At 64.1% G+C, this 922,746-nt stretch carries 808 protein-coding genes, 7 tRNA genes, 6 rRNA genes, 1 other RNA gene, 3 pseudogenes and 1 riboswitch (1 of these 826 running past the window's edge); of the genes and pseudogenes, 520 read left to right on the top strand and 305 right to left on the bottom strand.

Annotation, left to right across the window (positions count from 1 at the left end; genetic code table 11):
* From ACOZ9V_RS14905 to ACOZ9V_RS14890, 4 genes are all read right to left on the bottom strand, one after another.
* Positions 1-931, bottom strand: partial view of a catalase gene (locus ACOZ9V_RS14905; RefSeq protein WP_434591280.1) — the start only. The gene continues 1,223 nt to the left of window position 1, outside the view; only the first 931 of its 2,154 coding nucleotides appear in the window; its start codon is at positions 929-931; the stop codon falls past the left edge of the window.
* 107 nt (positions 932-1,038) lie between these two features.
* The gene (locus ACOZ9V_RS14900; RefSeq protein WP_434591277.1) at positions 1,039-2,223 is read right to left on the bottom strand and encodes an alcohol dehydrogenase catalytic domain-containing protein; all 1,185 of its coding nucleotides are present in this window, start codon (positions 2,221-2,223) and stop codon (positions 1,039-1,041) included.
* Positions 2,224-2,268: 45 nt separating this feature from the next.
* Positions 2,269-2,514, bottom strand: coding sequence for a CDGSH iron-sulfur domain-containing protein (locus tag ACOZ9V_RS14895; protein WP_376905810.1), 246 nt, complete (start codon positions 2,512-2,514; stop codon positions 2,269-2,271).
* The gene (locus tag ACOZ9V_RS14890) at positions 2,507-3,610 is read right to left on the bottom strand and encodes an iron-containing redox enzyme family protein (RefSeq protein ID WP_434591273.1); all 1,104 of its coding nucleotides are present in this window, start codon (positions 3,608-3,610) and stop codon (positions 2,507-2,509) included. The genes ACOZ9V_RS14895 and ACOZ9V_RS14890 overlap by 8 nt, the downstream gene beginning before the upstream one ends.
* 313 nt (positions 3,611-3,923) lie before the next feature.
* Here ACOZ9V_RS14890 and ACOZ9V_RS14885 point away from each other — a divergent pair, with 313 nt between their 5' ends.
* On the top strand, positions 3,924-4,337 hold the full coding sequence (locus tag ACOZ9V_RS14885; protein WP_376905806.1) for a CBS domain-containing protein: 414 nt from the start codon (positions 3,924-3,926) through the stop codon (positions 4,335-4,337).
* A 9-nt stretch (positions 4,338-4,346) separates the two neighbouring features.
* Here ACOZ9V_RS14885 and ACOZ9V_RS14880 read toward each other — a convergent pair whose 3' ends face one another.
* The 3 genes from ACOZ9V_RS14880 to ACOZ9V_RS14870 form a co-directional block, all read right to left on the bottom strand.
* Positions 4,347-4,667 carry a hypothetical protein gene (locus ACOZ9V_RS14880; RefSeq protein WP_434591270.1) on the bottom strand — a complete coding sequence of 107 codons (321 nt, stop codon included), beginning with the start codon at positions 4,665-4,667 and terminating at the stop codon, positions 4,347-4,349.
* A 118-nt stretch (positions 4,668-4,785) separates the two neighbouring features.
* On the bottom strand, positions 4,786-5,577 hold the full coding sequence (locus ACOZ9V_RS14875; RefSeq protein ID WP_434591267.1) for a GAF and ANTAR domain-containing protein: 792 nt from the start codon (positions 5,575-5,577) through the stop codon (positions 4,786-4,788).
* 130 nt (positions 5,578-5,707) lie between these two features.
* A complete protein-coding gene (locus ACOZ9V_RS14870; RefSeq protein WP_376905803.1) occupies positions 5,708-6,844 on the bottom strand; it encodes a hypothetical protein in 1,137 nt (378 codons plus the stop codon).
* 294 nt (positions 6,845-7,138) lie between these two features.
* Here ACOZ9V_RS14870 and ACOZ9V_RS14865 point away from each other — a divergent pair, with 294 nt between their 5' ends.
* From ACOZ9V_RS14865 to crtI, 3 genes are all read left to right on the top strand, one after another.
* Positions 7,139-7,504: a VOC family protein gene (locus ACOZ9V_RS14865; RefSeq protein ID WP_139908828.1), complete on the top strand. Its 366-nt coding sequence runs from the start codon at positions 7,139-7,141 to the stop codon at positions 7,502-7,504.
* A 63-nt stretch (positions 7,505-7,567) separates the two neighbouring features.
* On the top strand, positions 7,568-8,506 hold the full coding sequence (locus tag ACOZ9V_RS14860; RefSeq protein WP_376905802.1) for a phytoene/squalene synthase family protein: 939 nt from the start codon (positions 7,568-7,570) through the stop codon (positions 8,504-8,506).
* Positions 8,503-10,149, top strand: coding sequence for a phytoene desaturase family protein (gene crtI, locus ACOZ9V_RS14855; RefSeq protein WP_376905801.1), 1,647 nt, complete (start codon positions 8,503-8,505; stop codon positions 10,147-10,149). The genes ACOZ9V_RS14860 and crtI overlap by 4 nt, the downstream gene beginning before the upstream one ends.
* Before the next feature lie 18 nt (positions 10,150-10,167).
* Here the strand turns inward: crtI and ACOZ9V_RS14850 are convergent, their stop codons facing one another.
* From ACOZ9V_RS14850 to ACOZ9V_RS14830, 5 genes are read right to left on the bottom strand one after another with little or no spacing between them, the layout of a single operon-like run.
* On the bottom strand, positions 10,168-11,838 hold the full coding sequence (locus tag ACOZ9V_RS14850; protein ID WP_434591261.1) for an FAD-dependent oxidoreductase: 1,671 nt from the start codon (positions 11,836-11,838) through the stop codon (positions 10,168-10,170).
* Positions 11,835-12,173 carry a lycopene cyclase domain-containing protein gene (locus ACOZ9V_RS14845; protein ID WP_434591258.1) on the bottom strand — a complete coding sequence of 113 codons (339 nt, stop codon included), beginning with the start codon at positions 12,171-12,173 and terminating at the stop codon, positions 11,835-11,837. The genes ACOZ9V_RS14850 and ACOZ9V_RS14845 overlap by 4 nt, the downstream gene beginning before the upstream one ends.
* On the bottom strand, positions 12,170-12,601 hold the full coding sequence (locus tag ACOZ9V_RS14840) for a lycopene cyclase domain-containing protein (protein WP_434591255.1): 432 nt from the start codon (positions 12,599-12,601) through the stop codon (positions 12,170-12,172). The genes ACOZ9V_RS14845 and ACOZ9V_RS14840 overlap by 4 nt, the downstream gene beginning before the upstream one ends.
* Positions 12,598-13,848, bottom strand: a complete 1,251-nt coding sequence (locus ACOZ9V_RS14835) for a cytochrome P450 (RefSeq protein WP_434591252.1) — start codon at positions 13,846-13,848, stop codon at positions 12,598-12,600. The genes ACOZ9V_RS14840 and ACOZ9V_RS14835 overlap by 4 nt, the downstream gene beginning before the upstream one ends.
* Positions 13,845-14,885: a polyprenyl synthetase family protein gene (locus tag ACOZ9V_RS14830; protein WP_434591249.1), complete on the bottom strand. Its 1,041-nt coding sequence runs from the start codon at positions 14,883-14,885 to the stop codon at positions 13,845-13,847. The genes ACOZ9V_RS14835 and ACOZ9V_RS14830 overlap by 4 nt, the downstream gene beginning before the upstream one ends.
* A gap of 53 nt (positions 14,886-14,938) precedes the next feature.
* On the opposite strand from ACOZ9V_RS14830, the gene ACOZ9V_RS14825 reads away from it, so the two are divergent.
* Positions 14,939-15,514, top strand: a complete 576-nt coding sequence (locus ACOZ9V_RS14825; RefSeq protein ID WP_434591246.1) for a MarR family winged helix-turn-helix transcriptional regulator — start codon at positions 14,939-14,941, stop codon at positions 15,512-15,514.
* Between the two features lie 66 nt (positions 15,515-15,580).
* Here ACOZ9V_RS14825 and ACOZ9V_RS14820 read toward each other — a convergent pair whose 3' ends face one another.
* From ACOZ9V_RS14820 to ACOZ9V_RS14800, 5 genes are all read right to left on the bottom strand, one after another.
* Positions 15,581-16,474 (bottom strand): SDR family oxidoreductase, encoded by an 894-nt coding sequence (locus ACOZ9V_RS14820; protein ID WP_139908821.1) that lies wholly within the window; start codon positions 16,472-16,474, stop codon positions 15,581-15,583.
* Positions 16,471-16,716, bottom strand: a complete 246-nt coding sequence (locus ACOZ9V_RS14815) for a hypothetical protein (protein ID WP_434591243.1) — start codon at positions 16,714-16,716, stop codon at positions 16,471-16,473. Before ACOZ9V_RS14815 ends, ACOZ9V_RS14820 begins: the two co-directional genes overlap by 4 nt.
* A 74-nt stretch (positions 16,717-16,790) precedes the next feature.
* Positions 16,791-17,315: a Dps family protein gene (locus tag ACOZ9V_RS14810; protein ID WP_434591240.1), complete on the bottom strand. Its 525-nt coding sequence runs from the start codon at positions 17,313-17,315 to the stop codon at positions 16,791-16,793.
* Between the two features lie 124 nt (positions 17,316-17,439).
* Positions 17,440-17,856 (bottom strand): ChaB family protein, encoded by a 417-nt coding sequence (locus tag ACOZ9V_RS14805; RefSeq protein WP_434595412.1) that lies wholly within the window; start codon positions 17,854-17,856, stop codon positions 17,440-17,442.
* A 67-nt stretch (positions 17,857-17,923) separates the two neighbouring features.
* A complete protein-coding gene (locus ACOZ9V_RS14800; RefSeq protein WP_434591237.1) occupies positions 17,924-18,832 on the bottom strand; it encodes a Ku protein in 909 nt (302 codons plus the stop codon).
* A gap of 132 nt (positions 18,833-18,964) precedes the next feature.
* Here ACOZ9V_RS14800 and ACOZ9V_RS14795 point away from each other — a divergent pair, with 132 nt between their 5' ends.
* The gene (locus ACOZ9V_RS14795; RefSeq protein ID WP_434591234.1) at positions 18,965-20,062 is read left to right on the top strand and encodes a hypothetical protein; all 1,098 of its coding nucleotides are present in this window, start codon (positions 18,965-18,967) and stop codon (positions 20,060-20,062) included.
* 45 nt (positions 20,063-20,107) lie between these two features.
* On the opposite strand, the gene ACOZ9V_RS14790 is transcribed toward ACOZ9V_RS14795, so the two are convergent.
* Entirely contained in the window at positions 20,108-21,211 is a 1,104-nt protein-coding gene (locus ACOZ9V_RS14790; RefSeq protein ID WP_434591231.1) for an FUSC family protein, read from the bottom strand.
* Positions 21,212-21,449: 238 nt separating this feature from the next.
* Between ACOZ9V_RS14790 and ACOZ9V_RS14785 the strand changes: the two genes are divergently transcribed.
* The 4 genes from ACOZ9V_RS14785 (at position 21,450) to ACOZ9V_RS14770 (ending at position 24,596) form a co-directional block, all read left to right on the top strand.
* Positions 21,450-21,593 (top strand): GPGG-motif small membrane protein, encoded by a 144-nt coding sequence (locus ACOZ9V_RS14785; protein WP_162835617.1) that lies wholly within the window; start codon positions 21,450-21,452, stop codon positions 21,591-21,593.
* A 36-nt stretch (positions 21,594-21,629) separates the two neighbouring features.
* Positions 21,630-22,886, top strand: coding sequence for a phospholipase D-like domain-containing protein (locus ACOZ9V_RS14780; protein WP_434591227.1), 1,257 nt, complete (start codon positions 21,630-21,632; stop codon positions 22,884-22,886).
* 105 nt (positions 22,887-22,991) lie between these two features.
* Complete coding sequence (locus tag ACOZ9V_RS14775; protein WP_039206908.1) at positions 22,992-23,402, top strand: DUF3224 domain-containing protein; 411 nt, start codon at positions 22,992-22,994, stop codon at positions 23,400-23,402.
* Between the two features lie 54 nt (positions 23,403-23,456).
* On the top strand, positions 23,457-24,596 hold the full coding sequence (locus tag ACOZ9V_RS14770; protein ID WP_434591223.1) for an XdhC family protein: 1,140 nt from the start codon (positions 23,457-23,459) through the stop codon (positions 24,594-24,596).
* Positions 24,597-25,388: 792 nt separating this feature from the next.
* On the opposite strand, the gene ACOZ9V_RS14765 is transcribed toward ACOZ9V_RS14770, so the two are convergent.
* Positions 25,389-25,820, bottom strand: a complete 432-nt coding sequence (locus ACOZ9V_RS14765; protein ID WP_062239447.1) for an Hsp20/alpha crystallin family protein — start codon at positions 25,818-25,820, stop codon at positions 25,389-25,391.
* Between the two features lie 121 nt (positions 25,821-25,941).
* Between ACOZ9V_RS14765 and ACOZ9V_RS14760 the strand changes: the two genes are divergently transcribed.
* Together ACOZ9V_RS14760 and ACOZ9V_RS14755 are read left to right on the top strand one after the other, a co-directional pair.
* Entirely contained in the window at positions 25,942-26,238 is a 297-nt protein-coding gene (locus ACOZ9V_RS14760) for a MerR family transcriptional regulator (protein WP_434591220.1), read from the top strand.
* Positions 26,235-26,429, top strand: a complete 195-nt coding sequence (locus ACOZ9V_RS14755; protein ID WP_098731641.1) for a hypothetical protein — start codon at positions 26,235-26,237, stop codon at positions 26,427-26,429. The genes ACOZ9V_RS14760 and ACOZ9V_RS14755 overlap by 4 nt, the downstream gene beginning before the upstream one ends.
* A gap of 33 nt (positions 26,430-26,462) precedes the next feature.
* Here the strand turns inward: ACOZ9V_RS14755 and ACOZ9V_RS14750 are convergent, their stop codons facing one another.
* Positions 26,463-26,741 (bottom strand): DUF3263 domain-containing protein, encoded by a 279-nt coding sequence (locus tag ACOZ9V_RS14750; protein ID WP_039207045.1) that lies wholly within the window; start codon positions 26,739-26,741, stop codon positions 26,463-26,465.
* A gap of 244 nt (positions 26,742-26,985) precedes the next feature.
* Here ACOZ9V_RS14750 and ACOZ9V_RS14745 point away from each other — a divergent pair, with 244 nt between their 5' ends.
* Genes ACOZ9V_RS14745 through ACOZ9V_RS14730 form a run of 4 tightly spaced genes read left to right on the top strand, consistent with a single transcriptional unit; the run spans position 26,986 to position 31,298 of the window.
* Positions 26,986-28,074, top strand: coding sequence for a hypothetical protein (locus tag ACOZ9V_RS14745; protein ID WP_434591217.1), 1,089 nt, complete (start codon positions 26,986-26,988; stop codon positions 28,072-28,074).
* 56 nt (positions 28,075-28,130) lie between these two features.
* The gene (locus tag ACOZ9V_RS14740; protein ID WP_434591214.1) at positions 28,131-29,189 is read left to right on the top strand and encodes a hypothetical protein; all 1,059 of its coding nucleotides are present in this window, start codon (positions 28,131-28,133) and stop codon (positions 29,187-29,189) included.
* On the top strand, positions 29,161-30,591 hold the full coding sequence (locus tag ACOZ9V_RS14735; protein WP_434591212.1) for a PIG-L family deacetylase: 1,431 nt from the start codon (positions 29,161-29,163) through the stop codon (positions 30,589-30,591). The genes ACOZ9V_RS14740 and ACOZ9V_RS14735 overlap by 29 nt, the downstream gene beginning before the upstream one ends.
* Positions 30,588-31,298, top strand: a complete 711-nt coding sequence (locus ACOZ9V_RS14730) for a glycosyltransferase (protein ID WP_434591209.1) — start codon at positions 30,588-30,590, stop codon at positions 31,296-31,298. The genes ACOZ9V_RS14735 and ACOZ9V_RS14730 overlap by 4 nt, the downstream gene beginning before the upstream one ends.
* A 63-nt stretch (positions 31,299-31,361) precedes the next feature.
* On the opposite strand, the gene ACOZ9V_RS14725 is transcribed toward ACOZ9V_RS14730, so the two are convergent.
* From ACOZ9V_RS14725 to ACOZ9V_RS14710, 4 genes are read right to left on the bottom strand one after another with little or no spacing between them, the layout of a single operon-like run.
* On the bottom strand, positions 31,362-32,021 hold the full coding sequence (locus ACOZ9V_RS14725) for a nucleotidyltransferase family protein (RefSeq protein ID WP_434591206.1): 660 nt from the start codon (positions 32,019-32,021) through the stop codon (positions 31,362-31,364).
* Positions 32,018-34,090 (bottom strand): molybdopterin cofactor-binding domain-containing protein, encoded by a 2,073-nt coding sequence (locus ACOZ9V_RS14720; protein WP_434591204.1) that lies wholly within the window; start codon positions 34,088-34,090, stop codon positions 32,018-32,020. Before ACOZ9V_RS14720 ends, ACOZ9V_RS14725 begins: the two co-directional genes overlap by 4 nt.
* A complete protein-coding gene (locus tag ACOZ9V_RS14715; RefSeq protein WP_434591201.1) occupies positions 34,083-35,117 on the bottom strand; it encodes an FAD binding domain-containing protein in 1,035 nt (344 codons plus the stop codon). The genes ACOZ9V_RS14720 and ACOZ9V_RS14715 overlap by 8 nt, the downstream gene beginning before the upstream one ends.
* Entirely contained in the window at positions 35,114-35,626 is a 513-nt protein-coding gene (locus ACOZ9V_RS14710) for a (2Fe-2S)-binding protein (protein WP_172170577.1), read from the bottom strand. The genes ACOZ9V_RS14715 and ACOZ9V_RS14710 overlap by 4 nt, the downstream gene beginning before the upstream one ends.
* Before the next feature lie 215 nt (positions 35,627-35,841).
* Here ACOZ9V_RS14710 and ACOZ9V_RS14705 point away from each other — a divergent pair, with 215 nt between their 5' ends.
* A complete protein-coding gene (locus ACOZ9V_RS14705; RefSeq protein ID WP_434591197.1) occupies positions 35,842-38,400 on the top strand; it encodes an ATP-dependent DNA ligase in 2,559 nt (852 codons plus the stop codon).
* A 239-nt stretch (positions 38,401-38,639) separates the two neighbouring features.
* Here ACOZ9V_RS14705 and ACOZ9V_RS14700 read toward each other — a convergent pair whose 3' ends face one another.
* From ACOZ9V_RS14700 to ACOZ9V_RS14685, 4 genes and pseudogenes are all read right to left on the bottom strand, one after another.
* On the bottom strand, positions 38,640-39,149 hold the full coding sequence (locus tag ACOZ9V_RS14700; protein WP_039206929.1) for a flavin reductase family protein: 510 nt from the start codon (positions 39,147-39,149) through the stop codon (positions 38,640-38,642).
* Positions 39,146-39,910, bottom strand: a pseudogene (locus ACOZ9V_RS14695) (pyrimidine reductase family protein). Before ACOZ9V_RS14695 ends, ACOZ9V_RS14700 begins: the two are co-directional and overlap by 4 nt.
* 91 nt (positions 39,911-40,001) lie before the next feature.
* Positions 40,002-40,877, bottom strand: coding sequence for a glycerophosphodiester phosphodiesterase (locus tag ACOZ9V_RS14690; protein WP_434591193.1), 876 nt, complete (start codon positions 40,875-40,877; stop codon positions 40,002-40,004).
* A gap of 125 nt (positions 40,878-41,002) precedes the next feature.
* The gene (locus ACOZ9V_RS14685) at positions 41,003-42,130 is read right to left on the bottom strand and encodes a magnesium and cobalt transport protein CorA (RefSeq protein ID WP_434591190.1); all 1,128 of its coding nucleotides are present in this window, start codon (positions 42,128-42,130) and stop codon (positions 41,003-41,005) included.
* Positions 42,131-42,184: 54 nt separating this feature from the next.
* Between ACOZ9V_RS14685 and ACOZ9V_RS14680 the strand changes: the two genes are divergently transcribed.
* The 10 genes from ACOZ9V_RS14680 (at position 42,185) to ACOZ9V_RS14635 (ending at position 55,163) form a co-directional block, all read left to right on the top strand.
* A complete protein-coding gene (locus ACOZ9V_RS14680; protein WP_434591187.1) occupies positions 42,185-43,621 on the top strand; it encodes an aldo/keto reductase in 1,437 nt (478 codons plus the stop codon).
* 23 nt (positions 43,622-43,644) lie between these two features.
* Positions 43,645-44,028, top strand: coding sequence for a DUF2267 domain-containing protein (locus ACOZ9V_RS14675; protein WP_181272157.1), 384 nt, complete (start codon positions 43,645-43,647; stop codon positions 44,026-44,028).
* 184 nt (positions 44,029-44,212) lie between these two features.
* Positions 44,213-44,512 (top strand): hypothetical protein, encoded by a 300-nt coding sequence (locus ACOZ9V_RS14670; RefSeq protein WP_181272156.1) that lies wholly within the window; start codon positions 44,213-44,215, stop codon positions 44,510-44,512.
* Between the two features lie 70 nt (positions 44,513-44,582).
* The gene (locus ACOZ9V_RS14665; protein ID WP_181272155.1) at positions 44,583-45,851 is read left to right on the top strand and encodes a CDP-glycerol glycerophosphotransferase family protein; all 1,269 of its coding nucleotides are present in this window, start codon (positions 44,583-44,585) and stop codon (positions 45,849-45,851) included.
* A gap of 103 nt (positions 45,852-45,954) precedes the next feature.
* Positions 45,955-46,344 (top strand): glycerol-3-phosphate cytidylyltransferase, encoded by a 390-nt coding sequence (tagD, locus tag ACOZ9V_RS14660; RefSeq protein WP_181272154.1) that lies wholly within the window; start codon positions 45,955-45,957, stop codon positions 46,342-46,344.
* Positions 46,345-46,409: 65 nt separating this feature from the next.
* A complete protein-coding gene (locus ACOZ9V_RS14655) occupies positions 46,410-47,240 on the top strand; it encodes a CDP-alcohol phosphatidyltransferase family protein (RefSeq protein WP_229664208.1) in 831 nt (276 codons plus the stop codon).
* Complete coding sequence (locus ACOZ9V_RS14650) at positions 47,237-48,160, top strand: glycosyltransferase family 2 protein (RefSeq protein ID WP_181272152.1); 924 nt, start codon at positions 47,237-47,239, stop codon at positions 48,158-48,160. Before ACOZ9V_RS14655 ends, ACOZ9V_RS14650 begins: the two co-directional genes overlap by 4 nt.
* A 163-nt stretch (positions 48,161-48,323) precedes the next feature.
* Entirely contained in the window at positions 48,324-50,444 is a 2,121-nt protein-coding gene (locus ACOZ9V_RS14645; RefSeq protein WP_434591181.1) for an acyltransferase family protein, read from the top strand.
* Positions 50,445-50,559: 115 nt separating this feature from the next.
* A complete protein-coding gene (locus tag ACOZ9V_RS14640; RefSeq protein WP_181272150.1) occupies positions 50,560-53,217 on the top strand; it encodes a hypothetical protein in 2,658 nt (885 codons plus the stop codon).
* Positions 53,218-53,276: 59 nt separating this feature from the next.
* Positions 53,277-55,163 (top strand): glycosyltransferase, encoded by a 1,887-nt coding sequence (locus tag ACOZ9V_RS14635; RefSeq protein ID WP_229664212.1) that lies wholly within the window; start codon positions 53,277-53,279, stop codon positions 55,161-55,163.
* Positions 55,164-55,223: 60 nt separating this feature from the next.
* Here the strand turns inward: ACOZ9V_RS14635 and ACOZ9V_RS14630 are convergent, their stop codons facing one another.
* Positions 55,224-56,516 (bottom strand): CDP-glycerol glycerophosphotransferase family protein, encoded by a 1,293-nt coding sequence (locus tag ACOZ9V_RS14630; protein WP_181272148.1) that lies wholly within the window; start codon positions 56,514-56,516, stop codon positions 55,224-55,226.
* 250 nt (positions 56,517-56,766) lie between these two features.
* On the opposite strand from ACOZ9V_RS14630, the gene ACOZ9V_RS14625 reads away from it, so the two are divergent.
* The 5 genes from ACOZ9V_RS14625 to ACOZ9V_RS14605 all read left to right on the top strand — a co-directional run bounded on the left by ACOZ9V_RS14625 (position 56,767) and on the right by ACOZ9V_RS14605 (position 63,255).
* Positions 56,767-58,545 (top strand): CDP-glycerol glycerophosphotransferase family protein, encoded by a 1,779-nt coding sequence (locus ACOZ9V_RS14625; protein WP_229664207.1) that lies wholly within the window; start codon positions 56,767-56,769, stop codon positions 58,543-58,545.
* Positions 58,527-59,249 (top strand): IspD/TarI family cytidylyltransferase, encoded by a 723-nt coding sequence (locus ACOZ9V_RS14620; protein ID WP_181272147.1) that lies wholly within the window; start codon positions 58,527-58,529, stop codon positions 59,247-59,249. Before ACOZ9V_RS14625 ends, ACOZ9V_RS14620 begins: the two co-directional genes overlap by 19 nt.
* On the top strand, positions 59,191-60,351 hold the full coding sequence (locus tag ACOZ9V_RS14615) for an NAD-dependent epimerase/dehydratase family protein (protein WP_258233376.1): 1,161 nt from the start codon (positions 59,191-59,193) through the stop codon (positions 60,349-60,351). Before ACOZ9V_RS14620 ends, ACOZ9V_RS14615 begins: the two co-directional genes overlap by 59 nt.
* Before the next feature lie 96 nt (positions 60,352-60,447).
* Positions 60,448-61,860 carry a polysaccharide pyruvyl transferase family protein gene (locus ACOZ9V_RS14610; RefSeq protein WP_181272145.1) on the top strand — a complete coding sequence of 471 codons (1,413 nt, stop codon included), beginning with the start codon at positions 60,448-60,450 and terminating at the stop codon, positions 61,858-61,860.
* A gap of 33 nt (positions 61,861-61,893) precedes the next feature.
* Positions 61,894-63,255 (top strand): polysaccharide pyruvyl transferase family protein, encoded by a 1,362-nt coding sequence (locus tag ACOZ9V_RS14605; protein ID WP_181272144.1) that lies wholly within the window; start codon positions 61,894-61,896, stop codon positions 63,253-63,255.
* Between the two features lie 213 nt (positions 63,256-63,468).
* Here ACOZ9V_RS14605 and ACOZ9V_RS14600 read toward each other — a convergent pair whose 3' ends face one another.
* From ACOZ9V_RS14600 to ACOZ9V_RS14590, 3 genes are all read right to left on the bottom strand, one after another.
* The gene (locus tag ACOZ9V_RS14600) at positions 63,469-64,731 is read right to left on the bottom strand and encodes a hypothetical protein (protein ID WP_181272143.1); all 1,263 of its coding nucleotides are present in this window, start codon (positions 64,729-64,731) and stop codon (positions 63,469-63,471) included.
* A gap of 247 nt (positions 64,732-64,978) precedes the next feature.
* Entirely contained in the window at positions 64,979-66,790 is a 1,812-nt protein-coding gene (locus tag ACOZ9V_RS14595) for a glycosyltransferase (RefSeq protein ID WP_434591173.1), read from the bottom strand.
* 38 nt (positions 66,791-66,828) lie between these two features.
* Positions 66,829-70,242 carry a CDP-glycerol glycerophosphotransferase family protein gene (locus ACOZ9V_RS14590; protein WP_229664206.1) on the bottom strand — a complete coding sequence of 1,138 codons (3,414 nt, stop codon included), beginning with the start codon at positions 70,240-70,242 and terminating at the stop codon, positions 66,829-66,831.
* A gap of 215 nt (positions 70,243-70,457) precedes the next feature.
* On the opposite strand from ACOZ9V_RS14590, the gene ACOZ9V_RS14585 reads away from it, so the two are divergent.
* Positions 70,458-71,924 carry a polysaccharide pyruvyl transferase family protein gene (locus ACOZ9V_RS14585; RefSeq protein WP_434591170.1) on the top strand — a complete coding sequence of 489 codons (1,467 nt, stop codon included), beginning with the start codon at positions 70,458-70,460 and terminating at the stop codon, positions 71,922-71,924.
* 30 nt (positions 71,925-71,954) lie between these two features.
* On the opposite strand, the gene ACOZ9V_RS14580 is transcribed toward ACOZ9V_RS14585, so the two are convergent.
* Positions 71,955-73,697 (bottom strand): stealth family protein, encoded by a 1,743-nt coding sequence (locus ACOZ9V_RS14580; RefSeq protein WP_434591168.1) that lies wholly within the window; start codon positions 73,695-73,697, stop codon positions 71,955-71,957.
* A gap of 176 nt (positions 73,698-73,873) precedes the next feature.
* Here ACOZ9V_RS14580 and ACOZ9V_RS14575 point away from each other — a divergent pair, with 176 nt between their 5' ends.
* The 5 genes from ACOZ9V_RS14575 to ACOZ9V_RS14555 are packed head-to-tail and all read left to right on the top strand — an operon-like array spanning position 73,874 to position 80,144.
* Entirely contained in the window at positions 73,874-74,917 is a 1,044-nt protein-coding gene (locus tag ACOZ9V_RS14575; protein WP_434591165.1) for a TetR family transcriptional regulator, read from the top strand.
* 11 nt (positions 74,918-74,928) lie between these two features.
* Positions 74,929-76,476, top strand: a complete 1,548-nt coding sequence (locus ACOZ9V_RS14570; RefSeq protein ID WP_434591162.1) for an ABC transporter substrate-binding protein — start codon at positions 74,929-74,931, stop codon at positions 76,474-76,476.
* A gap of 1 nt (position 76,477) precedes the next feature.
* Positions 76,478-77,431: an ABC transporter permease gene (locus ACOZ9V_RS14565; RefSeq protein WP_434591159.1), complete on the top strand. Its 954-nt coding sequence runs from the start codon at positions 76,478-76,480 to the stop codon at positions 77,429-77,431.
* Complete coding sequence (locus ACOZ9V_RS14560) at positions 77,428-78,345, top strand: ABC transporter permease (RefSeq protein WP_219922484.1); 918 nt, start codon at positions 77,428-77,430, stop codon at positions 78,343-78,345. The genes ACOZ9V_RS14565 and ACOZ9V_RS14560 overlap by 4 nt, the downstream gene beginning before the upstream one ends.
* Complete coding sequence (locus ACOZ9V_RS14555) at positions 78,345-80,144, top strand: ABC transporter ATP-binding protein (protein ID WP_434591155.1); 1,800 nt, start codon at positions 78,345-78,347, stop codon at positions 80,142-80,144. Before ACOZ9V_RS14560 ends, ACOZ9V_RS14555 begins: the two co-directional genes overlap by 1 nt.
* A 55-nt stretch (positions 80,145-80,199) precedes the next feature.
* Here ACOZ9V_RS14555 and ACOZ9V_RS14550 read toward each other — a convergent pair whose 3' ends face one another.
* Entirely contained in the window at positions 80,200-80,925 is a 726-nt protein-coding gene (locus ACOZ9V_RS14550; protein WP_181272137.1) for a helix-turn-helix domain-containing protein, read from the bottom strand.
* A gap of 185 nt (positions 80,926-81,110) precedes the next feature.
* Between ACOZ9V_RS14550 and ACOZ9V_RS14545 the strand changes: the two genes are divergently transcribed.
* Positions 81,111-82,079: an ABC transporter substrate-binding protein gene (locus tag ACOZ9V_RS14545; RefSeq protein WP_219922485.1), complete on the top strand. Its 969-nt coding sequence runs from the start codon at positions 81,111-81,113 to the stop codon at positions 82,077-82,079.
* A gap of 12 nt (positions 82,080-82,091) precedes the next feature.
* Here ACOZ9V_RS14545 and ACOZ9V_RS14540 read toward each other — a convergent pair whose 3' ends face one another.
* Positions 82,092-82,322 carry a hypothetical protein gene (locus ACOZ9V_RS14540; RefSeq protein WP_139468339.1) on the bottom strand — a complete coding sequence of 77 codons (231 nt, stop codon included), beginning with the start codon at positions 82,320-82,322 and terminating at the stop codon, positions 82,092-82,094.
* Positions 82,323-82,425: 103 nt separating this feature from the next.
* Positions 82,426-83,172, bottom strand: a complete 747-nt coding sequence (locus ACOZ9V_RS14535; RefSeq protein WP_434591150.1) for a GAF and ANTAR domain-containing protein — start codon at positions 83,170-83,172, stop codon at positions 82,426-82,428.
* 287 nt (positions 83,173-83,459) lie between these two features.
* On the opposite strand from ACOZ9V_RS14535, the gene ACOZ9V_RS14530 reads away from it, so the two are divergent.
* A complete protein-coding gene (locus ACOZ9V_RS14530) occupies positions 83,460-83,636 on the top strand; it encodes a hypothetical protein (protein WP_434591147.1) in 177 nt (58 codons plus the stop codon).
* A 65-nt stretch (positions 83,637-83,701) separates the two neighbouring features.
* Here the strand turns inward: ACOZ9V_RS14530 and ACOZ9V_RS14525 are convergent, their stop codons facing one another.
* Positions 83,702-84,121, bottom strand: coding sequence for a DUF6098 family protein (locus tag ACOZ9V_RS14525; protein WP_229664203.1), 420 nt, complete (start codon positions 84,119-84,121; stop codon positions 83,702-83,704).
* Between the two features lie 14 nt (positions 84,122-84,135).
* On the bottom strand, positions 84,136-84,411 hold the full coding sequence (locus tag ACOZ9V_RS14520) for a hypothetical protein (RefSeq protein WP_434591144.1): 276 nt from the start codon (positions 84,409-84,411) through the stop codon (positions 84,136-84,138).
* A gap of 368 nt (positions 84,412-84,779) precedes the next feature.
* On the opposite strand from ACOZ9V_RS14520, the gene ACOZ9V_RS14515 reads away from it, so the two are divergent.
* Positions 84,780-85,346 (top strand): hemerythrin domain-containing protein, encoded by a 567-nt coding sequence (locus tag ACOZ9V_RS14515; RefSeq protein WP_434591141.1) that lies wholly within the window; start codon positions 84,780-84,782, stop codon positions 85,344-85,346.
* Between the two features lie 21 nt (positions 85,347-85,367).
* Here ACOZ9V_RS14515 and ACOZ9V_RS14510 read toward each other — a convergent pair whose 3' ends face one another.
* From ACOZ9V_RS14510 to ACOZ9V_RS14500, 3 genes are read right to left on the bottom strand one after another with little or no spacing between them, the layout of a single operon-like run.
* The gene (locus tag ACOZ9V_RS14510; RefSeq protein ID WP_434591138.1) at positions 85,368-85,694 is read right to left on the bottom strand and encodes a hypothetical protein; all 327 of its coding nucleotides are present in this window, start codon (positions 85,692-85,694) and stop codon (positions 85,368-85,370) included.
* Positions 85,684-86,073, bottom strand: a complete 390-nt coding sequence (locus ACOZ9V_RS14505) for an MBL fold metallo-hydrolase (protein WP_219922482.1) — start codon at positions 86,071-86,073, stop codon at positions 85,684-85,686. Before ACOZ9V_RS14505 ends, ACOZ9V_RS14510 begins: the two co-directional genes overlap by 11 nt.
* Before the next feature lies 1 nt (position 86,074).
* Entirely contained in the window at positions 86,075-86,533 is a 459-nt protein-coding gene (locus tag ACOZ9V_RS14500; protein ID WP_139468344.1) for a DUF4383 domain-containing protein, read from the bottom strand.
* A 281-nt stretch (positions 86,534-86,814) separates the two neighbouring features.
* On the opposite strand from ACOZ9V_RS14500, the gene ACOZ9V_RS14495 reads away from it, so the two are divergent.
* Both ACOZ9V_RS14495 and ACOZ9V_RS14490 read left to right on the top strand, forming a co-directional pair.
* Positions 86,815-87,855, top strand: coding sequence for a hypothetical protein (locus ACOZ9V_RS14495; protein ID WP_434591135.1), 1,041 nt, complete (start codon positions 86,815-86,817; stop codon positions 87,853-87,855).
* Positions 87,856-87,949: 94 nt separating this feature from the next.
* Positions 87,950-89,494 (top strand): SDR family oxidoreductase, encoded by a 1,545-nt coding sequence (locus ACOZ9V_RS14490; RefSeq protein ID WP_434591132.1) that lies wholly within the window; start codon positions 87,950-87,952, stop codon positions 89,492-89,494.
* 22 nt (positions 89,495-89,516) lie between these two features.
* Here ACOZ9V_RS14490 and ACOZ9V_RS14485 read toward each other — a convergent pair whose 3' ends face one another.
* The 4 genes from ACOZ9V_RS14485 to ACOZ9V_RS14470 form a co-directional block, all read right to left on the bottom strand.
* Positions 89,517-90,383 (bottom strand): NAD-dependent dehydratase, encoded by an 867-nt coding sequence (locus ACOZ9V_RS14485; RefSeq protein ID WP_139468347.1) that lies wholly within the window; start codon positions 90,381-90,383, stop codon positions 89,517-89,519.
* The gene (locus ACOZ9V_RS14480; RefSeq protein WP_139468348.1) at positions 90,380-91,846 is read right to left on the bottom strand and encodes a cryptochrome/photolyase family protein; all 1,467 of its coding nucleotides are present in this window, start codon (positions 91,844-91,846) and stop codon (positions 90,380-90,382) included. The genes ACOZ9V_RS14485 and ACOZ9V_RS14480 overlap by 4 nt, the downstream gene beginning before the upstream one ends.
* 88 nt (positions 91,847-91,934) lie before the next feature.
* The gene (locus ACOZ9V_RS14475) at positions 91,935-93,725 is read right to left on the bottom strand and encodes a DEAD/DEAH box helicase (RefSeq protein ID WP_181272131.1); all 1,791 of its coding nucleotides are present in this window, start codon (positions 93,723-93,725) and stop codon (positions 91,935-91,937) included.
* A gap of 130 nt (positions 93,726-93,855) precedes the next feature.
* Entirely contained in the window at positions 93,856-94,941 is a 1,086-nt protein-coding gene (locus tag ACOZ9V_RS14470; protein ID WP_229664202.1) for a phosphatase PAP2 family protein, read from the bottom strand.
* A gap of 142 nt (positions 94,942-95,083) precedes the next feature.
* Between ACOZ9V_RS14470 and ACOZ9V_RS14465 the strand changes: the two genes are divergently transcribed.
* Complete coding sequence (locus tag ACOZ9V_RS14465; RefSeq protein ID WP_139468350.1) at positions 95,084-96,169, top strand: AI-2E family transporter; 1,086 nt, start codon at positions 95,084-95,086, stop codon at positions 96,167-96,169.
* Between the two features lie 26 nt (positions 96,170-96,195).
* Complete coding sequence (locus ACOZ9V_RS14460; protein ID WP_181272130.1) at positions 96,196-97,080, top strand: YihY/virulence factor BrkB family protein; 885 nt, start codon at positions 96,196-96,198, stop codon at positions 97,078-97,080.
* Here ACOZ9V_RS14460 and ACOZ9V_RS14455 read toward each other — a convergent pair.
* Positions 97,041-98,102, bottom strand: coding sequence for an alpha/beta hydrolase fold domain-containing protein (locus tag ACOZ9V_RS14455; RefSeq protein ID WP_434591124.1), 1,062 nt, complete (start codon positions 98,100-98,102; stop codon positions 97,041-97,043). The genes ACOZ9V_RS14460 and ACOZ9V_RS14455 overlap by 40 nt on opposite strands.
* A 182-nt stretch (positions 98,103-98,284) precedes the next feature.
* Between ACOZ9V_RS14455 and ACOZ9V_RS14450 the strand changes: the two genes are divergently transcribed.
* The gene (locus ACOZ9V_RS14450) at positions 98,285-98,974 is read left to right on the top strand and encodes a peptidyl-tRNA hydrolase (protein WP_139468352.1); all 690 of its coding nucleotides are present in this window, start codon (positions 98,285-98,287) and stop codon (positions 98,972-98,974) included.
* 213 nt (positions 98,975-99,187) lie between these two features.
* Positions 99,188-100,990, top strand: a complete 1,803-nt coding sequence (locus tag ACOZ9V_RS14445) for a thiamine pyrophosphate-requiring protein (RefSeq protein WP_434591121.1) — start codon at positions 99,188-99,190, stop codon at positions 100,988-100,990.
* A 59-nt stretch (positions 100,991-101,049) separates the two neighbouring features.
* Here the strand turns inward: ACOZ9V_RS14445 and ACOZ9V_RS14440 are convergent, their stop codons facing one another.
* Complete coding sequence (locus ACOZ9V_RS14440) at positions 101,050-101,238, bottom strand: hypothetical protein (RefSeq protein ID WP_139468354.1); 189 nt, start codon at positions 101,236-101,238, stop codon at positions 101,050-101,052.
* 165 nt (positions 101,239-101,403) lie between these two features.
* On the opposite strand from ACOZ9V_RS14440, the gene ACOZ9V_RS14435 reads away from it, so the two are divergent.
* A complete protein-coding gene (locus ACOZ9V_RS14435; protein WP_434591118.1) occupies positions 101,404-102,933 on the top strand; it encodes a deoxyguanosinetriphosphate triphosphohydrolase family protein in 1,530 nt (509 codons plus the stop codon).
* A gap of 181 nt (positions 102,934-103,114) precedes the next feature.
* Here the strand turns inward: ACOZ9V_RS14435 and ACOZ9V_RS14430 are convergent, their stop codons facing one another.
* Positions 103,115-106,768 carry a choice-of-anchor G family protein gene (locus tag ACOZ9V_RS14430; RefSeq protein WP_434591115.1) on the bottom strand — a complete coding sequence of 1,218 codons (3,654 nt, stop codon included), beginning with the start codon at positions 106,766-106,768 and terminating at the stop codon, positions 103,115-103,117.
* A gap of 477 nt (positions 106,769-107,245) precedes the next feature.
* On the opposite strand from ACOZ9V_RS14430, the gene lhgO reads away from it, so the two are divergent.
* A complete protein-coding gene (lhgO, locus tag ACOZ9V_RS14425; protein ID WP_434591113.1) occupies positions 107,246-108,460 on the top strand; it encodes an L-2-hydroxyglutarate oxidase in 1,215 nt (404 codons plus the stop codon).
* 95 nt (positions 108,461-108,555) lie between these two features.
* On the opposite strand, the gene ACOZ9V_RS14420 is transcribed toward lhgO, so the two are convergent.
* Together ACOZ9V_RS14420 and ACOZ9V_RS14415 are read right to left on the bottom strand one after the other, a co-directional pair.
* Complete coding sequence (locus ACOZ9V_RS14420) at positions 108,556-109,080, bottom strand: Dps family protein (protein ID WP_101543431.1); 525 nt, start codon at positions 109,078-109,080, stop codon at positions 108,556-108,558.
* A gap of 90 nt (positions 109,081-109,170) precedes the next feature.
* Positions 109,171-110,226 (bottom strand): hypothetical protein, encoded by a 1,056-nt coding sequence (locus tag ACOZ9V_RS14415; RefSeq protein ID WP_181272547.1) that lies wholly within the window; start codon positions 110,224-110,226, stop codon positions 109,171-109,173.
* Positions 110,227-110,379: 153 nt separating this feature from the next.
* On the opposite strand from ACOZ9V_RS14415, the gene galE reads away from it, so the two are divergent.
* Together galE and ACOZ9V_RS14405 are read left to right on the top strand one after the other, a co-directional pair.
* Positions 110,380-111,375: a UDP-glucose 4-epimerase GalE gene (gene galE / locus ACOZ9V_RS14410; protein ID WP_181272546.1), complete on the top strand. Its 996-nt coding sequence runs from the start codon at positions 110,380-110,382 to the stop codon at positions 111,373-111,375.
* A gap of 83 nt (positions 111,376-111,458) precedes the next feature.
* Complete coding sequence (locus ACOZ9V_RS14405) at positions 111,459-112,256, top strand: DUF3626 domain-containing protein (RefSeq protein ID WP_181272545.1); 798 nt, start codon at positions 111,459-111,461, stop codon at positions 112,254-112,256.
* A gap of 9 nt (positions 112,257-112,265) precedes the next feature.
* Here the strand turns inward: ACOZ9V_RS14405 and ACOZ9V_RS14400 are convergent, their stop codons facing one another.
* Complete coding sequence (locus tag ACOZ9V_RS14400) at positions 112,266-112,910, bottom strand: YdhK family protein (RefSeq protein WP_181272544.1); 645 nt, start codon at positions 112,908-112,910, stop codon at positions 112,266-112,268.
* A gap of 18 nt (positions 112,911-112,928) precedes the next feature.
* Here ACOZ9V_RS14400 and ACOZ9V_RS14395 point away from each other — a divergent pair, with 18 nt between their 5' ends.
* The 4 genes from ACOZ9V_RS14395 (at position 112,929) to ACOZ9V_RS14380 (ending at position 117,377) form a co-directional block, all read left to right on the top strand.
* Positions 112,929-113,690, top strand: coding sequence for a CueP family metal-binding protein (locus ACOZ9V_RS14395; RefSeq protein WP_229664260.1), 762 nt, complete (start codon positions 112,929-112,931; stop codon positions 113,688-113,690).
* 185 nt (positions 113,691-113,875) lie between these two features.
* Complete coding sequence (locus tag ACOZ9V_RS14390) at positions 113,876-114,772, top strand: LysR family transcriptional regulator (RefSeq protein WP_181272543.1); 897 nt, start codon at positions 113,876-113,878, stop codon at positions 114,770-114,772.
* 52 nt (positions 114,773-114,824) lie between these two features.
* Positions 114,825-116,177 carry a sodium/glutamate symporter gene (locus ACOZ9V_RS14385; protein ID WP_181272542.1) on the top strand — a complete coding sequence of 451 codons (1,353 nt, stop codon included), beginning with the start codon at positions 114,825-114,827 and terminating at the stop codon, positions 116,175-116,177.
* Between the two features lie 51 nt (positions 116,178-116,228).
* Positions 116,229-117,377, top strand: coding sequence for an FAD-dependent oxidoreductase (locus ACOZ9V_RS14380; RefSeq protein WP_181272541.1), 1,149 nt, complete (start codon positions 116,229-116,231; stop codon positions 117,375-117,377).
* A 43-nt stretch (positions 117,378-117,420) separates the two neighbouring features.
* Here the strand turns inward: ACOZ9V_RS14380 and ACOZ9V_RS14375 are convergent, their stop codons facing one another.
* Both ACOZ9V_RS14375 and ACOZ9V_RS14370 read right to left on the bottom strand, forming a co-directional pair.
* Positions 117,421-118,170, bottom strand: a complete 750-nt coding sequence (locus ACOZ9V_RS14375) for a class I SAM-dependent methyltransferase (protein ID WP_434591105.1) — start codon at positions 118,168-118,170, stop codon at positions 117,421-117,423.
* A 25-nt stretch (positions 118,171-118,195) separates the two neighbouring features.
* Entirely contained in the window at positions 118,196-119,179 is a 984-nt protein-coding gene (locus ACOZ9V_RS14370) for an alpha/beta fold hydrolase (protein ID WP_229664259.1), read from the bottom strand.
* A 54-nt stretch (positions 119,180-119,233) separates the two neighbouring features.
* Between ACOZ9V_RS14370 and ACOZ9V_RS14365 the strand changes: the two genes are divergently transcribed.
* Positions 119,234-119,596, top strand: a complete 363-nt coding sequence (locus tag ACOZ9V_RS14365; RefSeq protein WP_434591102.1) for a MerR family transcriptional regulator — start codon at positions 119,234-119,236, stop codon at positions 119,594-119,596.
* Positions 119,597-119,807: 211 nt separating this feature from the next.
* The gene (locus ACOZ9V_RS14360; protein WP_181272538.1) at positions 119,808-121,514 is read left to right on the top strand and encodes a formate--tetrahydrofolate ligase; all 1,707 of its coding nucleotides are present in this window, start codon (positions 119,808-119,810) and stop codon (positions 121,512-121,514) included.
* 124 nt (positions 121,515-121,638) lie between these two features.
* On the opposite strand, the gene ACOZ9V_RS14355 is transcribed toward ACOZ9V_RS14360, so the two are convergent.
* The 3 genes from ACOZ9V_RS14355 to bla form a co-directional block, all read right to left on the bottom strand.
* The gene (locus ACOZ9V_RS14355) at positions 121,639-122,106 is read right to left on the bottom strand and encodes an SRPBCC family protein (protein WP_434591098.1); all 468 of its coding nucleotides are present in this window, start codon (positions 122,104-122,106) and stop codon (positions 121,639-121,641) included.
* Between the two features lie 79 nt (positions 122,107-122,185).
* Positions 122,186-122,968 (bottom strand): NAD(P)-binding domain-containing protein, encoded by a 783-nt coding sequence (locus tag ACOZ9V_RS14350; protein WP_181272536.1) that lies wholly within the window; start codon positions 122,966-122,968, stop codon positions 122,186-122,188.
* A 177-nt stretch (positions 122,969-123,145) separates the two neighbouring features.
* A complete protein-coding gene (gene bla / locus ACOZ9V_RS14345; RefSeq protein WP_172170712.1) occupies positions 123,146-124,075 on the bottom strand; it encodes a class A beta-lactamase in 930 nt (309 codons plus the stop codon).
* Between the two features lie 176 nt (positions 124,076-124,251).
* On the opposite strand from bla, the gene ACOZ9V_RS14340 reads away from it, so the two are divergent.
* Both ACOZ9V_RS14340 and ACOZ9V_RS14335 read left to right on the top strand, forming a co-directional pair.
* On the top strand, positions 124,252-125,247 hold the full coding sequence (locus ACOZ9V_RS14340; RefSeq protein WP_181272534.1) for a LysR family transcriptional regulator: 996 nt from the start codon (positions 124,252-124,254) through the stop codon (positions 125,245-125,247).
* The gene (locus ACOZ9V_RS14335; protein ID WP_181272533.1) at positions 125,244-126,143 is read left to right on the top strand and encodes a serine hydrolase; all 900 of its coding nucleotides are present in this window, start codon (positions 125,244-125,246) and stop codon (positions 126,141-126,143) included. The genes ACOZ9V_RS14340 and ACOZ9V_RS14335 overlap by 4 nt, the downstream gene beginning before the upstream one ends.
* Before the next feature lie 99 nt (positions 126,144-126,242).
* Here the strand turns inward: ACOZ9V_RS14335 and ACOZ9V_RS14330 are convergent, their stop codons facing one another.
* The 3 genes from ACOZ9V_RS14330 to ACOZ9V_RS14320 form a co-directional block, all read right to left on the bottom strand.
* Positions 126,243-127,079, bottom strand: a complete 837-nt coding sequence (locus tag ACOZ9V_RS14330; protein WP_181272500.1) for a MetQ/NlpA family ABC transporter substrate-binding protein — start codon at positions 127,077-127,079, stop codon at positions 126,243-126,245.
* 65 nt (positions 127,080-127,144) lie between these two features.
* Positions 127,145-127,819 (bottom strand): methionine ABC transporter permease, encoded by a 675-nt coding sequence (locus ACOZ9V_RS14325; RefSeq protein ID WP_434591092.1) that lies wholly within the window; start codon positions 127,817-127,819, stop codon positions 127,145-127,147.
* Positions 127,819-128,787: a methionine ABC transporter ATP-binding protein gene (locus ACOZ9V_RS14320; RefSeq protein WP_434591090.1), complete on the bottom strand. Its 969-nt coding sequence runs from the start codon at positions 128,785-128,787 to the stop codon at positions 127,819-127,821. The genes ACOZ9V_RS14325 and ACOZ9V_RS14320 overlap by 1 nt, the downstream gene beginning before the upstream one ends.
* A 407-nt stretch (positions 128,788-129,194) precedes the next feature.
* On the opposite strand from ACOZ9V_RS14320, the gene ACOZ9V_RS14315 reads away from it, so the two are divergent.
* The 3 genes from ACOZ9V_RS14315 to ACOZ9V_RS14305 are packed head-to-tail and all read left to right on the top strand — an operon-like array spanning position 129,195 to position 132,311.
* Positions 129,195-130,265, top strand: coding sequence for a glycosyltransferase (locus tag ACOZ9V_RS14315; protein ID WP_434591087.1), 1,071 nt, complete (start codon positions 129,195-129,197; stop codon positions 130,263-130,265).
* A complete protein-coding gene (locus ACOZ9V_RS14310; RefSeq protein ID WP_434591084.1) occupies positions 130,262-131,785 on the top strand; it encodes a hypothetical protein in 1,524 nt (507 codons plus the stop codon). Before ACOZ9V_RS14315 ends, ACOZ9V_RS14310 begins: the two co-directional genes overlap by 4 nt.
* 13 nt (positions 131,786-131,798) lie before the next feature.
* Complete coding sequence (locus tag ACOZ9V_RS14305) at positions 131,799-132,311, top strand: GtrA family protein (protein WP_434591081.1); 513 nt, start codon at positions 131,799-131,801, stop codon at positions 132,309-132,311.
* A 267-nt stretch (positions 132,312-132,578) separates the two neighbouring features.
* Here the strand turns inward: ACOZ9V_RS14305 and ACOZ9V_RS14300 are convergent, their stop codons facing one another.
* From ACOZ9V_RS14300 to ACOZ9V_RS14270, 7 genes are all read right to left on the bottom strand, one after another.
* Entirely contained in the window at positions 132,579-134,021 is a 1,443-nt protein-coding gene (locus tag ACOZ9V_RS14300) for a DUF6716 putative glycosyltransferase (RefSeq protein WP_434591079.1), read from the bottom strand.
* Complete coding sequence (locus ACOZ9V_RS14295) at positions 134,008-135,009, bottom strand: hypothetical protein (protein WP_062243292.1); 1,002 nt, start codon at positions 135,007-135,009, stop codon at positions 134,008-134,010. The genes ACOZ9V_RS14300 and ACOZ9V_RS14295 overlap by 14 nt, the downstream gene beginning before the upstream one ends.
* Positions 135,006-136,466 carry a polysialyltransferase family glycosyltransferase gene (locus ACOZ9V_RS14290; RefSeq protein WP_434591076.1) on the bottom strand — a complete coding sequence of 487 codons (1,461 nt, stop codon included), beginning with the start codon at positions 136,464-136,466 and terminating at the stop codon, positions 135,006-135,008. Before ACOZ9V_RS14290 ends, ACOZ9V_RS14295 begins: the two co-directional genes overlap by 4 nt.
* Positions 136,463-137,458: a glycosyltransferase family 2 protein gene (locus ACOZ9V_RS14285; RefSeq protein WP_062243296.1), complete on the bottom strand. Its 996-nt coding sequence runs from the start codon at positions 137,456-137,458 to the stop codon at positions 136,463-136,465. The genes ACOZ9V_RS14290 and ACOZ9V_RS14285 overlap by 4 nt, the downstream gene beginning before the upstream one ends.
* 114 nt (positions 137,459-137,572) lie before the next feature.
* Entirely contained in the window at positions 137,573-138,460 is an 888-nt protein-coding gene (locus ACOZ9V_RS14280; protein ID WP_434591072.1) for an N-acetylneuraminate synthase family protein, read from the bottom strand.
* Entirely contained in the window at positions 138,457-139,911 is a 1,455-nt protein-coding gene (locus ACOZ9V_RS14275) for a cytidylyltransferase domain-containing protein (protein ID WP_434591069.1), read from the bottom strand. The genes ACOZ9V_RS14280 and ACOZ9V_RS14275 overlap by 4 nt, the downstream gene beginning before the upstream one ends.
* A gap of 430 nt (positions 139,912-140,341) precedes the next feature.
* Positions 140,342-142,225 (bottom strand): dolichyl-phosphate-mannose--protein mannosyltransferase, encoded by a 1,884-nt coding sequence (locus ACOZ9V_RS14270; protein ID WP_434591066.1) that lies wholly within the window; start codon positions 142,223-142,225, stop codon positions 140,342-140,344.
* 314 nt (positions 142,226-142,539) lie between these two features.
* On the opposite strand from ACOZ9V_RS14270, the gene ACOZ9V_RS14265 reads away from it, so the two are divergent.
* The 11 genes from ACOZ9V_RS14265 (at position 142,540) to ACOZ9V_RS14215 (ending at position 155,504) form a co-directional block, all read left to right on the top strand.
* Positions 142,540-143,220 carry a DUF4190 domain-containing protein gene (locus tag ACOZ9V_RS14265; protein ID WP_434591063.1) on the top strand — a complete coding sequence of 227 codons (681 nt, stop codon included), beginning with the start codon at positions 142,540-142,542 and terminating at the stop codon, positions 143,218-143,220.
* 321 nt (positions 143,221-143,541) lie between these two features.
* Positions 143,542-143,997, top strand: a complete 456-nt coding sequence (locus tag ACOZ9V_RS14260) for a DUF4190 domain-containing protein (RefSeq protein WP_434591060.1) — start codon at positions 143,542-143,544, stop codon at positions 143,995-143,997.
* 178 nt (positions 143,998-144,175) lie between these two features.
* Complete coding sequence (locus ACOZ9V_RS14255) at positions 144,176-144,610, top strand: DUF4190 domain-containing protein (RefSeq protein ID WP_139468379.1); 435 nt, start codon at positions 144,176-144,178, stop codon at positions 144,608-144,610.
* Positions 144,611-144,777: 167 nt separating this feature from the next.
* Entirely contained in the window at positions 144,778-145,650 is an 873-nt protein-coding gene (rsmI, locus tag ACOZ9V_RS14250) for a 16S rRNA (cytidine(1402)-2'-O)-methyltransferase (protein WP_434595407.1), read from the top strand.
* A gap of 300 nt (positions 145,651-145,950) precedes the next feature.
* Entirely contained in the window at positions 145,951-147,015 is a 1,065-nt protein-coding gene (locus ACOZ9V_RS14245; RefSeq protein WP_181272511.1) for a hypothetical protein, read from the top strand.
* A 176-nt stretch (positions 147,016-147,191) separates the two neighbouring features.
* On the top strand, positions 147,192-148,907 hold the full coding sequence (gene metG, locus ACOZ9V_RS14240; RefSeq protein WP_139468381.1) for a methionine--tRNA ligase: 1,716 nt from the start codon (positions 147,192-147,194) through the stop codon (positions 148,905-148,907).
* Positions 148,907-149,908 carry a TatD family hydrolase gene (locus ACOZ9V_RS14235; protein WP_139468382.1) on the top strand — a complete coding sequence of 334 codons (1,002 nt, stop codon included), beginning with the start codon at positions 148,907-148,909 and terminating at the stop codon, positions 149,906-149,908. The genes metG and ACOZ9V_RS14235 overlap by 1 nt, the downstream gene beginning before the upstream one ends.
* Positions 149,909-150,126: 218 nt before the next feature.
* Positions 150,127-151,338, top strand: coding sequence for a resuscitation-promoting factor (locus ACOZ9V_RS14230; protein WP_139468383.1), 1,212 nt, complete (start codon positions 150,127-150,129; stop codon positions 151,336-151,338).
* Between the two features lie 391 nt (positions 151,339-151,729).
* Entirely contained in the window at positions 151,730-152,023 is a 294-nt protein-coding gene (groES, locus tag ACOZ9V_RS14225; protein WP_039209993.1) for a co-chaperone GroES, read from the top strand.
* Between the two features lie 36 nt (positions 152,024-152,059).
* Positions 152,060-153,652, top strand: a complete 1,593-nt coding sequence (gene groL, locus ACOZ9V_RS14220; protein WP_139468384.1) for a chaperonin GroEL — start codon at positions 152,060-152,062, stop codon at positions 153,650-153,652.
* 283 nt (positions 153,653-153,935) lie between these two features.
* Complete coding sequence (locus tag ACOZ9V_RS14215; RefSeq protein WP_181272512.1) at positions 153,936-155,504, top strand: polysaccharide pyruvyl transferase family protein; 1,569 nt, start codon at positions 153,936-153,938, stop codon at positions 155,502-155,504.
* Positions 155,505-155,741: 237 nt separating this feature from the next.
* On the opposite strand, the gene ACOZ9V_RS14210 is transcribed toward ACOZ9V_RS14215, so the two are convergent.
* A complete protein-coding gene (locus ACOZ9V_RS14210) occupies positions 155,742-156,146 on the bottom strand; it encodes an SRPBCC family protein (protein ID WP_181272443.1) in 405 nt (134 codons plus the stop codon).
* Between the two features lie 282 nt (positions 156,147-156,428).
* Between ACOZ9V_RS14210 and ACOZ9V_RS14205 the strand changes: the two genes are divergently transcribed.
* Both ACOZ9V_RS14205 and ACOZ9V_RS14200 read left to right on the top strand, forming a co-directional pair.
* Positions 156,429-157,205, top strand: a complete 777-nt coding sequence (locus ACOZ9V_RS14205; protein ID WP_181272444.1) for an ABC transporter ATP-binding protein — start codon at positions 156,429-156,431, stop codon at positions 157,203-157,205.
* A complete protein-coding gene (locus tag ACOZ9V_RS14200) occupies positions 157,202-158,623 on the top strand; it encodes an FtsX-like permease family protein (protein WP_139468388.1) in 1,422 nt (473 codons plus the stop codon). The genes ACOZ9V_RS14205 and ACOZ9V_RS14200 overlap by 4 nt, the downstream gene beginning before the upstream one ends.
* A gap of 149 nt (positions 158,624-158,772) precedes the next feature.
* On the opposite strand, the gene ACOZ9V_RS14195 is transcribed toward ACOZ9V_RS14200, so the two are convergent.
* The 3 genes from ACOZ9V_RS14195 to ACOZ9V_RS14185 all read right to left on the bottom strand — a co-directional run bounded on the left by ACOZ9V_RS14195 (position 158,773) and on the right by ACOZ9V_RS14185 (position 164,519).
* Positions 158,773-161,544: a PEP/pyruvate-binding domain-containing protein gene (locus ACOZ9V_RS14195; RefSeq protein WP_434591049.1), complete on the bottom strand. Its 2,772-nt coding sequence runs from the start codon at positions 161,542-161,544 to the stop codon at positions 158,773-158,775.
* 152 nt (positions 161,545-161,696) lie between these two features.
* Positions 161,697-162,911, bottom strand: a complete 1,215-nt coding sequence (locus tag ACOZ9V_RS14190) for a hypothetical protein (RefSeq protein ID WP_434591046.1) — start codon at positions 162,909-162,911, stop codon at positions 161,697-161,699.
* 90 nt (positions 162,912-163,001) lie between these two features.
* Positions 163,002-164,519, bottom strand: coding sequence for a class I adenylate-forming enzyme family protein (locus ACOZ9V_RS14185; protein WP_434591043.1), 1,518 nt, complete (start codon positions 164,517-164,519; stop codon positions 163,002-163,004).
* Between the two features lie 135 nt (positions 164,520-164,654).
* On the opposite strand from ACOZ9V_RS14185, the gene ACOZ9V_RS14180 reads away from it, so the two are divergent.
* Positions 164,655-165,257 carry a TetR/AcrR family transcriptional regulator gene (locus ACOZ9V_RS14180; protein ID WP_172170756.1) on the top strand — a complete coding sequence of 201 codons (603 nt, stop codon included), beginning with the start codon at positions 164,655-164,657 and terminating at the stop codon, positions 165,255-165,257.
* Entirely contained in the window at positions 165,254-166,927 is a 1,674-nt protein-coding gene (locus ACOZ9V_RS14175; protein WP_434591040.1) for an acyl-CoA dehydrogenase family protein, read from the top strand. Before ACOZ9V_RS14180 ends, ACOZ9V_RS14175 begins: the two co-directional genes overlap by 4 nt.
* Positions 166,928-167,066: 139 nt before the next feature.
* On the opposite strand, the gene ACOZ9V_RS14170 is transcribed toward ACOZ9V_RS14175, so the two are convergent.
* The gene (locus ACOZ9V_RS14170) at positions 167,067-167,519 is read right to left on the bottom strand and encodes a hypothetical protein (protein ID WP_181272451.1); all 453 of its coding nucleotides are present in this window, start codon (positions 167,517-167,519) and stop codon (positions 167,067-167,069) included.
* A 210-nt stretch (positions 167,520-167,729) separates the two neighbouring features.
* On the opposite strand from ACOZ9V_RS14170, the gene ACOZ9V_RS14165 reads away from it, so the two are divergent.
* From ACOZ9V_RS14165 to ACOZ9V_RS14095, 15 genes are all read left to right on the top strand, one after another.
* Entirely contained in the window at positions 167,730-168,815 is a 1,086-nt protein-coding gene (locus ACOZ9V_RS14165) for a pseudouridine synthase (RefSeq protein ID WP_434591036.1), read from the top strand.
* Positions 168,816-168,824: 9 nt separating this feature from the next.
* Positions 168,825-169,487, top strand: coding sequence for a GntR family transcriptional regulator (locus tag ACOZ9V_RS14160; RefSeq protein WP_025776861.1), 663 nt, complete (start codon positions 168,825-168,827; stop codon positions 169,485-169,487).
* A gap of 204 nt (positions 169,488-169,691) precedes the next feature.
* A complete protein-coding gene (gene guaB, locus ACOZ9V_RS14155) occupies positions 169,692-171,218 on the top strand; it encodes an IMP dehydrogenase (RefSeq protein ID WP_434591033.1) in 1,527 nt (508 codons plus the stop codon).
* 499 nt (positions 171,219-171,717) lie between these two features.
* Positions 171,718-173,370 carry a pyridoxal phosphate-dependent decarboxylase family protein gene (locus tag ACOZ9V_RS14150; RefSeq protein WP_308423791.1) on the top strand — a complete coding sequence of 551 codons (1,653 nt, stop codon included), beginning with the start codon at positions 171,718-171,720 and terminating at the stop codon, positions 173,368-173,370.
* Positions 173,367-174,800 (top strand): lysine N(6)-hydroxylase/L-ornithine N(5)-oxygenase family protein, encoded by a 1,434-nt coding sequence (locus tag ACOZ9V_RS14145; RefSeq protein WP_181272454.1) that lies wholly within the window; start codon positions 173,367-173,369, stop codon positions 174,798-174,800. Before ACOZ9V_RS14150 ends, ACOZ9V_RS14145 begins: the two co-directional genes overlap by 4 nt.
* Positions 174,797-177,427 (top strand): GNAT family N-acetyltransferase, encoded by a 2,631-nt coding sequence (locus ACOZ9V_RS14140; protein ID WP_434591028.1) that lies wholly within the window; start codon positions 174,797-174,799, stop codon positions 177,425-177,427. The genes ACOZ9V_RS14145 and ACOZ9V_RS14140 overlap by 4 nt, the downstream gene beginning before the upstream one ends.
* 258 nt (positions 177,428-177,685) lie before the next feature.
* The gene (locus tag ACOZ9V_RS14135) at positions 177,686-178,033 is read left to right on the top strand and encodes a TfoX/Sxy family protein (protein WP_434591025.1); all 348 of its coding nucleotides are present in this window, start codon (positions 177,686-177,688) and stop codon (positions 178,031-178,033) included.
* A gap of 93 nt (positions 178,034-178,126) precedes the next feature.
* Positions 178,127-179,224 carry a LacI family DNA-binding transcriptional regulator gene (locus tag ACOZ9V_RS14130; protein WP_434591022.1) on the top strand — a complete coding sequence of 366 codons (1,098 nt, stop codon included), beginning with the start codon at positions 178,127-178,129 and terminating at the stop codon, positions 179,222-179,224.
* A 92-nt stretch (positions 179,225-179,316) separates the two neighbouring features.
* Positions 179,317-180,411, top strand: a complete 1,095-nt coding sequence (locus tag ACOZ9V_RS14125; RefSeq protein WP_139468400.1) for a substrate-binding domain-containing protein — start codon at positions 179,317-179,319, stop codon at positions 180,409-180,411.
* A 96-nt stretch (positions 180,412-180,507) separates the two neighbouring features.
* The gene (locus ACOZ9V_RS14120; protein WP_434591018.1) at positions 180,508-181,332 is read left to right on the top strand and encodes an ATP-binding cassette domain-containing protein; all 825 of its coding nucleotides are present in this window, start codon (positions 180,508-180,510) and stop codon (positions 181,330-181,332) included.
* Positions 181,329-182,540 (top strand): sugar ABC transporter permease, encoded by a 1,212-nt coding sequence (locus ACOZ9V_RS14115; RefSeq protein WP_434591015.1) that lies wholly within the window; start codon positions 181,329-181,331, stop codon positions 182,538-182,540. Before ACOZ9V_RS14120 ends, ACOZ9V_RS14115 begins: the two co-directional genes overlap by 4 nt.
* 151 nt (positions 182,541-182,691) lie before the next feature.
* Positions 182,692-182,825, top strand: a riboswitch (TPP riboswitch).
* Positions 182,813-183,727 (top strand): hydroxyethylthiazole kinase, encoded by a 915-nt coding sequence (locus ACOZ9V_RS14110; protein ID WP_434591012.1) that lies wholly within the window; start codon positions 182,813-182,815, stop codon positions 183,725-183,727. (Overlaps the previous riboswitch by 13 nt.)
* Positions 183,724-184,482 (top strand): thiamine phosphate synthase, encoded by a 759-nt coding sequence (thiE, locus tag ACOZ9V_RS14105; RefSeq protein ID WP_434591009.1) that lies wholly within the window; start codon positions 183,724-183,726, stop codon positions 184,480-184,482. The genes ACOZ9V_RS14110 and thiE overlap by 4 nt, the downstream gene beginning before the upstream one ends.
* On the top strand, positions 184,479-185,348 hold the full coding sequence (thiD, locus tag ACOZ9V_RS14100; protein ID WP_052239995.1) for a bifunctional hydroxymethylpyrimidine kinase/phosphomethylpyrimidine kinase: 870 nt from the start codon (positions 184,479-184,481) through the stop codon (positions 185,346-185,348). Before thiE ends, thiD begins: the two co-directional genes overlap by 4 nt.
* Before the next feature lie 101 nt (positions 185,349-185,449).
* Positions 185,450-186,190 carry a TenA family protein gene (locus tag ACOZ9V_RS14095; RefSeq protein ID WP_434591006.1) on the top strand — a complete coding sequence of 247 codons (741 nt, stop codon included), beginning with the start codon at positions 185,450-185,452 and terminating at the stop codon, positions 186,188-186,190.
* A gap of 6 nt (positions 186,191-186,196) precedes the next feature.
* Here ACOZ9V_RS14095 and ACOZ9V_RS14090 read toward each other — a convergent pair whose 3' ends face one another.
* The 6 genes from ACOZ9V_RS14090 to nadA all read right to left on the bottom strand — a co-directional run bounded on the left by ACOZ9V_RS14090 (position 186,197) and on the right by nadA (position 192,162).
* Positions 186,197-186,721 (bottom strand): DUF1648 domain-containing protein, encoded by a 525-nt coding sequence (locus tag ACOZ9V_RS14090; RefSeq protein WP_434591004.1) that lies wholly within the window; start codon positions 186,719-186,721, stop codon positions 186,197-186,199.
* Positions 186,722-186,827: 106 nt separating this feature from the next.
* Complete coding sequence (locus tag ACOZ9V_RS14085) at positions 186,828-187,043, bottom strand: hypothetical protein (RefSeq protein WP_139468407.1); 216 nt, start codon at positions 187,041-187,043, stop codon at positions 186,828-186,830.
* 128 nt (positions 187,044-187,171) lie between these two features.
* Positions 187,172-188,401 (bottom strand): cysteine desulfurase family protein, encoded by a 1,230-nt coding sequence (locus ACOZ9V_RS14080; RefSeq protein WP_434591001.1) that lies wholly within the window; start codon positions 188,399-188,401, stop codon positions 187,172-187,174.
* A 1-nt stretch (position 188,402) separates the two neighbouring features.
* Positions 188,403-189,254 carry a carboxylating nicotinate-nucleotide diphosphorylase gene (gene nadC, locus ACOZ9V_RS14075; RefSeq protein ID WP_434590999.1) on the bottom strand — a complete coding sequence of 284 codons (852 nt, stop codon included), beginning with the start codon at positions 189,252-189,254 and terminating at the stop codon, positions 188,403-188,405.
* On the bottom strand, positions 189,248-190,879 hold the full coding sequence (nadB, locus tag ACOZ9V_RS14070; RefSeq protein ID WP_181272465.1) for an L-aspartate oxidase: 1,632 nt from the start codon (positions 190,877-190,879) through the stop codon (positions 189,248-189,250). Before nadB ends, nadC begins: the two co-directional genes overlap by 7 nt.
* On the bottom strand, positions 190,879-192,162 hold the full coding sequence (nadA, locus tag ACOZ9V_RS14065; RefSeq protein ID WP_181272466.1) for a quinolinate synthase NadA: 1,284 nt from the start codon (positions 192,160-192,162) through the stop codon (positions 190,879-190,881). Before nadA ends, nadB begins: the two co-directional genes overlap by 1 nt.
* A gap of 316 nt (positions 192,163-192,478) precedes the next feature.
* Here nadA and panB point away from each other — a divergent pair, with 316 nt between their 5' ends.
* The 4 genes and pseudogenes from panB to ACOZ9V_RS14045 all read left to right on the top strand — a co-directional run bounded on the left by panB (position 192,479) and on the right by ACOZ9V_RS14045 (position 195,987).
* Complete coding sequence (gene panB, locus ACOZ9V_RS14060; protein WP_219922536.1) at positions 192,479-193,465, top strand: 3-methyl-2-oxobutanoate hydroxymethyltransferase; 987 nt, start codon at positions 192,479-192,481, stop codon at positions 193,463-193,465.
* On the top strand, positions 193,465-194,376 hold the full coding sequence (gene panC / locus ACOZ9V_RS14055) for a pantoate--beta-alanine ligase (RefSeq protein WP_181272467.1): 912 nt from the start codon (positions 193,465-193,467) through the stop codon (positions 194,374-194,376). The genes panB and panC overlap by 1 nt, the downstream gene beginning before the upstream one ends.
* A 169-nt stretch (positions 194,377-194,545) precedes the next feature.
* Positions 194,546-194,944 (top strand): annotated as a pseudogene (locus ACOZ9V_RS14050) (mechanosensitive ion channel); the annotation flags it as partial.
* A gap of 269 nt (positions 194,945-195,213) precedes the next feature.
* Positions 195,214-195,987: a mechanosensitive ion channel gene (locus tag ACOZ9V_RS14045; RefSeq protein ID WP_229664244.1), complete on the top strand. Its 774-nt coding sequence runs from the start codon at positions 195,214-195,216 to the stop codon at positions 195,985-195,987.
* A gap of 91 nt (positions 195,988-196,078) precedes the next feature.
* Here the strand turns inward: ACOZ9V_RS14045 and ACOZ9V_RS14040 are convergent, their stop codons facing one another.
* Positions 196,079-196,804: a LysE family translocator gene (locus ACOZ9V_RS14040; protein ID WP_434590993.1), complete on the bottom strand. Its 726-nt coding sequence runs from the start codon at positions 196,802-196,804 to the stop codon at positions 196,079-196,081.
* A 190-nt stretch (positions 196,805-196,994) separates the two neighbouring features.
* Between ACOZ9V_RS14040 and ACOZ9V_RS14035 the strand changes: the two genes are divergently transcribed.
* The 10 genes from ACOZ9V_RS14035 (at position 196,995) to ACOZ9V_RS13990 (ending at position 206,501) form a co-directional block, all read left to right on the top strand.
* Positions 196,995-197,900 carry a LysR family transcriptional regulator gene (locus ACOZ9V_RS14035; RefSeq protein ID WP_434590990.1) on the top strand — a complete coding sequence of 302 codons (906 nt, stop codon included), beginning with the start codon at positions 196,995-196,997 and terminating at the stop codon, positions 197,898-197,900.
* A 135-nt stretch (positions 197,901-198,035) separates the two neighbouring features.
* On the top strand, positions 198,036-199,169 hold the full coding sequence (locus ACOZ9V_RS14030) for a GuaB3 family IMP dehydrogenase-related protein (RefSeq protein WP_139468415.1): 1,134 nt from the start codon (positions 198,036-198,038) through the stop codon (positions 199,167-199,169).
* Positions 199,170-199,224: 55 nt separating this feature from the next.
* Complete coding sequence (locus tag ACOZ9V_RS14025; protein ID WP_258041729.1) at positions 199,225-200,151, top strand: SURF1 family protein; 927 nt, start codon at positions 199,225-199,227, stop codon at positions 200,149-200,151.
* 2 nt (positions 200,152-200,153) lie between these two features.
* Entirely contained in the window at positions 200,154-200,591 is a 438-nt protein-coding gene (locus ACOZ9V_RS14020; protein ID WP_139468416.1) for a DUF3817 domain-containing protein, read from the top strand.
* Between the two features lie 170 nt (positions 200,592-200,761).
* Positions 200,762-202,345, top strand: coding sequence for a glutamine-hydrolyzing GMP synthase (gene guaA, locus ACOZ9V_RS14015; RefSeq protein WP_139908708.1), 1,584 nt, complete (start codon positions 200,762-200,764; stop codon positions 202,343-202,345).
* A 180-nt stretch (positions 202,346-202,525) separates the two neighbouring features.
* On the top strand, positions 202,526-203,182 hold the full coding sequence (locus ACOZ9V_RS14010; protein WP_181272553.1) for a biotin transporter BioY: 657 nt from the start codon (positions 202,526-202,528) through the stop codon (positions 203,180-203,182).
* A complete protein-coding gene (locus ACOZ9V_RS14005) occupies positions 203,179-203,907 on the top strand; it encodes an energy-coupling factor ABC transporter ATP-binding protein (RefSeq protein WP_434590984.1) in 729 nt (242 codons plus the stop codon). The genes ACOZ9V_RS14010 and ACOZ9V_RS14005 overlap by 4 nt, the downstream gene beginning before the upstream one ends.
* Positions 203,904-204,602, top strand: a complete 699-nt coding sequence (locus ACOZ9V_RS14000) for an energy-coupling factor transporter transmembrane component T family protein (protein ID WP_219922577.1) — start codon at positions 203,904-203,906, stop codon at positions 204,600-204,602. Before ACOZ9V_RS14005 ends, ACOZ9V_RS14000 begins: the two co-directional genes overlap by 4 nt.
* A gap of 108 nt (positions 204,603-204,710) precedes the next feature.
* Positions 204,711-205,661, top strand: a complete 951-nt coding sequence (locus ACOZ9V_RS13995; RefSeq protein ID WP_181272555.1) for a hypothetical protein — start codon at positions 204,711-204,713, stop codon at positions 205,659-205,661.
* A 273-nt stretch (positions 205,662-205,934) separates the two neighbouring features.
* Positions 205,935-206,501: a cysteine hydrolase family protein gene (locus ACOZ9V_RS13990; RefSeq protein WP_181272562.1), complete on the top strand. Its 567-nt coding sequence runs from the start codon at positions 205,935-205,937 to the stop codon at positions 206,499-206,501.
* A gap of 129 nt (positions 206,502-206,630) precedes the next feature.
* Here ACOZ9V_RS13990 and ACOZ9V_RS13985 read toward each other — a convergent pair whose 3' ends face one another.
* Positions 206,631-207,812 (bottom strand): glycosyltransferase family 4 protein, encoded by a 1,182-nt coding sequence (locus ACOZ9V_RS13985; protein WP_172170798.1) that lies wholly within the window; start codon positions 207,810-207,812, stop codon positions 206,631-206,633.
* 250 nt (positions 207,813-208,062) lie between these two features.
* On the opposite strand from ACOZ9V_RS13985, the gene ACOZ9V_RS13980 reads away from it, so the two are divergent.
* From ACOZ9V_RS13980 to ACOZ9V_RS13970, 3 genes are all read left to right on the top strand, one after another.
* A complete protein-coding gene (locus ACOZ9V_RS13980; RefSeq protein WP_181272556.1) occupies positions 208,063-208,689 on the top strand; it encodes a LemA family protein in 627 nt (208 codons plus the stop codon).
* On the top strand, positions 208,686-209,540 hold the full coding sequence (truA, locus tag ACOZ9V_RS13975) for a tRNA pseudouridine(38-40) synthase TruA (RefSeq protein ID WP_139468419.1): 855 nt from the start codon (positions 208,686-208,688) through the stop codon (positions 209,538-209,540). Before ACOZ9V_RS13980 ends, truA begins: the two co-directional genes overlap by 4 nt.
* Before the next feature lie 218 nt (positions 209,541-209,758).
* Positions 209,759-212,398: a 5'-nucleotidase C-terminal domain-containing protein gene (locus ACOZ9V_RS13970; RefSeq protein ID WP_434590978.1), complete on the top strand. Its 2,640-nt coding sequence runs from the start codon at positions 209,759-209,761 to the stop codon at positions 212,396-212,398.
* 399 nt (positions 212,399-212,797) lie between these two features.
* Here ACOZ9V_RS13970 and ACOZ9V_RS13965 read toward each other — a convergent pair whose 3' ends face one another.
* Both ACOZ9V_RS13965 and ACOZ9V_RS13960 read right to left on the bottom strand, forming a co-directional pair.
* Positions 212,798-215,146 carry a hypothetical protein gene (locus ACOZ9V_RS13965; protein ID WP_434590975.1) on the bottom strand — a complete coding sequence of 783 codons (2,349 nt, stop codon included), beginning with the start codon at positions 215,144-215,146 and terminating at the stop codon, positions 212,798-212,800.
* Positions 215,143-217,461: a hypothetical protein gene (locus tag ACOZ9V_RS13960; RefSeq protein WP_434590972.1), complete on the bottom strand. Its 2,319-nt coding sequence runs from the start codon at positions 217,459-217,461 to the stop codon at positions 215,143-215,145. The genes ACOZ9V_RS13965 and ACOZ9V_RS13960 overlap by 4 nt, the downstream gene beginning before the upstream one ends.
* A gap of 398 nt (positions 217,462-217,859) precedes the next feature.
* Between ACOZ9V_RS13960 and rplM the strand changes: the two genes are divergently transcribed.
* From rplM to glmM, 3 genes are all read left to right on the top strand, one after another.
* Positions 217,860-218,303 carry a 50S ribosomal protein L13 gene (gene rplM / locus ACOZ9V_RS13955; protein ID WP_434590970.1) on the top strand — a complete coding sequence of 148 codons (444 nt, stop codon included), beginning with the start codon at positions 217,860-217,862 and terminating at the stop codon, positions 218,301-218,303.
* A 32-nt stretch (positions 218,304-218,335) separates the two neighbouring features.
* A complete protein-coding gene (gene rpsI / locus ACOZ9V_RS13950) occupies positions 218,336-218,845 on the top strand; it encodes a 30S ribosomal protein S9 (protein ID WP_025779545.1) in 510 nt (169 codons plus the stop codon).
* A gap of 400 nt (positions 218,846-219,245) precedes the next feature.
* Positions 219,246-220,598 (top strand): phosphoglucosamine mutase, encoded by a 1,353-nt coding sequence (glmM, locus tag ACOZ9V_RS13945; RefSeq protein WP_172170808.1) that lies wholly within the window; start codon positions 219,246-219,248, stop codon positions 220,596-220,598.
* Positions 220,599-220,952: 354 nt separating this feature from the next.
* On the opposite strand, the gene ACOZ9V_RS13940 is transcribed toward glmM, so the two are convergent.
* Together ACOZ9V_RS13940 and coaA are read right to left on the bottom strand one after the other, a co-directional pair.
* Complete coding sequence (locus ACOZ9V_RS13940; RefSeq protein ID WP_434590966.1) at positions 220,953-222,815, bottom strand: ABC transporter ATP-binding protein; 1,863 nt, start codon at positions 222,813-222,815, stop codon at positions 220,953-220,955.
* Positions 222,816-223,068: 253 nt separating this feature from the next.
* Positions 223,069-224,106, bottom strand: coding sequence for a type I pantothenate kinase (gene coaA, locus ACOZ9V_RS13935; RefSeq protein WP_025779539.1), 1,038 nt, complete (start codon positions 224,104-224,106; stop codon positions 223,069-223,071).
* Between coaA and ACOZ9V_RS13930 the strand changes: the two genes are divergently transcribed.
* From ACOZ9V_RS13930 to ACOZ9V_RS13915, 4 genes are all read left to right on the top strand, one after another.
* Positions 224,098-224,307, top strand: coding sequence for a hypothetical protein (locus ACOZ9V_RS13930; protein ID WP_139908699.1), 210 nt, complete (start codon positions 224,098-224,100; stop codon positions 224,305-224,307). The two genes, coaA and ACOZ9V_RS13930, sit on opposite strands and share 9 nt — an antisense overlap.
* Positions 224,308-224,354: 47 nt before the next feature.
* Positions 224,355-226,229, top strand: a complete 1,875-nt coding sequence (gene glmS, locus ACOZ9V_RS13925) for a glutamine--fructose-6-phosphate transaminase (isomerizing) (protein WP_434590963.1) — start codon at positions 224,355-224,357, stop codon at positions 226,227-226,229.
* A gap of 69 nt (positions 226,230-226,298) precedes the next feature.
* Positions 226,299-226,757, top strand: coding sequence for a holo-ACP synthase (locus ACOZ9V_RS13920; protein WP_259357675.1), 459 nt, complete (start codon positions 226,299-226,301; stop codon positions 226,755-226,757).
* Positions 226,758-226,801: 44 nt separating this feature from the next.
* Positions 226,802-227,422 carry a DJ-1/PfpI family protein gene (locus ACOZ9V_RS13915; protein WP_434590960.1) on the top strand — a complete coding sequence of 207 codons (621 nt, stop codon included), beginning with the start codon at positions 226,802-226,804 and terminating at the stop codon, positions 227,420-227,422.
* A gap of 27 nt (positions 227,423-227,449) precedes the next feature.
* Here ACOZ9V_RS13915 and ACOZ9V_RS13910 read toward each other — a convergent pair whose 3' ends face one another.
* Positions 227,450-227,863 (bottom strand): GNAT family N-acetyltransferase, encoded by a 414-nt coding sequence (locus tag ACOZ9V_RS13910; protein ID WP_259357925.1) that lies wholly within the window; start codon positions 227,861-227,863, stop codon positions 227,450-227,452.
* A 203-nt stretch (positions 227,864-228,066) separates the two neighbouring features.
* Between ACOZ9V_RS13910 and ACOZ9V_RS13905 the strand changes: the two genes are divergently transcribed.
* The 4 genes from ACOZ9V_RS13905 (at position 228,067) to ACOZ9V_RS13890 (ending at position 231,798) form a co-directional block, all read left to right on the top strand.
* Positions 228,067-228,372: a nucleotidyltransferase family protein gene (locus ACOZ9V_RS13905; protein WP_139908696.1), complete on the top strand. Its 306-nt coding sequence runs from the start codon at positions 228,067-228,069 to the stop codon at positions 228,370-228,372.
* Positions 228,356-228,721, top strand: coding sequence for a HepT-like ribonuclease domain-containing protein (locus ACOZ9V_RS13900; RefSeq protein WP_434590958.1), 366 nt, complete (start codon positions 228,356-228,358; stop codon positions 228,719-228,721). Before ACOZ9V_RS13905 ends, ACOZ9V_RS13900 begins: the two co-directional genes overlap by 17 nt.
* Before the next feature lie 124 nt (positions 228,722-228,845).
* Positions 228,846-230,162, top strand: coding sequence for a M20 metallopeptidase family protein (locus tag ACOZ9V_RS13895; RefSeq protein ID WP_434590956.1), 1,317 nt, complete (start codon positions 228,846-228,848; stop codon positions 230,160-230,162).
* Positions 230,163-230,268: 106 nt separating this feature from the next.
* The gene (locus tag ACOZ9V_RS13890; RefSeq protein WP_434590953.1) at positions 230,269-231,798 is read left to right on the top strand and encodes a bifunctional ADP-dependent NAD(P)H-hydrate dehydratase/NAD(P)H-hydrate epimerase; all 1,530 of its coding nucleotides are present in this window, start codon (positions 230,269-230,271) and stop codon (positions 231,796-231,798) included.
* A 6-nt stretch (positions 231,799-231,804) separates the two neighbouring features.
* Here the strand turns inward: ACOZ9V_RS13890 and ACOZ9V_RS13885 are convergent, their stop codons facing one another.
* Positions 231,805-232,200: a hypothetical protein gene (locus ACOZ9V_RS13885; RefSeq protein WP_434590950.1), complete on the bottom strand. Its 396-nt coding sequence runs from the start codon at positions 232,198-232,200 to the stop codon at positions 231,805-231,807.
* Between the two features lie 262 nt (positions 232,201-232,462).
* Positions 232,463-233,140 carry a hypothetical protein gene (locus tag ACOZ9V_RS13880; RefSeq protein WP_434590948.1) on the bottom strand — a complete coding sequence of 226 codons (678 nt, stop codon included), beginning with the start codon at positions 233,138-233,140 and terminating at the stop codon, positions 232,463-232,465.
* Positions 233,141-233,292: 152 nt separating this feature from the next.
* On the opposite strand from ACOZ9V_RS13880, the gene alr reads away from it, so the two are divergent.
* From alr to ACOZ9V_RS13860, 4 genes are read left to right on the top strand one after another with little or no spacing between them, the layout of a single operon-like run.
* Entirely contained in the window at positions 233,293-234,507 is a 1,215-nt protein-coding gene (gene alr, locus ACOZ9V_RS13875; protein WP_434590945.1) for an alanine racemase, read from the top strand.
* Positions 234,504-235,109, top strand: coding sequence for a tRNA (adenosine(37)-N6)-threonylcarbamoyltransferase complex ATPase subunit type 1 TsaE (tsaE, locus tag ACOZ9V_RS13870; protein WP_172170824.1), 606 nt, complete (start codon positions 234,504-234,506; stop codon positions 235,107-235,109). The genes alr and tsaE overlap by 4 nt, the downstream gene beginning before the upstream one ends.
* Positions 235,106-235,840, top strand: coding sequence for a tRNA (adenosine(37)-N6)-threonylcarbamoyltransferase complex dimerization subunit type 1 TsaB (gene tsaB / locus ACOZ9V_RS13865; RefSeq protein ID WP_434590941.1), 735 nt, complete (start codon positions 235,106-235,108; stop codon positions 235,838-235,840). The genes tsaE and tsaB overlap by 4 nt, the downstream gene beginning before the upstream one ends.
* Positions 235,837-236,289: a GNAT family N-acetyltransferase gene (locus ACOZ9V_RS13860; RefSeq protein WP_259357685.1), complete on the top strand. Its 453-nt coding sequence runs from the start codon at positions 235,837-235,839 to the stop codon at positions 236,287-236,289. Before tsaB ends, ACOZ9V_RS13860 begins: the two co-directional genes overlap by 4 nt.
* An 18-nt stretch (positions 236,290-236,307) precedes the next feature.
* Here ACOZ9V_RS13860 and ACOZ9V_RS13855 read toward each other — a convergent pair whose 3' ends face one another.
* From ACOZ9V_RS13855 to ACOZ9V_RS13845, 3 genes are all read right to left on the bottom strand, one after another.
* Positions 236,308-237,309 (bottom strand): IS481 family transposase, encoded by a 1,002-nt coding sequence (locus ACOZ9V_RS13855; RefSeq protein ID WP_434590937.1) that lies wholly within the window; start codon positions 237,307-237,309, stop codon positions 236,308-236,310.
* 101 nt (positions 237,310-237,410) lie between these two features.
* The gene (locus ACOZ9V_RS13850) at positions 237,411-238,049 is read right to left on the bottom strand and encodes a biliverdin-producing heme oxygenase (protein WP_139908686.1); all 639 of its coding nucleotides are present in this window, start codon (positions 238,047-238,049) and stop codon (positions 237,411-237,413) included.
* A 143-nt stretch (positions 238,050-238,192) separates the two neighbouring features.
* Positions 238,193-240,679 (bottom strand): LPXTG cell wall anchor domain-containing protein, encoded by a 2,487-nt coding sequence (locus tag ACOZ9V_RS13845; RefSeq protein ID WP_434590933.1) that lies wholly within the window; start codon positions 240,677-240,679, stop codon positions 238,193-238,195.
* Positions 240,680-240,890: 211 nt separating this feature from the next.
* On the opposite strand from ACOZ9V_RS13845, the gene ACOZ9V_RS13840 reads away from it, so the two are divergent.
* The 9 genes from ACOZ9V_RS13840 (at position 240,891) to ACOZ9V_RS13800 (ending at position 251,157) form a co-directional block, all read left to right on the top strand.
* On the top strand, positions 240,891-242,153 hold the full coding sequence (locus ACOZ9V_RS13840) for a heme/hemin ABC transporter substrate-binding protein (protein WP_434590930.1): 1,263 nt from the start codon (positions 240,891-240,893) through the stop codon (positions 242,151-242,153).
* A complete protein-coding gene (locus ACOZ9V_RS13835) occupies positions 242,150-243,325 on the top strand; it encodes a FecCD family ABC transporter permease (protein WP_434590927.1) in 1,176 nt (391 codons plus the stop codon). Before ACOZ9V_RS13840 ends, ACOZ9V_RS13835 begins: the two co-directional genes overlap by 4 nt.
* Positions 243,322-244,167 carry a heme ABC transporter ATP-binding protein gene (locus ACOZ9V_RS13830; RefSeq protein WP_434590924.1) on the top strand — a complete coding sequence of 282 codons (846 nt, stop codon included), beginning with the start codon at positions 243,322-243,324 and terminating at the stop codon, positions 244,165-244,167. The genes ACOZ9V_RS13835 and ACOZ9V_RS13830 overlap by 4 nt, the downstream gene beginning before the upstream one ends.
* A gap of 3 nt (positions 244,168-244,170) precedes the next feature.
* On the top strand, positions 244,171-245,586 hold the full coding sequence (locus ACOZ9V_RS13825) for a hypothetical protein (protein WP_434590922.1): 1,416 nt from the start codon (positions 244,171-244,173) through the stop codon (positions 245,584-245,586).
* Entirely contained in the window at positions 245,583-247,973 is a 2,391-nt protein-coding gene (locus ACOZ9V_RS13820) for a hypothetical protein (RefSeq protein WP_434590919.1), read from the top strand. Before ACOZ9V_RS13825 ends, ACOZ9V_RS13820 begins: the two co-directional genes overlap by 4 nt.
* Positions 247,974-248,068: 95 nt before the next feature.
* Positions 248,069-249,016: an aldo/keto reductase gene (locus ACOZ9V_RS13815; protein WP_434590916.1), complete on the top strand. Its 948-nt coding sequence runs from the start codon at positions 248,069-248,071 to the stop codon at positions 249,014-249,016.
* Positions 249,013-249,540, top strand: coding sequence for a hypothetical protein (locus ACOZ9V_RS13810; protein WP_434590913.1), 528 nt, complete (start codon positions 249,013-249,015; stop codon positions 249,538-249,540). Before ACOZ9V_RS13815 ends, ACOZ9V_RS13810 begins: the two co-directional genes overlap by 4 nt.
* The gene (tsaD, locus tag ACOZ9V_RS13805) at positions 249,537-250,616 is read left to right on the top strand and encodes a tRNA (adenosine(37)-N6)-threonylcarbamoyltransferase complex transferase subunit TsaD (RefSeq protein WP_181272360.1); all 1,080 of its coding nucleotides are present in this window, start codon (positions 249,537-249,539) and stop codon (positions 250,614-250,616) included. The genes ACOZ9V_RS13810 and tsaD overlap by 4 nt, the downstream gene beginning before the upstream one ends.
* Complete coding sequence (locus tag ACOZ9V_RS13800; RefSeq protein WP_229664235.1) at positions 250,603-251,157, top strand: NUDIX domain-containing protein; 555 nt, start codon at positions 250,603-250,605, stop codon at positions 251,155-251,157. Before tsaD ends, ACOZ9V_RS13800 begins: the two co-directional genes overlap by 14 nt.
* A 162-nt stretch (positions 251,158-251,319) precedes the next feature.
* Here the strand turns inward: ACOZ9V_RS13800 and ACOZ9V_RS13795 are convergent, their stop codons facing one another.
* The 4 genes from ACOZ9V_RS13795 to ACOZ9V_RS13780 all read right to left on the bottom strand — a co-directional run bounded on the left by ACOZ9V_RS13795 (position 251,320) and on the right by ACOZ9V_RS13780 (position 256,363).
* Positions 251,320-252,447 carry a glutamate--cysteine ligase gene (locus tag ACOZ9V_RS13795; protein ID WP_139908678.1) on the bottom strand — a complete coding sequence of 376 codons (1,128 nt, stop codon included), beginning with the start codon at positions 252,445-252,447 and terminating at the stop codon, positions 251,320-251,322.
* A 147-nt stretch (positions 252,448-252,594) separates the two neighbouring features.
* The gene (locus ACOZ9V_RS13790; protein ID WP_181272358.1) at positions 252,595-253,692 is read right to left on the bottom strand and encodes an ABC transporter ATP-binding protein; all 1,098 of its coding nucleotides are present in this window, start codon (positions 253,690-253,692) and stop codon (positions 252,595-252,597) included.
* A 5-nt stretch (positions 253,693-253,697) separates the two neighbouring features.
* On the bottom strand, positions 253,698-255,353 hold the full coding sequence (locus tag ACOZ9V_RS13785) for a xylulokinase (RefSeq protein ID WP_434590908.1): 1,656 nt from the start codon (positions 255,351-255,353) through the stop codon (positions 253,698-253,700).
* On the bottom strand, positions 255,350-256,363 hold the full coding sequence (locus tag ACOZ9V_RS13780) for a sugar-binding domain-containing protein (protein WP_434590905.1): 1,014 nt from the start codon (positions 256,361-256,363) through the stop codon (positions 255,350-255,352). Before ACOZ9V_RS13780 ends, ACOZ9V_RS13785 begins: the two co-directional genes overlap by 4 nt.
* 130 nt (positions 256,364-256,493) lie before the next feature.
* Between ACOZ9V_RS13780 and ACOZ9V_RS13775 the strand changes: the two genes are divergently transcribed.
* The 5 genes from ACOZ9V_RS13775 (at position 256,494) to ACOZ9V_RS13755 (ending at position 263,025) form a co-directional block, all read left to right on the top strand.
* Positions 256,494-257,852, top strand: coding sequence for an ABC transporter substrate-binding protein (locus tag ACOZ9V_RS13775; RefSeq protein ID WP_434590902.1), 1,359 nt, complete (start codon positions 256,494-256,496; stop codon positions 257,850-257,852).
* Between the two features lie 94 nt (positions 257,853-257,946).
* The gene (locus ACOZ9V_RS13770) at positions 257,947-258,888 is read left to right on the top strand and encodes a carbohydrate ABC transporter permease (protein ID WP_434590899.1); all 942 of its coding nucleotides are present in this window, start codon (positions 257,947-257,949) and stop codon (positions 258,886-258,888) included.
* Complete coding sequence (locus tag ACOZ9V_RS13765; protein WP_245395713.1) at positions 258,885-259,838, top strand: carbohydrate ABC transporter permease; 954 nt, start codon at positions 258,885-258,887, stop codon at positions 259,836-259,838. The genes ACOZ9V_RS13770 and ACOZ9V_RS13765 overlap by 4 nt, the downstream gene beginning before the upstream one ends.
* Entirely contained in the window at positions 259,835-261,349 is a 1,515-nt protein-coding gene (locus ACOZ9V_RS13760) for a mannitol dehydrogenase family protein (protein ID WP_434590896.1), read from the top strand. The genes ACOZ9V_RS13765 and ACOZ9V_RS13760 overlap by 4 nt, the downstream gene beginning before the upstream one ends.
* A 38-nt stretch (positions 261,350-261,387) precedes the next feature.
* The gene (locus ACOZ9V_RS13755; RefSeq protein WP_434590893.1) at positions 261,388-263,025 is read left to right on the top strand and encodes a glycoside hydrolase family 3 N-terminal domain-containing protein; all 1,638 of its coding nucleotides are present in this window, start codon (positions 261,388-261,390) and stop codon (positions 263,023-263,025) included.
* Positions 263,026-263,132: 107 nt separating this feature from the next.
* Here the strand turns inward: ACOZ9V_RS13755 and ACOZ9V_RS13750 are convergent, their stop codons facing one another.
* The 3 genes from ACOZ9V_RS13750 to ACOZ9V_RS13740 all read right to left on the bottom strand — a co-directional run bounded on the left by ACOZ9V_RS13750 (position 263,133) and on the right by ACOZ9V_RS13740 (position 266,511).
* Positions 263,133-264,029 carry a C40 family peptidase gene (locus tag ACOZ9V_RS13750; protein ID WP_434590890.1) on the bottom strand — a complete coding sequence of 299 codons (897 nt, stop codon included), beginning with the start codon at positions 264,027-264,029 and terminating at the stop codon, positions 263,133-263,135.
* Between the two features lie 383 nt (positions 264,030-264,412).
* Positions 264,413-265,261, bottom strand: a complete 849-nt coding sequence (locus tag ACOZ9V_RS13745) for a sulfurtransferase (protein WP_434590887.1) — start codon at positions 265,259-265,261, stop codon at positions 264,413-264,415.
* 32 nt (positions 265,262-265,293) lie between these two features.
* The gene (locus ACOZ9V_RS13740) at positions 265,294-266,511 is read right to left on the bottom strand and encodes a class I SAM-dependent methyltransferase (RefSeq protein WP_434590884.1); all 1,218 of its coding nucleotides are present in this window, start codon (positions 266,509-266,511) and stop codon (positions 265,294-265,296) included.
* A 116-nt stretch (positions 266,512-266,627) separates the two neighbouring features.
* Between ACOZ9V_RS13740 and rsmA the strand changes: the two genes are divergently transcribed.
* From rsmA to ACOZ9V_RS13725, 3 genes are read left to right on the top strand one after another with little or no spacing between them, the layout of a single operon-like run.
* Positions 266,628-267,578: a 16S rRNA (adenine(1518)-N(6)/adenine(1519)-N(6))-dimethyltransferase RsmA gene (gene rsmA, locus ACOZ9V_RS13735; protein WP_434590881.1), complete on the top strand. Its 951-nt coding sequence runs from the start codon at positions 266,628-266,630 to the stop codon at positions 267,576-267,578.
* The gene (locus ACOZ9V_RS13730) at positions 267,575-268,522 is read left to right on the top strand and encodes a 4-(cytidine 5'-diphospho)-2-C-methyl-D-erythritol kinase (protein WP_434590878.1); all 948 of its coding nucleotides are present in this window, start codon (positions 267,575-267,577) and stop codon (positions 268,520-268,522) included. The genes rsmA and ACOZ9V_RS13730 overlap by 4 nt, the downstream gene beginning before the upstream one ends.
* Positions 268,523-268,524: 2 nt before the next feature.
* The gene (locus ACOZ9V_RS13725) at positions 268,525-269,298 is read left to right on the top strand and encodes a FadR/GntR family transcriptional regulator (RefSeq protein WP_434590876.1); all 774 of its coding nucleotides are present in this window, start codon (positions 268,525-268,527) and stop codon (positions 269,296-269,298) included.
* A gap of 62 nt (positions 269,299-269,360) precedes the next feature.
* Here the strand turns inward: ACOZ9V_RS13725 and ACOZ9V_RS13720 are convergent, their stop codons facing one another.
* Positions 269,361-270,764: a GntP family permease gene (locus ACOZ9V_RS13720; protein WP_434590873.1), complete on the bottom strand. Its 1,404-nt coding sequence runs from the start codon at positions 270,762-270,764 to the stop codon at positions 269,361-269,363.
* Positions 270,765-270,814: 50 nt separating this feature from the next.
* A complete protein-coding gene (locus ACOZ9V_RS13715; RefSeq protein WP_434590870.1) occupies positions 270,815-271,327 on the bottom strand; it encodes a gluconokinase in 513 nt (170 codons plus the stop codon).
* A gap of 125 nt (positions 271,328-271,452) precedes the next feature.
* On the opposite strand from ACOZ9V_RS13715, the gene gndA reads away from it, so the two are divergent.
* A complete protein-coding gene (gndA, locus tag ACOZ9V_RS13710) occupies positions 271,453-272,895 on the top strand; it encodes an NADP-dependent phosphogluconate dehydrogenase (protein ID WP_434590867.1) in 1,443 nt (480 codons plus the stop codon).
* 151 nt (positions 272,896-273,046) lie between these two features.
* Positions 273,047-274,189 (top strand): alanine--glyoxylate aminotransferase family protein, encoded by a 1,143-nt coding sequence (locus ACOZ9V_RS13705; protein ID WP_139908666.1) that lies wholly within the window; start codon positions 273,047-273,049, stop codon positions 274,187-274,189.
* A gap of 252 nt (positions 274,190-274,441) precedes the next feature.
* On the opposite strand, the gene ACOZ9V_RS13700 is transcribed toward ACOZ9V_RS13705, so the two are convergent.
* The 4 genes from ACOZ9V_RS13700 to ACOZ9V_RS13685 all read right to left on the bottom strand — a co-directional run bounded on the left by ACOZ9V_RS13700 (position 274,442) and on the right by ACOZ9V_RS13685 (position 279,441).
* Positions 274,442-275,491: a homocysteine S-methyltransferase family protein gene (locus ACOZ9V_RS13700; RefSeq protein ID WP_259357717.1), complete on the bottom strand. Its 1,050-nt coding sequence runs from the start codon at positions 275,489-275,491 to the stop codon at positions 274,442-274,444.
* 222 nt (positions 275,492-275,713) lie between these two features.
* Positions 275,714-277,120: an acyltransferase family protein gene (locus tag ACOZ9V_RS13695; RefSeq protein ID WP_434590863.1), complete on the bottom strand. Its 1,407-nt coding sequence runs from the start codon at positions 277,118-277,120 to the stop codon at positions 275,714-275,716.
* 113 nt (positions 277,121-277,233) lie between these two features.
* Positions 277,234-277,566 carry a TraR/DksA family transcriptional regulator gene (locus ACOZ9V_RS13690; protein ID WP_139468521.1) on the bottom strand — a complete coding sequence of 111 codons (333 nt, stop codon included), beginning with the start codon at positions 277,564-277,566 and terminating at the stop codon, positions 277,234-277,236.
* Positions 277,567-277,584: 18 nt separating this feature from the next.
* The gene (locus tag ACOZ9V_RS13685; protein ID WP_434590860.1) at positions 277,585-279,441 is read right to left on the bottom strand and encodes an ABC-F family ATP-binding cassette domain-containing protein; all 1,857 of its coding nucleotides are present in this window, start codon (positions 279,439-279,441) and stop codon (positions 277,585-277,587) included.
* A gap of 337 nt (positions 279,442-279,778) precedes the next feature.
* Here ACOZ9V_RS13685 and ACOZ9V_RS13680 point away from each other — a divergent pair, with 337 nt between their 5' ends.
* The 7 genes from ACOZ9V_RS13680 to deoC all read left to right on the top strand — a co-directional run bounded on the left by ACOZ9V_RS13680 (position 279,779) and on the right by deoC (position 287,771).
* Positions 279,779-280,840, top strand: coding sequence for a BMP family lipoprotein (locus tag ACOZ9V_RS13680; protein WP_229664228.1), 1,062 nt, complete (start codon positions 279,779-279,781; stop codon positions 280,838-280,840).
* Between the two features lie 74 nt (positions 280,841-280,914).
* The gene (locus ACOZ9V_RS13675) at positions 280,915-282,474 is read left to right on the top strand and encodes an ABC transporter ATP-binding protein (protein ID WP_139908662.1); all 1,560 of its coding nucleotides are present in this window, start codon (positions 280,915-280,917) and stop codon (positions 282,472-282,474) included.
* A complete protein-coding gene (locus tag ACOZ9V_RS13670; protein ID WP_139908661.1) occupies positions 282,471-283,703 on the top strand; it encodes an ABC transporter permease in 1,233 nt (410 codons plus the stop codon). Before ACOZ9V_RS13675 ends, ACOZ9V_RS13670 begins: the two co-directional genes overlap by 4 nt.
* 1 nt (position 283,704) lies before the next feature.
* On the top strand, positions 283,705-284,988 hold the full coding sequence (locus ACOZ9V_RS13665; protein ID WP_434590856.1) for an ABC transporter permease: 1,284 nt from the start codon (positions 283,705-283,707) through the stop codon (positions 284,986-284,988).
* A 74-nt stretch (positions 284,989-285,062) separates the two neighbouring features.
* On the top strand, positions 285,063-285,569 hold the full coding sequence (locus tag ACOZ9V_RS13660) for a cytidine deaminase (RefSeq protein WP_181272345.1): 507 nt from the start codon (positions 285,063-285,065) through the stop codon (positions 285,567-285,569).
* Positions 285,570-285,699: 130 nt separating this feature from the next.
* The gene (locus ACOZ9V_RS13655) at positions 285,700-286,989 is read left to right on the top strand and encodes a thymidine phosphorylase (protein ID WP_434590852.1); all 1,290 of its coding nucleotides are present in this window, start codon (positions 285,700-285,702) and stop codon (positions 286,987-286,989) included.
* A gap of 134 nt (positions 286,990-287,123) precedes the next feature.
* On the top strand, positions 287,124-287,771 hold the full coding sequence (gene deoC, locus ACOZ9V_RS13650; RefSeq protein ID WP_166823111.1) for a deoxyribose-phosphate aldolase: 648 nt from the start codon (positions 287,124-287,126) through the stop codon (positions 287,769-287,771).
* 70 nt (positions 287,772-287,841) lie between these two features.
* On the opposite strand, the gene ACOZ9V_RS13645 is transcribed toward deoC, so the two are convergent.
* The 3 genes from ACOZ9V_RS13645 to ACOZ9V_RS13635 all read right to left on the bottom strand — a co-directional run bounded on the left by ACOZ9V_RS13645 (position 287,842) and on the right by ACOZ9V_RS13635 (position 291,035).
* A complete protein-coding gene (locus ACOZ9V_RS13645; RefSeq protein WP_420096337.1) occupies positions 287,842-288,258 on the bottom strand; it encodes a hypothetical protein in 417 nt (138 codons plus the stop codon).
* A gap of 94 nt (positions 288,259-288,352) precedes the next feature.
* On the bottom strand, positions 288,353-290,164 hold the full coding sequence (locus ACOZ9V_RS13640; protein ID WP_434590848.1) for a phospho-sugar mutase: 1,812 nt from the start codon (positions 290,162-290,164) through the stop codon (positions 288,353-288,355).
* A 61-nt stretch (positions 290,165-290,225) separates the two neighbouring features.
* Entirely contained in the window at positions 290,226-291,035 is an 810-nt protein-coding gene (locus tag ACOZ9V_RS13635; RefSeq protein ID WP_434590845.1) for a purine-nucleoside phosphorylase, read from the bottom strand.
* A 44-nt stretch (positions 291,036-291,079) separates the two neighbouring features.
* On the opposite strand from ACOZ9V_RS13635, the gene ACOZ9V_RS13630 reads away from it, so the two are divergent.
* Complete coding sequence (locus tag ACOZ9V_RS13630) at positions 291,080-292,120, top strand: GNAT family N-acetyltransferase (RefSeq protein ID WP_434590842.1); 1,041 nt, start codon at positions 291,080-291,082, stop codon at positions 292,118-292,120.
* Here the strand turns inward: ACOZ9V_RS13630 and ACOZ9V_RS13625 are convergent.
* From ACOZ9V_RS13625 to ACOZ9V_RS13590, 8 genes are all read right to left on the bottom strand, one after another.
* Positions 292,094-295,864, bottom strand: a complete 3,771-nt coding sequence (locus ACOZ9V_RS13625; protein WP_434590839.1) for an FtsK/SpoIIIE domain-containing protein — start codon at positions 295,862-295,864, stop codon at positions 292,094-292,096. The genes ACOZ9V_RS13630 and ACOZ9V_RS13625 overlap by 27 nt on opposite strands.
* A gap of 146 nt (positions 295,865-296,010) precedes the next feature.
* On the bottom strand, positions 296,011-296,496 hold the full coding sequence (locus tag ACOZ9V_RS13620; protein ID WP_434590836.1) for a pilus assembly protein TadG-related protein: 486 nt from the start codon (positions 296,494-296,496) through the stop codon (positions 296,011-296,013).
* Position 296,497: 1 nt separating this feature from the next.
* Positions 296,498-296,947 carry a hypothetical protein gene (locus ACOZ9V_RS13615; RefSeq protein ID WP_172170898.1) on the bottom strand — a complete coding sequence of 150 codons (450 nt, stop codon included), beginning with the start codon at positions 296,945-296,947 and terminating at the stop codon, positions 296,498-296,500.
* On the bottom strand, positions 296,940-297,338 hold the full coding sequence (locus ACOZ9V_RS13610) for a TadE family protein (RefSeq protein WP_434590832.1): 399 nt from the start codon (positions 297,336-297,338) through the stop codon (positions 296,940-296,942). The genes ACOZ9V_RS13615 and ACOZ9V_RS13610 overlap by 8 nt, the downstream gene beginning before the upstream one ends.
* Before the next feature lie 58 nt (positions 297,339-297,396).
* A complete protein-coding gene (locus tag ACOZ9V_RS13605) occupies positions 297,397-297,594 on the bottom strand; it encodes a hypothetical protein (RefSeq protein ID WP_434595403.1) in 198 nt (65 codons plus the stop codon).
* A 201-nt stretch (positions 297,595-297,795) separates the two neighbouring features.
* Complete coding sequence (locus ACOZ9V_RS13600) at positions 297,796-298,734, bottom strand: type II secretion system F family protein (RefSeq protein WP_434590829.1); 939 nt, start codon at positions 298,732-298,734, stop codon at positions 297,796-297,798.
* On the bottom strand, positions 298,731-299,705 hold the full coding sequence (locus tag ACOZ9V_RS13595; protein WP_139908582.1) for a type II secretion system F family protein: 975 nt from the start codon (positions 299,703-299,705) through the stop codon (positions 298,731-298,733). Before ACOZ9V_RS13595 ends, ACOZ9V_RS13600 begins: the two co-directional genes overlap by 4 nt.
* Positions 299,702-299,995 (bottom strand): hypothetical protein, encoded by a 294-nt coding sequence (locus ACOZ9V_RS13590; RefSeq protein WP_434590826.1) that lies wholly within the window; start codon positions 299,993-299,995, stop codon positions 299,702-299,704. The genes ACOZ9V_RS13595 and ACOZ9V_RS13590 overlap by 4 nt, the downstream gene beginning before the upstream one ends.
* Before the next feature lie 19 nt (positions 299,996-300,014).
* On the opposite strand from ACOZ9V_RS13590, the gene ACOZ9V_RS13585 reads away from it, so the two are divergent.
* The 3 genes from ACOZ9V_RS13585 to ACOZ9V_RS13575 all read left to right on the top strand — a co-directional run bounded on the left by ACOZ9V_RS13585 (position 300,015) and on the right by ACOZ9V_RS13575 (position 302,866).
* Positions 300,015-301,538 (top strand): recombinase family protein, encoded by a 1,524-nt coding sequence (locus ACOZ9V_RS13585; protein ID WP_434590823.1) that lies wholly within the window; start codon positions 300,015-300,017, stop codon positions 301,536-301,538.
* Between the two features lie 747 nt (positions 301,539-302,285).
* Positions 302,286-302,660 carry a hypothetical protein gene (locus ACOZ9V_RS13580; RefSeq protein WP_434590820.1) on the top strand — a complete coding sequence of 125 codons (375 nt, stop codon included), beginning with the start codon at positions 302,286-302,288 and terminating at the stop codon, positions 302,658-302,660.
* 11 nt (positions 302,661-302,671) lie between these two features.
* The gene (locus ACOZ9V_RS13575) at positions 302,672-302,866 is read left to right on the top strand and encodes a hypothetical protein (RefSeq protein WP_434590817.1); all 195 of its coding nucleotides are present in this window, start codon (positions 302,672-302,674) and stop codon (positions 302,864-302,866) included.
* Here the strand turns inward: ACOZ9V_RS13575 and ACOZ9V_RS13570 are convergent.
* Entirely contained in the window at positions 302,859-303,149 is a 291-nt protein-coding gene (locus ACOZ9V_RS13570) for a hypothetical protein (RefSeq protein WP_434590814.1), read from the bottom strand. The two genes, ACOZ9V_RS13575 and ACOZ9V_RS13570, sit on opposite strands and share 8 nt — an antisense overlap.
* Positions 303,128-303,793, bottom strand: a complete 666-nt coding sequence (locus ACOZ9V_RS13565; protein WP_434590812.1) for a hypothetical protein — start codon at positions 303,791-303,793, stop codon at positions 303,128-303,130. The genes ACOZ9V_RS13570 and ACOZ9V_RS13565 overlap by 22 nt, the downstream gene beginning before the upstream one ends.
* Positions 303,794-304,302: 509 nt before the next feature.
* Here ACOZ9V_RS13565 and ACOZ9V_RS13560 point away from each other — a divergent pair.
* The 5 genes from ACOZ9V_RS13560 to ACOZ9V_RS13540 all read left to right on the top strand — a co-directional run bounded on the left by ACOZ9V_RS13560 (position 304,303) and on the right by ACOZ9V_RS13540 (position 312,202).
* On the top strand, positions 304,303-304,581 hold the full coding sequence (locus tag ACOZ9V_RS13560) for a hypothetical protein (protein WP_434590811.1): 279 nt from the start codon (positions 304,303-304,305) through the stop codon (positions 304,579-304,581).
* A 521-nt stretch (positions 304,582-305,102) separates the two neighbouring features.
* On the top strand, positions 305,103-305,753 hold the full coding sequence (locus ACOZ9V_RS13555) for an N-6 DNA methylase (RefSeq protein WP_434590808.1): 651 nt from the start codon (positions 305,103-305,105) through the stop codon (positions 305,751-305,753).
* Positions 305,750-307,408, top strand: coding sequence for an Eco57I restriction-modification methylase domain-containing protein (locus ACOZ9V_RS13550; RefSeq protein ID WP_434590805.1), 1,659 nt, complete (start codon positions 305,750-305,752; stop codon positions 307,406-307,408). Before ACOZ9V_RS13555 ends, ACOZ9V_RS13550 begins: the two co-directional genes overlap by 4 nt.
* Before the next feature lie 91 nt (positions 307,409-307,499).
* Positions 307,500-309,956, top strand: a complete 2,457-nt coding sequence (locus ACOZ9V_RS13545; protein ID WP_434590802.1) for a DEAD/DEAH box helicase family protein — start codon at positions 307,500-307,502, stop codon at positions 309,954-309,956.
* Between the two features lie 401 nt (positions 309,957-310,357).
* Entirely contained in the window at positions 310,358-312,202 is a 1,845-nt protein-coding gene (locus tag ACOZ9V_RS13540) for a DUF262 domain-containing protein (RefSeq protein ID WP_434590800.1), read from the top strand.
* Positions 312,203-312,329: 127 nt separating this feature from the next.
* Here ACOZ9V_RS13540 and ACOZ9V_RS13535 read toward each other — a convergent pair whose 3' ends face one another.
* Positions 312,330-312,572: a helix-turn-helix domain-containing protein gene (locus tag ACOZ9V_RS13535; protein ID WP_434590797.1), complete on the bottom strand. Its 243-nt coding sequence runs from the start codon at positions 312,570-312,572 to the stop codon at positions 312,330-312,332.
* A 127-nt stretch (positions 312,573-312,699) separates the two neighbouring features.
* Here ACOZ9V_RS13535 and ACOZ9V_RS13530 point away from each other — a divergent pair, with 127 nt between their 5' ends.
* The 3 genes from ACOZ9V_RS13530 to ACOZ9V_RS13520 all read left to right on the top strand — a co-directional run bounded on the left by ACOZ9V_RS13530 (position 312,700) and on the right by ACOZ9V_RS13520 (position 314,385).
* Complete coding sequence (locus tag ACOZ9V_RS13530; RefSeq protein WP_434590794.1) at positions 312,700-313,035, top strand: Lsr2 dimerization domain-containing protein; 336 nt, start codon at positions 312,700-312,702, stop codon at positions 313,033-313,035.
* 221 nt (positions 313,036-313,256) lie between these two features.
* Positions 313,257-313,391, top strand: coding sequence for a hypothetical protein (locus tag ACOZ9V_RS13525; protein WP_434590791.1), 135 nt, complete (start codon positions 313,257-313,259; stop codon positions 313,389-313,391).
* Positions 313,392-313,593: 202 nt separating this feature from the next.
* Positions 313,594-314,385, top strand: a complete 792-nt coding sequence (locus ACOZ9V_RS13520) for a metallophosphoesterase (protein WP_434590788.1) — start codon at positions 313,594-313,596, stop codon at positions 314,383-314,385.
* A gap of 425 nt (positions 314,386-314,810) precedes the next feature.
* Here ACOZ9V_RS13520 and ACOZ9V_RS13515 read toward each other — a convergent pair whose 3' ends face one another.
* From ACOZ9V_RS13515 to ACOZ9V_RS13500, 4 genes are all read right to left on the bottom strand, one after another.
* A complete protein-coding gene (locus ACOZ9V_RS13515) occupies positions 314,811-315,038 on the bottom strand; it encodes a hypothetical protein (RefSeq protein ID WP_434590785.1) in 228 nt (75 codons plus the stop codon).
* A 91-nt stretch (positions 315,039-315,129) separates the two neighbouring features.
* Positions 315,130-316,047, bottom strand: coding sequence for an Abi family protein (locus tag ACOZ9V_RS13510; protein ID WP_434590782.1), 918 nt, complete (start codon positions 316,045-316,047; stop codon positions 315,130-315,132).
* 501 nt (positions 316,048-316,548) lie between these two features.
* Positions 316,549-316,887: a hypothetical protein gene (locus ACOZ9V_RS13505; protein ID WP_434590779.1), complete on the bottom strand. Its 339-nt coding sequence runs from the start codon at positions 316,885-316,887 to the stop codon at positions 316,549-316,551.
* Between the two features lie 347 nt (positions 316,888-317,234).
* On the bottom strand, positions 317,235-318,668 hold the full coding sequence (locus ACOZ9V_RS13500; RefSeq protein WP_434590776.1) for an APC family permease: 1,434 nt from the start codon (positions 318,666-318,668) through the stop codon (positions 317,235-317,237).
* Between the two features lie 131 nt (positions 318,669-318,799).
* Between ACOZ9V_RS13500 and ACOZ9V_RS13495 the strand changes: the two genes are divergently transcribed.
* Positions 318,800-319,729, top strand: coding sequence for a LysR family transcriptional regulator (locus ACOZ9V_RS13495; RefSeq protein ID WP_434590773.1), 930 nt, complete (start codon positions 318,800-318,802; stop codon positions 319,727-319,729).
* A gap of 14 nt (positions 319,730-319,743) precedes the next feature.
* On the opposite strand, the gene hisD (ACOZ9V_RS13490) is transcribed toward ACOZ9V_RS13495, so the two are convergent.
* The 3 genes from hisD (ACOZ9V_RS13490) to ACOZ9V_RS13480 all read right to left on the bottom strand — a co-directional run bounded on the left by hisD (ACOZ9V_RS13490) (position 319,744) and on the right by ACOZ9V_RS13480 (position 324,134).
* Entirely contained in the window at positions 319,744-321,063 is a 1,320-nt protein-coding gene (gene hisD, locus ACOZ9V_RS13490) for a histidinol dehydrogenase (RefSeq protein WP_434590770.1), read from the bottom strand.
* 345 nt (positions 321,064-321,408) lie between these two features.
* Complete coding sequence (locus tag ACOZ9V_RS13485; RefSeq protein WP_434590768.1) at positions 321,409-322,809, bottom strand: amidase; 1,401 nt, start codon at positions 322,807-322,809, stop codon at positions 321,409-321,411.
* Complete coding sequence (locus ACOZ9V_RS13480) at positions 322,806-324,134, bottom strand: MFS transporter (protein WP_434590765.1); 1,329 nt, start codon at positions 324,132-324,134, stop codon at positions 322,806-322,808. Before ACOZ9V_RS13480 ends, ACOZ9V_RS13485 begins: the two co-directional genes overlap by 4 nt.
* A gap of 736 nt (positions 324,135-324,870) precedes the next feature.
* Here ACOZ9V_RS13480 and ACOZ9V_RS13475 point away from each other — a divergent pair.
* Positions 324,871-325,290, top strand: coding sequence for a VOC family protein (locus ACOZ9V_RS13475; RefSeq protein WP_434590762.1), 420 nt, complete (start codon positions 324,871-324,873; stop codon positions 325,288-325,290).
* A gap of 46 nt (positions 325,291-325,336) precedes the next feature.
* Here ACOZ9V_RS13475 and ACOZ9V_RS13470 read toward each other — a convergent pair whose 3' ends face one another.
* From ACOZ9V_RS13470 to ACOZ9V_RS13450, 5 genes are all read right to left on the bottom strand, one after another.
* The gene (locus tag ACOZ9V_RS13470; protein WP_434590759.1) at positions 325,337-326,074 is read right to left on the bottom strand and encodes a hypothetical protein; all 738 of its coding nucleotides are present in this window, start codon (positions 326,072-326,074) and stop codon (positions 325,337-325,339) included.
* Positions 326,071-326,652: a recombinase family protein gene (locus ACOZ9V_RS13465; RefSeq protein WP_434590757.1), complete on the bottom strand. Its 582-nt coding sequence runs from the start codon at positions 326,650-326,652 to the stop codon at positions 326,071-326,073. The genes ACOZ9V_RS13470 and ACOZ9V_RS13465 overlap by 4 nt, the downstream gene beginning before the upstream one ends.
* A gap of 28 nt (positions 326,653-326,680) precedes the next feature.
* Positions 326,681-327,970, bottom strand: coding sequence for a hypothetical protein (locus ACOZ9V_RS13460; RefSeq protein ID WP_434590754.1), 1,290 nt, complete (start codon positions 327,968-327,970; stop codon positions 326,681-326,683).
* A 792-nt stretch (positions 327,971-328,762) separates the two neighbouring features.
* Positions 328,763-329,140, bottom strand: coding sequence for a hypothetical protein (locus ACOZ9V_RS13455; RefSeq protein WP_434590751.1), 378 nt, complete (start codon positions 329,138-329,140; stop codon positions 328,763-328,765).
* The gene (locus ACOZ9V_RS13450; protein WP_434590748.1) at positions 329,137-329,328 is read right to left on the bottom strand and encodes a hypothetical protein; all 192 of its coding nucleotides are present in this window, start codon (positions 329,326-329,328) and stop codon (positions 329,137-329,139) included. The genes ACOZ9V_RS13455 and ACOZ9V_RS13450 overlap by 4 nt, the downstream gene beginning before the upstream one ends.
* Before the next feature lie 1,546 nt (positions 329,329-330,874).
* Between ACOZ9V_RS13450 and ACOZ9V_RS13445 the strand changes: the two genes are divergently transcribed.
* Complete coding sequence (locus ACOZ9V_RS13445) at positions 330,875-331,444, top strand: hypothetical protein (RefSeq protein WP_434590745.1); 570 nt, start codon at positions 330,875-330,877, stop codon at positions 331,442-331,444.
* Between the two features lie 109 nt (positions 331,445-331,553).
* Here the strand turns inward: ACOZ9V_RS13445 and ACOZ9V_RS13440 are convergent, their stop codons facing one another.
* Both ACOZ9V_RS13440 and ACOZ9V_RS13435 read right to left on the bottom strand, forming a co-directional pair.
* Positions 331,554-335,303 carry a P-loop NTPase fold protein gene (locus ACOZ9V_RS13440; RefSeq protein ID WP_434590742.1) on the bottom strand — a complete coding sequence of 1,250 codons (3,750 nt, stop codon included), beginning with the start codon at positions 335,301-335,303 and terminating at the stop codon, positions 331,554-331,556.
* Between the two features lie 441 nt (positions 335,304-335,744).
* Positions 335,745-336,716, bottom strand: a complete 972-nt coding sequence (locus tag ACOZ9V_RS13435) for a CpaF family protein (RefSeq protein WP_434590739.1) — start codon at positions 336,714-336,716, stop codon at positions 335,745-335,747.
* Between the two features lie 394 nt (positions 336,717-337,110).
* Between ACOZ9V_RS13435 and prfB the strand changes: the two genes are divergently transcribed.
* The 11 genes from prfB to ACOZ9V_RS13380 all read left to right on the top strand — a co-directional run bounded on the left by prfB (position 337,111) and on the right by ACOZ9V_RS13380 (position 347,068).
* Complete coding sequence (gene prfB, locus ACOZ9V_RS13430; RefSeq protein WP_139908580.1) at positions 337,111-338,235, top strand: peptide chain release factor 2; 1,125 nt, start codon at positions 337,111-337,113, stop codon at positions 338,233-338,235.
* Positions 338,236-338,465: 230 nt separating this feature from the next.
* The gene (gene ftsE / locus ACOZ9V_RS13425; protein WP_139908579.1) at positions 338,466-339,155 is read left to right on the top strand and encodes a cell division ATP-binding protein FtsE; all 690 of its coding nucleotides are present in this window, start codon (positions 338,466-338,468) and stop codon (positions 339,153-339,155) included.
* On the top strand, positions 339,152-340,066 hold the full coding sequence (ftsX, locus tag ACOZ9V_RS13420; RefSeq protein ID WP_376906414.1) for a permease-like cell division protein FtsX: 915 nt from the start codon (positions 339,152-339,154) through the stop codon (positions 340,064-340,066). Before ftsE ends, ftsX begins: the two co-directional genes overlap by 4 nt.
* Position 340,067: 1 nt before the next feature.
* Positions 340,068-341,297 carry a M23 family metallopeptidase gene (locus ACOZ9V_RS13415; RefSeq protein ID WP_172170910.1) on the top strand — a complete coding sequence of 410 codons (1,230 nt, stop codon included), beginning with the start codon at positions 340,068-340,070 and terminating at the stop codon, positions 341,295-341,297.
* Between the two features lie 163 nt (positions 341,298-341,460).
* Positions 341,461-341,931, top strand: a complete 471-nt coding sequence (gene smpB / locus ACOZ9V_RS13410) for an SsrA-binding protein SmpB (protein WP_101547462.1) — start codon at positions 341,461-341,463, stop codon at positions 341,929-341,931.
* A 221-nt stretch (positions 341,932-342,152) separates the two neighbouring features.
* Positions 342,153-342,530: a transfer-messenger RNA gene (gene ssrA / locus ACOZ9V_RS13405) on the top strand.
* A gap of 169 nt (positions 342,531-342,699) precedes the next feature.
* Positions 342,700-343,086 carry an SdpI family protein gene (locus ACOZ9V_RS13400; protein WP_181272596.1) on the top strand — a complete coding sequence of 129 codons (387 nt, stop codon included), beginning with the start codon at positions 342,700-342,702 and terminating at the stop codon, positions 343,084-343,086.
* A gap of 247 nt (positions 343,087-343,333) precedes the next feature.
* On the top strand, positions 343,334-343,891 hold the full coding sequence (locus ACOZ9V_RS13395; RefSeq protein WP_434590733.1) for a hypothetical protein: 558 nt from the start codon (positions 343,334-343,336) through the stop codon (positions 343,889-343,891).
* 79 nt (positions 343,892-343,970) lie between these two features.
* A complete protein-coding gene (locus ACOZ9V_RS13390; protein ID WP_434590730.1) occupies positions 343,971-345,173 on the top strand; it encodes a sensor histidine kinase in 1,203 nt (400 codons plus the stop codon).
* Positions 345,170-345,808, top strand: a complete 639-nt coding sequence (locus tag ACOZ9V_RS13385; protein WP_434590728.1) for a response regulator — start codon at positions 345,170-345,172, stop codon at positions 345,806-345,808. The genes ACOZ9V_RS13390 and ACOZ9V_RS13385 overlap by 4 nt, the downstream gene beginning before the upstream one ends.
* 159 nt (positions 345,809-345,967) lie before the next feature.
* On the top strand, positions 345,968-347,068 hold the full coding sequence (locus tag ACOZ9V_RS13380; protein WP_434590725.1) for a DUF418 domain-containing protein: 1,101 nt from the start codon (positions 345,968-345,970) through the stop codon (positions 347,066-347,068).
* 10 nt (positions 347,069-347,078) lie between these two features.
* Here the strand turns inward: ACOZ9V_RS13380 and ACOZ9V_RS13375 are convergent, their stop codons facing one another.
* From ACOZ9V_RS13375 to speB, 4 genes are all read right to left on the bottom strand, one after another.
* The gene (locus ACOZ9V_RS13375; RefSeq protein ID WP_434590722.1) at positions 347,079-348,755 is read right to left on the bottom strand and encodes a thiamine pyrophosphate-binding protein; all 1,677 of its coding nucleotides are present in this window, start codon (positions 348,753-348,755) and stop codon (positions 347,079-347,081) included.
* A 270-nt stretch (positions 348,756-349,025) separates the two neighbouring features.
* Positions 349,026-350,594 (bottom strand): sodium:solute symporter, encoded by a 1,569-nt coding sequence (locus ACOZ9V_RS13370; protein WP_434590719.1) that lies wholly within the window; start codon positions 350,592-350,594, stop codon positions 349,026-349,028.
* A 24-nt stretch (positions 350,595-350,618) separates the two neighbouring features.
* Positions 350,619-352,322, bottom strand: coding sequence for a thiamine pyrophosphate-binding protein (locus tag ACOZ9V_RS13365; RefSeq protein WP_434590716.1), 1,704 nt, complete (start codon positions 352,320-352,322; stop codon positions 350,619-350,621).
* Positions 352,323-353,333: an agmatinase gene (gene speB / locus ACOZ9V_RS13360; protein WP_434590713.1), complete on the bottom strand. Its 1,011-nt coding sequence runs from the start codon at positions 353,331-353,333 to the stop codon at positions 352,323-352,325.
* 145 nt (positions 353,334-353,478) lie between these two features.
* Between speB and ACOZ9V_RS13355 the strand changes: the two genes are divergently transcribed.
* On the top strand, positions 353,479-354,900 hold the full coding sequence (locus tag ACOZ9V_RS13355; protein WP_434590710.1) for a PucR family transcriptional regulator: 1,422 nt from the start codon (positions 353,479-353,481) through the stop codon (positions 354,898-354,900).
* Positions 354,901-354,954: 54 nt separating this feature from the next.
* Here ACOZ9V_RS13355 and ACOZ9V_RS13350 read toward each other — a convergent pair whose 3' ends face one another.
* The 7 genes from ACOZ9V_RS13350 to ACOZ9V_RS13320 form a co-directional block, all read right to left on the bottom strand.
* Positions 354,955-356,142 (bottom strand): histidinol-phosphate transaminase, encoded by a 1,188-nt coding sequence (locus ACOZ9V_RS13350; protein WP_434590707.1) that lies wholly within the window; start codon positions 356,140-356,142, stop codon positions 354,955-354,957.
* A gap of 70 nt (positions 356,143-356,212) precedes the next feature.
* Positions 356,213-356,998 (bottom strand): hypothetical protein, encoded by a 786-nt coding sequence (locus tag ACOZ9V_RS13345; protein WP_434590705.1) that lies wholly within the window; start codon positions 356,996-356,998, stop codon positions 356,213-356,215.
* Positions 356,995-358,179, bottom strand: coding sequence for a vWA domain-containing protein (locus ACOZ9V_RS13340; protein WP_434590702.1), 1,185 nt, complete (start codon positions 358,177-358,179; stop codon positions 356,995-356,997). Before ACOZ9V_RS13340 ends, ACOZ9V_RS13345 begins: the two co-directional genes overlap by 4 nt.
* Positions 358,176-359,150: a vWA domain-containing protein gene (locus ACOZ9V_RS13335; protein ID WP_139470366.1), complete on the bottom strand. Its 975-nt coding sequence runs from the start codon at positions 359,148-359,150 to the stop codon at positions 358,176-358,178. The genes ACOZ9V_RS13340 and ACOZ9V_RS13335 overlap by 4 nt, the downstream gene beginning before the upstream one ends.
* A complete protein-coding gene (locus ACOZ9V_RS13330) occupies positions 359,141-359,593 on the bottom strand; it encodes a hypothetical protein (protein ID WP_139470365.1) in 453 nt (150 codons plus the stop codon). The genes ACOZ9V_RS13335 and ACOZ9V_RS13330 overlap by 10 nt, the downstream gene beginning before the upstream one ends.
* Entirely contained in the window at positions 359,580-360,464 is an 885-nt protein-coding gene (locus ACOZ9V_RS13325; RefSeq protein ID WP_434590698.1) for a DUF58 domain-containing protein, read from the bottom strand. Before ACOZ9V_RS13325 ends, ACOZ9V_RS13330 begins: the two co-directional genes overlap by 14 nt.
* Positions 360,465-360,476: 12 nt before the next feature.
* Positions 360,477-361,472, bottom strand: a complete 996-nt coding sequence (locus tag ACOZ9V_RS13320) for an AAA family ATPase (protein WP_139470363.1) — start codon at positions 361,470-361,472, stop codon at positions 360,477-360,479.
* A gap of 702 nt (positions 361,473-362,174) precedes the next feature.
* On the opposite strand from ACOZ9V_RS13320, the gene nrdH reads away from it, so the two are divergent.
* The 5 genes from nrdH to ACOZ9V_RS13295 all read left to right on the top strand — a co-directional run bounded on the left by nrdH (position 362,175) and on the right by ACOZ9V_RS13295 (position 368,659).
* On the top strand, positions 362,175-362,420 hold the full coding sequence (gene nrdH / locus ACOZ9V_RS13315) for a glutaredoxin-like protein NrdH (protein ID WP_025778731.1): 246 nt from the start codon (positions 362,175-362,177) through the stop codon (positions 362,418-362,420).
* Positions 362,421-362,422: 2 nt separating this feature from the next.
* Positions 362,423-362,836 (top strand): class Ib ribonucleoside-diphosphate reductase assembly flavoprotein NrdI, encoded by a 414-nt coding sequence (gene nrdI, locus ACOZ9V_RS13310; RefSeq protein ID WP_101546862.1) that lies wholly within the window; start codon positions 362,423-362,425, stop codon positions 362,834-362,836.
* Positions 362,837-362,841: 5 nt separating this feature from the next.
* Positions 362,842-364,968 carry a class 1b ribonucleoside-diphosphate reductase subunit alpha gene (nrdE, locus tag ACOZ9V_RS13305; RefSeq protein ID WP_259357927.1) on the top strand — a complete coding sequence of 709 codons (2,127 nt, stop codon included), beginning with the start codon at positions 362,842-362,844 and terminating at the stop codon, positions 364,966-364,968.
* Between the two features lie 145 nt (positions 364,969-365,113).
* Entirely contained in the window at positions 365,114-366,085 is a 972-nt protein-coding gene (gene nrdF, locus ACOZ9V_RS13300; protein WP_434590693.1) for a class 1b ribonucleoside-diphosphate reductase subunit beta, read from the top strand.
* Between the two features lie 219 nt (positions 366,086-366,304).
* A complete protein-coding gene (locus ACOZ9V_RS13295; RefSeq protein ID WP_434590690.1) occupies positions 366,305-368,659 on the top strand; it encodes an FdhF/YdeP family oxidoreductase in 2,355 nt (784 codons plus the stop codon).
* A 123-nt stretch (positions 368,660-368,782) separates the two neighbouring features.
* Here ACOZ9V_RS13295 and ACOZ9V_RS13290 read toward each other — a convergent pair whose 3' ends face one another.
* From ACOZ9V_RS13290 to sdhC, 6 genes are all read right to left on the bottom strand, one after another.
* Positions 368,783-368,953, bottom strand: a complete 171-nt coding sequence (locus tag ACOZ9V_RS13290) for a hypothetical protein (protein ID WP_172171077.1) — start codon at positions 368,951-368,953, stop codon at positions 368,783-368,785.
* 415 nt (positions 368,954-369,368) lie between these two features.
* On the bottom strand, positions 369,369-370,595 hold the full coding sequence (locus ACOZ9V_RS13285; protein WP_434590686.1) for a D-alanyl-D-alanine carboxypeptidase family protein: 1,227 nt from the start codon (positions 370,593-370,595) through the stop codon (positions 369,369-369,371).
* Between the two features lie 242 nt (positions 370,596-370,837).
* Complete coding sequence (locus ACOZ9V_RS13280) at positions 370,838-371,626, bottom strand: succinate dehydrogenase iron-sulfur subunit (RefSeq protein ID WP_101546859.1); 789 nt, start codon at positions 371,624-371,626, stop codon at positions 370,838-370,840.
* The gene (gene sdhA / locus ACOZ9V_RS13275) at positions 371,626-373,386 is read right to left on the bottom strand and encodes a succinate dehydrogenase flavoprotein subunit (RefSeq protein ID WP_139470358.1); all 1,761 of its coding nucleotides are present in this window, start codon (positions 373,384-373,386) and stop codon (positions 371,626-371,628) included. The genes ACOZ9V_RS13280 and sdhA overlap by 1 nt, the downstream gene beginning before the upstream one ends.
* Positions 373,387-373,395: 9 nt before the next feature.
* The gene (locus tag ACOZ9V_RS13270) at positions 373,396-373,845 is read right to left on the bottom strand and encodes a succinate dehydrogenase hydrophobic membrane anchor subunit (RefSeq protein ID WP_025778711.1); all 450 of its coding nucleotides are present in this window, start codon (positions 373,843-373,845) and stop codon (positions 373,396-373,398) included.
* Position 373,846: 1 nt separating this feature from the next.
* Positions 373,847-374,224: a succinate dehydrogenase, cytochrome b556 subunit gene (sdhC, locus tag ACOZ9V_RS13265; RefSeq protein ID WP_081770431.1), complete on the bottom strand. Its 378-nt coding sequence runs from the start codon at positions 374,222-374,224 to the stop codon at positions 373,847-373,849.
* Positions 374,225-374,569: 345 nt separating this feature from the next.
* On the opposite strand from sdhC, the gene ACOZ9V_RS13260 reads away from it, so the two are divergent.
* From ACOZ9V_RS13260 to ACOZ9V_RS13240, 5 genes are all read left to right on the top strand, one after another.
* On the top strand, positions 374,570-375,679 hold the full coding sequence (locus tag ACOZ9V_RS13260; protein WP_181272497.1) for a mannose-1-phosphate guanylyltransferase: 1,110 nt from the start codon (positions 374,570-374,572) through the stop codon (positions 375,677-375,679).
* 150 nt (positions 375,680-375,829) lie between these two features.
* Positions 375,830-377,002, top strand: coding sequence for an amidohydrolase (locus tag ACOZ9V_RS13255; protein ID WP_139470356.1), 1,173 nt, complete (start codon positions 375,830-375,832; stop codon positions 377,000-377,002).
* 97 nt (positions 377,003-377,099) lie between these two features.
* A complete protein-coding gene (locus tag ACOZ9V_RS13250) occupies positions 377,100-378,266 on the top strand; it encodes a BMP family ABC transporter substrate-binding protein (protein ID WP_139470355.1) in 1,167 nt (388 codons plus the stop codon).
* Between the two features lie 35 nt (positions 378,267-378,301).
* The gene (locus ACOZ9V_RS13245) at positions 378,302-379,405 is read left to right on the top strand and encodes an adenosine deaminase (RefSeq protein WP_181272498.1); all 1,104 of its coding nucleotides are present in this window, start codon (positions 378,302-378,304) and stop codon (positions 379,403-379,405) included.
* A complete protein-coding gene (locus ACOZ9V_RS13240) occupies positions 379,402-379,842 on the top strand; it encodes a hypothetical protein (protein WP_229664251.1) in 441 nt (146 codons plus the stop codon). Before ACOZ9V_RS13245 ends, ACOZ9V_RS13240 begins: the two co-directional genes overlap by 4 nt.
* Before the next feature lie 302 nt (positions 379,843-380,144).
* On the opposite strand, the gene ACOZ9V_RS13235 is transcribed toward ACOZ9V_RS13240, so the two are convergent.
* From ACOZ9V_RS13235 to ACOZ9V_RS13220, 4 genes are all read right to left on the bottom strand, one after another.
* Positions 380,145-381,464: an FAD-dependent oxidoreductase gene (locus ACOZ9V_RS13235; protein ID WP_434590678.1), complete on the bottom strand. Its 1,320-nt coding sequence runs from the start codon at positions 381,462-381,464 to the stop codon at positions 380,145-380,147.
* A 153-nt stretch (positions 381,465-381,617) separates the two neighbouring features.
* Positions 381,618-382,328 (bottom strand): hypothetical protein, encoded by a 711-nt coding sequence (locus ACOZ9V_RS13230; protein WP_172171087.1) that lies wholly within the window; start codon positions 382,326-382,328, stop codon positions 381,618-381,620.
* Between the two features lie 191 nt (positions 382,329-382,519).
* Complete coding sequence (locus ACOZ9V_RS13225) at positions 382,520-383,209, bottom strand: GNAT family N-acetyltransferase (RefSeq protein WP_181271602.1); 690 nt, start codon at positions 383,207-383,209, stop codon at positions 382,520-382,522.
* 85 nt (positions 383,210-383,294) lie between these two features.
* Positions 383,295-383,789: a MarR family winged helix-turn-helix transcriptional regulator gene (locus tag ACOZ9V_RS13220; protein ID WP_181271603.1), complete on the bottom strand. Its 495-nt coding sequence runs from the start codon at positions 383,787-383,789 to the stop codon at positions 383,295-383,297.
* Between the two features lie 197 nt (positions 383,790-383,986).
* Here ACOZ9V_RS13220 and sucC point away from each other — a divergent pair, with 197 nt between their 5' ends.
* The 3 genes from sucC to ACOZ9V_RS13205 all read left to right on the top strand — a co-directional run bounded on the left by sucC (position 383,987) and on the right by ACOZ9V_RS13205 (position 387,485).
* On the top strand, positions 383,987-385,156 hold the full coding sequence (gene sucC, locus ACOZ9V_RS13215; RefSeq protein ID WP_139908545.1) for an ADP-forming succinate--CoA ligase subunit beta: 1,170 nt from the start codon (positions 383,987-383,989) through the stop codon (positions 385,154-385,156).
* A gap of 18 nt (positions 385,157-385,174) precedes the next feature.
* A complete protein-coding gene (gene sucD, locus ACOZ9V_RS13210; protein WP_139468939.1) occupies positions 385,175-386,071 on the top strand; it encodes a succinate--CoA ligase subunit alpha in 897 nt (298 codons plus the stop codon).
* A 271-nt stretch (positions 386,072-386,342) separates the two neighbouring features.
* The gene (locus tag ACOZ9V_RS13205; RefSeq protein ID WP_181271604.1) at positions 386,343-387,485 is read left to right on the top strand and encodes a threonine aldolase family protein; all 1,143 of its coding nucleotides are present in this window, start codon (positions 386,343-386,345) and stop codon (positions 387,483-387,485) included.
* 39 nt (positions 387,486-387,524) lie between these two features.
* On the opposite strand, the gene ACOZ9V_RS13200 is transcribed toward ACOZ9V_RS13205, so the two are convergent.
* Positions 387,525-387,935: a universal stress protein gene (locus tag ACOZ9V_RS13200; RefSeq protein ID WP_139468937.1), complete on the bottom strand. Its 411-nt coding sequence runs from the start codon at positions 387,933-387,935 to the stop codon at positions 387,525-387,527.
* A gap of 316 nt (positions 387,936-388,251) precedes the next feature.
* Here ACOZ9V_RS13200 and ACOZ9V_RS13195 point away from each other — a divergent pair, with 316 nt between their 5' ends.
* The 7 genes from ACOZ9V_RS13195 to ACOZ9V_RS13165 all read left to right on the top strand — a co-directional run bounded on the left by ACOZ9V_RS13195 (position 388,252) and on the right by ACOZ9V_RS13165 (position 397,475).
* Entirely contained in the window at positions 388,252-389,628 is a 1,377-nt protein-coding gene (locus tag ACOZ9V_RS13195) for an MFS transporter (RefSeq protein WP_229664088.1), read from the top strand.
* A 314-nt stretch (positions 389,629-389,942) separates the two neighbouring features.
* A complete protein-coding gene (locus ACOZ9V_RS13190) occupies positions 389,943-390,737 on the top strand; it encodes a DeoR/GlpR family DNA-binding transcription regulator (RefSeq protein WP_434590671.1) in 795 nt (264 codons plus the stop codon).
* Positions 390,734-391,885, top strand: a complete 1,152-nt coding sequence (locus ACOZ9V_RS13185) for a 1-phosphofructokinase family hexose kinase (protein WP_434590668.1) — start codon at positions 390,734-390,736, stop codon at positions 391,883-391,885. The genes ACOZ9V_RS13190 and ACOZ9V_RS13185 overlap by 4 nt, the downstream gene beginning before the upstream one ends.
* Positions 391,882-394,032: a PTS fructose transporter subunit IIABC gene (locus ACOZ9V_RS13180; protein ID WP_434590665.1), complete on the top strand. Its 2,151-nt coding sequence runs from the start codon at positions 391,882-391,884 to the stop codon at positions 394,030-394,032. Before ACOZ9V_RS13185 ends, ACOZ9V_RS13180 begins: the two co-directional genes overlap by 4 nt.
* Before the next feature lie 38 nt (positions 394,033-394,070).
* The gene (gene ptsP, locus ACOZ9V_RS13175) at positions 394,071-395,741 is read left to right on the top strand and encodes a phosphoenolpyruvate--protein phosphotransferase (RefSeq protein WP_434590663.1); all 1,671 of its coding nucleotides are present in this window, start codon (positions 394,071-394,073) and stop codon (positions 395,739-395,741) included.
* 121 nt (positions 395,742-395,862) lie between these two features.
* The gene (locus tag ACOZ9V_RS13170; RefSeq protein ID WP_434590661.1) at positions 395,863-396,144 is read left to right on the top strand and encodes an HPr family phosphocarrier protein; all 282 of its coding nucleotides are present in this window, start codon (positions 395,863-395,865) and stop codon (positions 396,142-396,144) included.
* 53 nt (positions 396,145-396,197) lie between these two features.
* Positions 396,198-397,475 (top strand): class I SAM-dependent methyltransferase, encoded by a 1,278-nt coding sequence (locus tag ACOZ9V_RS13165; protein ID WP_434590658.1) that lies wholly within the window; start codon positions 396,198-396,200, stop codon positions 397,473-397,475.
* A gap of 56 nt (positions 397,476-397,531) precedes the next feature.
* On the opposite strand, the gene ACOZ9V_RS13160 is transcribed toward ACOZ9V_RS13165, so the two are convergent.
* Both ACOZ9V_RS13160 and ACOZ9V_RS13155 read right to left on the bottom strand, forming a co-directional pair.
* A complete protein-coding gene (locus tag ACOZ9V_RS13160; RefSeq protein WP_434590655.1) occupies positions 397,532-398,503 on the bottom strand; it encodes an HAAS signaling domain-containing protein in 972 nt (323 codons plus the stop codon).
* Complete coding sequence (locus ACOZ9V_RS13155) at positions 398,500-398,847, bottom strand: PadR family transcriptional regulator (RefSeq protein WP_420096628.1); 348 nt, start codon at positions 398,845-398,847, stop codon at positions 398,500-398,502. The genes ACOZ9V_RS13160 and ACOZ9V_RS13155 overlap by 4 nt, the downstream gene beginning before the upstream one ends.
* A 187-nt stretch (positions 398,848-399,034) precedes the next feature.
* Here ACOZ9V_RS13155 and ACOZ9V_RS13150 point away from each other — a divergent pair, with 187 nt between their 5' ends.
* Positions 399,035-399,655, top strand: coding sequence for an HAD-IA family hydrolase (locus tag ACOZ9V_RS13150; protein ID WP_434590652.1), 621 nt, complete (start codon positions 399,035-399,037; stop codon positions 399,653-399,655).
* Positions 399,656-399,855: 200 nt separating this feature from the next.
* On the opposite strand, the gene ACOZ9V_RS13145 is transcribed toward ACOZ9V_RS13150, so the two are convergent.
* Both ACOZ9V_RS13145 and ACOZ9V_RS13140 read right to left on the bottom strand, forming a co-directional pair.
* The gene (locus tag ACOZ9V_RS13145) at positions 399,856-400,245 is read right to left on the bottom strand and encodes a hypothetical protein (protein ID WP_434590649.1); all 390 of its coding nucleotides are present in this window, start codon (positions 400,243-400,245) and stop codon (positions 399,856-399,858) included.
* An 11-nt stretch (positions 400,246-400,256) separates the two neighbouring features.
* Positions 400,257-400,718 (bottom strand): hypothetical protein, encoded by a 462-nt coding sequence (locus ACOZ9V_RS13140; RefSeq protein ID WP_434590646.1) that lies wholly within the window; start codon positions 400,716-400,718, stop codon positions 400,257-400,259.
* Between the two features lie 219 nt (positions 400,719-400,937).
* Between ACOZ9V_RS13140 and ACOZ9V_RS13135 the strand changes: the two genes are divergently transcribed.
* Positions 400,938-401,120, top strand: coding sequence for a hypothetical protein (locus ACOZ9V_RS13135; protein ID WP_434590643.1), 183 nt, complete (start codon positions 400,938-400,940; stop codon positions 401,118-401,120).
* A gap of 382 nt (positions 401,121-401,502) precedes the next feature.
* Positions 401,503-401,730, top strand: a complete 228-nt coding sequence (locus ACOZ9V_RS13130) for a hypothetical protein (RefSeq protein ID WP_139908532.1) — start codon at positions 401,503-401,505, stop codon at positions 401,728-401,730.
* Between the two features lie 50 nt (positions 401,731-401,780).
* Here ACOZ9V_RS13130 and ACOZ9V_RS13125 read toward each other — a convergent pair whose 3' ends face one another.
* Both ACOZ9V_RS13125 and ACOZ9V_RS13120 read right to left on the bottom strand, forming a co-directional pair.
* The gene (locus ACOZ9V_RS13125) at positions 401,781-403,142 is read right to left on the bottom strand and encodes an APC family permease (RefSeq protein ID WP_181271613.1); all 1,362 of its coding nucleotides are present in this window, start codon (positions 403,140-403,142) and stop codon (positions 401,781-401,783) included.
* Between the two features lie 15 nt (positions 403,143-403,157).
* Positions 403,158-404,804, bottom strand: coding sequence for an amidohydrolase (locus ACOZ9V_RS13120; RefSeq protein ID WP_219922332.1), 1,647 nt, complete (start codon positions 404,802-404,804; stop codon positions 403,158-403,160).
* Between ACOZ9V_RS13120 and ACOZ9V_RS13115 the strand changes: the two genes are divergently transcribed.
* The 3 genes from ACOZ9V_RS13115 to ACOZ9V_RS13105 all read left to right on the top strand — a co-directional run bounded on the left by ACOZ9V_RS13115 (position 404,795) and on the right by ACOZ9V_RS13105 (position 406,712).
* Positions 404,795-405,568 carry a TetR/AcrR family transcriptional regulator gene (locus ACOZ9V_RS13115; protein WP_434590639.1) on the top strand — a complete coding sequence of 258 codons (774 nt, stop codon included), beginning with the start codon at positions 404,795-404,797 and terminating at the stop codon, positions 405,566-405,568. The genes ACOZ9V_RS13120 and ACOZ9V_RS13115 overlap by 10 nt on opposite strands.
* Before the next feature lie 80 nt (positions 405,569-405,648).
* Positions 405,649-406,086: an ASCH domain-containing protein gene (locus tag ACOZ9V_RS13110; protein ID WP_139909825.1), complete on the top strand. Its 438-nt coding sequence runs from the start codon at positions 405,649-405,651 to the stop codon at positions 406,084-406,086.
* A complete protein-coding gene (locus ACOZ9V_RS13105; protein ID WP_181271615.1) occupies positions 406,083-406,712 on the top strand; it encodes a maleylpyruvate isomerase family mycothiol-dependent enzyme in 630 nt (209 codons plus the stop codon). The genes ACOZ9V_RS13110 and ACOZ9V_RS13105 overlap by 4 nt, the downstream gene beginning before the upstream one ends.
* A gap of 73 nt (positions 406,713-406,785) precedes the next feature.
* On the opposite strand, the gene ACOZ9V_RS13100 is transcribed toward ACOZ9V_RS13105, so the two are convergent.
* Both ACOZ9V_RS13100 and ACOZ9V_RS13095 read right to left on the bottom strand, forming a co-directional pair.
* The gene (locus ACOZ9V_RS13100; protein WP_229664090.1) at positions 406,786-407,058 is read right to left on the bottom strand and encodes a DUF1772 domain-containing protein; all 273 of its coding nucleotides are present in this window, start codon (positions 407,056-407,058) and stop codon (positions 406,786-406,788) included.
* Positions 407,015-407,227: a hypothetical protein gene (locus ACOZ9V_RS13095; protein WP_229664091.1), complete on the bottom strand. Its 213-nt coding sequence runs from the start codon at positions 407,225-407,227 to the stop codon at positions 407,015-407,017. The genes ACOZ9V_RS13100 and ACOZ9V_RS13095 overlap by 44 nt, the downstream gene beginning before the upstream one ends.
* Before the next feature lie 114 nt (positions 407,228-407,341).
* On the opposite strand from ACOZ9V_RS13095, the gene ACOZ9V_RS13090 reads away from it, so the two are divergent.
* On the top strand, positions 407,342-407,989 hold the full coding sequence (locus ACOZ9V_RS13090) for a MerR family transcriptional regulator (RefSeq protein WP_434590635.1): 648 nt from the start codon (positions 407,342-407,344) through the stop codon (positions 407,987-407,989).
* On the opposite strand, the gene ACOZ9V_RS13085 is transcribed toward ACOZ9V_RS13090, so the two are convergent.
* The 9 genes from ACOZ9V_RS13085 to ACOZ9V_RS13045 all read right to left on the bottom strand — a co-directional run bounded on the left by ACOZ9V_RS13085 (position 407,967) and on the right by ACOZ9V_RS13045 (position 416,180).
* Entirely contained in the window at positions 407,967-408,347 is a 381-nt protein-coding gene (locus ACOZ9V_RS13085) for a hypothetical protein (protein WP_229664093.1), read from the bottom strand. The genes ACOZ9V_RS13090 and ACOZ9V_RS13085 overlap by 23 nt on opposite strands.
* Positions 408,344-408,808: a GNAT family N-acetyltransferase gene (locus ACOZ9V_RS13080; RefSeq protein ID WP_139468923.1), complete on the bottom strand. Its 465-nt coding sequence runs from the start codon at positions 408,806-408,808 to the stop codon at positions 408,344-408,346. The genes ACOZ9V_RS13085 and ACOZ9V_RS13080 overlap by 4 nt, the downstream gene beginning before the upstream one ends.
* A gap of 130 nt (positions 408,809-408,938) precedes the next feature.
* Positions 408,939-409,020, bottom strand: a tRNA-Leu gene (locus ACOZ9V_RS13075).
* A 136-nt stretch (positions 409,021-409,156) separates the two neighbouring features.
* Positions 409,157-409,630: a thioredoxin-dependent thiol peroxidase gene (gene bcp / locus ACOZ9V_RS13070; RefSeq protein ID WP_101553572.1), complete on the bottom strand. Its 474-nt coding sequence runs from the start codon at positions 409,628-409,630 to the stop codon at positions 409,157-409,159.
* Between the two features lie 139 nt (positions 409,631-409,769).
* Positions 409,770-411,539, bottom strand: a complete 1,770-nt coding sequence (locus tag ACOZ9V_RS13065; protein WP_434590631.1) for a biotin carboxylase N-terminal domain-containing protein — start codon at positions 411,537-411,539, stop codon at positions 409,770-409,772.
* Positions 411,540-411,542: 3 nt separating this feature from the next.
* Positions 411,543-413,279, bottom strand: a complete 1,737-nt coding sequence (locus ACOZ9V_RS13060; RefSeq protein WP_181271617.1) for an urea amidolyase family protein — start codon at positions 413,277-413,279, stop codon at positions 411,543-411,545.
* Entirely contained in the window at positions 413,276-414,091 is an 816-nt protein-coding gene (locus tag ACOZ9V_RS13055; RefSeq protein WP_434590627.1) for a putative hydro-lyase, read from the bottom strand. The genes ACOZ9V_RS13060 and ACOZ9V_RS13055 overlap by 4 nt, the downstream gene beginning before the upstream one ends.
* A complete protein-coding gene (locus ACOZ9V_RS13050; protein ID WP_229664095.1) occupies positions 414,088-414,873 on the bottom strand; it encodes a LamB/YcsF family protein in 786 nt (261 codons plus the stop codon). Before ACOZ9V_RS13050 ends, ACOZ9V_RS13055 begins: the two co-directional genes overlap by 4 nt.
* A 2-nt stretch (positions 414,874-414,875) precedes the next feature.
* Complete coding sequence (locus ACOZ9V_RS13045) at positions 414,876-416,180, bottom strand: NRAMP family divalent metal transporter (RefSeq protein ID WP_181271618.1); 1,305 nt, start codon at positions 416,178-416,180, stop codon at positions 414,876-414,878.
* A 206-nt stretch (positions 416,181-416,386) separates the two neighbouring features.
* Between ACOZ9V_RS13045 and ACOZ9V_RS13040 the strand changes: the two genes are divergently transcribed.
* Positions 416,387-417,025: a GntR family transcriptional regulator gene (locus ACOZ9V_RS13040; protein ID WP_139908521.1), complete on the top strand. Its 639-nt coding sequence runs from the start codon at positions 416,387-416,389 to the stop codon at positions 417,023-417,025.
* 228 nt (positions 417,026-417,253) lie between these two features.
* Here the strand turns inward: ACOZ9V_RS13040 and ACOZ9V_RS13035 are convergent.
* The 6 genes from ACOZ9V_RS13035 to ACOZ9V_RS13010 form a co-directional block, all read right to left on the bottom strand.
* Positions 417,254-417,326: transfer RNA gene (locus ACOZ9V_RS13035), tRNA-Lys, on the bottom strand.
* Positions 417,327-417,530: 204 nt separating this feature from the next.
* Positions 417,531-417,851, bottom strand: a complete 321-nt coding sequence (locus ACOZ9V_RS13030; RefSeq protein WP_039209700.1) for a GroES family chaperonin — start codon at positions 417,849-417,851, stop codon at positions 417,531-417,533.
* A complete protein-coding gene (locus ACOZ9V_RS13025) occupies positions 417,844-418,128 on the bottom strand; it encodes a DUF3618 domain-containing protein (protein WP_062862037.1) in 285 nt (94 codons plus the stop codon). Before ACOZ9V_RS13025 ends, ACOZ9V_RS13030 begins: the two co-directional genes overlap by 8 nt.
* Before the next feature lie 96 nt (positions 418,129-418,224).
* A complete protein-coding gene (locus tag ACOZ9V_RS13020) occupies positions 418,225-418,773 on the bottom strand; it encodes an ASCH domain-containing protein (RefSeq protein ID WP_219922333.1) in 549 nt (182 codons plus the stop codon).
* A gap of 179 nt (positions 418,774-418,952) precedes the next feature.
* On the bottom strand, positions 418,953-420,572 hold the full coding sequence (locus tag ACOZ9V_RS13015) for a hypothetical protein (protein ID WP_181271619.1): 1,620 nt from the start codon (positions 420,570-420,572) through the stop codon (positions 418,953-418,955).
* 131 nt (positions 420,573-420,703) lie between these two features.
* Positions 420,704-422,389 (bottom strand): hypothetical protein, encoded by a 1,686-nt coding sequence (locus ACOZ9V_RS13010; RefSeq protein WP_181271620.1) that lies wholly within the window; start codon positions 422,387-422,389, stop codon positions 420,704-420,706.
* Between the two features lie 227 nt (positions 422,390-422,616).
* Between ACOZ9V_RS13010 and ACOZ9V_RS13005 the strand changes: the two genes are divergently transcribed.
* From ACOZ9V_RS13005 to ACOZ9V_RS12990, 4 genes are all read left to right on the top strand, one after another.
* Positions 422,617-422,689, top strand: a tRNA-His gene (locus ACOZ9V_RS13005).
* Positions 422,690-422,837: 148 nt separating this feature from the next.
* Entirely contained in the window at positions 422,838-423,683 is an 846-nt protein-coding gene (locus tag ACOZ9V_RS13000) for a ribokinase (protein ID WP_181271621.1), read from the top strand.
* 108 nt (positions 423,684-423,791) lie between these two features.
* The gene (locus ACOZ9V_RS12995) at positions 423,792-424,709 is read left to right on the top strand and encodes a dihydrodipicolinate synthase family protein (RefSeq protein WP_181271622.1); all 918 of its coding nucleotides are present in this window, start codon (positions 423,792-423,794) and stop codon (positions 424,707-424,709) included.
* A 211-nt stretch (positions 424,710-424,920) separates the two neighbouring features.
* On the top strand, positions 424,921-427,086 hold the full coding sequence (locus ACOZ9V_RS12990; protein ID WP_434590618.1) for a choice-of-anchor I family protein: 2,166 nt from the start codon (positions 424,921-424,923) through the stop codon (positions 427,084-427,086).
* A 158-nt stretch (positions 427,087-427,244) separates the two neighbouring features.
* Here the strand turns inward: ACOZ9V_RS12990 and ACOZ9V_RS12985 are convergent, their stop codons facing one another.
* Both ACOZ9V_RS12985 and ACOZ9V_RS12980 read right to left on the bottom strand, forming a co-directional pair.
* Positions 427,245-428,063 carry a siderophore-interacting protein gene (locus ACOZ9V_RS12985; protein ID WP_181271624.1) on the bottom strand — a complete coding sequence of 273 codons (819 nt, stop codon included), beginning with the start codon at positions 428,061-428,063 and terminating at the stop codon, positions 427,245-427,247.
* 128 nt (positions 428,064-428,191) lie between these two features.
* Positions 428,192-429,523, bottom strand: coding sequence for a glutaminase (locus ACOZ9V_RS12980; RefSeq protein WP_139908515.1), 1,332 nt, complete (start codon positions 429,521-429,523; stop codon positions 428,192-428,194).
* 248 nt (positions 429,524-429,771) lie between these two features.
* Here ACOZ9V_RS12980 and ACOZ9V_RS12975 point away from each other — a divergent pair, with 248 nt between their 5' ends.
* Together ACOZ9V_RS12975 and ACOZ9V_RS12970 are read left to right on the top strand one after the other, a co-directional pair.
* On the top strand, positions 429,772-430,641 hold the full coding sequence (locus ACOZ9V_RS12975) for a hypothetical protein (RefSeq protein ID WP_181271625.1): 870 nt from the start codon (positions 429,772-429,774) through the stop codon (positions 430,639-430,641).
* The gene (locus tag ACOZ9V_RS12970; RefSeq protein ID WP_181271626.1) at positions 430,641-431,375 is read left to right on the top strand and encodes a hypothetical protein; all 735 of its coding nucleotides are present in this window, start codon (positions 430,641-430,643) and stop codon (positions 431,373-431,375) included. The genes ACOZ9V_RS12975 and ACOZ9V_RS12970 overlap by 1 nt, the downstream gene beginning before the upstream one ends.
* Positions 431,376-431,514: 139 nt before the next feature.
* Here the strand turns inward: ACOZ9V_RS12970 and ACOZ9V_RS12965 are convergent, their stop codons facing one another.
* The 8 genes from ACOZ9V_RS12965 to ACOZ9V_RS12930 form a co-directional block, all read right to left on the bottom strand.
* Positions 431,515-431,898 (bottom strand): antitoxin, encoded by a 384-nt coding sequence (locus tag ACOZ9V_RS12965; RefSeq protein WP_181271627.1) that lies wholly within the window; start codon positions 431,896-431,898, stop codon positions 431,515-431,517.
* Between the two features lie 160 nt (positions 431,899-432,058).
* Entirely contained in the window at positions 432,059-433,402 is a 1,344-nt protein-coding gene (gene nhaA, locus ACOZ9V_RS12960) for a Na+/H+ antiporter NhaA (RefSeq protein ID WP_373284085.1), read from the bottom strand.
* Positions 433,403-433,749: 347 nt separating this feature from the next.
* Positions 433,750-435,258, bottom strand: coding sequence for a SulP family inorganic anion transporter (locus tag ACOZ9V_RS12955; protein WP_434590612.1), 1,509 nt, complete (start codon positions 435,256-435,258; stop codon positions 433,750-433,752).
* A gap of 26 nt (positions 435,259-435,284) precedes the next feature.
* Positions 435,285-436,523 (bottom strand): M20 family metallo-hydrolase, encoded by a 1,239-nt coding sequence (locus tag ACOZ9V_RS12950; RefSeq protein ID WP_181271629.1) that lies wholly within the window; start codon positions 436,521-436,523, stop codon positions 435,285-435,287.
* A gap of 80 nt (positions 436,524-436,603) precedes the next feature.
* The gene (locus ACOZ9V_RS12945; protein WP_139468907.1) at positions 436,604-437,338 is read right to left on the bottom strand and encodes an LmeA family phospholipid-binding protein; all 735 of its coding nucleotides are present in this window, start codon (positions 437,336-437,338) and stop codon (positions 436,604-436,606) included.
* A gap of 91 nt (positions 437,339-437,429) precedes the next feature.
* On the bottom strand, positions 437,430-438,152 hold the full coding sequence (locus tag ACOZ9V_RS12940) for a LutC/YkgG family protein (protein ID WP_139468906.1): 723 nt from the start codon (positions 438,150-438,152) through the stop codon (positions 437,430-437,432).
* Entirely contained in the window at positions 438,149-439,672 is a 1,524-nt protein-coding gene (locus ACOZ9V_RS12935) for a lactate utilization protein B (protein ID WP_229664097.1), read from the bottom strand. Before ACOZ9V_RS12935 ends, ACOZ9V_RS12940 begins: the two co-directional genes overlap by 4 nt.
* Positions 439,669-440,664 carry a (Fe-S)-binding protein gene (locus tag ACOZ9V_RS12930; protein ID WP_434590608.1) on the bottom strand — a complete coding sequence of 332 codons (996 nt, stop codon included), beginning with the start codon at positions 440,662-440,664 and terminating at the stop codon, positions 439,669-439,671. Before ACOZ9V_RS12930 ends, ACOZ9V_RS12935 begins: the two co-directional genes overlap by 4 nt.
* A gap of 311 nt (positions 440,665-440,975) precedes the next feature.
* Between ACOZ9V_RS12930 and ACOZ9V_RS12925 the strand changes: the two genes are divergently transcribed.
* Positions 440,976-441,896 carry an SCO6745 family protein gene (locus ACOZ9V_RS12925; RefSeq protein WP_434590605.1) on the top strand — a complete coding sequence of 307 codons (921 nt, stop codon included), beginning with the start codon at positions 440,976-440,978 and terminating at the stop codon, positions 441,894-441,896.
* A gap of 7 nt (positions 441,897-441,903) precedes the next feature.
* Here the strand turns inward: ACOZ9V_RS12925 and ACOZ9V_RS12920 are convergent, their stop codons facing one another.
* The 3 genes from ACOZ9V_RS12920 to orn form a co-directional block, all read right to left on the bottom strand.
* Positions 441,904-443,568, bottom strand: coding sequence for a SulP family inorganic anion transporter (locus tag ACOZ9V_RS12920; protein ID WP_181271630.1), 1,665 nt, complete (start codon positions 443,566-443,568; stop codon positions 441,904-441,906).
* A complete protein-coding gene (locus ACOZ9V_RS12915; RefSeq protein ID WP_062862026.1) occupies positions 443,565-443,936 on the bottom strand; it encodes an ArsR/SmtB family transcription factor in 372 nt (123 codons plus the stop codon). Before ACOZ9V_RS12915 ends, ACOZ9V_RS12920 begins: the two co-directional genes overlap by 4 nt.
* 117 nt (positions 443,937-444,053) lie before the next feature.
* Positions 444,054-444,638: an oligoribonuclease gene (gene orn, locus ACOZ9V_RS12910; protein ID WP_434595400.1), complete on the bottom strand. Its 585-nt coding sequence runs from the start codon at positions 444,636-444,638 to the stop codon at positions 444,054-444,056.
* 227 nt (positions 444,639-444,865) lie between these two features.
* Between orn and ACOZ9V_RS12905 the strand changes: the two genes are divergently transcribed.
* The 3 genes from ACOZ9V_RS12905 (at position 444,866) to ACOZ9V_RS12895 (ending at position 449,458) form a co-directional block, all read left to right on the top strand.
* Complete coding sequence (locus ACOZ9V_RS12905; protein ID WP_229664098.1) at positions 444,866-446,485, top strand: hypothetical protein; 1,620 nt, start codon at positions 444,866-444,868, stop codon at positions 446,483-446,485.
* 157 nt (positions 446,486-446,642) lie between these two features.
* Positions 446,643-447,629 (top strand): tetratricopeptide repeat protein, encoded by a 987-nt coding sequence (locus ACOZ9V_RS12900; RefSeq protein WP_181271681.1) that lies wholly within the window; start codon positions 446,643-446,645, stop codon positions 447,627-447,629.
* A gap of 188 nt (positions 447,630-447,817) precedes the next feature.
* The gene (locus ACOZ9V_RS12895; protein ID WP_229664099.1) at positions 447,818-449,458 is read left to right on the top strand and encodes a hypothetical protein; all 1,641 of its coding nucleotides are present in this window, start codon (positions 447,818-447,820) and stop codon (positions 449,456-449,458) included.
* Positions 449,459-449,488: 30 nt separating this feature from the next.
* Here ACOZ9V_RS12895 and ACOZ9V_RS12890 read toward each other — a convergent pair whose 3' ends face one another.
* Both ACOZ9V_RS12890 and ACOZ9V_RS12885 read right to left on the bottom strand, forming a co-directional pair.
* Positions 449,489-449,881 carry a hypothetical protein gene (locus ACOZ9V_RS12890; RefSeq protein ID WP_181271683.1) on the bottom strand — a complete coding sequence of 131 codons (393 nt, stop codon included), beginning with the start codon at positions 449,879-449,881 and terminating at the stop codon, positions 449,489-449,491.
* Positions 449,882-450,030: 149 nt separating this feature from the next.
* On the bottom strand, positions 450,031-450,381 hold the full coding sequence (locus ACOZ9V_RS12885; RefSeq protein WP_139468900.1) for a hypothetical protein: 351 nt from the start codon (positions 450,379-450,381) through the stop codon (positions 450,031-450,033).
* 114 nt (positions 450,382-450,495) lie between these two features.
* Between ACOZ9V_RS12885 and ACOZ9V_RS12880 the strand changes: the two genes are divergently transcribed.
* From ACOZ9V_RS12880 to ACOZ9V_RS12835, 10 genes are all read left to right on the top strand, one after another.
* Complete coding sequence (locus ACOZ9V_RS12880; RefSeq protein ID WP_181271631.1) at positions 450,496-451,707, top strand: cysteine desulfurase family protein; 1,212 nt, start codon at positions 450,496-450,498, stop codon at positions 451,705-451,707.
* Entirely contained in the window at positions 451,704-452,918 is a 1,215-nt protein-coding gene (mnmA, locus tag ACOZ9V_RS12875) for a tRNA 2-thiouridine(34) synthase MnmA (RefSeq protein WP_434590598.1), read from the top strand. Before ACOZ9V_RS12880 ends, mnmA begins: the two co-directional genes overlap by 4 nt.
* A gap of 66 nt (positions 452,919-452,984) precedes the next feature.
* A complete protein-coding gene (locus ACOZ9V_RS12870) occupies positions 452,985-455,036 on the top strand; it encodes a S9 family peptidase (RefSeq protein WP_181271632.1) in 2,052 nt (683 codons plus the stop codon).
* Entirely contained in the window at positions 455,029-456,201 is a 1,173-nt protein-coding gene (locus ACOZ9V_RS12865; protein WP_229664100.1) for a hypothetical protein, read from the top strand. Before ACOZ9V_RS12870 ends, ACOZ9V_RS12865 begins: the two co-directional genes overlap by 8 nt.
* Positions 456,198-458,426, top strand: coding sequence for an NAD-dependent DNA ligase LigA (gene ligA, locus ACOZ9V_RS12860; RefSeq protein WP_181271633.1), 2,229 nt, complete (start codon positions 456,198-456,200; stop codon positions 458,424-458,426). The genes ACOZ9V_RS12865 and ligA overlap by 4 nt, the downstream gene beginning before the upstream one ends.
* A gap of 169 nt (positions 458,427-458,595) precedes the next feature.
* Positions 458,596-459,063, top strand: coding sequence for a hypothetical protein (locus ACOZ9V_RS12855; RefSeq protein WP_139468894.1), 468 nt, complete (start codon positions 458,596-458,598; stop codon positions 459,061-459,063).
* 153 nt (positions 459,064-459,216) lie between these two features.
* The gene (gene gatC, locus ACOZ9V_RS12850) at positions 459,217-459,522 is read left to right on the top strand and encodes an Asp-tRNA(Asn)/Glu-tRNA(Gln) amidotransferase subunit GatC (RefSeq protein ID WP_181271634.1); all 306 of its coding nucleotides are present in this window, start codon (positions 459,217-459,219) and stop codon (positions 459,520-459,522) included.
* Position 459,523: 1 nt separating this feature from the next.
* Positions 459,524-461,026, top strand: a complete 1,503-nt coding sequence (gene gatA, locus ACOZ9V_RS12845; RefSeq protein WP_434590593.1) for an Asp-tRNA(Asn)/Glu-tRNA(Gln) amidotransferase subunit GatA — start codon at positions 459,524-459,526, stop codon at positions 461,024-461,026.
* Positions 461,023-462,504: an Asp-tRNA(Asn)/Glu-tRNA(Gln) amidotransferase subunit GatB gene (gene gatB / locus ACOZ9V_RS12840; RefSeq protein ID WP_172171171.1), complete on the top strand. Its 1,482-nt coding sequence runs from the start codon at positions 461,023-461,025 to the stop codon at positions 462,502-462,504. Before gatA ends, gatB begins: the two co-directional genes overlap by 4 nt.
* 213 nt (positions 462,505-462,717) lie before the next feature.
* Positions 462,718-463,752 carry a hypothetical protein gene (locus ACOZ9V_RS12835; RefSeq protein WP_434590590.1) on the top strand — a complete coding sequence of 345 codons (1,035 nt, stop codon included), beginning with the start codon at positions 462,718-462,720 and terminating at the stop codon, positions 463,750-463,752.
* 13 nt (positions 463,753-463,765) lie between these two features.
* On the opposite strand, the gene def is transcribed toward ACOZ9V_RS12835, so the two are convergent.
* A complete protein-coding gene (gene def / locus ACOZ9V_RS12830) occupies positions 463,766-464,338 on the bottom strand; it encodes a peptide deformylase (RefSeq protein ID WP_139468891.1) in 573 nt (190 codons plus the stop codon).
* 382 nt (positions 464,339-464,720) lie between these two features.
* Between def and cysK the strand changes: the two genes are divergently transcribed.
* The 9 genes from cysK to mdlC all read left to right on the top strand — a co-directional run bounded on the left by cysK (position 464,721) and on the right by mdlC (position 474,950).
* Positions 464,721-465,647, top strand: a complete 927-nt coding sequence (gene cysK, locus ACOZ9V_RS12825) for a cysteine synthase A (protein WP_139468890.1) — start codon at positions 464,721-464,723, stop codon at positions 465,645-465,647.
* 146 nt (positions 465,648-465,793) lie between these two features.
* The gene (gene epsC, locus ACOZ9V_RS12820; protein ID WP_139908497.1) at positions 465,794-466,468 is read left to right on the top strand and encodes a serine O-acetyltransferase EpsC; all 675 of its coding nucleotides are present in this window, start codon (positions 465,794-465,796) and stop codon (positions 466,466-466,468) included.
* Positions 466,469-466,814: 346 nt separating this feature from the next.
* On the top strand, positions 466,815-468,005 hold the full coding sequence (locus ACOZ9V_RS12815) for an LLM class flavin-dependent oxidoreductase (protein WP_434590587.1): 1,191 nt from the start codon (positions 466,815-466,817) through the stop codon (positions 468,003-468,005).
* Positions 468,002-468,715, top strand: coding sequence for an NAD(P)H-dependent oxidoreductase (locus ACOZ9V_RS12810; RefSeq protein WP_434590584.1), 714 nt, complete (start codon positions 468,002-468,004; stop codon positions 468,713-468,715). The genes ACOZ9V_RS12815 and ACOZ9V_RS12810 overlap by 4 nt, the downstream gene beginning before the upstream one ends.
* Before the next feature lies 1 nt (position 468,716).
* Entirely contained in the window at positions 468,717-469,181 is a 465-nt protein-coding gene (locus ACOZ9V_RS12805; RefSeq protein WP_434590581.1) for a MarR family winged helix-turn-helix transcriptional regulator, read from the top strand.
* Positions 469,182-469,271: 90 nt separating this feature from the next.
* The gene (locus ACOZ9V_RS12800; RefSeq protein ID WP_139468887.1) at positions 469,272-470,216 is read left to right on the top strand and encodes a 2-hydroxyacid dehydrogenase; all 945 of its coding nucleotides are present in this window, start codon (positions 469,272-469,274) and stop codon (positions 470,214-470,216) included.
* A gap of 189 nt (positions 470,217-470,405) precedes the next feature.
* A complete protein-coding gene (gene ilvD / locus ACOZ9V_RS12795) occupies positions 470,406-472,118 on the top strand; it encodes a dihydroxy-acid dehydratase (protein WP_434590578.1) in 1,713 nt (570 codons plus the stop codon).
* A 158-nt stretch (positions 472,119-472,276) separates the two neighbouring features.
* On the top strand, positions 472,277-473,218 hold the full coding sequence (locus ACOZ9V_RS12790) for a D-2-hydroxyacid dehydrogenase family protein (RefSeq protein ID WP_181271638.1): 942 nt from the start codon (positions 472,277-472,279) through the stop codon (positions 473,216-473,218).
* A gap of 85 nt (positions 473,219-473,303) precedes the next feature.
* Positions 473,304-474,950 carry a benzoylformate decarboxylase gene (gene mdlC / locus ACOZ9V_RS12785; protein ID WP_181271639.1) on the top strand — a complete coding sequence of 549 codons (1,647 nt, stop codon included), beginning with the start codon at positions 473,304-473,306 and terminating at the stop codon, positions 474,948-474,950.
* A 141-nt stretch (positions 474,951-475,091) separates the two neighbouring features.
* Here the strand turns inward: mdlC and ACOZ9V_RS12780 are convergent, their stop codons facing one another.
* Entirely contained in the window at positions 475,092-475,913 is an 822-nt protein-coding gene (locus tag ACOZ9V_RS12780; RefSeq protein ID WP_139468878.1) for an aldo/keto reductase, read from the bottom strand.
* Between the two features lie 132 nt (positions 475,914-476,045).
* On the bottom strand, positions 476,046-477,416 hold the full coding sequence (locus ACOZ9V_RS12775) for a PTS transporter subunit EIIC (RefSeq protein ID WP_181271640.1): 1,371 nt from the start codon (positions 477,414-477,416) through the stop codon (positions 476,046-476,048).
* Between ACOZ9V_RS12775 and ACOZ9V_RS12770 the strand changes: the two genes are divergently transcribed.
* Positions 477,404-477,766 carry a glucose PTS transporter subunit EIIB gene (locus ACOZ9V_RS12770; RefSeq protein ID WP_139468876.1) on the top strand — a complete coding sequence of 121 codons (363 nt, stop codon included), beginning with the start codon at positions 477,404-477,406 and terminating at the stop codon, positions 477,764-477,766. The two genes, ACOZ9V_RS12775 and ACOZ9V_RS12770, sit on opposite strands and share 13 nt — an antisense overlap.
* Positions 477,767-477,889: 123 nt before the next feature.
* Entirely contained in the window at positions 477,890-478,342 is a 453-nt protein-coding gene (locus ACOZ9V_RS12765; protein ID WP_181271641.1) for a PTS sugar transporter subunit IIA, read from the top strand.
* Between the two features lie 25 nt (positions 478,343-478,367).
* On the opposite strand, the gene ACOZ9V_RS12760 is transcribed toward ACOZ9V_RS12765, so the two are convergent.
* Positions 478,368-478,886 carry an adenine phosphoribosyltransferase gene (locus tag ACOZ9V_RS12760; protein WP_139908485.1) on the bottom strand — a complete coding sequence of 173 codons (519 nt, stop codon included), beginning with the start codon at positions 478,884-478,886 and terminating at the stop codon, positions 478,368-478,370.
* A gap of 90 nt (positions 478,887-478,976) precedes the next feature.
* On the opposite strand from ACOZ9V_RS12760, the gene ACOZ9V_RS12755 reads away from it, so the two are divergent.
* A complete protein-coding gene (locus ACOZ9V_RS12755) occupies positions 478,977-479,594 on the top strand; it encodes a protein-L-isoaspartate O-methyltransferase family protein (protein ID WP_139908484.1) in 618 nt (205 codons plus the stop codon).
* On the opposite strand, the gene ACOZ9V_RS12750 is transcribed toward ACOZ9V_RS12755, so the two are convergent.
* The 3 genes from ACOZ9V_RS12750 to ACOZ9V_RS12740 form a co-directional block, all read right to left on the bottom strand.
* Positions 479,545-480,096, bottom strand: a complete 552-nt coding sequence (locus ACOZ9V_RS12750; RefSeq protein WP_181271642.1) for a hypothetical protein — start codon at positions 480,094-480,096, stop codon at positions 479,545-479,547. The genes ACOZ9V_RS12755 and ACOZ9V_RS12750 overlap by 50 nt on opposite strands.
* 124 nt (positions 480,097-480,220) lie before the next feature.
* Positions 480,221-482,041 carry an ABC transporter ATP-binding protein gene (locus ACOZ9V_RS12745; protein WP_181271643.1) on the bottom strand — a complete coding sequence of 607 codons (1,821 nt, stop codon included), beginning with the start codon at positions 482,039-482,041 and terminating at the stop codon, positions 480,221-480,223.
* On the bottom strand, positions 482,038-483,828 hold the full coding sequence (locus ACOZ9V_RS12740) for an ABC transporter ATP-binding protein (protein ID WP_434590571.1): 1,791 nt from the start codon (positions 483,826-483,828) through the stop codon (positions 482,038-482,040). The genes ACOZ9V_RS12745 and ACOZ9V_RS12740 overlap by 4 nt, the downstream gene beginning before the upstream one ends.
* 371 nt (positions 483,829-484,199) lie before the next feature.
* Here ACOZ9V_RS12740 and ACOZ9V_RS12735 point away from each other — a divergent pair, with 371 nt between their 5' ends.
* From ACOZ9V_RS12735 to ilvC, 3 genes are all read left to right on the top strand, one after another.
* The gene (locus ACOZ9V_RS12735; protein ID WP_139468870.1) at positions 484,200-486,134 is read left to right on the top strand and encodes an acetolactate synthase large subunit; all 1,935 of its coding nucleotides are present in this window, start codon (positions 484,200-484,202) and stop codon (positions 486,132-486,134) included.
* On the top strand, positions 486,131-486,646 hold the full coding sequence (gene ilvN / locus ACOZ9V_RS12730; RefSeq protein ID WP_139468869.1) for an acetolactate synthase small subunit: 516 nt from the start codon (positions 486,131-486,133) through the stop codon (positions 486,644-486,646). The genes ACOZ9V_RS12735 and ilvN overlap by 4 nt, the downstream gene beginning before the upstream one ends.
* A 106-nt stretch (positions 486,647-486,752) precedes the next feature.
* The gene (gene ilvC, locus ACOZ9V_RS12725; RefSeq protein WP_101544534.1) at positions 486,753-487,784 is read left to right on the top strand and encodes a ketol-acid reductoisomerase; all 1,032 of its coding nucleotides are present in this window, start codon (positions 486,753-486,755) and stop codon (positions 487,782-487,784) included.
* A 188-nt stretch (positions 487,785-487,972) separates the two neighbouring features.
* Here the strand turns inward: ilvC and ACOZ9V_RS12720 are convergent, their stop codons facing one another.
* The 4 genes from ACOZ9V_RS12720 to ACOZ9V_RS12705 form a co-directional block, all read right to left on the bottom strand.
* Complete coding sequence (locus ACOZ9V_RS12720) at positions 487,973-489,775, bottom strand: ATP-binding cassette domain-containing protein (RefSeq protein ID WP_434590568.1); 1,803 nt, start codon at positions 489,773-489,775, stop codon at positions 487,973-487,975.
* 3 nt (positions 489,776-489,778) lie between these two features.
* On the bottom strand, positions 489,779-491,452 hold the full coding sequence (locus tag ACOZ9V_RS12715; protein ID WP_434590565.1) for an ABC transporter substrate-binding protein: 1,674 nt from the start codon (positions 491,450-491,452) through the stop codon (positions 489,779-489,781).
* Positions 491,453-491,595: 143 nt separating this feature from the next.
* Positions 491,596-492,594, bottom strand: coding sequence for an ABC transporter permease (locus tag ACOZ9V_RS12710; protein ID WP_434590562.1), 999 nt, complete (start codon positions 492,592-492,594; stop codon positions 491,596-491,598).
* Positions 492,591-493,580 (bottom strand): ABC transporter permease, encoded by a 990-nt coding sequence (locus tag ACOZ9V_RS12705; RefSeq protein WP_139908479.1) that lies wholly within the window; start codon positions 493,578-493,580, stop codon positions 492,591-492,593. The genes ACOZ9V_RS12710 and ACOZ9V_RS12705 overlap by 4 nt, the downstream gene beginning before the upstream one ends.
* A gap of 285 nt (positions 493,581-493,865) precedes the next feature.
* On the opposite strand from ACOZ9V_RS12705, the gene ACOZ9V_RS12700 reads away from it, so the two are divergent.
* Positions 493,866-495,158 (top strand): GNAT family N-acetyltransferase, encoded by a 1,293-nt coding sequence (locus tag ACOZ9V_RS12700; RefSeq protein WP_434590559.1) that lies wholly within the window; start codon positions 493,866-493,868, stop codon positions 495,156-495,158.
* Positions 495,159-495,285: 127 nt separating this feature from the next.
* Positions 495,286-496,878 carry a phosphoglycerate dehydrogenase gene (serA, locus tag ACOZ9V_RS12695; protein WP_172171209.1) on the top strand — a complete coding sequence of 531 codons (1,593 nt, stop codon included), beginning with the start codon at positions 495,286-495,288 and terminating at the stop codon, positions 496,876-496,878.
* A gap of 21 nt (positions 496,879-496,899) precedes the next feature.
* Here serA and ACOZ9V_RS12690 read toward each other — a convergent pair whose 3' ends face one another.
* Positions 496,900-497,601: a phosphatase PAP2 family protein gene (locus ACOZ9V_RS12690; protein WP_376906217.1), complete on the bottom strand. Its 702-nt coding sequence runs from the start codon at positions 497,599-497,601 to the stop codon at positions 496,900-496,902.
* Positions 497,598-498,449, bottom strand: a complete 852-nt coding sequence (locus tag ACOZ9V_RS12685; RefSeq protein ID WP_139468861.1) for an HpcH/HpaI aldolase/citrate lyase family protein — start codon at positions 498,447-498,449, stop codon at positions 497,598-497,600. The genes ACOZ9V_RS12690 and ACOZ9V_RS12685 overlap by 4 nt, the downstream gene beginning before the upstream one ends.
* Before the next feature lie 298 nt (positions 498,450-498,747).
* Between ACOZ9V_RS12685 and ACOZ9V_RS12680 the strand changes: the two genes are divergently transcribed.
* The 11 genes from ACOZ9V_RS12680 (at position 498,748) to ACOZ9V_RS12630 (ending at position 511,548) form a co-directional block, all read left to right on the top strand.
* On the top strand, positions 498,748-499,785 hold the full coding sequence (locus ACOZ9V_RS12680) for a 3-isopropylmalate dehydrogenase (protein ID WP_434590555.1): 1,038 nt from the start codon (positions 498,748-498,750) through the stop codon (positions 499,783-499,785).
* Between the two features lie 213 nt (positions 499,786-499,998).
* Positions 499,999-501,090, top strand: coding sequence for a branched-chain amino acid aminotransferase (locus tag ACOZ9V_RS12675; protein WP_434590552.1), 1,092 nt, complete (start codon positions 499,999-500,001; stop codon positions 501,088-501,090).
* A 150-nt stretch (positions 501,091-501,240) separates the two neighbouring features.
* The gene (locus tag ACOZ9V_RS12670) at positions 501,241-502,644 is read left to right on the top strand and encodes an MFS transporter (RefSeq protein ID WP_229664104.1); all 1,404 of its coding nucleotides are present in this window, start codon (positions 501,241-501,243) and stop codon (positions 502,642-502,644) included.
* 173 nt (positions 502,645-502,817) lie between these two features.
* Positions 502,818-504,548, top strand: coding sequence for a DUF222 domain-containing protein (locus tag ACOZ9V_RS12665; protein ID WP_434590549.1), 1,731 nt, complete (start codon positions 502,818-502,820; stop codon positions 504,546-504,548).
* A 78-nt stretch (positions 504,549-504,626) separates the two neighbouring features.
* Positions 504,627-505,289: a GNAT family N-acetyltransferase gene (locus ACOZ9V_RS12660; protein WP_181271652.1), complete on the top strand. Its 663-nt coding sequence runs from the start codon at positions 504,627-504,629 to the stop codon at positions 505,287-505,289.
* Positions 505,290-505,363: 74 nt separating this feature from the next.
* Positions 505,364-507,565: a prolyl oligopeptidase family serine peptidase gene (locus ACOZ9V_RS12655; RefSeq protein WP_434590545.1), complete on the top strand. Its 2,202-nt coding sequence runs from the start codon at positions 505,364-505,366 to the stop codon at positions 507,563-507,565.
* Between the two features lie 10 nt (positions 507,566-507,575).
* Positions 507,576-508,655: a lipoate--protein ligase family protein gene (locus tag ACOZ9V_RS12650; RefSeq protein ID WP_139468854.1), complete on the top strand. Its 1,080-nt coding sequence runs from the start codon at positions 507,576-507,578 to the stop codon at positions 508,653-508,655.
* Positions 508,652-509,455: a Type 1 glutamine amidotransferase-like domain-containing protein gene (locus tag ACOZ9V_RS12645; RefSeq protein ID WP_434590542.1), complete on the top strand. Its 804-nt coding sequence runs from the start codon at positions 508,652-508,654 to the stop codon at positions 509,453-509,455. Before ACOZ9V_RS12650 ends, ACOZ9V_RS12645 begins: the two co-directional genes overlap by 4 nt.
* A gap of 93 nt (positions 509,456-509,548) precedes the next feature.
* Positions 509,549-510,334: an FAD-dependent thymidylate synthase gene (gene thyX, locus ACOZ9V_RS12640; protein WP_139468853.1), complete on the top strand. Its 786-nt coding sequence runs from the start codon at positions 509,549-509,551 to the stop codon at positions 510,332-510,334.
* A gap of 119 nt (positions 510,335-510,453) precedes the next feature.
* On the top strand, positions 510,454-511,032 hold the full coding sequence (locus ACOZ9V_RS12635; RefSeq protein ID WP_434590538.1) for a maltokinase N-terminal cap-like domain-containing protein: 579 nt from the start codon (positions 510,454-510,456) through the stop codon (positions 511,030-511,032).
* A gap of 81 nt (positions 511,033-511,113) precedes the next feature.
* A complete protein-coding gene (locus ACOZ9V_RS12630; RefSeq protein ID WP_139468851.1) occupies positions 511,114-511,548 on the top strand; it encodes an HIT family protein in 435 nt (144 codons plus the stop codon).
* A gap of 73 nt (positions 511,549-511,621) precedes the next feature.
* Here the strand turns inward: ACOZ9V_RS12630 and ACOZ9V_RS12625 are convergent, their stop codons facing one another.
* From ACOZ9V_RS12625 to ACOZ9V_RS12615, 3 genes are all read right to left on the bottom strand, one after another.
* Positions 511,622-512,677, bottom strand: a complete 1,056-nt coding sequence (locus ACOZ9V_RS12625) for a zinc-binding dehydrogenase (RefSeq protein ID WP_434590536.1) — start codon at positions 512,675-512,677, stop codon at positions 511,622-511,624.
* Positions 512,678-512,806: 129 nt separating this feature from the next.
* A complete protein-coding gene (locus ACOZ9V_RS12620) occupies positions 512,807-513,775 on the bottom strand; it encodes a 3-methyladenine DNA glycosylase (RefSeq protein WP_434590534.1) in 969 nt (322 codons plus the stop codon).
* Between the two features lie 37 nt (positions 513,776-513,812).
* Positions 513,813-516,578, bottom strand: a complete 2,766-nt coding sequence (locus ACOZ9V_RS12615; RefSeq protein ID WP_434590531.1) for an ATP-dependent RNA helicase — start codon at positions 516,576-516,578, stop codon at positions 513,813-513,815.
* A gap of 128 nt (positions 516,579-516,706) precedes the next feature.
* On the opposite strand from ACOZ9V_RS12615, the gene ACOZ9V_RS12610 reads away from it, so the two are divergent.
* The 5 genes from ACOZ9V_RS12610 to ACOZ9V_RS12590 all read left to right on the top strand — a co-directional run bounded on the left by ACOZ9V_RS12610 (position 516,707) and on the right by ACOZ9V_RS12590 (position 520,805).
* Positions 516,707-517,513: a fumarylacetoacetate hydrolase family protein gene (locus ACOZ9V_RS12610; RefSeq protein WP_139468848.1), complete on the top strand. Its 807-nt coding sequence runs from the start codon at positions 516,707-516,709 to the stop codon at positions 517,511-517,513.
* Positions 517,514-517,624: 111 nt separating this feature from the next.
* Positions 517,625-519,091: a glutamate--tRNA ligase gene (gene gltX / locus ACOZ9V_RS12605; protein ID WP_139908468.1), complete on the top strand. Its 1,467-nt coding sequence runs from the start codon at positions 517,625-517,627 to the stop codon at positions 519,089-519,091.
* A gap of 2 nt (positions 519,092-519,093) precedes the next feature.
* Positions 519,094-520,422 (top strand): alpha/beta fold hydrolase, encoded by a 1,329-nt coding sequence (locus ACOZ9V_RS12600; protein WP_434590527.1) that lies wholly within the window; start codon positions 519,094-519,096, stop codon positions 520,420-520,422.
* Between the two features lie 201 nt (positions 520,423-520,623).
* A tRNA-Gln gene (locus ACOZ9V_RS12595) sits at positions 520,624-520,695 on the top strand.
* Positions 520,696-520,732: 37 nt separating this feature from the next.
* A tRNA-Glu gene (locus tag ACOZ9V_RS12590) sits at positions 520,733-520,805 on the top strand.
* Between the two features lie 163 nt (positions 520,806-520,968).
* On the opposite strand, the gene ACOZ9V_RS12585 is transcribed toward ACOZ9V_RS12590, so the two are convergent.
* Together ACOZ9V_RS12585 and ACOZ9V_RS12580 are read right to left on the bottom strand one after the other, a co-directional pair.
* Positions 520,969-521,730 carry a DUF4282 domain-containing protein gene (locus ACOZ9V_RS12585; RefSeq protein ID WP_434590524.1) on the bottom strand — a complete coding sequence of 254 codons (762 nt, stop codon included), beginning with the start codon at positions 521,728-521,730 and terminating at the stop codon, positions 520,969-520,971.
* A gap of 106 nt (positions 521,731-521,836) precedes the next feature.
* Positions 521,837-522,838, bottom strand: coding sequence for an aldose 1-epimerase family protein (locus tag ACOZ9V_RS12580; protein ID WP_434590521.1), 1,002 nt, complete (start codon positions 522,836-522,838; stop codon positions 521,837-521,839).
* Between the two features lie 119 nt (positions 522,839-522,957).
* Between ACOZ9V_RS12580 and galT the strand changes: the two genes are divergently transcribed.
* From galT to ACOZ9V_RS12565, 3 genes are all read left to right on the top strand, one after another.
* Positions 522,958-524,178 (top strand): galactose-1-phosphate uridylyltransferase, encoded by a 1,221-nt coding sequence (gene galT, locus ACOZ9V_RS12575; RefSeq protein ID WP_181271662.1) that lies wholly within the window; start codon positions 522,958-522,960, stop codon positions 524,176-524,178.
* Entirely contained in the window at positions 524,175-525,482 is a 1,308-nt protein-coding gene (locus ACOZ9V_RS12570; protein WP_434590518.1) for a galactokinase, read from the top strand. The genes galT and ACOZ9V_RS12570 overlap by 4 nt, the downstream gene beginning before the upstream one ends.
* Positions 525,483-525,568: 86 nt before the next feature.
* Positions 525,569-526,489, top strand: coding sequence for an alpha/beta fold hydrolase (locus tag ACOZ9V_RS12565; RefSeq protein ID WP_434590515.1), 921 nt, complete (start codon positions 525,569-525,571; stop codon positions 526,487-526,489).
* A 24-nt stretch (positions 526,490-526,513) separates the two neighbouring features.
* Here ACOZ9V_RS12565 and ACOZ9V_RS12560 read toward each other — a convergent pair whose 3' ends face one another.
* From ACOZ9V_RS12560 to ACOZ9V_RS12525, 8 genes are all read right to left on the bottom strand, one after another.
* Positions 526,514-526,792, bottom strand: coding sequence for a hypothetical protein (locus ACOZ9V_RS12560; protein WP_434590513.1), 279 nt, complete (start codon positions 526,790-526,792; stop codon positions 526,514-526,516).
* A 17-nt stretch (positions 526,793-526,809) separates the two neighbouring features.
* Entirely contained in the window at positions 526,810-528,507 is a 1,698-nt protein-coding gene (locus ACOZ9V_RS12555) for a sodium:solute symporter family protein (protein WP_139468839.1), read from the bottom strand.
* A 216-nt stretch (positions 528,508-528,723) separates the two neighbouring features.
* Positions 528,724-529,776, bottom strand: a complete 1,053-nt coding sequence (locus ACOZ9V_RS12550; RefSeq protein WP_434590510.1) for an ABC transporter permease — start codon at positions 529,774-529,776, stop codon at positions 528,724-528,726.
* Positions 529,773-530,741 carry an ABC transporter permease gene (locus ACOZ9V_RS12545; protein WP_434590507.1) on the bottom strand — a complete coding sequence of 323 codons (969 nt, stop codon included), beginning with the start codon at positions 530,739-530,741 and terminating at the stop codon, positions 529,773-529,775. Before ACOZ9V_RS12545 ends, ACOZ9V_RS12550 begins: the two co-directional genes overlap by 4 nt.
* Positions 530,738-532,294 (bottom strand): sugar ABC transporter ATP-binding protein, encoded by a 1,557-nt coding sequence (locus tag ACOZ9V_RS12540; RefSeq protein ID WP_434590505.1) that lies wholly within the window; start codon positions 532,292-532,294, stop codon positions 530,738-530,740. Before ACOZ9V_RS12540 ends, ACOZ9V_RS12545 begins: the two co-directional genes overlap by 4 nt.
* A 1-nt stretch (position 532,295) precedes the next feature.
* On the bottom strand, positions 532,296-533,390 hold the full coding sequence (locus tag ACOZ9V_RS12535; RefSeq protein WP_181271668.1) for an ABC transporter substrate-binding protein: 1,095 nt from the start codon (positions 533,388-533,390) through the stop codon (positions 532,296-532,298).
* Positions 533,391-533,508: 118 nt separating this feature from the next.
* Positions 533,509-534,267, bottom strand: a complete 759-nt coding sequence (locus ACOZ9V_RS12530) for a DeoR/GlpR family DNA-binding transcription regulator (protein WP_172171257.1) — start codon at positions 534,265-534,267, stop codon at positions 533,509-533,511.
* Positions 534,268-534,422: 155 nt separating this feature from the next.
* Complete coding sequence (locus tag ACOZ9V_RS12525) at positions 534,423-535,139, bottom strand: IclR family transcriptional regulator (RefSeq protein ID WP_025777351.1); 717 nt, start codon at positions 535,137-535,139, stop codon at positions 534,423-534,425.
* 176 nt (positions 535,140-535,315) lie between these two features.
* Between ACOZ9V_RS12525 and leuC the strand changes: the two genes are divergently transcribed.
* The 7 genes from leuC (at position 535,316) to ACOZ9V_RS12490 (ending at position 542,500) form a co-directional block, all read left to right on the top strand.
* Complete coding sequence (gene leuC, locus ACOZ9V_RS12520; RefSeq protein WP_139468837.1) at positions 535,316-536,800, top strand: 3-isopropylmalate dehydratase large subunit; 1,485 nt, start codon at positions 535,316-535,318, stop codon at positions 536,798-536,800.
* Between the two features lie 16 nt (positions 536,801-536,816).
* The gene (gene leuD / locus ACOZ9V_RS12515) at positions 536,817-537,416 is read left to right on the top strand and encodes a 3-isopropylmalate dehydratase small subunit (protein WP_139468836.1); all 600 of its coding nucleotides are present in this window, start codon (positions 536,817-536,819) and stop codon (positions 537,414-537,416) included.
* A 207-nt stretch (positions 537,417-537,623) separates the two neighbouring features.
* On the top strand, positions 537,624-538,940 hold the full coding sequence (gene murA / locus ACOZ9V_RS12510) for a UDP-N-acetylglucosamine 1-carboxyvinyltransferase (protein WP_139468835.1): 1,317 nt from the start codon (positions 537,624-537,626) through the stop codon (positions 538,938-538,940).
* Positions 538,937-539,704, top strand: a complete 768-nt coding sequence (locus ACOZ9V_RS12505) for a lysophospholipid acyltransferase family protein (RefSeq protein ID WP_139468834.1) — start codon at positions 538,937-538,939, stop codon at positions 539,702-539,704. The genes murA and ACOZ9V_RS12505 overlap by 4 nt, the downstream gene beginning before the upstream one ends.
* The gene (locus tag ACOZ9V_RS12500; protein WP_434590498.1) at positions 539,701-540,714 is read left to right on the top strand and encodes an NAD(P)H-dependent glycerol-3-phosphate dehydrogenase; all 1,014 of its coding nucleotides are present in this window, start codon (positions 539,701-539,703) and stop codon (positions 540,712-540,714) included. Before ACOZ9V_RS12505 ends, ACOZ9V_RS12500 begins: the two co-directional genes overlap by 4 nt.
* A 44-nt stretch (positions 540,715-540,758) precedes the next feature.
* Positions 540,759-541,292, top strand: coding sequence for a YbhB/YbcL family Raf kinase inhibitor-like protein (locus ACOZ9V_RS12495; protein ID WP_434590495.1), 534 nt, complete (start codon positions 540,759-540,761; stop codon positions 541,290-541,292).
* A 92-nt stretch (positions 541,293-541,384) separates the two neighbouring features.
* Entirely contained in the window at positions 541,385-542,500 is a 1,116-nt protein-coding gene (locus ACOZ9V_RS12490; protein ID WP_434590492.1) for a D-alanine--D-alanine ligase family protein, read from the top strand.
* A 57-nt stretch (positions 542,501-542,557) separates the two neighbouring features.
* Here ACOZ9V_RS12490 and ACOZ9V_RS12485 read toward each other — a convergent pair whose 3' ends face one another.
* Positions 542,558-543,082 carry a DUF3515 domain-containing protein gene (locus ACOZ9V_RS12485; RefSeq protein WP_139468830.1) on the bottom strand — a complete coding sequence of 175 codons (525 nt, stop codon included), beginning with the start codon at positions 543,080-543,082 and terminating at the stop codon, positions 542,558-542,560.
* Positions 543,083-543,114: 32 nt separating this feature from the next.
* Here ACOZ9V_RS12485 and thiL point away from each other — a divergent pair, with 32 nt between their 5' ends.
* Genes thiL through rsmD form a run of 4 tightly spaced genes read left to right on the top strand, consistent with a single transcriptional unit; the run spans position 543,115 to position 548,518 of the window.
* On the top strand, positions 543,115-544,152 hold the full coding sequence (gene thiL, locus ACOZ9V_RS12480) for a thiamine-phosphate kinase (protein WP_434590489.1): 1,038 nt from the start codon (positions 543,115-543,117) through the stop codon (positions 544,150-544,152).
* A 1-nt stretch (position 544,153) separates the two neighbouring features.
* A complete protein-coding gene (locus tag ACOZ9V_RS12475) occupies positions 544,154-545,761 on the top strand; it encodes a DAK2 domain-containing protein (RefSeq protein ID WP_434590487.1) in 1,608 nt (535 codons plus the stop codon).
* Complete coding sequence (locus tag ACOZ9V_RS12470; protein ID WP_259357886.1) at positions 545,758-547,905, top strand: ATP-dependent DNA helicase RecG; 2,148 nt, start codon at positions 545,758-545,760, stop codon at positions 547,903-547,905. The genes ACOZ9V_RS12475 and ACOZ9V_RS12470 overlap by 4 nt, the downstream gene beginning before the upstream one ends.
* Positions 547,906-547,915: 10 nt before the next feature.
* Complete coding sequence (gene rsmD / locus ACOZ9V_RS12465; RefSeq protein ID WP_172171269.1) at positions 547,916-548,518, top strand: 16S rRNA (guanine(966)-N(2))-methyltransferase RsmD; 603 nt, start codon at positions 547,916-547,918, stop codon at positions 548,516-548,518.
* On the opposite strand, the gene ehuA is transcribed toward rsmD, so the two are convergent.
* Genes ehuA through ehuB form a run of 4 tightly spaced genes read right to left on the bottom strand, consistent with a single transcriptional unit; the run spans position 548,515 to position 551,611 of the window.
* Positions 548,515-549,321 carry an ectoine/hydroxyectoine ABC transporter ATP-binding protein EhuA gene (gene ehuA, locus ACOZ9V_RS12460; RefSeq protein WP_181272006.1) on the bottom strand — a complete coding sequence of 269 codons (807 nt, stop codon included), beginning with the start codon at positions 549,319-549,321 and terminating at the stop codon, positions 548,515-548,517. The genes rsmD and ehuA overlap by 4 nt on opposite strands.
* On the bottom strand, positions 549,308-549,964 hold the full coding sequence (gene ehuD / locus ACOZ9V_RS12455) for an ectoine/hydroxyectoine ABC transporter permease subunit EhuD (protein WP_259357887.1): 657 nt from the start codon (positions 549,962-549,964) through the stop codon (positions 549,308-549,310). The genes ehuA and ehuD overlap by 14 nt, the downstream gene beginning before the upstream one ends.
* Entirely contained in the window at positions 549,964-550,710 is a 747-nt protein-coding gene (gene ehuC / locus ACOZ9V_RS12450; protein WP_139468823.1) for an ectoine/hydroxyectoine ABC transporter permease subunit EhuC, read from the bottom strand. The genes ehuD and ehuC overlap by 1 nt, the downstream gene beginning before the upstream one ends.
* Before the next feature lie 22 nt (positions 550,711-550,732).
* Positions 550,733-551,611: an ectoine/hydroxyectoine ABC transporter substrate-binding protein EhuB gene (gene ehuB / locus ACOZ9V_RS12445; protein ID WP_434590480.1), complete on the bottom strand. Its 879-nt coding sequence runs from the start codon at positions 551,609-551,611 to the stop codon at positions 550,733-550,735.
* Between the two features lie 116 nt (positions 551,612-551,727).
* Here ehuB and ACOZ9V_RS12440 point away from each other — a divergent pair, with 116 nt between their 5' ends.
* The 8 genes from ACOZ9V_RS12440 (at position 551,728) to ACOZ9V_RS12405 (ending at position 557,512) form a co-directional block, all read left to right on the top strand.
* A complete protein-coding gene (locus tag ACOZ9V_RS12440) occupies positions 551,728-552,486 on the top strand; it encodes a GntR family transcriptional regulator (RefSeq protein WP_139468821.1) in 759 nt (252 codons plus the stop codon).
* 71 nt (positions 552,487-552,557) lie between these two features.
* Positions 552,558-553,076 (top strand): pantetheine-phosphate adenylyltransferase, encoded by a 519-nt coding sequence (gene coaD / locus ACOZ9V_RS12435; RefSeq protein ID WP_434590477.1) that lies wholly within the window; start codon positions 552,558-552,560, stop codon positions 553,074-553,076.
* A 3-nt stretch (positions 553,077-553,079) separates the two neighbouring features.
* The gene (locus ACOZ9V_RS12430; protein ID WP_434590475.1) at positions 553,080-554,270 is read left to right on the top strand and encodes an MFS transporter; all 1,191 of its coding nucleotides are present in this window, start codon (positions 553,080-553,082) and stop codon (positions 554,268-554,270) included.
* Between the two features lie 119 nt (positions 554,271-554,389).
* Positions 554,390-554,908 carry a YceD family protein gene (locus ACOZ9V_RS12425; protein ID WP_039210983.1) on the top strand — a complete coding sequence of 173 codons (519 nt, stop codon included), beginning with the start codon at positions 554,390-554,392 and terminating at the stop codon, positions 554,906-554,908.
* Positions 554,909-554,910: 2 nt separating this feature from the next.
* The gene (gene rpmF / locus ACOZ9V_RS12420; RefSeq protein WP_025777330.1) at positions 554,911-555,114 is read left to right on the top strand and encodes a 50S ribosomal protein L32; all 204 of its coding nucleotides are present in this window, start codon (positions 554,911-554,913) and stop codon (positions 555,112-555,114) included.
* A 4-nt stretch (positions 555,115-555,118) separates the two neighbouring features.
* Positions 555,119-555,823, top strand: a complete 705-nt coding sequence (gene rnc / locus ACOZ9V_RS12415) for a ribonuclease III (protein WP_025777329.1) — start codon at positions 555,119-555,121, stop codon at positions 555,821-555,823.
* A gap of 61 nt (positions 555,824-555,884) precedes the next feature.
* On the top strand, positions 555,885-556,823 hold the full coding sequence (gene mutM / locus ACOZ9V_RS12410) for a bifunctional DNA-formamidopyrimidine glycosylase/DNA-(apurinic or apyrimidinic site) lyase (RefSeq protein WP_434590469.1): 939 nt from the start codon (positions 555,885-555,887) through the stop codon (positions 556,821-556,823).
* A 293-nt stretch (positions 556,824-557,116) separates the two neighbouring features.
* Positions 557,117-557,512: a DoxX family protein gene (locus ACOZ9V_RS12405; protein ID WP_181272014.1), complete on the top strand. Its 396-nt coding sequence runs from the start codon at positions 557,117-557,119 to the stop codon at positions 557,510-557,512.
* A 21-nt stretch (positions 557,513-557,533) separates the two neighbouring features.
* Here the strand turns inward: ACOZ9V_RS12405 and ACOZ9V_RS12400 are convergent, their stop codons facing one another.
* The 4 genes from ACOZ9V_RS12400 to ACOZ9V_RS12385 form a co-directional block, all read right to left on the bottom strand.
* The gene (locus ACOZ9V_RS12400; RefSeq protein ID WP_434590466.1) at positions 557,534-558,394 is read right to left on the bottom strand and encodes a CorA family divalent cation transporter; all 861 of its coding nucleotides are present in this window, start codon (positions 558,392-558,394) and stop codon (positions 557,534-557,536) included.
* A gap of 72 nt (positions 558,395-558,466) precedes the next feature.
* Complete coding sequence (locus tag ACOZ9V_RS12395; protein WP_092012351.1) at positions 558,467-558,940, bottom strand: hypothetical protein; 474 nt, start codon at positions 558,938-558,940, stop codon at positions 558,467-558,469.
* An 89-nt stretch (positions 558,941-559,029) separates the two neighbouring features.
* Positions 559,030-560,814, bottom strand: a complete 1,785-nt coding sequence (locus tag ACOZ9V_RS12390) for a BCCT family transporter (RefSeq protein WP_259357896.1) — start codon at positions 560,812-560,814, stop codon at positions 559,030-559,032.
* Positions 560,815-561,096: 282 nt separating this feature from the next.
* A tRNA-Asn gene (locus tag ACOZ9V_RS12385) sits at positions 561,097-561,169 on the bottom strand.
* 87 nt (positions 561,170-561,256) lie between these two features.
* Between ACOZ9V_RS12385 and smc the strand changes: the two genes are divergently transcribed.
* The 19 genes from smc (at position 561,257) to ACOZ9V_RS12290 (ending at position 581,101) form a co-directional block, all read left to right on the top strand.
* Entirely contained in the window at positions 561,257-564,796 is a 3,540-nt protein-coding gene (smc, locus tag ACOZ9V_RS12380) for a chromosome segregation protein SMC (RefSeq protein WP_434590461.1), read from the top strand.
* A 238-nt stretch (positions 564,797-565,034) separates the two neighbouring features.
* Positions 565,035-565,436: a hypothetical protein gene (locus ACOZ9V_RS12375; RefSeq protein ID WP_025777325.1), complete on the top strand. Its 402-nt coding sequence runs from the start codon at positions 565,035-565,037 to the stop codon at positions 565,434-565,436.
* A gap of 160 nt (positions 565,437-565,596) precedes the next feature.
* Complete coding sequence (ftsY, locus tag ACOZ9V_RS12370; protein ID WP_434590457.1) at positions 565,597-566,739, top strand: signal recognition particle-docking protein FtsY; 1,143 nt, start codon at positions 565,597-565,599, stop codon at positions 566,737-566,739.
* A gap of 174 nt (positions 566,740-566,913) precedes the next feature.
* On the top strand, positions 566,914-568,134 hold the full coding sequence (locus tag ACOZ9V_RS12365; protein ID WP_139908450.1) for an ammonium transporter: 1,221 nt from the start codon (positions 566,914-566,916) through the stop codon (positions 568,132-568,134).
* A 428-nt stretch (positions 568,135-568,562) separates the two neighbouring features.
* Positions 568,563-570,173 carry a signal recognition particle protein gene (gene ffh / locus ACOZ9V_RS12360; protein ID WP_434590454.1) on the top strand — a complete coding sequence of 537 codons (1,611 nt, stop codon included), beginning with the start codon at positions 568,563-568,565 and terminating at the stop codon, positions 570,171-570,173.
* A 157-nt stretch (positions 570,174-570,330) separates the two neighbouring features.
* Positions 570,331-570,774 carry a 30S ribosomal protein S16 gene (gene rpsP, locus ACOZ9V_RS12355; RefSeq protein WP_139468811.1) on the top strand — a complete coding sequence of 148 codons (444 nt, stop codon included), beginning with the start codon at positions 570,331-570,333 and terminating at the stop codon, positions 570,772-570,774.
* Between the two features lies 1 nt (position 570,775).
* Positions 570,776-571,006 (top strand): RNA-binding protein, encoded by a 231-nt coding sequence (locus tag ACOZ9V_RS12350; RefSeq protein WP_039210974.1) that lies wholly within the window; start codon positions 570,776-570,778, stop codon positions 571,004-571,006.
* Positions 571,007-571,186: 180 nt separating this feature from the next.
* On the top strand, positions 571,187-571,687 hold the full coding sequence (gene rimM / locus ACOZ9V_RS12345) for a ribosome maturation factor RimM (RefSeq protein WP_434590450.1): 501 nt from the start codon (positions 571,187-571,189) through the stop codon (positions 571,685-571,687).
* A gap of 119 nt (positions 571,688-571,806) precedes the next feature.
* Entirely contained in the window at positions 571,807-572,625 is an 819-nt protein-coding gene (gene trmD, locus ACOZ9V_RS12340; protein WP_434595396.1) for a tRNA (guanosine(37)-N1)-methyltransferase TrmD, read from the top strand.
* Positions 572,626-572,798: 173 nt separating this feature from the next.
* Positions 572,799-573,140: a 50S ribosomal protein L19 gene (rplS, locus tag ACOZ9V_RS12335; protein WP_025777317.1), complete on the top strand. Its 342-nt coding sequence runs from the start codon at positions 572,799-572,801 to the stop codon at positions 573,138-573,140.
* A gap of 31 nt (positions 573,141-573,171) precedes the next feature.
* Positions 573,172-573,795: a signal peptidase I gene (gene lepB, locus ACOZ9V_RS12330; RefSeq protein WP_434590446.1), complete on the top strand. Its 624-nt coding sequence runs from the start codon at positions 573,172-573,174 to the stop codon at positions 573,793-573,795.
* Positions 573,796-573,901: 106 nt separating this feature from the next.
* Positions 573,902-574,609, top strand: coding sequence for a signal peptidase I (gene lepB, locus ACOZ9V_RS12325; RefSeq protein ID WP_172171301.1), 708 nt, complete (start codon positions 573,902-573,904; stop codon positions 574,607-574,609).
* Positions 574,609-575,421 carry a ribonuclease HII gene (locus ACOZ9V_RS12320; RefSeq protein ID WP_434590443.1) on the top strand — a complete coding sequence of 271 codons (813 nt, stop codon included), beginning with the start codon at positions 574,609-574,611 and terminating at the stop codon, positions 575,419-575,421. The genes lepB (ACOZ9V_RS12325) and ACOZ9V_RS12320 overlap by 1 nt, the downstream gene beginning before the upstream one ends.
* Positions 575,418-575,735 (top strand): DUF2469 domain-containing protein, encoded by a 318-nt coding sequence (locus ACOZ9V_RS12315; RefSeq protein ID WP_025777313.1) that lies wholly within the window; start codon positions 575,418-575,420, stop codon positions 575,733-575,735. Before ACOZ9V_RS12320 ends, ACOZ9V_RS12315 begins: the two co-directional genes overlap by 4 nt.
* Before the next feature lie 169 nt (positions 575,736-575,904).
* Entirely contained in the window at positions 575,905-576,324 is a 420-nt protein-coding gene (locus tag ACOZ9V_RS12310; protein WP_139908445.1) for a YraN family protein, read from the top strand.
* Positions 576,321-577,958: a YifB family Mg chelatase-like AAA ATPase gene (locus ACOZ9V_RS12305; protein ID WP_420095335.1), complete on the top strand. Its 1,638-nt coding sequence runs from the start codon at positions 576,321-576,323 to the stop codon at positions 577,956-577,958. Before ACOZ9V_RS12310 ends, ACOZ9V_RS12305 begins: the two co-directional genes overlap by 4 nt.
* Positions 577,955-579,184, top strand: a complete 1,230-nt coding sequence (dprA, locus tag ACOZ9V_RS12300; protein ID WP_434590441.1) for a DNA-processing protein DprA — start codon at positions 577,955-577,957, stop codon at positions 579,182-579,184. The genes ACOZ9V_RS12305 and dprA overlap by 4 nt, the downstream gene beginning before the upstream one ends.
* 49 nt (positions 579,185-579,233) lie before the next feature.
* Entirely contained in the window at positions 579,234-579,908 is a 675-nt protein-coding gene (locus ACOZ9V_RS12295) for a maleylpyruvate isomerase N-terminal domain-containing protein (protein WP_434590438.1), read from the top strand.
* A gap of 77 nt (positions 579,909-579,985) precedes the next feature.
* Positions 579,986-581,101, top strand: coding sequence for a tyrosine recombinase XerC (locus ACOZ9V_RS12290; RefSeq protein WP_259357904.1), 1,116 nt, complete (start codon positions 579,986-579,988; stop codon positions 581,099-581,101).
* A 63-nt stretch (positions 581,102-581,164) separates the two neighbouring features.
* Here ACOZ9V_RS12290 and ACOZ9V_RS12285 read toward each other — a convergent pair whose 3' ends face one another.
* The gene (locus tag ACOZ9V_RS12285; RefSeq protein WP_434590434.1) at positions 581,165-582,235 is read right to left on the bottom strand and encodes a D-alanyl-D-alanine carboxypeptidase family protein; all 1,071 of its coding nucleotides are present in this window, start codon (positions 582,233-582,235) and stop codon (positions 581,165-581,167) included.
* Between the two features lie 551 nt (positions 582,236-582,786).
* Here ACOZ9V_RS12285 and rpsB point away from each other — a divergent pair.
* The 9 genes from rpsB to ACOZ9V_RS12240 all read left to right on the top strand — a co-directional run bounded on the left by rpsB (position 582,787) and on the right by ACOZ9V_RS12240 (position 591,007).
* On the top strand, positions 582,787-583,704 hold the full coding sequence (gene rpsB, locus ACOZ9V_RS12280; RefSeq protein ID WP_101544634.1) for a 30S ribosomal protein S2: 918 nt from the start codon (positions 582,787-582,789) through the stop codon (positions 583,702-583,704).
* Positions 583,705-583,737: 33 nt separating this feature from the next.
* On the top strand, positions 583,738-584,565 hold the full coding sequence (tsf, locus tag ACOZ9V_RS12275; protein WP_101544635.1) for a translation elongation factor Ts: 828 nt from the start codon (positions 583,738-583,740) through the stop codon (positions 584,563-584,565).
* Between the two features lie 184 nt (positions 584,566-584,749).
* Positions 584,750-585,502 carry a UMP kinase gene (pyrH, locus tag ACOZ9V_RS12270; RefSeq protein WP_139468802.1) on the top strand — a complete coding sequence of 251 codons (753 nt, stop codon included), beginning with the start codon at positions 584,750-584,752 and terminating at the stop codon, positions 585,500-585,502.
* A 193-nt stretch (positions 585,503-585,695) separates the two neighbouring features.
* A complete protein-coding gene (gene frr / locus ACOZ9V_RS12265) occupies positions 585,696-586,253 on the top strand; it encodes a ribosome recycling factor (RefSeq protein WP_101544639.1) in 558 nt (185 codons plus the stop codon).
* Complete coding sequence (locus tag ACOZ9V_RS12260; RefSeq protein WP_434590428.1) at positions 586,253-587,275, top strand: phosphatidate cytidylyltransferase; 1,023 nt, start codon at positions 586,253-586,255, stop codon at positions 587,273-587,275. Before frr ends, ACOZ9V_RS12260 begins: the two co-directional genes overlap by 1 nt.
* A gap of 186 nt (positions 587,276-587,461) precedes the next feature.
* On the top strand, positions 587,462-588,691 hold the full coding sequence (gene rlmN, locus ACOZ9V_RS12255) for a 23S rRNA (adenine(2503)-C(2))-methyltransferase RlmN (protein WP_434595393.1): 1,230 nt from the start codon (positions 587,462-587,464) through the stop codon (positions 588,689-588,691).
* A gap of 100 nt (positions 588,692-588,791) precedes the next feature.
* The gene (locus tag ACOZ9V_RS12250) at positions 588,792-589,352 is read left to right on the top strand and encodes a DivIVA domain-containing protein (RefSeq protein WP_025777300.1); all 561 of its coding nucleotides are present in this window, start codon (positions 588,792-588,794) and stop codon (positions 589,350-589,352) included.
* Positions 589,345-590,019 carry a hypothetical protein gene (locus ACOZ9V_RS12245; protein ID WP_434590425.1) on the top strand — a complete coding sequence of 225 codons (675 nt, stop codon included), beginning with the start codon at positions 589,345-589,347 and terminating at the stop codon, positions 590,017-590,019. The genes ACOZ9V_RS12250 and ACOZ9V_RS12245 overlap by 8 nt, the downstream gene beginning before the upstream one ends.
* A 412-nt stretch (positions 590,020-590,431) precedes the next feature.
* Positions 590,432-591,007 (top strand): hypothetical protein, encoded by a 576-nt coding sequence (locus ACOZ9V_RS12240; RefSeq protein ID WP_434590422.1) that lies wholly within the window; start codon positions 590,432-590,434, stop codon positions 591,005-591,007.
* A 200-nt stretch (positions 591,008-591,207) separates the two neighbouring features.
* Here the strand turns inward: ACOZ9V_RS12240 and ACOZ9V_RS12235 are convergent, their stop codons facing one another.
* Positions 591,208-592,407 (bottom strand): acyl-CoA dehydrogenase family protein, encoded by a 1,200-nt coding sequence (locus ACOZ9V_RS12235; protein WP_092017334.1) that lies wholly within the window; start codon positions 592,405-592,407, stop codon positions 591,208-591,210.
* Between the two features lie 158 nt (positions 592,408-592,565).
* Here ACOZ9V_RS12235 and dxr point away from each other — a divergent pair, with 158 nt between their 5' ends.
* Positions 592,566-593,786 carry a 1-deoxy-D-xylulose-5-phosphate reductoisomerase gene (dxr, locus tag ACOZ9V_RS12230; protein WP_181272030.1) on the top strand — a complete coding sequence of 407 codons (1,221 nt, stop codon included), beginning with the start codon at positions 592,566-592,568 and terminating at the stop codon, positions 593,784-593,786.
* Positions 593,783-595,333 (top strand): M50 family metallopeptidase, encoded by a 1,551-nt coding sequence (locus ACOZ9V_RS12225; RefSeq protein ID WP_434590418.1) that lies wholly within the window; start codon positions 593,783-593,785, stop codon positions 595,331-595,333. The genes dxr and ACOZ9V_RS12225 overlap by 4 nt, the downstream gene beginning before the upstream one ends.
* Positions 595,334-595,404: 71 nt before the next feature.
* Here ACOZ9V_RS12225 and ACOZ9V_RS12220 read toward each other — a convergent pair whose 3' ends face one another.
* Positions 595,405-596,805, bottom strand: a complete 1,401-nt coding sequence (locus ACOZ9V_RS12220) for a serine hydrolase domain-containing protein (RefSeq protein ID WP_434590415.1) — start codon at positions 596,803-596,805, stop codon at positions 595,405-595,407.
* 280 nt (positions 596,806-597,085) lie between these two features.
* Here ACOZ9V_RS12220 and ispG point away from each other — a divergent pair, with 280 nt between their 5' ends.
* Positions 597,086-598,249: a flavodoxin-dependent (E)-4-hydroxy-3-methylbut-2-enyl-diphosphate synthase gene (ispG, locus tag ACOZ9V_RS12215; RefSeq protein WP_139468794.1), complete on the top strand. Its 1,164-nt coding sequence runs from the start codon at positions 597,086-597,088 to the stop codon at positions 598,247-598,249.
* Between the two features lie 81 nt (positions 598,250-598,330).
* Positions 598,331-599,212, top strand: coding sequence for a GNAT family N-acetyltransferase (locus tag ACOZ9V_RS12210; RefSeq protein WP_434590411.1), 882 nt, complete (start codon positions 598,331-598,333; stop codon positions 599,210-599,212).
* 12 nt (positions 599,213-599,224) lie between these two features.
* Here the strand turns inward: ACOZ9V_RS12210 and ACOZ9V_RS12205 are convergent, their stop codons facing one another.
* A complete protein-coding gene (locus tag ACOZ9V_RS12205; protein ID WP_139468792.1) occupies positions 599,225-599,641 on the bottom strand; it encodes an RNA-binding S4 domain-containing protein in 417 nt (138 codons plus the stop codon).
* The gene (locus ACOZ9V_RS12200; RefSeq protein ID WP_229664182.1) at positions 599,641-600,501 is read right to left on the bottom strand and encodes an NUDIX hydrolase; all 861 of its coding nucleotides are present in this window, start codon (positions 600,499-600,501) and stop codon (positions 599,641-599,643) included. The genes ACOZ9V_RS12205 and ACOZ9V_RS12200 overlap by 1 nt, the downstream gene beginning before the upstream one ends.
* Before the next feature lie 205 nt (positions 600,502-600,706).
* Between ACOZ9V_RS12200 and ACOZ9V_RS12195 the strand changes: the two genes are divergently transcribed.
* Both ACOZ9V_RS12195 and ACOZ9V_RS12190 read left to right on the top strand, forming a co-directional pair.
* Entirely contained in the window at positions 600,707-602,554 is a 1,848-nt protein-coding gene (locus ACOZ9V_RS12195) for a proline--tRNA ligase (RefSeq protein WP_434590407.1), read from the top strand.
* Positions 602,555-602,605: 51 nt separating this feature from the next.
* Entirely contained in the window at positions 602,606-603,373 is a 768-nt protein-coding gene (locus tag ACOZ9V_RS12190; RefSeq protein ID WP_434595391.1) for a TSUP family transporter, read from the top strand.
* A 67-nt stretch (positions 603,374-603,440) separates the two neighbouring features.
* On the opposite strand, the gene ACOZ9V_RS12185 is transcribed toward ACOZ9V_RS12190, so the two are convergent.
* Complete coding sequence (locus ACOZ9V_RS12185) at positions 603,441-604,460, bottom strand: aminoglycoside phosphotransferase family protein (RefSeq protein WP_172174321.1); 1,020 nt, start codon at positions 604,458-604,460, stop codon at positions 603,441-603,443.
* Positions 604,457-605,455 (bottom strand): hypothetical protein, encoded by a 999-nt coding sequence (locus ACOZ9V_RS12180; protein WP_434590403.1) that lies wholly within the window; start codon positions 605,453-605,455, stop codon positions 604,457-604,459. Before ACOZ9V_RS12180 ends, ACOZ9V_RS12185 begins: the two co-directional genes overlap by 4 nt.
* Before the next feature lie 253 nt (positions 605,456-605,708).
* Here ACOZ9V_RS12180 and rimP point away from each other — a divergent pair, with 253 nt between their 5' ends.
* The 14 genes from rimP to ACOZ9V_RS12110 all read left to right on the top strand — a co-directional run bounded on the left by rimP (position 605,709) and on the right by ACOZ9V_RS12110 (position 620,493).
* Positions 605,709-606,173, top strand: a complete 465-nt coding sequence (gene rimP / locus ACOZ9V_RS12175; protein WP_169252659.1) for a ribosome maturation factor RimP — start codon at positions 605,709-605,711, stop codon at positions 606,171-606,173.
* A gap of 137 nt (positions 606,174-606,310) precedes the next feature.
* Positions 606,311-607,273: a transcription termination factor NusA gene (nusA, locus tag ACOZ9V_RS12170; protein WP_101547295.1), complete on the top strand. Its 963-nt coding sequence runs from the start codon at positions 606,311-606,313 to the stop codon at positions 607,271-607,273.
* 9 nt (positions 607,274-607,282) lie between these two features.
* Positions 607,283-607,621 carry a YlxR family protein gene (locus ACOZ9V_RS12165; protein WP_308423783.1) on the top strand — a complete coding sequence of 113 codons (339 nt, stop codon included), beginning with the start codon at positions 607,283-607,285 and terminating at the stop codon, positions 607,619-607,621.
* 130 nt (positions 607,622-607,751) lie between these two features.
* Entirely contained in the window at positions 607,752-610,670 is a 2,919-nt protein-coding gene (gene infB, locus ACOZ9V_RS12160; protein ID WP_434590398.1) for a translation initiation factor IF-2, read from the top strand.
* 191 nt (positions 610,671-610,861) lie between these two features.
* Positions 610,862-611,296, top strand: a complete 435-nt coding sequence (gene rbfA / locus ACOZ9V_RS12155) for a 30S ribosome-binding factor RbfA (protein WP_139468786.1) — start codon at positions 610,862-610,864, stop codon at positions 611,294-611,296.
* A gap of 194 nt (positions 611,297-611,490) precedes the next feature.
* Positions 611,491-612,366 carry a ligand-binding protein SH3 gene (locus ACOZ9V_RS12150; RefSeq protein ID WP_139468785.1) on the top strand — a complete coding sequence of 292 codons (876 nt, stop codon included), beginning with the start codon at positions 611,491-611,493 and terminating at the stop codon, positions 612,364-612,366.
* An 11-nt stretch (positions 612,367-612,377) separates the two neighbouring features.
* Positions 612,378-613,316, top strand: a complete 939-nt coding sequence (truB, locus tag ACOZ9V_RS12145) for a tRNA pseudouridine(55) synthase TruB (RefSeq protein WP_181272034.1) — start codon at positions 612,378-612,380, stop codon at positions 613,314-613,316.
* A 99-nt stretch (positions 613,317-613,415) separates the two neighbouring features.
* Positions 613,416-614,057 carry a hypothetical protein gene (locus ACOZ9V_RS12140; RefSeq protein WP_139468783.1) on the top strand — a complete coding sequence of 214 codons (642 nt, stop codon included), beginning with the start codon at positions 613,416-613,418 and terminating at the stop codon, positions 614,055-614,057.
* Positions 614,047-614,418, top strand: a complete 372-nt coding sequence (locus ACOZ9V_RS12135) for a hypothetical protein (RefSeq protein ID WP_139908424.1) — start codon at positions 614,047-614,049, stop codon at positions 614,416-614,418. Before ACOZ9V_RS12140 ends, ACOZ9V_RS12135 begins: the two co-directional genes overlap by 11 nt.
* A gap of 90 nt (positions 614,419-614,508) precedes the next feature.
* Positions 614,509-615,447 (top strand): bifunctional riboflavin kinase/FAD synthetase, encoded by a 939-nt coding sequence (locus tag ACOZ9V_RS12130; RefSeq protein ID WP_181272035.1) that lies wholly within the window; start codon positions 614,509-614,511, stop codon positions 615,445-615,447.
* 91 nt (positions 615,448-615,538) lie between these two features.
* A complete protein-coding gene (gene rpsO / locus ACOZ9V_RS12125; protein ID WP_039210907.1) occupies positions 615,539-615,808 on the top strand; it encodes a 30S ribosomal protein S15 in 270 nt (89 codons plus the stop codon).
* Between the two features lie 388 nt (positions 615,809-616,196).
* A complete protein-coding gene (locus ACOZ9V_RS12120) occupies positions 616,197-618,419 on the top strand; it encodes a polyribonucleotide nucleotidyltransferase (protein ID WP_139468948.1) in 2,223 nt (740 codons plus the stop codon).
* A gap of 62 nt (positions 618,420-618,481) precedes the next feature.
* Positions 618,482-619,753 (top strand): M16 family metallopeptidase, encoded by a 1,272-nt coding sequence (locus ACOZ9V_RS12115; protein ID WP_434590389.1) that lies wholly within the window; start codon positions 618,482-618,484, stop codon positions 619,751-619,753.
* A gap of 77 nt (positions 619,754-619,830) precedes the next feature.
* Positions 619,831-620,493 (top strand): TetR/AcrR family transcriptional regulator, encoded by a 663-nt coding sequence (locus ACOZ9V_RS12110; RefSeq protein WP_434590386.1) that lies wholly within the window; start codon positions 619,831-619,833, stop codon positions 620,491-620,493.
* 105 nt (positions 620,494-620,598) lie between these two features.
* Here the strand turns inward: ACOZ9V_RS12110 and ACOZ9V_RS12105 are convergent, their stop codons facing one another.
* On the bottom strand, positions 620,599-621,264 hold the full coding sequence (locus ACOZ9V_RS12105) for an SDR family oxidoreductase (protein ID WP_139908420.1): 666 nt from the start codon (positions 621,262-621,264) through the stop codon (positions 620,599-620,601).
* Positions 621,265-621,379: 115 nt separating this feature from the next.
* Here ACOZ9V_RS12105 and ACOZ9V_RS12100 point away from each other — a divergent pair, with 115 nt between their 5' ends.
* From ACOZ9V_RS12100 to ACOZ9V_RS12065, 8 genes are all read left to right on the top strand, one after another.
* The gene (locus ACOZ9V_RS12100; RefSeq protein ID WP_434590383.1) at positions 621,380-622,564 is read left to right on the top strand and encodes a Glu/Leu/Phe/Val dehydrogenase dimerization domain-containing protein; all 1,185 of its coding nucleotides are present in this window, start codon (positions 621,380-621,382) and stop codon (positions 622,562-622,564) included.
* A 4-nt stretch (positions 622,565-622,568) separates the two neighbouring features.
* On the top strand, positions 622,569-624,656 hold the full coding sequence (locus ACOZ9V_RS12095; protein WP_434590380.1) for an acetate--CoA ligase family protein: 2,088 nt from the start codon (positions 622,569-622,571) through the stop codon (positions 624,654-624,656).
* 2 nt (positions 624,657-624,658) lie between these two features.
* Complete coding sequence (locus ACOZ9V_RS12090; protein WP_434590377.1) at positions 624,659-626,293, top strand: thiamine pyrophosphate-binding protein; 1,635 nt, start codon at positions 624,659-624,661, stop codon at positions 626,291-626,293.
* Positions 626,294-626,363: 70 nt separating this feature from the next.
* Entirely contained in the window at positions 626,364-627,530 is a 1,167-nt protein-coding gene (locus ACOZ9V_RS12085) for an acyl-CoA dehydrogenase family protein (RefSeq protein ID WP_434590374.1), read from the top strand.
* A gap of 123 nt (positions 627,531-627,653) precedes the next feature.
* Complete coding sequence (locus tag ACOZ9V_RS12080) at positions 627,654-628,280, top strand: superoxide dismutase (RefSeq protein WP_135539373.1); 627 nt, start codon at positions 627,654-627,656, stop codon at positions 628,278-628,280.
* Positions 628,281-628,402: 122 nt separating this feature from the next.
* Positions 628,403-628,972, top strand: coding sequence for a GNAT family N-acetyltransferase (locus ACOZ9V_RS12075; RefSeq protein WP_259357923.1), 570 nt, complete (start codon positions 628,403-628,405; stop codon positions 628,970-628,972).
* A gap of 221 nt (positions 628,973-629,193) precedes the next feature.
* A complete protein-coding gene (gene dapB / locus ACOZ9V_RS12070; RefSeq protein WP_434590369.1) occupies positions 629,194-629,940 on the top strand; it encodes a 4-hydroxy-tetrahydrodipicolinate reductase in 747 nt (248 codons plus the stop codon).
* Positions 629,940-630,398, top strand: a complete 459-nt coding sequence (locus tag ACOZ9V_RS12065) for a tetratricopeptide repeat protein (RefSeq protein WP_139468772.1) — start codon at positions 629,940-629,942, stop codon at positions 630,396-630,398. The genes dapB and ACOZ9V_RS12065 overlap by 1 nt, the downstream gene beginning before the upstream one ends.
* Here the strand turns inward: ACOZ9V_RS12065 and ACOZ9V_RS12060 are convergent.
* Complete coding sequence (locus ACOZ9V_RS12060) at positions 630,361-631,641, bottom strand: heparan-alpha-glucosaminide N-acetyltransferase domain-containing protein (protein ID WP_434590366.1); 1,281 nt, start codon at positions 631,639-631,641, stop codon at positions 630,361-630,363. The genes ACOZ9V_RS12065 and ACOZ9V_RS12060 overlap by 38 nt on opposite strands.
* A 68-nt stretch (positions 631,642-631,709) precedes the next feature.
* Between ACOZ9V_RS12060 and ypfJ the strand changes: the two genes are divergently transcribed.
* The 3 genes from ypfJ (at position 631,710) to ACOZ9V_RS12045 (ending at position 635,443) form a co-directional block, all read left to right on the top strand.
* Positions 631,710-632,588 (top strand): KPN_02809 family neutral zinc metallopeptidase, encoded by an 879-nt coding sequence (gene ypfJ, locus ACOZ9V_RS12055; RefSeq protein ID WP_434590363.1) that lies wholly within the window; start codon positions 631,710-631,712, stop codon positions 632,586-632,588.
* A gap of 165 nt (positions 632,589-632,753) precedes the next feature.
* The gene (locus ACOZ9V_RS12050) at positions 632,754-634,754 is read left to right on the top strand and encodes an FAD-dependent oxidoreductase (protein WP_434590360.1); all 2,001 of its coding nucleotides are present in this window, start codon (positions 632,754-632,756) and stop codon (positions 634,752-634,754) included.
* Positions 634,751-635,443, top strand: a complete 693-nt coding sequence (locus tag ACOZ9V_RS12045) for a TetR/AcrR family transcriptional regulator (RefSeq protein ID WP_434590357.1) — start codon at positions 634,751-634,753, stop codon at positions 635,441-635,443. The genes ACOZ9V_RS12050 and ACOZ9V_RS12045 overlap by 4 nt, the downstream gene beginning before the upstream one ends.
* An 11-nt stretch (positions 635,444-635,454) precedes the next feature.
* On the opposite strand, the gene ACOZ9V_RS12040 is transcribed toward ACOZ9V_RS12045, so the two are convergent.
* The gene (locus tag ACOZ9V_RS12040; RefSeq protein ID WP_434590354.1) at positions 635,455-636,768 is read right to left on the bottom strand and encodes an ATP-binding protein; all 1,314 of its coding nucleotides are present in this window, start codon (positions 636,766-636,768) and stop codon (positions 635,455-635,457) included.
* Between the two features lie 174 nt (positions 636,769-636,942).
* Between ACOZ9V_RS12040 and dapA the strand changes: the two genes are divergently transcribed.
* Complete coding sequence (gene dapA, locus ACOZ9V_RS12035; protein ID WP_139468766.1) at positions 636,943-637,866, top strand: 4-hydroxy-tetrahydrodipicolinate synthase; 924 nt, start codon at positions 636,943-636,945, stop codon at positions 637,864-637,866.
* A 34-nt stretch (positions 637,867-637,900) separates the two neighbouring features.
* A complete protein-coding gene (locus tag ACOZ9V_RS12030; RefSeq protein ID WP_181272060.1) occupies positions 637,901-639,547 on the top strand; it encodes a ribonuclease J in 1,647 nt (548 codons plus the stop codon).
* A gap of 350 nt (positions 639,548-639,897) precedes the next feature.
* On the opposite strand, the gene ACOZ9V_RS12025 is transcribed toward ACOZ9V_RS12030, so the two are convergent.
* Positions 639,898-641,790 (bottom strand): L-lactate permease, encoded by a 1,893-nt coding sequence (locus ACOZ9V_RS12025; RefSeq protein ID WP_434590350.1) that lies wholly within the window; start codon positions 641,788-641,790, stop codon positions 639,898-639,900.
* 336 nt (positions 641,791-642,126) lie between these two features.
* On the opposite strand from ACOZ9V_RS12025, the gene aceB reads away from it, so the two are divergent.
* Positions 642,127-643,731, top strand: coding sequence for a malate synthase A (aceB, locus tag ACOZ9V_RS12020; RefSeq protein WP_172174384.1), 1,605 nt, complete (start codon positions 642,127-642,129; stop codon positions 643,729-643,731).
* A gap of 160 nt (positions 643,732-643,891) precedes the next feature.
* On the top strand, positions 643,892-645,046 hold the full coding sequence (locus ACOZ9V_RS12015) for an FAD-binding oxidoreductase (protein WP_434590347.1): 1,155 nt from the start codon (positions 643,892-643,894) through the stop codon (positions 645,044-645,046).
* Positions 645,047-645,098: 52 nt separating this feature from the next.
* Here ACOZ9V_RS12015 and ACOZ9V_RS12010 read toward each other — a convergent pair whose 3' ends face one another.
* Entirely contained in the window at positions 645,099-645,560 is a 462-nt protein-coding gene (locus tag ACOZ9V_RS12010) for a universal stress protein (RefSeq protein WP_434590344.1), read from the bottom strand.
* A gap of 13 nt (positions 645,561-645,573) precedes the next feature.
* The gene (locus ACOZ9V_RS12005) at positions 645,574-647,067 is read right to left on the bottom strand and encodes a CitMHS family transporter (RefSeq protein WP_434590341.1); all 1,494 of its coding nucleotides are present in this window, start codon (positions 647,065-647,067) and stop codon (positions 645,574-645,576) included.
* Positions 647,068-647,210: 143 nt separating this feature from the next.
* On the opposite strand from ACOZ9V_RS12005, the gene ACOZ9V_RS12000 reads away from it, so the two are divergent.
* Together ACOZ9V_RS12000 and ACOZ9V_RS11995 are read left to right on the top strand one after the other, a co-directional pair.
* Positions 647,211-649,061: an ATP-binding protein gene (locus ACOZ9V_RS12000; protein WP_434590338.1), complete on the top strand. Its 1,851-nt coding sequence runs from the start codon at positions 647,211-647,213 to the stop codon at positions 649,059-649,061.
* The gene (locus ACOZ9V_RS11995) at positions 649,058-649,717 is read left to right on the top strand and encodes a response regulator (RefSeq protein WP_253904028.1); all 660 of its coding nucleotides are present in this window, start codon (positions 649,058-649,060) and stop codon (positions 649,715-649,717) included. Before ACOZ9V_RS12000 ends, ACOZ9V_RS11995 begins: the two co-directional genes overlap by 4 nt.
* 158 nt (positions 649,718-649,875) lie before the next feature.
* Here the strand turns inward: ACOZ9V_RS11995 and ACOZ9V_RS11990 are convergent, their stop codons facing one another.
* Positions 649,876-651,237 (bottom strand): MFS transporter, encoded by a 1,362-nt coding sequence (locus ACOZ9V_RS11990; RefSeq protein ID WP_434590334.1) that lies wholly within the window; start codon positions 651,235-651,237, stop codon positions 649,876-649,878.
* A 150-nt stretch (positions 651,238-651,387) separates the two neighbouring features.
* Here ACOZ9V_RS11990 and ACOZ9V_RS11985 point away from each other — a divergent pair, with 150 nt between their 5' ends.
* From ACOZ9V_RS11985 to dapF, 14 genes are all read left to right on the top strand, one after another.
* Entirely contained in the window at positions 651,388-651,927 is a 540-nt protein-coding gene (locus tag ACOZ9V_RS11985; RefSeq protein ID WP_434590331.1) for an ArsR/SmtB family transcription factor, read from the top strand.
* Positions 651,917-652,720, top strand: coding sequence for a class I SAM-dependent methyltransferase (locus tag ACOZ9V_RS11980; protein ID WP_434590328.1), 804 nt, complete (start codon positions 651,917-651,919; stop codon positions 652,718-652,720). The genes ACOZ9V_RS11985 and ACOZ9V_RS11980 overlap by 11 nt, the downstream gene beginning before the upstream one ends.
* 354 nt (positions 652,721-653,074) lie before the next feature.
* Positions 653,075-655,858 carry a DNA translocase FtsK 4TM domain-containing protein gene (locus ACOZ9V_RS11975; protein WP_434590325.1) on the top strand — a complete coding sequence of 928 codons (2,784 nt, stop codon included), beginning with the start codon at positions 653,075-653,077 and terminating at the stop codon, positions 655,856-655,858.
* Positions 655,859-655,983: 125 nt separating this feature from the next.
* Entirely contained in the window at positions 655,984-656,652 is a 669-nt protein-coding gene (gene pgsA, locus ACOZ9V_RS11970) for a CDP-diacylglycerol--glycerol-3-phosphate 3-phosphatidyltransferase (RefSeq protein ID WP_434590322.1), read from the top strand.
* Positions 656,645-657,187 (top strand): CinA family protein, encoded by a 543-nt coding sequence (locus tag ACOZ9V_RS11965; protein ID WP_434590319.1) that lies wholly within the window; start codon positions 656,645-656,647, stop codon positions 657,185-657,187. The genes pgsA and ACOZ9V_RS11965 overlap by 8 nt, the downstream gene beginning before the upstream one ends.
* A gap of 177 nt (positions 657,188-657,364) precedes the next feature.
* Positions 657,365-657,694: a helix-turn-helix domain-containing protein gene (locus ACOZ9V_RS11960; RefSeq protein ID WP_098731348.1), complete on the top strand. Its 330-nt coding sequence runs from the start codon at positions 657,365-657,367 to the stop codon at positions 657,692-657,694.
* Complete coding sequence (locus ACOZ9V_RS11955; protein ID WP_139470110.1) at positions 657,694-657,921, top strand: DUF3046 domain-containing protein; 228 nt, start codon at positions 657,694-657,696, stop codon at positions 657,919-657,921. The genes ACOZ9V_RS11960 and ACOZ9V_RS11955 overlap by 1 nt, the downstream gene beginning before the upstream one ends.
* 120 nt (positions 657,922-658,041) lie before the next feature.
* Positions 658,042-658,449 (top strand): VOC family protein, encoded by a 408-nt coding sequence (locus tag ACOZ9V_RS11950; protein WP_434590315.1) that lies wholly within the window; start codon positions 658,042-658,044, stop codon positions 658,447-658,449.
* A gap of 191 nt (positions 658,450-658,640) precedes the next feature.
* Positions 658,641-659,732, top strand: coding sequence for a recombinase RecA (recA, locus tag ACOZ9V_RS11945; protein WP_101546901.1), 1,092 nt, complete (start codon positions 658,641-658,643; stop codon positions 659,730-659,732).
* Positions 659,713-660,699, top strand: a complete 987-nt coding sequence (locus tag ACOZ9V_RS11940; protein ID WP_434590312.1) for a regulatory protein RecX — start codon at positions 659,713-659,715, stop codon at positions 660,697-660,699. Before recA ends, ACOZ9V_RS11940 begins: the two co-directional genes overlap by 20 nt.
* A gap of 35 nt (positions 660,700-660,734) precedes the next feature.
* Entirely contained in the window at positions 660,735-662,231 is a 1,497-nt protein-coding gene (miaB, locus tag ACOZ9V_RS11935; protein WP_434590309.1) for a tRNA (N6-isopentenyl adenosine(37)-C2)-methylthiotransferase MiaB, read from the top strand.
* Position 662,232: 1 nt separating this feature from the next.
* A complete protein-coding gene (locus ACOZ9V_RS11930) occupies positions 662,233-662,898 on the top strand; it encodes a hypothetical protein (protein ID WP_259358602.1) in 666 nt (221 codons plus the stop codon).
* Positions 662,899-662,904: 6 nt separating this feature from the next.
* Positions 662,905-663,825 carry a tRNA (adenosine(37)-N6)-dimethylallyltransferase MiaA gene (gene miaA / locus ACOZ9V_RS11925; RefSeq protein WP_434590306.1) on the top strand — a complete coding sequence of 307 codons (921 nt, stop codon included), beginning with the start codon at positions 662,905-662,907 and terminating at the stop codon, positions 663,823-663,825.
* Positions 663,826-663,860: 35 nt separating this feature from the next.
* On the top strand, positions 663,861-664,850 hold the full coding sequence (dapF, locus tag ACOZ9V_RS11920; RefSeq protein WP_062244070.1) for a diaminopimelate epimerase: 990 nt from the start codon (positions 663,861-663,863) through the stop codon (positions 664,848-664,850).
* Positions 664,851-664,852: 2 nt separating this feature from the next.
* Here the strand turns inward: dapF and ACOZ9V_RS11915 are convergent, their stop codons facing one another.
* Complete coding sequence (locus ACOZ9V_RS11915; protein WP_434590303.1) at positions 664,853-665,467, bottom strand: class I SAM-dependent methyltransferase; 615 nt, start codon at positions 665,465-665,467, stop codon at positions 664,853-664,855.
* Positions 665,468-665,596: 129 nt separating this feature from the next.
* Here ACOZ9V_RS11915 and hflX point away from each other — a divergent pair, with 129 nt between their 5' ends.
* Both hflX and ACOZ9V_RS11905 read left to right on the top strand, forming a co-directional pair.
* Positions 665,597-667,069, top strand: coding sequence for a GTPase HflX (gene hflX, locus ACOZ9V_RS11910; protein ID WP_434590301.1), 1,473 nt, complete (start codon positions 665,597-665,599; stop codon positions 667,067-667,069).
* Positions 667,066-669,036, top strand: coding sequence for an ATP-dependent DNA helicase (locus ACOZ9V_RS11905; protein ID WP_434590298.1), 1,971 nt, complete (start codon positions 667,066-667,068; stop codon positions 669,034-669,036). Before hflX ends, ACOZ9V_RS11905 begins: the two co-directional genes overlap by 4 nt.
* Positions 669,037-669,102: 66 nt before the next feature.
* Here ACOZ9V_RS11905 and lexA read toward each other — a convergent pair whose 3' ends face one another.
* Positions 669,103-669,858 (bottom strand): transcriptional repressor LexA, encoded by a 756-nt coding sequence (gene lexA / locus ACOZ9V_RS11900; protein WP_092012603.1) that lies wholly within the window; start codon positions 669,856-669,858, stop codon positions 669,103-669,105.
* A gap of 234 nt (positions 669,859-670,092) precedes the next feature.
* On the opposite strand from lexA, the gene ACOZ9V_RS11895 reads away from it, so the two are divergent.
* From ACOZ9V_RS11895 to ACOZ9V_RS11850, 10 genes are all read left to right on the top strand, one after another.
* The gene (locus tag ACOZ9V_RS11895; RefSeq protein ID WP_101546893.1) at positions 670,093-670,431 is read left to right on the top strand and encodes a LysM peptidoglycan-binding domain-containing protein; all 339 of its coding nucleotides are present in this window, start codon (positions 670,093-670,095) and stop codon (positions 670,429-670,431) included.
* 138 nt (positions 670,432-670,569) lie between these two features.
* Positions 670,570-671,748, top strand: a complete 1,179-nt coding sequence (locus ACOZ9V_RS11890; RefSeq protein WP_434590294.1) for a histidinol-phosphate transaminase — start codon at positions 670,570-670,572, stop codon at positions 671,746-671,748.
* The gene (gene hisB, locus ACOZ9V_RS11885) at positions 671,745-672,341 is read left to right on the top strand and encodes an imidazoleglycerol-phosphate dehydratase HisB (RefSeq protein WP_062244078.1); all 597 of its coding nucleotides are present in this window, start codon (positions 671,745-671,747) and stop codon (positions 672,339-672,341) included. Before ACOZ9V_RS11890 ends, hisB begins: the two co-directional genes overlap by 4 nt.
* On the top strand, positions 672,338-672,940 hold the full coding sequence (locus ACOZ9V_RS11880; RefSeq protein WP_139470129.1) for a hypothetical protein: 603 nt from the start codon (positions 672,338-672,340) through the stop codon (positions 672,938-672,940). The genes hisB and ACOZ9V_RS11880 overlap by 4 nt, the downstream gene beginning before the upstream one ends.
* Complete coding sequence (gene hisH, locus ACOZ9V_RS11875) at positions 672,937-673,620, top strand: imidazole glycerol phosphate synthase subunit HisH (protein WP_259358635.1); 684 nt, start codon at positions 672,937-672,939, stop codon at positions 673,618-673,620. Before ACOZ9V_RS11880 ends, hisH begins: the two co-directional genes overlap by 4 nt.
* A 58-nt stretch (positions 673,621-673,678) precedes the next feature.
* Entirely contained in the window at positions 673,679-674,416 is a 738-nt protein-coding gene (gene priA / locus ACOZ9V_RS11870) for a bifunctional 1-(5-phosphoribosyl)-5-((5-phosphoribosylamino)methylideneamino)imidazole-4-carboxamide isomerase/phosphoribosylanthranilate isomerase PriA (RefSeq protein ID WP_166823785.1), read from the top strand.
* A 4-nt stretch (positions 674,417-674,420) separates the two neighbouring features.
* Positions 674,421-675,257: an SseB family protein gene (locus tag ACOZ9V_RS11865; RefSeq protein WP_259358641.1), complete on the top strand. Its 837-nt coding sequence runs from the start codon at positions 674,421-674,423 to the stop codon at positions 675,255-675,257.
* Positions 675,258-675,303: 46 nt separating this feature from the next.
* Entirely contained in the window at positions 675,304-676,650 is a 1,347-nt protein-coding gene (locus ACOZ9V_RS11860) for a M20 family metallopeptidase (protein WP_434590290.1), read from the top strand.
* Between the two features lie 49 nt (positions 676,651-676,699).
* Positions 676,700-678,349, top strand: coding sequence for an AbgT family transporter (locus ACOZ9V_RS11855; RefSeq protein ID WP_434590287.1), 1,650 nt, complete (start codon positions 676,700-676,702; stop codon positions 678,347-678,349).
* A gap of 13 nt (positions 678,350-678,362) precedes the next feature.
* Positions 678,363-678,737, top strand: coding sequence for a VOC family protein (locus ACOZ9V_RS11850; RefSeq protein ID WP_434590284.1), 375 nt, complete (start codon positions 678,363-678,365; stop codon positions 678,735-678,737).
* Between the two features lie 98 nt (positions 678,738-678,835).
* Here the strand turns inward: ACOZ9V_RS11850 and ACOZ9V_RS11845 are convergent, their stop codons facing one another.
* The gene (locus tag ACOZ9V_RS11845) at positions 678,836-679,816 is read right to left on the bottom strand and encodes an NAD-dependent epimerase/dehydratase family protein (protein ID WP_434590281.1); all 981 of its coding nucleotides are present in this window, start codon (positions 679,814-679,816) and stop codon (positions 678,836-678,838) included.
* A gap of 135 nt (positions 679,817-679,951) precedes the next feature.
* On the opposite strand from ACOZ9V_RS11845, the gene ACOZ9V_RS11840 reads away from it, so the two are divergent.
* Positions 679,952-680,641: a TetR/AcrR family transcriptional regulator gene (locus tag ACOZ9V_RS11840; RefSeq protein WP_434590278.1), complete on the top strand. Its 690-nt coding sequence runs from the start codon at positions 679,952-679,954 to the stop codon at positions 680,639-680,641.
* Positions 680,642-680,751: 110 nt separating this feature from the next.
* Here the strand turns inward: ACOZ9V_RS11840 and ACOZ9V_RS11835 are convergent, their stop codons facing one another.
* A complete protein-coding gene (locus tag ACOZ9V_RS11835; RefSeq protein WP_039206663.1) occupies positions 680,752-681,123 on the bottom strand; it encodes a DUF1844 domain-containing protein in 372 nt (123 codons plus the stop codon).
* A gap of 348 nt (positions 681,124-681,471) precedes the next feature.
* On the opposite strand from ACOZ9V_RS11835, the gene infC reads away from it, so the two are divergent.
* From infC to ACOZ9V_RS11810, 5 genes are all read left to right on the top strand, one after another.
* Entirely contained in the window at positions 681,472-682,053 is a 582-nt protein-coding gene (gene infC / locus ACOZ9V_RS11830; RefSeq protein ID WP_039206665.1) for a translation initiation factor IF-3, read from the top strand.
* Positions 682,054-682,153: 100 nt separating this feature from the next.
* A complete protein-coding gene (gene rpmI, locus ACOZ9V_RS11825; protein ID WP_062244103.1) occupies positions 682,154-682,360 on the top strand; it encodes a 50S ribosomal protein L35 in 207 nt (68 codons plus the stop codon).
* 128 nt (positions 682,361-682,488) lie between these two features.
* Positions 682,489-682,878, top strand: a complete 390-nt coding sequence (gene rplT / locus ACOZ9V_RS11820; protein WP_039206669.1) for a 50S ribosomal protein L20 — start codon at positions 682,489-682,491, stop codon at positions 682,876-682,878.
* Positions 682,879-683,069: 191 nt separating this feature from the next.
* Complete coding sequence (locus ACOZ9V_RS11815) at positions 683,070-683,891, top strand: TrmH family RNA methyltransferase (protein ID WP_434590274.1); 822 nt, start codon at positions 683,070-683,072, stop codon at positions 683,889-683,891.
* Between the two features lie 148 nt (positions 683,892-684,039).
* Positions 684,040-684,327, top strand: coding sequence for a hypothetical protein (locus ACOZ9V_RS11810; RefSeq protein ID WP_434590271.1), 288 nt, complete (start codon positions 684,040-684,042; stop codon positions 684,325-684,327).
* A 67-nt stretch (positions 684,328-684,394) separates the two neighbouring features.
* On the opposite strand, the gene ACOZ9V_RS11805 is transcribed toward ACOZ9V_RS11810, so the two are convergent.
* Together ACOZ9V_RS11805 and ACOZ9V_RS11800 are read right to left on the bottom strand one after the other, a co-directional pair.
* Positions 684,395-684,814 (bottom strand): VOC family protein, encoded by a 420-nt coding sequence (locus ACOZ9V_RS11805; RefSeq protein ID WP_172174466.1) that lies wholly within the window; start codon positions 684,812-684,814, stop codon positions 684,395-684,397.
* A 37-nt stretch (positions 684,815-684,851) separates the two neighbouring features.
* Entirely contained in the window at positions 684,852-685,223 is a 372-nt protein-coding gene (locus tag ACOZ9V_RS11800) for a hypothetical protein (RefSeq protein WP_376906276.1), read from the bottom strand.
* A gap of 84 nt (positions 685,224-685,307) precedes the next feature.
* On the opposite strand from ACOZ9V_RS11800, the gene ACOZ9V_RS11795 reads away from it, so the two are divergent.
* Positions 685,308-685,967: a pentapeptide repeat-containing protein gene (locus ACOZ9V_RS11795; protein ID WP_434590267.1), complete on the top strand. Its 660-nt coding sequence runs from the start codon at positions 685,308-685,310 to the stop codon at positions 685,965-685,967.
* A gap of 57 nt (positions 685,968-686,024) precedes the next feature.
* Here the strand turns inward: ACOZ9V_RS11795 and ACOZ9V_RS11790 are convergent, their stop codons facing one another.
* Positions 686,025-686,507 (bottom strand): MerR family transcriptional regulator, encoded by a 483-nt coding sequence (locus ACOZ9V_RS11790; RefSeq protein ID WP_434590264.1) that lies wholly within the window; start codon positions 686,505-686,507, stop codon positions 686,025-686,027.
* Between the two features lie 54 nt (positions 686,508-686,561).
* Between ACOZ9V_RS11790 and ACOZ9V_RS11785 the strand changes: the two genes are divergently transcribed.
* Positions 686,562-687,530, top strand: coding sequence for an oxidoreductase (locus ACOZ9V_RS11785; protein WP_434590261.1), 969 nt, complete (start codon positions 686,562-686,564; stop codon positions 687,528-687,530).
* Between the two features lie 18 nt (positions 687,531-687,548).
* On the opposite strand, the gene ACOZ9V_RS11780 is transcribed toward ACOZ9V_RS11785, so the two are convergent.
* The 5 genes from ACOZ9V_RS11780 to ACOZ9V_RS11760 all read right to left on the bottom strand — a co-directional run bounded on the left by ACOZ9V_RS11780 (position 687,549) and on the right by ACOZ9V_RS11760 (position 691,282).
* Positions 687,549-688,055: a hypothetical protein gene (locus tag ACOZ9V_RS11780; protein ID WP_434590258.1), complete on the bottom strand. Its 507-nt coding sequence runs from the start codon at positions 688,053-688,055 to the stop codon at positions 687,549-687,551.
* A 21-nt stretch (positions 688,056-688,076) separates the two neighbouring features.
* A complete protein-coding gene (locus ACOZ9V_RS11775) occupies positions 688,077-688,832 on the bottom strand; it encodes a hypothetical protein (protein ID WP_434590255.1) in 756 nt (251 codons plus the stop codon).
* 147 nt (positions 688,833-688,979) lie between these two features.
* Positions 688,980-689,147, bottom strand: coding sequence for a MerR family transcriptional regulator (locus ACOZ9V_RS11770; RefSeq protein ID WP_434590252.1), 168 nt, complete (start codon positions 689,145-689,147; stop codon positions 688,980-688,982).
* Between the two features lie 43 nt (positions 689,148-689,190).
* Positions 689,191-689,604, bottom strand: a complete 414-nt coding sequence (locus ACOZ9V_RS11765; RefSeq protein ID WP_434590249.1) for a hypothetical protein — start codon at positions 689,602-689,604, stop codon at positions 689,191-689,193.
* Between the two features lie 46 nt (positions 689,605-689,650).
* Positions 689,651-691,282, bottom strand: a complete 1,632-nt coding sequence (locus ACOZ9V_RS11760; protein WP_434590246.1) for an acetolactate synthase large subunit — start codon at positions 691,280-691,282, stop codon at positions 689,651-689,653.
* Positions 691,283-691,550: 268 nt separating this feature from the next.
* Between ACOZ9V_RS11760 and pheS the strand changes: the two genes are divergently transcribed.
* The 7 genes from pheS (at position 691,551) to ACOZ9V_RS11725 (ending at position 701,283) form a co-directional block, all read left to right on the top strand.
* A complete protein-coding gene (gene pheS / locus ACOZ9V_RS11755; RefSeq protein WP_434590243.1) occupies positions 691,551-692,594 on the top strand; it encodes a phenylalanine--tRNA ligase subunit alpha in 1,044 nt (347 codons plus the stop codon).
* A gap of 1 nt (position 692,595) precedes the next feature.
* Positions 692,596-695,181 (top strand): phenylalanine--tRNA ligase subunit beta, encoded by a 2,586-nt coding sequence (gene pheT, locus ACOZ9V_RS11750; protein ID WP_434590240.1) that lies wholly within the window; start codon positions 692,596-692,598, stop codon positions 695,179-695,181.
* Positions 695,182-695,360: 179 nt separating this feature from the next.
* Positions 695,361-696,242, top strand: a complete 882-nt coding sequence (locus tag ACOZ9V_RS11745) for an SDR family NAD(P)-dependent oxidoreductase (protein WP_434590238.1) — start codon at positions 695,361-695,363, stop codon at positions 696,240-696,242.
* Positions 696,243-696,296: 54 nt separating this feature from the next.
* Entirely contained in the window at positions 696,297-696,815 is a 519-nt protein-coding gene (locus tag ACOZ9V_RS11740; protein ID WP_434590235.1) for a hypothetical protein, read from the top strand.
* Between the two features lie 343 nt (positions 696,816-697,158).
* A complete protein-coding gene (pabB, locus tag ACOZ9V_RS11735; RefSeq protein WP_434590232.1) occupies positions 697,159-699,585 on the top strand; it encodes an aminodeoxychorismate synthase component I in 2,427 nt (808 codons plus the stop codon).
* Positions 699,582-700,436 carry an aminotransferase class IV gene (locus tag ACOZ9V_RS11730; protein WP_434590229.1) on the top strand — a complete coding sequence of 285 codons (855 nt, stop codon included), beginning with the start codon at positions 699,582-699,584 and terminating at the stop codon, positions 700,434-700,436. The genes pabB and ACOZ9V_RS11730 overlap by 4 nt, the downstream gene beginning before the upstream one ends.
* Positions 700,437-700,497: 61 nt before the next feature.
* Entirely contained in the window at positions 700,498-701,283 is a 786-nt protein-coding gene (locus ACOZ9V_RS11725) for a hypothetical protein (protein WP_434590226.1), read from the top strand.
* Here ACOZ9V_RS11725 and ACOZ9V_RS11720 read toward each other — a convergent pair.
* Together ACOZ9V_RS11720 and ACOZ9V_RS11715 are read right to left on the bottom strand one after the other, a co-directional pair.
* Entirely contained in the window at positions 701,267-701,635 is a 369-nt protein-coding gene (locus tag ACOZ9V_RS11720; RefSeq protein WP_434590223.1) for a hypothetical protein, read from the bottom strand. The genes ACOZ9V_RS11725 and ACOZ9V_RS11720 overlap by 17 nt on opposite strands.
* Before the next feature lie 108 nt (positions 701,636-701,743).
* Entirely contained in the window at positions 701,744-702,457 is a 714-nt protein-coding gene (locus tag ACOZ9V_RS11715; RefSeq protein ID WP_434590221.1) for an aspartate/glutamate racemase family protein, read from the bottom strand.
* A gap of 110 nt (positions 702,458-702,567) precedes the next feature.
* Between ACOZ9V_RS11715 and ACOZ9V_RS11710 the strand changes: the two genes are divergently transcribed.
* The 4 genes from ACOZ9V_RS11710 (at position 702,568) to dctP (ending at position 707,085) form a co-directional block, all read left to right on the top strand.
* Complete coding sequence (locus ACOZ9V_RS11710; RefSeq protein ID WP_434590218.1) at positions 702,568-703,605, top strand: LysR family transcriptional regulator; 1,038 nt, start codon at positions 702,568-702,570, stop codon at positions 703,603-703,605.
* Positions 703,605-704,099: a TRAP transporter small permease gene (locus ACOZ9V_RS11705; RefSeq protein ID WP_434590215.1), complete on the top strand. Its 495-nt coding sequence runs from the start codon at positions 703,605-703,607 to the stop codon at positions 704,097-704,099. Before ACOZ9V_RS11710 ends, ACOZ9V_RS11705 begins: the two co-directional genes overlap by 1 nt.
* Entirely contained in the window at positions 704,096-705,694 is a 1,599-nt protein-coding gene (locus ACOZ9V_RS11700; RefSeq protein ID WP_434590212.1) for a TRAP transporter large permease, read from the top strand. Before ACOZ9V_RS11705 ends, ACOZ9V_RS11700 begins: the two co-directional genes overlap by 4 nt.
* Positions 705,695-705,804: 110 nt before the next feature.
* On the top strand, positions 705,805-707,085 hold the full coding sequence (gene dctP, locus ACOZ9V_RS11695) for a TRAP transporter substrate-binding protein DctP (protein ID WP_434590209.1): 1,281 nt from the start codon (positions 705,805-705,807) through the stop codon (positions 707,083-707,085).
* Between the two features lie 496 nt (positions 707,086-707,581).
* Here dctP and ACOZ9V_RS11690 read toward each other — a convergent pair whose 3' ends face one another.
* The 4 genes from ACOZ9V_RS11690 to ACOZ9V_RS11675 all read right to left on the bottom strand — a co-directional run bounded on the left by ACOZ9V_RS11690 (position 707,582) and on the right by ACOZ9V_RS11675 (position 710,514).
* Positions 707,582-707,950: a hypothetical protein gene (locus ACOZ9V_RS11690; protein ID WP_434590206.1), complete on the bottom strand. Its 369-nt coding sequence runs from the start codon at positions 707,948-707,950 to the stop codon at positions 707,582-707,584.
* The gene (locus ACOZ9V_RS11685; RefSeq protein WP_434590204.1) at positions 707,947-708,648 is read right to left on the bottom strand and encodes a VC0807 family protein; all 702 of its coding nucleotides are present in this window, start codon (positions 708,646-708,648) and stop codon (positions 707,947-707,949) included. The genes ACOZ9V_RS11690 and ACOZ9V_RS11685 overlap by 4 nt, the downstream gene beginning before the upstream one ends.
* 31 nt (positions 708,649-708,679) lie before the next feature.
* Entirely contained in the window at positions 708,680-709,285 is a 606-nt protein-coding gene (locus ACOZ9V_RS11680; protein ID WP_434590201.1) for a TetR/AcrR family transcriptional regulator, read from the bottom strand.
* 455 nt (positions 709,286-709,740) lie between these two features.
* Positions 709,741-710,514: an IclR family transcriptional regulator gene (locus ACOZ9V_RS11675; RefSeq protein ID WP_434590198.1), complete on the bottom strand. Its 774-nt coding sequence runs from the start codon at positions 710,512-710,514 to the stop codon at positions 709,741-709,743.
* Between the two features lie 24 nt (positions 710,515-710,538).
* Between ACOZ9V_RS11675 and ACOZ9V_RS11670 the strand changes: the two genes are divergently transcribed.
* From ACOZ9V_RS11670 to ACOZ9V_RS11620, 11 genes are all read left to right on the top strand, one after another.
* A complete protein-coding gene (locus tag ACOZ9V_RS11670) occupies positions 710,539-711,969 on the top strand; it encodes a lyase family protein (RefSeq protein WP_434590195.1) in 1,431 nt (476 codons plus the stop codon).
* Between the two features lie 2 nt (positions 711,970-711,971).
* Positions 711,972-713,336 carry an MFS transporter gene (locus ACOZ9V_RS11665; RefSeq protein ID WP_434590192.1) on the top strand — a complete coding sequence of 455 codons (1,365 nt, stop codon included), beginning with the start codon at positions 711,972-711,974 and terminating at the stop codon, positions 713,334-713,336.
* Between the two features lie 324 nt (positions 713,337-713,660).
* Positions 713,661-715,676, top strand: coding sequence for an ABC1 kinase family protein (locus ACOZ9V_RS11660; RefSeq protein ID WP_434590189.1), 2,016 nt, complete (start codon positions 713,661-713,663; stop codon positions 715,674-715,676).
* 176 nt (positions 715,677-715,852) lie between these two features.
* Positions 715,853-716,143 carry a putative quinol monooxygenase gene (locus tag ACOZ9V_RS11655; RefSeq protein ID WP_434590186.1) on the top strand — a complete coding sequence of 97 codons (291 nt, stop codon included), beginning with the start codon at positions 715,853-715,855 and terminating at the stop codon, positions 716,141-716,143.
* Between the two features lie 60 nt (positions 716,144-716,203).
* Positions 716,204-716,740: a DJ-1/PfpI/YhbO family deglycase/protease gene (locus ACOZ9V_RS11650; protein ID WP_434590183.1), complete on the top strand. Its 537-nt coding sequence runs from the start codon at positions 716,204-716,206 to the stop codon at positions 716,738-716,740.
* A complete protein-coding gene (locus ACOZ9V_RS11645) occupies positions 716,737-717,621 on the top strand; it encodes a helix-turn-helix transcriptional regulator (RefSeq protein ID WP_434590180.1) in 885 nt (294 codons plus the stop codon). The genes ACOZ9V_RS11650 and ACOZ9V_RS11645 overlap by 4 nt, the downstream gene beginning before the upstream one ends.
* 585 nt (positions 717,622-718,206) lie before the next feature.
* The gene (locus ACOZ9V_RS11640) at positions 718,207-718,455 is read left to right on the top strand and encodes a hypothetical protein (protein ID WP_434590177.1); all 249 of its coding nucleotides are present in this window, start codon (positions 718,207-718,209) and stop codon (positions 718,453-718,455) included.
* Positions 718,456-718,754: 299 nt separating this feature from the next.
* Positions 718,755-719,363, top strand: coding sequence for a helix-turn-helix domain-containing protein (locus tag ACOZ9V_RS11635; protein ID WP_434590174.1), 609 nt, complete (start codon positions 718,755-718,757; stop codon positions 719,361-719,363).
* Between the two features lie 92 nt (positions 719,364-719,455).
* The gene (locus ACOZ9V_RS11630) at positions 719,456-720,928 is read left to right on the top strand and encodes a peptide MFS transporter (RefSeq protein WP_434590171.1); all 1,473 of its coding nucleotides are present in this window, start codon (positions 719,456-719,458) and stop codon (positions 720,926-720,928) included.
* A 38-nt stretch (positions 720,929-720,966) separates the two neighbouring features.
* Positions 720,967-722,103: an NAD(P)/FAD-dependent oxidoreductase gene (locus ACOZ9V_RS11625; protein WP_434590168.1), complete on the top strand. Its 1,137-nt coding sequence runs from the start codon at positions 720,967-720,969 to the stop codon at positions 722,101-722,103.
* Between the two features lie 71 nt (positions 722,104-722,174).
* The gene (locus ACOZ9V_RS11620) at positions 722,175-722,900 is read left to right on the top strand and encodes an SDR family oxidoreductase (protein WP_434590165.1); all 726 of its coding nucleotides are present in this window, start codon (positions 722,175-722,177) and stop codon (positions 722,898-722,900) included.
* A gap of 30 nt (positions 722,901-722,930) precedes the next feature.
* Here ACOZ9V_RS11620 and ACOZ9V_RS11615 read toward each other — a convergent pair whose 3' ends face one another.
* Positions 722,931-723,311: a VOC family protein gene (locus tag ACOZ9V_RS11615; protein WP_434590162.1), complete on the bottom strand. Its 381-nt coding sequence runs from the start codon at positions 723,309-723,311 to the stop codon at positions 722,931-722,933.
* Positions 723,312-723,691: 380 nt separating this feature from the next.
* Here ACOZ9V_RS11615 and ACOZ9V_RS11610 point away from each other — a divergent pair, with 380 nt between their 5' ends.
* Positions 723,692-724,339, top strand: coding sequence for a patatin-like phospholipase family protein (locus ACOZ9V_RS11610; RefSeq protein ID WP_434590159.1), 648 nt, complete (start codon positions 723,692-723,694; stop codon positions 724,337-724,339).
* An 82-nt stretch (positions 724,340-724,421) separates the two neighbouring features.
* On the opposite strand, the pseudogene ACOZ9V_RS11605 reads toward ACOZ9V_RS11610, so the two are convergent.
* A pseudogene (locus ACOZ9V_RS11605) lies at positions 724,422-724,904 on the bottom strand (arginase family protein); the annotation flags it as partial.
* Between ACOZ9V_RS11605 and ACOZ9V_RS11600 the strand changes: the two are divergent.
* The 10 genes from ACOZ9V_RS11600 (at position 724,809) to ACOZ9V_RS11555 (ending at position 734,314) form a co-directional block, all read left to right on the top strand.
* Positions 724,809-725,288, top strand: a complete 480-nt coding sequence (locus tag ACOZ9V_RS11600; protein ID WP_434595467.1) for a hypothetical protein — start codon at positions 724,809-724,811, stop codon at positions 725,286-725,288. The pseudogene ACOZ9V_RS11605 and the gene ACOZ9V_RS11600 overlap by 96 nt on opposite strands.
* Before the next feature lie 78 nt (positions 725,289-725,366).
* Entirely contained in the window at positions 725,367-725,960 is a 594-nt protein-coding gene (locus tag ACOZ9V_RS11595) for a TetR/AcrR family transcriptional regulator (RefSeq protein ID WP_434590156.1), read from the top strand.
* A gap of 74 nt (positions 725,961-726,034) precedes the next feature.
* Positions 726,035-727,567: an MFS transporter gene (locus ACOZ9V_RS11590; protein WP_434590153.1), complete on the top strand. Its 1,533-nt coding sequence runs from the start codon at positions 726,035-726,037 to the stop codon at positions 727,565-727,567.
* A 44-nt stretch (positions 727,568-727,611) separates the two neighbouring features.
* Positions 727,612-728,904, top strand: a complete 1,293-nt coding sequence (locus tag ACOZ9V_RS11585; RefSeq protein WP_434590150.1) for an amidohydrolase family protein — start codon at positions 727,612-727,614, stop codon at positions 728,902-728,904.
* A 53-nt stretch (positions 728,905-728,957) separates the two neighbouring features.
* Entirely contained in the window at positions 728,958-730,457 is a 1,500-nt protein-coding gene (locus ACOZ9V_RS11580; protein ID WP_434590147.1) for an amidase, read from the top strand.
* Positions 730,458-730,495: 38 nt separating this feature from the next.
* Positions 730,496-731,689 carry a M20 metallopeptidase family protein gene (locus tag ACOZ9V_RS11575; protein WP_434590145.1) on the top strand — a complete coding sequence of 398 codons (1,194 nt, stop codon included), beginning with the start codon at positions 730,496-730,498 and terminating at the stop codon, positions 731,687-731,689.
* A gap of 51 nt (positions 731,690-731,740) precedes the next feature.
* Positions 731,741-732,643, top strand: a complete 903-nt coding sequence (locus ACOZ9V_RS11570; RefSeq protein WP_434590142.1) for a patatin-like phospholipase family protein — start codon at positions 731,741-731,743, stop codon at positions 732,641-732,643.
* Positions 732,644-732,714: 71 nt separating this feature from the next.
* Complete coding sequence (locus tag ACOZ9V_RS11565; protein WP_434590139.1) at positions 732,715-733,197, top strand: helix-turn-helix domain-containing protein; 483 nt, start codon at positions 732,715-732,717, stop codon at positions 733,195-733,197.
* Positions 733,198-733,351: 154 nt separating this feature from the next.
* Positions 733,352-733,591, top strand: a complete 240-nt coding sequence (locus ACOZ9V_RS11560) for a hypothetical protein (protein ID WP_434590136.1) — start codon at positions 733,352-733,354, stop codon at positions 733,589-733,591.
* A gap of 282 nt (positions 733,592-733,873) precedes the next feature.
* Positions 733,874-734,314: a DoxX family protein gene (locus ACOZ9V_RS11555; RefSeq protein ID WP_434590133.1), complete on the top strand. Its 441-nt coding sequence runs from the start codon at positions 733,874-733,876 to the stop codon at positions 734,312-734,314.
* Between the two features lie 31 nt (positions 734,315-734,345).
* On the opposite strand, the gene ACOZ9V_RS11550 is transcribed toward ACOZ9V_RS11555, so the two are convergent.
* A complete protein-coding gene (locus tag ACOZ9V_RS11550) occupies positions 734,346-735,122 on the bottom strand; it encodes an IclR family transcriptional regulator (RefSeq protein WP_434595389.1) in 777 nt (258 codons plus the stop codon).
* A gap of 76 nt (positions 735,123-735,198) precedes the next feature.
* Here ACOZ9V_RS11550 and ACOZ9V_RS11545 point away from each other — a divergent pair, with 76 nt between their 5' ends.
* The 6 genes from ACOZ9V_RS11545 to ACOZ9V_RS11520 all read left to right on the top strand — a co-directional run bounded on the left by ACOZ9V_RS11545 (position 735,199) and on the right by ACOZ9V_RS11520 (position 741,881).
* Entirely contained in the window at positions 735,199-736,179 is a 981-nt protein-coding gene (locus tag ACOZ9V_RS11545) for a 2-dehydro-3-deoxygalactonokinase (protein ID WP_434590130.1), read from the top strand.
* Positions 736,172-736,786, top strand: a complete 615-nt coding sequence (locus ACOZ9V_RS11540; protein ID WP_434590127.1) for a 2-dehydro-3-deoxy-6-phosphogalactonate aldolase — start codon at positions 736,172-736,174, stop codon at positions 736,784-736,786. The genes ACOZ9V_RS11545 and ACOZ9V_RS11540 overlap by 8 nt, the downstream gene beginning before the upstream one ends.
* Positions 736,768-737,979, top strand: a complete 1,212-nt coding sequence (gene dgoD, locus ACOZ9V_RS11535) for a galactonate dehydratase (protein ID WP_434590124.1) — start codon at positions 736,768-736,770, stop codon at positions 737,977-737,979. Before ACOZ9V_RS11540 ends, dgoD begins: the two co-directional genes overlap by 19 nt.
* A 36-nt stretch (positions 737,980-738,015) precedes the next feature.
* Positions 738,016-739,350 carry an MFS transporter gene (locus ACOZ9V_RS11530; protein ID WP_434590121.1) on the top strand — a complete coding sequence of 445 codons (1,335 nt, stop codon included), beginning with the start codon at positions 738,016-738,018 and terminating at the stop codon, positions 739,348-739,350.
* The gene (locus ACOZ9V_RS11525; RefSeq protein WP_434590118.1) at positions 739,347-740,651 is read left to right on the top strand and encodes an MFS transporter; all 1,305 of its coding nucleotides are present in this window, start codon (positions 739,347-739,349) and stop codon (positions 740,649-740,651) included. The genes ACOZ9V_RS11530 and ACOZ9V_RS11525 overlap by 4 nt, the downstream gene beginning before the upstream one ends.
* Before the next feature lie 477 nt (positions 740,652-741,128).
* Positions 741,129-741,881: a hypothetical protein gene (locus tag ACOZ9V_RS11520; RefSeq protein ID WP_434590115.1), complete on the top strand. Its 753-nt coding sequence runs from the start codon at positions 741,129-741,131 to the stop codon at positions 741,879-741,881.
* Positions 741,882-741,949: 68 nt separating this feature from the next.
* On the opposite strand, the gene ACOZ9V_RS11515 is transcribed toward ACOZ9V_RS11520, so the two are convergent.
* The 4 genes from ACOZ9V_RS11515 to ACOZ9V_RS11500 all read right to left on the bottom strand — a co-directional run bounded on the left by ACOZ9V_RS11515 (position 741,950) and on the right by ACOZ9V_RS11500 (position 745,778).
* The gene (locus tag ACOZ9V_RS11515; protein ID WP_434590112.1) at positions 741,950-742,477 is read right to left on the bottom strand and encodes a hypothetical protein; all 528 of its coding nucleotides are present in this window, start codon (positions 742,475-742,477) and stop codon (positions 741,950-741,952) included.
* 127 nt (positions 742,478-742,604) lie between these two features.
* Positions 742,605-744,323 (bottom strand): DNA/RNA helicase domain-containing protein, encoded by a 1,719-nt coding sequence (locus ACOZ9V_RS11510; RefSeq protein ID WP_434590109.1) that lies wholly within the window; start codon positions 744,321-744,323, stop codon positions 742,605-742,607.
* Positions 744,310-744,627: a nucleotide pyrophosphohydrolase gene (locus ACOZ9V_RS11505; protein ID WP_101547376.1), complete on the bottom strand. Its 318-nt coding sequence runs from the start codon at positions 744,625-744,627 to the stop codon at positions 744,310-744,312. The genes ACOZ9V_RS11510 and ACOZ9V_RS11505 overlap by 14 nt, the downstream gene beginning before the upstream one ends.
* Before the next feature lie 176 nt (positions 744,628-744,803).
* On the bottom strand, positions 744,804-745,778 hold the full coding sequence (locus ACOZ9V_RS11500; protein WP_434590106.1) for a quinone oxidoreductase family protein: 975 nt from the start codon (positions 745,776-745,778) through the stop codon (positions 744,804-744,806).
* A 44-nt stretch (positions 745,779-745,822) separates the two neighbouring features.
* Here ACOZ9V_RS11500 and argC point away from each other — a divergent pair, with 44 nt between their 5' ends.
* The 7 genes from argC (at position 745,823) to argH (ending at position 753,447) form a co-directional block, all read left to right on the top strand.
* On the top strand, positions 745,823-746,932 hold the full coding sequence (gene argC, locus ACOZ9V_RS11495; RefSeq protein ID WP_434590103.1) for an N-acetyl-gamma-glutamyl-phosphate reductase: 1,110 nt from the start codon (positions 745,823-745,825) through the stop codon (positions 746,930-746,932).
* On the top strand, positions 746,929-748,107 hold the full coding sequence (argJ, locus tag ACOZ9V_RS11490; RefSeq protein ID WP_434590100.1) for a bifunctional glutamate N-acetyltransferase/amino-acid acetyltransferase ArgJ: 1,179 nt from the start codon (positions 746,929-746,931) through the stop codon (positions 748,105-748,107). Before argC ends, argJ begins: the two co-directional genes overlap by 4 nt.
* Complete coding sequence (argB, locus tag ACOZ9V_RS11485; protein ID WP_434590097.1) at positions 748,104-749,087, top strand: acetylglutamate kinase; 984 nt, start codon at positions 748,104-748,106, stop codon at positions 749,085-749,087. The genes argJ and argB overlap by 4 nt, the downstream gene beginning before the upstream one ends.
* Positions 749,080-750,321 (top strand): acetylornithine transaminase, encoded by a 1,242-nt coding sequence (locus ACOZ9V_RS11480; protein ID WP_434590094.1) that lies wholly within the window; start codon positions 749,080-749,082, stop codon positions 750,319-750,321. Before argB ends, ACOZ9V_RS11480 begins: the two co-directional genes overlap by 8 nt.
* A 103-nt stretch (positions 750,322-750,424) precedes the next feature.
* Complete coding sequence (gene argF, locus ACOZ9V_RS11475) at positions 750,425-751,345, top strand: ornithine carbamoyltransferase (protein WP_434590091.1); 921 nt, start codon at positions 750,425-750,427, stop codon at positions 751,343-751,345.
* Between the two features lie 8 nt (positions 751,346-751,353).
* On the top strand, positions 751,354-751,866 hold the full coding sequence (locus ACOZ9V_RS11470; RefSeq protein WP_434590088.1) for an arginine repressor: 513 nt from the start codon (positions 751,354-751,356) through the stop codon (positions 751,864-751,866).
* A 159-nt stretch (positions 751,867-752,025) separates the two neighbouring features.
* Positions 752,026-753,447: an argininosuccinate lyase gene (gene argH / locus ACOZ9V_RS11465; RefSeq protein ID WP_434590085.1), complete on the top strand. Its 1,422-nt coding sequence runs from the start codon at positions 752,026-752,028 to the stop codon at positions 753,445-753,447.
* Positions 753,448-753,583: 136 nt separating this feature from the next.
* Here the strand turns inward: argH and ACOZ9V_RS11460 are convergent, their stop codons facing one another.
* Both ACOZ9V_RS11460 and ACOZ9V_RS11455 read right to left on the bottom strand, forming a co-directional pair.
* A complete protein-coding gene (locus tag ACOZ9V_RS11460; protein ID WP_434590082.1) occupies positions 753,584-754,831 on the bottom strand; it encodes an RNA polymerase sigma factor in 1,248 nt (415 codons plus the stop codon).
* Positions 754,828-755,220, bottom strand: a complete 393-nt coding sequence (locus ACOZ9V_RS11455) for a YciI family protein (RefSeq protein ID WP_434590079.1) — start codon at positions 755,218-755,220, stop codon at positions 754,828-754,830. The genes ACOZ9V_RS11460 and ACOZ9V_RS11455 overlap by 4 nt, the downstream gene beginning before the upstream one ends.
* Positions 755,221-755,475: 255 nt before the next feature.
* Between ACOZ9V_RS11455 and tyrS the strand changes: the two genes are divergently transcribed.
* Together tyrS and ACOZ9V_RS11445 are read left to right on the top strand one after the other, a co-directional pair.
* A complete protein-coding gene (gene tyrS / locus ACOZ9V_RS11450) occupies positions 755,476-756,762 on the top strand; it encodes a tyrosine--tRNA ligase (RefSeq protein WP_434590077.1) in 1,287 nt (428 codons plus the stop codon).
* A gap of 314 nt (positions 756,763-757,076) precedes the next feature.
* Positions 757,077-757,478 (top strand): YccF domain-containing protein, encoded by a 402-nt coding sequence (locus ACOZ9V_RS11445; protein ID WP_410711340.1) that lies wholly within the window; start codon positions 757,077-757,079, stop codon positions 757,476-757,478.
* A 140-nt stretch (positions 757,479-757,618) separates the two neighbouring features.
* Here the strand turns inward: ACOZ9V_RS11445 and ACOZ9V_RS11440 are convergent, their stop codons facing one another.
* Both ACOZ9V_RS11440 and ACOZ9V_RS11435 read right to left on the bottom strand, forming a co-directional pair.
* Positions 757,619-758,503 carry a dihydrodipicolinate synthase family protein gene (locus ACOZ9V_RS11440; protein ID WP_410711341.1) on the bottom strand — a complete coding sequence of 295 codons (885 nt, stop codon included), beginning with the start codon at positions 758,501-758,503 and terminating at the stop codon, positions 757,619-757,621.
* Positions 758,504-758,505: 2 nt separating this feature from the next.
* Complete coding sequence (locus tag ACOZ9V_RS11435) at positions 758,506-759,672, bottom strand: mandelate racemase/muconate lactonizing enzyme family protein (RefSeq protein ID WP_434590072.1); 1,167 nt, start codon at positions 759,670-759,672, stop codon at positions 758,506-758,508.
* A gap of 80 nt (positions 759,673-759,752) precedes the next feature.
* Here ACOZ9V_RS11435 and ACOZ9V_RS11430 point away from each other — a divergent pair, with 80 nt between their 5' ends.
* Together ACOZ9V_RS11430 and ACOZ9V_RS11425 are read left to right on the top strand one after the other, a co-directional pair.
* A complete protein-coding gene (locus ACOZ9V_RS11430) occupies positions 759,753-760,544 on the top strand; it encodes an IclR family transcriptional regulator (RefSeq protein ID WP_434590069.1) in 792 nt (263 codons plus the stop codon).
* 41 nt (positions 760,545-760,585) lie between these two features.
* On the top strand, positions 760,586-761,899 hold the full coding sequence (locus ACOZ9V_RS11425) for an MFS transporter (RefSeq protein ID WP_434590066.1): 1,314 nt from the start codon (positions 760,586-760,588) through the stop codon (positions 761,897-761,899).
* Between the two features lie 171 nt (positions 761,900-762,070).
* Here ACOZ9V_RS11425 and ACOZ9V_RS11420 read toward each other — a convergent pair whose 3' ends face one another.
* Entirely contained in the window at positions 762,071-762,913 is an 843-nt protein-coding gene (locus tag ACOZ9V_RS11420; RefSeq protein WP_410711345.1) for a formate/nitrite transporter family protein, read from the bottom strand.
* A gap of 535 nt (positions 762,914-763,448) precedes the next feature.
* Between ACOZ9V_RS11420 and ACOZ9V_RS11415 the strand changes: the two genes are divergently transcribed.
* The 9 genes from ACOZ9V_RS11415 (at position 763,449) to ACOZ9V_RS11375 (ending at position 777,254) form a co-directional block, all read left to right on the top strand.
* Positions 763,449-764,976, top strand: a 16S ribosomal RNA gene (locus ACOZ9V_RS11415).
* 421 nt (positions 764,977-765,397) lie between these two features.
* A 23S ribosomal RNA gene (locus ACOZ9V_RS11410) occupies positions 765,398-768,514 on the top strand.
* A 187-nt stretch (positions 768,515-768,701) separates the two neighbouring features.
* Positions 768,702-768,820 (top strand): 5S ribosomal RNA (gene rrf / locus ACOZ9V_RS11405).
* The 16S, 23S and 5S rRNA genes sit together here, the layout of an rRNA operon.
* 380 nt (positions 768,821-769,200) lie before the next feature.
* Complete coding sequence (locus ACOZ9V_RS11400) at positions 769,201-769,494, top strand: helix-turn-helix domain-containing protein (RefSeq protein WP_264800642.1); 294 nt, start codon at positions 769,201-769,203, stop codon at positions 769,492-769,494.
* Complete coding sequence (locus tag ACOZ9V_RS11395; RefSeq protein WP_434590061.1) at positions 769,491-770,732, top strand: type II toxin-antitoxin system HipA family toxin; 1,242 nt, start codon at positions 769,491-769,493, stop codon at positions 770,730-770,732. Before ACOZ9V_RS11400 ends, ACOZ9V_RS11395 begins: the two co-directional genes overlap by 4 nt.
* 568 nt (positions 770,733-771,300) lie before the next feature.
* Positions 771,301-772,828 (top strand): 16S ribosomal RNA (locus ACOZ9V_RS11390).
* 422 nt (positions 772,829-773,250) lie between these two features.
* Positions 773,251-776,367, top strand: a 23S ribosomal RNA gene (locus ACOZ9V_RS11385).
* Positions 776,368-776,550: 183 nt separating this feature from the next.
* Positions 776,551-776,669 (top strand): 5S ribosomal RNA (rrf, locus tag ACOZ9V_RS11380).
* Positions 776,670-776,858: 189 nt separating this feature from the next.
* Positions 776,859-777,254, top strand: a complete 396-nt coding sequence (locus tag ACOZ9V_RS11375) for a hypothetical protein (RefSeq protein WP_434590058.1) — start codon at positions 776,859-776,861, stop codon at positions 777,252-777,254.
* A gap of 206 nt (positions 777,255-777,460) precedes the next feature.
* Here ACOZ9V_RS11375 and ACOZ9V_RS11370 read toward each other — a convergent pair whose 3' ends face one another.
* Positions 777,461-778,333: a hypothetical protein gene (locus ACOZ9V_RS11370; RefSeq protein WP_434590055.1), complete on the bottom strand. Its 873-nt coding sequence runs from the start codon at positions 778,331-778,333 to the stop codon at positions 777,461-777,463.
* 385 nt (positions 778,334-778,718) lie between these two features.
* On the opposite strand from ACOZ9V_RS11370, the gene ACOZ9V_RS11365 reads away from it, so the two are divergent.
* Together ACOZ9V_RS11365 and ACOZ9V_RS11360 are read left to right on the top strand one after the other, a co-directional pair.
* Positions 778,719-780,512, top strand: a complete 1,794-nt coding sequence (locus ACOZ9V_RS11365; protein ID WP_434590052.1) for a BCCT family transporter — start codon at positions 778,719-778,721, stop codon at positions 780,510-780,512.
* A 107-nt stretch (positions 780,513-780,619) separates the two neighbouring features.
* Complete coding sequence (locus ACOZ9V_RS11360; RefSeq protein ID WP_434590049.1) at positions 780,620-781,471, top strand: toll/interleukin-1 receptor domain-containing protein; 852 nt, start codon at positions 780,620-780,622, stop codon at positions 781,469-781,471.
* Positions 781,472-781,689: 218 nt separating this feature from the next.
* Here ACOZ9V_RS11360 and ACOZ9V_RS11355 read toward each other — a convergent pair whose 3' ends face one another.
* Both ACOZ9V_RS11355 and ACOZ9V_RS11350 read right to left on the bottom strand, forming a co-directional pair.
* Positions 781,690-783,252, bottom strand: a complete 1,563-nt coding sequence (locus ACOZ9V_RS11355) for a GMC family oxidoreductase (RefSeq protein ID WP_434590046.1) — start codon at positions 783,250-783,252, stop codon at positions 781,690-781,692.
* A 48-nt stretch (positions 783,253-783,300) separates the two neighbouring features.
* Positions 783,301-784,779 (bottom strand): aldehyde dehydrogenase family protein, encoded by a 1,479-nt coding sequence (locus ACOZ9V_RS11350; RefSeq protein ID WP_434590043.1) that lies wholly within the window; start codon positions 784,777-784,779, stop codon positions 783,301-783,303.
* A 639-nt stretch (positions 784,780-785,418) separates the two neighbouring features.
* On the opposite strand from ACOZ9V_RS11350, the gene ACOZ9V_RS11345 reads away from it, so the two are divergent.
* The 24 genes from ACOZ9V_RS11345 to ACOZ9V_RS11230 all read left to right on the top strand — a co-directional run bounded on the left by ACOZ9V_RS11345 (position 785,419) and on the right by ACOZ9V_RS11230 (position 811,283).
* Positions 785,419-787,251: a hypothetical protein gene (locus ACOZ9V_RS11345; protein ID WP_434590040.1), complete on the top strand. Its 1,833-nt coding sequence runs from the start codon at positions 785,419-785,421 to the stop codon at positions 787,249-787,251.
* Positions 787,248-788,225 (top strand): HAD-IIA family hydrolase, encoded by a 978-nt coding sequence (locus ACOZ9V_RS11340; RefSeq protein WP_434590037.1) that lies wholly within the window; start codon positions 787,248-787,250, stop codon positions 788,223-788,225. The genes ACOZ9V_RS11345 and ACOZ9V_RS11340 overlap by 4 nt, the downstream gene beginning before the upstream one ends.
* Positions 788,222-788,452 carry a hypothetical protein gene (locus tag ACOZ9V_RS11335; protein WP_139469718.1) on the top strand — a complete coding sequence of 77 codons (231 nt, stop codon included), beginning with the start codon at positions 788,222-788,224 and terminating at the stop codon, positions 788,450-788,452. The genes ACOZ9V_RS11340 and ACOZ9V_RS11335 overlap by 4 nt, the downstream gene beginning before the upstream one ends.
* Entirely contained in the window at positions 788,449-789,255 is an 807-nt protein-coding gene (locus ACOZ9V_RS11330) for a TlyA family RNA methyltransferase (RefSeq protein ID WP_434590034.1), read from the top strand. Before ACOZ9V_RS11335 ends, ACOZ9V_RS11330 begins: the two co-directional genes overlap by 4 nt.
* Positions 789,252-790,193, top strand: coding sequence for an NAD kinase (locus tag ACOZ9V_RS11325; RefSeq protein ID WP_211167984.1), 942 nt, complete (start codon positions 789,252-789,254; stop codon positions 790,191-790,193). Before ACOZ9V_RS11330 ends, ACOZ9V_RS11325 begins: the two co-directional genes overlap by 4 nt.
* Positions 790,194-791,897, top strand: coding sequence for a DNA repair protein RecN (recN, locus tag ACOZ9V_RS11320; RefSeq protein ID WP_139908287.1), 1,704 nt, complete (start codon positions 790,194-790,196; stop codon positions 791,895-791,897).
* Positions 791,898-791,912: 15 nt separating this feature from the next.
* Positions 791,913-793,151, top strand: coding sequence for a putative cytokinetic ring protein SteA (gene steA, locus ACOZ9V_RS11315; protein ID WP_181271750.1), 1,239 nt, complete (start codon positions 791,913-791,915; stop codon positions 793,149-793,151).
* Positions 793,144-794,136, top strand: a complete 993-nt coding sequence (locus tag ACOZ9V_RS11310; RefSeq protein WP_139469722.1) for a copper transporter — start codon at positions 793,144-793,146, stop codon at positions 794,134-794,136. Before steA ends, ACOZ9V_RS11310 begins: the two co-directional genes overlap by 8 nt.
* A complete protein-coding gene (locus tag ACOZ9V_RS11305; protein ID WP_259358878.1) occupies positions 794,133-795,002 on the top strand; it encodes a hypothetical protein in 870 nt (289 codons plus the stop codon). The genes ACOZ9V_RS11310 and ACOZ9V_RS11305 overlap by 4 nt, the downstream gene beginning before the upstream one ends.
* The gene (murJ, locus tag ACOZ9V_RS11300) at positions 794,999-796,756 is read left to right on the top strand and encodes a lipid II flippase MurJ (protein ID WP_139908284.1); all 1,758 of its coding nucleotides are present in this window, start codon (positions 794,999-795,001) and stop codon (positions 796,754-796,756) included. The genes ACOZ9V_RS11305 and murJ overlap by 4 nt, the downstream gene beginning before the upstream one ends.
* Positions 796,753-797,901, top strand: coding sequence for a glycosyltransferase family 4 protein (locus ACOZ9V_RS11295; protein WP_434590027.1), 1,149 nt, complete (start codon positions 796,753-796,755; stop codon positions 797,899-797,901). Before murJ ends, ACOZ9V_RS11295 begins: the two co-directional genes overlap by 4 nt.
* A gap of 33 nt (positions 797,902-797,934) precedes the next feature.
* Positions 797,935-799,071, top strand: coding sequence for a group 1 glycosyl transferase (locus tag ACOZ9V_RS11290; protein ID WP_434590024.1), 1,137 nt, complete (start codon positions 797,935-797,937; stop codon positions 799,069-799,071).
* 8 nt (positions 799,072-799,079) lie between these two features.
* Complete coding sequence (locus tag ACOZ9V_RS11285) at positions 799,080-800,759, top strand: CTP synthase (RefSeq protein WP_219922354.1); 1,680 nt, start codon at positions 799,080-799,082, stop codon at positions 800,757-800,759.
* 88 nt (positions 800,760-800,847) lie between these two features.
* Entirely contained in the window at positions 800,848-801,552 is a 705-nt protein-coding gene (locus ACOZ9V_RS11280) for an NUDIX domain-containing protein (RefSeq protein WP_434590022.1), read from the top strand.
* 6 nt (positions 801,553-801,558) lie between these two features.
* On the top strand, positions 801,559-802,509 hold the full coding sequence (gene xerD / locus ACOZ9V_RS11275; RefSeq protein ID WP_420096582.1) for a site-specific tyrosine recombinase XerD: 951 nt from the start codon (positions 801,559-801,561) through the stop codon (positions 802,507-802,509).
* 38 nt (positions 802,510-802,547) lie between these two features.
* Positions 802,548-803,414 carry a ParA family protein gene (locus ACOZ9V_RS11270; protein ID WP_101546302.1) on the top strand — a complete coding sequence of 289 codons (867 nt, stop codon included), beginning with the start codon at positions 802,548-802,550 and terminating at the stop codon, positions 803,412-803,414.
* Between the two features lie 89 nt (positions 803,415-803,503).
* Positions 803,504-804,361, top strand: a complete 858-nt coding sequence (locus ACOZ9V_RS11265; RefSeq protein ID WP_434590018.1) for a segregation and condensation protein A — start codon at positions 803,504-803,506, stop codon at positions 804,359-804,361.
* Positions 804,358-805,011 carry an SMC-Scp complex subunit ScpB gene (scpB, locus tag ACOZ9V_RS11260; protein WP_181271742.1) on the top strand — a complete coding sequence of 218 codons (654 nt, stop codon included), beginning with the start codon at positions 804,358-804,360 and terminating at the stop codon, positions 805,009-805,011. The genes ACOZ9V_RS11265 and scpB overlap by 4 nt, the downstream gene beginning before the upstream one ends.
* Before the next feature lie 17 nt (positions 805,012-805,028).
* On the top strand, positions 805,029-805,889 hold the full coding sequence (locus ACOZ9V_RS11255; RefSeq protein ID WP_139908276.1) for a pseudouridine synthase: 861 nt from the start codon (positions 805,029-805,031) through the stop codon (positions 805,887-805,889).
* Complete coding sequence (locus ACOZ9V_RS11250) at positions 805,886-807,034, top strand: prephenate dehydrogenase (protein ID WP_434590014.1); 1,149 nt, start codon at positions 805,886-805,888, stop codon at positions 807,032-807,034. The genes ACOZ9V_RS11255 and ACOZ9V_RS11250 overlap by 4 nt, the downstream gene beginning before the upstream one ends.
* Positions 807,031-807,690 (top strand): (d)CMP kinase, encoded by a 660-nt coding sequence (cmk, locus tag ACOZ9V_RS11245; RefSeq protein ID WP_434590012.1) that lies wholly within the window; start codon positions 807,031-807,033, stop codon positions 807,688-807,690. Before ACOZ9V_RS11250 ends, cmk begins: the two co-directional genes overlap by 4 nt.
* The gene (der, locus tag ACOZ9V_RS11240) at positions 807,687-809,198 is read left to right on the top strand and encodes a ribosome biogenesis GTPase Der (RefSeq protein WP_172170082.1); all 1,512 of its coding nucleotides are present in this window, start codon (positions 807,687-807,689) and stop codon (positions 809,196-809,198) included. Before cmk ends, der begins: the two co-directional genes overlap by 4 nt.
* Positions 809,199-810,509 carry an AI-2E family transporter gene (locus ACOZ9V_RS11235; RefSeq protein ID WP_434590010.1) on the top strand — a complete coding sequence of 437 codons (1,311 nt, stop codon included), beginning with the start codon at positions 809,199-809,201 and terminating at the stop codon, positions 810,507-810,509.
* Between the two features lie 147 nt (positions 810,510-810,656).
* On the top strand, positions 810,657-811,283 hold the full coding sequence (locus ACOZ9V_RS11230; protein WP_139469736.1) for an L-threonylcarbamoyladenylate synthase: 627 nt from the start codon (positions 810,657-810,659) through the stop codon (positions 811,281-811,283).
* A 159-nt stretch (positions 811,284-811,442) separates the two neighbouring features.
* Here the strand turns inward: ACOZ9V_RS11230 and ACOZ9V_RS11225 are convergent, their stop codons facing one another.
* The 5 genes from ACOZ9V_RS11225 to ACOZ9V_RS11205 form a co-directional block, all read right to left on the bottom strand.
* Positions 811,443-812,147, bottom strand: a complete 705-nt coding sequence (locus ACOZ9V_RS11225; protein ID WP_434590008.1) for an ABC transporter ATP-binding protein — start codon at positions 812,145-812,147, stop codon at positions 811,443-811,445.
* A complete protein-coding gene (locus ACOZ9V_RS11220; protein WP_434590005.1) occupies positions 812,147-812,914 on the bottom strand; it encodes an ABC transporter ATP-binding protein in 768 nt (255 codons plus the stop codon). Before ACOZ9V_RS11220 ends, ACOZ9V_RS11225 begins: the two co-directional genes overlap by 1 nt.
* Positions 812,915-812,916: 2 nt before the next feature.
* Positions 812,917-814,023 (bottom strand): branched-chain amino acid ABC transporter permease, encoded by a 1,107-nt coding sequence (locus ACOZ9V_RS11215; protein WP_434590002.1) that lies wholly within the window; start codon positions 814,021-814,023, stop codon positions 812,917-812,919.
* 5 nt (positions 814,024-814,028) lie between these two features.
* Entirely contained in the window at positions 814,029-814,895 is an 867-nt protein-coding gene (locus ACOZ9V_RS11210) for a branched-chain amino acid ABC transporter permease (RefSeq protein WP_139469740.1), read from the bottom strand.
* Positions 814,896-814,980: 85 nt separating this feature from the next.
* Positions 814,981-816,195 carry an ABC transporter substrate-binding protein gene (locus ACOZ9V_RS11205; protein ID WP_434589999.1) on the bottom strand — a complete coding sequence of 405 codons (1,215 nt, stop codon included), beginning with the start codon at positions 816,193-816,195 and terminating at the stop codon, positions 814,981-814,983.
* A 446-nt stretch (positions 816,196-816,641) separates the two neighbouring features.
* On the opposite strand from ACOZ9V_RS11205, the gene ACOZ9V_RS11200 reads away from it, so the two are divergent.
* Complete coding sequence (locus ACOZ9V_RS11200) at positions 816,642-817,385, top strand: SDR family oxidoreductase (protein WP_259358864.1); 744 nt, start codon at positions 816,642-816,644, stop codon at positions 817,383-817,385.
* A 51-nt stretch (positions 817,386-817,436) separates the two neighbouring features.
* Positions 817,437-818,636, top strand: coding sequence for an acetyl-CoA C-acyltransferase (locus ACOZ9V_RS11195; protein WP_434589997.1), 1,200 nt, complete (start codon positions 817,437-817,439; stop codon positions 818,634-818,636).
* 162 nt (positions 818,637-818,798) lie between these two features.
* Here ACOZ9V_RS11195 and ACOZ9V_RS11190 read toward each other — a convergent pair whose 3' ends face one another.
* The gene (locus ACOZ9V_RS11190; protein WP_434589994.1) at positions 818,799-821,729 is read right to left on the bottom strand and encodes an HNH endonuclease signature motif containing protein; all 2,931 of its coding nucleotides are present in this window, start codon (positions 821,727-821,729) and stop codon (positions 818,799-818,801) included.
* Between the two features lie 295 nt (positions 821,730-822,024).
* Between ACOZ9V_RS11190 and ACOZ9V_RS11185 the strand changes: the two genes are divergently transcribed.
* Together ACOZ9V_RS11185 and ACOZ9V_RS11180 are read left to right on the top strand one after the other, a co-directional pair.
* Entirely contained in the window at positions 822,025-823,341 is a 1,317-nt protein-coding gene (locus ACOZ9V_RS11185; protein ID WP_181271735.1) for an MATE family efflux transporter, read from the top strand.
* Entirely contained in the window at positions 823,338-824,195 is an 858-nt protein-coding gene (locus ACOZ9V_RS11180) for a GNAT family N-acetyltransferase (RefSeq protein ID WP_434589992.1), read from the top strand. Before ACOZ9V_RS11185 ends, ACOZ9V_RS11180 begins: the two co-directional genes overlap by 4 nt.
* 32 nt (positions 824,196-824,227) lie before the next feature.
* Here ACOZ9V_RS11180 and ACOZ9V_RS11175 read toward each other — a convergent pair whose 3' ends face one another.
* Both ACOZ9V_RS11175 and ACOZ9V_RS11170 read right to left on the bottom strand, forming a co-directional pair.
* Entirely contained in the window at positions 824,228-825,682 is a 1,455-nt protein-coding gene (locus ACOZ9V_RS11175) for a M1 family metallopeptidase (RefSeq protein WP_434589989.1), read from the bottom strand.
* The gene (locus ACOZ9V_RS11170) at positions 825,675-829,691 is read right to left on the bottom strand and encodes a Pls/PosA family non-ribosomal peptide synthetase (protein WP_434589987.1); all 4,017 of its coding nucleotides are present in this window, start codon (positions 829,689-829,691) and stop codon (positions 825,675-825,677) included. The genes ACOZ9V_RS11175 and ACOZ9V_RS11170 overlap by 8 nt, the downstream gene beginning before the upstream one ends.
* Positions 829,692-829,947: 256 nt before the next feature.
* Between ACOZ9V_RS11170 and ACOZ9V_RS11165 the strand changes: the two genes are divergently transcribed.
* The 4 genes from ACOZ9V_RS11165 (at position 829,948) to ACOZ9V_RS11150 (ending at position 834,572) form a co-directional block, all read left to right on the top strand.
* Positions 829,948-831,162: an amidohydrolase family protein gene (locus ACOZ9V_RS11165; RefSeq protein ID WP_434589985.1), complete on the top strand. Its 1,215-nt coding sequence runs from the start codon at positions 829,948-829,950 to the stop codon at positions 831,160-831,162.
* Positions 831,163-831,313: 151 nt separating this feature from the next.
* A complete protein-coding gene (locus ACOZ9V_RS11160) occupies positions 831,314-831,817 on the top strand; it encodes a DedA family protein (protein WP_181271731.1) in 504 nt (167 codons plus the stop codon).
* A 194-nt stretch (positions 831,818-832,011) separates the two neighbouring features.
* Positions 832,012-833,403 carry a sodium:proton antiporter gene (locus ACOZ9V_RS11155; protein ID WP_139469748.1) on the top strand — a complete coding sequence of 464 codons (1,392 nt, stop codon included), beginning with the start codon at positions 832,012-832,014 and terminating at the stop codon, positions 833,401-833,403.
* Positions 833,400-834,572 carry an MFS transporter gene (locus tag ACOZ9V_RS11150; RefSeq protein WP_434589981.1) on the top strand — a complete coding sequence of 391 codons (1,173 nt, stop codon included), beginning with the start codon at positions 833,400-833,402 and terminating at the stop codon, positions 834,570-834,572. The genes ACOZ9V_RS11155 and ACOZ9V_RS11150 overlap by 4 nt, the downstream gene beginning before the upstream one ends.
* 165 nt (positions 834,573-834,737) lie before the next feature.
* Here ACOZ9V_RS11150 and ACOZ9V_RS11145 read toward each other — a convergent pair.
* Positions 834,738-834,814 (bottom strand) — tRNA-Pro (locus tag ACOZ9V_RS11145).
* Positions 834,815-835,044: 230 nt separating this feature from the next.
* Between ACOZ9V_RS11145 and gcvH the strand changes: the two genes are divergently transcribed.
* From gcvH to ACOZ9V_RS11125, 4 genes are read left to right on the top strand one after another with little or no spacing between them, the layout of a single operon-like run.
* Positions 835,045-835,449 carry a glycine cleavage system protein GcvH gene (gene gcvH, locus ACOZ9V_RS11140; RefSeq protein ID WP_434589979.1) on the top strand — a complete coding sequence of 135 codons (405 nt, stop codon included), beginning with the start codon at positions 835,045-835,047 and terminating at the stop codon, positions 835,447-835,449.
* The gene (locus tag ACOZ9V_RS11135; RefSeq protein ID WP_434589976.1) at positions 835,449-836,591 is read left to right on the top strand and encodes an FHA domain-containing protein; all 1,143 of its coding nucleotides are present in this window, start codon (positions 835,449-835,451) and stop codon (positions 836,589-836,591) included. The genes gcvH and ACOZ9V_RS11135 overlap by 1 nt, the downstream gene beginning before the upstream one ends.
* A gap of 10 nt (positions 836,592-836,601) precedes the next feature.
* The gene (locus ACOZ9V_RS11130) at positions 836,602-837,087 is read left to right on the top strand and encodes a bifunctional nuclease family protein (protein ID WP_101546269.1); all 486 of its coding nucleotides are present in this window, start codon (positions 836,602-836,604) and stop codon (positions 837,085-837,087) included.
* Between the two features lie 10 nt (positions 837,088-837,097).
* Entirely contained in the window at positions 837,098-838,492 is a 1,395-nt protein-coding gene (locus ACOZ9V_RS11125; RefSeq protein WP_139469752.1) for a class II 3-deoxy-7-phosphoheptulonate synthase, read from the top strand.
* Positions 838,493-838,644: 152 nt separating this feature from the next.
* Here ACOZ9V_RS11125 and ACOZ9V_RS11120 read toward each other — a convergent pair whose 3' ends face one another.
* Together ACOZ9V_RS11120 and ACOZ9V_RS11115 are read right to left on the bottom strand one after the other, a co-directional pair.
* Positions 838,645-840,912, bottom strand: a complete 2,268-nt coding sequence (locus ACOZ9V_RS11120; RefSeq protein ID WP_434589973.1) for a protein kinase domain-containing protein — start codon at positions 840,910-840,912, stop codon at positions 838,645-838,647.
* Complete coding sequence (locus tag ACOZ9V_RS11115; protein WP_434589969.1) at positions 840,909-842,048, bottom strand: lytic transglycosylase; 1,140 nt, start codon at positions 842,046-842,048, stop codon at positions 840,909-840,911. The genes ACOZ9V_RS11120 and ACOZ9V_RS11115 overlap by 4 nt, the downstream gene beginning before the upstream one ends.
* A gap of 129 nt (positions 842,049-842,177) precedes the next feature.
* Between ACOZ9V_RS11115 and ACOZ9V_RS11110 the strand changes: the two genes are divergently transcribed.
* Positions 842,178-842,528 (top strand): Rv2175c family DNA-binding protein, encoded by a 351-nt coding sequence (locus ACOZ9V_RS11110; RefSeq protein ID WP_101546273.1) that lies wholly within the window; start codon positions 842,178-842,180, stop codon positions 842,526-842,528.
* Between the two features lie 101 nt (positions 842,529-842,629).
* On the opposite strand, the gene ACOZ9V_RS11105 is transcribed toward ACOZ9V_RS11110, so the two are convergent.
* On the bottom strand, positions 842,630-843,910 hold the full coding sequence (locus tag ACOZ9V_RS11105) for a polyprenyl synthetase family protein (RefSeq protein WP_420097328.1): 1,281 nt from the start codon (positions 843,908-843,910) through the stop codon (positions 842,630-842,632).
* Positions 843,907-844,452: a hypothetical protein gene (locus tag ACOZ9V_RS11100; RefSeq protein ID WP_229664119.1), complete on the bottom strand. Its 546-nt coding sequence runs from the start codon at positions 844,450-844,452 to the stop codon at positions 843,907-843,909. Before ACOZ9V_RS11100 ends, ACOZ9V_RS11105 begins: the two co-directional genes overlap by 4 nt.
* Before the next feature lie 60 nt (positions 844,453-844,512).
* On the opposite strand from ACOZ9V_RS11100, the gene dinB reads away from it, so the two are divergent.
* The 3 genes from dinB (at position 844,513) to ACOZ9V_RS11085 (ending at position 847,035) form a co-directional block, all read left to right on the top strand.
* Positions 844,513-845,748, top strand: a complete 1,236-nt coding sequence (gene dinB / locus ACOZ9V_RS11095; protein ID WP_181271728.1) for a DNA polymerase IV — start codon at positions 844,513-844,515, stop codon at positions 845,746-845,748.
* A gap of 131 nt (positions 845,749-845,879) precedes the next feature.
* The gene (locus tag ACOZ9V_RS11090) at positions 845,880-846,287 is read left to right on the top strand and encodes a DUF3040 domain-containing protein (RefSeq protein ID WP_139469756.1); all 408 of its coding nucleotides are present in this window, start codon (positions 845,880-845,882) and stop codon (positions 846,285-846,287) included.
* 61 nt (positions 846,288-846,348) lie between these two features.
* A complete protein-coding gene (locus ACOZ9V_RS11085; protein ID WP_229664118.1) occupies positions 846,349-847,035 on the top strand; it encodes a YdcF family protein in 687 nt (228 codons plus the stop codon).
* 123 nt (positions 847,036-847,158) lie between these two features.
* On the opposite strand, the gene ACOZ9V_RS11080 is transcribed toward ACOZ9V_RS11085, so the two are convergent.
* Genes ACOZ9V_RS11080 through ACOZ9V_RS11070 form a run of 3 tightly spaced genes read right to left on the bottom strand, consistent with a single transcriptional unit; the run spans position 847,159 to position 851,937 of the window.
* A complete protein-coding gene (locus ACOZ9V_RS11080) occupies positions 847,159-849,687 on the bottom strand; it encodes a transglutaminaseTgpA domain-containing protein (protein ID WP_434589961.1) in 2,529 nt (842 codons plus the stop codon).
* A complete protein-coding gene (locus tag ACOZ9V_RS11075) occupies positions 849,684-850,943 on the bottom strand; it encodes a DUF58 domain-containing protein (protein ID WP_434589958.1) in 1,260 nt (419 codons plus the stop codon). Before ACOZ9V_RS11075 ends, ACOZ9V_RS11080 begins: the two co-directional genes overlap by 4 nt.
* Before the next feature lie 4 nt (positions 850,944-850,947).
* A complete protein-coding gene (locus ACOZ9V_RS11070; protein WP_101546280.1) occupies positions 850,948-851,937 on the bottom strand; it encodes an AAA family ATPase in 990 nt (329 codons plus the stop codon).
* A gap of 446 nt (positions 851,938-852,383) precedes the next feature.
* Between ACOZ9V_RS11070 and mraZ the strand changes: the two genes are divergently transcribed.
* The 22 genes from mraZ (at position 852,384) to nrdR (ending at position 878,367) form a co-directional block, all read left to right on the top strand.
* Positions 852,384-852,815 (top strand): division/cell wall cluster transcriptional repressor MraZ, encoded by a 432-nt coding sequence (gene mraZ, locus ACOZ9V_RS11065; protein WP_039208349.1) that lies wholly within the window; start codon positions 852,384-852,386, stop codon positions 852,813-852,815.
* 165 nt (positions 852,816-852,980) lie between these two features.
* Positions 852,981-853,943 (top strand): 16S rRNA (cytosine(1402)-N(4))-methyltransferase RsmH, encoded by a 963-nt coding sequence (gene rsmH, locus ACOZ9V_RS11060; protein ID WP_259358850.1) that lies wholly within the window; start codon positions 852,981-852,983, stop codon positions 853,941-853,943.
* Positions 853,940-854,506 (top strand): hypothetical protein, encoded by a 567-nt coding sequence (locus ACOZ9V_RS11055; RefSeq protein ID WP_139908254.1) that lies wholly within the window; start codon positions 853,940-853,942, stop codon positions 854,504-854,506. The genes rsmH and ACOZ9V_RS11055 overlap by 4 nt, the downstream gene beginning before the upstream one ends.
* A 75-nt stretch (positions 854,507-854,581) precedes the next feature.
* The gene (locus tag ACOZ9V_RS11050) at positions 854,582-856,363 is read left to right on the top strand and encodes a peptidoglycan D,D-transpeptidase FtsI family protein (RefSeq protein WP_139908253.1); all 1,782 of its coding nucleotides are present in this window, start codon (positions 854,582-854,584) and stop codon (positions 856,361-856,363) included.
* Positions 856,363-857,934 (top strand): UDP-N-acetylmuramoyl-L-alanyl-D-glutamate--2,6-diaminopimelate ligase, encoded by a 1,572-nt coding sequence (locus ACOZ9V_RS11045; RefSeq protein WP_434589953.1) that lies wholly within the window; start codon positions 856,363-856,365, stop codon positions 857,932-857,934. Before ACOZ9V_RS11050 ends, ACOZ9V_RS11045 begins: the two co-directional genes overlap by 1 nt.
* 1 nt (position 857,935) lies before the next feature.
* Positions 857,936-859,402: a UDP-N-acetylmuramoyl-tripeptide--D-alanyl-D-alanine ligase gene (locus ACOZ9V_RS11040; protein ID WP_139908251.1), complete on the top strand. Its 1,467-nt coding sequence runs from the start codon at positions 857,936-857,938 to the stop codon at positions 859,400-859,402.
* Positions 859,399-860,487 carry a phospho-N-acetylmuramoyl-pentapeptide-transferase gene (mraY, locus tag ACOZ9V_RS11035; protein ID WP_139469765.1) on the top strand — a complete coding sequence of 363 codons (1,089 nt, stop codon included), beginning with the start codon at positions 859,399-859,401 and terminating at the stop codon, positions 860,485-860,487. Before ACOZ9V_RS11040 ends, mraY begins: the two co-directional genes overlap by 4 nt.
* A complete protein-coding gene (gene murD / locus ACOZ9V_RS11030; RefSeq protein ID WP_434589949.1) occupies positions 860,480-862,000 on the top strand; it encodes a UDP-N-acetylmuramoyl-L-alanine--D-glutamate ligase in 1,521 nt (506 codons plus the stop codon). The genes mraY and murD overlap by 8 nt, the downstream gene beginning before the upstream one ends.
* Position 862,001: 1 nt before the next feature.
* A complete protein-coding gene (gene ftsW / locus ACOZ9V_RS11025) occupies positions 862,002-863,561 on the top strand; it encodes a putative lipid II flippase FtsW (protein ID WP_434589946.1) in 1,560 nt (519 codons plus the stop codon).
* A gap of 1 nt (position 863,562) precedes the next feature.
* Positions 863,563-864,663, top strand: a complete 1,101-nt coding sequence (gene murG, locus ACOZ9V_RS11020) for an undecaprenyldiphospho-muramoylpentapeptide beta-N-acetylglucosaminyltransferase (RefSeq protein ID WP_434589943.1) — start codon at positions 863,563-863,565, stop codon at positions 864,661-864,663.
* Between the two features lie 2 nt (positions 864,664-864,665).
* The gene (gene murC / locus ACOZ9V_RS11015) at positions 864,666-866,081 is read left to right on the top strand and encodes a UDP-N-acetylmuramate--L-alanine ligase (RefSeq protein WP_434589940.1); all 1,416 of its coding nucleotides are present in this window, start codon (positions 864,666-864,668) and stop codon (positions 866,079-866,081) included.
* Positions 866,082-866,086: 5 nt separating this feature from the next.
* Entirely contained in the window at positions 866,087-866,842 is a 756-nt protein-coding gene (locus ACOZ9V_RS11010) for a cell division protein FtsQ/DivIB (protein ID WP_434589938.1), read from the top strand.
* Positions 866,843-867,112: 270 nt separating this feature from the next.
* Positions 867,113-868,300 (top strand): cell division protein FtsZ, encoded by a 1,188-nt coding sequence (ftsZ, locus tag ACOZ9V_RS11005; protein WP_139469770.1) that lies wholly within the window; start codon positions 867,113-867,115, stop codon positions 868,298-868,300.
* Between the two features lies 1 nt (position 868,301).
* Positions 868,302-869,060, top strand: a complete 759-nt coding sequence (gene pgeF / locus ACOZ9V_RS11000) for a peptidoglycan editing factor PgeF (RefSeq protein WP_434589935.1) — start codon at positions 868,302-868,304, stop codon at positions 869,058-869,060.
* A 78-nt stretch (positions 869,061-869,138) separates the two neighbouring features.
* A complete protein-coding gene (locus ACOZ9V_RS10995; RefSeq protein WP_101546293.1) occupies positions 869,139-869,657 on the top strand; it encodes a cell division protein SepF in 519 nt (172 codons plus the stop codon).
* Positions 869,658-869,750: 93 nt separating this feature from the next.
* A complete protein-coding gene (locus ACOZ9V_RS10990; protein ID WP_101546294.1) occupies positions 869,751-870,050 on the top strand; it encodes a YggT family protein in 300 nt (99 codons plus the stop codon).
* Between the two features lie 304 nt (positions 870,051-870,354).
* Positions 870,355-871,158 (top strand): DivIVA domain-containing protein, encoded by an 804-nt coding sequence (locus ACOZ9V_RS10985; RefSeq protein ID WP_181271717.1) that lies wholly within the window; start codon positions 870,355-870,357, stop codon positions 871,156-871,158.
* Between the two features lie 124 nt (positions 871,159-871,282).
* On the top strand, positions 871,283-871,819 hold the full coding sequence (locus tag ACOZ9V_RS10980; RefSeq protein ID WP_139469774.1) for a signal peptidase II: 537 nt from the start codon (positions 871,283-871,285) through the stop codon (positions 871,817-871,819).
* Entirely contained in the window at positions 871,812-872,735 is a 924-nt protein-coding gene (locus tag ACOZ9V_RS10975) for an RluA family pseudouridine synthase (protein WP_139908244.1), read from the top strand. Before ACOZ9V_RS10980 ends, ACOZ9V_RS10975 begins: the two co-directional genes overlap by 8 nt.
* Positions 872,736-872,975: 240 nt before the next feature.
* A complete protein-coding gene (gene dnaE, locus ACOZ9V_RS10970; protein ID WP_219922360.1) occupies positions 872,976-876,485 on the top strand; it encodes a DNA polymerase III subunit alpha in 3,510 nt (1,169 codons plus the stop codon).
* A 71-nt stretch (positions 876,486-876,556) separates the two neighbouring features.
* The gene (hisD, locus tag ACOZ9V_RS10965) at positions 876,557-877,867 is read left to right on the top strand and encodes a histidinol dehydrogenase (protein ID WP_181271715.1); all 1,311 of its coding nucleotides are present in this window, start codon (positions 876,557-876,559) and stop codon (positions 877,865-877,867) included.
* 2 nt (positions 877,868-877,869) lie between these two features.
* Complete coding sequence (gene nrdR / locus ACOZ9V_RS10960; RefSeq protein ID WP_025777954.1) at positions 877,870-878,367, top strand: transcriptional regulator NrdR; 498 nt, start codon at positions 877,870-877,872, stop codon at positions 878,365-878,367.
* A 257-nt stretch (positions 878,368-878,624) separates the two neighbouring features.
* Here the strand turns inward: nrdR and ACOZ9V_RS10955 are convergent, their stop codons facing one another.
* Positions 878,625-880,856, bottom strand: coding sequence for a HelD family protein (locus ACOZ9V_RS10955; RefSeq protein ID WP_434589928.1), 2,232 nt, complete (start codon positions 880,854-880,856; stop codon positions 878,625-878,627).
* A gap of 233 nt (positions 880,857-881,089) precedes the next feature.
* Positions 881,090-881,842 carry a spermidine synthase gene (locus ACOZ9V_RS10950; RefSeq protein ID WP_434589925.1) on the bottom strand — a complete coding sequence of 251 codons (753 nt, stop codon included), beginning with the start codon at positions 881,840-881,842 and terminating at the stop codon, positions 881,090-881,092.
* A gap of 295 nt (positions 881,843-882,137) precedes the next feature.
* Here ACOZ9V_RS10950 and ACOZ9V_RS10945 point away from each other — a divergent pair, with 295 nt between their 5' ends.
* Positions 882,138-883,310 (top strand): DUF4192 family protein, encoded by a 1,173-nt coding sequence (locus tag ACOZ9V_RS10945; RefSeq protein WP_434589922.1) that lies wholly within the window; start codon positions 882,138-882,140, stop codon positions 883,308-883,310.
* A 295-nt stretch (positions 883,311-883,605) separates the two neighbouring features.
* Entirely contained in the window at positions 883,606-885,075 is a 1,470-nt protein-coding gene (locus ACOZ9V_RS10940; RefSeq protein WP_181271712.1) for an RNA polymerase sigma factor, read from the top strand.
* A gap of 84 nt (positions 885,076-885,159) precedes the next feature.
* On the opposite strand, the gene ACOZ9V_RS10935 is transcribed toward ACOZ9V_RS10940, so the two are convergent.
* Entirely contained in the window at positions 885,160-886,008 is an 849-nt protein-coding gene (locus tag ACOZ9V_RS10935; RefSeq protein ID WP_434589918.1) for an N-acetylmuramoyl-L-alanine amidase, read from the bottom strand.
* A 126-nt stretch (positions 886,009-886,134) separates the two neighbouring features.
* Here ACOZ9V_RS10935 and ACOZ9V_RS10930 point away from each other — a divergent pair, with 126 nt between their 5' ends.
* A complete protein-coding gene (locus ACOZ9V_RS10930; RefSeq protein ID WP_434589915.1) occupies positions 886,135-888,246 on the top strand; it encodes a DNA gyrase/topoisomerase IV subunit B in 2,112 nt (703 codons plus the stop codon).
* Positions 888,247-888,321: 75 nt separating this feature from the next.
* Here ACOZ9V_RS10930 and ACOZ9V_RS10925 read toward each other — a convergent pair whose 3' ends face one another.
* Together ACOZ9V_RS10925 and ACOZ9V_RS10920 are read right to left on the bottom strand one after the other, a co-directional pair.
* The gene (locus ACOZ9V_RS10925; protein ID WP_181271709.1) at positions 888,322-889,215 is read right to left on the bottom strand and encodes a M56 family metallopeptidase; all 894 of its coding nucleotides are present in this window, start codon (positions 889,213-889,215) and stop codon (positions 888,322-888,324) included.
* Positions 889,216-889,233: 18 nt separating this feature from the next.
* The gene (locus ACOZ9V_RS10920; protein ID WP_092013109.1) at positions 889,234-889,596 is read right to left on the bottom strand and encodes a BlaI/MecI/CopY family transcriptional regulator; all 363 of its coding nucleotides are present in this window, start codon (positions 889,594-889,596) and stop codon (positions 889,234-889,236) included.
* A 243-nt stretch (positions 889,597-889,839) separates the two neighbouring features.
* Between ACOZ9V_RS10920 and ACOZ9V_RS10915 the strand changes: the two genes are divergently transcribed.
* The 3 genes from ACOZ9V_RS10915 to cydC are packed head-to-tail and all read left to right on the top strand — an operon-like array spanning position 889,840 to position 895,994.
* Positions 889,840-891,411 (top strand): cytochrome ubiquinol oxidase subunit I, encoded by a 1,572-nt coding sequence (locus ACOZ9V_RS10915; protein ID WP_434589911.1) that lies wholly within the window; start codon positions 889,840-889,842, stop codon positions 891,409-891,411.
* Between the two features lie 12 nt (positions 891,412-891,423).
* Positions 891,424-892,446: a cytochrome d ubiquinol oxidase subunit II gene (cydB, locus tag ACOZ9V_RS10910; RefSeq protein WP_434589908.1), complete on the top strand. Its 1,023-nt coding sequence runs from the start codon at positions 891,424-891,426 to the stop codon at positions 892,444-892,446.
* Complete coding sequence (gene cydC, locus ACOZ9V_RS10905; RefSeq protein ID WP_434589905.1) at positions 892,443-895,994, top strand: thiol reductant ABC exporter subunit CydC; 3,552 nt, start codon at positions 892,443-892,445, stop codon at positions 895,992-895,994. Before cydB ends, cydC begins: the two co-directional genes overlap by 4 nt.
* Here the strand turns inward: cydC and sepH are convergent.
* Entirely contained in the window at positions 895,969-897,090 is a 1,122-nt protein-coding gene (gene sepH / locus ACOZ9V_RS10900; RefSeq protein ID WP_181271706.1) for a septation protein SepH, read from the bottom strand. The two genes, cydC and sepH, sit on opposite strands and share 26 nt — an antisense overlap.
* Positions 897,091-897,418: 328 nt before the next feature.
* On the opposite strand from sepH, the gene ACOZ9V_RS10895 reads away from it, so the two are divergent.
* Positions 897,419-898,531, top strand: a complete 1,113-nt coding sequence (locus tag ACOZ9V_RS10895) for a ferrochelatase (protein ID WP_181271705.1) — start codon at positions 897,419-897,421, stop codon at positions 898,529-898,531.
* Between the two features lie 66 nt (positions 898,532-898,597).
* Here the strand turns inward: ACOZ9V_RS10895 and ACOZ9V_RS10890 are convergent, their stop codons facing one another.
* Positions 898,598-898,825: a hypothetical protein gene (locus ACOZ9V_RS10890; protein WP_139469789.1), complete on the bottom strand. Its 228-nt coding sequence runs from the start codon at positions 898,823-898,825 to the stop codon at positions 898,598-898,600.
* A gap of 287 nt (positions 898,826-899,112) precedes the next feature.
* Between ACOZ9V_RS10890 and ACOZ9V_RS10885 the strand changes: the two genes are divergently transcribed.
* Both ACOZ9V_RS10885 and ACOZ9V_RS10880 read left to right on the top strand, forming a co-directional pair.
* On the top strand, positions 899,113-899,412 hold the full coding sequence (locus tag ACOZ9V_RS10885; RefSeq protein WP_135541258.1) for a DUF4193 domain-containing protein: 300 nt from the start codon (positions 899,113-899,115) through the stop codon (positions 899,410-899,412).
* Between the two features lie 415 nt (positions 899,413-899,827).
* A complete protein-coding gene (locus ACOZ9V_RS10880) occupies positions 899,828-900,904 on the top strand; it encodes an IS110 family transposase (protein ID WP_434589899.1) in 1,077 nt (358 codons plus the stop codon).
* 46 nt (positions 900,905-900,950) lie between these two features.
* Here ACOZ9V_RS10880 and ACOZ9V_RS10875 read toward each other — a convergent pair whose 3' ends face one another.
* The gene (locus ACOZ9V_RS10875; RefSeq protein ID WP_139469790.1) at positions 900,951-901,406 is read right to left on the bottom strand and encodes a DUF3093 domain-containing protein; all 456 of its coding nucleotides are present in this window, start codon (positions 901,404-901,406) and stop codon (positions 900,951-900,953) included.
* Positions 901,407-901,470: 64 nt separating this feature from the next.
* On the opposite strand from ACOZ9V_RS10875, the gene dut reads away from it, so the two are divergent.
* Genes dut through ACOZ9V_RS10860 form a run of 3 tightly spaced genes read left to right on the top strand, consistent with a single transcriptional unit; the run spans position 901,471 to position 903,183 of the window.
* The gene (dut, locus tag ACOZ9V_RS10870; protein ID WP_229664113.1) at positions 901,471-901,944 is read left to right on the top strand and encodes a dUTP diphosphatase; all 474 of its coding nucleotides are present in this window, start codon (positions 901,471-901,473) and stop codon (positions 901,942-901,944) included.
* 6 nt (positions 901,945-901,950) lie between these two features.
* A complete protein-coding gene (locus ACOZ9V_RS10865; RefSeq protein WP_434589894.1) occupies positions 901,951-902,799 on the top strand; it encodes a DUF3710 domain-containing protein in 849 nt (282 codons plus the stop codon).
* A 6-nt stretch (positions 902,800-902,805) separates the two neighbouring features.
* A complete protein-coding gene (locus ACOZ9V_RS10860; protein ID WP_139469793.1) occupies positions 902,806-903,183 on the top strand; it encodes an OB-fold nucleic acid binding domain-containing protein in 378 nt (125 codons plus the stop codon).
* A 65-nt stretch (positions 903,184-903,248) separates the two neighbouring features.
* Here ACOZ9V_RS10860 and ACOZ9V_RS10855 read toward each other — a convergent pair whose 3' ends face one another.
* Both ACOZ9V_RS10855 and ACOZ9V_RS10850 read right to left on the bottom strand, forming a co-directional pair.
* The gene (locus tag ACOZ9V_RS10855) at positions 903,249-903,935 is read right to left on the bottom strand and encodes a potassium channel family protein (protein ID WP_181271703.1); all 687 of its coding nucleotides are present in this window, start codon (positions 903,933-903,935) and stop codon (positions 903,249-903,251) included.
* Complete coding sequence (locus tag ACOZ9V_RS10850; RefSeq protein WP_181271702.1) at positions 903,932-904,606, bottom strand: potassium channel family protein; 675 nt, start codon at positions 904,604-904,606, stop codon at positions 903,932-903,934. Before ACOZ9V_RS10850 ends, ACOZ9V_RS10855 begins: the two co-directional genes overlap by 4 nt.
* 136 nt (positions 904,607-904,742) lie before the next feature.
* Between ACOZ9V_RS10850 and ACOZ9V_RS10845 the strand changes: the two genes are divergently transcribed.
* Both ACOZ9V_RS10845 and ACOZ9V_RS10840 read left to right on the top strand, forming a co-directional pair.
* The gene (locus ACOZ9V_RS10845; protein ID WP_181271761.1) at positions 904,743-906,653 is read left to right on the top strand and encodes an APC family permease; all 1,911 of its coding nucleotides are present in this window, start codon (positions 904,743-904,745) and stop codon (positions 906,651-906,653) included.
* Positions 906,654-906,660: 7 nt separating this feature from the next.
* Entirely contained in the window at positions 906,661-908,046 is a 1,386-nt protein-coding gene (locus ACOZ9V_RS10840) for a class I SAM-dependent RNA methyltransferase (RefSeq protein ID WP_434589887.1), read from the top strand.
* A gap of 13 nt (positions 908,047-908,059) precedes the next feature.
* Here ACOZ9V_RS10840 and ACOZ9V_RS10835 read toward each other — a convergent pair whose 3' ends face one another.
* Positions 908,060-908,254, bottom strand: a complete 195-nt coding sequence (locus ACOZ9V_RS10835; RefSeq protein ID WP_101546980.1) for a hypothetical protein — start codon at positions 908,252-908,254, stop codon at positions 908,060-908,062.
* A 310-nt stretch (positions 908,255-908,564) separates the two neighbouring features.
* Between ACOZ9V_RS10835 and acnA the strand changes: the two genes are divergently transcribed.
* Complete coding sequence (gene acnA, locus ACOZ9V_RS10830) at positions 908,565-911,249, top strand: aconitate hydratase AcnA (RefSeq protein ID WP_434589884.1); 2,685 nt, start codon at positions 908,565-908,567, stop codon at positions 911,247-911,249.
* Positions 911,250-911,916: 667 nt separating this feature from the next.
* On the opposite strand, the gene ACOZ9V_RS10825 is transcribed toward acnA, so the two are convergent.
* Genes ACOZ9V_RS10825 through ACOZ9V_RS10810 form a run of 4 tightly spaced genes read right to left on the bottom strand, consistent with a single transcriptional unit; the run spans position 911,917 to position 916,337 of the window.
* The gene (locus ACOZ9V_RS10825; RefSeq protein WP_181271699.1) at positions 911,917-913,062 is read right to left on the bottom strand and encodes an NAD(P)/FAD-dependent oxidoreductase; all 1,146 of its coding nucleotides are present in this window, start codon (positions 913,060-913,062) and stop codon (positions 911,917-911,919) included.
* Positions 913,059-914,492 carry a sodium:solute symporter family protein gene (locus ACOZ9V_RS10820; protein WP_181271698.1) on the bottom strand — a complete coding sequence of 478 codons (1,434 nt, stop codon included), beginning with the start codon at positions 914,490-914,492 and terminating at the stop codon, positions 913,059-913,061. The genes ACOZ9V_RS10825 and ACOZ9V_RS10820 overlap by 4 nt, the downstream gene beginning before the upstream one ends.
* Positions 914,489-915,640, bottom strand: coding sequence for an N-methyl-L-tryptophan oxidase (solA, locus tag ACOZ9V_RS10815; RefSeq protein ID WP_434589880.1), 1,152 nt, complete (start codon positions 915,638-915,640; stop codon positions 914,489-914,491). Before solA ends, ACOZ9V_RS10820 begins: the two co-directional genes overlap by 4 nt.
* Positions 915,627-916,337 (bottom strand): GntR family transcriptional regulator, encoded by a 711-nt coding sequence (locus ACOZ9V_RS10810; protein WP_434589877.1) that lies wholly within the window; start codon positions 916,335-916,337, stop codon positions 915,627-915,629. Before ACOZ9V_RS10810 ends, solA begins: the two co-directional genes overlap by 14 nt.
* A gap of 257 nt (positions 916,338-916,594) precedes the next feature.
* Here ACOZ9V_RS10810 and ACOZ9V_RS10805 point away from each other — a divergent pair, with 257 nt between their 5' ends.
* The 3 genes from ACOZ9V_RS10805 (at position 916,595) to ACOZ9V_RS10795 (ending at position 919,835) form a co-directional block, all read left to right on the top strand.
* Positions 916,595-917,164, top strand: a complete 570-nt coding sequence (locus ACOZ9V_RS10805; protein ID WP_434589874.1) for a cupin domain-containing protein — start codon at positions 916,595-916,597, stop codon at positions 917,162-917,164.
* A 115-nt stretch (positions 917,165-917,279) separates the two neighbouring features.
* On the top strand, positions 917,280-918,680 hold the full coding sequence (locus tag ACOZ9V_RS10800) for a peptide MFS transporter (protein WP_434589871.1): 1,401 nt from the start codon (positions 917,280-917,282) through the stop codon (positions 918,678-918,680).
* A 27-nt stretch (positions 918,681-918,707) separates the two neighbouring features.
* The gene (locus ACOZ9V_RS10795; protein ID WP_434589868.1) at positions 918,708-919,835 is read left to right on the top strand and encodes an FAD-dependent oxidoreductase; all 1,128 of its coding nucleotides are present in this window, start codon (positions 918,708-918,710) and stop codon (positions 919,833-919,835) included.
* Between the two features lie 83 nt (positions 919,836-919,918).
* On the opposite strand, the gene ACOZ9V_RS10790 is transcribed toward ACOZ9V_RS10795, so the two are convergent.
* Positions 919,919-921,061, bottom strand: a complete 1,143-nt coding sequence (locus ACOZ9V_RS10790) for a class II histone deacetylase (RefSeq protein ID WP_434589865.1) — start codon at positions 921,059-921,061, stop codon at positions 919,919-919,921.
* Positions 921,058-922,548 (bottom strand): sodium:solute symporter family protein, encoded by a 1,491-nt coding sequence (locus ACOZ9V_RS10785; protein ID WP_181271693.1) that lies wholly within the window; start codon positions 922,546-922,548, stop codon positions 921,058-921,060. The genes ACOZ9V_RS10790 and ACOZ9V_RS10785 overlap by 4 nt, the downstream gene beginning before the upstream one ends.
* Between the last annotated feature and the right edge of the window lie 198 nt (positions 922,549-922,746).

Raw genomic sequence — 922,746 nt, 5'->3', positions numbered from 1 at the left:
CGGCTTCGATGGCATCGGCGAGGTCCCGGCGGTGGAAATCTGGGTCGACGCCGTTGACCATCTGCGCCTCTTCCCAGATGAGCGAATGGACTCCGGCCTTCGGCTTCCAATGGAACTTCACCAGGGAGGTCTCACCGGCGGTGTTCTCGACTCGGAAGGTGTGGATCCCGAAGCCCTCCATCGTCCGGAAGGAGCGGGGAATGCCGCGGTCGGACATCTGCCACATCGTGTGATGAGTGGCCTCGGTGTGCAGGGACACGAAGTCCCAGAAGGTGTCATGGGCGCTCTGCGCCTGCGGGATCTCACGGTCGGGGTGGGGTTTGGCCGCATGGACGATGTCGGGGAACTTGATCGCATCCTGGATGAAGAAGACCGGGATGTTGTTGCCGACGAGGTCGAACACCCCGTCCGTCGTATAGAACTTCGTGGCGAAGCCCCTGGTGTCGCGAACGGAATCTGCAGACCCCCGCGAGCCGACAACGGAGGAGAAGCGCGTGAAGACCTCCGTTTCCACATCGGCGGCGAGGAAAGCTGCCTTCGTGATGGTTACGGCATTGCCGTAGGAGACGAAGGTGCCATGGGCGGCAGAACCGCGGGCGTGGACCACACGTTCGGGAATACGCTCATGGTCGAAGTGGGTGATCTTCTCCCGCAGATGGTGGTCTTGGAGCAGGGTCGGTCCCCGCGATCCCGCCTTGAGCGAATGGTCCGTGTCGTAGAGTCGAGCGCCCTGAGCCGTGGTCAGCCAGCTGCCCTGCTGGGCCTGATCCGCCTGGGTGTCGCTGCTGGGGACCCCGGTCGGCGTCGTCGGGCGCGGTCCGCTCTGGTCCTGCTTCGGCGGCAACGGCTCCCGCGGGGTCGTCGGCTCATCGAAGCCCGGGGTGCGGGAACCGGGCTTTCCGGGAACGGTCGGACGGTCTTCTGAACTCATGATGTCTCCTCACTGATGACAGGACTCTCAATCCTGCGTTGGCGTGTTCTGACAGTAGAGGTGATCCGCGAACGCGTGGAGTCCCTTGTGCCGAAGCGGGAAGCGGATCATGATTCCGCGTTCGGATCGAGGACGACCTTGATGCAGCCGTCCGTCTTCCGCTGGAACATCTCATAGGCTTCGGGAGCCGATTCGAGGGGAAGCCGGTGGGTGACGAGGTCATCGACGCCCAGCGGATCCTCGGAGCATTCGACCAGCGGCAGAAGGTCATCGGTCCAGCTGCGGACGTTGCACTGCCCCATCCGCAGCTGGATCTGCTTGTCGAAGAGGGTGAGCAGCGGCATCGGTGAGAGCGCCCCACCGTAGACACCGCTGAGGGAGAGGGTGCCACCTCGGCGGACCAGGTCGATCGCCGCGTGGAGGACGGCCGTCCTGTCGATTCCTCCGGTCTCCATGAGCTTCCGTGCGGCGGGCGGGGGCAGCAGACCAGTCGCCTGCTGTGCAGCCGAGGCCAGCGGGGACCCGTGTGCTTCCATCCCCACGGCGTCGACGACGGCGTCGGGCCCACGCCCGGAGGTGGCCTCTCGGATGGTCGAATGTGCGTCCTCGTCGAAGTCGAAGACCTCGATCCCGTGGCGAGCGGTCATGTCACGCCGTTCGGGGACCGGGTCGAGACCGAAGACCTGCGCGCCGAGGTGTCTGCCGATGCGGGCGGCGAACTGTCCCACGGGCCCCAGGCCGTAGACGGCGAGTGAGTCTCCTTCTCTGATCCCGGCGTATTTCACTGCCTGCCAGGCCGTGGGGAGGATGTCGCTGAGGAAGAGGTAGCGGTGGTCGGGAAGATCGGCACCAACCTTGATCGGCCCGACTTCGGCATAGGGGACACGGAGGTATTCTGCCTGCCCGCCGGGCACGGACCCGTAGAGTCGAGAGTAGCCGAACAGCTGTGCCCCGGACCCGTACTGCCTCACCTGTGTCGTCTCGCATTGGGTGCACAGCCCCTGCGCGCACATCCAGCAGCGGCCGCAGGAGATGGGAAACGGCACGACCACCCGATCGTCGGCCGACAAGCCGGATTCGGGACCGGCCTCGACGACTCGACCCATCGTCTCGTGCCCGATGATGTCTCCGCGGTCCATGAATGGTCCCAGCACTTCGTAGAGGTGGAGGTCGGACCCGCAGATGGCGGTGGAGGTGACTTCGATGATTGCGTCATTCGACTTGTGGCGGATCGGATCGTCAACCGTCTCCACCGAGACGTCTCGTTTGCCTTGCCAGGTGACTGCGCGCATTGCTTTATCTCCTTCTCGATCGACAGTCTGTTCGTCCGCTCGGGCTTATCTGTTCCCCGGCGGAGGTACTGCCGTCGGGGGTGGAGCGGGCGCACGGAAGCCGACTGCGCGATGGGAGCCGTCGCACAACGGAGGAATGCCGGTCTTGCCGCACCGGCACAGGGCGACCACCCGGCGATCGGTTGCCCTCTCCTCTCGCCCCGGTGCCGTGAGGACGGTGAAGTCGCCGCGGACGAGCAGAGGCCCGTCCGGGCATGGGGTGATGGTGACCGGGTCGCTCGAACTATCCACAGACAGCCTCCTTCGGGGTCTTCCTCAGCGAGGACTCTCCTGCCGACCAGGATTCGAGCATGTGAGAGCCGCTGATATCGTCGAGGCGAAGGCAGGAGGCGGCACCGAAGATGATGTCGGGAATGAGGCCGGGCTCGTCATCGGCGGCTCCTCCCGCGAGGTCGTGCGCCGCGATCTGCTCGTGCACAGCATCGGCCTCGACGTGCTCATCGAAATACCATGTGACCTCCCGGCCGAATCCGTTCCTGCTGAAGGCGCGGGAGTAGAGGCCGTTGGGAATGGACGAGGTCATCTCGAATGCCGCCAGATGCCCGATCGCGGCACCTCGCAGGCGTCGGTTGAGACCGAAGAGATTCATCGCGTTCACCGACGCGAGAGTGATCGCGGGGACCTCGTCGAGGTAATGGTCGGGCCTGTCGTCGAGGTCGAACCCGCGCAGCGTTCCGGCGAAGATCTCGGCGTGGATGTGGTCGGGTCTGCCACCTCCATACTCGTCGGCCTGGATCTCGACTAGAGCTGCCTTCGCCCGACCGCGGAGTCGGGGGATCGCCCAGGAATGGGGGTCTGCCTCGCGGAGGGTGTAGATGGATTTGTGGATGAGGAATTCTCGGAGCTGATCGACTGACGCGTGCCGCGCAGCCCACGTGGCCAGTTCCGGCTGCGCCACCGCACTCGTCATGGAGAACAGCGTCTCGGCCAGCTCTGGGCCGGAGCGCGGAATGAGGTCCGGTAAGGGCGCGAGTGCTCGCAGCGCGGTTTCGAAGCGGTGCTCGATCTTTCCGCGGACGCCGATCAGCGACGGGTGCCACTCCCAGTCTCCGTGTACGAAATCGGCAGGGCCGGTGTGCAGGATATAGAGAAGATGGAGCGCCAGCTGCAGATCCTCGTCGCGGAACATGTCCTCACTCGACACCAGTGCAGAAGAAGCGGCCGCGTCGAGATCGGGCAGCAGCTCAGCAGCTTCCCCGCCGTCAGATGTGAGCACGCTGAGCAGCAGCGAGGTGACCTCGCCTCTCGACCGAGGCGCGAGCCCGCGCTCCGGCGCAGTGAGCGGCACAGGGCTGTTCAGTTCGTCGATCGCGCCTGTCTGTGTCATCCGCTGGTTCCTCATCGTCGGTGGTGGCTGAACTGACAGCTTGACAAAGTACAGCGCCGGTGTCAGCGGCCGTACGAGACTCACACTTCATCGCCGCTGAGGCGTTGCGCAGCCGCGCAACCAGGACTCCGGCTCCGTCTGCGGTCCGGAACGGCAACGGTGTCTGAGGCACCCGTCGGGGGCGGCGGCCCCCTGGACACGCCTCGGGAGCAGTCAGCATGATGAGTGTCCTGCACCCGGAGAATCGGTCATCCGACCGTTCCCGCTGCGGGAGAGCACCCGACACGCACACTGACACGAGGAGACGGTGAAGATGACGACAGCACGTGAGCTGATGACTCCGGGCGCGAAGTGCGTCGGCGAGAACGAGACACTCGAAAAAGCTGCACAGGACATGCGCGAGGAAGGCTTCGGGTCTCTTCCGATCTGCGGAGAGGACAATCGACTCAAAGGCATGATCACGGATCGTGACATCGTCGTGAAGTGCATCGCAGAGGGCGGAGATCCGAAGACGGCGAGAGTCGGGGATCTAGCCCAGGGCAAGCCCGTGACCATCGGTGCCGATGACAACGTCGGTGAGGCGCTGCAGACGATGAAGGACCATCAGGTCCGCCGACTTCCTGTCATCGACGGGCACGAACTCGTGGGCATGCTCGCTCAGGCCGATGTGGCTCGCAGCGAGTGGGACACTCGCATCGGCGACCTTCTGGAGAAGATCTCCGAGTGAGACCGGTGGTTAGTCGAGTGTGCGCTCATGCTTATGCCCCACGTTCTTGGGCAGAGTCTGCATCTGGGCACTGATCTCCGGGTCGCTGTCGATGTGCTTGCGGGCGATCGGGCACGAGACGGTGATGGGGATCCGGCGATTCAGTGAGTCTTCGAGAGCCAGGCGCAGGAGTTGGCGGCAGTGCCGTTCCGAATCGAGGGGCTCAATGGCTTCGCAGTAGACGAACATGATCTCGTCCGGTGTGATCGTGTAGTGAAGCGAAGCGACGAGCTGTCCCGGAAGGTAGAGATCGAACTTGGAAGCTTCGCTGTTGTTGAGCAATGTGTACACAGTGGTCCCCTTGAATTCAGGACGGAGGCCATCTGCTTGACCGATTCTCAGATTAACCCAGCGCCGCACCGGACAACAAGTGGCAGGTCGAAGAGAGTGAGAATCCGGAGGTGCCCGATCAGTCGGTGATCGTGCCCGGCAGCGCGCCGGTGCGGACGAACTCCTCGGCGACCTCTCGCAGCTTCGTGTTCGTCTTCGAACTCACCTTTGTGAGCAGCAGAAACGCCTCGTGCTCACTGATCTTGTGCCTTTCCATGAGAATGCCCTTGGCCTGGCCGATGAGATCCCGCGACGCCACTGCCTCGTAGAGCTGTCCCTGCTTCTGCGCGTTGGCCAGTGCCAGAGAGGCATGGGCGGCCACTCCGCTTCCGATGTCCTCCGATGTCTGGTCGAAGGCGCGGGGTGTATTCGAATAGAGATTGAGGGCGCCGAGGCTGTCGACCTCGACGAAGAGCTGGAAGGCGAGCATGCTCCTCACTCCCTCCGCGACCGCGCTGGAGGCGAACCGGGGCCAGGGGGTGGGGTCGGTGAGATCCGGGACCCGGACGATGCGATGCTCGCGGATGGAGTCGAAGCACGGTCCTTCGTGCAGCTCTGACTGCAGGGCGTCCAGTCGCTCGGGGACCAAGTCCGAGGGAGCTCGGGACCGGATGAGGTCATCGCGGCTGACGATTGAGAGCGACGCGTAATCGGCCCCGGGAATGATTCGCAGTGCTTCGTCCACAATTACCTTGAGGACGAGGTCATCGGGTTCGAGGACGAGTGAGCGTGCCCACTCGCCGATCTGCGCTGTCAGCTGATGCCGCTCGGACTCGGGATCGATCGGCGCGGGATCCGCAGCCGCATCGCTGGGTATTCCGACGTTGTCGTCGGTCGGTTCTGCCGAGGTCTCGTCCATCAGAGATGCCACTCCAATCGTGTCTCAGGTGTCGACCCTGGGATCGCTGTCTTCAGTATTCGTCCATGTCGGGATCTTCGTCAATGGCCTCCGACGGCCGTTTCTCGTCGCCTACCGCCGGACCTGGCGGCGAAGTGTCCCTTCACCGCAGAGTCGACTTCAGCTCCTCGACGCGTGCGGTGAGTCCGGCGATGTCGAGTCCCTGACTCTTCTCAATCAGTTCCCGAGTCTGTTCGGGGCAGAGGATGCCGGATGCGATGAGTCGGGAGACCGGTGTGTCCGGGCGATCGTATTCGCGTCGACGCTCTCCTGCAGGAGAGAGGCGCCAGCCCACCGGGTTCTTGACAGGCATGAAGTAATTGAGGCGGTCGGCCAGGGCCGACCACAGCTGGTTGACTCTCGCGACCGCGGCATCGATGTCGTGCGGCGTGCCGAGCGGGAGGTTGAGGCCGCTGAACGTCCGATCGGGTACGCGAGATCCTTGTCGGAGATCGCTCATGCAGTGGAATTCGATGAGGTTGTCCTCTGCCCACGCCTCGATGGCGCTGTCCGGGACCGCTGGCGGCAACAGGATTCCGGTGACGATGAAAGGCACCGCGCGCACCATCTGCGCGAGCATGTCGACCACTTGCGTGCCGGGGGCGAAGGTCCTCGTGTGCACCCACCCGATCTCCACGTCGGTGAATGTCACTGTGACGCAGTCCTCGTCGGTCGGTGTCGTGATCGTCAGCAGTTCGACGAGGAAGTAGCCGGGTTCGGGCTCGAGGAGCGAACGCATGCGCTGCCGCGGGAGGGAAGCACGCATCCCCGCCCCGGTGCCGGTCAGCCACGAATCGTCGTGGTCGCCGGCCTTGGCGCCGCGCAGGTACCGATCGATCGTCGCCGCGGAGATGTCGAGGAGTTCCCTTCGCACCGAGGGCGAATAGCCGTGCCGTCCCTCGCGGAGGTGACCGTGCCTCTCCAGGGAGTCGAGGCAGTCGGCCATCGCCGCCTCGAGGTACTTGCCGCAGGGGCGGCCGGAGGACTTCCACACGAGTTCGAGAGCCCGCTGGGCACGAGAGGAGAACTTCTTCGGCTTGAGACGACGGCGGTCGACGACAGCGTCGAGGGAGACCCCGGCTCTGATCTGGTGGAACTGGCTGCGCAGTTGGTGGCGCGCGTGATCGCGAGTCCACCCGGTCGCCTCCGTGAGCGTGTCGAGGATCGTGCCCTTGCCCTTGCGCGACGACGCCTCATAGGAGCGAGCATAGGTACGGGCCAGTTGGATGGGTGAAGTCATGATGTCATCCTCCGAATCGGATCGGGGAGCCACCGGGACTCCCGTTGTGCCAGAGACGCTATTGAGCGCGAAGTTTCTGTGGAAGGGTCTTTACAGATCCGCGGGTTTCGTCTAGGCGACCCGAGCGACCTCGGGAATCCTCAACCTCGGTCCTCGCAACGGCAAAGCGGGGGTTTGCATTGGGCACCGACGGGTCTTGTCGCTGTCAAGGCCGGGAGCATAACGTGATCCCATGGAGACCGCGCTCACGTCCACAGCATTCCCCTGCACTTCGGTGAGGAAGGAAGGATCACGATGATCGGACGCCTCAACACCACCGCTATGGACTGCCCGGTGCCGATCGATACGGCCCGGTTCTACCGCAGGCTGCTCGGCGGTAGCGTATCTCCGGACGAGGACGCCGACTGGGTCAACCTCTACGAGCCCTCGGGCCGGGAGATCCTCTCCTTCCAAAGGGCAGAGGACTATGTGGCCCCGACCTGGCCGGACAACTCCGTTCCGCTGCAGGTCCATATCGACATCCTCGTCTCCTCATATGAGGACGCCGAGCCCACGGTGTTCGACGCCGGCGGCAGGCTCCTCGACGATTCGGACGAGCACCCGACCTTCCGTGTCTACGCCGACCCGATCGGGCGTCCCTTCTGCCTCGTCCTCGAGTGACACCGCGACGCCACCCGAGCCAAGATTCGCTTACTTGGCAGATATTTAGCTAAGCTAACGAATATGACGCTGCGAAGCTCCACTCCGACCGATGAGCTCTACACGCGCACCGCCGAGGACGCGGCCAGGGCAGTGATCGCGAGCTATTCGACCTCCTTCGGGCTGGCCGTCAGACTGCTCGGCGTCAGGAACCGGCACCATATCCGCAACATCTATGCTTTGGTCCGCATCGCCGATGAGATCGTCGACGGTCTGGCCTCCGAAGCGGGGCTTGCGGCGGCCGAGCAGCGGGAGATGCTGGGCGGTTTCGCTTCGGCCACCCGTGCTGCGCTGCACACCGGCATCAGCGACAATCTCGTCATTCACGCCTTCGCAAGGACCGCTTGGGCTGCAGGCATCGGCGCCGAGCTCATCGACCCCTTCTTCGCCTCCATGGACGCCGACCTCGATCCCGCAGATCCCGGTGGCCCATCCGGGCCCGAGGTCGAGGGCGGTACGTCTCCGGTCCGCGGCTTCGACTCTCAGGCCCACGATGAGTACGTCTACGGGTCCGCTGAGGTCGTCGGGCTCATGTGCCTCAAGGTCTTCCTCATCGATCTCGACCGCACCCCCGCCGAGGTCGCACGGCTCGAGCACGGGGCACGGCAGCTGGGGGCAGCGTTCCAGAACGTCAACTTCCTGCGCGATCTGGCCGACGACGATCAGCGCCTCGGCCGCAGCTACCTCACCCCGGGGCACCGACTCACCGATGCCGAAAAGGCCGAGTGGGTGAACACGATCCGACAGCAGCTCGCCGCAGCCCAGCACGCCATCACGGAACTGCCGAAAGACGCGCGCACTGCGGTCCGCTGCGCCTGTGCGTTCTTCAGCGCCCTGACCGACAGGATCGCCGCGACCCCTGTCGCCGAGCTCTACCGGCAGCGAGTGCGGGTCCCGAACGCCGTCAAGGCCCGGCTGACCGCACACGCACTCATGACCGCAGCCCGCGAGGGACGGAAGTGAGCAGGCAACCCGGTGCCGGCGCTCCCGCCGGGGGTGGTCTGCGGACGGGGATCATCGGTGGGGGAGCCGCCGGGCTGGCCACGGCGATCCTCCTCGCCCGCGAAGGGCACTCGGTCGACCTGTTCGAGAAGAACTCCGAACTCGGCGGGCGCATCGGCGTGTTCGAGCGTGAGGGCTTCCGCTTCGACACCGGCCCGTCGTGGTACCTCATGCCCGAGGTCTTCGAACACTTCTTCGCTCTCGCCGGCACCTCCGCCGAGGCCGAACTCGACCTGCGCACGCTCGATCCCGGCTACACGGTATTCAGCCCACCGGGACCGGTCGATGAGAGCACGGGGGCCCTGGGGCGCACGCGAGAACTGACGATCCCGCAGGGCAGGTCCCGGGTGCGGACGACCTTCGAAAGTGTCGAGCGCGGCACGGGAGATGCCCTCGACGACTACCTCGTCTCGGCCGAGCACACAAAGGAGCTCGCGCTCGCCCACTTCCTCTACAATCCCTTCACCTCGCCACGGTCCCTGATCCATCGGGACATCCTCGGCGCGCTGCCGACACTGTTCCGGCAGTTGGGGACCTCTCTGACCGACTTCGCGAACGCATCGTTCCACGATCCGGTGCTGCGCCAGATCCTCCAATACCCCGCGATCTTCCTCGGCACCGACCCGCGACGGGCACCGGCGATCTACCACCTCATGAGCACCCTCGACCTCGACCAAGGTGTCAGTTACCCCATGGGCGGGTTCCATACGATCATCGACGCCCTCGTCCGGCTGGCCGAACGCTCCGGGGTGCGCCTGCACACAGGAGCCGATGTCACGCACATCGACACCGAGGCAGCACCCGGCCCCGGACGGACCGGACGTCGGGCAACCGGTCTGCGTTGGACCGATGGCGCTGGACGCACACGCACGCATTCCGCCGACGTCATCGTCTCCGCCGCCGACCTCCACCACACGGAGACGCAGCTGCTCGGCCCCGAGGACCAGAGCTTCCCGGAACGCTCCTGGTCGTCAGTGACGAGCGGCCCCGGGGCGGTGCTCGTCTTCCTCGGCATCGAGGGCGAGCTCGAGGAGTTGGCGCATCATTCGCTGTTCTTCACCGAGGACTGGGAGTCGAACTTCGACGCGATCTTCGGGTCCACGCAGAAGATCCCCTCACCGGCCTCGATCTATGCCTGCCGTCCCAGCGCCACCGATCCCACCGTCGCTCCGCCCGGGCACGAGAATCTCTTCCTCCTCATCCCCGTCCCCGCCGATGCAGGGCTCGGAGCCGGGGGAGACGACGGGACAGGAGATCCGCGGATCGAAGCGGCCGCCGATCGTGCGATCGACCAGGTCGCCCGATGGGCCGACATCCCCGACCTGCGCCGGCGCATCAGAGTGCGCAGGACGCTGGGACCGACGGACTTCGCCGAGGGATTCAACTCCTGGCTCGGCGGCATGCTCGGGCCCGCGCACACGCTGCGCCAGAGCGCGATGTTCCGCCGACAGAACTCTTCGAAAACAGTCGACGGGCTCTTCTTTGCCGGTGCCACGACGGCGCCCGGCGTCGGCGTGCCGATGTGCCTCATCAGCGCCGAGCTCGTCCTCAAACGCCTCCGCGGAGACTCCAGCCCGGGACCACTGCCGATCCCTGCACCGTGAGGGACTTGGGGTCGGCGGTCAGCGCCCGGTGCCTGCTCCTCGCCTGGGCCCCGTTGCCCCACTCCTGCGCAGTGCGCCGAGGAGACCCCGGCGGAGCAGACCGCGCCGAGGCGGCGACCAGATCTCGGTTCCCTCCACCCGCCAACCGGCGAGCAGTTCGTTCGCGGCCATGAATCCCGTCGTCGCCGCGCGTTCCATGAGCGCCACAGGTGCCTCACAGCGGATCGAATCCCCGGCGAGCACCAGTCCGGGAAACGCAGTTGTGACCCCGGGGCGGTCGTCGTGCGGCCGCGTGTCGGCCAGTGCGCAGTCATCGGCGATGAGCAGCTCCTGGGCGGTGATGGGGATGTCGGCCGTCTCGGGATAGACCTCGTGGAGGTCGGCCAGCAGTTGGCGCGTCACGGCTTCCCGGTCGACGTCTTCGGACTCGAGCATCCCTCGCGGGCTGCCTCGATGCGCGGTGCCGAGCGCATAGGCGTGGAGTTCGACGACGGAACCGCCGTGCTTGTGCCGCCATCTCTCGGCCCCGGCCTCGAAGCGCTCGAGGATCGAGATGTTGTCGAGCAGCGCATAGCCGGTCGTGCCGAGGAAGGCCGGGCGGCTCGGATCCACCTCGTCTTGCAGCCACAGTCTGAGCACCGCGAACGGCGGCGCATTCCGCTGCGAGGTGACACTGCTCAGCCACCGCTCTCGAGTCTCCGTGCCCGCGGCCGGTGAGCCGGCGGCCGTCGAATGGTCGAGAGCGTCGGCGTCGATCGAGTCCTCGAGTCCGGCCAGCAGCGTCCGAGTGCTTCGCGGATCAGCGGCGAGCACGAGCGCATCGCTCTCGAGCGTCCCGCTCGTCGTCTCGGCGCGCCACCTGCCCGCACTGTCCTGTGGGCGGAGCGCGGTGACCGCGGTGTCGGTCTCGATCCGCACCCCAGCCTCGGCGAGGTATTCGCTCAGGGGCGACCACAGCGCGGTGTCGTAGTCGTCGTCGGGGACGTCGAAGAGCAGCCCTTCGGCGGAGCCCGTGAAGTACGTGTGGAACATCGCGACGAGCTCCCCGGCGGAGAAGTCCGCAGGGTGAGCGAAGAAAGAGCGGGCGAAGACCTCGAGCGCGAGATGCCGCGCCCCGACCGGGAACCGCAGCCGGTCGAGGAACTGCTCGGCCGACTCTCCGTCGTAGCGTCGATAGGAGTCCGGGAAGTCGACGTCGATGAGTTCGAATGCCGTCGTCAGGTCGACGTCGGCCAGACCACGCAGCGGGAAGGACGGGCTGGTGAGCACGAATCCCGCGAGACTGAGCGGGGGAGTCCGGGGAATCCGGGCGAAGGAGTCGTGCAGACCGTCCCGACCCACGAGTGGATAGTCCGTGACCGGGACCAGACGGTCGAGGCCGGGATCGGCGCGTGCGAGCAGGCTGCGGAGATTGTAGTACTGGCGGAAGAAGGCATGGAATCCGCGGCTCATCGACCGGTCCCCGTCGAGGCTCCAGGCCCGGACCCGTCCACCGAGGCTGGATTCGGCCTCGACCAGGTGCACACTCACGCCGTGCTCGGCGAGGACCGCGGCCGCGGCCAGTCCGGCGATGCCGCCGCCGACGACGGTCACCCGCTTGGGCCGCAGCAGACGCGGACGCCCCGGGTGGGAGGGGTTGAGGATCGCGTGCCGGTCGCGGGGGCGTAGCTGGGAGGCGCGGCTGTTCATATGCTCTCCTCTCCGGTGGACGCAGCGTGCCTGTTCAGGCGCCACTGCCAGAGCATGAGGACGGCGGTGATCATGGCGAAGCCGAAGCCGAAGTCCTCGATCGGGATGTCCCACGGGAACCGGATGCTACTGAGCCCCTGCGGATTGTAGATGACGATGGGATCCGAAAGCTTCGTCAGCCAGCCGTCGACGAAGCACTGGAAGACCAGGCAGATGCTCAGCGCCGCCCAGTACTTCGCCCGGCGGAAGATGCCTGAGCGGAAGACGAACAGCTCGAGGCCGACGACGAGGATCATTCCGACGACGGTCATGATCGTGTACTCGGGCACGCTCATCGTTCGCCGCCTCCTTCGGATTCGGGCGGCCGGTCAGTGCGCTCGTGTGGCCGGGACTGGATTGCGGGCCGGGGTGGGCTGTCCTGCCGGGGCAGGCTTCCCGGCCGGGTGCGCTTGCGCACCGCCGTGAGCACCGTGCCGACCGCCTCATAGCTGAGCAGGGCGCACAAGGGGATGACGATGAAGAACACGAGCTCCTCGAGCGGCAGGTTGCCGAGGTGGATGCCGGTGACGAATCGCGGGTTGTACACCCAATGGTCACGGGCGATAGCGACGACGTCCCAGAGGCAGAAGATGACGATGACGGGCACGAGCGCCCACAGCACGGTTCTCCACCGACGGTACACCCGAGCCCGGAAGAACAGCTCCAGCGGCAGGGTGATGAGGACGCAGGCACCCATGAGGGCCAGATACTCGAAGGCGCTCACGGCAGTCTCCTCTCCGGGCCGGAGCACTCGTCGAAGGCCAGTTGGAGTCCGCGCAGCCGGTAGCCCGAGATGACGCTGTCCCAGCCGATCTCCGGCTCGGCGACCAGTCGCGGGCCGCGGTCGAGCAGGCGATGGACGAGCGCATCGGTCTCGAACAGCGCCAGCGACTGCCCCGGGCACTTGTGCGCACCGTCGCTGAAGCTCATGCCGACCGCCGGGACGGCTTCTGCGGTGTGCCGCACGGGGCACAGGGAATGCGGCTCGGGTCCCATCGCCTCTTCATCGGTGTTCGTCGCGCGGACGCAGACGTCGATGAGGTCCCCGGCAGGGATCGTCACGGTGCGATCCGGCGCTGTGACCTCGATGTCGGCCTGCGCGCGTCGAAAGAGGTGGCCGACGACCGGTTCGAGGCGGATGATCTCCTCGAGGATCTCCAACCGGCGAGGCCGGTCGGCCGCGAGGTACTCCGCCCCGAGCTCGTCATCGGAGAGCAGATGCCAGCACGCCATGGTGATGAATTCGCGGGTGGTGACCATCCCGGCCGTGCCGTAGGTGACGCACTCGACGAGGATGTCCGGCGTGCTGTATCCGGCCCCGATGAGATGGGACAGGACGTCATCGCGCTGCCTGCGGCGCCGGGCCCGAAGGGCCGGTCGGACGTCGGCGAGGTAGAACCGGACGATCGGGACGAGGCCGTTGACCGCGGCCTGCAGCCACTGCTTCCGGGTCCGCCCCCAACCGGGGGCGGCGAGGTTGACCGGCGGCTGGGTGAAGAATCCCTCGAGCCGCCGCGACATGCCCGTGATGGAGGATTCGGTCAGTCCCACGACTTCGGAGGTCACGGCCACGGAGAAGTGCAGAGCCACCTCGTCGAGGCGGCACCGGCCGGTTTCGGCAACCCGGCCGACCGTGTCCTGCGCGAGAGCATCGATGCGCTCGCCGTACCTGTCGGCGATCACAGCGGGGGCGAAGAAGCGGGCGAGCTCTCGGCGCTGCGAGTCATGGGACTCCCCGTCGGAGATGAGGATCGGGTGGCGGCGGAAGACGCCGCGAGGAATCCGCTCTGCGGTGAATCCGGCTTGAGTCGTGAGGTGTCGGGCCCGCAGCACCTGGCGGGCGGCGTCGAAGGAGCGGATGCGCCAGAGGTCGGGACCGTGTTCGAGGGGCACCTGCTCGACCGGGGGACCGGCCGGCTCGTCGCCGGGTGCCGCCAGCCGGCTCGGACGGTGCCGATCGGCCCCGCTCATGCGCACCTCAGACTGCAGGCGGAGGTGAGGTCCGCGAGTCTGCCGGCAAGCGCCTGCGGCAGCTCCGCCTCGGCGATGAGCCCGGCGATGGTCTCGCAGTGCTCGGCGATCATCGATTCGACGTATGCCCTCGCCCCGGACTCCTCGATGGCCTGCCGCAGCCGGAGGCCGCCCTCGGCGTCGAGGCCCCGATCGCCGAAGAGATGGGCGACCTGGGACCAGGCCGAATGGGTTCGGGCCGTGTTGATGAGCAGGGTCTCCTTGCCTTCTCGGAGGTCGCTGAGTACGGACTTGCCGGTCTCGTGCTCATCGCCGAAGAGCCCGAGAACATCGTCCCTGAGCTGATAGACGATGCCGATGCGGCGGCCGATGGCGCGCAGCCGCTCGACCAGGCTGTCGTCGCTTCCGGCGAGGACCGCGGCGATGGACAGCGGGGCTTCGAATGAGTAGGCGGCGGTCTTGCGTCCGATCATCGTGAGCACGTCACCGGAGTCGGCCTCGTCGAGGTGGAGGCTCAGCCACACGTCGGACTGTTCTCCAGCGACGCTCTCGGCGATCGTCTCATCGTAGATGTCGAGGATCGCGAGTCTGCGCGGCGCCTCGAGGTCGAGGCGCGCCAGGAGGGACTGGGCCTCGTTGAGCATGAGGTCACCGGCGAGCAGGGACGAGGAGACCCCCCACGTCTGCGCTGCGGCGCTCGTGGCGCCGAGGAGCATGGCCTCGGAGGAGAACTGACCGGTGATGTTCATCTCTCCTCGCCGGACGGTGTCGTTGTCGATGACATCATCGTGGATGATCAGGCCTATGTGCAGCAGCTGCATCGCGCCGGCGGCGTCCGTCGCGGCCTGCGTTGCCGTGCCTCCCAGGCCCTCATGGGCAGCGATGAGCAGGCGGGGCCTGATCATCTTTCCGCCCAACGCCATCCTCGACAGCGCTTCCCAGAGCTGTTCGTACTGCTGAGTTCGGACTCGAGAGCGTCGCCGAGCAGCGGCGAGGACTTCGACGAGGCGGGATTCGACGGTCAGGACGCTCTCCAATTTCTTTAGCCAGGCGAGAGTTCAATCTAACACGTCAGCGGTATGCTGTCAGCGTGCCGTCCGCAGACTCGAAGGCAGCTGGGCTGACCTACTTCTCGAATGAATCGGAGTTCTCCGATCGCTCGGCCCTGTCCGAATCCGAGATCGCGGAGTGCACCGCGCTGATGGAGGCCCTGCGGCAGTGGCACGAGGCCGAACGCGACCTCGCCGAGGCGTCGCGGCGGTATATGCAGCTCAACGACAGCGATATGCGCACCATCCGCCTGCTCATCCGCGCGCAGCGCCAGGGGCTCATCGTCACTCCCAAGGGCATCGCTGCTGCCGTCGGGATCTCCAGCGCCTCGACGACGAAGCTCGTCGATCGCCTCGTCGCCGGTGGGCACCTGATCCGGGTTCCCCACCCCCACGACAGGCGCACCACCAGCGTCGAGGTGACAGAGGAGACCGCGCAGGCAGCGCATGAGTCGGTGGGTCGCCAGCATGCCCGTCGCTTCGACGTGATCGCGGCCCTGAACAGCCGGGAGCGCCAGACCGTGCTGCGGTTCCTCTCTGCCATGACCGAAGCCGATCGTCCGCAGGGCCTACTGGCCGACGACGCGGACGGCCGACCGGGAGAGCACCGGGCCTAAGGGCAAATGCGGCGCTCCTCTCGCTTCGGGTCCCACCGCTTCGACGATCATCCCTGGAGCCGACGATCAGGGGGTGGGCTGGCCGCCGTTGACGTTGAGGGTCTCACCGATCACGTAGCTCGACTCCGACGAGGTGAGGAAGACATACGCAGGTGCGAGCTCTGTCGGCTGCCCTGCCCGTCCCAGCGGAGTGTTCTTGCCGAAGTGCGGCAGCGCCTCCTTCGGCTGGCCGTCCGAGACCTGCAGCGGGGTCCAGATCGGCCCCGGTGCCACGGAATTCACTCGGATGCCCTTCGGAGCCAGCTGAGTGGCCAGCCCCTTCGTGAAGTTGTTGATCGCCGCTTTCGTCGACGCATAGTCGATGAGGTGGGCGGACGGCGAATACGCCTGCACGGAGGTGCTGTTGACAATCGTCGATCCGGGCTCGAGATGCTCGAGCGCGGCCTGGGAGACCCGGAACATCGCGTGGATGTTCGTCCGGAACGTGTCCTCCCACTGCTCGTCCGTGAGGTCGGCGATGTCTTCGACGGCGATCTGTCGGCCGGCATTGTTGACCACCGCATCGAGCCCGCCCAGTTCCTCTGCCGCCCGGCGGACCACTTCGCGGCAGTACTCGGGATCGGACAGGTCTCCCGGCAGCGGCACGGCCTTGCGACCGGCCTGGCGGATGACTTCGCAGACGTGCTGGGCATCCTCCTCCTCAGCGGGCAGATAGGACAGAGCGACATCGGCTCCCTCACGGGCGAAGGCGATCGCGACGGCGGATCCGATGCCGGAGTCCGAGCCGGTGATCAGCGCCCTGCGGCCGCGGAGCCTGCCTGTGCCGGTGTAGCTGTCCTCACCGCGATCCGTGCCGGGGATGAGTTCCGCGTCGAGGCCCGGTTCGGGCTGATCCTGCTTCGGCGGTGAGATGTCGGGGAATCGTCGGACGGGATCCTGGAAGGTCAGCTGGTCGCTCATCGGCTTCCTCCTTTGTCATCGGTGGCCTCTTGGTTTCCTGCCTCACGTGCGCAGTGCGAGCAGCAGAACACGGATTCGCCGTCATGGACTCCGTGGCCGAGGATGCGGCATCCGCAGTGTTCGCAGGTGGGTGCGGTCTTGTGAATCGCGCATTCGAAGCTGTCGAACGTCCACGAGTCGTTTCCGAATGACAGGGTGAATGTCTGTTCGTAGTCGTTTCCGCAGGTGTCACAGACGGACATGGGAATCTCCTTGCTGGTGGGTGAGTCATCGGCACCGCTGCCGGGGCGGCTGTGCCTCCACGGCGGGGGCGGCCTCAGCTCGGCCGGCGCGTCTCGGCGCTGATGAACCAGGCCTGCTGCTCGAGTTGGGCGATGTACTCGTGGAACAGATCGGCGGTCGTCGGATCGGCGGAGTCGACCTCGTCGTGGCAGCCGCGCATGCTCGCGACCGTCGTCTCGATCGCGCCCACGACGTGGTCGATCGCATCGTGGGTGGTGATCTCTCCGGTCGGGAACGTCGCCAGATCGGTCTGCGCAGCGATGACCGCGGGCCGTCCGTCGGGCGAACCGTGCATCGCCCTCATCCGTTCGGCGAGGGCGTCGCTGCCGCTGCGGGCCACTGTCGTCACCTCGTCGAGGTTGAGATGGAGATCTCGGAAGTTCGTGCCCACGATGTTCCAGTGCGCCTGTTTGGCGACCAGGCTGAGAGCGATGAAGTCGACGAGGACGTTCTGCAGGTTCTTCGTCAGCGACTCGGGTGCGACGAATCCCCTCTCGGCGTTCTCCCTCCGCGTGTCTTCGGATCCGTGCGGTTCGGGAACGGTGACTGTGTCTGTCATGGTGCTCCGATCTCTGTTTGTGCGTTTGTCGGGACAGCGGGACGGAGATCCTCACGGTAGTCTCGGTGTTCGGCCGCCGGAAGTTCTCTCCATGCCGCTTCGTTTTCGCCGCTTCGGGTCGGTGTCAGGAGTTCTGCTTCGTCTTGCGCTTGCTCTCCTTCTCGAGTGCGTCGACGAGTTCTTTCTTCGTCATCGACGAACGTCCCGAGATCTTCAGCTTCTTCGCCTGCTCGTAGAGGTGCTCCTTCGAGGAATTCGCGTCGACTCCGCCAGCGGTCTTGCGAGCGGTGTTCTTGCCACCGGAGCTCTGAGCGTCCGACGGGCCGGAGGAGTCCTTCGCCTCCCACTTGTCGCCGACCTTCTCAAAGCTGTGTTTGAGCGCGTCGTAGGCGACCTGGTGAGCGCGCTTCTCGTCTCCGTATTGGTCGATGGCCGAGTCGTAGGCCTTCGCGAAGGTCCGCTGCGCCTTCTGGCTCGACTTCTCCAGCGTCGAGGGCAGCTCGCTCTCCTTCGGCTTTCCTGTCTTCGTCGTCTTCGGCATGGTGTGAACTTCTCCTATCGTGTCGTTCATGGCCAGAGGTTTCTGCAAGGTTGACTGAGGCTGCACTTCATCCGGTGCGTTTCTTCGGGGCCGAGTTCTTCGCCGTCGACTTCTTCGGTTTCCCGCCCGACTTCGTCGACGAGGTCTTCTTCGCACCCGACTTCTTGCCCGACGTCCCCTTCTTCGACGAGCGGGAACTGTCCACGGATTTGCGCAGCGCCTCCATGAGGTCGATGACATCGCCTCCGGTGTCCTCCTCGGAGTCTTCCTCGTCGAAGGTCTCCTCGACATCAAGGCTCTCGCCGGATTCGATCTTCGCGTCGATGAGTCTGCGCAACTCGACCTGGTAGTCGTCGCTGAACTCCTCGGGGGTGAAGTCCTCGGAGTACGATTCGACGAGCTTCTCCGACATCTCGAGCTCCTTGTCCGAGATCTTCGCCTTCGAGTTCACGCCCTTAAAGTCGACGTCGCGGATCTCATCGGCCCAGCGCAGGGTCTGGATCATAAGGACCTTTCCGCACACCCGGAGCACGGCCAGCCGCGTCCGGGTGCGCAGAGTGAGCTTGACGATCGCGGTCCGCTCGGTGTCCTCGAGGGTCTGACGCAACAGGAGGTAGGCCTTCGGCGTCTTCGACGTCGGCTCGAGGAAGTAGGCCTTCTCGAGCATGATGGGGTCGATCTCGTCGCTGGGCACGAATTGCAGGACGTCGATGTCGTCGTTGTCCTCCGCCGGAAGAGCCTCGAAGTCCTCACTGGTGAGGACCACGCGGTGCTCGCCGTCGTCGAAAGCCTTATCGATGTCGTCGTACTCGACGGTCTTCCCGCATTCCTCGCAGCGATGCTGATTGCGGATCCGCCCTCCGTCCTTCTTGTGGACCTGGTGCATTCGCACGTCGTGGTTCTCCGTGGCCGAGTACAGCTTCACGGGCACATTCACGAGGCCGAAGGCGATGGATCCGGTCCAGATAGCTCTCATGCCCCCATTGAAACGCAGGTTTCGAGCACTGGCTAGCCCCCTCAGGCCGACCCGGGAAATGAAGGGAGCAGGCACCAGCCCCGCGCATCGCAGGGGGTAGACGGCTGTCCTCCCGTACCTGAGGATGAGTGAATGGGTTCAGAAGCGAAGGTTGTCGGACTGATGGCCGATCCTGGTGTGCCGCAGAAGATCGCTCAGTCGGTCGCAGGGTCTCTGAAACGAGAATTGGCCGATCGTATCGAGGACATCGAGTGGCACGTCGAAGTCAGCACCGAATCGTTCTCACTCACCCCCGACGGCGATATCCCCTTCATGGACAGAGCCGAAGATCTGCGAAGCCGGTACGAATGGGACTACATCGTCTACCTGACCGAACTGCCCCGCCACCATGACACTCAGCCGATGCTGTGCGAAGTCAGCACCGCCAATCGGGCTCTGCTGGTCTCGGTTCCGGCATTGGGCGCTCATCGTCTTCTGGCACAGACACGGAATCTGGTGGTCGCGCTCATCTTCTCGACGCAGGAGGAGACGGGACAGAGCTCGTTGGAGGACTCCGTGCGATCGATCGCGAAACTCAGAAGTGCGCGTGGGGACCGCGGTGACCCCGGTCTGGGACGGGATGACACCGCATACATCGTGATGCCCGGATGGCTCAACCGGCTGCGGCTGCTGACGGGAATGGTGCGCAGCAACCGGCCCGGGCGGATGCTGCCCGCGCTGACCACCTCCATCGCCGCGGCGGCGGCCGTGGGCACATTCGGTGTCTTCTACAGTTCGATGTGGACATTGGCCGATTCCCTGCATCTGGCGCGTCTGCTCCTGATCGGTCTGCTCGTCATCGCGGCGCTGACCTTCTGGCTGATCTTCCGCAATCGCCTCTGGACCAAGCGGCGCGATGCGGTGTACGCATGGCAGGGCGGGCTGGACAACACCACCACGGTCATCATGGTGGGTACCAGCGTGGCCCTGATGTTCCTGGTCCTGTTCGCCTTCTTGTTCGCACTGGGTCTGGTCGTCGTCGATGATGGTCAGCTCGGTTCCGAACTCATGCATTCCGTGAGCTTCTTCAACTATCCGAGGCTTGCGTGGTTGGCGGCTTGTCTGGGCACATTGGCCGGAGCACTCGGCTCCAACTTCGACAGCGACGATGAGATTCGGCGAGCAACGTACAGCAAGCGCGAAAGCGAACGCCGCGAACGACGCGACACTGTCGACGAGGCAGAGGCCTGAGTTCTTCGGGCTCAGACCCGCGCGTACGTTCCCAGGGCGTCGGGGTCAGTCGGATTCCCGTGCGCTGCGCGCCGAGGCGACATCGTCGACGATGACGACGATATGGCGCAGGCTCGTGATGAGTGAGCCGTAGATCGGCCACGTGGTCTCCGGAAGCGACCGATCCTGGGAGATATCGGTCGACAGCTGTTGGAGACGGTCGAAGATCGGTTCGACCTCGGCATCGGGATCGGCGATGGACCGTCCGGCATCGGCGACGATCGACGCCCACTCATCGCGGAACCAGGTGTTCCATTCTCGTTCGGATGAGGAGGCCTCACGGAGAGTGCGGGCGAGGTTCCGCAGGTGGGAGATGCCTTCGTCGGCTCTGAACAGGATGTTCTCGTAGCTTTCCTTCTCTGCGGAGTCGGCTGTGTCTGCCTGGCGTCGCAGTCTCCTGGCCCGGATCGCTGTGCGGGGATTGATGCGTCGGCTTTCACGGGCGAATCGCACGGTCTGCCACGCCGATTCGAGCTCTCGGCTCATGGCCTCAGTCCGCTCGAACCACTCCTGGGCGGCATCCGAGTCCCAGGAGCGAGAGAACTGGTCCGACATGTCTGTGAGCACTTCGCCCATCTGCCGGTTGACGCTGTCGATATAGCGAGCCGCCTGTCGGTCCCGCAGAGGCGGGACCATGAGGAGATTGACTGCGAGGCCGACTGCCACCCCGAGGGCGAGTTCGAGGAGACGGTCGACGAGCAGGGGCTGCTGGGAGTCGAATCCCGAGCCGAGGATGAAGATCGCCGTCGTCGCGATCGCCACTCCTTCGTCGCGGATCCACGACAGGCGGGCACCGGCCAGACCGACGAACATCGCCAGAGCGAAAGTCCAGAGACCGACACCGAGGTAGTTGCCGATGAGGAAGGACACGCCCACGCCGATCGTTGACGCGATCGTCGTCTGCACCCCTCGAGAGAACGACCGGTAGACGGTGGCGTGGACCGTCAGCAGCGCCGTCCACGGAGCAAGGAACGGCATCTGACTGTCAAGCACGGCGTCAGAGACCCACCAGGCGCCGGTGGCGGCGATCACGCCCTTGGCGATCTGCAGCAGGTCGGTGACGAACTCCGGCCGCCGGAGATATCCCTCCTGTGAGCGATCATGGGGCATGGCTGGCTCCTCGCCTCGAAGTCCGGTCAGAACAGTTCAGCTTCGGCAACAGTGTACGGGGGTGGTTCGCACGCTCTTCCATCGGATTCGCTTGCCGGGAGTGTCGTTCCCGGTTCCACCTGCTGAGGCACCGTCGCCGTCCTGCCAGGTCAGCGCAGCGGTGTTAGATTGGCGATTCGAAGGCGAACCGGTTGCCGGTAAGCAGCTTTCGCAGTCACCGAATGAAGGAGTACTACCCATGGCAGTCATTCTCTGGATCCTCGCAGCGATCCTCGTCATCTCAGGAATCTTCGCCATCTTCAGGAAGCAGATTCTCTGGGGAGTCGTACTCATCGTCGTCGGTTGCCTCGTCGGGCCCGGGGGAGTGAGCATCTTCGGCTGAGACAGGCGGAGAGGACGGACAAGATAGAGTGAGCGGATGTCTCCTCTGAGAAATCCTGCCCTCCGCCAAGCCGACAGTCTGCGGCGAATCGTGCCCTGGGTGGTCGCCGGCCTCGTCAGTGCGGTGCCGGCGACCGTCGCCGTCTCGATGGCTGTCGACCTCGTCCAGAAACGAGGGCGGAAGTCGCGCCCCGCGCCACGACCGGGAACGTTCAGTTCGACGGTCGAACAGTCACAACTCGACATCTACACCGATGGCGCCACTCTCTACGAGGACATGCTCGATGCGATCGGCTCTGCACGTGAGTCGATCCTCATGGAGACGTTCATCTGGAAGAACGACGAGGTGGGGCAGCGATTCATCAACGCGTTCAACGCCGCCTCTGCCCGCGGTGTGGAGATCCATCTCATCTACGACGGCTTCGCCAACCTGTCGGTGCCCATCTCCTTCTACCGTCAGCTGTCCGAACAGATCCGTGTGCTGCGCCTGCCGACGGTGGCGCGGAGGTTCTGGCGGGGCCCGTTGCGCCACTCTGGTTTCAACCATTCGAAGATCCTCGTCATCGATGACGATGTGGCCTTCGTCGGCGGGTTCAACATCGGCTCTCTCTACGCCCGGCACTGGCGCGATACCCATCTGCGATCGGTCGGTCCCGGGACCTGGGGCCTGCGACAGACCATCGCGGAAGTGTGGAACGAATTCCACGACACCGGCGAACAGATCGCCTGGGTTCCGCCTGCCGCTTGGGAGTCGAAGCTGCGGGTCTCGGCGAACCTCCCGATCCACCTCGTCTATCCGATTCGCAGCATGTATCTCAACGCCTTCGCCCGTGCGCGGAAGCGGATCTGGCTGACGACACCCTATTTCATTCCCGACCAGCAGCTGCTGCGCTCTCTCGTCGAGGCGGCGGAGCGCGGCGTGGACGTGCGGGTCATGGTTCCGCGGGAGTCCAACCACATCCTCGGTGATTGGCTCTCCCGCGGATTCTTCGAGCAGATGATCAACTCGAAGGTCACGGTTCTGCTCTACACCGCGAGCATGATCCATTCGAAGGTCGCCACTGTCGACGGCGAATGGTCGACGGTGGGTACGGCGAACATCGACCGGCTGTCGTTGACCTTCAACTACGAGACGAATGTCGAAGTCATCGACCGTGCATTCGCCGCCGAGATGGAGAAGGTTTTCGACTGTGACTCCATGCACTGTGTCGAACTCGGTTCGGAGTGGCTCAACCGCCACCGGCTGACCAAACTCGCCGAACGCGCTCTCGTGCCGATGCGCCCCTGGCTGTGACGCGGGCTTTCCGCGCTCTTCCCTCCTGCCCTCGCGCGCGGTCCCATCCCGATCATTTTCGGGATAGCGTGGACGAGAGGACCTGCCAGCAGAGAGGGCAGATGCATGGACGCATCAGGAGCATTCACCGTCGAGACGTTCACCCCGATCGATCTTCCGCGCGAGGAGACGCCGACGACGGCCACCCCGGTCGGCCTCGCGCGGATGGAGAAGCATTTCACTGGCGAAGTCAGCGGGCACTCGACGACGCTGTTCACCTACGCGGTGGATCATTCGACCGACGTCGGCGGCTATGTCGCCATGGAGTCGTTCGCAGGGAACCTGCACGAACGCACGGGCACCTTCAACTTCACTCATTCCGCGACGACATCCGGTGAGGACAGGGACAACGAATCGTTCGTCATCATCCCGTCGAGCGGCACCGGAGATCTGGCCGGGATCACTGGGACCGGTGGGCTGAGGAACGAAGCCGACGGCACCCATCGTGTCTGGCTGACGTACGAACTGCCGGAATAGTCCGTTCGCGTCAAGGCTCTGTCGCTGACGTTCCCGACGGTATAGTCTCGGTCCATGCTCGATGTCCTTCCCGCTGCCGTGACGCGGCTCTTCGATTCGCAGGAGCCGCAGGACGTCGCCGTCGCGACGATCATCGCGACCGAAGGGTCAGTGCCGCGCCCAGCCGGCACATCGATGCTCGTGGATACCGCCGGCGGAATCGTCGGATCGCTCACCGGAGGATGCGTCGAAGGAGCCGTGCTCGAGGCGTGCCGGGAGGCGCTCGCCACCGGGGACTCCTCGGTACAGAGGTTCGGCTACAGCGATGACGATGCCTTCGCCGTCGGACTGATGTGCGGTGGCCGCATCGACGTGCTCATCCAGCCCTTCCGCTCAGGCTGTCCCGGTCTGCGATCGGACAGTGGACCGACAGCCGTGGTGATGCGCCTGCCTTCCGCCGATGACGACTGTGCCCCAGCGGCAGCTGTCTCGGCCAGCGCTGTGGATGAGAGCACGGGGCCGAGCTTCGAATCCTTGGCTGTCAGACTCGGTCCTCTGGTACCCGAAGACGTGGTCGAGACCGCCGCGCAGCGCGTCGGGGCCTTTATCCGCAGCGGCCGCACCGGCAGCATCCGCCTTGCGCCCCCGGAAGGCGGGAGCGAGCCGATCGAGCTCTTCGTCGAGACCCGCATCGAGCCGGCCCATCTGCTGGTCGTCGGAGCCAACGCCTTCAGTCTCGCGCTCGTCGAAGCGGCCAGACCCTTGGGACTGCGCATCACAGTGTGCGACCCCCGTCCGTCCTTCGCCGACCAGACATCGTTTCCCGGCGCCGAGGTGGTTCGGGCCTGGCCGCACCGATTCCTCACCGAAGCGGCCGCCACCGGTGAGTTCGACACCCGGAGCATGATCTGCGTCCTCAGCCACGACCCGAAGGTCGACATCCCCACCCTGTCCGTCGCACTCGACCTCGACGTGGCCTACGTCGGGGCGATGGGCTCGCGGCGCAGCGACCGCGACCGCCGCGCCGCGCTGCGCGAAGCGGGAGTGGCGAGCCCAGCACTGGCACGGTTGCATTCGCCGATCGGTCTCCATCTGGAGACGTTCACCCCCGCCGAGGTGGCTGTGTCGATCCTCGCAGAGATCCTCGCTGTACGCGGTGGCCGCCGACAGGTCGTTCCCCTCAGCGCCGAACGGGAAGATTCGCCTCTTCACTGAGGCGAAACGAGTCGCCAGTCGCTGGCAGCATCTTCGCATTCGACTTCGATATGTCAGTCATAGCATTCTGTTGTTCCTCGTGGTGCCTGCCCCTGGCGTGCGATAGGACCTCACCTTCAGAACTACAACTCATGACGAGCGCTGGGAAGCATTCATATGCGATGATCGCTCAGTCGTGGGCGATGGCGGACTGTGGCCGTCTTGCCGATAAGTGCACGAGCGAGTGCTCGAGCGTGCCAGGGCCAGACAATCAACAGTTTCTCCAAGAAGCTGACGAACATGTTCTCCTCGTTTCTCATCTCAACCGAACATGGTCTGGCCCCGGGGGATAGCCCGGGGCCAGAAGGGGAAGCCGTGGACGGGCCCGCATCACTTCGTCGTCATTGTGACGTCACTGCCGCGCATCTTGCGTCGAGCACACTGGTAGAAAGACTTGCGGACGCGACCACACGGCTGTGTAGCTCATCCTGTGTGCGGAAACGTCTCACCTCCTTTCATCGAAGATGTCAGCGCCGTTTGAACCGGGGAGGAGAGCGCTGACAAGCGAGGACTCGGTAGGCGATAACCTGGGCTGCTGAGAGACCGGGAGACCGGAACAGCAGCCACGGTGAGGAGTGCCTGAAGGCCCGGCACTCGCAATGGCTCAAAGCCCACGGTCCATCATCTGTATGGTGACTCGTGTCGAGGTCGCGCAGTTCGCGGTCGCTGAGGATGATCGCCCAGAACGCAGCATCGATACCCAGCTGGACGTCTGGTGCACACGTCTGCATGGGAACACCCCACCAGTTGTAATTAGGCGCTGATGGCTGCCGGTTCAGCAGAGCCTGAGTTGATGGCGATCTTGCGGGGTTTCGCTGATTCCGCGACCGGGATGCTGAGTGTGAGCACACCGGCGTCGTAGTTCGCCGTGATGTTGCTGGTGTCGAGGTTGTCGCCGAGGACGAGTTGTCGGCTGAAGGTCCCGCGGGGCCGCTCTGCCGCGACCGAAGACTCCCCGTGGTCGGGCGCAGGCCGTTCAGCTTTGACGGTGACGACGTTGTTCTCGACGTCGAGGTCGATGTTGTCAGGATCAATTCCTGGCAGGTCGAGTTCGACGCGGAAAGTATCGCCGTCGCGCCAAGCGTCCATCGGCATCATCACGGGGCGAGCCGTTGTGCCGGTGGCTCCGAAGATTTCTCTGCTCAGGCGTTCGACTTCGCGGAATGGGTCAGTGCGCATCATGATCATTGGTGAAACCTCCTTTGCTGGATGGCGGATTCGTGCAGATGATATGATCTACATCATCTGATAGACATATGATTTAGTCGATCAGAATGCGAATGTCAACACTGTTTCAGGAGGAATTTTGGGACATGGGGAGACGGCGACTTCAGAGTCTGGTGGGCGCTTGTTCTCGATTTCGCGTGTTGCGGAGTTGACCGGTGTCGGGGTGCAGTCATTGCGGCAGTACGAGGCTCGCGGCCTCGTGACGCCTATGCGAAGTGACGGCGGGACGCGGCGGTTCAGTCGCGAGGATATTGCTCGTCTGCGGCGTGTGCGGGAGCTGGTTGACGTGGGCGCGAATCTCGCTAGCATCGGAATCATTCTCGATCTCCAGGATGAGAACACCTCGCTTCGGTACGAATTGAGGAGGATGCAATGATGGCAGACAGTGTCCGCCCCGGCGTCGAAGTGCCCGGGCCGGATTGGAACGAACAGCTCGTCGACGCCGCAACGCATATCGACGACGGTTACGAAGAGGCTGAGCCTCACTGGGGAGCAATCCGCGAAGCGGATGTGGGCGATGTTGCCGATCAATCCATCGTTGTAGAGGTTGATGACGAAGACGGGTGAGAAGCCGCGCTGATCTGATGGCGGCATATCGGGCTATAGGGGGAAGCTGCTGTGCTTCTTCCATCGGCCTTGCCGGCGTTCGAATGCGAACCGTTCCGCCCGCAACCGCCTCACCCGCTCCACAACGTCCGGGGCGTAACCGTATGCGGCGTCCGTATCCACGATCCCCTCGAGCACGATGGCGTACCTCTCTGCTGGAAGTTCGATTCGCTGGCACAACTCGTGTCGCCCCGCCGCAGTAGACGCAGTCTTCTCGAAATCGAGGATCAACCGATCATGCTCGGACAGTTCGTGCACAGTGCCGGGGACCATGGAGACCATTGTGACACAGCAGAATTCGACCCAGCGTATGTCGCTGCTCACTCTGTCTTGGTCACCTCGATTCAGGGGGACCGCTCGCCGGCCAGTCCGAAGCAGTTGTCCGCGGTTGCGCTGGCGATAAAGCTTCAGACAGCGAAGCCGACGTGTAGGACTACCCCATAGTGATTACGCTCACTAGACTTCGGAACCAGAACAATCTTCTACACAACTCGCTGGTCGAGTAGCGGAGGACTTTATGCCCACCACCTCATCCCAGGCTCTTCAAGTGCTGGTCGTAGCCGACCCAGGTCTGCCCAGCAGGCGAGCGGCTTCCATCCACTCCTCGTTAGAGCGCTCTCTGCGTGAGGCGTATGGGGTCACAACGACGCTGTACACTCGCACCGACACGGTCTATCTGACACCCGAGCGCGAGCTGGCTCTAGACGCAGTCGAAGATCTCCGCGCTGATTACCCCGACGTCAACATCATCCTCATCCTCACAGAGATCCCCCGGCACACCCAGGGCGACCCTCTGATCGCCGAAGTCTACTCGGACCGCAACCTTGCGGTCATCTCATGCCCCACACTCGGCGCGTGGGCCACCAAGCGCCGCATCATCAAAGTCATGATGAGCTCGGTGAACAAGTTGGTTCCGTGGGACCCCGAAGCCACGACGCGCAAATTTCTGCTCGGATGGTCGAACTGGTCGAACAACGAAGACTCCAGCCATCAGTCCCTGCATGCCCACACCATCACCGGAGGCCCACGGCTGATTATGGGGATGACGATTGCCAACGAACCTTGGCGCACGGCTCCGAAACTCTCAGGAGCCCTCGCGGCAGCCTCGGCAACCGGAGCTTTCGGCATCTTCTACAGTTCGATCTGGCAGATGTCGACCTACCTGTCCACCCTCCGGCTGCTCTCAATCGGCGCGCTCGCCATCCTAATGATGGTCGCCTGGTTGATCGTCAGTCACAGACTTTGGGATCGACCGGTCAACGAACGTCTGGCCACGGTGGTCATGTACTACAACCTCTCCACCGTCCTCACACTGCTGATCACTGTGATCGCTCTCTACGCGACACTGGTCGTCCTCATTCTCCTGGGCGGCCTCGTCGTTATCGATCCGGAATTTATGACCCAACAGATTCAACAAGACGCGTCGTTCACCAACTACCTCGATATCGCATGGCTCAGCGCAGCCATGGGTGTAGTCGCCGGCGGCCTCGGTGCCAGCTTCGACACTGATGCCGACGTGCAGCAGCTGACTCATGGCCAGCGGATGCGGCAGCGAGTCTATACAGACAACAGCACAGATGCCGACGACACGGTAGAGAGCAGTTGACTGAGATCCGCCAAGCATCCGAGTTCCGATAAGATGTTCTGCCTGAAGGACGTGAAATGGAAACCCTGTTCGACTCAACCTCGTCTCGGATCATCGCCACACCGTTCGAACCGTGGTGGGAAACTCCAGACTTCAGGGATGATCTCACCGAGGTCGTCACGAGCAGTGCGTCCGCTGTCGACAAGATCACCGCCCTTGCCCGTCTTCTGCAGCTCACAGGGTGCTCACCTCAGATCGATCAATGGGAAAGGCTGCTTCAACTGGCTGCTATCGACATCGGCGTCGCTCGTATGCTCGAACCCCACGTCGACGCTCTGGGCATCCTTGCCGAGGCCGGACACGAAACACCTGTCCCCGATTCGGCCTGGGGCGTGTACGCGGCTGACCTGCCCACACATCGCGTGAACGTGGTCGATGCCGGTGCGGAGAACCTCCTCACCGGCACGAAAGCGTGGTGCTCTTTAGCCGCGGAACTCACCGACGCGATCGTCATCGCCAGCGGCAGCGACGGGAACCGAGCCTACGCGGTGAATCTTCGGCACCCTCGTGTACGACCGCAGACAGGTGCTTGGCCGAGTCTGGGTCTCAGAGAAATCCCGAGCGGCTCAGTCGTCTTCGACCGAGCACCGGCGACGAGTGTCGGCCCCCCGAATTGGTACCTTGACCGGCCCTCTTTCGCTTGGGGTGGGATTCGCGTGGCAGCCTGCTGGTTCGGTGGAGCATTGGGACTGGCCCGGCGTGCAGCCCAAACCCACCTGAACAGGGCTGGGCGCTCGCCGATGGGAGAGATGCAGCTCGGGCAGCTTGATGCTGAGATCTTCGCGGTCCGCACCATGTTGGCGCAAACTGCTGCTGCAGCGGATGGGGATGAGGAGTTCTCGCGAGAACACGCGTGGAGACTGGCTCTGAGAGTTCGCAACAACATATACCGCAGTGCCCAACGGATCCAGCTTCTGAGCCGGGAGCTGGCCGGTCCCGCGGTTCTGACGAGTGATGCGGCATTTGCCAAAGCTGACGCTGATCTCACCGTCTACCTCAGTCAGCATCACGGGCCTCGGGACGAAGCTGCTTTGGGCGAGAATATCTGTGCAGAGCCAGATGTCGATGAGGTTTAGCCACCAAGACCGCAGCACCAGAGAAGATGCCTGGGTGCAGGCGGGTGCCCTTGATCTTCCGGCGGTTCCGGAGAGCACAATCGCCACAGGCGGAACCATCGTCGTCCTTGCCGCACACCCAGACGATGAAGCGCTGGGAGCCGCTGCGCTGCTCGCACGTGCCGATGAGTGGAGCTGCCAGCTGAAAGTCCTACTCTTCAGCGCAGGAGAGAAATCGCACCCTGAGTCGCCGACGTATACCGGCGATCAGCTCAAAAGCATCCGTCTGGAGGAGTTCGATCGTGCGCTGAGCACCTTCGACAAGGCGCACTCCAGTCGTTTTCTCGATCTGCCCGACGGTCAGCTGCCCGAATATTCAAGCCAGATCAGAGACGTGATCCGACAGGAGATCGCACGATCACATGGGCCGGTGACACTCGTTGCGCCTTATAGCCGGGATGGGCACTGTGACCACGAGGCGGTGGGCGCCGCGGCGCTGGACATCGGGCGATCACATCATGCCGTAGTGCTCGAATATCCCATCTGGTTCTGGCACTGGGCTGCTCCCACGGACCCTCGGTGGCAGGCATGGCAGGTCTTAGCCGACCCACAAGGTCTCGATCGAAATGCTCTGCTCGCGTGTTACCCGTCGCAGACAGAAGCGCTGTCGGATCACCACGGGGACGAAGCGATCCTCACCAGCGCCCATTTGGAACACTTCATCCGGAGCCACGATACCTTCGTGATCACGGATTTCAGATCCGATGAGGCATCGGCCGGCTATGGTCAGGAGGGAATAGGCAGACCGATCAATGATGCGTCCACTGCGTCGGCGGTGTTCGATGATGTGCACAGAGAACGCAGTGATCCGTGGACGGTATGGGACTCCGAATACGAAATCGCCAAACGCGAGACCCTTGTGTCCCACCTCCCGTCGACCTCGTTTTCCCACATTCTCGAGATCGGTTGTTCAGTCGGCGCTTTGACCCGAGAGCTTGCCGCTTGCAGCGTCAGAGTGACAGCTGTTGATGCCAGCTGCGAGGCGCTGAAAACAGCGAAACATCTGCAGACGACCACTGCAACGGAAATAGCCTTCCTGCATGCCACCGTCCCGTACGAATGGCCCGAAGGGCATTTCGACTGCGTCGTCCTCTCGGAGACCGGCTTCTATCTGACATGTGCACAGCTGCAACGAACGTTGGAACGCATTGATGAATCAACCCCATCACGCTTTGTGCTCGTTCTCTGTCATTGGAAGGGTGACATCGAAGATTGGCCTTTGACCGCCGATGAAGTCCATGACGCGTGCCTGGACTACTGGCCCCGACTGCGGACCGATTTTCGCTCCGAGGCCGAGTATCGTCTCGATATCGTGACGGTGGACAAAACTGACGATTTCCTCCCTGCGGAAGCCGTTGAGTGATCACGCACTTGGGCATTGTCATCCCGGCTCACAATGAACAAGACGAGATCCTCGGCTGTCTCGACTCGGTGGCCCAAGCGTGTGCTCAGGTCCCTGACGGGCTCGCGCCATTGTCCACTCGAATCCTCGTCGTGGCCGACGCCTGTACCGACGAAACGGTGAGCCGCGTCGCAGACTTCGCCGAACAGCATCCACAAGTCACGATACTTGAGACGTCGTTCAAGAACGCGGGCGGTGCCCGGAATTTCGCCTGGAATCACTTCAAACAGATGGTTGAAGCTGATCGTGATGTCAACTTCGACCTGACATGGATTGCGTTCACCGATGCGGACAGCAGAGTTCCCACCCACTGGCTGACGACGCATCTTGCCTTGGCGGAAGCCGGAAACGACTGCCTGGTCGGCACGGTGTCGCCTCGACCTGATACCGGGTCGGCAGCGCTGATCGCGAAATGGCACTCTCACCACACGTTACTTGAGGACCATCCCCACGTGTTCGGCGCGAACTTGGGCATTCGAGGCTCGTATCTCAACATCATCGGCGGCATGCCTCAGCTGCCACTCGGCGAAGATGCCGCAACCGTTGCTGCAGTGCTCGCCGCGGGGGGAAACGTGAGACGCACCGATACCTGCCGGGTTCTCACCTCGGCCCGTCTGGAGGGACGCGCGGAGGGAGGCTTCAGCAGCTTTATGCAGAGACTTCGATGAGACCCGACTCTGCTCACAGCACTTCAGGCCGCCTCCGGCCGAGTTGCTCCCGACAACCCAGAGCTAATCGGGAGAACTGACGACTGTCAGCCTATGCAGGTCCTTGGGCACATCGACATCGGCCCCGTCGTCGAGGTCGGAGCAGTCGACGAGGTCGACGACAGCTCTGTGCATCTCGAGCAGGTCGCGGGCACCGACGTCGCCGTGCGCGGCGGCAGCCGCCTGGCTCGTCCAGCTCTCGTCGAAGAGCACAGGGTGACCGCGGTGCAGCGACCCATTCGCATCACAGTGGCCCGCAGCGGTGATCGCACGGGGACGATGGGCCGCGATGAGACGAGCGACTTCCGCCACACAGATTCCGGGACGGTCCACAGGTGTGACCATGACGTCGGGTCCGGGGCCGATCGCCTGCAGGCCGCGGCGCAGCGAGGAACCCATACCCGAAGACCAGTCAGGGTTGAACGCGACGGACACGCGGTCACACCCGCCCAGCAGGCTCGCAACCTGCTCGCTGCAGGCTCCGGTGACGACTGTGACGTCCCGGCAGCCACCGTCGAGCAGGGCGAGGAGCACCGACTCCACCAGGGTGAGCCCGTCTTCCCGCACCAGCAGCGCCTTCGGTCCCCGGCCGAGGCGGCGGCCTGCTCCGGCGGCGAGGATGAGCCCTCTCGGACGGCGGGCTGTGCGCCGATCGGGATGAGCCGTGGCGGCCCCGGCGCTCACGTCGGCAGGAATGCGTCGCCGAAGACCGGCAGATCTCGGACCCGCACCCCGGTGGCGTTGAATGCGGCGTTCGCGATTGCCGCGGCGGCACCGACGATGCCGATCTCGCCGATGCCGCGAGCACCGAGCGGCCCGGCGTGCGGGTCCTCCTCATCGAGCCAGTCGGCCTCGATATCGGTGATATCGGCATTGACGGGGACGTGATACTCCGCGAGGTCGTGGTTGACGACGTGACCGAACCGGGGATCGAGTTCGCCCTTCTCGTGCAGCGCCATTCCCACACCCATGGTCATGCCGCCGATGAACTGTGAGCGTGCAGTACTCGGGTTGACGATCCGACCGGCGGAGAACATGCCGAACATGCGGTCGAGTCGGATCTCCCCGGTGGCGGGGTGGATGCGGACCTCGGCGAACTGGGCCCCGAAGGAGTGCAGGGCGAACTTCTCCGCCGCCGGATTGGCCTCGGCCTCACCGCGTGCCTCGGCGCCGACGGCGGGGTCGGCGCCATGTTCGGATCGGAGCGCCTGCGCTGCGGCGACGATTGCGGTGCTCCAGCTGGCCAACCCTGTCGACCCTCCGGCCACGGTCGCATTCGGCAGCGCGGTGTCGCCGATGCGCAGCTCGACCTGATCGATGGGGACGCCGAGGCAGTCCGCGGCCGCCTGTGACAGGGCCGTCCATGTGCCGGTGCCCAGATCGGCGGCACCGATCGAGACCTCGAAGCCTTCGGGGGTGCGGCGGACCCGTGCGACGGAGCCCGGCTGCCGACCGGCCGGATAGGTCGACGAAGCCACCCCCATGCCGATGAGCCAGCCGTTCTCCCGCCGGGCGCGCGGCTGCGGATTCCGCTTCTCCCAGCCGAAGCGGTCTGCTCCTTCTCGCAGACAGTCGACGAGGCGGCGCTGATTGAACGGCAGCCCGGTGTCCGGGTCCGTGGTCGGGTCATTGCGCACCCTCAGCTCGATGGGGTCGAGGCCGGCGGCGACGGCGAGCTCGTCCATAGCGATCTCGAGTCCGACCATGCCCGGTGCCTCTCCGGGGGCGCGCATCCATGAGGGCACCGGAACGTCGAGCGGAACCACCCGCTGGGTGAGGCGACGGTTGTCGCCGGCGTACATCATGCGGCCCGGCTTCGTCGCCTCCTCGGGGAACTCCTTGGTCTGGGAGGACATGGACACTGCATCGGAGGCGAAGGCGGTGATCGTGCCGTCGCTGCGTGCGCCCAGACGGATGTGCTGGAGGGTGGGTGCCCGGTAACCGGTGATCGCGAACATCTGCTGTCGGGACACGGCGTACTTCACCGACCGGCGCGGCACTGCTTCGGCCGCGAGGGCAGTCAGCATCATATCGGCGTGGGGAACGCCCTTGGAGCCGAAGCCGCCGCCGACGTGCGGGGAGATGATGCGGATCGCCTCCGGGTCGAGGCCGAGGACCGGTGCCAGAGTCGACCGGGCAGGGTGGACCCCCTGCGTGGAGGTCCACAGGGTCAGTGAGTCTCCGTCCCAGCGGGCGACGGTGGTGTGCGGTTCCATGGGATTGTTGTGCTCCATGGGCGTGCTGTAGCGCTCATCGATGCTCACGGCCGCCTCGGCGAGGGCCGTGTCGACATCGCCTGTGCGCACATCCCCGCTGCCGGACTCCGGTTCTCGCGCGGCGGGGTGGTCCTCCCGCAGCTCGACATCGTGATCGTCCTGATCGTAGGTGATATCGACGAGTTCGGCCGCGTGGCGGGCCTGCTCGGGGGTGGTCGCGATGACAGCGCCGAGGTACTGGCCGCGGAATCCGATCTCAGCAGAGCGCAGGATCGCGAGTTCGCCGTCATCGGTGCTCGCCAGCTCGGGTGCGTTGTCGGCGGTGAGCACGTACACCACCCCCTCGGCTGCTTCCGCCGCGGAGGCATCGATGTGCGCTGCGCGTCCGCGGGCGATCTCCGCCTGCAGGGGGTAGAGGTAGAGAGGATCGGTCAGGGGGTGTTCGTAGGCGTAGGGGGCGCGTCCACGCACCTTGTCGGGTCCGTCGAGGCGCACCTGGTGAGTGCCGACGGACGTGGTCGTGAGCAGGTCACTCATGAGCGTCCTCCGTGGTCGTCTCCGGCAGGTCTTCCGAGGCTCCGGTGAGCTCGGCGAGCACGGTGGTGATCGCTCCACGGGTCATCGGAATTTTGAAGCTGTTGCCCTCGAGGGGCTCCGCGGCCTCGAGCTCGGCGTCGGCGGCTGCCAGGAACGTCTCGGCGGTCGGTTCCGCACCACGCAGCACCGCCTCGGCGGCGCGTGCACGCCAGGGTTTGTGGGCGACTCCGCCGAGGGCGATCGAGGTCTCACGGATGATCGGTGCCGGTCCCGAGGCGTCGACGTCAACCCGTGCCGCGACGGAGACGAGAGCGAAAGCGTAGGACGCGCGATCGCGGATCTTCCGATACATCGCGGCGCCGGGCCGTGGGGGAGGGAGCTCGAGCGCCGTGATGAGCTCCCCGTGTTCGAGGACCGTGTCCTGCTCGGGACGGTCGTCGGGCAGCCGGTGGAGCTCGGTGACCGGGATCCGGCGCTCACCGGACGCACCGAGGACGACGACCACGGCGTCGAGTGCGGTCAGAGCGACCGCCATATCCGAGGGATGCGTCGCCACGCAGTCCGCTGAGGCACCGAGGATCGCGTGGTAGCGGGTGTAGCCGCCGATGGCTGAGCAGCCGGAGCCGGGTTCGCGTTTGTTGCAGGGGGTCGTCGTGTCCTGGAAGTACACGCACCGGGTGCGCTGCAGCAGGTTGCCGCCCATCGTGGCCGCGTTGCGCAGCTGACCGGAGGCACCGGAGAGCAGGGCGCGTGAGAGCATCGGGTAGTCGCGGCGGATGCGCGGATCGGCGGCGGCATCGCTGTTGCGCACCATCGCACCGATCCGCAGGCCCCCGTCCGCCAGCTCATCGATGTCGGTGAGATCGAGGCGGTTGATGTCGACGACCAGGGCGGGTTCCGCGACCCCGAGCTTGAGATGGTCGACGAGATTGGTTCCCCCGGCGAGGAATACAGCATCGGGTCTGTCGGCGACACTGGCGACGGCACCGGCGGTGTCGGTTGCGCGTTCGAAGTCGAAGGGGTTCATCGTGACTCCTCTGCGGCTCGGCTCACAGCCGCGACGATGTTGACGTAGGCTCCGCAGCGACAGAGGTTGCCGCTCATCCGCTCGCGGATCTCCTCCTCGGACAGCTCCACGGGCCCTTCGAGGTCCTCGGTGACCACGCTCGGAGCGTCATCGGCGGCCTCGGCCAGCATGCCGGCGGCCGAGCACACCTGCCCCGGGGTGCAGTATCCGCACTGAAATGCGTCGAGGGCGAGGAACGCCCGATGCAAGGTGGAGAGTTCACCTTCGGGAGCCAGACCGTCGGCGGTCGTGACCTCGGCACCGTCGTGGGTGAGCGCGAGCGCGAGGCAGGAGTTGAGCCGACGGCCGTCGACGAGGACGGTGCAGGCCCCGCATTGGCCGTGGTCGCAGCCCTTCTTCGCAGACATCACCCCCAGCCTGTCCCGCAGGGCATCGAGAAGGGTGGTTCGGGAATCCACGACCAGGGTGTGCTCCTGGCCGTCGACGGTGAGGTGCAGCGAGTGTCCCATGAGGGCCCTCCAGACAGCGTTGTCGACGTCCGGCCAATCTAACCCCGTTCGGACACCCCGACAAGAGGGGTCAGCTTTCGTCATCGCGGCGGCCGGACTTCCACAGCGGTGATGTCCGGACGATCTCGCACCCCCTGTTGCCCATGGCGGTCTCCGACTACCGTGAAAGGACGAGCTTCGGTATCAGCCCGAACGGTGCATAGAGGAGGTGCCCAATGGCACGTCACGAGCAGAAGGTCACGGTCGAGGGCCATCGGCTGACATTGAGCAATCTGGACAAGGTCCTCTATCCGGAGACCGAGACGACCAAGGGTGAGATCCTCGACTACTGCGCCTCGATAGCGCCGCATCTCATCCGTCATGCTCGGGACCGGATCGCCACGCGCAAACGCTGGGTCGACGGGGTCGGCACTCCCGATGACCCCGGGGATGTGTTCTTCGAGAAGAACCTGCCCGAATCCGCCCCGTCATGGATCCGCTCTCGCGCGATCCGACACAGCACCGGCACCAAACGCTACCCGTTGGTCAACGATCTCGCGACGCTGACGTACCTCACGCAGATGGCCGCGCTCGAGATCCATGTGCCCCAGTGGACGGTGAGGGCCGGGGCGAAGGATCCCGGCACGATCGATTCCGAGAGCAGATACCCCGACCGGATGGTCTTCGACCTCGACCCGGGCCCGGAACGCGAATTGGCCGACTGCATCGAGGTGGCTCAGCTCGTCCGTGAACTGCTCGAGGGCATGGGCCTCGACGCATACCCGGTGACCAGCGGGTCCAAAGGCGTCCACCTCTATGCACCGCTGGACGGGTCGGTGAGCTCGCAGCAGGTCTCCGATGTCGCCCATGAGCTCGCCCGCAGCTTGGAGGCCGACCACAAAGATCTCATCGTCTCGGCGATGAAGAAGACGCTGCGGGAGAACAAGGTGCTCATCGATTGGTCACAGAACTCAGCGGCCAAGACCACGGTCGCCCCGTATTCGCTGCGCGGACGCTTCACTCCCATGGTCGCCGCTCCCCGCAGCTGGGACGAGTTCGATGATCCGGCTGCGGTCGAGCAGGTGCGTTTCGAGGAGGTCCTCGACCGCGTGGACGACTTCGGGGATCTTCTCGAACCCCTCGCCGAGGCGGTCGGAGGAACCGCCTCGGCGCCGGAGCCCGGAGCTGGTTCGGAGTCCCAAATCGACCCGAAGTCGGAAGCGGCCCCGGAGGTCGTGCGCGACCGACTTGAGGTTTACCGGTCCAAACGGGATCCGAAGCGCACGAGCGAACCCGTGCCAGCGAAACAGGGAACGAGCGGGGACGAACTGACCTTCGTCATCCAGGAGCACCATGCGAGGAGCCTCCACTGGGACTTCCGACTCGAACACGACGGTGCGCTGGTCTCCTGGGCGCTGCCGAAGGGGCCGCCGACGGATCCGGGGAAGAACCACCTGGCGGTTCAGACCGAGGACCATCCCCTCGAATACGGCAGCTTCGAAGGCACGATCCCGAAAGGGGAGTACGGAGCCGGCGACGTGGAGATCTGGGACGCAGGCACCATCGAGGTCGAGAAGTGGCAAGAAGGCAAGGAGATCATCGCGGTCCTCCACGGGCGCGAGGACGGCGGTCTCGGGGGAGTGCGGCGGTTCGCCCTGTTCAACACCGGGGACCACGGACCGAACAGGGAGCCCGAGAAGAACTGGATGATCCACCTCATGGAGGACGAGTCGAAGAAGCAGTCGGCGGCAGCGGACGACTCATCGAAGAAGGGCACGCCGACCGGGCGTACCTCCAAGAAGCGAGCTGCGAAGAAAGAGGCTCTGCCGGCGGATCTGTCCCCGATGCTCGCGAGCATCGGGGACATCGGCTCCCTCCGGCGGGAGGCCGAGGACTGGGCGTTCGAGATGAAATGGGACGGCATCCGTGCGCTGGCGAGGGTGGCGCCCGGTGACGGGGAGCGCACCGGCAGCATCGAGCTGACCAGTCGCAACGGCCATGACATGACGAACAAGTACCCGGAGCTTCACGAACTGGTCGAGTGTATCGATGTCGACTGCATCCTCGATGGTGAGATCGTCGCCCTCGGGCAGGGCAGCCGACCGGACTTCGGACGGCTCCAGCGCAGAATGGGGCTGAGCCGGGACAGCGATATCGAACGGGAACAGCGACGCACCCCTGTCTACCTCATGCTCTTCGACGTCCTCCACGCGGACGGATCGTCGTTGCTGCGCACCCCCTATACGGAACGGCGCGCACGTCTGTTCGAACTCGTGACCGAGAGCGAGCACATCCATGTGCCCGAGGCCTTCGAAGGAAGCGTCGACGCCGCCTTCGAGTCCAGCCGGAAGCTTCGACTCGAAGGAGTGCTGGCGAAGCGGACCGACAGCGTCTATCTGCCCGGAAAGCGCACCCGCACCTGGACCAAGCTCAAGCACGGCTCGACCCGCGATGTCATTGTCGTCGGCTGGCGGACCGGAGAAGGAGAACGCTCATCCAGCTTCGCCTCGCTATTGGTCGCCGCCCATGACGACGAAGGGCTCCACTACCTCGGTCGCGTGGGCACCGGGTTCGACGAGGAGGCCCTGCGGAGGCTGCGCTCCAGCCTCGATCGTCGGTCGCGGAAGACGCCGGCGCTCACCGTGCCGGCCGACGAGTCTCGAGATGCCCACTGGGTGCGACCCGACCTCGTCGGGGAGGTCCGGTTCTCTGGCCTGACCGAGGCCGGACGCCTGCGGCACCCGGTCTGGCGCGGCCTGCGCTCCGACATCGACGCAGAGGACGTCCGGGTCTGAACCAGTCGACGCTGATTCTGCTCCGATCCTCAAAGACCTTTCGTCACGCCCATACCGAGGAGCAGAGCCGCGAGGAAGGCCACGACCACCCGGTCGATGGCATTGCGATGCGGGTTACGCACTTCGGGCATGCCATCGACTCCGAATGAACTCTGCCGTTGTCGTCATAGGCTCAACAGCAGAGGTGTGTCTGACCATCTGCTCCGTCATCGCTGACAGCAGATCGGCACGCGGTCGGCTTACGGGCGGATCGCCCGTTCCTCGGCGCTGTGTCCGGGGGTGAGGTCTCCCAGTTGCGAAGGGCGCAGCGATGCGAAGCCGCCCGTCGTCTCAGTCGCAAGCACACGTGCAGTGAGGCAGACATGATCGCTCCCGTCGTCGAGCATCGCGATGCGTTCGACGATGAGACGGTTGGGCAGGTCCGCGAGCAGCGGCACCCCATCCTCGGTGACGGTGAAGTCAAGACCGGCGAACTTGTCCGTCTCCATTCCTGAAAGTGATCCGAAGTGCCGTGCCGACTCGCGGTCGACGTCGGTGAGGAAGTGCACCGCGAAGCGCTCGGAACGCAGCGCCACCCGGTAGGTGTGGTTGGCCTTCGACAGCCAGAAGCAGTAGTGCTCCGGATCGATGCTCGCCTGGGAATGGAATCCGACTAAGCATCCGGCACGTTCGCCCTCCGCCGAGGTGGTGACGACGATGAGCGGAGAATCGACCGAACCCATGAGGTCGTCGAGCCCGGAGGTGCTCATGATCGTCCCTCCGCCACCGCCGGCTTCGCTTCGTATCGGAGGAAGAGAGTGTCATCGGCGACCATCGTCGACTTCAGCGAGAACTGTGCGATGCCGGCTCCCGGCGGCGCGACGCTGACGGGCAGCGCATCGCCGCCCATCATCGGTGAGATCGACAGGCACAGCTCGTCGAGGCGGTCTGCGGCGACGAGCTCCCCGAGCCACCTGGGTCCGCCTTCGCACAGGACGACTTGGTAGCCGAGACCGGCAAGGGCCTGCAGAGCGGCGGCTGGTTCGACCCGCTCCTCGCCGGCGATGATGACCGTGGCCGCCTGTTCGGCGGCCGCCAGCCGCACCGGATCGGCCTTTGCGCACGTGATGACGATGGTGCGCGCGTGCTCGGGCGCTGCGGTGAAGACCTGTGACGACTAGTCGAGGTCGAGGCTGCGACTGACGACAGCCACCGGAGGCATCTCGGACTGTCCCCGTGTTTGACGCTGCGCTCGGGCGGACTCGCTCAGCCGCATCGGAGCGTAGCCTTCGCTGCGCACTGTCTGCGCGCCGACCATGACGACATCGGCGATCTGTCGCATCCGTCGGAACAGGTCCTGATCGGGTTCTGTCGACAGAGCACCGACGCGTCCGTGAATGGCAGCGGTTCCGTCAAGACCGGCGACCATATGACCGGTCACCCAGCATTCGTGCCGCGGCTGGGTGCGGTCGACCTCGAGATAGGGTGTCAGCGGATCCGGGATCGGGGCACCGCGTTCGAGTGGCTCCATCCATGCAGTCTACTGAACCTCGCAGGCACTCGCGGCGAGGATTTTCCGACCATCACCCGGACCCCGCTGACTGTTCACCGACGCGAGTGAGTCAGTCGGTCCAAGCGTCGTCGGTGAAATAGCCGTCGATGAACCCGGGCAGACGGTGACCGTCCTTCGCGGTCGCCAGTGTGTACGGGGCGACGTGGAAGCCGGCCTTGTCGAGTTCCCGCATCTTGTTCGTCGGCAGCTTCTTGCTCGGTCCCACCCATTCGATGCCGGCGTCCTTGATCTCTGCCGGTGATTCCTTCGGCATGGTCGAGCCCATGAGGTAGAGCGAAGTGTAGCCGCGGTCGGCGATCGTCTTCGCCGCTTCGAAGTCGAAAGACTGGACGACGAGGGAGTCCTTCAATCCGCGTTCGTCGAATTCGTCGAGAACACGGTCGACCTCCTCGGGGGTGGCCCCGGGTTTGATCTCGGGCACCATGACGACCTCGCCGCCCATTTCGTCGAGGAGTTCGTCGAGGGTGACGGTGGCGGCTTCTTCTCCGCCGGCCGGATGCTTGATCGTGGCGGAGTTCCATTCCTCCCGGCTGAGATCCCGGATGGGTCCGGTCGCGCCGTTGAGGGTGCGGTCGGCGGTGTCGTCGTGGATGAGGACGGGAGTGCCGTCTTCGAGGAACTGGATGTCCATCTCGGGGAGGAATCCGTCCTTCGCCGAGGCGGTGAATCCTTCCATGGATTCTTCCGGATAGACGTCGGCTCCGCCTCGGTGGGAGATCGTGGTCGGGAATTCGATGTCGGCGACCTTGTCCGGGGCGGTGAAGCCGCTGGGGGAGCCGAGTCCTGGTGCTTCGCCTACTGAGCCGAGCCCGGTGGCAGCTGCGGGGGCGAGGCCGGCGCCGAAGGTGGCCGAGGCCGCGAGAACTGCAGTGGCGAGAATCGTGTACGGACGGGTGCGTGTAGATGTCTCTCTCTGTGTATTCACGTCCGCGACGCTACGAAGCGCAGGTGAGCTTGTGGCGAAGCCGCCGTGAACGTCATCGGCAGAGTGGACGAACGGGTGGGAAATGAAGAGCTGCGCCGAGGCGGCCGCCCCGTCAGGTCACCTCGTCACATCCACTTCTTGACGCGGAAGACGACGTAGAGAACGACCCCTAGCCCAAGCATGAGCCCCAGCGCCATCGGATAGCCGAAGGCCCAGTGGAGTTCGGGCATATCGTCGAAGTTCATGCCGTAGATCGCTCCGACGAGGGTGGGGGCGAAGAGGATCGCTGCCCAGCCGGAGATCTTCTTCATGTCCTCGTTCTGCCGCTGCGCGACGAGTGTGGAATTGACGTTGAGGATCTGTGACAGGGCTTCTCTCAGCTCGCCCGCCTCGGCAAGAACTCGCGTGAGGTGGTCGGTGACATCATCGAGGTAGGCGCGAAGGTCGTCGGGAATCGCATACTTGGCTGCCCCGTTCCCCAGCGCTTGCGTCAGCCGATTGAGGTGGGTGGAGTTGTGAAGGACATCGATCACCTCCTGGCTGAGGAGATAGATGCGCTCGGCGGCGGCAGTGTCCCCACTGAAAACCTGCCTCTCGATCCCGTCCTTGTCGACCTGTAGGCCGTCGAGGACTGGGAAGTACGTATCGACCGCGGTATCGAGCAGCCGGTAGATGAGTGCTTCGGGACCGAGCGCGAGCAGTTCGCGATCTTTCGACCAGCTGCGCTTCTCATTCGTGAAGTACGCCTGGACCCCGCTGGTGTCCGCTGGGATCGGCGTGCCGTCGATGAAGCGGTCACCTTGGCAGATGATGACGAGCGCGTCGTCTTTCATAAGAAGGTGGAACTCGTTGAACTCGACTTCTTCTTTCGCGTCGATATAGACCGCTGACTTGAGGACGACGAAGAGCACATCGTCGTAGCGTTCGATCTTGGCTCGCTGGTTCGCGTGGAAGAGGTCATCGACGAGGACCGGGTGCAGCTGCCACGTTGAGGCGATCTCCTCGAGCAGCCCGGGAGCGGACCTGGGGATAACGACCTGTGTGATCGAACCGGGGACGGACGAGCCGGAGCTGTCCAGGTCATGTGCGGACAGCGCCTCGGCGAAGGACCGGGCCACGCTCATCTCCTGCGGCTCGCTGTCGATGATCCGGCGACTCAAGAGCATCGGTTCCTCGGGGGCCGTCGTATTCGCCACCGCCGATCGCTTACGCAGTGACGGTCGCTCGGCCTTGTGCCTGCGTGATCTGCCCATGGTGCTCCTCTTCGTCCAACAGCTCTTTGACGATACTCGAGGCCGTGGCAGGCCGTGGAATCATTCACCCCCGTCGACCTGTCATCAACTGGGGCGCCGATGACCGGGAAGTCGGTCGGTCCCGCGAGGATGGACAAGCGCTTCACAGGGGACATCAGTGGTCGTGCGACGACACTGTCCACCTACGCCTTGGACCACTCGACCGATATCGGCACCGATCGCAGCGACGAATCATTCAGCATCATCCCCTCGAGCGGCACCGGTGACCTGGGTGGCGGCGACAAGAGTGACAAGCCCGAATTGTATCCCGGTCCCTGCAATGAGGGGAGGGGTAGCGAAGCCCCTCAACCTTCTGGAATCGTGAGGACCCAGTCCGCACACGTGCTCACCCGACGATATGGCGAGGAGGAGCTGCTCATGGACTACACCCAACTCGGGAACTCGGGCCTGCGCGTCTCACGGCTGGCCCTGGGGACCATTCCGTTCGGATCCGGTGGCGGATTCGAGAGGATCGCAGGGGTCTGCGGAGATGACGCCCGACGCCAGTTCCGCGAGGCTCTGGACCGTGGAGTGAACTTCATCGATACAGCCAACCTCTACTCGGCCGGGGACGCGGAAAGAGTCCTCGGCGAGATCATGGGCGACAAACGCGATGAAGTCATCCTCACCTCCAAGGCGCGGATGCCCACCGGAGAGGGCCCGAACGACTCCGGGGCAAGCAGACAGCATCTGACGCGAGCAGTCGAGGACAGTCTCGAACGACTGCGCACCGATCATCTCGATCTGCTCTACATCCACCAATGGGACGGACAGACGCCGATCACAGAGACCATCGCCACCGTCAACGAGATGATCAGGGCCGGGAAGGTCCGGTATTGGGGAGTCTCGAACTTCAGTGCCTGGCAGCTGACGAAGACCGTCTACGAAGCGCGGCTGGCGGGCCTCGAGGGCCCGATCTCACAGCAGGTGTACTACACGCCCGAGGCACGCGAGATCGAATATGAGATGATCCCGGCCGCTCGTGACCTGGGCGTGGCGACGTTCGGCTGGAGCCCGCTGGGGGAGGGTCTCCTCAACGGGAAGGTCAGACGCGGCCGGCAGACGCCCTCGGACACCCGACAGGGGACCGGTTGGCCGGAACCCCACGTCACTGATGAGAAGAGGGCCTATGATCTCATCGAACTCTTCGCTCAGATTGCGAACGAGTTGGGCTGGTCGATCCCGCAGGTCGTGATCTCCTGGATCCTTGATCGGCCGGGCGTGGACGGCACGGTGATCGCGGCCCGGAAGTTCGACCATCTCACTGAGGACCTCGACGCCGCTGAGCTGACGCTTCCGGCAGACGCCCGGGATCGGATCACTGTGGCGTCTCAGCTGCCTGCCTTCTATCCGCATTGGCACAGAATGATGACAGCGCAGGACCGCCCCGAACTCGCCGAGGCTGAGTTCCACGCCGAGCAGCGTCGCCATGTCTTCGGCGATGACGCATAGACGGGGGAGGATGGTGTTTGAACATGCGCGGTGATGAGTTCCTCAAGAATGTCACCGAAATCGGCGGACCCGGCGATCCTGAAAGCGCCGCCGTCGTGACCAGGACGGTATTGGATAACCTCGGCAAACAGCTCAATGGCGGAGAGGCGGCGGATCTGGCCGCCCAGCTTCCTGCCGAACTGCAGGAGCCGCTCCAACGGCACGGCTCGGAAGCGCCGCTGACCGACGACGTCGATGATTTCCTCCGTCGTCTGGCTGTTCAGCTGGGCGAGGGGATCGATCCTGATACCGCCCGTGCCTACGCGCGTGCGGTGATCTCGACGCTTGACGCCGCAGCCTCCGAGGGCGAGGTCGACGATCTCCGCTCACAGCTGCCCGCAGGCTTCGCACCGCTGTTCGAAGGTTGATCTTTGCTTCGCCCCTCATTCTGGTGAAGGCTCGGTCTTCGCAGGAGTGAGGGGCGATCTGTCTCTGGCGACATGGCCGCCCCTGAAACCGGCGGCGCGAACACCGTCGAGATGAATGAATCCTGGGGCCCATTGGCCGCCAACGGCACCCATCCGATCTTTCGAGGGCTACGAATACGAGAGTATGGACAGAGCCATTCAACTAAGAGGGGCAAAGCTGGCCGAGGTGATCGACTACTGGAAGCTGTCCCTCGAAGGAGTCTGGCTGCACAGCGCCAGTTTGGGCAGTGAGCTGAGCGAGCTGGAAATCGATGCCTATCTCCACGGAGTCTTCGGGCTCTCCGGCTATCAGCACGACATCATTGCGCAGGCCGTCAATGAACTCATCGACATGTTGCCGGATCCGCCTCGGGCATCCTTCAGCACCGAACCCGATCTCGACGAGGTTGAGCCGCTGGCTCCGGATGACGACTTCGGGGCGTAGCTGACCTCGATTAACTAGGAACGGAGGTCGAGTTCAGGTCGAACACAGATAGGCATGCACAATAGTGGGCATGACCTTCCTACCGGCAGATCTGCCGCACACCGCAGTCCGTGGTGCCAACTTTGCACAATCGGTGGCAAAACTCGCTGCGCTCAGACTCCGTGAGCGTGTTCGCGAGTCTCGGCTGTCTGATGAATTCCATCCTCACGACGACGACGAGTTCGTGGCAGCTGCTTACTTTGCAGGGGATCTCAGCTCGGTCTATCAGCTGGAACAGTGGCTGTGGCCCTTCGAACAGCTGGAGGCACGGCTCATCGAGCTTGGCCACGGAGATCGGCCCATCGGCATCATCGTTCGGAATGCCATGGTCGCAAAGTACCTCAAAGGAGTTACCGATTTTCCTGTTCGGTTCTCACGTCTGACCAGCGGGTTGGACAAGTTCATGCACTCGCCGAGCCTGCGGGCGGTGTTCTACGTCAACCAGGGGACTAGCAACTTTCAAGCACTTCGATATCCGGAACCAGCGCACGTCCATCTCAGCCATGGCGAGAGCGAGAAGATCTCGATGATCTCCAATCAGCTCAAGGGATATGACTACGTGTTCACTGCCGGGCAGGCGGCGAGAGACCGGATTGAGCAGGCACTGTACGGAATGCCGGAGGACCGCATGTTCGATGTTGGGCGCCCCCAACTGGACCGCCCCCGATCCGTCCCGTCCGAATGGGAAGAGTTCAAGAAGACGAACCCCAATGGTCGGGCGGTGTTCTATGCACCGACGTGGGAAGGCGACTCTCCGTCGATGGCGTATGGAACCATCGCCTATAACGGAGAGGAGATCGTCACATCTCTTCTCGAAGCAGGTTACCGAGTGATCTTCCGACCGCATCCACGTACCGGAGTGATGCGTCATGAGTTCGAGAAGGCTGTAGAAGACGTAGCGGAGATCGTCGAATCGGATCCCCGTGGATTCGTCGACAAGAGCCCGGACGTGTCATGGCAGTTGGACGAAGCCGATCTTGCCGTCGTCGAAATGACCTCGGTGGCCTTCGATTGGCTCGCCTCCGGGAAACCCCTTGTGATGGTCAAACCCCATGAACCAGCTGCGGAGGTGCTAGAAGGCGGGCTTCTAGACCAATGCCCGGCAGTCGACCCAAGGAGCCGACAAGGAGTTGTCGACCTCATTGAGGAAGCTGATGCACGAACCGGATCGGTCGCTGAATTGGCTCAGTTCTATCTTGGGGATACTGCAATCGGCCGGCAGACTTCGCGCTTCATCAAATCAAGCGAACAAGTGATCAGAAACCGTTCGGAAGAACACCACTTGAAGCACGCCAAGTGAGCCGTGTGACATTTTCTTAACTTTAAGTAACAGAATGATAAACTAACGCGGAACTAATTCTGCGGCTCACGAGGTGAGCTTTGACCTCTGGACGGAATCAGCAATGAAACGAGTCATCACGTACGGAACTTTCGACCTGCTCCATTATGGGCATATTCGGCTGCTTCAACGATGCAAGGAACAGGGCGATTACCTGGTCGTTGCGCTGTCGAGCGATGAGTTCAATGCGGGTAAGGGCAAGAAGTCGTACTTCTCTTATGAAGAGCGCAAGCACATGCTCGAAGCGATCCGCTATGTCGATCTCGTCATTCCTGAAGACAATTGGGAGCAGAAGTCGACCGACGTGGAGAAATACCACATCGACACCTTTGTCATGGGTGACGATTGGGAAGGAGAGTTCGACTTCCTCAAGGAGAAATGCGAAGTCGTCTATCTGCCGCGCACTCCCGAGATCTCGACGACGCGGATCAAGAGCGAGCTGGGCAAGTCCTGACAGCAACGGCGCGAACTTCGCGCTATCGTTGCTGGACATCATCGATGGATCTGAGAGGAACGGACGTGCCCGAAAAGTCTTCGGCTAAACATCCGACATTGTCGGAGCTTCGGGCGAAAGCACAGCCGATAGAGGTCCGCAGTCGCAAGAACGCGGAACACTGGTCGGCGCAACTCTACCTCCGCCATATCTCGATCTACTTCACGATGCTGCTCGTGCGCACGAGGATCAGCGCAAATGGTGTCACCGGCCTGATGATCTTGGCCGGTTGGTGCATCGCCTTCAGCCTTCTGATTCCGGGCATCTGGGGAGCGATCCTTGCTGTCTTCTTTTCTCAAGTCCAGATGTACATTGACTGCTGTGACGGTGAAGTCGCCCGATGGCGCGGAACCAGCGGCGCCAAAGGTGTGTTTCTGGATAAGGTCGGCCACTATACGACAGAGGGGCTGGTCGCAGTTGCACTCGGAATCCGAGCTGTGGGGGAGTGGAACAATCTCATCGACGACCCCGCTGGGTCCTACCCGCTCCTGCTTGCCGGAACGGTCCTTGCCGGGTTGGTGCTTCTGAACAAAGCACTCAACGACATGGTTCATGTCTCCCGTGCATTCAATGGACTCGATAAGCTCGCGGACTCGAAGGAAGCCACCGCGCTCAACCCGGGAGTCATTTCCACACTCAAACGAATCGCTCGGTTCGTGCCTTTCCACCGAATCTTCCACTCGGTAGAGATGTCTTTGATGGCACTGGCTTCGAGCATTGTCACAGCAATAGCAGCATCGGCAGGATCTGAGCCCTTATTCGGTGAACGTTGTCTCGTCCTCATCATGGCTCCGCTGTGCCTGCTCTCCGTTATCGGGCATTTCATGTCGATCATGGCATCGAGGAGGCTGTCATGAGCGAGTCATCGCGGATCCTTTCCCAGCGATTCGAAGACAATAGGCGCTACACATTCGGCGTTGTCGTTCTCAGCCAGGGCAAACGACTGGACGATCTCAACCGAGGATTCGAGTCGTTGCTGGCGCAGAAGGGCGTCGATCTCGATATCGTCTGCGTAGGAAACGGCTGGGAGCCGGAAGGCATCCCGGACCAAGTCAAGAAGTTGGGGCTCCCGGAGAACCTTGGCATCCCTGCAGGTCGCAATGCCGGAGTCCCCCACGTCGACGGCGAGTTCCTGTTCTTTCTCGACGATGACGCATGGCTGCCGGACGACACGTCGCTGATGCGTATGGCCCAACTGATGCGGACAAAACCGCGTATCGGGCTGATCCAGCCAAGGGTCGAGGAACCCGGTGGGCCAGATGCACCGAAACGATGGATTCCCAGACTGAAGAAAGGAAGCGCCGACCATTCATCGAATGTGTTCTCGGTGTGGGAAGGCGCAGTCTGCATGCAGCGTCGAGCCTTCGACGAGTGCGGAGGATGGCCGGCACCATTCTGGTACGCACACGAGGGAATCGAACTCGCGTGGCGAGTCTGGGACGCCGGCTACATCGTCTGGTACATGGGTGACCTCGCCGTCGCCCACCCGGTGATCGACCCGAGGCGCCACGACGAATACTTCTACATGAATGCGAGAAACCGAGTTTGGCTGGCGCGGCGTAATCTGCCGTGGCCGTTCAGCTGGGCCTATGTGGGTTCATGGACATTGATGCAGTTCTTCAAGTGGGCCAACAAGCCACACCAACTCAAAGCGTGGATGGAAGGATGGCGTGCCGGATGGCGTCTCGACCCGTGGGGTCAGGACGAAGACCGGCAGAAGCTGTCAAGAAGAGGTGTACTTCGAATGTCCCGGCACGGCCGGCCGCCCATCGTGTGACCTCACGCCGCTACGGCGGAACGGTGCGCCCCGATACAGCAGCAATCAAATTGGAGGAGCCTCCGGGGAACATGCTGACTGCCGCGTACGAAAGAAGCGAGTAATGACAGGGACCGCAGTCGGGTCCGAACCAACCGGCTGAGAAACTGAGTGGAGCCGATTGATGCAGTCGACAGCCCCCGTCGCTGAAAACTCCCCACAGAGGTCGAGCGTGCCCAAAACCTCGGGATTCCGTTCCGATATCCAGGGGCTGCGAGCCCTGGCCGTGGGAATCGTTCTGCTCTATCACCTGTGGCCCGATCGGTTCGTCGGCGGGTTCGTCGGTGTCGACGTTTTCTTTGTCATCTCCGGCTTCCTGATCACTAGCCACCTCATCAAGTCTCCGCCACAGAGTTGGGGAGACGTGGCAAAGTTCTGGGCACGGCGGGTCCGGCGGTTGCTGCCGGCGTCGCTGCTCGTCCTGTTCCTCGTCGGCATCGCAACCTTCTTCGTTGCTCCACAATCGATTTGGGCCGATACCGGACGCCAGATCCTTTCCGCGGGGCTTTACGTCGTCAATTGGGACTTTGCCGTATCCAGCGTCGACTACCTGGCTGCGGACAATGCTCCGTCGCCCGTTCAGCATTTCTGGTCGCTGTCGGTCGAGGAACAGTTCTATTTCGTCTGGCCGATGATCATCGGCTTGGCTTTTCTCGTAGGGACGAAACTCGGACGGTCCAAGAAGTTCGTCGGATTCACCGTCCTCGGGATCTTCCTTGCCTCGTTCGTCTTCTCTGTCTGGTACACCGCCAACGAACCTGCAATGGCCTACTTCATCACTCCGACCCGGATGTGGGAACTGGCCACCGGCGGCCTCGTCGCCGTCTTTGTGCTCTATGTTCGACCCGAGCGGATTCCATTCAGTTCAGTGCTCGGGTGGATCGGTCTCGCCGGAATTGTGGCGGCCACCTTCCTCGTCCGCGCGGACATGCCGTTCCCCGGCTACATCGCGTTGGTCCCGGTGGTATCGACTGCACTCGTCATCCTCGCCGACTCCCGGGGCCGGGCGTCTGTGCTTCCACTGTTGTCACTGCGTCCGGTGCGCTTCCTCGGTGACATCTCGTATTCCGTCTATCTCTGGCATTGGCCCCTCATCGTCCTCGTGCCATACCTCTCGGCCAAGCTTGGACGCTCGGAGAGTCTCGGCGTCCTGGACAATATCGCCATCATCTTGGTCTCGATCATCGCTGCCTGGGCCTCGACAACCTGGGTCGAGAACCGATTCCGCAAGTCGTCGTTCTTCAGCAGTTCGAAGAAGACCTTCGCGTTCGCGGCACTTGCTATGGCTCTCGTCGCGGCCCTGGGGCTCAGCCAGATGGTCATCGCCAACACCATCGTCGAGCAGAACGAAGACAAACTGCAGGCCCAGTTGGACGATCCCGACTCCTGCCTTGGCGCCGGGATTCTCCTTCCCAGCGCCAAGGACAACCCCAATTGCCAAGACAAGGACTCGCTGCAGATGGAGCCCGCTGCGGCGAAGAAAGACAAGTCAAAAGCCTATGCCGATGGCTGCTGGGCCAGTGCACCATATGCGAGCAAACCGGAGTGCACCTATGGAGACGGGTCGAAACATGTCGCGCTGGTTGGAAATTCGCATGCCGGTCATTGGCTGCCGACACTCGAGCGCTTGGCGGACGAGCATGATCTGACGATCACCACTTTCCTCGCCTCGAACTGCAGCATTTCTACCCTGCCTCAGGACCTTTCGACGCCGGACGAAACCAAGGGGTGTCAGGAATACGCCGATTGGGTATCGAAGAGAACGACCGAAGGAGGCTTCGACGCAGTCATCACCTCCGAGCGGCAGTCCACGCCGCTGGAGGGTATGGACTGGGAGGAAACAGAGAAGAAGGCGCCTGAAGGACATCGTGAGATCCTGCAGCGCTGGGTCGATGCTGATTTGGATGTTGTTGTCATTCGGGATACCCCATACCCAGGCGGGGCAGGTGTCACCGTGCCGGATTGCGTTGCCAAGCACGAAGACGACCTCGAAGAGTGCTCTGGAACTCCGGAATCATGGCACTGGATGGACCCGCTCGCCGCCTCTGCGAAGACCATAGACTCGAAGAAAATGTCGGTCATCTACCCCCAAGACTGGTTCTGCCCCGAGGGGCGCTGCGAGCCTGTCATCGGCGGCGTCATCACCTATTTCGACACCGCGCACATTACTGCGACCTATGCTCAGACTCTTGCCCCGCAATTCGACGCAAGCCTCCGCAAGACGGGCCTCGGCACCTTCAACTGAGACCACTGCGGTTCAACGAACTGACAGTCAAGTCGTATACCGTGTGCCTGATTGCTATTGACCACCGACTGCTACGAACGACCGATCACCGAAACCTCTGCAAAGGAACGAACGAGTGACCACTGGACGAAACGCCGCCGACCGATACTTCAGCAAGGGACGCGAACTGGTGAAGCCAGTCGTCCACGGAATCGCCCGTAGAGCCCTGCCCGTGGTGGAGCGCGCCTCGGGAACGAAATACGTGCGTGAACGTGCCGCCGGGGGAGCTGGAGCGGGGAAGTCTGGCGGTTCTGCGAAGAAGATTGCGACGGACACCGCTCGCGCGTATCAGACGCTGGCCTCAGGGCTCAAAGGCAAGACGGCGGAAGACACGAACGGTTGGACCGTTGCACCCTCAGCTCGAGAGGTCGACGCAAAATCGCGCCAATTGGCTCGCGTCAAGGCTCACGCGACGCTCTCGGAAGCACTGGCACAGGGTGAAGCTCTCGGGGAATCAGTTGTTGACGCGGGGAGAGTGATCGTCGGAGAGGGATACCTGGCGGAGGCTGTGTCCATCGGACTGAATCTGCGCAGTCACGTGTCGACCGAGGAAGCAGGCAGAGTGATCCTCGGAATGGCGTATCAGCGATCATCAGACCCGGAAGTGGCGTGGGCCGAGTTTGAGAAGATCGACGACCGCGACATCATCGTCTCCGCAGCCGAAGAATACTTTCCTACTGCGATCGACACACTCGGGCAGGAGGCTCTGCCGCTTCTCGACCACTCGAATCAAACCGGCGAAACCGACCGTTGGAGCGACAAAGCAGTGCTGCGCACCGCTGAATCGGCATTCTGCATCGGAGCCTTCGACCATGTGCGCACCCTCGTCGAGGCACGTCTCGATAGGCCGTCGGATCAGATGGACTCGGCGGTACGCTACGAGCTCAACCGAATGCTCGCTTGGCTTCCGGGCGGAAAGCACCTCGAGCCTCTCCCGACCACAGTCGGCAAGCGCAACTTCGGTGTGCTCAGCTATGACCAGCCGGGGATCCGTTCACGCAACATCGGCGACTACATCCAAACGATTGCGTCGATCGGTCATCTTCTGCGGTACAAAAACCTCAGCTTCTCGGGTGACCAGGGGCTGACCGAGCTTTTCAAGAAGTTCCGCAAATCAGTCAAAGAGGAACGAAAGTACGCTGGACCTGAAGCTGAACTCAACCTCGTCGAGGTCTACAGGGACGGCAACGTCTATCAGGACATTCCGGAAGACACCTGGTACATCGCCTTCGGCTGGTACATGCACGACATCTTCGGAAAGTCATTCAACATCCCGTTCCACCCGAACCTGCGGCCGATTCTGCTCTCAGTCTTCGTCCGGTACCCGGAGATGCTCACCCCCGACGCCATCGACTACCTGAAGAAGTACGGCCCGGTGGGATGCCGTGACTGGCAGTCGGTCGCGGTGCTCAGAGCGGTCGGTGTACCGGCATTCTTCTCCGGTTGCCTCACCACCACGGTCGATACTCTGTTTCCTGCTCCGCCGACTGACCGCCGGTCCGGCACGCTGCGAATCGATTGGACCAAGGGTGGAAAAGGTCCGAAGAAGAAGCAGACAGTCACTGCGATCCGTGACAAGAGCTTCCCCGAGAACCTGGAACTTGCTCGCAACTGGGTCGCCGACTACGCCTACAAATACAAGCGAGTTCTCACCTCGCGGCTCCATGCGAACCTGCCCGCGCGGTCGGTGGGTGCTGAGGTCGATTTCGAACCGAAGAACAAATCGGATTCACGTTTCGGTGGGCTGATCGGCATCGACGAGAACGAGTTCGACGCCATCCGGGACGGGATCCTGGACAAACTGTCCGTAATGATCCCGCTCATCGCGACTGGAGCTTCGGAAGACGAGGTCTACTCGAAGTGGTCAGAGATCACTGCGGACGACATGGCCGCCGCCGATGAGTATCTGGCAACAGCTGAGCTTCCCATCGGAGACAGCACTGCGATCGATGCGGCAGTGAGCAAGGTGAACAAGGCAACTCCCGAAGCACAGGTCGCAGACGTCTTCATGACCGTCGAGAAAGGCGAAGAATCTCTGGTCTCTACGGCCATCAAGTCCATCGACGCCCATGCCTCCGGACGGTACCGCATCTGGCTGCCGTCAGGAGCAGCGAGTGCAGAAGTCGTCGCCGAGATCCAGGCACAGCTCTCGCTGGGAACCGTCGAGAGCTTGGGCGCTTTGTCCTATGCAGACATCACGAACGAGAACGACCTGGCACAGGCTCTGCTTCCGGTGCTGTTCCCGGACCATGAACGCCTCGTAGTTGTTCCCGCAGCCGGCGAGTTCTCCGCAGACATCGTGGAGCTCTCGAAGGCTGACCTCGGGACAGCACTGATCGCCGCTAAACATGATGTGAGGAAGAACCGCTCCAGCGGTCTCACTCTGATGAGGAGGATCGCAAGCTCATTCGGCGACGATCATGTCGGAGCACTCAACTTCGTCTTCGCAAGTCATGCCGGCCTCACCGAAGATTTCGTTCCCTTCGACCCGCAGATTGCCGTACTCAACCTCAGCCAGCTGCGCAGCGAAGATCTCGTCAGCAAGATCATCGGTCTGATGGATGACCTCAAGCTGAGCTATGTTGATGCAATGCAGATGATCATCTGTGGGCGGTACTCTGACATCGGCGACGAGTGGAACGTACGTGCACAGTGGGAGACTTCGGACAGCCCTAAGCTCGTCAACTGGCGTCGTCAGACACGCCACTATGGTCGTATGGCACTTTCACGTTGATCAGTGCCGCTGAGACCGACGCACGACCAGAGCTGAGAAGGGTACCACTTGTGAAGTTCATGGCTCGACAGGCGTATGACGCCAACGACAACCTTCGGGTCCGGAATGAGTCCGACCACAAGCTCGGAACCGATGAAGTGCACGTCTACAACGTCTTGTGGTGGATCCCTGAATCTATGGGTGGGATGACGACTGCGGCGCTTCGCCGTATTCGCAGCTTCCAGAGCTTCGGGAAGACCTTGTCGCAGACAATCCTGACGTTCAGCCCTCGAATGGACACAGATGAGATCCGAGATGGATTGATTTCGTCGGGACGCATGCGCGATGACGTCGATCTGGTGAACATCTGGCAGGATCTGCGCAACAGGTCCGACCACGAACTCTCGCAGCTCGCGGGCGAGCAGCCGCGGAGTCCGATTCCGGATGTGGACGGTGAAATCGAGAACATCACCTCTTTCTACGATGCGGTCCGTGACGCGCGCAGCGGCAAGATCATCCGTCGTCACTACTACAGGGAAGACGGAAGTCTTCTTGTCGCGGACATCCGGGATCCGAAACTGGGCAGAAGGTTCATCCTCCATTCGCTGGACGGAACGCCGATGACAGAGTGGCGACGTCCACGAGATTTCTACAACTCCTGGATCAAGTCAGTTGTGAACAAAGAACCCGCTGTCGTCATCGTTGATGACAAGAAGGTCAGCGAGTTCATCCACGAGATCTCGAATCGGAATTTCGCGCTCGTTCTGTTCCTCCACGGCACTCATCTTCGCCATCCGTGGAATGGCGACCATGGCCAGGTGCTTCCTCGCAGAGTTGAAACTGTGCGCAACTTCGACCGCTTCGACGTGGTGGGTGTTCAGACACGTCAGCAGGCGAATGCCGTTCGCGCCATCGGTTTCACTGACGACAACATCAGACTTCTGACCGGTGAACTGCCGGCCGGGTCGGTGCTGACGCAGGCCCCGAAAGAACGGCCGATCAACAAGGCGGTGATGATCGCCAACCTCATCGAGCTCAAACGTGTGGACCATCCTATACGGGCGGTGGCGAAACTGCGTGACCGCGGAGTCGACGTCTTTTTGACCATTTTGGGGGAGGGACCGGAGCGAGACCGACTGGAACGCCTCGTCGATGCTCTCGATGTTCGCGATCGAGTGGAATTGGCTGGCTACGTCAACGATGTCCCCGACAGGTTAAAGTCTGCTTCATTCTCCATGCTGACGAGCACGAGTGAAGGGCTTCCGCTGTCGATGATGGAGTCGATGGGCGCCGGGTGCATTCCGATTGTCTACGACATCACTTACGGGCCGCGTGACTTGATCGAGCAGGGGCGCAATGGTTTCATCACGCCGATGAGCGATGTCGAGGCCCTGGCCGATCAGATCGAGGAATTTCTCTCTCTGAGCGCAGATTCCGTTTCGGTGATGCGCAGCTCTGCCATGGATACAGTCGAGAATTATCTGCCTGAAGCCGGGTACCGGCGCTGGAAATCGGTCATCGAGGAATTGCCGGTGGCGCAGGTCTATGATGATCTCATCCAATCATCGGGCTCTCCTGTCGCAGTGAAAAGAGCGACGTGTGAGAGCTTGTCTGAAGGCTGTCGGATCGAACTCGAATTCGCCGACCTCCGTCGAGACGTCAGAGAAAACGTGGAGATGGTCGTGTCTGCACGCGACGTCAATACCTTCTTCGTGTGTGGAGGCTCTTTGACGTCCACTGGCCGGTTGGGCAGACGACATGCGGTGTCATTCGACGTCGACTTCGAAAGTTTCTCTGAAGCGATGGGGGAGACTTTTGACGTCTATCTCCGAATGCCCCGCAGCCCGTGGGAGTCGAAGCGAAGGATTCGACTCCCTAAAGGATTCCGTGCAATGCGGACAGGGCAGTGGGAATGGTATTCCACGAAGTACGGGAACCTCTCGGTACGACCTGTGAAATCAGCGTAGCAAGAACAACCACCCTGAACTGGGAAACCGCCGCCAGGTGGAGCTGCTTACCGCCGCCTTCTATTCGCTGGTGGATTCGTCCTCGGACTCGGCGTTGATGCTGTCATCGGAATGGAAGTGCTCCAGGTCGACTGTACGAGCGGCGATCAGTTTCGACACTGCTTCGGTGAACAGGACTGTCGATGTTCCCTTCCCTCCTTCGCCGAAGTAGTGACGACGAAGATCGAGACGGGCCTCCGCAGCCGAATCCTCGGACAGAATCGCTTGGAACATCAGGTCCAAACCGTCGGCCGTCGTTCGGTCGATGATCGGAGTGGCGCGACTGATCGGCGCTTCGGCGTTGAGCGAAATGGTGTCATTGCGGCGATCCGTCAGTACAAGCGGCTTCTCGGGGTGCAGGTAGAGAAAGTCGAGCCCGACACTGGAGATATCGGTGACGAGCAGATCGACCGCGTCGAACATCGCGAGAATATCGCCCTGCATGAGCACCTGATGTTGCATGGACTCGTCTGAGATCGAATCGTTAGCCGCCTCGAGGAGTTCAAGGATCCGAGCGTTCGCTTCAGTCATTGCCGGGTCGTTGGATGTCTCAACTCGGGGATGCGGTTTGTAGATCACTCGGGCATTGGGAAACTGCAATGCCGCTTCGACGATCTGCGGACCGAAAAGATCGACGGACGTGTAGTTGTTGGATTCGTTCTCACCCTCCCACGTGGGCGCATACATTATGGTTCGCGCGTTTGAGGGCTCCAGCTCCACGGTACGCTCGATGTCGAGCTGTGGTCGTCCGACTTTGACGAGGGCGGACTCGTCGAAATCGATGAGTGCTCTGCGGTGCCGTTCGATGGCGGCGTCGCCGGCGACGAACACCTTGTCGTAGGACTTGGCTTGGTTGGAGACCATGCTCAGCTTGTCCGATTCACCGTGATTGACGTGTACATGCACCATCGGGGCGAAGGCCAGCGACTGGAAGTTCGTCATTCCGTTGTTGACATAGAGCGCCAACGTGAAGTCGTTGGCGTGATAAAAGGTGTGCAACGGGTCGAATTTGCGTTTGAACACCACGGGAAGGTTCGTGGTCTCAAGTGTCCGAAGCAGAGCGGAGCCTTTACGCATGACCAAGACGACCCTATGCGTTTTGTGGAGCTCCTCAAGCACGGGAATCCACTGCTCAAGCTGATAGAACTTCGAGCTCCGATCACCGAAATAGACCACCACCTCGGCCTTGACGTAGCTGCCGTCGTACTCGTCCTCGAGTCGGTTCCATCGCTCCGTGCCTCGAATCCATTGACTTGTGCTCTTCCAAGCACGTGAGCGAAGTGCGTTGCGAGCAACTGTGCGGAGGGGGTTCATTACGGTTCGAACTCCTCGTGTCTTGGGGGAACGGAGGTGCCGGCGTGACCCCGCAGGCGTCAGTGGCAGACCGATCCAGACTATCGTGATCCGCCCGATGGTAGGAACTTTTCAGCTCGGACACGGATGACAGCGGCCGAGCGCGCCAGCAAGTTCTGTGGCTGCTGAGCGAACTGCTAGGCTACCAACGTTAACTGGTGGTAAATGGAGCACGTCGGTAGTGCAATGCCGGGGCGCGTGAGGGGCATTCGTGATAGATGATCTGACTATTGAAAGAATCTCGTGGGAACGAGTGATTCTGACATTTGTCGTCAGGTTTTCCGGCGAAGCGCCTGACTCCTTCTTTCTTACACCGAACTCGCGTCCTTACGAAGTGGAGCTTCCGGTCCGGTCCGAGCCGATGGGGGAGGGGCGCTATCGGCTGACCATCAATGTCACGCAGTTCAATCGACGAGCACAGGTTCCCAACGGAACCTACTACCTCATCGCTCGCCGAGGCGAGGAGAACCACCCGGCCTCGTATCCGCTGAGAAGAGCCGAAGAACTCGGCGACGCGTCTCGAGCTTTCGTCTACAACAAGAACTTTTCTGCTTACACCGTGACGTTTGGCATTTCGGACGACGAAGCTGCTCCCTACTTCCTCATGCGAACCTACTCATTCGGTCGTTCCGGAAAGAAGCCGTCTTCGACCATGGCACGTTTGAAGTCGAAGGCTCGGAAAAGGTGGACGAAGACCAAACGGAAGGCTCTTCGGACTGTGTTCGCCATTTCCGCGCACAAACGGCCGTCTGACGGAAGCAATATCCTGTTCGCGTCCGAAGCCCGTCCTAATATGCAGGGCAATCTCAAAGCTGTCCACGATCGTATGCTCGAACGGGGTCTCGACTCTCAGTTCAAGTTCGGCTATTCGTTCCGTACGGGGCGAACGAGCAGCCGCCAGAGCGCTTTCGCCCTTGCTTGGGAAATGGGCAAAGCCAACACGATCCTCATCGACGACTACTTCGCCATCCTCAAAGATCTGGGGAATCGAGACGAGCAGAAGATCATCCAGCTCTGGCACGCTGGCAGCGGGTTCAAATCAGTGGGTTACAGCCGATTCGGGCAATATGGATCGCCGAATCTGAAGAACGCGCATCGTCTCTATTCCTACGCGATCTGCGGATCCCAGCATCTGCGCGACGTGTACAGCGAAGCGTTTGGAATCGAGCGAGAGGCTGTCATCGCAACCGGACTTCCGAGGATCGACGGGTTCCTGCGCGAGGGGCGTGCCGAGGAAGTCCTCGTCGACTTCGAGACTGATTTCCCGGCGGCAAAGGACAAGCGAAAGATCCTCTTCGCTCCCACATTCCGGGGCCGTGGTTCAGGCGATGCTCACTACGATTATGAACAGATCGATTTCCGCGAACTTTACAATTCTTGCGGTCAGGATACGGTCGTTCTGTTCCGTCAGCACCATTTCGTGCCGGATCCAGCACCCATTCCGGAGGAGTTCAGCGACCGGTTGATCGACGTCGCCGCATATCCCGATACGAATGACCTGATGCTGATCTCCGATGTACTCATCACGGATTATTCCTCTGTTATCTACGAGTACTCGCTGCTTGAGCGTCCGATGATCTTCTTCGCCTACGACCTCGACACGTATTCGGCAACCCGAGGCATGCACAAAGACTATCGCGAAGCTGCTCCCGGACAGATCGCCACTACATTCGATGAACTGGCCGAGCTCATCCGCGCGCCTGAACTGAGCAACAAGGAGACGAAGGAATTCGTCAAAGAGAATTTCGACTATGTGGACACTCACAATTCCGACCGGGTGATCGACTCCCTCATCCTCAGCGAGCCTGCTTCGGAACCGCAGGTGCCCACCGAAGGCGAAGAGCAAGAGATCACCGAACGTGTCGGTGAGGAAGATCCGGGTGCGCCCGGCCAAGAGGACCAGCTGAACGAGCCGACAGACAACGACTCCGAGAGCAGCTACAAGACCGAGGAAGAGGACGAAGAGAACCAATGGCAAACATCGCAGTAGTCTTCGCAGGAGGCGTCGGAGCTCGTATGGCGCACAGCTCCCGTCCGAAGCAGTTCCTGGAGATTCATGGCCGACCCGTGATCGTGCACACGCTCGACATCTTTGAGCAGCATCCCGAGATCGATGCCATTGCCGTGGCCATTCTTCCGCAGTTTCGGGAACACCTGGAACGCCTCGTCAAGCGGTACGAGCTCGACAAAGTGAAATGGATCGTGGACGGCGGATCGACCGGTCAGGAATCACGACATAACGCTCTCAAGGTCGTCGCCGAACACAACGACCCGGACAGCATCGTGCTCATCCACGATGGTGTACGTCCGCTCATCGACGCTGATCTTGTCTCGAGGAACATCGCCAGTGCACGCGAGTTCGGTTCGGCCGTCACATGCACCAAGATGACGGAAACCGTCGTCGTCGAAGAGGGCGAGGGAGTCAAAGAGGTCATTCCGCGGGACCCGCTGTGGACGGCCCAGGCTCCTCAGACATTCCCGCTCAAGGATGTCCTTGCCGGATACGATCGTGCTGTCGCCGAAGGTGAGAACGATTCCATCGATACCTGTACCTTGATGAACGGCTTTGGTTATGACGTTCATCGAGTGGAAGGTCCGCGGACTAACATCAAGATCACCACGGCCTCGGACTACTATGTCTGCCGGACGTTCCTCACCCTCATCGAAGACAGGGAGGCTTTCGGTGGCGAGTGAGGACCGCACAATCGCTTCCGACGCAGACTCCACGGACGTCGTTCTCTTCGATACACCTGTATTCGCTGACGACGTCGCCCGAATCGCTGCTGCAGAGTTGCCATGGGAGAAGTTCCGGAAGGCAGAGATTCTCGTCACCGGGGCCTCAGGCATGATCCCGATGTACATAGTGGGTTCGTTGCTGGCCGCGAACGACGCTTATGACCTCGGACTCCACGTCACAGGAATGGTCCGGAACCCGGCCAAGGCGGAGAAGCGCTTCGGATCTGCCCCTGACCGTTCTGACTTCACATTGCTAGCAGGCGACGTCATCGACACTCGCCGTTTCGAACGGAAGTTCTCAATTGTCTTCCACGGAGCCTCTCCGGCTCGTCCGAGTCTGCACAAATCATCGCCGGTGACCACGCTGAAGGCGAACACCCTCGGTACGATCAACCTTCTTGACGCACTAGTCGAAGCAGGCGGAAAGTCATTCGCTTTCCTTTCCTCGTCGGAGGTCTATGGTGCGGTCGCGGGCAGCGAACTCATAGGTGAGGACGACGAGGGAACACTCCAGCATTTCGCTCCCCGGGCCAGTTACTCGGAGGGCAAGCGAATCGCTGAGACCGCTCTCGCCGCATATGCGGACGAGTTCGGCATTCGGGGCCTCAGCCTGCGCTTCGGGCACATCTACGGCCCAGGCATGGCACTCGACGACGGCCGGGTACAGGCTGACTTCTTGGCAGATGTCGTCCGTGGACGCAATGTCCGGATGATGAGCGCTGGCGCTGCGACGCGGACTTATACCTATGTCGCCGACGCAGTGGAGGGGCTGTTCTTTGCGCATCTGCTGGGCGAAGAACAGGTCTACAACGTCGCCGATCCCTCAGGGAATATCAGTATCCGTGAGCTCGCCGAGACTTTTGCCGGGGCTCGACCTGAGATGAATCTCGAACTGGACTTCGCCAATCCAGAGGACGGCCGTTCCTACTCTCCAGTGGCTTCACTCGGTTTGGACTCGCGTCGGCTCAAGATGCTCGGCTGGGCTGCCACGACGTCGTTGTCCGAAGGAGTCTCCCGGACAATCAGATCGTTCGAGGATGGGCCCCTCGTCCGCAGATGAGTTTGCGGACGCACGGTCCGAACTTTGGATGGCGTTTCATGCCACAATCTCGATAATGGCGAAGTTCGCCCCGGTGATGAGGAGACCTGAACCACAATGAGCCCAACTCGAATCCTGCTGTTGACGAATCGTGATTCCGACAATGTCGGAGATCAGATCATCGAGGCCACGGTGATTTCGATTGTCAAAGGGGTGATGAAGAATCTCGGATTCACCGCTGACGATTTTGTGATCTCCAGTCGCGCTGCAGGCATCATCTCGAAGAGATATATGAAGACCAGAGATGAAGAGTTGCTCAAACCGGCGCGAGACGCCATCTCTGCTGCCGATCTGATCATCTTCGGCGGCGCTCCGCTGTTCAACTACAAGTATCAGAATTTCTATCTGCGCACTATCAGGACTCTTGAGCTAGCGCAGGAGTACGGTGTGCCCGTCATCTTCTCGAGCATTGGCGTCGAGGCGTTCGATCCGACAAACAAGAAATGTATCGCACTCAAAGAAGCTTTGGCGGTCCCCGTCGTCCGGCAGATCACCACTCGAGACGACGTCGAGTCATTGAGAAAGTACGTGGAAGGCACTGATATCCCGGTTGCACATGTGGCGGACCCGGCAGTCTTGGCCGACATCGTGTACCGGAAGAAACCGGAGCCGGCTCCCGCGCCGAAACCGGTGCCGTCTATACCAGTGCGAGCAAAACGCAAGCTCAAGAGGATCCTCCGTCGTGTTGTCGCATCTGCAAAGCCGTCGGCAGCTGATTCTGCCCCAGCGGTGAGCAGCTCGAAACCGACGGAGTCCACGGTCGCGGAAACCAAACCGAAGCGGATCGGGCTCGTGGTCACCCGCGCCGGTATCTTTGCCGACAACGGGATCGAGTTCTCGGAATCGGATCAACGCCGGTTCTGGTTGGACACCATGGCGATGCTCGAGGAGCGCGGTTACGACTATAAGCTCTTCACCACCGGCCACTTCTCTGACGAGGTGTTCCTCGACTCGCTTGTCAAGGACAAGGGCATTCCGATCGCACGAGCTGCGGTGACGGTGAATACGCCTGATGAACTATTGCGAGAGCTGAGGGCCTGTGACGGAGTCATCGCTTACAGGTTGCACGCCAGTATCACCTCCTTTGCCCTAGGCATCCCCTCAGTCGGCCTGTCATGGAATTTCAAGGTGCCGTACTTCTACGAGTCCGTTGGGTACCCGGAGAGAGCAATCGCATCGGAACGCTGGACTGCAGCCGACGTCGTGCCTGTGATCGAAGCAGCAATGGCTGAGGGCGTTAATAAGGACTACGAATTCCTCAAATCCGTGTACGACACGCTCTTCTCCGGAATCGGCAGTGTGGTTGCCCCAGAATCCGGAGCCGAGCCATTTGCGTTTGACGATCTCTGGGACGGCCTGCCTCGGCAGGTCGCGATCGGGCCCAAAGGCTATAGGGAGCGCGTCAACCGGAAGTTCCGTCGCACATACGAGAACTATCAAAAACTCGCGCTCAAAGCCCAGAAGGCCTGAACCCTGTCGCTCCAAGATAGAAAGTCCGTTCCAATGCCCAACACTGAAGTGCTGCTGCTGACCAACCGCGACTCGGACAACATCGGTGATCAGATCATCGAGGCATCGGTGATCAGTCTGCTGAAAGCGGTCGGGAGCAACCTTGGAATCGATCCGAAGTCGCTGACGATTCGGAGCCGAGCCGCGAGCATCATCAGCCGTAAGTACATGAGCACCCGAGACGAGTCTCTCCTCGAACCCGCGAGACGAGCCATTTCTCGCGCAGACGTGATCGTATTCGGGGGTGCTCCTCTGTTCAACTATCGCTATCAGAGCTTCTATCTCCGGACGATTCGAACCCTGGAGCTTGCGGCTGAATACGATGTTCCGGTGCTCTTCTCAAGCATCGGTGTGGAGCCGTATTCGGAGACCAACGAACGATCACAGCAGCTGAAGCAGGCTCTCCGTCTGCCCGTAGTACGGCAACTGACGACCCGAGATGACCTGGAGTCAGCGACAAAATATGTGGAGGGGACCCAGACTCCCACCGCGCTCGTTTCCGACCCTGCGGTTCTGGCGGACTCGGTATTCGGCGTCGATTCTCGGCCCGCTGAAAGTTCTCAGACAGATTCAGGCAGGTGCATCGGTCTGGTGGTGACCCGCGCTGGAATCTTCAAAGACAACGGCATCGATTTCAATGAAGCCGATCAGCGTCGATTCTGGCTCGACATCATCAGTCAGCTGGAGTCCCGCGGAGACGACTATAGGATCTTTACCACGGGCCACTTCTCCGACGAGATATTTCTCGACTCACTCGTTCGGTACCACGGAGTACCGAATAAGAAGGCAGCTGTCACCCTCAACGCTCCCGAAGAGCTGATCGCCGAACTGCAGAAGTGCGACGGAGTTATCGCTTACCGTCTGCATGCCAGCATCACATCATTTGCACTTGGAATTCCTTCGATAGGTTTGAATTGGAACTTCAAAGTGCCAGACTTCTATCGGTCTATGGGCTACCCCGAACGAGCGCTCGAGGATTCAGATTGGAATTCCGCAAGGGTTCTGGAAGCGCTGGACGTTGCCATGAGCGAAGGCGTTGCGAAAGACCCAGATACGCTGATGTCCGTCTACAGGACACTGTTCACTGGCATGAAAGGCATCGTTGCCCCGAATTCAGAGGCTGATGCCTATTCGCTCTCTGAATTGAGAGAGAAAATGCCGACCTACGCCGGGACGTCTCGGAAACAGTACCAAGAGAAGATGCGACGCAAGCTGCGACGCTCCTACGAGTATTACCAGCAGCGGATCAGCATGGATGTTGCGAAGACTTCAACGAAGACGGAAACGCCTGACTCGATTGGGAAGCGCGTAGTCCGTGGGTTGAGAAAAGTGCAGAAGCTCGTCACCCGATCGTGACCGCGAAAAGGCGTCTACCTGGGGTCAGGTGAATCGACATCTTTGCGCTGCCACCTGATATGCAGCCGAGCGATTCTCGAAGTAAAAGCGTGGTCCGCTTCTCGAATGATGTGTTCGAGAAGCGGACCACTCTTCTCACTTTGCCGACCTGAAACGAATCTCTAGACTGCCTGATGTGGCTCAGTCTTCGAGCTCAAGCCGCAACCGGCGAGTCTACTTGCCGTGCCGTGCATTGGAGATCTTTGTCCACGTGCGGATCGGGAGCATCTTCTGAAGCTTCTTCGCCGACTTCTCCGCGGCAATTGCTCGGGTCTTGGTTGCTTTCACACTAGTTTCCATGCGAGCCAGTTTGCGTTCGAGAGGAGCAATTCTCCGCTCCAGTGAAGCTACTTCCGCCGAAGCGTTCTTCGACTTCTTTCGAGTCTCGAAATCAGTAACGAGATAGTTCAACGCGGCTTCGATTTCGGTATCGCCCTGTTCCTTGGCGAACTCGAGATTCTCCTTCACGAACGAAAGGCTGTTCACCCCCGATATCTTGAGATTGCGGCTCGCGTCGGTAGAAATCTCGGAATCAAAAGTTTTGAACTCGGGCAGGTCTCCGCTCAGCGAAAGTGCCACCATAGTTCTTACACACTTGTCGCAGACTCCGCAATTGTATTTTCCGGTGTTCTGCCAGCACACGCGCAGATGTTCTTTGGCCGCCGGATACTTGGCCACACGTTTGGTCTTGTCGACCCTTGTGGATCCGGCACCGTCATGCACAACCGAAAGTCGGTTGCTCGACCACAGGTGGTCGAGCAGGGGATGTGAACCCCAGGCGAAAGTGTCGGAATAGGTGTGAGAGGCAGGGATCATCAACCGCCCGAACTGGCCACTCAGAAGGTGTCCGATCGATGACAAGGCTGCGCCATGAGTCAGAGTGGGCCACTTGCCGGCGCGATTGAGGAACCTGCGAATGTTCGTGGAGCCCTCGATGAGCTGTTTGCCCGTAAAATCGGCCACTTGTCGAAGGTGTGCGGATGTCGGCTCACGGACATCTGTCCGCGAAAGCGGGATGTCGAAGCCGTGCATGTACACGAGTGCGTCGATGTCGGACTCGTTCCGGATGAGAGTATCGAAGGAGTCGACTCCGCCGGTGAAACAGGAGACGGTCTTCTCAAGCAACGGAGCCTTGTCCTGCGCTCGTGGAGTGACTTCGAGACGGGCAGAAACCAACTGTTTGGGGTACCAGGTGCGAAGAATGTCCTGTGCGGCTTGTGAGTTGTAGATGAGCCGACTCGAGACAGGCTGATCCATCTCCAGTACGCCGTCGCTGCCGATCGCCAGGATCAAACCGATGATGAAAAAAGCGTCTGCGGCGGCCTCTTCGTCAGTCTTCGTGTCCTCAGGAAGCTGAAGCCATGCTTCGCCCTCTGCCGCCGGCATGGTGATTTCAGCGGAGACGTAGACACCCTCGTCATTGTCCTGAACCGCCACCGATCGGATACTTACCGCTCTGACCTCGCTTTGCATTTCAGTGCTGATGGATTCGCACTTATTCAGTAGTCCCATGGGAGTTTAACCCAGTGTTCATCCTCTCATTGTTCATTTGGGTTCCCGTGGCTTGTTGTGCTGCAGCCTCGCGCAGGTTCCTTCGGATTATCCGAGGGGCAGCGGGCCGAAGGCTGACAAGAGTGCAAAATCCGGTTCCCGCAGGCAGAAGACCGGATGGATAGTGGGCAAACTAGTCGAGCGCAGGAAACCGGAGGCTGAGGCTGCCGAACCTCGTCGCATACACCTCCAAATGGCCCAACGGCTGGGGTTCGAGGTCGCCGGCCCCCTTGATGCGGAGCCTGCAGGGATGGCCGGCGACTCTCAGATCGATCCAGAAGTCGATGTGCCCATGGTCGACGGCGGCGAAGTCATCCGCGTGAGCAGTCGTGACGACCTGAGTCTCGCCGTCGACCTGCTCAAGTCGGGCCGGCAGTCGACCGAATCGTCCGCCCTTTCTCTCGGTCCACGACAGCAGAGCCCATTCGGGACCGGATGCAGCATCTCCGCCGAGCACCACCCGCAGAGCCAATTCTCCATCCTCGATTCTGACGCTGGACAGGCGTGCGTTCCCGTCGACTTCGGCCGGTCGTTGCTTGTTCGATACTGCACGCGTCAGTGCGGCACCCCACAGTTGGGTGATCTTCTCCGGAGAGAAATCACCGACGCGCCGGATCGCGGCCTGTCTCATCTGCATCAGTTTCTGCTCGTCCATGGTGTGGAGGTCTTTGATTCGGCGGGCCATGGCATCGATATCACCGTCGGGGACGAGGAATCCGTCGACGCCGTCGGTGATGATGTCTGCAGGTCCGTATTTGATGTTGTAGGAGATGGGAATGCACCCGGCAGCCATGCTTTCGAGAAGAACCAAGGGCTGGCCTTCATATTCACTGGTGAGCAGAGTAAACGACGCCTGCTCGAACTTCTGCTTGGCGCGGGGGTCGAACCCTCTGAGAGCGATGGTGCCATGCGTGTCCAATTCCTCGATGAGAGTCTCCAGCGGCTCCTGCGCTTCGTCCGCTACTCCGTAGATATCGAGGATAGCGTCCGTGCCCGACTGCCTCGCACTGTGCACAGCGGTGATGGCGTGGTCGATCCGCTTGAGGAACGTGGTTCGGGCAAGCATCACACCAGTGCCCGGTGACCGTGGCTTGATCCGGCGCATCGGTGTCGCGGCAGTCATGTTCGGAAGAACCGCCGCATTGTCCATGATGTAGTTCAGATCGGTGAGGTCAGAGTGCTGTGACTGAGTGAGTACGGCGAAGAGATCGAAGCGATCGACATTCTTCAGCGCGGGCGTATAGGTCCATCCGAGCCTTTCCGAGCGCTTGGTCGGGTCAGCCGAATGTTTGCTGTGGATAGTCTGCACCAGGATGACGTTCTCCCGCTGGTACTGGTGAAGGTAGCGGGCCAGGGGAGGGCCGTCGTTGATGATGATCGCCTGCTCCGAGCCGATGAGCCAGTCGAACCATGCGAAGTAGAGTTCGTACTGCTCGTTCCACTGGGCGATGGGTCGACCACGTGTGTCGAAGATTGCAACGCTCTTCGTCTCGTTTTCGCCGCCGAGGCGGTAGCTGAAATACCGGGACCCGTCCTCCCTGAACCGATCGGACCGAAGCGTCTTTCCTGAATCATCCAGTTCTTTGATCTCCGGCTTTCCGTCGAAGTCGGGAAGCTTGGCGGGATCGATGGTGATTGACTCCGTCGAGTGAGACGCGATCTGCGCCAAGTCGTGCGGGGAGGCTCGCCTCAGGTCGGCCCACACACTGCGAACAGTGACCTTCTTGCCGATCCTCCCTTCGCCGCGCAACCGAGCGGTCAGAGCCTCCGGATCGTCGTTCCGCGGGGAGAGCGTCAGGATCTCGACGTGCCGACCGTCGAGTTCTGCGAATGCATCAGCTCTCTGCAGACACACACCGGTTCTGCCGCCGAACGTCTTCGGGATTCCGCCGATGAGTCCGTAGACAGTTGCCTCGGGCAGGTACTTCTTACGCCGTGAGAACATCGTTCCTCCACATCGTGCCCGGGCCGTTGCCCGCGGTCCTACAGAAGTTGATCGATGACTCGCGCTGCCGCGTGTCCGTCATCGTTGGGGGCGTACTGTTTCGCAAACGATCGCAGTCGTTCTCTGTCCTCTTCCGTCACCGAGGATGCTCTGTCGATTTCGGCGAACAGCGCTGCCGATGTTGTGGCCACCGGTCCAGGCAGCTCCGTTTCGTAGTCGAGATAGAAACCGCGCAGATTGTCCCGGTAGTTCTCGAGATCATAGGCAAAGAAGATGATGGGACGCTCGAGGACCGAATAGTCGAAGAACGACGAGGAGTAGTCGGTGACCAGCATGTCGCTGGCCAGGAAGAGCTCATTGATGTCGGGGAATCCGCTGACATCGATGATGTGGGCCTTCAGCTCCTCCGGTATTTCGAGCTTCGTATTAATGAGGAAGTGGGTGCGAACGAGGAGGGTGACGTCGTCGCCGAATCGTTCCACGAAGTCCTGCGGATCGAAGGGCCACTGGAATGCGAAGCGGCCTCGGGTTGTGGGCTGGTCATCGCGGAAGGTCGGCGCGTAGAGCACGACGGTGCGCTCCCGGGGTATCGAGAGACGACGGCGGACGCCGGCCCTGATCTCATCCGTGTCCGGACCTCTCAAGACGTCGTTTCTCGGGTACCCCAGTTCATAGACCTCGCCTGTGTATCCATAGGACGATCGCATTGCCTTGGTGGCGTAGGGCGACGGAGACACCAAGGCATTCCACTGTGCCGATGCTTCTTTGACACGGTCGACATACCCTGGATCGCGGCCGTAGAAATTGTCCTGGTCGAGGAACATCCGCTTCAGCGGTGTCCCGTGCCAGGTCTGGATGTACACGCCTTGATCCCTGCGGTGAATGTAGTTGGGGAAGTTGTGGTTGTTGATCCAGTACTTCGCCGTCGCGAGATGCCAGAAGAAGGCGGGGGAGTGACGCTTGACCACCGTTGTGTGCTGGTCGGTCACGGGAAGTCGCTTATGGTAGATCCACACCTTTCGTCGGGTGTCGCCCTGTCGGATGAGTTCCTCGTGGATTGCCCGAGGACTGTCGGCGTACTGCTTCCCCTGCCCGGTCTCGAAGACGATCGTCTGCTCGTCGAGCGGAGCCAGACGCATCAGCTTGTAGAGTCGCTTCATCACCGGCAGGTAGTACCTGTTTCTCCGCGCGACCCGGTAGACCGACTGTGCCGTTTCGCTTTGGACCCGATCGGCCATGGTGATATCAGGTTTCGTCGAGTTCTGAATCGCTTCGAAGATGCGCTCTCGGCTGGAGGTGTCTCTGTGAGCCAAGAACCTGTCGGCGCGCCTGCGGAAATCGGGAGCCATTGCCCCACCAGACTCATACGCACTCTCGACCGCGTCGAGGACCCGAGCCTCTTCGGCGACAACAGGTCCGGGGAATTCTGCCACCGGGTCCGCATGCGGTTGGGCGAAGCGGTGGTCGTCGAATTGGTAGTAGACGACGGGTTTGTGGAGGAACGCGAAGTCGAATGCGACGCTCGAATAGTCGGTGACGAGCATCGAGCTCTGTTTGAGCAGCAGCTGGACGTCGATCTCGCCTTGGACGACGATTCGGATGCCGAGGCCATCGAAGTGCGAACTGAACTGCTGCATGTTCGGGTGCAGACAGAAGATCGGTGTGAGATCGTACTTTTCGATCAGGGCGCGCAATCGGTCACTGGTCAGCAGGGACTTCCATCTCTGAAAATAGTCGGACTCGACGAAACGCTCTGGGTCCTGCAACCACGGACGCCAGGTCGGCATGATCATCAGCTGGTCGGGATTGACGTCGACGTCGTCTGCCAATAGTGCATCGAACCGGGCAAAGCCGGTCACTGCCACCTGCTCAGGGGCATAGCCGAAATCCTTGACGAAGAATTCCTTCTCTCGTTCGGAGCAGACGGTGATGAGATCGACGTCGAACCCACGCACGTATCGTCCGTAGTTGGGCACCATCCACTTGGCGGCGGTGACTCCGTGCTGCAGAAAGACCTTATCGGCCCGCAGCGCTCTCTCGAATTGTGGCTCCCTCGTCGGGTAGAGGAAGTCTGGGTGGTGGGTTCCGATGATCTTGTCGGCGGCAAGCGCCACTTGGATGTGGTCATGTGAACGGAAGTCGATGACGTTGTCGTAGCCGTCGAGGTTGACCCGTTCGGGGGAGTCCGGCTCGATGACGTAGTAGGCATCGACTTCGGGATGTTCGTCCCGCATGTATCGGAAGAACTGGAGTCCGTTGTCCTGTGCCTTATACGGCAGTTCGCCGATCAACCAGACGGGTTTGCGATCAGACGACTTCGGAGGATTCCAGGACCGCCGGTTTGCCACCAGACGATGCATATAGTCAAAGGCAGAGGCGTTGAAAGTCTCGAGGTGGAGTGACGGATACTTCGCCTTGAACGTGTAGTACGGAATGATGGAAACGGTCTTGTTGCCGGAGGACACTGTGCTGCCGGTGGTGCCGAAGCGGACCAGGTAACGGCTCTTCCCGATTCGCGCGCGCTTGGGCTCATCGCCGAGGACCGGGGCGAGGTCGAGGTACAAGTCGGCATTGTCGTCGCTGATCTCGTCGACGAGGTCGTTGAAGTCGAGAGCTGCGGAGAACCTGTAGTAGTTGAGTCCAAAGCGTCGTTCCGACAGCTCGTCATTGGGAGCGAGTTCGACGTCGGCAGTGGCACGGAATCCCGAGGTTCGGCCCACCACGACGAGGGTTGCGTCTGAGTATTCGGTTCCCCGTGCGATGACCCGGCCCTCGATTTCAAGCCTGCCGTCACGGATCGTCAGCCCCTCATTCCGAACGTCGGCAAAGGGGCGGTGAGGACGATCCACCTCGATGGCGATGTGACCATTGCGGTTGACCAGCGGATAGCAATCGCGGTAACCGACTCGACGGTAGGCGAGATTCTCAGTGCGAGTGCTTGTGGCTCGTCCGAGCCGGACCAAAGCGACAGTCGTGCCGTCGTTTGAGGTCTCGAGGGTGGAACTCGGCATCTCGTCCACGTCGTAGTCGGCATATTCGACGTAGAGTCGCAGGACGAATCCGGCTGTCTCATCACCATCGGCGCCTGGCGGCGGAGGCGAAGTCCAGTCGGACAGGTTCTCAATGAGTGAATCGAGGTCGATGGTCGCCGTTCGAACAGCCGCGCCACCGCTATCGTCGGCGTCGGAGTCCACCTCTTCCAGCGAGCCGATGCGGTGCAGATCCTCGTCATGTTCCACCCACAGTCCGCTCGGGACGACGGGTGAGGCTGGTGCGAGGTCGATGTGGAGCAGGTTCTGGGCCTGAACGAGGTCGAGCGAAGCCAGTCCGGCAGAGTTCACCGGTCCGGAGGCGGGAGTTCGTGCTGAGGTACGCGTCGCCTTCTTCAATGTCCGTCTGGCTGTCCCCAGAACTCTGATCGCCGAGCGGGCGAAGAGGTTCCTCAACTCCACTGTGGATTCCTCCAAAACATCGTTGTCGGGTATGTTCCACGCAGTCCCAGTCTAGGTCCACATCGTCCCATCCGGCAGGAGGCGATGCCGAATACATTCGACCGAAGTGGGAGAGCTCTGAGTTTCGACCACGGTGGCCCGAGCCATCGGTAGGGACTAGGGTGTGCCTCGAGGGCAAAGACGTCTCTCAACCGACGACCAATGGTGGCGTGCACATGAGTAAGCGATTTCTGATGCGTCTGGGCAAGACTCCGTTCGAGGTCTTCGACGGTTTCGATACGCTCGATCGCAATACCATCGGGCGAAACAACGGCAACCTGATCTTCGGCATGGCCGCTCACAAACTGTTCTCGACAGCAGACACCGTGGTCGACGCGAATCGCTACAAGATCAACGGCGCGATGGCGCCGAAGGTCAATGACGAGTACGACGGTTTCATTCTGCCGCTTGCCAACGCCTTCCGACCGGGGTTCGAGGCAGAGCTGGCTCGCACCACCGACTTCATCGAAAAACTGACAATCCCTTTCCTGATGCTCTCCGGCGGAGCTCAGCTTCCGCTCGACGGCGACCCCGCCGCGCTGAAGAAGATCGAACCGACGGTCAGACGATTCGCCAAGGCGGTTTTGGAGAAATCCAGCGCGCTGACAGTGCGGGGAGAGCTGACCGCGGAGTACCTCAAGTCCCTCGGTTTCAAGGACGTCATCGTGGTCGGGTGTCCCTCCATGACGATGAACGGTCGCGGGCATCGGGTGGACAAACCCGACGCGCTGCCGTCGGGATCGCCGATCGCCTACAACCTGCAGACGAACAATCCCTTCGGCAGAGAACTCATCCGCGACGCAGAGTCGAACTACGACGCCACGTATATGCCACAGGATCTCGCCACGCTGGAGTTCATGTTGTGGGGCACTGACCCCTACCAGGGGCATGATCGAAGTCTGCCCCTCGACCGGAGCCATCCTCAGTTCACGGAGAAGAAGGCCCAGTTCCAGCTGGATGCTCCAGAGTGGATGCGCAGGATGGGTGAGCTGAGCTTCTCGTTCGGACCCCGCATCCACGGAAACGTCGCAGGCATCCTCGCCGGCACTCCCGGAATCGTCCTCGCTCATGACGGTCGGACGCTTGAACTGTCGAGATACCACGGTGTTCCGGCCATCGACCTGACCGTGGAGGAAGCACCGCTGACGGTCGCCGAACTCTACGAGAGGGCCGACTTCTCCGAATTCAACCGCGGCCAGCCTGAACGATTCGACCGACTGGCTGACTTCATCCACGCCAACGGTTTCTCGCACATCTACGAACCCGGCCAGGAAGAGGCCCTGGCCGACTACGGTCGCCGACTCGACGCCACTGAGTTCCCCGAACCGCAGACGAGTCTGTGGCAGGATCGTCCACCGGAGTTCGTCCGTATGGCCGTAGTGCTGCAGCAGCGCTACCTTGCCCTCAAGAAGACCCAGAAAGGGCTGAAATCCGGGACCGGGTCAGGCGGGTCTGCCGAGCTCGAGAAGCGTGTACGTGACCTTGAGAAACGACTTGCGAGGACCGAAGCCGCCTTGAAGAGGTCACAGGCGTCGGCGGCAGAAGTCCGCGCCACGGCGAATCGGACCGACCGGAGGCTCAACAAACTTTTGGGAATTCCACTCAGCGTGAAGAATATGATCGGTCGGCGTCGTCCCAGATGAGACCACTACCGGTCTGCGGCCTCACGGCTTCTAACTATTCGAGGGCCGGTCGTTCTCGAAGCTTGACGGTACCGGGAAACGATCATCGAAGAAACGAGCCACGAGCTGATCGACTCTTTCCTCAGAGCCTTCCGGCAGGTCGGTCTCATTGAGGCAGAAGACATCCAGATCGGTACGTCGGGCGACTCTGAGCAACCGCAGCTCGAGGTCCTCCTCGGCGAGGTCGACGAACTGATACCCGATGCGTCCTTCCACGGACATGCCTCTTGCAAACGCATCGAAGTGGTGCAGGGATGACGGGATGGAGACATCTTCCGGAGCACGGAAAGGTGACGCCGCGACAGTGGCGAACAGATCGGGCTCTTCGGATTCCATCGCCTCAAGAACCGTTCGCAGCTGTGGGTGAGGGGTGTGTTTGAACCGATGGGTGATTGTGTGACCGTACTTCTCGAGAACGTAGTCCCTCCCTCGCTTCGCCGCTGAGATGATGGGGAGGTCCCGGGGGGTCCAACTGCCGATATCGACGGGCACTGCCGAGGGAAAGTGCCGGGTCAGGCCGTTCGCGGTGAAGAACAGCTCCGGGTCGGTCGGGCGGAGGAAGAAGCAGTCGTCATTGAGGTAGAGGTAGTGGTCGGCCAGTCCCGGAATGTGATGCAGCTGCGATTCGATGGCGTGCGAATTGAAGACGGGAAGCACGCTGGGGTCGGAGAAGATGTCGCGGTGGTCGACCACAGTGATCTTCGGATCGTCGGTGTTCAGCCACGATGGAATCTGCCCGTCCGTGACGATGAAGATCCGACGCACCCACGATGCATAGTATTCGAGCGAACGCAGAGAGAAGCGCAGTTCATCGCGTGAAGTGAACCGAGAGTCAGAGACGGAGCTCGGCGCGTTCGTTCTCAGGTCAGCACCGTCTCGAGCGGCCTGCATCCGCGCGCGCCATTTGGGATCGGAGCCGTCGACCCAGGTGTAGACGGCGTCGACCGGTTCGCTGAGCACTCGAAGATGAGGTGCCGGCAGTCTGAGCCGACTGTTGTTGGTGACGGCAGCATGCCAGACCGTCGGTTCGATGTAGTCGACGGTGAGAGAGTGATCATTCTGGCGTCGGACCAGAGTCCCCGGCAGGTGATTGGCCCCGTCGGCTCGTGGCGCGTTATCGCCCACCTTCTTCCACAGTTCGATTGTGATGGTCAGCGCCGAGGTGGTGAGTTCTCTGCCGTTGACTGCGCGGAGGCGCCGAAGGCACGTCACGCTGCCGATCCGGGCCGGGCGTTCGCGAGCAGTTCGTCGGCTCAGCATCGCGCCTCGGACATTGCGGAACCGGACCGACCAGGTTTCATTCCCGTCCCTCGCATCGTTTCCCTCATTCGGAAGACCGAGCAAGGCAGACACGACTGCATTGGTGTTCTCTGCATCGACGACCAGAGTCGGGCGGAAGTGGCTCAGCCGGGGAATCTCAGCGAATTCGATGTCGGAATCCGCCAAGGCAGAGCGCACTGCTGAGAGCGCCTCGGTCTGTTCGCTACGAGCGTCAAAGGTCGACGGCTTTGTCGGGGATCGGCTCGGTATCGAATCTCGACGTCTGAGAGACGCCGGTTTCTGCCAGGGCTGTTCACCATGACGAGTTCGAGAGAACCAGGCCTTGCGTTCGGGAGTCAACCTGTCGGCGAGAAACGAACGCACCGACGACGGTGAGTACCACATCCTGGTAACGCCTCCTTGCGTTATACCGGAATCAGGGGATCGGCGGCAGTGATAAGGGGATACCGCCAAGGTTCGTTGAATGTGACTCTATCGTCCCTGCTCGATAAATGGGTATCAACTTGCTGATGAACCTCAAGATTGCTGTCTGCGAAATGCTCTTCGTCGGCACACCCGAGCATCACAATCAACTACTCAAAACCCCAGTAAGTCTTGCCAAAATCGCAACTAATGTGCAGACTGTTTGGGTGGTCACGACGAGCGAAGGCGCTGAGAGCGCACCGAAATCGCTGGTCAGTCGTGTCCGCATCGCCATCAGAGACGCGGGAATCAACCACAGCGAAGTCGCCCGACAGATCGGCCTCGACGCGAGCAAACTGTCGAAATCCCTCGCCGGAACACGAAAATTCCGGGTCGAGGAGATCTCTCACATCGCCGAACTCACCGGGGTCACCACGGATTGGCTGACGACCGGGCGAACGGCACGGCCGCCTCGGCGAACAATGGTCGCCGACGTTCCTCCTGTTCTCAGCGAATCACCTGCCGACGATTCCGCAGAAGATCTCGCGCGTGATGCGCGCATGGCGCAAGCCGATGGGGGAGCGGCCCTCGGGCCGGCCTCCGAACAGGACTGGATGTCGAAGGGCACTCGCAATCGGCTGAAGATCATTGCTGCGGCCTGGCGCCTCTATGCCGATCTCGGCATCGACAAGGTCCGCACTGAAGACGTCGCAGATGCGGCCGGGGTGAGCGCCTCGGCGGTGAACTACCACTTCCGGACGAAAGACCAGCTGCTGCAGGCGGCCCTGCGCCACTCCCTCGATGTCATCGCCGAGACCCGCCACCTCAACGATTCCGCCGACCCCATCGGCGTGCTCCGTCATTTCGCACGCATCCATGCCGGAGTCGACCCGAAGATCCGGAGAGTGTGGTCGATCTGGCTCCAATGCTGGGCCCGTGCAGCCACCGACGAAAGCGCCCGTGCGAACCTCACCGCCGTCTACGGCGAATGGATGGACATGATCACCACCGTCATCGACGGCGGCCAGCGCACGGGAACGATCCGGAAAGGCAACACCGCACTGATGGTGAAATCCCTGTCGATCTTCATCGACGGCCTCGGCGTTGCCCGCACCACCGAGCACATGCCCATCACCGATGACGAGGCACTGACCATGCTCGAGAGCTACCTCGCTGCTCACATCCTCAACAACGACGCGTCCACCGACGACTCCCGACACCCGAAGTCAGACCGGGTCGCCGCAGCTGGTCGACCCGAACCGACGTCCTAGGAAGAAGGCACATGAACACACCGAACCGAAGACAAGCGCTGGGCGCGGGCCTTGCCGTGGCCGGCGTCGCGGGCTTGAGCGCCTGCGGCGGCGGGGAAGTCGGTGCCGCCGACGCAGGCAAGCCCGTCAAAGGCGGAACCCTGCGAGTCGGAGTCACCGGCGGCAACTCCGCGGACACCGTCGACGCCCACATCCCCGTCAACAACGGCGACGTCTGCCGAGCCGTCAACCTCTACAACGCCCTCTACGGCTGGGACGACGACTCCCAGGTCGTGCCGCTGCTGGCCGAATCGATCAAAGCCAACTCCGACTCCACCGTGTGGACGTGCACGCTGAAGGAGGGCATCAAGTTCTCCGACGGCAAGCCGATCACCTCCGAAGACGTCGTGTTCACCTTCGAGCGGATCAACGACCCCGACGATCCGAAGACTGCGGCCGCGAACTTCTCCATGCTGGAGAAAGTCGTCGCCAAAGATGACCGCACCGTCGAGTTCCGCCTCAGCGAACCCAATGGCCTGTTCAAGGACGCCGTCGCCGAATACACCGCCGCCATCGTCCCTGTCGGCTACGACCCGGAGAACCCGGTATGCTCGGGACCGTTCAAGCTCAAATCCTTCACCGCCGCCCAGTCGACGGTGCTCGTGCCCAACGAGCACTATTTCGACTTCGACAAGATGTACCTCGACGAGGTGGAGGTTCTCAACTTCAACGACGACGACGCCCTCATCAACGCCCTCCTGTCGACCCAGGTGGACGCGATCGCCGGCATCCCACTCGCCCTCGTCGAAGTCATCGACGCCGATGAGCGCATGTCCATCCTCAACTCGAAGACCGGCATGTGGCTGCCCTTCACCATGCGCGTGGACAAGAAGCCCTTTGACGACGTCAAGGTCCGACAGGCCTTCCGGCTCGTCGTCGACCGAGAGCAGATGATCGAACAGGTGCTCTCCGGCTACGGCACCCTGGGCAACGACATGTTCGGTCCGCTGAGCGAGAACTACCCGAAATTCCCGCAGCGCAAACAGGACCTGGACAAAGCGAAGAAGCTCCTCGCCGAGGCGGGCTACCCCGACGGGCTCGACGTCGAACTCGTCACCGCCCCCATCCAATCCGGAGCCGTCGAAGCCGCCCAGGTCTTCGCCCAGCAGGCCGCCGACGCCGGAATCCGAGTCAAGATCCGCAAGGTCGATGCGACAACGTTCTTCGGCGACGGATACCTCCAATGGGATTTCGCTCAGGACTTCTGGTACACACGCGACTTCATGCCGCAGGTCATCTCCTGTTCCCTGGCGGAGTCGCCGTTCAACGAAACCCACTGGGACGACCCGCAGTTCAACAGGGTCTTCGACAAGGCCCGGGCCATCCCTGACGCCGGGGAGCGCCGGGACTTGGAGCACGAGCTGCAGAAGATGCTCTACGACGAAGGCGGCTACATCGTCTGGGGCTTCGCCAACCAGGTCGACGCCTTCCAGAAGTACGTCGGAGGGCTCGTCCCCAACTCAACAGGACGACCCCTGAGCGGTTGGAGATTCGACCGCGTATGGATCGGAGAGGTCTGACATGTTCGGAAAAGTCATCGGTAAGCGGCTGCTCTTCTCCGCATTCATCCTCGTCGCAGTCTCCCTGCTCGTCTTCGGCGCCACCCTGTTGCTGCCCGGCGACGCCGCCCGGGCGATCCTCGGCCAACAGGCCACCCCGGAGCGCATCGCGGCCCTGAACGAACAGCTGGGACTCGACCAACCCGCCTGGCAGCGGTACTTCACCTGGCTGGGAGGACTCTTCGTCGGCGACTTCGGAACCTCCTCGGCGACGGGAGGTTCCGTCGGGGCACTCCTCGGTGATCGGATCGGGGCCTCCTTCATCCTCATGGGACTGGCCGCGATTATCTCCGTCCCCTTGGGCATCGGACTCGGCGTCTTTCAGGCGCTGCACCGCGGGAAGCGCCGCGACCAAGCGATGACCGGGGTCAGCCTCGTGCTGGCGGCCATGCCCGAGTTCGTCATCGGCATCGGCCTCATCGCCATCTTCGCCACTTCGGTATTCCAGATCCTGCCGGCCGTCACCCTGGCCCCGCCGGGAGAACCCGTGTGGAACCGGCCGGAGCAGCTCATCCTGCCGACCCTGACACTCGTCCTCGTCGTCACCCCCTACATCGTGCGGATGATGCGAGCGACGATGATCGAAGTCCTCGACTCCGGCTTCGTCGAGATGGCCAGGCTCAAGGGTGTCCCGGAGAAGCGCGTGATCATGCGCCACGCCGTGCCCCACGCACTCGGACCGGTCGCTCAGGTCGTCGCGATCCAGCTGGCCTGGCTGGCCGGCGGAGTGGTCGTCGTCGAGTTCCTGTTCCGCTACCCGGGGCTCGGCCAAGCACTCATCGATGCGGTCACCTACCGTGACGTGCAGGTCGTCCAGGCGATCTCCATGCTCGTCGCCGCCGTCTACGTCGTGGTGAACCTGGCGGCCGACGTCGTCGGCATCCTCACCAACCCGAAACTCAGGAGCGCAGCATGAGCACCGACGCCAACAGCCTTGATGACCTCAAGTCCGCGGCCACGGATGCCGCTGAGGTGCCCAAGGAATCCGCCACCACCTACGTTCCCTTCTACAAGCGGGTGCTCGCCCAGAAACAGGGCAAGATCGGCCTGATCATCACCGTGGTCGTCGTCGCGCTCGCCCTGTGCGGTCCGCTGCTGCTGCCCTGGGCGACCGGCAACACCGCCACCGAGTTCGTCACGAAGCCGTTCAGTCCCTACGGCCTGTTCGGCTCGGACAACCTCGGCCGCGATGTGTTCTCCCGGTTCCTCGCCGGCGGAGTGACACTCATCGTCTACGGAGTGCTCGCCACGGCGCTCGGCATGGTCGTCGGTGCGATCATCGGCATGCTCGCCGCCTATGTCGGAGGAACCTTCGACGCCGTGATCATGCGGCTCAACGACGTCATACTCGCCATCCCGCAGCTCGTGTTCGCCCTCCTGGCAATCACCGTGTTGGGCCCGCAGGGGTGGGTGCTCGTGACCGTCATCGGCCTCACCCACGCACCACGCATCGCCCGTGTCGCGAGGTCCGCGACCCTGGGCGTCATCACCGAGGACTACATCAAGGCCGCGGAGATGTATGCGATGCCCCGGTGGAAGGTGCTCATCCGTGAGCTGCTCCCTAACATCACCGGTCCGTTGAGCGTGGAGGCAGGACTGCGTCTGACCTATTCGATCGGCTACATCGCGTCGCTGTCGTTCCTCGGACTCGGTCTGCAGCCGCCCGCGGCCGACTGGGGTCTGATGATCAACGAGAACCGAATCGCCCTGTCCATCCAACCTTGGGGTGTGCTGCTGCCGGTCATCGCGATCGCACTGCTGACCATCGGCACCAACCTGCTCGCGGACTCCTTCGCCCGAGCCACCGCATCGACATCCGTGGAGGCATGATGAGCCCGAAGACAGAGACCGTTCGCCACGATGATGCGAACGAACCGAACGAGAAGATCGTTCTGCGCGTCAGCGACCTGCGCGTGCTCACGAACGCCGGCGACGAGATCCTTCACGGCGTCGACTTCGCCCTGTCCCGAGGCGAGATCCTCGGGCTAGTGGGGGAGTCGGGTTCCGGTAAGACCACGGCTGGTCTGGCCTGCATGGGGCACTTCCGGGAGGGCCTGAAGTTCGGGTCCGGGTCCGTGAGCATCTGGCCGCGGGGCGACGCCACCCACCTTGAGGTCGGCGACCTCGACGAGGTGGCCCTGCGCGATCTGCGCGGATCCCGAATCGCGTACATCCCTCAGGACCCGGCGCTCTCGCTCAACCCGGCCATGCGCGTGGGCGAGCAGATCCGGGAGGTCCTCGACATCCACGACTTCGGAGCCTCGGATCGTGAGCGAACTGATCGCGTCGCCGAGGTGCTCGTCGACGTCGGGCTCCCCGGGGATCGTGCCTATCAGAAGAGGTGGCCGCATCAGCTGTCCGGCGGTCAGCAGCAGCGCATCGGCATCGCCATGGCCTTCGCCATGTACCCGGACGTGCTCATCCTCGACGAACCGACCACCGGCCTGGACGTGTCCACGCAGTCGGTCGTGCTCGACACGATCCGGCAGATGACGGTGGCGAACAACGTCGCCGGTCTCTACATCACCCACGATCTTGCGGTGATCAAGGACATCTCCGACCGGGTGGCTGTGATGCTGCGCGGCGACCTCGTCGAAGAAGGCCCGGTGTCGGCGGTGCTCGAACGCCCCCAGCATGAGTACACGAAGATGCTTATGGCGGCTGTGCCCGATCTTGCCGGACGCAAGACCATCGGCGACGGGGCCGCGGAAGCGAAAGCCGTCGCCGAGGCTGATGAGAAGACACATATCCTCGTGTCGACGGGGGAGAAGCTCGCCGACTCGGGATCGGATCGGTCCGATGCTGACGTGGCGGCCGCCTCGGCGGTTGATTCTGATGTCTCCGATGTGGAGGAGATGGGCAAGTCTGCCTCGGCGAATGCGCCTCTGCTCGAGGTCAAGGATGTGGCGCTCGCCTACGGGAAGGCGCAGATCCTCGACGGGATCAATATGGTCCTGGAGCCGGGGGAGTGCACGATGCTGCTCGGCGAATCGGGATCGGGCAAGACGACACTGTCACAGTGCGTGGCCGGGCTCAACGACGACTACCAAGGAGCGGTGAAGCTGCGGGGAACGGAGCTTGCACGGTCGACGCGCAAACGCACGAACGAACAGCGCGTGGGCATCCAATACGTGTTCCAGTCGCCCTTCTCCTCGCTCAACCCGCGGCGATCGATCGGTCAGTCGTTGACGGTGCCGTTGGAGATGAGCGGTAACGGTACGGCCGCCAGCCGGAAAGCCGCCGTCGAGGAAGCACTCGATTCGGTGCGGCTGGGACGGTCGTTCTATCACCGGCGTCCCGGTGACCTCTCCGGCGGTGAGCGGCAGAGGGCCGCGATTGCTCGAGCGCTGCTCAACGCGCCGTCGGTGATGGTCTGTGACGAGATCACCTCGGCACTCGACGTCAGCGTGCAGGCGTCGATCGTGGCGCTGCTGCGCACCCTGCGGGAGGAACGTCAGCTGGCGATGCTCTTCGTCACCCACAACATCGCGCTGTCGCGGCATATCGCCGACAACCTCGCGGTGCTCAACAAGGGCAAGATCGTCGACTACGGACCAACCGCCTCGGTGCTCGAGGATCCATCGCACGAGTACACGCGGGCGCTGATCGCCGACGTGCCGAAGTTCTGAGGGGGCTGTCCGGTAGGCCGGCGGTCACCACGAGCGGCGATAGCCGGAGTATCGGTCACCTTGTGCGGGAGTCCGCGACCGCACCCGCCAGGTCGCCGGAGAGCTCTTCGCGGGTGAGGTGGGTGAGGCGACTGATCGCCCTGATGAGCCCATCGGATCCGAGGTAGCCGACGGATCGGGCAGCGGACGCAACTGTGAATCCTGCGCGGATTCTGCGCAGAGCAAGGTTGAGTCGCCTCCGCGTCCTCCACTGCACGAAAGACATGCCCAGGTCGTCTTTGATGATCCGTTCGACGTGTCGTTTGCTCATCGAATGTCGCTCGGCGACGGCGGTCAACGGCACTATCAGGCTCATGGGGTCGTTCGCGATCGCTTGGACTGCGCGGTATTGCGGTTCCGGAATCGGGAAGTCATCGACGGCGAAGGTGCCCAGCTCTGCGTCGAGGGCTTCCCTGAGCGGCCGGCGCTCGGCCTCGCTGTTCGGAGACGAGGCGAGGATGAGCAGGGCGGTTTCGCGGATGGCGGTTGACCGGCGGATATGGAGGAACCCTTCGGGCGGTTCCGTCTGCGGTGACAATCGTGGGCCGAGCATGATGGAGTCCGATCTCGTTGTGACCAAGTGGTCGACACCTGAGCCCAGCCACAGGCTGGATTCGGAGACGAGGCCGAGATGCGTCGGTTCGAACCTGCGCCCGCGCAGATGGACGTCGACGGACCCGCTGATGACATGGATGAGCAGAGGGTATGAATGGCTGTGCCAATCATGCCCGGTGAGGAGCACTGGTCGTTCCGTCCCGCTGTCGTCTCGTCGCAGACGAGCGTGTCGTGTTGGTCGGGTGATGATGTCGCCTTTGTCGTAAGTGAGACGAGAACTTTGGTTAGGCTGGGCTATGTTCTTCGAGTCTAGTCCGTACCCGTCAATCGAGGTAGTCAATGTCCCTGCTCCGTCGAATCAGTGCGCTCTTCATGGGTGCAAGTCTTCTGCTCATCACCGCCTGTGCAGGTCCCACGAATACGTCCGAGACTGGTCCCTCGGCGAACGGATCGGAGACCCGTACGGTCGCGACCGAACAGGGCAGGGTCGAGGTCCCGGCCGATCCGCAGCGGGTGGTTGTGCTCAACTACGCTCTCGCCGGTTATCTCTTCGACCTCGACGTGCCGGTCGTGGGAACGACTCCCGAGGTCACGGAAACCGACGGGGAGTTCTCACCGTTCTGGGCTGAGAAGGCTGAGGCGCAGGGGACTGAGTTCCTGCCGTGGAGCAACGATGGATTCGATCTCGAAGCCATCATCGAGGCCGAGCCCGACCTCATCATCGCCGGAGGGATCGGATTCCCACTCAAGCACGCGACCGACTCTTACGACAGACTGCAGGAAGTGGCGCCCACGGTACTCGTATCAGGAGACAAGCAGACCTGGCAGGACCAGTTCTCCTTCATTGCCTCCGACGTGTTGGGCCGACAGGCGGACTATGAGAAGTTCGAGTCAGCCTATGAGGACCGAGTTGCCGAGGTGAAGGACACCATCTCAATCCCCGAGGGAGAGATCTCCATCCTCACGCTCGACAGCAAGGACACTCCCTATATCCTCATCGAGGACAAGAGCCTGTCGGCGGAGCTGAAACCGCTCGGCTTCACGACTGCTCCGCTGTTCGAAGAGAACGACATCGAACCCTACACTGCGGGCGGAGACATGTTCGGGCCCTCGCTCGAGGTGCTGCCTGATGTTCTTCGCTCCGAGACGGTCTTCGTGGTCGGCTTCAATAATGCGAGCATCGGCGTCGACGACCTCAAGGACGAAACGCCGTACGATCGCATCCCAGCTTTCGAATCCGGTCAGGTCCACGATCTCCCGTACTGGTCGATGCGCGGCGACTATGACGAGGCGATGGCTCTGCTCGACATCGTTGAGGAGATGTTCCCCGCGACGCAGTGACGACGAAGGCGTTCAGCGATCTGTCGGCGGCGTATCAGCCGGCTCGTCCTCCTCGTCGGCGTTCTCCTCGTCCTCGCGATTCTCATCATCGCCGGTCTCGTCTTTCCGGCCGAAGTCGTCGGGGTCGACCTTGTCGAGATACTCGGACGAAGGTGCGCCTCCGGCTTCGTGGTCGAGATTCTCCGTTGCCTTGCGCATGCTGTCGGCGGTGCTGCCGTCGGTGCTGTTGTCGTCGGTTGACATTCGGATCACCTTTCGCTGGAGTGCGCGGATGAAGAATCAGTCTACGGGGTGGTCTCGAGTGCGTCGACCGAACATTTCGACAATCCGCTGGAAGGCCGGTCACTCACTCGGTGAACGGCGTGATCGGCTCGGGCTGACCGAGTGAGTTGACGAGTTCTCCGGCGAGCGTGCGCAGTTTGATATTGCGATGCGATGAGGCCCTCTTGAGAATGGTGACAGCTTCATCCTGGCTGCAGGCCGCCTGGGCCATCGTGATTCCGATGGCCACGTCGATGACGGTGCGCGATTCCATCGCCCGCTGTCGGTGTTCGGCTGCCTCGGCGAAGCGGGCGGTTCGGACCGCCACTCGCAACGACCTCTTCACCGGTTCCACGAATCTCTGCACGGCCGACAGCGTCGGCTCCCCGAAGCTGTGGGGTTGCATGGCGTAGAAGGTTATGACCGCTTGCGCAGTGTCGTCGATGCCGAGCGGGACCGCCACCAAGCTTCGCAGATCGTGAAGCACAGCGATCTCCATGAAGTCTCGCCAGCGCTTCTCTTCCTCGGCGTCCTCGACGCAGATGATCGCACCGGTCTTCTTCGCCTCCACACGCGGTCCCGTTCCGAGGTAGGTGTGGATGTCTTCGAATCGTCTCGCTGCGTCGTCGCTGCCGCAGACAATGGTGCTGCGTCTGTTGCGGACCAACATGATCCCGCACGAGACCTGAGAGTCCTGACCGATTTCGGCGGCGGCCATGAATGCGAGCTCATCCACGAAGCTGCCGAGCTCGTCTTCTGAGGCAAGGAGTCTGATGAGGAGTTCTGCGACCGATTCGCGGTGGGGGTCGGACGCAGCAACGGTGTCCTTCAACGTCTGCGGTTCAGTTCTGAGCCGCTGGCATGGATGGTCCGCGCGAGAATCTGCGGGTGAAGGGGAAGGCGATACACAATCAGGGGTCCTCACATCTGGAGGCCGCCTGCTTGACCTTGCAATATCTTACTCAAGGCTGGTGATATGCCCAAAATCGGTTCCGGGCAATTGTTCAGGCGGTCAGGCTGGGACACGATGACACGATCGGCATACCGGGCAACACCCCTACCGAGCCGCCTGAAACAGTGTCAGCATGGGTTCATACACTCGATGGAGGAAGGAAGATCGTGATGAGTGTTCACAGCGAAGACGAGAATGAACCGACAAAGGTCCCCGAGGAAGCCAAAGACGATGTTGCGGAAAAGCCCGGTACGGATTCCGCGTCGAAGCAGCACGAGGATGAATTGGTGGATGAGTGGGAGGAAGAATCGTTCCCCGCGAGCGACCCGCCCGCACACTACTGAGAGGTGAAAGTCAGGGCCCGAGACCTGATGACCAGGTGTCGGGCCCTCGCTGCTGAGGAATCCTCCTATGCGGGTTCCGAGTCCTCGGGACCCTTCTCCGCGTCGAAATTCCGCCGGTAGCGCTTCTCCGCTTCGTCGAGCAGCCTCGGGGAAAGGCGGGCGATCGGTTCTACCTCGACGAGCAGCGGTTCGCAGTCAGGACCACGCCCGACCTGCTCTCCGGTGAGTATCCAGGCGAAGCGGTCGGGGTTTTTCTCCTGGAGATGCTTGTACTGGCAGAGCTGGCGAGCCAGCCAATCGCCCAGCGGGCGGGTCCACCAGTCTTCAGGGGTCAGAGGATTGACGGCCAGGCCGGGCAGCTCGAGACCCGACTCGAAGTCGATGCTCCCGCCCTGAGTGTCACTCTCATAGCCTTCCGAATAGCGGACATAGAGCGGTCGTCCGGACGTTGCGAGCTCTTCGATCGTGTCCAGGCTGTCAAGCATGAGTCTCTCCGACATCAGTGCGAAACCTCTCTCACCTTGAGGGCCACCGGCCAGGTCACTGACACCGACATTCCTCGGCTTTCCGCGGCTTCGGTTGCCGTTGTCAAGAGCACCCTGCAATGTTGTGCGGCGGCCAGCGTCTCCTCGATCTCGCAGTAGACGAAGACGGCCTGCTGATTCTCTTCATCGAGTGTGTAGTGCAGCGCCGCAACCACGTCACCGGCGAGACGAAGCTCAAAAGCGGCTGCTTCCCGATCATCGATGACGGAGTAGGAGTCGGCTTCGTCCATTCCCGTCGGAAGTTCGGCGACTCGAAGACGGTCGACCGGCGTTTCGCTTCGACCGTCAAGACTATTGGACATACCCGTACCTCACAAAGGAGAGGGCCGACTTCTTGACCTGCTCGAACTATACGTACAGTGCGGTGACACGGCAATAGGACCGATGCCTCACCTGCCCGTGCGTTCGCGAACGAGAATCTGATGCACCGAACGATGAGTCTTTCGCGATGCGGCCTATGGACGAGGGACCGTCGCGCCAATATGGTCGAGTCACATCGGACCGGACGGTCCGAACACCGCCGGTTCCCCGGCGCCGCGGGTTGCGATGACGCCATCGCGCCGGTTGCCGAGGGGACATCTGACAGGGAGAAGGCACAATGACTCTCGCCGACACCAGCGGCACCGATGTCGTGGATATGCTCACAGCCGATCACAGGGACATGCTCGACCTGCTTCGGCAGGTGGAGAGGACCGAGGATCTGGACGAGCGACGTGAAATCGCGGATACCGTCATCGCCGAGGTGATGCGGCATTCCGTGGCCGAAGAGATGATCGTCTACCCGTCGATCGAAGAGCACGTTCCGGGCGGAAAAGACGAGGTCGAGCACGACAAAGAAGAGCACGAAGAGCTTGTCCGAGTCATGAAGGAGCTCGAAGACCTCGACGTCACCGAGGGTGCTTTCCTCGAAAAGGTCATCGAGTTCGAGCAGTTGCTCGATCATCACGCGCGGGACGAAGAAGACGAGCAGTTCCCGAAACTCAGGGAGCACATTCCGCAGGATCAGCTCATCGACATGGGCAAGAGGGTGGTTTCGGCCAAGAGAGTGGCTCCGACCAGACCCCACCCGAACGCGCCGCACTCGGAACTCTTCCACAAGAGTGTCGGCCCTGGTATCGGAATGGTCGACCGTCTGCGCGATAAGCTCACCGGACGCGAATCCTGACGGCTGCCGACGATTCAGCCCTCACGACGGGCCGCGGGCTTTAGCCGATCTCACCAGGCGTTCGACTCCGCCGGTCCACGGTTCGCCATGTCCGACGAGGACGGTGCGGGCGCCGGTCTCGGCGAGGGCATCGAGCGATTCCAGAGCCCTGTCGGGATCAGCGGTGGCAGCACTGGAGACGATCTGGGCCCCTGTTGTCCCGCGATACGGGTTGAGCGTGACAAGTGAATCACCGGCGATGACCGTGTCCCTCTCGGGGAAGTGGAAGGCGCAGTGGCCGACCGGGCACGTCCAGCTCTGCGGTGCGAATGCGCGTGACCTCTTCGATTGGGCGCGGTCACCAGGCACGATTCTTCACGAAAGCTGTGACCATGGGCAGTGCCTTGAACTGGGTGAGCAGATACCACGTCAGCGGGCGGTTCCGGCCGTACTGACGCGGATGCCGGGTCAAGGGCACATCGTTGTCGTGCACGTACACGGGGACGGAGGCCTCCGAGCGCAGCTGCTCGGCGAAGCCGATGTGGTCGAAGTGTCCGTGCGTGAGCAGCAGAGCTCGGATGTCCTCCAGCCCGCGACCGAGTCGATCGAGGGCCCTCCTGAGCGAACGCCATGAGGTGGGAACACCGGCATCGACGACAGTCAGGCCTTCCTCGTCTTCGACGATGTACCAATTGACGTACGCGTCGTCGATGCGATGGATGCCTTCTGCAACCTCGGTGAGGGACATATCAGCGATCCTTGAAGCGTCGGCGGTTGAGAACGAGGGCGCTGCCGATCATCACGATCGCCAGACCGAAATGCAGCCAGTTGTCCGGAGTGTTGAGGGGAACGAAATTCGCAGCGGATTCCGCACCGATGACGAGCCCGTAGATCCACAGGACGGCGTAGACGATTCCGCCCCACAGCAGGTAATGGAACGACCCGGCGGGGGACCGACGGACGAGTGCCCCGACGATGCCGAACAGCAAGTGGACGATATTGTGCAGGATCGAGACCTGGAACAGGCCCAGAAGCAGCGCGGTCGAATGGTGGCCGGCGAATCGCATCGACATAAAGTTCGTCGTCGCTCCCGGGATGAACCCGAGAATGCCGGCTGCCAGGAAGAGTATGGTGACGATGAGAGCCGCCCACTGGATCGGGCGACCACGCTCATGGGGAACGTCTGGCCCTGGCTTTTCGGCGGTCATGATGCCTCCTCGACTGACGAAGTGATCAGATTGCTGACGAACTGGTCAGATTGCGGTCCACGTTAGATTGAGGCCCCACACCCCTCAACAGCTGCAGGTGACTCACAGACAACAGGCGTGTGCACGAGTAGAGGGCCCGGACAGCTAAAGCGACTGACACGGATTGTCAAGACTGTTTACAGGGGTCTCCGCACAATGCCAGGCTGAGAGGATCGCGCAGAACGCGGCGGAATCCATCGGGATTCCGACAGATGAACACTGATGCCGAGGAGGAACAGGGGATGAACCACAATCACTTGCGCACGGTCGTCGAGAGCGGCGGGCCATATGCCACCGTCTACCTTGAAGGACGAACCCCATCAGCCGATGCCGATACGCAGCTGCGCCTGCGGTGGTCGGAGCTGCGAGACCAGCTGTCCGAAAGCGGGGCAGAGGAGTCTTTCCTCGAGTCCATCGATGCGATCATCCTCGCCGACGAACCCACCGAGGTGCACACAGACGGTCGGACCATCGTCGCGAACTCACAGGGAGTTCTGCTGGACGAACACTGGGACGCGGCGCTGGGAGAAGGAGATTCGGCCCACTACGGCGAGGCGCCGGAGCTTGGAGCCTTTCTCCGACAGGAGTGCAGACAGTTCGATGTCGTCCTCGTCGTCGCCGGCCAGGACGGAGCGGCCATTCGTGAGCTGAGCGTAACCCCGGATCGCGAACGCACCGAGAAAGAGTCGGTCCACGTCACCGGCGACAACGACGAAGACATCAACAAGCCGCGGCGAGGAGCATACTCGCACAACCAGATCCGGCGCCGTGTCGACGAGATCATCAAGGACAATGCACGCAGTGTCGCCGACTTCGTCGACGGTCTCATCACCGACCACGCGTCGGACGCACTCGTTCTGGCCGGAGAGGTGCAGGGCAGAACCGCCGTCAAGGCTGAGCTGTCGGCACGAGCCGAGGAGATGCTTCATGAGATCTCCGAGGGCGGCGATGGAGACGAAGGTGCCGAAGAGGCGATTGACGTGGCCATCAGGACGTTGGTGACGAGGCTCGCCGAAGAACGAGAGGCTGAGAACTCGGAGCGTCTGGGCGAAAGCAAAGCACACGGCCGTGCGGTCGAAGGGCGAGCAGAAGTCGAAAAGGCAGTGGAACGCGGAGCAGCGGCGGTCCTTCTGCTCGATGATGCCGAGGCCTCAGCAGGAGAAGCGGAGATCGTCTCCGCGGCTATCCTGTCCTCAGCTGAGGTCGGTCTCAGTCACGATCCGATGAGCGACGGCATAGCTGCGATCCTCCGCTACGACGTCGGCGCTGCGCTGGCGGACTGAGCAGCAGCTATACGATGGTCGGCAGTAGTCAATGGGTTACATGTGTATGGTTGGTCAGTGACAGCCGATCTCGGCAGGCCGGAAGGATTTCCTGATGAATCGCCCGACGGAACGCTCGACCCCGCCCGGCCCGAAGTCGCTCGGCGACGAAGTCATCCGCCAAACCCGCACCCCGCGACGCGTGCTCGTGCTCGGGGCGACCGGTTACATCGGCGGTCGCCTTGTGCCCCGACTGCTGCAGGCCGGGCACCGGGTTCGGGTCGGGGTGCGGCGGCCGGAGAAGCTCAAGCAGGTTCCATGGGCAGCCGACGTCGACGTGAGAACCGTCGACCTCGACACCGGTGGCGGTCTCGATGACAGCCTCGGCGGCATCGAGACCGTCTATTACCTGGTGCATTCCATGGGCTCCGGCGGGGACTTCGAGGCAGCCGAAGCCGAAGCGGCCAGGCGCTTCGCCAGCGCGGCCGCGTCTGCCGGCGTGCGCCGCATAGTCTACCTCGGAGGGCTCCATCCGGAGGGACGTGAGCTCTCGAAGCACATGCGTTCACGAGCGAACGTCGGACGGATTCTGCTCGACTCCGAAGTCGACGCGATCGTCTTCAACGCCGGCATCATCATCGGCTCCGGATCGGCTTCGTTCGAGATGATCCGCCACCTCGCCATGACCCTGCGCTGGATGCCGGCACCAGACTGGGTGTCCAACCGTGTCGAGCCGCTCTCGGTTCGTGACGCTCTCTACTATCTTCTCTCCGCGACCGATGTGCAGGAGGCGGTCAACCGGTCCTTCGATATCGGTTCACGTCAGATCCTCACTTATGCGAACGTGATGCGTACCTTTGCTGCCGTCGCAGGGCTCAAGCCCCGCCACGTCATCGCTTTGCCTCTTCCCGCACCGACGCTGTCAGGCATCTGGGTCGGGTTGGTCACCCCGCTGCCGTTCAGCCTCACCTTGCCGCTCGTCCAATCCTTGCAGGAGGATGCTGTGGCCTCGGACCAGGACGTCGACGCGGTCATTCCGCCGCCCGAGTCCGGGCTCATCGGGTTCGCCGACGCCGTCCGACTCGCCCTGCGCCGTGAAATCGAAGGTGCCGTGGATACGAACTGGGACGCCGACGCCGGAGAGCTCGACGAGGCGGCCCAGCCGTCGCCCAGTGATCCGAAGTGGTCCGGCCGGCGCATCTACACCGATGAACGGTCGACGACGATCAGCGGTGTCAGCGCCGCCGAGGTGTGGCCTGTGCTCGAGGGGATCGGTGGGACCAACGGCTGGTACTCGTGGCCGCTGGCATGGAAGATTCGTGGGATCTGGGACAAAGCAGTCGGAGGCGCTGGCCTCAACCGGGGCCGACGGCTGCCCGACAGCCTGCGCATCGGCGATCCCGTCGACTGGTGGCGAGTCGAACAGCTGGAGCCGAACTCTCGTCTTCTGCTGCGCGCCGAGATGAAGGTCTCCGGTCACGCGTGGCTCGAATTCGCTCTGACAGACTCAGTCGAAGGCTGTGAGTATCACCAGACGGCGACCTTTATCCCCACTGGAGTGCGAGGCCGCATCTACTGGGCCCTCGTCGCCCCGTTTCATCGCTTCATCTTTCCCGCCATGGCGAAGAACATCGCAGCCGAGGCGCGGCGCCGAGCCTGAACGTTCCCGGTTTTGTTGATGATCAGGGGGCTGTCGTCAGCATCGAAGCGAAGCCGTGCCTGTACGTGGGGTAGCTGAGTTCGCCCATGAGCGAGCCGAAGCGAGTTCCGTCGATCCGTTTGCCGCTCGGCTTCTCGTCGTCGGCATGGCCGGGGACGGGCACGCCGAGGCGGCCGGCGATGAAGGCGGCGACGTCGCCCATCTGAGCAGGAAGCGAATCGACAGCGTGGACCAGGTCCGGCGGTTCCGAGGCAAGTGCCAAGTGCTCGAGGCCGCGAACGAGGTCGTCTCGGTGGATGCGGTTCGTCCACCGCTGATGGTTGAACCGCTGCCCGCGTCGCACGGAGTCGATGAGGCGGGTGCGGCCAGGTCCGTAGATACCAGCCGGGCGGACGATCGTGAGGTGGTCGAAGAGCTCGGCCGCCTCGGACTCGGCCGCAGCGAGGACCTCACCCGGCCCGGACCCTGGGGCGAGTGGAGCGTCTTCGGTGATCACACGCGTCGGGTCCTCCGCAAGGACACGCGTGGAGGAGACCAGGACGACTCGGCCCGGCTGTGACCCGAGCACGCGGGCGAGACCTCTCAGCCCGTGGAGGTAGGCCCGTTCGTATCCGGTCCGAGTCGGTTCGTCCGAAGTCAGAGTGATCACGACCGCATCGAGTGCGTCCAGTCGCGGATCGCTGCGGTCCGCGGCATCGACCCTATCGCGACCGGGAGCTCCGAATCCGGAGAGGTCCATACTGATCGTCTCGAAGGCGTCGGGCAGTTCGGCGACGCGTCGGCGCAGTCCGATCACCCGGTGCCCCTGGTCGACCAGTCGCAGGCCCAGCCGTGTGCCCAGGTCTCCGCACCCGGCCATGAGAATCCTGCGACCGTTCGTCGTGCTCATTTCGCCTCACTCTTCATCCGGTCATAGGCGGCCAATGCCGCCTGACGCGATGCCTTGAGATCGACGATCGGCTCGCGATCACCCTGCGAGCGTTCCGCCCGAGTGAGACCGCCCGGACCGCGGCCCAACCACCTGCCCACGTACTCGCAGTCGGGATCGAAACGCTCACGTTGGCGTTCGGGATTGAAGATCCGAAAATATGGAGCCGCATCGGCTCCGCACCCGGCCACCCATTGCCACGAGACCGGGTTGTTGGCTTCATCGGCGTCGACCAGCGTGTCCCAGAACCACTGCTCGCCGTGCCACCAGTGGAGCAGCAGATTCTTCGTGAGAAAGCTCGCCGTGGCCATCCGCACTCGATTGTGCATCCATCCGGTCTGCCACAGCTGAGCCATGCCGGCGTCGACGAGGTCGATCCCGGTCGTGCCGCTGCACCAGTGGTCGAGTGCCTCGGGGTCGTCCTCATAGGGGAAGGACGCGAATTCAGGTCGCATCGGTTCGGATTCGACGGCCGGCAGATGAAAGGTCAGGTGCCAGGAGAACTCCCGCCAGTAGAGCTGCCGGATCCATGCCTGCCGATCATCGTCCCTCACCTCCGGTATGTCCAGGGCCGCTGCCAGCAGCTGGCGGGGGGAGAGTTCGCCGAAGCGCAGTCGCGGCGACAGGCCTGACGTGCTGTCAGGGTCTGCGGGGACATCGTGAGAATTTGCGTAGCCGTCGAGCCCGTCGCTCAAGCAGTCGAGCTCACGGGCCGCTTCCCTGCACCCGGGGTTCCAATGCCCGGCCACGGTCGTCCGCCACCACTGTGGAGTCCTCGCCGAGGCGAAGCTGCCCGAGCCCGTGTCGGTCCCGTCGAGAAGACCGAGATCGTCGAGGTCGCGCACCCAGGAGTGCCCGGCAAAAGCCTGTCGCTGGGCCTTCGTCGGAGAACTCTGTGTGCGCGGCGCCGGGAGGCTGTCGCCGACGCTGCGATCGCGCACAGCGTTGAAGAACGGCGTGAAGACCTTGTAGAAGTCACCGCCCTGAGGGCTGACCGTCCAAGGCTCGACGAGCAGCGCGCCGGTATGGGAGTGCACGGCACGACCGGCATCAGCCAGGTCCGTCTTGATCTGCGCGTCGAGGCGACGTGCAGCCGGCGCATAACGGCGCGACCAGCGCACAGCATCGACTTTCAGGTCCGCAGCCGCCTGCGGGACGATGTCGGCGGCCGAGCCTGCTGCGAAGAGCAGCGGGATGCCGAGCTGTGCGAGTTCGGTCTCCAGGACGCGCAGCGATTCGTGCGCCCACCACCGGGCCGCCCCGCCTAACGGGCGTGGGCCCAGGCCGTCGTCGCTGCGGCACTCTCTGATCCAGAGGCCGATCACCTGCCCGTCGCCGCAGGCCGCTGTCAGGGCCTCGTGGTCCTCGACGCGCAGGTCGTCGCGGAACCAGACGAGGGTGAGGGAATCGCGGTCGTGGCTCATCGGCAAGACTCCTCTCACAGCTGGTTCGCCCAGTCGGCATTTACACCAAAGTGTAGTAGCCAAGCAGGGTTATTGGATTGTGAGGACGTCAGCTGCTGGTCGAGTAGACCTGTTGCGAGCCTCCGGCACGGGTGCGGTTGCGGCGACGAGTCTCGGGGCTGGTGCCGCGGGATTCGGACGCGCGGTGGCTGCTCGGCTGACGACCCGAAGATTCCGCGCGCTGACTGCCCGAGCGGCCATTGCCGGAGCGGCCGCCGCGGGAGTTCTCGCGACGACGATTTCTCTCGCCGGTGTGCCCGGCGCCCCGGCCGCGGCCGCCGCTCTCGCTGCGACGCGATTCGCCGCTGCGACCGCCACCGGTGGCGTCCGAGTTCTCACGGCTGCGGTCGCTGCCGGCGTCACCGCGACCCGAGCTTCCGCCGCGTCCGCCACGGCCACCTCGGCGACGGCGGGATGAACGACCATTCGACGTGGAAGGTTCGGTCTTCCTGCGCGGCTGGACGGGTTCCTTCGGCTGCGGGGCGACGTATTCGGCGATCTCACCGACGAGCTCGGTCACCTCGGGGGACTCTGCGGTGACCTTCTGCGGGGTCGCTTTGATGGCGGCCTTGCGCAGGAGGATCTGAGTGTCCTTGCGCTCTTCGGCGGTCATCACCGTGACGACGTCACCGGCGCTGCCGGCACGTGCGGTGCGACCGGAGCGGTGCAGGTAAGCCTTGTGTTCGGTCGGGGGATCGACGTGGACGACGAGCTCGACGGAGTCGACGTGGACGCCGCGGGCGGCGATGTCTGTGGCCACGAGCACCTTCGCCTCGCCATCGGTGAACGCGGCGAGGTTGCGGTCGCGCGCACCCTGCGACAGATTGCCGTGCAGGTCGACCGCGGGGATACCGGCTGCCGTGAGTTGGCGGGCGAAGCGTTTGGCCCGGTGCTTCGTGCGGGTGAAGAGGATGCGGCGGCCCGTGCCGGAGGCGAGCTTGTGTACGAGTTCGTTCTTGTCGTCGACCGACACCTCGAACACGTGGTGGGTCATGGCCGAAACGTGGGAGGTCGCCTCGTCGACGGAGTGGAGGACCTCGTTGTGGAGGAAACGACGGACGAGTTTGTCGACGTCGTTGTCCAAGGTGGCGGAGAAGAACATCCGCTGTCCCTCAGCCGGGGTCTGGTTGAGGATTCGGGTGACTCCGGGCAGGAACCCGAGGTCAGCCATGTGGTCGGCCTCGTCGAGGATGGTGACCTCGATGTTCTCGAGCGTGAGGATGTCCTGCTGGAGCAGGTCCTCGAGGCGACCCGGGCAGGCCACGAGGATATCGACTCCGGCCTTGAGCGCGACCTCCTGTCGACGCTGCTTGACGCCGCCGAAGATCGTCGTCGTCCGCAGGCCCACGGCCTTGGCCAACGGATCGATGGCCTCGGTGATCTGCGTGGCGAGCTCACGGGTGGGAGCAAGGACGAGCCCGCGCGGATGGCGGAACTTCTGCGAACCCTTGCCGGATTCGGCCAGGCGGGCGACGAGCGGAATGGAGAACGCCAGGGTCTTGCCGGACCCGGTCTTTCCGCGGCCGAGCACATCGCGGCCGGCCAGGGTGTCGGGCAGAGTGTCCTGCTGGATCGGGAAGGCCTGGGTCTTGCCCTCACGGTCGAGGGAGTCGACGAGCTTGGCGGGAACACCGAGTTCGGCGAACGAGGTGGGCGCCGGGGTGGCTTTCTTCGCGCGATTGCCGGTGCTGCCTGCGGTGGTGTTGCGTGTGCTGCCTCCGCGGGTGCGGGTGCTGCGGGGATTGGTGCGTGTCTGTGAAGTAGTGATGGGGTGGCCCTTCGACGTGCCGGAGGGCGTGCCGGTGCCGTGAATAGGTGGCAGGCAGCCGCTTCCGGTCATGGAATGAGCGCTGTCGGCGCTCTCGATCGCCGAGAGAAAACGGCTTCGGAAATGCGCGGGTGCTATCACCCAGCTGCAGAGTCGAGGCGTCCTGACGACGCAGGGAACCCGAAATCGGGTTCGCAAGTGATTACAGTATAGCCCCGGCGGCGCGTGAGACAGAATCCGCGGGCTTCGCGGCGGGCACGGAATCAGGCTCGGAGACTGCGGCGACCGGCCGTCGGCGAACTCGGCGGTGCCCGGTCACCCATGCGGAGAGCGCCACCGACGCCCAGCCGATGCCGATGCCCGCGATGTCGTCGAGGATGTAGTGCCATCCGAAGTAGAGCGTGGCGACGACCGTCACACCGAAGAAGATCCAGGTGAACACCTGGACGGCGCGATGCTGTTTCGTCAGCGTCATGAACAGTGCTGCGGCGAAGGTGACGGAGACGTGAAGCGAAGCGAATGCGGCGACACCCTGGATGGAATCGCTTCCGATCGGGTTGCTGAGGTAGTCGAGGCGAGTGTCGATGAGGGATTCCTGGAGCTCGCTGACTCCGGTGTCGGGCAGCGCCCGGAAGACCTCCGGGTGGCTGAACACGGGACCGACCGACGGCAGGAGATAGTAGCTGACTGTGCCGAGTACCCAATTGAGGCTCAGCATCGTCGTATACCAAGCGCCGACGGCGAGTCTGCGATTGAGCACGAGGACCGCGCCGAGGCTGATCGGAATGAGCGGCAGGTAAGCGAGGTAGGCGATCGACAGCAGGTTCGCCGCGATGCCGGTGCCCAGGAGTTCGTGCAGGAGCACGGCCGGAGTGTTCCCGCCGGCGAGCCAATGGTCGAGGCGGAACAGCTGCTGATCGAAGAGGGTGCCCTCGCGGTACACCGGCAGCACGCTCTTGAGATTGCGGTAGGCGACGTAGCAGACGTAGAAGCTCAGCAGTCCGGCGCCGATGCACAGCAGCCGGTGGGTGTTCCATTCCTTCTTTGCGATGTCGACGACCGACGTCGGCAGATTTCGCCACCCGTTTCGCCTCACCGTTTCCACGACTAGCCCGGCGCCGATGAATCCGAGAACCAGCAGAGGCAGACGGATGTATGAGGGGCCGAGGAATCCGTCGGGGTCCCGCAGCGGGAGATCGAGGAAGAGGGAGGAGAACACGGCGGCCGCTCCGACGAGGAGAGCGAGCACCATGGCAAAGGTGTAGGGCCAACGTCGCAATCTGGTCATCGGAACACCGTAGTAATTCACTTTTAGTACATCTTCGGATTTTCCTCGGAGGCGGCTGACCGGAGCCCCGTTCTCGCCCGCGCCGGCGGGGCAGAACAGAATGGTCCACCCACTGTGCGGCTCGCGGCATTAGTGTTGGTTCATGACAGAAGGTCCATTGAACGCGCCTCCGAATCGCGATGACCCGATACCCGAGGGACTCAGACTCGGTGCCCGCTTCACCGGATACCTGCTGGTGATCATCGCGGGAATCACAGTCGCGATCTTCGTAGCACTGCAGGTCGCACAGATCGTCGTTCCATTCCTGGCTGGGCTCGTCCTCTCTGCCCTCCTGGTCCCCATGTCGACGTTCCTGCAGCGGCATCGGTGGCCGAAGTGGTTGGCGGTGGTCACAGTCTGGGTCGTCGTCCTCGGCCTGTTGGCCGGACTCGTCCTCCTCATCACCTTTCAGATCAGAAGTGAGATACCTGAGATCCAGGAGCAGGTGGCGACGACCCTGGACGCGGCGAAGCAGCTCTTGGCCACGCAGCCGTTCGGAATCACCGAAGCCAAACTCAATGACCTCGTCGATTCCTCGGGGAAGTGGCTGCAGGACAACGCCGCCGGTCTCGGCTCCGGTGCCGCCGAGGTGGGCACGACGGCGGCGCATGTCATCGAAGGCGTCATCATCATCCTGTTCGTCACCCTCTTCGCGCTCATCGACGGACGCGGCATCTGGACCTGGGTCGTCAACATCTGGCCGAAGAAGGCGCATGCGCGGATCTCCGCGGCCGGTGAGGCCGGTTGGAAGACGCTGACGAACTTCATTCGGATCCAGCTCGTCGTCGCGGCCAGCGATGCGATCGGAATCGGAGTCGGTGCACTGATCCTCGGCGTCCCCTTGGCGGTGCCGATCGCCATGGTGGTCTTCCTCGGTGCCTTCGTGCCGTTCGTCGGAGCGATCGTGGGCGGAGCGGTCGCAGTGGGCTTGGCACTGCTCTTCAACGGCTGGGTGCACGGCCTGATCATGCTCGGGGTCGTCATCGTCGTCCAGCAGCTCGAAAGCCACGTCCTGCAGCCGTGGCTGACAGGACCCACAGTGAAGATCCACCCCTTGGCGGTGATCCTCGGGGTGACAGCGGGAGCAGCGGTGGCGGGCATCGCCGGGGCCTTCTTCTCCGTGCCGGTCATCGCGACTCTCAATGCGATGATCCACGCGGCCAAAGACTACAGAGTGGGACAGCGTTGAGACGGGCCGGGCCACGGTTGCATCGAGTGCGAATCGTCAAGGGCGCTCTTCGGCGTCTGCTCGACGACGAGTGCCTCGACAGAGCAGCCGGGCTGAGCTTCTACGCTCTGCTCTCTGCTGCCCCGGCGATCCTCGCCATGGTGTCGCTGCTCGGCGTGGTCGGGGAAGCCGAGTCGACTACGAAGGCGGTGCTCTCCCTGGTCCACGGAGTCTCGGCCGAGGCGGCCGCGGCGATCCGCCCGTTCATCGTCGAACTCACCGAGTCATCCTCGGCCGGAGTCACCCTCATCGGCAGCCTGCTGCTGGCGATCTGGTCGTCCTCGAAATACATCGGCGCGCTCGGTCGTGCCCTGAACGCTGTCTACCGGGTCGAGGAGACCAGGCCGTATTGGAAGTTCAAGCCGCTCATGCTCCTGATGACCGTGGTCACGCTTATTGTCCTGGCCGCTCTGGGGCTGCTGCTCGTGCTGTCCGGGCCTATCGCCGAAACGCTCGGCGAGCTCATCGGAATGGGCGCGGTTGCCCTGCTGATCTGGAACGTGGTCAGATGGCCGGTCTTCGTCTTCTTCGTCATGGTGCTCATCGCCCTGCTCTACTACGTGACCCCGAACGTCAGGCAGCCGAAGTTCCGGTGGGTCAGCCTCGGTGCGTTCGTCGCGCTGCTCGTGCTGCTTGCCGTGTCGGCCTGCTTCGTGCTCTACATCAACAATTTCAGCAGCTACAACGTCACCTATGGGTCGATCGGGGGAGTGATCGTCGGGCTCGCCTGGGTGTGGATGGTCAACCTCTCGCTGCTCCTCGGCGCCGAGTTCGACGCTGAGATCGAACGCGAGCGGCAACGGCAGTCCGACGGTGACGCAGACCGCAGGAATCAGTTCAGACGACGTGCGGCGAACTCGGCGGCATTGTGAAGCACGGTGTTCGTGTCGTCGAGGATCCGACCGAAGTGGAGGAACGAGTGGAGCACGTGCGGGTACTCCTCAAACCTGACGTCGTTACCCGCCCGCTGCAGGGTCGTGGCCAGTGCCCGGCTGTCATCGCGCAGCGGGTCGAGTCCGGCGGCGGCGACGAACACCGGTGGCAGACCGGTTAAGTCGGCAGTCAGATGTGCGACGAGTGGTGAGTGCTCATCCTCGGGGGTGGGCAGATAGTCGCCGAGGAGGTTGCTGAGGTCGTGGATGCCCATGCCGTCCCAATCGCCGCCGTAGAGCCTGCGGCTGGCCGAGTCGACAAGCCCGTGGCTGCCGTAGATGGGCAGGAGGGCGCGCAGAGCCGAGTAACTCTCGGGGTTCGCACCGATGGTCTCCGGCTCATCGCGCAGCAGCAGACCGGCGCCGAGGGTCAGGACTGCCCCAGCGGAGTCTCCGGCAATGGCCAGACGTTCTCCGTCGATGCCGAACTCCTCACCGTGACGGGCGAGGTGGTCGACGACCCCGGCACACTCGTGCAGCGCTTGCGGGAACTTCACCTCCGGCGACAGCGAATAGTCGACTCCGATCACGGCGAAGCCGCCGGCGGCGGCGAGCACGCGCATGATCCGGTCGTGTGTATCGAGGTCGCCGAGGCTGAACCCACCCCCGTGCAGGAACACGAGACCGGGCAGGACCGCCTCGGCGGTGGGGCGATGGATGCGGATCGGAACGTCGACGTCGGCGGTGCGGATGTAGTGATCATCGGTGCGGGCCATGGTCGGCCCACCCTCATTCCACAGCGCGCGTTCGGCCCGGTATTCGGCGCGTTTGGCGGCCAAGGATCGAGCGGCAGGGGAGAGGTCACCGGAGGCAGCGGCGAAGTCCTCGCCGGCTCGGCGGCACTCGTCGGCCCGAGTGGCCTGGACGGCCATGACCTCGCGCATCTGTGGCGACATCGATGCCACGATGTCGGCAGGAATGGTGGCCAGCAGCGCTTCGGTGAGCGCGGGGTCGACTGTCACGCCGGGAATCATCAGCCTCATTCTTGGTCGGCGGCAATGATTCCCAGCTTAGCGAGGCCAGCGGCGGTGGCCACGGTAGGACTCACCTGCGAAGATCCGGAATATCCGCCGACCGTCGCTGTTATGAGAAGGGGACTGTGACACCAGCCCGTCACCGCCGAAGACACTGCAGGAGCGAACCCTTGACCGAACACATGCGCAGGCACGAAACCGATCACGAAATCCCATGGTCACTGCCGATCGTCGTGCGCCGGTCCAAGACCGCCATCGCTCGCCACATCGACGTCCTCGAGGCCACCTCTCGTGCTGTCGTGACCTTCCTCGACGATCCGCGCTCACAGCCGGGCGGGGACTGGAACGAGGCCGTCGAATACTGGCGTGACGGAGCGATCCGCAAGGTCGTGCGCCGTGGCGACGGGAAGAAGCTCGAGGACGCACGGGCACTCGGGTGCGTGAGCGTGACCTTCGGCGGCACCGACGATTTCGCCCCCGCCGAGGCGTTCGTCTTCGCACCCGGCCCCGTCGAACCCCTGCCACCGGAGCTGAAGAAGCTGCAGGTCGGCGGCACCGAATTCCCGGATGAGGGCGAATCCTCGATCCCCGCCGCCGAGGCGGTCGTGACGATCGAGCTCTCTCCCGAACTCACGCTCACGACCGGGAAGGCCGCCGCGCAATGCGGACACGCCGCGCAGCTGGCATTCGAGCAGATGCCCGACGATGTGCGGGACCGTTGGCGTGAGTCGGGGTTCAGTCTGCGCGTGCAGACTGCGACGAAGGACGCGTGGGCGGCGAACGAGCAGCAGGTCAGCGTCGTCGACGCCGGCTTCACGGAAGTTGATGGGCCGACGGAAACGGTGCGGGCCTCGTGGTGAGGCCGCTGCTCGCGAGGACAAGACACCCCCTTCTGTGCTGATCTCCTCCGCCGGGAGACATGCCGCGGCGATGGTCGGTGAGGCCCGGGCGCCGGGGCTTCGGAGTCTTGACAGCTGACGGTGCCAGGACAAGCCTGGAGGGCCAGGCCGGGCCACGTCGCAGCACGTCGGCTGGGCACATTCGACACGCGAGTATTCGTGAGGAGAAGGCACATGGCGACCTCCGTCAGCGACTTCATCATCGATCGGCTCATCGCCTGGGATCTGCACCACTGGTACGGATACCCCGGCGACGGCATCGGCGGCTTCGACGGGGCGATGGGCCGAGCGCAGGACGAGGGCAAGGACTTCACCTATGTGCGACCCACCCACGAGGAGGAGGCGGCGTTCATGGCCACCGCCCACGCGAAATTCACCAGTGAGGTGGGCGTGTGCGTCTCGACCTCGGGCCCCGGCGCCATCCATCTCATGAACGGCCTCTACGACGCCAAGGGTGACAACGCCCCAGTCGTGGCCATCGTCGGGCAGCAGGCACGAGTGTCGTTGGGTTCCGAATTCCAACAGGAGATCAACCTCGAACGACTCTTCGCCGACGCCGCGGTGTTCGTGCAGACAGTGGCCGCGCCGATGCACGCGCAGCTCGTCGTCGACAAAGCCGTCCGCATGGCCAAGGCCAACCGCGGTCCGGCCGTCGTCGTCCTGCCCGCCGACGTCCAGACGATGGACATGGAAGAGCTGGCGGTCGAGCATTTCGTCTCCCGCACCGGCATCGGCTACGCCGAGGACCGCCTGCGACCCGACGACGACGCGCTCGCCCGCGCGGCCGAAGTCCTCAACAGCGGTGAGAAGGTCGCCATGCTCGTCGGACAGGGCGCGATCGGAGCGACCGATGAGGTCATGGCCGTGGCGAAGCGCCTCGGTGCTGGTGTGATCACCACCCTGCTGGGCAAACAGGTGGTGCCCGGTGATGTCGACTTCCACACCCAGCAGCTGGGTCTGCTGGGATCGCGGCCGAGCTACGACATGATGCAGAAATGCGACACCCTGCTCATGGTCGGCACGAACTATCCCTACGGCGAATTCATGCCGCCGACCGGCCGGGCACGTGCCGTGCAGATCGACCTGTCGCCGCGTCACCTGGGGATCCGCTATCCCACCGAGGTCAACCTGTGGGGTGACGCGAAGACCACGCTGGCTGCCCTGCAGTCGCATCTGAGCCAGCACGAGACCGGGTGGCAGGAGAAGATCGCCGACGAGAACCGGGCGTGGATGAAGGAGAACACTCTGGTCGCCATGACCGAAGCCGACCCGATCAACCCCCGCCGGGTCTTCGTCTCCCTCAACGAACGTCTGCCCGAGAACGCGATCATCACCTGCGACGCCGGGAGCACGGCCGACTGGTACGGCTTCCACGTCGAACTGGGGCCGAACCAGATGGGCAACCTCTCGGGTCGGATGGCCTCGATGCTCGCCGCGATGCCCTATGCGCTGGCCGGCAAGTTCGCGCATCCCGATCGCCCGGTGGTGTGCACCATCGGCGACGGAGCCTTCCAGATGATGGGAATGAACGGTCTGCTCACCGTCAAACGCCACTGGCGGGAATGGTCGAACTCCACCTTCGTCGTCCTCGTCATCGACAACGGCGACCTCAACCAGGTGTCCTGGGAGATGCGGGAGGCCGGAGACCCGAGGTGGGACACGGCCCAGCTGGTCGAGTCGATGGACTACGCCGGCTACGCGGAGCTGCTCGGGCTCAAAGGCATCCGCGTCGACGATCCGGAGAAGATCGACGGGAGCCTCGACGAGGCCTTCGCCGCCGACCGGCCGGTCGTCCTCGACGTCCGCTGCGACCGCAACACGCCGCCGCTGCCGGCCCACATCGCTTTCGCGCAGGCCAAAGGCCTCGCGGAATCGCTGCTGGCCGGAGACCCCGAGCTCGGGCAGGTGGTCAAGCAGAGTTCACGGGCCACCGCCGCACGGCTGTTCGCACGCATGGGCCTGACCTCGGATGATTGAGGAGTTCTCTGCGCGCTGCGAGTACGCTGCCGAACCCATCGTGGGCGGCTGGTTCGCGATCAGGTCTCGGGCGCCTCGTCGAGGTCTTCGAGTTCTTCTTCGGACAGCGGCCGCGTCTTCGTGCCGTTGCCGAATTCGTCGAGGTAGATGACGTGTTTGACCATCTCGCCGGTTTCTTCGTCCTCGACTTCGATGATGTCACCAGGTTGGGTCGCTGGCTGGTAGAAATCTTCATTGACTCCGGTCATCGTGACCACCTCCTATAGGTATCTTCACCATACGATGCTGTGATCTGAGTCTCAAGGGATCCCCTTATCACCTGACGGGGGCCCAGCAACCTGGCGCCAGGTTGCTGGGCCCCCGTCAGGTAGCTATAGAGGGTCTTCAGGGTGCGGAATCGGTAGTCTGAGTTCATGGAACGACAGAGATATCACACCACCGGAGGTCGCGATCGCAATGTCGCCGAGGAGGCCCGCCCCGGAGAGGACGAGTTCCGCGTCGATATCGAACGGATCCGGTTCTCCCCGTTCTTCTCCCGCCTGGCTTCGGTCACCCAGGTCATTCCGCAAGCCGGATCCGGCACGGTCATCCACAACCGGCTGACGCATTCGCTCAAGGTCTCCGCGGTGGCCCGGTCGATCGCGATCACGTTGAACAATGCGGACGAGGCGACCCGGGAAACGGTGAGCCGCCTCGGCGGATGTGATCCTGTTGTCGTGCAGGCGGCCGCGGCCGCTCACGATCTGGGGCACCCGCCGTTCGGCCACCTCGGCGAGAAGGAACTCGACCGGGTGTCGCGGCAGGTTCTGCGTCTTGAGGACGGGTTCGAGGGGAATGCGCAGACGTTTCGGATTCTCACCGCCCTCGACAGCTGCGAGGCCACGGCGCGCGGTCTCAATCTCACGCGCGCGATTCGGGCTGCGGTGCTCAAGTATCCGTGGGAGCGCGGGGAATGGACAGGCGATCGGGCGTCGTCGGCGGCACGGATGCCACGTGGGGTCGGTGACGATGTCAGCGAGGGAGCGATGAAGTTCTCCGCCTATGCCACCGAGGTCGAGGAGATGGCGGACGTGCTCTCGGCGTTCCCGGCGATCGGGAAGTATCAGCAGACGCTCGAATGCGCGGTCATGGACGTCGCCGACGATATTGCGTACGCGGTGCACGACCTGGACGATTTCTACCGGTCGAACGTGTTGCAGTACACGGCCGTGTCCGCTGAGCTCGGGCGGTGGCTGCGCGATCATCGCGAGTTGGCGGCCTTGGACTCTGCAGAATTGGACCGGCGGCGGCCCGGGCATGCCCTCGAAGCGATCCGGCGACACATCGGGGAGAAGGACCCGTGGATCGCGTCGGAGGAGGCGTTCCGAGAGTCGGTGGAGCGGGTCAACCGGGACCTTGTCGAGGGGCTGCTCGGCGTTCCCTACGACGGAGGACTGGAAGCGGATCGGGCGGTCACCGGATTCACCCGGAGGTGGATCGACCGGTTGCAGGCCTCCATCGTCGTCGACCCGGACCCGCATATCCGCAGCGGTCACGTGCGGCTGAGCCAGGAGGCTTGGCACGATGTCGTGGTGCTGAAATTCGTGCATTCGCGCTTCGTGCTCGAACGGTCTGACCTCGCCGTGTATCAGCGTGGGCAGACGCGGATCATCGCGTCCCTGGTCGAGGGATTCCATGATTGGCTGCTCGATCCGGATGAGGCGACGCGGATTCCCCGGCGTCTGGTCGATTCCGTCGAGGCGGCCACGCAGGAGTACTCGGATCTGTACGCGCGCAACCCTGCTGCGTTGGGGGAGGAGGGCGCGGCCGGCATCGTGCGGCGTGGTCGGGCGCGGGCGGTCGTGGACTATATCGCCTCGTTCACCGATGCGCAGGCGATGTCGGTCAACGCTCTGATCACCGGTGCCTCGGAAGAGCCGTGGGAGGCCGGGCGCGGGTTGTAGGTCTCGTGCGTCGGGGTCGGGGCTCCCCGCGATCCCTGACCTGCGGTCGAGGCCGTGGCCCGTTGTCGGCGGTCAGGAAGCGACGGGGATGCAAACGACGGGCATGCGAACGGCGGGGCCGGAGTTCTCACTCCGACCCCGCCGTTGGCGGTTTCAGCTCAATGACTGAGCTGGGTCACCCTCAGTGCTTGCCTGCACGGTAACGGCGGGTTGCCCACACCGCTGCTGCGCCGCCGGCGAGGAGCAGTGCGGCGAATCCGACCATGGCCGGGAGGCCGTCGGCACCCGTCCGCGGCAGGTCGCCACCAGCATTGCCCGAGGCGTTCGTGCTCGAACCGGCCGAGGTGCTCGAACCGGATCCGGCGTTGGCTGCCGAACCTGCGTTGGCCGATGCGGCCTGGTCCGAATCAGCCGAAGCCTCATTTGCATCGTCTGCCGACGAAGCGTTGGCCTCGTCGCCGTCGGCCGAGGCGTTCGCCTCTGCGCCTTCAGCGGCTGCGTCAGCCTCAGCGCCGTCTGCCGCTGCAGAAGCAGAAGCCTCCGAGGAGGAGTCCGCCGTCGACGCTGCCGAAGCGGCGGCACCGGCGTTGGCGTTGGACGCGGCCGAAGCCTCCGCATTGCTGTCATCCGAGTTATCGGCGTTTGCGGCGGCGTTGGCTGCCTGCTGCGCCGATGCGTTCGGATCCGATGTCGCATCCGCTGAGGTCTCCGAGGAGGCCTCTTCGTTGGCGGCGGACTCTGCGGCTGCTTCGGCGTTCTCGTCAGCTGCTGCCGATGCCGTGTTGTTGGCATCGTTGTCAGCTGCTGCCTGAGCGGCTGCCTGCGCCGCCGGATCTGCGTCAGCATCAGCGGTGGCCGTGGCGGACGCCGAAGCCGAGGCCGCTGCGTTCACATTGGCGTTCGCGTCGGAATCATCCGAGGCGGTGGCCGCGGCTCCGTTATCAGCGCCATCGGCATCGGCATCCGCAGCTGCTTCAGCCGAAGCTGCAGCCGAGGAATCGGCGTTCGCTGCCACCGAAGCGGCTACCGCTGCATTGGCATCGGCTTCCGCGGTGGTGTCTGCGCTCGCCGAGTCCTCATCGTTGCTGTCGGCCGTTGCCGTTGCTGCGGCCTGAGCTGCAGCGTTGGACTCGGTCGTCGCGTCGGCTGAGGTCTCCGAGGTCGCCTCTTCGTTGGCGGCCGATTCGGCAGCTGCCTCGGCGTTCTCGTCCGCCGCTGCAGATGCTGTGTTGTTGGCATCTTCATCGGCCGCGGCTTCGGCTGCTGCCTGAGCAGCAGGGTCTGTGTCAGCGTCAGCCTGAGCGGATGCAGCGGCCGAGGCCGAAGCATTCGCGTTCGCGGTGGTCTCATTGCTGGCATCCGCGACCGTGGAATCATCCGCATCTGCTGCAGCCGAGGCCGAAGCTTCTGAAGAAGAGTCCGCCGTCGCTGCGGTGCTGGCTGCTGCCGCCGCGTTGGCATCGGCCGCTGCTGAGGTATCAGCGTTGGTCGAATCCGAGTTGTCGGCGTTTGCGGCGGCGTTGGCTGCCTGCTGCGCCGATGCGTTCGGATCTGATGTCGCATCCGCCGAGGTCTCCGAGGAAGCTTCTTCGTTAGCGGCGGATTCCGCTGCTGCTTCGGCGTTCTCGTTCGCTGCTGCCGATGCTGCGCTGTTCGCATCGTTGTCGGCTGCAGCCTGAGCTGCAGCCTGAGCGGCGGGATCGCCGTCGACGTCAGCGTCGGCAGATGCCGAAGCCGAAGCCGCTGCATTCACGTTCGCATCTGCTTCATCAGCTGCATCCGCGTTGGGATCGGCATTCGCCGATGGATCGGCGTCGTCGTCTGCCGCTGCGTTCTCCGATGCGGTGGCTGACGAATCTGCCGTCGAGGCCGCCGACGCAGCTGCCGCCGGGTCGGCGTTCGCTGCGGCGGAGGATTCCGCATTCGTGTTATCGGTGTTGTCGGCGTTCGCTGCGGCCTCGGACGCGGCTGTCGACGACGCGTTCTCGTCTGTCGTCGCGTCGGTCGAAGCGGTGGTTGATGCGTCTTCCGTCGCCGCAGCCTCAGCCGCAGCTTGTGCATCCTCGTCGGCGGCGGCCGAAGCGGTTGACGTGGCGTCGTCGTTGGCCGCGGCCTGCGAAGCTGCCTGGGCAGCTTCGTTGCCGTCGTCATCGGCGGTTGCCGATGCGGCAGCCGAAGCCGCTGCATTTGCGTTCACATCATCGTCACCGGGCTCCTCCGGAGCGTCCGCGGTCGCACGGACCGAGGACGACGCAAGGTTGATGTCGATGGCGTCCGCGGCTGGGAGCAGTTCCAAGCTCACTGCACTGACCGTGAAGCCAGGCCCATTGTTGCCTTTGACCTGGCTTTCCTCTGCAGGATCCTTAGCGGTCGGCTGCTCGTTGATCGTGAGGTCGACGACCTGATTGAGTGCCTCGAAGACTGGGTCGAGGGAGGTCAGGAGCGGGTTGACGATGCCGGTCACAGCATCGGCGACTTCATCAGCCGTCGAATCAAGGATCCCGCCGATGAGAGGCTCGGTGATACCGAGGACAGCGTTGATCACCGGTTGAGTGATGGCATTGAGCACACTGCCCACAGGAACGCCCGCAATTGAGAGATCGGTGGTGACTGTCGGGTCGGAGTCGTCCGTGCCGGCCAGTTGGCCGAGCGTGGCGTCCACAGTGACCTTGCCGTTGACGGCGGGAATTCCGAGTGCAGAAATGTTCGCAGGGAGTTCGATGACGAGGTGGACATCGTTGAGCGCATCAGACAGGGTCTCGTTGACCTTGCCGGAGAGCGCGCCGAGAGCGTCGGCCACCGCGTCGGTGATTTTAGAGATCGTGTCCGAGGTGAGCACCTGGGTGTTCGGGTCGAGACCGTTGAGGTCAGAGGCGTCTCCGCCCTTGACGATCTTCGCGAGGTCGATCTGGATGTCGCCATTGGCGAGATCGATCGAAACGATGCCAGCTTCGTCTTCGAGTGCCTCGTTGACGACGTTCTCGACAACGCTGTTGAGCGCATCGCGAACCTGGACCGACACTTGGGTGTCGTCTCCTCCGATATTGACGGAGGCGATCCCGACGTTCAGATTCAGTCCGATACCGGCCAGTTCGTTGACTAGGCCCTCGTCGCCGATGACCTCTTCGAGAGTGCCACCGGCACCGTCGACGACTTCGTTGAGGTCGTCGGACAGGCCGCCGACCGCGGGGCTAGAGACTGTGAGGATTCCGTCGGCGACGGCGTATTCGGAGTCGTCGGCTTCGCCGTTGCTGTTGGCCGTCGACGCGATCGCACCGAGTTCGAGACTGAGCTCATCGACGATTTGATCGGTGACCCCGTCGAGGTTGAGCTGGCCGAGCACTGAAGTCAGATCGACCTTGGCGTTGCCGTACTCGCCATTGTTGATGTCATCGAGATTGAGGCCGCCGTCCGTCCCGACGGCGCCGGCACTGGCCGTGGCGTCGTTGTAGGCAGGAGCGTGCCCATAGGTGTTGAGTGCTCCGCCTTCGCCGAGTTCGAGGAGGCCGTCCCCGCCCTCGTTGCTGATGAGCGGGATGCCGATTCCGGGGAGTTCGACTCCGATGGCTTGGAGCACCTCAGCGTTGATCGGAGTGCTGTCCGCGTCCGTGCTGGACGGAGAACTGCTGTACGCCGAGAGAGCGTCGACAGCGTCTGCGGTCAAAATGTCGGCATCGATCAGTTGCCCGTAGGCTTCTGAGTCTTCGTTCGGATTCTGTTCATCGGCGGCACCGGGCGAGGTCGTCAGCAGGGTCAGACCCACTGCTGTCGCCGCGGCGACAGACCCCACCGCGATCTTCCGACCGGCTCCGGGCCGGCCTCTCAGTATTCTCATGGTTCTCCACATCGTTCAGACCCTGATCAGGTCCAGGCGCCGCCTGGACGGAAACAGGCAGTTTCCTGACAGGACGCTCACAACGTTACGGAGTAATCAAAAAGTAATCAGCAGATCACAGGAAAAGTTACCTCGTCGTTATAGTTACGCCAAGGTAGGTTCTGATGGCTGCTGCGGATGTCTGCGGCGGCAAGCCCCGTTTCTGCGCGATTCTATGAACCTGCAGGTGAAAGGCTTGCTACGAGGAGTGCGGTCTGACGAACTGAAATTTGCCACAGTCATAGTTGAGTCACTGCGTACTCCTTTTTATGTCACGTATTGGGACACGAACGGGCGACTGCGAAATCCGTCTGTGACCGTATGGCGACCGGCAAGGTCACGACTCCCGCGGTGTGGACGGGACGTGCAAGACACCTCGCCGTCGCCTAAAGTCGACTCAGCCGCAGCAGAGACGGCAATCAACGAAGGAGTTGACGCATGGCGAAGGAGGCACGATGGGCAGTCGTCGGAACAGGAATCATCGGCGCCGCAGTGGCACGCGAAATCCTCAATCGCCACGACTCCGCCGATGTCACCCTCTTCGAAAAAGAAGACCACCCTGCCGCCCACCAGACCGGTCACAACTCCGGAGTCGTCCATGCCGGCCTCTACTACGAACCGGGCAGCCTCAAAGCCACCCTCTGCCGCCGAGGCGTCTCCCTCCTGACCGACTTCGCTGCCGAACACAATGTCGCCTTCGACGAATGTGGCAAGGTCGTCGTCGCCACCGACGACACAGAAGTCGAACGTCTTCAAGCCATCCATGACCGTGCCCTGGCTAACGGCGTCCCCGACATTGCGATGCTCGACCGCGACGGCTTACGTGACATCGAACCGAACGCAGAGGGAGTTGCCGCCCTCCACTCACCCCACACCGCGATCATCGACTACCCTGGCCTCACCGACGCTCTCGTTGCAGACTTCCGTGCCCACGGCGGCCGCGTCCGCTTCTCCACCCCGGTCAAAAGCATCGATCACCGAGGTGGCTCCACCTCCCACGGCTCCGCCGTCGTCCGTACCCCGGTCGACGCCCAGGAATTCGACCACGTCATCGTCTGCGCCGGCCTCCAGTCCGACCGCCTCGCCGCCCGCTCCGGACAGAAGCGCACTCCCACCGTGGTGCCCTTCTTCGGGCAGTACTTCATCCTCGACGAGGCGCACAGCAATACGGTCAACGGACTCATCTATCCCGTCCCGGACCCGAAGTATCCCTTCCTCGGCGTCCACGTCACCCGACGCATCGACGGCGGACTGATGATCGGCCCCAATGCCTTTCTCTCGTTCTCCCGCGAACGCTACCGAGGGCTCGGCCTCAACATTCCCGACTCCCTCGCAGTGGCCGCCGACCCCGGATTCTGGCGCTTCGCCGCAGGCAATATGGCCACCGCTGCCCGTGAGCTGCCCGGGGTGCTCTCGATCGAGAGATTCGTCGCCGAGGCGGCCCGCTACGTCCCCTCCCTCACCGGAGCTGACGGCCACCGCGCCACCCGCGGAATCCGCGCGCAGGCCATGAATCGGGACGGAACACTCGTCGATGACTTCGTCATCGATCGGGCGGGAGCCACGATGTTCGTCAGGAACGCGCCCTCCCCGGGAGCCACCTCGGCGCTGGCCATTGCCGAACACCTCGTCGGCATCATCGACGGGCGATGATGCCGGTGCCGGGCGTCGACAACGAAGGGCCGCCTACCCGACCGTGAGGACGGGAGGCGGCCCGAAGATCAAGGTGGCTGCTCAGTCGCACCGACTCACTTGGGTGTGCGGGTCTCTGCGCTGATGAACCAGGCCTGCTGCTCGAGTTGAGCGATGTAGCTGTGGAAGATGTCGGCGGTCGTCGGGTCCGCGGAGTCGACCTCGTCGTGGCAGTCGCGCATCGAGGCCACGGTCGCTTCGATCGATGCGACCATGTGGTCGATGGCGTCGTGGGTGCTGATCTCGCCGTTCGGGAACTCCGGCAACCCTGTCTGTTCGGCGATCACCGCGGGGCGACCGTCCGGCGAGGCGTGGAGGGCACGCATGCGTTCAGCGATCTCATCGCTGCCTGCACGGGCGATGTCCGTGACTTCGTCGAGGTTGAGGTGGAGGTCGCGGAAGTTCGTGCCCACGATATTCCAATGCGCCTGCTTGGCAGTCAGGCTCAGAGCGATGAAGTCGACCAGAACCGTTTGGAGGTTCTTGGTCAGGGCGTCGGAGGCGATGAAGCCGCGTTCGGCGTTCTCGCGAGTGGTCTTCTCTGAGCCATGGGGGTCGGGAACTGTCACTGACTGTGTCATGATTCTTGCTCCTATTCTCTCCGGTTTCGCGTTGACCCGGAGTCTGTGGCCACCATAACGCTGCCGCAGATGGCACGTAACCCCCCCCCGTCAGGATGTGCCGGTCTCGTCGTCCTGAGCGATATAGACGCGGGAGCGCAGCCGCTGGGCGTGCGTGAGATTCTTGAGGTCGATGTCGCTGTCGAAGCTTGAGCCGAGTGCGCCGGCGACGACGCCCATCGCTGCGCTCAACCACGCGATGTCGAGGTAGTTCGTCAGTCGAGCCTCGGGCCGGTGGATCGTCTGGGCCATGAACTCCGGATCGATGACGATGAGACTGCCGGCGAGGATGCCCACGACGAGCAGCGCATAGAGACCGGTCACGCAGACGATGAGCGTGAGCACTGTGGACAGGTTGTAGTAGAAGACGACCTGAGCCAGGCGTTCATTGACCGGGCGATCCCACAGGCGATTGATCGTCAGCAACCATCCGACCATGACAGCGATGGCGATGATGCCGATCGAGATGAGTCGGAGAGTCGAGAGGTGATGCGACATCTGCCAGATGGAGCTGTAGAAGACGCCGAACGCCCCGGTCGCGGCGGCCGCAGCCATGGCACGGGAGAGTTTCCGCGCCATCCGCAGCGGCTCATTGGCCATGGTCATGCCCAGCACGAGGCGGGTCCCACCGGTGAAGGTGTGAGCGTGGAGGGTGCGGCGGCCGGATTCGGTTCGATTCGACCACTGTCCCCAGCGCGGAAGCCGATTCCTCTTCGCCGGCACATGCCCGTCGGGCAGAAGCTGATTGACACAGCTCATATAGATCTTGAGCAGACGGCGCTTGGTCGTCATCGCACCGAGGGTGGGGCAGGAGATCACGGCGACTTTTCGGGCGGGCAGCACCTCGGCGATCAGTGGTTTGCCCTGGGTGTGGCGGGGAATGTCGGTGAGCATGATGACGAGATCGGCATCGGGATATTGGGCGACGATCGCGTCCAAGGTGGACAGCTCCAGCTGGTGGTCGGCATGGACGCGCAACGTCTTCGTGCACACATCGACAGTGACCTCGGTCTCGAAGTCCTGTTGGAGGTGGTCGAGGAACTCGTCCTGGATCGAGGCCACACGGCGGCTCGGGGGGCCGGGATCGGAGATGAGGAGGACGTGCATTTTCTCACTGTGGCAGGGGCTTCTCCCGCATGGCCAGGGCGACGGCGAATTCCGACGCTTTCCCCACCGCGCATTCAGGCCGAATCTGATCTCGGACCCCTGAACGCGTATTCTGATACCGACGTGTCGACGAGACGAAGGAGGACGCGGTCAATGGCAGTTCTGGTGACCGGAGGGGCAGGTTACATCGGTTCGCACGTGGTGCGGCTGCTCACCGAACGCGGAGACGATGTGCTCGTCGTCGACGACTTCTCCACCGGCATCGACGCTCGCGTCGAGGGCCTGCCCGTGGTCGATCTCGATCTGGCTGCGGCCGATGCCGAGGAGCGCCTGGTGTCCGCGATCAAGGAACACGGCGTCGACTCGATCATCCACTTCGCGGCGAAGAAGCAGGTCGGCGAATCCGTCGAGGAGCCGGTCATGTACTACCGGCAGAACATCGGGGCACTGACGAACATCCTCGCCGCCGTCGAGGCGACCGGCATCGAATCGCTCGTCTTCTCCTCCTCGGCCGCGACCTACGGCATGCCCGATGTCGACATGGTGCCTGAGGATCTCGACTGCCGCCCCATCAACCCGTACGGCCAGACGAAGCTCATCGGCGAGTGGATGATCGACAACCAGATCACCGCCTCGCAGATGCGGGGCACTACATTCAACGCCGTGAAGCTGCGCTACTTCAACGTCGCCGGTGCCGGCTGGAGCGAACTCGCCGACACCGCCGTCATGAACCTCATCCCGATCGTGCTCGAGCGGCTGAAGGACGGTAAGGCGCCGATCATCTTCGGCGACGACTACGACACCCCTGACGGCACGTGCATCCGCGATTACGTTCACGTCAAGGACCTCGCCGAGGCGCATATCGCCGCCCTCGACTACATGAAGGCCGGCGGCACCACGGAGACCGTGTTCAACGTCGGCACCGGGACCGGCGCCTCGGTGAAGGAAGTCATCGATACCATCGCCGAGGTGACCGGCCGTGACATCGTCCCCGAAATCGGCGAGCGTCGCGCCGGTGACCCGCCGGCGCTGGTCGCCGACGTCACCCGGATCTCCGCCATGCTCAGCTGGAAGGCCGAGTTCGGTCTTGAGGAGATCGTCCGCAGCGCTGTCGAGGCCGCGGGGATGTTGCCGAACCAAGAACGATGACGCAATCGGACCCAGCCGCAACAGCACTTCACTGGGTCCGAGCACGTTCCGCGCCAGGGCACGAGCTGCCGGTCGGGGCGCGGGTGGCACTGCATTTCCATCCCGGTGATGACGCCTCTGAGGCTGGGGTGCTCGAGTCGATTCTCGAGCTGGGACAGTATCTTTCCCAGTTCGCCACAGGCACGAGCAATGGCGGTCTGACGGCCTTCCCCGGCGGCGACCGGTGGCTCTGGGAGCAGAGAATCTTCGGTGGAGCCTATGACCATGTGGAGGTGCACCACCGACCGGTCTATGGGGCACTTGACCTCGACGGCGACCCCTTTGGGCCGGCACCGCGGTTCGGGTCGGCCTACCTGCGTCTCCGTCCGGAGGTCCTTGCGCGAGCGACGTTCGCTTACCCGGACAGCACCTTTGAGCCGGAGCTCTTCGGGGTTGCTGACCGGATGAGGCTCATTGCCGACTATCGTCGTGACGAGCGGGCTGCCGACCAGGCTGCTGCCCAGGGATGCGGCATCGTCGACCGTCTCGATCACTACATCGAGGCCCATATCCACGGAGGGGTGAAGATGCCCGATGATGTTGAAGCATTGGTGGTCGATCCAAGCTTCGCCGATCATGCGGTCGTGGAGAGAGCCGGCCGCTGCGGCCTCGTTGTCGAGACTCACCCCGGCTATGTCGCCGAGGTTGCCGAAATTGCGGCGCACCCGGAATATCGGGGCCAGGATGTGGTCGAGCTCGCGCAGCGGATCGTCGAGAGGCTGGCGAACTCAACCCAGTTGCTCCCCATTCATGTCGCACGTGCCAGACGGGTGTGGGACCTCGACGGGCAGCAGAGCAAGAAGCTTTGGCACTGCCTCGCACGATTTGGTCGGACCTGGTGAACCACTCCGTTACTTCGCGGGTTTCATCTCGCTTTCGACGACCCATTTGTGGTTCGTCATCTCCATCTCATCGGTCTTGACATCGACCATGTAGACGGTCTCGTCCGTCGCTGAGTCGATCGTCGCCTCGGCACCCTTCATTCCGGGCATATGATCGGCGTTGACGGTGGCCTTGTCGCCCTTCTTCAGCGGTGCCTTGCCCGGGTCCTTGAGCTCTTCGTGGACGACCCATTTGTGATCCTTGACCGGGTCGCCGCCGTCGGTCGGCGTGTAGCTGATTGAGTAGGTCGTGGTGTCGAAGGCGCCGGAGACTGTTGCCTCGGCGCCCTTCATTCCCGGCATGTGGTCGGCGGAGAGGACAACTGTGTCGCCGACATCGAACTTCGGGTCGGCGGCCTTCGTGATTCCCTTCGGCGGGTCGCCGCCATCGTCGGCGTGCCCTTCGTGCCCACCTGATCCGTGTCCGGATTCGCTGTGGTCCATGTCGTCGTGTTCGGAGCCGCCAGTTTCGCTCGAGGCGGACTCGTGGCTGCCGTGGGAGTCTTCTCTGCCCGATCCGCGGCCCTCGTCATTCGCAGTTGAGCAGCCTGCCAGAGCCAGTCCGAGTGCTGCGGTGACCGCAGTGAGGCGGGCGGCTGGATTGAGCTTCTTCATCAGTGGTCTCCTGGTTCGGTGAGACGGTCGCGTCGGATTCGCTCGGCGGCAGATGGGAACCTTTCAGGGCATCCCATCTCGTGGACCCGCCACGGTCACCCTATACCCCTTATGGGTATGATTGCCAAGACGGCATACGTGCTCTGCATCCGTAGTGACATGGGGATATATATGAAGACGACGCAATTCGTGTTGGGGGCTGCGGCCTTCGTTCTTGCCCTGACCGGGTGTTCTGCTTCTGGAACGGGAAGCGAAGCATCCACAGAATCAGGAGAGTCTGCAACAGTGCAGTCGGGTTCGGCTGAAACGCTGCTAGCTGACCTCGATCTGGCCGACGAGGACGTCACAGGAGTCATCGATCAACTCGATCGCCTGCCTGTCGACGAGAGGCCCACCGACCTCATGGCCTCGGTGCAGCCTGACGAACTTGTTCTCACCGATGGACAGCAAGAGGCGACGATGGCACTGCCGGAGGGGAAGAGCTACGTCTCCATCGCTCCTTTCGTCGATGAGACGCACGACTGCTTCTACCACAGCCTCACGACCTGTCGGGGCGAGTTGAGCGAGAAGGACGTCGATGTGGTGATCACAGACTCAGAGACGGGCGAAGCAGTGGTGGATGAGTCGACGACGACCTTCGATAACGGGTTCGTCGGCTTCTGGGTGCCGTCCGGCATCACCGGTACCATCGAGGTCAACGCCGAGGGCAAGACCGGTACGACCGATTTCTCCACGAGAAGCGATGGGCCCACCTGCGTGACCGACCTCAAGTTGAAGTAGGAACTGGAAGGGGAGACTGGCGTAGTTCATCTTCGCAGAGGGCCTAGTTGCTAGATGATTGTCGTCTAGCTATCTCGTAAATTGATCTGATTTACATCTTGTTTTGATCGGATCGAATTCATAGACTCGGCTGTCATGAACACAACCACAGTTGCTTGTGTCACGCGTCGTCCGGGAGCACGGCGATGAGCGAAGTCAGCCTCAAGCAGTTGCGCTGTTTCCTCGCTGTGTACTCCGAAGGCAGCTTCACGAAAGCCGCGAAGTCCTTACACATGGCACAGTCGCCGGTCAGCCAGTCTGTTGCCTCATTGGAGCGGCACTTGGGCGAGAAACTCTTCGAGAGGAGGCCGCGTGAAGTCATCCCCACTGCCGCGGCTCGCGGGCTCTATCCCGAAGTGCTCGAGCTGCGACGCCGTGCCGATTCGCTTCCACAGCTTGCAGCAGATATGCGGGACGGGACGAAAACCCAGCGGATCCGCCTCGGTGGAGTCAGCTCGGCCTTCCCAGCCATCATCGCCGGAGTGCTCGCAGCCCTCGCCGACCACTCAATCGTCGTCTCCGACGGCAGCAGCTCCGACCTCACGCTGGCCGTCGACAACGGGGACATCGATGCCTGCCTGGTGAGGGAGTTCAGCAGTCACCGGACCGATGAGAAGATCGCGTTCCGGGAGAAGCTGTGCGTGGCATTTCCAAATGGCCATCGATTGGCCGACCGCGGCGAAGTCCATGTCGGCGAGATCAGCGAAGAGCCGGTCGTGTTGTTCCACCGTTCCTCTGCTCCCGTCGCATTCGACCTCGTCGCCAGCATCTTCATTGAGCACGGACGAACGATGCGCACGGTCGCACATGTGTCGAACGAGCAGGCTATCCTCGGGCTGGTCGCCGCCGGGGCGGGCATCAGCCTCGTGCCGGAATCGGTTGCCGTCCAATCGTGGAGCGGTGTCGCGTTCGCCTCCCTCGCCGAGGCACGGCACACCTATCCGCTGACGATTCGCACCGCACCTGGAGACCCGTTGAAACTGCTGGACCCGCTGACCGAAGTGCTCGGCAGATGGGCGGCAGAAAACGACCTTACGCCCTGACTTCTTAATCAGCCCTCTCATCCACGAACCGCTTTCACAGGAGACTGCTCTCATGGAACCCACGGAATTCAGCCCCTCAGCGCTGCTCGTCGATGCCGGACTCATCGGCGGCCTGCTCGTCATCGGCACGATTCTGCGAGCTAAGATTTCGGCGATCCAAACGATGATGATTCCTGCCGGAGTCATTGCCGGTGTGCTCGGTCTGGTGCTCGGTCCCAATGTTCTCGGCTGGCTGCCGTTTTCGGACCAGCTCGGCGAATACACCTCCCTGCTCATCGTCCTGGTCTTCGCCTGCCTGGCCATGACCAGCGACTTCAACATCCTCAAGATCGGGCGATCGGTCGCGGGTTTCGCGAGCTATGGTGTCCTCATCTACGCCGCGCAAACGGCCATCGGCATGGGGCTGGTTCTGCTTGTCCTCGGTCCACTGTTCGGGGCGCCTGATCATGTCGGGCTGCTGCTGTTCGCCGGCTGGGCCGGTGGCTTCGGTTCAGCGGCGGCGATCGGTACGGTATTCGCCGATTCCGGCGACCCTGCCGTGCAGTCCCTCGCATTCACCGCAGCCACAGTCGGTCTGCTCGTCGGAGTCGTCGGCGGTATCATCCAGGCGAAGTATGGTGCGGTGAAGGGATACGCGCGTGAGTTCTCCGGCCTTGACAAGGTGCCCGCCGAGTTGCGGACCGGAATCCTCGACGACAACGTCGAGCAGCCTGCGATCGGTACGCACAAATTCTCCGGCAGTGCCATCGAATCGTTGACGTTCCAAGCCGGAATCGTCGCCGGGGTGTCCGCGGGCGCCTACGGAATCAACGTCATCCTCGGCGAACTCATCCCTTCTGTGGCATTCCCGCTGTTCTCAATCGCGTTCCTCGTCGGCCTCGTGCTCCGGGCGCTGCTGTCCGCGACGTCGACGACGAAGTTCATCGACAAGGACACCCAGAGTTCCATCTCCGGATCTGCGACTGACGTCCTCATGGTGTGCGGTATCGCCTCAGTAGTGCCGAGCTTCGTCGTCGACCAATGGCTCTCACTTCTCATTCTCTTCGTCGTCGGTCTGGCCCTGTGCCTGTTCCTGGGCCTGTGGGTCGCCCCGCGAGTGATGGAAGAAGGGTGGTTCGAACGGCAGCTCTTCACCTGGGGCTGGGCGACAGGGGCGGTCGCCACAGGCATCGCACTGTTGCGCATCGTTGATCCGAAACTCAACTCTCGCACCCTTGAGGACTTCTCTCTGGCATACCTCCCGGTCATCCCGGTAGAAGTCACCGCAGTGACCTTCGCTCCATTGCTGGTCATCGCCGGCGCCTCCTGGGCAGTTGTGGGAATCTGGGGTGCGATCACCGTCGTCGCTGTCGCCGCAGCATTCGTCGTTGTCGCAGGCAACAGACGCAGCCGGATCCAGGTGTGACGCACCCGCGCGAGAGACCAAATACCCAACCACCTCTTGAGGAGAACAGCTTTGACCCACCACATCGTCATCGGAGCCGGGTTGGCCGGTGCCGCGGCCGCATGCTCACTGACCGCGCGCGGCGAGGACGTCACTGTGCTCGAACGGCATACCCCGGCCAACGACCGTGGCAGCTCCCATGGTTCGGCCCGCATCTTCCGCTACGCCTATCCGGATCGCCTCTACACCGAGCTCGTCGTGCGTGCGCGTGAGCTGTGGGACGACCTCGAAGCGAAATCGGGAACTGAGCTGATCACTCGCACGGGAGCGCTCGACTTCGGCGACGCCCGGCACACCGATCTGCTCGCCGAAATCTTCGATGAAGTCGGCGTTGAGTACGAGGTCCTCGACCCTGAGAGTGCCGCAGAACGGTGGCCGCAGTTCGCCTTCGACACCGACGTGCTGTGGCACCCCGACGCCGGCGTCATCGACGCCGAGACCACGGTGACGACCATGCTCGACCGTGCAGTGGACACCGGGCGTGCCCGGATCCTCACAGATTGGACGGTCACCGAGGTGGCCCGACGATACGAGGGCGGCTTCAGTGTCACCTCGGCGACGGGGGACGTTGTCGAAGGTGACCGCGTCATCGTCGCGGCGGGCGGGTGGTTGCCCGACCTCCTCGGCGATCTTGGTTTTCCGCCAGCGTTCCTTGAGGCGCTGCCGACTTTCGAAGTGCGGCAGGAACAGGCGTTTCACATGCCCTACCGCGATGCCGGTGCTGACGGGCGGCCGAGCACACTGTGGCCGACGTTCATCCACAAATCCGGGGAGATGTTTACCTACGGACTGCCCGGCGGGCGGGACGCCGGTTTCGCGGGACAGAAGTTCGCGCAGTTCAACGGTGGGAAGGTGATCGGTTCGGCCCTTGACCAGGACGGACAGATTACCGAGGAGATGCGGGCTCGGATGATCGATTATGCGAAGCGGAACCTGCCGGGACTTATTCCGGAACCGTATGCGGAGACGACGTGTCTGTTCACTAACACTCCGAACGAGGATTTCGTCATCGACGAGGTCGACGGTCTCGTCATCGTCTCGGCCTGTTCGGGGCACGGGGCGAAATTCGCGCCGCTGCTCGGCGAATTTGCCGCCGACCTCGCTACGGGTGCCGGCGATGTTCCGGATCGGTTCCGGGTAGGTAGCGCTTCGACGATGTGATCGGGTGGCGTGGTGTCTCAGCGTTCTGTCGCGATGAATTGCCTCAACGCTTTGACGCGATGATGAGGTGCCGCGTCGAATGGGCAACGAAGGGTTCACCCCTACGCATCCGGGCATCGAGTTCACGCAGTTGCGGAAGGTAATCGGAGACTGCGAAGTCGGGCACCCACCATGGACATTTGCGCAGGATCCACACGATCGCACCGACGTCGAAGAACTCCATGCGGCAGCGCGCGGTGCGCAGCGTTTCGACCGTGAGTCCGGCCGCCTCGGCGGCGTCGGATTCGGTCTGCGGGTGCCGTGCGCGGCGATTTTCCGGCAACGGTCCGAGGAAGAACTCGATGAGCTCGAACGCCGAGGCCGGACCGACGTGCTGGGCGAGATAGGTGCCGCCGGGGACGAGCACCCGGGAGATCTCCGACCAGGCGGGGCTCACAGGATGTCGGGAGGTGACAAGGTCGAAGCTGCCGTTGGCGAAAGGCAGCCTGTGCGGGTCGGCTTCGACGACATCGACGCCACGCGGACCGAGCCGGTGCCGGGCCACAGCGATATTGGGGCGGTACGACTCGGTCACCGCCATGCGCGGCGGCAGCACCGGTGCCTCGTCGATGACCTCGCCGCCGCCGGTATCGATATCGAGGGCCGCCGTTGCCGTCGACAGTCTCCTGGTAAGAAGACTTGCGTAACCCCAGGGCGGTCGCTCCTCGGTGGCGCGCCCATCGAGCCAGCCGAACCCCCACCCGATGACATCGGCGGATAGTGCCTCGGTGACGAGCTCGTCGAATGCGCGCATACCGCCATCTTCGCGCACACGACTCTCACACGTCGAGCCAAGCGGTCACATCGACGAGCAGATCGTGCGGTGCCTCGAGCGGCACAAGGTGGCCCGAGCGCGGAAAACGGGTCATGTGCGGGTTTCCGGGCAGCGCTTCGGCGAGGCGATCGGCTTGGTCGGCCGGAATCCACGGATCGTCCTCACCCCATCCGATGCGAACCGGGCAGCGCACCTCGCCGAGGCGGTCGACGATGGGCGCCGTGTGCTTGGGGCGCAGCGCGGCGATCTGCCGGTAGAAGGCAGCTTGACCGGCTTTGGTGCACCAGGGTTCGCTGAGTGCGGCGATCCATTCCTCGCTGAGACTCGAGCGGTCGTCGCCCGACGGAGATTCGTCGGTCGTCGGGGCTGCCGCCCCGGAAATGTATTCGCGGGCCAGTGCACGATGAAGTCGAGGAGGGAGGGCTGCGAAGACCTTTTCGTTCTCCGCGACGAGGCGGAAGAACGGTGAACCCCACGGGTCGAGAGTGACGACGTCGAGCAGATACAGCGACGCGAAATCGCAGCCCTCGAGCAGGTGCGCGCCGAGCGCGACAGCACCGCCGATGTCATGGGCGATGACATGGGGATTCGAGACGTTCCAACAGTCGATGAGCTCGGCCAGTCGACGACGCTGGGTGATGAGATCAACGGCGGGGGCCGCCTCGGCGGGGGAGTGGTCTGTCGGCTGTGCCGACGTTTCGGAGGGATCGGGGATGGAATCGCCGGATGTGGCGGGAATCGAGTCGCCGTAGCCGGGCATGTCCCAGAGGCGGACGCGGTTCGTCTGGGCGAGCTCGCGGGCAAGCGGCAGCCACATCCGTGCTGACCACGGGGTTCCGTGGCAGATGATGACCTCGCCGAGGCGGTCCTGGACGTTGTCGTGGGAGGTCGGTTCGAGGGTCGTGGTGGCCACCTCGGCGCCGTCGCTCAAGGTGATGCGGTCGGTGGATATGCGGAGGGCGGGGCTGCGATCGGTCGGTGTCATCATGGATCGACGGTAGAACTTCAGGTCAACCTGAAGTCAAGGTGTCATCATGGAGTCATGAAGATCGGGGAAGCGGCAGCGCAGCTGGGAACGGCCGCGCATGTGCTCAGGCACTGGGAGGACGAAGGCGTCGTCGTGCCGGACCGCACTGCGGCCGGGCACCGTGAGTATTCGGATGAGCATCTGAGCCGGTGTCGGATTGTGCTGTCGTGTCAGAGCGTGGGCTTGAGCCTTGCCGAGATCCGGGCGATCCTGCACCGTGGGGAGACCGGCCGCGCCTCGGTGATCGCTGCTCGGCTCTCGGCGATTCGGGCGCAGCGGACCGCGCTGGACTCAGCTGAGAGGTTTCTCCTCCATGTTCGCCATTGCCGGCACGACCTTATGACTCGGTGCCCGGAGTGCTCGGAGTATGCGGGGTGAGCGGTCAGCCGCCTTGGTGTGGGCTCGCCAAACGCTCAGTGGGAGTTCCGCGATTTGCTCAATGGGAACATCGCGAAGTGCTCAGTTGGTTACGCGGCGGTCGGCCGCCTCGGCGAGTTCGATGTTGCGGTGGGCGGAACTCAGTGCACATTGCGCGAATTCTCGGGTCGGTGATGGTCACAAAATCTCGCAGAACGGGCATGATGGCCTTATGACCACAGATATGGATATTGCGCTCAGCGCCGAGCTCGATCCCATCGTCGATATCGCCGCTGGGCTGGGTCTCGACGCGAAGGACATCATTCCTCACGGATGGACGAAGGCGAAGGTGCCGATCGACATCCTCGATCGGGCGGCCGAGAACGCCACAGACGGCAGGCTCATCCTCGTCACCGCCATGAGCCCGACCCCGGCAGGGGAAGGAAAGACCACGACGAGCATCGGCCTGGCCGACGGACTCAACGAACTCGCGCGGTCGAAACCCGAGGTCGGCAAGGCCGTGCTGGCGCTGCGGGAGCCGAGCATGGGCCCGGTCTTCGGAATGAAGGGCGGGGCGGCCGGAGGCGGATACGCGCAAGTCGTGCCGATGGAGGACATCAACCTCCACTTCACCGGCGACTTCGCGGCCATCGCTGCGGCGAACAACCTTGCCGCGACGATGCTCGACAACCACATCCATTTCGGAAACGAGCTCGACGTCGACCCGCGGCGTATCCACCTCCGCCGTGTCGTCGACCTCAATGACCGCGCCCTGCGCGGAGTCGTCGTCGGACTCGGCGGGCTCAACGGGGGAGTGCCCCGCGAGGATGCCTTCGACATCGTCGTCGCCAGCGAGGTCATGGCGGTGTTCTGCCTGTCCACCTCGCTTGCTGATCTCAAGGAACGGCTGGGACGGATCGTGCTCGCCCACAGTAGGGGGCGGGAGCCGATCACCGTTGCGGACATCGGGGCGGCGGGCGCGATGACCGCGCTGCTGCGCAACGCACTGGCGCCGAACCTCGTGCAGTCCCTGGAACATTCGCCGGCGTTCATCCACGGCGGACCGTTCGCGAACATCGCCCACGGCTGCAACAGTCTCTTGGCTACCAAGGCCGGGCTGGCGCTGGGGGACTGGGTGGTCACGGAGGCCGGTTTCGGTGCCGACCTCGGAGCCGAGAAGTTCCTCGACATCAAGTGCCGCACCGCCGGGATCTGGCCCTCCGCCGTGGTCGTCGTCGCGACTCTGCGGGCCCTGAAGTACCACGGGGGAGTCGACGTTGCCGATGTGAACTCGGCTGATGTTGGTGCGGTGCTGGAGGGCATGAGCAACCTCGAACTGCACTGCCGGAACCTGCGCGAGATCTACGGGCTGACGCCCGTCGTGTGCTTCAACCGATTCCCCACGGACACCGACGAGGAGATGGCTGCGGCGATCAGCCATTTGGATGGTCTTGGGGTTGCGGCCGTGGAGTCCACGCACTGGGCCGACGGCGGCAAGGGTGCTCTTGCATTGGCCGAGGCGGTCGTCGAGGCTGCGAGCGGGGCGCCGGAGGATCCGGCCGCCTCGGCGAGGTATTCGTACGAGCTCGGGGCACCGCTGGAGGACAAGATCCGCACGATCGCGCAGCGGATCTACCAGGCCAAAGATGTCGACTTGCCGGCCAAGGTGAAGCGGAAGCTGCGTCAGTTCACCGATGAAGGCTACGCCGATGCGCCCGTGTGCATCGCGAAGACGCAGTACTCGGTGTCGACGGACGCGAGCCTGCGTGGGGCGCCGACCGACCACGTCATCGAGATCAAGGATGTGCGGCTGTCGGCCGGAGCCGGGTTCATCGTCGTCATCGCCGGCGACATCATGACGATGCCGGGCCTGCCGCGCGAACCCTCAGCGCTGAAGATCGACGTCACCGAGGATGGCAACATCACCGGCCTCTTCTAAGAGCTAATTACTACCCGACGGCGGCTCAGCAACCTGGCGCCAGGTTGCTCAGCCGCCGCCGGGTAGCAATAGGGGTCAGTCGGGGCGGGCAGCCAGTTCTGTGGTTGCTCCGTCTGCCTCTGCCCTAGCGTGCTTCGACGACCTGCTTGACCGCTGCGAGAGTCTCGGGAATGCCGGTCTGCGCAGACGCCGTCCGTGCGGCGATCTCCTCGGATGCCCGTGCACCGTACTTCTCTGCGAAGAACTCCTGCCCCTCCGGCAGGAACTCCCATGATTCGGTGAGCAGTGTGCCTCCATCCGCATCCTGCATACTGTAGGTCCAGTTGACTCGGCCGGGTCCCACGTTCCATCCGAAAGCCCGCCCTTCGTCGGCGACGACTACACGACTGCGAGTCTGCCACTCACGGTCAGGGGTGACGTTGCGCCCGGTGAACCAAGCTCCTACTCGTGGACCATCGCCTTCGTCCCACCAGCACTCTCGGCAGATCGGCGACCACTCTCCAGTCCGAGTCACGTCCGCAACAGTCCTGTAGACCGTCATGGGGTCGGCGTCGATGTGGATGGAATCTGCGAAGGTGAGAGACTCGGTCATGCTGGTGATCCTAGCGACCTTCGGAAGCGTACGGGCGATCTCTCAAACAGTGGTCGGGCAGGCACTTTGAACGGTCAGGTCAGTCTCCGGCGTTTCCTGTGACGCGGTCGAATACGGCGTCGAGATTCATCGCCAGAGAGTGGCGGTTGGCCTCGTTCATCCACTCGTTGTTGAGCATTTCGTTGAGGCCGCCCGGGGTTTCGTGAGCTGCGACCAGGTCGTCGATGGGGTCGGTGGTCTGGGCGAGAGTGGTGCCGAGACCGACGAACTGACCGCGGATGAAGTGATCGGCATCCGCCTGGTCCCAGCCGCGGTTGACGAGCCATGCCGTGATCGTCTGCAAGAACGCGAAGTGCGCCGACATCGTCGCGGTCACGGTCGAGAGCGTGGAGAACATCGTCTCATCGGCTGCGGTCACCGATCCGCCGAGGTGGCTCAGCAGCTCTTCGACCGCGTCATTGGCCGGGTACACTGCGGTCACTCCCTTGCGCTCGAGGACAGCCGGCAGGGGGATGACGCGCACGATCGTCGGGGAATGCGGAAGATGGGTCCCGAGCGTGGGCGTCGAAACTCCAGCGACGGCGCTGACCAGGGTCTTCTCTGCCGGGATGTCGAGATCGTCCAGGACTGCGTCGGTCTGCTGCGGCAGGACCGCGAGCACGATGAGGTCGCTGCGGTCGACGACGTCCTGATTGCTCTGACAGACCGTAGCAGACTCGATGGACTCAGCGAGTTTCGCTGCACGGTCGGCATTGCGTGGGGAGAGGAAGATCTGGAGGTCGGCTTTCGCCTCGCTGTCGGCAAGACCTTCGACCATCGCCGAGGCGATCTCTCCGACTCCGATGAATCCGATGCGTGTCATGTGCTCCTCCTTGAGTGGCGTGTCCCTGTTCGCATTGTGTCATTGACTCAATGGTCCGGGTGCGGGGACCTCGAAAGGGAGGTGAGCTGCCGTGCGTCCAAACAACCCGACGGCGGCTCAGATACCTCGCGCGAGGTATCTGCGCCGCCGTCGGATAGTAATTCGAGCGGGGCGGAGTCACTCGAATTCGGCGAGGACCGCCTCGGCGACGGCGGCGACCAGGGCCGGTCCGTCCTCAGATTCGGGGTCGTCGGTTTCTGTCATCACGGAGATGACGATGGGTTCGCGATCAGGAGGTGTCACCACTGCGATGTCGTTCTGAATGGCGTCCGAGTGTCCCGATTTGTCTCTGACCACCCAGCCTTCGGGAGCGCCGGCGCGGATGAGAGGATCGCCCGTCTCATTTGCCGACATCCAGTCGAGAAGCACCCTGCGATCATCGTCCGAGAGTCGGTCCGGGGCGAGGAGTCCCTGCAGACCGGCGGTGAATGCGGCCGGGGTGGTGGTGTTGTCCGTGCTGCCCTCTTCGACGTCGTTGAGCTCCGGCTCTTCGTCTGTGACCTCGGTGGTCGTGTCTCCGGCCTTCTCCAGGGCATCGTCGAGAGCCTCGGGACCGCCGAGCTCATCAAGCACAATGTTCATCGCCAGGTTGTCGCTGACCCTCAGCGCGCTCTCGGCCACATCTTCCAGTGGCAGCCCGTCGTCGACGTGCTTCTCCGTCACCGGTGTCCATCCGGCCTCATCGACATCGGCCTGAGTCCAGGTCACGTTCTTCTCAAGCTCTTTCGGCGTCGTGAGATCGAGGAGTTCGGCGACGGCGAAGACCTTGAGCGAGGAAGCGAAGCCGAAGCGCTCGTCTGCACGGTGGTCAACTGATTCGCCGGACTCGGTATCGAGCGCGCTGACTCCGACTCTCGCGTCGTAGCGGTCTTCGAGGTTCGTAAGCTGCTCTTCGAGTCGCTGGTGGTCGTTGTTGTCAGTCGGGCTGTTTGAGGTTTCGGTCTGTGTATTGGACCGGTCTGGCTGAGCCTCACTCGGAGTGCAGCCGGCCAATGCCATGGCTGCCAGTGTCGACGCAGCGACGCACTGTAGGATACGGGCGTTCATCGATTCGTTCCGTTCTCTCCCCGACGGGAGTCGACTTCAGGTGGATCGGCGGGCCGAGCACTGTCTCGGGTTCGATGTGCTTGCGATGCTCGCTGTTGAACATCTTTCTCCACTGCTGCCATGCGGTCGAAGACTGAAACCCTCGTTCTCATATCGATAGCGCATACCATGAGGTCATGGACCTGGTAGACGCCTGTCGGACATTCACCGCTGTCAGCGAACTCGGCAGTATGACACTTGGTGCTGCCGCCGACGGAATCCCGCAGCCGGTGGCCAGTCGGCGCATCGCAGGGCTTGAGAAGCAGCTCGGTGCGCGGCTCCTCGAACGGACCGGACGGGGAGTGAGTCTCACACCGTTCGGTCGCGACATGCTGGTCCCGGCAACGCGGCTGGTCGAACTGGCAGACGAGCTGCTCATCGGTGCAGACCGGGCAAAGTTGCGGCCCATCTCTCTGGCAGTCCCGACTTCCTGCTCGACACGAAATCTTGCGGTGCTGGCGGCATCGATGAAGGACCGGGGGCTTCGGGTCGACTTCCGCTCGAGTCCGCCGGGAAGGCGGTCCGACGATCTCGCCGGGAGACGAGTGCGCGCTTCGGTGCAGACCGTTCCCGCAGACGAAGGCACTTGGATTGTCGCGTTGGGGTGTGCTCATCGCTCTCCGCTGACGGCTCCGGTGCGGATCGCAGACCTGCGGAGATCTCGGGCGCGGGTCCCCGGCGATGATCTCGAACTTGCAGGTCGACGCCTGCGAGTGATGAGCGAGGACAACGTTCCGCACATTCGCGACCGGGTCCGACGGTCCGCCGAGACCGCTGGTCTGCTTCCCTACCAAGTCATTGTGGACACCTCAGACCCTGACGCGGTCGCGGCGGTGCTCAGTGACGGTGATCTGCTGCTGTGCAGCGAGGCCGAGGCCGCAGAATTGGATCTTCCCTGGGCACCGCTCATCGACCCGACGATTTCTCGGGGCTATGAATTGGCGGCCGCCGCGGACGAGGACATAATGCTGCTTGCCGACTTCACCGAGGAGGTCGCTGATTGCCTCGGCGGATCGGTCGCCTCCGAGGCGAACAGGCGGCCTTCGAGGTCGGGAAGGCGACGATCGCTGTCCAGCGGTGCCGCCTCGACGCCCGTTCCGCGGACCACGCGGTCGAGGGGTGAAGCGCCATGATCGAACGGAAGAGAGTTATCAGGGCGGCCGGAGCAGAGCTTGAACAGGCGGGTCTGAGCGCCAGAATCATCGCCCGTGATCTCGATACGAACGCCGAGGTTGCGCTCGCACCCGACGGAGCGCTGCCGCTGGCGTCGCTGGTCAAAGTGCCGATTGCAGTGGCAGTGCTCAATCGGATTGTGGCGGGGGACCTTGCCGCCGACGAGCAGGTCCGAGTCGAACCGGCCGTTGCCGAATCTGCGAGTCCGACAAGTGCTGCACGCTTTCGGCACCCGGCGCGGATCGCGGTCGAGGATCTGCTCACCTTGGCCGTGTGCTTCAGCGACAACACTGCTGCCGATGCACTGCTTGACCTTGTTCCTGCAGCCGAGGTGCAAAGGGATCTCGATGCTCTCGGGCTGCGGACCATCGATATCCGCCACCGGCTCGATGCGCTGACGATGACACCGTTGGAGAGCCTCGACAGAGCCGAAGCGCACCTGGCCTACGACCTCGCACAGATTCGATCGTCCCAGGGCGACGGGCATCGGATATGGCAGCTCGACGTCTCCCGCGCCAACTCCGCCACGGCTCGCGGGCTGATGGGCCTTCTCGCCGAGGTCTGGCGCCCCGCGAGGCTCGACCTCGGCGTCGCCGCCCGGCTGCGGGAGCTGATGTCCGGGAACGTCGTTCGCCACCGACTTGCGCCCGACCTGATGTCCGATTCGGCTCGGTGGTCGTCGAAGACGGGCACCTTGCTCCATCTCAGGCACGAGATCGGTGTCGTCGACCACGCCGACGGTCAGGCGATCGCCATCGTCGTGCTCAGCGAATCGAGCAATCCCGCTTCGGTTCAGCCCGCCGCGGAGGCTGCTCTCGGTGCCGCTGCCCGTGCCCTTCACGATCTGCTGAGGTGAGGGGAACGTCGGTCCGCAGACACTCTTTCCCGCCCAGAACTACCTGACGGCGGCTCAGCAACCTCGCGCGAGGTTGCTGAGCCGCCGTCAGGTAGTAATTCAGAAGGAGGGGAGGACGGAGCCGTCGGCCCACTTCTTCTCGATGAACTTCTTCACCTCGGGGGAGTGGAGCAGCTCGTCGAGCTTCTTGATGTTCTCGTCGTCCTTGTTCTGCGTGCGCACTGCGAGGAAGTTGCCGTAGGGGTTGTCCTCGGCCTTCTCCAGCAGGATGCCGTCCTTGGCCGGGCTCAGTCCGGCCTCCAGGGCATTGTTGCCGTTGATGACCGAAGCATCGACGTCTTCGAGGGTGCGTGCCAGCTGCGCGGCGTCGGCCTCGACGAAATTCACGTTCTTCGGGTTGTCCTCGACGTCGGAGAGCTTCGCGTCGACCGCGTCCACGCCGTCCTTGAGGGTGATGAGCTTCGCGTCTTCGAGCATCTTCAGCGCGCGACCCTGGTTCGACGGATCGTTGTTGATGCCGATCTTCGCGTTCTTCGGGATGTCCTTGACGTCCTTGATGTCCTTCGAGAACAGCGCGAAGGGCTCGAGGTTGATGGGCTTGAACCCGGTGATCTCGTAACCCTGGCCCTCGACCTCGGAATCGAGGTACGGCTTGTGCTGGAAGTAGTTCGCGTCGATGTCGCCGTCGTTGAGCGCCTTGTTCGGCAGGGTGTAGTCCGTGTACTCGGTGACCTCGATGTCGAGGCCGGCATCCTCGGCGAGGTTCTCATCCACGTAGCGCAGGATGTCGCCCTGCGGCACCGGGGTCGCACCCACGGTGAGCTTCGTGATGTCGCCGTCCTTCTCACCGACGGAATCGGTGCCGCCGCCGACGAGTCCGCAGCCCGAGAGCAGCAGAGTCGCGCTGGTCGCGATCGCAATGAGCTTGGTCTTCATGGTTCTCCTTGAGATGTGTGTCGTGTGGTGAAGAGTGCAGTTGAGGTGGGAGTCGCCGAGGCGGCTCACCGGTGGTCGACCGCGCGGGCCAGCCGATCGCCGATGAACTGGATGATCGTGACGATGAGGACGAGGACGATGATGCAGGCGATCATCGTGTCCGCCTGGTAGCGCTGATAGCCGTAGGAGATCGCCAGCGCACCCAGACCGCCGCCGCCCACGGCACCGGCCATCGCGGTATAGGACACCAGCGTCACCGAGGTGACCGTGGCTGCTCCGATGAGACCGGGCAGAGCCTCGGGAACGTAGACCTGACGGATCACCTGGCCGTTCGAGGCGCCCATCATCAGTGCGGCTTCGATTTTGCCTTCGGAGACCTCGCGCAGCGAGTTCTCGACCAGACGGGCATAGAAGGGGATCGCGCCGATCGTCAGTGACACCACGGTCGCCTGCCAGCCCAGCGCCGAGCCGACGACGAATCGGGCGAAGGGGATGAGGGCGATGATGAGGATGATGAAGGGGATCGAGCGCGTGATGTCGACGATGAAGGACAGCACCCGGTAGACGACCGGGTTCGAGCTCAGCCCGCCCTTCGACGCGGTGAACAGCCAGATGCCCAAGGGCAGTCCGAAGAGGACGGCGAGTCCGGTCGACCAGGCCGTCATGAGCAGAGTCTCGATGGTGGCCGGCCACATCTGATCGGTGATCGCCGGGTTGTCGAACCATGTGGGATCGTTCATCAGGCAGCCTCCTCCGCATAGATTCCATCGGCCTTCAGTGCGCTGATCAGCTCTTTCGCCTGTTCGGCCGAGTCGACGGAGAAGCGCAGCCGACCGATCTGGCGGCCTTCGATCGTCTCCACGGCTCCGGCGAGGATCGCCTCGGCGCTCGCTCCGGCATTCCGTGCAGCGGTGAGCACGGTGGGCAGATCGGTGCCGGCCAGGGACACCTCGACGAGGTGGCTCGCCCCGTCGTCGAGGCTGACCGGAGGCAGAGGGACGAGATCCTTGGCCAGGACCGATCCGGGCTCGGCGATGACCTCGGCGAGTTTCCCGGTCTTGGCCACGCGCCCGTCGGCGAGCAGCGTCACCGAGTCGCAGATCTCGCGGATGACGGACATCTCGTGGGTGATGATGAGGACGGTGATGCCCAGACGGTCGCGCAGCGAGCGGATGAGGCTGAGGATCTGATCCGTCGTCGTCGAATCCAGCGCCGAGGTGGGCTCATCGCACAGCAGCACCTTCGGCTCTGCGGCCAGTGCTCGGGCGATGCCGACGCGCTGCTTCTGTCCTCCCGAGAGCTGAGCCGGATAGTTGTCGACGCGGTCGCCGAGGCCGACGAATTCGAGGAGCTCACGGGCCTTGGCCAGGCGTTCGGCCTTCGGCACGCCGGCGATCTTGAGCGGGTGGGCCACGTTCTTCAGCGCGGTGCTCGAGTCGAGGAGGTTGACGTGCTGGAAGACCATGCCGATGCTGCGACGGGCCTCGCGCAGTCCGGCACCGGACTGGTTCGTGAGGTCGACGCCGTTGATCGACACCGTCCCGGAGGTGGGGGACTCGAGCCCCGTCAGGCAGCGGATGAGCGTGGACTTGCCGGCGCCGGAGCGGCCGACGATGCCGTGGATCTCTCCGGCGGGGACCGAGAGGTCGATCTCCTCCAGGGCGACGGTCTCTCCGAACACCTTCCGCAGTGCGCGCAGTTCGATCACAGGCGCCTCCTCGTGTGGTTGACGAATGCCGCGCACGGTGGTGGACGGCAGAGATTTGGGGATGGGCCGGTCTACGGTCCAGTAGGGCCGACGATTCAGGATGACAAGGAATCGCCTCGGCGGCGTCATGAGATGTCATAAAAGGACGCATTGGCGGCTCATCGTGACGAAGAACTCACTGCGGCGGGGAAGGGTGTTGTTGCTCTCTTCGGTGTCAACTGATCCCGACCGCCTCGGCGGCAGAGATGACGAGACGGTGAACGGCGGTCGAAATCGGGGCAGAATCCAGCAGCATTTTCCTCCGACGTAACCCGATGTCCATGTCCGGGGCGTACCTGTGGTTGATCGACAGGTTCGCTTGCCCGGTGTACCCGGCGGGCGGACGAGCTCCACGACGGGACCGGTGAATGTACGAAGAATCGAGCAGGATCGCGGCGATCGTTCCCTGCCACAACGAGGAGATCACCGTCGCCAAGGTCGTCGGCGACCTCAAGGCCGCCGTCCCGGACATCACGGTCTACGTCTATGACAACTGCTCGAGCGATCGCACCTCGCAGCGCGCTGCCGAAGCCGGTGCCATCGTGCGCAAGGAGAACGTCCCCGGCAAGGGCAATGTCGTCCGCCGCGCCTTCGCCGACATCGATGCCGATATCTACGTGATGATCGACGGCGACGATACCTACGAGGCGGCCCACCTGCCCGAGATGATCGACACCCTGATCTCCGGCCCTTACGACCACGTGCTCGGTGTTCGCCAGGACAATCAGGAGACCACGTCCTACCGTCCCGGCCACGAAGCCGGGAACAAGATGTTCAACCGGCTGACCGGGTGGCTCTTCGGTTCGCAGGTGTCCGATATGCTCTCGGGCTACCGCGTCTTCTCCCGCCGTTTCGTCAAGTCGTTCCCCGCGATCAGCCGCCGGTTCGAGATCGAGACCGAGCTGACCGTGCACACGATGTCGCTGCGCCTTCCCACCACCGAGGTGGCCGTCGACTTCCGTGACCGACCCGACGGAAGCGAGTCGAAACTCTCGACCTTCAAGGACGGGTTCCGCATCCTCGGGCTCATCTCCGCTCTCGTCCGCCACGAACGACCCCGCCTGTTCTACGGCACGCTGACGGTCGTGCTCGCCGCCCTGTCGCTGGTCTTCGGTCTGCCCGTGGTGTGGGAGTTCTGGCAGACCGGGCTCGTGCCGAGGTTCCCGACTGCGATTCTTGCCACCGCGCTCATGGGGCTGGCGTTCCTGCTCGGCAGCGTCGGCCTGACCTTGGACGGTCTGCGCAGGGCTCGCCGCGAGACTTCCCGCCTGGTCTATCTCAGCTTGCCCGCGGTGACCGGTCGACCCGTCACGCAGCGTCAGACGCCGCAGCAGACTGCTCCCGCGGACCGAGAGTTTTCAGCCCCGGAGGCAGAGATCTTTGCCGACGCAGCACGGATGAAGCCGAACCGGCAGGTGCGGGCACGCTTCGCTTCATGAGTCGTTCTGCTATTCGCAGGTGGCTGACGTCCCCGCTGGCATGGGACCTGCTGCTTGCTCTCTTCACCGTCGCATGGTCGTTTATCTTCCTGCGCCTGTTCTGGCCCGGCCGGGTCAACGTCGATATCGCCAATCAGTACTTGCAGGCAACCGGAAAGATCCCGTACTCCGATTGGCATGCGCCGGTGATGAGCGCGGTGTGGAGAATCCTCATCGACATCACCGGAGACCCGGGCAGTCTGCTCCTGCTGCAGGTCGGCCTGCTGGCCGCGGCCGCGTGGGGGATCGGGGTGCTCGTCCACCGATCTGGGGCGCCGAGGTGGGTGTCGCTCTTGGGTCCGACCATCATGGTCGCGCCCTGGGTCGTCTCCCAGATGACGACGCTGTGGAAGGATTCGCAGATGGCCGTGGCCATCCTGCTCGCCGTCGTCCTCATCATGATCACCCGCTTGGTCCCGAAGACATGGCTGCTGTGGCTTCCGGCGCTGGCCCTCCTCGTCTACGCGGTGGGGGTGCGCAAGAATGCGGTGTTCGCGGTCGTCCCGATCGCCGTGTACGGCGGGTGGTGCCTGGTGCATCTGTGGCGCCATCGTCGAGGGGGACCTGGAGACTCTGCCACGTCTGCAGACTCCGCGTCACCGGAGACTTCAGAGCCGACAGCAGACTCCGCGAAGAAAGGACGCCCTTTTCTGCTGACGGCGGTTTCGTCGCTGATCGTGCTCGGACTCATCAGCGGAGGCGTCAAAGTCACCGACGCGGTCATCGACTCGCAGATGGGAGTGACGAAGACCGGCCAGATCTCACAGATCTTCCTCGACGACGTGATGTTCTCCGTGCCGGAATCTCGACTGCAGTCGTCTGACGCACCCAGAGCGCTCAAAGACCACATCAGTTCTGCGCGCGACAAATGCCTGAAGAGAGGCGAGATCTGGGACGCCTACTGGAACTGCTACGGCAGAGGCACGACTGGGAAGGCATTCAGTCCCATTGCCTACCAGGATGAGCTGAAGTCGCTGTGGTTGAACGAAGTCGTCACTCATCCGGTCAGCTACATCGAATATCGGATATCGGTCTACTCCTCCTACTTCTTCACCTCGAAGCTTGAATACTGGGAGGCCGACTGGGATGGTGATGCGCAGAAGGCACGCTTGCCCGCAGGGAGCGCAAAGGCTGACTACATTGTCCGGCCGTATGTCGAGGACTTCGCGCTGGGAACTTTCCCGATGCTCTTCAAGCCCTGGTTCTGGGCCCTCGTCGCCGTTCTGCTGCTCGGTCTCGGGTACCGATCGCACAGCCGCACCCGTCGCGAACTGAACGCGTCTGCCCACCGGCCGCGGTCCTTCTGGCCCGAGATCACGGTCCTGGCCGCCTCGGCGCTGTGCTACATCTTCGGGTACTTCCCGATCGTGCCGGCGAACCATTTCCGGTACACGTTTTGGCCGGCGCTCGCCGTCACCTTCGCGTTCGTCCTCTGGCTCGCCCAGCACCGCATCCAGCGAGTCCGAAACATCGGGCCATAGACTGAGTGCAGTTATGAAAGAGTCATTCTCGGACCGTCTCCGGCGCCTGGCGGTGGAAGCCTTCAAGTTCCTCACCGTCGGCGGACTCGGCTATATCGTCGACGTCGGCCTGTCGAACCTTCTGGCCTACGGGTTCGGTCCGATCCCCGCCCTCCTCGAGGGCAGTCCGATCAAGTCGAAGATCATCTCGACTATTCTGTCGATGATCGTCGTGTGGATGGGCAATAAGCTCTGGACCTACGGCGACCGGACCACGAACTCGAACATGCGCGGCATCGTCCTGTTCGTCGCGGTCAACCTCGTCGGCATGATCATCACCGTCATCCCGCTCGGTGTGACCTGGTACCTGCTCAATATGCGCGACCAGCTCACCTACAACATCTCGACGAATGTCATCGGCATCGGACTGGCGATGATCTTCCGCTTCTACGCCTACCGCACCTGGGTGTTCAAGGACCAGGCCCCCGATACCGAGGTGGTCGTTCCCATGGAGGAATCGAGCCGGGTCCCCGACGACCGGGGCTGAGCGCCACCGGCCGCCTCTTCACACCCCCGCTTGTGCGCCTGCCCGCCTCCTCACACCTCCGCTTGGGTGGGACAAATGGTCACGCCTACCGGAGTTTTATGTGACCATTTGGACCACTTGGGGACCCCGATGCGCAACTGCTCGCCGCTGGTCAAAGATCGAGGTCAGCATCGGATTGTCTCGGGCGCCAAAAGTATCCGATGCTGACCCATGTTTGGACCCGAATGTCCGTTGGTGACCTATTCTCGGGGCGCCAGGGGTTGGCCGTCAGCGGGTGCGGCGCAGCTTGCGGTAGGCGCTGACGACGGGGGCCGGAGTGACGGTGCGCAGTTCGGCCCTGATGAGCATCCGCTTCTGCTTGAGCAGTGCCGACCGACGGTTCGGCAGTTGACCGGCCCGTGCTCGGGTGGCCAACAGCCCCAGATCTCGGCGCAGCTGTCCGTCTTGCGCGTGGAAGTAGTTTTCGGTCAGCCATTCCGGGTCAGGGAATCCGATTGATCCGGCGGCGACTTCGGCCAATGTGCCGGTGGCACCGGAGTCTGCGAAGACCTCGTTGAGCAGCTCGGCGTTGAAGCCGAAGTCCGAGATGAGCAGGGTCGGAATGCCCCGATCGATGGATTCGAGTGCCGCAGTCGAGGACACAGTGACCAGTGCCGAGTCGTCGGTGAGGAAGTCGCTGAGGGGACCATATCCGAGCTCGATGCGGTCCGCTCCAGGCACCCGGCGGGTGCGGAAGTCGTCGAGGATCTCGAAGTAGGAATGCTGTTCGTGATGGGTTTCGAACTCACCGGGACGCGACCGCATCTTGACGACCGCCGTCGAATCCGGGTGCCGGTCGGCGAACTCGGCCAGTGCCGCGATGATCGCCTCACGGTCGGCTCGCTCGGCAGGAACCTTCGCCTGCGGGGCGAAGAGCAGAGTCCGTGGGGCCGCAGGGGCACCGGTTCGTGCGGCACCCGCCGAGGACGGCGCGGTGGCGTCGGATGGTGGGGTCGCCTCGGCGAGGAGTTCCGCAGGTGCCGCGAGCTGCGGAATGCCCTCCGAACGCAGCATCGGCAGGCGCGCCAACAGAACTTCGCAGGGCACCCGTGACCGGGCACTCGCCTCGGTGTAAGCGGCAACCTCGGCGGAGGAATGGGCGATGAACGCATCCATCAGACGGCGATAATTCATCCCCTTGCCGCTGGCAGGCAGGCCCATTCCGGGTAGCCCTGAGATCAGGGCCGGACGTTCAGCGCGGGTGTGCGCGGTGAGGAAGACCTGGGCGACGATCGGGCCGGTGGCGGCACCGAGGACGATATCGGGGGAGTGATCTGCGATGACCTGCGCGAGGTCGGCCCGCGCGATGACGGGGACCTCTCGGTGTTCCCAGTCGGTGCCGGCGACGGCGCTGGCGATCTGCTCATCTGTCGGCAGAATCGGATTGTCGACGAGGAACACGCGTCCCTCCACGTCGGGCAGGGACGACAGCAGCTGGGTCGCCCACTTGAGATAGGACTCACTGTCGGAAATCGAGAGGATGCGGATGGGCGCAAGCCCGGCCGATCGCCGAGGCGGGAGCACAGGACCGTCCGGGAAGTTCGACTGCGACGACTGACCGTCCGCGCGAGTGCGCTCGGTCAGATGCGAGGGCCGAGGCGGGGCGTCGGAGAGGGGCGGCGGCATGATCGGCCCGCTGTAGTGGGGATCGCCTGGTTCAGGAATCGTCATCTGCCTTGACTGACTGGGCGTTGAGGGACTTTCGCAGACTATCGGGTGAGGCGCCGGTCCACCACTTCGCGGGGATCTCGGTGACATCGATGGTCACATCCGGATTGAGTACGGCCAGGGACACCGCCGCTGTCGACGGCAGGCTGCGGATCGTCGAGTCCGGCGGCAGGTTGATCAGCCGCAGCTCGATGGGCAGGCCGAGATGCTTGATCCTCACGCGTTCGTCCTGGGCGAGATCGGCGAGGAATTCCTCGGTCTCACGGCGGTGCGGATAGTAGGTGATCGATCCGTGAGTGTCGATGATGTCATCGACCCACGCCCGGTAGGCAAAGGCATCGATGAGACCGTCGGCGGCCAGGGACGAACCGATGACCGGATTGTCCCGGGGGTGGCTGCCGCCGGTGGGCAGAGTCTGGAGATGTTCGAACCGGTGGCGAGTGATCTCACCGCCTGATTTGAGGAAAGCCTTGCGCAGCGGTTTCGCTACCGGCAGCGCCGTGTGCCAGCGCAGCTTGCCCACAGTGGCGAGGTGGCGAAGCCGGTCGGCGACGTGAGCGGCCATGACCGTGCGCGAAGCTTTGAGCTTCTGCCGGGGACGGACGAGGGGACCGCGCTTGGCGGTGAGGATCTCGATCGCAGAGTACGTGGCCAGACCGTCATCGAGAATGACGACCTCCGGCAGACGACGTTCCAGGTATGCCAGCGCCAAGGCTCTGTGCACCTGACCGGAGCAGGCATCGCCGAGGTAGATCCGGTCGAAGTTCGTCTTCCGCAACACTCCCGGTTTCGCCCCATCTCGCTCGAGGCGGACATTCTTCGGCAACCAGGCCGGATCGAAGGCATCGAGGAAGGACGTCATGCCTTTCGCGCTTGCCCGGGCCCGAATGAGCAGATCCTCCGTCGGCTCATGTGATTCGAGCGCCGAAAGGAACTGCAGTGGGGATTCGACGAAAGCGACGGCGCTCCGGCGCTTCTTCTTCGGTGTCACCGCTGTTGGATCCGTTTCATGATGCGTTGTTGTTTTCTTGCCACCGCTTTGATCACGAGCGTTCCCGATCGTTTGATCATCCGCTTCGGAACAAACGCCTTCGACGTGCTGCCCGGCAGAGCGAGCGCGGTGAGGCGTCGGCGTTTGAAATAGCGACTGAATCGGTCGGCTGACTCGCCGCGGCCTGTGCTGACCTCGAAGACCTCTGTGAGGAAGTCTGTTGCCGCGTCACGCAGATCGTGCGACAGCGTCGGTGCCATGCAGTAAGAGACGGCTGCGAGCAGACGCCCCAGCTGCGGATGCGCGTCGGTCTTGTCCGGGGCGCTGCCGTCGCAGATCTCGGAGATGATCGTCAATGGGATGCGATTGCTGTTCTGATAAGGAGCGATGGCTTCGAGCAGCAGATCCGTACCCACAGCCAGGGCAGGTACCTGATAGATCTGGCGAGCAGTCATCAGTGCGGTGGAGAACCCGCCGACGATGAGGTCGGGAGCCAGACGATCGATGATGACCTCGGCCATGACGGGCAGGTCGAAAAGCTGCAGAGTGATCCCGAGTCTCTGTGCCGCCTCGAACAGTGGTCCTGTCTGCGAGGGAGGAGCGGCCGGGTGCGGTTTGAACACGACGACTTCCATTCCGCGCGCAGCGGCGGCCTCGATCATGTCGATGTGCAGCTGCGTCTCTTCCTCAGAAGTGATGAGTCCGAGCGCCGACAGATACTGGCCGACAACCAGTGCCCACGGACGATTGCTCGACGGCGCGGCGCTGAGAACCCCTCCCAGCTCGTCCTCCAGCGCTTCGGCCGAATGCTCGCCGAGCTCGCGCACCACACCGGTGAACGACTCGACACCCAGTGGGCGGTGGACGATACCGAACTCGCGGAGCAGCTTCGGCGAGATTCCCGGCACCAGTGGCAAATAATGCAGCACGGACATGCGCTGACCGTTCGTCAGCGGAATCTGATTGCGGGTCGGGCCGAAGCTCATCAGTCCGTCGGCATGTACCCTGATTGTCGCGCGGGAGAACACTCGGCCAAGCGCAATGGCCGGGTTGACCTGGGGTGATTCGATTACGAGCTCGATCTCGTCGGTTTCGTCCAACCCCCACCGGCCACGCAGATACGATTCCACGACCGGCAGATCCGTATGATCGGGCCGCCATGACGAAGGATGGACGTGCAGAGGCGCGAGCGCCTCATTGAGGTTGACGACCCGATCGAACCGGGCGATCAACGAGGCGGCTCCCGGCGAATCGACGAAGGATTCCGAGAGCTCCATGACCACGGCGTTGTTGCTGACCAGAAGGATCCGTTCGGTCGGAGCCGGGGTGTCCTCGGGCGCGAATCCATCGGTTCCCATCAGCGCCGGAGCCGCCGGCCGGTCGTAGTCACCGCCATCGATTCCTGCCGCCAAGCAGACGAGTTCGAACAGGGTCGAGGCCAGGAAGATCTGTTTCACTTCACCATCTCCAGCATTAACGAAGGTGCGTCATTGAGGTAGCTGCTGACGTTGAGCTGTCGTCCCTGTTTCTGCAGAACGAATTCCTCACGCAGATACTCTGGCGGAATCTTCGCCGAAATCGTTCGTGCACCCCTTCGCAACTGGTTTCGCAGGGACGCCGGCGACGCTGCGAAACGATTGATCTGATGATCGAGGATTGCCAACCAGTTGCGGATCGCCTTCGGCCACAGTCGGTCGGCGTCCGGCTCGGCAGCGACGAGATCGAAGATCTGTCCGAATGCGCGGATGAAATCCAGCTGTCGAATGTCGACGATGCGCGACAGAGAGCCCGCCATCCCTCTTCGATAAAGGATCCCTGGAGCATCGACGACGGCGAAGGACTCGGCCTGCAGGTGCAGTCGCCAGATCCAGGACCGGTCTTCGGCAGTCATGAAGTTCTCCGGGAAATGGAGGATCCCCTGTTCGAGCACTCGCCGGTGGAAGATGCCGGCCCAGGCGAACGGATAGTCGACCATCGTCGATTCGTAGACGGGCAGGATCCCCACCTTGGGATCCAATGGCACGTCTCGGACCGACATCGGCGCGAGTTTGCGCACCCGCTTGGTCCCCTCGACCGTCGTATGGTCACAGCGGATGAAATCGACTCCGAGCCTATGTGCTGCGGCAAGCATCGAGGACAGATGCCCCGGGGCCAACCAGTCGTCCCCATCGAGGAAGATGATGTGCTCTCCCCGGGCAGATGCCAGGCCCTTGTTTCGGGCATTGGCAAGTCCCGTCGCCTCCGGGTTGGTGAGGACCTCGAAATGAGGGAACCAAGTGCTGAACTCATCGAGCAGCTCCGGCGTCTCATCACTTGATCCGTCATTGACGAAGATCAGCTGAGTGCGGTCCCATACGGGGCCCTGCTGCCTCAGCGAACGGAACAGCGTGCTCAGGTAGGGGGCACCATCTTTTGCGGGAATGATGATGCTCAGGTCGAAATCAGTCACGGGCCTTCTCCGAAGATTGCGGTCATGGGTTGGTCCACCAGAAGATCAGTGGATCGGACATGGAAGAGCCACCTCGGCGCAGAAAATCCTCGCCGAGGTGGCTCAGCCGATTGCTCAGGCCGTGACCTTGCGCAGGGAATCGATCTTCGATTCCTCGCCCGGCATGACGCGCTTGACTCCGTCGCCGAATGCGGTTTCGAGGACGCGGACGCCCTTGACGAGGGAGGCGAATTCGCGCGGTTCCATCGACGCGGACTGGTCGGATCCCCACATGGAGGAGTCGAGGGTGATGTGGCGTTCGATGGTCACAGCACCCAGTGCGGCTGCGGCGAACGAGATCTCGAGGCCGAGCTCGTGGCCGGAGTAGCCGACGGGAACACCGTAGCGTTCGCGAATGGCCGGGATGGCCTTGAGGTTGACTTCTTCGGGCGGCAGCGGGTAGGTCGAGGTGGCGTGCATGAGCACGAGCTTGTCGCGGTCGAAGACCTCGACGGCCTTGTCCAGAGTCTCCCAATCGGACATGCCCGAGGAGCACAGGACGGGCTTGCCGGTGGCGGCGATCGCGCGCAGCAGCTCGAAGTCCGTCAGCGAGGCCGAGGCCACCTTGTAGGTGAGCGCATCGAATTCGTTCTCGAGGAAGTCGACGGAGTCGGTGTCCCATGGGGACGCGAACCACTGGAGTCCGACTTCCTTGGCGTAGCGGTCGATCTCGGAGTATTCGTCAATGCCGAACTCGACGCGGTGCTTGTAGTCGATGTAGGTCATCTCGCCCCACGGGGTCGAGCGCATCTTCGACTTCTGGTGTTCGGGAACGGCCACCTCGGGGTTGCGCTTCTGGAACTTCACTGCCTGCGCACCGGCGGTGACGGCGACATCCATGAGCTGCTTGGCGATGTCGACGTCGCCGTTGTGGTTGATGCCGATCTCACCGATCATGTACACGGGCTGGTTCGGGCCGACGAGGTGCTCTCCGATGGCCACGGGGGCGAGTTGATCAGTCATGAAACCTGCTTTCGGTTGGCACGCGAAATCTCCGCGCGGTTGGTGAACTGCGGCTGGTGCCGCGGGACGGACGGTTGCTGGTCGGGGAAGGCGGACGCGTGGCCGGACAGGGCCGCCGGCTGGTGGCCGGCCGGGCGTCCTGACTGGTGCCCTGCCAAGGTCGATGGGTGTCCGGTGGGCGACCGCAGTGAGGTCAGGGTCGGATTCGGAAGGGGTTCGGCCGCCTCGGCGGGGATGGGAATGAGGTCGCAGACCTCACGCACCGCACCCCGTCCGCCTGGCCTGTCGAGGATGACGCGGGCGGCGGCGAGGACGCGCGGGTGGGCGTCGGCGACGGCGATGGGCCAACCGACGACGTCGAAGGCCTCGAGGTCGTTGATGTCGTTGCCGACGTAGGCGACGCGGGCCGGGTCGAGGTCGTTGGCGGTGATCCATGCGTCGAGGATGCTGGCCTTGTTGTCGATGCCCTGGGCGACGTCGACGCGCAGCTTCTCCGCACGGCGGGTCACGACGGGGTTGCGTTCCTTCGACAGGATCATCACGGGCACGCCGGACTTCACGAGTCGGGAGATTCCCATGCCGTCGCCGCGGTGGACGCGGACCTGTTCGTTTCCGTCCTCGTCGACGTAGGCGCCGTCGTCGGTGTGGACGCCGTCGAAGTCGGTGACGAGGGCGTCGACGTCGATGACCTGCGCGGTCTCCTGCGTCGAGGCGATGGCGCGGACGAGGGTGAGGTCGGACATGTCGTCGATCTCGCGGGCGTGCTCGGGCGGGACCTCTTCGATGCCGATGCGGCCGAAGAAGCGGTGCTCGTGCTCGATGAGGCCGGAGGTGCGCATGACGTAGAACGCGCCGGTTTCGTTGAAGTGCTTGGCGCGGTCCTGGCGGCGCGGCCGGAAGCTGGCTTCGTGCCCGACGGCCACGGCCTGGGTGTCGTCGTCGAGGCGCCACAGGAAGGAATGGTCTTCGACGGCGGAGAAGACGACATCGGCGTTGTCGTCACGGACCGTGCGCACCGCGTTCTCGATCGAGGCGGAGTCGATGAAGGGGGAGGTGCACTGCATGAACACGGTGATGTCGAAGTCCTCATCGAGGGTCGACAGTGTGTGGATGAGAGCGGATTCGCTGGTGGCGGTGTCGCCGGCTATCTCGGCGGGGCGGTGGGCCACCTCGGCGCCAGCGCGCAGGGCTTCGGCTGCGATTCCGTCGTGGTCGGTCGAGACGATCACGCGGTCGATGCTGGGGCTGGCCTGGGCGGCATTGATGGCGCGGGCAAGCAGGGAGATTCCGGCGACCTTCTGCAGGTTCTTCAGCGGGATGCCCTTGGATCCTCCGCGCGCGGGGATGATCGCGACGGTGCGGTGGGGAGTGGGGGAGGTGGTGCTGGTTGATGCGGTGGTGCTTTCTGCCGCCTGGTTCGCGGCCGCGGTGGTGCGCGCATCCGGCTTCATTTCCGACTGAAACTCGGTTGCGTTGGGCTCGTAGGTCGTCGATTGGTCATTCACAATGATTCGACGCTAACGACGGGGTGTTACCTCAAGGTGAACACGCCATGTCGCCGAGGCGACCCTTCGATGGCGAACCCGTGACGGATGTGCCGGTGGGCCGCGGGCGGGGCCATGCGGCGACGTTCAAGCCGGCCCCTGTGCCCGCGGGCGGTGGGTGCTGAGTAGGCAGAGCCGGTGGGAGCCTCATCGACTTTTGGGTAGGCCTGTGCATCGCTTCATCGACTTTTGGACGAATAATCCGGTTCGAACATGAGTATCTGATCAAAAGTCGATGACGAATGGGACAAAAGTCGATGACGCGCGGCCCGAAGCTGCCGGTGGGGTGATTCGACGGAGCCAGTGCGGTGCGTGGGTGCACGCCAACGTCAGCCGATCAGCGCCAGGTGATGTTCCACATGCGGTTGTTCCAGGCCGAGAACGGGATGACCTCACCGGTGTAGACGGGCCAGAAGTAGGCGAAGGCGAGGACCGCTGCGACGAGGATGAGCCCGACGCTCAGTCGCCTGGCGAACAGCGCCGCGGAGATCCGCGCGAAACGCTGCTTCGCCGACGGCCCCGACGAGTCTCGCCCGCCAACAGGCGCCCGACCCCAGACGAGGGTCAGACAGAACGTCACGGCCAGCACGACGAAGGGCACCATGACGATGGTGTAGAAGGTGAAGATCGTCCGCTCCTGGTAAGCGAACCATGGCAGCCAGGTCGCTGCCAGCCCGGCGAGGATGACGGCGGGGCGGACGTCCCGGCGGATGATCCACACGATGAGGCAGACGAGCACAGCCAAAGCGGCCAAGCCCCAGATCACAGGGTTGCCCACCGAGGTGATCGCCGAGGAGCACTTCGCGACCGTGCACCCCATATCGCCCCGGTCGTAGGACTCGTAGTAGAACGACGTCGGCCGCCACTGCACGATCCAACCCCACGGGTTCGACATGTACGGATGCTCCGAGTCCAGCCCGACATGGAACGAGTACGCCGTGTAGTGATAGTGCGCCAGCGACGGCAGCCAATCCAACCACTGCGGCAACGCACGCCACCAGCCGAAATTCTCCGCAGCCCACTGTCGGTCCCACGCGTCATCCGAACGGATCCACCCGGTCCAGCACGCCACATAGGTCACGAGCGCGATCGGCACGAGCTTGAAGAACGAGGGAATGCTGTCGCGGATGAACATGCCCAGCCACGGATGCACGACCCCGGCCCGATACCGCGAATGCACATCCCACAGGACGATCAGAATCCCGAACGCCGCCAGCGCATACAGACCCGACCATTTCACCCCCGTAGCCAGGCCGAGACTGATCCCCGCAGCGAAGATCCAAGGCCGCGCGCCGAGGCGGGGCCCGAAGTTGATCACGTCCCTGGACTTCGTCCGACGCCGACGTCGGGCTTCCGCGGTGGGCGGGGCCGCCTCGGGGAGTGGGGCGGCGGAGGTGATCGACTCGCTGAGTTCGGTCGGGAAGGTTCGGGGGACCTCATCGGGGTCGGATGGGGAGGAAGCGGCCGCCTCGGGGAGGGGATCTGGATTCTGCAGTGTGCGGGACGGAACGGAGCTATCGATCTCCGCGGTGCACTGGGTCCAAGCGGCCAGACGCTTCGTCACCTGCTCGCGGTCGAGGAGGATGAAGAAGAAGGCGAGGAGGACGAAGGCCATGAGCACGATGTCGAGCAGGCTCGTGCGGGAGTGGACGAAGTGCTCGCCGTCGATGGCGAGCAGGCCGGCGGCGATGCAGGCGAAGAACGCCGAACGGAAGAGCTTCCAGGCGATGACGCCGAGGAGGAAGATCGTCAGGGTGCCGATGATCGCCACGGTGAAGCGCCAGCCGAACGAATCGTCGGCGCCGAAGAGGTCGATGCCCCACCCGATGAGCCATTTGCCCAGCGGCGGGTGGACGACGTATTCGGGGGTGGGCTCGATGACGCTGGGATCGCCGGCGTTGAAGGAATCGTCGGCGTTCTCGGGCCAGGAGCGTTCGTAGCCGAAGTTGAAGACCGAATAGCCGTCCTTGACGTAGTAGGTCTCGTCGAAGATCAGGCGGTGTGGGAAGTCGAGGCGGAAGAGTCGCAGGGCCGCACCGATTCCGGTGATGACGAGCAGGGCCGGCCACATCCACAGCGGTGCTCGGGTGGCCCACATGCCGGCGTGAAAGGTTTCGCGGCGCATCGCTGCGGCGCCGGAACGCACCTTTTCGCGTTTCCTCGCCAGGCGCTCGCGGGCGATGCGCCTGGTGGGGGCCGGGGAGTCTGCGGTGTGTGTCATCGGAGTCCAGTTTAGAGATCTCGGCGGGCAGGGCTCTCATGCGACCCGCAGGGAAGGGCGGGGCATTGGGAGTGATGGGGCCGGCGGGGTGAGGGCGAAGGGGAGTGTCGGGCGGGCGTAGGTCGGGGAGTGAGGGTGTGCCGGGTGGGGCCGACGAGGTGGGGGAGTGAGGGCGTGCCGGGTGTGGCTGGCGTAGGTCGGGAGGGGGAGACCGGCATGAGGTTCGGCACCTTGAGCAGGATTCTTGGGCATTCGCCACCGTGCATCACTAGAGTAGTGGGAGACAGCCGGAGTCAGAGCGAATGGTGCACAACGTGTCGAACAACCCCAACTACCGCCCGAGCGATCCTCCCCAGGTCGGCTCGCAGCAGTTCAACAACAACTATGGTTCCCAGCCGCAGTACGGACAGGGACAGTCGGGTCAGTACGGATCCGGTGACGGACAGTATGGGTCCGGTGCCGGACAGTATTCGCAGGGACAGCCGTATGGGCAGCAGAACTCCCATGGACAGTCCGGCGCCTACGGTCAGCAGAACGCGTACGGACAGTCAGGCGGATACAGCCAGCCAAGTGCGTACAGCCAGCCGAACGCCTACGATGCCTACAGCCAGTCGGGCGCGTACAGCCAGCCGATGACCTACGGCGCGCAGCCGGTCTTCGTCCGGCCCGCACCCAACAAGATGGCCGTGTGGTCGATGTGGATGGGCATCGCCGGTATCGGCGGCGGATTCGTCTGCGGCCTGCTGTCGATGATCCCGGTCATCGGCATCATCTTCAGCATCATCGCGATGTTCCTGTGGATCGCACCGGTGCTCGCCGTCATCTTCGGCCACATCGGCCTCGGCCAGATCAAGCGCACAGGCGAAGAAGGCCGCGGACAGGCGATCGCCGGGCTCATCATCGGATACGTGACCATCGCCCTGGGGCTCATCATGGCGATCGTCATGATCGGCATCCTGGGCATCGGCTTCTTGGGCATGATGAGCAGCTACTGAGCCGCCCCGCGTGACCTCGGCGCTGCTCCGGATGACTTCGGACGGGTGCCGAGGTCACGCTCGATTCGGCGGTCGGGCCGCTCTGCACGTCCCCGACTTCGCCTGCCCGGGGCCTTGCGTGCGCCCCAAGGCCACGCGGGTACGGGCCGGTCGGGCCGCCTCGGCGAGGGGAACCTGCAACCTGTGGTGCAGGACTGCAACACGATTCGGCCGCCGCGCTCGCTGCACGTAGGTAGCGTTGATCTCAGACATCGGGACACCCGTCGAGGACGGCCCCGAGCAGATTCAAAGATCAACGACAGCCAGCGGAACGGAACGGACATGAACACTCGCGTACTGCCTCTCGGGAACACCTACACCGGATCGAAGAGTTCGGTCCACGCCTCCGTCGCAGTCCACACGCCCGCACCGGTTCATACTCCGGCCCACCCTCATGCCCTGGTCCAGGCCCCCGTGACGTACGGAAACCGAGCACCGGTCGTCGTCTACCAGCAGGTGGCGCCGACGAATTCCTCGTCGATCGTCGCGCTGGTGCTCGGCCTCATCTCGTTCATCTCATCGTTCTTCTTCCTCGGCGTCGTCGGCATCATCTTCGGCCACATCGCCCGTTCGCAGATCAAGGCCCGCGGAGAGCGCGGCAATGGAATGGCCGTGGCCGGGCTGTGGCTGGGGTACCTCAGCGTGATCTTCTGGATCGTGTTCTGGCTGCTCTACTTCGGCGTCATCGCGCTCGTCATCGGCGCCTCGATCACCGCTGGAAACGCAACCGTCAGCTGAGGACCGGGATTCCGGGAAGTCTGCCCCGGCAAACGACCTGGCGCACGGCCTCAACGTCCGACACATACGCCCGCACCAACGTCCCGCCCCGCCAACTGTGATTGACCTGTAACCGCCCCGCCTTTTGCCGCCACCGACGACTCTGTACCGTTGAAGGCAACCACAAGGAGACTTCGCTATGAGCAGCCAGAACAACTGGAACAACCCGGACATGTACTACCAGCAGCCCCAATCGAACGCGGGCGGCTCGTACGGTGCCCAGTCGTACAGTCAGAACAGCGCCTACACGGCCAATGCGCAGTACGCCGGCGGACCCGGCTACGTGTACCAGCAGCTGCCACCGACGAACGTGCTGGCCATCGTCGGTATGTGCGCCTCGATCTTCGGCGTCATCTCGTCCGTCTTCATCGGCGGCATCGCCGGCATCATCATGGGCCACATCGCCCGCAAGCAGATCCGCGAACGCGGAGAACGCGGGGACGGCATGGCCATCGCGGCCCTGTGGGTCGGTTACATCGGCACCATCCTCTGGATCCTCTTCTGGGTCCTCTACGTCGGGGTGTTCGTCCTCATCTTCGGCGCGGCAATGGTCGGCGCGGGTTCGACCAGTTGAGTTCAGACTCCTTCGCGTCCTCCGACCAGGGCGTCGATGCGGATCGTGGAATCGGTGACGACGACAACTCCACCGAGGCGGCCGTCCACGGAGCCGACGACAACTCCGCCGAGGCGGCCGGCCACAGAGCCGACGACAGCCCCACCGAGGCGGCGCCGTCCGACGACATCGACCTGACCGATGACGCCGGGCCAAGTATCGGTCCGAACCTCACCGGCGGTCGACTGATCCTGGTCGGGACTCCGATCGGCAACCTCGGCGATGCGAGCCCGCGGATGCGGGAGGCCATCGAAACTGCCGATGTCATCGCCGCCGAGGACACGCGGCGGTTCCTGTCGCTCGCGCAGCGACTCAACCTCACGCACACGAAGCGTGTCATCAGCGTCTTCGACCACAACGAGGGCCACCGCGCTCCCGAACTCGTCGATATCATCGCCGCTGGTGAGACCGTGGTTCTGCTCTCCGACGCGGGGATGCCCGCCGTCTCCGACCCCGGCTACCGCGTGGTCAAGGCCTGCGCCGAGGCGGGACTTCCGATCACGTCGACACCGGGGCCGTCCGCGGTGCTCATGGCGCTCGCGGTCTCGGGACTGCCGAGCGACCGGTTCAGCTTCGAAGGGTTCCTGCCGCGCAAGTCCGGGCAGCGCAAGACCCTGCTGACCGAACTCAAGGCCGAGAAGCGCACGATGGTCTTCTTCGAAAGCCCACACCGCATCGCCGATGCGATGGACGACTTCGCCGAGATCATCGGCGTCGACCGGCCTATGGCCATCAGCCGCGAGCTGACGAAGACCTACGAGGAGACTCTGCGCGGAACCGTCGGTTCACTGCGCGATCGGGCCGCCGAGGGTCTGCGAGGGGAACTGACCCTCGTGCTCGCCGGTGCCACCGAGGTCGAAACGGCTCCGGAGGACCACCTTGGTGAGGTCAGCGCTTTGGTCGACTCCGGAGTGCGTGCCAAGGACGCGGCCGGCCAGGTGGCGAAGAAGTTCGGCCTATCCAAGCGCGACGTCTACGAGGCCTGGCTCCACCGCGAGTGACACGACTCGTGCGCAATCGGCTGTGGATAGCCGGCAGCCCAGTTTCGGGTGGATAGCCCATGGCAGAAAGTGGGCTATCCACCCAAAACTGGGCCATCAGCGCGGTTGAGATACTCCCCAAACGAGCCTGGTGCGAAAGGCACGAGCCGCTGTGAAGCCGGTCGACGACTCGACTCGAACGCTGACGCCTGTTGATTGACTCTTTACTGAGGCGCTGTCACCGTGTGGACGCCGAAGCTGATTCCACAGCAACAGGATTGAGCATTGCTGAATCAATGCGGATTTCGGCAGTGTGCCGGCATGAAGAACAACGTCGTGTATTTCACGGACCTTCGCAATGCTGGAGCCTCATCGGCAGACATCCGCAGCGCTTTGGGCTGCTGTCTGCGAAAGCTCTCTCGTGGAGTCTATACAGTCGTCAGTCGTTGTGAAGTCCGTGCCCACCGATACCTTTCTCCCTTCGCCACAGACTCGGATTGGATGACGTATCACGAGGAAGGACGCGACAAAGAGCGGTCCCAGCAACGCAGATACGAGGCGAATCTGAAGCGTCTGCAAGTCCTCCACTATCCCCACTACCGCGCAGGAGACATCGTGTTCGGGATTTCGGCGGCCCGGCTGCACAGAATCGGTATGTTCGACGAGCCGGACGAACCAGTGTCGGTGTTCCATCCCATATCAAGCACCAAGTCACCCGAGCTGATCAGGCGACGCAGAACAATCGCAGCTGAAGACGTCTCCGAGGCGGAAGGGCTTCGCGTCACTACTCCGGCTCGAACTGCCTTGGATCTGCGGGCCGAACTCGGCAGCGCTGCGGCGTTTGCCGCGATGGAACAGGTGGTCAGATGGCATCTTCTCGGCGACGACGAGGATCTGATCTTCAGGCTCGGGTATCCGGCACACCTGCTGGACGAGGTTCCGGGTGCAGTCGCAGCTCTGTTCGCAGCGCCCATTGACCGCCTGGCACGGGGCGCAAAGGTGGCTGCGAGACTGGTCTCACTCGCATCACCGTTGTCCGAAAGCTATTTGGAGAGCAGAGCCGCCTTCAATCTGCATCTTCTGGGTCTGCACGACTTCGTGCAACAGGTGGATATTGCCGATGGCAGGCGACTTCTCACGAGACTCGACTTCCTGTTCCGTGACGATAGAGTCGCACTCTACGTCGATGGGACGCAGAAGTACGTCGACGGCGGCTTCGACGTCATGAACAAGGAGAGCCGACAGCACAATCGTCTGCTGGCGATGGGCTATAAGATCGTGCGCTTCAAATTCAATGAAGTTCTGGACCCGAAGACCTTCGGACAGAAGCTCTTCTTACAGGCACCTGAACTACGTCGTCGATGTGGAAAACCGCTGGTTCTGTGAGCTGGTGTCCAGGTGCGAACTGTTTCAGCCCAGTCCGAGGTGAGCCGCCCATCTTCAAACGTGGGCTACTCACCGCAAATTGGGCTATTCGCGAATCCTCGGCAAAAACTCGCTTGGGTCCACCAGCACCAGCCCATGCGCGCCTGCGCGGCGGTGTCCCTTAGACTGAGTTCCCTATGGGTTACTACTTGACGACAGCGATTGCCTACCCCAACGGGGCCATTCACATCGGGCATGCCTATGAGTACATTGCGGCCGACACGATCGCCCGGTTCAAGCGACTGGACAATCACGATGTCTTCTTCTGCACCGGCACGGACGAGCACGGACTGAAGATGCTGCAGGCGGCGAACAAGCTCGGCATCACCCCCAAAGAACTCGCTGACGACAACGCGAAGAACTTCCGCGACACCCAGCTCGCCCTCGGCTCGACCTTCGACCGGTTCATCCGAACCACCGACGAAGACCACTACGCCGCCTCGCAAGCCATCTGGCGCAAGCTCGAAGAGGCCGGCGACATCTACCTCGACACGTACTCCGGCTGGTACTCCGTGCGCGACGAGGCCTTCTACACCGAGGACGAGACCGAAGTCGTCGACGGCGTGCGCCTGTCCAAGGAGACCCGCACCGAGGTGACCTGGACGGAAGAGGAGTCCTACTTCTTCCGCCTCTCGAAGTACCAGGACAAGCTGCTCGAGCTGTACAAGAACCACCCCGAGTTCATCGGTCCGGATTCCCGCCGCAACGAGATCGCCTCGTTCGTCGCATCCGGGCTCAAGGACCTCTCCATCTCCCGCACCACCTTCGACTGGGGTGTGCCGGTTCCCGGCAACGACAAGCACGTGATGTACGTGTGGATCGACGCCCTGACGAACTACCTCACTGCCGCCGGCTACCCCGATGACCAGGAGCGCCTCAGCAAGTGGTGGCCCGCCGACGTCCACATCATCGGCAAGGACATCATCCGCTTCCACTCGGTCTACTGGCCCGCGTTCCTCATGAGCGCCGGCATCGAGCTGCCCAAGCGCGTCCACGCCCACGGCTTCCTCTTCAACTCCGGTGAGAAGATGTCGAAGTCCGTCGGCAACGTCGTCGACCCCCTCGACCTCGTGGATGCCTTCGGCCTGGACACCCTGCGCTTCTTCCTCTTCCGCGAGTTCTCCTACGGCCACGACGGCTCGTATACGAAGGACTCGATCATCACACGGAAGAACTCCGACCTCGCCAACGAATACGGCAACCTCGCCCAGCGTTCGCTGTCGATGATCCAGAAGAACTGCGACGCTCAGGTGCCTCAGCCGGGCGAACTCACCGAGGCGGACGAGAAGCTCCTCGCCCTCGCCCGCGCCGTGCCCGACACCGCCCGACGCCACGTCGACACCCAGGCCCTCCACCTCTATGTCGAGGCCTGCTGGAAGGTGCTGTCCGAGGCCAACCGCTACTTCTCCGCGCAGGAGCCGTGGAAACTGAAGAAGACCGATCCCGATCGTATGGCCACCGTGCTGTGGGTGACGATCGAGGTCGTGCGCATCATCTCCATCCTCATCCAGCCTGTCATGCCCGAATCCGCAGGTAAGATCCTCGACCTCCTCGGTGTGCCCGCCGGCGTCGGTGAGGCCGGTGCGAAGGTCCTGCCGACCGCCGTCGATTCCGGGTCCGGCGCCGAGGCGATGGGAGCCGTATCCGCGAGCGCGGCCATCGGCGTCGCCGCCGGTGCGGCATACGCTTCGGCCGCCCTGGCGCCGAATGTCGCCGAGGCCGCTGCCGACGGCATCGCCGCCGCCGAGGCGGATCCCCGGTCGTTCGCGGCCGTCGGGTTCCCGATCGAACCGGGCACGCCCCTGCCGAAGCCCGAACCCGTGTTCCCGAAGTTCGTGGAGGAGACCGAATAATGGCCTCGCGCGCCGCCGGAACCTATCCACCGGTGCCCGAACCGCTCGCTCATCCCATCGTCGACTCCCACACTCACCTCGACATCTGCACGGGTGTGCGGCTGCCGCTGGGTGCTGGTGAACCCGAACCCGAGGTGACCCCGAACGCGGACGAAGAGTTCCCGTCGCTGGATTTCTTCCATGACACCGCCTCCGAGGCGGGAGTCCGTCGCATCGTCCAGATCGGCTGCGACCTTCCGGCAGCCCGGTGGACGACTGCGCTCGTGGCTTCCCAGTATTCAGGCACCCCCGCCGAGGCGGCCACGGAGGTGGGATCCCTCGCCGAGGCGGCCGACCCCCGTACTGTGCCCGGCCCTCCTGCCGAGGGACGGACGTGGATGATCGGCGGGGCCGCCCTCCACCCGAACGAAGCCCCGCGGCTGGCCGAGCGCGGCCTGCTCGATGACGCTCTCACCGAGATCGAATCGCTCGTGAGCTCGCATGAGCGCATGCGCGTGGTGGGGGAGACCGGTCTCGACTACTTCCGCACGGCAGAAGAGGGAGTTGCCGAACAGCAGCGCTCCTTCCGAGCTCATATCGAGATCGCCAAGCGCACCGGACGTGCACTGCAGATCCACGATCGGGAGGCACACGCCGATGTGCTGCGCATCCTCAAGGAGGAAGGCGCTCCCGAGGTCACGATCTTCCACTGCTACTCCGGCGACGAGGCGATGGCCCGCGAATGTGCGGCCGAAGGCTATTACATGTCCTTCGCCGGCAACCTCACGTTCAAGAACGCCGACGAGCTGCGGCGGGCCGCGGCGGCCGCTCCACTGGAGCTCCTGCTGACGGAGACCGACGCACCCTTCCTCACCCCGCACCCGCATCGCGGTAAGCCGGGAGGTCCATACCTCACGGCGGTCACGGCGCGGAAACTCGCCGAGGTGCGCGGGATGAGCGAAGAGGATCTGTGCGCGGCCGTGTGGAACAACGCGGAGCGGGCCCTCGGCAGCTGGGACTGAGCCGGGCTCAGCCCTTCGTTCTGTGAGCGAGATAACGGGACGCAGCGCCGCCTCGGCGGGGGAATGTCACGATCGGGAATGCCCCGGAAACACGGGGAACTCCAGGTCAGACACGCCCTCAGGAAACTCACACCGTTACATTTCCGTGATATTTTGCGAACCGTGTAACGAATCGGTTACAGTGAACAGGTCGATAAACTCTGCTCAGGGATATTTTTGTGATTGATTTTCTGAAGAACCGCAAGGTTCAGATCGCTGCACAGGCGGTCGTGATCACCGGACTCGTCGGTGGCACGGGCGCGGTTGTGACCATGAACAAGCCCGTGACCTTGGAGGTCAACGGACAGGCCGAAGAGATCCGAACCTTCGGAGGAACGGTCGGGGACATCCTCGACAGCCACGAAATCGATGTCGACAAGCGCGACCAGGTCAAGCCCGGTGTGGGCACCAAGGTCGACCGTGATATGACGATCACCGTCAACACGGCGAAGAAGGTTGCGCTGTCCGTCGATGGCAAAGAGACGAACGAATGGACCAATGCGAACACCGTGGGTCAGGCTCTGGCCGACCTCGGTGTCGACGCGAAGGGCGCCGACCTCAACGCGAAGGCCAGCCAGCGTCTGAAGGACGAAGGCAATGACATTGAGGTGACCACGTCGAAGGACCTCACCGTCGTCGCCGACGGCAAGGACCACAAGGTCTCGGCCGCTGTGGGCACCGCCAAGGAAGCCCTCAAGGACACGGGCGTCAAGCTCGACAAGGACGACTTCCTGTCCGTGCCGATGTCCGCCGAGGTCTCCGACGGCCAGGTGCTGACCGTCAACCGCGTGAAGAACGACACCGTCAAGGACAAGCAGGCCATCAAGGCCAAGGTCGAGACCAAGAAGTCCGATTCCCTCTACGAGGGTGAGACCAAGGTCGAGACCGAAGGCAAGGACGGCGAGAAGCAGGTCACCTACAAGGTCAAGACGATCAACGGCGAAGAGGTCAAGAAGGAGAAGAAGGACGAGAAGGTCCTCTCCGAACCCAAGACCAAGGTCGTCATCCAGGGCACCAAGAAGAAGGAGGAGCCGGCTGACACCGGCGGTTCCGACTCGGGTGACTCCGGCGATTCCGGTTCGGGCGACTCCGGTGACTCCGGTGACTCGAGCACCGGCGGCGGCTCCGGCAGCGGTTCCATGTCCACCGCCGAGATCAAGGCGATGCTCGGCGGACCCGGTTCCAAGTGGTACTCGGTCGTCGAGTGCGAATCGAACTTCGATCCGAAGGCTTCGAACGGCACCCACTTCGGTCTGTTCCAGTTCCTGCCCTCGACCTGGCAGGCCATGGGCGGCAGCGGCAATCCGTCGGATGCCAGCCCGCAGGAGCAGTTCCAGCGCGCCAAGAAGCTCCAGGCTGAAGCCGGCTGGGGACAGTGGGCCTGCGCCTGATCTGAGATCAGGTTCGCAGTAACCGACTGAGCGCCTGTATAGGCCATGAACTCTGGCCGTCATTGACAACAGATATCGACAACTGAGCTGAGGCGGTCAGCAAGGAGCGTGGGCCCCGAGGAGAGATCCTCGGGGCCCACGCTTTTCGGTGCCCCGCTGCCCCGGCTTCCGGGGCCCAATCTGAACTTTCGCCCAGAGCATGACGAATTGCTGGCACTCAAGTTGACCGAGTGCTAAGAGCGTTCTAGAGTCAGAATTAGCACTAGCACTCATTGAGTGCCAGTTTCATGAGACGGTCGAATCGCTCGGCACCCGCGACGACGAGAGGTTCATGGCATAAGCCGCCGTCTGACTCGATGAAATAGAACCCAGCGAAGGGAGAGGGCCCGATATGTCGGTCTCCATCAAGCCACTCGAAGATCGGATTGTCATCCGTCAGGTCGAAGCAGAACAGACTACCGCCAGTGGTCTGGTCATTCCCGAAACCGCCAAGGAAAAGCCTCAGGAAGGCGAAGTTGTCGCAGTGGGCCCGGGCCGTGTTGCTGACAACGGTAACCGCGTGCCGGTCGACGTCGCCGTCGGCGACAAGGTCATCTACTCCAAGTACGGAGGCACCGAAGTCAAGTACGCAGGCGAAGAGTTCCTCGTGCTCTCGGCTCGCGACGTGCTCGCCGTCATCGGCTGAATCCCCTGAACAACTACTTCACTGACAGGAGGACGAATGCCTAAATCATTGGAATTCAACGACGAAGCCCGTCGTGCACTCGAAAAGGGTGTCAACACCCTGGCCGACACCGTCAAGGTGACGCTGGGACCCAAGGGCCGCAACGTCGTGCTCGACAAGAAGTGGGGCGCCCCCACCATCACGAACGATGGTGTGACCATCGCCCGTGAGGTCGAGGTCGACGATCCTTACGAGAACCTCGGCGCACAGCTGGCCAAGGAAGTTGCCACCAAGACCAACGACATCGCCGGTGACGGAACCACCACCGCGACCGTTCTCGCTCAGGCCTTCGTCAACGAAGGACTGCGCAACGTTGCCGCAGGTGCCGCACCCGGACAGCTCAAGCGCGGCATCGAGACCGCCGTCGAGGCCGTCTCGCAGCAGCTGGGCGCGATCGCCCGCGACGTCGCCGACTCCTCGGAGATCGCACACGTCGCCGGTCTGTCGGCTCAGTCGCCTGAGATCGGCAAGCTCATCGCCGATGCCTTCGACAAGGTGGGCAAGGACGGCGTCATCACGATCGACGAGTCGCAGGCCGCGTCCGTCGAACTCGAGATCACCGAAGGAATGCAGTTCGACAAGGGCTTCCTGTCGCCGCACTTCGTGACCGATGCCGATCGCCAGGAGGCTGTGCTCTCCGACGCTCTCATCCTCATCAACCAGGGCAAGATCTCCAACATCCAGGAGCTCCTGCCCGTCCTCGAGAAGGTGCAGCAGGCAGGCAAGCCGCTGTTCATCATCGCCGAGGACATCGAGGGTGAAGCTCTGTCGACCCTGGTCGTCAATAAGCTGCGCGGAATCATCAACGTCGCCGCCGTCAAGGCTCCCGGCTTCGGTGACCGTCGCAAGGCCATCCTCGAGGACCTCGCCGTCCTCACCGGTGGCCAGGTCGTCACCCCGGACATGGGCATGAAGCTCGACCAGGTCACCCTGGAAGAGCTCGGCAACGCCCGCACCATCACCGTCACCAAGGACAACACCACCATCATCGATGGTGCCGGTGCCGACGATGCTGTTGCCGGTCGTGTCGCTCAGATCCGCGCCGAGGTCGAGAACACCGATTCCGACTGGGACCGCGAGAAGCTGCAGGAGCGCTTGGCCAAGCTCTCCGGCGGAGTCGCCGTCATCAAGGTCGGCGCCGCCACCGAGGTGGAGCTCAAGGAGCGCAAGCACCGCGTCGAAGACGCCGTGTCCGCTACTCGAGCCGCCATCGAAGAGGGAGTCGTCGCCGGCGGTGGATCGGCTCTGATCCACGCTGCGAAGGTCCTCGACGGCAACGACCTCGGTCTGTCCGGTGACGCACTCACCGGTGCCGAGATCGTCAAGCGCGGAGTCGTCCAGCCGCTGCGCTGGATCGCCGCCAACGCGGGCCAGGACGGCTACGTCGTCGTCGCCAAGGTCCAGGACCTCGAGTCCGGCCAGGGCTACAACGCCGCCATCGACGAATACGGCGACCTCATCGGCGCCGGAATCATCGACCCCGTCAAGGTCACCCGTTCGGCGCTGCGCAACGCCGCTTCGATCGCCGCCCTGGTTCTCACCACCGAGACTCTGGTCGTCGAGAAGAAGGACGAGGAGGACGAAGCCTGAGCCATTCGCTCGGACTGAGTCGTCTCTGACCACGACAGTGGCCCGGAACATCACGTTCCGGGCCACTGTCGCATTCATCGGCGTATTCACCCTCACCGAGGCGGCCGCCGCTTATTCAACGCATTCTGAGTGGCTGTATCCGAGCCTGACCTTGGCGTCGGCTTGAACGCGAACGTATTCACCTCGGAGACAGGTGCTGTTCACGAGCGAACCCATCGCTGTCGTTACAGTGATCGGAATATTCGATTGAAGTTCTGCAGTGCATGACGTGAACAAGGGATCCATGAAGAGAATTACGATGATCGGCGACGTAGGCTGGAGCCGGTTCTACCATCTCGGCGATGAGGCCATGACCGAACTGGCCATCGATGCGCTCCGTGCCCGTTCGGACATCGCCATCACACTCATTGCCGGTGAACCTGAGCACGCGAGCGAAATGTACGGTGTCGACGCTGTCAAGCGTATCGGGTTCAAGCGCGACCGACGTCCGAATGCCTCGCGGATGGCGAAAGTTCTCGACTATGTCGGTGGAGATCGGGCAGCGCTCAAGGCAGATGACCCGGCGATTGACGTCATCGGGGCGGTTCGTGAGTCCGATGCTGTCCTCATCGCCGGCGGCGGTAACCTCAACTCGATGTTCGCCCACCACATCTATGAGCGTGCGACCCTGGCGAAGATCGCTCGCGTCCTCGGCAAACCGTATGCGTTGACCAGTCAGACGCTCGGCCCGCTCATCTACGACGAGGATCGGGACATCGTTCACGAACTCCTCTCCGAAGCGGAGTTCGTCGGGACTCGAGAGAGCTACACGACTCACCTCGTCGACGACCTCGGACGAGGTTCGGCCACGGCGCGTCGTCAGGTCGACGACGCGTTCTCATTGACAGCGCGCGACGAGGACCGGTCTGCCGTATCGGATCTGACCGAGCATCCGTTCATCCTGGCGAGCTTCGCCGAGAAGGCCTCGACCCCGATGCTCAGCGATGATGACTATCATGCGCGGTTGGCGGAACTCACACGTCGGCTTGCCGAGGATACCGGCCTGCGGGTGCTGCTTGTGCCGCACGGCGGGGCACTGCCACCAGCGCCGGAGACGAGAGACCAGCTCACTGATATGAAGATCGCTCGGGCCAGCGGGCATGCTGAGGTCGTTCCCACCCGGATGCTCACCGCACGAGAGCTCATCGCCCTGACGGAGCAAGCCCAATTGGTCGTCGGGACCCGGTACCACGCTGCGATTTTCGCTGGAGCCGCGGGCGTCCCGTTCATCTCACTGGCGCCGAACCTCTATTCGTCGATCCGCATGCGTGGAGCTGCTGAGAACGTCGGTATGGAGGACTTCGTGCTGCCGCTCGATTCGGTCGACGACATTGTGGCAACTGGGGTCGGCGCGGTGGAGGACCGAGGCGAGCTCACGAACCGATTGCGTTCGCAGTCGCAGAAGCGCCGCGCCGAGCATAGGGAGTGGTGGGACTTCGTCGTGGCGAAGACGCTGGGCGTCACTCCCGGAGCGGCGGAGTCCGAAGCACCCGGCTTCTTTCACGCCGATGTGATCGACAACCCTTACGTCGACAACATCGGCGTTGTCCGCGAACGTCTCAACGCCGTCCAGAACTATGGGTTGGTGATGGCGCTCAAGGACCGGAAGGCGGCACGGTTGAATGAAGAGGTGCAGGCGGTGAAGTCGCAGCTGCAGCGCGTACGCACCGAACGCGACGAGGCCCGCCGACGTGATGAGCGGCGCGAGGCAGAGCCTGTCGTCCGGGCAGCGCGCCGTGTCGAGAGCGCGAGCCGACAGTCTGCAGACTTCGCCCGCCGCGCATATCGCCGGCTGCGTTCCGCGCGCAGGTAGGCTCAAGGGCCTCGGGCGCGCAGGATTCCACTTTCGACACACCCTGCTCTGAAATGCACACTGAAGAGCCTGGGCAATTCAGAGACAGGTGTACAAAAGGCCTGAAGCCACTGTGACCCAGCCGTTGTTGAGCGCTTTGTGCCGTCTAGGGCGTGCTCGGGCGTGGGGCCGTGTCGTTGGTGTCGGCTTTGTGCACGCGCGCGAGGCCTGGACGAAGGGTGCTCAGGCAGGGCGTGTTCAGGCGCGGTCGCTCTCGAGCTGAGTGCGCAGGCGGACAAGGTCGGCACGAACCATGTCGGCGTCCCGGTCGAACTGGGCGTCGTCGACTCCTGGCAGACGGAACAGAGTGAAGACCACCTCGGCGCCGGTGCCGTTGGCGAGCACCCGCAGGGGATTGTGCACGATCGTGCCGTCGGGGAAGATCACGTCGTGATCGAGGATGCCCAGCTCCGTGTGCGGGCCGAAGCGGACTTCGACCTCGCCCATCGGGGAATCCGTGATCCAGCGGCCGCCCGCCTCGCGGATTCCATTGCTCAGTCCTGCGGCCCAGGCCGGAAGGTTCGCGGGATCGCCGGCGAAGGCCGCCACCTCGGCGGGTGAGGCGTCGATGGACGTCGATAGGTGGAGCGCTGGATTCGTCATCTCCCAAGTGGACCACATGAGAAGCCGCGCGGCCAGAGAAAGGGAGCGGACCATAGCAGGCGGGACGGCCATCGCAGGCGGGACGGCCATCGCAGGCGGGACGGCCATCGCACGCGGGTCGGTACCTCGCACGCGGTCCGGCCCAGAGTGCCCTCCCTCGTGCCGCTCGCAGCAGACCGTACACAGCTCGCTCACACCTACTGGCCAGTCGCTTTTCATGTTTCTTAAGCCCGATCCTCGTTAGTCTGGAAATGACAGCTTGCACCGACGCATGAGGAATCTATGACCACCGGCCCAACGATGCCCATCGCCCGACTTCGCGACGTTTCGAAGGTCTTCGATCCGAAAGGGGCAGCGGTCACGGCTCTCAGCGGGGTCAGCCTCGACATCGCACCGGCCAAACTGACCGCAGTGATGGGGCCCTCGGGCTCGGGGAAATCAACACTTATGCACGTCCTCGCCGGACTCGATCGTCCCACCTCGGGCTCAGTCCACCTCGGCGAACAGGAGATCACGAAGCTGCGCGACGACGACCTCACCGCCCTGCGCCGCCGCCGGATCGGATTCGTCTTCCAAGCGTTCAACCTCGTGCCCACGCTCACCGTCAAAGAGAATATCCGCCTGCCCTTCGAACTCGACGACCGTCGGCCCAATGCCGACGAACGCGCCTGGATCACCACGGTTGTCCACCGCCTGGGGCTGGAAGACCGCCTCAAACACCGACCCAACGAGCTCTCCGGCGGTCAACAGCAGCGCACCGCCATCGCCCGGGCGCTCGCAACCCGCCCCGACATCCTCTTCGCCGACGAACCGACCGGCAACCTCGACGCGAAGTCCGGTCGCGAAGTTATGGTGATCATGGTCGAGGCCGTCCGCGACTTCGGCCAATCCATCGTGCTCGTCACTCACGACCCGATCGTCGCCGCCCACGCCGACCGCGTGATCTTCATCGCCGACGGCACCCCCGTGACGGAACTGAACGACACCATCACCGCCGAAGCGATCGCCTCGACCATGCTCGACATCGACGAACGCGCCGAATCCGCGGTGAGTCGATGAACCCGCTGCGCGAAATTCGAACCAATCCGCGGCAGTTCTTCCCCAGCATCCTCGTCGTCTTCATCGCCGCTCTCTTCGGCACCGCAATCATGCAGGGCATCGCGATCCTGACCGCGTGGCTGTCGTCCGAGAAGATCATCGCCGAGTCCGAGACCGCGCAGAACTTCCTCTCGATGATCGGTGTCACCTTCTTCCTCATCGCTCTCTTCGTCTCCGCGATCGTCATCGCGAACACGTTCTCGATCATCATCGCCGGTCGCAGCCGCCAGCTGGCTCTGCTGCGCCTCATCGGGGCGTCGTCGAAACGGCTGCGCAGGGCCGCCTCGGTGGAGGGCCTGATCATCTCCGTCCCCGCCGCGGTGCTCGCCTTCGCGGCGTCAACCGGGCTGGCGAAAGCGGCCCAGAATTATCTGGGCAGCGCCATCACCGAGGAGGTCGCCCTCCTCACCCCAACCATGGCTGTTCCAGCGCTCGCCACGATCATCGTGACCTGGCTGTCGGCGTACCTGGGCGCGCGCCGCATCACGGGGATCTCACCGATCGAGGCGACCTCGCAGGCGGTGGAGGCCCGGCCCGAGGATGCCCGCGCCTCACTCGGCGGGCTCACCGCCTCGCTGATTCTGCTGTCCATGGGGGTGACGTTCCTCGTCAACTCCGTGATCGGGGCCGCCGATCATCGGATCAGCGTGATCAGCGTGGTGCTCACCGCATTCGGCTCGAGCCTGACCTTCCTCGGCGTCATCATCGGCCATCCGTGGATCCTGCCACCCCTGCAGGCAGCGATCGGCTGGCTGTGCGGACGCACCGCTGTGTCTCGGTTGGCCGCCTCGACGATCGCCCGCCATCCCACCCGGAACGCGCGCACGGTCATCGGTCTCGTCATCGGCATCACGCTCATCGTCATGTTCGCCACCGCCATGACCACCTTCCGTGATCAGCTGCTGCGGTATGCCAGGTCGCTCGGCGAGGAAGGGTGGGGCGGCCTCGAAGACGCGCTGGCCACCGTCATCGACAAGTCGATGCTGTTCGCGTTGGCCCTCATCCTCTTCTCCGTGATCATCGCCGTCATCGGCGTCGCGAACACACTCATGCTCTCCGTGCGTCAGCGCACTCAGGAGATCGGGCTGCTCATGGCGCTCGGCCAGACTCCGAAGCGCGTGCGTCGGATGATCACGGCCGAAGGCCTGCAGCTGAGTCTGACCGCCTGCGCGGTCGCCGTCCCGCTGGGCATCGGCTTCGGCTGGGTCGGCGCGCTGACCCTGCTCTCGCCGCTGCTCGGCCTCTTCGCACCGAGCGTGCCCTGGACGGTCGTCATCGCCGTCATCGTCGGCACCCTCATCGCCGTGTTCGTCGCCAGCCGCGAACCTGCCCGCGCGGCCACATCGATCAGCCCCGTCGAAGCGCTCGAAGCCGTGTGAGGTGCGGGTGCTGCGGATGGCTACCGCCGAGGCGTCCGGCAAGGCCGCGGCGAGCAGCCCAGTTTGAGTTGAGCAGCCCGGTTTCAAACATGGGCTATTCAACTAAGACTGTGTAGAACTGTCGTCCGGGCTGAATCGAGCTCTGCGCCTCAGTCGAGTTCGATGACGTTTCCGTTGGATCCGTCGACGCGGACGCGCTGGCCGGAGGTGAATCTGCTGGTTGCGTCGCGCACGGCCATGACGGCGGGCAGTCCGAGTTCTCGAGCGGTGACCGCTCCATGTGAAAGTGCTCCGCCGCTTTCGGTGATCACCCCGCCGGCCTGGTAGAACAGGGCGGTCCATGCCGGGTTCGTGGTGCGCGCGACGAGGATCGCTCCGTCGGGGAATGATGAGAAGTCAGCGGGGGAGTGGACGACGAAGACCTCGCCTTCGACGGTCCCCGGACTGCCTGCGGTGCCGGTGATGTGGTCGCTGTCAGCGTCGACTGCTGCTGTTTCCTTGCCGTACTCCCATTCGGGTGTGCGATCGACAGCGGCCTGGTAGGCGGCCTTGTTCTGTGCGGCGATCTCTGTGAGGCTCGTCAGAGCGGATCCTGTTCCCGTGGTGCCTGTGACCGGGCTCGTTGAGGCGCGGGTTGCGGCAGCGTCGGCGGTGTCCACCTCGCGGTCCGCGGCGTCGGCGTCGGTGGCGTCTAGGTCACGGTTCGCGGCGTCGGCACGGATCGCCGTGTCGAGGTGCTCGAAGTCGATGAAGTACACGTCCGCGGCCTCAACGAGGACCCCGGCATCGACGAGCCTGCCGCCGAGCTCCTTCAGCGCGCGCCGCATCGGCAGGGTCAGCCGCGTTGTCTGATAGTGCTCGAGGTCATCGAGTGCCGTGTAGGTGCGGGCCAGACGGATGACTTCCTGGACGAGATAGCGCAGCTTCTCAGGTGCCGCATTGACGACGGCGAGTTCGGTCTCTGCCTGCACGATCTTGCGCTCCATGTCCGTCATCGGCGCGGTCGCGGACCCTGCGCCCGGCTCCGGCGACCCGGTTCCCGCAGCGGCAGAACCATCTCCACCACCCGCTGGACTGGCCCCGGCGTCCGAAGCCTCTGCCTCGGCCACGGTCCGTGCGGCGAGCAGACGGATCTGATCGAGCACGATGTGCGGAGCCTCGACCCACGTCGGATGGTAGGCGTCGAAGTCGAGTTCACGGTGTCCGTGCTGCTCGAGGAACCGGTCGAAGGATGCTTTGAACTGCGGGAACCTCTCCAGCTCCGCGACCCCGGCCTCACCATGGTGGGCCTCGAGCGCAGTGAGCAGATCTGCATCGGCGGCGACAAGCTGCGAGAGCTCGCGCAGCTCGGCGTTGACCTGTGACGTCTTCGTCTCCGTCGACGCCATGAGGCGTTCGAACACGACCTGTGCCTGATCCTCGTCGAGAGCGAGCGAGAGCATGTGCTGCAGAGCCGCATAGAGTGTGCCCTGGGTCAGCGAGATCGCGATGTTCGGCCGGAAATACTCGGTGCCGAGGTCACTGATCGCAATGACGTGATCCCACACCTGTGCCAGTGACTTGTCTTCCAACGGCTCGTTCGACAGGCGACCGATCCCGATGAGATACGTGTCGAGATCACGCATCCACTGCACCGGCAACTCCTGCACCCACCCGAACTGCCGAGCGATCTGGGGCAGCGACTCGGTGATCGTCTCGACGCTGGAGAGCATGTTCGTCGGCAGCCGACCGGCGTAGAGATCGACCGCGGTCTGATTGCCGTAGATATAGAAATCGCGCATGACGAACCATTTGTCATCGAACGGCGGCAGCCCCATGAGATCGAAACTGTGATTGAGCGAATGATGGAAGCCGGCCTCCACGAGATCCCAGGTCAGCGGTGTCACCGGGGTGGGGAAGCGCTCCGCGGACTCATCGCGGGTCCACCGCGGAGCCACCCGCGTGATCGGCCGCGACTGCAGCAGATAGAGATCGCCGTCATGCAGCGCCCATTCGATGTCTTGAGCGAACCCGAAATGGTTCTCCGCGGCCACCGCGAGCTCGGCGACCTGTTTCGCCTGCGCCGTTGTCAGCGCCGGACGCGTGCGCTGATCCGCGCCGAGGTCGACGACCCTCGTACGCGCGCCGCCTCCCTCACAGAGGCGGTCGCCTCCGACGTCGTGGCCAGCCCCGTCGCCCGCGCCGTTCCCACCGCCGCTCATGATGAGCGCGGTGGGCTTCTCAGCGATCTCGGCTGCGACCTGCTCGCCGGTTTCCCTGCGGACCCGGAATTCGTCGACCGGTTCCTCCCCGCCGACGACCGTTTCGCCGAGACCGAAGGCCGCGTTGATGAGCACCTCGTCGGTATTGCCGCGCACCGGGTCGACGGAGAACGCGACTCCAGCGGCTTCGTCGGCGCTGACTGAGACCATGAGCTGGACGACCACGGCCATCTTCGCCTCAAGCTGATCGACGCCGAGCTGCCGGCGGTAGCGGAAGGCGTGCTCGTTCCACAGTGAGGCATAGCAGTCGCGCACCGCCTCGGCGATGGCTGCGGTTCCACGCACGCCGAGGTAGGTGTCGTGCTGCCCGGCGAACGCTGCACCCGGCAGGTCCTCCATCGTGCCCGAGGACCGCACTGCCACGGCCTGCCCGGTCAGTCCCGCCTCGGCAACGGCTTCGTCGAATTCGGACAGCCACGCATCGGGGATCGGGGTGGCACGGATGAGGTCGGCGATCGCCTCGGCGGGAGAGTCGGTGCCGATGAGCTCGGCGATCCGTGACTGCAGCGGTGCGATGAACTGGGAATAGGCGTCGGCGGTGACGATGAAACCGCCGGGCACGGGCAGGTTCTGCGCGGACTTCGCCAGGCTGGCGCCCTTGCCGCCGCTGCGGGCCAGATCGGTGGCGAGGGGATCGGTGAAGCGGAGTGTGAGGCTCATCGGAGCTCCTTCGGGTCTGCGGTTCACGACACTGTTCATCGGGTGTGGTGCGGTTCGTCGGATGGGGTGGGGTTGGAGGGTTGGAGGGTCGGTGCGGTTCGTCGGGTGGGGTGGGGTTGAAGGGTCGATGCGGTTCGTCGAGCAAGGGCGGTTCACAGCCGGATGCGACGGACTCCCAGCAGCAGCCAGCCGAGCACCCCGCTGAGGACGCCGGTGCCGATGACCGCGGGCCAGAAGAACGCCGCGATGATCAGCGCCGGTATCCAGACCATAACCGCTGCGAAGCCCGCGAGGATGCGAAAGAATGTGACAGTATTGCGACCGTCCGCGCGTGACCCGGCGACTGCGGCGGCCACAAGGATCGGGGCGAAGAGCCACAGAGCCAGGAATCCGACCCACCTGATGCCGGGATAGGTTCGCGGTCTGGAGACGGTATTCGCCGAGGTGGTGCGGCCCTCGGCCTCGTCAGCCGAGGTGGGGCCGTCTTCTTTGGGAGCGACCGAACCGCTGGCGTTCTGCAGTTCGAGGAACGACTGGGCATAGCTCGCCGAGGCGCCCGGAATCCTCCGCGCCCGGTCGAGGGCGCGGGCTTCGACAGCGGTGAACGTCGCTTCGTCGGGGCAGTTCACCGACACATCGTCAAGGGCGGCACCCATCGCCGAGGCGACCGCCGCCTCCCATTCTTTGACCTCCCTGCCGTCGCGGTCGGGAATCGTGACCGCGCGACCGCGGACCACCTCGGCGCGGGAGCGGAACCGATCCGGGGTCGAATAGAACAGGCCCACGGGGATGACCTCGACGTCGATGCCGTCTTCGATGAGGGCACACGCGATCCGGGCAGCGCCGGACTTGTACGGCTGCGGGCGGTGGCCCCACTCGCTGCTGGCCTCGGGGAAGATGCCGAGGTCACCGCCTCGGCGCAGGTGGGCGAGTCCTGCCTCGACGGGGCTGGCCACGGAGGCGGGATCGAGTCCGTAGCGCTCGACGTCTTTGGGACGGACCACGGGGATGCCGGCAATGAAGAGGCGGAGGAACCAATGGCGCAGCAGCTGGATCGAGACGAGGAACTGAGCGTGCGGGAACGCTGCTAGCACCTGGTGGCCATCGATCGCGCCGTTGCGGTGGCTGGCGATGATGAGGCGCGGTCGCCGGGCGGGACCTCCGTCGGGCGCGGAAGGAGAGTCAGCGGATGCGGCGGGACGGCCGGCACCTGAGGCGGGGGTCGCCTCGGCGGGAGATGATGCCGGCTTCGGTGACTGGGAATCCGGGCTCGAGCTGAGGTCGAGCACGCGGATGCGGCCGAAGTACACGGTGCGCATGGCCGCGTTGATGATCCGGTGGCGCAGGCTCAGTGAGGCATCGCTCATGACACCAGTCCACCACAGGTCCGGGTGGGATGGGACGTCCTGGCTATGCAATCGACGGTCGGCCAGGACGACCGCGGCTCTCGGCCTTCGTCAGTCGGCAGCCACCTCGCTGCGCAGTTTGTGCTTGAGCAGTTTGCCTGAAGGGTTGCGCGGAAGTTCGTCGATGACGAAGACTTCGCGTGGCAGCTTGTAGCGGGCGAGCTTGTCAGCCAGGTGGTCGCGCAGTTCCTCGACACCGAAGTCCTCACCATCTGCAGTCGTGATGAAGGCGACGACCTGCTCGCCCCATTGCTGATCCGGCTTCGCCACCACCGCGACATCGGCGACCCGGTCGTGAGTGATGATGGCCTCCTCGACCTCGAGGGAGAACACGTTCTCACCGCCGACGATGATGACGTCTTTCGAGCGGTCGACGATATAGAGGTACCCGTCCGCGTCGAGCCGGGCGAGATCACCGGTCTTGTACCACTCGCCCTCGAAGGCCGCCTCGGTGGCTGGGGGATTGCCGAGGTATTCGCGCATCCGGGTGTCACCGGCGAACCAGATCTCGCCGGTTTCCCCGGGACCCGCCTCGGCCCCGTCGGCCGTGACCACCCGCATCGCGTTGCCGACCATCGCGTGCCGACCGATGGATCCTGCCTTGCGCAGCTGATCCTCGGGCCCGAGAAGACAACCGGTCGGACCCATCTCGGACATGCCGAAGAGGTTGTAGAACTGGTTGGTCCCGTAGGCGTCGATGAGCATGGCTGCCGTCGATCGGTCGATCGGGGCACCGCCGTAGTTCCACCGGCGAATGGAGGAGAAGTCGTAATCACCGAAGTCGAGGCCGAGCTTCTTCGCGGTCATGATCGGCGCAACATAGGCGACGGTGGGTCCGAAGAACGTCGTGATCTGCTCCGCGGCGATGATCTGCATCGATTCGACCGGGTGATACGCCCGCTGGAGGACGACGGTTCCACCCATCTGGATGGTGGGGACGAGGGCGATGTTCAGCGGCGCCGAATGCCAGATCGGCATGCAGATGAGGTACCGGTCATCGCTCTGGTAGCCCATATTGAGGTTGATGAGTGTGCCGACCTGGACGATATTGCGATGCGAATGCACGCACCCTTTCGGCGAGCTCGTCGTGCCCGAGGTGTAGAGGATCTGCGCGACCTGTTCATCGGTGAAGTCGCCTGGCGCGGCCTCCGTGGCGTTCTCGAGCTGGACATCGAAGCTGCCCGGGTCGTTGGGTTCTGTCTCCAGCCAGGCGATGTCCGGTGCCCCGGCCCGCGCGGTTTCGGCGAGTTCGGTGCTGACGATGCCGAGCTTCGCTCCCGAATGCTCGACCGTGTATTTGACTTCCGGAGCTTGGAACTTGTGATTGATCGGCACAACCGTCGCCCCGAGGTACCAGGCACCGAAAGCGGCGAAGACGAAACCTGGAACATTCAACGTCATGATGCCGACGGCGTCGCCAGGCCGGATTCCGTTGTCGGCGAGCACCTGCGCTGCCTTGAGCGCCCGGTGCCGCAGCTCGGCATAGGTGAAGCGCTGATCCTCGTAGACCACGGCCTCTTTGTCCGGGTTCCGCAGGACGGTGGTGTCGAGCATGGTTCCAAGCTTCATTGCTTCTCCTTGTGACGAGTGCCATACTGAGAACAATTGAACCACGATTCATTTCTTTGGGGAAGCGACAGTTCGGGCTGGCGCCGAGGTTGATGACGTCGACACCGTGGTGCCGCTGCGACCGATGGGGTGAGGATGGCATATCGCGCAACCCAGCGCACTCGGGCCAACGCCGAGGCGCGCCGCGCAGGCATCGAACGTGCTGCCCGACACGTCATCGCCCGCGGTGGATTCGCCTCGGCGAATGTGGCCGCCGTTGCCGTCGAGGCCGACTGCAGCGCCGGGTCGATCTACACGTATTTCAGCAACCGGGATGAGCTGTTGCGTCTCGTCTTCGCCCAAGCAGCCGGTCACGAGCTGGATGTCATCGCCGGCACAGTCGCCGAAGCATCCACGGCCTCGGAGATCGCGGAATCGACTGTCGAGGTCTTCGTTCGCCGAGCCGTCGCGGGGCGCAGGCTCGCCCACGCGCTGCTGCTTGAAGAGGTCCCCGAACCCGTGCAGAGCGAACGGCTGCGGCTGCGCCGAGGATACGTCGCCGTCATCGGAACCGCCCTGGACCGCGTGGGCGGCACGCAGATCCCCGCCGAGGTGGCCGCCCGTTCGATCGTCGGATGCGTGGGAGAGAACCTCGTCGACATCCTCGACCCGACTACCGCGAACCCGAGTCCTGCGGAGATCGAAACTCTCGTCAAGGCACTGACCACCTTCACCCGATCGGCATTAGGAGAACCATGACCACGACCGCAGAACCGACCGCCCCGCGGACGACGCATACCGTGTTCAACCAGGCACCACCTCGGCGAGATATCAACGAGTTCACGCTGAATACGGCCCTGAAGGACGCGCTCGCCCACTATGCGCCGGATGCCTCGCTTGACGAGGTCGAACGCATCGGAGCGCTCGTCGGCAGTGCGGACTTGATCAGCGACGCCCGCCTGGTCAACGTCCACGGACCGGAGCTGCGGACCCACGACGGCTGGGGCAACCGCATCGACGAGGTCGACTTCCATCCGGCCTATCACCGTATTATCGGAGATGCGCTGGAGGCGGAAGCTCACTCCTACGCCTGGACTCATCCCGGGCCGGGGGCCAATGTCGAACGTGCCGTACGGTTCATGCTCTTCTCCCAAGTCGAGCCCGGACATGCGTGCCCGGTGTCGATGACGCACGCGGTCGTGCCGTCCCTGCGTGCCGATCCCGCGCTCGCCGATTTCTGGGTGCCACGCGCCACGGCCGCCGGCTATGATCCGCGGCGGATGGACCCGGCGTCGAAGTCCGCAGTGACTTTCGGCATGGCGATGACGGAGAAGCAGGGCGGATCGGACATCCGCGCGAACACCACCTACGGCGTTGCGTTCGGCGACCACTACCTCATCACCGGCCACAAATGGTTCTGTTCGGCTCCGCAGTCCGACGCGTTCCTCGTCATCGCCCAACTCGATGAGGGCCCGAGCTGCTTCGTCGTACCCCGTGTTCTGCCTGGCGGAGAACGGAATACGTTCCGGATCCAGCGGCTCAAGGACAAGCTCGGGAACAAGTCCAATGCCTCCTCGGAGGTCGAGTTCGACGCCACACACGGATGGCTTCTCGGGCAGGCGGGCAAGGGTGTCCGCACGATCATCGAGATGGTCGCCCAGACCCGCCTCGACTGCGTCCTCGGTTCGACCGCTGGGATGCGCCAATGCGTGGCCGAAGCGGCCTGGCACGCTCGCGGGCGTGCGGCCTTCGGGGCTGCGCTCATCGACCAGCCGCTCATGCGCGCCGTCATTGCCGACCTCCAGCTTGAAGCTGAGGCAGCCACCTATACGGCGCTGCACCTGGCCGCGTCCTATGACGACGATAGCGACGAGGCGGCCGACTTCCGACGTCTGGCCACCGCCGTAGCGAAATACTGGATCTGCAAACGCGGTCCCGAACATGCTTATGAATCGCTCGAATGCCTCGGTGGCAACGGCTACACGGAGTCCTTCCCTCTGGCTCGCCGCTACCGAGAGCAGCCGGTGATGGCCGTGTGGGAAGGCTCCGGAAACGTCATCGTCCTCGACGTGCTGCGTGCCTTGGCCCGCGAACCGCGCAGCGCGAAGACGTTCCTCGGCTTCCTCGAGACCGGGCTGGGCAGACACGCGGACTTCGATGCGGCGTACGAGTCGTTGGCCCGGTCGCTGCAGTCAGCGGTGCAGGATCTGGATTCCGGGGATGCGGCAGCGCAAGCGGCGCTGCAGGCGCGAGGCCGTGTCCTTGTGGAGAAGATGGCGCTGCTCATGCAGGCGTCGATCCTCTTCGAATCCGCCCCAGCTGAAGTGGCGGCCAGTTTTGCGGCGGCCCGCCTCGGTGCCGATCGGGGCCGCGAATACGGTGCCCTGCCCGACGGAGTCGAAGTCGACTTCCTCGTCGCCCGAGCGTGAGCGGGCGGCCCGGGCGCTGAAAGCACAGTTTGAGTTGAATAGCCCAGTTTCAAACATGGGCTATTCAACTCAAACTGTGCTGCAACCCTCGGGTGACCTGTGTTCTCAGCCGCGACGAAGTGCGAAGACGCGGCGGAATTCAGTCGCGTCGGTGAGCGGAGACGCAGCGGCGGCGGTCGACGCGCATGACTCGGCCGCGGTTGCGCCGTCGACGCTGAACGCAGTCCGGCGGTCCCTCGAAATCCGGTCGCGGAGTGCGAGAGACGACAGCAGGTTTGTGCTCGAGGGCGAATGAATCGGCCTCCCATTCCGGGGCGCGTCGCGCACCGAACTCAGAAGTTTCGATGAACGACCGGAACTCCGCGACCAGGCGCTCCTGCATGTCGTAGAGGCTCTCATCGTTGCCTGGGTAATCGAGGAGGACTTCAATGGCCTCCCCGGCGACGACGATCCGCGCGAAGAGCCGACGCTCGTCTTCGGTATCGCGGAGCATCGCGATGCTGTCCCACTCGTGATCGGCGAACATCGCGAGAACGATCGGAGTGACGACCTTCTCGCAGAGGACATCCTGCGTGAGTTCGATGCGGTCCATGTGTCCCACCATATGTGCTCAGTCGTCGGGAGTTCGAAGGCGTCTCGGAGTTTTGCGGAAACCGCGGCCGATCTGCGGTATGCGGCAGACTTCGTGCGGTTCCACGCCAATGCTTCCGCGACCGCGACGACGACGGGGCATCGCAAAGACTGGGACGGAGACGACACCGCAAAGACTGGGACGGAGATGGCACCGCATAGACTTGCCCCCATGCCCCGCAGTCCGCTCTCGCCCCGAGAAGGAATCTCGGCGACCGCGCTGCGCGCCCCCGGCGGCAAGGCCACCCATGCGAAGAATCACCTGCCCGTTCCCGATTCGATCGGTCAGTGGCTCGAATCCGAATTCCCCGAAGCGGCCCCCGATTCCCGACGGGCGCTGCTGACATATGGGGACATGCGCGACGAGGCGGGGGTCCCGGTGGCCTGGGACGATCCGGTCATTCCCGGCGGGTTCTACTTCTTCCACCGTCCGGTCCCGCCCGAAGAGCGAATCCCGTTCGAGGTCGGGATCGTCTTCGAGGACGATGACCTCCTCGTCGTCGACAAACCCCATTTCCTCGCCAGTACCCCGAACGGACGATTCGTCCGCGAATGCGTCGTCACTCGTCTGCGCGTCGACCTCGGCCAGCCCGATCTCGTCGCCATCCACCGCCTCGACCGGATCACCGCCGGACTGCTGGTCCTGTCGAAACGGCCCGAGACGCGCGGCCGTTACCAGCGCCTGTTCCAAGACCGACGAGTCAGCAAAACCTACCGTGCCCTGGCGCCGGCCCCGCCGCCAGAGCTCGGATTCCCGCTCGTCCGCGAATCGCGCCTGGTCAAACCCGTCGGCGGACGCCAGGTGCACGAAGTCGCAGGGGAGCCGAATGCGGTCAGTCGGATCCGACTGCTTCGGACCATCACCCCACCGGACGGCGAGCCATCGCGAGGTGACACGGATACCTTGCCGCCACCTCGGCGAGGTGGAGCTGACGGTGCCCCGTCCGAACGGGCGGGAGACGGAAACGGAGCACCACCTCGGCGAATTGATGCGATTGCCGAATACGAGCTGAGTCCGGTCACGGGCAAGACGCACCAGCTGCGGGTGCACATGAACGCGCTCGGGCTGCCCATCCTCGGTGATCCGGTCTACCCGGTCGACCTCGCCCCGGACCCCTACGACTTCTCATCACCGCTGCAGCTGTTGGCCGCGGAGATCGCCTTCGATGATCCGCTGAACGGGCTGAGCCGACGATTCGAGAGCGGACTCGAACTCGAACCCGCCGCAGTCAGCTCCGATCCAGGCGAAACCCGGTAGCCTGGTGTTATGAGTCCACACGCCCCCGGATGCACATCAGAGGCCATCGTCGCCCTTGTCCGCACCCGCATCACCGACGGTGAATACCCGGCAGGAAGCCCGGTCCGCGATGGTGCCCTGGCCAAAGAATTCAACGTTTCGCGCAACACCGCCCGCGAATCGCTGAGCCTGCTGCGCCACGCCGGGCTGCTCACTCAGGAACCCAACCGGGGCTTCTTCGTCTCCACCTTCGGCATCGACGAACTCAAGGACCTCTACCGCGCGCGCCGGGTCTTCGAGATCCGCGCGGTGCAGGAATCGCAGGACGCCACCGACGAGGCGATGGCCGCCGTCGAAGCCTCCGTGGTCAGGGCCGAAACCGCACCGAAGAATGAAACTTGGGCCGACGCGCAGGAACACTCGGCGTCGTTCCACCGCGCGATCGTCGGGCTGCTGGGTTCACCGCTGCTCGATGAGTTCTACCTCAATCTCATGGCCCGACTGTCGACGACATTCTCGCGCTCGCCCGAACCAGGCAAGTACCACTCGCACTGGGCGAACCCGCACCGGGACATCCTCGAGAAGATGAAATCCGGGGACCGGCAGGGCGCCGAAGGACTGCTGCGCATCCACCTCGACGATTCCGAAGCCTCGACCCTCGACCTCGCACGGTCAGTGGGGGAGGGGCGCTAGCCCTTCGGTGAGGATAGGGCGGTCGGCCACCTGCTTCGGTGAGGGATTGACGATGAGCCGCCTCGGTGAAGGTTTCGTGCACGAATCCGACAGCTGTTCCTGTGTAGCCAGTCTCACAGTGCCCGGTGCTTGAACCCATAGCGGTCGACTCTCTCGCTCCGATAGCATTGAGCCACCGTATCTTCGCGTCGAAAGGCTGTCTTCATGGGAAACCCTGAGCAGGAATCACAGGCCGCAAACGATCCGTTCTCGCTGACGGGACTCACGTATGACGATGTCCTCCTCCTGCCAGGCGACACCGATGTCATCCCTTCCGAAGCCTCCACCGCCTCCCGGCTGACCAAGGAGATCGAGCTCAACATCCCGCTCGTCTCCGCGGCGATGGACACCGTGACCGAATCTCGGATGGCGATCGCCATGGCCCGCATCGGCGGCCTGGGCATCATCCACCGCAACCTCTCCGCCGAGGATCAGGCGAACCAGGTCGACTACGTCAAGCGCTCCGAATCGGGCATGATCAACGACCCGCTGACGATCACCCCGGACAAGACGCTGGAAGAACTCGACGAGATCTGCGGAAAGTACCGCATCTCCGGACTGCCCGTCGTCGACGAGAACAATGTGCTCGTCGGCATCGTGACCAACCGCGACCTGCGCTTCGTCACCCGCAGCGAATTCCCCACACGCACCGTCGCCGAGACGATGACGAAGATGCCGCTGGTCACCGCGCCCGTCGGCGTGGCTGCCGAGAAGGCCTTCGAGCTGCTCGCCGAACACAAGGTCGAGAAGCTTCCCCTCGTCGATGACAACAACGTCATCCAGGGCCTCATTACCGTCAAGGACTTCGTCAAGACCGAGGAATACCCGCTCGCGACCAAGGACGACGAAGGCCGCCTGCGCGTCGGTGCCGCCGTCGGGTTCTACGGAGATGCCTACGAGCGTGCAGGACTGCTCGCCGAGGCAGGAGCCGACGTCCTCGTCGTCGACACCGCCAACGGCCACGCCCGCGGAGTCACCGACATGATCAAGAAGATCAAGTCCGACCCGGCGTTCTCCGCCGTGCAGATCATGGGCGGAAACGTCGCTACGAAGGAAGGCGCGCAGGCGCTCGTCGAGGCAGGAGTCGACGCCGTCAAGGTCGGCGTAGGACCCGGATCGATCTGCACCACCCGCGTCGTCGCCGGTGTCGGCGTCCCGCAGGTCACCGCCGTCCACCTCGCGGCTCAGGCCGCTCAGGCCGCCGGGGTGCCGGTCATCGCCGACGGCGGCCTCCAGTACTCCGGTGACATCGGCAAGGCCCTGGTCGCCGGTGCCGATACCGTCATGCTCGGCTCTCTGCTGGCCGGATGCAACGAGTCGCCAGGCGACCTCATCTTCGTCAACGGCAAGCAGTACAAGGCCTACCGCGGCATGGGTTCGCTGGGCGCGATGGCCCCGCGCAAGGGCAAGTCGTATTCGAAGGACCGCTACTTCCAGGCCGATATCGCCACCGACACCGACCTCATCCCCGAGGGCATCGAAGGCCGAGTCGCCTACCGCGGTCACCTCAAGCAGGTCGCCCACCAGCTCACCGGAGGTCTGCGCCAGACGATGTTCTACGTCGGCGCGCGCACCGTCGGCGAGCTCAAGGCCAAGGGAAAGTTCGTCCGCCTGACCACGGCAGGGCTGAAGGAAAGCCATCCGCACGATATCCAGATGACCGTCGAGGCCCCGAACTACGTCGTGAAGTGACGTAGGCAGGCACATCTGACGGAGATGCCTCTGGTCAGTGAGAAGCCGCAGCTTCCGCGTTTGAGCGGAGGCTGCGGCTTCTTGCGTGTGCGGTCGGCTGAGGGCACGGGGCGAATTCCTGGCTGTTCAACGGAAATCTGTGACTCTGCAGTGCCTGAGCAAATTGTTGGATCGATCCACGGTGTTCTGCGGTCTGAAACCACCGTGGATCGACCCAACAAATCGCGGTCACCCGGGCGCCCTTGGTCTCACGATGCTGGATGACACACCCCGATGTGACGAATGCCACTCGCCCATTTTCCGGCCGATGCACCCGTAGTGCGAACGGCCGCCTTGCCGTGTGAACGCTGGGAAGCGGGGCATCGTCCTTGGTGAGGGGTCTACTTCCGTAGTCATCGAATCCGCCCGGAGGCTCTTCGGGAACAAAAGAACTTAGGGTAGGTTTCCCTAATGCGAGCCGCGCTTCGCGGTGCGCATCATCGAAGGAGGAAACCTCACAGTGACGACTTCTCTGCTCTACGACACCGAAGCGACACCCACTTCAGCACCCCTTCAGACTCCCGAAATTCCCCACCCGGACGCCGCCGGCACCTTCAGCGATCGTGGCGCCCACACCGATGCCCTCCTCGGCGCCCACAGCGCAGACGAGTACACATCGCTCATGCACGACGTCGTCGACATCCTCGGCGATCGGTTCCGCACAACTGAGCGGGCCGCCTCGGCGAAGGAACGCTCCGGACTCCAGGCCGCCGTCGACGCCGTGGATCTCGACACCGCAGGCGTCGGCAACGCCGAAGCCCTGCGCGAGGTCGACGCTCTCTACGCCGACAATGCCGTGTGGTTCCACCACCCCAGCTACGTCGCCCACCTCAACTGCCCGGTCGCCGTGCCCGCCGTCGCCGCCGAAGCGATGCTCGCCGCCATCAACACCTCGGTCGACACCTACGACCAATCCGAGGTTGCCACCCTCATGGAGCGCCGCCTCATCGACTGGACCTGCGGCCACCTCGGCTTCGCCGGCGGCGACGGAATCTTCACCTCCGGAGGCACCCAGTCGAACCTCCAGGCACTGTTCCTCGCCCGCGAAAACGTCCTCGCCGAGGCAGCGGGACACGTTGAGGCCAATGACGCCGAATCCCGCCGAGGCGGCCCTGACCTGGGCGCGCCCAACCGCCGCGACCTGCTGTCCCGGCTGCGGATCCTTGCCACCGACCAGGCCCACTTCTCAGTGTCCCGCGCTGCGTTCCTCCTCGGTCTCGACGCCGAGGCGGTCGTGACCGTCCCGACCGACCGGTCCGGTCGCATGGATGCCGAAGCGCTCAACGCCAGCCTGCTCGCGATCGAGGCGAACGACCAGATCCCCATGGCCGTCGTCGCCACCGCGGGAACCACCGACCTCGGTGTCATCGACCCGCTCGAGACCATCGCCGAGGTCTGCGAATCAGCGAACGTGTGGCTGCACGTCGACGCCGCATACGGCGGCGGACTGCTCTGGGCCCCACAACGCGCCCACCTGCTCGACGGGATCTCCAGGGCCACCTCGGTGACCATCGACTTCCATAAGACGTTCTTCCAGCCCGTGTCCTCATCGGCCCTGCTCATCAGGGACGCGAGCTTGTTCGCGCCGACGATCCACCACCACGACTACCTCAACCCCGAAGCCGAAGCGCAAGAAGCCGACGCCGAACCGAACCAAGTCGACAAGTCCCTGCAGACCACCCGCCGCTTCGACGCGCTCAAGCTCTGGACAACGCTGCGCGCCCGCGGAGCAGGGGAGATCGGATCGATGCTCGACACCGTCTGCGACCTCGCGACCGACGTCCGGGCGCTGCTCGAGGACCAGGCGGACTTCGAAGTGCTCGGCGCCTCGGACCTGTCCACGGTGCTCTTCCGATTCACCCCGGCGACCGCGGACCAGGACACCTGCGACGAACTCGTCCCGCTCATCCGTCGAGTCCTCTTCCGCTCCGGCCGCGCAGCCATCGCCCGCACCGTCATCGACGGCACGCCGTGGCTCAAACTCACCCTGCTCAATCCCGACACCCGCATCGACGACGTCACCGCCGTGCTCGACCTCGTCCGTGCCACCGGGCACGGCATCCTCGCCGGCCGGGACCTCGAGGACGCAGCGACAGAAGGAGGCGCAGCATGAGCGCAGATTCCACACACATTCACGACATCCTCGGCGTCGGCATCGGACCCTTCGGACTCGGCCTGGCCGCACTGTCGGAACCGCTCGACGACGTCGACGCGATCTTCCTCGACCAGCGCCCCGAATTCCGCTGGCACCCGGGCATGATGATCGAAGGCTCTACCATCCAAGTGCCGTTCCTGGCCGACCTCGTCACCATGGCCGACCCCACCTCGCCGTACTCATTCCTCAACTTCCTCAAGGAGCGCAAGCGGCTCTACCCGTTCTACATCCGCGAATCGTTCTACCCCCTGCGCGCCGAATTCGACGAATATTGCCGGTGGGTCGCCGCCCAACTGGATACGCTGCGATGGAATCGTCGCGTCGTGTCCGTGACCAGGGACGACGGTGTGTACACCGCCCTCGCCGAGGTGGTCGATGACTCCGGCTCGATCCTGACGACCGAGACCTACCGCGCTCGGCATCTCATCCTCGGGGTGGGAACGCAGCCGGTGCTGCCACCTGTGCTGCAGGGGCTCGGGGGAGGAGCCGGCGACTCGCCCGCTGCCGGCCCGGACGGTGCCGCCGGCTTGCCCGCTGCCGGCCCGCTCATCCACACCGCCGACTATCTCGAGAACCGGGATGCGCTGCTCGACTCGGGGGCGATCACGATCATCGGCAGCGGCCAGTCCGCCGCTGAGATCTACCGTGACCTCGTCGACGACGCAGAAGACCGCGGAGTGCGCCTGGACTGGGTGACCCGCTCGCCGCGGTTCTTCCCGATGGAGTATACGAAGCTCACCCTAGAGATGACCTCCCCGGAGTACACCGACCACTTCCGGGCCCTGCCCGATGAACTGCGCGAACGTGTCGGCCGGGAACAGCGCACGCTGTACAAGGGCATCTCCGCCGACCTCGTCGACGACATCCACGACACTCTCTACCGACTCAGCCGCGGCGGGCGGCAGCTGCTGACGAACCTCGTCTCCGAAGCCGAACTCGAGACCGCCGAGATTGATCCGATCAGCGGCGAATACCTGCTCGGCTTCCGCAACACGGCACTGGACAAGACGTTCACTCGGCGGTCCGGATCCGTGGTCGCCGCCACCGGATACAAATCGCAGGTTCCGGACTTCCTCAGCCCTCTCGGCGACGACATCCGTCTGGACTCCCGAGGCCGCCTCGACGTCAGCCGCCACTACACGATCAACGACGAAGGAACCATCCACGTCCTCAACGGCGAAGAGCACACCCACGGCGTGACCGCCCCCGACCTCGGCTTCGGCCCGTGGCGGGCCTCGGTGGTGCTGGCCGCAGTGACCGGCCGGGAACCCTATCCGATCGAACGGACCATCGCCTTCCAGACCTTCGGGGTGCCGGCCGACGAATCCGATGCCGTGCCCGATGCCGCCTTCGCACTCGACGACTCCAAGGAGATGTCACACGCATGACCACCGAACTCATCACCAGCCTGACCACCACCGAGGCGGACGAAACCGATCCGACCGATTCTGCTGTTGGTGCGAACGCCACCTGTACGCGCACGGACCGCAGTTCGGACATGAAGCTCACGGCCGCCTCGGCGACAGTGACCATCCGTCCGCTCGACGTCGACCGGGACACCGCCCGGATCCACGGGTGGCTGACCCACCCGCGCGCTCACTACTGGATGATGACCGACCTCGACGAGAACGAGGTCCGGACCTACTTGAATGGCATTCGCGACTCCGCGGACGACGCCGGTTGGGTTGGCTCCGTCGACGGCACCGACTGCTTCTACGTCGAAACCTACACTCCGGACACCCTCATCCCGCAGAACATCGTGGCGACCGGGCCCGCGGACATCGGGATGCACCTGCTCGTCGCACCGCCGGCAGGACCGGCCGTGCATGGCCTCACCGACCGCATCATGGCGGAGGTCATCGACTTCTGCCTGAAGCCTGTTGACCAGGGAGGACGCGGTGCCGAGCGCGTCATCGTCGAACCCGATGCCAGGAACGACGCGATCATCGAGAAGAACCGAGCTGCCGGTTTCACCCCCATCACCGAAGCGACCATCATGATGGGCGAGATCGAGAAACCGGCGCTCGTCAGTGTGTGCACTCGCGCGGATTTCGAGGCCAGCGCGCTGGCTCCGTTCGTCACGGCCGGTGCTCGGGAGTCGCGCGTGGCAGAGACCGGCGAGTCGGACAGTGACCGGAGGTCCACCAAATCACGCACGGGCCGGACATTCGCAACCCCGCCGGCACCGTACGCCCACCTCAACGGGGATGCGTTCGCCGTCGTGCAGCGCCACCTCGTCGCCAAAGCCCTGTCCGAATTCGCCCACGAACGACTCATCGCACCGGTGAGCCTCGGCGAGGGTGAAGGAGCGGCCGCGAACGGCAGTGCACATCCGGTCGGGGGAGCCGCCTCGGCGAATGGCGAGGGCCAGACCTGGGAACTGAGCATCGACGGCGCCAGCCGATACACGTTCACCGCGCGTGTGCTGCCGCTCGAGCACTGGGTGATCGACGAAGCGAGCATCACCCGGTGGCGCGACGGTACCGAGGTGCCGCTCGACGCGCAGGAACTCGTCGTCGAACTCCAAGACGAACTCTCCATCCCGGAGGACCTCATCTCCACCTACCTCGAGGAACTCGCCTCGACCCTGGCCGGGGCCGCGTTCAAACTCGAGGACGCCCGAGCCGGGCGCAGACCCGATGCACGTGCACTCGTCGAAGCGGATTTCCAGACCACCGAGGCGGCCATGACCGAAGGCCATCCGGGGTTCCTCGCGAACAATGGTCGCATCGGCTTCGGTCTCAGTGACTTCCGCAAGTGGGCGCCGGAGAACGGACAGCTCAACCGCATCGAATGGGTGGCAGTGAGGCGTGAACTCAGCCATCTGTCTTTGGGAGTCGGACTCGACGAGGAGAGCCACCTCGGTGAGGCTCTCAGCGAAGCCGAACGGGATCTCTTCGGGTCCCGGATCCGGGCGGCGGGACAGGATCCTGCGGACTTCCACCTCATGCCGATCCATCCCTGGCAGGCCGACCACCGCCTGGCGATCACCTTCGCCGCGGACATCGCGCGCGGCGATCTGCTGCCGCTCGGGGAAGGGCTCGATAAGCACCAGGCGCAGCAGTCCCTGCGCACGTTCTTCAACCATTCGCGGGCCGGAGCTCCGTATGTCAAGGTCGCGCTCGCCGTGCAGAACATGGGATTCCTGCGTGGGCTGTCGCCGAAGTACATGCGCGACACTCCAGCCATCAACGACTGGGTTGCTGGCTTGGTGGGCTCCGACCCCACCTTCGCCGAGGCGGGCTTCCGAGTGCTGCGGGAGCGTGCCGCGCTCGGGTACACGGGGGACGTCTACCACCGGACGAAGGAGACGAACCCGCACCGGAAGATGCTCGCCGCCCTGTGGCGGGAGAACCCCGTCGAGCAGATCGAACCAGGTCAGAAGCTCATCACGATGGCCGCCCTGCTGCATCGGGATCACCAGGGGGTGTCGCTGGCCGGCGAGCTCATCAGCGCATCAGGCCTGAGCACCGCGGCATGGCTGCGCAGCTACCTGCGGGCGTACCTGAAGCCGCTTGTCCATGCGCTGCTGGCCCACGATCTCGTGTTCATGCCGCACGGGGAGAACCTCATCCTCGTCCTCGACGAGCATGTGGTCACCGGGGCGTTCATGAAGGACATCGGTGAGGAGGTCGCCGTGCTCGGCCACCGCGAGCTGCCTGCCGATGTCGAGCGCATCCGCGCCGTGGTGTCGGGGGAGGAGAAGGCCCTGTCGGTGTTCACCGATATGTTCGACGGGGTCCTGCGGCACCTCTCCGGCATCCTCGACGGCGATGGACTGCTGCCGGCCGAGAGATTCTGGGCGATCGTCGCCGAGACCCTCGACGACTACGAAGCGGAGCACCCGGATGATGCGCGCGGTGTCAGCGGCGACGTGGATCTGCGTGCCGACCACTTCGCTCATTCGTGCCTCAACCGGCTGCAGCTGAAGAACACGAAGCAGATGGTCGACATCGGCAACCAAGCCGAATCACTGCTCTACGCGGGCACGATGCCCAACCCGGTGGCTCGCTGAGTCATAGGGGGCCACGCCGACCGCTCACCTGAGCGGCGACCGCTCGTCGCATAACTTGATACAGCGACGGCAACTCGAGCGCTCAGTGAAGGATGACTGAGCCAGTGCGTGCGCTCGCCGCTGCGCTGAGCGGTCTGTGATTCGACGCAGCAGAACATGCCACTCGCCGAGGCGGGACTCCGGAAAGGAGTCCCGCCTCGGCGAGTACCATTGACAGTGAAACCGACCTTTGCTGCAGAGCCGACCGGAGACCACTGTATGACTCCCGAGCAGACTTCACTCATCGAACGGATCCGTGCGCTCATTGCCGAAGAGCCCGTGGTTCGAGAGGTCTCGATGTTCGGCGGCCGCGCGGTCATGGTCAACGAGAAGATGATCGTCAGTGCTGGTAAGACGGGTGATCTGCTGGCGCACATCGATCCCGACCGTCACGATGAGCTCCTCAAACGTCCCGAAGCTGCCCAAGCTGAGATGGGAACCGGTCGGGACATGGGACCGGGGTGGATCAACGTGAGCGCAGAGTCTGTCCGTGATGACGAACAGCTGGCATTCTGGGTCGAGACCGCCTTGGATTTCAACCGGACGGTGACAGGCCAGCACAACTGAGTCCGCCGCGCGAGCGGTTAGTATCATTCCAACGGTTGCCTGTGCGTCGATGCGCAGATTCACGAACCGGTTCTCAGACTCAAAGGTGTGCGCATGGCGAAGCAGAACGATCGGCCGACCCTGGCCACGGTCGCTGCGCGTGCCGGCGTGAGCATCAAAACCGCCTCCCGCGTCCTCAACGGCGAAAAGCACGTTGCCGCCTCGACGGCGGAGAAAGTCGAAGCTGCCGCCGAAGAGCTCGGATTCCGCCTCAACCCCACGGCCAGACGCTTGCGTGCCGGAGGCCGCTCACCCTATATCGGCGTCGTCCTCTCCGACGCCGGTGACGCCTTCCAATCACGTGCCTTCGCCGCAGTGGAAGCCGAGCTCGCAATCCTCGACCTGCGCCCGGTGGTGACCGTGGTCGGTGACGACCCGAACCGAGAGGAAGCCTTCCTCGACGAATGCCTCGCCAACGACCTGACCGGGCTCATCGTCATCCGCGCCCACCCCGAGGCGGCCGAGACCTACGCACGAGCCGCCTCGGCGCCGGGCACTCGAATCGTCTCCCTCGACCCAGCGGTCGAAGGCCCTGGAATCAGCATCGTCGCAGGCGACGATCGTGAGGCGGGACGCCTCGCGGCCGAACAGCTGCTCGCTCACGGGCACATGGCACTCGGCGTCATCGGCGACCATTCGCCCAGCCTCATCACCACCCGCCGACTGCAGGGAATCCAGGACGCCATCGCCGGCCGCCGCGGCGTCGGCTGGCGCGCCTATATGCGCGAAGACGCCCACGACGAAGCCAGCGCGAAGAACGTCGTCGCCGCCTGGCTCGGTTCCCGCAGCGCACCCGGAGCCCTGATCACCCTGTCCGCCACAGTGACCCAAGGTGCCATCGACGCCTGCCGCCGCCTCGGCGAATGGCCGGCACTGGTCGGCATCGACGATTTCCCCACGGCCGAACTCCTCGATGTCACCGTCGTCGATCGCAACGTCGGATCCCTCGCCGCCGAGGCGGTCCGACGACTCCGGGTCGGTGTCGAACCCAGCGATGCTGGCGAGGGCGGGGACCGCCTCGGCGAAGGGGATGGCCCGATTGCGGGGGAGGCGAACCGGCGCGATCGAGTCGACGACGGCGTGCCCGATTTCGACAATGCGCTGTGCGTCATCGCTCGTGGCAGCGGTGAAGAGCCGCCGGACACCCGCTGAAGATTTTTGTCGAAACAGTTGACAGCAGGCGGCGTTCAGCGAATCATATTCAACAGCCTGACAACGTTGTCAGAAAGATTGAAAGGTTCACAATGAGGCACAACCTTAAGTCCCACAAAAAGCTGGCGCTCCTCGGTGCCTCCGTCGCGATCGGCGCTCTTGCGCTCAGCGGCTGCGGCAATCAGAAGGGCCAGGGAAACGACGAGGCCGACAGCGGATCCGGCGGCGACGGGGACGTCACCATCGCGCTGCTGCTGCCCGAGTCGAAGACCACCCGGTACGAGTCGCTCGACAAGCCGAACTTCGAGAAATACCTCAAAGAAGCCAACCCAGACGCGAAGGTCGAATACCGCAACGCCAATCAGGACGCGACTCAACAGCAGCAACAGGTTGAGGCGGCCGTGACCGAAGGCGTCGACGCCATCGTCCTCGACCCCGTCGACGCTTCCGCAGTCTCATCCGCGCTGTCGAAAGCCGAAGCGAAGAAGATCCCGGTCATCTCCTACGACCGCTTCTTCGAAGGTGCGGATTACTACACCTCGTTCGACAACAAGAAGATCGGCAACCTGCAGGGCCAGGCCGTCCTCGACGGGCTCAAAGACGCCGGCGTCGACCCGAAATCGGGACCGGTCTGGATGGTCAATGGTGATCCGAAGGACCCGAACGCCGCGGACTTCAAGGCCGGCGCCGAAGAGACCCTCAAGGGCGCAGGCGTGGACATCGCCGCCAGCCACGACACTCTCGACTGGAACCCCGACGACGCCCGCCAGTGGGTCGAAGGTCAGCTGCAGGGCAAGGGCGAGAAGCCGATCGCGATCTACTCTGCCAACGACGGCACCGCCGGCGGCGTCATCGCCGCAACGAAGAAAGCCAAGGTCGAACCCGTCGTGACAGGTCAGGACGCCGAGGTCGACGGTCTGCAGAACATCCTCAAGGGTGACCAGTACGCCACGATCTACAAGTCGATCCCACCGCAGGCCGAGTTCGCCGCCAAAGCCGCCGTGGCCCTGGCCGCAGGCGAGGACGTCGACGCGGGCACGACCTACAAGGACACCCCCACGGACTTCGTCGAAGCCAAGGTCGTCACCACCGACACCATCAAAGACATCGTTGGTGACCAGATCAAGGCCGAGGACATCTGCACAGGCAAGGTGGAGAAGCTCTGTGCCGATGCCGGCGTGAAGTGAGCGTGCGCGTTCACAATCTGACGTGACCGACCTCGAGCCGGCGACCGCCACCGGTCGCCGGCTGCCGGGGTCAACGACTGCGACAAGTAGGAACAGATGACATCAGAGACACCCGACCCGGCAACTGAGGCGACGCGGACGCTGGGCAGCGACAGCGAGCCGGTGCTCGAACTGCGCGGAATCAACAAACGGTTCGGTGCAGTCCAAGCCCTGACCGACATCCATCTCAGCGTCGGTCGCGGCGAAGTCGTCGGCCTCGTCGGCGACAACGGCGCCGGCAAATCGACCCTGATCAAGGTCATCGCCGGAGTCCACGCCGCCGATGACGGCGAACTCATCATGAACGGGACGGCGCAGAGATTCTCCTCCCCGAAGGATGCACAGAATGCCGGAGTGGCCACGGTGTTCCAGGATCTGTCCCTGTGCGAGAACCTCGACGTGGTGGCCAACCTGTTCCTCGGACATGAGAAGACCCGCGGCGGCGTCCTCGACGAAGTGACGATGGAAGCCAAATCCTGGGAGCTGCTGCGCAGCCTCTCGGCAAAGATCCCGAGCGTGCGCGTACCGATCGCGGCCCTGTCCGGCGGTCAACGTCAGACGGTCGCGATCGCCCGGTCCCTCCTCGGCGAACCATCCTTGGTCATGCTCGATGAACCGACGGCGGCACTCGGCGTCGCCCAGACGGCCGAAGTGCTCAACCTCATCGAACGGCTCAAAGAACGCGACCTCGGCGTGCTGCTCGTCAGCCACAATATGGCCGATGTGCAGGCGGTGTGCGACCGGGTGCACGTGCTGCGGCTGGGCAAGGACGCCGGTGATTTCCCCGGTGACGAGCGCACCGATGTGCTGGTCGCCGCGATCACCGGAGCCAGCGACAATGTCGTGACCAAACGCGCCGCACGGAGGGGTGAGCGTCGATGACCCGCAATTCCTTCATCACCGATGAGCGGATCTCGTCCGAAGGCGTGATCGGCACCTTCGTCCGCCGGGTCAAAGAGGGGCAGCTGGGGTCGTTCCCGGTCATCCTCGCACTCATCGTCATCGTCATCGTATTCCAGTCGGCCGACTCGAACTTCATCTCTCCGGCCAACCTAGTCAACCTCTCCACTCAGGTCGCGTTCCTCGCGATCCTGGCTCTCGGCATCAACCTCATCCTGCTCCTCGGCGAGATCGATCTGTCTCTGGCGCAATTGGGCGGTTTGGCCGCCTCGCTGCTCGGTGTCTTGGTGGTAAGGCAAGGTGTGCCGCCGGCCTTGGCGCTGGTCATCATGCTGCTGCTCGGCCTAGTCGTCGGCGCGATTCAAGGTTGGTTCTTCGCCGTCGTCGGCATCCCGGCGTTCGTCGTCACCTTGGCCGGTCTGCTCGCGTTCACCGGTCTGACTCTGACGACATTGGGCACGCAGAAGAACCTGTCGATGTCGGACACCTTCGCCTTCGACTTCGCCAGCTTCTACTTTCCTGCGATCTGGGCCTATATCTTCGGCGCCGTCGCGATCATCGGCTTCGGCTGCGGCATCATCTATTCGAAGCTGCGCCGCCACCGGGAGGGTCTCAGCGCTCCGAGCTGGATCTCTGTGATCGTGCGGATCGTGCTGCTGGCCGCGATCGTGTTCGGGTTCCTCATCCTCGTCAATCAGGACTTCGGTCTGGCGATGCCTTTCTTCCTCATGATCGTCATTGCGATCATCATCGACCTCGTGCTGCGCAAGACCCGCTACGGTCGTTCCATCTACGCCGTCGGCGGCAAGGTCGAAGCTGCACGGCGTGCCGGCATCCGCGTGACCTGGGTGCGCATCAGCGTGTTCATGGCAGCCGGAGTGCTGGCCGCATTGTTCGGCTTCATCAAGACCGGTGTGACGACAAATGCGGGATCGACGCTGGTGAGCACGCAGGACCTGCTCAATGCGATCGCTGCAGCTGTCATCGGCGGCACCTCGCTGTTCGGCGGACGCGGAACCGCCTGGGCAGCCGTGCTCGGTGCTCTGGTCGTCGGTGCGATCAACAACGGTCTCTACCTCATCGGCTTCAACTCCGATGCACAGCAGATCATCACCGCACTTGTTCTGCTCACCGCAGTTGTCATCGATGCGCTCAGCCGCCGCGGTCAGAGGTACGTCGGGCGCGGGTAGTGGGGCGTTAAGCTCTCTCTGCCGACCGCTCGCCTTAGCGTCGAGCGCGCAATGCATAGCTTGATACAGCGACGTTGAGTCGAGCGGTCGGTGCTGAGCATCCAAGCAGAGTATGGAGTCGCCCGTGTCCGACCGGGCTGATACAGTCGGAGCCAATGACATGGGGTGCCTCATGAGGATCCGTTCGCACCAAGACGCTGCGCACGGAGGACACCGAGGCTGAGAGAACACCCATCGAACCTGATCTGGGCCATACTAGCGAAGGGATCGTCATGGTTGACTTCGACCTGCGTTCTGCGAATGCGCGTCTGCGCGCAAGCAATCCACTCATCCAGTGCATCACGAACACCGTCGTGCAGCAGTTCAGCGCCAACGTGCTCCTGGCCATCGGCGCCTCCCCGGCAATGCTCGATCACGAAGCAGACGCCGGTCAGTTTGCCGGGATCGCCAGCGGAATCCTCGTCAACTTCGGAACCGCCTCGAACCACCAGCTGCTCGCCGCCGATGCCGCCATCGACGTCGCCAACACCGCCGGAAAACCCTGGGTCCTCGACCCCGTAAGCGTCGGCGCCGTCGACTTCCGCACCTCCCGCATCCGCCGCGCCGCCGCCGATCACCCGACCGCCATCCGCGGCAACGCCTCCGAGATCGCCGCACTCGCCGGAGTCGGACTCGGTGGTCGTGGAGTCGACTCCACCGATGAAGTCGACGCCGTCCTACCCGCTGCCGCGAAGCTGGCCCGAGAGACCGGTGCCATCGTCGCCGTCTCCGGACCCACCGATGCCGTCGTCGCCCACATCGACGGCACTGACCACGTCGCCCGCATCTCAGGTGGACATGAGTTCATGCCGCTCGTCATCGGCACCGGCTGCTCACTCGGTGCCGTCACCGTCGCCTACCTGGCCGCCGCCCGAGCCGGACTCGCCGACCCCGACGCCGACGTCTCAGCCGTCAACGCCACTGAGCAGTCCGCGAACGGTGGGGACGCCTCGGCGAAGTTCGAAGCCGTCGTCGCCGCCCACGCCCACTTCGCGGTCGCCGGGGAACTCGCCGCCGATGGTGCGAAGGGGTCCGGCAGCTACTCGGTGAACTTTCTCGACGCACTCCACACCGTCGACGGTGACCGACTCGCACAGGCGAGAATCGGCCTCGACACGCTCACCGCCGGCGAAGGCGTCCAGGCATGACCGCCGGATCCGCCCACATCGCCGACAACCCGGCTGACGACGGCGCGACCGCGAACGACCGAGACGGCTCGGCCGACCGCTTCGCCGGAATCGACACGCGCCTCTACCTCGTCACCGACTCCGCGCAATGCGAGGCCGCCGGCCGCAGCGTCGCCGAAACCGTGCAGGCCGCCGTCGCCGGGGGAGTGGGCATCGTCCAGGTCCGCGACAAAGACATCGACGATGCAGGCTTCTATTCGCTCACCCGCCAGGTCATCGCCGCCGTCGACGCCGCCACCCGCGACACCGACCGCACGGTCCCCGTCGTCCTCAACGACCGCGTCGAGGTGGCCCGCCGCCTCATCGACGAAGGCGAGAACGTGCACATCCACGTCGGCCAAACTGACACCACCGTCGCCGAGGTGCGCGCCGCCCTGGGTGCGGAACCGCTCATCGGTCTCTCGGCCGCGAACAGCGACGAATTCGCCGCCGCCCGAGACTCCGGAGTCGTCGACCTCGTCGGCATCGGACCGGTCTTTGACACCTCCACGAAAGCAGACGCCCCCGGCGGAATCGGACCGGACCGCCTCGGGGAACTGGTCGCAGAAGCGGGCATCCCCGCGGTCGCGATCGGCGGCATCAACGCCGATCGTGCCCCTGACCTGCAGGGACGTGGGCTGATCGGGATCTGCGTGGTCTCGGCGATCTGCATGGCCGACGATCCGAAGACGGCAGCAGAGGAGCTGCTCGCCGCATACGCCGGGAGTGCACAGTGACAACCCGCCCGCCGATCACCCTGTCCATCGCCGGCACCGATCCCTCCGGCGGTGCCGGAATCCATGCCGACCTCAAGACCTTCACCGCGCGGAAGACCATGGGCACGACCGTCATCACCGCCCTCGTCGCGCAGAACACGCACGGTGTGTCCCGCGTCTATCCGATCGACGTCGATTTCGTCGCCGATCAGTTCGACTCCGTGCTCGGCGACCTGCCCGTCGATGCGACGAAATCGGGGATGCTCGGCAGCCGTGACCTCGTCGAACTCGTCGTCGATCGCGCCGCCGAAGGCCGGCTCGGCTTCTATACCGTCGACCCGGTGATGATCGCGACCTCCGGCCACCGCCTCCTCGAGACCGATGCCGTCGAGGCCGTGCGCACCCACCTGCTGCCGGTCGCCGACCTCATCACCCCCAACCTCCCCGAGGCGGCCCTGCTGATCTCCGACGACGAACCCGAAGCGCAGACGACTGAAGCCATGCGTGACCAGGCTCGGCGCCTGCTCGAACGCGGCCCCGGAGCTGTCCTGCTCAAGGGCGGGCACGGCAGCGAGGACGAGGTCATCGACATCCTCGCCACCGCCGATGGCCAGGTCCGCGAGTTCACCCACCCCCGCGTGACGACGATGAACACGCACGGAACCGGGTGCACTCTGTCAGCCGCGATCACCGCCGAGGTGGCTGTCCTCGGCCGCGAACGCACAGAGATCGGGTCGGACATCCTCGGCGAGGCCGTCGGCAATGCCCTCGATTATCTTGCTCGCGCTCTCACCTCGGCTGCGGACTGGCAGCTGAGCCTGAATCCAGAGGGCGCCCACGGACCCGTCGACCACCAGGTCGACATCGTCCGCGGTCGACCCGCCTGACGTATCCATCCCGCCTGACCACCACCTCACGCGAACCGCCAACTCACTCGTTCCACCACGTCATCCGAACCACCACGTCACACGAGCACAAAGGAGTTCCCATGACCGTCACCTACACCGCCGGCCCATTGACCACCCAGCTGTGGGACCGTGTCCGCCCCATCGTCAAGCAGATCGAAGAGCTGCCGTTCCTCGCCCAGCTCGCCGACGGCAGCCTCGATCCGAAGGCCTTCGTCAACTACATCTCGCAGGACAGCCTCTACCTGAACGGATACGCCAAGGCCATGTCGTTCCTGGCCGCGAAGACCGTCGACCGTGACGAATCCCGATTCTGGGCCGGATCCGCCGCTGAGGCGATCACCGTCGAAGAGGAGATGCACGGAGAGCTGCTCGCCGATGCCCGACTCGCCTCGGCGCTGGAAGAACTCACCGCGGAAGGCTCCCGTTTCAAGGCCTCCCCGACGACGCTGGGTTACGTGTCCTTCCTCGTCGCCACGGCCGCCAGCCGTTCCTACGGCGAAGGCGTCGCCTCAGTCCTGCCCTGCTTCTGGGTGTACGCGCATATGGGCAAGGTGCTTGTCGACCGGGCCGGGCAGATGGCCGACGACCACCCCTACCGCACCTGGGTGCAGACCTACGATTCACCAGACTTCGACGAATCGACCCGCCACGCCGTGCAGATCCTCGAACAGGAACTCGCTAAGGCCCCGAGCGAGGAAGCCGCCCGCATGCGCGCCGCCTTCGAGCAGGCCTGCGTCTTCGAACTCCACTTCTGGGCCTCGGCGCACGCCATGCAGAACTGGGACGTCTCCGTGTTCCTGCCCCAGGAAGTCACCGTCTGAGCGCGGTCACCTCGGTGGGGTGAGTCTGCGGTAGAAACGCCACACGGCGAGCCCCGTGGCGGCGAGGAAAATGGCCGTCGGCACGAAAGTCAGCCATTCCGACATCGTCGCCGAACGCGCTGCCTCCGCGATGATGACGAGGATGGCGGCGATGAGCAGCGCGGTGAGTCCCGCGGTGAAGCGCAGCAGCTCCATGAGGCAGTCGAGGAGGTAGGTCTTCTCGTCGCGCTCGAGCCAATACTCCTTATGCGGGGCATTGATGAGCGAGGCCGGTAACTTCTCGAACAGCGCTCGGATCGACATGAGAACGGGCAGACCGACGCCTACGGGCACGAAGATCCCGAGGAGACCGGCCTTCGACGTCCAGTCATCGGGCTGACCGCCGGAGTCGAAGTGGGTGGCCACGTTATCGGGCGCTTGTCCCCAGAACCAGACGCAGACGCCGAGGAAGACGAGGATTGAGGCGACCGCGAAGATGAGCGCGGCGATCTCACTCGGTGGGTTACGGTGCGGCTGTGCAGAGAAAGGCATGGTGCCACTCTAACCACACCGGTGAGCAGCCCAACCGTGGCGATTGTCCGGCAGGATCGGTCCTACGGAGACGACGCAGGTTCACACCGACTGAGGCGACGGAGCCTCAGGCGCGGGAGGCTCCATAAGGGTCATCCGGGTAATGAGTGAGCGGACCGAACGATCCGAGAGCATGCCAACCGCGGCGCAGAGTCGTCCACAGAAGCACGTGATCGACCTCGATGAGGGGCACTCGGTCGTGCTTCGGGCAGGCGAACCGACCGATGAAGAACACAACGGTCGCAAACATCACTGCGATCATGAACAGAATCAAAAGATCCATGGCGGCCCCCTCACATCCTGATACGAATGCCTCTCTTTCAGTCTCGCCCCAAAATACAGAGAAAGATAGGGCTATCCCACCTTGTGAGCGTGAAGGTGATCAAAATCAACTCGGGTGTGAGACGCCGTTCATGCAAAGGACGAGGCGAGGCTCTCGGCAGCGCTGATGACGGCTCGGGCGGCCGCTCGTCCCTGGTCGGGGGTGATCGAGGACGGGAAGGTGAAGCGCACACTCGTCTGCGCGACCTCGGGCGCGACCCCTAAGGCCGTGAGCACATGGGAGGGCTCATCGGAGCCGACCGCACAGGCGGAACCGCTCGAGGCCGTCGCCCCGAGGCGTTCGAGCTCGAGCAGCACTGCCTCGCCGGAGGTGTTCGAGAAGCAGAACGACGCATGATTCGGAGTCCGAGTCGCCCGGCCGTCAGGGCCGGCCGTGCCCGCCGCGCCCGTCAGAAACGACCCGGGGACATGGCTGAGCACTGTGGAGATGAACTCATCGCGGATGGCTCGGACACGATCGGCGGCCTCATGCCGATCCGCCTCGGCGAGTTCGAGTGCCGTGGCGAACGCAACGGCCAAAGCCACGTTCTCCGTGCCCGATCGTCGGCCCGACTCCTGCCCGCCGCCGTGGATGAGTGGTTCGACGGGGACGCGGGCGCGGATCGCGGCCACACCGATGCCCTTCGGCGCCCCGACCTTATGCCCGGCCAGACTGAGCGCATCGACGCCCAACCCGGTCAGCGGCAGCCACCCGGCCGCCTGCACGGCGTCTGTATGGAAGAGGGCACCGGCCTCATGGGCGATTCCGGCCAGGGTCGGAACGTCCGCAACGGTGCCGATCTCATTGTTCGCATAACCCACGCTCACAAGCACGGTGTCCGGGCGGATCGCCGCCGTGAGGGCTTCGGGGGTCACCGTCCCATCGGAGGTCGGGGCCACCTCGGTGACGGTGAATCCGTGGACGCGGGTCAGGAACTCCACCGAGGCGAGCACCGCTTCGTGTTCGATGGGGGAAGTGACGATATGTCGCCGAGGCGGCATCGCGGTCCCCGCCCGACCCTGGGTCTGAGCACGACCCAGGGCCCGACCCTGGGTCTGATGCCCGAGGGCCATGCCGATGATTGCGAGGTTGTCCGCCTCGGTGCCGCCACTGGTGAACGTGATGTCCGTGGCGCGCATGCCAAGCACCTTCGCCACGCGAGCACGGGCATCGGCGAGGGCTTCGGCAGGTCCGCGACCGAATTCGTGATGGCTCGAGGGGTTGCCGAACGCCCCGGCGAGATACGGCCAAGCGGCTTCGAGGGCCTCCCTGCGCACGGGGGCCGCGGCCGCGGTGTCGAGGTAGAGGCGCCCGGTCATCTCAGGCCTCGAGGGAGAGGTCGAGACCGAGGTCGATCGCGCGGACGCTGTGGGTCAGCGCGCCCGAGGAGATGACGTCGACGCCGGTGGCGGCGATCTCCGGGATCGTCTCCAGGGTGACGTTGCCGCTGGCTTCGACGACGGCGCGGCCGCCCACGAGTTCTACGCCTTCGCGCAGCTGTGCCGGGGTGAAGTTGTCGAGCATGATGATATCGGCGCCGCCGTCGAGCACTGCGGGCACCTGGTCGAGCCGGTCGACTTCGACCTCGATCATCGTCGTATGCGGCAGACGGGCCCGGGCGGTGCGGATCGCCTCGGCGACGCTGAGCCCGGCTCCGGTGAGCACGGCGAGGTGATTGTCTTTGGCCATGACCGCGTCGGAGAGGCCGAAGCGGTGGTTGTGCCCGCCGCCGCAGACGACGGCGTGCTTCTCGAACGCGCGCAGCCCCGGAGTCGTCTTGCGGGTGTCGACGATGCGCGCCCGCCGGGCGGCGGCATCGACATAGGCGCGGGTCTGGGCGGCGATTCCGCTCATGCGCTGGCAGAAGTTCAACGCGATCCGTTCGGCCTGCAGCACCGCCCGAGCGGGACCGGCGACCGTGGCAAGCACCTGACCTGCGGTGAAAGCGTCTCCGTCGGCGGCAGCGAGGTCGACCGTGACACTCTGGTCGACGAGTGCGAAGGCTCGGGCGAAGACCTCGATTCCGGCGAGCACCCCGTCTTCGCGGGCACGCAGCTCGGCCCTCGCCGAGGCGGCGGCAGGGATGAAGACTTCGCCGGTGATATCGCCCCAGGGAGCGTCTTCGTCAAGGGCTGTGCGCAGTGCGGAATCGATGGTTGAAGCGGTCAGCATGCGGAGGCCTCCTGAAGCAGAGCGGTGGGCGGAGTGGCGGTGGACGGCGCGGTCGTCGACGGCGTGAGTGTCGTATCCGTGCGGGTATGCGCGCCGAGGCTGTGCTCGCGGGCCAGGGCATGCCGAGCCATATGTTCGGCGATGAGGGCGAGATTCGCGGTCTCGAGTGCGTCGGCGAGGGCCGCAGCTGGGGTGGTGGGGTGATCATCGGCGTTGTGGGCACGGTTGGCGGAGGTGCCGGCATTGCGGGTCCCGTCGTTGCGGGCACCGTCACCGAGGCGGTCGAGCAGGGTCCGTAGGCCCGTGGCGGTGCGCTCCACGCCGAGATGAGCCCAGGTCAGGTCCTGCAGCTCGGTTCGTGTCAGTGCCGTCTGGTGGAGTGAACGGGACTGGGGGAGTGGGAGTTCATGGTCTCTGTTGACCGGCAGCGCGTCGATCGCCGCGGCGGCGCGGGCGGCGAAGACCGCGCCTTCGAGCAGAGAGTTCGAGGCCAACCGATTGGCTCCGTGCACGCCGGTGCACGCGACCTCGCCGATAGCGAAGACTCCGTGGATGCTCGTGCGACCATCGCGATCCGTGGTCACCCCGCCCATGAAGTAGTGGGCGGCGGGAGTGACGGGGATGAGGTCCCGGGACAGATCGAGACCGTGAGCGGCCAGACCGGCGGTGATGCTCGGGAACGTCGCCTGCACATCCGGGACGGCCCGCGCATCGAGGAAGCACGGGCGTCCGTCCTGAGCCGCCTGGCGACGGTGCAGGGCGAGTGCGACGACATCACGAGAAGCGAGCTCGGCGCGATCATCGATGTCAGTCATGAACCGGTGGCCGTGCTCGTCGAGGATGAGAGCGCCGGCCCCGCGGACGGCCTCGGAGATGAGGAAACCGGGACCTGGAAGGGCGGTGGGGTGGAACTGGAAGAACTCGAGATCGGAGACCTTAGCACCGGCGCGAATGGCAGCGGCCAAACCGTCTCCGGTGGCAGCTGCCGGGTTCGTCGTGTGTGCGAAGAGCTGCCCGACACCGCCGGTGGCCAGCACGATCGCATCAGCAGCCAGGGCCGCGACGCGGCCTTCGCGGAGCACGGTGACTCCGGTGGCTGTGGCGACTCCGGTGGCTCGACCCTGTCGGCGCTCGTGGGCGTCGGTGGTGAGGATGTCGACGAGCATCGTGTCCTCGAGGAGGGTGATTCGCCCTGCGGCGACTTCGGTGCGCAGCTTCTGCGCCAGGGCGGTGCTGATCGCCCGACCGGTCGCATCACCTCCGGAATGGAAGATGCGCGGATAGGAATGCGCCCCTTCTATACCCCTGGCCCAGGCTCCGGTCGGATCGGTGTCGAAGTCCACCCCCGCCTCGGCGAGGGAGACGATCGCGTCCCCACCGGCTTCGCACAGGGAGCGCACGGCCTCCGGATCACAGTGCCCGGCGCCGGCCGTGAGCGTATCGGCGATATGGGAATCGACCGTGTCGTCGGGTCCGATGACACCGGCGATGCCGCCCTGCGCCCACTCGGTGTTCGACTCGCCGAGGCGGCCCTTCGTCACGAGCGTGACCGTGTGGCGGCCGGACAGGTGCAGTGCCGCGGTCAGCCCCGCGATCCCGGAGCCTGCGACGATGACGCGGCTCATCAGATCCGCGGCTTCGCGGCGAGCATCCGCTCCAGGGACACACGGGCAGGTTCGGCCACCTCGGCGTCGACGGAGATCTGATTGACGACCTGTCCGTCGATGAGCGATTCGAGGACCCAGGCGATATAGCCGGGGTGGATGCGGTACATCGTCGAGCACGGGCAGATGACGGGGTCGAGGCAGAAGATCTCGTGCTGAGGGTGTTCGGCGGCCAGCCGCTGGACCAGGTTGATCTCGGTGCCGATGGCGAACGTCGTCGGTTCGGTCGCCTGTTCGATGGCCTTCGTGATGTACGCGGTCGATCCGGCCTCATCGGCGGCCTCGACGGTCTCACGCGGGCATTCGGGGTGAACGATCACGCGCACGTCCGGGTGCTCAGTGCGGGCCTTGTCGATCTGGGCGGGGGTGAAGCGTTTGTGCACGGAGCAGAATCCCTGCCACAAGATGACCCGAGCCTCACGCAGCGTCTGCTCGTCGTTGTTGCCCATTGGCCTGGCGGGGTTCCACAGCGGCATCTCGTCGAGACCGATGCCCATGTTCACCGCGGTGTTGCGGCCCAGGTGCTGATCGGGGAAGAACAGGACCCGCTGCCCGCGTTCGAACGCCCATTCCAGAACCACCTCGGCGTTCGACGAGGTGCACACGATTCCGCCGTTGCGGCCGCAGAAGCCCTTGATCGCGGCCGAGGAGTTCATGTAGGTGACGGGGATGACCGGGACGCGACCGTCGGCATCGGCTTCGGTGCCGAAGACCTCGGCGAGCTGCTCCCAGCAGTCTTCGACCTGGTCGATGCTGGCCATATCGGCCATCGAACAGCCTGCGGCGAGGTTGGGCAGGATGACCGACTGCTCCGGCTTCGACAGCAGGTCGGCGGTCTCGGCCATGAAGTGGACGCCGCAGAAGACGATGGCCTCGGCCTCCGGATGGTTCTGGGCGGCCTGGGCGAGCATGAACGAGTCGCCGATGTAGTCGGCGTGTTCGACGACCTCGACTCGCTGGTAGTGGTGGCCGAGCATGACGACACGATCGCCGAGGGCGGCCTTGGCGGCGCGGATGCGGGCATCGAGCTCCTCAGGCGCGGCCTGCTTGTACTCCTCGGGGATATCGCCCTGACGTGGGGCGGCGACCGGAATCGGGTCGGCCATCGAGGAACCGGGACCGTAGCCGGGACGTTCGTCGACATCCCACGGGGCATCGAGCAGGTCCGTCGAGCACATTTCGTCGTTCGCTCCCGAGGCAGAGATGTCCTTGAGGGTGAGTTCGATCGAAGCTGTTGTGGTCATCATCGTCCTTCGCTCGGTGGGCGGGACCCGTGCCTGAAGTGCCTCGCACGTGGTGAGAGCCGCCCGAAATCTTTTGCGCAATTGTGCGTTTATTTCTTTGCGCAGATTTGAGCTTAATCCTGTCGGCGGGCGATGTACAACTCGCCGGCGATGGCTCTGCGCCGGGGGATGCAATAGGCTGTGGTCTGGCTCGCAATCCGAGTCGATGCGCACTGCGGTGGGCGCCCCCGTGAGAGTCACCGAGGCTTCGGACCGAAGCGTCGGTCTCGCCCCGCCCGCGCCGGCACCGACGACATCGCATATCTGAAGGATTCTCATGCCCGAAGCGGCACACTCGAACCAGTTCACCTCCCCCTCCACCACCGGCATCGCGGGCAACGCTGCTGCCGGTGACAATGCCCCGGCCGGCCTCGGCGCCCCGGCCAGCCCCGACGCGACGGCAGGGGCCGCCTCGGCGGAACAACCAGCCCCGTACGGCGGTCCGGTGTCCGCACCGGCAGCGCCGACTCGGCGAATCCGGACCCTCGATCTCATCAAGGCCAAGGCCGAAGGCCGGCGGTGGGCGATGCTGACCAGCTACGACCAGTACACGGCGGCCCTGTTCGAGCAGGCCGGTGTCGAGGCCCTGCTCATCGGCGATTCGGCGGCGAACAATGTCTATGGCCACACGACGACCCTGCCGGTCACCGTCGACGAACTCATCCCGCTGGCCAGAGCAGTCGCCTCGGCGACGAGCCGGGCGCTCATCGTCGCCGACCTTCCATTCGGCAGCTACGAGATCTCCGATGAACAGGCCGTGGCCACGGCCGTGCGGTTCATGAAGGAAGCCGGAGTCCACGCGGTCAAACTCGAGGGCGGGGCGCGGATGGCCTCGCGGATCAAGGCGATCACGACGGCGGGGATCCCGGTCATGGCGCACATCGGCTTCACCCCGCAGGCCGAGCACAACCTCGGCGGCTACAAGGTCCAGGGCCGCGGCGACGCAGGCAGCGCCCTGCTCGACGATGCCCGCGCCGTGGCCGAAGCCGGAGCCTTCTCCGTGGTCATGGAGATGGTGCCCTCCGGGCTGGCCGGCCAGGTCACATCCGAACTGACGATCCCCACCGTCGGGATCGGCGCCGGTGCGGACTGCGACGCCCAGGTCCTCGTATGGCAGGACATGGCGGGCCTGCGTACGGGGAAGGCCCCGCGCTTCGTCAAGCGCTACGCAGACCTGCATTCCGTGCTCACCGAGGCGGTCGGCACCTATGTCGACGAAGTGAAGTCCGGGGTCTTCCCCGAGCCCGAGAGGAGCTTCGACTGATGGAGGTCGGCGGCATCCAGGCACTGCGCCGGTGGCGGGCCGAGCAGTCGGGCCGCATCGGTCTCGTCCCGACGATGGGCGCCCTGCACTCCGGGCATCAGGCACTCATGACACGTGCACGCGCAGAGTCCGAACTCGTCGTGGCCTCGATCTTCGTCAATCCGCTCCAATTCGGTGCCGACGAGGACTTCGTCCAGTACCCGAGGCCGATCGAAGAGGATCTAAGGAAGTGCGAAGAGGCCGGAGTCGACTTCGTCTTCGCCCCGGCGCTGGCCGAGCTATACCCGTCCGCACCCGAAGTGCGAGTCGTCGCCGGGCGCATGGGGGCCGTGTTCGAAGGCGCGGCCAGGCCCGGGCACTTCGACGGCGTGCTCACCGTCGTGGCGAAGCTCTTCACCCTCATCGCCCCCGACGTCACGGTATTTGGCCTCAAGGACATCCAACAGTTCGTCCTGGTCAAACGCATGATCGCCGACCTCAACTTCGATATCGAACTCATCGGCCTACCCGTCGTCCGGGACGCCGACGGGCTGGCCATGTCGAGCCGCAACTCCTACCTGGCGCCGGACGACCGTGCCCGTGCTCTGGCGATTCCACGGGCTCTCACCGCCGCCTCCGAGGTGGCCGAGCGAGGCCGTGGGGCGGCGGAGTCCGGCATCGGTGGCGGTTCTGGCTCTGGGGCCGGCACCAGTGGTATCTCTGCTGGCTTGCCCGCTGCCGTCGAGGCGGCCGCGCTCGCCGAGCTGGAGCCGGCTGCTGAACGTGGGGATCTCGAGATCGTCTACTGCAGTCTCGTCGAGGCCGCGACCCTGCGGCCGTGCCCGCCGGACTTCACGGGATCGGCTCTGCTGCTCGTCTCCGCGACGGTCGGTGGGACTCATCTCATCGACAATCTGCCGCTGGAATTCTGACGCGGTACGCAATTGTGATGAGTTTGTGAAGATTCTGTTGAGCGATCGACATATGCATATGTAACCGATCGAGAATCATCGACAACTGTGGTTTCAAATGTCGGCTATCAGTCGCCGGGCCCTTGTTCTCAGTGTTCGCTGAGAATAGACTCAAAATCAGCAAGAGAAAATGAAACTTGCCGATTCGCTGAGTTCGAAGGAGATAGGCGACATGCGAGATCTGGATATCTGGTCGGTCCTGACGAAAGTCAGACTGGCAATCGTCATTCTCATTGTCACCTGGATTCTCGCCGCCATCGTCAAATGGGCGATCGGCAAACTCGTCACCAAGGTTCCCGCACTTCAACGCGATGGAAGCAATGGTCAGCAGATCGGAAAGTCGGTCGGGCAGATCGCCGGTCTCGGCATCTGGCTGCTCGGACTCATCACCGTGCTCCAGCTGTTCAAGCTCGATCAGGTGCTGACTCCGCTGCAGGGTCTGCTCGATGGAATCTTCGGATTCCTGCCCAATATCATCGGCGCGGGATTCATCTTCTTCATCGGCTATGTCTTCGCGAAGATCGCCAAACAGCTCGTCCAGACCGCTCTCAACGCCGTGGATCTGACGAAGCTGACGTCGAAGTTCCGCTCGCTCGGCGACAAAGCCACCGGAGTGGCCGAGGGCGCCGGAAATGCTCAACCGCATCCCGACGCCACTCAGCAGTACGCCGCACAGGGTCAGCAGGGCATGCCGCCGCAGGGGCAGCAGGGTATGCCGCCGCAGGGCGGACACCCCGGTCATGCACCGAACCCGAACGCGAGGCGAACGCGAAGATCTCGAACCTCATCGGCAACCTGGTGTTCGGAATCATCATCATCGTCGTTGCGATCTCGGCGCTGCAGGTCCTCGGCATCAAGGCGATCTCGGAGCCTGCCCAGCAGATGCTACAGATCTTCCTCAACGCGATCCCGCTCATCATCGCCGCCGGCATCCTGCTGGCCATCGGCTTAGTCATCGCCAAGTTCCTCGGCAATCTGCTCGAACAGATCCTCCAGGGCATCGGCACCGACAAAGCCATCAACGAGATCGGGATCGTGCCCGAAGGCATCAGCGCCTCCAACGTGATCACCCGCCTCGTGCAGGTGGCGATCATGATCTTCTTCGCGATCATGGCCGCCCGGATGCTCGGATTCCCCGAGATCACGAACATCCTCAACGAGATCCTCGACCTCGGCGGCAGCGTGCTCTTCGGCGCTGCGATCATCGCCGCAGGATTCCTCATCGCTGCGATCATCGGCAAGTTCATCACGAGCAACCTCGCCAGCAAGGTGCTGCGCTACTCGGCGATCGCCCTGTTCATCGCCATGGGCCTGCGCTACATGGGCCTGGCCGATTCGATCATCAACCTCGCCTTCGGAGCCGTCGTCATCGGCGGTGCCGCAGCGGCCGCTCTGGCCTTCGGCCTCGGCGGACGAGAGGCGGCCGCGAAGATGCTCGACAAGGTCGACCTTGCCGAGACGGCCGAAAAGACGAACCCGGACGCCGTGGACAGCGGCGCACCGGGGACCGGAACGCGCACTGACGGAGGTGGCAGCGGGAACGGGGGAGCCTCCTCGGCGAATGAGAGCTGAGTGAGGGTCTGCCCACCGAACCGAAAGGGGCGGGGCACCGAGGATCGACCTCGGTGCCCCGCCCTTATCTTGTTTTCCGGGCAACCGCGGCTCAGATGGGGATCGCGATGACGGCGATGCCGATGCTGAGCAGGATGAGCGTGGAGGCGGCTTCGATGAAGAAGTCGGCGCTGCGGTGGGCCATCGCCGATGCCGCGAGACTGGCCAGGCATGCGAGGACAAGCTGGTACGACAGAAGCACGCCGAGGATCAGGGCGACGAGCACGGTGTAGTCGATGCCGGTCGGGGAAGCAGGGACGAGGGTCGGCAGGATCGCGAGGAAGAACAGGCCGACCTTCGGGTTGGACAGCGACGAGATGATGCCGCGGCGATACGACACGAACGAGCGCAAGTGGCCCCACGAGGTCGACTCCATGACGTGAGCGATCTCGGTCACGGGCCCGTCGGGGGAGTCGGGGGCGGTCGACGCGGACGGGATGGCGTTCGCAGTGGGGCGGTCGGTCGCCTCGGCGGCCTTCAGCTCCCGGCGCAGGCGAAGCGCCTGCCGACCGGCGAGGACGCCGAGGAGACACAGATAGAGGCCGCCGCCGATCTTGAGCACCTGCACGGCAGCCGGATAGAGGGTCAGCAGTGCGGAGACGCCGGTGAGCGCGAGGACCATCCAGATCACGGTGCCCGTGGCCGTGCCGAGCGCATAGACGAGTCCGGCCTTGCGGCGCAGCGAGGACAGGCGGATCGTCAGGATCGTCTCAGGTCCGGGGGTAACGGCAAGCGCGGCCGCTGCTCCGGTGATGGTGAGGATCTCGGGTCCGGTCACGGCACTCCTTCGGGGGTGATGGGAATGGTCAGCGGGGATGGTGCATGGGTGTCTCGGGGCATCGTTCGATGGCATCGGGAACGAACACCATTCTGCCGGAACCGATCAATCGAGAAAAGCAATTGATCACGAATGATCATCAGGCAGTGCCTAATGATTTATCCGGCGCTCAGCGGCTACTCTTGGAGGCATGTGGGATCTCAATCGTCTGCGGGTGTGGCGGGCCGTCGCGGCCACCGGTTCCGTGGTCGACGCGGCGAAGAATCTCAACTACACACCGGCGACCGTCAGTCAGCACATCACCACGCTGCAGAAGGCCGTCGGGGCGCCGCTCTACCGGCGGTCGGGGCGCGGCATCGAGATCACCGAGCTCGGCCGGCGTCTGGCCGATGATTCGGCGGAGGTCTTCACTGCGGTCGGCCGCCTCGACGATCTGGTCGAAGGCTTCCGCAGCGTCAGCAGGCCCCGGCTGCGGATCGCGGCGTTCACTTCATTCAATGCGCGCCTGCTGCCGGGCATCATCGATGCTGTGGCCCTGGAACATCCGGATCTGCGTTTCGACATCCAGCTCAACGAACCGGCGAAGAACCGCCGCGGGCACTGCCTCATCGAGATCCGCGCCGAGGCTCCGCAGGACGGGGAGAACCATCTGCCGGAGATGACGCGCATCCCGCTCTTCGACGACGACTATCGGGTCGTCGTCGAAGAGGGGCACCGATTCGCAGGCCGTGAGTCCGTGCCGTTCATCGACCTCGAGGACGAGCACTGGGTCGACTACGACATGTGGGCCGGCCCCTCGAGCACGGTCGTCGACCATGCGTGCGCCGCGGCCGGATTCGAACGCAGAAGCTTCGCCGCCTGCGAGGACGACTTCGCGGCATTGGCCCTCATCGCCTCAAACATGGGCATCACGGTCCTCCCACGGCTCTCGACTCTGCAGCTGCCGCCCGGCCTCGTCGCCGTCGACCTCACCGACCCCGTCCCGATGCGCCGGGTCGTCATGCACATCCGCGACAAAGACGCGCACTTACCCCACGTCCGCGCCTTCGCCGCAGCCACGTCGAAAGCGGTCGAGTCTCACCTCGCCACCCTCTAATTGCTACCCGACGGCGGCCCAGCAACCTGGCGCCAGGTTGCTGGGCCGCCGTCGGGTAGTCCTGGGAGGGGAGATGCGCTGTTCCTCATAGTGGGCTGAGACCTTGCGCCAAGGGTGGTGGGATAGGCTGTTGGGGTGAGTTCTGAAATCGAAATCGGCAGAGGCAAGCGCGGCCGTCGCGCCTATTCGCTCGACGACATCGCCATCGTCCCCGCTCGGCGCACCCGTGACCCCGAAGACGTGTCCCTGAACTGGCAGATCGACGCCTACCAGTTCGAGCTGCCCTTCATCGGCGCCCCCATGGACTCGGCCATGTCCCCGGAGACCGTCATCGCGCTCGGCCGATTCGGCGGACTCGGCGTTCTCGACCTCGAAGGTCTGTGGACCCGGTACGAGGACCCCACCCCGCAGCTGGCTGAAATCGCCCAGCTGCCGGCCGAGATGGCGACTTCCCGGATGCAGGAGCTCTACTCCGCACCCATCCAAGCCGAACTCATCACCGCTCGCCTCGAGCAGATCCGCGAAGCCGGAGTCACCGTCGCCGGTGCTCTGACCCCGCAGCGGACCCAGGAGTTCTACAAGACGGTCGTCGACGCCGGAGTCGACATCTTCGTCATCCGCGGCACCACGGTCTCGGCCGAGCACGTCTCGACCCACACCGAACCGCTCAACCTCAAGCAGTTCATCTACGAACTCGATGTGCCCGTCATCGTCGGCGGAGCCGCCACCTACACCGCGGCCCTGCACCTCATGCGCACCGGTGCCGCCGGCGTCCTCGTCGGCTTCGGCGGGGGAGCGGCAGCCACGACCCGCAAGACTCTGGGCATCCACGCGCCGATGGCCACGGCCGTCGCCGACGTCCACGCCGCCCGGCGGGACTATATGGACGAATCCGGCGGCCGCTACGTCCATGTCATCGCCGACGGCGGACTCGGCACCAGCGGCGACATCGTCAAGGCCTTCGGGGTCGGCGCCGATGCCGTCATGCTCGGCACCGCCCTGGCCAGGTCGACCGAAGCTCCCGGCCGCGGAATGCACTGGGGCGCCGAAGCCCATCACCCGGATCTGCCACGCGGACACCGTGTGGAACTCGGCACCGTCGGCAGCCTCGAGCAGGTGCTCTTCGGCCCCGGCCGCACCGCGATCGGCGAACTCAACCTCGCCGGCGCCCTGCGTCGGGCACTGGCGACCACGGGTTACCTCGATCTCAAGGAATTCCAGCGCGTCGACGTCACCGTCTCGCCCTACCAGACTGGTTCGGTGGTCTGAACTGTTCCGCCTGGCACTGACTCCCAAATGGCTGGGGTCCCTGCTCCTCGTCCTGGTGCTCGTCACCTGCTTCGTCGGACTCTCCGCGTGGCAGGTCGACCGGGCCCAGCACAAGAACGACGTCGCTGCGTCCTCCGGAGTCGATGAGCTCAAGGACTTCAACGACGTCATGGATGCCCAGGCTCCGATGCCCGGCATCCTCGCCGACCAGCGGGTCAGCCTGTCAGGACACTGGATCCCCGATGCTCAGATCGTCGTTCCCGGACGCGTCCAGGACGGCGATACCGGGTACTGGGTCGTGACGATGTTCGCCCCGGACGGCGGTCACCTCGGTGAAGGCGTCGAGGCCGCGAACGCCGACGAGAAGACGATTGCGATCCCCGTCGTCCGCGGTTTCACCACCGACGAGGACACGGCGATGACGTCGGAGGCCAGGGACGGTCAGGTCGAGCTGACCGCGCGCATCGGACCGATCGAGGGCCCCGTCGAGGGCAACGATCTGCCCGAGGGGCAGGTGCACACGGTCTCGACCTCGCAGATCGTCAACCTGTTCCCCGACCTGCTCACTTACTCCGGATTCCTCATCCCGGAGAAGGCCACCGGTGCCGCCGCCTCGGTGGGCACCGACGGTCTCGCACAGGTTCCGACTACGACGACACGCGACGAGGGCGGATTCGATCTGCAGTCGGCGGTCTACGCTCTCGAATGGATCATCTTCGCGGCCATGGCCCTCTACATGTGGTTCCAGCTGCTGCGCGATGATTACCTCCGGCGCCGCCTCGGCGAGGATTCCCATGATTCGGAGAAGAGCGTCGAGTATGTTGTCGTCAAACCCGCGGGCGACGCGACCATCGACCCCGAGGTGATGTCCGGACTCACCGGACTGCCGGCCCACCGCCACGGAGGCGCCAAGCCCGGCAGGAAACGAAGCAAGAACGCCGATGCCCGAAACACTGACACCCGCACGACCGGAGGAAACTGAGCGTGAGCGAAGAACACGAGTCCTTGGACTCCCGCCCCGACTTCGACGAGAACAACGTGTGGAGCGTCAAACGCTTCACCTCGGCCCGCAACGCGCTGAAGTTCTACCGCGTGATGGCGCTCATCACCGGTACGATGCTGCTCATCCTCACGGTCGAGATGATCTACAAGTACCTCATCGCCGCGGACGCCGAGACGGCCCTGAACTTCGGCGGCTTCAACCTCGCCGCAGCCATCGCGATCTGCCACGGCTGGTGCTACGTGGTCTACCTCATCGGCTGCTTCTGGCTCAACCAGCAGATGCGCTGGACGCTCGGCCGCTACCTCATCCTCGCCCTGGCCGGAGTCGTGCCCGTGATGTCGTTCATCCTCGAGCGCCGCATCCACCGTCAGGTCGACGCCGAGCTCGAAGCCGCCGTCGTCGTCGCCCCCAAGTCCTAAGAGGGACCCCACCTTCGCCGAGGCGGCCCGCCGACCCGCGGTCATCCGCGGCGGCGAAACCGGCCCGGCCCACCCTCGCCGAGGCGGTCCGCCGACACGTGCGCATCCGCCCTGCGAAGGGAGCACGACCCGAATTCGGGCGTCTGGTCGCCGACGCTTAGAATTGGATCATGACGCAATCTCAGAGCACGCAGGTGCCCCCCGTCCTCGTCGTCGATTTCGGCGCCCAGTACGCCCAGCTCATCGCGCGCCGCATCCGCGAAGCCGGCCTGTACTCGGAGATCATCGCCCACGACGCCCCGGCGTCCGAATTCGCCGCGAAGAACCCCGTGGCCATCGTGCTCTCCGGCGGACCCTCGAGCGTCAACGACGCCGGCGCCCCGAGCTTCGACACGTCCGTGTTCGACCTCGGAGTGCCCACGATGGGCATCTGCTACGGCTTCCAGCTCATGTCGACCGCACTCGGCGGGCGCGTGGCCAAGACCGACAAGCGCGAATACGGATCGACCCCGGTCTCCGTGTCCCAGACCGGCTCGCTGCTCGCCGAGACCCCTGAGAACTACAAGGTCTGGATGTCCCACGGGGACTCCGTCGCCGAGGCGCCCGACGGCTTCGACGTCCTCGCCTCCACCCCGGACACCCCCGTCGCGGCCTTCGAATGCGCGGCGAAGAGGTTCGCCGGCGTGCAGTGGCACCCCGAGGTCCTCCACTCGGAGAACGGGCAGAAGATCCTCGAGAACTTCCTGTTCAACGTCGCCGGCCTCACCGCCGACTGGACGAACGAATCCGTCATCGACGAGCAGGTCGAACTCATCCGCGCCCGCGTCGGCAACAAGAAGGTCATCTGCGGTCTGTCCGGCGGAGTCGACTCCTCCGTGGCCGCAGCTCTCGTCCACAAGGCCATCGGCGACCAGCTCACCTGCGTGTTCGTCGATCATGGGCTGCTGCGTCAGGACGAACGCGTCCAGGTCGAGAAGGACTACGTTGATTCGATCGGCGTCCGCCTGGTCACTGTCGATGCGCGTGAGCAGTTCCTGTCCCAGCTCGCGGGGGTCACCGACCCGGAGGAGAAGCGCAAGATCATCGGCCGCGAGTTCATCCGCACCTTCGAGACTGCTGCCGCCGACCTCGTGCTCGAGGCTCAGGAAGGCGAGGGCGAAGAGATCGCGTTCCTCGTCCAGGGCACCCTCTACCCGGACGTCGTCGAATCCGGCGGTGGATCGGGCACCGCGAACATCAAGAGCCACCACAATGTCGGCGGCCTGCCCGATGACATCCAGTTCCAGCTCATCGAGCCCCTGCGCGCCCTGTTCAAGGACGAGGTCCGCGCCATCGGCCGCGAACTCGGCGTGCCCGAGGTCATCGTCTCCCGCCAGCCGTTCCCCGGCCCCGGACTGGGCATCCGCATCATCGGCGAGGTCACCGAGGAGCGCCTGAACATCCTGCGCAAGGCCGATGCGATCGCCCGCGCAGAGCTGACGAAGGCCGGCCTCGACGGAGAGATCTGGCAGTGCCCGGTCGTGCTCCTGGCCGATGTCCGCTCCGTCGGCGTCCAGGGCGACGGCCGCACCTACGGCCACCCCGTCGTGCTGCGCCCGGTCTCGAGCGAGGACGCGATGACCGCCGACTGGACGCGCATCCCCTACGATGTGCTCTCCGTGATCTCCAACCGCATCACCAACGAGGTCGACGACATCAACCGCGTCGTCCTCGACGTCACCTCGAAGCCTCCGGGCACGATCGAATGGGAGTGATCCTCCGCGACCGTTGAGGGGCACTGCGCGTGTGAACGTGCGGACACCCTCCTCGAGGCGGCCTCGACCGCAACCCCGAATACCGCTCCTGAACACCGTTCAGTTACAGTGGGAGGGTGCTCGAGGCCGCCTCGGGCGTCCCCGATCCCGTCGGGGAGGATCACGACCAATGGAGTACTCATGACACCGACCCACAGCACCACCTCGGCGGGAATCACCCGTCCTCGCTCGGCCGGCAGCGATATCGCCCTCGTCGCGGTCTTCGCGGCGATGATCGCGGCCTTTGCGATGATGCCTCCTGTCCCGGTGGGTCCCCTCGGTGTGCCGATCACTCTGCAGACCTTCGCGATCGCACTGTGCGGGATGGTGCTCGGACCCTGGCGCGGATTCGCAGCCACCCTGCTCTACGTCGTCCTCGGTCTCGTCGGACTCCCGATCTTCTCGGGAATGCGCGGCGGAATCGGCGTCCTCGCAGGCCCGAGCGCCGGCTACATCCTCTCCTTCGCGCTCTACGCTCTCCTCGCCGGACTCATCGCCCGCTGGGCCGTGCGCCGCTTCAGCGGAATGAAGCTCGGCGTGGTGCTGTTCCTCGGCGGCTTCGGCGGCAGCCTCCTGCTCAACCACCCGCTGGGCATTCTCGGCATGTCGATCAACGGCGATCTGCCGCTCGGCGTGGCTGCGGTCGCGGACCTCGCCTACTGGCCCGGTGACATTGTGAAGAACATCCTGGCCGCCTCGGTGGCGGTGCTCATCCACCGTGCATTCCCCGACGTGCTGCGCCGTCGCGGCATCAGCGTCGAATCGGTGTCGGCCGGGCAGGCACAGGGCGCGAAGTGACTCGTGAGATCCGGTTGAGCGACGTCGGCGTCGGAGTCCTCGACGACGGACCCGACGGCGATGTCGTGCGCCCGATCCTCCAAGACGTCAATCTCACCCTCACCGAGGATGTCGTCGCCGTCATCGGTGCCAACGGCTCGGGGAAGTCGACCCTGCTGCAGCTGTTCAACGGGCTGGTCACCGCGAACGCCGGAGAGGTCCTCGTCGACGGTTTCGACCCGCGCCGGCAGGCGGCGAAGGTGCGCTCAATAGTCGGCTTCGTCTTCACCGATCCGGCCGCGCAGCTGGTCATGCCGACCCCGATCGAGGACATCGAACTGTCCCTGCGCAAGTCCGTGCCCAAACGCGAACGGCGGGCAGCGGCACTGGCGGTGCTCGACGAGCTCGGCATCGCCGACCTGGCTGAACGCAGCGTCTACGAACTCTCCGGCGGTCAGCGTCAGCTCGTGGCACTGGCCGCGGTGCTTGCGGTGGATCCGCAGATCCTCGTCCTCGACGAGCCGACGACCCTGCTCGACCTGCGCAATAAAGAGCGGCTGCGCGTGCATCTCCAGGAGCTCGTGGACAGGCGCGGGGTGCGCATCATCCTCACCACCCATGACCTCGAGTTCGCGCAGACCGCCCAGCGCGCGATCGTCGTCGACGACGGTCGGATCGTGGCCGATGCCGCCCCCGCCGAGGCGGTCGCCGCCTACCGGAATCTCATCATGAGCGATACGCCATGAGTGGGAAACGTCCTGTCGGGGCCGGTCATACCGGCGTTGGTGCCGGTGACACCGGAACGACGTGGCGGAAGCACGCCGGCATCAAGGCCCGACCGCAGCTCTTCGGGAAGGTGGCGCATCCTCGGGGATGGCTGCATGCAGTGCCGACGGGAGTGAAGCTGGCGGTGATCGCCGTGATCGGCATCGTTGCGCTCATCTTCCGTGATACGGCGATCAACTGGTCGATGTTCGCTGTCCTCGTGGTCCTCGGCTTCACCGCCCGGCTGCGGGTGAAGCACTTCCTGCGCACATGGATCTATGTGGCGGTGCTCGTGGCGATCGTCATGGGGCTGCAGTACTTCTTCGGGTCCATGGAGTCGGGGCTGGCTGTCGGCGGGACCGTGTTCGCCTGTGTGCAGGCGGCCCTGATCCTCACCCTGACGACGTCGGTGGCGCAGCTGCTCGACACGTTCACGGTGCTGGTCGCGCCCTTGCGGTTCTTCGGCGCGAACACCGAGGCGATCGCACTGACAGCGAGCCTCATGGTCAGGGCGATCTCCCATATCTCCGGTCTGCTCGGCGAAGCCGAACGCGCAGCCCGGGCCAGGGGACTGGACTCGAGCATCAGGGCCCGAGTGGTGCCGGCGATCCTGCGGTCGGTGAAATACGCGCAGGACACCGGTCGGGCCCTCGACGCTCGCGGCATCGTCGACTGAACCGCCCCCATCGGTCGTGTCAGGACCGCCCCATAGAGTGTTCGGCACATCATCGGATGAGAGCAATGCTGCTCGAAGAGAGCAGCGTTGCCGGATGAGAGCGGAGATATGTCGAGCCCAAACCTGCGGTCACCTGCACTGGAGAGGTTCTACCTCGCCGCTGCCCCGAACCCGATCGCGTTCATCGACGAGTCGATGAGGCAGCCGACAGGCGCGGCGGAGGGCACCTTCTCTCGAACGCGGTTGGGTCCGGCGGAGGTCTCGTTATATCAGATGGCCGCGGTCATCTTCTCTCATGCGCGCTTGGATTCCATTCGCGAGCGATTGGTGGAAGTGGCCGACGGAACCTACTGGCATACGAACAAGAAGTTCCGCGGAAGCGACTTCGACCGCGGTGACATCGTCGAGATGGTCGAGACGATCACCGAGGAATCGGTGTGGAATGTCATTGCTGTGAAGATGCCGTTGGCGGGCAGTTCTCAGGGCGACATTGCGAGGGCCAGGGCGCTGTGTCTCGGCCGGCTCGTCCGTAACCTCACGAGCGGTACCGGAGAGGGGGCTGTTCGGGGGATCGTCGCTGACAACAATAGGGATCAGAGACTCAACCGTGCAGATGAGCGAGTGGTCGATAGTTTGCGGAGGACGGGCGCGATTCACCCTGGTGTCGCCTTCACTCACGGCGGAATGGCGTTCGAACCGTTGTTGTGGTCAGCAGACGCGATCTCATGGGCGATGCAACGTGACATCGCGCGCGATGATGTCAGATTCATCGAGCCGGTTCTGCAGGAAGGCAAGTTGACGGTCATCAATGCTGTCGACGGAAAGCTCTTGAATATGAAGCACCCCCTGGGTGCTTCCGCATTCGCCAGGGGGCCGTCTTCCCAAAGGCCGGGATTATCCGGTAGCCCGGGGCATGACGTTGCTTCATCATCCATGATACCAGCGCGTTATGCGGTCGACAACGGCGCGTTGTTTGCTCCCGGCCAGTCGGTGGGCCATGATCTTCTGCGCCAGATCCGCGCCTTGGGCGAAGCGGCTCGACGGAAGGCAGGCGGTTGAAACGATAGGTCCGTGAATATGAAGCACCCCCTGGGTGCTTCCGCATTCGCCAGGGGGCCGTCTTCCCAAGGGCCGGGATTATCCGGTAGCCCGGGGCCTGACGTTGCTTCCTCTTCATCATATCGATGCCGCCTTCGGCGGACAACGGCACTCCACTGCTAGCCGTCGCTCCGGTCTCAGTCGGCATTGAGCCTCGACTCAGCGGACCAACTGGAGTCAGGAGTAACCTCGGCGGAAGAGGGAATCAGCCCCGCACGAACCGAAGGAGACATGATGACCGGAACCGACAGCACCGTTCTCTTGGCCATGGATTTTCAGAACGGCATCGCAGGTGACGACGCCTTCGCCTCGACCGGTGTGCTCGAACGCGCACGTGACGCCGTCGCCGCGGCCCGCAGCCACGACATCCCCGTCGTCTGGGTGCGAGTGGCGCTGCGCGAGGGGCATCCGGAACTGTCGGCAACGGCATCGTTCGCGCAGATCGCCGCCCACGGCGACCTTGACGAGACCCATGCCTCGACGAGCATCCACGACACCCTTGACCGGCATCAGGGCGAGCCGATCGTGACCAAGCGTCGCATCAGCGCCTTCACCGGCAGCGATCTCGAGGTGCTGCTGCGCGGCTACGGGGCATCGTCTCTCGTGCTCGCCGGAGTCGCCACGAGCGGTGTCGTGCTCTCGACGGTGCGCCAGGCCGCCGATCTCGACTTCGAGCTCACTGTGCTCTCCGACGCCTGCGCCGACCGCGACCCCGAGGTCCACGCGGTGCTCACCGAGAAGGTGTTCCCCAAGCAGGCGACAGTGGTCACCGTCGCCGACTGGACGGCCGGCCTCGGCTGAGCTCGGCATCTGAAGGCTCGCGCGCGCCGACCGCTCACCTCGGCGCCCAGCGCTCACCGTATAGCTTGATACAGCGGCGGTAACTTGAGCGGTCGGCGAAAGGGCCGGAAGCTGACCTGCGCGGTCACCTCAGTAGGGCAGTGGATTCTCCAGTCCGGAGTTGACCATCGAGCTGAATCCGCGGCCGAGCACCTGCGGGGCTGGATTCTCGATCGCCCGCGAATAGTGGCCGACGAGCTGTGAGCACACGCTCTTCCAACTCCTGGCCTGCACCTGCTCACGACCGGCGACCCCGAAGGCCCGCCGTTTCGCCTCGTCGCCGAGGAGGTCCGCCGCATGCGCTCGCATGGCAGCGAGATCCTTCGGGGTGTAGAGCCACCCGGTGCGCGAGGAGTCGACGAGGTCGAGTGGGCCGCCTCGGGCGGGAGCGATGACCGGCACCTCGGAGGCCATGGCCTCCTGAATCGTCTGGCAGAACGTCTCGAGCTCACCCGGGGCGACCATGAGGTCGAAGCTCGCCACCGCCTGGGCCAGGGCATCCCCGCCGAGGAACCCGGTGAAATGAGCCTCCGGCAGCAGCCGCTGCAGACGCGTCCGCCAGGGACCGTCACCGACGATGACGACCTTCGCCCCGGGCAGATTGGTGAGCGCAGCAAGGTCTTCGACCTGCTTCTCCGCGGCCAACCTGCCGACGAAGCCGATGATCTTCTCACCATTCGGGGCAACGCTTCGACGCCAGGCCTCGGACCGGTGACCCGGGTCGAAACGGGAGGAATCGACCCCACGGGCCCACAGTGCCACCTCGGCGACCCCGAGCCCTTGCAGCTGATCGATCGTGTACGACGATGGGGCCAGCGTCAGAGAGGAATGCTGGTGGATATTGCGGACGTGGTTCCACAGCATGGCCTCGATGCCGTGCATTCCGTACCGTGCGGCATAGGCGGGAACCTCGGTCTGGTAGATCGCCACGGTCGGCAGATTGAGTGCCTGGGCGGCGAGGACCCCGCGCCAACCGAGGACGAACGGGCTGGCCAGATGGACGACGTCCGGGGCGAACCGCTGCAGCAGCCGGCGGATGCGGGTGACGCCGCCGGGAGCGACACGGATGCGCCGATACTTCGGCAAGGCGATCGAGGGAACGCGGACGATGCGGGCACCGGCGACCTCCTTCGGACCGTCCCTGCGTGTGCCCGGAGCGATGACGAGGACTTCGTCGCCGCGGTCGGCCAGATGGTCGAGGACCCGCAGGAGTGAGTGGGTGACCCCATTCATATTGGGGAGGAAGGATTCTGCAATGATCGCTACTCTCACGACTTCCAGCTAAGGCCCGCCGAGTGACGAACGCATGACCCGAAGGCGACAGGTCGGCGACATCTGGCCGAAATCGGTCCGCACTCTCTGCGGTGACTGCAGAATGCCGGGGCCGGTGTCCGGGCGCGGTCCTTCTCTGTGACTCTTCTCAGTAGCCTCGGTGTCCGGATGATGACCTGTTCGCGACGAGTCTGAACCCCGCGTAAACTGAGGTGTCGGAAATACTCGTGCAGCACATGGAACGAGGGGAATGGCCGTGGTCTGGTTCATCGTCGGCGGTTGCGTACTCGCCGCTCTCCTCGTCCTCTTCGTCATCCTCACCGTCCTGCGCTTCAACCAGCTGTCCATGGCCCGGTCGCTGTGCGATGAAGCCAAGCGCCAGCTCATCGGCGAGATCCGCGCCCGCCACGCTCTCGTGCCGGCCTATATCGGCACCCTCCAGCAGATCGCCGGACAGGACCTGTCCCGGCTGGAACTCGCGCTCGCCTCTGCCGAACGCGCCCCCTTCGACCACCGCGGCGCTGCAGCCGAAAACGCCCTGACCGACGCCGTCGATGACGCCGCACTCATCCCCGCGGCGCTGACGGAGAGATCCCTGACCTCGGACTCTGCCCGTCCCCAGCGGGCTGCGGTCAATGAGGAGATCGACACGACGATCCAGCTTCTGCACGGTCAGCTGCAGGTGCTCACCGAACGGATCCTCGCCGGCGCGCGTTTCTACAACACGAACGTCGAGCGCTATCACCGGCAGCGGGCGCGACTGGTCTCCCGCCTCTTCGGAGGGGTCTTCAAGCCCCGCGCCCCATTCACCGAAGCGATCGATGACGATGGCGGACCCGGAACGGCGGGCCCCGCCTCGGCGAGGATGACCCGATGACCCGCTTCCGCCTCGACCTGGGCTATCGAGGCACGGATTTCCATGGCTGGGCCAAGCAGCCGGGGCTGCGCACGGTCCAGGCCGCCATCGAGTCCGGACTGGAGAGGATCACCGGCACCGAGGTGGCCACCGTCGTCGCCGGCCGCACCGACTCCGGCGTCCACGCTCGCCGTCAGGTCGTGCATATCGATCTAGGCGATGAGGCGATCGGCAAGCTCATCGGCCAGTCGAATCGATCCGCCGAGGCGGCCCTCCTGTCACGTCTGCGCGGAGTCCTCATCGCCGGTGAGTTCCACGACATAGTCGTCCACGCGGTGGCCGAGGTGCCAGAGGACTTCGACGCCCGGTTCTCTGCGCTGTGGCGGTCGTATCAGTACCGGTTGGCCGATCATCGGTCATTCATCGACCCGCTGCTGACGCAGGTGACGCCGCGGCACAAGGGCGAACTCGATGCCGAAGCCATGGCCGAGGCCGCGAGCGAGGTCCAAGGGCTACACGACTTCCTGCCGTTCTGCAAACCCCGGGAGGGCGCGACGACGATCCGCACCCTCCACGAACTGCGAGTCTCGCGCGATCAGGATGCTGTGATCACCATTGATCTGCGCGCCGACGCCTTCTGCCATCACATGGTCCGTGCACTCGTCGGCGGATTGATCAAGGTCGGATCCGGCAATTGGGCGGTGACCCGCCCGGCCGAACTCATCGCCGAGGCGGACGCCGGGCTGACTCCGGATGTGCCCATGTTCGTCACGCCTGCCGAAGGACTCGTCCTCACCGAGGTCGGCTATCCGGCACCCGAGGACTACGCGGCTCGCAACGCCCAGACGATGGCCCGCCGCGACCAGGAATAGGCCGACGGTTCGTCGGGTCGTCGGCAGAAGCATCAAGCCGCCTTTTATCGCGCGAGTCGCGATCATGTGAGAATTCCTCTTTCCAGTTGTGAGAATCCTGTGTAGATTCACACTTAAGTAACTTTCAGTTCGCATTGGCACTGCAGGATGGAATCCGTCTTCATCCCCACCAGCACGGTTGATGTGCGCCTCACTGAACGATCGAAGGAACCGAATACATGTCGAAACTTGTGACCAAAGTGCTGGCCACGGGCGCCGCGGTGTCGATGCTGACGCTGCCTGGCCTCGCGCCTGCCATCGGGGCACCCTCTCTGGGCAACGGAAACTCCACCGACGACAGCGCCACGGCACCGAGTGAAGCGGCTCCCGCGGACCCCGACGAGTCGTCGAACGATTCGACCGACGGCAAGTCCGCGCCGTCGGACAACGCCGGCGACGAGCAGGATTCCGGCAGCGATGCGCAGTCGGCGCCCGAGGGCACCAAAGTTCAGCTGCTCAATATCACCGACTTCCACGGACGCATCTCCGAGGCAGGCACTCAGGTCGCCTCGGTCGTCGAGGAGGAACGAGCGAAGTTCGGTACCGGCGGCGACAATATGGGCACTGCTCTGCTCTCGACCGGTGACAACATCGGTGCCTCGACCTACACCTCCTCATCGCAGAACGACACCCCCACGCTCGATGTCCTCAACGCCATGGGCGTCGAGGCCTCTGCTGTCGGCAACCACGAATTCGACAAAGGCATCGATGACCTCACGGGAAGAGTGAGCGACGAAGCCGACTTCCCGTACTCGGCGGCCAACGTCTACGACAAGGGAACTCAGAACGTCGTCGACGGCCTCGACGAGTACTCCATCGTCGACGTGTCGGGAGTCAAGATCGCCGTCATCGGCGTTGTCACCAAGGACACCGCCTCACTCGTCTCACCGGACGGCATCGCCGACCTCGACTTCGGTGACCCCACGGACGCAGTCAACCGCGTCGCCGACGATCTCGAGAACCTGCCCGAGGACGAACGACCGGATATGACGGTCGTCGAGGCCCACCTCGGCGCGTCGTCGACCGAGAGCCTGGAAGACGCGAAGGCGTCGAACGCGGAGTTCAAGAAGCTCGTCACCGAGGCCGACGCCTCGGTCGACGCCATGTTCACCGGCCACACCCATATGCCGTATGCCTTCGAAGCACCGGTGCCCGGAGAACCCGATCGCACCCGTCCCGTCATCGAGGCCGGCAGCTACGGCGAATACGTCGGGCAGGTGACCATGAGAGTCGACGGCAACAGCGACTGGCAGGCCAGCGGCATCGATCTCATCGAGACCGAGGGCAAGAGCTATGACTCCGAGGTCGTCGACAAGGTCGCAGGCATCGTCAGCGACGCAGAGGAGAAGGCCAAGGAGCTCGGCTCGGAGGTCACCGGCACGATCAGCGAGGACATCACCCGAGCGAAGAAGGACGGCGAGGAGGACCGCGGTGCCGAGTCCACGCTCGGCAACCTCGTCGCCGATGCGCTCAAGGAAGGCGTCGAAGAGACCCAGCTGGAAGAAGCCGACTTCGGCATCACGAACCCCGGCGGTCTGCGCACCGATCTGCTCTGCGATGACATCTACAACTCCGAGGAGAAATGCGAAGTCACCGTTGCCGAACTCAACAGCGTGCTTCCCTTCGCCAACGACCATGGTGTCGTGACGATGAAGGGTTCGGACGTCATCGGCCTCTTCGAAGAGCAGTGGCAGCCCGACGGTGCCTCCCGGTCGTTCCTCCACCTGGGCATCTCCGAGGACCTCGACGTCGTCTATGACACTGATGCCGACAAGGGCGAGCACGTGAAGTCGGTCAAGGTCGATGGCAAGGACATCGACCCGAACAAGGACTACCGGGTTGCGACGCTGAGCTTCCTCGCCACCGGTGGCGACAACTTCTCCTCCTTCGCCAAGGGCGATTTCGAACAGTCGGGACTCACCGACTTCGAGACCTGGGAGAACTACTTCAACAAGCACCAGGCCGAAGGCAAAGACGTCACCCCGGATAAGAACGAGCGTCAGGCAGACGCAGCCAAGGACGTCATCGACAAGGGTGATCTGAGCGCCGAGCTGACCGGGCCGAAGGCCATCAAGCCCGGTGAGAGCGCTGAGTTCGCGCTCAAGACGAACGCGAAGTCCGAGGTTGCGGGTCCCATCGACGTCACCGTCGACCTGCCGGAGGGCTATACCGCCGAGGCGGCCGCGCAGTCCGAGTCCCGGTCTGCTTCCAGCAGCGCCACCAAGGGCAGGGCCCCTGAGGTCAGCGCCGAGGCGGCCAAGACGATCACCCTCGATTCGATCCCGGCGGGGGAGTCCGAGACTCTTGTGACGGTGACCGCGCCGAAGGACGCCTCCGGTGAGGTGACCGTCAAGGCCAGCGTGCAGGCGAATTCCGATGGTCCATGGTGGGATGACAACCCGTTGCCGCTGGCGCATGAGTTCGAAGCCACCGCGGCAGTCGGTGACGATGCGAATGCCTCAGCCGGCGATGACGGTTCGGCCGACGGCGGCAATGCCGATGGTGGTTCCGCCGATGGCGGCGCCGCTGACGGAGGAGACAGCGCGGCCGGCGGCAATGCCGATGGCGGAGACAGCGCGGCCGGTGGGTCGGACGGTTCGTCGAACGCCGGCAGTGGGGCTGACGGCGCGAATGCGTCTGCCGACGGTGGTTCGGCCGATGGCTCCGGGGCCGATGCAAACGGTTCGAAGGATGGAGGCGACTTGCCGCGCACCGGCTTCGAGACCGTCAACATCGTCGCTGCGGCACTGGCACTCATCGTTGCCGGCGGTACAGCGGTCACGATCGTCCGTCGCCGCAAGCTCAGCCTCCAGGACTGAGACAGGCTGTTCAGAAGCACCTGACACTCAGGCGAGATCATCGCCGAGACGGGCGGGGCCGGAGAGTTCTTCTCTCCGGCCCCGCCGTCGTTTCCAGACACTGTCCGTACGAACAACCCTCACCGCTTGCTCCATATCCACCACGCAGTTGCACAGTGCACCGGTGCACGAGTGCGAATTGCTGCTGCGGGGGTGTTTTGCGAGGAAGCGGCGGGGATGCCACTGACGGTGAGGGATGCCTCGGCGAAGGTCGTTCTCTGTGCGGCACCATGCGCCGTCAGTGCCGTCTCCTACAGGTAGGCGCATTGCGCACCGGTGCAAAGGTGCCTTTTGTCGCCACGGAGGTGTTCTGCGGCGAGCGGTGGATGTTGAGACTACCGGTGCGTGATGCCCGCAGTGTCAGGGGCGTGACGATGAATCGGAGCCGTCGGCGTCGGCCTCGGCACCGGAGCCGTCGCCGTCGGCGTCGGCGTCGGCCTCGGCACCGGAGTCGGCAGGGGCCGCGTCAGCATCGTCGGCACCGTCGCCGGAGAGCGTCGCCGCTGGGACCGGCGGGCGACCGGCGCGGAAGGTCTCGAGGTGAGTGAGCACCGGGACGAGGAAGAGGATGCCGACGGCCGGCACGACGATGCCCGAGTCGTTGATGAGAGTGCCGACTCCCAGCAGGATCGCGAGGCTGATCATCGCCGCCCTCAGCAGTGGGATCCGGCGGTAGGTGTCCTGGAGTCCGTGCAGTCGGAAGCGCGTTGGATCGAGCGCCATCCAGAACACGCCGATGATGACCAGCGGCAGCACCAGAGTCATCCACGACTGGGTGAGGATGTCGATGTTCATCCCGATCTTTCGAGCCAGAACGCTGACCGCCTGACCGCTGATGATCGAGTCGAAGAACCGTCCGAAGTGCGTGCGCTGATCGGCCGGGCGCAGCCAGTCGAGGAACAGCACGGTGAGCATGACGAACCCGGCGATGCCCACCGTCAGTCCCAGCCGTTTGAGCGAGAACCGGATGCTCGCCGCGGCCAGAACGAGGTAGGCGACTCCGATGATGAGGGTCGGTACGGACCCGAACTTCGTGCCCAGACCTGGTGCTGCGAGGATGACGCAGGAGGCGAGCACGGGAACGGTGACGATGAGGACCCGATGCAGCGGCTTCGTCACCAGAGACGCGAACCCTGCGACCGCCAACAGCAGCGCACAGCAGTACAGCGCCAGTGCCGAGTTCCCGATCCCGTAGAACCGGGAGGCGATGAGCAGGGGCTCACCCAAGAGCGTCGACATCTGCAGCTGGGATCCGGTGACGACGTCGTAGGCGAGCACGGCGACGGTCACGGTGGACACGAAGAGCACCGGCCCGAACTTGTGCCGCCGCCAGGGGCCGAGGAGCGCCAGCACCCCGAGCAGCAGCGCCCACCCGGCCAGGGCTCCGAGCATCGCGATGTCCGGATTCGTCGCCCGCTCCCACGGCACGGTATTGACCAGATACGTCGAGATCGGCATCGCCGCGAATACGACACCGAGGCGGTACGCCCCGGAATGGACGAGCTCCCGGTGGTTCTTCCGCATGAACCACGCCAAGGCCAACAGTCCGATCATGAGCACGGCGACCACGGGGAAGAACCACGTCGACAGATCGTTCTGCGTCTTCACCGCCACCTGACGATCGAGGACTGCCTGATAGCGCGAATGCCAATCGGACCCATGCGCCCCCGAGGTCATCGGCGCCCCGGCCGCATTGTCCATCTCCTCGGCACCGGACAGTGCCACGAGCGTCGGTGCCAGGTCGGGCACCTGCACCAGTCCCGGCTGCCGCGTCGACGAGGAGGTGAGCAGTCCCGCCTGCTCGCCCGGGGCGACCATCATCGTCGCCTGCATCGACGAACCTTCATGCGTGCCGTCGGCGATCGATGAGAACACCACGGGAACGCGTCCTTCGCCGAGGCGGTTCGGCTGATCCGCGCTCATCCATCCCGTCGATTCGAGGATGTCCCCGACCTGAGCGTCGAGGCTCTTCAGCGAGTAGCCGTCGGCGGCGGTATTGCCGAGATCGACGAGCGTAAGCTCGCCGTCTGCGGTCGATTTCGCGACGTCCGCTCCAAGGTCGGCTCCGACGGGCGACCAGTTCTCGACGCGGCCGGTTGGGGTGGCCGCGGCGATGGCGGCACCGTTGCCGAAGGCGCGGATATCGGGCACTGCCTCGGCCAGGGCCCCGAGGGAGGCATCGTAGTTGTCGCCGCGGGCCACCTGCGCGTACACGTCCCAATCGGCGACCCAGCCGTCGAGCGGAGATGCCGGTTCGCGGCACTGTTCACGGGGTTCGTCGGCGGCTCGCCGCCCTGATCCGAGTCCCAGCCAGCCGTCGACCGGGCAGCTCGTCGAGCGCACGCTGCGCGGTGTGATCGTCCCGATCTGCCCGCCCTTCATCATCACCCACAGGTGCGGTGTGGTGCGCGGATCGAGGTCCTCGAAGCTGAACCCGGAGACGCTGATCGACACGACCCCGGAATGCGCCGAGGTGGTCCCGCCGTCGCCGTCTTCCGAGGCCGGAGCCGTGCCCCCGTTCCCGCCCGCCGCCTGGGCGTCGGCTCGAGCCGACGCACCCGCGGCCGCATTCGCGCCCGTGGCAGCATCCGCGTTCGAGCCCGCGCCCGGAACCGCCTGCCCGGCTTGGGGCAGGCCGAGGACGAACAGGGCGATGGCCAGGATCCCGAGCAGAACCCGAGCGGCGGGGGAGGTCACGGGGGCTCTCATCGGTGAGCCTCCTCGGCGTGCTCAGCACTGAGCGCCAGCAGGAAGGGCAGCAGAACCATGGCTCCGGTCGAGGGCACGGCGACCCCGGAATCGGTGAGCACGAGCCCGACGCCGAGCCCGGTGGCGGCGGCCAGGAATCCATAGTGCAGGTCTGAATCGGTGAAGAGCTGGGGGAGCCGTCCGCGCCATTTGTTGACCAGGCGCCCGGTCCGGCTGCCGGCGTGGACGCGGGGGAAGTGGAGGAGGTAGCGGAGGAAGATGAGGATCGCGATGGCCGCAAGCGGGGTGACGATGGCCAGAGCCGGATTGACCTGGATGATGTGGAGGTTCGCGCCGAGCTTGCGGCCGACGACCTGCAGGGCCTCACCGGTGACGATCTGGTCGAAGAACGTGCCGAAATGTGAGCGCGCCCCGGCCGGGCGCAGCCAGTCGAGGAAGGCGATGCCGATGAGCACGGCCAGCGAAGACAGACCGATGAGGGCGAGGCGCAGCAGAGTCAGTCGGATCTTCGACAGCAGTGCCAGCAGGACCATGAGTCCGGCGAGGATGGCGATCGTGCCGCCGAACTTCGCACCCCAGGAGGGGTTGCCGGAGACGAACACGGCGGCCAGTCCGACGACGACCGGCACGATGATCACGGCTTTTCGGTGGCCCCGCGTCCGCAGCCAGGACACCACAAGCCCTAAGAAGATGAAGAGGCTGACGATGAAGATCGCCGCACCCTGATTGCCGAGTCCGTAGTAGCGGCCGCCGACGATCGGGTTGTACCCGAGCAGCGAGTTCGCCTGCAGATGGGACCCGGTGGCCAGGTCGGCGGCGAGGATGAGCAGGTTCGCCCCGGCCAGGGCGCCGACCCGTCCTCGCCAGGTCCGACCCCATGGCGGGATGAGGGCAAGGACGAACAGAACGGCGGCCGTGCCGATGACCGAGAGGAACAGGCCGAGCCCGGGATCGGCCATCCTCGACCAGGGGAGGAGCCCGGCGAGGAACGCGCCCATCGGCAGGGACGCGACGCCCAGGGACACCCACCCGAGGAAGCGGTGGACGTGGGACGCTCGGGTGGCACCGCCTCGGCGGCCGAGGATGGAGCGGTTGAGCAGGACCGCGCACGCGATGAAGAGGATGTAGAAGATGACGTCGAGGGTGATGGAGAACGTCGAGAGATTCTGATGGATCGTCGTCGACTTCTGCGCCTCGGCGACGAGATCGTCGATGCGCTGCTGCGGATCATCATCGGTCGGGGTGGAGTCGAAGCCGACGGCGCGCGGGGAATCGACTTCGAGGACATCGAGGATGCCCGGCGCCAGATCGGTGATCTGCAGCAGCCCCGGGGTGCGGGTCGTCGCCGAGGACAGGGACCCGGGTTCGAAGCCGGGCCCGGACGCGATGAACGCGCGCAGCTGCGGCAGACCGGAACTGTCACCGAGGCCGGCGACGATGATCGTCGGATCCGCGGCCCCGTCCTTCGCGTTCTCCCGCACCTCCTGCAGGCGCACGCCGAGGCGGCGGTCGGCTTCGGCGACTCGGGTCTCCCGGTCGTAGTTCGGCGGAACGGTATAGGAGTAGTTCGGGATCGGGTCGAACAGCCAGGAGCGGATGCCGATCGCGCCGAGGTCGACGACGCCGAGGCGGCAGTCCGTGGCCAACGCATCGTCCGTGAAATTCGTCACCACCCCGTCTTCGTCCGCGGCGGCATATGCTGCGCCGGGGCCTTCGGCTGCGACGCAGGGTTCGAGCAGGGAGTCCGCATCGGTTGCGTCGGTGCCGGCGGGCACGGCGCTGCCGGCTTCTGTGACGGCGCGCGCGAGCATGCCGTAGTCGACGGAGTAGCCGGAGCCGATATTGGGTTCCTTGACCGCATCGAAACCTTCGATCCGAGCCGTCGTCGTTCCGGCCGCGGAATCGTCGCCATGAGCTTCATCACTGTTCGTCGCCCCCTTCGCCGAGGTGGCCCCGTTCTCGGCATCCGCGGAACCGTCCGTGGTGGGGGCGATCATGGTCGGGCAGCGGGCCGAGTCATCGGGGTCGGCATCCTCGGCGATGGGGGAGGGGCCGGCCTGCGCGCGGGCGCCCGCGCCGAAGGACAGCCAGCCGGAGGCGGGGCAGGTGGCCGAGCCGATCGTGCGCACGTTGAGGTTCGCTGCCGCGCCCTCGGAGAGCAGATGAAAGAGGTTCGGAGTGCGCTCGGGGTCGATATCATCGATGGTCAGACCCGGAATGCCGAAGACGACCGTCTGCCCAGCCGGGGGCCTGCCGGTGTCAGTGGACTGCGTGGAGGACGCATTCGCGTTGGCCGAACCGTCGGTCGGTGCCATGCTGTCCGTTGATGCCGATGCGGAGGCGGGGCCGAGTCCGAGGCCCGCCGTCAGGAGCCCGACCAAGAGACCCAGCATCAGGATTCTCAATGCGGGAAGTCGGAAGGGCAGGCTGGAATGAGTCGGCACAGATCAATACTATCGGCTCGGGTTTCAGCTGGCCCTGAGACCGCTCTGGGCGTTTGCTCCCCGGGGCTGAGGGCATGTATATTTGATTGTCGTTGTGTGTGCTTGTCGCACTCCCTTACATAGCCTCATGCGTTGCAGGCCCGTAGGTGAGGGGAATGCGTCGATAGGTTCACCCGATTGAAGACAACCAGCGCTTGAGACCCATTGGACTCACGACCCGATGAGGATCCGGCGCTGCACTGAACACAGATACGAAAAGAAGGCTACTTTTGCGTACGTATACAGCTAAGCCCGGTGACGTTGAGCACCAGTGGCACGTCATCGACGCCACTGACCAGGTGCTCGGTCGCCTTGCTTCGCAGGTTGCACGCCTCCTGCGCGGCAAGCACAAGACCACGTTCACTCCGAACACCGACACCGGTGACTTCGTCATCATCATCAACGCCGACAAGGTCGCGCTGACAGGTGCGAAGCTCGAGAAGAAGCGCGCTTACCGCCACTCCGGGTACCCCGGTGGCCTCAAGAGCGTGAACTACGCCGAGCTCCTCGCCACCCACCCCGAGCGTGCAGTCGAAAAGGCTGTCGCCGGTATGGTCCCGAAGACTCGTCTCGGACGTGCCCAGATGCAGAAGCTGAAGGTCTATGCAGGTGCCGAGCACCCGCACGCCGCTCAGAATCCGCAGCCGTACGAAATCAGCCAGGTCGCGCAGTAAGCGCCTGAGCTCTAGACATACCGAGGAGAACCGTGGCTGATACCACCAACGCGACAGAAACTGTCGAAGAAGAGATCACCGAATACACTTCCGAGACTCCCGCATCCGCTGGCCTGGGCGAAAGCACCGCCGGTGGACGTGGACAGTCCCTGACCGCCCCCGGCAACGGAGTCGGCCGCCGCAAGCAGGCAATTGCTCGTGTGCGCCTCGTCCCCGGCACCGGTGAGTGGACCATCAACGGACGTACTCTCGAGGAGTACTTCCCGAACAAGCTGCACCAGCAGCTCGTCAACGAGCCCTTCACCCTGCTGGACCTGGGCGGACGTTTCGACGTCATCGTCCGGATCTCCGGTGGTGGACCCTCCGGCCAGGCCGGCGCCGTCCGCCTGGGCGTGGCTCGTTCGCTCAACCAGATCGACGCGGAGTCCAACCGTGCCGAGCTGAAGAAGGCCGGATACCTCAGCCGCGATGCTCGCGTTCCTGAGCGCAAGAAGGCCGGTCTCAAGAAGGCCCGTAAGGCACCTCAGTTCTCGAAGCGCTGATCTCGCTGGCGAACCGACTGCGGCTGGTCTGCCACTGAGTCGCAGTCATCGACAGTTCAGCATCATGAACATGAGAATGCGGTCCCGAACCAGGTTCGGGGCCGCATTTCTCATATCCGGACTCATCTCACACGGTCACTGACTTAGCCGGCATTGCGCGCGACCGCGGCTGCGGTCGGGTGTGCCGCCTCGGCGCATAGTCCGTCGCTCAAGCCTGAGCGCGAATATCGCATTGTGCACCGCACGATAAGCGCGCTCCGCCTTGAACGGACACTCGCGACGCCGCAACCACAGGAGCCACGGCTGCGGGTGAGCCGCCTCGGCGAGGACGCCGACATCACGAGCGACACACAGCGGATCGACTAAGATCGACTCCGACATTGACGAAAGGATCTCCACTATGTCTCGACTCTTCGGCACCGATGGAGTGCGCGGACTGGCCAATCGCGATATCTCGGCCAAACTCGCGCTCCAGCTCTCGGTCGCAGGTTCACGCGTGCTCAGCCGCGGCTGGACGGGTGAGAAGCGCCCCTTCGCCGTGGTCGGACGTGATACGCGCGTTTCCGGCGAATTCCTCTCCGCCGCACTGAGCGCCGGAATCGCCTCGACGGGAGTCGACGTCCTCGACGCGGGCACGCTGCCGACGCCGGGCATCGCCCAGGTCGTCAAGGACACCGGCGCCGCTTTCGGCGTCGTCATCTCCGCCTCCCACAACCCCATGCCCGACAACGGCATCAAGTTCTTCGCCGCGGGAGGCACGAAGCTCGACGACGCGGTCGAAGACGAGATCCTCGCGATCTTCGATGAGGACTGGGACCGTCCGACCGGCGCGGACGTCGGCCGCATCTCGCGCTACCCGGCCGCTGCAGACGAGTACACCGAACACCTGGTGCGCTGTGTCGACGCCGACAATGTGCGCCCGCTGTCGGGACTCAAAGTCGTCGTCGACTGCGCTCACGGTGCGGCGTCCATCGTCGGACCCGCCGCCCTGCGCCAGGCCGGCGCCGAAGTCATCGTCTCCGCCGCCGAACCCGACGGCTTCAACATCAACGACGGTGTGGGATCGACCCACCTCGGACCGCTGCAGCGCCTCGTCGTCGAGACCCAGTCCGATCTGGGCGTGGCTTTCGACGGTGACGCCGACCGCTGCCTGGCCGTGGACTCCTTGGGGCGGGTCGTCAATGGCGACCAGGTCATGGGCATCCTGGCGATCGGGCTCAAGGAGCTCGGTGAACTGCGCGGCAACACCCTCGTCACGACCGTCATGTCGAACCTGGGTCTGAAGCAGGCGATGGACAAATACGGCATCGATACCGTGCAGACCGCTGTCGGCGACCGGTATGTGCTCGAGCGGATGCTCGCCGACGGGTATGCGCTCGGCGGGGAGCAGTCCGGACACGTGCTCATGCTCGATCACGGCACCACCGGCGACGGAGTGCAGACCGCCCTGCATCTGATGAAGCGGATGGCCGATGCCAAGCGCACCCTGGCCGACCTCGCCGCGGAGATCCCGCAGCTGCCGCAGGCGCTCGTCAACGTCAAGGGCGTGGACAAGAACAACGTCGATCACCCGCAGGTCGCCGCCGAGGTGGCCGCTGTCGAGGCCGAACTCGCCGACACCGGTCGCGTGCTGCTGCGCGCCTCGGGCACGGAGCCGCTCATCCGGGTCATGGTCGAAGCCGCCACCGAGGATGCCGCCTCCGCCCAGGCCGAGCGCCTGGCCGCGTCGGTCAAGGAGCACCTCGCGCTGTAATCGCCGAGTCACCGGCTCCGGCGTGCCTTGCGGGGCGCCATTCGCTCGATCAAGGGTTCGCTCAGATATGTCGCGGTCTTCCGCAGCATATTCGGGCGGGCCCTTGATCGACGTTGAGAGACGTAGGGTTTGCCGAGTGCGCAGTGCCGCGCCGATCGCCAGTTTCAGAGGGGCCCTGCCGTGGCGACCGCGGGGCGGAAAGACCTTCTGCCGCGGCGTTGGCCAGTCAACTGTGCGCAGATTGCACAATTTCGGCTCGAAACCGGCAATCTGCGCACACTTGACTCGAGGAAGTCTCTGACCCTGCGGCGTCAGTGCGGGACTCGCACCGAGAGTGGTTTCAGCGTCGCGCCCTCAGCTCGAGGCGAACTGGGTGGCGTAGAGCTCGGCGTAGCGGCCGCCGCGACCGACCAGCTCCTCGTGAGTGCCCTTCTCGATGATGCGACCGGCCTCGACGACGAGGATCGTGTCGGCCTGCCGGATCGTCGACAGACGGTGGGCGATGACCAAAGCCGTCCGCCCGTGCATCGCCTGGGCCAGGGCACGCTGGATCGCGGCCTCATTCGTCGAATCCAACGCCGAGGTGGCCTCATCGAGCACGACGATCTCCGGAGACGCCAGCAGCATCCGGGCGATGGTCAGGCGCTGACGCTCGCCTCCGGAGAGACGGTACCCGCGTTCACCGACGACGGTGTCCAGTCCGTCGGGAAGCGCATCGATGACGCCTTTCAGCTGTGCCCGTTCGATGGCATCGAGCATCTGCTCCTCGGTGGCATCGGGATTGACCAGCGCCAGGTTGGCGCGGATCGACTCGTGGAAGACATGTCCGTCCTGGGTGACGACGCCGACGGCCTCGCGCAGATCGGCGAACGACAGATCGCGAACATCGACTCCGCCGATGGTGATCGAGCCGCCCGTGACGTCGTAGAGCCGCGGCAGCAGCGACGCGATCGTCGACTTTCCCGCACCCGAGGATCCGACGAGGGCGACGGTGTGCCCGGCGGGAATCGTGAAGCTCAGGTCATGGAGAACCTGATCGCCGCTGCGGGTGTCGAGCACGGAGACGTCTTCGAGGCTGGCCAAGCTGACCTGCGAGGCGCTGGGGTAGGCGAAGTCGACGTGATCGAACTGCACATCCAACCCGCCGGCGGGCAGGGCCTTCGGCTGCGACGGCTCCTTGAAGTAGGGCACGAGATCGAGGATCTCGAACACCCGCTGGAACGACACCACTGCGCTCTGGATGTCCAGGCGCGCGTTGGCGAGCATCGTCAGCGGCGTGTAGAGCCTGGTCAGCAGCAGTGCCAGGGTCACGACCTGACCGGCGTTGAGGTTGCCGACGACGGCCTGTGCACCGCCGACGCCGTAGACGAGAGCCAGCGCCAGGGCGGAGACCAGAGTCAGCGAGGACACGAACGTCGACTGCAGCATCGCGACCTTGACCCCGATATCGCGGACCTGGCCGGCGCGGTCGGCGAACTCCTCGTTCTCCTGGTGGGGATTGCCGAAGAGTTTGACCAGGGTGGCACCGGCGGCGGAGAAGCGCTCGGTCATGCGGGTCGACATGTCTGCGGAATTGTTGGCCGCTTCGAACTGCAGGGATGCGAGCTTTCCGCTGAGCATTCGGGTGGGGATGATGAACAGCGGCAGCAGCAGGATCGACAGCACGGTCACCTGCCAGGAGATCGTGACCATGACGCCGACGGTCAGGGCCAGGGAGACGCAGTTCGACACGATGCCGGACAGGGTGTTCGAAAACGCCCGCTGCGCACCGATGACGTCCGTATTGAGCCGGGAGACCAGGGCGCCGGTGCGGGTGCGATTGAAGAATGCGATCGGCATCGACTGGACGTGATCATAGACGGCCGTGCGCAGATCGAAGATGAGTCCCTCGCCGATCCGTGAGGACAGGTACCGGTTCGTGATCGAGATGGCCGCATCGGCGATGGCCAACCCGCCGATGGCCACGGCCAGCCATACGACCGTGGACACGGGCCCGCCGCCGGTGATCGCGTTGACGACGTCGCCGGCGAGGACCGGGTTGAGGACGCCGATGCCCGCGGTGAGCACGGACAGCAGCAGGAAGATGATGAGTTTGCGCTTGTGCCGGGTCGCATACCCGGCGATCCGCTTGTAGATGCCCGGTTGGATGCGCGTCTCGGGGGTCTTCTTGCTCTTTACCGAGGAGTACATGAGGTGATGTGCGGATGGCACGCTCATACTGGGTCCCTTTCTGCTGTCGAAACGACCGAGCATGCACGGGGGAGCCCGTGACGGCGCGAGGATCGCTCGCATCCGGCCGCCGCCGCGGGCGGGTGGCCTGCCGGCGGTGAGTAGTTCAGTGCACACTGTGCAACCGCCAGAGCGGTGAAACTATTTCCTCACCGCCCGGCGACTCCCATCACAGGTACCATCGCAAGCTCGCCGAGGCGGCCCGCCCCGTCCGAGGTCCCAGGCCCACCAGCGACTCCCGTCACAGCTTCCGCAGCTGCACCTTCCGGATGGTGTGGTCGGAGGATTTGTGGAGCACGAGATCGGCTCGGCCGCGGCTGGGCTGGACGTTCTCGCGCAGGTTCGGGAAGTTGATGGAGTCCCAGATCTCCGTGGCCAAGGTGATCGCTTCGTCGTCGTCGAGCTGCGAGTAGCGGTGGAAGTAGGAGTCCTCGTCCTGGAACGCACCGTGCTTGAGTTTGAGGAACCGCGAGATGTACCACTGGCGGATATCACGGGAGCGCGCATCGACGTAGACGGAGAAGTCGAAGTAGTCGCTGATGGCCAAGCCCACGGTCCCGTCCTGACGGGGGCGGGCGGGTTGGAGGACGTTGAGGCCCTCGACGATGAGGACATCGGGGGAGCGCACGACCACCTCGGCGCCGGGAACGATGTCATAGGTGTGGTGCGAGTACACAGGTGCACGGACTTCGGGGGCCCCGGATTTCACGGCGGAGATGAACTTGAGCAGCTTGCGCCGATCGTAGGATTCGGGGAATCCCTTCCGCCCGTTGAGGCGGCGACGGTCGAGTTCGGCGTTGGGGTAGAGGAATCCGTCGGTGGTGATGAGCTCGACGCGCGGAGTGTCGGGCCAGCGGGCGAGCAGTTCGCGCAGCACACGTGCCGTCGTCGACTTGCCCACGGCCACCGATCCGGCGACGCCGATGACGAAGGGCGTGCGCTTGGCATCCTGCGGTTCCAACCCGCGTTCGTGCAGCGGAGAGAAGAATTCCCTGGTCAGGTCGTGCTTCGCCCGCCGTGCGGAGACGTAGAGGTTGAGCAGTCGTGACAGGGGCAGATAGACCTGGGCCACCTCGTCGAGGTTGATCCGATCCCCGAGCCCGCGCAGCCGTTCGATATCGCGCTGCTTCAGCGGAAGCGGCGTAGCCTGGGCGAGCGTACCCCACACCTCCCGATCGAACTCCCAGAACGGAGACGTCGTGTCCGGCTCGCTGCGCCGGGCGGTATTGAGGCCGGCGAGCTTGCGCGCACGGTCCAACTGAGGGTCGACATGGCTCATCCCACCATTGTGTCATGCGTCATGTTCGCCACCCGCCCCAGGTCGGCGAAAGCCCCCACCCCCACCGAGGAGCCCCACCCCACCGAGGCGCCCCACCCTCACCGAGGTGACCGTTCCGTCTCCGGCCCCGTCAGGTGTGCCCCGACCATCCTCTCCCGCGCCCGCGTGCGCGTGCAGTTCGTCACGTTGACCCGATCGTGACTCGCCGGAATACCCGAGATCGGCTATCAGTGCGTAAAATCTCCCTCATGTGTGGAATCGTTGGCTATGTATCCAAGGCCCCCGTTGACAATGCCGACCACTCGGCGCTCGATGTCGTGCTCGGCGGCCTGAAGAGGCTCGAGTACCGCGGCTACGACTCGGCCGGCGTCGCGCTCGTGACGCCCGACGGTCAGCTCGCCTCGGCGAAGAAGGCCGGAAAGTTCTCCGCCCTGACCGAGGAGATCGAGGCCAACCCGCTGCCCGCTGCGCAGACCGGAATCGGCCACACCCGCTGGGCCACCCACGGTGGACCCACCGACCTCAACGCCCACCCGCACCTGGCCGACGGCGGCAAGCTCGCGCTCATCCACAACGGGATCATCGAGAACTTCGCCCACCTGAAGAAGGACCTCGTCGCCGAGGGCGTCGAGTTCCTCTCCGAGACCGACACCGAGGTGGCCGCCGCCCAGCTGGCGAAGAACTACAAGGTGACCGGCGACCTCACCGCCGCGATGCGCAAGACCGCCACCGAACTCGAAGGTGCGTTCACCCTGCTCGCCGTCCACGCCGACGCTCCCGGTCAGGTCGTCGCCGCGCGCCGGAACTCACCGCTGGTCATCGGCCTCGGTGAGGGCGAGAACTTCCTCGGCTCCGACGTCGCCGCGTTCATCGACTACACCCGCACAGCCGTCGAGATCGGCCAGGACGAAGTCGTCACCATCACCCCGGAGACGGTTACGATCACGGACACCGATGGCAACCCCGTCGAGGGTGAGCAGTTCGAGGTCGACTGGGACACCGCCTCGGCGGAGAAGGGCGGCTTCGCGTCCTTCATGGACAAGGAGATCCACGATCAGCCGCAGGCCGTGGCCGATACTCTGCTCGGCCGCCTAGACACCGAGGGCCGCCTGACGCTGGACGAGATGCACATAGATGAGAACGTGCTCAAGTCCGTGGACAAGATCGTCGTCATCGCCTGCGGCACCGCAGCGTACGCCGGTCAGGTCGCGAAGTACGCGATCGAGCACTGGTGCCGCATCCCCACCGAGGTGGAGCTGGCCCACGAATTCCGCTACCGGGATCCGGTGGTCACGGAGAAGACGCTCGTCGTGGCGATCTCGCAGTCCGGTGAGACCATGGACACGATCATGGCCGTCCGCCACGCACGTCAGCAAGGTGCGAAGGTCATCGCGATCTGCAACACCTTCGGCTCGACGATCCCACGCGAATCCGATGCCGCGCTGTACACCCACGCCGGCCCGGAGATCGCCGTGGCCTCGACGAAGGCCTTCCTGTCGCAGGTTGTCGCCTGCTACCTGCTCGGCCTCTACCTCGCCCAGCTGCGGGGCAACAAGTTCCGCGACGAGATCGGCACGATCCTCGCCGAGCTGCAGTCCATCCCTGCGAAGATCCAGCACATCCTCGACGAGACCAAGTCGCAGGTCCTCGCGCTGGCCGACCGCAACCAGGACGTCGGTTCGGTGCTGTTCCTCGGCCGTCACGTCGGCTACCCGGTGGCGATGGAGGGTGCGCTCAAGCTCAAGGAGCTCGCGTACATCCACGCCGAGGGCTTCGCCGCAGGTGAGCTCAAGCACGGACCGATCGCGCTCATCGACGACGGTCAGCTCGTCATCATCGTCGTCCCATCCAAGCGCGGCCGGGATTCGCTGCATGCGAAGGTCATCTCGAACATCCAGGAAGTCCGCGCCCGCGGTGCGAACACCGTCGTCATCGCCGAGGAGGGCGACGAAGAGGTCGATCAGTTCGCCTCCGAGGTCATCTACGTGCCCGAGACGACGACGCTCATGGCGCCGCTGCTGACGACGGTTCCGCTGCAGATCTTCGCGATGGAGTTGGCCACGGCCAAGGGCCTCGACGTCGACCAGCCGCGCAACCTCGCGAAGTCGGTCACGGTCGAATGATCCGCCTCGGTGCCGGACGGGAGATCGCCCGGCACCGATTGCCGTCGAGGAGCCTGAGGAGGACCGGTTATGGCGATTTTAGGCATCGGAACTGACATTGCCGACGTGCCTCGCTTCGCGGAGCACATCGAACGCGTGCCCGAACTCCTCGATCGTCTGCTCACTCCCGGTGAGCAGCTCAAACGCAACGGCAAACGCCGGACGGATGCCTCCTTGGCGGCACGATTCTCCGCGAAGGAGGCGCTGAAGAAGGCGATCGGCTTCCCCGGATGGCTGCCGTGGCAGTCCGCCGAGGTGGTCCCCGCGAGGTCCGGTGCGCCGAGTTTCCGTCTGCGCGGGCTCGTGCTCGAGCACTTCCGTGCCATCGGCGGAACGAACATCCACCTGTCGATCACCCACGATGCGCACCTGACGATGACCTTCGTCATCGCCGAGGGCGACGGGCCGTCGCTGAGCCCCGGCATCGAAGGCGCCGCGGAGCACTTCACCCATTCGATGTACAAGCGAGTTCTTCGGCCGGAAGACTGAATCCGCGGCAGGAAGACTTACGCTGCAGCTGGGACAATGATTCGATGGACTCAATGACTAGCAATGTGGCGGTAGTGCTCTTCGACGGCTTCGAAGCTCTCGATGTATTCGGCCCCGTCGAACTCTTCAGCCGTCTCCCGGATTCCTTCACCCTCTCCTATGTCGCCGCTCAGCCTGGGCCCGTCCGCGGCGCTCAGGGCATCGAGGTTATCGTCACCGAGTCCTTCGACACAGCGAGCAACCCGGACATCGTCATGGTTCCCGGCGGGATGGGCACCCGGCAGCTGGTCGACGACCGAGCATTCCTCGACCGCCTCGTGAACTGGTCGGCCGGTGCCGAGCTCATCACCTCTGTGTGCACCGGTTCGGCGGTGCTCGCTGCCGCCGGCCTGCTCGACGGGTACCGGGCGACGTCGAACAAGAAGGCTTTCACGTGGGCGTCCGAACACGGCGAGGATGTCACCTGGATACCGCAGGCCAGATGGGTCGAGGACCGGGATCGATGGACCTCATCGGGTGTGGCCGCTGGCATGGACATGACTGCGGCACTCATCACCCATCTCTACGGCGCCGAGGCGGCCGCCACCGTCGCCCGTGAGATCGAGTTGGATATCCACACCGATCCCGATTGGGATCCCTTCGCCGCCCACCACGGGCTGGTCTGAACCGTCGACTTCTTGCACAGTCGAGCATCATCGGGACGCGAGTCTCAGTAGACCAGCATGTGTTCGGCTGAACCCGCACGAATCATGATAGAAAACTTCGAGGTGCGGCTCATAGTCGACATGCACCCATTCGCAGCCGGCGGCTTTGATTTCATGAACGAGAGTCTGGACCAGTCGTTTTCCGATACCACGCCTCTGATGTCCCGGATCAACAATTGTGTCGAGGACGAACGCGTGCACCCCGCCGTCCCAACAGGCGTGGACGAACCCGATCAACTGGTCGTCGGAGAACGCACCGATCCACGTCAGGCTGTGCCGCTTCAGGCGCGCTCCCCACGGTTTCACCTCTCCACCTGAGTGTCCAAACGCTCGTGCATGGAGCGCAGATAGGTGGGCGTCATCAACAGTGAATCGCACACGAAGGTCTATGTCCTGGGCCATGACGATCAGTATGCCGTATCGATCAACATGGTGAGCTTCGCTGAATTCTCTGTCTGCCACCGAGAACCGGGACCCCTGACGCTTCATGAGATCCGTCCATCGCCCACCACCGCGTACGGTTCACGTCCGATGGAGGTGAATGTATTCGCAAGGAACTGTTATATGGCCTGGTTGAGTCGCTCCCGATCTGGGAGAATAGATTTATGGAATCCGCCGTGGTACTCGACACTGACGCAATCAGGAGCGCTTGCGAAAGATTCGGTGTGGAACGGCTTCGCATTTTCGGGTCCGTGCTCACGGATCGGTTCAATCCGGAGACGAGCGACATCGACTTCCTCGTCACTTTTCGACCGGAACGGGACAATCTATTCCACGACTACTTCGATCTGAAGGCTGAGCTGGAGCGGATCGTCGGACGGCGAGTCGATCTGGTCATGGAACGCTCGGTGAAGAACCCCTTCTTCAAAGCGGCCGCGTTCGAGAGTGCGCGGGATGTCTATGCAGCGTAAGACAGGTGCGCATCTCTGGGATGCTGCTGAAGCGGCGAAGCTGGTCCGTGAGTTTGCTGGCGGCAAGACCGAAGAGGAATTCATTTCCGATCTCGTCGTTCGCTCAGCGATCGAGCGCCAACTGGAGATTTTGGGGGAGGCGCTGAAGCGCCTCCGCAGAGACGATGCCGACACCGCTGCTCGTGTGCCCGGACTCGAACGAATCGTTGGGCTGCGGAACGTCCTTGCCCATGAATACGGTGACATCAACTACGAAATACTTTGGTTGGCGACCACAACCGAAATCCCCGGCCTGATCACGATCCTCAATGAGCTCGTCGATGAGGCCAGAGACGCTACAGGACTGTAGCGGCTCCATTGCGAAGACTGCTGATCGATCACTGCCGCCGGAAGAATCACGCGTAGCGCGCGGATTTCTAGGAAGGCTGATCGGTCTCAATCCGCCTGCGCCTGGTGGGTAATAGACTCAGGGCATGAGCTCACTTCCCAACGACACCGACAACACCGCCGCTGCCGACCTCGCCGCCCCCACGATCCCGACCCCCGTCGAGGCGGCCGCCACCCAGGTGCACCTGCCCACCGCCGATGACGCGAACGACATCGCGCCCGGTCTGGTCACCCTGCGCCGTGCCCTGCACGAGAACGTCGAGGTCGGACTCGACCTGCCGGTGACGCAGAAGCTCGTCCTCGACGCCATCGAAGGCCTCGACGTCGAGGTGAGCACGGGGGAGAGGCTGTCGTCGATCGTCGTCGTCCTGCGCGGCGGTGCCCGCAAGGAGGACTCGACCGGAGTCGTACCTGCCGTGCTCCTGCGCGGGGATATGGACGGACTGCCCGTCGCCGAGGCGACCGGATTCGACTTCGCGGCCACCTCGGGGAGGATGCACGCCTGCGGCCACGACCTGCACACCGCCGGGCTCGTCGGCGCACTCAAACTCCTCCACCGCGACCGCGACTCCCTGCCCGGCGACGTCGTGTTCATGTTCCAGCCCGGTGAAGAAGGCTATGACGGGGCCGGGAAGATGATCGACGAAGGCGTCCTCGACGCCGCGGGTCCCCGCGTCAAAGCCGCCTTCGGCATCCACGTCTCCGCCGACGCCGACCTCGGGGTCGCCAGCTCCCGCCCCGGTCCGTACATGGCGGCGTTTTCGAAGATGACGATCACCGTGAACGGCAAGGGCACGCACGCCTCCCGCCCGGCCACCGGCAAGGACCCCATCCAGGTCGGTGCCATGCTCGTGGGCCAGCTGCAGGAGTACGTCACCCGCCGCTTCGACATCTTCGACCCGCTCGTGATCACCGTCGGCCAGTTCAACGGCGGCACCGCTCCCAATGTCGTCCCCGACTTCGCGACCTTGGTCGTCAGTGTGCGCACGTTCTCGGAAGCTGTGACCTCCCGCGCCGAGGTGGAGCTGCCTCAGCTCGTTCGTGACCTCGTCGCCGCCCACGGTCTGAGCGCCGACGTCGAGTACGAGCAGATCCTGCCGCCGACGATCAACGACGACGCCGAAGCCGAGTTCTTCCTCTCCACCTTCACCGACCTCTTCGGCGAGCAGCGGACCGTGCGCAAGGCGAATCCGCTGCCCGGTTCCGAGGACTTCTCCCGTGTGCTCGACGCCGTGCCCGGAGCCTACGGACACTTCGGGGTGGCGCTGCCGAATCTGCCGGTCGACGAACGCGAGGCCAACCATTCCCCGCGCGCCCGCCACAGCGACGACGGTCTCGCCGACCAGGCCCTGTTCCTCGCTCATCTGGCCGGGCGCCGTCTGGCGCAGTTAGCTGAGGGGTGATCCGCCCGACCCCTGGCCCGGACGGTGGAAACGGCATACGGTGCAGGGATAGGTCCCGTGCAGGGCGACGTCGTATCAGGAGCAGAATTGTGAAGAGGAACAGTCGATGAGCGTGTTCGCCTACCCGAGTGAAACCATCAGGGAGGCCGAGAAGCCGCTGCTCGAAGCCGGCATCCCGCTCATGGCCCGGGCTGCCCGAGCGCTGGCGAACAGTGCGGCCGCCATGCTGAAGGCCGATCACGGACAGGTCAGCGGCACCCGCGTGAGCGTACTGGCCGGGCCCGGCAACAACGCCGGGGACGCACTCTTCGCCGCGGCGACTCTGGGAAGGCGCGGTGCCGCCGTCACGGTCATCACCCTCTTCGATCGCACTCACGACGATGGACTGGCCGCGGCACACAGCGCCGGTGCGCAGGTCATCGCGTTCACCTCGGCCGAGGCCGATGCGGCCCGGGCCGACGCTCTGCGCGAACTCTCCCGGGCCGATCTCGTCCTCGACGGCATCCTCGGCACCGGCGGTCGGCGCGGACTGCCCGACCACATCTCCTCACTTATCGCCGATTGGGCCCCGTACCGGACCGGCCGCCTCATCGCCGTCGACGTCCCCTCCGACCTCGACCCGAACCACACCGGGGCAGAGAAAAGACTCCACGCCGACCGCACTGTGACCTTCGGTGGACTCAAGGCCGAACTCATCGATCCGCGTGTGGACGAGTTCATCGGAACCATCGACGTCATCGATATCGGCCTCGGCCTCGACCCCAGCTCGGCCGCCGCGGAGCTGCTCGATCACGATGATCTCGTCACCGGATTTCCGCGCCCCGATGAGACCGGGCACAAGTACTCCCGCGGTGTCACCGGGGTCCTCGCCGGCTCCGAGGACTACCCTGGCGCGGGCGTGCTCACCACCACCTCGGCGGTGAACACCGGAGCAGGGATGGTCCGCTATCTCGGCTCCCCGCTCGTCGCCGAATACGTCCTCGGCCTCCACCCCGAGGTCGTCAACGCCTCCGGACGCATCGACTCCGTCGTCCTCGGCCCGGGCGACCCCGAACCCGAATTCGTGCAGGGCATCGCCGAGGCGCTGGCCGGCAACCGCACACCGGTCGTCGTCGACGCAGGCGGCCTCGACATGATCGCCCGCGCCGAATCGATGGCAGGCACCTGGCTGGCCGACCGCCCGCTCATCATCACCCCGCACGCCGCCGAGCTGGCGCGGCTGCTCAGCCGCCTCCTCGGCGAGATCATCACCGCCGGTCGGATCGGGGCGAACCCGATGCGATGGGCGCGGCGAGCCGCGGAGCTGACCGGAGCGATCGTCCTGCTCAAAGGCCATCACACGGTCATCGCCGCCCCCGACGGACACGTCGTTCTGCCCGCGCCGGGGCCGGGCACCCTCGCCACGGCGGGCTCCGGGGACGTGCTCGCCGGGATCCTCGGCACGCTCGCCGCGATCACCGCCGCCCACGGCCGCTATGACAGTGACGATCGGACGCGTCCACCCCGCGAGTGGGCTCGCCTGGCCGGTCTCGGAGTGCTGCTGCACAACGAGGCCGGCAGACGCGCGGTGACCGCGTCCGGATTCGCCGATGCCCTCGCCGAGGTGGTCGGCGAACTCATCCACGGCACCGACTGAATCCGCTCACCCGGTCACGCCGGCGACCTTCCGTGGGTGCATGACGAGCATGGCGGCCACACCGACGGCCACCGCAGACAGATGCACGACTCGGCTGACGAGCATCACCGCGCCCGGGCCGTCGAGACCGGCGAAGTAAGCGCCGAAATCGGCATCGCCGAACAGCCACATGTCGGGTTCGACGAGCAGCGATGCCGTCCCGATCACGCCGAGCCCGACGAGCAGGACGATCCGAGCCCACTGCCTGCCGCGAGCGAATTGGAGGATCACGACGGCGACGAGGGCGTAGACGGCCAGGCGGATGACCACCGCCCCGGCGTTGTCCGCAAGGTCGGTGAACGGCCACAGATGTGCGGCCATTTCGACGATTCCGGCCGCCAAAGCGGTGGACAGTGCCGTCACCGCGACGCGTCTGGGCGTCCAGGCCCCCTGCCGCTCGTGTTCGTCTGTCTGTTCAGTGGATAATTCTGTCTGTCGACCGGTTCGTTCCATGTCGCTGTCCTCCTCGTCGGTGAGTCCCATATGAGCCGGGTGTCCAGCTCGGAGTCATCACCAAGGGGTAGCGAATCACCGCCCGATACGTAGTCCCTGCGGGGGATGCTGTCGGACTGCGGATTGCTCCGAAGCAGCGGAATGGTTCGAACAGTCGGGACAGGGCATAACCTCAGTGGATGAGGATCTGCGTCTTCGTCGAGCCCTCCCACTTCATCGCCTTGACGAGACTGGACTCGTACATCGACACACAGCCGGCGGTCTTCATCGACTCCGTGTTCGCATGCAGGAAGATCGCCGATCCCTTCCCCGGTGTGCGAGCCTCGTTGTAGCCGATGACCTGGGCATACTTGTACGGCTTCGGCTGGTAGAGAGATTCGCCCTTGTACCCTTCGGACTTCCGCTGCATCGTGTTGTAGCCCTCGGCCTTCGTCGCGTCACCGTCGACCCAGACATGATCGCGGGTGACCTTCGTCCACGGCCTGCCCAGCCCGGGATTCGCCGAGGTGCCGAAGCCATCGCGCATCCAGAACACACCCTTCGGGGTCTTGCCGTCACCTTCCCGTTTGCTCGACGTGGTGCCGTTGTAGCCGAGGCGGGCCTTGAACGGGCCGCTGTCGCGGACGTACCGGTCGCCGGACTTCTTGCACAGGTAGATATCGGCGGTGATCGTCGACCGCTGCTTGACCTCGATGGCCTTCGCGGCCGTCACCGAGCTGTTCGACTCGACGCCGGTGCAGTACTTCGCGGCCGCCTCGGCAGGACCGGTCTGTCCGATCACGGTGAGGCCTGTCGCAAACAGGACGGCCGCGACCACCATCGCGAGGATGCGGGCTGGTGTGGTGTGCATGCTGTCTCCTTCTTCATCGAATGGCTCGTCGAGCCGGTCTTCGCCGAACACGTCGTCGGCTGCACCTGCGACACCGGCACCGGAGCCGAATGCCGAGGGGGATCAGCGTAGCGAAGGTGCTGGTCGACGGGGGTCGGCGGTAGTCTTATCCAGTGACATCTTTCGACATCCCCGAGGCTCTCGTACGGGCCGAGATCGACGAGGCGGCCCTGTGCGACAACGCCGCCGTCCTTGCCGATCGGCTCTCACCCGCCCGCCTCAAATGCGTCGTCAAAGCCAACGCCTACGGCCACGGCATCGACCTCGTCGCACCCGCTCTCTTCTCGGCCGGGTGGCGCGAGTTCTGTGTGGCCACGATCCCCGAAGCCCTTCGTCTGCGCAGCCTGCTCGGCCCCGAAGCGCAGATCCTCGCCTGGCTCTACGGACCGACCATCGACCTCGACGAGGCGGTTCGCGCCGGCATCGAACTGGGAATTTCGACGGTCGGCGCCCTCGACCGACTCGCCGAGGCAGCCCGCCGCACCGGCGTCACCGCCCGCGCCCATCTCAAGATCGACACCGGACTCGGCCGCAACGGTCTGTCCCCGGAAGCACTCGTCCGTGCCTTCGACTGGCTGCGCCGCCACGCCGAAGACAGCCACACCGACGACTCCGGGAACCCCGAGGCCGGCGCCGATATACGCATCGTCGGAATCATGAGCCACTTCGCGGTCGCCGACGAACCCGAACGCCCCGAGACCGCTGCGCAGAGCGCGGTCTTCTCCTCCGCCCATGGGCAGCTGCGGGCCGTGCTCGACGCCGCGGACGGCCGCCTCGGCGAATCGGATGACCTGGATGTGCACATCGCGAACTCACCCGGAGCGCTCACTCTGGGACCGTGCCCGGGCACCTCGGCGAGGGTGGGGCTCGCCCTCTACGGTCTGTCCCCGCTCGAAGACGGAGATCCGTCGGCTCTCGGGCTCCGGCCGGTCATGCGGCTGACCTCCAGCGTCATCAATCTCAAGGACATTCCCGCAGGTCACGGCGCCTCCTACGGGCTGACGTTCACCGCCGCGACCGACACCCGGTTCGCGCTCGTGCCCGGTGGGTACGGGGACGGACTGCCGCGGGCAGCCTCGAACCGCGCCGAGGTGGCCATCCGGGATCGTCGTTACCCCGTCGTCGGGCGTATCGCCATGGATCAGATGATCATCGACATCGGTGCCGGCAACGATGAGGTGGCCATCGGCGACGAGGTCGTCATCTTCGGTCCCGGTGGGCCGAGCGCGGCCGAATGGGGGACCTGGGCGAACACGATCAACTACGAGATCGTCACCCAGCTCAGCGCCCGGGTCGACCGGGTCGCCCGGAAGGGAGACGGGCGATGAGGGTCCATCTCGAATCCTTGGAGCAGATGCGCACGTTCGCTGCGGTCCTGGCCGACCATCTGCGCGCCGGTGATCTGCTCATCCTCACGGGCAACCTCGGAGCGGGGAAGACGACGTTCACGCAGTCGCTGGGCAAAGCCCTCGACGTGGCCGGGCGGATCACGTCGCCGACGTTCGTCATCGCCCGCGAACACCCGTCGCGCTCTGGCGGACCCGCCCTCGTCCACGTCGACGCGTATCGGTTGGCCGACGGGGAGGAGCTCGAAGATCTCGACCTCGACTCCGAACTCGACGAGTCGATCACGGTCGTCGAATGGGGAGCCGGCCTGGCCGAGCAGCTCAGCAGCGATCACCTCGACATCACCATCACCCCGGTGTGGGATGAAGCCGCGGGGGACGATGACTCGGTCGGTGTGGACGACGAGGACGAGGTGGAGGACGAACGACGCACCGTCGACCTCACCGGCCGCGGGGATGCATGGATCGAACGCATGCCGGCGGTTGAAGCCGCTGTCTCGGCGCTGGCAGGCGTGCGAGTCGACGACCCGGCCTCTGCAGATCTGCCTGCCGAGGACTTCGCGGATGAGGGAGACGAATCATGATCGTTCTGGCCATCGACACCTCGCAGTCGGCCTCTGTGGCCCTCGTGGATACGGACACCGGTTCGGTCATCGCGGCCGAACAGGCCGATGACCAACGTCGACACGTTGAGTTCATCGGTCCTGCGCTCGCCGGCGTGCTCGCCGAGGATGCCCAACCCGAACTCGTCGTCGTCGGCATCGGACCCGGACCCTTCACCGGTCTGCGGGTGGGCATCGCCTCCGGAATCGCCGTCGGTCAGGCTCGTGGGATTCCCGTCAAGGGACTGCTGTCCCAAGCCGCGATCGTCGAAGAGTTCGTCCGCAGTGCCGAAGGCTCCCCAGCACTTGCGTCGGAGGTCGCGTCGCCCGCCGCGACCGAATCCGTTCGCCCCGTCCTCATCGCTTCGGACGCCCGCCGCAAAGAGGTCTATTTCAGCGTCTACGACTCCGCCGACGCCACGCTGAACGCCGGGCCGTTCGTGGCCAAACCGGCCGAAGTTGCTTCAGTTCTCGCCGACAACGGCTACCGGCTCGATACGATCGATCAGAAGCTCGGCCGCGGATTCCTCCTCTATCCGGACGTCCTCGGAGCGTCGACCTCTGAGTCGATCACCGATCCTCGTGCCGAGTATCTTGCCTTCGCGGCGGCACGGGAACTCGCCGCCGGTCGAGACCTTGCCGACCCGGTCCCCGAATACCTGCGCGAACCCGATGCGAAAGCAACCCCGGTACGCGAGAGCTCATTGAAATGACCTCCACGACCATCGCCGAGCTTCCCTGGTGGGACCTCGCCGAGGTGGCCGACCACGATGCGGCGATCTTCGGACCCACAGCCTGGACGCTCGGCTACTACTGGTCGGTCAAGGCGCAGAACGGCACGGTCATGCTCGCCGCCAGGACCGCCTCGGCGGGGGAGTTGGCAGGGTGGATCGTCATGTCGGGGGCCGGTGCGGAAGCCGATGTGATGACGATCGCCACCACCGAGGCTGCGCGCGGCACAGGGATCGGACGTGCCCTGCTGCAGGCGGGAATCGATTGGGCGAAGGAACGCGGTTCCGAGGTCGTCCACCTCGAGGTCGACGAACGCAATGCTGCGGCGCTGGGGATGTACGCATCCTTCGGGTTCGAGGAATGGGGGCGGCGCCCGGACTACTATCCGGGCGCCGCGGGAATTCTCATGCGTCTGCGGATCGGCGACTGATCCTTCTCAAGTCGCGCCCTAGGTGTACTTCCCCGTGAGGTTGTGAACACGAGCTGATGGTGTGAGTCCGCCAATACCGGTATGGGGTCGATGGAAATTATAGTCATGGACCCACGCCTCGTAGGCCGCTGCACGCTCGGCTTCGCTGGCATACACCCTCGTATAAGCCCACTCGGCATCGAGAGTCCGGTTGAATCGCTCGACCTTCCCATTCGTCTGTGGTCGGTAGGGTTTCGTTTTGCGGTGTTTCACACCCTCACCAAGAGCCTCCGCGAAGGCCCGAGAACGGTAGCAGGATCCGTTATCGGTCATCACTGCCGTGACCTGAACACCGATACTCGCGAAGAACTCGTCCGCACGCCGCCAGAACCCGGACGCAGTATCCTTGCGCTCATCATCGAGGATCTCGGAGTACGCGACTCGCGAGTAGTCATCGACAGCGTGGTGAAGGAACCGGTACCCACGCGAGCCCGCAGCTCCGGCCCGGGCGGCACGACCTCGATGGGAGCCGACTTTCCTGTCCTGAGCTGACCCACGCCCATGAGCACGCCACCCGCCCCCGTCGGGGATCCGGCCCTGCTTCTTGATATCGACATGGACCAGGCGCCCGGGAGCCTCGACCTCGTAACGGATCGGGGCCGGCTTACGCACCGGCAGCCCGGTCATCTGGTCGACATGAGCCAACAACGGCATCTGGTACCGGTTCAGGACTCGACCGACAGTCGAGCGTGGGATGTGAAGGTGGTAGCTGATCCGGTGCGGACCCCACCGCCGAGTGATCCGCAACGCGAGGATACGTCGTTCCCGTTTGGTCGACAGTCGTGCAGGGCTGTGGTGTGGTCGGCTCGAGCGGTCGTCGAGACCATCGCCTGCACGGTGTCGACGCACCCATCTGGACACTGTTGCCGATGAGACTTGGAAGCGTTCGGCGACTCGGCGCTGGGACCATCCATCATCGATGACGAGAGCGACAAGGCGGCGTCTGCCCTCGATGGTCAGTGGTGCGTTACGGTGTGTCATGAAGACCTCCGGGACTCGATCATGAGTGTGGTTACCCATATCGGTATCGGAGGTCTTCGTTGTGTTTCAACTACCGTTCACAACGTGTCGGGGAAGTACACCTAGGCGACGGGAACCGCACGGTTATCGGTCGCCTCGGTGAGGTCGACGAGCAGCGCTCCATTGAGTCGGAACGCTTCCATCGTCTCGTCGACGACGATCTGCTCGTCACCGCCGGTTGCCGCAACCTGGTCGAGGAGTCGGCGGTAGGCGTCCTTGTACGGCTTCGTCTTGCCGAGCTCGGCGAAATCCCACATCGTCAGCGAGGTCGCCGGCAGACTGTAGTGCCGGCCCATGAGGGTGCCGATCGCCTGACCGCCGGAGAGGTCGCCGAGGTAGCGCGTGTAGTGGTGGGCGATGACCTGCTCGGCGCGGTCGAGTCCCGCCAGGTGCGCGGCATAGGCGGTGGCGCTGGGCATGACAGGCAGTTCGGTGCCGTCGAGCGCGGCCAGGTCGGCGGCGATGCGGTCGGCCCGGAACAGATGGGCGTCGAAGAACGGCGCGAAGACAGGATCGTCGGCGAACTCCCGTGACTTCGACTCGAGCACGCCGTAGATGACGTCGTACTGCTTGAGCAGCAGGGCGTAGGCCCTTGCGTCGAGCCGTCCTTCCATGAGGTCGACCATGAACGTGGTGTGTTCGACCTCGTCGTGGATGGTGGCGGTGCTGGCCTTGAGGCGAGCGGAGAACGGTTCAGACATGATGTTTCCTCATTGAGAGATCGTCGATCCGAATGACGGTTCGCGATAGTGGGACTATGGGGGTGAGTCCGTCCCGGTTCGGAACTCTCGTGCCGAACCGGGACGGACTCGCTGGCTCACTACAGAACTTGTCTGAGGTCAGTCTAGCGCTTGCGCATCCGCGAGAACATAACAGAACCTGCGCCGAGGATGAGAAGACCGATCGCGATCGGCAGAGTCATCAGCTCGGCACCGGTACGCGGGAGGTTTCCTCCGTCGGAGCTGCCCGACTCGGAGCCGCCTGTCGACGAACCTTCGGATCCGGCAGAGGACGAACCTGCTGCGCCGGAGCCGTCGGACGCACCGCCTGAGGCGCTCGAGCCGCCGTCGGAACCGGCTTCGGCTCCGTCGGTCGCACCGTCGTCACCGGATCCGGCGGCGTCGGCTGACCCGCCGTCCGAGCTGCCTTCGCTGCCGGCGTCGTCATCGGCGGCTTCGTCCTCGGTCACCGTGACGGTGAACTCGGCGGGGTCGGACGGAACACCGTCGACCGTGGCGATTGCCGAGTAGGCGTACGTGCCCTTGGCGCTCGGGGCCTTGGCGGAGAAGTTGCCCTCAGCGTCGGCAGTCACCGTGACGTTGTCCTCGGACGGGACCTTCGCGGCGAAGGCCTTGATCTGGCTGTCCGCGTTCTTCACGACCACGGGGGTCCAGGCAAGATTCACCTCGGCGTTCGGGGCGGTCTTGCCCTTGACGAGACGGTCCTCGCCGACTGTCTGGTCTGCGACGACCGGCTTGGCAGGCTTGTCTTCGTCACCGTCGGAACCGCCGTCGGAGTCATCACCGTCGGCAGCGCCTCCGGCATCCGAGTCGGAACCGTCGGTCGATCCGTCTGCTGCGGCGCCGGCCTTCGACCCGTCGGCTTCGCCTTCGGCTGCATCGGCCGTACCGTCGTCACCGGCTTCAGCGGCATCCGACGCCCCGTCTTCCGCACCCTCGGCTGCATCGGCTGAACCATTGTCGTCGGACTCGGCACCGTCGGCTTCGCCTTCGGTCGCATCGGCTGCGCCCTTGTCGTCGGCTTCACCTTCGGCAGCGTCGGCTGCACCGTCGTCACCGGCTTCAGCACCGTCGGCGCCCGTGTCTGCGGTGCCGTTATCGTCGGCTTCGCCTTCGGCCGCATCGGCTGCGCCCTTGTCATCGGCTTCGCCCTCGGCGGCGTCGGCTGCACCGTCGTCACCGGCTTCGGCTCCGTCGGTCGCGCCGTCGTCAGCTGCATCATCTGCATCGTCGTCACCGGGGAACAGGGCGTTCTTCTGCTCGTCGGTCAGTTCGATGGGTTCGCGATAGAGCTCGGCATCTCCGGTGGGCAGGCCGTGGGCGACCCAGGTCAGCACGTCGTAGTCCTTCGACTCGTCGAGGTCGACGGTCTTTGCGGTGACATCGACGTCGATCTTGCCGTCCTTGATCTGCGGCGGCATCACGTACTGCACAGCGGTCGTGTTGCCGGCGGTGACATCTTTGCTGGCGAGGTCACGATCAACGATGGCGGCATACGCGCCTGCCGACGGTTTGCCGAGGCTGGAATCGGGGAGATTGTCGTAGCCATCGCCTGTGACGTTGACGGTGAGGCCGTCCTCGGCGCTTGCGGACTTCACGGAGTGTGACGTCGAGACGTCGGGGGCTGCGGCCTGAGCTGTGTACTCGACAGTGAGCGGATTCGTCTTCTTCCGCGGCTGGATCGAGGTGCTCGCTCCGGCGGTGGTGTACCAGTAGGAGTCCTGACCGGTCTCGACGTTGAAGTCGATCCAGTCCTGCGGCATGGCGCCCCACCAGGACTCGTTCTCAGACGACTTCGGCGACTGCAGGTTGCGGCCGTCGGTGGCGGTCTCCACGCCGAGGTAGTCAGGGGTGAACTCGAAGCCCGAGTCGGTGACATCGACCTCGCCCTGCTGGATTTCGACGATATCGCCGTCACGCGCATCGAGCTTCTTCCAGATGCTCAGATCGTCCATATCGGCACCGAACCCGGAGTAGGTTCCGGTGATGGTGCCCTTGCCGTTCTTGACCTCGAGCTTCGGATCCGAGATCGTCCAGTAGGTCATTCCGCCGTAGTACGCGAACGACCAGGAGCCCTCCCACTGGATGGAGGCATTGTCGTTGTCGGGATCGACCGTTCCGGTGCCGTTCTTGATCTCTACGTGGTCACCTGTGTGGTTGTTCGGCGCTTCGGCGTTGATCTTGCCGTTGACCTTGTTGCCCTCACCATCGGTGCAGCGGCTGTCGAAGTCCGACAGTTCGCCACTCGTCTTGACGATCGAGGTGTTCCCATCGGTGAACTTCCCCGCGTCATCGACGGAATAGATCGATCCTGCGTCCTTGGCGGTCCAGATGCGAGCCATGCCCGTGTCTCCGGCTTCACCGGCTGCGAGGAAGTTGCACCCACCGAAGTAGGCGCCGCCGGTGGACTCGTTGTTGACCGACCAGCTGAACACAGCATCGTCAACGGTCTTGTCGACCGCTCCGAATGCCGGGGCGCTCATGCCCATCCCCAGCAGTCCGGTGGCTGCTGCAATCGCCGCTCCGGCCGCCAGCGGCGAAGTCAAGCGTCGTGCCTTCGCGGCACGTGCGCGCGCACTCTTGTGCGTCATAGATTCTCCTCATTTTCAACGTCGCACACGGCGAAGACCGCGTGGTGCCAGGCCTCGGAAAAGATCCTGGATTCATCATCAGCAGAAGTTGTGGATTCGCTGAACGATAAATAGACTACACAGACATATCGTAAAAAGCCAAGGTTAGCCTTACTTATGAATGAGTAGCCTTGCCTTAATTAAATGACTTTCAGGGATGTTCGATTAACTCATGCAGAAGTGGTCTTTGCGCAGGACTGTGCGCCGTCGATCGTTCCGCCGGACCGCGTGGCTCGCCGGCGGTCTGGTGCTGACGGTCCTGCTGTGGAACAACGGAATCCACAACATCGGTTCGATCAACGCCCAAGGTGAGGCCGCATGTCAGCAGCCTCCCGCCCGGTCGACGCCGAATCTGCCCGACGTTCCCGACGTCGACCGGAAAGCTCTGCCCGACCCGACGGAGATCACGGGGCAGACGACCGCGTATACGCAGGCCGGCGAGATTCCGCCGGTCTCCGACACTGCCGCGCACGAAGCGAACCTGCCGGTGACGGTGAAGAGCAATGACGGTCCCGAGCAGACGGTGAAGAAGACCGACCGAATCCTCGCAATGAACCAGAACGGCGGGATCGCCGCCGCGGTGGTCGGTCTCGGACTCGGCTGCAACCTCGTCGGCAGAGACATCGCCACTGACTTCACTCAGGTCGTCCCCGGTGCCGAGCAGCTGCCGCTGATCACTCAAGGCGGACATGAGATCAACGCCGAGGCGGTGCTCGCGCTCTCGCCCGACGTCGTCCTCACCGACACGACCATCGGCCCCTACGACGCGCAGCTGCAGCTGCGCAATGCCGGCATTCCCGTCATCTTCATCTCATCGTCGTATTCCGACGGCGTGCGCTCCGCGGGACCGCAGATCCGGGAGGTCGCGGATGCTCTCGGTGTGCCCGAACTCGGTGACAAGCTCGCCGAACGCACCGTCCGCGAGATCAACGACACGCAGAAAGCCGTCGCGAAGCTCGCTCCCGAGGATCCCGCCGATCGCCCGCGGACGGTCTTCCTCTATCTGCGCGGCAACATCTACTACTGGTTCGGCGTCGGCTCCGGCGCGGATTCGCTCATCCAATCCGTCTCCGCCCGCGATGTCGCCGCCGAGGTCGGATTCGAAGGCATGTCGCCGACGAATTCGGAGGCACTCATCAAGGCAGCCCCCGACGTCATCATCGTCATGACCCTGGGGCTCGCCTCGGTGGGAGGCATCGACAAGGCTCTCGAACTGCCCGGCATCAAACAGACTCCGGCAGGGAAGAATCGACGGCTCGTCGATATGAGCGACTACGAAGTGATGAGCTTCGGCCCGCGTTCGGCGCAGGTGCTCGCGGCTCTCGGCACCGCGATCTACGCGCCCGAGCTCGCCTATCACCCGGACCATCCGCCGAAATCCATCGAGAAGCGTCTGAAAGAGATCAATGAGGAACTGGAACAGGATGAGGCATGAGTGAGTCCACCGAGATTCGGGACACCTCGCTGCGCCGATCCCGCCGCACCGACCCGTCGAACCGCCCCGCCCCGACGAGCCGTATCGAAGCCGTCCGGGAGGACGGCGGCCTCGACCTCGGACGCATCCGCGGCCAGCGCACCGCCAGAGCGGGAACCCTGTTCCTCGTCCTCATCATCGCCCTCATCGCCGCATCCGTGCTCTCTGCCGCAATCGGTCAGCTCTTCATCCCGCCGCTCGAGGTCATCGGCTCACTGCTGGGCAAAGTCGGACTCGACTGGCTGCCGGGACCGAGCCACGATTTCGGCGAAGAGGCACTGTGGCAGGTGCGCTTCCCCCGCGTGGTCATGACCGTCCTCGTCGGTGCCGCTCTCGCCGTGGCCGGAGCCATGATGCAGGGCGTCTTCGGCAACCCGCTGGCCGAACCCGGCGTCGTCGGAGTCTCCTCCGGCGCCGCGGTCGGCGCCAGTGCCTCGATCCTCTTCGGCTGGACCTTCCTCGGTGCCTTCACCACCCCGACCTTCGCCTTCGTCAGCGGCCTGATCACGACCTTCATCGTCTACACGGTCTCCCGCTCGGGAGGGCGGACAGAGGTGATCACGCTCGTGCTCACGGGTGTCGCGGTCAATGCCATCGCCGGGGCCGCGATCGCGTACATCACCTTCGCCGCACCCACCTCGGCGCGGGAACAGATCGTGTTCTGGCAGATGGGCAGCTTCAACGGCAGCCTATGGTCCCAGGTCGGGCTGATCCTCCCGCTCATCGTCTTCGGGATCATCATCGCCCAGACTCTCGCGCCGGGACTCGACATCCTGTCGCTGGGGGAGAAGAGCGCCCGTCATGTCGGAATCAATGTCGAGCGGCTGCGCATCATCGTCATGGCCGTCGTCGCGCTGCTCGTCTCCGCAGCTGTCGCCTTCTGCGGGATCATCGCCTTCGTCGGCCTCGTCGTCCCACACATCATCCGCATGATCATCGGGCCCGGGCACCGGCTCCTGCTGCCGGCCAGCGTACTCGGCGGGGCCGTGCTGCTCTCGATCGCCGATCTTGCCGCTCGCACCCTCGTCGAGTTTGCCGATCTGCCCATCGGCATGCTCACCTCGCTCGTCGGCGGACCGTTCTTCTTCTACCTCATCAGACGCAGCCGCAAGGAATCAGGGGGGTGGGCATGAGCATCATCACCGTGGGCAGATCGGCCGTGCGCCGCCCGGAATTCCCCGTCGCCGGCAAGCCGATCATCTCCGTGCGCGGAGCCGAGGTCAGCTTCGGCGAACGCACCATCCTCGCCGGCATCGACCTCGACATCCGGTGCGGGGAGGTGCTTGCCATCGTCGGCCCCAACGGCGCCGGCAAATCGACCCTGGTCAACGTCATCACCGCCGACGTCGAGCTCGACGCCGGGAAGGTGTTCATCGACGACGAAGTGGAGTACTCCTGGTCGACCCGAGAACTGGCGATGCGTCGAGCGGTCCTCCTCCAGGACATCGGAATGGCCTTCCCGTTCACCGTCCTCGAGGTCGTCGAAATGGGCCGCTCCCCGTGGGCGGGCATGCGCGAATCCCAGCACGACGACCTCATCGTCGCCGGATCGATGTCGCGCACGGAGACCGTGCAGTTCGCGGCCCGGAAGTTCACCTCCCTGTCCGGAGGCGAGAAGGCCCGGGTCGCGCTGGCCCGGGTGCTTGCGCAGGCGACCCCGGCGCTGCTCCTCGACGAGCCGACCGCACCGATGGACATCCGCCACCAAGAGCTCGTCCTCCAACAGGCGCGCGACTACGCCTCGACCGGAGGCGCCGTGGTCATCATCGTCCACAACCTCGATCTCGCCGGTGCCTACGCCGACCGGATCGCGATGATCTCCGACGGCTCGATCATCGCCGACGGTCCACCCGCCGAGGTGCTCACCGCCGACCGCATCAGCGACGTCTACGACTATCCCGTATCCATCGTGGCCGACCCCAACACCGGAGCACCGTTGGTCGTGCCCGTGCGCGCCGGCCGAAAGGAAGACTGACCCATGTTGACGACTGCACTCCACCGGACCATCGCCTCGGTGCCGGTGAAGCGGATCCTCGCGCTCATCACGATCTCCGCGCTCTTGGCCGTCGCCGTGGGCGTGACGACGACGATGCTCAATCCGACCCCCGCCGAGGCGGCCCCGAAGGTGTCCGTGTCCGGCACCCCGAAGGCCGACGGCGAGTCGACGCTCAAACTCTCCGGCTCCGGTTTCCAATCCGTCGAAGGCGGATTCGGCGGCATCTACGTCCTCTTCGGCTGGGTCGACGACGCCTCCGGCGGATGGCGGCCGAGCAAGGGTGGAGTGACCGGCTCGAACTACCGCTACGTCTACGACGATGAGACCAAACCAGCCGGCTACCAGCTCTTCGTGACCTTCCCGGGGTCGAGCACGGCCTATGCCGCCAACGGCGGAGAGATCGCGGCGAACGGGACGTGGAGCGGAACCATCAAGGTCCCCGGTGAGAAGTTCACGACCTATGACCGGTCGCAGAACGAGACCCAGGTCGACTGCAGCGAGGTCCAGTGCGGCATCATCACGATCGGCGCCCACGGTGTCGACAACGCGAACAACGAATCCTTCACGCCCGTCGACTTCTCCGCCTCCGGTGCCGCCGCAGGCAAGGACGCCGAGAAAGACGAGAAGAGCGAGAAGGGTGAGAAGACTGAGAAGTCCGGAGGCGATGAGAAGAGCGACGAATCAAGCGCTGGTTCCGGTGACGATGGAGGCGGAGCGGAAGCGAGCTCCGGCGGCGGCTCCGACGGAGGGGACACCCAGACTGTTGACCCCGCGCAGAATCCGAATGTGGCACCGGTGGCCAGCGAACCGCCGATGAGCACATCATGGCTGATCTTCTTCGCCATCCTCGCCGGAGTGCTCGTGCTCGGGTCGATCATCGCGATCGGTCTCGGGTTCGGCATCGGCGGCTACCTCGCGGTCAAGAGTCTGCTGCTGGGAGTCAGCCCGGCGGCGATGGAGAAGGAACGCGACCGACGCGAGCGGAAACGGATGAGGACCCAGCACAAGCTGGCCAAACGTCGGCTCGTGATGCAGCGGAAGAAGAAACTGCAGCTGGCCAAGCTCGAACGCGGCTCCGAGCGTGCCGTGGCGCACGCGAACCACCAGAGCCTCGGTCCCGGCACCGGCAAACTTCCGCCCCAGGTCATCGCCTTCTTCGAGGACGAGGACCGGAAAGCCGCGGGCAGCCGCGGCGACGAAGGCGTCGGCGCTGCGCCGAGCTTCTACACCGGAGGCGTCATCACAGCCGAGTCCGGCGCCAACAGCACGGGACCCGGGGACGGTGGGGCCGCCTCGGCGGGGGAGACCGACCCGGAGGATCACAAGGACACGCGAGTCCTCACGGCGGTCGCTCCGGACGGCACCGACAACTCTGACGACACGACGACGCACTCATGACACACGAACGGATCGTCCTGCGGGACGAGAACGGACGAGGAACGACGATGCACACTCACACCTCCACCCGCAGGGGTCGAATTCTCACACGCACCGCGGCAGGGATCGCTGCCCTGGGGCTGCTCGGTTTCGGGCTCACCGGACCGGCGCAGGCGGTGACCGCGCCGTACTCGGTGCCGGGAGCCGCCTCGACGACTTCGCCTGAGGACGAAGCGACCGACTCGGGCGAGCAGGACATCGACGATGCGGTCTTCGAATGGTCGGTCAATGACGAATCCACCGGCGGATCGTACTTCGGCGGCTGCAACTTCCTGGCCGCAGGTGAGGCTGGGGATTCTGAGATGGCCCGGATATGGACGGACAAGGACGCCGGTACTCTGTTCAAGGTAAACGGCGAGAAGAACTTCGTCGACGGCAATGTCTCGATCGTCAAGGAGGACAATACTTACTCGAACTTCGGGAAGCGGTGCGCGAAGCCAACGGAGGAAGACGAAGAAGGAAAGATGCAGTATGCCTCGGTGAACAACAAGGTCAACGCCGAGGCCGAGAACAACCACACCGGTGACCACGTCCGAATCGACAACGGCTCGGGCATAGTCGATCCCGACAATAACAATGCCTCGATCCAGTGGGAAGGTTCCTGGACCTTCGCCTACTACGGCGGCATGACCTACTGGACGATCTCGGACCCGAAGCTCGAGGTCAAGGACGGCAAGGGCACGATCACCGGCACCTACTCCGGTTACGGCGCCGATATGGACGACCTGAGCATCTGGAAGAAGCTCGATGCCCGCGACGGAGACATCGTCGAAATCCAGCGGGGGAACGTCGATGTCACTGACACCGGATTCACTTTCACTCCGGACTTCCTCGGTGTTGCAACGAGCGCGGACGGACGCAATTCTCAGACCCCGAAGACAGCGGAGAACGAATCCTGGTGGGGAGCGATGCCGCAGGACTGGATCAACTTCAACCTCGAGACCGGCCAGGACTCCTACTGGTACACGACCGCGGGCGGCCCCACCTCACTGCAGCCGCGGAAGAAGACCAACGACCTCACCGTCACCTATGACAAGACTGTCGAGGATCCCGATGATGGAGACCACACTGAACCGCCCGGACCGGATCCAAAAGAACCGGATACTCCAGGCGATGGCGGCAAGGGCGATGACGACAAGAAGAGCGCCGGCGACGGGACCGCGACTCTGTACTGGTCGTTGAACCGGGAAGCCAACGGCGGAGCTTTCTTCGGCGGCTGCAACTTCCTCTCGGCGGGCAAGGCGAAAGACTCCGGCAGCGCCCGGGTCTGGCCCTCCGGTGGTGGTGGATTCTACAAGTCGAAGTCCGGGAACGTGACGATCCAGAAGCCGACGGGGTCGACGTTCAAGGAGGCCTCCTGGGACTCCCGGTGCCTCGATGCCGACGGTGAGGCCGTCTCCACATCGCGTAAGGACTCATGGACCCAGTCACGGGTGGCCATCAAGGACGGCGAAGTCAGCGAGACCGACAGCGGTGTCTCCGTGCAGTGGAAGGGCAGCTTCACGGTCGCGTTCTACGGCGGGATGACCTATTGGTCGGCGACCGACCCGAAGCTCGAGGTCGACAGCAGCGGGAAGGGCCGCCTCGTGGCGGACCTCAGCGGTTACGGAGCCGACATGTTCGACTCGTCGAAGTGGGTCACCCTCAAACCCGAATCGATCACGATGGCGAACTTCGAGAACATCGACGTCGACGCCCTCCTCGACGACGGACACATCACGGCCACCCCGGACTACCTCGGCGTGAAATACGACAACAAGGGCAAGTCCGGCTCGTCCGGCAGCGCGGTCGGCGGTGCTGATGAGAACGCCTCGGCGCAGGCGAAGAAGACCGGTGAGAACAGCGACTACTGGGGTGCCTTCCCGCAGGACTTCATCGACTTCCAGCACAAGACAGGTCAGTACTCCTACTGGTTCACTTCCGACGGAGCGCGGGATCCCTACAAGCCGGCCCAGCCGATGACCATCTCGCTCGGAGACTACGAGCCGGGCGCTGGAGACTACGCTCCGGGTGCAGGCTCCGGCGCGCCCGGTCAGAACGCTGCGGGCGGCGGCGGTCAACCAGGAACCGGGCAGGCCGGTGCCGGCGGAGCCGGAGCCGGTGCCGGCAGCGGAGCAGGCGCCGGTGCGGGCAAGGGGGCCGACGGCAAGAAGTCGGAGAAGAACGGCGACATCGACGACGAGACAGTCTTCGCCCAGGAGGCCGAGGAAGCTCGAGCCGCCTCCGAGGTGCCCATCCGGGCCTGGATCGTCATGGGCACCGGGTTGGCCGTGGCGATCGTGGCCGGGTTCGGCATCCGGTCGGGAATCCGCCGCCACATCGGCCTCGATCCCTCGGACCTCGTCTGAGAGCGGGAGACCTGGCCGAGCAGGGCTCGGTTCGCGGTGGATCTCACCGTGAACCGAGCCCTGACCGGAATGCTTCGGAGGGTAGTCTGGAGGGTATGACACGTGTGCAATTGGCAGATACCGATCTCTTCGTTCACCCTCTTCAGCTGGGTGGCAACCCCTTCGGCTGGGGCGCGGATCGGGATCAGAGCTTCGCTGTCCTCGACGCTTACGCCGAGGCCGGCGGAAACTTCATCGACACCGCCGATGCGTATTCGGCCTGGGTCGAGGGGAACTCGGGCGGAGAGTCCGAGACGATCATCGGCGAATGGATGAAGGCTCGCGGCAACCGCGACGAGATGGTCATCGCCACCAAGGTCGGCATGCATCCCAAGCGCAAGGGCCTCGACCCGGCGAATATCCGCATCGCCGTCGACGACTCGCTGCGCCGGCTCGGCACCGACCACATCGATGTCTACTATGCCCACAGAGACGATGATGACGTCGATCAGGTCGCCGTCGCCGAGACGTTCGACGCGCTCGTCCGCTCCGGCAAGGTCAGCTACCTCGGGGCATCGAACTTCAGCCTCGAGCGACTGCAGAAGGCTCGGAAGATCTCGACGAAGCTCTCCTTGGCCTGCTATCGAGTCGTCCAAGACCGATTCAACCTCGTCTCCCGCTCCGCGGTCGACCCGCAGAAGCAGGCGTACCTGCGAACCGAAGGCATCGCCGAACTGCCCTTCCACTCACTGGCCTCCGGGTTCCTCACCGGAAAGCACACCGGCGGTGACGCCACCGGCAGCGTCCGCGGTGACCGGGTCGCCGATTTCGTCGACGACCAGAAGGCCCTCGGCGCGCTCGAAGTCCTTCACGATGTCGCCGCCGACCACGGGGCAACGATGACGGCCACGGCCATCGCCTGGCAGCTCACTCACGATTTCATCCCCTCGACGATCGCCTCGGCGCGCGTGCCCGAACAGCTCACCGAGCTGCTCGCCGGAACGCAGATGCAGCTGAGTCCTGATCAGAAGGCTGCCCTCGACGGAGCTTGGGTGGAAGCATGAGTGGGACCAGCCCGCGCCTGGTCACCTGGGAGAACGGCACCGATCTCGTCATCGAGCTGCTCCTCGAACGTGACGTCGAAACGGTGTGGAACGCACTGACCGATTCCGATGGTGTGCGGACATGGTTCGCGCCGTTCCGCCTCGGCGAGGATGGAGAGACGCGCACGATCACGTTCGCACTCGAGGATATCGACCTGATCGGATCTGTTCTCAGCTGCGAGGACTTCGATCACGTGCTGCTCGAACTCGACGATTTCGGAGTGCTCGGCCTCCGCGTGCTGCCGATCGAGGGGGAGACCGGTCAGGAGACCCTGCTCGTGCTCACCCATACCGCGCCCGATGCCGAGACCGCCCGCGGTCAGGCCGCCGAGGTGGGGCCGATGTGGGACACGCATCTGCGCCTCTTCGCCCGCACCCTCGGTATGGACATCGCCGAGGTGACCGAACCCGAACTCGTGGCCATCTACTCCGACCTCGACCTCGAAATCGCGGAGTCTGCCGACGCCCCGGAGGACGGATCATGAGCGACCCACTCGTCCTCGGCATCGAATCCTCGTGCGACGAAACCGGGGTCGGCATCGTCCGCGGGCGCACGCTGCTGACGAACACCGTCTCCTCGTCGATGGACGAGCATGTGCGCTTCGGCGGGGTCGTGCCCGAAGTCGCCTCCCGCGCCCATGTGCAGGCCATCGGCCCGGCCATCGCCTCTGCCTGTGAGACCGCCGAGGTGGAGCTGTCCGAAATCGACGCCGTCGCGGTGACCGCCGGACCGGGTCTCTCCGGTGCGCTCATGGTCGGGGTCGGCGCGGCCAAAGGACTTGCCGCGGCGCTGGGCAAACCGCTCTACGGAGTCAACCATCTGGCCGCTCACGTGGCCGTCGACCTCGTCGCCGAGGACGTCGACGGATTGACCACTCCCACCATCGCCCTGCTCGTCTCCGGTGGGCACACCGAGATTCTGCGCATCGGCGACCTCGTCGAGGACATCGAACTCCTCGGCGCTACGATCGATGACGCCGCAGGTGAGGCCTTCGACAAGACCGCGCGCCTGCTCGGGCTTAATTATCCCGGCGGACCGAACATCTCGAAGGCTGCTCTCGGCCTGCTCGACGGCACCGGGATCCCCGGCGACCGGAAGGCAGTGAGATTCCCGCGCGGACTCGCGAAGAAGCAGGACCTGCGCGACCCCGAGCGTCGGTATAACTTCTCGTTCTCCGGGCTGAAGACCGCAGCCCTGCGTGAGGTGACGAAGGCCGAGACTCTGGGCGCGGACCTAAGGGTGGCCGATATCGCCGCCGGGTTCGAAGACGCTGTCGTCGACGTGCTCGTGACCAAGACTCTGCTCGCTGCGGCTGACACCGGCATCAACCATGTCGTCCTCGGTGGGGGAGTGGCCGCGAACTCGCACCTGCGTGAAGTGCTCTCGGCTCGCTGCGCCGAGGCGGGCGTGACTCTGCGCGTGCCGCCATTGACACTGTGCACGGACAATGGAGCCATGGTCGCAGCTCTCGGTGCGGAGCTCGTCTCCCGCGGAATCGGACCGAGTGACCTGTCCTTCGCCGCCGTCTCCTCTTTGGATGTCGATCATGTCCTCGTCTGAGAGCGACCCGAACAGCGCCGCCGAACGGAACGCACAGGCGGCGAAGTCAACGCGCCTGCCTGCCGGTCGGCCGCCTCGGCGATCGGGTGACGGGTGGACGTATGGGTCCGATGGGAAGAAGCATTGGGGTCTCAACGGGGCCGCGGGGCTCATGCTCGTCGATCCCGAGCGCGGGGTGCTCATGCAGCACCGGGCGCTGTGGTCGGTCGAAGGTGGGACCTGGGGATTCCCCGGCGGCGCCCGCGATATGGGCGAGTCGGCGGTCGAGGCCGCGGTCCGGGAGTCCTGGGAAGAGGCCGGGGTGCCCGACCAGGATGGATCGGGCATCGAGATCCTCGAGACGCACATCCTCGACCTGGACACCTGGTCGTACACGACGGTGATCGCGAAGACCCTGCGCCGCTTCGACGCTGTCATCAATGACCCCGAGAGCATCCAGCTGTCGTGGGTGCCGCTGGACGAGCTCAACGACTACGAACTGCACCCGGGAGTCGCCTCCGCGCTGCCGACGCTCTTGGAGCTGCTCCGACCCCATCTGTGAGCTCGGCTCGCTCGCCGTTGGGGCTGTGCCTGCGGGCCCACGTGTCTCCTGTGGGTGGATCCGTCTCGAAATCTCCTTGCGAATCGTGGTGGATCCACCCCTAGGACGCATGAGGGGCTGATGCGGCCGCGGGTGGGCGCAATCGAACCCGGAAGAGCCGCCTCAGCTGTAGGAGTTGCGGAGGTCGCCGATGAGCGAGCGGGTCACCTCGGTGAGCGAACCCGTGGTGCCGAAGACCTTCTGCAGGCGCTGGTAGGGCACGCCTCGTTCGATGATCGAGGTGATCGAGTGCAGCTCGTCGACACAGCCGAGGCGTTCAGCGACGGGCGAGAGTCGTTCGATCTCATCGGCGAGACATTCGGTGACGAGACGCTCGTCGGCCGCGGCGTTCTCGATGATGATCGCGTCCATGCCGTAGCGGGCGGCGCGCCATTTGTTCTCGTTGTGGAACCAATCGGGCATCGTCGGCAGGGTCTCACCGGCGTCGAGGCGTTCGGACATGTCATCGACGAGGCACTGGATGAACGCGGTGACCGCGAGGATCTCCTCGAGGGTCGGCAGTCCGTCGCAGACACGGACCTCGACGGTGCCCCAGTGCGGGGCCGGCCGGATGTCCCAGCGGATCTCGTTGATGTTGTCGATGATCCCGGTGGTGAGCATATCGTCGACGTACTTCTCGTAGTCCGCCCACTGATCGAACTGGAACGGCAGACCGGCCGTCGGCAGCTGCTGGAACATCATCGCTCGGTTCGAGGCATAGCCGGTGTCCGTGCCGCCCCAGAACGGAGACGATGCGGACAGTGCCTGCAGGTGCGGGACATAGGCGAGCAGTGCGTTGACGATCGGCAGCACCTTGTCGCGCGAGTCGATGCCGACGTGGACGTGGACGCCGAAGATCAGCATGTTCCGGCCCCACCACTGGGTGCGATCGACGAGTTCGAGATAACGGTCCTTCGCGCGGACCTCCTGCGACTGCCACTGCGCGAACGGGTGGGTGCCCGCCGACATCAGTTCGACACCGCGTGCCTCGGTCAGCTTCCGCAGCGCCCCGATCGAAGTGGCCAGATCCTCGGCGACGGTCGACACCTGTTTGTGCACGCCGGTGACGAGCTCGATGGTGTTCGTCAGCATCTCTCCGACGATGTGCTTCTCGTACTCGGGCGCATGCTCGGCCACATCGGCCAACAGAGTCTCGGCAGCCGGGGTCAGATCCAGGCTGCGAGAATCCAGCAGAGCCAGTTCCCACTCGACACCGAGGGTGGAGCGGGGAGAGCGTGCGAAATCGACCATGATCCGATCATAATCGCGCACGCCCGATTCCCCTGACTCAGCGGCGACTTTCGAGCTGTGTGATGCCCCGCATTCCCCCGCCGAGGCGGCGCCGCCGTCCCGCGGTGCGCTCGCCTCCGTCGGCGCGCCGGTCACGAGGTCCGCCGGTCACGCGGCGCGGCGTGTGTCCTCGGCCAATCGGCTGCCCGAATCGGTGTCGAAGAGGTGCAGGCGCGCGGTATCGGGAGCGACGCGCACGGTGTCCCCGCGGCGGATCGTCGACCGACCGGCGACGCGAGCCACCACTGTCTTCTCGCCCGAGGCCAGGACCGCTCGACCGTGGACGTAGGCATCGGCGCCGAGCTCCTCGACGAGATCGACGGTGACCTCGAGGCCTTGCGTCTCGGTGACCTGCAGATCCTCCGGACGGATGCCGACGGTGACCGTCTCACCGGTGACCTGCTCACGCTGTTCCGCGGTCAGTGAGAGTTCGACATCGCCGAGGCGCAGCGACGTGCCCTCGACCGGCACGTCGACGAGGTTCATCGCCGGCGAGCCCATGAAGCCCGCGACGAAGAGGTTCGCCGGTCGATCGTAGAGGTTCGCGGGAGTGTCCACCTGCTGCAGCCGGCCATCGGCGAGGACCGCGACCCGGTCGCCCATCGTCATCGCTTCGACCTGATCGTGGGTGACGTAGACGGTGGTGACGCCGAGGCGGCGGGTCAGCGAGGCGATCTGTGCGCGGGTCTGCACCCGCAGCTTCGCATCGAGGTTCGACAGCGGCTCGTCCATGAGGAAGACCTGCGGGGACCGGACGATGGCACGCCCCATCGCCACTCGCTGTCGCTGCCCACCGGACAGCGCCTTCGGCTTGCGGTCGAGGTACGGTTCCAGGTCGAGCAGCCGGGCGGCTTCCTCGACGCGCTGATCGCGTTCCTGCTTGGCGACTCCCGCGATCTTCAGTGCAAAGGCCATGTTCTCGCGCACGCTCATATGCGGGTAGAGCGCATAGTTCTGGAACACCATCGCAATATCGCGTTCCCTGGGGGAGAGGTCTGTGACATCGTGGTCGCCGATGCGGATGTGACCGGAGTCGACGGGTTCGAGCCCGGCGAGCATGCGCAGGGTCGTCGACTTCCCGCAGCCCGAGGGGCCGACGAGGACGAGGAACTCCCCGTCGGCGATGTCGAGGCTGACCTCGTCGACGGAGGGTTTGAGTGCCTCGGGGTATTGACGAAGTGCTTTGTCGAAGGTGACTGTGGCCATTGTTCTCAACCTTTCGCGGATGCGTGCGCACCCGAAGATCCACGGTGATCGGTCAGTGATTGATCGGACGATGAGCGTTCGGACAGAGAGGGTTCTGACGAAGTCGGTTCCGGCGTTGTGTGGCCCGGCGAGACGAGACTGGCCGTCTGCTGTGCAGCCGTCTGCGCTGCACAGGACCGGTACTGCTGCCGCACCCGCGATGGACGCGGATGCAGAGTGGCGACGAGCTCGACTGTCCAGTCCGGCAGGGTTCCCGAGAGTGTCCACGCCGCCTGCCGAGCCGCCCCGATGGCGACGTATTCGGCCTGTTCGGGCACGTCGATGGGCACGGTGAAGATATCGCGGGCGACCTCCCGGACGGCAGGATTGCGTGCCGCCCCGCCGATGAGCAGCAGCCGTCCGGCCTCCAGGCCCTGAGCCTGCACCGCGTCGAGCCCGTCCGCCAGACCGCACAGCATTCCTTCGACGAAGGCGCGGGCGACGTTCTGCGCCGAGGAGTTCGCCAGGGTCATCCCCTCGAGGCGAGCGGTGGCATCGGGCAGGTTCGGGGTGCGCTCGCCCTCGAAATACGGGACGAGCGTGAGCCCGTCCGCTCCCGGCCGGGACGCCAGCGCCAGGGCCGCGAGTTCGTCGTGGCTGACCCGCAGCAGCTTCGCCGCCGAATCGAGGACGCGGGCGGCATTGAGCGTGGCGACCAGCGGCAGGCGCCCGCCGTCGGCCGAGGCGAACCCGGCGACCGTGCCGGACGAATCGGCGATGGGCAGGTCGGTGGTGCCGAAGACCGTACCGGACGTTCCGATCGAGATGACGAGATCCCCCGAGGTGACCCCGAGTCCCAGCGCCGCGGCCGCATTGTCCCCGGCCCCGGGGCCCACGACGATTCCGTCCGGGCTGTGCCCGGCCGCCTCGTCGGGGGCGAGGACGCGGGGAAGGATGATCGCCGAGGCGGCTTGCCCGTTCCCGCCCACGTTCGGTGAATCCGCCTCCACGTCCGTATCCGCGGCGCACGGCAAGCCCGCTGCCTCACGGGCGGACGCACCGAAGGCGATGCGGAAGAGATCGAGATCGTAGCGTGAAGCGGAGGGGTCGAAGTAGGCGGTGCCGCTGGCGTCGGACGCGTCTGTGACCAAGGCCTCGAGCACGGGACCGCGGACGGATGCGTCGGTGGGGCCGTATCCGAGGAAGCGCCAGCTCAGCCAGTCGTGCGGCAGGGCGACGGCGGCGACCCGGTCGGCATTGTCCGGTTCGGCATCGCGCAGCCACCGCAGTTTGGCGGCGGTGAAGGAGGCGACGGGCAGGACCCCGGTGCGTGCGACATAGTCGGCGGCTCCGACCTCGGCGATGAGGTCTCTGGCCGCGGCCTTGCTGCGCAGATCGTTCCACAGCAGGGCATCGCGGATGACCCGGCCCTCGGCGTCGAGGGCGACGAGTCCATGCTGCTGACCGCTGATGCTGAGACCCGCGACATCGTCGAGTCCGCCGGCTGCCGCGATCGCCTCCTGCAGAGCCGTCCACCACGCTTCGGGGTCGACCTCGGTGCCGGGAGGGTGCGGGGCCGAACCGGTGCGGATGATGTCACCGGAGTCCGGATCGGCGATGACGACCTTGCAGCTCTGGGTCGAGGAGTCGACACCGGCGACGAACCTGCGATTCGAACTCATCGGAACTCCTCCTCAGCTGGAGCAGCACCGGGGTCGGCCGCCTCGGCGAGGATCTCATCGGCCAACGCACGGTCGATGATCGCGATATCGAGGATCCCGGCGGCACAGGCGGCACGGACTGCGCGGGCGCGCTCGGCTCCACGGGCGACTCCCACGGTCGTCCCAGCCCGGCGGAGCTGATCGAGGGTGACGGCGATGACGCGGTCGTCGATCGTGGTGACATCGGATCCGTCGGCGGCGAAGAGACGTCCGGACACCTCGGCGATGGCACCGTCGTCGATGCCCGCCTGACGCTGGGCGGGGGAGCACTTCTCCCACACCGAGGACAGGCCCTCGGCCCAGGAAGCCACGGAGACCACGGCAAGATCGAGGTCATCGGCGGCGGCCAGGGTCCCGGAGATCTCGGGCAGTGCCCGCAGGTCAGCGGCGGTTCCCGCCTCGGTGACGAGCAGCGGGGCGGGCAGACGGACCATGCTCACCGCCGGATCCTGGCCCAGCCGGGTGAAGATCTCCGAGCTGGGACGATGCGATTCCAGGCGCAGCGCACCGGCGAGCTGGACGATCGTGCAGCGGGGCAGGGCCGGAGTGAACGCGGCCGCGGAATCCAAGGTGCGCGACCAAGACAGGCCGATGCGCATCCCCGCATGGGCGTGGCGGCCGACCAGCGACAGTGCGGCCCGACCCATCTGCTGGGAGGCCTGGGTCTCGTCGGGGATGTCGACGATGACGACCGAGTCGAGGCCGAGTGCTGCGGCGACCTGCTCGGCCAGACCGTCGGCTTCACCGGCGTCGGCTTCGATGGTGATGGTCACGACTCCGGTGTCGACGGCCTCTTGGAGGAGGCGGGCGACCTGAAACCGGCTGAGTCCGTTCGACTTGCCGATCTCGACCTTGGACCGCCCCTCAAGGTAGTGATCGCGGGCCAGCTGGGCGAGGAAGCGGCGGTGGCGGGCGGTGGGCACCGTGGACATGGGCCTCCCTTCGGCGTCGACGACTGTGTGTTCGCTCATATGTGAAGTGTTGCACATCTGATTGGTTCGTGACACAGTATTGCACATATGAGCACGGATGCTCATATGATTTTCTCGCAGCGAACCGACGGCGGGCTGCGATCCCGCAAGGACGAGGGAAGGCGCAACGATGAAACACCTGATCACAGGCCGGAGAGCCACTTGGGCGGCCATCGGCATGGTCGGAGCACTGGCATTGTCCGGCTGTGGTGGTGCCGGCGGCAGCTCGGCCGGGGGCGGCGGCGACGAAGTCAACGTCCTCATGGTCAACAACCCGCAGATGCAGGACCTGCAGAAGCTCACAGCCGACCACTTCACCAAGGACACGGGCATCAAGGTCAACTACACCGTGCTGCCGGAGAACGAGGTGCGGGCGAAGATCGGCCAGGAGTTCGCCGCTCAGGCCGGCAACTACGACGTCGCCTCGATGTCGAACTACGAGATCCCGACCTACGCGAAGAACAAATGGCTCACCCCCATGGACGAAGGCGTCGTCGATGCCGAGGGCTTCGACCAGGACGATATCCTCGCGCCGATGGCCGAGTCGATGACGGTCGACGACCAGGTCTATGGTGAGCCGTTCTACGGTGAGGGCTCATTCCTCATGTACCGCACGGACATCTTCGACAAGGCCGGCGTGGAGATGCCGGAGAAGCCGACCTGGGACGAAGTCGCGAAGCTCGCGGCGAAGGTCGACGGTGCGGAGAAGGGCACGAAGGGCATCTGCCTGCGCGGACTGCCCGGTTGGGGTGAGATGTTCGCTCCGCTGACGACCGTGGTCAACACCTTCGGCGGGACCTGGTTCGACGAGGACTGGAACGCGCAGGTCGATTCCAAGGAATTCAAGGAAGCCACGAACTTCTACGTCGACCTCATCAAGGACCACGGCGAATCCGGTGCCCCGCAGGCCGGCTACACCGAGTGCCTGACGAACCTGCAGCAGGGCAAGGTCGCCATGTGGTACGACTCGACGGCCGCCACCGGAACCCTCGAGGCCGATGACTCTCCCGTCAAGGGCAAGATCGGCTACGTCGCGGCGCCGGTGAAGGAGACGGAGTCGAGCTCCTGGCTCTACACCTGGGCATGGGGCATCCAGGCCGCAGGCAAGAACCAGGACGCGGCGAAGCAGTTCGTCGCCTGGGCCTCGTCGAAGGACTACGAGGAGACCGTCGCCGAGGAGCTCGGCTGGCAGCATGTGCCGGCGGGCAAGCGGACCTCGACCTATGAGAACCCCGAGTACCAGAAGGCCGCGAAGCCCTTCTATCAGCAGACCGAGGACGCCATCAACTCGGCCGACCCGGTCAGCCCCGGAGTCCAGCCGCGACCGACGCTGGGCGTCCAGTTCGTGACGATCCCCGAATTCGCGGACCTCGCCACGGGCATCTCCGAAGACGTCAGCTCCGCCATCGCCGGTCGCACGTCGGCCGATGCGGCCCTGAAGAAGGGCCAGAAGGAAGCCGAGAAGGTCGGAGACAAGTACAAGAAGTGACCGATCGCCTCGGGGAGGGTGATCGTCACCCTCCCCGAGGCGGCCCCGGCCCCATCCGCACCGCCGCCCGACCGCACCACCCGCCTGACGAAGGATGTTCGAAGTGTCAGCTCCAGCCGCCGAGCGTGCATCGCAGCCGATCACGCCGCCGAAACCCCGTGCCAAGGACCGATGGCTCAAGCGCGCGCCCATGCTGCCGGCGCTGATCTTCGTCATCCTCGTCACCCAGATCCCGTTCGCGATCACGATCATCATCTCGTTCATGAACTGGAACGCCGCCTACCCCGATGACATCAGCTTCGGCACCGTCCAGAACTACGTCACCGTCTTCACCGATGCGAACCTGCTCAAGGCCGTCATCGTCACCGTCGGGCTCACGGTCGGCGTCGTGCTGGCCTCGGCTCTGCTGGGTCTGGGCATCGCGCTGCTGCTCGATCGGAAGTTCATCGGCCGCGGATTCGTCCGCACCCTGATGATCACCCCGTTCCTCGTCGTCCCCGTCGCCGCCGCGCTGCTGTTCAAGCACGCGATCTTCAACCCCTCGTACGGCCTGATCAACGGGCTGCTGACCACCGTGTTCGGCGAGAACGCCCCACAGCCGGACCTCATGACCTCGAACCCGCTGCTGGGCATCGGGATCGTCCTCGTCTGGCAGTGGACGCCGTTCATGATGCTCATCATGCTCGCCGGACTGCAGTCACGACCCATGGACGTCTACGAGGCGGCCCTCGTCGACGGCGCCGGACCCTGGCAGACCTTCCGCTTCATCACCCTGCCCCACCTGCGCCGATACATCGAACTCGCCGCACTGCTGGGCACCATCTACATCGTCCAGAACTTCGACATGGTCTTCACCATGACCTCCGGAGGGCTCGGCACCGCCACCCTGCCGTACGTCATCTACCAGGAGTTCTTCGTCGCTCAGGACTACGGAGTCGCCTCCGCCGTCGGTGTCATCGTCGTCATCGCCTCACTCATCACTGCGACCTTCGCCCTGCGCACCGCATCGACCCTGCTCAAGGAGGAGAACTCATGAGCACCCCCGACCTCACCGTGGACGACCACCCCGCACCCGGGGTGACCCCCACCCCGACCGAACCGGGCGGACCCGGTTCCGCAGAGCCGCCTCGGCGAAAGGCGAACGCACCGAGGCGGCCCGGCCAGGGGCGGGCGGGCAAGATCCTGCTCGGCCTGTTGGCCTGGTTCGTCGGACTCCTGTTCGTCTCACCTCTGCTGTGGATGCTGCTGACCAGCCTGCACGCGGAGACCGACGCCTCGACGAACCCGCCGAGCTACTTCGCTCCGCTGACGTTGGAGTCCTTCGTCAACTTCTTCGGCGGCGGCAACGGCGCGAACCCGTGGCCGTTCCTCATCAACTCAGCGGTCGCCGCGATCGTCTCGACGCTCATCGTCCTCGTCCTCTCCACGATGGCCGCGTACTCACTGGCGATCCGCCGTATCGAACGCTGGTCGGACGTGCTGTTCTTCCTCCTGTCGACGAAGATGCTGCCGATGGTTGCGGGCCTCCTGCCCGTCTACCTCGTCGCGAAATCCTTCGGCATCCTCGACACCTGGCTGCTGCTCATCATCATCTACTCGGCGATGAACATGCCGATCGCGGTGTGGATGATGCGCTCCTTCCTCGCCGAGGTGCCCGTCGAAGTCCTCGAAGCCGCCGAACTCGACGGCGCCCGCCTGCCGCGCGTCTTTCTGCAGATCCTGCTGCCGCTGACCGCACCCGGACTGGCCGCGACCGCCCTGATCTGCTTCATCTTCTCGTGGAACGAACTCCTCTTCGCCACCGTGCTCACCTCCACGGCGGCATCGACGGCACCCGTGTTCCTCACCAGCTTCGTCACCTCCCAGGGTCTGTTCCTGTCGCAGGTGTGCGCGGCCTCACTCATCATCTCCGTGCCCGTGCTCGTGGCCGGAATCGCCGCCCAGGACAAACTCGTCCAGGGCCTGTCCATGGGAGCCGTCAAATGACCGCACCGACCACCGCGCTTTCCCTCAACACCCAGAACCTCGCCGAGGTGGCCGACCACGGTATCGCCGTCCCCGCCTATGATCGGTCGGCCGTGAGCCCCGGCATCGTCCATTTCGGAGTGGGCGGATTCCACCGCGCGCACATGGCCATGGTCCTCGACGATCTGCTCGGGGCTGGGCTGGCCTCCGACTGGGGGATCGTCGGAGCCGGAGTGCTGCCCCACGACGTGGCCATGCGCGATGCGCTCGCCGACCAAGATCACCTGTACACGCTGACGCTCAAACACGCCGACGGAACCAAGGAACGTCGGGTGATCGGGTCGATCATCGACTACCGATTCGGGCCCGATGACCCTGCCGGACTGCTTAACCTGCTCACCGATGAGACGATCCGCATCGTCTCCCTGACCGTCACCGAGGGGGGATACAACGTCAACCCCGTCACCGGGGAGTTCATCACCGATGAGCCGACGATCGCCGCCGATGTCGAGGCGCTGCGGGCCGGTGAGCTGCCGGCCACCGTCTTCGGCTATGTCGTCTCCGCTCTGCGAGCACGACGTGAGGCCGGAGTCGCACCGTTCACCGTGCAGTCGTGCGACAACATCTCGGAGAACGGCGATGTGGCGGCGAAGATGTTCTCTGCCTTCGCTCGCCTCGTCGATGCCGAACTCGCGGAGTGGATCGCCGAGTCCGTGGCGTTCCCGAACTCGATGGTCGACCGCATCACCCCGGCCACCACTGACGGCGACCGCGCCGACCTGGTGGCCGACACCGGAGTCACCGATGCCTGGCCGGTCGTCGCCGAGCCCTTCTTCCAGTGGGTGCTCGAGGACGATTTCACCTCCGGCCGTCCTCCCTATGAAGAGGCTCGAGTACAGGTCGTCGACGACGTTCAGCCCTATGAGCATATGAAGCTGCGCCTGCTCAACTCCGGGCATCAGGGGCTCGCGTACTTCGGCCTCCTCGGCGGATACACCTTCGCCCATGAGGCGATGGCGAACCCGGACATCCCGGTCTACCTGCGCCGATACATGGACGAAGAGGGCACACCGAGTCTGGCACCGCTGCCCGGAATCGACCTGGACGCCTACAAGGACTCGCTCATCGAACGCTTCAGCAACCCGGAGATCCGCGACACCCTCGCCCGCCTCGGCGCAGAGTCGTCTGACCGGATCCCCAAATGGCTGCTGCCGGTCGTCAAGGACAACCTCGCCTCGGGCCACCCGATCGAGGTGGCAGCGGCGATCTGCGCCTCGTGGGCCCGGTATGCCGAAGGGCATGACGAATCCGGCGGTCGGTTCACCATCGTCGACCGCTATGCCGACGAACTGCAGTCGGTTGCCGCGACACAGGGCGAGGACCCTCTGGCCTTCGTCCGGCAGGAACAGTTCTTCGGACCGCTGGCCGAGGAGCCGAGGTTCACCGAACCGTATCTCAAGGCACTGACATCGCTGTACGAACGGGGAGCGAAGGAGACCGCCCGCCGTCTGGCCGCTCACGAAGAACTCTGAACAGGCGTTGAGCAGGCGGGAACGTCTAGCATGGAGACATGTTGCGTTCTCGCCTGAGCCTCCTGGCCCTGACCACGACTCTCGCGCTCGTCGGCTGTTCCGGCGGAGCGTCAGCCCCCGAATCCTCCACGGCCGGACAGAAGTCCTCCGCCGATTCGGGTTCTCAGACCCAAGCGCAGTCTGACAACCAGACCGAATCTTCCCTGGACAACCCCGCCGACGCCGATCCGGCCGACTTCAAGGACGAGGCCGCGGACATCGTCGGAGACTTCTCTGACGAGGAACTCGCCGGGTCCCTCATCATCGGCACCTGGGAAGGCACCGACACGCAGACCCCGGTGGACATGGTCAAGCAGAACCACCTCGGCGGGGTCATCGTCATGGGCTACAACCTGGCCGAGAACCCGACGAAGGACCAGGTCACGGAACTGACTGGTCAGATCTCCGCGGCACGGTCGAAGGGTCAGCCCGTATCGATCGGCGTGGATCAGGAAGGCGGACCGGTGTCACGCCTCGGCACCGCAGCCCTGCCGTTCCCGCCGCTCATGGGCTTGGCCGCGACCGAGGATTCCGATCTCATCACCGACGCCACGACCGTGCAGGGGCAGAACCTCACCGATCTGGGCTTCACCATCGACTTCGCTCCGGACTCCGACGTCACGGTTGGACCGAAGGACAAAGCGATCAACGTCCGCTCGGGCGGCACTGACCACGAGGATGTCGCCGAGGTCGTCGCCGACGCAGTCGAGGGATACCGGTCAGGTGGGGTGTCGAGCTCGGCGAAGCACTTCCCGGGGCACGGCCGCCTCGGCGTGGATTCGCACGAGAGCCTGCCGGTGTCGGAGAAGTCGATCGAGGAGATGGAGGACACGGATCTCCTGCCGTTCAAGTCCGCGGTCAAGGCCGGTGTGCCGATGGTGATGATGGGTCATATCGGTCTGCCCGATGCGAAGACAACGCCCGCGACGCTGAACGAGAAGGCCTACTCGGCGCTGCGTGAGACCCTCGACTATGACGGTGTCATCACCACGGATGCGCTCAACATGAAGGCTGTGCCGCAAAACCTCAATGGCGGAGAGACCGTCAAGGCGCTCGCTGCTGGAGCCGATATCGCGCTCATGCCCCCGGATTCGGCGGCCGCGCAGAAGGCGATCGTCAAGGCGATTGGGGACGGGACGCTGGAGAAAAAGGACCTCGTCGAGAAGTCCGAACGCGTCGTCGCAGCCCAGCTGGCCACCGCCGAGGCTCAGAAGAGCGTGCAGGCCGGGGACTCGGATGCGAAGGATCCGAAGAAGGTCCTCACCGAGGTCGCCGACAAGTCGCTGACCGTGCTCAAGGGCGAATGCTCCTTCACCGGGACCGATTCGATCTCGATCGTCGGCGGCAGCGACAAGGAGAAGGCGGCACTGAAGGAAGCCGCCGAAGCCGAGGGCCTCACCGTGGGATCCGGTGGAACCTCCGTGAGCCTGAGCCCGTCGACCTCCGCCGAGGTGGCCGTGGGCACCGCTGCTCCGTGGACGATGCGCAGCACCGCGGCGAAGTCCGCCGTGACCGCGTACGACTCGAACCCGTATGCTCTGCGGGCCGTGGCGAAGTGGCTGAAAGGCGACCTCGAGGCATCGGGTCAGCTGCCTGCCGAATACGACGGCAGCGACAAAGTTCCCGACTGTGGGTGACCAGCAGGCTGCGCTCATGGTCGTGAACGAGCGGCGCACATAAGAGATCCCCTCGCCAGCACTGTGCCGACGAGGGGATTTCTTATGTATTCAGTTCTGAGTGGAGATCAGAGCACGCGGATGTACTGTGCGCCCTGCTGGGTCATCCAGTCGACGCTGCGGTAGCTGGTGTCCACTGAAGTGTTCCCAGCGTCATACATCATGCCGTCGCCGGCGTAGATGCCGACGTGGCCCGGAGACCAGATGATATCTCCGGCTTTCGCCTCGGAGGCCGAGACGGTCTGCCCGGCGCCCTTCTGTGCCGAAGACGTGCGCGGAAGATCCACGCCCACCTTGCCGTAGACGAATGAGGTGTAGCCGGAGCAGTCCCAGCCGCTGGGTGAAGTCCCGCCCAGCACATACGGCGTGCCGACGTACTGCTTCGCGATGGCGATGACCTGCTCGGCCTTCGACCCGTCCGGGATCTTGACGTCTCCGGAGCCCGAGTCCGCACCGTCGTCCTTGCTCTTGTCGTCGCCCGAATCGGCCGGACCCTCATCGCTCGTGCCGGCGGAGTCATCGTCCGCGGACTCGCTCGGCTCCTCCTCCGGCTCTTCAGCGGGGGCCGGCTCGGCGACGGTCGTCTCCGGCTCCTCCTTCGGCTCGGGCTTCGGTTTGGGTTTCGGCTTGGGGGCGGCTTCGGCAGTGACGACGTCCGTGTCGACGGTGACTTCAGCCTCCTGATCGCCCTTCTTCGACGCGCCGCCGGCATCGATGGTCGGTGTCTGGTTCTTGAACTCGACCGGTGCCTGCTTCTCGGACTCGGCTGCGACCTTCGCCTCGTCGTCGGCTCCCTGCCCTGCGGCAGGGAGGACCGCTGCGGTGAGCAGTCCGCCGCTGGCGGCGACGACTGCGGCACGGCGGCCGAATGCGCCGGAGTTCGCTGCGAGCAGTTCGCTCAGCTCGGTCAGTGGTGTCTTGGCCTTGGCGTTCGCGGCGCGGCGGCCGTGCTGCTTAGATGCCACGATTTCCTCTCGTTGCCTGTCTGAGTGTGACGATGTCCTCCACTGTAACGAATTCGTGATCTTCTGTCACGTTTTTGTTACAAAAGGATTCTCGGGCAGGTTCGAGGGCATAATCCCAGGTCACAGGGGCAGTGCGGACAAGAATGGCTGGTGGCGGGCTGTGGTTCCGCCTGATTGCGACTGTGATTCAGCGCTCAGTCTCAGTCTTGAATAACGTTTCGTGACATTCGCGAGCCGCGATTCCTGGGTCGATCCGCGGCGTTATTCGCGGCCAAACCACCGTGGATCGACCCAAGAATGCCGTCGACGTTTTATCGCGCGCGGACGCGGTGGCGCGCACGTGCGGTGATGACTGAGCGTCAGGAGCCGGTTGTGACTGAGCGTCAGGAGCCGGTTTCGACGGGTCGATTGGGATCGGATGACCAACCGGACCAGCTCGCGGGGTAGAGGCTGGCCTCGACGCCGAGGGTCGCCAGCGCCAGAGCGTTGTGGCAGGCGGTGACTCCCGAACCGCAGTACACGCCGACGGGACCATCGAGGGCGCCCAGTTCATCGAAGCGTTCGCGCAGCAGCGCCTCGGGCAGGAACGTCCCCGCAGGAACGTTGTCCGTGGCCGGGGCGCTCTTCGCCCCGGGAATGTGACCGGCCTGCGGATCGAGCGGTTCGGTCTCTCCGCAGAAGCGCTCACCGGCACGGGCATCGAGCAGGACTCCATCGAAACCGGCTGCCGCCTCGGCATCGATGACGGGCAGTCGACCCGGGCTGATCTCCACGGCACTCGGTGCGACCTCGGGGGAGTCGCCGGTCTCGAGCGTCCCGCCGGCGTCACGGAACGCTGCGAGCCCGCCGTCGAGGACTCGCGCGCTCAATCCCGCCCAGCGCAGCAGCCACCAGGCCCGGGCCGCTCCGAGGGAGGAGTTGTCGTCATAGACCACGACCTCGGTGCCTTCGTCGATGCCCCAGGAGCGCGCCGTCTCCTGAAAGGCTTCGGGGCTCGGCAGCGGGTGGCGACCGGCCGTCGGATCGGTGGTGCCGTGGTCGGCGAGCTCCGTGTCGAGATCGACATAGACAGCACCGGGGATGTGCCCGGCGGCGAAGTCCTCGCGGCCATCGGGCTTCGGCAGGGTCCAACGGACGTCGAGCAGCCTCGGCGCTGGGGAGTCGGCCATTCGGGTGAGCAGTTCATCGGCGCTGATGAGAACGTCGGAGCGGGACAATTCGATCTCCTTCACGGGCGGATTTCTTCACGGACAGGTTGAAAGGGTCACACAGGTTGGGTGAGGAGCACGACGTGCTTATCGCCGAGCCGGGTGAATACGATCGTGGCTTTGTCGCCCTTGGGCAGTTTGAGCTGGCGTCGGACCTGGTCGGGCACGATGTCGGCACCGCGTTTCTTGATCACGACCGAGCCGATTCCGCGGGAGACGAGCTCCTTGCGCAGACTCGGTACCTTCGCGGGCAGTACGTCGACGACCTCGTAGGAGGTGACGCCTGCAGAGGCCGGCCCGCTCGGTTCGACGTCGGTGGTCAGATACGCGATCTTCGGGTGGAGTCGGCGCGCCTGCAGCGGTGCACACAATGCGGCGACGAGTCCGGCGCGCACGATCGCCCCGTCGGGTTCGAGCAGATACTTCCCGAGCTCCCCGATGCCTGACTCGTCCTCAAGAGGGAGATCGTGTTCATGGACGAGGAGGGTGCGTTCGCCCATGACGAGGGCTCCGCGGCCGCGGCGCTGCCTGGCCGCACCGAAGTAGAGGCAGACCTCGACGACCTCGCCGTTATGGGAGACCCACTGGGCTTCGGCATCCTCGGGGACGAGGTCGTGGTCGAGTGCCGGGCCGAGCTTCACTCCGGCCGCCTTCGCCGTACTCGCCTTCTCGATCACCCATGACAGAGAGGGGGAGAACGCCTCGGGGTCGGTGATGCGGGCAGTCGATCCGCGCTTGTCGGCCTTGCCGACGGTCCGCCGGGCCGGATCGAACCAGAGCGCGTCGAATCCGCCGAGGTCGACGTCCTCGGCGCGCGCATGTTCGACGGTGGCATCGGGCAGATGACGGAGATTGAAGGCGGCGATGGCGGCGGTGACCTCGTCGGCGTCGACAGCCGAGACCTGCGCGCCCATTCCGGCGAAGGCGACCGAGTCCGCGCCGATCCCGCATCCGAGATCGGCGATGCGGAAGGACTCACCCTCGGCCACGTCGCCGATGAGGCGACGCGCATGATGAGCGGCGACCGGCAGCCGCGTGGCCTGGGCCAGCCCGTCACGGGTGAAGAGCATGTCCTCCGCGAAGGGGCCGAGCTTCGCTGCCGCCTCCTGACGCAGCCGCGCCTGAGTGAGCAGGGCCGCGGTCACCTCGGCGGAGTAGCCCTCCTTCCGCAGGGCCGTGGATCGGGCGAGCTCATCGCCCTCGAGGTCGTCGATGCGGTCGAGACGTTCGAGGACGGCGACGTCGAGCAGTTCGGTCAGTGTCTGCGGATCCATAGGCTTCACCCTATCGTCTGCGCGGTGGGGTCATTCCCCGCGGCGAGGCGGCCCGGCCGAACCGCCGGGCCGCCGAGGTGATTGTGCGAGCCGACCGTTGCGGTAAGTTGTTGGCTGTGACGTTATTGACCGCCCGCGATATCCGCGAATTAGCCGCTGACATCGGTCTGCGCCCGACGAAGCAGAAGGGCCAGAACTTCGTCATCGACCCCAACACCGTGCGCTCGATCGTCACCGCCGCAGGGCTCGATGAGAACTCGAACGTCGTCGAGATCGGTCCGGGACTCGGTTCGCTCACCCTCGGCCTGCTCGAAGCCGGTCACAGGGTCACCGCGGTCGAGATCGACGAACTGCTCGCACAGAAGCTGCCGAGCACCGTCGACAGGTTCGCCGGCAGTGACGCACCGTTCCAGCTGGTCAACGCCGACGCCCTGCGCGTCACGACGCTGCCCACGCCGCAGCACACCACCAAAGCCGCGACCGACACGCCTGACGCCGGTGAGAACCAGCCCGATGCGCTCGTGGCGAACCTGCCCTACAACGTGGCCGTGCCCGTGCTGCTGCACTTCCTCGAGACCTTCCCGAGCCTGACAACCGTCCTCGTCATGGTCCAGCTCGAAGTCGCCGAACGGCTCGCCGCCGCCCCCGGCTCCCGCACCTACGGAGTCCCCAGCGTCAAAGCCCAGTGGTACGGGGACGTGCAGCTGGCGGGCAAGATCGGCAAGAACGTGTTCTGGCCGGCCCCGAACATCGACTCCGGACTCGTCCGCATCGACGTCACCCGCACCGACCGCGACCCGGCCGTGCGCAGCCGCCTCTTCACCCTCATCGACGCCGCTTTCGCCCAGCGCCGCAAGACCCTGCGCGCAGCCCTGTCCGGATGGGCCGGCAGCCCCCAGCAGTCCGAAGACCTGCTGACGGCCGCCGGAATCGACCCGAAGACCCGCGGCGAGGTCCTCACCGTCGCCGACTTCCAACGCCTCGCCGCCGTTGCCGTCGACGACGGTGGCGCCTCCAACGGAGATGCCGCTGCACCGGCCCCGCCCGCCGAGGATCCCTCACCATGACCGTCCCGCTGCATCCGCGCATGACGATCCCGGCCCCGGTGAAAGTGCAGGCGCCGGGGAAGATCAACATCCACCTCGGTGTGGGTGCGGCGAACAACGGGTATCACGAACTCGCGACCGTATTCCAAGCGCTCAACCTCGGCGAGACCCTCACTCTCATTCCGGGCGGAACACGAACGATCATCGTCCAGGGCCGCTACGCGGATGCCGAGGTCCCACGCGATGAATCGAACTTCGCCAGACGCGCCGTCGACCTCCTCATCGCCGCGCTCGAGGGCGACCGGGATGTCGATGTGCTGCGCGACCTCGACATCGTCATCGACAAACAGGTGCCCGTGGCTGGCGGAATGGGCGGGGGATCGGCCGACGCGGCCGCCGCGCTCGTCGGAGCCGCTCACCTCGTCGGCGGAGTCGATGAGGCGATCCTCCACCAATGTGCGGTCGCCGTCGGGGCCGACGTCGCTTTCCTCCTGCGCGGAGGCACGGCCATCGGCCACGGTCGCGGGGAGAAGCTGAGCCCCGTGCTCACCCGCGGAACCTTCCACTGGGTGATGGCCACCTCGGCGTCGCCCCTGCCCACCCCGGACGTCTACGCCCGCTTCGACGAACTCAACCCCGACCCGGCACCCGCGACCGTCCCCGATCAGGTGCTCACGGCGCTCGCCGCCGGCGAACCGGACTCGCTCGCGGAATTCGCGGCGAACGATCTCACCGAGGCGGCCGTGTCCTTCATGCCCGAAATCGCCGAGGTGATGGAGGCCGGCCGGGACGCTGGCGCCGTCCTGCCCCTGCTCAGCGGGTCAGGGCCGACGATCGGCTTCCTCGCCCGCGACGCCCACCACGCCCTCGACCTCGCTGTGCTCCTGCAGGCTACGCGCGGCGTCAACGAAGCACTGCGCACCACCGGGCCCGCCCCCGGAGCGCATATCGTGGACGGCGGCTGACCGTGGGGGAGGAGAACCACACCCCCGCCGAGGCGGCCGACAGTCCGAAATCGAGCCCGGAGAATCGCAGCAACCTCCATGAAACGCTGCGCGATCAGGTCGGACAGGACATCGTCGCCGGGCGGCTGGCCGCCGGGACGATCATCAAGGCCGAAGATCTGCGTGCCCGCTACGATGTGTCGCTGTCGGTGGTGCGCGAAGTCGTCCGAGTCCTCGAATCATTGGGCATGCTGCAGCCGATCCGTCGGGTCGGCCTCGTCGTGCTCGCGATGAGCGAATGGATGCTGCTCGACCCGCTCGTCATCCGCTGGAGGATGACCGAGGCGCCGGCGCGGCAGCTGCGGTCGCTGACGGAACTGCGAGTGGCCATCGAACCCGAAGCGGCCGGACTGGCCGCACAGTATGCCCCTGCAGAAGCCGCCGAGGAGATCATGGGTCTGGCCGCTCGGATGCGAGCCTCGGGCAGGCAGGGCGATGTCGAGGCGTTCCTCGAAGCCGATGTGGAATTCCACCGGGCAGTGCTCGGAGCCGGAGGCAACGAGCTCTTCGCCGCCTTCGACACCGTCATCGGCGAGATCCTCGCCGGCCGCACCGGAGCGGGACTGATGCCGAAGTTCCCGCACCCGGATGCCCTGCAATGGCACTTCGACGTCGCCGATGCCATCGGCGGGCAGGACCCGGCCCGGGCGAAGGACGCGATGGCGAAGATCGTGGCCAAGGCCGATGCGGAGATGGGCAGCGTCTGGGCTGACGAACCCCGGCACCCCAGCAATTGACGAAGGTGCCGAGGCGCCCGGGCATCTGAGCACCCAAGCGCCCGGGCGGCTGAGCACCGGCTTCAGAACAGGCTGACGACTCCGTAGAGGGCGAGGCTGAGCAGGAATCCGACTGTGCCGAGCAGCGTCTCGGCGACGGTCCAGGTCTTCAGCGTCGTCTTCGTATCCATCCCGAAGAAGCGGGACACCAGCCAGAAGCCGGAGTCGTTGACGTGGCTGGCGAAGACCGAACCGGCGGCCAGCGACAGCACGATCGCCACGACCTGCAGGCTCGAGAAGTCCGGATTGCCGACGACGATCGGCTGGACCAGTGCCGCCGCGGTCGTCAGCGCCACCGTCGCCGAACCCTGTGCGATACGCACGATCGCGGCGATGACGAAGCCGGCGACGATGACGGGCAGGCCGAGGGCAGCCAGCGAATCGGCCAGGGAATCGCCGATGCCGCTGGCACGCAGCACTCCGCCGAACATGCCGCCGGCACCGGTGATGAGGATGATCGAGCACACCGGGCCGAGCGCGGAGTCGACGACGGTCTCGATGAGCGACTGGTCCTTCTTCTGCTTCCAGCCGAGCAGCCACATGGCGATGACGACGGTGATGAGCAGGGCGATCGGCGTCTCTCCGAGCAGTCGCAGGGAGCTGATGCCCACCGATTCGATATGGACCCACCCTGCTTCACCGGCGAAGTTCAGCCCGGTGTTGAGGAAGATGAGCACGAGAGGCAGGACGAGGAGGAAGATGACGTGGCCGAGCTTCGGGCGCGAGGCGAAATCTTTGAAGTTGTCGTCCTTCCCGGCCGAAAGGACCGTCGGGACCGGGACGTCGATGCGTTTGCCGATGATGAGCCCGAACAGATACCCGGTGAGGTACCAGGAGGGGATGGCGATGATGATTCCGCAGATGAGGACGAGGCCGACGTTCGCGCCGAGCAGTCCGGAGGCTGCGACAGGGCCGGGGTGCGGGGGTACGAAGATGTGCATGGCGGAGAATGCCATGGCCGCAGGCATCGCGTAGAGCAGCAGAGACCCGCCGAGGCGGCGCGCGATCGTGAAGATGATCGGCAGCATGACGACGAGGCCGGCGTCGAAGAAGATCGGGAAGCCGAAGAGCAGCGAGGTCACGCCGAGGGCGAAGGGTGCGCGCTTCTCACCGAAGAGGCGGATGAGGGCGTCGGTGAGCACCTCGGCGCCGCCGGAGAGTTCGAGCATCCGCCCGAGCATCGCACCGAGTCCGACGAGCAGAGCCACACTGGCCAGGGTGGATCCGAAGCCGTCGTAGAGGACGTCGATGAGGTCGCCGGGCATGATGCCGGCGGCCAGTGCTGTGATCACTGAGACGATGACGAGGGCGATGAAGGCGTGGACGCGTGCCTTGATGATGAGCAGGAGCAGCACGGCGATCGCCGCGGCTGCGATTCCCAGCAGGGCCGGAGTCGGCAGGGTCCAGGCCAATTCGAGTTCGGTCATTGTTCCTCTTCCTTGAGGTCAGATGGATGGGCGGACGGTGGACGGGACGATCATGCGTTCAGCCGCTTTACGGATTCGAGGACCGCATTCAGAACCTCGGGAATCGACCGGTCGACGTCGACGGTGGCGTGAGCTTCCTCGGCAGCGAGCGGTTCGAGGGTGGCCAGCTGCGAATCGAGCAGATCGGGAGACATGAACTCGTGGTCGCGGCGGGCCAGATGGTCGGCGATGACCTCGCGAGGACCGTCGAGGTGGATGAAGACGAGTGAGGGTGCCGACCTGCGCAGCAGGTCACGGTAGGTGCGCTTGAGCGCGGAGCACGCGATGACCGGGGCCGGGGTGCGGGCGGCCTCGACGGCGACGCTGTTAAGCCAGGGGGAGCGATCCTCATCCGTGAGCGGCACCCCGGAACTCATCTTCGCTTTGTTCGCCGCGGAGTGCAGATCGTCGGCGTCGACGAATCGACGGTCGAGGGCGTGCGCCACCTGCGCGCCGAGGACGGTTTTGCCGGTTCCCGAGACACCCATGATGACGAGCGGTGGAAGGAAAGGGCTGTGACCCATAACCGAAACCTCTCGATAAAATATGAAGAAATATCTATAATCAGTTATTAAAACAGATTTATTGCACCGTAGTGCTGGTGGGAAGCGACTGTCAACACTGCTGATCACAGGGAAGAAGGATGCTCATGAAGGCCGATGTCGCGGTGATCGGAACCGGCGTGATGGGGTCGAATCTCGCCCGCAACCTCGCCCGTGAGTCGGGCCGCCGAGTGGCCGTCTACGACCGCGACGTCGAGCGCGCCCAGAACCTGGCGCAGGACTTCCCCGAGGCGGACTTCCTCGTCGCCGCCGACCCGACCGACCTGGCCGGGAAGCTCAACGAACCACGAGTGGCGATCCTCATGGTCAATGCCGGAGGCGCCACGGATGCGGCGATCGGCGATCTCGCCGAGGCGTTCGCCCCCGGAGACATCATCGTCGACGGCGGCAACTCCCACTTCCGGGACACGATCGCCCGCGGGACTCGACTCGATCGCACCGGCATCGAGTTCGCCGGGGTCGGCATCTCCGGGGGAGAGGTCGGCGCCCTGCTCGGGCCTTCCCTCATGGTCGGCGGATCGGAGACCGCATGGCAGCGCCTGCGTCCCCTGCTCGAACCCATTGCTGCGAAGGTCGGAGACGAGGCCTGCGTCGATCACATCGGCACCGACGGGGCCGGCCATTTCGTCAAGATGGTCCACAACGGCATCGAATACGCCGATATGCAGCTCATCAGCGAGGCCTTCACCCTCCTGCGTGACGGCCTCGGCATGACACCGCCCGAGATCGCCGAGGTCTTCGCCGACTGGAACACCGGAGAGCTCGAGTCCTACCTCATCGAGATCACCGCCGACGTCCTCGACCACGTCGATGAGGCGACGGGTCGGCCGTTCGTCGACATCGTCGCCGACGCCGCGAAGGCCAAGGGCACGGGTGCGTGGACGGCGCAGGTCGGGCTCGATCTCGGGGTTCCGGTGCCCACCATCGCCGAGGCGGTCTTCTCCCGTTCGCTGTCATCCTCGGTCGATCTGCGCGCTCAGGGACTCCGCTTGGCCGGTCCCCGTCCCGGCGCCGGATCGTCGTCGTTGTCTCCGGACGAGCGTGCGGCTCGCATCGAGGAGATCGGCAAGGCCCTGCTGCTGGGCAAGGTGATGGCCTATGTCCAGGGCTTCCACGAGATCGCGGTCGGGGCAGTCGAACACGGATGGGACATCGACCTCGGGGCGCTCGCCGGAATCTGGCGGGCCGGGTGCATCATCAGGGCCCGCCTGCTCGATCGAATCGTCGAGGCCTTCGACGTACCGACTCCGCCCGAGAACCTGCTCGCCGCCGACTTCGTCCGCGAGGTCGCCGACCGCTGCCAGGAATCCCTGCGGACGACCGTGGTCGAGGCCATCGGTCACGGAATCGCCGTGCCGGGACTGTCCTCGACGCTGGCCTACTTCGACGGACTGCGCACCGAGGCGGGCAGTGCCGCCCTCATCCAAGCCCAACGCGATCGCTTCGGTTCGCACACCTACGCACGCACCGACCGTCCCGGGACTTTCCATACCCTGTGGTCGGGGGATCGGGGCGAAGTCGAAGTCTGATCGTCGGGCCGCCTCGGTGATGGTCGACCGGAACGACGGGGCCGCCTCGGTGCGCGGTGAAACTGACGTTCGGCCGCCTCGGCGAGGGTCGCTGCGATCTCACTGATCGACTCCGGTGGCCCGGATGGCGGACTGTCGATATGTTAGAGCCATGACTTTGCCACACGAAGATGTTGACCCGGACGGACTGCTCGAATACTCGGTGGTCTTCACCGACCGATCACTCAACCACATGTCGCAGCGGTTCGTGTCCGTGATGCAGGAGATCAACCGGATCCTGCGCTCGGCCTACGATGCCGATTCCGCTGCCATCGTCCCCGGCGGCGGCAGCTACGCCATGGAATCCGTTGCCCGTCAGGTCGCCACCGGCAAGAAGGCGCTGATCGTGCGCAACGGTCTGTTCTCCTTCCGCTGGTCGCAGATCCTCGACGCCGGAGCCATCGCCTCGGAGACGACCGTGCTCAAGGCCTCCCCGGACAGTGCCGAGCACCAGTCGCCGTGGTCGCCGGCCCCCGTCGCCGAGGTGGTCGCCGCCATCGAGCGCGAGAAGCCCGCTGTCGTGTTCGCTCCCCACGTCGAGACCGCCTCGGGGATGCTCCTGCCCGATGACTACGTTCGCCAGGTTGCCGAGGCTGTGCACTCGGTCGGCGGAATCTTCGTTCTCGACTGCATCGCCTCGGGCGCGGTGTGGGCGTCGATGACCGACCTCGGTGTCGATGTGCTCATCTCCGCTCCGCAGAAGGGGTGGAGCGGATCGCCGTGCGCCGGCTACGTCATGCTCAGCAAGGCCGGCCGTGCCGCCGTCGAGGCATCCACCTCGACGAGCTTCGCGATGGATCTGAAGAAGTGGCTGTTCATCGCCGACGAATACGAAGCCGGCCGTGCGCCGTACCACGCGACGATGCCCACTGATGCTCTCGCGCACAATGCCAAGCTCATGGTCGAAAGCGAGGAGCGTGGCTTCGATAAGCTCGCCGCCGCGCAGGCCGAACTCGGACAGCGCGTGCGCGCGGTCTTCGCCGAACGCGGACTGCCCTCGGTGGCTTCGGACGAGTTCGCCTCGCCGAGCGTGGTCGTCGTCCACACCGACAATCCGAAGCTCGCGACCGGTGCCAGCTTCAAAGAAGTCGGTGTGCAGATCGCTGCCGGCGTGCCGCTGCAGTGCGATGAGCCCGAGGACTTCTCGAGTTTCCGCATCGGCCTGTTCGGTCTCGACAAGCTCGGCGACATCGATGGCACGATCGCGCGCCTCGAGGCCGCTCTCGACTCGATCGGCGTGACCGCAGAAGCCTGAGCACACATGCGCCGTAACCGGCACTGCCTACAGGCAGAACGCCGGGAAGCATCACGCACCGCCAATGCCACTGCCTACCGGTAGTCGGAGCACATACAGTCAGCGCCATAACCTCCCGTTGCAACGAGGGGTTATGGCGCTGACTGTATGTGGTGTCCCTGACGGTGAGGGATGCTCAGAACGCTCGAGTACCTTATGGCGGGGACGCTCAGGCACCCTCGCTCGCCTAGCGGTGAGCGATGCTCCCGAGTCTCAGGCAGTGTCTCCGAGGGCCACGACGTTGTCGGCGAGCCGTTCGTTGCTGCCGTACATGAAGTGGTTGGCCATGTTCTCGGAGAAGCGGCTCGCATCGGTGGTCAGTCCGACCGCCTCGGCGACCTCGCGGATGTGCATCGGGGTCGCACCGCAGCACACTCCGATGTAGTTGACGCCCAGGTCGTAGGCTTCCTTGGCGAACGCGCCGATCTCGTAGCGGTTGGTCTGCAGGGGATCAAGAGCGGTGGGGAACGTGCGTCCGTGCGGGGAGGCCACCTCGGCGCGGGGATCGGAGAGGTTGAAGAACGTCGGCTCGTCCTCAGTGGTGCGGTAGGGGATCGGCAGGGCGCCGACGTGACAGGACACTGCCTGACGGATCTCTTTCAGCCACGGCAGCATCGTCGCGGGACCGCGGAAGCAGTTGAGCCCGACGACATCGACGCCGAGCTGCTCGAGGCGCTGCGCGGTCTCGACGATCCCGACCCCGTCGGCCATCTCCTGGAAGGCCATCGGGGCGAGGGTGAGGACGACGGGCAGTCCGCTGGCCTTGGCGATCTCGGCGGCGGCGATGGCCTCACCAGCGAAGTAGAAGGTCTCGCCGATGATGAGGTCGGCACCTTCCTCGACCGCCCAGGCGACCATTTCGGCGAACATGGCCCGCACCTCGGACTGCTTGGACTCGTCGGCGGGATCCCAGATGTTCGAGTTCGAGATGTTGCCGGCCATGAAGTTTCCGGGCTTGGCGTCGGCGACGGACCGAGCGATCTGGAGGGCGGCGCGGTTGAGCGGTTCGAGCAGATCTTCCTTGCCGATCACGCGCATCTTCTCGCGGTGCCCGTTGTAGGTGAAGGCCTCGACGATGTCGGAGCCGGCCCGCTGGAAGTCGACGTGGAGGGAGCGCAGGGCGTCGGGGAACTCGAGGGCCACCTCGGGGACGAACTCGCCGGCAGACAGATATCCGCGCTTCTCGAGCTCGAACAGGAAGCCTTCCGCACAGATCACGGGGCCGGCATCGAGGCGTTGGGTCAGGGCGTTGGTCGCGGTCATGGATGCTCTCCGATTCGATGATGTGGCCGAGCCCGGGCAAACGGCCCGAACATTATTATCACACCATCAATCGACGCAGTGAGGTCCGTCACATCGACATAATTCGACGCTGAAGGCCATGAAAGAACACGACCTCGCCGAGGCGGCCCGACCGAAAGCCTGCAACGCTGGGCTCCGGTGGGGTCCCCACAAAGATCAGCGACCGCCGAGGCGGCCCGATCGTCAGCGGTCCTCGTCGCCGCTGAGATAGACCGGCAGGCGACGGTAGCGCACTGCCCGCTGGGCTGCGCCGGCGGGCACCTCCTGAGTGGGTTCGTAGGTGGCGTTGTTCTGCGGAACCTCATGTGAACCCGGCAACGGGTACGGCTCGCCGGCAACCGGGGCGGGGGAGGCGAAGGACTGCTGCTGACCGGGCTGTTGTTCGTAGCCGGGGGAGTGCTGATAGCCGACTCCGGGCATGGGCTGCAGCCCGAGACCCTGCCGGTCCGGCCCGTCACCCTCGCTGTACGCGTCCCCGGGGTGATAGGCGTCGCCGGTGTAGCCGGCATCTCCACGGTGACCACGATCTCTGCGATTGCGCCCGCTGCGACCACGCTCTCCGCGACCTCGCCCGCTGCGACGGTCGGAGTCCTCCGGCCGGAGGAAGGGGAACGGTTTGAGCAGTAGGCCGGTGACGGTCGAGGACCACCAGCGCAGCGCTCGTTCGAAGGGTGACCAGGCGAGCAAGCCCGTCCAGACGACGGCCAGGGCCACACAGATGAGCAGGACGACGGCGTCGTGGAGGACGTTGCGGCTGTCGTCGAGGACCGGCTGCAGGGCGCGGACGACGAATCCGTGGAGGATGTAGACAGCGAGGCTGTTCTTGCCGATCGTCGCGATCGTGTCCTTGGTATTGCTCAACCAGGACAGAAGGGCCAGCGTCAGCAGCACCGCTCCGATGTCGACGATGAGTCGCAGTCCCACGCCTTCGGGAACGCTGACGTCGAAGTGGGCGAAGTTGAGGCTGCCGTAGAGCCAGTTGTAGTCGACCTGGTCGAGGAAGAAATATCCGACGGCCGCGAGGGCAGCGGCACTGAGACAGAGTTTCTGCCAGATCGCGAGGCTGCCCGCCCAGTCGATGATCTGCTTGCCGTAGAGCTTGCCGATGACGAAGAACGGCCAGAACGCCATCGTCCGAGCCGCGGAGAGCTCGGTGTCGAGGACCGGCAGCAATCCGCCGAAGAGCCCGACGACCAGAGAAGCGACGAGCATCGTGCGCGGGAATCGCTCGATGAAGGGGACCGTGATCATCCACCACGCCATCGACAGCAGGAACCACGTGTACCAGAACGGTCGGAGGAAGTCGTAGTCGGGATTGAGCCCGAAGAGCCACATCCACCCCCACATGAGCGGCAGCACCGTGGCGAGGAGGACGAAGTAGGTCAGAACTCGTTCGGCCAGTTTGTTCGACTTCGCCGTGATGCCGGCAAGGAAGACGAACGCCGGCATGTGGAACATGTAGATGAAGTACATCGGTGCGCCCAGGATCGGCGACTCCCATGGGGAGGTCCTGGCGAGGAGGTGGCCCAGAACCACCAGGAAGATGAGTATTCCCTTGGCGCGGTCGATGCGATAGTCCCGTGATGACACGCCGATACACTACCGCACCCGGCAGGCTTTGGGGAAAGTTCAGACCGGCGCCGAGGCGGTCGCCCGGTCGTGTGCGACGGTGCACTCGTGCGTGCGAACGGGGATGGAAACGACTAGCCGCGGGCGGCGCAGTTCACGCATTTGGCCGCGTAGGGGCGGGCCTCCAGCCGCGCCTCGGCGATGGGTCTGCCGCAGTCGATGCAGGTCCCGAACGTGCCCGCGTTCAGGCGGTCGACCGCCTCGGCGATCTCCTCGAGGCGGTTCTCGGACTGTTCGAGCAGGGTCGCGGCCTGCGACCGTTCGAAGGCGAGCGTCGCCCCTTCCGGGTCGTGCTCGTCGTCGCTGTTGTCGCCCTCACGAGCGGCCGAGACCTCATCGATTCCCTGAGTCAGGCGGTCGATGAGCGCCTGCGTCTCCGCTCGTTCCGCCTCGAGCAGGTCTCGCATCGTCGCTTCTTCGATCACTCAGGCCTCGAGAGCTTCGGACGCTTCGAGCCAGCGCATCTCGAGTTCGTCGAGTTCGTCCTGGGACTCGCGGATCGCAACTGTGAGCTTGGCCAGTCCCTCGAAATCGGTCTGGTCGTGGGCGGCCATCTCCTCGTGCTTCTTCGCGATCTGAGTGTTCAGCTTGTCCATCCGCCGCTCGATCGACGACAGTTCCTTCTTCGCCGCCCGGGCTTCCGCGCCGGACAGTTTCGGAACCGAGGAGGATCCTTCGCTCGCCGAGGCGGCCCCACCGGAACCGGTCCCGTCGTTTCCCGCTGTGGCCCCGTTCGAACCGCCGGAAGCCCTGTTCGAACCGGCAGCGCCGCGGCGTTCCTGTTCGGCTCGCAGCCGCAAGTACTCTTCGACGCCGCCGGGCACATGGCGCAGTCCGTTGTCGAGGATCGCGTACTGCTGATCGGTGACCCGCTCCAACAGGTACCGGTCGTGGGAGACGACGATGAGGGTGCCCGGCCAGGAATCGAGGAGATCCTCCATCGCCGCGAGCATGTCCGAGTCGACGTCGTTCGTCGGCTCGTCGAGGATGATGACATTGGGTTCGGCCATGAGCAGCAGCAGAAGCTGGAGTCGGCGCTTCTGCCCGCCGGAGAGCTCCTTGACCCTGGCGGACAGATGCTCCTTCGCGAAGCCGAGCCGTTCGAGCAGCTGGGCCGGAGTGAAGTCCTTGCCTTCGATGTTGAACGAGGTCTTCGACTCGGCGAGGACCTCGCGCACACGGGATTCGGCGATGCGGGCCAGATCCTTGAACTGCTGATCGAGCACACCGATCTGCACGGTCTTGCCGCGCTTGACCCGACCCGCATCGGGTTCGATCTCACCGGAGACCAGACCTAAGAGCGTCGACTTCCCGGCACCGTTCGGACCGAGGATCCCGGTGCGCTCACCAGGGCCGATGCGCCACGTGACATCCTCGAGGATCGTGGTCTCGGCGAAGTGCTTGGACACGTCGAGCAGATCGACGACGTCCTTGCCCAGGCGGGCCGTGGCCATCTTCTTCAGCTCGATCGGATTGCGCACCTCCGGCACATCGGCGATGAGCTGGTTGGCGGCTTCGATGCGGAACTTCGGCTTCGACGTCCGGGCGGGAGCGCCGCGTCGCAGCCATGCGAGTTCCTTGCGCATGAGATTCTGTCGCTTCGCCTCGGTGGCGGCGGCGATCCGATCGCGCTCGACGCGCTGGAGGACATAGGCGGCATAACCGCCTTCGAAAGGCTCGACGATGCGGTCGTGGACCTCCCAGGTCTTCGTGCACACCTCGTCGAGGAACCACCGGTCGTGGGTGACCAGCAGCAGGGCTCCGGAATTCTTCGGCCACCGGCCGCGAATATGCTTCGCCAGCCACGCGATGCCGTCGACATCGAGGTGGTTCGTCGGCTCGTCGAGGATGAGCATGTCCCAATCGCCGATGAGCAGAGCCGCCAGGGCCACTCGACGGCGCTGACCGCCGGAGAGCGAGGAGATCTGCGCATCCCAATCGAGATCGGCGATGAGACCGGAGATGATGTCACGGGCCCGCGGATCGGCGGCCCATTCGTGATCGGCGGCATCGCCGACGACGGAGAAGCCGACGGTCGCCTCGTCATCGAGGTCATCGCGCTGGCCGAGCATGCCCAGACGCAGCCCGCCGCGATACGTCACGCGTCCGGAATCGGGTTCGATGGTGCCTGCGAGCATGCCGAGCAGGCTCGACTTGCCGTCGCCGTTGCGGCCGACGATGCCGATCATGTCGCCGGACTCGACGCCGAGAGTGACCGAGTCGAAGACGACTCGCGTGGGGTATTCGAGGTGGAGGGCTTCTGCCCCGAGGAGATGTGCCATAGCAGGCTCTAGCCTAGTTCACCGCGGTTCGCCCGATTGACCGGATGGGCCAGTTCGGCCGGCCGCCGGCCGCATCGTTTGCCGCATCTTTCTGTCTCAAACACAAGGCGTTTTCTGTTCGCATTTCGGACCGATAACCCCACCGCATGACGGATTGTTTCTTTTTCATATCGGTGTCCGCGATTGAGGTGCTAAGGGACCTTTCCAAATGACCTCAGTGCATTAGACTGACCGAAACTCATCAAAATATGACAGTTCGTCCAGTGGTTTCACATTTTCGGTAAGGGCAGACAGGGCCCTCATCCGTGTGCGCTGTCTGTATCAGAAAAGAGAAAACGTGAAGAAGCTCGCTTCAGCGGTGTCGATGATCGCCGCATCTGCCCTCGTCCTCTCGGCTTGCGGCTCAGGTGGAGAATCCGGCTCCGACTACATGGCCTGCATGGTCTCCGACTCCGGCGGTTGGGACGACCAGTCCTTCAACCAGTCCGGCCGCGAGGGCATGGAGAACGCGAAGAAGAACCTCGGCATCGAAGAGAAGCTCGCCGAGTCGCAGGGCGACGCGGACTTCAAGCCGAACGTCGACAACATGGTGCAGCAGGGCTGCAACCTCACCTTCGGTGTCGGATTCCTCCTCGAGGACACGATCCAGGAAGCCGCAGAAGCGAACCCCGACCTCAACTTCGCACTCATCGACTCCACGTTCTCCGACGCCGACGGCAAGCCGGTGACGATCGACAACGCCAAGGCCGTCGTCTTCAACACCGCCGAGGCCGCGTACCTCGCCGGCTATGTTGCGGCCGCGACTTCGAAGTCGGGCAAGGTCGGCACCTTCGGCGGCATCCAGATTCCGTCGGTGACGATCTTCATGGACGGATTCGCCGACGGCGTGGACAAGTTCAATAAGGACAACAAGAAAGACGTCAAGCTGCTCGGCTGGAACAAGAAGAAGCAGGACGGATCGTTCTCCGGTGACTTCGAGAACCAGGGCCAGGGCCAGGAGCTGACCAAGCAGCTCATCTCGCAGGGCGCCGACGTCATCATGCCCGTGGCCGGACCCGTCGGCCTCGGTGCCGCGGCCGCCGCGAAGGAAGCCGGCGACGTCAACCTCGTGTGGGTCGACTCCGACGGCTACGAGTCGACCGAATACGGCGACATCATCCTCACCTCGGTGGTCAAGCAGATCTCGCAGGCCGTCGAAGACACCATCAAGGAAGGCTCGGAGGACAAGTTCTCGAATGAGCCCTACGTCGGCACGCTCGAGAACGAAGGTGTGGGCCTCGCTCCGTACCACGACTTCGAAGACAAGGTTCCCGAGGACGTGAAGAAGAAGGTCGAGGATCTGAAGAAGCAGATCGTCGATGGCAGCCTGGTCGTCGAGTCTGAGAGCACACCGAAGTAAGCTCGTCGGTTAAACTGCAGGGCCGAGTTCTTTCGGCCCTGCAGTTTTCAAGTTTGTGAGGAGAACCGGAAGCAGTGAAACTCGAGCTTCGCGGGATGACCAAGGTGTTCGGATCGTTCGTGGCCAACGACCACATCGATCTCACCATCGAACCGGGCGAGATCCACGCCCTGTTGGGTGAGAACGGCGCCGGCAAATCCACCATGATGAATGTCCTCTACGGACTCTACGACGCCGATGGGGGAGAGATCCTCATCGACGACAAGCCGGTGAAGTTCTCCGGGCCGGGCGACGCCGTCGCTGCGGGCATCGGCATGGTCCACCAGCATTTCATGCTCGTGCCCGTGTTCACCGTCGCCGAATCCGTGGCGCTGGGCTACGAACCGACGAAGAGCCTCGGGCTCCTCGACATCAGCGAGGCGCGCAAGAAGGTCAAGGAGATCTCTTCGCGCTTCAATTTCAACATCGATCCCGATGCCCTCATCGAGGATCTGCCGGTCGGCGCCCAGCAGCGAGTGGAGATCATCAAGGCCCTGTCCCGGGATGCCGAGATCCTCATCCTCGACGAGCCCACGGCTGTGCTCACTCCGCAGGAGACCGACGAGCTGATCTCGATCATGCGCCAGCTCAAGGAGCAGGGCACGTCGATCGTCTTCATCACCCACAAACTCCGTGAGGTCCGCGCGATCGCTGATTCGATCACTGTCATCCGCCGCGGAAAGATCGTCGGAGAGGCCTCGCCGGAGTCGACCGAGACCGAGCTGGCCAGCCAGATGGTCGGCCGTGCCGTGTCTCTGACGACCGAGAAGGATGCCGCCGATCCCGGCGATGCCACCTTCCAGGTGCGCGGACTCACCGTCGTCGACAAGGCCGAGAACGTCGTCGTCGACGACGTGTCCTTCGACGTCCGTCGCGGCGAGATCCTCGCCGTCGCCGGTGTCCAGGGCAACGGGCAGACCGAATTGGCCGAGACGATCATCGGTCTCACCGAACCGCGGTTGGGCACGATCACCCTCGACGGGAAGAAGCTCGTCGGGGATTCGGTCAAGGACCGCCTCGGTGCCGGTATCGGCTTCGTTCCCGAAGACCGGTCGACCGACGGCATCATCGCGGAATTCGCGATCCGCGAGAACATGATCCTCGACGTCTACGACCGTGAGCCCTATGCCAAGGGCCTGAACATGCGATCGAAGGTCATCAGCGAAGAGGCGAAGAAGAAAGTCGAGGAGTTCGACATCCGCCTCGGCAGCGTCTCCGACCCGATCTCGACCCTCTCCGGCGGAAACCAGCAGAAAGTGGTGCTCTCCCGCGAGCTCGGCCGCGATCTGCGACTGTTCATCGCCAGCCAGCCCACCCGCGGACTCGACGTCGGATCGATCGAATTCGTGCACAAGCGCGTCATCGCCGAACGCGATTCCGGCACCCCCTGCATCATCGTCTCGACCGAACTCGACGAGGTCTACGGCCTCGCCGACCGAATCGCCGTGATGTACGCCGGGCGCATCGTCGGCATCGTGGGACCCGAGACCTCCCGCGAAGCACTGGGCCTGATGATGGCCGGCGTTCCCGCCGACGAAGCCCTCGAAGCAACGGACGACGACTCAGCCACCACCCCGGCGGAGGAGACCAAATGACGACTGATATCTCACCGGCGGCTCCTTCCGCGGCACCGCCGCCGGAGTCCGAGACCGAGGACGGCAAGGAACAGACTCTGCTCCAGCAGATCATGTCGGGATCCTGGCTGGTCTCGCTGCTGGCGATCGTTCTCGCCCTTCTGTTCGGCGGTGTCCTCATCGCCGTGTCGAACGCGGAGGTCGTCGCGGCGGCCGAGAACTTCTTCGCCGCTCCCGGCGAGTTCTTCGCCACGCTCTTCCAGACCGTCGGCAACGCCTATTCGGCGCTGTTCCGCGGAGCGGTCTTCGACTGGGACGCACGCACCACCGAACGCGCCATCCGCCCCCTGACCGAATCGATGGTCTCGGGCACCCCGCTCATCCTCACCGGTCTCGGCATCGCCTTGGCCTTCCGCTGCGGTCTGTTCAACATCGGCGGTCAGGGCCAGGTCATCCTCGGCGCGACCATCGCCGGATTCCTCGGCTACGCGCTGCCGCTGCCTCCCGTCGTCCACATGCTCGTGGCCGCGATCGGCGGAATCATCGGCGGTGCGATCTGGGCCGGAATCGCCGGTGTTCTCAAGGCACGTACCGGTGCCAACGAGGTGATCGTGACGATCATGCTCAACTCGATCGCCGGCTACGCACTGGGCTACCTGCTCAAGCAGAACTGGTTCACGCACACGACCTCGGCGAACCCGCAGTCACGGGTCATCGACGACTCCGCGCAGATGTTCCTGCTGCTGCCGCCGCCGTTCCGTCTCCACTTCGGCTTCGTCATCGCCATCCTCGCCACGATCTTCGTGTGGTGGCTGCTCGAACGCTCGACGATCGGCTTCGAGTTCAAGGCCGTCGGCGCGAACCCGCACGCGGCCCGGACCGCAGGCATCTCCGTGTCGAAGGTGACGATCCTCGTCATGATCGTCGCCGGTGCCCTGGCCGGACTCGGCGGTGCCGCTCAGGTGCTCGGCACCGAATACAAACTCACCGGCGGAATCAGCGGATCGATCGGCTTCGACGCCATCACCGTCGCCCTGCTGGGACGGTCGAAACCGCTGGGGACGTTCCTCGCGGGCCTGCTCTTCGGTGCGTTCAAGGCCGGCGGCTACCTCATGCAGTCCCAGACCGGTACGCCGATCGACATCGTCCTCGTCGTCCAGTCCGTCATCGTGCTGCTCATCGCGGCCCCGCCCCTGGTGAGGTCGATCTTCCGGTTGCCCACACCGGTGCTCAAGCGGAAGGAGGACTGAGATGACTGCTCAGACCATGGATAAGACACCTTCGACCCAGGTCAAGGCGCTTGCGCCGATCGCCTGGAAATTCCCGATCGTCTACACGATCCTCGCCCTCGTCTCGCTCATCTTCTTCGGCTTCATCGGCCGTGACGGGGAGACGACCTTCCGGGTGGCCACCGGCGGAGACTTCTTCGCCATCCCCGACTTCGCCGTGTCCTCGACCGCGGCAGGGCTGACGCTGGGCATCCTGCTCATCATCATGGCCGCCGTGTCAATCTATGTGGCGATCAGGCGCATCGACCTCGGCTCCTGGTTCCCGATGCTCTTCGGCGTCATCTTCGTTCTCTCCTTCCTCGCCTGGGCCGGCGGCGGATCCGGCGGCGTCATCCCGCTGACGACGCTGCTCGCCGGTGCCCTGGCACTGTCCGTGCCGCTGATCTTCGGCGCCATGTGCGGTCTCGTGGGAGAACGTTCGGGCATCATCAACATCGCCATCGAGGGCCAGCTGCTGGCCGGTGCGTTCCTCGCTGCGGTCGTTGCCTCGGTGGTGAAGAACCCGTACGCGGGACTGCTCGCCGCTCCCGTCGCCGGTGCCCTGGTCGCCGTGGTGCTCACCTTCTTCGCGGTGAAGTACTGGGTCAACCAGATCATCATCGGCGTGGTCCTCAACGTCCTCGTCGTCGGCGTCACGAGCTTCCTCTACTCGACGGTGCTGACCCAGGACCCGGGACTGTGGAACTCCCGCCAGAAGCTGCCGAACCTCCCGATCCCGCTGCTCTCGGACATTCCGGTGCTCGGACGGGTGCTGTTCGACCAGAACATCCTCGTCTACATCATGTACGTCGTCGTCATCGCGCTGCAGATCTTCGTGTTCCGTTCGAAGTGGGGTCTGCGGATGCGCGCCGTCGGTGAGCACCCGAAGGCCGCGGACACCGTCGGCATCAAGGTCAACTTCACCCGCGTGCGCAACACTTTGCTCGCCGGTGCCATCGCCGGCCTCGGCGGTGCCTTCTTCACCGTCGGCTCCGGACTGGCGTTCGGCAAGGAGATGTCGGCAGGACAGGGCTATATCGCCCTGGCCGCGATGATCCTGGGCAAGTGGAACCCGAAGGGTGCGCTGTTCGCGGCCCTGCTGTTCGGATTCTCCAAGAGCCTCGGCAACACTCTGCAGTCCATCGGCACCCCGGTGGCCAACGAGCTGCTGCTCATGCTGCCCTACATCGTCACCGTCTTCGCTGTCGCCGGATTCGTCGGTCGGGTCCGCCCGCCGGCCGCGGAAGGTGTGCCCTACGTGAAGTGAGCCCCGCCTCGGCGATGGATCGGCATTTCCCCTCGATCACCCCACAGTCACCACCCGAAGGAAGAGATATCCCCATGACTGCCCCCGAACCCCGCGCTTCCGCACCCGAGTCGACCGACCCCGTCTGGAGCGAGGAACCCACCCCGGTCAGCCCCGAAGACCTCAGCGAAGGTACCTGGGAGCTGCTGCGAGCCGAGGCGACACGGGCGATGACGAAGGCCTATGTGCCGTACTCGAACTACCCTGTCGGAGCCGCCGGTCTCGTCGACGACGGTCGCATCGTCGGCGGCTGCAATATCGAGAATGCCTCGTTCGGGGTGACGCTGTGCGCGGAATGCTCGCTGGTCTCCGAGCTGTTCATGACCGGCGGGGGCCGCCTCGTCGCCTTCGACTGCGTGGACGGAGAGGGCAACACCCTCGTTCCCTGCGGGCGATGCCGACAGTTGCTGTTCGAACACGGGGGCAACGACCTCGTCATCAACATGCCCAGCGGACGCGCCCCGATGTCCGTGGTCCTGCCCGAAGCCTTCGGCCCCGACCACCTGGCCGGGGCGCACGACGGCCATGAGGCCAAACACTGACGAGCCTGTTCCTCGACGAGGCGGCTGTGGCCCGGAATGTCCCCGCAGGGATTGATGACAGCGAAGATTTCGACGACAACGCACGCATCGTCGACAACACAGATTTCGACGAGAACGAAGGATTGAGACCGTGAGCGTAGAAGCATTCGACACCGTCGACGTCATCGCCGCGAAGCGAGATGGCCGAGCCCTGAGCAAGGAGCAGATCGACTGGGTCATCGACGCCTACACTCGGGGTGCTGTCGCCGAAGAGCAGATGGCGGCCCTGGCCATGGCGATCTTCATCAACGACATGGCACCGGTTGAGATCGCGCACTGGACGCAGGCGATGATCGACTCCGGTGAGCGCATGGACTTCTCGTCCCTGCCCCGGCCCACCTCGGACAAACATTCGACCGGGGGAGTCGGCGATAAGATCACCCTGCCCCTGGCCCCGCTCGTCGCCGTCTTCGACGTGGCCGTCCCACAGCTCTCCGGCCGCGGCCTCGGCCACACCGGAGGCACCCTGGACAAGCTCGAATCGATTCCCGGCTGGCTGGCGGGACTGAGCAACGAGGCGATCGTCGACCAGCTCGAGGACGTCGGCGCCGTCATCTGCGCCGCCGGATCCGGATTGGCGCCGGCCGATAAGAAGCTCTACGCCCTGCGCGACATCACCTCGACGGTCGACTGCATTCCGCTCATCGCCTCCTCGATCATGTCGAAGAAGATCGCCGAGGGCACCTCCGGTCTCGTCCTCGACGTCAAGGTCGGCTCCGGTGCGTTCATGAAGGACCTGGCGAAGGCTCGCACACTCGCGCAGACGATGGTCGAACTCGGTAAGGCCGCAGGCGTCAACACCTCGGCGCTGCTCACCGATATGTCCACGCCCTTGGGCCTGACCGTCGGCAATGCCCTCGAGGTCCGCGAATCCGTCGAGGTCCTCGCCGGCGGCGGACCCGCCGACGTCGTCGATCTCACCGTGGCTCTGGCGGAGGAGATGCTGCGCCTGGCAGGCAAGACCGATGTCGATGTTCGAGCCGCGCTGGCCGACGGTCGGGCCATGGACAAGTGGAAGCAGATGATCCGCGCCCAGCACGGCGACCCGGACGCCGCTCTGCCGGTCGCCGAGCACACTGAGGTCGTCACAGCGACCGACTCCGGGGTGCTTACGAAGCTCGACGCGCTGGGCGTCGGGGTGGCATCGTGGCGTCTCGGCGCCGGACGGGCACGGAAGGAAGACCCGGTCCAGGACGTGGCCGGAATCGAACTGCACGCCAAACCAGGGGACACGGTCACGGCCGGTCAGCCGCTCATGACACTGCACACGGCGACCTCGGAACGGTTCGAGCGCGCCATCGAGGCTTTGGAGTCCGCGGTCGAGATCGGCGGGGATGTCGCCTCGGTGCCGGAATCGATCGTCTTCGACACGATCACCTGAGCCGAATCGCACACTCTCAGCACTGCCGCGCGGCCGCTGGCCTAGCTACGCTGGACCTGATGACTCTGCGCGGCACCTGCACGCGCAACCATGCACGACCACGCAACCTTGCACGACCACTTCTGGAGGACCGAATGACCAGCCGCACCGATGTCGCGAACATCATCGACCACACCCTGCTCAAGCCCGAAGCGACCCGCGCCGACGTCGATGCCCTCGTGGCGGAGGCGAAGGAACTGGGAGTGCTCGCGATCTGCGTGTCACCGTCCATGCTCCCGATCACCGATCCGGGTGAGCTCGTCGTGGCGACCGTCGTCGGATTCCCCTCCGGCCAGGTGAAGCCGGAGATCAAAGCCGCCGAGGCTGCTCAGGCCGTCGCCGACGGTGCTGCCGAAGTCGACATGGTCATCAACATCGGACAGGCCGTCGCCGGGGACTTCGACGGACTCGAGGCCGATATCCGCGGCGTCGTCGAGGCCAGCGGGGACGCCCTCGTCAAGGTCATCATCGAGTCGGCTGCGCTCAACGACGAGCAGATCGTCGAAGCCTGCCGCCGCTCGGAGGCCGCCGGAGCCGGATTCGTCAAGACGTCGACCGGATTCCACCCGGCTGGAGGCGCCAGCGCTCATGCCGTGTCTCTCATGCGCGAGACCGTGGGCGACCGCCTCGGCGTCAAGGCCTCCGGCGGAATCCGCACCGCCGAAGCCGCCGAAGAGATGATCGCCGCCGGCGCGTCCCGCTTGGGCCTCTCCGGCAGCGCCGCAATCCTCAACTCCCTCTAATTACTACCTGACGGCGGCCCAGCTACCTCGCGCGAGGTAGCTGGGCCGCCGTCAGGTAGTTCTGGGAGTGTCAGAGGGCGATGGCTTCCCGGATCTTAGTGACGGCCTTCTGCGCCGTTCGCTGTTTGATGAGGCCCTCTTTTGCATGGGCCGCGATCCCCAGGGTCGACTCTCTCCGGTCGAGTACGACGATGACGTAGGCCGGATTCATCGACGCGAAGCCTGATCCGATGACACCGCGGATGGTGACGACAGGGTCGTCGGTCGCAGGAGTGTGTGCGGACACCAGCTGAGTCACCTGATTGAGAACGCGTTCGGTCTCATCCGGTGGAACTTCGATGACGGCGTGATGGGTTTCGGTCTTCAGCCGCTTCGCCGACCACTCGGCACCGAGTCGACCGGCACCGAAGACGCTGCTGCTTTCGCCCAGTGATCCCAGCAGGCTGGTCAGAACCGCGTCGACCTCTGGATCGTGAGGAACGTCCATCGTCGCCTCCTTATCACAGCTACTGGCCCTAAATACTACGTGACGGCGGCCCAGCAACCTCGCGCGAGGTTGCTGGGCCGCCGTGAGGTAGTAATTAGAGGGAGAAGAAGTTTTTGAGCTCGGTGCTGATCGAGTTCAGGCGCTCCGTTAGGGCCGGTTTGAGCGAGGCGCTGGCCGAGGCGGTCGGCAGGCGCACTCCGGCGCTGGCCGCAGCACGTGCATCGGCCTCGGCCGCAGCCTGGATTTCCGAGGGTTCGGCGACGACCTCGAGATAGCATTTCAGTTTCGGCTCGGTACCCGAAGGACGCACGATGACCCGCGAGTTCGACTCCGAGAGGAGCAGGATTCCATCGGTCGGCGGCAGCCCCTCATACCCTGCCGACAGGTCGTGGACCTCGGCGACCGGGGAGCCGGCAAGAGCGGCCGGAGGGTTCTCACGCAGCTTCGCCATGGCCGTGCCGATGAGAGAGACATCGTCGAGACGGAAACTCAGCGGAGCGGTGGCGAAGTATCCGTCGCGATTGCGGATGCGATCGAGCTCGGCCTCGATGCTGCTGCCCGCAGCCTTGAGCCGTGAGGCCAGCGCTGCGAACGTCACAGCCGCCGAAATCCCGTCCTTGTCGCGTACGATCATAGGGTCGACGCAGTAGCCGAGTGCTTCTTCGTAGCCGAAGACAAGCCCGAGACTGGCACGAGATATCCACTTGAAACCAGTGAGTGTGTTCACTGCGGCGAAACCGTGGCTCTTAACCGCAGCCGCGAGAGCCCGGGAGGACACGATCGAGTTCGCGAAAACGGCGCCGTCTGAACCGCTTTCTGCGAGTCGGCTGGCGAGGTCCTCACCCAACAGCAGCCCCACCTCGTCGCCGGAGAGCTGACGGTAGCCGATGGCCGCCGACTCATCCGGGATGGCCGCGGAGAATCGGTCGGCATCCGGATCGTTGGCGATGATGAGTTCGGCACCGACCTCACGGGCCAGGGCAAAGGACTCATCGAGTGCGCCGGCTTCCTCCGGGTTCGGGAAGGACACCGTCGGGAAGTCCGGATCCGGTGCCTGCTGGGAGGCCACCGGGTGGAGGTTTGTGAACCCGGTGCGGGTCAGAGCAGCCTCGGCGACTCCGGCACCGACACCATGCAGTGAGGTCAGCACGATCGAGAGATCCGACTCCGCCCGGACACCCAGATCGTCGATGCGCGACAGGTAGTCCTCGACGATCGACTCGTCGAGATGCTCCCACCCGGACTCCGCACGTGACACAGACGCCACGGACTCGACTGCTGAGATCTTTTCGGCGATGAGCACATCGGCCGGGCTAACGATCTGGGCGCCAGAACCCGCTTCGGCGTCGGCCTCGGATCCGATCGCCTGCAGCGGACGCTGTCCCAGGTAGACCTTGTACCCGTTGTCAGCCGGTGGGTTGTGGCTGGCCGTGACCATGACTCCGGCATCGGCCCCGCGCTGCGACAGCGCAAACGCCAGCAGCGGGGTCGGCAGCTGCTCGGGCAGCTGAATCGCGACTCCGCCGGCGGCGGTGATGACGGCGGCAGTGTCGGCGGCGAATTCCGCGGACTTGTACCGGGCATCGCACCCGATGACGACTTGGAAGCCCTCACCGACGGTGTCTGCGAGGAATGCGGCCAGTCCGGCGGCGGCACGGATGACGACGGCTCGGTTCATCCGGTTAGGGCCGGCGGCGATCTCGCCGCGCAGACCAGCCGTGCCGAAGACGAGGGGACCGGAGAACCGGTCCTCGAGATCGGCGACTGCCGCCTCGTCGCCGCTCTCGGCCTCGGCGAGGATGTGCTCCAAGGAGATGGCCGTCTGCGGATCAGGGTCGTCGGCGATCCAGGCACGGACCACCTCGGCGTCGAATCCATTCGTGAAGCGGTCGGCTACGCGGGTCATATGAGGTCCTTTGCGAATTCGCGGTGGCGGGGCGGGGGAGCGCGGAGTGGGGCTGGCCGTCTCAGAGCTTCGCGACGATGTCGGCGAGCAGACGGGAGATGCGCGGGGCGGCCGCGGCTCCGGCTTCGATGACCTCTGCATGAGAGAGCGGGGTCTCCTGGATGCCGGCGGCAAGGTTCGTCACCAGCGAAATTCCCATGAGTTCGAGCCCGGACTGACGTGCGGCGATGGCCTCCAACGTCGTCGACATTCCCACCAGATCGGCACCGAGGACCCCGGCCATGCGCACCTCAGCGGGGGTCTCGTAATGAGGTCCGTGGAACTGTGCGTACACGCCCTCGTCGAGCGTCGGGTCGATCTCCTTGGCGATGGCGCGCATCCGCGGGGAGTACAGATCGGTGAGATCGACGAAGTTCGCGCCCTCGATCGGAGAGGTGCCGGTGAGATTGATGTGATCGGAGATGAGCACCGGAGTGCCGGGCCCCCAATTGCGGTTGAGCCCGCCGCACCCGTTCGTCAGCACCAGCGAGGAACAGCCGGCAGCCGCGGCGGTGCGCACACCGTGGGCAACCGCCCGGACACCCTTGCCCTCGTAGTAGTGGGTGCGCGATCCGAGGACGAGCGCATGCTTGCCGCTGGCTTCGATGCGCACCGTGCGCAACGTCGCGCCGTGGCCCTCGACGGCGGGGGCGTGGAATCCGGGGACCTCCGCCGCGGAGATCTCGGCAACGGTCTCGCCGAGGAGGTCCGCCGCCCCACCCCAACCGGAGCCGAGGACGAGCGCGATGTCATGGGCTTCGATGCCCGCGTTCGCGTTGATGGTCGTGGCCGCGGCGTGCGCGGCGGCGGTAGGATCGCTTAAGTCAGTCATGACGCCAAGATTATCAAGTTCCCCACCGCCCAAGGAGCGAGCACATGCCGATTCGAGAGCTGACCGACGGTGACGATCTGCGCCTGAATGAGGTGTTCGCCGACGCGACCACCCCGGCCGGTCATATGGCCAGGTCCTTGTTCCGTCCGTCCTCGGATTCGCCGTTGATCCGCTCCGTCGTTGCCGAGGTGGTCCCCGACGTTCCCGTCGGAGCCGCCGCGATCGCCGAATCCCCGCTTCACCCCTACCGGGCGTGGGTCCACGTCGAGGTCGCCGCCGAGGAGCAGGGACATGGTCAGGGGCGTGAACTCTTCGACGCAGTGTGCGCGGAGACGCGGGGAACCGCACTCGAGGGCCTCGATCTGCGTGCCCGTGTGCACGCCGGCAGCCCGGGAGAGGGCTTCGCGCAGGCGCTCGGGTTCACTCCGTTGACAACGACCCGCGTGATCCGGGTCCCCGCTGGTGCTCTGCCTCCGGCCGGCGGCGGTCGGGCCGAGGACCTCGAGATCGTTGCCACCGGTTCGGTGAAGCTGACGAAGGCATTCCTCGCCTGGTACACCGCCGTCAACCGAGACGATGCCGTCGGCCCGCTGACCATCGGACAGGTGAATAACGCTTTCCTCTCCGAGGCGGCCGGAGCTCATGGTGCCGCGCTGCTGAATGGCGCTGCCGGGACCGCCGAGGCGGGTGGACTCAGCGCCTTCGCCGTGTCCTATGCGCGGGAAGCCGACGAGACCGCCGGTGTTCTGCCCTCGGCCGGTGAACCGGGTGCCGGAGATGCTGTCGGGGACGGCAGGGCCACCGTCGACCAGGTCGACGAGGAACCGCCGACCGAGCTCATCCTCGGGTCGATGTTCGAGACTCGCGACGGTGCCGCAGACACCACGGGTGAGGACTTCGCCGCGGCCGTCGCCGATGCCGAACTCCTGTTGGCCAGGCTGTCGGTCGACGCCGATGTCGTCATCGAAGTCACGAGCGGAATGCCAGTGATCTCCTCGCTCGTCGATCGACTGCTCGACGCCGGAACCGCCACTGAGCTCTACCGCTACGAGACTCTCTCAGGACCGCCTGCCGACGTCAACTGACTCAGGCTCGACTCCCTTTGGGCTGAAGAGGCGAACAGGGCGAGCCCGGTCCTCGGTGACGAACCAGCCCGTCCCCGGCAGCCCGTCGAGCGGGGCCTGTCGCAGCACTCCGAGCCCGGTGAGATCTTGCCTGGTATGCGCACCGAGCACGAGAAGCGGTCCGAGACTCTGTGCCTTCGCCAGAGAGGAACCATAGCCGGGAGTGAACCGTGTCGGCACAGTGAGCACATGGAAGCGTCCGTCGAGCAGATCCCAGTCGGCTGGTTCCGATTCCATGTGCACATCGTCGTGGACAGAGACCCCGCCGAGGCGGCCCAGGTACGTCGCGAATCCGGTCTTGCCGCTCTGCGGAGAACCGCGAACGGTGAGCACCGAACCGTCTCGCCGCGGATCCCACACCACGAGGTCGTCGAAAGCATCAACGCCGACCGGGATGCAGCCCGGCATGCCGCTGAAGGATTCCTCGCCCACGCCCACAGATTGGTCAAGCCCCCGCCAGCGTGGAGCGAATCCCTTCCGGGCCTCCGGAATGCCGGGTGATCCGCCGAGGATGCTGGTGCCCGCCTCGGACATCGACGAATCGAATCGTGCCGCATCACCGGGTGCGAACTGCACATCAGCACCGTCCCCGCCGGCGGCCTGCGCGCGGGGACCGCGGATGACGGCGCGGAGATCCGGCCACGAACCGGCGAATCGCTGCCGGCTGAGCCCGACGCTCGTTCCGTCTTCGCCGGCCGCGGGCGGAAAGATGATCTGGGTGGAGAAACGAGAGCTCCTGCTCGTCATATTCCGGCACCCGGCGAGCAGGAACACGAGATCCGATTCGGCACCATGTCCGAGGAGACGTTCGGCCCGTTCGGCCCAGTAGTGGTCGAGCGAGTCGACGAACTCGGCCCAATTGCTGCAGACGATCAGGCTCGGTGGCTGTCGACTCTGCCTCGACCCGGTCGGGGAATCTGTGCTTTCACCGGCGCGCGAGAATCTGCTCGGGCCCCCACTGGCAGAGAGATGGTCGAGCACCGCCTGAATCCGCCAGCCCGAGCTCAATCCGCAGCTGATCTCGGCCCAGTCGAAGACCGCGGCGATCCTGCCGATCGCGATGATCCGTCGGGTCGGAGCGGCCGCTCGTGCCATGGTCGCAAGCACGGATTCCAGGGTGTCCGGGCTGCCGCCTGTGAGGATCGTGGAACCATCCACGTCCGGGTCGAATGACCACATCTGCTGCCGCTGCTGACTGGGAACATCGATGATCCCCGTGACTGTCGGCGCGAATTCACCACCGTCCGTCACCGGTACCGCAGAGGAAGCGGCGAGCTCACCATCAGACTGGGCCAGTGCCCCTGCCGCCCAGGCCGACATCTCTTCAGGTCCCGGCAAGGGAGGCAGCACCACCTGTCGATGAGCCGAAGCGTCCTCGGCCCTGGCGATGTCGTGAGCCGCGGCGATGATGTTGTCGACGTGAACGCCGTGGGCGCCGCTGGCCAGGGACGGAACCGGCCCCGGAACCCAGGGACGAACGCGAGGGCGGAGGGCCGCCTCGGCGTGGGCGTCATGTCCGAACGGAACCGCCACGCGGAATCGGGAGACGCTGAGCCCGGAGTCCAGACAGGCGGCGCCGGGCTTGTCCACGGGCAGGAACGCACCCGCCTCGGAGCCGATGACGTCGAAGGAATCGGTCTCATCGCGCACTCGCAGGCACACGCGAATGTTGATGTTCGCCTTCATCTGCCCGGTCACGACGCCCATCGGGCGCTGAGTGGCGAGAATGAGGTGGACGCCGAGGGACCGACCGAGAGCTGTGAGGTGTTCGAGCAGGTCGGCGGCGCGAGGATGGGTGGCCATCAGCGCATGGAACTCGTCGATGACGACGACGAGTCGTGGTGGAGGGTCGGCGAGATCGGTGACATCGGCACACCCGTGGTCGGCCAACAGCCGCTCCCGATGGGTGATCTCGGCGCGCACGGAGACGAGAGCGCGAAAGGCGAGACCGGAGTCGAAATCGTCGAGCACACTGTCGGTGTGCGGCAGATCCTGCAGTGGTGAAAACGTGGCCCCGCCTTTGAAGTCGATGAGGACGAAATGCAGTCGCCGAGGCGGCTGTGCCAAGGCCATCGACAGCAGCCATGTCTGCAGGAGCAGGGATTTTCCGCTGCCCGTGGTGCCGGCGACGAGAGCGTGAGGACCGTCGGAGAACAGATCGACGCCGACGTCACCGTCGGTTCCGCGCCCGATCGGCACCGACCCCGAGGTAGGAGACCGCCACCGTTGTCGGATGGCCTCGGGTGCATCGTCGCAGAGCTCGCCGAGACCATGGTCGGGCCAGGCACGGGGGCCGCTTTCGGCTGAGCGGCCACAGTGCAGAGTGACGAATCGCGCGGCCGGCATGAGTGTGGCGACGAGTGCCCGTCCTGGCACCGGGCCACCGGGCGCAGTCGAGGACGTGGTGCGTGCCTGCGCGAGAGAGCCCACCGTCAGCGAGACCGCGGAGCCGGCATGCGGGGCGGTGAGCGTGAGCACGGCGGGGTGAACCGCCTCGTCGAGGATGATCGAGATAGCATCATCGATGCCGGCGTCTGGGCGTGAGCCTGACCCGACCGTGGTCGATGCGTGGTCGGCGGAGAACCCGGTGCCTGCCAGTTCCGGCAGCAACGAGAGTTCGGGACTCGGTCGCCATCTGAATCGCCGATCGGACAGCCAGGCGAAGGCCATGGTGCGCAGGACTGCGGGTGTTCCGCTGACGGTGACCGTGGTCGTACGTGGATCGATGCGGACCGGCATATCGGTGCAGACGATCCGACCGTCGATGTGGTCTGTTCCACGCTGCAGCCGTTCGTCGATAGTGAGGTCGCTGAAGACCGTCCCGAAACCCAGACACAGACCAGGGGACGAGAAGATCATCTGACGGTGCGACGTCTCCAGGCGGCTCAGCCTGGCCCGCGCCTCGGCCAACGCCTCGTCGCGGTCAAGTCGACATTGCGCGCTGTCGCGAGTGAAACGCTTCTTCTCCACCACGTAGGCGACCCACCCGGAGAGCGGGGCCGAAACGCTGAAGAGCAGGAACCACCACATTCCGGTGGCCACGGCCAGCACCACGCCGATGCCGACGGGGATGAGGAACGTCCACCACTGTGGGGGTCTGGCCGGCCGAGGATCGTCGATCGTCTTCGGGGCGATGTGGATGTCATTGCTGTGGTGCAGCGGCGGGGACCGGATCGGCGGAGCCGAACGGGCAGCCGAGGAAGAAGAGCCGGCCGACGAGCCGTCTGCCGTGCCCGGTGCGAGCACAGTCGCACCCAGAGCTGCGGCGGGCCCAGTCCCCGTGGCATCGAGTCGCAGCGGCTGAGGAGCGCGGGAGATGCTGGGGTCGATGATGGTCAGGCAATCAGGGTGGGGCAGTCGAGACAAGCGAGCCCGCCGTGGGTCGAGCGTCAGGGCGAATCCCGCATCCGGTCCTGCCACGACGGACACGTTCGTCCGCGCGGAGTCGGCACAGTCGTCGGTGGTGCGCAGAACATTCGCCCCAACAACAGTGATGGGATTGAGTCTTTGCCAATGACCCCAGCTGATCGACTCGATTCTGTGGTTGTCGAGCCGGTTGCCGGCGGCCAAGTCCTGGGAAGTCAGTTCCGCTCCGAGGGCAGACCGGAGGACCTCGAGGGCCGGTTGGGCTGATTCGGCTTCGATGCTCATGCTCGTGACGGCTCCGTTCGTCTCAATACGATGGATGAGTCCCAGGGTTCTCATGCCCACAGACTCACCGCGAGCGCATGGCTTGGGCAAGAGCGAGAATGCGCCCTGTGGATACGCTTTGGGCATCCACAGCCTCAGGATGCGTGAGTTGAGCCTGTGCCCACAGGAATCAGCGTCGAAGTGGAGACGGCTCGGGTTGATCAGTCGAGACGCAGGGCGCCCCGGGCATAAGCGGTGGCGTGGAGGTCGATGAGGCCGGGCACGAACGGTGAGAGCAGCGCCGGCGAGTAGCGGGCTTCGATGCGGATGCGCACCGAATGCGTTCCATCGGCGTCGGCGCTCAACCGCAGATTGCCCATGTCCTTCGGAGTCGGCACTGCTTCGAGGTACCGTCCGGCGGCGCGTTTGGCCGCTGGAGGTGAGAACACGAGACCGGGATCGTCACCGGGAGCCGGTTCGAACGAGTCCGAGGCCGCCAGCGCCGCAGAATCGGCCAGCCCCTGCAGCTCTCGGCGGGCCATGTGCAGGTCGGTCAGGGCAGCGATGAGGAAGGCCAGCAGCAAGGCGATGACGACGAAGCCGATGGCCAGCGGCGTGATGGACCCGGCATCCGAATCATGATCCGAGTCGCGGCCGATCTGCGATTCGCGTCCCCGTTCACAGCGGTGCTCTCCCGCGGTTGGCATATCACTGATGTCCTGTGGCGACGACGTCGGTGTGGTTTGCGCGCAATGTGATGTGTGGAGACCGGTCGGAGCCGAAGAGGAGCGGGAACCCGGGCAGTGACACTTTCGTCTCGACTCGAGCGGTGACGAGAGAGCCGGCCTGTCCACAGGGTCCGGCACACGAGTAGGTGATGGAAGTCGGCGCATCACGCAGCCCGAAGTCCGCGAAATGCATTTTCGCGACGGCATGGGCGCGAGCCTCCGAGGGGTTCGCGTCGCGGGCGGCGATACGTGAGGCCGACATCGCCGCCGAGGTGGTCGCATAGCTGGCCGCCTGCAGCTGGGAGAGGGTGAGCATGAGGTAGATGACCGGGATGAGCAGGACGATGGAGGCGAAGATGAACTCGATGACCGCCGTTCCTTCGTCTGCGTCGTCGGTCGCGACTCCCTGAACGAACGCGGGTTCAGTCACGGTCGACGTCCTCGACGATGGATCGTCCGCGCAGGTCCCAGACCTCGGCGGGTCCCCACAGCCCGAGGACGGGCAGCGGGGTCGTCACCCTCACCTCGACGATCTCGACGGCACCGCGCTGTGACGTCGAGACTGTGACCTTCTGGGCATAGCGCTCGCCCACGGACACTCGGATGAGGTCGCGGGTGAGCTTCTGCCCGTCGCGCGGAGTCTGATCGGCCAGGCTCGCCTGCCTCGCCCCTGCGATGGCGGAGTCGATGACAGTGTTGCGGACGTGAATGACGAGACCGATCTGCAGGGCGCCGGCCATGATGAGGGCCAGCAGCGAGGCGATGAGGGCGAACTCGGCGACGGCGGATCCCGAATCGCTGTGCTCGCCTGCCTCCGTCATCGAGGCAACCCTCCTCCGACTTCCCGGTAGTGTCTCGTCGCCACTGGTCACAGCTGGGTCACCCGGCCCCGCGGACCTTGTTCATCGCGTCTTGGAACATCGAGGTGAAGGCCTCGCCGGCCAGAGCCCACAATGCGACCACTAACCCCGCAGTCATCAGGGTGATGAGGACCCAGCCGGGAACGTCCCCGCGATCGGGACGGTCGACATCGGCGGTGAGCTTCGCGTCGATGCCGGTCTCGGCCGCCTCGGTGATGGTGGTTCCTCCTCGCGGAGGAGGACCCGGGATGAGCCCGAGCAAGAGCGGGACGAGGCGGTAGGTGAACTGGCGGAACATCGTGTCTCCTTCATCGGCGAGGTCGAGGGTTCGATCCGCGTGGTCGGTAGTGCGTGACTGGCTGTGGGTGCGGGCGTGGTCAGTGGTGCGGGATGTGGTCGGTGGTGCGGAGTGCGGTTGTTACGGGCTGAGGTCGAGGACGGTCAGGGACGGGAAGACGGCGAAGATCACGGTGACGGGAAGCACGAAGACGACAACCGGAATGAGCATCCCGATCTCTTTGCGACCGGACAGTTCCAGCAGCCGTCGTCGGGACTGTTCGCGCACGTCAGCGGCTTGCGAGCGGAGGACCTCGGCCAGCGGGGTGCCGCGGGTCATCGACACGGCGAGGCCGTCGACGAACTGGACGATCTCGGGGATGGCGATGCGCGTAGCCATCCCATCGAGCGCTTCGACCAACGGTGTCCCGGTGCGGGTGGCGGCCAGGGCTGCGCGGAGTTCGTCGATGAGGTCGCCGGAGCAGGTGCGGCACACGCGTTCGAGAGCCTCCACGATCCCCTCACCGGCGGTGATGGACAGTGCGAGGAGTTCGGCGACGGTCGGGAATTCGGCGAGCACACGGGATTCGTGGCGGGCGATGGCTTGGCTGAGTCGCCAATCGTTGAAGACGTGCCCGGCGATGCCGCCGCTGATGACGAGGACGACGGTGACGATGGGGGAGAAGCCGCGCTGCGCCGACAGTGCACCGGCCAGACCGCCGGCGACGATCATCCCGACGAGGATGCTCAGCACCTGGTTGATGCGGAAGCGTTCGATCGTGGCATTGCCGCCGAGGCGGTCGATGCGCAGCCGCAGAGTCGCATCCGTGGTGATGCGCGACGTCACCCACAGGGTCGAACCGATCAGCCAGGACTTCACCAGTCCCCAGAACCCCTCGGTGCGAGGGGTCGGCGGAGCGTAGATGTCGATCAGGGATTCCTGATCCCGCAGATAGGGTGCGATCCGCGACGACAGAGTCGGTCTGCGCAGCGGCGGGAGGGAGAGGACGAAGACACACAGGGCGAAGCCGTTGAAGAGTCCGAGGGCCAGGACCGACAGGGGCTCGCCGAGGGGACTCATGCCGCCCGCCGGTCCGCAGCGTCTTTGTCGTCGGCCGAGAATCCGCCATTCGCGCCGGGGCTGCCCGCGAAACGTCGGTGGGCGGCGCTGAGTGAGGACCCTTCGATGACTCTGGGTTCGGACGGGAGCCGACCGATGCGCTTCATCGCCTGATACGCCAGCAGAGAGACGACGAAGCCCGCCGCCAGGAGGATCAGCCCGGTCCGCGAGTTGTACGCCACGGCCGTTTCGGGTCGCGTGGAGAGGAATGCGAGCACCACCCACGGTGCGGCGACGGCCAGTCGGGCACCATTGACCGTCCATTGCTGCCGGGCGGAGAGCTCGTTGCGGGTGCGGGCATCGTCGCGGACGAACTGAGCCAAGGCTCGGAGCATGGTGCCCAGATCGCTGCCGCCGACCTGCCTGGTGACGCTGAGCGCGACGACGATGCGGTCGGCCACCGGGTCGGCGCTGACTTGCCGAAAGCGCTCCAACGCCAATGCGAACGAACCGCTGGCCCGATATTCCTCGGCGAAGACTTCGAACAGCGGTCGCAGCGGTTCGGGCCCGCGATGAGCCAGAGAGCTCAGTGCTTCAGGCAGGGACAGACCCGCACGGACACCGGAATTGAGATGGTCGAGAGTCTCTGGCCACAGCTCCCGCCGCATCACCTGTCGGCTCCGCGCCCGATGCTGCAGCGCCCGATGTGGCAGCCAGGAGGCGAACAGACCGAAGCACAGCGCGATCGCCCACGATCCGGTGAGCACTGTCGCGACGACCGCAACGACACAGAACGCTGCGACGGAGATGAGCAGCAGGTGGGCCGGCCGCAGCCTGGGGAATCCGGCCCCGGTGAGCATGTCATCGAGCTCGCGCACCCACCGCGACTGAGTCCTCTTGTTCTGTGGTCGCCGCCACAGTGACATCCAGATGAGGAACAGTCCTGCCCCGAGGCAGGCACCGATGAGCAGAGCGGACTGGGAATAGCTCACGCTGCCTCCAGAATGGCGTGAAGATCGCGGCCGATGGCCGCAAATCGCTCGCCGAGGTGGCCGAACCCCTGACCGCGAACGAGCTGTCCTCGTGGCGAATGGAAGATCGTGTCGAGTTCGACGACGTCGCCTTCGACTCCGCCTGGCACCGCGCAGATCTCATCGATTCGACGCACTCCGGACGGATCCCTGCGCAGGTGGACGACGACATCGAGGCTGACTGCGACGGTGGGCACGACGAACGCCGAGGAGATGTTCGCCCCGGCAAACATGTAGAACAGAGGGTGCAAATCAACTAGAATCGACTGTATGACTGAAACTGCGCTTTCGTACGGTCGAGCGAGCAGAGATCCCAAACTTCGAGGCACGTCTGTAGATGCTCAGCTCCAGGCCAACGTTGCGTGGGCGAAGAACAATGATGTGACCATCACTCATACTCTCCGTGACGACAACCGTTCAGCCTCAGCATCTCGCAAACGGGACCGTGAGAAGTTCGACGAGGCGCTCGATCTGGTCACCAGTCGTGAGGTGGATATCCTCCTGGTCTGGGAGATGAGCCGAGCTGCTCGCGACCTTGCCGACTATGTGCTCCTAAGGCAGGCCTGCATGGACTCCGGGGTTCACCTTGTCTACAAGGGTCGCCGTTATGACCTCAGTCGTTCCGACGATCAATTCACCACCGGGCTGGATGCGCTCATGGCGGAGCGCGAAGCCGGGGATATCCGAGACCGTAACCTGAGGACCGTACGCGATAATGCGGAGAAGCGCCGCCCACATGGGCGGTTGCCGTATGGATACCGCCGAATCTACGACTCGACCACCGGATCGCTGATCGAACAGACCCCGTATGACGAATCGGGCGAACTGCTTCCGGCCGCCCAAGTATTGGCGGAGGCTGTGCGTGACATTCTGGATGGAAAGTCCCTTCGCGGAGTGTGCAAAGGCCTTAACGAACGTGGAATTTCTAGCCCGCGATCTGCTCGTGCCAAGACGGTGGAGGAAAGTCCTCATGATGTCGTCGACTATTGGGAGCCCTCCACGCTACGCCAACTGCTCTTGAATCCGACGATCGCAGGGCGACGAGTCTATCGCGGCGAGGACATCGGCCCGGCGGGGTGGGATCCGATCGTCGACTACGGAGAGTGGCTGAAGTTGCACGCGCTTCTGACTGACAAGTCCCGGCTGACCGTGCCAATACCCAGGGGGCCAGCACCGCAGCATTTGCTATCTGGAATCGCCAAGTGCGGCGAGTGTGGCTCTCGCCTTAAGGCCTCTACGAACCAGCGGCGAATGAAGAAAGCGTACCTTTGCCAGAAGGAAGGGTGTCGGAAAATCAACGTGACTGGAGTACCCGTCGACGAACTGGTCGAGGCGACGATCCTGGCGCTGTTCGAGTCTCGAAGATTTCGAGGAAGCTTGGTCTCTGCCTATCAGGAGCGTCAGTCGGGCAAGCAGAATGGGAGGAACCTGGCAGACGAGATTGCTGCGCTGGAAGCCGAGCGTGACGAACTCGAATCACTTCGCCGAAGGAAGGACATCACGTTGAAAGCGTATGCCCTCGAGGACAAGCGAATCGAAACCGAATTGAACGAGCTTCGCCGAGCGGAGGTTGCTCCGATAACATCGCCCACTTTGCGGAAGATGATCGGTGCGGAGTCTCTTCGGGAAAGCTGGGAAGAAGCTACGCTGTTGGATCGAAGAGCGATCGTCCGGATCCTCTTCGACATTTCCGTCAATCGCCCGACGAGGAACACCGGCCGACGATTCGACCCGAACAGAGTTGTCGTCGACCCGAGTGCATTCCTGCGCAACGATGTGCTGCACGGAAGTTGAATAGAAGGCCGGGAGAGCTAGGCGGCAATCGATCCAGTCTCGGTCGCAACGGATGTCTCTGGCCCCAAAATATCGACGAGGCGTTGCGCAACGTTTGGGCCGGGTGTCGGAAACCTGTTGATCGTTGAAGCCAGCCATTCCTGGTACTCATCAGGGAGGTCAGTCGCCTGGCTGTTGCGTGCGGCGGTCATAGCGAGGAACTTTCGGGGTCGACTACACCCCGGCTCCCCGCTGATTCGCTTCATTTGCCGGACGATATTCGAGTAAGTTACCCACGCGTCTGAGTCGTGGCCCCGATGGGATTTCTTTCGTCCTTTTCAACTCTACCTATCGAATCGGCCTGTCGATAGGTGTTGAGAGGTCTATACGAAATCTTTCGACTGGAGCAGCATTGCTCTTGTCGAACGAGAGCTATAAGTGGTGAGCGTCGACTGGCAATGCGATGAGCTCCCGTCCTTTTCTGGGCAGCCATGGTGGTTGGTCAGTGGCCGGTGTCGCCCAATAGGGCAATTATCGCACTGGCCCCTGTCGGTGAGTAGGAGCATAGCCTCGCTAGAGAGGGATCTGTTGCCGCCCAGTCGTGTGCTGGGTGGGTGCGCGAGTAGCCAGGCACATTGCCGAATAGGACTAACGGTCACGTTCAGGCGAGAATCATCGGCACGTGACACAGAGCACGCGCATAACAAATCGGATACTTAATTGGTAGTGGTCAATGTAATTGAAGCGTAAACAGCTTATGATCCGATCATGCGCAAACCCCTCATTTCAGCCTTAGCGGCACTCACCCTCGCCCTCTCTGCGTGCGGATCTGGCAGCACCATCGAAGCAGCTAGCATGGACGAGCTGCACCAGCATGTCCTCGACGCCGGCGGAATCTGCGACGACTACGAAGACCGTGGCGAAGCACCGTTGATCCCCGGATCCGAACTCCGCGCGTGCAACGACGAATTTGTTCTAGCCTGGTTCCCAGAGTCCGAGCATACTGAATACTGGTCAGACGGAATGGCCTCCTTCGGGCAGGAAGCCCTCGTTGGAACTACCTGGGCAATCGTTGCCGATATGGAAACCCTCGAAGTCCTGCGCGACTCACTCGGCGGGGCAATCAAAGACGGCGAGAACTGAAAGGAAGCATCATGGCAGATGCATTCGGATTACTAGTGGTTTGGGCAATTAGCCTTGTCATTCTCATTCTCGTCATCGCACAGGGCGTGCGTCTAGGCATGCGGTGGTCACGCAAAGACGAACTGCGTGAGCAGGAGGCCGCTGGCGAACAGTACCGACCGGGCGAGTCCGTGTTCAACTACAAGCCCCAGAAAAAGTTCAAGTAACCGGCTTCTCCGGCCACCACGTGTCGCTTGGCGCTAACCACGCGCCCACTGTCTGCATGCGTCGGTCGACGAGCTCGACGAAGATCGCGCCGTCGAACCCGAGGCGTGTGGCCGTGCCATCGAGCCACACCTCCCCGTCCTGTTCGAACACGACACGAGCACGCACTGGCACTGGAGGACGGTCCTGATAGGAACCGCGGGAGGCGACAGCATTGCAGACCTTCTGCCAGTAGCGCCAGGTTGCGGTGCCGTAGTCCTCGGTCATGTGCTGGTCGGTATCCATTTCGGCGGATCGTAGGTATGGAATAGCCGCCAGTTCGGATCCGTGAGACGGTCGTGCTCATCCCGCGTTTCCCAGAAGTGAACCTCCATCCACTCGCCGTTGCTGAACGTGCTCGAGTAGTAAAACACGACCTCGATGACGCTGTTCAAATACATCTGGTGCAGGCCCAACTCAACCTGTTCATGTGAACTGAGGCCGCTTGCGTAGGACACGTGATCACTGAAGGTTCCCGTTGTTGGGTTCGCGTCCGCGAATATCGCTCCGAGGTCCTTCCTGCTGAATGTGCCGCCTGGCAGCTTCCAATCGACGCGATAGGCATTTACGTTGAACTTCGATCGGTTCGAAATGGTGAGCGTCAGTGGTGTCATAGGGTCAGGTCGACCTGACCCGTAGGTGTTCGGAGTAATGTTCAGGGATAATTGCGGCCTTGTCGCCTCGGCCAACGCTTGGTTCGCCTCTTTCGCCTGTGCGCGGTTTGCATCGGCTGTACGGAAAGCTAAGTACGCAGCGAAGATAGTGCCCAGCGTGGCGACAAACTGCGCCCATGCGCCGACCCGTACGCTTGGATCGTTGTCCGCGACGACGACTATCCCGATGAACGCTGCGAACGCTATCGCAGTTATCGACCATATCCATTTGTCCATTCCGCAAGCGTAGTCTGCGGGTATGACACAAGGTCCGGACCATGCTTGAATCGATATCGATTGAGCGGGATAGATGCGGGGTTCTGGCCCAATCCGCTGTCCGAGAGTCGAAGTCGGCGGCGAAAGCTGCTCTCGTGTCAGTGGCGGTTACTACACTAGTTCTCAGAGCACCGAAGCCCTGGAGATCTCCGGGGTGGAGCTGTCCAGGGCACGATGTCTAGTTGGGGAACTAGGGTATCGAGACTATCAGTTCCATGCGCAGTGCTCGCAATGGGCCAAGGCCCAGAACGGAGGTGGTGCCAGATGGCACGCACCGTGAATAGGAATGCTCGAACAGGGCGATTCGTCAAGGCTTCGACAGCTCGTCGAAGCCCGTCCACAACAGTGACCGAACGAGTGGGGCGGGGGACGTCGAACAAGACGACGGTCAATCGTTCGGCTGCAACTGGTCGCTTCGTCAAAGAGTCGACGGCTCAGCGTCACCCCGGCAAGACGATCAAGCAGAGGGTATGACGATGGGTTCTTCTGTGACGCTCGATTTCTCCGGGAACTTCGACCGTGAGCTGAAGAAACTGCTGAAAGACGAGAGCAAAGCTCTTGCCCAGAAGTGGCAGAACTTGTTTGATTCACTCACTAAGCAGTACTCGGGAAAACCGGTCTCTACGGTCAAATCTGCGCTCAAGCAAGAGTCGAAGAAACTTGGTGGCGCATTTTCAGATCGGGAGCTCAATGGGTATGCCACCCTCATTAGTGAGGGCACCAACATCAAGGTGAAACCTAAACAGTGACAAGAGCTGGCGTCCAGCGGATCCTTGACGAGGCGTCCGCTGTGCACCAATAGTCAACGAAGTTCGAGCAGGCGCTGAATAGGGCATCTAATGCACGTTTCCAAGGCACGATATGGATAAGACAACTAGAAGCGGCCGGGACGCCCTTCTCTCCACAGTCGACCAGGTTCCCAACGAGTATTTTTCGATGTACGGCGGAGGATGGATCGACGAGATCTCAACAGCGCTACTTGATGCCGTCTTCTCAAGTAGGTCACGCTATCGTGCAGTGGATCCGAGCCAAAGCGTTATCGGCCAGGTGAGGGCCTTCCACGCACCGAGCCAGAGGCGATGGACGACCTGACCGCTCTAAGCGGCCTTAGCAGTGTGTATTCGCTCTCACGACGGCGTTCGATGATTCCTGCCTGAGTGAAGGGGCGTATGGAGCCTGATTTCACCCTCCGTCGTTCCGGCGGTTGAGGCAGGTTGCCCGCCATAGGGTGGACGTATCATTGTGGTATGAAATTCACGAGGAACCATCAATGGGGCTGAGCGAGACAGAACGGCTCATCCGATCCAAGCGGCGAGTCGCCGACCACGGTGAAGTCTTCACCCCGTCGTGGATGGTCGAAGACATGTTAGACCTGGTTAAAGGGGAGACTGAACGTATCGACTCTCGTATCCTCGAACCAGCTTGCGGGTCTGGCAACTTCCTGATCCCAGTCCTTACGCGGAAGCTCCTCGCCGTTGAGTCGCGGCATGGCAAGAGCGAGTTCGAAAAGCGCCACTACGCGCTCTTCGCGTTGATGTGTACATACGGTATCGAGCTCCTCCCGGACAATGCCGTGGAGTGCCGCGGGAACCTCTGGGCACTCTTCAACGCCTACGTCGGAGTGGACGAAGCGGACGATTGGTCCCGCGCAGCTTGTGCCGTACTTGAGGTCAACATCGTCCAGGGGGACGCTCTCACAATGACGACGCCTTACGGCAGTCCAATCATGTTCGCCGAGTGGGGCTACCTCGGGAAAGGCAAGTTCCAGCGCAGCGACTTCCGGTACGACGAGCTCACCAGACGTTCCGCGTGGGAAGCGGAGGGATCGCTGTTCCAAGACTTCGAGGGGGACCTTTTCGCCCCTGCCGCGACGCATCCGACTATGACTGTCCGTGAGCTGGCTGAGCAGGTGGCCTCGTGACTCAGGCACCCTTCACCCTTCAGCAGCACAACCCCGACGTGCTGTCGTGCATTGCCAACCTTTCGAACGATGAGGTCATCACTCCGCCGGAGTTTGCCAATGGCATGCTCGATCTCCTCGAGGACGCCTGGGCTGACGCAAACGAAGGTGCGAGCATCTGGGAGAACCCGGACGTCACGTTCCTCGATCCGTTCACAAAGTCCGGCGTGTTCCTCCGCGAGATCACCCGGCGACTGACCGATGGGCTCAAGCCGCAGATCCCTGACCTCAATGAGCGTGTTGACCACATCCTCACCAAGCAGGTATTTGGGATCGGCATTACGCAGCTGACCGCTCTGCTCGCGAGGCGCAGCCTGTACTGCTCGAAGTACGCGAATGGGAAGCACTCTATCGCGACATCGTTCGCTACCGAGTCCGGCAACATCTGGTTCGAACGGACGGAGCACACCTGGGTCGGCGGGAAGCGAGAGATCCGCACTAACCCACTCGGGGGCGATGACCTCGTTGTCTACACCCATCGCCGGTGCCGCTTCTGCGGCGCGGGCGAGGGCGACTACGGTCGCGGCGACGATCTCGAGACCCACGCCTACGCCTTCATCCACACCGACGACATCAAGGCTCGCCTCGGCGAGATGTTCGGAGACACCATGCAGTTCGACGTCATCATCGGCAATCCGCCCTATCAGCTCAGCGACGGCGGGTACGGCACCTCAGCCGCGCCGATCTACCAGCACTTCGTCGAGAAGGCACTTGGGCTCGACCCGCGGTTCGCGGTATTCGTCACGCCGTCCAGGTGGTTCGCTGGCGGGAAAGGACTTGATGAGTACCGGAAAAAGATGCTCTCGGATCACCGTATGCACGACATTGTCGACTTTCCCAAGCTCTATGAAGCTTTTCCCGGTGTAAAGATCCGCGGCGGCATCTCCTACTTCCTCTGGGACCGCGATTACGACGGCCCATGCACCGTCCAGACGATGTGGGATGGTCAGCCAGTCGGAAAACCCGTCGCGCGCTACTTGGACGCATACGACGTCCTCGTTCGGTGGAACGCGGCAGTTCCGATCCTCGAAAAGGTTCGCGCCAAGCACGAACCCACCCTCGACGAACGGGTATCCACGGGTAAGCCCTTTGGGCTTCGTACATTCTTCCATGGTGACGAGACATCAAGCGGGAAGAAAGATCCAGTTCAGCTTTACGGATCGCGAAGAGTGACCTGGATCGAGAAGAATCAACTCCCCGTCAACCAATCGTGGGTCGATGACTGGAAGGTCCTCATGACTGCAGTCCAAGGGACGAGCGCTGCGGTGGAAACCAAGTTCCTGTCGAAACCAATTCTCGCCGGCCCGAGCACGGCCTGCACTGAAACCTACCTGGTAGCTGGGCGATTCGACGACCGACAGGATGCGAAACGCTATGCCATGTTCTTAAGCACTCGGTTCGTCCGGTTTCTCGTTTCATTGAGGAAATCCACCCAACACGCAAACCGAGACGTCTACGCCTTCGTCCCTGATGTTCCGATGGACCGGGATTGGACGGACGAACTACTCTACGAGCGCTACGGCCTAACCGAGGAGGAGATCGCGTTCATCGAATCCCAGGTAGCAGCCCACGACCACACGTTGTTCGAGGACACCGGAGCCGACGGCGATGACTAGGGGCATCGATGAGCTGCTCCCCGAGAAACCTATCGCGCGCCTTCGGATCTACGCCTGGATGCCGAACAACCCTTCGCCGGACTACGAAGGCTTGGTCAAGGTCGGTCAGACGACTCGGGAGGACGTCAACGATCGCATCCGTGAGTCGCAAGGCCAAGTGCAGCAGGCGTACACCCTTCTCGTGAATGAAATTGCCGAGCGTGATGACGGCTCCATTTTCCGCGATTCGGACGTGCGTATGCTACTCGTTCAGAAGGGTTTCGAGAACCCCAAACGAGGATCAGCACGCGAGTGGATTCGCTGCAGCCCAGCAGATGTCCTCACCGCGATCGTCGAGCTTCGAACCGGCGCTCAGCTCACTGGTACTCACCACAAGACCTTCCCACCGCGGCCCGAACAGACGATGGCGGTCGAGAAGACCTACGAATACTTCGAGCATTTGTGGGCCGAGGACCCGGAGGCAGTCCCGAGGTTCTTGTGGAACGCGAAGATGCGCTTCGGCAAGACCTTCACCGCCTACCAGTTGGCTAAGCGGCTCGGGGCCAAGCGAATCCTTGTAGTGACCTTCAAGCCAGCAGTCGAGGACTCGTGGGAGTCCGATCTCAAGTCCCACGTCGACTTCGAAGGCTGGCAATACCTCTCAAAGGCCACTGGCGGGACCCCGAACGACGTGGACAAGTCCCGGCCGCTCGTGTATTTCGGGTCCTTCCAGGATCTACTTGGTCGAGACCGTGCCACCGGCCGCATCAAGTCCCGCAACGAGTGGGTTCACACCACGAACTGGGATCTCGTGATCTTCGACGAGTACCATTTCGGCGCATGGCGTGAGTCGGCCAAAGAGCTCTTCGAGGGCGAGGACGACAAAGTCGCGAAGAAGGAGCTCGACGCCGAGTACAACGCCGGGTTGGACGCGTTCGACGAAGAGTTTTCCGAACTCGGTCATGGCGAGGACGACTTCATCGAGATCACGACCAGCGCGTACCTGTACCTCTCGGGCACACCCTTCAAGGCGCTGGCGACCGGTGAGTTCATCGAGGAGCAGATCTTCAACTGGACGTACACCGACGAGCAGCGGGCCAAGGCCGAGTACACAGCGGGCCACCCGGGGGAGTGGAACCCCTATGGGGCACTGCCGGAGATGCGCTTGTTGACCTACCAGATGCCCGACGAGCTCGTTGCGGTGGCGAACCAGGGTGAGTTCGACGAGTTCGATCTCAACGAGTTCTTCGAGGCGGCCGGGCGCGGCGATGATGCCGTATTCACGCACAAGGACGATGTGCAGAAGTGGCTCGATATCATCCGCAGCGCACATCTTCCGACCCAGGTCGATGCGATGCGCATGGGCACTCGTCCGCCATTCCCTTACTCCGACGCCCGACTGCTGCCTTACTTGCAGCACTCGTTTTGGTTCCTCCCTAACGTCGCCGCGTGCGACGCCATGGCGAACCTGCTCGCCGAACGTCAGAACGTGTTCTGGCACGAGTACGACGTCCTCGTGGTCGCTGGCACCGGTGCCGGCATTGGACTCAAGGCGCTGCCGCCTGTGCGCGAAGCTATTGCCGATGGAAACGACACCAAGACCATCACCCTGTCCTGCGGGAAACTCACGACGGGTGTAACGGTTGAACAGTGGTCGTCGATCCTGATGCTGCGCAACCTCAACTCGCCCGAGACGTACTTCCAGGCCGCGTTCCGTGTCCAATCGCCATGGTCAATCAAGAATCCCGAAGGCAACGACCCGAGCGCCGAGGAGGTCATCAAGCCGGTCTGTTTCGTCTTCGACTTCGCCCCGACTCGTGCCCTGAGACAGATCGCGGATTACGGCGCTGGCCTGTCCCCGGATGCACCGAATCCCGAGCGTGCCGTCGAGGAACTGGTGGAGTTCCTCCCTGTGCTCGCCTATGACGGCTCGAACATGACCCAGGTCGACGCCGGTGGGATCCTCGACATCGCGATGGCCGGCACCTCGGCGACGCTGCTCGCGCGAAAGTGGGAGTCGGCCATACTCGTCAATGTCGACAACGAGACCCTACGTCGCCTCATGAGCAGTGAAGCTGCCATGGACGCGGTTATGAACATTGAAGGCTTCCGTGCCCTCGGCAGCGACGTGTTCGAGACGGTCGTCAACAAGAGCGAGGCTGTCAAGGGCACGAAGAAGGAACGCGGCGACGATCTCAGCAAGGCCGAAAAGAAGAAACTCACGGAGGAAGAGAAAGAGTACAAGTCCAAGCGGAAGAAGATTCAGGAGAACCTGATCAAGTTCGCCACCCGGATTCCCGCGTTTATGTACCTGACCGACTTCCGCGAGAACACACTTCACGACGTCATCACCAAGATCGAGCCCGACCTATTCAAGACTGTCACCGGGCTAACTGTTGGCGACTTCAACCTCCTGGTCCGTCTAGGTGTGTTCAACTCGACCCAGATGAACCAAGCGGTGTTCGCCTTCCGTCGCTACGAGGACGCATCCTTGTCGTACACCGGCATCGAGTCACACGGAGGGTTGAGGCGGTACGGGCTGTACGACACCGTTGTTGCAGTCGAATAGATCCTGCTTTCAATCGTGGCGAATTTCGAGACGACTTCACATGCTCTACGCTGTGAACGTTCCCGCCAAGTAGATGAAGAGTCGATTTCCGAACTTGTAATCCAGCATCCTATTCGGACACAGGGGTAGCGATCTCCTAGCGAAGCCCAGGCTCCTTCTCGCATGTCCGATGAAATCGACCAAATGTCGGACTTTAGTCATGTCGAGATCCGCAGGGTGAACTGAGGCGCGAGCATGCCATCGTGGTCTGAGTAAAACGCGGCTCGAGCGCTGACGGCAAGGCGGACACAAGTTCTCATCGTCGCGGCCGGAGCTGGTCAGCAGGAGGCGAACGGTGAACTAGTATTGCGCCGGTATCTAACTGGCGAGTCCTTGTTCTGGCTCTGCTTTAGACTGAGTTCATGGGTCACAAGGAGCCGATGTCCATTGCCACCGCGCTGAGAGAGATTCAGCAGCGAAGAATAATTCTGCCCGCCATCCAGCGCGAATATGTGTGGAAGCCGTCCCAAGTTATCCGCGTTTTCGACTCGGTGATGCGAGGGTATCCGGTTGGCAGTTTTCTGTCATGGAGAGTTGAGCCCGAGACGATCAGCAAGTTCAAGTTTTATGGATTCATGAAGAACTACAGTGCCTTCGACAATCGGCACAACCCGGTTATTGATATCCCCACTGATCGCGAGGTGGTCGCGATCCTTGATGGTCAGCAGCGGCTGACGTCGCTCAACATTGGTCTGCGGGGCACATACGCCTACAAGAACCATGGTGGCTGGGCGAACAAGCCATGGTCGTACCCGGAGCGCCGTCTTCATCTCAATCTTGCCGGCGAGGCTCCGGAGAACGAGCTCGGCCTGAAGTACCACTTCCAGTTCCTGACCAAGAACGACGTCGACGCGGCCGCAGACGATGACTCGAAGCGGTGGCTGCCGGTTTCCGAGATCTTCGACGCTGCCGACGCCTTCGCCATGACCAAGATCATCATGAAGCTTGACGGTGGCAATGATGAAGCTATAGACCTCGTGAGCAGACTCTGGAATGCCGTGCACACTGTCCCCAGCCTCCATTTCTATGAGGAGGACGATCAGGACATCGAACGGGTGCTCGACATCTTCGTCCGGGTCAACTCTGGTGGCACCGTCCTGTCATATAGCGATTTGCTGCTGTCAATTGCAACTGCACAGTGGGATGGCGATGCGCGAGCGGCAGTTCACGGGCTGGTGGATTCTCTGAACCAGACGGGCAATGGGTTCAATTTCTCCAGGGACACCGTTCTGAAGTCGGGTCTTGTCATCGCCGACGTCGGGGACATCGGGTTCAAGGTGAAGAACTTCACCACTGGAAACATGGCCAAGCTCGAGGCGGGCTGGGAGGCGATGAGTAAATCGCTCCAAGTTGCAGTCGGGTTACTCAGCGATTTTGGCCTATCGGGCGGGTCGCTCACTGCTGACAGCGTGCTCATCCCGGTCGCGTACTACGTTCATCACCGCGGACTTGATCACTCCTACCGAGAGTCGCCAAAGACCCGTGGCGATCGTGAGACGATCCGCTCATGGGTGCTCCGATCTCTGATCGTGCGCGGTGTGTGGGGGTCTGGCTTGGACACCCTACTCCGCGACCTCCGCGAGGTCATCAAGTACCAGGGCGACTCGGCATTCCCGGTGGAAGCGCTCGAGCGGGCCATGTCCAGACGCGGCAAGCCGTTGACAGTGACAGAAGCTCTGGTCGACGACATCCTGACTTTGGACTACGGAAAGGCCCGGACTTTCGCGGTCCTTGCGGCCCTCTTTCCTCACGTCGATACACGCAACCAGTTCCACGTCGACCACGTCTTCCCCGCCGCACTGTTGGACAAGAAGAAGCTGCGACGTCATGTAGGCGAGGACGGCACGCCGCAGTTCTCCCAAGATCAGATAGACGATCTGTTGAATATGAGGGATCTGCTTCCGAACCTGGAGCTGCTCCCGGGCCTTGAGAACATCGGCAAGTCTGCGAAGTCTCCCGCCGCGTGGTTAGCCGCTGAGTATCAGTCTGACGATCAGCGCAGTGCCTTCCTGTCACGCAACGCGTTGCCTCCGACTCTTCCGGAGACCGTCGATGAGTTCAGCGACTTCTTCGAAGCGCGCCGACGGAACTTGACTGCACGCATCCACGAGATGCTGAGGCCACTCGCCCCAGAACCGTCGACTACACCGGCCACGGCGCTTGTAGACCTCGATGAGGAGCTCGCCGAGGGCGACGACACCGAGTGATCGCATCTCATCCACCAGGAGACAAGAGAACCAATCGCTTCAAGTGACTCGGCCAGCAACTTCGCCAGGTGATGCCAATTTCTATGCGACGGGATCCCTCCAGTCAGACCTGCAGCTGTCGATGAGGTCAGTCATCTGATCGCTGGCCGGTGGAGGCCACCAGCAACGACAAGGGCTCGATCCCGAGCTTTTCTGCCAAGACAGTGAGCGAGTCCAGTGACATGTTTCTCTCGCCGCGTTCCAACGAGGCCACGTAGGTCCGGTCGTATCCGAGACGTTCAGCCCACCCTTCCTGGGTATAGCCGCGCTCCAGGCGAATGGCACGGAGATTCGCCCCTAGCCGCTGGTTGAGTGGACCTCTCTTCTGCACTCAAACAGATTCGCCCGACGGTACTTATAGATCCACGTACTTATAAGTATCATTGAAGTCATCATGACCGACCGATAGCCAACGAGAGCCGAAACAGAGCGCTACCTGCGCGCCGGCTCACAACGAGATGAAACGGAAGAAGACCATGGTGACGAGGACGATTCTGGTCTCCGACCTGAGCGGTGAGCCCGAAGCCGAGACTGTGACGATCGGCTGGAAGGCAGCCTGGTATGAGACGGAACTGACTGCGACGGAACACTCCGAGCTCGATGAGAAGCTCGCCCCGTACATCGCGGCCGGTCGGAAATCGGTGAAGAGTCCGTCGAAACATTTCGTGCCCGACACGACGGTCGAAGAGCGGGACGAGATCCGCACTTGGGCGCGGGAGAACGACTATGAGCTTGCTCGGTACGGCAAGATCCCGAACTCGATCTACCTGGCGTACCAGGCCGCTCACGCGTGACGCGCATCGCTTCGATCAAGTACTACCAGAGCTACGTCGCCTATCACCGCTAGGAGCAAATGCAGCGGATCCCAGCGCAGTTCAATTTCGTGGAGAACGACGACTGAGGCGGGCCCACGGAGGACCGCGACTGCACGCGCGTTCAGCGGATCATCGCAGGCGTTCCCGGGTCGCAGATCCGGCAGATCGACGAGCAGGCCCTGAAGAAGTTCGTCAACTGGATGGGCCACAAGCTCACGCATGACGGGTCGACCGTCTCGCCCCTCGGCGAAGCGACCATCACCCACCAGGTCGTCTACGATATTGAGTCGCGGCCGACGAAGGGGTCGGTGAAGTTGGCGCTGAAGTCGGAGTAGTCGCCGTCTCAGATTGCCAGTGAAGGCAAGCTCGACGAGATCTTCAACCCGAACATGTTCCGGTGAGGTCGAGGGAGTTCGTCCAACTCGGCCACTATGCGCCGTCGTAGGAACCGACGCCGAAGTTGAGGCTCGCCCATCGCCTTCGTGCTGGTGGCCGGGCCTCTTCTCGTTGCTTCGTGGAACGAATACTCTGGAGTTAATGACTATCGAGCGCACCTACGTCGTATCCGATATCCACGGCCACATCGAGCCTTTCCGTGCGGCGCTCGACCTCGTCGGTATGGACTCCGACGCTGCTGCTGAACTCGTCCTGCTCGGCGACTATGTGGATCGCGGTCCTGCAAGCGCCGATGTCCTCATCACGGTTCGGGAGTTGTGCCTGCGGTTCCCGGACCGGGTGACGGCTCTCCTGGGAAATCATGACGACTGGTTTCTCGACTGGTTGGACGGCGATGATGAGGATTTCTCCTGGCTGGTAGGCGATGCTGACTTCGGCACCGTGAAATCCTTCCTCGACCCTCTTGGGTTCGCTCACGCACTCGGGCACGAGGACCCCAGTAGTGACGCGTCCACGCTCGACGGACCGACGATGAACCACAACATCAAACGAGCGATCCGCGCGGCGCACCCGGAACTGATCCAATGGCTGCGCAGTCTGCCGCGTGTCCACGAGACTGAAGATCACATCTTCGTGCACGCGGGCATCGACGAGGAAGCAGCGGAGCTGTGGCGTGCGGCGACGCCGGACTACGTTCTCACCGAGAAGTTCCCTCCGACGTTCGGACCGTTCGTCAAGACCGTGATCGCCGGCCACGTCCGTACATCCGAAATGCACGAAGACGGCTCCCATGGCACATTCCACGATGGTGACAACCACTACTACATCGACGGGTCGGTCGAAGTGACCGGTAGATTGAACGTCCTGCGATTCTCGGCCGCTGATGGGACATACGAGTCCTTCGTTGCCGGACCGGACACGGAAATGGACTGATGCCTGAAACTCGGTGCTGCGAGCAAAGGCCGGATGGCGAGGGTCGCGCTATCGGTTGGCACCACTATGCCTGATCCCATGCGTCCGACGACACTTCGATGAGGGCCTGGTAGAGACGTGGTCGACACCTGGAATCGCCTGACAGCCTGGTGGGGCAGGCAGGACGGGCCATGCGCGACCGGAGACCTTCGTGTGAGGACTGTGTTTGTCCAAGGATGACCCCAGCCAGACTGCCATTGCTCATGCAGTTGAGTTCGTTGGCTGATCCCAGCAGTGCCTCTCATCGCGATCACGAGACTTCGCCTCTTGCGTCGACGGGTCTGTGGTAAACGCGCTTCTCACCGCATGGAATCGAGCTGCCGTCGCGTGAGCCGCATAGCGCCGAAAGCTATCCTCGACCACCAAACATGGAAGTAGCAACTGGGCTATCGCCCGGAAGCTTCAACAGGGACATCGAATCGATACATCAGCGGGTCACCGTTCGTGAGACCGACGAACACAGGGCGACCTACGGGTGTGTACCCGGCTTTCCCCGCTTCGTCAGTGGCCTCCTCGTCAAGCTTGACGATTCGTTCATTACGTTGGTAGACGGATTGAACGCGCTTGGCTTCGATCTGATCAGCAGCGGCAATCTCAATTCTCAACTTCGGCATACAGTCACCGTAGGTCGGTTACCCCATGAACGTTCCCGTGGGGTAAACCTGACCGTTCCTTGTTAGGCGAACGTCCGGTTGCCCGGACGCCTCAGCGGTTCCAGAGCGAACTCGCGCTCGACCAATCGCTCGACGCGCCCATGTCCGTGATGGGAACCGCTCGCACCGACGGGAATGTCCTGAGCACGGTCGGCAAGAACGTCGGTCGCCCGACCTGAAGCCGGTCGAGAAGGAACTGAATCATCGTCAGCTGCCCGAAGGTGCGAGACCAATCAGTCGCAACTGCGTCTAAGTCCGGGTGCTGGCCCAGCTGCGGCAGCTTCGGCGAGAGAGTGTGGACGCGATTGAACAGCCGTCCGTGGTGTGCGCAGGTGTTGCGCACGAGGTTGAGCGCCTTGAGCCAGCTCGTCAGCTGCGGTGCAGTGAGCCCGCATATGTCGGCAACTCTGTCTTGAACGCCGCGTGGCGAGAAGCCGTACAGGCGCGTCAACTGACCCCAATCCAACAATTCAACTGCAGCCCAAACAGGCAGAACCCCACCGTATTTTTCTTCATGATGTGCAACGAAGTCCTCACGGGACAGATTTAACTCACGCTCATATTTATCGAGCCATTGACGGTAGTCACCTCTGATCCTTGCCGTGGCACCGAGCAGGCTGGAGTCAAGATGGGCGCAGGGGTCGACGCGACCGAGTTCGTGACCGAGCAGTGCACGGATCGCCAGTTCGATGGGGGTCAAGGCGGAGAAGGTCGCCATGCGCAGACGGGCGTCGAATTCGTAGAGCGCGACTACATCATCCAGGTGGGTGCCGGGAGAGAACTCGTCATCTCGTCCTCTATGAGACTTCTTCCGAAATGGGTACCAGTACCCGCTCAGGCGGTAGTAGTTCACGCGTTGCATGGTTGTTAGAGCTGTATCGCGGTCTCCCACGTCCATACCGCGCTGAGACAGCAGATCGACCTGCTCACCATAGGACTTGAACTCTTTGGCCCCGTTGTCCAAGAACACCGCCTGTGAAAAATGAGGACCGGCCCTGGACCTACCGAAGTAGGCGGAACCGGTCGTGATGGATCAATAATATCTTGTTCTGAAGCTAATTGCACTGCCAGTTTGCCAACGCTGAAGTTGACCTTACGTCGACCGATGGCTGCTGGCCGAGGGCGTCGTCTCATAGACACCACCTAAATGAGACGCCCACGCCTATTGGTTAGGCGTGGGCCCACAGGTCTTAGAAACCCAGTCTCAGAAGTCGGATTCTCAGATAGGACTTGTTGAGACAAAAAACCGTCGTTCTGATCTTGACGCTCTGCGAAGGCACGGATTGCCCGCGGCGCAAATTAAACCGCGAGATGCATGCTGTAAGTGGCGTTGACTGGAGCACCATCGTCATGCCGGTCATCTATTGATTGGAACGCACCGAGAAGCTGGAACCCACTGCGTTCAACCACACTCAGTGACGCGAAGCTTTCGGCTTCAATGCGGATGATTGCTCGAGTACCGATTCGTTGTTTACCAATGTGGTCGCAGTTGAGTCCAACGGCGACCCGTCGCCACCCTTCTGCGTCGTGCCCAAGGGTGAACGGAGTAAGCGATGTTCACGTCGCCTGCGGCTGGGAGGTCTTTCATCGTAGGGTCGAAATCGATGTATCCCGCGAGCAGGTCATCGACCCATCTCCCGAAGGCTCGTTTCCCTTCTCCGCGCTCGGTGTTCTGTGCGAGCTTTTCGATATGATCGCGCATCGACCCGGTGGTACTGAACTCACCAGTTAGCCATTTCACCGTCTCGTGGTCTTCGCCTGCATTGGGGGCGTCAACGTCGGCAGCTGTCAGGGGCTTGAGTTCGATCATGGGGATGAATCTACATCTGCGACATTTCTGCAGAGCAACTGACTATATCGCCAGTGAAACTACCGCACAATCGAACATGCAGCAAACGGGCTCACCGCGGTGTCTAACGATCATTGCAATCTAGGGCGTGTCTTCTCTATCGGCTGGATACGCAACATCGGATACTAGCTTCGGTGAGCGCGCGCACCAAGAAGATGCGACGGTACGGATCCTGAGCGTGCTAAGACCAGCAGCAACGGTGCCTTCGTTGACGATGACCTTGCACCCGCCGGAGAGTACCCTAGCCGTGCCCGCATTGACAGGGCAATCGGCCCGGGCGGGGTACCAAAAGTATCAGATCAATCCCATCAGCCGTTATCGGCGCGGCGAGCGAGTGCTTGTAGCAAGCGGTGCTCTGCATCGGGTCCAGCCGTGATACCGCGAGGGATGCGCATTACAAAGAACAAGCCCAATCCCCACCAGAGACAAAAGAGGATGTAGGACATTGGACTGATCGAGGCTGGCATGCCGGGAATATAGAGCGAGACGAGACCCGCGCAGAGCACCACAGCAAGAACTCCAAGCGGCACGCCGCCTTTATGCCCTCCCGCGAGAAACGGACGATCCATATCCGGTTCCTTCACCCGCAGTTTCACAAAGACGATGCTTACCAGCAGATACGTGATAACGATGCTAGGTGAGCCCGAATCGACAAGCCATTCGAGCATTCCCTCGCCGAAAAATGGGGCAACGAACGAGAGGGCACCGATGAACATGAGCGAATTGGCTGGCGTCTTATATTTCGGATGAATCTGCCCGAACCATTTTGGAACCATGCCGGATTGCCCCATAGCCAGGAGAAGGCGAGAAGCTCCAAGGAGCAAGGCAATCCAGGAGGTGAGGATTCCGGCAATCCCACCTGCAATGAGCACGTTGGCCATCACGTTGCTGTCGAACAGCGCTCCCATCGCGTCGGCGCTTGCCAAATCCGATGACAAGAGGGTTTCGATAGGAAGCGCAGACGATGTCGTGAGGATCGTCATGACGTACCACGCGGTGGCAATCAGAACAGATGTAACGATAAGTATGCCGATGCGACGAGGTGACATTCGCAGTTCCTCCGAGGCCTGTGGAATCACGTCGAAGCCAACGAAGAGAAATGGGACGACGATGAGCACTGTGAACAGTCCACTGGCATCCGTGAACAAGGGCTGCATGTTCTCAACTGTGCCGCGTGTCGATGATCCAAAGATCATCAGCAGACCGACTGCTACGAGGAAGACGACGACGAAGGTCTGTACAATCCCAGCCGACCGAACTCCGATGATGTTAATCCAGGTAATGACGACCGCGGCTATCGAACCAACGAGCGCCCAGGTCAGGTAGACCTCTGAACCGAATACGTTCCATAGGTGAATGTGGTTGAGGGCCGGGGCAATATACTCGACAGTTCGGGGGAGAGCGACCGCTTCGAAAGCAACGATCGTGATGTAACCACCGGTAATTCCCCATGATCCAAGGAACGACCATCGCGCCCCCATCCCGCGTAACAGATAGTGGTGTTCACCGCCGACTTTAGGCATCGCAGCAGTCAGCTCTGCGTAGACCAAACCAACTACGGCCATGATTAGACCTCCGGTGACCATGGCGATTACGGCACCGAGGGTGCCGCCACCTGCAATCCAGTCGCTGGTGAGGACTACCCAGCCAAAGCCGATCATTGCCCCAAAACCTAGAGCATATGAGTCAAAGACCCCTAGAGCCTTTCTTAAGCGGGGGGATTCGACTTTCGATGTGGTCATGATTCCTCCAATATCGCCCGCCATTGAGCGCAGGCGGCAGTGATTTCAGTCTTGAGTCAGTTCTCGATGGTATTGTGAACCGCAACACAGGACAACCTTGCATTTTGCGATAGATAAGAAAGGTTTACCCGATGACTTTGACGCAGTTGCGAGCCTTTTTGTCCGCTTGGGAGCTGGGGACTTTTACAGCAGCAGCAGACGAACTCGAGGTGACGCAGGCGTCGATCTCTGAGCTCATCGTGCGTTTAGAAGCTGAGTTGGGGGTGCAGCTCTTCGTGCGAGGCTCCCGACGTCTCAAGCCGACAAGCGCCGCCAATGAGCTGCGGCCTCATGCAGAGAGCGCGTTGGGTTCAGTTGAGGCGGCTGCTCAGTCGATGCGGTCCATCACTTCCCTTGAATCCGGGGTAGCCACTTTCGGCGTGCCCAGAAACGCGAATCACTACGGTCTTTCTGACCTCGTTCTCACATTTCACACCCGTCACCCTGGCGTACGCATTCGCATGGTGGGACTGAACTCTGAAGAAGTGGCTCGGATGGTGGATGAGGGAGCGATAGAGGCTGGGCTCGTGGTGCTTCCGATTCGAGACACCGAGCTTGATGTCGAGCCATTGTTTCTGGACCGGGTGTTATATGCGACAGCCAACAGATCGAAGGATGCCGGATCCGTTCGCATTGAAGACATCATGGCCGACGACTTGGTGCTCTACGATGCGCACAGCGGTTGGGACGACCCGACTAGGCGTCAACTATGGGACCGAGCTCAGAGCGCAGGTCATCGGCCTTCGGCAGCCATTGAAGTAGAGCACGTCGAGTCTGCGCTGAGCCTTGTTGCTGCAGGTGTTGGCGGAACGATCGTAAGTGCCTCGCTCGTTCGCAGCCGTAGACTGCCGCGAGGTGTCCGGACGTTTGAATTTGAAGAGCCGTTTGAAGAAACGCTTGCGTTGATCAAGCGACAAGGGGCTGTTCTATCTCTAGCGACCACGACAATAGTGGAGCTTGTTAGAGAAACAATTACCCCGCCGACCGGGGCCAAGAGGATTCGGTCCCGTCCGGCGGGGTAGTCATCGTCATTCTGTCAGTCTGTAGTGCGGTAGCGGTTGAGGCGATATGTGGCCGTACGGGAATGCGCCTCCATTCCCTCAGAGTCGGAGATCACCTGCACTGCCGTCGCAACTGCTGGTGTCGCTGTCTTCTCTACACGTTGGAATGTCAGCGGCTTGACAAATCTTGAGACTGACAACCCTGCGCTGTGTTTCGCGCCACCGGCAGTCGGCAAGGTGTGATTTGTTCCTGCCATGCCCTTGTCCGAGTACGCAACGGTGCTCCATTCGCCGATGAATATCGAACCATAGTTGGTCAATCGATCGTGATACCAGTCATCGTCCGTTGTCAGAAGCTCAAGATGTTCTGGTGCCAGATCATCCATCATCGCTGCGGCTGTTTCCCGGTCAGCCGCGACAAGGATAGACCCGTAGTCCCGCCAAGCCGCGCCAGCTATCTCAGCCGTAGACAGAGTCTCCAATTGTTTGTCGATAGCAACGGCGACGTTGTCGGCAAGCTCATGAGATGTTGTGATCAACGCTGCAGGCGAATTCGGCCCATGCTCCGCCTGCCCCAGCAGGTCGGCGGCAACAATCTCAGGGTCCGCAGAATCGTCTGCGATGATCGCCACCTCTGACGGGCCAGCAGGAAGATCGATTGCTACGCGTCCGAAAAGCTGACGCTTCGCCTCAGCGACGAAAGCATTGCCCGCACCAACGATCATACTGGCTGGTGCGTCATCAAGGAGGCCAAATGCCAAGGTAGCCAGTGCCTGAACGCCACCTAGAAGAAAAGCTCGGTCGACCCCAGAACGGTACGCAGCATACAAGACCGCGTCGTTGGGCCCGCCGTCAGGTCGTGGAGGTGTAGCTGCGGAGACATGGGGAACGCCGGCTTCTTTCGCGACACCGACAGACATGAATGCGCTGGCGGTTAGCGGAAAACGGCCAGCGGGAAGGTACGCACCAACTTGACCGATCGGGACGTATTTGACTCCGCAGGTGACACCGGGAGCGGTATCAAATGTAAAGTCAGTGAGATGTCTACGGCTCTCAGCAGCGAAGGCGCGAGTCCGTTCGGAGCCAAGCTCGATGGCTTCACGAAGATCCTTGGGAAGGCGCTCACCGCTTGAGGACAGAGTCTTTGCTGAGATCTCAAGGTCGCCCTCATAGCGGTCAAGATCCCGACTGTATTTCCGGACTGCATTCAAGCCATTGTGTTCGATGTCCAAAAGCATGGAACTCACAGTCTCTGCAACTTGTGGGTCGTATTGCGCGGATGGCGTATTGCTTGGTTCCTTCCGGAATGCAATTTTGGTCGAATGGGCGGCGAGAGCATGTTGTGTATATCTCATGGAACAACAGTAAGAACTAACCAGGCATCGCTCAACCCTATATTTTCTTAGATCATACCCAGGTTAAGCCTATAAGGTCTGTCGCACTCGACGCGCGCGAGTGGTGTCAGAATGTTAAGTTTTCCTCCACGCGGAGTACGACTATGTGGCTACCGCGACAGCAGAAGCGTTTGGGCTCGAGAAGTGGCCCGCCCGACGCCACGCGGCGAACTGCATTCCGCTCGTTACCATTGAACGACTAGCCTAAAACGAAGTGAGACCTCGGAGCGTAAACGAAATGCCCTTCCTCAGCACCATATATGCGCTGCTGAGGAAGAGCATCGGCACTCCTAGTGAAGTAGGAGTCTAATCTCGCGCCCGGAGGATCCGTTCCACCTCTGAGGCGCATGAAAGCAGAGAGCGCTCCGACCCATGGCGGGAAATCAACTGGATTCCCACCGGCAGGTCGGTGTCATCGAATCCGCTGGGAATCGTGATGGACGGGTGCTCGCTCAAGTTGAAAGAGTATGTCATCCATGCCCAGTCTAGATAGTTTGCAGGCGTCTCGGTGACTGTCTGCGGGCCTGGAGAGCCCGGTTCAAACGGTCCAACGGCAACCGTCGGGGTGATAAGGACATCAACTTGTTGCAGTAGCAGCTCCACCTCGGCTTTGTACGACTGACGTGCCAGATGAGCCGAAGCAAGGTCAACACCGCTGTAGAGTTTCGCCCTCTCCACGACTTTTGCCAGTTCAGAATCAGTATCGCCGTTAGGCCGTGGAACGAGACTGGCAAATCCCGTTGTCCAGATGACGTCTAGCAAATCGAACCGGTCCCGAGGGGTTTCTTCGAGATCAGCGATCTCTAACCCCTCTGACTTCAAGCACGAGATTGCTTCAGAAACTGTTGCTTCGATTGAAGGTTCCACCTTGCGACCGCCCCAGGACGGCGCGTAGTACGCACGTATGCGATCTGGAGTTTCGTCACATGCTTCACGGTAGCCTCCGGGCTGTCGCACGACTGATAACGAGTCTCGTGGATCTTGAGCAGACATAACGTCTAGGAGGTGGGCAGCATCGCGCACTGTATGGGCCAGCGGCCCGTTGGCGACTAGTTGGCCAAGCGGCGTCGGAGGGTAGTAAGGAATGACCCCCGGGCCAGGCTTCATTCCGACAAGATTACAAAACGAAGCAGGGATGCGCACGGACCCGGCCCCATCTCCACCCTGTGCCACGGCGACGAAACCCGCTGCGACTCCTGCAGCAGCACCTCCACTCGATCCGCCAGACGTCCGTGTCGGGTCATAGGGAGTTCGACTAGCTCCGTTGATCGGGTTCCCCGCGTCCGCCTTCCAACCAATCTCGGAAGTCGTTGTCTTGCCGACCATTGCCCCACCCGATTTGAACAGTAGCTGCGCCAATGGGGAGTTCTCTGGCGGAATCCAATCGCGAAAAAGTGCGGACCCCTTTGTAGTGCGGATACCTGCAGTCGGTACGAGGTCCTTGATCGCGTACGGTACTCCTTCGAGTGCCCTCGGATTTTCGCCACGATGCCAAACCTTCTCAGAGTGCTTCGCTTGCTTCTTCGCCAAGTCGGAGGTGACAGTGACAAAGGCATTGATGGTGTGCTCGTATTGCTCGATTCTGGCGAGGTGAGCGTTCAGAACTTCGACAGGAGACAACGAGCCGTTCGAGTAGTTCGTTAGAAGGTCGTCGACGCTGAAACGGCAAAGTTCGTTCCACTGACCTCGGTCGGCTATGGGGTTCATTTTGATGGGCCTTCCTCGAAGTAGTCGTGCGATGCCTTAGAAGCAGCAGACTCTTTCAGCACCAGAAGCGTCAACAACGACACCACGCAGCTGAGCGCGACATATAGCGGTGGCATCAGGTTGCTGCCAGTCAACGAGATCAGCCAGGTGAGGACGAAAGGAGAGGACACAGAGACGATGACAGCCAGACTGAAACCGATAGCCACACCTGAATATCGGACGCGTGTGGGGAAGAGCTCAACCCAGGCGCAAACCAGCGGCCCCGTATACAGTCCCAGTGCAACTCCTCCTGTGAGAAATTGAACGAGAATGATGATCCACAGGGGTGCAACGGACATGGTGATGAACGCCGGGAATACGAGCGCTAGTACGAGGAAGCCCCCGATCACCATGAGAGGTTTGCGTCCAACCTTGTCGGAGATGGCACCGGCTATTGGAATGGTGATCACATAGCCGGCGATGGCTATCGACGTGCTCAATAATGCGTCACCGGAAGAGTGGCCGGTCTGTTCGGTCAGGAACGTTGGAGCATAGACGAGGATCACATAGTAGGCAACGGTTTGGGCCATAGCGATGCCCGTAACTTTCAACACCGCAGTTCCATAGGTTCCGATGGTCTCTGCTAGCGGGGAACGCGCAACTTCATCTTCTTCGACAAGTTCCTTAAACGCTGAGGTCTCCTCCAGTTTGAAGCGAATATAGAGGCCAATCGCGCCGATGGGTAACGCGATGAGGAACGGTATTCTCCATCCCCAGGAGTGCATCTGATCGCTGTCGAGCACTGTCGATAGGACGAATGCGAACATCGACCCGGCAAGCAAGCCTAGCCCGGTAGTGGCTGGCATAAATCCCACGAAATAGCCGCGTCGCTCTCGGGGGGAGTTTTCTGCGATCAGTACTGCCCCGCCTGCGTATTCACCTCCAGCGGAGAAACCCTGGACAATGCGAGCGAGAATTAGCAAGATCGGTGCCCAGACGCCGATGCTTGCGTATGGGGGAATCGCGCCGATTGCCGCAGTCGACACTGACATCAGGAGCAGCACGACAGCAAGCGTGACCTTGCGACCCACGGTGTCGCCGAACCTGGCGAAGATGATGCTGCCAAGCGGTCGGGTGATGACTGGAAGTGCGAAGATCCCGAACGTCGATAATAGTGCGGCAGTAGGATCTCCAGCGGGGAAGAATACGGTTGAGATGATGACTGCGAGAAACCCGTAGACTCCATAGTCAAACCATTCGACGAAGTTTCCTACTCCTCCAGCCCAAATCGCTTTCTTTTGCGCGGGTGTCGACCCGTGTTGAAGTTCCTGTTTCGGTGCACTCATATTGACCTCACTAGCTCGTGGTCATCCTGAAAGATTGGAGCAAAGGTTAATGAACCGAGGACTCCTTCAACAGTGATGACGAATCACTTGGTTACCGGAAGCTGCACACGTTGACCATAGAGATGTATGTCACTCAGGACAACCCGATAGAAACCGATGCCAACCATAAGAAATGTCTATACTTGAGCGGAAGTGTGTCGAAACGCCAGGTAGCTTCTGAGGTGTTGCCCGTGGGCCAGCGCTCTGGGCCCCGGATCATTTCGGCTCCGTAGGTACAGACGCTGTGGAACTCCGTGTGAGGGCCGCCATCATTCGTTGAAGCTCACATGCGAGGCAAGCGCTCTAAGAATCGAGCTACAGGAGTCTTGCCGCTCGGAATGCACTCGAGTTGCTAGACGCTGCCATTGATCCGGATAGCACCTTAGCGGTTCTAGAGGAGGTGTCTAGTCTCGAGCCCGGTGCTGTTTCGGCGGTAGTCGACTTACGGTTGCGACCTCCGAACGGTACCCCACGCGAACGAATCGCCGCAGTCTCGGGGAAGCCGGCGCTTGTCGCGTCCGAGCGGTTCAGGCACGTCGATGCCGCTTGCCCGTGATGCATTGACGAATGACACGACGAACGGAGCTGACCTCGACCAGCGCTTGCGGACGGTGTCGCCGATTCGCACGACAGCACCGCTGGTGTGCCACCGTACAGATGCTGCTTGTTCGACATGCTATGAGAATAGACTCCAACTATGCAGTTATGCACCGTCGTTTCAGACCGAAAGAAGGGAGAGCCCGTGACTAGTCGAATTGGGGACCTCGTCGTCAAGGCCCAAGACCCAAGACGGTTGAGCCAATTTTGGTGTGCTGCACTCGGGTACGAGGTTGCGGCCGTCGACGACACGGGGGTCGCGATTTCCGGGGCGTCGAATGCCCCGACGATTCTCTTTGATCGCTCAGAAGATACTTTTGCGGATGGGACTTTGCATCTCGACCTGTGTCCGACCGACCGCAGCCAAGCGGACGAACTCGAGAGGCTCCTGTCTCTTGGTGCGAATCCAATGGACGTCGTGCCGTCAGGGAGCTGGCACGTTCTTGCTGACCCTGAAGGTAATAAGTTTTGTCTCATGGAGAAACCTATCCCAGCGGAGCCTGCTGACTTTCACGACTAAGGAAGAGGTCAATCTATGATTGAAATAGAAGTCGACTACGCAGCACTCAGTCGGCGCGCTTCTTTCTGGGCCGACGGATCTTTGGCTGCGGGAGCGCCGCCGCTAGACGGCGGGCCCGCGCTTCAACATCAGTTTCGTGTTCTGGTGTCTCCATGGCTTTCTGAGCTTCGACGAATATCCTGTCTTCCCATGCCATCAGATGGTCGAGCCGCCATCGGTTCGGACGCGTCGTGACCGGCAGTGGAACGAGGTTCTGATTCTTGAGTTTCTGGTAGCCCCTCGTCTGGCCCCATCCATAACGTTGCATTACCTCTCGGGCCGACAGAAAGACATGACGAGGATCGTCGGTGTCGGAGTCGCGACCGGTGCTCTTCTCGGTGGGACTCTTCCCGACCGGATGATGGTCATCCCAATCGCAACTGTTTGTAGACGAACTTTCGAATAGCTCATCCTCGTCCGGCATCCAGTCCTCGCGAAGGTCGGCAAGCCAAACTTCCATCGCCTGCCAAAGCCCAGTTCCCGGCTCCACATGCATCTGCGACGTTGGGCAGCCATCCTTTAAGAGGTAGATGTCTAGAAGGTTGAAGTCACCAGCGGGGTTGACTTGAGCGACGGCGTCAATGCGGGGGTCCTCGCTAATGGTCGCTTCGAATGTCGCCTCATAGTCCATACGAGTCCGCGCATCAAAGACTCTCTCGGGAAACTCGTCATCATCAGCCAACGTTTGGATCAGATCGAAGCGTTCGAGTTGAGCCTGGAGATGATCGCTGTCTTTGATAGTCATGCTATTTCCTTTCCTCGGTGGCGGTAGTATGTAGCCTTCGACCATCCGACTGTCTTCGCAGCGTCGGCGACGCTGAGACCCTCCGCCTCAACCAGATGCTGAATCGCGCGAATCTTACGGCCGACTTCGTGTCGGTCAATGGGCGGCCGCCCGAATCGCACTCCGCGGGCTCGAGCCGCGTTGACACCGACTTGGACACGTTCCTGGATGAGCTCACGTTCATACTCGGCGAACGTCGCCATGAGGTTGAGCATCAGCCGACCTTCTCGGGTCGAAGGGTTGATGCCGTCGGTGAGTGAACGCACGGCGACGCCCCGCTCAATGAGAGCTGTGACGGTAGTAATGACATCGATCATCGACCTGCCGATGCGGTCGATCCTCCAGACGACAAGCTCGTCGCCATCCTGGAGCCGGTCGTCGAGGGATGACCATCCGGATCGTGAGTTGGCGGCCTTGGAGCCTGAGATCTGGTCGGAGAAGATGTGACTGTCGTGGACGCCGGCGTCGTGGAGTGCCCGGCGCTGGAGATCATCGTCCTGTTTGTCCTTGGTCGACGTTCGTGTATACCCGTATTTCATGGGCGAGAATCCTTCCGTGGCCGTAGTCTCAATCTCCGTAAGTGCGTTCTTTTTGTAGCCGGGTGACCTCCGCTGAGAGGTACTCGCCTCCGTCCTGGATGAATTGCTCGCGGTCGCCGGGATGAAGCTCGAGGTCGTTCTCCACGCCGTGTTCGACCTCGAACTGCTTGAGCTTCTGGTCGACAAACTTGTCGAAGATCGGTTGATACGAGCGCCCCTTCGAGTCCTTCCGAGTCAGAAACTCCTCAAGGAGCTGCGGCACCCTCTGCCAGAGCTGGGCTTTGAACGTCTTCATGGCTGTATCGGTCCGGTCCCTGGCCTCGTCGATGCCGAAGGCGTAGCCCCGTCGCTTCCCCTCGTCCGTGCCTTCTTTGATGGCCCTCCGGCGCAGTGCCGGAATCTCCGCTTCGCGACGGTCGAGGATCCCCTCACGTTCGTCCAACCGTGACTGTCTGTCCTCGAAGTCGCGTTTGACCTCGGCGACCTCAGTCTTGAACCCCGTGATCTGACGCTTGGTGGACTTGTCACGGTCGATGGCTACGCGACGAGCGTCCATGGACTGGCTGTACTCGTCCTTGCCCATCCCGACTAGATGGCGCTCCTCGTCGAAGTCAGCCGAGATGTCGTAGCCGCGGTCGAGAAGATGGTCTTTGAGGCCTGCGTGGTACTCACTCAGCTTCGCCGGCCCGCTCTTCTGCTTCCCGTTTACGTCTCTGACATCGCGGTGAGAGAACCACGCCTGAGATGACTCCACCCGGAGGCCGTCCTCGTTCTTCGGATCAGGAGCAAACGTGTCGGCGACGATCTGCACGTGTGGAGTCGATTCACTGTGCTGGATGTCGTAGCCGAGGACCGCGTCGGCACCGCCGGGGATCACATTGCCCGCGAGGTAGGAGACCACGTCCTCGAAATACCGTCGAGCTTCGTCCCGATCACGAGCGACCCACCTGCTGCGCTTCAACGGAACACCCTCGTCGTCGAGAACGGGATCACCCGTTGACTTGTCCAGGACGGGATAGAAATCCGGGACTTCGACGCACATGGACTTGGGTAGATGGGACACGAGCAGGGAAGTGGTGACGGTCCCGCCTTTCATCTTGCCGGTCTTCGGATCGAGCTTGTCCTCACGGAACTTCCGCTTGACCCGACCGACCCGACCGGCACCGTAATCAAGAACCTCCTGCCGGCGATTACATGGTTGGAATCCGCCCTCGCCGTCGTTGACCATCGCCTCATTGAGCACCTCGTCAGCGACGACGATGTTGGGATTGCGTGCGGCCCAATAGGCGATCGAGTCCTCGTCGAGTTCGCGCATCATTTCGTGAATGATTGCGCTCCGCTCGCTGACATTCTTCGTATGCTGCGCATGAAAGCCAGCGCGTCCGATAACGTCCGACATCGTCACTCCTCGATGCTGCTGGATCCGTGAACACTGCTTGTTCTGACAACCGTCACGACGTGGGTGGGGACCCCTCCTGCTTCGCAGCCCCACACACGTCGCGCCGACACAATATTTTGTCCTGCATCCCCGACTGCTTCACCGGATAGACCGGACAGTTCGGGACCCGACGGGGATGCAGGACAAAATATTGTCTTAACCCCGTAAGACAACTTCCGCTTCGCTCCAGTTGTCCGGGGCCCTCCGGGGGCCGCTGCGCGGGGCAAACCGCCCGACAGTAGGCGACAACCGGAGTCCTTCCAGCCACGACCTGCGCCAGTACTCTCCGGTGAGGAGCACGGAGAGTTAGGGCTGGGCGCCCAACGATCTATTGAGAGCACACCGGGCCCGTTCCGATTGGTTCGTGGGCCGATTAATCCGAACATCGCTGAGTGCGTCAGCACCGATGAACGATGTGCCTCAGAGGGGGACCTTCTTGTGCGAGGTGCCCATTCGAGGTCTCCTACAGGTCTGGCTGGATCCTCACTGTGGTCTTCGGTGACACAAGCTGAAGACACCACGAGGTCTCCGACGGGTCGCGATGCGACCTCGGGCTTCCATGGGTCAGCTGTGGTCTCGTTCGAGTCTTGCGGCGACCTCTGAAGTGTCTCGCCCGAGCCAGTAGGAGCCCATGTTCCGCCAGTTAGCAGCCTAGATGGCTCGTGAGCGGCTCTAACAGGTCTCATAATGGTCCTCTTCCGGTTCCACGAAGACCCTCGGTAAGCCGCCTGCGTGCGCTAACGCATTGAGGACAAAGCGGATCTCGTCAAGATCGAGTCCGGAGAAGGCATCGCCGAGGTCGACTGGATGGTCGTCACTGACGAGGCTGCTCGCGACGGACAGAACTCGACGCTCTCCGCCGCTGAGGTAGCCGGCTTCAGCAGTTGCGACGTGGGGGTCGAACCACGTGCTGCCCCGGCTGTCCGTGCGGATCCACGGCCCGTCGAGAAGCCGACCGTCGAGCGCACTGACGATGAGCTCGACCGCGGCCTCGGAAGGAAGCGAACCATCTGCCCATTTCCGGAGTGCATCGACGCGATGTTTGCTCATGCCGTTGTCCCCGCGTCGATGTCTGCCAAATTGGCCAAATCGAGGTCGGTTTCTCGAATCAAGAGGCGGTTGCTACCCTTCGCCGTCGCAATTGGACCATCAGCGACGCCGACACCGAAATGGTTCTTTGATCCGCCTCGGTGGGTCTGGTGCATGCGGTCTGCAACTGGGGTGATGTCTCGTGCCATTACTACGGGAACCTCCTTGTCAAGACACCTGATCGACGATCTACCGTTCGTATGGTGTCTCGACTATTCCCCGCGCCTCCGGCTAGCACTGCCGAAGATCTTCTGGTCGCCTGCGTGGTCGAGCTCAGTTGGGGCCGCGTCCCCAATCGTGCGTCTTCTCCATTCGTCAGTGCCGACGGAGAACCCAAACACTCTTGCTAATGCGGTAACGAAGCTATTCTTGCGCTCCGTCCTGCTCTCTATTTTACCAAGCAGCGCTACCTAATGGGTCAAGATCAGAGGCGGTAGTCGAAAGTGGGCGCTACAGGTTTTGGTGGAGTAGATGCACGCGAGAGGACAAACGCGACTTTCGATTGTGCCGCTTGAAGCGAGAACTGTTGTCACTCAGAGCCGGTGTTCGCCTCGTCGTTCTGCTGCGTCTCAGGGGAAGTGCATTCCTGGACGGCCGTGCAGAATGACGTTGCTTGGTGCCCGACAGACAGCGGGTAATTGACGCTCTTCATCGTTGTCCTGGCTTGCTGATCGCTAGCTACCAACGCCGTCGACAGCGACTCCTCGATCTCGAGAGAGGAAGAACCACCGAGAAGTAGGCGGGTCTGCCTTCAACGGTTGCGATGATGAAATGTGTACCACGAAGTGGTACACACCTCGTAGGCCATCTGACCAGGGTAAACACCGAAATGGCTGTTGCGGATCGTGAGGTGTGTACCACGTCCCAAGTCGACGTGGTACAGGTGTTCTCCCTGGTCAGGGGCATTTTGTGAGCATTTGTACCATGTGTACCAGATTTTTCCGACTTCTATATAGAAATATGCGCTACTTGATGTTTTGCGATGGGGGCTATTGGGGAGCAGGGGGACAGAATCCTATATATAAGTTAGAAAAGAATGGTACAAGTGGTACAAGGGGTATCGAAAAGCCTTGTGACCTGTGCAAATGGATGTACCACTTCAAAATCTCCGTCTGGTACATGTGGTACCCAGTCCTTGTTAACTGACCTTCTGACCTGCAGAAACGAAATGTACCACTCGTGAAAGGCGTGGTACATCCCGAGACTGTACCCCACAGGGGTATAGATGAGTCGATTGCAGTCCTATGAGCACTGTTGATCAGGGTGATGGCGGCCAAACGTGCCGAGAGCACTAGATCGTTGAAGGCATGGACGCGGCCCTGCGATGTGGCAGTGCCATAGACTGTATGGCCATTGCGGGTCCTGCGACCTGCAGCCTGGAGGCTATTGGGGCGACGTTGGGCAAGCGACGATTTGCCTGGACTAGTCATGTCCAGCCGGTCACGGCCTGTCCGCTGCGCGATCTGAAATTTCGCCGAGTCCATTCCCGCCATTCTTCGTGCCTCGGATCTGGTTGCTCCTTTTTCGAAAGTGAGATCGGTCGAGGGGCATGCCTAAAAGTAGTGCTATGCCCTCGCTGAGTAATCGACCCGCACATCAACAGGCTCTTGGAGGTACACAGCTCTCCTGGTCTGGTTACGGTGCCGGGCGAATCGTGGTGACTGGTGAAATTCGACCTCAGTATAGATTTGGTCTATGAAAGATCTACTAAATAATGACGGCTTGTGCGGATACTCGTCGGTGAGTGAAGTCGACCCAATGAGCACTGCCCTGATTATCGTTGTTGCGGTTGTTTCGATTGGAGCGCTACTGTTCTGGTTCACTGGATATATTGATCGTCCATTAGCGGCGCTGTCTTCTCCAGTCCGCGCTGTTCGAGTCATGGCCCAAGTTACCTTTTTTGGGCTTACGGCGTCCTTCTTGCTTATGTTCGTTCCGGAAGCAGCCGGGCGGTTTCTTGGTTGGCTTCAGGACGATGCCGAGCGTTGTGTGCAGTCTCCGCATCTCTTTTCAACGGCATTGACGTTTACGCTGATCATGTTGATCGTTGCAGGTGGCTGGCTTGTTCAGCGATATCCTCCAGACGAAGCTGGTCCGGAAGAGAAGGTCAAGTATCTTAACCGGGCAAACAGCTTGCGCAAAGTGATGGTTTCCACGCTATCGATTGCGTCCGGTTTCTGGGTTAGTGCACTTACGGCCGATCTGCAGCTGTTGGTCTGGGTGCCTATTGGGGTGGCCGCAATCTTGTATGCAGTGGATCGATAGTGGTCTTCATCTAATTACCATATTTCCAAATACTGGTAAAGTCTCAAGCCCACTACGCAGAGTGGACTTTCACGGCGAATTAACTCACGCACTGTCGATAGGCGCTTTCTTAAACAAGCTTGACTTTTTTGGTGCCCCGCCTCCCGCCGCGCGGAAGCTCGACCCGTCCTTCGAGTTTTAGACGATTAAGTATGGTTCTGATGGAATCAGTCAGAGGTACTTCGGTCTCGTGGCCCGGTCCAGCGTTGAATCCTTCGTAGTCTCCACCCAGTTTTCCAAGAACACGGAGGGCATCGTCGCTGGCGAGATCTTCCAAAGCCGCGAGAGGGCGAAGGACATGCTCAGCTTCAAGCGCGTAGGGTGCCACCTGTTCGAGTTGAGGCAGTGGGAGCTGGATGTGTTGGCGGAAGGCGTACGACAGGCCTTCGCGGAGCAGTTCTTCGTCGTTTTCCGTTGCGTATTCACCAATTTCAGTGACCAGCTTGGCTTTGGTAGCGTTCGGGACTTTAAAGTCGCGTAGAAGACTCAATGCGTGGTCAGCCACGAGCTCGGGAGTCAAGAACTCTTTGGCGGCCTCCGAGTGATGGAATGCATTGGCTATTGCGTTCCAGCCAGCGGTCATGAAGTGTTTGAACGTATTCGCGGTGTCTGGTACTAGACCCGCCTCAAGGAGGTCGGCCAGAAGATTGTCGTCGGTTGGTTTAATGTCGGCAGCATCGATACCGCCGAGTGTCAGTTCGGGATCGAGTTGGAGCGCTATGTACACACGCTCTCGGGACTTGAGCACGTGCGATGCGTTCAATATCCTCAGTCTCAACTCGGCGACCAACTGCGGTTCAACGTCAATGATGACGTCTAGCTCGTCGGGTACTGTCGGCTCGACCATGAGCACCTTCGCAAGGTGCTCGTCGACGCCATACTCGGTCGAGTATGTATGCAGGTTCTTCACGTTTGGCTCAAGTCGACGGGCCGACGCAATCATTGGCCATGTATCGGTGGGTACATTAGCGATTTCGGAAAGTGATGCTGTTGGGGCACTGGTCTCCAGCAGTTTCACTATTTGCTCATCGGTCCATTCTTCATACTGCGTTTGGATCACTGCTTGTAATGCGGCCGGATTCAGAGTCGCATACTCGGTCGACGCGTCTCTGTCGACGGCTAAGAGGTAGCTGGAAAACTCTTCCAGACAACGTTTCCAGACGCGGTCATCCTGGCGGATATAGTCCAGTGAGATCGGATCATCGGTGCCGAGCGCGAGGGCAGCTCGAACGTTTTCGGCAGTGAGGTCGTATACGTCGTCGTCGACTACTCGACGGAGCAACGATGTGGAAAGAGGGTCTAAAGAAGGAATAATGATGCCAGCTAAGTGAATTATGTCCATAACGACGGCTGCCCTCTCGTGGCCGAGGGCTGAAGTAAAGGACTTGAGCTTTGAATAGCGATCGGTGATGAGCGCACTCGCCTTGTCGCTGATCTCGAAGTCTTTGCCAGAAGACGCGCCCAAGATCGCTGCATCGAGGAGCTCGGTCCGTGATGCTTCCGTAGCGATGGTCTTGGGGCTTGCGAGATAGTCGAACAGGCCCTGCCATGGGTGCTTTGCCAGGAGACTGACCAGGTCGTACGAACGCGAGCTGGTTTCGTTGAGGAAAGCATGTAGGAACGTTGCTCTATCCTGCTCGTTGGACTCATCGGCAAGGAAGCTGACGACTTCTTTAGCGTCCTGAGGCCGGTGCTCGAGCAAGTGGTCGATGATCTGAATGTTCAGAGCACTACGTGACCGAGTGAAGCCTTCTGGTGCCTGGTCTAGAATGTTTTGCACAGCATTATTCGTAACGAAAGTGTCTTGCACTTTCATTCCGTTCGGCCACACGCAGTTGCGGAAGAAGTTCGCCACATCGACACCGAGGAAGCCGCCGTAGAACACGGTTGAGTACTCAGCGTAGTACCGATTCAGATACCCTTCGACCACTAGGTCGAAAGCGAGCTGAGACGGTAGCACGCTATTCATCGAGTCGAGAAACGACTCCAGGCGCAACTGTTTGGCAAGGGTGTTAAAGTCTGCTCCGCGGAGGACAGCGACCTTATGATCGAGGTCTGCGCACCGCTGGTCGAGGTCGGTTTTGAGAATTTCCCATCGGCTGGTCTCTTTGAGCTCGGGGAAGAAGTCGTTCAACTGGCTTCTACCTATTTTCGAAGCAGACTCATGGCCCGAAAGTCTTGACCTCATCTTCAGTTCAATTTGGCCGACCTTCGAAACATTTTTCCAGAATGTCGATGTGCGGGCTGCGTCTGGAGTGTACGACTGTTCTCCGACTGTCAGGCGTTGGATTTCTTGTTTCATGTTGGCGGCAAAGGCAATGAGACGGTCGACGAGTCGCTGAGCAGTATTCTCCTGCTCGCCCTGAAGTTGGCTGCTGCGAAGGAGCTCGTGCTTCTCGTTTTGAAGTTTTGCGATAGTGTCTTCAACCAGTTTCTGGCGTTTGCTCTCGAGCTGGTCCAGAGCGCTACCTCGGTTCGGAAGCGTCTCGAAATCAGCTAGATGAAAGTTCTTGTAGACGACCAGCGCGAACAGGTCATTCGCGGTGAGGCGTGGCGCTCGGTCGTTCTCATTGATCCACAAGAGTCTCTCCGCGAAGATCACGAACTCGTTTCGGACGTTGAGTAGCAGTCGCATGTCGGTAGTGTGCCGTGCGACTATATCAAGCAACCCGCGGCTGATCTTCGTGTCTTTGGGTAATTTCAGCTCGTCCATCTTTGCACTAAGCAAATCGCGGGCGTTGCTGTGGGAGAGAAACGGAACTACGGGAATGACGGTCTCGAAGAATTTTGTGCGATTCGCGCGCTCTACCGCCGCCTCGGCGGTGTCCTGAAGGCGCTTGCTAACGGAGTTAGCATCCGTCGGGGGCTGATCCGACTCGCTCGGAGCCGATGAGTCTTCCGAAATATTGGTGTCCCGAGCGCCATCTCCTAATTTCTCAAAGAGACTGTCCTTGATCGCATAGATGAAGCGAAGTGGCTGTTCTTGGTTCTTCCATTGCGCGGAGTCGTTGATAAGCGTGTTGAGTTCGCGAAGAGAGTCAAATATTCGTGGGTCGTCGAATCGGTCAATATCTTCAAACACGACTAGGTTCGGCTTCTTAGCCTCGAAAAACGCCATGATCTCATCGAGGTACTCGTCGAAGTAGGAGTCCGGCTGCTTGTCGAACGAGATTGACGTGCCGCCAGTTGAAAACTGTGAAACAGGACGATTGCCGATAAACCATCGAGCTGTCCATATAACTCCTACCAAGAGAATAAGAAAGGCAATGGCAGGCAGAGCTATGTGGTTGGTGCCCAAAGCATCAATTTCTGGCCTAACGCCAAAGAGCCAGAGAAGGCAGAATACTGGCACTCCGACGACGACAGCCTCTAACAGCATTTGTCGCTTGGTTGGTTCCTTCCTGCGAGCGAAGCGCGAGTACCGTATTTTTCCGGGCTCAGCTCGGTAGACTAGTTGCTTGACCAGTTCTTTCTGGATTCGGTTGGTTACAGCTTCGCCATCGTCTGGTCCGAGGGTATTGATGCTGATGCGCAGTGTCGTCTGGTGCGCCTTCTCCTGGTTTTCAATGAACCTGTCGAGAATGCTCGATTTGCCAGAGCCGTAGCGTCCCGTCAGTGCGATGTTTCTGTTCTTTGGCTCTCTCACCGCAGTCTCTAGATGGCGCACATAAATAGCGTGCTGTTCTTCGTTGTACTCGGGGGCGAGCGATCGAAGTTCGATGGCAGCGTCCGAACTCTTGTTGGAAGGGTCCGCCGGTTCGATGGTCTTTCCTTGTTCGCCGACCTGTGTGGCCCGCCCGGTGCGTTGATTCTGGGACATAACACAATTATGGCTGAGCGGCCTGATACTTGTGTTTAATCGCATGGCCACTCGGGTCGTGGACAGTCTTTCGGCCGTTTGTCATTTTGAGGGGCGGACCACTGATTTGGTCTCTGCGACGACTTTAAAGTGTTCGTGTTGCTAGAGGACTATTCCGACGCTTGCGTTATCTGCACGGGAGTCCACAATTGCAGACTCGAGCGGTGTAAGTTGGAGCATGAGTGATAGTGCCTACCACAATGTAGTAGCAAGGCATAGCCTCACGACTGGAGCGGTGTCAATGTTCTTCTCGGGTAACGGAATTGTTAGAGCACCGAGCGAATTCTGTGTTCTTCGAGAGGCTCCCAGTGGTCGTCGATCTGGTCTAGTCGCCTCCCACGCTCGAATACAGTCAGTTGTGGTTGACTTGCCACGTCAGCTGGTCTAGTTGCACACCCTGTATCAATTGTTCGCCCCGGCCAAAAGAGGCAGAGTGCAGATCTTCGTGATCGCCGCCCGTGCAGAGTTCGCGTGGATTGTGCCCATCCCGGGCAACCCGGAATTCAGCGCGACCAGGAGGTCCAGGCTTTCGGCTTCTCGGACCTCGCCGACGATGATGCGCGTCGGTCGCATGCGTAGCGCCTCTTTGACCAGGGCGCGGAGGGTGACTTCGCCGGTTCCTTCCAGTGACGGCTGGCGGCACTGCATGGGAACCCAGTCGCGGCTGGGCAGATTGAGTTCGAAGACCTCTTCGCAGGAGATCGTGCGTTCGCGGGCCGGTATCGAGCCGGCCAAGGCGTTGAGCATAGTGGTTTTGCCGGCCTGAGTAGCCCCGGAGACGAGGATATTGGCACCGCACGTCACGGCCGCGTCGAGGAACTCGGCGGCCCCAGGAGTCAGTGAGCCGTGAGCGACGAGATTGGCGAGGTTGCGCGGCGGGGCGATGAACTTGCGGATATTCACGGCCGGGTGGGTGCGAGTGATATCGGGCAGCACGACATGCAGCCGGGACCCGTCGGGCAGAATGGCGTCGACAAACGGCTGGGAGAGATCGACGCGACGGCCCGAGGTGCGCAGCATCCGCTCGATGAGGTCGTCGAGTTCGCCGGAACTCAGCTTCGTCGTCGTCAGCTGGTGGATTCCGTCGACGGCGATGAAGACCTCGCTCGGGGAGTTGACCCAGATCTCTTCGACGTGCGGATCATCGAGATAATCCTGCAGGGCACCGAAACCCGAGAGCTGATTGTCGATGTGCCGAAACGTCGCCTCTTTGTCTTCGAGCACCGGGAGATCGGCGACGAGGCTGCGTTCGTCGTATTCGGCGATGACGGTGCGAATGAGCTCGCGAGAGCGCTGAATATCGGCGCGGGGATCCACATCGAGATCTCTGATCCGCTTGTGAACCTCGCTGGTGATGACTTCGGTGGCTTCCACTCTGAACCCTTGCCCGATCATTCAATTGACAGCGTGATTTGCTGTTTAACCTATCTGTAGTCGAATGAAGAATCTAGTGAATTCCGAAATCTGTGGATAACTGGGAATGAGTTCTGCAAATGCTCACGGTGTAGTTTCACGATTGTCATTGCGGGGCGTTTTCGTCTTGCGCAAGGGTGGGTTTCGGTCTATATTTTCCTCACCAGTCTTCGTATGAAGCGACGTGAGCCGCGCCGCCGGCGGGATGAATCAGATCTCCCGCCGGCGGCGCTTTTTGGGGTCGGGGCGACTGATCGGGGCTTGCCTCGACCGATCAGCCCTCGATATCTCAACGGTCGACCGCCTCGGCGCCGTTTCATGCTCGGGGGAGGGCATGCACTAGAATCGGATCATTATGGCCTCCACTGATTACTCTTCTGAAATCGCCAACCTCCGCCAGACGTACAAAGCGATTCTCGACGTGTCCGATCTGGACAACCTGCGCGACGAGGTTGCCGAACTCACGGAGCAGGCGTCGTCGCCGACGTTCTGGGACGACCCTGATTCGGCGCAGAAGACCTCGGCCAAGCTCTCGCACAAGCAGGGCACCCTGGAGAAGCTCGAGAAGTTCGGTGAGCGGATCGACGACGCTGAACTGCTCGTCGAGATGTCCCAGGATGAAGGCGACTCGGACTCGCTCGAAGAGGCCGACCGCGACATCAGAAAGCTGCGCGATCAGCTGGCCGAACTCGAGATCTCGACCCTGCTCAGCCACGAATACGACGAGCGCTCCGCCGTCGTGACCGTGCGGTCGGGTGCCGGCGGCGACGACGCGACCGACTGGGCGCAGATGCTCACCCGCATGTACGTCCGGTGGGCGGAGAACCGCGGATACAAGGTCCAGGAGCTCGACACCTCCTATGCCGAAGGTGCGGGCATCAAGTCCGCGACCATCCAGATCGACGCGCCCTACGCCTACGGCACGTTGTCGGTCGAGGCCGGCACCCACCGTCTCGTGCGCATCAGCCCCTTCGACAACCAGGGCCGCCGCCAGACCTCCTTCGCGGCCGTCGAGGTGGTCCCGCTCATCGAATCGACCGACCATGTCGAGATCGACGAGAACGATCTGCGCATCGACGTCTACCGGTCCTCGGGCCCCGGTGGGCAGTCGGTGAACACGACTGACTCGGCCGTGCGCATCACCCACATCCCCACCGGTGTGGTCGTGAGCATGCAGAACGAGAAGTCCCAGATCCAGAACCGTGAGGCCGCGATGCGTGTCCTCCAGTCGCGACTGCTCGACCTCAAGCGCCAGGAAGAGGCCGCGCAGAAGAAGGAGCTGGCCGGCGATATCAAGGCCAGCTGGGGTGATCAGATGCGCTCCTACGTCACCCATCCGTACCAGATGGTCAAGGACCTGCGCACCGGCTACGAGGTCAACAACCCCTCGGCCGTCTTCGACGGTGACCTCGACGGACTCATCGAGGCCGGCATTCGCTGGCGCAAGGAACAGGAGATGGCCGAAGAGGCCGAGGCCTGATCCTGATTCTTCGAGTAACTGGCTCGACTCTTCGGGCTAGGGTGCCGAGCCGTATCGCTCGGTCGATGGCCGACTGAGGGTCGGCCGCCTCGGCGAGGTTTCGACCATCACCGAGGCGACTGTGAACTTCATCAGATCGCAACACACGCCCGGCCGCCTCCGCGAACATCACGGAACTGTTACGTACAGTGGAATCGGCCGAGCCACCCGCAACATGATTGAAGACCGACTTGATCAGATTCGACTCCGTTTCGAAGTCCTACGACACGCGTTCCCGCAAAGCACTCGATGACATCTCCTTCGAGGCTGACCGCGGGGAATTCGTGTTCCTCGTCGGGGCGTCCGGCTCGGGAAAGTCCACGGTCATCCGACTCATCCTGCGTGAAGAGGTCCCCAGCTCCGGTCGCATCCACATCGCCGGAAAATCCGTGGTGAAGATGCCCAGCTGGAAGGTGCCCTACCTGCGGCGGGGGATCGGAACCGTGTTCCAGGACTTCCGCCTGCTGCCGAACAAGACCGTGTTCGCCAATGTCGCCTTCGCCCTTCAGGTGATCGGAAAGTCCCGCGCGGCCATGTCGACCCTCGTCCCCGACGTCCTTGAGACCGTGGGCCTGGCCGGCAAGGAGAAGCGGTACCCCAGTGAGCTCTCCGGCGGTGAACAGCAGCGTGTGGCCATCGCCCGCGCCGTGGTCAACAAGCCCGGAATCCTGCTCGCCGACGAACCGACGGGCAACCTCGACCCGGCGACGAGCGCTGACATCATGAACGTTCTCGAGAAGATCAACCGCAACGGCACCACGGTGCTCATGGCCACCCACGACGGAGAGATCGTCAATCGGATGCGCCGGAGAGTCATCGAACTGCGCGAAGGCGAAATCGTCCGCGACGTCGAAGAAGGCACCTACGGAGTCGCCTCATGAGGGCCGGTTTCATCCTCTCCGAAGTCTGGTCAGGTCTGCGCCGGAACTTCTCCATGGTCATCTCCGTCGTGCTCGTGACCTTCGTGTCCCTGCTCTTCGTCGGTGCCGCGATCCTGCTGCAGATGCAGGTCGGGCAGATGAAGGACTTCTGGTACGACCGCGTGCAGGTCTCCGTGTTCCTGTGCCCGCCGGATTCGGAGGCGACGAACTGCGTCGACGGTGAAGTCACGGGCGACCAGAAGGATCAGATCCGGGCAGAACTCGAAAGCTCCGATCTGGCCCCCTATGTCGACAAGGTCTATTTCGAGGACAAGACCGAGGCCTACGAGCACTTCCAGGAGCAGTTCAAGGGCACCAGCCTCGAAGGCACAGTGCCCAAGGACGAGATGAACGAGTCCTTCCGGGTCAAACTCAAGGACGCCGAGAAGTACGACATCATCAAGGAGACGTTCTCGTCGACTCCCGGGGTGGAAGAGGTCGTCGACCAGAATCAGCTGCTCGACCGCCTGTTCGGGGTGCTCAATATCGCGACCATCGTGGCGATCGCGATCGCCGGCATCATGCTGCTGTGCGCGATGCTGCTCATCGCCACCACCATTCGACTCTCCGCGTTCTCGAGACGCCGGGAGACCGGCATCATGAGGCTCGTCGGCGCGTCGAATACCTTCATCCAAATGCCGTTCCTGCTCGAGGGCGTCATCGCCTCGGCCGTCGGTGCGACGCTGTCCGCCGGTGCCCTGGGACTGCTCGTCCACTTCGGAGTCAGCGGTTGGCTGCAGTCGCAGGCCACGGGATTCAGCCTCATCTCCGGATGGGACGTCCTCCTCATCACCCCCGTGCTCATCATCATCGGCGTGCTCATGGCCGGAGCGTCGTCGCTGATCACGCTGAACAAGTACACGAAGGTCTGAGATGAGACGCAGACTCGGACTCGTCCTCACGGCAGCTGCGCTGGCAGTGGTCATGCCGGTCACCTCGGTGGTGGCCGATCCTCGCGACGACAAGAGCGAGGTCGACGAACGCGTCAAGGAGCTCCAGCAGGAGTTCGAAGGTCTCGATGAGGACCTCGCCCGCGTCATCGCCGAACGCGATGCGGCGCAGGAGAAGCTGCCGGATGCCGAAGCCGAATCGAAGGCCGCCGACGATGCGCTTGCTGAGGCGATCGAGAAGGATGAGGACATGGCCGCGCGCCTGACCTCGGCGGAGAACGCGCAGAAGGATCTCAAGGACACGATCAAATCCGGCACGGAGGAGATCGACAAGCACAAGACCTCGGCGGCGCGCATCGGACGACAGGCCTACCAGAACTCGGGCATCACGTCCGATCTGGCTATGCTGCTGCAGATGGCCGAGGGTACGAGCGCCGACGGCGGCATCGGTCGCGTCGACTCGGCGGTGCGGTCTCAGCAGCGCACAATCGACAAACTCTCCGAACAGCGGGCGCTGAACAAGAACAACGAAGAGCGGCTCTCGGGCGTGACGGATAAGATCTCCGACCTCAAGGACGAAGCCGCCGAGGCGGTGCTGGCCAAAGAGGCCGCGCAGGTCGATGCGAAGAAGAAGGCCGACAGCCTCAACGACCTCATCTCCGCGAAGGACGATGCGGAGAAGACGATCTCCGACAACAAGGACAAGACCGAGAAGCAGCTGGCCGATGAGAAGGCCGAGCAGGACCGGTTGGCCGAGAAGGTCCGGGAATGGGAGAAAGAGCAGGAGAAGAAGGGCAAGTTCGTCTTCGGCGACGGAGTCCTGGCCAACCCGGCCAAGGGATACCCGACGACGTCTCCGTTCGGATACCGGGTCCACCCGATCACCGGTGCACGGAAGCTGCACACCGGAATGGACTTCGGCGTTCCCTGCGGAACCCCGATCCGCTCGGCCGGCGACGGAATCGTCGTCACCTCCGGCTGGACCGGCGGTTATGGCAACCGTGTCGTCATCTCCCACGGCAAGATCAAGGGCAAATCTATCGCGTCGACGTACAACCACAACACGAAGCTCAAGGTACATGACGGGCAGAGGGTCAAGAAGGGCGATATCATCTCGTATTCCGGTACGACGGGAGCGTCGACCGGCTGCCACCTGCACTTCGAGATCATGGAGAACGGCGGCTACGTCGACCCCAAACCCTTCATCTTCTAATTGCTACCTGACGGCGGCCCAGCCACCTCGCGCGAGGTGGCTGGGCCGCCGTCAGGTAGTTCTGGGAGGGGACGGGCGTGCGGAAGGGCGGCGATGGGATAGAATTGATGGCTGTGCCCGCAAACGCGTGCACAGGTGATCGGGAGCAGAGAGGAGGCCGGTCATGCCGAAGGACACAGGCAAGAAAGTCATTGCGAGGAACCGCAAGGCGCGCCACGACTACCACATCGAAGACACGTGGGAGGCCGGACTCGTACTCACCGGCACCGAGGTGAAATCGCTGCGCGAAGGCCGAGCCTCGCTCACCGACGGCTTTGCCCTCATCTTCCAGAATGAGGCCTGGCTGGAGAACGTCTACATTCCCGAATACCTGCAGGGGACGTGGACGAATCACTCGGCCCGCCGCCGTCGTAAGCTGCTGCTCCATCGCGAGGAGATCCTCAAGATCTCGCAGAAAGTCAAGGAATCCGGCCGGACCCTGGTCCCGCTGGAGCTGTACTTCGACGGCTCACGCGTCAAGGTCGAGATCGCCCTGGCCCGCGGCAAGCGCGAATGGGATAAGCGACAGGCACTGCGCGAAGCGCAGGACAAACGCGAAGCCGAACGCGCCATGAAGTCCAAGCAGTACCTGTAAGGGTTGGTCGACGGTGGGTTCGATTCCCGCCATCTCCACCGTCTCTCGGCTCTGTCGCCGAGGCGGTCCGAGCGCATCCGAGCGCGTCCGGTCACGTATTCGCGGAGTTCAGGGAATGCAATTGGCTCGGTCTGCGTTGTACGAGTATGCTGGAGTATCTGATCGGCGCCAGCAGCCGCCTCGGCGGATGAAACAGCTGATCAGGATTGGTAACAGAATATGGGGATGATCGGTTTCGACGTTGGACACTGCGTCGGGAGAAGCGGGCCGAGAATGCAGAGTCATCTCGTTAATGTCCTCTGCAAAACAATAGGTGCTAAGTCTAACAACCGCACCGATTTCGCCCTCGCTGCCTGATAGAGCGCGAGCTGCGAATCCGTCAGCCTAGAGTTGCCTCTGCTCTAGATACTGGCGTCGCTTAAGAGGCCACTGCTTCAGGCACATGTTGGGGGTGCCTGAGGGACTTTCACTCAACTCCGTTCGTTGGCTTACGTGTTCGTGCGATAGCCAGAACCTAAGACACTAATTCACGAACTGCGCCCGGAGAAGTCCTGACAATCTGCCGACGGACGCGGGTTCGATTCCCGCCATCTCCACGTGTCACAGCCCCGGATTCCGCAAGGATCCGGGGCTTTTCGCTGTCCGGATATCCCCAGACCTGCAGTTTCACCACATCGACACCGGTGAACACCATCGCCGAGGCGGCCGGACAGGGCCGTTCCCATCTGTCCTTTGGAGAGCGGCTGGGTTCAGCCCCGATGAGATACGGTGGACCCGAGTTCAGAGAGGGGACCGGCAACGATGTTCTATCCGCCGCTGATCGGCTATCTGCTCCTCGCCGTTGTCTGCGTCGTTCTCGTGTTGGTCATCCGCGGCGACCGTCTGCCCCGCAATCGTGCAATCGGAATCCGGTCGGCGCTGACGCTGCGGTCCGAGGCTTCTTGGAAAGCTGGCCACCGTGCGGCGATTCCCGTGCTCATCACCATCAGCATCATCGCCGTCGGGTTCTCGATTGCACTGTTGAGCGTTGAGAAATTCGCCTGGCCGAAGGCAGTCGGAGCCGTTCTCGCAGTCTCGGGGTGGCTGCTCATCCTCGGCCTCTTTGTCAGAGTCTGGACGGTTGCCAACCGCGCGGCGCGGTCCGCAGACAAATGATCTGCCACGGCGACGACCTCCCCGGAGACGACCGCCATACCGTTGTCTGGGCACTCTCTTCGCGACGCCCTTGCGAGACCCGGGAGTTCCGACCACTCGGCCGATCACGATCAGCCATTCGGCCGAGGCTCGGCCTCCCCGAAACGGGAAGGATCGAGGGTGTCAGACAGCAGCCACGCGCCGGCTGTGAAACCCCGGCCCAGCACAGTGACTGCTCACTCCGATCCGATAAGGACGCTCCACACTCATGAAGAAGGCACTCATCGCCCTCGGCACCATCGTCATCATCCTCATCGCCCTCATCGGCGGACTCATTGTGGCTGAGAACCGTGCGAAAGTCGCACTCGAAGCCGACGTCGCCGACTACCTGGACGGCTGCGCGATCACACCCGACACGATCGACGTCCACGGTCGCCCCTACCTCCTCTACGCTGCACAGCACACCGCAGACCTCAGCTACGTCGATCTCGACCCAGCGAAGGGAACGAACAAGGATCAGGTCCTCGTCCACCGCCTCGTCGACGGCCACGCCGACCGGCTCACCCGCTTCATCACCTTCGACTACCCGTCAGGCCAGGTCCGGCCGGTGAAGAATCCCGATGACTCCTACACCGAGGTGGCCACCATCGACGGCAAGAGGGTGACCTTCTCCGCCCGGGCGGAAGGCAACCGGCTCGATGTTCTCGCCGACGAGCGTTTCCTCACCGACCGCGCCCTGCCGCAGGCGGCCGAAGTGCGGGACGTGTCCGCGGGAGACGATGGCGTGGTTGTCGAGGTCGAATACGCTGACACCGACTGCCGCTGATACGGTCAGCGCAGCGCACGACAATGCCGAACCCGAGAAACCAGAACCTGGCATCCGGCGTTGACTAGACTGTGAGCAAATGAGACGACTCCTCACCTGGCTGTGGCTGATCCCGGTCCCGCTGACCTTCGCCCTGGAACTGTTCATCGGCAGCGGCTGGTCACTGATCCTCGGCAACGTCATCGCCGTGGCCGTCGGCCTGCCCATCCTCATTCGAGCCCAGTTGCGTCCGGGACGGTCTGCACGGCTGGAGTGGGCCGTCCTCGGACTGCTCGGTGGCCTCGCCCTGGCCGCCGTCGCCGCCACACTGAGTCTGACGACTCTGTGGCTGAGCCTGACGGTGCTGGCGATGCTCACGCGCGCATCCTCGGGCCGGATGAGCATCGCCTCCATTGTCGTTCTCGCAGTCGCGAACATCGTCTGTCCCCTGGTCATGGCCGACGGTGCGACCTTCGCACTCATGGTGTTCGCCCTGATCATCGCCGCGATCGCGATCGGTCTGATGCTGCGATCGAATGACCGCACCCTGATCGAACGACAGGCCACCGCCACCGAGGCGGAACGACGTCGCATCGCCACCGAACTCCACGACCTCATCGCCCACGAGGTGACCGGAATCGTCGTGCTCGCCCAAGCCGCCGGGCGCAGCGACAGCCCGGACCTGAGAACAACGGCCCTGGCGAAGATCGAAGATTCGGGGACCCGCGCGCTCGAGGAGATCCGCCGCCTCGTCTCCGACGCCCGCAGCGACACGCGAACCGATGCCTCACCCGTCACCGCTGCGGGAACGGTGTCCGATTCTGGCGCGGAGACCGCTTCCCGCACCCCGATCGCTTCGGGCCCGCAGGCTCTGCGTGACCGGGTCGCGGCGTTCGGCAAGTCCGCGACGATCACAATCGACACCCCCGCCGAGGTGGCCGCCCCGGTCTGGCCCGTCCTCGACCGTGTCCTCGTCGAATCCCTGACGAACGTGCGCCGTCACGCCGGCGCCGATGTTCCGGTGACGGTCACCGTCATGATCGAGCCCGCCACCCCGACTGACTCAGCCGAAAACCTCGCCGGGCCCGACGCTCCCGGCACTCTGGTCATGACCGTGACCAACGGAGTCGGTTCCGGTGGGGTCGGTGCCGGTAGCGGCACGGGACTGAACAGTCTGCGCGTGAGGGTGAGCCACCTCGGCGGGAGGATCGAGGCGGGACCCGAACCCGGGGGAGGATGGAGCGTGGTCGCGCGACTGCCGCTCAATCCAGTGAACGACCACCGAACAGGGGAGAGCCGATGATCACCGTCGCTGTCATCGACGATCAGGAGATGGTGCGGATGGGATTCTCACTCATCCTTGACGCCGAAGCCGATATCCGCGTCACCGGGCAAGCCGCCGACGGCGTCGACGCGATCGCTCTTGTCAAACGCGAACAGCCCGATGTGGTGCTGCTCGATATTCGCATGCCGCGCCTCGACGGTTTGGCTGCGCTTCCGCGACTGACTCCGTATTCGCAGGTCATCATGGTCACCACTTTCGACGATGACGACTACGTCGATGCGGCTCTCGCCGGGGGAGCCAGCGGATTCCTGCTCAAGGACGCCGGAGCCGACCTCCTGCTCGCCGGAGTCCGAGCGGCGGCGAACGGCGATGCGCTCATCTCCCCCTCGCTCACTCTCGACCTGCTCCGACGGCGCACCGCCGCACCCCGGTCGGAGACCGCGCGCATCGACCGCCTCAGCGATCGGGAGACCGAGATCGCGAAGCTCGTCGCCGTGGGACGGACGAACCAGGAGATCTGCACCGAGCTCTTCATCTCACTCGGCACCGTGAAGACCCACCTGGGCAGCATCCAGACGCGTCTCGATGCCCGTAACCGCGTCGAGATCGCCGCCCGGATGTGGGAATCCGGGGTCATGAACTCCAACGGCTGACGAGCGCGGACTCTACTCCCACGGTGCAGTCGTCTCACCCACCCCAACCGCACCCACCCCGCCAGCCGTGCCGGGATCAGCCGAATGGCCGACCCCGTTCGTCGATTCTCGGTCGCACGGCCGATGTGCCAGATCTCCGTTTCGGGAAGGATAGAGGCCATGACACGACCTCAACCCGACACCACACGCCCTGCCGACAAAGTGAGCCCTGCCGACACCGCGAGCCTCGCCGATACCGCGAGCTCTGCCGATATTCGATCTCGACCCCGCATCGCCGCACTCGACGTCATCCGCGGGTTCGCCCTGTGCGGGATCCTGCTGGTCAACCTGCCGCCGATCTTCGGCCTCGGCGTCGAGGGTGGGGGCCTCGACTTCTACCGTTTCTACGAAGACTTCGTGCAGAACCGCTTCTTCCCGATCTTCTCGTTCCTCTTCGGAATCGGGTTCGGACTCATGTGGCTGTCCGCCCGGGATCGCAGCCACCGACCGCGCCTGGCTCTGCTGCGCCGGTTCGCCTTCCTCAGCATCCTCGGTGGGCTCCATCAACTCCTCCAACCCGGCGAGGCGCTGCTTCCATATGCGCTCGCCGGGATCGTCTTCCTGCTGCCGGCCACGTGGATCGCCGACCGGTGGCGGAACGTCATCACTGCGATCCTCGGCGTCGTTCTGCTCATCGCCGGAGTGGCCACCGGAGGCGGAATGGCCGTCATCCCCGGACTCTTCCTGCTCGGCTTCGCCATCGGCGGCAGCGATTTCCTCCGATCCGTGCTCAACCGCCCGGGACGAGTCGCGATCGCCGGTGGTCTCGCACTGATCGTGACGATCGTCGGCTTCTCCGTGACGGACTATACGACCCGTCACGTCGACCAGTGGATCAATGCCGGCCTGGGCCTGTGTATGGCCCTGACCTATATCGTCGCCATCCTGCTGCTCCTGCGCACCCCCGCCGAGGCGGTCCTGAAGTCCGTATTCGCACCGCTGGGTCGGATGGCGCTGAGCAACTACGTCGGTGCCACCGTCATCCTTGTCGCCGTTCGGCTGGCAGCGCCCGACCTCGCCCGGTTCGACGACCGCGGCGGATACGTCGCCGGACTCGTCATCTGCGCCGCGATCATCATCGTTCAGGTCGTCGTCTCAACTCTGTGGCTGCGCCGTTTCGGACAGGGCCCGCTGGAGAAGCTGTGGCGCCTCGTCACCTGGGGCCGGTCGGCACAGCAAGACCAGTGTCTGAACCAGGGCCGCAACCAGCTGCGCAACTAGCCGGTCACCCTCACGAGTTCACGCGAATGACCTCTTCTTGGTACGGTGCGATGATCTCACCGGAGATCCGCAGGTCGAGGAGCAGGAAAGGCCGTTCGTCGACCGGGCGGGACTTCCACTCCTCAACCACGGCGAGATCGCTCAGGGTGCGGACGGCGACCCCGTGCCCACCGGCGGCCGTCGCGAGGGCCGCGAAATCGATCTCGTCGATGAGCATGGGCGACTTCTCCAACCCCTTGAGCCCGTACAGGTTGACCTCGGCACCGTAGGCCGCGTCATTGAAGACCACGGCCAGACCGCGACCGCCGGCCACCCGGATCGCGGTGTCGAGGTCGGACAGTGCCATGGCTCCGCCGCCGTCACCGGTGGTGAGCACGATCGTCGAGTCCGGGTTTGCGCGGGCGGCCCCGGCGACGCTGTGCCAACCGAGTCCGATCGATTGGAAGGCGGTGCCGACCATCGCCAGCCGATCGGGTGCACTGGGCTCCCAGAACATGTTCGCCCAGGCGATGAAATGTCCGCCGTCGGAGACGACGACCCGATCCTCGGGCAGAACCTCGCCGAGGCGGTTCGCCGCCGCACGCGGATCGAGCCGACCATCGTCGGCGAGCTCCGACCCGACGACGTAGGCACGGTCGGCAGCGGTGTCGACGGAATCGTGCCAGCGTTCGTCGGCACTGTCCGAACCCCCAGCACTGCCTGCGCCGGTCGCCGCCAGGCGCGCGATGAGTTCGGCGGCGGTGAGTTTCGCATCGGCGCGGATGAAGCCTCCGACTCGGGCGTTCGTGGCGCGGTCGTCGGTGTCGATCTGCCATACCGCCGTCGAGGGATGGAAGAGGTCTCCGAAACGCATGGTGAACTGATTGAGCGAGGCTCCGAAGACCACGGCCACATCGGCCTCGCGGACGCGCTCCATCGCGGCCGGGGCACCGAATCCGCCGGCGACTCCCAAATCGTGTTCGGCAGCCGGGAAGATGTTGCGTCCCAGCGCGGTCGTCACGGTGAGTGCTCCCGTGATGTCCACGAGTTCACCGAGTTCGGAGTCGGCTCTGGCCAGCCAGGCACCGCGGCCGGCGAGCAGCAGGGGACGTTTCGCTCCAGACAGATCGGCGGCAAGGCGATCAAGAGCCGCATGTGCGAATTCGCCGGTCGGTGCCATCGGCGAGGGACGACTGGGGCCGGGCACATCCGGAATCTCACCGAGCTCCAGGGTCGCGACATCGTAGGGAATGGCCAGGACGACGGGCACCCGGTAGGTCAGAGCATGCTCGATGGCGGTCACGGTGGCTGCGGCGGCATCGACCCGACCGACGTTGTAGGTGCGCACACCCACGGCGGAGGCCATGGCGATCTGGTCGACGTCCCATGGTCGGGGACCGGACGTGGGCTCATCCCCGACGACGAGGACGAGGGGAACCCGGGCTTGTGCCGCCTCGGCGAGGGCGGTGAGCGTATTCGTGAACCCCGCACCATACGTCGTTGTGGCCGCGGCGATCCGCCCGGAGGTGCGGAAGTGAGCGTCGGCGGCGACGACGGCTCCGGCCTCGTGGCGGACGGCGGTGTAGGTTGCCGAGGTGTTACGCAGCAGGGCGTCGAGGAAGTAGGCATTGCCGTTGCCCATGAGGCCGAAGACCTCGTCGATGTGGGCGGCAAGGGTGTGCGCGACGTGCGCGGAGGTATGAGCCATGGCAGGCCTTTCGCGAATGAGATATGGAAATGAGGGATCCATATATGTCTCACACGCGCAGTTTGCGGCTTCGTGCTCCTTTTTCGAGCACCGGCTGATGTGCCGCTCGCCCTGGGCACCCAATTCCGGGGGCTGCCGTGGGCGGCTCAGCCTGACTCTTCGAATATAAGTGACTGTGGTCTGAGACACCAAGTCGAGCGAGGTCCTAGAACTACCTGACGGCGGCTCAGCAACCTCGCGCGAGGTTGCTGAGCCGCCGTCAGGTAGCAATTAGCGGGTGATGCGTTCCTTCCAAGCGGCCATGACCTCGGGCGAGGTCGGCTTCGACGCGAAGGACCCGACGAGGTAGCCGACCAGCGAGGCGATGAGGCCCAGGTAGATGGCCTCGTTGGCGTAGATGCCCGCCACGATCATCACGACGATGGTGGTCGCGGCGCCGAGGATCATGCCGGCCATAACGCCGACGATCGTTCCGCGCTTGAACACGAGACCGCCGAGGATCGGGATGAACAGACCGGCCACCAGCAGGTTGTAGGCCACGGTGAGCGCCTCGACGACGCTGGGCATGATCATCGCGAGCACCAGCGTGACGACGCCGAGCACGATGAGGTAGATGCGCGAGTCGCGGATCTCATCTCCGGTCTCGCGCACCAGCGATCGCACGAGCGTCGACTTCGCACCCGAGCCGGATTCCAAGCCGGATTCCGAGCCGGAAATGCCGGACGCACTCGCCGAGGCGTCCGATCCATCCGTCGCCGTATCCTTCGCACCGGCTCCCGCACCGACGCCGTCGCCGCGTTCAGGAACGATGTCCTTGCGGGCGAGGATCGGTTCGACGATGTCCTGACGACAGACGGTCGAAGCGGCCATGAGCGAACCCGATGCCGTCGACATCATCGCGGCCAGGGCCGCAGCGAGCACGAATCCGGCGAGCACCGGAGACATCGAAGCATCGACGACGGCGACGAACACATCGTCCTGGACTTCGATGCCGGGCACTATCTTCGTCGCGGCCATGCCGATGAGCGCACCGGCGACAGCGTAGAGCAGGCAGTAGACGCCGGCGGAGAAGCCGCCCCACCTGGCCACACCCGGGCTGCGGGCGGTGAACACGCGCTGCCAGATGTCCTGGCCGATGAGCAGTCCGAGGGTGTAGATGAGGATGTAGCCGAGGATTGCCTCCCAGCCGATGCCCACCGGTGAGGTGTGCGATTCGGGCAGCGAGGAGAACAGCTCGGAGATGCCTCCGGACTTCGAAAGCACGATGGGCAGCATGATGAGGAAGATGCCGATCGTCTGGATGAAGAACTGCACGAAGTCCGTCAGCGTGATCGACCACATGCCGCCGAGCATCGAATAGAGGATGACGATGCCGCCGCCGATGAGCACCGACCACACCTTGTTGAGATCGAACAGGGCATGGAAGACCGTGGCGTAGGCGACCGTCGACGTCGTCGAGATCATCAGACCGTAGGCGGTCATGATCGCTCCGGAGACGAAACGGGAGCCCTTGCCGTAGCGGAGTTCGAGCATCTGCGAGACCGTGTAGATCTCGAGCTTCTGAATCTTCGGAGCGAAGAACAGCGAGAGCGCGATGATGCCCAAGCCGATCGCGAAGACGAGCCACATTCCCGACAGCCCAGCCGTGTAGCCGAGGCCGACTCCGCCGATCGTCGACGCGCCGCCGAGGACGACGGCCGACATCGTGCCGGTGTACAGCAGTCCGCCGAGGCGGCGCCCTGCGACCAGGAAGTCCTCCTGGTTATGGGCCTTGAAGCGGCCCCAGACTCCGAATCCCACCATGGCGGCGAGATAGATGATGACTACCAAAGAGTCCACAGCGACCCTTTCTGTTGGATCGGCTCAGTGACCGACGGTGATGTGAATGGCGGTGGGAACGGTGCGATCGAGCGCCTCGGCGATGGCTTGCGGCAGAGCGGAATCGATGTCCGCCTCGGCGATCGTCACCCCGGCCCCACCCATGGATTCGCCGAGCTTCGCGAAGTCCGGACGGGCGAGCCTGACAGCGAAGGGTTCGATGTCGCGGTCGACCATCTGACCCTCGATCTCCGCATATCCGCCGTTGTCGACGACGACGAAGGGGATGCCCAGTCCCAGCTCGGCAGCGGTCATGAGCTCCTGGATGGAGAACATGGCCGCACCATCGCCGAGGATGCACACGACCGGTCGCGCAGGATCGGCGACCTTCGCTCCGAGGGCGGCGGGAATGCCGTAGCCCAAAGTGGCGAATCCCGGCATGTAGAGCAGCTGGTCGGGCGTGCTCGCCGTCAGCGCGTGCACCGTGCCGTCGTAGGTGACCTGTGAGGAGTCACCGGAGATGACGACGGTCGACCCTGCACCTTCTTCGACGAGCCGGGTGACTCGGGCGCCGATCGCCTCGAAGTCGAAATCGGTGGCCCAGCTCTCCCGGATCCGGGTGACCCGATCGGCCCCGGATTCCTTCGCCGAGGCGGCCGATCCGTTCGATTCGGACGATTCCGTTCCGTCATCGTTCGTCGAGGCGGCGCTGTCGTTTCCGATTCCGAGCGCGCTCATGAGCGCGGTGAGGAATTCGCCAGTGTCCGCGCAGGCGAGGATGTCCCCGGGCAGGTTCTTGTTCAGCTGGTCGGGGTCGATATCGCAGCGGATGACGGTCTGTCCGGCAGACTCATCACGCACACCGATGTTCGTCTGCGCACCGATGACCCCGCCCCACAGGTCGGAGTCGGCCAATTCGGAGCCGAGCACGATGAGCACATCTGCCGCCGCGGATTCGGCCTGCACGCTGGGGAAGCGCACATTCGAACCCAACGACAGCGGATGCGTCTCGGACACGATTCCCTTGCCGTTGGCCGTCGTCGCCAGCGGAGCGTCGAGGCCCTCGACGAGACGAGCCACCTCGGCGTGGGCGCCCCTGGCACCGCCGCCGGCGATGATCAGCGGACGCTTCGCCGCACGGATCGCCTCGGCGGCACGGGACACCACATGATCATCGAGTCCGGGACGGCGACCTGCGAACGGGACCGGAACGCTGCCGTTCCACGCGCCCTCGAGCACGTCGAGGGGAACCTCGATATGCACGGGTCCGGGACGGGCCGAGTCGAACATGGCGAACGCCTCGGCGACGGCCTGGGCTGCACCTTCGGCAGTGCGGGTGCGCTGGGAGGACACGAGGAGGTGGCCCACCGCACCGGAGGAGTCCTTCGTCTCGTGGAGCATCCCGACGTCGGCGCGCTCGAACCCGGTGGGCACACCGGGAGAGAGGATGAGCATCGGTCGGGACTCGGCATAGGCGGTCGCGGCGGCGGTGATGACGTTCGTCAGCCCCGGCCCCGAGGTCGTGATGACGACCCCGGGCTTGCCGGAGGCGAGGAAGTACCCGTCGGCACCGTAGCCTGCCCCCTGCTCGTGGCGGGGAGTCACGGCGCGGATCCCGAACTCCGGCAGATGCCGGTAGAACTCGAGGTTGTGCGTGCCGGGGATGCCGAAGATCGTATCGACTCCATGGGCGGCCAGAGTCGCGACGACCGCGCGACCGCCGTTGCGGACGTTCTGTTCGGTGCTCATTCAGACTCCGAGAGCAGCGCCGGCGGGCCCGGAGGGAGCGTTCACGCCGTTGTTCTCCGCAGCCCACAGTGAGAGGACCTCGTAGCCGACGTGCGCGGCGGCGAGTCCGGTGACTTCGGCGTGGTCGTAGGCCGGGGCGACTTCGACGATCTCGGCGCCGACGACATTGAGTCCCTGGAGCCCGCGGATCGAGTTGAGCAGCTCACGGCTGGTCATTCCACCTGCCTCGGGGGTGCCGGTGCCGGGCGCGGCGGCCGGATCGAGGACGTCGATGTCGACGGACAGGTAGACCGGAGCGTCGCCGAGGCGACCCCGCATCCGGGCGACGACGTCCTGGACGGAGGTGAACTGGTATTCGTCGCTGCGGATGATCTGGAAGCCGAGCACCTCATCATCCTCGAGGTCCTTCTTCCCATAGAGGGGACCGCGGATGCCGATGTGCATCGAAGCGGTCATGTCGATGAGGCCCTCTTCGCTGGCGCGGCGGAAGGGAGTGCCGTGGGTGTAGGGCGCACCGAAGTAGGTGTCCCAGGTGTCCAGGTGCGCATCGAAGTGGAGCACGGCGATCTTGCCGTGCGTCTTGTGCAGCGAGCGCAGGTTCGGCAGGGCCAGGGTGTGATCCCCGCCGAGGGTGAGCAGCTTGGCCCCGTCGGCGCGCATGGCGTCGGCGTTGGCCTCGACGGTGGTGATGGCCTCTTCGATGTCAAAGGGATTGACGCCGAGGTCACCGCAGTCGGCGACCTGCTGCCAGGTGAACGGGTGGACGTTCGTGGCCTGGTTGTAGGGGCGCAGCAGCTTCGAGGACTGGCGGATGTGAGCAGGTCCGAAGCGGGCACCGGGACGGTAGCTGACGCCGGCGTCGAAGGGAATGCCGATGACCTTGACGTCGATCTTCTCGCCGGGACGTTCGGCTTCGACTTCGTCGATGCGCGGCAGCAGTCCGAACGTCGGGGGTCCTGCGTAGCGGGGTGTCTTGCTGTAGTCGGCTGGGCCGAGCGGCTGAGACGTCACTGGCTTGCTCCTTCGTCGTAGCGGCTGACCCGACCCGAACGGGCCGGAGGTGATGCCCTCAGCCTAGGACGTGCGTCACACAACACCGATATCCAAAGGGGAGCATTTGGAACCAGTGCTGTCCAGAATGGATAGAATCGGGTGCATGGTCACCTTGGAACAGATCTGGTCACGCGCAGAACTCGCGCTCGAAGTCATCGTCGATTCGCCCACCGCAGCGGAGCAGAACGTCACGATCGTGCACTCCTCGGAGCTGCCGGAGGTCGACGAATGGCTTGCCGGCGGTGAGGTGCTGCTGACGATCGGGGTCGGTCAGGACCTCGGCGGGGACACGGTTGGGGACTATGTGCGCCGCCTCAAGACTGTCGGCGTGCATGCGCTCGGCATCGGACTGGGCTCCGACCTGCCGTGGCAGCAGGTCCCGCCGAAGCTCGTCGCCGCCGCGCAGGAGGCGGGGCTGGCGCTGTTCGGCGTGCCCGAGCCGGTTCCGTTCGTCGCCGTCGTCGATGCCTTCACCCGGATGCGTGAGGCCGAGACCAACCGGGAGCTGACCCGGGCGAGCAGCGCCGCCCGCCGTTTCGCAACCGCATTGGCCGGGGAGGGGCCCGCGGCGCTTGTGGCCGACCTGGCAGAGACGCTGAAGGCTCCGGTCCGGTTCGTCTCGCCGACCGGCAGGGCGTTGAGCGGGGACGACGCCGAGGAAGACGTGCGTTCGGCACTCATCGAGGAGTCATTGAAGCCGACGACGGGGCCTCGCCTGATCCGCACCGGTGCGCGGATCGTCGAGGCCGTTCCGATCGGAGGTGATCATCCGCTCGGGTGGATCCTCACCCCCGCCGAGGCGGCCGGATCTCCGAAGACGCGTGCCCTGCTGCTGTCGACCGCCTCGGCGCTGTTGGCGATGTCGTTGGCGGATCTGCCCGTTCCCGCCGGTCGCGCGCTGCTCTTCGACTCCGATCTCAGTGACGACGAAGCACGTGGGGAGTGGACTCGGGTGACGGGGTTGGCACCGGTGGCGACGGTGGGGATGCGCATCTTCGGCGGTGTCCGTGGGGACTCCGCCGAACGCCTCATCGCCGATATCGTCGGTCGGAGCCTGCTCACTCGCACCGGTTCGCTGCTCGGGGTGGTCGGAGCACAGGAACGCGGACTCGATGAGCTGGTGACGAGGGCCGCCGAGGTCACCGGCCTGGACGTGCTTGCGGAGAAGAGGCTGCCGTTGGGTCAGCTCCATCACACGTGGATGCTGTGGCGAACCCAGCACGAGTCCGAGGCCTCCGAGGTAAGGGCGCTGCTGTCGGCGGTCGATGAGGAGGCTGCCGACCGATTCGTCGATCGGGTTCTCGGCGAACTCTTTCGGGCCCGCGGCGATCAGGAGCTGTTGGAGACTCTCCGGGCCTTCATCGCCGCGTCCGGGGCACGCGAGCGCATCGCCGCCGAGTTGGGAGTGCACCGGCACACGGTGCGGGCGCGGTTGGCGAAGATCGAGAAGCTGCTCGGCCGGGACCTCTCCCGTGCCGAAACGCTGCAGGCCGTGTCGTTGGCACTCGAACTCGCTGAACTCTAGGCACACCTCTCACCGACCGCTCGGCACGGTGTTCCGCGCGGCGGTGCTCTCCGCTCAGTCCTCGAAGTGTTCGATGCGGAAGCGTTCGGCGACCTCAAGCACCCGGGCGAGGGCTTCGTCTTCGCCGATGCTGATGCGCACACCGGCACCGAGGTTGCGCACCGCCACGGCCTGTTCGACGCAGGCATCTTCGAAGGCACCAGACTTTTCACCCAACGGCAGCCAGACATAGTTCGCCTGTGCTTCGGGCACCTCCCAGCCCTGTTCGCGCAGTGCAGCTGCGAAGGCATCGCGGGTCTGTGCGATCTCGCCGGCCCGCTCGAGCACTTCGTCCCAATGATTGAGGGATTCGAGGGCGGCGGCCTGGCTGAGATCGGTGACGCCGAAGGGGATGACGGCCTTGAGCAGTCCTTCGATGACCGGCGGACGGGCGACGGCGTAGCCGACACGCAGCCCGGCGAGTCCGTGTGCCTTGGAGAAGGTGCGGAGCAGAACGAGATTCGGATAGTCGCGGACAAGACCGAGTCCATCGGCTCGCCCGGGTTCGGTGGCGAACTCCCAGTACGCTTCGTCAAGGGCGACGAGAACGTGGTCAGGCACCTTATCGAGGAAGGCGCGGACCTCGTCGTCGCGCAGCACCGGGCCGGTCGGGTTGTTCGGTGAGCACAGGATGATGAGACGGGTGTCTTCGGTGATCGCCGCCGCCATCGCGTCGAGGTCGTGGCGACCCTCGGCCGTCAGCGGCACTTCGCGGCGGGTGGATCCGACGAGCCCGGTGGTCTGCGGATACATCTCGAACGACGGCCACGGATAGATCGCCTCGGTGGTGGCGTCCGAGGTGATCTGGGTCAGCGCGACGAGCAGTTCGCTGGCACCGGTGGTGACGACGAGCTGATCCAGCCCGACACCGAGGCGGTCGGCCAGTCCCTGACGCAGCGCCAGCGCCGCGTCGTCGGGGTAGAGCGCGGGGTTCGTCGCGTGAGCGACCATGGTCTCGAGGACTGCCGGCAGGGGAGGCAGGAAGTTCTCGTTCGAGGAGAGCTTGAACGACTCGAGACCCTCGACCTGGCGGGGAGGCTTGCCCGGAATATAGGGCGGGAAGGTCTCCAGAGCGGCCCGCAGTCGCGGTGACGGTGCCGAGGGAGCGGACGCCGAAGCGGTGGAGCCGGATGCGCTCGAGGATGAAGTCCCGGGCGCGGAGGTGGACGCAGAATCTGAAGCAGCGGGGTCGGAGACGTTCATGGACTCATGATGTCACAGCGGGTCAGCGCTGCCACCACGCCCCGGAGTGATCAGACGGCCTCGACGAGGATCACCAGGGTTTCTCCGGGGTCGACCGTCCTCCCTCGCCGCCGGGGCCCTGCTGTTGCTGCTGTCGTTCAGAGTCCTCGCGGCGCTTCTCAAGCTCGTCCCGCTTCTTCTCACGTTCGGACTTGCCTGAGGAATCGTCCGGTTTCTCCTCATCTTCCCCGGGATCCTGGCTCTCATCTCCGGAGGATTTCTCGTCCCCGGAGCCCTTTTCCTGCGAGTCCTCGTCCTCGGACTCGCTGTCGTCGGTTCCCTCTTCCTTGGCCTTCTCACCCTGCTTCTTGTCCTCGACGCGTTCCTTCGCCTGGCTGCTCTTCTGCTTCTCTTCGCTCTTCTTCGGCTGGCATTCCTCGGGCGCATCTTCGAGGGTCTTCAGCGAACGGTCGTAGAGTTCCTGCGACTGGTCGGGGTCCTGGGAGGCGATCTGATCTGCCTGCTTCTCATAGACAAAGGACAGGTTGATCCGCACGGCGCATTCGGCCGAGGTCGGAGCGATCTTCAGAGCGGCTTCGAGATCGGTCTGGGCAGCGTCGTAGTCGCCGACGGCCGCCTCGGCAGTGCCGCGATTGAAGTAGCCGATATGGCGTTGGAACGGGCTGACCCGAAGGAACGCCGTCGCCGCCTTCTTGGCACCGGGGAAGTCATTCGAGGTGTATCTGACCTGCGAGGCGGTTCCGAAGTATGTGGCCATGGCGATATAGCCGAAGACCAGGGCGAATATCGTGCCGAGGATGAGGTTGATCTTCGTGATCCGACGCAGCCGTGACCACAGATTCTTCAGGCGGTTCATCGCGGACCTCCCTGGTGGGGCACCGGCTGATAGGGAACCGATCCGCTGGGACCGGGTGGGCCTCCGGGACCTAGAGGACCTCCGGGACCAAGCGGGCCTCCGGGACCGGGTGGGCCGCCTCGGCGAGGGCGCTTGGGGGTGATCGCCTTGAGGCGAAGGTATTCGCGGACTCCGAAGACGAGCTCCACGGCGATCCACGCGAAGACGAGGATGAGCGGGACCCAATAGTATTCGTCGACGGTGACCCGGCCGTCCTTCTTCACCAGGGCCTGATCGTACTTCGGGGCGGTGTAGACGCTGGAGATCGCGCCGTTTCCGTCCCGGTGGTGGTAATCGACGCCGAGGTCCGAGGCGATCTGGCGCAGGTTGCCCTCGTCGATCTTCGAGATCCCCGGATTGCCGTTGCGGTCCTGGATGTACTCGGGAGGTGCCTGATCGTCATCTGGGTCATCGGGGTCGCCGATGCCGGGCGCATTGCCGGGATCACCGACACCGGACCCGTAGCCGAACGGCCGGCTGTCGCGCATCTTCCCGCCTTGATCGGTGCCGTATCCGAAGACGGCGCCGCTGTCGATGCGGGAGGCGAAGGGCGACCACGACTCCGGATTCTCCGATACGGTCTGCTCACCGTCGCCGAAGTAGAACACGACGTTCTTGTTCTCCGGACGGTCCTCATCGTTCGAGGTCATCCGCTTATCGAGCTCCTCACCGGCCTCGGTGATCGATGAGCCTCTGGAATTCATGGATGATTCGGGTTCGAGGACGTCGACGGCGGAGGCGAAGGCGGCGTGGTCGGTCGTCAGCGGCATCACGGTGGCTGCGGTCGAAGCGAAGGTGATGATGCTCAGCCGGGTGCCGGGGAAGGCGTCGGCGAGTTCGAGCATGTCCTTCTTGACCCCCTCGAGGCGGGTGTCGTCCCCGTCGAAATCCTCAGCGGCCATCGACGTCGTGACGTCGACGACGAAGTACACATCGGCTCGTGCCTCGTACTCCTCGGTCGAGGATTTGATGGGGATCCCGGGGCGTGCCAGTGCGATTGCGAGCACGGCGACGACACCCATGCGGGCGAACCACTTCCAGCGTGCTCCGTCGCCGCGGATGGCGGGGATGATGCACACGGTGAGCAGGGCGATGACGATGAAGCCCCAGCCGAACCAGGTGAAGACGGGATCGAAGATCATGATTTCGTCCTCCACGCCAGTACGAACACTCCGGCGAGGCCGAAGACGGCGAGTGCGAGCGGAACCACCGGCATATCGTGGACGATCGTGTACGAACGGCCGGGGGTGTTCGCCGCTTCCTGGCTCTGGATCTCCTCGACGATGCGGTCGATCGTCGAGGCCGAACCCATGTCGAACTGTTCGCCGCCGGTACGGTCGGACACGGATCGCAGCTCCTTCGTCTGAGTGGTCGTCAGCACCGAGGGAGGGGAGAGGCTGTAGACGCGGACCTTCGCGTCGACGGCGATATCGGCGGCTTCGTTGAGCTCGAAGAGCGGCTCACCGGCGAGCATATTGTCCGTGGCGAAGATGATCGACCGGGACCGGTCCTCGTCCTGCCGGTCGAAGTTGTCGACGCAGCTGACGAGTCCGTCGCCGATGAGTGAGGAGCCGCCGATGTTCGGGGGCGACGTCGACCACGAGTAGTCGGTGCCCTCTGCGCCCCAGGTGCGGAACCCCTCCTCGGCCTCGGCGAGGTAGTTCTGGACCATGTCGTAGTCGTCTGTGAGCGGGAATGCGGAGACCGCGGTGGCATTGAACACGGTCAGGCCGATGCGTTCGCCGTCGAAGCGGTCGACGAGTTCCTGATAGGACTCCAGCAGATCGGCATCGTAGCCGAGCATCGACCCGGATACATCGAGGCAGAGCATGACATCGCGCATCTTCCGCTCCGGGTTGACCGTCTCCACCCAAGCCGGACGTGCGACTCCCGCCAGTGCTGACAGCCCGGTGAGGACGATGACTCCGAGGAGGGCGACCGTGGTCACCAGTCGTCTGCGCATGGCCCTGCGGAAACTCGGCAGGCTCGTCATCCGCCCGCTGTGGGCCACGGCCAAAGAGGACTCCGTCGACTTCGGACGGCGGAACCAGAAGACTGCGGCTGCGGCGAGGGCCAGCAGGATGAGCGCCAGCCACCAGAACATCAGGACCATCGCGCCACCAACTTCCGGGCCTCGGCGATCTGAGGCTGCAGACCGGCCGGTTCGGCTTCGGCGAACTCCGCCTCGTAGAGGCCGAGCAGGCACTGCGCGAGGTCGTCGAGACCGGCGACTGCCGCATCGCGGTAGGTCAGGTGCTCGGCTTTGACGCCCCAGGCGTCATGGGCGAATTCGCGCACGATCGTCGCCAGCTGCTGTGCCGATTCGCGCACGTCCGCCGATTCTGCGGTCAGTCCCGTTTCCACAGCGCTGATGCGGGAGAGGTAGGTGCTGCGCACGGGAATCGGGATGCGCGGTCCGTCCGCTGCGGTGACTCCGGCGGCGGCGCGGAAAAGAGGGGCGAAGAGGTTTCCGCACGCCAGCAGCAGGACGAAGCAGGCTGCCACGTACCACGCCGGTGAGACCTCCAGGGGCCCGATGAGTTCAGCGGGGCCCACGGCGGTGCCTCAGCAGAAGAGTGTGCAGTCGGCCGAGGGCCGACTTCGGATGGTCGATTTCGATGTGGGCGATGCCCAGCTTGGCGAGAAGGTCGATGCGCTGCTGACGGCGGGCCGCCTCGGCGAGGGCGAATTCCTGTCGGACCTCGGGTTTCGTCATCACCGCGGTCGGCAGTCCATGGTCGGGTCGGGCGACGTCGAACGGCGCCGAGGCGGACGGCAGTCCTGCGAGGTCCGCGTCGGTGATCGTGATCCACAGAACCTCATGTTGGGCGCGCAGCCGACGGATCGTCGCTTCGGCCTCCGGCCCCAGCGGAGCCTGATCGGAGATGACGACCAGCAGCATCCGATGGTTGATATGGCTGGTGATCCACTGCAGCTGGGTGTTGATCGACCCGGGGGAGTCGCTGCCGGTCTCGGCGAGGATCTGCTGCAGGAGATGCTCGAGGTGGGCCTCGCTGCCTTTCCGCGGTGAAGCGGTGGTGTGACCGGCGTTTCCGTGGATGAGCATGACGTCGTCGGCGTGGCGGACGGCGAGGTAGCCGACCATCCCGGCCATGAGGATGGCCAGGTGGCGTTTGTCGGCTCCGGCGGAGGTCACGGCGTCGAAGTTCCGGGAGGTGTCGACGACGAGGCCGAGGATGTGCCGACGGTGGGCGACATAGCGTTTGACCAGGGGCTCTGTGTGCCTGGCCGTGGCTTTCCAGTCGATGTCGCGGATCTCGTCACCGGGGATGTAGTCGCGCAGATCGTCGAAGTCGAGGCTGTGGCCGTGGAAGACCGAGGAGTAGTCGCCGTCGAGGAGGCGCCGGGTCCGCCGATGGGCGTGGATGGTCATCCGCGCCTTGATTCGGTTGAGCAGGACAGTCATCGCGGCAGCCGATCAGGGAGTGGGCACTGCCATGAGGAGGGCATCGACGATCTGGGCGCTCGTGATGTTCTCGGCGGCGGCTTCGAAGTTGAGTTGGATGCGGTGGGCCAGCACTCGGTGGGCGAGGTCCTTGATGTCTTCGGGGATGACGTAGTTGCGGCCGCGGATCATCGCCAGCGCCCGGCCGGCGTTCGTGAACGCGATGGAGGCACGTGGGCTGGCTCCGTATTCGATGAACGGGGCGAATCGGCCGAGGTACTTCGTCGTATTGCGGGTGGCGTGGACGAGTTCGACGAGGTAGCGGGTGATGGCCGGGTCGATGTAGACGGTGCGGGCGTAGCTCTGCATGGTCACGACATCGTCGAGCGAGCAGGCCGGATCGGGCACCGAGTCCTTGTCGAAGACCCCGGAGTCGAGGCGGGAGAGGATCTCGACCTCTTCGCCGGGGTTCGGGTGGGTGAGCAGGTCCTTGATCATGAACCGGTCGAGCTGGGCTTCGGGCAGCTGGTAGGTGCCCTCCTGCTCGATCGGGTTCTGCGTGGCCATGACGAGGAAGGGGCGGGGGAGTTCGAAGCGTTTGCCGCCGATCGTCGTCTGCTTCTCCTGCATGGCCTCGAGCATCGCCGATTGGGTCTTCGCCGACGACCGGTTGATCTCATCGAGGAGGACGATGTTCGCATGCACGGGACCGAGCACGGTGTTGAACGACCCCTCGTGTGCGTTGTAGATCTGCGAGCCGATGATGTCGGCCGGCAGCAGATCCGGGGTGCACTGGATGCGGGAGAACTGGCCGTCCACGGCATTGGCCAGAGCCGCGGCCGCCGTGGTCTTCGCCAGCCCCGGCACGCTCTCCAGCAGCAGATGACCGCTGGAGAGAAGTCCGATGAGCAAGGATTCGCGCAGGCGCTGCTGCCCGACGACGAAATGGTCGAGGTAGGACTCCAGAGCCTTGAGGATCGTCTGTGCGTGCGCGATCTCCTGCGTGTTCGCCGGTGCCGTTGCCGTCATGGTCCCTCAGTCTCTCGGTGTCACTGGTGCATCGATGCCACGTGTCTTTCGGTGTCACTGTGGTCGTTCAGCCACGCCGTCTGATGCGTTTCTGTGGTCTCCAGCATATTGGCTGGCACTGACACGCGACAGCCGAGAACGTTGCAGTGCTGACACACAGAGCAGTGCTGTGCCCGACGTGCGTCCGTCCGCCACCTGCCATTCACAGCGCGGCCATCTCATGTCAGGACCGGGCTGTAGCGTCGATGGAACCGACGGACGGATGTGAGGAGGTGCTGTGATGATCGCCTCTGCCTCGACGTGATCGGTGCCGCACTAAGGAGTTCGGAATCGTCGGTCGTGGACTCCGCGACATGCCCACAGGCAAAAATTTTTTCTGTGGAAAGCGGTGGAAAACGGAGGTGGACAACGGGTCGAAAATCGGCCCTGAAGCCGCCGATCCCAGCGTCCGCGCAGGTGATCGAACTACATGATTGTCGTTCACAGCCTGTGGACGATTGTGGACGGTGATGACACAGGGTGTGGAACCTGCAAATGACACTGGTGTAACACTGGATATAGGGGTAAGGTCTAACCCGAACACAACATCTAGTGGTCACCCCTGAGCCTGCGCCTCGTGATATTCATCATGATCGAGCAGTTGACGGGACACGGTCACAGCCATCAGAATGCCGAACTGCACAGCAGAATGAAGGAGTCGTCATGATCACCGTGTACACCAAGCCAGCTTGCGTCCAGTGCAACGCCACCTACCGTGCTCTCGACGCCAAGGGCCTGAAGTACAAGTCGGTGGATCTCAGCGTCGACGAGAACGCCCTCGATGTCGTCAAGGCCATGGGTTACATGCAGGCTCCCGTCGTCGTCACCGACAACGATCACTGGTCGGGCTTCCGTCCGGACAAGATCGCCACCCTGACCGGCGAACAGTCTGCGTCCGTCGTGGCCTGACAATGCTGCTGGTCTACTTCTCCGCCAACTCCGAGTACACGCACCGCTTCGTCGCGAAGCTGCGTCACCCGGCAGTGCGGTTGCCGACGTTGACCAAGGAGCCGACGCTGCGAGTGGATGAGCCATTCGTTCTCGTCACCCCCACCTATGGGGCCGGTCGCAATCGCGGGGCTGTTCCCAAACAAGTCATCAAGTTCCTCAATGTCGAAGAGAACCGGCGCCATCTGGTCGGTGTCATCGGCGCCGGAAACACGAACTTCGGCATGGACTACTGCCGCGCGGCCTTCAAGGTCGCGGCAAAGTGTCAAGTACCCCTCATGTATCGAGTCGAACTCCTGGGCACTCAGGAAGATGTCGACGCTGTCAACCTAGGATTGGACAAACTGTGCGCGAGCTCGCTGAAGACCGCAATGTAGAGGACATCATCCGCGAAGAGACGGATCTGGATTACCACGCGCTCAACGCGATGCTGAACCTGTACGACGAGGACGGCAGGATCCAGTTCGAGCGTGACAAGCAGGCTGCCCGGCAGTACTTCCTGCAGCACGTCAACAACAACACCGTCTTCTTCCACAACCTCAAGGAGAAGCTCGACTACCTCGTCGAGAAGGACTACTACGAGCCCGAGGTTCTGGAGCAGTACTCGTTCGATTTCATCGAGCAGCTCTCGACGCGCGCCTACGATCAGAAGTTCCGCTTCCAGACCTTCCTCGGCGCGTTCAAGTTCTACACCTCCTACACGCTGAAGACCTTCGACGGAAAGCGCTATCTCGAACGCTTCGAGGACCGCGTCGTCATGGTCGCTCTCTTCCTGGCTCGCGGAGACGAGACTCTGGCCACCCAGCTCGTCGACGAGATCATCGCCGGCCGTTTCCAGCCGGCCACCCCGACGTTCCTCAACGCAGGCAAGAAGCAGCGCGGTGAGCTCGTCTCCTGCTTCCTGCTGCGCATCGAAGACAATATGGAGTCGATCGGCAGGTCCATCAACTCCGCTCTGCAGCTGTCCAAGCGCGGCGGCGGCGTGGCCTTCGCTCTGACGAACATCCGCGAGTCCGGTGCACCGATCAAGAAGATCGAGAACCAGTCTTCGGGCGTCATCCCCGTCATGAAGCTGCTCGAGGACTCGTTCTCGTACGCCAACCAGCTCGGAGCCCGCCAGGGTGCCGGTGCCGTGTACCTGCACGCCCACCACCCCGACATCTACAAGTTCCTCGACACCAAGCGCGAGAACGCCGATGAGAAGATCCGGATCAAGACCCTGTCGCTGGGCGTCGTGATCCCGGACATCACCTTCGAACTGGCCAAGCGCAACGAGGACATGTACCTCTTCAGCCCCTATGACGTCGAGCGCGTCTACGGTGTGCCCTTCTCCGACATCAACGTCACCGAGAAGTACACCGAGCTCGTCGACAACGCGGCCATCAAGAAGAAGAAGATCAACGCCCGCGAGTTCTTCCAGACTCTGGCCGAGATCCAGTTCGAGTCCGGCTACCCGTACGTGATGTTCGAGGACACCGTCAACAAGGCGAACCCGATCGACGGCAAGATCATCATGTCCAACCTGTGCTCGGAGATCCTCCAGGTCTCTGAACCGAGCAAGTACGACGACGATCTCGGCTATGACGTCGTCGGCAAGGACATCTCCTGCAACCTCGGTTCGCTCAACATCGCTCTGACGATGGACTCGAGCAACTTCGGACAGACCATCGAGACCGCGATCCGCGGACTCACCGCTGTCGCCGAGACCTCGAACATCCAGTCCGTGCCTTCGATCGCCCGCGGCAACGACATGTCGCATGCCATCGGCTTGGGGCAGATGAACCTCCACGGCTACCTCGCTCGTGAGCACATCTACTACGGTTCCGATGAGGGCCTGGACTTCACGAACATGTACTTCTACACCGTCGCCTACCACTGTGTGCGGGCGTCGATGGAGATCGCGAAGGAGCGCGGTGAGACCTTCGCCGGCTTCGAGCGGTCGAAGTACGCCACCGGCGAATACTTCGACAAGTACACCGATGAGGTCTGGCAGCCGCGCACCGCTCGCGTGACCGAGCTGTTCTCCGAAGCAGGCGTGCACATCCCGACCCAGGACGACTGGCGCGAGCTCAAGGCTCAAGTGGCCGAGCACGGCATCTACAACCAGAATCTCCAGGCCGTGCCGCCGACCGGTTCGATCTCGTACATCAACAACTCGACCTCGTCGATCCACCCGGTGGCCTCGAAGATCGAAATCCGCAAGGAGGGCAAGGTCGGCCGCGTGTACTACCCGGCTCCCTTCATGGACAATGACAATCTCGAGTACTACCAGGATGCCTACGAGATCGGCTACGAGAAGATCATCGACACGTATGCCGAGGCCACGAAGCACGTGGACCAGGGGCTGTCGCTGACACTGTTCTTCATGGACACCGCCACCACTCGTGACATCAACAAGGCGCAGATCTACGCCTGGCGCAAGGGCATCAAGACCATCTACTACATCCGGCTCCGGCAGCTCGCTCTGCAGGGCACGGAAGTCGATGGCTGCGTCTCCTGCATGCTCTGATGATGGAATCGGCGGACCGATGCGAATCGGTCCGCCGGCTTCGTGCGGGCCCCAGGCCGCCGGCTGGGCCCGCACACATGACTTTCGTCTGCCGCGCAGACAGCACGTACTTACGACGAACAGCACTTTGGGAAGAGAGAAAGCGTTGGAGAATCTGACTCTGGCATCGCATGTCGATGCCATCAACTGGAACCGCGTCGTCGATCCGATCGATGACGAGGTCTGGGATCGCCTGACCGGCAACTTCTGGCTGCCGGAGAAGGTCCCGCTGAGCAACGACATTCAGGCCTGGGCGACTCTCACCGACGATGAGAAGACGCTGACGATGCGCGTCTTCACCGGTCTGACCCTGCTCGACACGATCCAGGGCACCGTTGGTGCGATCTCGCTCATCCCGGATGCGGTCACCCCGCACGAAGAGGCGGTGCTGACGAACATCGCGTTCATGGAGAGCGTGCACGCGAAGTCGTACTCTTCGATCTTCTCGACCCTGTGCTCGACGAAGGAGATCGACGAGGCCTTCCGCTGGTCGCGTGAGAACAAGTACCTGCAGTCGAAGGCGGATATCATCCTCAGCTACTACCGGGGTGACGATCCGCTCAAGCGCAAGGTCGCCTCGACGCTGCTCGAGTCCTTCCTCTTCTACTCCGGCTTCTACCTGCCCATGTACTGGTCGGCACACGCTAAGCTGACGAACACCGCTGACCTCATCCGTCTGATCATCCGCGATGAGGCCGTGCACGGCTACTACATCGGCTACAAGTACCAGAAGGGTCTGGAATCGCAGTCCGAAGAGCGCAAGCAGGAGCTCAAGGACTACACGATGAACCTCATGTTCGAGCTCTACGAGAACGAGGTCGCCTACACCCACGATCTCTACGATCCCGTGGGACTGTCCGAGGACTGCAAGATGTTCCTCCACTACAACGCCAACAAGGCGCTGATGAACCTCGGTTACGAAGCGATGTTCCCCAAGGAGGTCACGAAGGTCAACCCGGCCATCCTTGCGGCCCTGTCGCCCGGCAGCGACGAGAACCACGACTTCTTCTCAGGTTCGGGATCGTCCTACGTCATCGGCAAGGCCGAGAACACCGAAGACGACGACTGGGACTTCTGAGTCCTCAGCCCTGACCTGACTTTTCAGCATCGAGGCGGCCCATTCCGACGGAAAACGTTTGGATGGGCCGCCTCGCTGTTCGTGGACCGGGGCGGTTGTTCGATGAGCGTCAGGCGGAATGTTCGGAATGCGAGATTCTTTCCTCGTGGTTCGGATACTATGACTCGGCTCAGATACGATCATCGGAATCAAGTCCGCCGAGGTCAGAGGTGATCGTCAGTGTCGAACGTACGTGGACGCCGAGTCGAATTCGATGATATCGACGAGAACGATCTTGTCATCAGCGAACCGAAGACCGCGGCAGCGGGACTCAAAGCCGTCGAGGTTGCCTTCGAACGCGGACTCAAACAGGGCGGCGCGAGCCGGACCGTACGGTCGATGCTCCGCGTCAATCAGCCTGACGGCGTCGACTGCCCAGGCTGCGCGTGGCCGGAATCGATCACCGGTGATCGGAAGAAGATCGAGTTCTGCGAAAACGGGGCGAAGGCGCTCGCTGAGGAGAACACGACCCGGGTGGCGACCCCCGGCTGGTGGGAGCAGCACCCCATCTCCGTGCTCGAGCAGAAGACGGAGTACTGGCTCGGCCAATCCGGCCGCATCACCCATCCGATGATCATCCGCGAAGGGGAGTCGCACTACTCACCGATCTCCTGGGCCGACGCCTTCGAGACCATCGCCGAGCACCTCCGCGCCACCGAACCCGACCGGTCGGTCTTCTACACCTCCGGTCGCACTCCCAATGAGACAGCGTTCCTCTACCAGCTGTTTGCCCGCAGCCTGGGAACGAACAATCTTCCCGACTGTTCGAACATGTGCCACGAATCCTCCGGCACGGCACTGTCTCCGACGATCGGCATCGGCAAAGGAACCGTCTCACTTGAGGATCTCGAGAAAGCCGAACTGATCTTCGTCGTCGGGCAGAACCCGGGGACGAATCATCCGCGTATGCTCGGCACGCTCGCCGAGTGCCGGCGCAACGGCGGCAAGGTCGTCGCGGTCAATCCGCTGCCCGAGGCGGGGCTTCTCCGCTTCAAGGATCCGCAGACGCCAAAGGGCCTGCTGGCCGACGGGGAGCGGACCAGTGACGAATTCCTCCAGATCCGGGTCGGGGGAGACCAAGCGCTCTTCCAAGCGCTCGGACACCTGCTGTTGAAGAAGGAAGCAGAGACTCCGGGAACGGTCGTCGACCGGGAGTTCATCGAATCCTCCACTGACGGCTTCGCCGCCTACTCGGAAGCCAGGCAGGAGCTCAACTGGGCGGAGACAGAGCTCGCCACCGGTCTCGAACGAGCCGAGATCGAACACGTCGCGGATCTGCTGGCGAAGTCGAGGGCAACGATCTTCTGCTGGGCATTGGGCATCACGCAGCAGCCTCATTCGGTCGACACGATCAAAGAGATCATCAACCTGCTCTTACTCCAGGGCAATTTCGGTAAGCCCGGGGCAGGGGCCTGCCCGGTGCGGGGGCACTCGAATGTCCAGGGCGACCGCACCTTCGGGATCTGGGAGAAGCCGAAGGAGGACTTCCTACAGCGCCTGGATGCCGAATTCGGCATCAATGCGCCCCGGAGGCACGGCTATGACTCCACAGAGGCGATGCATGCCATGGCCCGCGGAGACGTCGACGTGTTCATGTCCTTGGGCGGGAACTTGGCCATGGCCAACTCCGACACCGCCGCAATGGAGGCCGGACTCAAACGCACAGGCCTCACCGTGCATATTTCCACGAAGCCCAACCGTTCCCATGTCGTCCACGGCAAGACGTCGATCATCCTCCCGACGCTCGGACGCACCGACAAGGATGACAAGCACCCCGGAGGAGCACAGTTCCTCTCGGTCGAGAACTCCATGTCGGTCGTCAGCCGCACCCAAGGTCGGCTCGAGCCGGTCTCCGACCACCTCCTTGCCGAACCGGTGCTGCTGGCCCGGATCGCCGAGGCGGTCTTCGGATCCGATCACGTCATCGACTGGAGGGCGATGGCCGAAGACTATGACGTCATCCGCGACCGCATCTCACGGGTCGTGGAAGGCACCGAGGACTTCAACCGCCGCGTGCGGGACAAATTTGGCTTCGTTCTGCCCAATCCGCCCCGTGATACACGGACTTTCGCGACAGCCGAAGGACGGGCGCAGTTCAGCACGCGCGAACTCGAATATCTGCTGCCGCCGGAGGGACACCTGGTGCTGCAGACGATGCGCTCGCACGATCAATACAACACGACCTTCTACGGGCTCGACGATCGCTATCGGGGAATCTCGGGCGGGCGCAGGGTGATTCTCATCAATCCTGCCGATCTCGGCCCTGCCGGTGTCGACGACGGTCAGCTCGTCGATGTCGTCTCGGTCTTCAACGGGGAAGAGCGACGGGCGGAGAAATTCCGGATGGTCGCCTATCCGACGGCCCGCGGCTGTGTCGCTGCCTACTATCCGGAGGCGAACGCGTTGGTTCACCGGGACCTCGTGGCCAGAGAGTCGAACACTCCGGGATTCAAAGCCGTTATGGTGCGGTTCGAACCACGCACCGATGATGAGGAACCTGCAGATATCCACAGCCTCGTTGACGCGCATGGGTGAACGACAGACGCCCACCTGCTGCGTAAAACCCGGCAGCAAGTGGGCGTCTTCTCAATCAGTGAGGATCAGTCCGGCCCGGTCGGGCCATGCCGATCCCTGCAGATCAGGGCGACCGAGGTTCGGTCAGGCGGCGGCCATCGGCGTGATCTCACGCAGCGAGGTGCCGGTGAACAGCACAACTCGACCGGTCGCATCCTTGATCGTGATCTCACCAGGAGCCTGACGGCTGATCCGGGGATCGATCAATCCTGCGTGTGCGAGTCCGCGCTGGACCCACTGTGGGAACTCAGACATGGTTCCCTCCTTTCTTCAGTTGTGAATAGCAGGCAACGACGCGCGCTATTCTTCAGGTTCTCAATACGGCGATTGGGTGGTCGCCATGGGGATCTGCGATTCGAAGAGACACAGTGTCCGGAACATTCATCTGCAAAGTCGAACCTTGATCGGGGCCTACGACTTCAAAAGTTTGTCGTCAGGAGCAACGCAACGATCGGTTCGATGAATGCGGACAACTTCGAACGCAAGTTGTAAGCGTAACGCGTCTATGTCGACGTTGTCCAATTGAGGTCCGAACCCTAGGCTCAGGTCGACCGACCTTACCGCCGGCCGTCTCGCCGAGGCGGCACCGAACCTTACCGTTGATCCTCTCGCCGTGGTGGACCTGCAGATCGTTTTCGCCGGCCTCTGGCCGAGGAGGCTCTGAATGCCCTTATCGTCGACCCTGCATCCGTGCCCGGAGTCGCAGCCACAGGATCACCGTCGCGATGAAGAGCACGACCCCACCCGCCAGGAGGACGAGCGCCAGGGGATTGTCCAGTGCCGCACCGACGGTCTGGGACGCCATGGATGGCTCCGACTCATCGGACTTCTGGGACTCCGTCGCTTCGCTCGAATCCGATTCGGCACCCCCGGCATCACTCGAGCTGCCAGTGGCGGTGGGGGCCGCCTCGGCGGTGGCCTGAACCCCGACGGGCACGGTCTGCAGCGATTTCGGGTCCTTCTGGGCGAAATCCCAGTCGAGCAGGTCCACGGCGACCTGGCGAGAGTTGTTGTCGATGCCGAGCATCGTCGCGACCACACGGTGCCCGTCGCGCTCGGCCACGGCCACGTACGAGCCCTTCGCCGCCCGAGTGAACCCGTTCTTCAGGCCCAGCCCGCCGTCGACCTGGCCGACGATCTTCGTATGGTTCTGGATCTCGTAGCCCTTGAACTTCTCTTTCGTCTGCGGGTTCTTTCCGCCCGGGAATTGATAAGTCTCCGTGCCGATGACCTTCATGAGGTAATCGTCTTCGCACACCGCCCACGCGAGCTTCATGAGGTCCTCAGCGGTCGTGTACTGGCCTTTTGCGTCGAGTCCCGAGGTGTTCTTCGCCTGCGTATTCGACATGCCCAGCTCGGCGGCCTTCTCGTTCATCAGCTTCACGGCCTTGTCCTGTCCGCCTGCTGCACGACCCAGAGCATTCGCCGCGTCATTGGCGCTCGACATCAGCATCGCGTGGAAGAGCAGATCGATGGAGTACTTGTTCGTCTGCATGAGACCGACCTTCGTCCCATCGACTTCCATGTCCTCGAACTCGGCGGTCACTTTCTTCTTCTTGTCGTCGAACTCGTCCACGAGCGCCAGAGCCGTGAGCAGCTTGATCGTCGACGCGGGAGCGTGCCGCTTCTCCACATTCTTCGCCACGTGCAGTTCTCCGGAGTCGAGGTCGCCCACCAACCAGGACGTGCCCGTCGGCTTCGGCGGCTTCGCACCGTCACCGAGGTCCTCTGGACTGACATACGCCGGTGCTGTCGACTCTGCCGGCTGCGGCACCGCGTGTGCGGGGGCCGGGGAGTGGACGAGCTGCGCGGCGAGCATCAGCAGTGCGGCGGCGAAGCCGAGGATGCTCAGGGGCAGGGCGCGTAGTGAGGAAGCAGTCGAGCGGGTGAAACGCATGCGCACCAGTCTACTTTCGCCGCGAGCAGCTCGTCCTCAGGATTCGTTCACTCGAGACGGCACCTCACCGAGACGAAGCTTGTGGTGGCAGCCCAGTTTGAGATGGATAGCCCACGTTCAAACGTGGGCTATCCACCCTCAACTGGGCCGTGGTGAAAAGCACCCAATCACGGCGGGACAGACGAAAGCGGCCCCGCACCGTGTGGTGCGGGGCCGCTGCAGTCGGGATCAGACTGGCGCGATCAGAATGCGCGCTGCAGGATCGCCTGCTTCACCTCGGCGATGGCCTTGGTGATCTCGATGCCGCGAGGGCAGGCCTCGGTGCAGTTGAAGGTGGTGCGGCAGCGCCACACGCCTTCCTTGTCGTTGAGGACCTCGAGGCGCATGTCTCCGCCTTCGTCACGCGAATCGAAGATGAAGCGGTGCGCGTTGACGATCGCGGCCGGACCGAAGTACTGGCCGTCGGTCCAGAACACGGGGCACGACGAGGTGCACGCAGCGCAGAGGATGCACTTCGTGGTGTCGTCGAAGGCCGCACGCTGTTCGGCCGACTGCAGACGCTCACGCGTGGGCTCGTGTCCCGAGGTGACGAGGAACGGCATGACCTCGCGGTACGACTGGAAGAAGGGCTCCATGTCGACGATCATGTCCTTCTCGAGCGGCAGGCCCTTGATCGCCTCGACGGTGATCGGCTTGGACGTGTCGAGGTCCTTGAGCAGAGTCTTGCAGGCCAGACGGTTGCGGCCGTTGATGCGCATCGCATCGGAGCCGCAGACGCCGTGGGCGCAGGACCGGCGGAAGGACAGCGAACCGTCGATCTCCCACTTGATCTTGTGGAGAGCATCCAGCACACGGTCGGTGCCGTACATCGTGATGCTGTATTCCTCCCAGTGCGGCTCGGAATCGACCTCGGGGTCGAAGCGAGCGATCCGGAAGGTGCAGTCGAAGGACGGGATGGACCCGCCTTCGCCTGACACATGTGTCGGCAGGTCGATCTTCGACGCTGGCTCTGGGGTGGTATCGGTGCTCATCAGTACTTACGCTCCATCGGCTGGTAACGGGTGACGATGACGGGCTTCGTCTCAAGACGCATGCCCTTGATGCCGTCGGTCTCCGCTTCGGGATCGAGGTAGGTCATCGTGTGGTGCATGAAGTTCTCGTCGTCACGATCCGGGAAGTCCTCGCGGAAGTGTCCTCCACGCGATTCCTTGCGGTGGATGGCGGCGACAGAGATGACCTCGGCGAGCTCGAGCAGGAAGCCGAGCTCGACGGCCTCGAGCAGATCGAGGTTGTAGCGCTTGCCGCGATCCTGGATGCCCACGTTGTTGTAGCGCTCGCGCAGTTTGGCGATCTCGTCGAGAGCGTCACGCAGAGTCTCGTCGGTGCGGAACACCTGCACGTTGGCGTCCATGATGTCCTGCAGATCCTTGCGGATCGCCGCGATGCGTTCGGTGCCGTCCGAGGTGCGCATCTTCTCGAGCATCTCGACGACGTCGTTCGCCGGGTTCTCGGGCAGTTCGACGGACTCGGCGGTCTTCGCGTATTCCGCAGCGGCGATGCCGGCGCGCTTGCCGAAGACGTTGATGTCGAGCAGCGAGTTCGTGCCCAGACGGTTCGAACCGTGCACCGACACGCAGGCGCATTCACCGGCGGCGTAGAGGCCGGGGATGACGGTGTCGTTGTCGGCGAGGACTTCGGCTTCGATGTTCGTCGGGATGCCGCCCATCGCGTAGTGCGCGGTCGGGAAGACCGGCACCGGCTCCGTGTAGGGCTCCACACCGAGGTAGGTGCGGGCGAACTCGGTGATGTCCGGCAGCTTCTCGTCGATGTGTGAGGGCTCGAGGTGAGTGAGGTCGAGCAGGACGTAGTCCTTGTTCGGTCCGCAGCCACGGCCTTCGCGCACTTCGTTAGCCATCGAACGGGCCACGATGTCACGCGGGGCGAGGTCCTTGATCGTCGGGGCATAGCGCTCCATGAAGCGCTCACCCTCGGAGTTGCGGAGGATTCCGCCCTCACCGCGAGCCGCCTCGGACAGCAGGATGCCCAGGCCGGCGAGGCCTGTCGGGTGGAACTGGAAGAACTCCATGTCCTCCAGCGGGATTCCGCGGTTGTAGGTCACGGCCATGCCGTCGCCGGTCAGGGTGTGTGCGTTCGAGGTGGTCTTGAAGACCTTGCCGACACCGCCGGTGGCGAAGACGACCGACTTGGCCTGGAAGACGTGGATCTCACCGGTGGCCAGTTCGTAGGACACGACGCCTGCGGGGCGCTTGACCCCGTCGACCTCGGTCATGAGGAGGTCGAGGACGTAGAACTCGTTGTAGAACTCCACGCCGTGCTTGACGCACTGTTGGTACAGGGTCTGGAGGATCATGTGACCGGTGCGGTCTGCGGCGTAGCAGGAGCGGCGCACGGCGGACTTGCCGTGGTCGCGGGTGTGACCGCCGAAGCGGCGCTGGTCGATCTTGCCTTCGGGGGTGCGGTTGAACGGCAGCCCCATCTTCTCGAGATCGAGGACGGCGTCGATGGCTTCCTTGGCCATCACCTCGGCGGCGTCCTGGTCGACCAGGTAGTCACCGCCCTTGACGGTGTCGAAGGTGTGCCATTCCCAGTTGTCCTCTTCCACGTTCGCCAGTGCGGCGCACATTCCGCCCTGGGCGGCTCCGGTGTGCGAACGGGTGGGGTAGAGCTTGGTGAGAACGGCGGTGCGGGCACGCTGGCCCGACTCGATCGCCGCACGCATGCCGGCGCCGCCGGCACCGACGATGACGACGTCGTAATGATGTACCTGCATGTTTCTCCTTTAGGCCTTGCAGAACTCAGCCAGGACCGAGGGGTCCGCTCCGGCCGGGCAGGGATCGAACGTGAAGATGACGAGCGTGCCGAGCACGATGACGATGACCGAGGCGATGTAGAGGATCACCTGCAGGGACATGCGTGTGCCGGGCTTCTCGGAGTAGTCCATGATGATGGTGCGCAGACCGTTGGTGCCGTGCAGCATCGCCAGCCACAGCATGAGCAGATCCCAGATCTGCCAGAACGGGCTGGCCCACTTGCCTGCGACGAAGCCGAAGTCGATGGCCTGGACGCCGTCGCCGGCCCACAGGTTCACGAACAGGTGGCCGAAGATGAGGATGACGAGCACGACGCCGGAGATGCGCATGAACAGCCATGCGAACATCTCGAACTTCGAACGCGTCGACTTGTGCCGGGAGTAGCCGGTCCGCGGAGCCGGAATGGATGTTGTGCTCATGTCAGCCTCCGAAGGTGTGCATCAGCTGGCGGGGAATGAAGGCGATCATGATGATGAGCCACACAACCATGACTCCCCAGAACAGCTTCTTCTGATTTTTCGGGCCACTCTTCGAGAAATCGACGAGAATGACGCGCAGACCGTTGAACGCATGGAATGCGATTGCGGCGACGAGCGCGATCTCACCGAATGCCATGACCGGTGTCTTATAGGTTCCGATCACTGCGTTGTAGGCCTCGGGCGAGACGCGGACGAGTGCAGTATCGAGCACGTGGACCAGAAGGAAGAAGAAGATTCCGACGCCTGTGACGCGATGCGCGACCCAGGACCACATTCCTTCGTTTCCTCGGTACAGAGTGCCCGTAGACGCTTTGGCCACGGAGCATCCTCCATCTTGAATATTCGGGTGTGTACGTCTAGAAACTACGCCGAAGACCGCTTCCGTGCCAGTCGAGACACGGCTGAGCGTCCCGGATCACACCGCAACCCTGGCAATTCCCTCAAAACTGGGATTTCGCGTCTCACGAAATTTCAATTACATCACAGTCGTGTGCTCTAAATTGTTGCGCTCCCGTCCTGACCCGGGCGGCCCGGGAACTCAGGTGCACCATCCCCGAGGCGGCTCTGAGGTGGGGAGATCCCCACCGGATCCCTGGGGATCGGCTCATCCGACACGGCGGGCAACCTCGGGGAAGGTGTGCCCGAATTCTGAGACACTGAAATCGTGAACACGCACTTCCACGCCATCATCCCCGCCGGCGGATCCGGAACGCGCCTGTGGCCGCTGTCTCGCCGGGCGACGCCGAAGTTCCTCCACGATGTCCTCGGCCTCGGCCGCAGCCTCATCCAGGCCACCTGGGACCGGGTCGCGCCGATCGTCGGCGAAGACAGGGTCTGGGTGGTCACCGGTGAGAGTCACTTCGACCAGGTCGCCGAGCAGCTGCCGCATATCGCTCGCGCCCAGATCATCGCCGAACCGTCCCCGAAGGACTCTGCCGCCGCCATCGGACTGGCGGCCATGATCATCGCCCGCGAGGACCCCGACGCCATCGTCGGTTCGTTCTCCGCCGACCATTCGATCACGAACGTCGACGAATTCCGTCTCGTCATCGACCAGGCCGTCGCTGCCGCGGAGACCGGTGACATCGTCACCATCGGCATCATGCCCCGCAATCCTGCCACCGCCTACGGTTATATCGAGACCGGTGAGCTGCTCGGGCTCGACGGGGCGCCCACGGCCAGGCGGGCGCTGGCATTCGCGGAGAAGCCGGAGGCGAGCACGGCCCGTCAGTATGTGAATTCCGGACGCTACCGCTGGAACGCGGGCATGTTCATCGCCAAGGCGTCCTCCCTCCTCGACATCCTCGCCGAGGAGGACCCGCCGCTCTATTCGGGACTGGCCCGAATCGCCGAGGCCTGGGACACTCCTGACCACGACGAGGTCCTCAGTGCTGTGTGGCCCGGACTGGAGAAGCGAGCCATCGACTATGTGGTGGCCGAGCCCGCGGCCGCGGCCGGTCGTGTCATCGTCATCCCCGGTGACTTCGGCTGGGACGACGTCGGCGACTTCGACTCGGTGGCCCGCCTGCGGCAGCCGGTGCCCGGGGAGCCGCGCGGAGTGATCTCGATCGGCGGGAACACCGACCTGCTCGAGGTCGATGCCTCGGGGGTCGTGTTCTCCGAAGGACCGCGGACCGTGGCGATCGTCGGACTCGAAGACCTCGTCGTCGTCGACACCGACGACGTCCTGCTCATCACCTCCCGCTCGCACGCCCAGGACGTGAAGAAGGCAGTGTCCGTCGCCGGTGAGCGCGGACTCGACGAACTGCTCTGAGTCGCTGGGCCGCCCCCGGGCGTGGGGGATCGAACTGCGAAGTATGTCGAAATTGGTCGCAATGGGCACATTTATGACATCGAGTGCTTAGCATTGCTTGAAATGTTCGACATCGCCCATCCCCGACCTCCCCGCCCTGAAGGACCCGACGTGATCAGCTCGACAATCGCTGAGATCGGTGCAGAACTCATCGATTTCCGCCGCGACATCCATGCCCATCCGGAACTGTCCTTCCAGGAGTTCGAGACCACCGACAAGATCGTCGCCCGTCTCGAGGCCGCAGGTCTGGGTCCCCAGCGCCTCGAAGGCACCGGGGTCGTCTGCGAGGTCGGCGAGGGGCCGGTGGCCGTGGGACTGCGAGCCGATATCGACGCCCTGCCGGTTGATGACCTCATCGACGAGGAATTCCGTTCCACCGTTCCCGGCGTCGCCCATGCCTGCGGCCACGACGTCCACCTGACCTCGCTCATCGGCGCCGGCATCGCCCTGCAGAAGATCCATGAATCACGGCCCGGCGGCCTCGGCGGTCGCGTGCGACTGATCTTCCAGCCCGGTGAGGAAGTCACCCCGGGCGGTGCGCTGCGCGTGATCTCCCAGGGCGTCCTCGACGACGTGCCCGAAGTCTATGCCGTTCACTGTGACCCGAACGTCGACATCGGCAAGGTCGGTTCGCGCATCGGCGCCATCACCGCTGCCGGCGACACGGTCATCATCCGCCTCTCCGGTCACGGCGGGCACACCTCCCGTCCCCATCTGACCGAAGACCTCGTCTATGCGCTCGGCAAGCTCGCCACCGACCTGCCCTCGACCCTGGGCCGGCTGATCGATCCGCGGCACGCGATCTCCCTTGTGTGGGGCGAGATCAGCGCCGGTCACGCAGCGAACGTCGTTCCCAGCGAGGGGATTCTGCGCGGAACCCTGCGCTGCCTCGACGTGGACGGCTGGAACCAGGTCGCCGAGGTGCTGCCCGAGCTCGTCGACCGCATCGCCGGACCGTACGGAGTCGAGGTCGACCTCGAACACCGCCGAGGCGTCCCACCGGTGGTCAACACCGAAGACCAGGTCACCCTCATCGAATCCGCGGTCCGCGGTGAGCTCGGCGAGAACTCGGTGCAGCTGACCCCGCAGTCCATGGGCGGTGAGGACTTCGCGTGGTACCTCACCCACTGCCCGGGTGCGCTCATCCGGCTGGGCACCCGCACACCCGGCGGCATCACCTACGACATCCACCAGGGTGATCTGCTCATCGACGAACGCGCCGTGGAGATCGCCGCCCGCGTATTCACCGCCACCGCTCTCAAGGTCCTCGACCGCGACCGCTGATCGACCTGTCACGGTCCGCGACCAAACGACAGCGATCGGTGGCTGCTCGGCTGCGCCGGCTGTCCACGCTGATTACCCGGCCGATAATCTTGATGTCATGAGTCTCCGAACCCGCAGCACCTCCATCGCCGCCTTCACCGCGGTGGGCACCCTGGTGCTGACCGGCTGCTCCGTCACGACTCCCGAAGCCCTCGAAGAGGAACGGCTCGGCTGCCTCGTCTCGGCTCCGGCCGGCTTCGACGATCACTCGGCCGGTGCGCTCACCCTCGAGGAGGCGGAACTGGCCCGTGGGGCCGGGGTCTTCTCGGGTACCTCGAGCCAGCGTGTCTCGGGTGGGTCGGCCACCTCGGCGGCATTGGATCGGATGCACAGACACGACTGTGCACTGACCACGGTCATCGGACCCGGGGGAGCGGACGAACTCGCGGACTTCGCCGCCGCCCACCCCGATGATCTGTTCCTCGGGGTCTCCAGCGGCACCGACGACCTGCCGAAGAACGTGCTGAGCATGGACTTCGACCTCGTCCCGCCGGCGTTCATCGCGGGATACACCGCTGCCACAGCCTCGGAGACGGGGAAGGTCGGGGTCGTCGTCGCGCACGGTTTCCCGCAGTCCGAACGCATCCTGGCCGCCTTCGACGCCGGGGTCGACCTGTACAACAAGGAGAAGGACGAGGACCTGCCGAAGGCGGAGTCCTATCGTCCCTCCTCGGGCGGGGCCGCCTCGGCGAACGGTTCGCCTCGGACGATCGACGATACCCGCGACGCCGGGAAGGACTACTTCGAACGGTCCTTCGATGCCGATGTCGACGTGCTCGTCCCGTTCGGATCGGCGGCCGCGATGGGGGTGGTCACCTCGGCGGATGAGAAGCGGACCGAGCTGACCGCGGCAACGGAGGATCCGGAGGGCGACGATGAGGGACCGAGCCTGCCGAAAGTCGTCTGGTACGGCACCGCCGGCGGGTTCTCCAAGGCGATCGTGGCCACCCTGGAGCCGAACGTGCGCCGCGGACTGCGCACGATGTTCCCCGACTGGCCGCAGAGCAAGAACCCCGACGAGGTGGCCCCCGCCCCGAAGACCGGGCCCGAGGAGATCGGCGGCTTCCGCGTCGCCGACCGTCATTATTGGGGCACCCTCGACAACGGGGGAGTGCGCATCGTCGCCGAGGACGGATTCCTCTCCCGTGTCTCCGACGCCGGACGCGGAATCACGGACCTGCGCGAGCGGATCAAGAGCGGGGAGATCGACCCGGAGAAAGGATGAGGGCCGCGCGCCGCATCGGATAAGCTGAGACGGTGATGAATGTACCCGCCGGCGTCGCATCGGACGACCCCATCCTGCAGCTGCCCAAAGTCTCCCTCCACGATCACCTCGACGGCGGTCTGCGCCCGTCGACGATGCTCGAACTGGCCGACTCGATCGGTCACACCCTGCCCGCCTCCGATGCCGAATCGCTGCGCCGGTGGTTCTCGGAGTCCGCGAACTCCGGTGACCTGGTCCGCTACCTCGAGACGTTCTCGCACACCGTGGCGGTCATGCAGAGCGAGGACAACCTGCGCCGCGTGGCCAAGGAATGGGTCCTCGACCAGGTGGCCGACGGAGTCTTCTATGCCGAGGCCCGGTGGGCTCCCGAACAGCACCTCGAAGGCGGACTCGAACTCGACGCCGTCGTCGAAGCCGTCCAGGACGGTCTGGAAGCCGGCGTCTCCGAGGCCGCGGCCGAGGGCAAGTACATCCGCGTCGGACAGCTCATCACGGCCATGCGTCAGGCCGACAACTCGCTGGCGATCGCCGAACTGGCCATCCGCCATCGTGAGAAGGGCGCGGATTCCGGTGTCATCGGCTTCGACATCGCCGGACCCGAGAACGGCTTCCCGCCGTCTGCGCACCTCTCCGCCTTCAACGCCCTGCACCAGGCCTATGTGCCGGTGACGATCCATGCCGGTGAGGCCGCCGGCAAGGAATCCATCCACGAGGCTGTCACGATCTGCCACGCTCAGCGTCTGGGCCATGGTGCGCGCATCGTCGAGGACATGGACATCGTCGACGGCCAGGGGCAGCTCGGCAGCCTCGCCGCCTGGGTCCTCGACCAGCAGATCCCGCTCGAACTGTGCCCGAGCTCCAACCTGCAGACCGACATCGGCGGCACCATCGCCAGCCACCCGATCACGGGGCTCAAGGATCTCGGATTCGCTGTCACCATCAACCCGGACAACCGGCTCATGTCCGGCACTTCCGTGTCGCGTGAGATGCGTCTGCTCGTCGATGAGGCCGGTTGGAACCAGACGGACCTCGAATGGGCGACGGTCAACGCCATCACCGCTGCCTTCCTGCCGCTGGATGTGCGCGAGCGCATGCTCGACGAGATCCTCATCCCCGGATTCGCCCGGGTGACCATTTGAGCTCACACAATGACCGGGCCGCAGCGTCCGGTGCCTCACCGGAGCCCGAGGGGCACGGCGTTCCGACCCCACGGGCGATGCTGCTGCCCGTGAGCGCCCTCGGCATCCAGGCGCTGGCCCTGGTCGGTGCGGCGGTGTCATTCGTCATCACCGCGATCACCGCCGGCCCCTTGGCGGCTTCGCTGATCGGTCTGGCCGTCATGTTCCTCATCTTCGCGGCCGGTGTCGGCGCCGCGGCCCGGGGCGCCTGGCGTCTGCATCGGTGGGCGCGTCCGGCGGCGATCGCCTTCGAGCTGCTCGTCATCGTCTTCGCCTTCAGCGTCATCGGCGGTTCCCTGTGGCTGGGGCTGGCCTGCCTGGTCACCGCCATCGCCGTGCTCTTGGGCTTCTTCCTGCCCGCAGTCGTCGACGCCTACAACCGAGCGCTGACCGACTAGGCGTGTTTAAGCAGGTACTCGTCCGAATGTAGGTCGTTATCGGATACTTTCGAGCGAGAGAAGTATCCGATAGCGACCTGAGTTCTGCGCTGGGTATCTGTTGGCGACCCAGGTTTTTTCGAGTTCAAGCAGCTGGGGCGACCCGACGCTGCTGGGAGAACGCGTCAACTGTGCGCAGATTGCCAAAATCCGGCGTCTGATGGGCAATCTGCGCACACTTAATTCATGTCAGCGGTGCTAGTTGGGCAGATTCCGACCGACAGCGCCGTCCGCAGTGCGCCAGTGGCTGCCGACAGGCAGCATCACATCGTCGGCGGCGACCATTTCTGGACGCTCGCAGCCTGAGCGGCGATGAGTCGCGACGGAACCGCTGAGAAGACGGCATTGCGCAGCCGCGCCAGCAGCGGCGATTCGAGTTGGAACACCTGCCCCATCAGCCGAGACTTCTGTGCGATCGACTGCGTCCGCGGACGCCGCAGCGAGTCATAGCGGCTGAGTGCCGCACCGAGGTCTGCCGGCGCTGAGGCGCGTGTGCCCACATCGTCGGCAGAGTTCACACCTGCGCCCGCTCTAGCACCTGCGCCCGCTCCCGCACCTGCAGCGGAGACTGGTATCTCGGCTTGCTCCACCATCCGCCCGGGTCGATTCGCCTCGGGCCCCGGAGACTTACTGATCAGCGGGGCAGGCAGGACGGTGAGCGTCGCTGCGTCTTCGAGGGCCTGACCGCCACCCTGACCGAGGTTCGGCGTCATCGCATGTGCGGCATCGCCGACGAGGACGACTCGGCCGCGGTGATAACGACGCAACCGGCGGGAGAGGTCGGAGATAGCGGTGCGACGGACCTCCTCGGCGGGGGTGGCGGCAATGAGATCGGCGATGGGGGAGTGCCAGCCTGTGAACATCTGCTCGATCGTCGCCTTCTCATCGGCGAAGACCGCGTTCTGCGGCATATTCGCCACAGCGAACCAGTAGACGCGGCCGTCGGCCAGCGGAGCGATGCCGAAGCGGCGTCCGTGCCCGACCGACTCCCCGGCCTCGCCGGACAGATCCACCGGCACCGAGGTGATGCCCCGCCACGCGGAATACCCGGAGTACCGCGGTGCCACCGGTTCACCGTCGACGACGGTGCGGACCCAGCTGTGCAGACCGTCGGCGCCGATGATGAGGTCGAAACGCTCTGCGATCGACTCCATCGTGCTCGAATCGTCGGCGGACCTGGCCCTGATAGTCAGCGTCCCGTCGGTGCCGGTCGCCGTCGCCTCGGTGCCGGTGCGCACTGTCCCGGGAGCCAGAGCATCGAGGAGGATGCGGTGGAGGTCGGCCCGGTCGACGATGCGCAGCGCACCGACCGAATCATCGGGCACCTGAGCGATCCAGTGCCCGTCTGCGCGGCGCTGACCTGCGGCGAAGCCTTCGACGCTGGAATCGGTCACGGCGTCGAACGCCTCGCGCAGACCGAGCGACTCCAGTGCGGCAAGCCCGTTGGCGAAGATCGACAGTCCCGAACCACCGGCCCTCACTTCGGGGCCACGTTCGAACACGGTGACCTCGGCGCCGGCCCTCTGCAGTCCCACGGCCGTCGAGAGTCCGCCGATTCCAGCTCCGATGACAGCGATCTTCATGAACTCATCGTCGCACGCAGAACGCCGGGTGGCGACGCCGCCGGTTGACCGTTGGTACGCGTTAAGTGTGCGCAGATTACCCAAAACGGGCTTCAGAGTGGCAATCTGCGCACACTTAACACGCACCGAGGCAAGGCGAGGAGTGCCCAGAGATTACTGGAGGAACTCTCCGCAGGCTTCAGTGAGGTAGTCGCCGGCGACTCCGCCCTCTTCGCCGAGGCTGATAGCGGTCATCTGGATGCCCCACCACACGCGCGGCGAACCGCCCCACTGTTGGCGGAACTCCTCGCGACGACCGGGATCTTCGGCGAGGTCGTCGGCGGCCAGGCCGATGCGGTCCTGGGCATCATCGGCGGTGCAGCGCTTCTCGTCATCCGGGCCCTTCGGGTCGAGCTCGGGGATGTCTTCGTCATCGACGGTCTTGAGGGTGTAAGCCGAGTTGCCGATCTCTTCGACCTCGAAGGTGCCGTGGATGAGCAGGAACGGGGAGGCACCGTCGTCGACGTTCTTCGAGTCGACGGTGACGCTGACGCTGTCGGGGCTGTCGGCGGTCACGGTCGTCTCGCCGGAGTCGGGGACTTCCGGGTTGCCGGTGTGCACGTAGACCTTGAGGTAGGCCTCGGTCTTCTTCTCGGCCGCCTCGGCGAGGCCCTGCCACAGCGGGTCGGTGTCCTTCGCCCCACCTGGCGAGGAATCGACGATGGACACCTTCGGTGCATCGTCTGGCGTCTCGATCGGGGTGACCTCCTCCTTGCTCACCGAAGGGCGCGGCTGGGGTCGGGTCTCATCGGGAGTCGACACGCAGGCCGTTGTCGTGGCCAGCAGTGCTGCGGCGGACAGCAGGGCAAGGGGGCGAAGTCGCATGGTTCCTCGAGGTATCTTCAGCGTCCAAGTGGTGTCGCTTCCAGCGTAATGCGCGGGACGGTCCGAGCCCGGGTGGACGCGCGGCGAGGCGGTGAAAGCAGCGCGGGTGCGAGACTTCTGCGCCGGGGTGCGACGCACTGACCCTGACGTCACAGGCCGGCCGCCCAACCGCGGCGCCCGACCCTGCTGCCTCAGCCGCGGCGCGCTGCGGCGATGAGTTCGCGCAGGCTCTGCCGCTGGCCGCCCGCGGCATCGAAGTTCGCTTCGTCGAGCCACTGCTCATACGCCGATCGCAGCGCCGGCCATTCGCTGTCGATGATCGAGAACCACGCGGTGTCGCGGTTGCGGTCCTTGTACACGAGGTGCTGTCGGAACACTCCTTCGAAGGTGAACCCGAAGCGTTCGGCGGCCGCTTTCGACGGGGCGTTCGCGTCATCGCACTTCCACTCGAAGCGTCGGAAACCGGAGGCGAAGGCGAGATCGGCGCAGAGGAAGAGCGCCTCGGTGGCTGCTCGCGTCCGCCGCAGCGCCGGACCCCAGAGGATGTGCCCGATCTCCATGACTCCGTTGGCGGTGTCGATGCGCATCAGTGCCTGCCGCCCCTCGGCTCGACCGGTGGATCGGTCCACGACGGCGAAGAAGAGGGGATCGGACGACGTGGCCGCCTCGGCGATCCAGGTATCGAAGTCGCTGCGTTCGGTCTGCGGAGACTGCGGCAGGTAGCGGAACCGCTCCTCGATCCCGTCGGCAACTGAGACCGCAGCGAACAGATCATCGTCGTGGACGGCAGGATCCAGGGGTTCGAGATCGACGTAATGACCGTGGATGGGCTCTCGCCGAGGCGGCTGTGCACCTGTGAAATTCGTGAGGTCGTCGTTCATGGCTGGGTCCTCGTCATCGGGGTTCGGGTGGGTTTCGTGTGTCCGTGTCTGTGGTTGGGCAGGTGTGACTGTGCTCGGAGTGGGTTCAGTCTTCGCTGCCGTCGAAGCCGGTGGACAGCTCGCGCAGAAGTCCGGCGAGCTTGCGGCTGCCGGCGGAGGTGAGGCCGCTGAGGATCTCGCGCTCCTTCACGAGCAGGTCCGCCAGGGCGGAGTCGACGGTGGCGCGGCCGCTGTCGGTGAGGTGGACGAGCACTCCGCGGCGATCACCCGGATCGGGGCGACGCTCGACCCATCCGCGGGCCACGAGGCGGTCGATGCGATTGGTCATGGTGCCGCTCGTGACAAGCGTCTCCTGCAACAGGGTCGAGGGGGAGAGCTGATAGGGCTCACCGGCCCGGCGGAGGGCGGAGAGCACGTCGAAGGCCCATCCCTCGATTCCGTAATCGGAGAAGCTCGCCTTCCGTGCCAGGTCCAACTGCCTGGCCAGCCGCGAGACTCGGGAGAGGATCTCCATCGGGGAGACGTCGAGATCCGGACGCTCACGTCGCCAGGCTGCGACTATTCGATCCACTTCGTCCATGAATCGATTTTACGTCCATATCAAGAATCTTGAGCGCAAAGATACTTTTTGACGAGAGATTCCTTACTCTCAGGGTCCGTTTAACCTGCAGGTTTGGATGGACGGGTGCGTTTGGGAATATGGTTGTCCTTGGTTGTTGCATCCGTCAACGAACCTGCAGGGGCCAACCACCCGGCAGCAGAAACGAAGGAAAACACGTGGATCTTTTCGAGTATCAAGCACGTGACCTGTTCGAGAAGCACGGAGTGCCCGTGCTCAAGGCCCAGGTCGCGACGACGCCAGAAGCAGCGAAGAAGGCAGCCGAAGATCTTGGCGGCGGTGTCGTCGTCGTCAAGTCGCAGGTCAAGATCGGCGGCCGTGGAAAGGCCGGCGGCGTCAAGGTCGCCAAGAACCCCGATGAAGCCGAGGCGCGCGCCAAGGACATCCTGGGACTCGACATCAAAGGCCACATCACCGAAAAGGTGATGATCGCCGAGGGTGCCGACATTGCTGAGGAGTACTACTTCTCCGTCCTCCTCGATCGGTCCAACCGCACCTATCTGGCCATGTGCTCGAAGGAAGGCGGCATGGAGATCGAGCAGCTGGCCGTGGAACGTCCGGAAGCGCTCGCCAAGATCCCCGTCTCCGCCATCGACGGCATCAACGATGCCAAGGCAGCAGAGATCGCCGAGGCGGCCGGCTTCGATGCCGACACCGCCGCTAAGGTCGCCCCCGTTCTGACCAGCCTGTGGACCGTCTTCGAGAAGGAAGACGCCACCCTGGTCGAGGTCAACCCGCTGGTCAAGACCGGTGCCGGTGACATCATCGCCCTCGACGGCAAGGTCTCGCTCGACGACAACGCCGACTTCCGCCAGAAGGAGCACGAGGAGCTGCGCGACATCAGCGCAGAGAACCCGCTGGAGCTCAAGGCCAAGAAGCTCGACCTCAACTACGTCAAGCTCGACGGTGAGGTCGGAATCATCGGCAACGGCGCAGGACTGGTCATGTCGACCCTCGACGTCGTCGCCTACGCAGGTGAGAACCACAACGGCGTCAAGCCCGCGAACTTCCTCGACATCGGAGGCGGCGCCTCGGCTGAGGTCATGGCCAACGGACTCGACGTCATCCTCGGCGATGATCAGGTGAAGTCCGTCTTCGTCAACGTCTTCGGCGGAATCACCGCCTGTGACGCCGTGGCCGACGGCATCGTCAAGGCCCTCGAGATCCTCGGCGACCAGGCCACCAAGCCGCTCGTCGTCCGCCTCGACGGCAACAACGTGGAAGAGGGACGCGCCATCCTCCAGAAGGCCGCGCACCCGCTCGTCACGCTCACTGACACGATGGACGGTGGAGCCGACAAGGCCGCCGAACTGGCTGCTGCCAAGTAAGGAAAGGTCTTTACAACAATGTCTATCTTCCTGAATTCCGATTCGAAGATCATCGTCCAGGGCATCACTGGCGGAGAGGGCTCGAAGCACACCGCCCGCATGCTCGCAGCCGGATCGAACGTCGTCGGCGGTGTCAACGCCCGCAAGGCCGGCACCACTGTGAAGCACAACGACCAGGCCGGCAACGAGGTCGAACTCCCCGTCTTCGGGTCCGTCGCCGAGGCGATGGAAGCCACCGGTGCCGACGTGTCCGTGGCCTTCGTGCCGCCGGCGTTCTCCAAGGACGCCGCGATCGAGGCCATCGACGCCAAGATCGGTCTGCTCGTCATCATCACCGAGGGCATCCCGGTGCAGGACTCGGCAGAGGTCTGGGCCCGCGCGCAGGCGGCCGGAAACGCCACCCGCATCATCGGACCCAACTGCCCGGGCATCATCACCCCCGGTGAGTCGCTGGCCGGCATCATCCCGGCCAACATCACGAAGAAGGGCAAGCTGGGCCTCGTCTCGAAGTCCGGCACCCTGACCTACCAGATGATGTACGAACTGCGTGACCTCGGCTTCTCGACCGCCATCGGCATCGGCGGAGACCCGGTCATCGGCACCACGCACATCGATGCGCTCGAAGCATTCGAGGCCGACCCGGAGACCGAAGCCATCGTCATGATCGGCGAGATCGGCGGAGACGCCGAAGAGCGCGCAGCAGCCTTCATCAAGGAGAACGTGACGAAGCCGGTCGTCGGCTACGTCGCAGGCTTCACCGCTCCCGAGGGCAAGACCATGGGCCACGCAGGCGCCATCGTCTCCGGCTCCTCGGGAACCGCTCAGGCCAAGAAGGAAGCCCTCGAAGCTGCAGGCGTCAAGGTCGGCAAGACCCCGACCGAGACCGCCGAGCTCATGCGCGGACTCCTCGGCTGAGTCGAGCACTCCCGCATCGGGTGAGCGCCTGACCGGCACTGATCCGAACCACACTGCGGCCCGCCTCCACAAACGGAGGCGGGCCGCAGTGCGTCTCGGTCGGTTGGGGCGGCGCAGAACCCTGCAACTGGTTCAAAGTGTGATTGCCGCGCACGAATGATCTGCGTATGCATTTTGAAGCCGTTATTGCCCGCAGGAGGGGCGTCTGAAGCTCCGTTGACATCGCGCGGACCGTCGTGTCAGGGCCCCGCGGAGGGTCTAGGCTGGGATCGTGAACTCTCAGACATCTGATCAGACAGCGCAGTCGACGAACCCCGCGGACCTTCTCCCCGACACCGGCACCGCAGCCCCACCTGTCGACCCCAGCCCCGAGGCGCACCCGCGCAACTTCGGGTCCGATAACTGGGCCGGGGTCCACCCCGAGGTCATCACGGCCATTGCCGAGGCCAACGTCGGCCATACGCCCGGCTACGGCGGAGATCCGTGGACACAGCGCTTCCACGACATTATGGCCCACCACTTCGGGCCCGAGGCTCAGGCGTTTCCTGTCTTCAACGGCACCGGCGCGAACGTGCTCGCCCTGCAGTCGGCGCTGCCGCGGTGGGCGGCGGTGATCACGGCCGCCTCGGCGCATATCAACTACGACGAGACCGGCGCCCCGGAGAAGGTCGGCGGGCTCAAGATCATCGGTGCTGCCACCGAGAACGGCAAACTCACCCCCGAGACGGTCAAGGGTGCGATCATCGGCCGCGGCAGCGAACACAATGCGCAGTCGTTGGCCGTGTCGATCTCCCAATCGACCGAATGGGGCACGACCTACACCCCGGACGAGATCGCGGCGATCGCGTCCACCGCGCACGAGAACGACATGATCCTCCACATCGACGGATCCCGACTCGGCAACGCGGCCGCCCACCTCGGCGTCGGCCTCGGCGACATCACGACCGCGGCCGGAGTCGACATCGTCAGCCTCGGCGGAACGAAGAATGGCTTGCTCGGCGCCGAGGCGGTCGTCGTCCTCAACCCGGAGATCGGCCAGGGACTGCGGTTCCTGCGCAAGATGAACCTGCAGCTGGCCTCGAAGATGCGCTACCTCTCCGCCCAGCTGAACGCCCTGTACGAAGGGGACCTGTGGCGAACCTCCGCCACCCGGTCGAACGAGATGGCTCAGTATCTCAATGAGAGACTCGCCGAGGTGGCCGGCAGCGGCCGTGTCCCCGGACTGGAGATCGTGCAGAAGGTCGAGTCGAACGTCGTGTTCGTCCGCATGCCCGCCGAGGTGGCCGCTCGCGCCCGGCAGAAATTCGCCTTCGCGGACTGGCCCTTGGAGAAGGACATCGTCCGCCTCATGTGCGCCTTCGACACGACGGCCGAAGACGTCGACGCCCTCGTCGCCGCCATCGCAGGGGACTGAAAGACCTCAGGCGCGGCGCTGGGAGTCCTTCGCCGCAGGCTACTTCTTCTTCCGGCGATCGACCTTGACGGAGACGACGGGGACGTCGGAGTCGAGGATGATGCGCTGGGCCGTCGAGCCCATGATGAGCTTACCCACGGGGGAGCGGCGGCGTGATCCGATGACGATCATGCGGGTGTCGGCGGTCGCCTCGGCCAGCGCCAGAAGCTCTTCGACGGGGTCATTGCCGCGGAGGAACTGAAGGATCTCGTGGGAGACCTCGGAAGACTTCAGTGTCTCCTTGAGTTCCTCGATGTCTTTGCTGGTGGCGACGCCGCGCTCGTCGGGAGTCTCACCGATTCCGGCATTGAGCACGACGAGGACATCGTCGAATGCGCGGGCCTGCTCGATGCCGAATTCGACAGCGGCCTTGCCTTCGGGCGAGGGGGAATAACCGACGAGGATTGTCATGATCTCTCCTGGTGCGACATTGGACGAAGCTCTCTCAATTAGTAGCATATCCGTGCTGTTCGGACGGGCGGCAGCTCACTCTGCGACGAGGGAAACGGGGAGCTTCGACTGAGATCTTCCTCACCTCACCAGGTACGGGATCGTCAGCATCGAGCGACTTCTGCTCTGTAACCGCGCGAAAACCGTGCGAAAACCCCGCGGAATCGGGCCTCCGACCCCAAATCTCAATTACTGACTGAATCGTCAGTTCGATTGACTCGGCAGTAAGGTGACCTGGGCGCTGCGTGCGCCGCGTACGAGTGAGAAAGAAGAAGCATTGACAGATCAGAATACGCATCTCGACCAGGCAGAAGCCGGTGAGACCCCAGCGCAGAAGAAGTCGGAATGGAAGACGGTCAAAGCCATCATGGCTGCCTCTTCGGGCAACCTCGTCGAATGGTTCGACTTCTACATCTACGCCTTCTTCAGCGTCTACTTCGCCGACCAGTTCTTCGTCGCTGACAACCAAGCACTGTCACTGATGCAGGCTGCCGGCGTCTTCTTCGTCGGTTTCCTCATGCGTCCCATCGGCGGCTACATCTTCGGTCGCGCCGCCGACCGCCTCGGGCGCAAGAACTCGATGCTCATCTCCATTCTGCTTATGTGCGCCGGTTCGCTGATGATGGCTCTGCTGCCCACGAGTGCGGTCGTCGGCTCCTGGGCCGCGATCCTGCTGCTCATCGTGCGCATGATCCAGGGGCTGGCCGTCGGCGGCGAGTACGGCGCCACCGCCACCTACATGTCCGAGGTCGCCACCGAAGGCAAACGCGGCTTCTACTCCTCCTTCCAGTACGTCACTCTCATCGGCGGCCAGCTGCTGGCCAGCCTGCTGGCCGTCATCATGACCCACACTCTGGGCACCGACCAGATCGAAGCCGGCTGGTGGCGACTGCCCTTCGCCATCGGCGCTGCCGCCGCGATCGTCTCCCTGTGGCTGCGCCGCGGACTCGAGGAGACGACCTCGGCGGACACCCGCAAGGACGAGAACTCCGGCAGCTTCCGCGAAGTGCTGCGCCACCCCCGCGCCTTCTTCGTCGTCCTCGGCATCACCAGCGTCGGATCGCTCGTCTTCTATGTCTTCACCACCTACATGCAGAAGTTCCTGCTGCTGCAGAACGAAGGCACCCCGGGCGAAGCCGTGTTCAACAAAGGCTCCATCGCCGACCTCATGACCATCTGCCTGCTCATCTTCGTCGTCATGCAGCCCATCGCCGGCAAGATCTCGGACAAGATCGGCCGCAAAAACAACATGCTCATCTTCGTCATCGGCATGATCGCGCTGCCCATCCCGCTGCTCGGCATGATCGGCAAGGCCGATTCCGTCCTCACTGCAGGCATCCTCATCGTCATCGCCATGGCGTTCATCAGCATGTACACCTCGATCTCCGGAATCGTGAAGGCCGAGATGTTCCCGGCCCACATCCGCGGAATCGGCGTCGGCTTCACCTATGCGGTCGGCAACTCGCTGTTCGGCGGCTCCGCCGAATACGTCGCGCTGTGGTTCCGCAACGCCGGAATCGGCACCTGGTTCGCCGTCTACGTCGTCGTCATCGCAATCGTCGGCTTCGTCGCCGTGGCCTTCATGCACGACAACCGCAAACACTCGACGATCGACAACGCCGATTCCTCGGCGTACAAACGCATCGGCAGCTGAACGACCGACGGCTGATCCCATCACCGAGGCGGCTTACCCGGTCCGCTGATCCCATCGCCGAGGTGGCCCACCCCGACCGTGAATGACGAGTGCCCCGGAACGCTGAGTTCCGGGGCACTCGTCATTCATCGATCTCGCCGCCTCGGCCGAGCCGCCTTGCCGGGTCGACCACTAGGTGATGTGGGAATAATTGGAAAGATGTTGGAATGTGATTGACGGTGCGTGAATAGAGTCCTAAGATCGTTCAAACCAACAGATAACCACGTGGTTATTCGTCCGTATGACGATGAGCCGCGCGAAGGGAAAGGCCGGACGTGTTCGCTGAAGAACGGCAACGACGCATCGCTGAGCTCGTCAGCGAAGCGGGCCGGGTCAATGTCACCGATCTGGCCGCCGATTTCGACATCACGACGGAAACCGTTCGACGCGACCTCGCCGCCCTCGAAAAGGCCGGAGCCCTCCAGCGCGTCCACGGGGGAGCGGTGCCTTGCCGTCCCCACAGCCTCGAAGAGCCGGCCTTCGACGACCGCGAGATCCACAACCTCGATGAGAAGACCGCGATCGCCCGGTCCGCGCTGAGCCTGCTGGAGGAGACGATGAGCATCTCCGTGGACGGCGGCACGACCTGTGCGGCCTTCGCCCGCGCGATCGCCGACGAAGCCCATGGCCGCCTCGTCGCCGGACAGGCACCGCGACAGCTGCGAGTCATCACGAACTCCCTGTCCGCCATCGACAGCCTGGCCGGAGCGCCCGGCGTCGACATCTTCGTCCTTCCGGGCCGATTCCGCCCGGTCACCCGGGCCGTGGTCGGACCGCAGACGATCACGGCCATCGAGGGCCACCGGGTCGATCTCGCGGTGCTCGGCACCAATGGACTCACCGGCGACGGCGTTTCCACGCCCGACCATGACGAGGCGGCGACGAAGTCAGCGTTCGTGCACTCCGGACGCAGGGTCGCCGTGCTCGCCGACTCAGCGAAGTTCGATGCCATCTCTCTGGTGCGATTCGCCGAACTCGACCAGATCGACATACTCATCACCGATGACGCGCCGGAAGAGTCGTTGTCGGCCGATCTGGAGACTGCGGAAGTCGAGGTCGTCACTCCATGATCCTCACCCTCACCGCCAACCCCAGCCTCGACCGGACCATCGAAGTGCCCGGCCCCGTTCTCCGCGGCCAGGTGCAGCGCGCCGTCTGGGCCGGACAGCAGCCCGGCGGCAAGGGAGTCAATGTCTCCCGTGCCGTGGCGGCCGCCGACCGTGACACCCTGGCGGTCCTGCCCGGAGACATCGACGACCCGGTGCTCACCGGACTCGACGCGATCGGACTGGCTCATCGCTCCGTTCCTACCGGCACGCCGCTGCGGTCCAATATCACCGTCACCGAACCCGACGGCACGACGACGAAGATCAACGAACCAGGCTCGCCTCTGAGCCCGCAGGCTCAGGACGAACTGCTCGATCTCGTGGCCGAGCAGGCAGTCGGTGCGAGCTGGGTCGTCCTGGCCGGTTCGCTGCCTCCAGGAGTCGACGATGACTTCTACGCCCGCGCGATCAAACGTATCCGCCAGCTTGTTCGTCCGCCGCTGGTCGCCGTCGACACCTCCGGTGCTCCTCTGGCTGCGGCCCTGATGGCCTCACCAGATCTCATCAAACCCAACGCCGAAGAACTTGCCGAGCTCCTCAACGCTGCCGGCCTCCTGCACGCCTCCGGTCTCCGCAATGACCCCCGAGCGCACAGTGGCCGCGGCTCCGTCGAATCCCTCGGCACCGCCGAACTGCACACGATCGCCGACCGCCTCGAGTCCTCACCGCAGCTCACGGCTCGCGCCACATCGACCCTGCTCAACGCGCGCGGCCCCCGCCCGCGGTCGATCCTTGCGACCTTGGGCGCCGGCGGCGCAGTGCTCGCCCAGCCGGACGCTGCCTGGCATGCCCAGCATCCGCCTACGGACGTCGTGAGCACCGTGGGCGCGGGCGACTCCACCCTCGCCGGGTACCTGCTGGGTCTGACCGACGGCCGTGAACCCGATGCGGCTCTGGCGCGAGCCGTCGCCTACGGAGCTGCAGCCGCCCGTCTGCGCGGCACCGGAGTGCCGAGCCCGGCGGACGCTCGGACCGACGTGGTGACTGTGACGTCACTGGAGACATCCGCAGCACCGCTGACAGGTAGTCCCACAGCACATACAGACACGCATGCCGACGACACTTCCCACCGACATGAGGGCACAGCCCCCGAAGCCGAGGAGGCACGATGACATCGCTCATCACAACAGACCTGGTGGTCCTCGACGCGGATCAGGGGACGGAGTCGTCCGCTGTCATCCGCGCTCTGGCCGCCACGATCGCCGAACAGGGCCGCGCGAACTCCGCAGACGGATTGGCGGACGCGGCGATCGCCCGCGAAGAGAAGACCCCGACCGGCGTTCCCGGCGGCATCGCCATCCCGCACGCCCGCACCGAGGCGGTCACCGAACCCAGCCTCGCAATGGCGCGACTGAACCCGCCAGTCGACTTCGGTGCCAAGGACGGCCCCGCCGACCTCGTGTTCATGATCGCCGCCCCCGAGGGCGCCGGGAAGGACCACCTCAAGCTCCTGTCGAAACTCGCGCGTTCACTGGTGAAGAAGGACTTCGTCGCCTCCCTGCGCGCGGCGACGACCGAGCAGGAAGTCGTCGACCTCGTCGAAACCGCCCTCGGCCTACGCGAGACGCCCGAAGAGTCGACCAGCACCGAGTCGACCCCCACCGAATCCGCCTCATCCTCGACCGACCACCCCCGCCGCGTCGTCGCCGTCACAGCCTGCCCGACGGGAATCGCCCACACCTATATGGCTGCCGACGCCCTCGCCCAGGCCGGGTCCGACATGGGCATCGACGTTGTCACCGAGACCCAGGGATCGAGCGGCACGACTCCGCTCGACCAGTCCGTCATCGATGCCGCCGATGCCGTCGTCTTCGCCGTCGACGTCGACGTCCGCGACAAGGCGCGGTTCGCCGGCAAACCCTATGTGCAGGTGCCGGTCAAGGCCGGAATCGATGATCCGCAGGGCCTCATCGCGAAGGCCCTCGCCGAGGCGGACGCTCCCAACGGCCGCAGGCTGGCCGCCGCTCACGCCGCCGCCGACGACGAATCGTCCACGGCAGGAAACTCTCGCGAAAGCATCGGCGCCCACCTCAAGCGCGTACTGCTGACCGGTGTCAGCTACATGATCCCCTTCGTCGCCGCCGGCGGACTGCTCATGGCACTGGGGTTTCTCCTCGGCGGATTCGACATCCCCGACTACGCCGAGGACATCGTTCTGGGCAACTCCCTGTGGAACCTGCCCACCGAATACGGTGACCTGGCACTCGGACCCGTCGGCGCCTACCTGGGCGCCGTGGCCTTCCAGATCGGCAACCTGTCGATGAGCTTCCTCGTCGCCGCCCTGGCCGGATACATCGCCTACGGCATCGCCGACCGCCCCGGAATCGCTCCCGGCTTCACCGTCGGCGCCGTCGCCGTGCTCATGGGCGCCGGTTTCATCGGCGGCATCATCGGCGGACTCCTCGCCGGCTATATCGCCCACTGGATCGGCTCCTTCGCCGCACCGAGGTGGCTGCGTGGACTCATGCCCGTCGTGATCATCCCGCTGGTGGCCTCCCTCGTCTCCTCGGGCCTGATGTTCATGGTCCTCGGCGGACCGATCAGCGCCCTGACCAAGGGCCTCGACAGCTGGCTGAGCTCCATGACCGGAACCGCCGCCGTCGTCCTCGGGCTCATCCTCGGCGCGATGATGGCCGTCGATCTGGGCGGCCCCGTCAACAAGGTTGCCTACTCGTTCGCCGTCGCCGGCCTCGCCGCAGGCTCCGTCGACAACCCCGTGCCGTGGGAGATCATGGCCACGGTGATGGCCGCCGGAATGGTTCCGCCCCTGGCCATGGCGCTGGCCACCGCCGTCCGCCCACGCATCTTCTCCCAGGCGGAGAAGGAAAATGGAAAGGCCGCCTGGCTGCTCGGCGCCGCGTTCATCTCCGAAGGCGCGATTCCCTTCGCCGCCTCCGATCCGCTGCGCGTGATCCCTGCCTCGGTCGTCGGTGCCGGCGTCACGGGCGGCATGACGATGGCCTTCTCCGTCACCAGCCAGGCCCCGCACGGCGGCGTGTTCGTCTTCTTCGCCATCGACTCGTTCCTGCTGTTCCTGCTCTCCGTCGTCGTCGGCACGATCATCAGCGCCGTGCTGGTGCTCGCGCTCAAGATCCTCGTCCGCAAGGGCGGAGCGGCAGGCCTCGCCGAGGCGGCCGACCGGTCCGCACCGGCGACGACCGCAGCCGCGTCGACCGGTTCGACCACCGGATCCGGTTCGGCCGGTGAGGCTCAGCAGGCCGAACCGGTATCGTCGAACGCTGACGCCACACGAGTCTGACCGCTCTCACCGACGAGGCAAGACAGGAAGGAATGGGGATGTCCGCAGAGTTCTCAGGCATCGGAGTCGTACCCGGACGGGTCATCGCCCCGGCGCTGACCATGCCCGACCCCGTGTCCGCACCCGTGGCGAAGCCCGCCCCGGCTGATCCCGAAGCGGAGGCGAACAGGATCCGAGAGGCCTCGGCCGCCGTCCACGCCGAACTGCGTGAGCGCGCCGAATCCGTCACCGGGGACGCCCGCGACGTGCTCAAGGCCACCGCCCTCATGGCCAAGGACCCCACCCTGGTGAAGACGGCGATCAGACGCCTGCCTGAGACCGACGCGGAGACCGCGATCTGGACGGTGGCCGCGGAGACCGCTGCACAGTTTGAGAAGCTCGGCGGCTATATGGCCGAACGCGCAGCCGACGTCCTCGATGTCCGCGCCCGCCTCGTCGCCCATCTGCGTGGAGTGCCGGCCCCCGGCATTCCACACGCGGCCGAGCCCTTCGTGCTCATCGCCACGGATCTCGCTCCCGCCGACACCGCAACTCTGGATCCTGAGCTGGTCGTCGGACTCGTCTGCGCAGAGGGTGGACCGCAGAGCCATACGGCCATCCTCGCCAGGTCGTTGGGCATTCCCGCCGTGGTCGCAGCCGCCGGCGTCCGCGAGATCACCGACCACACACCCGTCTTCGTCGACGGCGGTGCCGGAGTCCTGCGCACCGAACCCGGAGCGACGGAGACCGGCCTCGTCGAGGCATGGGCGGAGACGGCTGGCCGTCTGCAGTCGTTCACCGGACCCTGCCTCTTGAGCGACGGCACCCGGATTCCACTGCGTGCGAATGTCGGCGACGGCGCTCAGGCACGGGCAGCGGCAGCCGCCGGTGCCGAAGGCGTCGGTCTGCTGCGCACCGAGTTCTGCTTCCTCGATCGTGACACCGAACCCAGCGTCGAGGAGCAGGCCGAGGCCTATGGGCAGGTGTTCGCAGCCTTCGATGATCACAAGGTCGTCGTGCGCACCCTCGACGCCGGAGCCGACAAGCCTCTGCCGTTCCTCACCGACGCCGATGAACCGAACCCGGCCCTGGGCGTACGCGGATTCCGGACCAGTCGCCGGGCTCAGGGCGTCCTCGAACGTCAGCTCGAGGCGATCGCGCTCGCCGCCTCAAGGCATGCGGTGACCGTCCACGTCATGGCTCCGATGATCGCCACCGCCGAGGAGGCCCGACAGTTCGCAGACCTCGTTCGTGCGGCAGGACTCCCCACCGCCGGTGTCATGGTCGAGGTTCCCTCGGCGGCGCTGCAGGCGGCCACGATCCTCGAGGAAGTCGAGTTCGCGTCCATCGGCACGAATGATCTCACCCAGTACGTCATGGCCTCCGACCGCATGCTCGGCGGCCTGGCCGAACTCAGCGACTCGTGGCAGCCGGCAGTCCTGCAGCTCATCGGCATCGCCGCCGCCCAGGCCGCTGCGGCGGAGAAGTCGGTGGGCGTGTGCGGAGAGGCCGCGGCCGATCCGGCATTGGCCGTCGTGCTCGTGGGCCTCGGAGTCACCAGCCTGTCCATGGCGCCGCGGGCTCTGCCGGCAGTCGCCGAGGTGCTGTCCGGTGTCTCCCTGGACCAGGCACAGCAGATCGCCCGCAGCGCACTTGCGGCGCGCAGCCCGAGCGAGGCGAAGGCCGCGGTCCGAGCCGAGCTGCCGATCCTCGACGAGCTCGGCCTGTGAGTCCGGCTGTCGGGCGAGTGGCCCCGTGACATACTCAGCACCACCACAGACACCACCAATAGGACATGCCGAAACACCGGGCAGGCCGAACCACGGCCGGTCTGATCAGGAAGGACAACTCATGGCAGAGACCATCGCAACAGTCGGAAGCACCGTCGGCTTGCACGCCCGTCCAGCAGCACTGCTGGCCGAGGCCGCCGCAGACTACGATCTCGAGATCACTATCGCCCTGGAGGGCGAACCGGCCGAGGATGCCCTCGACGCGGCCAGCGTGCTCTCCCTCATGGGCCTCGGCGCGGAATACGGTCAGAAGGTCGTTCTGCGCGCCGAGGGTGACGGAGCCGACGAAGCATTGGCCAACCTCAAGCAGCTCATCGAAACCGACCACGACTCCGAAGGCTGAGCGGCACACCCTCGAGGAGGCGGCGACCGGTCCGCTCGGATTAGACTGATCGAATGTCCGCCTCCCTGCTGCCCTCTGACTCTGCCGCCGCCGATCGCAGCCGGGATCTGCTGGCGGTATTCCCTCAGCTCAGCGATGTGCCCGGTCTGCCGCAGGCGCGCATGCTCATCGACTACGTCATCGGTCGCCGACTCGGAGTCCTCGACGTCTCGGGCCGGGACACCGAAGGCACCTTCGTCGCCGCTGAACTCTCAGCCGAGGTCCCCGAGAACCTCATCCTCGTCGATGATGCGCACGGTCTGCAGGCGACCCTGCTCAGCCGGCTGACGCAGGTATGCACATACAACGACCGGCTCGACGAGGCACGGACTTTGGCCGCAGCGGTCGAGTCCCTGGCCGGAGCCGGCGAATCCGCGGGAGTCGCCGGAGAGCCAGGTGCCGAAGCGGCCCCCGTACTGGCGGTGAGCGAGCTCAATGAGATCGCGGGACTGGCCGAACTCGGTGTGGGGGAGACGTGGGCAGTCGTCAACGCTCCGAAGGCGATGAATGCGCTCACCGAGACGATCGCGGTACTGCAGCCGTTGGCGAGCACCATCATCGTCATCGGCCGCAGCGATGCGATGAGCCGTGGCGTCAACAAGGAGCTTGCCCGCGGCTTCGGCCGAGTCGATGTCTCGCCGGGGGTCGGCAAGCACCGGATGATCATCGGCAGCCGCCCCCTGTCCTCTCCGAGTCTGCCGGAATTCCCACGCCGCGGGGTGATCACCCATCGCGGTGTCGGTGAGCTCGAAGTCCGCGCTCATGGGGCCTGCTTCTCAGGGACGAAGAGCGATGAGGGCTCGGAGCTGCTCATCGACTCACTGCTGGGACTGCTCCCAGGTGGGGCGCCGGAGTCCGTGCTCGACCTCGGCTGCGGCAACGGCTGGCTGCTCACCGCGGCCATGCGGGCCTCGGGGGCGAATACGGGGCTCGGCGTCGATGTGTCGAAGGCGGCGGTCGCCTCGGCGAGGGCCACAGCGGAGGCGAACGGAGTCGGAGTCGATATCATCCTCGGTGACGCCGCGGATCCGGGAGAACCGGCGCTCGCGAACTTAGGCGAATTCGATGTCATCCTGCTCAATCCGCCGTTCCATCAGGGAACGGCCATCGAGACCGAGACGGCCGCGGCGCTCATGGCCACGGCCGCCGAGCATCTCGCGCCGGGCGGGCAGGTGCTCACGGTGTTCAATTCGCATCTGCGCTACCGGGATCGTCTCGAATCGATCATCGGACCGAGTCGGCAGCTGGCCCGGAACAAGAAGTTCACTGTCATCGCCAGCCGCCGCGACTGAAATCTCTCACCAGCTGTGCGATCGGGTCGGCAGGTGGCCGTCCCGATCGCACAACTTCACCGACGATTGCGGCGATAGATCCGCCAGGTGCTCACCTGGTCCCAGATCACGATGATCCAGATCGCGATGACCGTGATGATCTGCTGGAAGTCGGCGTTCGCGGTGTTCGTGAGCTCGGGGTGGAGGACCGGCTGAGTCAGCAGCGCGATGGTGAGGAAGACGGCCATGGCGATGTCGACGATCCCGCCGATGATGGCCACGGTCGGTTTCGCCGAGGCGGTCGTGAACTTGATGATCTCGACTGCGGCCATGAGCGCGAGGAAGGCCCAGTAGCCGAGCAGCCAGCCGATGCCGAGGTCGGGGTTGATGAACGTCTCCCCATCGTTGAGGTGGCCGACGTAGAGCAGGGTTGTCGGGATGAACGGGATGGCTGCCAGGGCGACGATGAAGACCAGCCCGAGCCCCGCCTCGGCGCGGATCTGCTTGCTGTGGGAATCGCGTCGGTCGAGATCATCGACCGTCCACGTGCCCGGTTTCCGCTTCCGGAGCGAATCGGATGCGCCGCCGTCCATTCCGCGATCGCCGAGACCGATGATGATCGTGATGGCGGCGAATGCGGTCAGCAGGGCGATGACAGTGTTGCCGGCCGTCTTGCCGATGATCTCTCCGATCTGGACTCCGGGGGAGACGGCGACGGTGGTCACGATGTTTGTGAGCACGGCGAGCAGACCGACGATGGGCAGGACCCAACGCAGCGCCCAGATATAGAGCGGGTAGGAATTCGGGCCGATGAGGTGCTGCGGAGAGTTCGAGTACTCCCGCGACAGCGCGACGGGATCGCCGAGCTCTTCGAGGACTTCGCGTTCGACGGTCGCCGTGTGATCCGGGGTCGCGGCCGCATCCTCGCCGAGGCGGGCGTCGACCATGTCGTCGATCGTGGCGGTGATCTCGGCGGCGATGTCGGGCCGGGAGTCTTCGGGCAGGTGGCGGGTGACGTTGTCGACGTAGATTTCGGTGAGCGCACTCATGGTGTGCCGTCCTTCCAGAGCTTGGTGATGCTGGAGTTGAGTTCGAGCCAGTGGCTGTGCAGTGCGGCGGCGACTTCGGCGCCGCTGTCGGTGAGTGTGTAGTACTTGCGCGGGCGGGCTTGTTCGGTGTTCCAAACCGATGTGAGCAGGCCCTGTTTCTCGAGCCGCCGCAGGAGGGGGTAGAGGGTGTTGGCTTCGGTGGCGATGCCTGCTTCGGTCAGCGTCGTCAGCAGCGAGTAGCCGTACTGCGGCCGTCGACAGGCGACGAGGCTGGCGAAGACCACGGTGCCGCGTCGCAGCTCCTGTTCGTGGGTGGCCAGTGCCTTGTCTTCATCCTCGTTCATGCATCACACGATAGTGTGTGTCACACACTATTGCAAGAGGCAGGGTATTCTTTGTTGCGGCACGGTGCGCGGCACGGTGCGCGGCACGGTTTAGGGTGAGCAGCCCACGTTGGAACATGGGCTATTCGCCTCAACCTGGGCTTTCCGGCACACGAGTAGCGCGAGCATCGGTAGGTAGTCTTGCCTCATGAGTTTGAGGAAGTGGGTGCTCTTCGATATCGGGGGAGTGCTGGAGGTCGTTGATGATGACACCTGGGGACAGCTTTTCGTTCGCCGGTGGCAGGAGCGCTCTGGATTCTCAGCAGAGGAGTATCGGGCGCGCATTCTGGCGGCGGACTTGCCGGTCATCGACCGTAGAGCGGACACGCGGGACGAGTACTGGTCGAAGCTGGGTCGAGCGCTCGAGATGGATTCGAACCTGATCGAGGCTATGCAGGCCGAGATGTGGCACGAATACTGCGGGAGTCTCAATACAGAGTTGTTTGAGTATGCAGCTGCGCTGCGGCCACGCGCCGGTGTGGCGATTCTGTCGAACTCAGTGGACGGGGCGCGGCGCGAGGAAGAACGGCGGTTCGGGTTCAGTGAAGTCTTTGACCCGATTCTCTACAGTCACGAGACCGGTCTGCTCAAGCCGGAACCGGAGGCCTATGGGAATGCGCTTGAGCGGATGGCTGCTGACGCCGGAGACGTGTTCTTCATTGATGACCACGAAGTCTGTGCTGAAGGCGCCCGTGCCGTCGGCATGGATGCGATCGTGCACCGTGACAATCGGTCGACGATCAATGAGATCGAGCAGTTTCTTCTTTAGGCGGATTGAGTGAACAGGAGTGAATGAAATGGCGAACAGCAGTGCTTTGGCTGGTTTCATCCTCGGGCTGGCAGTGTCTGCTGGGGTGTTGATGCTGTTGATTCCTGGGCTTCTTGAAGGGCCTGAGGCATGGCAGGTGTGGGTAGCTTGGATGGCTGCCGGATGTGCCATCGCCTGCGCGCTCGGGGCGAACAAGGCAATTAGCCTTCGACGATCAGAGAATCACCTTTCAGCCGAAGTTCACCGACCGTGATTACTTGGAGGTCGCCGACTACAAGCTTCTTCCGGGCGTTCTCTTCTTGGAAGTAGATGTCTTCGACGGCGGCGTCGCTCAGAAGCTCGATGGCTTCCCCGCCATCTGGTGTCGGTCTATAGGTGGCCATGTAGTGGTAAGCGTAGACGGTGTCACCGGGCTCGATCGTGTGCTCACCCGCATCCTCGACCTCACGTTCCTCCCAACTGATTTTGTATTCTGGCCGCTCCTTCTGGACGCGAAGACAATCGGCCTCATCCGTGAAAATGCCGACCAGCGGATCTATCTCGTCCTCAGGGCCGAATGGAGACGTCTGTTCAGCGAACAGAAGGTACACCGTTTGATTGTTCATATGTCGACCATCTCTCTATTCCGGGGTGCACGGCGCCTGAGAAAGACACCCGATCCGACAGTTAACGCGACACCCGCACCGGCCATAGCTCCACCGACTGCCACGTTATTCTTCGCGTCGGCACGACATTGGACGATCCCATCCGACAGTGGATACCCGTTCGCTTCAATGATCCGCATAGCGTTGAGGCCGGAGGGGCAAGCCCACATTCCCTGATCATCAATGTAGGGCCCGTGCCAACCCATTTGGACGAAGAATCCACCAGCAATCAGACCGACTGAAGCCACTCCGAGCAAAGTGAGTGGCAACCATGCGTGCTGCCTTTTCATGATGATAGTCAGGAACCAGATCGCTACGGCGGCACCAACTACGAACCAGCCGAGCAACACCCATTCCGCCCACTGCACATCTTCCATGTGGTACAGCTCGACAGTGTCGTCGGTGGCTTTGATCATCATGTGCGCCGAGTAGCCATGCCTCACTGCGAAGCTCCCTTATGCCCTGTCGTAATGGTCTGGTCTCAATATGCCACACTGGCATCTATGGCTCCTGGCACAGTGCATGAGTTCGCCATGCCTGATCGGTTGATCCTCGATCTGGAGACGACCACGCACACGGTTGCTGTGCGTGACGCTTTGTGCTGACGTATCAACCTGTCGGTCGAGAAATACGCTGTTGTGCTCGAAGGGCTGGTGGATACGGAGGCGAACGGCAGTTACGCCCCGGACATTGTGGATCGGGTCAGACGGTTACGGGCTGAGCGGTTCGCGTTCTCGAGCGGCGGCAAGGTCGCTGGAAGTCGTTCATGCAGTAGCTCGTCGCGTTCACGTTGGATGCAGTATTTCGGATTGAGATGCTGAGATCCTCTGAAAAATGGAGTGACGCCTGTACAACTTTGATCCCAGTATCCCGGCCGCAGTTTCGAGCAGTGATTGTGCCGGTGCTGATGCTGCGCTCAACAGGGCCGTCGCTAGATATAACGACGCGGAGTCGGCGAAGGCAATCACGGGGTGGACGTACAGGCGGTCTCAGAAGTCGAGTAGTCCCGAAATTGAGAACTTCATTGATTCGATTTCCGAAGTCGAACAGAGTGCGAGATGTGGGACGAGCACCGCGGGCGTCTCAACACGGAGTTGTTCGAGTATGCATCCGTGCTGCGACCGTGCGCCGACGTAGCGATTCTGTTGCACTCGGTCGACGGTGCTCGCGCCGAGGAGGAACGACGATTCGGATTCTACGGTCTTGGACCCGATGCTCTGCAGTCATGAAACCGGTCTGCTCAAGCCCGAGCCGGAGGCTTATGAGAATGCGCTTGAGCGGATGCGTGCAGATGCCGGAGACGTGTTCTTCATCGATGACCACGAGGTGTGCGCTGGGGTCGCGCGTGACGTGGGTGCGAACGCGATCGTGCACCTCGGCAGCCTGTCGACGATCACGGCGATCGAGGAGCCTCTCCGATGGTCAGTCTGAGCCGAATCAGTCGAATCGACAGCTGGCTTCAAGGCCTGGGTGCGGAGACCTCAGTCAGCGAGATCAAGCATCGGTGTCGGTTTCCGGAAACCGCGTGTGACGAAGGCGAGGTAGCCGACTCCGAGAACCAGCCAGATGGCGCCGATGAGAAGAGTTCGCGGAGACAGGCTCGTCCACAGCCACAGGGTCAGACAGAATCCGATTCCCGGCAGAATGATCGAACTGAGAACAGCACGTGAACCACGATTCTTCTCGTCGATGATGAAGTGTTTGATGACCGACAGATTCACTGCTGAGAACGCGATCAGAGCACCGAAGCTGACCATCTCCGATATGAATGCGAGGTCGACGGCGAGCGCAAGCAGAGAGACTCCGCCGACTGTGAGAGTCGCAATCGTGGGTGTGTGAAAGCGTGGTGACAAGCGGCCGAAGTAGCTTTTCGGGAGCACGCCGTCTCGACCCATCGCGAAGAGAATGCGTGAGACTGATGCCTGCGAGGTCAGAGCTGAGCCGCATGCTCCGGCGACATAGGCGGCGGTGAAGAAGGCGGTGAGGAATTCGCCGCCGGCCGCCGCCATGACGTCGAGCGCGCCTGAATCGACATCGGCGAACTGATTCGACGGGTAGACCAGCTGAGCCAGGTATGACAGAACAATGTAGATGAGGCCGCCGGTGACAGTGGCGATGACGATTGCGCGGGGGACTGCTCTCTTCGCGTCCTTGGCTTCCTCGGACAAAGTCGAGACCGCATCGAAGCCGAGGAATGACAGACACAGTATCGCTGCGCCGGCCATGACATTGTAGAATCCGGGTGCCGAGCCGTCACCGGTGAATGGGGCGGTGAGGTCGACAGAACCGGATCCGGTGAATGAGGCGATGCCGAGCGCGGCGAAGACAACGATGAAGATTGCTTGAGCAGCGATGATGACGATGTTGGCCCGTGCAACGGAGACGATTCCGATGACATTGAGGATCGTGACGAGAACAATGGCAGAGACCACGAAGACCCAGGCAGGAATCATGGGGAAAGCCGCGCTGAGGTAGATGCCGATGACAAGATAATTGATCATCGGCAGGAACAGGTAGTCGAGAAGCAGTGCCCAACCGGCAACGAAACCGATTCCAGCTCCGAAGCTCTTCTGCGTGTACGTGTATGCCGAACCGGCAAAGGGCATGGCGGCAGCCATCTTCGCATATGACCGCGCGGTGAACACCATTGCCAGCAGGGTGATGACGTAAGCGGCTGGGACGCGGCCCCCGGTGACCTGGGTGACGATTCCGTAAGTCGTGAAGACGGTCAGCGGAACCATATAGACGAGGCCGAAGAAGACTAGTGAAGGTACCCCGAGTGCACGTTTCAGGTGGGTTTGGGAGGTGTCTTGAGCGGTGGCGTTGTGATTGGAATGGGACATCATTGTCCTTTCGATTCAGTCCGTCGAATGGACGGCCACGCCGCGCAGGTATGTGCGGCGAACAGGGGCATCAGACAGTTCCTGTGGGAGAAGTGTTCGAGGATCCGAATCGAGAACGATGAAGTCGGCGCTCGCGCCCGGACGGATCACTCCCCACTCGTCGGGTCTTTGGTCTGCAAATGCTTGGTGGGCAACCGCAGCCGAATAAGCGTCGAGAGAGCGTTCGACGTCGAGGATCTCTTCGGGAGTCCACCCGCCGTCGGGCTCACCGTCATCGGTCTGTCTGCTCACGGCAACGGCGAGACCCTCGAGCGGCGCCCCTGAAGTGCAGGGCCAGTCCGAACCGAACGCAAGGTGCCCGCCGCTGTCGAGGACGCTGCGCATCCGATATTGCGCCACGGCGCGTTCTCTGCCGATCCGGGGGACGGTGAGTACTGTCATGAGGTCATCGAGCTGAGCCCACAAAGGCTGCATATTCGCGATGACGCCGAGTTCAGCAAAGCGGGACAGGTCGGCAGAGTCGATGATCTGGGCATGTGCGATCACCGGCCGTCGATCACGGGCTTCGTTGTTCCGGATTGTGTACTCGATGGCATCCAATGCTTGTCGAACGGCCGCGTCGCCGATGGCGTGGATGTGGATCTGAAAACCTGCCGCGTCGACTTCGCGAACCGCCTCTGCCAGCGAATCTCCTTCCCAGACTCGCATGCCGTGGTTGTGAAGGGAGGAGCAGTAGGGCTCGATGAGCGCACCGGTTTCGTTCTCGATGACTCCGTCGGCGAAGAACTTCACGGTCTGAGCGGTCAGGAACGGATCCGAAAGTTCCTCGATCCTTCGGCGCGCAGAAAGCATTTCGGGCAGCTGTTGCGTGAAGCGGCGGGGATCGGCGTAGAACGCGAGGTTGAATCGCAGTTTGAGCCGATCCTGCTGAGAGGCGGACGCATAGGTCTCGACATCGGCTGGCTCCACCCAAGCGTCCTGGACCCAAGTGACGCCTCGAGCCAGGTAATAGTCGGCTGCCCGATCGAGAGCGCGAAGTCGGACGGAATCGTGGTGTGGCGGACGAACGGCGTCGATCAGATCAATTGCACCCCATTCACGCAGAGTGCCCAGCGGTGAGCCGTCGTCTCGGCGAGGAATCTCGCCTATCTGCGGCTCCGGGGTTGCCGCGGTGATTCCCGCGAGTTCCAATGCTCGAGAATTGCACCACACGGTGTGGTAGTCCCAAGCGCGAAGGACGACCGGTCGGTCGGACACGGCTCTGTCAAGCCATTCGGCGTCGAAGAGGCCGTCGCGTACGAGGCTGCCGTCATATGAGGCACCAGTGATCCAGTCGTCGTCGGGATGAGCCTCGGCGTACCGTTTCACTTCAGCGATGATCTCTTCGACGCTCGTGCACGATCTCACCTGTGGGCCCTCTGCTTCCATGCCACCGAAGATCGGATGAGCATGGCCGTCGCCGAAGGACGGCATGAGGAACCCGCCGTCGAGATCGATGGACTCAAACTCTGCGCCGTCGTGGCTCGAAACTTGATCGAGGACGGCCGCCACCGCATGTGAACCAGAGGCAACGACAGTGCCATCTTGAACCACAAGGGAATCCTCAGTTTGGGCGCCGGCGCCCAACCAGATGGTGCCGTTGTGGAAGTGCTGTGTCGTCAAGACTGCCGTCCTCCTGCTCCATTGCTTGTGGCCGGCCGCACCGGCGTTTACACGAACAGTGTTCGTATGTGACTGGGAACACGATACACTGCTCGAAAGATGTAGGGAAGTGCGAAATTGAGAGCGAGCATTCTGTGAGATTGAATCAGGATCGGCTGGTTGATGCCGCGCTCGCGCTTGTCGACGACCTCGGCGAAGAGTCATTGTCGATGCGAACTCTGGCGGCTCGCGTCGACAGGCAGGTGTCCTCTCTGTACAACCATGTCTCCGGCCGAGGTGAACTCATCGAATTGATGCGCGCCCGTATTGTGGCTGGAATCGACGTTCAAGTATTTTCTGGGATCGAGGAATCGTCGGAGAGCGTGCCGTGGGACAGAGCTCTGGAGCTGTGGGCCCGGACGTATCTCAGAGCCTTCGCCGACCACCCGAACCTCATCCGATTGCTGGCCACGACCTCGATTCGAGACCTCTCAACGTATGAAATGTATGACTCAGTGATCGGTGGACTTCGTCGAGGGGGATGGCCGCAGGGTCAGACCGTGGCGGTGATGCGGTCCGTTGAAGCCTATGTCCTCGGTTCCGCTCTGGACATCGTCGCTCCAGTCGACCTCATCACTCAGGAATCGGCCGGAGACAGATTTGCGGAGATTCGAGGTGCGCTGGATCCTCGATTCGGCGAGAACTCGTCAGCGGTGGCGTCCTTCGAGTTTGGGCTGACTAGCCTGATCCAAGGTCTGAAGCATCGGCTTGAGGCCGTGTCGTGAGTCAAACGGCAAGGCTCGATGTCACACTCGACTCGTTCTGGGTGCGGGTCCGCAGCTGCATCCCAGACCTACCGGAGGCGATGCCTGAAGCATGGGCCTTCGGCGCGACTCCCGAGCATGCGGACGACCTCCTCGCTCTCGTGCTGGCTGGGACCAAGACGGGCACCGCCTCGGCGCTGTGGGACATCGAAGCCGATGACGAATCCGTACCCGAGGTGGGTGAACTGAGCATCATCCTCGACGGCCGAGGCCGGCCGAGAGCCCTCATCGAAACCACGGCGATCGACATCGTTCCGTTCTGCGAGGTGACCGCCGAGCATGCCCATTCGGAAGGGGAAGGCGACCGAACCCAGGCCGCCTGGCGCGAGATCCATGAGCGTTTTTGGCAAGAGCATGGCCGGCGCGGATTCGCGCCCGAGATGCCGGTCGTCTGCGAACGCTTCCGGTTGCTGTTCGACGTAGAAGACGAGGGGTGCGTCAGCGTCTCGGGCGACGAATCACAGGGGACGAGCAGATGAACGAAGCCGAATACTGGGACCTCATCCACACGGAACGCGCGCGCCTGGCCGATCTGCTCTCCACGCTCGAACCGGAGCAGTGGGCGCTCGCCACTCTGTGTGCAGACTGGATGGTCGAGCAGGTCGTCGCCCACCTGACAGCCGCAGCCAACACCGGGAAGTGGGCCTGGATCCGCAGCATCGTTCGGGCGGGATTCGATCCTGCCAAACACAATGCGCGACTGCTCGAGCGCCGTCTCGGTGGCTCACCTGAGGAGACCCTTGCGAAGTTCCACAGCTCGATCCCACTGACTATCGCGCCGACCAAAGACTTCCCGGCCTTCCTGGGTGAAGTCATCGTCCACGGCCAGGACATCGCACGACCACTGGAACTCGACCTGACCCCTGGCGCCGAGGCGACCGTCGAGGTGGCCCGATACTTCGCCTCTAAGGACTTCGCCGTGAACTCGAAGACCCTGGTCAAAGGGCTGAAGCTCAGTGCTGTCGACGCCGACTTCGAATCCGGAAGCGGGCTGGAGGTGACCGGTCGTGTCCTCGACCTCGTCATGGCCATGGCCGGTCGACCGGAAGCGCTGAGAGATCTGACCGGGAGCGGAGTCGCCGAACTCCGGCGACAGATGGACTGAAACCTCAGAGGTCAGAGTGCTGCGACGCGCGTGCCGGAACATCCCTGACGGCGAGATGAACGTTGACGGGTGCTCAGGCGAGTCCGACGGCTCCGACCGCGACAAGAACGAATCCGAGCAATTGCAGTGAAGCGCGCACGATCTGGAAGGCGTCCCACCGTCTGCGCATGGCGATGAATCCCTCGGGGGCGGTCTCCTCGGTGATCCGTCCCGTCCGGGTGTTGATCGGGACGTTCCCGATGATCGTCACGACGAGGGCGACGCTGAGGCTGATTGCTGCCGATGCCAGCCATGCGTTGGGCTCATCGATGGCAATGATGATGGCCAGGGCGGTCGCCGCGGTCATCCCCCACCGGCATCACCCGGCCGAACGTCTTCAGCAGGCCCCTCTCCATGATCAGCTGATCGTCCGTCCTCAGCTGACGGATCACTGGATGAACCAAGGCGGCCGATCCGAATTCCGCTGAGCCGACGAAGCCGGTGACGAGGACCGCAGCCAAAGTCAAGGCATCCATGACCTCTCCTCTTAATAGGTAGTTATACTATCCATAATAGATAGTAGAGGTATCTGCTAGGGTCGAGCAAGATCAGTCACCGAACATTGCTGTCAGTGCCGGGAGGAGATGACGATGCAGGAATCAGCGGAGAAGTCGGGGATGAGGATGGCGGAGCTGTCCCGTCGTTCGGGCCTCAGCGTGCCGACCATCAAGTACTACCTCCGCGAAGGACTGCTGCAGCCGGGACGACGGACAAGCGTGAATCAAGCCGTCTACGATCGCACTCATCTCGAGCGGCTGCACCTCATCGGGGCGCTGACGTCGGTGGCCGGACTGCCGTTGGCGAAGGTGCGAGCCGTCGTTGATGCGGTGGACGGGCAGGCCTCGGAAGTCGAAGCGATGGGCGTCGTCCAGGACGCGCTCATCGACGAGGCCGAGACGGACGATACAGCCGCCTCGGCGATACTCGACCGCGCGATCACTGCGCGAGGGTGGCACTGCGCGAAGTCGTCACCGGCCTATCGGGCGGCTGTGAACGCGGTTGCCATGTTGACTACGGAGAACCTGACTCCGATCCTCGACCGGCTCGACGCCTATCTCGAGGCCGCTGAAGACGTCGGTCGCACCGACCTCGACGCGATCAGCGACGCAGTCAGTCTGGAGGAGCGGATCCGCGGAGTCGTCCTCGGCAGCGTGCTGCGCCGACCGCTGCTCGAGGCGCTGGTCCTGCTCGCACAGCAGCACTTCGCGCAGGACCTCACTCGGTCGGAAGAAAGCTGACTGGGAACAGCTCCGTCCTGGCGATGACGCGATCGCGTTCGGCGGCCTGCGCCTGACGTCGCGGATCTGCGAGGTAGGAATCGAGCGCTTCCGTGGATTCGAACCGATAGAACTGCACCTCGTTGGGACGCCCCTGGGCCCCGTCGCTCTTGGCACGATTGACGACGCGCCCTCCGTGCTCGGAGATCAGCGCGAGAACACCGTTCTCGTAGGCTGTCAGTGCCTCGGCCTGTCCTTCGCGCGCCCACAGCAGGCAGCACAACAGCACCTCGCGGTCAGCACCGGCGTTCGCTGAGCTTGCCTGTTCTTCCGGCTCCACCGAGCTCGGCCTCTCCTCACTCGGCAACTCAGTGCTCACGACTCCGTCGGCTTCGCGTCGTAGGTGAGCCAGTTCGTCTTCGCTGCGACATCGTCATAGAGCACCTGAGCCTGAGCGTTGTCATCGGCGGTGATCCACCGGACCACCGAACAGCCTTCGGCCGCGGCGATCATCTGCAGCCGGGAGATCAATGCACGACCGACACCTCGGCCGCGCGCCTCGGGATCGGTGAAGAGATCGTCGAGCCAGATGCCGACGCTGCCTGTCGAGGGACGCGAGAAACGACGATAGTCGGCGATTCCGACGATCGATCCGTCCGCCTCGGCGACGAGTCCCTGGCACTCATGGGCGGAGTCGGTCAGCCACGACCACACGCGGGAGACGATCTCCTCGGAGGGCTCCAGTCGGTAGAACTCGCGGTAGGCGCGGAAGAGCTCCTTCCACCGGGCCTCGTCGGCGGGAGCGGTGGGGCGGATCGTCGGGGCCGGGGACGTCGTCATCGGCAGTCCTCTCACTAGGTTCGGTGCACCAATGACCACACTACGTTCTCCGCGTCTGTTCGCGTACAGAAGTGACGACAGAAAAGTCCCCGGCGCGGAAGCCTCTCGACTTTCGCGCCGGGGACCGCGGTACGCGAGAGGGGACTTGAACCCCTACGTCCGAAGACACTGGAACCTAAATCCAGCGCGTCTACCAATTCCGCCACTCGCGCTGAAGCGGCCACCCTCGCGGCCGCAACGTCCTCAAGATTAGCAGGGGCGGCCCGAGTTGTTGAAAACTCGGACCGCCCCGATGCTCACGTTGAGCACGGGCAGTTCAGCCCGCCCGACGCTCAAGTTGCAGCAGACTCAGGCAGCGTCGATGCCGAGCTCCTTGCGCACGCGGGCGACGTGCCCGGTGGCCTTGACGTTGTACTGGGCGAGTTCGACCTTGCCCTCGGCATCGACGACGACGGTCGAGCGGATGACGCCCTGGACGACCTTGCCGTAGTTCTTCTTCTCGCCGAAGGCACCCCACTCGGTCATCATCGTCTTGTCCTCATCGGAGAGGAGGTCGAAGTTGAGACCTTCCTTCTCGATGAACTGCTGCAGCTTCTCCGGCTTGTCCGGGGAGATGCCGACGACGGCGATTCCGGCGGCCTTGAGTGCCGACAGCGAGTCCCGGAAATCGCAGGCCTCGGTCGTGCAGCCCGGGGTCATAGCGGCGGGGTAGAAGTACACGACGACCCGCTGACCTCGGAAATCGCTGAGGCTGACGGACTTCCCGTCCTGGTTGACGAGGGTGAACTCCGGGGCGGTGTCGCCGACCGACAGACGTGACATGAATGCTCCTCCTGATTGGGGTGGTCTCCATGATGGACAACCATTGCTGACCACCACTCTATTCCGTTGCCGAGCCCGATGCCTCGACCGATGCACGCAGTCACCTCGACCGATCCTTTCGCCGAGGCAGCCCGCCGTCTCAGTCGACCCGTGCGATGGCCTGCCCGACCGCCACGACGTCGCCGACCGCCGCGACCTGGCGCAGCGTTCCCGCGACCGGGGCTTCGACCCGGGTCTCCATCTTCATCGCCGAGAGCACAGCGACCTCGTCACCGGCCGCCACCTGCTCGCCGTCTTCGACGAGGAAGTCCACTAGGCTGCCCGGCACAGGAGCGGTGACATCCCCGGCACTCGCCGAGGCGGCTCCACCGTTTCCGGCGCCACCGACCTCGCCGCCTTGACCCGTGCCGCCCTGACCGGTCCCACCGACCGAGCCGAGGGCAGCGAGCAGTCCGGCGGGCAGCCCGATCGTGGTGAGCTTCCCATCGATCTCGATCGACATCCGCTGCATCTCGCCATCGGCGACCGGGGCCGGGCGGTCCTGAGTCTCGAAGCGCGGCAGCAGCTCGGCCTCGATCCACTGCGTGTGGATGCCGTCGACACCGTCGACGCCGAGACCGGTGAACGCCTCATCGGTGAGGATCGCCAGGGAGCACGGCACCACCGTGGCCGGACCCTCGACATGGAGTTCCTTCGCCGCTGTCACGGTGCGCGCGATCGCCTGCTCGCGGTCGGGACCGTGGACGATGAGCTTCGCGAAGAGGGAATCGAAGGCCGGCTGTACGGTGTCACCGGCACGCACACCGGAATCCCATCGCACGCCGAGGCCCCCGGGCACGTCGAGGACATCGATGCGTCCCGGAGTCGGCAGGAAGCCGCGGCCGGGATCCTCGGCGTTGATGCGCAGCTCGATCGCATGACCGACCGGCTGCGGGGTCGACGCAAGCGACAGTCCCTGTCCGAAGGCTATGCGGAACTGTTCGGCGACGAGATCGACCCCTGAGGTCACCTCGGTGACGGGATGTTCGACCTGCAGTCGGGTGTTGACCTCGAGGAACGTCATGGTGCCATCGGCAGCGAGGAGGAACTCGACGGTGCCGGCACCGCGATAGTCCACCTCGGCGCAGATGGCTTCGGCCGAACGGTGCAGGCGCTCACGCTGCTCATCCGTCAGTCCCGGGGCGGGTGCTTCCTCGATGAGCTTCTGATTGCGCCGCTGAGCGGAGCAGTCGCGGTCACCGACGGCCACGACCCGACCCTGACCGTCGCCGACGATCTGGACCTCGACATGGCGGGGACGCTCGAGGAACTTCTCGACGAAGCACTCGGGCCTACCGAAAGCCTCGACGGCCTCACGGGTCGCCGATTCGAAGGCACCGGCTACCTCGGACAGCTCGTGGACGATCTTCATTCCGCGTCCGCCGCCACCGTGGGCGGCTTTGATGATGATCGGCAGTCCCGCCTCGGCGGCGAAGGACTCGACCTCGGCCGCGTTCTCGAGGGGACGGTCGATGCCCGGTGCCAGGGGAGCGCCGACCTTCTGCGCGAGCTGACGGGCCGTGACCTTGTCGCCGAGGGCCGTGATCGTGTCCGCGGTCGGACCGATCCAGATGAGGCCGGCGGCTTCGACGGCGGCGGCGAAATCGGCGTTCTCGGACAGGAATCCGTACCCGGGGTGGACGGCATCGGCACCGGCGGACTTCGCTGCGGAGAGGATCGCATCGATGTTGAGGTACGTGTCACCCGCTGTCGTCCCAGGCAGAGCGAACGCTTCGTCTGCGAACCGGGCATGCATGGCGTCGGCGTCCTGATCAGCGTAGACAGCCACCGAAGTGTGCCCGTGCTGGGCGCAGGCGCGGATGATGCGGACGGCGATCTCGCCGCGGTTGGCGATGAGGATTCTCGACATTGTTCAGCCTTCGTTCTCGTTGGTGCGGGATCCTGCTGCGGTGCGGGACGGCTCGGCCGGGTGGGCGTTCGACGTCGGTCGGGCAGAGGTGGTGAAGCGCAGCTTCACGCCGGGAGGCAGCTGCGCGGCGAGGTCGACATCATCGACGCTGGCGATGATCGGATAGCCGCCGGTGAGCGGATGGTCGGGTCCGAAGAGCACCGGCTGACCGTTCGGCGGAACCTGCAGGGCACCGGTGACCGCGCCTTCGCTGGGCAGCTCTCCGGTTCGGGCACGTTCGAGTGGAACCTCACCGTTCAGGCGCAGTCCGACCCGGTCGGATTCGTGGGTGACCGTCCACTCCTGTGACAGCAGAGTCTCGATCCCGGCCTCGGTGAACCAATCCTCGCGCGGTCCCAGCGTCACGCTCAGCATCACGGTCTCACCCGCCTGGGGAAGATCCCTTGGCTGCGTGGGATTGGGATCGACGAGGTGGGGCGCCGTCCGCGGATCGTGCACTCCCACCGTGGTGCCTTTGTCCACGGCGGCCGGACCGAGCCCGGCCAGGGTGTCGGCGGAGCTGCTGTCGAGAGCCGTCTCGACAGCGATTCCACCGCGCACGGCGAGGTAGCGGCGGACTCCGCGCTCGGTTGGTCCGAGCTCGAGTTCGTCCCCGTCGGCCAGGGCAAAGGCCTCGCCGAGGCGGGGCGTGAGGACCGTGCCATCGGCAGCGGTCACGGTGATCGCTCCGGTGGCCCCGGTGACAGCGGCGACGCCGTCACCCGTGGAGCGCAGGAGCACTGCGCCCCCGAAGCTCTCCAGCCCGGCCGCGGTTTCGGCATTGCCGACAAGACGGTTGGCGGTGGTCAACGCGGTGCGGTCGGCGGCACCGGCGGCGGAGACTCCCATCGAAGCGAAACCGGGGCGACCGAGATCCTGGACGAGCAGCTGCAGCCCGGGACGCAGCACCTCGAGGGAGTGGGTGGCAGCAGCCGCCGAATCGGACGCCGAATCCGCTGCTGAATCCACCGCAGAATCCGACGCCGAACTTGCCGCACCTGACGAACCTGCCGCACCTGACGAACCTGACCCCGCACTCGAGCCCGCGACCTCGACGGTCTCGCGCCCCGCCTCGGCGAATTTCACGATCGTGCCGGGTACGAACAGGGCCGGTGGTTCCCGGTCCAGGTCCCACAGCTTCGCATCGGTGCGTCCGATGAGCTGCCAGCCGCCGGGGGAGGAGCGGGGGTAGACGCCGGTGAACTCGCCGGCCAATGCCACCGATCCCACGGGCACTCGCGTGCGTGGGGACGAGCGGCGGGGAACGTTGAAGAGTTCGTCGTCGCCGGCGAGGTAGCCGAAGCCGGGGGCGAACCCGGCGAACGCGACCTGCCAGGTTGCGGCCTGGTGGCGTTTGATCACCTCGGCGGGGGAGACAGAGAGGAGGTCGGCCACCTCGGCGAGGTCGTCCCCGTCGTAGTGGACATCGATCGTCACCTCACGGGCCGCATCCGAGGCCGACTCGGTGTGCCCGAGCCCGCGCACTGCCTCGGCGAGGATCTCGGCGTTCGTGCGTGCGGGATCAAAACTGATCAGCACTGTTCGGGCGGCGGGGATTAGTTCGGTGACGCCGGGCAGATCGGCGGCTTCAAGACTGTGGTGCAGGGCCATCGTCGTGCCCAGGTCCGCGCATTCGACGAGGAGGTGGCGCGTGGAGGCGGTGTGGAAGGTCAGGGAGTCGGCCGGAGGTGTCGAGGTCATTGGCGGTAGGTGTCTTCCGGTTCGTCAGTGATGAACATCTTCCCAGGTGAGTGGGTGATCGCGAAGGGGATTCTCGACGCCTGGATGGCTGCCTGTGGAGTGACTCCGCAGGCCCAGAAGACGGGAATGTCGCCGTCTTCGATGGCCGGAGCATCACCGAAATCCGGGGCGCCGAGGTCATCGATGCCGATCTGGGAGGGTTCGCCGATGTGGATCGGTGCACCGTGGACGGCGGGGAAGCGGTCGGTGATGCGCACTGCCTCGGCGACTTGGGAGGCCGGGATCGGGCGCATGGACACGACCATGTCTCCGCTGATCCGGCCGGCGGGACGGCAGGCCGTCGACGTGCGGTACATCGGCACGTTGCGACCGGCCTCCTGGTGGCGGATCGGGATGCCCGCTTCGGTGAGGCCGTTTTCGAAGGTGAATGAGCAGCCGATGAGGAAGGACACGAGGTCCGGATGCTGCTCCCAGACTGAAGTGGCGTCGGTGACCTCGTCGGTCAGGGCGCCGTTCTCCCAGATCCGGTATCCGGGAATGTCCGTGCGGATATCGCTGCCCGGGGCGAGTGCGGATGCCAGCTGTCCGGGTTCGAGGACGTCGACGACCGGGCACGGCTTCGGGTTGCGCTGGGTGAAGAGGAGAACGTCGAAGGCCCAGTCCGCGGGGACGGAGATGACGTTCGCCTGGACGAGTCCCGGTGCCATCCCCGAGGTGGGACCGTCGAATCCTGCCCGGATGCGTGCGCGGGCTTCCGCACCCGCAGCCCGCATCGTGTCCATGGCAGATGTGCTGGTGGTGGCAGTGTTCATCGTCCGGCTCCGGCGAAGGCGGCGATCGTGACGCCTTCGGATTCGAGGAGATCACGGGCGGCCCGGGCCATGTCGATGGATCCCTGGCTGTCGCCGTGGAAGCAGATGGACTGCGCGTCGACGTCGACGAGGGTGCCGTCGACGGCTTCGACCTGTCCGGTCTGGACGAGGCGCAGGACGCGGGCGGCCACGGCCTCTGGGTCGTGGAGGACAGCGTTCGGTTCCGACCGGGAGACCAGGGAGCCGTCGGGGTTGTAGGACCGATCGGCGAAAGCCTCGGCGGCCACGGTCAGTCCCGCCTCGGCGGCGACGCGGTTGGCCACGCTGCCGGCGAGTCCGAGGAAGACCAACGAGTCGTCGATGGCTGTGATCGCGTCGACGACGACCTTCGCCTGCGCCTCATCGTGGACGATCGCGTTGTAGAGACCGCCGTGGGGTTTGACGTAGGAGACGGTTCCGCCGACGGCTGTGGTCAGGCCGATGAGCGCGCCGATCTGGTATTCGACTTGGGCCTGCAGAGTGGCGGCGGGCACGTCGAGGGCGCGGCGGCCGAAGCCCTCGTAGTCGTCGTATCCGGGGTGGGCCCCGATGACGACACCTTCCTTCGTGGCGGCGTCGACGGTGGCGCGGATGCCTTCCGGGTTGCCGGCATGGAACCCGCAGGAGACGTTGGCGCTGGTGACGAGGCCGAGCATGGCGGCATCGTCACTGACGACACGGTCGGGGACGTTCTCCCCGAGGTCAGAGTTGAGGTCGATTCTCAGTTCGCTGTTGACAGACAATGTCACCCTCCGATTCCGATCATGGCGAAGATGGGGCCGATGGACTGTGTGGCCGTGTACCACGTGACCAGTGTTGCCGCGGTGCCGATGATGAGCAACCACTTCGGGTACGAATCAGTGCGCAGCAGGCGCGGCCTGAACCAGCCGATGTACATGAAGATCGTCAGACCGATCGGCAGGATGAGCCCGTTGAAGCCGCCGACGAAGACGAGCAGTGTGGCAGGTGCCGTGCCGAGGACGAGGTAGACGACGAGCGAGACGACGATGAAGGACACCGTCGCCAGCTGCAGCGGCCAGCCGCCTTCGAGGCGTTTGGAGAACGCCGAGAGGAACGTCGCCGAGGTGTAGGCGGCGCCGATGACCGAGCTCAGAGCCGCGGCCCAGAAGATCGCGCCGAAGATGCGCATTCCCGCATCGCCGAGGACTGCGGCGAAGGCCTGACCGGCGGGGTTGGCCACGCTCGAGTCGAGGTCGAGAGCGACGCCGGAGGCGACGACGCCGAGGATGGCGAGGAAGAGGACGTAGCGCATGACACCGGTGACGAGGATCCCCGACAGAGCCGAGCGCATGACAGAACCGGCATTCTCCGGGCCGGTCTTGCCCGAGTCGAGATAGCGGTGGGCACCGGAGTAGGTGATGTAGCCGCCGACGGTGCCGCCGACGATCGTCGTCACGGTGGCGAAGTTGATGGTGTCGGGCACGAACGACTGTTTGATCGCCTCACCGACCGGCGGGTTCGAGACGATGGCGACGACACAGGTGAGGATGATCATCCCGACGCCGAGGACGAGGACGACGGCGTCGACGACCTTTCCGGCGCGTTTGAACAGGAAGATGCCGATCGCCAGGACGCCGGTGAGCAGTCCGCCGAGCTTCGGGTCGATGCCCAGCAGCGCATTGAGGCCGAGGCCGCCACCGGCGATATTGCCGATGTTGAAGGCCAGTCCGCCGACGACGATCAGGACGGACAGGAGGATGCCCGATCCCGGCACTGCCGAGGAGGCCAGCTGGGCTGCGCGTTTGCCCGAGGAGGTCACCATCCGCCAGATATTGAGCTGGATGGCGATGTCGATGAGGATCGACGCGAAGATCGCGAAGGCGAAGGCCGCACCCATCTGAGCCGTGAATGTGGCTGTCTGGGTGATGAAGCCCGGACCGATCGCCGAGGTGGCCATGAGGAAGATGGCGCCGATGATCGCGCTGCGGCTGATCTTGGATCCGATTTCGCTCTTGGCATTGTCAAGGCCCGAGGCGGCCCCATCCGTAGAAGAGGATTCCGGCGGTTGGGATTCCGGTGCGTGTGACATGGGAGTCTCCGACTGTCTGGTGGTCAATTGTTCCTTCGTGTGCGCCGATGGGGTGAGAACAGCGATGTCTGTGTCCTGGCACACGTGAAGTGGTAAACAATCTAGCACTCATTGTTCAACAAACATAGACGGGGGTCACACTTTTCTTCGTCGCTTTGTCGACGGACGGATGGGAGTTCGGGGTGCTGTTTCAGTAGGATGGAGAGGTGAATCACGATTCGTCCCTGGTCAACAGGCTCACTGACCGCCTCATCGCTGGAGAGCTGCGCCCCGGTGAGCGGCTGTCCGAAACCGCGCTGGCGAAGGAATTCGATGTGTCGCGCAATACTCTGCGTGAGGCGTTCCGGGTCCTCGGGGAGCAGGGCCTGGTCACGCATATCCCGCACCGAGGCGTCTCAGTGGCGTCACCGAGCACCGCCGATGTCGTCGACATCTACCGGGTGCGCCATCATGTCGAGTGCTCGGTGCTCGAGCACGCTCCGCGCAATCACCCGAACGCCGTGAGGATGGAGGCGGCCGTCGAAGCCGCCGAGAAGTTCGCTGCCGAAGAGAACTGGCTGGAGGTCGGCACGGCGAACATGGAGTTCCACAATGCCGTCGTCTCGCTCTCGGACAGCAGGCGGCTGATGCAGTCGTTCTCCAATGTGCTCGCCGAGCTGCGGTTGGCATTCCTCAAGGTCGAGGTCCTCGACTTCCTCCATGCGCCGTTCATCGGCCGCAACAAGGAAGTCGTCGAGATCTACCGCACGGAGGGGCCGGTGGCTGCGGCGAAGATCCTCGGCGCCTACCTCGGTGATTCCGAGCGCCAGGTGCTCGGCGCCTACGCCCGCGCCGGCCAGGACTGAGCCGCGGGGCGGCAAGCCGTATGCCATGAGCGGCCCGGCCGGAATCCCGCAATAGCCCACTCCGAGGTGAGCAGCCCAGTTTCAAGCATGGGCTGCTCACCCCCAGTTGGGCTATTGGCAAATCCCGCAGGCGAATGCTCCTCGCCGGAAACAGAACCCCACCGGCAGATGGTGTGAATGCGAAAGAACCGCCTCCGACCGAAGTCGAAGGCGGTTCTCTCTATGCTGTGCACCCCCCGGGACTTGAACCCGGAACCCACTGATTAAGAGTCAGTTGCTCTGCCAATTGAGCTAGAGGTGCTTGCCGCACATGCTGTGCAACGAGAATTAATATTACTCAGGTGTCGACCGATCATGCAAACCGAGATCGGCCCATATTCAGTTTTGTGATGAAGGTCGCAAGCCCCTGGTCAGAGTCCCTTTGCCCGCGAATCCGGCGACCCGGAACCCACTGATCAATAGTCCCTCCACCGCACCGGATTCGCCCTCGATGCCCGGAGGCACTTCAGAGATACATTCCGGAACTCGACTGTTCGGCCGGTTCGGAGATCGCGTGGACGTCGCGTTCGCGCAACAGCACATACGCGCGTCCCTCGAGCTCCACCTCGGCGAGTTCCTCGGGATCGTAGAGGACGGTATCGCCGAGGTTGGCCTGCCTCACATGGGGGCCCGCCGCTACGACCTTGCCCCACACGAGGCGTCTGCCCATGCTGGCGGTGGCGGGAATGACGATGCCCGCCGAGGATTTGCGTTCCCCGGCTTCCGCGCTGGGTTCGAGCAGGATCCGGTCATGGAGCATCCGGATCGGTAGTGCGGCATCAGCCACGCTTGCGACCGGAGAGTCCGACGATGAGGGCGGCCACACCGAGGACGGCACCGGCACCGAGTGCGATGATCTCGGGCTTGGGGGAGCCGTCTTCCTCGACGACCTCGGACTTCGCCTTGTTGACTGCCCGCGTCGCCAGCACCTTCGGGTGGATGCGGCCGACGAGCTCGTCGATGTTCTCGGCGATGCGCTCCTCGCGCAGTCGGATCGACTCCGCGAGCTGCGCGGTTGTCGCCTGGTCGACGGTCACATCTGAGGTGTAGACGTTGTCAGTCATCGGGTCGAGTCCTCCCGGTCGAGAATGCTTTGCTGCGTCTGTGACCTTGTGCCACAGTGCTTCGCTGTCCAGCTTAGCGGCTGGGCACTGTGAGTGTCAGATATCGGCCGCGGTTCGACGGAATCTTACGATCTCGACGCTCGCGTCCGCGGGCATGGTCGGGTAGTGACCGCGGAGATTGGCGATATACCGCTCCAATCCACTCGGGCGGGTGAGGTCGAGATCCTCAGGTCGCAGTTCGTCGAGTCGCTTCACCATCACCGAGGCGACTTCCACGGGGAGCGTGCCATGCGCGGTGTTCTCGAAGTACGCCAGAGCCGGACCCGTGCAGTGGCCTTCGTTCCACCGCACCGTCAGCGTCTTCGTCCCGTCCGCGACGGCCTCGAAGTATCTAGCGTGGAACCTCAGTAGCCGTTTGGGATCAGAATCCGGGTGCCGATAGGAGTGGGGGAGCAGGGCGGGGATCGGGGCAATCGACGTCTGGCCCGTGGTGTCGTCGGGCACGACGACGAGCGCATCGGGATGGAGGTCGAGGATGACCTGACGGCAGCGTCCGCACGGGGCCAGCACACCGCGGTTCCGGTCGCCAACCGCTGCGATCGTGACCAGGGGTCCGGCGTTCGCTGCCGCGGCGGCACCGATCACGACGAGTTCCGCGCAGGGTCCGCCGGTGAAGTGAAAGACGTTGACGCCGGTGTGGATGCGACCGTAGCGTCCATCGCGGCAGCGGCAACGGTGTGGTTGTCATCGCTGCCGAGTCCGCTAACGAGCTGCTCGGCAGCGGCGATGACTCGCAGTTCGGAGTCGAAGAGGCCCACGCGGCCTCACTCCTGTTTTCTGCGGCGTCCCATGAGGTAGATGATGAACCCGACCGCGGCCATTCCGGAGGCGGCGAGGACGAAGATGGGCCAGGAGCTGACGATCGTGGAAATGATGGATTCGCCGAACGAGGTCGCCGGATTCTGGTTGGCTCGCGGGGACGGCTGATCGCCACCCGTGATGAGGTCCGTATCGTCTTTGGGCGCAGGCTCGTCGGGGTTGCGAGGCACAGGGTCCGAGTAGTCAGGGGTTTCGGTATCCTCGTCATCCCCGGGCAGCCATTCGTCACCAGCGTTGCCGGGAATGGTCTCGCGCTCATCATCGGGGGAGCCGTTGCCGTTCGACGGGTCCGGGGTGGTGCCGTCGGCATCAGAGGCTCCGATCGACGAGCCGGAACCATCCTTGTCCGATTCCTTCTCGTCATCGTCGCCGGAGTCCGAATCGGAGCCCGATCTGTCGGAATCGCTGCCGCGTGAGCCGTCCGAGCCTGAGCCGGTGTCGGCGTCAGATTCTCGGCCGTCGGAGTCCTTGTCACCCGAGGTGTTCGCGCGACCCTTCGATCCCGAATCCGATGAGGTGGAGCCATCGGTCGAGGTGGTGCTGTCCGTTGAGGTGTCGCTGTCCGCAGACGACCCGTCCTTGCCGGCCCCGCGGTCGTTCGCAGAGCCGTCGTCGGAGGTGGCGCCGTCCTTGCTGGCGGTCTTGCCGCCGTCCGGGTCACTGTCTGCCTCGGCACCTTCGGATGAGGTCGACCCATCCGCTGTTGGAGAGGGATCGCTGTCTGCCGTCCCATCCTTTTCGGTGCCGGTCTCCGAATCGTCCGGCGTGGAGCCGTCGGGGTCGGTGGATGCGTCGGCCCCGTCCTCGTTGTCGGGATAGGGTTGCCCATCGGTGACGACGATCGTCCCGTCTTTGACCTCAAACGTCCATTCAGGGTCGGGTCCGGAAGGCGCGAACTCTTTGAAGTCCATCGGGTCGGCCTGGCCCTTGGCAACGACCTTGCCGTCGCTGTTGAAGAAGTACACTGTGGGTGCTGCTTCAGCGGTCGCCTCGGCAACGGACTGTCCGCTGTCGTCGGTGTCCGAATCACTCGTGCCCGAATCAGCGTTGTCGTCGGCGGACGATTGTGCCGGAATGCGCTTCATCGACTGTTCCGGTGCCTTGAAAGTCTTTCCGACCCAACTCTCCGGCAAGGTGCCTTCAGGGTTTTCCTGATTGTTCTTCGGAACGGACAGCTGATTGCCGATCATCTGCCACTTGGCGGTGAGTTCGCCCTCGATCGCGCACGGTTCGTCCGAGGTCCACTCCTGATCCTTGCAGGCCTTGTCACCGTCTTCGGTTGGACCCGGATCGGGGCCGCTGTCGGCCCCTCCCTCGGATTCGGCGCTGCTCGAATCCGCGTCGGCACCATTGGTGCCGTCAGCAGTTGAACCAGCGTCATCGCCGGAATCGGAATCTGCTCCGGCGGAAGCACCTGCCTCCGCGTTCGAACTGGCTTCGGCCGTGGGGGTCGGACTCGGCTGCGCGAATGCAGGTGTGAACGTCGCCGAGATAGGTAGTGCTGCCAGGGCAAGCGCGGCGCCGATTGCGGCGGCTCTGCGGCTGAACCTGTGTGAGACTGGCACTACGTTCCTTCGCGGTGGGGATTCCGACTTCATTGGGTCAAGGGGACATGACGTTCAGACACATCGGGCACTATCTTAATGTCTCGGCCAGATGTGTTAAAGCCGTAGGCGTGTTTCGCCGTGGCGCGGAATCAGCGATCCTGCGTCTCTGACTTCTTCGGATATGCGCGAACGGTCGAGTCGTCACCGAGCACCAGGGCCTCGTTGCCCTTGTCGACGACCGCCAGCAGGTCGGTATCGGTCTTGAACGCCTGTTTGCCGGCGAGCAGGCACGAGGTGCTCGTGTCCATCGTGCAGGGCACGATGGATCCGCGCGGTTCGGAGAGATGGATATCACGGCTGGAGACGTCCATCAGCAGCAGACCCGTCTCCAGGTCGAAGAGATATGGACCGATATAGGCGCGTTCTCCCGCCTGCCCGCGCACCCAGGACTTCTCGCCGACGATGTCAGTTGTCGTGGTCACAGTCGAGAGGATCGACCCGTCGTCGAGGGAGTGGACGACGAGCTGGATCCTGTGACCCGAGTTCGTCGAAGCGCCCTGTTCGCCCCACAACGTGATCGCCTTGCCGTGGCCAGCGGAGATCCAGTCGATGATCTTCAGTTCGTCACCGGGGCTTTCGAGCTTGATGCTGCGTTCGTCGCCGGACTTGATGTTCTTCGCTGTGACCGGACCGTTCCAGTCCGAACTGAAGATCTCATCATCGTCGATGGCCATCGGTGTCGAGCCGGCCTGCGGGGTGGGCACGTCTTCCAGGCCCTCGGCGCCGAAGGTCGAGAGCTTGTTGCCCGACTTGATGAGCACGCTCTTGCCTGCGGAGGTGATGCGGGCTTTCTCCGGCAACTGGTAGGTCTTCGGCTTCGATTCCCCGTCGAAGAGCGCCTCGGCGGTATTGCCCGACTGCCACAGCAGGGCCGGGCGGCCGTCGATGACGGTATCGACGGCAAAGGTCGGGGACTGATCGATCTTGGCTTTGTACCGGGACTTGCCGGTGTCGGCGTCGAGGACTTCGAGGCGGTTGTCGTTGACGAGGAGCACGCCGCGATCGGAGGCTGTCACCGAGGCGCGCTTGGGCACCTCGGCTTCCCACGTGGGGGAGTTGTCGTAGCTGGGAACTATGTCCTGGGTATTGTCGACGGAGAGTTCGGAGGCGGGGTTGACCTGCTGCTCCGAACCGATCGTCTGCGGGGTATCGGGGGAGTCGACGGGGACGATATTGGGAACGACGAAGGCGCCGATCATAAGGATCGCCAGACCGATGAGCACGAGTCCTGGGATGGTGATCTTCTTCAGTCGCTGCGGACGGTTGCGTGTCGACCGTTTGCGCACCGGTGTCTTCTTCACTGTCGGCGTGGCCGGTGCGGCCGGTCCGGAGAACGGAGTGCCCATCGGGTAGCTGTCGCCGTTCGACCCTGATGAGTCGTCATAGGCTGCGAAGCCGTTCTGCCCGCTGGCGGACTGGCCGTGTGTGCTCTGGCCGTTCGTGTTCTCGCCGCCTGTGTTCTGGTCGGCGTCGTCCGGTTGTCCGGCCGTCTCAGCCGAACCATGCGCGGACGAAGCGGTCGATGATTCGTCCGCGACCTCCTCGGCGCCGGTGTTGTATTTGGGAACCGCCCCGACTCGGCCATTCACATCGATGCCGATCTCGGTCGTCTTCGTACCGTCGTCGATCGTCACGGTCAGGGGAGTCGCGGTCTCCTTGGCATAGTCGCCGAGGTAGGAGATGGCCTGTCCGGTGTCCGAATAGCGACTCGTCGCCCCGTTGAGGGTGGTGTAGGTGAACCCGTCATCGGAGACGGAGATCAACGCACGAGGCATGTACAGGGTTCCTTGACATCTATCGAGGACAGGGCCGAGTCAATACTAATGAATGTCGAGGGTCGCTCCTACCAGTTTTCCGAAACCGTTATAGATCGCTACTGAATCGTTGCATGTAATGAGATCTGCGTCTCATCGAGCCGAAGGGGCGGTTCTGGTTTGCCCGGGTCAGGCGGGTGCGGTTAAGATGTATCTTGCTGTCTGCGCCTGAAGGCGCAGCGCATGTGGTGGGTATAGCTCAGCTGGTAGAGCGCCGCGTTGTGGTCGCGGATGTCGCGGGTTCAAGTCCCGTTACTCACCCCGATCGGGAAGCCCCGTGATCTGTGCAGATGGATCGCGGGGCTTCTCTCATGTTCGCTGTGTGCCCACGTTTTGCCAACACCCGCCCGATTCCGATCGCCGACAATCGTCGTCGATCCGCCCTCTTTCGATCGTCGATAATGGGGCCATGACCATCGACTGCTCCCTGACGGTCGTCGGCAGCATCAACGCCGATATCACCGCCACCACTTCCCGACTTCCCGCCGCCGGCGAGACCGTGGGAGGAGGCAGACTGTCCCGTTCTCCCGGCGGTAAGGGGGCGAACCAGGCCGCCGCTGCCGCCCGCCTCGGTGCGCGGACCCGCATGATCGGTGCGGTCGGCCCAGACTCCGACGGCAGGGCAATGCTCGAGGCCCTCCGCGCCGCCGGGGTGGATACCGATGACATCGCCGAGGCGACCGCCGAGACCGGGACCGCGCTCATCATGGTCGACGCCCACGGTGAGAATCAGATCGCCGTCTGCGAAGGAGCGAATGCCGAGGTCAGCCTCGACGGTATCGAATTCCGGGCCGACGAGGCCGTGCTCACTCAACTCGAGATCTCCCTCGATCTCATCGTCGAGCTCGCGAACCATGTGCCCGGGTTCCTCGCCGTCAATGCGGCTCCCGCCCTTCAACTGCCCGCCGAGGTGGTCGACCGTGCCGACCTCATCATCGTCAACGAATGCGAGTACTCCCAGCTGCCGCAGCTGCAGACCGCGAAGCTCGTGGCCGTCACCTACGGGGCGGAAGGGTCGGCACTGTTGCAGAGAGGTGAGCAGATCGCCTTCGCCGAGGCGGTCCCCGCGAATCCCGTGAGCACCGTCGGTGCCGGAGATGCCTACTGCGCGGCGCTGACCATCGGCCTGACCAGCGGACTCGAACCGGAGCGCGCGCTGCGGGCGGCCAACGCCGTCGGTGCGGCGGCTGTGGAAGTCGCCACGGCGCAACCGGAGTTCGATCGGTTCGAGATGTACCTGCCTACTCTCGACTGACCTGGCAGACTGAACGCAAGCGGACCCATCCGCTGCTGCCGACCGCGTTTCGTCGCGACCACCCGAGGTTCGCGCCATCGGTGGCCCGCGTCCACCCGAGGAGGATCATTGACGAACACCCCCGACCCGTCCCTGTTCACCGGGCTGAGTGCCTTTCCGCTGACCCCGCTGAAAGGTGGTTCCCTCGACGAGGATGCCTTCGTCGGTCTCATCGAACGTCTCGTCCTCGCCGGAGTCGACTCGATCACGGCGCTCGGATCGACCGGTTCGTACGCTTACCTCGACACCGACGAACGCGCCCGGGTGGCGCAGCTGAGCGTCGAATCCGCCCTCGACATCCCTGTTTTCATCGGAGTCGGTGCACTGCGGACGAGAGACGTTCTGGCCAATGTCGCCTCCGCCGAAGCTGCCGGGGCGCAGGGGGTGCTGCTGGCGCCGGTGAGCTATCAGCCGCTGACCGATGACGAGGTGTTCGCACTCTTCCGCAGCGTCACCGAGTCCACGGATCTGCCCGTCGTCGTCTACGACAACCCCGGAACCACGCACTTCACTTTCACCACTGAACTCTATTCACAACTGGCCGGGCTCGACGGTGTGGCCTCGATCAAGATCCCCGGAACACCGGCCTCGCCCGCCGGATGGGACGAGCGCATCGGAGAGATTCGTGCGGCCATCGGCAGTGAGGTGACGATCGGCATCTCCGGCGATGCCCATGGAGCCGAGGGCCTCATCGCCGGCTGTGATGCCTGGTACACGGCGGTCGGCGGCACCATCCCCGAGCCGATGCTCGAGATCACCCGGGCCGCGGAACTCGGCAATGCGCAGCTCGCCCGCGAACTCTCGGCCGAGCTGCAGCCGTTGTGGGATCTGTTCACCGAATTCGGCGGAAGCCTGCGCGTGACCGCCGCCATCGCCGAACATCTCGGACTCGTGGGTGCAGACACCCTGCCTCTGCCGGTGCGTGACCTCGATGCGGCAGCGAAGCGCAAGGTCGCCGAGGTGGCCGAGAACCTCGATCTCGGCTGAGCTCTCCCTGGCGACCTCACCGACCGCTCGCCTCAGCGCCGAGCGCTCACTGTATACGTATAACGTGAGCGGTCGACGTTAACCGAAGCAGTCGCTGAGTGTGTTCACCATCCGTCCATCTGCGGTTCGGAACCGGTCCATTCCGGGTGCCTATGAATAGGTGTTTGCGGGTTCAGCCGGCCCGCGACGCCCAATCGATCCCGGAGAACCGATGACGATCCCACTGTCCGCGAAGACGCTCACGGCCTCGGCGGCCGCCCTCCTGTTGGCCACCGGTTTCACCGTCGGCGGCACGGCGCCAGGCACGAGCACCGCTCACGCCGCGGAAGTGGACGATCCGATCAGCTCCTCGGCCTCGGACGCTCAGATCGAGATGGGCTTCCTCGGGTCCCACGAGACCGGACAGTTCGACGAGTCCGCCGCCGAGATCACCGCCGTCCACGGCGATACGGTCTTCACCGTCAACGCCCAGGCGGCCACCGTGGACGTCATCGACGCCTCCGACCCGACCAACCCGCAGAAGGTCTCCGAGATTAAGGGCACCGGGGTCGCGAACTCGATCTCCATCCGTGAGGACGGCCTGGGCGTCATCGCCCTCGAGGCCGATGACAAGACGCAGCCGGGCACCGTGATGTTCTTCGACGCGAACGACCCCGAGGCGGACATCCTCGGCGAGGTTCCCGTCGGGTCCCTGCCCGACATGGTCACCGTCACTCCGGACGGCAGCCATGCCCTGGTCGCGAACGAGGGCGAACCGGCCGATGATTTCTCGACCGACCCCGAAGGCTCGGTGTCCGTCATCGATCTCCCCGCCGAGGTGGCCGCGCCGTCGGACTCGGACGTGCACACTGCGGACTTCCACGAGTTCGAGGAGGGCGGAGCGAAGACACTGCCCGAGGATGTGCGGATCTTCGGACCCCAACCCGAAGAGGATCTGCCGATCTCGCGCAATCTCGAACCCGAGTACATCACTGTCGCCGGGGACAGGGCCTACGCGACCCTGCAGGAAGCGAACGCGATCGCGGTCGTCGATATCGCCTCGGCGTCGGTCGAGGAGATCCTCCCGTTGGGCCTCAAAGATCATGGCCAGGCCGGCAACGGACTCGATGCGTCGGACCGGGATCCCGAGGATGTTCCGACCGTGAACATCACGGAATACGAGGGGCTCAAGGGCGCCTATATGCCCGATACGATCTCGACGTTCACCTCCGGCGGCACCGATTACCTCGTGACCGCGAACGAGGGCGACTCCCGTGAGTGGGGCGACTTCGTCGATGCGGCCAGGGTCAAGGACCTCGGCGAGGACGGCCTCGCACCGGTGTGCGAGACCTCGCCGCTGGCTGACAGACTCGGCGACGCGGACCTCGGACGGCTGAACATCATCACCGATCTGGGTCTCAACGACGCCGGCGACTGCTATGAGGAGCTCGTGGCTTTCGGCGCCCGCTCATTCTCCGTGTGGACCACCGACGGGAAGCTCGTCGCCGATTCCGGGGACGAGTTCGAGAAGCTGACCGCCGAGGCGGTGCCCGAGTTCTTCAACTCCAACCATTCCGAGTCGAACCTCGAAGGACGCAGCGACGACAAGGGCCCAGAGCCCGAGGCGCTGACCATCGGCGAGGTGGGGGAGACGACCTACGCGTTCGTCGGCTTCGAACGCATCGGCGGAATAGCGGCCTTCGACCTCAGCGACCCGAGCGCCCCGAAGTTTGCGACCTACTTCAACAATCGGGCCTTCTCGGTCTCCGTCGAGGACGAGATCGAAGATGCCTCGGATCCTGCTGCGCTGCTCGCGAGCGCCGGAGACCTCGGACCGGAGGGCATTACGTTCCTCGGCTCCGATGAGTCGCCGACGGGTGAGGCTGCGCTCGTCGTCGGCAATGAGGTCTCGGGCACGACGAGCCTCTACTCGGTGGCCGATCTCGCGAACGGTGGAGACGACGGCGACGATGAGAACGCCGGGACTGACGAGGATGCTGGTGCTGATGAGAACGCGGGCGCCGATGAGAACGCCGGGACAGATCAGGACGCCGGCGCAGACGACAACGCGGGTGCCGACGACAACGCGACCGAGGATGCTCAGGTCGACGCGGCCGGCAGCGAGTCCGACTCCGAGTCGGGTGCGAACGACAGCGCTCGGGCCGATGCGGGCAGCGAAGCGGATTCGCGCGCTGACGGTGCGGTTGCTGACGGGGCGGAGTCGGATAGCGAAGCTGGCTCGAGTGCAGACGGTTCCGAAGCATCCAGCGACGGTGACGGTGACCCGCTGCCGCGCACCGGTGCCGATCTCGGTCAGTACCTCATCCTCGGCGGCATCGCTGTAGGTCTCATCGCCATCGGCACTGCGGCCTACTTCTTCGCCCGCCGTCGCAGCTGAACCCCAGCCGCACACGACCGCCGACAGCTCACCTCGGCGTCGACCGCTCACCCTATGGCACGAGCGGTCGACGGCAACTCGAGCGGTCAGCGGCGACGATGACGGTGACTAGAGCGGTCGACGGCAACCTGAGCGGTCGGTGTGACCAGGCAGGGAAATCAGTCGATCTGGCCGATGGGCTCGCGCTTCTCGGCCTGGAACTGGTCCTCGGCACGGCCGCGGGCCCAATACGCCGAGATCGACAGCGACTCCCGCGGCACTTCGCGGTCCTTGAGGATCTTGCGGATCGCCTTGATCGTCTCGCGCTCGCCGTGGGCGAAGACCTGCGGAGTGCCCGCACGCCACTCGAGCCCCTCAACTGCGGCAATGAGCTCGTCGTCCGAGTCCACCCATCTCACCTCGACGCCTTCCGGCGCCTCGGGCAGAACGCGATCGGCGTCGTCGGCGACATAGGCCAGGACGACCCCGGTGGCTCCGGTGGGCATGGCTTCGATGGCCGAACTCACCGCGGGGATCGCGGAATGGTCGGCGATGAGCAGGTGCCAGTCGGACTCGGCGGCAGGGGCGTACTTGCCGCCCGCGCCGGAGAGGACCAGCGTGTCTCCCGGCTTCGCGCTCTTCGCCCACGGTCCGGCGATTCCGTCATCGTCGTGGATGACGAAGTCGATGCTCAGCCACTTCTCGTCCAGGTTGATCTCGCGCACCGTGTAGGTACGGCGACTCGGCAGCTTCTCGGGGGATTGCTCGCGCAGCTTCGTCAGGTCGTAGGGCGGGACGAGCCCGTGTGCCGGATCGGCGAAGAGGAGCTTGACGTACTTGTCGGTCGCATCGTTCGAATCGATGTTGTCGAAGGTGTCCCCGCCGAGGCGGATCCGCACCAGGTGCGGGCTGACTTCGGTCGTCTCGAGCACGGTGAGAACAGCCTGCTGGCGGACGGGTCGTGCGGTGCGTTCGGGGGTGTTGGGTGCGGTCGTCACAGGCGGCCTTTCTCAAACGGGGTGCCCCTGGAAGCTCACGGTCGGCCTTGAAGTGTGGAGCCGCCTCGGCGCAGGGGTTCAGTAAGGCTCACCTTATCAAATCTCTGTCGACCACCCACCGGCCCCCGTCAGTTGGAGCGGTCGGCCATCTCCCGACGACGATCGTCGCGGATGCGTTTGAGTCCTTTGACCGATTTGAGCGAATCGAGGATCTGCACACCTGGAAGGGCGGAGTTCGGTCCTTTGCACTGCATCATGTCGTCGGGGTCGAGCAGGACCACGCGGATCCCATCGTCCTTCATTCGTGACAGCGCCTCGGTGAGCATGCTCCGGGCGACGGAGTTGATCTCGTTGACGCGGCGCAGGTCGAGGACGAAGGTGTTCGTGGTGGAACCGGGTTCGTCCATCGTGCGCAGGACGTTCTCCGAACCGCTCCACTGGATGAGTCCCTGCAGGCTGCAGATGCGGACCATTTTGCCCTCAGAGTCGACGAAGCGACGGTCGCGGCGGATGATCGAGCGGGCCGGTTCCGGAGCATCCATGATGTGCAGGCTCAGCCGATCTGAGAGGTCCTGGAAGATCTTCGCTCCGCGGACGCTCGTGCCGTGCCTGTCCAGCCGCGGAGAGAACGTGGCGATGCCGACCTGACCGGGCATGACACCGAAGACACCGCCGGAGACTCCGCTCTTGGCGGGGATCCCGATCTCTGTCATCCAGTCGCCGGCCGCGTCGTACATGCCGCAGGTCATCATGACTGCGAGCACCTGCCGATTGACCCTGGGGGAGAGCACCTGTTCGCCGGTCAGCGGGTTGATGCCGCCGCCGGCCAGCGTCGAGGCCATGATGGCGAGGTCCTTGACGGTGACGGTGATCGCGCACTGTTCGATATAGCCGCGGACCACCTCGTCGGGGTCGTCATAGAAGATGTCGTAGGACCGGAGCATGTTCGCGATGGCGACATTGCGGTAGGCTTCCCGCCATTCGCCGTCGGCCACCGATTCGTCGATCGACAGCTCTCGGCCGGCGAAGCGAGAGAGTCCGGCGCGCACGATCTCCGTGCGTTCGGCCAAGCTTGCACCCGGATCGCCGAGGATGGAGTGAATAGTCATGGCCCCGGCGTTGATCATCGGGTTGAGCGGCCGACCCGACTTCTTGTCCAGGGAGAGCTCGTTGAACTTCTCACCGCTGGGTTCGACGCCGACCATCTCGAGGACCCCGGCCAGGCCCTCCTGCTCGAGGGCGAGGCCGTAGATGAAGGGCTTCGACATCGACTGGATCGAGAACTCATAGTCGGCATCGCCGGAGGTGTACTCGACGCCGTCGAGGGTGGAGATGCAGATCGCGAGCTTCTCCGGATCCGCTGAGGCGAGGTCCGGGATATAGTCCGCATTCTCGCCGGACCGATCCGGTCGGAATCGGTCGAGCGTCTCATCGAGGAAATCCGGGATAGGCGATCGCATGGCACCTCCTGCTGCAGTCGTGGTCGGTTGGCACAGCGTAGCTTGACGCAGACTGCCATTCTCACACACTCCTCCGCCGGCTGCCGATCGTCGGCAGCAGAGCCACCGGTTCGGCCGAACGGGGCCGGTGCGGAGGTACTTCGATGACGCACTCAGCGGCACAGTCTCAGCGCCGCACCCAGCGATTGTTCCAGGTCTGGCACCGACTGTGCAGCTCCTGTGACGGGACCCGGCCATAGTGTGAAGTCATGACCCGCCCCAAGCTGCTCCTCCTCATCGGCATCGCGTTCACTGTCGCCGTCATCGGCGTGATCGTGACCGCGCTGGTGCTGCGGTACTCGGCTCCCCACCCTGAGACCAAAAGCCTGCCCGAACATGCGCTGTCCCCGCAGGAGACCATCACCGAGGTGGCCCCGCACAAGGACGGTACAGTGCAGATCCGCCAAAGGCTGATCTTCGAGAGCCCGCCTGAAGGCGGAAAACCGGTCGGTCTGTGGATCAGTGATGTCGGCGTGGGCAGTGATCCGCGGACCGGCAACAGGCTGGCGATGATGCCGAAGCCGTCGGCGCTGAGAGCAGTCGAGCTGAGCACAGCCGACGATTCGACCCAGGCATCGCCGAAGACAGTCGGAGAGCTGCACATCGACGTCGAAGAGACGAAGCAGGAGGGCTTCGACCAACCGCGGGTTCTCTTCGAGTTCACCCCGCAGGATTCCGACGGAAAGGCCGTGCCGTGGAGCGAAGGCCGTCATGTCGTCGAGCTCGAATACGTCCTTGACGATGTGTTCATCACCGTGGCCGGCGAGGAATTCTTCGCCGTGCCCGTCCCCGTGATCGGGAATGGTCAGCGCACACCGACGACGCACACTTTGGACATCGACACCGACGGGCCGGTGTACTGTCCGGCCGACAACGTCGACTTCGATCTTGGTGACGGGTGTGACGCTGAGGCATTCTCGCGAGTCGATGACAGCGATGCGATCAACAGCGGCGACGCGGCCGAAGACGGAACCCATATGGTCTGGCGGGAGTCCCTGACGGACAGTCATGAAATCATCGCCTTCACTCCTCCCACGGGAATGACAGTATCCCCGATCCCTGCAGAGGAGAGGCAGTGATGAGCGAGACGAAGAGAGGATTCGGAACCCGGGGAGCGTTCTCCATTATGGCGGCGCTCGCCGTGACTGCGGTGATCACGACTGTGATCGTAGCGCCCGGCGGAGTGGATGCAGCGCCGAACCCGCTGCGAGACAAGACTGCTGAGCACACGGTCAGCATCGCCGTCGATGGCAGCTACTCGGTGCGGATGGATACGAAACTCGAGCTGGCGCTGGAGACAGCATGGGGATTCGGTGGTGACATCCATGACGGATTCCGCCTGCCCGACTCCAAGTCTCTGCTGCCGCCGTACCTGCGTGCGCGCTATTCGAATCCGCAGGGAACCATCGATTCGGCTCCCGCCGAGGCGACTATCGAGGAAGAGCTGCATTCCGTCGATATCGGATTCTCCACAGACAGGCTCACTGCAGGAGCTCATCGAGGGGTCCTCAACTACGAGGTGGCGGGGGCAGCGGTGCCTGCAGCAGACATGAACGGCGATCAGGACAATGGCGTCGTCGTGTATGTCCGTCCCTTGGACCGAGGAGACCTCGTCATCGAGTCCGCGGCACCGATCTCTGCCGTCGACTGTGAGGTCTTCTCTCCCCGTGGCGAGTCATGCGGAGAGAAGACGGGGGACTCGTGGACTGTGCCGGCCGAGGATCTCCTGCACGATCGTGCTGTCATCGACGCAGTGCGGATCACGATCGACGCCGATCCGAAGGGTGTGCCGGCCCCGGACATCGATTCCTGAGCCAGGATTGTCTGCACAGTCGCATATCTGACCCTGCTGGCCGCACCGTCAGCCGCACCGCTGCGTCCGCTTAAGACCGCCGAACAGAGATCGAGCCCCTGCCGCAGTCGGCAGGGGCTCGATCAGGTGACGCAGATGATCAGCGGTTTCCGGCAGGTCCGTTGCCGCCGTCGAGACCGTTGTCGCCACGATCATCTCCGCGGACATCGTTCCCACGAACGTCGTCGCCGCGGTTCGCACCGCCGGGCTGATCGTCGCCGCGGTTCGCACCGCCGGGCTGATCGTCGCTGCGATTCGCTCCACCGGTCTGATCACGGTCATTGCCGATGGCATTGTCGGCGGCGTCCCGGGCCTTCTTGATCTTGTCCGAGTGCTTGCCTCCGGTCAGGGAGTCAGCGACACCGGCGGCCTTGTCGAGGACGGAGTCGGTGACCTTCTCAGCTTTGTCAGAATTGAGCTTGTCCTTGACCTTGGGATCATTGGCGAGGTTCTTGGCCTTGTCGAGGAATTTGTCGAATGCCATGGCACGGTCCTTCTCAGTTGGTCGGATGCACTGTCGATGCTGATCGTGGGGATGAACACGGACGTTTCGAAGCCTAGTGCGGCTGTCTGTGACGGAACTGGCAATCGGCTGCTTCGGTTTCGCCGGTCACCGACGGACCACATGCCCGTGACCGTCTTCCTTATACGCCTGAGGCGGACTGCTTTCGTGCCTGAAGCAGTCGACGATAGTGGGCATTCCTCACAGCGAGGATGAGCGCGGCGGATACGGCCGAAAACAGGGAGGCGCTGAGGACGGCGACCTTCGCCACATCGTGTTCGACCGAACCGGCGGTGAAGCTGAGCTCGGCGACGAGGAGCGAGACGGTGAAGCCGATGCCGGCAAGCAGCCCGATGCCGGTGAGGTCGGCCCAACGCAGACCAGGATTCAACCCACCGGTGAACCGGGTGACCAACCAGGTGGAGACGAGGATGCCGACAGGCTTGCCCACGATCAGTGCCGTCACGATCCCGTAGGTCAACGGGTGGGAGAACGCCGAGGCCAGACCGTGGGTTCCGCCGATATCGACGCCGGCGGCGAAGAATGCGAAGACCGGGACGGCGAAACCGGCCGACAGCGGTCGAAGGCGGTGTTCGAGCGCCTCGGCGAGGTCGATTCCGGACCTACTGTCGGCATCCGGATGGAGGTCGCTGGAAGCACCGTGGTCGGTGCCGATCGCGCGGTTCGAACCACGACCGACGACGGCGGGGATCGTGAAGCCCAGCAGCACTCCGGCGATGGTCGCGTGGACGCCGGAGGCGTGCATGAACGCCCAGGCGGTGAGTCCGAGGGGCAGGAGGATGACCCACGAGGCCCAGGTACGGTCGACGAAGAAGCGACGGAAACGGCTCGCGATGAGCCCGTAGACGATGACGATTCCGAGCGCCGCGACAAGGGGGAGAACCGCGATGGACTCGGTATAGAAGATCGCGATGATCGCGATCGCCAGCAGATCGTCGACTGCGGCCAGGGTCAGCAGGAAGAGGCGCAGCGCTTTCGGCAGGTGGGAGCCGACGATCGCAAGGACGGCGACGGCGAAGGCGATGTCTGTCGCGGTGGGGATCGCCCAGCCGCGCAGGAGCTCCGGGCGGGTGAGCAGAAACGCCGCACAGATGAGGGCGGGGACGAGGACGCCGCCGGCCGCCGCAGTGATCGGGACGACGGCGGTGCGGAGCCGACGCAGGTCACCGCGGGTGAATTCCGCCTTGAGCTCGATGCCGACGAGGAAGAAGAAGATTGCGAGCAGTCCGTCGGCGGCCCATTGCCCGATGCTCAGCCGCAGATGCCACGGTTCGTAACCGAACTCGATATCGCGGAGTGCGAAGTATCCGGCCGACGCCGGTGAGTTCGCCCAGATCAGAGCGGCAGCTGCGGCGACGAGGAGAAGGGCGCCGCCGACGGTGTCGCTGCGGAGCGCCTGGAACAAGCGCTGTCCCAGAGGGGTCGGTGAGGCGAGTGGTGAAGCGGTTGCAGAAGTGGTGGTCACAGTGATCCCGTTCGTGGTCGGCAGAGAAAAGGGTTCGACCCGAAGAGTGGATGTGCAGACTGTGCTCAGTTCGTCGACGCTGAGCGTACGTACGTGAATCGAGCGGACGTCGTCGGCTCGGACGATGAACTCTGTCGGAAGATCACACCAGGGGTCGGGGCGGACGATCTCCGCGTCCGAACGGCTGTGTGCCCGACTGCATTTCGCCCCACGAAGTGATGTAGCCGTTGGTGCCCGAGTGCGGAAGAACCCACACTTTCGGGCGGAAAGCGGCATCCGGGGCTGACTGTGACATTGCGGACAGTCTACCTCAGCGGATCGCGCGCCTGCCCGACTTCACCGGGCAGTTATCCCAGCCCGCCGGAGAGTCGCGTATGCAGAGTCTCGGTATACGCATTCATTCCGGTGATCTCCACGTTCGTGCCCAGCGCCTCGTACTTCGTCACGATCGCATCGAGGGCGGCCACTGTCGATGCATCCCAGACATGCGATTCCGTCATATCGATGACGACCTGATCGGGATCATGTGTGTATCGGAACTGAGTGGTCAGGTCATTCGAGGAGGCGAAGAAGAGCTCGCCGCGGACCACATACCGGGCGACCGCCTCGGTGACCGTGCGCTCGACGGTGACGAAGTGGGCGACCCTCCGAACGAAGAGCACACTGGCCACGAACACTCCGACAACAACGCCGATGGCGAGGTTGCCGGTGGCGACGACGACGGCGACGGTGGCGATCATGACGAAAGTCTCGGACTTCGGCAGCATCTTAAGCGTCGAGGGACGGATGGAATGCCAGTCGAAGGTGTCGACGCAGACCATCATCATGATGGCAGCGAGTGCGACCATCGGGATCATGCCGACGATGTCGCCGAGCACGACGACGAAGATGAGCAGGAACGCTCCGGCCATGAACGTCGAGATCCGAGTCCTCGCCCCCGAAGCGCGGACATTGATCATCGTCTGCCCGATCATCGCGCAGCCGCCCATCCCGCCGAAGAGGCCGGAGATCATGTTCGCGGCTCCCTGACCCCAGGACTCACGGGTCTTGTTCGAGTGCGTGTCGGTGATCTCGTCGACGAGCTTGGCCGTCATGAGCGACTCCATCAGCCCGACCAGTGCCATGGCCAGCGAGTAAGGGGCGATCGTCGTGAAGGTCTGCCAGGTCAGCGGCACATGCGGGATGAAGAGTTCGGGCAGGCTGCGCGGCAGCTCGCCCTGGTCGCTGACAGTAGGGACATCGATGGCGAACACGACGACGATGCCGGTGATGATCACGATCGTGATCAGCGGTGCCGGTACGATCTTCGTCAGCTTCGGCATGAACACGAGCACGACGATGGCGATGGCCAGCAGCGGGTAGACCATCCACGGCACTCCGATGACGTGGGGGACCTGTGCTGCGAAGACGAGGATCGACAGGGCGTTGACGAACCCGACCATCACGCTGCGGGGGATGAACCGGATGAGCTTCGCGACTCCGGCCACGGCCAGCAGGATCTGGAACACACCGGCGAGCATGACGGTGGCGATGAACATGTCCATCCCGTGCTCGCGGGCGACGGGGGCGATGACGAGCGCGACGGCTCCCGTCGCCGCGGAGATCATGGCCGGGCGCCCGCCGAGGAACGCGATCGAGGTGGCCAAGATGAATGCGGAGAACAGCCCGACCTTCGGATCGACTCCGGCGATGATCGAGAACGCGATCGCCTCGGGGATGAGGGCGAGCCCCACGACGAGTCCGGCCAGGACCTCACGGGTGAGCAGCCTCGGTGAGGTCAGTGCGGTGAGGACGGTCGGATCGGGGCGGTAGCGGCGGGCATCGTCGGCGGTTTCGGCGGGAATGGGAGTCGTCACGACCGGAACATTACCCGCCCCCGCGGTCAGCCGCGACTGCGGCGGTCGATGCGCAGAATGGTTTCGAGAAGGACAGAGATGCCGGGCATGATGTCGGCAAAGTCGGTGAACTCTTCGGGACAATGGCTGCGGCCGTCGACAGACGGAACGAAGATCATTCCCACCTGGGTCTTTGCAGCGATGATTCCAGCATCATGACCGGCACCCGAGAACATGGTTGCGCGCGTGAGACCGAAATCGTCGGCCACTTCAGTGATTGTGGAAGTGATCGGCTCATGCAGGGGGACCGGCGCATCATCGGTGGTCCATTCGATTTCGACCTCGACTCCGCGCTTCTCGGCCTCGTTCCCCGCCGCCGCAGTGAGGCGGCGCTGAGCTTCGTTGAGCCAGGAGCCTTCGGGGCCTCGGAACTCTCCTTCGAAGCTTGCGATCTGCGAAACGACGTTGACTGCCTCGGGAGTGAAGCTGATCTGTCCGCTGGTGCCTCGAGTATTCAATCCGGACTCGGCGATCGATTCTACGGCGAGCACCGTTCCAGCCGCCGCGCAGCCGGCATCGGCCCGTACGTCCATCGGAGTCGTACCCGCATGGTCCTGGCGGCCGGTGAAGAGGGCCCGGAAGTGGTTGATACCAGTGATTGTCTCGACGACGCCGATCTGTCGCCCCGCCCGTTCGAGCTCTGGGCCCTGTTCGATGTGGAGTTCGAGGAAGGCCGTGACCGGATTGAAATCGTAGGCGGCGGAGAGGAAGTCGTCGGGGTCGATACGGGAATCAGGCAGTGCGTCTGCCAGAGAACGTCCGGTGGGATCCGTCATGGCTAGGGTCTGACGGTCGACCTGACCGGTCATCGCGCGGGAGCCGACGCAGAAGAGGCCGAAGTCATTGGGCTCCTCGTTGAAGAACACCACGACCACAAGATCGTGATCGACGCGGATGTCGTGCTCCCGGATGAGCCGCACTACCTCGATTGCGCCGAGCACTCCGATGATCCCATCGAAACGTCCGCCTCCGTCGACGGTGTCGGTATGCGATCCGAGCATGATCTGACGACCACCGAGGCGGCCGGGCAGCACTCCGATGACATTGCCGGCGCCGTCGATGCGGGTGTCCATCCCGGACTGTCGCATGAGTCTGCGGGCGAATTCTCGACCCGAAACGTCGAATTCGCTCAGGGCGCGCCTCGTCCAACCGGGACGATCGGAGTCAGTCAATGTCGACAGCTCGGTGAGTTCGGAGGCGACGCGTTCGCGTGCGGGAGTGATCATGCTCATCATTGAGTCCTCTCATCAGTCAGTGCCGGAGCTTCCGCGACCCCGAATCTTCACGCAGGTTCTGTTGGGTTCGTCTACTGCAGGCTGACGCCGGATCCGTGGAGGCGGACTTGCAGTCCCGAGTCGGTGGCGGTGATGTCGGTGAGCTCGAGTCCGGCGGGCAGGAAGTCGAGATCGATGACGATATCGGAGATCTCAGAGGTGAGGAAGCCAGGCAGGCGATCAAGGGAGAACTCCGCCGAACCCAGCTTGATCGTCGTCGCGTCGACGACGGCCCGCCTGCCGTCGGCCTTCGGGTCGATGCCCACAAGCAGATCCTGACCGAGCATCGACCCTTTGAGGAAGAGTTCGCCGTCGACGGTCGTGAACGACATCCCCTCGGGCAGGTTCGCATGTTCGGCGGCGAGCTCGTCGAGGGTCGAGTGGGGGAGCACCGCAGTGCCGTCGACGGTGCCGATCGGCTTCGACCCGCCGGTGGGAACGTCATAGAGCTTCGCATCGACATCGGTGAAGTCGACACCCTCATAGGTGGCCTCATCGGCGGTGACATGCACCGAGTTCAGTTCTCTGGAAGCCAGCTGCGTGAGGATGGGGAAGCCTTCGACGGAGACCTCGGCTTCACCGTAGTCGGCAAGTCCGTCGGCGATGCGCTGCTCCGTGGTGTAGTCGACGATGCGGTCGGCCGCGACACTGCCGATGATGAGGGTTAGGACGATGACGACCGCGGAGACGATGAACGTCGTCCGCCGACTGCGACGTCGAGGCCGGTCATCCGGCCGCGGGTACTGAAGGGTCTGCGCCGTGGTCATGAGCTCCATTGTTCCGCACTCGCCGGTCCGTTCGCATTCGCCGGTCCGAGTGCGCTCGCCGGCTCGGCCGAGTCGAAGGTCCTCGCTGCGCTCATCCGTTGAGGATGATGACGTCGAGGGTGCGCGGTCCGTGGACTCCTTCGACCCGGCTGAGCTCGATGTCGCTCGTGGCCGAGGGCCCGGAGATGAACGTCAGCGGTGCGTGCGCGTCGAGCCGGGAGATTCCCTCGGGGACGATGTCGACGATGTCGTCCGTCCGGACGATGCACACATGATGGTCGGGCACGAGCGTGATCGCCCTCCGCCCGCACTCGTCCGATCCGTCGAGGACGATGGTGCCCGTCTGCGCGATCGCCACCGCCGAGGCGGTCACCACCGCCCCCTGAGCGTCGAGTTCGTCGACGCTGAGGAACTCACCCGGAGCATCGACCCGCACCCCACCGGAATACCCCGCCAGCCAGGACGAGTCGAGGCCGCGGGGGACGACGACCGAGGAATGGTCGCCGATGAGCTCGGAGATCGTCGCGCTCGGGTCGCCGTCGGCGCGGTGGACGTTGGCTCTGTAGTCGACGAGGCGGTCGATGAGCAGTTCGACGAGGGCCTCACCCGTGTATGTGCCCTCATGGTGGTATCCGGCGTCGGCGGCCGTGGCGGCAGTGTTCGCCGAGGCGACCCCACCGGATTCGGCATGTGCCGTGCCGCCGGTGCCCGGTACCGCCGTCCGCGGAGACGACGACACGTATTCCCCGCCGCCGCGGCGACCGAGTGCTTCGCTGATGCGGGCGAGGATCTCCTCGCGGGCGGTATCGGTCATCGCTGTCCCTCCTCGTCGCGGTCGTTCGCTTCCTCTTCGGCCCACAGCTGTCGGAAGCTCTTCTCGGGCAGGGCCGGGATGTCCCGGCTCGATGTCCAGGCGCCGGCGATTCCGGGCAGAGCGTTGATCTGCTCACCGCCGGTGACCTTGTGCGCGAGAGGCAGTCCCTTCTCCGCAGCGGCCATCCGCTTCCCGTCGCCCATCATCCACGACGCACCGGTGAGGGCGGCGTCGAGCTGGGAGGACACAGGGGAGTGGTTGGCCTTGACATCTTCGCCCCGCAGATGGACGAGGATCTCGGGAATGTTGATCTTCACCGGGCACACGTCGTAGCAGGCCCCGCACAGGCTCGACGCGTACGGCAGCGAACCGTTGCCCTGCTCTTCGACACCGGTGAGCAGCGGGGAGAGGATCGCCCCGATGGGGCCGGGGTAGGTCGAGCCGTAGGCGTGGCCGCCGGTGCGTTCGTAGACCGGGCAGACGTTCATGCATGCCGAGCAGCGGATGCAGTTGAGCGCCGTGCGTCCGTGCTCATCGGCCAGGGCCCGGGTGCGTCCGTTGTCGAGAAGCACGAGGTGGACGTTCTGCGGCCCGTCGCCATCGGATCGACCGGTCCAGAACGAGGTGTAGGGGTTCATCCGCTCACCCGTGGACGAGCGCGGCAGCAGCTGCAGGAACACCTCGAGATCGGCGAACCTCGGCAGCAGCTTCTCGATCCCCATGACGGTGATGAGCGTCTCCGGCAGGGTCAGGCACATGCGCCCATTGCCCTCGGACTCGACCACTCCGAGAGTGCCGGTCTCCGCGATACCGAAGTTCGCTCCGGAGATCGCGACCTTCGTGGTGAGGAATTTGTGGCGCAGGTGTCGGCGGGCCGCCTCGGCGAGGACGGCCGGTTCGTTCGTCAGCTCCCCGGCGTCGGGCATCTTGTCCATGAAGATCTCACGGATCTCATCCCGGTTGCGGTGGATGGCGGGAACGAGGATGTGGCTGGGTTTGTCCTCGCCGAGCTGGACGATGAGCTCGGCCAGATCCGTCTCGAACGCATCGATGCCTTCGGCCTCGAGGTGCTCGTTGAGACCGATCTCCTGGGTGGCCATCGACTTGACCTTGATGACCTCACGGCGGCCTGTCTCGAGCACCGGCGCATTGTCCTCGACGAGTTCGGCGACGATGGCATTGGCCTCATCGGCGTCGCGGGCCCAGTGGATGATGCCGCCGGCGGCGGTGAATGCCTCTTCGAACTGCGCGAGATACTCGGGCAGGTTTGCCATCACTTCGTTCTTCGTGGCCTCACCGGCGTCGCGCAGGGCTTCCCAGTCGTCGAGCTCGGAGACGACCTCGGCGCGCTTGGACCGAATCGTCGAGGTGGCGTGGCCTATGTTGTTGCGCAGCTGCTGGTTGCTCAGATGCTCGTGCGAGACCTCGGGAAAGGCCTCGGCTTCGATGATGTTGCCCTGCCCGCCGGGCAGATCGCCGCGTCGCTTCGACGGCAGCAGCGGCATTCCCAGAAAGGTCATCGCAGGCTCCCTCCGCTCACTTCTGCTCCTTCGCTCGGCACCCGCAGCGGGTCCTCCTTCGTCGACGCGAGGATCCGGGCCAGATGGACCGCGGCCTGACCGACGCGGAACCCGGACTGGGTGCGGCTCGGCTCAGCCGGAGAGGTGCCCCGATGGCCTGGGGTGAGGTGGTCGTCATCGTCGGCACCGACGACCGTCGTCAGCGTCTCGGTCGTGTGCCCCCGCTCATCGGTCGAACTCGTCTCCTTGACGTGGACGGCGGTGACGTCCGGGGCGCCGTCGAAGCTTCCGGTGCGTTCGAACCGCGACATTCCCCCGCCGATGTGCAGCAGACAGGAGGCATCGCCGCCGGTGCAGACATCGGCTTCGGTCGCCTGGATCGTGCGCACCTTGTCGGCGAGCATCGCCGAGGACACCTCCGGGTTCTTCACGGAGAAAGTGCCGCCGAACCCGCAGCAGGAATCGGCCAGAGGCAGTTCGACGAAGTCGATGCCCTCGACGGACCGGACGAGGGAGGACTGTCGATCGCCGAGGCGCAGCAGCCGCATTCCGTGGCACGACGGGTGATACGTCACACGGTGCGGGAAATAGGAACCGAGATCGGCCGCGGCATCCGTGACGCCTTGGACGTCGGTGAGGAACTGGGTGAGCTCATAGGTGCGGCCGGCCACCTCGGCGGCCTCGGAAGCCAGGGCATCATTGCCCACCCGGGTGGCGACCATCGGCTGCTGGTGGCCGAGCGAGGCCACGCATGAAGCGGACGGGGCGACGGCGACATCCCATTCGGTGCTCGTGAAGGCGCGGACGTGATTGGCGATGACCGGTTCGGCCTGCGCGAACTTGCCGGAGTTGATGTGCATCTGCCCACAGCACGACTGGCCTTCGGGGAAGATCACCTCATGGCCGAGTCGGCGCAGAATTCTCACGGTTGCCTGCGCAACCTCGGGATACATCGCATCGACGATGCAGGTGGCGAACAGTGCGATCCTCATCTGACCTCCAAGCCGGACGCTGTGCTGATGCGGTTGGCGGGATCGGCTTCCGACCGGGACGATGCCGTGGTCGCAAACGGTCCGTGTCACTCCATGCTCAGACCGTAGCACCGGGTCCTGACGCGGCAAATGTGCGCGACCGGACGGGCGCGCCGGTGCGAGGATCGACGCGGGAGTCCGGCCGCCTCGGGGGAGGGGGAAAGCGATTTAGGACCTATGAGACTGCGCTATTGACCTGCGCCGGTCGGTGCGGGCAGCGACGCACGCGCAGACCCATTTACCTGGGAGGAGACCGCCCATAGGATGACGATATGGATTCCCAGCGCACACAGAACATCAGAACGGTCTCGGCCCGCATCAACTCCTTCCACTCGTCGATCTACTTCTCGCAGACGGTCGGCGCCGAGTACGCCAAGTACGGACTCGAACCCGGTGTCGAAGGCAATATGGCCGCCCGTTCGGCTCCGCTGGGACGGGTGAATCCCGGAGTCGTGTCCGCCGCGTACTACAACTATTCCCCGAATTTCGTCGCCGGAATGCTGCCGCGCCTGTGGGAGACGGTGAGCCCGGAGCAGATGGTCCAGGCCCGCTTCGACGCAGTGGGCGCGTACATGGCCGAACTCTTCGGTGACCGTGATGACATCGCCCTGCTCACCGAGGCGGCCACCCAAGTGACGGAGACGCTGGCACCCGTGCTCGCCGCCATGGACTTCTCCGGCCGCACCCTGGCCGCAGCCACCGCCGACGTCATCGTCGGCCACCAGGCGGCCACCGCATTCGAGAAGATGTGGGACGTGGCGACCGTGGCCCGCGAATTCCGCGGCGACGGCCATGTCGCCTCCCTCGTCACCGCCGGTGTGCCCGGAATCGACGCCCTCATGCTCGACGTCGCGACCGGTGCCGGGTTCCGTCCGCGAGCGGCACAGAAGACACGCGGCTACACGGATGAGGAATGGCAGACCGCGCAGTCCAGGCTCGCCGAGGCGGGGCTGATCACCGTGGACAAGGATGAACGCGGGCACGACCTCCCCACCATCACCGAGGCGGGACGTGACCTGAAGGAACAGGTCGAAGCCCTCACCGACGGCACCGTTGCAGCCGCGTGGTCGGTGCTTGACGATCAGACGATCGAATCTCTGCTCTCGCCGAGCCGTGACCTGCTGCGCGTCATTGCGAAGTCAGGTGCCTTCCCGTCGAACATCTTCGCCCGCCCCGAGAAGAAGGCCGGCTGAGACACGATCAGCTCTGCCGCGCCCGCTCCACATGCGAGCGGGCATGGGCGAGGGCAGCCGGAAGCTCATCGAAGAGATGCTTGTGGTGACGCAGTGCGGCGAGCACCCCGACCTGTTCGAACAGTCCGGCCTGGCTGTCTCTGACGCCCTTGATGAGCACCGTGATCCCGCGGCGTTCGAAGGCTGTGACCATATCGGTGAGGATGTGTGCGCCGGTGGCGTCGACGAGTTCGAGCTGCGACATGCGCAGCACGACGACCTCGACTCCCCGCAGCCCCAGAACCTCATCCGAGATGCGATCGGCCGAGGCGAAGAACAGCGGTCCGTGGAAATGGACGATGGCAATCCTCTCATCACCCGGATACTCGGACTCTGATTCCGAGAGTCGTTCGATGCGCACCGAGGTGATCGACGACAGCTTCCGCAAAGCGAAGACCGCGGCAACGACGACGCCGATGCCCACGGCGACGATGAGGTCGAATGAGATGGTGATGAGCGCAGTGATGACGAACCCGAAGGCATCGGACTTCGTCGAGCGCAGAATCGACCGCATCGTCTTGAGATCGACCATCCGGACCGCCGTGACGAAGAGGACTCCGCCGAGGGCCGCCAGCGGAATCCGACTCACCGGTCCCGCAGCCACCAGCACGATGAGCAGCAGCACGGCCGCGTGGACGATCGAGGCCAGGCGCGTGCGACCGCCGGCACGGATGTTCACGGAGGTGCGGGCGATGGCACCGGTGGCAGGGATGCCGCCGAACAGCGACGATCCGATCGAGGCGACGCCCTGGCCGACGAGCTCACGGTCAGGCTGGTAGGCGCCGGCGTCGGACATCGACGAGGCGACCCTGGCCGAAAGCAGCGACTCAATGGCCGCGAGCGCGGCGATCGTGCCCGCCGCCGGCAGCAGTGACGGCAGGGAGGCCGGGTCGACGACCGGCAGGCTGGGGGTCGGCAGCGACTGGGGGATCTCTTCGATCGTGGCCAGGGGATTGGGCACGATTCCGGCGAGCACGGTGACGACGACGATGCCGACCAATGATCCGGGGATCGACTCATGGAACTTCGGAGCCAGCAGCATGCAGACGGCGACGATCGCGACCGCACCCAGGGAGTAGGGCAGATACGAACAGTCCGCCGACGAAACGAGCTGCACGGCGGCGGCGAAGGCATTCGTGCTCACCTCGCCCGGAACCAGATCATCGGGGGTCGTCACGAACGGCACCTGTTGGAGGAAGATGATCGCAGCGATGCCGACGGTGAAGCCTTCGATCACCGGCCAGGGAATGAAGGACACCGTCCGGCCGAGCCGCAGCAGTCCGGCCACGACGACGATGAGTCCGGCGATGAGGGTGACGGCGATGACGGCCTCGGCGCCGTGGCTGGCGACGATCGGCACGAGGACGACGGCCATGGCACCGGTGGGACCGGAGATCTGCAGGTGGGATCCGCCGAAGACCGCGGCGAGGAAGCCTGCGACGATTGCGGTGATGAGTCCCTGTTCGGCAGTGAGCCCGGAGCTGACTCCGAAGCCCAGAGCCAGGGGCAGGGCGACGATGCCGACAGTGGCACCGGCGAGGAGGTCCTTCGGCCAGGAGCGGCGGGTCTCACGGTAGTCGGCGACCGACGGCAGCAGAGACCGGGTGCGGCGCAGCGGAGATGTCGGGCTCATGCCGTATCAGCGCCCGGGATCTTCGGCAGCGAACGGGCTTCGGCGAGTCGCTGCTCATCGTCTTCGAGCATCGTCAGCAGCAGGCTCCTGGCCACCGCGAGCAGCTCTGCGGTGCGCCGGTCGGCCAGACGGTAGTAGACATGGCTGGCCCGACGTTCGGATTCGACGAGACGGTGGCGCCGCAGCACTGCGAGATGCTGCGAGAGGTGCGAGGCCTCGAGTGCGGTCTCGGCCTGCAGATCGGCCACGCTGACCTCGTCGTTGCCGGAGAGGAGCTCGAGGATGCGGATGCGGAAGGGGTGGGCGAGGCCCTTGAAGAGGTTCGCCTTGACCTCGTACAGGGGTCGCTGAAGCTGATTCAATGGCATGATGAAACCATCATATCGAACGCTCGGGTTCAGATCCGGCTGGTCTCAGAGAATGAACAGCCCGGTTCCGCAGCTGCGGAACCGGGCTGTGCTCACGATCGCCTCGGAAGGCGGCGGTCAGTCCTCGTCGGTCGCCTTCGGGTAGGCCTCGGCCACCTCGGCGGCAATCGATCTCGCCTCATCGGAACTCGGCCCCTCGGCGGAGAACACGGCCTTCCGGTAGTACTGGAGCTCGATGATCGAGTCGATGATGTCTCCGAGTGCACGGTGGCCACCGTGCTTGGCCGGTGCTTGGAAGTAGGCGCGTGGGAACCACTGCTTGGACAGTTCCTTGATCGAGGAGACATCGATGATCCGGTAGTGCAGGTGCTCGACGAGTTCGGGCATCTGTTTGGTGAGGAACACCTTGTCGGTGCCGACCGAGTTCCCTCCCAACGGTGCCTTGCCGGCCTCGGGGACATGCTTCTTCACGTATTCGAGGACTCGGGTCTGCGCCTCGGCGACGGTGGTGCCCGCGTCGAGTTCGGTGATCAGGCCCGAGGTGGTGTGCATGTTCGTGACGAATTCGTTCATGTTCGCCCGTGCCTCCGCCGAGGGCTTGATGACGATGTCGATTCCGTCGTCGAGGGGGTTGAGCTCGAAGTCGGTGACGATCGCAGCCACCTCGATGAGTTCGTCCCGCACCTCGTCGAGGCCGGTCATTTCGCAGTCGATCCACACAATTCTGTTGTTGCTCACTCGCCCAGCTTAGGGCAGACAGCAGGGAGCGGGACATTCCGGGGCGCAATCGGCGCCGCTGCGCGGCTTGGGCGTGTGAACGTCGACACACACTGAGCGTGCGCACAAAGGCGATGTCCGGTATGTGACTTAAACTTGAAGAGTCCCCGAACTGGGGTGCCATTTTTGCTCGGCTGAGGGAAGGTTCGCTCGTGCGTTACACATTCGCTGTGATTCTCATGGTGGTGGGTGTCGTCGTCGGTGGCCTCGGCATCCTGCAGAAGACCCTGTGGGCGCCGGAGGATACGATCACTGCCACCGCACAGATCGATGCCGACAAACCGGCAGTCATCGTCGACCCCGGAATGCTCAACCTCTACGAAACCCCGACCACGCTCACGGTCAAGGGCAGCGGTGACCTCACGATCGCCCAAGCTCCGATCGAGAACGTCGAAGCCTGGGCGGGACAGTCCGCCTATGACCGCGTCACCGGACTCGCCGAAGGCGGCAAGCTCACGACCAAGGCGACCGATGGTGAGGGCAAGGTTCCCAATCCCGCCGGGGCCGATCTGTGGCAGTCGGAAGTCACCGGCACCGATTCGGTGGAGCTGGAATGGAACGACGAGGCCAACCGCACCGGATTCCTCATTGCCGGTGACGGCGAAGCCGGAGCCGTCAAATCCGTGACCCTCACCTGGCCCAACCATGCCGAGACTCCCTGGGCGCTCCCGCTGATGATCATCGGCGGTGTCCTCTTCGTCGTCGGCGTCGTCCTCCTCTTCCTCGGTGCGAACAATTCGAAGAAGGAAGCGAACCGCCGCAAGGCGCGCCAGGAGCGCCGCCGCAAGCTCGCCGAATACGGCACCGCCTTCGCCGTCGTCCCCGTGCTCGCCCTGAGCGCCTGCGGGCCCGAAGAGCTGCCGAAGCCCGAGCCCTCCGAGGCTCCGAGCTCCGCGGCCGCGGGCGTCACCGATGACCAGGCCAAGCGGATCCTCGACTCCGTGGCCGCCGACGTCAAAGCCGCGGACAAGAAGACCGATAAGAAGGCACTGGCCGAACGCGCCGCCGGTCCTGCGCTCAAGCAGCGTGAAGACCTGTACAAGGTGAAAGACGATGTCGAAGACCAGAAGATGGCGCCGGAGGTGGCCAGCGAAGAGATCGTCGCCAACTACACCTCGGCCACCGATGCCTGGCCGCGCGTGACCAGCCTGATCACCTCCGCCGGTGGGAATTCGCAGCTGCTCGTGCTGACCCAGGAGGATCCGCGCAGCAACTACAAACTGTGGTCGCAGACCCAGCTGACGGCCGGCACGAAGCTGCCCGAACTGCCCGACTCGCGTCAGGGGGCGAAGATGCTCGAACCCGGATCCAAGGACTTCGTCACCACTCCGGAGAAGGCCGTTGCCGATTACGCTAAGGCCCTCGGCAGCGGGGCGGACTCGAAGGAGGCGAAGAAGTTCGAGTCCGATGACTTCTCGAAGTCCATCTGGAAGAACCAGAAGGACCAGAAGGCCAGCGCCGAAGAAGGCAAGGCCGAAGTCGACTACAAGTACACTCCGGGCAAGGAACTCGTCGCCCAGGGCACCGCCGGGGACGCCGCCATCGTCACCGGAGTCATCGACGCCGAATCGACGATCAGCCCCGAGTCGAAAGAGGGTCGCACCGGCACCCTGTCGCTGTCGTCGCCGCAGAAGGAACTCGTCGGCTCCGCGACGACCAAGGAGCCGGTGACGACGAAGACCACCCAGGTGCTCACCTTCCTCGTCCCCAAGGACGGCAAGGTCAAGCTCATCGGCGGTCTCGAGACTCTCGCCGGAGCCGAAGCAGGCTGAGGCGGAAGGGTCGGCACCGTGGTGTTCCTTCCCTGACGGCTGAGGAAATAGCCGTGAGCGCACCGGTGTTGATACGTTCTGTTGGATAAGCAAGGACCAGGTGCGTCACGGTTTGCGCCGAGCCCACCGACCGCGTCACAAAGGAGACCACGTGTCAATGGATCCCTCGCAGGAGAGCACGCAGCCCAATCAGGGACTCGACCTGTCGGCGGTGCGCAGCAAGAACATGCCCGCCGAACAGGCCGGTCAGACCGGTCAGGGCGGTCAGGCCGCCGGTGCGGGAGCCGGTGCTGACGGTGCCGCCGGCGGCCCGGCCGGTGGGGATCCGAATGCGGTCGCCGTTCCGGGACTGGTCTTCGACGTCGACGAATCGACGTTCACCAGCCTGGTGGCGATCTCCGACCGCGTGCCCGTCGTCATCGACCTGTGGGCCGAATGGTGCGAACCCTGCAAACAGCTCTCGCCGATCCTCGAACGCGTCGTCACCGCGTACGGGGGACGTCTGGTGCTGGCCAAGGTCGACGTCGATGCGAACCCGCGTCTGCAGCAGGCCTTCGGCGTTCAGTCGATCCCCACGGTCGTCGCCCTCATCAAGGGTCAGCCCGTGCCGCTGTTCCAGAGCGCTCTGCCCGAACCTCAGGTCCAGGCGTACTTCGACGAGCTGCTCAAGCTCGCAGGTGAGAACGGTGTGACCGGGCATGCGGCCGTCGGGGGAGCCGAGCCCGAACCGGCCGGCCCTGCCCACCCGGAGGCCGAAGAGGCACTCGCCAAGGGCGACTTCGACACAGCCGAGAACCTGTTCAAAGCCGCGCTGGCGAACTCTCCCGCCGATGAGGAGGCGAAGTTCGGTCTCGCCCGTGCAGGCCTGGGCCGCCGCCTCATCGACCAGGAACCAGCCGATCTCATCGCCGCCGCCGATGCGGACCCCAAGAACGTCGAAGCCGCGAAGGCCGCGGCCGACGCCGAAGTGGTCAGCGGCAAAGCAGGTAGCGCCTTCAACCGACTCATCTCACTCATCCGCACCACCGCGGGTGATGAGAAGGAGTCCCTGCGCCTGCGGGTCCTCGATCTCTTCGAGGTCCTCGGCGCCGACGACCCAGCCGTGACCAAGGCACGGACCGCACTCATGAGGGCACTGTTCTGATCCAGCGAATCCGACTCATCACCGCCATCCTCTTCGGCGTAGCGGCACTCACGCTCGCCGGACTGGTCATCTCTGCGCTCTCGGTCGTCGGCACCGACGAGATCACCGAGACGCCGGCCTTCAAGGTCAAGGACGGTGCCTACGCCGTCGTCCTCGACGAGGCGATCGTGCCCTATTCGGGTTCGAGCGTGACCGTGACGGCGAAGAACTCGAAGGGCACGGAGCTGTTCGTCGGCACCGCCAGCGGGGTCGACGCCGACAGCTACCTCGACGGGGTGGCGCAGGAGCAGATCAGTGATGTGTCGTTCCCGAACTCCGCCTCCCACCGGTTCACTCCCGGTGATGCGAAGCCTGAGGCCGATATCGCCGATCGCGACTGGTGGATCAGCTCGGACACGGGAAAGACGGTCGCGAAGACCTTCGACCTCGATGCCGAACCGCAGGTGCTCGTCATCGCTCCTGCGAACTCCGATGACAGCCTCGACGGAACGACGGTGAGTCTCCAGATGCGCGTCAAGGGCGTGTTCGCACTCAGCCTGCTCGGCATTGCCGGCACGATCATCCTCGCCGGATTCTCGGTGTTCTTCTTCATGCGCTGGTGGGCCTCGCGCATCCGCCCGCCGAAGAAGGACGTCGGACCCCCGAGCGGCAGCGAACCCGACAGCAACGACAGCGGACCCGACGGTGGCGGAGACGGTCCCTCGGGCGGCTCTGGCCGCGGCGGCCCGGAACCGGCCGCAGACCGCACGGTCAAGGGCGAGCCGGGACCGGCGACCCAGCCGATCTCGACAGTGCAGCCGGACACGGCCGGCCAAGCGCCGCCTCGGCGACGGGATCTGCGGAACCGGCGGTCCTTCCGCGCGGTGACGGCCTCTGTCTTGGGCACCGGACTCGTGCTCAGCGGCTGTGCGAATATGCCGATCGCCAAACCCAGCAGCCCGGACACCACTCCGTACGAGCGCACGGCGGTGCGTGCCGGAGAGGCCGGGAAGTTCATGACGAACTACACGGAATCGCTGGACAAGACACTCGGCGACAAGGGCTCCGACCTCGACAAGATCCAGGCGGCGCCGCTCATCGACCACACCCGCGCGCAGATCCAGATCGCGGACAAGGCGAAGCAGAAGCTGCGCGCACCAAACTTCACCGAGGTCGTCGCCGGCAGCCCGAACTTCACCGAATATCCGATGTGGTTCTACGCCTTCGGAACCGCGGACAAGAAGTCCACGGATGGGGACAAGCAGCTGACCCAGGTGATGCTGGTGACGCGGGAATCGGCGTCGACCGATCCGCTCGTGCGTTCGGCGTCCTATATCCCCACCGACCAGATGCCGACCCTCATGGCCGATGACAGCGGCGCCGTGGAGAAGGGACCCGAGGACTTCTCCGAGGATCTGACGACCGCGTCCGGTGACGTCTCGTCATTCCTCGTCGACGGCAAGGCGAAGTCCGGGGGCCCCGAGGGACTCAAGGAAGGCGGATTCAAGGGATTCCGCGACTACCTGGGTGACCTGCGGGACAAGGACTCCGGCTTCGACAAGGTCGATGTCGACTGCAAGCCCTATGAGGACCTCAAGTTCGAGGACATGACCTTGAGCACCGAGAACGGTGCGATCGGAATGGGCGAGGTGCGGTGCACCCTGACGATCAAGGCACCGTCGGACTACGCACTCGACCTCGGCGACACCGTCGAAGCCGTGAAGACGAACGACAAAGAGGGCGACACCATCAAGGTCGACACCGCGCACCCCTATGTGCTGATGAAGACCGGTGATGAACTCACCGCCGTCGCCACCGACTGGAACGTCCTGTCCTCCAAGGTGGAGTGACCCGGGCTCAGCCGCGGTTCGCGTGGATTGTCAGCCGCGGCTGGCGCGGCGGCCGACGCGCAGCAGCCACCACAGGCCGATGAGCGGCAGGAGCAGCGGAATATAGCCGTATCCGCTGCCGAAGTTCGACCACACCGACGGCTTTGCGAAGTCCTCGGGGTGGGTGTGGCTGAGGATGCCGACGACGATGACGCCGAGGAACTCGATCGCACAGGCCGCGACGGCGATCCGGTGCGAGACGCGGTTGCCGATGACCAGGCAGACCGTGGCGAGGATGTAGATCACCGCAGCGAAGGCCGAGAGCGAGTACGCGATCGGCGCGACATCGAATTCGCGGATGAGCTGGTAGCCCGCCCGGGCCGTGGCCGAGAGCGCGAAGACCCCGTACACCGCCGTCAGCGCCCGTCCCGGTCCGGTATGCATCGCCGAGAACGGCGACCGTCCCGTCTGTCCCCTCGCCGAGGCGGCCGTGGAGTCCGCGTCGCCCGCTGACTTCGCATTGCCTGCCGCGTTCGCGCTGCCTGCTGAGTTCGCATCGTCGGCGGAGTCCCCGCCGAACCGATTGCGCCTGGTCACTGCCAAATCTGGTCCAATCTCTCGATCATCACGATCACCGTCAGTCCTGCCGCGGCCAGCACACCCGGCCCCCAGCGGCTCAGTTCCGCAAACGCCCAGAACCCGGCCAGCGCCATGACCATGATCGCCGTGATGATGTAGCCGAAGTAGAGCAGCGGGTCGACATCATGCGTGGAGCCGAAGGTCGCAATCGAGATGATCAGCTGCACGATGAGCAGCAGCAGAAGCAGAGCGGCACCGCCGAGCAGGGCCTTGCCGGCCGGACGGTTGCGGATGGTCTCGACGATCGACCACAGGGTCAGGATGCCGGTGGCGGCATAGAGGACGATGGTGAAAACGGTGAACACGGAGACCAGTTTAGTCGGCCACACCGGCGGGCAACTCGTCCGGATGTGCCGCTGCGCAGGTGAGATGCCGCACGGATCCTGGCCGTAGCCTGGCTCACGCCCTAAAATTGCAGGGTGCCCATCTATCTCGATCACGCAGCCACCTCGCCGATGCCCGCCGAGGTGCTCGAGGTGTACACGAAGGAGCTGGCCCGCCGGGCCAACCCCTCGGCCCTGCACGCGGTCGGACAGGCGGCACGGATGCGCATCGAAGAAGCACGCGAAGGAATCGCCCGCGCGGTCGGTGCGGCCACCTCGTCGGAGGTGATCTTCACCTCCGGAGGCACCGAGGCGGACAATTTCGCTCTCAAGGGCCTCTACCTCGCCCGCAACAACGGAACGTTCACGGAGCCTGCGCGCCCGCGGGTGCTGACGACGACGATCGAACATCCTGCGATCCTCGAGACCGTGGAGTGGCTGGAGCGCCTCGGCGCCGAAGCCGTCTACCTGGACGTCGACTCGGCAGGGCGTCTCGATCTGGACGCGGCGACCGCCGAACTGCGCCGCGAACCCGAACGCACCGCGCTCATCAGCGTGATGGCCGCGAACAACGAGATCGGCACTCTGCAGCCGATCGCCGAGATCGGTGAGATCGCCGCCGAACTCGGCATTCCCTTCCACATCGACGCCGTGCAGGCGCTCGGACAGATCCCGCTCGACTTCGCGGCACTCAAGGCGACGGCCATGACGATCACCGCGCACAAGATCGGCGGCCCCGTCGGCATCGGCGCACTCCTGCTCGACCGCGCAGCGAGCCCGACGCCCATCCTCCACGGCGGGGGACAGGAGCGCAGCGTGCGTTCGGGCACCCTCGATGTCGCCGGTGCCGTGGCTTTCGCCGCCGCCGTCGATCTCGTCACTGCCGACCTCGAGTCCCGGTCGGCCCGACTGTCGGGGCTGCGGGACCGCCTCATCGCGGGAATCGAATCGAGCATCGACGGTGCCGTGCTCTCCGGTCCGCGCGGAGCGGACCGCCTGCCGGCCAATGCCCACTTCACGTTCCCGGGCTGCGAAGGGGACTCGCTGCTGTTCGGTCTCGATGCCAGGGGATTGGCCACCTCGACGGGATCGGCCTGCTCTGCCGGTGTCTCCCGTCCCTCCCATGTGCTCCTGGCCTGCGGGATGGATGAGGACAGCGCCCGCACCACCCAGCGCTTCACGCTCGGTCACGACACGACCGAATCCGATGTCGATGCCCTGCTCACGGCCCTTCCCGAGGTCGTCGACCAGGCACGCCGAGCCGGGATGGTTTCGGCAACACCCCGATGGATGCAAGGAGCATCATGAGAGTACTCGTCGCCATGTCCGGCGGAGTCGATTCCTCCGTCGCAGCCGCCCGTGCCGTCGACGCCGGACACGAAGTCGTCGGCGTTCACCTCGCCCTGTCCCGGATGCCCGGGACCCTGCGCACCGGATCGCGCGGCTGCTGCACGATCGAAGACTCCCGCGACGCCCACCGGGTGGCGGGAATGCTCGACATCCCCTTCTACGTCTGGGACTTCTCCGAGAGGTTCAAGGAAGACATCGTCGATGACTTCATCGCCGAATACGCCGCCGGACGCACCCCGAACCCGTGCATGCGCTGCAATGAGCGCATCAAGTTCGCCGCCCTCCTCGACCGGGCCCTGGCGCTCGGCTTCGACGCCATCGCCACCGGCCACTACGCCGAGGTGCTGCGTGACGACGAGGGCCGGCCCGAACTCCACCGCGGTGAGGATCTGGCCAAGGACCAGTCCTACGTCCTCGGTGTGCTCACCTCCGACCAGCTCGAGCACTGCTACTTCCCGATCGGTGCGACGGCGTCGAAGGCCGAAGTGCGCGCCGAGGCGGCCGAGCGCGGATTCTCCGTAGCGAACAAGCCCGACTCCTACGACATCTGCTTCATCCCCGACGGGGAAACGAAGGCCTGGCTGGCCGATAAGATCCCGATGCGACCCGGACTCATCAAGGACTCCGAAGGCGAAGTGCTTGGGCGTCACGACGGAGCGATGACGTATACGATCGGTCAGCGCAAGGGCCTCGGCATCGAGAAGCCTGCCGCGGACGGCAAGCCGCGCTTCGTCACCGGCCTCGACCCGGCCACGAACACCGTCACCGTCGGGTCGCGCGCCGACCTCGCGGTCTCGCATCTGACCGGAATCCGCACCTCCTGGGCCGGAGCGGCCCCCTCGGACATGGGTTCGACTCCGGAGACCGGGATCGACTGCGAAGTGCAGATCCGTGCCCACGCCGATCCGGTGCCGGCCCGTGCGTGGCTCGGCGAATTCGTCGCCGAGGCGCCCGAACACGAAGTCAACCCCATCGTCGACGAGGTCGAGGTGCCTGCCGCACGTCCGGCCGGGCAGCTCATGCACGTCGACGTCGATGAGGAGCTGTCCGGAGTGGCCCCGGGCCAGACCATGGTCATCTACCGCGGCACCCGTGTCCTCGGCCAGGCCACCATCGACTCCACGGCCAAGGACCGCATCACCCCGGCACCCGAATTCGCCGGTGCCTGAGCCGCTTCACCTCACTGAAGCGACGGCCCCGGGACCGATGTCGGTCACTGGCGATACTCTGGGGGCATGAAGGAAAGTCCCCAAGATGTCGTCACGGCACCTTATGGAACCTGGTCCTCACCTCTGGGCGCCGCCGAGGTGGCCGCCGGTGCCGCTCCGATCTTCGACGCCGCCTTCAGGGGAGACGAGATCTTCTATTCGACGAAGATCCCCGCCGAGAAAGCCCGCACCGGGCTCGTCCGCACCTCACTGTCGCGTCCGGGAGAGCGTGAGCAGGTCATTCCGACCGGGTTCAACATCCGCTCCGCCGTCCACGAATACGGTGGCGCCTCGTGGGCTCTCGACCAGAACAGCGAAGTCATCTACTTCGTCAACGCCGCAGATCAGCGCGTCTGGCAGATCATTCCCGGGCGAGCCCCGCATGCCCTGACCCCGGACACCTCGGGGCGGATCCGCTACGGAGATCTGCACATGAGTCCGTGGGGACTGCTGTGCGTGCGCGAGGACTGCCGGTCCACCCGTCGTGAACGCGCGATTGTGCTGCTGACCAAGCACGGGACGACGAATGTGCTCTCGACCCACTCTCATTTCATGGCCTGGCCCAGACTCTCACCCGACGGCAGCAGCTTGGCATTCATCGGCTGGGAGCACCCGAACATGCCCTGGGACGGAACGACCCTGTGGCTGGTCGATGTGCGCACGCCGGCCACCCCTGCGGTCGCCGTGCTCAGCGGCGACGGCGTCGAACGGCCACGCAGAGCCGATCCGGGCATGCCGAGCCCGACCGATCCGGGCATCTCCCTGCTCCAGCCGGAGTTCACCTCCGATTCCTCCCTCCACGTCATCTCCGACCATCACGGGCAATGGTCGTTATACGGGCTCGACATCGACCCCGTCGCCTCGCGTCCCCTGGTCACCGACGACCGTCAGACGCCGGCGCCCGAAAGAATCGGATTCGACCGGCTGCGACCGGTCATCGACACCGGCGAGGAGATCGGTGGTGCCCTCTGGCAGCTGGGCACGCGGTGGCACCTCAACGACGGGGATGAGGTGTGGGCGCATTCTCAGGCGGCCACCGCGACGCTCGTGCGCTGCCGCCTCACCCCCTCCGATACAACGCTGGGTCCTTCCGACACGGCCTGGGAGACCATCGACACGACGGGGGAGACCTTCGGCACGATCGAACTCCTCGACCTCGGACGCACACACCTGCTGCTGACGGCGAAATCGACAAGGCGCCCCGGAGTCCTCTATGCCGTCGACCGGGTGACCGGACTGTTCACCGAGATCGCAAGCGAACGCCTCGACACCCACCAGGGCTATTACTCCCGCCCGCAGGTCGGCGAGCTCGGGGGAGTGCCCGTCGTCATCCACCCGCCCCACAACCCGCGCTTCGCAGCTCCCGTCGACGAACTCCCGCCCTTCGTGGTCTCGATCCACGGCGGACCGACGGGACAGGCGACTCCGGAGATGACGGCCCGCACGAGCTTCTTCACCTCCCAGGGCATCGGCGTCCTCGAGGTCAACTACGGCGGGTCGACCGGATTCGGTCGCGCCTGGCGTGACCGGCTGCGCGGCGGGTGGGGAGTCGTCGACGTCGAGGACACCGTCGCCGCCGTCAACGGACTCATCGCAGCCGAACTCGCCGATCCGAATCGCATCGCCATCTCCGGAGCCTCCTCGGGCGGGTGGACGGTGCTGTCCGCCCTGGCCTCGACGAACGTGTTCGCCTGCGGCACCTCGTATTTCGGGGTGACTGACCTCATGCGCTTCGTCGTCGACACCCACGACTTCGAATCCCACTACATCGACGGCCTCGTCGGACCCTGGCCCGCAGCCCAGGACGAATACATCACTCGGTCGCCGATCCGCCGGACCAGCGATATCACGGTGCCCGTGGCCGTCATGCAAGGCGACCGCGACCCGATCGTCCCACCCTCACAGGCCCAGGAATTCGTCGATACACTCGAACTGGCCGGAGTGGAGTACATTTACCGTCTGTACAAGGGCGAATCCCACGGCTTCGTCCGCGCCGAAACCATCATCGATTCCCTGGAAAGCGAGTTCGGATTCTATGTCGACGTCTTCGGAATCCCCCGCGCCCACCAGCATGGCTGAACCCCGATCTTCCGACCGCGAAAGCTCCGACCGCGACCGTCCCGGTGCCACCTCCACCGAGGCGGCCGCCCCCGATGTCCCGATGTCCGTTCTGCCCGCCGCCACGACCACGGGAATCTGGCTGCCCGGAGCCCGCGATCCGCACCGCGGCTATATCGCGACCAGTCCGGTCCGGGAGGCTGCGGCCTCCGGTTTCGACATCCTCGCCGACCAGCTTCCGCCGGTACCCCTGACCGCTCACCAATCCGAGGGCAGATGGGGCGCCGACGCCATCGGTCGCGCCGTCGGCCTGCTCACCGAACTCCACGTCGACCGCACATCCTACGGATGGCGCCTGACCGCCTCGGCGGGCAAAGACGAACGGCTCGAGGACTCGGCATTGATCGAAGCCTTCGACGCGATCGCCGAATACGGTGGGTCCCGGCCCGGGCAGGTCCAGATCAGCCTGCCGGGACCGTGGTCGCTCGTGACCGCGTTGAGCCTGAGCTCCGGCGCTCGTGTGCTCGGCGACTATGGGGCACGCCGCGACGTCGTCCAGGCCTACGCCTTCGGCATCGCCGCCTTCACCGACCGCATCGCGAGCCTGGGTATGCAGCCGACCGTCCGCCTCGTCGAATCCCGCCTGAACCCGGTCCTCACCGGCACCTGGCCGACGGTGTCCGGGTGGGCGAGCCTGCCCGCCATCAGCGAAACCCAGGTGTGGGCGGCGCTCGAATCCACGCTGCGCCACCTCCCGCCCACCGTGCTCGCCCTGCCGGACCTCGATTCTTTGAACCTGCAGGGCAAGGAGATTCCCGCCGCCGAGGCGGTCCGCCGCACCGGCGCCCGATCCGTGTCAGTGCCGTTGGCTAGCCTGAGACCACACAGCTGGGAGCAGCTGGCGATCCTCGCCGAGGCGGGGCTCGGCACCTGGATCCACCTGCCGGCAGCGGCCGGTGTGCGATCGGACGCGGTCAACCACTGGTGCGAACGGATCCGCACCCCGTGGTCGCGCATCGGCATGGGGGTCGCGAGTCTGCGCGAATTCGGGATCATCGCCGGACCCGAACTGCCGCTGACCTACCCGCCGCTGCTGGAAGACCAGCCGGGGATCGGACCCGAGCACAATCGGGGAACCATGACCATCGCCGCCGGTCTGCGGCGGGCTCTTGAGGAGATCGAATGACCACGACACCGGAGAACGCCGACTCGTCGACGCCCGAGCATCAGACCTCGGATTCGACCACACCCGACCTGCAGGGCGTCGACCTCACCGACGCGACCGCTCGCGCTCAGGCCCATGCTCAGCTGACCGAGAGGATCGAGGAGCTGCGGGCCGCCTACTATCAGGACTCCCTGCTCGTCTCCGATGCGGAATACGACGAACTCGTCCATCGCCTCGAAGACCTCGAGGCGCAGTTCCCCGAACTCGTCACCGACTCCTCGCCGACGCAGACCGTCGGCGGCGTCGTCGACACCTCGACCTTCGACCCGGTCGAACACATCGGTCCGATGTACAGCCTCGACAACGTCTTCGACTACGACGAACTGCGTGCCTGGTACGAACGGGTGCGGTCGGCCACCTCGGTGAAGTCGAAGTTCCTGTGCGAACTCAAGATCGACGGCCTCGCCGTCAATCTGCTCTACCAGAACGGCGAACTCGTGCGGGCGGCGACCCGCGGCGACGGACGCATCGGTGAGGACATCACCGCGAACGTGCGCACGATCTCCGATATCCCGCACCGCCTCGACACCGAGCACCCGCCGGCCGAGGTCGAGATCCGCGGTGAGGTGTTCTTCCCCGTCGAGGACTTCGCCGAACTCAACGCCTCCCTCGTCGCCGAGGGCAAGGCCCCGTTCGCGAACCCGCGGAACTCCGCGGCCGGTTCGCTGCGGCAGAAGGACCCGGCCGTCACCGCACGCCGGCCCCTGCACATGCTCGTCCACGGAATCGCCGTGTGGACACCGGCCGATGATTCGCATCCGGAGCCTGCTCACCAGTCCGAGGTCTACGAGCAGTTCCGGTCGTGGGGTCTGCCGATCAGCGACTACTTCAAGGTCCTCGCCACCGTCGACGAGATCGAAGACTTCATCTCCTATTACGGCGAACACCGTCACGATGTCACCCACGAGATCGACGGAATCGTCATCAAGATCGACGATATCGCCGTGCAGGAGACGATGGGCTATACGTCTCGCGCACCGAGGTGGGCGACGGCCTTCAAGTACCCGCCAGAGGAAGTCACGACGAAGCTCATCGACATCCAGGTGCAGGTGGGTCGGACCGGGCGCGTGACCCCATTCGCCGTGATGGAACCGGTCACCGTGGCCGGATCGACCGTCGAGCGGGCGACCCTGCACAACGGGTACGAGGTCAAACGCAAGGGCGTGCTCATCGGCGACACCGTCACCCTGCGCAAGGCCGGAGACGTCATCCCCGAGGTGCTCGGCCCGGTCGCGGCGCTGCGGGACGGATCCGAGCACGAGTTCGTCATGCCCACCCACTGCCCGTCCTGCGGGACCGAGCTCGGTGAGCAGAAGGAGGGCGACAAGGACCTGCGGTGCCCGAATTCTCGATCGTGCCCGGCGCAGCTGGCCAACCGCATCTTCTACTTGGCCTCCCGCGCGGCCTTCGACATCGAAGCTCTCGGCGAGGAGGCCGCACTGGCGCTGACGGCGCCGGCCGAACCGGACACGCCCCCGCTGACGTCGGAGGCCTTCCTCTTCGACCTCACCCCGGAGGATCTGGGCGATGTCAAGATCTGGCGGAACAAGAAGTCCAAGGGAGTGGAGACCGGTGAGCGAGAGCTTGTCCCGTATTTCTACACCCGGGGAACCGCGAAGAAGCCGAGCGCCCCGAGCGCGAACACGAAGAAGCTCTTCGACGAGCTGGAGAAGGCGAAGGATCAGGATCTGTGGCGGGTGCTCGTCGCCTTGTCGATCCGCCACGTCGGACCGACCGCGGCACGGACCCTGGCCGCGAAGTTCCGGACTCTTGAGGCCATCCGTGAGGCAAGCCTCGAGGAGCTGTCGGCCGTCGAGAGCATCGGTCCGACGATCGCCCAGAGCATCCGCGATTGGTTCGAGATCGACTGGCACGTCGAGATCGTCGAGACCTGGGCGGCCGCCGGGGTGCGGATGGAAGACGACGAGGTCGAGGCCGCCGCGCAGACCCTTGAGGGGCTGACGATCGTGGCGACCGGTTCGCTGAGTTCGTTCACCCGCGATGGCATCAAGGAGGCGATCCTCGGTGCCGGCGGCAAGGCGGCGGGATCGGTCTCGAAGAAGACCGATTATGTCGTCGCCGGTGAGAATGCCGGGTCGAAGTTGGAGAAGGCGGAGTCGCTGGGCGTGCCCGTCCTCGACGAGGACCAGTTCAGGGTTCTGTTGGAGACCGGCAGCCTCGACTGAGGTGTGCCCTGGCCTCGTGCCTGGTCCCTGGTGCCTCGCTGCAGGAGGGAATACATCCCGGTTCCGGGAGGTTCCATGGTGCGGCTGTGATTCGTTCGTGACCGAACTCGAAGTCGGGGTTCAGACTCAGCCAAGCTCAGAGACAGCTTCGAGTGGAAGAGTGTGGGACATGAGATGGATCCCCAAAGTCCTCGCCGGAACCTGCGTGGTCGTCGCCGCGGCACTGACCGCGGTGCCGGTGACGGCGGGCCTGGCGGACCTGGTGCTGGGGCCGGGACCGAACAGCACCAAACGCAATGCTCAGCCGGCACTGACCTCGATGCGCACCCCGGCCGCTCCGGTCACCGCGCGGACCGAGGAGTCGACGATTGCGTTCGACGGCATCTCGACGGACGCGCACGAGGTCATCGAAGGCACCATCGTCGACGATTCTGCGGTCGGCGCATTCTCAGCCGGCACGGACCTCGTCGCCGCCACCGCGGCCGACGCCCGGACCCGCATCGCCGATCTCGCCGCCGACCTCCAGGCCGGAGTCTCGGCCGGAGAATTCACCCAGGCCGACGCCGACCGCGTCGTGGCCGACATGGCCGGATACATCCACGGCACCCGCACCTGGCCCGAACGCCTCCCCGCCTAATAATTACTACCTGACGGCGGCCCAGCAACCTCGCGCGAGGTTGCTGGGCCGCCGTCAGGTAGTTCTGGGGGAAGGTCACAGTGCAACGGCGGGGGCGGGTCGGCTGAAGAGACTAGACTGGTGGCGAGTGAAAACGACGATGAAAGGCAGGGAATGACGGAGTCTTCCGCAATCACCCCCGAACAGGTGGAGTATCTGGCTTCACTGTCTCGGATCGCCATGAGCGACGATGAGCTGAAATCGCTCGCCGGTGATCTGAGCACAATTCTGGGAAACGTCGCCAGGGTCAACGAAGTGGCCGGCGACGATGTGCCCGCAACCAGCCACCCCATCCCGCTGACGAACGTCATGCGCCCCGACGTCGTGGGCGAGACGCTCTCCAGCGAACAGGCACTGGCCTCGGCCCCGGCAGCCGAGGACGACAAGTTCCTCGTCCCGCAGATCCTCGGGGAGGAATGAGATGACTGAACTGACGAACAAGAGCGCCCTCGAACTCGCCGCAGGTCTGAAATCCGGCGAGTTCTCCTCCGTCGACGTCACACAGGCGCACCTCGACCACATCGCCTCCACTGAGGATGACTTCAACTCCTTCATCACCGTCACCGACGAGCTCGCTCTGGAGACCGCGAAGGCCGTCGACGCCAAGCGCTCCGCCGGTGAGGACCTCCACGCCCTGGCCGGTGTTCCGGTGGCGCTGAAAGACCTTGTCGTCACCGAAGGCACGCGTACGACCGCCGGGTCGAAGATGCTCGAGAACTGGGTTCCGCCCTACGAATCGACCGTCCACAACAAGGTCAAGGCCGCAGGACTGCCGGTGCTCGGCAAGACCAACCTCGACGAGTTCGCCATGGGCTCGACGACCGAGCACTCGGCCTTCGGCAACACCCGCAACCCGTGGAACCTCGACCACGTGCCCGGAGGATCGTCGGGGGGCGCGGCCGCAGCGCTGGCCGGATTCCAGGCCCCGCTGTCCGTGGGCACCGATACGGGCGGATCCGTCCGCCAGCCCGCCGCGTTCACCGGCACCGTCGGCGTCAAGCCGACCTATGGTTCGATCTCGCGCTTCGGCATCATCGCCATGGCCTCGAGCCTCGACCAGGTCGGACCGATGGGCCGCAACGTCGCCGACGCCGCAGCCCTGCACGAACTGCTGGCCGGACATGATCCGCTCGACTCGACCTCGCTGCCCGATGAGGTCGGCGGATTCCTGAGCGCCGCCCAGACCAGCGAGCTCAAGGGCAAGAAGCTCGGCGTCATCAAGCAGCTGGCCGGTGAAGGATACCAGGACGGAGTCCGTACCGCGTTCACGGCAGCGCTGGAAACCGCTGCCGCTGCCGGAGCCGAGATCGTCGAGGTCGACTGCCCGTCGATCTCCTACGCCCTCGACGCCTACTACCTCATCATGCCCTCCGAGGTGTCTTCGAACCTCGCTCGCTATGACGGCATGCGCTACGGCCTGCGCGTCGAACCGGAATCCGGTCCCGTCACCGCCGAGACCGTCATGTCGGCCACTCGTGCCGCAGGCTTCGGATCGGAGGTCAAGCGCCGCATCATCCTCGGCACCTACGCCCTGTCGGCCGGCTACTACGACGCCTACTACGGCTCGGCGCAGAAGATCCGCACCCTGGTCCAGAACGACTTCGCGAAGGCCTTCGCCGCCTGCGACGTCCTGGTGTCCCCGACGACCCCGACAACCGCACTGAAGTTCGGTGCGGAGAAGGCCGCCGACCCGATGGCACTCTACCTCGGCGACGTGGCGACGATCCCGGCGAACCTCGCCGGAATTCCCGGACTGTCTCTGCCTGCGGGCCTGGCCGATGGTCTGCCCGTCGGCTTCCAGATCCTGGCTCCGGCCCGTGAGGACGTCAAGCTCTACGAGGTGGCCGGACCCTTGGAAGCCGCACTCGAATCCGCCGGCGGACGCGTGCTCGACACTCTCGCGGAAGGACTGAACGCCAAGTGAAATACGAAGACGCGATCAAGAAATACGATCCGGTCATCGGCATCGAGGTCCACGTCGAACTCGGCACCGCGACCAAGATGTTCGACGCCGCCCCCAACACCTTCGGCGGGGGACCGAACACGAACGTGACCCCCACCTCGCTCGGCCTGCCCGGATCCCTGCCCGTGGTCAACGAGAAGGGTGTGGAGTACGCGATCAAGATCGGTCTGGCCCTCGGCTGCGAGATCGCCGAAACCTGCCGGTTCGCTCGCAAGAACTACTTCTACCCGGACGTGCCCAAGGACTTCCAGACCAGCCAGTCCGATGAGCCGATCGCGGCCGAAGGCCAGGTTGAGGTCGAGCTCGAAGACGGCACCATCGTGACCGTCCCCGTCGAGCGCGCCCACATGGAGGAAGACGCCGGCAAGAACACCCACGTGGGAGGGGCCACCGGCCGCATCCAGGGGGCCGACCATTCCCTCGTCGACTACAACCGCGCCGGTGTGCCGCTCGTTGAGATCGTCACCCACCCGATCACCGGTACAGGGGAACGGGCCGCCGAGGTGGCCGCCGCCTATGTGCGGACCCTGCGGGACATCTTCCGCGCCCTCGACGTCTCCGAAGCCCGCATGGAGCAGGGCAACGTCCGCGCCGACGTCAACGTGTCCCTGCGGGAGAGCCCCGAGGCTCCGCTGGGCACCCGCACGGAGACGAAGAACGTCAACTCCTTCCGCTCGATCGAACGCGCAGTGCGCTTCGAGATCGCTCGCCAGGCGACTCTCCTCGAGGCGGGGGAGAAGGTCGTCCAGGAGACCCGTCACTTCCACGAGGAGACCGGAGAGACCTCCTCGGGGCGTCCGAAGTCCGACGCCGACGACTACCGCTACTTCCCCGAGCCCGACCTCGTCCCGCTGCAGCCGTCCCGCGAATGGGTCGAGGAGCTGCGGGCGAGCCTGCCCGAGCTGCCGGCGCAGAAGCGGCGCCGCCTCCTCGGGGAATGGAAGTTCTCCGACCTGGAGATGCGCGACATCGTCAACGCCGGACTCCTCGAAGCCATCGAGGACACCGTCACCGCTGGTGCGAAGCCCGCAGCGGCACGCAAGTGGTGGACCGGTGAGGTCGCACGCCTGGCCAACCAGGAGGACAAACACCCCACCGAGATCATCACACCCGCCCAGGTGGCAGGACTCGTCGATCTCATCAACGAGGGCAAGCTCAACGACAAGCTGGCCAAGGATGTGCTCACCGGAGTCATCGCCGGCGAAGGCGAGCCCGCCGAGGTGATGAAGGCCCGCGACCTCGAAATCGTCGAGGACACCGGTGCACTCGAAGCCGCCGTCGAGGAGGCCATCGCGGCCAACCCCGATGTGGTCGAGAAGATCAAGGGCGGGAAGATGCAGGCCATCGGAGCGCTCATGGGTCCGATCATGAAGGCCACCCGCGGGCAGGCCGATGCCGGAAAGGCCAAGGACCTCATCCTCGCCAAGTTGGGCGTCTGAGTACAGGTCCGACTCCGATCTTGGTCGACGGCGGCGCCTGACAGTGCCGAGCAGGACTCAGGATTGATCCAGCCACACCCTCTAGACTGTGCGTCCAAGGGAACCGACCGGTTTCCCGAGCACAGCGGAGGGTGTGGCTGTTCGCATTCCCCGCAGCCGATGGCCCGCAGGGACAGGGCCGAGTGCGTGACCCACACGCGTGGAGGTGAAGCGGTGTCTGAGTGGAAATCGCTGTGGAAGAGCGAATGCGGGAAGTCCGCGCCGATCTATCGGGTGCTCGTGCCCGACAGCGTCAACGAGGCGGTGCTGCGAGCCTGGAGTGCCCGCGGATACCGCTACACGGCCGGAGCCCCGAGCGCGATCATGCTCACCGGTGGGATGAGCCGGAACTTCTTCCGCTCCAGCGTCCTGTTCAAGGGCGGCACTGCCGCCGGCACCGCCGTGACCGCGGGATTCGCGGCTCCCGGGGGACTGGCTCTGGTCTCGGGATTCGCCGACGCCGCACTGACCTTCGGCGGAATGGGTGCGGCTACCGCCCTGGGCACCGGAATCTTCGCCGCCGTCACCGGGCCCAAGTACCTGCGTGACCCGAAGCGACTGAGTCGGAAGAACCGGCGCAAGGTCGCCGGCGCCCAGTGGGTGACTCCGGCCAGTCTCGGCTATCTGCCGGGGCGCAAGGAAGGCCGGGACACCGACGAACAGCGTCTGTTCCATCTCGCGGTCACGATCGCTCGCAAGATCGTGCACACCCGTGCCTGGACCCACCCGATACTCAAAGACCACGTCTCCCGCGTCGACCTCGACCATGCCGTGGCCTCCATCGGAGTGCGGCTGCAGGAACTCGTCAGCCTGCGCGAGGAGATCGAAGGCATCCGCGATGCGGGAACCGCGAAGTCGGTGGAGACCTATCTGTCGAAGCTGGCCGTCGCATTCTCGTCGATGGCCCGCCGGGTGGAGTCGATGCACGAATACTACGAGCGGCTGCTCGAACTCGATCAGCAGCTGATGCTGCTGCACAACTCCGAACGCTCCCGCGAGCTCGGCGATCGAGTGCTCGATGTGCTGTCTCGCACCGCAGCCGATGATTCCGCCGATTGGCAGTTCAGGGAGCTGCGCATCGATGCGGATTCGCAGTCGTCGATCATCTCCGGACTCGTCGCCGAACTCGACCAGACTGCCGATGATTTCGACGACTTCGACACCCGGCTCGCCGCGGCTCAGAAGTCCGTGGACGAACTCGAAGCCTGAGCTCGCCCCCGGCTCAGTGACCGAAAGGGTCGGGGTCGACTCCCGGCATCCATGACTGGCCCGGCTGGTTATAGCCGTGAGCCTCCTGGGCTTTCTTCCACTTCTTCGACCACCGCTTGTCGAGACGGTCGACGTAGAGGGTTCCCTGCAGGTGGTCGTATTCGTGCTGCATGATGCGCGCGAACCACCCGTCAGCGCTCAGGGTCACCGGTTCGCCTTTCTCATCGAAGCCGTTGACGGTGACCCTGTCGGCACGTTTGAGGGGGAAATCGAGACTCGGCACCGACAGGCATCCTTCGGTCTCATCGTCGGGATCAGGACGGGTATCGGGAACCTTCGAGGCAATGAGCACGGGATTGACGAAGGTGCCGCGACGACGCACACCATAGTCATCGTCGGCGTTGAACACGAAGATGGACTTGCCGACACCGATCTGCGGTGCGGCCAGTCCGACACCGTTGCTGGCGTCGAGCGTCTCGTGCATGTCTGCGACGAGTTCGGCAAGGTCCTCGTCGAACTCGGTGATCTTCTCGGCACGACGATGCAGAACGGGCTCGCCGTAGACGACGATGGGATGAATAGCCATGGGGACAATCGTATCGGTCACCTGAGACCGTCTCAGACTCGGCCCGATCGCAGCGCTCGGGCGCGATCTCGGGGGAGGGCCGCCTCGGTGACCGTGTCCACCGATTGCTCAGCGGTTGATCGTATCCCGCGCTCGATCGAGTGGATGGATATGCGGCCATCTCGGGTATGTGATAGGGGCCGTCATAAAGTTTCGCCCCCAGCGAACACAGATTGTTGAGCAACATATCTGGGAACACGTTCAAGGTCGGCGTGGTTATGATGAGGGCAAGCCGTCTCGGACCACGAGATGCAAGCTGTCGCTCCACCCGTTCAGGTGCACGTCCGCCGAACGGCGAGTGGCCGCCGACGGCGGTGCACAAAGAATCGTGAAAGGACTTACTTTGACCATCTTCAACAACGTCTCCGAACTCGTCGGCCGCACGCCGCTGGTGCGCATCAACAAGGCCAGTGACCGGTCGGGCGCCGAGATCGTGGCGAAGCTCGAATCCTCGAACCCCGGCAACTCCGTCAAGGACCGCATCGGCGTGGCGATGATCGACGCCGCCGAGAAGTCCGGCGAACTCAAGCCCGGCGGAACCATCGTTGAGGCGACTTCGGGCAATACCGGCATTGCGCTGGCCATGGTCGGCACCTCCCGCGGCTACAAGGTCGTCCTCACGATGCCCGAATCGATGTCGAAGGAGCGCCGTGCTCTGCTGCGCGCCTTCGGAGCCGAGCTCGTCCTCACCGACAAGGCTGCGGGTATGAAAGGTGCCGTGGCGAAGGCGGAAGAGGTCGCCGCCGAGGGGGCCGTGCTCGTCCGTCAGTTCGAGAACAAAGCCAATGCTGAGATCCATAAGGCCACGACCGGCCCCGAGATCCTCGCCGACACCGATAACAAGGTCGACATCTTCGTTGCCGGCATCGGCACCGGCGGCACCATCTCCGGCGCAGGCGCCGCTCTGCGTGAGGCGCTGCCTGAGGTCAAGATCGTCGCCGTCGAACCCTCCGCCTCGCCGCTGCTGACCGAGGGCACTGCCGGACCGCATGCCATCCAGGGTCTGGGTGCGAACTTCGTGCCGGGCATCCTCAACACTGAGATCTACGACGAGGTCGTCGACATCGACAACGAGGTCGCCATCGAGCGGGCCCGCGAGGTCGCCAAGGAAGAGGGTCTGCTCGTCGGAATCTCTTCGGGTGCTGCCCTTGCTGCGGCTGAGCAGGTCGCTTCGCGCCCCGAGAACGCCGGCAAGCGCATCGTCGTCGTCCTCCCCGACTTCGGCGAGCGCTACCTGTCGACACCGCTGTTCTCGGAATACCTCGACTGAGCGCGAGTGAACAGCGTGAGGGCGTCAGACTTCGGTTTGGCGCCCTCGCTGTCTGAGACGTTCCCTGTCGGAGGGTCGCGGGAATTCTTCCGACCGGATCCGACTTGCACGAGATAGACCGAGACGACTGAGCAAGGGAGTCAATGATGAAGGCACTGTGGGCAGCGGCCGCGGCAGCTGCGGGGGCGGCCGCCTTTGGGCTGAGCCGACCCGGTGTGCGCGAGACGCTGAGAGAAGACCTCGAGACGGTGAAGCGACGCGATCCGGCGGCGCGCAATGATTTCGTCTCCCTGGTCTCCTACCCCGGGATGCATGCCATCTGGGCGCACCGCGGACTCCACCGGCTGTGGCAGCACGATGCCGGAAAGGTTCCGGCGCGACTGATGTCCCAGCTCGTGCGGACGCTGACCGGGGTGGAGATCCACCCAGGGGCCAGGATCGGGCGTCGCTTCTTCATCGACCACGCCAACGGAGTCGTCATCGGGGAGACCTCGGAAGTCGGCGACGATGTCATGCTCTACCATCAGGTCACCCTCGGCGGTACGTCGATGGCACAGACGAAGCGCCACCCGACGATCGGCAACCACGTGCTCGTCGGAGCCGGGGCGAAGATCCTCGGCCCCGTCGTCGTCGGCGACAACTCCGCGGTCGGAGCCAACGCCGTCGTCGTCAAGGACGTGCCGGCCGACTCGAGCGCTGTCGGCATCCCCGCGACCGTGCGCTCGAAGAAGAAGGACGGCGCCGCTTCGGCGAAGGCGGGAGCCGAGTCGTCGACGACGCACCCGGATTTCGTCCTCGAGGATCCGGCCCTCTGGATCTGAGTCCACCGCCGCGGCCATGCTCCGGTTCGCTGCTGTGCTCAGCGAACCGGTCTCGGCGAACAGACACGAAAAGCGGTTCCTGCCTACGGGCGGGAGCCGCTTTTCGTGCATTGTTGGGTCGATCCACGGTGAAAATCGGGCTGGAACCGCGGAAACACCGTGGATCGACCCAACAGTCGACCGTTTGCGATCATGGCCTCGCGTCCCACCCAGGTGACCGCTCTGGGGCCGGGAATACTTTCGCGACCATCTCTGTTAAGATTTCAACTAGTTACTTCAAAATTGAAGTTAGTCCAATCAGCAGGGCGGACGCGAGAACCGCAGCAGCCCAGATGCAGGAGGCGTCATGGAATTCGGAATCTTCACCATCGGCGATGTCACCACCGACCCCACCGACGGCACCACCGTCAGCGAGAACCAGCGGATCAAGAACACCGTCGAGATCGCCAAAAAGGCTGAGGAGGTCGGACTCGACGTCTTCGCCACCGGGCAGCACCACAACCCGCCCTTCGTGGCTCCGGCGAACCCGCCGGTCCTGCTGGCCAACATCGCCGCACAGACGGAGAAGCTCGAACTCTCCACGGCGACCACGCTCATCACCACAACTGATCCCGTGCGCATCGCCGAGGACTACTCGTACGCGCAGCACCTCTCCGATGGTCGCATCAGCCTGATCATGGGCCGCGGCAACACCGGCCCCGTCTACCCGTGGTTCGGCAAGGACATCCGTGCCGGCATCCCGCTGGCCGTGGAGAACTACAATCTGCTCTACCGTCTGTGGCGTGAGAAGAGCCTCGACTGGGAAGGCAAGTTCCGCACTCCTCTCAACGGTTTCACCGTCACCCCGACCCCACTGGACGAGGTGCCGCCGTTCGTCTGGCACGGCTCGATCCGCAGCCCCGAGATCGCCGAACAGGCCGCCTACTACGGCGACGGATTCTTCCACAACAACATCTTCTGGCCGACCTCGCACACCGCGCGGATGGTTCAGCTCTACCGCCAGCGCTACGAATACTACGGCCATGGCAAGGCCAGTCAGGCGATCGTCGGCCTCGGCGGTCAGGTGTTCATGCGCAAGAACTCCCAGGACGCCGTCCGCGAGTTCCGTCCCTACTTCGACAACGCCCCGGTCTACGGCCACGGGCCCAGCCTCGAGGACTTCTCGACGCAGACTCCGCTGACCGTCGGCTCGCCGCAGCAGGTCATCGAGCGCACCCTGAGCTTCCGCGACTGGGCCGGGGACTACCAGCGCCAGCTCTTCCTCATCGATCATGCGGGACTGCCGCAGAAGACGGTGCTCGAACAGCTCGACCTCCTCGGCGAAGAGGTCATCCCCGTCCTCCGCGAGGAGTTCGCGAAGGGCCGCCCGGCCGAAGTCCCCGACGCTCCCACCCACGCATCCCTCGTCATCCGGCACCGCGAGGGCCGTGACCCGATCCCCGGCGGCGGAGAAGGATCGCGGGCCTACGAAGACCGCCAGGCCCGCGCCGCCGAAGCCGCCCAGAATGCGACACCGGAAGGAGCCGACCGCTCATGAGCACGAACACGATGACCATCGTGGCCGTGACCACCTCGCTGAGCGAGGACTCGACCACGCTCAAGCTCACGAACCGGGTCCTCGGCCAGGCCGCCTCGGCGGGGGAATCGGTGGGCATCAACGTGACCACGGACGTCATCAACGTCCGCAACCTCGCCACTGCGCTCACGGATATGACCCTGACCGGGTTCCGCTCCGAAGCGCTGGAGTCGGCCTTCGCGACCATCGCCGCCGCCGATGCGATCGTCACTGTCGCACCGGTGTACAAGGCCGCCCCCGTCGGACTGCACACCCTGTTCTGGCAGCTTATCGACGACAAGACGCTGAGCCGCAAACCCGTGCTCATCGCCTCCACCGGCGGCACCGCCCGCCATTCGCTGGCCGGGGACGCGGTGCTGCGGCCGATGCTGTCCTACCTCAAGGGCGTCGTCGTGCCCACCACGGTGTTCGCCGCGACCGACGACTGGGGGACCGTCGAAGGCGGCCGTGCGCTGACCGCCCGGATCCGTCAGGCGGGGGAGGAACTCGTGTCCCTGACCGCAGCGATCATCGGCGCCGGAAACGACGACCTCGCCGAGGTGGCCGACCCCGATTCGCACGCAGGTGCAGGGGCGGGCGCGACCCGGGGCACCTCCTCGGCGAATCGCGGAATCATCGACGAATTCGACCCCGCGAACGTCACCCCGTTCGCGCAGCTGCTCGAGGACTGAGATGACGGAGATCAGATTCGGGCTCGGAAGGGAGGCGCTGGCGCAGAACGCGTGGCGGACCTATTTCGAGACCTCGCAGCGCCTCCGTCAGGCCCTCGAGGTCCAGCTCAAGGACGATGCGGGGCTCGACGTCAGCGACTACAACACTCTGCTCCTGCTGTGGGAAGCCCCGGAGCGGACGCTGACGATGAGCGCCCTGGCGAAGAAGCTCGTCTTCTCGCCGTCGCGGCTGAACTATCGGATCAAGGTCCTCGTCGACGCGGGACTGGTGACGAAGACCCAGTGTCTCGATGACGGGCGTGCCCACAATGTCGCACTCACCGAGGCGGGAGCGCGGGCATTCCTGTCCGCCGGGTCCCAGCACAAGAGCTATGTCGACGAGATCTTCTTCGACCATGTCAGCGACGCCGAACTCGAGGTGCTCGAGGCCGTGTTCACGCGGATCGGGAAAGCGCTGCCGGAGTGATGAGGCGGGCGCTGCCCGAGTGACGAGGCCCGTCATCTCAGAGTGACGAGGTTCTCGGCACCGGGCAGGGCTGCGTGCCACAATGAGGGCATGTCCATCACCACAATCGCCTTCCCGAACTCCGAGCTCCGCAACCGTGTGATCGCTCGGATACCTGCTCACCAGCGCGCGAACGTCGACCTCGTCGTCTTCTCCGATGCCGAACGTTCGGCCAAGCTCAGTCGTGACGATGTCGATGTCGTCATCCTGCCGTACATGGATTCCGGGCCGACGATCGAGCTGCTCGACGAGCTGCCCAATCTGCGCATGGTCATCACTCAGACGACCGGATTCGATCCCGTCGCCCACCTACCCGAACGCGGAATCCAGGTGGCGACCGCCTCCGGCGTGCACACCGGGGGCACCGCCGAGCTCGCCCTGGCGCTGACCCTGGCCAGCCTGCGCGGAATCGATGACGCCGTGCGCTCGCAGGTCTCGCGGGTATGGGAGCACCAGCGTCACCGCTCGCTGCAGGACCGGCGGGTGATGATCATCGGCGTCGGCGAGATCGGCTCGGCCATCGCCGACCGCTTCGACCCCTTCGAAGTCCAGCTCACCCGAGTGGCCTCGACCGCACGTGAGGACGAGCGCGGGAAGATCCACGGCGTCGACGAGCTGCCGGAACTACTGCCCCACACCGAGGTGGTCGTGCTCATCACCCCGCTCAACGAGGGCACCCACCGCCTCGTCGATGAGAAGTTCCTCAGCCTGCTTCCCGACAATGCGCTCATCGTCAACGTCGCCCGCGGCAAGGTCGTCGACACGGAGGCGCTTGTGGCGGAACTCGCCGCGGGCCGGCTCCATGCCGCCCTCGACGTCACCGATCCGGAGCCGCTGCCGCGCAACCACGCGCTGTGGGGCACCCCGAACACCCTCATCACACCCCATGTCGGAGGCGACACCTCGGCGTTCGAACCACGGGTCGTGAAGATCCTCGCCGAGCAGGTCAGGCGGATCAACGACGGTGAGCAGCCGGTCAATCTTATCAAGGCCTGAGCTGCCGTGAGCTGGGGCCCGAGGCGCAGCGAATCGCGGGCCTGCATCGCCGGCAATAGGTCACGCGAATCTGACCTAAGCACGGCCGGAACATGTCCCCGCGGTCGGACTCTCGCATGGTTCCCACGAGAGGTTCCACCATGCGAGAGTCCGGCATGCGGATGCTGAAATCGGGCGTAGCATGCCTGCATGAGCATCGATACAGACACCACCACTCCCGACATCAAACCCCGTTCTCGCGATGTCACTGACGGTCTCGAGGCCACTGCCGCGCGTGGAATGCTGCGCGCCGTCGGCATGGGCGACGACGACTGGGTGAAGCCGCAGGTTGCGATCGCGACCTCGTGGAATGAGATCACCCCCTGCAACATGTCGCTGCAGCGTCTCGGTTCGGCTGCCAAGGAAGGCGTCCACGAGGCCGGTGGCTTCCCGCTGGAATTCGGCACCATCTCCGTCTCGGACGGAATCTCGATGGGCCACGAGGGAATGCACTATTCGCTGGTCTCCCGCGAGGTCATCACCGACTCCGTGGAAACCGTGATGAGCGCCGAACGACTCGACGGCTCCGTGCTCATGGCCGGCTGCGACAAGTCGATCCCCGGAATGCTCATGGCCTCCGCCCGCCTCGGGCTCTCGAGCGTCTTCCTCTACAACGGTTCGATCATGCCCGGAACCGCGAAGATGGAGGACGGCTCGGAGAGGGAAGTCACCCTCATCGACGCCTTCGAAGCCGTCGGCGCCTGCCGTGCGGGCACCATGTCCCAGAAGGACGTCGACGCCATCGAGCGCGCCGTCTGCCCCGGCGAGGGTGCCTGCGGCGGAATGTACACCGCGAACACGATGGCCTCGGCCGCCGAGGCGATGGGCATGTCGCTGCCGGGTTCGGCCGCTCCGCCGGCGATCCACCGCAACCGCACGATGTTCGCCCGCAAGTCCGGCGAGGCGGTCGTCAACCTGCTGCGTCAGGGCATCACCGCGAAGGACATCATCACCCGCGAATCGCTCCACAATGCGATCGCCGTGGTCATGGCCTTCGGCGGATCGACCAATGCAGTGCTCCACCTCCTGGCCATCGCGCACGAGGCCGGAGTGACGCTGGAGCTCGATGACTTCAACCGCATCGGCGACAAGGTCCCGCACCTGGGCAACGTCAAGCCCTTCGGCCAGTATGTGATGAACGACGTCTTCAAGATCGGCGGCGTGCCCGTGATCATGAAGGCCCTCCTCGACGCGGGTCTGCTCAACGGAGACTGCCTGACCGTGACCGGCAAGACCGTGGCCGAGAACCTTGAGTCGATCAACCCGCCGGACCCCGACGGGAAGATCCTGCGTGCGCTAAGCAATCCGATCCACGCCACCGGCGGCCTCACAGTGCTGCAGGGATCGCTGGCCCCCGAAGGTGCCGTCGTGAAGTCCGCCGGTTTCGACGCCGACGTCTTCGAAGGCACCGCTCGCGTCTTCGACCAGGAGAAGCCGGCGATGGACGCCGTGCTCAACGGCGAGCTGAAGAAGGGCGACGTCGTCGTCATCCGCTACGAAGGCCCCAAGGGCGGACCCGGAATGCGCGAGATGCTCGCGATCACCGGCGCCATCAAGGGCGCGGGCATCGGCAAGGACGTCCTGCTGCTCACCGACGGTCGCTTCTCCGGCGGTTCGACAGGTCTGTGCATCGGCCACATCGCCCCCGAGGCGGTCGACGGCGGTCCGATCGCGCTCGTCGAGGACGGGGACAAGATCACCGTCGACATCGCGGCCCGCTCGATCGAGCTCCACGTCGACGAGGAGGTGCTGGCCGAGCGTCGCAAGTCCTGGACCCTGCCCGAGAACCACCGTCTCACCGGTGTGCTCGGCAAGTACGCGAAGCTCGTGCAGTCGGCGTCGAAGGGCGCGGTCTGCTTCTGATCCAGTTCAAGGTCCGTTGCTGATTCCGCTTGCCTTCGGGTGACGCTCAGCGATACGGAACGGTTCCACCATCGCCGAGGCGGTGCAGACGTCACGTCTGCACCGCCTCGGCGATCGGCTCTAGGATGTAGGTCACACGACTTCAGGAGAGGAACACAATGCGCATCGTCGTTCTCGATGACTATCAGCAGGTGGCAGGCAAGTTCGCGGACTGGAGCGGTCTCGACGCCGAGGTCGAGTTCATCGATCGTCACATCGTCGACGACGATGACCTGGTGCAGGTCCTCTCCGGCGCCGAGGTGGCTGTGGCGATGCGGGAGCGAACCGCCTTCACCGCCGGCCGGCTGGAACGGCTGCCGGACCTCCGTCTGCTCGTGACCACGGGACGGGTCAACGCCTCCATTGACGTGGAGGCGGCGCGTGCGCAGGGGATCGTGGTCTGCGGAACCGAGTCGACCACCTCGGCGACACCGGAGCTGACCTGGGGACTCATCCTTTCCGTTCTGCGCAGCATCCCGGCCGAGGACGCCGCTGTCCGAGGCGGCGGCTGGCAGTCGACCGTCGGGGGAGACCTCGATGGGCACCGCCTCGGCGTGGTCGGTCTGGGACGTCTGGGAACGAAGGTCGCGCGGGTCGGTGCGGCCTTCGGAATGGACGTCGTGGCGTGGAGCCAGAACCTCGACGCGGAACGGGCGGACGCCCTGGGCGTGCGCGCGGTGAGCAAGGACGAACTGTTCTCCACCGCGGACGTGGTGACGATCCACTACAAACTCAGCGACCGCAGCCGAGGACTCGTGGGAGCCGCCGAACTTGAGACGATGAAGCCCGACAGCATCCTCGTCAACACCTCGCGCGCCGGACTCGTCGACACCGACGCGCTCATCACCATGCTGGAAGCAGGTGGGATCCGTGGGGCCGGACTCGACGTCCACGACGAAGAGCCGCTGCCGGTGGACCATCGCCTCCGCAGCACACCGCGCACTGTGCTCACCCCGCACCTGGGATACGTCACCGAAGACACCTATCGGATCTTCTTCACTCAGGCGGTCGAGGACATCGCAGCCTGGGTCACAGGAGAGCCGATCCGCGTGCTGGGCTGATGCGCCAACGGATATGGTGAGGTGGGAGAGGCGCCACGCAACTCGGCTCCTCCGTGCGAGAACTATGAACGAAAGCAGAGGCACAATGGTCGACCAATCCGACAGAGACGACGGAGAGAAGACAGTCCTCGACGCGAGTCTGGAGGTCTTCCGTGCCCACGGGATGACGACGATCTTCGGAAATCCGGGATCGAACGAACTGCCGTTCCTCGCAGGACTGGGCGACGACTTCCGGTTCGTCCTCGGTCTGCACGAGCAGGTCGTCGTCGGTATGGCCGAAGGATTCGCACGGGCCACGGGAGGGCCGGCGTTGGTGAATCTGCACGCCGCCTCGGGGTCGGGCAACGGCATGGGGGCGTTGACGAACGCCCACTACGGCCACGTTCCGCTGGTCGTCCTCGCAGGTCAGCAGGTGCGCCGCACCGTCGGTCAGGAGACGATGCTCGCCAGCGTCGATGCCTCGATGCTGCCCGCCCCGCTGGTGAAGTACTCGCACGAGCCGCTGTCGGCCACCGACGTGCCGCGCACGCTGTCGCAGGCGGCACTCGAGGCAACCACCCAGCCGAGTGGTCCCGTCTATGTGTCCGTTCCGCTCGATGACTGGGACGAACCGGCCCTCCCCGATGACGCACTGTTGGCGAAGCGTTCGGTGACGACGGCAGGAACCATGCCGGAGTCGCTGCGCCGCGAACTCACGGACGTTCTCGACGGGGCACAGAACCCTGCCCTCGTCCTCGGCCCGCAGGTCGATGCCGCAGCCGTGGCTGATCCGACGGTCTATGAGGACGCAATGGTGCTGGCCGAACGCCTGAACGCCTCCGTCTACGTCGCACCCTCACCGACGCGGTGCCCGTTCCCGACGACCCATCCGAACTTCGAAGGCGTCCTGGTTCCGGGCATCCGATCGGTGCGCGACCGATTGTCCGGCCACGACGTCGTGCTCGTTATGGGAGCCGCCACGTTCCGGTACCACCGCTGGGAGCCGGCGAACTATCTGGCGCCGGGCACCGAGGTCATCCAGATCACCCAGGACCCGCGTGAGGCGACACGGGCACCGTTCGGCCGCGCCGTCGTCGCGGACGTCGCGACCGCGCTCGCCGACCTCGCTGCAGCGACGACGGATCGAGGAACTCGCCGAGGCGACCGTGGGTCTCGAATCGTCACCTCCCCGCCGCGGTCAGAGCAGGGAATGACCGGCACCGAGGTGCTCGCCGTGCTCAACGATCATGTCGACGACAGCGTCGTGTACGTCAATGAGACGACCACCCTCGACCTCGACTACCTCGAGCGGATCGTCATCGACAGGCCGGGCATGTACCACTTCCCGGCCTCGGGAGGGCTCGGCTTCGGGCTGCCGGTCGCGCTGGGTTTGGCGATCGGCGACCCGGAGAAGACCATTGTCGCCACCGTCGGTGACGGGTCGGCGAACTACGGGCTCACAGCTCTGTACACGGCCGCCCAGTTGGGCACGAAGACGATCTTCGTCATCGTCAACAACTCCGGATACGGTGCGCTCTCCGGATTCGCCGAGCGGATGGGCGTCCCTGACATCCCGGGGCTGACTCTGGGCACGATCGACTTCGTGTCGTTGGCGCAGGGCTACGGTGTCCCGGCCAGCCGGACCACGACTCGCGAGGAATTCGACGCGGCCTACCGTGAAGCGCTGCAGGCCGACGGACCGGTGCTCATCGACGCCGTCGTCCTCGGCGTCGACGGGCGGACGGTGGCGTGACAGAACGACGAAGCCGCCGGAGAGTCGGAACTCTCCGGCGGCTTCGTCATTGCTCGACCTGACTGCCCAACCGGCCACGTCGGTCACGATCGTTGGTCGGGGTGGGCCGCCTCGGCGAGGTTTTGGTCGAACCTGAACGGGTCAGTTCACCTCGGCGGGATCGGCCGAGACGCGGCCGCCGTTTTCGAGCGCGTCGATGGCTGCCACCTCGGCGTCGGTGAGTTCGAAGTCGAAGACGTCGAAGTTCTGCTCCATGCGGTCGCGGTTGTTCGACTTCGGGAAGACGACGTGACCTTTCTGCAGGTGCCAGCGGATGATCGCCTGAGCCCAGGACTTCTCATGGGCGGCGGCGATCTCACCGATGACGGTGTTCGCGTAGTCGACCTTGCCCTGGCCCAGCGGACCCCAGGCTTCGATCTTGATGTCGTGCTCGGCAAGCAGCGGACGGGTCTCGACCTGCTGGAACTGCGGGTGGACCTCGATCTGGTCGACGGCCGGGATGATGCCCGTATCGAGGATCTCCGGCAGGAAGCGGTGGTCGAAGTTCGAGACGCCGATCGAGGTGGTCAGGCCCTGGTCGCGGTAGCCGGGGAAGGCCTCCCAGGTCTCGACGGAGTTCTTGTTCGCCGGGGTCGGCCAATGGATGAGGTAGAGGTCGACATGGTCGAGGCCGAGCTTCTCCAGGGATTCTCCGAGGGCCCGCTTGGATTCCTCCGCACCGTGGCGGTCATTCCACAGCTTGGTCGTCACGAAGAGTTCGTCGCGGGAGATCCCGGACTTCGCGATGGCCCGGCCTACGCCTTCCTCATTGCCGTAGACGGCAGCGGTGTCGATGTGGCGGTAGCCGACTTCGAGGGCGTCGGTGACGATGCGTTCGGTCTCGTCGGGGTCGACCTTGAAGACGCCGAATCCCAGCTGCGGGATCGTCTTGCCGTCGTTGAGAGTGAGTGTGGGAACCGTCATGGTGCCGCCTTTCGTCACGTATGCACTGGTCAGGACGGATCCGAGGCTGATCGGGTCCGCCGGTTCGGCACCCGGTGAGGGCACCGAACCGAGCGTATAACGTCACCGGGCCCCGGAGCATTCCATGGACGGTCAGCTTCTGCCCTCGTCCTGTGCGCGCTTCTTGCCCGTGGACTCTTCGGCGGCGATCTGGGCTTCGTCGAAGACCGAAGGAGCACCGGTGCCGGTGTCGGTCTCGTCCTCGCGGCCCGGGGTGTGCAGATTGAACTTGATGATCGCCCACCGGAACAGGAAGTAGTAGATGACGGCATAGGCCAGGCCGATGACCAGCAGAAGCAGGACCGGTCCGATGCCGCCGGACAGTTCCGACGCTCGACCGAGGTTGAGCAGATAGTCCAGCGCACCGGCCGAGAAGCCGAATCCGGATTTGATGCCGAGCGCATTCACCAATGCCAGAGATGTGCCGGTGAGCACGGCGTGGACCGCGTAGAGCGGGAATGCGACATAGGCGAAGGCGTATTCGAGCGGCTCCGTGATTCCGGTGATGAACGCGGTCAGCGCCACCGAGAGCATGATGCCGCCGACGACCTTGCGACGCTTCGGGTGGGCGGTGCGGTAGATCGCCAGGGCTGCGGCCGGCAACGCGAACATCATGATCGGGAAGAAGCCGGTCATGAACGACCCCGTCCAGTCGGCCGTGCCGTCCACACCGGAGAAGAAGCAGGTGATGTCGCCGTGCGCGGTGTCCCCCGAGGAGGTCGTGCACGAACCCAGCTGGAACCAGGGCAGATTGTTCAGCAGATGGTGCAGTCCGAAGGGAATGAGGAGACGGTTGATGGTACCGAAGACGAACCCTGTGCCCGGGTTGGCGCCGTGCTCCATGAGGAAGCCGCCCACGCCCTTGTTGATGAGGGCGTCGAAGACAGGGTAGATGAGGGCCATGATCACGGCGATGATCATTGTCGCGACCGCAGTGACGATCGGGACGAAGCGGCGTCCGCCGAAGAAGCCGAGGTAGGTCGGCAGTTTGATCCGGTGATAGCGCTGATAGAGCAGGGCGGTGATGATGCCGACGACGATTCCGCCGAGCACTCCGAAGTTGATGACGTTCTCGCCCTCACCGTTGTCCGAGCCGAAGCCCGGAGCCATGGCGGTGAAGACTCCGGTGAGGACCATATAGCCGACGACGGCAGCCAGTGCCGTGGAGCCGTCGGCCTTCTTCGCGAAGCCGATGGCCACACCGACGGCGAAGATCAGCGGCAGGTTGTCGAACAGAGACGAACCGGCGGCCGCGAAGACCGTCGCCACCGGCAGCAGCCAGTCCGCGAACTGGCCGAGTCCCTCGGCGCCGAGCATGTCCGGCTGGCCGAAGCGCATGAGCAGGGCCGCGGCCGGAAGCACGGCGATCGGGAGCATGAGGGAGCGCCCGACGCGTTGGAGCTGGGCGAACCCTGGTATCGCCTTCCTGCGCTTCTTCGGTGCCTCAGCGGATGCGGTGGTCATCGGATTCCTCCTCGGAAGTGGGGCCGTCGGTCACGAGTCGCCGTAGACTTGTGACGCAGATCGCAGAACGTGAAATCGACGCCGGCGCGTGGACGCCGGAGATGAAGGTGACAGACATGGACAAAGCAGCACAGATCCTCGCCGGACTGGGCGGTGCCGACAACATCGACGACATCGAAGCGTGCATCACTCGCCTGCGCGTCGAGGTCGACGATGACTCTCTCGTCAACGAACAGGCGCTCACGGCAGCCGGTGCTTTCGGTGTGGTGGTGCAGGGAAGCGCGGTCCAGGTCGTCGTCGGTCCGGAAGCCGACAACCTCGTCGATGACATCGAAGACCTCATGGGCTGAGTCACGTCTTCGTCTCCTCTGCTCGCCGGTGAGCATCTGCTGGTCGACAGTGATCCTTGTCTGTAGTCTGAGGTCAGTCTAGGCGAAGTACAACTGATTTTGGAGAAAGGCGGCCTGCTGACTATGGCAGTCACGATCGCTGCACCCATCACCGGCACGGTGATCCCATTGACGGAGGTTCCCGACCCCGTCTTCGCAAAGGCGCTCGTCGGCCCCGGTGCGGCCGTCGACCCCGGCGAGGCCGCGACCCTGACGGTCACGGCTCCTGTCGCGGGAAAGCTGACGAGCCTCAAACCCCACGCCTTCGTCATCTCCCACCGACCCGATCAGGGTGTGCTCGTCCACCTGGGCATCGACACCGTTCACCTGAAGGGAGGGGGTTTCACGCTCCGTGCCGAGGCCGGGCAGCAGGTCGAGGCCGGCGAAGAGATCGTCGTCTGGGACTTGGCCGCCGCCCGTGAAGCGGCGAAGTCCGTGGTCGTTCCGGTCGTCGTTCTCGAAGCCGACGCCGAAGACCTGTCTCTCGCCGAGGCGGGGCCGATCGCGGCCGGCGACGTCCTCATCCGCATCGGCTGAGGACGTCCGAGTCAGCTGAGGCGTCTCACTCCGCGAAGAGGGTATGAACCTCGCCCGTATGCTCGCGTCCGCCGAGCGCGGTGAGCTCAAGGACGACGGCTGAGCCGATGACCTCGGCGCCGAGATCGGCGACCAGGGACTGGGCCGCTGTGAGCGTTCCGCCGGTGGCGAGGATGTCATCGATGAGCAGCACGCGCTCGCCCTCCTTCAGAACATCGGGACCTTCGATCGTGGCAGTGCCGTATTCGAGCGTGTACGACACAGCAGCCGCTGGGCGGGGGAGCTTTCCAGCCTTGCGGATCGGCAGGATTCCGACTCCCGTCATCGCGGAGATGGTACCCGCGAAGAGGAAGCCACGGGCCTCGAGCCCGCCGACGATATCGAACTGACCTGCGAAAGGCTCGATGAGCGCCTCGGTGACGGCCCGCATCGCCGGACCATCGGCGAGCAGCGGGGAGATGTCGCGGAAGACAACTCCCGGTTCGGGATAGTCAGGAATTGAGGTGATGAGGCTCTGGGCGCGGCCGAGATCAGATTGAGTCACGGCACAACGATACTCGGTGACGCCATTGTGCCCTCAGCGCGGATCGGCACAATGGGAGGTGCCGGGGGGTCGCTGGGGATCGGAGGAACCATGACAACGGATGAGACGCACGATCGAATCGCCGAGGCATTCGCCCGGGTTCCGCGCGAACCGTTCTTGCCGATGGCGGAACGTCAGAACGCCTCAGACAATGTGCCCCTGCCGATCGGGCACCGGCAGACGAATTCGCAGCCGAGCACCGTCGCGGACATGCTCCGGCTGCTTGATCCGCAGCTGGGGGACACCGTCCTCGACCTCGGATCTGGCTCCGGATGGACCTCGATGCTGCTCGCCGTCCTCGTCGGGCCGACCGGGCGGGTGCTCGGGGTCGAACGGCATCCCGAGCTCGTCGAATCCTCGCGGGCGGCCATCGAAGCTGTCACCGCCGATTCCGCTGGCCGAGAGACCCTCGCCGAGGTGGTCCTCCACGAAGCCGTTACAGGTGCCCTCGGCCTCCCGGCTGAGGCACCGTTCGACCGGATCCTCGTCTCCGCCGGGGCAGAATCACTGCCCGACCAGCTCGTCGATCAGCTGACCGTCGGCGCCACCATGGTCATTCCCGTCGCAGGGGAGATGCTCCGCGTCGTTCGAGACGGTCCTGGCTCCGACGAGCTGACGATCACTCGTCACGGCCGGTATCGGTTCGTGCCGCTCGTCGTCGGCGAATGAACCAGGAGACAGTGATGGCCAAGCCGGCAAAGGCCATCGGCATAACCATGTACAAGTCCTCCGAGTCGTAGAGGGGAGTCCTCCACGACCACGGCAGCAGGGGGTGGCCGAGCTTCGCCTCGGCCACGATGAGTCCGCAGAGGGCGGGGAAGAAGACCACTCCGATGATCAACCCGAACCAGGACGTCTTCTCGGTCTCATCAATGGAAGGAACGTCCAGCTCGATTCCACGCTTGCGCGCGAAGCGCTGGGTCGCATGGCGTGGCAGATCGAATGTCGTTGCGACTATCACAAGCCCTCCCGCCCACCACAGTCCCGAGGCAACGAACAGGAGGGCGATGATCGCTGCGGTCCACCTCGTCGCCTGGCCGCCACGGGCAATGGCGTCGCCGATGATCCGACGCTCTTCCGTTCGGCTGCTCATCTCGGCATCGCTGTCGATCTCGACCACATCGTCGATGTCGGCCGCTGCTTCGGTCTCGTTCTGTGCCTCGGAGTTCACGGGTGTCCTCCTCGTCGATTCGATTCGTCTTTTACACAGCAACATACTTTGCCGGAACTGCTGAGTCGACCACGCTGGTGATGGCGAAGGGACGGAAGTGGGACGGCAGGAGGACGAGAGGACCTCACACGAGGGAGTCGCGCCAGGCCTGGTGCAGCTGTGCGAACTTCCCGGTGCCGGAGATGAGTTCGTCGGGTGTGCCGTCCTCGATGATCCGACCGGATTCCATGACCAGCACGCGGTCGGCGATCTCGACAGTGGACAGGCGGTGGGCGATGATGATGGCTGTCCTGCCTTCGAGCACCGTGGCCAGGGCGTTCTGCACCAGCCGCTCCGACGGGATGTCGAGGTGCGCGGTCGCCTCGTCGAGGACGACGACATCCGGATCGGCGAGGAACACCCTGGCAAAGGACACGAGCTGACGCTGGCCAGAACTCAACCGGCCGCCGCGCTTCTTCACATCCGTGGCATAGCCCTCGGGCAGCCGGCGGATGTACGCATCCAAGCCGACCGCGGTCGCGGCCGCCACGACATCGTCATCGCTGGCGTCCGGATTGCCGATGCGGATGTTGTCGGCAATGGTGCCGGCGAAGAGGAACGACTCCTGCGTCACCATGACGACCGACGATCGCAGCTGTGCATCGTCGAGGTCACGCAGATCCACCTCGTCGAGGGTGATCCGTCCAACGCTTGGATCGTAGAAGCGGGTGACGAGCTTGACCAGGGTCGACTTGCCCGCGCCGGTGGCGCCGACGAGCGCGACGATCTGTCCCGCCGGGATGTGGAGATCGAAGCGGGGGAGGACGTCGGAGCCGTCGGAGTAGGCGAAGCGGACGTCGTCGAGATCGAGGGCACGACCGCTGGCAGCCGCGTCACTGGTTGCGTGCGCAGGCAGAGCCTGCGGCTGGGTCGGTTCGACCACCTCGGGGTCGGTGTCGAGCACCGCCGCGATCTTCTCCAGCGCCGCCGAGGCGGACTGGTAGAGATTGAAAGCCTGAACGAGTTCATCGAGAGGACCGTAGAAACGACGCAGGTAGAGGATGAAGGCGGCGAGCACGCCGATCTGCGTCCACCCCTCGATGACGAGCCACGCACCGATGACGATGATGACCGTCTGCGTGACGTTGCCGATCAGCCGCGTCCACCCGGCGAACCAGGCCACCCCGCGCAGGGCATCCGTGTTCGCATCCCGATACCGGGCATCCTGATCGCTCAAGGTCCCGCGCCGCTCGGGCTGACGCCGGTACGCCTGCACGGCGCGGATGCCGCCCATCGTCTCGACGAAGTGGACGATGACCTTCGCGATCGACGTCCGCGTGCGCCGGTAGGCGCTGCGCTGAGTCGAATGCGCCGCCTTCGTGATGAAGAACAGCGGCACGAATCCAGCGAAGACGACGATCGCCAGCGGCACATCGAGGACGACGAGAGTGACGGCGATGAAGAGCATCTGCAGCACCGCCAGCGCCGTGTCGAAGAGCGAATACGACAGGAACTGCTGCACCGATTCCATGTCCGAGGTCTGCCGGGACACGAGCCGTCCCGAGGTTGACGTCTCGTGATAACCCAGGTCAAGACGCTGAACATGGGTGAAGACCCGCTCGCGCAGGGTGAAGAGGATCCGCTGAGCGGTGATCCCGACGAGCCTGGTCGACGTGAACGCCAAGATCGCCGAGGCGATTGCTGAGACCACGAAGAGCGTGACCGCCCGGATCAGGGGATCCATATCGCCGTCGAGGGCTGCGGGCACACCTCGATCGAGGGCATCAGCGATGAACACCGGCCCGATGACCATCAGCGCAGCCGTGAGCACGACGATGACGGCGAGGAAGACGGCCATCGCCAGGTGCGGCCTGACCAGCGACATCAGCAGGGTGCGGGCCTTCTTCGCAATGTCCGGCGGCAGCGACTCGATCTCGTCGTCGCTGTCGAGACGTGGCATGCTCATGGTGTCCCTCCTTCCTTCGCCGAGGCGGCCGCACCCGGATACGTGTGTGCATCGGCTTTCGCGCTCGCCCCCATGAGTTCGCGGTAGAGCTTCGAGGACTCGAGCAGCTGTTCGTGGGTGCCGAGCGCTGCGATCCGGCCCTCGTCGAGCACCGCCACCACATCGGCCAATGCCGCTGTGGATGGGCGGTGGGCGATGATGAGAGTCGTCGAATCCGGCAGGATCTCCCGCAGGGCCCGCTGCACCCGATCCTCGGTGTCGACGTCGACGGCCGAGAGCGGGTCGTCGAGAACGAGGATGCGCGGACGCCCGATGACCGCACGAGCCAGAGCGAGGCGCTGACGCTGACCGCCGGAAAGCGACAGTCCCTGTTCGCCGACCTGCGTATCCAGACCATCGGGCAGTCGGGAGACGAAATCCTTCGCCGCCGCGATCTCGAGGGCCTCCCAGATCTCTTCCTCGCCCGCGCCCGGGGAACCCATCTCGACGTTCTCGGCCACGGAAGTCGAGAACAGGATCGGGTCCTCGAAGGATACGGACACGAGGTGACGCAGCTCGTTCACCGGCATGTCTCGGATATCGACGTCGTCGATGCTCACCGTGCCGGCAGAGACGTCCTGAAGCCTGGGCACCAGAGACGCCAGAGTCGTCTTCCCCGAGCCGGTTGCCCCGACGAGAGCGAGAGTCTGACCGGGCTCGATGGTGAGATCGAGACCGCGCAGGGTCAGTCGCTCGGTATCAGAGAAATGGAAATCGACGTCGTCGAAGCGCAGCTTCCCGCGGTAGTGGCCGACTTCGGGAGCATCGTCGACACCGCCGTCGGTATCGGTGATGTCATGACGGATGTCGATGACCTCCCAGTACCGTCCTGCGGCGGTCAGCGCCATGAGCGCATCGGCGAGCAGGAAGCCGAGCATCTCGATGGGCATCCGCAGCACCATCGAGATCGTCACGGCCGCCACGACCGTGCCGATCGTCGTCCAGCCCTCGATGACACCCCACGTGCCGACGGCGACGATCGCGGCCTGAGCCAGGGTCGGCAGCAGCAGGAGCACGCTCCACAGCCAGGAGTCGAGCTTCGCTTTGCGGATCTCCAAGGATTTCAGCCGGGTGGAGATCTCGGAGAAGCGCTCGGCGGCCCAGAGGGAGCGTCCGAACGACTTGAGGATGCGGATGCCCTGGATGGACTCCTCGACGTCGGTGGTCAGTTCGCCCATAGTGTCCTGCGACCGACGGGAGGTCTCCCGATAGTGCTTCTCGAAGACGGCGACCGCGATGATCGCCGGCACTGCCATGATGATCATGATCAGACCGAAGACGGGCTGCATGATCACGAGCATCACCGTGCCGACGGCGAGCACGATCGGTGTGGAGAGGAGGAACGGGAGCCCGAACGCGAAGAAGCGACGCAGCTGAGACAGATCATTCACCGCGCGCGAGAGGAGCTGGCCGGACTCCCAGGAGTCGTGGATCGCCACCGAGGTGTACTGCAGACGATCGAACAGGCGCGAACGCCACGTCACCTCCCAATGGGAGACGACGGGAGCGACGACCATGCGCCGTGCCCACATCCCGACAGCCTCGGCGATGCCGATGAACAGGACCCCGAGGACCGGCAGCCACAGGCCCGACAGATCGCGGTGGGCGATGGGTCCGTCGACGATGTAGCCGGTGATCACGGGGACGATGAGCTGGATTCCGTTGGCCAGGAGAGTGAGGACGAGCACGAGGACGTACACGCCGATGCGGGAGCGGAGGTCAGGCCAGAAACGGAGGAGGGGGCGCACGAGAATCCAGCCTAGTCGCAGACTGTGATCTATTCCACGAATCTGGCAAACAGGCTTCCCGTTTCTCTGTGCGCTGAAAATTGAGGTCGAGCGGAACGGCGGTGGGGAATGGGGACGCTGTGCCGCCTCGGCGAGTCTCGCCTGGCAATCATCGTCGGTCTCGAATGTCGGGACGAACGTTTGCGAGGTTTGACACCCTCGAGTGCTGCGGGGAACTATTGAGGCATGACTCACCTTCTTGTCGTCGTTATTACCCAGCGCGCGGATCTTCCGTAGCCTGTCGAGACGACACGTTCCGCGCGCCCCTACCGAATCCGGAGGGGCTTTTTTAATGCGGAGATGAGAAGGAAACCCAGGAAGGATAGGAATCGATGGCAGCCAAGCCCTCGACCGCGAAAGACACGGGCACTCAACCCGCGTCCGCACCGGTCACAGCCACACCGTCCAGCATTCGCCGCAACACCGGGCCGGAGGTCCTCACCGGCGCACAGGCGATCGTCCGCAGCCTCGAGAAGCTCGAGGTCGACACGGTATTCGGGCTTCCCGGCGGCACCATCCTTCCCACCTACGACCCGCTGTTCGAGACGGACAAGATCCGTCACATCCTCGTCCGTCACGAGCAGGGCGCCGGCCACGCGGCCGAAGGCTATGCGGCCGCATCGGGCAAGCTCGGCGTGTGCATCGCCACCTCGGGTCCGGGCGCGACGAACCTCATCACGGCCCTGGCCGATGCGCACATGGACTCCGTGCCGATGCTCGCGATCACCGGTCAGCAGGCCTCATCGTTGCTCGGCACCGACGCCTTCCAGGAAGCCGATATCGTCGGCATGACGATGCCGGTGACCAAGCACAGCTTCCTCGTCACACGTGCCGAGGACATTCCGGCGGCGCTCGTCAACGCCCACCACATCGCGACAACCGGCCGTCCCGGCCCCGTGCTCGTCGACATCACCAAGGATGCGCAGACCGGCACGGCCCCGTTCGTCTGGCCGGAAGAGCCGGTGCTGCCCGGCTACCGCCCGATCCTCAAGCCGCACGCCAAGCAGATCCGCGAGGCCGCACGCCTGATGTCCGAGGCTCAGCGCCCGGTGTTCTACATCGGCGGTGGAGTCATCCGCTCGGAGGCCGAGAAGGAGCTGCTGCGCCTGGCAGAGGCCACGAACATCCCCGTGGTGACCACGCTCATGGCGCGCGGAGCCTTCCCCGACTCGCATCAGCTGCACTTGGGCATGCCCGGAATGCACGGCAGCGTGCCTGCCGTCACCGCCTTCCAGAAGGCCGACCTGCTCATCGCCATCGGTGCCCGCTTCGACGACCGCGTGACCGGCAAGCTGGACTCGTTCGCGCCGAACGCCCAGGTCATCCACGCCGATATCGACCCGGCCGAGATCGGCAAGAACCGAGAGGTCGATGTCGCCATCGTCGGCGATGCCCGCGAAGTGCTCGCCGAGATGCTCGCAGAGATGCGCAGCAAGTTCCCCAAGGCTCTGGAGCGCCAGCGCGAACCGTGGTGGCGCTTCCTCAACCGTCTCAAGCAGACCTACCCGCTCGGCTATGAGACGCACGGCGAACTGTGCGATCCGCAGTACGTCATCTCCCGGATCTCTGCGCTCACCGGCCCCGAGGCGGTCTATGCCGCAGGCGTGGGGCAGCACCAGATGTGGGCCGCTCAGTTCATCGAATTCGAACGCCCCAAGTCCTGGCTGAACTCCGGCGGTCTCGGCACCATGGGCTACTCCGTGCCCGCGGCCATGGGTGCGAAGGTCAGCCAGCCCGACCGCGTGGTGTGGGCGATCGACGGTGACGGCTGCTTCCAGATGACGAATCAGGAGCTGGCCACCTGTGCGCTCAACAACATCCCGATCAAGGTCGCGATCATCAACAACTCGTCGCTGGGCATGGTCCGTCAGTGGCAGACCCTGTTCTACGACGGCCGCTACTCGAACACCGACCTCAACACCGGGCACGAGACGATCCGCATCCCCGACTTCGCCAAACTGGCCGAAGCCTACGGCTGTGAGGCGATCCGCGTGGACCGCAACGAGGATGTCGACGCCGCGATCGAGAAGGCGCTGTCGATCAATGACCGACCGGTCGTCCTCGACTTCACGGTCCCACCGGATGCGATGGTGTGGCCGATGGTCGCGGCAGGCGTGTCGAACGATGAGATCGAGTACGCCCGCGGCATCCGTCCCGAGTTCGACGGAGAGGGCGAAGAGGAGGCCGAGGCTGCCATCGCCGAGGCCGGAGCGAACGAAGACGGCACGGTGCGTTCCGTGGCTCAGATCGAAGGAGGCCTGGAATGAACAGCAGCCGACACACACTCTCTGTCCTGGTCGAGAACAAGCCCGGCGTGCTCACCCGGTTCACCGGGCTCATCGCCCGCCGCGGCTTCAATATCCACAGCCTCGCCGTCGGTGTGACGGAACATGAGGAGCTGAGCCGGATCACCGTCGTCGTCGACGTCAACGACGTTCCGCTGGAACAGGTGACGAAGCAGCTGAACAAGCTCGTCAACGTCATCAAGATCGTCGAACTCGAACCTGAGTCCTCGGTGCGCCGTGCGCACATCATCTACAAGGTGAAGGCGAATGCGGCCACACGACCCCAGGTCGCCTCGGCGGTGGAGATGTTCCGCGCGAAGATCGTCGACGTCGGACCCGACTCCGTGAGCATCGAGGCCACCGGTGAGCTCGGCAAGGTCGAAGCCCTGCGCGAGGTCCTCGAACCCTTCGGGATCAAGGAGATCGTGCAGTCGGGAACCGTGGCCATCGGCCGCGGGGCGAAGTCGATCACCGATCGCGCACTGCGTGGCTGATTTCGCGTTCCAACTTGTGGAACCCCGCTCATCTCAATACGTGAACAGCAGTACCGAACTGTGAAACAATGGGGACATCACCCCGTAACCCGAAGGAGCTAGAACTATGGCAGCAGAACGCTATTACGACGACAATGCAGACCTGTCGATCATCCAGGGCAAGAAGGTCGCCGTCATCGGCTACGGCAGCCAGGGCCACGCCCACTCGCTGAGCCTGCGCGACTCCGGCGCCGAAGTCCGCATCGGCCTCAAGGAAGGCTCGGCCAGCCGCGACAAGGCCACGGCAGAGGGCCTCGAGGTCGGCACCCCCGCCGAGGTGGCCGCATGGGCCGATGTCATCACCATCGCCGCACCCGACCAGGTTCAGGCGGAGATCTTCAACAACGAGATCAAGGATCAGCTGGCTCCCGGCAAGACCCTCGTGTTCATCCACGGCTTCAACATCCGCTACGACTACATCAAGGCTCCCGAGGGCGTCGACGTCATCATGGTCGCCCCGAAGGGTCCCGGCCACGTGGTTCGTCGTGAGTTCGTCGACGGCCGCGGTGTGCCCGTGCTCGTCGCCGTCGAGGTCGACGCCTCCGGCAAGGCCTGGGACACCGTGCTGTCCTACGCCAAGGGCATCGGCGGCCTGCGCGCCGGCGGCATCAAGACCACCTTCACCGAGGAGACCGAGACCGACCTGTTCGGTGAGCAGACCGTGCTCTGCGGCGGTGTCTCGCACCTCGTCCAGTACGGCTTCGAGACCCTGACCGAGGCCGGATACCAGCCCGAGATCGCGTACTTCGAGGTCCTCCACGAGCTCAAGCTCATCGTCGACCTCATGGTCGAGGGCGGCATCGCCAAGCAGCGTTGGTCCTGCTCCGACACCGCTGAGTACGGCGACTACGTCTCCGGCCCGCGGGTCATCACCCCCGAGGTGAAGGAGAACATGAAGGGCGTCCTCGACGACATCCAGAACGGAAAGTTCGCCGAGCGCTTCATGAACGACCAGAAGAACGGCGCACCGGAGTTCAAGGAGCTGCGTGCCAAGGAAGAGCAGCACCCGATCGAATCCACCGGTCGCGAGCTGCGCAAGATGTTCGCATGGCTCAAGGACTCCGACGACGACTACACCGAGGGCACTGCCGCTCGCTGAGTCGGAATCATCGGCTGAGTCTCAACCTCGCCGAGGCGGCCCCAACGCTGCGATGCTGTGACCGCCCCAGCTGGGAGAGCTGAGAGAAGGAGCCCTGGACACCATTCGGTGTCCAGGGCTCCTTCACATTCACAGATCTCGGCTGGTCAGACGGCCGGTGCTGTCGCTCTGGCAGCCGGCTCGCCCGGTCAGGCGGCCAGCCGGGCAGCGCGTCTGGCGGCTTGGATCTGCGGATCCGGCAGGGGAGCGGATTCGATGAGCTCCTTCGTATACGCCTGCTGGGGCGCAGTGAGCACTTGAGCGCTCGTGCCCTGTTCGACGATCGCTCCATGCCTGAGCACGACGACGGTGGAGGCGAGCTGCTCGATGACGGCAAGGTCATGACTGATGAACAGACAGGCGAAATCGTGGACCTCGTGGAGTTCGGCCAGCAGACGCAGCACCCCGCGTTGGACCGAAACGTCGAGCGCGGACGTCGGCTCATCGGCGATGAGCAGCTTCGGATCCAGAGCGAGTGCCCGCGCAATGGCCACACGCTGACGCTGACCACCGGAGAGCTCGTGCGGATAGCGCTCGGCGAAGTCACCGGGCAGCTGCACATTGTGGAGGAGCGCAGCCACGCGTGCGTCGATCGTGTGAGAATCGAGGCGACGATGGACCCGCAGGGGCTCGCCGATCTGAGAACCGATGGTCCGCCGCGGATTGAGTGCGCCGCGTGGGTCCTGAAAGACCACACCGATATCGGCGCGGCGACGTCGCTGAGCCCGGTTCGGGCGGGTGGACACGGCCTGACCGTCGACGAAGATCTGACCGCTGCTGAGCTTCTGCCCGCCGGTGAGGACAGTGGCGATCGTCGACTTCCCGGAACCGGATTCGCCCACGAGTCCGGTGATCGAACCGGCAGGAATCTGCAGGTCGATGCCCTCGATCGCGGTGACCGGGCCCGCCGAGCTCCTGTGCACGACTGTGGCAGATCTGAGCTCGGCGGCGATTGCCGGAGCAGTTGATCCATCTGGTGCTGTCGATGCATCCGGAGCGCTGGATGAACCGGTCTCCGGTTTCGACCTTCCAGATCCGAAGTCACCGAGGCGGGGGACCGCAGCCAGCAGCTGGCGCGTATATTCTTCCTGCGGGTCCGAGAACAGTTCGTCGACCTTGCCCTGTTCGACGATGCGACCGTTCTTCATCACGGCCACTTCGTCGGCGATATCGGCGACGACACCCATATCGTGGGTGATGAGGAGGACGGCCTGCCCTTCCTCAGTCGCTTGGGAGCGGAGAAGGTCGAGGATGCCCGTCTGGACCGTGACATCGAGAGCCGTCGTCGGTTCGTCGGCGATGAGCACACGCGGGGCATTGACCGTCGCCAAGGCGATCATCGCTCGCTGCAGCTGACCACCCGAGAGCTGATGCGGATAGGCTCGCATGATCCGGTCCGGGTCGTCGAGGCCGACCTTGACCAACTGGGCTCGTACCCGGTCTCTCACCGATGTTTCGGCAGCAGATGCGGCACCGGCCGTCGCCTCCGCACCTCCAGCGGGTTCTGCTCCACCCGGCGAAGAGCCCGCGCGGTGACGGTGAGCACGAACCGCCTCGGCGATCTGATGACCGAGGCGGAACATCGGATTGAACGCGCTCATCGGCTCTTGGAAGACGACGCCGATCTCCGCCCCACGCACTCCGCGCAGCCCAGTGGGGTCGAGCCCGACGAGTTCACGGCTGTCTGCAGCTGTACCGGTTAGGCCCGCAGAGCTCAGAAGCACGGACCCCGTCTGCTCCGCGCTTCCTGCCAAGCCGAGTGCAGCCAGTGCGGTCACGGACTTGCCCGAACCGGACTCGCCGACGAGGGCGAGGATCCGGCCGGGAACGAGGTCGAAAGACACCTCACGGGTGATGACCTTCGGTCCGAACGACACGCAGTGGTCACGATAGGACAGTGCAGCGCGGTCAGTCGGAACGGTCTCAGGCGACGGCGCAGAATCGGCAACCATGGATCAGCCCTTCAGCGATGCCTTGAAGTAGACCGGGTAGGCGGGGAAGTCGCCGATGACGAAGTTCTCCACGTTCGACCCGTGCAGGTAGGAGTTCTTGTTATAGGTCAGCGGTACGATCGGCGCCTGCTCCATGATCGCCTTGTCGGCCTCGGCCCAGACCTTCTGAGCTGCGGTCGGGTCGACGGTCTCGGTGGCCTTCTTGATGAGGGCATCGACCTTCTCATCGGAGAAGTGCGAAATGTTGTAGTTGCCGTTGCCGATCTGTGAGGAGTCGAAGAGCGGAGCGATATTGCCGTTTGCCGATGGGAAGTCCGGCTGCCAAGAGCTCAGGGCGAGATCGTAGTCGCCCTTGGCATCCGTTGCGTCGGCGGAGAAGGTGTTCGAGTCGACGGATTTGATGGTGACCTTGATATCGGCGCGTGCCAGTGCTTCCTGGACAGCTTCTGCTTCGGACACGGAGGTGGCGTCATTGGCGACGAGCAGCCTGAGGTCACCGAGCTTCTCTCCGGATTCCTCGAGTAGGGACTTCGCCTTCTCCACATCGCCTTCCGGCTTCGCCTCGTACAGGTCGTAGTCGACGCGTCCGGGGATGCCTGGGGTGATGAGGGTCGAGGCGAAGTCACCCGAGATCTCGCCTCCGGCGGCGATGCGGAACGTGTCCTTGTTCACCGCATAGTTGATCGCCTGACGAACCTTGACGTTGTCGAGTCCCTTCGAATCGTTGTTCATCGCCAGGTATGACAAAGCTCCGGGGCCTGAGGTGACCAGACGCGACTTCGCATTCGGATCGTTCTGCACCTGGGCGAGCTGAGCAGCGGGCACGAAGCTTGCCGAGAAGCCGTTCTTCGCATCCCCGGAATCGGAGATGAGCGCCTGCGCAGTCACCGAAGCATCTTGACCGAGTTTGAAGACGACTTCGTCGGGGCCGGCGGTACGCACCGGATCGGTCTTCTCATCCCAATTGTCATTGCGGGTCAGCACCGCCTCGGCGCCGGACTTGTTCGACTCGACCTTGTACGGACCCGATGCGATGGGATCGAGGCCGTATTTGCCCGGATGGTCCTTCGATTCGGGCACGGGGGAGAAGGCCGGCATCGACGCGATCCACGGGAAGTCGCCGAATGAGGAATCGAGGTGGAAGACGATCGTCTTCTCATCAGGAGTCTCGACGGACTTGAGCTCCTTGCCCTTGAACGGGCCCGCATAGTCATCGCCGCCCTCAAGCAGCGTCTTGTGATAGCTGAGCCCTCCGGAGAGTTCGGTGGAGAAGGAGCGTTCGATGCCGTACTTGATATCGGCCGTGGTGATCTCCGAGCCGTCTTCGTACTTCAGCCCGTCCCTCAGCGTGAAGGTCCAGGTCTTGCCGTCGTCGCTGGCTGTACCGGTGTCAGTGGCGAGATCCGGGACGACCTTCGCCTGTTTGCCTGGCTGGATGTCCCAGGTGGTCAGGCGGCGGTGGACGAACGACAGGGACGTGATCGCCAGGCCCTGGCTCTTGCCCGGATCGAAGTCCATGTCCGGGGCGTCGGAGAAGATGTTGAGCGTCCCTCCCTTGTGCGTTTCGCCGAGGGTGTTGGACTCCCCGCCGTCCTCGTTCAGTTCAGGGTTGGCATTGCAGCCGCTGAGGACGAGACCCAAGGACAGGGTGGCGGCGATGAGTGCTGCGCGTTTCATGGTGTGCCTTTCAGATGTGCGGCGCTGACTGCGTCGCGAAGTCGGTCAAGAGACGAATGAGGAAGAGAGCTGGTATCGACACCGCCGCCGAGGCGGCCCCGTGCGCATGTGTTCGTGTGCGGTGCTCATCGGCCGGTCACCGTTCATCGGACGGCCTTGATTCGCGGGTCGAGCAGCGAATAGCTGAGATCGGCCAGCAGGTTGGCGATGATGACGACGGCGGCTGCGAAGAGAGTCACACCGACGATGACCTGGATGTCGAGGTTCGACACCGCTTCGAGCAGCAGAGTCCCGACTCCGCCGAGTCCGAAGACCTTCTCCGTGATCACGGCGCCGCCGAGGAGTCCGCCGATATCGATGGCGAAGAGGGTCGTCAGAGGCACCACGAGGTTGCGCAGGCCGTGTTTGCCGATCACCGTCGTTTCGGACAGTCCCTTGGCCCTGGCAGTGCGGATGAAGTCCTGGCTGAGCACTTCGAGCATCTGTCCGCGAGTGAGCCGGGCGTAGATGGCGCCATTGGCGATGGCGAGCACGATCCACGGCAGGATGAGGTGGAAGGCCCACATTCCGGGGTTCTCGGTGAATGGCACGTAGCCGCCGATCGGCAGCACGTTGAGGGTGAAGCCGAAGAGGAGGATGCCGAGCAGCCCGAGCAGATAGGTCGGTGCGGAGATGCCGGTGATGGCGGCTCCCATGACCGTGCTGTCGGCGGCAGTTCCGCGTTTGAGAGCGGCGATGAGACCGGCGGCTATTCCGCCGATGCCCCACAGGACCGCAGCTCCGAGGGTGAGCGAGAACGTGATCGGCAGGCGGTCGATGACGAGATCGGTGACCGAATCGCGCAGACGGAACGAATACCCGAAGCAGGGTGCGTTGCAGTGGATTGCGGCCGCGCCCTCACCATAGGTGCGCCCGCCGACGATGCCGCCGAGGAAGTCGACGAGCTGCTTCCACCAGGCCTGATCGACGCCGAGATAGCGCTCGACCTCGGCCAGACGTTCCGGGGAGCAGGGTTTGCCGCACGAATACTGTGCCGGGTTCGCAGGCATGAGGTAGAAGATCGCGAAGCACGCAGCGGCGATGATGAGCAGTACGAAGGCCGCGCCGAGGAGGCGCATGAGGATGAATTTCGTGCGGTTCATGCCTGCCCTCCCGCGCTCAGCGGATCAGTCGAGACGGGAGCAGCCGCGGGGGCCGCCTCGGTGCTGGTGGTTGTCGAGGCCTCAGCCTCGGACGGGTCGAGGGCATCGCGGAGGCCGTCGCCGAACATGTTGAATCCGAGCGTGACGAGGAACAGTGCCATTCCGGGGAAGATGAGATACATCGGGTCGACTTGGACCCAGCTGATGGCATCGGAGATCGATCGGCCCCATGACGGAGTGGGCGGGTTGACGCCGACGCCGAGGAAGGACAGCGCAGCCTCGGCGCCGATCTTGCCCGGAATCGACACTGTCGTGAAGACGATGATGGTGGCGAGGATGTTCGGAATGATCTCGCGGATGATGATGCGGCCGCTGCCGATGCCCTGCGCCGCGGCGGCGCGGACGAATCCGCGCTCCCGCAAGGACAGGGTCTCGCTGCGGACGACGCGGGCGATCGACGGCCAGCCGAAGAACCCGATGACGAGGATGAGCAGCAGCGGTCGGGGGACGCTGGCCGGGACCGTTGCGGACAATGCGATGGCGAAGATGAGGAACGGGAAGCCGAAGATGATGTCGGTCAGCCTGGAGAGCAGACGGTCAGCGACTCCACCGTAGAAGCCGGCGATGAGACCGACGGCGACGCCGACGATGATGGACACCGCGGTGGAGGCAAGACCGATGAGCAGTGACACCTGCGCCCCATAGCTGACGATGGCGAAGAGATCTCGGCCCGTGCGGGGTTCGACGCCGAACCAGTGTTGAGCACTTACTCCGCCCAATGGTCCGGTCGGGGCTGTGTCCGGGCCGAGTGCATCCGGGTTGTAGGCATACGGGCTGTTGCCGGTGATCGCAGAGAATGCGGGAGCGAGCGCAGCGAGGGCGACGAAGAAGACGACGAGCGCGAGGCCGATCATGGCGGGACGGGACCGCCTCAGGCGCGTCCAGACGGTGATGCGCTGACCGCGTGGGGGTGGTGCTTGAGCCATGTTCTGCTTTCTTCGACGGCGTCGCCGTTCTTGAGTCGAGCGGGTGTGCTCGGAGAAGGGCGGGTGCGACCCGGAGGTGGCCGGGTTCGGCTTGGTTGCCTGAACTGCTCAACAATTATTACCCCTGAATTCCTCCTGGGCAAAGTCTGGATGCTTTCTCGGTCTGCGGACGGTCGGCTCCCGTGGGCGGCGATCGGCCGGTCCGTCTGGGATCTGTGAGCCCTCTGCCTAGCCTGAGCGCAATCATTCGTGGGCATGGAGGGTGATCTGGACTACTGTGGATGTGTGACGAATTACAGATTCGAAGACTTCGAGCCCACCATCGACGAAGCCGCTGGCGAGCCGGATGAGCGCTCCAAGGCGTACTTCGCCTCGACGAGTGTGGGCTTCCACGACCCGCGTTCGACGGATGCGGCCCTGGTGGGCAGGGTGAAGCGGGCGATCGCCGATGGGCGCAAGCTCACCGCCGTCTACGCCGACCAGGAGTTCGGCCACGGATTGGATTCGTCGATCCCGGTCGCGACCTTCGCTTGGTTCGAAAAACTCGTCAACGTCGGCGGCGGTCGGCTGGTCCCGGGTCACCTCATCACCTGGATCACGGTGCGACCGACCCACCGGCGGCGCGGTCTGCTGCGGTCGCTGATGACCACGGACCTCGCCGAGGCGAAGGCGGCCGGCTACCCGTTCGCCGCACTGACCGCGACCGAAGGCGGAATCTACTCGCGCTTCGGCTTCGGTGTGGCGACCTGGCTGCGTTCGATCGAGGTCGACACCTCTCCCGGCTTCAAAATGGTCCGCGAACCCGATCGCCGTGTCGAGATGTGTCTGCCCAGCGAGCTGCGCGAACTCGCTCCGAAGATCTACGACCGTTTCATGCGGACCTCGCCCGGGGCGATGGAGCGCCAGCAGACCTACATCGAACGCGCCACCGGCGCCCTCAACACTGAGACGGGCGAAGAGGACCGCGGCGTCCGCGCGGCCCTGCACTTCGACGAACAGGGCGAGCCCGACGGCTATGTGTCCTACAAGTTCGCCGGCTGGTCGAAGACCCCGCCGACCGTCGACATCATCGACTTCGTGGCCGTCACCGATGCGGCCTACGCCTCCCTATGGTCGTTCCTCGCCGCCATCGACCTGTCGACCCGCGTGACCTTTGGCGAGTCCGCCGAATACTCCCCGCTGCCGTGGCTGCTCACCGATTCCAGGCGTGTGAAGACCGTCGCGAGCGAGGACAATATCTGGATCCGCATCCTCGACGTCAAGGCCGCACTCGAAGCCCGGCCCTGGTACGTGCCCGGAACGCTGACGATCGACATCGACGATTCCCTCGACCTCGCAGGGGGACGCTTCACGATCACCTCGGATGGTGAGAGCGCCGAGGTGACCCCTGCCTCCGATTCGACGCCGGCAGACCTGGGGCTCGGCATCGCCGAGCTCGGGTCCCTGTACCTCGGCGGCGCCGATCCCGTCATCCTCGCGCGGGCCGGACGCATCGATGAGCAGACGCCGGGATCCGCCGTACTCGCCAGCGCAATGTTCAGCCTCGGTCGGGCACCGTATTCTCCGAACGGATTCTGAGCACGCCGCGGATTCTGAGCAACCCGAACGGTCTGTTGAGCGATTCTTCCCAGAATCTGAGACCTTGTGAAGGAATCCTGAAAGTCTCATAAGGTGGACGCGTCCCGGACGCAACAGGAGGAAATCAGTGCCCAAGCCCGTCGTGCTCATCGCCGAAGAACTGTCACCGGCCACCATCGAAGCTCTCGGAGGAGACTTCGAGATCCGTCACACCGAGGGCGCCGACCGATCCCAGCTCCTGCCCGCCATCGCCGACGCCGATGCGATCCTCGTCCGGTCTGCCACGCAGGTCGACGCCGAAGCCATCAACGCTGCGAAGAAACTCAAGGTCATCGCCCGCGCCGGCGTCGGACTCGACAATGTCGATGTCCCCGCGGCCACCTCGGCGGGTGTCATGGTCGTCAACGCACCCACGTCGAACATCATCTCCGCAGCCGAGCTGACGATGGCCCACATCCTCGGCTCGGCTCGCTACTTCGGTGCCGGAAACACCTCGCTGAAGGCGGGGGAGTGGAACCGGAAGAAGTACACCGGCGTCGAACTCTACGAGAAGACCCTGGGCATCGTCGGCCTCGGCCGCATCGGCGGACTCGTCGCCGAACGCGCGAAGGCCTTCGGCATGCGACTCGTCGGCTACGACCCCTACATCACCCAGGCCCGCGCGGCTCAGATGGGCGTCGAGGTCCTCGACCTGCCCGGTCTGCTCGCCGTGTCCGACTTCGTCACCGTGCACATGCCGAAGACGCCGGAGACGGTCGGCATGATCAGCACCGAGGAGCTCAAAGCCGCCAAGCCCGGAGCCCGGTTCATCAACGTCGCCCGCGGCGGCATCATCGACGAGGCAGCCCTGGCCGAGGCTGTGGCCAACGGCGAGGTCGGCGGTGCCGGAATCGACGTCTGGAACGTCGAACCGCCGGAGCACTCGGCACTCATGGATCTTGATGCCGTCAACGTCACCCCGCATCTGGGCGCCTCGACTCATGAGGCCCAGGAGAAGGCCGGCGTCGCCGTGGCGAAGTCCGTGCGCAAGGCCCTGGCCGGGGAACTCGTCCCCGACGCGGTCAACGTCGCAGGCGGCGCCATCCACGAGGATGTGCGCCCGGGCATTCCCCTGGCCGAGCGTCTGGGCCGGGTCGTCAACGCTCTGGCGGACTCCTCGGTCACGCACTTCAAGGTCGAGGTCAACGGCGAGATCGCCGACAAGGACGTCTCCGTCCTCAAGCTCTCCGCGCTCAAGGGCCTGTTCAAGGACGTCGTGTCCGATCAGGTCTCCTATGTCAACGCTCCGCTGCTGGCCGAAGAGCGTGGAATCGGCGTCGAGCTCGTCACCGATCCGTACTGCGAATCGTTCCGCAACATCACCCGACTGACCGCGACGACGAGCACCGGGCAGCGCATCTCCGTGTCCGGCACGGTCACCGGTCCGAAGCTCGTGCAGAAGCTCACCGAGGTCGACGGCTACTCGCTCGAGATCGAACTGACCGACAACCTGCTGATCTTCCGCTACGAGGACCGTCCGGGAATCATCGGTCAGCTGGGTCTGGCACTCGGTGCGAACAACGTCAACATCGCGGGAATGCAGGTCTCGCCTGCATCGACGAGCAACGAGGCGCTGTCCGTGCTCGCCGTGGATTCGGTCGTCTCGGACGAGGTCGTCAAGGCCGTGGCCGGTGCCGTGAACGCCTCGGCCTTCACCGGCGTCTCGCTCCAGGAGGACTGAGCCCCTCAGCAGAAGACCCGTTCACCCCGCAAGCCACAGAGCGAAGCGGGGTGAACGGGTCCTCTGCGCTGTCAGGGTCCAGAATTCGTCGACGAGAACGGCGACGGCGATGCCGATGAAGGCGCCGGCGATCGTGTCGGTGAGCCAATGGACCTGGAGCGCTGTCCGAGACCACATCATGCCGAGGATCCAGATCCCGGCGAGGATGAACGACCAATGGAAGCCCATCCTCGGTGCTTGTGCTTGTGCTTCCTGGGCTGTCGATCCGCGCAGCTGATGACGGCGGCAGGCGATGATGGCCAGACTCATGGCCAGTGCGGCCGCGCCCATCGAATGCCCCGAGGGATAGGAGAACCCCAAGGATTCGTAGAGCTGGTCGCCGGGGCGCAGCCGGGTGACGATGGCCTTGAGGATCTCCGAGGCGGCGATGCCGGCGAGCATCGTGGTGACGAGGAAGAGCGCCGAGCGCAGGCGTCTGCGCAACACGAAGACGCCTGTGAGCAACGCGGTGCAGATGACCACACCCGTGCCGCCGCCGACCTCGGCGAGGACGACGGCGATCCAATACGGCACCGAGCCTCTATCGAGGCCGACGAACTCCAACCAGGACTGATCGACCGGGGTGGGCCCGATGCGCTCGAGATGCAGCCACAGTCCGAAGGCGATGACGAGCAGGACGGCGGGCAGTGTTGCCCACAGCAGCCAAGGCGGCTGTCGGCTCAAGCGTTCCAGAGACCGTAGGCGTCGGCCATGGACGCGATCTTCTTGGCGCGGGCCAGGCGCGGCAGATAGGAGCCGTCGGTGATCTCGGATCCGCCTTCGGCGGCTTCGAGCATCTGGCGGGCCCAATCGCGTTCGTCTTCGCTCGGGCTCATGGCCTCGTTGAGGGTGTTGACCTGGTCGACGGTGAGGACGAGCTTTCCGGTCATGCCCATCATGTGTGTGACTTCGGCATCGGCCCAGACCTTCTCATCATCGGCATCGGCGGCCGAAGGGCCGTCGATGGGTCCGGGAAGGCCGCCCATGCGAGAGGCGATCGTCAGGCGTGAGCGGGCATAGGCCAGAGCCATCGGATCGCCGGAGAAGCCGGTGTCCTTGCGGAAGTCATTGGTGCCGAAGGCCAGACGGAAGGTGCCGGGCGCCTCGGCGATGCGGGTGGCATTCTCCACTCCGCGGGCCGATTCCAAGAGGGCGAGCACGGGCAGGCCGGCCTTCGCGCGCATCGCGGTGTAGGACACCTGCTCGGGGCGTTCGGTCTCGGGCAGCATGACTCCGCGCAGGCCCGGAAGCATGGCGACGGCGGCGAGGTCGTCGGCCCAGAACTCGGATTCCATCTTGTTGATCCGCACCCAGGCGGACATTCCCGAGTCGAGGGCGCGCACGACATTGTCGCGGGCTTCGATCTTCTTGTCATCGGCGACAGAAGCCTCGAGGTCGAAGATGACGGAATCCGCTTCCGAGGTCTGCGCAGGAGTGAACAGTTCCTCCCTCGCAGCATTGACGAGCAGCCAGGACCGGGAGAGTTTGGCGGGCAGAGCTGCGGCGCGGGCGTTGCGGATGATTTCGGTCAATGATCGACTTTCTCTCGGGGCTGGTTGCGGTTGGCCCCCACGGGGTTTGGGGTGCTGTCTCCATTTTCGTCCCTGCGGCGTCGGATGTGTAGCCGAGAACAGTGATTGAGACGTGAATTTGTTCATGTCGGCACACGGAGCGCGGGGCAGCGGCGGGTGCGGCGGTCGTCGTCCGAAGTGTTCGCGCCACTGTTGCACCGACGTCGCTGCATCTCCGCCCCTCCGCGACGGCGCAGACGACGGTTCACATTGTAAGACGCTGTAGTTGTATCGTGAGATTGAGTCTTATTCTGTGAGCATGAAGTTCTCAATCGCAGTCATGCCCGGAGATGGAATCGGCAACGAGGTCGTCCCCGAAGGCCTCAAAGTCCTCAAGCGCGCCATCGAGGTGTCCGGCGAGCCCGTCGAGCTCGAGCTCACCGATTACAAGGTCGGTGCTCAGCGCTATCACGAGACCGGTGAGACGCTCACCGACGAAGAGCTCGAATCGCTGCGTGAACATGATGCCATCTTCTTCGGCGCCTGCGGAGATCCGTCCGTGCCCTCCGGCGTGCTCGAGCGCGGAGTCATCCTCAAGATGCGCTTCGGGCTGGGGCATGCGGTGAACCTGCGTCCCTCGAAGCTGTTCGCCGGAGTCACCAGCCCGCTGGCCGAGCCCGGGAAGATCGACTTCGTCGTCGTCCGCGAGGGCACCGAGGGCTCGTACACCGGATCCGGCGGTTCCGTGCGCACGGACACGCCACAGGAAGTCGCGACCGAGGTCTCGGTCAACACCTGGTACGGCGTCGAGCGCGCCGTCCGCGATGCCTTCGCCCGTGCTCAGGCGCGGAACAAGAAGCTCACCTACGTGCACAAGCACAATGTCATGGTCCACGCCGGCCACCTGTGGCGTCGCGTGGTCGAGAAGGTCGGGCAGGAATTCCCCGAGGTGGCCGTCAACTACGAGCACACCGATGCGTGCACGATCTACATGGTCACGAATCCCGAGCGCTACGACGTCATCGTCACCGACAACCTCTTCGGTGACATCCTCACCGACCTCGCAGCCGCGGTCACCGGCGGAATCGGTCTGGCAGCCTCGGGGAACCTCAACGTCGAAGGCACGGCGCCGAGCCTGTTCGAACCGATCCACGGATCCGCTCCGGACATCGCCGGGCAGCAGATCGCCGACCCGACCGCCTCGATCCTCTCGGGGGCGCTCATGGCCTCCCACCTGGGGCTCGAGACCGTGGCCAAGGCGATCGAGACGGCCGTGGAGGCCGACCTCGCCGAGCGCGACGGAACGAAGCGGTCCACCGCCGAGGTGGGCGACGCGATCGCGGCACGCATCGGCTGACCGGATCGACCGTCTCGGCGAAGGGGTGAGTGGGTGACCACGGGGTCACCTCTGCGAGGGGGCGGATGGGCAACCATGGGGTCACCTCTGCGAGGATGAACCCAACCGAGCGACACCCGATTTCAGGTTTGACGACATCACCCCGGTGCGACGAGCGCCGGGTGATGGACTACCCTGAAAGTGTCACTCATCACAAGTGAGAAAAGAGTTTTCATGACAGATTTCACCGTTCTTAAGAACCTCCAGCCGCAACCCGAGCTGGTGCGCGAGAACATCAAGAAGGATCCCGGCTTCGGCCAGTACTTCACCGACCACATGGCGCACATCCGCTATACGATCGATGACGGTTGGCAGGGACACGAGGTCCGGCCGTATGGTCCGCTGCTGCTCGACCCGGCAGCCGCCGTCCTCCACTATGCCCAGGAGATCTTCGAGGGGCTCAAGGCCTACCGTCATGCCGACGGATCGGTATGGACGTTCCGACCCGAGCGCAATGCCGCGCGCATCAACAAGTCTGCCGAGCGTCTCGCGCTGCCGCAGCTGCCCGAAGAGGACTTCATCAACTCGCTCAAGCACCTGGTCAGCCTCGATCAGGCATGGGTTCCGACGCCGGAGTCGGACGCCGATGAGTCGAGTCTCTACCTGCGGCCGTTCATGATCGCCACGGAGCGGTTCCTCGGCGTGCGGGCCAGCCACGAGGTCGACTACTACGTCATCGCCTCACCGGCCGGACCCTACTTCTCCGGCGGCATCAAGCCGGTGTCGATCTGGCTCTCGCCGAAGCTCAAGCGCGCCGGCGCGGGCGGCACCGGATTCGCCAAGTGCGGCGGCAACTATGCATCGTCGCTGGTGGCGACCAACGAGGCGGCCGCCAAGGGCTGCCAGCAGGTGCTGTTCACCGACTCGGTGGAGAACAAGTACATCGACGAGCTCGGCGGCATGAACCTCATGCTCGTGACGAGGGGCGGCAAGCTGCTCACCCCGGCGCTGAGCGATTCGATCCTCGACGGCGTCACCCGCCGTTCTCTGCTCGAACTGGCACCTCAGCTCGGACTCGAGGCCGAAGAGCGTCAGATCTCCATCGAGGAGTGGCGCGAGGGCGCGGCCAGCGGCGAGATCGTCGAGGCGTTCGCCTGCGGCACCGCCGCGGTCATCACGCCGATCAGTAAGCTCGTCAGCGAAGACTTCACCATCGACCATGGTGAAGAGGCCGGTGAGAAGACCATGGAGCTGCGCAAGACGCTGCTCGGCATCCAGTACGGACGCGTCGAGGACAAGAACAACTGGCTCGTGCGGCTGGCCTGAGGGGCGGGGCTCTGGAGGGCCGGGCGTCGCGATGATCGCGGAGTCCGGCCCTTTGTGTCAGTCCGTCTGCTGTTGCGGAGCCGTTGATTACGGGTGACCGGTCGGCAGTTATTTTACTCAGCTGTGCGTTAAATGGGGTACTGTGTCTTCGTGCACACGACCACCTCGGCGTCGGTACCGACAGCCTCCGAAGTCATCGCTCACCTGCCATGGAAGTGGCGCACCCAAGGTGCCATCTTCATCATCGGCGGGCTCGGTTTCATGTTCGACGCATGGGACGTCGCCCTCAACGGATTCCTCATTCCGCTGCTCAGCGACTATTGGAGTCTCACCGTCGGCCAGGCCGCCTGGATCGCGACTGCCAACCTCATCGGCATGGCACTTGGTGCCTTCATCTGGGGCGGCATCGCCGACGTCATCGGTCGGAAGAAGGCCTTCACTCTCACGCTCCTTGTGTTCTCGATCTTCACCGTCGCCGGAGCCTTCGCGCCCGCATATGGGTGGTTCATCCTCTTCCGCTTCTTTGCGGGATTCGGGCTCGGCGGATGTATCCCCGTCGACTACGCCCTCGTCGGGGAGTTCACTCCCAGCCGTCACCGCGGACGCGTGCTCACGGCTATGGACGGCTGGTGGCCGATCGGCGCCTCGCTCTGTGCGTTCGTGTCGGCTTACCTCCTCGGCTTCGGGGACTGGCGCCTGATCATGCTCGTCATGATCGTGCCGGCTCTGTTGACGGTGGCGGTGCGTTTCGGGATTCCGGAATCACCTCTCTATCTCGCCTCGGTCGGCCGCTACGCAGAGGCCGATGCGATCATCAAGCGACTGGTCGAGCGCACCGGCGCCGACGTGCGTGAGTGGACACACGAGCCGGTCGGAGGGGCTGCTGCGACGCCGACCTCGAGTGCAGAGCCCAAGGTAGGTGGGCAGCTGCGTGCGGCCAGTGGTCAGCTGGTGCAGCTGTGGCAGCATTCCGCGAGAACGACTCTCGTCGCCTGGTCGCTGTTCGTCTCCGTCCTTCTTGTCTACTATGCGGCGCTGACATGGCTGCCGGGGATCCTCAAGAAGCAGGGGCTGGCCGATCAGGCGGCATTCCTCGTCACCGGGTCGATGACAGCGGTGGGCATCCTCGGTGTGATCGTCTCCGCGCTCATCGTCGAGCGATTCGGTCGCAAATGGGTGCTCGGGGTCTCGTCGATCGTGGCCGCGATCCTCCTCGTCGGATCGGCAGTGTTCATCGAAGCCTCCGGCGCCGACCTCACCTGGACTGCGAAGGCTGCGATCATCGGGTTCGGCTTCGTCATCCAGATCGCCATCCCGACGCTCTACACCTACGTCTCCGAGCTCTATCCCACCCGCCTGCGCGGATCCGGATTCGGATGGGCGTCGGCAGCGTCTCGACTGGCGACAGGATTCGCCCCGATCGTCTTTGGTGCGTTCATGTGGCCCGTGCTCGGACTGACGCTGACGTTCGTCCTCACCGGCGCGCTTGTGGTCGTCGCCGTGCTGCTCATGGGCTTCCTGGCCCGAGAGACCACCGGCGAAGAACTGAGCTGATCCGGCCGCGGGAGTCGGGCTGATCCGGCCGCAGGAGTAACGGAGCATTCAGTCGAAAGTGCCACTGTCCCCGCCTTATTGAGGTCAGCGCCCGATCTGCCTCCATGGGCGTCTGACCTGGACAGATTTCCAGGTGAACTCTCGTGTCAGAGCCGGACTGTAATGTTCTGAGCATGGAGGCAAAGCAGGTTCCAGACGCACTCACCGAGATCCTTCGGTGGCGTGACAGCCTGTCCGATTTGCCTCCGGCTGCGACCGAGGAAGAAGCGATCGATCGTATCTCGGCTCTCGAGGAGCTGACCTCCGCCTGTGCCGCCGCGCAGGCCCGCGAAACCCTGACGTTCGATATGCACCGCAGGAATCGGGAAGCCGAAGACGGGATACCGAGCAAGAAGCAGGGTCTCGGAGTCGGTGCGGAGATCGGCTTGGCCAGGAAGGTCTCCCGGCACCGTGGCAACGCGCTGCTCAAATTCTCTCGGACCCTGCTCTTGGATCTGCCCAATGTCTACAGGGCGATGAAAGGTGGCGACATCTCGGAGGAGAAGGCCCGCACGGTCGCAAAGGAATCCGACTGGCTTCCCCGGGAGAAGAAGCACGAGCTCGACGAGCGGATGGCCGGACGCCTAGCCGAGGTGGGTGTCAGGCGACTGGGCAACGAAGTGAGGGCCTTGGCACAGAGGCTCGATCAGCAGGCTGCGGTCGACCACCTCGAGCGCTGTGTCGAAGAGCGCTCGGTCAGCGTGCGTCCGGCACCGGGAAATATGGCTTACCTGACCGCTCTGCTGCCGATGTCGCAGGCTGTCGCCGCATTCGTCAACCTCAAGAAGTCGGCGCAGACTGCCATCGCCGCAGGCAACGCCGACGGCCGTGGCCAGAATCAGATCGCTGCCGACCTCTTGGTCGAGCGGCTGACCGGGCAGGCTGCTGCTGCGGCAGTGCCTACCGAAGTCCACCTCATCATGCAGGACAGCAGTCTGTTCGGGCCCGGGGAAGAATCGGCATGGTTCCCCGGAGTCGGCCCGATCCCGGCACAAGCCGCCAGGGCCGTCGTTGCCGAGAACGAGGCCGCCACCTTCATCCGCAGGCTCTACACTCGGCCCGAAGACGGGCAGCTCGTGAGGCTGGACTCGCGCCGCAGGGAATTCTCCGGGCTGCTTCGACGCATGGTCGTCTTCCGCGACGACGTCTGCCGCTCGCCGTGGTGCGAGGCCCCCATCCAGCACGCCGATCATGCCGACGCGGCTGCCGGCGGCGGCGAAACCGAGTGGGACAACGCCTCTGGACGGTGCGCCGCCTGCAACTATCTCAAAGAGCTCAGCGGGTGGCGCCACAAGGCAACTGCCGACTCCCTCGAGGTCGTCACACCGACCGGTCACCACTACAAAACCCGCACCAAACCACTCAGCGGTCCCGATCCCGGATGCGCCTCCGGTCAGGACGGGGGACTCGGTGCGAGGCATGGCCCCGGCCAACAGGATCCTCCTGATCAGCAGCACGATCGGGAACGGCAGCAACTTCCCGGTCGACAACACGGTCCCGAGCCGGGACGAGACTATGGCCCCGAACCGGGACGAGGGCCCGTTCAAGCAGCGGAGGCGACGGCGCCGCCCGGTGACGGAGATCGTGCCGCGCCGCCCGGCGAGGGAACCCGTGCCGCGCCGCCGGACGACAGAGCTCGTGCCGTTCCCCCGAACGACCGTGACGGTGCTTCACCAGATGAAGCCGAACACGAGTTTTCGGTGTTGATTCCATGGCGGTACGTCCGCCGGACCTCGCAGCCGGCAACCGTCGAAGTCGGCGGGTCGACCATCGGAATCGACATCTTCGATGCCGACGAACGCCCGATGAGTCCCACCGAAGAACTCCTGTGCGCCGCAATCCTCGAACACAGAGGCAGGCTGTGAACCGAGTCTGCCGAGGCGATGACAAGTGGTCACCGAAAGTTCAACTGCCCGCTCCGTCACGGGACTATGGTGATAGTCATGAACGACCTCAACGGGCAGTCGTCGCCCGCTGACCACATCGCGCCCTCCGGCCAGGCGGACGTTCCCGCGGTCGAAATCGTGTGGGGGATGCCGATGGGAATGGGTCCGTTGTGGCAGGGCGTGCCCTCGGGGCCGGGAATCGCCGGAGTCCTCCCGCCCCGCGACGAGGTCGAAGCAGTCTATGGGGCCGCTGCCGCCGAGCCGCCGCTGAACGAGGACCCGAGGTTTGCGGCAGTGTTCGCCGACGTCTACGAAGTCTCCGTCCGCAACGGGCAGGTCCTCATGACATTGACCCGGACCCAGCCCGACGGCCGGCTGAGCTCATTCGCCTACGGACACCATTGGAAATGGGAAGAACAGAAATATCCGTGGGCCTTCGAACTGCAGCGCCGCCTCGGCGAGGTTTCGACCGAACTCGAATCGACCTTCGCTCTCAACCTGCTCGCCCGTGATCCGAACCGGCGCGAACGAGGACTGGGACGGCGCACTCTCGAGGCGTGGATCGGGGAGGTCGGACGCTTCGGCTGCTGGCTGCAGACCGACGATATCGACAGCCCGGCACGACGGCTCTACGAGGAACTCGGCTTCACCGAACTCGGCCACGGGCCCGAAGCACCCAACGGGCACCCCGGCTTGGTCATGTTCCGCAGCCCGCGGTGAGAAATCCTCGGCAGAACAGTTTCTCGTCAGCGGCGACACGTGGCCGCGTCGGCGGCGGTCACTAGGATGGGAGCATGCGTGAAGAAGACTCCTCGAAGGCGGTCTCGACGGTGAACGCCGAACTGCCCGACGACGAAAACCTCTGGCTCGAAGACATCTACGGCGAGGAGCAGATCGCCTGGGTGAAGGACCAGAACGCGAAGACCCTCGAACGTTTTCACGACGGCCTCTTCGACGACATCTCCGGTGATCTGCGCACTGCGCTGGACTCCGACGACCGCATCCCAATGGTCACCAAACGCGGGGACCACTTCTATAACTTCTGGCGGGACAAGACGAACCCGAAGGGCTTGTGGCGACGCACCTCCTGGGACAGCTACCGCACGGCCACCCCCGACTGGGAGGTGCTGCTCGACCTCGACGAACTGGCCGCAGAGGAAGACACCGCCTGGGTCTGGTCAGGAGCGATGGTGCGCCGCAGCGACAACCGCCGCGCACTCGTCCTCCTGTCCCCGGATGGAGGCGACTCACACCGAGTCCGCGAATTCGACCTCGACGACCGCGCCTTCGTCGACGGCGGCTTCGACATCCCCGCCGCCAAGACACGGTTGGCCTGGCTCGACGACGACACCGTGCTCGTCGCCACCGAGACCGACGCCGACTCACTGACGACCTCGTCCTACCCACGCCAAGCCCGAGCGCTCCGCCGCGGTCAGAACCTCGACGACGCCCCGATCGTCGCCGAAGTGCCACGCGACCACGTGGCGATCTTCGTCGGCAGCGACATCCGCCCCGACACCGAGGCCACCGACCGCGCCGTCATCATCGACGCCATCGACTTCTTCAACTCGACGATGAGCTTCCTCGACCTCGCCGACATCACGAGCGCAGACGGTTCGCTGTCAGTCGAACCGACGGCATGGGCCGACGCGCTCAACAAGGTCGACGTCCCCACCGACGTCGAGGTCGGCTTCGAGCGCGACCTCGTGCTCTTCCGACCCCAGTCGACGTGGACGTCCGCCACCACCGAGGTGGCCGCCGGCGGCCTCGCCATCGCCGATATCGATGCGGTCAAGGCAGGCGAGATCGCTCCGCGCGTGATCTTCACCCCCGACGCCCACACCTCCCTGCAGTCCTTCACCTTCACCCGGGACTACCTCGTGCTCGAGCTGCTCGCCGACGTGCAGTCGAAGCTCACGGTCCTCGACCTGAACAACGACTTCGCCGAATCCGCTCTGCCCGGAGTCCCGGCCAACCATATGGTCGGCCTCGGCGCGGTCGACAAGTACGACCCGGCCACCGCCAACGACTTCTGGATGGTCAGCACCGGCTTCCTCACGCCCTCGACATTGTCGTACGGCACATTGGGCCCCTCGGACGAAGCTGCGGGAACGAACGAGCCCACCATCGAGGTGATCAAGTCAGCACCGGCGATGTTCGATGCCGAAGGGCTGAGCGTCGAACAGCACTTCGCCACCAGCGCCGACGGAACGAAGATCCCGTACTTCCAGATCGGAGCCGACGACCTCCCGCTCGACGGAGAGAATCCCACCCTGCTCGACGGCTACGGCGGCTTCGAAGTCAGCCGCACTCCCGGATACTCACCCGTCGTCGGCATCGGCTGGCTCAGCCGGAGCACCACCGGCAAAACCCTTCCGGCAGGTCGCCGAGGCGTCTATGTCCTCGCGAACATCCGCGGCGGAGGCGAATACGGACCCGAATGGCACACCTCGGCGATGCGGGAGAACCGCATGCGCTGCTATGAGGACCACTCGGCCGTGGCACGCGACCTCATCGCCCGCGGCGTGACGAGTCCCCAGACGCTCGCCTGTGCCGGCGGATCCAACGGGGGCCTGCTGGTGGGCAATATGCTCACCCAGTATCCCGAGCTCTTCGGTGCTGTGTCCTGCGGAGTGCCGCTGCTGGACATGGCCCGATACACGAAGCTCAGCGCCGGCTATTCGTGGAAGGCCGAGTACGGAGACCCGGACGTGGCCGAGGACTGGGCGTTCATCAGAGAGTTCTCTCCCTACCACCTCCTCGAGGACGGTCAGGCCTATCCGCCGGTGCTGTTCTGGACGGCCACGTCGGATGATCGGGTGGGGCCGGTGCAGGCACGAAAGATGGCCGCCCGGATGCAGGCGGACGGAATCGAGAACGTGTGGTTCTTCGAAGACACCGAAGGCGGACATTCCGCCGCTTCGGACAATGAACAGACCGCATTCACCCGGGCGCTGAGCTACCGGTTCATGTGGAACGCACTGACAGGGGAGTAGGTTGGGAGACATGACGAACGAGACGCAGCACTTCCACGGCGAATACAAGGTCATCGGCGGCAAACTCGTCGTCGCCGATGTCACCACCGACGGCAAGACCATCACCGAGGTGAAGATCTCCGGGGACTTCTTCCTCGAACCCGAGGAAGCCTATTTCGACCTGGCACCGGCCCTCGTCGGCGCCAGCGTCACTGCCGATAATGCGGCGCTGCGCGGCCGCCTCGACGAGGCTCTGGCCGGCTACGGTTCGGAACTGGCGATGCACGGCTTCTCCACCGCCGATATCGCCACCGTCGTGCGACGGGCGCTGGGTTCGGCGGCGAACTTCACTGACTTCGACTGGCAGGTCATTCGCGGCGAGGTGCTGCCGACTCAGCTCAATGTGGCACTTGATCAGGTCCTGCTCGAGGAAGTTGCGGCAGGTCGTCGTCAGCCGACCCTGCGGTTCTGGGAGTGGGAGGACACGGCCACCGTCATCGGGGCCTTCCAGTCCTACGTCAACGAGCTGCGGCCCGAAGGCGTGGAGAAGTACGACGTCCAGGTCGTGCGTCGCATCTCGGGCGGAGGTGCGATGTTCATGGAAGGCGGCAACTGCATCACCTATTCGATGTTCGTCCCGCCTGCCCTCGTCGCCGGCCTCGACTATGAGGAGTCGTATGTGTTCCTCGACCAGTGGGTGCTCGCGGCTCTCAAGACTCTCGGCGTTGAGGCGTTCTACAAGCCGATCAACGACATCTCCTCGACCGGAGGCAAGATCGGCGGTGCCGCACAGAAGCGCAATCGCGACGGCACACTGCTCCACCACGCGACGATGAGCTACGACATCGACGCGGACAAGATGGTCGAAGTTCTGCGCATCGGCGAAGCGAAGATCTCCGACAAGGGAGTGGCGAGCGCGAAGAAGCGCGTCGATCCGCTGCGGAGTCAGACCGGTGAGGCGCGCAAAGACATCATCGATGTCATGGCGGACACCTTCGCCACCCGCTACGGGGCCACTTACGGCACCTACACGGAGGAGGAACTCAAGCGGGCCCAGGAACTCGTCGATGAGAAGTTCGGAACCGAGAAGTGGACGCACCGAGTGCCGTGAGCACCTCTGAATCCACCGCTTTCCGGGGCACGATCGTGGCCCTCGGCGGTGGTGGATTCTCGATGTCCGAGAGCGGGGAATCGGCCATTGACGACGAGCTGGTGCGCATGGCCGCCAGACGGATCCGCGGCGGCGCTGAGGACGAGGCCGGTGCTCAGAGCGGCTTCGGCGCCTCTGTTGGACTCCCGAACGTCTGCTTCGTCCCGACGGCATCCGGTGACAGCCGTGACTACATCGAGCGGTTCGAAGCGGCATTCGCGGCGCGGGCACGAACCCATGTCCTCTCCCTGTTCGGGCAGAGTCCGTGGGACTACCAGGATCCGGCGATGCTGCTCGACATGGACCTCATCTACGTCGGCGGCGGCTCCACGGCGAACCTGCTCAGCCTCTGGCGGAGGCATGGCGTCGACCAACGGATGAGAGAAGCGGCCGGCGGAGGAACGATCCTCGCCGGCATCAGCGCCGGTGCAAACTGCTGGTTCGCGGCATCCTCGACGGATTCGTTCGGTCCGCTGGCACCGCTGAACGACGGGCTCGGCTTCCTGCGGGGGAGTGCCTGCCCGCACTTCCATGGAGAACCCGGACGGAAGGAATCCTTCCGGGAATGGATCGCACAGGGCCGACTTCCGGGCCCCGGAATCGCCATCGATGATCATGCCGCGGTCGTATACGTCGACGGTGCGGCCACCTCGGTGATGGTGGAATCTGCAGGGGCGCAGGCGTTCGTCGTTGATACGGGCGGTCGCCTGCACAACCTCGACGAACACCGCCCCGTCGCACTTGTCAGCCAAGACGGTTGAGGCGAGGAGAATTTCGGTGCGGACCGGTCGCCGCAACCAGCCGGGCTGTCTGTAGGATTGGGAATCAATCACGTCCCCTTCACTAGGAGAGCCATGCGCCAGGTCGAACCGTCCGTTGAACTGCTCGCCAAGCCCAATATCGATTGGGAAGCGATGAGGACTTACCTCGACGAGGTGGGCGGAACCTCCTGGGCGGACCGGGTCGAAGATGCGGAATCTCCCGACGCCGAGGATCTCCTCGAGTTCTCCGGACGCATGTGCTATCGCTCGTGGGAGCCGGGACTCAACCCGAACGTCTCGCGGGTGCGCACCGATTCCGCGCAGTACCTCGGCAACGTCGTGAAGTCCCAGCACGGATCCGTGCTCGAACACGCGAACTTCACCTTCGTCCTCCACAACGTCTCGCGCGTGCTCACCCACGAACTCATCCGCCACCGCGCAGGATCGGCGTTCTCGCAGGAATCGCTGCGCTACGTCCGCCTCACGGACATCCCATTCTGGTTCCCCGAGTGGGCCCGCGAAGATCCCGAACTCATGGAACGCAGCCTCAAGGTCCTCGACACCCTCGAGGAGCACCAGCAGTGGATGGCCGATCATTTCGAGCTTGACGAGGAGGGCACGAAGTTCTCCCACAAGAAGCACATGACCTCGTTCATGCGCCGCTTCGCCCCCGAGGGCCTGGCCACCGGAATCGTCTACACCGCGAACCTGCGTTCTCTGCGCCACGTCATCGAAATGCGCACTGCGAAGGGCGCTGAAGAGGAGATCCGCCTCATCTTCAACAAGATCGGCGAGGTCATGCGCGAAGAGGCACCGGCAGTCTTCGCCGACTACGAAGTCGTCGACGGAGAATGGATCCCCGGCACGCGCAAGGCCTGAGACCGCGCAAGGCCTGTTGCGAAGCGTCCGGAGACCTCCGAGCGCCTCGCACCTACAGACACCTGACACGCCCAGCCACACCTGACGCCGACGTCAGACAGATTTCAGGAGGAACCGTCATGGCAGATATCTACGCAGCTCAGCTCAACCCCGGCAAGCTCGACGTCGTCACCGACTGGGTAGCCAAGCAGGACTGGGCCGCCGAGCTCGACCTCGCGGCGAACCCGCTCGAGGCAGTCACCGCGTACCGCTTCGACGACCCCGCCGGCGAAGTGGGCATCGAGATCCACATCGTGAAGAGCGGTGACCAGCTGCTGCAGGTGCCGCTGACCTACCGCGGAGCACCGCTCGAGGGCGCCGACGAAGCATTCGTGGCGAGTATGGAGCATTCGGTGCTCGGCAAGCGGTGGGTCTACGCCGGCATGGGTGACCCGCTGTTCCGGCAGCGCCTCGACCACACCATCGCCACCGCGTCGACCGCAGCGAAGCAGTACCGCGTCGATGCTGAGGGCAACCGGGGCGAAGAGATCACCGAGGTGGCCCACGCCTTCGGGACGGGACCTCTGCCGGGTGCCGGCGACGTCGAGATCCTCTACCGCCTGTCGCCCGAGTCTCCGGCGGAGAAGTCCGACGCCGGTCTGCTGTTGGGCCGCTGGGATGGCCAGGACACGAAAGTCGTCCTCGCCATCATGGTCTGAGGGCTCGTCAGCACGATCTGAGGGACTCGACCCAGCACCGAACAGGACAATTGACTGACAGCAGGGGAGGAATCGGAACTCATGAGCAGCGACTGCATCTTCTGCCAGATCGTCGCAGGTGACGCACCGAGTGCGCCGATCGCCGAGACCGAGTCGACCTTAGCGTTCATGGACATCCAGCCCGGGTCGGACGGGCATCTGCTCGTCGTGCCGAAACGTCACAGCACGGACCTGCGGGATATCCCGGCCGAAGATCTGTCTGCGGTGGCGCTCGAATCCCAGCGCATCGCCAAGCACGCTTTCGATGCATGGGGAGCCGATGGCGTCAATCTCCTCAACTGCTGCGGTGCCGAGGCGTGGCAGACGGTCTTCCACTTCCATATGCACGTCATTCCGCGGTACCGGGACAGGGACAAAGACCGCTTGCGGCTGCCGTTCGAACCCGGAATCCGCGGGAATCAGGAACTCATCGGATTCCTGGCCGCGAGCATGCGGGAGTCACTCGGCGACGAGTGAAGCATTGCCGTGATCGCCGCCGTTGCGCTCGACCTCGCCGAGGCGACTCACAGTGCCCGGACCGCCGGCCGTCTCACCTGGCCAGGTCGATGATCGTCATCCCCGCCGAGGCAGAGGGTGACCCCATCGCCTCCATCGCCGCGGGCGCCTCGTCGAGTCCGATGACAGTAGTGACCAGCTCCTGCGGACGCAATCGTCCCTGAACGACAAGGTCCACGAGCTCTGGGTACTCGGCCGCAGCCATTCCGTGCGAGCCGAGCACGCTGAGCTCGAGAGCGATTACGCGCGGCAGATCGACGACCGGCTCCGCGGGCAGCAGCCCGATCTGCACATGCCGACCCAAGGGTGCCAGAGCACCGATCGCCGCCCGGATCGTGTCCTCCCTGCCCAGGGCATCAACGGTCACAGCCACCCCGTCGGGATCGGTCGACGCGAACTGCGCGACCACCTCGGCGCTCAGCTCCTCAGGGCTGAGATCCCGAGCATTGACGCATCGTGCGGCACCGAACTCACGGGCGGATTCCAAGGCCGCATCGCTGACGTCGATGGCGATCACCTTCGCACCGAGGGCCCGGGCGATCATGATTGTCGACAGTCCCACCCCGCCGCAGCCGAAGACGGCGACAGTCTCGTCCGCGGCAAGGCGAGCCCGCACTCGCAGACCATGGAAGGCCGTGGCGAATCGACATCCGAGCCCGACGACGGCCGCGGCCGGCAGGTCCTCGGGCACGGCCACGAGGTTGGCATCGGCATTGTGGATGACGACCTGATCCGCCCACGACCCGAAATGCGTGAATCCCGGTTGGGTCTGATCGGGGCACACCTGCGCATTGCCGGAAACGCACCACCGGCAGCTGCCGCAACCGCACACAAAAGGAACAGTCACCCGTTGGCCGACGTGGAAGTCCTGTACGCCCACACCCGCCGAGGCGACCCGACCGACCAGCTCATGCCCGGGCACGTGGGGCAGAGTGATCGTCGAATCGTGGCCGGCCCACGCGTGATGGTCGCTGCGGCACACCCCGGTGGCTTCGACGTCGATGACGACGCCCGCACCAGGTGCGGTCGGGGCGGGAAAGTCCGTGAGTTCGGGACGGACGGAGAACTGATCGAAGAGGACGGCGCGCATACCGCCGATCGTAGGCTCGCCGGTGCCGCGACCGCGCAGACGTCCACGAAATGGCGCGGCCGCAGCGACCGGTCAGCACAGCGGGCCCGGCGCAGCCGCAGCGGCTAGCCAGCGCAGCCACCAGGCGACTCAGCGCGGATGAACTCCCGCGACTGCCAAGGCATCGAGCAGGCGCGACCGCAGCGACTGCGCCCTGCCGGAGAAATCCTTCTGCCGCTCCATGTACTCGGCCTTGCCCGCAGCGGTCTCGATGGCGACGACCCCGTAGCCCCAACCACGCAGGTCATAGGGGGAGGCCTCCATGTCCAGGGTGCGGATGTCGAGCGCGAGGTCGAAGCAGTCGACGACGAGATCCGAATCAGCGATCGGCGAGATCTTCATCGCCCATTTGTACAGATCCATCCCCGCGTGCAGACACCCGGGCTGCTCGTTGGCGACCATGCCCTCGCGGCTCGGCTGCAAGGTGTTGAGCGGCCGGGCCGGTGCGGTGAAGAAACGGAACGCATCATGATGCGAACACTGGATGCGGTGGCCTTCGACCACGGCATCGGTCTCGGCGGGGCTCAGCCGCAGCGGCACCTGCTGATGCCGGCGCTGCTCGTCGGTGAGACGGTAGACCATCGCCCATTCGTGGATGCCGAAGCACCCGAAGTTCGCTTCCCGACCCAATGTCGACGACAGCAGCGAGGCGATGAACTTTGCTCCGTCCCCACGGTCGGTGCGCCAGGACTCGAGGTCCACCTCGGCGAAATTCTGCGCATCGTCGATGCGATACCACCGACGGTCGAAATACCGACGATCTTCGGCCGTCTCAAGCGCGACGCGCACACCCGGCCCGGGATGCCATTTCTTCAGCTGCCCGACCTTGAACGGGTAGTAGGTGAAGAGGAAGTCTTCGACCGGGTGGGTCTCCTGTCGCATCCGCCGCTCGATATGCGCATCGGTGCGCTCGGCGATCCGATGTTCGTGCTCGTCACGCAGCTCGCGCCAGATCTCGGCAGGAACGACACCGTCACCGAGGCGGCCCGACGATGCGTCGGCACGCTCGGTCGCCGCCCTGGATGGGGCGGGAGTCGTGGTCGAGAGTGCGGAAGTCACCGCACCATTGTCCCAGACGGTCGAGTCGGGCTCCAGCTCAGCGACCCGAGCGCTTCGTGCCCTTCGCCGCCGGTGCGGTGAGTGGATCCTCCGGCCACGGATGCTTCGGGTAGCGGCCCCGGTTCTCGGCCCTGACATGGGCATACGCATTCGCCCAGAACGACGCGAGATCACTGGTGACCGCCAGGGGCCGCCTGGCGGGGGAGAGCAGGTGCATGGTGACCGCCACCCGGCCGTCACAGACGCGGGGCACATCGGTCCAACCGAAGCACTCCTGGAGTTTGACCGCGAGGATCGGGGTCGGCTCGAGGAGATCGGGATCCGGATACTCGAGGCGAACGTGTGACCCGCTGGGCACCTCGATATGGGTCGGGGCCAGCTCATCGAGCCGGGCCGCCTCGGGCCACGGCAGCAGGCCGCGCAGCGCGGAGACGAGGTCGACGCGAGCAGGATCGGAGCCCTTCGCGATGTGGTCGAGCGCATCAGGACACCACTGATCGAGCGTCTCAGAGAGGTGCACCCACGTCACGTCCGGCCATGGGTCCCCGAAGACCGCGCGGAGCAGTCCCAGCCGGGCGCGCAGCGATTCGAAGGCTTTGGAGGGACGCAGAACCTCGCGGGCTCCTCGCTCGCGCACCGATTCGGCGATGGCACGGCGGGCGAGTTCGCGACCGGCCTGGATCGGGGTGGAGGTCAGTTCGATTCCGCCGAGGCGGCTGCGCCGTACCGCACGGACCTTCCCGGACTCGAACGTCGCCGTCTCCTCCGTGTGCAGCAGCCCGGCGCCGGCGAGTTCCGCGGTGTCGACGTCGATGGGAACAGCAGATCGGATGATCGCACGCGATCCGGCCAGGCCCACTTCGGCGATAGCCAACCATGGGCTGCCCTGCAGCGAGGAGTCTCGGGGCAGGCTCGCCGCCGTGCCGGAAGCCAGTAGGTATTCGGAATCGGAGGCGCCGCGCAGACGCGCGATCTGCAGGGGGTAGGACAGTGCCGTGACGAGCCCGAGGTCCTCGGGAGTCAACGCTGTGCCGGTACCGCGGGTGGCTTCAGCGCGGTCGCCGATTCCACCGTTCCCGGTGTCGTCTCCCGTGTCGCCGCCATCGCCGTCCGAGGCGAACTCGCGTGCGATCGACGCGAACCGTTCGCGGTCCTGAGCGAATCGAGGATCCTTGCTGCGTCGCAGCTGCCGCAGCAGCGCGGAGAGATCGGCGCCGGGAGCCCTCTGATCGGATTCGATGACGGCGACCGCTTCTGCCGCACGCGCGGGTGAGAGCAGGGCAGCCCCGTCGAGGAGGCCACGTGCCGACCACACCGAGGCGGGAACCGCCGCGATCGCCCGCCCCGTCTGGGTGACGTTCAGTGCTGATATCGGGAACTCGGCAGTGTCGGGGAGCTCACCGGTGGGGCGCTCACCGGCGGAGCGCTCGCCTCCTGCACCGTCCATTGCCGCTGCCGAGATCTCCACGGCTCCCAAAGCGACCAGGTTGTCGACCGCCTGCCGTTTCGGTCCGGCCGGCAGCGGATCTGGCAAGAGGGTCTCGTCGCCGCCCCACACGGCGAGTGCGAGCACTGCGGAGGTGAGATCGGAGGTCGCAATTTCGGGAGGAGTGTGCTCGGGCAGGCTTGCCCAATCCGCCTCTGACATGCACCGATACGCAACACCCGGTCCCTGCCGGGCGGCACGACCGGAGCGCTGTGTTCCCGAAGCCTTCGACTCCCGCATCGTGACCAGCCCGGACATGCGACGCCGCGTATCCAGCCGTGGTCCTCGGGAGAGCCCGGAGTCGACGACGATGCGGACCCCGTCGATCGTCAGCGCCGACTCTGCCACCGAGGTCGAAACGATGACGCGACGGTTCCGTCCCTCGTCGGTGCGTGGGCGCAGAATCGCGTCCTGCTCCTTCGCGGGAGTCCGCCCCGTCAAGGTGTGCACCTCGATCGTGTCACCGGTACCCGAACCACCAGAGCCGATCGGTCCGCCATCACCCGAACCGCCACCTGATTCCACACGGCGCCGCACGCGAGAGGCCACCTCGTCGACTTCGCGTGCACCGGGAGCGAAGACGAGTACGTCGCCCTCACCGGTCTCAGTCAGCGCACGCACCGTCGTCGCCGCCAGATGATCAAGGAAATCCCAGGTCACACCCCGCGCATCGAGCGGCCGCTCCTTCGCCGGTGCCCACCGTACCTCCAGAGGATGAATATCGGCGGCCACCGACAGCAGCGTCGCTGGCGACTGCGGTCCGTCACCGAGACGCGCGGCCCACAGCTGCGCATCCAAGGTCGCCGACATGACGACCACGGAGAGATCCTCACGCAGATCAGCCAATTCCCGGCACATCGCGAACGCGAGATCCGTATCCAGCTGCCGCTCATGCACCTCGTCGAGAATGACCCCGTCGATACCGGTCAGCTCCGGATCGCGCAGCAGTCGCGACAGAAGCACACCCGTGGTGACGAACTCGATCCGTGTCGCCCGCGAGGTCCGCGATTCACCGCGGACGGTGAACCCCACCACCTCGCCGAGGCGGGTCCCCGTCAACGACGCGAGCCGCCTGGCCGCGGCGCGGGCCGCCATCCGCCGGGGCTGGGTGACGATGATGCGGCCCGGACCGGCCACGTGCTCAGCGATCATCGGTGGCACCACGGTGGTCTTACCGGTTCCGGGAGGAGCCTCCACGACCAATCTCGGGGCGGGGGCCGCCTCGCCGAGGCCCAGCTCATCGATGAGCGCGGCGGCAGGCAGGCCGGCCCCGATACGGGCGAGATCGAAGGTGTGCGGGAGGTGCGGATCGGGCATGCCACCAGTCTCTCAGCAGGGCGGCCCCGCCCGCACACGGGACACAGCGGGGGATCTGTGGAGACCCGATCGCGGATCGATGAGCACCGACGCACGGAAGGCACCAGGCACTGACTAGACTGTGACACATGCGTATCGCCAGATTTGTACATCAGGACGAACCCAAATACGGAGTCGTCGAAGGTGAAGTGCCGCCGATCACCGACGGAAGCTGGGACACGTCGGGACTCGAACTCGCCGTTCTCGACTCGGACCCCTTCTTCTCTCCGGCCCAATCGACAGGCGAGAGGCTGAAGATCGACGACGTGCGTCTGGTCAGCCCCATCCTGCCGCGTTCGAAGGTGATCGGCGTGGGCCGCAACTTCGCCGCACACGCAGCAGAACTCGGCAACGAGGTTCCCGTGACCCCGGTGACCTTCTTCAAGCCGAACACCGCGGTCATCGGCCCCGGCGACCCCATCCGCCTGCCCGCGATCAGCGAATACGTCTCCTATGAGGCCGAACTCGCCGTCGTCATCGGACGTGTGGCCAAGGGTGTGAAGGCGGAGAACGCCTTCGACCATGTCCTCGGCTACACCGCGAGCAACGACGTCACCCTGCGCGACCTCCAGAAGTCCGACAAGCAGTGGACGCGGGCAAAGGGCTTCGACACCTCGGCCCCGCTGGGTCCCTGGATCGAAACCGAACTCGACGTCGACGACCTCGGCATCCGGTCCTGGGTCGACGGGGATCTCAAGCAGGACGGCACCACCGCCGACTTCATCTTCGATATCCCGACCATCATCGAACACCTGTCGGAGACGATCACCCTGCTGCCCGGCGATGTCATCCTCACCGGAACCCCGGAGGGAGTCGGCCAGATCGTGTCCGGCAACCGCGTCGACATCGCCATCGAAGGACTCGGTGTCCTGTCGAACCCGGTCATGGACGCCTGAGCCGACCGCCGCCTCGGCGATCGCATCCACGGAACACCAGAGCCGCCACACCACCAGCGCCACCGCGCACACCACAGACTCACACCCGAGAAGATCACGCAAAGGACAATCGTGAGCGTCAAAGTTCGTTTCTGCCCATCACCCACCGGCACCCCGCACGTCGGTATGGTCCGCACAGCCCTGTTCAACTGGGCCTATGCCAAGCACACCGGCGGCAAGTTCGTCTTCCGCATCGAGGACACCGACGCGGCACGTGACTCCGAGGAGAGCTTCGGTCAGGTCGTCGAGGCGCTGAAATGGCTGGGCCTGGACTGGGACGAAGGCATCGAGGTCGGCGGAGACAACGGACCCTACCGCCAGTCGCAGCGCGGCGAGATCTACTCAGGCGTCATCGAGAAGCTCAAGGCCGGCGGCCACATCTACGAGTCCTACTCGACGAACGAGGAAGTCGAAGCCCGGCACAAGGCGGCTGGCCGTGACCCGAAACTCGGCTACGACGGCTACGACCGCGACCTCACCGACGAGCAGAAGGCCGCCTTCCGCGCCGAGGGCCGCGAACCGGTGTGGCGCGTGCGCATGCCCGATGAGGACATCACCTTCACTGACCTCGTTCGCGGCGACATCACCTTCAAGGCCGGCACCGTGCCTGACTTCGTCGTCGTTCGCGCGAACGGCCAGCCGCTGTACACCCTGGTCAACCCCGTCGACGACGCGCTCATGGGCATCACCCATGTGCTCCGCGGCGAGGACATCCTTTCCTCGACCCCGCGTCAGATCGCTCTCTACGAACACCTCAAGGCCATCGGCATCGCCGAGGCGACCCCCGAGTTCGGCCACCTGCCCTACGTCATGGGCGAAGGCAACAAGAAGCTGTCGAAGCGCGACCCCGAATCGAACTTGTTCCTCCATCGCGAGAACGGATTCATCCCCGAGGGACTCATCAACTACCTCGCCTTGCTCGGCTGGTCCATCGGACCCGACCGCGACGTGTTCAGCGTCAAGGAATTCACCGAGGCCTTCGACATCCACGACGTCCTGCCCAACCCGGCCCGCTTCGACGTGAAGAAGGCCACCGCCATCAACGCCGACCACATCCGCCTCCTCGAGCCGGATGACTTCCGTGACCGTCTGGTGCCGTATCTCCAGGCCGCCGAGGTGCTCCCGGAGTCCCCGACGGAAGCTCAGCTGCAGATCCTCGACGAGGCGGCTCCGCTCGTGCAGACCCGCATGAAGCTGCTCGGAGAGGCTCCCGACCTGCTCGCGTTCCTCTTCACCTCCGATGACGACCTTGTCATGGCCGAAGACGGACTGAAGACGCTCAAGGACTCTGCACCCGAGGTGCTCGCCGCCTCCATCGAGGTCCTCGAAGGGCTCGACGACTGGACCACGGCGAAGCTCGAAGAGGTGCTGTCGGCGAAACTCGTCGACGAGATGGAGATCAAACCGCGCCTGGCCTACGGACCCCTGCGTGTGGCCGTGTCCGGCCGCAAGGTCTCACCACCGCTGTTCGAGTCGATGGAGATCCTCGGCAAGGACTCCTCGCTGAAGCGCCTCAAGGCACTCGCGGCGCAGCTGTGACCATGGTCGAGCAGAAGAACTGGACCCGTGGGGGACTGCACTTCCATGACGTGACGGTCACCGTGCCCTTCGACCATTTCGGACGGTCGGGGGATGCCGCCTCGGCGGGGGAGGGAGCCGCGACTGCCGCCTCGGGGAAGGTGGATCTGCCGGACACGATCGGCGTGTTCGCCCGGATCATCGCCACCGAGGCGGACAGTCAGAAGCCCTACCTCGTGTACCTGCAGGGCGGGCCCGGCGTGGAAGCCCCGCGCCCGGGCGTCGTCGGCGGTCCCGGCGGCTGGGTGAAGCGTGCCCTCGAGGAATTCCAGGTCGTCATGCTCGACCAGCGTGGAACCGGAAGATCGAATCCGATCGGCTCTGTCGATGGGGCCATCACCGGACTGGAGACGGTAGGGGACGACCCGGCCGCGATCGCCGAGGCGCTGTCCTTCTTCCGTGCCGATTCGATCGTCGAGGACGCGGAGATCCTGCGCCGCCACCTCGGCGCGGAAACCTGGTCCCTGCTGGGGCAGTCCTTCGGCGGCTTCACGACTCTGCGCTACATCTCCGCGCATTCGAATGCCCTTCACGAGGTGTACTTCACCGGCGGTCTGCCGGCGATCGGCCTCGACCCGGCGACCGTCTATGGACGCACGTGGGAGGGCATGATCCGCAAGTCCGAGCAGTATTACGCAGCGTTCCCCGGCGACCGTGAGAAGCTGCGGCGCCTCGTCGACCTTGCGTCTGTCGGTGACGGTCTCGCCCTCTCCGGGGGAGCGCGGGCGACGCCGGAGCGGATCCGTCTGCTTGGGCACTTCCTCGGCGCCTCGGATGGTCCGGAGAAGCTGCATTATCTGCTCGACCTCGACTTCTCTTCGGGGGCTTTCCGGCATGACCTCGCCGCGTCTCTGCCGTTCTCGGGGCGCAACCCGCTCTATGCCGTCATCCACGAATCCTGTTGGGCCGACGGCACGGTGACGAACTGGGCGGCCAGGCGGGCGATGCCCGATGCCGTGGTCAAGGATCCGACGCTGCTGGCCGGCGAGCATGCCGGGCCGGAGTCGCTGCACGAGGATCCGGAGCTTACGCCCTTCGCCGAGGTGGCCGAGCTCGTCGCCGCGCGTCAGTGGCCCGGTCTCTACGATGTCGACGCTCTGCAGGCCGCCTCGGTGCGTGGTGCGGCGGCAGTGTACTTCGAAGACGCGTACGTGCCGGTGGAGTATTCGCTGGCCACGGCCGAGCATCTCTCCGGGGTGCAGCCGTGGGTGACGAACGAGTACGAACACAACGGTCTGCGCGCCGACGGCTACCGGGTCCTCGACCGGCTCATCGGCCTCGCTCGCGGGTGAGGCCGGGGCCGTCGGGGCCGGCAGAGCGAGCCTGCGCGCGGGACTTCTGGGCCCGTCGACGGGCCGGGTGCGGTGAGCCTGTTGTGTTAAGAAGGTCACACTGAAAAGGAGCCTCTCGGATTTGTCGGGAGGCGGGGTGCTTGTGTAGAGTTATATCTCGTTGCTCAGGGAAATCTCCTCGGGGATGACCTTGAAAAACATTGGGCTATGGTGTAATTGGCAGCACGAGTGATTCTGGTTCATTTAGTCTAGGTTCAAGTCCTGGTAGCCCAGCGGACACAGTCTGGATCAGTCCAGGAGTGTTGTTCTAGCCCCCGTCGTCTAGTGGCCTAGGACGCCGCCCTCTCAAGGCGGTAACGGCAGTTCGAATCTGCTCGGGGGTACGGTTGAGCCCCGCATCGAATTTCGGTGCGGGGCTCACTCTAATTCACGGGCGTTCCTGCACCGTGTCAGCATCTGCGGGTTCAAGATTCATATGCACTGATTGAGATCACCACTTCTGCACATTGAAGCCGCTCCTGCACCAGAAATATAGGGCGCAGTGAGTCAGCGGCCGACTGAATCGGCGATGCGCTTCGTATGTTCGGCAGTCTTGATATTGGAGACGATGAGCTCGAGCACGAGACGCACGCCGATGACCCACAGGGCCGGGATGATCCAGCCGAAGATGATCGACAGGATCAGTGGAAGCACGCTGAAGCTCGGTCCGCCGCTGAGGTAGCTCGACGCCGAACCTGCGGCGATTCCCGTCGTGATGCCGGCGACGATGGTCCCGAGATAGGACAGGACCGCGACCACGATCGCGATGATGTAGATGAAGCCCGCCCACTTCACCGCGATGAAGTTGTCGAAGCGGATATCGAACAGCGACTTGAAGAACCCGGCCTGCTGGGGATTCGACTGCGGAGCCTGACCATACCCAGGCTGACCGTAGAAGGGCTGGCCGTACGCCTGCTGCTGTGCCGCTCCTTGCGAGTATGCGTGCTGCTGATAAGGATCCTGCTGATAAGCGCCGGGCTGCGAATATCCGCCCTGCTGGTACTGCTGTCCCTGTGCCTGATAGGCATTGGGATCATAGGTGCCCTGCTGATAGGTGGGCTGATCGGGCTGGAACTGCGCATCTTGGCCAGGCTGCGATGCCGGTGCATCCTGGTTGGGCTGGAACTGAGTGTCCTGAGGGTTCTGCCCCGACTGGTCCGAGGCTGACTGGGCACTCTCCGGCTGGTCGCTCGCACCGGGGTTCTGGCCGTCGAGGTTCTGCTCAGCCGAGCTGCTGTTCGGGTCGTTCGGGTTCTGCGGTGTCGACATGGTGTCCCCTTCGAGAATGGAACGCACCCAGGGCAGGGCACGCTCGCCTGATATCTGCCTGTAGTCGCAACCTATCAGGATGCGCCGACTCGCGGCAGGGCGACTGTCATTTCGGAAGGAAGCACGAAGTGTCGTCTGCCCCGGTCAGAGCGATGCTCCACTCGACGACAAGCTCGTCACCCGGGGCAACGACGTCGAAGTCCTCGCCGGCTTCGCCCGCTGCGAATGCATTCGGGGGACAGGTCATCGGCTCGATCGCAATCGCCCGACGTGCCAGATCCTCATCGAGGCCGTCGCCCGTACACGCCTGCCAGGTGCGGAACCCTGGCCCCATCCCGACGACGACCTCGCGCAGATCTGCACCCTTCAGTCGTGCCCGCGACCATCCGTCGTCCCCGCGCCGAGGTGAACCGTACGCATCATCGAGGACCGTGCCGCCGATGAGGCGCAGCGCCCGGAAGTCCTTGCACACCATGCATGCGGAATCATCGGAGACGTGATCGGCCGGGACGGCAGTGCCGTCATCGAAGGGACGAACAGCCGTGGGGATGAGTCGGTCATCGGTCTCGTACCAGTGCTCAGCGGGAATGACGAGCTGAGCCTCATCGACGAGGGCATCGTCAACAGGGTCGGTTGTACCCGGTGGGGCAGTGCCCGGGGAGAGCCACGGATGAAATCCGAAACCGAACGGTGCGGGAGCCGACCCCGAGTTCAGGGCACGTGCACGCATGCGCAGCTCCGCCTCGGCGAGTTCGAAATCCACCTGCAGATCGAACGCGAACGGATACCCCTCGGTCGGCTCCAGCGTGTATTCGAGACTGACCGTCGACTCGGTGCGCTCAACCACGGACCACGGCACATCGGCGACGAGGCCATGCAGTGCAGCATCCCGCTCAGGCTCGGTGATCGGCAGCCGGTGGTTGTCTCCGGCGAAGTCGTAGCGGCCCCCATCGATCCGATTCGGCCAGGGGGCGAGCACGGCTCCGTCGAAGGCGTTCATCGGCACCACGACCGGACGATCGCCGACGCTGAAGCGAACCAGGCTCGCGCCGATGGGGGAGATGGCCGCCGCTGACTCGTCACAGGCGAGTTCGATGGTGGCGGTCATGGGTCTCCAGGGTGCTCGAGCGCGGGAAGAACAGTTGCAGATATTCTACTCCGTCCACGCGCATCTTGGCCGCCGGATGTTAGCATTATGATCGAAAATGATAACTTTTGGGAGGTCAGATGCCAGCGTCGCATCGCCGGGCGAACCTGTCCGATGGTCGTGAGATCCTGTTCTTCCAGGACCCCGACTCACCTGCACCGACGATCGCTGCCGACCCCCGGCCGCACGATACGCGACCAGACAGCGGAACCCTGCGCTTCGATGTCCTCACCGGCGAATGGGTCGCCGTGGCGACCCACCGACAGACCCGCACCCACCTGCCTGCCGCCGCCGAATGCCCGCTGTGCCCGTCGACGCCGGACCGTCCCACAGAGATCCCGGCGGCAGACTTCGATGTCGCCGTCTTCGAGAACCGCTTCCCCTCCCTCGGCCCCGGCCTCGGTGATGTTCCGTCCGCTCAGAGCGTGGACACCGCCTTCGCCGAGGCGGCCGCCGACTCCGCCGAAACCGTGACCTCCGTGCTGTCGGGACCGGGATACGGCCGCTGCGAAGTCGTCGTCTTCTCCTCGGAGCACACCGGCTCCTTCGCGGGCCTCGGCACCGCGCGCGCCCGCACCGTCATCGACGCGTGGGCCAACAGGAGTGCCGAACTCGCTGCGCTGCCGGGCATCGAACAGGTCTTCATGTTCGAGAACCGCGGGGAGGAGATCGGGGTGACGATGAACCACCCGCACGGTCAGATCTATGCTTACCCCTATGTCACCCCGCACACCGCGATCACCTCGGCCCGGGCGCATGAACACCTGCGCCGGACCGGTCGGCCGCTGCTCGGCGATGTGCTCGCCTTCGAACGCGAGGCAGGAGAGCGAATGATTCTTGAGACCGATCACTTCTCCGCTTTCGTGCCCTTCGCGGCCCGCTGGCCGATCGAGGTCCACCTCGTTCCGCACCGCCAGGTGGGAAGCGTCGACGAGCTCGACGAGACCGAACGCGACGACCTGGCCCGCGTCTATCCCGAGGTGCTGCGACGCATCGACGGCCTCTACCCGAGTCCCACCCCGTATATCGCGGCCTGGCACCAAGCGCCGGTCAACAGTGCCGACCGCCGCGCCGACTGGCTCCACCTCGAGATCACGAGCCCCCGCAGAGCGGAGAACAAGCTGAAGTTCCTCGCCGGTTCGGAGGCCGCCATGGGTGCCTTCGTCGGCGACGTCTCCGCCGAGGAGACCGCAGCCAGACTGCGTTCCGTGACCCTGGAACCCCTCGCCGAGGCGGCCGTACCCGTGAGCGTGAACGCGAGCACGGCTTCGGCACTCGACCCGGAAGACGATCGTTCATGACCACAGAGCCCCCCGAGGCCGTATCCACACCGACCCCCGAACACCTCGCCGAGGAGTTCGAGTCCCTGTTCGGATACCGTCCGATCGGTTCCTTCCGTGCTCCAGGCAGGGTGAACTTCATCGGCGAACACACCGACTACAACGCCGGCTTCGTCCTGCCGATCGCCATCGATCGGGCGGTGTACGTCGCCATCGGTCGGCGACCCGACAACGGCGCTGCCGGGCAAGGCGGGGACGCCGCAGGGCGGCAGGCCGAGGACGCAGGGAACACGGGAACTGTGCAGCCGCCTCGGCGTGGGGAGAGCATTCGCATCGTTTCAGACCATCGCGATGACGCCGGCCAGAGAATGTTCGGCCAGTTCGCGGCCGCGGAACTCGTGCCCGGAAGCCTGCCCGGGTGGCTGAGCCATCCTGCCGGAGTCGTCGATGAGATCGCGAAGACCACCGGCACGGTGGTCGGCGGAGTCGACCTCTATATCGAATCCACCGTGCCCGTCGGTGCCGGACTGTCCTCGTCGCACGCACTCGAAATCGCGGTGCTCATCGCCCTCGACGAGGTGTATGGCCTCGGTCTCGACGACCGGGAGAAAGTCCTGCTGACTCAGCGAGCCGAGAACGACTTCGTCGGTGCACCGACAGGAATCGTCGACCAGGCCGCGTCGATCATGACCGAGGCCGGGCATGCGCTCTTCCTCGACTGCCGCGACCTCAGCGCTCGCCAGATTCCCTTCGACCTCGACGCCGAGGGACTCAGACTCCTCGTCATCGACTCGAAAGTCTCTCACTCGCACAGCGAAAGCGGGTACGGCGCCAGACGGAGGACCTGTGAGGAGTCCGCCGCGATCTTCGGAGTCGACAGTCTGCGGGAACTCGCCGATGACGTCGACCTGAGCGAACTGACCGAGGAGCAGCGGAAGCGGGTGCGCCACGTCATCACCGAAAACGCTCGGGTCCGCGCCACCGTCGAACTGCTCGAGGACAATGAACGAGCAACCGGCGACGAGCATGGTGCGCGCATCAGTGCCATCGGCGACCTGTTGGTGGCCTCCCACGAATCTCTGCAGCACGACTACGAGGTCTCGTGCGTCGAACTCGACGTGGCGGTGGCCGCCGCGATGGGAGCCGGGGCGCTCGGCGCGCGGATGATCGGCGGCGGCTTCGGCGGTTCCGCGATCGCCCTCATCCACGCAGACCAGGTTGTTCAAGTCGGCGACGCCGTCACCGCGGCATTCGCCGAGCACGGCTACGGGGAGCCGGACATCTTCGCCGTCAGTGCCGGCCGGGGCGCTGCCCGTTTCGACTGAGCTCCTGATTCGGCCGAACCTGTTTCGGCTGAGCCGCCGGTGCAGCCGAGCCGGGCAGGCATTGACCTCTCGAAGCAACGCGGTTCATGCTTGAACCTCAGACGAGGATGAACTCGGAGCGGGGGAGCGGCATGGATATCTGCGACGTCAATGGAGTGAGCCTCGGCGTCGACGAGTTCGGTGAGACGGATGCGCTGCTGGTTCTCTGCCTCGGTGCCCCGACGATGCTGTCCTGGCCCGATGCTCTGTGCGAGCAGCTGGCAGAGCAGGGACGTCACGTTGTGTGCTGCGATCTCCGGGATGCCGGGGCCTCGAGCCATGGTGATCTCGAATCACCGGACTACACTCTGCGAGACCTCGCGGCTGATGCCGCCGAACTCGCACGGACCTTCGATGGCCGACCCGCTCATCTCGCAGGAATCGGTATCAGCGGGATGGTCGCACAGGTCGCGGCGCTCGACCACCCTGAGGCGTTTTCGGCACTCACTCTCATCGGCACCCGACCGGTCGCTCCCGGTCCCGTCGACGATGACCTGCCGGATCATGGTGAGGCCACGATGGGTCCGCTCTTCTCCCGACCGCAGCCGGACTGGACGGACGTCGACTCGGTGGCCGACTATATGGCCGAAGGTGCACGGATCCTCGGCGACGACCCTGAAGAGGCACGGGCAGTCGCCGCGCGGATCTGGGCACGCACGCAGAGCTCTGATTCAGAACAGGGCTCAGTTCCGACACAGAACTCAGATCCGGAAGCTCAACTGGCCGATCAGCTCGGAATGGTGTTCTCCCGCCTCGACTGCCGGCCACGCTGGCGAGAACGCCTGCCGCAGCTGCGAGTGCCGACGCTGGTCATGCACGGCAGGCGTGACCCGTTCTTCCCCGTGGGCAATGGAGAGGCGCTCGCCCGGGAGATTCCACGTGCCCGGTTGCTGACCCTCGAGAACGCCTCGACCGTCGTACCGACCGCCGACATCCCCGAGGTTGCTGCAGCGATGGCAGCGCTCTGAGCGGATCGACGCAGACTGAGGCGATCAGTCGGTGCCGGCCGCGCCTGCGGTGTCGTCGGGAGTTTCGACGATGCGGATCGGGCGCAGCTTCGCCCAGATGAGGAAGACGGCCGCGGCGATGATGAGGCCGATTCCGGTCCACAGGTTCGCATCGACCCCGCCGGTGCGCTCTGCTTCGTCGGGAGTGAAGCCGATGATTCCGGCGATCGTGAGGATGACGCCGAAGATCGCCAGCAGCGCACCGATGAAGTTGCGGACGTCGAAGGCGCCTGCGGTCTTGGTCAGTTCGTTGGATTTGCTCATGGGTCTCACTGGCTCCTTCAGCCGAATGTCACGTTGAGGATGATGACGAGCACCAGAGCGACACCCGCGACGGGCACGGGGCGCTTCCAAAACGGCGCCTTCGGTTCGCTGAGGTCCTCGAAATCGGACTTCGGGGTCTCCGAGTAGACGAGTCCGCGCAGCTCCGCGGCGGGCTTCGGCGTGGTGAACAGGGTGACGATCACCGACAGAACGATGTCGACGACGAACGCCGTGCTGGCCGCGAGGAATGCGGCACCCTGACCGGGCAGATCGAGGACTCCGGTCTCGGCGAGGATGAACACGAACACGGCCGAGAGCGTGCCGCCGACGAGGCCGACCCAACCGGCGGTCGCCGACATCCGCTTCCAGAACATACCGAGGATGAACGTGGCGAACAGCGGGGCGTTGAAGAAGCCGAACAGCGTCTGCAGGTAATCCATGAGGTTGGAGAAGTTGCCCGCGATGAGCGCCGTGAAGATCGCGACGACACAGGCACCGATCGTCGCCCAGCGGCCGATCTTCAGGTAGTAGTCGTCCTCGCGGTCCTTGACCACGTACTGCTGCCACAGGTCATAGCTGAAGACCGTGTTGAACGCGGAGATGTTCGCGGCCATACCGGCCATGAACGCGGCGAGGAGGCCGGCGATCGCCACACCGAGGAGACCGTTGGGCAGGACCTCGCGCATGAGCAGCAGGAGCGCATCGTTGTACGTCACGCCCGTCTGCTCCAGCGCGGTCGCCTCGTCGATGGAGGCCGAGATCTCCTTGAACTGCGTCATCTGCGGCACGAGGACCGCGGCGATCATGCCGGGGACGACGACGATGAAGGGGATGAGCATCTTCGGGAATGCGCCGATGATCGGGGTCAGGCGCGCGGCATTGATCGACTTCGACGCCATGGCGCGCTGGACCTCGACGAAGTTCGTCGTCCAGTAGCCGAAGGAGAGGACGAAGCCGAGGCCGAAGACAATGCCGACGACCGAGAGCACGGGGTTGGAGAAGCCGGAGAGCTGCTCGCCGGGCCAGCTGCTCAGCTGTTCGGCGCCGAGCATTCCGTCATTGCTCACACGGTCGACCAGCCCGTCCCAGCCGCCGACGCGGTTGAGGCCGATGAGGGTGAGCGGCAGGAGGGCCGCGACGATGACGAAGAACTGCAGCACCTCGTTGTAGATGGCCGCGCTCAGCCCGCCGAGGGTGATGTAGGACAGGACGATCGCGGCGGCGACGATGAGGGTGATCCACAGCGGCCAGCCGAGCAGTCGATTGACGATCGTGCCGAGCAGGAACAGGTTGACGCCGGCGATGAGCAGCTGTGCGACCGCGAAGGACAGTGCGTTGACGAGGTGAGCGCCCGTGCCGAAGCGCTTGCGCATGAACTCCGGAACCGACCGGACCTTCGAACCGTAGTAGAACGGCATCATCACGACGCCGAGGAACAGCATCGCCGGGACCGCGCCGATCCAGAAGTAGTGCATCGTCGGCATGCCGTACTGGGCTCCCGTGGCGGACATGCCCATGATCTCCACGGCGCCGAGGTTGGCCGAGACGAACGCGAGAGCCGTGACCCAAGCAGGCAGGCTCCGTCCGGAGAGGAGGAACTCGATGCTCGAGGAGATCCCGCGCTTGGCGAACCAGCCGATGCCGAGGACGAAGATGAAGTAGATCGCTATCAGCAGATAGTCGATCCACTGTGCGTCCAAGCGGATTGCTTCCAAGGTTCCTCCATATACGTCAGTGCATCGCTTCGTAATGCGTCAGTGCATGGCTGCGTGTGGTGTATGACACCCGAGTGGACACTTTAGAGGATTGTGAGCCTGATCGCTAGTGATCGAACCTGAACAGTTTTGATCGTTTGCGCCGGAGCCGTGCGCAGACCGCCTGCACGCGCGCTTGTGCGCACTTCTGCGAGCCTGTGAGCGCCCCTGTCGGAGTCAGGTCGGTTTCGGCGCGTCGGCCTCGCCGCCTCGGCGTCTCTGCCGTTCTTGGGCCTGAACTCTGGACAGCAGCACCTGAGCAACGGCGACGACGAGCAGCACAGCGCCGTTGACCACGGCCTGCCAGTTCGAATTCGTCAGTCCCATGCGGTTGATGAGGTTGGCCACCACCTGCAGCAGCACGACTCCGACCAGGGATCCGACTACAGTTCCCGCTCCTCCTGTGAGCAGAGTGCCGCCGAGGACCACGGCGGCGATCGCCGTGAGCTCGAGACCGACACCGAGGGTGGTCACTCCCGACGCGGTGTAGGACGCGGTGAGCGCTCCGGCCAGACCGGCCATGGTCCCTGACACAGCGAAGACGATGAGGGTCGACCGCAGCACCGGCAGACCCATGAGGCGGGCGGCATCGGGTTGACCGCCGATCGCCAGCAGGGTCGAACCGTAGGAGGTGCGGTGGAGCACGAGGACGCCGATCGCGAAGAGGACGATGACGATCCACACCGGGAATCCGAGACCCAGAAAGGATCCGCGGCTGAGCTCGAGGAAGGCGGAATCACCGGGTACCTTGTACGTCTCCGACCCTTCTTCGGTCAGTGCCAAGAGCAGACCGCGGGCGAAGAGCAGACCGGCGAGGGTGACGATGAACGACGGGATCGACGTGAACGCGACGATCGCTCCCTGCACGAGACCGATGAGGGTGCACACGATGAGCGGGACGAGGAGGGCAGCGAGGAATCCATATTGAGATGCCCACGCTGCGAGCACTCCGCCGAGGGCGAAGACCGACCCGACCGACAGGTCGATGCCCCCGGTGAAGATGACGAACGTCAGCCCCAGGGCCACGGGCGCGAGGAATGCGGCCTGCAGAGCGATCTGGCTGAGATTGCCCGCAGAAGCGAACGTCGGAAAGGCGAAGGCAGAGACGACGATGAGGCAGAGCAGAATCACCAGCGCACCGTTGCGCTGAGTCAGCCGAGCCAGCTTCTCGACTCGTGATCGCCTGCCCGCATCGGCGAGAGCCGCCTCGGTGGTGGAGGTAGTGCTCATGTCTTTCTCCTTCCGACCTGGAGGGCGACAGCGACGACGATGACGATCGCCTGAACCATCTGGGACACGGAGTCCGGAATGTTGTGGGAGACGAGAGTGGACACGATGAGCTGCATGAGCAGCGCACCCCCGACAGTGCCGAGGATGCGCACCTTGCCGCCGGCCAGTGAGGTCCCGCCGATGACGACGGCGGCGATGGCCGACAGTTCCATGAGCAGGCCGAGGGTGCGTGGGTCGCTGGCCGACGAGCGGGCGGCCACGAGGACTCCGGCGAACGCTGCGAGCAGACCGGAGAGGACATAGACGCTGACCAGCACGGACTTGATGCGGATCCCGGCGAGTTCGGCGGCCTTCTTATTGCCGCCGATGGCCTCGACCATGATCCCGAAGGTGGTGCGGCGCATGAGGAACGCCGCGACAAGGACCAGGATGACGGCGCTGAGAACCGAATACGGGATGCCGAGCAGAGAGCCGGAGCCGAGTACCGCGAGTCCGGGGTCGGAGAGGTTTTTGATCTCACCGCCGATGACGTTCGCGAGACCACGCCCGCCGATGAGTACGGCCAGGGTGGCGACGATGGGTTGGATGCCGAAGTATGAGACGAGAGCACCGATCATCAGTCCCGAGAGGCCGCCTGCAGCGATTCCGACGAGGATCGCCGGAACGGTCCCGTAGCCGATGTACAGCGGCATGATCGCTGCCGACAGCGCCATCACGCTGCCGACCGACAGGTCGATGCCCTTGGTGCCGATGACCATGGCCATGCCGAGTGCCACGATGAGGACGGGAGCGGTCTGGATGAGCTGCAGGCGCAGGTTTGCGGCAGTGAGAAAATGCGGAGTGATGATCGCGTTGATGACCACCATCAGTGCCAGTGCGACATAGACCCCGTAGTTCGCGATCCACGCTCGCACGGACATCGAGCGCTTCACCGGCACCGAGGCGGTGGTGGGCGAGGCCTTCATCGCTGTCCTCCATCGACGAGGGCCGACAGGAGTCGAGAGTTGTCCACCTGGTCGTCGGTGAGGATCTCGCTGACCTCTCCGTCGCGCAGCACGAGGATCGAGTCCGAACCGGCAACGAGCTCCTCGGTCTCCGAGGAGATCAGGACGACGGCCATTCCCTTCTCCGCCAGTTCGTCGATGAGGGCCTGCACCTCCTGTTTGGCTCCGACGTCGATGCCGCGAGTCGGTTCGTCGAGGAGGAAGACCGAAGGCTCGGTGCACAGCCATCGGGCGATGAGCACTTTCTGCTGATTTCCCCCGGAGAGTTCGGAGATGAGTTGTCGGGTTGACGAGACCTTGATGCCCAGACGGCGAATCCAGCGATCGACGAGTTCATCGATTCGGCGGTTCGACAGCACGCCTGCGTTCGAGACCCGCGGCAGGATGCCGAGGATGATGTTGTCGCGGACACTGAGCTCGGGGACGATGCCCTCGGCCTTCCGATCCTCGGACAGCAGTGCGATTCCTGCTCTCAGCGCAGCGGGGACGGAACCCCGTCGGACCGGTCCGCCCTTGACTGTGATCTGGCCTGAGCTCGTATCCAATCCGCCGTAGATCGCTTTGACGGTCTCGCTGCGACCTGACCCGAGGAGACCGGCCAAGCCGACGATCTCGCCTGCCCGGACGGACACGTCAACGGACCGCAGACGGCCGGGCGCGCTGAGATCCTTCGCCTCGAGCACCACCTCGGCGGTCGTTTCGGAAACATCGGTATCGGTGAATGAGGTGACGCCGTGTTCGGTGATGTCACGACCGAGCATTGCCGAGATCAGGGACCGGCGGTCGAGTTCGTGCATCGGACCGGTATGGACGACGCGACCGTCGCGCAGGATCGTCACCTCATCGCAGAGTTCCCACAGCTCATCGAGTCGATGTGAGATGAAGACGATGCCGACTCCCTGGTCACGGAGCCGGCGGGCCACGGAGAACAGCACTTCGACCTCGCGGCGTTCCAAAGACGAAGTCGGTTCATCCATGATGACGACGCGTGCCTCGGTCGTCACCGCGCGGGCCAGTGCGATCATCTGCTGGACGCCGAGGCCCAAGGCTCCGAGCTCCGCAGTCACGTCCACATCGATGCCGAGATCCTGGACCACCTCGGCGGCCTTCCTGTTGAGTGCGCGTACGTCGATGAGGCCGAGGCGTCCCCGCGGCTCGCGGCCGAGGAAGATATTGCGGGCCACCGACAGGAGCGGGACGAGGTTCACCTCTTGGTAGACCGTGGAGATTCCGGCGTCCTGCGCCTGGGACGGATGGTTGAACCGGACCTCGCTGCCGGCAAGCTCGATGCAACCGGTCTCGGCCTGATAGACCCCGGTCAGCGATTTGATGAGAGTGGACTTCCCGGCCCCGTTCTCGCCGACGACGGTGTGGATCGTTCCGGGACGCAGGGAGAAGTCGACGTCGTGGAGGACATGGACACCGGAGAAGGATTTGTTCAGTCCTCTGGCGGCCAGCGCCAGCGCAGCCTCCTCGTGAGGCTGCGCCGGGCCCTGTTGGGATGTGTCGGTCACGTCAGAACGCCTGACCGGCCTGTTCTTCGGCGTTGTCGGGTGTGTACTCGCCGTCCTTGATGATGATGTCCTCCGGGATCTCCTCACCGGAGTAGAACTTGCTCAAGGTGTCGAAGACCAGCGGTCCGAAGCGCGGATTGGATTCGATCACTGCGTTGTACTTGCCGGCGACGATGGCATCGACAGCATTCTTCGTCCCGTCGATCGACACGATCTTCACGTCTTTGCCCGGTTCCTTGCCCGCTTCCTGGATGGCGGCCATCGCGCCGAGGCCCTCTTCATCGTTGAATGCATAGACAGCGTCGATCTCCGGGTTCGACTGCAGCAGCTGAGCCGTGACCTCCTGACCTTCGGAACGGGAAGCATTGGCCGTCTGTTCGGCGACGATCTCGATGTCCGGGTACTCGGCCTTCACCTGATCCTTGAAGCCCTTCTGCCGGCCGTCGGTGACGTTGTTGCCCGAGGGCCCCAACAGCACTGCGACCTTCGCCTTGGAATCGGTGGCCTCGGCCAGGGCATCCGCCGCGCGCTCGCCCTGCTTGACGAAGTCCGAACCGATGAAGGTGAGATAGTCGTCGCAGGACTTGTTGGTGACCTTCCGGTCGATGGTCACGACCGGGACCTTCTTCTTCTTGGCTGCATTGAGAGCCGAGTCGAGTCCGTCGGAATTGACCGGGGCGATGACGAGCATGTCGACGTCCTGGCTGAGGAGGTTCTCGATATCGCTGATCTGTTTGGGCAGTTCGTTGTTGGCGTTTGTGACGACGAGGTCGGCACCGGCGTCCTTGGCCGTGTCCTTGAGAGATTTGGTTTCTGCAGCGCGGAAGCTCGCGGAATCCGGCTCGGACTGGGAGAAGCCGACCTTCGCACCTTTGATGTCGACTTTGTCGACGCCGTAATCGTCCATCGTGCAGGTCGGACCCGATGATCCGGCACTGTCAGCGGCCTGAGCGGCTTCGCCTCCGCTGCCTCCTGAAGCTTCGGGGTCGCTGCCTTCGTTGGTGCAGCCGGACAGCAGCAGCCCACCGGCTGCAGCGATGGCACACACTCGAATTGCTGTGGAGCGGAAGACCGAATGCGATTCTCTGATTTTCATTGGTGCCTCTTCTGTCGGTACGGCCCCATTGCCGTGACTGATCAAAAGTTATCAGAATCACAATAAAACAATCAAGAAGTAGAGATGTAGTGACGGAGAATGTCAGCAGATCGATATCTCAGACGACCTCGACCTCAACCCCCGCCTCGCGCAGTGCGGTGAGTTCGGATTCTTCGCTCTTCGAATCGGTGATGAGCTGCTGGATCTGCTCGGTCGGAACAGTGAGCACCGACGAGCGGAGACCGACCTTCGTGTGATCGACGAGTGCAGTGACGCGCCCTGCCCCGGCGGCCATGGCCCGATCCGTATCGGCGACGGGGAACGCCGGTGTCGACAGGCCGAAGTCCGCGGCCAGTCCGTTCCCGGAGAGGAAGACGGTGTCGGCGCGCAGGCCGAGCAGCTGAGACACCGTGCCGCCGCCGACGAAGGCCCGGATCGAATGGCGCAGCAGACCGCCGACGACGATGACCTCGTTGTCGGGGGAGGAGACCATGGCCTCGGCGACGAGCAGCGAATTCGTCACCACGCGCAGACCCGAGCGCGTCACGAGCTCCTTGGCCAACAGCTCTGTCGTCGTTCCCGGCCCCAGCGCCACGACATCTCCGTTGCGCACCTGGGTCGCTGCAGCACGCGCGATCGCCGTCTTCTCGGCCAGAGCCTGCTCGAGCTTCTCCGCATAGCTCGACTCCCGCGCGCTCGAGGCGAGAACGGCGCCGCCGTGGGTGCGGATGAGTCTGCCCTCCTCGGCGAGCTGATCGAGGTCCCGGCGGATGGTCACGGCCGAAGTATCGAGCTTCTCCGACAGGGAAGTGATGGAGACGGCGCCGTCTCTCTCGATCGTATCGACGATGATGTTGCGTCTCTGAGCGGCGATCATGGGGCCATAGTACAAGCCCGGAGGTCGGGCCGACTTCAAGGACGAGGCACGCCCGCGGGCCTGGAGGCACGACCGCGGGCCCGGAGGGATGATCCTCCGGGCCCGCGGTCAACCCGTTCGCCGCTGGGCGAGGTGCGATGGGAGCTGAGTCGGACTCAGCCGCGCACGAGTGCCTCGGTCAGCGCACGCGCGGCGTCGATGACCGACTTCGCGTGCAGGCGGCCGGGCTGGCGGGTGAGCCGGTCGACCGGTCCGGAGATCGAGACGGCTGCGACCACCCGATTGCTCGGACCGCGCACGGGAGCCGACACCGAGGCGACCCCCCGTTCGCGTTCGGCGATGGACTGGGCCCAGCCTCGGCGGCGGACCCCGGAGAGCATGGTCGCGGAGAACCGGGCACCGCGCAGGCCCGTGTGCAGACGGTCCGGCTCCTCCCAGGCCAGCAGCACCTGAGCCGCAGAACCGGCGCGCATCGACAGCGTCGCGCCGATCGGCACGGAGTCGCGCAGACCCACGGGGCGCTCGGCCGCGGCCACGCACAGGCGCAGATCGCCCTGACGGCGGAAGAGCTGAGCGGACTCACCCGTCTGATCGCGCAGCTGACCGAGCACCGGCCCGGCCGCGGCCAGCAGGCGGTCCTCGCCGGCGGCCGACGACAGCTCGGCCAGACGCGGCCCGAGGACGAAACGTCCCTGAAGGTCGCGACCGACGATGCGGTGGAATTCGAGGGCAACAGCCAGGCGGTGGGCAGTGGGGCGTGCCAGTCCGGTCAGCGTCACCAATTCGGCGAGAGAGGCGGGTCCGGCCTCAAGTGCGGAGAGAACCATTGCGGCCTTGTCGATGACCCCGACGCCGCTACCATTGCTTGTCATAGGCACCATTGTGCGCGTCTCAGTGGGCGAGATGCAAGTTCGCATTGCGATACGGGCGAGTAGATTTCGAATACGCACTCACTCCAGTGCGCACATCGCAGTTCATCGACGCGGTCGTACCTCGGCCCGTCAGGTCTACATCGGGTGCAGAGATCCCTGCACCGGCGGGAGGAACCATGCCACGCACATTGGCCGAGAAGGTCTGGGCCGATCACGTCGTCTCACGAGGTGTTGACGGTGCGCCGGACCTTATCTACATCGACCTCCACCTCGTCCACGAGGTGACCAGCCCGCAGGCCTTCGACGGACTCCGACTCGCCGGGCGCCCAGTGCGCCGCCCCGACCTCACCATCGCCACCGAGGACCACAACACCCCGACGTGGGACATCGACAAGCCGATCGCCGAACCGACCTCGGCCACGCAGATCAACACCCTGCGCAAGAACGCCGAGGAATTCGGCATCCGCCTGCACAGCCTCGGCGACGCCGACCAGGGAATCGTCCACGTCGTGGGACCGCAGCTGGGTCTGACCCAGCCGGGCACCACCGTCGTCTGCGGCGACTCGCACACCTCCACCCACGGCGCCTTCGGAGCGCTCGCCTTCGGCATCGGCACCTCCGAGGTCGAACACGTGCTCGCCACGCAGACGCTGAGCCTCAAGCCCTTCAAGACGATGTCGATCACCGTCGACGGCGACCTGCCCGAAGGCTCGAGCGCCAAGGACATCATCCTCGCCATCATCGCGAAGATCGGCACCGGCGGGGGGCAGGGCTACGTGCTCGAATACCGCGGCTCGGCCATCCGCCAGCTGTCGATGGAAGCCCGGATGACGATCTGCAATATGTCGATCGAAGCCGGCGCCCGCGCCGGAATGGTCGCCCCCGACGAGACGACCTTCGAATACGTCAAGGGCCGTCCCCACGCCCCCGAAGGCGAAGACTGGGACGCGGCCGTCGAGTACTGGAAGACCCTCTACACCGACGAAGGCGCGGAATTCGACGCCGAGGTGGTCCTCAAGGCCGAAGACATCGAACCCTTCGTCACCTGGGGAACGAACCCCGGCCAGGGCCTGCCGCTGTCGGCGAGCGTGCCCAGCCCCGACGACTTCACCGACGAGAACGACAAAGCCGCAGCCGCCAATGCGCTGGCCTATATGGGCCTGACCCCGGGTACGCCGCTGCGCGAGATCGACGTCGACACCGTCTTCCTCGGGTCCTGCACGAACTCCCGGATCGAAGATCTCCGGGCCGCCGCCGAGGTGGTCCGCGGCCGCAAGAAGGCCGACAACGTCCGCTTCATGGTCGTTCCCGGCTCCGCGAAGGTCCGACTCCAGGCCGAAGAAGAGGGCCTCGACGTCATCTTCAAGGACTTCGGCGGCGAATGGCGCTTCGCCGGCTGCTCGATGTGCTTAGGGATGAACCCGGACCAGCTGGCCGAAGGCGAACGCTGCGCCTCGACCTCGAACCGCAACTTCGAAGGCCGCCAGGGCAAGGGCGGGCGCACCCACCTCGTCTCACCGCTCGTTGCCGCGGCCACCGCGGTGCGCGGCACGCTGTCCTCACCGGGCGACGTCGCCGACCTGCCGCGGGATGCCGAACCCGTGGAATGGGCCGACAACCGCCTGTCCCTCAACCTGACACCCGTCTCGGCGAACGACTGACAAAGGAGGAAGGGCCATGGAAGCTTTCACCACCCACACCGGCATCGGCGTTCCTCTGCGCCGATCCAATATCGACACCGACCAGATCATTCCCGCGAAGTTCCTCAAGCGGGTCACCCGCACCGGCTTCGAGGACGCCCTGTTCTACCGGTGGCGGTCAGGCGACGATTTCGTCCTCAACGACCCCGACTTCGCATCCGGCTCCGTCCTCGTCGCCGGCCCCGACTTCGGCACCGGCTCCTCCCGCGAGCACGCCGTCTGGGCGCTCAAGGACTATGGCTTCCGCGTCGTCCTGTCCTCCCGCTTCGGCGATATCTTCCGCGGCAACTCCGGCAAAGAGGGCCTGCTGGCCGCCCAGCTCGAACAGGCCGATATCGAACTGATCTGGAAGATCCTCGAGAACCATCCCGGCACCTCGATCACCGTCGACCTGAACGAGAAGACCGTGACGTGCGACACCGTCACCGTGTCCTTCCAGATCGACGACTACACGCGCTGGCGCCTGCTCGAAGGCCACGACGACATCAGCCTCACCCTGGCCAAGGAAGACGAGATCGTCGCCTACGAATCCTCCCGCTTCGCCTTCAAGCCGACGACCCTGCCCGCCAAGGTCTGACCCTCACCTAAGCCGGCCCCCCCCCGCACCGATCCACCCTCGCCGAGGCGGCCCACCGTCACGTTCGAACGTGACCTCGGGGTCGCCTCGGCGAATCGGTGGGATACCGTCGGCTGGGTTAGTCTAGGACGGTGCCCGCGGCAATCGTGGGGCACCGTCTCCGGGTGGCATCCCGCCCGGATCCGATCATCGGAATCAGGGAGGAACATGCTCGAAGTACGTGGGGGAAATCCGCTGGACGGCACCGTCCGAGTCCGCGGCGCCAAGAACCTGGTGCCCAAGGCGATGGTGGCCTCTCTGCTCGGTGAGACCCCGTCCGTGCTGCGCGGCGTGCCCAACATCCGCGATGTCGAGATCGTCACCGGACTCCTTGAACTCCACGGAGTCCGCGTCACCTCCGGCCCCGACGGGGACCAGCCCGACGGCGAACTCCACCTCGACCCGGCCGATGTGGCTCAGGGCTCCATCGTCGACATCGACGCCCACGCCGGATCCTCCCGCATCCCGATCCTCTTCTGCGGACCTCTCCTGCACAGCCTCGGTCAGGCGTTCATCCCCGACCTCGGCGGCTGCCATATCGGCGACCGCCCCATCAACTTCCACCTCGATGTGCTCCGCAAGTTCGGAGCCGAGGTCGACAAGACCCCCGGCGGCATCATGCTCAAGGCGCACAGCCGCCTGCAGGGCACCAAGGTCGAACTGCCCTACCCCTCCGTCGGTGCCACGGAACAGGTGCTGCTGACCGCGGTCCGCGCCGAAGGCGTGACCGAGCTGCGGGGCGCGGCCATCGAACCGGAGATCATGGATCTCATCGCGCTGCTGCAGAAGATGGGCGCGATCATCACCGTCGACACCGACCGCGTGGTGCGCATCGAAGGCGTCGACACCCTCCGCGGGTTCATCCACCGCGCCCTGCCCGACCGCAACGAGACCGCGTCCTGGGCCTCGGCGGCACTGGCCACCGGCGGAGACATCTTCGTCGAAGGCGCCAGCCAGCCGGAGCTCATCACGTTCCTCAACGTCTTCCGCAAGATCGGCGGAGAATTCGATGTGCAGGAGAACGGCATCCGCTTCCGCCACCCCGGCGGCAAACTCCGATCCTTTGCGCTGGAAACCGACGTCCACCCCGGCTTCATGACCGACTGGCAGCAGCCGTTGGTCGTCGCGATGACTCAGGCCGAAGGTCTGTCGATCATCCACGAGACCGTGTATGAGAACCGCTTCGGCTTCACCGACGCCCTGCGCGATATGGGTGCGCAGATCCAGCTCTACCGCGAATGTCTCGGCGGCACTCCCTGCCGCTTCGGACGACGGAACTACCAACACTCGGCCGTGATCTCCGGACCCACCGACCTCAAGGGCACCCGCATCGACGTTCCCGATCTGCGCGGCGGCTTCAGCCACCTCATCGCCGCATTGGCTGCCCAGGGTGCGAGCGAAGTCCACGGCATCGAACTCATCAACCGCGGCTACGAGAACTTCCTCGACAAGCTCACCGGACTCGGTGCCGAGGTCTCCGCATGAGCGCCGACATCGAACCGGACGCGAACGATCACGATCTCGTCTCCTTCGATCCCGCCTCGGTGCGGTCCCAGAACCGGGCCGGCACCGTCGCCGCCACAGCGGCCTTCGGGCTCATGCGCACGGCCACGAAGATGAGCGTGCGGGGAGTCGAGCACCTGCCGCCGGCCGGCACGGGCATCATCGCCGCCGCCTACCACGCCAACCATCTCGACCCGATCCTCGTGGGGCTGGCGCTGAAGCGCAACGGTCGGATGCCGCACTTCCTCGCGAAGTCAACGCTGTTCACCGGAGTGCTCGGCAAGATCCTCAAGACCATCGGGCAGATCCCGGTGCTGCGCGCCTCGGCCTCGGCCGGGGACTCCCTCGAATATGCGAAGGACGCCCTGGCGAACGGCCAGACCGTCGTCATCTACCCCGAGGGCACGCTGACGAAGGACCCGGAGCTGTGGCCCCAGCACTTCAAGACCGGCACTGCCCGGCTGGCGCTGGAGACCGGAGCCCCGATCATCCCCGTCGCCCACTGGGGACTGGACACGGTCTACCCGCGTGGGCAGAAGAAGGTCCGCTTCCGCCCCTTCAGCCATGACTCCGTCGTGGCCTTCGGCCCCGCCATCGACTATTCGGATCTGTGGGATCACCGGGCTGAGAAGAAGACGATGGGAGACCTCTCCCAGCGTGTGAAGAACACCGTGGCGGCGATGGTGGCCGAACTGTCCGAACGCGAACTGCCGCAGCGTTTCACAGCGAAGGAGACTGGCGAATGAGCGTCGACAAGATCACCGTCCTCGGAGCCGGATCGTGGGGAACCACCTACGCTGCGGTCATTGCCGACGCCGGCTTCCCCGTCACCCTGTGGGCCCGCCGTCCCGAGGTCGCCGAAGAGATCAACTCCACGCACACCAACGAGCGCTACCTGGGCGAGCGAGTCCTGCCCGAGGGTCTGAGTGCGACCGCTGACGATATCGCCGCGGTCACCGACGCCGAGGTCATCGTCCTCGCCGTCCCAGCCCAGACCCTGCGGGAGAACCTCACCCGGTGGAAGCCGCATCTGCGTGAGGGTGTGAAGCTCGTGAGCCTGATGAAGGGCATCGAGGTCGACACCGGCAAACGCATGTCCGAGGTCATCGCCGAGGTCGCCGAGGTCGCCGAATCCCAGATCGCCGTCGTCTCCGGACCCAATCTGGCGCGGGAGATCGCCGACCGGCAGCCCACCGCCACCGTCGTCGCGTCCTCAGAGATCACCACCGCCGAGGTGGTCGCAGAGATCAGCGCGAACGCGTACTTCCGCCCGTATACGAACACCGACGTCGTCGGCGTCGAGATCGGCGGTGCGATCAAGAACATCATCGCCCTGTCCGTGGGCATCGCTGACGGACAGAAGCTCGGCGACAACTCGAAGGCGTCGATCATCACCCGCGGGCTCGCCGAAACCTCTCGCCTGGCCGCGGCCATGGGCGCCGAGGCGCACACCCTGTCCGGACTTGCCGGGCTCGGCGACCTCGTGGCCACCTGCGCCTCGCCCCTGTCGCGCAATCGCACCTTCGGACGCCACCTCGGTGAGGGGATGAGCCTCGAGGACGTCATCGCCCACACCTCGCAGACGGCCGAAGGCGTGAAATCCGCTCCTGCCGTCCTCGCCCTGGGGCGACGCAACCGCGTCGACCTGCCCATCACCGAGGCGGTCTGTGCGGTTCTCGCCGGAAAACTGCAAGTTGACGAACTCGCCGGATTGCTGTTGTCTCGGAAGCGTAAGCACGAAGGACCACCTGCCTGATTCACACCGAGTCTCAGGCACCCGCTGGAAAACTAGGAGCACAAATGAGCGCCAACTCACCGTTCTTCAACCTTCCCGAACTTCCCACCTTCACGCTGACGAGCACCGACATCGAAGACGGTGGGGTGCTCACCGGCCCCCAGCTCTCCGGCGCCATGGGCGTGCCTGGCGGTGAGGACGTCTCGCCGCAGCTGTCCTGGTCCGGGTTCCCCGAAGAGACCAAGGCCTTCGCCGTGACCTGCTACGACCCCGACGCTCCCACCGGCTCGGGCTTCTGGCACTGGGTCGTCACGGACCTCGACGCCTCGGTGACGAGCCTGGAGGCCAACGCCGGTGACCCGTCCGCCGACCTCCTGCCCAGCGGTGCCGTGACCCTGCGCAACGACGCCGGCGAACCCCGCTTCGTCGGTGCCGCCCCGCCGGAGGGCCACGGACCGCACCGCTATTTCTTCATCGTCACCGCTCTGGCCGAACCGCTGGGCATCGACGAATCCGCAACACCTGCCTTCGCCGGCTTCAACATGTTCTTCAAGGGCATCGGTCGGGCGTGGCTGGAATGCACGTACGAGGCCAAGTGAGCTAAAGTCTTTCAGTCCGCGCACACCTGACCCGCTGTGCGCACCCGTGTCCGGTCCGAGTGCACGGGAGTACCACTTCAGCAAGGAAACTCATGGCAGACAACGATCACCGGCCCCTTGTCGCAGTCCTCTTCGGAGGCCGTTCGAGCGAGCACTCCGTCAGCTGCGTCACCGCAGCCGGGGTGATCGGTGCCATCGACGCCGATGCCTTCGATGTTCTGCCGATCGGCATCACGAAGACCGGTGTGTGGCGGGTCGTCGACGACTGGGCGAGCATGCGCTTCGACCCGCAAGCCATGCCCGAGGTCACGGACAATGGGACCGAGGTGATTCCTCCGGTCTCCGCCGACGGGTCACCGTTGCTGCACCGCGATGCCGAGGGCAATTACACCGAACTCGGTGCGGTCGACGTATTCTTCCCACTCCTGCACGGCCGCTTCGGTGAGGACGGAACCCTGCAGGGACTGTTCGAACTCAGCGACACCGCGTTCGTCGGCTCCGGAGTGTTCTCCTCCGCCGCGAGCATGGACAAGCACTATACGAAGTCACTCATGGCCCACGCCGGAGTCCCCACCTGCCCGTGGGAGCTCGTGACCGAGACGATGTGGGCCGCAGACCGCGCGGAGGCGGAGAGACGAGTGGCCGCGCTCGGCCTGCCCGTATTCGTCAAACCCGCCCGTGCCGGATCGTCCATGGGAGTCAGCCGGGTCGCCGAGGCGGCCGACCTCGAAGCCGCCCTGCTCGGTGCCTTCGAACACGACTCCAAGGTCATCGTCGAACCCGAGGTCAGCGGTCGTGAGGTCGAATGCGCCGTGCTCGGTTCCGTCTATGACACGGAGCTGCGAGTGTCCTCTCCCGGAGAGATCCGGGTGAGCGGCGACCACTCCTTCTACGATTTCGACGCCAAGTACCTCGACCTCGCCGCCGCAGAGGTCACCTGTCCGGCCGATCTCGACGAGACGGTGACCGCCCGGGTTCAGGAGTTGGCCGCCTCGGTGTTCCGTCTCTTCGACTGCACCGGTCTGGCCCGCGTCGACACCTTCGTCACGGACACCGGCGAGGTCGTCCTCAACGAACTCAACACCCTTCCCGGGTTCACTCCCACCTCGGCGTACCCGTTCATGTGGGCGCAGTCGGGACTCGAATACTCCGAACTCATCGGCGAACTCATCTCGATCGCCCTGATCGACCACGCTCGCGCGAAGTAGAAGCGGATGCCGCGGAGCAACCGCCTCCGTGGAGCAATCGCGTCTTCGGTGGGCGCTCTAGCCGGCGATGTCCTCGGCTCCGACGCACTCGTTCTCCGGAGGGAACTTCGACAGGGTCGGTGAGATCGCGGCGAGCACGTCATTGCCTGACTCGGCCTTGCGGTTGACGAGCACCTCGACGGCGGGGGTTCGCCCGTAGCTGGTGAACCTCCACGTCGAATCGTCGTCCTCGACCGGCTTCGAGATCCAATCGACTCCGGACACGCTCACGCACTGATCTGTCGTCGGCCCGGGGGGAGTGACTCCGCAGCGCAGCACCGCGACGTTGGGATCTCCCCACGCCTTCGTGCCCTGCGAGGAGGTCGTGCGTGCCTTCTCACCCGAGATCTCATCGGGCAGGGTGAGCAGGATGTCGGCACACTTCGGATTCGCAGCATCCTTGGCCGGTTCGACGATGACGGTGCGCGAACACCCGGTCACCGCCAGACCGGTGAGCACCGTGGCCAATGCGACGAAGGTGAGAGAACGACGACGGTGCGCGGGCCGGGCGTTGCGGCGCGTCGAAGCAGGGCGAGATCTCATAGGACTACCGTATCGCCCGATAACCTGGAGCCATGACCCGACTGTCCGAACTTGGCGAATCACACATCATCTCCCGCGTGCTGGGCCGTAACCCCAGCAGCACGCACGTGATCGTCGGACCCGGAGACGATGCGGCCGTGACCGCACCTGAGGGTCGACTCGTCTCGACCGCGGACATGCTCGTGGAGAACGAGGACTTCACTCGCGAGTGGTTGGACTGGAAGAAGCTCGGAGTCAAGGCAGCGGCCCAGAACCTGGCCGACGTCTGTGCCATGGGAGCGATCCCGCACGGACTGCTCGTTTCCGTCGCCGTTCCGGATGACACGGACATCGCCTGCCTCGAAGCCCTGTACTCCGGGCTCTTCGACGAAGCGGAACGAGCAGGGACGGCTTTGGACTGCACGGTGCCGATCATCGGCGGGGACCTGTCGTCCTCGGGTCTCATCGTCATCGCCATCACCGCACTCGGGACCGTGGGCGAGGAGTCCGCAATTCTGCGCTCCGGCGCCCAGCCAGGGGATTCGCTCTACCTGGCCGGAACGGTCGGTCGATCCGCCGCCGGGCTCGACCTGCTCTTCGCCGGAGCGCGACCTGACACCGCCGGACCGGAACTCCGCTCGCTCATCGACACCCAGCTGGCGCCACAGCCTGACTACGGTGCGCTGCGCACGGTCGGGGCGGCCTCGGCGATGATCGACGTCTCCGACGGGCTCAGCCTCGACCTCGCCCGGGTGGCGGCCGCCTCGGGGGTGGGCATCGACCTTGACCGATCACTCCTGCGCGACCTCGTCGACCCGCTGCTGCCGGCGGCCGAATTCGTGCTCGATGCCCGAGCAGCGGACGGTGCGTCGGAAGCGGACGGTGGGAACGATGCGGCCACGACGGCAGAGGATCTGGCGCTGTCCTGGGTGCTCGACGGGGGAGAGGATCACGGCTTCGCCGCGTCTGCGCCGCCGTCCGCCGTGCCTGGGGTAGGCTGGCGGAGAATCGGTGAGATCCGCACCGGACACGATGTCAGCCTCGACGGCACACCCGTGCCGGCGAGCGGTTTCAGCCATTTCGGGAAGTGACATGAGCAACGCCATCAGCCTCAACGGTCGTCTGGCCGCGCGCTGGGCCCGCCGTGCGGTCGACCGGCTGCGCAAGGAACGCACCGAGATCGACGAGCTCAACGTCTTCCCCGTCCCCGACGGCGACACCGGCACGAATATGTACCACACCCTGCGCGCCGCCTACCTCGCCGTCGAAGAGCTCACCGGCCCCGTCACCCTCCCACAGGTCGTCGCGGCACTGGCCGCCGGAGCCGGACGTGGTGCGCGCGGCAACTCCGGACTCATCCTCGCTGTCGCTCTGCAGGGAGTCGCCGATGCTCTGGCCGGAGTCACCGTGGCCACCGCCGACGCCATGGCCACCGCCCTGGAGACCGCGTCCGACCGAGCGCGGGCCGCCGTCGCCCGACCCGTCGACGGCACCATGCTCACCGTCCTCGACGCCATGGCCACCGAGGCCCGTGAGCAAGCCGACGACGGAGCCTCCCTGATCGACGTCATCGCGGCAGTGCGCGAACGCTCCCGGTCGGCGCTGCGGGAGACCACCGGACAGCTCACCGTGCTGCGCGAAGCCGAGGTCGTCGACGCCGGATCGACGGGAATCGTCGAACTCTTCGACCTCCTCTACGCCACCGTCACCGGCCGCACCCCGCAGGATTCGATGCTCGCCGAGGTGGCCCGCGCCCCGAAGATCATCCACGAAGCCACCGCCGACGAACTCGAGATCGTCGCCATCCTCGCCGACACCCCCGCGGACTCGCTCGCCGAGGATCTCGACCGCCTCGGCGGGACCTCGATCGTCATCAACGCGGCCAAGGTCCACGTCCACGTCGCCGACGAAACGACCGCCGCGACCGTCATCGACCGCCTCGGCGAATACGGGATCGCCCGGCTCGACATGGAAGACCTGCGGATGCACGAGGAGGAGGGCGAGACGAAGCTCATCGCCCTGGTCAAGGGCACGGGACTGCTCATGCACACCGCGCTCAACGGGGCCACGGCGCTGACTCCGGAGGTGGGCGACCTGTTCGAGACGATGTCCGAACTCATCGCCGCCGAGGACCGGGAGGTCATCGTCATCCCCAGCTCCACCTCGGCGCTGAAGTCCCTGGCAGGGCTGGGTGCGCACGTCGTGCGCTCCCGCAACGTCGGCACCCTGCTCTCGGCCCTGGCCGTCTACGATCCGTTCGCCCCGGCGGGGGAGATCTTCGCCGATATGACCGAAGCGGCCGCGGGTACGAGGGTGGGTACGATCTATTCGGCCGATCAGCTCGCCACCGACCCTCCGACGGGGATGCTGCCGGTGATCCGCGAGGACGAAGGATCGACTTCGGATGGCGTTCCGGGCGCTGCCACGGCAGTGGCGGCTCATCCGGCACAGTTCTACCGGGTCTTCATCGAAGGCCGCGCGAAGACCCAGAGCACGGAGCTGCGGACCTTGGTGGAGAAGCTCGCCGATCGGCTGCTCGGTGCCGGGGGAGAGCTGCTCACCGTCGTCCACGGACCCGACTGCGCACCGGAGGTGCTCGACCACCTGCGTGACTGGATCCAGAAGTCACACGAGACCGTCCACTTCCAGGACATCGATGCCAGAGACTCCGGAGTGCTCGTGATCATGGGGGTCGAATGACGACCCGGCTCGAAGACAACTTCCGGCCCGCCGATCGGAAGAACTTGGCCCAGCGCGGTGTGCATTCGGTCACTGACCTGCTCCGCTTCTTCCCGCGGCGCTACCTCGTCCCCGGGGAGCGCACGGAACTCGGGGATCTGCCCCTGGGGGAAACCGCGATCATCCAGGCCGAAGTCATCCGGGTGGAGACGCGGCGGATGAAACAGCGGAAAGGCACGATCACCGAAGTCATCGTCCATGACGGGAAGCAGTCGATGAAGATCGCGTTCTTCAACCAGTATTGGTTGGAGAAGTCGCTGAAGCCGGGACTGACCGTCGTCTTCGGCGGCAAGGTGGAGTCGTTCCGGGGGCAGCTGACCCTGGCGTCTCCGGTGTGGCTCAACCGCACCGAGGATGACCATGAGTGGACTCCCGAGGACCTCAACTCGCCGTTCCCCATCTACCCGGCCGTGAAGAAGATCGCGCAGTCCCGGCTGTGGAGCTCGATCAAGACCCTGCTCACCGTCGCTGGGCCCGAGGAGTTCGAGGATCCGCTGCCGAAGGGGCTGCGGGACGCTCATGAGCTGCCGGACCTGCGCACAGCTCTCGAAGACATGCATCGACCGCGGAAGATCGAGGACGTCGAACGGGCCCGGCTGAGGTGGAAATGGGAAGAGGCGCTCGCCCTGCAGACCGAATTCGCCGCCCGCAAAGCGAAGCTGGCCGACGAAAAGGCGACGCCGCTGCTCACGCAGGGGACGAAGAGCCGCCGGTTCGACGAAGACCTGCTCTTCACCCTCACCGCATCCCAGGTCAGGGTCGGCGAGGAGATCGCTGAGGACATGGCTGCGGACCGGCCGATGCACCGGCTCCTGCACGGTGACGTCGGTTCCGGTAAGACCCTCGTGGCATTGCGGGCCATGCTCACTGCGGTCGACTCCGGTGCCCAGGCCGCCATGCTCGCCCCCACCGAGGTGCTCGCCACTCAGCATTTCCATTCGATCCAGACATTCCTCGACGAGCAGATGGCGCTGTCGCCGCTGCTGGCTGACGACGACCAGGTGACGGTGGCGCTGATGACAGGGTCGATGCCGGCGAAGGACCGTCGCGAACTCGCCCTCGACCTCGTCGCCGGGAACATCGACATCGTCGTCGGCACGCATGCGCTGCTGTCGGAGTCGACGATGTTCTCAGATCTCGGTCTCATCGTCGTCGACGAACAGCACCGCTTCGGTGTCGAACAGCGGGAAGCGCTGCGTGCGAAGGGCGGGGACACCACCCCGCATACTCTCGTGATGTCGGCGACGCCGATCCCGCGCACAGTGGCGATGACGGTCTTCGCCGACCTCGATATCTCGACGCTCGACGAGATGCCGGCGGGGCCGAAGGACATCGCCACCCATGTGGTGCCGATCGTCGACCAACCTGCCTGGTACGTCCGGGTTCGGGAGCTCATGCGGCAGACCGTCGAGGCTGAGAAGGGGGTCTTCGTCGTCTTCCCGCGAATCGAACCGACGGATATCGAAGATCCGGAGTCCGGGGACGTAGTCGGACAGAAGCAGGGCATCGAAGACATCACACGGAAGCTGTCTGAGACCCCGGAACTGGCTGGTCTGAAGTTCGGTCTGCTGCATGGGCGGATGTCGACGGCGGAGAAGGACCGGGTGCTCGCGGACTTCGTCAAAGGCGACATCGAGATCCTCGTCTCGACGACGGTCATCGAGGTCGGCGTCGACGTAGCGAGGGCGACGATGATGGTCATCATCGAAGCCGAGAACTTCGGGGTCGCACAGCTGCACCAGCTGCGTGGACGCGTCGGACGTGACGGCAGCTCGGCCCTGTGCTTCCTGCTCACCGAGATGAGTGCTGAGGATGAGAGCTATGGACGGCTGCAGGCCGTGGCCGAGACGCTTGACGGCTTCGCTCTGGCCGAATACGATCTCGACGCCCGAGGCGAAGGCGATGTGCTCAGCGGCTCCCAATGGGGCGGGTCGTCGCTGCGGCATCTGTCGATCCTCCGCGACTCCGAGATGGTCGCCGAAGCGAAGACGATCGCTGAGCAGATCGTCGCGGTCGACCCGACACTGGAAGCGGTGCCCGCGCTCAAGGCCTTCATCAGGCGCGTCCTGCCCGAGGACGACGCCCACTTCATCGAGGCAGGCTGAGGGAGCAGATATGAGAATCATCGCCGGCGCACATAAGGGCGCCAGACTGTCGTCACCGTCGGGGGCGAACACCCGGCCGACGTCCGACCGCGTCAAGGAGTCCCTGTTCTCCATGCTCGACGGCTACGGGGTGCTGCCTGCAGCGAACGTCCTCGACCTCTTCGCCGGTTCCGGTGGACTCGGATTCGAGGCGATGTCGCGGGGCGCAGCACAAGTCGACTTCGTCGATTCATCCCTGGCTGCGACTCGCGCTCTGGAATCCAATGCGGACAAGCTCGGTCTCGACCATTCGGCCGAGGTCCACACCGGGGACGTGCTCCACTTTCTCGCCGGACTGCCCGGACCGGAGAATCCGGAGTCACGCGTCTTCGACCTCGTGTTCATGGATCCGCCGTACCCGTTGGGAGAGGACGCTGTCACGCAGATCCTCAGACGGCTGAGCACACACCTGGACATGGAGTCCATCGTCGTCGTCGAACGTGCCGCGCGTTCGCCGGAGCCGACGATGCCCGACGGGCTGGAGGTCTTCCGTTCGAAGACCTTCGGAGAGACCGCGATCCACTTCGTCCAGTTGGTCGGGGAGCCGGACGAAGTGAGCGCCGCAGAGGATTAGAGCACGCTGGAGAGGAATTTGCGCGTGCGTTCGTGCTGCGGGTTGTTGAAGATCTGATCCGGCGGACCCTCTTCGAGCACCTGACCACCGTCGAACATCATCACGCGGTGAGAGACGTCGCGGGCGAACTGCATCTCGTGTGTGACCAGCAGCATCGTGATGTCCGTGGTCTCGGCGATATCGCGCAGCACTCCGAGCACGTCCCCGACGAGCTCGGGGTCAAGCGCCGAGGTGACCTCGTCGAGGAGGAGGATTTCCGGGTTCATCGCCAGTGCTCGGGCGATCGCCACACGCTGCTGCTGACCGCCGGAGAGACGAGTCGGGTGAGCGTCGGCCTTGTCGGCCAGTCCCACCCGTTCGAGCAGCTCCTTGGCTTCCTTGGTGGCTTCGACCTTGGACTTGCCGAGCACATGGACAGGGGCTTCGATGATGTTCTCGAGCACGGTCATGTTCGGGAACAGGTTGAACTGCTGGAAGACCATGCCGATGCGCGTGGTCATCTCACGCGTGCGCTTCTTCGGCAGTTCCACGCGTTTGCCGCCGCGGTCCTCGTGCGTCAGCGGCTGACCGTCGACGAAGATATATCCGCCGGTGAGCTCCTCGAGCGTCATCACCAGGCGCAGGATCGTCGTCTTGCCCGAACCGCTGGGCCCGATGAGGGTGACGCGTTCGCCGGGAGCCACCGTGAAGTTGAGGTCCTTGAGCACGGTGGTCGGCCCGAAGCTCTTCTCCACATCCTTGAACTCGATCGCCGGGTGTGACGATGCGGAGGCAGTCGTTGGGGTGTTCTCAGTAGGTGGCAAGGCGTCGATCCAATCTCTGAATGAGCAGTGAGGTCGGGTAGCTGGCCGCGAGGAAGATGATGCCGGCCAGTGTGAAGGCTTCCGTGTAGGCGAAGGTCGAACCGCCGAATTCCTTCGCAGCAGTGACGAGCTCGACGACGGAGATCGCGAACAGGAACGGAGTGTCCTTGAACATTGCGACAGCGTAGTTGCCCAGCGACGGGATGGTTGCCCGCAGCGCCTGCGGCAGCACGATCGCAGTGAACGTGCGCACCGGCGGCAGCGACAGCGCAGTGGCAGCCTCGAACTGTCCCGGCGGCACGGCATCGATTCCGGCGCGGTAGCTTTCGGACATGTACGTCGAATAATGGATGCCGATGACGATGAAGCCGATCACCAGCGCGGGTACATCGACGAGTCCTGGAATATCCGCGAACGCGTAGTAGACGAACAGCAGCTGGACGACCAGCGGGGTGTTGCGGATGAACGCGACGATGAGCCGGACGAGCCAGTTGATCCACCGTGGGAGGCCGCGGATGGCGACGGCGAGGATGAGTCCGAGAACGACGGCGATGGCGGTGCCCACGACCGTGGCGATGAGAGTGTTGATGAAACCGCGCAGCAGGATCGGCAGTGCCTCGGCGGCGAATTCCCAATTCCACATCAGAGGTCACCTCCCTTCGCACGCACGGCGTCGGCACGGGCTGCACGCCTGGCCGCACGGCGATCGGTGCGAGAGTTCGGGCGACGGCGGCCGAGAGCTTTCGTCGCTCTGCGTTCGAGGAAGTTCATGAACTCCTGGAGCAGCCATGCAAGTGCGAAGTAGATGAGGAGGCTGATCGAATAGGCGAACATCGTGTCACCGGTCGACTGACGCAGCTGTTCGGTTTTGTCTGTGAGGTCGGAGAGCGTGATGAAGGAGACGACCGCCGTGCCTTTGAGCAGCTGGATGAGCAGCGTCGCCAGGGACGGGATCATCAGTGCCCAGGCCTGTGGGAAGATCACGCGGATCATCCGACGGGTGGGGGAGAGGCTGAGCGCGATGGCGGCTTCCCACTGACCGGGTGCCACGGTCTTGATCGAGGACCGGACCACCTCGGCGGAATAGGCTCCGTAGTTGAGCGCCAGAGCGGCGACACCGCAGGACATGGGGTCGAAATCGACGCCGAGGAGCGGGAGCACGTAGAACAGCCAGAACAGCTGCACGAGCAGAGAGGTGCCGCGGAAGAATTCGACGACGATGCGAGCCGGAATGCGCAGCCAGGCGCTCGGCGAGGTCATCGTCAGTCCGAGGATGAGTGCGATGATGACGGCGCCGATGCTGCCGGCGACCGTGAGGATGATGGTTGTCTGAACTCCCTCCCACAGCTGTGGGAGGAAGTTCAGCAACGTTGTGACATTGTCATTCATGGTGCGTGACTACAGCGCCGACTCAGGAGTCAGCGGTGGGAAGTTCGCCCTTGCACAGCTGATCGGTGGTGATCGAACCGTCGGGGCGCTCTTCCTTCGTGAAGCCGTAGTCGCCGACGACGTCGAGGTACGAGTTCTCATCGGAGACGATCTTCTCGAGGCCCTTGTTCCATTCGTCGCGCAGTTCCTTGTCATCTGTGCGGAAGACCGTGGCGCCGGCTCCCACCTGTGGGACTCCGTCGATCTCCTGGACGAAGGAATCGCTGACCTCGACCCCGGAATCCTCGGTGTTCTTCTCCATCCAGTTGAGCGAGATTGCGGTGAGCGCGAAGACGTCGGCGCGACCGGTGGTCACAGCGTCCATGCCGTCCTGCGGGGTGCCGACCTGCTGGGTCTTGATGCCGAGGTCCTTGGCGTAGTCGGACTCGATGGCGCCGGTCATGGTGGCGAGCTTGACGCCCTTCTCCTTGACGTCCTCGAGGTTCTTCATCCCGTCGAGCTTGCCCTCCTTGGTCATCAGGGCAGTGGTGTACATGAACTCGGGATCACCGAAGGCGGCCTGTTCGCAGCGGTCGGGCAGGATCGACATGCCGGCCGAGATCGCATCGAAGCGATCGGCGTTGAGGCCGGGGATGAGCGAGCCGAATTCGGTGTTGACGCCTTCGACGTCGTCGACGCCGAGCTCCTTGAACACGGCCTTGGCCAGTGCCACCGATGCTCCCTGGAGTTCACCGCCCTCTTCGAAGCTGTACGGGGCTTCACCGGCGAAGCCGACCGTGATCTTTCCGTCGTCGACGGCCTTCTGCAGGGTGGATTTGTCGGAGTCGCTTCCGCCGCAGGCACCGAGGGTCAGCGTCAGCGCGAGGATCGATGTCGCGGCGGCCAGTCCTTTGAGTTTCATGTGCTGTTCCTTCCTTGAACGTCGACACATCATCGTGACGTGCGTCTCTGAAACAGTATTCAATACTCATGTTGTCCGAATGTCACACTGTCTGACAACGTTATATGATCGTGACCGTGACGAATCCTCCTGCTTCCGAGCTGCCGGTGCTGCGCAAAGTGGTCCGATCATCGACGATCGACCTCATTGCGGACCAGCTGCGCAATGCCATCTACTCCGGTTCGCTCGAGCCAGGGCAGTCGATCAACGAGGTGCGCACGGCTGAGCTGCTCGAGGTGTCGCGGCCGTCTCTGCGGGAGGCCCTGCAGCGCCTCATCAGCGAAGGCGTGATGACGCATGCTCCCGGACGAGGTGTGCATGTGAGACGCATGCGCACGGCCGATATCGACGACGTCTATGCCGTGCGCGAGGCGGTCGAATCGCAGGCGGTCAGGCTCGTCATCAGGCAGGGTAGGTCCACGTCACGGATCGGCACGGCGCTGCGAGAGCTCGAGCACGCCATCGAGGACAACGTCGCGCGCACGATCGGCGACGCCGACCTCAACTTCCACCATTCGATCGTCGCGTGCTCCGGATCGGCGCGGCTGACCGACCTCATGAAGGTCTCGATGGTCCACACCCGGTTGCTGTCGCTGTCGGACAAGCGCGGCTATGAGGTCCGATGCGATGTCCTGGACAGTCACAGGAACCTCGCCGAGGCGGTCGCCGCCGGTGACGAACCCCGCTCCCTTGCCATCGTCGCCCGGATCATGGCCGAGGCGGCCTCCCGCCTGCACGGACCGGTTGATGATTTCGACGGGCAGGTGGTCAAAGGCACCGACGCTGAGACTTCCGCCGACGACCAGTGGCTGCGACTGCGGGAACAGACGCACTGACGGTCGCGACCTCACGTGTCCGTCACACGGATCTGCCCGCCTCTGATCGGGGCAGACGATACGATGAGGGCATGAAGGTCGTCTGCCCCGGTTCCTATGACCCGATCACCATGGGTCATCTCGATATCATCGCCCGCAGCTCTCGGATGTTCGAAGAGGTCGTCGTGGCAGTGGTCCACAATCCTTCGAAATCCGGTCGCTTCGACCCGGAGATCCGTGCCGACCTCATCCGCAGGTCCCTGGCCGAAGCTGAACGCACCCGGGAAGCGCAGAACATCACGATCGACCTCGTCTCCGGGGGCCTCCTCGTCGACTACTGCACGAGAATCGGCGCCCCCGCCGTCGTCAAGGGCCTGCGGTCGGGCACCGACTTCGCCTACGAACTGCCGATGGCGCTGATGAACAAGCACCTGTCCGAACTCGAAACGATCTTCGTCCCCGGTGACCCGAAGTTCGAACACGTCTCCTCCTCACTCATCAAGGAAGTCCACGGAGGCGGCGGGAACATCGAAGGCCTCGTCCCCACCTCGGTGCTGGAGGCATTGGGCGGCCGCGGACCCGCGGCCGCGAACGACGACAGCGTCGTCTGAGGGATGAGCGCAGCCGCCGATCCTGCCAATAGGGCCTGGTTCCCGGGCCTCGTCATCCACACCGTCATCGCGCACGCGACGTACAACGGCGTCCGCGTCCTCATCTCCTACCGCACTCTGGAGCTCGGCGGATCAGGAGTCGTCCTCGGTCTCATGACCGCGGTGTACTCACTCGTCCCGCTGCTCACCGCGCTCTTCGTCGGCCGCCTCGTCGACCGCGGGTACGCCACGGCGGTGCTGTGGGTCGGCACCGCTCTGTCGATCCTGCCCGTCGCGCTCGCGGCCACCGCACCCAACCTCGGCGTGCTCCTCATCGCCACGATGAGCCTGGGCTTCGGCCAGCTGCTCACCACGGTCGCCTCCCAGGCGCTCATCCCGCAGAGCTTCCCCGCTTCGAAGCTCACCGCGAAGTTCGGCCACCTCACCCTCGGGGTCTCGATCGGACAGACCATCGGCCTGCCCCTGGCCGGCATGGTCGCCGACGCCACCTCGGGTGATACCGCGATCACGAACGCGCTGTGGTTCATGACCGCACTGTCCGCGCTGACCCTCATCGCCGCCGTCATCGTCATGCTCCGCGGCCGGACCCCTCACGTCTCCCGCGCCGAGGCGGCCGAAGGTGCCATCGCCCCGTTGGCTCTGCTGTCGGTGCGGGGGATGAAGCCCGCGATCTTCGCCTCCATGGCCACGCTCGCCGTCGTGGATCTGATGACCGCCTATCTGCCGCTCATCGGTCAGCAGAACGGACTGTCGGTGACGACGGTGACGTGGCTGCTCGCGGCACGGACCTTCGCCTCGGTGATCTCCCGGCTCTTCATCGGTTTCCTCACGCGGAAGTGGCGGAATCTCTCCCTGCTGTGGACCGCCTCGGCAGCGGCTGGGCTCTGTGTGGTCCTCATCCCCGTGCTCAGCCAACCGTGGACGCTGGCGATCCTGCTCACGATCGCGGGCTTCTGCTTCGGTCTCACCCAGCCGCTGACGATGACCTGGGTGTCGACGCTCTCGGATCCGGCGAACCGGGCCGCGGTGCTGTCGATCCGCTTGGCGGGCAACCGGCTCAGCCAGGTCGCGATCCCATCGGCCGCCTCGGCGCTCACGGTCATCGCCGGTTCGGGGATCGTGTTCACGATCTCCGGCGCACTGCTCCTCCTGGCCGGCGGCGTCACCTGGCGCAACCAGCACGAGAAATGGTGAGCAGGAACACCTGCGCGGCGGGACGGACCCGATTGGTAATGGCCGCTGACAATGATTAGAATGGTGAGTCGCGTGTGAACGCAGGAGCGACATCCTCAAACGCACCAGGAGGACAGGGCATGAAGAACAGATCTGAATTCGTCTATGATCTCAGATCCATGGGATTGCTCGGTCATCCGGGTGAGTGGGAACGGGTGAACACCACCTTGTCGGCTCCAGCGGATCTCAAGATCGAAGTGATCGGGGTTGCGGAAGGTTCACCACTGACGCTCGAGCTGATGTTCGAGAGTGTGTCGGAGGGGATCTACGTGTCGGGCACAGTCTCGGCGACGGCCCGCGGCGAAGACGCGAGGACGCTCGAACCCATCGAGCTGCCTATAGATGTGGACATCCAGGAGATGTACGTCTATGAGCAGGCCGAAGGGGACGAGGACTCCTACGTCATCGACCGGGATCAGCTCGACCTCGAGCCCGCGATCAGAGACGCCGTCGTGATGGCTCTGCCGTTCAATCCCTCGCGGGATGAGAGCGAGGAGTTCAGCTACACCCTGGGGGAGGACCTCGAGGTGGACGAGGACGAATCCGAATCGCCGTTCGCATCATTGAAGAATCTGTTGGAAGAGAAGAAAGAGAGCTAGACGTGGCTGTTCCGAAGCGTAAATTGTCGCGCAGCAACACCCGCCACCGTCGTTCGCAGTGGAAGGCCAAGGCTCCGAACCTGGTCAAGACTGTGGAGAACGGTCGCGTTGTGTACTCGCGCCCCCACCAGGCCAAGGTCGTCGAAGACGCAGCCGGCACCCCGCTGTACCTCGAGTACAAGGGCCGCAAGGTCGCTGACGTCTGAGACTGTGGACACTGACACCACAGCAGCACTGAAGAAGAGTCTCGGGATCGATATTGATCCCGAGACTTTTCGTCTCGCGCTCACGCACCGCTCCTTCGCCTTCGAGGCCGGTGGCATCCCCACCAACGAACGCCTCGAGTTCCTCGGCGACTCCGTTCTGGGCCTCGTCGCCACCGAGTCGCTGTTCTACGACAACCCGGATCTGCCCGAAGGCCAGCTGGCCAAGATGCGTTCGGCCGTCGTCAACACGCGTGCCCTCGCGTCGATCGCCCGCCGACACGGCATCGGCGAGCACATTCTGCTGGGCAAGGGTGAGGAGCTGACCGGAGGCCGGAACAAAGACTCGATCCTCGCCGACACGGTCGAGGCCCTCATCGGCGCGACCTTCGTCTCCCGCGGACGCGAAGAGGCCTTCGCCTTCGTCCACCGCCTCATCGACGGAATGCTCGACGACGCGGTCAACCTCGGGGCCGGGATGGACTTCAAGACCACCCTGCAGGAGGCCGCTGCCGACCTCGACCTCGGCGCCGTGAGCTACGAGATCACCTCGGCGGGTCCCGACCATGCGATGGTCTTCACCGCCACCGCGATGCTCGGGGCGAACAACTGGGGCGCCGGCGACGGATCCTCGAAGAAGGCCGCCGAAGCCGCGGCCGCCGAGGTGGCCGTCAAAGCCATCCGCACCATCTACCCGGACTACCGGCGCTGAGCCTCACCGTGGTCTCTTTGTGCGCTCACGGGCGCATGCCTGATGGAATCGAGGGTCACTGATGCCTGAGCTTCCCGAGGTCGAAAGCGTCCGTCGCGGCGTCGACGAATGGACGGCCGGGACCACGATCACCGGCGCCGAGGTGGACGACCCTCGAATCTTGGGCACGACGTCCCAGCGGCGCATCGATCCGTCCGCGGTCTCCGGGTTCGTTTCGGCCGTGACCGGGGCGCACATCCTGAGGGCCGAACGGCGCGGGAAGTTCATGTGGCTGAGCCTGGGGGAGGGGACTGATCTCTCCACCGCGGACCCGGTCGCTTCACCTGTGCCGAGGCCCGAACTCGGCATCCTCATGCATCTGGGCATGAGCGGACAGCTGCGCATCCACTCGCCCGGCGAGGAGATCCACCGCCACACACGGGCGATTCTGCACCTCTCGGACGATGGAGGACAGCCACGAGAACTGCGCTTCGTCGACCAACGGATCTTCGGCCATATCGGCGTCCAACCTCTCGTCCACGGGTACGGACGGCTCGTCCCCGCCTCGGCGATCCACATCGCCCCGGATCCGCTCGAGCCCGCATTCGATCCGGAACGGGTCGTTGCGGACCTTGCGAGGAAGCGCACGGCGGTCAAGGCAGCGTTGCTCGACCAGACGCTGGTCAGCGGAATCGGGAACATCTACGCAGATGAGGCCCTGTTCCGGGCGGGAGTCCACCCTTTGGCGACACCCGCGCGGACACGGAAGAGCCGCCTCGTTGCGGTGCTCGAATCCGCGACGAAGGTGATGAGCGATGCCCTGGCCATGGGCGGGACGAGCTTCGACGCTCTCTACGTCAACGTCAACGGCGAATCCGGATACTTCGATCGCGCCCTGCTCGTCTACGGGCGCGGGGGACAGGAATGTGTGCGCTGCGGGACGGAGATCGTCAAGATCACCGTCGGCGGACGCGGAACCCACTACTGTCCCGTGTGCCAGAAGCCCCCGCGGTATAGGTAGGCGGTGACGACGCTGGGGTGATCCGGCCTCCGTGTCTCCGGCACGGTGCACTCCAGCTGCCGAGAGCATCCCGCACCGTTGCTCGCAGTCCCTCGCCTTCGCCGCAAGTCCTACAGTCAACGGTCCATCGGTCACCGGCAGCGGCATTATGCACCGCTGCAGCGCGGTGAAATGAAACTCAGGGTGAGGGATGCCGGGCAGGAGGGGCTGTCGAGACCTCCGGCTGCAACGCAGTGAAGCGTAGACTCGGTCGAGAGGTCGCCACCTCGGCGCTCAGGCGGAGAGGATTGCTCATGTTCACGGTTCCAACGATCGCTGCAGGGATCGTACTCCTGCTCGTCAGGGCGGTTCTGACGGTGGCTTTCGTCCGCGAGTTCATGGTCAAGGCCAAGGATATTCCGCGGTTCGCCAAAGCGGATGGGCTCAACGTCCCGACCGCATGGTTCGTCGCCATCGCCGAGCTTGCCGCCGCAGTCTCATTCGCCACCGGCGTCCTCGCTCAATGGGCCGGTCTCGGCGTCGTCGTGCTCATGCTCATCACGACGAGCCTGCACGTCTTCAAATGGCACTCGAAGTACTGGGCCTCGGCGGGCGGTCCCGAATACGACCTGCTCCTGCTGGTGCTGGCCGCGGTCATCACTGCGTTCGGTGCCGGCCCGATCGCCATTCCGGCGCTGTTCGGGATGTGACGTCGATGAGCGCGGGCCGACTTACGACGAACGGGTCAAGCGGCGGATGAAGACGAGGGTCGCCACCGTGAGCAGGCCGGGGATGACGAGGCCGAAGACGATGAACGCCGGCAGGCTGCCCAGACGATCGAGCATCCACTGGAAGTTCATGCCGAAGAACCCCGTCGCCAGGGTCAGCGGCAGGAAGATCGTCGCCACGAGTGTCAGCCGTTCGGACACGACGGAGTCCTGTTCGTTGAGGATGTCGCCGAGCATCGCATACAGTCGCGTGGTCATCGACTGATTCGCCCCGAACGCCGCTGCGGCACGGGCGAGCAGCCGCTGATGGTCCTCGCCGAGGCTCTGCGCGAGTTCTTCCTCGTTCGACAGCAGCCTCTGTTGGGCCGCCTGGGTCTCACCGATTCGGAAGAGCTCGGCTCGCAGTCTCCCCATCGTCCGCCGCCGCGGTGAAGACGCGTAGCCCACGGACTGTGCTTCGAGCTCTTGGCACCGATCATCGATCTCGTCGAGTGCCTCTTCGCAGCGGCGCGCCACGATGAGGATGAGCTCGACGAGCACGGTCCACGTATCGCCGGCATCGGCAGGAATCTTTCCCGCGATGGAGTCCAGGGCCTTCTTCTCACCGATGACGAGCAGGCCGCGCTCACGGGCGTGGAGCTGCAGCGCATGGTGGGCACGATCCTCGTCGAGGACCTGCAGCACGAGGCTGATCTGGTCGTCGACGACCGCAGCCATCGGCCGCCCCGGCCCAGGATGTGCGGTGTGCACCGTCAGGTCGAGGCTATTGGCCGCCTCATCCGTCAGCTCTCGGTCTTCGGGGGTGGCGAGAACGCAACGTGTGTCGGCTGTGTGCTCACGCAGCGCCTCGATGCTGTCGATCACAATCATCAGTCTCGCCCTCCGTCTCTCGCCGTCAGCAGTGCCGCATGCGAACACAGTATCAAGACGTCAGTGTCAGAATGCCCTCGCAAGATACGCTTTGTGGCCGTCGATGAGCGCGCGTTGCGCCTCGGTGTGGTCAGGTGGGGAGAGAATATTTGCGGGGTTCGTCGGAGATAACCACAGTGAGTCGATTTCGACGATCCGACCGTCTCGCAGGCGCGCTGCCGCAGCCAGCCGATAGCGTGAACCGGGAACCGGTAGGAGAATGCGGTCGAGATCCCGCCAGGCGATCCGATGAGGTCTGCCGGTGAAGCCGCACCAGATGAACTCCTCAGGAGTGATCTCCAACCGGGCGCGGGCTCCTAAGTGGAAATTCACCCACGCGCCGATGAGCGCGATGACCGGTGTGAAGAGGAAGATGAGAAAGAATGGTTCGGCGAAGATTGCCAGGAGGATCACCGTGATGAACGCGAGAATCGCCATGACGACGAGCATCCAGCCGATGAATGTCGAGATGTTCCCCTCGCGTCTGATGACTCTGTTCATCTATCGACGTCCTTTCCTTCAAACCACCTGACGGCGGCCCAGCAACCTCGCGCGAGGTAGCTGGGCCGCCGTCAGGTAGCAATTGGGGGTTAGTTCTTTGTGGAGGTGTCCTTGTCCTCGTCCGGTTCGTCCTCGATCTGGAGTTCCGAGGTTTCGAGGCCGAAGATCTCGCCGTCGTACTCGTCGACCGCGGTGGCCACCGAGGTCTCGAGCACGTGTGCGGCCAGCTGCTCCTGGATGATGAGCGGATCCTTCGACAGGTCCTTCCACACCGCCACGCACAGCAGCAGCATGACGATGACGAACGGCAGGGCGGAGACGATGGTGATGTTCTTCAGCCCGTCAAGCGCCTCGGCGGGATCGGAACCGCCCGCCAACAGCATCACCGCAGCCACGGCACCGGTCGCGGTGCCCCAGAAGATCACGAGGCCCTTGCCGGGCTCCTGCATGCCGTTGGCCGACAGCGTGCCCATGACGATCGATGCGGAATCCGCACCGGTGACGAAGAAGATCGCGATGAGGATGACCGTGACGATCATGAGGATGATCGCGATGAGGTTCGGCAACGGCAGAGCGCCGAGGAGGTCGAACAGAACCGTGTCCATGTTGATGTCCGGTTCTCCGTCGACGATGCTCGCCAATGCCTTGACCGTGCCCTCGCCGCGTTCAGCGCGTTCCTGGATGCCGATGGCACCGCCGCCGAAGATCGCGAACCAGATGGTCGAGACGACGGAGGGGACGATGAGCACACCGGTGACGAACTGACGGACGGTGCGACCGCGCGAGATGCGCGCGATGAACAGGCCGACGAAGGGCGACCATGACACCCACCAAGCCCAGTAGAAGACCGTCCACGACGACAGCCACTCATTGACACCCTGCCCGTCGGCAGCGGTGCGTGAAGCCAGCTGCGGCAGATCCTGGATGAACGCACCCACCGAGGAAGGGATGACGTTGAGGATGAACAGCGTCGGACCGCCGATGAAGACGATGAGGGCGACGATGACGGCGAGCACCATGTTGATGTTCGACAGCCACTGGATGCCCTTCTCCACACCCGAGACCGCCGAGGCGACGAATGCGGCCGTGAGGATCGCGATGATGATGACGAGCACCGGTGAAGTGACCTCGGACATGATGCCTGCGGACTCGATGCCGCCGCCGATCTGGATGGCACCCAGACCCAGCGAGCAGGCCGAACCGAACAGAGTCGCGAGGATCGCGAGGATGTTGATGACCTTGCCGCCGATTCCATTGACGGCGCGTTCGCCGAACAGCGGGGTGAACATCGACGAGAACAGCTGCGAGCGTCCCAGACGGAACGAACCGTAAGCCACGCCGAGACCGACGATGGCGTACATCGCCCACGGGTAGAGCGTCCAGTGGAACAGAGTCGTTCCCATGGACGTGCCCATCGCCTCGGCAGTGGAGCCGTCGACGGTGTTCGGGGGAGGCGACATGTAGAAGAAGAGAGGCTCGCCGACCGCGGAGAACACGAGTCCGATGCCCATGCCCGTGGCGAACATCATCGCGATCCACGAGGAGGTCTTGAACTCCGGCTTCTCATCGTCCTTGCCCAGCGGGATCCGTCCGAATCGGCTGACGGCGACGACGATGACGAAGATCGTGAAGATCGTCGCGGCGATGACGAAGAGCCAGCCGAAGTTGTCCATCACTCCGGTCAGCAGCGTGCCAGCCACATTGCCGAGGCTGTCGGGAGAGACGAAGCCCCAGACGACGAATGCGACGGCGAGGATGCCCGCCGCGAAGAAGACCACCTTGTCCAGACCCTCACGTTTGAAGGGCCGGAGCGCGGTCGTCGGATGCTTCAGGTGCTCGATGAGCTCCTGAGTCTTTGTATGTTCACTGCTCATAGTGATCGGGCCGATCGCGGGCGGGTCCTCGGTGACACGAATGAGAACGGCTGCCGCCTCGGCGTTCCTTCCTTGAATGGACTGCATCGGACAGGTGGCCGAAGGGATCCGAGCCGAGTGCACCCGAACACCTCTCACACATGATCATGACAGACCATGGGCGATGATGGTCGGAATTCCCTCATCTCGGACCACCATCGGTCGCCTTTCGCTGTGCTTCACCGCCACACAGGTGCGGTGAATAGTGAGGGGCCCTGCCGCGCACGACAGGGCCCCTTCCAGCTCCCCCGGCTGGGCTCGAACCAGCGACCCTTCGATTAACAGTCGAATGCTCTGCCAACTGAGCTACGGAGGAAAACGGCGCAGTCGTCTACGCACGAGGAGAAACTCTACCAAAAGATTCGGGATCTCGCCGCCGCCTGCGGATATGCTGGTGCCCAATATGCATCTCAAAAGCCTGACACTGAGGGGATTCAAGTCCTTCGCCTCGGCAACGACCCTTCGATTCGAGCCGGGAATCACCTGCGTCGTCGGACCCAACGGCTCGGGCAAGTCCAATGTCGTCGACGCCCTGTCCTGGGTGATGGGCGAACAGGGTGCGAAGAATCTGCGCGGCGGAAAGATGGACGACGTCATCTTCGCCGGAACCTCGAAACGTCAGGCCCTGGGACGCGCCGAGGTGACTCTGACCATCGACAACACCGACGGGGCCATCCCCGTCGACTACACCGAGGTGACCATCTCGCGGACCCTGTTCCGCACCGGCGGATCCGAATACGCCGTCAACGGGGCACCGGCGAGGCTGCTCGACATCCAAGAGTTGCTCAACGACTCCGGCCTGGGCAAGGAGATGCACGTCATCGTCGGTCAGGGCCGCCTCGACGCGATCCTCCATGCCGACCCGCTGGAGAGGCGCAGCTTCATCGAAGAGGCCGCCGGGGTGCTCAAGCATCGCCGCCGCAAGGACAAAGCGGTCCGCAAACTCACCGGACTGCAGACGAACCTCGACCGTCTCACCGATCTGCGCACCGAACTCAACCGGCAGCTGGGGCCCTTGGGACGGCAGGCCGAAGCCGCCGCGAAGGCAGCGACCGTGCAGGCGACGCTGCGTGACGCCACCGCCAGGCTGCTCGCCGACGACGCTGTGAGGACGCAGTCCTCCCTGGCCTCGACGAGCGAGGGCGAAGACCACAGCGACCGCATCGCCGAACTCGACCACCGCCGCACCCGCGCCGAGGCGCGCCTGTCGGAGATCGAAGCCCGGCTGTCCGAACTCGACAGCGAACTCGACGTCCAACGCACCGCCGAATCGCGGACACAGACGCAAGTCGTGCGCGCCCAAGGACTGAGCCAACGTGCCGCGGACAAGCGCTCCCACCTGCTCTCGGAGGTCACGAGCCTCGGGCAGAGGGAAGCGAAGTCACCCGAAGAGCTGCGCGCCCAGGCCGAACGCAACCGCTCCGAACTCACCGACGCCGAGGCGGCCGTGACCGAGAAGACGAACGCACTCGAGGCCAGCCGGCAGCGGAAGGAAGAGCTCACCCAAGCCCTGCGCACCGCCGAAGACGAGGTCAAGGCCGCACAGATCGCCATCACCGAAGCGGTGAAGAACCGCTCGGCGCTGCAGTCGAAGCAGACCCAGGCGGCCGAGCGGATCACCGACCTCAAGACCCGGATCGAAGCCAACCGCGCAGAGATCGACACCGTCACCGCCCGCATCACCGAGCGCAGCAGGGAACTCGAAACCGCCGAGACCGGCGTCGAGGACGTCGAAGCCGGTGAGACCGAACTCGACTCCGCGTACGAGGCCGCGCAGGAGAGCCTCGAGAAGCTGGAGACCGAACGCACTCAGCTGCAGGAGCAGCGGGCGCAGGTCGCGTCCGAACTGTCATCGGCGAAGGCCCGCGCGGAAGCCCTGGCATTGGGCACCGCCCTGGAAGCCGACCTCGAAGACATCGTCAATGCGGACCTGCCGGGAGTGCGCACCGCTGTGACCGAAAGACTGAGTGTCGACCACGGGTTCGAAATGGCCGCGGCCGCGGCCCTGTCGACAACGGTCTCCGGCGTCATCGTCGATGACAGCGCAGCGGCGCTGGCAGTGCTCGACCACCTCAGCGAGGACACGAACGTGTCACTGACGATTCCCGCCGGAGTCGAACCAGCAGCAGGGAAGGGCGGTGGGACCACCCTTGACGCTCTGCCGGAGCTGCCTGCGTCAGAAGGCCTGCGATGGCTCTCCGACGTCGTCGACAGCGACGTCCCCGAACTGCGTGCTCTGCTGGCCCGGGCGCTGCACGGTGTCGTCTGCGTCCCCGATGCGCGCACCGGAATCGAACTGACCGCGGCCCGGCCCGAACTCACCGCTGTCACCGTCCACGGTGAAGTGCTCACCGCGACCCGCATCAGCCGGGCCCGCACCGCCTCGGGCACACGGCTGGCCTCACAGACCGCGCTCGAGGACACGCATTCACTCATCGCCGACCTCGACGACCGGGCGAGGAAGCTCGACGCCTCCATGACCGAACTCGAACCCCGCCTGACCGCCGCACGTGAGGAATCAGCCGCAGCCCTCGATGCTCTCCATTCCTCGGACGCGAAGATCATGGCCGCGGCCGAAGAGGTCTCGCGCATCACCGGTGAGATCGGTGTGGCTCGAACTCGCCTGCAGCGCGCGCAGGAGAACGCGACCGAACTCGAATCCCGCCTCGCCGCCGCCGAACGGGACTCTCAATCGGCCGCGGCAGCACTGGCCGGAGCCGCCGAGGTCGACGAAGTCGTCGATACCGCCGCTCGGGATGAACTCAGCGCACAGGTCGCCCAAGCTTCGGAAGACCTCGTCGAAGCCCGCATCAGTCACCGGTCGGCTGCCGACCGGGCCCGGATCCTCAGCGACCGGGTGGACTCCCTCCTGCGGGCGGCGAAGGCCGAGGAAGCGGCGCGGGAGCAGACGCAGCGCACTATCGCGAAGAAGAAGCGGGCGGCAGCCTCCGTGCAGCTCATCGCCGAAACCGCGGCCGAAGCCGCGGAGCTCGCCGCCTCAACGGTGGCCGAACTCGGTGAGGCGATCCAGGTCCTCGTCGACGAACGCGGCGGTCTGCGCGAAGAGAAGGGCCGCCTCGGCGAGGATTTGGGATCGACGCGAACCCAACTGCAGAAGCTCAAGGACGCTGCCGCCGAAGCCGAACTCGCGAAGGAGCGTTTCCGACTTCGGCTCGAGGAGATCGCGCACCGATCGGAGGAGGAGACGGGGTTGGGAATCGACCGCCTCATCGACGAATTCGGGCCGCATCTGCCCGTTCCGTCGTTCGAGGAGGACGTCGAGGACCGGCCGTATGTGCGCGCGGAAGTGGAGAAGCGGCAGAAGCAGGCGGCGTCGCAGCTCAAGCGCATCGGCACGGTCAATCCGCTCGCGCTCGAGGAGTATGAGGCGCTGAAGGAGCGGCATCAGTTCCTCGAGAAGCAGATCGCGGACATCGAATCCTCGCGCAAGGACCTCATGCAGCTCGTCGAGGAGGTCGACCGGCACGTCGAACGCGTCTTCGCCGAAGCCTATGCGGATACGGCGCGGGAGTTCGAGGACATCTTCTCCCGTCTCTTCCCCGGCGGTGAGGGCGCATTGAGCCTGACCGATCCGAACGATATGCTCACCACCGGCGTCGACGTGCACGCCCGCCCGGCCGGCAAGAAGGTCAAACGTCTGTCTCTGCTCTCCGGAGGGGAGCGGTCGCTGGTGGCCGTGGCCATGCTGGTCGCGATCTTCAAGGCCCGGCCGAGCCCGTTCTACGTCATGGACGAGGTCGAAGCGGCCCTCGACGATCTCAACCTCTCGCGCCTGCTCACGGTGTTCAAGGAGCTGCAGGACTCCTCGCAGCTCATCGTCATCACCCACCAGAAGCGGACGATGGAGATCGCCGATGCCCTCTACGGAGTGACGATGCACGGCGACGGGGTGTCGAAAGTCATATCGCAGCGGATTCCGTGATCGGCAGTCCGCTCTTCGGCCGGCGCGCCCGAGGTGGCAGGCCCGCCGCTGGGGCACAAGGCCGTTTGACGGTGATGCCCAGGACAGTCCCAGGGAATTTTGCAACTGCCGTACGGCGGGCGAGCACAATAGTCGTGGCCGGGGACTATAGACTTGGGCCGAGATACAGGTATTCGAAGAACGTGAGGAGCGGGACGTCCATGGCCGAGGCTGCTGTACTGCGAGGTGGCTCGAGGGCATGAATTCGGTACTTGTCGTCATCGTCGGACTCGCGATCTCCTTCGCCCTGGCACTCGTCGTCGTCCTCCTCGTGGCTCTGCCCGGCCTGCGCGCCGAAGGACGCCTGCGATACTCCTCCGACGTGCAGCGATTCCGTCTGCCGCCCGAGTGGACTGGCTACGACGACGAAGTCCACGAATTCTTCGGCCACGATGACGGCACCTCGCACCTGGCGACCAGGGAACAGGCGGCGGTGACCGCGATCCGCGATCACTCCTATGTGCTCCGCCCCCAGCCCCGACGCCATGCGGCGCCCTCACTCATCACGGTCCGCCCGCGCACCCGCCACTGGAAGATCCCCGAGTCGGGAACCGGGTGGAAGACCACCGCCGGGCTGCTCTTCGGCAGCCGCGGATCCTGATCTGAGACCCATGCGGCCTCGAGCGGTCGAGGCCCACGACAACGGAGACCGCGCCGACTGATTCCGGCGCGCTCACCGACACACTGACACCACCGGAAGAGTCCGGGAACTCGAGTGCCGGCGGCCCGAACGGCGGCACTCAAAGGAGGACGGAAGAACCATGGATCAGCCGATCATCTTGCTCATCGTCGCGGCGATCGTGTTCGCTCTCGTCGTCGGCGTGGGCATCTCGCTGCGCGTCAACGCGCGCAAGAAGGGCCTCGATGACAGGCGCGGCATCGATGCGGAGGTCACCGGTGAGCTGAGCATCGATGACGTCGCCGAGGCGGTCGAGAAGGACAAAGCCGAAGCGCGCGGTTCCGAGGTCCCCACCGAACCGGCCAGCCGCCTCGTCCGCCTGCGTGAACGCCTGGCGAAGTCGAACAGCGGGCTCGGGCGCGGACTGCTCAACCTCCTCTCCCGTGACAACCTCGACGAGTCCGCCTGGGAGGAGATCGAGGATACGCTCATCCTCGCCGACGTCGGCGTCGAACCGACGACCGAGCTCGTCGACCGCCTGCGCGAACGCGTCAAGGTGCTCGGCACCCGGGATCCCGAAGAGGTCCGCGGGCTGCTGCGCGAAGAGCTCATCAAACTCGTCGATCCGACGATGGACCGCTCGCTCGCCGATACCGGCAAGGGCGGTGACCCCTCGGTCATCCTCGTCGTCGGGGTCAACGGTGCCGGGAAGACGACGACGGTGGGCAAGATCGCCCGCGTGCTCGTCGCTGAGGACAAGTCCGTGCTGCTCGGCGCCGCGGACACCTTCCGCGCCGCCGCGGCCGAACAGCTGGCCACTTGGGGTGAACGTGTCGGCGTCGAAACCGTGCGCAAGGAAGAAGGCGCCGATCCCGCCTCGGTGGCCTACTCGGCCGTCGAGAAGGGACAGGCCGACGGTTCCGACGTCGTCCTCATCGACACCGCCGGACGTCTGCAGAACAAACGCGGACTCATGGACGAGCTCGGCAAGGTCAAACGGGTGGCCACCCGACCGCTGGGGGAGGGCCACGACATCGACGAAGTGCTCCTCGTCCTCGACGCGACCACCGGTCAGAACGGCATGCAGCAGGCTAAGGTCTTCGCCGAGGCGGTCGACATCACCGGGATCGTGCTCACCAAGCTCGACGGCACAGCGAAAGGCGGAATCGTCGTCGCCGTCCAGCGTGAACTCGGGGTGCCGGTCAAGCTCATCGGCCTCGGCGAAGGCGCGGACGACCTGGCGCCATTCACCGCCGAAGGGTTCGTCGACGCGCTGCTCGACTGATTTCGCACACCGAATCTGCGAATGGATTCTGCCGGGTCTCACCCTTGTGAATGCTGGGTGAGACCCGGCTTGTCATAATCACGAAACATAGCCGAATCATCACTGTGACATGCGTCATGGAAACTGTCTCTGCGCGGTTCGATCCGGAACCGGCTTCGACAGATGAGAGACGACATGGAACTCGATGCAGTGAACGTATGGATGATGGTCGCGGCAGGGCTGGTCCTGCTCATGACCCCCGGGGTGGCGTTCTTCTACGGCGGGATGACGCGCATCACCTCGGCGATCAACATGATGATGATGGTCTTCTCCGCAATGGCCGTCGGCGGGCTCGTCTGGGTGCTCTACGGATACGGACTGAGCTCGGGTGATTCGATCGCCGGGCTCGTCGGCAATCCGCTGTCCCAGCTCGGACTCACCGGTGCCGTCGCCGACGACCCCGCCTCGCTGATCTCGATCGGCTACGGTTCGACGTTCGCGATGATCGCGATCGCACTCATCGCCGGTGCCGTCGCCGACCGAGCGAAATTCTCCACCTGGCTGGTCTTCTCCGCCGCCTGGGTGACGCTCGTGTACTGCCCGCTGGCGTTCATGGTCTGGGGCGACGGACTGCTCAGCGAATCCGGAGCGATCGGCAGCCTGTTCGGACCCGCCATCGACTTCGCCGGCGGCACCGTCGTTCATATCAATGCCGGCATCTCCGCACTCGTCCTCGTCGTCGTCATGGGGCGCCGCGCCCGCTTCTCGACCCCGCACAAGCCGCACAACATCCCGATCACCGTGCTCGGAGCGGCCCTGCTGTGGTTCGGCTGGTTCGGCTTCAACGGCGGTGCCGCCTCGACGATCGAACAGGGCGGACTCATCTGGATCAACACCCTGGCCGCACCGGCAGCCGGCATGATCACCTGGATCATGATCGAACGTCTGCGGGCCTCGCGGCCCTCCAGCATCGGCAGCGTCTCGGGTGCGATCGCCGGCCTCGTCGCAATCACCCCGGCGTGCGCCAACGTCGATCCCTACGCCGCCGTGCTCATCGGCATCGCCGCAGGAGCGGGAGCGATCTTCGCCGTCGAAGCGAAGAACCGCCTGCGCTACGACGATGCTCTCGACGTGGTGGCCGTCCACCTCGTCGCGGGAATCATCGGCACCGTGATGATCGGCTTCTTCGCCTTCCCCCACGAGGACGGGCCTGCCGGTCTCTTCTACGGCGGCGGACTCGAACTGCTCATCGCACAGGTGCTCGCCTGCCTCGTGGCCATCGTCTTCGCCGGACTCGTCACCCTGGCCATCTCGCTGGTGCTGCGGCAGACGATGGGGCTGCGGATCGACCCGCGCGAGGAGCTCGAGGGCATCGACACCTACGAGCACGCGGAGCAGGCCTACTCCTTCCGGTGATCGCGGCCGCCGGCGCCGGCTTCCCCGAGCGCCGGCTTCCCCGGCCGCCGGCCGCGGCCGGCTGAATTTCGGCCATCACCTCTGCGGCGAGCAGCATCCCTCACCGCTCCTCGCAATCCGCCTTGGTGCAACGAGTGGGTATGCGACTGCCAGCGTGTTTTGCGAGGAAATGTCGGGTGAACCGCTAGCGGTGAGGGATGCCTCGCGAGTGGCGTACGGCGGGCAGCCTCGGCGAAGGAATTGAGAAGTTGCCGCAGGATTCCTGCGGCCGAACCAGTGATCTGGTCGGAGTGGCTCCTGTCCCCGGGGCAGGCTCACTGGGACTCACCGGGGCTCACGGGGGTTTGCCAGCATGCACGGTTTCAGCCGGACCCGGGTGAGTTGCTAGTCTAGAGAGTCGACCAAACCATCGTGAAGAAGGCTTGTACGTGTTTAACTCTCTGTCCGACAGGCTCACCGCGACTTTCAAGAATCTGCGCGGGAAGGGCCGGCTGTCCGAAGCCGACGTCGATGCCACCATCCGTGAGATCAGACGTGCCCTGCTCGACGCCGACGTCGCCCTGCCTGTCGTGCGTACCTTCACCGGCCGAATCCGTGAACGCGCCCTGTCCGAGGAGGTCTCGGGCGCACTCAATCCCGGCCAGCAGGTCGTCAAGATCGTCAACGACGAACTCGTCGGCATCCTCGGCGGTCAGACCCGTCGACTCAACTTCGCCAAACGGCCGCCGACGGTCATCATGCTCGCCGGCCTCCAGGGTGCAGGTAAGACCACCCTGGCCGGAAAGCTCGCACACTGGCTGAAGTCCGAGGGCCACCGGCCGATGCTCGTCGCGGCCGACCTGCAGCGCCCCAACGCCGTCAACCAGCTCCAGATCGTCGGCGAACGTGCCGGTGCCGTGGTCTACGCCCCGGAACCGGGCAACGGTGTCGGCGATCCGATCCAGGTCGCCACCAACTCGATCGAGGTCGCGAAGTCCAAACTCCACGACGTCGTCATCGTCGATACGGCCGGGCGCCTCGGCATCGACGAAGAGCTCATGCAGCAGGCCGCGGACATCCGCAGCGCGGTCAACCCCGACGAGGTCCTCTTCGTCATCGACGCGATGATCGGTCAGGACGCGGTGAAGACCGCCGAGGCGTTCCTCGACGGCGTCGACTTCACCGGCGTCGTGCTCTCGAAGCTCGACGGTGACTCCCGCGGTGGTGCCGCGCTGTCCGTCGCCGAGGTGACCGGAAAGCCGATCATGTTCGCCTCGACGGGCGAATCGATGAAGGACTTCGAGCAGTTCCATCCGGACCGGATGGCCGACCGGATCCTCGACATGGGCGACATCATGACGCTCATCGAGCAGGCCGAGAAGAACTTCGACGAAAAAGAGACCGAGAAGCTCAAGAAGAAGGTCGAATCCGGCGAGGACTTCGACCTCAACGACTTCCTCACGCAGATGGCGGGCCTGAAGAAGATGGGCTCGATGAAGAAGATGCTGGGCATGATGCCCGGCATGAGCCAGTACAAGGAACAGCTGGCGAACTTCGACGAGCGTGAGGTCGACCGGGTCGAAGCGATTGTGAGATCGATGACACCCCAGGAGCGCTCCAACCCGAAGATCCTCAACGGCTCCCGCCGTGCCCGCATCGCCAAGGGCGCCGGCACCACGGTCACCGCGGTCAACCAGCTCATGGAGCGCTTCACCCAGGCGCAGAAGATGATGCGGTCGATGACCCGCGGCGGCGGAATGCCCGGAATGCCCGGTGGCGGAGGTATGCCGCAGATGCCCGGAATGGGCGGAATGCCTGGTGCCGCGGGTGGCAAGAAGAAGAAACCCGCAGGGAAGAAGAAGGGCCGCAAGGGCGGTCAGTCGGGCAACCCGGCCAAGCGCGCGCAGGAGGCGCAGGCGCTGGCGGACAAGAAGGCGGGCAAGACCCAGGACCCGGTCGGCTCGGCCTTCGGCGGAGTCGATCTGGGCAAGGACGATGAATTCGATCCGGCGAACCTGCCCAAGGGCTTCGGCGGAATCTTCCCAGGTGGCAAGAAGTAGAGCCTTCTGGCACAATTGACTCTTGTACTTTTGCTCTCGGTCCGGGCCCTCTCATCCGCGCCGAAGTGATAGTCCGAGCCGCGGCTTCCAGCAGATCAACCCCACGCTTCTTCTGGTACAGCTGTGCACACAGAACACAAAAGGAGACACCACTAAAGTGGCAGTCAAAATTCGTCTGACCCGCATGGGCAAGATCCGTGCACCCTTCTACCGCGTCGTCGTCGCTGACTCGAAGACCCGTCGTGACGGTAAGGCCATCGAACAGATCGGCATCTACCACCCGACCCGTGAGCCTTCGGTCATCGAAATCGATTCCGAGCGAGCACAGTACTGGCTCGGCGTCGGCGCACAGCCGAGCGACCAGGTCAAGGCTCTGCTCAAGCTCACCGGCGACTGGCAGAAGTTCACCGGCGAAGGCGAAGCGGTCAACACCGTGAAGCCGCAGCCGGAGAAGGAAGCCTACGTGGCACCCAACGCCGAATCGGTGATCAAGGAAGCCATCACGCAGAAGGGCGGCAAGTCCGCTGAAGCTGCCGAGGCTCCGGCCGAGGAAGCAGCCGAAGCCGCACCTGAGGCCGCTGAAGAAAGCGCTGAAGCCTGAGATGTTGCCTGATTCGCTCGAACATCTGGTCCGCGGAATCGTCGATCATCCCGACGACGTCTCCGTCCGTTCGCGTTCTTCGCAGCGCGGCACGACCCTCGAGGTCCGGGTTCACCCCGAAGACCTCGGCCGGGTCATCGGCCGTGCAGGCAGGACCGCCAAGGCCCTGCGCACCGTGATGAACTCGCTGGCCGGCCGTGAGTCGGTGCGAGTGGACCTCATCGAGGCGTAATTCCAACATCCGAGAGGGGATGCAGCGCACGTGCGCTGCATCCCCTCTCGTGCATTCACTTAACCGTCGCCGACTACACTGGTGCCTGAACAGGGCGGCCCGCCGTACGACCGCAGAAGCGCAGTCACCGCAGTGCAGGGCCGGCCGAACAGACAGCGACAGCAGACTTCGAGGAGCAGTATGGACACGGTGATCGCCCGGCTGGGCAAGCCGCACGGAATCAAGGGCGAATTCACCGTCGAGGTGCGCACCGACCGACCCGAGGACCGGCTCAATCCAGGGGCGACCTTCGCCACCGATCCCGATATCGGACTGCTGACGCTGAAGTCGGCGAGGTGGCACCGCGACCGCCTGCTCCTGGCCTTCGACGAAGTCCCCGACCGCAACCGCGCCGAGGAGATCCGCAACACCCTCATCCTCGCCGAAGCGGATGAGGACGAAGACGAAATCGACGCCTGGTACCTCGACGACCTCATCGGCCTCAAGGTCTATGAGAACGACGCGCTCGTCGGCGAGATCGTCGACGTCACGAACGGGACCGCCCAGGATCTGCTCCACATGAAGCACACCGCCGGACACGTTGTGCTCATCCCCTTCGTCACCGAGATCGTGCCCGATGTCGACATCGACTCAGGACGCGTCACCGTCACCCCGCCCGCCGGCCTCTTCGACGCCGAATGAGCGAACCATCCCCGAAGCCCGAATCGTCCCCGATGAATGGCACCGACACCCCCGCCGAGGCGACCGGAACGGAACCGGTGACCCAGGGTGCGACCCGCGCCGAGGCGGTCGGACCGCAGATGTCGATCGACGTCGTGTCAATCTTCCCCGAATACCTCGCCGGACTGCAGCTCTCGCTCATCGGCAAGGCCGTCGACCGCGGACAGCTGAGCCTCGGCGTCCACGACCTGCGGGACTTCACCTTCGACCGGCACAACACCGTCGATGACTCGCCCTACGGTGGGGGAGCGGGAATGGTCATGAAAGCCGAACCCTGGGCGCTGGCTCTCGAGCACATCCTCGCGGAACGAGGCAGCGCTGCGAAGGGTGAAGGTGCGGACGGCGCTCGGACCGCCGGTCCGGCAGTCGGAGGCAAGCCGACGCTCATCGTGCCCAGCCCTGCCGGGCAGGTATTCGATCAGCGCATCGCCGAGGATCTCGCCACCCGCGACCACCTCGTCTTCGCCTGCGGACGCTACGAAGGAATCGACCAGCGCGTCATCGATTGGGCCGGGGAGCACTTCGACCTGCTGCCCATGAGCATCGGCGACTACGTCCTCAACGGCGGTGAAGTCGCCTCGATGGTGATGATCGAAGCGGTCACCCGCCTCATCCCCGGCGTCATCGGAAACCCCGAGTCGCTGACCGAGGAAAGCCACGAAGACGGACTGCTCGAATACCCGATCTATACGAAGCCGGCGAACTGGCGCGGTCGCGAAGTGCCCGAGATCCTGCTCAGCGGCAACCACGCTGCGATCGCCAGGTGGCGACGTGACCGACGTCTCGAACGCACCGCGGATGTCAGACCGGATCTGCTCGAGAAGCTCGATGACCTGAGCAAGGACGACCTGGCCGCGCTCGAGCGGTTTGAGTCTGAGCGCTCAACCGTGACAGAATAGAGCGTCGCGTTTGTTGGCACTCACCTGCTTCAGGGGGATGAGTGCCCACGGTGGCCCGTCGCATCGATTCGGCGGGTCGACGGGGAGAGATCCCGACAGACGATCCAGTTACCGGAACACCGGTCCGATATGCGTGTCCTCGACCTGAAGCAGAGGCCACAGGAGAAACCACAATGCAGAAGCTCGATGTTGTAGATGCAGCCTCGCTGAAGTCTGACGTTCCCGAATTCCGTCCGGGCGACACCCTCAACGTTCACGTCAAGGTGATCGAAGGTTCGCGCTCGCGTATCCAGGTCTTCAAGGGAATCGTCATCCGTCGCCAGGGCGACGGCGTTCGCGAGACCTTCACCGTCCGTAAGATCAGCTTCGGCGTCGGTGTGGAGCGTACCTTCCCGGTGCACTCGCCCAACGTCGACAAGATCGAGGTGCTCACCCGCGGCGCTGTGCGCCGTGCGAAGCTGTACTACCTGCGCGAACTGCGCGGCAAGGCTGCTCGGATCCGCGAAAAGGCCTGATTTGCCCGGCACTGTGGGCGATGATCACACGGTGCCGAACAGACATGAAGACGCGACCTTCGGGTCGCGTCTTCTGTCTTCGGCACGGTTCTGGAAAGCGATCGCGGCGATCGTCGTCGTCATCATCGTGCTCGGCGGATCGATCCGCGGATTCGTCATCCAGCGCTTCACCATTCCGAGCGCCTCGATGGAGCCGACGCTCAATGTCGATGATTCGATCACGGTGTGGCGCCCGGACGCCCTGCGCGGAGACCTCCAACGCGGAGACATCGTCGTCTTCGACGGCCGCGGATCGTTCGTCGACGATGCGCTGCCCACTCCTCTGCAGAAGATCGGTTCCTGGGTCGGACTCGGCCCTCGGGACGTCTACTACGTCAAACGCGTCATCGCCGTCGGCGGCGACAGCCTCGAATGCTGCGACGCGAAGGGTCGTCTGCTGCTCAACGGCAAGCCTCTGACCGAGGACTATGCGCCGGCCCCCGCCTCGTCGGTGGAATTCTCCATCGAAGTCCCCGAGGGCACCATGTGGGTGATGGGCGACAATCGCAACGACTCCGCCGACTCCAGGTCGCTGCTGGGACGGCCCGGTGGGGGATTCATCCCCACCGACCGGATCATCGGCCCCGTGATCGGGCACGGCTCCTCGATCGACTGAGCGCACACACCGCAACTGCACTGCGGCTGAGTGTGCGGCGAGAGTCGTGCTGATACGCTCGGTTCAGTCCACAGCCGCAGTCCTGGTCCGATGTGAAAGCGAACGAATGACAAGCGAATCCGAAGCTTCCCCGCCGCCCGCCTCGAAACGGTTCGCGCGCGGTCTGCTGGAGACCCTGGCGATCATCGTCGTCGCCCTGCTCATCTCGACGGCCCTGAAGACGTGGGTCGTCCGTTCGTTCTACATCCCGTCCGAATCCATGATGACCACTCTCCAGGTCGATGACCGGGTGCTCGTCAACCAGCTGGCTCACCGCTTCGGACCCGCCGACCGCGGCGACATCATCGTCTTCGACGACCCGGACCATTGGCTCTCGGCCGCCGAGACCGCCGAATACACGCCCAACCCGGTCCTCGAATTCATCGGCTTGGCCCCCGCGGACTCGGGCAATCAGCTGATCAAACGGGTCATCGGCGTCGGCGGCGACACGATCAGATGCTGTGACGCCGAGGGACGCCTGCTGGTCAACGGCGAACCGATCGACGAAACCTATCTCGATGAGGGCACCGCTCCCTCGGAGGTCGAATTCGAAGTCACAGTGCCCGAAGGCCATTACTGGGTGATGGGCGACAACCGCAGCAACTCCGCCGACTCGCGCTACCACATGGACACCGACCCCTTCGTGGCCGAAGACGACGTCGTCGGCACCGTGTTCCTCATCAACTGGCCGTTCAAGCACTTCAGCTGGGTCTCGACACCCGACAAGGTCTTCGCGGACGTACCGGACACCGCCGAGGGACTCAGCGGGAACTGATGGCCGCACGTGGACTGACCGACCTCAGCGTCGAACGGGAACTGCTGAGCGAGGGATTCGACTACGTCATCGGCGTCGACGAGGTGGGCCGTGGTGCCCTGGCCGGGCCCGTCAGCGTCGGTGTCGCCCTGTTCGATCTGCGCATTCTCACCGCCGCCGAGGTGCCCGCCGGCATCCATGATTCGAAGCAGCTGAGCGCGCAGTCGAGGCAGGAGGCCACCGACCGCGTGCGGTCGTGGGCGACCGCCGCGGCGGTGGGATCGTCGACGCCGGCCGAGCTCGACGAGGTGGGGATGACGATGGCGCTCAACCTCGCCGGACGTCGCGCCATGATCTCGATGCTGCGCGAATGGGCGGACGCTCGTACCGACAGGCACGGTTCGGGCGGTTCCGAAAGGAACGGTTCGGGAGGTGCCGATGTCAACGGAACGGCCGCCTCGGCGAGGGAATTCCCGGGCCGGACGATGGTGCTCCTCGACGGTCGACACGATTGGCTTTCGGCCCCACTCACCCTCGATTGCCTGGGGACATTCGGTGACTGTGTCGACCTCGAACTGCCGCCTGTGCGCACCGTGATCAAGGGGGACGGCTCCGTTCCGGCTATCGCGGCGGCGAGCATCGTGGCGAAAGTGGCACGCGACGAGACGATGATCGCACTCGCGGAGGCCCATCCGCACTATGGTTGGGAATCGAACGTGGGATACGGGACGGTGAAGCACCGACAGGGCATCACCGAACTCGGACCCAGCATCCACCACCGGAGAAGCTTCCGCCTGACCGCGGACTCAGGAGCGAAGGAGGGCCTGTTATGAGCGCCGATGATCTTGACGACTACGAAGCACAACTCGAGCTTGCGCTGTACAAGGAATACCGGGACGTCGTCGGTCTCTTCGCCTATGTCGTCGAGACCGAGCGCCGGTTCTACCTCGCCAACCACGTCGACCTCAAGGCTCACAACGATGCCGGCGACGTGTACTTCGAACTCACCCTGCGCGACGCGTGGGTGTGGGACAGCTACAGGTCGGCACGGTTCATCAAGACTGTGCACGTGCTGACGTTCAAGGACGTCAATATCGAAGAGATCGCGAAGTCCGATCTCGAACCGCCGACGGCGATCCGCGGCTGAGACGGGGCGCCGGGGCCACCGGCGAACCCTGGGCTCACTCACCCATGCACCGATTGCTGTGGACGAGGCACTGACTCGACCGTCCTCGGCCTGTGGATGAGGCGGCCTCGTCCACAGGCCCTTTTTCTGCTCTTCCCTGAAGTATTGCCGGCATGGTCATCTGACCGGTATGGGACGGATACGAACACCCGGTCGGACACGAGCGTCGAAGAGCACGCGGACCGTGAAGGGCCTGCGCAAGCAGGCGCTCGGCAGCAGAGGAGAGGACCTCGCCGCTGCGTTCCTCGAAGACGCTGGACTCGTCGTTCTCGAACGCAACTTCCGGTGCCCACGCGGTGAGCTCGACATCATCGCCCGCGACGGTGACACCGCGGTCTTCGTGGAGGTCAAGACGCGTCGCACGGCCATGCTCGGATCACCGTTGGAGGCCGTGACCCGAAACAAGCTCGCCCGCATCCGCACATTGGCAGGGTTCTGGCTGAGCGGGCAGGACGAATACTTTCCGGCCACGCGCATCGACGCACTCGGAATCATCATGGAACCGCGCGTCCAGTACTTCCACTGCCCGAACATCCAGGTCGACTCGTGAGTGAGGAGACCCTGGGACGGGAGGAACCGTCGGGCGATCCGGTCGATCCGCCGGAGCTGGTCGAGCCGGTCGAGGCCGACGAAGTCGAACCCGCATCCTCGGCGCACATCATCGGGCGGGCCTCCGCCGTGGCTCTGTGGGGACTGACCGGGAAGATCGTGTCGATCGAAGCCAGCGTCAGCGCGGGCCTGCCGGGAATCGACATCGTCGGACTGCCGGATGCCTCGGTGAGCGAATCACGCAAGCGCCTTCGTGCGGCCCTGTCCTACCTCGGCAAACCAGTCGCCACAGAACACCTGACGATCAACCTCACCCCGGGAACGGTTCCGAAGATCGGCACCGGATTCGACCTCGGCATCGCCGTCGCCGTGCTCAGAGCACTCTCGTTGATCTCCAACGACGACACAGGCAGCGTCATCCACTGCGGTGAGATCGGACTCGACGGCAGAATCCGTCCCGTCACCGGGGTGCTCCCGTCCCTGCACACAGCGCTGCAAGCTGGGTTCGACCGCTTCGTCGTCCCCATCGGCAATGCCGATGAGGCGGGACTCATCGGACGGGCAAGAATCCTCCCGGTCGCCTCGCTGGCCGAGGTGGTCAATGCCTACGGAGGATCGATGGCCGTACCCGCACTGCCTGCCGTCCTCGAAATGGATCGGCCCGTCCCCGTGAACCCGGAACTCCACGACCTCAGCGAAGTCCAAGGACAGGCCGAAGGACGTTTCGGCCTCGAAGTCGCCGCGGCAGGTGGCCACAACCTGCTCATGCGCGGAACACCCGGCGCGGGCAAGACGCTGCTGGCCCAATGCCTGCCCGGAATCCTGCCGCCGCTGAACGACGACGAAGCCGTCGAAGTCGCCACCGTCCGTTCCCTGCGCGGAGAACTCGACGGCAGCGACGGACTCGATCACCGCCCGCCGTTCGAGGCACCCCATCACCGCAGCACCGCCTCGGCGCTCATCGGCGGACGCCGCCCCGGAACGGTCGGAGTCCTCAGCCGAGCCCACCGCGGGGTTCTGTTCATGGATGAGGCACCCGAATTCTCACGCGATGTGCTCGAAGCCCTGCGACAGCCGATGGAATCCCGTCGCGTCCACATCCACCGCGCCTGGGGATCGATGGTGCTTCCGGCATCCTTCCAGCTCATCATGGCCGCAAACCCCTGCCCCTGCGGAGTCGGGATGGCCGGCGCCGGCGGGGACTGTCGGTGCACCCCTCTGGACAAACGCCGCTATCGCAATCGGCTCTCCGGGCCGCTGCTCGACCGCGTCGACCTGCAGCTCGAGCTCTTCCCCGTCTCTCCCGCCGACATCCGGCTCGGCGGGGACCAGGAGACCAGCACCACGGTGGCCACCCGCGTGTCAGGCGCACGGAAGCGACAGTCGGAACGCTTCGCCGGCTGCGACTGGAGGCTCAACGCCGAAGCGCCCGGAACCTGGCTGCGCGAACACTTCGCACTCACACCGAAAGACCTGACGGACCTGGACCGGGCACTCGACACCGGCCGGATCACCATGCGCGGCTATGACAGGGTGCTGCGTGTCGCAACCACTCTGGCCGACCTGGCGGGAAAGCAGGGTCCCGACCCCGACACGATGAGAATGGCGCTCGCCTTGCGGACACAGGAGTCATGACCGTGAACACACATGAGGACGTACGCATGGCCATCGCCTCACTGCTGCGCATCGGTGAGCCCGGCGACGGACTGCTCAAACAGCTCGTCGACGGAATCGGCCCGGTCGCCGCTCTGTCGATCATCACGGCCGTCGGTCGCGGTGAGACCACCGCGCACAATGCTGTCCAAAGTCTGGCCGACACCGGCACCGAGGCGGCCGAACACAGTCAGCTGCCAGCGGCCATCGACCGGTGGGCTGTGCGAGCCGGCGAAGCCGACGCGGTCGGGAGCGACCTGGACAAGATCGCGAGAATCGGCGGCCGACTGATCATTCCCGATGACGATGAGTGGCCCCGAATGCTCGACGACCTCGGCCCTGCAGCGCCACTGGGCCTATGGGTGAGAGGAGCAGCCTCCCTCAGCGCCGCACTGACTCGTGCCGTTGCCGTGGTCGGGGCCAGAGCAGCCAGCAACTACGGAACCAAATGCGCCTCTGACCTCGCGTGGGATCTTGCCGCTCGCGGAATCACCGTCGTATCCGGCGGCGCGTTCGGCATCGACGCTGCCGCCCACCGTGCCGCCATCGCCCGCGAATCGCCGACGGTGGCATTCATGGCCGGGGGAGTCGACCGCTTCTACCCGGCGGCGAACGCCGACCTGTTCGAACAGATCCTCGCCACCGGTGCCATCGTGTCCGAGACTGCACCCGGAATGACGCCGATGCGCCACCGGTTCCTGCTGCGCAACCGACTCATCGCCGCCTCGTCGCAGGTGAGCGTCATCGTCGAAGCCGGCTGGCGCAGCGGGGCACTCAACACCGCCCGACATGCCCTCGAACTCTCCCGCCAGGTCGCGGCCTTCCCCGGGTCCGTGTACTCGGCGTCCTCGACCGGAGCACACAAGCTCCTGCGCGAACACGAAGCGGAACTCGTCACCTGCAGCGACGACGTCATCGCGCTCATGGACGATGACACCCCGGCACTCTTCGACACGGCCGTGCTCAGTGCTGCGGTGGGGAGTGGAGAACGCCCGCCGTCTCTCGATCCCCGCGAAGGGCTCGACGAGCGGGAGAAGATCTGTCTGAATGCGCTGACCGTGTCGAAGCCGCTCGACGTCGGCACCATCGCTTCCCGGGCAGGGCTGACGATCGCGGATGCGCTCAACTCTCTCACCGCGCTCGACCTGACCGGATTGGCCGCACGCCGTGACACCGGATGGGTGAAGCTGCGCAGACCGCGCTCCTGATGCCGGCGATGACCGTCAGTCCGCCGCGGAGACCGCGTATCCTGAGGACGTGAGCACAGACTCTCCCGCCGACCATTTCTCTCAGGCCTGGACAGCACTGTTGAGAACCGTCGCCGGACTGCGTGACGGCGACTTCGGGCGAGCCTCCGGCTGTGCCAGGTGGCGCGTCCAAGACCTCGTGTGCCACCTCATCATCGATGCCCAGGACGTCCTCATCACCCTCGTGACACCGAGCGAGGGCGCACCGACCCACGACTCAGCAACCTACTGGACTGTCACAGACTTCCCGCCGACCGGGGATGATCCCCTCGACGCGCTCATCCCGCGACTGGCTGCCGCCTATGAGGACCCGCAGCTGCTGAAGTTCCACCTCGACGATGTGGGCACAGCCGCCGACCGGGCCGCTCGGCTCGCCGACCCCGAACGACGGGTGGAGACCCAGCACATGGTGCTCACGATCGGAGACTTCCTCAACGCGTATGTCCTCGAATGGACCCTTCACCACTTCGATCTCATCGCACACCTGCCGAATGCGCCGACTCCGCCGACAGGCTGCGTCGCTCGAAGCCGGACGATGTTCGAGGACGCTATCGGGGCGACGATCCCCGCGGAACTGACCGATGCCGAAGCACTGCTCATCGGCACGGGACGACGACCACCGGACGCGGCGCAGAGATCGGTCCTCGGCGACATAGGCGAACGGCTGCCGTTCATCCTCAGCTGAGGCCTGATGGCCGACACCTGACGCCTGATGGCCGACGGAAAACGGCGGCGTCCTTCGGCGCCGCGTATCCTGGGGACGTGAGCACATCATCGACCGTCGCCGAGGTTGTGTCAGGCTATGCCGACCACCTGAGGTCTCGTGACGTCTCCGAACACACCGCCCGAGCCTACGTCGCCGACGTCTCCGACTTCCTCGATCACGCCGTGCACTCGACGAAGCTCCGACAGGGGAGCGGAGAGGGGCACCTCACGACGGCATCCGGCGCACGGATCGACATCGCTGCGATCGAACTCGACGATCTGCGGTCCTGGCTCATCGCCCTGGACGATGCCGGTGCCGCGAAATCGACGGTGGCTCGCAAGATCGCGGCAGTGCGCTCCTTCTTCGCCTACGGTGTGAGCAACCTGGGACTGCCGAACAACCCGGCCGCGCGTCTGCGGACTCCGAAGAAGGACTCCCGCCTACCCACGGTGCTCAAACCTCAGCAGGCCGCCGACCTCATCTCCGCCGCCGAGAACCACCGAACCGGAGTCACCGGCGTGGGGCGGAGACGGAAAGGGGGAAGCGCCGACAACGGCATGGATACGAGTGGCTTGATGGCAGACGATTCCTCGACGAGCGACCCGGCTGCAGACGACACCACGACGGGTGATTCCGCACAGCACGGCAAGAACGATCCACTCGATGCGGCCAAACGCATCCGCGATGCCGCAATCCTGGAAATGCTCTACGCCACTGCGGTGCGCGTCTCGGAGCTGACCGGACTCGACCGCAGCGACATCGATCACCGCGCATCGATGATCACCGTGCTCGGCAAGGGCAACAAAGAACGTCGCGTCCCGTTCGGGACCCCGGCACGCAGAGCCCTCGACGACTGGCTCGCCGCCCGCGAACTGTTCACCGGTCCTCACAGCGGCGACGCACTGTTCCTCGGCGTTCGCGGGGGACGCATCGGCGCCAGGCAGGTGCGCGAACTCGTTCACCGGTACGGCTCCGACGACCCCAGCGCCCCGGACATCGGACCACACGGACTGCGACACTCTGCGGCCACACACATGCTCGACCGCGGTGCCGACCTGCGTCAGATCCAAGAGCTGCTCGGCCACTCCACGATGAGCAGCACCCAGATCTACACTCAGGTATCCATGCAGCGTCTGCAGGACACCTACCGGCGAGCACACCCGCGAGCCTGAGACTCACAGAGACGGATTTGGCCGGCAGAGTCATGGCGGAAGCGTCGGCCTGGCCGAGGCCTCCTACTTCCGGAATTCCCAGTGCCAGGGCTCGGGCAGGGACCCCGTCTGCCGTGCCCAACCGGGATGAATCCACCCGAACTTCGGCGCATTCGCCCGCATCCACTGATGCTGCGCGGTGCCGAAGGAATTGATCCCGCTGCCGAGGTCGACGGCCAGCGCCCACCCGTGATTCGACGTTCCCGGTGTCGCCGCCATCCGCCCCTTTCGCCGTTTGAGGATCACCTGCGTGGCGTAGTCCCGGTAAGCATCGGTGACCGAGATCGGGGCGCCGAACCGAGCCTCGAACGCCGACGAGAGCCGATCGAAAGCCGCTTGAGCATCGCAGCGCAGCATCTGCCCGGGGGCCGACTCCAACTGGCACATCGCCGAGGCGGGAATCTGCCCATTGCTGTGACCGCCCCACGCTCCGGCACCGGAGGTGGCCGAATCTCCGCCGCCTTTCGGTTCCTTCGCGGGCTTCCGTGACAGAGGCAGAAGTGCCGACTGCTCCTGGCCGAAGAACTTGCCCGGATCGACGTACCTCTGATCGCTCGCGGCCGGCCATGCTCCTATATGCAGGCACGAACGCTGACAGTGGCCACCGCTGCCCACCGTGCCGATCTTCTCGACGGCGGCAAATCCCTCACCCTTCTTCAACGACGTCGCGGCCGGTTGGAACGTGAGCACATGATCGGACTCGGTGAGGATGCTGACGGTCGCAGTCCCCGCCACCGTGCCGGCAAAGCGGATCGTCCCTTCCGTCGGTGCCCGCAGCGGTTCGCCAACGACAGCGAGCACGTCGATTCCGCGATGCCCCTTGAGCCACGGCTTGTCCGGAGGATCAAAGGCTTCGATGATCTCCATCGCCGGCACCGGGGTGACCCAACTCGACTGAGCGTTCCTTTGCTGATTGCCCTGCGCCGTCGTCGACGCAGCCCCGGAGGCGGCGCTCGCCGTTGGGGGAGTGCTCGTGAGAACAAGCGCCGCTGCGATGATCACGGCAAGGAGCAGTGACTGCGGTGAGCCGAGGCTTGAGCGTCTCGTTCGAAGATGGAGCAGCAGGCGGAGACGGTCGAACGCGAAGTGAGTCATGGGAGCATGCAAACCCCTAGGGCGCGGTCGTGTCACCCGTGACTATCACCCCTGTGGACGAGCTGCCTCCACCCACAAGTCAACGACGTTCGAGTGCGGCAGCCGTCCACAGGAGTCGATGGGCAAGTGCACCGAATCGACGGCGATCCGGCTTCCCACGCCAGACGGGACTCTGCGCTCCGACATTCGACCGCGCCCATCGATCCACACCCGTCGACGCACGAGTCGGTGCGACGATACGGCCCGGTGGGCCGCCTCGGCGAGGGATCGATCTCGATTGGAAATGACTTGCCCAACCGGGATAGACTTAAGCCCAGCAGAAGCGTGTCTTCTGACTACGCGTATCCGAATTCTTCTCCTTCCCATGGTGCAGGCAACCTTCAGTGGTGCCTGTGGGGCGGACGAACCGGGTACCAGGAATCAACCGAAAATGTCATCGACGCATCCCGTCGATCGAATCGATGTGGACCCTTTGGGGTTCGCTTTGAGAACGATCGACGCGCGCGTGACGTAAAAGCACCCTGAGGGTGCACAGAAAGGAGGGCGTCGGCATGGCCGTCGTCACCATCCGCCAGCTGCTCGACAGCGGCGTTCACTTTGGACACCAGACCCGTCGTTGGAACCCGAAGATGAAGCGCTTCATCTTCACCGAGCGCAACGGCATCTACATCATCGACCTGCAGAAGTCGCTGGGCTACATCGACAACGCCTTCGAGTTCGTCAAGGAGACCGTGGCCCACGGCGGCTCGATCCTCTTCGTCGGCACCAAGAAGCAGGCCCAGGAATCCATCGCTGAGCAGGCTCAGCGCGTGGGTCAGCCCTACGTCAACCAGCGTTGGCTCGGCGGTATGCTCACGAACTTCCAGACCATCTCGATGCGTCTGCGCCGCCTCAAGGAACTCGAAGAGATCGACTTCGACGACGTTGCAGGTTCCTCGCACACCAAGAAGGAACTGCTCATCCTGCGTCGCGAGAAGGACAAGCTCGAGAAGACCCTCGGCGGCATCCGTGACATGCAGCGCACCCCGTCGGCCGTCTGGATCGTCGACACCAAGAAGGAACACCTCGCGGTCGACGAAGCCAAGAAGCTGGGCATCCCGGTCATCGGCATCCTCGACACCAACTGCGACCCGGACGACGTCAACTACCCGATCCCGGGCAACGACGACGCCATCCGCTCCGTCTCGCTGCTGACCCGCGTCGTCGCCGACGCCGTGGCCGAAGGCCTCATCGCCCGCCACTCCTCGGACGACGCCAGCGGTGAGAAGAACGTCTCCGCCGTCGAGCCCATGCCCGAGTGGGAGCGCGAGCTCCTCGAAGGCAAGACCGAAGAGAACGGCACCGAGGCTGCTGCCCCGGCCGAAGAAGCCGCTCCTGCCGCTGAGGCTGCTCCTGCGGCCGACGCCGAGAACGCCGAAGCCGCTCCGGCCGCTGAAGCTGCCGACTCCACCGAGTCGACCGAGTCCTGATTTCGTTTAACTCCACCATCCTGAGGAGAAGGAATGGCAAACTACACTGCCGCTGATATCAAGGCACTGCGCGAGAAGACCGGCGCCGGAATGATGGACGTCAAGAAGGCTCTCGACGAGTCCGACGGCGACCAGACGAAGGCCATGGAAGCCCTGCGCATCAAGGGCCTCAAGGGCGCCACGAAGCGCGAAGGCCGCTCGACCTCCGACGGTCTGGTCGCGACCTCCGTCGAAGGCGGAGTCGGCACCATGATCGAGCTCAACTCGGAAACCGACTTCGTTGCGAAGTCCGAACCGTTCGTCAAGCTCTCCGAAGAGGTCCTCGAGCTTGCCGTGGCCAACAAGGCCGATTCGGCCGAGGCTCTCCTCGCCGCTGAGACCGACGGCAAGCCCGTCTCCCAGTTCATCACCGAATCCGGTGCCTCGCTGGGCGAGAAGGTCGAACTGCGTCGCGTGGGCCGTGTCGAAGGCTCCAAGATCGCCTCCTACCTGCACCGCACCAACAAGGACCTGCCCCCGCAGGTCGGCGTGCTGCTGGCATTCGAAGGTGACGACGAGACCGTGGCACACGATGTCGCCGTGCACATCGCCGCTATGGCCCCGAAGTACTTCTCCCGCGAAGACGTTCCCGCCGACCTCGTCGAGAACGAGCGCCGCATCGCCGAAGACACCGCGAAGAACGAAGGCAAGCCCGAACAGGCTCTGCCGAAGATCATCGAGGGTCGCGTCAACGGCTTCTTCAAGGAGAACTGCCTGCTCGACCAGGGATTCGCCAAGGATCCCAAGCAGTCCGTGGCCAAGGTCCTCGAGGCTGCCGGCGTCAAGGCCACCGGCTTCCTGCGCTACCGCGTCGGAGCCTGATTCACCACTGACCGTGAAGCAGACAGATCTCTGCTTCCCAGGTTCACCGAGTGAGTGAGAACTCACCCGAGGAGCGGGGTCGGACCAATCGGTCCGGCCCCGTTTTTCGCTAAACTGACCCAGACGCCCGATCACAGTGACGATCCCACCGGGTACAGACCTGCCCGCACGGAAGAAGGACTCCATGACAAGCACCCCTGTTCACGAATCCAGCTACGCCAGCCGCGCGGTGCGCTCCCATCGGCGCCGCGTTCTGCTCAAGCTCTCCGGCGAGGTCTTCGGCGGCGGCAAGATCGGCGTCGATCCCGACGTCGTGGCCGCAGTCGCCCGCGAGGTCGCTCCCACGACCGAGGACGTCGAGGTCAGCATCGTCGTCGGCGGCGGCAACTTCTTCCGCGGAGCCGAACTCTCCCAGCGCGGCATGGACCGCACCCGTGCCGATTACATGGGCATGCTCGGCACCGTGATGAACTGCCTGGCACTGCAGGACTTCCTCGAACAGACGGGTGTCGACACCCGCGTGCAGACCGCTATCCCCATGTCGCAGGTCGCCGAATCGTATATTCCCCGCCGTGCCATGCGGCACATGGAGAAGAACCGCGTCGTCATCTTCGGCGCCGGCGCCGGACTCCCGTACTTCTCCACCGACACCGTGGCCGCCCAGCGCGCACTTGAAGTGCATGCCGATGAGGTCCTCATCGCCAAGAACGGTGTCGACGGCGTCTACACCGCCGACCCCAAGGTCGACCCGAAGGCCGAGAAGATCTCCGAGATCAGCTACCAAGACGCCCTGCAGCGAGGCCTCAAAGTCGTCGACGCGACCGCCTTCAGCCTGTGCATGGACAACAAGCTGCCGATGCACGTCTTCGGTATGGAAGGCGAGGGCAACCTGCGCAAGGCCATCATCGGTGAGAAGATCGGCACGGTCGTCCACTGAGACCCACCCCCACCGAGGCGGTCCGACGCTGAACGCAGGCGGATCCTCAAGGCGGGGGACCGTCTCCATCGAGGCGGTCGGCCGCCTGGCATCCACGCAGGTGAGAACACTCCTGCGATGATTCGGTGCGGCATTTTTCAGTGATGACCCATAGAATGAACCCAAAGCTTTAAGAAGAGGGAAAGAGGCAACCGTGATTGAAGAGACACTGGCCGAAGCCAGAGAGAAGATGGACAAGGCCGTCGAATTCACGCAGGAGGACTTCGCGTCGATCCGCACCGGCCGTGCCAACCCCGCACTGTTCGCCGATATCGAGATCGACTACTACGGCGCTCCGACACCGCTGCAGCAGCTCGCCTCGTTCCAGACGCCCGAGGCACGCACGATTCTCGTGACCCCCTACGACAAGGGCACGCTGACCGATATCGAGAACGCTCTGCGCAACTCCGACATCGGCGCGAACCCCGCCAACGACGGCAACGTCATCCGCGTCGTCCTCCCGGACCTCACCGAGGAACGCCGCAAGGAATACGTCAAGATCGTCAAGGGCAAGGCCGAAGACGGCAAGGTCTCCATCCGCAACATCCGTCGTCACGCCAAGGAGACTCTCGAACGTATCAAGAAGGACGGCGAAGCCGGCGAGGACGAGGTCACTCGCAGCATCTCCGAGCTCGACGATCTGACGAAGAGCAAGGTGGAGAACGTCGACAAGCTGCTTGCGCAGAAGGAAGCTGAGCTGCTCGAGGTCTGATGATCGCCGTGACAGGGTCCGACAGCCCCGCGACAGACCCGGCTCCCCTCGGGGAGCCGGATCCGTCAGGCGAGGCCGCGCGGGTTGAGACCCCTTTCCCGAAGCGTCGGGACCTGCGCAACTCGGACAAGCCGTATTCGCCTGACGACCCGGAATCGAATCCGACCGCCGAGGCGCCTGCGACCGATTCCGAACCTGAACAGAAGGATTACGGTCGAGCCGGACGCAACCTGCCGGCCGCGATCGGCATGGGACTGCTCATCGGCGGCGTGGTGCTCGCGTCTCTGATCTTCCTGCCGATCTCGTTCCTCTTCATCGTCCTTGTCGGCATCGTCGCCGCAATGTGGGAGCTGGCGAACGCTCTGTCACGTTCCGGCTCCCTCGTCTCCCGCGTGCCCACCATGGTGTCGGCGGCCTGTATGGTCGTGGCCACGTTCATCGGGGGCCGCGAAGCGCTCTGGGTGACCTTCGCCGCCAGCGCCGGAGCAGTCATGCTCTTCACGATGGTCGAGCGCCGGAAGAACGCAGTCAAAGACGTCTCGCTCTCCCTCTTCGCTCTCACCTATGTCGGCCTCATGGCCTGCTTCATCGTCTACATCCTCACCCAGCCGGACGGCAACTTCTACGTCATCATCTTCCTCGCCGCGGTCGTCGCCTCCGACACCGGCGGCTACGTCTTCGGCGTGCTGTGGGGCAAGCATCCCATCGCCCCGCGGATCTCTCCGAAGAAGTCCTGGGAAGGCTACCTCGGCTCGACCGTCTTCGCCGCCGTGGTCGCAACGGTCCTCGCTGTCACCGTCGTCGATGCCCCGTTCTGGACCGGTCTGGTCATCGGTGCCGTCATCCCCGCTTTCGCCACTCTCGGCGACTTCAGCGAATCGATGATCAAACGCGACCTCGAACTCAAGGACATGGGCACCCTGCTGCCCGGCCACGGCGGTGTCATGGATCGACTCGACTCGATCCTACCGACAGCCCCGGTCGCGCTCGTTCTCTTCTCGGTCCTGCCCGGCTACCTCTGACCGGCCCGCCGACTCGGCTACCCGGCTGCCTCTGACCCTGTCCGGTTCGCACCTGCCCGACGTGGCGGCTCACACACGACAGCCGTGCAGCGAACATGAGACAATGGCCGTGTGAGTTCTCAAGCAGGCAGAAGGCAGACCAGGCCCGTCGTCGAACATGCCGACGGCACGACATCGAAGACCCCGATGCGCGATGGCCGTCCCCTTCTCAACTTCAAGTCCGCACGGGTCAAGCAGCCTCCTCAGCATCTGGCCGATATGACGATGGACGAACGCATCGACGCGGTCAAGGAGATGGGACTGCCTGCTTTCCGGGCCAAGCAGATCTCCACCCACTACTTCAGCCACTATGTCACCGACACCGAGGCGATGACGGACCTGCCCAAGGACAAGCGGACAGAGATCCAGGAACGGTTCTTCCCTCACCTGCTCACCGAAGTGCGCCGCCTGCGCACAGAGAACGGCGACACCATCAAGTTCCTGTGGCGCCTCTTCGACGGAGCTCTCGTCGAGTCCGTGCTCATGCGCTACCGCAACCGGGTCACCCTGTGCGTGTCCAGCCAGTGCGGCTGCGGAATGAACTGCCCGTTCTGCGCCACCGGCCAGCAGGGCCTGACCCGCAACATGTCCACGGCCGAAATCGTCGAACAGGTCGTGCGCGCCAACCAGGTCATCGCCGCCGGCGAACTCGCCGAAGCCCCGAAGTCGGATATGCCCGGTGCGGGAGAGACCGCGCTCGGCGCGGAAGCCGATGAGGACGAAGCGGCGGGAGAAGCCGGATTCGACGGGGAGGCCACGGCCGCCTCGGCGAATGGCCCCGAACGGGTCTCGAACATCGTCTTCATGGGCATGGGCGAACCCCTGGCCAACTACAAGCGAGTGATGAACGCGGTGCGCCGGTTCGTCGGACCGAGCCCCGAAGGACTGGGCATGTCGGCCAGGCGGATCACGATCTCCACGGTCGGACTCGTGCCCGGCATCAACAAACTCGCCGCCGAAGACATCCCCGTCACGTTCGCCCTCAGCCTCCACGCACCCGATGACGAACTGCGCGATGAGATGATCCCGGTCAACACGCGCTGGAAGGCCGATGAGGCCATCGACGCCGCCTATAGCTACTACCAGGTGACCGGACGGCGGGTGAGCATCGAATACGCGCTCATCAAGGACATGAACGACCACGCGTGGCGTGCGGAACTGCTGGCCAAGAAGCTCAACGCCCGCGGACGCGGCTGGGTCCATGTCAACCCGATCCCGCTCAACCCGACTCCGGGCTCGGTGTGGACGGCCTCGGAACCGGAGGTCGCCGACGAATTCGTCCGCCGCCTCATCGATCAGGGCATTCCGACGACGATCCGCGATACCCGCGGATCCGATATCGACGGCGCCTGCGGACAGCTCGCCGCAGCCGACTGATCGACGCCCGGTTCGGCAACTGCGGACCGCGGCAACGCAATTGCTGCGGCTTCCATCTATTATGGTGGAAACACCACAGCCACTCGCTTCTGGAGGAGACATGGCGGACACGACTTTCCCTCGAATGTCCGGTTGGAAGAACGGATACGACCCCAAGCAGGTCGACAGCTTCTTCAAGCGTGCACGTGAGTCCTTCGAACGGCCGACGCCGCAGCCCGGCGACCTCGACTCCCGGGCGGTGCGCACGGTCGGTTTCGATCTCGTCCGCAAGGGCTACCACGTCGCCGTCGTCGACGCCGCGCTCGACCGTCTCGAAGATGCATTCGCCAAGCAGGCCCGAGACCGTCTGATCGCGCAGTCCGGGCAGGACGCCTGGGTCTCCGAGCTCACCCGTGTGGCCGCGTCGCTACGGGGTCGACTGGTCCGTGAACCCGGTGAGCGCTTCGACAATCCTCCTCCCGGAGTCATCGGCTACGACATCACCCAGGTCGACGACATGTGCGACAAGGTCAACTCGTACTTCACTCAGGGCGTGGCGATGAGCGTCGACCAGGTCCGCCGCGTGCTGTTCAAGACCGCAAAAGGCAAGAAGGCGTACAACGAGGACCAGGTCGATGCGTTCATCGACCGCGTCGTCGAAGTGATGGCCTCCGTTGACTGATTTCCACTACTTCGCGGTCCCGACCGCGACCGATCCCGGCACGCTCAACCCGGTTTACGAACTCCTCGACTTTCCGATCGCGATGGGCAAGGCCGAAGACATCGTGCTGACCGGACCCGCTCCGGAGAAACCGCTCGTCGACGGCCGGGAAGTCACGGATCCCCGCCTGGTCAAGGCCCTGTCCGTTCCCGTCGAGCTCGACCGCGCCGAGGTGCTCGACCGCAGTTCGAAGCTCGCCGGAGTGCTCCGTGCCATGGGCGTGGTTCCGGAATCCGGTGCCCGGCTCACCTTCGCCGAGGATGTCCCGCCGTTGGCGCGGGCGCTCGGTGTTCTTGCTGCCGCCCGGATCGGGCTCGTCGTGGATCTGCGAGCAGGAGCTCCGTCTGACTCTGCCTCAGACTTAGTGGTTCTCCACGCCATCGAAGACGAACCGGTCGAGCCGGGGCGTGCCTCCGTGCGGGTCACCCGGTCGCGCTTCGAAGGCGTCGGAGTGACGATCGGCTCCGAGACCGCGAACCTCGACCAGGCGATGCGCGACTCCCGCGTCGAATTCGCCGCAGTAGTGCCGCTCGACCCGCAGCGCACTCTGCTGCTCACCGACGACGGTGATCTTGAGGCGGGTACGAGCCTCGAATGGTACCGCACCGAGGTTCTCTCTGCTTCCTGAGCCCTGGACGCATGGGGGCTTCGACGCCGACGATGGTGTCGACGTTCCGGCTTCCGCGGACCCGCGGCCTGCTGATCCGCGTTCGGCTGAGACGGCGGCTGCTCTGCGCGCGGCCGGCTGTGTCTTCGCCGAGGACGAGGAAGCGATCCTGCTGGAGTCTGCAGCTGGCTCTGTGCCGAAACTCGATGAGCTCGTTGCACGTCGCGTGGCCGGTGAACCCCTCGAGCAGATAGTCGGCTGGGTTGATGTCGCGGGTCTGCGACTGAGCGTGCGTCCCGGAGTGTTTGTGCCGCGGCAGCGGACTGCTCTGCTTGCTGCTCATACAGTCGCGGTAAGCCGACGGATGCTGGACCCACAGGGAAATGGGGCCAGGACCACCGCATGCTCAAACTCTGTTGCTGACCGGCCCGTTGTGCTCGAAGCGTTCAGCGGAGTCGGCCCGGTCGCCTCAGTGGTGGCCTCCTTGGTGCCGGGGGTGGAGATCCACGTCGGCGATGCTCAGGCGGAGGCCGTGCGGTGTGCGGTGGAGAATGTCGAACGCTGCATCCAGTCGGAGGACTCAGCGCACGCGGGGGAGTCGACGCAGGCAGGCGGGTCCGAACAGGCAAACGAGTCCGGCACTACCGTGTCGGGGCATGTCCTCGACTGCCTCCACGGACTGCCCGATACACTGCGGCGGTCGATCTCAGTTATCGCTGCCGTGCCGCCGTACGTTCCTGAAACGGCAGCCGATTTTCTGCCGCATGAGGCCCTCGACTTCGAACCGAGCACCGCGCTGTTCGGCGGACGCGACGGACTCGACCTCGTTCGTCAACTCATCGCGGAGTCGTTGGACTGGCTGGCCCCGGATGGTTTGCTGCTCATTGAGCTCGGGCGAGGTCAGATTGCAGAGGCCACCGGATTCGCAGCCGAGCGGGGGCTGGAAGCCCGGAGCCACCTCGGCGAGGATGACCAGACGGTCGTGCTCGAACTGCGTCGTGGAAACTGACAACGGCCGGCTGAAATCGGGTGATTTCAGCCGGCCGGCTGCGTACCGACTGGTTCGAAGTGCGGGCGCGGGGCGCGAAGTCTGTGCGTCAGCACTTTGAACCAGCCGGTGACTGCAGATACAGCACGCCCGCCGAACCTCAGCAGGATCGGCGGGCGTTGACTGTGTTCAGAGGAGTGCGGGTGCCCTGCTCACTGGTTTCAGTTCGCGAAAGCGTTGATTCCGGTCATCGTCCGACCCAGGGTCAGCTGGTGCACCTCGTGCGTGCCTTCGTAGGTGAGCACTGTCTCGAGGTTGACCGCGTGACGCAGCGGCGGGTACTCGCTCGTGATGCCCGACCCGCCGAACAGGGCGCGCAGGTCACGGCACACGTTCATCGCGGTATCGACGTTGACCATCTTGCCCAGGCTGATCTGCTCGGGACGGACACCCTTCTCGGAGTCCTTGAGCTTGCCCAGGTGAGCGGCGAGCAGAGTGATCTGCGAGTACTGGCCGAAGGCCTTCGCCAGCTTCTGCTGCGTGATCTGGAACGACGCCAGCGGGCGATCGAACTGGACACGGGTGCCGGTGTACTCCAGTGCGGAGAGCAGCGCGTCTCGGGCTGCACCGGTGACACCGAAGACGATGCCGTAGCGGGCCTCGGACAGGCAGGACAGGGGGCCCTTGAGTCCCTTGGCCTTCGGCAGCATCGCATCCTCGGGCAGACGGACGTTGTCGAGGACGATCTCACCGGTGATCGAGGCGCGCAGCGAGATCTTGCGGTGGATCTCCGGGGTCTGCACACCCTCGGTGTTCGAGGGGACGACGAAGCCGCGGACGACGTTCTTGCCCTTGTCGTCGACCTCTTCGGTCTTGGCCCACACGACCATGACATCGGAGACCGGGGAGTTCGTGATCCACATCTTCGCGCCGTTGAGGATCCAGTCGGATCCGTCCTTCTTCGCGGTCGTCTTCATCCCCGACGGGTCGGATCCGACATCGGGTTCGGTCAGCCCGAAGCAGCCGATGGCCTTGCCGGCGGCCATCTTCGGCAGCCATTCTTCCTTCTGTGCTTCCGATCCCCAGTGGTGGATGGCGAACATCGCCAGCGAGCCCTGCACGGAGACGAGGGAGCGCAGACCGGAGTCGACGGCTTCGAGTTCGCGGCAGGCCAGTCCGTACTGAGTCGCCGTCGAACCGCCGCAGCCGTAGCCGTCGAGGTGCATGCCGAGCAGCCCGAGCTCGCCGAGTCCTTCGGCCAGTTCCCGGGCGGGGATGGTGGCGTCGAGGAAGTAGTCGCCGATCTTCTCCCGGACGTTCTCGTCCAGCCATTTCTTCACGATCGATGCGAATTCGAGGTCATCGGATTCGAAGACCGAATCCAGTCCAAGAATGTCGTCGGGGCTCAGCGTCTTGCTCATATCCATCTCTTTCGCCATTGATTGTCTTCATTCACAGTTTTACCGGAACCCGGTGGAAGGTCGGTGTCCCGAAGCACTACAGATGACCAGGTTCCGCTAGGCGACACACGTGTCCGTGTCGAGTCATTTCCCAGAGAACTTTGGCATCATCGGTTGGCGTGAGTAAACGTGGTTTCATTGTAGTCGGCTCAACCGGTTCGGTCGGCACCCAGGCCCTTGATGTCCTCGCCGAACACCGGGACGAGCACGCGATCATCGGCTTGGCCGCGGGGTCCCAGCTCGACCTTCTGCTCGAGCAGGCCCTCGATTTCCACGTCCCCGTCATCGGGCTCACGACCCCACCCGCCGGAGGTGAGGCCGAGGTGCGTGCGCGACTGACCGAGCTGGCTGCCCAGCGGGGGACCGCCGATCCTGTCGAAGCCATCCACCTCGGGGACGATGCCGCCGAGGCGGTCGCGGGCTTGGCCGCCGATATGGTCCTCAACGCGATCACCGGTGCCGCCGGTCTCGGCGCGACCCTGGCCGCCCTCGAACGCGGCACGGACGTGGCCCTGGCGAACAAGGAATCCCTCATCATCGGCGGGTCCATCGTCCTCGACGCCGCTCGTGCCTCCGGGGCCCGCCTGGTGCCGGTCGACAGTGAGCACTCCGCCATCGCCCAGGCGCTGCGCGCCGGCACGCACGGTGAAGTCAGCAAGCTCATCATCACCGCGTCGGGCGGTCCCTTCCGGGGCATGACCCGTGATGCCCTGCGTCGAGTCACCCCCGCCCAGGCGCTCAACCATCCCACCTGGTCGATGGGGTCGATGATCACCATCAACTCTGCGACCCTGGTCAACAAGGGCCTCGAAGTCATCGAAGCCCACCTGCTCTTCGACATCGACTTCGACCACATCGAAGTCGTCGTGCATCCTCAGTCGCAGATCCATTCGATGGTCGAGTTCGCCGATGCCTCGACGATCGCGCAGATCTCCCCACCGGATATGCGCCTGCCGATCTCCTATGCGCTGGGCACCCAGGACGATGGAACGACGAAGCGACTGACTTCGAGGGCCGTTCCGCACAATTGGGGCCAGCCCATGCACTGGTCGTTCGAGCCGGTCAACCATCTCGCCTTTCCTGCGCTCGGTCTGGCTATCGACGCCGGTAAGAAAGGCCGCAGCTACCCGGCTGTGCTCAACGCTGCCAATGAGGAACTCGTCGCCGCATTCATCGCCGGAGACATCGCCTTCACCGGAATCGACAAAGGCCTGTCCCGAGCTCTGGCCGCCCACGAACCTGCGGCCGAACACACGGTGGAGACCGTGCTGGCCGCCGACGCCTGGGCCAGGGACTTCGCTCGCGCCGACGTCGCTGAACAGAACGGGGGCCGCCGATGACAGTTGTGCTCTACATTGTCGGGATCATCCTGTTCCTCATCGGCATCTCGATCTCGATTGCGCTGCACGAACTCGGCCACCTCACCCCGGCGAAGAAGTTCGGGGTGAAAGTCACGCACTATATGGTCGGCTTCGGACCGACCCTGTTCTCCTTCCGCCGCGGTGAGACCGAGTACGGCATCAAAGCGTTCCCCCTCGGTGGGTTCATCGCGATGCCGGGAATGTATCCGCCCGAGGAAGCGACGAAGTCCCGCTATGAGACCGCCGCCGCTGCGCAGAAGGGCGGCACTGCCGCCGGCGTCGACGGCGGGATCGACGGCACGTCGGGCCGCCTCGGCGAACCGGGCGCTGCACTCGACTCGACGGGCAGCGAAACCTCGGGCCGCCTCGGCGAGGGGACGGATGACGGTGATGCCGCTCCGCTGCGCCGGGACCGCAAGAAGCGGAAGGGGCGGCTGTTCGAAGACACGATGGCCGATGCCCGGGAGTTCTCGAACCAGGAGATCGCGCCGGGGGAGGAGCACCGGACGTTCTATGCGCTCAGCGTGCCCAAACGCCTCGTCGTCATGTTCTCCGGTCCCTTCGTCAATCTCGTCCTGGGCATCCTCATCATGGGGATCTCGCTGCTGGGCATCGGTGTGGTCACTCCGACGACGACCGTCCAGACTGTCGTCGAATGTGCGGTGCCCGCCTCCGAAGCGCAGCAGCGTCCCGCCTCGGAGCAGAACACCTGCCGTCCCGACGATCAGCTCACCCCTGCCTGGGAGGCTGGGATCAAACCGGGTGACGAGATCACCTCGATCGCCGGCGTCGAGACGAAGGACTGGGACCAGCTGTCCTCGGTCATCAAGGAACATGCAGGCGAACGCGTCGATGTCGACTTCATCCGCGATGGTCAGGCCCAAACGGTGACCGTGCCGATCATCGCCACCGAACGGCCGAAGGTCGACGATGCAGGCAAGGCCGTGCTCAACCCGGACGGAACTCCGCAGACCGAGACCCAAGGATTCTTCGGCGTCGGACCCGTCCAGGAACGTCAGTCCCTGCCGCTCGAGGAATTCCCCGGCGCCGTGTGGGACCAAGTCTCCGGAGTCTTCCACGCAATCATCACCCTGCCGGTCAAACTCGTCGATATCGGCGAAGTGGCCGTCGGCACGAAGGACCGCGACGCCGAAGGACTCGTCGGCATGGTCGGCGTCGGCCGCATCGCCGGCGAGATCGTGTCCACCGACCAGATCGACGTCGTCGACAAGGCACAGATGGGACTGGGCATGCTCGGCTCGCTCAACATCTTCCTCTTCGCGTTCAACATGATCCCGCTGCTGCCCCTCGACGGCGGACACATCGCCGTGGGTCTCTACGAAGGTGCGCGCCGCCGCATCAACCGGTGGCGCGGCCGCGGACTGGTCGGCCCCTTCGACACTGCGAAGCTGCTGCCGCTGACGTACGTGTGCATCGGGCTGATGCTGTGCATGACGGCGCTGCTCGTCTACGTCGACCTCGTCAAACCCATCACCCTCGACGCGATCTTCAACTCCGGCGGTTAGGCCGGGTCGCTCGGGCAGGCTCATGGGTCGCCCGGGCGAGTGGGTTCACGGGCCGCCGCGGGATATCGAACTCAGGAACTGAGGGTGATCGTCTGCACCTCGCCGAGGTGATTGAGGCCGACCGTGATCGTGGCGTTCTCATCTGCTGTGCCCGGCACTGTGACCACTCCGCGCAACGGGGAGACCATCTCGAGGTCCGCCTCGGTGAGAGGACGGTCGATCTGCTTCTCCGCCCGCCACCGGGCGAAGCGCTCCCGCCTCTCTTCGCGGGGTTCGTCGAGGTCCATGTTCATGGAGAAGATCGCCTCGGCGACGGTGTCGTCGAAGTCGTTGACGAGGTTCGCCGCGGCCATCACAGCATCGATCTGGGGTTGGGCGGCGGGATAACGGGGCACCGGCACCGAGGTGGCCTGACGTTCCAGCCGGGTGTCCTGTCGTCCCGTGGCCGCCGCCCAACCGAGGTCGAGCGCGTCCTGGACGACGCGCTGCGCCGGGTAATAGGTCGTATTGCCGAGCACGACGAGGCTGAGCCCCAGATCGGGGAACCAACGCATATGTGAACCGTATCCTGGGTAGCCGCCGGAATGGCAGACGATGCGGCCGAAACGTGTGTCCAGACGAGTCTCGAGACCGTATCCGTAGCTGAGTGTCTCCGCGTGGTGGTCGCTCTTCTGGACTTCCATGGTCCGTCGTGGCTGCTGGTTGTCGGTCAGTATCCGAGACCAGGATCCGGAAGCATAGGAGTCCATGCGTTCGAGGGCGTCGAGATGCGCGTCCATCCATGTGCCGATGTCGTTCACCGTGGAGATGACCCCGCCGATGGGAGAGAAGACTCCTGGGCCGGTGAGTTCGGCCGGGTGGAGGCCGCCGCCCAGGTCGACGCGGAACCCGGTCGCCAGGTCCGGGAAGTCCGTGTGGTCGAAACCGGTGCGCGTGAGCTTCAGGGGATCGAAGATCTCAGTGGACACGAGTTCGGTGAAAGCCCTGCCTGTGACCGCCTCGGCGACCATGCCGAGAAGCGCATAGCCGAGGTTCGAATACTCATAGCCGGTGTCGGCGGGCGCGCAGGCGATGGCGCCGCGGTGCAGCCAGTCGGTGAGCTCGGCCGGAGTCATCGCCTCCATCCGGTCCGCCCACGGGTCGTCCTTGGTGAAACCGGTGCTCATCGTCAACGCCTGCCGGCAGGTGCGGTCGGCGATGGCCGTATCGGTCAGTTCCGGGAGCAGGGCGCCGAAGGGCGCGTCGAGATCGAGTCCGTCGGCGGCGAGGAGCCCGATGGCTGCGGCGGTGAAGGACTTCGTCATCGAAGCAATCCGGTACGGAGCCTCGCCGTTCACGGTTCGGGCGGGGCCGCCTCGGCGAAAGATTCCCCATGCCAGAGATCCACCCTGGTCGTCGAGCTTCTGTGCTGCGGCCTCGAGAGCCGCAGTCACCGCCTCGACATCGGGTTCGACGAATCCGGGTGTGCTCACAGGGCTGCTCCTTCGTGCAGACGTCAGGTCACCTTCACACTACCGTCAGCCGGTGACACCGGATCGGGACCAGTGGGCCGTGGCGTGGTGCGGGCGGAGTCGAGGTCGCGCGGGGGCCGCCCGGGGTGCGCCGGTGGACTGTCCGGGGTATGCCCCGTGGACGGACAGTTCTGTGTCAGTGGGAGGTCCTACAATGGTGATGGTTCGCACAATCCGGGTCCCGCATCGGCGCCGGCTCGGACATTGTGGCTGGTCAACAGCCTGACTGAAGGGATCCTTCGTGACATCGGTCAATCTCGGAATGCCCGCACCGCCGCCTCCCGTGCTCGCTCCGCGAAGGAAGACGAGGCAGATCAATGTCGGAAAAGTGGGGGTCGGATCCGAGTCCCCGGTGAGCGTGCAGTCGATGACGACGACGCAGACGACGGACATCAACGGGACCCTGCAGCAGATCGCCGAACTCACCGCCGCCGGCTGCGATATCGTGCGCGTGGCCTGTCCCACCGCCGATGATGCCGCGGCTCTGCCGATCATCGCCGGCAAATCCCAGATCCCCGTCATCGCCGATATCCACTTCCAACCCAAATACGTCTTCGCCGCCATCGACGCCGGCTGTGCGGGAGTGCGCGTCAACCCCGGCAACATCCGCAAGTTCGACGACCAGGTCAAGGAGATCTCGAAGGCCGCCGCCGAGGCGGGCGTGTCCATCCGCATCGGCGTCAACGCCGGATCCCTGGACAAACGGCTGATGGAGAAATACGGCAAGGCCACGCCCGAGGCGCTCGTCGAATCCGCGCTGTGGGAGGCCTCCCTGTTCGAAGAACACGGATTCTATGACTTCAAGATCTCCGTCAAACACCATGACCCGGTGATCATGGTCCGCGCCTATGAGCTGCTCGCCGAGCGCGGCGATTGGCCCCTCCATCTCGGCGTCACCGAGGCAGGGCCCGCCTTCCAGGGCACGATCAAATCCGCCACCGCCTTCGGACACCTGTTGGCCGAGGGCATCGGAGACACCATCCGAGTCTCCCTGTCCGCGCCTCCCGCCGAAGAGGTCAAGGTCGGCAACCAGATCCTCGAATCCCTCAACCTGCGGCCCCGAAAGCTCGAGATCGTCTCCTGCCCGTCCTGTGGGCGCGCGCAGGTCGACGTGTACACGCTGGCCGAACGCGTCACCGCCGGACTCGAAGGCATGGAGGTGCCGCTGCGGGTGGCCGTCATGGGCTGCGTCGTCAACGGCCCCGGTGAGGCCCGCGACGCCGACCTCGGCGTGGCCAGCGGCAACGGCAAGGGCCAGATCTTCGTCAAGGGCGAGGTCATCCGAACCGTGCCCGAATCCGAGATCGTCGAGACGCTCATCCATGAGGCCAACCGCATCGCCGAGGAGGCCGCGGGGCAGCCATCGGGCGCTGCATCGGGGCCGCCTGAAGTGACCGTCGGCTAGGTGCGATACCTTGTGAGGACGAAGAGTTTCATGGTCCAGTCATTGGCCCATGCTGACGGCTGAGAAAGAGTTCAGGGGCACATGGCGCTGAGGATCGCACGACTGGAACATCAGCACACCCGGTGGCTGACGGACCTGCTTGCGCGCAACCCCTGCGAGAACGTCTACCTCATCTCCCTGCTCGAAGTCACGGGCACCGCCCGTCTGGGCTCCCCGGCAGGCACGCTGTACGGAATCTTCGATGGTGACCGGCCCGTCGCCGCCTACTGGGTGGGCGGCAACATCATCCCGGTCGCAGCGACTCCGGCGACGAATGAGGTGCTTGCCCGGAAACTCAATGCCGACGGTCGCGTGTCCTGCTCACTCATCGGCAGCCGGTCCGTCATCCTCGACCTGCAGCAGCGACTCAATTGGGGCCGACCGCGTGGAGTGCGCGAACGGCAGCCGCTGCTGGCCATCAGCTCGGATCCGCTGGTCACCGCCGATGAGCATGTGCACCGGGTGACCCTCGATGACCTCGGTGCGGTGTTTCCCGCCAGTGTGGACATGTTCACCAAAGAGGTCGGATTCTCACCGATCGAGGACGGCACCGCCGGGTACCTGGCGCGGGTGCGCGGGATCATCCGCGGCAAGAACTGCTACGCCCGGATCTCCTCCACCCTCCCTCAAGGCGGTGCGGTGCCGCGGTGGCCGGCCGAAGAGCAGGACGAACAGGTGCTGTTCAAGGCCGATATCGGCATCCGTGCCCGCCGCATCGTCCAGGTCCAAGGAGTATGGGTCCATCCCACAGTGCGCAATCAGGGTCTGGGGGCAGCGGGCATGGCCGCGGTCGTCCAGCGTACCCGTGACAAGGGGCATTCCACGGTGAGCCTGTATGCCAATGACTACAACGAAACGGCGCTGCGCATGTATGCCCGCGTCGGCTTCGAACAGGTCGGCACCTTCGCCACCGTCATGTACTGAGCGGTCGGCGGATCAGTCGCGGCGGTTGCGCGACTGAGGTTTGGCCATATCGCCGAGGAACTTCTCCATCTCCCGGCGGTCCTTCTTCGTCGGACGCCCCAGCCCTTTGTCTCGCCGGGGCACGAATCCGCGCAGCGCCGGATCGGGCGGGGGAGTGAGGTCCTCATAGCACTGGACGGCGATGGAGGCCTGCATCCTCGTGGGGATGAAACCGGTGATCTTCCAGATGAATTCGGACCCGGCCTTGCGCACACGCACCTCCTGGCCGATGCTCACCTTCTGCGCGGCCTTGACGCGCTGACCGTCGACCTGCACATGCCCGCCGCGGCAGGCCTGAGTGGCGAGATTGCGGGTCTTGAACATCCGCGTCGTCCACAGCCACACGTCGACGCGCATGTGCTTTCCGGCATCGCGGTTGATCTCGGTCATCAACGATGACCGTCCGAGAAATTGGTGCCGGACGAGGGCATCCCTGCATCGGCACCATCGGGGTCCTGTATCCGGGAGTCGGCGCGCAGCGCCAGTGCCGAGCGCCGGGTGAAAGTCTGCGCGGGACGCCCTCGCCCCTGACTGACGGCCTCCCCGGTGGGATCGAGCAGCGGCAGCATGGTGCGGCGGAACGTATCTGCCTGGAGGCTCTCCCCGGCGACGATCTCGTGGAGCTCGCGCAGCTGCCGCAGCGAGAACTCCTTCTCCAGGAGCCCGAAGGGATCCGGGGTGCGTTCGTGGAACGCCCGCAGTCGGTGCACGGCCACGCGCACGATCTCCTGATGCTCGGCGCTGAGCTCGCCGACATCGTGGACGGGCACGAGCTTCCGCCGGTGGACGGGGGAGTCCGGGTGATCGGAATCCGATTCGGCAGGATCAGGGTCGGCCGCCTCGGGGAGGACCGCCTCGGCGGGGGAAGATTCCGTCACCTGCGCCGGAGCATCCGCCACGGCCGCCTCGGTGGGATCGTCCTCCTCGGCGAGTCCGACATCGGAGGCGGAGAGAACATCGAGGTGGGCCACGGAGATCACCCAGCCGCGATCATCGCGGTCGGGTTGGTCGAACACGTGCAGCTGGACGGGGGCGCGGTCGACCAAACGAGCCTTTTCGCGCAGACAGCGGGCGACTGCCTCGGCGAGGCGTTCCTGCGGACGCAGGATCGACCCGGGCAGCTGCCACACCCCATCTCCGGGATGGGTCATGAGAACATGCAGGCCACGGCCGGGCACGGGGCAGAGGACCGCGGTGTCGACCGCGACCGAGGGCCGCGGGAACTGCGTGAGTTGGCTGGGATCAGGCATGCTCTTCGTATCGTTCGGACTCGTCATTTCAGCGGGGACCGGGCGGGGACCGGACGGCCCCGACCGATGCCGGGCTTCGGTGCTGCAGCCACCAGTCTAATTCTCTTCCCGCAGGTGACGAATCCGCGCCCGCTCCGATTCCCTCCGGCTCGCCCGCGTGCGATAGTGTTCGATCTGAGTCTTGACAAGTTGAGGAGATTTACCCATGGCCCTGCGCATGTCGTCCCTGTTCGTGCGAACCCAGAAGGAAGACCCGGTCGGCGCCGAGGTGGCCAGCCACAAACTGCTCCACCGTGCCGGATACATCCGCAGGTCAGCACCGGGAATCTACACGTGGCTGCCGCTGGGACTGGCCGTGCTCGGCAAGATCGAAGCCATCGTGCGAGAAGAGATGGCGCTCGCCGGCTCCCAAGAGGTCCACTTCCCGGGCCTGCTGCCCGCCGATCCGTACAAGAAGTCCGGCCGTTGGGAGGCCTTCGGTCCCGACCTCTTCCACCTCAAGGACCGCCGCGAGAACGACTACATCCTCGCCCCCACCCATGAGGAGGTCTTCACCCTTCTGGTCAAGGACCTCTACTCCTCGTACAAAGACCTGCCGCTGTCGATCTACCAGATCCAGACCAAATACCGCGACGAGGCTCGCCCCCGCGCCGGACTGCTGCGCGGTCGCGAGTTCATCATGAAGGACGCCTACTCCTTCGACATCGACGACGCCGGACTCGACGCCTCCTACGAAGCCATGCGCGAGGCCTACCTGCGCGCGTTCGCTCGCCTCGGCCTGCCGTGCCTGCCGGTCAAGGCGACCCCTGGTGCCATGGGCGGCTCCGGGACAGAGGAGTTCATCTACCCTTCCGAGGTCGGGGAGGACACGTTCGTGAAGTCGCCCGGCGGATATGCCGCGAACGTCGAGGCCGTGACCTCGATCGTCCCCGAGGCGATTCCCTACTTGCAGTCGCCGGCCGCGCATGTCGAGGACACCCCCGACACCCCGACCATCGAGACCCTCGTGGCCGCGGCGAACGCCTCGCACCCGCGCTCCGATCGTGAGTGGACCGCTGCGGACACGCTGAAGAACGTCGTCTGCGCCGTCACCCACCCCGACGGCACCCGCGAGATCATCGTCATCGGCCTGCCCGGCGACCGCGAAGTCGATCTCGACCGGGCCGCCGGCACCGGCACGCTCGGCGACGGTGAGGTCGACCTCGAAGCCGCGACGGCTGAGGATCTCGCCGCTCATCCGGAGCTCGTCAAGGGCTACATCGGACCCGGCAACTCCCTCGACGCGCCGGTTCTCGGCCTCGAATCGCCCTCGAAGATCCGCTACCTCCTCGACCCTCGCGTCGTTGACGGCACCCGCTGGATCACCGGAGCCAATGAGCCCGGACGCCACGTCTTCGACCTCGTCGCAGGACGGGACTTCACTGCCGACGGCACCATCGAAGCCGCCCAGGTCGTCCTCGGCGATCCGGCTCCGGACGGCTCCGGTCCGCTGGAGCTGGCCCGCGGTGTCGAGATCGGTCAGATCTTCAAGCTCGGCCGCAAGTACGCCGAGTCCCTCGACTTCAAGGTGCTCGACCAGAACGGCAAGGCGACGACCGTGACCATGGGCTCCTACGGCCTCGGCGTCACCCGCGTCATGGCCTGCATCGCCGAGGAATACCATTCCGAGGACGGGCTCCTGTGGCCCCAGCACCTGGCCCCGGCCGATGTGCACATCATCGTCGCCGGCAAGAGTGAGGAGATCGCTCAAGCCGCCGAGAAGATGACGACCGAACTCGAGGCCGAAGGCATCAGCGTCCTGCTCGATGACCGCAATAAGGTCTCTCCCGGATTCAAGTTCGCCGATGCCGAGCTCATCGGCATTCCCACCGTCATCGTCGTCGGCCGCGGTCTGGCCGATGGCGTCGTCGAGGTCCGCGACCGTCTGGCCGGGGAGAAGTCCGACCAGCCCGTCGCCGAGGTGGTTCCTGCCACCGTGGCACGTGTGCGTGAGGCGTACGCGAAGGCTGCAGCCGCAGCCGACGCGGCGATCAGCGCCGACCAGAACGCCTGAGCCGCCTCGGTGTTCGAAGCCCTCGCCGGAGGAATCGATGTCACCTGGACGATGGTCCTGTGGCTGCTCGCCGCGGGAGTTCTGGCCGGGTGGATCGATGCCGTCGTCGGCGGGGGCGGACTGATCCAGCTGCCCGCGCTGCTGCTCGTGCCGGGGATGAGCCCCGTGCAGGCGGTCGCGACGAACAAGATCGGGTCGATTGCGGGCACGACCGCCTCGGCGGTCACCTATCTGCGCAAGATCACCCCGGACCGGTCGGCGACGATTCCGGCCGCGGCCTCGGCGTTCTTGGGTGCCGTGCTCGGGGCGAAGCTCGCGACCTTGGTGCCCAGCGAGGCTTTCACCCCGATCATCCTGCTCGCGCTCATCGGGGTCGGGATCTTCACCGTCCTCAATCCGAGCCTCGGCGCCGATGCCACGCTGCGGTTCGGGGAAACGTCGAAACGCCACCATGCCTTGTCGTGGCTGATCGGGCTCGTCATCGGCGTCTATGACGGAGTGCTCGGGCCGGGGACGGGATCGTTCCTCGTCATCGCCTTCGTCTCGATCATCGGATTCTCGTTCCTGCAGGCCTCGGCCACGGCGAAGGTGATCAACTGGGCGACGAACTTCGGGGCGCTCGTCTACTTCATCCCCGACGGTCAGGTCGTCTGGCTGCTGGGTGTGATCATGGCCGTCGGCAATGTCACCGGCGGGATCTTCGGTGCGCGCACCGCGCTGGCGAGGGGCTCCGGGTTCGTCCGCGTCGTCTTCGTCATCGTCGTCTCCGCGTTGATCCTCAAACTCGGTTTCGACTTCATCTCCACCCTCATCCACTAATTGCCACCTGACGGCGGCCCAGCAACCTCGCGCGAGGTATCTGGGCCGCCGTCAGGTAGCAATAGGGTTAGCCGATGGGTTTGAGGGCGTGGGCGTTGACTCCGGCGACATCGGCGCCGGACAGCGCGCGGGCCACCCACAGGGAGCGGGCAGCATCGGCCAGGCTCGAATTCGACCCGCCGGAGGCAGCGCGCAGATACCAGAACATGTTCGTGATCTCGCGAGCCACGGTCGCCCCCATCCCGTACTGCGGATCGACCCCGGCGCACAGCGCCAGGTCCGTGGCGAAACCACGCAGCCACGCCGCCTGCGCCTGCGGATGATCCGAGGGGATCTCGGCCAGACGGTTCCACAGCACCGGGGCCAAGGTGTATGCGGTCGGACCGGCCAAGGGCTGCGGATCGATGGCCTTCCACGTCGAGATGCCCGTCGGGTCGGGATTGCCGGCGAGGATGTTGTAGTAGTGCAGATCGGCATGGATGAGCCAGTTCTCATCCGAGGACGCCAGAGTCTGCATCCAATTGCGGGCGAACGACAGCAGCAGAGAATCGTGAGGACCCGCCTCCGACCACCCGGTCAGCAACGCGGCATCGGCATCGAACGAGTTCAGCCATCCGGCCACGACATCCTGGACCCGCAGGAACTCCGAGGTCGCCGGAATCTCCAAGGACCGCTGCAGCGCACCCCACACCGGAGGCACATCGGCCAGTGGCAGCACGGACAGATTGTCCTTCGTGCGCAGCCGCTCCTGCAGAGTGACCCGGAAGCTGCGATCATCCCGGATGACCCGCACCGCGCCGTGCCCGTTCCACATCTTCAGCGCCCGCAGCACCTGCGCATGCGCTGCCGTATGTGCCGAGGTGGGAGCCGCGAACCGCAGCACCCCCTGATAGTTCTCCTGAGTGAGCACCGGAATCACCAAGGACTCACACCCGGCCCACGGTGCCCCCGGTACATCGTCGAAGCGCAGCTTCCACCGATCGAGGAGCTCATTGGCCATATAGTCGAGCGCGGCAACCCACGAATCGGTGCGATATTCGCCGATGATCTCGCGCGTCGCGCGGTAGAGAACCGGTGGGACCTTCACTCCTGCACCTCCGCCTGCCCGGGTTCGTCATAGGTGAAACGCAGCGGCTGCGGAGCGGCGAAGACCATCCGGTTCCGGGCCGATTCCCAGAGCCGGAGAATCGCCGAGGCGTCCGCCTCCAACCAGGGCAGAAGCGCGGAAGCGATGCCGTCTTCCAATGACAGAGCCAACTCTTTCGCGGAGTCCGCATCCGTCGGGGTGGGATCGAGCTTCCACGCCGAGGCGGCCGGATCGGCTGCGTCCTCACCGAGTCGTTCGAGCATCTCCCCGGACAGGGTACCCAAGGATTCGAGCCTGGCCAGCGCAGCCTTGCGTTCACTCGACTTCGAATCGAAGTTCACGGCCAGCCGTTCATAGCCGTACGCGGCCGCCCGCGACTGATTGAGTATCGCGTTGAACATCTCCGCCCGACCCTTCGGCACCTGGCTTCCGGAGTCGTCCGTCCCGGCATCCGCGTCGGCCCCGCCGGTGGCACTGGGAGACGCAGTCGCATCATCGCCGCCGTCCCTGCTCTGGTCGAGTTCCTCACGGCCGGCGCGGATGAGTTCGTCGGCGGTAGTGATGATCTCCGGTTTCTTCGTCCCAGCGACCAGAGCCAGACCCGTGGCCACATCGGCCAGGACGGGAATGAGATCCGAACCTAAGGACGCTGAGGCCTCGAACACTGCGCGGGAAGCCACCTCGGCGGCTTGGACGAAGGTGCGGTTCTTCTCGGTCGGAGGTGCCTCGGTGGCGAATTCGGTCGGCGGGTTCCATTCGGGACCGATCGCCGCAGCGAAGTCAGCAAGGTCCTCACCCGCGGTTTCGGGATCACCGGCGCCGGGAGAAGCGGAGTCCAAGATGCGGGCCAGACGATTGCGCAGCTGCTGAGTCGCATCATGAGTGGGGATCTCGGGATCCTGATCGAGTCGCAGGCCGCAGGCGGTGAGCAGGCCCAGACTCAACCCGCCGACGCCGGCAGTCAACAGGCCGCGGCGACTGACGGGAAAATGCATACGGCAATCCTATCGGATGCCCCGCCATCGCCGAGGGGCACCCGCCATCGCCGAGGGACACCGACCGTCTCCCGCCCGACGCCCGCCCGACCGCAGAATGAGACTCGCACCCGGCGGAACCGCGACGAAGGCTTAACCTCGACGGCGGCTGTCGCTTAGGGTGGGTGAGAACACGGCGGTCGCACACGTGCACGGTGCGCCAGCCCCCTCGCCCCGCCTCGGCGAAGGGGACGCACAAGGATATGGAGGAGAAATGGACGAAGACGTCGAGCGGATCAAGGGCCTGCTCGCCCCGCCCCTGCAGGATGCGGGATTCCACCTCGAGACCGTCAAAGCGGTGGCGGCCGGTCCGCGGCGCACGCTCACTGTCGTCGTCGACCTCGACGAATCGAGCACCGATCCGATGTCGATGGAGAAGATCGCCGAATCGACGAAGATCGTCGGCGACGCCCTCGACGAGGTCGAGATCTTCCGGGACAAGCCGTACCAGCTCGAGGTCACGAGCCCTGGTGCCACCCGGAAGCTGGAGACCCCACGCCACTTCCGACGCGTCATCGGCCGTCGCCTGGAGATCACGACGAAGAAGGACACCTTCAAGCTCGACCTCGCCGAGGTGGGGGAGAGTTCGATCACGGGCACGGACCCCCAGCGCAAGGAGTCGAAGACGGTCGACCTCGGCGAGATCCGCAAGGCCCAGGTGGAGTTGAAGTTCCGCTGAGGCGAACCTCACGTACCTCCGGCAGTGCGGCGGCCCCTTCGCAGACAGAGTGCGGGCGCGGACTGGGATAGACTGTTACGCCTGCATAAGTGAACACAGACAATTCAATGCTCGGTTGAGCGAGAGAGGACTTAGACATGGACATCGACCTCAATGTTCTGCGCGTCATCGAACGAGAGCGTGAGATTCCGCTGGAAACCCTCATCGAACTCATCGAACAGGCGCTCTTCCTCGCCTACCAGAAGACCGAAGGGGCCTGGCCCGACGCCCGTGCCGAACTCGACAAGTCCACCGGCGAGGTGCGCATCCTCGCCGTGGAATTCGACAACGACGACAACCCGATCGGCGAGTTCGACGACACTCCCACCGGCTTCGGCCGCATCGCCGCCCAGACCGCTCGGCAGGTCATCCACCAGCGGCTGCGCGATGTCGAGGACGAGACGCTGCTGGGCACATTCAAGGGCCGTGAGGGCGAGATCGTCTCGGGCATCATCCAGCAGGGCCGCGACCCGCAGATGGTCCAGGTCGACATCGGAGACGTCGAAGCCGTGCTGCCCCCGCACGAACAGGTCCCCGGCGAAACCTACGCCCACGGCACCCGACTGCGCGTCTACATCGCCGACGTGCACAAGGGCACGAAGGGCACCTCGGTCACCGTCTCCCGCACCCACCCGAACCTCGTGCGCCGACTCTTCGCCCATGAGGCTCCGGAGATCGCCGACGGCACTGTCGAGATCGTGTCCCTGGCCCGCGAAGCCGGCCACCGCACGAAGCTCGCCGTGCGCGCCACGAAGCCGGGAGTCAACGCGAAGGGATCGTGCATCGGCGAACTCGGCTCCCGTGTGCGTGCGGTGATGAACGAACTCGGCCAGGAGAAGATCGACATCGTCGACTACTCCGACGACCCGGCGAAGTTCATCGCACACGCCCTGTCCCCGGCCAAGGCCAAGAGCGTTGAGATCCTCGACGCCGCCGCTCAGGAATCCCGCGCAGTCGTCCCCACCGACCAGCTGTCCCTGGCCATCGGCAAAGAAGGGCAGAACGCCCGCCTGGCAGCCAAGCTCACCGGCTGGAAGATCGACATCGTCGCAGGCGAATAGCCTCGTGCAGTGATTCGCACCACTGGCCCCCTTGGCGCGAGCCCGGGTGCCGGTGCTGTAGAATCATTCATTGTGAATGTTGGTGATGGACCCGTAAGGACGTGCATCGCCTGTAGGCAGAAGGCCGGTCGGGACGAGCTGACACGCTTCGTGTTCCGCCCCGATCAGCACCCCGCCGTCGTCCGCGATGTGTCAGCGACACTGCCGGGACGTGGTGCGTGGGTGCATCCTGATGCGAAGTGCCTGGACAAGGCCCTGACCACTGCCGCCTTCGCTCGATCCTTTCGAACGAAGATCACCGCCTCGGACCTCCCGAGGCCGGACACCGAACCCAAAGAGAACGGGTAGCCGAATGGATGACAAGTTGTGAGTGTCGCACGATGACACCCAAACGGAATTCGAGAGAGCAGTGAAATGAGTACTGCTCTTCATTGATGAGGTTCTTTCCTGACCGGGAAAGAACCCGGACAGGAGAACTGTGGCAAAGCCCCGTGTCCATGAGCTCGCGAAAGAGCTCGGCACAACAAGTAAGAACGTCCTCGAAAAGCTCCAGGACATGGGCGAATTCGTTCGCTCCGCCTCTTCGACGCTCGAAGCGCCCGTCGTGCGCCGCGTGAAGGAGGCATTCGCCGATTCCTCTTCCGCTGATGGTGAGAAGTCCACCGGCGCGAAGAAGGCCGCCAAGCCGGCCGCGAAGCCCGGAGCCCCGAAACCCGGTGCGAAGCCCGCACCCAAGCCCGCCGCGAAGTCGGCCGCCAAGCCGGGTGCTGCGAAGTCCGCCGGTGCGGCGAAATCGGCCCCCGCCGAGGATGCCGCCCCCGCTGCGAAGTCCGCACCGAAGCCTGCCGCCAAGCCGGCGACCCCGGCTGCCCCGGAGGCAGCCGAATCGACCGAGGCTCCCGCTGCCAAGCCGGCTGCCTCCTCGGCGCCGAAGCCCGGTGCCCCGAAGCCGGCTGCCGCACCCAAGCCCGGTGCGCCGAAGCCCGGCGCTCCCAAGCCGGGTGCTGCCGGGAAGCCCGGCGGTCGTGGTGCCGCGCGTCCCGGAAACAACCCCTTCGCTTCCTCGCAGGGAATGCCGAAGCCCGGTCGCGGACCCAAGCCCGGCGGTCGTGCCGGCCAGGGCGGTCAAGGCGGTCAGGGTGGCCAGGGCGGACGCCCCGGAAACAATCCGTTTGCGCCTTCGCAGGGAATGCCGAAGCCCGGCCAGAAGCAGCGCGGATCCGGTGAGGAATCCTCGGGCGGTCCCCGTCCGGCACCTCGCCCGGGCGCACCACGCCCGAACCCGTCGATGCTGAAGAACTCGGCACTGAACAAGCCCGCTCCCGGCCGCGGTCGCGGCGGCGGACGCGGAAACGCCCCAGGCGGCGGTGCACCCGGTGCCCCGGGCGGCGCTCCCGGCGGTCCTCGTCGTGGACCCGGCGGCGGTCCCGGTGGTCGCGGTTCAGGTCGCGGTCGCGGAAGCACGCAGGGTGCATTCGGCCGCGGCGGCGGTCCCCGTCAGAAGGGACGCAAGTCGAAGCGGGCGAAGCGCGCAGAGCTCGAACAGATGCAGGCTCCCTCGGTCGGTGGCGTCACCGTTCCGCGCGGAGACGGCAACACGCCGCTGCGTCTGCGTCGCGGCTCCTCGCTGGCCGACTTCGCCGAGAAGATCAATACCGATCCGACGAACCTCGTGACCGTGCTCTTCCACCTCGGTGAGATGGCCACGATCACCCAGTCCCTCGACGAGGCGACCTTCGAGGTCCTCGGCGAAGAGCTCGGCTACAAGATCGAGATCGTCTCGCCCGAAGACGAAGATCGTGAGCTGCTGGAGACCTTCGACATCGACCTCGATGCCGAAGCCGCAGAAGAGGACGACGAGGACCTGCAGGCACGTCCGCCGGTCGTCACCGTCATGGGTCACGTCGACCACGGTAAGACCAAGCTGCTCGACGCGATCCGCTCGGCCAATGTCGCTTCCCGCGAAGCCGGCGGAATCACCCAGCACATCGGTGCCTACCAGGCCGAGGTCGAGCACGAGGGCGAAGACCGCAAGATCACCTTCCTCGACACCCCCGGTCACGAGGCGTTCACCGCCATGCGTGCCCGTGGTGCGAAGTCGACGGACCTCGCGATCCTCGTGGTCGCCGCCGACGACGGCGTCATGCCGCAGACGATCGAAGCTCTCAACCACGCTCAGGCGGCCGATGTGCCGATCGTCGTGGCCGTGAACAAGATCGACAAGGAAGGCGCCAACCCCGCCAAGGTCATGCAGCAGCTGACCGAATACAACCTCGTGGCCGAAGAATACGGCGGCGAGACCATGTTCGTGCCGATCTCCGCGCTCAAGCGCGAGGGCATCGACCAGCTGCTCGAATCCGTTCTGCTGACCACCGATGCGGCCCTGGACCTGCGGGCGAACCCCGACAAGTCCGCTCGCGGCATCGCGATCGAAGCCAAGCTCGACAAGGGCCGCGGTGCGGTTGCCACCGTCCTCGTCGAGTCCGGCACCCTGCGTCAGGGCGACGCCATCGTCTGCGGCACCGCCTACGGACGTGTGCGTGCGATGTTCGACGAGAACGGAAACGTCGTCGAGGAGGCCGGGCCCTCCCGCCCCGTGCAGGTGCTCGGCCTGTCGTCCGTCCCGCGTGCCGGTGACTCGTTCATCTCCACCGATGACGACCGCACGGCCCGTCAGATCGCTGAGAAGCGTGACGCCATCGAGCGCAACGCCGCTCAGGCCCGCGGTCGCAAGCGCATCAGCCTTGAGGACTTCACGAAGGCTCTGGCTGAGGGCAAGGTCGACATGCTCAACCTCATCCTCAAGGGTGACGTCTCCGGTGCTGTCGAAGCGCTCGAGGATTCGCTGCTCAAGATCGATGTGGGCGACGACGTCGACCTGCGGATCATCCACCGCGGCGTCGGTGCGATCACGGAGAACGACATCAACCTGGCCACGGTCGACAACGCGATCGTCCTCGGCTTCAACGTCCGTCCGGAAGCGAAGGCTCGCGACCTGGCAGACCGCGAAGGCGTCGACGTCCGCTACTACTCGGTCATCTACCAGGCGATCGACGACATCGAGTCCTCGCTCAAGGGCATGCTCAAGCCCGAGTACGAAGAGGTCCAGACCGGTACCGCGGAGATCCGCGAAGTCTTCCGCTCCTCGAAGTTCGGCAACATCGCCGGTTCGATCGTCCGCGACGGCCTCATCAAGCGGAACTCGACCGCTCGCGTCACCCGCGACGGAATCGTCATCGGCGACAACGTCCACATCGAATCGCTGCGCCGGTTCAAGGACGATGCGACCGAGGTCCGCGAGGGCTACGAGTGCGGTATCGGACTCGGCAAGTTCAACGACCTGCGCGAAGGCGACATCATCGAGACCTTCGAGATGCAAGAGAAGCCGCGCGACTGATCGGTCGCACCGCGAGTTCCACCCGCTGATTCGACAGCCGCAGCAGCGCAGCCGAGGAGGATGGGACTCATACCGTGAGTCGACGGCTCCGGTCGGCCCCCTGAATGGGGGACCGGCCGGAGCCGGTTCGATTCCACAGCTAACATAGGGCCGGAAGAGTTGTTCCGGCCCCGAACAGAAGGACACACACCATGGCAGACTCGACACGGGCCCGCAAGATCGCCGACCAGATCAAGGTCATCGTCGCCAGCACCATCGAGCGCAAGCTCAAGGATCCCCGCCTCGGCTTCGTCACCGTCACCGATGTTCGCGTGACCGGCGATCTGCAGCACGCCACCATCTTCTACACCGTCTACGGCGACGACCAGGATCTCGTCGGCACCGGTCATGCCCTCGAATCGGCCAAGGGCTTCATCCGCTCCGAGGTCGGCAAGGGGCTGACGATCCGTCTGACCCCGAGCCTCGAATTCATCGCCGATGCCGTCCCCGAGGCGGCCGCCCGTCTCGACGGACTGCTCGCTCAGGCCGCCGCCGACGACGCTCGAGTCGCCGGGTTGGCCAAGAACGCGCAGCATGCAGGTGAATCCGACCCGTACAAGAAGGCCGACGACGCCGACGAGGAGTGATCGTCGCATTCCAGCGAACAGACTGCATCGCGCCTGGTCATCGGGTGGAGAGCGGCGGAACGGCCGTTCCGGGTCCGATTTGAGCTTCGTCACGTCACGAAAAGAGTTCTCGTAACAGTTTTGTTATCTTTCCGAGATGTCGTAGACTTTTTGCGGTAACGAAATGATTACGACTCTGTTAAGGGAATTCTGCATTGGGTAAGCACTCCTCACCGAAGCCGTCGTTCGCGAAGCAGCTGATCCGGGACCTGACTCCCGGCAAGCGCCCCGCAGGCCGACGCGCAGCGAATGCGCCGTCCTCGGCGACTTCCGTGCTGGCGACCGTCAAGCAGCGTCCCGTCGTCGCCGCGATCGCCGTTCCTGCAGCCGCGACCGCCGCCGTCGTCGGTTCGACCGTCGTCATGGGTCCGCCCGAGTCCGGCAACGTCACCACCGAGGCCGCATCGACGACCCCCGAGGAGTCGACCACTGCCTCGACCCCGAGTCAGAAAGAACTCGACGCCGAACGCAAGAAGGCCGGCGAAGAGTACCTGGAGAAGGTCAAGGACGACCCGAAGTACAAGAACAAGACCTCGAAGACCGATCTCGAGGTCAAGGCTCCGCCGAAGCCCAAGCCGACCGCGGAATCCTCGGCTGCTGAGGAGAAGAGCGACGATTCGTCCTCCGATGAGAAGTCTTCCGATGAGAAGTCCTCCGGCGAAGGCACCTCCTCGGACACCTCGGCACCGCCGTGCAGCGTGTCCTCCTCGATCGAGTCCGGCCTGCTGCCGAACGCCGTCAACGGCTACCGTGCTGTCTGCGCGAAGTTCCCCGAGGTCAAGACCTTCGGCGGACGTCGCCCCGGCACCGGTTCGGATCACAACACCGGTGAAGCCGTCGACATCATGATCACCGGATCCACCGGCGACCGCATCGCCGAATACCTCATCCAGAACCAGAGCGCCCTCAACGTCAAGTACGTCATCTGGAAGCAGCGCATCTGGATGCCCGGACAGGGCTGGAAGGGCATGGAGGACCGCGGAGACGCGACCGCCAACCACTTCGACCACGTGCACGCGTCCTTCAACTGATCGCACACCCAGTGAGCGATACTTCCCCACAGGGCGTCCTTGTCTGCGACAAACCGCAGGGACTGAGCTCCCACGGCGTGGTCTCCCGCATCCGCCGTTGGTTCGGGACGAAGAAGGTCGGCCACGCCGGCACTCTCGACCCGATGGCCACGGGCGTCCTCGTGCTCGGCCTCGGCCGCGGCACCAAGCTGCTCACCTACATCACCGGGGTCTCGAAGACCTACTTCGCCACCATTCGCCTGGGGGCATCGACGCCGACCGATGATGCCGATTCCGAGCCCGATCGCTTCGCCGATCCGTCCGATCTCGCTCGTGTCGACGCTGCGGCCATCGAGGCCGCCGTGGCCAAGCTGCGCGGCCCCATCGATCAGGTGCCCAGCGCCGTCTCGGCGATCAAGGTCGACGGCAAGCGCTCCTACGCCCGCGTCCGTGCCGGTGAGAACGTCGAACTCAAGGCCCGTCGTGTCGAGGTATCGGCCTTCGAGATCATCGACATCCGCTTCGCCGCCGAGGACGGGCATATCGACGTCGATGTCGAAGTCGACTGCTCGTCGGGCACCTATGTGCGCGCCCTGGCCCGCGATATCGGCACCGACCTCGGCGTCTTCGGCCATCTCACCGCGCTCAGGCGGACGCGCGTCGGCGATTTCCACATCGACCAGGCCGTGACCCTGCCCGAGGACCTCGACCTCCCCGCGCCCAGCCTCATCTCCCTCGCCGAGGCGGCCCGCACCCTCCTGCCCGTCGTCACCGTCGATGCCGAGCGGGCCCGCGCACTCATGCAGGGCAAGATCGTTGAGGCTGGTGACTGGCATATAGGCTCCGACGCCGGCGACGCGGGGAACCGAGAGGTCGCCGTCATCTGCGATGACGCCCTCGTCTCCGTGGCCGAAGTGCGTCGGAATGGCGGTCTGAAGTCGCTGACCGCCTTCGCCATCGACCTCGCCTGAGGGGCTCAGCCTTCACGCTCGATACAACTAAATAGTTTGTATTCATCAGATACAACTGAAACTATTGTGTCTGAGGCTATCTTCTGGTCTACTTGTCCTATGTTCGTCTTGACCATCGACCAGCAGGATTCGCGGTCGAACGCCGACGCGGTGCCCCGCATCCTCGATGCTCTCTCTCCGATCGACACGGTCGTTCCCTTCGCCCGCACCATCGGTGACGAGGTCCAAGGGGTCCTCGACGGTCCCGACGCCGTCGCCGAGGCGGTCCGCCGTATCGGCATCGACTCCGGTTGGCATATCGGCCTCGGAATCGGCGAGGTCGAACGGCCGCTGCCCGAGACGACCACCGAGGGTAGGGGAGAAGCCTTCTACTCCGCTCGCCAGGCGGTCGAAGCAGCCAAATCCGCACCCGTCCACCTCGTCGTGAGCGCCGACCCGGACGTCGTCAGCGCCGATGCGGACAGTGACCATCGTGGGCTGGCGGAGGCAGCTCTGCGGCTCCTCATCAGCACGCTGACAGAGCTGCGCGGTCACTCCCGCGGCTACGTCGGATACCGACTGGACCACCCTGATGCCACTCAGGCCGAGATCGCCGCGGAATTCGACGTCTCCCAACAGGCGGTCTCCCGGGTGCTGGCGGCCGGTCCCGCCGAGATCATCGCCGGAGCCGAGCACCTGGCCCGACATCACCTCGACCGGCTCCAGCGAGCCCTGTCGGAAGGAGACGCACATGTGGACTGACGTGCTCGTCGCCATCGCCGCCGCCATCATCGCGGCCCTCATCGGCTGGCCACTCGTCCCGCTTCTCCTCCGCCTGACCCATGCGGGCCCGGGCTCCAAACCCGAACGCACAGGAGCCGAGGACGTCGAGGTCCTGCGCGGCGGACTGTGGATCGGCATCGTCGAACGCGCGCTCATCGCCGGAGCGATCGTGCTCGGCCGACCCGAACTCATGGCCGTGGTCATCGCGGTCAAAGGGCTCGGACGCTTCGCGGAGATCAAATCCTCGGCGGCCGCGGGGGAGCGGTTCATCATCGGCACCTTCGTCTCCATCGCCCTGGCCTCCCTCCTCGGCGTCATCGGGTGGGCGATCATCGCCTGAACCCGTCCTTCCGCCTCGGCGAGGTCCGGGTTAGGAGGCGGAAGATCTCTGCGATAATCTGAATCGGTGCACGGAAGGAGCGAATGTCTGGTGGAGCTGTATCACGGACTCGGTGAGGTCGAGGTCGACGCTGTCGGCACCGTCGTTACCCTCGGCAACTTCGACGGCGTGCACCGCGGACATGAAACGGTCCTGACCACCGTCGCCGCCCTGGCCAGGCAAGAGGGCCTGCGCTCGATCGCAATGACCTTCGATCCCCACCCGCGCACGGTCCACCGCCCCGATGAGCCGACCGTGATGATCAACTCGACCCGGCAGCGCGCCGACCTCATCGCCGCCACTGGAATCGACGGCCTCCTCATCCAGCCCTACGACCTCGACTTCGCCGCCCAGTCGGCCGAGGAATTCGTGCGCCGGTACTTCGTCGAAGCCCTGCGCGCGAAGATCGTCGTCGTCGGCGACGATGTCCGGTTCGGCAAGGACAACGAAGGCACGATCGAGACTCTGCGCCGCCTCGGCGAGAAATTCGGGTTCCGTGTCGAAACGATCGACGAGGTCGGGCGCGGGGGTCGGTATTCGTCCTCCCGGATCCGGGAGCAGCTCACTGCCGGTGATGTCGCCGAGGCGGCCGACCAGCTCGGGCGCTACCACGCACTCCACGGCACCGTCGTCCACGGCGATGCCCGCGGACGCGACCTGGGTTTTCCGACGGCGAACCTCTCGGACGATCCCGACGGACTCGTCCCCGCCGACGGCGTCTACGCCGGCTGGGCGACGTTCTCCGGTGAGGATCAGGCGTACCCGGCCGCGATCTCCGTGGGCACGAACCCGACCTTCCAGGGACAGGTCCGACGAGTCGAGGCGTACGTGCTCGACAAGGAATTCGGCGAATTCGACGTCTACGACCGTGAGATGACTCTCGAATTCGTCTCGCGCATCCGCGGGCAGGTCGCGTTCACCGGGATGGACGACCTCATCGTGCAGATGCATGAGGATATCGCCGATGTGCGCGAGGTCCTGCACACCTGATAAGCTGATCTCTGCCGTTTTCACCGGCCGCGGTCCCATAGGGCAGAGACTTCAGGTCCCTGCGCCGCGCAACGACACGAAGGAGAACTCCATGGCTCTCGATACCGCTGTGAAGCAAGAGATCATCAAGGAATATGCAACTCATGAGGGCGACACCGGTTCTCCCGAGGTCCAGGTTGCACTGCTGACCCGCCGGATCACCGACCTGACCGAGCATTTCAAGGATCACAAGCACGACCACCACTCGCGTCGTGGACTGCTGCTCCTCGTCGGCCAGCGTCGCCGCATGCTCAAGTACCTCGCGAAGGTCGACATCGAGCGTTACCGTTCGCTCATCAAGCGCCTCGGCCTGCGCCGCTGATTCGAGTCTGCTGATCAGCACCGTCTGATCGGACCGTCTCGAACTGTTCGGAAGCGTCCCACCTCTCGGTGGGGCGCTTTCGTGCTTCTGCGGTAGACTCATGCGTGGACGCACATGCCATGGACGTTTCGGTCTTCGGTAGTGGCCTCCGGAGGAACGCGCGCTGACACAGGCTTGCATATGCAAGTGGCTGCCGGCACCGGTTCCGTGGGCCCCGATCGATGACCGGCGTGGATCCATGCATCGTCCATTGCCAATATCCCGCCGGAAGGGCGCGGGGCTTCGCACTGTGCAATGCAGAGCGCTGCCTCTTCGCGCCGAGGGGCCTCCCTCGAGCGTTGCAGGTCTTGCGATGACCGCCGCGCACCGGCACAAACTAGGAGACTACGTGGGACTCAACCCTGAATCCGCCGTTGCCCATATCGACAACGGCAGCTTCGGCAAACACACCATTCGCTTCGAAACCGGACGACTTGCCCAGCAGGCCGCCGGATCCGCCGTCGCCTACCTCGACGACGACACCATGCTGTTCTCGGCCACCTCGGCCGGCAAGAACCCCCGTGAGGGCTTCGACTTCTTCCCCCTGACAGTCGACGTCGAAGAGCGCATGTACGCCGCCGGCCGCATCCCCGGCTCGTTCTTCCGCCGTGAGGGACGCCCCTCGACAGATGCGATCCTGACCTGCCGCCTCATCGACCGTCCGCTGCGCCCCTCGTTCGTCAAGGGCCTGCGCAACGAGGTCCAGGTCGTCGTCACCGTGATGTCGGTCAATCCCGACCACATCTACGACGCTCTGGCCATCAACGCCGCGTCGATGTCGACTCAGCTCTCGGGTCTGCCGTTCTCCGGCCCCATCGGCGGTGTGCGCATCGCGCTCATCGACGGCCAGTGGGTCGCCTTCCCGAACCACTCGCAGCTCGAGGACGCCGTGTTCAACATGGTCGTCGCCGGTCGTGTTGTCGGTGACGACGTCGCCATCATGATGGTCGAGGCCGAAGCCACCGACAACGCCATCGACAAGATCAAGACCGGTGCCGCGGCCCCCACCGAGGAGGTCGTGTCCGAAGGTCTCGAAGCTGCGAAGCCGTTCATCGCAGAGCTCTGCCGCGCGCAGTCCGAGCTCGCCGATCGCGCCGCGAAGCCGACCGTCGAATTCCCCGTCTTCCGCGACTACGAGGACGACGTCTTCGAAGCGGTGAAGGAACTCGCCGAGGCGAAGCAGACCGAGAACTTCACGATCGCCGACAAGCAGGAGCGGGAAGCCGCCGGTGCCGCCCTCCTCGACGAGCTCTTCGAGAAGCTCGGAGAGCGCTTCGAAGGCCGTGAGAAGGAGATCGCGAACGCTCTCAACGCCCTGACCAAGCAGGTCGTGCGCAAGCGCATCCTCACCGAGCAGGTCCGCATCGACGGCCGTGGGCTCAAGGACATCCGTCCGCTCACCGCCGAGACGAACGTCATCCCGCGCGTGCACGGTTCGGCGATCTTCGAACGCGGCGAGACCCAGATCTTGGGTGTCACCACCCTGAATATGCTCAAGCTCGAGCAGACCATCGACTCGCTCTCACCCGAGACGTCGAAGCGCTACATGCACCACTACAACTTCCCGCCCTATTCGGTCGGTGAGACCGGCCGCGTGGGCAGCCCGAAGCGCCGCGAGATCGGCCACGGCGCTCTCGCCGAACGCGCCCTCGTGCCCGTTCTGCCCAAGCGTGAGGACTTCCCGTACGCGATCCGTGAGGTCTCCGAGGCCCTCGGTTCGAACGGTTCGACCTCGATGGGCTCGGTCTGCGCCTCGACGCTGGCCATGCTCTCGGCCGGTGTGCCGCTGCAGGCGCCCGTCGCCGGCATCGCCATGGGTCTCGTCTCCGACGTCATCTCAACCGACCAGGGTGAGCAGACCGCCTACGCGGCTCTGACCGACATCCTCGGTGCCGAAGATGCCTTCGGCGATATGGACTTCAAGGTCGCCGGTACGCGTGACTTCATCACCGCGATCCAGCTCGACACCAAGCTCGACGGCCTTCCCGCCTCGGTGCTCGGTGCCGCCCTCAAGCAGGCCCGCGAAGCACGCATGGTCATCCTCGACGTCATCGCAGAGGCCATCGACGCCCCGGCCGAGATGGCCCCGACGGCACCGCGGATCATCTCCGTGAACATCCCCGTCGACAAGATCGGTGAGGTCATCGGGCCCAAGGGCAAGATGATCAACCAGATCCAGGAGGACACCGGCGCGGACATCAGCATCGAAGACGACGGAACCGTCCTCATCGGTGCCACGGACGGACCGGCCGCCGAGGCCGCCCGTTCGATGATCAACGCGATCGCGAACCCGCAGGTTCCCGAGGTCGGCGAACGCTACCTGGGCACCGTGGTCAAGACAATGAGCTTCGGCGCATTCGTGTCCCTGACCCCGGGCAAGGACGGCCTGCTGCACATCTCCGAGCTGCGTAAGCTCAACGACGGCAAGCGCGTCGAGGACGTCGAAGACGTCGTCGGTGTGGGCCAGAAGGTCCAGGTCGAGATCACGAAGATCGATGACCGCGGCAAGCTGTCGCTGGCTCCGGTCACCGACGAAGACGAGAAATCGGACGAAGAGGGATCAGACAACTGATACTGAGCAGTTCGCACACCGGGGAGGGCAGCCGAATCGATCGGTCTGTCCTCCCCGGTGGTTTGACGCTGACCACCGAACACATGCCGGGTCTGGCCTCGGAGACGATCGGGATCTGGGTCGCGGCCGGGTCCCGTGACGAATCCGCCGAGACCGCCGGCTCGACGCATTTCCTCGAGCACATGCTGTTCAAAGGCACCGGCAGCCGCGATGCGAAGACCATCGCCGCGGCCTTCGACCGCACCGGCGGGGATTCGAATGCGATCACCGCCAAGGAGCTCACCTGCTACTACTCCCGGTGCCTCGTGACGGATCTGCCGAACATCACCGGCCTCCTCGTCGATATGGTCTCGAACTCCCAACTCGACGTCGAGGAGTTCGAACGCGAGCGCGGTGTCATCATCGAAGAGCTCGCCATGTCCGCCGATGATCCCGGAGACGTCCTCTTCGACGACTTCGATTCTCTGGTCTTCGGGCCGCATTCGCTGGCCCGGCCCGTGGGTGCGACGAAGGATCAGATCCGCGTGCTCGGCCACCACACGGTCATCGACCACTATCAGTCGACGTATATCCCGCCTCGTCTGGTCATCGCCGCCGCGGGCGGGGCGACCCACGAAGAGGTCCTCGAGATGGTTGAGGATGCCCTCGCCGAGGCGGGGCTCGGGTCCCGCGCCGACGTCTGGTCGGGCGCGGGGAACGGGGACGCCGCCTCGGTGGCGAAGGGCTCGCACCTCGGTGGGGCCGCACGGGTGCGTCCGGAGTTCCATTCCGGAAAGTCGCACACCGTCAAAGACATCGAACAGTTGGGCATCATGCTCGGCTGCGAAGGCCTGCCGGAAGGCGACGACGACCGGTTCATCTACTCGGTCATGCTCACCATGCTCGGCGGGGGAATGTCGTCGCGACTGTTCCAGAGCGTGCGCGAGGAGCGCGGACTGGCCTATGCCGTGAACTGCGTGGCCAGCCAGTTCACGGATACCGGCACCTTCGGCATCTACGCCGGATGCACGGCCGAGAACGCTCAGGCCGTCGTCGATCTGGCGGTGAGCGAATGGGATCGGCTGGCGCAGGAGACGCCGAGTCAGTTCGAGCTCGACGAGATCGTGTCCCAACTGTCGGGGTCGATGGTGCTCGGACTCGAGTCCTCTGCGGCGCGGATGAATCGTCTCGCCCGGTCGGAGATCTTCGGGCTGCCGCTCGAATCGCCGATGGACCTCATCGAACGCGTCCGCTCGGTCACGGCCGAGGACGTCAGCGAGATGGCCGGGCGGCTGCTGTCGCGGCCCAAGGCTCTGGCGCTGGTCGGACCGGCCGCCGAGGTTGAACTGCCCTGAGCGCGTCGCCGCGTTCGGGGCGTCGAGCCTCGGGCGCGGGATGCCGTCCGGCTGGAACGTGAAAGGAGACAGGCGAGATGGCGAGGAAGAGTGCAGCGGTCCGCCGGGAGGAGATCCTGGCGGCCACGGTCGAGGAGATCGAGGCGACGGGTCTGCGCGCGCTGCGGGTCTCCGACGTCGCCGCGCGTCTGGGCTTGAGCGCCAGTCTCGTCATCTACCACTTCGAGACGAAGGAAGCCCTCGTCGCCGAGGCCTTCGATTTCGCCGGTCGCCAGGACATCGACCGGGCCCGGGAGCTGGCGGCCGGGACTGCATCGGCGGGGACGGACGCACCACACGACGGCGGTGGAGACGCCACGACGGGAGCCGCCTCGGCGAGGGGGAGTGGATGCGCACTCCAGCGACTGCGGGACGTCGTCGGCTGGTACCTGCCAAGCGGCTCCTCGCGCAGTTGGAAGATCTGGATCGACGCTTGGTCGGCCGGACTCTTCGATGCTGGTCTGAGAGCAACATTCGCCGCTCTCGACCGGGAGTGGAAGTCGATTCTCGTGCACCTCATGGACGAGGCCATCGCGGCGGGGGAGTGCACGGCACCTGAAGGCGGCACCGCGTCGGGCGCGACCCGGGTCCTCGCCTTCCTCGACGGCCTGGCTATCCAGGTGATGGTCAATTCGGAGACCGTTGACACAGAGGCGCTGAGCACCTGGGTCGACGACTTCCTCACCCGCGAACTCGGCTGAGGGTGATTGTTGGGTCGATCCACGGTGTTCTGCACGTCCAGAACGCCGCGGATCGACCCAACAATGCTTCCGTGCGGTCATGTGGTCGACTGCCGTGCACTTACTTCAGTAGCGAGCGGAGAACCCTCCGTCGGCAGACAGCAGCTGGCCGCTGATCCACCGACCCTCAGCAGAGAGCAGAAATGCAGTGACCCCGGCGATGTCGCGAGGAGTGCCCATGCGGCCGAGTGGCTGATAAGGAATCAGCCCGGTCCTCGTCTCTTCGTCCATCCAACCCGTATCGATCGGCCCAGGATTGACGACGTTCGCAGAGATCCCCTTCGGTCCGAGTTCCCGCGCAGCGGAGATGACGATGCGATCGAGCGCGCCCTTCGACGCCCCGTAGGGCAGATTGCCTGTGGCGTGATCGCTGGTGAAGGCGACGATAGCGCCTCCCGACTCGCCGATCTGCTTCGCGAACGCCGCGATGAGGAGCAACGACGCGCGAGCGTTGACAGCTACGTGGCGGTCGAAGCTGTCGACGGTGGTGTCCAAGATTCCGGACTCTTCGCCGTGAGCGTGGCTGAGCACCAACCCGTCGATGGTGCCGTGATCCCTGCTCACCCGACCGACCAGCTCCTGCGCTTCGTGAGCGGATGACAAGTCGCATGGGTAGTCTCCGCGATCGAGATCGCTCGTGCACACGGTCCAGCCGTCGGACGACAGTCGTGCGGCCACTCCCGCGGCGATGCTGTTCTCTCGTCCGGCTCCGGTGATGAGTGCTGTCGGCATGCTTCGATCCTAGCGGCCTTGACGTGGTGGCCCTCACCCGGACAGACTGGAGTCACATGTCTTACTGAATAGCGGTTCAGTAAGAGTCTTGAGACGCCGATCTTTTGGGAGCCCCATGTTCATGGACATCACTTGGCAGGATCCGGACACCGGTGCACTCGGGTATGTCGTCATCGACACCCTTGTGCGCGGCACCGCTTCGGGCGGTCTGCGCATGCGCAAAGGCTGCACCCTCGAGGAGGTGCGCGGACTCGCCCAGGGGATGACCCGCAAGGAAGCGATCCATCTGCGCGAGGGCCGACACTATGTGCCCGTCGGCGGAGCCAAGGGCGGAATCGACTTCGACCCCCGCGCACCCGGAGCCAAGGACGTCCTCGAACGCTTCCTCGTCGACATCAACCCGATCATGCACGCCTACTGGGCCCTCGGCGAAGACCTCGGCGTCCGCCAGGACGACATCGACGAGATCCTCGCCCGCCGCGAACTCGGCTCGGGGCTCTCCGCCGTCAACAAGCTCGTCGACGATCCCGTCGCCGTCGAGGCCCGCGCGGAGAAAGCCTTCTCCGCCATCGTCGACGGCGTCGCCCAAGACGAACTCGTCGGCGGTCTCGGTGTGGCCACCTCGGTGATCGCGGCCCTGCACGACGCCGGCCGCGACCCGAGAGAATCCACCGCCGTCATCCAAGGATTCGGCTCCATGGGCGGTGCCACCGCCCGCTATCTCGCCGAGGCAGGACTGCGCATCGTCGGCATCGCCGACGCCGACGGGTTCGTGTCCAACCCCGCTGGGCTCGACGTCGAAGCGCTGCTCGCCACTCGGGACCAGTTCGGCGGAATCGACCGCGAAGCGCTGCGCCCGGAGGACCACGTCGGCGATCGCGACGACTGGCTCGCCGCCGACGCCGACGTCCTCGTCCCTGCGGCTGTGAGCTACTCGATCACGCCGGACAACTGCGACCGCGTCACCGCCTCACTCATCGTCGAGGCCGCGAACATGCCCGTCCTGCCCGCAGCCGAAGAGACGCTGCTGGCTCGCGGCGTCACCGTCGTCCCGGACTTCCTCGCGAACTCGGCGACGAACGCCTGGTGGTGGTGGGTGACCTTCGGCGACGTCGACGGCAGCTGGGACGACAGCCGCACCATCGTCACGACGACCCTGCGCGACCTCACCGCCGAAGTCCTCACCGCAGCCCGCGACCAGGGCATGAGTCCCCGGGCGGCCGCTCAGGCGAAGGTCGATGCGAATCTCGCCGCTTTGGGCGATCGTGCTGCCGCTGCCGTTTCGGTGACGGAAAGCTAGCGATATGGACGCGTTCTTCGATCCCGGCAGCGTCGCCGTCCTTGGAGCATCGAACGATTCCAGCAAATGGGGTTTCTGGCTCGCCGCCGGAGCTCTGCGCGGGGCCGAGCGCCGCCGCGTCTACCTCATCAACGCCACAGCCGGCTCGATCCAGGGCCAGCCGACGTACGCTCGCCTGAGAGACCTGCCGGAGACGCCCGAGCTGCTCGTCATCTCCGTGCCCGGCCCCACCGTGGCGGGAGTCGTCGCCGAAGCACTCGAGAACGGAGTGCGCGCCTTCCTCATCATCTCCGCCCGCGTCCCCGACGCCGACCAACTGGCTGCCACTATCCGTGAGACCGGCGGCCGCCTCATCGGCCCGAACTCGCTCGGGATCGTCGACTCACACGCCGATCTGCTCCTGGCCTGGGGCAACTTCATACCCGGAAGTCTCGCCGTGGTCACCCAGAGCGGCCAGCTCGGCACGGAGATCGCGACACTCGCGGCCCGCAGCGGACTTGGCGTCTCCCGATTCGCTTCGATCGGCGGACAGTCCGACATCCGCGCCGCCGAGGTGCTCGCCACCCTCGTCGACGACCCCGCCACCGCTCAGGTCGCGCTCTACCTCGAATCCTTCACCGGCGGAGCCGCCCTCGTCTCAGCCCTCAAAGCCCTGCGCGCCGCCGGGAAGCCGACGATGATCCTGACTACAGGAGCCTCCAGTGCAGGAGCGCGTCTCGCGAGATCCCACACCGGATCGATGACCTCGGCCATGGACACCGTCGATGCCGCCTGCCGGGCCGCCGGTGCCATCCGCCTGGCCACCCCCGGACAACTCGTCGAACTCGCCGGATTCTTCGCCTCCGCCTGGCTGCCGAAAGACCGGCGCATCGGTGTGCTCTCCGACTCGGGCGGACAGGGAGCGATCGCCGCCGACACCGCCGAGAGCTGGGGACTCGACGTGCACGAACTCAGCGCCGGCGCTGCCGGACGCGTGAGCGAACTGCTGCCCGAGGCCGACCACATCGTTAATCCCATCGACCTCGACGGCGCAGGAGAGAAGAACCTTGATGTCTATGCTGACCTCGCCGAGGTGCTGCTGACCGATACGGACATCGACGCCGTCGTCCTGTCCGGATACTTCGGCTGCTACGGCGAGGACGTCCCCGACCTGCTCGACCGAGAACTGGCTGTCGTCGATCGTCTGGGCGAGCTCGTCGCCGAGGCGAAGAAGCCCGTCATCGTCCACTCGATGAGCGCATCGTCGCCCGCCGTCACCCGCCTCTGGGAGCTCGGCATACCCGCCTACACCTCCATCGAAGCGGCCATGCGCGTGCTCGCCCGCGCCGGCTTTTACGCCGCCCATTCGGGTCGGCTCACCGAATCCCTCGAACTCACCGGCCCCGTCACCCCGTGGGGCACCGGATACGCGGCCGCTCGAGCAGTGATCGAGGGCGCTGGGATTCCCGTCCCTGCCGCTGTGACTGTGGGCAGCGTGGGCCCGGGGGAGTCTCGTGCACCCGCCGAGGCGGCCAAGGCGTCCGAACTCAGACCGCCGTTCGCGCTCAAGGCCGGATGGCCCGCCCACAAGACCGAGGTCGGCGGCATCGCCCTGGGACTGAGCGATCTCCCCGCAGTCGAAACGGCATACGCGGACATGGTGGGTCGCCTGGGCGAGGGTGAGTACATCCTCGAGGAGATGGACACGCGCGATCACGTCGTCGAGATCCTCGTCGGGGGTCGGCAGGACGAGAACTTCGGGCCGCTCGTCATCGTGGCCGCCGGCGGGACGGAGACCGAACTCTTCGCCGACACGTGGCTCGAACTCGCCCCCGTCACCCACACCGAAGCCTTGGACATGATCTCGCGGCTGAGCTGCTCGCGGCTGCTCACCGGATGGCGGGGCAGACCCGCCGCGGATATCGACGCCCTCGCCGAAATCATCGTCGCGGTATCCAGAATGGTGGCCGGGAACAACGCCATCGCCGAGATCGAGATCAACCCGGTGCGAGTTGCCCCGGACGGCGCCTTGGCCGTCGACGCACTCGTCGTGACGACGGAGAACCCGACCGCAGAGAACGTGCCAGCAGAGAAACCGAACAGCGAGGAATGAGAATGGACCAGACGACCATCACCGGCGGAGCACACCTGGCTCGTGCGCTCCAGGCCGAAGGGATCACCCGCGTCTTCGGAATCCCCGGCACCCACAACCTCGAGATCTTCGCGCAGCTGAGCGCCGCAGGCATCGACATCGTCTCACCTCGCCACGAGCAGGGCGCGGGCTACATGGCCGATGGAGCCGCCCGCGTCACCGGCGAGGTGCAGGTCATCGTCACGACGACCGGGCCGGCCGCGCTCAACGCACTCACCGCCCTGCTGCAGTCCTTCACGGATTCCGTGCCCGTCCTCCTCATCACCCCCGGCATGCCGTTGACCCACCCCGGCCGCGGGAACGGACTCCTTCACGAAGTGCGCAACCAGTCCGCGGCCCTCTCGTCGGTACTGACCGAGGTCATGCGGGTCACGAGTCCCGGCGAGGTGTCGCTGGCCGTCGGGCAGTCACTGTCGGCGATGCGTTCAGGCCGGCCCCGCCCGGCCGCCATCGAGATCCCTCTCGATCTCATCGAAATCGCCGGCCCGGGCACGCTCCATCCGTCCTTGGCCCGGACGCTGCCGGCTCCCGTGTCCTCGGAGATCGATGCTGCCGCCGAAGCGATCGCCGGCTCGAATCGACCGCTCATCATCGCCGGGGCCGGAGCACACGGAGCAGGAGCGGAGGTCGCAGCTCTGGCTGAGACGCTCGGAGCGGGAATCGTCCTGTCCTCGAACGCGAAGGGACTCGTCGATGACCGCGCCGAGACCACCATCGGCGCCGTCGGGGTCCTCGAGCTGCTTCCAAAACTCACAAGCGATGCCGATGCGGTCATCGCGATCGGTACGGAACTGGCACCCAGTGACTTCTGGCCGGAACCCCTGCCGCTGCCCGACACCGTGGTGCGCATCGACATCGACGAAGTGCAGATGCTCACGAACGCGGCCGTCACCCATCCGATCCTCGCCGCCGCGAAGGCGGCGACCGCGGCACTGAACGAGCGCGTGACCACGATGCGCGCGGAGTTCGCGACTGCCGCCGCACGGGACTGGAGGGCCGGCTGGAAGTCAAGGGCCGCCTCGGCGATGGAAACCGACGGCCGACCTTGGGCCGATCTGTCGGCCGCACTCACAGCGTTCGCGGAATCGGACACCTCACCGCTCTTCGTCGCAGCGGACTCGACGATGGCCTGCTACTACGGGGTGCAGACCGGGTGGAAGGCTCGCTCGGGCGACCGGTTCCTCTACCCGGCGGGGGCAGGCACGCTCGGTTACGGGCTGCCCGCCGGCATCGGTGCGAAACTCGCTGCTCCGCAGGCCAGAGTGGTCGCGGTGGAAGGCGATGGGGGATCGATGTTCACGATCGCCGAACTCGCCGCGGCCGTGCAGGCGGGCGTGCGGATGTGCCTCATCGTCGTCGACAACGGCGGGTACGGGGAGATCCGCAATGAGATGGAGGACCGCGGGGACACTCCGTCAGGGGTGAAGCTCACCGGGCCGGATTTCCCGGCACTCGCGCAGGCGATGGGGGCACGCGGAATCCACGTCGACGGCGCGGACGCGCTGCTGGCCGCGCTCAGCGAGGCGGAGGCAGTGGTCGGCCCGACGCTCATCCACATCACCGAGGATTCCCGGGCCGGAGCGGACATGCTCGACTGACCGGGGACGAGGGACGTCGGCCGGGCGCAGTGAGGCGCCCGACCTCCACTGACACTTCGAAGGAGAACTGATGAGCTACACACCTTGGCCGCTGAGCGATGAACAGCACGACATCCTCGACCTCGTGCGCGGATTCGCCCACGACACGATCCGTCCGGCCGGTCGCCGCGTCGACGAGGCCGACACCGAATCGCCGGTCGACATCTTTGCGGCGGCAGCCCGGCTCGGGATCACCGACTTCATGATTCCCGAGGAATTCGGCGGCGGCGGATTCACCGATGTCTTCACTCAGTGCCTTGTCCAGGAACAGCTGTGCTTCGGGGATCCGGGTATCGGGAACTTCGTGTGCTCGAACGGCTTCTTCGCCGACCCGATCCTCGCTTTGGGCACCCCGGAGCAGAAGGAGGAGTGGCTGCGCCCGCTGACTGGAGCAGACCCGAAGATCACGGCGCTGGCAACGACCGAGCCCGGTTCCGGATCGGACTCGGCTTCGATCATCACCCGGTCGGATGCCGTCGATGGTGGGTACGTGCTCAACGGGCAGAAAGCCTGGATCTCGAACGCGGGGCTCGCCGACTTCTACGTCGTCTTCGCCAAGACTGACTCGAGCCGTCGCTCCCGCGGAATCAGCGCATTCCTGCTGCCCAGGGAGACCGAGGGGATGGAGTTCGGTGCGCCGATGAAGAAGATGGGACAGCGAGCCATCGTGTGTCGGGAGATCTTCTTCTCCGACGCATTCGTGCCCACGTCGGGCCGCCTCGGCGAGGAGGGGCAGGGCTTCTACGGACTCATGCGCACCTTCGACATCTCTCGGGTGGTGCTCGGTGCTGCGGCGCTCGGCACGGCACGGGCGGCCTTCGAATATGCGCGTGACTATGCGCGGGAGCGCACGCAGTTCGGGACGAAGATCATCGATCATCAGGCCGTCGCGTTCCGGCTGGCGGACATGTCCTCGCGGATCGATGCGGCGTGGCTGCAGGTGCTCAATGCGGCGCGGATGCTCGACGCCGGCGATGTCGTTGATCGACAGCGGATGACGGCCGCGGCGGCGATGGCGAAGCTGAACGCCTCGGAGACGGCCATGTTCTGCACCTGGGCGGCCGTGCAGACCCTCGGCGGATGGGGGTATTCGCGAGAGCATCCCGTCGAGCAGTGGATGCGCGATGCCAAGCTCGAGGAGATCGAGGAGGGCACCTCGGACATCATGCGGCTGCTCATCTCACGCAACCTCGGGTGAAGTCACTCGGCGTCATATGGAATAGACCCGACGGACCCCTTGTTGTCCGAGATGAGACCCTGGGATAGGGTCGAAATGAAGCCACCGATGTGGTGGTCATCAAATCTGATCAGGAGGAATCTCATGGCTGAGCAGTACACACTTCCGGAACTGCCCTACGACTACTCCGCTCTTGAGCCGCACATCTCGGCTCGCATCATGGAGCTGCACCACGACAAGCACCACGCCACCTACGTCAAGGGCGCCAACACCGCCGTTGAGCAGCTGGCCGAAGCCCGCGAATCCGGCAACCTCGCCAATGTGCCGAAGCTGACCCGCGACCTCGCGTTCAACCTGGGCGGCCACGTCAACCACTCGATCTTCTGGAACAACATGTCCCCGGACGGTGGAGACAAGCCGGTCGGTGAACTCGCCGCAGCCATCGACGACCAGTTCGGTTCGTTCGACAAGTTCCGCGAGCACTTCACCACCGCGGCCACCACGATCCAGGGCTCCGGCTGGGCCGTCCTCGTCTACGACCAGCTCGGCGGAAACCTCTTCATCGAGCAGCTCAAGGACCAGCAGTCCGACATCCAGCTCGGCGGCACCCCGGTTCTGCAGCTCGACATGTGGGAGCACGCCTTCTACCTCGACTACCAGAACGTCAAGCCCGACTACGTCAAGGCTTGGTGGAACATCGTCAACTGGGCAGACGCCGGCGCACGCTTCGACCGCGCAGTCGCTCAGACCAAGGGCCTCCTCCTCGGCTGAGACCCCAATTGCTACCTGACGGCGGCCCAGCAACCTCGCGCGAGGTTGCTGGGCCGCCGTCAGGTTGTTTGAGACCTCGGAGCGGGCGCTGGCGGACCAGCGACTGCGGATAAGGTGGCCGGATGAGCGCAATTCTCCGACCCTGGCAGTCAGGCGCTTCGGGTGATGCCGAGGCGTTGGCTGAGGTGTATGAGCGGGCCGATGACGCACTGCTCAGCAACATCCCCGACGACCGCACGATCGGTGGTGCCCGGACATGGCTGGAGACCATCACCGACGCCGAGGCAGCCGGTGACCTCTGCGCTCGGGCGATCATTGATGACGGTGACCGTTCAGGGCGGCGAATCCTTGGAAACGTCATGGCCTCCGGGATCGAACGCCGGCACTCGAGCGCGTGGATCTCCTATTGGTCCGTGGCCGAAGCACGCGGCCAGGGCCTGGTGTCGGCAGCGCTGCGCAGCCTCGTCGACCTCCTCCACGACGAACTCGGGATCTACCGGCTCGAACTCGGCTACCGGGTGAACAACCCGGCTTCGGCGGCAGTCGCGAGGAACGCGGGTTTCATCGTCGAAGGCCGCGAACGAGAGAAACTCCTTTACGACGGCATCAGATACGACACCGAGGTCTGCGCTCGGCTGAGTGGAGACCCGCGGCACCGTGGACCGCGCATACCGTTCGACCCACCTCGTTGACCCCGCGTCGTCCCCTCCAGAACTACCTGACGGCGGCCCAGCAACCTCGCGCCAGGTTGCTGCGCCGCCGTCAGGTAGTAATTGGGAGTGTTCGGATGGTCACTGGATGTGAAGAGACCCGTTCAGGGTCGCTAGACTGACTGGCGGAGATCGTTTCGGTCGTCTCGCCTCGGCCAGACCGGCACACCTCGCAGGGATCATCGCACAAGGAGTCACAGCATATGAGCATTCGCGTAGCCGTCATCGGAGCCAAGGGTCGGATGGGATCCCACGCCGTCGATGCGATCAACGATGCCGAAGGACTCGAACTCGTCGCCGCACTCGGCAGCAGCGATTCGCTGGAGACCCTGATCGATCAGAACATCGACGTCGCCGTCGAACTCACCGTTCCTAAATCCACCGAGGACAATGTCACCTTCCTCGTCGAGAACGGCATCGACACCGTCGTCGGCACCACCGGCTGGGACAACGACCGCCTGGCCCGACTCGAAGCCACGCTGAAGAACCACCCGGAGACTGCGGTGCTCATCGCCCCGAACTTCTCGATCGGTGCCGTCCTGGCCATGCGCTTCGCCGAGCTCGCGGCCCCCTACTTCGACTCGGCCGAAGTCGTCGAGATCCACCACACCCGCAAACTCGACGCCCCGTCCGGCACGGCGAACCACACGGCCCAGCGCATCGCCGCCGCCCGCAATGCCGCCGGACTGCCAGCCGTTCCCGACTCCACCGAGTCCGATCCGCAGGGTGCACGCGGTGCCGTCATCGACGGAATCCACGTCCACGCCATCCGTCAGCAGGGCATGAACGCCCACGAAGAGATCCTCTTCGGCTCCGACGGCGAAGCCCTGACCATCCGCACGGACTCGCACTCCACCTCGGCGTTCATGCCCGGCATCGTCACCGCCGTGCGGTCCATCGCCGATTACACGGGGCTCATCCACGGCCTCGAGAACATGCTCGACCTCTGATGTCGAAGGCCAAGATCGGAGCGATCATCGTTTCCGTCGTCCTCGTCTTCTACTTCGTCCTCATGGGTCAGCGGGCGTGGATCCTCGTCCGCGAACCCGCGATGATCCCCAAGATCATGGGTATCGCCCTGTTCGTCCTGCCCGTCATCGGCGCGTGGACCCTCATCGTCGAACTCGTCTTCGGCGCCCGTACGGAGAAGCTCGCCCGCATTCTCGGGGAGGAAGGCGGACTGCCCGTCGACGACCTGCCCAGGACGCCGGGCGGAAAGATCATCCGCGAGGCCGCCGACAAGGAATTCGTGAAGTACCAGGCCGAAGCCGAGGCCGCCCCCGAGGACTGGCGATCCTGGTTCCGGCTCTCGTGCGCCTACGATGCCAGCGGCGACCGGAAACGGGCGCGGGCCACGATGCGCAAATCGATCAGCCTCTTCCGGGAAGGTCAGAAGCAGGGCGCTTAGGTCCCGGCGACGCCACCCTGATGATGCCCGCGATCCCGCCTTCCAACGGGCCGCGGCTGCTGACAACCAACTTCCACAGCAGAGGCAGCAGCACGAATGTGAGTGCGTGGATGACGAACTCGAGAGTCTGCTCGCCCGTCGTTGCGGATTCCTCCAACGGATCGCCGACGATCTGAGACCTCGTGATCTCCAACAGCACGACGTGCGCCGAATACACGCTCAACGGCATCGATCCCGGAGCCGACAGCGGTGCGAGCACCCATGACTGGCGACCCAAGAGCGCTGCAGCGGCCTGGCATGCAGCGATCGTCATCACCGCGGTTCCACCCGTGGAGAGCAGATCGAACGGCGTCCCCGAATGCGGTCCCGCGATCGCCAGCCACCACCACGACGTCGCCGGAGTCACGCCGTAGCTGCCGGTGAACAGGGCCGCCGTGAGATCCGTGCCCCACATCTGCGCAACCTCCACGAGCGCGGCATCACCGCCGAAGACATTGAGCAGAATCCATGAGGCGCCGCGACCGATGATGAAGAGTCCGAGTCCGGTGGTGAACAGTGCGAGCAGGTGGCGCCCGATGTCGAGCTTCGCCACGGCCATGCCGAGCAGAATGTACGACAGCCACTGCAGCACCGGGTAATAGCCGGTGAGGAAGAGATCGGTGAGCATCGTCCCCGGCGTCGCGAAGTCGAAGAAGCCCATCGGCAGGTAGCTCGGTTCGAGGAGGAACGTCGAACGCACCCACATCGACACAACGGGGGAGACGACCATCCAGACCCCGGCGATCGTGAACAGCGCCCCCGCGCGCAGCCGCAGGAAGAACAGGGCGAGGGCGAACATGATCCCGTAGTTGACGAGGATGACCGCGAGCAGTCCGGAGATCGACCCGAGGCAGAGTCCGATGAGGACGATGGCCGCCGCCCGGATGAGCACGCTCGGCGCCGCATCGCGCAACCGCCCCGATACCGCCATCCGGGATCGGGTCGAGAGCACCAGGGAACAGCCGGCGAGGACCGCGAACAGCGCCGAGGCCCGCCCGGCGAAGACCGCCGCCCAGGTCGGCATCCCCGTCTCGTCGCCGAGGGCGAAGATGTGCGTGACCATCATCGCCAAGAGCGCGATCCCGCGGGCGACATCGAGTCCGATGAGCCGCCCATCGGGGCTGAGCCGACGGGCAACCCCCGCCGAGGTGGCCGTGGAGTCCGGGTCGTGCGCTCGGTGAGGTTCCGCCGGGTGAGAGCTCATGGAACGATTCTCACACGACTTCACATCTGCGCGCCCTCCCGTGTACGCTCCCGGGGTATCTTTATGCCATGACCTTCAACCCGAACGCCGACATCAGCGGCAACAGCACGAGCAAACGCGGTCGCAACACCGCGATCGTCGGGGGCGGCGGCGTGGGGATCGTCGGCCTGCTCGTCTTCCTCATCGGACCGCTGCTCGGCGTTGATGTCACCGGACTGATGGGCGGCATCACCCCGGACGACGGCGGCCAGAACCAGTCGAGCGGGACGAGCATGTCCCAGTGCGATACGGGTGAGGACGCGAACACGAACATCGACTGTCGAATGGCCGGCGCGCAGGTCGTCCTCGATGACTACTGGGCACAGCAGGTCGACGGCTACGAACCGCCGGCGATGACACTGGTCGACGGTCAGACGTCGACCGACTGCGGAACCGCATCGAACCAGGTCGGACCCTTCTACTGCCCGGCCGATCAGGGCGTCTACATCGACCCGAGCTTCTTCGACATTCTGCGTCAGCAGTACGGTGCCTCGGCCGATGAACTCGCCCAGCTCTATATCGTCGGCCACGAATGGGGCCACCACATCCAGAACATCACGGGCGTGATGAGCGAGCACCCGAACAACGGCACCGGTCCGGAGAGCAACGGCGTGCGCACCGAGCTCCAAGCCGACTGCTATGCCGGTGCCTGGCTGGGCAAGGTCACCACTCTCACCGACGACAACGGCACTCCGTATCTCGAAGAGCCCTCCAAAGAGCAGCTCGACGACGCTCTCAACGCGGCCTTCGTCGTCGGCGACGACCACATCCAGGAGCAGTCCGGTTTCGTCAATCCGGAATCGTTCACCCACGGCTCGAGCAAGCAGCGGCAGAAATGGTTCACCACCGGATACAACGAGGGCCTGAACAGTTGCGACACCTTCGCAGTGTCGGGCAACGAGCTCTGACTGACGGTTCCGCCCAACAGCAATCGCACCGCCCCCCCCACCGGCGATCGATACCTCGGGAGCCAACCCTTGCCGCCGTTCGTCATACGGTGATATGAATAACTGAGGCAGCCCCATCGAGGGGCGGCCGCCCAGCCCCATCCGACGATCTGATCAAGGACGATCATGTCTCAGCTGTTCCCACACCTCTTCGAACCCATCACAATCGGCTCCACGGTGATCCGCAACCGCATCGTCTCCTCCGGCCATGACACCGTTCTCGACGATCACGGCCACATCGGCGACGACCTCGTTGCCTACCATGAGGCCCGCGCGAAGGGCGGAGCCGGACTCATCGTCCTCCAGGTCTCCGGCGTCCACGAAACCGCCCGCTACACCAGCCACGTCCTCATGGCCACCGACGAATCCTCCGTCCCCGGCTACCAGAACGTCGCCGAGGCGGTCCACCGCCACGGAGCCACGATCTTCGCCCAGCTCTTCCACCCCGGTCGCGAAGTCATGGACGGCGAGCGTGGAATGGCACCACGGGCCAAGGCCCCGAGCGACGAACCGCAGGAGAGGTTCAAGGTCGTCCCCGAGACTCTGACCACCGCTGAGGTCAGAGACATCATCGCCGGCTACGGACGCGCCGCGAAGCGCATCGCCGACTCCGGAATCGACGGTGTCGAGATCGTCGCCAGCCACGGCTACCTGCCCATCCAGTTCTTCAACCCCGCCGTCAACACCCGCACCGATGACTACGGCGGCAGCCCGGAGAACCGCCGCCGGTTCCTCACCGAGGTGGCCCAGACCGTCCGTCAGTCAGTCGGCCCTGATGTCGTGGTGGGCGTGCGGATCTCCGGTGAGGAGAAGACCGAGGACGGCCTCGTCGCCACCGAGATCCTCGACCTCATCGAACACCTCGACTCCCTGACCGCCGACGGTGTCGACTGCCTCGATTACTTCTCGATCACCGCCGGTGATTCCTCCACTCTGCAGGGCGCCGTCCACATCGTGCCCTCGATGCAGATCGACCCCGGCTACGCCGCGAACCTGTCCGAGCAGGTCAAGAAGATCACCGACAAGACCGTCATGGTCGCCGGCCGCATCAACCAACCCCACGAAGCCGAAGCCGCGATCGCCGAGGGCCGCACCGATATGGCGATCATGACCCGCGCGATGATCTGCGACCCCGAAATCGTGAACAAGTCCAAATCCGACAAGGTCGATGAGATCCGCGCCTGCATCGGCTGCAACCAAGCCTGCATCGGCCACTTCCAACAGGGCGTGCCGATCTCGTGCATCCAATACCCCGAATCCGGCAGGGAACTCACCATCCTTCCCCGACCGACGGTGCGCACCCGACGCAAGATCCTCGTCATCGGTGGGGGACCGGCCGGACTCAAGGCCGCCGCGGTCGCCGCCGAACAGGGCGATGATGTCGTCCTGTGCGAGAAGGAGCCCCACCTCGGCGGGGCGGTGCTGCTGGCTCAGGAACTGCCGTATCGATCCGAATTCGGGGGAGCGGCGACGAACCTTTCCGCCGAGGCAGCCCGCGCCGGCGTCGACATCCGCACCTCCGTACCGGCCACCCAGGACCTCATCACCGAGGTGGCCCCTGACCACGTCATCATTGCCACGGGAGCAGAACAGCGCATGCCGGCACTTGAGATTGCTGACGACGCATTCGTCATCGGGGCTCGCGACTACCTGCGCGAGACCCCGGATCTTCCGCCCGGACGCGTGCTCGTCACCGACTGGAAGGGCGACTGGATCGGACTCGGCATCGCCCTGCGGCTGGCCGAGGCCGGGCGACACGTTGTTCTCGCGACTGCGGCGAACTTCGCCGGTGCCGCCATCCAGCAGTACACGCGCACCCTGCTCGTGTCCCAAGCGCTGCGGACCGGGCGGGTCGAGTTCGTCAACGATGCCCGCCTCGTCGGAGTCGATGCCGACACCGGTTACCTGCAGTCCACTCTCTGCGAGGTCGTCCACGAGGTCGACGATGTCGCCGCGACGATCGTCTCCGGAGCACCACGCTCTGTTCCGGTCGACCTCGACTTCGGGGCCGCCTCGGTGACGGTGATCGGTGACGCCCTGGCCCCGCGTACGGTCGAAGAGGCCGTGTACGAAGGGCTGACCGCGGCCACCGCTCTGGCCGAACGACGAACACCGGTCACGGCGTGAGCCCGCGTCCGGCCCAACCTGCCGCCGAAACCGAGGCGAAGAAGGCGGCGATCATCGCGGCCACCCTCGACCAGATCGTCGACCGAGGCCCCACGGCTGTCCGCATGTCCGATGTAGCGAAGGCCGTCGGCATGTCGGTCGGGACAGTGCAGTACTACTTCGGGTCACGCGATGCCCTGCTCGCCGCAGCTTTCTCGGCCCACAGCGATGCGGTGCTCAAGGACATCGCCGACATGGCGAACCATAATGGCAAGAACACAGGCGAAGGGACAGAAACCGGTTCGCCTCGGTCCCGCCTGCACGCGGCCTTCACCGCCGTCCACGAGGTCGGCAATCACGGTCAGAGGTCGCGGGTCTGGATCGAACTCGTCACCGCGGCACGCACCCACGCGAGCCTGCAGGATTGCGTCGACTCCGTCTTCGAAGGGTGGCGCAGCCTGTTCTCACGCATCATCGACGACGGCATCAGGACCGGAGATTTCACCCTCTACGGGCTCACCGCCACCGAGGCGGTCGATACGTTCATCGCCATCATCGACGGCTTCGACCTCGCCGCCGTCGCCGGACACGGCCCCGAGCCGACGACGATGGCGCGCATCCTCGGCGCGACTGCGGACGGCCTGTTGAGCGGTGGGAGTCCGGGCGCCGCTGCGACGCATTCGGGTCCGCACAATCCGGTCCGGTCATAGCCCGGCCCGCCTCACAGCCTGGCGATCGTCTCCACGTCCTCACCGAACTCCCGGGCCGTCTCCTCGGACACCGTCGCCCGCGTTGCCCGCAGCGCTTCGAGATAGTCATCGGTCGAAAGCACATCAGACCGGGAGGCGATATCGACGTGCTGCTGTCGCAGCGACGACGCCAGAGCTTCCTGCGATGCACGCCGGGCAGCGTATTCGATATCGGCCGGGGTCAGACCGTCACTGGCATCGACGAGCACATCGAGATCGACACCGGCGATCGTATGCTCGGGAATGTAGCGCGACCAGATCGCCTCCCTGGCGGTGGCATCCGGCAAACCGATGGGAATGACATAGTCGAAGCGCCCATGCCGCAGGAACGCCGCATCGAGGGCACGGACGAAGTTCGTCGCACAGATGAGCAGCCGACCCTCCCGATCCCGGAACTCCGCAACCTGCTTGAGCAGCTCATTCGTCACCCCCTGCGTCGGCGGCGGCGGCTCACCTCCGCGCTTCGACGCGATCTCCTCGACCTCATCGATGAACACCACAGCATGTTCGAGCTCATTGATCTGCTCGAACGTTGTTCGCAGACCCGCGGCCACACCGCCGGGCTCACCGGACAGACGCGACGGGAACACCTCGACGAACGGCCAGTCCAACCGCGACGCCACCGCCTTCGCGAACGTCGTCTTCCCCGTCCCCGGCGGACCGAAGAGCATCACCGCCCGAGGCGGCACGACCCCGAAATGATCGGCGAGATCCGGTTCGGCCAAGGGCACGACGAGGCGATCCTCGAGCATGTCCTTCTCCTCCTGCATCCCGCTCACCCCATCCCAGAGGTGGCGGGGCAGAATCCGTCCCCCGACCGTTTTGAGTCGGTCGAGCTCACGACGTTGCACCGGCAAGTGCCGCTCGACGTACTTCAGCCCGGACCGGGCCTCGAAACCGTTGGCCACCAGACCATCGCAGGCCGACGTCCCCGCGGGAATGAGCATCGACAGCTTCCCCAAGCCCAGCGGCATGAGGCGTCGTTCGAGCGCATCGAGCAGCCCCGCCTCGGCGCGGGTGCCCTGCTCAGGATCGGCACGCACCGCCTCCAGGACATGGAAGAACACGAGAACTCCCTGACCGTGCGCGGCGCGGCCGACGGCGGCACCGACGATCTCCTCATCGCGGACGGCCACGACGGCCTGATTGCGCTGGCAGGCGGCCAACACCTCGGAGAGCGGATAGAGCGGGGGAGCGGCCTCGGATTCCGGGACGGCGGCTTCGAAGAGACGGATGATTCCGTCGAGGTCATCATCATGGAAATCGCGGATGCGGGTGCGGGTCATCGAAAACTCCTTTGTTTCGGTGGCGGGCAGGGCTCAAGAGTAGACGATCGAACGGCCGCAGGTGTGATCCGTCTCTCAACGTGACCGCACGGGCACCGCAGGCGAGGCGAACGACACCCGCAACGCGGGTGGACCACTGCACTCATGAGAGGACCTGGGCGCTATCCTGGTTCTATGGCGATTCTCGGTGACCAGGCAGCAGCGACTGCCATTGACGCGTTCGGTTCCGTCGGCACTGCAATGGTGACTCCATTCAAGCGCGACGGCAGCATCGACTATGCGTCCGTGGAGAAGGTGGCGAACCACCTCGTCGAGCTCGGCAACGACATGCTCGTCGTCTCCGGCACCACCGGCGAATCTCCGACGACGACCGACGACGAGAAGGTCGAACTCATCCGCGTCGTCCGCGGTGTCATCGGCAAGCGGGCGAAGATCGTCGCCGGCACCGGCAACAACGTCACCGCGCACACCATCGACCTCTCCCGCCGCTCGGCCGATGCCGGAGCCGACGGGATCCTGCTCGTCACCCCGTACTATTCGAAGCCGACCCAACCGGCGATCGAAGCCCATATGCGCGCGGCCGCCGACTCCACCGACCTGCCGGTCATGCTCTATGACATTCCCGGCCGGGCCGGTGCCCCGATCATCACGGACACCCTGCTGCGACTCTCGGACCACCCGAACATCCTCGCGGTCAAGGACGCCAAGGGCGACCTCTTCGCCTCCTCGTTCGTCATGAACAACTCCTCGCTCGTGTACTACTCCGGCGAGGACGCCCTCAACCTGCCGCTGCTGTCCCTTGGCGCGCTCGGACTCGTGTCCGTGGCCGGACACGTCTGCTCGGACCGGTTCGCCGCCATGGTCTCCGCAGTGGCGAACAACGACCTCAACACCGCACGCACCCTTTCCCGCGACACCGCGGACGTGGTGGATGCACTCATGAACCACATGCCGGGAGTGATCTCGGCGAAGGCCGCTCTGCAGGCCCAAGGAATACTCGACAACCGCGACGTGCGTATGCCGCTGCTCCCAGCTGATGAGGAGCAGATGGCGTTCGTCGCCGCCCAATTGACCAGGAGTGGTTACCTCAGTGAATAATGCATTGACCCAAGAACTGTCCCTCCCGCCGAAGATGGACAAAGAAGCCGTCCGCATCGTCGCGCTCGGCGGACTCGGCGAAGTCGGTCGCAATATGACCGTCTTCGAATACCACGGCAAACTCCTCATCGTCGACTGCGGTGTGCTCTTCCCAGAAGAGGACCAGCCCGGCGTCGACCTCATCCTCCCCGACTTCTCCTACCTGGATGACCGCCTCGATGACATCATCGGCCTCGTGCTCACCCACGGCCACGAGGACCACATCGGCGCCGTTCCCTACCTGCTGCGTCGCAAGGGCGACATCCCGATCCTCGGTTCGCAGCTGACGATCGCGCTCATCGAAGCCAAGCTCAAAGAGCACCGCATCAAGCCCATCACCCGTGTGGTGAAGGAAGACGACGTCGACCAGCTCGGTCCCTTCGACCTCGAGTTCGTCGCCGTCAACCACTCGATCCCCGACGCACTGGCCGTGTTCATCCGCACCGGCGCCGGAAACATCCTGCACACCGGTGACTTCAAGATGGACCAGCTGCCGCTCGACGGCCGCATCACCGACCTCCGCGCCTTCGCCCGCCTCGGCGAAGAGGGCGTCGACCTGTTCATGACGGACTCGACGAACGCTGAGGTCCCCGGCTTCACCGCGCTGGAGAAGGACATCGGGCCCGTGCTCGAGAACCTCTTCGGCACCGCCGAACGGCGCATCATCGTCGCCTCGTTCTCCTCCCACGTCCACCGTGTGCAGCAGGTGCTCAACGCCGCCACCGCCCATGGTCGCAAGGTAGCCCTAGTCGGCCGCTCCATGGTGCGCAACATGAAGATCGCCGAAGACCTCGGCTACCTCAACGTGCCTGCCGGAACGCTCATCGACATCAAGAAGGTCGACGACTACCCCGAGGACCAGATCGTCCTCATGTGCACCGGCTCCCAGGGGGAGCCGATGGCCGCCCTGTCCCGGATGGCCAACCGCAGCCACCGCGTCGACGTCGGCGACGGCGACACCGTCATCCTCGCCTCCTCGCTCATCCCCGGCAACGAGAACTCCGTGTTCAAGGTCATCAACGGCCTGATGAAGCTCGGCGCTCGTGTCATCTCGAAGGCCGACGCGAAGATCCACGTGTCCGGTCACGCCTCCGGCGGCGAGCTGCTCTACTGCTACAACATCGTCAAGCCCCGCGGCGTCATGCCCGTCCACGGCGAATGGCGCCACCTGCTGGCCAACGCCCGCCATGCCGAGGCGACCGGAGTCGATCCGAACAACATCGTCCTGGCCGACGACGGCTGGGTCGTCGACCTCAAGGACGGTCACGCCGAGGTCGTCGGCGCCGTCGACTGCAACTACGTCTTCGTCGACGGTTCGTCGGTCGGTGAGATCACCGAGGCGGACCTCAAGGATCGCTTGGTCCTGTCCGGTGAGGGCTTCGTGACGATCTTCATGGCCGTGAACTCGCAGACGAAGTCGCTCATCGCCGGACCCGAGATCCACGCCCGCGGTGTGGCCGAGTCCGATGACGTCTTCGACTCGATCGTCCCGAAGGTCCAGAAGGCCGTCGAGGATGCCCTGCGTGACGGTACCACCGATCAGTACCAGCTCCAGCAGGTGGTGCGCCGCACCATCGGCCGCTGGGTGTCGTCGAAGCTGCGCCGCAAGCCGATGATCGTCCCCATGGTCGTCATCGTCTGAGACTCCGCTTTCGAGCGGCTCCGTCGTCGGTCTCTTGCCCGACGAAACTGCGAACGCCCGCAGATGCCGCCTCGTGAGGCTCTGCGGGCGTTGTCGCGTTCTGGGCGAATCGCCTTTTGATCGGCGCATCGCGTTTGAACCCGATGCGTGGATCAAAAGACGATGACTCCCGACTCAAAAGGCGATGACACCTGGTGCGGGGGACGATTCGCGCGTGCGGAAGCGTCAAGCGCGAGCGGTGGACTCCGGTTCGTCATCGTCGATGTCAGAGCTGCCGCCGCGAGCCGAGTGCCCGTCGGCGCCTTCGGCAATCCCGTCGGTCATGGCCGCGTCTGTGGCTGCCACACCGGTCAGGCGCGGGCGGTGGACTCCGGTTCGTCGTCGGGGTCGGAGGTGCGAAGGTCGCTGACGCCTGCTTCAAGGCCCGGCAGAGGTTCGCCTGGCGAGCGGCGGATCATCACCACGACGGCGGCGAGGCCGATGACAATCGCAGTGAGGACGACGGTGCCCGCGTTGAAGCCCAGCCCGTTGAGTCCGATGAACGCCAGGGCACCCGCGGCCAGCGAATACACGAGCATCGGGATCGAGGTGCGACGGATGAGCTCACCCTCCCGACCGATGAGTCCCACCGTCGCCGAGGCGGCCACGACGTTGTGCACGGCCACCATATTTCCAGCGGCGCCGCCGACCGCCTGAGCCGCGACCACGGTCTCAGGGCTGGCGGCACCGATCGCGGTGCCGGTGGAGAACTGGAACTGCGAGAACATGACGTTCGAGACGGTGTTCGATCCGGCCACGAAGGCACCCAGGGCACCGACGAACGGGGCGAACAGCGGCCAGGCGTCGCCCACGGAACTGGCGGCCGCCTCGGCGAGGGTGACCGGCATCGACTCCAAGCCGGCGCCGTTGTAGTCGGCGCCGGAGTTGATGAACACGCGAACCAGCGGCAGGGAACACAGCAGGGCAACGGCCGCGCCGGCGATCTGCGAACCGGCGATCTGCCACGACCCTGCGATCTGCTTCTTCGTCATCCGGTGGATGAAGTACGTCAGCCCGCAGGCGAGGACGAAGATCGCGCCGGGCGACCACAGCAGATCCATGTTCTGGCTGATCGGGGTGCCGAAGATGTTGTCGATCTTGATCACGGCCGGACCGTTGAGGAACTCCTTGATCGCGGGCACATTGCGGGTGATGAGCAGCAGGGCGACGACGATGAGATAGGGCGACCACGCCCGGGGCAGCGACATCTTCTTGGTCAGCTGCGCCTTCTCCTTGTTCGGGTCGACGGTGCCCATCCAGAAGGCCGGCCACTTCTCGCGCGGTGCGAAGTCCCAGGTCTTCTTCGGCATGAGGAAGCCCATCCGCGAGGTCGTCACGACGATGGCGAGACCGATGAGCCCGCCGAGCAGCGACGGGAACTCCGGCCCGAGCACATTGGCCACGATGAGGTAGGGCACGATCATTGCCAGGGCCGCATAGATCGCGAACGGGGCGATGGCCAGGCCGTCGGCGAAGCGTCGGTTGGCACCGAAGAATCCCGTCATCAGGCACGAGAGCAGCAGCGGGATGAGGATGCCGCAGCAGGCGTGGATGAGTGCGACCTGAGTCGCGGTGTGGGCGACGAATTCGGCCTGGCCGAGGCTGAGCTGACCGGCACGTTCAGCGACGTCGGCCGACATCGATCCGTCCTCCTGCGCCAGCCCGGAGCCGATGCCCAACACCATCGGGGTGCCGACGGCGCCGAAGCTCACCGGTGTCGACTGGATGATGAGACCGGCGAGCACCGCGGCGATCGCGGGGAAGCCGAGGGCCAGCATGAGCGGGGCGACCACGGCGGCCGGAGTGCCGAATCCGGCGGCGCCCTCGATGAACGAACCGAAGAGCCAGGCGACGATGATGACCTGCACCCGCCGGTCCGGGGAGATCGCGATGAAGCCGGCGCGGATCGTCTCGATCGCTCCGGACCGGGTGATCGTGGCCAACAGCAGAAGTGCACCGAAGACGATCCACAGCAGGCCGATCGCGACGAGGAGGCCCTGGACGACCGAAGCGCCGATCGTCACCCACTCGATCTTCCAGGCGAAGTTCGCCACGAGCGCCGCGGCTATCAGTCCGACAGGCATGGCGTATTTCGCGGGCCAGCGGAATCCGATGAGAAGGATTCCGGCCAAGAGGATGGGGGAGAGGGCCAGGAGTGCTGCAACAGCGAGGTTGTCCACCATAAGTCCGATCCGCGGCGTCATTGCCGCATCGTTCCACGGACCTGACCTGGAGCGACGATCTTCCTCAGCCGACCGAGAACCAGCGGTGGTCGGTGACGATGGGCCGCCTCGGCGAGTCCATGAGAGATGTTCCCCTTATCCTCCCCAGCCGCCTGATCAGAGTCAATGAACACACCGTCTCGAATGCAGGATATGGTTTGACGAGACGTGCATCACCTCATATTCTTTCGTTGTGTGAACAAACATTTTCACAATGTGAAAGTTTCGCAGTCAAAACCCCGTTGACCAGCGAACATATCGCATCACCAGATGTGGATAAGGACGCAGCACCGATGTGCTGACTAAGGAGAACCATCGATGACCGCTCATATCGAAAACCTGGACATCCCCGCCGGGATGGAGATCACCGGTGAGCTGCCGGACGGGGCTGAGAAGGTCCTCACGCCCAAGGCGCTTGAGCTCATCGTCGATCTGCACCGGAAGTTCAACGGCGACCGTCTCGAGCGCCTCGAGGCTCGCAAGGAACGCCAGGCCGAAATCGCCGCGGGCAAGGACCTCGACTTCCTCCCCGAGACCGCGGAGATCCGCAACGATCCCTCCTGGCAGGTCGCACCCCCGGCACCCGGTCTCGAAGACCGCCGCGTCGAGGTCACCGGCCCCACCTACAAGAAGATGACGATCAACGCGCTCAACTCCGGCGCGAAGGTGTGGCTGGCCGACCAGGAAGACGCGAACACCCCGCAGTGGGACTCGGTCATCCAGGGCCAGATCAACCTGCTCGACTCGCTCAACCGCGAAATCGACTTCACCTCGCCCGAGGGCAAGGAATACAAGCTCGCCCCCGACGAGGAGCTGCCGACCATCGTCGTGCGCCCCCGCGGCTGGCACATGCCGGAGAAGCACATCCTCATCGACGGTGAGGAGACCTCCGGTTCGCTCGTCGACTTCGCGCTGTACTTCTCGACCGCCGGTCAGATCCAGATCGAGAAGGGCCGCGGCCCCTACTTCTACCTCGCGAAGATGGAATCCCACCTCGAGGCCCGCCTGTGGAACCAGGTCTTCGAACACGCCGAGGATGCCTTCGGCCTGGCCCGCGGCACCATCCGCGCCACCGTGCTCATCGAGACCTACACCGCGGCTTTCGAGATGGAGGAGATCCTCTACGAGCTGCGCGAGCACTCCGCCGGACTCAATGCCGGTCGCTGGGACTACATCTTCTCCGTGATCAAGAACTTCCGCTCCCGCGGCTCCGACTTCCTGCTGCCGGACCGTTCGGACGTGACGATGACGGTGCCGTTCATGCGCGCCTACACCGAACTGCTCGTGCGCACCTGCCACAAGCGCGGTGCGCATGCCATCGGCGGAATGTCCGCGTTCGTCCCCTCGAAGGACGAAGCCGCGAACAAGGCCGCCTTCGACAAGGTGCGCGAGGACAAGTCGCGTGAGGCCTCCAACGGTTTCGACGGCTCCTGGGTCGCACACCCCGGAATGGTCGCCCTCTGCAAGGAGGTCTTCACCGAGACCCTCGGCGAGAAGCCGAACCAGATAGACAACAAGCGCGAAGACGTCAACGTCACCGCTGCCGATCTGCTCGACGTGAAGTCGACCCCGGGTGCGATGACCGAGGCGGGCCTGCGCACCAACGTGTCCGTCGGCATCCAGTACCTGCGCGCCTGGCTCGAAGGCAACGGCGCGGTCGCCATCAACGGACTCATGGAGGACGCCGCGACCGCCGAGATCTCACGGTCCCAGGTGTGGCAGTGGCTGGACGCCGGAATCACCCTGGACTCCGGTGAGAAGGTGACGAAGGAGCTCGTCGAGCGCATCGTCGCCGAGGAGGTCGCCAAGCTGCCCGGTGACGACGCAGGCTGGAAGGACGCCACCGACACCTTCGTCTCGGTCGCCCTCGATCCCGAGTACGTCGACTTCCTCACCCTGCCGGCCTACGCCCGCATGCCGTGATCGGCACTCGCTGACGAAGCCGACCGCCCCCGAAATCTGTGCCTTGAGCACCGATTTCGGGGGCGTTCTTCGCTAAGCTCGACATGCACACCCACGTGAGGGTTCCAACTCGACCCGCAGGTGGGAGGTGCCGACGACGGATGGACCTACGGAGGTGGGGATGAGCCTGACCACAGACGAACTGCCCCGACTGGCCAGCCCCTCAAACATCGCCGAACTCTCCGAGCTCATGGCCCGCGCCCATGCCGAGCACCGCACCGTGACCGTGTTCGGCGGCGGTACCGCCTTCGACGATCATCCGCCGGTCTCCACTCCGGTGCTCCTCATCGACCTGACATCCATCGCCGAGGCGGCCGATCCTCGAGGCGGCACCATCCGTGCCGGAGCCGGCTCCCGGATCAGCGCCCTGACCAGGTTCGCCGCACAGTCAGATCTGGAGCTCCTCGGCGACCTTCCCGCCGACCGCATCGAAGCCGGCGCCACCCTCGGTGGCATGATCGCCACCGCGGCCACCGGGCCCCGCAGTCTGCGCCGTCCCCGCCTGGCCGAGACCGTGGAATCCGTGACCGTCGTCGGTGCCGATGGGACCATCGCCCGCACCTCTCACGGGCTCCACCGGGACCTGGGCGGCCGCGATCTGCCCGGACTCGTCACCGGATCCTGGGGAACCCGAGCGATCATCGCCGAGGCCGAGATCCGTCTGACAGAGCGCCCCGCAGCGCAGAGATTCGTCTGGATTCCCGGCACCGAGGCGGCTGCCGATCTCCTCATCGCCCGCAGAGTCCCGGACGCGGTCGTCATCGAACGCCCACCCGGTTCACTGGCGGCGACAGTGGTCCTCATCGAAGGGGAGACCGACGAAGTCGAGGCCGAAGTGGGCCACCTCGTCGATCGGAACCCCGGTGCAACCCCGTGCGGGGAACCGGAATGGTGGGGGCGCAGGGCGCGACTGGCCGCGACTATCGGAGTATCCGTGGCGCCGAGTTTCATTCCGACGCTCATCGACGCCGTCGCCCGACTGGAGACGACGATCGGCTATCCGCTGCAGCTGCGCGGCAGTGCCACGGGCACGTTCGAACTGGGCATCGGCGCACCGGAATCCGAACCGGGGGTGGCCACCCGAGTGGCCCTCGAGCATCTGCGCAGCTTCGGCCTGCATGTCATCGCCGCCCGGCTGATCCACGCACCCGCACCGGTCTGGAACGAGGTGGACGCTTGGGGTCCGCAGCCGGGGCGGTCGGGTCTGCGCGAGATCAAGAAACTGGTCGACCCTCGAGGAATCCTGGCTCCGGGCCGCGGGATCGCCGGAATCTAGCGTCGCGCCACCGAGGCCGGGCGACCAAACTCGTGCGGCCGGCTCCGAACTTCTACTTGACCAACAGCACCGGGCACTCGGCCTCGAGGATGACCTGCTGCGCACTCGAGCCGAGCAGCAGCTTGACCACGGGCGAGCGTCGCTTCGTGCTCATGACGATGAGTGCGGCATCGTGATCCTCGGCGAGACCGAGGATCTGCTCGGCCGGGTCGGGCCCGGAGCGGTGGACGGCATAATCGAGCCCCGCCTCGGCGAGGGCGGCCCCCAACCGGGTGCATTCGGACAGGGACGACGTCGACGGGGCCGTCGTCGTATCCGTGCCGAACACGACCGCCTGCACCGCAGCGTTCTCACGGCGGGCCGCGGCGATCGCCTGCTCGAGCACCTCATCCGAGGCATCCGGGCGCAGCGCCAGGACCACAGTATTTGAAGCCGAATCGATGCTCGGTGAGGCAGTGACCTGCAGCGACGGGGCAGGGAAGCGGCGCTGCGGAGTCGAATAGAGGTCAGTCATCGCAGTCCTCCGCTCAGCCGATTCCGATTACGCCGACGGCGACACCCACGGCGAGCATGACGAGGGCGACGATGAGCGCGCGCCACAGCACCTTCTTGTGGTGATCGCCGAGCTCGACGCCGGACAGGGACACGAGCAGCAGGATCGCGGGCACCAGCGGCGACTGCATGTGCACGGGCTGGCCGGTGATCGAGGCGCGGGCCATATCTGCAGCGGAGATGCCGAAGTGGGAGGCGGTCTCGGCCAGCACGGGCAGGATGCCGAAGTAGAAGGCATCGTTGCTCATGAAGAACGTCATCGGGATCGACAGCAGGCCGGTGATGACAGCCATGTAGGGGCCCATCGAGTTCGGGATGACCTCGACGAGCCATTCGGCCATCGCGTCGACCATTCCGGTGCCGGACATGATGCCAGTGAGCACGCCCGCGGCCATGACCATGGCCACGACGGAGATGATCGCGGTCGCATGGGAGGCGAGCTCCTCCTGCTGGTCCTTCATCTTCGGGAAGTTGACCATGAGCGCGATGACGGTGCCGATCATGAACAGGTACGGCAGCGGCAGGATGTCGATGATGAGCAGGACCATCACGGCCACGGTCAGAGCCAGGTTGAACCAGAACAGCTTCGGACGCAGCGTTGCGCGGTTGGGATCGAGCGCGGTGTTCGACAGGCCCGTGCCGGAACCGGCGGAATCGCCTGTGTCGTTCGCGGAGGCGGGTCCCGCCTCGGGGGTGGTGTCATCTTTCGCCGAGGCGGCCGAGCCGGATCCGTGTCCGTGACCACCCGCGGTGGTGCCCGCGGACGAACCCGCGGTCGTGCTGGCTCCGGCCACAGCGCCGACGAGGTCCATGCGACGATTCGAACCGCGGTCCTCGACCCAGGCGACGCCGTTCTTGGCCAGGCGGCGACGTTCGGAGATGCCGAGCACGTAGGCGAAGACGAGGCACACGAGCAGGCCGGCCACCAGGGAGGGGACCATGGGGACGAAGATCTCGTTGGCGTCGATCTGCAGCGCCGAGGAGGCTCGGGCAGTCGGGCCGCCCCACGGGACGATGTTGAGCGTGCCGTTGATGAGACCGGCGACGCAGGTGAGCACCACAGGTGACATCTCGAGGCGCTGATAGATAGGCAGCATGGCCGCGGTGACGACGATGAACGTCGTCGATCCGTCACCGTCGAGGGACACGGCGCCGGTGAGCAGCGCGGTGCCGAGGACGACCTTGACGGGGTCGTTGCCGGCGACCTTGAGGATGAACTCGACGAGCTTGTCGAAGAGACCGACGTCGATCATGATGCCGAAGTAGATGATGGCGAAGAGCAGCAGCGCTGCCGTCGACGACATCGAGGCGATCGCGTCCATGACCATGTCCCCGATGCCCAGACCGGCTCCGGCGAAGAGGCCGAAGATCGTGGGCACGAGGATGAGCGCGAGGATCGGCGAGAGTCGTTTGGTCATGATCAGCGTCATGAAGACGAGGATCATGGCAAAACCGAGAATGACAAGCACGAGCTTCTCCTTCGAAGGCGAATGTGAGGCTCGAAACACCGTAGGGCCCAGATCACGGGCCGCGCGCGCTTGTGTGCACTGATGGCGTTTAGATCGTTGCGCGCCTTTTGCGCATTGCGCTCAAACGCGGCTACGCTGAGCGCGTGCCCCGGCCCCATCGTTCGTTCTCCCGTCGTGTGCTGATCTCTCAGCTCGCGCTCGTCATCGTGATCCTCGCCCTGGTCACCGGAGTGTTCGCGTGGATGGGTGCGCGCACCGTCACCGAGGTGACCGAAACGAAGGCGCTGGCCACTGCCCGCACGCTGGCGATCGATCCGGACGTCCGCGCCGCCGCCACCCAGGCTTCGGCCGAGCATGCCGAGAAACCCGATGAGCAGCTCGTGACCTCGATGTTGGCGATCACCGATGATCTGCGCGACCGCTCGGGCATCAGCTTCGCCGTCATCACCGACGATCGCGGCATCCGACTCACCCACCCTGATCGGTCGAAGATCGGGCACAGGGTCTCGACGTCGCCGGAGGAGGCGCTGGCCGGACGCGAGAACGTCTCCCACGAATCAGGAACCCTGGGCGAGACGGTGCGCGCGAAGGTGCCGATCTATTCGAATGAGGACGGCAAGACCGTCGTCGGTGAGGTCTCGGTCGGCATCTTCGCCTCTGTGCTCGACGCCGATGTCCGCCGCGAACTCATCCTGCTCGGCACTGTCGCGGTGCTCGCCCTCGCGCTCGGCGGGGTCGTATCGGTCATGCTCGGGCGCCGGCTGCGGCGGGAGACGCTCGGCGTCGGACCCGAAGAGCTTGCCGAGATGGCCCGCGACCAAGGGGCCGTGCTCCACGGCCTCGACGACGGAGTGCTCGGATTCGATACGAACGGGAAGCTGACCCTGAGCAATTCGAACGCGAAGGAGCTGCTTGGGGCCTCCTCGGCGAAGCACGTTGACCGCGCGGGCGAAACGGCCGGCGCGAACGGGGGAGCCGCCTCGGCGGGGGATTCCGGCCGCGAACTGGTCGACGCCTCCGACAACGAACTCGTCAATGTGCCCGATGAGATCACCGCGCTCATGGCCGACGCCCCGGCGGACGGAGCCCTGCGGCGGCGGATCACGATCGGCGACCGGATCCTGCTGGCCACGGCCGTGCGGGTCCAACGCGACGGGGTCTCGGTCGGCGGGGTCGTGACCCTCCGCGACGAGACCCAGATGCTGACGATGGCTCGCCAGCTCGAGTCCGTCACCGCGATGGCTCGGGCCCTGCGCACTCAGCGGCACGAGTTCGCCAACCGGCTGCACACCGTGCTCGGACTCGTCGACACGGGCGCCACCGATGAGGCCCACACCTACCTGTCCTCACTGCTGGGCACCGGGCCGATCACGACTCCCGTCGAGGACATCGACCTCGTGTCCGACCCGTACCTGCGCGCAGTCCTGGAAGCGAAGGGAACGACCGCCGCCGAGGCGGGAGTGGCCCTGGCCGTCACCTCTGACTCCCTGGCCGTCGGTGCGGTCCGCGACCCGGAGGCAGTCACGCTCATCCTCGGCAACCTCATCGACAATGCCGTCCGTGCAGCCGTCGCAGGCCGGCGGTACGCCGAGGACGGAGGCCGAGTCGAAGTGCAGGTGCTCAGCTCCGGGACGGAGCTCCACGCGGTCGTCACGGACACCGGCGACGGGATCGACGACGAGGTGGCGGGGAAGATCTTCGACGAGGGATTCTCGACCTCGACGGCCGCCTCGGCGCCGGATTTCGGGATCGGACTGACGTCGGGAACCGGCACCGGGGACGGCCACGGACTCGGCATCGGACTTGCGCTCAGCCGCCGGGTCGCGGAGAAAGGCGGGGGAGCGGTGTGGCTCATCGACGGCCACGACCCGGACCTCGGCGGGGCGAGCTTCGGCATGCGCCTGCCCGACGCCCTCGATGACCCTGCCAACGCGGGCGAAGACGGCGACGTGATTGCCGACGACAACGACTACCCAACTGATGAGGAGAGATGATGGTCAACGTTCTCGTGCTCGATGACGATTTCTTCGTCGGGCAGATCCATGCCCGGTACGTCGACGAGGTGCCCGGCTTCACGGCGCTCGAACCCGTCCGCGACCTGAAGACGGCCCGCGAGGTCATCGCCGAGAACGAGGTCGATCTGCTTCTCGTCGACTACGTTCTGCCCGAGGGCACCGGGGTCGAACTCATCCGCGAGACCGATATCGAGGCGATCGTGCTCTCGGCGGTCACGGATCCGCAGGTGGTCCGCTCGTCGTTGCGCGCGGGGGCGATGACGTACATCGTCAAGCCCTTCGCCGCCGAGGTGCTGCAGAACTTCCTGCGCCGCTATGCGCGGTTCCTCCGCTATTGGGAGCGGGAGAAGGTCGGGCAGACCGACCTCGAGCGGCAGCTGCGCAACCTCCACGATGCCGCGGCCGTCGGCGGGACCGGAGCGAGCCCGGCGGGATCGTCGACGACGACCCGGATCCTGGCCGCGCTCGAGGAGGCGAGCGGTCCAATGACGGCCCTCGAGGTCGCCGAGGCGGTTGGTGCCTCCCGTGCGACCGCGCAGCGGCATCTGGCGAAACTTGCCGAAGCCCGCACGATCACGGTGTCCCTGCAGTACGGCAACACCGGCCGCCCCGAACACCTCTACGCCACCCGCTGAGGTGTTTCGGGCTCGTCCCGGTCACTCTCGATCAACGGCTTTGGTGCTGCCTGGCCCCAGTGATTCTGCCGCGAACGGCGAGTTAAGTGCGCAGATTGCCAAAAGGGCGAGGAAATTGTGCAATCTGAGCACACTTATCTCGCTGTTGGCAGGAGAGCTCAACCGCGGCCTTCGGCCTCCGCCGAGGGTGAGATCGGGTCGGTCGCCTCGGCGAGCAGATCGAGTTCGCGGGGGAGTTCGCGCATCCGCAGCAGGCGGGAGGCGAGTACCGGCAGTGAGCCGAGCAGCGCGCAGGCTGCCAGGATCCACATCGTCCTCGTCACTCCGAGCCGGTCGCCGAGGATGCCCGCGAGGAATGCGCCCAACGGCATCGGTCCCCATACGAGGAAGCGGATGGACGCGTTCATCCGGCCCAGCAGCGGCTTCGGGCACAGGCGCTGCCGGAAGCTCACCTGCGCAATGTTGTAGACGACGACCGCCCAGGTCACAAGGAACCAGCTGATCAGCAGGGTCGGCAGCGCCGGCAGGACGGAAGCGAGCGGAACACCGAGGAAGCAGAGACTGCCGATCAGCGCGGACACGGCGATGCTCGTTCCTTCGCCGAGGATCTTCTGCACCCACGCCGCCGTGAGTGCGCCGAGGATGCCACCGGCTGAGGCGACGGACATGATGATTCCGAGTTCGACCTGGTGAAGACCGAGCGTGGTGAGTGCGTACAGCACGAGGAGGGCGAAGATGCCCGACGACGCGAAGTTCGTCAGACCTGTGCAGGCAGTGATCCGGCGCAGCAGCGGGTGACCGAGGACGAAGCCGAGTCCCTCCCGAATCTCGGCGACGAATCCGGCCCGGCCCTCGGCCGGTCGTGGGGTTTCGCGGTGTCTGATGAGTCCAACGAGGATGCTGGAGAGTCCCATGCAGATGCTGGTCAGTCCGATGGTCAGTGGGGCACCGATCGCGGTGACCAGGCCCGAGGCCAGAGTGGGGCCAGCAACTCCGGCGGTCTGCTGGCTGGCTTGGAGCTTGCCGTTGCCGTCGGAGATCGCTTCCCCGTCGACGAGTTCGGGCAGGTAGGACTGATTGGCGATGTCGAAGAAGACGCTGACGATTCCGACCCCGGCCGCGACGAGATAGAGCTGGACCATGCTCAGGGCATCGAACGCCCAGGTCAGCGGGATGGTCAGGAGGATGGCGGCACGGATGATGTCGCCGGAGACGATGACGAGTCTCTTCGGCAGACGGTCGACCCAGGCCCCGGCGGGCAGGCTGATGAGCAGGAAAGCCGCGGATTCCAGCGTTGCGAGTACTCCCATTTCGAAGGCGTCGGCGTGGAGGAGCTGCACGGCGATGAGGGGGAGAGCGAAGAGGACGAGCTCGGATCCGAACACAGAGACCGTGTCGCCTGCCCACAACTTCATGAAATCGCGGTGTCTCCACAGCGAGACGTGCTTCGGCCGCTGCGATGAGGCGGGACCGTGTTGCGGCTGTGGTTCGCTCGACGGTGGTTGGTCGGCTGCTGCCATGGCTCTTCCTCGAGACGACGGGCGGAGGATCAGCGATTGAAGGTCAGTGATTGAGGGTTGTCAATCAGTAATGGTCCACGAGTGATTGGGGAAAGTCAATCGCTTTGGGGGATTGATTGACTTCTCCCGATCACTCGCTAGCGTTGAGGCATGAACGATGACACACCTGCCGCGGCCGCCCTCGCCCGAGCGGTGGGGCGCAGGGACGCCACCGATGCCGAAGCCAAGGCGCTGGCATCGAGTATTCGGATTCGGATCCTGCGGCTGTGTCTGGGCGAGGCCTTGAGCAATCGGGAGATCGCCGAGGCGACCGGCCTCAATCCCGCGACCTCGCTCCACCATGTGCGGATGCTTGCCGACACCGGATTCCTCGAACCTCAGGAGGCGCGGCGCGGCAAACGCGGGTCCAGGGAGATCCCGTACCTTGCCACGGGCAAGAGCTGGTTCCTCAACACCGGCGATATGACGACCGAGATGCTCGAGGCCTTCACGGCCGAGTTCACCGCCGCACCGTATGAGGAGCGGACGATGGGTCGGATGGCGGCGATGCTCACCGAGGATGAGGTCGAGGAGTTCCGGGCTCGTATCGATGAGCTGTTCGAAGAGTTCCGCAGCCGGCGCAACAAGGACGGTGCCACCCAGTGGGGTCTGTTCATCGCCATGCATCCGAGCGATCCACATGACCGCTGACGGCTGCCGGGATCCAGCTGATAACGCCGGGGACCGTTATGTCGACGCGCGATGCGCTGCCGTCTATGACATCTTCGAAGGACCCGAACGGGACGACCTCGACGTCTACGCTGCGATGGTCGAGGAGTTCGGGGCCGCCTCGGTGGTGGATGTGGGATGCGGAACGGGCACGTTTGCCACGATGCTCTCCAGCCGGGGAGTGGAGGTCGTGGGCGTCGATCCCTCGGCGTTGGCGTTGGACGTGGCGCAGTCGAAACCCCATGCCGGCAAGGTGACGTGGGTCCACGGGATCGCAGCGGACCTGCCGCCGCTGCAGGCGGACATGGCTTTCATGACAGCTAATGTGGCCCAGGCGATTCTCGGAGATGAAGCCTGGGCGGAGACGTTGATGGCGATCCGCCGGAGACTTTCGCCGGACGGACTCCTCGTCTTCGAATCACGCGACCCCGAGAGGCAGGCGTGGCGGGAATGGACGAAGGAGAACACCTATTCTGCGGCCGAGGTTGACGGTGAGGGATCAGTCGAGTCGTGGGTGGAGTTCGACGCCGCACACGGCGCGTTCGTCGACTTCTTCGGAATGTTGGTCTTCGAACGGGACGGCCGCCGCGTCGAACAGCAGAGCCGTCTGCGGTTTCGTGATCGCGCTGAACTGACGAAATCACTGGAAGACTCCGGTTTCATGGTCGAAGAGATCCGTGATGCACCGGACAGACCGGGCCGCGAGTTCGTCTTCATCGCTCGAAAGACCCAATTGAACTATCAGCAGGATGTCGACCTGTATCAGCCGCACTGATTCTGCCGCGAATAGCAAGTTAAGTGTGCTCAGAATGCCAAAATGTCTAAGATAACGGGCAATCTGAGCACACTTATCTCGCTCACGGCCGCGAAATCGCATGTTCCGGGCTAGCGCACCCGCAGTGACACGCGGGGCCGAACATCGCCCCTGGTGGCACGCCGAAACCTGCGGATTTGCTGGGCAGGAGCGCAATATCGTCCTAAGATGAGAGACATGGCGACCAGAACGACTTCCCCCGCTTCTGGTTCCGGGAAACGCACAGCGCGCAAAAACGCTGGTCGGTCCGGTCAAGCGGGGACCGAAGAACCCGGGACAAACGTTGTCACCGGTGCATGGAGGGGAGTGGCCCACATGGCCGGAAACCGTGCGCGAAAGACTCTCAGCGACGAACCGACCGATCAATCACCGACGAAGCGGGACGGCACAGCCTTCTTCCTCATCGGACTCTCGATCATCATCGCCGCATTCGAATGGTGGAACATCCCCGGCGCGATCAGCGACGGCGTCCGCGGAATCGTCGAAGGCACCTTCGGCCGGGTGGCACTCGCCCTGCCGGTGGTCTTCACCTGCTACGCGATCCGCCTGTTCCTTCGCGGCGACGACAACCGCGGCAACAACCGCATCCTCATCGGGATGATCTTCGGTCTGCTCGCAGCCTCGGGCCTGGCCCATATCGCCGCCGGCAACCCGACCTTCACGAACTCCCGCGAGGCCATGGCCAACGGGGGAGGCGCGCTCGGATTCGTCGTGTCCTCACCGCTGGTCGTTGCGACCACCGTGTACGTGGCGGTGCCGCTGCTCGTCCTCCTCGGGCTGTTCTCCCTGCTCGTGGTCACCGCGACACCGGTGCGCGCGATTCCCCGTCGCCTCACCGACCTCTATTACCGCCTCACCGGCGGTGCCCGACCCGAAACCGACGCCGAAGCGGCCGAGACCAAACAGTCCGACCTCGTTGCCGAGAACGGTCGCACCTCCGATCTCAAGCCCGTGATGGGCGCCAAGCGCCGAAGCCGGAAGAAGAAGACCGAGATCCCCGATCTCGACGCCGAATCCGCCGACGACGACACCGCGACGAAGGCCTACGACAAGGCCTATATCCACGAGGATGACGTCAGCGACGAAGACGCCGACACCACCCGCATCGAAACCAGTCCGGAGCCGAAGCTCAAGCCCGGCCAGCGCCGGCCCACCAAGGCCGAACGCGAGATGGCCGAGCTGAAGAAGACCATCGGGATGGACGACGACGCCGCGAACCAGGCGAAGAAGTCCGAGCCCGCTGCCGCCTCGGCGCCGGTGCCGACCACGAACGCACCAGCGCCCCCGCCTACGGAACAGCTGCCCGAACGCGTCGAACAGCTCACCCTGGCCGGCGACGTCACCTACACCCTGCCCGCCTCCGACAACCTCCAGCCCGGCCCTCCCGCGAAGGAACGCTCCGAGGCCAACGACCGTGTCGTGGAAGCCCTGCGCGATGTGCTCGAGCAGTTCAAGATCGACGCCGAGGTCACCGGCTTCTCCCGCGGACCGACGGTCACCCGCTACGAGGTGGAGCTCGGCGCCGGTACGAAGGTCGAGAAGGTCACGGCGCTGTCGAAGAACATCGCCTACGCCGTGGCCAGCGCCGACGTGCGCATCCTCTCGCCGATCCCCGGCAAGAAGGCCATCGGCATCGAGATCCCGAACACCGACCGTGAGAACGTGGCGCTCGGTGATGTGCTGCGCTCGAAGGCCGCCCGTAAGACCGACCACCCCATGGTCATGGGCGTGGGCAAGGACGTCGAAGGCGGATTCGTCGTCGCCGACCTCTCGAAGATGCCCCACCTCCTCGTCGCCGGTGCCACCGGTGCCGGTAAGTCGAGCTTCGTGAACTCCATGATCACCTCGATCATGATGCGCGCGACCCCCGACGAGGTCCGCATGATCCTGGTCGACCCCAAGCGCGTCGAGCTGACGATCTACGAAGGCATCCCGCACCTCATCACCCCGATCATCACGAACCCGAAGAAGGCCGCCGAGGCGCTCGAATGGGTCGTGCGTGAAATGGATGCCCGCTACGACGACCTCGCGAACTACGGGTTCAAGCACGTCAAGGAGTTCAACAAGGCAGTCCGTGAGGGGCGCATCCAGCCGCCTGCCGGATCCGAACGCGTCCTCCAGCCCTACCCGTACCTGCTGGTCGTCGTCGACGAGCTCGCCGACCTCATGATGGTCGCCCCGCGCGACGTCGAAGCCTCGATCCAGCGCATCACGCAGCTGGCCCGTGCCGCCGGCATCCACCTGGTGCTCGCCACCCAGCGACCCAGCGTCGACGTCGTCACCGGTCTCATCAAGGCCAACGTGCCCTCCCGCCTGGCATTCGCGACCTCGTCGCTGGCCGACTCGCGAGTCGTGCTCGACCAGCCCGGTGCTGAGAAGCTCATCGGTCAGGGTGACGCCCTGTTCCTGCCGATGGGCGCGGCCAAGCCGATGCGAGTCCAGGGCGCCTGGGTCAACGAGTCCGAGATCGAGAAGGTCGTCGAACACGTCAAGAGCCAGCTCACCCCGAACTACCGCGAAGACGTGGCCGTCGAAGCGCCGAAGAAGCAGATCGACGAGGACATCGGAGACGACCTCGACCTGCTGCTCCAGGCGATCGAGCAGGTCGTCACCACGCAGTTCGGCTCGACCTCGATGCTGCAGCGCAAGCTGCGCGTCGGCTTCGCCAAAGCAGGTCGCCTCATGGATCTCATGGAATCCCGCGGAATCGTCGGACCCTCCGAGGGGTCGAAGGCCCGCGACGTGCTCGTGCGCCCCGACGATCTGCCGGGAACCCTGGCCATCATCAAGGGCGAGACCCCGCCCGAGGATTCCGGCGGCGCCCCTGTCAACGTCCCGGCCGAGGGTGGCCAGGGTCAGTCCGGACAGACCGGTTCCGGGCACGCCTCGGCAGCCGGGGACTATGACGAGGAGTTCGACGACGACTACGGCGAGACCTCTCACAGCTCGGCGTCGGCGTACAGCTCGGCATCGTCCGACCGCTACGCGAACGGCGTCGGTCATGCCGGCGACCTCACCGTCGGCGACGTCGATCCGGAGACCGGGCTCGAGGTCGTCGAAGCCAGCGGAGAGGACGCCTGGCAGCTCACCGGCCGCTGATCTCATCCGAACCCCACCCCTCGCCGAGGCGGCGCACCGTACCGACGGTGCGCCGCCTCGGCGATTATGGTCGTCATTCCCATGGTTGGAATGATCTGCTCAGCTCACTCCGATAGGCTGGGTGCGTGAACGATCGAGTCGAGGCTGGAGCCTCTCAGCAGCCCTCTGCAGAACCGAGTCCGTGGAATGTCCCGAACGCACTCACGGTGTTGCGTATCCTCATGGTGCCCCTGTTCCTCGTGCTTCTGCTGGCAGACGGAGGCAACGATGTGACTTTGCGCTGGTGGGCGCTCATCGTGTTCCTGCTGGCCATGTTCACCGACTTCGTCGACGGCTACCTGGCCAGGCGGAACAACCTCATCACGAACTTCGGCAAGATCGCCGACCCCATCGCCGACAAGTCGCTCATGGCGGCGGCACTCATCGGTCTGGCGATCATCGTCGAACTGCCGTGGTGGGTGCCCGTGATCATCCTCGTCCGCGAATTCGGCATCACCGTGCTGCGGTTCTTCATGATCCGCATCGCCGTCATGCCTGCTTCACGCGGAGGCAAGATCAAGACCGTGCTGCAGACCGCTGCGATCGGACTTTTCCTGCTGGTCTTCCCGCTCTCGGGCGTGGTGCCCTCTGTCGTCTACGTCATCCTCCTCGTCTTCGCGTGGATCATAATGACCGCGGCCATCGTCGTCACCATCGTCACCGGCGTCGACTACTGCGTGCAGGCGGCGAAGCTGTACAGGGACGCGAAGAGCGGTGGGAGCACGCAGACCGGCGGGGACGCGCAGCGTGGCTGAGTCCGAGCTGATGGAGATCGCGCGTCGCATCATCTCCACCTGTACTCGATTGGGGATCTCGCTGGCGTCGGCAGAGTCGCTGACCGGGGGACGCTTCGTCGCCTCGCTCGTCGATGTGCCGGGGGCCTCGGCTGTGGTGCGCGGCGGACTGGTCACCTACGCCACCGACCTCAAGGCGAGCCTGGCCGGAGTCGATGCTGACCACCTCGAGGAGACCGGACCGATCGACCCGGTCGTCGCCGCGCAGATGGCCGTTGGCACGGCCGTGCAGTGCGTCGCCGATATCGGAATCTCCTGCACCGGAGTCGCCGGTCCCGATCCGCAGGACGACAAGCCCGTCGGACTCGTCTACACGGCGATTGCCTTCGGCGGGAAGGCGAAGGTCTTCGAACACGATTTCACCGGCGACCGTGATGCCATCCGCAGCCAGACGGTGCAGGCGATGGCCGTCAACCTCGACGAATTCGTCGGCGAACTCGCCTTCGGGCCCGAGGCCGGACAGGCGTCGAATGCTGGCGGAGATGCCACGGAATAAGTTCGTCTGCTGTGCGGTTGACCGGGTGATGACCATCGGACGAAAATTCTCCAAAGTCTTCGAATGGACTGGCAATACCATCCGCTCGGGGCACCAGGTTGGTGCTGTGTCACGGCCAGGTTGTAAAGTTATTGGAACTACATTGACGGGACGCGCTGACAAAGGGAGGGCCGCGTTATGTTACTGAGAGTCGAAATCGGCGACGCACTTCGTTCCGCCCGCCGTCGTCAAGGACGCACCCTTCGCGATGTCTCGACCGGGGCCAGCGTTTCGCTCGGCTACCTCAGCGAAATCGAGCGCGGACAGAAGGAAGCCTCCTCGGAGCTGCTGTCGGCGATCTGCGAAGCACTCGACCTGCCGCTGTCGGCACTGCTGTCGTCTGTGTCCGATCGCTTCGCTCTCGAAGAAGGCGTGCAGATCCCCGACACCATTCCGCAGGAGCTCTCGGACAAGGTCCTCGGTCACCCCGAGGGATACTCTGCTCCGCGGCTGGCCGCCAAGCCCTGATGAGGCACACGCTCTACTGGATCCTCATGAACGAGGAGTTCGGTGAGGCGCGCGCCGCCTCCCTGCACACCGACCTCACTCTGAGCTCCTTGGGTTCGCGGACCGCAGCCCAGGCATTCGAAGCTGGGGTTGAACCCCGCGACATCTGGACTGCCGTCTGTGATTCCATGGGCGTTCCCGAATCTCGGCGTCTCGGCAAGGAAAAGCCGCGCTCGACGCCGTTCTGACCGAGACTCGACGCCGTTCTGCTGGATCGGAGCTGCCTCGCACCGTATGTGGCTCTGCCTGCTCGGAACAGCGCTGGTCTTTACTGTCGGCGCCGTGTCGGCCGAGTGTAGACTGACGGCATGAATCAGGCCGTCCCGTTCATCACCTTCCAGCCCAGTCGTGGACAGAGCGCCGCCGAGGCCATGGAGACCTACCTCGAGGTATTCGCCGACGGGCGAGTGATCCTCGACAATCGCTATGGTCCCGACGGTCCGGGCGCCGAGGGCACGGTCATCATGTCCGAGATCGAGATCGCCGGACAGAGACTGCGCTTCAGCGACAGCTTCGTCGCACACGAGTGGGACATCACTCCCGGCGTGTCACTCATGGTCGACTGCGAATCGGCCGAGGAACTCGAACGCATCTTCACCGCACTGAGCGCAGACGGAACTGTGTTCATGCCGCTCGACGACTACGGATTCGGACCATTCGGGTGGGTGGGGGACCGGTTCGGCCTCACCTGGCAGCTGGGCCTGGCCCAGGCCTGACTCTCGCGGAGACACGCGACACACCCGAATATATAGAACACCTGTTCCCATGTGGGTTATCCTGGTGAGGAATCACGGGACCTGTGACCACGAGTGGCTGGTTATCCACGGGGGAATCGCTTCCTCTGTCGTTATGTCAGTGCCATCTTCTAGCCTTGGTCTCAACGGAATAGCAACGAAGAGGAGACGTCATGGCACGTACACCCAAGAACCTTCAGGTTCCCACCGGCGGAGACAAGTCGAAGGCACTCGAAGCCGCAATGGGCCAGATCGATCGCAATTACGGCAAGGGCGCGATCATGCGCCTCGGCGACGGTGTGCGTGAGCCCATCGCCTCCATCCCGACCGGTTCGGTCGCACTCGACATCGCTCTGGGCATCGGCGGTCTGCCGCGCGGCCGCGTCGTCGAGATCTACGGTCCGGAATCCTCCGGTAAGACGACCGTGGCTCTCCACGCCGTCGCAAACGCACAGAAGGCCGGCGGAATCGCCGGGTTCATCGATGCTGAGCACGCACTCGACCCGGAGTATGCGAAGAAGCTCGGCGTCGACACCGATCAGCTCCTCGTCTCCCAGCCGGACACCGGTGAGCAGGCTCTCGAGATCGCCGATATGCTCATCCGCTCCGGGGCCCTCGACGTCATCGTCATAGACTCCGTCGCGGCCCTTGTGCCCAAGGCCGAAATCGAAGGCGAGATGGGCGACAGCCACGTCGGCCTGCAGGCTCGCCTGATGTCGCAGGCACTGCGTAAGATCACCGGTGCCCTGGCCCAGTCGAAGACCACCGCGATCTTCATCAACCAGCTGCGTGAGAAGGTCGGCGTCTTCTTCGGTTCGCCGGAGACCACCTCGGGCGGTAAGGCGCTGAAGTTCTACGCCTCCGTGCGCATCGACGTCCGCCGCATCGAGACCCTCAAGGAAGGTCAGGACGCGGTCGGCAACCGAACTCGTGCGAAGATCGTGAAGAACAAGGTCGCTCCGCCGTTCAAGCAGGCCGAGTTCGACATCCTCTACGGCCACGGCATCTCCCGCGAAGGCAGCCTCATCGATATGGGCGTCGACAACGGCATCGTGCGCAAGTCCGGTTCCTGGTTCACCTACGACGGCGATCAGCTGGGTCAGGGCAAGGAGAACGTCCGCAACTTCCTCCGCGACAACCCGGGCCTGGCCGAAGAGATCGAGCTGAAGATCAAGCACAAGCTCGGCCTGATCCAGGTCGACGAACCCGAGGAAGGCACCGAGGCGGCCGGAGAAGCACAGACGGATGACGTCGAAGTCTCCTGACGCCTCGTCGGCTGACGACGAGTTCGCCGACCGCGAGCCCGCCGCATCGACCGAGACAGTCGGTGCGGGGGACTCGGGTCGGAGCGATTCGTCTCAGACCGAGACGCTCTCGCAGCTGCGCAGTGCGATCTCGGAGATCGACCAACGTCATGCCGAAGGAGAGGCCGGGTTCTTCGCCGGCCTCTCCGGACTCGACGACGACGATGTCACCGGTGGCAATGGTCGAACCGACAAACGAAAGAACTCGGGTTCGAAGCGCAAGAAGAACTCCAGCGGCTGGAAGCGACAGCAGAAGGAGCCGGACAACGGGTGGGTCGAAGGCGGTACCGACTCGACTCCGGATTTCATCGATGTCCCTGATTTCCTTGCAGCCGAGAATGATGGTCCAGATTTCCTGGCGAGCGATGGCAATGCCGGGCCCGACTTCCTGGATGACAGTGACGGCTCACCCGATTTCGCTGCCGGTCCCGGGCTGAGCTTCGACGACGAAGACGACGCCCCCGACTTCGACGCGGACTATGCTCAGGCGAAGAAGACGGCGATGAACATGCTCGCCATGCGCGATCACTCCAGCGACGAACTGCGCAAGAAGCTCCTCAAACGCGACCTCATGCCCGAAGCGATCGATGTCCTCATCGAGAAGCTGCAGAACTCGCGTCTGCTCAACGACGAAGAATTCGCGCACCGCTTCGCACGAGCACAGCGTGAGAACCGGAAACTCTCCCGATCCGTGCTCAAACGCGAACTGAGCAAGAAAGGCATCAGCCCCGAACTGGCCGCCGACGCCGTGGCCGAGATCGACGGTGAGGAAGAACTCGCCCGCGAAGTCGCCGAGAAGAAAGCCGCCTCCACCCGGCGCCTCGACTATGCCGTGCGAGAGCGCCGAATCCTCGGCATGCTCGCCCGCCGCGGCTTCCCCTCGGCGATCTGCATCAAGGTCACACGGGAAGTGCTCGCCGAAGACTGAAACGGCACGTGGGGAACGGCTAGAATGGGTGCGCCATGACTGAACTGATTGAATCCCCGACGACATCCGGAACCACCCCTCGCAGCTACGAGGTCAAGACCTACGGATGTCAGATGAACGTGCATGACTCCGAGCGTCTGTCCGGACTGCTCGACGATGCCGGCTACGTTCAGGCGAACACCGACGACCACGCCGACGTCGTCGTCTTCAACACCTGCGCCGTCCGCGAAAACGCCGACAACCGCCTCTACGGCAACCTCGGCCAGCTCGCGAAGGTCAAAGAGAACCACCCCGGCCTTCAGATCGCCGTCGGCGGATGCATGGCACAGAAAGACCGGGACACGATCGTGAAGAAGGCCCCCTGGGTCGACGTGGTCTTCGGCACCCACAACATGGGATCCCTGCCGGCGCTGCTCGAACGCGCCCGCCACAACGAGGAAGCCCAGGTCGAGATCCTCGAAAGCCTCGACATCTTCCCCTCCACCCTGCCCAGCCGCCGCGAATCCCAGCACTCCGGATGGGTATCGATCTCGGTCGGCTGCAACAACACGTGCACCTTCTGCATCGTGCCCAGCCTGCGCGGCAAAGAGAAGGACCGCCGCCCTGGCGACATCCTCGCCGAGGTCGAAGCCCTCGTCGCCGACGGAGTCGTCGAAGTCACCCTGCTCGGCCAGAACGTCAACTCCTACGGCGCCGAATTCCGCGACAAAGGCGCATTCGCGAAACTGCTGCGCGCCGTCGGCAACGTCGACGGAATCGAACGGGTCCGCTTCACCAGCCCGCACCCGGCCGCCTTCTCCGACGACGTCATCGACGCCATGGCCGAGACCCCGACCGTCATGCCGCAGCTGCACATGCCGCTGCAGTCCGGTTCGGACACGATCCTCAAATCAATGCGGCGGTCCTACCGGACCAAACGGTTCATGAACATCCTCGACTCAGTGCGCGAACGCATCCCGCACGCGGCCATCACCACCGACATCATCGTCGGCTTTCCCGGAGAGACCGAAGAGGACTTCCAAGGGACGATGGACATCGTCCGCCGTGCCCGCTTCACCCAGGCCTTCACCTTCCAGTACTCCATCCGCCCCGGCACACCGGCAGCCACGATGGACAACCAGGTGCCGAAGGATGTCGTGCAGGAGCGGTTCGAACGCCTCACCGCACTCCAGGACGAGATCGCCTGGGACGAGAACAAAGCCCAGATCGGCCGTGAGGTCGAGGTACTCGTGACCAAGCTGCCCCACGACGATTCCCCACGACTGAGCGGTCGCGCCGAAGACAACCGCCTCGTCCACGTCGGAATCCCCGAAGGCGCCCAGATGCCGCGACCCGGTGATTTCGTCACCGCCACCGTCACCGAGGCGAAACCCTACTTCCTCCTCGCCGACTCCGGATTCTCCGTACGCCCGTCTCGAGCCGGTGACGCCTACGACCGGGCTCAGGCCGACAGCTGCGGCGCACCGAGCCCCGGACAGGGCGCCGCCGGTGCAACGAACCTCGGCATGCCGACCATCCGCCCTCGCGGCTGAGATGGGCGCCTTCGCCATCATCCCGGCAGCCCCCGTGCTGCTCGAGAACATCGACCGCAGCGAGACGGCGCGAATGGCCGAACTGCGGACTGCCGCCCGCGATACCGTGAGTACGCAGACCGATTGGGCCCTGCCCATCGAGACCTTGCCACCCGTGGCCGGGCTCGGCGGCTGGGGAATCGATCGCGGCGTCGATACTCGCACCGGTCGGCTGCTGTCCGGGACCGACTGGGTCGAAACCGTTGATACCCTGACGATGGATGAACGCAGACTCGCCGAGGCGGCCGACCCCGCCGTCATCGTCGCGATCCTTCACGCTCACGCCGCAGGCGTCGACATCGGCCCGCTCGGATCGAGCGAGCACCTTCTGCTCCCCATCGACCTGTCCGGAGCTGCAACAGAGGACGCACCCCTGGCCCCGATCGACGGCGCTCCGGAATTCGATCATGCCGTCGTCGAGACACTCACCTCCGGGACGTCGATCGACACCGAAAGACTGCTCGACCTCTGCGACCAAGCCGAGACCATGGCTGCCAACCTCAGTGTGCTGGCTGCTGGTATCCGCCACGCCGTCGACCAGGGTGCACGTTTCTCGTCTCTGGAATCGGTCATCGACGAACGTGTCCACGAAGTCCGGACACTCTGCGGCACCGGACTCTGGGAGTGATCGCCGATGGCTGAGGACACTTCGCCGATCATCACCGTCGTCGGAGCCACCGCCACCGGGAAATCGGACCTTGCGCTGGATCTGGCCGACCGCCTCGGCGGGGAGATCATCAACACGGATTCGATGCAGTTCTACCGAGGGATGGACATCGGCACGGCGAAGCTGCCGATCGATGAGCGTCGGGGGATTCCGCATCACCTCATCGATATCCTCGACGTTACCGAAGAGGCGAACGTGCAGGACTTTCAGGCACGTGCGCGGGCAGCGATCGCGGACATCCGGGGGCGCGGTCTGCGGCCGATCCTCGTCGGCGGGTCCGGGCTCTACGTTCGTGCCGCGGTCGATCATATGGAGTTTCCCGGCACCGACTCCGAGGTGCGGGCTCGCCTCGAGGCCGAGGTCGCAACAGACCGGTGGGCGCTGCATCAGAAGCTGCGCGAACTCGACCCGAAGGCGGCCGAGAAGATCACCGTCAACGACCAACGACGTATCGCACGAGCGCTCGAAGTCATCGAACTCACGGGACGTCCCTTCAGCGCCCAGCTGCCGGACTACCAGGAGATCGAACCGACCATCCACCTGGGCTTGAGCATGGACCGGGCCATTCTGCACGAGCGCATCGCCACCCGCGTCGACCTCATGTGGGAGCACGGATGGGTCGACGAAGTGACGCGTCTGCTCGACGTTGGGCTGGCCGAAGGCAAGACAGCATCACGTGCCATCGGATACGCACAGATCCAACGCCATCTGGCAGGAGAGCTCACCGCCGCCGAGGCGAAGGAAGAGACGACGATCCGCACCCGGCAGTTCGCACGCCGACAGGACACCTGGTTCCGCCGCGACCCGCGCATCCGCTGGATCGACGGCAGCGCCGCCGACGCCGAACAGAATCTGGTGACTGCACTCGACGTCCTGAACGGGCACTGAAGACCCGACTGGACGCTCACAGATAAGATGGAGCCATGAGCACTCCGGATACCCCGTTCGCCGCCTGGACCGATGTCAGCTTCGTCAAGGGGCACGGCACCCAGAACGACTTCGTTTTGCTCTCCGACGACGACAGCACACTGGAGATGCATCCCGAAACTGTCGCCACCCTGGCCGATCGACGGGCCGGACTCGGCGCCGACGGCATCATCCGCATCGTCCGCTCCGCAGCCAGCGGCATCCCCGGAGCCGCCGAACAGGCCGAAGCCGGTGCCGAATGGTTCATGGACTACTACAACAACGACGGCAGCCTCTCCGAGATGTGCGGCAACGGCGTTCGCGTCTTCGCCCACGCACTCCTGACCAGCGGTCGCGTCCCCGCCGATGCCCGCGAGATCCTCGTCGGCACCCGTGACGGCATCAAAGCCGTGCGCACCACCCTCAATCCCGCCCTCGGCGTCCAAACCGGAGACGACGTCGTCGACACCGGTACAGCCGGACCCGGATCCGCCAGCGACGCCTGGTACACCATCGACATGGGCGAATGGTCACTCGACCCCGCGAGCAGCGTACTCGTGACCACCGGCGGCATCGACGTCGCCCGTCCCGGACTGCGCGTATCCACCGGCAACCCGCACACCGTCGTCGCCCTGGCCGAGAACGCCGAACTCGCCGCAGCCGAACTGCGCGATGCACCCGTCCTCGACCCCGTCCCGGCGCAGGGATCCAATGTGGAATACATCGTCATGGAACCGGCCCGATCCGATGTGGCCGGGGGAGAAGGCGCCCTGCGCATGCGCGTGTTCGAACGCGGCGTCGGTGAGACCCGCTCCTGCGGAACCGGAGCCTGCGCGGCAGCGATCGCAGCCCACCACTGGGCCGGTGAGAAGTCGCCTCTGCAGTGGAGAGTCGACGTGCCCGGCGGTCAGCTGCGTATCGAGATCGAACCCAACGCCGAGGGCACGAGCGGACGCGTCAGCCTCGCCGGCCCAGCCGTCCTCGTCGCCAGCGGCACGATCGGCTGAACTCAGTCGCGCTCGACCGTGAGCACGCGGAAACCCTTCGACGATCCCGTGCGCACGACCTCGAACCCGTCACCAAGCATCCCGGCGATCCACTTCTGCAGAGAATCGGCGCCGAGGTTCTTCGATACGACGAGATCGGCGCGGCCGCCCGGCGCCAGACGCGGCAGCCAGGTCTCCAAGAGTTCGTGCAGCGCTTCCTTGCCGATGCGGATCGGCGGATTCGACCGGATCGCTGCGAACTGCAGGTCAGCGGGAACATCCGCGGCGGTGACGGTGTTGATCGTATCGAGGCCGAGCCTGCGCGCATTCGCCGCGGTGGTCTCCAGGGACCGGGAGTTGACGTCGAGTGCCCATACTCGCACATCCACCTCGGCCTCCTGGGCATCCAAGGCCGTGTGCAGGGCGATCGGACCCCAACCGCACCCGAGATCGAGGATATCGCCGGCCGGCGGCTGAGGCAGATGCCGCAGCAGCACAGCCGTGCCGAGGTCGAGGCGAGTGGGCGAGAACGTGCCGGATACGGTTTCGACGGTGACGGCGCGGCCGGCCAGATCGAGGTCGAGTACCCGCGACTTGGCCTCGCTGCTCGGCGATTCGGTGAAATAGTGCTCTGACACCGTTTCAGTCTAGACGGCTGTGGGAGAATTGATGGACACCACCGTCGGTGCGAATCGCCGCGACCGGTGGCAAGCATGACGACGTCCGCACGAGAAGTCCCGTGCGGGCGGCAGAGAACAAAGGAATGAATGACGTCTGAAGACAAGGAGCGTCGCAACGCGATGCTCGACCGTGTGCTCTCCCGAGGCGCCCAAGCCCTCGACGATCACGACACCACCCCGGGCGATGACCAGTTCGACCTCGCCGAGCGCGCCGCCCTCACCCGCGTCGCCGGACTCTCCACCGAGCTCGAAGACATCACCGAGGTCGAATACCGTCAGGTCCGCCTCGAACGCGTCGTCCTCGCCGGCATCTGGAACACCACCCAGGCCGAAGCCGAGAACTCGATCCGCGAACTCGCCGCACTCGCCGAAACCGCCGGATCCGAAGTCCTCGACGCACTCATCCAGCGTCGCGACAAGCCGGACCCAGGCACCTACCTCGGCAAGGGCAAGGCCGCCGAACTCGCCGAGGTCGTCGCCTCCGTCGGCGCCGACACCGTGATCATCGACTCCGAACTCGCCCCCAGCCAGAGGCGCGGACTCGAGGACGTCATCAAGGTCAAGGTCGTCGACCGCGTCGCGCTCATCCTCGACATCTTCGCCCAGCACGCGAAATCCCGCGAAGGCAAGGCCCAAGTCGAACTCGCCCAACTCGAATACCTGCTGCCGCGACTGCGCGGTTGGGGTGAGTCGCTGTCCCGTCAGGCCGGCGGCCGTGTCGCCGGCGGTGCCGGAATCGGCTCCCGCGGACCCGGTGAGACGAAGATCGAACTCGATCGTCGCCGCATCCGTACGCGCATGTCGAAGCTGCGCCGCGAGATCAACGCCATGGCGCCCTCGCGGGAGACGAAGCGGAAGAACCGCGCCCGCCACCACGTGCCCTCAGTCGCGATCGTCGGCTACACGAACGCGGGCAAGTCCTCCCTGCTCAACCTGCTCACCGACGCCGAGGTGATGGTGCAGAACGCCCTGTTCGCCACCCTCGACCCGACCGTCCGGCAGGCCAAGACCGCCGACGGCCTCGTCTTCACCTACACGGACACCGTCGGGTTCGTCCGCAACCTGCCCCATCAGCTCGTCGAGGCCTTCCGCTCGACCCTGGAGGAAGCCGCCGGTTCGGATCTGCTCCTCCACGTCGTCGACGCCTCCCACCCGGATCCGCACGGACAGATCCAAGCCGTGCGCGACGTCCTGGGGGACGTCGAGACCGGAGACATCCCCGAACTCCTCGTGTTCAACAAGGCAGATATCGCCGAGGAGGCCGTGACCACCGGCCTGCGCGCGGAGTATCCCGACGCCCAGTTCGTCTCTGCCGTGTCGAAGGAAGGGATCGACGACCTCATCGAGGCCATCGAGGACCGCCTTCCCGTCCCGGACATCGACATGACCGTGCTCATTCCCTATGAACGCGGTGACCTCGTGTCGAAGATCTACGCCCTCGGTACGGTCGAACACGAATCGCACGGCACGGAGGGCACCAGCCTGCAGGCCAAGGTGCCGACCGAGCTCGTCGACGAACTGCGCGAATTCCAACGTCCGGACCTGGTCATCGACGAGTGAAGACTGTCGACACCCTCCTCGAATCCGCCGTCGGCGCCATCGGCGGATCGCCACGCGAGGGTCAGCAGGAGATGGCGCAGGCGGTCGCCTCGTCGCTGGACAAGGGAATCCATCTGCTCGTGCAGGCGGGAACAGGCACCGGCAAATCGCTGGCCTACCTGGTGCCTGCAGCCGAGTACGTCACCCGCACCGGCGGGAAGGTCGTCGTATCAACGGCGACCCTGGCCCTGCAGACGCAGATCATCCACCGCGACCTGCCCCGGCTGTTCAAGGCCGTGAAGAAGGACCTCGATCCGCTGCCCCGGGCGGCACTGCTCAAAGGCCGCCGAAACTATGTGTGCAAGCACAAGCTCGCCGGCGGGTACCCCGACGAGGGCGAGGGCATGCTCTTCGACCTCGGTGCCGACGCCGAGGCGGGACGCAAACCCACCGAACGCTCCGGTCTGGGGGAGGAGATCCAGCGGATCCGCACCTGGGAGAAGACCACCGACACCGGCGACCGGGACGACCTCCTGCCCGGCGTCAGCGATCGTGCCTGGTCACAGGTGTCCGTCAACGCCTTCGACTGCCTCGGTTCGAACTGTCCGCTGTTCACCGAATGCTTCGCCGAAATCGCCCGGAACAAAGCCGCCGAAGCCGATATCGTCGTGACGAACCATGCCCTGCTGGCCATCGACGCCTTCGGGGAATCGAACGTGCTGCCCGAGCACGATGTCATCATCATCGACGAGGCCCACGAACTCAAGGACCGGGTGACCAGCGCCCTGTCCGGGCAGATCAACACGAGTATGCTCTCGGCCGCGACGAGCTCGGTACGCAAACACACCACCGTCCAGGACGGAGTCGTGTCACTGCTCGACTCCGCCGCGGCGGCTCTCGAACGTGCGCAGGCCTCGGTGCCCGAGGGACTCATCCTCCACATGAGCGAGGCGCTCGGACTGGCCCTGGCACAGATCCGCGACTCCGCCCGCCAGATCATCAACGACATCGGCGGCAAGACCGAGGACGCCGATGCCGGCCGGCAGATGGCCAAGGCACGCTGCCAGGAGATCTTCGAACTCGCCGAACGCTTCTGCGATCCGGGCAAGAACGACGTCATCTGGCTGTCGCGCTCGACCTTCCGGGAGAAAGAGACGACGAATCTCGTCGTCGCGCCCTTGAGCGTGGCCGGCACCATGCGCAACGGCATCTTCGAAGAATCCACGGTCGTGGCCACCTCGGCGACCCTGTCCCTCGGTGGGAACTTCGACGCGGTGGCAGCCTCGTTGGGACTCTTCGGACCCGACGCCCCGAAATGGGACAGCCTCGATGTCGGATCTCCCTTCGACTACGGCAAACAGGGAATCCTCTATGTCGCCTCCCACTTGCCCAAACCCGGACGCAGCGGACTGAGCGAGGAAGCGCTGACCGAACTCGCAGAACTCGTCGAGTCCTCGAACGGCGGTGCACTGGGCCTGTTCTCCTCGCGGGCGGCGGCCAACGCGGCAGCCGAACACCTGCGGACGAAGTTCGACTTCCCGATCCTGCTCCAAGGCGACGACGGCCTGCCGGCGCTGGTCTCCCAATTCACGGCCGACGACCAGACCTGTCTGTTCGGAACCATGTCACTGTGGCAGGGAGTCGATGTGCCGGGACGGACGAACCGCCTGGTCATCATCGACCGTCTGCCGTTCCCACGTCCGGACGACCCGCTCATGCAGGCGCGGGCACGCGATGCCGACCAGCGGGGAGTCAACGGATTCATGGCGGTGTCGGCTACGCATGCCGCCCTGCGCCTGGCTCAGGGTGCCGGACGCCTCATCCGGTCGACCAAGGACAGGGGAGTGGTGGCCGTGCTCGACTCGCGGCTGCGTTCGGCCCGGTATGCCGGGTTCCTCGTCAATTCGATGCCGAGGATGTGGCCGACGACGAATTCCGGTCTCGTCCGCAAGAGCTTGGCACGGCTGGCCGAAACCGATGAAGGATGACAGAAAGGCCCGCGACCGATTCGGTCGCGGGCCTTTGTGTTCAGACTGCGGAGAGCCGACGGAAGATCAGAGGCGGCGGATGACGGCGACGACGAGGCCCATGATCTGCGCGTAGGTGCCGTCGATGGGTTCGTAGTTCTCGTTCTGCGGCATCAGCCACTGCTGACCGGCCTTGCGCTTGAGCGTCTTCACGGTGGCCTCGCCGTCGAGCAGGGCGGCGACGATCTGACCGTTGTCAGCTGTGTGCTGCTTGCGCACGACCACCCAGTCGTCGTGGCAGATGGCGGCTTCGATCATCGAATCGCCGACGACCTTGAGCAGGAACATCTCACCGGAGCCGACGACCTGGGTCGGCAGGGAGAAGACATCGTCGACTTCCTGCTCGGCCAGGATCGGACCACCGGCGGCGATGCGTCCGACGACCGGCACCTGCACGGTGTTGTTGGCCAGCTCCTCGTACTTCGCGCGTTCGGCCTCTTCCTCTTCGAACGGATTGACCACTTCGATGGCACGCGGGCGCTTCGGGTCGCGGCGGACATAGCCGAGGCGTTCGAGCTGGGAGAGCTGGTGGGCGACGCTGGAGAGGGAGGCCAGTCCGGCGGCCTTGCCGATCTCGCGCATGCTCGGCGGGTAGCCGTTGGTCACGACCGCGCGTTCGATGGTCTCGAGCACGAGACGCTGCCGGGGAGTGAGGCGGAAATCGCCCTCACCGGATGACCCCTCAGGGATCTGGACGACGTCGTCATCGGTGCGAGCGGCAGCGATCTCGCTGGCAACATCTTCGTTGCGAGGCCTGCCTCTGCCTCGTTTGTTCTGAACCATTGCTCGTTCCCCTTCGTTCTATTCCCTGCCGCTGAACGCCGTGATCTCCGCTTCGGAAATTCTCGTGTCAGTGCCGACTGAGATGGTTCTGACAGATCAATCAACAACGCTGGTTCCCTCTCATTGTCGCATAGATGTTCGAGTTGGACTGGACATTTGTTCGATTGGCATGTTGAATAGAACAGACGTTCTACCGATTACTGGTGGAATCGTACGAATGAAAGAGGTAATGCGATGTCTGCACAGAACACCGAGCTGCACCTGACCCCTCGTGGACGCCAGGCTGTGCGCCTTCTCCGAACCCTGCTCGTCGCTCTCGTCGTCATCGGCGGGGCGGTCCTCCTCGCCACCCAGTCGTTCTCGGCCGCTGCCGTCGCCGAATCGGAGACGGAGAGCATCGGCATCGACGCCGAGGCAGTCGTCGTCGGGGAGGGCGAATCGCTGTGGACCGTGGCTTCGAATCTCGGCATCGACCGCGACACCCGCGATGTCGTTGCCGATATCGTCGAGATCAACCACCTGGACACCCCGACGGTTCACCCGGGACAGACCCTCGACGTCCCCGTCCGCTGAGGTCAAACCCTGCTCGACCGGCATGGCGCCGGCCCGACCGGCAGCGCGCTGACCCGTTCGATCGGGTGAGCCGACCGGCCGATCTCGATGCCCGACCCGCCGCCCGGGCGGCGGGGGCCTCTCGGTAGAATGATCGCCGTGGGAAACATCGACTCTCTGCCAGTGCGTTCAGACCTCGTCGGCCTCAAGCCGTACGGGGCTCCGCACCTCAATGTGCCGGTCCAGCTCAACGTCAACGAGAACGCCTATCCGCTTCCGGACGTCGTCGTCGACAGCATGCGCGCCGCCGTCGACGATCACTTCGCCGGACTCAATCGATATCCCGATCGCGAATTCACCGCACTGCGCGAACACCTCGTCACCTATCTGGACGGTGTGAACGAACGCGCCGGAGACTCCGTCGACCTCGATCCCTCCATGATCTGGGCCGCCAACGGCTCGAACGAAGTGCTCAGCCATATCGTCCAGGCCTTCGGTGGTCCGGGCCGCACCGTCTTAGGGTTCACCCCCTCGTATTCGATGCACCCGCTCATCACCACGGGCACGGGTGCCGAATGGCAGCACGTCGAACGCAAGGACGACTTCACCCTCGATGCCGAGACGGTCGCCGCCGAGGTGGCTCGTGCGAATCCGGACATCGTATTCCTGTGCACCCCGAACAATCCGACCGGGACCTCGATCGGCCTCGACGTCATCGAAGCCGCCTACGACAACTGCGCAGGGATAGTCATCGTCGACGAGGCGTATGCGGAATTCTCCCGCCCAGCCAAGTCCTCGGCGATGACTCTGCTTGAGGGCCGGCCCCGCCTCGTCGTCTCCCGCACCATGAGCAAGGCCTTCGCCTGTGCCGGCCTGCGCTTGGGCTACGCCATCGCCGCACCCGAGCTCATCGACGTCCTCCGCCTCGTCCGCCTGCCCTACCACCTGTCCGAGGTCACCCAGGTGCTGGCCTGCACGGCTCTCGAACATGCTGAGCTGCTGCTGGGCAATGTCGACCGTCTCATCGACTCGCGCAATCGGATGTCCAGCCACCTCGCCGAGGCGGGCTTCACCGTCCACGACAGCGATTCGAACTTCGTCCTCTTCGGCAACATCGCCTCACCGGCCGAGCTGTGGCAGAAGCTCCTCGACAGCGGAGTCCTCATCCGCGATATCGGCATCACCGGTTACGCCCGCGTCAACGCCGGCACCGAGGCAGAGACCGAAGCGTTCCTGACCGCCATCGACGATATCCTCGCCGAATCACCGGACGTCCTCGCGGACCGTCCGCAGTCTCCGACCCCGTCATCAGCCGCCCCGACGAAAGGCACTCCATGAGGCAGGCCCAGAACTCACGCACCACGTCCGAGTCCACGGTGTCCGTGTCAGTCAACCTCGACGGCACCGGCACTTCGAACATCTCGACTTCCGTGCCGTTCTTCGACCATATGCTCACCGCCCTGTCGAAGCACTCGATGATCGACCTCGACATCACCGCGACCGGTGACACGCACATCGACGTCCACCACACCGTCGAGGACACCTCGATCGTGCTCGGTCAGACCCTGCGCGAAGCGCTCGGCGACAAGGTCGGCATCCGCCGCTACGGCTTCGCCGCCGTGCCGCTGGACGAGGCCCTGGCCCAGTGCGTCGTCGACGTCTCCGGCCGCCCCTACTTCGTCCACGAAGGCGAGCCCGAGGGCCAGCAGTACCACCTCATCGGCGGTCACTTCACCGGTTCGATGACCTCCCACTCGCTGGAATCGATCGCCTTCAACGGCGGACTGACCGTCCACCTCGACCTGGTGCGCGGTCGCGACCCGCACCACATCGTCGAAGCCGAGTTCAAAGCCTTCGCCCGCGCGCTGCGCGAGGCCGTCGAAACCGATCCGCGCAGCAACTCCGTTCCCAGCACCAAGGGAGTCCTGTGAGCACGACCGTCATCGTGACCCCGTTCGGGGTCGCCCAACAGCTGGCCGCCGCCTGCGTGCTGTCGAACATCTCCGGCACCATCGTGCCGATCGGCGAGTTCAGCGGAATCGTGCTCGCCGACACGGATGTCAAAGCCGGCAACGAGGCGGCCGCCGCGATCTCGAAGCTCGCGGGCAAACATGAGGTCCTCCTCCTCGTGCGCAGCGAAGAGCAGATCGACGCCGGCCACTTCCGCCACGGTGCCCGGGAGTCCGATGTGCCGGCCGGGCTGGCGCTGAAGAACCTGCCCGATGTGCTCGAAGGTCTGCTGCTCGAAACCGTTGCAGCAGAGGACGTCGAAGGCAATATCCCGACCTCGTCGATGACGAAGCTGCAGGCCAGTGCGGCCACGATGAGCCCGGGTCGGGCCGCCATGGCACGCACCGCGCTGCTGTGGATCATCGCCGCCGTCCTCGCCGGACTCGTGATGGCCTTCGGCATCGCACTGGCCCTGGGTGGGAACACCATCGCCTGGGTCGTCGCCGCACTCGGTGCCATCGTCCTCGGGTTCTCCCTGTGGAGGATCTGGTCGGTGCTGAGCAAGGGGGCGAAGCGATGACGACTGTCGCCGTCCTCGACTACGGTGCCGGCAACGTGCGCTCCGCCGTCCGAGCGGTCGCCGCAGCCGGCGCCGAGGTCACTCTCACGGCCGATCACGATGTCATCAACGACTCCGACGGACTGCTGGTCCCAGGCGTCGGCGCGTTTTCGGCCGTGATGGCCGGACTGGAGAACGTCGGGGGAGTCGACCTCATCCGGGCACGCCACGAACAGGGTCGACCGCTGCTCGGCATCTGCGTCGGCCTCCAAGTGTTCTTCGCCCGCGGCGTCGAACACGGAGTCAAGACCGAGGGCATCGGTCTGTGGTCTGGAGCCGTCACCGGCCTCGAAGCGCCGGTCATCCCGCATATGGGATGGTCGAAGGTCAACGCTCCCGCAGACTCGGCCATGTTCGCCGGAATCGGAGACGAACGCTTCTACTTCGTCCACTCCTACGCCGCGACCGAGCCGCCGGCGAACGCGACGGTCACGACCGCCCGCCACGGCAATGACTTCATCGCCGCTGTCGAAGACGGAACCACCTGGGCAGCACAGTTCCATCCCGAGAAATCCGCCGAGGCGGGCGCCAGGCTCCTGCGCAACTGGCTCGCCTCGTTCGCCGCCGACAGCAACCCGGGCAGCGATCCCGGCAGCACCGGCAGCTCCGGCACCAACCCCACAGACTCACTCAGCTCCTGACCGAGCACACCGACTATGGTTGCCTCAAACCCCGTGGCACCCTGGCAGAAAGGTCACAATGACAGACAGTTCGAACAAGCTGGTCCTCCTTCCCGCTGTCGACGTCGCCGACGGCAAGGCCGTCCGCCTCGTCCAGGGCGAAGCCGGAACCGAAACCGACTACGGTTCACCCATCGACGCCGCTCAGGACTTCGAGAACCGCGGCGCCGAATGGATCCACCTCGTCGACCTCGACGCCGCCTTCGGGCGCGGTTCGAACTCGGATCTGCTCAACCAGGTCGTCAAGGCCGTGGGGATCAAGGTCGAACTCTCCGGTGGCATCCGTGACACCGAAAGCCTCGAACGCGCACTCGACACCGGAGCCGAGCGCGTCAACATCGGCACCGCTGCTCTCGAGAACCCCGAGTGGACGGCCGAGATGATCTCGCGCTTCGGCGATCAGGTCGCCATCGGCCTCGACGTGCGCGGAACCACCCTGGCCGCCCGCGGCTGGACGAAGGACGGCGGCGACCTCTACGAAGTCCTCGCCACCCTCGAAGCCGCAGGCTGCTCCCGCTACGTCGTCACCGATGTGCGCAAGGACGGCACCCTGCAGGGTCCCAATGTCGACCTGCTCAAGGATCTCGCGCAGAAGACGGACTCTCCGATCGTCGCCTCCGGCGGAGTCTCGAGCCTCGACGACCTGCGAGCCCTCCGTGAGCTCGTGCCCTTCGGCGTCGACTCGGCGATCGTGGGCAAGGCACTCTACGCAGGCAAGTTCACTCTGGAAGAAGCCCTCGACGTCGCAGGACGGTGAGCCGGTGAGCACGCACTCGCACGAGCCGGACCAGCCCCATGGGCCGGACGAGCCCCGGTCCGCCGCGTCTGATGCCCGGTCAGGCGACGCCCACGCCCCGACGGATTCCGCCGGACAGGCGTGGGAAGGCCGGGACCTCAAACCCAACCCGTTCTCCGGCGACACCGGACTCGCGGATGCGGCCCTGCTGGAGGCCATGACCCAGGTCGCTCAGACACCCCTGGACCCGGCCGCACACCAGCAGGTCGTCACAGCCCTGTCCGGGGCCAGGCTCTATGCCCCGATCGTGCCGATGGTCGTCGACCAGGAGGTCGGAGAGAACGGGCTCATGGCCGACAACTCCTCGGAGATGGCGATGGTCCGCCTCCAAGCCGAGGACGGCCGCGAGTGCACCCCCGGATTCTCCGGGATCCCACCGCTGACGGCGTGGCATTCCGATGCCCGTCCCGTCCCGATCGAGTCCGAACGGCTCGTCCTCGGGGCGATCGAGGCCGAGTCCCAGCTCGTCGTCCTCGACCCCGGAGCCGAGTCCTCATTCCTGCTGCGCCGCCCCGCCATGTTCGCGTTCGTGCAGTCCCAGCCCTGGACCCCGTCCTGGGCCGACGCCGAGGTGGCCCAGCGCCTGCGTGCCATCGCCGAGTCCTTCCCGTGGCTGGCTCGGATCGGTGTGAGCCCCGGCAGCAACAGCGTCCATCTCGGTGGGCCGGAGCTCGGCATCACACTGGGCGTCGAGTCCGAGGTGCCGCCGGAAGAAGTGCGCCGGTTCCAGGAAACCGTCGCCGGTGACGAGGACCTCGTCGCGAAGATCGACTCCCTGGCCATCCGCCTCGTCGAAGTCTGACCGTTCCGGGCGTGTCAGATCGGCAGGGCACCTATGCTTATGACCCATGAGCGAAATCCGTGACCTCGGCCACTCGACCGCACCGGACGACAACTACCTCGACGAGATGGCTCGGCAGACCCGGGCCCGGGCCGAGCAGGCCGCCGAGTGGACCTCTGACTTCACTGGCGCCCCCGAGACGAGCCGGTCCGGCATCGCCGCAGGCCTCGACGTTGCGGAAGGCGACCTCACGAGTCTGCTTCACACCGTCCATGACCTCGCCGAGACCGCGTTCGAAGAGTTCGATTCGGTCGCCGCGATCGCCTCTGTGCTGGAGAATCACGGAGTCGACGTCGAGACCGGCCTCTACGGTGTGAAGACGACGCTGCGGGCGACGACGGGATCCGGCCACGGTCGCACGATCGCGATCCTCGCCGAATACGATGCCCTGCCCGAGATCGGGCATGCGTGCGGACACAACATCATCGCCACCGCCGGAATCGGTGCCTTTCTTGCCCTCCACGCCTTGTATGAGAAGGACCCCGACGCCGTGCCGGGCACCGTCGTGCTGCTGGGCACCCCGGCCGAGGAAGGTCATTCGGGCAAAGAGGTTATGGCCCGGGCCGGTGCCTTCGACGGTATCGACGCGGCCATCATGGTCCATGGTTACGGATACGACTGCGCCGACCAGGTGTGGCTGGGACGCCGCCTGCTCAAGGTCACGTACTCAGGGGTCGCCGCCCACGCCTCGGCCCAGCCCTTCATGGGGCGCAACGCCCTCGACGCGGCGAACCTCTTCTACCAGGGGCTCGGCCTGATGCGGCAGCAGATGCCGCCGATCTCCCGTCTGCACGCGGTCATCACCGACGGCGGAACGAGACCGTCGATCATCACCGAATCGGCCACCGTGCAGTGCTACGTCCGTTCGAAGTTCCCCGAGACGCTCAAAGAGCTCTCCGACCGGGTCGAGGACGCGGCGAAGGGTGCCGCGCTCATGACCGGCACCGGCGTCACCGTCGACTGGGACGAACATCCGCCGTCGCTGCCCGTGCGTACGAATTCGACGCTGACCGCCCGTTGGGCCGAACACGAACAGACGCGCGGCCGCCAACCGCTTCCCGCCGGAGTGCTCGACGAATCGATTGCCGCATCCACGGACTTCGGCAACGTCTCCTATCGGATTCCCGGCATCCATCCGCTCATCAAGACCGCCGACGCCGAGGTGGCGCTGCACACCCGAGAATTCGCCGCAGCCGCCAAGACCCCTGCCGCCGAATCCGCGGCACTCGACGGGGCCTACGGTCTTGCGTGCACCGCCCTGGATTTCCTCGTCGACGATGCCCTCGCCGCCGAGGTGACCGAAGAGTTCGCCCGCGACGGGGGAGCCATCGACGTCGAGCACTTCTTCGACTGAGATCGTCCCGCCGCACCCAGACCCGCGCCATCGAAGAGAAGGACCGCTCATGTCGACGACGACAGATGGGAAAGTCGGTTTCGGCCAGCGCACGCTGGACTGGATCGAACGCATCGGAAACAAGCTGCCCGAACCGTTCACACTGTTCCTCGGGCTGTTCATCATCACCGGCCTCGTCTCCACGGCGATGGCCATGGCCGAAGTCACCGTGGCCATTCCCGGCGGCGACGAGACCATCGCGATCAAGGGCCTGTTCACCGGGGAGGGTCTGTCGTGGCTGACCACGACGATGGGCGAAAACTACATCGGGTTCCCGCCCTTGGCCACGGTGCTGCCGATTCTGCTGGCCGTCGGTGTGGCAGAGAAGTCGGGAATGCTCGCCGCGGCCGTGCGCATCGCCTTCGGTAAGAGCCCCAAGTGGCTGCTGCCGTATGCCGTCGGCTTCGTCGGGGTGGTCGGGTCGATCATGGCCGACTCGGCGTTCGTCATCATCCCGCCTCTGGCTGCGCTCGTATTCAAAGCCGCAGGACGGCATCCGATGGCCGGTCTCATCGGCGGGTTCGCCGCCACCGGTGCCGGCTATTCGACCTCGATCGTCCCTACGAGCCTCGACGCTCTGTTCGCCGGGATCACCACCTCGGTGATGGAGACCCTGCCGAACACCGACTACACCGCGGTCAACCCGGTATCGAACTACTACTTCAACATCGCCTCGTCGATCGTGCTCGCGATCATCGCCGGCTTCATCATCGACCGGCTCATCGAACCGAACATGGTGCGCAAGGGAGTGCCCCGCGAATACGCGAATGCCTCGACGAGCGGGCTGGCCCGCGAATACCAGGCACCCGACAGCCCCTACGGAGATGCCTCGGCGACATCGGATGGATCCTCTGGGTCTTCCGATGGTGATTCGTCCACCGAGATCAAGGCCGAACTCGAACCGGAAGAGAAGAAGGGGCTGATCTGGTCGGTGGTCTCGGGTCTCGTCCTCACCGCGGTCTTCCTCTTCGCTTTCCTCCTCCCCAGTTCACCCTGGCGGAACGAGGACGGCGGATTCCTCCCGGAGTCCCCGCTGCTGTCGTCGATCGTGTTCATCGTCTTCGCCTACTTCATGCTCATGGGCGTCGTCTACGGCATTGTCGTGCACACAGTGAGGTCGATGAACGACCTCGTGAAGATGATGAGCCAATCGATCATCGACATGATGTCCTTCCTCATTCTCGCGTTCATCCTCGGGCAGTTCATCGCCCTGTTCAACTGGACGGGAATCGGCTCGTGGATCGCCGTCGCAGGGGCGTCGGGGCTCGAGGCGATCGGACTGACCGGGTTCGCCGCGGTCATCGGCTTCATGCTCCTGGCCAGCGTGCTCAACCTGTTCATCGTGTCCGGATCGTCGATGTGGACGCTCATGGCCGCCGTGTTCGTCCCACTCTTCGCCCTGCTCGGTTACGAACCGGCGTTCATCCAGGCTGGTTTCCGCGTCGGAGACTCGGCTACTCAGGTCATAACCCCGCTCAATCCGTACATGATCGTCCTCCTCGGCCTCGTCCGCCGGTACGAGCCGAACGCCGGGTTGGGCACGGTCATCTCTCGGATGTTCCCATTCGTCATCCCGTTCTGGCTGGCCTGGGCCGTGCTGCTGGGCATCTGGTTCCTCTTCGACCTGCCGTTGGGACCGGGCAACGGGATCCGACTGTGAGGTTCGATTGCCGATGGTGAGTCGAATCAGCGATCTTATCGTCAAAACCCCGGACCCAGCTCCGCTGAGCCGATTCTGGTGCGAAGCACTGGGCTACGAGGTGACGGCCACAGACGAAACCGGTGTCGCGATCTCCGGGGCGTCGAATGCACCGACTATTCTCTTCGAGCGTTCGAGCGATTCGTTTGGGGACAACAGTCTGCATCTCGACCTCTGTCCGACTGACCGCAGCCAGGCGGACGAACTCGAAAGACTTATGGCTTTGGGTGCCACGAAGACTGATGTCGTGCCGTCCGGAAGCTGGCATGTTCTCGCGGATCCGGACGGCAACAAGTTCTGTCTCATGGCGAAGCGCATCCCAGCAGAGCCGGACGACTTCCATGACTGAGTCCAACCCAATCGGTGACAGAAACATGAAACGACCATGCAGTTCTGCGGATCACTGTCGAACTTCCGCGGTCAGAGGACGTTCGCGACCGTTATTCCTCAGAGCATCTGCTGTACGCCCTCGCGCCAGTCGGTTGTGCCGACTGTTTCGGCCAAATCGCTGGAGGCGATGACGCAGGGTTCGTACCAGATCGGTGCCAACTGGTTGAGCTCGTAGAAGGAGCGTTCGAATGCACCGATGGCATGGGTCGCCCAGCGGGGGACTGAGAGCGGATGCTTGTGCTTCTGCCCAAGAGTGTCCGCGGTGAAGTCGGCGATCTCGGCCAGTGTCGGATTTGATGCCGGTGCGATCCGCAGCTGATGCGTCCCCGCGGGGACGTCCATCAGATCCTCTGCCGCCTGGATCATTGCGGCTGCGTGGTCGGCGATGACGGTGATTCCGTGCGAGACATCAGTCCGTGCCGGCACCATGGCCCTGCGCCCGGCGGAGACGGGTTCGGTGATGCACATTCGCACGACCGACGACCACTTCTCTGCTGTCCTGCCGAGCAGATCCCCTGCGATGACGCTCGCACTGGTCGCTGAGTGAGCCTCACGGGCTTCGATGAGTCGCTGCCGGATTCGTCCCTTGTCCTCCACCGGAGCGAACGGTGAGGTTTCGGTGATCGGGGCGTCGAGTCCGGCGAAGGCGTAGACCGACTCCGGGAAGACGACGGGGATGCCGAGGTCTGCGGCGGTGTCGAGGATCGCTGCGTCGAGGCGGGGGAGGACCTGCTCCCATTTCCGGCTGTCATAGGGAGCGTGTGCGCAGGCGAAGATCGCATCGACTCCCTGAGCGGCCTCGGCCAGCTGGGCGCGATCACTCGCATCGGCCTTGAGGTGAGTTGGAGCGCTGACTGTCGTCGTGCCAGACGTTGACGACGTTTCCGATGGGGCGGTGGTGTTGGTCGCTCCGCCCGAGGCGCTGGACGAACCTCTGCCGGAGCGGGTGGCGATGCGGACATCTGTGCCTGATGCGATGAGCTGAGTCGCGATCTCCGAACCGATCTGACCATTGCCGATGACGAGTGCTGTTTTCATGACGGATCCCTTCCGATGCCTCCGATGATTAAACGAGAGCGGTGCTCTCTCGAATCAGCGTAAGGCTCGGCAGCCGACAATTCAAGAGCAGTGCACACTGTTGTCATCATTGCTCTCGGATCGTAAGGTGAAGCCATGACTGAGACCCCGCGACAGCGCGCCCGCATCGAAACGGAAGCGCAGATCACGGCCATCGGCAATCGCATGATCGATGACGAGGGCGTCGACGGGCTGTCGCTGCGAGCGATCGCCCGTGAGCTCGGAGTCGTCTCCAGTGCGGTGTATCGGTACGTGAAGAGTCGTGATGAACTGCTGACGATCCTCATCCGCGACGCCTTCACGCAGATCGCCGATGCTGTCGATGAGGCTTTGGCCGGGGAGCGGAGCGTCCGGGTGCTCGCGCTGACGATGCTTGATTGGTCGCGCACGTATCCGAACCGGTGGTCGCTCATCTATGGCACGCCCATCGCCGGCTATGAGGCTCCGCGGGAAGAGACCGTGGTTCCGGGTACACGCATCATGGTCGCCTTGGCGTCCTTGGTGGCGGAGTCAGCGACCGGCACCGAGGCGGCCAACGGAGCTGGCGCGGCCCGGGGCGCGCAGAGTGCCGAAGCTCAGGAGCTGAGCGCGACGCTCGAGCCGTTGCGGCAAGGTCTCGACGAACTCGGACTCGACTACGACGACTCCGTGATCCTGGAGACCATCACGGTCTGGGTCGCCATCGTCGGGCTGATCAATGGTCTGCGCTTCGGCCAATTCGGGCCGGGTTTCGGCGACGTCGAAGACGATCTCATGTCTGGGGTGGTCGGCCGCCTCGGCGCGTGAATCGGTGAACGTCTGCGGGCAAGGACACGACCGCCTCGGCGAATGAGAATGCGACAACGGCCCCCGATCGAAGATCGAGGGCCGTAGCGTGAGTGGTCAGCGGGGGAGTGTCAGCGGACGGGGCCGGTGAACTTCTCTCCGGGGCCTTCGCCGGGGGCGTCGGGGTATTCCGAAGCCTCGCGGAAGGCCAGCTGCAGGCTGCGCAGTCCATCGCGCAGCGGGCGGGCGTGGTGGTCGCCGATCACGGTGGCAGCACCGGTGACGAAGCCGGCCAGTGCGGTGATGAGCTTGCGGGCCTCATCGAGGTCCTGGAGGTCGGCGCCGCGACCTTCGGCGGTGTCCTCGGCCAGGCCGCACTTGACGGCGGCGGCGGACATGAGGTGGACGGCGCTGGAGGTGATGACCTCGACAGCGGGGACCTCGGCGATGTCGCGCGTAACGTCGGCGATCGCCTCGGCGGGAACAGATTCTTCAGAACTCATGCCATAAGCTTGACATATAAATCAATGCGGCGATTACACCAGGGCCTCGATGTGCGAAGAGTCATGAAGCGTAGTACACTGGTAGCTGGTGCGAAGCGGAGTCTGTCTCCCACCTTGATCGCGAAGAGCGATCGGGTCCAAAGATCTGTCCGTCAGGCATAGTCTGATCGGGTCCAGATCGAGGTGTATTCACTGAACGTACGTCTACCGTACTGCTCGTGTGTGCAGGCTCCCTTGGCATGTGTCAACGGGAGCCTTTTTCGTTGTCACGACCACATTTGAGCAAAAAGGAGTGAACACATCAGCGAGACGCGCATCAATGACCGGATTCGGGTTCCCGAGGTCCGGTTGGTCGGACCCAATGGTGAACAGGTCGGTATCGTTGCCATTCGCAAGGCACTCGATCTCGCCGGTGAAGCCGGCCTCGACCTCGTCGAGGTAGCCCCACAGGCGAAGCCACCCGTAGCCAAGCTCATGGACTACGGAAAATTCAAATATGAATCTGCCCAGAAAGCCAGAGAAGCCCGGAAGAACCAGGCGAACACTGCGCTGAAGGAGATCCGCTTCCGTCTCAAGATCGACGAACACGATTACGAGACGAAGAAGGGCCACGTCACCCGCTTCCTCGAAGGCGGCGACAAGGTCAAGGTCATGATCATGTTCCGCGGACGTGAGCAGTCCCGTCCCGAGATGGGCATCAAGCTGCTCAACCGCTTGGCCGAAGATGTGTCCGATCTTGGCTCCGTCGAATCCTCACCGCGAGTCGACGGACGCAACATGGTGATGGTCATCGCCCCGCACAAGTCAAAGTCTGACGCCAAGGCGGAGGCCCGGAAGGCATCGGCAGATGCCAAGGGCAAGTCCGCTGAGGTGAAGTCCCGTCGCGATCGGGTCGCTGCAGAGAAGAACGCAGCTCGCCCGGACGCGTGAGAAATTAAGTACGTCGCGTTCCAGGTCCGTCCTGGTCTGTGCGTGTGAAGTAGTTGCCAGCGGTTGACGCGGGCAACGAATTGCAAAGGAGAACGGCACTATGCCGAAGCAGAAGACGAACAGCAGCGCCAAGAAGCGCATGCGCGTGACTGGCAGTGGCAAGATCATGCGTGAAGGCGTGAACAACCAGCACAAGTTCGAGGGCAAGTCCTCGGCTCGTAAGCGCCGCGTGTCCACCGACCAGGAGATCACCGGCGGCGACCGCGCCATGGCCCGCAAGCTTCTGGGCAAGCTCAAGGGCAGGTGAGACCCCTTTCGGGTCTTTCTTTCCCGGACAGTCTCCGGGATCTCCCACGGGCAGTCGACATCGGCTGTCTCAGCTTGAACCAGAGTCCGGCACCGCCGGCAGATACGAACTTTTCAAAGGAGTAACACGTGGCACGTGTGAAGAGAGCGGTCAACGCTCACAAGAAGCGCCGGGTCATCCTCGACCGGGCAAGCGGCTACCGCGGACAGCGCTCGCGCCTGTACCGCAAGGCCAAGGAACAGGTCATCCACTCGCTGGTCTACAGCTACCGTGACCGTCGCAAGCGCAAGGGCGACTTCCGTCGTCTCTGGATCCAGCGCATCAACGCCGGCGCCCGCGCCAACGGTATGACCTACAACCGTTTCATCCAGGGCCTCAAGGCCGCTGGAGTCGAGGTCGACCGTCGCATGCTCGCCGAGCTCGCCGTGAACGACTCGGCCACCTTCGCGCACCTGGTCAAGGTCGCCAAGGAAGCTCTTCCTGCTGACGTCAACGCAGCGAAGACCGACGCCGCCTGAGCAGCGTCTTATCTAAACTCCGGTCACTTAAGTGACTGACCGATCGCCTCGGTGATCGACGACGGCCCCGAACTGCAGGTTCGGGGCCGTCGGTCTTTTCGCTCGGACTCGCATGGTCCTCATATCAGCTCCTGTGCCTTCGGGCCCCACTTTTTCCACTTCAGCATTCAACGGATCGAGAACACGGTTTCATGAAACTCCCTGACGTCATCTCCTCACCTCAGTCGAAGCGGATCAAGAATGCCGCGAAACTGCTCAAACGTCGTGATCGCAAGGCCACGGGGCAGTTCCTCGTCGAAGGTCCGCAGGCCGTCCGTGAGGCTCTGGCACGAAAGGGCTCCGTCGTCGAGCTGTTCATCACCGAGGAGGCCGCCGAGGAGCATCCCTCGTTCGTCTCCACGGCCAAGCGCGGGCGTATGCAGTGCAGCACCGTCACCCCCGAGGTGCTCACTGAGCTCGCCTCGACCGTGAACTCCCAGGGTGTCGTGGCCGTGTGCAGGGCGCTCGACGTGGAGCTGACCTCGGTGCTCGACAAGGAAGCGCAGCTCGTGGTCGTCCTGTCGCAAGTGCGCGATCCGGGCAACGCCGGCACGATCATCCGGCTGGCCGATGCCGCGGGCGCCGATGCCGTGGTGCTGACGTCGTCGTCGGTGGATGTCTACAACGACAAGACCGTGCGGTCGACCGCCGGCTCGCTCTTCCACATTCCTGTCGTCACCGGAGTCGGACTCTCCGAGGTGACCGAACTGGCCCGTGCGCGCGGCCTGCAGGTACTCGCCGCCGACGCGAACGACGAAGCCCACGATCTGCACCATCCATGGGAGACGGGTCTGGATCTCACCGTACGGACCGCGTGGGTCTTCGGCAACGAAGCCTGGGGGATGAGCGCCGAGGATCTGGAGCTGTGCGACTCATCCGTCGCCGTCCCGATCTACGGCTCGGCCGAAAGCCTCAACCTCGGCACCGCCGCCGGAGTGTGCATCTACGAGAGTGCTCGCAACCAACGGATGTGAGGGGCTGGGCGGCCTCGGTTGATTGAGGACGGTGCTCACGACTGGCTCGCTGATCTGCGGGCGTGGTTCAATTCTGCGGCGATCTGCGCTACTGTGGCGACAAGTAACCTAGTCGATTAACAGCAGCAGTCAGGGCGGTGAGACGAGCGTGGTTGATATTGCCGATGCGCCGAAGTCTCTGGCGACGCTGCGGAGCCATCATCTCAAGGAAGCGACCGAGTCAGTGGTCGTCTTCTCGGCTGTTGCGTGTATTTTCTGGGTACTCGATTTCGGTACGGGGGCCTCTCCGTCCGTACCGCAACTGCTGATCACGGTGACGGTGCCTGTGGCACTCATCAAAGAGTATGTCGTCTACACCTCGGCGGTGAAGAGACTCGGTTTCGTCGATGTCCCGAAAACAGCGTTGGCAGGAGTCTCAGCTTCCCGCGGCCGCTGAGACGCGGACGACTGTGCGCTCATCGTGCGCGAAAGCCCTCCGCGACCGTCCGACAGGTACGTAAAAACTATTCCGCCGCAGTTGCGGCCTTCGCCGTCTGCTCATTGGCAACGAGCTCCCAGATGTAGCCGTCGAGGTCAGCGAAGTAGCCCATGTACGAGCCATCAACATCTTGACCAGGATCGGCTGATCCACCGGCGGCGACAGCACGGTCAAGTACCTCGTCGATCTCAGCACGCGTGGCGAATGCACACGAGATGATGCTGGCGCCGGGAACCGGATTCTTCGAACCGGGCTGGCCTGAGAGCTCGAGGTACTGACCGTATTCGTCCGCGGTGATGAAGAAGATCGATAGGTTGGGCAACTCGAAGGCGACGATGCCGTCCTCCACACCGTCGGTTTCGAGGCCGAGCCCATCGGCGTAGAAGTTCGCGGTGGCCTGCGGGTCGGCAACGGGCAATGACAGGATCGTGGTCAGTGGCTTCATGCCTGCAGTCTAGTGGGGAGACGTTGATCGCTCAGCCTTATTCCGAATACGTCACTATTCCGCCGTAGACCACCATGATCACAACGGTCACGGCTAAACAGAATCCAGTGGCGGTGAGCCCACGCCACCACCATGACGTGTGTGGTCGGAGCTGATTCAGCATCGATGGTGCGATCACCGCAGTGGCCACCCAGCCGAGGACAACTAGAAACCCGAGAAACAAGCTTCCGATTCCGAAGAACAGATCACTGACGATCCCGCCACACTGGAAGCCGGCTCCACCGCAGCCGATGTACTGAGCGTGCAGGTAACGGACCACGAGGTAGACAACAGCGAGCACCCCGCCTGCTGCAAACGCAACCGCGTAGGGTGCACTGCGGTCATTGGGCGAGCGTGGCCGCGTATCCATGCTCCCGACGATAACAAGGCGGGTTTTCGTTCGGGTGAACTCGCAACGACGGGGTATGTCACCGGCAGCGATTAGGGTGGGCGCATGACCACGGAGACTCCGCGACCACCGAAAATCAACCTCGGCGAGCTTGCCCAGGGCTACCTCGGCGATATCGATCCCGAAGAATTCCTCGAAGGGATGGAATTCACCGATCGCAACCTCGCCGAGGCGGATGCCACCCAAGCGACGTTCCTCGACTGCCGATGGTCGAACGTCAATTTCGGGGATGTCGACGCACCGGTCGATCTCACCGGGGCCAGGATCTCCGGCACGGAGATTACGGACTGCCGCGCCGACACGTGGACTATGTCCCGTGGAAACCTACTGCACACAACGATCTCTGGAACGCGGATCGGTGCCGGTGTTGTCTATGACAGCGTGTGGGAGAAGGTGCGATTCACCAATTGCCGTATCTCCTACCTCAACCTGCGCGGGGCGAAGCTCACCGATGTCGAGTTCCGCGACTGCAAGATCGACGAGATCGACCTCGACCGGGCGAAGGTCAGCCGGGTCGCATTTCCGGGCAGCAGTGTCGGCGTCTTCCAGTGCGAAGGCGCCACCCTCGGCAACGTCGACATCCGGGGATTGGAACCGCACAAGATCTCCGGCGTGCACTCGCTGCGCGGAGCGACCATCGACGACACCCAACTCATGCTCTTCGCCGAACTCTTCGCCTCGGAACTCGGCATCACTGTGGAGTGAGTGGACGAACCCGCACTCAAGCCTGACTCACTGCTGATGGGTGCGCGTTGACGGAATTCAGTCGTCGTCTTGGCGAGGTACCGGCTCCCTATATGAAGATTGGGGGCCACCCGACCTTTCGGACCGAGCAGTCGGATCCCACAGGCCTGCCGCGTTGCCGTCGTTGACGTGCTGACGATATACGTCAGTCTTCCACTCGATGATCTCTCTGGCTCGCTGGAGCGCGCTGATCTGCTGATCGACTCGGTCCCGCTGCGCGTAGAGGATCGCGAGTCGCTCGGACTCATTCCCCGGACCGTGCCGCACCAAGGCCGCGAATCGCTGTAACTCCGCGAGCGGCATCCCCGAATCTCGGAGCCGCGAGCAGATGTGAAGCCAATCGACATCGACTCGTGTATAACGGCGACGCCCGCCTAAACTTCGTCCGATAGGGCCGACCAGGAGGTCCTGCTGTTCATAGAACCGGAGAGCGTGGACACTCATCCCTACTTCTGCCGCGACCTCTCCAATCGAGTAGGTCGCTGCGATGTCTGTGGTCATCGGCTCCTCATTTCGGTTGACCTAGAGAACACTCTAGGTCGTAGCGTCGGCTGCATGGCAATCAACGAACAGAAGCCTCTCGGCTCAGGATTCAGCGCTTCGACGAACGCGACCGAAGCCATCGCCGGTCATGATCTCAGTGGACAGACCGCAGTGGTGACCGGTGGGTATTCTGGGCTTGGGTTGGAGACCACGCGAACTCTTGCCGGCAGCGGCGCTCACGTCATCGTTCCCGCACGGAGAGGTTCGACCGCCAGGAGAGAGCTGACAGGAGTCGGCGGAGTCACCGTGATCGATGACGTCGATCTGTCCGATCTGGACTCTGTCTCACAAGCCGCATCCGAGATCGCTGCTGTCGCCAACCGAATCGATCTGCTCATTGCCGCGGCAGGCGTCATGGCGACACCCCAGCAGCGGATAGGACCGGGATGGGATTACCAACTCAGCGTCAACCACTTCGGCCACTTCGCACTCATCGTTCGGCTGTTTCGCCTGCTGGTGCGAGGCGAGGCGCGAGTAGTCGTCTACTCATCAGCGGGCCACCACACTTCAGATATTCGCTGGGACGACCTACACTTCCTCAACGGCTACGACAAATGGGCTGCGTACGGGCAGTCGAAGACCGCGAACATGCTCTTCGCGCTTCAGCTCGACAAGCTCGGCAGCGCACATGGGGTAAGAAGTTTTGCGTTGCACCCGGGCAAGATCATCACCGGTTTGCAGAGGAATATGCCTGTGTCGGAACAGGTCGATCTCGGATGGATCGACGATGCCGGCAACGTGACCGGTGACGACTTCAAGACCCCGAGTCAAGGTGCGGCAACAGGCATCTGGGCCGCTACCTCACCGCTCCTTGACGGTCTCGGCGGACTCTATTTGGAAGACTGTGACATCGCACCCATTGCGGACCCCGACGGTTCTATGGACGCCGGGGGCGTCCAGCCTTATGCCATTGATCAATCGAGTGCCGATCGCCTGTGGGAACTCACATCGGCGATCACCGCAACGAGCCTTTCGCTGTAGAGCGCAAGCCGGCGAATATCACGAACCGCCGGGGGCCGAGTCGCGACGAGCGGTCTCGCGTCGGTCTATGGCGGCACGCACCTCGACGATCGCAGTGCGGGTCATTCGTGCGTAGCCGTCGTCAGACAATACTTCGCTTCGTTCCTCGGCGGCGCAGATGTGCTTCGCCGCAGCATCGAACGCACTCAACAGACGGAGGTTGTCGGCGATGTTGAGGTGGAGGCTGGGGTAGAAGCCGTCGACCTGGAGAGATTGGTGATGTGCTTGCGCGCGTTCATCGCTGAGCGAAGCGGCGGCATCGAGAGCACGAATGTCCCAGATGAGGGCCTCGGCCGGGTGGTTGTAGAGATCGGCGAGATAGTGCGCAAGTGTGCAGCGATGGAAGGGATCCCCGGAGGAGCCGACCTCCTGCCAGAGGTCGACTAGCTGACGCCGAGCGGTGTCGACGTCACCTGCTCTCCCGAGTTCGATGGCTCGGCTGATCGCCTCCATCGTCGGATCGGGTGCAGCTGGTTTCGAGGTCATGGTGGTCTGTTCCTGTCTGTATCAGTGGACGGGTGCCTGGCACGGCATGAGGACGGTGGTGAAGTCTCCGTCATCGGCCGAACGCAGGACGACCGGTTGGTCCGGCGCGCTGATGTCGAGGATGAGATCGTTTCCGAGCGCATTGGTCACCGCCGGATGTAATGTCGTGAGTTCGAACCACAGAATGATTTCAGAGCCATCACCTGTACCTTCGAGATCAGGGACGTCATCAGGAGCCAGAACCTGTATCCCACTCGAGGTGAGTCGGAGACCGAGCTTTTTCAGAGGCCTCTGTTCCATCGTCCGCAACAGCTGCCTGCGGTCGACCATGCAGCGGTGGACTGCTGACGGTAGGGACTCTAAGAAGTCGGAAGTGTCCGGAAAAGGCTCTTCTATCAACGTGCACTGGCACACGGTGCCATCTTCGAGCACGACGCGCAGGAAGCCGTCGCCTGCAGCGAGGGTCACTGTCGGGCTTCTGCGGATCACTGAAACGGTGTTCCGAAGGGTATCGCCTGATACGGTGCCTGCCCACGTCGTTCCTGCAGACCGGCTCGGCACCAGGGTACGACTGGTGAATCGGTAGCGGTCCGTCGCCGCCAATGTGAGCGCGTCCGGTTCGACGCAGAAGCGAACACCGTTGAGGACGGGGAAGCTGGGATCGTCGGTGGTAGTGGCCAGAAGCTGGTCGACTGCTGCGGCGAAGATGGGCCCTGGGAGAGCGCACAACGATGCCGAAGACTTCGATTGCAAAGACTGGGTGAGGCGTGCGGCCACGTGGTGCAATCGCGCGTTGTCAGCCGAGACTCTGCGCATATGGTCATTCAGGAGCCGCAGCGATTCCGCAGAATCGGACGCAGTTTCGGCCGCGAAGAACCGAGAGACATGGGGCAGCGGCATTCCGAGCTCGCGAAGCTCCCGCAGTTACTCGGCCGTGTGTATCTGTTCCTCACTGTAGAAGCGATATCCGGTCTGGGCGTCGACGTGGTCAGGGCGGAGGATGCCGGCATCGTTGTAGAATCGCAGCGCGCTCGCCGTCAGACCCACTATTCGGGCGAAGGCGCCGATCGGCATCAAGTCAGAATCAGTCACTCGAACATTGTCCGGTCTCAACCGACTTGAAGGTCAACCCCTGTCACTTGTCGTCCAACCCTTCGGGACTATCCGGGGGAGTGAAGTAGGCCTTTCGCAGGTAGAGCATCGCACCACCGCAGACCGCGGCGATGACGATCGCGGTGACTGCCACGTCGATGACATTTGTTCCGCCGACGAGCAGCGACGGCAGAACGAACCCGCCCACCAGCGAGCACAGGAGCACAACTCCCAACGGAACGCTGCCGATGAAGCTCCTGACCTCGAGCCTGACACGACTCGCCCGAAACACAGACCAGACCACGATCGCCGAGGCTGCCGCCACCCCAAGCATGAACCAGAGCAGTGAATCGATCGGCCGGTCCCGCAGGAATGCCTTGACGATCTCGCCGAGGGATCCCCACGCGCACAGCGTGGAGATCCCTAGCAGAATCGTGAAGAGCCGTGACCGTACCAATTGACCTACTGGCCGATCAGGGTCGGAAGCACCAAAAGACAGCGCCTCACCGCTTGCCCAACTCGTCGATGAGCACACGCTTGTTCTCCGAGTAGTCGACGGGCACGACGACAACATGCACGCCACCAACAGAGAACGCGTTTTCCAGGGCATCGCTGATGCTGTCGACATCCTCGACGCGCGTGCCGGTGGCACCATAGGACTCCGCATACTTCACGAAATCAGGGTTGCCATAGGTCAGCCCGAAGTCGGGGAATCCGTCCGCGGCCTGCTTCCACCGGATCATGCCGTAGGCGTTGTCCTCTAGGATGACCACGACGAGGTCCAGCCCGAGCCTGACCGCGGTCTCCATCTCCTGGCTGTTCATCATGAACCCGCCGTCACCGACCACGGCCATGACCCGGCGCTCCGGATAGGTCAGCTTCGCCCCGATAGCCGACGGCAGGCCTGCGCCCATCGTCGCCAGAGCATTGTCGAGCAGCAGGGTGTTCGCCCTGGTCGTGCGGTAGTTTCGAGCGAACCAGATCTTGTACATCCCGTTGTCCAGAGCCACGATCCCGTCGGTCGGCACGACGTCACGGACCTCCTGAACGATCCGCTGCGGGATGAACCGATCCTCATCGGCCCCCTCGTGGATCTTGATAAGGATCTCATCACGCATCGGCAGGAGCGCCTCGGCGGTGGGCACGGGGCCACCGTTCACCTCGGCGAGCTTGTCCAAGGACGGACCCAGGTCGCCGATGACCTCGAACTGCGGGAAATACACCTGCTCGACGATGGCGGGACGGTACCCGATGTGCACGACGGTCGGCCCGGTCTCGTCCATCGTGAACGGCGGCTTCTCCGTCGTATCGTGACCGATGGTGACGATGACATCGGCGGCATCGATCGCGTCGTGGACGTAGTCACCGGACGTCAGCGCCGCCGTGCCCATATACAGATCCGACGCACCCGTCACCGACCCCTTGCCCATCTGCGTGGTGACGTAGGGGATGCGCATCTCGGCGACGAAACGCGACAGAGCCTCACTGCACGAGGCCCGGGAAGCATCCGCACCGAGCATGAGCAGCGGGTTCTTCGCCTCCTTGATGACGTTCGCGGCGTTCGCGATCGCCGTATCCCCGGCGACGGGCCGACCATTCGTATGCGGTTCGACGAGCTCGAACCCGTCGACCGGCATCCCCGCGATGTCCTCGGGCAGTTCGAGGTGCACTGGTCCCGGACGCTCGGCCTGAGCGGCGCGGAACGCCTCCCTGACCATCGTCGGAATCATCGCCGCCGAGGTGATCTGCTTGCTCACCTTCGTCAGCGGATCCATCGTCGCCACCGTATTGACCATCTGGAACGCCGCCTGTTCGGCAGTGCGGATGCCCTTCTGCCCGGTGATCATGATGACCGGCATCCCGCCGAGGTGGGCGTACGCAGCCCCGGTCGCCAGGTTGAGTGCCCCCGGCCCCAAGGTCGTGAGCACCACACCGGGCTTGCCCGTCAGCCGGCCGTAGGTGGCTGCCATGAACGCGGCTGCCTGCTCGTGGCGGGTGAGGATGAGTTCGATCGATGAGTTCCGCAGGGAGTCGACGAAGTCGAGGTTCTCCTCACCGGGAATGCCGAAGATCCGCTCGACGCCTTCGTTCTCCAAAGCTCTGACCATGACATCTGATGCACGTTGTGTCGTCATGTTCCCGACCCTACGCTTCTCACGATTCGATCCCAATGATCCAGAACACACCCTCGCGCCCAGGTGAGGTCCACCCGCACCGAGGCCGCTCACTCGCCCAGCGGACGTGCGCAACCGCACGGCCGCCTCGGCGAAGGGAACGCCCACCGAGGTGGGCCACCCACCCAGCGGACGCCGCCCCAGGTCCCGGCAGGGGAGACGATAGACTGGCAGGCGAAGAAGAATGACGTCCCCACAGCTACGGGCAAGTACGGACAAAAGGACATTGATGACAGACCAACTCGACCCCTTGGACGAGTCGGCCGTGAAGCAGGCCGTCGACGCGGCACTCAAGGCTTTCGCGGATGCGACGACTCTCGACGAGCTCAAGCAGGCGAAGATCGACCACACCGGCGACAAAGCCCCGCTGGCGCTCGCCAACCGAGCCATCGGCTCACTCGACAAGGTCGATAAGGCCGCCGCCGGCAAGATCGTCGGCAAGTCCAGGGGACAGGTCAAGCAGGCCCACGACGCACGCCTGGCCGAACTCGAAGCTGAACGCGATGCGGCCGTGCTCATCGAAGAGGCCATCGACGTCACCCTGCCCACTGATCGTCGCCGCCTCGGCGCTCGCCACCCGTTGTCCCTCATCCAGGAACAGGCCGCGGACTACTTCGTCGGCCTCGGCTGGGAGGTCGCCGAAGGCCCCGAGATCGAATCCGAGTGGCTGAACTTCGATGCGCTCAACTTCGGCCCTGATCATCCTGCCCGCCAGATGCAGGACACGTTCTTCGTCGATCCCGCCGATGCCGGCCTCGTCCTGCGCACCCACACCTCACCGGTGCAGTCACGCTCCTTGCTGCAGCGCGGCGTGCCGCTCTACGTCGTGTGCCCGGGCAAGACCTTCCGCACCGATGAGCTCGACGCCACCCACACTCCGGTCTTCCACCAGATCGAAGGCATCGCCATCGATAAGGGCCTGACTATGGCCAACCTGCAGGGCACCCTCGACGGCTTCGCCCGCGAGATGTTCGGCCCGGAGTCGAAGACCCGCCTGCGCCCGAGCTTCTTCCCCTTCACCGAACCGAGCGCCGAGATGGACTTCTGGTTCCCGAACAAGGTCGGCGGCCCCGGCTGGATCGAATGGGGCGGCTGCGGAATGGTCCACCCCAACGTGCTGCGCGCCGCCGGCATCGACCCCGACGTCTACCAGGGCTTCGCCTTCGGCATGGGCATCGAGCGCACCCTGATGCTGCGCGAGGGAATCAACGATATGCACGACATGGTCGAAGGCGATGTGCGCTTCTCGGCCCGTTTCGGAATGAAGGCTTGATATGCGCGTCCCACTGAACTGGCTGGCCGACTATGTCGATCTCCCAGCCGAGACCGATCCCCATGCCCTCGCCGCCGAATTCGCGGCGATCGGACTCGAGGAAGAGGACTTCTTCGGACCCGAGATCACCGGGCCGCTCGTCGTCGGTCGCGTGCTCGAACTCGTCAAAGAAGAGCACTCGAACGGCAAGACCGTCAACTGGTGCCGCGTCGACGTCGGCCCCGAACACAACGAGGACCTCGACGACCCGAAGGACCCGCAGCCCGGACCCGAGGTGCCCAGCCGCGGCATCATCTGCGGTGCGCACAACTTCGTGCCCGGCGACCTCATCGTCGCCTGCCTGCCCGGAGCCGTCCTGCCCGGCGACTTCGCCATCGCCGCGCGCAAGACCTACGGTCACAAGTCCGACGGCATGATCTGCTCGGCCAAGGAGCTCGGCCTCGGCGAGGATCACTCCGGCATCATCGTCCTTTCCGACCTTGGGCTGACCGGTGAGCCCGGCGATGACGCGATCAAGCTGCTCGGCCTCGACCAGGTCAGCCTCGACGTCAACGTCACCCCCGACCGCGGCTACCAGCTGTCGATGCGCGGCATCGGACGCGAATACGCGCAGATGAAGGGTCAGACCTTCACCGACATCGGATCCGCCGAGGTGGCGCCCACCAACGTTGCCACCGACGATGGGTTCCCGGTATCGATCGAGGACAACAATCCCATCAACGAGGTGGCTGGCTGTGACCAGTTCACCGCTCTTCAGGTCACCGGGCTGGATCCGCAGGCGACAACCCCGTTCTGGATGCAGCGTCGTCTGCAGCAGGCGGGCATGCGCCCGATCAGTCTGACCGTGGATGTCACGAACTACGTCATGCTCGAACTCGGCCAGCCTCTGCACGCCTACGACACTTCGCTGCTCGGCGACGAGATCGTCGTCCGCCGTGCAACTGCGGGGGAGAAGTTCACGACTCTCGACGATGTCGAGCGCAAGCTTGACCCCGAGGATCTGCTCATCACCGACCGCGGTGCCGGTGCGACTGGCAAGGGCGGGAAAATCATCGGCCTGGCCGGAGTCATGGGCGGAGCCGATGTTGAAGTCAACGACCAGACGACCGACGTCGTCATCGAGGCCGCACACTTCGACCCGATCTCGATTGCTCGCACCTCGCGTCGCCACAAGTTGTCCTCGGAGGCCTCGCGCCGTTTCGAACGCGGAGTCGATCCGAAGCTCGCCCCAGTAGCGGCTCGTCGCTGCGCGGATCTGCTCGTCGAACTCGGCGGCGGCACGCTCAGCACTGCCACCACGCAGGTCGGTCAGGCTCCTGAGCCGACGGTGCTCGACCTCAAGGTCGCCCGTGTGGCGTCGCTGGTCGGCATCGATTACTCGATCGACGAGGTGACCTCACTTCTTGAGGGCATCGGCGCAACCGTAACGGCCAAGGACGAGGAGACGGTATCGGTGACCGTGCCCAGCTGGCGCACGGACATCACCGATGACGTCGACCTCATCGAGGAAGTCGCCCGCACCGGCGGCTACGACCGCATCCCCTCCGTTCAGCCCGCCGCTCGGGCCGGCAACGGACTGACGGTCGCGCAGAAGACGCGCCGTCGGATCTCGAACCTGTTGGCTGCCGACGGGTTCACCGAGGTGCTGTCCTACCCGTTCACGAACGACAAGCGCGACGATCAGCTGCGGTTCGAGGCCGATGACGTGCGCCGCAAGCACGTGCGTCTGGCCAACCCGATGTCCGAAGACCTGCCGCTCATGCGCACCAATCTGCTCTCGACTCTCGTCGATCTCGTGGTTCGCAACCAGGGCCGCGGGGCGAAGGACGTTGCGCTGTTCGAGGCGGGACTTGTGTCCACATCGGCGGGTCTGCCTGAGGGGCCGGGACCGCGTCACCTTCCCGGATACCACCCGAGCGATGACGAGCTCTCGACAATCTACGCTTCGGTGCCGCACCAGCCCTACCACTACGCGGGCATCATCTCCGGGAATGCGGAGATGCCCGGTGTTTGGGGCAAGGGCCGCAAGGCCGAAGCCACCGACGTCATCGACACCGTTCGCCGGATTGCGGAAACGAACGGTCTCGAGGTCACCGTCGAGGCCGATCAGATCGCTCCTTGGCATCCGGGACGGGCGGCGAAGTTCCTCCTTGCCGACGGGCAGACTCTCGGCCATGCCGGTGAGCTGCACCCGAAGGTGTGCGAGAACCTCGGCCTGCCGGCACGGACGGTCGGATTCGAGATCGATCTCGACGCGCTGCTGGCTCAGGACGATCTGCGCGCCTGGGACGGTGCGCTGTCGACGTACCCGGTCTCGCGTCAGGATGTCGCCCTCATCGTCGATGCCGAGCTGCCCACGCAGACTCTGGCCGCGACGCTGCGCGAAGGTGCAGGGGAGGAGCTCGAACTGCTCGAGACCTTCGACCTCTACACCGGTGACCAGCTGCCCGAGGGCAAGAAGTCGCTGGCGTTCCGCCTGACCTTCCGCGCCCCGGATCGCACGCTCAAGGCCGATGAGGCCTCGGCGAAGCGTGAAGCGGCGACGTCGTTGGCTGCGGAGCGTCACGGCGCCGAAGTCCGCAGCTGAGAACAGTGCGTAACAGAGCCCGGTCGACCGATACAGTGGTTCGACCGGGCTCTGTCGTATTCGCGCCGACCATCGCAGCAGCGAGCACGCGAGCAACCAAACGCGCGGGCGTGAGCACCTGTTCCGCGCACATGGACAACTGACCACCCACACCCGACCAACACCGAGGAGTTCCGACCATGTCCGAGAAGCTGCCCTACGGAACAAACATGCCGACGCCCGACGGAGCCTCTGAAGCGACCGCGGTCCCGTATGAGACGATCGCGCTCATCACCGGCGGTGCCCGCGGAATCGGGCGTCATCTGTCGGAGGCGTTCGCGAAGGCCGGGTATGACGTGATCGTCACGGCCACCTCGGCGGAGAAGGCGGAAGCTGCGGCCGATGAGATCGCTGAGGCGACCGGGGGAGCGGTGACCGGTGTCGGTCTGCGCACCGATGACATCACGGCGGTGAACCAGCTGCGTGACTCTGTCGCCGAGCTCGAGAAGTCGACGGGGAAGCGTCTGCAGGTGCTCATCAACAATGCCGGGCGCATCGAATCGACCGAGGGGCCGCTGTGGGACGCCGATCCGGAGAGCCTCAAAGGCGTCGTCGACGCGAACGTCACCGGGGTTGCGCTCATGATTAATGTCTTTGCACCGGTGCTGATGGCGGGCGCTGAGGCGACCGGACGTCCCAGCCGGATCATCGACCTCAACTCGGGGTCGGGGGCGAAGGGCACGCCAGCGTATGCCGTGTATTCGGCGTCGAAGGCGTCGCTGTTCCGTATCGCCGATTCGGTCGTCCACTTCGGTCACGACAAAGGTCTGCGGATCTTCGAGATGGCGCCCGGGGTTGTCGAGACCGCCATGACGAAGTCGATGCCGGTCCACGATTTTCGTCAGGGAGATGACTGGACCTCGCCCGAGCAGGTCACGGACCTTGCGTTGGCACTGGCGTCGGGGACACTGGATGCGTTCACGGGGCGGTACGTGCGTGCGGGTGCAGACTCGGAGGAGTCGCTGCTCGCTGAGGCGGCTGGCGGACTGTCGGATCAAATCCGCAGGCTCGTGCTCGGCTGAATCAAATCTGTACTTCCGGAGATCTCCAGGGCTCTCTGTGATAGTTATTTGATTATGAGTGAAGTAGGTACACCAGCTGAACTGGCAGCCCGGCTCTCTGCTGAATTGCCCAAACAACGCGGCTTTGAGTGGAATCGAGAGAAATGGGCCAAAGTTGTCCACGATGTGGCTGACGCCCGGGAGACAGTGGACTCATTGCCCACAGTCCTTAGCCGGGAAGTTATTCGCGAAGTGGTCCAAGAGAATCTCGTCAGAGATAGAGTCCTTGGCGCTTTTGTGCCGGTGATGATTTGGGGAGGCCCAGGAGGTTACGGTCCCTTTAGGACACGCAGTATTCTGACTGGTGAGCGTACGCGATCGAACGCCGACTCTCCTGTCATCGAGTCGATTCGAGACAATCTGATTAAAGGTGCGCAAGTAACTCGTTCCGAGAACCCCGTCGATGCCTTCTACTACCTGAACAACAAGGGCCATATTAAGTATCTCGGCGGTGCGTTCTTTACCAAATGGATGTCGTTCAGCTCGATGACAGAGTCGATCGATGACGAATGCGTCGCACCGATCCTCGATTAGCGTGTACGTGACTGGATTGTCGCGAACGTGCCCGCCGATGAGCTGGTCGGGATCCGAATTGATCGGACTAAGGGTTACGAGCTTTACTTGTCTCTGCTAGATACTTGGGGAGCTCCTTTCGGTCGTACTCGTAGCCAAGTCGAGCTTGCGATCTTCGAACTGACGCGTGACCGTCTATTCTCCGAGAATGGTTCGGCAACTGGTGCGTGAAAGTTTGGATTGTTTGAACAGCGCATCTCAGCTGATTAGTCAGATTTGTGCCACGATTCGCGCCGCCGTCGAATGAGTTCGCATTCTCTATACGCTGGTCGGCATACCAATCGCTTTCGGTGAGGAGACTACTGTGATCCGCACTCTGCTCATCGACAATGCTGATTCGTTCACGCTCAATCTCTTCCATCTCCTTGCCGAGGTGAACGAGTGTGCGCCGACGCTCGTGCCCAACGACTGGGAAGAATTCGAGCTGAGCGTGCTCGACGAGTTCGACAATGTCGTCATCTCCCCGGGACCGGGAACCCCGGGGAGGCCAGCCGACTTCGGTATCTGCGCCGAGGTGATCGAGCATTCCCCGATTCCGGTACTCGGCGTGTGCCTCGGACATCAGGGGATTGCTTATGTACGCGGGGGAGCTGTAGTGCATGCACCGGAGCCCCGGCACGGTCGGGTTTCTCAGATCAGTCACACCGGCAACGAGCTGTTCGCCGGTATCCCTTCGCCGTTCTCGGCGGTGCGGTATCACTCGCTCGCAGCGACGGACTTGCCCGACTGTTTGGAAGCGACCGCGTGGTCCGGAGATGGGGTCATCCAGGCGCTGCGGCATCGGACCAAGCCGCAGTGGGGAGTTCAGTTCCATCCGGAATCGATCGCCTCCGAGGAAGCACGGACGCTGCTGCAGAACTTTGCCGAGCTGACTGAGGCGTGGAACCGCCGCGGTCAGCACGAGAATGACCTGTCGGCTACGGAAGATTGGGTTGGCAAGGATTTGGCCTCTGGTTCCGACGTCCCCGCGAGGACGTGCGGAGTACTCGATCCGTCCCAAAGGACCACCAGTCTTTCTAACCCTCGACACCATTACATACTCGACTCCGATGTGCTCCCACAAAAGGTCGCCGACGAACGTCTCTTCGCCGAGCTCTTCGGTGATGAACCCGAGGCCGTCTGGCTCGACGGAAACTTACCTGGCAACGACTCGTCCCGGTTCTCAATCATGGGTGCGCCGTCCGGTCCGCTTAGTAAAGTAGCGACCGCCTCGGTGCTAAAAGGGACTGTCGAAGTCCGCTCGGCCAGTGGCGAATCAGAGGGCTTCATTCAGTCGTCCGGATTCTTCGACTGGCTCGATGCTGAGCTCGCTGGCACGACTGTCGCGGTGTCTGGTGAAAGGTCAGAGGCGTCCGGCATCAAAACCGCATACCCCGACATGCGCGCGGACAGCCAAGACCTGCCGTTCGAGTTCCGGCTTGGGTGGGTCGGTTACCTCGGCTACGAACTTAAGACCGAGGTCGGCTCACCGAACCAGCATGAATCCGATCTGCCTGATGCCGTCATGATGTTCCTTGATCGCGCACTGGTCATCGACCACGACGCCAATAGCATTCACCTTCTGGCACTGCGTCGGGCCGACGACCCAACTGGCCACGCAGCAAACCAGGACTGGTTTGACCACACACGCGCACGGATCGCATTGGTCCCCGCCGAGGAAGTCAGCGACGCTGACCAACGCCGGGCCACCTCGGCGAAGGCAGACACCGCAACCCCAGAGGAACGCCGCAATCCAACCCTCGAGGCTCGTCACAGCCAGAACGACTACCTCGACCTCATCGACCAGGTGCAGCAGAAGATCACCGACGGCGAGACGTACGAGGTGTGCTTGACGAACATGCTCGAGGGCAGCGCCACCCCGCACGAAACTCCGCTAGAAATGTACCTGCGGCTGCGCGCGGACAACCCGACGCCTTTCGGGGCGTTCATCCGCACGCGAGAGGCATCGATTCTCTGTACCTCGCCTGAACGGTTTCTGCGCATCGGTGCCGACGGCCGAGTGGAGTCGAAGCCGATCAAGGGTACTCGGCCCAGGGGAGCGAACCCGGACGAGGACGAGGCGATCAAGGCTGAGCTGGCCGCCTCGGTGAAGGATCGGTCGGAGAACCTCATGATCGTCGATCTCGTCCGGCACGACCTCGGGCGCACGGCCGAACTGGGGTCGGTGCAGGTGGACACGCTGTTCGGGATCGAGTCATATGCGACGGTGCATCAGATGGTCTCGACGGTGAGTTCACGCTTGGCTGAGGGTGCCAGTCCCGTGGCGTGTGTGCGGGCGGCGTTCCCACCGGGGTCGATGACCGGGGCGCCGAAGCTGCGGACGATGGCGATCATCGATGAGCTCGAGGCCGGCGCGCGTGGGGTGTACAGCGGAGCGGTCGGGTACTTTTCGCTCGGTGGTGCCGTCGATCTCAGCGTCGTCATCCGCACGCTCGTCGTCCGAGGTGAGAAAGTGAGGTACGGGGTCGGCGGGGCGATCGTCGCACTCTCGGACTCCGACGAGGAGTACGCGGAAACCGTGGTGAAAGCAGCCCCGGTGCTGAGGTTGCTCGGCTCTGCGGACTTCCCCGGCAAGGACACCGTTCATACGGATGTTCTGTCCGCGCAGGGGACGTGCATCCGTTCGGCTGAGCAGTTCGGCGAAGTTGACTTCCAGACCATGATTCCCGCCGAGGAGGTCGGACCGGCCGATTCCGCTGTGGCCGAACATTCGGGCGGAGTCGAGCGATGAACGTGTGGCTGTGGAATCAACAGGAAAGCCGTTACCAAGAGCCAATGGCGGACATCAGCTCATCGACGCTGATGGCTGCCGATTCGTGGTTTGTTGAAGACGGTCGGGCACGAGCGTTCGACCGCCATCGGGCACGGTTCGGTGATGCTGCTGCTCAGGTAGGGATGGGTAGCGCGATCACCAAGGGTTTCTGGGCGGCAGTGGTCGAGAAGATCCCGGCGACGGGGGAGTGGTTCCCACGCGTGGACGTCCTTGAGGATCCCTCAGGAGCTGAGCGGTTGCTGGCATTTCGCCTGCGGCCGGCACCTCCGCGGACTCGTGAGTTGCGGGTTCTCGTCCCGTCACATTCCGACCCGCGCACTACTCCGTGCCGCAAAGGTCCGGATATCGCATTGCTTGAGGGGCTGCGGACGGATGCCCGTGAGCAGTATGGCTGTGACGAGGTATTGCTCATCAATGGGGACGGGTACGTCATCGAGGGAGCAACGACGAGCCTTCTGTGGTGGGACGAAGAGACCCTCTGCGCACCAGATCCGGAGTTGGGAGCGCTGCCGGGAGTCACCTCGGCGGTGATCCTCGAGGAGGCTCGCGCTCGGTCGGTACCGGTCGAGTTTCGGCGGTTGCGGCCCGAGGAACTTTTCGGGCACGAGGTATGGCTCGTCAACGCGCTCCATGGGATTCGGCGAGTGCGTGAATTCGTTGATGGGCGTGACTTTCACGACAGTGCGCAGCGCGGCGGCGAGCCCAATCAGGCTTGGACTAAGCGTAGAAGCGGGCCCCGTGCGGATGCGGTCCGACTCGGTCGTTGGCGTGAATGGTTGGAAACGATTAAGGTCGCTCCGGGCATGTGAAAACTGACAAGCTAGTCTGTCTTTTCGACTGACAAGTTTGTTTGCTGTGTGAGGGAGTTCTGTGACCGAAGGTTCGAGGTTTGTCGCGACCACCAGCTATTCCGGAAGCGCGTTCGATCGTGAGTATTCGGTAACGGCGAAACATACTCCCTGGAAGACGACGGTCACAGCGGTCTCTATCGATGATGTCGAGTATCCAATCGGTCGGCGATCTTCGGCAGGCACCGAGAACGAGCCTGAGGTAGCCGTCCGAGCGAGTGGATGGCTGAAGACTCGACTCAAAGTTCATCGGCGGACCGAGATCGGATCGATGCCTCCGCGGGAAGAAATTCATGTGACGAGTGCGGCGATGGGCGGTGCCGGTGAGGTCGAGGTCCGGAAGGACCTTGATGTTGTGCCATTGGTGCCCGAGGCCGGCAGTCGTTCAGAGGCGCGTGAGCGTCGACGGGCGGCGCATCCGGAGAGATACGCCCTGTTCTCGGGGCTGACGATGCTGGTTCGCTTGTTGCTTCCGCTGCTCGGTCTGGGCTCGTTGTTCGCTTGGCTGTTCGACCCGATCATGAGGTGGATGACAGACCACGTATTGCCGTTGTTCGAGCCGTTCGCCCAATGGCTGCAAACAGTCTTCGCCCCGGTGGGCAGGTTCCTCGAGTGGTTATTCAACCTGCTGTTCGGGTGGATCCCGGACATCTCCCTGGGAGTCCCAGACTGGATGACTACCACCTTGCGGATTGGGATGCTTGTCCTGCTGGCCTATTTCGCCAGTCGCAGCAATCTCAAACGGCGACAGAAGAAGCTCGAAGAGGCTCGGATACCGGAATCAGTGGGATCTAGCGAACCTGAATAATGATGGCGACGATGGCGGTGGCAAGGGCGAGGCAGATGCCAAGTGAGAGTAAGCCCTTCCACCACCAGCGCATGTTCTTGATCAGGCCGACCAACGACGTCACGACCAGACCGAGGACGAGCCACCCGAAAGTCACCGGCAGGCCGATGAGGAATCCGAGGAACTCAATTCCTTGTCGTTCGGTTTCAAAGCAGCCGAAGCCCGCACCTTGGCAGGGATTGCCGACCGCTGTATCGGACGCCAGCAGCCACGTGATGAAGAAGATGACGAAAGCGACGAACCACACGCCGAAGACGACCAGAAGTGGACCCCACCGATCGATTCCCGTTCTCGGCGGGATCTGAGTTGTCATGAGCTGACTGTAGTCCGGAGAGGCTCTCTGCGGTAACCCCTAGAGCATCAGCGGTCGGGGAACTTTCAGGAAGGTCGGCTTGGACTATAGGGCAGACCCAGGCAGCAATCATGCTTGAGCGAGTGCGGGCTCCTCTGCCATCATCCATTCCACGATTGCAGCGACGTGCGCATCGACGGAATCGATGGCCGGCAGGGGAGCGGTCTCCGGTGGGACCAAGAGACCGATTTCAGTGCAAGACAGGGTCACCGCGTCGGCACCGCGAGCCTTGAGATCGTTCATGATTTCGATGTATCGAGCGCGTGAGGCATCGGTAAAGACACCCTGGGTGAGTTCGTCCCAGATAATCTGATCGACCTCGAGGCACGTTGCCTCATCCGGTACCAGAGTCTTGATGCCCTGGGCTTCGAGCCGGCCGGTATAGAAGTCTTCGAGCATCGTCCATCGGGTGCCCAGAACCGCCAGCCTCGAATAGCCCTGGCGCTTCGCCATAGTCGCGATCGAATCGACCATGTGAATGAGCGGAGCATCGACCTGCGCCTCGATCGCCGGGGCGCATTTATGCATGAGGTTCGTGGCAATTGCAACGGCCTCGGCGCCGCCGTCGACCAAACGCTGTGCCGTCGCCACGAGCGACGCGTCATTGCCCGCCCAATCGTTGGCTTCCTGTAGCTCCCGGATATCTGCGAAGTCGCATGAGTCGAGGAGGATCTGCGCCGAATGGTGACCACCGAGCTGTTTCGCCACGGCATCATTGATCTTCGTGTAGTACTCGATGCTCGAATGCCAGCTCATTCCACCCAGCAGACCGATCCTGCGCATACTTCCACTCCTTAACTCACCAGTCAATTCACGACGATTACTTCCAGTGTGGTGCGCATCATCTGCCTTCGGTAGACCCAGTTCCCTCTGCTCTGACATAAGCTGGACTTATGGCTACTGTCTTCGAACAGGCTCTCGACCTCGGTGAGCCCAAACGCCTCCTCATCTTCGGCGCCATCGCCGAATCCGGCAGCATCGGTGCCGCCGCACGCGCCCTCGGCTGGTCCCAACCAGCGCTGTCCCAACACATGAACGCGCTGGAGAAAGACCTCGGTGTCACCCTCTTCGACCGCACGCCACGCGGCATCCGACTCACCACTGCCGGCCAACTCGCTCGCATCCGCGCTGGCGAGGTGGCCGCCTCGGTGACGGGACTGCGCAGCGACCTCGCCAAAGCCTTCGGCCTCGGCGGACGCAATGTGCGTCTTGCCGGATTCCCGAGCTTCGTCATCGGCCCCCTGGCCGCAGCTCTCGGCCGGTTAGAGGCAAACGCGGGCACGCAGACGGACTCACCACTTCACCACTCCTACGAAGTCTCCGAGGCTGAACCGCCCGAAGCACTTCGTCTGCTCGAGGACGGTGCCATCGACATCGCCTTCCTCTTCCATCACGAAGACGAAGCCCCACTCGAGCTGGCCGGACACATGACCGTCGACCTCGGCGCCGACCACCTCGACCTTCTCGTGCCCGAACGCTGGAACCGTGCCGGGCAGATCCAACACCTCAACGATGTTGCCGAACTGCCGTGGATCATGGGATGCGTGCGGTGCCGATCCACTGCTGAACGCCTGTGCCGCACCGCAGGTTTTGAACCCCGCACCCGGCACATCACGGACAACCCCGGCGCCATCCAATCTCTTGTCTCCAACGGACTTGGTGTCGCGCTGCTGCCTCGCAGCGCCCGCCGCTACTCACAAAACCCAGGAATCGACCCCATCGCCCTTGCTGAGGCCGGCGCCCGTCGCGTCACCGCGATGATCCCCGACGGACTGGCAGACGCCTCCGAAGTTGTCGACCTGATTGAAGCGCTGCGAGCTGCCGACGTCACCGGCGGTGGGGCTGGTGTCGCAACCGGCGTGGAAGCAACGGAAGCCTCAAACATTGCACGCGCAACGAGCACCTCGGCCGACGGCTATGGTGACTCCTGATGAGCACGTTCACCAAAGTTTTCGATAGGTGGCTGACCGTCACCACGGCCGCGGCGATCATCGTGATGATGCTCCACATCGTCACCCACGCACTGGCCCGGTCGATCTTCCACGCCCCGCTCTACGGCACCAACGAGATCGTCGAATACTGGTACCTGCCAATCGTGGCACTCCTTGGCATCCCGGCCGCGCAGCTGCAGAAGGAACACATCACCGTGACGATGGCCATCGAGCGGGCGAAGCCTGCCACCGCCGCAGTGTTCACGGTCTTCGCCTGCGTCCTCGGTGCGCTCGTCTCCGTCGCCTTCGCCTGGTTCGGATTGACGAAAGCCCTGGAGAACACGGCGATCGGTTCGACCGCCGACGTCTCCGCCGTCATCACCTGGCCCGTGTATTACCTCGTGCCGATCGTGTTCGTGCTCCTCGCCGTGCTCTACATCCTCGACGCCATCGCGGTTCTCCGCCGCCGCAGCCAGGTAGGGGAGGAGCGTTGAACGCGAACACCGACCTCACCGGCGCTCCCCTGCCCCCAGAAGACTCAAACAGCGCGAACAGAACCGGCGCACCGAAGCCAAACACCACCGCGCTCTTTCCCACAGGCTCCCGCCGCGAACGCCCAGGCGCACTGGCCCTGACCATCGGATTCGGGCTCGTCGCCGTCTGCCTCATCGGCCTCTTCACCAGCCCATCCGCCGCCATCGGAGGCGCTTGGTGTATCGGGATGATGCTCGTTCTGCTCTTCCTCTCCGTACCGGTGGCCATCGCGCTGACGGTGCCGTCGATCATCGGCGTCTACGCGGTGTCCGGCATCCCGGCGACAATGAACATTCTCTCCACCGCCCCGTTCAGCGCCGTCTCGGACTGGTCGATGAGCGTGCTCCCCATGTTCATCTTCATGGGCATGCTGCTCACCCAATCCGGACTCTCCGGCAAGATCTACCGCGTCGCCGACCACTGGTTCTCCTGGCTGCCCGGAGGCATCGGCATCGGCACCACCTTCGCCGGGGCAGGCCTGTCGGCAGTTACCGGCTCGACCATCGGCATGACCTACGCCCTGGGCCGAGCTGGCATCCCCGAAATGCTCAAAGCCGGCTACGACCGCCGCATGGCCGTGGGCACGATCATGGTCTCCGGTATGACCGGCAACCTCATCCCACCCTCGATCCTCATGGTCGTCTACGCTGGCATCGCCTCCGTGCCAGTCGGCCCCGCCCTCATGGCCGGAGCCGTCCCCGGAATCCTGCTCGCCGTGTGCTTCGCCGCCTTCATCTTCGCCATCGGAGTCATCGCCCCGAAACTTGTCGGCCGCGGTCAGAACGCCCAGACCGCCACAGACACAACAGACGCAAACACCACTCGCCCCACAACAACCTGGCGCGACCGCTTCACCTCGCTGACCGGCGTCTGGGGCTTCGCGGTCATCCTCGTCGTCCTCTTCGGCGGCATGTTCTCCGGCATCTTCACCCCCACCGAGGCCGGAGCCGCCGCCGCACTCTGCTCACTCCTGCTGTGCCTGTGGGAAAAACGAGGGGAACAACCGTGGCGCAAGGTCGCGGATTCGGCAATGGATACGGTGGCGGCCACCTCGGCGATCTTCTTCATCATGATCGGCGCGACTATGCTCACCAGCCTGCTCGCCATCACCGGACTCGCCCCCATCCTCACCGGCCTCATCACGGACCTCGGGCTGTCGCGGATCGGATTCCTGCTCGTCCTCATCGTCCTCTACATCGTCATGGGCATGTTCTTCGACACCCTGTCGATGATGCTGCTGACCATCCCGATCCTCCTGCCCACTCTCGAGACGATGGGCGTGAGCCCGCTGTGGTTCGGGGTCTTCGTCGTCCTCCTCGGCGAGTTCGCCATGGTCACCCCGCCGGTCGGCATCATCCCCTACATCGTCCACTCGATCGCGAAGAACCCCGAGGTCAACCTCGGCGCCACGGTCACGCTGCGCGATATCTTCATCTCCCTGCTGTGGTTCCTGCCCGTCGTCGTCATCTTCCTCATCCTCATGGTCGCCGTGCCCGGAATGACCGAATGGCTGCCCGATCTCATCAGCCGCACCAGCGGGGGAATGTCCGGATAATCCTCGCCGAGGCGGCCCCACCCGACCCATGTGAGCGGAGCCATGGTGAGGGTCACCTCAGTCGGACGTAGAATCAAAGGGAATTCTCAGCTTTTGTTCAAAGGAGTCCCATGGGTCGCATTCGTCCGTCCGCAGGCCAATCCGCCAAGGCCATCGCAGCGGTCGCATCGCTGGCACTGTTGGCCGGATGCGCCGGATCCGTCGGCGGCGACGGTTCGGGGTCCGGAGACTCCACGGGGGAGGGCTTCGCCTATGACGCCTCCCAGGACGAGATCGATGAGGCCCTGGCCGACCTCGACCCGGTGACGATCAAGTTCCAGCCGTCGGCGATGTCGGAGAAGTCGATCCTCGCGCCGAACGGTCTCGATGTGAAGAAAGCTATCGAGGAACGCTCGGGCGGGAAGATCACCGTCGACATCGTGTGGGGACAGGCGATCGCCAGCTACGAAGACGTCGATGACGCTCTGGCCGATGGCCGCGTCGACCTTGCTTTCACTCTGCCGTCGTACACCCCGGCCGAGTACCCGGCCTTCGACGCGACCGGCACGGCCATGTCGACGCTGCCGTCCTCGCCGGTGGCCAGTGACCTGGCGGCGAACGCGGCCGGTGTGCAGGCGGCGTGGGAGACGCCCGAGGTGCTCGAGGAGTTCGAGAAGAAGAACCTCGTCCCGCTCATTCCGATGCTCGCTGCCGGTGGGTATTCGACGATGTGCTCGAAGCCGATGACCTCGCTTGATGACTGGAAGGGCAAGCAGGTGCGCGTCGGTTCGGCGGCTGCCGGCAAGCAGATGACCGACTTGGGCGCGACTCCGGTGTCGCTGTCGTTCCCGGAGACCTATGAGGCGCTGCAGCGCGGAACCGTCGACTGCGACCTCGGACAGCTGGCTCCGAACGTGGAGGCCGGCACTTTCGAGGTGGCCCCGAACATCGGTGTCGCCTCGGATGCGGGCATTGCTCGTTCGGCCGGCGCGATCACGGCGGGGAAGAAGTATTCGGAGCTGCCGGTGGCGTACCAGCAGGTCATCTTCGACTCGATGTCGACGACGTTTTCCACGATGATGGAAGTTGTGATCGGGGCGAAAGCTCAGGCGGTTGAGCAGGCGAAGGACAACGACGGTTCGGTGGAGCCATTCGCCGATGACGTGCAGAAGCAGATGGCGACGTACGCGAAGGAACTGTCGGACACGACCGCCGAGAAGGCGGGCGTCACCGACGCGCCGAAGACGCTGGGCGATGCTGGAAACGAATGGGCGAAGTCCGTGTCTGACCTTGGTTACGACGACAAGGGCGACTTCGCCTCACTCGACGAGTGGTACCCGGAGGATGCTTCGTACGACAAGCTCGGCGACGAGCTGTTCGAGAAGGTCATGGCCGAGCACCGGCCGGAGTGACTGCAACCGATAGCCACAGTGTTAACCGAGTCTCCCCTGCCTTTAGCGCGGGGGAGACTCGGTCTGTCCGCGCTACTAGCGGGTGCTCCACTCTATTGCTGAACCCCAGATTCCATCGACGTGCTTGCATGTGCACCGAATATGGACGTATGTCGGTTTCTGACTTCTGATCTGGTGCAGTTTCTTATCTGTACCTGCTTGGCACGCAATCTTTGAGCTGTAGAGCTGACTCCAACTGGCTGCTTGCGCGGGGGCGGCCGTCAATGTGCCGCCCAATACGATTGCGGCGGCCGCCGTTGTGGCGGTCAGAATCCTGCGAATAGACATCAGTGACTCCATAAGATCGGATTCAAAGTCAGAATGGACTCTACTCAAATACTGTTCCAGCCGCTGATCACGCCACGCTTGGGTATTCGGCTAGTGCACATGCGCTTCTTCGGGGATGCCCCTGTGATCCTTTGCTGCAGCTGAATGCAACGAATCGAAAACCCGCGAGTCAGCGGACTTGAATGATGATGGAGACAATCGCCGTGAAGATGACTGAGCAGATCACCAGGGACAGCAGTCCCGAGAGCCACCACCTCAGTTTGGTGAACCGGGTGACGAGAGGCGTCACAATCAATCCGAGGATGAACCAGCAGATCGTGGCCGGCAGTCCGATGAGGAACCCGAGGAATTCTATCCCCTGTCTTTCCGTCGGGAAGCAGCCGAATCCTGCGCCCTGGCACGGGTTGCCGACAGCAGTTCCAGAGGCCAGGAGCCACGCAACTGCGAACGCGATGAATGCGGCGACCCACGCACCGAGGATGAAGAGGTGCGCACCCCATCGATCGAGTCGCGAATTCTGCTGTCTTGAAGTCGTCATGACTCGACCTCCGTCGGGTGGGCGAGGCGCTTCGCCCATGCTTTGGTTCCCTGAGTGACAGCGACGAGCATGGCGACCATGAGAGCGATGCCGATCACGGGTACAAGGTCGAGAGGAATCGTATAGGCGAGAACCACTCGTGCCGCGGCATCGATGACGAATGCGAGACCCCACCCGACGGTCATCAACCTCAACACCCGCCGGAACTGTCGCGACGACTGCCAGTTGTCGTGCCATTGCTGCCTGGTCTCGGGAGGGAGCAGCGGCAGAGTGACGGCGAACATGAACGGTTTCGCCATGAGGAGGGTAGCGAGAATCCAGAGCCCCGCGACGGCGGTCAGGTAGCGTTCACGGGCAACGAGTAGTCGGGGATCCCCGGTGAGGAGCCCGACAAGAGTCCCGACGACCAGCAGGCTGAGCGTAAATAGCCCCGGGCCTTCGATTCGTTGGTGGTGAACCAACCCAATGCCCAGCCGAACGATCGGCACGATACCGCTGAGAATGAGAGCCCACCATTGGTCGACGCCCAGCGCCCGAAGACCATAGAACACAGCCAAAGGAAGGGCGATGTCGATGACAATGGTGAGGACGAAATTCTTTCGCGTGGCCGGTTGGCTGCCGGGTTCAGGATCAGAGCCGTCGGCAGGGTCTGATGGTGAGCTCGTCGCGTTACTGAGTCGGTCATTTCGGAGCGTCAAAGCTGAATCCTTTCATCGACTCGCGGGCGATTCAGCGGCGAGTTGAGTCCAATGCGAGCGAGATGAGCTGGTGTTGGTAGGCAGTGAAGTCGAAGTCGGGAATCGACACGATTGACCTGGCTGCGGCATCAATCGATGCCCGAATGATGATCGCCAGCGATTGAGCATCGAATTGACCGAACTCGCCCGATTCCTGCCCAGAACGGAGGAGGCCAGCGAGGTGGTCGGTCACCGGGTCGACCGGCTTCGGATCGTCAAGGCCTGGTCGAATGTTGGCCATGACTTCCATAGCGGCGCGAACTCGTCGCGGCTGCTCGCGAATATATTCCAGGTTGGCTTCGAGGTAGCCGCGCAGTGCTTGAGCAGAGGACTCAGCCGAGTCGATCCGCTCGCCGATGAGGCCACCGACTGTCGAGTAGAGATCGGAGACGACGGCGATGAGCAGTGCCTCCTTGTCGCGGAAATGATAGGTGACGACTCCTTTGCTGACCCCAGCCCGGCGAGCAATCTCACCGATGGTGGCGCCGGCGAAGCCGAGTTCACACAAAGCGTCGACGGAACAGCTGATGATCTGCGCACGTCGCTCGCTGCCCGCCTTGTTTGTCCGACTCTGCCGTTCGGTCGAAGTTGTCGCCATACAAGAAAACTAGCACGATCGTACTAATAATGCACGAGAAACCTTCTAGGGCATTGAAAGTGCGTTCTCGGATCTCCGAATCCGGCCAAATCCCGACCTGTCCATGAACATCGCCGTCGAGTTATCGATCAGAGGACTCGCCTAAAGTCTCTTGTCTTAGTCGAGGTGAGCAGCCGGCTCGGGGATAGCAGTCTCTAGCCACCTGAGCAGACCTTCCAGTCTGATTCGGAGCTCCTCCCGCGGCAAGTTGAGGTCGAGTGTCCGGACTCGGTTGTGACGACATGGGCAGCTTCGCCTCACCCGACAAGTGGTACCCGGAAGTCGCTTCGTACGACAAGCTCGGCGATGAGCTCTTCGTGAATGTCATGGACGAACGCCGACCGAAGAGCTGTAAACAGCGCTCTCGGGCTCGGCCAGCAGTTCGAGAGCCACTGTATCCAGATCGAAGTCCGTCGTCAGGCGTGCCTTTGACGGGTGGATTTAGCGCCCATCTTTGCGCTGACGGCGCTTGCCGCTCTGGTAACCAGAGGTCCGACTGTGTTAATTCGATCAAGGATCCGTGCAGATGGGCCGGAGACGTTGATGACTCCAACGATCTGACCGAGGCCATCGCGAATCGGAGCGGCTGTGGAAGTCAGACCGACTTCGATCTCCTCGGAGGCCACGCTGTATCCTCGTCGCCGGTCGGCCTCCGTGCGTTCCAGCACCGTTTGCACGTCTCGCGGTGCAGCTGGTCCGACATTGTCATCGCCCAGATCTCGGGAGACCAGACTCTCAATGTGTTCGTCATCGCTGTCGAACATCAAGGCACGACCAGAGGCCGTGTAGTGCAGGGGAGACCGGCGCCCCACCCAACCGCCTGCCTGCAGTGATTGCCTTGACTCCTCGCGAAGAACGGTCAGTGACCGATTTCCCTCCTGCACAGACAGGAGCGAAACCTCCCCGGTCGCGGCAACGAGCTGTTGCAGAATCGGCCGGCAGACTCTCACCAGGTGGTCGTCCCCGGCTCGTGCCGCCAGAATTCTGAGATGCCAACCCAGCCGATACTGGCGAGTGGACTCATCCTGTTCCAGCAAACCTCCGCGGGCCAGAGATTTGAGCATCCGAGACACCTGACTGCGTTCACGGCCGACCGCAGCGGCTAACTCGGAGACTGACTTGGTCGCACTATTCGGGTCTTCGAACGCCAGTAGCAGGGAAGCTACTCGCTCGGCGGTTGTGTCTGCCACTTCACGTCCTCATCTCTCGATCGTATGTTGCCAATCTTCCGCCACTCTAGCGCGAATCTGTCGAAGTATTGCTGTGAGAGCAACAGCAATTGCTCTAAGAGCCACTCAATTCCTAAGCTCGGCGTGTCCCAGAACACAAAGAAGCGGAGTGAAGAGATGGAATCTGTAGATGCACAGTCGGATTTGCAGAGCGGATATGCCACGCCTGAAAGCGAAGTCCTCTACGGAAGACAGACACAGCTTGGCGTCATGAACTTCGGAACCCCGAGGCGCCGGTTCGCTGACGTGCCGGCACTCATCCGAAGCTATGCCCATGTCAAAGGTGCAGCTGCCAGCGCCAACTTGACGCTCGGCGTCCTCGACTCCACGAGAGCTCAAAGTATCCAAGACGCTGTCAGCGAAATTCTGGCTGGCCGACACGATCAGCAGTTCCCGACTGCGCTGGTACTCGGCGGCGGAGGAACGACCTCCAACATGAACGTGAATGAAGTCATCGCCAATCGTGCCAGCCAGCTGGCCGGAACCGACGTTCACCCCAATGACCATGTCAACGCCTCTCAGTCCACCAACGACACTTACCCGACGGCCATGGCTCTCACTGTGCTCGAACTTTCGGCGCCTGTCGTGGCAGCGGTTGAAGACCTCATCGCTGCACTTGAGCGGAAAGCGACTGAGTTCGCTGAGGTTCGGCGTCTTGGACGCACCTGCCTGCAAGATGCCGTCACCCTCACCGTCGGCCAGACACATCAGGGTCAGGCCACCGGCCTGAAGCGAGGAGTGACGTCGTTGCAGGAGGCGCTGAAGGAACTGACCGCGGTCCCACTCGGGGCAACCGTCCTCGGCACCGGTATCGGAGCGCCCGAGGGGTACAGTGAACTGGCAGTCGCAGAACTGTCCCGAACCACGGGCCTGCCTCTGACCGTCAATGACGACTTCTTCGACGCTCTGGCGCATCTTGACACGTACGCAGCCGTCGCATCAGCCGTCGCCCGGATCGCAACGCTCATGGCCAAGATCGCCGCGGACTTCCGGCTGCTTTCCTCCGGTCCCGGGGGAGGTCTTGCAGAGCTGACATTGCCGGCAGTCCAAGCGGGGTCATCGATCATGCCGGGGAAGATCAATCCTGCAATCCCTGAGTTCGTCATGCAGCTGAGCTACCGGATTCGCGGCGCCTCCCACACGGTCGAGGCAGCTGTCGCCGCCGGTGAGCTCGAACTCAACGTTATGGAACCAGTCATCGTCGACGCCCTCATCGATATGTTCGACGATCTGACCGGGGCTGCCACCGTATTTACCGAACGCTGTGTCAACGGCTTGGAATGGAACGGCCAGCGTCTGGAGTCAAACGCTGACGAAGGCTATGACAAGTGGGTGGCGCTTGCCGCCGAAGAAGGATACGACGCAGCTGCTGCACAGGTGCGTTCATCCCGCGCTGCGAAGACTCAGGGGGTCTGACAATGAGCACGACCCCAATCCAATACGAAGATGTACCGCTCAACCGGTTTCATATCCGGGTGGCTGCGGCAGGTTCTGGAGGTCAGTTCAGCGACGGGTTCGTTCTCGGCATCATCGGTATCGTGATCACCTCTGCGACCAACGCCCTGAATCTCACGCCTTTGCTTATCGGAATGCTCGGTGCGGCAACTCTTGTCGGCCTTTTCCTGGGGGCCATCATCACCGGGCCGATCGCCGACCGCATCGGACGATCCGCAATCTTCCGATTCGACATGCTCGTCATCGCCTGTCTCTCGCTCTCGCAGTTCTTTGTGCAAGAGTCCTGGCAGCTGCTCATTGCGCGGCTCCTGATCGGGCTGATGCTCGGCGCCGACTATGTTGTGAGCAAGACGCTCGTGACAGAACACGCGCCACGGCATTTTCGCGGTCGGCTGCTCAGCATGATGGCAGTGGCTTGGGCCGCTGGCTACGTGTTCGCCTACCTCGTCGGATTCCTCATCTCCCACATCGACGGTGAGTCCTGGAGGTACATGCTCATTGCGAGCGCCATCCCTGAACTTCTCGTTTTCAGTGTCCGACTGGGAGTCCCAGAATCGCCGTTGTGGCTCGTGCGACACGGAAGGGCGGAAGACGCAGCCGCAGTCGTTCGAAAGGTCGCTGGGGCCGACGTTGCTCCACCCGCTGCGGACATGAGCGGTTCGTCGGAGCGAACGCAGTCTCGTTACAAAGTGCTCTTCAGCGCTCAACACCGTCGCCGTACTGTCGTTGGTGTGGTGTTCTACGTCTGCCAAGTCATTCCATACTTCGCCCTCGGAACGTTCTCTCCACTGGTGATGGAATCACTGGGAGTGACGAACAGCTTGGCCGGCGGAGCACTCTACAACATCTTCCTTCTCACCGGAGCGATCCTCGGCATGGTCATCGTCGATCGACTCAGTCGCCGATCATTCCTCATCAGCACATTCTTCACAGGCGCGGTCTTCCTCACCGCTCTCGTGTTGCTCGCCCCTGTGAGTCCAATACTGGCGGTTGTTCTCTTTGCCTGCTTCGCGCTTGTTCTCGCAGCTGCGGCGAACCTTGAGTTCATCTACCCGCCAGAACTGTTCCCCACCGAGGTGCGGGCCTCGGGGCTGGGGATCGTCACCGCCGGCAGTCGAATCGGATCCGCTGCCAGCACTTTCCTTCTGCCATTGATCGTTGCCGGAGCCGGGATCAATACGGCACTGTTCTCCTGTGTCGGAATTCTCCTGATTGGCGGCATCGTCTGCTATCTGTGGGCACCGGAAACAGCGAAGGAATCCATCGCAGACCTCGATAAGAAGTCGGGAGACAGTCTCAGCAACACCTCGGTGAGCGGAAGCCGGTGACGTCTGTCCTCTGATCGCTGATTGGAGAGAACATGTGGCGGCCGCATTCGGAACGTACAGTTCCGGGTGCGGCCGCTTTCTTGGATTCGCAAACAATCAGTCGGAAGCGCCTGCATTTCGAGTTCGACTTACAGAAACCTTCAAGCCAGGCGACACGAATGAATCCCCTGATGCACCGGAAACTCTCAATCACAGCAACCCGCCGATCAATTAGGCTGGTGACGGCGCCGAACTACAACGCACCACGCCGGACTGGGCCGTAAGGGTCACGCTGAACGATGACCCACCTCGGCGAGTGACCACACACGACGGAAGGGCTGACGGGTGACGATCCTCTACACCATCGGACTGGGCGTCCTCAGCGCGCTCATCGTCGGGTTCCTCGTCCGGCGGATGATGCTCACCGGCACCGGAGCCGCGCGCAACACCATCGTCTCCCTCATCATGGGCCTCTCGATCTGGCCCATCACCCTCCAGGCGTACAAGCTCCTCGGCATCTCCGAATCCGACCAATACCCGAACCTGTCGATGAGTTTCCCCGCCATCATGGTCTTCCTGCTGCTCTTCGCCTGGTTCATCGTCATCCAGATGTTCGTCCTCCTGGCGATCGAACTCATCATGCCCTCGGGCACCCTGAGCTCACTCATCCGCAACGCACCGAAGATCCCCACCTGGTACCGCCGCGTCAACCGCCTGGCCCAGATCCAGAAAATCCTCATCAAATTCGGCCTCTCCCGCTACCTCCGACCCCGAATCCCCACTCTGCGCGTCTCCCTCCGAGAGATCGCCGCCACCACCCGTGACGCGCTGGCCGCCTCGGGGGTCACATTCATCAAGCTCGGCCAGTTCATCGCCACCCGCGGTGACATGATCCCGCACGAATTCGTCGAGGAGTTCTCCACCCTCCAGGCCGGAGTGAAACCCGTTCCCTTCGCCGAGGTGAAGGACCAACTTGAGGCCGAATGGGGCCGTCCCGTCGCCGAGGTGTTCGCCGAGTTCGATGAGAAACCCTTCGCAGGTGCCTCCGTCGCCCAGGTCCACCGCGCCGTGACCTGGGAAGGTCGCGTCGTCGCGGTCAAGGTGCAGCGACCGAAGATCCGCAAACAGGTCCGGGCAGACTGCGATATCGTCCTCACCCTGGCCGACCGTCTCGATCGCACCACCGACTGGGCGAAGAAGATCGGCATCGCGAAGCTCGCCCGCAGCTTCGTCGATTCACTACAGGGCGAACTCGACTATCGCGGCGAGCTCGCCCACATCGAAGCCCTCCGCCTCGCCGACGAGACCGGGCGGTCGACGACGAAGACTGATTCCGTCGTCCACATCCCTCACGTGTACAAGGAGCTCTCCGGCGAGTTCGTCATTGTCATGGACCTTGTCGAGGGTTCCCCTCTGTCCCACGGCGCCGAGGTGGTCGACCACCTCTCCGAAATCGCGCGCAGAGAGATCGCCCAGGACCTCTTCCTCATGGTCGTCCGCCAGGTGCTCGGTAAGGGCATCTTCCACGCCGACCTCCACCCGGGAAACATCGTCGTCTCGAGTGCGGGACGTGCCGGCCTCGTCGACTTCGGAGCCGTCGGGCGCATCGACAAACGCGACCGTCGAGCAATCGCTTTGCTGCTCATGGCCTTCGACTCGCAGAACTCGCAAGCGGCAACTGCCGCAATCCTCGAGCTGCTCGGTACACCGAGCGAGGTGAATCTGCGGGAGCTGCAACGCGAGATCGGGCAGATCATGCTCAAGTATGGAGACGGCGCCCCGGGCTCAACCTCGGCGGCCCTGTTCGGGGAGCTCATCGACTTCGTCGTCGACTTCGGGTTCCCGATGCCAGCCTCTGTGGCGACTGCCTTCCGCGCGATCAGCACGCTCGAAGGCTCGATCACGCGACTTGTCCCGGAACTCAATCTGCTCTCCCTGGTCACTCAGAACGGGAAGGCGCTCTTACGGGATGTTGGGGGACTGGGCATCTCCCGCCAGGAGATGACGCTCTACGCTGCGGCGACCGCTCCTCAGATCGCCGAGTTGCCCGGCCAACTCTCACGGATCGCGGGACACCTGCAGGATGGCACCCTCGACGTCGGTACATCCGGCTTGAATATCACGACGATCAAGAACCTGCTGGTCTCCACCGTCGAACAGTTCATCCAGGTGATTGTCTCGACTGCGCTTATCCTCGGCGGGGTGATTCTGATGGCCGCCGACTTCGGGCCGCCTCTGGCTCCCGAACTCAAGCTTTTCACGTACTTCGGGGCCTGGATGTTGCTTGCCGGCAGCGTCATCGCTGCCCTTGTCCTCGCCCCCGCCCTTCGGCAGCGCATGGTCTGGGATGGATTGGGATAGAAGGCCTTCTTCGGCCCAGGCTCGCCTATGGAATGACGAACGCCGTGACGCGGCGATGATGCACGCAATCCTGGGTGGCCATGTCAAGGCCTGGTGCGAGCCTCGCCTTGGTGATGTCCTTGAATAAGTGGGCCGCCGATCCGCGGTGGCCTCCGACATAGTGAAGGAGCCAACTGATGGTCATTCTCAACGTGTTTTTCGACGTCAAGCAGGAGAACGAAGGCGCTTTCGTCAAACTCATGCACCATATGGTCGTAGAATCCAACAAAGAGAAGGGCTGCACCCTCTATCAGCTGCACCGAAACGTAGCAGAACCGCTCTCGTACAACCTCATTGAACACTGGGAGACGCAGGAGGACCTCGATGCCCACGCGAAGTCCGAGCATTGGAAGCATTTCGACGCGACGGTCAACGACTACCTGTACTCGAACTACGACGAGCACCATTACAAAGAGATCGATTTCTAGATTCCGACCGCGCTCAGTTTCCGATCGCTCAGAAGTCAGAAGAGAGAAGGGGCCGCCATCATGGTCAGTGCTGTCATCATCGCCACCTCCTACGGTGTCGAACGCGACGAAATCGTTGTGCCCAGGGACCAACTCACGTCCATCGGAGTCTCAGTCACTGTCGCCACTCCGTCGAACCACGCCATCGAAACCCTGGTCGGTGACAGGGAGACGGGCCCAATAGTCGACTCCGATGTACTGTTGTCGGAGATCCGGGCCGATGATTATGATCTTCTCGTCATCCCAGGCGGCACCATCAATGCCGACTCATTGCGTCTTGAGGACGATGCGAAACGCATAGCCGCCGACTTCGCGAAGGCAGGTAAACCGATAGCGGCGATCTGCCACGGGCCCTGGCTGATCGCCGAGACGGACTTTGCAGTCGGGAAATCCCTGACGTCCTATCCCTCGCTGCGCACCGACATCAACAACGCCGGCGGCATCTGGGTCGATGAGCCGGTCGTCGTCGATGAGACGAACGGATTCGTGCTCATCACATCGCGAACACCAGACGACCTCGGCCAGTTCACGACGGCTATAGAGAGACAGGTCGCGTGACCTCACGGCGATCCGCGCGGCGGCCTGCCTTTCTCCAGTTGGCCGCCGCGCAGGCATCCGAGGCCTATCGGCGTACGGCATTGAGTGGTTTCCTGCGTACCCGCCGGGCCGGCCTCAGTCCTGACCCATCGTGGCTCATCGTCGATTCAATCACTGCCCGACGTGTGCCCGGTATGCGCAGAGAAGAACTGGCCTGGGCGGCCGACATTAGTGTTGACTATTACACGAAGCTCGAACAAGGGCGAGCAACCAGACCGTCACCGACGGTTGTGGCTTCGCTTGCCGAGGCGCTGCAACTCGACGCACTCAATCGTCGATATTTGGGGGCATTGGCATCTCCTGAGCCGGCTGTATCGTCCAAAGACGACTCTGATCTCGTCCGTGCTGCCGAAGCAACCCTGCGCCGCCTCGGCGGCCAAATACGTGACCCGATCATGCTGCACTTGCTCACCCACGATCTGATCATCCGGAGGCTCGACCCCGACAGTGCGCGCGTGCTCTTTCCAGAAGGCCGAGCGCCTGCCGATCGTGGCCCCGATGTCTCGCTTTTGGAGTACATCTTCGCGGAGCCGATCAGCCGCCACGTCTACGTCGATTGGTCAGCCAAAGCTCGCGAGGTCGTGGGACTGGCGCATCTGAGCCTCGCGACCAGCGAACCGACGGCAAGGCTGCTCGCAACGTTGGACCGTCTGTGGGAGCTCAGCTCTGCATTCCGCTATCTCTGGTCCAGATTCGAACCGCACGACAAAGGCACCGGGACCTGGCGACTGACGCTTCCGGGCGTCGGCGTTACCGAGTGTGATTTCTCTACCTTTCGGACTCCCTCCTGTACAGATGTGTCGTTGGTCGTCTACGGTCGCACCGAAGGCGCTCAGCACTGACAGGCAAGGCCCCGAGTTCAGACAGCCGAGTCCCGTTGTCTGTGGGTCGCCGGAAAGGGGCGCGTATGGTGAGCCGAACGAGCACCTGCACCTCGGTTCGGGTGGCGCCGTCCGTCAAAGAATTTCCATCGTCATCGCCGGTTGGATCGGCCTCGTGTGAGCGTGGGCTGTGCTATCGGTGCTCGTCGGAGAACAGTCGACTTCGTCATTCGACGGCACCGTCACTCTCGTTCGCCAGGGTGAGAGAATGACAGCGACACGATAATCGTGTCCGGGTGTTCTCCTGGTGCATTTGGTGTCGGTACGGATTCGAGGGAAATGGCCGGCCAACAGTCACAGCCCCCGAGATTCCCCAGCTAGCTCCGCCGAACCGGGAGCGCTCGATCTACGACAGTCACACCCGTCTCTCGGCCTGTCCCAAGGCACGTCTCCTGCACTCCACTGGATTTCAATCGCAGAGCGCTCATCGCCATCTGGTGGGTGATCACTCGTTAGGATGGCGAGCATGGCAGATGCAGACCTGACGACGAGCACGAACACGACGACTCGGATCAGCGATACTGCGCCGACGTCGGTACATCCGGCTTGAATATCACGACGATCAAGAACCTGCTGGTCTCCACCGTCGAACAGTTCATCCAGGTGATTGTCTCGACTGCGCTTATCCTCGGCGGGGTGATTCTGATGGCCGCCGACTTCGGGCCGCCTCTGGCTCCCGAACTCAAGCTTTTCACGTACTTCGGGGCCTGGATGTTGCTTGCCGGCAGCGTCATCGCCGCCCTCGTGCTGGCGCCGGCCCTGCGACAACGGATGATCTGGGAAGGCCTCGGGTAGTCCTCGGCCACGGCATCCAGATGAACGTCAAGACCAAGGGCTGGTACAACCCGGGCCTGGCGACCGCGGTGCTCCTCCACCTGCCGGAGGCGAAGCCATGCACTTCCGCATATGTAGAGCCTGTCGCCTCGTCGTCTCCGCAGAGATGTCTTCCCAGGCGGCCAGAATATTCTCGCCAGTGCCAGCCACGGCACCAGCCATGAGTCTGTTGGCAACCCCGGAGGAGGGCTCGGGGAGTTGGGCCCGGCGGCAGTGTTTTATATTGACGCACAAAGTTTTGTGTGATTAAACTCATGAACATGGAGAAGCCCACGTCTGATACCGGTTCACCGTCGAATGCTCATGCCGTTCGAGTGGGCGCCTCCATTCGGCGAATCCGCACGACACAGGGACTGAGTCTTCGCAGACTTGCTGAGAAGAGCGGTCTCTCCTCGGGGTTCCTCTCCCTGGCCGAACGAGGTGTCAGCGCCCTGTCCCTGACCTCGCTATTCGATATCGCGGAAGCCCTCGGGGTCGATGCGGTCTCGTTGCTCGGGGCTGAGGACGCTCCTGCTGAGAAGAACGTCGTCGTGCGGAGGCAGGACAGTGCCGACACCGTTCAGGTCGCCATGGGAGACCGCGAGCACACCGTGCTCAGCGGGGGCCTCACCGATCAGAAGCTCGAGGTGCTGCGCACGATCATCGCCCCGAGCGACAACCCCCCAGAGATGACCGCACACGAAGGTGAAGAGTTCTGCTACGTCCTCGATGGCGAGCTGACCTTCTCCTTCGCCGAGGGCGATTACACCCTTCGTTCCGGCGATTCCATCCATTTCACCTCGTCGACACACCACGCCGTCTACAACGGCACGGACACCCCAACGACCACCTTGTGGGTGGTCGACCGACCGCTGCTCCACCACACGTAACCGAAACACCCAACCGACACCACCACTAGACAGACCGGCTCGTTGTGCTGCGACGTTGCCGTACCCTTTCACACCCAGAATCAGAGGCGACAATGACGACGCGTACGACCACGACAGGCCCAACCAAGACTTTCTTCGGCCACCCTCGCGGGCTGTCGACATTGTTCTTCGTCGAACTGTGGGAGCGATTCTCCTACTACGGCATGTCCGCGATTCTCCTCTACTACCTCTACCACTCCGTTAGCGAAGGCGGACTGGGGATCGACGAAGGCACGGCCACGGCCATCGTCTCGATCTATTCCGCACTCGTGTACATGTCCGGTGTCATCGGGGGATGGGTGGCCGACCGACTGCTCGGAATGCGCAAGGCCATCGTCATCGGCGGCGTCCTCATCATGTTCGGCCACATTGCGCTCGCCATCCCGGGCGGCGTCCCCATGCTCCTGGTCTCGATGTTGCTCATCGTGCTCGGAACCGGCCTGCTCAAGACGAACGTGTCCAGCTCCGTCGGCGAGCTGTACGCGAAGACGGACAACCGCCGAGACGCCGGGTTCTCACTCTTCTACATGGGCATCAACATCGGTTCGTTCGTCGCGCCCTATCTCGTCGGCACCGTGGGTCAGAGGGTCAACTACCATCTCGGATTCAGTCTCGCGGCCATCGGGATGGCCGTCGCCCTTGTCGTCTACATCCGCGGCGGACGCCATCTGGCTGCTTCGCCTCCGACCAACCCGCTGCGCGCTGGCGATGGACCGCGCCTCATCGGTCGAGCCTCGGCGGGCGGATTCATCATCGCGGCCCTCTTGGTCCTCGCCGGCGTCACTGGTCTCCTGACCATCACGACCCTGATCAACACGGTCACCGCGCTGTCGGTCATCCTTCCCATCGCCTACGTCATCATCATGCTGCGCAGCCCGCGCACGGACGCAGTTGAACGATCCCGCCTCCTGGCCTACGTGCCGCTATTCATCGGTGCGGTCTGCTATTGGATCGTCAACGAGCAGTCGGCTTCTGTGCTCGCTGAGTTCGCCGATGAACGCACCGACCTCACGGTCCTCGGGTTCGAGGTGCCGTCGTCATGGTTCGCCTCGCTCAACCCCATCGCCACCATCATTCTCGCTCCGACGTTCGCCTACCTGTGGTTCCGGCTGGGCGACCGGCAGCCGTCCACGCCGATCAAGTTCTCGCTCGGCCTCTTCCTCGGCGGTGCCTCGTTCGTCCTCATGGCCGGCCCTGCAGTGCTCTTCGGAACAGACACGCCCGCCAGCCCGCTGTGGCTGCTCGCCAGCTACGTCGTCGTCATCTGCGGATCGATGTGCCTCTCACCAGTCGGTCTCTCGGCCACGACCAAGCTGGCGCCTCGGGCATTCCTCTCGCAGATGATGAGCCTCTGGTTCCTCGCCTCGGCCACGGCAAGCGGCATCAACGCCCAGCTTGTCCAGTTCTACAGCCGCGAGACCGAGGCGCAATATTTCGCCGGAGTCGGCGCCGGCGTCATGGTCGCCGGTGTGCTCATGCTCGTCGTCGCACCGTGGGTGCGCCGCCATATGTCCGGCGTCCGCTGACGTCTACTCGCCCCGATCAGAAAGACAGGTCAGACACAATGAAGACAATCATCATCGGCAGCGGAGTTGTCGGAGCATCCGCCGCATATGAGCTCGCAAGAACCGGCGCGGACGTCACGCTCGTCGACTCGGATGAAAGCGGGCGCGCCTCATCGGCCGGCGCGGGAATCATCTGTCCGTGGTCGTCGAGGGTGGAAGACCCGAACTGGTATGCGATCGCCTCCGCCGGGGCCGAGTTCTATCCCGAACTGCGCCGGAACCTCGAGGCCGACGGAGCGGGCGATTTCAGCTATCGCCAAGTAGGATCGCTGCGGTTGACTACCGAGGAGAGCGTCGAGTCCGACTTTGCGGCGGTCTCTCGACGGGCTGCGGCCTCCGACCTCGCCGGGGACGTCGACGTCATCACCGGAGACAAGACCAAAGCCAAATTCCCGCCGCTCGAGCACGCCGGTCCGGTCATTCACATTCCCGGAGCCGCTCGCCTCGACGGCCGGTCGTTGGTGCACGCTCTGCGCGCGGGTGCTGCCCGGCACGGGGCGACGACCCTCTCCGGCCGGGCAACAATCGAAGCGGACAGCCAGATCCGTGGCGTCACGGTCAACGGCGAGTTCGTTGCCGCCGATGTCGTCATCGACGCGTCCGGAGCATGGTCTCCTGAGCTGCTCAAGCCGCTGGGGCTCTCCTCGGCGATCAGGCCGCAGCGTGGGCAGATCACCCATCTGGGATTGGCCGGTGTCAATACTCGCGACTGGTCCGTGCTCCTGCCGATGTCAAGTCACTATCTGCTCGCCTTCGACGACTCCCGAGTGGTCGTCGGAGCTACCCGCGAAGTGGACAGCGGATTCGACTACCGGCTGACGGCGTCGGGGATTCACGAGGTGCTGACGGAGGCACTCTCGGCGGCGCCGGGCCTCGCCGATGCGACGTACCTGGACACTCGGGTAGGGTTCCGCCCTGTCGGGCCCGACATCAGACCGCTGCTCGGCCATGTCGCGGAGCTGCCGGGATTGATCATCGCCAATGGTCTGGGAGCCTCCGGGCTGACGATGGGCCCCTATGTCGGTTCACTTGCTGCGCGACTGGCACGCGGTGAAACGCCGGAGCTCGACCTGGCTCCCTATGATCCGCTGCGGACGCCGACGGGCGAACGGGAAGCTGCGGCGGTGAGCGCCTGAACGGGGGCAGCCCCACTAGTAGCAGCGTCTGCATAGGGAGGTCATGGACATGCCGCCGCCGAGCCACGAGGATGGGCGACACGGACAACGAGAAGACTGCGTTGGTCACCGGCGCGAACAAGGGAATCGGCTTCGCCATCGCCCGGGGGCTCGGGAAGCTCGGCTTTACCGTCATTGTCGGCGCCCGTGACGACGGCAGGCGCGACGAGGCCGTCGGACGGCTTCAGGATGAGGGGATCGACGCGTGGGGTGTGCGTCTGGATGTCACCTCCGACTACAGCGTGACTGAGGCCGCAGCGACGGTCGAGCAGTCAATCGATCGGCTCGACGTCCTCGTCAACAATGCCGGGATCTCCGGGCGGATGGGCGGAGGCGGTCAGGACCCGTCCACGCTCGACCTCGACGTCGTCCGCACCGTCCTCGACACGAACGTCTTCGGCGTCGCCCGGGTGACGAACGCACTGCTGCCGCTGGTGCGTCGCGCCGCGCCTCCCCGGTTCGTCAACATGTCGAGCTCCATGGGATCGCTGACGCTGCAGGAGGGGCCAATCTCCGCCGCCTACGGTCCGTCGAAGACGATGCTCAATTCCCTGACCGTCCAATACGCTCGTCAGCTCGCTGACACCAACGTCATCATCAACGTCGCCTGCCCCGGCTATGTGGCCACGGATTTCACCGGCCACAACGCTCCGCGGACCCCGGAGCAGGGAGCCAGAGCCGCCATTCGGCTCGCCACTCTGCCTGATGACGGACCGCGCGGGAGGTTCTTCAACGAAGACGGTGAGCTTCCCTGGTGAACGATAATCGCCGAGGCGGCCGGTGACCGTTCAGGCGTTCGCCGGCGGGTGCTCGGCGATACAAAACAGATTGCCCTCGGGGTCGGCGAGCGTCGTCCACCTGACGTGGGGGTGTTCGTCGAGAACGTCCCATCTGTGCGCCGCGCCGAGGCGGACCGCGCGCTCGACCTGCGCATCCCTTTGACCCAATGGGGCGGTGAGGTCGAGGTGGGAGTCCTGATGGTCTGAGCGGGGAGACGTGCGCGGCTGGAACATCATCGGGATCCCGCCGCCCGGGTGGGCGGGAAGGTAGGCCATCCCCGAATAGTATTTGGGCACCACGTCGAGGAACGCCGCCCAGAAGTCGCCGAGCGCTTCGGGGTTGTCTGCTTCGACGTTCCACGCGCCCAGCGTGAGGGGAGAGTTCGTCATGGGTGGAGCCTTTCGTCTTGGTTCCAGGGATATCAGCACAGTGATAACAGATGCATGTTTGTGCATATTCCGGGTGGCCTTCGCCAGAGTCGTTAGGATGACGGATATGAGAGACGCAGACCAGGCGACGACAGCAGAGACGACGACGCGGATCGGCGACACTGCGCTGATCTTCGAGGGCGGTGGGATGCGTGCCTCGCTGACGAGTGGGATGGTCGTCACGCTGCTCAACGCCGGATTGTCGTTCGACTGGGTTGCGGGCATCAGCGCCGGAGCGTCGAATACGGTGAACTACATCTCCTCTGATGTGTGGCGCGCCCGTCGGTCCTTTGTCGAGTTCGCCGCGGACGAGCAGTTCGGAGGTTGGCGGTACTTCGCTCGTGGGCAGGGAATGTTCAACGGCGGAGTACATCTATCAGAAGGCCGGCGGCCCCGAGGAGGCGCTGCCCTTCGACTGGGATGCGTTCCAGTCGAGTCCCGCGGACATGAGGATCGTTGCGTTCGATGCCGTCTCCGGCGAGGAGGTCGTGTGGTCAAAGAAAGACACCCCGCAGATCGAGGATCTCATGGTCCGTGTTCGTGCCTCGTCGACGATGCCGGCGCTCATGCCGCCGGTGCATCTCGACGGGCATGTGTACGTCGATGGTGCGATGGGGGAGGACGGCGGCATCGCGCTGAGTCAGGCGCAGCGTGAGAGGTTCGAGAAGTTCGTCATCGTGCTTACGCAGGAAAGTGGGTATAAGAAAGTGCCGCAGCGGTTCCCTGCTGTCTATCGGAGTATCTTCCGTCGGTACCCGGCGCTGGGGGAGGCGCTGCTGACGAGGTGGGCCCGGTACAACGAGACCCGTGAACGTATCTTCGCCCTCGAGGAGGAGGGCAAGGCACACGTCTTCGCCCCGGACCGCATGCCGGTCGACAACAGCACCCGCAACCTCTCACGCCTGGCTGCAGCTCACCGCGCGGGGCTGTCGCAGGCGCGCCGTGAGCTACCGGCGATTCGCGAGTTCGTTGGCATCAGCGAGGAGTAGCTCTCCGTGAGCAGACGAGCGGTGCCGCTTGCCAAGCAAGTTCAACCTGGCAAGCGGCACCGCCGATTCCCTTGCGGCGGAATCAGCTGTTGGTGAGTAGTCCCATGATGTCGAAGACGACGGTGGCAGCCGCAAGTGCCGTGGTGTCGGCGTGATCGTAAGCGGGCGAGACTTCGACGACATCGGCGCCCACGATGTTGATCCCCTTCAACGCCCGAAGCATCCGCAGCAGCTCGCGAGAATGCAGACCGCCCATCTCCGGAGTCCCGGTACCGGGTGCGAAAGCGGGATCGAGCACATCGATGTCGATCGACAGGTAGACCGGGGTATCGCCGATGCGCTCTTGGACCCGACGGACCGCCTCGGGGACTCCGATGTCGTCGATGTCCGAACAGCGGATGATCTGAAATCCGAACTCGTGGTCCCGGACGAAGTCGTCCTGGTCATACACCGGTCCGCGAATGCCGACATGCATCGACCGATCCTCGATGAGCAAGCCCTCCTCGAACGCGCGACGGAACATCGTGCCGTGGGTGATCGGTTCGTCGAAATAGGTGACCCACGTGAACTGCCCGGGCAGATCTCGCGCATCGCCGGCCATCTGCAGGACGGTACGCTCGACGTCGGCACGAGCGGACTCAACATTTCAACGATCAAGAATCTGCTGATCTCGAATGTCGAACAGTTCATCCAGGTCATCATCTCAACAGCGCTCATCCTCAGTAGAGTGATTCTCATGGCCGCGGACTTCGGGCCGCCCCTGGCGCCCGAACTCAAACTCTTCACGTACTTCGGCGCGTGGAAGCTGTTGGCCGGCAGCGTCATCGCGGCGCTGGTCCTCGCACCGGCGCTCAGACAGCGGATGGCATGGGAAGGGCCGGGCTGGCACGCGCAGCTGAACGCGCAGGGGGGCATGCGCATCGCCCGACGCGCCAGAATTCGCCTCTGACCCACGGATAGCCAGGTTCGCTTAACGAAACGATACGTTGTGTTGCGGAATCTATGTGATCTGTGCCATGCTCCGAATATGACCGAGAACACACCAAAGGGCAGGCCGCTCGACTCCGATCTGACGCAGCGGGTCCTCACCACAGTGCGTTCACAGGTCGAAGAGTACGGATTCGTGAATCTGAGCATCGAGAAGGTCGCGGCGGAAGTCGGATGCGGAAAGACCACCATCTACCGTCGATGGCCAAGCAAACCTGAACTCGTTGCCGCAGCCATCCTCGACAACACCGAAGTCGGGGAGCTGCCGGACACCGGTGACGTTGTCGACGACCTCGTCGAACACGCGTGGCAGAACCGGGAGAACTTCCGACGATCGAAGAACGAATCGGGAAACAACGGCATGCTGTTAGCGATGTTCAATATGGATGTCATCCCGATCATCTCGGAATCGTTCATGAAGGCGCGCCACGCTCTGGGGCGCGAGATCCTCGCCCGCGGGGTGGCACGGGGACAGGTGAGCGGCGTACTCGATCATGACCTCATCATCGATACCCTCGCAGGACTCACACTCTTCCGCATCACCCTCAAACCCGAAGCCCGCGGGCGCACCGATGACGACATCAAAGATACCTACCGCAGCCTCGTGCGCTCGCTCATCGGCCGTCAGAGCTGACGATCACCGATGACCATTCCGTGTGCGACGGCGCAGTCGGCACGCGGTTCTCACTCAACAGGAAAGGAAACACTATGACCACCCCCGACCCCGCGCTCGGCACGAAGTCGAGCAAACGGCTCCTCGCTGTCGTCGGATTCCTCGTCTTCGTCGAATTCTCCAGCGGATTCCTTCAGGGTTACTACGTCCCGCTGCTCGACGGGATCCGCGACAGCCTCGGCGTCTCTGACGCCTCCATTGCGTGGTTCATCACCGTTCAGACTCTCACCGCCGGAGTCTGCGTTCCGATCCTGTCGAAACTCGGCGACATCTTCGGCCACCGGCGCATGCTGCGCATCGGGATCGTCGCCGTCCTCATCGGAACCGTGCTGGTCGCGCTCGCTCCCAGTTACCCGCTCGTCCTCCTCGGCAGGGTTCTCAGCGGCCCCCTCGCAGTATGGCTGCCGCTCGAACTCGCGATCGTGCACAATCAGATCAAAGGCGAGACGGCACGGCGCGCGATCGGCATGCTCATCTCCGCACTGACGATCGGCGCGCTCATCGGTTCCTTGGCTGCCGGCCTGTTCTCGTCGGTCCTGCCATCCACCGTCGCGCAGCTCCTGGTACCCGTGGTCATCGTCGCGATCTCCGCGATCTTCGTCTTTACTCTCGTCCCGGAATCGACCGTCCGCACCTCGCCCACGATCGACTGGCTCGGTTTCATCCTGCTCGCGCTCTTCATGCTCGCACTGCTCGCAGGCATCAACATCGTCACCGCGCAGCCCGTCGCCGGCGCAGTCCTCCTCGTCGTCGCCGTCGTCCTCATCGGCATCTTCGTATGGTGGGAGCTGAGAGCCAAGGTACCCGCACTAAATATGCGCCTGCTCACCTCGAATCGGCTCTGGCCTGTTTACGTGACATCGTTCCTCTTCGGAATGGTGCTCTTCGGAACGCAGAGCATCACGACCACGTTCCTCGCCGGCAAACCCGAACTCGTTGGGTACGGGTTCGGCCTCAGCGCCGGAGTCATCTCGCTGACCACCGGAGCGAACATGCTGCTGGCAGCGGTCGGTGCCGCAATCTACTCCTTTGTCGCCCGCGCCACTTCGCTCAAGGGTGTGCTTATGATCGGTTCGGCCGTGATCGCGCTCGCCCAGCTGCTCCTCATCTTCGGCCATGCCTCACTCGTCTTCGTAGTCATCGGAATCGCGGTCGCCGGCCTCGGGTCGGGGCTCCTCCTCGGTGGGTTGCCGGCCGCGACAACGGAGTCATCGCCTGCTGACGAGACCGGAATCGCCACGGGCGTCTACAACTCCGTGAAGACACTCGGCGGGGCACTCGCTGGAGCCGTGTTCGCCGTCGTCCTGGGAATCTTCGTCATCCCCGAGGCCGGAGCCTCGGGACTCGGCGGCTACATCACCATTTGGGCGATCTGCGCCGGGGCCACCGGAATCTGCCCCATCCTGCTCTCCGTCATCCGGACGCCGGACAAGGGCGAATCCCATGACCAGACCGCACATCAGGGTGAGAACGACAACCTCGCCGAGGCAGCGCTCCCAGCCGAGGAGGCTCGCCCGGGTCAGGACACCCGTCCGGGCGAGGACACACGTCCGACCTCGGCCGTGTGAGCCGTCTCCGACCGAATCCGCACACTCGACGCGAAAGGAACACCATGTCCATAGCCCACCTTCCCTCCACCATCGCCGGTGACGACCACCTGCTGCTGCGCGGTGTGACCCTCATCGACGGCACCGGCGGCACCCCGATCACCGATGCCGAACTCGAAGTCCGGGACGGACGCGTGGTCTACGCGGGTCCCGCCCGTACCGCCGCTCCCGAGGGCACCGTCATCGTCGAGCTAGGGGGCAAGACCATCCTCCCGGGTTTCATCGACTCCCATGTGCACTTCGGCATGTCGATCGAGGACCAGACGGCCGACGCCGCACGATTCGAATCCGAACGGACCTTCCGCACCGCACTCAACGCCCGAAAGGCACTCATGGCGGGCGTGACCACGGCCCGTGACCTGGGCGGTCTGGACCGCGGTTACCGAGATGCGATCGCAGCCGGCCTCGTCCAGGGTCCGCGCACCCACCTGGCGATCGCTCCACTGTCACCGACCGGCGGGCATACGGACTTCACCATGCCCAACGGCCGCTCGGTACCGATGCACATGCCGATCAGTCCGATCATCGACACCGACGACGATGTGCGGCGGACGGTGCGGACGCTCATTCGCAGCGGCGCTGATGTCATCAAGGTCTGCACCACCGGCGGCGTCTCCAGCCCCTCCGACACCCCCGACGACATCGGGGTGCCGGAAGAGCATGTGCGACTCATCGTCGCCGAGGCCGCCAAACGCGCCGGACAGCCGGTCGCCGCTCACGCGCAGGGCGCCGAGGGCATCAAAGCCGCCATCCGGGGCGGAGTGCGCTCGGTCGAGCACGGATACGGAATCGACGACGAAGGCATCGAACTCATGCTCGAACACGGGACCTTCCTCGTCCCGACCTTGAGCAGCGCACTGCGCGTCCCCGACCCCGCAGCGGTCCCCGCCTACCTCTACGAGAAGAAGGTGAAATGGTCAGCCATTGCGCGCGAACGCGTAGCCGCAGCTCTGCAAGCGGGCGTGAAGGTGGCGCTGGGTACCGACTCCGGAGTCTGCCCACACGGGGAGAACCTGCGCGAACCGGTCCACGCCGTGGAACTGGGACTGACCGAGATGGACGCGATCGTCGCCGGAACGAAGAACGCCGCCGAACTGCTCCGCCTCGACGCCGACCTCGGCACGCTCGAGGCCGGGAAGCTCGCCGACTTCATCGTCATCGACTTCGATCCCCTGACCGACATCACCCCCTTGGCGACGCCTGACAACGTCAAGACAGTCGTCCAGGGCGGTGCCCTCGTCAAGGACACCGACTCCTGGTTCGGCACGGAACCGGTCCGCCCGCTGCTGACCCAGTGAGCACCGAGGCGACCGGCACGAACACCGACAAGGCGGTCACAGACACGGCCAAAATGAGCTCTGTCCACGACCTCACCGCGCAGATTGTGCAGATCAGGTCCGGTGCGACGACGGCCGAGGAACTGCTGTCTGCGTCACTCGACCTCGCCGACCGTGTCAACGACCGAGTCGGCGCGATCCTCGAACGCTTCGACGAATCCGCGCTGACGGCCGACCGAAGTGCCGAACACAGCGCCGGTCCGCTGGCCGGACTGCCGTTGGGGATCAAAGCGAACATCGCCGTGAGCGAAGCGGTCCCGACGTCACAGAGCCGTGTGTTCGATCCGGAGTTCCACCGAGGCCGTGACGCCGAGGTGGTCGCCCGGCTGCGTGCCGGCGGTGGAGTCATCATGGGTGCGACGACGATGGTGGAACACGCTGCCGGCAGGCCCGATCCGGCACTCGACTTCCCGATCCCACGCAACCCGTGGGATCTGAGTCGTTGGCCGGGCGGGTCGAGTTGCGGAACCGCGATCGCCGTGAGCCTGGGAATCATCTCCGCGGGGCTAGGCACCGACACTTCGGGCAGCTGCCGCATACCGGCGGCCTTCTGTGGAGTCACGGGCATGCGCCCGGCGATGGGTTCGCTGCCTGTGGACGGGATCATGCCGGCCGCTCCGAGCCTTGACATCGTCGGGCCCATCGCCAGAAGCGCCCGGGATTGCCGGGTGCTCCTCGAGGTCATGCGCGGACAGACCGTCGGCTCGTCACGTCGGGGCCGAACGGTCCGTGTGGTCGTGCCTGAGCAGGTGCTGGGTTCGACGAGGATCACGCACGATACGGCCGCAGCCTTCGATGAAGCGCTGAGGGCCCTCGAAGCTCTCGGCGTCGAGACGTCGACCGTCGACGTGCCCTACCTCGATGAACTCATTGCGGCCACACTGACGATCATGGTTCGCGAGATGTACGAGGTGCACAGCGATCGGCTCGCATCCCGGTGGAATGACTACGGTCGTTCGTTCCGTCGGCTCGCCCTCGCGGGTGCCCTTGTCACCGACGACGCCTACCAGTCGGCGCTGAACTCCGCCGGGGTGCTGCGCGGACGCTTGAGCGAGTTGCTGCCCAACGGCACGGCGCTCGGCCTGCCGACGTGGCCGTCGGCGGCCCCGCCCTATGTGTTCCGGGGAGGGACACCGCAGGACGACTGGAACCTCACGGCCGCGTTCTCCGCCACCGGGAATCCTGCCCTGGCGATCCCGATGGGCTTCGACGAGGCGGGACTGCCGTTGTCTCTGCAGCTGATCGGGTCCGGCCCCGAGGCGAACGGAACCGCCGGCGAGGACACGATCCTCAGCCTCGGCGAGCTCTATCAGACGCACACGGATCAGCACCTTCAGGTGCCCGACTTCGATCTCGTCACCGCGCTGGCGCTGATTCCCGATTCGGACGAGGGCGTGGATGCTGTCGGGGAGGAACCGCAGTTGCCTCCCCAGATCACCGACCTGGGGATACCGTTGACACGAGCGGACTCAGTGATGCTCGGCCACCTCATCGCCCTGTTGGGAGCACCATGACCACACCGAACCTACCCACTGCCCAACCGAAGGACACCATGACACAGTCAATCGATTTCACCGCCGAAGCTACAGCCCTCGCCGACGACCTCAGCGCGCTGCGCCGCGACCTCCACCGCAACCCAGAACTCGGGCTCTCGCTGCCCTACACGCAGAAGAGGGTCGTCGAGGCCCTCGACGGACTGCCCCTCGACATCACCCTCGGCACGGACCTGTCGTCCGTGGTGGCAGTGCTGCGCGGGGCCCAGCCGGGACCGACCATTCTTCTGCGCGGTGATATGGACGCCCTACCCGTCGTCGAGTCCACCGGACTGGACTATGCGTCGACGAACGGGAACATGCACGCGTGTGGACACGACCTCCACGTTTCCGGGCTCGTCGGAGCCGCCCGACTTCTCAGCGCTCATCAGGCGGAGCTGCGCGGGACGGTCGCGTTCATGTTCCAGCCCGGTGAGGAGGGCCTCGGCGGGGCGAAGATCATGCTCGATGAGGGCATGTTCGAGACCATCGGGGCGAAACCCGACGCCGCCTACGCTATCCACGTCGCCCCCGGTGTGGCGGGTACCTTCGTCACCCGCCCGGGCACGGTCATGGCCGGTGCCAATACGCTGCACGTGACGATGGTCGGCAAGGGCGGTCACAGTTCACGTCCGCAGGACTCGGTGGACCCGGTGCGGCCCGTCCTCGAATTCGGGCAGGCCCTTTATTCGATGATCACCGGCTCGTTCAGCGTCTTCGACCCGATCGTCGCCGAGGTGACGCAGCTCAGTGCCGGTGAGGCCGTGAACGTCATCCCGTCGACCGCATCGCTCGGTGCATCGGTGCGGACCCTGTCGGCCGAGTCGACGAAGAGGTTCCCCGAACTCGCGACCCGGCTGGCCGATTCCGTGGCAGCTGCGCACGGATGCACCGCCGAGGTGGTGTGGAATGAGCAGTACCCCGTGACGGTCAACGACGCCGCCGAGGCGCAGTTCGCCCTCGAGACGCTCACCTCGGCGTTCGGTCCCGTCCGTGTGGTTGAGTCGCCGGATCCCGTGATGGGATCCGAGGACTTCTCCTATGTCCTTGAAGAGGTGCCGGGAGCGTTCGTCTTCTTCTTTGTCAGCCCGGAAGGAGCCGACCCGGAGACCGCGGCGACGAATCATTCCGCGGAGGTGCTCTTCGATGATGCCTGCCTGCCCGATCAGGCGGCGGCTCTGGCCACCCTGGCTTGGGAACGTTCACATCGATGAAGGGGCAGGCGGCGGCATCGGTGTCGGTTACCAGTCGTTAAGATGATCGATATGACGAACGGGGAGCAGTCGGCGGGAACGACGCGAATCAGCGATACCGCACTCATCTTCGAAGGCGGTGGGATGCGGGCTTCGCTCACCAGCGCCATGGCAGTCGTCTTGCTCAACGAAGGCCTGTCGTTTGACTGGGTCGCTGGAATCAGTGCCGGAGCGTCCACTGCAGTGAACTACCTCTCCGAGGACAAATGGCGAGTGCGTCGATCGTTCGTCGAGTTCGCCAAGGAAGAGGAATTCGGCGGGTGGCGCTACTTCGCTCGGGGCAAAGGGATGTTCCATGGCGAGTACATCTACCAACGAGCGGGTGCCCCCGACGAGGCACTACCTTTCGATTGGGACACCTACGAGGCAAGCACCGGTGACATGCGGGTCATCGCGTTCGATGCTGAAACCGGCGAGGAGGCGGTGTGGTCGAAGAAGGACACCCCGAATATCGACGAGCTGATGATCCGCGTGCAGGCGTCATCGACGATGCCGATCGTCATGCCGCCGGTGCGTCTTGACGGCCATGTCTTCTTCGACGGTGCAATGGGGGAGGACGGCGGGATCGCGTTAAGCCAAGCGCAGCGAGAGGGCTTCGAGAAGTTCGTCATCGTTCTCACGCAGGAGCGTGGGTACAAGAAGGCACCGCAGCGATTCCCTGCCGTCTACAGAGGCATCTTCCGAAAGTACCCCGCACTGGCTGATGCGCTGCTGACACGGTGGAAGCGCTACAACGAAACTCGAGAACGCATCTTCGCCCTCGAAGAAGAGGGCAAGGCGCATGTCTTCGTCCCCGACCGCATGCCGGTCGACAACAGCACTCGCGATCTCTCGCGGCTTGCTGCCGCCCATCGGATGGGACTGTCGCAGGCCCGGCGAGAGCTGCCGGCGATTCTCGAGTTTGTTGGGGTGTAGCAAGACAATGCCGGGGGTAGGGAAAGGGGCGAACCCTTTCGGATATAGCGAATAAGCGATAGTGTGACGGTATGAGCACAGCAGCTGACATTCTTCGGCGAGCCCGCCAAGAGGCCGGCTTGACGCAGACCGCGCTGTCTCGCCTCGCTGACATTCCGCAGAGCGTGATCAGCGACTACGAGCGAGGCCGGCGTGAGCCTGGCGTGTCAGCTTTGATTGCACTTCTCCGTGCAGTCGGCTTTACCCTCAAGGCTGTTCCTGAGCCAGCAACGCTTCGCTCGGTGAGGCGGCACGCGAAAGAGCTCACGGACTCATTTGCCGAGCTCGGCGCCAGTAATATCTCAGTGTTCGGCAGCGTTGCCCGAGGCGACGACGGGACCGACAGTGACATCGATTTGCTGGTCGACTTGGACCCATCAGTGGGCTTGTTCAACCTGATGCGGATGGGCACATTGGCAGAAGAGCTTCTCGGACGAGCAGTTGATGTCGTCCCTCGTGATGGTCTGAAGAACGAAGTCGCCGCTTCGGCCGCCAGGGATGAGGTTCCGCTGTAATCCTCCCTCTTCGGCGCTGAACAGTGCGCCGCGGCTTGCTAATGGAGACCACTGCTCCGACCCGGAGGAATATCTCGGCAAGTCTCGTCTTCGCTGATGAAGAAGTGCGACAAAGCCCGAATTGCCGACAATTTCCGCTGATAACATCTGTTGTATGGGAAAGAGCCTCGGTCCTGGGAAGGACCCCGACCTCGACATTGTTCGCTCAGCTGATGCCTCCCCCTCTGATCTGCAGAGGATCGCGGGCACCAGACCGGACCTGCTCCCCGACATCGCCGCTCACCCGAACGCCTATCCGGATCTGCTCGCCTGGTTAGCCACTCACCAGGATCCGGCCATCCAGGACGCGCTCGCCCGTTGCTCAAGCGCCGGGGGGATCACATCATCGAGTTGATCCTCAATGCCGACAATCGCCAGCCCAGTGTGCCGCCCGGAGCGCCGATCTGAGGGCACGGAACGATGCCGGAGGCTCGGGGAGACGGCATGAGGTGACAGTCGACAGTTGATTTCATACTGTGGCGCAAATCACAACAGATAGGCCTTGAGTATGCCCTAACGGCACAGTTTACGGTCGATACGACAACCACGGACACGCCTCTGTGCCGGAGCTGATTGAGTGCATCTGTCGCCTATCAATCACTCCGGACCATGGGGGCCCACGACGAATGGAATCGACATGACCGCAACAACATCGCCCACCGCCAACTCTCGCCCTGTCGCCCGCACTCACCCCGTCATCGGGACGATCGCTCTGTGGGTGATCCAAGTGCTGCTCGCCCTCACCTTTGTCGTCATGGCGCTCCCGAAAGCCCTGGGCAACCCCATCTCCGTCGCACCATTCGACCTCATCGGACTCGGCATTCCCGGTATGATTGTTGTGGGATGGCTGGAGCTCCTCGGCGCGGTCGCGCTGTTCATTCCCCGTCTATCCGGGCTCGCCGCGGTCTGCCAGATCCCGCTGATGATCGGAGCAACGGTCCTCAGCGCCATCGTCACCCCTGACCTCATCGTCGTTCCCGCGGTCACCTTGGTGTTCGTCTGCATCGTTGCGTGGTTTCGTCGCTTCGACGCCAGTGCTGTTATCCAGAAGGTCCGTCTGCGCCTGCCTTGGCCGTGAGCACGGCCGTCTCCAACTGATTCGCTACCTTTCAGCCCTGCCGGTACCCCAGCTTCACCGAAATCTCCCGCGCGGCCGCCTTCATCACCGGCACCAACGCCTGCATCCGATCCTTCGGCATGAAGGGACGCGTCGCCGACAGTGAAATTCCTGCGACGATGTCTCCGCTACCGTCCCGAACCGGAGCAGCCACACACCGGATCCCCGGCTCATTCTCCTCGAGATCGAGTGAGGCTCCGTCGCGGGTGTAGCCCTGCATCCGCTTGACGAATGCACCCACCGCAGCGGAGTCCGCACCAGGGTTCTCTGCAACGAACAAACGCTCCCACCGGTCATCCTGTCCCAGCAACAGCGCCTTGCCGACACCGGTGCGTGTCATCGGCATCCTATGGCCGATGCGTGAGCGCATCTCGGCCCCACGGGTACCTGGGATCTTATGGAGATAGAGCACCGACTCACCATCCTCGACCGAGAGATGGATCGTGTCCTGAGTCCGTTCAGCCAACGCCTCTAGGCTCTCCCTGGCTACGACCGGCAGCGGATCCTGATTGAGCGCGGTGAAACCATACTCGATCAGCGTCGGCCCGAGCCGAAACTCTCCCGGCGACCCATGCCGCAGATACCCCATCTGCACCAACAGCTGGATCATCCTGTGTGCACTTGACCGACCGATACCCGTCGAATCAACGATCGACTTCAGCGTCGTCGAGCCATGAGCCACGGCGCTGACGATCTGCAGCCCTCTGGCCAGGGTCTGAGTGCCCTGCGGAATGGCTTCGCCGATAACAGTTCCAGAATCTTCGATCATCACCCCAGTATGTCACCTATCCCACATATAGGGACACCGGTGGCGCATGGTGGAACACGTGCCCATAGTGGCTCTTATGGCAAATCTGGCACCACCCGAGGCCCCACAGATGATCGGCCTCGACTGGGGAACGAGCTCGCTGAGAGCTTTCCTCATCGGCAGCGACGGACAGGTCCTCGCAGAACGCAATGGTTCCGACGGCATCATGGCCGTCTGCTCCGACACCACAGACCTCCGAGGCGACTTCTCCCGAATCGCTGAAACCGCGGCCGGTGATTGGCTCACCAGCTACGGCCCCCTGCCGATGTTCGCCTGCGGAATGATCGGCTCAACACAGGGTGTCGCCGAGGCGGGCTACCTCGAACTGCCCACCGACCTCAGCGACATGGGCGGGGAACTGACGACGGTCAACCTGACGACGGGTGACCTCCACATCGTTCCCGGCCTGCAGAAAACCCCGACCGAGGCGACCGCTCCCGACGTCATCCGCGGGGAAGAGACCCAACTGCTCGGCCTCCTCGGCGAAGAAGAGGACGAACCCAGCACGGTGATCCTCCCTGGTACCCATACCAAATGGGTGAGCTGCCACCGACAACGAGTCACCGACTTCACCACCTCGATGAGCGGAGAGCTCTTCGGCCTGCTCAGCACGTCATCAATCCTCAGCCGCCTCGCTGAACCCACCGCGGGCTTCCACTCCAAGGCCTTCGATTGGGGACTGAACGTCGGAGGCGACAACCCCGCCGCATTGACGTCCTCAATCTTCTCGGCCCGAACCTGGGCCCTGAACGGACGCCTGCGCGCCGAAGAAATCAACGACTACCTCTCGGGAATGCTCATCGGCGCCGAGGTGGCCCACCAGCTCACCGTGGTCGCCGAGTCGAGCGCCCCCGTCATCGTCTGCGGAACCACAGATCTGACGAAACGCTACACCCGCGCACTGCACCGAGCAGGCCGAGAGACGATCAACGCGAATCCGCGCGCGGCCGCCACCGGTCTCTTCCGCATCGCCGAACAATCCGGCCTCGTACCGACCAAGGAGTATTCCCATGTCTGACACTGTTCCCTCCGGCCTCATCGCCATTCTCCGCGGTGTCCGCCCTGACGAAGTCCTCGACATAGCCGAAGGCATCGTCGCCGCCGGGTTCTCCGCCATCGAGGTTCCGCTCAACTCACCCGACCCGCTCGACTCGATCGCCGCATTGGTCGAACGGTTCGGCAACGACCTGGAGATCGGTGCCGGCACGGTGCTCACCGCCGACCAGGTCCGCGACTGCAAGCGAGCCGGTGCCCGCATCATCGTCGCACCCGACACCGACACCGAAGTCATCCAGACCGCGCTCGGGATGGGCCTCACCCCCTACCCGGGAGCCGCGACACCGACCGAAGCGTTCGCAGCCATCAAGGCCGGTGCCACCAAGGTCAAACTCTTCCCCTCCTCGGCGGTGGGGATCAGCGGGATGAAGGCCTGGAGTGAGGTGTTGCCTACCGGCACCGAACTCTTTCCCGTCGGGGGAGTAGGAGTCGACAACGCCGCCGAATGGCGGGGCGCCGGAGCCGCGGGCCTGGGCCTGGGGTCCTCGCTCTATCGCCGAGGCGACCGCCCCGATGATGTACGCGTGCGGGCCGAGGCGATCGCCTCGGCGTGGGTGCACACAAACTGAACACCGCTCCATCAACGACAACATCCAAACGAAAGGCCAGACCAATGAAGATCACGTCGATGACGACGTACACAGTGCCGCCTCGGTGGCTGTTCCTCAAGATCGAAACCGATGAAGGGATCGTGGGATGGGGCGAACCCATCATCGAAGGCAAGGCAGCCACCGTTGCTGCCGCCGTTGATGAGCTCTCCGACCTGCTCATCGGCAAGGATCCTGCGAACATCGAAGACCTGTGGACGATCATGTACCGCGGTGGCTTCTACCGCGGTGGTCCCATCCTCATGAGTGCGATCTCCGGAATCGATCAGGCACTGTGGGACATCAAGGGCAAGGCGCTTGGCCAACCTGTGCATCAGCTCCTCGGCGGGAAGGTCCGGGATCGGATCCGCACGTATTCGTGGATCGGCGGAGACCGTCCAGGCGACACCGCCGCAGCCGCACTCGAGACGAAGAACCGCGGATTCACCGCCGTGAAGATGAACGCCACCGAGGAGCTGCAGTTCATCGACTCGTACACCAAGGTCGACCAGGTCATCGAGAACGTCCAGGCGATCCGGGAAGCCACCGGTGAGGACTTCGGCATCGGTGTCGACTTCCACGGTCGAGTGCACAAGCCGATGGCTAAGGTCCTTATCAAGGAACTCGAACCCTACCGGCTGCTCTTCATCGAAGAACCGGTGCTCTCCGAACACTTCGGTTCACTCCGCGACGTCATGGCGAACACACCAACGCCGATCGCGCTGGGGGAGAGGCTCTTCTCTCGGTGGGACTTCCGTGAGGTGATCGCCTCCGGTGCCGTCGACATCATCCAGCCGGATGTCTCCCACGCCGGCGGCATCACAGAGACGCGGAAGATTTCGATGATGGCCGAAGCCTACGATGTGGCACTCGCACTGCACTGCCCGCTGGGGCCGATCGCACTCGCCTCCTGCCTGCAGGTCGATGCCGGCAGCTACAACGCCTTCATTCAAGAACAGAGCCTGGGAATCCACTACAACACGAGCAACGACCTGCTTGACTACGTCACCGACCCATCGGTGTTCAACTACGACGAGGGCATGATCGACATCCCCTCTGGACTAGGTCTCGGCATCGAGGTCAACGAAGAGTACGTCATCGAACGATCCGCTGAAGGACACCGGTGGCGCAACCCGATCTGGCGGCACACCGACGGCTCCTTCGCGGAGTGGTGACACGACGGTATCGGTAGGAGAGAGGGGTGTTCAACGATGAGCTCAAAGATTGAAACTACAGTGTCGCGACGCGTAGCCTCGCCAGGACGAGCCCGGTGGTGGATTCTCGGATGGCTGCTCGCAGCGATGATGATCAACTACATGGATCGATCGTCACTGTCGATCGCAGCCCCGCACATGATCGACGAACTCGGTCTGACCGCCGCGGACATCGGGCTGTTGGGTACTGCGTTCTCACTGACATACGCGTTTTTTCAGCTGCCAGGTGGATGGCTGACCGATCGTCTCGGTGCGAAGCCGGTATACGTCATGGCGTTGGGGTTCTGGTCGATCGCCACTGCGCTGATGGCTTTTGGCCACCACATGTGGCATTTTATGGTGTCGCGAGTCCTGCTCGGAGTCTTCGAAGCCCCGGTATCGCCTACTTCAGCGAAGATAGTCGCCGAGTGGTTCCCACCCCGAGAGCGCGGAGCTGCAGTCGGCGTCTACGACTCGGGAAGCAAATGGGGACCCGCCGTCGCTCCGCCGATCCTCACCTTCCTCATTATGGGCTTCGGTTGGCGAGCAATGTTCGTCATCCTCGGCGTGCTCGGTGTCATCGTGGCAATAGGATTCTGGGCCTTCTACCGTTCTCCGGAACACGATCGCAGAGTCTCGGAGGCTGAACTCGAGCACATCCGCGCCCGAGAGGAAGACGACAACGCCCCAACCGGCCATATCCCGTGGTTGAAGCTCTTCACCCAGCCCCAAACCTGGGCAATGGTGCTGGGATTCGTCGCCGTCGTGTGGACACTGAACATCTTCGTGACCTTTCTGCCACTGATGCTCAACGACATCCACTCTGTGGCCGATGCCGCACTTGGGTGGTACACGGCGATTCCATTCGCGGTCGGAGGCATCGGCGGTATCCTCGGTGGCTGGTTCACCACGAAGTATTCGCGGGTGCGAGACCAGTTAGCTCCTCTGGTTTGCAAACGACAGATCGCTGCAATCTATGGCGGCGCGCTCGCCGTATGCTCAGTCCTTGTCGGAGTCACTACCGGCCACTTTGTTCTCCAACTGTCGGCGATGAGCCTTGCACTGTTCTTCTGCGGAGCACTGAGCGCCGTGGGGTGGTCAATCCCTGCTGATGTGGTGACTGGTAGTCGCGTCGCCTCACTGGGATCTATCCAGAACTTCGGCGGCTACTTCGCTGGTTCACTCTCGCCTTGGCTCACCGGAGTCTTGGTGACGACCACAGACTCATACCTCGTTCCCTTCCTCCTGGGCGCCGTCGTCGCAGTAATTGCGGGAATCGCCTACCTGCTCCTGCTGCGGGCTCCGATACGTGTGACCAGCGGCCCAACAGAAACCGGAAACCCGACGTCATGACGAAACTCGACACTGCAGTCACCACTCGTCCCACACGGATCCGCTACATCATCGCGATTCTGCTCTTCATCACGGTCGTCATCAACTACATGGACCGGGCCAACCTGTCCATCGCGATGCCGGCTTTGTCCCAGGAGTTCGACCTCACCACAGGACAGCAGGGACTGCTCCTCTCTGCGTTCGGCTGGACCTACGCGGCAATGCAGCTGCCGGGCGGGTGGCTCGTCGACCGCGTGCGTCCACGCGTGCTTTACGCCTCGTGCCTGGTGCTGTGGTCTTTGGCCACACTGTTCATGGGAATGTCTGGCGGCTTCGTCGCCCTCATCATCCTCAGGCTCATGGTCGGCGGCTTCGAAGCGCCCGCCTATCCCATCAACAACAAGGTCGCCACCGCGTGGTTCCCCGAACGCGAACGCGGACGAGTCATCGCCTTCTACACGTCGGGTCAGTTCATCGGTTTGGCGCTGCTCACCCCTGTGCTGTCGTGGCTGCAGACGGTGCTCACTTGGCACTGGGTGTTCATCCTCACCGGTGTTGTGGGCATCATCTGGGCCGCGATCTGGTGGTTCGTCTACCGCGAGCCGCGCGATAAGTCGGGAGCCAACCAGGCCGAGATCGATCTCATCGCTTCGGGCGGGGGATTGGTCGATGTCGAGACGGGTGTGAAGAAGGAGGCCAAGCCGAAGCTTAAGTGGTCCGACGTCAAGGTCGTGCTCACCCGCCGGAAGCTTTGGGGAATCTACCTCGGCCAGTTCTGCCTAACCTCGACGCTATGGTTCTTCCTCACCTGGTTCCCGACCTACCTCGTCGACTACCGCGGAATGGACTACATCGAGTCGGGCTTCATGGCGTCACTGCCGTTCATCGCCGCGCTCGTCGGTGTGCTGCTTTCGGGGTGGGTCTCCGATCTCATGGTGAAGAAGGGACTGTCGCTGGGTACAGCTCGGAAGCTGCCGATCGTCATCGGCCTGGCGATGACAGTGTTCATGCTCGGCGCCAACTACACGGACTCGTCGGCTCTGGTCATCGTGTTCATGTCGATCGCGTTCTTCGGCAACGGTTTCGCTTCGATCACATGGTCGCTTGTGTCTGCGTTGGCACCGGAACGGCTCCTGGGCCTGACGGGAGGCATGTTCAACTTCATCGGCAACCTCTCGTCGATCGCGACCCCAATCGTCATCGGATTCCTCGTGACCGACATCGACTTTGCTCCGGCCTTCGTCTACATGGCTGCTGTCACCATCGTCGGTGTGTTGTCGTATGTGTTCCTTGTTGGGAAGGTGGAACGGGTGGAGGAATGACGGTTTACCGTTGTCTACGTGCAGATGCACGACCCTAGTGCCGCATTGCGACCATTCTGCGTGTACATAAGTCCCGGTTTCCGTAACTTAACCCACTACATCGCCAGGTGCCTACTCGAATCCGGTAGCTTCAAGCTGGCACTATGCTCACCTGAACATGTATGACTCCTGGCACCGTCACGACCTGTCCGGCCGTGGTCGGTTGATCGTTGTTTTGGAGAAGACTGTGCACGCCGCGGCTGCGGGCGAAACGTTGTCCAGGCGCATTTATCTGCCGCCCGAGAAGCACATCCTCGTGTTCGAGGGGCCTGTCGACTTAGACGTGGCGTACAGTTATGCGCCTGACGCTGTGAAGAGGGTCAGACAGCTTCTGGCTGAACGGTATTCGTTCGAACGCAGGCAAGGACGGTCGAAGGCGTTTTTATACTAAGTCGTCGGACCCACGCGGGCTCTAGTTTCTCGGGATAGGATGCTGGGATGCCATTGCTAATGAAGAGCGATAACCTTCGCAATCCTCCGAAAGCGATTGAGTTTCTTGTCGGAGATCGAGGCACCGGGATGTACAGCTATACCTGGAAAGTACATGCCGACAGGACGAGTTTCTACATCACGCAGAAGGACGGCAAGTTAATGTCGCATAAGTTCAGCCTTCATGGCAAGGACGATCGACACTCGAGTGGCCCGGTGATGATGTTCCGCGACTCAAATAGTGCTCCCGAAACCGAGGTCCCGTTTGAAGCATCGCCAGGGTTTTTCCCGTGCAAATTCACTGGTGTCGAAAGGTTCAAGGATGTCCTGCATGTTCTTCGATTTAGATTTCCATGGGACATGTTCGATCGAGATCACTGCCCTTCGGCGGTGCCTCCTGCGAAGCTCAAGTCTGGGCGTAAAGGTGGTCTCATAGCTCTGCCAAGGTTCATGCACGCCGTCGACGTTGACTTCTACCTTAGCCGGAACGGGCGGCCCGTCATTCCACTGGAGAAGGACGCCATCAAGAACAACGCCGTCATTGGCCCCCTCCGAAACGACAATGGCGAGTACCTGATTGGGCAGGTTGGTCATCATTCGATCCTGAAGCCCGAACATAGAACCCCCGAATCCACCATGGATGCTCCTCCACCAGGAACGACGGACGATGTTTCAAGGGGAATATCAATCATGAACGATGGTGAGATCGCCTGGGTCGTGGAACAGAAGTTCAGCTTTAAGCATCGACGAAGGTGCGACTAGATTTTGTCCCTTGCTACTTCCCACACCACCGACAACAGGCAAGGAAGTAGACGAGTCACGGCGGGGCGCTACTTGCTCTTCGGGTAGTAGATATTGATCGCCTCGGCCTGAAGTCGATTGCAACCATTCGAAGCACTGATCACCATCTCGACCGCATTGGAATGTAAATCGTCAGAACAAGGGTCTCCCATCAGTTCAGACATTCCATGAAGTGCATGACTGATGGCAGCATTCGTAGAACCAGCCGCTCGTCTGATCTCCGGGTGCGGCACGAGATGAGCAATTTTGACGAGTGCCACTTCGGCGTCGATTCGGTCTTGATTGATGCTCTGAGTTGAGATCCTCTCAACGAGCCCGGATTTTTCTTCGCCTGCACGAGCTCTCCGCCCGATCTCATGAAGCCGATTGATTTCGGTGTTTATGCGGGTGATTGACTTCCTGGCAGCGGCGATAGCATCCGATATGCGATCGAGCTCCTCGCGACGGTAGTCATCCTGTTTCATCCCGGCGGCTTTGCGGTTCGTCATGATGACGGTGGTCACAGAGGCACCGCCGCCGATCAACGCACCAAGGAGACCCACTATCAGTTCCATCATGCATCCGATTCTGCCATCGACCGTGACTGATGCAGAGCCTGGGCCGCCCAGTTGCTAGTCGTTCTATGTCTCAAAACTGAACCGTCTCACATCCCATCCGCAGCACGGTCTCGCGTCGGCCGGCGCGTTAGAGGAATTTTTGGAGACGTTTTCGCAGTTCAGGATCGCAGACGAAAACGTATGTGCCTCTAATTCCTCGTGTGAGCAGCACTCTGTAGATATTTTTCACATATTCGAGGAGATCCGCGTCCGAGTATGTGATCCCTAGCTTTGGGTTGTTCTCGCGGCCCTTCTTATCGTGATAGTTCGTGCGATCGAAGAAGAGTTTGCCTGCGACGGGGTCGTATCGGAGGTCGTTTCCGATGATGACGCCGACATAGTTGAGGTCGTAGCCCTGAACGGTGTGGATCGATCCGACCTCGTCGACCGATTTTGGAGAGTTGATCCAATCCGTCGTGGTTGTGTTCCAGCGCATCTGCTGACCATCAAGCTCGATGTCGTATACGGTTTTGTCATTATTGCTCTTCCATGGCCATGCATAGCCGGCTACCAATCGAGACAGCCCGTGCTCATCTTCGCGTTTCTGAAGCGCTCGCCTCATTTCGCCGAGGTCAGTGAACATCCGAAGGTCGTAGTCGCCGAAGTCTTCACTTGATGCTGGTGGATGGTCACTCAGCAGCTTGCGGACGTAGCCGACGTAATCTTTGTCAGTCGAGATCCGCATCTGGGTCTGAAGAGGGTATAGCCGGCCAGCTTCTCTGGCTTGTGAAGCGAGTTCCCTAGTTGTTGTTGTTGGCAGATCCGCTGGTCGAACGGTTTGACCGACATCGAGCATGAGGATCGAATGGTGACTTTGCTTCTGAATCCAATCCAGCTGGGTCTTCTGTGGATCGTCCCAACCGAAGAGCTTTTCGTTGATCTCAATGAATTTCTTGTTGAGAGGGCCAGACGCCTGGTTTGCTCTCTGATTAAGACGGTGAGCTTCATCGACGACGAGAAGGTCAAACTGTTCAGTACTTTCGCCGACTTGGAATGGCGTAAGCACCATGCCCTTGCTCAGTCCGGGAGTCAGCTTGAACACTTTGGCGATTGAATCTCGCAGCGATTGTTGAGGGACGACAATTGCGAACTTGAGAAACTTAAGCAGCTCCGCATGTTCAGGAGTGAAATAGTCACTGAAGATGGAATCAATGTCGAGTGGCTCTTCTGAATCGTGCCGCCTGATATCCTCCAGCAGCTTGAGCAGATAGATCGCAACCACCGTCTTGCCCGTTCCTGGACTGCCCTCGACAACGACGGTGTTATCGACGCCGCTCCCTAAGTCGTCAAAGAAGCCCTCGAGAATGTCATCGACAGCGATGGCCTGATCATGGTTGAGGGCTTTAAAAGGGGAAAGCTTGAACAGATCACTGTTGATGATCTGCGGGATCGTGCGTTGAAAAAGCTGTTCCTTCGTCCGAAGTTCCTCGAAGATCTGGTGGAACGTCTTGTTGTAGGTTTCGCGGTCGTAGTATTCGGCATCGGTGATGCCGGCATTGAGGTTGAGCACTTGTCGACTCGCGTCGCCGTGGAACATGCGGATGAGGAATGACTCCAGGTCCAGGCATGTCGATTTATTGAATGTGTCATCGAGCACGACTCTCACGGACCGGAGTCGTTGCTTTGTGTCGGAGTCCAAGTGCTGTCGCATCCGTCCCTCGACATTGAGGGACTCGCCAATGTATACCTCTTGCTGATTATTCATCACATAGACAACGGGCCAGTTTCGATGCCGTGGGTCGATAGCTCCCCACGCCTTGACCTGATCTGAGTCGAACGGGAATCGCTCAATCTTAAAGCTGGTCATATTTCACGCTCCGCCCACGCGCCTTGTCCACGGGATACTTCTCTCGAGTTTTCTGGAGTTTCTCCATGACGATTGTGTCGGGATCCAGACCCAGCTTGTCTGCGAGCAACATGCAATAGGTCAAGACATCTGCCAGCTCGTCCTTCGCGGATTCGAGGTCAGAATCTCCCCATTGGAAACATTCGAGCAGTTCTGCGGCTTCGATGGAGACGCTTTTCGCGAGATTCTCAGGTGTGTGGAACTGCTGCCAATCGCGTTCTTCCATGAACTGTCGGACTGCGTCGCGAACAGAATCTTCGTACATGACTTCAAGATATCAGCGACGTTCGACGACGGGGCGGTGCAAAGCACAACTGAAGTGCTGAAGTGTTCAACGAATGGAGAGCGGGAAACGTGCTACCCGACGTCAACATCACGGGAGTTGGGCCCGGAGTTCATGAACATAGGGAGGAACTCCGGGCCCAAACTGCTGTCGCTCAATCAGGCAGTTAGCACAACCTTGCCCGTGGTCTCCCGTCCTTCGAGCGCCCGATGTGCATCAGCCGCATCGGCCAATGCGAACGTCGCTCCGACGCGGAAGTTGAGCCAGCCGTGCTCGATGCCGTTGAAGAGCATCGCTGAACGCTTCGCCAGCTCCTCCGAGGATCGGACGAACCATGCCAGCGACGGACGGGACAGGAAGATTCCGCCCGAGGAGTTCAGACGCTGAATGTCGAACGGTGGCACCTGACCCGACGCCCCGCCAAAGAGCACCATCGAACCCAACGGCTTGATCGACGCCAACGACGCATCGAACGTGTCCTTGCCGACTCCGTCATAGGCAACATCGACGCCCTCACCGTCTGTGAGTTCCTTGACTTTCGCCGTGATGTCGACGCCCTCACCGTAGAGGAATACGTCATCGGCGCCGGCCTTCCGTGCCAGCTCAGCCTTCTCATCCGTGCTTACCGTCGAGATGACATTGCCGCCCAAGTGCTTGATGATCTGAGTCAGCAGCAGGCCGACTCCACCGGCTCCGGCATGGACGAGGGCTGTCTGCCCCGGTTTGATCTCGTGCGAGCTCGTCGCCAGGTACTGCGCCGTCAGGCCCTGCAGCGGCATCGCCGCAGCCACCTCGGTGGAAACGCCTTCGGGCACACGCAGAAGGACGCTTTCCTTCACGACGACCTGCGTCGCATACGATCCCGGTCCTTCGTGCCAGGCAACACGGTCACCGACGGACCAGCTCTCAATGCCCTCGCCCACCTCGGCGATGTGACCCGTGCCCTCCGACCCGACGATGTGCGGGTACTCCATCGGATACACACCCGAACGACGGTACGTGTCGATGAAGTTCACGCCCGCGGCCTCGACGTTGACGAGTACCTCACCAGGGCCCGGCTTCGGAGTCTCGATCTCACCGAACTCGAGGACCTCGGGTCCACCGGCCTGCATTGCACGAACTGCCTGGGTCATGACGCCTCCTGCATATAAATTAATTGCCTGGTATGGTTATACATATGAACGATCTTACGGTTGCCGTCTCCGGTGCCACCGGATACGCCGGGGGAGAGGTCCTCCGGCTGCTGAGCATTCACCCCCACTTGAAAGTCACCACGGTGTGCGGACATTCCACCGCGGGTGAGAAGCTCGGCCGACATCAACCCCATCTTCCCCGATTCTCTGACCTCGTGGTCCAGGAGTCCACCGCCGAGGTACTCGCTGGCCACAATGTCGTCATCCTCGCACTCCCGCACGGTCAGTCCGGACAGATCGCCGCCGAACTCGAACAGACGAGCCCCGACACCCTCATCGTCGACCTCGCCGCCGACCACCGGCTCATCAGCGCCGCCGCGTGGGAGAAGTTCTACGGCTCCGCACACCAGGGCACCTGGACCTACGGTCTGCCCGAACTCCTCACCGCCGACGGCACCAAACTGCGCGAGACGCTGAAGTCCGCGAACCGGATCGCCGTGCCCGGCTGCAACGTCACCGCAGTGAGCCTCGGACTCGCACCGCTCATCCAGGCAGGACTCGCCGCACCCGCCGGACTCAACGCGGTCCTCGCCAACGGAGTCTCCGGCGCCGGCAAAGCGCTCAAACCGCACCTCACCGCCGCCGAGATTCTCGGCAACGCCTCGCCGTACGGTACCGGCGGCACCCACCGGCACGTGCCCGAGATCGAACAGAACCTCAACGGAGTCCTCGGCGCCGATGCCGCCGACGGCCCCACCCGGATCTCCTTCACCCCGACGCTCGTGCCCATGGCTCGCGGAATCCTCGCGACCATCACCGCCGACGCGGGCGAAGCGGCACCGCGCACCGCAGAAGGTCTCCTCGATGCCGCCGCGCTCAAGGATCAGCTGGCCGCCGCCTTCAACCAGGCCTACGCCGACGAACCCTTCGTCCGCGTCCTGCCTGACGGACAGTGGCCACAGACCGCGGCAACCACCGGATCGAACGTCGCACAGCTCCAGTTCACCGTCGACGAACGAGCCGAGAAGATCCTCGTCGTCGTGGCACTCGACAACCTCGTCCGCGGCACGGCCGGACAAGCCATCCAATCCATCCACCTGGCCCTCGGTCTCGACGAGACCACCGCCCTTCCCCTCGAAGGAGTCGCCCCATGAGCGTCACCGCCCCACTCGGCTTCACCGCCGCCGGACTCACCGTCGGCCTCAAACCCTCCGGCACCAAAGACCTCTCCCTGGTCATCAACAATGGTCCCGACACCGCTGTCGCCGCCGTCTACACCTCCAACCGGTGCAAGGCCAACCCCGTCCTGTGGTCCCAGAAAGCCTCGGCCAATGGGCAGGCACGCGCAGTCGTCCTCAACTCCGGGGGAGCGAACTGCTATACCGGCGACTTCGGCTACGAGACGACAACGCTGACCGCGCAGACCACCGCCGTACTCCTCACAGAATCCGGCACCGAAACAGTGTCTGAGGACGTCCTTGTCTGCTCGACCGGCCTTATCGGCGTCGGCGGCCAGGACTTCCGCGACTCCATCGTGAACAACCTCGCCCCGCTCGTCGCCGCCGCCGACACGAGCGTCGAAGCCGGACAGTCCGCTGCCGAAGCGATCATGACCACTGATACCGTCGCGAAGACCGCCAGCCGCACGGGCTCCAGCGGATTCACTATCGGCGGCATGGCTAAGGGCGCGGGAATGCTCGCACCGGGGCTGGCGACCATGCTCGTCGTCATCACGACCGACGCGAAACTCGACCAAGCGACTCTCGACCAGGCGTTGCGGGCCTCGACGAGCCAGTCGTTCGACCGCCTCGACACCGACGGCTGCATGTCGACGAACGACACCGTCATCCTCATGTCCTCCGGCGCCCACGACGCGAATGTCGACGCCGACGAGTTCACCACTCTGCTGCGCGAACTCTGCCTCGACCTCATGCACCAACTCCACGTCGATGCCGAAGGTGCTCACCACGACATCGCGATCACCACCCGCGGCGCCGCCAGCGAGAGTGACGCCGTCGAAGTCTCCCGCTCCGTGGCACGGTCGGCCCTGTTCAAGGCCGCGATCTTCGGGGAGGACCCGAACTGGGGCCGCGTCGTCGCTCAGGTGGGAACCACCTCGGCGGATTTCGATCCCACACAGATCGACGTCGCCATCAACGGCGTCCAGGTGTGCACGGCGTCGGGCCCCGATGAAGACCCCGCGAACGTGACATTCGACCGCACAGTTGATGTGTCTATCGACCTCCACGCCGGTGACGACACCGCCACCGTGTGGACCTCGGACCTCACCCACGACTACGTCGAAGAGAACAGCGCCTACTCCTCATGAACACCCCCGTAGACATGTCCACGAAATCCACGGCCGCCCGGCTCGCCGCCGCCCAGGTCAAGGCCGAAGCGCTGACCGAGGCGCTGCCCTGGATCAAGACCTTCGCCGGTGCCACGATCGTCATCAAATACGGCGGCAACGCCATGGTCTCCCCGGAGCTGCAGCAGTCCTTCGCCGATGACATCGCGTTCCTCCGCTTCGCCGGCATCCGCCCCGTCGTCGTCCACGGCGGCGGCCCCCAGATCTCGGCCATGCTGAAACGCTTGGGCATTGAGTCCGAGTTCAAGGCCGGACAGCGCGTGACCACCGAGGAAGCCGCCGAAGTCATCCGCATGGTCCTGTCCGGCCAGGTCAACCGCGACATCGTGTCCCGGATCAACCAGAACGGTGACGCCGCGATCGGCCTGTCCGGTGAAGACGCGGACCTCTTGCTGGCGCACAAAACCACCGCCGAGGTGGACGGCGAAGTCATCGACCTCGGCCGGGTGGGCGAGATCGCCCAGGTCAACACGACCGTGCTCACCGAGCTCCTCGATGCCGGACGGGTGCCCGTCATCTGCTCGATCGCCTCGGAGATCGGGGGAGAGGCCGGGAAGCCGCTCAACATCAATGCGGACCTGGCCGCCTCGGCGGTGGCGAAAGCACTCAAGGCACACAAACTCATCATGCTCACCGATGTGCCCGGCCTCTACGCGAACTGGCCGGACACGTCCTCGCTCATCTCCCGCATCGACCCGGACAAGCTGCGCGAACTCCTGCCGTCGCTCGACTCGGGGATGATACCGAAGATGACCGCCGCGCTCGAGGCGATCGAGCACGGGGTCAAGCAGGCCCACATCATCGACGGCCGGATGGCGCATTCCCTCCTCCTCGAGGTATTCACCTCGGAGGGCATCGGCACCATGGTCGAAGACACCATCGTCGAACCCGCACCACTGGGCGACGGGCACAAAGGAACGCAGGAGGACGACAATGAGTGAAGCCACGCACCAGCAAGCCGCAACGGATCAGGCACAGACCTGGCGCGATGACTTCTCCCGCGTCCTCTCCCCGGTCTTCGGCTCACCCCAGCTCGACCTCGTCCGCGGTGAAGGCTCGTACGTGTGGGACGCCTCGGGCAAGAAATACCTCGACCTACTCGCGGGCATCGCCGTCAACGCACTCGGCCACTGCCACCCGGCCTGGGTCAAGGCCATCACCGAACAGGCGTCGACGCTCGGACACATCTCGAACTTCTTCACATCGCCGCCCCAGATCGCCCTGGCGAACAAAATCCATGAGATCCTCAACCTGCCGTCCGGGTCCGCCGTGTTCTTCTCGAACTCCGGCACCGAAGCCAACGAGGCGGCCTTCAAAATGGCCCGCCGCGCCGGGGGAGGGGGACGCCCCTTCATCATCGCCGTCGAGGGTGCCTTCCACGGCCGCACCATGGGATCACTGGCCCTGACGGCGAAGGAAGCCTACCGCGAACCCTTCGCACCGGGCGTCCCTGGAGTCGTCCACGTCCCCTACGGCGACGTCGAGGCACTGGCCGCCGCGATCAACGACAACACCGCCGCCGTATTCATCGAACCCATCCAGGGCGAGGTCGGTGTGCGCACCCATCCACAGGGCTACCTCAAGGCCGCCCGCGAACTCACGACGAAAGCCGGCGCACTACTCGTCCTCGATGAGGTGCAGTCAGGCATCGGGCGCACCGGATACTGGTTCGCCCACCAGGACTGGTCGATCGGCGAGGGCATCACCCCCGACATCATCACGTCGGCGAAGGGACTCGGCGGCGGCATGCCGATCGGTGCCACCATCACCGTCGGCGATGCGAACACGAAACTGCTCGAAGCCGGTCAGCACGGCACAACCTTCGGCGGCAACCCGATCGCCTGCGCGGCCGGACTCGCCGTGCTCGAGACGATCGAGAAGGACGGGCTGTTCGACCATGCTCTCGACGTCAGTGACTGGCTGACACCGCGACTTACGGCCATCGACGGCATCGGCGAGATCACCGGTCAGGGCCTGCTCATCGGCATCGAACTGCTGCCGAGTGCCGCAGGCGAGATCCCGGATTCGAAGGCCGTCGCGGCCCGCGCACTCGACGCCGGGTTCATCATCAATCCCGTCGCCCCCGGCCGCCTGCGGCTGGCCCCGCCGCTGACCATCACCACCGACGAGCTCACTCCGTTCATCGACGCCCTGCCCGGACTCATCACCGGCTGAGCCGCCCCCGGGAGCCCAGCGCTGATCGCAAGCCAGGGTTCGCACGGAACGGCGGGCCACCTCGGCGCCGGCATCACCCACCCAGACTTTCGAAGGACACGTTATGACACGCCACTTCCTCAAGGACACAGACCTCAGTCCGGCCGAGCAGGCCGAGGTCCTCGACCTCGCCGTCGAACTCAAGGCCGCCCCCTACTCGCGGACCCCGCTGGCCGGCCCGCAGACCGCCGCCGTCATCTTCGACAAGACCTCGACACGCACTCGGGTCTCGTTCGCTGCCGGCATCGCCGCGCTCGGCGGGCAGCCCCTCATCATCAACCCCGGTGAGGCACAGCTCGGGCACAAGGAATCCATCGCCGACACCGCCCAGGTGATGTCCCGGATGGTCTCGACGATCATCTGGCGCACCTACGCCCAGTCTGGCCTCGAAGAGATGGCCGAGCACTCCTCCGTGCCCGTCATCAACTCCCTGTCCGATGACTTCCACCCCTGCCAGATCCTGGCCGACCTGCTCACCATCCGCGAACACCGCGGCGACGTCAAGGGCCAGACCATGACGTACTACGGCGACGGGGCGAACAATATGGCCAACTCCTATGCCCTCGGCGGAGTCAACGCCGGAATGCACGTGCGCATCGCCGCCCCCGAAGGCTTCCAGCCTGCCGCCGCGATCGTCGCCGAAGCCGAAGCCCTCGCCGCTCAGACCGGCGGATCGCTCACCGTCACCGACGACCCCGTGGCCGCCACCACCGGTGCCGACGTCCTCGTCACCGACACCTGGGTGTCCATGGGGCAGGACTCCGCCGGACGTGACGACGAGGCCTCTCCGTTCACGAAGTTCCAGGTCAACCAGGAACTCATGAACCTTGGCAACGACGCGATCTTCCTCCACTGCCTGCCCGCCTACCGCGGCAAGGAGGTCACGGCCGAAGTCATCGACGGCCCCGCCTCGGTGGTCTTCGACGAAGCCGAGAACCGCCTCCACGCGCAGAAAGCGCTCATGACCTTCCTCCTGGAGCGATGATGGCCGAGATGAATAACAGTGCACCGCTGACGAAGACCGCCCGACAGCAGAAGATCATCGATCTCATCACACGCCAGTCCGTGCGGTCCCAGATCGAACTCGCCGAGGCGCTCGCGACGCAGGGCATCACCGTCACCCAGGCGACCCTGTCGCGCGACCTCGCCGAGGTGGGGGCCGTGAAGATCCGGTCCACCGCGGGATCCGTGTACGCCGTTCCCGGTGAGGGCGGGGACCGGTCCCTGCAGCAGTCGACGGGGGAGTCCCTCGACGCGAAGCTCCCGCGGATCCTCGAGGAGCTGCTCGTCTCCGCGGTCTCCCAGGACAACACGGTCGTGCTGCGCACCCCGCCTGGAGCTGCACAGTATCTGGCGTCGGCGATCGACCGGTCGTCGATGGTCGGGATCTTCGGCACACTCGCCGGCGACGACACGGTGCTCGTCATCGCCGATGCCGCGGTCGGGGGAGCGGCCCTGGCCGAGACTTTCCTCGAATACGCGGCGGGCGGATTGGCCGAGGGGTGAGCCTCTGTCGGCGGGCCCTGGAATTGGGCGCGCCGCCTCGGTGGGAATCCCACGGGACGGACGGCCGCCTCGGCGAAGGAAAACTGGAACAATGACAACTGAGTTTCATCATTTCAATGAACGGGCCGGCGCATCCGTGCTGGTGGGAAAGGACGATCTGTGAGCGAACGACTGAGCCTGTGGGGCGGACGATTCTCCGACGGTCCGGCCGATGCGCTGGCCGCGCTGAGCAAGTCCACGGACTTCGACTGGCGCCTGGCGAAGTACGACATCGCGGGATCCAAGGCCCACGCGAAGGTCCTCCACCACGCGGGACTGCTCACCGATGACGAGCTGTCGGGGATGCATTCAGCACTCGACGAACTGCTGCGCCGCGTCGAGGCCGGCGAATACGTCGCCGCCGAATCCGACGAGGATGTGCACTCGTCGCTGGAGCGCGGACTCATCGAGATCGCCGGCCCCGAACTCGGCGGGAAGCTGCGTGCCGGACGGTCCCGCAACGACCAGATCGCGACGATGGGGCGGATGTACCTGCGTGACCATGCCCGTGAGGTCGCCGGCCTCGTGCTCGACACCGTCGAGATGCTCATTGCTCAGGCCGAAGAGCACCCCGAGGCGCCGATGCCCGGACGCACGCACCTCCAGCACGCTCAGCCGGTGCTGCTGGCTCACCATCTGCTCGCACATGCATGGCCGCTGCTGCGCGATGTCGCCCGCTTCGTCGATTTCGATGCGCGGGCGGGAGTGTCTGCCTACGGTTCGGGTGCTTTGGCTGGTTCGTCGCTGGGGCTCGATCCGCAGGCCGTGGCCGCGGACCTCGGGTTCAACGATTCGGTGGAGAACTCCATCGACGGCACTGCGTCGCGCGATGTCTTCGCCGAGTACCTGTTCATCACGACGATGATCGGCATCGACCTCTCGCGTCTGTCCGAGGAGGTCATCGCGTGGGCAACGAAGGAGTTCTCGTTCGTCACCCTGCATGATGCGTACTCGACGGGGTCGTCGATCATGCCGCAGAAGAAGAACCCCGACGTCGCCGAGCTGACTCGTGGCAAGTCCGGGCGTCTCATCGGTGATCTCACCGGTCTGCTGTCGACGCTCAAGGCGCTGCCGTTGGCGTACAACCGGGATCTGCAGGAGGACAAGGAGCCGGTCTTCGACGCCACCGATACGCTCGAGCTGCTGCTGCCGGCGTTCACCGGGATGGTGGCGACGCTGAAGTTCGACACCGAGCGGATGGCGTACCTGGCTCCGCGCGGATTCGCCCTGGCCACGGACATCGCCGAATGGCTCGTGCGTGAAGGTGTGCCGTTCCGTGTGGCTCATGAGCTTTCCGGAGCATGCGTGCAGCTGGCCGAGTCGCGGGACGTCGAGCTGTGGGATCTCTCCGACGAGGACTTCGCGGGGATTTCGCCGCACCTCACTCCGGCGGTTCGTGAGGTGCTCACGACGCTGGGGTCGATCGATTCGCGCAACGCCAAGGGCGGTACGGCTCGCTCGGCTGTCGAGGCGCAGATCGCCAACGCGAAGGCTGAGGTCACCCGCCTGCGCGAGTTCGCGGGTTCGGCTCGCAGCGTGTGAGGGGCTGAGCAACCAGACAGCGATCTCAGGTCAGTGCCCGGGCAAGCGGAGAGGATCCGTTTGTCCGGGCAACGGCTTTGCATAGCAATACCCTCAGCGGGATGCCGGGGCATTCGACGGTGAACGATCCGGTGCTTCAGATCTTCTCGGCGTCGAGCTCTTTACTCAGCCGAGTGATCTGAGCATTGAGGTATCTCTGCTCAGGGACATTCGTGCACAGCCTGCTGGCGGTCCGGTAGGCGGCCAGCGCCTCTGCGAGATCTCCGAGGGCTTCCAACATCGGCGCCCGCACGGCGAAGAGCCGGTGACTGCGACTCATTCGCTTGTCCGCGAGGAGGGGCTCGAGCATCTCAAGGGCGGCGCGTGGACCGTGGACCTCGCTGACGGCCACCGCATAATTCAGGGTGACAGTCGGAGACGGAGCGACGCGCGCGAGCATCGAGTAGAGCTCGACGATCTGAGCCCAGTCGGTCTCCTCCCAGGTCGATGCCTCGGAGTGAACAGCAGAGATCGCAGCCTGCAGCTGATACGCACCGACCGGTCCGGTCGGGAGTACAGTCTCCAAAAGTCTGACCCCTTCGGAGATCATCTTCGCATTCCACCGCGTGCGATCCTGATCGCGCAGAGTCACCAATTCGCCGGTTGGGTTCCTGCGGCCCGGTCGACGTGCCTCGCTGAGCAACATGAGCGCGAGCAATCCGGCAGTCTCGGTCTCATCGGGCAGCGATGCATGGAGTAGCCGAGCCAACCTGAGTGCCTCGGACGTGACTTCCCTGTCGAAGAGGTCCTTACCGTTCAGGCGGCTGTGCCCGGCGGTAAACATGAGATAGAGGGCATGAAGCATCGCGGGAAGGCGGTCAGTCGCCGTGTCCGGATGTGGGAAATGCCGTCCGTGCTGGTCGATCGTCGTCTTCGCACGGCTGATCCTCTGCCCCGCTGTCGCGGACGGAATGAAATACAGCGCAGCGATCTGTTCTGTGCTCAGCCCGAGGACCGCCCGCAATGCCAAGGTCACCTGAGCCTCAGGTTTGAGCGACGGATGGCAGCACAGAGCGAGCACCTCAAGCGAGGAATCACGGTTCTCAAGGGCCGCCTCGGCGATGGGCACCTGATCGGGACGATCACGCGCGAACACCCGTTCCTCGCGCTCGTGACGCGCACCGTCCTGACGTTGGGCATCGATGAGCCGACGAGACGCAACCCGCAACAGCCAGCCCCGGGGCCTGTCCGGCACACCTATCTTCGGCCACTGTTGGGACGCTTCGAGCAGTGCTTCCTGAACGGCGTCCTCGCACGCGGCGAAATCACCGAACCGCCTCATCAGAGCAGCGAGGATGTGGGGAGTCTCGCGGCGCCACACATCCTCACCGGTCGTCAACGTCATTCGCCGTCGTCACCGAAGACCATGACCGGTCGCAGTTCCACCGTCTCCCCGGGACCGGCGAAACCGGCGGCGATCTCCTCGGCGCGCTCCTGCGATTCGACGTCGATCGAGAAGAATCCAGCGAGGTGTTCTTTCGACTCTGCGTAGGGACCATCGGTCGATGTCGGCTCACCTGACTTCCAGCGGTAGAGCATGGAGGCGGCAGGGTCGCCGAGGGCCTCGCCACCGAGCAGTTCGCCGCGTTCCTGGAGCTCGCCCAACAGCTTTTCGAAGTCGGAGTTCATCTTCTCCCGCTGTTCCTTCGGCAGGGCCTGAACCTCGGCAACATAGTCGCCGGTGGGATGGCCCCAGGGCTGCGGATTCGAATGGATCAGGATCACGTACTTCATTGTTTTGCCTTTCATCGAGGACCGCCTCTCGGCCCTTCTAGTGTGACATCGAGGCTGAATCGGAGATTTCGACAGCTGGGCGAAACTTTTTCTGGAAACTATTTTCTCTGTACGGATCTGGCGGCGTCATCGAGATAGCTATCGATGATCTGAACGAGGCGGTCTCGGACCAAGGGCACAGCCGCCTCGGCGAACCCGTAGAATTGAACCTGTCGGCCCCGCGCCGGCACAGACCACAGATTCGAAAGGACCGAAGTGACCGACATCTTCAGCGAACTCAAGGCCCGCGGGCTCGTCGCAGTTTCCACGGACGAGACCGCCCTGCAGAAAGCCCTGGCCGAGGAGTCGCTGACCTATTATGTCGGTTTCGATCCGACGGCACCGAGCCTGCACATGGGCAACCTCGTCCAGCTGCTCACCGCCGCCCGCCTCCAGCAGGCCGGCCACAATCCGCTCGCCCTCGTCGGCGGCGCCACCGGCCTCATCGGCGACCCGCGCATGTCGGGGGAGCGGACGCTCAACCCACGTGAGGTCGTCGAGGAATGGGTGGCGAAGATTCGCACCCAGGTCGAGAAGTTCCTCGACTTCGACGGCCCCAACGCCGCCCAGATCGTCAACAACCTCGACTGGACCTCGCAGCTGTCGGCCATCGACTTCCTCCGCGACATCGGCAAGCACTTCCCGGTCAACCGGATGCTCGCGAAGGAATCCGTCTCCGCGCGCCTCAACAGCGAAGCGGGCATCTCCTTCACCGAGTTCTCGTACCAGATCCTCCAGGGCAACGACTACCTCGAACTCAACCGCCGCTACGGCTGCTCCCTGCAGACCGGCGGCTCCGACCAGTGGGGCAACCTCACCTCGGGCGTCGACCTCATCCGTCGCGTCGAGCAGAAGTCCGTCCATGCCCTGGCTACCCCGCTGATCACGAAGGCCGACGGCACGAAGTTCGGCAAGACCGAATCCGGCACCGTGTGGCTCGATTCGTCGCTGACCAGCCCGTATGCGTTCAGCCAGTTCTGGCTCAACGCCGACGACCGCGACGTCGTCAAGTACCTCAAGGTGTTCTCGCTCCGCCCGCTCGACGAGATCGAAGCCATCGAAGCCGAGTTCACCGCGGCCCCGCACACCCGTGTGGCTCAGAAGGCCCTCGCCGAGGATGTCACCACCTTGGTCCACGGGCGCCAGGCTTACGAACAGGCCATCGCCGCGGCCTCCGCCCTCTTCGGCGGGGGAGAGCTCACCGGCCTTGATTCGTCGACGCTGGGTGCGGCAACTTCCGAGCTGCCGCGGGGTGAGGTGTCGACGACCCAGCTGGCCGAAGGCCTGCCTGTTGCCGATGCGTTCGTCGCTTCCGGCATCGTCAAGTCCAAGGGTGAGGCTCGCCGTGCCATCAAGGACGGGGGAGCGTACGTCAACAACGTCAAGGTCGCCGACCAGGAGCAGACCTTGACTTCCGACGATGTGCTCTCGACAGAAGCTGGAGGAGTCGTCCTCCTTCGCCGAGGCAAGAAGACCCTCGGTGCTGTCGACATCGTCGGCTGATCAACGACAGACTCTGACAATGCCGGGTCCTCTCTCGGAGGGCGCGGCATTGTCGTATTCACGACGGTTGGATCCGTTCGACAACGGGGAACCTTGTCATCGAGGAATACAAGAGGTCGCATTGTAGAAGCGGCCTCGGCGGCAGCATTGCAGTGAAGGAAAGCGGTCAATCAGCGTGCGCTCCGGCAGCCTGCGGGCAACCGGACGGGCGATGTGGGGCCATCACCATGGAAAAGCATGCGGTCATCGAGCAGACTGGCAGATGACGGACTACCGAACTAACGAATACCGACTGACGAACGCACGAGGAGATCATGCGCACCCTGCTCAACATCATCTGGTTCATCTTCTCCGGCCTCTGGCTGGCACTCGGATACTGGGCCGCCGGAATCATCGCCTGCATCTTCATCGTCACCATCCCGTGGGGAATCGCGTCCTTCCGCATCGGAAACTACGCACTCTGGCCCTTCGGCCGCGAGGTCATTGAAACCCGCCCGGCAGGAGTGGCGACGACCCTGGGTAACATCATCTGGCTCATCGTCGCTGGTGTCTGGCTCGCCATCGGACACGTCGTCACCTCGATCCCGCTGTTCATCTCGATCATCGGCATCCCGCTCGGCTGGGCGAACATCAAGCTCATCCCCGTCTCGCTCATGCCGCTGGGCAAGCAGATCGTCGACAGCGACCGAATCATGCCCGGCTACCGCGGAGCCTGACCAGCGGTCGGTCGGCACGATGGTGCTGGGTGCGACAATGGCACCGCGGTTCCTGGACTGCGAGAATCTGGTTGTCGAATCCGGCTAGGGTGTTGACCGACGCACTTGTGATTGATCCGTCTGCCGGCCCAATGCGATTCCTACAAGCCAAGCCCCGACAATGCCGAATCGAGCCGAGCAAGTGTCGAGGCGGAGAGCTTACGTGCAGGGAATCGAACAGTGTCGTGGTCGATGAGACCTCTCCGCACGAGTACCTGCTTGTGAATCGCCCACGCTTCGCCAGGGGTGACTCCGACGTCGAGGAGGGGCTGAATGCGGCGGACTTCTTCGTCCACATCGACGGTGGTATCAGCGCCGAGCAAGGCCGATACGATCGGCCTGAACATGTCAGTGATTTCGCAGGCTGGCATGGTTCCGCAGGCACCGTTTCGGAATTCTGCGATGAGCTCTCTTGCGTTGAGCCCACCGAGCACAGGGAAGTCCTGAGGGACTTTGGAGACGACAGCCTTGACCTTCTCCGCCGTCGGCGGGGCCTCAACCTTTACCGCGGATATCCCGGAGCATTCGGACATTTCCGCGATTCGGTCGGTGGGAGTCGTCACCGAAGATGGTCCCGGCGCGTCCTGCACCATGATCGGGGTGTCAGTGTTCTGCGCAACGTCGACAAAGAAGTCGACAAGCTGATCCTCGGCGGGTTTTGCGAGATATGGGGGGAGTACCATCAGCGCGTCTGCTCCCCACTCGCGTGCTTGGAGCCCAGCTTCGGTGGCGGTTGTCGTGCTTGTCGCGTTGATGCCAGCGATGATGGTGAAGCCATCGCCGACCTCTTTGCGAGCGGTGCGGAGAATGCTCTCGCGCTCTTGGGTCGTCAATGCGAAGCCCTCGCTGGCCATCCCGAAGACGGCGAAACCATCAGCCCCCGATGTGACTTGGAAGTCGATAAGGCGACGGAGCGAATTCAGATCCACCTCTTGGTTGGGAGAGAAGGGGGTGGCAAGAATTGGGAGCAGACCGTGAAGCTTCATGTTTATGCCTCCTCGGCTAGACGGCGAACAGTGTCAATATCGATGTCGATTCCCAGACCGGGGCCCGTCGGCACTTGGAACCCGGCGGGTCCGATTGCCATGGGTGTGCGTAAGAGAGACTGCGCGACGCCGACGGTGTCTGGTTGATACTCAAAGAATGGGCTGTGAGGCAGTGCGGCGCTGACATGGATTCCGGCAGCCAACGCGACTCCGAGTCCAACCGAATGGTGGCACGCTGTCGGAATATGAAAAGCGCTCAATACTGTGGCGATGTCGATGGCTTCTGTGATTCCAGTTCGTGCGACGTCCGGCTGTGCGAGACCCAGCGAACGTCGCACTGCCCATTCGGAGAACTCGTATCGATTGCGCATGGCTTCGCCGATTGCGATCGGAGTTCTTACGCGACGCCCCAATTCGGCGTGGCCATCTATATCTTCCGGCGCCAATGGCGCTTCCAGGAAGAGCGCGCCGCGAGCATCTAGCTCTGCGCCTAGTCGTAGGGCATCTTGGAGCGAATAGGCCCAATGTGCATCGATGGCCAGTCCGACCTTTGGTGCGGCCTCGGCTACGGCATCGAAGGTGGCAAGGTCAGCATCTACGCCTTTTCCCAGAGCAAGCTTGATCCGTGTCGCACCGCGATCGACCCACTGCTTTGCCAGCACCGCCCGCTCTTTATCGGTTGGAACCGGTAACCCGGAGACATAGGCAGGGACTGTGTCGCGGTGCCGGCCCCCGAGCAAATCGCTGACTGGACTTCCGAGGGCCTGACCCGCGATATCCCACAGCGCAGTGTCGAGTGCGGCCAGTGCATCCGCTTGATGCCCAACGAGGTGTCCACGTTCACGCATCAGGCCACGCAACTTCTCCCATAGCGGCCGCACGGCAGTGGGATCTTGGCCGATAAGCTGCGGCGCGAGAAGCCTGTCGATGATGGTGGCTGGGACCTCTGGCGCAACAGGGGCTAATGCCTCGCCCCAACCAACGATGCCATCGTTCGTATGAACCGAAACCAGCATGGTTTCAAATCTGCCGGAGTAGAGGCTACGCCAAGGCGGTCTCACCGTGTACTCCGCCGAGCCGCGTGGATCCCATCCGTCATCGTGGACGCCAAGATAAGCCCGCGGTGAAGGAAGTTTGAGGACGTAGGTCTCTATGTGCTCAATACGCATGATCGATGCTTTCTGTGGAAGTCATGGCTCAATACTGCAGTGGACTTGCATAATATGCAAATAGATTCCACAATTGGTACATGCCTGCCGAACGATCAACCAACCAGAGCGTCGATAGAGCGCTCTCGGTCCTCACTTTGTTCACCAGCAATAGCCCGTCACTGCGTGTTTCGGATGTCGCATCAGGTCTCGGCCTCGGAGTGTCGACTGCCTCGCGTTTGCTGGCCACCCTGGAAGAATCGGGGTTCCTACGTAAGAATTCGAAATCTCAGCGTTACGAACTTGGTCAGCAGATCATCTCATTGGGCGGGGTGGCGTTGAACAATGAGCCGATCTATCGCAATTCGCGAGCGGTGACTCAGCGTCTGGCGTGGGAACTCGGCTTGGGCGCGAACGTTGCCGTGCGGCAGGGCAAAGTTCTTCGCTATTTGCAGAATGTCGAAGGGCCAATGGCCCCTAAGTCATACACTCTCCTCGGTCAGACAAATCCTTTGCACGCGACAGGTATGGGCAAGGCGCTGATGCTTGATCTGTCCGCCAGCGATCGTGAGGCACTTCTTGGACCTGATGATCTGCCTGCCTATACGACCAATACAATCGTCAGCCACTCCGATCTCGAGGTCGAGCTTCAGCGGTCTTCCGAGCGAGGCTACTGTACCGAGATCAATGAACTTGCGCTTGGCAGGGCGTGCATTGCAGCGCCGATTCGGGACTTCACCGGAAAGGTCGTGGCAGCCATCTCCCTTTCGGGAGCGTTGTCGGCAATCAACCTCACTGAGAAAGAGACTGAACTGGCGCGAATCATCATCGAAGCTGCAGACACGATCAGCGTCGCCTCGGGGTATCTCAGCCCGCAACCGCAACATCGTTGAACATCGTAAGTCCCCCCCCATCACAATGGAGTGAAACGAGCATGCAGAACATTGCTACATCAAATAGTTCCGAGCAGACACCGACCCGCCGCGTAGTTATGGCAGCCACGGTTGGAAACTTTGTCGAGTGGTTCGATATCGGCGTATACGGCACGATGTCGGCGAGTCTGTCGAAACACCTCTTCGATTCAACAGACCCTGTGTCCGCACTGCTATCGACCTTCGCAGTCTTTGCCGTCGGCTTCGTCATTCGGCCCGTCGGTGGTCTTGTTTTCGGGCCCATGGCGGATCGGATCGGACGCAACCGTGTGCTTGTCATTACAGTTGCGCTGACCTCACTGTCAACGGCTGCGATCGGCATCCTCCCCAGCTACGAGACAATCGGTGTGCTTGCACCTCTCCTGCTCGTTGTCATTCGGTTGTTGCAGGGATTTGGTGCTGGTGGTGAGACATCGAGTGCCGTTGGTCTTCTCTATGAGTATGCGCCTCGTGATAGGCGTGGTTTCTACACAAGTCTCAGCGCTGCCACGGGGTTTGTGGCATTCGTTGCTTCTGCGGGTCTCGCGCTGGGCCTGACTTTGGGCCTAGGCGATGAAGCGGTCAATGAATGGGCTTGGCGAATTCCATTCTTAATAGCGCTTCCGCTTGGTTTGATTGCGCTCTATCTTCGTTCCCAGCTGGATGACAGCCCGGTGTTCCGCCAGATGCAGTCAGCTGAGGAACTCTCGGTCTCCCCGCTCCGTGAGACCTTCCAGAAGGCGCGTGTAGCGATGCTGGTGCTGGCAGGACTCGTGGTGCTCAAAGGAGTAGCGCATTGGACGCTTCAGACGTTCATGGTCTCCTATATGGAAGACACCCTTGGGTTCACTATGACGGAGTCGTTTCTCGCTTCAACTATCGCAATGGCTGTCGTCATGGTGCTCATACCGATCGCTGGAATCATTTCTGACAGGATCGGCAGAAAGCCGGTCCTCGGGGCTGGAGCATTAGGACTGTTTGTGCTCGCTTGGCCTGCGATCACGCTGATGACTATGGAAAATGCACTGCTCGCGATTGCAGCGATGGTACTTCTCGCGTTACCAGTGGCTGCCTACGATGGTGCGATCAATGCCATCATGGCAGAGATGTTTCCGGCTCGAATCCGGACGGGTGCGATGGCGATTCCCTACAATGTTGCGGTCAGTCTTCTCGGCGGGACCGCACCATACATCGCTGCATGGCTCACAGTCGCCACAGGGTACAAACAGGCCCCGAGCTTCTATCTCATGCTGGCCGCGGCCGTCACGTTGGTTACACTCATCCGATTTGTCAGGGAGACGGCGGGCCCGAGAGTAACTGTCTCACCCGAGAACTAGAGTCGGATGGAGAGGTGGTGTCCTTGGGCTGTGGTCGCGTTGGTCTGCGCCTTATCAATAGGGTGGTGACCTCGGTCAACCGCGCCAGCCCGAGCATGACGTTGAGCAAACAGCCGTTGCCCGTCCACTGCGGGGCCTGGATAGCTGTCGGCGCGGCGATGACGCGGAGCGCTACGAAGCGTGGTCTTGGAGATCCTCGAGCGAGAACTCTCCCCGCCTCACAGCAGACAGCACGCGGTGCGTGCGAATGACCCGGGGCAGCGTGATGATGATGAGACCGCCGAGCATGTTGAAGACGATGACGATGCAGAACCACTGCAGAAACTCGGGGATCGAGATGTCGGCGCCCGAGAGCATGGCAGCGAAGATGACGATCGCATTGATCGCGCCGTGAAGCATCCCGAACCCGATGACCAGCAGGCCGGTGATCATGCACACGATGGCCTTGACGACGTCGTTCGTGGTTCCCTGCTGCATCCGGGTCGCCAAGGTGATGGTGGCACCGGCCAACATCGCAAGAGCGATCATGACAATCGGCGACGACTGATCGGTGTAGCCGATGGCCATATCGGCCAGAGTCGAATGGTAGTCGGGAAGGCCGCGCACGATCAGCCAGGCGAAGGCCGCCCCTCCCAAGAGATTGGTGACAAGAGTGGCCAGCCAGAGACGCAGCACCTGAAGCCAGCTGGCCTGCCCCGCGATGACTGCGTTGATGGGCAGGAGAAACTCTTCGGTGAAGAGCTCCGAATGTGCGAGCTTGAGCGCGAGCAGTCCGATGCCGAAAGCCATGCCGGCGAGGATGTCGGAATCGGTGGCCTGTTTGACGAGGATCATCGCGAGAATGCCCAACCCGATGTCTACGCCGCCGAAGAACCCGGTGATGATGAGTTCCGGCCACTTGCGATTGAGCCGTTTGGCACCCTCGGTCACCGTTGTGGCGGCCTCATCGACGAGGGCATCCTCCAGATCCAGGTCGTTGGCGCCCAGTCGTCTGCGTTGCTCTCTCTGAGTCATTGCCCCAGTGTAAGAGCTGTGTGTGACCACGACGTTTAGAGCACGCCGAGCGCGAGTGACCGTTGTCACAGGCGAGAGTCCGGTTTCGAGTTGCACGGTGCCTCTGGGGTGGTCTAGAGTTATATCTCGTTGCCCCGCCGGAAACACGGTCTTAGAGACACTGTTTCTACCGGGTCTGACCAGGACAAACACGGTTTGTTCCACGGGTTCAGGCGATTGGGTGGGTAACCGAAAAATGAAACTGATACCCCCAGTGAACATGCTGCGTTTTTGTGTGGTGTGGTGATGGGTGTGTGTTTGTGGTTTGAGAATCCAATAGCGTGTTTGTTTGAACAAGTTGTGATGCCAGAACATTTAATATTTCTGGTAAGACAATCACCTGGCCAAACATTGGTTCACCTGTGGTGGGTGGTTCTTCGCCGAACCTCCCACATCACATGGGTGGATGGTGTGTTTGGTCAGTATTTTGTGGTCAACCTTCTCACCCCGTGAGGGGTTGGCTGTCTTGCTGGGATTCATTCGTAACATAAAGTTTTTTATGGAGAGTTTGATCCTGGCTCAGGACGAACGCTGGCTGCGTGCTTAACACATGCAAGTCGAACGCTGAAGCCGACAGCTTGCTGTTGGTGGATGAGTGGCGAACGGGTGAGTAACACGTGAGTAACCTGCCCCTGATTTCGGGATAAGCCTGGGAAACTGGGTCTAATACCGGATACGACCATCTGACGCATGTTGGGTGGTGGAAAGTTTTTCGATCGGGGATGGGCTCGCGGCCTATCAGCTTGTTGGTGGGGTAATGGCCTACCAAGGCGACGACGGGTAGCCGGCCTGAGAGGGCGACCGGCCACACTGGGACTGAGACACGGCCCAGACTCCTACGGGAGGCAGCAGTGGGGAATATTGCACAATGGGGGAAACCCTGATGCAGCGACGCAGCGTGCGGGATGACGGCCTTCGGGTTGTAAACCGCTTTCAGCAGGGAAGAAGCGAAAGTGACGGTACCTGCAGAAGAAGTACCGGCTAACTACGTGCCAGCAGCCGCGGTAATACGTAGGGTACGAGCGTTGTCCGGAATTATTGGGCGTAAAGAGCTCGTAGGTGGTTGGTCACGTCTGCTGTGGAAACGCAACGCTTAACGTTGCGCGTGCAGTGGGTACGGGCTGACTAGAGTGCAGTAGGGGAGTCTGGAATTCCTGGTGTAGCGGTGAAATGCGCAGATATCAGGAGGAACACCGGTGGCGAAGGCGGGACTCTGGGCTGTAACTGACACTGAGGAGCGAAAGCATGGGGAGCGAACAGGATTAGATACCCTGGTAGTCCATGCCGTAAACGTTGGGCACTAGGTGTGGGGGACATTCCACGTTCTCCGCGCCGTAGCTAACGCATTAAGTGCCCCGCCTGGGGAGTACGGTCGCAAGGCTAAAACTCAAAGGAATTGACGGGGGCCCGCACAAGCGGCGGAGCATGCGGATTAATTCGATGCAACGCGAAGAACCTTACCAAGGCTTGACATACACTGGACCGTTCTGGAAACAGTTCTTCTCTTTGGAGCTGGTGTACAGGTGGTGCATGGTTGTCGTCAGCTCGTGTCGTGAGATGTTGGGTTAAGTCCCGCAACGAGCGCAACCCTCGTTCTATGTTGCCAGCACGTGATGGTGGGAACTCATAGGAGACTGCCGGGGTCAACTCGGAGGAAGGTGGGGATGACGTCAAATCATCATGCCCTTTATGTCTTGGGCTTCACGCATGCTACAATGGCTGGTACAGAGAGAGGCGAACCCGTGAGGGTAAGCGAATCCCTTAAAGCCAGTCTCAGTTCGGATCGTAGTCTGCAATTCGACTACGTGAAGTCGGAGTCGCTAGTAATCGCAGATCAGCAACGCTGCGGTGAATACGTTCCCGGGCCTTGTACACACCGCCCGTCAAGTCACGAAAGTCGGTAACACCCGAAGCCGGTGTCCCAACCCACTTGTGGGAGGGGGCCGTCTAAGGTGGGACTGGTGATTGGGACTAAGTCGTAACAAGGTAGCCGTACCGGAAGGTGCGGCTGGATCACCTCCTTTCTAAGGAGCACACATTAAGATCCTCATGGTATGACCCGTATGTGGTCATCATGAGAGCTCAAGGGTGGAACATCACTTCTTCCGCTCGCCCACACAGCCCGGCTGGGGTCAATGCCCCGGGTGCGGTGAGTGATCGGGTGGGCTAGAACGAACACGTTATTGGGTCCTGGAATCACAAACCCCACACGATTGTGTGGGTGTGGTTTCAACCAACAGGACCAACCCGACCAACAGGCAGCCACAGTGTGGGTGTGTGGTGGTGGGTGTTTGGTAGTGGTTTGAGAATCGTATAGTGGACGCGAGCATCAAACACCATTTTTGTGTGGTGTTTATGTAATGTGATTTTTCTTGTCATCATCTAGTTAAGGTGAATGAAACACTTATTTTTCGCGCACATGAAGCTGGTCCCTTTTTGGGGGTTGGGTGAGTGTGTAAGAGCGCATGGTGGATGCCTTGGCATCAGGAGCCGATGAAGGACGTGGAAATCTGCGATAAGCCTCGGGGAGCCGATAAACAGGCGTTGATCCGAGGGTCTCCGAATGGGGAAACCCCGCCACTCGTGAGGGTGGTGACCCGTGTCTGAATATATAGGGCATGTGGAGGGAACGCGGGGAAGTGAAACATCTCAGTACCCGCAGGAAGAGAAAATAACAATGATTCCGGGAGTAGTGGCGAGCGAAACTGGATGAGCCTAAACCTGTGCAGTGTCAAGCGTGCTGGTGTTGCTGCAGGGGTGTTGTGGGGTGTACGTGGTCCGGTCCAGCATGGCCGGTCTGTGAGTGTTGTTGGTGTAGTCGAACCTGGTGGGAAACAGGACCGGAGTGGGTGAGAGTCCCGTAGACGAAACGTCAACTGTTCGCAGTGTGTGCATGCCCGAGTAGCACGGAACTCGTGGAATTTCGTGTGAATCTGCCAGGACCACCTGGTAAGGCTAAATACTTCCTGATGACCGATAGCGGATTTAGTACCGTGAGGGAATGGTGAAAAGTACCCCGGGAGGGGAGTGAAAGAGTACCTGAAACCATGTGCTTACAATCCGTCAGAGCAGTATCTAGATGACTGTGATGGCGTGCCTTTTGAAGAATGAGCCTGCGAGTTAGCGGTGCGTGGCGAGGTTAACCCGTGTGGGGTAGCCGTAGCGAAAGCGAGTCCGAATAGGGCGATCCTAGTCGCGTGTCCTAGACCCGAAGCGGAGTGATCTAGCCATGGGCAGGGTGAAGCGTGTGTAAGAGCGCGTGGAGGCCCGCACCCACTTCAGTTGAAAATGGAGGGGATGACCTGTGGTTAGGGGTGAAAGGCCAATCAAACTCTGTGATAGCTGGTTCTCCCCGAAATGCATTTAGGTGCAGCGTTGCGTGGTTCTTGCTGGAGGTAGAGCTACTGGATGGCTGATGGGCCCTACCGGGTTACTGACGTCAACTAAACTCCGAATGCCAGTCAAGGTTCAGCGTGGCAGTGAGACAGTGGGGGATAAGCTTCATTGTCGAGAGGGAAACAGCCCAGACCATCAACTAAGGCCCCTAAGCGTGTGCTCAGTGGGAAAGGATGTTCAGTTGCGAAGACAACCAGGAGGTTGGCTTAGAAGCAGCCACCCTTGAAAGAGTGCGTAATAGCTCACTGGTCAAGTGATTGAGCGCCGATAATGTAGCGGGGCTAAGTACACCGCCGAAGTTGTGGCAGCACCACAATCGCCGTAATGGTGTGGTGTTGGGTAGGGGAGCGTCGAGTTGCCGGAGAAGCTGCCGTGTGAACGAGTGGTGGAGGCGATTCGAGTGAGAATGCAGGCATGAGTAGCGAAAGACGGGTGAGAAACCCGTCCACCGGATGACCAAGGGTTCCAGGGCTAGGCTAATCCGCCCTGGGTAAGTCGGGACCTAAGGCGAGGCCGACAGGCGTAGTCGATGGACAACCAGTTGATATTCTGGTACCGACACACAACCGACAGTACCAAAACACACGATACTAACCATCCAATTCCTCCTTTGAGTCTTCGGACTTGATGTTGGGGTTGCGGGTGGGACCTGAGTGTGGAGTCGGTAAGCGTGAGGTGTGACGCAGAAAGGTAGCCAGGCCGTGCGATGGTAGTCACGGTCTAAGGTTGTAGCACGTGGGGGTAGGTAAATCCGTCCCCGCATAGAGTGTGAGAGCTGATGGGCGCCCCACATTGGTGGGGTGATCTGGTGATCCTCTGCTGCCGAGAAAAGCATCGACGTGAGGGTGTGTGTTGCCCGTACCCTATAACCGACACAGGTGGTCGAGTAGAGAATACTAAGGTGATCGAGAGAATCGTGGTTAAGGAACTCGGCAAAATGCCCCCGTAACTTCGGGAGAAGGGGGACCATCCCGGTGAACCCACCATGCGTGGGGATGTGCTGGTGGTGGTCGCAGAGGCCAGAGAGAAGCGACTGTTTATTAAAAACACAGGTCCGTGCGAAGATGTAAGTCGATGTATACGGACTGACGCCTGCCCGGTGCTGGAAGGTTAAGAGGACCTGTTAACCCGTAAGGGTGAAGCGGAGAATTTAAGCCCCAGTAAACGGCGGTGGTAACTATAACCATCCTAAGGTAGCGAAATTCCTTGTCGGGTAAGTTCCGACCTGCACGAATGGCGTAACGACTTCTCTGCTGTCTCAACCACGAACTCGGCGAAATTGCATTACGAGTAAAGATGCTCGTTACGCGCAGCAGGACGGAAAGACCCCGAGACCTTCACTATAGTTTGGTATTGGGATTCGGTGTGGTTTGTGTAGGATAGGTGGAAGACTGGGAAGCCCTGACGCTAGTTGGGGTGGAGTCGATCGGTGAAATACCACTCTGACCATAGTGGATTCCTTAACTTCGGACCCTGATCGGGTTCAGGGACAGTGCCTGATGGGTAGTTTAACTGGGGCGGTTGCCTCCTAAAGAGTAACGGAGGCGCCCAAAGGTTCCCTCAGCCTGGTTGGCAATCAGGTGTCGAGTGTAAGTGCACAAGGGAGCTTGACTGTGAGACGGACGTGTCGAGCAGGAGCGAAAGCTGGGACTAGTGACCCGGCCATGGCTTGTGGAAGCGTGGTCGCTCAACGGATAAAAGGTACCTCGGGGATAACAGGCTGATCTTGCCCAAGAGTCCATATCGACGGCATGGTTTGGCACCTCGATGTCGGCTCGTCGCATCCTGGGGCTGGAGTCGGTCCCAAGGGTTGGGCTGTTCGCCCATTAAAGCGGTACGCGAGCTGGGTTTAGAACGTCGTGAGACAGTTCGGTCCCTATCCGCTGCGTGCGTAGGAAATTTGTGGAGGTCTGTCCTTAGTACGAGAGGACCGGGACGGACGAACCTCTGGTGTGCCAGTTGTTCCGCCAGGAGCATGGCTGGTTGGCTACGTTCGGGATGGATAACCGCTGAAAGCATCTAAGCGGGAAGCCGGCTCCGAGATGAGATTTCCAACTGACTTTTGTCAGGGGAGGTGTCCTATAGATGATGGGGTTGATAGGCCGGGTATGGAAGCACTGTAAGGTGTGGAGTTGACTGGTACTAATACACCGATCACTCATCAACTTTTTCCCTTTAGTGGGGTTGGTGTGTGCGGAAAGATGTTTTGTTTTTTCTAGGATGGCTTGAAGAGTTCACACTCTCGGGTGTGCATGTTGCATAAGTTTTGGTGTTCGCGTTCGCTGTGCGGTTCTTGGACCACTACCGCTGACAACTCTGTTTTTGTGGGGTTGTGGTGGTGGTTTGTTGGTTTTGCGGTGGTGATAGTGGTGGGGAAACGCCCGGTTAACCGTTCCGATCCCGGTAGCTAAGCCCATTCGCGCTGATGGTACTGCAACTTGGTGGTTGTGGGAGAGTAAGTGACTGCCGCAATATTTTTTAGTGGTGATGGCCTCGTCCGACTGTGTTGGGCGGGGCCATTACTGTATTCACGAACGAAAGCGTTGGGCGTGCTTATTACTACCTGACGGGGGTACTGCTGCCTGGCGCGGGGTTGCTGCGCCCCCGTCAGGTAGTAAATGGTCTCGTACGACTCTCAGGGGGAGTCGGACGGGGCCATTCGTGTAACCTCCGGCTCGTCGCCGGCCAACTGAGAGTGGTGTTCTCACGGACGTTCAGAGATCTTGTGGAGTCCAACCGGACAGCAGCCGGCCACCGATCCTCCCGAAATCAACATTGCCGGGTAGTCTAATGACGCGTATTTTAGTCGTTAATGAATCATATGGTGTTTATTGCACTCATAAGGAGCCAAAATGAGCGTCACTCGCCAGGTGGATCGCCGTCTCACCGAGATCGGATCCTCGATTCGTCGGTGGCGACTCATGCAGTCGCTCAAGGCTGTCGAAGTCGCGGAGCGGGCAGGCATCTCTCGATCGACGCTCCAGAAAGTCGAACGGGGTGATGCAGGAGTCTCAATCGGCGCAGTGATGTCGGTTATGCAAGCACTGGGGCAGCTCGACCACGTGTCCGCCTCGTTCGATCCTTTGAGCACCGATGTCGGCAGACTGCGTTCTGCTGAAACGCTTCCAGACAGGGTTCGTCGATGAGTGAGCAGATCCGGGTTGAGATGGACCATGGAGGAACGGCGGTATTAGTCGGTATTGCGTATTTCCACATCGCACGGGGGCGTATCTCGACGACGTTCAAATACTCCGATGAGTATGTGGGAGCTCGATGGGCCTATTCCGTCGACCCAGAGCTCCCACTGTCGACGGTCCCGTTCAACGTGCCCGGTCTTCCGGGGGCATTCGCCGACTGTTCTCCTGACCGATGGGGTCGCAATCTCGTGGCGAAGGAGCATCGGCGGCAGGTCGCCGACGGCTTCGTCCGTGACCGGCGTCTGACAGACATCGACTTCCTACTCGGAGTCAGCGATCGCACTCGACAGGGAGCTCTGCGGTTTCGTCGTGCTGCCGACGACGACTTCCTCAACCCTTTGAGCCGAGTACCGAAGCTGCTTTCCCTGCCCGAACTGCAGCGGGCTGCCGATGGGGCCGCAGAAGGGTCGGGCACGGCTGTGAAACGCCTTCTTGACGCTGGGACAGGGTCTCTGGGAGGGGCGCGGCCCAAAGCATCTGTGGCGGACGATGAGGGACGGCTGTCAATTGCGAAGTTCTCCCGACCCGGCGACGATCGAGACGTTATCGCGTGGGAGAGCCTGGCACTCGAACTCGCCCGGAGGGCCGGAATCGACACCACTGAATCTCGGTTGCTGAGCATCGACGAGAGATCCGTGCTCCTTCTGCAGAGATTCGATCGCACGGCTGACCGTCGGATCGGATATATGAGTGCGATGACAGCAACCGGGCATCGAGACGGAGAAGCCGGTGACTATCTCGATATCGTCGAAGCTATCGAGGACCACAGCCGGCGCTGGCGCAGCGACTGTGCGGAACTGTTTCGCCGAGTGGCATTCTCAGTTGCACTGCACAATACGGATGATCATTTGCGTAACCATGGCTTCATACGGGCGGACGCGGGATGGCAGCTGAGCCCGGCTTTCGACATCAACCCGGAACCGGAACCCGCGGTCGAACGGCAGACAGCGATCAATGGCGTCGTGTCTGCGGAGACCGAAGCCGAGGCGCTGCTCGAATTCGCCTCTCTCTGCCATCTGACGAAGCCGACTGCAGTGTCTGTGCTCAATGAGGTCGTGAGCGCAGTCGAGGGGTGGAGGACGCGGGCTGTGGTACGGGGGATCCGACGGGCAGAGATCACCGAGGTGGGTGCCGTCATCGACGAGCAGCTCGCACGCCTGCGCAAAGCTATCCGCCCGGGCAGCTGAATCGCGCGGCATTCGGGCTCGATTGGTGCAAGGGCTGGGGAGCGGCCGGCCTCTCTGCAAGGGGACATCGTTGAGCACTGCGAGCTGTGTGGTGGGTGTCACGTGGAGAAAGTCGGTTTTGGATTTGCACGGTGGCTCTGGGGTGGTCTAGAGTTATATCTCGTTGCCCCGCCGGAAACACTGTCACTGAGACAGAGTTTCCACCGGGTCTGACCAGGACAAACACGGTTTGGTCCAAGGGTTCAGGACACCGGGTGGGTGACACAAAATGAAACTGATACCCCCAGTGAACATGCTGCGTATTTGTGTGGTGTGGTGATGGGTGTGTGTTTGTGGTTTGAGAATCCAATAGCGTGTTTGTTTGAACAAGTTGTGATGCCAGAACATTTAATATTTCTGGTAAGACAATCACCTGGCCAAACATTGGTTCACCTGTGGTGGGTGGTTCTTCGCCGAACCTCTCGCATCACATGGGTGGATGGTGTGTTTGGTCAGTATTTTTTGGTCAATCTTCTCACCCCGTGAGGGGTTGGCTGTCTTGCTGGGATTCATTCGTAACATAAAGTTTTTTATGGAGAGTTTGATCCTGGCTCAGGACGAACGCTGGCTGCGTGCTTAACACATGCAAGTCGAACGCTGAAGCTGACAGCTTGCTGTTGGTGGATGAGTGGCGAACGGGTGAGTAACACGTGAGTAACCTGCCCCTGATTTCGGGATAAGCCTGGGAAACTGGGTCTAATACCGGATACGACCAATCCTTGCATGAGGGTTGGTGGAAAGTTTTTCGATCGGGGATGGGCTCGCGGCCTATCAGCTTGTTGGTGGGGTAATGGCCTACCAAGGCGACGACGGGTAGCCGGCCTGAGAGGGCGACCGGCCACACTGGGACTGAGACACGGCCCAGACTCCTACGGGAGGCAGCAGTGGGGAATATTGCACAATGGGGGAAACCCTGATGCAGCGACGCAGCGTGCGGGATGACGGCCTTCGGGTTGTAAACCGCTTTCAGCAGGGAAGAAGCGAGAGTGACGGTACCTGCAGAAGAAGTACCGGCTAACTACGTGCCAGCAGCCGCGGTAATACGTAGGGTACGAGCGTTGTCCGGAATTATTGGGCGTAAAGAGCTCGTAGGTGGTTGGTCACGTCTGCTGTGGAAACGCAACGCTTAACGTTGCGCGTGCAGTGGGTACGGGCTGACTAGAGTGCAGTAGGGGAGTCTGGAATTCCTGGTGTAGCGGTGAAATGCGCAGATATCAGGAGGAACACCGGTGGCGAAGGCGGGACTCTGGGCTGTAACTGACACTGAGGAGCGAAAGCATGGGGAGCGAACAGGATTAGATACCCTGGTAGTCCATGCCGTAAACGTTGGGCACTAGGTGTGGGGGACATTCCACGTTCTCCGCGCCGTAGCTAACGCATTAAGTGCCCCGCCTGGGGAGTACGGTCGCAAGGCTAAAACTCAAAGGAATTGACGGGGGCCCGCACAAGCGGCGGAGCATGCGGATTAATTCGATGCAACGCGAAGAACCTTACCAAGGCTTGACATACACTGGACCGTTCTGGAAACAGTTCTTCTCTTTGGAGCTGGTGTACAGGTGGTGCATGGTTGTCGTCAGCTCGTGTCGTGAGATGTTGGGTTAAGTCCCGCAACGAGCGCAACCCTCGTTCTATGTTGCCAGCACGTGATGGTGGGAACTCATAGGAGACTGCCGGGGTCAACTCGGAGGAAGGTGGGGATGACGTCAAATCATCATGCCCTTTATGTCTTGGGCTTCACGCATGCTACAATGGCTGGTACAGAGAGAGGCGAACCCGTGAGGGTAAGCGAATCCCTTAAAGCCAGTCTCAGTTCGGATCGTAGTCTGCAATTCGACTACGTGAAGTCGGAGTCGCTAGTAATCGCAGATCAGCAACGCTGCGGTGAATACGTTCCCGGGCCTTGTACACACCGCCCGTCAAGTCACGAAAGTCGGTAACACCCGAAGCCGGTGTCCCAACCCACTTGTGGGAGGGGGCCGTCTAAGGTGGGACTGGTGATTGGGACTAAGTCGTAACAAGGTAGCCGTACCGGAAGGTGCGGCTGGATCACCTCCTTTCTAAGGAGCACACATTAAGATCCTCATGGCATGACCCGTCTGTGGTCATCATGAGAGCTCAAGGGTGGAACATCACTTCTTCCGCTCGCCCACACAGCCCGGCTGGGGTCAATGCCCCGGGTGCGGTGAGTGATCGGGTGGGCTAGAACGAACACGTTATTGGGTCCTGGAATCACAAACCCCACACGATTGTGTGGGTGTGGTTTCAACCAACAGGACCAACCCGACCAACAGGCAGCCACAGTGTGGGTGTGTGGTGGCCGGTGTTTGGTAGTGGTTTGAGAATCGTATAGTGGACGCGAGCATCAAACACCACATTTTTTGTGGTGTTTATGTAATGTGATTTTTCTTGTCATCATCTAGTTAAGGTGAATGAAACACTTATTTTTCGCGCACATGAAGCCGGTCCCTTTTTGGGGGTTGGGTGAGTGTGTAAGAGCGCATGGTGGATGCCTTGGCATCAGGAGCCGATGAAGGACGTGGAAATCTGCGATAAGCCTCGGGGAGCCGATAAACAGGCGTTGATCCGAGGGTCTCCGAATGGGGAAACCCCGCCACTCGTGAGGGTGGTGACCCGTGTCTGAATATATAGGGCATGTGGAGGGAACGCGGGGAAGTGAAACATCTCAGTACCCGCAGGAAGAGAAAATAACAATGATTCCGGGAGTAGTGGCGAGCGAAACTGGATGAGCCTAAACCTGTGCAGTGTCAAGCGTGCTGGTGTTGCTGCAGGGGTGTTGTGGGGTGTACGTGGTCCGGTCCAGCATGGCCGGTCTGTGAGTGTTGTTGGTGTAGTCGAACCTGGTGGGAAACAGGACCGGAGTGGGTGAGAGTCCCGTAGACGAAACGTCAACTGTTCGCAGTGTGTGCATGCCCGAGTAGCACGGAACTCGTGGAATTTCGTGTGAATCTGCCAGGACCACCTGGTAAGGCTAAATACTTCCTGATGACCGATAGCGGATAAGTACCGTGAGGGAATGGTGAAAAGTACCCCGGGAGGGGAGTGAAAGAGTACCTGAAACCATGTGCTTACAATCCGTCAGAGCAGTATCTAGATGACTGTGATGGCGTGCCTTTTGAAGAATGAGCCTGCGAGTTAGCGGTGCGTGGCGAGGTTAACCCGTGTGGGGTAGCCGTAGCGAAAGCGAGTCCGAATAGGGCGATCCTAGTCGCGTGTCCTAGACCCGAAGCGGAGTGATCTAGCCATGGGCAGGGTGAAGCGTGTGTAAGAGCGCGTGGAGGCCCGCACCCACTTCAGTTGAAAATGGAGGGGATGACCTGTGGTTAGGGGTGAAAGGCCAATCAAACTCTGTGATAGCTGGTTCTCCCCGAAATGCATTTAGGTGCAGCGTTGCGTGGTTCTTGCTGGAGGTAGAGCTACTGGATGGCTGATGGGCCCTACCGGGTTACTGACGTCAACTAAACTCCGAATGCCAGTCAAGGTTCAGCGTGGCAGTGAGACAGTGGGGGATAAGCTTCATTGTCGAGAGGGAAACAGCCCAGACCATCAACTAAGGCCCCTAAGCGTGTGCTCAGTGGGAAAGGATGTTCAGTTGCGAAGACAACCAGGAGGTTGGCTTAGAAGCAGCCACCCTTGAAAGAGTGCGTAATAGCTCACTGGTCAAGTGATTGAGCGCCGATAATGTAGCGGGGCTAAGTACACCGCCGAAGTTGTGGCAGCACCACAATCGCCGTAATGGTGTGGTGTTGGGTAGGGGAGCGTCGAGTTGCCGGAGAAGCTGCCGTGTGAACGAGTGGTGGAGGCGATTCGAGTGAGAATGCAGGCATGAGTAGCGAAAGACGGGTGAGAAACCCGTCCACCGGATGACCAAGGGTTCCAGGGCTAGGCTAATCCGCCCTGGGTAAGTCGGGACCTAAGGCGAGGCCGACAGGCGTAGTCGATGGACAACCAGTTGATATTCTGGTACCGACACACAACCGACAGTACCAAAACACACGATACTAACCATCCAATTCCTCCTTTGAGTCTTCGGACTTGATGTTGGGGTTGCGGGTGGGACCTGAGTGTGGAGTCGGTAAGCGTGAGGTGTGACGCAGAAAGGTAGCCAGGCCGTGCGATGGTAGTCACGGTCTAAGGTTGTAGCACGTGGGGGTAGGTAAATCCGTCCCCGCATAGAGTGTGAGAGCTGATGGGCGCCCCACATTGGTGGGGTGATCTGGTGATCCTCTGCTGCCGAGAAAAGCATCGACGTGAGGGTGTGTGTTGCCCGTACCCTATAACCGACACAGGTGGTCGAGTAGAGAATACTAAGGTGATCGAGAGAATCGTGGTTAAGGAACTCGGCAAAATGCCCCCGTAACTTCGGGAGAAGGGGGACCATCCCGGTGAACCCACCATGCGTGGGGATGTGCTGGTGGTGGTCGCAGAGGCCAGAGAGAAGCGACTGTTTATTAAAAACACAGGTCCGTGCGAAGATGTAAGTCGATGTATACGGACTGACGCCTGCCCGGTGCTGGAAGGTTAAGAGGACCTGTTAACCCGTAAGGGTGAAGCGGAGAATTTAAGCCCCAGTAAACGGCGGTGGTAACTATAACCATCCTAAGGTAGCGAAATTCCTTGTCGGGTAAGTTCCGACCTGCACGAATGGCGTAACGACTTCTCTGCTGTCTCAACCACGAACTCGGCGAAATTGCATTACGAGTAAAGATGCTCGTTACGCGCAGCAGGACGGAAAGACCCCGAGACCTTCACTATAGTTTGGTATTGGGATTCGGTGTGGTTTGTGTAGGATAGGTGGAAGACTGGGAAGCCCTGACGCTAGTTGGGGTGGAGTCGATCGGTGAAATACCACTCTGACCATAGTGGATTCCTTAACTTCGGACCCTGATCGGGTTCAGGGACAGTGCCTGATGGGTAGTTTAACTGGGGCGGTTGCCTCCTAAAGAGTAACGGAGGCGCCCAAAGGTTCCCTCAGCCTGGTTGGCAATCAGGTGTCGAGTGTAAGTGCACAAGGGAGCTTGACTGTGAGACGGACGTGTCGAGCAGGAGCGAAAGCTGGGACTAGTGACCCGGCCATGGCTTGTGGAAGCGTGGTCGCTCAACGGATAAAAGGTACCTCGGGGATAACAGGCTGATCTTGCCCAAGAGTCCATATCGACGGCATGGTTTGGCACCTCGATGTCGGCTCGTCGCATCCTGGGGCTGGAGTCGGTCCCAAGGGTTGGGCTGTTCGCCCATTAAAGCGGTACGCGAGCTGGGTTTAGAACGTCGTGAGACAGTTCGGTCCCTATCCGCTGCGTGCGTAGGAAATTTGTGGAGGTCTGTCCTTAGTACGAGAGGACCGGGACGGACGAACCTCTGGTGTGCCAGTTGTTCCGCCAGGAGCATGGCTGGTTGGCTACGTTCGGGATGGATAACCGCTGAAAGCATCTAAGCGGGAAGCCGGCTCCGAGATGAGATTTCCAACTGACCTTGTGTCAGGGGAGGTGTCCTATAGATGATGGGGTTGATAGGCCGGGTATGGAAGCACTGTAAGGTGTGGAGTTGACTGGTACTAATACACCGATCACTCATCAACCATTCCAATGTGGGGTTGGTGTGTGCGAAGAATGTTTCTATGAGTAGTCTTTTCTGGTTGTGATGAGAGAATGCGCCCCGTTTTGTGGGGTGTGCATGACATAGTTTTTGGTGTTCGCGTTCGCTGTGCGGTTCTTGGACCACTACCACCCAAACGTTTTGGGTGTGTGTGGTTTGTTGGTTTTGCGGTGGTGATAGTGGTGGGGAAACGCCCGGTTAACCGTTCCGATCCCGGTAGCTAAGCCCATTCGCGCTGATGGTACTGCAACTTGGTGGTTGTGGGAGAGTAAGTGACTGCCGCAATATTTTTTAAGGTGATGGTCTCGTCCGACTGTGTTGGGCGGGGCCATTACTGTATTCACGCATGGGTGTGTTGTTTGTGTTCGTGTGTGGGTGTGCTGCCGGTGCTTATTACTACCTGATGGGGGTGCTGCTACCTGGCGCGGGGTTGCTGCGCCCCCGTCAGGTAGTAATTAGGGGAGGAGGGAAGGGATGGAGATGAAGACAATTGACGTTCTTAAGGCCGAACTTGCTCGCGACGGTGAGGTCGCAATCGGGTTCAACCGGGCGAAGCAGTTTCTGCGCAATCCTGTTGGCTTCCTTGGACTACGGTGGACCGGGCCGCCCGCACCACAAGTGACCGTCACTGACTTCGGTCTCTGGGCTGCTGTTGACGGTTTCCCTGAAGGTGGCGTGCCGTGGGCGCGCATCCTCGAAGTCCACATCACCAAGGTCAACGTCAGCTCGTATATCGACGTGAGCATCAGAACTCCAGATACTCCCGACCGCCGGCGGACGCTGCGGATGCCCCATATGCTCGAAGTCGACCCGGAGACTCTCGCCAAATGGATCGTCATGGAACTGATGGTTCGCGGCAATCCGATCTGACGTTCGGCCCAGCGACCAAATGACGGCCATCAAGCCGGTGGCCCACCGAATAGATCCGTCCGGATAGTTGGAGGCGCGAACTCCCTCCGAAGTCCAAATGCTTGTCGATAGATGTGTTGCGTGTCACGATGAAGCTGTCCGCTGCGCCGGATGCAAGTGAATAGCGACATCCGAATAGACAGCAAGGGAGAGACCGCATGAACGCATCAACCATCATCTGGATCGTCGTCGCCATCGTCGTGGTCCTGATCATCGTCGGGATCATCATCGCAGTCAGCCGCAAGGCGGCAGCGAAGAAGCGCGAACACCAGCGGCAAGAGGCCGCGCAGATTCGGCAGGAGGCTGCCGAGTCCGAACATGATGTTCGTGCGCGAGAGGCCGAAGTCGAGAAACAGAGAGCAGAGGCAAAGCGCGCAAAGGCTGAGGCTGACGCTCGTGCTGCCGAGGCTGATCGTCAGGCGGCAGAGGCCGAGCAGCTGGATTCCGAGGCAGCGAAACGCGAAGAGGCCGTTAAAGCTGAACGCGTCGAGCACGATCGCAAGCTGCAGCGTGCTGACGAACTGGATCCGGACACGCCGGAAAACGCGGGGGACACCCGTCGTGCAGACGGCACCGGTGCTGCGGGGGCGGCCGCGGCTGGGGCCCATGGAGCTTCTGCAGTCGACCGAAATGAGTACCGTGGCGACGATGCTGCACAGCAGAACACACCGCGGCACGACGAGCAGGTTCAGGCGAATCCCCCTCGGCATGACGAGCATGCACAGCAGAATGACGCCCGTCAGCAACCGCCAGCTGACCAGACCGATCCGCAACGCGATCAGTACACGCAACAGAGCGGACATCGCCCTGACGATCCGGTCCAGCGTAACGACGTCCGCCACGACCAGCCCGTTCAGCAGAATGTGCCTCGGCAGGACCCGCCCGCTCAGCGGAATGGCGGCTATCCCGAACAGCCTGTTCGGCAGGATGCGCCCCGGCCGGACCAGTCTGGCCCGCAGGAGTTCGTGCGCCGAGATCCCTACGCACAGCAGGACGTGCGTGCTGACCAGCAACCGCCAGAGAGCGGAACCCGTCCTCATGCTGAGGAACCGTTGGCCGAGGACTACGACCCTCGTGCTGACCGGCGCGGCCCGCGAGATCCATACGTTCAGAACGACGGACGGGTGGATCCTCTCGACGACGGTGGAGACCCTGACGCGCCGAAACACTGACACGTCTCACCCAGGAGGTGTGAGAGCTGCCTGAGGCAGAGGAGACGGTGCCCGAACCCAACAAGGTTCGGGCACCGTCTCGTTGTAATCGGACTTCCGGGTACCGCAGATGAACGGGACGAACATAGGGGAGGGCCGCCTCGGCCAGGGGTTGGCCAGGAGCGCAGTGAGACGGGTTCGTGACAAGCGATTCTGTTGAAATTAATTGATGCTTCTGTAGTGTGGACGCCAACATCCCTACGGAAGGTACGCCATGCTCGATAAATTGCACGACGCACTTCGACTCCGAACCAACCCGGCCATCTTCTTCTCCTCCGCGGCCGTGATCATCATCTTCGTCCTCGGGACGATCTTCTTCACCGACCAGCTCGACGCCGGCGTCTCTGTCGCCTCGGATTGGCTGCTGACCAACCTCGGATGGTTCTACATCCTCGGCGTCACAGTCTTCGTCGCATTCCTCATCTACATCGCTGCCTCCCGGTATGGGCGAGCGAAGCTCGGTCCCGATGACGAACCGCCGGAGCACTCCAACGGTGCATGGTTTGCCATGCTCTTCGCCGCCGGCATCGGTTCGATCCTCATGTTCTGGGGTGTCGCTGAACCCGTCAGCCACTTCGGCGACCCGCCGCGCGGATCCCTCGGTATCGAAGCGGGAACGCCCGCCGCCGCGGTCGACGCCATGAACTTCACGTACTACCACTTCACCCTGCACACCTGGGCGATCTTCACCCTGCCCGCGCTGTGCTTCGCCTACTTCATCCACAAGCGGAACCTGCCGCCGCGGGTGAGCTCGATCTTCCAGCCCATCCTCGGTGAGAAGATCCACGGTCCTATCGGCAAGACCATCGACGTCGTCGCCATCATCGGCACCGTCTTCGGAATCGCAGTCTCGATCGGTCTGGGCACGCTGCAGATCAACGGCGGACTCGCTCAGGTCATCGGCGTTCCGGAGAACGCCCTGTGGCAGCTGATCATCATCGGCGTCGTCTGCGGGCTGGCCACGATCTCGGTCTCTCTCGGCCTCGACAAAGGCATCAAGGTCCTGTCGAACCTCAATATCGTCATGGCCGTACTACTGCTCATCTTCATCGTCGTCTTCGGCCCGACGCTGTTCATGGCCAAGGGCGTCTTCGAATCCTTCGGCACCTACATCCACCAGCTGCCCGAACTCGCACTGTGGAACGACACGTTCGCCAACACCGGCTGGCAGAATACGTGGACCGTCTTCTACTGGGCCTGGACGATCACCTGGTCACCCTTCGTCGGCATCTTCATCGCTCGCATCTCCCGCGGACGTACCATCCGCCAGTTCGTCATCGGCGTGCTCGCTATTCCCTCGGCCTTCTCGATCCTGTGGTTCGGCATCTTCGGCTACGCCTCCTTCGACATCGAGTTCAACCAGGGCGGGGGACTGGTCGACCGAGTCGTCGATCAGGGAGACATTCCGGGAGCGCTGTTCGCATTCCTCGACCACTACCCGCTGGCCGGACCCGTGTCGGTGATCGCAATCGTGCTCGTGGTGATCTTCTTCGTCACCTCGGTGGATTCCGCAGCGCTCGTCGTCGACACGATGAACAACGGCCACGAGGACTTCAACCCGCTGCCGCAGCGCATCTTCTGGGCCCTAGCCGTCGCCGTCGTCACCGCGGCACTGCTGGTGTTCTCAGGCTCCGGTGGACTCGAGGCACTGCAGTCGACGATCATCCTCGTCGGTCTGCCGTTCTTCATCATCGCCTACTTCCAGATCTACGCCCTCATGCGAGCGCTGCGCGAGGACGCAGGCATTCTGCCGCGGGTGCGCATGCGCCGCTGGAAGAAGGTGCTGCCGCCCGAAGAGGTCGAACGCCGCCAAGGCGGGGACGAACAGTTCGGTCACGAATACGACGATGAGGAGGAGGTCGTCACCGAACCGCAGGCCGTCGAACCGGCGCCGAAGTTCCGTGACCCCTATATCGAAATCCCTCATGAGAAGAAGGGGCGACGTGAGGGGACACTGGCCAGCCGCACCGGCAGCCGACGAACGGCTGGAAAAGACACGAACGAGTAGCTTGGACTGCGTTCACGGAGTTTGAGCCAGTCACTGGTTGAAGCCACGGCATCGAATCAGCCTACAGAATGCAACACTAAGACTAAATGAATGCGGTTGGAGGGAATATGAATCATTATATTCAAATTTGGGAGTTTGACTATGGAGATCGCGAGAACGTGCTAAGCGCCCTTAACAGAGTAAATATCTTCGACAAAGACGTTCTGACTGGTATGACTATTTATTGGTCAGATATTCCCTATGATTTGAGATTATTTTCTGAACTGGCATTCTTGGCTGGGTCGTCAAGCGCTAAAGAGAAGGCGCTTGAAGCGCAGGAAATCCTGGCTAACGCTGGCGGAAAGGTGCGCACCGATATCACTCCTGAGAGTCTAGTCGAAGCGCTGTCTAAGAGGAGGTTGAATTCAATCGGCACATTGGAGGGAATGGAAATAGTTATTCCATTTGAGTATAAGTCGAAACTTGAACTGGAGAAGTTGGGCTTTGATTTCAGTTCATGGGTAGCAAAATCACGCGTATTTCTCAGCCATCAGTCCGACAGGAAACCCGAAGTAACCGAGCTGCAGCAACTGCTGGCGGATCGGAATGTTCCTACTTGGTTTGATATTCACGATATTGAGTACGGGCAAAACCTGGCTACTGCCATCGAGGGCGGCGTTCGAAGTTCTGATGCGGTGATTTTCTGGGTCTCCGACGGATTTCTTCGGTCAAACTGGTGCAGGTCGGAGTTCGAATCGTTTTTGAGTCGCTATATGGGGCGTAGGGACGTTACAATTTTCGCTGCGATTGAAGAAGACTGCCTTGATGTTGTGCCGGATTCCTTGAAGCAGTTGAAATTTCTCAAACTGGATAGCCCAGGCGATCCTTTGATGGTCGCGAACGAGTTCGCCGTGCCCATTAAGCGTGTGTTAGCTGGACAGTCCGAAGTGAGAAGTTCGGAATACTGGCCGCTTGGGTAAATTTTGAACAGACGATTCTGGTAGAAGTTCGATAACTTTTGCCAGATCGTGATTTCGTCGTGGATGACCTACACAGTTGGCACGAGCGGAAGCGAAGGGGGCGCTGCGATCGCAGCGCCCCCTTGGTCGTTTCGGTTCTGGGCCGGAAGGTCCCACTCAGGTCATCGAATCAGCGCAGGGCCGCCTCGGTGACCTGAGCATCTGGCGGCCCGGTCAGATCACTGACCGTTCTTGATCATCTCCGCGCACTTCTCACCCATCATCATCACGGTGATGTTGGGGTTGACCGTGGTGATCTCCGGCATCGCCGAGGCATCGACGACGCGCAGACGGTTGACTCCCTTGACCCGCAGCTGCGGATCCAGCGGTGACATCTCATCATCGGCAGCACCCATGCGCACCGTGCCGACCGGGTGGTAGACGGTGTTGTGCGTGCGGGTGATGTAGTCGGCGATCTGCTCGTCGGTCTGGACGTCCTTGCCGGGGAACAGCTCCTCGCCGGCCCATTCGGACATGGCATCCTGGGAGACGATCTCGCGGGCCTTCTTGATGCCGGCGACCATGACGCGCATGTCATGGCCTTCCGGATCGGTGAAGTAGCGGGGATCGACCTTCGGCTTGTCACGGAAGTCCTTCGAGCGCAGGCGCACAGTGCCGCGCGACTTCGCATGAGTGACATTCGGGGTGAGGCAGAAGGAGTTCTCCGAGGTCTTGTAGCCCTGACGCAGGGTGTGCATATCGAAGGGCACCGAGCCGTAGTGCATCATCAGGTCCGGACGGTCGAGCCCGTCCTCGGTGGGGGAGAAGATGCCGATCTCCCACCACTGGGTGGAATCCTCGACCATCGGCTTTTTGGCCTCCCAGGAGATGACGCCCTCCGGGTGATCGCCCAGGTGCTCGCCGACTCCCGGCGAATCCACGCGAGCCTCGATGCCGACCTCGGCGAGGTGGGCCTTCGGGCCGATGCCCGAGAGCATGAGCAGCTGCGGGGTGTTGATCGCGCCGGAGGAGACGATGACTTCCTTCTTCGCCTCGATCCGGTTGGTCTTGCCGAAGGCGTTGTTGACCACGAGCACGGCCGTGCAGTTGTCGTCCTCGTCGAACTCGAGCTCCTTGGCCTGAGTGTCGGTGAGGATCGTGAGGTTCTCACGGTCGAGGATCGGGTGGAGGTAGGACACCGAGGAGGACGACCGGGTGCCGTCGTCCTTGCGGTTGACCTGGAAGAAGTTCGCACCGTTGATGACGGTCTGACCCTCGTTGAACTGCACGCGAGGGATGCCGGCCTGCTCGCAGGCATCGAGGAGTGCGACGCCACAGGGATCGACCGGGGGCACGTTTATCAGACGGACCGGGCCGTCGTGGCCGTGGTGGTCGCCGGGCAGTTCATTGTTCTCGAGCTTCTTGTACAGGCCAAAGGTGTCCTTCGAGCCCCATCCGGCTGCGCCGTGCTTCTCTTCCCACTCATCGAGATCCTCGCGCGGAGCCCAGAAGGCGATGCACGAGTTGTGGGACGAGCAGCCGCCGAGCACCTTGGCGCGAGCGTGGCGCATGTGCGAGTTGCCGTTCTCCTGCTCTTCGATCGGGTAGTCCCAGTCGTAGCCGGATTCGAGGAGCTCCATCCAGCGGTTGAGCTCAAGGACGACGTCCTTGTCCGTGTCGGTGGGGCCGGCTTCGAGGAGTCCGACGGTGACTTCGGGGTCCTCGCTCAGTCGGGCCGCGACCGCTGCGCCGGCGGAACCGCCGCCCACGACGACGTAATCAAAGCTATGAGTAGTCTTCACTGTTCATCTCTCCTTGTACTGCGGTATTCGTCTACAGGCTGCGGCGGATCACTTGGTGTGATCGGGGAACCAGCCGGTGACTGCCGGCTCGAGGTTCTGGTAGATGTGCTTGGCTTCCTGGTATTCGGCTAGACCAGTGGGGCCGAGCTCGCGTCCGAAGCCGGACTGCTTGTAACCGCCCCATTCGGCCTGCGGCAGGTAGGGGTGGAAGTCGTTGATCCAGATGGTGCCGTGGCGCAGACGCTGAGCGACCAGCTGGGTCTTGCCCGCATCCTGGCTCCACACTGCTCCGGCCAGACCGTAGTAGGTGTCATTGGCGATCTCGACGGCCTCATCGACGGTGGAGAAGGTCTCGACGGTGACGACGGGGCCGAAGGCCTCGTCGGAGACGACGGACATTCCGCGCTTGACCTGGTCGAGCACGGTCGGCAGGTAGTAGAACCCGTTCTCCAAGTCACCTTCACCGAACTTGCCGCCGCAGCGCAGACGAGCGCCTTCGGAGATGCCCTTCTCGACGTAGGCATGCACCTTGTCGCGGTGTGCTGCGGAGATGAGGGGACCGGTTTCGGCGTTCTCGTCGAAGGGACCGCCGAGGCGGATCTGCTCGGCACGTTCGACGAGGCGGTTGACGAATTCCTCGGCGATGGATTCCTCGACGATGAGTCGGGCACCGGCCGAGCACACCTGACCGGAGTGGACGAAGGCGCCGTTGAGAGCATTGTCCAGAGCCGCATCGAAGTCGGCATCGGCGAAGATGACGTTCGGGTTCTTGCCGCCGAGCTCAAGGGCGATCTTCTTGATCGAGTCGGCGGCGTTGCGGAACAGCAGTCGACCGGTGACGAGGCCACCGGTGAACGAGACCATGTCGATGCCCTCATGCGTCGACAGCGGGGCACCGGCATCGGCACCCGCACCGAGGATGAGGTTGCCGACCCCGGCCGGCAGACCGAGTTCCTCGAGGACCTGCATGGTGAGGATCGCCGTGTGCGGGGTGAGCTCGGCAGGCTTGAGGATGAAGGTGTTGCCGGCGGCGATGGCCGGGGCGATCTTCCACGCGGCCTGCAGCAGCGGGTAGTTCCACGGGGTGATGAGCGCGCAGACGCCGACGGGCTCGTGCACGATCTTCGACGCAACGGTGTCGGTGCCGGCGTCGACGACGCGGCCGGCATCGTTTGCGGCGAGCTTGCCGAAGTAGTCGAAGCAGTTCGCGATGTCGTCCATGTCGATCTGCGATTCGACGAAGCGCTTGCCGGTGTCGAGGGACTCGGCGCGCGCGAATTCGTCCTTGCGCTCACGCAGAACGGCGGCGAACTTCAGCAGGAGATCGCCGCGTTCGCTGGCGGGAACCGACGACCAGACGCCGGAGTCGAAGGCGCGGCGAGCGGCCTTGATCGCCAGCTCGGTATCTTCGGGGCTGGCTTCGTCCACCTCGGCGACGAAGCTGCCGTCGGCCGGGTTATGGATCTTCCGGGTTCCACCGTTGACGGCTGAAACCCACTGTCCGTCGATGAAGAGTGTGTTTGGCACGATTTCTCCTATTCCTAGCGGGTGAACGGTTGTGCGATCTGAAGGGCCGAACGCGCAGTCGCGGCAGTGGAGCCTGTGGTGTCGGGGAGTTTCCGGATGGCCACGGATCTGCCGTTTGACCTGCGACTCGAACTGCTTCGGCAGCATTCATTCACATGCTTCCGGCAATCACAATAGGCGAAATCAGGGGCCGAACGCGCAATCCGATGATGCTGGTCACACCGGCAAGTGATCTTGGTCATCACATGGCGGGGGACAGCGGCGGCAATGGGGGACAGGCAAGCACTAGCCGCACTGGGGGACGGGCCGGCAACGGGGCCCGAAATTCTGATCGTGGAATCGCGGAGACATCCGTCATCCGCACAATGAGCTTCCACGTCAGGTGTCATTCGTCCCCTGGTGTCGAGGCGGCGCGGACATCCGCTGCCGCCGAACCTCTTCGATTGCCGTCGGCCGTTCCACTGGATTCGCCTTGATTCTAACAGAGCGCTGAGGCGGTGACCTGGGCGTTGACCCACAGAACAACGGGCGCGGCGCTGAGTGGAATCGAGGTGCTGACGTGTCCCCGCCCACACGGCGTCGAAGCGGCGAGTGGACTAGAATAGAGCGGAACACCGAAAAGACTTCATAGGGAGAATCGTGGCCCAAGGGGATTCGCGAGACAGCCAGGACAACCGCCGCGCAGATGGCGGTCACCGCTCAGATCGCGACAACAATCGCAACCGTCGTCCGGACAACCGGGACGGCCGCGGGCCACGCCAGTCCGACCGCCGAGGCGGCTACCAGGGCAATCGTCGCAACGACGATGATCGCCGTGGCGGATTCAATCGAGATCGCCGTGACGGTGATGACCGCCGAGGTGGGTACCAAGGCAACCGTCGCAACGACGACGATCGCCGAGGCGGCTATGGACAGAACCGCAGGAACGACGATGATCGTCGTGGCGGGTTCAGCCGGGATCGCCGCGATGATGATCGCCGTGGCGGATTCAACCGAGATCGCCGTGACGGTGATGACCGCCGAGGTGGGGACCAGGGCAACCGTCGTAACGACGACGATCGCCGAGGCGGCTATGGACAGAACCGCCGAAACGATGATGACCGTCGTGGCGGCTTCAACCGGGATCGTCGTGATGGTGACGACCGCCGGGGCGGCTACCAGGGCAACCGTCGCAACGACGATGACCGTCGCGGTGGGTTCAATCGTGACCGCCGTGATGGAGATGACCGCCGAGGCGGCTACCAGGGCAACCGTCGTAACGATGACGATCGCCGTGGCGGCTTCAACCGGGATCGTCGCGACGGTGATGACCGCCGTGCTGGCTACAGGGGAAACCGACGGGACGACAACCGCGGAGGACGCGGCGGCTACGGTCGCAACGACAACGACCGCCGAGCATCCCGCAAGACCGACACCGGCGACTACGCACGCGAACAGCGTGCCCGCCGTCCGCGCATTCAGGAACCCGAGATTCCCGAAGGCGTCACCGGTCGTGAACTCGACAAAGAGATTTCGTCACAGCTGCGTTCCCTGGACAAAGAGAACGCCGACATGGTCGCCAAGCACCTCGTCGCCGCAGGCGGGCTGCTCGACCTCGATCCGGAACGCGCTCATGAACACGCCAAGGCCGCCATGGCCCGCGCCGGTCGTGTCGCAGTCGTCCGCGAAGCACTCGGCATCGCCGCGTACTACGTGGAGAACTACGACGAAGCCGTCCGCGAACTGCGCACCCACCGCCGCATCTCCGGCTCGAATGACAACATCGCGCTGATCGCCGACGCCGAACGCGGCCGCGGCAAGCCCGAGAAGGCCATCGAGCTGCTGAAGAACTCGGAAGAACTCGATCTCGACAACGACACCCGCACCGAACTCGTCATCGTCGCTGCCGGAGCCAAGTCCGACCTCGACGACATCGCCGGTGCGCGCCGACTCATCGAAGCCGAGGACTTCACCCAGAAGCCCGGCGGCGGACTGGTCCGTCTCATGGCGGCCTACGCCGAGGTGCTGCGCATCGACGGCGAACCCGAACTCGCCGACAAATACGAAGAGCTCTCGCGCCGGACCGCCAAGGCGACCGGCACCCTCTTCGGCGACGAAGAGCCTGACCTCAACGCCGGCGTCGAAATCGAAACCGTCGAAGAAGTCGAGGACGGCCCCGAAGCTGCCGACGCTGAAACCGCTGAGACGGCCGAAGCCGAAGAAGGCTCGGCCAGCGAGCCCGAAGCTAAGACACCGCAGGCGGAATCCGACGCTGTCGACGCTCCCGCGGAGGGAGCAGAAGCTGGGGACCACACCGAGGCTCCGGCCGCAGCACCGAAGTCGAAGACGCATGTCTCGGCGAAGGAACTGAAGTCAGTCAAGGTCACCGACGACGAGATCGAAGCCGAACTCGACGAGATCCTCGCCGACGCAGAAGCCGACGCAGGCTCCGAGCCCGACACAACAGCAGACGAGGCCGACGGAGAGCAGTGACACTGACCGCCGAACAGCACAACTCAGCAGATGGGCGCCTGCCCGAATCATCGGGCACGCCCATCGACTGCGTCCTGTTCGACCTCGACGGAGTCGTCTACCACGGCACACATGCCGTCGATGGCGCCGTCGACGGCATCAATTGGCTCCACTCCCAGTCGATCCCGGTCAACTACGTCACGAACAACGCCACCCGCACGGCCGCAGCCACCGCCGAGAAGATCACCGGAATGGGCGTCAACGCCTCCGAGGGCGAAGTGACCACCTCGGCGCAGGTGCTCGCCGAACGCTTAGCCGAACGATTCGGGCCGGGCGCCCGCGTCCACCTCCTCGGCACGACCGGACTGCGGGTCGCGCTCGAAGAGGCGGGCCTCGAGATCACCGACTCACTCGACGCCGAACCCGTCGCCGTCGCTCAGGGACTCGACCCGGAGATCGACTACACGAAGATCGTGCGCACCTGCGAAATCATCCGCTCGGGCGCCGAATGGTGGGCGAGCAACCCCGACTTCTCCCTCCTCACAGAAACCGGGAAAGTCCCCGGCAACGGTGCCTTCGTCGACCTCATCGCCCGACTCACCGACGCCACCCCCATCATCGTCGGCAAACCTGCACCGCACATGATGGACTTCGCGGCCGGCCGCCTCGGCGCGCATCGGCCCCTCATGGTCGGCGACCGCCTCAACACCGATATCGAAGGCGGCTGTGCCGCCGGCATCGACACCGCCCTCGTCCTCACCGGAATCCATGACATCCACGATGCCCTGCGTGCCGGCCCGGAGCGCCGACCGACGTTCATCCTGCCGAATCTGCGCGGACTCGAAGCCCTCATCACCGGCACCGACCGCGGCGAGTCCGCCCGGATCGAAGCCGAACTCCGTCGAGCCTGGGCTGCCATCGACGCGGGGGAGACCGACGCCGAGGCGGTCCTGTCCGAAGGACGCCTGCCCCGCCGGATCGGGGAGGACTCATGAGCCAGATCCCAACTCCCGGCCCAGGACCCGGCCCGAATCCCGGCACGAACTCGACCCCGACACCCGGCCCTGCTTCTGCCCCGACACCCGCCTCGGTGAGCGGGGACGTGCCGATCGAGACCTGGCGGTCCAGCCTCGCCGAGGCCAAAGAAGCACCGGCGGCTGAGCGGCACGAACTTCTCAACTCCCTGCTGGGCGACCTCGACGCGCAGGTGGGCTCCTTGTGAGCAGACTCGACCGGGCACTTGTCGACCGCGGGCTGCTGAACTCCCGCTCTCGCGCCGCCCGTGAAATCGCCGCCGGTCGCGTCAGCGTCAACGGCCGCACCGCGACCAAGGCCTCCCAAGATGTGAGAGACACCGACGACGTCTCCGTCACCGAACCCGACCCCTGGGTCGCCCGCAGCGCCCACAAACTCCTCGGCGCGCTCGAGGCTTTCGACCTCACCGACCGACTCAATGATCTGACGGCCCTCGATGCGGGCGCCTCCACCGGAGGCTTCACCCAAGTCCTCCTTCATCACGGTGTCGCACACGTCTGGGCCGTCGACGTCGGCCACGACCAACTCGCGACCATCCTCCGCGACGACCCGCGCGTCCACGTCCGCGAAAGACTCAACCTCCGCGAACTGACCGACTCCGACGTGCCGACCGTCGACCTCGTCGTCGCCGACGTCTCCTTCATCTCCCTGCGCCTGCTCATCGGACCGCTGCTGGCCGCCACCGCGGCCGCGGGAGAACTCCTCCTCATGGTCAAACCCCAATTCGAACTGGCACGAGCATCGCTGGACAAACACGGAGTCGTCACCAGCCGGGAGAAACGCCGCCGCGCCATCGACTCCGTCCTCGACGCCGTGAGAGAACACGCCGGACGCGTCACCGACATCGCACCCTCACCGCTGCCGGGCCCCAGCGGGAACCGAGAGTACTTCCTGCGTGTTCGCCCAGGCCGAACACATGACCAGTCCGATAGGCTCGACCAAGCAGACATCCCCGCCCACCTGGACGAAATGATGAGAGGAGAGTCGTGACCAGACACATCATGGTGCTGCTGCACCCCCAACGTGATGAGTCGGCCGTGGCCGCCGTCAGCGTGTTCAAGGCCCTCCTCGACGATGGAGTCACTCCCGTCGTCCTCTCCGACGAGATCGTCGGCATCCGCGCCCGCCAGGCCGAGGCCGTCGACGACGAACCCATCCTCAACCACTGCACGATCATCGACCCCTCCGAACTGGGGGAGTGGAAGAACGCCTGCGAACTCGTCATCGTCCTCGGCGGCGACGGCACGATCCTGCGCGCTGCCGAACGCTTCCACGGCTCCGGCGCCCCGCTCATGGGCATCAACCTGGGCCATGTCGGCTTCCTCGCCGAAAGCGAGAAGGAAGACCTCGCCGAGGCGGTCCACCGCGCCTCCCAGCGTGACTATTCCGTCGAGGAGCGGCTCGCCCTCGACGTGTCCGTGTGGCACGAAGGCGAGAACATCTTCAATGCCTGGGCCCTCAACGAGGCGACCATCGAGAAGACCTCGAAATCCCGGATGATCGACGTCGTCCTCGGCGTCGACGCCCGCCCCGTGTCCTCCTTCGGCTGCGACGGCGTCATCCTCGCCACCCCCACCGGCTCGACCGCGTACTCGTTCTCCGCCGGCGGACCCATCGTCTGGCCCGAGGTCGAAGCACTCATCCTCGTCCCGATCTCCGCCCACGCCCTGTTCTCCAAACCGCTCGTCGTCAACCCGACCTCCCGCCTCGGCGTGGAGATCTCCCAGATGAACCCCGAATTCTCCGCAGTGCTGTGGTGCGACGGCCGCCGCGCCCTCGAGCTGCCGTCCGGGGCCCGCGTGGAAGCCACCCGCTCGAAATCACCGATCCGACTCGCCCGCCTCCACACCGGCCCCTTCACCGACCGACTCGTCGCGAAGTTCCGCCTGCCCGTCTCCGGCTGGCGAGGACCGATCAAGGAGGCCTGAATGATCTCCGAACTGCGCATCTCCCACCTCGGCGTCATCGCCGAGGCCGCCGTCGAACTCGACACCGGCTTCACCGTCGTCACCGGTGAGACCGGTGCGGGAAAGACCATGTTCGTCTCCGCCCTGTCCCTGCTCATGGGCCGCAAGGTCGGCTCCGGAGTCGTGCGCAAAGGCGCAGAGAAAGCCGAAGTCGAAGGCATCTTCACCGATGTGGCCGAACCCGTGCGCGAACGCATCGAAGAGGCCGGCGGCAGCGCCGACGACGAAGCGATCATCTCCCGCACCGTGGCGCTCAAGGGCCGCGCCCGAGCCACCGCCGGCGGTCGCACCGTGCCGATCTCCGTGCTCACCGACATCTCCTCCGACCTCATCACCCTCCACGGCCAGTCCGAACAGCTGCGCCTCAAAGGCGCCGCCCAACAGCGTCACCTCCTCGACGCCGCCGGTGGCACTGCTCTCGCCGAGGTGGCCGATCGTTACCGTGCCGCCTTCGAGAACTGGCGCGAGACCGAAGCCCGCGTCAGCCGCATCAAAGACTCCACCGCCGCCCGCCGCGAACGCATCCTGTGGCTGCGCGGCTGCCTGGAGACCATCGACAAGGTCCGCCCCGAACCCGGCGAAGACGAGACCCTGGCCGCACAGTCCGCGAAACTCGGTGCCGCCGCCGAGATCACCCGCGCCGTCGGTGCCGCCCACGACCTGCTGCTCGGTTCCGAGATCGACGATGCCGGCGCCGCCGTCGACCTCGTCCACCAGGCCATCAGCACGATCACCGATGTCGAAGGCTCCGACAAGGAACTCGTCACCATCCGCGAAGCCCTCGGCGACGCCGTGCTTCGCCTCTCCGACTCCGCCGCGGAACTGTCGTCCTACCTCTCCGGTTTCGACGAACTCGGCGAAACCTCGCTGGAAGAGACCGAAGCACGCCGCGCGGAACTCGGCACCCTGGCCCCCTACGGCCAAGACGTCGCCGAAGTCCTCGACTTCGAATCCCGCTCGGCCGCGGAACTCGCCGAACTCGAAGCCGAGGACCGCGACCTCGACGGACTCGACGCCGAGCTCGACTCAGCCCGCGAGACCATGGAGGCGGCCGCCTCGGCGCTCACCGAGATCCGCAAGGCCACCGCGGACGAATTCTCCGCAGCGGTCAGCGAAGAGCTCACCGCCCTGTCGATGCCGAAGGCAGCGGTCGCCTTCGAGATCTCCGAACGTGAACCCACCACCCACGGGGCCGACGAGGTTCGGCTGACCTTCGCCGCCCACGAATCCTCCATTCCCGACGACATCGCGAAGATCGCCAGCGGCGGTGAGCTCTCCCGTGTCATGCTCGCCATCGAAGTCGTCCGAGCCGCCAGCGAATCCATCCCCACCTACGTCTTCGACGAAGTCGACGCCGGAGTCGGCGGCAAAGCTGCCGTGGAGATCGGACGTCGGCTGGCCAAGCTCGCCCAGGGCGCGCAGGTCATCGTCGTCACCCACCTGCCGCAGGTCGCCGCCTGGGCCGACACCCATGTGACCATCGTCAAGGACGATGACGCCGAGACCGTGCGCTCGGGAGTGCAGGAACTGACCGACGAAGAACGCGTCGTCGAACTCTCCCGCATGTTGGCGGGCATGGACGACTCCGCCTCCGCGAAGGCCCATGCAGCCGAACTGCTCGACAACGCTCGGCAGGTCAAGGAGGCCGGCGTTGGCAGCAGATGAGAGAATGGGCGGACCATGAAAGTGCGCAGACACCGTGAGAACCTCACCGCACCGACCCGGTTCGGCCCCGCCCCTGCCCGCTTGGACCGACGCACGAAGAATCTGACGAAACGCCTCCAAGCAGGCGACATCGCCATCATCAAGCACTCCGATATCGACCGGATCTCCGCCGAAGCCCTCGTCGCCTGTCGGCCGGCCGCGGTGATCAACGCCGACAAGTCGATCTCCGGCCGCTACCCGAACCTCGGCCCGAGCATCATCGTCGACGCCGGCATCCCCCTCATCGACGCCGCCGGAGCCGACATCTTCGATACGGTCGACGAAAACGCCGAGATCTCCATCGAGGGCGCCACCGTATACGCAGGCGAAACCGAGGTGGCCACGGGAGTCCTGCAGACGGCGGAGACGATCTCCGAGGACATGCACGCCGCCGAAGCCGGAATGAACTCCGTGCTCGTGGACTTCATCGACAATACGATCGAATACATCCGCAAGGACTCCGACCTGCTCTCGGCCGAACTCGTCGTGCCCGAGGTGAAGACGACGTTCACCGACCGGCATGTGCTCATCGTCGTCCGCGGGTACCACTACAAGGAGGACCTGGCGATGCTGGCCTCCTATATCCGCGAATACCGGCCGCTGCTCATCGGCGTCGACGGCGGAGCCGATGCCATCATCGAAGCCGGCTACCGACCGGACATGATCGTCGGGGACATGGACTCCGTGTCCGACACCGCTCTGACCTCGGGTGCCGAGATCGTCGTCCACGCCTACCGTGACGGCACCGCCCCGGGCACCGAACGGGTCGAAGCCCTCGGAGTCGAATGCGTGGCCTTCGCGGCCTCGGGTACGAGCGAGGACATCGCCATGCTGCTCGCCGATGACAAGGGTGCCGAACTCATCGTCGCCGTGGGCACCCACGACACCGTCATGGAGTTCCTCGACAAGGGCCGCAAGGGCATGGCCTCGACGTTCATCACCCGGTTGCGTGTGGGATCGAAGCTCATCGACGCCAAAGGCGTGTCCCTGCTCTACCGGCAGCGCATCTCCAGCCTGCAGCTGGCCGTGCTCATCATCGCCGGTCTCGTCGCCCTCGGTGTGGCGATGACCGCGACCTCGGCCGGACAGACCTTCCTCGGCCTCATCGGCGCCCAACTCGACGGCCTCTTCGGCTGGATCGGCTCCCTCTTCGGCGGCGACCCCGCAGCTTCGACCGATTCCGCCGGCCTCATCCAAGGACTGACCAGTGATTGATTTCCGCTACCACCTCGTCTCCCTCGTCTCGGTGTTCCTCGCCCTCGCCGTCGGCATCGTCCTCGGCGCGGGACCGCTGAAGGAACCGATCGGGGAGTCCCTGCAGAGCCAGGTCGATGCGCTGCGCTCGGACCGCGACAACCTGCGCTCCGACCTCGACGCCGCCAAGGGCAATATCGACAAGCAGAACGAATTCGTCACCGCCGCGGCCCCGGAACTCATCGACGGCACCCTCGACGGGCAGGAAGTGAGCATCATCGCCGCCCCCGAGGCGGACTCCGAGCAGGTCGAAGAGGTCAGCAACCGGGTCAAGGAAGCCGACGGCACCATCGCCGGTGACGTCTCGTTCGTGCCGAACACGCTCAGCCTGGAGGATTCCACCCAGTTCCTCAAGCGGCTGCGCACAGTCGTGCCGCACCTGCCGAAGGACGATTCGACCGCGATCCGCGCCGCCCTCGTCATCGCCCTGACCGGTGACGCTTCGATGCTCGAAGACGAGGACGATCAGGCCGATGCGGAGAAGCAGGCGGCGAAGCTCTACGACGTCTTCGTCGAAGCCGACCGTCTGCGCACCGACACAGACCACAAGACCACCTCGCTGTTCATCGTCATCGATGATGAGAACTCGACACTGGCCGAGGACACCGAACCCAGCCCGAAGGCCACCGACGACAAGGGCACCCGCACCCTCGTCACCGACTTCATCACCGCGCTCACCGCCGAAGCCACCTCGGTGGTCGTCGCCGGCGACGCCGGCTCGGCACAGAACGGACTCGTCAACGTGCTGCGGACGGAGAAGTCCCGCGCCAGCACCGTCGACGGCCTCGGCCTCGGCGCCGGTCCCGTCATCACCGTGCGGGCCCTGGCCTCCGGGGAAGCCGGAAAGCACGGACACTTCGGATTCGCTGAGGACGCCGAAGGCATTCTGCCGGGCAAGATCGAAGAGAAGCCGTCCGACGACACCCCGAAGGGAGACGAGAAATGATCCGCTCCATCGTCAGCACCGCCGTCGCCGGACTCGCCGGCTTCGCCGCGACGAAAGCCGTGCTCAGATCACGGCTGCGCACCCACGATTCCGTGGTGCGCACCAACCACGCCGGACACGACGTCTCACTCGCCGAAGGCCCTGCCGTCGCGGCGGGACTGCTGGCTGGCAGCCTGCTCATCGAAGACCCTCGGCAGCGGTCGGCGACCCTGCTGGCCACGGCCGCGGCGGGCAGCCTCGGCGCCGTCGACGACTTCTGCGAATCCGGATCCTCCAAAGGACTTCGCGGTCATCTGTCGGCCCTGGCCCGCGGGGAGATCACGACCGGGGCCATCAAGGTCACCGGCATTCCGCTCGCCTCGATCGCGGCCGCCGCGATCCTGCGCAGCCGTACGCGGCCGTCCGGGCTCTTCGGCTCCACGCACTCGACAAGCGACCGGCCCTGGTACGCGGCCACCGCGGATGTCATCGTCACCGGGGGAGTGATCGCGGGCTCTGCGAACCTGTTCAACCTCCTCGACCTGCGGCCGGGCCGGGCGCTCAAGGCCGGAGCACTGACCCTGGCCTTCACCGACCACCATCGCCGCGTGTCCTGGGCGCCAGCCGGAGCGATCGCCGGCGCCACGGCCGCAGCCTGGCCCGACGACCTCGCCGGTGATGCGATGCTCGGCGACACCGGAGCCAATGCCCTGGGAGCGGCAATCGGCGTGATCCTCGCCGAAACCGCCACACCGGCACAGCGACGCCTCATCCTCGCTGTCCTCGCCGGACTCACCCTGGCCAGCGAGAAGGTCTCCTTCACCTCCGTCATCGAATCGACTCCGGGACTGCGGGAGATCGACTCGTTCGGCCGCGAGGATAAGTGAACAAGCTCGTTCGAGTCCTCGCCTCCACGGCGCTGCTCGTATCGATCATCACCCTGCTGACCCGTTTGGTCGGCTTCTTGCGCTGGCTGGTGTTCTCGGCAAACGTCGGCGCCGGCACCGTCGGCACCGCCTACCAGAGTGCCAACCAGGTCCCGAACATCCTCTTCGAGGTCGTCGCCGGAGGCGCCCTGGCCGGAGCGGTCATCCCGCTGCTCGCCGTTCCCTTGGCCAGATCGGACCGGGAGACCGCCGGACGCATCGCCTCCGGCCTGCTGACCTGGGCGGTCAGCGTCACCCTGCCCCTGTCGATCCTGCTGGCCGTGTTCGCCCCGCAGATCGCGAGGATCCTCGTCGACACGAAGACGAGCGCCGCGGGAGTGCAGGCGACCGTGGAGCTGCTGCTCATGTTCTCCCCGCAGCTCGTCCTCTACGGAATCGGCGCCGTGCTCACCGGAGTGCTGCAGGCCCACCGGAAGTTCCTGTGGCCGGCGTTCGCCCCGCTGCTCTCCAGCCTCATCGTCATCGGCAGCTATATCGCCTACAGTTCCGTCGGCGGCAGCGACGATACCTGGCAGACCCACCTCGGCTGGCTCGGCTGGGGCACCACCGTCGGCGTCGCAGCCCTCGCGCTGCCGCTCGCCCTGCCGATGGCCACGACCGGGCTGAAGCTGCGTCCCACCTTCTCCTTCCCACCCGGAGTCGCCCACCGTGCGCTGCGTCTGGCCGGAGCCGGAATGTCGGCCCTGCTCGCTCAGCAGGCTGCCGTGCTCGCAACCCTGAGCCTGGCCAACCATGTCGGTGGGGACGGCACGCTCGTCCTCTTCAGCTACATCAACGCCGTCTACCTGCTGCCCTATGCGGTGCTCGCCGTGACCGTGGCGACGGTGGTCTTCCCGACCTTGTCGACCTGGGTGGGACGATCCACCGATCCCGAGGCGACCGAGCACAGACGTGCGGAAGCCGGGGCTCGGATGCGGTCGGTGACCTCGACGACGACGGCCCTCATCATCGCCATCGGCGGACTCGGCGCCGTCATCCTGCTCTCGGCAGCAGGCCCCCTGCAGACCTTCTTCATCGCCATCGACGCCGAAAGCGAATCCGCCGCACCCTTCGACTCCATGGCCACGGCGATCATGGTCATGGCCTTGGCCGTGCCCGGGTGGTCCTTCGTAGCGTGGGGCACCCGCGTCTTCTATGCGGTGGAACGCTCCCGCTATTCGGCTGCCGCCACGACGACGGGGTGGATCCTCGTCATCGTCGGCATGGTCGGAGCCATCCTCGTCACCGGCTCGAACGGCAATCCCGGACTGACCCTCATCTGCATCTGCAGCGGCTATGTGCTGGGCATGACCGTCGCCGGAGTATTCCTGCTCGTGAATATGCGCCGCGTCCTCGGCCCCACCGGACTCGCCCTCGTCGGACGTCGGTCGCTGCTCGCGCTCGGGGCCGCCGTCGTCGCCGGCACCGCCGGAGTCGTCACCTCGCAGTGGTTCGGGGGACTCCTCGACAACTCCGCAAGCTCCGCGGTCATCGCCGGAATCGTCGCAGCCCTCCTCGGCTGCATCGTCTTCGGACTCATCGTGCTCATCATCGACCGCGGGTTCCTCGGAGAGGTCCGCGGCCTGCTCGCCGACCGGAACCGGGCCGGCGTCAACGACGAAACGACCGTGCACGCCGCCGAAGCGCAGACCAGAGACCACGGCCCCAGCGACATCGACAGACCCAGCGATACCGACAGGGAGGAAGACTCATGAGAATCGTCTTCACCATCGGCACCTCGACCGGGGGAGTCGGCACCCACGTGCACGCACTCGCTCGCGACCTCGCCGCCGCCGGACATGAGATCGGCGTCATCGGACCGGCCGCCACCGACGAACACTTCGGCTTCTCGCTGCTGCCCGGAGTCCGATTCGGCGTCCTCGAACTCGGCACCGGAATCGGCGCCTCCGACGCAGCCCTCGTCCGCCGGCAGCGCACACTGCTGCGCAGCTTCTCCCCGCAGATCGTCCACGCCCACGGTTTCCGCGCCGGGCTCATCACCCTGCTGACCCTGCGCACGCTGAAGACCCGACCGAAGTTCGTCCTCAGCCTCCACAACCAGGCCAGCGGACAGGGACTGCGCGGACGGGTCGAAACCCGAGTCGAGACGATGCTCGCCCGCGGGGCCGACCTCGTCCTCGGCGCGAGCACCGACCTCGTCGACCGCGCCCGCGAAATCGGTGCGCAGACCGCCCGATTCCTCCCCGCCGCCGCCCCCGAGGTGACCCCAGTGTCCGCCGAGGCGGCCGCCACCACCCGCTCGAGCTTGGCCGAGGAGTTCGACTTCGCCCCAGGGGCCCTGATCGTGCTCGCCGTCGGCCGCGTCGCCAAACAGAAGAACTACCCGATGTTCGTGCGCGCACTCGCTCGCCTCGGCGATGAGAACCACCAGGGCGAGATCGTCGCGCTCATCGCCGGTGCCGCCGATGAGGAGGTGCTCGCCGACGTCCGCGCTCAGTACGACGACGCCGCAGCCGCCTCGGCGATTCCGGCCCTGCATTTCCTCGGACCCCGCGATGACATCGCCGAACTCGCGGCCGCTGCGGACATCTACGCGCTCACCAGTGTGTGGGAGGCCCGAGCGCTCGTGCTCCAGGAGGCGCTCATCTCCGGCAAGGCGATCGTGGCCACCGCCACCGGCGGCAGCGCCGAACTCGTCGGCGATGCGGGGATACTGATCGACCATGACGACGATGCCGCCTTCGCCGCTGCCGTGGCCGAACTCGCCATCGATCCTGCCCGCCGCGCAGAACTCGGAGCCAGGGCACGGGCACGCGGAGCGGAGCTTCCCGATGAGAGGGAAGTTGCCGAAGAACTCGCAGGTCTTTACACGGAACTCGTGCCTGCCCAGGTAGGCTAGAAGCAGCGTCGAACGAAAGAAGAGGATGAGGAAATGAGCGAATCCGGCGAGGTCAACCCACTGAGCGCAGACACGAGGATTCTGCACGTGCTCGCCGATACCACCGGTCCCGTCGTCGAAGTGGCGAAGCTCGCCGTGCTCGGTCACCTCCGGGCCGGTTTCAAGGTCGCCGTCGCCGCGCACCGGTCACTGCTGGGCACCTTCGGAGTCCCTGAGGAACTGGCCGGCGAATTCCGCGAGATCGAACTCACCGCCCGTCGCCGACTCACGACCGCTGACCCCGGCTCCGCCTTCACTCTTCACAAGTACTACCAGCACGTGGACATCGTCCACGCGCACGGACTGCATGCGGCGACGCTCGCCGGACTGGCCTTCACCGGTCTGCCCGCCCGCCTGCACCCGAAGGTTGTCGCCACCATCGAATCCTTCGACTCCGCCAACGTCATCGAGAAGACCGGAGCCGAGATCGTCGGCCGTACGGCCACCGCAGTGCTCGGCACGACCGAACCCGTCGTCGACTACTACGGCGGCCGCGTCCCGGTCGTCGAACGCGCCGAACTCGTCCACCCGGACATCGACGCCGACCTCACGGTCCGCACCCCGCGCGCCGAGGTCCGTCGCGAACTCGGCCTCGCGGAAGGCACCTGGATGGTCGCCAGCCCCATCGCGCTGCGTGACCACACCGCTCTGGCGACGGTCCTCGACGCCGCCGACCAGATCAACCAGCGCCGCCGCGACCGCAAGGTCGTCTTCGTCCTCACCGGCACCGGCAAGGACCGGTCGACGATCTCCCGCGAATTCTCCGACCGCGGCGTCCTTGTGGCACCGGCTGGAGACCTCGTCGATGTCGCGGCCGCTGCCGATGTCGTCGTCGCCAGCGAGACGATGACGGGACTGTCCCACGAAGACCTCATGCAGCTGTCGAAGCCCGCGGTCTTCATCGGCAGCGAACGCCGCGCCGGCATCTGGGGAGAGGCCGCGAAGGCCGTTCCCGCCGACGACACGGAGGCGCTGCTGCGTGAGATCAATCATCTTCTCGACGACCCGGCCGGACGCGGAACCTCCGCTGTGGCAGCAAAGAAGCGGGTCATCGACGTGAGCAACGGTGCGGCGATCTCCGAGACGCTGCTCGACCTGTACGCCGAGGTCGACGCCGTCTCGGATTCGTGAGCCGGACTTTGATAGAATCAAATCCCGTGGTGAATCGAACTGGCCCAGGCGGCACACATACGGCAAAGCACATCTTCGTCACGGGAGGCGTCGCCTCCTCGTTGGGCAAGGGTCTGACGGCATCGAGCCTCGGCCATCTGCTCACTCAGCGCGGCCTCACCGTGGCCATGCAGAAGCTGGATCCCTACCTCAACGTGGATCCCGGCACGATGAACCCCTTCCAGCACGGCGAAGTCTTCGTCACCGAGGATGGTGCCGAGACCGACCTCGACATCGGCCACTACGAGCGCTTCCTCGACAACGACCTCGACGGCGCAGCGAATGTGACCACCGGACAGATCTACTCCTCGGTGATCGCGAAAGAACGCCGCGGTGCGTACCTCGGCGACACCGTCCAGGTCATCCCGCACATCACCGATGAGATCAAGGCGCGGATGCGTGCCCAGGCCGAACGCCCCGAGGCGGACCGCCCCGACGTCATCATCACCGAGATCGGCGGCACCGTCGGCGATATCGAATCCCAGCCTTTCCTCGAGGCGGCCCGCCAGGTCCGTCACGACATCGGCCGGGACAACGTGTTCTTCATCCACGTCTCTCTCGTGCCCTACCTCGGGCCCTCCGGAGAGCTGAAGACGAAGCCGACCCAGCACTCGGTGGCCACCCTGCGCTCCATCGGCATCCAGCCCGATGCGATCGTGCTCCGCTCCGACCGCGAGCTGCCGGATTCGATCCGCGCGAAGATCGCCGGCGCCTGCGACGTCGAGACCGAAGCTGTCGTGTCCTGCGTCGACGCCCCGAGCATCTACGACATTCCGAAGGTCCTCCACGACGGCGGCCTCGACGTGTTCGTCATCCGCAACCTCAACCTGCCGTTCCGCGACGTCGACTGGACGAAGTGGGACTGGGTACTCGAACGCGTGCACAACCCGTCCCGGGAAGTCACCATCGGCATCGTCGGCAAGTACATCGACCTGCCCGATGCCTACCTCTCCGTCACCGAGGCGCTGCGCCACGGCGGCTTCGCCAACGATGCGAAGGTCAAGATCAAGTGGATCCAGTCCGATGACTGCTCCACCGAAGCCGGAGCCGCGTCGGCACTGTCCGGCCTCGACGCGATCTGCGTGCCCGGAGGCTTCGGCATCCGCGGCATCGAAGGCAAGCTCGGCGCACTCGAATACACCCGCACCAACGGCATTCCGACCCTCGGCCTGTGCTTGGGTCTGCAGTGCATGGTCATCGAATACGCGCGCAACGTCGCCGGCATCGAGGCGGCCTCGTCGTCCGAATTCGACCCCGAGACCACGGTTCCGGTCATCGCGACCATGGCCGAGCAGCTCTCGATCGTCGAGGGCGAAGGCGACCTGGGCGGCACCATGCGTCTGGGCACCTACGAAGCCAAGCTCACCGAAGGCAGCGTCGTGGCCGGCGTGTATGGGGACACGACGATCAGCGAGCGTCACCGTCACCGCTACGAGGTCAACAACACCTACCGGGATCAGCTCGCCGAGGCGGGGCTCGAGTTCTCCGGAACCTCACCGAACGGTGAGCTCGTCGAATTCGTCGAACTTCCGCATGAGCAGCACCCGTTCTACGTCTCCACTCAGGCGCACCCCGAGCTGAAGTCGCGTCCGACCTCACCTCATCCGCTGTTCGCGGGTCTGGTCGCCGCCGCTCTCGAGCGTCAGTGACCGTTGTCCATCTTCACAGCGAATGCCGTCGGCCAGAGCGCCGGCGGCATTCGCCGTTCCACCACCGTCGAGTTTCGGGAGGCAGCCGATGAGCACTCAGCACGATGAGATCCTGCAGGACGATCCGGTGGTCCCGCCGATCACCTCCTCCGAGGTCGTCTACGAAGGCGCAGTGTGGGATATCCGCAGAGAGACCTTCGACCTGCCCGAGGCGTCCGGGCTCGTCCGCGATCTCATGGCGCACACCGGTGCCGTCGGCGTGGCCGTCGTCGATGACGAGCAGCGGATCCTCCTGGCCCAGCAGTACCGGCATCCCGTCCGAGCGAGGCTGTGGGAGGTCCCGGCCGGTCTGCTCGACGTTCCCGGAGAGGACCCGCTCGAAGCGGCGAAGAGGGAACTTATCGAGGAAGCCGACCTCACGGCCGACCACTGGGACGTCCTCAGCGACTCCTGCCTGACCCCGGGCGGCAGCTCGGAGACGATGCGTCTCTACCTGGCACGCGGGCTGTCCTCTGTTCCCGAAGCCGACCGTCACGAACGCGGCGAAGAAGAGGCAGGATTCCGTTACGCCTGGGTCGGCATCGACGAAGCACTCGCGGCCGTGACCGATGGGCGGATCACCAACGCGATCGCCCAGCTCGCGATCTTCCAGGTCGACCGGGTGCTGCGCGCCGAAGCTGCAGGAGCACCGGTGGAGTTCCGTCCCGTCGATGCGCCGAGGCGACTCGTCGACGGCCGCCCCGAATTCGGCCGTGGTGCTCAGGTCGAGACCATCGGTTCGAGCGAGGACTGAGACCCTGTGGCTCGGCACGGCGCCGAACTCCTGCCGGAGAACCTGCCCGGAGACCTGCGGCGCGCCTTCGAGTCCTATCTCGCCTCCCTGCGGTTCGAACGCGGACTGTCGATGAACTCGATCGACGCCTATGCTCGTGACCTCGCCCGGTACGGAACCTGGTTGACCGATGACGGGGTGAGCCGCCTCGGCGATGTCGATCGACAGAAGGTGGAGAACTTTGCGCTTCACCTGCTCGATTCGGGACTGGCACCGCGGAGTCGGGCACGCGCACTCGTCGCGGTGCGACGATTCCACACGTTCGCGCTGGGGGAGAACCTCGCGCCCACGGACCCGGCCTCCGAGGTCAGCCCACCGCAGGAAGGACTGCGACTGCCCAAGGCACTGGCGCTCGACGAGATCGAAGCGATGATCGCCACCACCGACGGCGAGGAACCCGTGCAGATCCGGGCCGCGGCCCTGCTCGAACTCCTCTACGCCACGGGAGCCCGCATCTCCGAGGCCGTGGGCGTCGACCTCGACGATCTCGACCTCGACTCAGGGCTCGTCCGGCTCTACGGAAAGGGCGGGAAGGAGCGGATCGTGCCCTTCGGATCCCACGCCGCGCGCGCCCTGGGAGCGTGGGTGTCACGGGTGCGTCCGTCGATGGCGGCGAAGGCGAGATCCTCGGCCCCGGCCGGGGCACTGTTCCTCAACGCACGCGGAACCCGGCTCTCCCGGGTCTCGGCGTGGCAGATCGTCAAGGACGCCGGAGAGGCGGCGAAGATCGACGCCGAGGTGTCTCCGCATACGTTCCGACACTCGTTCGCCACGCACCTCCTCGAGGGCGGTGCGGACATCCGCGTCGTCCAGGAGCTGCTCGGCCATGCCTCGGTGACGACGACGCAGATCTATACGAAAGTCTCCGAGGAGACACTGCGGGAAGTGTACGCGACCTCGCACCCCCGAGCGCGGTAGGGTTGGACGTAGAGCAACGAAAGGTGGCCATCCGAGAGATGAATACGCAAGAGGCGTTGGAGATCCCCCAGCAGCGGACCGCAAACGAGCCCCAGGACTTCCCGGAGCCGGCACCCCTGGCTTCGCACGGACCCGCCCGCATCATCGCGATGGTCAACCAGAAGGGCGGGGTCGGCAAGACGACCTCGTCGATCAACCTCGGTGCGGCTCTGGCCGCCTACGGACGCAAGATGCTGCTCGTCGACTTCGACCCGCAGGGCGCACTGTCCGTCGGGCTGGGACTCAACCCCTATGAGCTCGACATCAGCATCTACAACCTGCTGATGAACCCGCGACTGGACCCGCACGAGGTCATCGTCGAAACGGAATTCGACAACATCGACATCCTGCCGGCCAATATCGACCTCTCCGCCGCCGAAGTCCAGCTCGTCGGCGAGGTCGCCCGCGAGCAGGTGCTCGCCCGTGCCCTGTCGAAGGTCGCCGACGAATACGATGTCATCCTCATCGACTGCCAGCCCTCGCTGGGACTGCTCACCGTCAATGCTCTGACCGCCGCCCATGGTGTCGTCATCCCGCTCGAGACCGAGTTCTTCGCCCTGCGCGGCGTCGCCCTGCTCGTCGAGACGATCGAGAAGGTCCAGGACCGGCTCAACCCCTCACTCGAGGTCGACGGAATCCTCGCCACGATGTTCGACTCGCGGACCCTGCACTCGAAGGAAGTCATGTCGCGAGTCACCGAAGCCTTCGGCGACAAGGTCTTCGAGACCGTCATCAACCGCACCGTGAAGTTCCCCGACGCCTCCGTGGCCGCCGAACCGATCACGAGCTTCGCCCCGAAGCACGCCGGCTCCGAAGCCTACCGCCGACTCGCCCGGGAGCTCATCGCCCGCGGAGGCGCACCCTGAGCGACTCCGTAACAGACGTGGAGGAAGCGGCATCTGCCTCAAGCGGTGGCGTCGCCTCGGGCGATGGCGCTGAATCCGGCACTGACATCGTGTCCGGCGATGGCGCAGCGCCCGGCGATGACACGGCTTCCGAGAATGACTCCGCACAGGGATTCCAGGTGCGGTTGGACAACTTCACCGGCCCCTTCGACCTGCTGCTCGGACTGATCTCGAAACGACGCCTCGACGTCACAGAGATCGCCCTCGCCGAGGTGACGGACGAGTTCATCGCCTACACTACAGAGCTGAAGGATCAGGCGAATCTCGCCGAGATCTCCCAGTTCCTCCTCGTCGCCGCGACCCTGCTCGACCTCAAGACCGCACGGCTGCTGCCCCACGAAGACGGTGAAGAGGTCCTCGACCTCGAACTGCTCGAGGCCCGTGACCTCCTCTTCGCCCGGCTGCTGCAGTACAAGGCGTACAAGTCCGTGTCCGGGTACCTGGCCGAAGCGATGGCCGCCGGCTCGATCCGGGCCCCACGCGATGTCGACCTCGAGCCGGAGTTCCAGGACCTGCTGCCGCCGCTGGAGCTGAACATCGGTCCCGGTGAGCTCGCCGGAATCTTCGCCACCGTGCTCCAACGCGACCACACCCCGCCGAGCGTCGCCGTCGACCATATCCACCTGCCGCTCGTGAGCGTGTCCGAGCAGCGCGGGCACATCCTGTCCCTGCTGCGCGCCGGAGACGTCGACTTCCAGGATCTGCTCGAAACAGCCGAGAACACCCTGGTCGTCGTGGCGAGGTTCCTCGCCCTGCTCGAACTGTTCAAGGTCGGCCTCTGCGACTTCGACCAGCCCGAACCTCTGGGACGGCTGCTCATCCACCGCACCGAGATGAACGAAGACGGAGTCGACCTGCGCACCGAAGGCGACTGGAGCGGAGACGAAGCAGAAGGGGAACAATCATGATCGATGACGAGATCCTCGCCGGCATCGAAGCCGTGCTCATGGTCGCCGATTCGGCGGTGACTGCCGAAGACCTCGCGGGCTCCCTCGGCCTCGACGAGGACACCGTCCTCGAAGCGATCCAGACGCTCAAAGCCGACTACGACGGGGACGAGCACCACCGGCAGCGCGGGTTCGAGATCCGCCATGTCGCCGGCGGCTTCCGCATCTTCTCCCGCGGCGACTATCACGAGGTGGTCAAGGACTTCCTCACGGCCGGGCAGAGCGCGAAGCTCTCCCAAGCTGCGCTCGAGACTCTGGCAGTCATCGCCTACCGGCAGCCGATCTCCCGGCCCCGCATCGCAGCCATCCGCGGCGTCAGCGTCGACGGCGTCATCCGCACCCTGCTGCTGCGCGGACTCATCGTCGAAGCAGGCAAGGAAGCGTCCACCTCGGCGCTGCTCTACGCCACCACGCGTACGTTCCTCGACACGATGGGCATGAACGCGATCGACGACCTGCCCGATATCGCCCCCTACCTGCCTGAAGACGCCGACGTCGCCGAACTCGGCGCCGAAGACACCGAAGTGCTCGCCGAGATCGACGGCGCCCTCGACGACGATCTCGACGATGACTCCGATTCGGCCGCCGAGATGTCACGAGTCGCTGATTGATTTGAGAGAATGGATGTATGAGTCCCTACCGTGATCACCGCGCCCCCGGCGGGCGCCAGAACCGACCCAGCCGAAAACAGCGCGCAGCGACGGCGAATCAGGCCTCCAACAAGGGCGGTTCGGGAGCCGGCCAGACATCAGACGCCCACGTCAGCGGGGGTGTGCGGCTGCAGAAGGTGCTCGCCGAGGCGGGACTGGGATCACGCCGTGCCTGTGAGCAGCTCATCGCCGATGGCCGCGTCGAGGTCGACGGGTCCATCGTCACCGAACTGGGCACCCGGATCGACCCCGAAACACAGTCCGTGTACGTGGACACAGTGAGAATTTCGACACAGACCAAGAAGGTCTACCTCGTGCTCAACAAGCCAGCGGGAGTCGTATCGACCATGAGCGACCCCGAGGGCCGACCCTGCCTGGCCGACTATGTGCGCAACAACAATGAGCGCCTCTTCCACGTCGGCCGTCTCGACACCGAGACCGAGGGCATCATCCTGCTCACCAACGACGGGGAGCTTAGCAACCGCCTGGCCCACCCGCGCTACGAGATCCCGAAGACCTACCTCGCGAAGGTCAAGGGACAGCTGGCGAAGGATGCCGGTGCCATCCTCAAGGCCGGAATCGACCTCGAAGACGGGTTCGTCAAGGTCGACGACTTCAAGCTCGTCGATTCGACTCCGGGCAAGTCCGTCGTCGAACTCACCCTCCATTCCGGCCGCAACCGCATCGTGCGCCGCCTCCTCGCCGAGATCGGCCACCCGGTGGAGCGGCTCGTGCGGCTGAAGTTCGGACCGATCGTCCTCGACGAGCAGAAGCAGGGCAAGATCCGCCCGCTGCGCTCCGATGAGGTAGGTGCACTGTTCGAGGCCGTCGGTCTGTGAGAGTCCACATCATCGGCACCGGCCTGCTCGGTGCCAGCCTGGGGTTGGCGCTGAGCGCAAAGGGCCACCAGGTGACCCTCGAAGACACCTCACCGACCGCGCAGCAGCTCGCCGCGGATCTCGGCGCCGGTCAGGTCGTCAATCCGACCGAAGACCTCGCCGAGGCGGCCGACCCGACCGTCGCCGCCGACGCGACGTCGCCTGCCGCGCACCCGGACATCGTCGTCGTGGCCACTCCGCCCGATGTCGCCGCACGGGTCATCGCCTCGGCGCTCGAGGACTACCCGAACGCCACGGTCACCGACGTCGCCAGCGTGAAGACCCGCCTCCTCGAGGCGGTGCGAGATTTGGTCACGGGACCTCAGCTCGATCGCTATATCGGATGCCATCCCATGGCCGGACGCGAGAAGTCCGGGGCGATCGCCGCCCAGTCGGACCTGTTCACGGCCCGGCCCTGGGTGATCTGCTCGGATGAGGACACCCCGGCCGACCGCCTCGGCGAGGTCATCGCCATGGCCGAGGACACGGGCGCCTCGGTGCTCCACCTTGATCCGCGCATCCATGATGCCGCGGTTGCCAAGGTCTCGCATGTGCCGCAGATCGTGTCCTCCCTCGTCGCCTCCCAGCTGCGGCACGCACCTCTGGAGGAGATCTCGCTGGCCGGGCAGGGACTGCGTGATGTCACCCGTATCGCCGCTTCGGACCCGGGTCTGTGGACGCAGATCTTGACCGGGAACGCCGAAGAGGTCCGTTCGGTCCTCGTCGATCTGCGCACCGAGCTCGACGAGGTCATCGGTGCACTCGAACTCGGACCCGGGTCGACGGGGCTGCTCGCCAAGGCGATCGCCTTGGGAAACGAGGGACACGACCGGATTCCCGGCAAGCACGGGCAGCCGCCGACCACCTATGCTGTTGTCACGATCCTGGTTCCGGATACGCCCGGAATGCTGGCCCGGCTGTTCAAGGACATCGGCGACCTCGGCGTCAATGTCGAGGACTTCCGGATGGATCACGCCTCCGGTCGGAAACTGGGCATGGTCGACGTGTCCGTGGTCCCGGCCATCCAGCAGGAGCTGGAGATCGGATTGCTGTCGAAGGGATGGCAGATCCCCGAATCCGCCATCGAGAAAGAAGGAACTGCATGAGCGTCGTAGCCATTGACGGACCGTCCGGAGTGGGCAAGTCGAGCACCGCCAAGGAGGTGGCGCGTCGACTGGGCTGCCAGTACCTGGACACCGGTGCGATGTACCGGGCGATGGCGTGGCTGTGCCTCAACCGCGGAGTCACCGACCCCGTCGACGTGCTCGAACAGGTGCGCGGAGCGGATCTGGAGATCTCGCTCAGCCCCGACGAATTCTTCGTCTCCGTCGACGACATCGACGTCACCGAGGACATCCGCGGTGAGGACGTGTCGGCGAACGTGCAGACGGTCTCCGGCGTCATCGACGCCCGCGAGGAACTCATCGAGATGCAGCGGGCCTACATCACCGCCGCACCCGAGGGGATTGTCGTCGAGGGCCGGGACATCACGACCGTGGTGGCACCCGATGCCGATGTGCGCATCCTCATGACCGCCCGCGATGAGGTCCGCGTGGCCCGCCGGGCGAAGGAAGTGCACGGCAATGCCGACGCCGAGGCGCTCGCCGCCACTCAAGACCTCGTCACGGGCCGTGACGCCAAGGACTCCGCCACGACGAGCTTCTTAGAGGCCGCCGACGGAGTGTTCACACTCGATACCAGTGACATCGACTTCGACCAGGTGGTCGAGACGGTGCTGCAGCTGGTGAAGGACTCACAATGAGCGAATCCGAATTCCACGAGACACCCGACGAAGACCTCGTCGATCGTGTCGAGAGCATCAGCGACGAGGAGGCCGAGCAGCGGGCGACCGCGCTGGAGGCCGGACTCGAAAGCTATGAGCTCGAAGACGAAGACCGTGCGCTGCTGCGCGCCTACGGCTTCGATGAAGACGACGACGAGGCCCTCGGTGCCGCACCGGTGCTGGCCGTCGTCGGTCGCCCCAACGTCGGCAAGTCGACGCTGGTCAACCGCATCCTCGGCCGCCGCGAAGCCGTCGTCGAGGACGTTCCGGGCGTCACCCGTGACCGCGTGAGCTACCGGGCGGAATGGAACACGAAGGAATTCACCCTCGTCGACACCGGCGGTTGGGATCAGGACTCCAAGGGCATGGCCTCGCGCATCGCGATCCAGTCCGAGGTCGCCGTGGACATGGCCGATGCCGTGCTCCTCGTCGTCGATGCCACGACCGGCCCGACCTCGACCGATGAGATGGTCGTGAAGATGCTGCGCCGGAAGAAGAAGCCGGTCCTCCTCGCCGCGAACAAGGTCGACGACGAGCGCGGCGAGCTCATGGCCGCCGAACTCTGGGGCTTGGGCCTCGGCCAGCCGTGGACCGTCTCGGCTCTGCACGGTCGGGGAGTCGCCGACCTGCTCGACGAGGTGCTCACGATCCTGCCTGAGGTCTCGGCCGTCGACACCCGCGTCGAAGAGGGCGGACCGCGTCGTGTGGCCCTCGTCGGCCGTCCGAACGTCGGCAAGTCGTCCCTGCTCAACCAGCTCATCGGCTCCGACCGCGTGCTCGTCGACAATGTCGCGGGCACCACTCGTGACCCGGTTGACGAGCTCATCGAGCTCGGCGGTAAGCAGTGGCGCTTCGTCGACACTGCCGGTATCCGCCGTCGCGCTCATCAGGCCAGTGGTGCCGACTTCTATGCAGCGCTGCGCACGCAGACCGCGCTCGAACGCGCCGAGGTGGCTCTCGTCCTCATGGAGGTCCAGGATCCTCTGAGCGAGCAGGACGTCCGCATCGTCACGACCGCCGTCGAGGCGGGACGTGCCGTGGTGCTGGCGTTCAACAAGTGGGATCTGCTCGATGACGAACGTCGCTTCTATCTGGAGCGGGAGATCGAACGGGATCTCGGCCATGTGGCATGGGCACCGCGCGTGAACATCTCGGCGAAGACCGGCCGTCATGCGGAGAAGCTCGTACCGGCGATGGAGACCGCTCTTGAAGGCTGGGACACCCGTATTCCGACGGGACGACTCAATGCGTTCCTCGGTGAGCTGGTCGCGGCCAACCCGCACCCGGTGCGCGGCGGAAAGCAGCCGCGCATCCTCTTCGGCACTCAGGCGCAGTCGCGTCCGCCGAAGTTCGTGCTCTTCACCACCGGCTTCCTCGATCCCGGTTACCGCCGGTTCATCATCCGTCGCCTGCGCGAGACCTTCGGCTTCAAGGGCACTCCCATCGAGGTGTCGATGCGCATCCGCGAGAAGCGTCGGGGACGCTGAATGAACGAGGACGAGCAGGCGCAGGCGTCGGGCGCCGCTGACGGTGCGGTCGGATCAGCCGGCGATGCCGCGCGCCCGGCCGAGCCTGCGCCGTCCTCAACACCGTTAGCCGGTTCGACGTCCGGGCACACGGGCCCTGTGGCGGACTCGGAGTCTTTACACGCTGACTCTGCGTCGGGGAAGGTCGGATACGCCGCCTCCGACGCAGCGGGCGAGGCACGGCCCTGGCATGCGCGGCCGCCGGCACGGGCGCTGATGATCGCGGTGACGCTGGCGGGCCTGGCGTACGCGCTGATGTTCTTCCGCGGACTCCAGGACATCGTGGCTCCGGTGTTCCTTGCGCTCAACTTCTATATCGTCGTCTACCCGGTGCAGAGGCTGCTCACTCGGATCAAGGTGCCGCGGGCGATCGGGGCGTGCATCTCGGTCGTGCTCGTGCTCTGCATGATCTTCGCTTTCTTCGGCCTCACGGCATGGTCCGTCGCCGAGCTCGTCATCCTCATCCCCAGCTACAGCAATGAACTCGTGGCCACCTACCAGAGCACTCTGGCGCTGCTGTCGGACATCGGGGTGACATCCTCGGTGATCCAGCAGCAGCTCTCGGCTTTCGACGTCCGCTCCGTGCTCGACGCCGTCTATCCGCTGCTGACGAACCTGTCGTCGGTTGCGGGCCTGCTGACCACGGTGATCATGGCGGTGTTCTTCGTGGCGATGGACTCGATGGGCATCGACAAGCGGATGGCGATGCTGCTCGATGTGAAGCCCTCGCTGTCGGCGTCGATCGGCGACTTCGCCAGTGGCGTCCGCCGCTACTGGGTGGTGGCCACGGTCTTCGGCCTCATCGTCGCATTCCTCGACGTCATCGCCTTGGCGATCATCGACGTCCCGCTCATCTGGGTGTGGGGAGTCCTCGCATTCCTGACGAACTACATCCCGAACATCGGCTTCGTCATCGGTCTCGTCCCACCGGCTCTGCTGGCGCTGGTCGACAGCGGCTGGCAGTCGGCCCTGTGGGTGGTCATCGCCTACAGCGTGCTCAACTTCGTCATCCAGGCGATCATCCAGCCGAAGTTCACGGGTGAGTCGGTGGGCGTGACCCCGCTGATCTCGTTCCTGTCACTGCTGTTCTGGGTGTGGATCCTCGGCTGGCTCGGCGCCCTGCTCGCACTGCCGGCGACACTGCTCATCAAGGCTCTGCTGGTCGACGCGGATCCCAGAGCCAGGTGGGTGAATATCCTTCTCGCCTCCGATCCGCGCACCGGCCGAGCCGAACTGGTCAAGGGCCTGAAGAAGCCAGTGACGTCGGACTGATCAATACCTCTTGCTCGGTCTGGGAATCTGACGGACCGACCCGACGCCGCCGAAAGGTTTCGGCTCGAAGAGCCCACCGTTTTCGCATTGCCGGGCACTTGTCCGTCAACCCCTCGCACTGTGGCGGCAGAGTGGTTAGCATGAAGTATGGCGACACTACTGAATATCCATCCGGAGAACCCGCAGGACCGACTGATCGAGAAGGCCGCTGAGTCACTCAGGAACGGTGGCCTGATCGCCTATCCGACTGATTCCTGTTATGCCCTCGGCTGTGCCTTGGACAACAAAGAAGGCATCGAACGGATCACCCGCATCCGGCATCTCGGTTCGAAGCACCATTTCACGCTGATGTGCCATGACTTCGCTCAGCTGGGTCAGTTCGTCATCGTCGACAATTCCGATTTCCGAGCCATCAAATCGATGACGCCGGGGCCGTACACGTTCATCATGAAGGCGACGAAGGAAGTCCCGCGCCGGATGATGCACCCGAAGAAGCATTCGGTCGGCGCCCGGATTCCGCAGAACGTCACGGCCCTCGCCCTCGTCGAGGCGATGGGGGAGCCGATCCTGTCCTCGACGCTGCTGCTGCCCGGCGATGAGGATCCGCTGACTCACGCCGAGGATGTCATGGACCAGCTCGGCAATGACCTCGATATCGTCGTCGAGTCCGGTGTCCCCGGAGTCGTGCCGACCTCGGTCATCGATTTCACCGGACGGTACCCCGAGGTGGCTCGCGTCGGAGCCGGGGACGTCTCCCGGTTCCAGGATGAGTGAGACGGCCGGGCACGCCCAACCGAATTGAATGAGTGTGACTGACCGTTCTGGACGTTCGGAACGATCAACTCAGCGAATTCTCGCCGAGGTGGCCGGGCCGCCTCGGCGAGATGATCGTTCTGAACTGTCGCCCTCTTGAACGGATGATTCTCTTATTCGTCAGAGGCCGAGGTAAGCCGCCTGCACCTCAGGGTTGTCGAGCAGCCGGGAGGCATCATCAGCGAGGACGATCCTCCCCTCAGCAAGGACGTATCCTCTGTGGGCGATCGCCAGCGATGCCTTCGCGTTCTGCTCGCTGAGCAGGACGCCGATGCCGTTTCGATTGATCTGGGCGACTGACTCGAGCACCTGCTCGACGACGATGGGAGCCAGGCCCATCGACGGCTCATCCAGGATCAGCAGGCTCGGGTCGGACATCAATGCTCGTCCGATTGCGACCATCTGCTGCTGTCCGCCGGACAGGGAGCCTGCCGGCTGCTTCGCCTTCTCTTTGAGGACCGGAAACATATCGAGGACCTCAGCGTAGACCTCTTCTGTTCGCGATCTGTTCCGGTGAGGATAGGACCCCAGACGCAGGTTCTTCTCCACCGACATCTTGCCGAACAGGTGGCGACCTTCCGGGCAGTGCGCGATACCGGCTTTGACGACGGCATTCGGGCGAGCTCGTTGCAGCTGACGACCCTCATAGGTGATCGACCCGGCACGGACACGCATCAGTCCGCTGATGGTTCTGAAGAGTGTCGTCTTGCCTGACCCGTTCGCTCCGAGGACAACGGTGAGCTCTCCTGGGTTCGCCGTGATACTCACCCCGTGGAGAACGTTCGTGGCGTCGTACCCGGTGCTGACATTGTCGAGCGTGAGCATCAGTTCTCCTCCTGTGCTGTCGAACCGAGATAGGCACGGATGACATCCGGATTCGATTGGATCTCCGCCGGTGCGCCGAGCGCCAGCTTCTGCCCGTGGTCGAGGACGAGGATCGTGTCCGCGAGGCCCATGATCATCGTCATCTTGTGTTCGACGAGGAGGACGGAAACGCCTCGCTGTGGCAACGACCGAATGAGGTTGCCGAAATCGACAGTCTCCTCTTCGGGGATGCCGCCGGCGGGTTCGTCGAGCAGCAGCAGCTCGGGCTCAGTGGCCAGTGCCATGGCCACTGCGGTGCGCTTCTGCACCTCCTGCGGAACATTGGACGCCAGATCGTGCCGATATTCTGCGACCCCGCAGAACTCAAGAGCTTCCATCGCCTTGTCCTCGTTGATGCTTGATTCACGACGATGGCGAGGCGTGTGGAAGACCGCGTCGAAGACGTTGGACTTCGAACGGACGATTCGACCGGCCAAGACGTTTTCCAACAGAGTGCTGTCATCGAACAGGTTCGTTGTCTGGAATGTGCGGGCAATGCCGCCGGCCACAGTCCGGTGTGGGGAGGAATGAGTGATGTCCTCACCCTTGAAGCTGATGGTCCCGGCTGTGGGGCGATAGAAACCATGGACCAGGTTGAACAGCGTTGACTTGCCTGCTCCATTGGGACCGATGACTGCGGTGATCTGACCTGCCTCGACGTCCAGACTGACGTCCTTGACCGCGTCGAGCCCGCCGAAGCGCTTACCGAGGTCTCGTATTTCAAGCATTGTCATTTCGTCTCCTCGGGAGAGGGGGTGCCTCCGGTCCGGCCGGCACCCGATTCGGTCCCGTCGGCGACGTTGCGTGCGCGGTGGTCGCCTGTTCCGCCGGAGGTCGAAGCACCTGTCGAATCGAGATCGTCGTCGGCACCACGGGCTTCTTCCACCCTGCGTCGTCGATTGCGTCTGTCGACGAAGCCGCCGAGGTATCCGACGATTCCCCGCGGCGCGAAGATCACGAGGGCGACGATGATGGGACCAAGCACGATGAATCGATAGGCCTGGAAGTCCTGGAAGAGTTCGAACAGGAATGTCACGATCATGCTTCCGAGCAGAGGACCCGCGACAGTGCCCATACCTCCGACGAGAATGAACATGAGGAATTCGAAGGTCTTGTCGATCGATGCCGCGTCGGGTCCGATGAAACCGACCACTGTTGCGTAGAGGCCGCCGCCGACTCCGCCGAAGACAGCCGAGGCGGCGAAAGCGAGCTGTTTGCTGAAGCCGACGCGCACTCCGATCGCATCCGCCAGGTCTTCGCTCGTCCTGATGGTCAGCAGTGTGCGGCCTACGCTTGAACGCCTGATCGCATAGGTCGTATAGACACAGATGAGCAGAATTGCGAACACCAGGTAGAACATCGCGACCGGAGATTCGAAGTCGATGAGCCCTCCGCCTTCGGGGAATTTCACATTGTTGACCCCGGAATGGGCATGAGTGACAGGCTCCCAGCGGCTGATGACGAGGAAGATGATGAAGCCGATGGCCATCGTGAAGATGGCGAAGTACTCATCCTTGGTCCGCAGGGCGATCAGCCCGCAGAGGTAGCCGATCACCGCGGTCCCGATGACGGACACGACGAAGGCTGCCCAGAAGCTCCAGTCGTAGTCGGTGGTGAGCAGCCCGACTCCATAGGCGCCGATTCCGAAGAACCCGCCTTGGGCCAGGTTCAGCTGTCCCGTGAAGCCGAGGATGATGTTGAGGCCGTAGACAGCGATCGCCGCACACATGCCCACAGTGATCACTCGCATCGCGTAGTTCTCCTGTGCAAACGCCAGGGGCGTCAGACCGAGCAGGATGATGACGGCGATGGTGCCGATGATTCGAGGATTCTTCATTGGGTTCATCGCTGCACCGCCTTCGTGAACAGTCCGTTCGGCTTGATGGCCAGCACGGCGACGAGAACGATGAATGCCACGGCCTCACCGACGGCGGAGGAGATGTAGGTCGCCGTCATCGTCTCTGCGATGGCGAGTGCGAAACCGCCGACGATGGCGCCGGGAAGCGACCCCAGACCACCGAGGATGATAATGGCGAACACCTTGAGATTGAGTGCGTCGCCCATCGTCGGGGACAGGAGATTGATCGGTGCGACGAGGCCCGCCGCGATGGTGGCCAGGAGGGCGGACAGCCCCAGTGTCAGCATTGAAACCATTGACGGGTTGATGCCGACCAGCGATGCACCGACGCGGTCCTGTTCGATCGCTTCGATCGTCTGGCCATGGATAGACCGCTTGATGAACAGCGCCAACAGCGCCAAGACGATCACAGCGGTGACGATGATGACGATTCGCTGCGCAGAGATCTCGGCGCCGAGAATGCGGAGTTCGCCAGTGATCGGTGTGTCCATGCGGCGGAAGTCAGCGCCCCAGATCGCTTGGGCCAGTGCTTGGAAGAAGAACATCGCACCGACGGCCGCGATCATGTGGTGAGTGTGTGGGGAGTTGCGCAGGGGGTGGAAGACGAGGCGCTCGAGACCGACTCCGACAATGAAGAGCATGATCGCAGCGATGCCGATTGCGGCGATATAGGGAACGCCGACGGTTGTCAGGAAGAAGTAGGTGATGTAGGCGCCGAGCATATACAGCGCACCGTGAGCCAGGTTGGGAATGCGCAGCACTCCGAATACCAATGTCAGCCCGATCGCAGCGAGACAGTAGACACCGCCCAGCGCGAGGCCATTAAAGAGTTGTTGGATGAAGAGGGTCATGATTGTCGGGTCCTCTGCAGGCATGAGTGCGGCCCGGGTGAGGCGCACCGATGCGCCTCACCTTAAGAACGGCCGTTGACGGAGATTACTTGTCGTCGGATACCTGTTCGATCGGCACCTTGGTGTATTTGCCGTCCTCATTGAGGAAGGTTGCTTCCAGGTTGGGATTGAGGAGGTGGCCCTGTTCTGTGATCTCGTCGGGGAAGCCATTGACCTTGTACTTGTCATCGACCTCAGGCAGTGCCTCGCTGATGGCTTCGCGAATCTTCTCGGGGTCGTCGGTTGTCCCCGCAGCTTCCATCGCCTTCGCGATGATCGCAATTCCCTGGTAGTTCAGCGCCGTTTCACTGGTCAGGACCTTCTTCTCTCCGGCCTTCTCAGCAAATTTCTTCAGGAAGTCCTCGGTACCGGGATCCTCATATTCGGAGACTGGCAGGACACCGACCGAATTCTTGAGATTGTCGAGCTTCGTCACCGTGGCCATTTCATCCAGTTTCGCCTGGTCCATGACGAGGAAGCTGCCCTTGAAGCCCTGCTTTCGAGCTTCTTCCATGATCAGCGCTGTCGGTTGGGAAGGTCCGCCGACGAAGATGGCGTCGGGCTTCTCTGACAGGGCTTTCGAGACGGGGCCCGCAAAGTCGGACACGGTGGCGTAGTCGACACTGTTGTCGCCGCCGATCTTCCCGCCGGCTTCACTCCAGGCATCCTTGATCGACTTGGTCCACTGTTGTCCGTACTCACTCTGAGTACCTAGCAGAGCGAGCTTCTTGCCTCCGTGCTCCATGGCAGTTTCGGAGAATTCCTCGGCATAGGACTCGAAGTTCGGAGGAATCATCATCGTCAGAGGGTTGTCGGCCTGCACGATCGCCGGGTCAGAGGTGTAGGCGGAGATGAGGAAGTTCGACCTGCCGCTGTTGATCTGCTGAATCGCCTTGATCGCTCCGGCGTTCGGGGAGACGACCACCGGGGCCTTGTCCTGATCGGCCAATCGTTGAGCATTGCTTGCCGCGGTGGATGGTGCGTATTTGTCGTCGAGGGACTTCAGCTCCAGTGTCACGGGATTGCCGTCGACCTCTACACCGTCTGCGTTGAGGTCGTCGATGGCCATTTCGAGACCGATCTTCACGTTCTCGCCGTACGCGGCGCCTCCTCCGCTGAGCGGTCCGGTGTAGCCGATGACAACCGTGTCGCCCTCACCCGAGCCACCACCGCCTCCGCAGGCTGTGGCAGTCAATGCGATTGCTCCCATGATTGCGGCTGCCGAGAGTCTGCGGCGGCGACTTCGCGAGACAGAGTTCATCTTTTCTCCTTTGAAAAGCTCTTGGAACACGTTTGCTCCACACGTTGCCCGAGCCGTCGTCAGTGACGGTGCTCGGAGTCGTCGGCAATCCGTAATGGACTTCGACTGATGTGAACACTTCCAAATCACTCTGGTGAAGTCAATGGTTTTGAGCTAGATTTTTGAACGTTCGATAACCTGCCGGGCGAGCCGGGCAGGGAGAACAAAAGGCGAGGTCGGGGTGCTTGCGAGCGGAGCTTCGCAGAACGGCGTCGAGGTTTTGAGTCGCTGGACCCAGCTATATGTCTGAAAGGTGAGCAAACAATCGTTCAGTGACGGAATTGGTCTACAGTGGCCTTAGCTGCATGGGAGAGCTGTGTCACATCGGTTCCGGTGCAGACGCGAACCGCAGTCGAACACTCGGTTCCCCACGGCAATGACGCAACATCATCTTTAGGAGCTTGTTCATGACTCGTACAGCAATCGTCACAGGTGGAGGCCGCGGCATCGGAGCCGCCATCGCCAAGCGACTCGGAGCCGACGGACTCAAGGTCGCCGTTCTTGATATGGGCCCCACCGATGAGACCGTTGCCGCCATCAAGGAAGCCGGCGGCGAAGCGCTCGGCCTCGAAGCCGATGTCTCTGACGAAGACTCGGTCAACGCTGCGGTCAAGCAGGTCGCCGAGACCCTCGGCGCGCCGACCGTTCTGGTCAACAACGCAGGGATCCTGCGTGACAACCTCCTGTTCAAAATGACTCACGAGGAGTTCAACAAGGTTCTCTCCGTCCACCTCGGGGGAGCGTTCCTCATGGCTCGGGCCGTGCAGTCGTACATGGTCGAAGAGAAGTTCGGCCGCATCATCTCGATGTCCTCCACCTCGGCTCAGGGCAACCGCGGACAGACGAACTACTCCGCTGCCAAGGCCGGCATCCAGGGAATCACGAAGACCTGGGCGATCGAGCTCGGCAAGTTCGGCATCACCGCGAACGCCATCGCTCCCGGCTTCATCGAAACCGATATGACCAAGGCCACCGCCGAGCGCGTAGGTATGGGCTTCGAGGAGTTCGTCGAAGCTTCGGTCAAGCAGATCCCCGTGGCACGATCGGGCAAGCCCGAGGACATCGCCCACACGGCATCGTTCCTCGCCTCCGAGGGTGCCGGATTCGTCTCCGGTCAGGTCATCTACGTCGCCGGCGGTCCGAAGGACTGATCGCCACCGTCCTCACGACGAGTTCACGAACATCTTCGAAAGGTGAGACCCATGAGAGAAGCAGTGATTGTGTCGACGGCCCGCACGCCGATCGGCAAGGCCTACCGTGGTGCCTTCAACGACACCCAGGCTCAGGAGTTGGCCGGCCACGCGATCAAACATGCCGTAGAGCGCGCCGGTCTGGAAGGCGGTGAGGTCGAGGACGTCGTCTTCGGTGCCGCTTTGCAGCAGGGCAGCCAAGGGACGAATGTCGCTCGGCAGGCGGCACTGCGAGCCGGGCTTCCTGTGACGGTTCCGGGCATGTCGATCGACCGACAGTGCGCTTCCGGGCTGATGGGCATCACGACCGCGGCGAAGCAGGTCCTCTTCGACGGCCAGGAGATCGCCGTCGGCGGTGGCGTGGAGTCGGTGTCGCTGGTCCAGAATGACAAGATGAACACGTTCCGGGCCAAGGATCCGTGGCTCGTGGAGCGCATCCCGGGCATCTACTACCCGATGCTGGCGACGGCCGAGGTCGTGGCCGAACGTTACGGCGTCAGCCGTGAGGCTCAGGACGAGTACTCCTTGTCTTCGCAGCAGCGGACCGCCGCTGCTCAGGAGGCCGGACGGTTCGATGACGAGATCGTGCCTCTGCCGACGACGAAGGTCGTCGTCGACAAGGAGACGAAGGAGACCTCGCGCCAGGATGTGCTCCTCGAAGCCGACGAGGGCAACCGCCCATCGACGACGCTTGAGAGCCTTGCCGGACTCAATCCGGTGCTCGATCCCGGCGTGGCGTCGAAGGTTCCGAGCATCACCGCCGGCAACGCCTCGCAGCTCTCCGACGGAGCCTCTGCTTCGGTGGTCATGTCGAGCGACGAAGCCAGTCGGCGCGGACTCGAACCGCTGGGCGTCTACCGCGGTATGGCCGTGGCCGGCTGTGAGCCGGACGAAATGGGCATCGGACCGGTGTTCGCTATTCCGAAGCTGTTGAAGACCCATGGCTTGTCGATCGATGACATCGGACTCTGGGAACTCAACGAGGCCTTCGCCGTGCAGGCGCTGTACTGCCGTGACCGCCTCGGCATCGACCCGGAGAAGTACAACGTCGACGGCGGCGGTATCTCCGTTGGACATCCCTATGGAATGACCGGTGCCCGTCTCGTCGGTCACGCTCTCATCGAGGGACGTCGCCGCGGAGTGAGGTACGTCGTCGTCACGATGTGCATCGGCGGCGGCCAAGGCGCAGCCGGACTGTTCGAGGTCTGCTGAGGCATTCCGCCGGCAGCTCAGCAGGAACGGAGGGCCGACGATTCTCTGGTCATTCTGACCGAGAACCGCCGGCCCTTTCTGCGTGCTCCGTTGATGTGGAGAGCGACGACTCTCAGGTTGAGAGGACCTGCCTCAGGGCATTGCGGGGTTGTCGGAGTCGTCTCAGAACGGTGGAGGTTCGCCGTTGTCCCAGAACCAGCTGCGCAGTTCGGCGTTGTCCTCGTCTGTACGCGCGGTGCCAGATGTGGTGCCGGAACTGCTCGGAGCAGGTGCGGGTGTGAAAGCGAAGAGGTCCTCGCCGGTGAGCTCCCTCCAGCCAGGGGATCCGTCGGCCGCGGCCGGTTCAGGGCATTCCCGTGCTCGCTTCCGATCGCCGGGCGCGGGATCAGCGGTGTGTGCATCGCCGCTGTGTGCATCGCCGCCCTGTGCGGACGACGTCTCGGCGCCAGACTCAAGATCGCTGCCGGACCCAGGACCGCCGTTTGACCCAGGACCGCTGTTGGACCCAGGACCGCTGCCGGACTCGTGCTCGGCTACTGGAGCGCTTTCGCGAGTCAGAGGACCCTCTGTGCTCAAATCCTCCGGTGCTGCTGCTCGTCCCGTGCGCGAGAGGCCCCTGCCGAACCGTTCGAGGAACAGCCGCGCATGCTCAACGCTGATCGGGTTGTCCGGTGAGACGACCTCCACGGTGACGCCCTTGCGGAAGACGTACTCCAGGTGGCCGGGTTCGGCCATCCGCACGTCGAAACTGCCGTTGGTCTTCTGCATGTGGTGGGCTTTGCACAGGCAATGGAGATTTCCGAAGCGAGTAAGACCACCCTGGGTCGGGTCGGAGTGGTTGAACGGGTCGATGTGGTCCACCTCTGACACCTCGGCGGGCTGAGTGCACCCGGGGAAGGTGCACGTAACGAACTGAGCGACGAGTGTTTTGCGTACGCTGTTGGGAATGGCGTAGGACGTTGCCTTCGCATCGACCGGTGTTCCGGTCGCAGGGTCGGTCAGCAGCCGGGTCCAGGTGGTGGAGTATCCTGCGACCCGCCGTGCCATGTCGGCGGGAATCGGCGACCCGTCTGGAAGCATGCCCGCCAGATCGCACACCTCATTTGAGGTCAGCGGTCCGTCAGGTCCTGTGGTCGGTGTGTTTGAGTTGGTCGGTGTGGTCGGTGTGGTCGGTGTGGTCGGTGCGGTCGGTGGTTCGGCCGTGGGCGGCAGGTCCGGGGAAACTATGGGCGGCGGTGGCGCATCAGGGGGATCGGTGCTCAGTGGCGGTGGACCCGGCGGATCGTTTGTCGGCGGCGGCGCACCCGGGGGATCGGCGGTAGGTGGCGGAACGTTGCCGTCTTCCGACTGGAATTGGGTGAGCAGAGTCAGCAGAGGAACGGTGATGAAGGTGCTGGCCTGATTTGCCAGCCAATACTCACTGGTCGGCATATCAAGCAGGAACTCGAAACTGATGCGGCGCTCGCCGGCGTCGAGGATGGGATTGCCGAAAGCATCGATTACTCCCGCTGTCTCTGCTCCGGTGCCCTCAACTGCGGGGCGAGCTCCGCTGGCACGCGATCCGATGAAAGTTGAGAGCGCGTCGACCTTGTCGCGGTCCGTGGCGCTGTTGCTGCTGAGGATGGCCTCGAGCATCTGGGATTCGAAGACGCGGTCGGCCGGTGTGGTGGGTGCATCGGTGGTGGAGCCATCTTGAGCGGAGGTTTCCGAATCGGTTGGCACAGGTTGAGCCTGTGATTGGCAGCCGGTCTTGTCCATGTCGTCGAATACCCGCTCGATGTAGTCGAGCAGGGACTCACCCTCGTGCATCGGTGTGCCGTCGGGTCCGGCGAAGAGGCCGTCGAGAGGGAAATCGGTGCTTGTCGACGAGCTGTCGGTGTCGTTCGTGCTGATGATGCGCAGCTTCAGCTGCGGACGCGTGCGCGTGAGGATGTCGAACATGAGAGCCGAGATCGTACGCTCCTCATCAAAGCAGTCTCCAGCCTTCAACTGACCTGAGAACGCACTCGTATTGCTCTTATGCACTGCCCGGGCAAAGGCGTCGAGCCTTCTGAAGCACGCTTGAAGCTCCGGTGCGGGCCCGGTCAGGGTGAGGTACGCAGTCCCATCGTCGCCGCTGCTGAAATCGACCCGACGACGCAGTGAAACACTCTTCAGAGTGTCCTCGGCCGGTTGGATTACCGCGATTTTCAAGGCGACCGAGCGCTTGAACGTCTCGATCGTGATGTCGGCGCGTCTGTGCGCCAGATAATCGTCGAACTCCGGCAGGTGCTCGAAGTGCAGGTCACGGCATGCGCGAGTGACACAATCGACGTGCTCGATCGTGAAGTCCCCATCGAGGCATCGCTTGAGGAACTTCGGAAGTCCCTGGGTCAGCGTCATCGACGAGGTCATATGCCTGAGCGAGTTACTCGTCGTTGCCCCGAGGAGACTCGAATAGACCCCGGCCTCGGTCGGTTCGATGCTGCCGCGCAGCCACGTGAAGAACGTCAGTTTCGGGTCGTAGCCGGGAAAGTCAGGCAGCAGAGCGGGGTCGGTCAGCAGCTGCTTTGCCAGCTTCTTCACGCGACGAGTGCGGCGACCGGCAGCGCGGTCCTTCTTCCGTCCTTTGTCTGCGTCGATCTTCCTCCCGGTTTCGGCCTCGACAGCGGCCAGTGCCTGGGTCCATGCACGTGTCTCTCTTCGGGTCCAGCTTCTGGTCGACGAGAATGCGTCGTCGTCAGCAACGTCGACGATGCAGTCGTCGCCGTCGGACTCACGATCGACTCCCTTGTCCTCGGGCAGACGGTGCCGGGCAGCGGTTCTGGTAAAAGATGCGAATTCGTAGACCGTATCGAGCCGAGTGCCCATGAGCCCCAGAGCGTAGGCGACATCCTGGGCCACGACGTGGCTGGTGGCGATAAAGGAATTGACCTGGGCGAGGCTGCTCTGCGCATAGGTGCTCAGCAGGTCGACAAGCTCATTCTCCTCGGCGATCTCCATGCGACGTCCGTGAGCGCGGCGGAACTGGGACAGAGCTCGACGGTCAGCCCCTGCAGGGGGAGCGGTGGGCAGACCGAATGCCTGTCCGTCACTGTCTCCGATGTTCTTCATCGGTCTCTCACCTCTCCACGCCTCTGTGGAAGTCAGTCGTCAGGGAAGTCGGCTATCTCAATTATACGATCCCCAGAATGAATTGAAAGTCACAACTCGATTTCAAATAGAACTGATAATACATAATGTTGCGTCCAAGGTTGTTAGTTTGAGTCCGGTCGGTCACTGACCTGTTTGTCGTCCGACTCTACAGTTCGGCACTGACATGACATTGCGATCCGGCCTGAACTCGCGTCCCCGCTACAGCATTCCTGCGAAACCGTCCCCGGCGCACCGGTTCGCTAGAATCGGGGACGTGGCAGCGATCGACAAAGACATTCTCCGTTTGGCCCTACCCGCACTCGGAGCCCTGATCGCCGAACCCATTTTCCTGCTCACGGACACGGCCATGGTGGGCCACCTCGGTGCCGGTGCCCTGGGATCGCTGGCGATCGCCTCGACGATCCTGCAGACGGTGCTCGGCCTGATGATCTTCCTCGCCTATGCTACGACGCCGCGGGTGGCGAAACGGATGGGATCGGGGGACCGGCCGGGCGCGATCACGGCCGGATTCGACGGAATCTGGCTGGCACTGGGAACCTCCGTCCTGCTCATCATCATCGGGCTGCCCCTGCTGAATACAGCGATCGAGGCCTTCGACCCGGATCCGATCATCACCGCGGGTGCACACTCCTACCTTGCGATCTCATGGTGGGGGCTGCCATTCATGCTCATGGTCATCGCGGCCACCGGACTGCTGCGCGGACTTCAGGACACGAAGACCCCGCTGCTCGTCGCGGCCGCCGGCTGCATCGCCAATATCGGCCTCAACGCCATCTTCATCTACGGCCTCGACATGGGAGTCGCGGGATCGGCGATGGGCACGGTCATCGCGCAGGCCGGAATGTGCACGGTCTACCTCACCATCTCCATCCGCGCGGCCCGTCGCCTCCACGCCAGCATCCGCCCTGACTGGACAGGCGTGTTCACCTCGGCGAAGACCTCCGGATGGCTGTTGGTGCGCAACGCCTCGCTGCGTGCTGCCCTCATCCTCCTCGTCTTCCTGGCCACGGCGATGGGCACGACGGACCTCGCCGCGATCCAGGTCGCTCAGAGCATCTTCTTCGCTCTCGCCCTCGCCCTCGATTCCTTGGCCATCGCGGGCCAGGCGATGATCGGCCTCGAGCTGGGGGCGAAGAACACCGAGGCGGTCGCCGCGATCAACCGCCGCCTGTGCCTGTGGGGGATCGTCTTCGGCATCGTCGTCGGCGTCGTCCTGTTCGCCGGCTCCGGAATCATCCCCCGTGCCTTCGCCTCGGACCCGGCCGTGGTAGCGGCACTGGCCGCCCTCCTGCCGGTCCTCGCCTTGAGCATGCCGATCGCAGGCTTTGTCTTCGTCCTCGACGGAGTGCTCATGGGAGCTGAGGACGCGAAGTATCTGGCTCTGGCACAATTGGTCGCTGTGATCGGATACGCAATTCTGCTCATCCCGATCATCAGCATCTGGCCGGGAGCACCCGGACTCTGGGCCGGCTTCTGCATCGGATTCGTCGGTTTCCGCGCCCTGACACTGGGCTGGCGAGTACGCAACCGGGCGTGGATCGAACGCGCCGTCGAGAAAGGAATCTCATGAACGCTGCACACACTGACGCTCATGATTCGCAGAACACTTCCGCTGATTCGCCGGACACCACCGCTGAGGCGGCCGCCGCCTCCCTGCGCGGACGGATCCGTCCGCTCCCGGCCGAGACCGATGACGAGACCTTCCTGCCCTTCCTCGATCTGTGCTTCAACTGGTCGATGGACAGGCCCCGAATCGAACTCGAGGACCTCCGCTACCGCAGCGATGCCGTCTTCTACTACCGCGGCTGGGGACGAGAGGGAGATATCGCCGTCGCCGCGCACGCCGAAGCCGATGCGCAGTCACCGATCGTCGGACTCGCCTGGGTGCGCCTGGCCGATATCGACGATGTCGTCGGGAGGGCCGATGAGAAGGTGGGCGGAGACTTCGCCGCAGCATTGGACAAGACCGGCACCGAGGTGGTCCGCAGCGAAGTCGTGCCCGAGGGTGACGCTGACGCTGAGGTTGAGGCTGATGCTGGGGCTGGCTTAGGTTCAGATGCACCGGCCGGTGCCGACACCGACGGGTCCGCTGACGCAGACAACGCAGCCGCCGAGTCCGAGGCCGCCGAGTCCGCGGCCGTCGATCTGACGCCGTCGGATGAGCAGATGCCCTTCACCGGGTACGGCTGGGTCGCAGCCGACATCCCTGAACTTTCGATGGCAGTGCTGCCCGACCACCAGGGGCAGGGAATCGGCGGCGCCCTTCTCGATACGGTCTGCGCTCTGGCGCGGATGAGCGGCTTTCCCGCCGTCAGCCTGTCCGTCGAGGACGGCAACGGTGCGGCGAAACTCTACGCCGACCACGGATTCGTGTCCGTCGGACGCAACGGCGACTCGGACGTGCTCGTCCGCAAGCTCGGCTGAGGCGCAGTCAGCTCCTCAGGTCCCTGACCTCTTTACGGAAGCTCCGGAAGTTCGAGCTCTTCGAGCCAGGGGCGGACCACCTCGGCGATATCACGCTCTGCCACTTCGGAGACACAGCGGATGAACTCCTCGGTGCTCACCGACGAATGACGGTACCGCTTCGTCCACTCGCCGACGGCGGTGAAGAACTCCGCATCGCCGAGCTCGATGCGCAGAGCATGCAGGCACAGGGCACCGCGCTTATACACGCGGTCATCGAACATGTCCGGCCCGCCCGGATCACCGAGCATGATGTCCTGCGGCTGAGCGGACAGCTCCTCCCACCACTGCCGCGCACGCTCATCGGCGCTCGCGCGCCCGGACTCCTCCGACCACAGCCACTCCGCATAGCAGGCGAAGCCCTCATTGAGCCAGATGTCCCTCCACCGTGACGGTGTGAGCGAGTTTCCGAACCACTGGTGCGCCATCTCGTGGGCGACGAGACGCTCGGCCTCCCACTCCGGTCCCAGATGATTGGGACCGAGCACGGACAGCGGCTGCGACTCGAGCGGGATCTCGAGCACATCATCGGTCACGACCACGTCATAGACGTCGAACGGATAGGGTCCGAAGCGGTCGATGAACAGGTTCATCATTCCGTGTTGGACACCGAGGCGATCGACTGCCACATCCCAATGATCATCGGCATAGACGCCGAGGGGAACAGGGGACTCTGTCCGGCTGTGCCTCGTTCGCTTGCCCGACGAATCGTGAACAGACACGTCCTTACCGGCAGCGCCGGCGACTCCTCGGACAGCGCTCGATAGGGCGTCTCCGGCCGAACCGGTAACGGCATCCTTCGCCGCCCCGCGCATCGCGGCGCCGAACCTCGTCGCACCGGAGCTCAATGGAATCTGCCCGTACTTGTAGCGACCGATCTGCACCGTCGCCAAATAGGTCGCCAGGGGAGTCGTCGACTCATAGGTCCAGCGGGTCCGCCCTGCCTTGCGCGTCTTCTTCGTCAGCGACCCATTGGACACCACCGTGTACTCGGACTCGACGAGCACCGAGACCCTGTACTGGGATTTGTTCGAGGGATGGTCATTGCACGGGAACCAGGTCGAGGCACCGACGGGCTGACCGGCCACGAGCACCCCGTCTTCGAGCTCCTCCCAGCCGACGTCTCCCCAGGTGCCGATCGCCGGTTCCGGATTGCCCGTGTAGCTGATGTCGATGACCACAGGCTGGTCGCTCTTCAGCGCCGGGGTCGTCAGCCGCAGCTTCTTCCCTCGTGCGGAGAAGCGGACCTTCTTGCCGTTGACGCTGGCTTTCGTCACCCGCAGACCCGTGAGATCGAGGACGATCGACGAAGTTTCCGTGAGGACGCGTCCCTTGAGCACCGCCCTGGCGGAGAGCCGATTCGGGCCGATCCGGTAGTCGAGGTCGAGATCGTAGTGGTCGATGTGAAGGTCCGCATTGCCGACGCCCTGGGTGTAGGAATCAAGCATGCGATCGGCTCGATCGGTCGCCGTCGGAGCCTGCGTCCTCGTCGGCGGCACTTCCGCCGGCGCAGTCGCGGCCGTCTTCGTCTCGGCCTTCTTCTTGGAGTGAGGGAAGTTCTGGGGCATCCACCCAGGGTATGACAGGATTGCCGCTGAAGTAGGCATGGGCCGGCACGAACTCGCCGCGCATGACCAGCGACGTCGCTCCCACCGTGGCGTTCTCGCCCAGGGTGGAGGCTGGGAGGATGACGCTGTTGGGCCCCAAAGTGGCACCGGGATCGAGTTGAACGGTATCAAGGCTCATCACCCGATCGTGGAACAGGTGAGTCTGGACCACACAGCCGCGGTTGACCGTCGAGTTGTCCCCGAGGTCGACGAGGTCGGCCTCCGGCAGCCAGTAGGACTCGCACCATACGCCGTGCCCGATCTTCGCACCCATCGCCCGCAGGTACCACACGATCGCCGGCGTGCCCACGGCGTTCCGGGCGAACCAGGGAGCGGCCACGAGCTCGACGAAGCAGTCGGCGACCTCGTTGCGCCAGATGAATGACGACCACAGCGGATGCTCCCCGGGCCGGATCGGACCGGCGAGGATCCATTTCGCAGCCACGGCCAGTCCCGCCGCCACGGCACCGGCGGCCATCATCACGACCCCCGAGGTGAGCAGGGCCAGCAGCACGGAGGTGAGGAACGTCGTCGACTGAGCGGCCACCCCGCCCGGTAGCCCGAGGAAGAACCAGATGGTGAGCACGACAGCTGTGATGAGCACGCCGCCGGCGATGATCGATGAGATCCGCAGGGTCTCCCAGAAGGCACGGGCGGCCTTGACCCCGAAGGTCGGAGCGTAGGTGAGCGACTCGTCGGATTCCACGGCGGCGCGGCGCAGCTGCACCGGGGGAGAGCCGAGCCACGACGATCCCTTCTTCGCCTTCGCCGGTGCCGCCGACAGCACCGCCACGAGGGAGTTCTTCGGCACTCTGCGGCCGGGTGAGGCGATTCCCGAGTTGCCGAGGAAGGCGCGTTTGCCGACCTTCGCGCGCCCGGCCCGCATCCAGCCGTGGCCGAGTTCGTAGCTGGCGACCATGGTGTCATCGGCGAGGAAGGCACCGGCCGCGATCGTCGTCATCTTCGGAACGAAGACAACGGTGGAGATCTCAGTGCCCGGACCTACCTTCGCACCGAGGAGGCGCAGCCACCACGGGGTGAGCATCGACGCGTAGAGGGGGAACAGCAGGTCCCGGGCCATGTCGAGCAGCCGCTCCGTCGCCCACACCCGGTAACCGCGGGCCGAGCGGACAGGGAACTCTCCCTCTTCCATGCCGATCGCCAGGATCCGCACAGCGATGAGGATGAACAGTGCAGTGGTGAAGAACCACAGGCAGGCCACGACCGGTGACCACGCCACCAGCAGCCAGGGCGACTCGACGACCTCGACCCCGGAGACTCCGAGCATCAAGGCGATGCCCGGCAGCACAGCGAGATACGGCAGCAGCGCATTGATCTGCGAGCCGACGGCATAGAACAGGAACGGCAGACGCCGCCTGGGCGGGGGAGCAGGCCAGGACTTCTTCGCCTTCCCGACGCGCACGGCCGGTGAACCCGAGTAGATCTGATTCTTCCGAACCCGTCCGGTCACTGCGGATCCGGCTTCGATGAGGGCCCCGACGCCCACCTCGGCGCCGGGCATGAGCGTCGACCGGGCGCCGATCGTGGCGTTGCGACTGATGTCGATGCGTCCGATGCGCAGCAGATCGCCATCGACCCACCAGCCCTTGAGATCGACCTCGGGTTCGACCGCCGCACCCTCGCCGAGGGTGAGGAAACCGGTCACCGGCGGCACCGAGTGCAGATCGGCATCGGGCCCGATGCGGTTGCCCAACAGCTTCGCATACCAGGTCACCCAGGGTGCGCTCGCCGCCGAGACCGCCGCAGCAAGATCGGCGATATGCTCGGCCAACCACAGTCGCTTGTGCACCCAGCCCGATCGCGGATAGTCCCCGGGCCGGATCCCGATCATGAGCAGACGCGCCGCTCCCGCAGAGATGAGCATTCGTCCCCAGGCGGTGACGAAGACGAGGAAGAGGACGATGATGACCGGCCACGGAGTCAGCGGCAGATCCGCGCCGAGTCCGACACCGATATTTGCCGCCAGCATCGCCAGCACCACCCACCGAACCCCGCCGAGGATGTGCACCGGGATCCCGAGCAGAACCTGGAAGGCCTGCATCCCCCGGGAGGTGCGTGTGATCGTGCGCTTGGGACCCGTCGGTCCGATGCCGGATCCTTCTTCGCCGAGGCAGAGCCTGGACAGGGCGCCGAAGCGCGGATGGGCGTAGATATCGCCGACGGTGACGCTGGGATGGCGGGTGCGCAGCCGGGACACGAGCTGCGCTGCTCCCAGTGAACCGCCGCCGGCGGTGAAGAAGTCCGTACTGCTGCCGGGTCGGGCACCGAGGACCGCGGCCCACTGCTCGGCAACCCACTCCGTGTCCTCGTCGAAGACCTCATCGGATCCGGCCGCCTCGGGGCCGTCATCGAGCGGCCACGGCAGGGCGTTGCGGTCGACCTTGCCCGAGGTCTTCGTGGGCAGATCCTCGACGAGTGCAAGCCGGGGAACGAGCGCGGCCGGCAGTTCGTCACGCAGTCGGGCCTCCCAGGAGGGAAGGTCGGCCTCGCCGGAACCGGCACCGGGGGCGAGATAGCCGATGAGGACGTCCGTGCCGGCCGCGGTCTTCTTCACCGCCGCCGCGGCACCCTCGACTCCGGGTAGAGCCTGCAGGGCGGCATCGATCTCACCGAGCTCGATTCGCCTGCCCCCGAGCTTGATCTGCTCGTCGGCGCGACCGACGAAGATCAGCCCGGCCGGATCGTTGACGACGAGGTCGCCCGACCGGTACGCCCGGTTCCAGCCGAGGCTCGGCATGGGGGCGAACTTCTCGGCGTCCTTGGCCGGGTCGAGATAGCGGGCCAGACCGACCCCGCCGATGATGAGCTCACCGGTCTCTCCATCGGCGACGGGCACGCCATCGGCATCGACGACGGCCAGGTCCCAGCCCTTGAGCGGCAGGCCGATGCGCACCGGCTCGGATCCGTCGAGCACGGCGGCACAGGCGACGACGGTCGCCTCGGTGGGACCATAGGTGTTCCACACCTCGCGGTCATCATCACTGAGCCGCCGTCCAAGTTCGGGCGGACACGCCTCGCCGCCGAAGATGAGGAGGCGGACATTGTCGAGACTCTCCGCCGGCCACAGCGCGGCCAGGGTCGGCACGGTCGAGACGACGGTGATCTGTCGCGACGACAGCCACGGACCCAGATCCATCCCGGACTTCACCAGCGCACGCGGGGCCGGGACCAGGCATGCTCCGTGCCGCCATGCCAACCACATCTCCTCGCAGCTGGCGTCGAAGGCCACGGACAGTCCCGCCAGAACGCGGTCGCCGGGACTCAGCGGCTCCTCGACGCAGAACAGGGCCGCCTCGGCGTCGACGAAGGCCGCGGCCGAACGGTGGGTGACGGCAACGCCCTTCGGGGTGCCCGTCGACCCGGAGGTGAAGATCACCCAGCAGTCGTCATCGGGAGTGGGGGACCGCAGCTCGGAACGGTCGAGGGGTCCGCGGTCGGTGCGGGATTCGATGTGTGGTCCGGCGGTGATCACTCCGGTCACGGCCGCCTCGGCGAACACGGTGCGCGCCCGCTCATCCGGATCGTCGACGTCGACGGGAACGTAGGCCGCGCCGAGCATGAGCGTGGCGAGGATCGCCAGGTACAGATCCACCGACCCCGAGGGGACACGGACGCCGACCTTGTCACCGGGGCCGATCCCGGTCTCGGCCATCTCCAGTGCGAGATCGCGGATCGCAGTGATGAGCTCCGAATAGCTGAGCACCCGGGTGCCGTCGTCGAGGGCCGGCTGATCGGGATGCGCGGCGGCCGACTCGAGGAGGACGTCGATGAGGGTGCGGTCCTCACGGGGCCTTACGGGGGACGGGAACTGCGGTGCGTATTCTCTCACGTGTCTTCCGGGTCGTTCGGGAGCTGATCGGCGCCGGGCCGACCGGTACCGCCGGTGACCATAACCCAGGAAGGTGTCGCGGACGTGAACACGGGTCGGGGCGCGAACAGTGCGCGTTCCGGTTCCGATGTCTGATCTTAAGTCACTGTTCTCCGTGTCACCGCCCTGATCGTCACGGAGAGGTCGTTCGTGATAGATGTGAGGGGACGGCCGTTCACGGTCGACCAGCTGATTTTCAACGATGAGGAGCACGCCCATGGTCACAGTTCTCACCCACGCCACGGTCTTCGACGGAACTCGCTTCCTGCCCGGCACCCGGGACGTCGTCATCGACGGCGGACGGATCGCCTCGGTGGCGGAAGGAGGGCAGGGTTCGCACAACGCCGGAGACGACCACATCGACTGCACGGGGAAGACGATCATCCCCGGAGTCATCGACTGCCACGTCCACCTCACGAGCAGTGGCGCGGCAGCCACCTCGAACTTCCACGACCCGTTCTCGCTCCAGTTCTATAACTCCGTGAAGAATATGGAAGCCACTCTCAAGGGCGGAGTGACGACCGTGCGCGATGCCGGAGGCACAGACCTCGGTGCGAAGGTCGCCGTGGAGACCGGAGTGGTGCGCGGTCCGCGGCTGACGATCGCCGTCAACATCATGTCCCAGACCGGTGGCCACGGAGACTTCCACCTCGTCTCCGGGGCGGAGTCTCCTTTCCTGGCCCCGCACCCCGGCCGGCCCTCGGGGGTCGCCGACGGACTCGAAGAGGTGCAGAAGAAGACCCGCGAACTGCTGCGGGCCGGGGCCGACCACATCAAGATCTGCTCGACCGGGGGAGTGCTCTCCCCTCGCGACGATCCGCGCCACTCGCAATTCACCGAAGCCGAGATCGCTGTCATCGTCGCCGAGGCGGCCGCCCAAGGCGCGTATGTGATGTCCCACGCGCAGGGCGCACCGGGAATCAAGAACGCCGTCCGTGCCGGGGTGCGCTCGATCGAACACGGAATCTACCTCGACGACGAAGCCATCGACCTCATGCTCGAGCACGGCACCTTCCTTGTCCCGACCCTGCAGGCCCCGCAGGCCGTCATCAAGGCCGCCGATGCCGGTGCCGGGCTGCCTGCCTCCGTCGTGGACAAGGCCCGACGCGTCGTCGACGCCCACCAGGAGTCGATCAGCCGGGCCCACGAAGCAGGAGTCCCGATCGCGCTGGGCACCGATGCCGGAGTCGGCCCGCACGGGGAGAACCTCGAAGAGATCAGCCTGCTGGCCGAGGTGGGACTGTCCACGACGGAGGCGCTCGCCGCCGGAACCTCCGTGGCAGCCCGCCTGCTCGATGAAGATCGGGTCGGCCGAATCGGTGAGGGCGGACTGGCCGACCTCGTCGTCGTGGACGGCGACCTGCGCACCGCCGACGTCCGTGGAATCGAGAACCGGGTCAACTCGGTCTACCTCGATGGTGGGCGCGTCTGAGCGGTCACCGCCTCGGTGGGTGAGATCGGTCTCGACCGGCCGCTCTGTGAGGGAAACCTAACCTAACGGGGCTATGATGGGAGCGACCGATCCGTGAAGCCGCAGTGCGTCCGCGCAGCGGAATGCCCAGAGTGAGGAGTGCGCCGCACCGATGAATCCGCTCGACTGGTCGTTTCCGATCGCAGTGACATGGCTGATCATGTTCGGCATCATTGTCGTCCGCGCCGGCGGCACCTTCGTCCTCGGCCGCTTCGCCCGCAAGGGAATCCGCAAGTTCCACCGGGTCGAGAAGATCATGGCCGGACCCAAATACCGCCGCGCCGAGGACACCATCGACCGCTTCGGGGCGCCCGTCGTGGCCCTGAGCTTCCTCACCGTCGGGCTGCAGACCGTGGTCAACCTCGCTGCCGGAACCACGGGGATGCGCTACCGCCGCTACGTCCCGGCGCTCGCCGTCGGAGGATCGCTGTGGGCGCTCATCTACTCGACCGTCGGGTTCCTCGGCTTCAAAGCAGTGGCCAAGGCCTACCAGGCCGAACCGGGACTGACCGTCGGGCTCGGTCTCGTCTTCGTCGTCGCGATCGGCGGTCTGCTCATCGGACTGCGCAAGGATCGCATTCCCGCCGAGGAATCGGCCTCCGCCTCGGCGAACTGACCGGCACCTCTGCTGACTCACCGGCCGCCTCGGCGAACTGAACGATCTTCGCCGGCGGCTCTTTGCATCCATGGGCAAGCTACGTCCGTGTGGCAGACCGTGGTCCGATGCGCTGCGCGAGTTCAGTAGAGTAAGACAGCGTCAACGTCGACTGGACGAGCCTGCTCGTCGACACTGAGTAAAGGAGTCCCCGGATGGTCGTGGCCTGGTGGAGCATCATTCCGTTCGTTCTGCTGCTCGGATGCATCGCGGTGCTCCCGCTCATTCCGGCCACGGAGAAGATCTGGGATCGCAACCTCGTCAAGCTCATCGTCGCGCTCATCCTCGGTGTGCCGATCGCCGTGTGGTTCCTGCTCAGCGGAGAGTCGACGACCGTCATCCACGCGCTGCTCGAGTACTTCCAATTCATCATGCTCATCGGCAGCCTCTTCGTCGCCTCGGGCGGAATCTTCCTCGTCGGCGACATCAAGGCGACTCCGCGGAACAACACGATCTTCCTCGCTGTCGGCGGTGTGCTCGCCTCGTTCATCGGCACCACGGGTGCGGCTATGCTGCTCATCCGCCCGATCCTCAACACGAATCAGGACCGCAAGCACCGCACCCACACCGTCATCTATACGATCTTCATCGTCGCGAACTGCGGCGGTCTGCTCACACCGCTGGGCGACCCGCCGCTTTTCCTCGGAATGCTGCGCGGAGTGCCATTCGAATGGACATTCGGGCTCTGGCCGTACTGGCTGTTCGTCAACGCCCTGCTGCTCATCAGCTACTTCGCACTCGATAAGAAGATGTATGCGAAGGAACCGGCCGAGGCGCTGGCCAAAGATGCCGAGTATGTGACTAAACTCGGCCTGCGCGGCGCCAGCGGTCTGCTGTTCCTCGCGATCATCATCGTGGCCGTCGCTTTCATCCCTTCGGTCGACCTGCATGCGATCGAAACAGGACATGCGAGCGCCTCGGACTTCGTGCCGTGGCGTGAGCTCGTCATGCTCGTCTCCGCGGTGACGTCATTCCTCGTCGGTGACCGCGGTGCACGGTTCAATCTCAACAAATTCACCTGGACGCCGATCCTCGAGGTCGGGTCGCTCTTCATCGGCATCTTCCTCACGATGATGCCGGCCCTGCAGTACCTGGGGCAGATCGCCCACAAGATCCCGCTGGGCGAGATCTCCCTGTTCATCTTCACCGGCGGTCTGTCCTCCGTGCTCGACAATGCTCCCACCTATGTCACCTTCTTCGAGATGGCCGCCCAGGTGCCGGGTGAACCGAAGGTGGCGGGAGTGCCCGAGACCCTGCTCATCGCGGTCTCGCTCGGCGCTGTCATGGGTGGGGCCATCACCTACATCGGCAACGGACCGAACTTCATGGTCAAGTCCGTCGCAGATTCGGCGAATGTGGCGATGCCGAGCTTCGGCGGCTACGTGTGGTGGTCGCTGCGCCGTCTGGTGCCGATCCTCGCCTCGATGGTGCTCATCTTCATGACCGGTTCACTGTGGTGGATTCTGCTCGGAGTCCTGGTCGCGCTCGTGATCCTCGGGCAGGCCGGACGTGACCTGCGCGCGGCGAAAGTCGTCAAGGCAGAGTGAGGGCCGCAGCCGGCGTCGGCCTCTACTTCACCGGCAATGGTGCCGTCTTCGCCGCTCTCCTGCCGTGGTATCCGCTGCTCGTCGACCGACTCGGACTGAGCTCCTGGCAGTTCGGCCTCGTCGTCGCCTGCTTCGCCGGCGGGTCGCTGCTGTCCTCGGTCCTGCCCGCCGCCCTCATCGCCCGATTCGGAGCGCACCGTGTCGTCATCGTTGGGACGGTGATGCTCGGTGTGGCCGCCTCGGCGACGGCGTGGTCGGTCAACGGCGTGATGATGGCGATCTGTCTGCTCCTGTTGGGGTGCTGCGATGCCATCGTCGATGTCGCGCAGAACGTCGTCGGCATCTCCGTCCAGGAGCGGGCCGGTCGCACGATCCTGTCGTCGATGCATGCGCTGTGGAGCCTCGGCGGTCTGCTCAGCGGAGCCGCCGCAACCGCGGCCGCCAGCTCCGGTGCCGACATGCGGGCGTGGCTGGGGCTCATCGGTGTCGCCGCCGTGGTCATCACGATCGTTGGACGCTGCCTCATCGGAGACTACGCCTCGCCGAGGCGGGTCGCCGATTCCGATGCCGCACCTGAGGGCTGTAGCGGAGACCGGGCCGTGGGCGGTTCGAAACGGATGGTCCTCTGGGCGGCGCTGCCCTTGGCGATCGTCGCGATCTGCGGTGCCGCGGTCGAGGACATTGCGAACAACTGGGCGGGGCTGGCTGCGGTCGAATTCGCAGGAGTTCCGGCCGCCTCGGCGGGGATCGCCTTCAGCGTCGTCATCGGCAGCCAATGCCTCGGACGAATCAGCGGGGACGTGCTCGTGACGAGGTTCGGGGCCGGCCGGATCGCGGGCTTCGGTGGCGGTCTCATCGCATGCGGCGGAATCGGCGTCATCGCGGCCCAGGAGCCCGTTCTGCTGCTCGTCTCGATGGGAGCGCTCGGATTCGGGTCAGCGACGCTCGTGCCTGGAGCACTGGGAGCGGCCGCTCGTCTGCCCGGGGTCGGACGTGCCGGGGGAGTGACGCTGGTGAACTGGCTGATGCGGGTGGGGTACCTCGGGACGAGTCCGCTGGTCGGGGTTGTCGCCACCGGAGGGGGACTGCGGTGGGGACTCGGCATCCTCGTGCTCGTCGGCCTCCTGACCGTGGTCTTCGCGAACCGCTTGGACGTCCGTCGGACCTGACGAGTGTGGGCGGGATGTTCCCTGGCTCGAGTCAAGTCCCCTGGCTTGGATTGAATAGACGTCGCCACAACGCGGGGCTGACAGGTTCGGGGAACGAAAAATGTGCCGCTCCTTCGTCTCAGCGAAGTGGCGACACATTCTATTGAAAGCGGGTGATGACCCGGGTGGTCGGGCTAGCGGGATTTGAACCCACGACCTCTTCACCCCCAGTGAAGCGCGCTACCAAGCTGCGCCATAGCCCGTTACCGTACTCCCTCGTGGGCAACGAGAACTAGCTTATACCGATCGGAGGCCAACTGCCAAAACCGCGTTCCGTGACCTTCGAAAAACAGGTATCATCCCAGGTAGATACCGAAGAAGCGGGTCCTGCAGATGCCTGACAGGGTGACTCAGTAACATTTCCGTTTCGTGATTGTTATGAAAGTGGTCCAGGCGGCTATGCTTGGTACACCGACAAACTAGAGGAGTCGACATGGCAGATCTGGATTATCCAGTGTCTTTGCGGTACTCGCGCGACCACGAGTGGGTCGCGACCACGGAAGACAACGCAGTAGTCCGTGTGGGTATCACTGATTTCGCCCAGGAACAGCTGGGTGACGTCGTCTATGTCGACCTGCCTGAAACCGGGGATTCGGTCACCGCAGGGGAGTCCTGCGGCGAAGTCGAGAGCACGAAGAGTGTCTCCGATCTGATCGCACCTGTGTCGGGGACCGTCACAGAGGTCAACGACTCACTCGACGATTCACCGGAGACGGTGAACTCGTCTCCCTTCGAAGACGGGTGGATGTATCTCGTCGAATTCAGTGACCCCACACAGCTCGAATCGCTGATGGACAGCGAGACGTACAAAGAGCTCATTCAGAGCGAGGAGGCGTAATGTCGCAGAACCACGATCAGAATCGTCCGACCCCCTCGCAGCCCTGGTATGACAACGGACAGGTCCCGCAGTCGAAGAAGTTCCCGTTCGGGGCCGGAAACGGCAATGGCGCTGACGAGTCCGCGACTCGGATGAACCCTCAGGTCGACCAGAACGGTCAGGGGAACACCCCTCCCTACGGTCAGCAGCCTGCCGACGGTGCCCCGCAGGCACCGCAGTACGGCAATGGCCAGCAGTTCGGCGGAACGCCCCAAGGTGGCCAGAACTACGGCGAAACGCCCCAGGGCGGCCAGAGCTATGGCAATGGTCAGCAGTTCGGCGGCATCCCGCAGGGCGGACAGAACTATGGTGCGTCGCAGCCGGCGAATCAGCCGTATGCCGGACAGGGGCAGGGCAGTCAGGGGCAGCCGCAGTATCAGCCTCAGCAGAATCAGTATCCGCCGCAGAACTACGGCCAGCCGCAGAGCGGTCAGCCTCAGGGCGGCCAGAGCCAGCAGCAGTACGGCTCCAATGGTGCCGGTCAGTTTGCGCAGCCTCAGGGCAGCCAAGGTCAGCCGCAGTACGGGAACCATCCGCAGCAGGGCGGCCAGCAGCAGTACGGTTCGAACGGTGCCGGCCAGTACGGCCAGTTCGATCCCAACCAGCAGCAGGGCATCCAGCCCGGCCCCGGCCAGTATGGTCAGCCCCAGTCGGGTCAGCCCCAAGGCGGCCAGCCGCAGGGCGCTCCGACGAACGGCGGACAGGACCCGATGAACGATTCGGGCAGCCAGCAGTTCCAGGGAATCCTGGATCCGCACACCGGCGAGATCCACCCTGTGCCCGACCTCGAAGGTCTGCAGGACGCCGATGCTCTGCTCGTCGTCGTCTCCGGACCGGACTCCGGTTCACAGATCCTGCTCGACACCGACGTGGTCACGGTGGGTCGCAGCCCGAATGCCGACATCTTCCTCGATGACGTCACGGTCTCTCGTAAGCATGCCGAGTTCATCCGCACTCCCAGCGGGTTCACTCTGCGCGACACGGGTTCGCTCAACGGCACCTATGTGGGCCGTCAGCTCATCGACTCCATCGAACTGCAGAACGGAGCCGATGTGCAGATCGGCAAGTTCCGAATGATCTTCCAGCAGCGTCCGCGCTCCTGACCGGGGGATAATGTCAAAAGTCGAAGTCGAGGTTGTCGGCGTCCGCATCGAAATGCCCGCCAACCAACCGATTCTGCTGCTCAAGGCCAGCGAACCTGCTTACTATCTGCCGATCTGGGTCGGTGCGATCGAAGCCAATGCGCTCTCGATCGCGCAGCGGGGACTGACCCCGCCGCGCCCCATGTCGCACGCTCTGCTGCTCGACGTCCTCGAGAAGTACGGGGCCGAGCTGCAGGACGTGACGATCACCGGCAAGGACGGTCAGATCTTCCTGGCAGAGCTGCACACGAATGACGGGAAGTCGATCTCCGCGCGCCCTTCGGACGCGGTGACACTGGCGCTGACAGCCGACTGCCCCGTGTTCGTCGAAACACAATTGCTTGAAGAGTCCGGAATCGAAGCCCCCGAGGCCGATGAAGAGGAAGTCGCACAGTTCAGAGACTTCCTCGACAATGTCTCGGCCGAGGACTTCGAGACCGGTACCGAAAACCCATGAAAGTGAAACATTGAGTCTCCACACCGATCCGGTCCTGTCCAACAGAGAAATCGCCGCTGCCGGCCACGACAATCTCCGCGGTCTCGACGACTGGCGAGAGATGGATCCGAAGCAGCAGCCGACGTATCTTGACAGTGCTGCGCTCGACGAGGTGCTCACCGATCTGCGCAACTCACCCCCGTTGGTCTTCGCCGGTGAAGCCGATGTGCTCAAGCAGCGGATCGCCGCCGCCTCGCGCGGAGAAGCCTTCGTCCTGGCGGGCGGCGACTGCGCCGAATCCTTCGACGGAGCCCAGGCGGACAAGATCCGGGCTCGTGTGCAGACGGTTCTGCAGATGGCGGCCGTGCTGACCTACGGCGGATCGATGCCCGTGGTGAAGATCGGCCGCATGGCCGGTCAGTTCGCGAAGCCGCGTTCGGCCGATATGGAGACCCGTGACGGAGTCACCCTGCCGTCGTTCCGCGGCGACATCGTCAACGGCTACGAGTTCACCGAGGAATCCCGCCGCCACGATCCGGAACGTCTGCTCAAGGCGTACCACATCTCCGCTTCCACGCTGAACCTCATCCGTGCGTTCACCCAGGGCGGCTTCGCCGATCTGCGATTCGTCCACGACTGGAACCGCGGTTTCCTCGCATCGAACCCCGGCTACCAGCGCTACGAGCAGACCGCTGCCGAGATCGACCGTGCCATCCGCTTCATGGATGCCTGCGGAGCCGACTTCGATGCGCTCAAGACCACCGAGTTCTACGCCGCCCACGAGGCGCTGCTGCTCGAATACGAACGTGCACTGACTCGCATCGACTCACGCACCGGTGAAGCCTACGACGTGTCCGGACACTTCCTGTGGATCGGCGAACGCACCCGCGAGATCGACGGCGCCCATGTCGACTTCCTGTCCAAGGTGCGCAACCCCATCGGCGTCAAGCTCGGACCCACTGCCACGGCTGATGACGCCCTGGCCCTGGCCGAGAAACTCGACCCGGACGCCGAGCCCGGCCGCCTGACCTTCGTCACCCGCATGGGTGCCGGTCAGATCGGTGAGTCGCTGCCGGCTCTGCTGTCGGGAATCGGCGACCGTCTGCCGCATGTGACCTGGGTCTGCGACCCGATGCACGGCAACACGATCACCTCGAACACCGGGTACAAGACCCGCCGCTTCGAAGACGTCATGGCCGAGGTCGAAGGATTCTTCAACGCGCACGCTGAGGCGGGCACGATCCCCGGTGGACTGCACATCGAACTCACCGGCGATGACGTCACCGAGATCATGGGCGGGGCCACCGAGATCGACGACGAGGGCCTGCGTCGCCGCTACGAGACCCTCGTCGACCCGCGCCTCAACCACGATCAGTCGCTGGAGATGGCGTTCCAGGTCGCCGAGTACCTCACCCGACGGCAGTAACCGCCACAACTGACAAAGCCGGGGGCTCCGCAGAATCTCTGCGGAGCCCCCGGCTTTGTCGTCTGACCGACCGGAATCATCTGCGCCCGAGCGACCAGTCGTGCCTGTCCGCCCGTCGTGCCTGACCGACCGACACGTCTGACCGACGAGTCCTATTTGTCTTTGTCGTCCTTCTTGTCGTCAGACTTCTTGTCCTTGGAATCGTTCTTCTCGTCCTTCTTGTCATCTTTCGAGTCGGAGTCTTCTTTCTTCTCCTTGCCCTTGGACACGCGGACGATGATGAGAGAGTTCGCGGGCTTCGCCTCGGTGCTCTTCGGGAACTGCGAGACAACCTTGCCCTTGGGTACGTCGTCGGAGAACACCTCGTCCTTGCCGACGCGGAATCCGCGCTTGGCCAGGGTCGCATAGGCGGCGTCGAAGGTCAGCCCCTCGACGTTGGGAACCGGGATCGGCGCGACGCCCTTGGACACGACGAGATCGATCTTCTCGCCTTTCGACAGCTTGGTTCCGGCCTTCTGCGATGCCGAGATGACGGAGTCCTTGGCGACAGTGTCGCTGTACTTCTCCTCGACCTTGCCGACCTCGAGGTTGACCTTCTTCAGCGCGGCCTCTGCTTCGTCGCGGGTCGTGCCCTCGAGCTTCGGAACCGCGAACTTCTCCTCACCCTTGGACACGACGACCGTGACGGAAGAGTCAGGAGCGAGTTCTGCACCGCTGACGGGTTCGGTGCCGATGACAGTCCCGGCGGGAACCTTGTCGTCGAAGACCTCTTTGGGCTCGGCCTTGAGATCGTTGTCCTCCAGCTGCGAGGTGACTTCCCCGACGGGCTTGCCCGCCAGCTCACCGGGAACGATGGATTTCGGTGTCGGCAGGTTCGCCACCACGAACCAGGCGACCAGAGCGAGGACGGCAACCACGGCGACGAGTCCCGTAAGGACACGACGTCGGCGACGTTGGACGGGAGATGCCCCCGCCGAGGCGGCCGCGGAGCCGGCGACCACCGCAGCCTTATCGTGGCGGTCGGAATTCGAATCCTTCGACACCGGTTCGTCGTCGGAGTCCTCTCGATCAGCGGAACCGTCCGAAGCGTCAGAATCAGCTGAATCGGCGGCAGCGCCTGCGGCTTCCGCGCCCAACGTGTCTGCGTCGGGGGATTCCGAGACGGCACCGGCACCGGCACCGGCAACCGCGGCGCCGGCCACTCCGACTTCGGCCGCAGCGACGGCGGCCGCGCCGGCGGCACCGTCAGTGTGGTCGTCATCGCCACGATCGGCGTCATCGGAGTCGGCGTCAGCGTCAAGATCAGAGTCGCTCGATTCGACACCGTCGACCCCGTCGGCATCGTCGTGGGAAGCTTCCGCGGCAGCCGCCTCGGCGGAGGACTCGTCGTCATCGGCATCGTCGGGATCAGCCGCACCTGTGTCCGCCTCGGTGTCGTCCTCTTCGCCTTCGAGATACGGGATCTCGTCGGTGCGGGAGCGCTTCTCCTTCGGCACCTCCTCGCCGAGGTCGATGCTCGCGGTGAGCACGGGGGAGTGCTCACCGATGGCGATCTGCGGATCTCCGAGGTCGAGCTCGGCCTCGGACATCTCCGCGCGCGCTTCTGCCAACGCTAAGCGGAACTCGGCGGCATCGGCAGGACGGTCCTCGGGGTCCTTCGACGTCGCCCACAGCACGAGCGCATCCAGGCGCGGACTCAGGCGGGTGACGACGTCCGACGGCGGCGGAACCGTGTCGTGGACGTGACGGTACGCGACCTGGATCGGGACGTCGTCGGTATACGGCTGAGCACCGGTGAGCATCTCGTAGAACATGATGCCGACCGTGTACAGATCGGTGCGGGCATCTGCCCCGGCTCGGGTGACGAGTTCGGGAGCAACATAGCCGACCGTGCCGATGAGGGTCTTGGTCGTCGTCGCTGTGGTCACGGCACGGGCCAGACCGAAGTCGGCGAGCTTGACCTGACCGTCGGTGCCCAGCAGCACATTGTCGGGTTTGAGATCGCGATGGATGATCCCGGTCGAGTGCACGGCCTCGAGCGCGGCGAGGATCGCATCGAGGACGACGATCGCCTGTCTGGGTGTGAAGGTTCCGCGGTGCTTGAGCTCGCGGCGCAGCGTCACCGACGGCAGGTATTCCATGACGAGGTAGACGATGTCGCCGTCGCGCGCCTGATCGTGGATGGCCACGAGGTTCGGGTGGGTGAGCCGACCGGCGTTGATGGCCTCCCGGCGGAAGCGTTCGACGAAGGTGTCATCGGAGATGAGGTGCTCATGCATGACCTTGATCGCGATCTCACGGTCGAGTCGCAGGTCGGTGCCGCGGTAGACCATGGCCATGCCGCCGCGGGCGATCTTGGCATCGATGCGGTAGCGCTCATTGAGCACCGTGCCGATGAGGGGATCTCGGCGGGCGGTCACAGGGCCTCCTCCAAACGCGCACGCTGCAGCTGGACGGCGCGGACGAAGGCCTTCGTCTCCGGCAGCAGTCCGTCGGCGCGAACCGAGCGCAGGTCCTGGTAGTAGCCGGCGATGGCTTCGTTCTCCGATTCGGCGGTTTCGATGAGCCAGCCGAGGATGACGGTGCCGGCGACGATATTGTCTTCGATGTCGAGCAGGTCGAGTCCGCGACCGACGATATCGGACGCCCAGCGACCGGATCGGGGAGTGATCTGCATGATCCCGATCGCGTTGCCGGCAGAGACCGTCGTGTGCTGGAAACCGGATTCGGCAGCGGCGACGGCCTGCATGAGGGCGGGATCGGCGCCGAGCTCGACAGCCAGCGAGGCGACGAGCAGCTTCGCCTGCGCCGGGGCCGGATGGCGGCGGTGCAGCAGAGTGTATTTGTTCAGTCGCGCCGCGTGGAGCACCGAGGGGCGGATGCCCTCGACCTGCGCGCTGGCGGCGACGCGGGGCACGTCGCTCGGCGGTTCGGCCGGGGTGCGACGCGGGCGGGCCTTCGACGGTCGCAGCAGGAGGAGTTCGCCGACCGTGATGAACGAATCTTCACCCATGGCGTTGGCCTGCCGCAGGGTCGCCGGCGAGATTCCGTGCCGCGCCGCGATCCCCTGCAGGGTGTCACCCGGGGCAACGACGTGTGAGGGATCATCGTCCGGTAGATCGTTCTTCTCCGGCAGGGACAGGACCTGACCCTGGTGGAGGTTCTGACGCGGCGAGATGCGGTTGAGTTCGGCCAGCGCGGGCACTGAGACGCCGTGTTTGCTGGCCACACCGTAGAGGGTGTCGCCCTGCTTGACCTTGTATGTGCGGCCGCCGTGGGTGACGGGAACGGTGGCACTCGCGGTGCCCGAGATCCACTGCGGACCGGTGCTCGAGGTGGCTGCGTCCTCGTCAGCGGAGCGACGGTCGGATGTGTCCTCGACGCCGTCATCGGACTGATCGTCGGGGGATTCGGCGGTGGGGGCCACCTCGGTGGGGGAGTCGTTTTCGGGGTCGACCCATTCGGCTCCTGGGATCGGACCGGTCGAATTCACCTTCGATGCGGCGCGGATGTCAGGAGCGGCGGTGACGGGCCTGTGCCGTCGCGGTCGTGTCATCTGTCACCTGTTGACTTCATGTCGAGTGGGGAAGCTACGGTCTCCAGCCTAACGAGTAGGCGGGCTCGACCCGAGCATTCGGCACCGCATGGCGGGGTGTTTCTGCCGAATATTGCTACGCTTGAGGGCGTGAATACCGAAGAACTCGTCCAGGACTGGGCCCCGCTGCCCGACATCGCAGAGCTCACCGGGCTCGGCATCTCCCAAGTGCGGAGGCTGCTCGAAGACGGCGCCATCTGCGGAATCAAGATCGGCAATCCGAAGGTTCTGCGGGTTCCGTTGGCCTTCTTCGTCGACGGCGAGGTCGTCAAACCGCTCAAAGGCACCCTGCACACCCTCTACGACGCCGGATTCGACTACGAAGAAGCCATCGTGTGGCTCTTCACCCATGACGAGTCCCTGCCCGGCCGGCCCATCGACCTGCTTCGCTCGGGTAACAAGAAGGAAGTGCGCCGCCGCGCTCAAGCCCTCGCGTTCTGATCTGCGCGGGCTCGAGGAGAGCAGCGCAGCACCCTTGAGGTGAGCAGCGATTGACGTGGTCAACGCGGCACCCTCGAAGCGAGCAGACCTGTTCGCCGGCCTCAGCTGGAGCGGTAGCTCAGCGCTTTCGCAAAACCCTTGAGTCGCTCCTGTGCGGCCGATCCGATGCGCACCTGTGCCGAGGCGGTCGGCCCTGCCGCTGAACCTGCACCGGCATCGGCTTCTGCCCACGTATCGACGATCGTCGCTGCGTGGGCATGCTTGTCCGCGATGAAGGATTCGACGGCGGCGAGACCGCCCGAGTCCGTGATCATGTCAACGCATTCGGCCACCTCGGCGTCGCTGAGATCCGGATCGCCCAACCGCGCGGCGAGGACTTCGAGCTGGTCCGCCGAGATCCGGGCCGCGGTCTCGGCGATGAGCACGGTGCGTTTGCCCTCCCGGATATCGTCGCCGGCGGGTTTGCCGGTGGACTCGGGGTCACCGGCGATGCCGAGCACATCGTCGCGCAGCTGGAACGCCTGTCCGAGGGGGAGGCCGAAAGCGGAGATCTCCTGCAGCTGCCCACCATCCGCTCCGGCCAGGGCCGCGCCGAGGAGGAGCGGCTGCTCGACCGAATACTTCGCGGACTTATAGCTCAGGACCTCCCATGCGCGTTCGGCGATCCGGTCGTCGCTGAGCGGAATGACCTCGGCGAGTACGTCGAGGTACTGGCCGACCATGACATCTCGGCGCACTGTTCCGCGCAGCTCGAGGGCCGTGCGGCTGTTGCCCAGGGCCTCCTGCGATCGTTCGAAGAGCTCCTCGCTCAGCGCCAGGCAGATATCGCCGATGACGATGGAAGCGGAGACGCCGAAGGACGCGCCGTCGCCATGGAAGCCGGAGCGCTGATGGCGGGCCTCGAACTGTCGGTGCAGGGCCGGCCGGCCACGACGGGTGTCCGAATTGTCGATGACATCATCATGGATGAGCGCGGCGGCGTGGAGCAGCTCGAGCGAACCGGCCGCCTGCGCCAGACCCGCGGTGACGTCGGCTGCGGAGCCGGCTGTCCGGTCGGCTGTGGTCCCGCCTGCCTCGCCGGCGCGGACGTCACCGCCGGCGAGCTGGAAGCCCCACCACAGCAGGACGGGGCGGATCCTCTTGCCGCCGCGGGTGAACTCGATGAGCGCGTCGCCGATCGCTGTCGCATCGGGTGAGATCGCCTCGAACTCGGCAGCCTTCTCAGCGAGGAAGGCCTCCAGTTGGGCGGACACCTCGGCGGCGATGGACTCGGGAGAGTCGAGGAATTCGACGAGGGCGGGAGGGGCGTCGGCCGAGCCGGGTGCTGTGGACGGGCCGGGCTCAGGGGCGTCGCCGGTCATCCCCGATCTGTGCGAGGTCATGAACCGATGTTTCCGCCGACGGTCACGATCGAATTCGCTTTGTCCTCCGAATCCTCGGCGACCGTGACGACGAGGACGCTGTCATTGTCCTTGTGCTTGAAGTTGACCACGCGGGCGCTCTTCGTCTTCACCTCTTCGCCGAGGCGTTCGAAGTCCGCCTTGCCGAGCTCCTTCTCGTAGAACTCGAAGATGTCCTTGGCATCGGCCTTCGCTTTGACGACGAGGCTGACCTGTTCCGGCAGCTTCTTGTCCTTGTCGTTGTGAGCCTTGACGCTCGACGCGGAGAGAACCTCGGAATCCGGGTACGGCTTGATGTACTCGGGCAGATCCTTCACATCGTTCGATGTATCGGGGTCCGAGCCTGTGGCCTCGGTCGATGCTTCGGCCGAGGCGGTCTCGGATTCGGCAGGGGATGCGGAGGCAGGGGCCTCCTGAGAAGCCGAAGGGGTCGATTCGGCCTTGTCTCCACCGTTTCCCGAGCAGCCCGCGAGAGCGAGCGCGGCAACGATGGGCAGTGTCATGACAGCGGTGCGCGATACCATGCTTCAAGAGTACCTGGACTGTTCGGCGGAGCCGAAAGGAACAAGCGCGAGGGGCAGGCGATGAGTCGGAAGCAGCTGGCACGATCCGGAGGTGATCTGAGCCGTCTGGGCACGGACGACTCCGGCGCCACCATGCTCCACCTCGACATGGACTCGTTCTTCGTCTCCGTCGAGCTGCTCAGTCGCCCGCATCTCGTCGGCCGCCCCGTCATCGTCGGCGGACGCAGCGGACGCGGAGTCGTCGTCTCGGCCAGCTATGAAGCCCGCGAGTTCGGAGTCCATGCGGCGATGCCGATGTCGCGGGCCATGAACCTGTGCCCCGTCGCCGAGGTGATCCCGCCTTCCCACGGTCTGTACTCCTCGTACTCCCGCCAAGTCTTCGATCTCGTCGCCGAGGTGACCCCCGACGTACGGCAGGTCAGCGTCGACGAAGCCTATATCGATGTCTCCGGAGCCGTGCGCCGGCTCGGCTCTCCGGTGGAGATCACCACCCAGCTGCGAGCCCAGATCCAGGAGCGCACCGGTCTGAGCGCCTCGGTGGGCATCGCCGTCAGCCGCGTCGTGGCCAAACTCGCCTCGACGAGGGCGAAGCCGAACGGCCAGCTGCTCGTACCCGCGGCCGCGACCCAGCAGTTCCTCGACCCGATGCCGATCGAAGCCCTGCCCGGGGTGGGGGAGAAGACGCAGGAGGGCTTCTTCCGCTATGGAATCCGCCTCATCGGCGACCTCGCCGCAGTCGACGAGGATTGGGCCGCACGAGTCTTCGGTGCGCACGGCCATCAGCTGTGGCGGGCTGCCCACGGTCAGGACTCGTCCGGTTTCGACCACCAGGCCAAGGAACACTCGATCAGTGCTGAGAACACCTTCGGCGAGGACATCTGGGACATCGCCGTGCTCGAACACGAACTGCTGCGCCTCGCTGACAAGGTCGCCTACCGAGTCCGCGCAGAAGGAAAGGTCGCCACAAGCCTCGGACTGAAGTACCGTCTCGGCGATTTTACGACTCTGTCGAGGTCTGTGACTCTGTCGGCGCCGACGGATCTGGCCCGGGAGATGTACGAGGCGCTGCGCCCGGCTCTGCGCAAACTGCGTGAGCAGCGCTCCCAGGGAGTCAGGCTGCTCGGCGTCCGAGCCGCCGGCCTCAGCGATTTCGCCGTCACCGGACGGCAGGCCACCTTGGACGAACCAGAACATTCCGGACGTGAAGCCGAGGTCGCCCTCGACGAGGTGAGGCGGCGATTCGGCAGCGAAGCGATCTCGCAGGCCTCGCTTCTGCGCAAACGCCCCGAGGCCTGAGAGCGGGTGAGCGGGAGCACAGTCTGAAGACCCCGTGGGAATCCGGCTCCTGACGGCCCCCGGAGATGTTTTTTCGGCCCTCAGAGACTATGATTGGGGGAAAGACTTGGGAAGCGAAACGGGGGTTCGAGATGCCACTCTCCGATCACGAACAGCAGCTGTTGGATCAACTTGAGAAGCAGCTGCGCAGTGAAGACCCTCGTTTTGCCCGGAATATCTCGGAAACCCAGGCCGCTGCCACGGGGCCCGGGTTCTCGGCGAAGCGCTTCGTCCTCGGTATCCTCATCGCACTCGCCGGGCTGGCCGCGACGATCCTCGCGATCTCGCTCGTCTCCAGCTCCGCCTGGTGGATCGCCCTCGGCGTCGTCGGCTTCGGCCTCATGGTCGCCGGAATGTACTGGGCGTTCAGCCGTCCCGGCCATGTGCACACCACTCAGACGGACTCTCGGAACTCCGGAGCGAAGACCGGTGCCAAGGGCAACTCCGGCTTCATGAGCCGAATGGAAGACCGGTGGGAGAAGCGCCAGCGCGGCGAATGATCCTGCTCAGGACGATCAAGGCACTCTCGATATGAGAGTGCCTTTTTCAAAGCCGGTCCGCGTGTTCGCCGGTACTGTCCTTGGCGTCTTTGCCGGCGTCTTCCTCTTCGCCGAGGCGGCCCACTGGCGATCGAGCCGTCGTCGGCTGGGAGACTGTGATAGCTCTGGCTCTGCTGACCGGCGACCACGGAGCGACCGGTGGTCGTGTCCGGACACTCGGGCCCTGACCACAGCCGACAGTGACCAGATCATCATCGTCCTCGGATATGCAAACCGCGGTCAGCGACCGAACGGAATCAACCGGTTTAGGGTCCGCGCGGGTCTGCGGTCGATCGATCCGACAGCCCGGTCGACTCTCCTCATCCTCTGCGGAGGGGCCGTCACAGGACGAACACCGGAGGCCCTCATCCTCGAACGCTTCGCCCGGGACGAACTCGGCTTCGCCGGCCGAACTGTGCTGGAAGCGCAGAGCACAACGACGTGGGAGAACATCGCCAACGCGATCCCCATCATCGACCGCGAACTCACCCCGGCCACAACGATCAGCATCGTCTCGAACTCCCATCATGCCGAGAAAGCCCGTGACCACCTGTGGCAGATGCGCCCGGACCTTGCACGACGACTGGTCCGCGGGGGAGACTACCGGTTCGGAGAACATCCGCTGGTGAAGCCCATCGCCGCCGTGCGCGGCCTGCTCGCCCTGCGTGTACTCGATCGTGAGAACGCGAAACACGCGGCAGTGCACTGAGGTCCCAGACTCTCGCATGGAGGGTCCAGGCTCTGCGTGACAGCGAAGAGGCGGCCCCGCAGGACCGCCTCTTCGCACATCGACCAGGACCGCCAGGTATCGGCCTGGATCGTCAGCTCCTCGTCATTTCGGACGATTGAACAGGCTGGCCGGCCAGATCTTCGCAGAGATCCGACTGCCCGGCGTGGCCCGCTCCGACAAGTCCGTCCTCACCTCGTCGACGAGCGCTTGCACCTCCGAGTCATCGAGCGCCTCGGTAGCCGCACCGTAGCGCTGAGCTTCGAGGGCATCGACGAACGCTCCGAGCGCAGAGTCATCATGACCCGACTCTGACGGACGCGACGGGGCCGGACTGCTCAGACGTCGCAGCCGTTCATCCGAACGATCGAACGTCGAGAAACCGGCAGCTTCTGCGTTCTGCACGGCGGCACCGGAACCGGCAGCCGCCTCGGCGGCGGTCTTTCGCATCGGTTCGCCGGTGTCCGGATCGATCTCTGGCGCCGTGGAGCCGGCATCCGTACCGGTGGTACTCGAGGTATCCGCAGCCTCGGTGCCACCACCGCCGGCAGCGCCGGTTGCAGGGACGGCACCGGCGAGCACGAGCTCGTTGAAGCGCAGTGTCCGACTCGAATCCAAGCTCTGCCCGTAGTCGGTGGCCAGAGCACGGACCTCAGTCCACACCGCCTCGAGGTTCTGCGGATCCTTCGTCCTGCGCGAGCGCAGGATCGAACGCCAGATCGCAGGCAGTGCCGCGAGCAGCAGCAGGACGAGCACGATCGCAGCGATGCCGAAGACAGTGCCGAAGTTCGAACCGGCCGGCTCTGCGGCCGGAGTGCTCGTCTCCTCCTCGGTGGGTTCCTCGGAGCCACCGGTCGGCGAAGCAGATTCGCTCGGCTCTTCGCTCGGGCTCGCAGACTCCGACTCGTCGCCCTCCTCCTGCTGGTCGGCGCCATCGGCGAGGGTCCACTTCGGCGGATCTCCGGCGGGACCGCCGGGGGTGGGTTCGAAGCGCACCCAGCCGGCACCTTCGAAGTAGAGCTCCGGCCAGGCATGCGAATCCTGCATGCTCACGTCGACGCCGTTCTCGGCTTCGTCCCCGCCGGCGTATCCGACGCCGATGCGGGCCGGAATTCCCATCGTCCGGGCCATGATCGTCATGGCCGAGGAGAACTGGACGCAGTAGCCCTGCTTATCCGCCAGGAAGTCCGAGATCGCGTCGCCGCTGGCCCGTTCGGGGGCATCGAGCGAATACTCGAAATCGCCGCCGCGGAAGTACGCCTGCAGCATGACTGCGGCCTCCCACTGGTTATCCGCATCGGCGGTGACCCGCTCTGCGGTCTCCTTCACGCTGGTCGGCAGGGAGTCGGGGACGGCGAGTTCGGTCTCGAAGTCGCTCTCGGACACTGGAGTTGCCGACTGCAGATCCTCGACGTCGGGATTCGGGGACAGATAGTCCATCGAATACTGCAGTCCACCGGTCTTCTCACCGTTGCCGACGACCGTCAAGGTCTTCTCGTCGAAGATCCACCGACGACTCAGGTCCTTCGGCTGCTGCGGAGCATACGGAGACGGCAGGTACTGCTGGTCGTAGTCGTCGCCGACGGCGACGCTGATCGTCTGCTCCTTGAAGTTCTTGTCCCGCGGCATCCCCGCGGGCCATGGCATTCCGTCGGCGGCGATCGCGAACGGATCGAGGCTGAACGGGCTCGGTGCCCAGTTCTCACCGTCGAAGTCATCGATCGAGGTCAACCGGATCGGATCCGCGTCCTCGTCCGTCGTCTGGTAGCTGAACAGCGTCTTGTCATCCCGGTCGCCGAGGTTCTGGCGCAGGTTGAGGAATGGGTTCGTCACCGTCAGGTCGCCCTGGCCCTTCGAGGCCCGGTCGGGCAGGGTGGGCACCGGGGGCAGCAGAAGGGGCAGGCCGATGCCGATCGCCAGAGCCAGAGCTCCGGCGAGGATCGCCGTCATTCCTCCGCGCCACCGGGTCGCGGGCAGATAGGGGCTGAGCATGAGCAGCAGGAACGCCGCGAGGATCGCGACGATGTGCCACCACTTCACCTCCTGCGCGGCGAAGTAGACGGGGATCATCCACAGCACGAGCAGCAGCACACCGCCGACCTTCGGTGCCCGCAGATCCGAGACGAGGCCGTCGATGAGGATCGTGATGAGGGTGAAAGCGATCGTGAGCATCGCGATGAAGCCCGGTGTGCTCGCCGCCGGGGGAGCGGTCGCGTAGAGGTCGCTGACCCCCTCGGAGAGCAGATCGATCACCGTTCCGAAGGACTCACCGGTCGGGATGAACCCGAGCAGAAGCGAATCCCCGGCGCAGACGATGAAGACCGCGATGGGACCGGCCACGCACTGGGCGATGACCGCGGTGCCGGTCGAGCGCAGTGCCGGAACGGTGCGGAACACGGCGCCGACGATGACGACGACGGCGACGGCGACCAGGACGGGCGAGACCCAGGCGAAGTCCTTGAACACCGCCGATAAGGCGACAGCGGTAAGGGCCATGGCGACGAAGACGACGATCGCCTCGAGCCAGCCCGTGCTCGGGCGCTCATCGCCCGTCGACGAGGGAGCCGAATAGCCGTTCGCCGGAGACTCGGAATCGGCTCCGCGCAGACGTGTGTCGGGAGTATTCAGACTCATCGGCGCACCCCCTGCGGAGTCCAGCTCGCACCACCCGGAGCCGCGGACGCGCTGCCGGCACCGGCAGTTCCCGGTCCGGGTTCGGCCGAGGTCAGACCGGTGCCGCTGCGAGAGCGCTTGGACTCGAACGTCGTCCAGGACTCCGGCAGGTCCTCGCTGAGACCGAGCATCGTCAGATCGTCGATCTCGCTGAGCGTGCGCAGAGTCACCGGCACGCGGCGGGAGAAGTGCGAGGCGAGTTCCTGCCCGCGCTGGTCGCCGACGGAGCAGATGACGATGTGGTTGGGGTTGTCGTGCGAGGGCAGTTCGACCCTGCCCGGGCGCACAAGGGCGGAGAGCAGACGCAGCTTGTCGATCTCGCGGGCTCCTTTGAATCTGATCTGGTGTCCGGGAGCGACGACATTGACTTCGTAATCGGCCTTGAGGAACGCGGTTCCGGCCGCGGTCGCCGCGGCCAGCAGGAACTCGATCTCGAGGTCGCTCGGCTCCTCGGCGCCCTCATCGGCGACGAGGTCGATGAGGATGAGCGAATGGAGCGTCTCCTCATCGGCTTCGTGCCGGACCATGAGCTCGCCGGACTTCGCCGTCGAGGGCCAATGCACATGCCGCAGATCATCGCCGGGCACGTACTCACGTGTGTGGAAGTCCCGGGTGGTGTGTCCGGTGCGGACCTTGCCGTCGTCGAGGCGGGAGGGCCGGATCGACGAATCCTGCGGGATGCGCGCAGGCAGGATCGGCACGGACACGGCCACGGGGAAGGCCCCGTGGGCCTTCTTCTTCATCTTCACCAGGCCGAAGGGTCCGAACACGGTGATGAGGACCGCATCGATCCCGGAGACACCGCGGCGATTGGGGGTGAACGACGTCAGCACCGTCTGCGATGCCCCATGGGCCAGAGCCGGGACATCACCGGAGGTGGAGTCGCCGAATCCCTCGGCCGGGGTGAAATCGATCGTCGCGGCGGGAATCGCGAGCTGGCCGACATTCGTCACGCGCGCCTGGACTTCGACCTCTTTGCCTTCGGCGGCCAGCGGGTAGCGGTCTCCCGAAGGAGACAGCGCCACTTCGTGGAGGTTCGTGCTCATCGCGATCGACACCCGACGGGTGCCCCATAGGATGAGCAACGCCGAGAGCAGGACCAGGCCGAGCAGCAGCAGACCGGCCGGCAGCAGGCCAGGCAGCGCGAAGCGGTAGGCCGTGATGATCAGGGCCGCCCCGGCCAGGACGAAGATGATGCCCGAAGTGCTCAGTCGCATGCGGTCACTGGTTCGCGGAGACGGGCACGCGGGACAGCACCCGACCGATGAGGTCGGCAGCTAGATCTGCGTCGTCTCCGTCGCGGGGGATGATGCGGTGGGCGAGGATGTACGGGGCCAGAGCCTGCACATCGTCGGGGGTGACGAAGGTGCGCCCCGACAGTGCCGCGCGTGCCTTCGCCGCCCGCAGCAGATGGACGCCGCCGCGCGGGGAGCTGCCGAGCAGGATCGCCTGATCGTTGCGGGTGGCATGGAGGATCGCCACGATGTACTCGCGCAGCTGCCGGCTGGCGGAGACATGGCGGACGATGGTGCGGGCCTGAGTGATCTGCTCGAGGTTCGTCACCGCGGCAGCGGTCTCGAGGGGATCATTCTGGATCTGGTTGTCCAGCAGATCGACCTCGTCGGACGTCGCCGGATATCCCAGGGAGATACGGGTGAGGAAGCGGTCGCGCTGCGCCTCGGGCAGAGCGTAGGTGCCCTCCATGTCGATCGGATTCTGAGTGGCGACGACGATGAACGGCGTGGGCATCGGATAGGTCTGCCCGTCGATCGTCGCCTGACCTTCGGCCATGCACTCGAGCATCGCCGACTGCGTCTTCGGGGACGCACGGTTGATCTCGTCGGCGATGACGATGTTCGCGAACACCGGTCCCTGTCGGAACTCGAAGTGACGAGTCTCCTGGTTGAACAGGTTCACACCCACGACGTCGGTGGGCAGCAGGTCCGGGGTGAACTGGATGCGGCGCACGGAACCGTCGACGACCTTGCCCATGGCACGGGCCAACAGGGTCTTGCCGACGCCGGGGACGTCTTCGAGGAGGACATGTCCGCCGGCGAGCAGTGCGATGAGTGAGAGGCCGACGGCCTCATCCTTGCCCTCGAGCACCGAGTTCATCGCGGTGCGTGCCCGCGAGGTCAGATTCTGCACCCACTCGATGTGTTCGGCGCCGATCACGGAATTGGTCTGTGTACCTTCTTGGCTGGTCGACATACCCTCCATTGTCCCTTAAAGCCCGCACCCCAGCCACACGAGTTTCTTTCAGCTTCGTCACTCCCTTCTCCTCCCCACTCCCACGCCCTCCCCGAGGCGCCCCACCCCACTCCCCACTTTCCTCCACGCGGACCCTCCACTTTCCTCCCCACTCGCCTCCACCTCGGCGCGGGTCTCGCCCGTGATCCCCGGATTCTCGCGGATCTGTGCCGTTCTCATCGTCCTCGCCGAGGCAGCCCACCGCCTTCGCGGGCCCGCCGTTCTTCCCGCATCCGACACTCCCGCGACGCGCCTTCGAGAAATTTTCCCCACTTTCCTCCACCTATCTGACCTGGGAAAACAATGAGTCAGGAGCATCGTTGAAGCGAAAAGCTGGAATATGTGGAGGGAAGTGGAGTACTGTGGTTGCTATCGGAGCCGATGGGTTTCGAAAGGGGTGAGACGACATGTTCTTGGGCACTCATATGCAGAAGCTCGACGACAAAGGTCGCCTCATCCTGCCCGCAAAGTTCCGCGAGGAGCTGTCGCCCGGACTCGTTCTGACCCGTGGCCAGGAGAACTGCCTCACCCTGTTCCCCACCACGGAGTTCGAAGCCGAGCACGCGCGAATCCAGAACGCGCCGAAGACGAATAAGGAAGCCCGCGATTACCAGCGTGTGTTCCTGTCGGCGGCATTTGCGGACCAACCGGACAAACAGGGACGCATCACGGTCCCGAACATATTGCGGCAGTACGCATCACTCGATCGGGAAGTCGCAGTGATCGGCATGGGCAACCGAGTCGAGATCTGGGATGCACCGACCTGGGAGGACTACCTCGTCGGCGCTCAGCAGGCCTTCGCCGAACGCGAGGAGGAGGTGATCCCCGGAGTGATCTGATTCTGCTCGGGTTTGATCCTTGCCCGCCGTGCTCGAGTTTCGGGGAACTTCCCCGTTTCCGAAGCTCGGACGTCCTGACACACTTCCCCGGTGGCAGGGCCACGGCGGTCAAGGTTCTGGCTCCAGCAGCGCACCCCCGACCACCCCCGTATGAAGGACTCACGAATGACAGCTCAGCACGTACCGGTGCTCCTGACGCGCGTGGTCGAACTCATCGGCGTCGGCGTCGAAGCCGCCAGGGGCGCGGGCCACACCCCGGTCGTCGTCGACGGCACGCTCGGAATGGGCGGTCACGCCGAAGCCGTCCTCACGGCCTTCGACGATGTCCACCTCGTCGGCATCGACCGTGATCTGCAGGCCATCGACATCGCCGCGAAACGCCTGGCCCCCTTCGCTGACCGCATCGATATCGTCCACGCAGTCGACGACGAGCTGCCCGAGGTCCTCGCCGACCTCGGCATCTCAGAGATCAGCGCGATCCTGCTCGACCTGGGAGTGTCCTCACTGCAGCTCGACGAGGACGAACGCGGATTCTCCTACTCCCGGCCGGCGCCCCTGGACATGCGCATGGACCGCACCCAGGAGCTCACGGCGGAGAAAGTGCTGGCCACCTACTCGGAATCCGAGCTGCGCCGCATCCTCCGCGAATACGGAGAGGAGAAGCTGGCCGGCAAGATCGCGAAGATCATCGTCACCGACCGAGTCGACACCCCGTGGGAGACCTCGGACCAGCTCGCGGCCATGCTCTCCCGAGTGATCCCGCAGACGAAAAAGAAGTCGCATCCCGCCAAACGCACCTTTCAGGCCCTGCGCATCGAGGTCAACGACGAGCTCGGGGTGCTGCGCACCGCACTGCCGGCGGCACTGGAAGCGCTGCACATCGGGGGAGTGGCCGTCATCGAGTCCTACCAGTCATTGGAGGACACGATCGTGAAGAAGACCTTCCGAGCGGCCACGACCTCCTCGGCGCCGCCGGATCTGCCGGTCGTGCCCGAAGAGCACCAGCCCTGGCTGACCGAGATCATCCGGGGCGCCGAAATGGCTGATGAGCAAGAAGCAGAGACCAACCCGCGGGCGGCAAGCGTCCGACTGCGGGCAGTGCAGAAGATCAGGGAGGCACGATCGTGAGCAATTCCTCGGCAAGAGCCGGTCAGCATAACTTCCCCGAACGTCCGCGCCGGTTCGAAGAGGCCGGTGGTCAGCAGGGTGGGGCGAGGCTGCGGCTGCTCAAGTTCGAACTGCCGAAGTCCCGTCTGCCCTTCTCCATGCTGTGCGTGGGGATCCTTCTCGCCACCCTCGTGGCCGTGCTGCTGCTCAACATCTTCGTCGCCAACACCTCCTACAAGGTCGACCAGCTGACGAGTGAGAAGGAAGCTCTGGCCGAGCAGAAGGACCGCCTCGTCGAAGACAACTCGTACCGTGAGTCCCCGCAGAACATCGCCTTGGCCGCCGAAGAGCTCGGTCTCGTCCGTGATTCCTCACCGGAATTCCTCGACGCGAAGACCGGGAAGATGATCGACGCCCCCGGAATCGACGTCAGCGGTGAGAAAGAGCCCACAGTCGTGCCCGGCCCGCGCGCCGATACACGTGATGACATCCGACCCAATCTACGATCGGATGAGAAGCTCCCGGTCGTCGGGGGCAGCCCGAGCCAGGACGTGGCGGCTCCGAGCCAGGAGGCGCCGAAGTAGTCCGAGCTCACCGGGACCAGGGAACGGCCTGACCGACACATTCGCCGACCACACCAAGGACCGAGGACTCAAGCTATGGGCCCAGCCAAGACCCGACTGAAGAAGAAGCGCAAGGGCGGTGGCCCCGATCTGCGTTGGCGGATGGGCTTCATCGCCGCGGTGTCGGTCCTCGTCCTCCTCATCACCTCCGTCCGCCTCGTATCCATTCAGGGTATGGATTCGATGAAGCTGGCGGAGAAGGCGCTGTCGAATCGCCTGGTCACTCGGACCCTGCCGGCCGATCGCGGACAGATCCTGGCCGCCGACGGCACAGTGCTCGCCGACAGCGTCTCCCGTTACCAGCTCGTCGTCGATCAGCAGAACGTCGCCCAGTACGAAGTCGACGGCAAGCTCGTCGGAGCCTGGGGCGCAGCCGAAGCCCTGTCGAAGCCGCTGAAGACCGACCCCGGTGTCCTCTATCCGAAACTCGTCGGCGACAAGCGATGGAACCCCGTTGCGAAGGGGCTGACCTCGGAGACCTGGCGTGCGGTGAAGAAGCTCGAGGTCCTCGGCATCTCCGCCGAGGAGTACTCCGTGCGCTCATACCCTGCCGGCGGAGTCGCCGGCAACCTCGTCGGGTTCCTCAGCTCCGACGGCACGGCCCAGGCCGGTCTCGAATCGGCCTATGACGAACAGCTGTCGGGCAAGGACGGCCAGCAGCAGTACGAACGCGGAGCACGCGGAGAGATCATCCCTCTCGGCGACAACAACATGAAGGACGCCGTCGACGGCCAGGGCCTGCAGACGACGATCGACCCGGCGATGCAGTACTACGCACAGCAGGCCATCGAAGAGCAGCGGAAGAAGCACGAAGCCGAATCCGCGTCGATCGTCATCAAAGAGATCAAGACGGGACGCATCATCACCGCCGCGGATGCTCCCACCGTCGACCCGAACTCCCCGGGCAAGGTCGACGGCCCCGACCGCGGTTCGCGCATCTTCACCGACATGTTCGAGCCCGGTTCGACCGCGAAGATGGTCACCGCCGCAGCGCTGCTCGACCAGGGACTCGTCACTCCCGAACAGGAGTTCACCGTCCCGGACAAGTGGAAGGCACCGAACGACGAGGAGTTCCGCGACTCCCACGAGCACCCCGACGAGAAGCTCACCTTCGCCGGAATCCTCGCCCAATCCTCGAACACCGGCACCGTGCTGGCGGGCAAGGAACTCACCGAGGCCCAGCGCTACGAATACATGAAGAAGTTCGGCTTCGGCACCAGTTCGGGAATCGACTTCCCGGCCGAGACCTCGGGCATCCTGCATCCGTACGAGGAGTGGGACGGACGTACGAAGTACACCGTGATGTTCGGTCAGGGTGTGGCCGCGAACGCGATCCAGACGACCGACGTCATCTCCACCATCGCCAACGGGGGAGTCCACGTGCCCTCCCGCCTCGTCGACGGGATGATCTCCCCGAACGGACGCACCATCTCCACCCCCGCAGGAGAGAAGGAACGCGTCGTCAGCAAGAAGGCCGCCGACGAGACCCTGCGCATGCTCGAAGGCGTCGTGGCCGAAGGCACGGGCAAGTCCGCCCAGGTCTCCGGCTACAGGGTCGCAGGGAAGACCGGCACCGCGCAGGCGCCGGCAGCCGAGGGCGGAGGCTATGACGGATACACCGCCTCCTTCGTCGGCGTCCTGCCCGCCGAAGATCCCGAACTCGCGATCTCGGTGACTTTGCAACGTCCTCGGAACGGCTACTACGGTGGACAGGCCGCAGCCCCCGTGTTCTCCGATGTCGCGGGCTTCGCCATGCGGCATCTCAAGATCCCACCGTCGACGCAGAAGCCCGACCTGCCCGCCCGAGAATGGAAATGATGCGCTTTTCACAGCTGCTGCCGATCGCACCCGGCACCCTCCACGGTGACCCCGAGACAGAGGTCACCGGAGTCTCCCACGACTCGCGTGCGGTCTCACCCGGTCAGCTCTACGCCGCCCTGCCGGGAGCGAACGTTCACGGTGCGAAGTTCGCCCCCGAGCTGATCCGCGCCGGTGTCGACGCCATCCTCACCGACGATGCCGGCTGGCATCTCATCACCGAAGCGCTGAGCACGGACGAGGCGGACCGGGACCTGCTCGCCGGAGTCACCGCTCTCATCGTCGAAGCACCCCGCGCCGTGCTCGGGTTCGTCTCCGCTGCCGTCTACGGGACCACCTCGGTGCCGGAGCTCATCGGAGTCACCGGAACGAACGGGAAGACGACGACGACCTACCTGGCCGACGGGATGCTCGCGGCACTGGGCCACCGCACCGCCGTCATCGGCACTGTCGCCATCCTCATCGCCGGCGATACGGTGCCCAGCGTGCGCACGACTCCGGAGGCCCCCGAACTGCACGCCCTGTTCAAGAAGATGCGCGCGGCCGAGGTCGACACCTGTGCGATGGAGGTCTCCTCCCACGCGCTCAGCCAGCACCGCGTCGACGGGGCTCACTTCAGCGTCGCCGGGTTCACGAACCTGTCCCAGGATCACCTCGACTTCCACAACACGATGGAGGAGTACTTCGAGGCGAAGGCCCAGCTGTTCACCCGCACATTCTCCGACAAAGCCGTCATTGTCGTCGAAGACGAATGGGGCGAGCGGATGACGGCGGCCGCACAGGTGCCCGTGCGCACGCTGGGACGAGACGAACGCAGCCAGTGGCGCATCGAGCATACCCCAGGCGTTTCGGACTTCGTGCTCCACCTCGACGACGGGGAGAGCATCCGGCTCCGCTCACCGCTGCCAGGCGATTTCAACGTCACGAATACGGCCCTGGCGGCCTCGATGCTCATCGAGGCCGGCGTCAGTGGCGAAGAGATCGATGCCATCGGCCGCAGCTTCGTGGCCACGGTGCCCGGACGGATGGAGATCATCGATGTCTCCGGTCCGCGGGCGCTGAGCGAATCCCACCCGGACATCCTGCCGCGGGCCATCGTCGACTACTCGCACACCCCCGACGCGATCGCGAAGGCGCTGGCGACGCTCCACGCCGACTCCGATGAGCTCATCATCGTCTTCGGCGCCGGAGGCGACCGCGACCGCGGCAAGCGCTTCGGCATGGGTCAGGCGGCGGCACGTGAAGCCGATGTGATCGTTCTCACCGACGACAATCCGCGCACCGAGGATCCCGACACGATCCGTGCAGCCATCAGGCAGGGAATCGACGCCGAGGTGGATGCGGGACGGGCCCGTGTGAAAAAGATCATCGAGGTCCCGGACCGCGGTGCCGCCATCGATGAGGCGATTGCCGAAGCAGATGCCTCGGCGACCGTGCTCATCGCGGGCAAGGGGCATGAGACAGGCCAGACCGTGGGCACCACGGTCACCGATTTCGACGACCGGGCCAGGACACGCTCAGCGCTGTCCATGCGACTGGGCGGCGCACAACCAGGTAAAGTTCACAGATGATATGAAGCGACTGACTGCAGCCGAAATCGCAACCGCCCTGGGCGGCGAGTTGTACGGCATCGACCCCGAGACCCCATTGACCGCCGGTGTGGTGACCGACTCGAGAGAAGTCGGACCCGGCGATATCTACGTCGCCCGCCGAGGCGAGAGCTTCGACGGCATCGAATTCGCCGCCGCCGCCGTCGAGGCGGGAGCGGCCCTGATCATCGGCGAATCCGTCCCCACCATCGACGACGAACCTCTGCCGGTCGTCGTCGTCGCCGATGCCACCGAAGCGCTCGGCCAGTTGGCCAAGCACAGCATCGAAGGCCTGCGCACAGACGGCGAACTCACTGTCATCGCGATCACCGGTTCCGTCGGCAAGACCACGGTGAAGGACCTCGCCGCGGATCTGCTCTCGGGTGAGGCGGAGACCGTGTGGCCGCCGAACTCCTACAACAACGAGGTCGGAGTCCCGCTGACAGCTCTGCGCGCGGTCGAAACCACCCGTTTCCTCGTCCTCGAGATGGGCGCACGGTCGATCGGCAACCTCGCCTATCTGACGAGCCTCATCCGACCAGATATCGCCGTCGAGCTGGCCGTGGGCACCGCCCACTCCGGAGTCTTCGGTTCGATCGAGAACACCGCGCGGGCGAAGGCCGAACTCGTCGAGTCCCTGACGGCCGGATCCACCGCCGTGCTCAACGCCGACGACACCCGCGTATCGGCGATGCGCGAGGTGCTCGCTCCAGAGGTGACCACCCTGTGGTTCTCACAGCGTGAGTCCCTGCCCGAATGGGTCGGTGCCGACGACCTGGTCGTGCGCGGTACCTCGGTGTCCACGGATTCCTCCGGTCATCCGACGTTCACCCTCACCCTGCCCGGTGAGGAGCCCCGCGATGTGCGTCTGGCGCTCATCGGCGAGCACCACGTCGGCAACGCTCTGGCGGCAGCCGCCATCGCCCACGCCTGCGGCGTAGCGGCCAGATCGATCGTCACGACGCTGTCGACCTCCTCGGCGGCCAGTCGCTGGCGGATGGAGCTCATCGATTCGCCGTCGGGCGTGACCGTGCTCAACGACGCCTACAATGCGAACCCCGAATCCATGCGGGCCTCCTTGAAGACCCTGGCCTCGATGGGCCGCGGTGATGAGGAGAACAGCCCACGTCGCACCTTCGCCGTGCTCGGCGAGATGCTCGAACTCGGGTCCGAATCGGTGTCCGCGCACTCGGACATCGGCGAACTCGTCGTGCGCCTCAACATCACTCGCACCATCGTCGTAGGAGAGGGCGCGAAGCCGATCTTCAACGCTGCGAACCTCGAAGGCTCCTGGGGCAACGAGGCGGCCTGGGTCGCCACCGCGGCCGAGGCGAAGGACCTTCTGAGCGCCGAACTCGCTCCCGGCGACATCGTTCTGTTCAAATCCTCCCGCGATGCCGGTCTGCGCTATCTGGGAGACGAAATCGCCGGAGTATCGGGGGCCCAATGATTGCCGTACTGCTCGCAGCCTGCCTGGCTCTCATCTTCGCTCTCGTCGGGACACCGCTGTTCATCCGGGTGCTCGTCAAGAAAGGGTACGGCCAGTTCGTCCGTGACGACGGTCCGACCTCGCACGCGACGAAGCGCGGAACCCCGACCATGGGCGGAGTCGTTATCATCGGCGCCGCAGTGCTCGCCTACCTGCTCGGACACCTGTTCACCGGTTCCGTGCCCACAGCGTCGGGTCTGCTCGTGCTGTGGCTGGCCGCAGGACTGGCGGTCGTCGGCTTCCTCGACGACTTCATCAAGATCAAGAAGCAGCGGTCACTGGGACTGCGCCCCATGCCGAAGCTCATCGGCCAGGCCTTCGTCGGAATCTCGTTCGCCGTGCTCGCGCTGCAGTTCCCGAACTCCTTCGGTGAAACCCCGGCGTCGACGAAGGTGTCGTTCATCCGCGACACGAACCTCGACCTCGCCTTCGGTTCGGCGATCCTCGGCCTCATCCTGTTCGTCATCTGGGCGAACCTCATCGTCACCGCTGTCTCGAACGCGGTGAACCTCACCGACGGCCTCGACGGACTGGCCGCCGGCGCCTCGGTGGTCGTCTTCGCCGCCTATGTCGTCATCGGCACCTGGCAGTCGACCCAGAACTGCAATCTCATGTCCGAGGCCACGAACGCCTGCTACTACATGCGCGACCCCCGCGACCTCGCGATGGTCGCCGGCGCCATGGCCGCGGCCTGCTTCGGCTTCCTGTGGTTCAACACCTCGCCGGCGAAGATCTTCATGGGCGACACCGGTTCGCTGGCCATCGGCGGTGCCTTCGCCGGACTGGCGATCATGTCGCGCACCGAGCTGCTGCTCATCGTCCTCGGCGGACTCTTCGTCATCATCACCCTGTCGGTGATCATCCAGGTCGCTTCCTTCAAGACCACCGGCAAACGCGTGTTCCGCATGGCGCCCCTGCAGCACCACTTCGAACTCAAGGGCTGGGCCGAAGTGACGATCGTGGTGAGGTTCTGGATCATCGCCGCCCTCTTCGTCATCGCCGGAATCTGCCTGTTCTACGCCGATTGGGTGGCGCGCATTGGCTGATGAACCCACCACCAAGGAGATCCCGGCCGCACTGCACGGACCGAGTTCATCCCTGGCCGGACTGCGCATCCTCGTCACCGGTCTCGGGGTGACGGGATTCCCCGCTGCCGTCCACCTCGGCGAACGCGGCGCCGATGTCATCGTCATCGACGGCGACGCCACCGCCGATGTGAGCGAGAAGGCGCAGATCCTCGAGGTCTTCGACGTCGACATCCGACGGGGACCCGAACACGTCGAAGCTCTGCCCGAGGGCGAATTCGACCTCGTCGTCACCTCACCCGGATGGCGTCCGGACCAGCCGGTGCTCGCGGCCGCAACGAAGGCCGGCATCCCGATCATCGGCGAAGTCGAACTCGCGTGGCGGATCCGCGGCACCAACGACGCCAAATGGCTCGCCATCACCGGCACCAACGGCAAGACGACGACCACGACGATGCTCGAATCGATGCTGCTGGCAGCAGGGCTCAAGGCCAAGGCCTGCGGCAATATCGGCACCCCGCTGCTTGAAGCCGTGCTCGAACCCGGCCTCGAGGTCCTCGCGATCGAACTCTCGAGCTTCCAGCTGCACTGGCAGGAGTCGATGAGCGCCGACGCCGCAGCCGTGCTCAACATCGCTCCCGATCACCTCGATTGGCACGGCAGCGCCGAAGCCTATGCGGCGGACAAAGCGAAGATCTTCCACAATGCGAAGCTCGCCTGCGTGTACAACTGCACCGACGAGGTGACTCTGCACATGGTCGAGGACGCCGACGTCATCGAAGGAGCCAAGGCCATCGGCTTCACCACCGGTGTGCCTCGCCCCGGCGAGCTCGGCGTCGTCGAGGACCTGCTGGTCGACCGGGCCTTCATTCCGCAGCGCTACTCATCGGCCGCCGAACTCGCCTCCCTCGACGATGTGGCGACGGCCACCGGGGTCGCGGGTTCGCGGCCCGCCCCCCACCAGGTCGCCAATGCTCTGGCCGCAGCCTGTCTGGCCCGCGCCATCGACGTGCCCGGTCAGGCGATCGCTGCGGGACTGCAGAACCATTCGCTCGGCGCCCACCGCATGGTCACCGTCGCCGAGGCGGACGGCATCCGCTGGGTCGACGATTCGAAGGCGACGAACACCCACGCCGCGAATGCCTCGCTGGCCGCTTTCGACTCGATCATCTGGATCGCCGGGGGACTGCCCAAGGGCGCCGACTTCACCTCGCTGTTCGCCGACCACCGCGAACGGCTGAAGGCACTCGTGCTCATCGGATCGGACGACTCGGCTTACCGTGAGGCCATCGCCGCGACGATCCCCGACCTCGAAGTCGTCCGCATCGAACCGGCCCTGGCCGTGGACTCCGGAGTCCCGAAACGCCGCGGAGAGGCCGTCGCCGCGGCCGCCGTCGACGCGGCCGCACGGTTGGCCGAAGCCGGAGACACCGTTCTCCTGGCACCGGCGGCAGCGAGCATGGACCAGTTCCTCAACTACAACACTCGCGGCGACCTCTTCGCAGAGGCCGTCAACTCGCACCTGGAGCGCTGAGATGGGACGGCAGACCACCGCGAAGGCGGATGAACGCCGCCGCCGCAAGCTTGCGAGGACGTCTGTCTCCGCATCTCCGACGACGTCGACCACGTCACAGTCGACGATCGGGCGGCAGCAGACGGGGGTCAAGACCGCACCGAAGGCGCGAAACGCGAAGTCTGCCGGCACAGCGTCTGCCGCGAAGACAGCGCCGACGACGACCGCAGGCAGGCGCTCGTCAGGAACCGGCAGGTCGGCATCTGCTGCACGCGACTCCAGACCGAAGGCGGGGGCGGCGAAGAAGCCTGCGAAGGCCGCGGGGAAGAACAAGACCGCCTCGGTGCTCAAGAAGGCATGGATCCATCTGCGCGATGACATCTCCAGCCTCTCCGCGCACCCGCTGACGACCTACTTCCTCATCCTCGCCTCCGTCGTCCTGCTCACAGGACTCGGCCTGGTCATGGTGCTCTCCGCCTCATCGATCACTTCCTACGACGGGGGAGCCGGCTCCTCATTCGCCTACTTCAACAAGCAGGCGATGTTCGCCGGGGTCGGCCTCGTCCTCATGTACATCGCGAGCCGGATGCCGCTGCAGTTCTGGAAGCGGATCGCATGGTTCGCCATCATCGGCGGACTCCTCATGCAGGCGGCGGTCTTCGTCCCCGGACTCGGCAAAGAGACGAAGGGCAATGCGAACTGGATCGGGTTCGGCGGATTCCAGATCCAGCCCTCGGAGTTCCTCAAGGTCGCCCTCGCCCTGTGGCTCGGCTTCATCCTCGCCCAGAAGGCCGGGAAGATGACCACCTTCGGCCATGCCATGATCCCCGTCGTGCCCGGAGTCCTCGGCGCCGCCGGACTCGTCGTGGCCGGCAACGACCTCGGCACCGGCCTGGTCATCATGGCCATGGCCGTCGTCTGCCTGTTCGTCGGCGGATTCCCGATGAAGTACTTCATCCTCCTGGGTGGCGTGCTCGCCGCGGCGGTCACCTTCTTCGTCCTCAGCTCCCAGAACCGTCTTGACCGCATCCAGGCGATGCTCACCGGTCACGCGGACCAGAGCGCTGCAGACACCATGGGCCAAGCCTGGCAGTCCAACCACGGACTGTTCTCGCTGGCCTCCGGCGGATGGTTGGGGGTCGGGCTCGGCGCCAGCCGTGAGAAATGGTCCTGGCTGCCCGAAGCCCACAACGACTTCATCTTCGCCATCATCGGAGAGGAGCTGGGCCTCGTCGGCACCCTCGTCGTCATTCTCATCTTCGCCGTCCTCGGCTTCGCCATGGTCCGCGTGGTGATGCGTTCGAACAGTCTCATGGTCCAGGTCGCCACTGCCGGCTTCTTCGCCCTCATCATCGGGCAGGCCGGAATCAACATCGGCGTCGTCACCGGACTGCTGCCGGTCATCGGTCTGCCGCTGCCGTTCGTGTCCTACGGCGGCTCCTCGATCATCGCCTCTCTCCTCGCAGTGGGAGTGGTGCTGTCGTTCGCTCGCACCGAACCGGGCGCCGAGGCGGCCATCGCCGCCAACAAGGAACGTCTGCGATCCTCACTCGCCGTGCTTGCCCGCAAGAAAAGGAAATGAGATGACGAGTATCCTCCTCGCCGGTGGAGGCACCACCGGCCATATCTCGCCGATGCTGGCGATCGGCCGCGAGCTGCGCCGGCAGCACCCCGACTGGGATGTCGTGGCGTTGGGCACCCCCGACGGGCTCGAAGCCGAAATCGTACCGCGTGCCGGGTTCGAACTGCTCACCATCGACAAGGTGCCCATGCCGCGGTCGATCAGTCCCGCCCTGCTGAAGTTCCCGGGACGCTTCCGCGGCAACATCTCCGCCGTCAAGCAGATCATCGCCTCCCGCAGCATCGATGCCGTCGTCGGGGTCGGCGGCTACGTCTGCCCGCCGGCCTTCCTCGCGGCCAAACAGGCGAAGATCCCACTGATCGTCCACGAAGCCAATGCGAAGCCGGGAATGGCCAACCGCCTCGGTGCCCGACTGACCACCACCGGGCGCGTCGGGATCACCTTCCCGGACACCGAGCTGCGGAACTCCACCCTCGTCGGCATGCCCATGCCCACCGAGATCACGGATCTCGACCGCAGCGACGCGGGACAGCGCGCGGGGTTCCGTGCCGATCTCGGGCTGCGCGACGACCGTCCGGTCCTTGTCGTGACCGGCGGTTCCTCCGGTGCGCAGAAGATCAACGAAGCGTTCCTGGCCTCCGCAAGCGCGTGCCAGGAGGCCGGCGTCCAAGTCCTCCACATCACGGGAGCCGGGAAGGGCGAGGCCCTGCGGGAGGCGGCGGCCGAACTGCCCGACTACCACGTCGTGGACTACGTCGACGGAATGCATCGGGCCTATGCGGTCGCCGATCTGCTCGTCGCCCGCTCCGGTGCCGCCACGGTCTCCGAAGCCACGGTCGCCGGAGTCCCGGCGGTCTACGTGCCGCTGGCCATCGGCAACGGCGAACAGCGACTCAACGCCTCCGGAAGCGTCTCGGCCGGTGCCTCACTCATGGTCGACAATGCAGAATTCTCACCGTCGACGGTCGTCGACACCATTCTGCCGCTGCTGGCCGACCAGCCCCGTCTGACGCAGATGAGCCAGGCGGCACTGCATCTCAACTACCCCACCGATGCCGCGGCCCGCATGGCCGCCATCGTCAACCGCGCGCTGGAAGGCTGACCATGACCTCTGCGAACACGAGCCCCGCGAACATCGTTCCCGTCGGCGAACTCGGAGCCGTCCACTTCATCGGCATCGGCGGATCGGGAATGTCCGGAATCGCCCGGATCATGGTCATGAACGGAGTCACCGTCTCCGGTTCGGACGCGAAGGAATCCAACGTCGTCGACGTTCTCCGGACGCTGGGCGCCACGGTCGCGATCGGGCATTCGGCCGATAATCTCGGCGAGGCCGATACTCTCGTCATCTCATCGGCCATCCGCAAGGACAACCCCGAACTGGTCGAAGCACAGCGCCGGGGACTGCGCATCCTCCACCGCTCCGGAGCGCTCGCTTCGCTCATGGTCGGCCGGCGGGCCGTGGCCGTGGCGGGCACCCACGGGAAGACCACGACCACGTCGATGACCACCGTGGCGCTGCAGGCCTGTGGAGTCGACCCGTCCTTCGTCATCGGGGGAGTGCTGTCGACGACGGGCACGAACGCCCATCTGGGCACTGGAGACGTCTTCGTCGCCGAAGCAGACGAATCCGACGGGTCGTTCCTCCTCTACGAACCGGCCATCGGCATCCTCACGAACGTCGAAGCCGACCACCTCGATCACTACGGCACCCCGGAGAAGGTGCGCGAAGCCTTCATCGAGTTCTGCGACGGCATCCAGACCCGAGGTGGAACGATCATCGCCTGCGCCGACGACCCCGGCTCCCACGACGTCGCCCTGCACTCCCGCAGCCAGGGAGCCGATGTCGTCCTCTACGGCACGTCCGAGGATGCCGATATCGTGCTGCGTGACCTCGACTCCGGAATCGGCTCGAGCTTCGTCCTCGACCTGCCTGGCCGGGACGGCGAGCTGCGAGTCGAACTGCGGCAGCCGGGGATGCACAATGCACTCAACGCCACCGCCGCCATCGCCGTGGCGCACAGCCTCGGCGCGGATGTCGAACGTGCGGCCACGGGTCTCGCCGGCTACGGAGGCACCCGCCGCCGCTTCGAAGAACGCGGAATCGCCGCCGGCGTGCGCGTCATCGACGACTACGCCCATCACCCGACCGAGGTGCGCGCGGTGCTCAGCGCCGCCCGCGGGGTCGTCGCCGACGGGGGGCGGGTCTGGGCCGTCTTCCAACCCCACCTGTACTCGCGGACGATGGAATTCCGGGAGGAATTCGGACAGGCCCTCGGTCTGGCCGATGAGGTCGTCGTCCTCGACGTCTTCCCTGCGCGCGAAGATCCCGTGCCCGGAGTCACCGGCGCGCTCATCGCCGACCGTGTCCCGCACGAGAACGTGACCTTCCTGGAGTCCTTCGCCGAGGCGGTCCCCTTCGTCGCCGCTCGCGTGAAGCCAGGCGATCTCGTGCTCACTGTCGGTGCCGGTGACGTGACCATCCTCGGGCCCGAGCTGCTGAGCGCGTTGGAGGGCTGACGCCCATGGTGCCGCTTCCCCCGGCTCAGGCCGGTGACAACTCCACCGCGGACCTCACCGGAGTCATTCGGGCCCGCCGCCTCAAGACCTGGCGTCGACGCCTCATCGGCATCGGCATCGTGGCCGCCCTCATCGCGCTCGTCGCCGTCGCCTGGTTCTCGCCCCTGCTGACACTTAAGAAGGTGCAGGTGAGCGGCAGTCGACTGCTTGACACCGATGAGGTCAGCAATTCCGTGCTCGACGACCAGGGCGGCCGACCGCTTCCGCAGGTGCGTCCCGGTCGCGTCGAGGACGCCGTGCTGGAGGAATTCCCGAAAGCCGAGGCGGCTTCCGTCCACTACGCGGGTCCCAGGGCGCTGAAGATCGAGATCACCGATCGCACCCCCGTCATCGCCATCAGAGGCGAATCCGGCTATCGCCTCTACGACTCCGAAGCCGTCGACCTCGGCACGGTCGACACGGCACCGAAGAAGCTCACGGTGCTCAGCGGCGGAGGACACCAGCCGGACAGAGAGACCGTCTCCGCGGTCATCCGCTTCATGGGCGAACTGCGACCGGAGCTGAGGCGTCAGCTGGTGACGATCGAGGCCAAGGACGCAATGAGCCTCAAGGGACGCCTCGACACCGGAAAGCAGAAGGCCACGGTCGTCTTCGGCGATTCCTCGGACTCCAGCCTCAAGGTGCGCACCGCCGCCCAGCTGGCCGCCGAGGGCCGCACCGAGATCGATGTCTCCGTGCCCTCGGTGCCCGTGACCGACTGAGTCCCACCCGGCCGGCCGTCGGTCCGAGCCGGTGTCGAACACTTCGCCGCGGCCGCCCCGGGCCTCCGTGAGCTGCCCCGTATGGGCCAGTCGCTGCGATTGCCTCCGTTTGGCCCCGACACACCGGGTGTGAAGTTTGGCCGAACCCCGACACTCCGGCGAGAATGGTTGCAGTGAGATTGCCCCGCCCAATAGCCTCAGGGCAGAGAACACAGACCGAATGCGCACGCAGACCCTGCGGAGCGCAAGCGCTTGAGACGAGGAACCGACTTGGCTGAATTCCCACAATCCGGAGCGGACATCAAAGTTGCCGGAACCGGCGGCGGCGGTGTCAACGCTGTACAGAGGATGATCGACGTCGGCCTGCGCGGCGTGGAGTTCATCGCGATCAACACCGACGCCCAGGCTCTCGTCCTCTCCGACGCCGATGTCAAGCTCGAGATCGGCCGCGACCAGACCCGAGGCCTCGGCGCCGGCGCAGACCCGGAGATCGGCAAGAAGGCCGCCGAATCCTCCGAAGACGCCATCCGCGACGCTCTCGAGGGCGCGGACATGGTCTTCGTCACCGCCGGCGAAGGCGGCGGCACGGGAACCGGTGCCGCCCCGGTCGTGGCCCGCGTGGCCCGGTCGCTCGGCGCTCTGACCATCGGCGTCGTGACCCGCCCCTTCACCTTCGAGGGACGCCGTCGTTCCGCGCAGGCGGAAGCCGGCATCGCGGCGCTGCGCGAAGAGGTCGACACCCTCATCGTCATCCCCAACGACCGTCTGCTCTCGATCTCCGATCGCAGCGTCTCCGTCGTCGAAGCATTCCGCTCCGCCGATGAGGTGCTGCGCTCCGGTGTCCAGGGCATCACCGACCTCATCTCGGTCCCGGGTCTGATCAACCTCGACTTCGCCGACGTCAAGTCGGTCATGCAGGATGCCGGGACCGCGCTCATGGGCATCGGTGCGGCAACCGGCGACGACCGTGCCGTGCAGGCGGCCGAATCCGCGATCGCGTCCCCGCTGCTGGAAGCCAGCATCGACGGCGCCCACGGAGTGCTCTTCTGCATCACCGGCGGCGGCGACCTCGGACTCTTCGAGGTCAACGAGGCCGCACGCCTGGTCCAGGAGGCCGCGCACCCCGAGGCGAACATCATCTTCGGCGCCGTCATCGATGACAACATCGGCGACGAATGCCGAGTGACCGTCATCGCCGCCGGATTCGACAACACCTCCCCGAACGCTGAGGTCGCCGGATCCGACCAGATCCCCGCGCCGATTCCGGCCGCCGCTCCGGCCGAGACCGAGTCCGAGTCGCCCGTCATCGCCGAATCCGAGCCCGAGGCCCCCGAAGCCGACGAGCCTGCACCTGCGCCGCGCCGCAGCGAGGAACACCAGATTCCCGCTTCGCTGCCGGGCGAACGCAGCAGCTCGAACTTCGACTCCGACCTCGATATCCCGGACTTCCTCAAGTAATATGCTGCGCTCGAGGTTCGTCATCCCGGGCGGGCGCACCGCCCACATCGCCTTCACCGACCGGCACGGCGGATACTCGAGCGGGGACTTCTCCTCGTTCAACCTCGCCCGCCACGTCGGAGACGATGACGAACTCGTCGCAGCCAACCGAGCCGCTCTCGCTCAGGTCATCGGCCTGAGCGGCGAGCGGCTCTCGTTCGTCTCCCAGGTCCACGGCACCGATGTGCACATCATCGGCGACGAAGCACAGCTGCGGCAGACTCCGGTGGAGGCCGACGCCCAACTGACGACCGTCCCGGGACTCGGATTGGCGATCATGGTCGCCGACTGCACCCCTGTCATGCTCGCCGATGCCGACGCCGGTGTCATCGCCGCCGTCCACGCGGGCCGCCCGGGAATGGCCGCAGGAATCGTCGGCAGAACAGTGGCCGCGATGCACGACGCCGGTGCACGGGACATCCACGCGGTCATCGGTCCCTCGGTGTGTCCGCGCTGCTACGAAGTCCCAGCCGAGCTGAGGAGCGAGGTCGCGGCGATCGAGCCGACAGCCGCCTCGGTGTCGGTGACCGGAACACCGGCACTCGACGTCGCCGGGGCCGTGGCCGAACAGCTGCGCCGGAACGATGTGACCATCGATCATTTCTCGCGCACCTGCACGAAGGAATCCGAGGACCTCTTCTCCTACCGCAGGCAGAAGCGCACGGGCCGTTTCGCAGGGATCATCTGGCTGCAGGAAGAAAACACCGCGACACACCCATAGGACTCACCGGCCCAGATGCTTGCGTGCGATAGTTTGGGCGACAGGTGAGCAAGTGCCGAAGTCCGAGGAGCTTTAGACATGTCAGCAATCAAGAAGACGCTGGAATACCTGGGTTTCGTCGAAGAAGAGGACGAGACCACCCAGCACACCGACCGTCGTGAACCCGCCCGCCGGGATCGCGAGGTCGTCGAGACCTTCGACGAGGACGACCAGTACGACGAACCGGCCGCAGCCGAGGAACGGACTCCGGCTCCGGTGACACCGATCCACCCGTCACCGATTCGTCCCGTAGACACCCCGGCGCCAGGAACCTCAATGAACCGCATCAGGACCATCCACCCCCGCAGCTACAACGACGCCATGGTCATCGGTGCCGCCTTCCGTGAGGGTACCCCTGTGATCATGAACCTCTCGGAGATGGACGAGAACAACTCCAAGCGCCTCGTCGACTTCTCCGCCGGTCTCATCTTCGGCCTCCACGGGTCGATCGAGCGCGTGACGAACAAGGTCTTCCTGCTCACCCCCGAGAACATCGAAGTCGCCGGCGAGAGCGAAGCCGATTCGGACACTCAGGCCAGCTTCTTCAATCAGAGCTGAGTGGGCCGGAGAAGCTCTCAACTCGTCCTCAGCTGGAGCCGATAGGCTGAAGCCTCAGAACTCAAGCAACAACGAAAGGCGCGGGGGACCCACGTGGCCATCATCTTCTACATCCTCGGGACTGCACTGAGCCTCTACGTCTACGTGCTCCTGGCGCGAGTCGTGCTCGATCTGGTCCAGGTGTTCTCCCGCGATTGGAGGCCCACGGGCTTCCTCCTCGTCCTCGCCGAGATCGTGTACACACTCACCGATCCGCCCCTGAAGCTGCTGCGCAAGATCATTCCGCCGCTGCGGCTGGGACAGGTCTCGCTCGACCTGGGATTCATCGTCCTGCTCATCGGCATCCAGATCATCGCGTCGGTGTTCTTCAACCTTTCGCACACCTCCGCCTGATACCCGCCATCACAGTGTTCTCCGCTGAAGAACCACTGTGAATGGATATGGGGGACCGCGTGAAGAATGTGCCGGTCGATGAAGGGTATTCGATTGATCGAATACCGGATAAATGGTGAATATGCTCACCGGAATTGGCTGTCAGTGTGCTCGAGTTGTTAGCCTCGAACGCGGAAAACTTCGTCATTGAATGCGAGACACGCCATTACTGCGGGACAAAACTGCAGGTGTTACGCTAATGTGACGTTGAAGCCGTCCTTCTGGGCGGCAGCGTAATGAATGTAGATCGACCGAAGGTGACCTCATGGCGCTCACGCCTGAAGACGTAGTAAACAAGCGGTTCCAGCATGTGAAGTTCCGCGACGGGTACGACCAGGACGAAGTCGACGATTTCCTTGATGAGGTCGTCGTTGAGATTCGCCGTCTCTACCAGGAGAACGACGAACTGCGTCAGAAGCTCTCCACCGCCGAACAGCGTGTGAAGGAACTCGAAGCCGGCGGCGCCTCCGCCGCACCGGCACAGGACATCGACGCCACTCAGGCGATGCCCGCCGCTGTTCCTGCTCCCGAAGAGAAGGAAGAGGCTCCGGCTCCGGCCGAGGCACCTGCCGCTCCGGCACCGGTCGAAGAGACCCCGGCCCCGGTCGTCAAGGAAGCCGCTCCCGCTCCGCAGGACAACTCCGCTGCACCAGCGATGGCCGCCGGTGCTGCCGGTGGAGCCGCGGGTGCCGGACTCGGTGCTGCCGCGGTCGGCGGCGACGGAGACGCTCATGGTCTCATCGCTCTGGCCCAGCGCGTCCACGACGAGCATGTTGCCGAAGGTGAGCGCAAGCGCGACGAGCTCATCAAGGGCGCCGAAAAGGAAGCCGCCGACATCGTCGGCAAGGCCGAATCCAAGCGCGACGAAACGCTGTCGACCCTCGAATCGCAGAAGTCGACCCTCGAGCGCTCCATCGACCAGCTCTCGAACTTCGAGCGCCAGTACCGCACTCGACTCAAGAGCTACCTCAACGATCAGCTGCGTGACCTCGAGAACTCCACGAGCCTGGCTCCGGAGACCCTCGACGGAAACGGCCCACTGGGCGGTTCCTCGAACCACAAGCTCTGATCTCAGCGCATCACCGACCGAGGTCCGGGAACTCCGCGGAGTACCCGGGCCTCCGTCGTGTCCGCACACTGCACCGTCGTGCGGGTGAATCCCGCGGCCTCGGCGGTGGTCTAGAATGAACCAAATGAACGATCCTGCCTCACGGGTGAAACGACCTCGCGCCGCCATGATGGCCCTGCTGTTCACAATCGCGGCAGTCGTGCTCGTGATCGATCAGTTCACCAAATTCCTCGCCGTCAGTCTCCTCGAAGACCAGCCTCCGGTGCCTGTGATCGGATCGCTGGCCGGATTCACCTTCTACCGCAATCCCGGAGCCGCCCTCGGCCTCGGCTCGAGCGTGACGTGGATCTTCCCGATCATCGCCATCGGCGTCTTCGTCGCGATCCTCGTGATCTCGCGCAAACTCGGCTCGAGAGCCTGGGCGATCGGTCTCGGTCTGCTCTTGGGCGGACTCTTCGGCAACCTCGTCGACAGGCTCTTCCGCGAACCCGCATTCCTGCACGGAGCCGTCGTCGACTTCATCGATCTGTCGCTGTTCATCTGCAACGTCGCGGACATCGCGATCTCCGCTGCCGCGGTGACCTTGGTCATCGTCAGTCTCAGAGGCATCGACATCGACGGATCGGACTCCACCCGCGTGAAAGAGGACTCTCATGACTGAACGCTCCATCCTGGTCCCCGAGGGACTCGACGGTCAGCGCGTGGACGCTGCGATGTCGAAGCTGCTCGGCCTTTCCCGGACCGCCGCCGCCGATATCTGCGCCGACGGGGGAGTGGAGATGTCCGGGCGTCCGGTCATCAAGTCCGATCGCGTCATCGCCGGCGAACGGCTCGACATCATGATGCCCGAACCGAAGAAGCCCCTCGAGGTCGTGCCCGATCCAGTGCCGGGAATGCGCATCGTCCACGACGAGGACGCATTCGTCGTCGTCGATAAGCCCGTCGGGGTGGCAGCACACCCGGCTCTCGGTTGGACCGGACGCACCGTCGTCGGCGGGCTCGCCGCCGCTGGATTCCGCATCGCGACTTCCGGCGCCCCCGAACGTCAGGGCATCGTGCAGCGACTCGACGTCGGAACCTCGGGGCTCATGGTCGTGGCGAAGAGCGAATACGCCTACAGCGTGCTCAAACGCGCCTTCAAGGAACGCACGGTGGAAAAGACCTACCATGCGGTCGTGCAGGGACTGCCCGATCCAGTGCTCGGCACCATCGATGCCCCGATCGCCCGACACCCCAAGCACGACGGACTCTACGCAGTGCGCACCGAAGGCAAGAACGCGATCACCCACTACGAGGTGATCGAAGCCCACCGCCGCGCCGCACTCGTCGAGGTCCACCTGGAGACCGGACGCACACACCAGATCCGCGTCCACTTCTCCGCCACCAAACACCCCTGCGTCGGCGACCTGCCCTACGGTGCCGATCCGGTGCTGGCGAAGGAACTCGGTCTGGAACGCCAATGGCTGCATGCCGTCAAACTCGGCTTCCACCACCCCGACACGCAGAAGTGGGTCGAATTCGAAAGCGGCTACCCCGAGGACCTGCAGACCGCGCTCGACCGGATCCGGCCGCACTGACGCCGCGGCCACGCGCTGCCGCTTGCCGGACTGTGTCGGAGACTGACTGCTGAGCGACGCGCCGACGGGACCCGCACAAACCGGAACCTCGTCGTGAAGTGCCCGGAACAACAGTCGCGGGAACCCGCTCCACGGGTGCCGATGGACTAAGCTGGAACGGCAACACCGGCAACTTCAGGAAGGCGGCGCCCAGTGCCGAACGAGGACTTCGTCCACCTCCACGTCCATACCGAATACTCCATGTTGGACGGTGCGGCCCGCCTCGCCGATCTGATGGCGGCGACGAAGGCATCGGGAATGTCCGCTATCGCCACGACCGATCACGGATACCTGTTCGGCGCCTTCGACTTCTGGTCGCAGGCGACAGCCGCCGGAATCAAACCCATCATCGGCGTCGAGGCCTATGTCACCCCCGGCACGGACCGTCGGGACAAGACCCGCGTGAAGTGGCGCACCGACGAATCGCAGAAGAGCGACGACCTCTCCGGCGGCGGTCTCTACACCCACATGACCCTGTTGTCTCGGAACAACACAGGCATGCGCAACCTGTTCAAGGCATCGTCGTATGCCTCCCTGGACTCGGTGACGGCGAAATGGCCTCGACTGGACCAGGATCTGCTCGAGAGCTACTCCGACGGACTCCTCGCCACCACCGGCTGCCCGTCGGGAGAGGTGCAGGTGCGGCTGCGCCTGGGACAGTACGAAGAGGCCAAGGCGGCCGCCGGGAAATACCGTGAGATCTTCGGCAAGGACAACTACTACGTCGAACTCATGGACCACGGTCTGTCCATCGAGAAGCGAGTGACGAAGGACCTCATCCGGCTGTCGAAGGAACTCGACATTCCGCTGGTCGCCACCAACGACCTCCACTACACGCACGAATCGGATGCGAAGGCGCACGAGGCGCTGTTGGCCATCCAGTCCGGCTCCAAGCTCATCGAACCCACCTACGATCAGGGCGGTTCGCGATTCGCCTTCTCCGGTTCCGGCTACTACCTCAAGACCCCCGCAGAGATGCGGACCCTGTTCAAGGAATTTCCCGAAGCCTGCGACAACACCCTCGAGATCGCCGAGAAGTGCGAAGTCTCCTTCGACACCTCGGCGAACTACATGCCGAAGTTCCCGTGCCCTCCCGGTGAGGACGAGACCTCGTGGCTGATCAAGGAAGTCGCGAAGGGTCTCGACTACCGGTACCCGAACGGCGTACCCGACGACGTCCGCCGGCAGGCCGACTACGAACTCGACATCATCATCTCGATGGGCTTCCCCGGCTACTTCCTCGTCGTCGCCGACTTCATCAACTGGTCGAAGGACAACGGCATCCGCGTCGGACCCGGCCGTGGTTCGGGAGCCGGCTCCATGGTCGCCTACGCCATGCGCATCACCGACCTCGATCCGCTGCAGCACGGACTGTTCTTCGAGCGCTTCCTCAACCCGGACCGTGTGTCCATGCCCGACTTCGACGTCGACTTCGATGATCGTCGCCGCAGCGAGGTCATCGACTATGTGACCGAGAAGTACGGCGATGAGCGTGTGGCGATGATCGTCACCTACGGCACGATCAAGACGAAGATGGCGCTGAAGGACTCCGCGCGGGTGCTCGGCAAACCCTTCTCGATGGGTGAGCGGCTGACGAAGGCGCTGCCGCCGGCGGAGATGGCCAAGGACATCCCGCTCAAGGACATCGAGGACCCGGAGTCCAAGCGGTACAAGGAAGCCGGGGAGTTCCGCGAACTCGTCGACACCGATCCGGAGGCGAGGGAGACCTTCGAGACCGCGAAGGGCCTGGAAGGGCTGAAGCGTCAGTGGGGCGTCCACGCCGCCGGTGTCATCATGTCCTCGGACCCGATCATCGACGTCATCCCGATCATGCGTCGGTTCCAGGACGGTCAGGTCATCACCCAGTTCGACTACCCGACATCTGAGGGCCTCGGGCTCATCAAGATGGACTTCCTGGGGCTGCGGAACCTCACGATCATCTCCGATGCGGTGGAGAACATCAAAGCCAACCGGGATTTCGATCTCGACCTCGAGCACCTCGCCCTCGACGACCCGGCGGCGTACGAGCTGCTGACCCGCGGCGACACCCTCGGCGTGTTCCAGCTCGACGGTGGCGGTCTGCGTGCCCTGCTGCGGATGATGAAGCCGGATAACTTCGAGGATATCTCCGCGACCCTGGCGCTCTACCGCCCCGGTCCGATGGGCGCGGATTCGCATACGAACTATGCCCTGCGCAAGAACGGTCTGCAGGAGGTCACCCCGATCCACCCGGAGCTCGAGGAGCCGCTCAAGGAGATCCTCGACACCACCTACGGTCTCATCATCTACCAGGAGCAGGTGATGGCGATCGCGCAGAAGGTCGCCGGCTATTCGCTGGGCCAGGCCGATATCCTCCGCCGCGCGATGGGCAAGAAGAAGAAGTCCGAGCTCGACAAGCAGCAGGTCGGATTCTTCGGCGGAATGAAGGAACGCGGCTTCTCCGAAGCCGCCGCTCAAGCCCTGTGGGACATCCTGCTGCCGTTCTCGGACTACGCGTTCAACAAGGCGCACTCGGCCGCCTACGGCGTCGTGTCCTACTGGACCGCCTACCTCAAGGCGCATTACACGGCCGAATACATGGCGGCCCTACTGACCTCGGTCGGTGACAACAAGGACAAACTCGCGATCTACCTCAACGAGTGTCGTCGCCTCGGCATCACCGTGCTGCCTCCGGACGTCAACGAATCCGCCCTCCACTTCACCCCTGTCGGTACGGACATCCGCTTCGGCATGGGAGCGGTGCGCAACGTCGGCGCCCACGTCGTCGAGGGCATCGTCGAGGCCCGCGGAGAGAAGGGCTCCTACTCCTCGTTCACGGACTTCCTCGACAAGGTGCCCAGTCACGTGTGCAACAAGCGCACGATCGAATCGCTCATCAAGGCCGGCGGCTTCGACTCGCTCGGCCACAGCCGCCGCTCACTCGTCGAAGTCCACGAGGAGGCCGTCGACTCGGTCATCGGCGTCAAGAGGCAGGAAGCCAACGGTCAGTTCGATCTCTTCGCCGGTCTCGGCGGGGGAGACGACTCACCCGGATTCTCCGTGACAATTCCCGACCGTCCGGAGTGGGAGAAGAAGGAGAAACTGTCCTTCGAGCGCGATATGATCGGCCTCTACGTCTCCGACCACCCGCTCAACGGGCTCGAAGGCGTGCTGGCCGCTGAATCCGATGCCTCCATCGCCGAGGTGGTCGACCCTGAATCACACCGTCATGACGGATCCCAGATCAAGGTCTGCGGAATGATCACGCAGGTCACCCGCAAGGTGTCGAAGAACTCCGGGCGTCCCTATGCGATCGTGACCTTGGAGGACCTCGAAGCCGAGATCGAAGTGATGTTCTTCGGCGACACCTACGAGCCCGTGGCGAGCCTTCTCGCGACCGACCTCGTGATCTCCCTGACCGGACGCATCCGCACCTCCGATGACCGTCCGACCTCGCTGATGGCGATGTCGATGACGATTCCCGATGTCACCGACCCCAACGATCGGCCGCTCAACCTCATCATGCCGATGGAGAAGGCGACAGAGGAGATGGCGACGAAACTCAAGCAGATCCTCGAATCAAACAAGGGCCAGACCGATGTCCACATCACTCTGTCCCAGCCGGGACGGCAGACGGTGATGCGCCTCGACAGGTCGATCCGAGTCGACCCGAACCCGAGCCTCTACGGAGACCTCAAGGCGCTGCTGGGATCCCGCTGCCTGAGCGTCTGAGGCGCGAGCGCCGAGCCCGCCCTCGTCCGCACTTCGGGCGGGAGGAGAGCGGTGCTGCTGTGGAGACTAGAATGGTGCGGGTGAACATTCTGGACTTCCGTGGTGAGACCCTCAACAAGCGATTCCTGGCGCAGAAACTGCCTCGGGCCGCCGAGACCCATGCCGATATCGAACGACGGGTGGCTGAACTCCTCGACACCGTCGCCGGTGGGGGAGCGGCCGCGGTGAAGGACTTCACCGAACGCTTCGACGGAGTGCGCCCCGAAACGCTGCGGGTACCGGAATCCGCGCTGGCCGAAGCAGCGGCAGAACTCGATCCCGCAGTCAGGGCCGCGCTCGACGAATCGATCGCCCGCGCCCGGAAGGTCGCCGCCGATCAGCGCCCCGTCGATGTCCGCACCGAACTGGCCTCCGGTGCCTTCGTCACCACCCGTCACCTGCCGGTCGAACGGGTCGGACTCTATGTGCCCGGCGGACTGGCCGTCTACCCGTCGACGGTGATCATGAACGTCGTGCCAGCACAGACGGCCGGTGCACGCTCGTTGGCGATCGCCAGCCCACCGCAGAGCAATGGTCTGCCGCACCCGATCGTGCTCGCCACCGCACACATCCTCGGCGTGGACGAGGTCTGGGCGATGGGTGGGGCACAGGCGATCGGTGCTCTGGCATATGGCTTCGACGACGGTGAGGACCTCGAGCCGGTCGACCTCATCACCGGTCCTGGAAACGCCTATGTGGCTGCGGCGAAGTCGCTCGTCCGCTCCCGGGTCGGCATCGACGCGGTCGCCGGCCCTACAGAGATCATCATCCTCGCCGACGAACAGGCGGATCCGCGCTTCGTCGCCGCCGACCTCATCAGTCAGGCCGAACACGACGAACTGGCCGCCTCGGTGCTGGTCACCGACTCCGTCGATCTCGCCGACGCGGTGCAGAAGGAGCTGGACGTGCAGGTGCCGGAGGCGATGCACACCGAGCGGATCGGGACGGCTCTGGCCGGACGGCAGTCGGCGATCGTGCTCGTCGACGACCTCGACGCCGGGATCACCGTCGTCAACGGCTATGCCGGTGAGCACGTCGAGGTCCACACGGTCGATGCGGAAGCGGTCGGGGCACGAATCACGAACGGAGGCGCGGTCTTCCTCGGCGATTGGGCCCCGGTGTCACTCGGTGACTACTGTGCCGGGTCGAACCACGTGCTGCCCACGATGGGCACCGCCGCGCACGGCTCCGGGCTGGGCGTGCACTCATTCATCAAGGTCAGCCAGGTCATCGACTATGACCGACAGGCACTGTCCGCGGTGGCAGAGCACATCGGTGTTCTCGCCGACGGCGAACAGCTGCCGGCCCACGGCCGGGCTGTCGACATCAGGTTCGAGGAGTAGAGATGCGCTGTCCGTTCTGCCGTGAGTCCGATTCTCGGGTCGTCGATTCGAGGACCAGCGAAGACGGCGCTGCAATCCGCCGGCGCCGGCAGTGCCGTCATTGCGGTCGCCGCTTCACCACGATGGAGGCCACGAGCCTGTCGGTGATCAAACGCTCCGGAGTCACCGAGGAATTCTCCCGTCAGAAGATCATGTCGGGTGTGCGCAAGGCCTGCCAGGGACGTCCGGTCAGCGACGATGATCTCGCGAAGCTCGCTCAACGGGTGGAGGAGAATATCCGGTCGCGCGGAATCGCCGAGATCGACGCCGACGAGGTGGGACTGTCGATCCTCGAACCGCTGCGCGAACTCGACCAGGTCGCCTACCTGCGATTCGCCAGCGTCTACCAGGGATTCGACTCGCTCGAGGACTTCGAGGCAGCGATCGATTCGCTGCGCGCCGATGCGCTGCTGCAGTCCGGTCAGACTCGGGAACCCACCCCCGACGACTTCGCCGACTGAGCTGCTCGGGGACCCGGCCGACCGGATCCTGAGACTGCTGAGATTTCTGTCAGAAATCTTCGTTTCGAGTACCGCGGTACAGAAATAGTTGTGTAGTATTGAACGTGCGCGCTACGGCGCGCGGCCGCTTGCGGTTCGGAGGGGAAGCCGAACCCAAGCGGCCTTTCACATTCACCCCTCAATTACTACCTGACGGCGGCCCAGCAACCTCGCGCGAGGTTGCTGGGCCGCCGTCAGGTAGTAATACGGGGTTTGGGTCAGCCAGCTTGGCGGATCGTTTCGGCGGAGAAGAGCTCGGTGAGTTCCGTCGATGCCGATGCCAGGACACGCAGACGTTCAGTCGTGCGGGTCAGCGCCACATAGAGGCCGCCGACGCCCTCCTCGCCGCCGAGCGGAGCGATGCGGCCGGGTTCGACGATGATCACCGCATCGAACTCGAGGCCTTTGGCCTGCTGCGGGGTGATGAGGGCGATCTGATGATCCAAGCCCGTGACCGACCGCCCGAAATCGAAGTCCGCGATCGCCTCGGCGATGGGCTCGATGAGTTCCTCATCAGCGATGACGGCGATCTTCCCTCCTTCGGCGGCGGACACCTCGGCCGCGACCGCCTCGGGGAGGGCGCCCAGCATCTCCGATTCGTCGGCGAAGGTATCCAAGCGCGGATCCGATCCTCCCTGGCGCACCGATTCGACGAGCTCGAGCTGCGGGAAATGCCGATGCAGGTAGCGGTTGGCCAGATCCATCACCGACTGCGGGGTGCGGTAGGAGACCGTGAGCACCTGGAGGGCGAAACGATCTCCGACGAATTCGCTCAGGATCGATGACCAGGTGCGGGCGTTGTCGACCTGCGAGGACTGGGCGAGGTCACCGACGACCGTGGCCGACTTCGACGGCACGCGACGGAAGAGCACCCGCCACTGCATGGGAGAGAGCTCCTGCGCCTCATCGACGACGAGGTGGCCGTACGTCCACTCGCGGTCCTCGAGAGCGCGTTCGGCCAGCGTCATCGTCGGTCCCTGTTCCTCCCAGCGGGCAGCGAGGGTCTCGGCGGAGACCATCCCTCCGGTCTCGGTCATGTCGACGACGGCTTCGGCGTATTCGCGTGCCGAGTCATCCCGCGCCTGCGTCTGCTGCGGGGCGGAACCGAGCAGCTCGGCCAACTCGTCGAGCAGCGGCACATCGTCGACCGTGAACTCATCCCGACGCTGCTCGAGCAGAATTGACTGCTCGGCAGGAGTGAGGACCTTGCGGGCAGCGGCCTGCAGCTTGTGCGGCCTGCCCAGCAGAGACCGCAGTGCGGCGGCCGGGCCGATGGGGAACCATGCGAGGTTGAGGGCGCGTCGGACGTCGACGGAGGAGCGCAGGTCTTCGAGCAGCTCGGGCAGCCGTTCGCCGGCCGCATCCATCCCCATCTCACGGGCGAGATCCTCGGCGAGGATCTTCAGCAGACCGGTGACGAAACCGGTGCGGGCGGCATTGTGCGGGTCCCCGCTGCGACGAGCCCGATCGCGCGCGGACTGAACGTCCTTACGACGCAGCACGATCGTGTGCGAACGCACCCGCATCTCGACATCGTGGTCGGGAATGCGCTGGTAGTTCGCAACATGGTTCTTCAGCACCCGAGCCATGACGGAGCGGCCCTTGATCTCGGCGACAGCCGGTGCATCTGCGGCATCCGTATCGAGTCCCGGATACAGCTGACCGGGAGTGAGCAGAACGGCCCCGGTTTCGCCGAGGCTGGGCAGAACCTTCTCGATGTACTTGAGGAACACAGTCGACGGGCCGACGAGGAGGACACCGGACTTCGCGATGCGCTCCCGGTGACGGTAGAGGAGGAAAGCGGCACGGTGGAGCGCGACGGCGGTCTTGCCGGTTCCCGGCCCTCCCTGGACGACGAGCACGCCGGAGAGCGGACGGCGGATGATCGCATCCTGCTCGGCCTGGATGGTTGCGACGATATCGCCCATGCGTCCGGTGCGATGAGTGCTGAGGGCGGCGAGGAGTGCGCCTTCGCCCTGGAGATTCGACCGCTGAGCGTCATCGAGTGCGTCGATGTCGAGCACATCGTCTTCGATGCCGGTGACCTTCCGGTTCGCGGTGACGAGGTGACGTCGGCGGGCGATCCCGTCGGGGTTGGCGGCCGTCGACTGATAGAAGCGCTCGGCAGCCGGTGCCCTCCAGTCGATGAGGATCTGCTGACGCTGTTCGTCGGTGAGTCCGATGCGACCGATGTAGGTGGGGTCGTCTTCGTCGATGATGTCGAGGCGACCGAAGCACAGCCCCTCCTCGGCGCCATCGAGACGGATGAGCTGATCTTCGTACATCGTCGCGAAGGCATCGCGTTCGGTGCGGTGCTGGTGGTTGCCTCCGACCTCGGAGACCCTCACCGTGCCCAGGCGGGCCGTCGTCTCCTCCCGGAGCTCATCGAGGCGGGCATAGAGCTCGTCGAGCTTGGTCTGCTCGACACGAATTTCTGAAGTTTCGGTCATCTCACCTTCTTGGGTCGGCATTCAATTATGCCGAACTTTCCCCGGTGTCTGTAGTCGCATCGTCATTTCGGACCGGGGCGTACCTCACATTCCCTGTCTGCCGGGGGTAGGCAGAGCCAGCCGGGTCAGCAGGGCGAGGGGAGAAGAGCCAGCTGGGTCGGAAAGTGCAGGAGCGTGGGACCCGAGAGGCGGCCGGTGCCGACGTGAAGGTCAGAGTCCCGATCTCGTGAAGATCAGAGGCCCAACCTGGAGCGCAGTTCTGCTCCCGCCAGGAAGGTCGCTGAGGAGGCGGCGGTGCGCAGACTGCGGTCGAGCCCGCCCGTGTCGAGGGGAGTACTGGAGGCGAGGACGACGACGTTTCCGCGTCGACGTCCCTTGAGGATCGCCGGTTCCGTGGCTGCGGCAAGATGGGCGAAGTGGTCGCCGAGGCTGCGGAGTTCGGACCGGAGGACGCGGTGGTCACCTGAGTCAGGCACATTGGCGACATAGATGCCGGATCCCTTGACCGCCTCGGCGCAGGAGGCGAAGAACTCCGAAGTCTGCAGAGACGCGGGAACCGAGTCGTGGTCGAAGGCGTCGCGGACGAGGACGTCGAGGGTCTCGGGCCGGAACTTGCCGATCTCCACCGCTCCGTCGCCGGCGCGCAGCGCCAGGGCGGGGGAGCGGGGCAGGTCGAACCAGTCGCGAGCGAAGTCGAGCAGCTTGGCATCGATGTCGATCGCCGTCTGCTTCGATCCCGGTCGTGCCGAGTTCAGCGCCCGGGCCAGAGCACAGCCGGCGGCACCGATGTGTGCGGCCCGCAGCGTCCGGTCAGGGAAATGAACGTCGATGATGCGTCGCATCCAGTCCAGGTACTCGAAGTCCAGTCGCTGCGGATCGCTGAGCGTGATCGACGAAGAAGGGACCCCATTGACGTGGAGCACATAGGAATCGGCCTCACCGTCGAGCTTCTCCAGCCGGGCTTCACCCGTCGAGATGTCGACCACTTGAGAACCAGGAGCTGTGTATATCCGTCGCTTCGCCACCCCTCACTTGTATGCCAGTAAGGCGTGTGAGGCAATTCGGCCCGGATTCTCGTGGGGATGACGGATGTGACTCGCCCACCAGAGCGCTGTGGACCCGTGCGGTCCATCCACAGGCGCAGACCAGGATCTGGAGGAACGGATGAGGGATCGGTTGAAGTGGGTACCCAGACAGGCAGCCCATCCCAGGCATGGGCCTCGCCTCAGGCACGGGAACCGCTCCGCACCGGCTGGTTCCGAACTGATCAAGGAGGACGCAGTGAAGACACCGGCCCGCACACCCGAGGACATCATCGGGATCATCCCCCATACTCTCGGGTACACCCCGCGTCGCAGCCTCGTCGCTGTCATCGTCGGCACCGAGCTCAACGGGTCCCAGACCAGCTCGACCACGATGCGCATCGACTTCGACCGGGAGAGCGCGGCGCAGACGCTGTCCGAAGGCGGCGGCTGGTACGCCGACCTCGTCATGCGCGCCGGTACGGTCACCGGGGTCTTCCTCGTTCTCTATGATGATGACTATCAGCCGGTCAGCGCTTTCGGCGCCGGTGCAGACGCCGAATACGCGGAGGTCCACCGTGGTCTCATCCGGGCGGCGATCGACGAACTGGCCATCACCTTCGCCGCCAGAAGCGTCGACACCCTCAGCGCATGGTGGGTCAACCAAGAGCACTTCGGACGCATCGACGAGGACGGCTATGACTGCACACCGCTGATCGAGGCAACCACCTCGGCGTGTGCCACGGAACTTGTCGCCGGCGGATCCAATCCAGTCAACGATCCGGAGGATCTCGTGATCGCCCCGATGCCCGCCGAAGCCTTCGCCGACAGTCGTCGCGGACACGCCGAGGAGTGGATGGGCACGGACGAGGCCTTCGCGATCCTCGCCGAGTTCTACCCGCGCCTGGACGCCATGCGGTGCGAGGAGGACGCGATCGACGAGGCGCGCATCCACGACCTCATGGACCTGCCCACCGTGATGGCGCTCGATACCCTGCTCGTCGAGAAATGGTCGCGCGACGCACTCGAGATGATCCTCAGCTTCGACCACCCAGACTTCCCACCCTCCCTGGTCAAGGGACTCGACGGTGACGAACTCATCGTGATGAGCCGCCGTGTGGTCTCTCAAGCACGGGCGGCTCAACAGCTCGTCGGGCTCTCAGCGCGTGCACCCAGGCCGCGCGACATCATGCTCACCATCGCCTTCCTCAAGGACTACCTGCAGGCCGGCCACCCGCGGGCCAGAGCCAACACCTATGCCGTCATCGCCTGGTTCGAATGGTCTCTGGGCGGATCGACGATGGCGCTGAACTATGCCAGTGCCGCCCTCGGGCTCGAAGCCGAACACGGGCTGGCCGAACTCATCGTCAGCGCGGTCGATATGGGGTGCCTGCCCCGCTGGCTGACGGAGGCTCAGCGTACGACCATCTGATCGGGCCGCCGTGTACGGCGCGGACGGTCGGCCTCCCCGATGCGGACGGTCGGCCGCCTCGGCGAGATCGTTGCGAGGGGAAGGTGAGGGGGAGGCGAGGGGAACAGATTCGCAGGTCACATTGTTGTCGGGGACAGGCCGGACGGATCGTCCCGGAGTCTTCGACGGCCGATTCGCAAAGCGGGGAATAACGTGAGAAAATTAAGCGTTGACCCAGTCATTGCATGATGGGCGAACTCTGCGTTCGCCCCGGACCGCACGCGGACCACTTGACTTGGGTCTTAGTACTGTCCGAATGCATGGGGAAGTTTCAACGCTCGCGAAAGGTGAACACGTGCCCAGAGTCGACAAGGAATCCACAACGGTGACGGAGAAGTCGGAGGGAACGGCCGGCACGACCTCGACCGGTGGATCCAAGACCACTGCGGCGTCGAAGTCCACTGCGAAGAAGACGACCGCTGCCGGAGCCAAGAAGACAGCGACCGCGAAGCCGACGACCGCGAAGTCGACGGCCGCAAAGACCGAGACGGCTGCGTCGAAGAAGACGACTGCTGCGAAGAAGACAGCCGCCGCGAAGTCGACGGCTGCTCCGGCGAAGACCACGACGAAGGCCACCGCCGCCAAGGAAGCCAAGAAGGCGACCAAGGCGAAGAAGGCCGACGACGATATCGACACCACCGAGGAAGTCGAACCGGCCGCGGACGCTCTGGCCACAGAGGAGAGCCCCGCCGAGGCGACCGAGACGAAGAACTCGGAAGAGAAGGAGAAGAATGCCGCCGTGGCCGAGGCCGGTGGCTTCATCGTCTCCGATGCCGACGAAGAGGACGCGCCCGCTCAGCAGGTCGTCTCCGCCGGTGCGACCGCAGACCCGGTCAAGGACTACCTCAAGCAGATCGGCAAGGTGGCCCTGCTCAATGCCGCCGAAGAGGTCGATCTCGCCAAGCGCATCGAAGCCGGAATGTACGCCGAGCATCTGCTCGACGGCGGAGAGGTGACCGACCCGCGCGAAACGATGGACTACAAGTGGATCATCCACGACGGTCGCATCGCGAAGAACCATCTGTTGGAAGCCAACCTCCGACTCGTCGTGTCCCTGGCCAAACGCTACACCGGCCGCGGAATGCTGTTCCTCGACCTCATCCAGGAAGGCAACCTCGGCCTCATCCGCGCCGTCGAGAAGTTCGACTACACGAAGGGCTTCAAGTTCTCGACCTACGCCACGTGGTGGATCCGCCAGGCCATCACCCGCGCGATGGCCGACCAGGCTCGGACGATCCGCATCCCGGTGCACATGGTCGAGGTCATCAACAAGCTCGCCCGCGTGCAGCGCCAGATGCTGCAGGACCTCGGTCGCGAACCGACCCCGGAAGAGCTCGCGAAGGAACTCGACATGACACCCGAGCGTGTCGTCGAGGTCCAGAAGTACGGTCGCGAGCCCATCTCGCTGCACACCCCGCTCGGTGAAGACGGCGACTCGGAGTTCGGCGACCTCATCGAGGACTCCGAGGCAGTTGTGCCCTCGGACTCGGTGAGCTTCACCCTCCTCCAGGAGCAGCTGCACTCCGTGCTCGACACGCTCTCGGAACGTGAAGCGGGAGTGGTGTCCATGCGCTTCGGACTCAACGACGGTCAGCCGAAGACCCTCGACGAGATCGGCAAGGTCTACGGCGTCACCCGTGAGCGCATCCGCCAGATCGAGTCGAAGACGATGGCCAAGCTGCGTCACCCGTCCCGCTCGCAGGTGCTGCGCGACTACCTCGACTGATTCTCACCTCGGCCGGTCCACGAGCCGGATCAGTCAGCTGCGAACGCCCCTGGGATCGTCCCAGGGGCGTTCGGCGTTTCCGGGTCAGAACCAGTCGACGATGCCGTCGAACAGGGCATCGGCATATTTCCTCTGCCCGGATTTCGACTCCATGAGCTCTGCCTGCGACGGGTTGCGCATCTCTCCGCATTCGACGATGACGGCGGGAACAGATGCGTTGTTCAACCCGGCCAGATCCGGGCGACGGCTGATCGCATCCTTTCCATAGGCCCTGTTCGGGGTGAACTCCTCACCCATCGAACTCCCCACGGACTTCGCCAGGTCCCCGGAGGCCTTCTCGGTCTTCTCGTCCTCACCGGGATCGGCGACGATGATGTGGAAGCCCTTCACCGAACTCGACTCGCTGCCGTTGGCATGGATGCTCACCAGCACGTCCGCGTCGTCGGCGAACTGTCCGCGCTCGTCCACGCACGGTCCGACTCCTGCGTTGTCCTTCCGGCTGAGCACGACCTCGGCTCCGGCGTCGGTCAGCGACTTCTGCAGCTTCTTCGCCACGGCCCAGGTGAAATCGGCTTCCGGATAGTCGGAATTCGTCGAGGTGCCCGTGGTGTTGCAGGCCTTCGTTCCGCCGCGTCCGTCCGGAACCTGCCGGTTGATCCTCTCCGGATGGTCCGCATTTCCGCCGTTGTGTCCCGGATCGATCGCGATGACCTTCCCTTTGAGATCCGCCTCTTCCTCCTTCGCCGAGGCGGTGCCCGACTTCGCGTCGTCGCCTCCGTCCGCACCGTTGCCGGCAGTCGGAGACGCGTCGGTTGTCTCGGCCGCCTGACTCGTTCGTTCGGGGGCACCTGCGTCCTGGGAGCAGGCCGCCAGTCCGGGCAGGCTGAGAGCGGCGGTGAGAAGGAGACTTGGGACGAGGAGGCGATGCGGCATGACTCCATTGTTTCAGCAAAGGCGTGCCCATGGTCGGGGTCGACCGGATGCATTTCCGACACGAGCCCGAGGGAATAGGGTCCTGAGCGCGCAGCGATTAGAATTTAATCGAACGAGAGGAATTGTGTGGAAGACGAAAGCTACGGCGCCAGGCACCTGTCCGTCCTGTCCGGTCTTGAGGCGGTTCGCAAGCGACCCGGCATGTACATCGGCACGACCGATTCCCGTGGACTCATGCACTGTCTGTGGGAGGTCATCGACAACTCCGTCGACGAGGCGCTCGGAGGACACGGTTCAGAGATCCTCATCGAACTCGCCGCTGACGGATCGGTGGCCGTCACCGACAAGGGCCGCGGCATCCCCGTCGACATCGAACCGAAGACCGGGCTGACCGGCGTCGAAGTCGTCATGACCAAGCTCCATGCCGGCGGAAAGTTCGGCGGCTCCTCCTACGCTGCTTCGGGCGGACTGCACGGAGTCGGCGCCTCGGTCGTCAACGCCCTGTCCGCTCGCCTCGACGTCGAGGTCACCCGCGGATCGAAGGTGCACAAGATGTCCTTCCGCCGAGGCGTTCCCGGACGCTTCGACGACTCCTCCGGCACAGCGAGCCCCGACAACCCCTTCGAGGCCTTCCAGGAGCCGACCGGTCTCGACATCGTCGGCAAGGCCAAACGCGGCGCCACCGGCACTCGGGTCCAGTACTGGGCCGATCCGCAGATCTTCCTGTCCAAGGCTCAGTTCGACTACCCGCATCTGGTCGAACGCGCCCGTCAGACCGCATTCCTCGTGCCCGGTCTCGAGCTGCGCATCGTCGATCGTCGCGGTGCCGCCCGTGACGAGACCGGCGCCGTCATCGAGGAGCGCGAAGAGGTCTTCAAGTTCGACGGCGGAATCACCGAATTCGTCGATCACCTCTCCATCGACCCGCCGATCACCGACACCTGGCGATTGCAGAACACCGGCACCTTCAAGGAGACCGTCCCGGTCCTCAATTCCTCGGGTCACCTCGAGTCCAAGGAAGTCGAACGCGAGGTCGGCGTCGATATCGCTCTGCGCTGGGGGACCGGCTACGACACGAAGCTGAAGTCCTTCGTCAACGTCGTCGCCACTCCACAGGGCGGCACACACCTCGCCGGGTTCGAACAGGCCTGCCTGAAGGCGATGCGCAAGGCCGTCGAGGCCAACGCACGCAAGCTCAAGGTCGGCAAGGACAAGCTCGAGAAGGACGATGTGCTCGCCGGCATCACCGCCGTCGTCACCGTGCAGCTGGCCGAACCCCAGTTCGAAGGGCAGACCAAGGAGGTCCTCGGCACCGCGGCAGTGCGACAGATCGTGGCGAAGACCGTGGAGTCTCAGCTCGGCGAGGTGCTTGCCTCGACCAAGCGTGCTGAGAAGCAGCAGGCCGCCGTGCTCATGGAGAAAGTCGTGGCCGAGATGAAGTCACGCATCTCCGCCCGCACCCACAAGGAGAACCAGCGACGGAAGACCGCGCTGGAAGCCTCTTCGCTGCCGGCGAAGCTCTACGACTGCCGTGACAACGGGGTGGAGAACACGGAGCTGTTCATCGTCGAGGGAGACTCGGCGATGGGTACGGCGAAGGCCGCTCGCAATTCCGACCATCAGGCGCTGTTCCCCATCCGCGGGAAGATCCTCAACGTGCAGAAGGCGACTCTGGCCGACATGCTCGCCAATGTCGAATGCTCAGCGCTCATCCAGGTCATCGGCGCCGGCTCCGGGCGCAGCTTCGATATCGACGCTGCACGGTACGGCCGAGTCATCATCATGACAGACGCCGATGTCGACGGAGCGCATATCCGCACTCTTCTGCTGACTCTGTTCTTCCGGTACATGAAGCCGCTGGTCGAGGCCGGTCGCGTCTTCGCGGCCGTGCCTCCGCTGCACCGAGTCGAGGTCGTGACGAAGCGCGGAACGCCCAATGACATCGTCTACACCTACACCGAAGCCGAGCTCCACGCTCTGCTGAAGAAGCTCGAGAAGCAGAAGAAGACCTACAAGGAGCCGATCCAGCGGTACAAGGGCCTCGGCGAGATGGATGCCGATCAGCTGGCCGAGACGACCATGGACCCGAGCATGCGCACCCTGCGTCGAGTGACGATGGAGGATGCCGAGATGGCGGAGAACACCTTCGAGCTCCTCATGGGATCATCGGTCGGGCCGCGCAAGGAATTCATCGTCTCCGGCGCTGCCGTCCTTGATGCCGAACGCATCGACAGCTGACCTCGACTGCTGAGTCAGCACCAATGCTGAGTCAGCACCGACCGATCTGAGCCCGGACCGAGAATCGGTCCGGGCTCAGATGCCGAATGAGGACGGTGTGACGATGAGCAGGGTCGGCAGAAGCAGCAGCAGAACGGCCAATCCGATCGACATCAGCCGCACGGGGATCCGCGCCGGATCCAGGGGATGCGACAGGCGCTGGATACGCTGCGCGGACAGATCACTGCGGTGATCGGGGCTGATCGCGGCGGCCGATCTCACTGCCTGAGCCAGGATCTGCGGATCGACATGGTCGCGGGCCTGATCATCGGCCATGAGCTCGATGAGCCGATTCACCGAGTTCAACCCGATCGCCGTGGCCGAGAAGTACGGCAGGGCCCGATGCCAGGCGGCGAAGGGGATGACGAGCACATCGTGCCGGAAATCCAGATGCGCCCGCTCATGGGCGATGACAGCGGTTCGCTCATCCTCGTCGAGGGCCTTGAGCAGACCGGTCGACAGAACGGCAGTGCCCTTCCGCGGCCCCTTGGGCAGGCAGTAGGCGACGGCCTCATCGGTGGTGATGATGCGCGTGTCGGGATAGGCGATCGACGGTTCGCTGAGCAGATGTAGGATCTCGTCGTGGCGCAGGCGGGTCTGCCGAGCCGAATAGAGGGTCAGGACCAGGCAGCCGAGCAGCCGACCGATGAGGAGCACGGCGATGACGAGGAAGATCCAGGCTAAGAGTGAGAGCTGAGTGTGGTCCTTGCCCCGGATGAGGTCGAAGAGTCCCTGCGGGAGACTCGTGGTCCCCGGGGCGACCGCGAAGGCGAGCGCAGCGCCGATGAGGGAGAGTCCTCCGGAGAGTCCGACAGCCTGCCAGAGGACGACTTCTGAGATCGGGTCACCGCGGAAACGCGCGAGGGCCGCAGGAATAGGCCATGCCAGCAGAAAAGCCAGCACGGCCAGAACGATTCCCACGATGGTCATTGAGGTGACCGGCCTGAGTCAGGACTGCGTCGAGTGATTGCGCCCGAGCAGATTGCGCAGCGCCTTGGTGTCGGCCTCCGAGACGGTGCCGAGGAAGCGAGCGAGGACAGCCTGACGATCCGGTGCCTGAGACAGCATCTCGGTCATCAGCTCCGCAACGTGATCCTCACGTGTCGAAACCGCGACATAGCGATGCGGACGGATGCTGCGATCGCGAGTGACGAAGCCCTTCTTCTCGAGTCGAGACAGGACAGTATGGACCGTTGTCAGCGCGAGCTCGCGATCCGAGAGGACTTCGCGGAGTTCGGCGGCACTCAACCCGTCGTCGTGGACCCAGATGGCGTCCATGACGCTGCGTTCGAGTTCACCCAATGTTCCCACAGTTCTTTCGCCCTCAATTTCGTTGTCGGTCTGATCGCTCCAGTATATCTCTACAGCCTGTCGAATTCCACATAGGCGCGTGTGTATCGGCAGAGGGGTGGGCCTGGTCAGGGGAGCTTGTTCGAGAGCATACTTGGAACCGGGAGTCTTGAATGATGAAACCACTCGGGCGGGGTTTCTACGAACTGTAGAATTCTACGTGACGTAGAAACATTGCTCGCGTGAAATCTGAATGGAGCACCCATGGAGCTGGACCCGGTCCTCATCGGACGGTGGCAATTCGGAATCACAACGGTCTACCACTTCTGGATGGTGCCGTTGACCCTGGGACTCGGCATGCTCGTGGCGGTCCTGCAGACCATCTACCATCGCACCGGCAACGAGGTGTACCTGCGGAGCACGAAGTTCTTCGGCAAGCTCTTCCTCATCAACTTCATCATGGGCGTGGCCACCGGCCTGGTCCAGGAATTCCAGTTCGGCATGGCGTGGAGCGAATACTCCCGCTTCGTCGGCGACGTCTTCGGCGCGCCCCTGGCGTTGGAGGCCCTGCTGGCGTTCTTCCTCGAATCGACCTTCCTCGGCCTGTGGATCTTCGGTTGGGGCCGACTGCCGCGGGCGGTTCACCTCGGCTCGCTGTGGCTGGCCGTCATCGGCACATGGATCTCGGCCTACTTCATCATCGTCGCGAATTCCTGGATGCAGCATCCCGTCGGCGTCGAGATGGTCGACGGCCGGCCCGTGATGACCGACGTCTGGGCGGTCCTCGGCAACAACACCGCAATCGCCGCATTCACGCATACGATCTTCGGTGCCCTGGCAGTGGGCGGATCCTTCCTCCTCGGCATCTCCTGGTACCACCTCTACCATCGGCGCAAGGCCGGAATCGACACCGTCGGTGCCGACGGCAAAGTCGTCGTCGGCTCCTCGAAGGAGCTTCCCGGACGGGACAAGACGGACCATGCGGTGTGGATCAAATCCCTGCGCATCGGCGCGATCGTCGGGGTCCTCGCCTTCGCCGGCGTCTCGATCACCGGTGACGTCCAAGCCAAGCTGATGTTCGATCAGCAGCCCATGAAGATGGCCTCCGCCGAGGCGGCCTGCCACGACGGCACTCAGTTCTCCGTCCTCACGATCGCCGATCCGTCGTCGAACGACTGCGACGGAGTGCAGAACATCTTCGAGATCCCCGGTCTGCTGTCCTTCCTGGCCAACGGCGACTTCGACACCCCGGTCCACGGTGTGACGACGCTGCTGCCTGAATACCAGGAGCGCTACGGCACGCATATCCCCGACGACCCGCGGTACGGCGACCATGCCGGCGAACCCATCGACTACCAGCCGATCATGATCGTCACCTACTGGGGCTTCCGCATGATGATCGGCTTCGGCGCCCTGGCCGCCGGCGTCTGCGTCATCGGACTGTGGCTGGCCCGCAAGGGCACGGTGCCCGAGTCGAAATGGCTCAGCCGCGGATTCGTCCTGGCCATCACTGCACCGTTCCTCGCGAATTCGGCAGGATGGATCTTCACCGAAATGGGACGCCAGCCCTTCGTCGTCGCACCGAACCCGGCTCAGCTCGACGGAGTGTACATGTACACCCAGGCGGCGCTGTCACCCGAGGTGACACCGGCGATGCTGCTGTTCTCACTGATCAGTCTCACCTCCGTCTACGGAATTCTGATGGTCGTCGAACTGCGGCTGATCACGAAATACGTCAAGGGGGGAGTCGCCTCGGCGATGCCCGAACTCGACCAAACGAATACGAAACCCACGATCACCGACAACGGCGACGACGTCCTGTCGTTCGCGTACTGAGGGAAGGTCACGATGGAAATCCTCGCCACAATCTGGTTCGTCCTCATCGTCGTGCTCTGGATGGGGTACCTGTTCCTCGACGGCTTCGACCTCGGCGTGGGCATGATGATGCCCTTCCTCAGCCGCAGCGAACGCAGCAAGCGCGTTCTGCTCAACTCGATCGGCCCGGTCTGGGAAGGCAACGAGGTCTGGCTGATCACCGCGGCCGGAGCGATGTTCGCCGCATTCCCACACTGGTACGCTTCACTGTTCTCCGCGCTCTACATTCCACTGACCATCTGCCTGCTCGCGCTGATCTTCCGCGCCGTGGCCATCGAATACCGCGGCAAAGGGCACTCGGAGAGGTGGAAGACCTTCTGGACCTGGGCTCTGGCCGTGGGATCGGCCGGAACAGCCTTCTGCATCGGTGCGATGCTCGCACTGACGACCATCGGGCTGCCGCTCAATGATCATGGCGACATGATCGGCGGTGCCTTCGCCTGGATGTCGTGGCCGGCTCTCGCCGGCGGACTCGGCGGGCTCGGCTTCTCCCTGGCCCACGGGCTCATCTTCCTCGGTCTCAAGACGCAGGGCGAGGTCCGGGCGCGGTCGCGGCGCTGGGCCGGTCGGATCATGCTGCCGGCCGCGATTCCGTTCCTCATCTGGTTCGCCTCCTCGATCACCCAGCGGACCTGGCTCATCGTGCCGGTGCTCGTTGCGATCGTCGCTCTCATCTTCGCGTTCGTCGCGGTCCGCGCCGGTGCCGAGAAGCGCGCCTTCGTCCTGCACGGGATCTATCTCATCGCCGGTCTGACCGCCGTCTTCGCCGGTGTCTTCCCGAACGTCCTGCCCTCGACGATCGACCCGGCGAACTCGCTGACGATCGCTGCGGCATCCTCGTCGGACTACACCTTGAACGTCATGCTCATCGTGACGATCGTGATCCTGCCGATCATCATCGCCTACCAGATCTTCAGCTACCGAATGTTCCTCGGCCGCATCGCCGAGACCCACATCCCCGAAGCGCACAAGCTGCCGGTGGCGATCCGATCGTGAGCTCGCCCCTGTCGATCCTGCTCGAGCTGCCGACCGGTCGGCGGGGGTTGGCACTGTCGGTGCTCTCCGCCCTGTGCCGGTCGGTGGGAATCGTCCTCATCGCCGAAGCCCTGGTGAGAGCTATCATCGGCCACAGCGCGCCCGGGCTGTGGGTGGTCCTCGGCGCCCTCGGCGCGCTGCTGCGCGGCGGCGGACTCTGGCTCGACCGCAGTCTGGGCACCAGCCTGGCAGCCGTTTCGAAACAGGGTCTGCGGCGCTCGATCCTCTCCGGTCTGCTGCGCGGCCGGGGACGCCCGCGGACGAATGCGGCGGTCACGGTCACCCGCGGAATCGACGATCTCGACGACTACTTCACCACGGTGGTGCCGGCCCTGACCGCGGCCGCGGTGGTGCCCATCGTGCTGCTGGTGCGCATCGTCTTCAGCGATGTCCTCTCGGCGGTCATCATCGCGGTGTGCCTGCCGTTGGTGCCGATGTTCATGGTGCTCATCGGCCGCTACACGGCAGAGTCGACCTCCGAGACCATGGCGGCTCTGGAGCGGCTGTCGGATCACCTGGCCGAACTCGCCGAGGGGCTGCCCGTCCTCATCGGTCTCGGCCGTTCTCGCGATCACGCGCGCCGGCTGCGGGAACTGGGGGAGCGCTACCATCAGGCGAACCTCACGACGCTGCGCATCGCGTTCCTCTCCAGTTTGGCGCTCGAGCTCATCGCCACGATCTCGGTGGCGCTCGTGGCCGTGGTCATCGGTCTGCGCCTGGTCAATGGGTCGATGGAGCTGGGCGATGGCCTGTTGGTCCTGCTCATCGCGCCCGAATGCTTCATCCCTCTGCGGGAGCTCGGGGCCGGCTATCATGCGAGCGAGAACGGACGCGAAGCTCGTGAGAGAGCCCGGTCGCTGCTGTCGGAGACACGGTCGGCAGATGCGGAGACGCCGTTCGCGGCTGCGGGGGCACGCGCGCTCGATGCCTTCGGCTGGCCGGGGGACCAGTGGGTTCGCTATGCCGACGGCACACTCATCACGTGGTCGGGCGACATCGACACCCGGCCGGGAGTGACGACGATCAGCGGCCGGTCCGGAACCGGCAAGTCGACCGTGCTCGGTGCGCTGGTCGGCAGTCTGCCTGCCGACGCGCACACCACCGCCGATCCGGTGAGCGCGGCCTACGTGCCGCAGGCTCCACGCATGTTCGCCGAGACCATCGGCGCCGAACTGGCACTCTTCGGACTCGACGACGACCAAGCTCGGACGGCCCTGTCCGCCGCCGAACTGCCCACCGATCTGTGTGTGCAGACGGCGGCGCTGAGCCCCGGCCAACAGCGTCGGCTGGCCCTCGTGCGAGTGCGGCACCGCCTCGGTGACGGGGCCGAGCTGCTCGTCCTCGACGAACCGACCGCCCACCTCGACGCCGACAATGCCGCCATCGTCATCGACATGATCGCCGAGGCGGCCGCCACCCACCGCGTGATCCTCGCCAGCCATGACGAACAGGTTCGCGCGCTGGCCGACACAGAGATCCGCCCGGAGAAGACGCACTTTGAAGCGGCAGAGAACGGTGCACCAGCGGAATCAAAGTCGACCGTGATCGCGGATCAGGCCCGAACCGACGCCGCCGAGGTTCCTGCAACAAGGGCGCGGACTGAAGTTCCCGCTCCGGCGGAACGGACGGGTTCGGGCAGCGAGCCCGGGCCTCGGTCCGACGTCGAGCGGCACCCGGATGTCTCGACGCAGCACTCCGGAGGCGAGTCCTGGACAGCTGCACTGCGACGTCGCTGGTCGATACTGGGCTCGAGCCTGCCGCTGTTCACCCCGACCATGCTGGTGGCCGCGCTCACCGCCTGCGCGTCCAGCCTCGCGGCCATCGCTCTGACTGCCGTCTCCGCATGGCTCATCGTCGAAGCTTCGTACCAGCCGCCGATCATGCTGCTCATGGTCGCCATCGTCGGTGTGCGATTCTTCGGGCTCAGCCGCTCCGTGCTGCTCTACGCCAGTCGGCTGAGACTCCACTCGGCGATCTTCGCCGCGCTCACGAAACTGCGCACACGGCTGTGGGAGCACTTCGAGCGCGTAGGCATGAGTGATCGGCGGCTGCTGACCTCGGATTCGGCGCTGCGCGCCATGGTCGCCGACGCCGACGACGTCCGCGACCTGGTGCCCCGGACTCTGTTCCCGCCTTTCGTCTCCAGCATGGTCGTCATCGGCGTGAGCATCACCGCAGCACTTCTCGACGTGAGGTCACTGGTCTGGTTCATCCTGGTGGGCGCCGTCAACCTCGTCATCGTCCCGATTCTCGTCATCCGGGCAGAGAGCCGGTTGGCGTACGGAATCAGGGAGGACCGCAACCGGATCCTGTCCGTGCTCACTCGCGCTCTGTACGCAAAGGACGACCTGCGCACGAACCGGGTCGACTCTGCGGTCCTCGGCCTGTTGGCCGACTTGGAGGCCGACCTCGAGAAGAAGCAGAAGGCCTCTGCCCGCAACTTCGGGCTCGCCCAACTGTGGCTGCAGCTGAGCACGTTCACCACCGCAGTGATCCTCGCGGTGTCCACGGATGCTCCGACCGAGATCGTCGCGGTGCTCTCCCTCATGGCCTTGGGCCTGGGCGAAGTGTTCGCTTCGGCACTCGAAGCGTTCCGCCAGCTGCCCGCCCTGGGGTCGGCACTGGACTGTCTGCCCAATGCGGACAGTGCGGCGGACCGCGAAGCCGAGGACTCGGGACTCGACGTCGAAGTGCAGGCTCCTGCTGCCGGAACCACGGCCGGCGAGAGCGACGACTCGTCGTGCCGCTCTGGCCCGGTCGAGCTCGTCGGCGTCGACGCCCTCGAATTCGATGAGATCACCGTCGGATGGGACGATCAGGCTGTCGTCGCAGGACTGGACCTGAGAGCTCAACGCGGCAGTTGGACCGTGCTGTGCGGTGACAGCGGAACCGGTAAGACGACGAGCCTGAGCGTGCTCCTGCGGTTCCTCGACCCCTGGTCCGGCAGCTACCGCGCCCGTGACCGGAGCGGGACCGACCACGATATGCTCACCTGCTCACCCGAAGACCTCGTCGGCCGAATCGCCTGGTGCCCTCAGGAGGCACACGTCTTCCGCTCCACAGTGCGCGGCAATCTCGCACTCGCCGGGCGGTCGGTCCCCGGGGACGACGAGATGATCTCCGTGCTGAAAGCGGCAGGGCTGAGCGACTGGGCCGATGCAGAGGTGCTCGAACGGTGGGTCGGCGACCACGGAGCGGAGATCTCCGGCGGTCAGCGACAGCGTTTGGCGGTGGCCAGAACCCTGCTGACCGGAGCCGATGTGATCGTCCTCGACGAACCGACAGCGCACTTGGACGATGAGACGGCTCGGCTGCTCATCGACGATCTCCGTGGGAGCCTGGGCGACCGCACGGTCGTCATGGTCACCCATGACAGGACACTGATCTCGGACGGCGATGAGGTCGTCGACCTCGGCACAGTCGAACCGGGTGCAGCGGACCTCGGCTCACGCGATCCGAGGGCGAACACTCGAGAGTCTGAGGTCAGTCCCGCTTCGATCCGAACATGATCTCGTCCCAGCTCGGGATCGAGGCTCGCGAGTTCTTCTTCGACTTCGGCTTCGTATCCTTCGCCGAGGCGGAGTCCTTGAACTGGTCGTCGTGATCGCTCACTCCGGGCTCGTTGAGCAGGGAGAGCTGATTCTCGTCGTCGAAGACGCCGACCTTCTCGGTCGGCTCCTGCGGTTCCTCAGCCGAGGCAGCCGCATCTTCGAAGGCGAAGACTTCGTCATCGGTGGCGGCTTCGGGCTGGCCTGGAGCGGTGTGCGCTCCCTGTGGGTGAGTCTCGGGGTCCTCGGTGACTGCACGCAGACGGGTCCGCGGCTCTTCCTCGGCGTGGCGGCGCTTGCGCAGGTTCTCCAGGATCCGGCCGGTCTCGGCCTGATGATCGCGGGCCTGCTGCGACGGCGCCGAACCGGCGGTGGGCCGGACCGGTCCGTCGGCGGCGATCGACGCGGACGACTGATCGGTCGCCGGGAGGACATCGACCTCCTCGGTGGTCCTCTGTCGTTCGGCACCGCTGCCGTAGTTCGGGATCGGTCCGGTGTCGGTGGGACCGGAATCGGCGAGCCACTTCGCCTCGTCGTCGATCGGGGTCAGCGAACGGCGGTAGTAATGCCAGCTGGCGGTGCGGACACGATCAGCGGCGGTGAAGCTGAGTTGGATGTACCAGTTGCCGTCCTGCTGCTTCCAGGAATCCCACTCCATCGTCTCGATATCGACGTCGCGCATCGCCAGGCGTTCCTGACACAGCTCGATGAGCGGAGTCGGTTCGCCGTTGGGATCATGATCGGAATAGATGGGATGGCGGCTGGCCAGGTAGGCGGTGCGTTCGCGTTCGGCCATCGCCGGACCTTCGTAGGTGCGCACGTATTCGATGTCGGCACCGGTGGCGGCCACGACCTCCTCGGCGTCCATGCCGCCGCGGATCATGGCCTGGATCTCTTTCGGGCGCACGGGAGTCTCGGACTTGGGGTGGGAGCGGTCCCTGCGGACCGCGGCGAAGAGAGCCTCATCGAGGACGACTCGGTACTGAAGCCCGTTCTCGTCGTTCAACAGCAGATGTGTGCCGTCTGCGTTGACTCCGTTCAAGATCAGTTCACGCATTGCCTTAAGCTCCTTTGTCGCGTCTCAGAAGCATCGTGTCACGTTCGGCGCGTCGTGCCGGGCAGATTTCCGCGCGAGTCGCGAAATCACGGGGCAGATCGGGAGCCGGCGGGGTGATTCTGTGAGACCGGCCACGCACGTGCGAGAAATGTGCGAAAGGGGAACCTGCGCGTCGGCTCCGACAGCGTCGCCACCACGCCGCCGGCGTCGCCACGACACCGGCGAGGGCGGGCGTCGGACCCTCCGGTCGGCGTCTGCACCGTGAGTGGGCGCGGCTCACTGTGCGGACAGCGGGCCGAGCGGCTCTACAGTCTGTAAAATCGGGAAGGTGAATACGACTGCACCCATCGACGCCCTGATCCTCATGTCATTCGGAGGACCGGAGGCCCCAGAAGAAGTGGTTCCATTCCTGCGCAACGTCACCGCCGGCCGCGGGATTCCCGAGGAACGGCTCGAGGAGGTGGGGGAGCACTATTTCGGTTTCGGAGGCAAGTCTCCGATCAACGACCAGAACAAGGCGCTGCTGGCCGCGCTGCGCGACGAACTCGATCGCCGCGGAATCGAGACCCCGCTGATCTGGGGCAACCGCAACTGGGATCCTTATCTCACCGACGAGGTGCGCAAGCTGGCACAGGACGGTGCCACGCAGTTCCTCTCGATCGACACCTCCGCGTATTCCTCCTACTCGTCGTGCCGGCAGTACCGTGAGGACTTCGCGAAGACGATCGACACGCTCAAGGACGAGGGTCTCAACGTCTCGATCGACAAGATCCGTCAGTTCTACAACCATCCCGGCTACGCCGACGCCTGCGCCGACTGCCTGGGCGACGGCGTCGCCGATTTCCGGTCGAAGGTCGGGCAGATCGATTCGACCAAGCACCGGATCCTCTTCGTCACCCACTCGATCCCGAACGTCATGCAGGACGCCTCAGAGGTGACCACCAACGGATACCGGGCCCAGCACGAAGAACTCATCGACCACCTCATGGGGCGCATCGATGAGGCCGATCGTGTTCCGTCCGAACTCGTCTACTGCTCACGTTCCGGCTCACCTGAGGTGCCCTGGCTCGAACCCGATGTCAACGACCGGATGACCGAACTTGCCGAGGAGGGGGTGACCGGTGTCGTGCTCGTGCCCATCGGTTTCATCTCCGACCATATGGAGGTCGCTTTCGACCTCGACACCGAAGCGAAGGAGACTGCTGAGGAACTCGGTCTCGACTTCACCCGGGTCGACACCGTCGGCACTCATGTCGCCTTCGTCAGGGGACTCGTCGACCTCGTCGAGGAGCGCGTGGCTCAGCTGCGCGGGGAAGACGTCGACGTTCCGGCTCTGCCCGGGACGAAGGCTCTGGTGCCTGGCAGCGGAGCCTGCAGCATCGACTGCTGCCGCGGCCGTATCGAACGTGCAACCTATCCGAACTGGGCCATGGCGAACTGAGTCCTGAAGACGAATGAACCCTCCCTCACCGAATCGGTGAGGGAGGGTTCTTTGCTGTGTGTTCTCTCAGTAGTCGTCGGGACTCGGGATGACCGGCAGGGCTCCCGTCTCGGCCTGGATCACCTCGGCGATGGGACCGGTGTCGACATCGTTGCGTCCGGCCAATTCCATCAGGTTCTGCAGGTCGTCGATGAGATTTTCGACGAGGAAGTCGTCACCGGCGGAACGGGCCTCGTGAATGCGATGACGGACATCATCGATTCGTGTGTCGAGCTGATCAGCGAATTCACTCATTGTGGATCCGTCCTTCCTCGGGCCGCCTCCACAGGGGATGAGCCCGGTATTCGACCGACAGAGCGTGCTGTCGGTGCTGTCCATCACAAGCATTCTTGCAGAGCATTTCGTGAACTCTATGTGTGCTCCGTCCATGCGGACAAGCTGGTGACGAGAATCACCGCATCAGGTGCTCATTCCATCTTGCCAACGGCAAGCATACAGTGCACAATGCTGGGGACACATCTCGGAAGAGGAGAAGATGCTCCTCTTCGGCACCCCCTCCGGACAGAGAGCGATGAGGCCATATGGCAACAGACTACGACGCACCTCGCAAGCAAGACGATGAGATCAAAAGCGATTCGATCGAGCAGCTCAAGGCCCAGCGTTCCCAGGCTCAGGCGAGCAAGATCGACGAAGACGAGACTGCAGTAGCCGAAGGCTTCGAACTTCCCGGTGCGGACCTGTCGAACGAAGAGCTCTCCGTTCGGGTCCTGCCGAAGCAGAACGATGAGTTCACCTGCATGGAGTGCTTCCTGGTCCGCCATCGTTCTCAGCTTGCGACCGAAGAAGGCGGTGTCCCCATCTGCACAGACTGTGCAGGCTGAATCGCTTCTCTTCGCGAAAACCCGAAAACGGACCGCACCCTCGAAAGGGTCGCGGTCCGTTCTTCTCCCCTTACTACCTGACGGCGGCCCAGCAACCTCGCGCTGTGAGTATTGACAGTGGCTGGTCTGGGACTGGCTGGCAGAGTAGGTGTTGGCCTCTCCGTCCAGTGATCGTGACTCCACCTCGCGCTGACTCACACCGTGGTGTCTTGCCCTCGATTTGTCCGATCACATGGATGGTGCGGCCGGCACCAGCTCGGCCCACATCGGTAACTTGATCAGAAGGCTGTCCACCCCCGAAAATCCGGGGGTGTGACTCATCACAGTGTTGTTCCGAAGTGATCTCTAACCCGGACCGGTACCGGCCGCAAGCGGCCACGCAACCCATCGGTCAAACAGGGAGCTTCGAACCGCTATGTCTATTGTCGCGCACTTATACAGTTTCTTCATCGGTGTTGATACACACGCCAGAAACCACGTGTATTCCATCGTCACCAACACCGGAATTCTCGTCGAAACCCGTTCCTTCCCCACCACGTCAGCAGGAATCAAACGAGCCCTCACCTGGGCCGGCAGGCGCACCAGCGGTGACCTCGACACCCTCTGGGTCGTTGAAGGTGCGGCCTCGTACGGTGCGGTGCTGACCGGACACATCGCCGCAGCCGGGTACCCGGTAGTCGAAGCCGGGCGTATGGATGCCAAAGCCCGCCACGGTGTCGGTAAGAGCGACGAGCTTGATTCCCGCCGGATCGCGGCATCTGTATTGCCTCTCGACGCCGATCAACTGCGGTGGCCGCGTCACGGTGAAGGTGTCCGGCAGGCGCTGCGTGTCCTGCTGTCAGCCCGGGACGCGATGAGTACGGAACGGACTCGTGCGATCAACTCTCTGACCGCGCTGGTGCGCACCATCGATCTTGGCATCGATGCCCGCAAGTCATTGAACAGTGACCAGGTCGACGAGATCGCGAAATGGCGAACCCGCAACGAAGACGTCGACTTGTCCACCGCCCGGGAAGAAGCGATCCGTCTGGCCAAACGCGTCCTCGCTTTGAACGATGATCTGCAGACCAACCATGACAGGCTCACCGAGCTTGTTGAAGCCAGTCCGGCCGCACCCTTGCTGGATGAGCCCGGGATCGGCCCATTCAGCGCCGCTGTGTGCTTCACCGCGTGGTCCCACCCGGGGCGGGTGCGGAACGAGGCCGCGTTCGCAGCTCTGGCGGGAGTGAACCCGATACCTGCGTCGTCGGGCAACACGCGCCGGCACCGGTTGAACCGGGGCGGGGATCGGCAGTTGAACCGGGCCCTACACACGGTGATCATGAACCGGATGGTCCATGACGAACGGACCAGGAACTACGTGGCCCGCCACTACGGTGAAGAACCGACGAAGAAATCCAAGAGGGAGATCAAGCGCAACCTCAAACGGTATCTAGCGCGCCGGGTCTACAAGATCCTCAACGCGCTAGATACCGTTCCTCAACCCGCTTGACAAGACATAGAAGGATCGAGGTTGCTGGGCCGCCGTCAGGTAGTAATCAGGGGGTGAGGGCGGCGGCTAGTTTGTGGGGGTGACGGCTCGAGACGAGCCAGTACGGGGTCGGATCCGTCTCATCGTCGAGATCGATGCGGACGACGGATTTCACCCACGGGCGGATCTTGAGGAAGGCGCGGGCGTCGAGATCGACACCGCGGGCCTGCCGGGCCTCCTCGCCGTCGAAGGCGACCGCACCCGGAACGAACGTGCGGTCGATATGAGCTTCGCCGACGAACAGCTGTCGTTCGGTGACGATGATCGTCAGCGTCAGCGAATTCAGCCACCAGGCGAAGAGGACGAAGCTGACGACGGGAAGGATGATGGTGCCGAGCTGCCAGACGGGCATGACCATGAGTGCCGTGGACAGAGCGGCCACCACGACGAGGATCCACATGCCGACCGAGGGGCGGACCTTCTCCTGATAGACCACGTGGGTTCCGGATTGAGTTGTTGCCATGCGGCCATTGTCCCATAGCGAGAAGTTTGGCCACGCTCAGGCTGGAGCGTTAGAGTGCATCTTTGTGACGGAAACCGTGAAGATCAACCTCCAGCTCCTCGACGCGGGCATGAGCGCGCCCGGCTACGCGCATGCGAGCGACGCCGGTGCAGACCTGCATTCGGCGATCGACTTCGTGCTCGAACCGTTCGAGCGCCGTGTCGTTCCGACCGGAATCGCGATCGCCCTGCCAGAGGGCTATGCGGCCTTCGTGCATCCGCGTTCGGGCCTGTCGAGCAAGCACGGAGTCACGGTCGTCAATGCGCCGGGCACCATCGACGCCGGCTACCGCGGCGAGATCAAGGTGCCGCTGATCAACCTCGACGCGAAGACCCCGCTGCGCGTCGTGCGTGGCGACCGCATCGCCCAACTCGTGATCCAGAGGATCGCTCACGCCGACTTCGACATCGTCGAATCCCTCGAAGACAGCGCCCGCGGCGCCGGGGGATTCGGATCCACCGGCGGAATCGTCGCCGGCCTCAGCGAAAAGGAGAAGTGAGGACTTATGGGACTGTTCTCCCGGTTCAAGAAATCCACACCGACCGATGACGACGTCCGCGCCGACGACGAACTCACCGACGACGATGAGCTCGACGCTCAGGACACCGACACCGAGGCGGCCGATCGTGCAGACGACGACGCCGATGACGACGAGGCAGAGTCCGCCGCAGAGGCGGCCGAGTCCGATGACGATATCGTCGAGGAAGAAGCGCGGCTGGAGAAGTCCGCACCCTTCGACCGGTCCGAGAATGGCCCCTTCGACATCTCCGAGGAGTACCCGGAGCATGACCGCCTCGACCTCGGCGCGCTCAAGGTGCCCGTCGTCGACGGCATGCAGGTGCGCCTGGACACGGACGACGATTCTCAGCGCGTGCTGGCCGTCACCCTCATCCACGAGGGTGGAGGCATCCAGCTGCAGGCGTTCGCAACCCCACGCTCCGAGGGCCTGTGGAACACGGTGCGCGGTCAGCTCGCCGAATCCGTGACCAAACAGGGTGGGGAATCGACCGAGCTGCACACCTCTCTCGGCAAGGAGCTGGCCATCGAGGTTCAGGCGAAGACGGAATCCGGTCGCCCCGGCAAACGCGCCATGCGCTTCGCCGGCATCGACGGACCACGCTGGTTCGTCCGCGCCGTGTTCTCCGGCAAGGCCGTGACCGATGACGAGGTGCGTGCCGAACTCTCCGCACTCTTCCGCGGAGTCGTCGTCGATCGCGGTGAGGAGGCGATGGCTCCCCGCGAGCTCATCGCACTGACCGCACCGCAGGTCGACCAGGACGAGGCGGAGGAGAAGAAGGACGAGGACGAACTCAACCCCTTCGAACGCGGCCCCGAGATCACAGAGGTCCGCTGAGCGCTGATGCGGAACCTCATCCCTCGCCTCGTGCGCGACTTCGGATCCCGTGAGGCCGAGGCCCGGGCTGATCTGCGACTGGTCAGCCAGATCCCCGGGGTCATTCCGGTCGAAGAGCTGGAGGCGCGAAAGACCTCACGCATCGCCGGAGTCGTTTCAGCGACCACTCAGTCGTGCAGCGCCGACAGCCCCAGGCTCGACATCACCGTCGCCGATGGCACCGGCGAAGCCCGCGCCCAGTTCCTCGGACGCCGGGAGATCAGCGGCATCCGTCCCGGGTCCCTCATCGTCTTAGAAGGACGGTTCTGCGGCAAGGACGGAGTGCTCACCGCACACAATCCCGTCTACGAACTCCTGCAGACCCGCGACGACTCCGACGACTGACCGTCCCGAGGGGCCGGGCGGCCGTCGGCCGCAGAACTGACGATCTCGGCCGCAGACGACCGGGCTCAGCCCTCTACGCTCTCGTCGGCCTTCGCAGTCTCCTGCAGCAGCGCTAGCAGCGCCGGCTCCTGATCGGGGGAGGAGAGGAAGAACAGTTCGTCTCCGGCCTCGATGACATCATCGGCGCTCGGAGCGAACGCCCGCGAATTGCGGATGATCGCCACCAGCACCGTATCGAGCGGGAAGGTGATCCCACCGACGCGCTCGGCCACGAGTTCGGCGTTCTCGTGCACTGTGAACTCGAGCAGGCCCGCCTGCCCGCGTTCGAAGCTCATGAGGTGGACCAGGCCGCCGACTTCCACGGCCTCCTCGACGAGCGCGGTCATCAGGCGCGGAGTGGAGACGGCGACATCGACGCCCCAGTTGTCGTCGAAGAGCCATTCGTTCTTCGGATTGTTCACCCGCGAGACCGTCCTGGGCACCCCGAACTCGGTCTTCGCCAACAGGGAGAGCACCAGATTGGTCTTGTCATCTCCCGTCGCGGCCACGACGACATCGGCCTCCTCCAGCCCCGCCTCGGCGAGACCGGCGAGCTCGCACGCATCGGAGAGCAGCCATTCGGCACCCGGAATGCGCTCATGGCCCAGCGCCTCCTTGCTCTGGTCGATGAGCAGGACCGAATGGTCCTTGTCCAGCAGCTCCCTGGCCACCGAACGTCCGACGGAGCCGGCTCCGGCGATGATGACCCTCATTCTTCTTCCTCCACGGTTCGCACGGGCTGATCGAGGATCCGTTCGATCTCGCCGAGGCGGTCGACCGGAGCCATGAGATGGACGAGGTCGCCGTCCTGGAGTAGCAGATCATCGTGGGCGACGATGCCCTCGGACAGGCGGGTGACATAGGAGACCCGAGCCTTGGTCCGTGTTTCGATCTCCTTGATCGGACGGGCCACCCAGCCAGGATCCAGATGCACCTCCGCCAGGACGAGGTTGCCGGAGGGCTCACGGTATTCGGTGATCGACCCCTGCGGGACGAGCTTGCGCATCACCTGCTCGGCCGTCCACCGCACGGTGGGCACGGTGGGGATGCCGAGACGTTCGAAGACCTGCGCACGGTCAGGATCGTAGATGCGGGCGGCGACATTGCTCACCCCGAAGGTCTCACGAGCGACACGCGCGGCGAGGATATTCGAATTGTCACCACTGGAGACGGCGGCGAAGGCGAAGGCCTCGGCGGTCTTCGCCTGGGACAGAGTCTCGCGGTCGAAACCGACGCCGGTGATCGTCGAACCGCTGAAATCCCGACCGAGCTTGAGGAATGCGTCGGGGTCTCGGTCGACGACTGCGACGGAGTGCCCATTCGCATCAAGGGCTTTGGCCAGGGAGGCCCCGACTCGACCGCAGCCCATAATCACGAAGTGCATGGGTAATCCTTCCCGCAGTGATCTACCATTGGTTGCCGTGGCCAGCAGTTTTTCTGATGCCGTCAAAAGACTACTCGTTGGACGGCCCTTCCGCAGTGAGGACAGGCGTGCGCCTGCGCTGAAGAAGCGCATCGCGATGCCCGTTTTCGCCTCCGACATGCTCTCCTCGGTGGCCTATGCCCCCGATGAGATCCTGCTGGCACTGTCGCTGACGTCACTTGTGGCCCTGACCGTTGCCCCCTGGATCGGTGTGGCCGTCGGCATCGTCATCCTCGTGATCGTCGCCTGCTACCGCATCAACGTCAAGGCGTACCCCTCCGGCGGCGGTGACTACGAGGTGGCCTCGAAGAACCTCGGCTCCGGTGCCGGGCTCGTCGTCGCCGCGGCCCTCCTCGTCGACTATGTGCTCACCCTGGCCGTGTCGATGACGGTCTTCGCCGCCTACATCACCACGGCGTTCCCGATGCTCGCGCCCTACCGTGTGCCCGTGGCCATCGTCGGCATCCTGCTCATCTGCTTCGCCGGTCTGCGCGGTTCCCGGGCCACTCCGATGCTGCTGGCCGTGCCGACCTACCTGTTCCTCGGTGCCGTGTTCCTCACGATGTCGGTCGGTCTCATCCGCGTCGGGCTCGGTGACACCCCGCACGCCCAGACCGCCGACTACACGGTCGTGCACAGCAACATCGGCGATCAGGCGACGCTCGGCCTGGCCACCGTCCTTATCGTCCTGCGCGCGTTCTCGTCCGGTGCCGTCGCACTGGCCGGCGTGCAGACCGTGGCCACGGCGGTTCCGGCGTTCAAGAAGCCGCGCGGCAAGAACGCCGGAAACACCCTGCTGCTGTCGGGTCTGCTCGCCGCCCTCATGCTCACAGGGCTGACCTATCTGGCGTCGGTCACTGGAATCAAATACGTCGACGACCCGCATCTCTATCTCGTCCGCGGCGACGGCAGCCCGGTCAGCGCCGAATACGAACAGGAGCCCGTCCTCGCGCAGCTGGCGCACGCGATCTTCGACAATGCGCCTGCGATGTTCTTCATCGTCGTCCTCATCACCGCGCTCGTGCTCATCGCCGCTGCGAACACTGCGGTCGAGGGGTTCCCCGGACTGGCCTCTCGGCTGGCCCGCGATGAATTCCTGCCAAGGCAGCTGGCGACAAAGGGCGATCGACTCACCTTCTCCAACGGCATCCTGCTGCTGGCCGCAGCGGCGATCGTCCTCGTCGTCGCCACGTCCGCCTCGGCGACGGTGCTCATCCAGCTCTACCTCGTCGGGGTCTTCGCCAGCTTCGTCCTCGGCCAAGCGGGAATGGTCCTGCACTGGCGCAAACGGCTGCGCCTGGTCATCGATTCGAAGACCCGGATGCGGATGTACTTCAACCAGGTCGTCAACGCCGTCGGCTGCGTGCTCGCCGCCGGCGTCCTCATCGTCGTCATCGTCTCGAAGTTCCTCGCCGGCGCCTGGCTGGCGGTCGCCGCCATGGCCGGACTCTACCTCGTCATGGGCGCCATCCACCGACACTATTCGCGGGTGGCCCGCGAGCTCGCCCCCGACGCGGACGTGAACTCACGGACGATCCCGTCGAACACCCACGCCATCGTCGTCGTCAGCGAAATCGACAAACCGACGATGCGGGCCCTCTCCTACGCCCGAGTGACCCGGTCGAGTCAGCTCGAAGCTGTCACCGTGGCCGTGGACGAAGAGGCCGCGGCCGGTCTGCAGAAACGATGGAACGAGATGGAGCTGCCGGTGCCGCTGACCGTGCTCGGCTCGCCGTACCGCGAACTCGTCCGTCCGATGCTCGCCCATATCCTCGCCATCCGCCGTAGGTCGCCCAGGGACCTCGTCATCGTCTACATCCCGCAGTTCGTCGTCGGTCGCTGGTGGGAGCACATCCTGCACAACCAGGTGGCTCTCAAACTGCGCACCCGACTGCTGCTGGTGCCCAACGTCGTCGTGGTCTCCGTGCCCTGGCGACTGAAATCCTTCTCTCGACAGTACGGCGGAGACGGACCCGATTCCGACACCTCGCTGTACAGACAGGCCTAGAACACGCATGAGCGACACTTCGGTTCCCGCCCAGGACCTCACCCTCGACATCGAGGCACCGGCGGCCGGCGGCACCTCCATCGCCCGACACGACGGTCAGGTCGTCTTCGTCTCCGGGGCCCTGCCCGGTGAGAAGGTCCGAGTCCGCACCCAGGCAGGACCGCCCGCCCGGTTTCTTCGCGCCGCCGTCACCGAGGTGATCGAGGCCTCGGCTCACCGCGTCCCCGATCGTCGCCTCGACTATGTCCCCGGTGGTTCGACCGACGGTTCCGGTGCGGGGTTCGCTGCGGGCCCCGGTGCTGGGGCCGTGCCGGATTCGGCCGGGTTCGGCGGAATGGAATTCGCCCACGTCGACCTCGCCCATTCCCGCACGCTCAAGGCCGAGGTGCTGAATGACCAACTTCAGCGCATCGGACATATCGACCGCGCCGCCGAGGTGCTGCCCGCGCCGGGCGAGACCGACGGCACGGACTGGCGCACCCGTGTGCAGCTGGCCGTCGACGATGAGGGCCGTGCCGGAATGCTCGCCCCCAGATCACATGCGGTCATCCCTGTGACCACGCCCCCTCTGGCCGCCGGGCCCTTGCACGACCTCGACATGACGACACTGCATGTGCCGGGAGTCCGCCGACTCGAATTCGCGTGGGCCGGCGACCATGGCGCGCTCATCGTCCGTGGTCGGCCCACTGCGCAGGTCCTCGATGAGATCGAGTCCTGGCTGCCGACGTCGTTCTCCCTCCTCGCCGAGGCGACCGGACCGGAGCAGAGTCGTGGTCGTGGTCGCGGGGGTCGTCCCCGTGGTCGCGGTCGTTCCCATGCGCCCGCTCCCGCCCTGCGCGTGATCCGTGGAGACCGCACCCTGACCGAAACGGTCGACGGTCGTGACTTCACCGTCGGCGCCGACGGCTTCTGGCAGGTGCACCGGGATGCGGCCGCACTGCTCAGCTCGGAGGTCGTCAGAGTCCTTCCTGCCGACGTCGGGGCGATCACCGACCTCTACTGCGGGGTCGGACTCCTCGGCATCACTGCCGCCCGGGCCACCGGAGCGCCCCTGTTCGGGGTCGAAGGGGTGGAGACAGCCATTGCTCATGCTCGAGACAATGCCGCCGATCTCGAGTCCCGATTCCTCGCTCTCAGCGTGGATCGGGCCCGACTGCCCGATTCGGAGGTCATCATCCTCGACCCGCCACGGGCGGGCGCCGGGAGGAAAGCCACCTCGGCGATCATCGAATCAGCGGCACGCACCCTGGTCTACGTTTCCTGTGACCCGGCCACGTTGGCCAGGGACCTCACGGCTCTCACAGGCGGGGGATTCGCGATCGAGAGCCTCACCGGCTTCGACCTCTTCCCGCTGACCTCGCACCTGGAGACGGTCACCGTGCTCCGGCGGTGACCGACCGGTGACCTCAGGCGGTGACCGAGCGGCGGGGGAGGAGGACGAGCGCGATGAGGGCGATGAACGTCGTGAGGAAGCCCCACAGCCCCCACCAGCCGCCCGACCGGCCCTTCTCCTTCGCGAATGAGCTGCAGACGACGGCGAAGATGATGCCGACGAGCAGTGCGCCGAAGCCGAATCCGGCGCCTAGTGTGAACGGGTCCATGGAATCTCCTCGGGGGTGGCAGGCGAGTGCGCTGCTGCTTTGAGTGTGCTGTCCAGGCTAGGCCGCGCGACCCGGCCGCGGCCCTGGTGATGACCGCACGAGGGCCTGCGGAAAACCCGATCGCAGGGTTTCGCACCTCCGTGTGCCATGGTGGTCAAAGCCCCTCAAATGCGATAGAATTTATCTTGACGTCAAGATACTTTTGGAAACATATGTGTCGCGTAAATCGGTGCGTGATGCAAGGATCCGACCGCCGAGTCGGACGGACCCGGTTTCTTGGATGAGTGTCGGATGAAACAGGAGAATCACGATGAGCAACGTCGATACGTTCAAATCGAAGAGCACCCTGACCGTAGGCGATAAGGATTATGAGATCTATCGCCTGGACCAGGTCAAAGGGTCGGAGAAGCTTCCCTTCAGCCTCAAGGTGCTGTTGGAGAACCTGCTGCGCACGGAAGACGGCGCAAACATCACTTCGGAACATATTGAAGCCCTCGGCAGCTGGGACCCCAATGCCGAACCCGATACGGAGATCCAGTTCACCCCCGCCCGCGTGGTGATGCAAGACTTCACCGGTGTGCCCTGCATCGTCGACCTCGCCACCATGCGCGAGAAGGTCGTCGAGCTCGGCGGCAGCCCGGATCAGGTCAACCCGCTGGCTCCGGCCGAGCTGGTCATCGACCACTCGGTGCAGATCGACCGCTTCGGCACCGCTGACGCCGTCGAGCTCAACATGGACATCGAATACCAGCGCAACGGTGAGCGCTACCAGTTCCTGCGCTGGGGCCAGACCGCATTCGAAGACTTCAAGGTCGTGCCTCCGGGCATGGGCATCGTTCACCAGGTCAACATCGAGCACCTGGCTCGCGTGGTCATGCCGCGCGAGGTCGACGGAGTCCTCCGGGCCTACCCGGACACCCTGGTCGGCACCGACTCGCACACCACGATGGTCAACGGCCTCGGTGTGCTCGGTTGGGGCGTCGGCGGCATCGAGGCAGAGGCCGCCATGCTCGGCCAGCCCGTGTCGATGCTCATCCCGCGCGTCGTCGGGTTCAAGCTCACCGGTGAGATCCCCTCGGGTGTCACCGCAACCGACGTTGTGCTCACGATCACCGATATGCTCCGCCAGCACGGAGCCGTCGGCAAGTTCGTCGAGTTCTACGGCAAGGGCGTCGCCGAGGTGCCGCTGGCCAACCGCGCCACCATCGGCAACATGAGCCCCGAGTTCGGTTCGACCGCCGCGATCTTCCCGATCGACGAAGTCACCATCGACTACCTCAAGCTCACCGGCCGTTCGGAAGAGCAGATCCAGCTCGTCGAGGACTACGCCAAGACGCAGGGACTCTGGCACGATCCGGAGAACGAAGTCGAGTACTCCGAGTACCTCGAACTCGACCTGTCCACCGTGGTGCCCTCGATCTCCGGACCGAAGCGCCCGCAGGACCGCATCGAGCTCTCCGATGCCAAGAGCCAGTTCGCCAAGGACATCCACAACTACGCCGCTCCCGGCGAGGAGTCGAAGTCCGTGGACGTCAGCACCGCCGACGGACGCAACTTCGAGCTGGCCAACGGTGCCGTGGCGATCGCTTCGATCACGTCCTGCACCAACACCTCGAACCCCTCGGTGATGATGGCCGCCGGCCTGCTGGCACGCAATGCCCGCAAGCGCGGACTCAACTCGAAGCCGTGGGTCAAGACCTCGATCGCACCGGGTTCGAAGGTCGTCACCGAGTACTACAACAAGGCCGGCCTCATCGAGGACCTCGAAGCGCTGAACTTCTACATCGTCGGCTACGGCTGCACCACCTGCATCGGCAACTCCGGTCCGCTGGACTCGGAGATCTCGAACAGCATCCAGGACAACGACCTCTCGGTCACCGCAGTCCTGTCGGGCAACCGCAACTTCGAGGGCCGCATCAGCCCGGACGTGAAGATGAACTACCTCGCTTCGCCTCCGCTGGTCATCGCCTACGCACTGGCCGGCACCATGGACTTCGACTTCGAGAACCAGCCCCTGGGCAAGGACTCGGACGGCGTCGACGTCTACCTGGCCGACCTGTGGCCCTCGCCTGAAGAGGTTGAGTCGGTCATCGCCGATTCGATCTCGACCGATATGTTCGACAACGAATACGGTCGCATCTTCGACGGTGACGAGCGCTGGCAGCAGCTCGACACCCCCGAGGGCAAGGTCTTCGAGTGGGACGACGAGTCGACCTACGTGCGCAAGCCCACCTTCTTCGACGGCATGGGTCTCAAGCCCGAAGCCGTCAAGGACATCAAGGGCGCCCGCGTGCTCGCGAAGCTCGGCGACTCGGTGACCACCGACCACATCTCGCCCGCAGGTTCCTTCAAGGCCGACACTCCGGCCGGCAAGTACCTCGTCGAGCACGGCGTCGAGCGCAAGGACTTCAACTCCTACGGCTCGCGTCGCGGCAACCACGAAGTCATGATCCGCGGAACCTTCGCGAACATCCGTCTGCAGAACCAGCTCCTCGACGGAGTCCAGGGTGGCTTCACCCGCGACTTCTCGCAGGAGGGCGGACCGCAGACCACGATCTACGACGCCTCCGTGAACTACCAGGCTGCCGGCACCCCGCTGGTCGTCCTCGGTGGCAAGGAGTACGGCTCGGGATCCTCGCGTGACTGGGCTGCCAAGGGCACGAAGCTGCTCGGCGTCGAAGCCGTCATCACCGAAAGCTTCGAGCGCATCCACCGCTCGAACCTCATCGGCATGGGCGTTCTGCCGCTGCAGTTCCCCGCCGGCGAATCCGCTGATTCGCTCGGACTCGACGGCACCGAGACCTTCTCCATCGAAGGCGTCACGGAGCTCAACGAGGGCAACACCCCGGCGACCGTCAAGGTCACCGCCGAAAAGGAAGACGGCACAAAGGTCGAATTCGACGCCGTCGTCCGCATCGACACCCCGGGTGAAGCCGACTACTACCGCAACGGCGGCATCCTGCAGTACGTTCTGCGTCAGCTCGCAGAAGCCTGATCGCAGGAGACGGGGCCTGAGCGGCGACTTCGCCGCACCAGGCTGCGCTGTGAGTCTCCGACTCGCGGCAGTCGGTTCGCGCTGAGGCGCTGAGCCGGAGCTGATCGAAGGCCGGTGGGATTGTTCCCACCGGCCTTCGTCGTGCCCGGACGCGTGCGACGGTGCCGTTGATCGAGCATCCCTCACCGTTCGCGTCACGTCCTCCACGCAGTTCGGCTTCCGTCACCTTTCGTGGCAAAACACACTGCTGCCAAGGAATCCGTCACCGTTCGTGGCAAATCGCCTCGTTGCAGCGGTGCGCTGTGCGGCGAAAGGTGAAGAACGGTCGCTGCCGGTCAGTAACTTGAGAGGGCGTGAGCATTCCAGCAGCAGACGACGGTCGGAGTCGATCGCCAAATGGGTCAATACTCACGATTTCGACTAGTACGCGCAAGTATTCGACGCCCAATATGCTGAGTGTGTGGCCAACAGGTTTGAGGTGTCTTTACTCTCCAGACAATGCACTGATATGAGACCGGGCGTGGTCGAACCGCGTCCAGGCCAGCTCAGCGCCTTCTCCTACGAGCTAAAATTGCATCTGATTCTACTGCTTTGAGATACGGCTGATGTTTGAATTTAGCGGTGCCTGGGGAGAAGAACTTGTTCGGCCACTCCACACCAGCGGCTATTACTGTCGGCCAATAAAGTTCGTCGGCGACTCCTGGGTGATTCCCTTTGTGAAGCGTGACGGACGAAACGTACTAAGGAGGTGCGAACTGTCGCCTCGAACTTCATCAGCGACGAGCCGTCCCAGCAGAGGAGCCATTGTCATTCCGCTGTGGGTGACTAACGAATAAGCCCGGTGGTGTTCGTCGAGGTATCCGACGATGCTCAGCCCATCTTCGGGGAAGCTTCTTCCGCTGAAGATGACGCGACTCACCGGAATACGCTTTCCGAAGAGTGCCTGAAGCTCGGCTTCCATGACGACCCGGACCTCGTCGAGCAGCTCCGGGCTCTCTCCTTCCTCGGTACGAGCTTCCACTGAAGGGATCTGGACAAACATGCTGCCGTCATGGCGGGGCCTCACGTTGATCTTGTCCGAAATGATGATCCGGCTGAGACTCACGTCTGTGGGAACAGTGACACCCAGCAGACTGTGCGTCCGTGGTCCGGGCTGAGACAGATCGGCCACTGGTAGTAGGAGACCCGATCGAAATGCGATGGCTCCGGAGTCTGCTCCGGCGGCGATGATCACTTGGTCGAAGTTCCGAGTGTCTCCGTCGGCGAATTCCGCTGAGGCCCCGTCTGCGTTGGTGTCCACGCGGACAACTTCTGCAACTTCCGGCGTTACGTCGGCCTCTTCGAGGAAGCTCTCGACGAGGCTGCCGAACGCTTCGTTGTCCAGGTGGGCTTCGAGAGGAAAGAACAATCCTGAGTCCGTCGGCCAGCTGACAGCGGGTTCAAGCTCGCGTAGGCGGTCGGAGTCAATTCGTTCGACCGGGTAGTCGAACTCAGCCGATTCAGTGAATCGCTCGTCATATCCGGTTGCTTTGTCGGGTGTGCTGTCGAACATGATGCACCCGTGCTGGTGGAACCACGTTCCGTGACTGGCGAAACGACGCTGGAACTCCTCATGAGCTGCGATTCCGGCGCGGTTGAGCCGGTGGTATTCGGCGGGGAGTTTGTGGTTGGCGTTGATCCAGGCGAATGAGCGACTGCTCGCTTGTGCGTACGGTCCAGTCTTGTCGACGATCGTAACGTCGTGCCCGTCTTCGACGAGGTTGAATGCGGTGGTGAGTCCGAGGACTCCTGCACCGACGACGAGTATCTTCATGAAAGGGCTCCTTCTTCAGAGAGGGCACGGGCTTGCGGTTTCTTCACGGCAAGCATGATTAGGTAGGCGACGAAGCTCGCAATGATGCCGAAGACTGCGTAGGGAATGGTGGTTCCTGCGATGTGGGCAACCGCGCATACGACAAGACCAGCAGCCATTGAGACGTATCCGATTGATACGTCGAGGATCCATTTGTTGGTCAGGACCATGCCGAGAAGGAACGGTACCGCCAGCATCGAAGCCGAGTATGCGTACGTTGCGACGAGCCAGTTGAGCGCGGTCGGAAAGACGATGGCAAGGACTGCAGCGATTGCGGAGACTGCGACTGTGCACCAGCGAGACATCGCAACAAGGTCGGAAGATGTGTCCTTGTTCTTGACGAATGCAGGTCTGAGGTCATTGACCAAGTTGACCACGACAGAGTGCAGTGCCGACCCGGTGGTCGAGACAATCGTGGCCATGAGGAACGCACCGTAGATCGCGATGAGCCAGACTGGCAGTTGGGCGAGGAACCATCCTGCTGCCTGTTCGCGTCCGTCGACGCCGAACTGGTCGGTCATGCTGCGCACCGAAACTCCGACGATGAGTGCATAGATTCCGGAGATGCCGATCAGAATGCTGCTGAGATAGAGGCCCTGTCGGGCTTGTTTGACGTTGCTGGCAGCGAAGATTCGCTGGTAGTAGAGCTGGTTGGTCAGAGTTCCCGGGAGGATTGAGAATAGCCACAGCAGGATGGTCAGTCCACCTGCGGCCGTGAGTCCGGTGGGCATCGTGGTCAGCTCGGCCGGAAGGTTCTTCACGATCGTCGACGGTCCGCCTGCGTTGACGATCGCATAGACACCGACGACGACTGACGCGATGACCATGAAAACGCCGAAGAAGAAGTCCGACCACGCGACTGACGTCAGCCCGCCTGGGAGGACGAAAGCGATGGAGACCACAGCCATGATGATGATCAGCGGAGTGATCCCGATGCCCGTCACCGCGTTGAAGAGGTTGGCGAAGGCGATGAACTGCGTAGCCAACCAGCCGAACGGGACGACAATGACGGCCAGCGCGACCATGGAGAGCATGAGTCGGTGCTCGCCGTAGAGCTTCGTGAAGACCTCGGGAATGGTGGAGAAGGTTCGGCGGCGCAGCCATCCTGCGAAGATAGCAATGATGAGGAGGCCGACGATGACGAAGATTTCGTACCAGAAAACCGATAGGCCCCAGGCGTAGGCGATGCCGACGTGGGCGACGAGTACGCCTCCGCCGACTGCGGTGGCGTATTGGGTGAAGGCGATGACGTAGAGCGGGAGGTTGCGGCCGCCGACGACCCAGGAGTCGTTGGATTTGGCTCTTTTTCCGACATAGAACGAGATGAGGGCTCCGATGCCGATGACGATGGCAGCAGTGACTGAGATGAGGACTGTGGTGCCGATGTTCATGACGAGCTCCGATCAAAGCGCTGAGAGTCCATGATGGCGATCGCATCTGATGAGGAACCGGTTTCAACGAAGTCGCTGACGATGGAGCCCATCATCGGTGAGAATTTGAAGCCTTGACCGGACATGCCCACAGCCAACACGATGCGTGAGTCGGCACTTGACGGGCCGACGATCGGAGCACCGTCGACAGTGAATCCTTCAGTCCACGTGGACACGCGGTAGGGAATGGGGTCGACCCCGGGCATGAGGCAGGCAACAGCGTGCTCGGTCGATTGCACGACTTCGTTTTCGATGAAACGAGGGAGGTCATCGACCGAGTCGAGAGTCTTCCATGCCAGGTGGTGCGGCAGAATCTTGATTCCGAGTCCGTCGAGGGCAGGGAAGCAGGAGAATCCGCCCTCTGGATGTCGACGGATGGAGATCGGCATGTGTTCTGGCGTGTGCAATGCGACGTCTTTGGCTGGGAACCACATGGCGACCAAGCGCAATGCCTCGACGGTGCTGGAATCGAACTCGGTCAATTCGTTCACCCAAGGGCCGGTGGAGACGACGATCTTGTCGAACGCGTAAGCTCCATCGGCGGTGTCGACCATGACTGAGTGGCTCAGTGATCGGATGTTGAGCACTCGAGTATAGGCCTTGAAATTGGCCCCGAGTCGCTCGGCTTCCTTGCGTGCGGCGAGGACGGCAGCTTCTGGCCTAAACACTCCGGCAACCGGATCGAAGACGCCTACTTCATCGCTGTCGAGCCCGAACTGTGGGTACCTTTTCGCCATCTCCGTTTGCGAGAGCACTTCATGGTCAAGGTCCGCGGCCTGAGCACAGTCGATGACGGCCGCGACGTCTTCAATGTCGGGATGGCCGATCATGAGTCCTCCGCACATGGTGAGCACGGAGGTGTTCTGGTTCGTCTGCAGCTCTTGCCACTTGTCGAAGGACTTCCTCAGGATGGGCACGTATTCCGGGCCCTCCTTGTAGATGGTTCGAAAAATGCGGGATTCGCCAGCCGATGCGCCCCGGTCGTTGGGGGAGTTCCACTGGTCGAACACGGTGACGTCGAATCCGCGTGTGGTGAGTTGCCATGCGGTCATTGTTCCGATGATGCCTGCACCGATGACGGCGATCTTCTCGGATTTAGCTGTTATCAATTTGGCTGACCTCCAGAGTCATATTTCGGGGGTGGATGTAGAACTCGGCGACCTCGACGATGGAGTCATCGACCAAGTGAGTGGTGCGCTGTTGGCAGACGACTGGTTCCGAGGAAGAAATTTCGAGATGGTTGGCATCGAACGTTCCCAGGAGAGCTGCCCTGAGGACGGTGTTTGCTCGTCTGATCCCAAGGCCAAGAGAGTTGTAGTACGCGATTGTCGTCAGGTGCTCCAGGTTCTGCGATAGGACTTCTGGCGCACGGCTGAGATTTATGCAGCACCGTTCGAGAGCCAGTGGTTGACCATCAGAGCTGTATTTCATCCTCGTCAGCGAAGCTGTCGGCTGCCCTGCTGGGAACACGTTTTTACTGAGCGGAAAAGACTCGGCTGAGGAGACTTCGACGCTGACTACTTTGTGGTCACCGTCGACCTCGGGGCTGGTCAGCGAAGGATCCATCATCCGGAGCAGGTTGGTGCGCAGGCCAGTTGAGGCGACGATCGTTCCGGATCCGCGTTTGCGAGAGACGAGGCCTGCTTCCACCAGGGCGTTCATTGCCTTCTGCACGGGGTTGCGACTGACGCCGAAACGCTCCATGAGTTCCTTCTCCGTGGGGAGTTTCTGCCCCACGTCGAAGAGCCCTCTGTGGATGTCTGCTTCGATGCTCTCGCGGATCTCTAGGTGCTTCGCCGTCGCCATACTGTGATGCTAGACACACGGATAAGAGATTGCAATGGTGGAAACGTAATTACTTTAAACTGACCGAGCGATGGCAGCTCGGGATGGTCCTCTGCGGAACGAACTTGTACGTGCCTGGGGTCGAGCTGAGCGAGATCTTTTGTGCCTGTCTTAGGATCGAGCGATCGAGTTCGCCTTGGCCTGCAACTTCCATCGGCGAGACGGAGGCCGACTCAACCTGATTGACTTCAGAGTAAAAATAATTGTACTTTTGGTAAATGAGATCTGAGCCACAGAGTGAGAATCTTCTCGGAGAGCGCTTAAGGAAACGTCGTTTGGCGCTACAGCTGACCCTCAAGGACGTCGCAGAGGAAGCTGGCATCACGACGGGATATCTATCTCAGCTTGAGCGCGGCATTGCGATGGGAAGCGTGGCGACCCTCCAGAGCGTCTGCGGGGTCATTCGGCTCAACGTCGGTGATCTGTTCAATGAACCGAATGCTGAAGGCAGCCCGGTCCTTCGGTTCGCAGATGCCGCGCGGAAGAGATTCGGGAACGAGGCGTCGAAGGTCAAGATCTCTCCGTCTCACTTCGATCATCTTGAAGTGCTCGTGGGGCATTTCGAGCCCGGTGGGGACACCGGAGTCGAGCCCTACACTCACGGGGCGTCCGAGGAGATCCTTCTCGTCATCGAGGGCGAGGTCGAGGTCACCGTCGACGGCACGACGAACCGATTGTCCGAATTGGATTCGCTTCACTACAAGAGCGATCAGCCCCACAGGGTGACCGAAGCCACCGGCACTTCGGCCGCCCGTGTGGTGTGGATGATGGCTCCTCCGACGTACTAAGACCAGTTGATTGCACCAATGACGCTGCTCCCATGAAAGAAGGAAGACGTTGACATCGATCCGCAATGACGTGAAACCAATGGCGCACCAGGCCCGTGCTCGAAGCGTAGGAGGCATGGCCTTCACCGAGCTCTGGGAGAGGTTCTCCTTTTACGGCCTCCAGAGCATCTTGGCCTTCTACCTTCTTTACGAGCTCGACAAGGGAGGGCTGGCTCTGGGGTCTGCTGCGTCGGCAGGGATTGTCGGCGCGTATGGGGGAGCGGTCTACATCGCCCAGCTCGTCGGCGCGTGGTTGGGTGAGCGTGTCCTCAGCCCGAAGCGGCTCGTGCTCATCGGTGGAATCGTCATCGCCCTCGGCCATATCGCGCTGGCGTTCGTCCCGGGAATGCCCGGGCTCTCAGTCGGTCTCGTCCTCATTATTCTCGGAACGGGAGCGCTGAAGACCAACATCACGTCGATCGTCGGCTTCGTGCTCGAGAACGAGACGGACGCCAGGAGAGATGCTGGATTCTCGTACTTTTACATGGCGATCAACACCGGTGCAGTCCTCGGCCCTCTCGCGACAGGGTTTGTACAGGAGAGCTGGGGCTTTCACCCCGGATTTGCTCTCGCCGCTATTGGAATGATCGTCGCTCTCGTGCAATACGTATTCTCATCGCGAAACCTCCCCGAACGGGCTGGGCAGATCACTCGCCCCCTGTCTCGAGCGGGTGCACGCAACGCCATCGTCGCGACCGTTGTGGCCATCGTTGCCATCATCATCGCCGCGTGGACCGGCGTGCTGGCAGCGGAGAGCCTGTCCACCGTTGCCACGGTGGTCGCTCTTGTCGCGGCGGCGATCTATTTCGGGGTGATGCTCGCGTCGAAGAAAGTCTCCAGGTCGGAGAAGCAGCGAGTTGGTGCATACATACCTTTGTTCCTCGCCGCTGGCTTGTACTTCGGCTTCCTGTTCCAGAAGTTCACCGCCGTTTCGATCCTCATCCAGGACCGGGTGGATCGCGATCTCGGCGGGTGGTCCTTCCCGGTCGGGTGGGTCGCGATGGTCAGCCCGCTAGCGGGTGTGTTGGCCGCGCCGCTCATCGCGTCCCTGTGGAAGAAGCTGGGTGCGCGGCAACCACGGGCCGGGGCAAAGTTCTCGATCGGAATGATCCAGATCGGTGTGGGCTTCTTCTTCATCCTTCTTATCTCCGCGTTGGTGTACCAGGAAGCAATTCCGGTGCTTCTGGTACTGCTCTTCATGGTGATCGTCGGCAGTTCTGAGAACTTCGTCGGGCCCATTGGACTTGCACTTGCGACACAAATCGCGCCCAAAGCTTTTACCGCTCAGATGGTCGCAGTGAACTTCTTGACGCTGGCACTCGGCTCGTCACTATCCGGCCTGCTTGGACAACTCTTCGCAGCCATCCCGAATAATGCGTACTTCGCCGGTATCGGTACTGTCGCAGTTCTCGTGGGACTGATCCTGCTCCTCGTGCGCAAGCCGCTACAGCGAAATCTATACGCCGGACTGGACTGACTCTCGAACCTAAAGGAAGTGGATCGTATGAACACCCCTCGCATTGCAGTCATCGGAACGGGGACTATCGGCTCACAGGTGCTATGGCAATTGGCTCGGCGAGGCGTCGATGCTGTCGGTTACGAGCTCTACAGCCCCGGTCATCCACGAGGAGCCGCAGGCGGCGAATCGCGTCTGTTCAGGTACGTCGAGCTCGAAGACATGCGTTACTTCCCGGTGGTTCAACGTGCTGACGAACTCTGGAATGAGCTGCAGGAGGCGGCCCTCCCGCGACTTCGCTCCTTGGACGGAGCGTTGACGATTGTCGAAGAAGGCACTGTTGCATCGACAACAGCTCTAGAATCGGCTGAGCTTCTCGGTGACCGAGCCGAGGTGCTCTCGCAGGAAGACATGAAACACCGATATCCGGACTTCAAGCTGCATGAGGACGAGTTCGGGATCCTGGACAAAGACGCTGGGACCATCTATCCAGATCGTGCGATTCAAGCAGCAGCCAACGCTGCCATCGGACAAGGGGCGTCGATTCGTACAGAGTCCAGAGTGACCAGGATTGAACAGCGCGGAGCTCAGGTTCGTGTGACGACTGGCGACAGCGACGAACTGTTCGACAAGGTGGTTGTAGCGGCCGGTGCGTGGACGTCTGCATTGCTGCCCGATATTGCGCCGTTTCTAGCTCCACGCCGGCTGCTGTCGACGTGGTTCCTTCCGTGCCCTGGTCGTGACCTCTCCGGGCTCATGCCGTACATCAGGGCTGCCCCGAACTACTCGTACGGACTCCCGACAGCCGACGGATCGGCGATGAAGCTCGGACTGGGATTTGCCAATCACACGGTGGTCGAATCTCCTGACAACGCTGACTTCCGAGTTAGTGAATCAGACTTGACCGCGGTGCGCGAACTAGTCCGTGAATTCTTCCCGAACCTCGAGTCGTATCCAATGCGAATCAACCCATACTTCGAGTCGTATACGCAGTCTCGCATTGAGTACGTGGGGCGGCATCCGGCAATGAACAACGTCCTCGTCATGGCGGGCTTCTCGGGGAAGGGATTCAAGACGTCGCCAGCGATTGGTGAGCTCGGCGCGCAATTTGTTCTCGAGCAGGAAATTAGTGAGGAATACTCGTTCATTGTTGGACAGGACCATCAGCCCTTCTGATCCGATCAAATGTGCACACCTGAGGGCCCGTTCATGCTTACATGAGCGGGCCCTCAGGTGGGATTGGCCGATCGGATTTCGCCCTAGCGCATCGCTTTAATTGCCTCCTGAACGACAACGTGCCCTCGGTCTATTGCTTCCCGTTGATCATGAGTTACCTCGTGAACGGGGTACTCGTCGAATGCCCAGTCGAACGGATCGGGAGAGAGTTCGTCGACGCCCGCAAGAGTTTCCACGACTGCAAGCCCGCACAACGGGACGTATGTAGGTGAGTAGCCTCCTTCGTGCGAGAACACCAGCTTTCCTTCGCAGAGAGAGTCGGCTGCAGACATGAGGACTTTGGTTATCTGCGCATATCCCGCGGCTGTAACGCACATACGACCCAAAGGGTCAGCCATCGACGCGTCGAATCCGCAACTGACGATGATCACTTCGGGGCGAAACGCTTCGAGAGCAGGGACAACGTTCTCGGCCACAGTGGCAACATACGCGCCGTTGCCGCAGCCAGCAGGAAGCGGAAGATTGATATTGGTTCGCTTGCCTCCCTCACTCCCGGTCTCGTCAAACATGCCACTGTCCAGAGGGAACAGGCGATCTTGGTGGACGGAGATCGTCAGGACTTCTGGATCATCCCAATAGATCTTCTGCGCTCCGTTTCCGTGGTGGACATCGATGTCGACGATAGCTATTCGGCGTGCCTTTCCCTGACGTCTGGCTTCGTTGATTGCGATGCTGACATTCGAGAATATGCAGAACCCGCGACCCTGTTGGGGCTCCGCGTGGTGGCCAGGGGGACGAACGAGCGCGTACGAGTTGTCGACGGTGCCGTCAAGCACGTTGAGGAGCGCCGATGTCGTTGCGCCGGCTGCCATCTGTGCAATTTCATAGCTGCCGGGGCCAAAGGGCGAGGAGCCGTCACCGGCGTCACCGCCTCCTGAATTGCTCTGATCGATGATGCGGTCGACGTAATCTTCCGTGTGTACCGAAAGGATTTGTTCCTTTGTGGCGGGGTCAAATTCCAAGTCGGTCAGATTTCTCCGAAGTCCGCTGACCTCGATGAGGCTCGCCATTCTGGTCTTCGACGCCGAGCTTTCAAAGTGCTCAAGCGGCTGAAGCAAGCCGCCTGCGGGGAGGAAGCCGACGTGGGTAGAGGTATCGTGCCATCCAAACCTTTCGTGCCAAATGTAGCCGGTCCTGCGTGAAGTCGTGTGTTCTGCATGTGTCATGATGCTTGCTTCTCGTCCTTCTGATTCTGGTTGAGTTCGTCGAAGAGGTTGTCGACTCGCTTCTGTTCGTTCGCGCTATTGGGCATGAGCAGGCTGACTGCAACCATCACTCCGGTGTTGACTACCAGCCCGGCGATTCCTGAGGTCATCCCGCCTAGCCAGGGCACGGAGATCGGGTAGAAGATTTGCACGATCGCGGCGGTACCGAAGCCGAGAACCATTCCCAGGATGGCACTGAGAGCAGTTGTTCGTCGCCAAAAGATGCCAAGGAACAGTGTCGGGGCGAGCTGGCAGATTCCTTGGTAGGAAACTTGGGCCCACAACACGAGCCCTGTTGTGGTGGATGCGGTTGCCAGCGCCCCGAGCGAGGAAAGGATCGTGACAGCAGCAACGGAGATCTTGCCGATCCGTGCGTTCTGAATCTCTTGCTTCCTCATCGGTCCGATGATGTCGTTGGCAGTCATGGCTCCGATTGCCTGGAGGTTCGCGCCGACGTTGCCCATTGAACCGCACAATACGCAGATTCCGGCGAGGCCGAGCAGTAGGGGACCTCCGAATGAAGCCAAGACGAACCACACGGTATCTGGGGCTGCGGCGACTTCTGGCACTGAGGAAGCCAACAGTGCCATCACGTTGAGCGCGGTGGCGAAGATGAGCAGGATCGGAACTGCCTGGACTGATGTGCGCCGGATGGTGTTCACACCGCTCTGTGTGAAGAGGCGAACGAAGATGTCAGGCCAGCACCATCCACCCAGAGCTCCAGTAAGAACGAGCGAAAACAAATACAGTGGACCAAGCTCGCTTCCTGGCCCAGGCAGAATGAGGAGCGCCGGGTCGACTTGGGCGAATCCGTGGTTGTTGGCGATGAGCCAGACGATGAGTCCGAAGATGACAACGAACCCCATCAAATACGCGGCGATTCCCTGAATCAAGTCGGAGATCATTACGCCTCGCATACCGAACTTGACGGTCCAGATCTGTCGGATAGTCAGAACGATGACTCCCAGGACAACGGCGAGCACGGGCCCGATGACTCCGTCGGACGAGAAGCTGAAAATGAGCGCAAGCGACTGCATTCCCAGAACGACCCATGGGACTGATGCAACAACCCCGATGATTGCTGCGATAACGCGGACAGGAGTCGAGCCGTAGCGGAGTCCGAGCAGGTCTGCTTGGGTACGGAGATCGTAACGTTTTCCCCAGAGGTAGGCGGGCTTGGCCAACAGAAACATGATGATGGCGGCAAAGACGCTGTACTGGACCAGATAGAACCCTGTCACGCCGCTGCCAGCAGTGAGTCCTGCGAACGAAATGAAGACAGTACCCGGCAACCAGGTATTGATGAACGCGGCGGTTCCGTAGACGGAGTTGAACGACCGGCCGCCAGTTGCGTAGTCAGAAAAGGAAGAGTCTTTGGCTGAGGTGCGCTCCATGACGATGATGACGAAAATGAAGAAGACGGCAATCATGCCGAACGTGATCCACATGCTCAGTCGCCTCCCTCAGCGGTGAGAGTGACCCTGTTGAGAGTGAGAACCAATGCCGCGACGAGAGCAGAACTGCCGACGATGTAGGCAAATGACCACCAGGCTTGGCCAAAGATCCAGTGCAGGGGTGGGAAGAGTATGAGGACGGTGGCAAGAGCAATGATTGCTCTGACCGTTCGGGTGGGACTTGTCTTCTTT

Origin of the sequence: Brevibacterium sp. 1718 (assembly GCF_051131255.1) — a bacterium.
GTDB lineage: Bacteria > Actinomycetota > Actinomycetes > Actinomycetales > Brevibacteriaceae > Brevibacterium > Brevibacterium sediminis.
Note: the sequence above shows the minus strand (reverse complement) of the source record. Positions and strands in the feature narration are given on the sequence as shown.

What these genes read in the sequence shown, in the direction of transcription:
- ACOZ9V_RS14900 (WP_434591277.1), bottom strand. Translation starts at nt 2,223, where the DNA reads ATGCGCGCAGTCACCTGGCAAGGCAAACGAGACGTCTCGGTGGAGACG.
- ACOZ9V_RS14890 (WP_434591273.1), bottom strand. Translation starts at nt 3,610, where the DNA reads ATGACACAGACAGGCGCGATCGACGAACTGAACAGCCCTGTGCCGCTC.
- ACOZ9V_RS14885 (WP_376905806.1), top strand. Translation starts at nt 3,924, where the DNA reads ATGACGACAGCACGTGAGCTGATGACTCCGGGCGCGAAGTGCGTCGGC.
- ACOZ9V_RS14870 (WP_376905803.1), bottom strand. Translation starts at nt 6,844, where the DNA reads ATGACTTCACCCATCCAACTGGCCCGTACCTATGCTCGCTCCTATGAG.
- ACOZ9V_RS14865 (WP_139908828.1), top strand. Translation starts at nt 7,139, where the DNA reads ATGATCGGACGCCTCAACACCACCGCTATGGACTGCCCGGTGCCGATC.
- ACOZ9V_RS14860 (WP_376905802.1), top strand. Translation starts at nt 7,568, where the DNA reads ATGACGCTGCGAAGCTCCACTCCGACCGATGAGCTCTACACGCGCACC.
- ACOZ9V_RS14850 (WP_434591261.1), bottom strand. Translation starts at nt 11,838, where the DNA reads ATGAACAGCCGCGCCTCCCAGCTACGCCCCCGCGACCGGCACGCGATC.
- ACOZ9V_RS14845 (WP_434591258.1), bottom strand. Translation starts at nt 12,173, where the DNA reads ATGAGCGTGCCCGAGTACACGATCATGACCGTCGTCGGAATGATCCTC.
- ACOZ9V_RS14835 (WP_434591252.1), bottom strand. Translation starts at nt 13,848, where the DNA reads ATGAGCGGGGCCGATCGGCACCGTCCGAGCCGGCTGGCGGCACCCGGC.
- ACOZ9V_RS14820 (WP_139908821.1), bottom strand. Translation starts at nt 16,474, where the DNA reads ATGAGCGACCAGCTGACCTTCCAGGATCCCGTCCGACGATTCCCCGAC.
- ACOZ9V_RS14815 (WP_434591243.1), bottom strand. Translation starts at nt 16,716, where the DNA reads ATGTCCGTCTGTGACACCTGCGGAAACGACTACGAACAGACATTCACC.
- ACOZ9V_RS14810 (WP_434591240.1), bottom strand. Translation starts at nt 17,315, where the DNA reads ATGACAGACACAGTCACCGTTCCCGAACCGCACGGATCCGAAGACACG.
- ACOZ9V_RS14805 (WP_434595412.1), bottom strand. Translation starts at nt 17,856, where the DNA reads ATGCCGAAGACGACGAAGACAGGAAAGCCGAAGGAGAGCGAGCTGCCC.
- ACOZ9V_RS14800 (WP_434591237.1), bottom strand. Translation starts at nt 18,832, where the DNA reads ATGAGAGCTATCTGGACCGGATCCATCGCCTTCGGCCTCGTGAATGTG.
- ACOZ9V_RS14795 (WP_434591234.1), top strand. Translation starts at nt 18,965, where the DNA reads ATGGGTTCAGAAGCGAAGGTTGTCGGACTGATGGCCGATCCTGGTGTG.
- ACOZ9V_RS14790 (WP_434591231.1), bottom strand. Translation starts at nt 21,211, where the DNA reads ATGCCCCATGATCGCTCACAGGAGGGATATCTCCGGCGGCCGGAGTTC.
- ACOZ9V_RS14785 (WP_162835617.1), top strand. Translation starts at nt 21,450, where the DNA reads ATGGCAGTCATTCTCTGGATCCTCGCAGCGATCCTCGTCATCTCAGGA.
- ACOZ9V_RS14780 (WP_434591227.1), top strand. Translation starts at nt 21,630, where the DNA reads ATGTCTCCTCTGAGAAATCCTGCCCTCCGCCAAGCCGACAGTCTGCGG.
- ACOZ9V_RS14775 (WP_039206908.1), top strand. Translation starts at nt 22,992, where the DNA reads ATGGACGCATCAGGAGCATTCACCGTCGAGACGTTCACCCCGATCGAT.
- ACOZ9V_RS14770 (WP_434591223.1), top strand. Translation starts at nt 23,457, where the DNA reads ATGCTCGATGTCCTTCCCGCTGCCGTGACGCGGCTCTTCGATTCGCAG.
- ACOZ9V_RS14755 (WP_098731641.1), top strand. Translation starts at nt 26,235, where the DNA reads ATGATGGCAGACAGTGTCCGCCCCGGCGTCGAAGTGCCCGGGCCGGAT.
- ACOZ9V_RS14750 (WP_039207045.1), bottom strand. Translation starts at nt 26,741, where the DNA reads ATGGTCCCCGGCACTGTGCACGAACTGTCCGAGCATGATCGGTTGATC.
- ACOZ9V_RS14745 (WP_434591217.1), top strand. Translation starts at nt 26,986, where the DNA reads ATGCCCACCACCTCATCCCAGGCTCTTCAAGTGCTGGTCGTAGCCGAC.
- ACOZ9V_RS14740 (WP_434591214.1), top strand. Translation starts at nt 28,131, where the DNA reads ATGGAAACCCTGTTCGACTCAACCTCGTCTCGGATCATCGCCACACCG.
- ACOZ9V_RS14720 (WP_434591204.1), bottom strand. Translation starts at nt 34,090, where the DNA reads ATGAGTGACCTGCTCACGACCACGTCCGTCGGCACTCACCAGGTGCGC.
- ACOZ9V_RS14715 (WP_434591201.1), bottom strand. Translation starts at nt 35,117, where the DNA reads ATGAACCCCTTCGACTTCGAACGCGCAACCGACACCGCCGGTGCCGTC.
- ACOZ9V_RS14710 (WP_172170577.1), bottom strand. Translation starts at nt 35,626, where the DNA reads ATGGGACACTCGCTGCACCTCACCGTCGACGGCCAGGAGCACACCCTG.
- ACOZ9V_RS14705 (WP_434591197.1), top strand. Translation starts at nt 35,842, where the DNA reads ATGGCACGTCACGAGCAGAAGGTCACGGTCGAGGGCCATCGGCTGACA.
- ACOZ9V_RS14700 (WP_039206929.1), bottom strand. Translation starts at nt 39,149, where the DNA reads ATGAGCACCTCCGGGCTCGACGACCTCATGGGTTCGGTCGATTCTCCG.
- ACOZ9V_RS14685 (WP_434591190.1), bottom strand. Translation starts at nt 42,130, where the DNA reads ATGGGCAGATCACGCAGGCACAAGGCCGAGCGACCGTCACTGCGTAAG.
- ACOZ9V_RS14675 (WP_181272157.1), top strand. Translation starts at nt 43,645, where the DNA reads ATGCGCGGTGATGAGTTCCTCAAGAATGTCACCGAAATCGGCGGACCC.
- ACOZ9V_RS14670 (WP_181272156.1), top strand. Translation starts at nt 44,213, where the DNA reads ATGGACAGAGCCATTCAACTAAGAGGGGCAAAGCTGGCCGAGGTGATC.
- ACOZ9V_RS14665 (WP_181272155.1), top strand. Translation starts at nt 44,583, where the DNA reads ATGACCTTCCTACCGGCAGATCTGCCGCACACCGCAGTCCGTGGTGCC.
- tagD (WP_181272154.1), top strand. Translation starts at nt 45,955, where the DNA reads ATGAAACGAGTCATCACGTACGGAACTTTCGACCTGCTCCATTATGGG.
- ACOZ9V_RS14650 (WP_181272152.1), top strand. Translation starts at nt 47,237, where the DNA reads ATGAGCGAGTCATCGCGGATCCTTTCCCAGCGATTCGAAGACAATAGG.
- ACOZ9V_RS14645 (WP_434591181.1), top strand. Translation starts at nt 48,324, where the DNA reads ATGCAGTCGACAGCCCCCGTCGCTGAAAACTCCCCACAGAGGTCGAGC.
- ACOZ9V_RS14635 (WP_229664212.1), top strand. Translation starts at nt 53,277, where the DNA reads ATGGCTCGACAGGCGTATGACGCCAACGACAACCTTCGGGTCCGGAAT.
- ACOZ9V_RS14630 (WP_181272148.1), bottom strand. Translation starts at nt 56,516, where the DNA reads ATGAACCCCCTCCGCACAGTTGCTCGCAACGCACTTCGCTCACGTGCT.
- ACOZ9V_RS14620 (WP_181272147.1), top strand. Translation starts at nt 58,527, where the DNA reads ATGGCAAACATCGCAGTAGTCTTCGCAGGAGGCGTCGGAGCTCGTATG.
- ACOZ9V_RS14615 (WP_258233376.1), top strand. Translation starts at nt 59,191, where the DNA reads ATGTCTGCCGGACGTTCCTCACCCTCATCGAAGACAGGGAGGCTTTCG.
- ACOZ9V_RS14610 (WP_181272145.1), top strand. Translation starts at nt 60,448, where the DNA reads ATGAGCCCAACTCGAATCCTGCTGTTGACGAATCGTGATTCCGACAAT.
- ACOZ9V_RS14605 (WP_181272144.1), top strand. Translation starts at nt 61,894, where the DNA reads ATGCCCAACACTGAAGTGCTGCTGCTGACCAACCGCGACTCGGACAAC.
- ACOZ9V_RS14595 (WP_434591173.1), bottom strand. Translation starts at nt 66,790, where the DNA reads ATGTTCTCACGGCGTAAGAAGTACCTGCCCGAGGCAACTGTCTACGGA.
- ACOZ9V_RS14585 (WP_434591170.1), top strand. Translation starts at nt 70,458, where the DNA reads ATGAGTAAGCGATTTCTGATGCGTCTGGGCAAGACTCCGTTCGAGGTC.
- ACOZ9V_RS14570 (WP_434591162.1), top strand. Translation starts at nt 74,929, where the DNA reads ATGAACACACCGAACCGAAGACAAGCGCTGGGCGCGGGCCTTGCCGTG.
- ACOZ9V_RS14565 (WP_434591159.1), top strand. Translation starts at nt 76,478, where the DNA reads ATGTTCGGAAAAGTCATCGGTAAGCGGCTGCTCTTCTCCGCATTCATC.
- ACOZ9V_RS14560 (WP_219922484.1), top strand. Translation starts at nt 77,428, where the DNA reads ATGAGCACCGACGCCAACAGCCTTGATGACCTCAAGTCCGCGGCCACG.
- ACOZ9V_RS14555 (WP_434591155.1), top strand. Translation starts at nt 78,345, where the DNA reads ATGAGCCCGAAGACAGAGACCGTTCGCCACGATGATGCGAACGAACCG.
- ACOZ9V_RS14545 (WP_219922485.1), top strand. Translation starts at nt 81,111, where the DNA reads ATGGGTGCAAGTCTTCTGCTCATCACCGCCTGTGCAGGTCCCACGAAT.
- ACOZ9V_RS14540 (WP_139468339.1), bottom strand. Translation starts at nt 82,322, where the DNA reads ATGTCAACCGACGACAACAGCACCGACGGCAGCACCGCCGACAGCATG.
- ACOZ9V_RS14525 (WP_229664203.1), bottom strand. Translation starts at nt 84,121, where the DNA reads ATGCTTGACAGCCTGGACACGATCGAAGAGCTCGCAACGTCCGGACGA.
- ACOZ9V_RS14520 (WP_434591144.1), bottom strand. Translation starts at nt 84,411, where the DNA reads ATGGACGAAGCCGACTCCTACTCCGTCATCGATGATCGGGAAGCAGCC.
- ACOZ9V_RS14515 (WP_434591141.1), top strand. Translation starts at nt 84,780, where the DNA reads ATGACTCTCGCCGACACCAGCGGCACCGATGTCGTGGATATGCTCACA.
- ACOZ9V_RS14505 (WP_219922482.1), bottom strand. Translation starts at nt 86,073, where the DNA reads ATGTCCCTCACCGAGGTTGCAGAAGGCATCCATCGCATCGACGACGCG.
- ACOZ9V_RS14500 (WP_139468344.1), bottom strand. Translation starts at nt 86,533, where the DNA reads ATGACCGCCGAAAAGCCAGGGCCAGACGTTCCCCATGAGCGTGGTCGC.
- ACOZ9V_RS14495 (WP_434591135.1), top strand. Translation starts at nt 86,815, where the DNA reads ATGAACCACAATCACTTGCGCACGGTCGTCGAGAGCGGCGGGCCATAT.
- ACOZ9V_RS14490 (WP_434591132.1), top strand. Translation starts at nt 87,950, where the DNA reads ATGAATCGCCCGACGGAACGCTCGACCCCGCCCGGCCCGAAGTCGCTC.
- ACOZ9V_RS14485 (WP_139468347.1), bottom strand. Translation starts at nt 90,383, where the DNA reads ATGAGCACGACGAACGGTCGCAGGATTCTCATGGCCGGGTGCGGAGAC.
- ACOZ9V_RS14480 (WP_139468348.1), bottom strand. Translation starts at nt 91,846, where the DNA reads ATGAGCCACGACCGCGATTCCCTCACCCTCGTCTGGTTCCGCGACGAC.
- ACOZ9V_RS14475 (WP_181272131.1), bottom strand. Translation starts at nt 93,725, where the DNA reads ATGACCGGAAGCGGCTGCCTGCCACCTATTCACGGCACCGGCACGCCC.
- ACOZ9V_RS14470 (WP_229664202.1), bottom strand. Translation starts at nt 94,941, where the DNA reads ATGACCAGATTGCGACGTTGGCCCTACACCTTTGCCATGGTGCTCGCT.
- ACOZ9V_RS14465 (WP_139468350.1), top strand. Translation starts at nt 95,084, where the DNA reads ATGACAGAAGGTCCATTGAACGCGCCTCCGAATCGCGATGACCCGATA.
- ACOZ9V_RS14445 (WP_434591121.1), top strand. Translation starts at nt 99,188, where the DNA reads ATGGCGACCTCCGTCAGCGACTTCATCATCGATCGGCTCATCGCCTGG.
- ACOZ9V_RS14440 (WP_139468354.1), bottom strand. Translation starts at nt 101,238, where the DNA reads ATGACCGGAGTCAATGAAGATTTCTACCAGCCAGCGACCCAACCTGGT.
- ACOZ9V_RS14435 (WP_434591118.1), top strand. Translation starts at nt 101,404, where the DNA reads ATGGAACGACAGAGATATCACACCACCGGAGGTCGCGATCGCAATGTC.
- ACOZ9V_RS14430 (WP_434591115.1), bottom strand. Translation starts at nt 106,768, where the DNA reads ATGAGAATACTGAGAGGCCGGCCCGGAGCCGGTCGGAAGATCGCGGTG.
- lhgO (WP_434591113.1), top strand. Translation starts at nt 107,246, where the DNA reads ATGGCGAAGGAGGCACGATGGGCAGTCGTCGGAACAGGAATCATCGGC.
- ACOZ9V_RS14420 (WP_101543431.1), bottom strand. Translation starts at nt 109,080, where the DNA reads ATGACACAGTCAGTGACAGTTCCCGACCCCCATGGCTCAGAGAAGACC.
- ACOZ9V_RS14415 (WP_181272547.1), bottom strand. Translation starts at nt 110,226, where the DNA reads ATGCACGTCCTCCTCATCTCCGATCCCGGCCCCCCGAGCCGCCGTGTG.
- galE (WP_181272546.1), top strand. Translation starts at nt 110,380, where the DNA reads ATGGCAGTTCTGGTGACCGGAGGGGCAGGTTACATCGGTTCGCACGTG.
- ACOZ9V_RS14400 (WP_181272544.1), bottom strand. Translation starts at nt 112,910, where the DNA reads ATGAAGAAGCTCAATCCAGCCGCCCGCCTCACTGCGGTCACCGCAGCA.
- ACOZ9V_RS14390 (WP_181272543.1), top strand. Translation starts at nt 113,876, where the DNA reads ATGAGCGAAGTCAGCCTCAAGCAGTTGCGCTGTTTCCTCGCTGTGTAC.
- ACOZ9V_RS14385 (WP_181272542.1), top strand. Translation starts at nt 114,825, where the DNA reads ATGGAACCCACGGAATTCAGCCCCTCAGCGCTGCTCGTCGATGCCGGA.
- ACOZ9V_RS14375 (WP_434591105.1), bottom strand. Translation starts at nt 118,170, where the DNA reads ATGCGCGCATTCGACGAGCTCGTCACCGAGGCACTATCCGCCGATGTC.
- ACOZ9V_RS14370 (WP_229664259.1), bottom strand. Translation starts at nt 119,179, where the DNA reads ATGATGACACCGACCGATCGCAGCCCCGCCCTCCGCATATCCACCGAC.
- ACOZ9V_RS14365 (WP_434591102.1), top strand. Translation starts at nt 119,234, where the DNA reads ATGAAGATCGGGGAAGCGGCAGCGCAGCTGGGAACGGCCGCGCATGTG.
- ACOZ9V_RS14360 (WP_181272538.1), top strand. Translation starts at nt 119,808, where the DNA reads ATGACCACAGATATGGATATTGCGCTCAGCGCCGAGCTCGATCCCATC.
- ACOZ9V_RS14355 (WP_434591098.1), bottom strand. Translation starts at nt 122,106, where the DNA reads ATGACCGAGTCTCTCACCTTCGCAGATTCCATCCACATCGACGCCGAC.
- ACOZ9V_RS14350 (WP_181272536.1), bottom strand. Translation starts at nt 122,968, where the DNA reads ATGACACGCATCGGATTCATCGGAGTCGGAGAGATCGCCTCGGCGATG.
- bla (WP_172170712.1), bottom strand. Translation starts at nt 124,075, where the DNA reads ATGAACGCCCGTATCCTACAGTGCGTCGCTGCGTCGACACTGGCAGCC.
- ACOZ9V_RS14340 (WP_181272534.1), top strand. Translation starts at nt 124,252, where the DNA reads ATGGACCTGGTAGACGCCTGTCGGACATTCACCGCTGTCAGCGAACTC.
- ACOZ9V_RS14335 (WP_181272533.1), top strand. Translation starts at nt 125,244, where the DNA reads ATGATCGAACGGAAGAGAGTTATCAGGGCGGCCGGAGCAGAGCTTGAA.
- ACOZ9V_RS14330 (WP_181272500.1), bottom strand. Translation starts at nt 127,079, where the DNA reads ATGAAGACCAAGCTCATTGCGATCGCGACCAGCGCGACTCTGCTGCTC.
- ACOZ9V_RS14325 (WP_434591092.1), bottom strand. Translation starts at nt 127,819, where the DNA reads ATGAACGATCCCACATGGTTCGACAACCCGGCGATCACCGATCAGATG.
- ACOZ9V_RS14315 (WP_434591087.1), top strand. Translation starts at nt 129,195, where the DNA reads ATGTACGAAGAATCGAGCAGGATCGCGGCGATCGTTCCCTGCCACAAC.
- ACOZ9V_RS14310 (WP_434591084.1), top strand. Translation starts at nt 130,262, where the DNA reads ATGAGTCGTTCTGCTATTCGCAGGTGGCTGACGTCCCCGCTGGCATGG.
- ACOZ9V_RS14305 (WP_434591081.1), top strand. Translation starts at nt 131,799, where the DNA reads ATGAAAGAGTCATTCTCGGACCGTCTCCGGCGCCTGGCGGTGGAAGCC.
- ACOZ9V_RS14300 (WP_434591079.1), bottom strand. Translation starts at nt 134,021, where the DNA reads ATGACGATTCCTGAACCAGGCGATCCCCACTACAGCGGGCCGATCATG.
- ACOZ9V_RS14280 (WP_434591072.1), bottom strand. Translation starts at nt 138,460, where the DNA reads ATGACTGATCAACTCGCCCCCGTGGCCATCGGAGAGCACCTCGTCGGC.
- ACOZ9V_RS14275 (WP_434591069.1), bottom strand. Translation starts at nt 139,911, where the DNA reads ATGAAGCCGGATGCGCGCACCACCGCGGCCGCGAACCAGGCGGCAGAA.
- ACOZ9V_RS14270 (WP_434591066.1), bottom strand. Translation starts at nt 142,225, where the DNA reads ATGACACACACCGCAGACTCCCCGGCCCCCACCAGGCGCATCGCCCGC.
- ACOZ9V_RS14260 (WP_434591060.1), top strand. Translation starts at nt 143,542, where the DNA reads ATGAACACTCGCGTACTGCCTCTCGGGAACACCTACACCGGATCGAAG.
- ACOZ9V_RS14255 (WP_139468379.1), top strand. Translation starts at nt 144,176, where the DNA reads ATGAGCAGCCAGAACAACTGGAACAACCCGGACATGTACTACCAGCAG.
- ACOZ9V_RS14245 (WP_181272511.1), top strand. Translation starts at nt 145,951, where the DNA reads ATGAAGAACAACGTCGTGTATTTCACGGACCTTCGCAATGCTGGAGCC.
- metG (WP_139468381.1), top strand. Translation starts at nt 147,192, where the DNA reads ATGGGTTACTACTTGACGACAGCGATTGCCTACCCCAACGGGGCCATT.
- ACOZ9V_RS14235 (WP_139468382.1), top strand. Translation starts at nt 148,907, where the DNA reads ATGGCCTCGCGCGCCGCCGGAACCTATCCACCGGTGCCCGAACCGCTC.
- groES (WP_039209993.1), top strand. Translation starts at nt 151,730, where the DNA reads ATGTCGGTCTCCATCAAGCCACTCGAAGATCGGATTGTCATCCGTCAG.
- groL (WP_139468384.1), top strand. Translation starts at nt 152,060, where the DNA reads ATGCCTAAATCATTGGAATTCAACGACGAAGCCCGTCGTGCACTCGAA.
- ACOZ9V_RS14215 (WP_181272512.1), top strand. Translation starts at nt 153,936, where the DNA reads ATGAAGAGAATTACGATGATCGGCGACGTAGGCTGGAGCCGGTTCTAC.
- ACOZ9V_RS14210 (WP_181272443.1), bottom strand. Translation starts at nt 156,146, where the DNA reads ATGACGAATCCAGCGCTCCACCTATCGACGTCCATCGACGCCTCACCC.
- ACOZ9V_RS14205 (WP_181272444.1), top strand. Translation starts at nt 156,429, where the DNA reads ATGACCACCGGCCCAACGATGCCCATCGCCCGACTTCGCGACGTTTCG.
- ACOZ9V_RS14200 (WP_139468388.1), top strand. Translation starts at nt 157,202, where the DNA reads ATGAACCCGCTGCGCGAAATTCGAACCAATCCGCGGCAGTTCTTCCCC.
- ACOZ9V_RS14195 (WP_434591049.1), bottom strand. Translation starts at nt 161,544, where the DNA reads ATGAGCCTCACACTCCGCTTCACCGATCCCCTCGCCACCGATCTGGCC.
- ACOZ9V_RS14190 (WP_434591046.1), bottom strand. Translation starts at nt 162,911, where the DNA reads ATGAGCGATGCCTCACTGAGCCTGCGCCACCGGATCATCAACGCGGCC.
- ACOZ9V_RS14185 (WP_434591043.1), bottom strand. Translation starts at nt 164,519, where the DNA reads ATGAAGCTTGGAACCATGCTCGACACCACCGTCCTGCGGAACCCGGAC.
- ACOZ9V_RS14180 (WP_172170756.1), top strand. Translation starts at nt 164,655, where the DNA reads ATGGCATATCGCGCAACCCAGCGCACTCGGGCCAACGCCGAGGCGCGC.
- ACOZ9V_RS14175 (WP_434591040.1), top strand. Translation starts at nt 165,254, where the DNA reads ATGACCACGACCGCAGAACCGACCGCCCCGCGGACGACGCATACCGTG.
- ACOZ9V_RS14170 (WP_181272451.1), bottom strand. Translation starts at nt 167,519, where the DNA reads ATGGACCGCATCGAACTCACGCAGGATGTCCTCTGCGAGAAGGTCGTC.
- ACOZ9V_RS14165 (WP_434591036.1), top strand. Translation starts at nt 167,730, where the DNA reads ATGCCCCGCAGTCCGCTCTCGCCCCGAGAAGGAATCTCGGCGACCGCG.
- ACOZ9V_RS14160 (WP_025776861.1), top strand. Translation starts at nt 168,825, where the DNA reads ATGAGTCCACACGCCCCCGGATGCACATCAGAGGCCATCGTCGCCCTT.
- guaB (WP_434591033.1), top strand. Translation starts at nt 169,692, where the DNA reads ATGGGAAACCCTGAGCAGGAATCACAGGCCGCAAACGATCCGTTCTCG.
- ACOZ9V_RS14145 (WP_181272454.1), top strand. Translation starts at nt 173,367, where the DNA reads ATGAGCGCAGATTCCACACACATTCACGACATCCTCGGCGTCGGCATC.
- ACOZ9V_RS14140 (WP_434591028.1), top strand. Translation starts at nt 174,797, where the DNA reads ATGACCACCGAACTCATCACCAGCCTGACCACCACCGAGGCGGACGAA.
- ACOZ9V_RS14135 (WP_434591025.1), top strand. Translation starts at nt 177,686, where the DNA reads ATGACTCCCGAGCAGACTTCACTCATCGAACGGATCCGTGCGCTCATT.
- ACOZ9V_RS14130 (WP_434591022.1), top strand. Translation starts at nt 178,127, where the DNA reads ATGGCGAAGCAGAACGATCGGCCGACCCTGGCCACGGTCGCTGCGCGT.
- ACOZ9V_RS14125 (WP_139468400.1), top strand. Translation starts at nt 179,317, where the DNA reads ATGAGGCACAACCTTAAGTCCCACAAAAAGCTGGCGCTCCTCGGTGCC.
- ACOZ9V_RS14120 (WP_434591018.1), top strand. Translation starts at nt 180,508, where the DNA reads ATGACATCAGAGACACCCGACCCGGCAACTGAGGCGACGCGGACGCTG.
- ACOZ9V_RS14115 (WP_434591015.1), top strand. Translation starts at nt 181,329, where the DNA reads ATGACCCGCAATTCCTTCATCACCGATGAGCGGATCTCGTCCGAAGGC.
- ACOZ9V_RS14110 (WP_434591012.1), top strand. Translation starts at nt 182,813, where the DNA reads ATGGTTGACTTCGACCTGCGTTCTGCGAATGCGCGTCTGCGCGCAAGC.
- thiE (WP_434591009.1), top strand. Translation starts at nt 183,724, where the DNA reads ATGACCGCCGGATCCGCCCACATCGCCGACAACCCGGCTGACGACGGC.
- ACOZ9V_RS14095 (WP_434591006.1), top strand. Translation starts at nt 185,450, where the DNA reads ATGACCGTCACCTACACCGCCGGCCCATTGACCACCCAGCTGTGGGAC.
- ACOZ9V_RS14090 (WP_434591004.1), bottom strand. Translation starts at nt 186,721, where the DNA reads ATGCCTTTCTCTGCACAGCCGCACCGTAACCCACCGAGTGAGATCGCC.
- ACOZ9V_RS14085 (WP_139468407.1), bottom strand. Translation starts at nt 187,043, where the DNA reads ATGGATCTTTTGATTCTGTTCATGATCGCAGTGATGTTTGCGACCGTT.
- ACOZ9V_RS14080 (WP_434591001.1), bottom strand. Translation starts at nt 188,401, where the DNA reads ATGACCGGGCGCCTCTACCTCGACACCGCGGCCGCGGCCCCCGTGCGC.
- nadC (WP_434590999.1), bottom strand. Translation starts at nt 189,254, where the DNA reads ATGCTGACCGCTTCAACCATCGATTCCGCACTGCGCACAGCCCTTGAC.
- nadB (WP_181272465.1), bottom strand. Translation starts at nt 190,879, where the DNA reads ATGAGCCGCGTCATCGTCGCAGGCTCCGGGATCGCGGGGCTGACCGCG.
- nadA (WP_181272466.1), bottom strand. Translation starts at nt 192,162, where the DNA reads ATGACCACAACAGCTTCGATCGAACTCACCCTCAAGGACATCTCTGCC.
- panB (WP_219922536.1), top strand. Translation starts at nt 192,479, where the DNA reads ATGCCCGAAGCGGCACACTCGAACCAGTTCACCTCCCCCTCCACCACC.
- panC (WP_181272467.1), top strand. Translation starts at nt 193,465, where the DNA reads ATGGAGGTCGGCGGCATCCAGGCACTGCGCCGGTGGCGGGCCGAGCAG.
- ACOZ9V_RS14035 (WP_434590990.1), top strand. Translation starts at nt 196,995, where the DNA reads ATGTGGGATCTCAATCGTCTGCGGGTGTGGCGGGCCGTCGCGGCCACC.
- guaA (WP_139908708.1), top strand. Translation starts at nt 200,762, where the DNA reads ATGACGCAATCTCAGAGCACGCAGGTGCCCCCCGTCCTCGTCGTCGAT.
- ACOZ9V_RS14010 (WP_181272553.1), top strand. Translation starts at nt 202,526, where the DNA reads ATGACACCGACCCACAGCACCACCTCGGCGGGAATCACCCGTCCTCGC.
- ACOZ9V_RS14000 (WP_219922577.1), top strand. Translation starts at nt 203,904, where the DNA reads ATGAGTGGGAAACGTCCTGTCGGGGCCGGTCATACCGGCGTTGGTGCC.
- ACOZ9V_RS13995 (WP_181272555.1), top strand. Translation starts at nt 204,711, where the DNA reads ATGTCGAGCCCAAACCTGCGGTCACCTGCACTGGAGAGGTTCTACCTC.
- ACOZ9V_RS13990 (WP_181272562.1), top strand. Translation starts at nt 205,935, where the DNA reads ATGACCGGAACCGACAGCACCGTTCTCTTGGCCATGGATTTTCAGAAC.
- ACOZ9V_RS13980 (WP_181272556.1), top strand. Translation starts at nt 208,063, where the DNA reads ATGGCCGTGGTCTGGTTCATCGTCGGCGGTTGCGTACTCGCCGCTCTC.
- truA (WP_139468419.1), top strand. Translation starts at nt 208,686, where the DNA reads ATGACCCGCTTCCGCCTCGACCTGGGCTATCGAGGCACGGATTTCCAT.
- ACOZ9V_RS13970 (WP_434590978.1), top strand. Translation starts at nt 209,759, where the DNA reads ATGTCGAAACTTGTGACCAAAGTGCTGGCCACGGGCGCCGCGGTGTCG.
- ACOZ9V_RS13965 (WP_434590975.1), bottom strand. Translation starts at nt 215,146, where the DNA reads ATGAGAGCCCCCGTGACCTCCCCCGCCGCTCGGGTTCTGCTCGGGATC.
- ACOZ9V_RS13960 (WP_434590972.1), bottom strand. Translation starts at nt 217,461, where the DNA reads ATGGCACCGACCGACGGTTCGGCCAACGCGAATGCGTCCTCCACGCAG.
- glmM (WP_172170808.1), top strand. Translation starts at nt 219,246, where the DNA reads ATGTCTCGACTCTTCGGCACCGATGGAGTGCGCGGACTGGCCAATCGC.
- ACOZ9V_RS13940 (WP_434590966.1), bottom strand. Translation starts at nt 222,815, where the DNA reads ATGAGCGTGCCATCCGCACATCACCTCATGTACTCCTCGGTAAAGAGC.
- ACOZ9V_RS13930 (WP_139908699.1), top strand. Translation starts at nt 224,098, where the DNA reads ATGGCTCATCCCACCATTGTGTCATGCGTCATGTTCGCCACCCGCCCC.
- coaA (WP_025779539.1), bottom strand. Translation starts at nt 224,106, where the DNA reads ATGAGCCATGTCGACCCTCAGTTGGACCGTGCGCGCAAGCTCGCCGGC.
- glmS (WP_434590963.1), top strand. Translation starts at nt 224,355, where the DNA reads ATGTGTGGAATCGTTGGCTATGTATCCAAGGCCCCCGTTGACAATGCC.
- ACOZ9V_RS13920 (WP_259357675.1), top strand. Translation starts at nt 226,299, where the DNA reads ATGGCGATTTTAGGCATCGGAACTGACATTGCCGACGTGCCTCGCTTC.
- ACOZ9V_RS13915 (WP_434590960.1), top strand. Translation starts at nt 226,802, where the DNA reads ATGGACTCAATGACTAGCAATGTGGCGGTAGTGCTCTTCGACGGCTTC.
- ACOZ9V_RS13910 (WP_259357925.1), bottom strand. Translation starts at nt 227,863, where the DNA reads ATGGCCCAGGACATAGACCTTCGTGTGCGATTCACTGTTGATGACGCC.
- ACOZ9V_RS13905 (WP_139908696.1), top strand. Translation starts at nt 228,067, where the DNA reads ATGGAATCCGCCGTGGTACTCGACACTGACGCAATCAGGAGCGCTTGC.
- ACOZ9V_RS13900 (WP_434590958.1), top strand. Translation starts at nt 228,356, where the DNA reads ATGTCTATGCAGCGTAAGACAGGTGCGCATCTCTGGGATGCTGCTGAA.
- ACOZ9V_RS13895 (WP_434590956.1), top strand. Translation starts at nt 228,846, where the DNA reads ATGAGCTCACTTCCCAACGACACCGACAACACCGCCGCTGCCGACCTC.
- ACOZ9V_RS13890 (WP_434590953.1), top strand. Translation starts at nt 230,269, where the DNA reads ATGAGCGTGTTCGCCTACCCGAGTGAAACCATCAGGGAGGCCGAGAAG.
- ACOZ9V_RS13880 (WP_434590948.1), bottom strand. Translation starts at nt 233,140, where the DNA reads ATGCACACCACACCAGCCCGCATCCTCGCGATGGTGGTCGCGGCCGTC.
- tsaE (WP_172170824.1), top strand. Translation starts at nt 234,504, where the DNA reads ATGAGGGTCCATCTCGAATCCTTGGAGCAGATGCGCACGTTCGCTGCG.
- tsaB (WP_434590941.1), top strand. Translation starts at nt 235,106, where the DNA reads ATGATCGTTCTGGCCATCGACACCTCGCAGTCGGCCTCTGTGGCCCTC.
- ACOZ9V_RS13860 (WP_259357685.1), top strand. Translation starts at nt 235,837, where the DNA reads ATGACCTCCACGACCATCGCCGAGCTTCCCTGGTGGGACCTCGCCGAG.
- ACOZ9V_RS13855 (WP_434590937.1), bottom strand. Translation starts at nt 237,309, where the DNA reads ATGACACACCGTAACGCACCACTGACCATCGAGGGCAGACGCCGCCTT.
- ACOZ9V_RS13850 (WP_139908686.1), bottom strand. Translation starts at nt 238,049, where the DNA reads ATGTCTGAACCGTTCTCCGCTCGCCTCAAGGCCAGCACCGCCACCATC.
- ACOZ9V_RS13845 (WP_434590933.1), bottom strand. Translation starts at nt 240,679, where the DNA reads ATGACGCACAAGAGTGCGCGCGCACGTGCCGCGAAGGCACGACGCTTG.
- ACOZ9V_RS13840 (WP_434590930.1), top strand. Translation starts at nt 240,891, where the DNA reads ATGCAGAAGTGGTCTTTGCGCAGGACTGTGCGCCGTCGATCGTTCCGC.
- ACOZ9V_RS13835 (WP_434590927.1), top strand. Translation starts at nt 242,150, where the DNA reads ATGAGTGAGTCCACCGAGATTCGGGACACCTCGCTGCGCCGATCCCGC.
- ACOZ9V_RS13830 (WP_434590924.1), top strand. Translation starts at nt 243,322, where the DNA reads ATGAGCATCATCACCGTGGGCAGATCGGCCGTGCGCCGCCCGGAATTC.
- ACOZ9V_RS13825 (WP_434590922.1), top strand. Translation starts at nt 244,171, where the DNA reads ATGTTGACGACTGCACTCCACCGGACCATCGCCTCGGTGCCGGTGAAG.
- ACOZ9V_RS13820 (WP_434590919.1), top strand. Translation starts at nt 245,583, where the DNA reads ATGACACACGAACGGATCGTCCTGCGGGACGAGAACGGACGAGGAACG.
- ACOZ9V_RS13815 (WP_434590916.1), top strand. Translation starts at nt 248,069, where the DNA reads ATGACACGTGTGCAATTGGCAGATACCGATCTCTTCGTTCACCCTCTT.
- ACOZ9V_RS13810 (WP_434590913.1), top strand. Translation starts at nt 249,013, where the DNA reads ATGAGTGGGACCAGCCCGCGCCTGGTCACCTGGGAGAACGGCACCGAT.
- tsaD (WP_181272360.1), top strand. Translation starts at nt 249,537, where the DNA reads ATGAGCGACCCACTCGTCCTCGGCATCGAATCCTCGTGCGACGAAACC.
- ACOZ9V_RS13800 (WP_229664235.1), top strand. Translation starts at nt 250,603, where the DNA reads ATGTCCTCGTCTGAGAGCGACCCGAACAGCGCCGCCGAACGGAACGCA.
- ACOZ9V_RS13795 (WP_139908678.1), bottom strand. Translation starts at nt 252,447, where the DNA reads ATGGTCGATTTCGCACGCTCTCCCCGCTCCACCCTCGGTGTCGAGTGG.
- ACOZ9V_RS13790 (WP_181272358.1), bottom strand. Translation starts at nt 253,692, where the DNA reads ATGGCCACAGTCACCTTCGACAAAGCACTTCGTCAATACCCCGAGGCA.
- ACOZ9V_RS13785 (WP_434590908.1), bottom strand. Translation starts at nt 255,353, where the DNA reads ATGAGTTCGAATCGCAGGTTCGTCGCCGGTGTCGACTCCTCGACCCAG.
- ACOZ9V_RS13780 (WP_434590905.1), bottom strand. Translation starts at nt 256,363, where the DNA reads ATGAGCGAACACACAGTCGTCGACGCCGAAGGGAGGCCCATGTCCACG.
- ACOZ9V_RS13775 (WP_434590902.1), top strand. Translation starts at nt 256,494, where the DNA reads ATGAAACACCTGATCACAGGCCGGAGAGCCACTTGGGCGGCCATCGGC.
- ACOZ9V_RS13770 (WP_434590899.1), top strand. Translation starts at nt 257,947, where the DNA reads ATGTTCGAAGTGTCAGCTCCAGCCGCCGAGCGTGCATCGCAGCCGATC.
- ACOZ9V_RS13765 (WP_245395713.1), top strand. Translation starts at nt 258,885, where the DNA reads ATGAGCACCCCCGACCTCACCGTGGACGACCACCCCGCACCCGGGGTG.
- ACOZ9V_RS13760 (WP_434590896.1), top strand. Translation starts at nt 259,835, where the DNA reads ATGACCGCACCGACCACCGCGCTTTCCCTCAACACCCAGAACCTCGCC.
- ACOZ9V_RS13755 (WP_434590893.1), top strand. Translation starts at nt 261,388, where the DNA reads ATGTTGCGTTCTCGCCTGAGCCTCCTGGCCCTGACCACGACTCTCGCG.
- ACOZ9V_RS13740 (WP_434590884.1), bottom strand. Translation starts at nt 266,511, where the DNA reads ATGGATCCGCAGACACTGACCGAACTGCTCGACGTCGCCGTCCTCGAA.
- ACOZ9V_RS13730 (WP_434590878.1), top strand. Translation starts at nt 267,575, where the DNA reads ATGACCGTCCCGCTGCATCCGCGCATGACGATCCCGGCCCCGGTGAAA.
- ACOZ9V_RS13720 (WP_434590873.1), bottom strand. Translation starts at nt 270,764, where the DNA reads ATGACCGAACTCGAATTGGCCTGGACCCTGCCGACTCCGGCCCTGCTG.
- ACOZ9V_RS13715 (WP_434590870.1), bottom strand. Translation starts at nt 271,327, where the DNA reads ATGGGTCACAGCCCTTTCCTTCCACCGCTCGTCATCATGGGTGTCTCG.
- gndA (WP_434590867.1), top strand. Translation starts at nt 271,453, where the DNA reads ATGAAGGCCGATGTCGCGGTGATCGGAACCGGCGTGATGGGGTCGAAT.
- ACOZ9V_RS13705 (WP_139908666.1), top strand. Translation starts at nt 273,047, where the DNA reads ATGACTTTGCCACACGAAGATGTTGACCCGGACGGACTGCTCGAATAC.
- ACOZ9V_RS13700 (WP_259357717.1), bottom strand. Translation starts at nt 275,491, where the DNA reads ATGACCGCGACCAACGCCCTGACCCAACGCCTCGATGCCGGCCCCGTG.
- ACOZ9V_RS13690 (WP_139468521.1), bottom strand. Translation starts at nt 277,566, where the DNA reads ATGCGAGACCTGCTCGAGGCGGAACGAGCGGAGACGCAGGCGCTCATC.
- ACOZ9V_RS13685 (WP_434590860.1), bottom strand. Translation starts at nt 279,441, where the DNA reads ATGGCACATCTCCTCGGGGCAGAAGCCCTCCACCTCGAATACCCCACG.
- ACOZ9V_RS13670 (WP_139908661.1), top strand. Translation starts at nt 282,471, where the DNA reads ATGACGACTGATATCTCACCGGCGGCTCCTTCCGCGGCACCGCCGCCG.
- ACOZ9V_RS13665 (WP_434590856.1), top strand. Translation starts at nt 283,705, where the DNA reads ATGACTGCTCAGACCATGGATAAGACACCTTCGACCCAGGTCAAGGCG.
- ACOZ9V_RS13660 (WP_181272345.1), top strand. Translation starts at nt 285,063, where the DNA reads ATGACTGCCCCCGAACCCCGCGCTTCCGCACCCGAGTCGACCGACCCC.
- deoC (WP_166823111.1), top strand. Translation starts at nt 287,124, where the DNA reads ATGACCAGCCGCACCGATGTCGCGAACATCATCGACCACACCCTGCTC.
- ACOZ9V_RS13645 (WP_420096337.1), bottom strand. Translation starts at nt 288,258, where the DNA reads ATGGACGTTCCTCACGATCCAGAGGTCGACGCGGTTCTGACCAGCCTG.
- ACOZ9V_RS13640 (WP_434590848.1), bottom strand. Translation starts at nt 290,164, where the DNA reads ATGACCCGCGTAGCCGACCGCTTCACGAATGGATTCGACGCCGAGGTG.
- ACOZ9V_RS13635 (WP_434590845.1), bottom strand. Translation starts at nt 291,035, where the DNA reads ATGACTGACTTAAGCGATCCTACCGCCGCCGCGCACGCCGCGGCCACG.
- ACOZ9V_RS13630 (WP_434590842.1), top strand. Translation starts at nt 291,080, where the DNA reads ATGCCGATTCGAGAGCTGACCGACGGTGACGATCTGCGCCTGAATGAG.
- ACOZ9V_RS13625 (WP_434590839.1), bottom strand. Translation starts at nt 295,864, where the DNA reads ATGAGAACCCTGGGACTCATCCATCGTATTGAGACGAACGGAGCCGTC.
- ACOZ9V_RS13620 (WP_434590836.1), bottom strand. Translation starts at nt 296,496, where the DNA reads ATGCCAACCGCGGGAGAGCACCGCTGTGAACGGGGACGCGAATCGCAG.
- ACOZ9V_RS13610 (WP_434590832.1), bottom strand. Translation starts at nt 297,338, where the DNA reads ATGACGGAGGCAGGCGAGCACAGCGATTCGGGATCCGCCGTCGCCGAG.
- ACOZ9V_RS13600 (WP_434590829.1), bottom strand. Translation starts at nt 298,734, where the DNA reads ATGAGTCCCCTCGGCGAGCCCCTGTCGGTCCTGGCCCTCGGACTCTTC.
- ACOZ9V_RS13585 (WP_434590823.1), top strand. Translation starts at nt 300,015, where the DNA reads ATGACTGAAACTGCGCTTTCGTACGGTCGAGCGAGCAGAGATCCCAAA.
- ACOZ9V_RS13580 (WP_434590820.1), top strand. Translation starts at nt 302,286, where the DNA reads ATGCGCAAACCCCTCATTTCAGCCTTAGCGGCACTCACCCTCGCCCTC.
- ACOZ9V_RS13575 (WP_434590817.1), top strand. Translation starts at nt 302,672, where the DNA reads ATGGCAGATGCATTCGGATTACTAGTGGTTTGGGCAATTAGCCTTGTC.
- ACOZ9V_RS13570 (WP_434590814.1), bottom strand. Translation starts at nt 303,149, where the DNA reads ATGGATACCGACCAGCACATGACCGAGGACTACGGCACCGCAACCTGG.
- ACOZ9V_RS13565 (WP_434590812.1), bottom strand. Translation starts at nt 303,793, where the DNA reads ATGGACAAATGGATATGGTCGATAACTGCGATAGCGTTCGCAGCGTTC.
- ACOZ9V_RS13560 (WP_434590811.1), top strand. Translation starts at nt 304,303, where the DNA reads ATGACGATGGGTTCTTCTGTGACGCTCGATTTCTCCGGGAACTTCGAC.
- ACOZ9V_RS13555 (WP_434590808.1), top strand. Translation starts at nt 305,103, where the DNA reads ATGGGGCTGAGCGAGACAGAACGGCTCATCCGATCCAAGCGGCGAGTC.
- ACOZ9V_RS13540 (WP_434590800.1), top strand. Translation starts at nt 310,358, where the DNA reads ATGGGTCACAAGGAGCCGATGTCCATTGCCACCGCGCTGAGAGAGATT.
- ACOZ9V_RS13530 (WP_434590794.1), top strand. Translation starts at nt 312,700, where the DNA reads ATGAAACGGAAGAAGACCATGGTGACGAGGACGATTCTGGTCTCCGAC.
- ACOZ9V_RS13525 (WP_434590791.1), top strand. Translation starts at nt 313,257, where the DNA reads ATGGGCCACAAGCTCACGCATGACGGGTCGACCGTCTCGCCCCTCGGC.
- ACOZ9V_RS13520 (WP_434590788.1), top strand. Translation starts at nt 313,594, where the DNA reads ATGACTATCGAGCGCACCTACGTCGTATCCGATATCCACGGCCACATC.
- ACOZ9V_RS13515 (WP_434590785.1), bottom strand. Translation starts at nt 315,038, where the DNA reads ATGCCGAAGTTGAGAATTGAGATTGCCGCTGCTGATCAGATCGAAGCC.
- ACOZ9V_RS13505 (WP_434590779.1), bottom strand. Translation starts at nt 316,887, where the DNA reads ATGATCGAACTCAAGCCCCTGACAGCTGCCGACGTTGACGCCCCCAAT.
- ACOZ9V_RS13500 (WP_434590776.1), bottom strand. Translation starts at nt 318,668, where the DNA reads ATGACCACATCGAAAGTCGAATCCCCCCGCTTAAGAAAGGCTCTAGGG.
- ACOZ9V_RS13495 (WP_434590773.1), top strand. Translation starts at nt 318,800, where the DNA reads ATGACTTTGACGCAGTTGCGAGCCTTTTTGTCCGCTTGGGAGCTGGGG.
- hisD (WP_434590770.1), bottom strand. Translation starts at nt 321,063, where the DNA reads ATGAGATATACACAACATGCTCTCGCCGCCCATTCGACCAAAATTGCA.
- ACOZ9V_RS13485 (WP_434590768.1), bottom strand. Translation starts at nt 322,809, where the DNA reads ATGAACCCCATAGCCGACCGAGGTCAGTGGAACGAACTTTGCCGTTTC.
- ACOZ9V_RS13480 (WP_434590765.1), bottom strand. Translation starts at nt 324,134, where the DNA reads ATGAGTGCACCGAAACAGGAACTTCAACACGGGTCGACACCCGCGCAA.
- ACOZ9V_RS13475 (WP_434590762.1), top strand. Translation starts at nt 324,871, where the DNA reads ATGCAGTTATGCACCGTCGTTTCAGACCGAAAGAAGGGAGAGCCCGTG.
- ACOZ9V_RS13470 (WP_434590759.1), bottom strand. Translation starts at nt 326,074, where the DNA reads ATGACTATCAAAGACAGCGATCATCTCCAGGCTCAACTCGAACGCTTC.
- ACOZ9V_RS13465 (WP_434590757.1), bottom strand. Translation starts at nt 326,652, where the DNA reads ATGAAATACGGGTATACACGAACGTCGACCAAGGACAAACAGGACGAT.
- ACOZ9V_RS13460 (WP_434590754.1), bottom strand. Translation starts at nt 327,970, where the DNA reads ATGATGCGCGAACTCGACGAGGACTCGATCGCCTATTGGGCCGCACGC.
- ACOZ9V_RS13455 (WP_434590751.1), bottom strand. Translation starts at nt 329,140, where the DNA reads ATGAGCAAACATCGCGTCGATGCACTCCGGAAATGGGCAGATGGTTCG.
- ACOZ9V_RS13450 (WP_434590748.1), bottom strand. Translation starts at nt 329,328, where the DNA reads ATGGCACGAGACATCACCCCAGTTGCAGACCGCATGCACCAGACCCAC.
- ACOZ9V_RS13445 (WP_434590745.1), top strand. Translation starts at nt 330,875, where the DNA reads ATGAAAGATCTACTAAATAATGACGGCTTGTGCGGATACTCGTCGGTG.
- ACOZ9V_RS13440 (WP_434590742.1), bottom strand. Translation starts at nt 335,303, where the DNA reads ATGTCCCAGAATCAACGCACCGGGCGGGCCACACAGGTCGGCGAACAA.
- prfB (WP_139908580.1), top strand. Translation starts at nt 337,111, where the DNA reads ATGGCCTCCACTGATTACTCTTCTGAAATCGCCAACCTCCGCCAGACG.
- ftsX (WP_376906414.1), top strand. Translation starts at nt 339,152, where the DNA reads ATGAGGGCCGGTTTCATCCTCTCCGAAGTCTGGTCAGGTCTGCGCCGG.
- ACOZ9V_RS13415 (WP_172170910.1), top strand. Translation starts at nt 340,068, where the DNA reads ATGAGACGCAGACTCGGACTCGTCCTCACGGCAGCTGCGCTGGCAGTG.
- smpB (WP_101547462.1), top strand. Translation starts at nt 341,461, where the DNA reads ATGCCGAAGGACACAGGCAAGAAAGTCATTGCGAGGAACCGCAAGGCG.
- ACOZ9V_RS13395 (WP_434590733.1), top strand. Translation starts at nt 343,334, where the DNA reads ATGAAGAAGGCACTCATCGCCCTCGGCACCATCGTCATCATCCTCATC.
- ACOZ9V_RS13390 (WP_434590730.1), top strand. Translation starts at nt 343,971, where the DNA reads ATGAGACGACTCCTCACCTGGCTGTGGCTGATCCCGGTCCCGCTGACC.
- ACOZ9V_RS13385 (WP_434590728.1), top strand. Translation starts at nt 345,170, where the DNA reads ATGATCACCGTCGCTGTCATCGACGATCAGGAGATGGTGCGGATGGGA.
- ACOZ9V_RS13380 (WP_434590725.1), top strand. Translation starts at nt 345,968, where the DNA reads ATGACACGACCTCAACCCGACACCACACGCCCTGCCGACAAAGTGAGC.
- ACOZ9V_RS13375 (WP_434590722.1), bottom strand. Translation starts at nt 348,755, where the DNA reads ATGGCTCATACCTCCGCGCACGTCGCGCACACCCTTGCCGCCCACATC.
- ACOZ9V_RS13365 (WP_434590716.1), bottom strand. Translation starts at nt 352,322, where the DNA reads ATGAGCACCGAACAGAACGTCCGCAACGGCGGTCGCGCGGTCGTCGCG.
- ACOZ9V_RS13355 (WP_434590710.1), top strand. Translation starts at nt 353,479, where the DNA reads ATGGTCACCTTGGAACAGATCTGGTCACGCGCAGAACTCGCGCTCGAA.
- ACOZ9V_RS13350 (WP_434590707.1), bottom strand. Translation starts at nt 356,142, where the DNA reads ATGAACGTCTCCGACCCCGCTGCTTCAGATTCTGCGTCCACCTCCGCG.
- ACOZ9V_RS13345 (WP_434590705.1), bottom strand. Translation starts at nt 356,998, where the DNA reads ATGAACCGCCTGAAGAATCTGTGGTCACGGCTGCGTCGGATCACGAAG.
- ACOZ9V_RS13340 (WP_434590702.1), bottom strand. Translation starts at nt 358,179, where the DNA reads ATGATCTTCGATCCCGTCTTCACCTGGTTCGGCTGGGGCTTCATCGTC.
- ACOZ9V_RS13335 (WP_139470366.1), bottom strand. Translation starts at nt 359,150, where the DNA reads ATGGTCCTGATGTTCTGGTGGCTGGCGCTCATCCTGCTGGCCCTCGCC.
- ACOZ9V_RS13325 (WP_434590698.1), bottom strand. Translation starts at nt 360,464, where the DNA reads ATGACTGTCCTGCTCAACCGAATCAAGGCGCGGATGACCATCCACGCC.
- ACOZ9V_RS13320 (WP_139470363.1), bottom strand. Translation starts at nt 361,472, where the DNA reads ATGACGGCAACGGCACCGGCGAACACGCAGGAGATCGCGCACGCACAG.
- nrdH (WP_025778731.1), top strand. Translation starts at nt 362,175, where the DNA reads ATGATCACCGTGTACACCAAGCCAGCTTGCGTCCAGTGCAACGCCACC.
- nrdI (WP_101546862.1), top strand. Translation starts at nt 362,423, where the DNA reads ATGCTGCTGGTCTACTTCTCCGCCAACTCCGAGTACACGCACCGCTTC.
- ACOZ9V_RS13290 (WP_172171077.1), bottom strand. Translation starts at nt 368,953, where the DNA reads ATGTCTGAGTTCCCACAGTGGGTCCAGCGCGGACTCGCACACGCAGGA.
- ACOZ9V_RS13285 (WP_434590686.1), bottom strand. Translation starts at nt 370,595, where the DNA reads ATGCGTTTCACCCGCTCGACTGCTTCCTCACTACGCGCCCTGCCCCTG.
- ACOZ9V_RS13280 (WP_101546859.1), bottom strand. Translation starts at nt 371,626, where the DNA reads ATGAGCACCGATACCACCCCAGAGCCAGCGTCGAAGATCGACCTGCCG.
- sdhA (WP_139470358.1), bottom strand. Translation starts at nt 373,386, where the DNA reads ATGCAGGTACATCATTACGACGTCGTCATCGTCGGTGCCGGCGGCGCC.
- ACOZ9V_RS13270 (WP_025778711.1), bottom strand. Translation starts at nt 373,845, where the DNA reads ATGAGCACAACATCCATTCCGGCTCCGCGGACCGGCTACTCCCGGCAC.
- ACOZ9V_RS13250 (WP_139470355.1), top strand. Translation starts at nt 377,100, where the DNA reads ATGAGTCTCCGAACCCGCAGCACCTCCATCGCCGCCTTCACCGCGGTG.
- ACOZ9V_RS13245 (WP_181272498.1), top strand. Translation starts at nt 378,302, where the DNA reads ATGAATGTACCCGCCGGCGTCGCATCGGACGACCCCATCCTGCAGCTG.
- ACOZ9V_RS13235 (WP_434590678.1), bottom strand. Translation starts at nt 381,464, where the DNA reads ATGAAGATCGCTGTCATCGGAGCTGGAATCGGCGGACTCTCGACGGCC.
- ACOZ9V_RS13230 (WP_172171087.1), bottom strand. Translation starts at nt 382,328, where the DNA reads ATGCGACTTCGCCCCCTTGCCCTGCTGTCCGCCGCAGCACTGCTGGCC.
- ACOZ9V_RS13225 (WP_181271602.1), bottom strand. Translation starts at nt 383,209, where the DNA reads ATGAACGACGACCTCACGAATTTCACAGGTGCACAGCCGCCTCGGCGA.
- ACOZ9V_RS13220 (WP_181271603.1), bottom strand. Translation starts at nt 383,789, where the DNA reads ATGGACGAAGTGGATCGAATAGTCGCAGCCTGGCGACGTGAGCGTCCG.
- sucD (WP_139468939.1), top strand. Translation starts at nt 385,175, where the DNA reads ATGTCTATCTTCCTGAATTCCGATTCGAAGATCATCGTCCAGGGCATC.
- ACOZ9V_RS13200 (WP_139468937.1), bottom strand. Translation starts at nt 387,935, where the DNA reads ATGACAATCCTCGTCGGTTATTCCCCCTCGCCCGAAGGCAAGGCCGCT.
- ACOZ9V_RS13185 (WP_434590668.1), top strand. Translation starts at nt 390,734, where the DNA reads ATGATCCTCACCCTCACCGCCAACCCCAGCCTCGACCGGACCATCGAA.
- ACOZ9V_RS13180 (WP_434590665.1), top strand. Translation starts at nt 391,882, where the DNA reads ATGACATCGCTCATCACAACAGACCTGGTGGTCCTCGACGCGGATCAG.
- ptsP (WP_434590663.1), top strand. Translation starts at nt 394,071, where the DNA reads ATGTCCGCAGAGTTCTCAGGCATCGGAGTCGTACCCGGACGGGTCATC.
- ACOZ9V_RS13170 (WP_434590661.1), top strand. Translation starts at nt 395,863, where the DNA reads ATGGCAGAGACCATCGCAACAGTCGGAAGCACCGTCGGCTTGCACGCC.
- ACOZ9V_RS13165 (WP_434590658.1), top strand. Translation starts at nt 396,198, where the DNA reads ATGTCCGCCTCCCTGCTGCCCTCTGACTCTGCCGCCGCCGATCGCAGC.
- ACOZ9V_RS13160 (WP_434590655.1), bottom strand. Translation starts at nt 398,503, where the DNA reads ATGAGTGCGCTCACCGAAATCTACGTCGACAACGTCACCCGCCACCTG.
- ACOZ9V_RS13155 (WP_420096628.1), bottom strand. Translation starts at nt 398,847, where the DNA reads ATGAACGAGGATGAAGACAAGGCACTGGCCACCCACGAACAGGAGCTG.
- ACOZ9V_RS13150 (WP_434590652.1), top strand. Translation starts at nt 399,035, where the DNA reads ATGAGTTTGAGGAAGTGGGTGCTCTTCGATATCGGGGGAGTGCTGGAG.
- ACOZ9V_RS13140 (WP_434590646.1), bottom strand. Translation starts at nt 400,718, where the DNA reads ATGATGATCAAAGCCACCGACGACACTGTCGAGCTGTACCACATGGAA.
- ACOZ9V_RS13125 (WP_181271613.1), bottom strand. Translation starts at nt 403,142, where the DNA reads ATGTCCCATTCCAATCACAACGCCACCGCTCAAGACACCTCCCAAACC.
- ACOZ9V_RS13110 (WP_139909825.1), top strand. Translation starts at nt 405,649, where the DNA reads ATGCCTGAAGCATGGGCCTTCGGCGCGACTCCCGAGCATGCGGACGAC.
- ACOZ9V_RS13105 (WP_181271615.1), top strand. Translation starts at nt 406,083, where the DNA reads ATGAACGAAGCCGAATACTGGGACCTCATCCACACGGAACGCGCGCGC.
- ACOZ9V_RS13100 (WP_229664090.1), bottom strand. Translation starts at nt 407,058, where the DNA reads ATGACCGCGGCGACCGCCCTGGCCATCATCATTGCCATCGATGAGCCC.
- ACOZ9V_RS13095 (WP_229664091.1), bottom strand. Translation starts at nt 407,227, where the DNA reads ATGGATGCCTTGACTTTGGCTGCGGTCCTCGTCACCGGCTTCGTCGGC.
- ACOZ9V_RS13090 (WP_434590635.1), top strand. Translation starts at nt 407,342, where the DNA reads ATGCAGGAATCAGCGGAGAAGTCGGGGATGAGGATGGCGGAGCTGTCC.
- ACOZ9V_RS13080 (WP_139468923.1), bottom strand. Translation starts at nt 408,808, where the DNA reads ATGACGACGTCCCCGGCCCCGACGATCCGCCCCACCGCTCCCGCCGAC.
- bcp (WP_101553572.1), bottom strand. Translation starts at nt 409,630, where the DNA reads ATGTCACGTCTGTCGGTCGGCGACACCGCCCCGGAGTTCACCCTCGTC.
- ACOZ9V_RS13065 (WP_434590631.1), bottom strand. Translation starts at nt 411,539, where the DNA reads ATGTCGAGAATCCTCATCGCCAACCGCGGCGAGATCGCCGTCCGCATC.
- ACOZ9V_RS13060 (WP_181271617.1), bottom strand. Translation starts at nt 413,279, where the DNA reads ATGACCTCGACACCTCCGGCCGACTCCCTGACCTTCCACACCGCCTCC.
- ACOZ9V_RS13055 (WP_434590627.1), bottom strand. Translation starts at nt 414,091, where the DNA reads ATGAACACTGCCACCACCAGCACATCTGCCATGGACACGATGCGGGCT.
- ACOZ9V_RS13045 (WP_181271618.1), bottom strand. Translation starts at nt 416,180, where the DNA reads ATGTCACACGCACCGGAATCCCAACCGCCGGAATCCTCTTCTACGGAT.
- ACOZ9V_RS13025 (WP_062862037.1), bottom strand. Translation starts at nt 418,128, where the DNA reads ATGACTGACAACGTCTACACCTCAGATGTGACCGTCGACCAGGCGACA.
- ACOZ9V_RS13010 (WP_181271620.1), bottom strand. Translation starts at nt 422,389, where the DNA reads ATGCCTCGTGCGTTGATCTCCGTCTCCGATGACGGGTTCACCTACACC.
- ACOZ9V_RS13000 (WP_181271621.1), top strand. Translation starts at nt 422,838, where the DNA reads ATGACCATCGACTGCTCCCTGACGGTCGTCGGCAGCATCAACGCCGAT.
- ACOZ9V_RS12990 (WP_434590618.1), top strand. Translation starts at nt 424,921, where the DNA reads ATGACGATCCCACTGTCCGCGAAGACGCTCACGGCCTCGGCGGCCGCC.
- ACOZ9V_RS12980 (WP_139908515.1), bottom strand. Translation starts at nt 429,523, where the DNA reads ATGCGATCGCCTATCCCGGATTTCCTCGATGAGACGCTCGACCGATTC.
- ACOZ9V_RS12975 (WP_181271625.1), top strand. Translation starts at nt 429,772, where the DNA reads ATGACCCGCCCCAAGCTGCTCCTCCTCATCGGCATCGCGTTCACTGTC.
- ACOZ9V_RS12970 (WP_181271626.1), top strand. Translation starts at nt 430,641, where the DNA reads ATGAGCGAGACGAAGAGAGGATTCGGAACCCGGGGAGCGTTCTCCATT.
- ACOZ9V_RS12965 (WP_181271627.1), bottom strand. Translation starts at nt 431,898, where the DNA reads ATGGCATTCGACAAATTCCTCGACAAGGCCAAGAACCTCGCCAATGAT.
- ACOZ9V_RS12950 (WP_181271629.1), bottom strand. Translation starts at nt 436,523, where the DNA reads ATGATCACTCCCGCACGCGAACGCGTCGCCTCCGAACTCACCGAGCTG.
- ACOZ9V_RS12945 (WP_139468907.1), bottom strand. Translation starts at nt 437,338, where the DNA reads ATGACCACGGCGCAGACCCTTCAGTACCCGCGGCCGGATGACCGGCCT.
- ACOZ9V_RS12940 (WP_139468906.1), bottom strand. Translation starts at nt 438,152, where the DNA reads ATGACCGATACCGCCCGCGAGGAGATCCTCGCCCGCATCAGCGAAGCA.
- ACOZ9V_RS12935 (WP_229664097.1), bottom strand. Translation starts at nt 439,672, where the DNA reads ATGACCTTTCTGGGAATGCCGCTGCTGCCGTCGAAGCGACGCGGCGAT.
- ACOZ9V_RS12930 (WP_434590608.1), bottom strand. Translation starts at nt 440,664, where the DNA reads ATGAGGATCGCACTGTTCGCCACCTGCATCGTCGATGCGATGTATCCC.
- ACOZ9V_RS12925 (WP_434590605.1), top strand. Translation starts at nt 440,976, where the DNA reads ATGGATTCCCAGCGCACACAGAACATCAGAACGGTCTCGGCCCGCATC.
- ACOZ9V_RS12920 (WP_181271630.1), bottom strand. Translation starts at nt 443,568, where the DNA reads ATGAGCCCGACATCTCCGCTGCGCCGCACCCGGTCTCTGCTGCCGTCG.
- ACOZ9V_RS12915 (WP_062862026.1), bottom strand. Translation starts at nt 443,936, where the DNA reads ATGCCATTGAATCAGCTTCAGCGACCCCTGTACGAGGTCAAGGCGAAC.
- orn (WP_434595400.1), bottom strand. Translation starts at nt 444,638, where the DNA reads ATGACCGGCCTCGACGAGGTGCGGGACGAACTCATCGAGGTGGCTGCG.
- ACOZ9V_RS12900 (WP_181271681.1), top strand. Translation starts at nt 446,643, where the DNA reads ATGGATCCCTCGCAGGAGAGCACGCAGCCCAATCAGGGACTCGACCTG.
- ACOZ9V_RS12890 (WP_181271683.1), bottom strand. Translation starts at nt 449,881, where the DNA reads ATGCATACCGGACCGGGACGGGCGCTGACGGCGGTGTACGGGGTCTTC.
- mnmA (WP_434590598.1), top strand. Translation starts at nt 451,704, where the DNA reads ATGAGAGTACTCGTCGCCATGTCCGGCGGAGTCGATTCCTCCGTCGCA.
- ACOZ9V_RS12870 (WP_181271632.1), top strand. Translation starts at nt 452,985, where the DNA reads ATGAAGGAAAGTCCCCAAGATGTCGTCACGGCACCTTATGGAACCTGG.
- ACOZ9V_RS12865 (WP_229664100.1), top strand. Translation starts at nt 455,029, where the DNA reads ATGGCTGAACCCCGATCTTCCGACCGCGAAAGCTCCGACCGCGACCGT.
- ligA (WP_181271633.1), top strand. Translation starts at nt 456,198, where the DNA reads ATGACCACGACACCGGAGAACGCCGACTCGTCGACGCCCGAGCATCAG.
- ACOZ9V_RS12855 (WP_139468894.1), top strand. Translation starts at nt 458,596, where the DNA reads ATGAGATGGATCCCCAAAGTCCTCGCCGGAACCTGCGTGGTCGTCGCC.
- gatC (WP_181271634.1), top strand. Translation starts at nt 459,217, where the DNA reads ATGACGGAGTCTTCCGCAATCACCCCCGAACAGGTGGAGTATCTGGCT.
- gatA (WP_434590593.1), top strand. Translation starts at nt 459,524, where the DNA reads ATGACTGAACTGACGAACAAGAGCGCCCTCGAACTCGCCGCAGGTCTG.
- def (WP_139468891.1), bottom strand. Translation starts at nt 464,338, where the DNA reads ATGGCTATTCATCCCATCGTCGTCTACGGCGAGCCCGTTCTGCATCGT.
- epsC (WP_139908497.1), top strand. Translation starts at nt 465,794, where the DNA reads ATGAAGGCACTGTGGGCAGCGGCCGCGGCAGCTGCGGGGGCGGCCGCC.
- ACOZ9V_RS12815 (WP_434590587.1), top strand. Translation starts at nt 466,815, where the DNA reads ATGGAATTCGGAATCTTCACCATCGGCGATGTCACCACCGACCCCACC.
- ACOZ9V_RS12810 (WP_434590584.1), top strand. Translation starts at nt 468,002, where the DNA reads ATGAGCACGAACACGATGACCATCGTGGCCGTGACCACCTCGCTGAGC.
- ACOZ9V_RS12805 (WP_434590581.1), top strand. Translation starts at nt 468,717, where the DNA reads ATGACGGAGATCAGATTCGGGCTCGGAAGGGAGGCGCTGGCGCAGAAC.
- ACOZ9V_RS12800 (WP_139468887.1), top strand. Translation starts at nt 469,272, where the DNA reads ATGTCCATCACCACAATCGCCTTCCCGAACTCCGAGCTCCGCAACCGT.
- ilvD (WP_434590578.1), top strand. Translation starts at nt 470,406, where the DNA reads ATGAGCATCGATACAGACACCACCACTCCCGACATCAAACCCCGTTCT.
- ACOZ9V_RS12790 (WP_181271638.1), top strand. Translation starts at nt 472,277, where the DNA reads ATGCGCATCGTCGTTCTCGATGACTATCAGCAGGTGGCAGGCAAGTTC.
- mdlC (WP_181271639.1), top strand. Translation starts at nt 473,304, where the DNA reads ATGGTCGACCAATCCGACAGAGACGACGGAGAGAAGACAGTCCTCGAC.
- ACOZ9V_RS12780 (WP_139468878.1), bottom strand. Translation starts at nt 475,913, where the DNA reads ATGACGGTTCCCACACTCACTCTCAACGACGGCAAGACGATCCCGCAG.
- ACOZ9V_RS12770 (WP_139468876.1), top strand. Translation starts at nt 477,404, where the DNA reads ATGCGGTGGTCATCGGATTCCTCCTCGGAAGTGGGGCCGTCGGTCACG.
- ACOZ9V_RS12775 (WP_181271640.1), bottom strand. Translation starts at nt 477,416, where the DNA reads ATGACCACCGCATCCGCTGAGGCACCGAAGAAGCGCAGGAAGGCGATA.
- ACOZ9V_RS12765 (WP_181271641.1), top strand. Translation starts at nt 477,890, where the DNA reads ATGGCAGTCACGATCGCTGCACCCATCACCGGCACGGTGATCCCATTG.
- ACOZ9V_RS12755 (WP_139908484.1), top strand. Translation starts at nt 478,977, where the DNA reads ATGACAACGGATGAGACGCACGATCGAATCGCCGAGGCATTCGCCCGG.
- ACOZ9V_RS12745 (WP_181271643.1), bottom strand. Translation starts at nt 482,041, where the DNA reads ATGAGCATGCCACGTCTCGACAGCGACGACGAGATCGAGTCGCTGCCG.
- ACOZ9V_RS12735 (WP_139468870.1), top strand. Translation starts at nt 484,200, where the DNA reads ATGGCAGCCAAGCCCTCGACCGCGAAAGACACGGGCACTCAACCCGCG.
- ilvN (WP_139468869.1), top strand. Translation starts at nt 486,131, where the DNA reads ATGAACAGCAGCCGACACACACTCTCTGTCCTGGTCGAGAACAAGCCC.
- ilvC (WP_101544534.1), top strand. Translation starts at nt 486,753, where the DNA reads ATGGCAGCAGAACGCTATTACGACGACAATGCAGACCTGTCGATCATC.
- ACOZ9V_RS12720 (WP_434590568.1), bottom strand. Translation starts at nt 489,775, where the DNA reads ATGGTTGCCGATTCTGCGCCGTCGCCTGAGACCGTTCCGACTGACCGC.
- ACOZ9V_RS12715 (WP_434590565.1), bottom strand. Translation starts at nt 491,452, where the DNA reads ATGAAACGCGCAGCACTCATCGCCGCCACCCTGTCCTTGGGTCTCGTC.
- ACOZ9V_RS12710 (WP_434590562.1), bottom strand. Translation starts at nt 492,594, where the DNA reads ATGAACCGCACGAAATTCATCCTCATGCGCCTCCTCGGCGCGGCCTTC.
- ACOZ9V_RS12705 (WP_139908479.1), bottom strand. Translation starts at nt 493,580, where the DNA reads ATGGCTCAAGCACCACCCCCACGCGGTCAGCGCATCACCGTCTGGACG.
- ACOZ9V_RS12680 (WP_434590555.1), top strand. Translation starts at nt 498,748, where the DNA reads ATGAAGTTCTCAATCGCAGTCATGCCCGGAGATGGAATCGGCAACGAG.
- ACOZ9V_RS12675 (WP_434590552.1), top strand. Translation starts at nt 499,999, where the DNA reads ATGACAGATTTCACCGTTCTTAAGAACCTCCAGCCGCAACCCGAGCTG.
- ACOZ9V_RS12665 (WP_434590549.1), top strand. Translation starts at nt 502,818, where the DNA reads ATGGAGGCAAAGCAGGTTCCAGACGCACTCACCGAGATCCTTCGGTGG.
- ACOZ9V_RS12660 (WP_181271652.1), top strand. Translation starts at nt 504,627, where the DNA reads ATGAACGACCTCAACGGGCAGTCGTCGCCCGCTGACCACATCGCGCCC.
- ACOZ9V_RS12655 (WP_434590545.1), top strand. Translation starts at nt 505,364, where the DNA reads ATGCGTGAAGAAGACTCCTCGAAGGCGGTCTCGACGGTGAACGCCGAA.
- ACOZ9V_RS12650 (WP_139468854.1), top strand. Translation starts at nt 507,576, where the DNA reads ATGACGAACGAGACGCAGCACTTCCACGGCGAATACAAGGTCATCGGC.
- thyX (WP_139468853.1), top strand. Translation starts at nt 509,549, where the DNA reads ATGCGCCAGGTCGAACCGTCCGTTGAACTGCTCGCCAAGCCCAATATC.
- ACOZ9V_RS12635 (WP_434590538.1), top strand. Translation starts at nt 510,454, where the DNA reads ATGGCAGATATCTACGCAGCTCAGCTCAACCCCGGCAAGCTCGACGTC.
- ACOZ9V_RS12630 (WP_139468851.1), top strand. Translation starts at nt 511,114, where the DNA reads ATGAGCAGCGACTGCATCTTCTGCCAGATCGTCGCAGGTGACGCACCG.
- ACOZ9V_RS12625 (WP_434590536.1), bottom strand. Translation starts at nt 512,677, where the DNA reads ATGCGCGCCGTCCTCTTCGATCAGTTCTCCGTCCGTCCCGAACTCACG.
- ACOZ9V_RS12615 (WP_434590531.1), bottom strand. Translation starts at nt 516,578, where the DNA reads ATGCCCGATCCGCACCTCCCGCACACCTTCGATCTCGCCCGTATCGGG.
- ACOZ9V_RS12610 (WP_139468848.1), top strand. Translation starts at nt 516,707, where the DNA reads ATGCGTATCGCCAGATTTGTACATCAGGACGAACCCAAATACGGAGTC.
- ACOZ9V_RS12600 (WP_434590527.1), top strand. Translation starts at nt 519,094, where the DNA reads ATGGTCGAGCAGAAGAACTGGACCCGTGGGGGACTGCACTTCCATGAC.
- ACOZ9V_RS12585 (WP_434590524.1), bottom strand. Translation starts at nt 521,730, where the DNA reads ATGTCGACACCGCAGAACCCGAACGACCCGAACAGCAGCTCGGCTGAG.
- ACOZ9V_RS12580 (WP_434590521.1), bottom strand. Translation starts at nt 522,838, where the DNA reads ATGACCGCCACCATCGAACTCGCCTGTGACGAGTCAGCGGCGGCCATC.
- galT (WP_181271662.1), top strand. Translation starts at nt 522,958, where the DNA reads ATGCCAGCGTCGCATCGCCGGGCGAACCTGTCCGATGGTCGTGAGATC.
- ACOZ9V_RS12570 (WP_434590518.1), top strand. Translation starts at nt 524,175, where the DNA reads ATGACCACAGAGCCCCCCGAGGCCGTATCCACACCGACCCCCGAACAC.
- ACOZ9V_RS12565 (WP_434590515.1), top strand. Translation starts at nt 525,569, where the DNA reads ATGCTTGAACCTCAGACGAGGATGAACTCGGAGCGGGGGAGCGGCATG.
- ACOZ9V_RS12560 (WP_434590513.1), bottom strand. Translation starts at nt 526,792, where the DNA reads ATGAGCAAATCCAACGAACTGACCAAGACCGCAGGCGCCTTCGACGTC.
- ACOZ9V_RS12550 (WP_434590510.1), bottom strand. Translation starts at nt 529,776, where the DNA reads ATGAGCACTACCTCCACCACCGAGGCGGCTCTCGCCGATGCGGGCAGG.
- ACOZ9V_RS12545 (WP_434590507.1), bottom strand. Translation starts at nt 530,741, where the DNA reads ATGAAGGCCTCGCCCACCACCGCCTCGGTGCCGGTGAAGCGCTCGATG.
- ACOZ9V_RS12535 (WP_181271668.1), bottom strand. Translation starts at nt 533,390, where the DNA reads ATGAAAATCAGAGAATCGCATTCGGTCTTCCGCTCCACAGCAATTCGA.
- ACOZ9V_RS12530 (WP_172171257.1), bottom strand. Translation starts at nt 534,267, where the DNA reads ATGATCGCCGCTCAGAGACGCAACATCATCGTCGATACGATCGAGAGA.
- ACOZ9V_RS12525 (WP_025777351.1), bottom strand. Translation starts at nt 535,139, where the DNA reads ATGACAAGCAATGGTAGCGGCGTCGGGGTCATCGACAAGGCCGCAATG.
- leuC (WP_139468837.1), top strand. Translation starts at nt 535,316, where the DNA reads ATGCCACGCACATTGGCCGAGAAGGTCTGGGCCGATCACGTCGTCTCA.
- leuD (WP_139468836.1), top strand. Translation starts at nt 536,817, where the DNA reads ATGGAAGCTTTCACCACCCACACCGGCATCGGCGTTCCTCTGCGCCGA.
- murA (WP_139468835.1), top strand. Translation starts at nt 537,624, where the DNA reads ATGCTCGAAGTACGTGGGGGAAATCCGCTGGACGGCACCGTCCGAGTC.
- ACOZ9V_RS12505 (WP_139468834.1), top strand. Translation starts at nt 538,937, where the DNA reads ATGAGCGCCGACATCGAACCGGACGCGAACGATCACGATCTCGTCTCC.
- ACOZ9V_RS12500 (WP_434590498.1), top strand. Translation starts at nt 539,701, where the DNA reads ATGAGCGTCGACAAGATCACCGTCCTCGGAGCCGGATCGTGGGGAACC.
- ACOZ9V_RS12495 (WP_434590495.1), top strand. Translation starts at nt 540,759, where the DNA reads ATGAGCGCCAACTCACCGTTCTTCAACCTTCCCGAACTTCCCACCTTC.
- ACOZ9V_RS12490 (WP_434590492.1), top strand. Translation starts at nt 541,385, where the DNA reads ATGGCAGACAACGATCACCGGCCCCTTGTCGCAGTCCTCTTCGGAGGC.
- ACOZ9V_RS12485 (WP_139468830.1), bottom strand. Translation starts at nt 543,082, where the DNA reads ATGAGATCTCGCCCTGCTTCGACGCGCCGCAACGCCCGGCCCGCGCAC.
- thiL (WP_434590489.1), top strand. Translation starts at nt 543,115, where the DNA reads ATGACCCGACTGTCCGAACTTGGCGAATCACACATCATCTCCCGCGTG.
- ACOZ9V_RS12475 (WP_434590487.1), top strand. Translation starts at nt 544,154, where the DNA reads ATGAGCAACGCCATCAGCCTCAACGGTCGTCTGGCCGCGCGCTGGGCC.
- ACOZ9V_RS12470 (WP_259357886.1), top strand. Translation starts at nt 545,758, where the DNA reads ATGACGACCCGGCTCGAAGACAACTTCCGGCCCGCCGATCGGAAGAAC.
- rsmD (WP_172171269.1), top strand. Translation starts at nt 547,916, where the DNA reads ATGAGAATCATCGCCGGCGCACATAAGGGCGCCAGACTGTCGTCACCG.
- ehuD (WP_259357887.1), bottom strand. Translation starts at nt 549,964, where the DNA reads ATGTGGAATTGGGAATTCGCCGCCGAGGCACTGCCGATCCTGCTGCGC.
- ehuC (WP_139468823.1), bottom strand. Translation starts at nt 550,710, where the DNA reads ATGAATGACAATGTCACAACGTTGCTGAACTTCCTCCCACAGCTGTGG.
- ehuB (WP_434590480.1), bottom strand. Translation starts at nt 551,611, where the DNA reads ATGAAACTCAAAGGACTGGCCGCCGCGACATCGATCCTCGCGCTGACG.
- coaD (WP_434590477.1), top strand. Translation starts at nt 552,558, where the DNA reads ATGAAGGTCGTCTGCCCCGGTTCCTATGACCCGATCACCATGGGTCAT.
- ACOZ9V_RS12430 (WP_434590475.1), top strand. Translation starts at nt 553,080, where the DNA reads ATGAGCGCAGCCGCCGATCCTGCCAATAGGGCCTGGTTCCCGGGCCTC.
- ACOZ9V_RS12425 (WP_039210983.1), top strand. Translation starts at nt 554,390, where the DNA reads ATGAAGAACAGATCTGAATTCGTCTATGATCTCAGATCCATGGGATTG.
- mutM (WP_434590469.1), top strand. Translation starts at nt 555,885, where the DNA reads ATGCCTGAGCTTCCCGAGGTCGAAAGCGTCCGTCGCGGCGTCGACGAA.
- ACOZ9V_RS12405 (WP_181272014.1), top strand. Translation starts at nt 557,117, where the DNA reads ATGTTCACGGTTCCAACGATCGCTGCAGGGATCGTACTCCTGCTCGTC.
- ACOZ9V_RS12395 (WP_092012351.1), bottom strand. Translation starts at nt 558,940, where the DNA reads ATGAACAGAGTCATCAGACGCGAGGGGAACATCTCGACATTCATCGGC.
- ACOZ9V_RS12390 (WP_259357896.1), bottom strand. Translation starts at nt 560,814, where the DNA reads ATGAGCAGTGAACATACAAAGACTCAGGAGCTCATCGAGCACCTGAAG.
- smc (WP_434590461.1), top strand. Translation starts at nt 561,257, where the DNA reads ATGCATCTCAAAAGCCTGACACTGAGGGGATTCAAGTCCTTCGCCTCG.
- ACOZ9V_RS12375 (WP_025777325.1), top strand. Translation starts at nt 565,035, where the DNA reads ATGAATTCGGTACTTGTCGTCATCGTCGGACTCGCGATCTCCTTCGCC.
- ftsY (WP_434590457.1), top strand. Translation starts at nt 565,597, where the DNA reads ATGGATCAGCCGATCATCTTGCTCATCGTCGCGGCGATCGTGTTCGCT.
- ACOZ9V_RS12365 (WP_139908450.1), top strand. Translation starts at nt 566,914, where the DNA reads ATGGAACTCGATGCAGTGAACGTATGGATGATGGTCGCGGCAGGGCTG.
- ACOZ9V_RS12350 (WP_039210974.1), top strand. Translation starts at nt 570,776, where the DNA reads ATGTTGCCTGATTCGCTCGAACATCTGGTCCGCGGAATCGTCGATCAT.
- rimM (WP_434590450.1), top strand. Translation starts at nt 571,187, where the DNA reads ATGGACACGGTGATCGCCCGGCTGGGCAAGCCGCACGGAATCAAGGGC.
- trmD (WP_434595396.1), top strand. Translation starts at nt 571,807, where the DNA reads ATGTCGATCGACGTCGTGTCAATCTTCCCCGAATACCTCGCCGGACTG.
- rplS (WP_025777317.1), top strand. Translation starts at nt 572,799, where the DNA reads ATGCAGAAGCTCGATGTTGTAGATGCAGCCTCGCTGAAGTCTGACGTT.
- lepB (WP_172171301.1), top strand. Translation starts at nt 573,902, where the DNA reads ATGACAAGCGAATCCGAAGCTTCCCCGCCGCCCGCCTCGAAACGGTTC.
- ACOZ9V_RS12320 (WP_434590443.1), top strand. Translation starts at nt 574,609, where the DNA reads ATGGCCGCACGTGGACTGACCGACCTCAGCGTCGAACGGGAACTGCTG.
- ACOZ9V_RS12315 (WP_025777313.1), top strand. Translation starts at nt 575,418, where the DNA reads ATGAGCGCCGATGATCTTGACGACTACGAAGCACAACTCGAGCTTGCG.
- ACOZ9V_RS12310 (WP_139908445.1), top strand. Translation starts at nt 575,905, where the DNA reads ATGGGACGGATACGAACACCCGGTCGGACACGAGCGTCGAAGAGCACG.
- dprA (WP_434590441.1), top strand. Translation starts at nt 577,955, where the DNA reads ATGACCGTGAACACACATGAGGACGTACGCATGGCCATCGCCTCACTG.
- ACOZ9V_RS12285 (WP_434590434.1), bottom strand. Translation starts at nt 582,235, where the DNA reads ATGACTCACTTCGCGTTCGACCGTCTCCGCCTGCTGCTCCATCTTCGA.
- rpsB (WP_101544634.1), top strand. Translation starts at nt 582,787, where the DNA reads ATGGCCGTCGTCACCATCCGCCAGCTGCTCGACAGCGGCGTTCACTTT.
- tsf (WP_101544635.1), top strand. Translation starts at nt 583,738, where the DNA reads ATGGCAAACTACACTGCCGCTGATATCAAGGCACTGCGCGAGAAGACC.
- pyrH (WP_139468802.1), top strand. Translation starts at nt 584,750, where the DNA reads ATGACAAGCACCCCTGTTCACGAATCCAGCTACGCCAGCCGCGCGGTG.
- ACOZ9V_RS12260 (WP_434590428.1), top strand. Translation starts at nt 586,253, where the DNA reads ATGATCGCCGTGACAGGGTCCGACAGCCCCGCGACAGACCCGGCTCCC.
- rlmN (WP_434595393.1), top strand. Translation starts at nt 587,462, where the DNA reads ATGCGCGATGGCCGTCCCCTTCTCAACTTCAAGTCCGCACGGGTCAAG.
- ACOZ9V_RS12250 (WP_025777300.1), top strand. Translation starts at nt 588,792, where the DNA reads ATGGCGGACACGACTTTCCCTCGAATGTCCGGTTGGAAGAACGGATAC.
- ACOZ9V_RS12235 (WP_092017334.1), bottom strand. Translation starts at nt 592,407, where the DNA reads ATGAGCAAGACGCTGAGCCCCGACGACATTCTTGGACTGGATTCGGTC.
- ACOZ9V_RS12225 (WP_434590418.1), top strand. Translation starts at nt 593,783, where the DNA reads ATGACAGTTGTGCTCTACATTGTCGGGATCATCCTGTTCCTCATCGGC.
- ACOZ9V_RS12210 (WP_434590411.1), top strand. Translation starts at nt 598,331, where the DNA reads ATGGCGCTGAGGATCGCACGACTGGAACATCAGCACACCCGGTGGCTG.
- ACOZ9V_RS12205 (WP_139468792.1), bottom strand. Translation starts at nt 599,641, where the DNA reads ATGACCGAGATCAACCGCGATGCCGGAAAGCACATGCGCGTCGACGTG.
- ACOZ9V_RS12200 (WP_229664182.1), bottom strand. Translation starts at nt 600,501, where the DNA reads ATGCCTGATCCCAGCCAACTCACGCAGTTCCCGCGGCCCTCGGTCGCG.
- ACOZ9V_RS12195 (WP_434590407.1), top strand. Translation starts at nt 600,707, where the DNA reads ATGGCCCTGCGCATGTCGTCCCTGTTCGTGCGAACCCAGAAGGAAGAC.
- ACOZ9V_RS12190 (WP_434595391.1), top strand. Translation starts at nt 602,606, where the DNA reads ATGGTCCTGTGGCTGCTCGCCGCGGGAGTTCTGGCCGGGTGGATCGAT.
- ACOZ9V_RS12180 (WP_434590403.1), bottom strand. Translation starts at nt 605,455, where the DNA reads ATGCATTTTCCCGTCAGTCGCCGCGGCCTGTTGACTGCCGGCGTCGGC.
- rimP (WP_169252659.1), top strand. Translation starts at nt 605,709, where the DNA reads ATGGACGAAGACGTCGAGCGGATCAAGGGCCTGCTCGCCCCGCCCCTG.
- nusA (WP_101547295.1), top strand. Translation starts at nt 606,311, where the DNA reads ATGGACATCGACCTCAATGTTCTGCGCGTCATCGAACGAGAGCGTGAG.
- rbfA (WP_139468786.1), top strand. Translation starts at nt 610,862, where the DNA reads ATGGCAGACTCGACACGGGCCCGCAAGATCGCCGACCAGATCAAGGTC.
- ACOZ9V_RS12140 (WP_139468783.1), top strand. Translation starts at nt 613,416, where the DNA reads ATGTTCGTCTTGACCATCGACCAGCAGGATTCGCGGTCGAACGCCGAC.
- ACOZ9V_RS12135 (WP_139908424.1), top strand. Translation starts at nt 614,047, where the DNA reads ATGTGGACTGACGTGCTCGTCGCCATCGCCGCCGCCATCATCGCGGCC.
- rpsO (WP_039210907.1), top strand. Translation starts at nt 615,539, where the DNA reads ATGGCTCTCGATACCGCTGTGAAGCAAGAGATCATCAAGGAATATGCA.
- ACOZ9V_RS12110 (WP_434590386.1), top strand. Translation starts at nt 619,831, where the DNA reads ATGGCGAGGAAGAGTGCAGCGGTCCGCCGGGAGGAGATCCTGGCGGCC.
- ACOZ9V_RS12105 (WP_139908420.1), bottom strand. Translation starts at nt 621,264, where the DNA reads ATGCCGACAGCACTCATCACCGGAGCCGGACGAGAGAACAGCATCGCC.
- ACOZ9V_RS12100 (WP_434590383.1), top strand. Translation starts at nt 621,380, where the DNA reads ATGTTCATGGACATCACTTGGCAGGATCCGGACACCGGTGCACTCGGG.
- ACOZ9V_RS12095 (WP_434590380.1), top strand. Translation starts at nt 622,569, where the DNA reads ATGGACGCGTTCTTCGATCCCGGCAGCGTCGCCGTCCTTGGAGCATCG.
- ACOZ9V_RS12090 (WP_434590377.1), top strand. Translation starts at nt 624,659, where the DNA reads ATGGACCAGACGACCATCACCGGCGGAGCACACCTGGCTCGTGCGCTC.
- ACOZ9V_RS12085 (WP_434590374.1), top strand. Translation starts at nt 626,364, where the DNA reads ATGAGCTACACACCTTGGCCGCTGAGCGATGAACAGCACGACATCCTC.
- ACOZ9V_RS12080 (WP_135539373.1), top strand. Translation starts at nt 627,654, where the DNA reads ATGGCTGAGCAGTACACACTTCCGGAACTGCCCTACGACTACTCCGCT.
- ACOZ9V_RS12075 (WP_259357923.1), top strand. Translation starts at nt 628,403, where the DNA reads ATGAGCGCAATTCTCCGACCCTGGCAGTCAGGCGCTTCGGGTGATGCC.
- dapB (WP_434590369.1), top strand. Translation starts at nt 629,194, where the DNA reads ATGAGCATTCGCGTAGCCGTCATCGGAGCCAAGGGTCGGATGGGATCC.
- ACOZ9V_RS12065 (WP_139468772.1), top strand. Translation starts at nt 629,940, where the DNA reads ATGTCGAAGGCCAAGATCGGAGCGATCATCGTTTCCGTCGTCCTCGTC.
- ACOZ9V_RS12060 (WP_434590366.1), bottom strand. Translation starts at nt 631,641, where the DNA reads ATGAGCTCTCACCCGGCGGAACCTCACCGAGCGCACGACCCGGACTCC.
- ypfJ (WP_434590363.1), top strand. Translation starts at nt 631,710, where the DNA reads ATGACCTTCAACCCGAACGCCGACATCAGCGGCAACAGCACGAGCAAA.
- ACOZ9V_RS12050 (WP_434590360.1), top strand. Translation starts at nt 632,754, where the DNA reads ATGTCTCAGCTGTTCCCACACCTCTTCGAACCCATCACAATCGGCTCC.
- ACOZ9V_RS12040 (WP_434590354.1), bottom strand. Translation starts at nt 636,768, where the DNA reads ATGACCCGCACCCGCATCCGCGATTTCCATGATGATGACCTCGACGGA.
- dapA (WP_139468766.1), top strand. Translation starts at nt 636,943, where the DNA reads ATGGCGATTCTCGGTGACCAGGCAGCAGCGACTGCCATTGACGCGTTC.
- ACOZ9V_RS12030 (WP_181272060.1), top strand. Translation starts at nt 637,901, where the DNA reads ATGGACAAAGAAGCCGTCCGCATCGTCGCGCTCGGCGGACTCGGCGAA.
- ACOZ9V_RS12025 (WP_434590350.1), bottom strand. Translation starts at nt 641,790, where the DNA reads ATGACGCCGCGGATCGGACTTATGGTGGACAACCTCGCTGTTGCAGCA.
- aceB (WP_172174384.1), top strand. Translation starts at nt 642,127, where the DNA reads ATGACCGCTCATATCGAAAACCTGGACATCCCCGCCGGGATGGAGATC.
- ACOZ9V_RS12015 (WP_434590347.1), top strand. Translation starts at nt 643,892, where the DNA reads ATGAGCCTGACCACAGACGAACTGCCCCGACTGGCCAGCCCCTCAAAC.
- ACOZ9V_RS12010 (WP_434590344.1), bottom strand. Translation starts at nt 645,560, where the DNA reads ATGACTGACCTCTATTCGACTCCGCAGCGCCGCTTCCCTGCCCCGTCG.
- ACOZ9V_RS11995 (WP_253904028.1), top strand. Translation starts at nt 649,058, where the DNA reads ATGATGGTCAACGTTCTCGTGCTCGATGACGATTTCTTCGTCGGGCAG.
- ACOZ9V_RS11990 (WP_434590334.1), bottom strand. Translation starts at nt 651,237, where the DNA reads ATGGCAGCAGCCGACCAACCACCGTCGAGCGAACCACAGCCGCAACAC.
- ACOZ9V_RS11985 (WP_434590331.1), top strand. Translation starts at nt 651,388, where the DNA reads ATGAACGATGACACACCTGCCGCGGCCGCCCTCGCCCGAGCGGTGGGG.
- ACOZ9V_RS11980 (WP_434590328.1), top strand. Translation starts at nt 651,917, where the DNA reads ATGACCGCTGACGGCTGCCGGGATCCAGCTGATAACGCCGGGGACCGT.
- ACOZ9V_RS11975 (WP_434590325.1), top strand. Translation starts at nt 653,075, where the DNA reads ATGGCCGGAAACCGTGCGCGAAAGACTCTCAGCGACGAACCGACCGAT.
- ACOZ9V_RS11960 (WP_098731348.1), top strand. Translation starts at nt 657,365, where the DNA reads ATGTTACTGAGAGTCGAAATCGGCGACGCACTTCGTTCCGCCCGCCGT.
- ACOZ9V_RS11955 (WP_139470110.1), top strand. Translation starts at nt 657,694, where the DNA reads ATGAGGCACACGCTCTACTGGATCCTCATGAACGAGGAGTTCGGTGAG.
- ACOZ9V_RS11950 (WP_434590315.1), top strand. Translation starts at nt 658,042, where the DNA reads ATGAATCAGGCCGTCCCGTTCATCACCTTCCAGCCCAGTCGTGGACAG.
- recA (WP_101546901.1), top strand. Translation starts at nt 658,641, where the DNA reads ATGGCACGTACACCCAAGAACCTTCAGGTTCCCACCGGCGGAGACAAG.
- ACOZ9V_RS11940 (WP_434590312.1), top strand. Translation starts at nt 659,713, where the DNA reads ATGACGTCGAAGTCTCCTGACGCCTCGTCGGCTGACGACGAGTTCGCC.
- miaB (WP_434590309.1), top strand. Translation starts at nt 660,735, where the DNA reads ATGACTGAACTGATTGAATCCCCGACGACATCCGGAACCACCCCTCGC.
- ACOZ9V_RS11930 (WP_259358602.1), top strand. Translation starts at nt 662,233, where the DNA reads ATGGGCGCCTTCGCCATCATCCCGGCAGCCCCCGTGCTGCTCGAGAAC.
- miaA (WP_434590306.1), top strand. Translation starts at nt 662,905, where the DNA reads ATGGCTGAGGACACTTCGCCGATCATCACCGTCGTCGGAGCCACCGCC.
- dapF (WP_062244070.1), top strand. Translation starts at nt 663,861, where the DNA reads ATGAGCACTCCGGATACCCCGTTCGCCGCCTGGACCGATGTCAGCTTC.
- hflX (WP_434590301.1), top strand. Translation starts at nt 665,597, where the DNA reads ATGACGTCTGAAGACAAGGAGCGTCGCAACGCGATGCTCGACCGTGTG.
- lexA (WP_092012603.1), bottom strand. Translation starts at nt 669,858, where the DNA reads ATGGTTCAGAACAAACGAGGCAGAGGCAGGCCTCGCAACGAAGATGTT.
- ACOZ9V_RS11895 (WP_101546893.1), top strand. Translation starts at nt 670,093, where the DNA reads ATGTCTGCACAGAACACCGAGCTGCACCTGACCCCTCGTGGACGCCAG.
- hisB (WP_062244078.1), top strand. Translation starts at nt 671,745, where the DNA reads ATGAGGCAGGCCCAGAACTCACGCACCACGTCCGAGTCCACGGTGTCC.
- hisH (WP_259358635.1), top strand. Translation starts at nt 672,937, where the DNA reads ATGACGACTGTCGCCGTCCTCGACTACGGTGCCGGCAACGTGCGCTCC.
- priA (WP_166823785.1), top strand. Translation starts at nt 673,679, where the DNA reads ATGACAGACAGTTCGAACAAGCTGGTCCTCCTTCCCGCTGTCGACGTC.
- ACOZ9V_RS11860 (WP_434590290.1), top strand. Translation starts at nt 675,304, where the DNA reads ATGAGCGAAATCCGTGACCTCGGCCACTCGACCGCACCGGACGACAAC.
- ACOZ9V_RS11855 (WP_434590287.1), top strand. Translation starts at nt 676,700, where the DNA reads ATGTCGACGACGACAGATGGGAAAGTCGGTTTCGGCCAGCGCACGCTG.
- ACOZ9V_RS11850 (WP_434590284.1), top strand. Translation starts at nt 678,363, where the DNA reads ATGGTGAGTCGAATCAGCGATCTTATCGTCAAAACCCCGGACCCAGCT.
- ACOZ9V_RS11845 (WP_434590281.1), bottom strand. Translation starts at nt 679,816, where the DNA reads ATGAAAACAGCACTCGTCATCGGCAATGGTCAGATCGGTTCGGAGATC.
- ACOZ9V_RS11840 (WP_434590278.1), top strand. Translation starts at nt 679,952, where the DNA reads ATGACTGAGACCCCGCGACAGCGCGCCCGCATCGAAACGGAAGCGCAG.
- ACOZ9V_RS11835 (WP_039206663.1), bottom strand. Translation starts at nt 681,123, where the DNA reads ATGAGTTCTGAAGAATCTGTTCCCGCCGAGGCGATCGCCGACGTTACG.
- rpmI (WP_062244103.1), top strand. Translation starts at nt 682,154, where the DNA reads ATGCCGAAGCAGAAGACGAACAGCAGCGCCAAGAAGCGCATGCGCGTG.
- ACOZ9V_RS11815 (WP_434590274.1), top strand. Translation starts at nt 683,070, where the DNA reads ATGAAACTCCCTGACGTCATCTCCTCACCTCAGTCGAAGCGGATCAAG.
- ACOZ9V_RS11805 (WP_172174466.1), bottom strand. Translation starts at nt 684,814, where the DNA reads ATGAAGCCACTGACCACGATCCTGTCATTGCCCGTTGCCGACCCGCAG.
- ACOZ9V_RS11800 (WP_376906276.1), bottom strand. Translation starts at nt 685,223, where the DNA reads ATGGATACGCGGCCACGCTCGCCCAATGACCGCAGTGCACCCTACGCG.
- ACOZ9V_RS11795 (WP_434590267.1), top strand. Translation starts at nt 685,308, where the DNA reads ATGACCACGGAGACTCCGCGACCACCGAAAATCAACCTCGGCGAGCTT.
- ACOZ9V_RS11790 (WP_434590264.1), bottom strand. Translation starts at nt 686,507, where the DNA reads ATGACCACAGACATCGCAGCGACCTACTCGATTGGAGAGGTCGCGGCA.
- ACOZ9V_RS11785 (WP_434590261.1), top strand. Translation starts at nt 686,562, where the DNA reads ATGGCAATCAACGAACAGAAGCCTCTCGGCTCAGGATTCAGCGCTTCG.
- ACOZ9V_RS11780 (WP_434590258.1), bottom strand. Translation starts at nt 688,055, where the DNA reads ATGACCTCGAAACCAGCTGCACCCGATCCGACGATGGAGGCGATCAGC.
- ACOZ9V_RS11760 (WP_434590246.1), bottom strand. Translation starts at nt 691,282, where the DNA reads ATGACGACACAACGTGCATCAGATGTCATGGTCAGAGCTTTGGAGAAC.
- pheS (WP_434590243.1), top strand. Translation starts at nt 691,551, where the DNA reads ATGACAGACCAACTCGACCCCTTGGACGAGTCGGCCGTGAAGCAGGCC.
- pheT (WP_434590240.1), top strand. Translation starts at nt 692,596, where the DNA reads ATGCGCGTCCCACTGAACTGGCTGGCCGACTATGTCGATCTCCCAGCC.
- ACOZ9V_RS11745 (WP_434590238.1), top strand. Translation starts at nt 695,361, where the DNA reads ATGTCCGAGAAGCTGCCCTACGGAACAAACATGCCGACGCCCGACGGA.
- ACOZ9V_RS11740 (WP_434590235.1), top strand. Translation starts at nt 696,297, where the DNA reads ATGAGTGAAGTAGGTACACCAGCTGAACTGGCAGCCCGGCTCTCTGCT.
- ACOZ9V_RS11730 (WP_434590229.1), top strand. Translation starts at nt 699,582, where the DNA reads ATGAACGTGTGGCTGTGGAATCAACAGGAAAGCCGTTACCAAGAGCCA.
- ACOZ9V_RS11720 (WP_434590223.1), bottom strand. Translation starts at nt 701,635, where the DNA reads ATGACAACTCAGATCCCGCCGAGAACGGGAATCGATCGGTGGGGTCCA.
- ACOZ9V_RS11715 (WP_434590221.1), bottom strand. Translation starts at nt 702,457, where the DNA reads ATGCGCAGGATCGGTCTGCTGGGTGGAATGAGCTGGCATTCGAGCATC.
- ACOZ9V_RS11710 (WP_434590218.1), top strand. Translation starts at nt 702,568, where the DNA reads ATGGCTACTGTCTTCGAACAGGCTCTCGACCTCGGTGAGCCCAAACGC.
- ACOZ9V_RS11705 (WP_434590215.1), top strand. Translation starts at nt 703,605, where the DNA reads ATGAGCACGTTCACCAAAGTTTTCGATAGGTGGCTGACCGTCACCACG.
- dctP (WP_434590209.1), top strand. Translation starts at nt 705,805, where the DNA reads ATGGGTCGCATTCGTCCGTCCGCAGGCCAATCCGCCAAGGCCATCGCA.
- ACOZ9V_RS11690 (WP_434590206.1), bottom strand. Translation starts at nt 707,950, where the DNA reads ATGACGACTTCAAGACAGCAGAATTCGCGACTCGATCGATGGGGTGCG.
- ACOZ9V_RS11680 (WP_434590201.1), bottom strand. Translation starts at nt 709,285, where the DNA reads ATGGCGACAACTTCGACCGAACGGCAGAGTCGGACAAACAAGGCGGGC.
- ACOZ9V_RS11670 (WP_434590195.1), top strand. Translation starts at nt 710,539, where the DNA reads ATGTTGCCAATCTTCCGCCACTCTAGCGCGAATCTGTCGAAGTATTGC.
- ACOZ9V_RS11665 (WP_434590192.1), top strand. Translation starts at nt 711,972, where the DNA reads ATGAGCACGACCCCAATCCAATACGAAGATGTACCGCTCAACCGGTTT.
- ACOZ9V_RS11655 (WP_434590186.1), top strand. Translation starts at nt 715,853, where the DNA reads ATGGTCATTCTCAACGTGTTTTTCGACGTCAAGCAGGAGAACGAAGGC.
- ACOZ9V_RS11650 (WP_434590183.1), top strand. Translation starts at nt 716,204, where the DNA reads ATGGTCAGTGCTGTCATCATCGCCACCTCCTACGGTGTCGAACGCGAC.
- ACOZ9V_RS11635 (WP_434590174.1), top strand. Translation starts at nt 718,755, where the DNA reads ATGGAGAAGCCCACGTCTGATACCGGTTCACCGTCGAATGCTCATGCC.
- ACOZ9V_RS11630 (WP_434590171.1), top strand. Translation starts at nt 719,456, where the DNA reads ATGACGACGCGTACGACCACGACAGGCCCAACCAAGACTTTCTTCGGC.
- ACOZ9V_RS11625 (WP_434590168.1), top strand. Translation starts at nt 720,967, where the DNA reads ATGAAGACAATCATCATCGGCAGCGGAGTTGTCGGAGCATCCGCCGCA.
- ACOZ9V_RS11620 (WP_434590165.1), top strand. Translation starts at nt 722,175, where the DNA reads ATGGGCGACACGGACAACGAGAAGACTGCGTTGGTCACCGGCGCGAAC.
- ACOZ9V_RS11615 (WP_434590162.1), bottom strand. Translation starts at nt 723,311, where the DNA reads ATGACGAACTCTCCCCTCACGCTGGGCGCGTGGAACGTCGAAGCAGAC.
- ACOZ9V_RS11600 (WP_434595467.1), top strand. Translation starts at nt 724,809, where the DNA reads ATGCATCGACCGATCCTCGATGAGCAAGCCCTCCTCGAACGCGCGACG.
- ACOZ9V_RS11595 (WP_434590156.1), top strand. Translation starts at nt 725,367, where the DNA reads ATGACCGAGAACACACCAAAGGGCAGGCCGCTCGACTCCGATCTGACG.
- ACOZ9V_RS11590 (WP_434590153.1), top strand. Translation starts at nt 726,035, where the DNA reads ATGACCACCCCCGACCCCGCGCTCGGCACGAAGTCGAGCAAACGGCTC.
- ACOZ9V_RS11585 (WP_434590150.1), top strand. Translation starts at nt 727,612, where the DNA reads ATGTCCATAGCCCACCTTCCCTCCACCATCGCCGGTGACGACCACCTG.
- ACOZ9V_RS11580 (WP_434590147.1), top strand. Translation starts at nt 728,958, where the DNA reads ATGAGCTCTGTCCACGACCTCACCGCGCAGATTGTGCAGATCAGGTCC.
- ACOZ9V_RS11575 (WP_434590145.1), top strand. Translation starts at nt 730,496, where the DNA reads ATGACACAGTCAATCGATTTCACCGCCGAAGCTACAGCCCTCGCCGAC.
- ACOZ9V_RS11570 (WP_434590142.1), top strand. Translation starts at nt 731,741, where the DNA reads ATGACGAACGGGGAGCAGTCGGCGGGAACGACGCGAATCAGCGATACC.
- ACOZ9V_RS11565 (WP_434590139.1), top strand. Translation starts at nt 732,715, where the DNA reads ATGAGCACAGCAGCTGACATTCTTCGGCGAGCCCGCCAAGAGGCCGGC.
- ACOZ9V_RS11560 (WP_434590136.1), top strand. Translation starts at nt 733,352, where the DNA reads ATGGGAAAGAGCCTCGGTCCTGGGAAGGACCCCGACCTCGACATTGTT.
- ACOZ9V_RS11555 (WP_434590133.1), top strand. Translation starts at nt 733,874, where the DNA reads ATGACCGCAACAACATCGCCCACCGCCAACTCTCGCCCTGTCGCCCGC.
- ACOZ9V_RS11550 (WP_434595389.1), bottom strand. Translation starts at nt 735,122, where the DNA reads ATGATCGAAGATTCTGGAACTGTTATCGGCGAAGCCATTCCGCAGGGC.
- ACOZ9V_RS11545 (WP_434590130.1), top strand. Translation starts at nt 735,199, where the DNA reads ATGGCAAATCTGGCACCACCCGAGGCCCCACAGATGATCGGCCTCGAC.
- ACOZ9V_RS11540 (WP_434590127.1), top strand. Translation starts at nt 736,172, where the DNA reads ATGTCTGACACTGTTCCCTCCGGCCTCATCGCCATTCTCCGCGGTGTC.
- ACOZ9V_RS11530 (WP_434590121.1), top strand. Translation starts at nt 738,016, where the DNA reads ATGAGCTCAAAGATTGAAACTACAGTGTCGCGACGCGTAGCCTCGCCA.
- ACOZ9V_RS11525 (WP_434590118.1), top strand. Translation starts at nt 739,347, where the DNA reads ATGACGAAACTCGACACTGCAGTCACCACTCGTCCCACACGGATCCGC.
- ACOZ9V_RS11520 (WP_434590115.1), top strand. Translation starts at nt 741,129, where the DNA reads ATGCCATTGCTAATGAAGAGCGATAACCTTCGCAATCCTCCGAAAGCG.
- ACOZ9V_RS11515 (WP_434590112.1), bottom strand. Translation starts at nt 742,477, where the DNA reads ATGATGGAACTGATAGTGGGTCTCCTTGGTGCGTTGATCGGCGGCGGT.
- ACOZ9V_RS11510 (WP_434590109.1), bottom strand. Translation starts at nt 744,323, where the DNA reads ATGACCAGCTTTAAGATTGAGCGATTCCCGTTCGACTCAGATCAGGTC.
- ACOZ9V_RS11505 (WP_101547376.1), bottom strand. Translation starts at nt 744,627, where the DNA reads ATGTACGAAGATTCTGTTCGCGACGCAGTCCGACAGTTCATGGAAGAA.
- ACOZ9V_RS11500 (WP_434590106.1), bottom strand. Translation starts at nt 745,778, where the DNA reads ATGACCCAGGCAGTTCGTGCAATGCAGGCCGGTGGACCCGAGGTCCTC.
- argC (WP_434590103.1), top strand. Translation starts at nt 745,823, where the DNA reads ATGAACGATCTTACGGTTGCCGTCTCCGGTGCCACCGGATACGCCGGG.
- argJ (WP_434590100.1), top strand. Translation starts at nt 746,929, where the DNA reads ATGAGCGTCACCGCCCCACTCGGCTTCACCGCCGCCGGACTCACCGTC.
- argB (WP_434590097.1), top strand. Translation starts at nt 748,104, where the DNA reads ATGAACACCCCCGTAGACATGTCCACGAAATCCACGGCCGCCCGGCTC.
- ACOZ9V_RS11480 (WP_434590094.1), top strand. Translation starts at nt 749,080, where the DNA reads ATGAGTGAAGCCACGCACCAGCAAGCCGCAACGGATCAGGCACAGACC.
- argF (WP_434590091.1), top strand. Translation starts at nt 750,425, where the DNA reads ATGACACGCCACTTCCTCAAGGACACAGACCTCAGTCCGGCCGAGCAG.
- ACOZ9V_RS11470 (WP_434590088.1), top strand. Translation starts at nt 751,354, where the DNA reads ATGAATAACAGTGCACCGCTGACGAAGACCGCCCGACAGCAGAAGATC.
- ACOZ9V_RS11460 (WP_434590082.1), bottom strand. Translation starts at nt 754,831, where the DNA reads ATGACGTTGACGACCGGTGAGGATGTGTGGCGCCGCGAGACTCCCCAC.
- ACOZ9V_RS11455 (WP_434590079.1), bottom strand. Translation starts at nt 755,220, where the DNA reads ATGAAGTACGTGATCCTGATCCATTCGAATCCGCAGCCCTGGGGCCAT.
- ACOZ9V_RS11445 (WP_410711340.1), top strand. Translation starts at nt 757,077, where the DNA reads ATGCGCACCCTGCTCAACATCATCTGGTTCATCTTCTCCGGCCTCTGG.
- ACOZ9V_RS11440 (WP_410711341.1), bottom strand. Translation starts at nt 758,503, where the DNA reads ATGAAGCTTCACGGTCTGCTCCCAATTCTTGCCACCCCCTTCTCTCCC.
- ACOZ9V_RS11435 (WP_434590072.1), bottom strand. Translation starts at nt 759,672, where the DNA reads ATGCGTATTGAGCACATAGAGACCTACGTCCTCAAACTTCCTTCACCG.
- ACOZ9V_RS11430 (WP_434590069.1), top strand. Translation starts at nt 759,753, where the DNA reads ATGCCTGCCGAACGATCAACCAACCAGAGCGTCGATAGAGCGCTCTCG.
- ACOZ9V_RS11425 (WP_434590066.1), top strand. Translation starts at nt 760,586, where the DNA reads ATGCAGAACATTGCTACATCAAATAGTTCCGAGCAGACACCGACCCGC.
- ACOZ9V_RS11420 (WP_410711345.1), bottom strand. Translation starts at nt 762,913, where the DNA reads ATGACTCAGAGAGAGCAACGCAGACGACTGGGCGCCAACGACCTGGAT.
- ACOZ9V_RS11400 (WP_264800642.1), top strand. Translation starts at nt 769,201, where the DNA reads ATGAGCGTCACTCGCCAGGTGGATCGCCGTCTCACCGAGATCGGATCC.
- ACOZ9V_RS11395 (WP_434590061.1), top strand. Translation starts at nt 769,491, where the DNA reads ATGAGTGAGCAGATCCGGGTTGAGATGGACCATGGAGGAACGGCGGTA.
- ACOZ9V_RS11375 (WP_434590058.1), top strand. Translation starts at nt 776,859, where the DNA reads ATGGAGATGAAGACAATTGACGTTCTTAAGGCCGAACTTGCTCGCGAC.
- ACOZ9V_RS11370 (WP_434590055.1), bottom strand. Translation starts at nt 778,333, where the DNA reads ATGAGGACGGGTTCCGCTCTCTGGCGGTTGCTGGTCAGCACGCACGTC.
- ACOZ9V_RS11365 (WP_434590052.1), top strand. Translation starts at nt 778,719, where the DNA reads ATGCTCGATAAATTGCACGACGCACTTCGACTCCGAACCAACCCGGCC.
- ACOZ9V_RS11360 (WP_434590049.1), top strand. Translation starts at nt 780,620, where the DNA reads ATGAATCATTATATTCAAATTTGGGAGTTTGACTATGGAGATCGCGAG.
- ACOZ9V_RS11335 (WP_139469718.1), top strand. Translation starts at nt 788,222, where the DNA reads ATGAGCCAGATCCCAACTCCCGGCCCAGGACCCGGCCCGAATCCCGGC.
- recN (WP_139908287.1), top strand. Translation starts at nt 790,194, where the DNA reads ATGATCTCCGAACTGCGCATCTCCCACCTCGGCGTCATCGCCGAGGCC.
- steA (WP_181271750.1), top strand. Translation starts at nt 791,913, where the DNA reads ATGAAAGTGCGCAGACACCGTGAGAACCTCACCGCACCGACCCGGTTC.
- ACOZ9V_RS11305 (WP_259358878.1), top strand. Translation starts at nt 794,133, where the DNA reads ATGATCCGCTCCATCGTCAGCACCGCCGTCGCCGGACTCGCCGGCTTC.
- ACOZ9V_RS11295 (WP_434590027.1), top strand. Translation starts at nt 796,753, where the DNA reads ATGAGAATCGTCTTCACCATCGGCACCTCGACCGGGGGAGTCGGCACC.
- ACOZ9V_RS11290 (WP_434590024.1), top strand. Translation starts at nt 797,935, where the DNA reads ATGAGCGAATCCGGCGAGGTCAACCCACTGAGCGCAGACACGAGGATT.
- ACOZ9V_RS11280 (WP_434590022.1), top strand. Translation starts at nt 800,848, where the DNA reads ATGAGCACTCAGCACGATGAGATCCTGCAGGACGATCCGGTGGTCCCG.
- ACOZ9V_RS11270 (WP_101546302.1), top strand. Translation starts at nt 802,548, where the DNA reads ATGAATACGCAAGAGGCGTTGGAGATCCCCCAGCAGCGGACCGCAAAC.
- scpB (WP_181271742.1), top strand. Translation starts at nt 804,358, where the DNA reads ATGATCGATGACGAGATCCTCGCCGGCATCGAAGCCGTGCTCATGGTC.
- ACOZ9V_RS11255 (WP_139908276.1), top strand. Translation starts at nt 805,029, where the DNA reads ATGAGTCCCTACCGTGATCACCGCGCCCCCGGCGGGCGCCAGAACCGA.
- cmk (WP_434590012.1), top strand. Translation starts at nt 807,031, where the DNA reads ATGAGCGTCGTAGCCATTGACGGACCGTCCGGAGTGGGCAAGTCGAGC.
- der (WP_172170082.1), top strand. Translation starts at nt 807,687, where the DNA reads ATGAGCGAATCCGAATTCCACGAGACACCCGACGAAGACCTCGTCGAT.
- ACOZ9V_RS11235 (WP_434590010.1), top strand. Translation starts at nt 809,199, where the DNA reads ATGAACGAGGACGAGCAGGCGCAGGCGTCGGGCGCCGCTGACGGTGCG.
- ACOZ9V_RS11230 (WP_139469736.1), top strand. Translation starts at nt 810,657, where the DNA reads ATGGCGACACTACTGAATATCCATCCGGAGAACCCGCAGGACCGACTG.
- ACOZ9V_RS11225 (WP_434590008.1), bottom strand. Translation starts at nt 812,147, where the DNA reads ATGCTCACGCTCGACAATGTCAGCACCGGGTACGACGCCACGAACGTT.
- ACOZ9V_RS11220 (WP_434590005.1), bottom strand. Translation starts at nt 812,914, where the DNA reads ATGCTTGAAATACGAGACCTCGGTAAGCGCTTCGGCGGGCTCGACGCG.
- ACOZ9V_RS11215 (WP_434590002.1), bottom strand. Translation starts at nt 814,023, where the DNA reads ATGAAGAATCCTCGAATCATCGGCACCATCGCCGTCATCATCCTGCTC.
- ACOZ9V_RS11210 (WP_139469740.1), bottom strand. Translation starts at nt 814,895, where the DNA reads ATGACCCTCTTCATCCAACAACTCTTTAATGGCCTCGCGCTGGGCGGT.
- ACOZ9V_RS11205 (WP_434589999.1), bottom strand. Translation starts at nt 816,195, where the DNA reads ATGAACTCTGTCTCGCGAAGTCGCCGCCGCAGACTCTCGGCAGCCGCA.
- ACOZ9V_RS11200 (WP_259358864.1), top strand. Translation starts at nt 816,642, where the DNA reads ATGACTCGTACAGCAATCGTCACAGGTGGAGGCCGCGGCATCGGAGCC.
- ACOZ9V_RS11195 (WP_434589997.1), top strand. Translation starts at nt 817,437, where the DNA reads ATGAGAGAAGCAGTGATTGTGTCGACGGCCCGCACGCCGATCGGCAAG.
- ACOZ9V_RS11190 (WP_434589994.1), bottom strand. Translation starts at nt 821,729, where the DNA reads ATGAAGAACATCGGAGACAGTGACGGACAGGCATTCGGTCTGCCCACC.
- ACOZ9V_RS11180 (WP_434589992.1), top strand. Translation starts at nt 823,338, where the DNA reads ATGAACGCTGCACACACTGACGCTCATGATTCGCAGAACACTTCCGCT.
- ACOZ9V_RS11175 (WP_434589989.1), bottom strand. Translation starts at nt 825,682, where the DNA reads ATGCTTGATTCCTACACCCAGGGCGTCGGCAATGCGGACCTTCACATC.
- ACOZ9V_RS11165 (WP_434589985.1), top strand. Translation starts at nt 829,948, where the DNA reads ATGGTCACAGTTCTCACCCACGCCACGGTCTTCGACGGAACTCGCTTC.
- ACOZ9V_RS11160 (WP_181271731.1), top strand. Translation starts at nt 831,314, where the DNA reads ATGAATCCGCTCGACTGGTCGTTTCCGATCGCAGTGACATGGCTGATC.
- ACOZ9V_RS11155 (WP_139469748.1), top strand. Translation starts at nt 832,012, where the DNA reads ATGGTCGTGGCCTGGTGGAGCATCATTCCGTTCGTTCTGCTGCTCGGA.
- gcvH (WP_434589979.1), top strand. Translation starts at nt 835,045, where the DNA reads ATGGCAGATCTGGATTATCCAGTGTCTTTGCGGTACTCGCGCGACCAC.
- ACOZ9V_RS11135 (WP_434589976.1), top strand. Translation starts at nt 835,449, where the DNA reads ATGTCGCAGAACCACGATCAGAATCGTCCGACCCCCTCGCAGCCCTGG.
- ACOZ9V_RS11130 (WP_101546269.1), top strand. Translation starts at nt 836,602, where the DNA reads ATGTCAAAAGTCGAAGTCGAGGTTGTCGGCGTCCGCATCGAAATGCCC.
- ACOZ9V_RS11115 (WP_434589969.1), bottom strand. Translation starts at nt 842,048, where the DNA reads ATGACACGACCGCGACGGCACAGGCCCGTCACCGCCGCTCCTGACATC.
- ACOZ9V_RS11105 (WP_420097328.1), bottom strand. Translation starts at nt 843,910, where the DNA reads ATGACCTCGCACAGATCGGGGATGACCGGCGACGCCCCTGAGCCCGGC.
- ACOZ9V_RS11100 (WP_229664119.1), bottom strand. Translation starts at nt 844,452, where the DNA reads ATGGTATCGCGCACCGCTGTCATGACACTGCCCATCGTTGCCGCGCTC.
- dinB (WP_181271728.1), top strand. Translation starts at nt 844,513, where the DNA reads ATGAGTCGGAAGCAGCTGGCACGATCCGGAGGTGATCTGAGCCGTCTG.
- ACOZ9V_RS11090 (WP_139469756.1), top strand. Translation starts at nt 845,880, where the DNA reads ATGCCACTCTCCGATCACGAACAGCAGCTGTTGGATCAACTTGAGAAG.
- ACOZ9V_RS11080 (WP_434589961.1), bottom strand. Translation starts at nt 849,687, where the DNA reads ATGAGTCTGAATACTCCCGACACACGTCTGCGCGGAGCCGATTCCGAG.
- ACOZ9V_RS11075 (WP_434589958.1), bottom strand. Translation starts at nt 850,943, where the DNA reads ATGCGACTGAGCACTTCGGGCATCATCTTCGTCCTGGCCGGGGCGGCC.
- ACOZ9V_RS11070 (WP_101546280.1), bottom strand. Translation starts at nt 851,937, where the DNA reads ATGTCGACCAGCCAAGAAGGTACACAGACCAATTCCGTGATCGGCGCC.
- mraZ (WP_039208349.1), top strand. Translation starts at nt 852,384, where the DNA reads ATGTTCTTGGGCACTCATATGCAGAAGCTCGACGACAAAGGTCGCCTC.
- rsmH (WP_259358850.1), top strand. Translation starts at nt 852,981, where the DNA reads ATGACAGCTCAGCACGTACCGGTGCTCCTGACGCGCGTGGTCGAACTC.
- ACOZ9V_RS11050 (WP_139908253.1), top strand. Translation starts at nt 854,582, where the DNA reads ATGGGCCCAGCCAAGACCCGACTGAAGAAGAAGCGCAAGGGCGGTGGC.
- ACOZ9V_RS11045 (WP_434589953.1), top strand. Translation starts at nt 856,363, where the DNA reads ATGCGCTTTTCACAGCTGCTGCCGATCGCACCCGGCACCCTCCACGGT.
- ACOZ9V_RS11040 (WP_139908251.1), top strand. Translation starts at nt 857,936, where the DNA reads ATGAAGCGACTGACTGCAGCCGAAATCGCAACCGCCCTGGGCGGCGAG.
- mraY (WP_139469765.1), top strand. Translation starts at nt 859,399, where the DNA reads ATGATTGCCGTACTGCTCGCAGCCTGCCTGGCTCTCATCTTCGCTCTC.
- ftsW (WP_434589946.1), top strand. Translation starts at nt 862,002, where the DNA reads ATGGGACGGCAGACCACCGCGAAGGCGGATGAACGCCGCCGCCGCAAG.
- murG (WP_434589943.1), top strand. Translation starts at nt 863,563, where the DNA reads ATGACGAGTATCCTCCTCGCCGGTGGAGGCACCACCGGCCATATCTCG.
- murC (WP_434589940.1), top strand. Translation starts at nt 864,666, where the DNA reads ATGACCTCTGCGAACACGAGCCCCGCGAACATCGTTCCCGTCGGCGAA.
- ACOZ9V_RS11010 (WP_434589938.1), top strand. Translation starts at nt 866,087, where the DNA reads ATGGTGCCGCTTCCCCCGGCTCAGGCCGGTGACAACTCCACCGCGGAC.
- pgeF (WP_434589935.1), top strand. Translation starts at nt 868,302, where the DNA reads ATGCTGCGCTCGAGGTTCGTCATCCCGGGCGGGCGCACCGCCCACATC.
- ACOZ9V_RS10995 (WP_101546293.1), top strand. Translation starts at nt 869,139, where the DNA reads ATGTCAGCAATCAAGAAGACGCTGGAATACCTGGGTTTCGTCGAAGAA.
- ACOZ9V_RS10985 (WP_181271717.1), top strand. Translation starts at nt 870,355, where the DNA reads ATGGCGCTCACGCCTGAAGACGTAGTAAACAAGCGGTTCCAGCATGTG.
- ACOZ9V_RS10980 (WP_139469774.1), top strand. Translation starts at nt 871,283, where the DNA reads ATGAACGATCCTGCCTCACGGGTGAAACGACCTCGCGCCGCCATGATG.
- ACOZ9V_RS10975 (WP_139908244.1), top strand. Translation starts at nt 871,812, where the DNA reads ATGACTGAACGCTCCATCCTGGTCCCCGAGGGACTCGACGGTCAGCGC.
- dnaE (WP_219922360.1), top strand. Translation starts at nt 872,976, where the DNA reads ATGTTGGACGGTGCGGCCCGCCTCGCCGATCTGATGGCGGCGACGAAG.
- hisD (WP_181271715.1), top strand. Translation starts at nt 876,557, where the DNA reads ATGGTGCGGGTGAACATTCTGGACTTCCGTGGTGAGACCCTCAACAAG.
- nrdR (WP_025777954.1), top strand. Translation starts at nt 877,870, where the DNA reads ATGCGCTGTCCGTTCTGCCGTGAGTCCGATTCTCGGGTCGTCGATTCG.
- ACOZ9V_RS10955 (WP_434589928.1), bottom strand. Translation starts at nt 880,856, where the DNA reads ATGACCGAAACTTCAGAAATTCGTGTCGAGCAGACCAAGCTCGACGAG.
- ACOZ9V_RS10940 (WP_181271712.1), top strand. Translation starts at nt 883,606, where the DNA reads ATGCATGGGGAAGTTTCAACGCTCGCGAAAGGTGAACACGTGCCCAGA.
- ACOZ9V_RS10935 (WP_434589918.1), bottom strand. Translation starts at nt 886,008, where the DNA reads ATGCCGCATCGCCTCCTCGTCCCAAGTCTCCTTCTCACCGCCGCTCTC.
- ACOZ9V_RS10925 (WP_181271709.1), bottom strand. Translation starts at nt 889,215, where the DNA reads ATGACCATCGTGGGAATCGTTCTGGCCGTGCTGGCTTTTCTGCTGGCA.
- ACOZ9V_RS10915 (WP_434589911.1), top strand. Translation starts at nt 889,840, where the DNA reads ATGGAGCTGGACCCGGTCCTCATCGGACGGTGGCAATTCGGAATCACA.
- cydB (WP_434589908.1), top strand. Translation starts at nt 891,424, where the DNA reads ATGGAAATCCTCGCCACAATCTGGTTCGTCCTCATCGTCGTGCTCTGG.
- sepH (WP_181271706.1), bottom strand. Translation starts at nt 897,090, where the DNA reads ATGCGTGAACTGATCTTGAACGGAGTCAACGCAGACGGCACACATCTG.
- ACOZ9V_RS10890 (WP_139469789.1), bottom strand. Translation starts at nt 898,825, where the DNA reads ATGAGTGAATTCGCTGATCAGCTCGACACACGAATCGATGATGTCCGT.
- ACOZ9V_RS10885 (WP_135541258.1), top strand. Translation starts at nt 899,113, where the DNA reads ATGGCAACAGACTACGACGCACCTCGCAAGCAAGACGATGAGATCAAA.
- ACOZ9V_RS10880 (WP_434589899.1), top strand. Translation starts at nt 899,828, where the DNA reads ATGTCTATTGTCGCGCACTTATACAGTTTCTTCATCGGTGTTGATACA.
- ACOZ9V_RS10875 (WP_139469790.1), bottom strand. Translation starts at nt 901,406, where the DNA reads ATGGCAACAACTCAATCCGGAACCCACGTGGTCTATCAGGAGAAGGTC.
- ACOZ9V_RS10865 (WP_434589894.1), top strand. Translation starts at nt 901,951, where the DNA reads ATGGGACTGTTCTCCCGGTTCAAGAAATCCACACCGACCGATGACGAC.
- ACOZ9V_RS10860 (WP_139469793.1), top strand. Translation starts at nt 902,806, where the DNA reads ATGCGGAACCTCATCCCTCGCCTCGTGCGCGACTTCGGATCCCGTGAG.
- ACOZ9V_RS10855 (WP_181271703.1), bottom strand. Translation starts at nt 903,935, where the DNA reads ATGAGGGTCATCATCGCCGGAGCCGGCTCCGTCGGACGTTCGGTGGCC.
- ACOZ9V_RS10850 (WP_181271702.1), bottom strand. Translation starts at nt 904,606, where the DNA reads ATGCACTTCGTGATTATGGGCTGCGGTCGAGTCGGGGCCTCCCTGGCC.
- ACOZ9V_RS10845 (WP_181271761.1), top strand. Translation starts at nt 904,743, where the DNA reads ATGCCCGTTTTCGCCTCCGACATGCTCTCCTCGGTGGCCTATGCCCCC.
- ACOZ9V_RS10840 (WP_434589887.1), top strand. Translation starts at nt 906,661, where the DNA reads ATGAGCGACACTTCGGTTCCCGCCCAGGACCTCACCCTCGACATCGAG.
- ACOZ9V_RS10835 (WP_101546980.1), bottom strand. Translation starts at nt 908,254, where the DNA reads ATGGACCCGTTCACACTAGGCGCCGGATTCGGCTTCGGCGCACTGCTC.
- acnA (WP_434589884.1), top strand. Translation starts at nt 908,565, where the DNA reads ATGAGCAACGTCGATACGTTCAAATCGAAGAGCACCCTGACCGTAGGC.
- ACOZ9V_RS10825 (WP_181271699.1), bottom strand. Translation starts at nt 913,062, where the DNA reads ATGAAGATACTCGTCGTCGGTGCAGGAGTCCTCGGACTCACCACCGCA.
- ACOZ9V_RS10820 (WP_181271698.1), bottom strand. Translation starts at nt 914,492, where the DNA reads ATGAACATCGGCACCACAGTCCTCATCTCAGTCACTGCTGCCATCGTC.
- ACOZ9V_RS10810 (WP_434589877.1), bottom strand. Translation starts at nt 916,337, where the DNA reads ATGGCGACGGCGAAGCACCTAGAGATCCGCGAGAGCATCGAAGCAGAC.
- ACOZ9V_RS10805 (WP_434589874.1), top strand. Translation starts at nt 916,595, where the DNA reads ATGAGATCTGAGCCACAGAGTGAGAATCTTCTCGGAGAGCGCTTAAGG.
- ACOZ9V_RS10800 (WP_434589871.1), top strand. Translation starts at nt 917,280, where the DNA reads ATGGCCTTCACCGAGCTCTGGGAGAGGTTCTCCTTTTACGGCCTCCAG.
- ACOZ9V_RS10795 (WP_434589868.1), top strand. Translation starts at nt 918,708, where the DNA reads ATGAACACCCCTCGCATTGCAGTCATCGGAACGGGGACTATCGGCTCA.
- ACOZ9V_RS10790 (WP_434589865.1), bottom strand. Translation starts at nt 921,061, where the DNA reads ATGACACATGCAGAACACACGACTTCACGCAGGACCGGCTACATTTGG.
- ACOZ9V_RS10785 (WP_181271693.1), bottom strand. Translation starts at nt 922,548, where the DNA reads ATGTGGATCACGTTCGGCATGATTGCCGTCTTCTTCATTTTCGTCATC.